This is a genomic window from Niallia sp. RD1, from assembly GCF_024219955.1.
Taxonomy (GTDB): Bacteria; Bacillota; Bacilli; order Bacillales; family Cytobacillaceae; genus Niallia; species Niallia alba.
Genome location: NZ_CP100420.1, coordinates 1,770,686 through 2,693,431, shown reverse-complemented (window position 1 = coordinate 2,693,431; position 922,746 = coordinate 1,770,686). Strand labels below are relative to the sequence as shown.

General features: G+C 36.2%; 840 protein-coding genes, 28 tRNA genes, 15 rRNA genes, 42 pseudogenes, 10 riboswitches and 1 other annotated feature (1 of these 936 running past the window's edge). Of the genes and pseudogenes, 243 read left to right on the top strand and 682 right to left on the bottom strand.

Annotation, left to right across the window (positions count from 1 at the left end):
• The 49 genes from NKG37_RS12940 to NKG37_RS12715 form a co-directional block, all read right to left on the bottom strand.
• Positions 1–35: the 5' end (the start) of a DUF2977 domain-containing protein gene (locus NKG37_RS12940; protein ID WP_254416339.1), read on the bottom strand. Its footprint begins 250 nt before the window's first position; the window shows 35 of its 285 coding nt (coding positions 1–35); the start codon lies at positions 33–35; the stop codon falls past the left edge of the window.
• Positions 32–880: a hypothetical protein gene (locus NKG37_RS12935; protein WP_254416338.1), complete on the bottom strand. Its 849-nt coding sequence runs from the start codon at positions 878–880 to the stop codon at positions 32–34. Before NKG37_RS12935 ends, NKG37_RS12940 begins: the two co-directional genes overlap by 4 nt.
• Positions 881–2,056 (bottom strand): hypothetical protein, encoded by a 1,176-nt coding sequence (locus NKG37_RS12930; protein ID WP_254416337.1) that lies wholly within the window; start codon positions 2,054–2,056, stop codon positions 881–883. It abuts the gene before it with no gap.
• 10 nt (positions 2,057–2,066) lie between these two features.
• Positions 2,067–2,417 (bottom strand): DUF6711 family protein, encoded by a 351-nt coding sequence (locus tag NKG37_RS12925; RefSeq protein WP_254416336.1) that lies wholly within the window; start codon positions 2,415–2,417, stop codon positions 2,067–2,069.
• 13 nt (positions 2,418–2,430) lie between these two features.
• Positions 2,431–5,010, bottom strand: coding sequence for a phage tail protein (locus NKG37_RS12920; protein WP_254416335.1), 2,580 nt, complete (start codon positions 5,008–5,010; stop codon positions 2,431–2,433).
• Positions 5,011–5,055: 45 nt separating this feature from the next.
• Positions 5,056–5,298, bottom strand: coding sequence for a hypothetical protein (locus tag NKG37_RS12915; protein WP_254416334.1), 243 nt, complete (start codon positions 5,296–5,298; stop codon positions 5,056–5,058).
• Between the two features lie 71 nt (positions 5,299–5,369).
• Positions 5,370–5,729, bottom strand: a complete 360-nt coding sequence (locus tag NKG37_RS12910) for a hypothetical protein (protein ID WP_254416333.1) — start codon at positions 5,727–5,729, stop codon at positions 5,370–5,372.
• 54 nt (positions 5,730–5,783) lie between these two features.
• On the bottom strand, positions 5,784–6,185 hold the full coding sequence (locus tag NKG37_RS12905) for a phage tail tube protein (RefSeq protein ID WP_254416332.1): 402 nt from the start codon (positions 6,183–6,185) through the stop codon (positions 5,784–5,786).
• Between the two features lie 2 nt (positions 6,186–6,187).
• Entirely contained in the window at positions 6,188–6,577 is a 390-nt protein-coding gene (locus NKG37_RS12900) for a DUF3168 domain-containing protein (RefSeq protein ID WP_254416331.1), read from the bottom strand.
• Positions 6,578–6,585: 8 nt separating this feature from the next.
• A complete protein-coding gene (locus tag NKG37_RS12895; protein WP_254416330.1) occupies positions 6,586–7,083 on the bottom strand; it encodes an HK97 gp10 family phage protein in 498 nt (165 codons plus the stop codon).
• The gene (locus NKG37_RS12890) at positions 7,083–7,424 is read right to left on the bottom strand and encodes a phage head closure protein (RefSeq protein ID WP_254416329.1); all 342 of its coding nucleotides are present in this window, start codon (positions 7,422–7,424) and stop codon (positions 7,083–7,085) included. The genes NKG37_RS12895 and NKG37_RS12890 overlap by 1 nt, the downstream gene beginning before the upstream one ends.
• A 14-nt stretch (positions 7,425–7,438) precedes the next feature.
• Positions 7,439–7,723, bottom strand: coding sequence for a head-tail connector protein (locus NKG37_RS12885; RefSeq protein ID WP_254416328.1), 285 nt, complete (start codon positions 7,721–7,723; stop codon positions 7,439–7,441).
• On the bottom strand, positions 7,710–7,871 hold the full coding sequence (locus tag NKG37_RS12880; RefSeq protein WP_254416327.1) for a hypothetical protein: 162 nt from the start codon (positions 7,869–7,871) through the stop codon (positions 7,710–7,712). The genes NKG37_RS12885 and NKG37_RS12880 overlap by 14 nt, the downstream gene beginning before the upstream one ends.
• A 36-nt stretch (positions 7,872–7,907) precedes the next feature.
• Positions 7,908–9,086, bottom strand: a complete 1,179-nt coding sequence (locus NKG37_RS12875; RefSeq protein WP_254416326.1) for a phage major capsid protein — start codon at positions 9,084–9,086, stop codon at positions 7,908–7,910.
• Positions 9,087–9,089: 3 nt separating this feature from the next.
• Positions 9,090–9,695 (bottom strand): HK97 family phage prohead protease, encoded by a 606-nt coding sequence (locus tag NKG37_RS12870; protein WP_254416325.1) that lies wholly within the window; start codon positions 9,693–9,695, stop codon positions 9,090–9,092.
• On the bottom strand, positions 9,658–10,914 hold the full coding sequence (locus NKG37_RS12865; protein ID WP_254416324.1) for a phage portal protein: 1,257 nt from the start codon (positions 10,912–10,914) through the stop codon (positions 9,658–9,660). The genes NKG37_RS12870 and NKG37_RS12865 overlap by 38 nt, the downstream gene beginning before the upstream one ends.
• A 12-nt stretch (positions 10,915–10,926) precedes the next feature.
• Positions 10,927–12,606, bottom strand: coding sequence for a terminase large subunit (locus NKG37_RS12860; protein WP_254416323.1), 1,680 nt, complete (start codon positions 12,604–12,606; stop codon positions 10,927–10,929).
• Positions 12,603–13,064, bottom strand: coding sequence for a P27 family phage terminase small subunit (locus NKG37_RS12855; RefSeq protein ID WP_254416322.1), 462 nt, complete (start codon positions 13,062–13,064; stop codon positions 12,603–12,605). Before NKG37_RS12855 ends, NKG37_RS12860 begins: the two co-directional genes overlap by 4 nt.
• A 124-nt stretch (positions 13,065–13,188) precedes the next feature.
• The gene (locus tag NKG37_RS12850; RefSeq protein ID WP_254416321.1) at positions 13,189–13,578 is read right to left on the bottom strand and encodes an HNH endonuclease; all 390 of its coding nucleotides are present in this window, start codon (positions 13,576–13,578) and stop codon (positions 13,189–13,191) included.
• Positions 13,562–13,696 carry a hypothetical protein gene (locus NKG37_RS26105; RefSeq protein WP_302183229.1) on the bottom strand — a complete coding sequence of 45 codons (135 nt, stop codon included), beginning with the start codon at positions 13,694–13,696 and terminating at the stop codon, positions 13,562–13,564. The genes NKG37_RS12850 and NKG37_RS26105 overlap by 17 nt, the downstream gene beginning before the upstream one ends.
• Before the next feature lie 5 nt (positions 13,697–13,701).
• Complete coding sequence (locus NKG37_RS12845) at positions 13,702–13,896, bottom strand: hypothetical protein (RefSeq protein WP_254416320.1); 195 nt, start codon at positions 13,894–13,896, stop codon at positions 13,702–13,704.
• A 93-nt stretch (positions 13,897–13,989) separates the two neighbouring features.
• On the bottom strand, positions 13,990–14,148 hold the full coding sequence (locus tag NKG37_RS12840) for a hypothetical protein (protein WP_254416447.1): 159 nt from the start codon (positions 14,146–14,148) through the stop codon (positions 13,990–13,992).
• Positions 14,149–14,331: 183 nt separating this feature from the next.
• Positions 14,332–14,604: a hypothetical protein gene (locus tag NKG37_RS12835; protein WP_254416319.1), complete on the bottom strand. Its 273-nt coding sequence runs from the start codon at positions 14,602–14,604 to the stop codon at positions 14,332–14,334.
• Positions 14,591–15,049 carry an ArpU family phage packaging/lysis transcriptional regulator gene (locus tag NKG37_RS12830; protein WP_254416396.1) on the bottom strand — a complete coding sequence of 153 codons (459 nt, stop codon included), beginning with the start codon at positions 15,047–15,049 and terminating at the stop codon, positions 14,591–14,593. Before NKG37_RS12830 ends, NKG37_RS12835 begins: the two co-directional genes overlap by 14 nt.
• 81 nt (positions 15,050–15,130) lie before the next feature.
• Positions 15,131–15,280, bottom strand: coding sequence for a hypothetical protein (locus tag NKG37_RS12825; protein ID WP_254416318.1), 150 nt, complete (start codon positions 15,278–15,280; stop codon positions 15,131–15,133).
• Between the two features lie 44 nt (positions 15,281–15,324).
• A complete protein-coding gene (locus tag NKG37_RS12820; RefSeq protein ID WP_254416317.1) occupies positions 15,325–15,486 on the bottom strand; it encodes a hypothetical protein in 162 nt (53 codons plus the stop codon).
• A 404-nt stretch (positions 15,487–15,890) separates the two neighbouring features.
• Positions 15,891–16,433 carry a dUTP diphosphatase gene (locus tag NKG37_RS12815; protein WP_254416316.1) on the bottom strand — a complete coding sequence of 181 codons (543 nt, stop codon included), beginning with the start codon at positions 16,431–16,433 and terminating at the stop codon, positions 15,891–15,893.
• A gap of 11 nt (positions 16,434–16,444) precedes the next feature.
• The gene (locus NKG37_RS12810) at positions 16,445–17,293 is read right to left on the bottom strand and encodes a hypothetical protein (RefSeq protein WP_254416315.1); all 849 of its coding nucleotides are present in this window, start codon (positions 17,291–17,293) and stop codon (positions 16,445–16,447) included.
• A 60-nt stretch (positions 17,294–17,353) separates the two neighbouring features.
• Positions 17,354–18,043: a helix-turn-helix domain-containing protein gene (locus NKG37_RS12805; RefSeq protein ID WP_254416314.1), complete on the bottom strand. Its 690-nt coding sequence runs from the start codon at positions 18,041–18,043 to the stop codon at positions 17,354–17,356.
• Position 18,044: 1 nt separating this feature from the next.
• A complete protein-coding gene (locus NKG37_RS12800; protein ID WP_254416313.1) occupies positions 18,045–18,188 on the bottom strand; it encodes a Fur-regulated basic protein FbpA in 144 nt (47 codons plus the stop codon).
• Positions 18,189–18,368: 180 nt separating this feature from the next.
• Positions 18,369–18,821 (bottom strand): RusA family crossover junction endodeoxyribonuclease, encoded by a 453-nt coding sequence (locus NKG37_RS12795; RefSeq protein ID WP_254416312.1) that lies wholly within the window; start codon positions 18,819–18,821, stop codon positions 18,369–18,371.
• Positions 18,818–19,303: an HNH endonuclease signature motif containing protein gene (locus NKG37_RS12790; RefSeq protein ID WP_254416311.1), complete on the bottom strand. Its 486-nt coding sequence runs from the start codon at positions 19,301–19,303 to the stop codon at positions 18,818–18,820. The genes NKG37_RS12795 and NKG37_RS12790 overlap by 4 nt, the downstream gene beginning before the upstream one ends.
• A complete protein-coding gene (locus NKG37_RS12785) occupies positions 19,291–19,500 on the bottom strand; it encodes a hypothetical protein (RefSeq protein WP_254416310.1) in 210 nt (69 codons plus the stop codon). The genes NKG37_RS12790 and NKG37_RS12785 overlap by 13 nt, the downstream gene beginning before the upstream one ends.
• Positions 19,497–19,766 carry a hypothetical protein gene (locus tag NKG37_RS12780; RefSeq protein WP_254416309.1) on the bottom strand — a complete coding sequence of 90 codons (270 nt, stop codon included), beginning with the start codon at positions 19,764–19,766 and terminating at the stop codon, positions 19,497–19,499. Before NKG37_RS12780 ends, NKG37_RS12785 begins: the two co-directional genes overlap by 4 nt.
• Positions 19,756–19,932, bottom strand: a complete 177-nt coding sequence (locus NKG37_RS12775) for a hypothetical protein (protein ID WP_254416308.1) — start codon at positions 19,930–19,932, stop codon at positions 19,756–19,758. Before NKG37_RS12775 ends, NKG37_RS12780 begins: the two co-directional genes overlap by 11 nt.
• Positions 19,925–20,782, bottom strand: coding sequence for an ATP-binding protein (locus NKG37_RS12770; protein WP_254416307.1), 858 nt, complete (start codon positions 20,780–20,782; stop codon positions 19,925–19,927). The genes NKG37_RS12775 and NKG37_RS12770 overlap by 8 nt, the downstream gene beginning before the upstream one ends.
• Positions 20,679–21,614 (bottom strand): DnaD domain protein, encoded by a 936-nt coding sequence (locus tag NKG37_RS12765; RefSeq protein ID WP_254416306.1) that lies wholly within the window; start codon positions 21,612–21,614, stop codon positions 20,679–20,681. Before NKG37_RS12765 ends, NKG37_RS12770 begins: the two co-directional genes overlap by 104 nt.
• Before the next feature lie 187 nt (positions 21,615–21,801).
• The gene (locus NKG37_RS12760) at positions 21,802–22,674 is read right to left on the bottom strand and encodes a RecT family recombinase (protein ID WP_254416305.1); all 873 of its coding nucleotides are present in this window, start codon (positions 22,672–22,674) and stop codon (positions 21,802–21,804) included.
• Positions 22,667–24,235 carry an ATP-binding protein gene (locus NKG37_RS12755; RefSeq protein ID WP_254416304.1) on the bottom strand — a complete coding sequence of 523 codons (1,569 nt, stop codon included), beginning with the start codon at positions 24,233–24,235 and terminating at the stop codon, positions 22,667–22,669. Before NKG37_RS12755 ends, NKG37_RS12760 begins: the two co-directional genes overlap by 8 nt.
• A gap of 53 nt (positions 24,236–24,288) precedes the next feature.
• Positions 24,289–24,441 (bottom strand): DUF6906 family protein, encoded by a 153-nt coding sequence (locus NKG37_RS12750; RefSeq protein ID WP_164463660.1) that lies wholly within the window; start codon positions 24,439–24,441, stop codon positions 24,289–24,291.
• A gap of 11 nt (positions 24,442–24,452) precedes the next feature.
• Positions 24,453–24,662, bottom strand: coding sequence for a YqaI family protein (locus NKG37_RS12745; RefSeq protein WP_254416303.1), 210 nt, complete (start codon positions 24,660–24,662; stop codon positions 24,453–24,455).
• Entirely contained in the window at positions 24,655–24,960 is a 306-nt protein-coding gene (locus NKG37_RS12740; RefSeq protein WP_254416302.1) for a hypothetical protein, read from the bottom strand. The genes NKG37_RS12745 and NKG37_RS12740 overlap by 8 nt, the downstream gene beginning before the upstream one ends.
• On the bottom strand, positions 24,953–25,078 hold the full coding sequence (locus NKG37_RS26100; protein WP_302183228.1) for a hypothetical protein: 126 nt from the start codon (positions 25,076–25,078) through the stop codon (positions 24,953–24,955). Before NKG37_RS26100 ends, NKG37_RS12740 begins: the two co-directional genes overlap by 8 nt.
• 101 nt (positions 25,079–25,179) lie before the next feature.
• Positions 25,180–25,401, bottom strand: coding sequence for a hypothetical protein (locus NKG37_RS12735; protein WP_254416301.1), 222 nt, complete (start codon positions 25,399–25,401; stop codon positions 25,180–25,182).
• 31 nt (positions 25,402–25,432) lie between these two features.
• On the bottom strand, positions 25,433–25,603 hold the full coding sequence (locus NKG37_RS12730; RefSeq protein WP_224427864.1) for a hypothetical protein: 171 nt from the start codon (positions 25,601–25,603) through the stop codon (positions 25,433–25,435).
• Positions 25,603–25,731: a hypothetical protein gene (locus NKG37_RS26095; RefSeq protein WP_263479797.1), complete on the bottom strand. Its 129-nt coding sequence runs from the start codon at positions 25,729–25,731 to the stop codon at positions 25,603–25,605. The genes NKG37_RS12730 and NKG37_RS26095 overlap by 1 nt, the downstream gene beginning before the upstream one ends.
• Before the next feature lie 15 nt (positions 25,732–25,746).
• Positions 25,747–26,424, bottom strand: a complete 678-nt coding sequence (locus NKG37_RS12725) for an ORF6C domain-containing protein (RefSeq protein WP_254416300.1) — start codon at positions 26,422–26,424, stop codon at positions 25,747–25,749.
• A gap of 117 nt (positions 26,425–26,541) precedes the next feature.
• Positions 26,542–26,697 carry a hypothetical protein gene (locus NKG37_RS12720; RefSeq protein WP_224427867.1) on the bottom strand — a complete coding sequence of 52 codons (156 nt, stop codon included), beginning with the start codon at positions 26,695–26,697 and terminating at the stop codon, positions 26,542–26,544.
• A 52-nt stretch (positions 26,698–26,749) separates the two neighbouring features.
• A complete protein-coding gene (locus NKG37_RS12715) occupies positions 26,750–27,007 on the bottom strand; it encodes a helix-turn-helix transcriptional regulator (protein ID WP_224427868.1) in 258 nt (85 codons plus the stop codon).
• Between the two features lie 176 nt (positions 27,008–27,183).
• Here NKG37_RS12715 and NKG37_RS12710 point away from each other — a divergent pair, with 176 nt between their 5' ends.
• Both NKG37_RS12710 and NKG37_RS12705 read left to right on the top strand, forming a co-directional pair.
• Positions 27,184–27,837 (top strand): LexA family protein, encoded by a 654-nt coding sequence (locus tag NKG37_RS12710; protein WP_224427869.1) that lies wholly within the window; start codon positions 27,184–27,186, stop codon positions 27,835–27,837.
• A 13-nt stretch (positions 27,838–27,850) separates the two neighbouring features.
• Entirely contained in the window at positions 27,851–29,275 is a 1,425-nt protein-coding gene (locus NKG37_RS12705) for a recombinase family protein (protein WP_224427870.1), read from the top strand.
• Here NKG37_RS12705 and NKG37_RS12700 read toward each other — a convergent pair.
• Both NKG37_RS12700 and NKG37_RS12695 read right to left on the bottom strand, forming a co-directional pair.
• Positions 29,264–29,422 (bottom strand): hypothetical protein, encoded by a 159-nt coding sequence (locus NKG37_RS12700; protein WP_224427877.1) that lies wholly within the window; start codon positions 29,420–29,422, stop codon positions 29,264–29,266. The genes NKG37_RS12705 and NKG37_RS12700 overlap by 12 nt on opposite strands.
• Before the next feature lie 291 nt (positions 29,423–29,713).
• On the bottom strand, positions 29,714–30,373 hold the full coding sequence (locus tag NKG37_RS12695) for a phosphatase PAP2 family protein (protein WP_016201955.1): 660 nt from the start codon (positions 30,371–30,373) through the stop codon (positions 29,714–29,716).
• Between the two features lie 170 nt (positions 30,374–30,543).
• Between NKG37_RS12695 and NKG37_RS12690 the strand changes: the two genes are divergently transcribed.
• Positions 30,544–31,752, top strand: coding sequence for a M20 family metallopeptidase (locus NKG37_RS12690; protein WP_169188081.1), 1,209 nt, complete (start codon positions 30,544–30,546; stop codon positions 31,750–31,752).
• Positions 31,753–31,801: 49 nt separating this feature from the next.
• On the opposite strand, the gene NKG37_RS12685 is transcribed toward NKG37_RS12690, so the two are convergent.
• The 3 genes from NKG37_RS12685 to NKG37_RS12675 all read right to left on the bottom strand — a co-directional run bounded on the left by NKG37_RS12685 (position 31,802) and on the right by NKG37_RS12675 (position 34,611).
• Positions 31,802–32,527, bottom strand: coding sequence for an EcsC family protein (locus NKG37_RS12685; protein WP_254416299.1), 726 nt, complete (start codon positions 32,525–32,527; stop codon positions 31,802–31,804).
• A gap of 130 nt (positions 32,528–32,657) precedes the next feature.
• On the bottom strand, positions 32,658–33,878 hold the full coding sequence (locus tag NKG37_RS12680) for an ABC transporter permease (protein WP_169188079.1): 1,221 nt from the start codon (positions 33,876–33,878) through the stop codon (positions 32,658–32,660).
• A complete protein-coding gene (locus NKG37_RS12675) occupies positions 33,871–34,611 on the bottom strand; it encodes an ABC transporter ATP-binding protein (RefSeq protein WP_169188078.1) in 741 nt (246 codons plus the stop codon). Before NKG37_RS12675 ends, NKG37_RS12680 begins: the two co-directional genes overlap by 8 nt.
• A gap of 698 nt (positions 34,612–35,309) precedes the next feature.
• Here NKG37_RS12675 and NKG37_RS12670 point away from each other — a divergent pair.
• From NKG37_RS12670 to NKG37_RS12645, 6 genes are all read left to right on the top strand, one after another.
• Positions 35,310–35,732: an HIT family protein gene (locus tag NKG37_RS12670; RefSeq protein ID WP_169188077.1), complete on the top strand. Its 423-nt coding sequence runs from the start codon at positions 35,310–35,312 to the stop codon at positions 35,730–35,732.
• A 315-nt stretch (positions 35,733–36,047) separates the two neighbouring features.
• The gene (gene serC, locus NKG37_RS12665; protein WP_254416298.1) at positions 36,048–37,130 is read left to right on the top strand and encodes a 3-phosphoserine/phosphohydroxythreonine transaminase; all 1,083 of its coding nucleotides are present in this window, start codon (positions 36,048–36,050) and stop codon (positions 37,128–37,130) included.
• 91 nt (positions 37,131–37,221) lie between these two features.
• A complete protein-coding gene (locus tag NKG37_RS12660; protein ID WP_101730359.1) occupies positions 37,222–37,572 on the top strand; it encodes a YtxH domain-containing protein in 351 nt (116 codons plus the stop codon).
• 639 nt (positions 37,573–38,211) lie between these two features.
• A complete protein-coding gene (locus NKG37_RS12655; protein WP_016201947.1) occupies positions 38,212–38,781 on the top strand; it encodes an HTH-type transcriptional regulator Hpr in 570 nt (189 codons plus the stop codon).
• Between the two features lie 365 nt (positions 38,782–39,146).
• The gene (locus NKG37_RS12650; RefSeq protein WP_254416297.1) at positions 39,147–39,701 is read left to right on the top strand and encodes a DUF3267 domain-containing protein; all 555 of its coding nucleotides are present in this window, start codon (positions 39,147–39,149) and stop codon (positions 39,699–39,701) included.
• A 226-nt stretch (positions 39,702–39,927) separates the two neighbouring features.
• Entirely contained in the window at positions 39,928–40,107 is a 180-nt protein-coding gene (locus NKG37_RS12645; RefSeq protein WP_035416273.1) for a hypothetical protein, read from the top strand.
• A gap of 133 nt (positions 40,108–40,240) precedes the next feature.
• Here the strand turns inward: NKG37_RS12645 and NKG37_RS12640 are convergent, their stop codons facing one another.
• The 11 genes and pseudogenes from NKG37_RS12640 to NKG37_RS12590 all read right to left on the bottom strand — a co-directional run bounded on the left by NKG37_RS12640 (position 40,241) and on the right by NKG37_RS12590 (position 54,271).
• Positions 40,241–40,330, bottom strand: a complete 90-nt coding sequence (locus NKG37_RS12640) for a YjcZ family sporulation protein (protein ID WP_035416274.1) — start codon at positions 40,328–40,330, stop codon at positions 40,241–40,243.
• Positions 40,331–40,423: 93 nt separating this feature from the next.
• Positions 40,424–40,507 carry a YjcZ family sporulation protein gene (locus NKG37_RS12635; protein ID WP_035416275.1) on the bottom strand — a complete coding sequence of 28 codons (84 nt, stop codon included), beginning with the start codon at positions 40,505–40,507 and terminating at the stop codon, positions 40,424–40,426.
• A gap of 577 nt (positions 40,508–41,084) precedes the next feature.
• Positions 41,085–41,231 (bottom strand): sporulation YhaL family protein, encoded by a 147-nt coding sequence (locus NKG37_RS12630; RefSeq protein ID WP_367976428.1) that lies wholly within the window; start codon positions 41,229–41,231, stop codon positions 41,085–41,087.
• Between the two features lie 311 nt (positions 41,232–41,542).
• On the bottom strand, positions 41,543–42,490 hold the full coding sequence (gene yhaM / locus NKG37_RS12625; protein ID WP_040342828.1) for a 3'-5' exoribonuclease YhaM: 948 nt from the start codon (positions 42,488–42,490) through the stop codon (positions 41,543–41,545).
• 56 nt (positions 42,491–42,546) lie between these two features.
• Positions 42,547–45,543, bottom strand: a complete 2,997-nt coding sequence (locus NKG37_RS12620; protein WP_254416295.1) for an ATP-binding protein — start codon at positions 45,541–45,543, stop codon at positions 42,547–42,549.
• A 5-nt stretch (positions 45,544–45,548) separates the two neighbouring features.
• Positions 45,549–46,757 carry a metallophosphoesterase family protein gene (locus NKG37_RS12615; RefSeq protein WP_016201941.1) on the bottom strand — a complete coding sequence of 403 codons (1,209 nt, stop codon included), beginning with the start codon at positions 46,755–46,757 and terminating at the stop codon, positions 45,549–45,551.
• Between the two features lie 655 nt (positions 46,758–47,412).
• On the bottom strand, positions 47,413–48,660 hold the full coding sequence (locus NKG37_RS12610) for an ABC transporter permease (RefSeq protein ID WP_016201940.1): 1,248 nt from the start codon (positions 48,658–48,660) through the stop codon (positions 47,413–47,415).
• Positions 48,653–49,552 carry an ABC transporter ATP-binding protein gene (locus NKG37_RS12605; RefSeq protein WP_101730365.1) on the bottom strand — a complete coding sequence of 300 codons (900 nt, stop codon included), beginning with the start codon at positions 49,550–49,552 and terminating at the stop codon, positions 48,653–48,655. Before NKG37_RS12605 ends, NKG37_RS12610 begins: the two co-directional genes overlap by 8 nt.
• A 266-nt stretch (positions 49,553–49,818) precedes the next feature.
• Positions 49,819–51,114: pseudogene (locus NKG37_RS12600) on the bottom strand (NCS2 family permease).
• A 260-nt stretch (positions 51,115–51,374) separates the two neighbouring features.
• On the bottom strand, positions 51,375–52,886 hold the full coding sequence (locus tag NKG37_RS12595) for a coproporphyrinogen III oxidase (RefSeq protein ID WP_254416294.1): 1,512 nt from the start codon (positions 52,884–52,886) through the stop codon (positions 51,375–51,377).
• Between the two features lie 518 nt (positions 52,887–53,404).
• The gene (locus NKG37_RS12590) at positions 53,405–54,271 is read right to left on the bottom strand and encodes a Cof-type HAD-IIB family hydrolase (RefSeq protein WP_016201935.1); all 867 of its coding nucleotides are present in this window, start codon (positions 54,269–54,271) and stop codon (positions 53,405–53,407) included.
• A 349-nt stretch (positions 54,272–54,620) separates the two neighbouring features.
• On the opposite strand from NKG37_RS12590, the gene NKG37_RS12585 reads away from it, so the two are divergent.
• On the top strand, positions 54,621–54,824 hold the full coding sequence (locus NKG37_RS12585) for an alpha/beta-type small acid-soluble spore protein (RefSeq protein WP_016201934.1): 204 nt from the start codon (positions 54,621–54,623) through the stop codon (positions 54,822–54,824).
• A 142-nt stretch (positions 54,825–54,966) separates the two neighbouring features.
• Here the strand turns inward: NKG37_RS12585 and NKG37_RS12580 are convergent, their stop codons facing one another.
• A complete protein-coding gene (locus NKG37_RS12580) occupies positions 54,967–55,320 on the bottom strand; it encodes a YlbF/YmcA family competence regulator (RefSeq protein ID WP_254416293.1) in 354 nt (117 codons plus the stop codon).
• 231 nt (positions 55,321–55,551) lie between these two features.
• On the opposite strand from NKG37_RS12580, the gene NKG37_RS12575 reads away from it, so the two are divergent.
• The 8 genes from NKG37_RS12575 to NKG37_RS12540 all read left to right on the top strand — a co-directional run bounded on the left by NKG37_RS12575 (position 55,552) and on the right by NKG37_RS12540 (position 63,574).
• Positions 55,552–56,940 carry a YheC/YheD family endospore coat-associated protein gene (locus tag NKG37_RS12575; protein WP_169188073.1) on the top strand — a complete coding sequence of 463 codons (1,389 nt, stop codon included), beginning with the start codon at positions 55,552–55,554 and terminating at the stop codon, positions 56,938–56,940.
• Positions 56,933–58,033, top strand: a complete 1,101-nt coding sequence (locus tag NKG37_RS12570; RefSeq protein WP_169188072.1) for a YheC/YheD family endospore coat-associated protein — start codon at positions 56,933–56,935, stop codon at positions 58,031–58,033. Before NKG37_RS12575 ends, NKG37_RS12570 begins: the two co-directional genes overlap by 8 nt.
• Complete coding sequence (locus NKG37_RS12565; RefSeq protein WP_169188071.1) at positions 57,999–59,363, top strand: YheC/YheD family endospore coat-associated protein; 1,365 nt, start codon at positions 57,999–58,001, stop codon at positions 59,361–59,363. The genes NKG37_RS12570 and NKG37_RS12565 overlap by 35 nt, the downstream gene beginning before the upstream one ends.
• On the top strand, positions 59,360–60,556 hold the full coding sequence (locus NKG37_RS12560; protein WP_254416292.1) for a YheC/YheD family endospore coat-associated protein: 1,197 nt from the start codon (positions 59,360–59,362) through the stop codon (positions 60,554–60,556). The genes NKG37_RS12565 and NKG37_RS12560 overlap by 4 nt, the downstream gene beginning before the upstream one ends.
• Positions 60,557–60,589: 33 nt before the next feature.
• The gene (locus NKG37_RS12555) at positions 60,590–60,766 is read left to right on the top strand and encodes a hypothetical protein (protein ID WP_254416291.1); all 177 of its coding nucleotides are present in this window, start codon (positions 60,590–60,592) and stop codon (positions 60,764–60,766) included.
• 135 nt (positions 60,767–60,901) lie between these two features.
• Complete coding sequence (locus NKG37_RS12550) at positions 60,902–61,216, top strand: hypothetical protein (protein ID WP_254416290.1); 315 nt, start codon at positions 60,902–60,904, stop codon at positions 61,214–61,216.
• A gap of 45 nt (positions 61,217–61,261) precedes the next feature.
• A complete protein-coding gene (locus NKG37_RS12545) occupies positions 61,262–62,164 on the top strand; it encodes a PucR family transcriptional regulator (RefSeq protein ID WP_016201926.1) in 903 nt (300 codons plus the stop codon).
• Between the two features lie 312 nt (positions 62,165–62,476).
• Complete coding sequence (locus NKG37_RS12540; RefSeq protein WP_016201925.1) at positions 62,477–63,574, top strand: ABC transporter ATP-binding protein; 1,098 nt, start codon at positions 62,477–62,479, stop codon at positions 63,572–63,574.
• A 904-nt stretch (positions 63,575–64,478) separates the two neighbouring features.
• Here NKG37_RS12540 and NKG37_RS12535 read toward each other — a convergent pair.
• On the bottom strand, positions 64,479–64,721 hold the full coding sequence (locus tag NKG37_RS12535; protein ID WP_016201924.1) for a hypothetical protein: 243 nt from the start codon (positions 64,719–64,721) through the stop codon (positions 64,479–64,481).
• Positions 64,722–65,042: 321 nt separating this feature from the next.
• Between NKG37_RS12535 and NKG37_RS12530 the strand changes: the two genes are divergently transcribed.
• Positions 65,043–65,246, top strand: a complete 204-nt coding sequence (locus NKG37_RS12530) for an alpha/beta-type small acid-soluble spore protein (RefSeq protein ID WP_016201923.1) — start codon at positions 65,043–65,045, stop codon at positions 65,244–65,246.
• Between the two features lie 50 nt (positions 65,247–65,296).
• On the opposite strand, the gene NKG37_RS12525 is transcribed toward NKG37_RS12530, so the two are convergent.
• The 5 genes from NKG37_RS12525 to NKG37_RS12505 all read right to left on the bottom strand — a co-directional run bounded on the left by NKG37_RS12525 (position 65,297) and on the right by NKG37_RS12505 (position 71,085).
• Complete coding sequence (locus tag NKG37_RS12525; RefSeq protein ID WP_212118828.1) at positions 65,297–66,028, bottom strand: alpha/beta hydrolase; 732 nt, start codon at positions 66,026–66,028, stop codon at positions 65,297–65,299.
• 45 nt (positions 66,029–66,073) lie between these two features.
• Positions 66,074–67,099: a FecCD family ABC transporter permease gene (locus NKG37_RS12520; RefSeq protein WP_016201921.1), complete on the bottom strand. Its 1,026-nt coding sequence runs from the start codon at positions 67,097–67,099 to the stop codon at positions 66,074–66,076.
• Positions 67,092–68,105 carry a FecCD family ABC transporter permease gene (locus tag NKG37_RS12515; protein WP_016201920.1) on the bottom strand — a complete coding sequence of 338 codons (1,014 nt, stop codon included), beginning with the start codon at positions 68,103–68,105 and terminating at the stop codon, positions 67,092–67,094. Before NKG37_RS12515 ends, NKG37_RS12520 begins: the two co-directional genes overlap by 8 nt.
• A gap of 306 nt (positions 68,106–68,411) precedes the next feature.
• A complete protein-coding gene (locus NKG37_RS12510) occupies positions 68,412–69,368 on the bottom strand; it encodes an iron-hydroxamate ABC transporter substrate-binding protein (protein WP_169188066.1) in 957 nt (318 codons plus the stop codon).
• A gap of 103 nt (positions 69,369–69,471) precedes the next feature.
• Complete coding sequence (locus tag NKG37_RS12505; RefSeq protein WP_169188065.1) at positions 69,472–71,085, bottom strand: ABC transporter substrate-binding protein; 1,614 nt, start codon at positions 71,083–71,085, stop codon at positions 69,472–69,474.
• 123 nt (positions 71,086–71,208) lie between these two features.
• Here NKG37_RS12505 and NKG37_RS12500 point away from each other — a divergent pair, with 123 nt between their 5' ends.
• A complete protein-coding gene (locus NKG37_RS12500; protein ID WP_224428293.1) occupies positions 71,209–72,027 on the top strand; it encodes an alpha/beta hydrolase in 819 nt (272 codons plus the stop codon).
• Between the two features lie 438 nt (positions 72,028–72,465).
• On the opposite strand, the gene NKG37_RS12495 is transcribed toward NKG37_RS12500, so the two are convergent.
• The 8 genes from NKG37_RS12495 to NKG37_RS12460 all read right to left on the bottom strand — a co-directional run bounded on the left by NKG37_RS12495 (position 72,466) and on the right by NKG37_RS12460 (position 82,849).
• On the bottom strand, positions 72,466–74,478 hold the full coding sequence (locus NKG37_RS12495; RefSeq protein WP_254416289.1) for an ABC transporter ATP-binding protein: 2,013 nt from the start codon (positions 74,476–74,478) through the stop codon (positions 72,466–72,468).
• Positions 74,475–76,235 (bottom strand): ABC transporter ATP-binding protein, encoded by a 1,761-nt coding sequence (locus tag NKG37_RS12490; RefSeq protein WP_016201915.1) that lies wholly within the window; start codon positions 76,233–76,235, stop codon positions 74,475–74,477. The genes NKG37_RS12495 and NKG37_RS12490 overlap by 4 nt, the downstream gene beginning before the upstream one ends.
• A gap of 433 nt (positions 76,236–76,668) precedes the next feature.
• The gene (locus tag NKG37_RS12485; protein WP_101730374.1) at positions 76,669–77,958 is read right to left on the bottom strand and encodes an MFS transporter; all 1,290 of its coding nucleotides are present in this window, start codon (positions 77,956–77,958) and stop codon (positions 76,669–76,671) included.
• Positions 77,959–78,393: 435 nt separating this feature from the next.
• Positions 78,394–78,846, bottom strand: coding sequence for a helix-turn-helix transcriptional regulator (locus NKG37_RS12480; protein WP_016201912.1), 453 nt, complete (start codon positions 78,844–78,846; stop codon positions 78,394–78,396).
• Between the two features lie 103 nt (positions 78,847–78,949).
• A complete protein-coding gene (locus NKG37_RS12475) occupies positions 78,950–79,102 on the bottom strand; it encodes a FeoB-associated Cys-rich membrane protein (protein WP_254416288.1) in 153 nt (50 codons plus the stop codon).
• A 13-nt stretch (positions 79,103–79,115) separates the two neighbouring features.
• Positions 79,116–81,116, bottom strand: coding sequence for a ferrous iron transport protein B (gene feoB, locus NKG37_RS12470; RefSeq protein WP_254416287.1), 2,001 nt, complete (start codon positions 81,114–81,116; stop codon positions 79,116–79,118).
• Between the two features lies 1 nt (position 81,117).
• Positions 81,118–81,336: a FeoA family protein gene (locus NKG37_RS12465; RefSeq protein ID WP_016201909.1), complete on the bottom strand. Its 219-nt coding sequence runs from the start codon at positions 81,334–81,336 to the stop codon at positions 81,118–81,120.
• A 220-nt stretch (positions 81,337–81,556) separates the two neighbouring features.
• A complete protein-coding gene (locus tag NKG37_RS12460; RefSeq protein ID WP_254416286.1) occupies positions 81,557–82,849 on the bottom strand; it encodes a methyl-accepting chemotaxis protein in 1,293 nt (430 codons plus the stop codon).
• 334 nt (positions 82,850–83,183) lie between these two features.
• On the opposite strand from NKG37_RS12460, the gene NKG37_RS12455 reads away from it, so the two are divergent.
• The 3 genes from NKG37_RS12455 (at position 83,184) to NKG37_RS12445 (ending at position 87,052) form a co-directional block, all read left to right on the top strand.
• Positions 83,184–83,729 (top strand): GNAT family N-acetyltransferase, encoded by a 546-nt coding sequence (locus NKG37_RS12455; RefSeq protein WP_212120795.1) that lies wholly within the window; start codon positions 83,184–83,186, stop codon positions 83,727–83,729.
• Between the two features lie 181 nt (positions 83,730–83,910).
• The gene (locus tag NKG37_RS12450) at positions 83,911–85,242 is read left to right on the top strand and encodes a hemolysin family protein (RefSeq protein WP_254416285.1); all 1,332 of its coding nucleotides are present in this window, start codon (positions 83,911–83,913) and stop codon (positions 85,240–85,242) included.
• A 433-nt stretch (positions 85,243–85,675) separates the two neighbouring features.
• Complete coding sequence (locus NKG37_RS12445; RefSeq protein WP_169188062.1) at positions 85,676–87,052, top strand: hemolysin family protein; 1,377 nt, start codon at positions 85,676–85,678, stop codon at positions 87,050–87,052.
• A 516-nt stretch (positions 87,053–87,568) separates the two neighbouring features.
• Here the strand turns inward: NKG37_RS12445 and NKG37_RS12440 are convergent.
• A complete protein-coding gene (locus tag NKG37_RS12440; RefSeq protein WP_016201903.1) occupies positions 87,569–88,267 on the bottom strand; it encodes a response regulator transcription factor in 699 nt (232 codons plus the stop codon).
• Between the two features lie 318 nt (positions 88,268–88,585).
• Between NKG37_RS12440 and corA the strand changes: the two genes are divergently transcribed.
• The 5 genes from corA to NKG37_RS12415 all read left to right on the top strand — a co-directional run bounded on the left by corA (position 88,586) and on the right by NKG37_RS12415 (position 93,682).
• A complete protein-coding gene (gene corA, locus NKG37_RS12435; protein ID WP_254416284.1) occupies positions 88,586–89,533 on the top strand; it encodes a magnesium/cobalt transporter CorA in 948 nt (315 codons plus the stop codon).
• A 157-nt stretch (positions 89,534–89,690) separates the two neighbouring features.
• Positions 89,691–90,593: a YitT family protein gene (locus NKG37_RS12430; protein ID WP_016201901.1), complete on the top strand. Its 903-nt coding sequence runs from the start codon at positions 89,691–89,693 to the stop codon at positions 90,591–90,593.
• 414 nt (positions 90,594–91,007) lie between these two features.
• A complete protein-coding gene (locus NKG37_RS12425) occupies positions 91,008–91,802 on the top strand; it encodes an SGNH/GDSL hydrolase family protein (RefSeq protein ID WP_224428060.1) in 795 nt (264 codons plus the stop codon).
• Complete coding sequence (locus tag NKG37_RS12420) at positions 91,795–92,709, top strand: ABC transporter ATP-binding protein (protein ID WP_254416283.1); 915 nt, start codon at positions 91,795–91,797, stop codon at positions 92,707–92,709. The genes NKG37_RS12425 and NKG37_RS12420 overlap by 8 nt, the downstream gene beginning before the upstream one ends.
• Positions 92,702–93,682 carry an ABC transporter permease gene (locus tag NKG37_RS12415; protein WP_101730383.1) on the top strand — a complete coding sequence of 327 codons (981 nt, stop codon included), beginning with the start codon at positions 92,702–92,704 and terminating at the stop codon, positions 93,680–93,682. Before NKG37_RS12420 ends, NKG37_RS12415 begins: the two co-directional genes overlap by 8 nt.
• A 201-nt stretch (positions 93,683–93,883) precedes the next feature.
• On the opposite strand, the gene NKG37_RS12410 is transcribed toward NKG37_RS12415, so the two are convergent.
• Together NKG37_RS12410 and NKG37_RS12405 are read right to left on the bottom strand one after the other, a co-directional pair.
• Complete coding sequence (locus tag NKG37_RS12410) at positions 93,884–94,093, bottom strand: DUF3889 domain-containing protein (RefSeq protein ID WP_254416395.1); 210 nt, start codon at positions 94,091–94,093, stop codon at positions 93,884–93,886.
• Positions 94,094–94,243: 150 nt separating this feature from the next.
• Positions 94,244–95,242 (bottom strand): M14 family zinc carboxypeptidase, encoded by a 999-nt coding sequence (locus tag NKG37_RS12405; RefSeq protein ID WP_254416282.1) that lies wholly within the window; start codon positions 95,240–95,242, stop codon positions 94,244–94,246.
• A gap of 205 nt (positions 95,243–95,447) precedes the next feature.
• On the opposite strand from NKG37_RS12405, the gene NKG37_RS12400 reads away from it, so the two are divergent.
• The gene (locus tag NKG37_RS12400) at positions 95,448–95,693 is read left to right on the top strand and encodes a YhdB family protein (protein WP_101730386.1); all 246 of its coding nucleotides are present in this window, start codon (positions 95,448–95,450) and stop codon (positions 95,691–95,693) included.
• A gap of 110 nt (positions 95,694–95,803) precedes the next feature.
• Here NKG37_RS12400 and NKG37_RS12395 read toward each other — a convergent pair whose 3' ends face one another.
• Positions 95,804–97,342 carry a bifunctional GNAT family N-acetyltransferase/carbon-nitrogen hydrolase family protein gene (locus tag NKG37_RS12395; RefSeq protein ID WP_254416281.1) on the bottom strand — a complete coding sequence of 513 codons (1,539 nt, stop codon included), beginning with the start codon at positions 97,340–97,342 and terminating at the stop codon, positions 95,804–95,806.
• A gap of 213 nt (positions 97,343–97,555) precedes the next feature.
• On the opposite strand from NKG37_RS12395, the gene NKG37_RS12390 reads away from it, so the two are divergent.
• On the top strand, positions 97,556–98,002 hold the full coding sequence (locus tag NKG37_RS12390; RefSeq protein ID WP_101730388.1) for a disulfide oxidoreductase: 447 nt from the start codon (positions 97,556–97,558) through the stop codon (positions 98,000–98,002).
• Entirely contained in the window at positions 97,999–98,472 is a 474-nt protein-coding gene (locus tag NKG37_RS12385; RefSeq protein WP_254416280.1) for a thioredoxin family protein, read from the top strand. Before NKG37_RS12390 ends, NKG37_RS12385 begins: the two co-directional genes overlap by 4 nt.
• A gap of 80 nt (positions 98,473–98,552) precedes the next feature.
• Here NKG37_RS12385 and NKG37_RS12380 read toward each other — a convergent pair whose 3' ends face one another.
• Positions 98,553–98,960 carry a DUF5365 family protein gene (locus NKG37_RS12380; RefSeq protein ID WP_016201891.1) on the bottom strand — a complete coding sequence of 136 codons (408 nt, stop codon included), beginning with the start codon at positions 98,958–98,960 and terminating at the stop codon, positions 98,553–98,555.
• A gap of 174 nt (positions 98,961–99,134) precedes the next feature.
• On the opposite strand from NKG37_RS12380, the gene NKG37_RS12375 reads away from it, so the two are divergent.
• A complete protein-coding gene (locus NKG37_RS12375; protein WP_169188057.1) occupies positions 99,135–100,058 on the top strand; it encodes an RluA family pseudouridine synthase in 924 nt (307 codons plus the stop codon).
• Between the two features lie 57 nt (positions 100,059–100,115).
• Here the strand turns inward: NKG37_RS12375 and NKG37_RS12370 are convergent, their stop codons facing one another.
• The 5 genes from NKG37_RS12370 to NKG37_RS12355 form a co-directional block, all read right to left on the bottom strand.
• Complete coding sequence (locus NKG37_RS12370; RefSeq protein WP_016201889.1) at positions 100,116–100,370, bottom strand: GlsB/YeaQ/YmgE family stress response membrane protein; 255 nt, start codon at positions 100,368–100,370, stop codon at positions 100,116–100,118.
• 56 nt (positions 100,371–100,426) lie between these two features.
• Positions 100,427–100,561, bottom strand: coding sequence for a hypothetical protein (locus NKG37_RS26090; RefSeq protein WP_263479830.1), 135 nt, complete (start codon positions 100,559–100,561; stop codon positions 100,427–100,429).
• A gap of 69 nt (positions 100,562–100,630) precedes the next feature.
• On the bottom strand, positions 100,631–101,461 hold the full coding sequence (locus tag NKG37_RS12365; RefSeq protein WP_016201888.1) for an aldo/keto reductase: 831 nt from the start codon (positions 101,459–101,461) through the stop codon (positions 100,631–100,633).
• 135 nt (positions 101,462–101,596) lie between these two features.
• Positions 101,597–102,436, bottom strand: coding sequence for an SDR family oxidoreductase (locus tag NKG37_RS12360; protein WP_016201887.1), 840 nt, complete (start codon positions 102,434–102,436; stop codon positions 101,597–101,599).
• 62 nt (positions 102,437–102,498) lie between these two features.
• Complete coding sequence (locus NKG37_RS12355) at positions 102,499–102,990, bottom strand: GNAT family N-acetyltransferase (protein WP_040342801.1); 492 nt, start codon at positions 102,988–102,990, stop codon at positions 102,499–102,501.
• 296 nt (positions 102,991–103,286) lie between these two features.
• On the opposite strand from NKG37_RS12355, the gene NKG37_RS12350 reads away from it, so the two are divergent.
• Both NKG37_RS12350 and NKG37_RS12345 read left to right on the top strand, forming a co-directional pair.
• The gene (locus NKG37_RS12350) at positions 103,287–103,904 is read left to right on the top strand and encodes a DUF47 domain-containing protein (RefSeq protein WP_016201885.1); all 618 of its coding nucleotides are present in this window, start codon (positions 103,287–103,289) and stop codon (positions 103,902–103,904) included.
• Positions 103,905–103,918: 14 nt separating this feature from the next.
• Complete coding sequence (locus tag NKG37_RS12345; protein WP_016201884.1) at positions 103,919–104,917, top strand: inorganic phosphate transporter; 999 nt, start codon at positions 103,919–103,921, stop codon at positions 104,915–104,917.
• Positions 104,918–105,089: 172 nt separating this feature from the next.
• On the opposite strand, the gene NKG37_RS12340 is transcribed toward NKG37_RS12345, so the two are convergent.
• Positions 105,090–106,739, bottom strand: a complete 1,650-nt coding sequence (locus tag NKG37_RS12340; RefSeq protein WP_254416279.1) for a M20/M25/M40 family metallo-hydrolase — start codon at positions 106,737–106,739, stop codon at positions 105,090–105,092.
• Between the two features lie 347 nt (positions 106,740–107,086).
• On the opposite strand from NKG37_RS12340, the gene NKG37_RS12335 reads away from it, so the two are divergent.
• Positions 107,087–107,659, top strand: coding sequence for a YitT family protein (locus NKG37_RS12335; RefSeq protein WP_016201882.1), 573 nt, complete (start codon positions 107,087–107,089; stop codon positions 107,657–107,659).
• A 194-nt stretch (positions 107,660–107,853) separates the two neighbouring features.
• Here the strand turns inward: NKG37_RS12335 and NKG37_RS12330 are convergent, their stop codons facing one another.
• The 5 genes from NKG37_RS12330 to NKG37_RS12315 form a co-directional block, all read right to left on the bottom strand.
• Complete coding sequence (locus tag NKG37_RS12330; RefSeq protein WP_254416278.1) at positions 107,854–108,906, bottom strand: sensor histidine kinase; 1,053 nt, start codon at positions 108,904–108,906, stop codon at positions 107,854–107,856.
• A gap of 121 nt (positions 108,907–109,027) precedes the next feature.
• Positions 109,028–109,387 carry a pyrroline-5-carboxylate reductase family protein gene (locus NKG37_RS26330; RefSeq protein ID WP_367976427.1) on the bottom strand — a complete coding sequence of 120 codons (360 nt, stop codon included), beginning with the start codon at positions 109,385–109,387 and terminating at the stop codon, positions 109,028–109,030.
• A 37-nt stretch (positions 109,388–109,424) separates the two neighbouring features.
• Positions 109,425–109,838 (bottom strand): pyrroline-5-carboxylate reductase family protein, encoded by a 414-nt coding sequence (locus tag NKG37_RS26325; protein ID WP_367976426.1) that lies wholly within the window; start codon positions 109,836–109,838, stop codon positions 109,425–109,427.
• Positions 109,839–109,929: 91 nt separating this feature from the next.
• On the bottom strand, positions 109,930–110,247 hold the full coding sequence (locus NKG37_RS12320; protein WP_016201877.1) for a hypothetical protein: 318 nt from the start codon (positions 110,245–110,247) through the stop codon (positions 109,930–109,932).
• A gap of 48 nt (positions 110,248–110,295) precedes the next feature.
• On the bottom strand, positions 110,296–110,505 hold the full coding sequence (locus NKG37_RS12315) for a helix-turn-helix transcriptional regulator (protein WP_016201876.1): 210 nt from the start codon (positions 110,503–110,505) through the stop codon (positions 110,296–110,298).
• A 168-nt stretch (positions 110,506–110,673) separates the two neighbouring features.
• On the opposite strand from NKG37_RS12315, the gene NKG37_RS12310 reads away from it, so the two are divergent.
• Both NKG37_RS12310 and NKG37_RS12305 read left to right on the top strand, forming a co-directional pair.
• Complete coding sequence (locus tag NKG37_RS12310) at positions 110,674–111,063, top strand: helix-turn-helix domain-containing protein (protein ID WP_016201875.1); 390 nt, start codon at positions 110,674–110,676, stop codon at positions 111,061–111,063.
• A gap of 72 nt (positions 111,064–111,135) precedes the next feature.
• Positions 111,136–111,558 (top strand): DUF4395 domain-containing protein, encoded by a 423-nt coding sequence (locus NKG37_RS12305; protein ID WP_169188054.1) that lies wholly within the window; start codon positions 111,136–111,138, stop codon positions 111,556–111,558.
• 83 nt (positions 111,559–111,641) lie between these two features.
• On the opposite strand, the gene thrS is transcribed toward NKG37_RS12305, so the two are convergent.
• Together thrS and NKG37_RS12295 are read right to left on the bottom strand one after the other, a co-directional pair.
• Complete coding sequence (gene thrS, locus NKG37_RS12300) at positions 111,642–113,567, bottom strand: threonine--tRNA ligase (protein WP_169188053.1); 1,926 nt, start codon at positions 113,565–113,567, stop codon at positions 111,642–111,644.
• A 53-nt stretch (positions 113,568–113,620) separates the two neighbouring features.
• Positions 113,621–113,848: a binding site (T-box leader), on the bottom strand.
• A gap of 827 nt (positions 113,849–114,675) precedes the next feature.
• Positions 114,676–115,992: an ISLre2 family transposase gene (locus tag NKG37_RS12295; RefSeq protein ID WP_254414862.1), complete on the bottom strand. Its 1,317-nt coding sequence runs from the start codon at positions 115,990–115,992 to the stop codon at positions 114,676–114,678.
• 229 nt (positions 115,993–116,221) lie between these two features.
• Here NKG37_RS12295 and NKG37_RS12290 point away from each other — a divergent pair, with 229 nt between their 5' ends.
• Complete coding sequence (locus NKG37_RS12290; RefSeq protein WP_016201872.1) at positions 116,222–116,668, top strand: helix-turn-helix domain-containing protein; 447 nt, start codon at positions 116,222–116,224, stop codon at positions 116,666–116,668.
• A gap of 73 nt (positions 116,669–116,741) precedes the next feature.
• Here the strand turns inward: NKG37_RS12290 and NKG37_RS12285 are convergent, their stop codons facing one another.
• Positions 116,742–117,812, bottom strand: coding sequence for a bifunctional transcriptional activator/DNA repair enzyme AdaA (locus NKG37_RS12285; RefSeq protein WP_169188052.1), 1,071 nt, complete (start codon positions 117,810–117,812; stop codon positions 116,742–116,744).
• 238 nt (positions 117,813–118,050) lie between these two features.
• Here NKG37_RS12285 and NKG37_RS26320 point away from each other — a divergent pair, with 238 nt between their 5' ends.
• Both NKG37_RS26320 and NKG37_RS26315 read left to right on the top strand, forming a co-directional pair.
• Positions 118,051–118,236, top strand: a complete 186-nt coding sequence (locus NKG37_RS26320; protein ID WP_145999689.1) for a hypothetical protein — start codon at positions 118,051–118,053, stop codon at positions 118,234–118,236.
• Positions 118,182–118,334, top strand: a complete 153-nt coding sequence (locus NKG37_RS26315; RefSeq protein WP_367976434.1) for a DUF3888 domain-containing protein — start codon at positions 118,182–118,184, stop codon at positions 118,332–118,334. Before NKG37_RS26320 ends, NKG37_RS26315 begins: the two co-directional genes overlap by 55 nt.
• Before the next feature lie 164 nt (positions 118,335–118,498).
• Here the strand turns inward: NKG37_RS26315 and NKG37_RS12280 are convergent, their stop codons facing one another.
• From NKG37_RS12280 to NKG37_RS12250, 7 genes and pseudogenes are all read right to left on the bottom strand, one after another.
• Entirely contained in the window at positions 118,499–120,142 is a 1,644-nt protein-coding gene (locus tag NKG37_RS12280; RefSeq protein WP_016201870.1) for an FAD-dependent oxidoreductase, read from the bottom strand.
• 55 nt (positions 120,143–120,197) lie between these two features.
• Positions 120,198–121,496 (bottom strand): arsenic transporter, encoded by a 1,299-nt coding sequence (locus NKG37_RS12275; RefSeq protein ID WP_016201869.1) that lies wholly within the window; start codon positions 121,494–121,496, stop codon positions 120,198–120,200.
• Positions 121,497–121,511: 15 nt separating this feature from the next.
• Positions 121,512–121,841, bottom strand: coding sequence for an ArsR/SmtB family transcription factor (locus NKG37_RS12270; protein ID WP_016201868.1), 330 nt, complete (start codon positions 121,839–121,841; stop codon positions 121,512–121,514).
• 193 nt (positions 121,842–122,034) lie between these two features.
• Positions 122,035–122,373 (bottom strand): annotated as a pseudogene (locus NKG37_RS12265) (ArsR/SmtB family transcription factor).
• 534 nt (positions 122,374–122,907) lie between these two features.
• Positions 122,908–123,318, bottom strand: a pseudogene (locus NKG37_RS12260) (RNA-guided endonuclease TnpB family protein); the annotation flags it as partial.
• A pseudogene (locus tag NKG37_RS12255) lies at positions 123,315–123,500 on the bottom strand (radical SAM protein); the annotation flags it as partial. The pseudogenes NKG37_RS12260 and NKG37_RS12255, both read right to left, overlap by 4 nt.
• On the bottom strand, positions 123,499–123,723 hold the full coding sequence (locus NKG37_RS12250; protein ID WP_016205525.1) for a carboxymuconolactone decarboxylase family protein: 225 nt from the start codon (positions 123,721–123,723) through the stop codon (positions 123,499–123,501). The pseudogene NKG37_RS12255 and the gene NKG37_RS12250, both read right to left, overlap by 2 nt.
• 552 nt (positions 123,724–124,275) lie before the next feature.
• On the opposite strand from NKG37_RS12250, the gene NKG37_RS12245 reads away from it, so the two are divergent.
• The 3 genes from NKG37_RS12245 (at position 124,276) to NKG37_RS26085 (ending at position 125,854) form a co-directional block, all read left to right on the top strand.
• Positions 124,276–124,728 (top strand): MarR family winged helix-turn-helix transcriptional regulator, encoded by a 453-nt coding sequence (locus tag NKG37_RS12245; RefSeq protein ID WP_016201864.1) that lies wholly within the window; start codon positions 124,276–124,278, stop codon positions 124,726–124,728.
• An 87-nt stretch (positions 124,729–124,815) separates the two neighbouring features.
• The gene (locus NKG37_RS12240; protein ID WP_254416277.1) at positions 124,816–125,715 is read left to right on the top strand and encodes a permease; all 900 of its coding nucleotides are present in this window, start codon (positions 124,816–124,818) and stop codon (positions 125,713–125,715) included.
• 16 nt (positions 125,716–125,731) lie between these two features.
• Positions 125,732–125,854: a hypothetical protein gene (locus NKG37_RS26085; protein WP_016201863.1), complete on the top strand. Its 123-nt coding sequence runs from the start codon at positions 125,732–125,734 to the stop codon at positions 125,852–125,854.
• Positions 125,855–126,146: 292 nt separating this feature from the next.
• Here the strand turns inward: NKG37_RS26085 and NKG37_RS12235 are convergent, their stop codons facing one another.
• From NKG37_RS12235 to NKG37_RS12215, 5 genes are all read right to left on the bottom strand, one after another.
• The gene (locus tag NKG37_RS12235; protein WP_016201862.1) at positions 126,147–126,899 is read right to left on the bottom strand and encodes an iron ABC transporter ATP-binding protein; all 753 of its coding nucleotides are present in this window, start codon (positions 126,897–126,899) and stop codon (positions 126,147–126,149) included.
• Complete coding sequence (locus tag NKG37_RS12230) at positions 126,896–127,960, bottom strand: iron chelate uptake ABC transporter family permease subunit (protein WP_169189623.1); 1,065 nt, start codon at positions 127,958–127,960, stop codon at positions 126,896–126,898. Before NKG37_RS12230 ends, NKG37_RS12235 begins: the two co-directional genes overlap by 4 nt.
• The gene (locus tag NKG37_RS12225; RefSeq protein ID WP_224427985.1) at positions 127,960–128,877 is read right to left on the bottom strand and encodes an ABC transporter permease; all 918 of its coding nucleotides are present in this window, start codon (positions 128,875–128,877) and stop codon (positions 127,960–127,962) included. Before NKG37_RS12225 ends, NKG37_RS12230 begins: the two co-directional genes overlap by 1 nt.
• Before the next feature lie 124 nt (positions 128,878–129,001).
• Entirely contained in the window at positions 129,002–130,015 is a 1,014-nt protein-coding gene (locus NKG37_RS12220; RefSeq protein ID WP_254416276.1) for a siderophore ABC transporter substrate-binding protein, read from the bottom strand.
• A 457-nt stretch (positions 130,016–130,472) separates the two neighbouring features.
• Positions 130,473–131,456, bottom strand: a complete 984-nt coding sequence (locus NKG37_RS12215) for an ABC transporter substrate-binding protein (protein WP_156827737.1) — start codon at positions 131,454–131,456, stop codon at positions 130,473–130,475.
• Between the two features lie 200 nt (positions 131,457–131,656).
• Between NKG37_RS12215 and NKG37_RS12210 the strand changes: the two genes are divergently transcribed.
• From NKG37_RS12210 to NKG37_RS12200, 3 genes are read left to right on the top strand one after another with little or no spacing between them, the layout of a single operon-like run.
• The gene (locus NKG37_RS12210; RefSeq protein ID WP_254416275.1) at positions 131,657–132,661 is read left to right on the top strand and encodes a FecCD family ABC transporter permease; all 1,005 of its coding nucleotides are present in this window, start codon (positions 131,657–131,659) and stop codon (positions 132,659–132,661) included.
• A complete protein-coding gene (locus tag NKG37_RS12205) occupies positions 132,658–133,713 on the top strand; it encodes a FecCD family ABC transporter permease (protein WP_016201856.1) in 1,056 nt (351 codons plus the stop codon). The genes NKG37_RS12210 and NKG37_RS12205 overlap by 4 nt, the downstream gene beginning before the upstream one ends.
• 17 nt (positions 133,714–133,730) lie before the next feature.
• Positions 133,731–134,534 (top strand): ABC transporter ATP-binding protein, encoded by an 804-nt coding sequence (locus NKG37_RS12200; RefSeq protein WP_169188048.1) that lies wholly within the window; start codon positions 133,731–133,733, stop codon positions 134,532–134,534.
• 229 nt (positions 134,535–134,763) lie between these two features.
• Here NKG37_RS12200 and NKG37_RS12195 read toward each other — a convergent pair.
• Positions 134,764–136,208 (bottom strand): annotated as a pseudogene (locus NKG37_RS12195) (spore germination protein).
• A 181-nt stretch (positions 136,209–136,389) separates the two neighbouring features.
• On the bottom strand, positions 136,390–136,512 hold the full coding sequence (locus NKG37_RS12190) for a bacitracin ABC transporter ATP-binding protein (protein WP_254416274.1): 123 nt from the start codon (positions 136,510–136,512) through the stop codon (positions 136,390–136,392).
• Between the two features lie 145 nt (positions 136,513–136,657).
• Positions 136,658–136,807: riboswitch (cyclic di-AMP (ydaO/yuaA leader) on the top strand.
• A 149-nt stretch (positions 136,808–136,956) separates the two neighbouring features.
• Between NKG37_RS12190 and NKG37_RS12185 the strand changes: the two genes are divergently transcribed.
• Positions 136,957–138,783 (top strand): APC family permease, encoded by a 1,827-nt coding sequence (locus NKG37_RS12185; RefSeq protein ID WP_169188047.1) that lies wholly within the window; start codon positions 136,957–136,959, stop codon positions 138,781–138,783.
• Positions 138,784–138,924: 141 nt separating this feature from the next.
• Here NKG37_RS12185 and NKG37_RS12180 read toward each other — a convergent pair whose 3' ends face one another.
• Complete coding sequence (locus tag NKG37_RS12180; protein ID WP_254416273.1) at positions 138,925–139,314, bottom strand: sporulation protein; 390 nt, start codon at positions 139,312–139,314, stop codon at positions 138,925–138,927.
• Between the two features lie 873 nt (positions 139,315–140,187).
• Positions 140,188–140,397, bottom strand: a complete 210-nt coding sequence (locus NKG37_RS12175; protein ID WP_254416272.1) for a hypothetical protein — start codon at positions 140,395–140,397, stop codon at positions 140,188–140,190.
• A gap of 300 nt (positions 140,398–140,697) precedes the next feature.
• On the opposite strand from NKG37_RS12175, the gene NKG37_RS12170 reads away from it, so the two are divergent.
• The gene (locus NKG37_RS12170) at positions 140,698–141,678 is read left to right on the top strand and encodes an aldo/keto reductase (RefSeq protein WP_101730407.1); all 981 of its coding nucleotides are present in this window, start codon (positions 140,698–140,700) and stop codon (positions 141,676–141,678) included.
• Positions 141,679–141,762: 84 nt separating this feature from the next.
• On the opposite strand, the gene NKG37_RS12165 is transcribed toward NKG37_RS12170, so the two are convergent.
• Positions 141,763–141,912, bottom strand: coding sequence for a hypothetical protein (locus NKG37_RS12165; RefSeq protein WP_254416271.1), 150 nt, complete (start codon positions 141,910–141,912; stop codon positions 141,763–141,765).
• Between the two features lie 73 nt (positions 141,913–141,985).
• On the opposite strand from NKG37_RS12165, the gene NKG37_RS12160 reads away from it, so the two are divergent.
• Positions 141,986–143,208 (top strand): IS3 family transposase gene (locus NKG37_RS12160; protein WP_173026407.1). Its coding sequence is split into 2 segments (ribosomal slippage): positions 141,986–142,274 and positions 142,274–143,208, totalling 1,224 coding nucleotides; the frame shifts between segments, so codons are not numbered across the junction.
• A 45-nt stretch (positions 143,209–143,253) separates the two neighbouring features.
• A complete protein-coding gene (locus NKG37_RS26080) occupies positions 143,254–143,379 on the top strand; it encodes a hypothetical protein (RefSeq protein ID WP_263479876.1) in 126 nt (41 codons plus the stop codon).
• Here the strand turns inward: NKG37_RS26080 and NKG37_RS12155 are convergent.
• The 6 genes from NKG37_RS12155 to NKG37_RS12130 all read right to left on the bottom strand — a co-directional run bounded on the left by NKG37_RS12155 (position 143,374) and on the right by NKG37_RS12130 (position 147,193).
• A complete protein-coding gene (locus NKG37_RS12155; RefSeq protein WP_254416270.1) occupies positions 143,374–144,204 on the bottom strand; it encodes a phosphotransferase in 831 nt (276 codons plus the stop codon). The two genes, NKG37_RS26080 and NKG37_RS12155, sit on opposite strands and share 6 nt — an antisense overlap.
• 48 nt (positions 144,205–144,252) lie before the next feature.
• Positions 144,253–144,600 carry a GNAT family N-acetyltransferase gene (locus tag NKG37_RS12150; protein WP_101730408.1) on the bottom strand — a complete coding sequence of 116 codons (348 nt, stop codon included), beginning with the start codon at positions 144,598–144,600 and terminating at the stop codon, positions 144,253–144,255.
• Positions 144,601–145,166: 566 nt separating this feature from the next.
• Positions 145,167–145,682: a hypothetical protein gene (locus tag NKG37_RS12145; RefSeq protein ID WP_016201847.1), complete on the bottom strand. Its 516-nt coding sequence runs from the start codon at positions 145,680–145,682 to the stop codon at positions 145,167–145,169.
• A 196-nt stretch (positions 145,683–145,878) separates the two neighbouring features.
• On the bottom strand, positions 145,879–146,271 hold the full coding sequence (locus NKG37_RS12140) for a DUF454 family protein (protein WP_016201846.1): 393 nt from the start codon (positions 146,269–146,271) through the stop codon (positions 145,879–145,881).
• A 38-nt stretch (positions 146,272–146,309) separates the two neighbouring features.
• A complete protein-coding gene (locus NKG37_RS12135; RefSeq protein WP_156827736.1) occupies positions 146,310–146,483 on the bottom strand; it encodes a hypothetical protein in 174 nt (57 codons plus the stop codon).
• Between the two features lie 224 nt (positions 146,484–146,707).
• Positions 146,708–147,193: a CBO0543 family protein gene (locus NKG37_RS12130; protein WP_016201845.1), complete on the bottom strand. Its 486-nt coding sequence runs from the start codon at positions 147,191–147,193 to the stop codon at positions 146,708–146,710.
• Positions 147,194–147,327: 134 nt separating this feature from the next.
• Between NKG37_RS12130 and NKG37_RS12125 the strand changes: the two genes are divergently transcribed.
• Complete coding sequence (locus NKG37_RS12125) at positions 147,328–147,621, top strand: hypothetical protein (RefSeq protein ID WP_016201844.1); 294 nt, start codon at positions 147,328–147,330, stop codon at positions 147,619–147,621.
• Between the two features lie 196 nt (positions 147,622–147,817).
• Here NKG37_RS12125 and NKG37_RS12120 read toward each other — a convergent pair whose 3' ends face one another.
• Entirely contained in the window at positions 147,818–149,005 is a 1,188-nt protein-coding gene (locus NKG37_RS12120; protein WP_254414795.1) for an IS4 family transposase, read from the bottom strand.
• Between the two features lie 312 nt (positions 149,006–149,317).
• Positions 149,318–150,241 (bottom strand): annotated as a pseudogene (locus NKG37_RS12115) (putative bifunctional diguanylate cyclase/phosphodiesterase).
• Positions 150,242–150,444: 203 nt separating this feature from the next.
• On the opposite strand from NKG37_RS12115, the gene NKG37_RS12110 reads away from it, so the two are divergent.
• Positions 150,445–151,413 (top strand): N-acetylmuramoyl-L-alanine amidase, encoded by a 969-nt coding sequence (locus NKG37_RS12110; protein ID WP_016201841.1) that lies wholly within the window; start codon positions 150,445–150,447, stop codon positions 151,411–151,413.
• Between the two features lie 85 nt (positions 151,414–151,498).
• On the opposite strand, the gene NKG37_RS12105 is transcribed toward NKG37_RS12110, so the two are convergent.
• Positions 151,499–152,053, bottom strand: a complete 555-nt coding sequence (locus tag NKG37_RS12105; RefSeq protein WP_254416269.1) for a hypothetical protein — start codon at positions 152,051–152,053, stop codon at positions 151,499–151,501.
• Positions 152,054–152,077: 24 nt separating this feature from the next.
• Positions 152,078–152,707 (bottom strand): hypothetical protein, encoded by a 630-nt coding sequence (locus tag NKG37_RS12100; RefSeq protein WP_101730411.1) that lies wholly within the window; start codon positions 152,705–152,707, stop codon positions 152,078–152,080.
• 234 nt (positions 152,708–152,941) lie between these two features.
• On the opposite strand from NKG37_RS12100, the gene NKG37_RS12095 reads away from it, so the two are divergent.
• Both NKG37_RS12095 and NKG37_RS12090 read left to right on the top strand, forming a co-directional pair.
• The gene (locus tag NKG37_RS12095; protein ID WP_100346321.1) at positions 152,942–154,066 is read left to right on the top strand and encodes an IS4 family transposase; all 1,125 of its coding nucleotides are present in this window, start codon (positions 152,942–152,944) and stop codon (positions 154,064–154,066) included.
• A gap of 475 nt (positions 154,067–154,541) precedes the next feature.
• Positions 154,542–156,103: pseudogene (locus tag NKG37_RS12090) on the top strand (IS3 family transposase).
• Between the two features lie 143 nt (positions 156,104–156,246).
• On the opposite strand, the gene NKG37_RS12085 reads toward NKG37_RS12090, so the two are convergent.
• Positions 156,247–156,447: a sigma factor gene (locus NKG37_RS12085; RefSeq protein ID WP_254416268.1), complete on the bottom strand. Its 201-nt coding sequence runs from the start codon at positions 156,445–156,447 to the stop codon at positions 156,247–156,249.
• A gap of 369 nt (positions 156,448–156,816) precedes the next feature.
• Here NKG37_RS12085 and NKG37_RS12080 point away from each other — a divergent pair, with 369 nt between their 5' ends.
• Positions 156,817–158,160: an IS1380 family transposase gene (locus NKG37_RS12080; protein ID WP_118977697.1), complete on the top strand. Its 1,344-nt coding sequence runs from the start codon at positions 156,817–156,819 to the stop codon at positions 158,158–158,160.
• 1,057 nt (positions 158,161–159,217) lie between these two features.
• Here the strand turns inward: NKG37_RS12080 and NKG37_RS12075 are convergent.
• The 3 genes from NKG37_RS12075 to NKG37_RS12065 form a co-directional block, all read right to left on the bottom strand.
• A complete protein-coding gene (locus tag NKG37_RS12075) occupies positions 159,218–159,619 on the bottom strand; it encodes a hypothetical protein (RefSeq protein WP_016204250.1) in 402 nt (133 codons plus the stop codon).
• Positions 159,620–159,741: 122 nt separating this feature from the next.
• Complete coding sequence (gene yhbH / locus NKG37_RS12070; protein WP_016204251.1) at positions 159,742–160,917, bottom strand: sporulation protein YhbH; 1,176 nt, start codon at positions 160,915–160,917, stop codon at positions 159,742–159,744.
• Positions 160,918–161,190: 273 nt separating this feature from the next.
• The gene (locus tag NKG37_RS12065) at positions 161,191–163,086 is read right to left on the bottom strand and encodes a PrkA family serine protein kinase (protein ID WP_254416267.1); all 1,896 of its coding nucleotides are present in this window, start codon (positions 163,084–163,086) and stop codon (positions 161,191–161,193) included.
• 383 nt (positions 163,087–163,469) lie between these two features.
• On the opposite strand from NKG37_RS12065, the gene NKG37_RS12060 reads away from it, so the two are divergent.
• From NKG37_RS12060 to NKG37_RS12050, 3 genes are all read left to right on the top strand, one after another.
• Positions 163,470–163,778, top strand: a complete 309-nt coding sequence (locus NKG37_RS12060) for a helix-turn-helix domain-containing protein (RefSeq protein ID WP_016205486.1) — start codon at positions 163,470–163,472, stop codon at positions 163,776–163,778.
• Complete coding sequence (locus tag NKG37_RS12055; RefSeq protein WP_254416266.1) at positions 163,778–164,635, top strand: IS3 family transposase; 858 nt, start codon at positions 163,778–163,780, stop codon at positions 164,633–164,635. The genes NKG37_RS12060 and NKG37_RS12055 overlap by 1 nt, the downstream gene beginning before the upstream one ends.
• A gap of 199 nt (positions 164,636–164,834) precedes the next feature.
• Complete coding sequence (locus NKG37_RS12050) at positions 164,835–165,161, top strand: hypothetical protein (protein WP_169189520.1); 327 nt, start codon at positions 164,835–164,837, stop codon at positions 165,159–165,161.
• Between the two features lie 309 nt (positions 165,162–165,470).
• Here NKG37_RS12050 and nfsA read toward each other — a convergent pair whose 3' ends face one another.
• The 6 genes and pseudogenes from nfsA to queG all read right to left on the bottom strand — a co-directional run bounded on the left by nfsA (position 165,471) and on the right by queG (position 171,393).
• Positions 165,471–166,226, bottom strand: coding sequence for an oxygen-insensitive NADPH nitroreductase (nfsA, locus tag NKG37_RS12045; protein ID WP_254416265.1), 756 nt, complete (start codon positions 166,224–166,226; stop codon positions 165,471–165,473).
• Positions 166,227–166,266: 40 nt separating this feature from the next.
• Entirely contained in the window at positions 166,267–166,626 is a 360-nt protein-coding gene (locus NKG37_RS12040) for a DUF4181 domain-containing protein (protein WP_016204254.1), read from the bottom strand.
• Between the two features lie 190 nt (positions 166,627–166,816).
• Positions 166,817–167,933: pseudogene (locus tag NKG37_RS12035) on the bottom strand (IS4 family transposase).
• Positions 167,934–168,124: 191 nt separating this feature from the next.
• Positions 168,125–168,601, bottom strand: a complete 477-nt coding sequence (trmL, locus tag NKG37_RS12030) for a tRNA (uridine(34)/cytosine(34)/5-carboxymethylaminomethyluridine(34)-2'-O)-methyltransferase TrmL (RefSeq protein ID WP_016204255.1) — start codon at positions 168,599–168,601, stop codon at positions 168,125–168,127.
• A 79-nt stretch (positions 168,602–168,680) separates the two neighbouring features.
• Positions 168,681–169,559, bottom strand: a complete 879-nt coding sequence (locus NKG37_RS12025; protein ID WP_254416264.1) for an amidase domain-containing protein — start codon at positions 169,557–169,559, stop codon at positions 168,681–168,683.
• A gap of 700 nt (positions 169,560–170,259) precedes the next feature.
• Positions 170,260–171,393: a tRNA epoxyqueuosine(34) reductase QueG gene (gene queG / locus NKG37_RS12020; protein ID WP_016204257.1), complete on the bottom strand. Its 1,134-nt coding sequence runs from the start codon at positions 171,391–171,393 to the stop codon at positions 170,260–170,262.
• A gap of 92 nt (positions 171,394–171,485) precedes the next feature.
• Here queG and NKG37_RS12015 point away from each other — a divergent pair, with 92 nt between their 5' ends.
• Positions 171,486–172,151 (top strand): B3/B4 domain-containing protein, encoded by a 666-nt coding sequence (locus tag NKG37_RS12015; RefSeq protein ID WP_254416263.1) that lies wholly within the window; start codon positions 171,486–171,488, stop codon positions 172,149–172,151.
• Positions 172,152–172,277: 126 nt separating this feature from the next.
• Here the strand turns inward: NKG37_RS12015 and NKG37_RS12010 are convergent.
• The 3 genes from NKG37_RS12010 to NKG37_RS12000 all read right to left on the bottom strand — a co-directional run bounded on the left by NKG37_RS12010 (position 172,278) and on the right by NKG37_RS12000 (position 174,293).
• A tRNA-Gly gene (locus tag NKG37_RS12010) sits at positions 172,278–172,351 on the bottom strand.
• 230 nt (positions 172,352–172,581) lie between these two features.
• Positions 172,582–172,839: a hypothetical protein gene (locus NKG37_RS12005; protein ID WP_016204259.1), complete on the bottom strand. Its 258-nt coding sequence runs from the start codon at positions 172,837–172,839 to the stop codon at positions 172,582–172,584.
• A complete protein-coding gene (locus tag NKG37_RS12000) occupies positions 172,806–174,293 on the bottom strand; it encodes an MFS transporter (RefSeq protein ID WP_254416262.1) in 1,488 nt (495 codons plus the stop codon). Before NKG37_RS12000 ends, NKG37_RS12005 begins: the two co-directional genes overlap by 34 nt.
• Positions 174,294–174,699: 406 nt before the next feature.
• On the opposite strand from NKG37_RS12000, the gene NKG37_RS11995 reads away from it, so the two are divergent.
• The gene (locus NKG37_RS11995) at positions 174,700–175,488 is read left to right on the top strand and encodes a formate/nitrite transporter family protein (protein WP_016204261.1); all 789 of its coding nucleotides are present in this window, start codon (positions 174,700–174,702) and stop codon (positions 175,486–175,488) included.
• 314 nt (positions 175,489–175,802) lie between these two features.
• A pseudogene (locus NKG37_RS11990) lies at positions 175,803–177,286 on the top strand (SulP family inorganic anion transporter).
• Between the two features lie 107 nt (positions 177,287–177,393).
• On the opposite strand, the gene ltrA (NKG37_RS11985) reads toward NKG37_RS11990, so the two are convergent.
• Positions 177,394–179,274: a group II intron reverse transcriptase/maturase gene (gene ltrA / locus NKG37_RS11985; RefSeq protein WP_318010528.1), complete on the bottom strand. Its 1,881-nt coding sequence runs from the start codon at positions 179,272–179,274 to the stop codon at positions 177,394–177,396.
• A gap of 739 nt (positions 179,275–180,013) precedes the next feature.
• Between ltrA (NKG37_RS11985) and NKG37_RS11980 the strand changes: the two genes are divergently transcribed.
• Positions 180,014–180,352 carry an ArsR/SmtB family transcription factor gene (locus tag NKG37_RS11980; protein WP_169188035.1) on the top strand — a complete coding sequence of 113 codons (339 nt, stop codon included), beginning with the start codon at positions 180,014–180,016 and terminating at the stop codon, positions 180,350–180,352.
• Between the two features lie 421 nt (positions 180,353–180,773).
• Here the strand turns inward: NKG37_RS11980 and NKG37_RS11975 are convergent, their stop codons facing one another.
• Positions 180,774–181,196, bottom strand: coding sequence for a NusG domain II-containing protein (locus tag NKG37_RS11975; protein ID WP_016204264.1), 423 nt, complete (start codon positions 181,194–181,196; stop codon positions 180,774–180,776).
• Between the two features lie 439 nt (positions 181,197–181,635).
• Positions 181,636–182,778, bottom strand: coding sequence for a zinc-dependent alcohol dehydrogenase (locus NKG37_RS11970; protein ID WP_101730419.1), 1,143 nt, complete (start codon positions 182,776–182,778; stop codon positions 181,636–181,638).
• Between the two features lie 205 nt (positions 182,779–182,983).
• Here NKG37_RS11970 and NKG37_RS11965 point away from each other — a divergent pair, with 205 nt between their 5' ends.
• The 3 genes from NKG37_RS11965 to NKG37_RS11955 all read left to right on the top strand — a co-directional run bounded on the left by NKG37_RS11965 (position 182,984) and on the right by NKG37_RS11955 (position 188,496).
• The gene (locus tag NKG37_RS11965; RefSeq protein ID WP_169188034.1) at positions 182,984–185,188 is read left to right on the top strand and encodes a choice-of-anchor I family protein; all 2,205 of its coding nucleotides are present in this window, start codon (positions 182,984–182,986) and stop codon (positions 185,186–185,188) included.
• Positions 185,189–185,650: 462 nt separating this feature from the next.
• Positions 185,651–186,880 (top strand): IS110 family RNA-guided transposase, encoded by a 1,230-nt coding sequence (locus NKG37_RS11960; protein WP_100525939.1) that lies wholly within the window; start codon positions 185,651–185,653, stop codon positions 186,878–186,880.
• 386 nt (positions 186,881–187,266) lie between these two features.
• Positions 187,267–188,496, top strand: coding sequence for an IS110 family RNA-guided transposase (locus NKG37_RS11955; protein ID WP_100525939.1), 1,230 nt, complete (start codon positions 187,267–187,269; stop codon positions 188,494–188,496).
• A 227-nt stretch (positions 188,497–188,723) separates the two neighbouring features.
• Here the strand turns inward: NKG37_RS11955 and isdG are convergent, their stop codons facing one another.
• The 13 genes and pseudogenes from isdG to NKG37_RS11895 all read right to left on the bottom strand — a co-directional run bounded on the left by isdG (position 188,724) and on the right by NKG37_RS11895 (position 198,928).
• Positions 188,724–189,056 (bottom strand): heme oxygenase, encoded by a 333-nt coding sequence (gene isdG, locus NKG37_RS11950; protein WP_016204267.1) that lies wholly within the window; start codon positions 189,054–189,056, stop codon positions 188,724–188,726.
• Positions 189,057–189,067: 11 nt separating this feature from the next.
• Positions 189,068–189,844, bottom strand: coding sequence for an ABC transporter ATP-binding protein (locus NKG37_RS11945; protein ID WP_169188033.1), 777 nt, complete (start codon positions 189,842–189,844; stop codon positions 189,068–189,070).
• Positions 189,844–190,839 carry a FecCD family ABC transporter permease gene (locus NKG37_RS11940; protein ID WP_169188032.1) on the bottom strand — a complete coding sequence of 332 codons (996 nt, stop codon included), beginning with the start codon at positions 190,837–190,839 and terminating at the stop codon, positions 189,844–189,846. The genes NKG37_RS11945 and NKG37_RS11940 overlap by 1 nt, the downstream gene beginning before the upstream one ends.
• Positions 190,840–190,844: 5 nt before the next feature.
• Complete coding sequence (locus tag NKG37_RS11935; RefSeq protein ID WP_016204270.1) at positions 190,845–191,801, bottom strand: ABC transporter substrate-binding protein; 957 nt, start codon at positions 191,799–191,801, stop codon at positions 190,845–190,847.
• A 2-nt stretch (positions 191,802–191,803) separates the two neighbouring features.
• A complete protein-coding gene (gene srtB, locus NKG37_RS11930) occupies positions 191,804–192,574 on the bottom strand; it encodes a class B sortase (protein ID WP_016204271.1) in 771 nt (256 codons plus the stop codon).
• A gap of 24 nt (positions 192,575–192,598) precedes the next feature.
• Positions 192,599–193,372 (bottom strand): ABC transporter ATP-binding protein, encoded by a 774-nt coding sequence (locus NKG37_RS11925; RefSeq protein ID WP_016204272.1) that lies wholly within the window; start codon positions 193,370–193,372, stop codon positions 192,599–192,601.
• Positions 193,362–194,363 (bottom strand): annotated as a pseudogene (locus tag NKG37_RS11920) (FecCD family ABC transporter permease). Before NKG37_RS11920 ends, NKG37_RS11925 begins: the two are co-directional and overlap by 11 nt.
• Positions 194,356–195,240, bottom strand: a complete 885-nt coding sequence (gene isdE, locus NKG37_RS11915) for a heme ABC transporter substrate-binding protein IsdE (RefSeq protein WP_101730426.1) — start codon at positions 195,238–195,240, stop codon at positions 194,356–194,358. The pseudogene NKG37_RS11920 and the gene isdE overlap by 8 nt, the downstream one beginning before the upstream one ends.
• A gap of 166 nt (positions 195,241–195,406) precedes the next feature.
• The gene (locus NKG37_RS11910; protein WP_254416261.1) at positions 195,407–196,195 is read right to left on the bottom strand and encodes an NEAT domain-containing protein; all 789 of its coding nucleotides are present in this window, start codon (positions 196,193–196,195) and stop codon (positions 195,407–195,409) included.
• 24 nt (positions 196,196–196,219) lie between these two features.
• Positions 196,220–196,339 (bottom strand): annotated as a pseudogene (locus NKG37_RS26310) (NEAT domain-containing protein); the annotation flags it as partial.
• A 262-nt stretch (positions 196,340–196,601) separates the two neighbouring features.
• Positions 196,602–196,793 (bottom strand): hypothetical protein, encoded by a 192-nt coding sequence (locus NKG37_RS11905; RefSeq protein ID WP_101730429.1) that lies wholly within the window; start codon positions 196,791–196,793, stop codon positions 196,602–196,604.
• Between the two features lie 163 nt (positions 196,794–196,956).
• Positions 196,957–198,615 carry an ABC1 kinase family protein gene (locus NKG37_RS11900; RefSeq protein ID WP_101730430.1) on the bottom strand — a complete coding sequence of 553 codons (1,659 nt, stop codon included), beginning with the start codon at positions 198,613–198,615 and terminating at the stop codon, positions 196,957–196,959.
• 13 nt (positions 198,616–198,628) lie between these two features.
• On the bottom strand, positions 198,629–198,928 hold the full coding sequence (locus tag NKG37_RS11895) for a phasin family protein (protein WP_016204278.1): 300 nt from the start codon (positions 198,926–198,928) through the stop codon (positions 198,629–198,631).
• 199 nt (positions 198,929–199,127) lie between these two features.
• Here NKG37_RS11895 and NKG37_RS11890 point away from each other — a divergent pair, with 199 nt between their 5' ends.
• Both NKG37_RS11890 and NKG37_RS11885 read left to right on the top strand, forming a co-directional pair.
• Entirely contained in the window at positions 199,128–199,385 is a 258-nt protein-coding gene (locus NKG37_RS11890; protein ID WP_169188029.1) for a hypothetical protein, read from the top strand.
• Between the two features lie 240 nt (positions 199,386–199,625).
• Positions 199,626–200,114, top strand: coding sequence for a DedA family protein (locus NKG37_RS11885; protein ID WP_016204280.1), 489 nt, complete (start codon positions 199,626–199,628; stop codon positions 200,112–200,114).
• 83 nt (positions 200,115–200,197) lie between these two features.
• Here the strand turns inward: NKG37_RS11885 and cysK are convergent, their stop codons facing one another.
• From cysK to NKG37_RS11830, 11 genes are all read right to left on the bottom strand, one after another.
• Positions 200,198–201,118 (bottom strand): cysteine synthase A, encoded by a 921-nt coding sequence (gene cysK / locus NKG37_RS11880; RefSeq protein WP_224428500.1) that lies wholly within the window; start codon positions 201,116–201,118, stop codon positions 200,198–200,200.
• A 15-nt stretch (positions 201,119–201,133) separates the two neighbouring features.
• A complete protein-coding gene (locus NKG37_RS11875; RefSeq protein ID WP_016204282.1) occupies positions 201,134–201,757 on the bottom strand; it encodes a lysozyme family protein in 624 nt (207 codons plus the stop codon).
• 196 nt (positions 201,758–201,953) lie between these two features.
• Positions 201,954–203,198 (bottom strand): MFS transporter, encoded by a 1,245-nt coding sequence (locus NKG37_RS11870; protein WP_212121103.1) that lies wholly within the window; start codon positions 203,196–203,198, stop codon positions 201,954–201,956.
• Positions 203,199–203,778: 580 nt separating this feature from the next.
• Positions 203,779–204,345: an NADPH-dependent FMN reductase gene (locus NKG37_RS11865; RefSeq protein ID WP_101730433.1), complete on the bottom strand. Its 567-nt coding sequence runs from the start codon at positions 204,343–204,345 to the stop codon at positions 203,779–203,781.
• Positions 204,346–204,348: 3 nt separating this feature from the next.
• On the bottom strand, positions 204,349–205,413 hold the full coding sequence (locus tag NKG37_RS11860; protein ID WP_016204284.1) for an LLM class flavin-dependent oxidoreductase: 1,065 nt from the start codon (positions 205,411–205,413) through the stop codon (positions 204,349–204,351).
• A gap of 27 nt (positions 205,414–205,440) precedes the next feature.
• Positions 205,441–205,986: a YwhD family protein gene (locus NKG37_RS11855; RefSeq protein WP_016204285.1), complete on the bottom strand. Its 546-nt coding sequence runs from the start codon at positions 205,984–205,986 to the stop codon at positions 205,441–205,443.
• 255 nt (positions 205,987–206,241) lie between these two features.
• The gene (locus NKG37_RS11850; RefSeq protein WP_254416260.1) at positions 206,242–206,451 is read right to left on the bottom strand and encodes a hypothetical protein; all 210 of its coding nucleotides are present in this window, start codon (positions 206,449–206,451) and stop codon (positions 206,242–206,244) included.
• 684 nt (positions 206,452–207,135) lie between these two features.
• On the bottom strand, positions 207,136–210,558 hold the full coding sequence (locus NKG37_RS11845; RefSeq protein ID WP_254416259.1) for a glycoside hydrolase family 2 TIM barrel-domain containing protein: 3,423 nt from the start codon (positions 210,556–210,558) through the stop codon (positions 207,136–207,138).
• A gap of 88 nt (positions 210,559–210,646) precedes the next feature.
• A complete protein-coding gene (locus NKG37_RS11840; RefSeq protein WP_101730437.1) occupies positions 210,647–211,723 on the bottom strand; it encodes a Gfo/Idh/MocA family protein in 1,077 nt (358 codons plus the stop codon).
• Positions 211,724–211,785: 62 nt separating this feature from the next.
• A complete protein-coding gene (locus NKG37_RS11835) occupies positions 211,786–212,940 on the bottom strand; it encodes a Gfo/Idh/MocA family protein (protein WP_254416258.1) in 1,155 nt (384 codons plus the stop codon).
• Positions 212,941–213,574: 634 nt separating this feature from the next.
• Entirely contained in the window at positions 213,575–214,099 is a 525-nt protein-coding gene (locus NKG37_RS11830) for a YceI family protein (protein ID WP_016204289.1), read from the bottom strand.
• Positions 214,100–214,417: 318 nt separating this feature from the next.
• Here NKG37_RS11830 and NKG37_RS11825 point away from each other — a divergent pair.
• Positions 214,418–215,664 (top strand): annotated as a pseudogene (locus NKG37_RS11825) (ISL3 family transposase).
• Between the two features lie 510 nt (positions 215,665–216,174).
• On the opposite strand, the gene NKG37_RS11820 reads toward NKG37_RS11825, so the two are convergent.
• The 9 genes from NKG37_RS11820 to NKG37_RS11780 all read right to left on the bottom strand — a co-directional run bounded on the left by NKG37_RS11820 (position 216,175) and on the right by NKG37_RS11780 (position 223,383).
• On the bottom strand, positions 216,175–217,431 hold the full coding sequence (locus NKG37_RS11820; protein WP_169189620.1) for a YeeE/YedE family protein: 1,257 nt from the start codon (positions 217,429–217,431) through the stop codon (positions 216,175–216,177).
• A 528-nt stretch (positions 217,432–217,959) separates the two neighbouring features.
• On the bottom strand, positions 217,960–218,571 hold the full coding sequence (gene wrbA, locus NKG37_RS11815) for an NAD(P)H:quinone oxidoreductase (RefSeq protein ID WP_016204291.1): 612 nt from the start codon (positions 218,569–218,571) through the stop codon (positions 217,960–217,962).
• 278 nt (positions 218,572–218,849) lie between these two features.
• Entirely contained in the window at positions 218,850–219,461 is a 612-nt protein-coding gene (locus NKG37_RS11810) for an alpha/beta hydrolase (protein WP_254416257.1), read from the bottom strand.
• Positions 219,458–220,405 (bottom strand): ring-cleaving dioxygenase, encoded by a 948-nt coding sequence (locus NKG37_RS11805; protein WP_254416256.1) that lies wholly within the window; start codon positions 220,403–220,405, stop codon positions 219,458–219,460. The genes NKG37_RS11810 and NKG37_RS11805 overlap by 4 nt, the downstream gene beginning before the upstream one ends.
• Before the next feature lie 22 nt (positions 220,406–220,427).
• The gene (locus NKG37_RS11800; protein WP_254416255.1) at positions 220,428–221,039 is read right to left on the bottom strand and encodes a flavin reductase family protein; all 612 of its coding nucleotides are present in this window, start codon (positions 221,037–221,039) and stop codon (positions 220,428–220,430) included.
• A gap of 19 nt (positions 221,040–221,058) precedes the next feature.
• On the bottom strand, positions 221,059–221,997 hold the full coding sequence (locus NKG37_RS11795; protein WP_169188027.1) for a ring-cleaving dioxygenase: 939 nt from the start codon (positions 221,995–221,997) through the stop codon (positions 221,059–221,061).
• Positions 221,998–222,141: 144 nt separating this feature from the next.
• Positions 222,142–222,594, bottom strand: a complete 453-nt coding sequence (locus tag NKG37_RS11790; RefSeq protein ID WP_254416254.1) for a MarR family winged helix-turn-helix transcriptional regulator — start codon at positions 222,592–222,594, stop codon at positions 222,142–222,144.
• A gap of 121 nt (positions 222,595–222,715) precedes the next feature.
• Positions 222,716–223,105, bottom strand: coding sequence for a DUF5412 domain-containing protein (locus NKG37_RS11785; RefSeq protein WP_016204297.1), 390 nt, complete (start codon positions 223,103–223,105; stop codon positions 222,716–222,718).
• A 146-nt stretch (positions 223,106–223,251) separates the two neighbouring features.
• On the bottom strand, positions 223,252–223,383 hold the full coding sequence (locus tag NKG37_RS11780) for a YuzL family protein (RefSeq protein ID WP_169188025.1): 132 nt from the start codon (positions 223,381–223,383) through the stop codon (positions 223,252–223,254).
• Between the two features lie 270 nt (positions 223,384–223,653).
• Between NKG37_RS11780 and NKG37_RS11775 the strand changes: the two genes are divergently transcribed.
• Together NKG37_RS11775 and NKG37_RS11770 are read left to right on the top strand one after the other, a co-directional pair.
• Positions 223,654–223,914: a DUF4190 domain-containing protein gene (locus NKG37_RS11775; protein ID WP_169188024.1), complete on the top strand. Its 261-nt coding sequence runs from the start codon at positions 223,654–223,656 to the stop codon at positions 223,912–223,914.
• Between the two features lie 245 nt (positions 223,915–224,159).
• Positions 224,160–224,795: a pentapeptide repeat-containing protein gene (locus NKG37_RS11770; protein ID WP_169188023.1), complete on the top strand. Its 636-nt coding sequence runs from the start codon at positions 224,160–224,162 to the stop codon at positions 224,793–224,795.
• 54 nt (positions 224,796–224,849) lie between these two features.
• On the opposite strand, the gene NKG37_RS11765 is transcribed toward NKG37_RS11770, so the two are convergent.
• Positions 224,850–226,772, bottom strand: a complete 1,923-nt coding sequence (locus tag NKG37_RS11765) for a right-handed parallel beta-helix repeat-containing protein (protein WP_254416253.1) — start codon at positions 226,770–226,772, stop codon at positions 224,850–224,852.
• 119 nt (positions 226,773–226,891) lie between these two features.
• On the opposite strand from NKG37_RS11765, the gene NKG37_RS11760 reads away from it, so the two are divergent.
• From NKG37_RS11760 to NKG37_RS11750, 3 genes are all read left to right on the top strand, one after another.
• Positions 226,892–227,647: a helix-turn-helix transcriptional regulator gene (locus tag NKG37_RS11760; RefSeq protein WP_169188022.1), complete on the top strand. Its 756-nt coding sequence runs from the start codon at positions 226,892–226,894 to the stop codon at positions 227,645–227,647.
• 73 nt (positions 227,648–227,720) lie between these two features.
• Positions 227,721–228,137 (top strand): hypothetical protein, encoded by a 417-nt coding sequence (locus tag NKG37_RS11755; protein ID WP_169188021.1) that lies wholly within the window; start codon positions 227,721–227,723, stop codon positions 228,135–228,137.
• 19 nt (positions 228,138–228,156) lie between these two features.
• A complete protein-coding gene (locus NKG37_RS11750) occupies positions 228,157–228,402 on the top strand; it encodes a ferredoxin family protein (RefSeq protein WP_169188020.1) in 246 nt (81 codons plus the stop codon).
• Between the two features lie 137 nt (positions 228,403–228,539).
• On the opposite strand, the gene NKG37_RS11745 is transcribed toward NKG37_RS11750, so the two are convergent.
• The 3 genes from NKG37_RS11745 to NKG37_RS11735 all read right to left on the bottom strand — a co-directional run bounded on the left by NKG37_RS11745 (position 228,540) and on the right by NKG37_RS11735 (position 231,594).
• The gene (locus NKG37_RS11745) at positions 228,540–228,929 is read right to left on the bottom strand and encodes a hypothetical protein (protein WP_169188019.1); all 390 of its coding nucleotides are present in this window, start codon (positions 228,927–228,929) and stop codon (positions 228,540–228,542) included.
• Between the two features lie 373 nt (positions 228,930–229,302).
• Entirely contained in the window at positions 229,303–230,757 is a 1,455-nt protein-coding gene (locus tag NKG37_RS11740; protein WP_169188018.1) for a glycoside hydrolase family 1 protein, read from the bottom strand.
• 81 nt (positions 230,758–230,838) lie between these two features.
• Positions 230,839–231,594, bottom strand: a complete 756-nt coding sequence (locus tag NKG37_RS11735; protein ID WP_169188017.1) for a MurR/RpiR family transcriptional regulator — start codon at positions 231,592–231,594, stop codon at positions 230,839–230,841.
• A 172-nt stretch (positions 231,595–231,766) separates the two neighbouring features.
• Here NKG37_RS11735 and NKG37_RS11730 point away from each other — a divergent pair, with 172 nt between their 5' ends.
• Entirely contained in the window at positions 231,767–232,528 is a 762-nt protein-coding gene (locus NKG37_RS11730; protein WP_169188016.1) for an SDR family oxidoreductase, read from the top strand.
• A gap of 337 nt (positions 232,529–232,865) precedes the next feature.
• Positions 232,866–234,137 carry an IS110 family RNA-guided transposase gene (locus NKG37_RS11725; protein ID WP_169188709.1) on the top strand — a complete coding sequence of 424 codons (1,272 nt, stop codon included), beginning with the start codon at positions 232,866–232,868 and terminating at the stop codon, positions 234,135–234,137.
• Positions 234,138–234,671: 534 nt separating this feature from the next.
• Here the strand turns inward: NKG37_RS11725 and NKG37_RS11720 are convergent.
• The 8 genes from NKG37_RS11720 to NKG37_RS11685 all read right to left on the bottom strand — a co-directional run bounded on the left by NKG37_RS11720 (position 234,672) and on the right by NKG37_RS11685 (position 243,523).
• Positions 234,672–235,769 (bottom strand): ABC transporter permease, encoded by a 1,098-nt coding sequence (locus tag NKG37_RS11720; RefSeq protein ID WP_169188015.1) that lies wholly within the window; start codon positions 235,767–235,769, stop codon positions 234,672–234,674.
• Positions 235,769–237,028 carry an ABC transporter permease gene (locus tag NKG37_RS11715; RefSeq protein WP_169188014.1) on the bottom strand — a complete coding sequence of 420 codons (1,260 nt, stop codon included), beginning with the start codon at positions 237,026–237,028 and terminating at the stop codon, positions 235,769–235,771. The genes NKG37_RS11720 and NKG37_RS11715 overlap by 1 nt, the downstream gene beginning before the upstream one ends.
• A 13-nt stretch (positions 237,029–237,041) precedes the next feature.
• The gene (locus NKG37_RS11710) at positions 237,042–237,974 is read right to left on the bottom strand and encodes an ABC transporter ATP-binding protein (protein ID WP_016204167.1); all 933 of its coding nucleotides are present in this window, start codon (positions 237,972–237,974) and stop codon (positions 237,042–237,044) included.
• A gap of 426 nt (positions 237,975–238,400) precedes the next feature.
• Positions 238,401–239,033 carry a response regulator gene (locus tag NKG37_RS11705; protein WP_169188013.1) on the bottom strand — a complete coding sequence of 211 codons (633 nt, stop codon included), beginning with the start codon at positions 239,031–239,033 and terminating at the stop codon, positions 238,401–238,403.
• The gene (locus NKG37_RS11700) at positions 239,011–240,168 is read right to left on the bottom strand and encodes a sensor histidine kinase (protein ID WP_254416252.1); all 1,158 of its coding nucleotides are present in this window, start codon (positions 240,166–240,168) and stop codon (positions 239,011–239,013) included. Before NKG37_RS11700 ends, NKG37_RS11705 begins: the two co-directional genes overlap by 23 nt.
• 251 nt (positions 240,169–240,419) lie before the next feature.
• Positions 240,420–241,643: a Bcr/CflA family multidrug efflux MFS transporter gene (locus tag NKG37_RS11695; protein ID WP_169188011.1), complete on the bottom strand. Its 1,224-nt coding sequence runs from the start codon at positions 241,641–241,643 to the stop codon at positions 240,420–240,422.
• Between the two features lie 606 nt (positions 241,644–242,249).
• Entirely contained in the window at positions 242,250–243,218 is a 969-nt protein-coding gene (locus NKG37_RS11690) for a 5-oxoprolinase subunit C family protein (RefSeq protein ID WP_169188010.1), read from the bottom strand.
• Positions 243,206–243,523 (bottom strand): carboxyltransferase domain-containing protein, encoded by a 318-nt coding sequence (locus NKG37_RS11685; protein ID WP_254416251.1) that lies wholly within the window; start codon positions 243,521–243,523, stop codon positions 243,206–243,208. The genes NKG37_RS11690 and NKG37_RS11685 overlap by 13 nt, the downstream gene beginning before the upstream one ends.
• Before the next feature lie 132 nt (positions 243,524–243,655).
• Between NKG37_RS11685 and NKG37_RS11680 the strand changes: the two genes are divergently transcribed.
• Positions 243,656–244,972: an ISLre2 family transposase gene (locus NKG37_RS11680; protein WP_254414862.1), complete on the top strand. Its 1,317-nt coding sequence runs from the start codon at positions 243,656–243,658 to the stop codon at positions 244,970–244,972.
• 12 nt (positions 244,973–244,984) lie between these two features.
• On the opposite strand, the gene NKG37_RS11675 is transcribed toward NKG37_RS11680, so the two are convergent.
• From NKG37_RS11675 to NKG37_RS11510, 34 genes are all read right to left on the bottom strand, one after another.
• Entirely contained in the window at positions 244,985–245,587 is a 603-nt protein-coding gene (locus NKG37_RS11675; protein WP_254416250.1) for a 5-oxoprolinase subunit B family protein, read from the bottom strand.
• A gap of 708 nt (positions 245,588–246,295) precedes the next feature.
• Entirely contained in the window at positions 246,296–247,732 is a 1,437-nt protein-coding gene (locus NKG37_RS11670) for a 6-phospho-beta-glucosidase (RefSeq protein ID WP_254416249.1), read from the bottom strand.
• Positions 247,733–247,743: 11 nt separating this feature from the next.
• Positions 247,744–249,621, bottom strand: a complete 1,878-nt coding sequence (locus NKG37_RS11665) for a beta-glucoside-specific PTS transporter subunit IIABC (protein ID WP_254416248.1) — start codon at positions 249,619–249,621, stop codon at positions 247,744–247,746.
• 136 nt (positions 249,622–249,757) lie between these two features.
• Positions 249,758–250,594, bottom strand: a complete 837-nt coding sequence (licT, locus tag NKG37_RS11660; protein ID WP_101730457.1) for a BglG family transcription antiterminator LicT — start codon at positions 250,592–250,594, stop codon at positions 249,758–249,760.
• A gap of 277 nt (positions 250,595–250,871) precedes the next feature.
• A complete protein-coding gene (locus tag NKG37_RS11655; RefSeq protein WP_224427478.1) occupies positions 250,872–252,770 on the bottom strand; it encodes an ABC transporter permease in 1,899 nt (632 codons plus the stop codon).
• A complete protein-coding gene (locus NKG37_RS11650) occupies positions 252,745–253,509 on the bottom strand; it encodes an ABC transporter ATP-binding protein (protein WP_254416247.1) in 765 nt (254 codons plus the stop codon). Before NKG37_RS11650 ends, NKG37_RS11655 begins: the two co-directional genes overlap by 26 nt.
• 82 nt (positions 253,510–253,591) lie before the next feature.
• On the bottom strand, positions 253,592–254,593 hold the full coding sequence (locus NKG37_RS11645) for a sensor histidine kinase (protein WP_016204157.1): 1,002 nt from the start codon (positions 254,591–254,593) through the stop codon (positions 253,592–253,594).
• Positions 254,590–255,294, bottom strand: coding sequence for a response regulator transcription factor (locus tag NKG37_RS11640; protein ID WP_016204156.1), 705 nt, complete (start codon positions 255,292–255,294; stop codon positions 254,590–254,592). The genes NKG37_RS11645 and NKG37_RS11640 overlap by 4 nt, the downstream gene beginning before the upstream one ends.
• Positions 255,295–255,383: 89 nt before the next feature.
• The gene (locus tag NKG37_RS11635; RefSeq protein WP_016204155.1) at positions 255,384–255,614 is read right to left on the bottom strand and encodes a hypothetical protein; all 231 of its coding nucleotides are present in this window, start codon (positions 255,612–255,614) and stop codon (positions 255,384–255,386) included.
• Positions 255,615–255,793: 179 nt separating this feature from the next.
• On the bottom strand, positions 255,794–257,113 hold the full coding sequence (locus tag NKG37_RS11630) for an amidohydrolase family protein (protein WP_254416246.1): 1,320 nt from the start codon (positions 257,111–257,113) through the stop codon (positions 255,794–255,796).
• Positions 257,114–257,125: 12 nt separating this feature from the next.
• Positions 257,126–258,370 carry a Zn-dependent hydrolase gene (locus NKG37_RS11625; RefSeq protein ID WP_254416245.1) on the bottom strand — a complete coding sequence of 415 codons (1,245 nt, stop codon included), beginning with the start codon at positions 258,368–258,370 and terminating at the stop codon, positions 257,126–257,128.
• 107 nt (positions 258,371–258,477) lie between these two features.
• Positions 258,478–259,812, bottom strand: a complete 1,335-nt coding sequence (locus tag NKG37_RS11620) for a YjiH family protein (protein WP_254416244.1) — start codon at positions 259,810–259,812, stop codon at positions 258,478–258,480.
• A gap of 79 nt (positions 259,813–259,891) precedes the next feature.
• Positions 259,892–261,172 carry an imidazolonepropionase gene (gene hutI / locus NKG37_RS11615; RefSeq protein ID WP_254416243.1) on the bottom strand — a complete coding sequence of 427 codons (1,281 nt, stop codon included), beginning with the start codon at positions 261,170–261,172 and terminating at the stop codon, positions 259,892–259,894.
• 3 nt (positions 261,173–261,175) lie between these two features.
• Entirely contained in the window at positions 261,176–262,855 is a 1,680-nt protein-coding gene (hutU, locus tag NKG37_RS11610; protein WP_254416242.1) for a urocanate hydratase, read from the bottom strand.
• Positions 262,856–263,270: 415 nt separating this feature from the next.
• Complete coding sequence (locus NKG37_RS11605) at positions 263,271–264,737, bottom strand: helix-turn-helix domain-containing protein (RefSeq protein ID WP_254416241.1); 1,467 nt, start codon at positions 264,735–264,737, stop codon at positions 263,271–263,273.
• A gap of 68 nt (positions 264,738–264,805) precedes the next feature.
• Positions 264,806–266,323: a histidine ammonia-lyase gene (hutH, locus tag NKG37_RS11600; RefSeq protein WP_254416240.1), complete on the bottom strand. Its 1,518-nt coding sequence runs from the start codon at positions 266,321–266,323 to the stop codon at positions 264,806–264,808.
• A 464-nt stretch (positions 266,324–266,787) separates the two neighbouring features.
• A complete protein-coding gene (locus NKG37_RS11595; RefSeq protein WP_254416239.1) occupies positions 266,788–267,183 on the bottom strand; it encodes a metal ABC transporter solute-binding protein, Zn/Mn family in 396 nt (131 codons plus the stop codon).
• Positions 267,180–267,833, bottom strand: coding sequence for a ZinT/AdcA family metal-binding protein (locus tag NKG37_RS11590; RefSeq protein WP_016204148.1), 654 nt, complete (start codon positions 267,831–267,833; stop codon positions 267,180–267,182). Before NKG37_RS11590 ends, NKG37_RS11595 begins: the two co-directional genes overlap by 4 nt.
• Positions 267,834–268,299: 466 nt before the next feature.
• Positions 268,300–271,515 carry an AAA family ATPase gene (locus NKG37_RS11585; protein WP_224427472.1) on the bottom strand — a complete coding sequence of 1,072 codons (3,216 nt, stop codon included), beginning with the start codon at positions 271,513–271,515 and terminating at the stop codon, positions 268,300–268,302.
• Entirely contained in the window at positions 271,496–272,203 is a 708-nt protein-coding gene (locus tag NKG37_RS11580) for a hypothetical protein (protein ID WP_169189619.1), read from the bottom strand. The genes NKG37_RS11585 and NKG37_RS11580 overlap by 20 nt, the downstream gene beginning before the upstream one ends.
• A complete protein-coding gene (locus NKG37_RS11575; protein ID WP_224427492.1) occupies positions 272,163–273,563 on the bottom strand; it encodes a hypothetical protein in 1,401 nt (466 codons plus the stop codon). The genes NKG37_RS11580 and NKG37_RS11575 overlap by 41 nt, the downstream gene beginning before the upstream one ends.
• Positions 273,548–274,825 carry a toprim domain-containing protein gene (locus tag NKG37_RS11570; protein WP_169188000.1) on the bottom strand — a complete coding sequence of 426 codons (1,278 nt, stop codon included), beginning with the start codon at positions 274,823–274,825 and terminating at the stop codon, positions 273,548–273,550. The genes NKG37_RS11575 and NKG37_RS11570 overlap by 16 nt, the downstream gene beginning before the upstream one ends.
• A 223-nt stretch (positions 274,826–275,048) precedes the next feature.
• Entirely contained in the window at positions 275,049–275,366 is a 318-nt protein-coding gene (locus NKG37_RS11565) for a nucleotide pyrophosphohydrolase (protein WP_040343893.1), read from the bottom strand.
• A gap of 288 nt (positions 275,367–275,654) precedes the next feature.
• Positions 275,655–277,349 carry a DUF2075 domain-containing protein gene (locus NKG37_RS11560; RefSeq protein WP_254416238.1) on the bottom strand — a complete coding sequence of 565 codons (1,695 nt, stop codon included), beginning with the start codon at positions 277,347–277,349 and terminating at the stop codon, positions 275,655–275,657.
• Positions 277,350–277,563: 214 nt separating this feature from the next.
• Positions 277,564–278,583: a type 2 isopentenyl-diphosphate Delta-isomerase gene (gene fni / locus NKG37_RS11555; protein ID WP_254416237.1), complete on the bottom strand. Its 1,020-nt coding sequence runs from the start codon at positions 278,581–278,583 to the stop codon at positions 277,564–277,566.
• 15 nt (positions 278,584–278,598) lie between these two features.
• Positions 278,599–279,675, bottom strand: coding sequence for a phosphomevalonate kinase (locus NKG37_RS11550; protein WP_254416236.1), 1,077 nt, complete (start codon positions 279,673–279,675; stop codon positions 278,599–278,601).
• Positions 279,676–279,735: 60 nt separating this feature from the next.
• Complete coding sequence (gene mvaD, locus NKG37_RS11545; protein ID WP_224427462.1) at positions 279,736–280,716, bottom strand: diphosphomevalonate decarboxylase; 981 nt, start codon at positions 280,714–280,716, stop codon at positions 279,736–279,738.
• 23 nt (positions 280,717–280,739) lie between these two features.
• Positions 280,740–281,690, bottom strand: a complete 951-nt coding sequence (mvk, locus tag NKG37_RS11540) for a mevalonate kinase (protein ID WP_224427461.1) — start codon at positions 281,688–281,690, stop codon at positions 280,740–280,742.
• A 63-nt stretch (positions 281,691–281,753) separates the two neighbouring features.
• Positions 281,754–283,103 (bottom strand): tripartite tricarboxylate transporter permease, encoded by a 1,350-nt coding sequence (locus tag NKG37_RS11535; protein ID WP_224427460.1) that lies wholly within the window; start codon positions 283,101–283,103, stop codon positions 281,754–281,756.
• Positions 283,103–283,348 carry a hypothetical protein gene (locus tag NKG37_RS11530; protein WP_101730469.1) on the bottom strand — a complete coding sequence of 82 codons (246 nt, stop codon included), beginning with the start codon at positions 283,346–283,348 and terminating at the stop codon, positions 283,103–283,105. The genes NKG37_RS11535 and NKG37_RS11530 overlap by 1 nt, the downstream gene beginning before the upstream one ends.
• A gap of 411 nt (positions 283,349–283,759) precedes the next feature.
• Positions 283,760–284,509, bottom strand: coding sequence for an ABC transporter permease (locus tag NKG37_RS11525; RefSeq protein ID WP_254416235.1), 750 nt, complete (start codon positions 284,507–284,509; stop codon positions 283,760–283,762).
• The gene (locus NKG37_RS11520; RefSeq protein ID WP_101730471.1) at positions 284,510–285,271 is read right to left on the bottom strand and encodes an ABC transporter ATP-binding protein; all 762 of its coding nucleotides are present in this window, start codon (positions 285,269–285,271) and stop codon (positions 284,510–284,512) included.
• A gap of 224 nt (positions 285,272–285,495) precedes the next feature.
• A complete protein-coding gene (locus NKG37_RS11515; RefSeq protein ID WP_101730472.1) occupies positions 285,496–285,834 on the bottom strand; it encodes a DUF1048 domain-containing protein in 339 nt (112 codons plus the stop codon).
• A gap of 17 nt (positions 285,835–285,851) precedes the next feature.
• Positions 285,852–286,178: a PadR family transcriptional regulator gene (locus NKG37_RS11510; protein WP_101730473.1), complete on the bottom strand. Its 327-nt coding sequence runs from the start codon at positions 286,176–286,178 to the stop codon at positions 285,852–285,854.
• A gap of 442 nt (positions 286,179–286,620) precedes the next feature.
• Here NKG37_RS11510 and NKG37_RS11505 point away from each other — a divergent pair, with 442 nt between their 5' ends.
• The 3 genes from NKG37_RS11505 to NKG37_RS11495 all read left to right on the top strand — a co-directional run bounded on the left by NKG37_RS11505 (position 286,621) and on the right by NKG37_RS11495 (position 289,513).
• Entirely contained in the window at positions 286,621–287,652 is a 1,032-nt protein-coding gene (locus NKG37_RS11505; RefSeq protein ID WP_254416234.1) for a Delta(5) desaturase DesA, read from the top strand.
• Between the two features lie 131 nt (positions 287,653–287,783).
• Entirely contained in the window at positions 287,784–288,917 is a 1,134-nt protein-coding gene (locus tag NKG37_RS11500; RefSeq protein ID WP_224428597.1) for a sensor histidine kinase, read from the top strand.
• Positions 288,914–289,513, top strand: coding sequence for a response regulator transcription factor (locus NKG37_RS11495; RefSeq protein ID WP_016204127.1), 600 nt, complete (start codon positions 288,914–288,916; stop codon positions 289,511–289,513). Before NKG37_RS11500 ends, NKG37_RS11495 begins: the two co-directional genes overlap by 4 nt.
• A 602-nt stretch (positions 289,514–290,115) precedes the next feature.
• Here the strand turns inward: NKG37_RS11495 and NKG37_RS11490 are convergent.
• The 6 genes and pseudogenes from NKG37_RS11490 to NKG37_RS11465 all read right to left on the bottom strand — a co-directional run.
• Positions 290,116–290,832: a dihydropteridine reductase gene (locus NKG37_RS11490; RefSeq protein ID WP_101730475.1), complete on the bottom strand. Its 717-nt coding sequence runs from the start codon at positions 290,830–290,832 to the stop codon at positions 290,116–290,118.
• Between the two features lie 1,083 nt (positions 290,833–291,915).
• Positions 291,916–293,295 carry a sensor histidine kinase gene (locus NKG37_RS11485; protein ID WP_101730476.1) on the bottom strand — a complete coding sequence of 460 codons (1,380 nt, stop codon included), beginning with the start codon at positions 293,293–293,295 and terminating at the stop codon, positions 291,916–291,918.
• A complete protein-coding gene (locus tag NKG37_RS11480; RefSeq protein WP_254416233.1) occupies positions 293,292–293,972 on the bottom strand; it encodes a response regulator transcription factor in 681 nt (226 codons plus the stop codon). The genes NKG37_RS11485 and NKG37_RS11480 overlap by 4 nt, the downstream gene beginning before the upstream one ends.
• A 138-nt stretch (positions 293,973–294,110) precedes the next feature.
• A complete protein-coding gene (locus tag NKG37_RS11475; protein ID WP_212121374.1) occupies positions 294,111–294,797 on the bottom strand; it encodes an ABC transporter ATP-binding protein in 687 nt (228 codons plus the stop codon).
• 1 nt (position 294,798) lies between these two features.
• Complete coding sequence (locus NKG37_RS11470) at positions 294,799–295,836, bottom strand: ABC transporter permease (protein ID WP_254416232.1); 1,038 nt, start codon at positions 295,834–295,836, stop codon at positions 294,799–294,801.
• A 165-nt stretch (positions 295,837–296,001) separates the two neighbouring features.
• A pseudogene (locus NKG37_RS11465) lies at positions 296,002–296,394 on the bottom strand (hypothetical protein); the annotation flags it as partial.
• 255 nt (positions 296,395–296,649) lie between these two features.
• On the opposite strand from NKG37_RS11465, the gene NKG37_RS11460 reads away from it, so the two are divergent.
• Positions 296,650–296,940, top strand: a complete 291-nt coding sequence (locus NKG37_RS11460) for a hypothetical protein (protein WP_254416231.1) — start codon at positions 296,650–296,652, stop codon at positions 296,938–296,940.
• A gap of 318 nt (positions 296,941–297,258) precedes the next feature.
• On the opposite strand, the gene NKG37_RS11455 is transcribed toward NKG37_RS11460, so the two are convergent.
• A complete protein-coding gene (locus NKG37_RS11455; protein WP_016204120.1) occupies positions 297,259–297,864 on the bottom strand; it encodes a CGNR zinc finger domain-containing protein in 606 nt (201 codons plus the stop codon).
• A gap of 119 nt (positions 297,865–297,983) precedes the next feature.
• On the opposite strand from NKG37_RS11455, the gene NKG37_RS11450 reads away from it, so the two are divergent.
• Positions 297,984–298,457 (top strand): hypothetical protein, encoded by a 474-nt coding sequence (locus NKG37_RS11450; protein ID WP_254416230.1) that lies wholly within the window; start codon positions 297,984–297,986, stop codon positions 298,455–298,457.
• Between the two features lie 596 nt (positions 298,458–299,053).
• Here the strand turns inward: NKG37_RS11450 and NKG37_RS11445 are convergent.
• Entirely contained in the window at positions 299,054–299,338 is a 285-nt protein-coding gene (locus NKG37_RS11445; RefSeq protein ID WP_254416229.1) for a hypothetical protein, read from the bottom strand.
• A gap of 344 nt (positions 299,339–299,682) precedes the next feature.
• Entirely contained in the window at positions 299,683–301,080 is a 1,398-nt protein-coding gene (locus tag NKG37_RS11440; protein ID WP_254416228.1) for a M24 family metallopeptidase, read from the bottom strand.
• Positions 301,081–301,310: 230 nt separating this feature from the next.
• On the opposite strand from NKG37_RS11440, the pseudogene NKG37_RS11435 reads away from it, so the two are divergent.
• Positions 301,311–301,550 (top strand): annotated as a pseudogene (locus NKG37_RS11435) (IS4 family transposase); the annotation flags it as partial.
• Positions 301,551–301,695: 145 nt separating this feature from the next.
• On the opposite strand, the gene NKG37_RS11430 reads toward NKG37_RS11435, so the two are convergent.
• Positions 301,696–302,883: an IS4 family transposase gene (locus tag NKG37_RS11430; protein WP_254414795.1), complete on the bottom strand. Its 1,188-nt coding sequence runs from the start codon at positions 302,881–302,883 to the stop codon at positions 301,696–301,698.
• Positions 302,884–303,124: 241 nt separating this feature from the next.
• On the opposite strand from NKG37_RS11430, the pseudogene NKG37_RS11425 reads away from it, so the two are divergent.
• The 3 genes and pseudogenes from NKG37_RS11425 to NKG37_RS11415 all read left to right on the top strand — a co-directional run.
• Positions 303,125–303,640: pseudogene (locus NKG37_RS11425) on the top strand (IS4 family transposase); the annotation flags it as partial.
• Positions 303,641–303,731: 91 nt separating this feature from the next.
• Positions 303,732–304,019 carry an acetyltransferase gene (locus NKG37_RS11420; protein WP_254416227.1) on the top strand — a complete coding sequence of 96 codons (288 nt, stop codon included), beginning with the start codon at positions 303,732–303,734 and terminating at the stop codon, positions 304,017–304,019.
• A gap of 286 nt (positions 304,020–304,305) precedes the next feature.
• Complete coding sequence (locus tag NKG37_RS11415) at positions 304,306–304,482, top strand: CPCC family cysteine-rich protein (RefSeq protein ID WP_254416226.1); 177 nt, start codon at positions 304,306–304,308, stop codon at positions 304,480–304,482.
• A 606-nt stretch (positions 304,483–305,088) separates the two neighbouring features.
• Here the strand turns inward: NKG37_RS11415 and NKG37_RS11410 are convergent.
• From NKG37_RS11410 to NKG37_RS11285, 26 genes are all read right to left on the bottom strand, one after another.
• The gene (locus NKG37_RS11410; RefSeq protein ID WP_098799369.1) at positions 305,089–306,252 is read right to left on the bottom strand and encodes a hypothetical protein; all 1,164 of its coding nucleotides are present in this window, start codon (positions 306,250–306,252) and stop codon (positions 305,089–305,091) included.
• A 526-nt stretch (positions 306,253–306,778) separates the two neighbouring features.
• Positions 306,779–307,354, bottom strand: coding sequence for a recombinase family protein (locus NKG37_RS11405; RefSeq protein ID WP_098799370.1), 576 nt, complete (start codon positions 307,352–307,354; stop codon positions 306,779–306,781).
• A 233-nt stretch (positions 307,355–307,587) separates the two neighbouring features.
• Complete coding sequence (locus NKG37_RS11400; protein WP_098799371.1) at positions 307,588–308,439, bottom strand: alpha/beta fold hydrolase; 852 nt, start codon at positions 308,437–308,439, stop codon at positions 307,588–307,590.
• Between the two features lie 68 nt (positions 308,440–308,507).
• Positions 308,508–309,482: a tyrosine-type recombinase/integrase gene (locus tag NKG37_RS11395; protein ID WP_098799372.1), complete on the bottom strand. Its 975-nt coding sequence runs from the start codon at positions 309,480–309,482 to the stop codon at positions 308,508–308,510.
• A gap of 147 nt (positions 309,483–309,629) precedes the next feature.
• Positions 309,630–309,710 (bottom strand) — tRNA-Leu (locus NKG37_RS11390).
• Positions 309,711–309,733: 23 nt separating this feature from the next.
• A tRNA-Leu gene (locus NKG37_RS11385) sits at positions 309,734–309,819 on the bottom strand.
• Between the two features lie 31 nt (positions 309,820–309,850).
• Positions 309,851–309,924: transfer RNA gene (locus NKG37_RS11380), tRNA-Cys, on the bottom strand.
• 9 nt (positions 309,925–309,933) lie between these two features.
• Positions 309,934–310,008: transfer RNA gene (locus NKG37_RS11375), tRNA-Gly, on the bottom strand.
• A gap of 3 nt (positions 310,009–310,011) precedes the next feature.
• Positions 310,012–310,086: transfer RNA gene (locus NKG37_RS11370), tRNA-Gln, on the bottom strand.
• A 42-nt stretch (positions 310,087–310,128) separates the two neighbouring features.
• Positions 310,129–310,204 (bottom strand) — tRNA-His (locus NKG37_RS11365).
• A gap of 18 nt (positions 310,205–310,222) precedes the next feature.
• Positions 310,223–310,296: transfer RNA gene (locus NKG37_RS11360), tRNA-Trp, on the bottom strand.
• Between the two features lie 8 nt (positions 310,297–310,304).
• A tRNA-Tyr gene (locus NKG37_RS11355) sits at positions 310,305–310,388 on the bottom strand.
• A gap of 11 nt (positions 310,389–310,399) precedes the next feature.
• Positions 310,400–310,472, bottom strand: a tRNA-Phe gene (locus tag NKG37_RS11350).
• Positions 310,473–310,501: 29 nt separating this feature from the next.
• Positions 310,502–310,578, bottom strand: a tRNA-Asp gene (locus NKG37_RS11345).
• A gap of 3 nt (positions 310,579–310,581) precedes the next feature.
• Positions 310,582–310,655 (bottom strand) — tRNA-Met (locus NKG37_RS11340).
• A gap of 10 nt (positions 310,656–310,665) precedes the next feature.
• Positions 310,666–310,741: transfer RNA gene (locus NKG37_RS11335), tRNA-Val, on the bottom strand.
• A 19-nt stretch (positions 310,742–310,760) separates the two neighbouring features.
• Positions 310,761–310,835 (bottom strand) — tRNA-Glu (locus NKG37_RS11330).
• 18 nt (positions 310,836–310,853) lie between these two features.
• Positions 310,854–310,945, bottom strand: a tRNA-Ser gene (locus tag NKG37_RS11325).
• Positions 310,946–310,949: 4 nt separating this feature from the next.
• Positions 310,950–311,024 (bottom strand) — tRNA-Asn (locus tag NKG37_RS11320).
• Positions 311,025–311,036: 12 nt separating this feature from the next.
• Positions 311,037–311,153 (bottom strand): 5S ribosomal RNA (gene rrf / locus NKG37_RS11315).
• A 271-nt stretch (positions 311,154–311,424) separates the two neighbouring features.
• Positions 311,425–314,364, bottom strand: a 23S ribosomal RNA gene (locus NKG37_RS11310).
• Positions 314,365–314,842: 478 nt separating this feature from the next.
• Positions 314,843–316,391: ribosomal RNA gene (locus NKG37_RS11305) — 16S ribosomal RNA — on the bottom strand.
• The 16S, 23S and 5S rRNA genes sit together here with 15 tRNA genes alongside, the layout of an rRNA operon.
• A gap of 291 nt (positions 316,392–316,682) precedes the next feature.
• The gene (locus NKG37_RS11300; protein WP_016202778.1) at positions 316,683–317,555 is read right to left on the bottom strand and encodes a nucleotidyltransferase-like protein; all 873 of its coding nucleotides are present in this window, start codon (positions 317,553–317,555) and stop codon (positions 316,683–316,685) included.
• A 450-nt stretch (positions 317,556–318,005) separates the two neighbouring features.
• Positions 318,006–318,443 (bottom strand): peroxide-responsive transcriptional repressor PerR, encoded by a 438-nt coding sequence (gene perR / locus NKG37_RS11295; protein WP_161798420.1) that lies wholly within the window; start codon positions 318,441–318,443, stop codon positions 318,006–318,008.
• A 412-nt stretch (positions 318,444–318,855) separates the two neighbouring features.
• Positions 318,856–319,326, bottom strand: a complete 471-nt coding sequence (bcp, locus tag NKG37_RS11290; RefSeq protein WP_254416225.1) for a thioredoxin-dependent thiol peroxidase — start codon at positions 319,324–319,326, stop codon at positions 318,856–318,858.
• Positions 319,327–319,395: 69 nt separating this feature from the next.
• On the bottom strand, positions 319,396–319,800 hold the full coding sequence (locus NKG37_RS11285; protein ID WP_101729582.1) for an ion channel: 405 nt from the start codon (positions 319,798–319,800) through the stop codon (positions 319,396–319,398).
• Between the two features lie 198 nt (positions 319,801–319,998).
• Between NKG37_RS11285 and NKG37_RS11280 the strand changes: the two genes are divergently transcribed.
• Complete coding sequence (locus tag NKG37_RS11280) at positions 319,999–321,303, top strand: glutamate-1-semialdehyde 2,1-aminomutase (protein ID WP_254416224.1); 1,305 nt, start codon at positions 319,999–320,001, stop codon at positions 321,301–321,303.
• A gap of 327 nt (positions 321,304–321,630) precedes the next feature.
• Positions 321,631–322,716 (top strand): FUSC family protein, encoded by a 1,086-nt coding sequence (locus NKG37_RS11275; RefSeq protein ID WP_016202772.1) that lies wholly within the window; start codon positions 321,631–321,633, stop codon positions 322,714–322,716.
• Between the two features lie 110 nt (positions 322,717–322,826).
• On the opposite strand, the gene NKG37_RS11270 is transcribed toward NKG37_RS11275, so the two are convergent.
• The 5 genes from NKG37_RS11270 to fabL all read right to left on the bottom strand — a co-directional run bounded on the left by NKG37_RS11270 (position 322,827) and on the right by fabL (position 327,450).
• The gene (locus NKG37_RS11270) at positions 322,827–324,575 is read right to left on the bottom strand and encodes an ABC transporter ATP-binding protein (RefSeq protein WP_169187980.1); all 1,749 of its coding nucleotides are present in this window, start codon (positions 324,573–324,575) and stop codon (positions 322,827–322,829) included.
• A gap of 497 nt (positions 324,576–325,072) precedes the next feature.
• Positions 325,073–325,603 carry a nucleoside tri-diphosphate phosphatase gene (locus NKG37_RS11265; RefSeq protein ID WP_254416223.1) on the bottom strand — a complete coding sequence of 177 codons (531 nt, stop codon included), beginning with the start codon at positions 325,601–325,603 and terminating at the stop codon, positions 325,073–325,075.
• 192 nt (positions 325,604–325,795) lie between these two features.
• On the bottom strand, positions 325,796–326,059 hold the full coding sequence (locus NKG37_RS11260; RefSeq protein WP_016202769.1) for a YgaB family protein: 264 nt from the start codon (positions 326,057–326,059) through the stop codon (positions 325,796–325,798).
• A gap of 286 nt (positions 326,060–326,345) precedes the next feature.
• A complete protein-coding gene (locus NKG37_RS11255) occupies positions 326,346–326,528 on the bottom strand; it encodes a gamma-type small acid-soluble spore protein (protein WP_016202768.1) in 183 nt (60 codons plus the stop codon).
• A gap of 178 nt (positions 326,529–326,706) precedes the next feature.
• Complete coding sequence (gene fabL / locus NKG37_RS11250) at positions 326,707–327,450, bottom strand: enoyl-[acyl-carrier-protein] reductase FabL (RefSeq protein WP_169189615.1); 744 nt, start codon at positions 327,448–327,450, stop codon at positions 326,707–326,709.
• 118 nt (positions 327,451–327,568) lie between these two features.
• Between fabL and NKG37_RS11245 the strand changes: the two genes are divergently transcribed.
• Positions 327,569–327,793, top strand: a complete 225-nt coding sequence (locus NKG37_RS11245; RefSeq protein ID WP_101729585.1) for a hypothetical protein — start codon at positions 327,569–327,571, stop codon at positions 327,791–327,793.
• Between the two features lie 24 nt (positions 327,794–327,817).
• Here the strand turns inward: NKG37_RS11245 and mutY are convergent, their stop codons facing one another.
• Positions 327,818–328,924, bottom strand: a complete 1,107-nt coding sequence (mutY, locus tag NKG37_RS11240) for an A/G-specific adenine glycosylase (protein ID WP_169187979.1) — start codon at positions 328,922–328,924, stop codon at positions 327,818–327,820.
• A 418-nt stretch (positions 328,925–329,342) separates the two neighbouring features.
• On the opposite strand from mutY, the gene NKG37_RS11235 reads away from it, so the two are divergent.
• Complete coding sequence (locus NKG37_RS11235) at positions 329,343–330,323, top strand: metal-dependent hydrolase (protein ID WP_254416222.1); 981 nt, start codon at positions 329,343–329,345, stop codon at positions 330,321–330,323.
• 547 nt (positions 330,324–330,870) lie between these two features.
• On the opposite strand, the gene NKG37_RS11230 is transcribed toward NKG37_RS11235, so the two are convergent.
• Positions 330,871–331,140, bottom strand: coding sequence for a YfhJ family protein (locus NKG37_RS11230; RefSeq protein WP_016202763.1), 270 nt, complete (start codon positions 331,138–331,140; stop codon positions 330,871–330,873).
• Positions 331,141–331,267: 127 nt separating this feature from the next.
• Between NKG37_RS11230 and NKG37_RS11225 the strand changes: the two genes are divergently transcribed.
• Positions 331,268–331,417 (top strand): small, acid-soluble spore protein K, encoded by a 150-nt coding sequence (locus tag NKG37_RS11225; protein ID WP_016202762.1) that lies wholly within the window; start codon positions 331,268–331,270, stop codon positions 331,415–331,417.
• Positions 331,418–331,476: 59 nt separating this feature from the next.
• Here the strand turns inward: NKG37_RS11225 and NKG37_RS11220 are convergent, their stop codons facing one another.
• Entirely contained in the window at positions 331,477–331,797 is a 321-nt protein-coding gene (locus tag NKG37_RS11220; RefSeq protein ID WP_016202761.1) for a YfhH family protein, read from the bottom strand.
• A gap of 56 nt (positions 331,798–331,853) precedes the next feature.
• Entirely contained in the window at positions 331,854–332,663 is an 810-nt protein-coding gene (recX, locus tag NKG37_RS11215; protein WP_169187978.1) for a recombination regulator RecX, read from the bottom strand.
• 280 nt (positions 332,664–332,943) lie between these two features.
• Between recX and NKG37_RS11210 the strand changes: the two genes are divergently transcribed.
• Positions 332,944–333,060, top strand: coding sequence for a YfhE family protein (locus NKG37_RS11210; protein WP_084668702.1), 117 nt, complete (start codon positions 332,944–332,946; stop codon positions 333,058–333,060).
• Positions 333,061–333,353: 293 nt separating this feature from the next.
• On the opposite strand, the gene NKG37_RS11205 is transcribed toward NKG37_RS11210, so the two are convergent.
• Both NKG37_RS11205 and NKG37_RS11200 read right to left on the bottom strand, forming a co-directional pair.
• Complete coding sequence (locus NKG37_RS11205; RefSeq protein ID WP_016202759.1) at positions 333,354–333,539, bottom strand: hypothetical protein; 186 nt, start codon at positions 333,537–333,539, stop codon at positions 333,354–333,356.
• A gap of 334 nt (positions 333,540–333,873) precedes the next feature.
• Positions 333,874–334,950, bottom strand: a complete 1,077-nt coding sequence (locus NKG37_RS11200) for an ATP-grasp domain-containing protein (RefSeq protein WP_224427595.1) — start codon at positions 334,948–334,950, stop codon at positions 333,874–333,876.
• 320 nt (positions 334,951–335,270) lie between these two features.
• On the opposite strand from NKG37_RS11200, the gene NKG37_RS11195 reads away from it, so the two are divergent.
• The gene (locus NKG37_RS11195; RefSeq protein ID WP_169187975.1) at positions 335,271–336,317 is read left to right on the top strand and encodes a lactonase family protein; all 1,047 of its coding nucleotides are present in this window, start codon (positions 335,271–335,273) and stop codon (positions 336,315–336,317) included.
• 59 nt (positions 336,318–336,376) lie between these two features.
• On the opposite strand, the gene NKG37_RS11190 is transcribed toward NKG37_RS11195, so the two are convergent.
• The 9 genes from NKG37_RS11190 to NKG37_RS11150 form a co-directional block, all read right to left on the bottom strand.
• Positions 336,377–337,078 carry an ABC transporter ATP-binding protein gene (locus NKG37_RS11190; protein WP_101730542.1) on the bottom strand — a complete coding sequence of 234 codons (702 nt, stop codon included), beginning with the start codon at positions 337,076–337,078 and terminating at the stop codon, positions 336,377–336,379.
• A gap of 22 nt (positions 337,079–337,100) precedes the next feature.
• Positions 337,101–337,877 carry an ABC transporter ATP-binding protein gene (locus NKG37_RS11185; RefSeq protein WP_016202755.1) on the bottom strand — a complete coding sequence of 259 codons (777 nt, stop codon included), beginning with the start codon at positions 337,875–337,877 and terminating at the stop codon, positions 337,101–337,103.
• A gap of 30 nt (positions 337,878–337,907) precedes the next feature.
• Positions 337,908–339,140: a branched-chain amino acid ABC transporter permease gene (locus tag NKG37_RS11180; protein WP_101729597.1), complete on the bottom strand. Its 1,233-nt coding sequence runs from the start codon at positions 339,138–339,140 to the stop codon at positions 337,908–337,910.
• 9 nt (positions 339,141–339,149) lie between these two features.
• Positions 339,150–340,127, bottom strand: a complete 978-nt coding sequence (locus NKG37_RS11175; RefSeq protein WP_016202753.1) for a branched-chain amino acid ABC transporter permease — start codon at positions 340,125–340,127, stop codon at positions 339,150–339,152.
• Between the two features lie 404 nt (positions 340,128–340,531).
• Positions 340,532–341,725 carry a branched-chain amino acid ABC transporter substrate-binding protein gene (locus NKG37_RS11170; RefSeq protein ID WP_212120070.1) on the bottom strand — a complete coding sequence of 398 codons (1,194 nt, stop codon included), beginning with the start codon at positions 341,723–341,725 and terminating at the stop codon, positions 340,532–340,534.
• 609 nt (positions 341,726–342,334) lie between these two features.
• Positions 342,335–342,508: a hypothetical protein gene (locus tag NKG37_RS11165; protein ID WP_254416221.1), complete on the bottom strand. Its 174-nt coding sequence runs from the start codon at positions 342,506–342,508 to the stop codon at positions 342,335–342,337.
• 17 nt (positions 342,509–342,525) lie between these two features.
• Entirely contained in the window at positions 342,526–343,047 is a 522-nt protein-coding gene (locus tag NKG37_RS11160; RefSeq protein WP_016202750.1) for an acyl-CoA thioesterase, read from the bottom strand.
• Between the two features lie 21 nt (positions 343,048–343,068).
• On the bottom strand, positions 343,069–344,553 hold the full coding sequence (locus NKG37_RS11155) for a HAMP domain-containing sensor histidine kinase (protein ID WP_169187973.1): 1,485 nt from the start codon (positions 344,551–344,553) through the stop codon (positions 343,069–343,071).
• A complete protein-coding gene (locus NKG37_RS11150) occupies positions 344,492–345,181 on the bottom strand; it encodes a response regulator transcription factor (RefSeq protein WP_169187972.1) in 690 nt (229 codons plus the stop codon). The genes NKG37_RS11155 and NKG37_RS11150 overlap by 62 nt, the downstream gene beginning before the upstream one ends.
• Before the next feature lie 303 nt (positions 345,182–345,484).
• Here NKG37_RS11150 and NKG37_RS11145 point away from each other — a divergent pair, with 303 nt between their 5' ends.
• The gene (locus tag NKG37_RS11145) at positions 345,485–346,726 is read left to right on the top strand and encodes an IS110 family RNA-guided transposase (RefSeq protein WP_254415919.1); all 1,242 of its coding nucleotides are present in this window, start codon (positions 345,485–345,487) and stop codon (positions 346,724–346,726) included.
• A 200-nt stretch (positions 346,727–346,926) separates the two neighbouring features.
• Here NKG37_RS11145 and NKG37_RS11140 read toward each other — a convergent pair whose 3' ends face one another.
• From NKG37_RS11140 to NKG37_RS11130, 3 genes are read right to left on the bottom strand one after another with little or no spacing between them, the layout of a single operon-like run.
• On the bottom strand, positions 346,927–348,105 hold the full coding sequence (locus NKG37_RS11140) for an ABC transporter permease (protein ID WP_254416220.1): 1,179 nt from the start codon (positions 348,103–348,105) through the stop codon (positions 346,927–346,929).
• Positions 348,102–348,803: an ABC transporter ATP-binding protein gene (locus tag NKG37_RS11135; protein ID WP_016202746.1), complete on the bottom strand. Its 702-nt coding sequence runs from the start codon at positions 348,801–348,803 to the stop codon at positions 348,102–348,104. The genes NKG37_RS11140 and NKG37_RS11135 overlap by 4 nt, the downstream gene beginning before the upstream one ends.
• Positions 348,800–349,810: an efflux RND transporter periplasmic adaptor subunit gene (locus NKG37_RS11130; protein WP_169187971.1), complete on the bottom strand. Its 1,011-nt coding sequence runs from the start codon at positions 349,808–349,810 to the stop codon at positions 348,800–348,802. Before NKG37_RS11130 ends, NKG37_RS11135 begins: the two co-directional genes overlap by 4 nt.
• A 282-nt stretch (positions 349,811–350,092) precedes the next feature.
• Positions 350,093–350,137, top strand: a riboswitch (PreQ1 riboswitch).
• Positions 350,138–350,144: 7 nt separating this feature from the next.
• On the opposite strand from NKG37_RS11130, the gene NKG37_RS11125 reads away from it, so the two are divergent.
• Positions 350,145–350,633: a QueT transporter family protein gene (locus NKG37_RS11125; RefSeq protein ID WP_169187970.1), complete on the top strand. Its 489-nt coding sequence runs from the start codon at positions 350,145–350,147 to the stop codon at positions 350,631–350,633.
• A 176-nt stretch (positions 350,634–350,809) separates the two neighbouring features.
• On the opposite strand, the gene NKG37_RS11120 is transcribed toward NKG37_RS11125, so the two are convergent.
• The 27 genes and pseudogenes from NKG37_RS11120 to NKG37_RS10990 form a co-directional block, all read right to left on the bottom strand.
• Positions 350,810–351,331, bottom strand: a complete 522-nt coding sequence (locus NKG37_RS11120) for a GNAT family N-acetyltransferase (protein ID WP_169187969.1) — start codon at positions 351,329–351,331, stop codon at positions 350,810–350,812.
• A gap of 116 nt (positions 351,332–351,447) precedes the next feature.
• Positions 351,448–351,981, bottom strand: a complete 534-nt coding sequence (locus tag NKG37_RS11115; RefSeq protein ID WP_235678803.1) for a hypothetical protein — start codon at positions 351,979–351,981, stop codon at positions 351,448–351,450.
• Positions 351,957–353,036: a hypothetical protein gene (locus NKG37_RS11110; RefSeq protein ID WP_235678802.1), complete on the bottom strand. Its 1,080-nt coding sequence runs from the start codon at positions 353,034–353,036 to the stop codon at positions 351,957–351,959. The genes NKG37_RS11115 and NKG37_RS11110 overlap by 25 nt, the downstream gene beginning before the upstream one ends.
• 126 nt (positions 353,037–353,162) lie before the next feature.
• Entirely contained in the window at positions 353,163–353,384 is a 222-nt protein-coding gene (locus NKG37_RS11105) for a hypothetical protein (protein WP_235678801.1), read from the bottom strand.
• Positions 353,377–353,628, bottom strand: coding sequence for a hypothetical protein (locus NKG37_RS11100; RefSeq protein WP_169187968.1), 252 nt, complete (start codon positions 353,626–353,628; stop codon positions 353,377–353,379). The genes NKG37_RS11105 and NKG37_RS11100 overlap by 8 nt, the downstream gene beginning before the upstream one ends.
• Before the next feature lie 278 nt (positions 353,629–353,906).
• A complete protein-coding gene (locus NKG37_RS11095; protein ID WP_254416219.1) occupies positions 353,907–355,043 on the bottom strand; it encodes a toxic anion resistance protein in 1,137 nt (378 codons plus the stop codon).
• Positions 355,040–355,696, bottom strand: a complete 657-nt coding sequence (locus NKG37_RS11090; protein ID WP_016202742.1) for a 5-bromo-4-chloroindolyl phosphate hydrolysis family protein — start codon at positions 355,694–355,696, stop codon at positions 355,040–355,042. The genes NKG37_RS11095 and NKG37_RS11090 overlap by 4 nt, the downstream gene beginning before the upstream one ends.
• 349 nt (positions 355,697–356,045) lie before the next feature.
• Positions 356,046–357,278, bottom strand: coding sequence for an L-lactate MFS transporter (locus NKG37_RS11085; RefSeq protein WP_254416218.1), 1,233 nt, complete (start codon positions 357,276–357,278; stop codon positions 356,046–356,048).
• 150 nt (positions 357,279–357,428) lie between these two features.
• Positions 357,429–358,157, bottom strand: coding sequence for a LytR/AlgR family response regulator transcription factor (locus NKG37_RS11080; RefSeq protein ID WP_101729605.1), 729 nt, complete (start codon positions 358,155–358,157; stop codon positions 357,429–357,431).
• Positions 358,154–359,821, bottom strand: a complete 1,668-nt coding sequence (locus NKG37_RS11075; protein WP_205835575.1) for a sensor histidine kinase — start codon at positions 359,819–359,821, stop codon at positions 358,154–358,156. The genes NKG37_RS11080 and NKG37_RS11075 overlap by 4 nt, the downstream gene beginning before the upstream one ends.
• 64 nt (positions 359,822–359,885) lie before the next feature.
• The gene (locus NKG37_RS11070; RefSeq protein WP_254416217.1) at positions 359,886–361,169 is read right to left on the bottom strand and encodes a hypothetical protein; all 1,284 of its coding nucleotides are present in this window, start codon (positions 361,167–361,169) and stop codon (positions 359,886–359,888) included.
• A 12-nt stretch (positions 361,170–361,181) separates the two neighbouring features.
• A complete protein-coding gene (locus NKG37_RS11065) occupies positions 361,182–362,660 on the bottom strand; it encodes a bifunctional ADP-dependent NAD(P)H-hydrate dehydratase/NAD(P)H-hydrate epimerase (protein WP_016202737.1) in 1,479 nt (492 codons plus the stop codon).
• Positions 362,661–362,810: 150 nt separating this feature from the next.
• A complete protein-coding gene (sspO, locus tag NKG37_RS11060) occupies positions 362,811–362,948 on the bottom strand; it encodes a small acid-soluble spore protein O (RefSeq protein ID WP_016202736.1) in 138 nt (45 codons plus the stop codon).
• Positions 362,949–363,075: 127 nt separating this feature from the next.
• Positions 363,076–364,293, bottom strand: a complete 1,218-nt coding sequence (locus NKG37_RS11055) for an MFS transporter (RefSeq protein ID WP_016202735.1) — start codon at positions 364,291–364,293, stop codon at positions 363,076–363,078.
• A 169-nt stretch (positions 364,294–364,462) separates the two neighbouring features.
• The gene (locus NKG37_RS11050; RefSeq protein ID WP_016202734.1) at positions 364,463–366,307 is read right to left on the bottom strand and encodes a methyl-accepting chemotaxis protein; all 1,845 of its coding nucleotides are present in this window, start codon (positions 366,305–366,307) and stop codon (positions 364,463–364,465) included.
• Between the two features lie 476 nt (positions 366,308–366,783).
• The gene (locus NKG37_RS11045) at positions 366,784–367,287 is read right to left on the bottom strand and encodes a GNAT family N-acetyltransferase (RefSeq protein ID WP_254416216.1); all 504 of its coding nucleotides are present in this window, start codon (positions 367,285–367,287) and stop codon (positions 366,784–366,786) included.
• On the bottom strand, positions 367,259–369,337 hold the full coding sequence (locus NKG37_RS11040; protein ID WP_254416215.1) for an ABC transporter permease subunit: 2,079 nt from the start codon (positions 369,335–369,337) through the stop codon (positions 367,259–367,261). The genes NKG37_RS11045 and NKG37_RS11040 overlap by 29 nt, the downstream gene beginning before the upstream one ends.
• A gap of 485 nt (positions 369,338–369,822) precedes the next feature.
• Positions 369,823–370,254 (bottom strand): annotated as a pseudogene (locus NKG37_RS11035) (GNAT family N-acetyltransferase).
• Positions 370,254–371,351 (bottom strand): threonine aldolase family protein, encoded by a 1,098-nt coding sequence (locus NKG37_RS11030; protein WP_254416214.1) that lies wholly within the window; start codon positions 371,349–371,351, stop codon positions 370,254–370,256. The pseudogene NKG37_RS11035 and the gene NKG37_RS11030 overlap by 1 nt, the downstream one beginning before the upstream one ends.
• Before the next feature lie 78 nt (positions 371,352–371,429).
• Positions 371,430–371,651, bottom strand: a complete 222-nt coding sequence (locus tag NKG37_RS11025) for a hypothetical protein (protein ID WP_016202729.1) — start codon at positions 371,649–371,651, stop codon at positions 371,430–371,432.
• Positions 371,652–372,067: 416 nt separating this feature from the next.
• Positions 372,068–373,870, bottom strand: a complete 1,803-nt coding sequence (locus NKG37_RS11020; RefSeq protein ID WP_016202728.1) for an ABC transporter ATP-binding protein — start codon at positions 373,868–373,870, stop codon at positions 372,068–372,070.
• Positions 373,867–375,606: an ABC transporter ATP-binding protein gene (locus NKG37_RS11015; RefSeq protein WP_254416213.1), complete on the bottom strand. Its 1,740-nt coding sequence runs from the start codon at positions 375,604–375,606 to the stop codon at positions 373,867–373,869. The genes NKG37_RS11020 and NKG37_RS11015 overlap by 4 nt, the downstream gene beginning before the upstream one ends.
• A gap of 314 nt (positions 375,607–375,920) precedes the next feature.
• Complete coding sequence (gene nrdF, locus NKG37_RS11010; RefSeq protein ID WP_254416212.1) at positions 375,921–376,889, bottom strand: class 1b ribonucleoside-diphosphate reductase subunit beta; 969 nt, start codon at positions 376,887–376,889, stop codon at positions 375,921–375,923.
• Positions 376,890–376,957: 68 nt separating this feature from the next.
• On the bottom strand, positions 376,958–379,051 hold the full coding sequence (nrdE, locus tag NKG37_RS11005) for a class 1b ribonucleoside-diphosphate reductase subunit alpha (RefSeq protein ID WP_016202725.1): 2,094 nt from the start codon (positions 379,049–379,051) through the stop codon (positions 376,958–376,960).
• Positions 379,011–379,412 carry a class Ib ribonucleoside-diphosphate reductase assembly flavoprotein NrdI gene (nrdI, locus tag NKG37_RS11000; RefSeq protein ID WP_016202724.1) on the bottom strand — a complete coding sequence of 134 codons (402 nt, stop codon included), beginning with the start codon at positions 379,410–379,412 and terminating at the stop codon, positions 379,011–379,013. The genes nrdE and nrdI overlap by 41 nt, the downstream gene beginning before the upstream one ends.
• Positions 379,413–379,949: 537 nt before the next feature.
• The gene (locus tag NKG37_RS10995) at positions 379,950–380,186 is read right to left on the bottom strand and encodes a DUF6171 family protein (protein WP_254416211.1); all 237 of its coding nucleotides are present in this window, start codon (positions 380,184–380,186) and stop codon (positions 379,950–379,952) included.
• Between the two features lies 1 nt (position 380,187).
• On the bottom strand, positions 380,188–381,639 hold the full coding sequence (locus NKG37_RS10990; protein WP_254416210.1) for an alpha-N-arabinofuranosidase: 1,452 nt from the start codon (positions 381,637–381,639) through the stop codon (positions 380,188–380,190).
• Between the two features lie 291 nt (positions 381,640–381,930).
• Between NKG37_RS10990 and NKG37_RS10985 the strand changes: the two genes are divergently transcribed.
• Positions 381,931–382,845 carry an ArsR/SmtB family transcription factor gene (locus NKG37_RS10985; RefSeq protein ID WP_254416209.1) on the top strand — a complete coding sequence of 305 codons (915 nt, stop codon included), beginning with the start codon at positions 381,931–381,933 and terminating at the stop codon, positions 382,843–382,845.
• On the opposite strand, the gene NKG37_RS10980 is transcribed toward NKG37_RS10985, so the two are convergent.
• Together NKG37_RS10980 and NKG37_RS10975 are read right to left on the bottom strand one after the other, a co-directional pair.
• Positions 382,820–383,038 (bottom strand): hypothetical protein, encoded by a 219-nt coding sequence (locus tag NKG37_RS10980; protein ID WP_254416208.1) that lies wholly within the window; start codon positions 383,036–383,038, stop codon positions 382,820–382,822. The two genes, NKG37_RS10985 and NKG37_RS10980, sit on opposite strands and share 26 nt — an antisense overlap.
• A 103-nt stretch (positions 383,039–383,141) precedes the next feature.
• Positions 383,142–385,145 (bottom strand): beta-galactosidase, encoded by a 2,004-nt coding sequence (locus NKG37_RS10975; RefSeq protein WP_254416207.1) that lies wholly within the window; start codon positions 385,143–385,145, stop codon positions 383,142–383,144.
• A 117-nt stretch (positions 385,146–385,262) separates the two neighbouring features.
• On the opposite strand from NKG37_RS10975, the gene NKG37_RS10970 reads away from it, so the two are divergent.
• Positions 385,263–386,078 carry an AraC family transcriptional regulator gene (locus NKG37_RS10970; RefSeq protein ID WP_169187952.1) on the top strand — a complete coding sequence of 272 codons (816 nt, stop codon included), beginning with the start codon at positions 385,263–385,265 and terminating at the stop codon, positions 386,076–386,078.
• A gap of 84 nt (positions 386,079–386,162) precedes the next feature.
• On the opposite strand, the gene NKG37_RS10965 is transcribed toward NKG37_RS10970, so the two are convergent.
• A complete protein-coding gene (locus tag NKG37_RS10965; protein ID WP_169187951.1) occupies positions 386,163–387,101 on the bottom strand; it encodes a magnesium transporter CorA family protein in 939 nt (312 codons plus the stop codon).
• Positions 387,102–387,130: 29 nt separating this feature from the next.
• The gene (locus NKG37_RS26075; protein ID WP_268927023.1) at positions 387,131–387,262 is read right to left on the bottom strand and encodes a hypothetical protein; all 132 of its coding nucleotides are present in this window, start codon (positions 387,260–387,262) and stop codon (positions 387,131–387,133) included.
• Positions 387,263–387,480: 218 nt separating this feature from the next.
• Here NKG37_RS26075 and NKG37_RS10960 point away from each other — a divergent pair, with 218 nt between their 5' ends.
• Both NKG37_RS10960 and NKG37_RS10955 read left to right on the top strand, forming a co-directional pair.
• Entirely contained in the window at positions 387,481–389,037 is a 1,557-nt protein-coding gene (locus tag NKG37_RS10960; RefSeq protein WP_169187950.1) for an AbgT family transporter, read from the top strand.
• A gap of 85 nt (positions 389,038–389,122) precedes the next feature.
• A complete protein-coding gene (locus NKG37_RS10955) occupies positions 389,123–390,334 on the top strand; it encodes an amidohydrolase (RefSeq protein WP_169187949.1) in 1,212 nt (403 codons plus the stop codon).
• Between the two features lie 85 nt (positions 390,335–390,419).
• Here NKG37_RS10955 and NKG37_RS10950 read toward each other — a convergent pair whose 3' ends face one another.
• From NKG37_RS10950 to NKG37_RS10920, 7 genes are all read right to left on the bottom strand, one after another.
• Positions 390,420–392,186, bottom strand: a complete 1,767-nt coding sequence (locus NKG37_RS10950) for a helix-turn-helix domain-containing protein (RefSeq protein WP_169187948.1) — start codon at positions 392,184–392,186, stop codon at positions 390,420–390,422.
• Positions 392,187–392,316: 130 nt separating this feature from the next.
• Complete coding sequence (locus NKG37_RS10945; RefSeq protein WP_224428212.1) at positions 392,317–393,324, bottom strand: SPFH domain-containing protein; 1,008 nt, start codon at positions 393,322–393,324, stop codon at positions 392,317–392,319.
• A 34-nt stretch (positions 393,325–393,358) separates the two neighbouring features.
• On the bottom strand, positions 393,359–394,219 hold the full coding sequence (locus NKG37_RS10940) for a TPM domain-containing protein (protein ID WP_254416206.1): 861 nt from the start codon (positions 394,217–394,219) through the stop codon (positions 393,359–393,361).
• Positions 394,216–395,244: a TFIIB-type zinc ribbon-containing protein gene (locus NKG37_RS10935; protein WP_212120002.1), complete on the bottom strand. Its 1,029-nt coding sequence runs from the start codon at positions 395,242–395,244 to the stop codon at positions 394,216–394,218. The genes NKG37_RS10940 and NKG37_RS10935 overlap by 4 nt, the downstream gene beginning before the upstream one ends.
• 352 nt (positions 395,245–395,596) lie before the next feature.
• Positions 395,597–397,069, bottom strand: coding sequence for a protein adenylyltransferase SelO (locus NKG37_RS10930; RefSeq protein WP_169187946.1), 1,473 nt, complete (start codon positions 397,067–397,069; stop codon positions 395,597–395,599).
• An 89-nt stretch (positions 397,070–397,158) separates the two neighbouring features.
• Positions 397,159–398,241, bottom strand: a complete 1,083-nt coding sequence (xylF, locus tag NKG37_RS10925; protein ID WP_254416205.1) for a D-xylose ABC transporter substrate-binding protein — start codon at positions 398,239–398,241, stop codon at positions 397,159–397,161.
• A gap of 76 nt (positions 398,242–398,317) precedes the next feature.
• Entirely contained in the window at positions 398,318–398,800 is a 483-nt protein-coding gene (locus NKG37_RS10920; RefSeq protein ID WP_367976425.1) for a helix-turn-helix transcriptional regulator, read from the bottom strand.
• A gap of 221 nt (positions 398,801–399,021) precedes the next feature.
• Between NKG37_RS10920 and NKG37_RS10915 the strand changes: the two genes are divergently transcribed.
• Entirely contained in the window at positions 399,022–400,146 is a 1,125-nt protein-coding gene (locus NKG37_RS10915) for an IS4 family transposase (RefSeq protein ID WP_100525935.1), read from the top strand.
• A gap of 122 nt (positions 400,147–400,268) precedes the next feature.
• Here NKG37_RS10915 and NKG37_RS10910 read toward each other — a convergent pair whose 3' ends face one another.
• From NKG37_RS10910 to NKG37_RS10900, 3 genes are read right to left on the bottom strand one after another with little or no spacing between them, the layout of a single operon-like run.
• Entirely contained in the window at positions 400,269–401,282 is a 1,014-nt protein-coding gene (locus NKG37_RS10910) for a response regulator (RefSeq protein ID WP_254416204.1), read from the bottom strand.
• A gap of 8 nt (positions 401,283–401,290) precedes the next feature.
• Complete coding sequence (locus tag NKG37_RS10905; RefSeq protein ID WP_254416394.1) at positions 401,291–402,667, bottom strand: sensor histidine kinase; 1,377 nt, start codon at positions 402,665–402,667, stop codon at positions 401,291–401,293.
• Between the two features lie 45 nt (positions 402,668–402,712).
• On the bottom strand, positions 402,713–403,111 hold the full coding sequence (locus tag NKG37_RS10900; protein WP_254416203.1) for a sugar ABC transporter substrate-binding protein: 399 nt from the start codon (positions 403,109–403,111) through the stop codon (positions 402,713–402,715).
• Positions 403,112–403,247: 136 nt separating this feature from the next.
• Between NKG37_RS10900 and NKG37_RS10895 the strand changes: the two genes are divergently transcribed.
• Positions 403,248–404,363 carry an IS4 family transposase gene (locus NKG37_RS10895; protein ID WP_254416393.1) on the top strand — a complete coding sequence of 372 codons (1,116 nt, stop codon included), beginning with the start codon at positions 403,248–403,250 and terminating at the stop codon, positions 404,361–404,363.
• Between the two features lie 142 nt (positions 404,364–404,505).
• Here the strand turns inward: NKG37_RS10895 and NKG37_RS10890 are convergent, their stop codons facing one another.
• From NKG37_RS10890 to NKG37_RS10875, 4 genes are all read right to left on the bottom strand, one after another.
• Positions 404,506–405,108 (bottom strand): substrate-binding domain-containing protein, encoded by a 603-nt coding sequence (locus NKG37_RS10890; RefSeq protein WP_254416202.1) that lies wholly within the window; start codon positions 405,106–405,108, stop codon positions 404,506–404,508.
• Between the two features lie 533 nt (positions 405,109–405,641).
• On the bottom strand, positions 405,642–406,808 hold the full coding sequence (locus tag NKG37_RS10885) for a sugar ABC transporter permease (protein WP_016202708.1): 1,167 nt from the start codon (positions 406,806–406,808) through the stop codon (positions 405,642–405,644).
• Positions 406,809–406,823: 15 nt separating this feature from the next.
• Complete coding sequence (locus NKG37_RS10880; protein ID WP_016202707.1) at positions 406,824–408,344, bottom strand: sugar ABC transporter ATP-binding protein; 1,521 nt, start codon at positions 408,342–408,344, stop codon at positions 406,824–406,826.
• A gap of 126 nt (positions 408,345–408,470) precedes the next feature.
• Complete coding sequence (locus NKG37_RS10875) at positions 408,471–409,583, bottom strand: sugar ABC transporter substrate-binding protein (RefSeq protein WP_254416201.1); 1,113 nt, start codon at positions 409,581–409,583, stop codon at positions 408,471–408,473.
• A gap of 257 nt (positions 409,584–409,840) precedes the next feature.
• Here NKG37_RS10875 and NKG37_RS10870 point away from each other — a divergent pair, with 257 nt between their 5' ends.
• On the top strand, positions 409,841–412,084 hold the full coding sequence (locus tag NKG37_RS10870; protein WP_224427652.1) for a glycosyltransferase: 2,244 nt from the start codon (positions 409,841–409,843) through the stop codon (positions 412,082–412,084).
• Between the two features lie 408 nt (positions 412,085–412,492).
• Here the strand turns inward: NKG37_RS10870 and NKG37_RS10865 are convergent, their stop codons facing one another.
• Complete coding sequence (locus NKG37_RS10865) at positions 412,493–413,464, bottom strand: sensor domain-containing diguanylate cyclase (protein ID WP_169187943.1); 972 nt, start codon at positions 413,462–413,464, stop codon at positions 412,493–412,495.
• A 109-nt stretch (positions 413,465–413,573) separates the two neighbouring features.
• A riboswitch (cyclic di-GMP riboswitch) is annotated at positions 413,574–413,659 on the bottom strand.
• A 167-nt stretch (positions 413,660–413,826) separates the two neighbouring features.
• Between NKG37_RS10865 and NKG37_RS10860 the strand changes: the two genes are divergently transcribed.
• Both NKG37_RS10860 and NKG37_RS10855 read left to right on the top strand, forming a co-directional pair.
• A complete protein-coding gene (locus tag NKG37_RS10860) occupies positions 413,827–414,942 on the top strand; it encodes an IS4 family transposase (protein ID WP_254416200.1) in 1,116 nt (371 codons plus the stop codon).
• A gap of 378 nt (positions 414,943–415,320) precedes the next feature.
• Positions 415,321–415,857: a CueP family metal-binding protein gene (locus NKG37_RS10855; protein WP_016202702.1), complete on the top strand. Its 537-nt coding sequence runs from the start codon at positions 415,321–415,323 to the stop codon at positions 415,855–415,857.
• A gap of 79 nt (positions 415,858–415,936) precedes the next feature.
• Here the strand turns inward: NKG37_RS10855 and NKG37_RS10850 are convergent, their stop codons facing one another.
• From NKG37_RS10850 to NKG37_RS10840, 3 genes are all read right to left on the bottom strand, one after another.
• Positions 415,937–416,764 (bottom strand): GNAT family N-acetyltransferase, encoded by an 828-nt coding sequence (locus tag NKG37_RS10850; protein WP_016202701.1) that lies wholly within the window; start codon positions 416,762–416,764, stop codon positions 415,937–415,939.
• Positions 416,765–416,851: 87 nt separating this feature from the next.
• Positions 416,852–417,895, bottom strand: coding sequence for a UvrB/UvrC motif-containing protein (locus NKG37_RS10845; RefSeq protein WP_254416199.1), 1,044 nt, complete (start codon positions 417,893–417,895; stop codon positions 416,852–416,854).
• Positions 417,896–417,917: 22 nt separating this feature from the next.
• A complete protein-coding gene (locus tag NKG37_RS10840; protein ID WP_254416198.1) occupies positions 417,918–418,883 on the bottom strand; it encodes a S66 family peptidase in 966 nt (321 codons plus the stop codon).
• 118 nt (positions 418,884–419,001) lie between these two features.
• On the opposite strand from NKG37_RS10840, the gene NKG37_RS10835 reads away from it, so the two are divergent.
• Positions 419,002–419,214 (top strand): DUF5316 family protein, encoded by a 213-nt coding sequence (locus NKG37_RS10835; protein WP_254416197.1) that lies wholly within the window; start codon positions 419,002–419,004, stop codon positions 419,212–419,214.
• Positions 419,215–419,353: 139 nt separating this feature from the next.
• On the opposite strand, the gene abc-f is transcribed toward NKG37_RS10835, so the two are convergent.
• Positions 419,354–420,985 carry a ribosomal protection-like ABC-F family protein gene (abc-f, locus tag NKG37_RS10830; protein WP_254416196.1) on the bottom strand — a complete coding sequence of 544 codons (1,632 nt, stop codon included), beginning with the start codon at positions 420,983–420,985 and terminating at the stop codon, positions 419,354–419,356.
• Positions 420,986–421,523: 538 nt separating this feature from the next.
• On the opposite strand from abc-f, the gene NKG37_RS10825 reads away from it, so the two are divergent.
• Positions 421,524–422,918 (top strand): amino acid ABC transporter substrate-binding protein/permease, encoded by a 1,395-nt coding sequence (locus tag NKG37_RS10825; RefSeq protein WP_224427671.1) that lies wholly within the window; start codon positions 421,524–421,526, stop codon positions 422,916–422,918.
• Positions 422,905–423,633 (top strand): amino acid ABC transporter ATP-binding protein, encoded by a 729-nt coding sequence (locus NKG37_RS10820; protein ID WP_254416195.1) that lies wholly within the window; start codon positions 422,905–422,907, stop codon positions 423,631–423,633. The genes NKG37_RS10825 and NKG37_RS10820 overlap by 14 nt, the downstream gene beginning before the upstream one ends.
• Positions 423,634–423,667: 34 nt before the next feature.
• Here the strand turns inward: NKG37_RS10820 and NKG37_RS10815 are convergent, their stop codons facing one another.
• Positions 423,668–424,015: a winged helix-turn-helix transcriptional regulator gene (locus tag NKG37_RS10815; protein ID WP_302183226.1), complete on the bottom strand. Its 348-nt coding sequence runs from the start codon at positions 424,013–424,015 to the stop codon at positions 423,668–423,670.
• 192 nt (positions 424,016–424,207) lie between these two features.
• On the opposite strand from NKG37_RS10815, the gene NKG37_RS10810 reads away from it, so the two are divergent.
• A complete protein-coding gene (locus NKG37_RS10810; protein ID WP_254416194.1) occupies positions 424,208–425,062 on the top strand; it encodes an SDR family oxidoreductase in 855 nt (284 codons plus the stop codon).
• 60 nt (positions 425,063–425,122) lie between these two features.
• On the opposite strand, the gene NKG37_RS10805 is transcribed toward NKG37_RS10810, so the two are convergent.
• Positions 425,123–425,956: a helix-turn-helix transcriptional regulator gene (locus NKG37_RS10805; RefSeq protein ID WP_016202692.1), complete on the bottom strand. Its 834-nt coding sequence runs from the start codon at positions 425,954–425,956 to the stop codon at positions 425,123–425,125.
• Positions 425,957–426,062: 106 nt separating this feature from the next.
• On the opposite strand from NKG37_RS10805, the gene fabF reads away from it, so the two are divergent.
• Positions 426,063–427,295 carry a beta-ketoacyl-ACP synthase II gene (fabF, locus tag NKG37_RS10800; protein WP_254416193.1) on the top strand — a complete coding sequence of 411 codons (1,233 nt, stop codon included), beginning with the start codon at positions 426,063–426,065 and terminating at the stop codon, positions 427,293–427,295.
• A 53-nt stretch (positions 427,296–427,348) separates the two neighbouring features.
• Here fabF and NKG37_RS10795 read toward each other — a convergent pair whose 3' ends face one another.
• The 13 genes from NKG37_RS10795 to NKG37_RS10735 form a co-directional block, all read right to left on the bottom strand.
• Positions 427,349–428,530 (bottom strand): MFS transporter, encoded by a 1,182-nt coding sequence (locus NKG37_RS10795; RefSeq protein WP_254416391.1) that lies wholly within the window; start codon positions 428,528–428,530, stop codon positions 427,349–427,351.
• A 194-nt stretch (positions 428,531–428,724) separates the two neighbouring features.
• On the bottom strand, positions 428,725–429,768 hold the full coding sequence (locus NKG37_RS10790; RefSeq protein ID WP_169187933.1) for an ArsR/SmtB family transcription factor: 1,044 nt from the start codon (positions 429,766–429,768) through the stop codon (positions 428,725–428,727).
• A 120-nt stretch (positions 429,769–429,888) separates the two neighbouring features.
• Entirely contained in the window at positions 429,889–431,109 is a 1,221-nt protein-coding gene (locus NKG37_RS10785; protein WP_224427662.1) for an MFS transporter, read from the bottom strand.
• 614 nt (positions 431,110–431,723) lie between these two features.
• A complete protein-coding gene (locus tag NKG37_RS10780) occupies positions 431,724–432,707 on the bottom strand; it encodes a ketoacyl-ACP synthase III (protein WP_254416192.1) in 984 nt (327 codons plus the stop codon).
• A 346-nt stretch (positions 432,708–433,053) separates the two neighbouring features.
• The gene (locus tag NKG37_RS10775) at positions 433,054–433,482 is read right to left on the bottom strand and encodes a VOC family protein (RefSeq protein WP_101729639.1); all 429 of its coding nucleotides are present in this window, start codon (positions 433,480–433,482) and stop codon (positions 433,054–433,056) included.
• A 158-nt stretch (positions 433,483–433,640) separates the two neighbouring features.
• Entirely contained in the window at positions 433,641–434,771 is a 1,131-nt protein-coding gene (locus tag NKG37_RS10770) for a M20 family metallopeptidase (RefSeq protein WP_254416191.1), read from the bottom strand.
• 176 nt (positions 434,772–434,947) lie between these two features.
• Positions 434,948–435,607, bottom strand: coding sequence for a phosphate signaling complex protein PhoU (phoU, locus tag NKG37_RS10765; RefSeq protein ID WP_016202682.1), 660 nt, complete (start codon positions 435,605–435,607; stop codon positions 434,948–434,950).
• A gap of 12 nt (positions 435,608–435,619) precedes the next feature.
• On the bottom strand, positions 435,620–436,450 hold the full coding sequence (gene pstB, locus NKG37_RS10760; protein ID WP_016202681.1) for a phosphate ABC transporter ATP-binding protein PstB: 831 nt from the start codon (positions 436,448–436,450) through the stop codon (positions 435,620–435,622).
• A gap of 18 nt (positions 436,451–436,468) precedes the next feature.
• Positions 436,469–437,293: a phosphate ABC transporter permease PstA gene (gene pstA, locus NKG37_RS10755; RefSeq protein ID WP_016202680.1), complete on the bottom strand. Its 825-nt coding sequence runs from the start codon at positions 437,291–437,293 to the stop codon at positions 436,469–436,471.
• 1 nt (position 437,294) lies between these two features.
• Entirely contained in the window at positions 437,295–438,209 is a 915-nt protein-coding gene (gene pstC / locus NKG37_RS10750) for a phosphate ABC transporter permease subunit PstC (RefSeq protein ID WP_016202679.1), read from the bottom strand.
• 38 nt (positions 438,210–438,247) lie between these two features.
• Positions 438,248–439,081 (bottom strand): phosphate ABC transporter substrate-binding protein, encoded by an 834-nt coding sequence (locus NKG37_RS10745; RefSeq protein WP_254416190.1) that lies wholly within the window; start codon positions 439,079–439,081, stop codon positions 438,248–438,250.
• A gap of 394 nt (positions 439,082–439,475) precedes the next feature.
• Complete coding sequence (locus NKG37_RS10740) at positions 439,476–440,819, bottom strand: IS1380 family transposase (RefSeq protein WP_118977697.1); 1,344 nt, start codon at positions 440,817–440,819, stop codon at positions 439,476–439,478.
• Between the two features lie 248 nt (positions 440,820–441,067).
• A complete protein-coding gene (locus NKG37_RS10735; protein WP_254416189.1) occupies positions 441,068–442,255 on the bottom strand; it encodes an IS4 family transposase in 1,188 nt (395 codons plus the stop codon).
• Positions 442,256–443,206: 951 nt separating this feature from the next.
• Between NKG37_RS10735 and NKG37_RS10730 the strand changes: the two genes are divergently transcribed.
• Together NKG37_RS10730 and NKG37_RS10725 are read left to right on the top strand one after the other, a co-directional pair.
• Entirely contained in the window at positions 443,207–443,446 is a 240-nt protein-coding gene (locus NKG37_RS10730) for a hypothetical protein (RefSeq protein ID WP_224427670.1), read from the top strand.
• A gap of 155 nt (positions 443,447–443,601) precedes the next feature.
• Positions 443,602–444,183 carry a DUF6944 family repetitive protein gene (locus tag NKG37_RS10725; RefSeq protein WP_016202674.1) on the top strand — a complete coding sequence of 194 codons (582 nt, stop codon included), beginning with the start codon at positions 443,602–443,604 and terminating at the stop codon, positions 444,181–444,183.
• A 129-nt stretch (positions 444,184–444,312) separates the two neighbouring features.
• Here NKG37_RS10725 and NKG37_RS10720 read toward each other — a convergent pair whose 3' ends face one another.
• The 5 genes and pseudogenes from NKG37_RS10720 to NKG37_RS10700 all read right to left on the bottom strand — a co-directional run bounded on the left by NKG37_RS10720 (position 444,313) and on the right by NKG37_RS10700 (position 447,135).
• On the bottom strand, positions 444,313–444,852 hold the full coding sequence (locus NKG37_RS10720; protein WP_254416188.1) for a hypothetical protein: 540 nt from the start codon (positions 444,850–444,852) through the stop codon (positions 444,313–444,315).
• 195 nt (positions 444,853–445,047) lie between these two features.
• Positions 445,048–445,179: pseudogene (locus tag NKG37_RS10715) on the bottom strand (Mph(B) family macrolide 2'-phosphotransferase); the annotation flags it as partial.
• A 127-nt stretch (positions 445,180–445,306) separates the two neighbouring features.
• Positions 445,307–446,014, bottom strand: a complete 708-nt coding sequence (locus NKG37_RS10710) for a M48 family metallopeptidase (RefSeq protein WP_016202671.1) — start codon at positions 446,012–446,014, stop codon at positions 445,307–445,309.
• A 27-nt stretch (positions 446,015–446,041) separates the two neighbouring features.
• Complete coding sequence (locus NKG37_RS10705) at positions 446,042–446,536, bottom strand: YehS family protein (RefSeq protein WP_101729642.1); 495 nt, start codon at positions 446,534–446,536, stop codon at positions 446,042–446,044.
• Between the two features lie 236 nt (positions 446,537–446,772).
• Positions 446,773–447,135, bottom strand: coding sequence for an ATP-binding protein (locus NKG37_RS10700; protein WP_254416187.1), 363 nt, complete (start codon positions 447,133–447,135; stop codon positions 446,773–446,775).
• Here NKG37_RS10700 and NKG37_RS10695 point away from each other — a divergent pair.
• A pseudogene (locus tag NKG37_RS10695) lies at positions 447,071–447,364 on the top strand (winged helix-turn-helix domain-containing protein); the annotation flags it as partial. The gene NKG37_RS10700 and the pseudogene NKG37_RS10695 sit on opposite strands and share 65 nt — an antisense overlap.
• A gap of 144 nt (positions 447,365–447,508) precedes the next feature.
• On the opposite strand, the gene NKG37_RS10690 reads toward NKG37_RS10695, so the two are convergent.
• From NKG37_RS10690 to NKG37_RS10650, 9 genes and pseudogenes are all read right to left on the bottom strand, one after another.
• Entirely contained in the window at positions 447,509–454,648 is a 7,140-nt protein-coding gene (locus NKG37_RS10690; protein ID WP_254416186.1) for a 5'-nucleotidase C-terminal domain-containing protein, read from the bottom strand.
• 736 nt (positions 454,649–455,384) lie between these two features.
• Positions 455,385–455,876: a histidine kinase dimerization/phospho-acceptor domain-containing protein gene (locus tag NKG37_RS10685; RefSeq protein WP_224428349.1), complete on the bottom strand. Its 492-nt coding sequence runs from the start codon at positions 455,874–455,876 to the stop codon at positions 455,385–455,387.
• A gap of 85 nt (positions 455,877–455,961) precedes the next feature.
• Positions 455,962–456,651 carry a response regulator transcription factor gene (locus NKG37_RS10680; RefSeq protein ID WP_016202657.1) on the bottom strand — a complete coding sequence of 230 codons (690 nt, stop codon included), beginning with the start codon at positions 456,649–456,651 and terminating at the stop codon, positions 455,962–455,964.
• 55 nt (positions 456,652–456,706) lie between these two features.
• The gene (locus tag NKG37_RS10675; RefSeq protein ID WP_016202656.1) at positions 456,707–457,285 is read right to left on the bottom strand and encodes a hypothetical protein; all 579 of its coding nucleotides are present in this window, start codon (positions 457,283–457,285) and stop codon (positions 456,707–456,709) included.
• A gap of 234 nt (positions 457,286–457,519) precedes the next feature.
• Positions 457,520–458,392: an AraC family transcriptional regulator gene (locus NKG37_RS10670; RefSeq protein ID WP_016202655.1), complete on the bottom strand. Its 873-nt coding sequence runs from the start codon at positions 458,390–458,392 to the stop codon at positions 457,520–457,522.
• Positions 458,393–458,672: 280 nt separating this feature from the next.
• Positions 458,673–459,194 carry a PadR family transcriptional regulator gene (locus NKG37_RS10665; protein WP_169187927.1) on the bottom strand — a complete coding sequence of 174 codons (522 nt, stop codon included), beginning with the start codon at positions 459,192–459,194 and terminating at the stop codon, positions 458,673–458,675.
• A gap of 180 nt (positions 459,195–459,374) precedes the next feature.
• Positions 459,375–459,743, bottom strand: a pseudogene (locus tag NKG37_RS10660) (sialate O-acetylesterase); the annotation flags it as partial.
• A gap of 234 nt (positions 459,744–459,977) precedes the next feature.
• The gene (locus tag NKG37_RS10655; RefSeq protein WP_169187925.1) at positions 459,978–460,643 is read right to left on the bottom strand and encodes a hypothetical protein; all 666 of its coding nucleotides are present in this window, start codon (positions 460,641–460,643) and stop codon (positions 459,978–459,980) included.
• Between the two features lie 156 nt (positions 460,644–460,799).
• Positions 460,800–461,750, bottom strand: coding sequence for a glycoside hydrolase family 43 protein (locus NKG37_RS10650; RefSeq protein WP_254416185.1), 951 nt, complete (start codon positions 461,748–461,750; stop codon positions 460,800–460,802).
• A gap of 667 nt (positions 461,751–462,417) precedes the next feature.
• On the opposite strand from NKG37_RS10650, the gene NKG37_RS10645 reads away from it, so the two are divergent.
• Entirely contained in the window at positions 462,418–463,971 is a 1,554-nt protein-coding gene (locus NKG37_RS10645; RefSeq protein WP_254416184.1) for an ABC-F family ATP-binding cassette domain-containing protein, read from the top strand.
• A 96-nt stretch (positions 463,972–464,067) separates the two neighbouring features.
• On the opposite strand, the gene NKG37_RS10640 is transcribed toward NKG37_RS10645, so the two are convergent.
• Complete coding sequence (locus NKG37_RS10640) at positions 464,068–464,772, bottom strand: type II CAAX endopeptidase family protein (RefSeq protein ID WP_016202642.1); 705 nt, start codon at positions 464,770–464,772, stop codon at positions 464,068–464,070.
• 85 nt (positions 464,773–464,857) lie between these two features.
• On the opposite strand from NKG37_RS10640, the gene NKG37_RS10635 reads away from it, so the two are divergent.
• Positions 464,858–465,598 (top strand): MerR family transcriptional regulator, encoded by a 741-nt coding sequence (locus NKG37_RS10635; protein WP_169187923.1) that lies wholly within the window; start codon positions 464,858–464,860, stop codon positions 465,596–465,598.
• A gap of 147 nt (positions 465,599–465,745) precedes the next feature.
• Here NKG37_RS10635 and NKG37_RS26305 read toward each other — a convergent pair.
• A pseudogene (locus tag NKG37_RS26305) lies at positions 465,746–466,429 on the bottom strand (spore germination protein).
• 137 nt (positions 466,430–466,566) lie between these two features.
• On the opposite strand from NKG37_RS26305, the gene NKG37_RS10625 reads away from it, so the two are divergent.
• The 4 genes and pseudogenes from NKG37_RS10625 to NKG37_RS10610 all read left to right on the top strand — a co-directional run.
• Positions 466,567–467,007: an Hsp20/alpha crystallin family protein gene (locus NKG37_RS10625; protein WP_169187920.1), complete on the top strand. Its 441-nt coding sequence runs from the start codon at positions 466,567–466,569 to the stop codon at positions 467,005–467,007.
• 21 nt (positions 467,008–467,028) lie between these two features.
• The gene (locus tag NKG37_RS10620; RefSeq protein WP_254416183.1) at positions 467,029–467,187 is read left to right on the top strand and encodes a hypothetical protein; all 159 of its coding nucleotides are present in this window, start codon (positions 467,029–467,031) and stop codon (positions 467,185–467,187) included.
• Between the two features lie 168 nt (positions 467,188–467,355).
• A complete protein-coding gene (locus NKG37_RS10615) occupies positions 467,356–468,924 on the top strand; it encodes an IS1182 family transposase (RefSeq protein ID WP_169187918.1) in 1,569 nt (522 codons plus the stop codon).
• A gap of 137 nt (positions 468,925–469,061) precedes the next feature.
• A pseudogene (locus tag NKG37_RS10610) lies at positions 469,062–469,232 on the top strand (cell wall hydrolase); the annotation flags it as partial.
• Between the two features lie 127 nt (positions 469,233–469,359).
• Here the strand turns inward: NKG37_RS10610 and NKG37_RS10605 are convergent.
• The 16 genes from NKG37_RS10605 to NKG37_RS10530 all read right to left on the bottom strand — a co-directional run bounded on the left by NKG37_RS10605 (position 469,360) and on the right by NKG37_RS10530 (position 485,000).
• Positions 469,360–470,250, bottom strand: a complete 891-nt coding sequence (locus NKG37_RS10605) for a manganese catalase family protein (RefSeq protein WP_169187917.1) — start codon at positions 470,248–470,250, stop codon at positions 469,360–469,362.
• A 24-nt stretch (positions 470,251–470,274) separates the two neighbouring features.
• Positions 470,275–470,487 (bottom strand): YuzF family protein, encoded by a 213-nt coding sequence (locus NKG37_RS10600; protein ID WP_169187916.1) that lies wholly within the window; start codon positions 470,485–470,487, stop codon positions 470,275–470,277.
• A 1,656-nt stretch (positions 470,488–472,143) separates the two neighbouring features.
• Positions 472,144–473,538: a 23S rRNA (uracil(1939)-C(5))-methyltransferase RlmD gene (rlmD, locus tag NKG37_RS10595; RefSeq protein WP_254416182.1), complete on the bottom strand. Its 1,395-nt coding sequence runs from the start codon at positions 473,536–473,538 to the stop codon at positions 472,144–472,146.
• Positions 473,539–473,740: 202 nt separating this feature from the next.
• The gene (locus tag NKG37_RS10590) at positions 473,741–474,601 is read right to left on the bottom strand and encodes a PhnE/PtxC family ABC transporter permease (protein ID WP_016202331.1); all 861 of its coding nucleotides are present in this window, start codon (positions 474,599–474,601) and stop codon (positions 473,741–473,743) included.
• On the bottom strand, positions 474,601–475,386 hold the full coding sequence (locus NKG37_RS10585; protein ID WP_169187884.1) for a PhnE/PtxC family ABC transporter permease: 786 nt from the start codon (positions 475,384–475,386) through the stop codon (positions 474,601–474,603). The genes NKG37_RS10590 and NKG37_RS10585 overlap by 1 nt, the downstream gene beginning before the upstream one ends.
• Positions 475,376–476,164, bottom strand: a complete 789-nt coding sequence (gene phnC / locus NKG37_RS10580) for a phosphonate ABC transporter ATP-binding protein (RefSeq protein WP_016202329.1) — start codon at positions 476,162–476,164, stop codon at positions 475,376–475,378. The genes NKG37_RS10585 and phnC overlap by 11 nt, the downstream gene beginning before the upstream one ends.
• 23 nt (positions 476,165–476,187) lie before the next feature.
• Complete coding sequence (phnD, locus tag NKG37_RS10575; protein WP_016202328.1) at positions 476,188–477,225, bottom strand: phosphate/phosphite/phosphonate ABC transporter substrate-binding protein; 1,038 nt, start codon at positions 477,223–477,225, stop codon at positions 476,188–476,190.
• 126 nt (positions 477,226–477,351) lie between these two features.
• Positions 477,352–478,047: a phosphonate C-P lyase system protein PhnL gene (locus tag NKG37_RS10570; RefSeq protein ID WP_016202327.1), complete on the bottom strand. Its 696-nt coding sequence runs from the start codon at positions 478,045–478,047 to the stop codon at positions 477,352–477,354.
• Between the two features lie 31 nt (positions 478,048–478,078).
• Complete coding sequence (gene phnM, locus NKG37_RS10565; protein WP_254416181.1) at positions 478,079–479,257, bottom strand: phosphonate metabolism protein PhnM; 1,179 nt, start codon at positions 479,255–479,257, stop codon at positions 478,079–478,081.
• Positions 479,258–479,293: 36 nt separating this feature from the next.
• Entirely contained in the window at positions 479,294–480,139 is an 846-nt protein-coding gene (locus NKG37_RS10560) for an ATP-binding cassette domain-containing protein (protein ID WP_169187882.1), read from the bottom strand.
• On the bottom strand, positions 480,140–480,985 hold the full coding sequence (locus NKG37_RS10555) for an alpha-D-ribose 1-methylphosphonate 5-phosphate C-P-lyase PhnJ (RefSeq protein ID WP_254416180.1): 846 nt from the start codon (positions 480,983–480,985) through the stop codon (positions 480,140–480,142).
• Entirely contained in the window at positions 480,985–482,103 is a 1,119-nt protein-coding gene (locus NKG37_RS10550) for a carbon-phosphorus lyase complex subunit PhnI (protein WP_169187880.1), read from the bottom strand. Before NKG37_RS10550 ends, NKG37_RS10555 begins: the two co-directional genes overlap by 1 nt.
• A complete protein-coding gene (gene phnH / locus NKG37_RS10545; RefSeq protein ID WP_169187879.1) occupies positions 482,103–482,708 on the bottom strand; it encodes a phosphonate C-P lyase system protein PhnH in 606 nt (201 codons plus the stop codon). Before phnH ends, NKG37_RS10550 begins: the two co-directional genes overlap by 1 nt.
• A 13-nt stretch (positions 482,709–482,721) precedes the next feature.
• Positions 482,722–483,147: a phosphonate C-P lyase system protein PhnG gene (gene phnG / locus NKG37_RS10540; protein ID WP_254416179.1), complete on the bottom strand. Its 426-nt coding sequence runs from the start codon at positions 483,145–483,147 to the stop codon at positions 482,722–482,724.
• 216 nt (positions 483,148–483,363) lie between these two features.
• The gene (locus NKG37_RS10535; RefSeq protein WP_212119780.1) at positions 483,364–484,065 is read right to left on the bottom strand and encodes a GntR family transcriptional regulator; all 702 of its coding nucleotides are present in this window, start codon (positions 484,063–484,065) and stop codon (positions 483,364–483,366) included.
• Between the two features lie 77 nt (positions 484,066–484,142).
• Positions 484,143–485,000 carry a PHP domain-containing protein gene (locus NKG37_RS10530; protein WP_212119782.1) on the bottom strand — a complete coding sequence of 286 codons (858 nt, stop codon included), beginning with the start codon at positions 484,998–485,000 and terminating at the stop codon, positions 484,143–484,145.
• A gap of 290 nt (positions 485,001–485,290) precedes the next feature.
• Between NKG37_RS10530 and NKG37_RS10525 the strand changes: the two genes are divergently transcribed.
• Positions 485,291–485,431, top strand: coding sequence for a hypothetical protein (locus NKG37_RS10525; protein ID WP_156827767.1), 141 nt, complete (start codon positions 485,291–485,293; stop codon positions 485,429–485,431).
• 336 nt (positions 485,432–485,767) lie between these two features.
• Positions 485,768–486,235, top strand: a complete 468-nt coding sequence (tnpA, locus tag NKG37_RS10520) for an IS200/IS605 family transposase (RefSeq protein ID WP_100525941.1) — start codon at positions 485,768–485,770, stop codon at positions 486,233–486,235.
• A gap of 117 nt (positions 486,236–486,352) precedes the next feature.
• Here tnpA (NKG37_RS10520) and NKG37_RS10515 read toward each other — a convergent pair whose 3' ends face one another.
• Complete coding sequence (locus NKG37_RS10515; protein WP_254416178.1) at positions 486,353–486,799, bottom strand: RrF2 family transcriptional regulator; 447 nt, start codon at positions 486,797–486,799, stop codon at positions 486,353–486,355.
• 170 nt (positions 486,800–486,969) lie between these two features.
• On the opposite strand from NKG37_RS10515, the gene hmpA reads away from it, so the two are divergent.
• Positions 486,970–488,178 (top strand): NO-inducible flavohemoprotein, encoded by a 1,209-nt coding sequence (hmpA, locus tag NKG37_RS10510; RefSeq protein WP_254416177.1) that lies wholly within the window; start codon positions 486,970–486,972, stop codon positions 488,176–488,178.
• Positions 488,179–488,490: 312 nt separating this feature from the next.
• Here hmpA and NKG37_RS10505 read toward each other — a convergent pair.
• From NKG37_RS10505 to NKG37_RS10480, 6 genes and pseudogenes are all read right to left on the bottom strand, one after another.
• Positions 488,491–489,359, bottom strand: a pseudogene (locus tag NKG37_RS10505) (YitT family protein).
• Between the two features lie 89 nt (positions 489,360–489,448).
• A complete protein-coding gene (locus NKG37_RS10500; protein ID WP_169187878.1) occupies positions 489,449–490,318 on the bottom strand; it encodes a DNA-3-methyladenine glycosylase family protein in 870 nt (289 codons plus the stop codon).
• 148 nt (positions 490,319–490,466) lie between these two features.
• Complete coding sequence (pdaA, locus tag NKG37_RS10495; protein WP_040343010.1) at positions 490,467–491,258, bottom strand: delta-lactam-biosynthetic de-N-acetylase; 792 nt, start codon at positions 491,256–491,258, stop codon at positions 490,467–490,469.
• 122 nt (positions 491,259–491,380) lie between these two features.
• A complete protein-coding gene (locus NKG37_RS10490) occupies positions 491,381–492,919 on the bottom strand; it encodes a fumarate hydratase (RefSeq protein WP_169187877.1) in 1,539 nt (512 codons plus the stop codon).
• Positions 492,920–493,107: 188 nt separating this feature from the next.
• Positions 493,108–493,293: an SE1561 family protein gene (locus NKG37_RS10485; protein ID WP_016202312.1), complete on the bottom strand. Its 186-nt coding sequence runs from the start codon at positions 493,291–493,293 to the stop codon at positions 493,108–493,110.
• Positions 493,294–493,559: 266 nt separating this feature from the next.
• Positions 493,560–494,054, bottom strand: a complete 495-nt coding sequence (locus NKG37_RS10480) for a YtxH domain-containing protein (RefSeq protein ID WP_169187876.1) — start codon at positions 494,052–494,054, stop codon at positions 493,560–493,562.
• A 196-nt stretch (positions 494,055–494,250) separates the two neighbouring features.
• Here NKG37_RS10480 and yfkAB point away from each other — a divergent pair, with 196 nt between their 5' ends.
• Positions 494,251–495,372 (top strand): radical SAM/CxCxxxxC motif protein YfkAB, encoded by a 1,122-nt coding sequence (yfkAB, locus tag NKG37_RS10475; RefSeq protein ID WP_169187875.1) that lies wholly within the window; start codon positions 494,251–494,253, stop codon positions 495,370–495,372.
• A 51-nt stretch (positions 495,373–495,423) separates the two neighbouring features.
• Here the strand turns inward: yfkAB and NKG37_RS26070 are convergent, their stop codons facing one another.
• The 5 genes from NKG37_RS26070 to cax form a co-directional block, all read right to left on the bottom strand.
• Entirely contained in the window at positions 495,424–495,546 is a 123-nt protein-coding gene (locus tag NKG37_RS26070) for a hypothetical protein (RefSeq protein WP_263479806.1), read from the bottom strand.
• 30 nt (positions 495,547–495,576) lie between these two features.
• On the bottom strand, positions 495,577–495,702 hold the full coding sequence (locus NKG37_RS26065) for a hypothetical protein (protein WP_263479807.1): 126 nt from the start codon (positions 495,700–495,702) through the stop codon (positions 495,577–495,579).
• Positions 495,703–495,865: 163 nt separating this feature from the next.
• Entirely contained in the window at positions 495,866–496,690 is an 825-nt protein-coding gene (locus NKG37_RS10470; protein WP_254416176.1) for a YfkD famly protein, read from the bottom strand.
• A gap of 101 nt (positions 496,691–496,791) precedes the next feature.
• The gene (locus NKG37_RS10465) at positions 496,792–497,403 is read right to left on the bottom strand and encodes a YczE/YyaS/YitT family protein (RefSeq protein WP_254416175.1); all 612 of its coding nucleotides are present in this window, start codon (positions 497,401–497,403) and stop codon (positions 496,792–496,794) included.
• A gap of 425 nt (positions 497,404–497,828) precedes the next feature.
• Positions 497,829–498,893 carry a calcium/proton exchanger gene (gene cax, locus NKG37_RS10460; RefSeq protein ID WP_254416174.1) on the bottom strand — a complete coding sequence of 355 codons (1,065 nt, stop codon included), beginning with the start codon at positions 498,891–498,893 and terminating at the stop codon, positions 497,829–497,831.
• Positions 498,894–498,999: 106 nt separating this feature from the next.
• Between cax and NKG37_RS10455 the strand changes: the two genes are divergently transcribed.
• Positions 499,000–500,310 (top strand): MFS transporter, encoded by a 1,311-nt coding sequence (locus NKG37_RS10455; protein WP_169187873.1) that lies wholly within the window; start codon positions 499,000–499,002, stop codon positions 500,308–500,310.
• Positions 500,311–500,489: 179 nt separating this feature from the next.
• The gene (locus tag NKG37_RS10450) at positions 500,490–502,421 is read left to right on the top strand and encodes a heavy metal translocating P-type ATPase (RefSeq protein ID WP_302183225.1); all 1,932 of its coding nucleotides are present in this window, start codon (positions 500,490–500,492) and stop codon (positions 502,419–502,421) included.
• Here the strand turns inward: NKG37_RS10450 and NKG37_RS10445 are convergent.
• The 4 genes from NKG37_RS10445 to NKG37_RS10430 form a co-directional block, all read right to left on the bottom strand.
• Positions 502,410–502,730, bottom strand: coding sequence for a hypothetical protein (locus NKG37_RS10445; protein ID WP_254416173.1), 321 nt, complete (start codon positions 502,728–502,730; stop codon positions 502,410–502,412). The two genes, NKG37_RS10450 and NKG37_RS10445, sit on opposite strands and share 12 nt — an antisense overlap.
• Positions 502,731–503,139: 409 nt before the next feature.
• The gene (locus NKG37_RS10440; RefSeq protein ID WP_016202304.1) at positions 503,140–503,961 is read right to left on the bottom strand and encodes a YihY/virulence factor BrkB family protein; all 822 of its coding nucleotides are present in this window, start codon (positions 503,959–503,961) and stop codon (positions 503,140–503,142) included.
• Positions 503,962–504,187: 226 nt separating this feature from the next.
• Entirely contained in the window at positions 504,188–504,550 is a 363-nt protein-coding gene (locus NKG37_RS10435) for a YtxH domain-containing protein (RefSeq protein ID WP_016202303.1), read from the bottom strand.
• A 92-nt stretch (positions 504,551–504,642) separates the two neighbouring features.
• Positions 504,643–505,116 carry a low molecular weight protein-tyrosine-phosphatase gene (locus tag NKG37_RS10430; RefSeq protein WP_016202302.1) on the bottom strand — a complete coding sequence of 158 codons (474 nt, stop codon included), beginning with the start codon at positions 505,114–505,116 and terminating at the stop codon, positions 504,643–504,645.
• A 148-nt stretch (positions 505,117–505,264) separates the two neighbouring features.
• Here NKG37_RS10430 and NKG37_RS10425 point away from each other — a divergent pair, with 148 nt between their 5' ends.
• Positions 505,265–505,489 (top strand): DUF1128 domain-containing protein, encoded by a 225-nt coding sequence (locus NKG37_RS10425; RefSeq protein ID WP_016202301.1) that lies wholly within the window; start codon positions 505,265–505,267, stop codon positions 505,487–505,489.
• Between the two features lie 143 nt (positions 505,490–505,632).
• Here NKG37_RS10425 and map read toward each other — a convergent pair whose 3' ends face one another.
• The 3 genes from map to treR all read right to left on the bottom strand — a co-directional run bounded on the left by map (position 505,633) and on the right by treR (position 507,974).
• Positions 505,633–506,385 carry a type I methionyl aminopeptidase gene (map, locus tag NKG37_RS10420; protein WP_016202300.1) on the bottom strand — a complete coding sequence of 251 codons (753 nt, stop codon included), beginning with the start codon at positions 506,383–506,385 and terminating at the stop codon, positions 505,633–505,635.
• A 276-nt stretch (positions 506,386–506,661) separates the two neighbouring features.
• On the bottom strand, positions 506,662–507,180 hold the full coding sequence (locus tag NKG37_RS10415) for a type 1 glutamine amidotransferase domain-containing protein (protein WP_224427907.1): 519 nt from the start codon (positions 507,178–507,180) through the stop codon (positions 506,662–506,664).
• A gap of 77 nt (positions 507,181–507,257) precedes the next feature.
• Positions 507,258–507,974: a trehalose operon repressor gene (gene treR / locus NKG37_RS10410; RefSeq protein ID WP_040343000.1), complete on the bottom strand. Its 717-nt coding sequence runs from the start codon at positions 507,972–507,974 to the stop codon at positions 507,258–507,260.
• Between the two features lie 285 nt (positions 507,975–508,259).
• On the opposite strand from treR, the gene NKG37_RS10405 reads away from it, so the two are divergent.
• Positions 508,260–508,583: a helix-turn-helix domain-containing protein gene (locus NKG37_RS10405; RefSeq protein WP_016202297.1), complete on the top strand. Its 324-nt coding sequence runs from the start codon at positions 508,260–508,262 to the stop codon at positions 508,581–508,583.
• Between the two features lie 153 nt (positions 508,584–508,736).
• On the opposite strand, the gene NKG37_RS10400 is transcribed toward NKG37_RS10405, so the two are convergent.
• Positions 508,737–508,886, bottom strand: coding sequence for an anti-repressor SinI family protein (locus NKG37_RS10400; protein WP_224427908.1), 150 nt, complete (start codon positions 508,884–508,886; stop codon positions 508,737–508,739).
• 31 nt (positions 508,887–508,917) lie between these two features.
• Positions 508,918–509,002, bottom strand: a riboswitch (cyclic di-GMP riboswitch).
• 721 nt (positions 509,003–509,723) lie between these two features.
• On the opposite strand from NKG37_RS10400, the gene NKG37_RS10395 reads away from it, so the two are divergent.
• Positions 509,724–510,053, top strand: a complete 330-nt coding sequence (locus NKG37_RS10395; protein ID WP_016202294.1) for a helix-turn-helix domain-containing protein — start codon at positions 509,724–509,726, stop codon at positions 510,051–510,053.
• Between the two features lie 137 nt (positions 510,054–510,190).
• Here NKG37_RS10395 and NKG37_RS10390 read toward each other — a convergent pair whose 3' ends face one another.
• The 5 genes from NKG37_RS10390 to NKG37_RS10370 all read right to left on the bottom strand — a co-directional run bounded on the left by NKG37_RS10390 (position 510,191) and on the right by NKG37_RS10370 (position 514,641).
• A complete protein-coding gene (locus tag NKG37_RS10390) occupies positions 510,191–511,102 on the bottom strand; it encodes a pseudouridine-5'-phosphate glycosidase (RefSeq protein ID WP_212121244.1) in 912 nt (303 codons plus the stop codon).
• A 14-nt stretch (positions 511,103–511,116) separates the two neighbouring features.
• A complete protein-coding gene (locus tag NKG37_RS10385; RefSeq protein WP_016202292.1) occupies positions 511,117–512,220 on the bottom strand; it encodes a carbohydrate kinase in 1,104 nt (367 codons plus the stop codon).
• A gap of 184 nt (positions 512,221–512,404) precedes the next feature.
• Positions 512,405–513,211 carry a flagellar motor protein MotB gene (motB, locus tag NKG37_RS10380; protein WP_169187868.1) on the bottom strand — a complete coding sequence of 269 codons (807 nt, stop codon included), beginning with the start codon at positions 513,209–513,211 and terminating at the stop codon, positions 512,405–512,407.
• A complete protein-coding gene (gene motA, locus NKG37_RS10375; RefSeq protein WP_016202290.1) occupies positions 513,204–514,004 on the bottom strand; it encodes a flagellar motor stator protein MotA in 801 nt (266 codons plus the stop codon). The genes motB and motA overlap by 8 nt, the downstream gene beginning before the upstream one ends.
• A gap of 256 nt (positions 514,005–514,260) precedes the next feature.
• Positions 514,261–514,641, bottom strand: coding sequence for a DnaJ family domain-containing protein (locus NKG37_RS10370; RefSeq protein ID WP_016202289.1), 381 nt, complete (start codon positions 514,639–514,641; stop codon positions 514,261–514,263).
• A 115-nt stretch (positions 514,642–514,756) separates the two neighbouring features.
• On the opposite strand from NKG37_RS10370, the gene NKG37_RS10365 reads away from it, so the two are divergent.
• The 4 genes and pseudogenes from NKG37_RS10365 to NKG37_RS10350 all read left to right on the top strand — a co-directional run bounded on the left by NKG37_RS10365 (position 514,757) and on the right by NKG37_RS10350 (position 519,891).
• The gene (locus NKG37_RS10365) at positions 514,757–514,915 is read left to right on the top strand and encodes a hypothetical protein (protein WP_016202288.1); all 159 of its coding nucleotides are present in this window, start codon (positions 514,757–514,759) and stop codon (positions 514,913–514,915) included.
• Between the two features lie 263 nt (positions 514,916–515,178).
• Positions 515,179–516,270 (top strand): annotated as a pseudogene (locus tag NKG37_RS10360) (DNA topoisomerase); the annotation flags it as partial.
• 704 nt (positions 516,271–516,974) lie between these two features.
• The gene (ltrA, locus tag NKG37_RS10355) at positions 516,975–518,801 is read left to right on the top strand and encodes a group II intron reverse transcriptase/maturase (protein WP_016202286.1); all 1,827 of its coding nucleotides are present in this window, start codon (positions 516,975–516,977) and stop codon (positions 518,799–518,801) included.
• A gap of 79 nt (positions 518,802–518,880) precedes the next feature.
• Complete coding sequence (locus NKG37_RS10350) at positions 518,881–519,891, top strand: DNA topoisomerase (protein ID WP_254416172.1); 1,011 nt, start codon at positions 518,881–518,883, stop codon at positions 519,889–519,891.
• Between the two features lie 422 nt (positions 519,892–520,313).
• Here NKG37_RS10350 and pgmB read toward each other — a convergent pair whose 3' ends face one another.
• Positions 520,314–520,979, bottom strand: coding sequence for a beta-phosphoglucomutase (pgmB, locus tag NKG37_RS10345; RefSeq protein ID WP_169187866.1), 666 nt, complete (start codon positions 520,977–520,979; stop codon positions 520,314–520,316).
• Between the two features lie 216 nt (positions 520,980–521,195).
• Between pgmB and NKG37_RS10340 the strand changes: the two genes are divergently transcribed.
• The gene (locus NKG37_RS10340) at positions 521,196–522,428 is read left to right on the top strand and encodes an aminopeptidase (protein ID WP_169187865.1); all 1,233 of its coding nucleotides are present in this window, start codon (positions 521,196–521,198) and stop codon (positions 522,426–522,428) included.
• Positions 522,429–522,662: 234 nt separating this feature from the next.
• Here NKG37_RS10340 and NKG37_RS10335 read toward each other — a convergent pair whose 3' ends face one another.
• Complete coding sequence (locus NKG37_RS10335) at positions 522,663–523,781, bottom strand: hypothetical protein (protein WP_254416171.1); 1,119 nt, start codon at positions 523,779–523,781, stop codon at positions 522,663–522,665.
• 417 nt (positions 523,782–524,198) lie between these two features.
• On the opposite strand from NKG37_RS10335, the gene NKG37_RS10330 reads away from it, so the two are divergent.
• The 3 genes from NKG37_RS10330 to NKG37_RS10320 all read left to right on the top strand — a co-directional run bounded on the left by NKG37_RS10330 (position 524,199) and on the right by NKG37_RS10320 (position 525,689).
• On the top strand, positions 524,199–524,471 hold the full coding sequence (locus NKG37_RS10330) for an acylphosphatase (protein ID WP_254416170.1): 273 nt from the start codon (positions 524,199–524,201) through the stop codon (positions 524,469–524,471).
• A gap of 132 nt (positions 524,472–524,603) precedes the next feature.
• Positions 524,604–524,981 (top strand): large conductance mechanosensitive channel protein MscL, encoded by a 378-nt coding sequence (mscL, locus tag NKG37_RS10325; RefSeq protein WP_016202280.1) that lies wholly within the window; start codon positions 524,604–524,606, stop codon positions 524,979–524,981.
• A 69-nt stretch (positions 524,982–525,050) separates the two neighbouring features.
• Positions 525,051–525,689 carry a Bax inhibitor-1/YccA family protein gene (locus tag NKG37_RS10320; protein WP_254416169.1) on the top strand — a complete coding sequence of 213 codons (639 nt, stop codon included), beginning with the start codon at positions 525,051–525,053 and terminating at the stop codon, positions 525,687–525,689.
• Positions 525,690–525,753: 64 nt separating this feature from the next.
• Here the strand turns inward: NKG37_RS10320 and NKG37_RS10315 are convergent, their stop codons facing one another.
• The 3 genes from NKG37_RS10315 to NKG37_RS10305 all read right to left on the bottom strand — a co-directional run bounded on the left by NKG37_RS10315 (position 525,754) and on the right by NKG37_RS10305 (position 527,890).
• Entirely contained in the window at positions 525,754–526,038 is a 285-nt protein-coding gene (locus NKG37_RS10315; protein ID WP_016202278.1) for a hypothetical protein, read from the bottom strand.
• A gap of 305 nt (positions 526,039–526,343) precedes the next feature.
• Positions 526,344–526,850 (bottom strand): acyl-CoA thioesterase, encoded by a 507-nt coding sequence (locus NKG37_RS10310; protein ID WP_101729673.1) that lies wholly within the window; start codon positions 526,848–526,850, stop codon positions 526,344–526,346.
• A 107-nt stretch (positions 526,851–526,957) separates the two neighbouring features.
• Positions 526,958–527,890 (bottom strand): magnesium transporter CorA family protein, encoded by a 933-nt coding sequence (locus NKG37_RS10305; RefSeq protein WP_169187859.1) that lies wholly within the window; start codon positions 527,888–527,890, stop codon positions 526,958–526,960.
• 119 nt (positions 527,891–528,009) lie between these two features.
• Here NKG37_RS10305 and NKG37_RS10300 point away from each other — a divergent pair, with 119 nt between their 5' ends.
• Entirely contained in the window at positions 528,010–528,255 is a 246-nt protein-coding gene (locus NKG37_RS10300; protein ID WP_254416168.1) for a hypothetical protein, read from the top strand.
• Between the two features lie 110 nt (positions 528,256–528,365).
• Here the strand turns inward: NKG37_RS10300 and NKG37_RS10295 are convergent, their stop codons facing one another.
• The 29 genes from NKG37_RS10295 to NKG37_RS10155 form a co-directional block, all read right to left on the bottom strand.
• The gene (locus NKG37_RS10295) at positions 528,366–528,923 is read right to left on the bottom strand and encodes an RNA polymerase sigma factor (RefSeq protein ID WP_169187858.1); all 558 of its coding nucleotides are present in this window, start codon (positions 528,921–528,923) and stop codon (positions 528,366–528,368) included.
• A gap of 87 nt (positions 528,924–529,010) precedes the next feature.
• Positions 529,011–530,336 carry an oligosaccharide flippase family protein gene (locus NKG37_RS10290; protein WP_224427911.1) on the bottom strand — a complete coding sequence of 442 codons (1,326 nt, stop codon included), beginning with the start codon at positions 530,334–530,336 and terminating at the stop codon, positions 529,011–529,013.
• A 201-nt stretch (positions 530,337–530,537) separates the two neighbouring features.
• Positions 530,538–531,170 (bottom strand): response regulator, encoded by a 633-nt coding sequence (locus NKG37_RS10285; protein ID WP_016202272.1) that lies wholly within the window; start codon positions 531,168–531,170, stop codon positions 530,538–530,540.
• Positions 531,163–532,209: a sensor histidine kinase gene (locus NKG37_RS10280; protein ID WP_169187856.1), complete on the bottom strand. Its 1,047-nt coding sequence runs from the start codon at positions 532,207–532,209 to the stop codon at positions 531,163–531,165. Before NKG37_RS10280 ends, NKG37_RS10285 begins: the two co-directional genes overlap by 8 nt.
• On the bottom strand, positions 532,206–532,940 hold the full coding sequence (gene liaF / locus NKG37_RS10275) for a cell wall-active antibiotics response protein LiaF (protein ID WP_169187855.1): 735 nt from the start codon (positions 532,938–532,940) through the stop codon (positions 532,206–532,208). Before liaF ends, NKG37_RS10280 begins: the two co-directional genes overlap by 4 nt.
• Before the next feature lie 229 nt (positions 532,941–533,169).
• A complete protein-coding gene (locus tag NKG37_RS10270) occupies positions 533,170–533,820 on the bottom strand; it encodes a PspA/IM30 family protein (protein ID WP_016202269.1) in 651 nt (216 codons plus the stop codon).
• 12 nt (positions 533,821–533,832) lie between these two features.
• Positions 533,833–534,180, bottom strand: coding sequence for a lmo0954 family membrane protein (locus NKG37_RS10265; protein WP_101729681.1), 348 nt, complete (start codon positions 534,178–534,180; stop codon positions 533,833–533,835).
• Positions 534,181–534,412: 232 nt separating this feature from the next.
• The gene (locus tag NKG37_RS10260; protein ID WP_100525939.1) at positions 534,413–535,642 is read right to left on the bottom strand and encodes an IS110 family RNA-guided transposase; all 1,230 of its coding nucleotides are present in this window, start codon (positions 535,640–535,642) and stop codon (positions 534,413–534,415) included.
• Between the two features lie 406 nt (positions 535,643–536,048).
• Positions 536,049–537,170 carry a Ger(x)C family spore germination protein gene (locus tag NKG37_RS10255; RefSeq protein ID WP_235678797.1) on the bottom strand — a complete coding sequence of 374 codons (1,122 nt, stop codon included), beginning with the start codon at positions 537,168–537,170 and terminating at the stop codon, positions 536,049–536,051.
• 71 nt (positions 537,171–537,241) lie between these two features.
• Complete coding sequence (locus NKG37_RS10250; protein WP_169187853.1) at positions 537,242–538,834, bottom strand: spore germination protein; 1,593 nt, start codon at positions 538,832–538,834, stop codon at positions 537,242–537,244.
• On the bottom strand, positions 538,831–539,955 hold the full coding sequence (locus NKG37_RS10245) for a GerAB/ArcD/ProY family transporter (protein WP_224428034.1): 1,125 nt from the start codon (positions 539,953–539,955) through the stop codon (positions 538,831–538,833). Before NKG37_RS10245 ends, NKG37_RS10250 begins: the two co-directional genes overlap by 4 nt.
• A 126-nt stretch (positions 539,956–540,081) precedes the next feature.
• Positions 540,082–541,218, bottom strand: a complete 1,137-nt coding sequence (locus NKG37_RS10240) for a GerAB/ArcD/ProY family transporter (RefSeq protein ID WP_224428035.1) — start codon at positions 541,216–541,218, stop codon at positions 540,082–540,084.
• A gap of 341 nt (positions 541,219–541,559) precedes the next feature.
• Complete coding sequence (locus tag NKG37_RS10235) at positions 541,560–541,799, bottom strand: hypothetical protein (protein WP_016202264.1); 240 nt, start codon at positions 541,797–541,799, stop codon at positions 541,560–541,562.
• A gap of 29 nt (positions 541,800–541,828) precedes the next feature.
• Positions 541,829–541,978 (bottom strand): hypothetical protein, encoded by a 150-nt coding sequence (locus NKG37_RS10230; RefSeq protein WP_254416167.1) that lies wholly within the window; start codon positions 541,976–541,978, stop codon positions 541,829–541,831.
• Between the two features lie 67 nt (positions 541,979–542,045).
• Positions 542,046–543,197: a DEAD/DEAH box helicase gene (locus tag NKG37_RS10225; RefSeq protein ID WP_212121209.1), complete on the bottom strand. Its 1,152-nt coding sequence runs from the start codon at positions 543,195–543,197 to the stop codon at positions 542,046–542,048.
• 223 nt (positions 543,198–543,420) lie between these two features.
• Positions 543,421–544,119: a GTP pyrophosphokinase gene (locus NKG37_RS10220; RefSeq protein WP_169187850.1), complete on the bottom strand. Its 699-nt coding sequence runs from the start codon at positions 544,117–544,119 to the stop codon at positions 543,421–543,423.
• A gap of 335 nt (positions 544,120–544,454) precedes the next feature.
• Positions 544,455–546,284 (bottom strand): ABC transporter ATP-binding protein, encoded by a 1,830-nt coding sequence (locus NKG37_RS10215; RefSeq protein ID WP_254416166.1) that lies wholly within the window; start codon positions 546,282–546,284, stop codon positions 544,455–544,457.
• Positions 546,247–548,004, bottom strand: coding sequence for an ABC transporter ATP-binding protein (locus NKG37_RS10210; protein WP_224428038.1), 1,758 nt, complete (start codon positions 548,002–548,004; stop codon positions 546,247–546,249). Before NKG37_RS10210 ends, NKG37_RS10215 begins: the two co-directional genes overlap by 38 nt.
• 460 nt (positions 548,005–548,464) lie before the next feature.
• Positions 548,465–550,084, bottom strand: a complete 1,620-nt coding sequence (locus tag NKG37_RS10205) for an ABC transporter substrate-binding protein (RefSeq protein WP_101729690.1) — start codon at positions 550,082–550,084, stop codon at positions 548,465–548,467.
• Between the two features lie 60 nt (positions 550,085–550,144).
• Positions 550,145–551,071, bottom strand: coding sequence for an oligopeptide ABC transporter permease (opp4C, locus tag NKG37_RS10200; protein ID WP_224428039.1), 927 nt, complete (start codon positions 551,069–551,071; stop codon positions 550,145–550,147).
• A gap of 12 nt (positions 551,072–551,083) precedes the next feature.
• A complete protein-coding gene (locus NKG37_RS10195) occupies positions 551,084–552,034 on the bottom strand; it encodes an ABC transporter permease (RefSeq protein WP_016202258.1) in 951 nt (316 codons plus the stop codon).
• A 15-nt stretch (positions 552,035–552,049) separates the two neighbouring features.
• Positions 552,050–553,060 carry an ABC transporter ATP-binding protein gene (locus tag NKG37_RS10190; RefSeq protein ID WP_016202257.1) on the bottom strand — a complete coding sequence of 337 codons (1,011 nt, stop codon included), beginning with the start codon at positions 553,058–553,060 and terminating at the stop codon, positions 552,050–552,052.
• Complete coding sequence (locus tag NKG37_RS10185) at positions 553,057–554,079, bottom strand: ABC transporter ATP-binding protein (protein WP_016202256.1); 1,023 nt, start codon at positions 554,077–554,079, stop codon at positions 553,057–553,059. The genes NKG37_RS10190 and NKG37_RS10185 overlap by 4 nt, the downstream gene beginning before the upstream one ends.
• 141 nt (positions 554,080–554,220) lie before the next feature.
• On the bottom strand, positions 554,221–555,435 hold the full coding sequence (locus NKG37_RS10180) for a M20 family metallopeptidase (RefSeq protein WP_169187847.1): 1,215 nt from the start codon (positions 555,433–555,435) through the stop codon (positions 554,221–554,223).
• A gap of 43 nt (positions 555,436–555,478) precedes the next feature.
• On the bottom strand, positions 555,479–556,684 hold the full coding sequence (locus tag NKG37_RS10175; protein ID WP_169187846.1) for an amidohydrolase: 1,206 nt from the start codon (positions 556,682–556,684) through the stop codon (positions 555,479–555,481).
• Positions 556,685–557,304: 620 nt separating this feature from the next.
• Positions 557,305–558,027, bottom strand: a complete 723-nt coding sequence (locus NKG37_RS10170; protein WP_169187845.1) for an amino acid ABC transporter ATP-binding protein — start codon at positions 558,025–558,027, stop codon at positions 557,305–557,307.
• Positions 558,024–558,680 (bottom strand): amino acid ABC transporter permease, encoded by a 657-nt coding sequence (locus tag NKG37_RS10165; RefSeq protein ID WP_169187844.1) that lies wholly within the window; start codon positions 558,678–558,680, stop codon positions 558,024–558,026. Before NKG37_RS10165 ends, NKG37_RS10170 begins: the two co-directional genes overlap by 4 nt.
• A 181-nt stretch (positions 558,681–558,861) precedes the next feature.
• Positions 558,862–559,671 carry a basic amino acid ABC transporter substrate-binding protein gene (locus NKG37_RS10160; protein ID WP_016202251.1) on the bottom strand — a complete coding sequence of 270 codons (810 nt, stop codon included), beginning with the start codon at positions 559,669–559,671 and terminating at the stop codon, positions 558,862–558,864.
• Between the two features lie 281 nt (positions 559,672–559,952).
• Positions 559,953–561,299 (bottom strand): aspartate kinase, encoded by a 1,347-nt coding sequence (locus NKG37_RS10155; RefSeq protein ID WP_169187843.1) that lies wholly within the window; start codon positions 561,297–561,299, stop codon positions 559,953–559,955.
• Between the two features lie 453 nt (positions 561,300–561,752).
• Between NKG37_RS10155 and NKG37_RS10150 the strand changes: the two genes are divergently transcribed.
• The 5 genes from NKG37_RS10150 (at position 561,753) to NKG37_RS10130 (ending at position 567,311) form a co-directional block, all read left to right on the top strand.
• Positions 561,753–562,970: an MFS transporter gene (locus NKG37_RS10150; RefSeq protein ID WP_016202249.1), complete on the top strand. Its 1,218-nt coding sequence runs from the start codon at positions 561,753–561,755 to the stop codon at positions 562,968–562,970.
• Between the two features lie 90 nt (positions 562,971–563,060).
• Positions 563,061–563,297 (top strand): hypothetical protein, encoded by a 237-nt coding sequence (locus NKG37_RS10145; protein WP_016202248.1) that lies wholly within the window; start codon positions 563,061–563,063, stop codon positions 563,295–563,297.
• A 235-nt stretch (positions 563,298–563,532) separates the two neighbouring features.
• Entirely contained in the window at positions 563,533–564,258 is a 726-nt protein-coding gene (locus NKG37_RS10140) for an AzlC family ABC transporter permease (protein WP_016202247.1), read from the top strand.
• Positions 564,255–564,581, top strand: a complete 327-nt coding sequence (locus NKG37_RS10135) for an AzlD domain-containing protein (RefSeq protein ID WP_016202246.1) — start codon at positions 564,255–564,257, stop codon at positions 564,579–564,581. Before NKG37_RS10140 ends, NKG37_RS10135 begins: the two co-directional genes overlap by 4 nt.
• Before the next feature lie 1,080 nt (positions 564,582–565,661).
• The gene (locus NKG37_RS10130; RefSeq protein ID WP_169187842.1) at positions 565,662–567,311 is read left to right on the top strand and encodes a glutamine--tRNA ligase/YqeY domain fusion protein; all 1,650 of its coding nucleotides are present in this window, start codon (positions 565,662–565,664) and stop codon (positions 567,309–567,311) included.
• Between the two features lie 79 nt (positions 567,312–567,390).
• On the opposite strand, the gene NKG37_RS10125 is transcribed toward NKG37_RS10130, so the two are convergent.
• Both NKG37_RS10125 and NKG37_RS10120 read right to left on the bottom strand, forming a co-directional pair.
• On the bottom strand, positions 567,391–570,111 hold the full coding sequence (locus NKG37_RS10125) for a tetratricopeptide repeat protein (protein ID WP_224428322.1): 2,721 nt from the start codon (positions 570,109–570,111) through the stop codon (positions 567,391–567,393).
• A gap of 490 nt (positions 570,112–570,601) precedes the next feature.
• Positions 570,602–573,313: a PBP1A family penicillin-binding protein gene (locus NKG37_RS10120; RefSeq protein ID WP_224428321.1), complete on the bottom strand. Its 2,712-nt coding sequence runs from the start codon at positions 573,311–573,313 to the stop codon at positions 570,602–570,604.
• 457 nt (positions 573,314–573,770) lie between these two features.
• Between NKG37_RS10120 and NKG37_RS10115 the strand changes: the two genes are divergently transcribed.
• Both NKG37_RS10115 and NKG37_RS10110 read left to right on the top strand, forming a co-directional pair.
• Complete coding sequence (locus tag NKG37_RS10115; RefSeq protein WP_254416165.1) at positions 573,771–574,487, top strand: FHA domain-containing protein; 717 nt, start codon at positions 573,771–573,773, stop codon at positions 574,485–574,487.
• Between the two features lie 72 nt (positions 574,488–574,559).
• Entirely contained in the window at positions 574,560–575,807 is a 1,248-nt protein-coding gene (locus NKG37_RS10110; RefSeq protein ID WP_254415550.1) for an ISL3 family transposase, read from the top strand.
• A gap of 108 nt (positions 575,808–575,915) precedes the next feature.
• Here NKG37_RS10110 and NKG37_RS10105 read toward each other — a convergent pair whose 3' ends face one another.
• From NKG37_RS10105 to NKG37_RS10095, 3 genes are all read right to left on the bottom strand, one after another.
• Positions 575,916–576,107, bottom strand: a complete 192-nt coding sequence (locus NKG37_RS10105; protein ID WP_016202241.1) for a hypothetical protein — start codon at positions 576,105–576,107, stop codon at positions 575,916–575,918.
• A gap of 632 nt (positions 576,108–576,739) precedes the next feature.
• Positions 576,740–577,780, bottom strand: coding sequence for a SepM family pheromone-processing serine protease (locus tag NKG37_RS10100; protein ID WP_016202240.1), 1,041 nt, complete (start codon positions 577,778–577,780; stop codon positions 576,740–576,742).
• Between the two features lie 75 nt (positions 577,781–577,855).
• Positions 577,856–579,274: a MocR-like pyridoxine biosynthesis transcription factor PdxR gene (locus NKG37_RS10095; RefSeq protein WP_016202239.1), complete on the bottom strand. Its 1,419-nt coding sequence runs from the start codon at positions 579,272–579,274 to the stop codon at positions 577,856–577,858.
• A 256-nt stretch (positions 579,275–579,530) separates the two neighbouring features.
• On the opposite strand from NKG37_RS10095, the gene NKG37_RS10090 reads away from it, so the two are divergent.
• Positions 579,531–580,238: an aspartate/glutamate racemase family protein gene (locus tag NKG37_RS10090; RefSeq protein ID WP_254416164.1), complete on the top strand. Its 708-nt coding sequence runs from the start codon at positions 579,531–579,533 to the stop codon at positions 580,236–580,238.
• A gap of 593 nt (positions 580,239–580,831) precedes the next feature.
• Here NKG37_RS10090 and NKG37_RS10085 read toward each other — a convergent pair.
• Together NKG37_RS10085 and NKG37_RS10080 are read right to left on the bottom strand one after the other, a co-directional pair.
• The gene (locus tag NKG37_RS10085) at positions 580,832–581,671 is read right to left on the bottom strand and encodes an STAS domain-containing protein (protein ID WP_169187835.1); all 840 of its coding nucleotides are present in this window, start codon (positions 581,669–581,671) and stop codon (positions 580,832–580,834) included.
• Positions 581,672–581,780: 109 nt separating this feature from the next.
• Positions 581,781–582,635: a VOC family protein gene (locus NKG37_RS10080; protein ID WP_254416163.1), complete on the bottom strand. Its 855-nt coding sequence runs from the start codon at positions 582,633–582,635 to the stop codon at positions 581,781–581,783.
• Positions 582,636–582,778: 143 nt separating this feature from the next.
• On the opposite strand from NKG37_RS10080, the gene NKG37_RS10075 reads away from it, so the two are divergent.
• Positions 582,779–583,090: a winged helix-turn-helix transcriptional regulator gene (locus NKG37_RS10075; protein WP_169187833.1), complete on the top strand. Its 312-nt coding sequence runs from the start codon at positions 582,779–582,781 to the stop codon at positions 583,088–583,090.
• Between the two features lie 71 nt (positions 583,091–583,161).
• Here NKG37_RS10075 and NKG37_RS10070 read toward each other — a convergent pair whose 3' ends face one another.
• Positions 583,162–583,392 (bottom strand): excisionase family DNA-binding protein, encoded by a 231-nt coding sequence (locus NKG37_RS10070; RefSeq protein WP_212121049.1) that lies wholly within the window; start codon positions 583,390–583,392, stop codon positions 583,162–583,164.
• A 134-nt stretch (positions 583,393–583,526) separates the two neighbouring features.
• On the opposite strand from NKG37_RS10070, the gene NKG37_RS10065 reads away from it, so the two are divergent.
• Positions 583,527–583,721, top strand: a complete 195-nt coding sequence (locus NKG37_RS10065) for a hypothetical protein (protein ID WP_212121051.1) — start codon at positions 583,527–583,529, stop codon at positions 583,719–583,721.
• Positions 583,722–583,842: 121 nt separating this feature from the next.
• On the opposite strand, the gene NKG37_RS10060 is transcribed toward NKG37_RS10065, so the two are convergent.
• From NKG37_RS10060 to NKG37_RS10045, 4 genes are all read right to left on the bottom strand, one after another.
• Positions 583,843–585,918 (bottom strand): bifunctional diguanylate cyclase/phosphodiesterase, encoded by a 2,076-nt coding sequence (locus tag NKG37_RS10060; protein WP_224427696.1) that lies wholly within the window; start codon positions 585,916–585,918, stop codon positions 583,843–583,845.
• Positions 585,919–586,136: 218 nt separating this feature from the next.
• The gene (locus tag NKG37_RS10055; RefSeq protein ID WP_212121055.1) at positions 586,137–586,736 is read right to left on the bottom strand and encodes a methyltransferase; all 600 of its coding nucleotides are present in this window, start codon (positions 586,734–586,736) and stop codon (positions 586,137–586,139) included.
• A 52-nt stretch (positions 586,737–586,788) separates the two neighbouring features.
• Positions 586,789–588,375, bottom strand: coding sequence for a response regulator transcription factor (locus NKG37_RS10050; protein WP_224427697.1), 1,587 nt, complete (start codon positions 588,373–588,375; stop codon positions 586,789–586,791).
• A complete protein-coding gene (locus NKG37_RS10045; RefSeq protein ID WP_254416162.1) occupies positions 588,356–590,188 on the bottom strand; it encodes a cache domain-containing sensor histidine kinase in 1,833 nt (610 codons plus the stop codon). The genes NKG37_RS10050 and NKG37_RS10045 overlap by 20 nt, the downstream gene beginning before the upstream one ends.
• Positions 590,189–590,446: 258 nt before the next feature.
• Here NKG37_RS10045 and NKG37_RS10040 point away from each other — a divergent pair, with 258 nt between their 5' ends.
• The 3 genes from NKG37_RS10040 (at position 590,447) to NKG37_RS10030 (ending at position 593,614) form a co-directional block, all read left to right on the top strand.
• Complete coding sequence (locus NKG37_RS10040) at positions 590,447–591,412, top strand: carbohydrate ABC transporter permease (protein ID WP_016202228.1); 966 nt, start codon at positions 590,447–590,449, stop codon at positions 591,410–591,412.
• Positions 591,412–592,239, top strand: a complete 828-nt coding sequence (locus NKG37_RS10035) for a carbohydrate ABC transporter permease (protein WP_016202227.1) — start codon at positions 591,412–591,414, stop codon at positions 592,237–592,239. Before NKG37_RS10040 ends, NKG37_RS10035 begins: the two co-directional genes overlap by 1 nt.
• Positions 592,240–592,315: 76 nt before the next feature.
• Positions 592,316–593,614 carry an ABC transporter substrate-binding protein gene (locus NKG37_RS10030; RefSeq protein WP_212121063.1) on the top strand — a complete coding sequence of 433 codons (1,299 nt, stop codon included), beginning with the start codon at positions 592,316–592,318 and terminating at the stop codon, positions 593,612–593,614.
• A 311-nt stretch (positions 593,615–593,925) separates the two neighbouring features.
• Here NKG37_RS10030 and NKG37_RS10025 read toward each other — a convergent pair whose 3' ends face one another.
• The 5 genes from NKG37_RS10025 to NKG37_RS10005 form a co-directional block, all read right to left on the bottom strand.
• Positions 593,926–595,095: a 3D domain-containing protein gene (locus tag NKG37_RS10025; RefSeq protein WP_254416161.1), complete on the bottom strand. Its 1,170-nt coding sequence runs from the start codon at positions 595,093–595,095 to the stop codon at positions 593,926–593,928.
• A gap of 218 nt (positions 595,096–595,313) precedes the next feature.
• Positions 595,314–595,766, bottom strand: a complete 453-nt coding sequence (locus NKG37_RS10020) for a GNAT family N-acetyltransferase (protein WP_254416160.1) — start codon at positions 595,764–595,766, stop codon at positions 595,314–595,316.
• Between the two features lie 16 nt (positions 595,767–595,782).
• A complete protein-coding gene (locus NKG37_RS10015) occupies positions 595,783–597,723 on the bottom strand; it encodes a GTP-binding protein (protein WP_254416159.1) in 1,941 nt (646 codons plus the stop codon).
• Positions 597,724–598,011: 288 nt separating this feature from the next.
• A complete protein-coding gene (locus tag NKG37_RS10010) occupies positions 598,012–598,443 on the bottom strand; it encodes a ribosomal maturation YjgA family protein (RefSeq protein ID WP_016202212.1) in 432 nt (143 codons plus the stop codon).
• 205 nt (positions 598,444–598,648) lie between these two features.
• The gene (locus NKG37_RS10005; RefSeq protein WP_016202211.1) at positions 598,649–598,852 is read right to left on the bottom strand and encodes a zinc ribbon domain-containing protein; all 204 of its coding nucleotides are present in this window, start codon (positions 598,850–598,852) and stop codon (positions 598,649–598,651) included.
• 297 nt (positions 598,853–599,149) lie between these two features.
• Here NKG37_RS10005 and NKG37_RS10000 point away from each other — a divergent pair, with 297 nt between their 5' ends.
• Positions 599,150–599,935 (top strand): nitroreductase family protein, encoded by a 786-nt coding sequence (locus NKG37_RS10000; RefSeq protein ID WP_169187823.1) that lies wholly within the window; start codon positions 599,150–599,152, stop codon positions 599,933–599,935.
• 365 nt (positions 599,936–600,300) lie between these two features.
• On the opposite strand, the gene NKG37_RS09995 is transcribed toward NKG37_RS10000, so the two are convergent.
• From NKG37_RS09995 to NKG37_RS09985, 3 genes are all read right to left on the bottom strand, one after another.
• Positions 600,301–602,859 (bottom strand): ABC transporter permease, encoded by a 2,559-nt coding sequence (locus tag NKG37_RS09995; RefSeq protein ID WP_254416158.1) that lies wholly within the window; start codon positions 602,857–602,859, stop codon positions 600,301–600,303.
• A gap of 13 nt (positions 602,860–602,872) precedes the next feature.
• On the bottom strand, positions 602,873–603,574 hold the full coding sequence (locus tag NKG37_RS09990) for an ABC transporter ATP-binding protein (RefSeq protein WP_016202208.1): 702 nt from the start codon (positions 603,572–603,574) through the stop codon (positions 602,873–602,875).
• Positions 603,575–604,201: 627 nt separating this feature from the next.
• A complete protein-coding gene (locus tag NKG37_RS09985) occupies positions 604,202–604,429 on the bottom strand; it encodes a hypothetical protein (RefSeq protein ID WP_254416157.1) in 228 nt (75 codons plus the stop codon).
• 177 nt (positions 604,430–604,606) lie between these two features.
• Here NKG37_RS09985 and NKG37_RS09980 point away from each other — a divergent pair, with 177 nt between their 5' ends.
• Positions 604,607–605,722 carry an IS4 family transposase gene (locus NKG37_RS09980; protein WP_169187985.1) on the top strand — a complete coding sequence of 372 codons (1,116 nt, stop codon included), beginning with the start codon at positions 604,607–604,609 and terminating at the stop codon, positions 605,720–605,722.
• A gap of 129 nt (positions 605,723–605,851) precedes the next feature.
• Here the strand turns inward: NKG37_RS09980 and NKG37_RS26060 are convergent, their stop codons facing one another.
• Positions 605,852–606,571: a methyl-accepting chemotaxis protein gene (locus NKG37_RS26060; protein WP_302183223.1), complete on the bottom strand. Its 720-nt coding sequence runs from the start codon at positions 606,569–606,571 to the stop codon at positions 605,852–605,854.
• Between the two features lie 313 nt (positions 606,572–606,884).
• Between NKG37_RS26060 and NKG37_RS09970 the strand changes: the two genes are divergently transcribed.
• Positions 606,885–608,000, top strand: a complete 1,116-nt coding sequence (locus NKG37_RS09970; RefSeq protein ID WP_100525938.1) for an IS4 family transposase — start codon at positions 606,885–606,887, stop codon at positions 607,998–608,000.
• A gap of 343 nt (positions 608,001–608,343) precedes the next feature.
• On the opposite strand, the gene NKG37_RS09965 is transcribed toward NKG37_RS09970, so the two are convergent.
• The 11 genes and pseudogenes from NKG37_RS09965 to NKG37_RS09915 all read right to left on the bottom strand — a co-directional run bounded on the left by NKG37_RS09965 (position 608,344) and on the right by NKG37_RS09915 (position 617,673).
• A complete protein-coding gene (locus NKG37_RS09965) occupies positions 608,344–609,333 on the bottom strand; it encodes a tRNA dihydrouridine synthase (protein WP_016202206.1) in 990 nt (329 codons plus the stop codon).
• Between the two features lie 401 nt (positions 609,334–609,734).
• Positions 609,735–610,226 (bottom strand): hypothetical protein, encoded by a 492-nt coding sequence (locus NKG37_RS09960; protein ID WP_169187820.1) that lies wholly within the window; start codon positions 610,224–610,226, stop codon positions 609,735–609,737.
• Positions 610,227–610,416: 190 nt separating this feature from the next.
• Positions 610,417–610,896 (bottom strand): hypothetical protein, encoded by a 480-nt coding sequence (locus tag NKG37_RS09955; protein WP_169187819.1) that lies wholly within the window; start codon positions 610,894–610,896, stop codon positions 610,417–610,419.
• 218 nt (positions 610,897–611,114) lie between these two features.
• A pseudogene (locus NKG37_RS09950) lies at positions 611,115–611,315 on the bottom strand (oxidoreductase); the annotation flags it as partial.
• Positions 611,316–611,446: 131 nt separating this feature from the next.
• On the bottom strand, positions 611,447–612,562 hold the full coding sequence (locus tag NKG37_RS09945; protein WP_169187985.1) for an IS4 family transposase: 1,116 nt from the start codon (positions 612,560–612,562) through the stop codon (positions 611,447–611,449).
• 247 nt (positions 612,563–612,809) lie between these two features.
• The gene (locus NKG37_RS09940) at positions 612,810–613,181 is read right to left on the bottom strand and encodes an iron chaperone (protein ID WP_169187817.1); all 372 of its coding nucleotides are present in this window, start codon (positions 613,179–613,181) and stop codon (positions 612,810–612,812) included.
• A gap of 46 nt (positions 613,182–613,227) precedes the next feature.
• The gene (locus NKG37_RS09935; RefSeq protein WP_205835567.1) at positions 613,228–613,620 is read right to left on the bottom strand and encodes an SRPBCC family protein; all 393 of its coding nucleotides are present in this window, start codon (positions 613,618–613,620) and stop codon (positions 613,228–613,230) included.
• Between the two features lie 3 nt (positions 613,621–613,623).
• Positions 613,624–613,944 carry an ArsR/SmtB family transcription factor gene (locus NKG37_RS09930; RefSeq protein WP_016202199.1) on the bottom strand — a complete coding sequence of 107 codons (321 nt, stop codon included), beginning with the start codon at positions 613,942–613,944 and terminating at the stop codon, positions 613,624–613,626.
• A gap of 183 nt (positions 613,945–614,127) precedes the next feature.
• Positions 614,128–615,600, bottom strand: coding sequence for a Tn3 family transposase (locus NKG37_RS09925; protein ID WP_254416156.1), 1,473 nt, complete (start codon positions 615,598–615,600; stop codon positions 614,128–614,130).
• Positions 615,503–617,089: a DUF4158 domain-containing protein gene (locus NKG37_RS09920; protein WP_254416155.1), complete on the bottom strand. Its 1,587-nt coding sequence runs from the start codon at positions 617,087–617,089 to the stop codon at positions 615,503–615,505. The genes NKG37_RS09925 and NKG37_RS09920 overlap by 98 nt, the downstream gene beginning before the upstream one ends.
• Before the next feature lie 29 nt (positions 617,090–617,118).
• Positions 617,119–617,673 (bottom strand): recombinase family protein, encoded by a 555-nt coding sequence (locus NKG37_RS09915; protein ID WP_108072856.1) that lies wholly within the window; start codon positions 617,671–617,673, stop codon positions 617,119–617,121.
• 336 nt (positions 617,674–618,009) lie between these two features.
• On the opposite strand from NKG37_RS09915, the gene NKG37_RS09910 reads away from it, so the two are divergent.
• The 3 genes and pseudogenes from NKG37_RS09910 (at position 618,010) to NKG37_RS09900 (ending at position 619,584) form a co-directional block, all read left to right on the top strand.
• Entirely contained in the window at positions 618,010–618,384 is a 375-nt protein-coding gene (locus NKG37_RS09910; protein WP_169187815.1) for a DinB family protein, read from the top strand.
• Positions 618,368–618,952: pseudogene (locus NKG37_RS09905) on the top strand (YqcI/YcgG family protein); the annotation flags it as partial. The gene NKG37_RS09910 and the pseudogene NKG37_RS09905, both read left to right, overlap by 17 nt.
• Positions 618,949–619,584, top strand: a pseudogene (locus tag NKG37_RS09900) (LysE family translocator). The pseudogenes NKG37_RS09905 and NKG37_RS09900, both read left to right, overlap by 4 nt.
• Before the next feature lie 139 nt (positions 619,585–619,723).
• Here the strand turns inward: NKG37_RS09900 and NKG37_RS09895 are convergent.
• Positions 619,724–620,233, bottom strand: a complete 510-nt coding sequence (locus NKG37_RS09895; protein ID WP_169187814.1) for a GNAT family N-acetyltransferase — start codon at positions 620,231–620,233, stop codon at positions 619,724–619,726.
• A gap of 327 nt (positions 620,234–620,560) precedes the next feature.
• On the opposite strand from NKG37_RS09895, the gene tnpA (NKG37_RS09890) reads away from it, so the two are divergent.
• On the top strand, positions 620,561–621,028 hold the full coding sequence (gene tnpA / locus NKG37_RS09890; RefSeq protein WP_100525941.1) for an IS200/IS605 family transposase: 468 nt from the start codon (positions 620,561–620,563) through the stop codon (positions 621,026–621,028).
• Between the two features lie 135 nt (positions 621,029–621,163).
• Here tnpA (NKG37_RS09890) and NKG37_RS09885 read toward each other — a convergent pair whose 3' ends face one another.
• On the bottom strand, positions 621,164–621,745 hold the full coding sequence (locus NKG37_RS09885) for an LOG family protein (protein ID WP_025911950.1): 582 nt from the start codon (positions 621,743–621,745) through the stop codon (positions 621,164–621,166).
• Between the two features lie 99 nt (positions 621,746–621,844).
• On the opposite strand from NKG37_RS09885, the gene NKG37_RS09880 reads away from it, so the two are divergent.
• From NKG37_RS09880 to NKG37_RS09870, 3 genes and pseudogenes are all read left to right on the top strand, one after another.
• A complete protein-coding gene (locus tag NKG37_RS09880; protein WP_025911952.1) occupies positions 621,845–622,165 on the top strand; it encodes a MazG nucleotide pyrophosphohydrolase domain-containing protein in 321 nt (106 codons plus the stop codon).
• Positions 622,166–622,204: 39 nt separating this feature from the next.
• The gene (locus tag NKG37_RS09875) at positions 622,205–623,176 is read left to right on the top strand and encodes an HD domain-containing protein (RefSeq protein ID WP_025911953.1); all 972 of its coding nucleotides are present in this window, start codon (positions 622,205–622,207) and stop codon (positions 623,174–623,176) included.
• 167 nt (positions 623,177–623,343) lie between these two features.
• Positions 623,344–624,801: pseudogene (locus NKG37_RS09870) on the top strand (IS1182 family transposase); the annotation flags it as partial.
• Between the two features lie 167 nt (positions 624,802–624,968).
• On the opposite strand, the gene NKG37_RS09865 reads toward NKG37_RS09870, so the two are convergent.
• Both NKG37_RS09865 and NKG37_RS09860 read right to left on the bottom strand, forming a co-directional pair.
• Positions 624,969–626,312 carry an IS1380 family transposase gene (locus NKG37_RS09865; RefSeq protein ID WP_118977697.1) on the bottom strand — a complete coding sequence of 448 codons (1,344 nt, stop codon included), beginning with the start codon at positions 626,310–626,312 and terminating at the stop codon, positions 624,969–624,971.
• Between the two features lie 103 nt (positions 626,313–626,415).
• Positions 626,416–626,640, bottom strand: a pseudogene (locus NKG37_RS09860) (VOC family protein); the annotation flags it as partial.
• An 818-nt stretch (positions 626,641–627,458) separates the two neighbouring features.
• Between NKG37_RS09860 and NKG37_RS09855 the strand changes: the two are divergent.
• Positions 627,459–628,802, top strand: a complete 1,344-nt coding sequence (locus NKG37_RS09855) for an IS1380 family transposase (RefSeq protein ID WP_118977697.1) — start codon at positions 627,459–627,461, stop codon at positions 628,800–628,802.
• A 153-nt stretch (positions 628,803–628,955) separates the two neighbouring features.
• Here the strand turns inward: NKG37_RS09855 and NKG37_RS09850 are convergent, their stop codons facing one another.
• Positions 628,956–630,311 (bottom strand): hypothetical protein, encoded by a 1,356-nt coding sequence (locus NKG37_RS09850; protein WP_254416154.1) that lies wholly within the window; start codon positions 630,309–630,311, stop codon positions 628,956–628,958.
• A gap of 171 nt (positions 630,312–630,482) precedes the next feature.
• Complete coding sequence (locus tag NKG37_RS09845) at positions 630,483–630,914, bottom strand: hypothetical protein (protein ID WP_254416153.1); 432 nt, start codon at positions 630,912–630,914, stop codon at positions 630,483–630,485.
• Between the two features lie 1,072 nt (positions 630,915–631,986).
• On the opposite strand from NKG37_RS09845, the gene NKG37_RS09840 reads away from it, so the two are divergent.
• Positions 631,987–632,292 carry a DUF5516 domain-containing protein gene (locus NKG37_RS09840; RefSeq protein WP_254416152.1) on the top strand — a complete coding sequence of 102 codons (306 nt, stop codon included), beginning with the start codon at positions 631,987–631,989 and terminating at the stop codon, positions 632,290–632,292.
• Between the two features lie 371 nt (positions 632,293–632,663).
• Here NKG37_RS09840 and NKG37_RS09835 read toward each other — a convergent pair whose 3' ends face one another.
• Together NKG37_RS09835 and NKG37_RS09830 are read right to left on the bottom strand one after the other, a co-directional pair.
• Positions 632,664–634,007, bottom strand: a complete 1,344-nt coding sequence (locus NKG37_RS09835; RefSeq protein WP_118977697.1) for an IS1380 family transposase — start codon at positions 634,005–634,007, stop codon at positions 632,664–632,666.
• Between the two features lie 364 nt (positions 634,008–634,371).
• On the bottom strand, positions 634,372–634,797 hold the full coding sequence (locus NKG37_RS09830) for an HIT family protein (RefSeq protein ID WP_061786470.1): 426 nt from the start codon (positions 634,795–634,797) through the stop codon (positions 634,372–634,374).
• A 152-nt stretch (positions 634,798–634,949) separates the two neighbouring features.
• Here NKG37_RS09830 and NKG37_RS09825 point away from each other — a divergent pair, with 152 nt between their 5' ends.
• The 11 genes from NKG37_RS09825 (at position 634,950) to NKG37_RS09775 (ending at position 644,577) form a co-directional block, all read left to right on the top strand.
• A complete protein-coding gene (locus NKG37_RS09825; RefSeq protein WP_061786471.1) occupies positions 634,950–635,516 on the top strand; it encodes a GNAT family N-acetyltransferase in 567 nt (188 codons plus the stop codon).
• Positions 635,517–635,625: 109 nt separating this feature from the next.
• Positions 635,626–636,087: a GNAT family N-acetyltransferase gene (locus NKG37_RS09820; protein ID WP_169187812.1), complete on the top strand. Its 462-nt coding sequence runs from the start codon at positions 635,626–635,628 to the stop codon at positions 636,085–636,087.
• Positions 636,088–636,247: 160 nt separating this feature from the next.
• Positions 636,248–636,442, top strand: a complete 195-nt coding sequence (locus NKG37_RS09815) for a hypothetical protein (RefSeq protein WP_025908917.1) — start codon at positions 636,248–636,250, stop codon at positions 636,440–636,442.
• Positions 636,439–636,792, top strand: coding sequence for an IS66 family insertion sequence element accessory protein TnpB (gene tnpB, locus NKG37_RS09810; protein ID WP_139367959.1), 354 nt, complete (start codon positions 636,439–636,441; stop codon positions 636,790–636,792). Before NKG37_RS09815 ends, tnpB (NKG37_RS09810) begins: the two co-directional genes overlap by 4 nt.
• An 81-nt stretch (positions 636,793–636,873) precedes the next feature.
• Complete coding sequence (locus tag NKG37_RS09805) at positions 636,874–637,980, top strand: IS66 family transposase (protein ID WP_254415490.1); 1,107 nt, start codon at positions 636,874–636,876, stop codon at positions 637,978–637,980.
• A gap of 95 nt (positions 637,981–638,075) precedes the next feature.
• Positions 638,076–639,314: a tyrosine-type recombinase/integrase gene (locus tag NKG37_RS09800; protein ID WP_016203141.1), complete on the top strand. Its 1,239-nt coding sequence runs from the start codon at positions 638,076–638,078 to the stop codon at positions 639,312–639,314.
• A complete protein-coding gene (locus NKG37_RS09795) occupies positions 639,301–640,284 on the top strand; it encodes a tyrosine-type recombinase/integrase (protein WP_254415103.1) in 984 nt (327 codons plus the stop codon). Before NKG37_RS09800 ends, NKG37_RS09795 begins: the two co-directional genes overlap by 14 nt.
• Positions 640,274–641,299 (top strand): tyrosine-type recombinase/integrase, encoded by a 1,026-nt coding sequence (locus NKG37_RS09790; protein WP_198013198.1) that lies wholly within the window; start codon positions 640,274–640,276, stop codon positions 641,297–641,299. The genes NKG37_RS09795 and NKG37_RS09790 overlap by 11 nt, the downstream gene beginning before the upstream one ends.
• A gap of 152 nt (positions 641,300–641,451) precedes the next feature.
• Positions 641,452–641,982, top strand: coding sequence for an IS66 family transposase (locus tag NKG37_RS09785; RefSeq protein ID WP_254415491.1), 531 nt, complete (start codon positions 641,452–641,454; stop codon positions 641,980–641,982).
• Between the two features lie 1,055 nt (positions 641,983–643,037).
• The gene (locus tag NKG37_RS09780) at positions 643,038–643,631 is read left to right on the top strand and encodes a uridine kinase family protein (RefSeq protein ID WP_169187811.1); all 594 of its coding nucleotides are present in this window, start codon (positions 643,038–643,040) and stop codon (positions 643,629–643,631) included.
• A 169-nt stretch (positions 643,632–643,800) separates the two neighbouring features.
• Positions 643,801–644,577, top strand: a complete 777-nt coding sequence (locus NKG37_RS09775; protein WP_169187810.1) for an SDR family NAD(P)-dependent oxidoreductase — start codon at positions 643,801–643,803, stop codon at positions 644,575–644,577.
• A gap of 130 nt (positions 644,578–644,707) precedes the next feature.
• On the opposite strand, the gene NKG37_RS09770 is transcribed toward NKG37_RS09775, so the two are convergent.
• Positions 644,708–645,244 (bottom strand): replication/maintenance protein RepL, encoded by a 537-nt coding sequence (locus NKG37_RS09770; protein WP_082802776.1) that lies wholly within the window; start codon positions 645,242–645,244, stop codon positions 644,708–644,710.
• 296 nt (positions 645,245–645,540) lie between these two features.
• Positions 645,541–645,960 (bottom strand): annotated as a pseudogene (locus tag NKG37_RS09765) (Tn3 family transposase); the annotation flags it as partial.
• Between NKG37_RS09765 and NKG37_RS09760 the strand changes: the two are divergent.
• On the top strand, positions 645,845–647,173 hold the full coding sequence (locus NKG37_RS09760) for an ATP-grasp domain-containing protein (protein ID WP_367976424.1): 1,329 nt from the start codon (positions 645,845–645,847) through the stop codon (positions 647,171–647,173). The pseudogene NKG37_RS09765 and the gene NKG37_RS09760 overlap by 116 nt on opposite strands.
• 261 nt (positions 647,174–647,434) lie before the next feature.
• Entirely contained in the window at positions 647,435–648,790 is a 1,356-nt protein-coding gene (locus NKG37_RS09755) for a transposase (protein ID WP_169187604.1), read from the top strand.
• A 150-nt stretch (positions 648,791–648,940) separates the two neighbouring features.
• Here NKG37_RS09755 and NKG37_RS09750 read toward each other — a convergent pair whose 3' ends face one another.
• Complete coding sequence (locus NKG37_RS09750; RefSeq protein WP_318010530.1) at positions 648,941–649,273, bottom strand: Imm44 family immunity protein; 333 nt, start codon at positions 649,271–649,273, stop codon at positions 648,941–648,943.
• 677 nt (positions 649,274–649,950) lie between these two features.
• On the opposite strand from NKG37_RS09750, the gene NKG37_RS09745 reads away from it, so the two are divergent.
• From NKG37_RS09745 to NKG37_RS09730, 4 genes are read left to right on the top strand one after another with little or no spacing between them, the layout of a single operon-like run.
• On the top strand, positions 649,951–650,091 hold the full coding sequence (locus NKG37_RS09745; protein ID WP_224428611.1) for a hypothetical protein: 141 nt from the start codon (positions 649,951–649,953) through the stop codon (positions 650,089–650,091).
• Positions 650,078–651,559 carry a spore germination protein gene (locus NKG37_RS09740; RefSeq protein ID WP_254416151.1) on the top strand — a complete coding sequence of 494 codons (1,482 nt, stop codon included), beginning with the start codon at positions 650,078–650,080 and terminating at the stop codon, positions 651,557–651,559. Before NKG37_RS09745 ends, NKG37_RS09740 begins: the two co-directional genes overlap by 14 nt.
• Positions 651,560–651,567: 8 nt before the next feature.
• Positions 651,568–652,662, top strand: coding sequence for a GerAB/ArcD/ProY family transporter (locus tag NKG37_RS09735; protein WP_254416150.1), 1,095 nt, complete (start codon positions 651,568–651,570; stop codon positions 652,660–652,662).
• Between the two features lie 4 nt (positions 652,663–652,666).
• Positions 652,667–653,797: a Ger(x)C family spore germination protein gene (locus NKG37_RS09730; RefSeq protein ID WP_254416149.1), complete on the top strand. Its 1,131-nt coding sequence runs from the start codon at positions 652,667–652,669 to the stop codon at positions 653,795–653,797.
• 116 nt (positions 653,798–653,913) lie between these two features.
• On the opposite strand, the gene NKG37_RS09725 is transcribed toward NKG37_RS09730, so the two are convergent.
• A complete protein-coding gene (locus NKG37_RS09725) occupies positions 653,914–654,486 on the bottom strand; it encodes a DUF3967 domain-containing protein (protein ID WP_169187806.1) in 573 nt (190 codons plus the stop codon).
• 367 nt (positions 654,487–654,853) lie between these two features.
• Here NKG37_RS09725 and NKG37_RS09720 point away from each other — a divergent pair, with 367 nt between their 5' ends.
• Positions 654,854–655,645, top strand: a complete 792-nt coding sequence (locus tag NKG37_RS09720; protein WP_145584947.1) for a DUF3800 domain-containing protein — start codon at positions 654,854–654,856, stop codon at positions 655,643–655,645.
• A gap of 469 nt (positions 655,646–656,114) precedes the next feature.
• On the opposite strand, the gene NKG37_RS26300 is transcribed toward NKG37_RS09720, so the two are convergent.
• From NKG37_RS26300 to NKG37_RS09705, 4 genes and pseudogenes are all read right to left on the bottom strand, one after another.
• Entirely contained in the window at positions 656,115–656,369 is a 255-nt protein-coding gene (locus NKG37_RS26300) for a YetF domain-containing protein (protein WP_328823064.1), read from the bottom strand.
• Between the two features lie 101 nt (positions 656,370–656,470).
• The gene (locus tag NKG37_RS09715) at positions 656,471–656,908 is read right to left on the bottom strand and encodes a hypothetical protein (protein WP_160549868.1); all 438 of its coding nucleotides are present in this window, start codon (positions 656,906–656,908) and stop codon (positions 656,471–656,473) included.
• 294 nt (positions 656,909–657,202) lie between these two features.
• On the bottom strand, positions 657,203–657,790 hold the full coding sequence (locus tag NKG37_RS09710) for a YitT family protein (protein WP_169187804.1): 588 nt from the start codon (positions 657,788–657,790) through the stop codon (positions 657,203–657,205).
• Between the two features lie 614 nt (positions 657,791–658,404).
• Positions 658,405–658,869: pseudogene (locus NKG37_RS09705) on the bottom strand (DUF421 domain-containing protein); the annotation flags it as partial.
• 395 nt (positions 658,870–659,264) lie between these two features.
• On the opposite strand from NKG37_RS09705, the gene NKG37_RS09700 reads away from it, so the two are divergent.
• From NKG37_RS09700 to NKG37_RS26295, 3 genes and pseudogenes are all read left to right on the top strand, one after another.
• Positions 659,265–659,537, top strand: a complete 273-nt coding sequence (locus NKG37_RS09700; RefSeq protein ID WP_169189601.1) for a hypothetical protein — start codon at positions 659,265–659,267, stop codon at positions 659,535–659,537.
• A gap of 13 nt (positions 659,538–659,550) precedes the next feature.
• Positions 659,551–659,898, top strand: a complete 348-nt coding sequence (locus NKG37_RS09695; protein WP_174752363.1) for a spore coat protein — start codon at positions 659,551–659,553, stop codon at positions 659,896–659,898.
• A 252-nt stretch (positions 659,899–660,150) separates the two neighbouring features.
• Positions 660,151–660,522, top strand: a pseudogene (locus NKG37_RS26295) (PBECR4 domain-containing protein); the annotation flags it as partial.
• 89 nt (positions 660,523–660,611) lie between these two features.
• Here the strand turns inward: NKG37_RS26295 and NKG37_RS09690 are convergent.
• From NKG37_RS09690 to NKG37_RS09675, 4 genes and pseudogenes are all read right to left on the bottom strand, one after another.
• Positions 660,612–661,129, bottom strand: a pseudogene (locus NKG37_RS09690) (alcohol dehydrogenase catalytic domain-containing protein); the annotation flags it as partial.
• 18 nt (positions 661,130–661,147) lie between these two features.
• The gene (locus tag NKG37_RS09685; RefSeq protein WP_126409024.1) at positions 661,148–661,516 is read right to left on the bottom strand and encodes a spore coat protein; all 369 of its coding nucleotides are present in this window, start codon (positions 661,514–661,516) and stop codon (positions 661,148–661,150) included.
• Positions 661,517–661,532: 16 nt separating this feature from the next.
• Positions 661,533–661,778, bottom strand: a complete 246-nt coding sequence (locus NKG37_RS09680) for a spore gernimation protein GerQ (RefSeq protein WP_108897239.1) — start codon at positions 661,776–661,778, stop codon at positions 661,533–661,535.
• A 301-nt stretch (positions 661,779–662,079) separates the two neighbouring features.
• Entirely contained in the window at positions 662,080–663,174 is a 1,095-nt protein-coding gene (locus NKG37_RS09675) for an L-dopachrome tautomerase-related protein (RefSeq protein WP_061794307.1), read from the bottom strand.
• Between the two features lie 406 nt (positions 663,175–663,580).
• On the opposite strand from NKG37_RS09675, the gene NKG37_RS09670 reads away from it, so the two are divergent.
• Positions 663,581–664,021 (top strand): cell wall hydrolase, encoded by a 441-nt coding sequence (locus NKG37_RS09670; protein ID WP_169187803.1) that lies wholly within the window; start codon positions 663,581–663,583, stop codon positions 664,019–664,021.
• A 425-nt stretch (positions 664,022–664,446) separates the two neighbouring features.
• On the opposite strand, the gene NKG37_RS09665 is transcribed toward NKG37_RS09670, so the two are convergent.
• Complete coding sequence (locus tag NKG37_RS09665) at positions 664,447–665,130, bottom strand: DUF421 domain-containing protein (protein ID WP_254416148.1); 684 nt, start codon at positions 665,128–665,130, stop codon at positions 664,447–664,449.
• A 688-nt stretch (positions 665,131–665,818) separates the two neighbouring features.
• On the opposite strand from NKG37_RS09665, the gene NKG37_RS26290 reads away from it, so the two are divergent.
• The 3 genes from NKG37_RS26290 (at position 665,819) to NKG37_RS09655 (ending at position 667,434) form a co-directional block, all read left to right on the top strand.
• The gene (locus NKG37_RS26290; protein WP_169189600.1) at positions 665,819–666,034 is read left to right on the top strand and encodes a DUF3231 family protein; all 216 of its coding nucleotides are present in this window, start codon (positions 665,819–665,821) and stop codon (positions 666,032–666,034) included.
• Complete coding sequence (locus tag NKG37_RS09660; RefSeq protein ID WP_224428292.1) at positions 666,015–666,512, top strand: DUF3231 family protein; 498 nt, start codon at positions 666,015–666,017, stop codon at positions 666,510–666,512. Before NKG37_RS26290 ends, NKG37_RS09660 begins: the two co-directional genes overlap by 20 nt.
• Before the next feature lie 577 nt (positions 666,513–667,089).
• Positions 667,090–667,434 (top strand): hypothetical protein, encoded by a 345-nt coding sequence (locus NKG37_RS09655; RefSeq protein ID WP_017697713.1) that lies wholly within the window; start codon positions 667,090–667,092, stop codon positions 667,432–667,434.
• A gap of 1,056 nt (positions 667,435–668,490) precedes the next feature.
• Here NKG37_RS09655 and NKG37_RS09650 read toward each other — a convergent pair.
• Positions 668,491–668,664, bottom strand: a complete 174-nt coding sequence (locus tag NKG37_RS09650) for a hypothetical protein (protein ID WP_017695329.1) — start codon at positions 668,662–668,664, stop codon at positions 668,491–668,493.
• Between the two features lie 356 nt (positions 668,665–669,020).
• Here NKG37_RS09650 and NKG37_RS09645 point away from each other — a divergent pair, with 356 nt between their 5' ends.
• The 7 genes and pseudogenes from NKG37_RS09645 (at position 669,021) to NKG37_RS09615 (ending at position 672,721) form a co-directional block, all read left to right on the top strand.
• Positions 669,021–669,227 (top strand): DUF1657 domain-containing protein, encoded by a 207-nt coding sequence (locus NKG37_RS09645; protein WP_160549936.1) that lies wholly within the window; start codon positions 669,021–669,023, stop codon positions 669,225–669,227.
• A 77-nt stretch (positions 669,228–669,304) separates the two neighbouring features.
• Complete coding sequence (locus tag NKG37_RS09640; RefSeq protein ID WP_254416146.1) at positions 669,305–669,760, top strand: YhcN/YlaJ family sporulation lipoprotein; 456 nt, start codon at positions 669,305–669,307, stop codon at positions 669,758–669,760.
• A 17-nt stretch (positions 669,761–669,777) separates the two neighbouring features.
• Positions 669,778–670,257 (top strand): annotated as a pseudogene (spoVAC, locus tag NKG37_RS09635) (stage V sporulation protein AC).
• A pseudogene (spoVAD, locus tag NKG37_RS09630) lies at positions 670,257–671,267 on the top strand (stage V sporulation protein AD). Before spoVAC ends, spoVAD begins: the two co-directional pseudogenes overlap by 1 nt.
• A gap of 5 nt (positions 671,268–671,272) precedes the next feature.
• Positions 671,273–671,623, top strand: coding sequence for a stage V sporulation protein AE (gene spoVAE / locus NKG37_RS09625; RefSeq protein WP_254416145.1), 351 nt, complete (start codon positions 671,273–671,275; stop codon positions 671,621–671,623).
• A gap of 13 nt (positions 671,624–671,636) precedes the next feature.
• Positions 671,637–671,843, top strand: coding sequence for a DUF1657 domain-containing protein (locus tag NKG37_RS09620; RefSeq protein ID WP_017695336.1), 207 nt, complete (start codon positions 671,637–671,639; stop codon positions 671,841–671,843).
• A 17-nt stretch (positions 671,844–671,860) separates the two neighbouring features.
• Complete coding sequence (locus NKG37_RS09615) at positions 671,861–672,721, top strand: DUF421 domain-containing protein (RefSeq protein ID WP_017695337.1); 861 nt, start codon at positions 671,861–671,863, stop codon at positions 672,719–672,721.
• Positions 672,722–673,277: 556 nt separating this feature from the next.
• On the opposite strand, the gene NKG37_RS09610 is transcribed toward NKG37_RS09615, so the two are convergent.
• Positions 673,278–673,847 (bottom strand): cupin domain-containing protein, encoded by a 570-nt coding sequence (locus NKG37_RS09610; protein WP_033880424.1) that lies wholly within the window; start codon positions 673,845–673,847, stop codon positions 673,278–673,280.
• Positions 673,848–674,149: 302 nt separating this feature from the next.
• Here NKG37_RS09610 and NKG37_RS09605 point away from each other — a divergent pair, with 302 nt between their 5' ends.
• The 4 genes from NKG37_RS09605 to NKG37_RS09590 all read left to right on the top strand — a co-directional run bounded on the left by NKG37_RS09605 (position 674,150) and on the right by NKG37_RS09590 (position 677,874).
• On the top strand, positions 674,150–674,719 hold the full coding sequence (locus NKG37_RS09605; protein WP_016766703.1) for a recombinase family protein: 570 nt from the start codon (positions 674,150–674,152) through the stop codon (positions 674,717–674,719).
• A gap of 79 nt (positions 674,720–674,798) precedes the next feature.
• Positions 674,799–675,212 (top strand): NUDIX hydrolase, encoded by a 414-nt coding sequence (locus NKG37_RS09600; RefSeq protein ID WP_025910035.1) that lies wholly within the window; start codon positions 674,799–674,801, stop codon positions 675,210–675,212.
• A 303-nt stretch (positions 675,213–675,515) separates the two neighbouring features.
• The gene (locus NKG37_RS09595) at positions 675,516–676,148 is read left to right on the top strand and encodes a tyrosine-type recombinase/integrase (RefSeq protein WP_254416144.1); all 633 of its coding nucleotides are present in this window, start codon (positions 675,516–675,518) and stop codon (positions 676,146–676,148) included.
• 364 nt (positions 676,149–676,512) lie between these two features.
• Positions 676,513–677,874, top strand: coding sequence for an IS4 family transposase (locus NKG37_RS09590; RefSeq protein WP_254416388.1), 1,362 nt, complete (start codon positions 676,513–676,515; stop codon positions 677,872–677,874).
• A gap of 105 nt (positions 677,875–677,979) precedes the next feature.
• Here the strand turns inward: NKG37_RS09590 and NKG37_RS09585 are convergent, their stop codons facing one another.
• The 5 genes from NKG37_RS09585 to NKG37_RS09565 all read right to left on the bottom strand — a co-directional run bounded on the left by NKG37_RS09585 (position 677,980) and on the right by NKG37_RS09565 (position 689,694).
• The gene (locus NKG37_RS09585; RefSeq protein WP_254416143.1) at positions 677,980–678,333 is read right to left on the bottom strand and encodes a YxiJ-like family protein; all 354 of its coding nucleotides are present in this window, start codon (positions 678,331–678,333) and stop codon (positions 677,980–677,982) included.
• 35 nt (positions 678,334–678,368) lie between these two features.
• Complete coding sequence (locus tag NKG37_RS09580) at positions 678,369–684,527, bottom strand: DNRLRE domain-containing protein (protein WP_254416142.1); 6,159 nt, start codon at positions 684,525–684,527, stop codon at positions 678,369–678,371.
• A 429-nt stretch (positions 684,528–684,956) separates the two neighbouring features.
• Positions 684,957–687,920 (bottom strand): Tn3 family transposase, encoded by a 2,964-nt coding sequence (locus tag NKG37_RS09575; protein WP_224427772.1) that lies wholly within the window; start codon positions 687,918–687,920, stop codon positions 684,957–684,959.
• An 18-nt stretch (positions 687,921–687,938) separates the two neighbouring features.
• Positions 687,939–688,793, bottom strand: a complete 855-nt coding sequence (locus NKG37_RS09570; protein WP_169187795.1) for a tyrosine-type recombinase/integrase — start codon at positions 688,791–688,793, stop codon at positions 687,939–687,941.
• Between the two features lie 280 nt (positions 688,794–689,073).
• Positions 689,074–689,694 (bottom strand): flavin reductase family protein, encoded by a 621-nt coding sequence (locus NKG37_RS09565; RefSeq protein ID WP_169187794.1) that lies wholly within the window; start codon positions 689,692–689,694, stop codon positions 689,074–689,076.
• A gap of 303 nt (positions 689,695–689,997) precedes the next feature.
• On the opposite strand from NKG37_RS09565, the gene NKG37_RS09560 reads away from it, so the two are divergent.
• Both NKG37_RS09560 and NKG37_RS09555 read left to right on the top strand, forming a co-directional pair.
• Positions 689,998–691,239: an IS110 family RNA-guided transposase gene (locus NKG37_RS09560; RefSeq protein ID WP_016205480.1), complete on the top strand. Its 1,242-nt coding sequence runs from the start codon at positions 689,998–690,000 to the stop codon at positions 691,237–691,239.
• Between the two features lie 187 nt (positions 691,240–691,426).
• Complete coding sequence (locus NKG37_RS09555; protein WP_169187793.1) at positions 691,427–692,122, top strand: ArsR/SmtB family transcription factor; 696 nt, start codon at positions 691,427–691,429, stop codon at positions 692,120–692,122.
• 487 nt (positions 692,123–692,609) lie between these two features.
• On the opposite strand, the gene NKG37_RS09550 is transcribed toward NKG37_RS09555, so the two are convergent.
• The 7 genes from NKG37_RS09550 to NKG37_RS09520 form a co-directional block, all read right to left on the bottom strand.
• Positions 692,610–692,894, bottom strand: coding sequence for a toxin-antitoxin system YwqK family antitoxin (locus NKG37_RS09550; RefSeq protein WP_101729727.1), 285 nt, complete (start codon positions 692,892–692,894; stop codon positions 692,610–692,612).
• Between the two features lie 151 nt (positions 692,895–693,045).
• Positions 693,046–693,432, bottom strand: coding sequence for a YxiJ family protein (locus NKG37_RS09545; RefSeq protein ID WP_016202198.1), 387 nt, complete (start codon positions 693,430–693,432; stop codon positions 693,046–693,048).
• A 43-nt stretch (positions 693,433–693,475) separates the two neighbouring features.
• A complete protein-coding gene (locus tag NKG37_RS09540) occupies positions 693,476–693,910 on the bottom strand; it encodes a YhfM domain-containing protein (protein WP_016202197.1) in 435 nt (144 codons plus the stop codon).
• Positions 693,911–694,244: 334 nt separating this feature from the next.
• Positions 694,245–694,685 (bottom strand): DUF4275 family protein, encoded by a 441-nt coding sequence (locus tag NKG37_RS09535; protein ID WP_040342972.1) that lies wholly within the window; start codon positions 694,683–694,685, stop codon positions 694,245–694,247.
• Positions 694,686–694,728: 43 nt separating this feature from the next.
• A complete protein-coding gene (locus NKG37_RS09530; RefSeq protein ID WP_016202194.1) occupies positions 694,729–695,106 on the bottom strand; it encodes a CPCC family cysteine-rich protein in 378 nt (125 codons plus the stop codon).
• 31 nt (positions 695,107–695,137) lie between these two features.
• Positions 695,138–695,611: a hypothetical protein gene (locus NKG37_RS09525; protein WP_156827761.1), complete on the bottom strand. Its 474-nt coding sequence runs from the start codon at positions 695,609–695,611 to the stop codon at positions 695,138–695,140.
• A gap of 26 nt (positions 695,612–695,637) precedes the next feature.
• On the bottom strand, positions 695,638–695,832 hold the full coding sequence (locus NKG37_RS09520) for a hypothetical protein (RefSeq protein ID WP_016202192.1): 195 nt from the start codon (positions 695,830–695,832) through the stop codon (positions 695,638–695,640).
• Positions 695,833–695,917: 85 nt separating this feature from the next.
• Between NKG37_RS09520 and NKG37_RS09515 the strand changes: the two genes are divergently transcribed.
• Both NKG37_RS09515 and NKG37_RS09510 read left to right on the top strand, forming a co-directional pair.
• A complete protein-coding gene (locus NKG37_RS09515; protein WP_016202191.1) occupies positions 695,918–696,589 on the top strand; it encodes a DUF3885 domain-containing protein in 672 nt (223 codons plus the stop codon).
• A gap of 157 nt (positions 696,590–696,746) precedes the next feature.
• A complete protein-coding gene (locus NKG37_RS09510) occupies positions 696,747–697,007 on the top strand; it encodes a hypothetical protein (protein WP_016202190.1) in 261 nt (86 codons plus the stop codon).
• A 65-nt stretch (positions 697,008–697,072) separates the two neighbouring features.
• Here NKG37_RS09510 and NKG37_RS09505 read toward each other — a convergent pair whose 3' ends face one another.
• The 4 genes from NKG37_RS09505 to NKG37_RS09490 form a co-directional block, all read right to left on the bottom strand.
• Positions 697,073–697,504: a DUF4279 domain-containing protein gene (locus tag NKG37_RS09505; RefSeq protein ID WP_101729730.1), complete on the bottom strand. Its 432-nt coding sequence runs from the start codon at positions 697,502–697,504 to the stop codon at positions 697,073–697,075.
• Between the two features lie 18 nt (positions 697,505–697,522).
• Entirely contained in the window at positions 697,523–697,912 is a 390-nt protein-coding gene (locus tag NKG37_RS09500) for a DUF5071 domain-containing protein (protein WP_016202188.1), read from the bottom strand.
• Positions 697,913–697,989: 77 nt separating this feature from the next.
• Positions 697,990–698,466 carry a DMP19 family protein gene (locus NKG37_RS09495; RefSeq protein WP_169187791.1) on the bottom strand — a complete coding sequence of 159 codons (477 nt, stop codon included), beginning with the start codon at positions 698,464–698,466 and terminating at the stop codon, positions 697,990–697,992.
• A gap of 82 nt (positions 698,467–698,548) precedes the next feature.
• On the bottom strand, positions 698,549–699,595 hold the full coding sequence (locus NKG37_RS09490; protein WP_254416141.1) for a DUF1835 domain-containing protein: 1,047 nt from the start codon (positions 699,593–699,595) through the stop codon (positions 698,549–698,551).
• 179 nt (positions 699,596–699,774) lie between these two features.
• On the opposite strand from NKG37_RS09490, the gene NKG37_RS09485 reads away from it, so the two are divergent.
• Positions 699,775–700,533: an AAA family ATPase gene (locus NKG37_RS09485; protein WP_254416140.1), complete on the top strand. Its 759-nt coding sequence runs from the start codon at positions 699,775–699,777 to the stop codon at positions 700,531–700,533.
• Positions 700,534–700,630: 97 nt separating this feature from the next.
• Here NKG37_RS09485 and NKG37_RS26055 read toward each other — a convergent pair whose 3' ends face one another.
• The 10 genes and pseudogenes from NKG37_RS26055 to NKG37_RS09440 all read right to left on the bottom strand — a co-directional run bounded on the left by NKG37_RS26055 (position 700,631) and on the right by NKG37_RS09440 (position 708,351).
• Positions 700,631–700,765 (bottom strand): hypothetical protein, encoded by a 135-nt coding sequence (locus NKG37_RS26055; protein WP_263479781.1) that lies wholly within the window; start codon positions 700,763–700,765, stop codon positions 700,631–700,633.
• A 5-nt stretch (positions 700,766–700,770) separates the two neighbouring features.
• Positions 700,771–701,658: a helix-turn-helix transcriptional regulator gene (locus tag NKG37_RS09480; RefSeq protein ID WP_101729732.1), complete on the bottom strand. Its 888-nt coding sequence runs from the start codon at positions 701,656–701,658 to the stop codon at positions 700,771–700,773.
• A 514-nt stretch (positions 701,659–702,172) separates the two neighbouring features.
• Positions 702,173–702,742 carry an IS66 family transposase gene (locus NKG37_RS09475; protein WP_367976423.1) on the bottom strand — a complete coding sequence of 190 codons (570 nt, stop codon included), beginning with the start codon at positions 702,740–702,742 and terminating at the stop codon, positions 702,173–702,175.
• A 170-nt stretch (positions 702,743–702,912) separates the two neighbouring features.
• Positions 702,913–703,938 (bottom strand): tyrosine-type recombinase/integrase, encoded by a 1,026-nt coding sequence (locus NKG37_RS09470; protein WP_198013198.1) that lies wholly within the window; start codon positions 703,936–703,938, stop codon positions 702,913–702,915.
• Positions 703,928–704,911 carry a tyrosine-type recombinase/integrase gene (locus NKG37_RS09465; protein ID WP_254416139.1) on the bottom strand — a complete coding sequence of 328 codons (984 nt, stop codon included), beginning with the start codon at positions 704,909–704,911 and terminating at the stop codon, positions 703,928–703,930. Before NKG37_RS09465 ends, NKG37_RS09470 begins: the two co-directional genes overlap by 11 nt.
• On the bottom strand, positions 704,898–706,136 hold the full coding sequence (locus NKG37_RS09460) for a tyrosine-type recombinase/integrase (RefSeq protein WP_016203141.1): 1,239 nt from the start codon (positions 706,134–706,136) through the stop codon (positions 704,898–704,900). Before NKG37_RS09460 ends, NKG37_RS09465 begins: the two co-directional genes overlap by 14 nt.
• A gap of 143 nt (positions 706,137–706,279) precedes the next feature.
• Positions 706,280–707,272: pseudogene (locus NKG37_RS09455) on the bottom strand (IS66 family transposase); the annotation flags it as partial.
• Positions 707,273–707,319: 47 nt separating this feature from the next.
• Positions 707,320–707,676 (bottom strand): IS66 family insertion sequence element accessory protein TnpB, encoded by a 357-nt coding sequence (gene tnpB / locus NKG37_RS09450; protein WP_016205487.1) that lies wholly within the window; start codon positions 707,674–707,676, stop codon positions 707,320–707,322.
• Complete coding sequence (locus NKG37_RS09445) at positions 707,666–707,872, bottom strand: hypothetical protein (protein WP_254416138.1); 207 nt, start codon at positions 707,870–707,872, stop codon at positions 707,666–707,668. The genes tnpB (NKG37_RS09450) and NKG37_RS09445 overlap by 11 nt, the downstream gene beginning before the upstream one ends.
• A gap of 317 nt (positions 707,873–708,189) precedes the next feature.
• A complete protein-coding gene (locus NKG37_RS09440) occupies positions 708,190–708,351 on the bottom strand; it encodes an IS66 family insertion sequence element accessory protein TnpA (protein WP_254416137.1) in 162 nt (53 codons plus the stop codon).
• A gap of 291 nt (positions 708,352–708,642) precedes the next feature.
• Between NKG37_RS09440 and NKG37_RS09435 the strand changes: the two genes are divergently transcribed.
• Positions 708,643–709,539, top strand: coding sequence for a tyrosine-type recombinase/integrase (locus NKG37_RS09435; RefSeq protein WP_169187788.1), 897 nt, complete (start codon positions 708,643–708,645; stop codon positions 709,537–709,539).
• 63 nt (positions 709,540–709,602) lie between these two features.
• On the opposite strand, the gene rlmD (NKG37_RS09430) is transcribed toward NKG37_RS09435, so the two are convergent.
• The 6 genes from rlmD (NKG37_RS09430) to NKG37_RS09405 form a co-directional block, all read right to left on the bottom strand.
• Entirely contained in the window at positions 709,603–710,970 is a 1,368-nt protein-coding gene (rlmD, locus tag NKG37_RS09430; RefSeq protein WP_254416136.1) for a 23S rRNA (uracil(1939)-C(5))-methyltransferase RlmD, read from the bottom strand.
• A gap of 168 nt (positions 710,971–711,138) precedes the next feature.
• The gene (locus tag NKG37_RS09425) at positions 711,139–712,062 is read right to left on the bottom strand and encodes a diacylglycerol kinase (RefSeq protein ID WP_254416135.1); all 924 of its coding nucleotides are present in this window, start codon (positions 712,060–712,062) and stop codon (positions 711,139–711,141) included.
• Between the two features lie 395 nt (positions 712,063–712,457).
• Positions 712,458–713,375, bottom strand: a complete 918-nt coding sequence (locus NKG37_RS09420) for a LiaI-LiaF-like domain-containing protein (protein ID WP_145999664.1) — start codon at positions 713,373–713,375, stop codon at positions 712,458–712,460.
• 82 nt (positions 713,376–713,457) lie between these two features.
• A complete protein-coding gene (locus NKG37_RS09415) occupies positions 713,458–714,543 on the bottom strand; it encodes a hypothetical protein (protein WP_016205062.1) in 1,086 nt (361 codons plus the stop codon).
• Positions 714,540–715,010, bottom strand: coding sequence for an anti-sigma factor family protein (locus tag NKG37_RS09410; protein ID WP_016205061.1), 471 nt, complete (start codon positions 715,008–715,010; stop codon positions 714,540–714,542). Before NKG37_RS09410 ends, NKG37_RS09415 begins: the two co-directional genes overlap by 4 nt.
• The gene (locus NKG37_RS09405; protein ID WP_084668785.1) at positions 715,007–715,540 is read right to left on the bottom strand and encodes a sigma-70 family RNA polymerase sigma factor; all 534 of its coding nucleotides are present in this window, start codon (positions 715,538–715,540) and stop codon (positions 715,007–715,009) included. The genes NKG37_RS09410 and NKG37_RS09405 overlap by 4 nt, the downstream gene beginning before the upstream one ends.
• 565 nt (positions 715,541–716,105) lie before the next feature.
• Between NKG37_RS09405 and NKG37_RS09400 the strand changes: the two genes are divergently transcribed.
• From NKG37_RS09400 to plsY, 3 genes are all read left to right on the top strand, one after another.
• Complete coding sequence (locus tag NKG37_RS09400; RefSeq protein WP_254414862.1) at positions 716,106–717,422, top strand: ISLre2 family transposase; 1,317 nt, start codon at positions 716,106–716,108, stop codon at positions 717,420–717,422.
• A 121-nt stretch (positions 717,423–717,543) separates the two neighbouring features.
• Positions 717,544–719,223: a hypothetical protein gene (locus NKG37_RS09395; protein WP_254416134.1), complete on the top strand. Its 1,680-nt coding sequence runs from the start codon at positions 717,544–717,546 to the stop codon at positions 719,221–719,223.
• A 161-nt stretch (positions 719,224–719,384) separates the two neighbouring features.
• Positions 719,385–720,005: a glycerol-3-phosphate 1-O-acyltransferase PlsY gene (gene plsY / locus NKG37_RS09390; protein WP_254416133.1), complete on the top strand. Its 621-nt coding sequence runs from the start codon at positions 719,385–719,387 to the stop codon at positions 720,003–720,005.
• A 926-nt stretch (positions 720,006–720,931) separates the two neighbouring features.
• Here the strand turns inward: plsY and gatB are convergent.
• The 4 genes from gatB to NKG37_RS09370 all read right to left on the bottom strand — a co-directional run bounded on the left by gatB (position 720,932) and on the right by NKG37_RS09370 (position 725,251).
• A complete protein-coding gene (gene gatB / locus NKG37_RS09385) occupies positions 720,932–722,359 on the bottom strand; it encodes an Asp-tRNA(Asn)/Glu-tRNA(Gln) amidotransferase subunit GatB (RefSeq protein ID WP_016205056.1) in 1,428 nt (475 codons plus the stop codon).
• A gap of 12 nt (positions 722,360–722,371) precedes the next feature.
• Positions 722,372–723,829 (bottom strand): Asp-tRNA(Asn)/Glu-tRNA(Gln) amidotransferase subunit GatA, encoded by a 1,458-nt coding sequence (gatA, locus tag NKG37_RS09380; protein WP_254416132.1) that lies wholly within the window; start codon positions 723,827–723,829, stop codon positions 722,372–722,374.
• Positions 723,830–723,843: 14 nt separating this feature from the next.
• The gene (gene gatC, locus NKG37_RS09375) at positions 723,844–724,134 is read right to left on the bottom strand and encodes an Asp-tRNA(Asn)/Glu-tRNA(Gln) amidotransferase subunit GatC (RefSeq protein ID WP_016205054.1); all 291 of its coding nucleotides are present in this window, start codon (positions 724,132–724,134) and stop codon (positions 723,844–723,846) included.
• A 289-nt stretch (positions 724,135–724,423) separates the two neighbouring features.
• Entirely contained in the window at positions 724,424–725,251 is an 828-nt protein-coding gene (locus NKG37_RS09370; RefSeq protein ID WP_254416131.1) for a VanW family protein, read from the bottom strand.
• A 212-nt stretch (positions 725,252–725,463) separates the two neighbouring features.
• On the opposite strand from NKG37_RS09370, the gene NKG37_RS09365 reads away from it, so the two are divergent.
• Positions 725,464–725,895, top strand: a complete 432-nt coding sequence (locus tag NKG37_RS09365) for a MarR family winged helix-turn-helix transcriptional regulator (RefSeq protein ID WP_016205052.1) — start codon at positions 725,464–725,466, stop codon at positions 725,893–725,895.
• Positions 725,896–725,978: 83 nt separating this feature from the next.
• On the opposite strand, the gene NKG37_RS09360 is transcribed toward NKG37_RS09365, so the two are convergent.
• The 11 genes and pseudogenes from NKG37_RS09360 to NKG37_RS09310 form a co-directional block, all read right to left on the bottom strand.
• Positions 725,979–726,407: an organic hydroperoxide resistance protein gene (locus tag NKG37_RS09360; protein WP_016205051.1), complete on the bottom strand. Its 429-nt coding sequence runs from the start codon at positions 726,405–726,407 to the stop codon at positions 725,979–725,981.
• Positions 726,408–726,792: 385 nt separating this feature from the next.
• Complete coding sequence (locus NKG37_RS09355) at positions 726,793–727,251, bottom strand: YueI family protein (protein WP_016205050.1); 459 nt, start codon at positions 727,249–727,251, stop codon at positions 726,793–726,795.
• A gap of 165 nt (positions 727,252–727,416) precedes the next feature.
• Positions 727,417–728,532: a CamS family sex pheromone protein gene (locus tag NKG37_RS09350; RefSeq protein ID WP_016205049.1), complete on the bottom strand. Its 1,116-nt coding sequence runs from the start codon at positions 728,530–728,532 to the stop codon at positions 727,417–727,419.
• The gene (ligA, locus tag NKG37_RS09345) at positions 728,529–730,553 is read right to left on the bottom strand and encodes an NAD-dependent DNA ligase LigA (RefSeq protein WP_254416130.1); all 2,025 of its coding nucleotides are present in this window, start codon (positions 730,551–730,553) and stop codon (positions 728,529–728,531) included. The genes NKG37_RS09350 and ligA overlap by 4 nt, the downstream gene beginning before the upstream one ends.
• Before the next feature lie 20 nt (positions 730,554–730,573).
• A pseudogene (locus tag NKG37_RS09340) lies at positions 730,574–732,121 on the bottom strand (3'-5' exonuclease); the annotation flags it as partial.
• Between the two features lie 96 nt (positions 732,122–732,217).
• A complete protein-coding gene (ltrA, locus tag NKG37_RS09335) occupies positions 732,218–734,098 on the bottom strand; it encodes a group II intron reverse transcriptase/maturase (protein WP_318010528.1) in 1,881 nt (626 codons plus the stop codon).
• A gap of 746 nt (positions 734,099–734,844) precedes the next feature.
• Positions 734,845–735,528: pseudogene (locus NKG37_RS09330) on the bottom strand (UvrD-helicase domain-containing protein); the annotation flags it as partial.
• A 54-nt stretch (positions 735,529–735,582) separates the two neighbouring features.
• A complete protein-coding gene (locus tag NKG37_RS09325; RefSeq protein WP_101729556.1) occupies positions 735,583–736,275 on the bottom strand; it encodes a heptaprenylglyceryl phosphate synthase in 693 nt (230 codons plus the stop codon).
• Positions 736,276–737,379: 1,104 nt separating this feature from the next.
• On the bottom strand, positions 737,380–737,694 hold the full coding sequence (locus NKG37_RS09320) for a YerC/YecD family TrpR-related protein (RefSeq protein ID WP_016205045.1): 315 nt from the start codon (positions 737,692–737,694) through the stop codon (positions 737,380–737,382).
• A 201-nt stretch (positions 737,695–737,895) separates the two neighbouring features.
• Positions 737,896–738,939, bottom strand: coding sequence for a DUF3048 domain-containing protein (locus NKG37_RS09315; protein WP_169187780.1), 1,044 nt, complete (start codon positions 738,937–738,939; stop codon positions 737,896–737,898).
• 133 nt (positions 738,940–739,072) lie between these two features.
• Positions 739,073–740,815 (bottom strand): adenine deaminase C-terminal domain-containing protein, encoded by a 1,743-nt coding sequence (locus tag NKG37_RS09310; protein WP_224428162.1) that lies wholly within the window; start codon positions 740,813–740,815, stop codon positions 739,073–739,075.
• 168 nt (positions 740,816–740,983) lie between these two features.
• Between NKG37_RS09310 and NKG37_RS09305 the strand changes: the two genes are divergently transcribed.
• Both NKG37_RS09305 and NKG37_RS09300 read left to right on the top strand, forming a co-directional pair.
• Positions 740,984–741,340 carry a YgaP-like transmembrane domain gene (locus NKG37_RS09305; RefSeq protein ID WP_016205042.1) on the top strand — a complete coding sequence of 119 codons (357 nt, stop codon included), beginning with the start codon at positions 740,984–740,986 and terminating at the stop codon, positions 741,338–741,340.
• A gap of 125 nt (positions 741,341–741,465) precedes the next feature.
• Entirely contained in the window at positions 741,466–742,350 is an 885-nt protein-coding gene (locus tag NKG37_RS09300) for an SDR family oxidoreductase (protein WP_016205041.1), read from the top strand.
• A 357-nt stretch (positions 742,351–742,707) separates the two neighbouring features.
• Here the strand turns inward: NKG37_RS09300 and purD are convergent, their stop codons facing one another.
• The 18 genes from purD to NKG37_RS09210 form a co-directional block, all read right to left on the bottom strand.
• Positions 742,708–743,964 carry a phosphoribosylamine--glycine ligase gene (gene purD, locus NKG37_RS09295; protein WP_224428161.1) on the bottom strand — a complete coding sequence of 419 codons (1,257 nt, stop codon included), beginning with the start codon at positions 743,962–743,964 and terminating at the stop codon, positions 742,708–742,710.
• Positions 743,965–744,156: 192 nt separating this feature from the next.
• The gene (gene purH, locus NKG37_RS09290) at positions 744,157–745,692 is read right to left on the bottom strand and encodes a bifunctional phosphoribosylaminoimidazolecarboxamide formyltransferase/IMP cyclohydrolase (protein WP_169189596.1); all 1,536 of its coding nucleotides are present in this window, start codon (positions 745,690–745,692) and stop codon (positions 744,157–744,159) included.
• Between the two features lie 57 nt (positions 745,693–745,749).
• The gene (gene purN / locus NKG37_RS09285; protein ID WP_016205039.1) at positions 745,750–746,334 is read right to left on the bottom strand and encodes a phosphoribosylglycinamide formyltransferase; all 585 of its coding nucleotides are present in this window, start codon (positions 746,332–746,334) and stop codon (positions 745,750–745,752) included.
• 16 nt (positions 746,335–746,350) lie between these two features.
• On the bottom strand, positions 746,351–747,382 hold the full coding sequence (gene purM / locus NKG37_RS09280) for a phosphoribosylformylglycinamidine cyclo-ligase (protein WP_016205038.1): 1,032 nt from the start codon (positions 747,380–747,382) through the stop codon (positions 746,351–746,353).
• 87 nt (positions 747,383–747,469) lie between these two features.
• Positions 747,470–748,882 carry an amidophosphoribosyltransferase gene (gene purF, locus NKG37_RS09275; protein WP_254416129.1) on the bottom strand — a complete coding sequence of 471 codons (1,413 nt, stop codon included), beginning with the start codon at positions 748,880–748,882 and terminating at the stop codon, positions 747,470–747,472.
• Positions 748,867–751,083: a phosphoribosylformylglycinamidine synthase subunit PurL gene (purL, locus tag NKG37_RS09270; RefSeq protein ID WP_047944714.1), complete on the bottom strand. Its 2,217-nt coding sequence runs from the start codon at positions 751,081–751,083 to the stop codon at positions 748,867–748,869. The genes purF and purL overlap by 16 nt, the downstream gene beginning before the upstream one ends.
• On the bottom strand, positions 751,067–751,753 hold the full coding sequence (gene purQ, locus NKG37_RS09265) for a phosphoribosylformylglycinamidine synthase subunit PurQ (protein ID WP_254416128.1): 687 nt from the start codon (positions 751,751–751,753) through the stop codon (positions 751,067–751,069). Before purQ ends, purL begins: the two co-directional genes overlap by 17 nt.
• The gene (gene purS, locus NKG37_RS09260) at positions 751,750–752,004 is read right to left on the bottom strand and encodes a phosphoribosylformylglycinamidine synthase subunit PurS (RefSeq protein WP_047944717.1); all 255 of its coding nucleotides are present in this window, start codon (positions 752,002–752,004) and stop codon (positions 751,750–751,752) included. Before purS ends, purQ begins: the two co-directional genes overlap by 4 nt.
• On the bottom strand, positions 751,997–752,716 hold the full coding sequence (gene purC, locus NKG37_RS09255) for a phosphoribosylaminoimidazolesuccinocarboxamide synthase (protein WP_047944718.1): 720 nt from the start codon (positions 752,714–752,716) through the stop codon (positions 751,997–751,999). The genes purS and purC overlap by 8 nt, the downstream gene beginning before the upstream one ends.
• A 136-nt stretch (positions 752,717–752,852) precedes the next feature.
• Positions 752,853–754,145: an adenylosuccinate lyase gene (purB, locus tag NKG37_RS09250; RefSeq protein ID WP_047944719.1), complete on the bottom strand. Its 1,293-nt coding sequence runs from the start codon at positions 754,143–754,145 to the stop codon at positions 752,853–752,855.
• A 3-nt stretch (positions 754,146–754,148) separates the two neighbouring features.
• Positions 754,149–755,303 (bottom strand): 5-(carboxyamino)imidazole ribonucleotide synthase, encoded by a 1,155-nt coding sequence (gene purK / locus NKG37_RS09245; protein WP_254416127.1) that lies wholly within the window; start codon positions 755,301–755,303, stop codon positions 754,149–754,151.
• Entirely contained in the window at positions 755,290–755,778 is a 489-nt protein-coding gene (gene purE / locus NKG37_RS09240; protein WP_169187773.1) for a 5-(carboxyamino)imidazole ribonucleotide mutase, read from the bottom strand. The genes purK and purE overlap by 14 nt, the downstream gene beginning before the upstream one ends.
• A 122-nt stretch (positions 755,779–755,900) precedes the next feature.
• Positions 755,901–756,002: riboswitch (purine riboswitch) on the bottom strand.
• A gap of 107 nt (positions 756,003–756,109) precedes the next feature.
• A complete protein-coding gene (locus NKG37_RS09235) occupies positions 756,110–756,307 on the bottom strand; it encodes an NETI motif-containing protein (RefSeq protein ID WP_016205028.1) in 198 nt (65 codons plus the stop codon).
• A complete protein-coding gene (locus tag NKG37_RS09230; protein WP_169187772.1) occupies positions 756,300–756,845 on the bottom strand; it encodes a DUF2179 domain-containing protein in 546 nt (181 codons plus the stop codon). Before NKG37_RS09230 ends, NKG37_RS09235 begins: the two co-directional genes overlap by 8 nt.
• A gap of 467 nt (positions 756,846–757,312) precedes the next feature.
• Positions 757,313–757,429 (bottom strand): 5S ribosomal RNA (gene rrf / locus NKG37_RS09225).
• A 90-nt stretch (positions 757,430–757,519) separates the two neighbouring features.
• Positions 757,520–760,456, bottom strand: a 23S ribosomal RNA gene (locus NKG37_RS09220).
• A gap of 478 nt (positions 760,457–760,934) precedes the next feature.
• Positions 760,935–762,484 (bottom strand): 16S ribosomal RNA (locus NKG37_RS09215).
• A gap of 414 nt (positions 762,485–762,898) precedes the next feature.
• Positions 762,899–763,723, bottom strand: a complete 825-nt coding sequence (locus NKG37_RS09210; RefSeq protein WP_016205472.1) for an aldo/keto reductase — start codon at positions 763,721–763,723, stop codon at positions 762,899–762,901.
• Between the two features lie 372 nt (positions 763,724–764,095).
• On the opposite strand from NKG37_RS09210, the gene NKG37_RS09205 reads away from it, so the two are divergent.
• Positions 764,096–764,395, top strand: coding sequence for a winged helix-turn-helix transcriptional regulator (locus tag NKG37_RS09205; RefSeq protein WP_016205471.1), 300 nt, complete (start codon positions 764,096–764,098; stop codon positions 764,393–764,395).
• 169 nt (positions 764,396–764,564) lie between these two features.
• Here the strand turns inward: NKG37_RS09205 and rrf (NKG37_RS09200) are convergent.
• The 4 genes from rrf (NKG37_RS09200) to NKG37_RS09185 form a co-directional block, all read right to left on the bottom strand.
• Positions 764,565–764,681, bottom strand: a 5S ribosomal RNA gene (gene rrf, locus NKG37_RS09200).
• A 90-nt stretch (positions 764,682–764,771) separates the two neighbouring features.
• Positions 764,772–767,708 (bottom strand): 23S ribosomal RNA (locus tag NKG37_RS09195).
• Positions 767,709–768,183: 475 nt separating this feature from the next.
• Positions 768,184–769,731 (bottom strand): 16S ribosomal RNA (locus NKG37_RS09190).
• Between the two features lie 282 nt (positions 769,732–770,013).
• Positions 770,014–770,556, bottom strand: coding sequence for a 2'-5' RNA ligase family protein (locus NKG37_RS09185; protein ID WP_254416126.1), 543 nt, complete (start codon positions 770,554–770,556; stop codon positions 770,014–770,016).
• A 317-nt stretch (positions 770,557–770,873) separates the two neighbouring features.
• Here NKG37_RS09185 and NKG37_RS09180 point away from each other — a divergent pair, with 317 nt between their 5' ends.
• The 8 genes from NKG37_RS09180 to NKG37_RS26275 all read left to right on the top strand — a co-directional run bounded on the left by NKG37_RS09180 (position 770,874) and on the right by NKG37_RS26275 (position 775,855).
• Positions 770,874–772,235, top strand: a complete 1,362-nt coding sequence (locus NKG37_RS09180) for an IS4 family transposase (RefSeq protein ID WP_254416388.1) — start codon at positions 770,874–770,876, stop codon at positions 772,233–772,235.
• A 72-nt stretch (positions 772,236–772,307) separates the two neighbouring features.
• Positions 772,308–772,844 (top strand): RNA polymerase sigma factor SigY, encoded by a 537-nt coding sequence (gene sigY, locus NKG37_RS09175; RefSeq protein ID WP_212121809.1) that lies wholly within the window; start codon positions 772,308–772,310, stop codon positions 772,842–772,844.
• Complete coding sequence (locus NKG37_RS09170) at positions 772,834–773,169, top strand: YxlC family protein (RefSeq protein ID WP_254416125.1); 336 nt, start codon at positions 772,834–772,836, stop codon at positions 773,167–773,169. The genes sigY and NKG37_RS09170 overlap by 11 nt, the downstream gene beginning before the upstream one ends.
• Before the next feature lie 87 nt (positions 773,170–773,256).
• Positions 773,257–773,571, top strand: a complete 315-nt coding sequence (locus tag NKG37_RS26285; protein WP_319005193.1) for a PLD nuclease N-terminal domain-containing protein — start codon at positions 773,257–773,259, stop codon at positions 773,569–773,571.
• 11 nt (positions 773,572–773,582) lie between these two features.
• Positions 773,583–774,473 carry an ABC transporter ATP-binding protein gene (locus NKG37_RS09155; RefSeq protein ID WP_016205437.1) on the top strand — a complete coding sequence of 297 codons (891 nt, stop codon included), beginning with the start codon at positions 773,583–773,585 and terminating at the stop codon, positions 774,471–774,473.
• On the top strand, positions 774,470–775,246 hold the full coding sequence (locus NKG37_RS09150; protein WP_212121807.1) for an ABC transporter permease: 777 nt from the start codon (positions 774,470–774,472) through the stop codon (positions 775,244–775,246). Before NKG37_RS09155 ends, NKG37_RS09150 begins: the two co-directional genes overlap by 4 nt.
• Positions 775,247–775,265: 19 nt before the next feature.
• Positions 775,266–775,451 (top strand): serine hydrolase, encoded by a 186-nt coding sequence (locus NKG37_RS26280; RefSeq protein ID WP_367976422.1) that lies wholly within the window; start codon positions 775,266–775,268, stop codon positions 775,449–775,451.
• 47 nt (positions 775,452–775,498) lie between these two features.
• Positions 775,499–775,855: a serine hydrolase domain-containing protein gene (locus NKG37_RS26275; RefSeq protein WP_367976421.1), complete on the top strand. Its 357-nt coding sequence runs from the start codon at positions 775,499–775,501 to the stop codon at positions 775,853–775,855.
• 55 nt (positions 775,856–775,910) lie between these two features.
• Here NKG37_RS26275 and rrf (NKG37_RS09140) read toward each other — a convergent pair.
• The 7 genes from rrf (NKG37_RS09140) to ppdK all read right to left on the bottom strand — a co-directional run bounded on the left by rrf (NKG37_RS09140) (position 775,911) and on the right by ppdK (position 789,093).
• Positions 775,911–776,027: ribosomal RNA gene (rrf, locus tag NKG37_RS09140) — 5S ribosomal RNA — on the bottom strand.
• Positions 776,028–776,117: 90 nt separating this feature from the next.
• Positions 776,118–779,051 (bottom strand): 23S ribosomal RNA (locus tag NKG37_RS09135).
• Positions 779,052–779,529: 478 nt separating this feature from the next.
• Positions 779,530–781,077, bottom strand: a 16S ribosomal RNA gene (locus tag NKG37_RS09130).
• Positions 781,078–781,570: 493 nt separating this feature from the next.
• Entirely contained in the window at positions 781,571–783,634 is a 2,064-nt protein-coding gene (gene ptsG, locus NKG37_RS09125; RefSeq protein ID WP_016203979.1) for a glucose-specific PTS transporter subunit IIBC, read from the bottom strand.
• Positions 783,635–783,823: 189 nt separating this feature from the next.
• On the bottom strand, positions 783,824–784,666 hold the full coding sequence (locus NKG37_RS09120) for a glucose PTS transporter transcription antiterminator GlcT (protein WP_016203980.1): 843 nt from the start codon (positions 784,664–784,666) through the stop codon (positions 783,824–783,826).
• 148 nt (positions 784,667–784,814) lie between these two features.
• On the bottom strand, positions 784,815–786,143 hold the full coding sequence (locus NKG37_RS09115) for an NCS2 family permease (RefSeq protein WP_101728860.1): 1,329 nt from the start codon (positions 786,141–786,143) through the stop codon (positions 784,815–784,817).
• Between the two features lie 144 nt (positions 786,144–786,287).
• Positions 786,288–786,390, bottom strand: a riboswitch (purine riboswitch).
• A 93-nt stretch (positions 786,391–786,483) separates the two neighbouring features.
• Positions 786,484–789,093 carry a pyruvate, phosphate dikinase gene (gene ppdK, locus NKG37_RS09110; protein WP_047943387.1) on the bottom strand — a complete coding sequence of 870 codons (2,610 nt, stop codon included), beginning with the start codon at positions 789,091–789,093 and terminating at the stop codon, positions 786,484–786,486.
• 191 nt (positions 789,094–789,284) lie between these two features.
• Here ppdK and NKG37_RS09105 point away from each other — a divergent pair, with 191 nt between their 5' ends.
• The 3 genes from NKG37_RS09105 (at position 789,285) to NKG37_RS09095 (ending at position 791,815) form a co-directional block, all read left to right on the top strand.
• Positions 789,285–789,914: a CBS domain-containing protein gene (locus NKG37_RS09105; RefSeq protein WP_047943386.1), complete on the top strand. Its 630-nt coding sequence runs from the start codon at positions 789,285–789,287 to the stop codon at positions 789,912–789,914.
• Positions 789,915–789,926: 12 nt separating this feature from the next.
• Positions 789,927–790,748 (top strand): pyruvate, water dikinase regulatory protein, encoded by an 822-nt coding sequence (locus tag NKG37_RS09100; RefSeq protein ID WP_047943385.1) that lies wholly within the window; start codon positions 789,927–789,929, stop codon positions 790,746–790,748.
• A 263-nt stretch (positions 790,749–791,011) separates the two neighbouring features.
• A complete protein-coding gene (locus NKG37_RS09095; RefSeq protein ID WP_047943384.1) occupies positions 791,012–791,815 on the top strand; it encodes a sulfite exporter TauE/SafE family protein in 804 nt (267 codons plus the stop codon).
• Positions 791,816–792,040: 225 nt separating this feature from the next.
• Here the strand turns inward: NKG37_RS09095 and guaA are convergent, their stop codons facing one another.
• From guaA to NKG37_RS26050, 5 genes are all read right to left on the bottom strand, one after another.
• Positions 792,041–793,591, bottom strand: coding sequence for a glutamine-hydrolyzing GMP synthase (gene guaA / locus NKG37_RS09090; protein ID WP_061801241.1), 1,551 nt, complete (start codon positions 793,589–793,591; stop codon positions 792,041–792,043).
• A 235-nt stretch (positions 793,592–793,826) separates the two neighbouring features.
• A riboswitch (purine riboswitch) is annotated at positions 793,827–793,928 on the bottom strand.
• Between the two features lie 29 nt (positions 793,929–793,957).
• Positions 793,958–796,192 carry a transglutaminase TgpA family protein gene (locus NKG37_RS09085; protein ID WP_144581667.1) on the bottom strand — a complete coding sequence of 745 codons (2,235 nt, stop codon included), beginning with the start codon at positions 796,190–796,192 and terminating at the stop codon, positions 793,958–793,960.
• Positions 796,193–797,398 (bottom strand): DUF58 domain-containing protein, encoded by a 1,206-nt coding sequence (locus NKG37_RS09080; protein ID WP_254416124.1) that lies wholly within the window; start codon positions 797,396–797,398, stop codon positions 796,193–796,195.
• Complete coding sequence (locus tag NKG37_RS09075; protein ID WP_047943380.1) at positions 797,398–798,351, bottom strand: AAA family ATPase; 954 nt, start codon at positions 798,349–798,351, stop codon at positions 797,398–797,400. Before NKG37_RS09075 ends, NKG37_RS09080 begins: the two co-directional genes overlap by 1 nt.
• 142 nt (positions 798,352–798,493) lie before the next feature.
• Positions 798,494–799,894, bottom strand: coding sequence for a TerD family protein (locus tag NKG37_RS26050; RefSeq protein ID WP_285850810.1), 1,401 nt, complete (start codon positions 799,892–799,894; stop codon positions 798,494–798,496).
• A gap of 321 nt (positions 799,895–800,215) precedes the next feature.
• Here NKG37_RS26050 and NKG37_RS09060 point away from each other — a divergent pair, with 321 nt between their 5' ends.
• A complete protein-coding gene (locus NKG37_RS09060; RefSeq protein WP_254416123.1) occupies positions 800,216–800,419 on the top strand; it encodes a hypothetical protein in 204 nt (67 codons plus the stop codon).
• Between the two features lie 277 nt (positions 800,420–800,696).
• Here the strand turns inward: NKG37_RS09060 and licT (NKG37_RS09055) are convergent, their stop codons facing one another.
• The 7 genes from licT (NKG37_RS09055) to NKG37_RS09025 all read right to left on the bottom strand — a co-directional run bounded on the left by licT (NKG37_RS09055) (position 800,697) and on the right by NKG37_RS09025 (position 810,164).
• On the bottom strand, positions 800,697–801,527 hold the full coding sequence (licT, locus tag NKG37_RS09055; protein ID WP_254416122.1) for a BglG family transcription antiterminator LicT: 831 nt from the start codon (positions 801,525–801,527) through the stop codon (positions 800,697–800,699).
• Between the two features lie 116 nt (positions 801,528–801,643).
• Positions 801,644–803,065, bottom strand: a complete 1,422-nt coding sequence (locus NKG37_RS09050) for a 6-phospho-beta-glucosidase (protein WP_047943377.1) — start codon at positions 803,063–803,065, stop codon at positions 801,644–801,646.
• A gap of 35 nt (positions 803,066–803,100) precedes the next feature.
• Positions 803,101–805,008 (bottom strand): beta-glucoside-specific PTS transporter subunit IIABC, encoded by a 1,908-nt coding sequence (locus tag NKG37_RS09045; protein ID WP_254416121.1) that lies wholly within the window; start codon positions 805,006–805,008, stop codon positions 803,101–803,103.
• Positions 805,009–805,263: 255 nt separating this feature from the next.
• Positions 805,264–806,682 (bottom strand): glucuronate isomerase, encoded by a 1,419-nt coding sequence (gene uxaC / locus NKG37_RS09040; protein WP_254416120.1) that lies wholly within the window; start codon positions 806,680–806,682, stop codon positions 805,264–805,266.
• A gap of 15 nt (positions 806,683–806,697) precedes the next feature.
• Complete coding sequence (locus NKG37_RS09035; protein WP_254416119.1) at positions 806,698–808,224, bottom strand: MFS transporter; 1,527 nt, start codon at positions 808,222–808,224, stop codon at positions 806,698–806,700.
• Between the two features lie 123 nt (positions 808,225–808,347).
• Complete coding sequence (gene uxuA, locus NKG37_RS09030) at positions 808,348–809,433, bottom strand: mannonate dehydratase (RefSeq protein ID WP_254416118.1); 1,086 nt, start codon at positions 809,431–809,433, stop codon at positions 808,348–808,350.
• A gap of 41 nt (positions 809,434–809,474) precedes the next feature.
• A complete protein-coding gene (locus NKG37_RS09025) occupies positions 809,475–810,164 on the bottom strand; it encodes a GntR family transcriptional regulator (RefSeq protein WP_047943372.1) in 690 nt (229 codons plus the stop codon).
• A 387-nt stretch (positions 810,165–810,551) separates the two neighbouring features.
• On the opposite strand from NKG37_RS09025, the gene NKG37_RS09020 reads away from it, so the two are divergent.
• The gene (locus NKG37_RS09020; protein WP_254416117.1) at positions 810,552–810,998 is read left to right on the top strand and encodes a DUF2812 domain-containing protein; all 447 of its coding nucleotides are present in this window, start codon (positions 810,552–810,554) and stop codon (positions 810,996–810,998) included.
• Positions 810,999–811,488: 490 nt separating this feature from the next.
• Here NKG37_RS09020 and NKG37_RS09015 read toward each other — a convergent pair whose 3' ends face one another.
• Positions 811,489–812,133, bottom strand: a complete 645-nt coding sequence (locus tag NKG37_RS09015; protein ID WP_016203997.1) for an SDR family oxidoreductase — start codon at positions 812,131–812,133, stop codon at positions 811,489–811,491.
• A 210-nt stretch (positions 812,134–812,343) separates the two neighbouring features.
• Here NKG37_RS09015 and NKG37_RS09010 point away from each other — a divergent pair, with 210 nt between their 5' ends.
• Entirely contained in the window at positions 812,344–813,528 is a 1,185-nt protein-coding gene (locus NKG37_RS09010) for a DUF4317 domain-containing protein (protein ID WP_016203998.1), read from the top strand.
• Between the two features lie 359 nt (positions 813,529–813,887).
• On the opposite strand, the gene NKG37_RS09005 is transcribed toward NKG37_RS09010, so the two are convergent.
• A complete protein-coding gene (locus NKG37_RS09005) occupies positions 813,888–815,144 on the bottom strand; it encodes an MDR family MFS transporter (RefSeq protein WP_016203999.1) in 1,257 nt (418 codons plus the stop codon).
• 97 nt (positions 815,145–815,241) lie between these two features.
• On the opposite strand from NKG37_RS09005, the gene NKG37_RS09000 reads away from it, so the two are divergent.
• The 3 genes and pseudogenes from NKG37_RS09000 to NKG37_RS08990 form a co-directional block, all read left to right on the top strand.
• On the top strand, positions 815,242–816,888 hold the full coding sequence (locus tag NKG37_RS09000; protein ID WP_016204000.1) for an ABC transporter substrate-binding protein: 1,647 nt from the start codon (positions 815,242–815,244) through the stop codon (positions 816,886–816,888).
• Between the two features lie 138 nt (positions 816,889–817,026).
• Positions 817,027–817,980 (top strand): UV DNA damage repair endonuclease UvsE, encoded by a 954-nt coding sequence (uvsE, locus tag NKG37_RS08995; protein WP_016204001.1) that lies wholly within the window; start codon positions 817,027–817,029, stop codon positions 817,978–817,980.
• Between the two features lie 113 nt (positions 817,981–818,093).
• Positions 818,094–818,443 (top strand): annotated as a pseudogene (locus NKG37_RS08990) (UV damage endonuclease UvsE); the annotation flags it as partial.
• 26 nt (positions 818,444–818,469) lie between these two features.
• Here the strand turns inward: NKG37_RS08990 and NKG37_RS08985 are convergent.
• The 3 genes from NKG37_RS08985 to NKG37_RS08975 are packed head-to-tail and all read right to left on the bottom strand — an operon-like array spanning position 818,470 to position 819,304.
• A complete protein-coding gene (locus NKG37_RS08985; protein WP_254416387.1) occupies positions 818,470–818,637 on the bottom strand; it encodes a pyridoxamine 5'-phosphate oxidase family protein in 168 nt (55 codons plus the stop codon).
• A 36-nt stretch (positions 818,638–818,673) separates the two neighbouring features.
• A complete protein-coding gene (locus tag NKG37_RS08980; RefSeq protein ID WP_254416116.1) occupies positions 818,674–818,898 on the bottom strand; it encodes a pyridoxamine 5'-phosphate oxidase family protein in 225 nt (74 codons plus the stop codon).
• A 40-nt stretch (positions 818,899–818,938) separates the two neighbouring features.
• A complete protein-coding gene (locus NKG37_RS08975; RefSeq protein ID WP_275068814.1) occupies positions 818,939–819,304 on the bottom strand; it encodes a carboxymuconolactone decarboxylase family protein in 366 nt (121 codons plus the stop codon).
• 162 nt (positions 819,305–819,466) lie between these two features.
• Here NKG37_RS08975 and NKG37_RS08970 point away from each other — a divergent pair, with 162 nt between their 5' ends.
• Both NKG37_RS08970 and splB read left to right on the top strand, forming a co-directional pair.
• Positions 819,467–819,733, top strand: a complete 267-nt coding sequence (locus NKG37_RS08970) for a transcriptional regulator SplA domain-containing protein (RefSeq protein ID WP_254416115.1) — start codon at positions 819,467–819,469, stop codon at positions 819,731–819,733.
• A pseudogene (gene splB, locus NKG37_RS08965) lies at positions 819,726–820,753 on the top strand (spore photoproduct lyase). Before NKG37_RS08970 ends, splB begins: the two are co-directional and overlap by 8 nt.
• A 417-nt stretch (positions 820,754–821,170) precedes the next feature.
• On the opposite strand, the gene NKG37_RS08960 reads toward splB, so the two are convergent.
• The 8 genes from NKG37_RS08960 to NKG37_RS08925 all read right to left on the bottom strand — a co-directional run bounded on the left by NKG37_RS08960 (position 821,171) and on the right by NKG37_RS08925 (position 828,593).
• Positions 821,171–821,992 (bottom strand): PHP domain-containing protein, encoded by an 822-nt coding sequence (locus NKG37_RS08960; protein ID WP_016204008.1) that lies wholly within the window; start codon positions 821,990–821,992, stop codon positions 821,171–821,173.
• 15 nt (positions 821,993–822,007) lie between these two features.
• Positions 822,008–823,084 (bottom strand): ABC transporter ATP-binding protein, encoded by a 1,077-nt coding sequence (locus NKG37_RS08955; RefSeq protein ID WP_169187756.1) that lies wholly within the window; start codon positions 823,082–823,084, stop codon positions 822,008–822,010.
• Positions 823,077–824,801 (bottom strand): ABC transporter permease, encoded by a 1,725-nt coding sequence (locus NKG37_RS08950; RefSeq protein WP_224428422.1) that lies wholly within the window; start codon positions 824,799–824,801, stop codon positions 823,077–823,079. The genes NKG37_RS08955 and NKG37_RS08950 overlap by 8 nt, the downstream gene beginning before the upstream one ends.
• Positions 824,802–824,828: 27 nt before the next feature.
• Positions 824,829–825,863, bottom strand: a complete 1,035-nt coding sequence (locus NKG37_RS08945; RefSeq protein ID WP_254416114.1) for an ABC transporter substrate-binding protein — start codon at positions 825,861–825,863, stop codon at positions 824,829–824,831.
• Positions 825,856–826,665, bottom strand: coding sequence for a 5'/3'-nucleotidase SurE (gene surE / locus NKG37_RS08940; protein ID WP_254416113.1), 810 nt, complete (start codon positions 826,663–826,665; stop codon positions 825,856–825,858). The genes NKG37_RS08945 and surE overlap by 8 nt, the downstream gene beginning before the upstream one ends.
• Positions 826,662–827,444: a sugar phosphate isomerase/epimerase family protein gene (locus NKG37_RS08935; RefSeq protein ID WP_212120341.1), complete on the bottom strand. Its 783-nt coding sequence runs from the start codon at positions 827,442–827,444 to the stop codon at positions 826,662–826,664. Before NKG37_RS08935 ends, surE begins: the two co-directional genes overlap by 4 nt.
• A 406-nt stretch (positions 827,445–827,850) precedes the next feature.
• Entirely contained in the window at positions 827,851–828,294 is a 444-nt protein-coding gene (locus tag NKG37_RS08930) for a hypothetical protein (RefSeq protein WP_254416112.1), read from the bottom strand.
• On the bottom strand, positions 828,270–828,593 hold the full coding sequence (locus tag NKG37_RS08925; protein ID WP_254416111.1) for a hypothetical protein: 324 nt from the start codon (positions 828,591–828,593) through the stop codon (positions 828,270–828,272). Before NKG37_RS08925 ends, NKG37_RS08930 begins: the two co-directional genes overlap by 25 nt.
• Positions 828,594–828,784: 191 nt before the next feature.
• On the opposite strand from NKG37_RS08925, the gene NKG37_RS08920 reads away from it, so the two are divergent.
• Positions 828,785–829,909 (top strand): IS4 family transposase, encoded by a 1,125-nt coding sequence (locus tag NKG37_RS08920; protein ID WP_100346321.1) that lies wholly within the window; start codon positions 828,785–828,787, stop codon positions 829,907–829,909.
• A gap of 258 nt (positions 829,910–830,167) precedes the next feature.
• Here NKG37_RS08920 and NKG37_RS08915 read toward each other — a convergent pair whose 3' ends face one another.
• The 4 genes from NKG37_RS08915 to NKG37_RS08900 form a co-directional block, all read right to left on the bottom strand.
• Complete coding sequence (locus tag NKG37_RS08915; RefSeq protein WP_212120345.1) at positions 830,168–831,361, bottom strand: methyl-accepting chemotaxis protein; 1,194 nt, start codon at positions 831,359–831,361, stop codon at positions 830,168–830,170.
• A gap of 30 nt (positions 831,362–831,391) precedes the next feature.
• On the bottom strand, positions 831,392–832,105 hold the full coding sequence (locus NKG37_RS08910; protein WP_040343811.1) for a hypothetical protein: 714 nt from the start codon (positions 832,103–832,105) through the stop codon (positions 831,392–831,394).
• Positions 832,106–832,168: 63 nt separating this feature from the next.
• Entirely contained in the window at positions 832,169–832,537 is a 369-nt protein-coding gene (locus NKG37_RS08905; RefSeq protein WP_016204017.1) for a hypothetical protein, read from the bottom strand.
• A gap of 126 nt (positions 832,538–832,663) precedes the next feature.
• A riboswitch (cyclic di-GMP riboswitch) is annotated at positions 832,664–832,750 on the bottom strand.
• Positions 832,751–833,000: 250 nt separating this feature from the next.
• Entirely contained in the window at positions 833,001–834,710 is a 1,710-nt protein-coding gene (locus NKG37_RS08900) for an NAD-dependent malic enzyme (RefSeq protein ID WP_254416110.1), read from the bottom strand.
• A gap of 663 nt (positions 834,711–835,373) precedes the next feature.
• Between NKG37_RS08900 and NKG37_RS08895 the strand changes: the two genes are divergently transcribed.
• Both NKG37_RS08895 and NKG37_RS08890 read left to right on the top strand, forming a co-directional pair.
• Complete coding sequence (locus NKG37_RS08895) at positions 835,374–835,751, top strand: FAD-binding protein (RefSeq protein ID WP_254416109.1); 378 nt, start codon at positions 835,374–835,376, stop codon at positions 835,749–835,751.
• A 139-nt stretch (positions 835,752–835,890) separates the two neighbouring features.
• Entirely contained in the window at positions 835,891–836,634 is a 744-nt protein-coding gene (locus NKG37_RS08890) for a D-arabinono-1,4-lactone oxidase (protein ID WP_254416108.1), read from the top strand.
• Here NKG37_RS08890 and NKG37_RS08885 read toward each other — a convergent pair.
• From NKG37_RS08885 to NKG37_RS08855, 7 genes are all read right to left on the bottom strand, one after another.
• Positions 836,618–838,291 (bottom strand): ribonuclease J, encoded by a 1,674-nt coding sequence (locus NKG37_RS08885; RefSeq protein WP_254416107.1) that lies wholly within the window; start codon positions 838,289–838,291, stop codon positions 836,618–836,620. The two genes, NKG37_RS08890 and NKG37_RS08885, sit on opposite strands and share 17 nt — an antisense overlap.
• A 205-nt stretch (positions 838,292–838,496) precedes the next feature.
• Positions 838,497–839,513: an oxidoreductase gene (locus NKG37_RS08880; RefSeq protein WP_254416106.1), complete on the bottom strand. Its 1,017-nt coding sequence runs from the start codon at positions 839,511–839,513 to the stop codon at positions 838,497–838,499.
• A gap of 124 nt (positions 839,514–839,637) precedes the next feature.
• Entirely contained in the window at positions 839,638–840,549 is a 912-nt protein-coding gene (locus NKG37_RS08875; protein WP_254416105.1) for a PTS system mannose/fructose/sorbose family transporter subunit IID, read from the bottom strand.
• Between the two features lie 17 nt (positions 840,550–840,566).
• Positions 840,567–841,367 (bottom strand): PTS mannose/fructose/sorbose transporter subunit IIC, encoded by an 801-nt coding sequence (locus tag NKG37_RS08870; RefSeq protein WP_016204023.1) that lies wholly within the window; start codon positions 841,365–841,367, stop codon positions 840,567–840,569.
• A gap of 40 nt (positions 841,368–841,407) precedes the next feature.
• Positions 841,408–842,379: a mannose/fructose/sorbose PTS transporter subunit IIA gene (locus NKG37_RS08865; RefSeq protein ID WP_101728825.1), complete on the bottom strand. Its 972-nt coding sequence runs from the start codon at positions 842,377–842,379 to the stop codon at positions 841,408–841,410.
• A 469-nt stretch (positions 842,380–842,848) separates the two neighbouring features.
• Complete coding sequence (locus NKG37_RS08860; protein WP_016204025.1) at positions 842,849–843,220, bottom strand: DUF956 family protein; 372 nt, start codon at positions 843,218–843,220, stop codon at positions 842,849–842,851.
• A 381-nt stretch (positions 843,221–843,601) separates the two neighbouring features.
• Complete coding sequence (locus NKG37_RS08855; RefSeq protein WP_254416104.1) at positions 843,602–843,940, bottom strand: hypothetical protein; 339 nt, start codon at positions 843,938–843,940, stop codon at positions 843,602–843,604.
• 453 nt (positions 843,941–844,393) lie between these two features.
• On the opposite strand from NKG37_RS08855, the pseudogene NKG37_RS08850 reads away from it, so the two are divergent.
• Positions 844,394–844,783 (top strand): annotated as a pseudogene (locus NKG37_RS08850) (DUF4372 domain-containing protein); the annotation flags it as partial.
• A gap of 130 nt (positions 844,784–844,913) precedes the next feature.
• On the opposite strand, the gene NKG37_RS08845 reads toward NKG37_RS08850, so the two are convergent.
• From NKG37_RS08845 to NKG37_RS08765, 18 genes and pseudogenes are all read right to left on the bottom strand, one after another.
• Entirely contained in the window at positions 844,914–845,453 is a 540-nt protein-coding gene (locus tag NKG37_RS08845; protein ID WP_254416103.1) for a YecA family protein, read from the bottom strand.
• A gap of 21 nt (positions 845,454–845,474) precedes the next feature.
• Positions 845,475–846,317: a DUF6398 domain-containing protein gene (locus tag NKG37_RS08840; RefSeq protein ID WP_169187747.1), complete on the bottom strand. Its 843-nt coding sequence runs from the start codon at positions 846,315–846,317 to the stop codon at positions 845,475–845,477.
• Between the two features lie 50 nt (positions 846,318–846,367).
• Complete coding sequence (locus NKG37_RS08835; RefSeq protein WP_254416386.1) at positions 846,368–847,126, bottom strand: RQC-minor-1 family DNA-binding protein; 759 nt, start codon at positions 847,124–847,126, stop codon at positions 846,368–846,370.
• Positions 847,126–847,458: a hypothetical protein gene (locus NKG37_RS08830; RefSeq protein ID WP_254416102.1), complete on the bottom strand. Its 333-nt coding sequence runs from the start codon at positions 847,456–847,458 to the stop codon at positions 847,126–847,128. Before NKG37_RS08830 ends, NKG37_RS08835 begins: the two co-directional genes overlap by 1 nt.
• 88 nt (positions 847,459–847,546) lie before the next feature.
• Entirely contained in the window at positions 847,547–848,677 is a 1,131-nt protein-coding gene (locus NKG37_RS08825; RefSeq protein WP_254416101.1) for an SEC-C metal-binding domain-containing protein, read from the bottom strand.
• A 322-nt stretch (positions 848,678–848,999) separates the two neighbouring features.
• Positions 849,000–849,164, bottom strand: a pseudogene (locus NKG37_RS08820) (molecular chaperone GroEL); the annotation flags it as partial.
• Positions 849,165–849,749: 585 nt separating this feature from the next.
• Positions 849,750–850,685: a serine hydrolase domain-containing protein gene (locus NKG37_RS08815; RefSeq protein WP_254416100.1), complete on the bottom strand. Its 936-nt coding sequence runs from the start codon at positions 850,683–850,685 to the stop codon at positions 849,750–849,752.
• A gap of 86 nt (positions 850,686–850,771) precedes the next feature.
• A complete protein-coding gene (locus tag NKG37_RS26045; RefSeq protein WP_263479876.1) occupies positions 850,772–850,897 on the bottom strand; it encodes a hypothetical protein in 126 nt (41 codons plus the stop codon).
• Positions 850,898–850,942: 45 nt separating this feature from the next.
• Positions 850,943–852,165, bottom strand: a protein-coding gene (locus tag NKG37_RS08810) for an IS3 family transposase (RefSeq protein ID WP_173026407.1) whose coding sequence is annotated in 2 segments (ribosomal slippage) — positions 850,943–851,877 and positions 851,877–852,165 — 1,224 coding nt in all. Because the reading frame shifts where the segments join, the coding sequence is not laid out codon by codon here.
• Positions 852,166–852,236: 71 nt separating this feature from the next.
• Entirely contained in the window at positions 852,237–852,428 is a 192-nt protein-coding gene (locus NKG37_RS08805) for a hypothetical protein (protein WP_254416099.1), read from the bottom strand.
• Positions 852,429–852,792: 364 nt separating this feature from the next.
• Positions 852,793–853,239 (bottom strand): VOC family protein, encoded by a 447-nt coding sequence (locus NKG37_RS08800; RefSeq protein ID WP_144546919.1) that lies wholly within the window; start codon positions 853,237–853,239, stop codon positions 852,793–852,795.
• Between the two features lie 398 nt (positions 853,240–853,637).
• The gene (locus tag NKG37_RS08795) at positions 853,638–854,885 is read right to left on the bottom strand and encodes an SIR2 family protein (RefSeq protein WP_254416098.1); all 1,248 of its coding nucleotides are present in this window, start codon (positions 854,883–854,885) and stop codon (positions 853,638–853,640) included.
• Positions 854,854–856,155 carry a hypothetical protein gene (locus NKG37_RS08790; protein WP_254416097.1) on the bottom strand — a complete coding sequence of 434 codons (1,302 nt, stop codon included), beginning with the start codon at positions 856,153–856,155 and terminating at the stop codon, positions 854,854–854,856. Before NKG37_RS08790 ends, NKG37_RS08795 begins: the two co-directional genes overlap by 32 nt.
• Before the next feature lie 440 nt (positions 856,156–856,595).
• On the bottom strand, positions 856,596–857,291 hold the full coding sequence (locus NKG37_RS08785) for a hypothetical protein (RefSeq protein ID WP_254416096.1): 696 nt from the start codon (positions 857,289–857,291) through the stop codon (positions 856,596–856,598).
• A gap of 54 nt (positions 857,292–857,345) precedes the next feature.
• A complete protein-coding gene (locus NKG37_RS08780; protein ID WP_254416095.1) occupies positions 857,346–857,540 on the bottom strand; it encodes a hypothetical protein in 195 nt (64 codons plus the stop codon).
• A gap of 3 nt (positions 857,541–857,543) precedes the next feature.
• Complete coding sequence (locus NKG37_RS08775; protein ID WP_254416094.1) at positions 857,544–857,918, bottom strand: hypothetical protein; 375 nt, start codon at positions 857,916–857,918, stop codon at positions 857,544–857,546.
• 700 nt (positions 857,919–858,618) lie between these two features.
• The gene (locus NKG37_RS08770; protein WP_254416093.1) at positions 858,619–859,077 is read right to left on the bottom strand and encodes a hypothetical protein; all 459 of its coding nucleotides are present in this window, start codon (positions 859,075–859,077) and stop codon (positions 858,619–858,621) included.
• Positions 859,078–859,506: 429 nt separating this feature from the next.
• Positions 859,507–860,070, bottom strand: a complete 564-nt coding sequence (locus NKG37_RS08765; RefSeq protein WP_254416092.1) for a hypothetical protein — start codon at positions 860,068–860,070, stop codon at positions 859,507–859,509.
• A 162-nt stretch (positions 860,071–860,232) separates the two neighbouring features.
• On the opposite strand from NKG37_RS08765, the gene NKG37_RS08760 reads away from it, so the two are divergent.
• Positions 860,233–860,580 carry a helix-turn-helix domain-containing protein gene (locus NKG37_RS08760; protein ID WP_254416091.1) on the top strand — a complete coding sequence of 116 codons (348 nt, stop codon included), beginning with the start codon at positions 860,233–860,235 and terminating at the stop codon, positions 860,578–860,580.
• A gap of 147 nt (positions 860,581–860,727) precedes the next feature.
• Here the strand turns inward: NKG37_RS08760 and NKG37_RS08755 are convergent, their stop codons facing one another.
• The 3 genes from NKG37_RS08755 to groES all read right to left on the bottom strand — a co-directional run bounded on the left by NKG37_RS08755 (position 860,728) and on the right by groES (position 863,756).
• The gene (locus NKG37_RS08755; protein WP_254416090.1) at positions 860,728–861,639 is read right to left on the bottom strand and encodes a tyrosine-type recombinase/integrase; all 912 of its coding nucleotides are present in this window, start codon (positions 861,637–861,639) and stop codon (positions 860,728–860,730) included.
• Between the two features lie 126 nt (positions 861,640–861,765).
• Positions 861,766–863,397 (bottom strand): chaperonin GroEL, encoded by a 1,632-nt coding sequence (groL, locus tag NKG37_RS08750; RefSeq protein ID WP_254416089.1) that lies wholly within the window; start codon positions 863,395–863,397, stop codon positions 861,766–861,768.
• A 74-nt stretch (positions 863,398–863,471) separates the two neighbouring features.
• Positions 863,472–863,756, bottom strand: coding sequence for a co-chaperone GroES (gene groES, locus NKG37_RS08745; protein WP_016204035.1), 285 nt, complete (start codon positions 863,754–863,756; stop codon positions 863,472–863,474).
• A 356-nt stretch (positions 863,757–864,112) separates the two neighbouring features.
• On the opposite strand from groES, the gene NKG37_RS08740 reads away from it, so the two are divergent.
• Positions 864,113–864,847: a CPBP family intramembrane glutamic endopeptidase gene (locus NKG37_RS08740; protein WP_254416088.1), complete on the top strand. Its 735-nt coding sequence runs from the start codon at positions 864,113–864,115 to the stop codon at positions 864,845–864,847.
• A 1-nt stretch (position 864,848) separates the two neighbouring features.
• On the top strand, positions 864,849–865,067 hold the full coding sequence (locus tag NKG37_RS08735; RefSeq protein ID WP_254416087.1) for a YdiK family protein: 219 nt from the start codon (positions 864,849–864,851) through the stop codon (positions 865,065–865,067).
• A gap of 138 nt (positions 865,068–865,205) precedes the next feature.
• On the opposite strand, the gene NKG37_RS08730 is transcribed toward NKG37_RS08735, so the two are convergent.
• Positions 865,206–865,880, bottom strand: coding sequence for a redox-sensing transcriptional repressor Rex (locus NKG37_RS08730; protein WP_254416086.1), 675 nt, complete (start codon positions 865,878–865,880; stop codon positions 865,206–865,208).
• Positions 865,881–865,913: 33 nt separating this feature from the next.
• On the bottom strand, positions 865,914–866,405 hold the full coding sequence (gene moaC / locus NKG37_RS08725; RefSeq protein ID WP_101728798.1) for a cyclic pyranopterin monophosphate synthase MoaC: 492 nt from the start codon (positions 866,403–866,405) through the stop codon (positions 865,914–865,916).
• Positions 866,406–866,544: 139 nt separating this feature from the next.
• On the opposite strand from moaC, the gene NKG37_RS08720 reads away from it, so the two are divergent.
• Positions 866,545–868,473 carry an ABC-F family ATP-binding cassette domain-containing protein gene (locus NKG37_RS08720; protein ID WP_254416085.1) on the top strand — a complete coding sequence of 643 codons (1,929 nt, stop codon included), beginning with the start codon at positions 866,545–866,547 and terminating at the stop codon, positions 868,471–868,473.
• A 200-nt stretch (positions 868,474–868,673) separates the two neighbouring features.
• On the opposite strand, the gene tsaD is transcribed toward NKG37_RS08720, so the two are convergent.
• The 20 genes from tsaD to NKG37_RS08620 form a co-directional block, all read right to left on the bottom strand.
• The gene (gene tsaD / locus NKG37_RS08715) at positions 868,674–869,708 is read right to left on the bottom strand and encodes a tRNA (adenosine(37)-N6)-threonylcarbamoyltransferase complex transferase subunit TsaD (RefSeq protein ID WP_016204041.1); all 1,035 of its coding nucleotides are present in this window, start codon (positions 869,706–869,708) and stop codon (positions 868,674–868,676) included.
• Positions 869,705–870,151: a ribosomal protein S18-alanine N-acetyltransferase gene (gene rimI, locus NKG37_RS08710; RefSeq protein ID WP_101728796.1), complete on the bottom strand. Its 447-nt coding sequence runs from the start codon at positions 870,149–870,151 to the stop codon at positions 869,705–869,707. The genes tsaD and rimI overlap by 4 nt, the downstream gene beginning before the upstream one ends.
• The gene (gene tsaB, locus NKG37_RS08705) at positions 870,151–870,864 is read right to left on the bottom strand and encodes a tRNA (adenosine(37)-N6)-threonylcarbamoyltransferase complex dimerization subunit type 1 TsaB (RefSeq protein WP_254416084.1); all 714 of its coding nucleotides are present in this window, start codon (positions 870,862–870,864) and stop codon (positions 870,151–870,153) included. Before tsaB ends, rimI begins: the two co-directional genes overlap by 1 nt.
• On the bottom strand, positions 870,864–871,316 hold the full coding sequence (gene tsaE / locus NKG37_RS08700) for a tRNA (adenosine(37)-N6)-threonylcarbamoyltransferase complex ATPase subunit type 1 TsaE (RefSeq protein ID WP_254416083.1): 453 nt from the start codon (positions 871,314–871,316) through the stop codon (positions 870,864–870,866). The genes tsaB and tsaE overlap by 1 nt, the downstream gene beginning before the upstream one ends.
• A 216-nt stretch (positions 871,317–871,532) precedes the next feature.
• Positions 871,533–871,606, bottom strand: a tRNA-Met gene (locus NKG37_RS08695).
• A gap of 19 nt (positions 871,607–871,625) precedes the next feature.
• Positions 871,626–871,742, bottom strand: a 5S ribosomal RNA gene (gene rrf, locus NKG37_RS08690).
• A gap of 215 nt (positions 871,743–871,957) precedes the next feature.
• Positions 871,958–874,893, bottom strand: a 23S ribosomal RNA gene (locus NKG37_RS08685).
• Between the two features lie 478 nt (positions 874,894–875,371).
• Positions 875,372–876,920 (bottom strand): 16S ribosomal RNA (locus tag NKG37_RS08680).
• A gap of 125 nt (positions 876,921–877,045) precedes the next feature.
• Positions 877,046–877,119: transfer RNA gene (locus NKG37_RS08675), tRNA-Gly, on the bottom strand.
• 38 nt (positions 877,120–877,157) lie between these two features.
• Positions 877,158–877,234, bottom strand: a tRNA-Pro gene (locus NKG37_RS08670).
• A 4-nt stretch (positions 877,235–877,238) separates the two neighbouring features.
• A tRNA-Arg gene (locus tag NKG37_RS08665) sits at positions 877,239–877,315 on the bottom strand.
• A gap of 64 nt (positions 877,316–877,379) precedes the next feature.
• Positions 877,380–877,463, bottom strand: a tRNA-Leu gene (locus tag NKG37_RS08660).
• A gap of 51 nt (positions 877,464–877,514) precedes the next feature.
• A tRNA-Leu gene (locus NKG37_RS08655) sits at positions 877,515–877,599 on the bottom strand.
• A 19-nt stretch (positions 877,600–877,618) separates the two neighbouring features.
• Positions 877,619–877,694 (bottom strand) — tRNA-Lys (locus tag NKG37_RS08650).
• Position 877,695: 1 nt separating this feature from the next.
• Positions 877,696–877,770: transfer RNA gene (locus NKG37_RS08645), tRNA-Gln, on the bottom strand.
• 19 nt (positions 877,771–877,789) lie between these two features.
• A tRNA-Asp gene (locus NKG37_RS08640) sits at positions 877,790–877,866 on the bottom strand.
• Between the two features lie 25 nt (positions 877,867–877,891).
• Positions 877,892–877,963: transfer RNA gene (locus NKG37_RS08635), tRNA-Glu, on the bottom strand.
• Between the two features lie 21 nt (positions 877,964–877,984).
• Positions 877,985–878,075: transfer RNA gene (locus NKG37_RS08630), tRNA-Ser, on the bottom strand.
• 5 nt (positions 878,076–878,080) lie between these two features.
• Positions 878,081–878,155, bottom strand: a tRNA-Asn gene (locus NKG37_RS08625).
• A 153-nt stretch (positions 878,156–878,308) separates the two neighbouring features.
• Entirely contained in the window at positions 878,309–878,791 is a 483-nt protein-coding gene (locus NKG37_RS08620) for a SprT family protein (protein ID WP_040342602.1), read from the bottom strand.
• Between the two features lie 268 nt (positions 878,792–879,059).
• On the opposite strand from NKG37_RS08620, the gene cmpA reads away from it, so the two are divergent.
• A complete protein-coding gene (gene cmpA, locus NKG37_RS08615) occupies positions 879,060–879,176 on the top strand; it encodes a cortex morphogenetic protein CmpA (RefSeq protein WP_101729026.1) in 117 nt (38 codons plus the stop codon).
• A 101-nt stretch (positions 879,177–879,277) separates the two neighbouring features.
• Here cmpA and NKG37_RS08610 read toward each other — a convergent pair whose 3' ends face one another.
• The 13 genes from NKG37_RS08610 to acpS all read right to left on the bottom strand — a co-directional run bounded on the left by NKG37_RS08610 (position 879,278) and on the right by acpS (position 890,882).
• Complete coding sequence (locus NKG37_RS08610) at positions 879,278–881,467, bottom strand: Tex family protein (RefSeq protein WP_254416082.1); 2,190 nt, start codon at positions 881,465–881,467, stop codon at positions 879,278–879,280.
• Between the two features lie 222 nt (positions 881,468–881,689).
• Positions 881,690–882,286 carry a PP2C family serine/threonine-protein phosphatase gene (locus tag NKG37_RS08605; protein WP_016201238.1) on the bottom strand — a complete coding sequence of 199 codons (597 nt, stop codon included), beginning with the start codon at positions 882,284–882,286 and terminating at the stop codon, positions 881,690–881,692.
• The gene (gene sigB / locus NKG37_RS08600) at positions 882,283–883,080 is read right to left on the bottom strand and encodes an RNA polymerase sigma factor SigB (RefSeq protein WP_016201239.1); all 798 of its coding nucleotides are present in this window, start codon (positions 883,078–883,080) and stop codon (positions 882,283–882,285) included. The genes NKG37_RS08605 and sigB overlap by 4 nt, the downstream gene beginning before the upstream one ends.
• Positions 883,058–883,528, bottom strand: a complete 471-nt coding sequence (gene rsbW, locus NKG37_RS08595) for an anti-sigma B factor RsbW (RefSeq protein ID WP_016201240.1) — start codon at positions 883,526–883,528, stop codon at positions 883,058–883,060. The genes sigB and rsbW overlap by 23 nt, the downstream gene beginning before the upstream one ends.
• The gene (locus NKG37_RS08590) at positions 883,525–883,857 is read right to left on the bottom strand and encodes an anti-sigma factor antagonist (protein ID WP_016201241.1); all 333 of its coding nucleotides are present in this window, start codon (positions 883,855–883,857) and stop codon (positions 883,525–883,527) included. Before NKG37_RS08590 ends, rsbW begins: the two co-directional genes overlap by 4 nt.
• Positions 883,858–883,912: 55 nt before the next feature.
• Positions 883,913–884,923 carry a PP2C family protein-serine/threonine phosphatase gene (locus NKG37_RS08585; protein WP_016201242.1) on the bottom strand — a complete coding sequence of 337 codons (1,011 nt, stop codon included), beginning with the start codon at positions 884,921–884,923 and terminating at the stop codon, positions 883,913–883,915.
• A gap of 11 nt (positions 884,924–884,934) precedes the next feature.
• Positions 884,935–885,336: an anti-sigma regulatory factor gene (locus NKG37_RS08580; protein ID WP_254416081.1), complete on the bottom strand. Its 402-nt coding sequence runs from the start codon at positions 885,334–885,336 to the stop codon at positions 884,935–884,937.
• A 3-nt stretch (positions 885,337–885,339) separates the two neighbouring features.
• Positions 885,340–885,705, bottom strand: a complete 366-nt coding sequence (locus NKG37_RS08575; RefSeq protein ID WP_016201244.1) for an STAS domain-containing protein — start codon at positions 885,703–885,705, stop codon at positions 885,340–885,342.
• Between the two features lie 841 nt (positions 885,706–886,546).
• A complete protein-coding gene (gene ndoA / locus NKG37_RS08570) occupies positions 886,547–886,897 on the bottom strand; it encodes a type II toxin-antitoxin system endoribonuclease NdoA (protein ID WP_169187740.1) in 351 nt (116 codons plus the stop codon).
• Between the two features lie 4 nt (positions 886,898–886,901).
• Positions 886,902–887,183, bottom strand: a complete 282-nt coding sequence (locus tag NKG37_RS08565) for a CopG family ribbon-helix-helix protein (RefSeq protein ID WP_016201247.1) — start codon at positions 887,181–887,183, stop codon at positions 886,902–886,904.
• A gap of 352 nt (positions 887,184–887,535) precedes the next feature.
• Positions 887,536–888,693: an alanine racemase gene (gene alr / locus NKG37_RS08560; protein WP_254416080.1), complete on the bottom strand. Its 1,158-nt coding sequence runs from the start codon at positions 888,691–888,693 to the stop codon at positions 887,536–887,538.
• A 215-nt stretch (positions 888,694–888,908) separates the two neighbouring features.
• Positions 888,909–889,919, bottom strand: coding sequence for a LolA family protein (locus NKG37_RS08555; protein WP_254416079.1), 1,011 nt, complete (start codon positions 889,917–889,919; stop codon positions 888,909–888,911).
• Positions 889,920–890,531: 612 nt separating this feature from the next.
• Positions 890,532–890,882 (bottom strand): holo-ACP synthase, encoded by a 351-nt coding sequence (gene acpS, locus NKG37_RS08550; RefSeq protein ID WP_254416078.1) that lies wholly within the window; start codon positions 890,880–890,882, stop codon positions 890,532–890,534.
• 107 nt (positions 890,883–890,989) lie between these two features.
• Between acpS and NKG37_RS08545 the strand changes: the two genes are divergently transcribed.
• On the top strand, positions 890,990–891,715 hold the full coding sequence (locus tag NKG37_RS08545) for a rhomboid family intramembrane serine protease (RefSeq protein WP_212119571.1): 726 nt from the start codon (positions 890,990–890,992) through the stop codon (positions 891,713–891,715).
• A gap of 235 nt (positions 891,716–891,950) precedes the next feature.
• Here NKG37_RS08545 and NKG37_RS08540 read toward each other — a convergent pair whose 3' ends face one another.
• The 23 genes from NKG37_RS08540 to NKG37_RS08430 all read right to left on the bottom strand — a co-directional run bounded on the left by NKG37_RS08540 (position 891,951) and on the right by NKG37_RS08430 (position 915,717).
• Positions 891,951–893,378, bottom strand: a complete 1,428-nt coding sequence (locus tag NKG37_RS08540) for a PH domain-containing protein (RefSeq protein WP_169187738.1) — start codon at positions 893,376–893,378, stop codon at positions 891,951–891,953.
• Positions 893,371–893,850, bottom strand: coding sequence for a PH domain-containing protein (locus tag NKG37_RS08535; protein ID WP_016201254.1), 480 nt, complete (start codon positions 893,848–893,850; stop codon positions 893,371–893,373). The genes NKG37_RS08540 and NKG37_RS08535 overlap by 8 nt, the downstream gene beginning before the upstream one ends.
• Before the next feature lie 254 nt (positions 893,851–894,104).
• Positions 894,105–895,571 carry a degradosome RNA helicase CshA gene (locus tag NKG37_RS08530; RefSeq protein WP_302183215.1) on the bottom strand — a complete coding sequence of 489 codons (1,467 nt, stop codon included), beginning with the start codon at positions 895,569–895,571 and terminating at the stop codon, positions 894,105–894,107.
• Positions 895,572–896,310: 739 nt separating this feature from the next.
• On the bottom strand, positions 896,311–896,505 hold the full coding sequence (locus tag NKG37_RS08525; RefSeq protein WP_254416077.1) for a hypothetical protein: 195 nt from the start codon (positions 896,503–896,505) through the stop codon (positions 896,311–896,313).
• Positions 896,506–896,645: 140 nt separating this feature from the next.
• On the bottom strand, positions 896,646–897,338 hold the full coding sequence (locus NKG37_RS08520) for an alpha/beta hydrolase (RefSeq protein WP_212119565.1): 693 nt from the start codon (positions 897,336–897,338) through the stop codon (positions 896,646–896,648).
• Positions 897,339–897,661: 323 nt separating this feature from the next.
• Positions 897,662–899,023: a UDP-N-acetylmuramoyl-tripeptide--D-alanyl-D-alanine ligase gene (gene murF / locus NKG37_RS08515; protein ID WP_101729031.1), complete on the bottom strand. Its 1,362-nt coding sequence runs from the start codon at positions 899,021–899,023 to the stop codon at positions 897,662–897,664.
• Between the two features lie 113 nt (positions 899,024–899,136).
• The gene (locus NKG37_RS08510) at positions 899,137–900,210 is read right to left on the bottom strand and encodes a D-alanine--D-alanine ligase (RefSeq protein WP_016201257.1); all 1,074 of its coding nucleotides are present in this window, start codon (positions 900,208–900,210) and stop codon (positions 899,137–899,139) included.
• A 230-nt stretch (positions 900,211–900,440) separates the two neighbouring features.
• Complete coding sequence (locus NKG37_RS08505) at positions 900,441–901,154, bottom strand: hypothetical protein (RefSeq protein WP_016201258.1); 714 nt, start codon at positions 901,152–901,154, stop codon at positions 900,441–900,443.
• Positions 901,151–901,636, bottom strand: coding sequence for an ECF transporter S component (locus NKG37_RS08500; protein WP_016201259.1), 486 nt, complete (start codon positions 901,634–901,636; stop codon positions 901,151–901,153). The genes NKG37_RS08505 and NKG37_RS08500 overlap by 4 nt, the downstream gene beginning before the upstream one ends.
• Positions 901,617–902,216, bottom strand: a complete 600-nt coding sequence (locus NKG37_RS08495) for a cob(I)yrinic acid a,c-diamide adenosyltransferase (protein WP_169187735.1) — start codon at positions 902,214–902,216, stop codon at positions 901,617–901,619. The genes NKG37_RS08500 and NKG37_RS08495 overlap by 20 nt, the downstream gene beginning before the upstream one ends.
• A gap of 291 nt (positions 902,217–902,507) precedes the next feature.
• Positions 902,508–902,951, bottom strand: a complete 444-nt coding sequence (locus NKG37_RS08490; protein WP_254416076.1) for a bifunctional adenosylcobinamide kinase/adenosylcobinamide-phosphate guanylyltransferase — start codon at positions 902,949–902,951, stop codon at positions 902,508–902,510.
• Positions 902,900–903,526 carry a histidine phosphatase family protein gene (locus NKG37_RS08485; protein ID WP_254416075.1) on the bottom strand — a complete coding sequence of 209 codons (627 nt, stop codon included), beginning with the start codon at positions 903,524–903,526 and terminating at the stop codon, positions 902,900–902,902. Before NKG37_RS08485 ends, NKG37_RS08490 begins: the two co-directional genes overlap by 52 nt.
• Positions 903,484–904,278: an adenosylcobinamide-GDP ribazoletransferase gene (cobS, locus tag NKG37_RS08480; protein WP_254416074.1), complete on the bottom strand. Its 795-nt coding sequence runs from the start codon at positions 904,276–904,278 to the stop codon at positions 903,484–903,486. The genes NKG37_RS08485 and cobS overlap by 43 nt, the downstream gene beginning before the upstream one ends.
• A 1-nt stretch (position 904,279) precedes the next feature.
• The gene (locus NKG37_RS08475; RefSeq protein WP_254416073.1) at positions 904,280–905,776 is read right to left on the bottom strand and encodes a cobyric acid synthase; all 1,497 of its coding nucleotides are present in this window, start codon (positions 905,774–905,776) and stop codon (positions 904,280–904,282) included.
• Positions 905,773–906,330, bottom strand: a complete 558-nt coding sequence (locus tag NKG37_RS08470; RefSeq protein WP_169187732.1) for a bifunctional adenosylcobinamide kinase/adenosylcobinamide-phosphate guanylyltransferase — start codon at positions 906,328–906,330, stop codon at positions 905,773–905,775. The genes NKG37_RS08475 and NKG37_RS08470 overlap by 4 nt, the downstream gene beginning before the upstream one ends.
• Complete coding sequence (gene cobD, locus NKG37_RS08465) at positions 906,300–907,391, bottom strand: threonine-phosphate decarboxylase CobD (RefSeq protein WP_254416072.1); 1,092 nt, start codon at positions 907,389–907,391, stop codon at positions 906,300–906,302. Before cobD ends, NKG37_RS08470 begins: the two co-directional genes overlap by 31 nt.
• Positions 907,366–908,328: an adenosylcobinamide-phosphate synthase CbiB gene (gene cbiB / locus NKG37_RS08460; RefSeq protein WP_016201266.1), complete on the bottom strand. Its 963-nt coding sequence runs from the start codon at positions 908,326–908,328 to the stop codon at positions 907,366–907,368. The genes cobD and cbiB overlap by 26 nt, the downstream gene beginning before the upstream one ends.
• Positions 908,325–909,791: a heme ABC transporter ATP-binding protein gene (locus NKG37_RS08455; RefSeq protein ID WP_224427834.1), complete on the bottom strand. Its 1,467-nt coding sequence runs from the start codon at positions 909,789–909,791 to the stop codon at positions 908,325–908,327. The genes cbiB and NKG37_RS08455 overlap by 4 nt, the downstream gene beginning before the upstream one ends.
• A gap of 5 nt (positions 909,792–909,796) precedes the next feature.
• Positions 909,797–910,828 carry a FecCD family ABC transporter permease gene (locus NKG37_RS08450; protein ID WP_254416071.1) on the bottom strand — a complete coding sequence of 344 codons (1,032 nt, stop codon included), beginning with the start codon at positions 910,826–910,828 and terminating at the stop codon, positions 909,797–909,799.
• Complete coding sequence (locus NKG37_RS08445; RefSeq protein WP_212119545.1) at positions 910,815–911,774, bottom strand: ABC transporter substrate-binding protein; 960 nt, start codon at positions 911,772–911,774, stop codon at positions 910,815–910,817. Before NKG37_RS08445 ends, NKG37_RS08450 begins: the two co-directional genes overlap by 14 nt.
• Before the next feature lie 129 nt (positions 911,775–911,903).
• Positions 911,904–912,111: riboswitch (cobalamin riboswitch) on the bottom strand.
• Between the two features lie 51 nt (positions 912,112–912,162).
• Positions 912,163–912,897: a DNA/RNA nuclease SfsA gene (gene sfsA, locus NKG37_RS08440; RefSeq protein WP_254416070.1), complete on the bottom strand. Its 735-nt coding sequence runs from the start codon at positions 912,895–912,897 to the stop codon at positions 912,163–912,165.
• A 12-nt stretch (positions 912,898–912,909) separates the two neighbouring features.
• Positions 912,910–913,686, bottom strand: a complete 777-nt coding sequence (locus NKG37_RS08435; protein ID WP_016201271.1) for a hypothetical protein — start codon at positions 913,684–913,686, stop codon at positions 912,910–912,912.
• A 696-nt stretch (positions 913,687–914,382) separates the two neighbouring features.
• Entirely contained in the window at positions 914,383–915,717 is a 1,335-nt protein-coding gene (locus NKG37_RS08430; protein ID WP_254416069.1) for a 5'-deoxyadenosine deaminase, read from the bottom strand.
• 63 nt (positions 915,718–915,780) lie between these two features.
• Positions 915,781–915,879, bottom strand: a riboswitch (purine riboswitch).
• A 233-nt stretch (positions 915,880–916,112) separates the two neighbouring features.
• Here NKG37_RS08430 and mgtE point away from each other — a divergent pair.
• From mgtE to NKG37_RS08405, 5 genes and pseudogenes are all read left to right on the top strand, one after another.
• Positions 916,113–917,471 carry a magnesium transporter gene (gene mgtE / locus NKG37_RS08425; protein ID WP_016201273.1) on the top strand — a complete coding sequence of 453 codons (1,359 nt, stop codon included), beginning with the start codon at positions 916,113–916,115 and terminating at the stop codon, positions 917,469–917,471.
• Positions 917,472–918,005: 534 nt separating this feature from the next.
• Positions 918,006–919,175: an FtsW/RodA/SpoVE family cell cycle protein gene (locus NKG37_RS08420; protein ID WP_016201274.1), complete on the top strand. Its 1,170-nt coding sequence runs from the start codon at positions 918,006–918,008 to the stop codon at positions 919,173–919,175.
• Between the two features lie 292 nt (positions 919,176–919,467).
• Positions 919,468–919,920, top strand: coding sequence for a Dps family protein (locus NKG37_RS08415; protein ID WP_016201275.1), 453 nt, complete (start codon positions 919,468–919,470; stop codon positions 919,918–919,920).
• A gap of 178 nt (positions 919,921–920,098) precedes the next feature.
• The gene (locus NKG37_RS08410; protein WP_169187725.1) at positions 920,099–920,761 is read left to right on the top strand and encodes a potassium channel family protein; all 663 of its coding nucleotides are present in this window, start codon (positions 920,099–920,101) and stop codon (positions 920,759–920,761) included.
• A 294-nt stretch (positions 920,762–921,055) separates the two neighbouring features.
• Positions 921,056–922,561, top strand: a pseudogene (locus tag NKG37_RS08405) (mechanosensitive ion channel).
• Positions 922,562–922,746: the final 185 nt, after the last annotated feature.

Sequence of the window (922,746 nt, the reverse complement as noted above, 5' to 3'; positions counted from 1 at the left end):
ATAATTTCTTTGTTTTCGTTTAGTTTAATAATCATAATTTAACTCCTACAATCTTTATGATACCAATATCATTAGTGTTATTAGTTCTTGTTGAGTTACCAGAACCGTTTACAGCCAGTGCCGCACATCGAGCATTTTTAAATGACTTTAAGTCTGAATTAAAATCAGTTACATATTCGTACAAATAAAAATTATTACTTGTTGTACTATCCGGAATATTCGTACCTTCTTCAATTAATTGAAATCCACCGTTCATCGTACCCACATCTATAAAACGGTCAGCGGCATTAATTCCTGCTCCTGTTCTCATTTTAATAAAAGCAAAATCATAATTAGATAATGATTCTGATAACGTGAATGTTGAAGAGAAGTCTCCTCTACTGTCACCACTCCATAAAGTAGCTATTTTGGTAGTTATCTCTTTCCATCCTCTAAACGTTCCATCAGTGTGGAGAGTTCCTATCCATGATCTGTTATCATGATTCCTTCTAAGTGTAAACTGTCTCATGCTACCATCACGACTAACCGTAACATCAAGATTCATCCAAGACGTATCAACTATAGGCGCAGAAGGATTAGCAATATCTTGAGCAGTTAAATAGTATATACCTGAATTTAGTGTTGAAATATCTGTTGCCTCGTTAAGATAAGTTCTTTCGCCATTATCTTTTGTCAGTTTAAACATTTGAGCAATCGCTTGAACTTTTTCATACTGCGATTCTAAATTATTTAATTTATTGGCTGTAAGCGCAGTACCTGATTGTATAACTTCTCCCTCAGCAGGAATCAGCGTAATAGTTCCATCTGAGTTTTGTTGCATAGTAAAAGTCAATGGACGCTCTACAATTCTATCTGACCAAATATTTTTATTGTAAGACATTTATACTCCACCTCTACTTTCTGTGATACCTGTTAAATAACCCTCATATGCATATTCTTGGCGATAAATTCTGGATTGCTTCATCGCATTCATTCCGTCCTCAATAATTACTACATCTGTGCATTCTAAAGCTGGATTCTGCCTCCAGTTCACTTTATAAATCGCATTATATTTACTTTCTTTGATAATCCAATCTGCTACAGAATCAGCCATACTGTCATTAACAATCAATGGATTATCTAAAGAAAAGGAATCTCCGTATCTACCGTTTATTTCATTATTTATATATGATTTTTCCCTAGTTTCTTCTCCATCGTAAATGTTGATTGATACTGAATATATCGACTTATCCAGTGTTATTTCCGGTTCCTCATACATATCATCAAAATCAATATTCCTCATGCCAAAACCACTTGTTACAAGTGGATACAGACTTCCAAAGTGGTAATAATCTTGTGTAGGGAAAGTAAGGTAGTTGCTACTCGCATCTAGCACCTCGAAAGGCTTGATAACCATGATCCCATATCTATCTTGATAAATAGCGCTTCTGGTAGCTATTCCGATATGTTGCAAGGCTGTCCTACTGTCCAATTTTTCTTTAAATCCACTTGTAATAACTGTTTTCAAATTATTATCAATTTCATAATCGGTAACTCCTGCTTTTATAAATACGTCCTCAGCTAACTGATACATATTACCTTCGAACATCGTATTTTCATATGGAGTATTAGATAAATAATCCAAATTATCTCTAGCCACTAAAGTGATTGTTTTGGCTTCTCTTTCGTTTTTCCACTCCGCTAGATAGAATGTACCCATTGGTATCCATTCGGTGCTCTCACCGTCTGAATCAGCTTGATAGAAGGTTAAAAAAACGGAATCGTCATATACGAGTCCGAATTCGATTTCTATTGTTGGTCTACTTGCTAATACTTGATCCACGTTTGATAAGCTTAATAAATTAAACTCGTTATCTAAATTATCTAATGTCAAACTTATTTCATTAGCTGGTAAAGTATCAGCAACCGTTTCTCTTTCTTCCACAATATTGAAACGTATAATACGATCATCATAATATGTTTTGGTTTCTCCAAATAAAGTGAAGTGTACTCGAGCATCAATTTGACGAATAGGTGCATAAATAGCATTCCTATAATCCTCTGTGACAGTAATCATATTTATACACCTACTTTTCTATAAAACTCATTTTAATGTTTTCCCATTCTGCTTTCCCGTTCTTAAATTTAATCATAGGAGCTTGACGATCACCTACATAAAAAGTTCCGCTCCTCATCCCGTTATCCTTTGGATCAAAGAACCTAACAGTAAACCAAACAGGATTAACCAAATTTAATATTTTGCTATAGTCTGAACCTTTTAAAAAGGACCAACCAATTTCTATTTTCCTTTTAGTTGCTATTCGTTCAATTATCATGGTTCCTCTTGCATTTCTTTCTGCTTTAGACAAATCCATTATCCCAACGTCATATTCAGAAGGAGCAGGAAGTTCTACTCCGTTCACACTGATTATAGCCATATTCCCGCCCCTTTTATGTTAATTTGATTTTCATATTGCCACCGACTCGCTGACCTTCTTTATCTATAAGTGGCTTAACTATTCTTGCAAACGTCCGGCCATCTATAGTTAAAATGATATCCCCACTTTGTGAGTTGCTATTGTTATTCATATTACTGAATTGCATAGCTTGCGTTACTGCATTACCCACAGTAGTAGCCATGATATCATTCAATTTATCAAGTGGAGAAATTACCTCTTTACCTCCTGGATTATCACCTACAACAGCCATTGTCTCACCATTTGTAATACCACCTTTAGCTAACTTAGGTATTTTAGGAATATCAGGGGAATTTTTGATAATTGGTACTTTGTTTTTAAGTCTGTTAAAGGTACTAAGTGCATCGTTGACCATTCCTATAAATTGGTTTAACACCGACTTCAATCCGCTTGCTATACCATTTTTAAATCCATCTTTGATGTTACTTAAGGATTTAGATATTTTTGATACAACATTATTTTGGAACCATGAGTACGCATCTTTAAATTTACTTTTTACCGCTGCCCATGCATTGCCGGCAGAATTAGCTATCGAAGATCGCCAGTTATTAAAAGCTTCCATTGGCTTTTTAGCAACATTATCTCGGAACCAATTGTATGCTCCGCCAAATTTACTTTTAATTGCAGACCAAATAGCTGCCGCTTTATCTGCGATACCAACTTTCCAATTAACAAAAACTTCAACAATTTTCTTTGCAACGTTGTCTCGGAACCAATTGTAAACGGAAGAAAAAGAACTTTTAACAGCAGACCAAATGGCCTCTGATTTAGTACCAACAGAAGTTTTTAAGCTTGTAAATATCGCAACTATTTTATCGCCAACATTCACCTTGAACCAATTAGAAACTGATTTAAAGGCATCTGTTAACTTTTTAAACATCCCTTCTCCAAGTTTCTTGAACCATGATTCTATACCATTAAAGGGAACTTTTATCTTTGTAACGATATTTTTAAAACCTGTCCCAAAAGTAGTTACCAAAGAAACAATTCCTTTTCCAATAGCTTTAAAGAATGTAAGACTCATAAAGTTCCAGAGGAATTTTACTATCCCAACAAAAATATCTTTTATACCACTAAATGCCTTTTTCCAGTCTCCAGTAAAAGCTCCGCCTATAAATTTTATAATTCCTTCAAATATCTTAATAAGTCCGTCGATACAACCCTTTATGGCATCCCAAATAAAATCTACTAACCATTTAACAATTGGTTTTATGCCTTTCCAAATGTTTTTAAGACCTTTAACAAATTGGTCACCGTTTTTATCCCAAATTTTCTTCAATTGCTTAATTTTAGATGAAAAATATTTAGAAACTTCATCCCACCCTTTTTTCAGCACTTTCCCTAATGGAGCAAAGAATTTTTTCACTTTATCAGCAAATTCTTGAACCTTTTTACTTACCTTAGATAGGACACCTTCTGTGTTTCCCATGTTTAGCCCTGGTACGTCTACTCCACCACCGCCAGATACTCCACCACCACCGGAACCTGAATCCCCACCAGAATCACTACTTCCTGAATCTTTCGCAGGATCAGCCAGTTGGTTTATTTCATCAAATCCAGCAACTCCCCTATTCTGCTTATCTGCTTTTTTCTTTTCCTTGGCAGTTTTCTTTATCGCTTTCCCTAAACTATCTACAGCTGATGCTTGCGCACCTGTGGCAGAAGCTTGGGCAGAAGTAGCTTTAACTGTAGCAGCTTGGTTCTTAGCTGTTTTAGATGATCCAAACAAAGCTTGCATAAATTGAGCCACTATATTCATTACGCTTGCTATTTTGGCTGCAAAAACCGTTAATGTGGGAAGTACTCTGTTGATAATTGGAAGGAAGGCATTACCTAAAGCTAGTTTGATGTTATTTAATTGGGCCACAAATTGAGCCATACTTGAAGCCGTATTCTGAGCCAATGTAGTTCCGTATTTCTTAGCTGCCTGCTCTAAAATACCGTAGTACATAATTGTTTGTTTTGTTTGGAAGTCTAATTGATCCCAAGATTGTCCATTCGCAAAGTTTTGGAAGGCTTGTGTACTTTCCATCATCGCAACTTGAACGTTCACACCTAAGTCCTCAATTGCTTCTGTATTACCTAACATACCTGAACGAATACGTTCGGATACATCTTCCATCGAACGACCAGTTGCAGCCGCAATAATAGATGTAGTCTCTAATAAGTCTTGTGTCATTTTTTGGGTTTCTTGGGTGGTATGAGAAAAGGTAGAAATTAAATTTCCATATATAGCACCGAATCGAGTTGCTTCGGATGTAGAAAAACCAAATGCGGCACCTGTTGTATTGGACCATTTCATAAATTCTTCAGCACTTTTTCCCATAAGCCTATTAACCTGTTGCAAGGCAGCTTCCACATTCATTGCATCCTTTATTGCTGAACCAAATGTTAATCCAGCACCAATAGCAGCTAAAATAGTATTAATTTTACCTACTGATGATCTAAGGTTATTACTGAAATTACTAACGTCTCTTTGCGCTCTTCTCATACCAGTTCGCATGGATGAAAAATCCGCACCACCACGAACCAAAAGGTTTCTTACTACCGCCAATACATTCACCCCCTGTTTTTGAAATACAAAAAAGAGAGCAGTTTATTAACTACTCTCGATTACTTCGCCACCAAATGCAGCATTTAACATTTTCACTTGTTCATACATTTGTTTATCAGTCATTTTCTTTTTAACTGGCTTCTTATCCAAGTATTCTTTCAATGGTTTTAACTTCTCAACTCTGTGGAAGTAGGCAGTATAGTACGCAATGCTTATATCATTTTCCGCTTTTTCTTTCTTCATCTCTTGATGGACTTTAACATGTAAATCAAGTTCATAAGGAGTCATTTCTTCATATTCACTTAGGGGTATTCCGCATCGGATGGCAACCTTTAAAGAATCTTCCCAATTGAAATCAATCAGTTCGTCTTCTTGCTGTTCTCCACTACCCCTATCAAGTTTTTTTGGTCAACCTCAAATTGACCGAAAGCTTTTTCTAGAGCAAGAGACATCTTTTCAATTATTTCGTTGTAAGATGGCGCTTGATCTAATAAATCTTCCATATGCTCAAGTTTTAATTGTTCGTTATTTTTATGTGCATCAGATTGTAATGCGTAAAACATAATTTTTTCTATTTGTTCTAAGTCATTACCGTCAAATTCAAAGCTGTTGATATCAATCCCTAAATCTGCTGTCAGTCGTTTTAACGCTTTATGTCCAAACCTAACTTCTCGTGGACGATCCAATTCAATCATTACTACATTGTTTTTATCAGACATTACGATTCCTCCGTATATTAATAATAAAAAAAGACTAAGAAATAATCCCTAGTCTTACGATCCTGTTGTTCCAGTTGTTAAAGATGGTTTACCACTTACTTTTAGCGTGCTTTCGAACGTCACATTGTCTTCCATTTCAGCACTTGTAGAATAAGCAGTAACAATCCCACTAAATGACCATTTAGCCCCGAAAGGAAACTCAATTGTATATGTTGCAACAGCTCCTGATTCGAAATCAGTTAATAATCCTGCGTGCTTAGTTGGGTCGAAATATCCGCTTAAAGATACTTCTCCAGCATCCTTTAACCCTTGAACAAAAGTTCTATATCCATCTTCTGTATCTAATGTTGTTGTTTCAATCGTGTCTGCAGACAAATCCATTCCACCGATTGAAGTTAATTCTCCAATAGCTGTTGTTCCTTTTTTAAATTTTGTACCCATTGCTGCTTCAGCCATATTTAATTCCCTCCAATTTTAACTGTTATTTCAATTACACATCTATATAAGTTAACTTCTTTTTCATAAAGCACTACTGGCTTTTGATAAGATATACTTTGTATAAATGGTCCATCTTCACCGATCACTCTACTTTGAAAAGACTTAACCTTATCTAAGACCTGTTTACTTAAATATTTAAGGTCTAAAAAGCTATATTGCATAATATTAAGCTCGCACTCTACTTCTTTACTTTCTAAATAACCATCTAACGTTTTATCTTCTAATCCTTCCGAACCAAAATAAATAAGATAAGGTGCTTTAGTCCCTTCTTCCGCATTTAAAGGGAACACCTTATCCATTAATCCTGCTATTTGTTCTAGTTCCGCTGTTAATGCTTGTTCAAAGTTCATAAAGCACCTCAGTTTCTTGGCAACTTGTCTATTTCATCAGTTGCTACACGGACAATTTCTTTCTCAATTTCTCTTTTGTAACCATCTATTGATTTTCTTAAGTATTGATAACCCGGAATATATCTTCCGTCTCTAGCCATAAATCCATACTCTTGTGAAGCAGGATAATAAGACGTTTTATTTCTCGTTTCTCTTCGTTTAGTACGTCTATTCCACCTTGTAACTGTTTGATTAGATGTCCCTTGGAATATATGATTCATAGATCTGTCTAAAGTAACAAAGTAAACTTTTTTCCCCTTTTTTCTCGTTCTTTCAGGCTTTAGAATAATCCCCTTTTTTATATTACCTTCATCGACAGGGGCATTCCTTCTAGCTGCCTTATAAGCAATATTCATCCCTTTTTTAGCCGCTTTAGTAGCAACCCTTTGTGGAATGTTCTCTATTGTTCGTAAAGTCCTCATTAGATTATCCAAACCTTCAATTTCAACGTTTCTTCGCCTTGCCATTAGAACACTTCCTTACACATGATCTGCAATTCAGTGTTCTTTTCTTGAAAGTTTATTGGTGGGGAAGTGATATCGAAAATTCTTTCACCAAATTTAATACGCATGTCAGGTGTAATAGATTTATTAGGAACATATCTCATGTTGATTTTATGAGTTGTCTCGTTATTTATTGTTTCAGCAGCAAAGAACTCCTTACCACTTACAGGATAAATGGCTACTCTAGCTTTCAGATAGTCAACCCAATTTTCGACTCTTTCACCATAGTTGTTTTTCACTTTCTCTTTCTTTTGGATAAAGACAATATGACGATATTCACCAGGATTAATCTGGTATCTACTCATAAAAAAACACCCCCCTACAATAAATTTATGGAGTGCATGTCTAATATTGATTTAACAACAAAATTCACTTTGTCATTCTGAACCGTCATTGTTCGGTTATCATACATTTCATTAGCCAAAACCATTAAAGCAATAGTTAAATCTTCTTTCAAATCAATGCTTTCTTGTGGAAGACCAGTGTAGTTTTTAACAAAAGACTGACAAGCTATTAAAATACTTTCAAATAACTGATCATCTTCATCATGGTAAACACGGGCGTAATCTTTTAAGTCTTGAATGACTAAATCACTTATTTTCATCAGAGTTTGCCTTCTTCTTCGATTTAACCTCTTCCACATAGCCTGCACTTATTAAATCGGTTAATACTGTTTTGTTATTAATTTCTCTTACCTCATTTATAGCCATAGAAATGGTTCCTGAAAACGAGACTAGCGCTTTTACTTTCACCTTTACACCCCCAAAAAGGTGGTTTTACCCACCTTATTAAGCTGATTTCATAACTAATTTAGCGATTTTTTGTGCATTTTCTACTTTTGAATCCATTTCTATCCACGCTACAACTCCAATAGCATGTTGAGTTGCATATTTTTCTCGCAATACTTCGATAGAAACATCTTCTGATAATTTAACAGCCAATCCACTCATATCTCCATAGAAAATTGCTGTTTTTCCAGATTCCATTACTGCCATATTATCAGATGTATAAACATCTTTTCCAAGTAGTGTATAACCCCATTTAGCTGAAATATCTTTGTTTAAAAGGTAATTCCCATCAGCATCTTTCAATTTTCGAATAGCTTTTCTTGTTGATCTATTCATAATCCAAATCGATGAACCTTGAAAAGCATCTGGGACCTCTTCTTGTAAATCAATAAGTTCATCAGTTGTTATTGCAGTAGCCGCAGCAGCAGTCACAGTTTGAGATACAGTACTTAATCCAGAAATTTTATTTGTCGTACCATTTAGCAATTCATTTTCAATCCATTTTGCAATAGACTCTGCCATTTTATTAATTACAAAGTTTACAATATCGAATTGCGAATTGTTAATTAAGGATTTTGATACTTTACTTAGAGCACCAGCTAAGAATCCTTTTAATTGAATAGAATTGAATTTTCCGCTTGTAGATTCTAATTCTACAAATTCATCCGCATAAGCCATTTCAATTGTTCCTGCAGACTCATCGTAATAAGGAATACTTAAAGTTCCTCCAATGTTATAGCGAGTAGCAAGTTGATAAATCGGGGAAATATCAAATACTTTTTGGATGATCTTATTAGCAATAGATGATGGAATAACTGCACCATTTGCACCTACAGTTAAATTCACATCGGCTCTTTCTTCCACAACTCCGCGAATATAGTTTGTGAATGCACGTTCTTCTGCTTGTACTTTTTCTTCCTTTTCTGTTTTTTTCGCAGGTAACTTTTTATCAAAGCTTCGTGCTTCTTCTTCAGCTTTTAGAGTTTTATCAATTTGATCAACTTCTTTTTTAATATCATCAAATCGTTTGCTTTCATCATCAGAAAAAGCACGTGTTTCTTCTTTTGCTTTTTTTACTAGGTTATCAGCTTCATCTAACAAGTTATTACGTTGTTCAACAAGTGTTGGCATAGAACGGTACTCGATTACTTTTTTTGCTAAAACATTTTGGTATGACATAAATTATTTTCCACCTTTCAATTTTAAAAGTTCTAATTGGTTTTCATAATAAGAGTAATCAAACTCTCTTTTTTCTTGATTTTGAGATGATAAATCTTCAATTTCCGCTTTAAATTCATCGCTTCTATTCTCGGTGATTACATCTTCTTCCCCTCGAGCTTCAATACTAGTGGCAATATACGCTGGGGTTTTATCAAGAATAGAAACCTCTAACAAGTCGATATCTTCTAAATATCTAAGCTGAATGCCGTTTTCTCCATCTTGCCAATTAGGTTTATTGTCTATAAAACCAAATGACCATCCTCGAAGCTCTCCGTTTTTCGCCTTTTGAATGACTTCATCATCAGATACAGTAGCAATTGCTCTCAAACCTATATTATCTTCATACAATTGCAGGTTTCCTTCTCTAATGGATCCTAACTTTCTGGCTTTATCGTGGTTAAAGCGCAATTCAACATCTGTTGCTCTTTGCAAAGCTTTTTCAAATGTCTTAGGGATGATTTTCTCTTTAAACCTTCCTCTAGGTGAAGGAAGCACTCGGCTCTCACGGTCAACCGCATTAACATAACCATCAAGCAATACCTGATTGCCTCGAATTTCTATTCGCATCGTCCTCACCTCCTCCCGAAGATTTTTTTTGATCGTTCATATTGGTTGTTTTATCTGTATTTGGTGTATAAACCTCACCAGTTTTAATGTTGTAAAGAACATCATTCAATCCAAGTACTACCATGTCATTAAAAGCTTCAATTGGTGATAAATCTTCAAGGAAACGAACATCATTAATTTCAAAGAACTTATTTTTTATAGCAATTTCATAGGCTCTGAATCGTTTTTCAATGTCTCCTTTTAACAATTCCCTAGTATCAAAGGCAAAATAAAAAGAACCTTTTTCACTCGGAAGTAAAAGGTCCTTATTAAAGGCAGTTTGCAAAGCTATTAAAATAGGTAATATACAAACCTTTATCCAGTTGTTATATTCATCATCGCTTGCTTTTCCACTAAGTATTGATTCAGGAACAACAAATATCTTACATATTTCAGCTGCATTAGTTTTTTTATTCTCATTTAATTGCATTTCCACAGATGTATTCGAAGCCTCTTTGAAATCAACTCCATTGTTTAAAACAACAACATTTTCGCTATTGTCATTCGAATAAAGTTGTTTCCAAGCGAGTTTTAAACTTTCTATTGCATCTAGACTTAATCTAGCAGCAGATTTTAAAAACCCTTTTTTATTACCACCTGTTTTGACCAACAATTCTTCAAATATCAGAGTATTATAAGCAACTGATAAAATTTTGTTGTTTTCTTTGATGATTCCTTTTCCTGTTATTCCATCCTTTGACTTTCGCGTAAGTTTGATAAACTCGAAATCTCGATAAGTCGTGCCGTTGACTAAAATATCGTATGACTTAAATATAGGATCTGTATTGATGTTTACTGCAATGCTCCTATTTTCAACATAATGGAGACTTTTGACTCGATTCCGTTCTCGATTTATATAGCTATATCCAGCTCCAGTGAGTAAGTAATCTTCCACTATAGCCTTCTTAAATTGGAATCCATCTAAAGTATCACCTGTTTCGTCATTTAAAAGCTCTACACGCTCATCTTTGACTTCTTCTACCTTTCCGTCACCCTCTTTATATAAAAGAACAGGAAGGCTTGCTATCGTGTCTGAAATGACACCTACACAAGATGACACAGCAGGAATATTCATTGCTTCTTCTTTTGTAATTTCACCCGAACCAATCAAAGCCCGTAACAACACTTCATCAACATCCGGTGTTAGTTCTCTTTCTTCCTTTTTTTTAAATGGCCACACTATCTCACCTCCTTAAATTACTTGTGCTCCCCAATCGCTATCTGGATTGAAAATTACGTCTTGTTGCAGCAGATAAATGGCATTTATTAAACTAACAACCATATCGACTTTACCGGATGATTTTTTCTTATTCACATACATATTTTTGTTGTTATCGTAAGTAACTTTAGCGTTCTGGAAGTTGATTTCCAATAAACGATTAGGTGTATAATGGAACTCTCGATTGAGTATTTTTTCCTTTAACAACTTGGTTGCTGGATGGAGAACACTAGAATGCTGTTTTGCTTCTACAGTTGTGTACCCTTCTCTTTCTAACCTTTGAGCTGTCGATAAACAGTTATATCGATCATAAGCAATTCCCGCAACTACTACGTTATGTCTTGTTTCGATCTCCATAATCTTATCCTCAATAAATCCATAATCTACTGTCATATCCCCACAAGAAAAACAAACTCCATCTGCTATAAAATCATGATAATTAATTTTTTCAAACTTGTTTTTTTCCTCAATTCGTTCTGTTGGCACAAAAGCAAAAGATTCAGCGTAAATTTTAGTATCTTCTTCAGTAACCATGCTGTACGAACAGTTATCGTTCGTCATTGCCAAATCTAACCCTACCCATACTTGTCTACCTGACCAATCAAAGCTATCAACCTCACATTTTTGTAAGTCCTCAACGTTTATAAAGGCTTCTCCGCTGCTTGAAGGTAAAAAGTGATTCATATGTTTACAAAGATATTCTTCACGCTCTGCGGGCTTTTCTAATGCTGTTTTACGGGCATCTCTTATTTCATTAAAGTTATCTTCAATCCGTAACGGATTAGCTTGATAAAGTCCCGTATCATCCCACAAATGCTCTGGCTCTGCATAATAAAGTAGAGCAAACATACGATCATCTTCCACAAGTCCTGCAAGCACTCGCTTTATATAAGCTATTTCTTCAAGCATGATGGACCTGTCTTCTGCATATGCTGTGGTCAATTTAAAACGCAAAGGATTTTTAACGTTCAATTGTCCAGATTTCATGGCATTTATATTGCCATAATCCTTAAACGCGCCTACCTCATCCGCAATAAATGCTGATGGACGTATCGAGTTATTCTTATTCGCTTCTGCTGTACGTGCTTGGAAGAAACTATTTGTTAATTTACACAAAATTCTTCCGTTTAGAGTTTTAGGGATGATGAAGTGGTTAGAGACAGCAGGACTTGCTACAATTATTTGAGTCATTGCCTTTTTTACTTCCCCAGCCAATTCACGGTCCAGACAGATACTATAAAACTCTGAATAATCATCTTCAGTAAGCATTAAAATGATGATAATAAGAGCACAAATGAACGTTTTAGCATTCTTTCGTGGGATAAATAGAGTTACATCTCGATAACGAAACTTCTCTGGATCTTCTTTAAATCGCCATCCGAAAATATTGACAAGAAAAAAAGCCTGGAATCCTTCCAAGCCATCTAAAATCGTTTTCCCTATTACTCCTAACCCTGTTGCAAAATGTAGAAGTTCGAGTATACCCTCGATGGTTTCAATCGCTTCTTCATCAAAATAATAAGCAAATTCCTCTTGTTCTTGCTTCTTTAAATCCCTCAAGAATAAATTACATTGGATTATAACTTCTTTAGTTGTGATCTCTTTCCCTGTTGTGACTTTTTCCGCGTATTTAATTGCTTTTTCTAATATCATTTCTTACCGCCTGATAAAACCTTAAGAAGTGGGTCGTCTTCTTTAATTTGGGCTTGTATATTGATATTTCCTATCTTAGCCCTCGATTGCGGAGATAAGCTTAGTTCATTACAACAACGGAAAAAGTCTTTTGTATAAGATTCCCTAGCTTTAATAATGTCTTTATCATATCTAAGACCAGGTTTCTTATTAATTGCTTTTCTTATTATCTGCAACTCATAAATAGCAAATGAACAAGTTTCTAAAACATAAACATCCGCATTACCTAAAATTCCACTAGTTTGTAATTCAGACACAATAGAATTAAAAATAGATTTTTGAGTTGCGTTAAAATAATTTGGAGGGGAAAGATCGTCAGCTGCACCCTTAAGTTTATCCTCCAATTTTGTTCGAGCATTAATTTCTTCTTTGGTTAAATTTTTACTCATGGTTTTTACACTTTTTGTTGGTCTCGCCACGTTTCCTCACCTCCTATTTTTTTCATTTCGGGAATTTTTTTTGACCAAACTTGGATACGTGGTATCCGGGAACCTCACCAAAAAGAGTCATGACCCCCGGGGGGATATACTTTATAAACAGCTCCTAGATGGCATTCTTGCGCTCCTGTTCTTTCGCAATACCAAGTAGTAACTGTTTGTCTATCTCTCCACGTTCAGCCATCTTGTGGTGATAAGCACATAGGCAGATAAGGTTCTCATCTTCTAGGCGCTTGTCCCAGTCTTCCACAATAGGAATGATGTGATGAACTTCTAGGTCTGTGAAGTTATATTGTTGAACTGTATTAAATAGTTTTCTAATACATATCTGACATAAATATTTATCACGCTCATTGATCTGTATTGCCTTGGTTCTCCATCGTCTTGACCATCGGAACTTATCAATGTAGGTAGGTTGCTTGACTCGCTTAGGTTTACTTGGACATTGATAGCCACGCTTATGGATCCCTCCACAATAGCTACAACTCTTTAACATTTGGTTTACCTTTTGCTAAGTCAATATCAACTCTTTCATATATGGTAAGTCCTAAGAAAGTTATCTTGGTTTTATAGATTCCGTTCCATCTATCTTGTTCTACAAACGTCTTGATCATATCCTTCACCCTTCCTTATCATTCATAAATGGTTGTACACTCTTTAAGAACTCCATATATTTTGTTGCCTGTTCTAAAGTGATTTGACCTTTCAAATGAAGGTCAAGTAATTCCTCAAGCTTTTCATACACAACCTTTTCAAAAGGATTCATTGTTTCTTCTGAATAAACATGTCCTTGTAGATAGACTATCTTCTTCATCTAATCCACCTTCTTTCTCCAAAATAAAAAACGCTTATTCAGAACCCTACAATGGCTCAAATTAGCGTTTGAATCTAAAACTAATATAAATACTCATTTTCTTCTTATCGCTCCGTTATGACGCTTATACGTGTCTCTGTTAGTACCCATCAATTCACGTAAATCGTGCTTAGATAATTTCTCTTCCCTAATCTTTTTTATCTTTTCTAAGTTGTCAGTTCGTAGATGATTTTCAAGTTTCATAATCATCACCTTCAATATAAATAAATTGGCAAAAGAAAAGCGCCCTTCACAATAAATGAAGAACGCTCTTTTTATATTTTCTTGATACTACAAATTTAACACATCTAAAAGCAAATGCTCATTTTAGATTCGTTTTAAAAACATTGTAGATTCGTTTCTGTTTCGTTTTTTCTCGAAAATAAATTATAAAAGTCAGTTCGTTTTTTCTCTCATGGCTAATCCGTTTAGTCTTAACTTCTCTTTCGTTTCTTCCGATAAAACACGCTCTTTTTTCATAGAGACTTGTTTTTCTTTTAAAACACCTTTAATTGCTATCGGTCTGTCATTCTCTGATTCTATAATATTCATTTCACCAATATTCATTAACTTACGGATATGCTTAGGAACTGTTGAGTAAACATTCCATTCATTCTTTTCATAATCGAATACTAGGCTTGTTTCTTGCTCTGATTTAGAGTATCCCATTTTCTTTTTCCTCCTTAGGTTTTATTACTTCAACTTTCAATGCAAATGCTAATTTATAAAAGATTCTAGGTTTAAACTTCTGGTGGTAATACGATTCACTCATTCCTAACTCGTTATAAACCTCATAATCGAACAGTTCTTCTTCTCCTAGATACCTAAGTATAAGGGCTTGTCTTTCTCTTGGAGATAATCGGTTTACAGCCTTACGAAAAAACTCTACATAGCTTTGGCGTTTTCTTTCTTCGTCTACACGTTCAATAGCGATCTGTTCTGTTGTTGAATGGAATTGATTTGAGAATACTGGCAATTCTAATGTGTACTTAGGCGTTACTTGTGGGAGTTTTTCTTCTGGTACACTCATTAAATAAAAACGATATTTTTCGATTGCTCCTTCCACAGCTTCTTGTGTAGCCTTGCGATCTATCTCAGGAAGCACAAAAGACATTTGTTTCAAGACGACTCCCCCCATGATATAATTTATTTAGGTTGTTTTATTTAATGCTGGGAAGAGTATTCCTGGCTTTTTTTATTTATCCTCATTCGTTTTATAAACAACCATAATATGTTCTCCATATTCAGCTGTTAAGCACATTTGGATGTTAATTATTTCTACATTTCGATTTCTAGCTAACCATTTATTTACTGAGTTTTCATCATTACAATATATTTGAATCATTCACCTTCACCCTTCCTTTCTGCGGATAAGTTTCGTACTGTCTATTACTTACCAATCAATTCAGACTCTTGATACCACACAATTTCATCTGTTAAATCACGTTCCCATTTTACTCGTTTACTTGCTTTTTCTTCGTCTGTGTAAGTATCTAATACAGTAACAGGACTTTTCTTATTTTCTTGATGAAGAACAACAAATACTTTCATTTTTACAATCCTCCTTATTGCACAATAGTTATCTACTCCCTATTAGCCGACTCATTTTCTTTAAAGCATTCTATAGAGCAAAACCCCTCCGATACAGGAATCAATCCACAGCCACACCATGCACAAGGCATATATTCTTCTGTTGTTTCTTCCACGATTAACACCTCACATTCTATGTTTCTTTTCTTGATGTCTGAATCCCAAATACACAATCAAAAATATAGATACTTGACCGACCCAAAAACCGTAAAGAAAACTCATACTATACCTTCTTAGGTTTCTTTTTAATTATTACTGGTGGTTCACCAGCACCCTTACAATGCTGACAAACCTTATTACCAATCATCCCATGTCCATTGCACATCAAGCATACTGTCATATCTAACAGGCTTGTTATGCTCATTTTAGTACCCTGTGTTTTGTCGTTCGTGATTTATTTTGTTTTTCTCAAAATAAGCTGCTTCAATCTCTTCCCAAGTGAAGCCGAGCATAATTCCTAATCCCCAAAAATCAGCCCATAAAGCCTCAAAAGCTTCTTGTTTTTCTACCTCTCCCCAATCACCTTGGATTGCAACTCTCAAATAACAAACGCCATTAAATACATCATTAAATTGACATTCTATCGTTTCAGATTCCATAATTGACTGCAACATATTTGTATAATTCAATTCCAACCCTAATTCTAAAAGAAAATGCAATCCGTCCACATATTCTTCAAGGAGTGGATTTGTTACAACATCAGCACATTGACCATGCGGATCTCGATGAATTAACTCTGTTCTTGGCTTTTGGTCTTTACTCCAAAATTTGAAGCCGCGAAACTCATTTGCACATTCACCAATTTCAACCAGCAATGCTAATATTAATTTTTCAAAACGATCTTCACCCTCATAGCCGATTCTGTCACGCAGCACTTTTTGTGTTTGAAATAATTTTTGTAGGTTCATTTTGATTCCTCCTAATCTATAAATACAGTTTCTGATGTTACCTGTTCATTGCTTGTTATTTTTACCACTGACTTATCAGACGGCTTTAATTTAAAGGTATCTACCTCATAATCATTGATTATTGAAACACTACTCACATAGCCACTTTTATAAGTGAGAAACTCACCATCCCAGTACCAATGATTAGTTAAGTTCGGGTAATCTCTGCTGTAATAGCTAATTTCAGAAGGATTAATTGTTTTTAATAAAGCCTTTCTTCCAACGTAATCTATCTTTTTGCCAAACTTAGGATAAGCTTCAATGAAGTTCTCATACACTTCCGGCAATACTTCTTGCAAGTGAGCTAAAAACAAAGGTACTTTTTCTTTTTGATAACTAGTTATTTCTCCGCCCATCATTGCTTGTGGACGATAAGAGCAGATGCGATATATCAAATCGCTATTGAATTTCTCTAATTCTATATACGAATTGCTATTACTAAACAAAGCAAATTCTCCAACTACGTATTTTTCATTTTCGTTTTTGGTTATTCTGATAAACGGATATGGGAAAACGACAACATCATCGATAACTCCTAATTTTTGTGGTGGATAACTTAACTTGCTATACTGTTCATGTTCGCGCCATTTTCTTTTGAATTCGCTATATTTCTTTGCTCTACTTGTATATCCTCTTACTGTATTTACACTTCCGAATTTACATCCTCCACTACCGAAACTTCTTACTTTTAAGCACGTTCCATTTTTATAAAAAGAGCAACTTTTGTGTTTATCACAAGAGATAATACTTGCTTCTAACGGAGTTTCTTTTCCTCCAAATATGCTTTTACCTCCGTATAAACCAACATTGATTACTTCCAATTCTGTCCCTCCTAATTTTTGATTCTCTCCCTCCCGAAGGAAGGAGAGTGAAGCTATTACTTATGCAGCTCCATCTTCATCTTCATTTTCCTCGGATTGTTCACTTCCTTCTGTTTCTTGTTCTTTTTCCTCGGTTTCTGTTACTGACTCTTCATTTTTCGGTTCATTTTCTTCCGTTTTTGTTTCACCTTGGCTTTCTTTCCATTCCCACCAAGCTTCAGCAAGTGGAGCTACTTCTTTTCGATAATCGTCTATTAAGTCTGCAACTGTACCAGAACTGATTTCTAATTCACTGGCTAATTTACTGAAAGATTCACCTTCTGTTTTTCGTTTAACAATATCAGCGAAGTTTTCAGGATAATTTTCTAATTGCGGAGCAAGACCAGCTGCAATAAATGCATCGATATGTTCACGATCGATTTCCTTTTTCTCTTCTTTGGTCTCGATTTTCTCTTCTGGTAAATCTAAGTCGGCTTCTAATTGCTCGAATGTTGGCTTTACCTCCTCAACCACACCATTGTTATTTACTTTGTACTCAGTCAAAGGACGATTAGTCTGAGCGTTTAAAGTAACGTTATAGTTAACAACCATTGATTCAATTTGAATTTCTGCTTTTTCATCAATCATTTCAGCTAACTTGTCTAAATGTCCCTTTAAAGCAGAATCGCTCACTTCCAATACGATTTCTTTCACGCCTTTTGGCTTAAGGTTAATCTTCTTTACTAAAGCTTTGAAATCTACATATGACATGTTAATTCGCTCCTTTTAATTGGTTATATATATTTTTAAGCTCCTGGTATGTAAGCTCGTAAAGTTGTCTATTATCAGGAGTTTTGAAATATCCTAGATTAATAAGTTTTGCTTTTAATTCGTCTTTTTCTTGCTCTAAGTTCATTCCTATTGCCCTTCCACTTTTCTTAATTTGGCTATCCAACAACTGCTATGAGTGTTTTGGACAAAGATTTTTCTGTTGTAACTATCTCGGTCGAATACTTTTCCATCCTTCTTAATTTCAGTAAGGGGATAAGTAATCTCATATCCTCGACTTACAAGATCATTAATTGCTTGTACAGCTTCATATTTCCGCTGTCGTCTGATGATAACCGGGTTCATGAGTCTTCACTTCCGATACAGTTACTTCGATTCTAGGAGTCTGTGAATACCATTTGCTAACGTGTAAATCCACTACTTGGCTATCATCATTCCAAATGATTTGCTTTAGAGCGTCCTTGATACCTTTCACATAGTTATCAACATCTGGCTTTGTGACTGGACGTAATTCTCCACTTTCAGCAGCTTCTGCCTTCTTTTTGCTGAAACTCTTTAAAGTAGGTTTGAATACCTTAACTTCCAGCAACAATGGACCTTCTAAAAGAGCAGGTGGTCTATGTTCAGCAGCAACTAACTTTACATATTGCTTAAAATCCTTTGATTTCTTAGGATCATAGGCTCTTGTGAAGCCTCCGTGATTACTAAAACGTGGTCTTCCTTGCGCTACTGGAGTTCCATAAACTATAAAGTGAATCATATTACATGCCTCCAATTCCTTTTCTTTTTAACATTTAAAATCAATCGCTTTGATACACCATATTCGTCAGCAATAGTTTGTAATGATCTGTTATCCTCTCTAATTCGTCTTACTTTGTCTTCATCCAATTTAACTCCACCGCCATTTTTAACTCCTTTGGCTTGTCTATCTTTTTTCACCATGTCTATAGAATTTTCTTTAGGCGTCCCTACACTTAAATGTGAAGGGTTAATACATTGCGGATTATCACATCTATGGAGAATGACCATTCCATTTGGAATATCACCTTTATGAATGGTGTACATATATCTACACATTCTCCAAAACTTACCTTGACGAGTGATAACGGGATAACCAGATCTATCTGTTGTATGACTAACGCAATTCCAACAACCTGTATCGTTGATAACATATTTTATTGGCCTAGCTTTCGTAGAAACATTCGGCTCCCCATAAACTGTGAATGATATCAATATCCCCATTCCTTTCTGCTCCATGGTATTTGACTTGCGATATTAAGGTAATTATCTCTTAATCCATAAGGAATTCTCTTACTTCGATCTTGGTTATAATACTTGTCCGTCTCTTCTTCGATTGATTTATGATGATGGACACACAATGGAACGAGCGCCCAAGTACTGCTTGCGTCTTGATTGCAATTTGGATAACAGCACTTCATTTTTTCTTCCTCCTATTCACTTGTTTTAATTTTTTGCTTTTTGCTAGATGAATGACTGCTAACATGATTTCATCTGGATCACGATTCATCATTTTGGCGATTCGTTCTATATCTCGGTAATCCCTAAATTGTTTAGAAATCTCTTTTAAGTCACTTTCATAAAACTCAAAGTTACAATCTTCGAGTACGGTTATTCTCCTGTCACTTCTTGCCCTTCCGTCCGGCTTATAGTTATGCGGTGATGTTCGATTCTTCTTAGCTGCCAACTGCGCTCATTTCCTTCTTAAATGCTTTGATTCGCTCTTTGAGTGCATCTAAATCAGTATGAAACTCTTTTTCTGTTATAGGCGGGCATTTAGGACAAGGTTTATAACGTATGCCATACACTTCAAACTCATGAATAACTCTCTTTCCGTTGCATAGATTACACATTGTCTAAGCCTACCAATCTATGATTTAACTTCTTACGATCACCTTTGATAACAACCGTATAATCCTTGCTCATTTCGAAAATTCTTGTTCCTAGAGCTTCGTCAATATCGCAAAGTTCATCGACTGTTTTCTCTGAAGAAATCATAATTGGCTTATGATTGATGTATCTGTAATTAATAACCGCAAACATTTGTTCAATCTGAAAGTTTGTAGGAAAGTCGCGACCTTTGAACAAATCATCTATAAACAACACATCAACACGTTTCATTTTCGTTAGCTTCTCTTCCAAACGATCAAAGTTGTCTTTAAGATCGTTAAAACCTTCAACGAATGGGAAGTACAATACGCTAACTTGCTTTTTCATAATGAGATTGTTAGCTAATGCGATAAGAAGATGTGTTTTCCCCGAACCTGGTTGTCCAAGAAGGGATATACTGTTTACACGATTTGTCTTAATACCTTCGTAGTTCTTAAAGTAAGCAACAGCACAACGGTAGGCATCATGGATAACACTGTCTTTACCTTCAAGAACGAAGCTAGAAAAATTGATTTTCCGAAACTCTTCTGTTATCTCACTGAATTTAAGAAGGTGGTTAGAACGTTTCTTTTTCGCACATGTACAATCTTTCATAGTTAGATAGAATTTAAGTTCACCATTGGGCCATTTTCTTTGGATCCCTTCGCTATCTAAATCAGGAATATCCTCTAGATAAAATCCCTTATCCTCACATTTTGAACAATTGTATTTAATCTCGTTTTCCGATCCATCCGACTTGGTTCCCTGTGATCGATTCGCTACTCTTTTTTGGAGCTCTTCCATTACCTGAGCGATACTTCTTGCTTCTGGCACTTGTACCACCACCATTTCTTTTTTCTTCGAATTTACGGTTATATTCCTGAACGTCTTCCAAGGTATATAGCTGCAAGTCGTGATATTTCTTAATAATTGATTTCACATAGCTAGGAGGATTATTCGGAAGATACTTCCTTGCTTCTTTAATCACTTCACAAATAATGGCTTCTGGTTCTTGGAAAAATGATTCCTCGCTATCTATCCAAAAATTAAATTCTTGAATTAAAATTTGCGAAGGGAATCCGAATGATTTTTCATATTCTAAAACTGGATTATTTTCCATAACATCAACATCACTTTCTTTTATATCTTGTTGTTGTTTTATATCAATATCTTTTATATCTTTTATATCTTTATTAGATAGACCATTTTTTATCTGTCTCTCGACCATATTTGGTCTATCTCTCGGCTCAGATAGACCATTTTTTATCTGTCTCTCACTTTGAGATAGACCATTTTTGGTCTCTCTGTCCTTGAGAGATGTACCATTTTTGGTCTGTCTCTTATTGATAAATTTTTTAGATTTTCTAACTCTAAAAATCTCTCCATAAGGTGCTCTTGTTGATTCGATATAGTTATACTTTTTTAGTTTGGCAATGTTCTTTTTTACCGTGTGTTCACTGCTTCCTAGTTCTTCTGCTATTTCAGTTAGCTTTATAGGTTTACCACCAAGGACAATGCCCCAAGTTTCTCCATCATCCTGTTTTTCTTTTGTGGTCCTAGCTATCATCCATAAAAATTCCCATAACGCTGAACCAATATGTTCTTTATGTTCTGGTGAAAGCAATCCTATATGCACAGGGAAGAATCGAGTATCTTTCTCAGGCATTGTCTCACCTACTTCCTATAACAAATTGCCATTCCGTTTGATACTTTCTTAACTTGATATCTTGGATAGCAACGATTGATGTATTGTAAAATCAACCGCTGCAACTCCTTCTTATCACTTGCCTTATCCCAAATCCATTCCGGCAGCACAACATGAGTTGGCACTTTATCAGGAATGATATTCATGATTAATCAATTGGTTCAAAGTCAAATTCTAATGTCTTATTTAACTCAGGTTTTTCATTAATCTTTAAATCAATTAATCTTGACAATCCTACGACTTGTTGTAATGTTAAATCGGCAGGTTTTCTATTGTATTGTTCTTTGATTAATTCAGTTAAAAAGCTTTTGGGGATATTAGCAGCTTTAAGTTTATTATTAATTTCATCCCAAACTTTGTTTAATTCTTCTTCTTCGTTGAAATCATCTGGCTCACCAGGAGTAATATCGATTCTTTCTCTTAGTTGATAAGACTCTGTAGAATCTTGACCTAAATTCTCTTCGTCTACCTCTATTCCGAATTGAAGTTTCAAGGCTCTTTTTAGTGCGTGCTTTTTAAACATGTCGTTATAATAAGTTTTCCATTGACTTCCTGCTTTGTTTTTAAGGTGTTCTACTTCATCCGTTTCAATAAGAACAACTTTATCGGGATAATCCTTTCTTTTGGCAATTGCGTATGCAGCTGCCACTTTTCCTCTAGGAATTTTAATTGAATGTTTTATTATTTTTAATTCTTGAGTTTCTGGATCAATTTCTACTTCGAATTCGTCATTTTCATGAACCAATTGATTAGTAACTCCATTAAAATCTTCTCTCTGTTGGGCTAAATATAAAATTCCTTCAACTGATACTTGAATGCTCATTTGGTTGCCATATTTGATAAAGTAGATATGACTTTTAAAAGGATCCAAGCCATTGTGCTTACATATTTGAATGAATAATGCTAGTTCCTCGTTATTAGCTCCTTTAGCAATGCTGTTAATAACTACATCTAATTCTTTAGGTGAGAAATATTCCTCAAATTGATTTGTGTTAATTGGGCCTAATTGATTTTTACTCATTTACCTTTTCCTCCTTCAATGATTCAGTTTTAATTTGAAAATCTATATCAACAACTCTGGCAACAATTAATTGTCCAGTTGGTTTTACGAATTTCAGTATGGATTCAGCATTATCAACGAATGTAGGTGTTATCACATCAGATTGATTTGACAATACATCGATCAGTTCAAGACCAGCCTTTATCTTTTCAGCAGTTGATAATTTGCTGTATGGTTTATCATCCATCTCAATCTCAAAAGTTGCTTTTTCTTCTCCGTTTTTAAGCGTTTCGTAAAGTCTCACAGAAATAGTCGTAAATAAATCATCCACTTTTTTAACCATCAATTCTGATCGTTTAGCTTTAAAGGATTTAATAGCATCTATGATAGCTAGGGATTCGTTTCTTTCTTTTCGAATATTTTCTGCACTATCTTGTGCTTCTTCAATCTCTTGTTCTAATCCATCCAATCGGTTTGCAAGATTTAATTTTGTTTGTAAATCTGTTATTTCATCATCTAAGTTGAGTATTTCAGAGCGATCTATTGGTTCGTTTTCTGGTAAACTTACGATTTTTTCTTTTAGTTTGTTATATTGCTTTACTAATTCTTGACCCCCAGACACTTCATTGTTGTATCTTGACTTTCTGTGTTCTTTAACTTTTTGAATAGAATCATCATCTAGTGGCTGTCCACATGTTGAACAAGTTTCTTGAATTTCTTCTTTTTGAATGCTAGACACAATTTGTTTTTGGCGGTTTATTTGCTTTTCTAAATTATCCATTTGCATTTTTATTTGATTGCGTTCTTCATTTGTTTTATAACGTTTTTGATTTTGTTCATCTAAATCCGCACGTTTTTTACGCAGTAGTTCAACTTTCTTTCTAATTGCTTCTGAATCAATGTTTTCATTGGAGTTTTTCTCAAGTTGTTCTTTTAAAGTAATTACTCTCTCAGATGCTCTTTCATAAGACTTATCGCTTTTCTTATAACGATCCCGATGTACACTTTCTAAATCAGCTAAAGAATATTTTTTTAGTTTGCCCTCTAATGTCTCAACTTCAAGGTTGCTCATTGCGGCAAAAACTTCTTTATTCAATGGTTCTTTGATGCGACCCAATAATAAATTCCTTTGATCCTGCCAATGTTGAGTAAAGAAATAGACTGGTGTAAAAAGAGATAAAAACAAATTCTTTTCTAATAAGTTTTCTTCAATAAAGACACTGAACTCGGTAGCTTTCTTAGGAATCTCATTTATGTAAAACTTCGCAGTTTTCTTTAGAGATTTACCTAATAAATATTCTGTTCCATCTTTACTAATCAAAAGTTCAACCTTTGTTTCAACATCTTTTCCAATTGGTTTAGGATCGATCTTCACTCCTAATACATCAGTACCGTACAGCAAATAAGCTACTGCATCCCCAATGGATGATTTACCTACACCATTACGTCCAAAGATGTTGGTAATATCACTGAAATTCACTTGCAGTTTTGTATGATTTTTAAAGTTTTCAATATTTATATACTTAAAAGAGATGTTCAAAATAATTCCTCCCTTGATTTTTAAAACAATATGTCCTATCATGTACTTAACTATTTGTTTGAAAGTCGCTTGACTCGTGCGCCAACACGGGTCTTTTATTTTGGGATTTTTCTTGTTGTTCCTGTAAATCTATGAACCAATGAAACTTGATCACCAGCATTCTTATAAATCAGCCAGTTGTCGGGATTTAACCCATAACTTTTAATGTGTATCTTTTGCTTTTTAGTTGGATTCTTACCTTGTTTCATAGCTTGTCCTCCTATTCTGCTGTTTTAAATTCAAACCCTAATTCTTCAATCAAGTAATCTTCTAAACTGTCAGCTAAAATGACATTGCCATCATGTTCAATAATCTCGTCACCTACTAAAATTTCATTTCCGAAGAAATCAATCCCAGCGTGTTCCGGCTGTGCAATCATATTCGGATAACCAGTGGCACGTATTTGACTGATTATTGGATGTTCAATCATGTAACTCTTCCTCTTCTTCCAACCATGATATCTTCAACGTAACACTAAGTAACAAGTCAATAACACTCACTTGAAAACCTCTATCTTTGTAATAGTTCACTAGTGATTTAGTTAATTTAAAATCATTCCATAAAGGATCACCGGGAACAGGTGTGATGTAACTGAAATGACCATCATTAGCTTTACTTGTGATAATTTCATTTGTTCTATTAATAAATTGTTCTAAGTTTGCTACAGCTACTTTATGTTGATTAGCTGTAGATTTCTTTCGCATTTGTGCTGCGTTCATTTCACTCAACCCCTTCCATCATTTCGCCTACTGTAATAATTGCTCTTGGACTTGTGGAGAACTCTACATTTTGAATCCTTGTATGTAGATCACCATCAAATACCGCGTTGATAACTTCTTGGCTCACTATGCTCACCTCCTAAAAATATTCTTTAAACCGTTAGACAATTTCTGCATGAAGTGTAAAAAGAGTACCGACTTTTGTCGGTGTAGTTTCGAACTATTCGGCTAATCAACATATCGGATAGCTACTTCGGATCGGTAAAATTCTTCATTTAAACCGTTAATCATTTTCAATAAATCAATTGACTCTTGAATTGTTAATCTACGTGAAAGATTGATATAAAAACCCTCATCATCTTTTCCTACTCCACCAACACTTTCTTTATCCTTAAAAAGCATAGCGTCAAATTTATTACCTTGTTGTACAACAATTCTAATTTTAAACAAACACAAACCCCCCTTACTGCGTAATAGTTATCTACTCCTCCCCCTCCACAACTTCATAACCTAAAATCATTAGACTCAATTCCATACCAAACTTTATGTTTTCATCTTGCTGTTCAGCTAATTGCGAAATGAATCTTTGCTGTTGCTCAGGTGTTAATTCTGTTAATGCTTTTCCAGTTGAACTTACTGCTTTTAATTTCATTACTTCACACCCATTTCATAATATTTACGACTCTTTTCCCTAGCCCACTCTGCCTTTTTAAGATGACCTTTCAATGTCATTTCAAATGCGAAGTTTAGTAGCATTTCTGATTTTTGATAGTTGCTCACGATCATCATCTCCTTTTAAATTAATGGTCTCCAAGTACTAACCCATGACACCGCTTCTTCATAATCCAACTTGCGTAAATCACGATAGGTCGGTACTCCAAACGCATCTCTAAAGTTTCTGTGGATGCATGGGAACAGTTTTTTTAGGTCTAATCCATTCGGATTGGCTGTTTCGAATACTTTGTACACTCGCTTTTTAATCTGCTTCTGTAAGGCATTCTGTTCGAATGAATCGATTCTTACGTTGTCTTCCAGCTTGGATAGTCTGCCATCATACTCGACTAGCTTTTCCTCGTGTTCTAACGTCAGTTTTAAGGCTTCCACACGTTGTTCACGATCTGTAAGTACTTTGGGTTTTCTTAGTTCTTTAAGTATCTGACGGACCCATTGGCGAAACTCTTTTGCTTTTTCTGTTTTGGATAGCATGGTTACTTCATAAATTCCGTCTTCTGTGAAAATTCGAGTCATTTGTGTTCCGCCGCTAGGGGTTGTCAATTTGGTAACCCCTGAAAACTCCTGATTACTTAGGTATTCATTTCTATCAAGTAATTTTCCGATAGCTGCTTTAGGTTGCGAATATCCTAGAGCAACTCCTAATTGTTCAGTCGTCATGAACACTTCATTATTTTCATTTGTCCAAAAGTCACATTGTGCTGCATTAAATAGTTCAGTTTTTGCTATAGTTAAGTTCATTTCGTTTCTCCTCTCAAAATTAATCTGCTTTTTTTATTACTGATATGTGCCAACTTCTTTCTAAGTATGTTTGCTTGGCTCGGTTCACAGCGCTTTGGCTTTGGATTGTATTTGTATCTAAGGTCTTTCTTTGTCACATTGAATTGTGATATCACCAATAGTAAGATTGATGAACTTGATTTCTTTACCGTGTTTCCTTGAAAGAATTTGTTCAATAATCGGCTTAAGTTTCCATACTTTTTCTTCTGTAATAATGTCTTTTGGTATCCCCATTCAAATCACCTCTTTAAAAGGTATGCAGGTGGGTAGCAGGGACAACTCTACTTTAAGGAGTAGATTCTCCACCTTCATATCTACTAAAAGTAGAGTCGGTGTTAAAAAAAATAAAATCGTAACTAAATTCTAGAATCTCACTTATCTTTTTAGCTTCACCGACAGTAACATCATCTGGATGCTTTTCCATCTTTCTGTATGTCTGAACATGGATTCCAAGCTCCTTAGCAACCTGTTCTTGAGTTAAACCTTTGAGAAGCCTCGCTTGTTTAAGAGTGAATTTCAACGTTATCACCTCACTTATTTTCATCCACAACCACATAATACTCTACTTAAAGTGGAGTGTCAACAAGAAAAAACAAAAAAAAATCTACCTTTCTGAAAATTATTCTAACTAAAAGTAGATTTTTTTCGACATTATATTGAATAAGTTCTACTTTTAGTATAGAATGATATATATATAAAATAGGTCGGAGGTCATAAAAAGTGAGTATAGGAAAAAATATAAAAAGATTAAGAGAACAACATGGTCTGTCACAAGAACAATTAGCTTCAATAGCTGGTGTATCAGATAAAGCAGTTTCTACTTGGGAGAATGAATTGAAGACTCCAAGAATGGGAACTATCCAAAAAATTGCTGATCATTTCGGAATTTTAAAAAGTGACATTATTGAAGATAAAGAAGATAACGTAACTTCTATAGGTTCATCTTTATCTCATGGTTCTGATTCTGTGAAAATGCCTTTATTAGGATCTATAGCTGCTGGTGTTCCAATTGAAATGATTGAAGTGCAAGAACTTGTTAACGTCCCGAGAGAAGTTTATGAAACCTATCCAGATGCATTCTTACTAGAAGTTATTGGAGACAGTATGAATAAAGTTGTACCCGAAGGAGCATGGGCTTTAATTGATCCAACAATTGAAGTGAATAACGGGGACATTGCTGCTGTAGCTGTTAATGGTTATGATGCTACATTAAAAAGAGTTTTTAAACATCAAGACGGCGTTACCTTAGAACCTTTAAGTTACAATCCAGAACATAAAACACAATTCTATGGTGATAAAGATATGGATCATTGTCCTGTTTCGATTAAAGGAAAATTAGTTTGGTACATGGCTCCACTAGATATTAAATTTTAGGAGGAATTCTTGAATGAAATGTGTTGCTTATATAAGAGTATCCACTGATGAACAAGCGAAGCATGGATACTCTATCGCTGCTCAAGAAGAAAAATTAAAAGCCTTTTGTATTTCTCAAGGTTGGGAACTTGTTGGTGATCCATACATTGATGACGGTTATTCTGCGAAAGACTTGAATCGTCCTAAATTTCAAATGATGATGGATCAGATAAAACAAGGGGGTATTGACGTACTTCTTGTATATCGTTTGGATAGACTAACTCGTTCGGTATTAGACTTATATGAAATTTTAAAAGTATTAGATGCTCATGATTGTAAATTTAAATCTGCAACAGAAATATATGACACTACAAATGCTATGGGAAGATTGTTTATCACTTTAGTTGCTGCAATTGCTCAATGGGAAAGAGAAAATACAGCTGAACGAGTGCAATTAGGTATGGAGAAGAAAACGAAACTTGGTATTTGGAAAGGTGGCACTCCTCCCTATGGTTATAAGATAATTGATAAAAAGCTGATAATAGATAAGGATGAGGAACCAATAATTAAATATATTTTCCAACTTTCAAAGTCACTTGGATTCTTCACAATAGCAAAAAAACTAACTGAGCAAGGTTTCTCTACAAGAAAAGGTGGAGATTGGCATGTTGATACAGTAAGAGATATTGCTAATAATCCTGTTTACGCTGGATACTTAACCTTCAATAAGAATAAAAAAGACTCCAAAAAACCTCCTCGCGAACAAACCCTTTATGAAGGAATACATGACCGAATAATTTCAAGAAATGATTTTTGGGAATTGCAAGATATATTAGATAAAAGGAGAACATTTGGTGGGAAGAGAGAAACTAGCGATTATTATTTTTCGTCCATATTAAAATGCGCAAGATGTGGATCATCAATGTCAGGACACAGGGGTGGAAGTAGTGTAAAAACATATAGATGTTCTGGTAAAAAAGCTGGTAAAAATTGTACTAGTCATATCATTATGGAAGACAACCTAGTCTTAACAATATTAAATTCGCTTGAGGAAATAACGAAAGGTTTCACAGGAGATACTCAACAAAATAATATTTCGGCAGCTAAAATAGCTAGTTTAGAAAATGAATTAAAACTCACCCAAAAATTATTAAAGAAACAAAAAGTAATGTACCAAAATGACATAATTGGGATTGAGGAATTAATCGAAGAAACGGAAACTTTGAGAGAAAAGGAAAAACAACTCACAGCAGAATTATTGAAATTTAAAAATGCAGCAAGAACAAATACAGAAGAAATTAAATTTATTCTAGAAAATATCCAATCGCTATGGGAAGATGCCAATGATTATGAACGTAAGCAATTAATTGGAACAATTTTTTCTCAAATTGTTGTAGATACAGAAGATGAATATAAGCGTGGTATACCAAGGAAAATCTTGATTGTTTCAGCGAAGTAATAATGTGTCTTTCGTGGGTGTTGGAACTTTAGTTCCTTGGGCACTAATACCCGCCGCTGCAATCTGTAACGTCGATCCATTCGAATTAGCAAGAAGAAATCTTCTTCCCGTCTGTATTGGATTAGTGGTAACTACTATTTTTGCCATGTTCCTTATCTAACTAGTTACTAACACTTAGAAACCAACAAAAAGGCTGGGTCATAAGTATTCCAGCCAAGGATAGATCCGAGCAATTATACGACGATACTAATGAAAGTTCCGTATAATTGTTTGGTTTTTTGTTTGGTTTTTTAAAGGATGTTTCCATGAAGTTTGGTGCGATTCCGGCTGCTGTGTTTTCCCAACTAATTATATTTCCTCTTGTAAAAAACGTGCAAAAACAGCCACTATTTACTAGCTAAATTAGAGATTGTTCGTTTTTACAAAGTATCTATTTAGTTATGTCCCAACCTTTTTCTCCTGTTTATTAAGTCGATCTTTAAAAGTTTCATACAAGCTAACCCATAAAAACAACCAGATACCTCCTAATAAATAACCACCAATAACATCTGTTGGGTAATGAGCACCTAAAACAATTCTACTTATTCCGATTAAAATAATTAACAAAAATGAAGCAGCTGCTAAAATTAGCTTTCCTACATTTCTTTTTATCTCATTCGCAAGAATATGAGCAATAAATAAATAAAGAAGTAAACCTACCATCGCATGCCCACTAGGAAAGCTAAAACTGTCTGTCTCCATGGCATCAGCAGTTACTGGTCTGGGTCTTGCCACCAAATCTTTGACCCATTTATTCAGTTCATTTCCAAGTCCCACACATAAGACAAATGCTGCAATCCCCGTATAATCTTTCTTTTTCCACCAAAGAAATGGGATAAATAACAAAGCAATAATCCCAATTCCCATTTTATCTCCTAAGTAAGATATTCCTTTCCAAAAAGGATTGAAACTAGCTGGAAAAAGTGTATCTATAAACTCAGTTAGCCCTGTTTCAAACGATAAATTCTCCTGTCCATTGACAGCGACAATTAGAATTATAAAGAACAGGAATGATAGAACTAGTAATCCCCAAGCCATTTTTGAATTTCTAATATCCATAATTTCCTCCTAAATGATATTCCATATTATCCTTATTTTAGCAACATCAACCTTATTAGGATAGGAAAAATTCACATGAACGGTATTTACTTTGCTCTCTTTTCTCCTATCTTCTTACTTTTTCCATGCTATAATGAAAATATTCTAAATAGTAAAACGAGGTGAAAGAGATGCTACAAACTATGTGGGAACGATTAGAAACTTATTACGACGAGATGATCGAAATACGGAGATACCTTCATCAATATCCAGAATTATCATTTAAAGAGCATAAAACCGCTCAATATATCATCTCTTTCTATGAAAAATTAGGAATTCATGTTACTGGAAATGTTGGTGGGAATGGAGTTGTCGCAAAAATAGATGGAGGAAAGCCTGGAAAAACAGTAGCAATACGTGCTGATTTTGATGCCCTTCCGATACAAGATGAAAAAGAAGTACCCTATAAATCAAAGATTCCAGGTGTGATGCACGCCTGTGGTCATGATGGACATACAGCAACATTATTAATACTTGCTAAAGTAATAAATGAATATAAAGAAGAGCTATCAGGAAATTTTGTATTTATCCACCAGCATGCAGAGGAATCAAACCCTGGCGGAGCAAAAGCAATGATTGCAGCAGGCTGCCTCGAAAACGTGGATGTAATTTTTGGAACGCATTTATGGGCGACACTCCCGACAGGTACTGTCGCCTACAAAGCTGGTCCAATGATGGCTGCTGCAGATGAATTCAAAGTTAAAATTCAAGGCCAAGGCGGACACGGAGCACAGCCCCATAAAACAAAAGATTCTCTTGTGACCGCTTCTCAGCTAGTCATAAATCTCCAACAAATTGTCAGCAGAAAAGTTAATCCTATTCATCATGCTGTTGTAACAGTAGGTTATCTTGAATCCGGTAATGCTTTTAATGTAATTGCCGATACAGCAACACTTGGCGGAACAGTTCGCACATTTGATTTAGGATCGCAAGCATTAATAAAAGAAGAACTAGAAAGAGTAATCAAGGGAACCTGCTATACTGCAAACAGTACGTATGAATTTATTTATGATGATGGCTATCCTGCTGTTGTAAATCATCCAGAAGAGACTTCCTTTTTAGCTCGCTGTGCACAAACTATTCCAGGATTGCTTGTACAAGAAAGCGAACCAGAATTAACCGGGGAGGATTTTTCCTATTATCTTCAGCATGTTAAAGGAACTTTTTTCTTCACAGGTGCAATGCCTGATACGAACGAGCCAACTTATCCTCATCATCATCCAAGATTCGATATTAACGAAAAGGCCATGCTTATTGCTGCAAAAACTTTGTGCTCTGCCGCTGTCCAATACGACCTTTCCTATTCGAAAGAAAAAACTAATACAACAATAAATTCGTAAATTTCCGAATGGAAAACGGAATGGATTCATCTTAATGAACCCATTCCGTTTATTTTGTTTGATTCTGTTCTTGAAAATAGCGCCAGCGATAAACGTTTCTAACTGCTTCTCCTAATTGATCCATTAAATTACAATTGGCGTATGCACCTACAGCTGCCCCGATACCTGGTACTAATTGAAGCATTTTTACAAAATCAATAAAATCGCGATATTCTTGCTGTAACTCCTGCCAATTAAGAGAAGCAATTTTATGCCTTTCTTCTTCCCAATTTTCGATTACCTCTAATGTTTCTCTTCTTTTTTCTTCACTCGAAAAAGCTAGCTGAAAAATATACAGTAAGTAGATTCTTTCCTCTAATTGATCCGTATCGTATCCGTACGTAGTTGCTGCCTCCATTAAAAACTTCATTTTAATGGAAAGTAACAGCGGAAAATCCGCCAAACCAAGCAATAGCCCGCCAGCACCTGTTCCCGCTCCTTCCACAACAGCAACTTTTTTGTATTGACTAATTTTTTTCGTTAGCTCTTCATCTTTTCCTTGTAAAGAATGGAAGAAAGGCGGATTCTTTTTCTTTATAATATTACTGCCAGCTAAGGTAGCTTGAATCATCTGCTTGATTGCTTCCGTGATTGTTTGGTGAACTTTGTCTGGTATATAAGAATTTATTTTGGTTTGCGCTTTCTTAGACACTCTATTTAAAATGGACGAACGCTTTTGAATTTTACGTTTCCACTCCTCTACTTCTTCTAAAGCTCTTTGTTCATATTCATTCATTTCCCTTCCTCCTTATGCTTATTCTTACGTACAATAGAAAGAATGGTTCCCTTTTTTCTTTGTTTCTAATCACAAAAAAGGAGCCTCAGTACCTTCTATAAACACACAAAGGTTAAAGCTCCTGACACAATTATCCGTTTTTCACTTTTTTATTTATGTAAAACAGCACAAAGAAGATAATAAAAACAACATTTACAATGAAAGAAATCAATGCATACATCCAGTCCCCTTTTGAGGCAATAATAAGAGATAAAATAATCCCTTGGGAGCCTAAAATAGATGCCATAATTTGCTTAAATGATTTTTCTCTATAAGAAGATTCCACCGGATAAATAGTAATCCACAGTTTATTATCATATGCATTCCAAAGGGGCAGTAACTGCAATCCTGTTAAAAAAACAAACAATACACTTATGAATACTTGTCCAGGTCCAAAAGACAAGAAAAAGATGAAAATTCCACTTATTGCTGTAAGCCGAATCGTTAATCCGAAATAATCACCTGCACGAACGTAGGTCCTCCAGTATAAATGGGTGAATACTTTTTCTTTCGCATAAGGAACACGGTTAAACAATACATCAAGAAAACGTCTTCGTTTAATACGGTTTCTTAGCTTTGGTACTTCTGTAAACATATTAGCGAAACGATAAAAAGATGCTAGTCTTTTTTCATCCTGCTCAATTAAATATTCCCATTTTACTCCTTTGTTGCTAGTTGCCTTCTGAAAATATATAAGCAAGAATGCCATGATAAGGAGCAAAGCAAGTATAAAAAGCGGAGAAGAATCGGCAAATAATAAATACAGGATAGCTAAGTTAATCAAGAAGCGCACAACCGTGTCTATATAATGATAGCGAACATTTACATAGTATTGAATATGCCAACGAATCAGCAAATTAGCTCCTTTACTAATTAGTAACACAATAAGCAAATACCAAAATTGACTAAAATCTCCGCCATGTACTTGCGCATATAATGGCATTAAAGCAGCAAGAATTATAACCAGTACATACCCTTGAATGACAAAGCTAACCATCATCGATTGCAGAAAATACTTTTTCATTTTTGTTTCCACTGCAATTAAAAAGATTCGATCAGCATCCTTCAAAAAGGTGTAGGTTGGGCTATTCGTCACAAAAAGAGTAAGGATAAAGCTCATGATAAGAGCAACAGGAAAATCATTAGGAATCGTTTTTAACCATGCTTGATAATAGTAGGCAGCAGTTCCTAGTAAAAAAACTAAAACAATGACAAGATGTCCATTAAAAATATACTTTAAATATTGGCCATATTCTTTAGCTGTTTGTCCAGCTCGCGCTCTCCACAGTTGCTTTTCATTAAATTCAAACATGTTCTTCTTCCTTTGTTAGAAGGATATATAAATCATCTAATGTTGCACCTGGCATATTAAATGCTGCCCTTAACTCATCCATCGTTCCCTGGCACTTTATTTTCCCTTCATGAATGATAATAATCCGGTCACAATATCTTTCCGCTGTAGCAAGAATATGAGTGGACATTAAAATACCTGCACCTTTTTCCTTCATTTTCTTTAGTTGGTCTAATAATGATTGAATTCCAAGAGGATCTAAACCAACAAATGGCTCATCAACTATATAAAGCGATGGCTCTACTAGAAAAGCACACATTATCATAACCTTTTGCTTCATTCCTTTGGAAAAATGAGCAGGAAACCATTTTAATCTTTTCTCCATACGGAACTCTTTTAATAGTACGTCCATTCGTTTTTGATATTCTGATTCAGACAAACCATATGCCATTGCCGTTATCTTCAAATGTTCTTCCAATGTTAATTCATCATATAATATAGGTGTTTCTGGTACAAAGGTAAATTCTTTTCGATACGCCTCTTTATCTCCCTCAAACGTCTTTCCATTAATAAGGATTTCTCCTTTATGTGGCTCCATTAACCCGATTATATGCCGGATTGTTGTACTTTTCCCAGCTCCATTTAAACCAATCAAACCAACCATCTCATTCTTATTGATGGAAAAAGAAATATCTTTTAGAACAGGATTCTTCGTATAGCCTCCAGTAACATTTTTTATTTCTAATAATGCCATCTATTGTACCTCCAATATGTATTATCTATAGTTTAACAACATTCTTCTTTAATTAAAAATGATTGCACAGAAAAATTTTTTATTCTTTTGTATATTAATTTCAGTTCGGGGACATTCTAATTATTGAAGGGGAGCACCAAAGGAATATTGCAGTATAACTCCAATATTAAATGAGGTGTTTGCAAAAGATTCTATAAAGATCTTTTAAAATAAACTTCCATTCGTTTTTAAAAGGGGATGTTTGCCTTGCATAAGCGAGATATAAACATGAGATCAGTAACACCAAGTTGCTTTCTATCAAAAGCAGCCCTATAAATCATTTCCACTTTGAAATGAGGTGTTTGTCGCAGACAGTCATCCATTCTTTATAAGTTTTTGAACATATAAAGACATTTTAAGGGGATGGTTCGTTTGAACAATGATCGATTTTTCTCATAATAACAATTCATTTTTAAATGAGGTGTTTATCAAAGAGAAGAACCCTAAAACATGAAGAAGTTCTCTCCTTCAATAAGAGGGTGTCCTAACAAGGTTTTCTTAACATGTATTGCCAGAAATGTACGGAGTTTGCTTAAACTTCTTACTTGGACAATTCATGTAAGAACAGCCTTTACTAGGCACCCTCTTTCCTTTTGGTGTTCACTAAAATAGCTCCTGTGTTAAAATATTGGTAATACATAATGAAGGAAGGTATTTTTATGAGTGATTGTATTTTTTGCAAAATAATGGCTGGAGAAATTCCGTCTAAAAAGGTTTTTGAAAATGAACATGTTATGGCGTTCTTAGATATTAGCCAAGTTACAAAAGGACATACATTGGTTGTACCTAAACAACATGTGAAAGATATTTATGAATTAACACCTGAAATTGCAAGCAATCTATTTGAAGTCGTGCCAAGCATTGCATCTGCAATTAAAGAAACATATGAACCAGTTGGTTTAAATCTCCTTAATAATAATGGCGAAAAAGCAGGACAATCTGTTTTCCATTATCATATGCATCTTATCCCACGTTATGGAAAAGGTGATGGTTTTGGCGCAGTATGGAAAACAAACTTTGATGGATATTCAAATGAAGAATTGACAGAGATTGCGAAGAAAATTGAAGAAAAAGTGAGATAAGTACCTACCAAACATACCTAGACAAAAGAATTTTCTAAAAAAATTCACTTTTTCCAAAAAGCTATTTGATAATAGTTTCAATTCTATTCCACTAATTCCTTCCCCCTTACCTATCAACAATCAAAATTTTTTAGCTTGGGGGAAATACTTTTTTAATAGTACAAAATTACTAAACACCCTTTTGAAAAATTCTAATTTTTTCAAAAAAGGTGTTTTTTTAATCTGTACAAATCAGCTGAATTTGTTAGTATAAGGGTATTCTTTTTGTCTTTACCGCATTACAATTTGAACAAGTTAATTTAGGAGGAAAGCACGTTGAAAAGAGCATATAACTTTAACGCAGGTCCTGCAGCTTTACCAGAATGGGTTCTACAAGAAGCAAAGGAGCATTGGTTGAACTTTAATGATACAGGCATGTCCTTAATGGAATTAAGTCATCGTAGCGCTGACTATGAGGCTGTACATAATGAAGCAAAAGAGCTCCTTACATCTTTACTTTCTATACCAGATAATTATGAAATTCTTTTTTTACAAGGAGGCGCAAGTCTTCAATTTACGATGATCCCAATGAATTTGCTTCCTAAAAATCAAACTGCCTATTACGCACTCACTGGCATATGGTCAGAAAAAGCATTAAAGGAAGCTTCTAAACTTGGTAATACAGCTATTTCCATTTCAAGCAAAAATGAAAATTATTCATATATTCCTAATTCAGAACAGATTGAAGTACCAAAAGATGCTGCTTATCTTCATATTACAAGTAATAATACGATTTATGGCACCCAATGGAGCAGCTATCCTACCAATGTATCTGTTCCTTTAATTGCTGATATGTCCAGCGATATTTTAAGTACTCCAATAGATGTCTCGAAGTTCGGCTTGATTTATGCAGGTGCTCAAAAAAATCTTGGACCATCTGGAGTGACTGTCGTCATTATTCGAAAAGATTTGATAAAAGAAGATGCTGCTTTACCGACCATGTTAAGTTTTCATACACACGCTAAAAGTAATTCTTTATTCAATACACCACCAACTTTAGCAATTTATCTTTTATCTCTTGTCTTAAAATGGGTAAAAAAACAAGGTGGTGTGGAAGGAATTGCTACCATCAATAATGAAAAAGCAAAACACTTATATGATGTAATCGATCAAAGTAATGGTTTTTATCGTGGTCATGCAGAAGAAACAAGCCGTTCTAAAATGAACGTTACCTTTACTTTACAGTCAGAAAACCTCACAAAGGCTTTCTTACAAGAGGCAAAGGAAGCAGGATTTGTTGGTCTTAATGGACATCGATCTGTCGGTGGTTGCCGTGCTTCCATTTATAATGCTGTTCCTCTTGAACATGTAATGGAGCTTACTAAATTCATGAAGGAATTCCAACGCAAAAATCAATAACTTATGACAAAGTATAAGAGGAGAACCTAAAAAATAGTAATGATCGCTTGAATACGTTATAATGATGGAAAAAAGAGCGAGGTGTAAGTAAATGAGCGCAAAATCATTCTTATCAGGATTTTTAATCGGAGGAATTGCAGCGGGAATCACTACCTTACTAACTACTCCTTACTCAGGAAAAGAAGTAAGAAAAGCCTGCAACGAAAATGGAAAAGCTTTTCTTCAACATATCCAAGAACTAAAATTGGATTTAAATGAAATAAAAGATTCTGTAAAAACAGCCACAGTAGAGGGTAAAACCGTATTTAGCACTTTTATTGAAGATCTTAAGCTATCATTAGAAACGTGGAAAGAAGAAGTAAAGCCACATCAAGAATTGCTTCAGAAGGAACTTGATGAATTACAATCTACGATCAATGAGTTAGAAAATGATTTAAAATAAAGTGAAACTTCCATCAGTGGGGGGCCTTCATCCCCCACTGATGGTTAGTTGAACCATTCGGACCTTTACGGACAGTTGATCTCCCTCCTATCTTCCTCGTATTCTCATAAGCTTGAGATGGGAGTCTACTGTCCGTTAAGAGTGGGATAAGAATGATGCTTTAACATCGAATAGCAGATAAAAAATGGAGGATTTCTAACATGAATATCCTCCGTTTTTTTATTCCTCCTCACCCTCTCTCTCCATGTTATATTTCATTACACGATTATGTTAAATTTCTATTCGCATATAATTTTTCATTTCTCTTTTATGCCATTTCTGATTAACTCTACCTAGCTGCTCTTTTTGTGAAAATTAATTTTTTATTCACTTCTTTTTTTATGATTTTTCTAGATTTTACTATTACGTCTTTTTTGGAACACACAAAATGCTTATTCTTCTTTTTTCCTCTCTTCCGATTCTTTAAAATGTATAGACATTTTAAGGGATTTCCATTCGGGTTGATACATATTTATACATTAAAGCGCTTACTTTAAACAAAATTTCTTATTTCTAAAAATTTTGTTAATTTTTATCTTTATTAATTTTTGTTTTATTGGCATAATGTTTATAGATAACAGAAAAGTAGGTGATTTGTAGATGAATGAAAGTCAGATCTCAATGAAGGACGCTTTACTCTTCACTCAAAGAATTGGACAACTTAGCAAAGCATTATGGAAGGCAATCGAAAAGGATTGGCAAAATTGGATTAAGCCGTATGATTTGAACATTAATGAGCACCACATACTTTGGATTGCTTACCAGTTAAATGGTGCCTCTATTTCAGATGTAGCAAATTTTGGGGTAATGCATGTCTCAACAGCATTTAATTTTTCGAAGAAATTAGAAGAAAGAGGACTACTACAATTCTCGAAAAAAGAAAATGACAAAAGAAATACGTACGTTTGTCTTACAGATAAAGGCAAAGAAGTATTTGTTCAAATTATGGAAGATTATAATCCAAGTAACAGCTCAGCATTATCTGCCTCCTTACCAATCAAAAATTTATATGGCAAGTTTCCAGAGCTTTTAGAAATGATGACAATCGTTAAGCATATTTACGGAGATAACTTCATAGAAATTTTTGAAAAATCCTTTACTAATCTTGACGATATTTTGGAAGAGGACGAAGGGCATCTAAAGAAAAAAGATCCTGTATTTACTAAATAGAGAAATAAAAAATTGGGGAAAAGGACTCCAGGTTTGGGACATTCTAGACCGGTGGTAAAAAAAGATAAGAGGGCAGCTTGCTTTCTTGTCTTTTTTTCGGAAAATTTAAACAACTGTTACAAATGCAAAAAATACATAGAGAGAATGATCCTTCATTTCTTTCCAATCTAAAATAAAAAATGTCTTAAATTTGTATAAAGAGACTATTGATTTTTTACTCTTTTCGTCGTAAAGTAGCAAGGTGAGTTTGCTTGATTAAAACGCAAGATAAGGCAAAGAAAAGATATTCTTCCAATTATTAGTTATTCAAGCAAGAAAGTAACATCACAAGTAACTAAAAATTTCTCCCTATGGAGGGTATTAACATGAACTGTTGGAAGACTGTCAACTTCCATAAACAATATGGAGCTCAGCGCCTATTTATTCTGTCTTCTATGACAATGATTGGTTGTTTCCTTTTTCTATATGTACCAATTACAACCTATTTTGCACATAATAAACTTTCTGACGATTACTTTTTATTATTTATGGCAATGATTTTACTTATGTATCCTTTACACAAATTATTACATTTATTGCCGATGATTCATCTAGGGGATAAAATTAAAAAGACATGGAATAGACATTTGCAATTTTTGCCTGTTCTTCACATTCAGGTAAAAGAACCAATCGGTAAAATACACTTTCAGTTTGCCTTAATTGTTCCATTTGTCATTATTAGTGGACTATTATTATTATCTTGCTTTCTTTTTACAAGTTATGTTCATTATTTTTTAATGCTTTTCGCTTATCATACAGGGATGTGTGTCCCAGATTTTATTCGAATGAAAAACCTGTGGCGTTCTCCTCGTTCTTGTTATGTCGAAGAAAACGAAGATGGATTTGAGATATTGATAAATAATGTTAGTGAATTATCGTAAAGAGATTCTATTATTGTCTGACGAAACATACAATGATATAAAACTTGAATGCTTGTTCAACAGCCTCCTTAAGATAGATTGCAAGGAGGCAAGAGAATCATCCGAGCTCTTTCCAGAACAAAAATACTAAGTTACCGTCTAAAATAGTTGATAATACTATCTTTTTATCCTGTTATTTGATAATGTAAATAACATACAATAAATTCCGCTTATAAGGAGGGAATCAATGATGATCTCCATTTTCATTATTTTAGCTATTTTTATTTTATATAATATTAATAGACTAACAAATGCCCTATGTTTACAAAAAGAAATTCCTGAAGAAAAACAACCAAAAGTTTTTCGAACAATAAATGTTCTTATCACGATTCTTTTGATTTCTTCCTATGTAGATATTCTTTTTTAACATCAAATTATTTTTTAACCATCTCTGTTCCTTTAATCATACTGGCAAACAGAGATATGTAGAAAAGAAGCAGTGTAATAGTCGATAATACCGACTGTTACACTTGCTTCTTTTTATATTTCTTCAGATCAACTTATAGCCAAGCTGCTCCGATGATCACTAATAAGATGAATAGTACTACTAATAAAGCAAAGCCTCCACCGTAAACTCCTCCACCAGACATGAAGATTCCTCCTCTCTCTATCGTTCCAGTTGTTCATTTGGCGCATAAATGGCCACTCATCCTAGTAAGATTGCCATTATACGCTTTTATAGCTTACAGCCATGCAGCGCCAACGATAACTAATAAGATAAACAGTACAACGATTAAAGCAAAACCTCCGCCGTAAACGTTACCCATAGTAACACCTCCTTTAAGGTTGCTACCATTTGTTAAATAAATTTATGGTGTTTCGGTTTTCTTCTTTCTTTTATTCATATGACTGCGTTAATTTCTTCCAATCGATGATCAATATGCTTTCAGTTTTACACAACTCCGTCCACTTCTATCTAAACTAAAACCTATTGATCACTTGATAACGATTGAGCTTGCTGAGATCCGAATAAAAGAATTTACTGTTATTTATATAATTGCATATAGTATGCCAACTCTATTTGCCCTTCTTACTACGTAACCGTAACAACCTTTTGAATTTGCTTAACGCGAATTCTTTTGAACTCTTATTCAAGCTCAATTTATCATATGTATTTGACCTAAATTCGGAACAGGACATATACCCATTTTTTATCAGGAAAAAAAGGACAAAAGGATATACCATAAATATGTTGTAAAAACAGGCATAAAAAACAAAGGACCCAACCCATAAAATTCGTTACCTTAGCAGAGGTACACTGCTTAGAAATGAATTTATAGCATTAGATCCTTTGAAGTAAATAGAAATAAAAGAAGTTCCTAATAAGAAGGAAAACTAAGGCTGTTAATTCTCATACACCCGCTCTTCTCCATTTCTGCGTTTTTTCTCCTCCTCTAGCCTCTTCATATAAACTTCTCCTTCTTGTTCAATTATTTCATTTTCTGTTGCTCTATCCTCTTTTCCTGTTTTAACTGCCATAAACGCACTCATTGCAATTCCTCCTAATACAAAAATAATCCAAAGTGGAATTCCTAGCATTGAAAATTACCCCTTTCTAGTAATAACTACCTTTTACTTCATCCTATGCTAGAAAAACTAGATTATTCCCTGGAGCGCAGATTTTCACAAGAAATAACTTTCCAAATAATCCTTAACAACCATTATATAAAAGGCTGTTTTCGTATAGTTTATTGCCATTATTCCTCGCCTGAACGATTGACTTTTTCTATTAAAAAACAACATTCTATAGTAAATAGTCAAACAAAAAAGGAAGAGATCCCATCGGAACTCTCCTTAATCTTTTATTTATGAAATGTCGGCTTATAGAAGGAACGATTTTCTAATGGGAAAACTCTTTCCGTGAATTCACCTGGTTTCGCTCTTTCTAATACACGATCCAACATATTCATTTTCGCATCAAGGTTATCGATATAGTGCAAAATTTCCGCTTCTTTAATTAATGGAGCTTTAGGACTTCCCCATTCAGGCTTTCCATGATGAGATAAAACTAAATGTTGAAGAATCACTACTTCTTCTCCTCTTATTCCTAACTCATCCGCAGCTTTACCAATTTCATTAATCATAATGGAAATATGTCCGAGTAAATTCCCTTCCAAAGTATATGAAGTGGAAATTGGTCCAGATAATTCGATGACTTTCCCAAGGTCATGGAGAATAATCCCCCCATATAGCAAATCTTTATCCAAGCTTGGATAAAGCGAAGCAATTGCCTTAGCCAAATCTAGCATACTGACAACATGATATGCCAAGCCAGAAACAAATTCATGATGATTTTTTGTCGCTGCTGGAAATTGTAAAAATGCTTCCTGATGCTTCTTTACTAAATGTCTTGTTATTCTTTGAATATTAGGATTCTGCATTTCAAATATATAATGAGTGATTTTACTTAACATTTCATCGGTTGTAAGTGGAGCTGTTTCTAAGAAATCAGCTAGGCGAACGCCCTCTTCCCCTGTTGCAACCTTAATTTGGCGAATTCTTAATTGAGACTTTCCACGATAACTTTGAATATCACCATTAACTCTTACAATTGTTTCAGGCCGATAGCTCTGTTCATCCATTTCTGTAGCATCCCAAAGCTTTGCTTCAATTTCACCAGTTTTATCTTGGAAAATAAGCGTCATAAACGGTTTCCCGTTACTTGCAATTGCTTTTGTCGCACTCTTTATTAATAAATAGGACTCAAATTGTTCCCCAACTTCATACTGAAGTACTCCTTTTTTATCCAACTCACTCTCTCCTTTATCTTTCTCTTTATTTAGTATAGCATGAACCTCTTCCATCTTTATAAGCTTGTTTCTCTTTCCTCTGCTGGTAATACATGCAAACTATTATCTGGAAAATGCTTTAATAGATGTCGATGACATGTGGAGAAAATCAATTGATTTTGCTCGCACTTCTTTAATAATTGAATCACTTTCTCCGTTCGTTTTTCATCAAAATTAACAAAGCTATCATCTATAATAAACGGAAACCAAAAGCTTTTATAAAACGTTTGTGCCAAAGCAATTCGAATAGATAAATATAGTTGTTCTGTCGTTCCTTGACTTAATTCTTTCGCTTCATAGAAAACATGCTGATGACTTTCTACTAAAAATCCTGCCCCTTCTTGCTTTGGCAAAATCCGAATGTATTTCCCTTCTGTCAAAAAAGCTAGATTTTCCTCTGCTTTCTGCAGCATAGCTGGCAGCTGTTTTTGTTTATATTGCTCAACGGTTTTGGCTAATAACTGTTTTGCAACGGCAAATTTCGCCCATTCTCTTACGTCTTCTTTGAATTCAGACTGAAATTGTTTAAATGTATGCAATAAATCAGTATACGTACCCCCACTCTCAATTCGTGAAAGCGTAAAGTTAATCGCTGCCGCCTCTTCTACAAGCTCTTTCAAGCGAGACGCTAATCTTTCTATTTTTGTTTGTTTTTCATCTAATTGCCGTTCAGGATCTAGGATTTTTTTGTACAAAGGAATTTGTTCTTTGGAGATATGGGCTATTTCTAATTGAACATCAATCGTGGAAAGCCTCTCCTTATATGTATCTCTTTCTTTTTCCAGCGCTGCCTTTTCAAGAAATGCCTCTTCCTCCTTTACTCCTGCAATTGAAAGGAGAGCAGTTTTTTCTTCTGCATAACGATTATACTCTGTTTGATATTTTTCCATATGTTCTGATAGGTCATCTTGTTTTCTCTGCAAGGTTTCTATTCTGTCTTTTTTCTTTTTTTCTTCCGTTAGTGCTGTTTTTAATCGGTAACACATATTAGCAATCGTTTCTTTCTCCATTCCGATAAACTTCTCAAAAAGGTGGATAATCTTACTAATAATCTGCTCCCTTTCCTGTTGAATTTCCTCAAGCTCTTGATAAATAGAATTACTTTCTCTATCTTTTGCTTTCCATTCTTCTATTAACAAAAAAGCATCATATATTTGTTGTGTTGCCAATTCATAAGGAATTCTAAGCTCATTAGCCAATTGTCTTAACAGCTTCTGGTGGGAAAGAAAATCTGCTTCCCACTTTTCAAATCCTTGTAATACTCTTTCATAGCTCTCATTTTGCTGCTCTAATTTAAACTGAAGCTGTGTGAATTTCTCTCTACACTTTGTATCATCTTCTAGCTTCTGTTCCTCATATGGAGAAATTCCCTGTCCCTTTTCCATAATTGCAAGTAACTGAGCTCGTTCTTCCTTAATAAGTACGATTCTTTTCTTCTTTTTACGAATTTCATTTTTAGCAAGTTTTCTTCCAGACAAGAACACCAAAAAATAAACAATACTAATAGCAAAGCTAATAAGTGTTAAGAACCATTGCTCAAAAAATAAAGCCCCTGCTCCAACTAATAAAAGAAAAGTCGATAACACACTTGTTATCATGGTATTCTGTTTAATACGCTTTTCTTCTACCTTTACTTGCTCTTCCAATTGCTTGATTTCCCTTAATAGTAGATCTGCCTTCTCTTTGTTCCATCTAACTTGATTATCACTCTTTACATGCTCTTCTAGTCTAATTCTCTCATCTTTTGGCAAGAGTTTCTGCTTATATTCCTTCACTGTCTCTTCTAATAATTCTAAAGTTGTTTGTTCATCCTTCAACCGCTCGTCTAGCTCTTCTTTCTGCTCCTTTAATCTCCGTTGTTTAGAAGCGGCCTGTGCACATTGTTCTTTTAAGAAAATACTTGTATTACTTTCCTTTAATAAAATCTCTTCTTCTATCGGTAAATGCAATTTACTTTTTAAACTATTAATTTCTTCCTCTATACTTTTCAGTTGATTTTGTACTTGGTTTTGCCGGTTCTGTAATTGTTCATAAACAGGAAATTTTTCTACAGCCAGTATAATATCCTTTTCAGATTTAATTAATTCTTCTTGTATAGGTAAGCTGGTCATTTCTTGTTCTATTTCCAATGCTTTTGCTTCTAAATAGCGAAGCTCTGCTTCTACAGAAAGCAGTTTCTCTTTTAGCGCTTCCCATCTAGTTAATCCATTCTGCGGGAAATTAAGCTCCTTGAAAGCAGCTAATTTTTCTTCCAATATATCCTTTTCTAGTGCAATTTCTTTTATTTTTATCCATTCTTCCAAATATCGTATTTCATGCTCTTCTTGTTTTAATTCAGCTTCTGTTAACTGCCTTTCTTTTTCTAACTCCCTTTTCTTTGCAAGTAATTGTACGTATTGATTATTATCCTTCTCCGCTACTTTTAATTGACCATGCTTATCTCGTAAATCTTGGAGCTTTTCATTTACAACTGGCTTCTTTCCGCTAGGCTTATAGCGCAAGTCTAATTCCTTTTGTAGCTCATTTTCTGCTTTCAATAATCGATCGGAGCCAACCGCCCCTGTTGAAAACAAAAATCGCCCCAGCTCTTCTCCTTTTAATTGCTGCACATTTTGCAATCCGTGTAAATTAAACGAAAAAATGGATTGATAAAGACTTTTATCCATTCCTGCTAACAGTTCATTTAAAAGCTCCTCTTGCCCTCTCCTGCCATCCTCTAAAGTGACTGTAACATCACCAGTGGCTTTTCCTTTGACTCTTTCAATTGTTGCTAGTCCAATTTTGGGAAAATAAATTTCTAATTTGCCCCCATATTTATGCTGCAGCTTCGGCTCATACCGTAGTTCTGTCTGTTGCTTTGTTGGAAATCCAAATAAAATGCTATGAATAAAACTCATTATTGTCGATTTACCAGCCTCATTTTCCCCGTAAAACACATGGATGGGAGAATGGATAGAAAACGTTAGATTTTCTAGTTTTCCATAACCGTAAATGGTAATCTTTTTTAGTTCCATATTGGTTACCTCCCGCTTTTCATAAGCATTGTAAGCAGCAAATCTTCTGCTTCCTTTGCTAGTTCTTGTTTTTCATTGACAGAAAGCTCCTCTAAGAAACGATGGGCTTTTGGATGTTGATATAATGGAGCGACTGCTTCATCCACCAACTCGGAATCCTTTGAAACAGCAAATAATTCTTCATAAAATGCTGATTCCTTTAATAGATTCTCTTTTAACCATGCCGTATTTTCCTGTCTCTTTATAGAGGCAACCCAAACGAAGGAGTCTGCATCTACCTCATCCTGGTGGAGAATTTCTAATAAATCGGAATCGAGAAAAGTTTCTTCCAAATTCAATTGTTCAATCTCGATGGAAATAATAAAGGAATATCTCTCCTCTCTCTTTTCATCAACTTTATTCCGGCAAAGTCTGTATAAATCATCAAATGTTCTTACAGGGCTGGCATCTATTTTCACTGTCTCCCAAATCACTTCAGATGTTGGGATAAATTCTAAACTAGCATCTCCTTCGCTTAATTCTACATAGTAGCATCCCTTTACTTCCGTTTCCTTTTTATGCCGGCCTTGAATGTTTCCTGGATAGATAATAGGAGGAATGGTCTCTAAAATTTCACGTTTATGTATATGGCCTAAAGCCCAATAGTCCATTTTTTTAGCGAGCAAATCTTTCACTTGAAAAGGAGCATAGGCACTATGGTCAGTCGCTCCCTCTAAATTCCCATGTAAAATTCCTATATGAAAATTGGCATCATTTCTTCGTGCGTATTCATCAATTTTTCTCTCTTTGACATGTCTTGTTTCATAACTAAAACCATAGAGATTAACCGTTACATTATTTTTCATAAATTGTTCTAACGTCACCATAGAAGGATAAACATGCACATTAGGAGGCAATTCTATTTGTACCCAGCGACCATTTAAATGATCATGGTTACCATGCACAAGATACACCTCAATTTGCTTTTCTTTTAAACGAAGCATCTCGTCTCGAAAGCGAATTTGAGCTCTTATACTTCTGTCTTCCCCATCATAAATATCTCCAGCAATAATAATAAAGTCTACTTTTTTGCTAATGGCAGTATCAATTATTTTCTTAAATGCAGTAAATGTACTTTCCTTCAGTTTGTTATGTATAAATGCGGGCAAATTCTTCAATCCAACCATTGGACTGTCTAAATGTAAATCCGCACAATGTATAAAGGATATTTCCATACTCTCACGTCCTAAAACTATTTGTTTCTATTCTACCATGCACAAAATACGAATGCACGTTCTTATCTATTTTGTTGTTCATTTCAATATCTCATGCAACCTTGTATTCTCATAAGCTTGAGGAGGGGAGTCTTACTCCCATGAAAATAAACGGTCGTCCCCCCTATTTTCATCCTTGTTGGTGAAGTTTGCTTCATGGATGACTGTCCGTTAAAAGTGGGAAATGAGACTGGGACAAAACAAAATAAATAATAGATTAGATAAGACGAACAATCTCTCATTTAGTAGCGAAAACAACTCGTTCCATTACGCTACAGACACTCCGTTTTTAATCGTTTTTTTCTAAAAAATGGTTGTTTTTATAATGGAAAATATAATTATTTGGAAAACGGAGCAGCCTGAATACACGTAGACTCCTGTGGGATTAGCGAGACAGCCTGAGACCCCGGAGGCGAAGCTGAGGAGGCTCAGCGCGAGCCCCACGGAAAGCGAAGTGTATTTAGGCTGCGGGTAACAGCAACAAACTTCATAGAACATCTCCTTTTTAAAACGAATAAAAAAAGCCCGAACAACTATACGAACCTTCATTAGCATGTACGTATAATCGTTCGAGGTTATTTGGTTGAAAATACCTATGTCCCAGCTCTTTACTAGTTTATTCTTTTTTCGTTAGCTGCAGTGCTTTCTTTATATCTTTATAAGAATTAGATTTTCCATACATAAGCACTCCACCTTTATAAACTTTTGCACCAAAAATGGCCAGAATCATAATGGTTGCAACTAAAACAAGGATTCCTAAAATCGGCTCCCAAACTGGTAAATTCAGCATTCCTACTCTCATAAACATCAGCATTGGAGTAAAGAATGGGATATAAGAAGTAATCGTTACAAATGTGGTGTCCGGTGCACTTAATCCGAACATTGCAATCATAAACCCTGCCACAATTAATAATGTCATTGGTGTAATCATTTGCTGTACATCTTCAATTCTACTTACAAGCGAGCCTAGTAAAGCAGCAAGAGTAGCATATAGGAAATAACCTAAAATAAAGAAGATAGCAGCATAAATAATTGTGCTTACAGGTACCTCGTTAAACCCTAAGAACCCTTCCATCGAACTTAAGCTTTCATTGCTAGTCAGCGAGAAATAACCAACAATCATCAATATCGCTAACTGAGTTAGACTTAGTAGACCAATTCCAAGAATTTTTGCAAACATATGCTTTATTGGGGAGACACTGGAAATCAGTATTTCCATTACACGTGACGATTTTTCAGTAGCTACTTCTGTCGCTATCATATTAGCGTACAAAATGACGGCAAAATAAATTAAGAATAAGAGAACATAAACTAGCCCTCTAGCTTGATTTAATTCTTCTTCTGTCTTCGCATCTTTCTCAAGGGCAATTTTCTCAAAAGAAACTGGTTCATTTAATTTTGCTAGCTGCTCATTTGTTAAATTAAGTTGATTAGCTGCTAATTGACTTTTAACCATTTGGATACCATTTGTTATATTATCGGAAATAGATGTTTCTGCAATGTCCATCGTATAATAAGTGGCGATTGGTAAATTACTTGAATCTACATCTACTACCAGTAACCCACTATAATTTCCTTCTTCTACTTCTTTTTTAGCAGATTCTTCACTATCCTTATAGGGAACTAGTTCCAGATCCTCATTTAAAGTCTTTGTTGCCTCTTGAATAATTGGCAATAAAGAATCGCTTTGATCAATTACTGCTACTTCTGTTTTTCCTTCTTCTCCAGAAAAAGTATCAATAATGGTAGTAAGATTTGTGAGTGCAACAACAAATAATAAGGTGATAGCCGTTGTAATTAGAAAAGATTTGGTTTTAAACTTACTTAAAAATGTGTGAAATAAGATAATCCAAAAACTATTCAAGAGAAGCACCTACCTTTTCGATAAAAATATCATTTAAAGAAGGCTCTTCTAATGCAAATTTGCGGATAAAGCCTTTTCCAACAATATCTTTTAAAATTCTCTCCGCAATTTCCTCTCCTTCAATTTGAAGAGAAACTCCCTCTGCTGTTTCCTTTAATTTTAGTACACCTGGATAACGAATTAAATGCGTTAAATCAAAGTCAGCGTGGATAGTCACATTTTTCTTACCAAAGCTTCTTTTAATATCCTTTAGAGAACCATGCACAACTGGCTTTCCTTTATGCATGATGCACAGATGCTGACATAATTCCTCTACATGCTCCATCCGGTGGCTAGAAAAGACAATACTTGTACCGTTATTCTTCAAATCAACAACTGCACTTTTTAATTGCTCAACATTTACTGGGTCTAATCCACTAAATGGCTCATCTAAGATTAATAGCTTCGGCTTATGTAAAACAGCACTAATAAATTGGATTTTTTGTTGATTTCCCTTGGAAAGTTCCTCCACTTTTTTATCCAAATATTCAGGAACTTTAAAGCGCTCCAGCCAATATTCCAGCTCTCTTAATGCCGCCTTTTTTTCCATCCCTCTCAGCCTAGCTAAATAGACAAGCTGATCTCGCACTTTTAATTTTGGGTACAGCCCTCTTTCTTCTGGTAAATATCCAATATGCGGACTTGTTGAATAATTAATAGGTTTATTATCCCATGTTATTTTTCCAGCTGTACTTTCCAATATACCTAGAATCATCCGAAAAGTAGTCGTCTTTCCTGCCCCATTTCCTCCTAAAAAACCAAACATTTCATTTTCAGGAATCGAAATAGATAAATCATCCACTGCAGTGAACGAACCAAATTTTTTTGTCACGTTTCTTAGCTCTAATGACACAAAATCCCCTCCTCACTCTGTTATACGATTAGAATTGTAAAAGGTTTCATTTTACACTGATATTATATTATTTTTAGTAACATCCAGCATAGTTTATTTTCAGCCTCTAAGTGAGCGATTATTCTTTTGTTTTTAAGAAGTTAATCATAAGGACATGTCTGTTCATTACGTTCCAAATAGAAGATTTGCTTGGGGATTTGAGTATTAAGAGCAGAAGAAAAAAAGCTGCTGATCAGCTCTATTGAGTCTATCAGCAGCTTTTTTTCTTAATGTGGTAAGAAAATTAGTTGATAAAGGAATAAAACAGCAAACACATATACTAGTGGATGAACAGACTTTCCTTTTCCTTTTACTAGCTTTAATAATGGATAAGAGATAAACCCAAGAGCAATTCCTGTTGCAATACTTGATGTAAGTGGCATACTTAGAATAACTAAAAATGCTGGGAATGCTTCATCAAATTCAGACCATTTCACATCACTGATCGCGCCCATCATCAAGCTTCCTACAATTATTAGTGCAGGAGCTGTAATAGCAGATAAACCAGAAATACTGCTAACTAAAGGAGCAAAAAAGGCAGAAATGATAAACAACACAGAAACAGTTACACCTGTTAATCCAGTACGTCCACCTGCTGCAACACCTGATGTCGATTCGATAAAGGCAGTTGTTGGGCTTGTCCCAAACTCCTACAGATGTTCCAAGTGAATCAGCAAGAAGCGCCTGTCTTGCTTTAGGTAATTTATTGTTTTTTATTAATCCAGCTTGCTCTGCAACACCAATCATCGTACCAGTTGTATCAAAAATCGTTACCAATAAAAAGGAGAATACAACAGCATACAATCCATGCTGGATCACATCACCAAATGCTGAAAATGGATTACTAATGATAAGACCTTCTGGTAAATGAGGTCTTGCCATGATCCCATTGTCAAAAGATAAGTACCCAGTAAAATAAGCAATAATACTTGTTACAATCATCCCGATGAATAATGCCCCTCTAACATTCAAACTAAATAGAACAATGGTAATCGCTAAACCAATAAGGGAGATAATGACAGGAGGAGACTGAAGATTGCCTAGTCCGACTAGATTTTCGGGATGAGCAACAATAATTCCCGTTTGTCTTAAACCGATAAATGCTATAAATAATCCAATACCTGCTGTTATTCCGTGTTTTAAGTTATCCGGAATCGCAAGAATTAATTTTTCTCTAAATGGTGTTAACGATAAAATAACAAAAATAATACCGGCAACAAATACTGCTGATAATGCAACCGTATAATCGACATTATTATTTCCGACAACAGAAAAGGCGAAGTATGCGTTCAACCCCATACCTGGTGCAATTGCGATAGGATAATTTGCGAACAGCGCCATCCATAATGTCCCCAAAGCAGCTGCAATAATGGTTGCCAGAAATACTTGATCAAATGGAATTCCGGCTTGTGAAAGAATACCTGGATTGACAACTACGCTATATAAACCATTGTTAGAAAGGTTGTGAATCCAGCCATTAATTCCGTTCTCACAGTAGTATTATTTTCTTTTAACTTAAACATGAAAAAACCTCCAAAAAACGAACATTTAAAAACAACATTTTCTATGTTATTCGTTTTTACAACAAAAAGCAACTATTTTTCTTGATAAAAAAATTGTCTATTTAGTGAAAAGCATTTATTAGTTTGACACTATTGCTTCTTTTCCATACGAAAATAATGACTAGAAGAAATAAAAAAATCTACCAGAACCGAAAATGATTCTAGTAGATTTTTATGGCTTAATTCTAAATGATTTTACATTTTTGCTTTCGGGGGCATTCTTATTTAGAAGCTTCTAACGAAAAATGTTCGTTTAATAAGATAATTTTTTTATCTGTATATTCCTCGAAGCTTTCATTATAGGTTTTGGGATGCTTCGGATTAGAAAATTGTGTAATCTTCCCTGTTACTGGATGAATAAATTTACTAGATGCACCACAGCCAAGCCCAATAACTGTCTGCAATTCTTCCATCATCATAATATTGTAGATACTTTCTTGATTTTTCTTTGAATAGCCGACATTCTCTAAATTACCAAGAATATTTTTCTGACGATATAGATAATATGGAACATAATCATAATCCTCTGTCCATTCTTCTGCCATCTTCATCATTTCCTGGATTTCATCTCTATCTGCAACTTTATATCTTGATTTATTGCGAGTCATTTCAGATGCACGTTTAAACGAAAGTGTATGAACGGTCAAAGATTCAGGCATTAATTCTTCTGTTTTATCAAGAGAATACTTAAACTCTTCCACACCCTCGCCAGGAAGACCGATAATCAAATCCATATTAATATTATTCATCCCATGCTTACGAGCTAGATGATACTTTTCAATTGTTTCCTCCACCGTATGATGTCTGCCAATAGCTTTTAATGTTTGTTGTGTATATGATTGTGGATTAATACTAATGCGATCGATATTATATTTTTTTAAAACTTCAAGCTTTTCTGGCGTAATCGTGTCTGGTCTTCCTGCTTCGACTGTGATTTCACGAATGTTTTCTACATTTGGGAAAGAAGTATACATACGCTCATAAAGCATGTCCATTTCTTCTGCCGTAATACTAGTTGGTGTACCGCCACCATAATAGACAGTCGTAATATGGATATTTTTTTCTTTCAGCCATTCGCCAATCTTTTCCATTTCGTAATGAAGCCCACCTAAAAAGGAGGAAACAGAACCTTGTCGTCCATTAATTGCATAGGCTGGGAATGTACAATAAGCACACTTTGTCGGACAAAATGGAATTCCAATATAGATGCTTACTTCCTTTTTCAAATCATATAAATCAGGAATCACCGCTAATTGTCGATCAATGATTTTCTGCATTAAATTAATTTTTTCATCTGACATCAAATATTCTGCACGAAGAGATTGATGGGCTTCTTCTTTTGGTGTCTGATTTTGCATATGTCGATGGAGAAGTTTTGTAGGGCGAATTCCTGTTAGAATACCCCATTTTTGCACCATCCCCGTATATTCTTGTAATAACAATAAATAGCTTTTAGAAATGGCTGTTTTCATTTGCTTAAATATTTCTTTTTCCGCTAAATCACGGAGAACTGCGTTACTTTCAATTGATTTTCCGCCTTCTAGCTCCTCAAGCTTCCCTCTTACAATAAATTCATTATCAATAATTTCAGTTTCAAAATGAACATGGAGATCTGCCTTTTCTTCTGCTTCGCTATATAAGATCTTTGTATCTTCAAAAAATAAATTGCCTATATGCTCTAATGGTCTTATATAACGTTCGTCTGTTAATCCCTGTATAAATATTTGTTTCATAGTAATTTTTTCAACTCACCTTTTTATTCTGAAGTATAATTACGCTTTATTTATCCAATTATACTTTAGTGTTTAAAAAATAACTAGAAAGGTCAAAAGACTTTCTGTATTTTCCATTTTCAAGAGAAGATAAAGGTTGGGACATAACTATATAGATACTCTGTAAAGACGAACAATTTCTAATTTAGCTAGTAAATAGTGGTTGCTTTCGCACACTTTTTACTAGAGGAAATATGATTAGTTGGGAAAACAGAGCAGCCGCAATACACGTAGATTAGCAAGACAGTCTGAGACCCCGGAGGCGAAGCTGAGGAGGAGGCTCAGCGCGAGCCCCACGGAAAGCGAAGTGTATTCCGGCTCGGGGAACCGCACTAAACTTCATGGAAACCTCCTTTTAAAAACAATAAAAAACCAAACAATTATACGTAACTTTCATTAGAATCTTCGTATAATTGTTCGGATTTATCCTTGGCTGGAATACTTATATCCCAGTCTCTCCGTAAAAAATTAAATAATGGCTATTTTATAATATTCATCTTTCGTAAAAATTCAATTGGCTGCTGTTTGCGAAAATGTTCTTTTACCATATAGGCAACCCCGTCTTGATTATTAGATCTAGTCACCCAGTCTGCTGCAATTTTCAACTGATTTGAGGCATTACCCATTGCTACGCCAAGACCAACTGCTTCAATTACTTCTAAATCGTCCAGCCCATCTCCTATCGCAACCATTTCACTACTCTTGATACCGAGCCTTTCTCCTAAATATAACAAGCCATTCAGCTTCGACACGCCTTCTGGTAAAATATCTAAGCGCAACTCATTATGCTGAACAACGTGAATATCATCAAACATTTTTTCCAGTACTTCTTTTGCATCCTGACAATCTTTCTTTTCTTCAAAGTAAACTTCCATTTTTGGTGGGCTAACTGGTTCTTCTAATAATACATCACTTAAAACATCGACAAATTGGTGGGAATAAAACACTGGGTCTCCAGAAGATAAAACTGTTTTGGCAAGCATATTATGATGGAGCTTTGATTTATTAGCCAACGAGAATTTTTCATGCACTAACCGAATTTGGCAGATGAAACCTTCTAAAAACCGGACTATATCCGAAGTTAGATCTTCTGCTATTCGCTTAACAAAAATAGTCTCGTCGTCATTATTAGCGACTAATGCTCCTTCATGTGCAACGATATAGCTATTCAATCTTAAAGCTTTCGCTACCTTTTTTGCAGATGGTAAACTCCTTGCTGTTACAAGCGTCACATAAATTCCCTTTTGTTGTACATATTCAATCGCTTCTTTCGTTGATTTCGTTAAGCGCCCATTTGATTGAAGGAGAGTACCATCGATATTTAAAGCTAATAAGCGATAAATCATAAAATTCCCCCATTTCTTTCTTCGATGTATTGTCTTTATATATCATTTATGTAGAAAACAAGCATAATAGAACTTTCCAGCGAAGATTAACAAGAGATGTATGGATTTATTGTGGTTATATTTTGCAATGTGGGGTTATTTGTTATGGAGTTAAGTTTATGAACTAATCCGTTCCATTACACTCTCGATTTTAATTTTTCCAAGTTTGTAGTCTTTTTCAGTATCGATTAGTGTAGGAAAGCTAGTCTATGGAAAAAATTGCATTTTGTTTTTTTGTATAAAATAAGTCATTTTTTTTAAAATAATAAACGTAACATCAATTAAATCACTCAAGGAGGAAACATTCATCATGGCAAATAACAATTCATCAAATCAATTATTAGTACCTGGAGTATCTCAAGCATTGGATCAAATGAAATATGAAATTGCATCAGAGTTTGGAGTAAACCTTGGAGCTGAAACTACAGCACGTGCTAACGGTTCAGTTGGTGGCGAAATCACTAAAAGATTAGTACAAATGGCTGAACAACAACTTGGCGGTAGCAAATTCTAAGCAAAACGCAAATAGATTAATTAAATAGATATGGCTTTAGGAGGATGGCATGATGCCATCCTCCTATATTTATGCTCTGTTTAAATCACAAAGGGAAGTAGTAGAACCGTCCCCTGCTTCCCTCCCCTGCTTCCCTCTATTATTATTGTTGTACTGATCCGTATAGCTCTTCTAATGGTTTCATGATAATTTGGTTCAATTCACCAATAATAACGCTCATGCGTTGTTCTGCTGCCATAAGTTTGGAAATGCTTTCGTGTTGTTGAACAAGTGCCACTGTTTTTTGGGCTTGTTCTACTTCTTCTTGTGTAATTTCTTGACCAGACATTTGCTTTTGCTGAAGCTGTAATTGAATATTACGGAAATTATCAAACATCGCTTTCGCGGAAGGATCTGCATTTACCGTGTCATACATCTTTTTCAATTCTGTATATTCACCAGTTTGACGAATCGCTTTCTCTAATGCATAAGCAGGATCATGTAAATTTACTGCCATTTAAACAACTCCTTTTATTAACAATTGACTCCACTATAACAAACTATGCATCATAATACCAGAAATACCTCTATTTCAAAAAGGAAATAAGAACATTCATCTTGATCTGGGGGATAAATCTTTTTCCATGTCTATCACAACTTTGCTAATCTTTCATACGATATATCAGCACGAAAATAGGCGAATATCAGAATGTCTCTTCATAACTTGAACAACAAATGGGGAATCGGGATGACACGGAAATTTTTACAACTATCGAAAAAGGATGATTTTCAAGAGATATTAGAAGGATTATCTATTGCTATCAGTCCCTCTTTATTAAAATTCTTAAACATTGACCTTAATAATACTGTCTATGTATGTGTAGCTAAGATAATTATTCCAGTAAATGTTCAAACACATTCCCTTGAAAAACAAGATATTATTTTTAGCTCTGATTTAGAAAAAACTTTGCTACTTCCTAAGGAAATTAAGACCTTCCTTATTCCCTATTATAATAAAAATCAAATCATTCATTTAGGCCCAGTTATTGGCATATTAACAGATATCAATGACAATAAGGAAGATATCTCCTTTCCAGCTATTCAGCATTTATGCAAAGAATTGGCGGAAGAATTAGTTCAAATTGGCGGATTTTTTTATGTTTTTGGACTGCAAAATTTCGAAGAAGATAAAATTTATGGTTACTTTTTAGATAATCATACTTGGACAAAACAACTCTTCCCTTATCCTAATGTTATTTATAACCGACTTCATTCTCGTAAAGCAGATGCTAGCACCACCTTTTTAAAGCTAAAAAAAATATTGGAAGAAAAGGAAATCCCAATTTTCAACAGTAAATTTTTAGCAAAAGATGAAACGAATCAGCTTCTAGCCGACCAAGCTTCTATCGATAAACATTTACCCGTCACAGAGAAACTAACTGAACAAGGATTTTTCTCGATGCTAAAAACTTTTCGAATTCTCTATGTGAAACCTGTTCATGGGAGCCAAGGAAGAAACATCATTCATATTGAACACATAGACGATCATTTTATTGCGACCATTTCGTCTGGAAAAAAGAAAGGAAAAGGACAGCTTTTTACAGAGGAAAAAAAGCTATGGATGTGGTTAAAAAACTACGTTAAAAATAAAAGCTATATTTGCCAGCAAGGAATTGATTTTCAAAAATGGCAAGGCCGGCCGCTCGACTTTCGTATTCTTTGTCATAAAAATTACCAAGGACATTGGACGATTACCTCCACTGTTGCAAGAATTGCCCAAAAAGATGCCATTGTTGCAAATCTTGCCCAAGGTGCAGAAATGAAGGCTGCAAAAATTGTTTTAAATGAATTACTGAATACAGAAAATGCCTCCCAAAAATTAGAAGAATTAAAAGTATTGGCTATAAAGATTGCAACTATTCTTAGTGAGAATACAGAGGGATATTTAGGAGAACTCGGAATCGATATCGGCATGGATAAACAAGGACATTTATGGATTATTGAAGTAAACTCTAAACCCTCTAAAAAATTAGAGGAACATATTGAAAAAACAAGGCCATCTACGAAAGCTTTGCTTGATTATTTTATTGCACTTTCCTTTTCCCCTTATTTAAAGGAGCTATCAGAAGATGAATAATTTTGGAATTATGTCATTATCATTAGATCATGAAAATCATTACATTCACCAAATGGCAAAATACGGACACGATTTAGGCTTTACCCTTTATCATTTTGTCCCATCTACTTACCATCCCTTTACACATACCGTAAAAGGAAAAAAATATTTGCCAGAATCAGATGCTTGGCTAGAATCAGAGTTTCCTGTACCTACTATTTTATATGATCGCTGTTTTTATCATGATGATTCTCATTCTATTCAATGTAAAAACATTATTCAATGGCTAAAAAAACAGCCCACTATTACCTTTATCGGCAATGGATTGCCAAATAAATGGGAGTTATATCAAATATTGCGTGAATCTAAACTTGCCGCTTATATTCCCGAGACATTCCTCTTACAGTCAGCCAATCAAGTAAATTTCCAGAGCTTAAATCCTGTCATTATTAAGCCAATAAACGGTTCTCAAGGAAATGGACTGTATTTTATCGAGAAGTCAAAAGAGGGAATTTTGGTTAGAACAGATAAAAAGGAACAAACAGTAGAAAAGATTTTTTCAGATCGAATGACTTTTAATAAATGGCTTAACCAACTTTTAAAAAGAAGCTCGTATTTAATGCAAGCATATCTACCTCTTTCCAATCAAGAGAAACAACCATTTGATATCCGTGCCTTACTGCAAAAAAACACGCAAGCAGAATGGAAAGTTATTGAAAAAGGAGTCCGCATTGGAGAAAAAGGACGAATTATTTCTAACTTAAGTGTTGGTGCGTCCATACATGCATTTGAAGAGTGGTTTCGATTCACTCCCTTTAAATTAAAAAGCTTTCTTAAGCAGGAAATGGAGGAAATATTCACTCTCCTTCCTTCTATCTTAGAAAATTCCTTCTCTGCTTTATTTGAAATTGGCGTAGATATTGGTATTACACCAGATGGTTCCTTATGGATTCTCGACGTAAATTCAAAGCCAGGGAGAAAAGTAATTATGACAGCATATCCCCACCTATGTGAAAAACTCTATAAAGCTCCTGTCCTTTATGCTGCAAAACTAGCTGATGATAAAAGGAGGAATTTAGATGAAAAAGCTATATCCTATCGAAATAATCACTAATAGTGAAAATACGGTCTACTTACCAACTGACTTTAAAGCTAGTACCCATTTAAATAAGATTGTATTAGGAGCTTTGAGCAAAGATGCAACCATTCAACAACATAAAAAAACAAGGAATACGGTGGGAATCACTTCTGACCTTTTTAAAAATTTGCTTTTTCCATCGTCAACTTCTAATGTTCATCTATTCGCAGATGAAGAAACCTTATATATCGGACCACTTGTAGGAATCTTTACATCCGGATTTTCCACCATTAAAGTTCGCCCAATCGGCGAACGTTCCATACTTTTTTCCAAACTTCTATCTGTCCAAAAGACAGTTGGTGTCATTGCCTTCCTATTCGGGGAACAGCATATTAATTGGGAAGCCGGAACGATTAATGGACTATTTTATGAAGATGGCTGGAAATCAGCAGAGGTGCCTTTCCCTAATGTTGTTTATGATCGTATTCCTAATCGCCGAATTGAAAATCTCCATAAGATTCAAGGCGTTAAAAACCGATTACAGAAAGAGTATTCAATCCCTTGGTATAATCCAGGCTTTTTTAACAAATTGGATATATATGAACGTCTTCTTCAGGATGACAGTATTTCAGATTATTTACCAGAAACACATGCACTCACAAATTTTACCGTCATTGAAAGAATGCTTAGCAACTTCGGCAATGTGTATATAAAACCGAAAAATGGAAGCTTAGGAAAAGGTATCTACCAGCTTTTATATGATATAAAGGATGGCTATTATTATACGCGTTTTAAAGATTTGGAGCAGGGCAATCGCTTAATGAAATTTGATCATTTAGAAGCATTAATAAATCATTTATTCGAAAATCAGAATTTGTCCCATTATATTGTGCAACAAGGAATTCACTTAATTCGCTCCGAAAAAAAATCAGTCGATTTCCGTGTTCATACAAATAAAGATAAAGATGGTAATTGGGAAATGACTGCGATTGCCGCAAAAATTGCTGGAGCAGGAAGCGTAACCACCCATCTTAATAATGGTGGTACAGTCAAAGCAATCGAAGAATTAGCAGATACCGAATTGCAAAGCGATGAAATGATCCATAAACTTACCAAAGCTGCTTTACAACTAAGTAAAGCATTGGAAAATCAAATGGAAGGATATATTGGAGAAATTGGATTTGATTTAGGATTGGATCGCAAAGGACGCGTATGGTTATTTGAAGCAAACGCTAAGCCAGGGAGAAGCATCTTTAAGCACCCTTCTCTAAGAAAATTCGATCTGGAAACACGAAGAAAATCACTGGAATACGCAGTCTACCTCATGGACCAAAGTATTAAGAGTCTAGAGGATATCTATCAATGAATATTTATTATGATTCCGAAAAAGAATGTTGGTATACAGCTTCAGAGGACATTCACTTTTTTGGGACATCTAAAAAGCGCTTATCTACCGCTAAGCCACATGATGATCATGCAGCTTTTCCGATTGTCCAATATGAAAAAAAGGTTGGTCCGTTAATCGGGATTATGATTGCAAGAAATAAACATCATAAATTAATTGGAAATGGCGAGCTCTTCAAGCGATTCCAGAAACAACTTCAATTGCAGGCAGGAGGAATTATCGTGATCTTTCCTCCTGAAAGTTTACAGACAGACCAACTAACTGGATATATTTATTGCTCCACTAGAAACAAGTGGCTAAAAGCTATTACCCCATTACCAGACATTGTATATAACCGAGTGCCTTTTCGAACAACTGAAAAACAAGAAGCGTTCCAATCGGCAGTGTCTTTTTTTAAAGAAAAAGGAATCCCTTTTTTCAACTCTTCCTTTATAAATAAATGGGAACTTTATCAACTATTTAGCGATTACCCTTTGCTAAAAGAACATTTACCAAAAACAATACGCTTAGAAGAAAAAACGGATTTCACTAATTTTTTTCTTACCTATAATAATATTTACTTAAAGCCTGTAGAGGGATTCAAAGGAAAAAACATTTACCGTATCAGATTAGAAAAAGATGATTCGATCAGTGTAAGCACAACAGAGGAGACTGCTTATTTTTCTAGTATAGATGAAGTCTGGAAACATCATCAGCAAGAATGGTCCAAAAAAGAATATCTGATACAGGAAGAAATCGACGGTGCCTTATATAATGGAAACCGTTTTGATTTTCGCTTATTAGTTACCTTTGAAGAAAATCGCTATGTACTTACTGGAGTGGGAGTGAGACAGTCTAATCAACAAGATGTAACGACCCATATCCCATCCGGTGGAAAACTGCTTGCCTATCAAGAAGTCCAACAAGAAAAGCATGATTTATTTTTCAAAAAGATGGTCAACCATTGTGGAAGCATTTTAACAAAAAAATATGGTTTTATCGGTGAATTTTCCATCGATGCCTGTATAGATAAGAACGATCATTACTATCTTTTCGAAATTAACGCAAAACCGATGTTATTTGATGAAAAGGAAATTGAAGAAAAACGATGCCAGCAACTAATAAAACTATTTTATACATTGACTAATTTTCCCTACAAGAATAAATCACATTAGATATCCTCATCCTAAAACATAGGAGGGATCATCATGAAAAAAGCCAAAAAGGATCTTGAATTTGAAGGTAGAGACGAAGCTTATTTAGATATTGACCGTGTCATTAATGAAGGTTTAGCTGGCGGAACCGTTATAAACAGAGAAGAAAAAACAAATATTGAGGAAGCAAGGAAACTTTCAGAAGAAGAACCTCCTCATATAAGCGAATAGACCTTTTCAGCCTCTCCTTAATTTGTGGTTTTATAGGAAAGGGGAGGCTTTTTTTAGCTTTGTCTCGGTTAATTTTAGTTTTTATCAGCCAACGTGGGGCGGATTTCAGCCAAACTTTGCGGGTTATCAGCCAACGTGGAGTGGATTTCAGCCAAACTTTGCTTTTATCAGCCAACGTGGAGTGGATTTCAGCCAAACTTTGCTTTTATCAGCCAACGTGAGGCGGATTTCAGCCAAACTTTGCTTTTATCAGCCAACGTGAGGCGGATTTCAGCCAAACTTTGCTTTTATCAGCCAACGTGGAGCGGATTTCAGCCAAACTTTGCTTTTATCAGCCAACGTGGAGCGGATTTCAGCCAAACTTCGGGTTTTTCAGCCAACACCCATACAATATCAGTCAAACTCTCCCTTCATATCCCCCACTTGCTCCCTTTCTATAAAACGTTATAAAATAAAGTTATAAAAATGTTGTTACTATTTCGGAGGAACCATCAATTGAAGCATAAATTATTAGCCTATTATAAACATAGCTTGGAGCAAGCAACACCTCCAACCCCATCACAGCTTTCCGATTATTATTGGTTTAAACTTGATTTTCAAGACGATTGGATCGGCATTCAGAAACAGGAGATTGATGTATCTCAGCTTGAATTATTAAAAGCGTGTTATGATTTTTTCCAACCTGATGAAACATTAGAAAAAGAAGAATACAGTTGGAATCAGTATCTTTATTTCAATGGAGAACAGCCTTCTTTCAAAAATATTGAAACCTTACGTTTGATTCAGTTCCAGATTAAAGGTGATTCTGCTTCCATTGAAAAAAAGTTAATTGAATCTGCTTTTGATGGTTTTATTCATGCAAATAGCCTTATAATTTGGAATGGCTCCAATGAAGGTGTTGTGATTGAGCAAAATGCACAATATCTAGAAGAGGAAGATTTTATTGCTCTTGCTCAAGCTTTACAATCTGATTTCTTTTTTTCAATCTGTTTTTATATTGGAAAAGAGCTGAAGCTTAATAGTCCTGTTCCCACTGTTTTCGGACAAGAAAGAAACTTATTTACAAAAGGTTTAGCATTTATGCCAAAATCGATTGTCCTTAGTTTAGAAACGATTCTTCCCAACCTCTTAATCAGCCGACTAAGAGAAGATGAGCTTGAATTATTCAAAGAATGGTTTTCCATTTTTGAAGAAGATAAAGAACTTTTGCTTACCATTAAAACATTTATTGAAAACAATGGACATAGCACCAATACAGCAAAACAATTATTTATCCATCGCAATACATTACAATACCGCCTTGATAAGTTTACAGAAAAAACTGGTTTTGACCTAAAGAATTATCATAGCTATATTACCACCTATCTTGCCTGCTTGTTTTATACTAGTGGCAAATAGTCTCCTTGAAGCCATCATTGGCTTTTTTTCTTTTGCCTTCTCCTTTTTATCGAAATTGTTTTCAAAGAGATTGTTGTTTTCTCATTTCAAAAAAATATGGAGCAACTTGAATAAACATAGACTTATGCGAAGCGTATTTAGGCTGCAGAGTATAACACCAAATCTTACAAAAACAGCGATTCCCCCCTTATGATACAAGTAGTTAGGCATTTTGCTCAAAACTTTGTAAGCGTTTTTCATGCATTTCGCCGATTTGAAAACGGTATCAAAAATGATAAAGTATAACTATCAAATAGTAGGGGGAAGAACAAAATGGCAGAATTAGTGTTAAAGAATATTTATAAAATATATGATGAAAAAGTAGAAGCAGTTAGAGATTTTAATTTACACATTCAAGATAAAGAATTTATCGTATTTGTTGGTCCTTCTGGTTGCGGTAAATCTACAACTCTTCGTATGATTGCAGGCCTTGAAGATATTTCAAAAGGTGATTTCTTTATTGATGATTTACGTGTTAACGATGTTGCACCAAAAGATCGTGATATCGCGATGGTTTTCCAAAACTACGCATTATATCCACATATGACTGTTTATGATAATATGGCATTTGGTTTAAAACTTCGTAAATTTCCTAAAGCGGAAATTGAAGAAAGAGTAAATAATGCTGCAAGAATTCTAGGATTAGAAGAATATTTAAAGAGAAAACCAAAAGCGTTATCTGGTGGACAACGTCAAAGGGTTGCACTTGGTCGTGCCATCGTTCGTGATGCAAAAGTATTCTTAATGGATGAACCATTATCAAACTTAGATGCTAAATTACGTGTTCAAATGCGTGCTGAAATTTCTAAATTGCACCAAAGACTACAAACTACTACTATTTATGTAACCCATGACCAAACAGAAGCAATGACAATGGCTACAAGACTAGTAGTTATGAAAGATGGTATTATCCAACAAGTTGGTGCTCCAAAAGAAGTATATGAAAAACCGGAAAATGTTTTCGTAGGCGGATTCATCGGTTCACCAGCAATGAACTTCTTTGAAGGAAAAGTAGTGGACAATAAATTAGTTATTGGTAATACTTCTTTCATCATTCCAGAAGGAAAATTAAAAACATTACGTGAACAAAATTATATTGGCAAAGAAGTTATCTTCGGTGTTCGCCCAGAGGATATTCATGATGAACTAGTATTCTTAAGCAGTTCAGAAAACACAAGTTTTGATGCAAAAGTAGAAGTATTTGAATTAACAGGTGCAGAAAGCCTTGTATACTCTACTCTTTCCGACAAAGAATTTGTTGCTCGCTTAGATTCAAGAGCAGACCTTCAAGCTGGTCAAACGGTAAAATTGGCGTTTGATATGAATAAAGGTCACTTCTTTGACAAAGAAACAGAACTTCGCATTCGCTAATAAAAAATCAATTATAATTTAAAAGGCTGGGACATAAGTATTCCAGCCATAGATAAACCCGAACAACTATCAAAGAATCCTAAATGGTTGTTCGGGTTTTATTAGTTTTATAAAAGGTTGTTTCAGTACAGTTAGTGTTAATATCCGCAGCCTGAATACACTTCGCTTTCCATGGGGCGAGCGCCGAGCCGCTTCGGCCTCTGGCCTGCAGGGTCTCGGACTTTCTCGCAGCTCCCATAGGAGTCTACGTGTATTCAGGCTGCTCCATATTTCCTACTAATTCATTTTTTCTAAAAAAACAATATTTTTTAGGGTATTGCCTTTAAAAACGGAGTGGAATGGAGCGGAAGACACTCGACTCCTGCGGGAAGTAGAGCAAAACCTAAGACCCCACAGGCTTTAGCCGAGGAGGCTTAGGTTGCTCCCCGCGGAAAGCGAGTTTCTGTAGCGCAATGGAACGAATTAGTTTTTACACTTGACTATATTTAAAAACATAAATAACCATTGTATAAAAGAAACCTTTATTTAAGAGATAAATTAGAGATTGTTCGTCTTTACAGATTGGCTATTTAGTTTTGTCCCAGCCTCTTAGTTTTTCGCCAAAAGATTTTTGAAAAGTAAATGGAATTTTCTTACGTTGCTTGGAGTGGAAGGGGTGAGACTCCTGTGGGATTAGCGAGACAGCTTAGACCCTGCAGGCTGTAAGCCGAAGCGGCTCAGCGCGAGCCCCACGGAAAGCGAACCCCTGGAGCGGAAAGCAACAGCCCTATTCAAAGAGACTAATAAATATACTATAGACAAACCTCTATTTCTAAAATTCGGTTTGTGTCTATAGTTTAAGCTTACCTTGCTAAGGCATGGTAAGCTTTTTATTCATTGCTGTGGAAATTGTTTCTATTACTTCCTATTCCTTTATAAACAATACCTCTTCCTGTCCACATTGTTGACACTGCACAAGATGAGGACATAGATGTGCAGATAAATCCTGATAGCCATCTTCAAGCTTCATTTGATCAATTGGCATATAGGCACTATAATCATCATAATAATCCATTACTCTGCCCTTATCTTCGACTTGATTTCCACATTTGGAACAAACACTTTCTAATTTTTCCAATCCGTTACAAATAGGACATATCGAACCCAATTTATTTCCTCCCTCTTATTCCGCTTTAACGTCAGTCTACTTTCATGACTGACGTTTACCTGATCACTATCTTTAGTTTCTGTATGGATTAAAGAATCTATCCAATAGTTACAAAAGGAATTAATTACCTGTTTTTTTAAAGGAATAAGATAGTGAAAACCAACCATAATAAGAGTACAAGCAACAAACAAGGTACAAAACGCAGCAAACAATACATTCTATTACATTGGGTTATACCTAGTGGTAGTAAGAGATTTCTTACAAACTGGTGCAATTCCAGATAACCCAACCAAAAAAACAACTAGAAGGAGCTGGAACACAATGGCAAACAACAATTCTTCAAATCAACTTTTAGTACCAGGAGTATCTCAAGCTCTAGATCAAATGAAATACGAAATTGCATCTGAGTTTGGTGTTAACCTAGGTGCAGAAACTACTTCTCGCGCTAACGGATCTGTTGGTGGAGAAATCACAAAACGCTTAGTACAAATGGCTGAAAAGCAACTAGGTGGATATCAAGGTTAATAAAAATTTTATATAATGGCTAGAGCCCTCCTATTTTAGGAGGGCTTGCTTTATTTAGGATATAACCATTTTACTCCATTTAAAAATTGATGAACAAAATACTTTTTTTGGTGATCCGCATTTTTTCCAAGAACAAATTGATAGTTGTCCTTTGACAGTTTTCTTAAAAATATTTTGTTTGCAACGAGAACATTATTAACCATCTCTCTTTGGATATTGTTCTTTCTCTTCCCCTCTTCCTCTCCAACATATAAAAAAACACGATTTTCCTTCCCAACCTTATTTTTTTGTACAAATGAAAGGATATTCGGATACCATAATGACGGGGAGATAATCCCAAATTTCGAAAAATAATCGGCGAATTCATACATAGCGTATACTGAAATTAATCCACCTAAGGAGGCTCCCATCATTCCTGTATGTTGGCGATCTGTTTTCGTACGAAAGTGCCTATCAATATACGGTTTGATGTTTTGGCTAATAAAAGTTAAATATTCTCTTCCTTCTCCCTTAAAAGGCGGAAAAGCAGAACTAATACTAGGTGAAAACCATGGCGTATATTCAGCAAGCCGATCCATTGGTTCAATTCCCACTATCATTACTTCCTCTACTAGTCCAAAAGAGAATAATTCTTCTAATTCACTTAAAACAGAATGAAAGAGAGATCCTCCATCTTGTACATAAATTACAGGATAATTTCTTACTGAATTATTATAAGAAGGAGGCATGTATATACTCAAAGATCGCGTCTGTATATGTGCCTCCACTAACTTTCCCTCCATCTACTTCTTCCTACTTCCTATTAATATCCTTCTATCATCACATAACTACACTCTTGCTTTTACTAACAAATAAACAAAATATGGTGCTCCAAGAATGCTTAGTATAATTCCAGCTGAAATTTCTGCAGGTGCTACAATAGTTCTGCCGATAAAATCTGCAATTAGCATAAAGAAACTACCAAGCAATCCACAAACAATAAGAGAATTACGATGTTTTAAACCAACAAGAAGTCTTGCCATATGGGGAGCCATTAACCCTATAAATCCAATGCTTCCAGAAACAGAAACACATGCTCCAATGAGGCCAACAGCACTTAATAGCAACAACCATTTTTCATTTTCTACTTTTACTCCAAGCCCAATCATTACTGGTTCCTGCAACTGAAATAAGTCAAGGGAATATGCTTTACGAATAATAAGTGGAATGATTAGTATAAACCATGGCAAGATAGACAGAATAAATAGCCAGTTCGCATTATAAATACTCCCATTTAACCATACTGTTGCCATTTCAAAGTCTTGTGCTTTCATTTTTAAAGACATATACATCGATAAAGAACCGAAGCCAGAATTTATCGCTATCCCCGTTAAAATGAGCTTTTGTGAATCAAGTCTTTCTCTCTCCTTTGCCAATAAGAAAAGGATAAAAGCTGCAATAAACCCGCCAAGTAACCCAATAAGCGGTGTGGTTAAAATAATCCACAAGCTATTCTTATTTATGTTTAGCAATCCTTGAAAGAAAAACATATAGGCAACAATCGCAGCACCAGCTCCACTGTTAATGCCCAAAATACCAGGATCAGCGAGTCCATTTTTTGTTATACTCTGCATAATAGAACCTGCTATTCCTAATCCAAAGCCAACTAAAATCGCTAAAATGATTCTTGGCAAGCGAAACTCAAATACCACCAAATCGGTATCACTATTAGGATGATATCGGAAAATACTCCTTACTAACTCTTGAAATGATAGAATATATTCGCCCTTAGATAAACTAATAAAAATAACTAATATGATTAAACCACTCAATATATAAAGTGATAAATAGGTTCTTTTTTTCTCTTTATCCACGTTGCATATTCCCTCCTCCCTTTGTTTTTATTAAATACAAGAAGAAAGGAACACCTATAAATGCTGTTACGATTCCAATTGGTGATTCAAAGGGGTAATTGATGAATCGACTGAAAGTATCACAAATAACCAGAAATAGAGCACCTAATATTCCAGAGCAAGGAATAATTTTTTTATAATCTACCCCAACAATCATTCGTGTAATATGGGGAATTATTAAGCCAACAAAGCCAATTTTCCCTGCTAATGAAACAGAAATGCCTGTCATTATCACTACAGCTACCATCGTTAATAGTTGGATAATTAATGTTTTTTGGCCTAGGGATGTAGCAATTTCTTTTCCTAAAGATAAAATAGCAATTGATTTGGAAAGAGATAATGCCAAAATAATACCAACAATTGCTAAAGGAAAGCATAGCAGCAATAATTCATTATTAAGCTGATGCAAGCGTGCATTATACCAAAAGCTCATATTTTGAGATACTTGAAAATAGGAGGCAAGCGCAGAAGATAAACTGCTTAAAAAGGAACCAAAAACCGTGCCAATAATCGCAAGTCTTAAAGGGGAAAAACCATTCTTCACTATGGACGCAAGACCTAAGACAAGAAATACACCTAAGGAGGATCCAAGAAAAGACACAGCAACCATTTGCAGTGAACTGATGCTTGGAAAAAATACAAAAGCTAACGTTATCATAAATGCCGCTCCATCTGAGACACCCATTATAGATGGAGATGCTAAATAATTTCTTGTCATCCCTTGCATCAAAGCTCCTGACATTGCTAAAAGACCACCTATTAATAAAGTTCCTACCGCTCTTGGAAATCTTGCTGTACGAATAATGATTTGCTCGACATTCTCTGCATCATAGTGAAAAAAAGCGTTATATATTTCATTAAATGAGATATTCATTGTCCCCAGAGAAATAGATAAAAGAATTACTACTATACTTAAAAAAGGTGAACTATATATAATTGCATAAGCGCGTACTTTCTCTCGATCCATGTTTCCCCTCACCTAACCTAGTGAATAAAATGCCTAAATCGTTGAATGAATAATTTTTTTCGATATCTTTATAAAGTGAAACTTCCATCAGTGGGGGTTTCTTTCCTCCCCCACTGATGGTTAGTTGAACCAATCGGACCTTTACGGACAGTTGATCTCCCACCTATCTTCCTCGTATCCTCATAAGCTTGAGGGGGGAGTCTTACTGCCCGTTAAGCGTGGGACAAATTAACAGAAAAAAGCCCCCACCTAAATGTTAAGAAAGTTAGGTGGGGATTAGTGCTCCTTCAGTCTTTGTTACCTTTCTTACTTGAATATATCTGTAAAAGCTGCTAAGAAAGTTGTTTTACTCCATGCTGTTCCCCCTGCTGCCAATGGATCAACTACATTTTCATACACTTGCTTATTTTTGACAGCATCTAAACTTTTCCAAATAGAATTATTCTCCAAATCAGCTAACGCTGTTGGACTGTCGGCATTTTCCGATTCTTCGAATTGGATAAATAAATAATCTGGATTCATTTCAGCTAATTTTTCTAATGAAATCATTTCTTGTGCTTTTGCTGCTTTCACTTCTTCTGGAACATCTAGTCCAAGATCCGTATATAGAACAGGATTAAAATAGACAGATTCAGGATAAATATATAAACTTCCTCCTCGCAATCTGAGCATTACTACCTTTTTCCCAGAAAGATCTGCTTGAAGTTCATCTTTTGCTTCCGTAACATTTTTTTCATAATCAGCTATGATTGACTCTGCTTTGTCTTTTTCATTGGATAATTGACCTAATAAGAGAAGATTATCTTTCCAGTTTGTTGAAATATGAGACACAGGAATCATTGTTGCAACTTTATTTAAGCTTTCTGCCACTTCTGGTTGAAATTTGCTTGTACCTAGAATAACATCTGGTTTTAATTGCAATAGTTTTTCTACACTAGGCTGTGTTTTTTCCCCAATTTGCTCAGCTTCTGACATAGAATCTCCTAAATAAGCAGGAAATTTTCCAGCTGTTGCAATAGCACCTGCTGGTTTAATGCCAAGTATTGCCGCATCTTCCATTGCCTCTTGGCTTGCTGTTACGATTGTTTCTATTTTTGCAGGTAATTCATATTTTTCACCTAAATAGGTAACCTCTTGAGTCGTGCTTTGTTCTTCGTCTTTATTATCTTTTATAGCTGAAGTTGTACTTTTTTCCTCTTTTTCACCACATGCTGTTAATAGTAAAACAGCTGCCAAGAAGATAAAGAATAAATTCTTTTTCATATACTTTCTTTCCTTTCTATATGTAATCCTAATTGATATTGATAACCTTTATCAATTAGGATTATACTGAAAAATACTTCAAGAAAGACATGGATAATTTCCGCTAATTTGCTTGTACTTTTTCCACCATTAACTCTTGGATATTGTGAAGTACTCTTAAATGCGAGCTTGCTGAGTACTCATTCCAGGGATCTGACTGGATAAAAGCAACCTTTTTACTTTTTACTGCTTTTATTCGATTCCATTCCTTTGAACATTTAAGTTTTTCCCAAAAGCCAATTGTGTCAATATCCTGTCGAATATTTAAAAACAAATAAGTAGGATTTAGGCTTACTAAATAGGAAAGTGAAATGGTTTCATTTAATTGGATATCTTCTTTAGGTTGTGCCGAGGAAAATCCTAAATCTTGATAAACGAGATCGATAGCTGTTCTAGAACGATTTAGTACTAGTGTATTTTTAAATATACTTACTACCAACACTGTCTCTTTCTCTAATTGTTCCTGCAGTAGTTTTTTCGTTTCGTTCACCTTATTTTCATATACTTTTAGGAAGTATTCTGCATCCATTTCACAATGAATATAGGAAGCAATCTCCAACAATTGACTTTTCCAGCTGCAATTTTGGACATGATAATAGTAGACCGGTGCAATTTTTTCAAGTGCTTGCTTCTCTTTATCTGATATATCATCCTTCGCTATTATTTTATCCGGTTTCTCTTCAGACAGTTTCTGTATATTACTTTCCCATTGTGAATGAATCTTGTAGGCATTTAAATGAACAAGAATATCATCATGAAAAAATTGGTAATAGTAACGAGTCCATTTAGGATGAAGAGGGGCTGCATATGGGATAATATGTAGGGCAAGTAAATGTCCTGTTGTTGAAAAATCATAAGAGGCAATCTTCAGCTCCCGTTTTTTTCTGTAATTGGTTGGAGGAATGCCTACTATCTTTTTAAATACTCGGCTTAGATAAAATTCATCGGCATAGCCAACACTTGTAGCAATTACCCGTAAACTGTTGGATGTTTTAACTAGTAATTCCTTTGCCTTTCCTATACGAATTTCTGTAAGAAAATCTTGTACGCCAATCCCATACTCTTTTTTAAAAAGCTGTGAGTAATATTTTGGACTTAATCCTACTTTCTTTGCCAATAAAGCGGTAGAGATGGTCTCATGATAATGATTTTCCAGATACTTTTTTGTCTCTTCAATTGCAAGCATCGTATCTTTAGGAGCAGTTTGCTGTTGATTGCTCATAAAATAATGAAAAATCATCGCTATTTTTGCCTGTTTAAGAAAGTGATTGTTCGTTAGCTTATCACGTTCTAACGCTAACAGTTCATCCAACAACGTTGGAATCTTATCAACTGGCTGTAACACAAATGATTGGAGAAAGTTATTTTCTTTTTTTAACTTTACTTTCTTATAGGTATCTATGCTTATCTCCCTCGCTTGATACACTTGAAATTGCAGAAAATAATAATCTATACAGCAAGTATTTTTAAACTGAAGATGATACGTGCATTCTGCTGGAATAAATAGCAGATCTCCTTTACGGAATAGAAATTTCTCTATGTCAATAGACAATAAGCCTTCCCCACTATTAATATAAATAAATAGATAACTAGTCGATAATACTCTTTCTATCTTCCTGTCATATAATCGTTCTATACGACAATAGTTGATTTCGAAACTCTCCCAATTATTAATCATCTCAATTTCCTCTCTTGTTATTTCTTCTATTTCTATGTACAATAGATTTACCTAATTAACATTGATAATCATTATCACTTATTTTAACAAATTGATGGATAGAAAGAAATAGGTGGCGATATGATGATTAAATCGAAAGAGAGCTTTTATATTCCCGATACAGAAATTTGGACATGTCCAATGAATGAAACGAAAAACTATAAAATTTTTGTTTATATTCCAAATATCCCTGTTCCTGAAAACGGATTTCCCGTCCTATATCTTTTAGACGGAAACGCAAATTTTGGTAGTTATGTAGAAGCAATGCGTTTACAAACTAGAACACAAGAAAAAACTGGATTACATCCTGCTGTTATAATTGGAATTGGCTATGAAACGAATGAACCATATAGCAAGGAAAGGTATCTCGACTTTACGTTTAATGCAGATCAAACATCGCTTCCTAAAAATCCTGCTGGGTCAAAATGGCCTCCTCATGGAGGTGGGAAAGAATTTCTAGCCTTTATTGAAGATACATTAAAACCGCTAGTGGAACAGAACATGCCAATAAACACTAATAAGCAAATGATTGTCGGTCATTCACTTGGAGGGCTTTTTGTTCTCTTTACTTTATTTACTTCTCCTTCTTCATTTCAATATTACCTTGCAAGTAGTCCATCCATTCATTGGAATGAGGAGCAGTTATTAGAAGAACTAGACTTTCTCCCAGAAAGATTGAGCGAGTTAGATCCAAGCAAGTTACTTCTGACAGTTGCTGAGAAAGAGAAATCACACTTTACAAATATGCACCAAAAAACACTTGATCTCTCTGAAAAATTACTAAACTACCATACTAAGACATTCCACCATATATTCCATGAATTTAAAGAGGAAGATCATCTGACTGTCCTCTTACCACTTATCAATAAAACGATTGCCTTCTTAAATGATAAGGTGATTTGAGTGACTGGAGGAAAGACAACAGCAAAAATGAGGCTGTGAGATAACTAAATAGATACTATGTAAAGACGAACAATCTCTCATTTAGCTAGTAAATAGCGGCTGCTTTCGCATACTTTTTTACAATAGAAAATATAATTAGTTGGGAAAACAGAGCAGCCGGAATACACGTAGACGCCACGGGGATTAGCGAGACAGTCTGAGACCCTGCAGGCCAAAGGCCGAAGCCGCTCAGCGCGAGCCCCACGGAAAGCGAAGTGTATTCCGGCTGCGGGCAACAGCAACAAACTTCATAGAGCATCCTTTTTTAAAATGAAAAAACCCTAAACAATTATACGAACTTTCCGTTAGCGTTTTCGTATAATTGCTCGGATTTAACTTTAACTGGAATACTTATGTCCCAGTCCCTTTCCTATTTCTTAATGAAGATTAAAGTATTCATTAACTTACTAAATCTTGCCCTTGTTGTAGCTGATACATCTGATAATACTTCCCTTTTCTATCCATCAATTCATCATGATTGCCTTTTTCCACTATCTGCCCATGATCAAGGACGAGAATTTGATCAGCATTGCGAATGGTCGATAGACGATGGGCAATGATGAAAGTTGTTCTGCCTTCTTTTAGCACTTCCATCGCATGTTGAATAATTTGTTCCGTTTCCGTATCAATACTACTTGTTGCCTCATCTAAAATGAGTATTGCTGGATCAAAGGCTAGAGCTCTCGCAAAGGAAATAAGCTGTCTTTGTCCACTAGATAGAGTACTCCCCTTCTCTATCACCGGCTCATCGTATCCTTTTTCTAAATGCTTTAATACTCTATCTGCCCCAACATCCTTCAATGATTTCTCCACTGTTTCTCTTGAAATAGAAGGATCATTTAACGTTACATTGGACGCTATTGTTCCTGTAAAAAGAAATGGATCTTGGAGAACAATCCCCATATATTTGCGAAGATCCTGCTTCGAAAAGGATGTGATATCTTTTCCATCTATCATTATCCTTCCTGATTGAATATCATAGAAGCGGAATAAAAGATTCATAATCGAACTTTTACCAGAACCTGTGTGACCGACTAGTGCAACTGTTTCGCCTTGCATTGCCTCAAAAGAAATATTTCTTAACACATAGTCATTATCTTTATAAGCAAAGTTGACTTGATCAAAGGTTACATTTCCTTTATATCTTTCAAGGGTAACATCTTGGACATCGATTCCGTCTTCATCCAATAATTCAAACACTCGTTCTCCTGCCACAAGTGCTTGCTCCAAATTGGCCAATTGATTAACAATACCTTGTACAGGCTGAAATAGGCGATTTATATAGTCAACAAAGGCATAGAGCACGCCTAGCGAAAGTGCCGTTGTTGCCGATAAAGATTGACCAGCAACATACCAGATAAATACAACAAATACGATATTTCTTAAAACATTTACTAGGTTATGAGAGGTAAGACTATTTAAACGAAGCATTTTATTTTGGTAGCGGAAATGCTCGTTATTCAAGTCCTCAAATTCTTTTCTTGTATGCTTTTCCTTGCTAAATGCCTGAATAATATGCATTCCTTGAATAGATTCGTTTACCATTCCATTAATATCACTAATTTTTGCTCGAATAACATGATTATATCGAGAAGCAAACTTACGATATCCCATCATCCATACATATAAAATCGGAAGCAAAATTAAGCAAATCGCAGCAAGTGGTGGATTTAATATAAATAATGCAATATAAATTCCAATAATATTAATTCCACTTGAGAAGAAATTGGATAATACCGTTACATACAACTCCCGAATTGCCTCTGTATCGTTGGTTACTCTGGCCACTACTTTACCAGCAGGTAGATTATCAAAATATTTGATCGGTAACCGTTGAATGTGAGCAAATACATCCTCTCGCATCTTCTGAATAATTCGGTTTGCTGACTTTTGTAATAAATAATGCTGCCCGTATTGGAAAAAAGCAGAAATAATCACTAATCCAAAATAAAAAGTTAACAGCTTTAAAATTGGTGTAATCTCCGGCTTATAAAAATCAAAAACTTCAGAACTAGTCAAAGCCGTAGCAGGATACGTTTCCACTTCTTCCCCTCTGCTGATAGTCAATGTTCCATCATTAAACTTACGACTTCCATCAAAAGAAATGGCTCCCTCTACAAAAAGAAATTGTCTTCCAACTTGAAGTATTCTTGCCTCGGCAAGCTTTTCGTCATCGGCTTCAAGATACGCAGTTTTTTTGTAGAAATTTCCATTATAGGATACTGCGTCTTTTTTTGGTTCTGTTTGATACCAAGGTGATTCAATCCCTGTTATATGATCATCAATTACCTTTTTAGCAACAAATGGACCTGCCAGGTCGGCGAATACAGCAATTGTCAGCATGATTAACGCAGCAATAATAATTCCTTTAAATTTTAAAGCATATTGAAATAATCGTTTACCTGTTGTCATGCTTTCACCTCCACTTCTTCCGCATCCACCTTTGTCTGTTGCGTTATATACTGTTCCTTATACCAGCCATTCAGTTTCATTAACTCATCATGCGTCCCATGCTCTGTAATATGTCCATCTTCCATTACAATAATATGATCGGCATGCTGAACTGCTGTCATTCGGTGAGTCGTAATGATTGTTGTTTTTGCTTGTCTTTCTTTCTTAATATTCGTGATAATTTTTTGTTCTGTTTTTGCATCTACCGCTGATAAAGAATCATCTAATATTAAAATTTCTGGCTTACGGATAAGTGCTCTCGCAATCGATATCCGTTGCTTTTGCCCTCCAGATAAGGCAACTCCTTTTTCACCAACGAGTGTTTCTAACCCTTCTGGAAGCATTTCAATATCCTGTTTAAAAGAGGCAAGGCTAATTGCTTCTTCTAATTCTTCTTCGATAGCTCCCTCTTTTCCAAATAAGATGTTTTCTCTCACTGTTTTTGAAAAAAGAACGTGATCTTGGGGAACATAGCCAATCCAACCTCTTAACGTATGTAAATCAATTGAATCAATGCTTTTCCCGTTAATCGTTAGCTTACCTTCCCCTTTCGGATACTCTCTAAGCAGCTGTTTAATGATCGTTGTTTTCCCACTACCGGTCTTACCGACTATTCCCACTGTTTCTCCTCGTCTAATTGTTAAATAGATATCTCGAAGATTTTCTTGCTTAGACGATGGGTATTGAAAGTTCACATCGTTTAACTGGATAATTTCAGGAATACCAACTTCCTTGCCCTCTTTAGGACTAATTACGTCTGCTTTATAATTCAATGTATCCTGTACCCGATCCAAAGAAGCATTTCCACGTTGCATAATATTCATTAATTCACCAACTGCAAACATTGGCCAAACAATCATTCCTAAATAAACATTGAATGTAACAAGCTGCCCAATCGTCAGTTGTTGCTGAAAAACTAAATATGCACCATAACCCAGTCCAATCAAGTAGCTTAACCCAACAAGAATTCGTACAGTCGGATCAAATAAAGAGTCTATTTTAGCCACCTGTAAATTCTTCTTATAAACATCTTCCGTAAAACGGTGGAATTGTTTTTCTTCTTCTTTTTCTAAAACATAGGCGCGGATAACGCGAACCCCTGAAATGGACTGAAGGACACTATCATTCATATCACCGAATGCATCCTGTGCTTCCATAAACCGCTTATGAATTCTCTCCCCATATATTTGCATAATAACTGCCATAATAGGTAGTGGAAGAATCGCTGCTAGTGTTAATTTCCAGCTTACCGTTAACACCATCGTAATTAAAATGGTCAGCATAAATATGGTAGAATCGACTAAAGTCAAAATTCCAAATCCAGCAGTAACGGATACGGCCTTTAAATCATTGGTTGCCCTCGCCATTAAATCGCCAGTTTTATTTTTTTCAAAAAAAGTTGGTGTCATCTTAAATAGATGATTCATAAACTTGCTTCTCAATTTCAATTCTAAAATATTCGCTCCGCCAAATAGCTTATACATCCAAAAATAAGTGATGATATACGTACTTATTGTGATTCCCGCAACCACAAGTATATAGATCATAGTCTTATTGCTTGTTAAAGTACCAATCGTTAGTTCATCAATAAACATTCCGAGAATCCTTGGCGGTAGCACCTCAATAAATCCGACAAATATTAAAAGTATAATAGCTATCGTGTAACTCTTCCAATGCTCTTTAAAAAACCATTTTAATTTTAAAAATATAGAAAACATGTAATCATCCCCTGTCATTCTTCATCTGCTACTAGCCACTTTCTAAATCCTTTAATGCCTTTCTAGCTTCCTTAATGATTACAATCATCGACTTCTCCTCCTTTATCATTTCATTAGAAAATAAATGTATTTATTGCACAGAATACAAATTCCTTATTTCCCCACAAAAAAAGAGACAGACCGCAACCATGCGACCTATCCCTTTATGACAGAAAAATACACGGGTTACCTATATAGCAACCCATCTAATCCGCGCTAAAATTATCGATAAGAAAAAAGAGGGTTACCGAAATATGAAGTTGTAAATGAATAATATCTATTTAATCTTCTCATCGGTAACCCTTCCTTTCTCTACATTTATTTTCCAATATAAATGTAGATTAACACGTACCTTTTATAAAGTCAATTGCAATTATTTTGAAAATTAAAGATTTTAATAATTTAATTGTACCTCTTTTTGCCTTGCCAGTTCGTCTTTCTGCTCCTTTTCTTTCGCTAATTTAGGTAACACTAGACTGTAATAGCCACCAACTACAAGAAAACAAGCCCCAACAAACCAATAGATTATTTCTATAGAAAACCAATTAGGATAACCGATGGAAATAATCCCTAGTGTAATTGACTGTGAAAGCATCATTAACGGTGTTATCCACCCTTGTACTCTCCCCATCATCTTTGGTTCAATAATCGTAGGCATCCAGCCACCTATCGCAATATTAATCATTGGTAAGCCGAGCGCTAAGAAGAAACAGATTGTTAAAAAGACCAGAATATTTGTTGAATAAGAAGCCAAAATGGTCATTACGGCAATATAAAAAGCCCCCAGAATAATTAACTTATACAATTTAACCTTTTGTGTAAGAAGAGATGAAAGGAAACTTCCAATCATTACGCCTGCTCCAAACACAATTCCAAAATAAATGGAGACTTGTTCATAATTATCAGGCGCTAACTTATATTTCAAAATAAAGACTTGCATGACACTAAATCCGCCATTTACCACACCGAAAGCAATAAATCCATATATTAATGCAAGCAATAATTTATTGGTCAAAATGTATTTTAACCCAATCATAAAGTCACTCCAAATAAATCGAATGTTTAATTCCTTTATAGAATAACTTCCATTTGGTTTTCGAACACCTTCATCCAACTTCATGGATTTAATAAGTAAACCACTAATCGTTAAAGTAGCTACATCAACCAAGATTGCTCCATATATCCCTACTGTCCAATAGACAAATATCCCAATCGCATTGCCAAATAGCATAAAGACACTGTTCACTAATTGATTTAGTCCTGCTGCGGTTGTATAATCCTCTTTTTTCAATACTCCTTGAAGAATGCCTTGTTCTGCCGGAAAAAAGAATTTTTGAACAGCACTTCTTAAAAACAACATCATAAAAATAAGTGGCATCCATCCAATAAGAACTGCCCCCAACACGCATAAAGACATTGCAGCTGCAATCATCTCACAATAATAGGCAATCTTTTGACGATCCAATCGATCTGCTACGACTCCCACTAAAAAAAATACTGCTAATGTGGGCAAGGAAAACATTAATTCTGTAATCGTAGCATAGGCGGGCTGTTCAGAAAAACGATCGAGAATATAAAACATAAAAGCGGTTAAACCAATAACACTTCCCATTTGCGATGTGACATTTGCTATAAATAGTCTCGTAAAGCTTGCGTTTTTGAATATTTCTGCAAATTCTTTCATTTAATATCCCTCATCCTTTAGTTGATGAGTTAATTCTAGCTTTCTTTCCACGGAAAATGACCATTCATCCGATGGTTTCTTGTTCCGTCTACAGACGGAAATAAATTCCATTATAAAGGCGGATAATCCCCCATTTTACTTGAGCAAGGATGGTTATTTTCTATTTCAATGAAAGTAAGGATTAGCATTGGGGATAGTTCTATTGTTACCTATTGATTCTTATGAGACATGTAGTAGGGCAACTCTCTCTGTTCCCTTTTTCCTCTGCTTCTCTTCCTTTCGGGCATAGAGAACGCTTCTCTGTTTCCTTTCCTAAGCAAAAACGGACGCTGATGCACCCTTATTTTACGCACAAAAATAGACTGTCCATAAATTAGTCTTGAATAGATAAGTCATTCAAGATTAATGTAAAAACAGCCTCCTTATTCACATTGCTTATTCTCCTGAAAGTTCCTTAAAACGATCTTTTGATTCTTTTTCATCGAAGCTGGAAAAAATTCGAAAGTGGTCTTCATCAATAATGCGAAAATGTTGACTAATGATATTCTGTTGAAGAATAAAACCGTTCTTTTTTTCCACTTCTCTCCACCATACTTTTCCACCCATCGTTTTTTCTTTTCGGTAATCCATTCCATCACGGGCTACAGTTTCCAAAACCTCTAACGGTTCATTACCAAATAAAAAACGAACTGTTTCTGTCTCTCTGAATAGAGCGCATACTGCTACTACAGTAGACCAACCTGCATAAAGTCTACCTTTCTCAATTTGCACCAAGGTCTTTTTTGATAATCCAATAACCTCTGCCATCTTATCTTGGGTATATCCCGCTTCTGTGCGTATTAATCTCATCTTTTCTGATACACTCTCAATAATTTCTTCTCTTGTCAAAGTTTCTTCATTCCCTTATTAGTTATGTGTAATTTTACACCATCACTAATATTATAAGCTTCCTTTGCATAAATATCAATTTAAAACTATTAGACGCTCAAAATTATTTTTTGCTCAACACTTCACATTTTTGGTCACAAGCTTGCTTTAAGGAACACGCTGCACATTTCCCCTTTTTTGATTGCTGAATGTGACGGTATAATCCATAACCCGCATAACTAAAAATCATAAATCCGAGTAAAATACTGATAATCATTCTATTCACTCCTTCAATTTAAACCGATCCATTTTCCTAGCTGATAAATAATAAATGAAAGAATATATGCAAGAATAAGTGCATAACCGACAGAAAAAGCAGACCATTTTTTTGATCCTGTTTCTTTATAAATAGTAGCAAGTGTTGCCAGGCATGGAATGTATAATAGAATAAACACCATAAAACTATAGGACGCTAATGGCGTATAAACTTCTCCCATTAAATGCTGCAAGCTTCTTGTGTCTGGAACGGCATAGATGATATTCATAGCAGAAATAATTGCTTCTTTTGCAAGAAACCCCGTTAACAAGGATGCTCCTGCTTCCCATGTTCCAAAACCTAGAGGGGCAAGAACTGGTGCCATCACTGAACCAATTAACGCCATAAAGCTTTGGTCCATTTCTACATCTAATCCTCCTGGTCCTAAATAAGTTAATAACCAAATTAAAACAGAACCAGCGAAGATAAAAGTACCTGCTTTCTTTAAGAAACCTTTTCCTTTATCCCATGTACTTTTCCATAAGACCTTTAAACTAGGCAATCGATATGGCGGCAGTTCTATTAGAAAAATAGACTTTTCTCCTTTTAAAATAGTAGAAGAAAATAGTTTAGCAAGTAATAAGGCCATTACTATGCTTAAAACATAGAGGGATAACACTATTAATGCTCCATTTTTGCCAAAAAACGCTCCTATAAATAATGCATAAACAGGAAATCTTGCCGAACAACTCATTAATGGCAACAATAAAATTGTTAATAATCTCTCCTTCTTTGTTTCGATTGTTCTCGCAGCCATTACCCCAGGAACATTACAGCCAAACCCAATAATCATTGGGATAAAGGCTTTACCATTTAATCCTACATTTTCTAACCATTTATCCATAACTAGTGCTACCCGAGACATATACCCAGAGTCTTCTAAAAAAGAGATACAGAAAAACAATATAAAAATTTGCGGAATGAAAACGAGAACGCCTCCTACCCCTGCGATAATTCCATCAATTACAAGTGACCGTATAAAGCTAGTTACTTGCAGACTGGTTAATAGATTCGTAACCCCCTCTGTCAATAGATCTGAAATAAGGTAATCTAGACGATCAGATAATGGTGTTCCAATCCAATCAAAAGTCAACATAAATAATATATACATAAAGGCAATAAAAATTGGAAATCCAAGATATTTATTTGTTACGAGATAATCGATTTTTTCCGAAATTGGGATCTGCTTTTTGTCTGCTTCTACTTCGACTTTTTGGACAATTTGATTTACCACTTCTCTACGTTTAAGATAAATTATTTGTTCTGGCTTTTTCGCTATTTTTTCACATTCCAATGTTACTTGATGGATAAATGTCTCCAACTCTTGTTTACTTAAAAGATTAGCAAGAAATTGGAAAATTGTTGTATTTCCATCAAGTAATTGGATTGTTAGCCATCTATTTGAAAGGGATGTTTTTCCTTGAAGCATAACGGACATTTTTTCTATTGCATTTTCGATTATTTCCCCATAATGGATAAACAGAGAGTGTTCCCCATTACACTGCTGATCAATAGATGCTCTTGATAGCTCCTCACATCCATCTCCTTTTCGCGCACTTATCGCAATCGTATTTGCTCCTAAATAAGTGGCTAATAACTGGTGATCAATGACCTTTCCTTTTCTTTTTGCAACATCAATCATATTTAAAGCGAAAATTACCGGTTTCTCATATTCTAATAATTGAATAGTTAATAATAAATTTCTCTTTAATTGCGAAGCATCGATAATATTAACAATTCGATTCATCTTTCCTTGCAATAAGTAATTTGTGACTACGGCTTCTTCTTCAGAGATTGGTGTTAAAGAATAGACCCCAGGTAAATCTACTAAAATTGCTTTTTTATTTTTAAAGGTACCTATCTTTTTCTCTACCGTCACTCCATTCCAATTTCCAACATACTCATAAGATCCTGTTAGATGATTAAATAAAGAAGTCTTCCCTGTATTCGGATTCCCTAAAAGAGCTAATTCCATTTTATATGCTCTCCATATGCAATATTTTTATATCGCTTTGTCTCATGCCAATCGTCGTACCCTCATATTCCAAAATAAGCGGCCCGCCAAACGGCAAAATTTGCTGAATCGTTATTACAGCACCCTCTATTAATCCAAAATCAAGTAGCCTTCTTTTGAGCATTCTATTTCCATCTTCCACCCTATTTATCTTTAATCTTTGTCCTACAGTTAATTCCATCTTATTCGCCTCTCTTTTTTAATTAAGAATGATTATCTTTCTCTTATAAGATAGTTATATCAATCGTAACAACAGTATTCAATCTGATTTCCCCTAATAATTGTGACAATTCATTGAATTTTAAGAGCTTTTGCTTTTATACAAGGGCAAATTTCATCATACCTTTTTGAACAAATAAAAAAGCCATTGCTCCAAAATGAAAGCAAAGGCTTTTCCTTTATTATAGATTATATTTCGTCAATGAATCCTTTAATTCCTCATTGCTACTCTTCATTATTTCTGCTGTTTTTGCAACATTTCCAATCGCAGAGGTTTGCTCATCCGTACTAGAAGCAATTTGTTCAACTGCTGCTGCAACAGACTCAGAAACTTCTGATACTTTCGCAATAGAACTTGAAATATGATTGTTTTGCTCCACCACACGGTTTAGTTCGACTGTCATTTCTTTGACTGCTTCAATGCTATTGACTACAGCACTTGCAATGGCTGTAAATTCCTTTTCAGTATCCTTTACGGCAGTATCTAATTCCGCTGTTTGATTTGTCGTTTCATAAATCGACATAACGGTACTTTCCATTTCTTTTTCGATATTTTGAATCATATCTTGGATTTGCTTTGTTGCTGCATTTGTTTCTTCTGCTAGGTTTCTCACCTCATTGGCAACAACAGAAAAGCCCTTTCCGTGCTCACCTGCTCTAGCAGCTTCAATACTTGCATTTAAAGCAAGAAGATTTGTTTGTTCTGCTATTCTATTAATAGTAGAAGTGATTTTAGATATATCTAAAACTTTCTGATATAAGCTACTAATTCCAATACTAACATCATTTGTTGACTTGCTTGCATTTTCATTACATATTTTCAACGTATTAATTGTCTTTTGTCCGTTATGGGATGCTTCTTGAGCATTTTCTGTTGCTTGCTTAATAATTTGATTTTTGCCTTCCATATTATCAATTGAACTGGTTAAGCTATCTATTTCTCTTTTAACCTCTTCTAACTCGGACGCTTGGCTAACAGCCCCCTCAGCAATTTCAGCCATTGCTCTTCCAATTTCCTCTGAACTTGCCAATGTTTCCTCTGCTATTACTGACACATCACTTGCCTGACTTATTCCATTTTCATTTACTGTTTTTAAACTTGATACAAGAAATGAAAATCTCTCCTGCAATTCAGCAATAGATTGATTTAACTGACCAATTTCATCTTTTGACTTGTCATTAAATTCAACCGATAAATCTCCCTGTGACAACTTACTCACTTTGTCGCTAAGACGAGATAATGCTTTAAATTTTCCTTTCATTAATACATTAAAAACAAACGAGCTTAATACAGTAAGAATAAGCACTACAGCTATTATGATTAAATAATGACTATAAGAGAATGGCAATGCGTCTTGTATGGTTTCATTTTTTGCCATATAAAATCCACCAAGAGCACTAATAAATGTAGTAATAAGAATAAGCAGATTAAATCCAATAAACGCTTTCACTTTGAAACTATCTTTCTTTTTCATTCGAAACATCCTCTCTTCGCCGTCCGTATTAAGGGGCCATTTCTAAGCAAACACAAACAGATATTTTTAAAACGCTTTCACATATAATAACGTATCTATTCGGATAAGCGTTAGTTATGTCTCTATATCTTTATTATCGGTAATATCTACCTACTTTTTAGCCTTTATTTGTAATTTTTTTATAAATTTATTTTTTTTACAGAAATAAAAATAGGAAAAACGCCTAATTTCCGGTTAAAAACTTAAGATTTTAGAAGTTTACGAGCCAAATTTTTTTCTTGGCATAAAATACAACGATATCTCCTTCTTAGAAAATTAGAAAGGATGAACGATGTTGTTTAATATATTTGTAGATCAGCAAATTAGATTGCGGCTTTTAGAAGTGAAGGACTCCAATGAACTTTTTCAACTAGTTAATAAAGATAGGAAGTATTTAAGAAAATGGCTCCCATGGGTAGATCAAATAACCTCTCCCTACCAATATCAAAGCATCATTCCCCTCTGGAATAAACTTTTCACAGAGCAAACAGAATGGAATGCAGGAATTTTTTTTAATGGAAAACTTGTAGGTATGATTACCTTACAACAAATCGATTGGGCAAGTCGCAAAGCAAGCATTGGCTATTTTTTAGCTGAGGACGCACAAGGTCATGGCATTATGACAAAGTCAGTTGCTGCTATGTTAAATTATGCTTTTTATTATTTAAAGCTCAACAGAATAGAAATTCAATGCGGGGTTAAAAATGTCAAAAGCCAAGCAATTCCGGAGAAGCTTTCCTTTAAGAAAGAAGGAATTATAAGAGATGGTGAATTTCTGTATGACCATTTTCATGATTTATTTTCCTACAGCATGCTAGCAAGAGAATGGGCAGCTAAATAATAAACTTCCCCTCTAATACGTTATGTGAGGATGATAACAACAACACTAGGTTAAATCCTCTCTCCTCTTTATTCCCTCAAAAATTTTATTTTCATCAGAAAAAGGTATAAAATGAATAAATAGAAGATTTTCTATTTATATAAAAATATTTAAATACTTCTTTGATAACAAATGAATGGTGATGAAAGAAATAATGATTGGAATACAACTACTGTTAATTGTCATACTAACTGCTTTTTCTGCCTTTTTTGTAGCAACTGAATTTTCTATTGTTCGTGTGAGACCTGCAAGAATTGAACAGCTTGTAGAAGAAGGACAAAAAAATGCCCTTGCTGTCAAAAGAATTATTGAAAATATGGATGCCTATCTGTCGGCATGCCAATTAGGCATAACCATTACCTCTTTAGGATTGGGGTGGTTAGGACAACCTACGATTTTAAAGTTAATTCAACCTTTAATGAATAATTTAGCTATTCCAACTGCTCTATCACAAGGATTAGCGTTTGCGATCTCTTTTTCGATAATTACATACATTAATGTCGTAATTGGCGAACTTTTTCCAAAGTCAGTTGCCATTATTCTTACGGAAAAAATAGCCTTATTAATTAGTAAACCACTTATTTGGTTTTATAAATTTATGTATCCCTTTATTTGGCTTTTAAATAAATCGTCAAGACAAGTAGCAAAATTATGGGGAATAACGAATCCATCAGCCAATAATGATGCACTATCAGAAGAAGAGCTGCAAATTGTATTGAAGGAAAGTTATCAAAATGGGGAAATTAGTTTATCAGAATATAACTATGTCAATCGGATTTTTGCATTTGACAACCGTTTAGCCAATGAGATTATGGTCCCAAGAACAGAAATGGTCACATTATCTGATCATATATCCATTAAAGAAGCTATAAATATTATTCAAAAAGAACGATATACAAGATATCCACTTACTAAAAAGGAGGATAAAGATAGCATTATTGGTTTTATCCATATTAAACAATTATTAACGGACTGGATAAAAAATGAGGATATTGAAAATAAATCGTTATTGGACTATGCACAACCAATTATACATATAATCGAATCAGCACCTATACAAGCCGTTTTCTTAAAGATGCAAAAGGAAAGAAGCTCGATCGCTATTCTTCATGATGAATTTGGCGGTACTGCTGGACTAATTACCGCAGAAGATATTTTAGAGGAAATTGTCGGCGAAATTAGAGATGAGTTTGATGAAGAGGAAACCCCTCTTATTCAAAACATTAATGACCATCACTATATTCTTGATTCCAAGCTTCCCTTAACAGAAGTAAACAGGCTGCTATCCTTATCAATCGAGCGAGAAGAACTTCATACGCTCGGTGGCTGGATATTGTCCCAAAACCCTAACATTAAAAAAGGGGAAACGATTGAATATACTGGCTATCTCTTTAAGATTGACAAAATGAATCGCCAACATATTTTTACCTTTGACGTTCAAAAGATACCTTCACATCTTTTAAACGAAGATTAATACTAAGCTATTTATCCCATTTATGTTAAATCTACGATGGATGATACAAATTTATCATTCATCGTAATCCTTTCTGTTACTACTTCTTCATTTAACAAGGTAAAACAATCGATAGAAAACATGAAATACCCTTTTCTTTCATATATTAAACATATAGACAGAAAATTTAAAAAGTTAACGCTATCATCATTTGACTAGATAGTTTGGCTTACCGTATAATAATTAGTAAAATTAAACAATTGTGAGGTGGTATAATGGGGTTGTTTATCTAAAGGAAGAATTTCATACACATTCTTATTTTCAAACGATTATTATACTAGCCCATACACCGGACCTCGCTTATTACAAATCCATTTCCTAGAATTAGATATTACTCAATCTGAATTAATCAGGAGGTGACTCCTTACTCGGTAAACGAGATAAGGAAATTTATTTGGACATATTTAACTTGGTTATAATAGCCATTTTAATTGCTTTGACTGCTTTTTTTGTAGCTTCAGAGTTTGCTATTATTAGAGTTCGTAGCTCCAGGATTGATCAACTCATAGAGGAAGGTAATAAAAATGCCCTTTCCGCGAAAAAAGTTACTAGCAATCTCGATGAATACTTATCCGCCTGCCAATTAGGAATAACTGTTACAGCACTCGGTATTGGCTGGATTGGCGAAGAAACATTACAACACTTTTTATCACCATTACTGCAAATTATCCATGTCCCAGAAACAGCCATTACCGTCTTATCCTTCTCTTTAGCATTCACTTTTATTACTTTTTTACATGTCGTAGTAGGTGAACTAGCTCCAAAAACATTCGCTATTCATAAGGCAGAGAAAATTACTTTATGGGCGGCAAAGCCTTTAATCCTATTTTATAAAGTGCTTTATCCTTTTATTTGGACCTTAAATGGCTCCTCTAGAATTATCACAAGGACGTTCGGATTAAAACCTGTTTCTGAACATGAATTGGCACATACAGAGGAAGAGCTCCGGATTATCGTCTCAGAGAGTTATAAAAACGGCGAAATCAATCAATCAGAATTTAAGTATGTTAATAATATTTTTGATTTTGATGATCGTATAGCGAAAGAAATTATGGTACCCCGAACAGAGATTATTTCCCTTGAACAAACAAGCACATTAGATGAATTGCTTCATCTTATCCAGAAAGAGCAATTTACTAGATATCCCGTTACCGATGGAGATAAAGACCATATTATCGGAATGATTAATGTAAAAGAAATAATGACAGAGTTACTTAAATCAAGAGATCTTACGACCAAAACACTAAAGCCTTATATAAGGCCAGTCATCCGAGTAATAGAAACGTATCCTATTCAAGATTTATTATTAAAAATGCAAAAGGATCGTATCCATATGGCCATTTTAATGGATGAATATGGTGGAACCTCTGGGTTAGTTACAGTGGAAGATATTATTGAAGAGATTGTTGGAGATATTTGGGATGAGTTTGATAGTGATGAAATTCCTACTATTCGTACGATAAAAGAAAATCATTATATTTTAGATGCTAAAGTTTTGATAAATGAAGTAAATGATTTACTCCACATAGACATAAATGATGAAATAATTGATACATTGGGTGGTTGGATTCTTACTTCTAATTATGAAGCATCGGAGGGGGATACGGTTAACTTCGAATCCTATGCTTTTAAGATTTTAGAAATGGAAGATCATCATATTAAATATGTGGAAGTGAAAAAACAACCAACCAACATAGAAAAACAAAAAAAGCATATTACAATAAAGCAATCCCTTCCTTCCCCTTCATCAGAAGCAGAAATAGTATCCTAACGAGGCTGGAACATAAATATTCCATTCAAAGATAGAGGATGGGACATAACTAAATAGATACTCTGTAAAGACGAACAATTTCTAATATAGCTAGTAAATAGCGGCTGCTTTCGCATACTTTTTACAAGAGGAAATATAATTAGTTGGAAAAACAGAGCAGCCGGAATACACGAAGACTCCTATGGGATTAGCGAGACAGTCTGAGACCCTGCAGGCCACAGGCCGAAGCGGCTCAGCGCGAGCCCCATGGAAAGCGAAGTGTATTCCGGCTGCGGGGAATCGCACCAAACTTCATGGAAACATCCTTTGAAAAACAAATAAAAGCCCGAACAATTATACGGAACATTCATTAGCATCTTCGTATAATTGTTCGGAATTATCCTTGGCTGGAATACTTATGTCCCAGCCTCTTTATTCGTTTTAAAAAGGATGTTGCATGAAGTTTGTTTGCTATGCCTGCGCAAAATAGATGACTCAGCCTCTTTTGCTTCCATAAGAATAAGATCAGTACTACTATTAATCATTTATCCTTGTTTCATCAAATTTATAGCCCACACCCCAGATAGTATGAATAAATGGCTGTTCTTTCGTACCGATTTTATTTCTTAGTCGCTTAATATGCACATCTACTGTTCTTTCATCTCCGTAAAACTGATAACCCCAAACTCGATCTAGTAGCTGTTCCCTAGTAAAAACTTGTTTTGGGTTACTAATTAAATAGTAGAGAAGATCAAATTCTTTCGGTGTTAAATTAGTCAGTACTTCATTATTGTAAATAACTTCTCTCGTTTCCTTGCTTATTTTAAAATGCTCTGTTGTCAGAAATTTATCATCTACTTGATTGGTTGTTTCTTTTTGATATCTTCTTGTTACAGCTTTAATCCGCGCCATTAGCGTTAAGGGGCTGAATGGTTTTGTTACATAATCATCTGCCCCCATTTCTAGTCCAAGTACTTGATCGGATTCACTATCTTTTGCAGTAAGCATAATAATCGGAACAGAACTAATCTCTCTAATTTTCCTACAAATCGTAACACCTTCCATACCTGGCAGCATCCAATCAATGATGATGATATTCCAATTCTGGTTTTCCATGAAAAAGTCTAATGCTTCTTTTCCATTATGAATAAATTTCCCTTCATATCCTTCTTTTAAGAAAAACATCTCTAACATGGAGCAAACACTTTCATTATCTTCGATTACGAGTATTTTCATCCTAACACTTCCTATTTACTAGCGTACATTCTTTTGCTATTTATTATAGCAGATGTTATCAATAACTTTCATACCCTGGTAGCTAACAAGAAAAAATTTTGAATGATATAAGCAAAAAAAAGCTGTTTTAGTAAAGTTTGTTGCTATGCCCGTAGCCGAAATACACTTTCCTTTCCGTTGGGCTCGCGCTGAGCGGCGATCAACGGACCTATCAAGCATGAAAAACACTAAATGATTGCATAAAAATCTTTTTAATTGTAATAAACTAACAAAATAAACTATCCTATTTAATAACACCAGTATAAAGGAGTTATTGAAATGATTCATACGCTAGCTATAAATAAGCATAATGAGATACGTACAAATCTCCCCATTGAAGAAATATTGGAAGGAGATTTTCAGTGGTCTTGGATTGACTTCGATCAGCCAATTGACGATGAAATTGAAAAATTGCATCATCCTTTTAGGTTTCATCCCTTATCTATAGAAGATTGTCTCCATAATTTGCAACGACCTAAAATTGACTATTTTGAAACCTATACCTTTTTTGTCACCCATTGTTTAAATCCAAAAACCATAAAAAAAGATGAACTTAATATTTTCTTAGGGAAAAATTTCATCGTTACCTTTCATCATCATGCTTCGATTGAAGTGAATGCAGTAAAAGAAATGCTAACAAGAGAAGATGTTGCCACTTGGACACAATATACCGTTCTTTATCAGTTATTGGATCATCTAGTCGATAATTATTTTCCGATTGTCTATGACATTGAGGATTCCCTTGCAGAAATCGATGAAAACCCGACAAAAAAAACAATGGAAGCCTTGTTAGATGAATTATTTTCAACTAGGCACCAGCTTCTTTCCTTACGACATACCGTCGTGCCAATGAAAGATATAGTACACCAGATGATTAATAACGAAAAAATAGCGGCTCTTTTAACCAAAAAAGAATACTATTCTGATATTTATGATCACTTATTGAAAATTAGTGAACTAGTTGAATCCAATCGGGAATTAACGACAGATATAAGAGATAGTTATCTATCCTATAACTCGCATCATTCTAATAGAATTATGCAAATTCTTACTGTCATTACGACCATTTTTATGCCACTCAGCTTCTTAGCTGGCTTATACGGAATGAACTTTGTAAATATGCCTGAACTTCAATGGAAATACGGTTACTTCCTTCTGTTATTTATAATGGCCAGTATAGGTATAGGAATGTTTATCTTGTTTAAACGAAAAGGCTGGTTTAAGTAAGACTGTCTTTTTCCTGTTATTCTTTTGCATATATTAAAAAAACACCGAGCTTTGATAGATATATTTCAAAACTATTATGATAAAATAGAATTATCGATATTTTCACTTATTGTTTACACATTTTTTTACATATAAAACGTAACTGGGGGGATTAACGATGGAGTCATCAAATATACAAGCAGAGGCAATTTTAGAAAAACCACAACATAAAATTTTACCAAAAAAGGTTTTAGCTAGCAGGATATTTTTCATTATTGTTGGTAGTATTTTAATGGGAGTCGGCATTGAAGAATTTCTTGTTCCTAATAAAGTATTAGATGGAGGTATTGTTGGAATCTCCATTATCCTCTCTCACTTGTCTGGCGCAAAGCTTGGCTATTTTATCTTTTTATTAAATATTCCCTTCTTCTATATTGGCTACAAACAAATTGGTAAGACTTTTACTTTTTCCACGATGCTAGGTATTACCGTTCTTTCTCTTACAACCATTTTATTACACGATGTGCCCGTTTTCACATCTGATTTACTTCTCGCCACTGTGTTTGGTGGTATTATCCTTGGTATTGGAGTGGGAATTGTGCTACGCTTTGGCGGCTCCCTTGATGGTACAGAGGTATTAGCTCTCCTTTTCAGTAAAAGAAGCCCTTTTTCCGTTGGTGAAATTATTATGTTTTTCAATGTCTTTATCTTTATTAGTGCTGGGTTTGTTTTTTCTTGGAATCGAGCTATGTATTCATTGATCGCCTATTTTATTGCTTTTAAAGTAATTGATATTGTTATAGCTGGTTTAGATGAATCAAAATCAGTTTGGATTATTAGTGACCATTCACAAGTAATCGGTGAAACGATACTAGCAAGACTTGGACGCGGTGTCACTTATCTGAAGGGTGAAGGTGCCTATACTGGTGACACAAAGAAAGTTATTTTTTGCGTTATTAACCGTTTAGAAGAAGCTAAACTTAAAACAATTATTGAAGAACTAGATCCTACTGCCTTTCTTGCAGTTGCCAATATTTCTGAAGTACGTGGTGGAAGGTTTAAGAAAAAAGATATTCATTAAGGCTATTTTCTAAAAAATTGTTGTTATTTCAATAGGAAAAAAGAATTGGTTAAAAAAATGGAGCAGCCGGAATACACGTAGACGCCACGGGGATTAGCGAGACAGTCTGAGACCCCGGAGGCAAAGATGAGGAGGCTTATGCTTAGCCCCACGGAAAGCGAAGTGTATTCCTGCTACGGGTAATCGCAACAAACTTTACGAAAACAGACTTCATTAAAAACAACCCTTTTTCATCTCCTCTTTCAGGCTATCTTCTTTGGTTGGCCACTTCTATTTTTGATACCTTTTAAAAAATAATTCTATTCCCTTCTTCTTTTGGGATCTGGTGTAATGAAAATAGAAAAGTGTTTAACGATTGATAGGTTTATTTCTCTCCATTTTTGTGAAAAATTTCATTTGATAGGAGGTTCAGCGTTGCGAAAAAACTTAACCGTTTCAATATTAACATTATCAAGCATCGTTTGTTTATTATGGATAATCGGCTTAGGATGGGTTCTAGTTGATTATACTAATCAGCCAGCTGAAAAGCCCCAAACAACAAATACCGCGAATCAGAAAGAAATAGAAGCTGATGGCGTCCACCTTTTAGCTTTAGGTGATTCTCTCACGCGAGGGACAGGTGATGATACCGGAAAAGGATATATTGGTTATCTAAAGGAAGCCTTAGCTGAAAAGACCGAAGAAGAAATCAAGATTACCAACTATGGAATAAAAGGATTAACGACAGATAAATTAGCCGAGCAATTAACAGGTCAGGAAATACAAAGACAAACAGCAAATGCTGACCTTCTCTTTATAACGATAGGAGGGAATGATCTTTTTCAAGGTGGCCAATCCCTTACTGAGATTGAAGAAGATTCCATAAGCAAATTAATGGAAGCCTATTCTAAACAATTGCAGACGGTACTAACAACTATTCGCTCCATTAATGCAGATGCACCCATCTATTTAATGGGCTTATACAATCCTTTTAATGATCTAGACAATCGTGCATTAACTTCTCAAGTAGTTCGCACTTGGAATAATACCACAGCGGAGATATGTGCTAATTATGCCCAAACCATTTTTGTCCCAACCTATGATATTTTCCAGCAGAATGTTCAGCAATATTTATATTCTGACCATTTTCATCCAAATAAAAAGGGCTATCAGCTAATGGCTGAACGTGTGGCATCCCTTATCTCCTGGGAGGTAAATGACAATGAGTGACATTACACTATCTGTTCAGCATTTAACGAAAAGAATTGGAAAAAGAGATATTATTAAAAACATTAGCTTTGAATTAAAAAGTGGAGAAGTCTTCGGCTTTCTTGGACCAAACGGGGCTGGAAAGACAACTACAATTCGCATGCTAGTTGGATTAATCAAACCAACATCTGGTCAAATATTCATTTGTGGATACGAGGTTAAAAAAGATTTTTCAAAGGCAATGGAGCGCTTAGGCTGCATTGTAGAAAATCCAGAGTTGTATCCGTATTTAACTGGCTGGGAAAACCTGCAATATTTTGCTCGGATGTTAACAAATACAGACGATAAACGAATAACAGAAGTTGTTGAATTAATTGGGTTAACTGATCGTATTCACGACAAAGTTAAAACTTATTCCCTCGGGATGCGCCAACGTCTTGGAATTGGTCAAGCACTATTAAGCCGGCCGAAAGTATTAATACTAGATGAGCCAACTAATGGATTAGATCCTTCTGGTATAAGAGAAATGCGGCAATTTATTCGGTTTCTTGCGAAGGAAGAAGGGCTAAGTGTATTAGTATCCAGCCATTTATTAAGTGAGATTCAACTTTTATGTGATCGTGTATCCATTATTTTAGACGGAAAAATCATCCATACTGAATCAGTACATACTTTACTAACCCAAAACGAGAAGTTAATTTGGCGATTTACCCCTGTAGAAAAAGGGCTAGAAATCTTGAAAAAGCTTGCTCCTTCTGTCACAGTACGAGAGGATGTTGTGATTACTCCATACATCGAAGAAGAAGTTTCTCAGTGGAGTAGATTATTGATAGAAGCTAATGTAGATATTAAAGAAATGAATCGACAAATTCCATCTCTTGAGCATCTATTCTTAGAGCTCACAGGAGGTGACTCCGTCGGTGAATAAACTTATTTATAATGAAATGCTAAAACTCGTTAAAAGTAAGCGATTATTAGTTGTAACGATAATCATCGGAATCATGATAACAATGTTTACGTATGCACAGCATCGCGAAATGGAAAACGTCAAAAAAAGAATTGGAGATACGGATTGGCGTGTCACTCTACAACAATCTATCGTTGATATGCAAAACCGAATTGGTTCAAGTGGGATTTCCGAAGAATTCCGCTCCCAATTAAAGGTTCGAATTGATCAAAGTCAATATTATCTTGATAACAACATTAACCCACAAGAGCCAGGTGCTCCAACCTTTTTGCGCGTGTTTTTAGATAATTCGATTCAGTTGCTTCTTCCTTTAATGGTCATGATTATTTCAGCTGATATGGTTTCTTCTGAAAAAAGTCTTGGCACCATTAAGCTGTTACTGACAAGACCAGTAAGGCGTTGGAAAATCCTGTTAAGTAAATATATCACGCTCCTTTTATCTGTTTCCTTTATCTTATTTATTTTTGGGTTATTTTCGTACCTTATTTCCGGGCTATTCTTTGGATATGCGGGTTGGACAGCCCCCATATTAACTGGGTTTACAGTGCAGGCTGGTGAATTAAATACAGCCAATGTCCATTTAATCCCTCAATGGCAATACATTCTTATGATTTTTGGGCTCGGTTGGTTTGTATCGGTAGTAGTAGGTACCCTTTCCTTTATGTTCTCCGTCCTTATTAAAAGTACAGCAGCGGGAATGGGGGCCATGCTTGCATTCTTGATTTCTGGTTCCATCATTAGTTCGATTGCATCTTCTTGGGAGGCAGCAAAGTACTTTTTCATGGTAAACTTGCGTCTAACAGATTATCTCCAAGGAAATATTCCTCCCATTGAAGGAATGTCCCTTCCCTTCTCCCTTATTGTACTGTCTATTTGGGGTGTAGCTGGGATTATTATCTCTTTCCTTGTATTTACGAAGAAAGATGTTTATTAAAAAAGACTGTTTTCTAAAGTATTTGTTATTTAATCAAAAAGATGGATGAGTTGGAAAAATGGAGCAGCCGGAATACACGAAGACGCCACGGGGATTAGCGAGACAGTCTGAGACCCCGGAGGCGAAGTGTATTCTGGCTGCGGGTTATCGCAAACAAACTTTGCGAAAAAATCCTTAAAAAAAGACCTTTTCGGTCTTTTTTTAAGGATTTGCTTCTTCTACTACTAGCGAGATAAATTTATCATCTTGTGTTCTATGGTTAATAGTAACGATAACGTTTTTTTCCTTTCCATCCTCTTTCACTACAAATTGAAAGGAATCTTGTTCCTCTTGTGCTGATATTTTTTTTCGTCCTAAATATTTATAGTCTGTTACAGACTCTTCTGGATAATCTGCTTTTACAACAGCAATTGCGATGGAGCCGAATTTTTTATAATCCAGTTCCTATACAGCTACATTATGGGACGGAAACATAAATGCCATAATTAATACCGTCACGCTAACAATAAGAATGGATAAAGATCTAGTTTTCATAAATACCTCCAATATTTTTTCTTATTATTAGTCCCCTAACATTTTTTTATGTACCGCATCTATTTTTTTTGCTTCCTCTATCAGTGTTCTTGGAATGGCCTTATTTCTTGCCCATTCATTTGAAAAATTAATTAAGGAAGGATCGCGCTCGTCTACCAATGGACATATTTCGATTGTAAAAGCTGGCAAATGATAGGTAGTAATAAACCAATCTGTAAATCCACCCCCAATTGCATCTTTGTTAGGTGTCCCCAGCTTGTATCCTGTTTCTTTTGCGAGAACTTCTGCAATCATTTGGTCTCTTTCCTCATTAACACCGTTATTATATTGCCAAAAAATCTCTTGCCCAGACGAATGATAAGCTACAGCAATTGTTGGTTTAATTTTTTCTGTTAACTTTACAATCGCTTGTACTTCTGCTGCCTCAAATGGTGCCTTACCTTTATAATTTTTATAGGAAGGCTCTTTTTTTGAATCCTTTAAATACTCCCATCCAGCCGGATACTGTCGATTAAGGTCCACTCCTAGTCCGTTACTTTTCCAGCGCGTAAAATCATCTATACCACCATTCATCTTCTTAATTTTTCTTTTAGAAAAAAACGGGAATTTATTAATTTTCCCTTGTTGAATCGTGACTCCATCCGGATTAATCATCGGTACAATCCAAATGGAATAGGAACCAAGAAAGTTGTCTCCATTTTTCATTGTTGCTGCAATATCTTCTGTCATTTTCATTGTTAACAAAGAAGTTATCCATTCTCTTCCATGATGGGCACCAGAAAGAAGAACGCTTTTTTCTCCTGTACCTATTTGAACCGCGTAAATCTTCCTCCCAAATTCTGATTTTCCAATCGTATGCACCTGTAACTGCTTTTTATATTTACTCTTCAAAATCCAAACATCTTCTTGAAATTCTTCGTATGTATACTCTTTATTCACATCAATAACTGAATCTGCATGATATTCCTTTGGATAGATAGAAAGTAGAAATATGATGATTGTCATAATAATAAGTCGCCGTTTCATAATAACCCCTTTTTTGTTTATATTGTGAATATGTAGCATTCCTTATTCATATTACAGTCAATTTCTTCTTCCTTTCTTCACATGAAATTATACAGGTAAAAATAGAAAATCCTTTTAAATCAATATAGCCAACTTTTAGTGGGTAACATTCTTCTCTTTCGTCATATAATATAATCATCTCCTTCCCACAAAAGGAGGCATTAAAATGAATAAATCAGATTATGATCGAGCCCTATATTATACACATCGATCAGAGTGGGATAATCTTCTTATACTAATGGTAAGAACCCATGATAACTTTCTCTCAAAAAAAATCGAACAATTTCTACACGCCTACAACTTTGAACATGATTATTCTGTCATAGAAAAACATTTATATTCATTATTACGCTACATCGATCACGCCAACGATTTAGTAGAAGATGAATGGATTCACACAACCACAATGTAATCTATAGAATTCCACCAAAAAACCACGGCTTTTCGGCCGTGGTTTCAGTCTGTAGATAAACCTCTAAATTTTAGAATCGGAGCCTTAAATATGACTCATTTTCATACCCCTTACTTTTTATATTCAATTCGATAAACGTCAAATCTTCTATCCTTTAATTGGCGCACAGTTCCTCTTTGGCGTTGTCGTCTTAATATTTCTAAGTCTACATCCCCGATCATGACCATTTCGATATTAGGGTTGGTTTCGCCAACAATTCCATCTCGTGCAAATTCAAAATCGGATGGTGCAAAGATTGCCGATTGTGCATATTGGATATCCATGTTTTCTGTTTGCGGCAAATTGCCGACAGTTCCAGCAATAACCGTATAAATTTGATTTTCAACTGCTCTTGCTTGTGCACAATAGCGTACTCGTAAATATCCTTGACGATCCTCTGTACAAAATGGGGTAAAAATAATTTTCGCTCCCATATCTGTTGCAATCCGAGCAAGCTCTGGAAATTCAATATCATAGCAAATTTGAATCGCGATTTTTCCGCAATCTGTATCAAAAACCCTAATCGCATCTCCTCGTCTTATTCCCCACCATTTCCGTTCATTAGGAGTTATATGTAATTTATATTGTTTTTCAATCGTTCCATCTCGTCTAAAAAGGTAAGCAATATTATAAATTTCTTCATCATCTTCCTTCACAAAATGGGAACCTCCGATGATGTTAATATTATAACGAATCGCTAAATTCGTAAAAAGTTCAATATATTGCTCGGTATATTCTGTTACCTTTCTAATGGCCGTACTTGGAACACGTTCATCCATAAATGACATTAATTGAGAAGTAAGCAGTTCTGGAAACACAACAAAATCTGATTCTGCATTAGAGGCCACATCTGTATAATACTCCACTTGGTTGGCAAAATCTTCAAAGCTATATATTTGCCTCATCATATATTGAACGACACAAATACGCACCGGATTGCTGCTTTTGAAAAAACGTTTGGATTTTGGCATATATTCGACATTATTCCATTCCATAATCGTTGCATAACTTTTCGATTGTGCATCGTCTGGCAAATAGTTGGGATTAATTCGCATTAGCGTAAATCCATTTAATAATTGAAAAGACAAGACCGGATCGTATATTTTATGATGCAGAACTTCCTGCACATATTCTCTTGCCGTCATTTGATCTTCATACTTATAGTAATTTGGAATTCTACCGCCAATGATAATACTTTGTAAATTTAAACGTCGTACCAACTCTTTTCTAGCTTCATAAAGACGATGACCTATTTTCATTCTCCGATAAGCTGGATCTACCATTACTTCTATTCCATAAAGATTATAGCCATCTGGATTATGGTTTGTTATATATCCACCATCTGTCACTTCATCCCATGTATGGCGGGCATCATATTCATCAAAGTTAATGATCAAGCTAGAACAGGAACCGATTATTTCTCCATCATACTCTGCCACAAATTGTCCTTCCTGAAAGATATCAATATGGCTCTTTAATTGATCATTTTTCCAAGGATCCATGCCTGGAAAGCACTCTGCTTGCAGCTTCATAATCTTATCAATATCCTGATAATCAGTGTTTCGGATAATTAATTTCTTTTCAAATCTTGATAAATCCAATTTTGGCATACTATTTGACTCCCTTATAAATGTCTCTTCTTTAAAGAAATTTTACTTTCTATTTACTATTTCTACATTTCCCCATTTTTTTCAGATATAATCTATCTCCTTTAATGAAATCTAGTTTGTTTACATCAATTCCGAATACATTTATACTTTTTCTATAGTGAAAATACCTTTATTAATTTTAGTAGTAAATAAACGACAGTAAAGGAGACTCGTATGAAAGAAAAAACAAAGCAAAAGGATTCCCGAGAGAACATCTTATATTTAGCATGGATTGCAGCTGTCCTTAGCATGTTCGGCAGCCTCTATTTTTCAGAAATCAGAGAGTTTGTTCCTTGTACTTTATGCTGGTATCAGCGGATATTAATGTACCCGTTTGTAATTATTTTAGGGATTGCGGTGATACGAAAGGATTATAAAATCACCTTTTACACCATGATTCTTTCTGGTATTGGTGCATGTATTTCCATTTATCACTATTCGCTCCAAAAGTTAGCTAGCATCTTTGAAGCAGCTGCTGCATGTGGACCGGTTGCTTGTACAGGCGAATACATAAATTGGTTAGGGTTTATAACCATCCCCTTTATGGCACTCATTGGCTTTATCATTATTTTTTCTTGCAGCCTTATCATTTGGAAAAAAACAAAGGAGATGAATGAATGAAAAAAGTAATATTTTTCTTAGTCTTTATTATTATTTTATTTGCAGGGGTAGCCTTTTTATCTAATATGCAAAAAGAAAAAGCTGTAGAAGGCAATATGTATAAAAAAGATAATTTAAAACCTGAAACAATTGAATTATTAGATGATCCAAATTACCAGAATATTATTCTTCCTAGTGAACTAGAGGAAAAATTAAAAACGGAAGAAGATGTTACCGTCTACTTCTTTAGCTCAGATTGTATGTACTGCAAACAGACTACACCAGAACTAATGCCACTTGCTGAAGAATTAAATGTATCCATCGATCAATATAACTTATGGGAATTTGAAGAAGGCTGGGATAAATACAATATTGAATCCACGCCAACAATTGTTCAGTACAAAAATGGAGAAGAAGTAAGTCGAATCAATGGCTACAGAGAGCCTGCTGTATTTAAACAATGGTTAAAGGAATATAGTGTTACTAAATAAAGCAATAAGCCACCGCAGTTTCTGATAACAGCGGTGGCTTATTTTTCAATTAATTAGGAACCTAGGCAACTAAGAATAAATTATAGTAAATACTGATTATTCGCCTCTGCATACATACTAAAATTTGCTTGATTGTACGAATTTCCATTAACATCAATTTTAAAATTTGCTAAATCAAATGGGAAGAAAATATCTAAGTCCTCTAATATTTGTACATTTCTTTCGAATAAATGCTTATATTTACATTTATTCTCTGGATCCTCCAGTATATTCACAAGGGTTTGCAAACTTGCAATAACTTGATAAGATGTTTTTAACGTACTTAATAACTGTGCTTTTTCAGGAGTGATAGCAAGAACCTTCAATCGCTCGAACTTATTAATTTCCTTGTCTGAAAAATAGAAAGGAAATATCTTTGAATAAAAGGTCTGAACCAGTTCATTAATTCTTTCCTCTTGTGTTGGTGTTGATGCAAAAACAACTTTCATGAAATGAAACACCCTCTTTATTTCTTTATAAATTTACACTACACAAAGTAATAACCCTAGTCTAACATATCCCTCAAAACCATTTCTGTGGTAATTAAAACCATGATATGATAACTAAGTTAGATTTAAGACACTTTTATAATTATGACACAAAAAGATAAAGGAGATTTATATATGCTATTTGAAAGAAAAGGAGACTGGCTACTGCTTAAAATCCCTTTCCAATGGGAAGGTTTATCAATCGAGGCATTATTTTCACAAATTTTATTAGCTTCAAAAAAACAAATCCACTTATCTAAAATGGGGAAAAAAGTACAGGTAAATAACCAAAATGTTCCTTGGAATACGTTGCTTAAGCAGGAAGATATTTTAAAAATTAAGCTCTTTCAGCAGGAGCCAAATGACATTATTCCGACCTATATGGATCTCTCCATTCTTTATGAGGATGACTTTCTTCTCGTTGTTAATAAGCCAGATGGGATAGATACACATCCTCATTCTCCCGAAGATGCTTCTGCTTTATTAAATGGTGTTGCCTATCATTTGTTAATGAATGGAGAAGAACGACAATTAAAGCATATTCACCGATTGGATCGAGATACAACTGGCTGTATTCTTTTTGCCAAACACGATTTAGTCGCTAATATGCTTGATTATATGTTGAGGGAAAGAAAAATCAAGAGGACATATATCGCACTTGTACAAGGATTCCTATCGCAGAAAAAAGGAACCATTAATAAGCCTATTGGGAAGGACAGACATCACAGTAGCCGCCGAAGAATTTCAGAAACGGGACAAAATGCAATCACGCATTTCAAACGAATGAATCGATTGCCTAATCAAGGATTAACGCTTATATCTTGCACATTAGACACAGGTAGAACCCATCAGATTAGAGTTCATTTGAGCTCCATTCATCATCCGCTTGCTGGCGATACACTTTACGGTGGCCAACCAATTTTTCATCGCCAAGCATTGCATGCCGTAAAAATTCAATTCATCCACCCTATTTCTGGGGAAGAAATTACCGTCTTTGCCCCTCCAATGGACAGCCCACCTATTTTCCCTGATGACGACTGGGAAGAGTTGTTGAAATAGTTTTTCAAAAAAAAAGGAAATGGCTTAAAAAAGCTCATTTCCCTTTTTTATTATCCATTATGTTGTTTTACGCATCCCACGCATAATCAGGCTTAAAATAAATACTAGGACAACAGCTCCAATAATACTTGGAATTAGAGCAAAATCAGCAATCGATGGACCCCAATCACCAAGAATTAATGAACCTAACCATGCACCAACAAAACCAGCAATGATATTTCCAATCACTCCGCCAGGAATATCTTTACCTACAATTAAGCCTGCTAACCATCCTATAATACCACCTATAATTAATGACCATAAAAATCCCATATTTAACACTCCTTTTTATTATAGTGTTTTATTTTTTTCATGAGACAGGGAAGAATTCATGCTGCAGCTTTATTATCCCGTACGGTTATCTTCTCTATCTGCTTGTACTTATATTTACCACCCTGTGCTGCTTTTAAACCTAACAAAAGATTCATTGTTTCATGAATATTCATACAAATGGTTCCGAACAAAAAAGATCTACACCTATTCATTATAGGGTAGATCTTTTTTGTCCCGTTTTACAGGTACACTAATTTAAATTAAAATAGCAATTCATCTGGATTACTACCAAGTCTTTCATTCATATTTAATTGATCTATTTGATCCATTTCCACTAAGCTTAGTTGAAAATCAAATATCTCTGCATTTTCCTTGATTCTTTCAGGATGAATGGATTTAGGAATAATAATATGTCCATTTTGTAGATGCCAGCGCAAAATAACTTGAACTGGGGTTTTCCCATGCTTTTTGGCAATATAATTAAGGGTAGGTTCATTTACTAACCGACCTTTCGCAATCGGGGACCATGCTTCCACTCTGATATCTTTTTTCTTGCAATATTCTCTTAAATTTTCTTGAGAAAGTCGTGGATGTAGCTCAATCTGATTAACAGTTGGTTTTTCATTTGCATTTGCAAGTAAATGGTCTAAATGGTGCTCATGAAAATTACTTACACCAATCGCCCTAACTGCTCCTTCTTCATACAATCTCTCAAGCGCTTTCCATGTTTCAACATACTTATCTTTTCCTGGCCAATGTATCAAATACAAATCAAGATAATCTAATTCAAGCTTCTTTAAACTTGTCTCAAATGCCTTTAGTGTCGAATCATATCCTTGATCCTCATTCCAAACTTTTGTGGTGATAAAGAGGGAATCCCTAGAGACAACGCTTTCTTTTATTGCTCTTCCTACTCCTTCTTCATTTCTGTAAATAGCAGCAGTATCAATAGCACGATAACCTAGTTCCAAAGCAGTTTGCACGGTATGAAAAACCGTATCTCCCTCTTCTACTTTAAAGACTCCGATACCCAATTGTGGTTTCTCTACTCCATTATGTAGCCTTACTTTTTGTTCGATGCTATAGACCAAACAAAACACCCCCAAAATCAGAATTATCCATATAATAACACTTATTTGAATGCTTCTCTATAAATATGATTGCACTATAAAGTGAAACTTCTATATACTGTCGCTAACAATAAGCGACTACTTCCTAATATATTTTTATTTTAAGATAAATAGAACGATTTTCTCCCACCATTTCCACGGGATAATGCGTTTAACAAGGATAGTACTTTTCGTTCCTTTTCCAACTACATAACGCATTTTGGGCTGTTTTTTTTGAGCAATAGCAACTACTTTTCTAGCTAGCTCCCTTGGATCTCCATCCTTATTCCTATTTTTTTGTAAATATGTATCTAACTGATTCATGTAAGTAAAATATGGTGATGTCGCCAAGGTGGATTTCTCCGTAACTTTTTTCCCTGTTGTCCAAATATTTGTTTGAAAAGAACCAGGTTCGATGAGGATAACAGGAATTGAAAAAGGTGCTAATTCTAATCTTAAGGACTCACTCCATCCCTCTAATGCAAATTTAGAGGATACATAAGGGGACATGCCAGGAAATCCGATTTCTCCACTTATGCTGCTCATATTAATAATCATTCCTTGACCTTGTTTTCTCATAAACGGTAGAACAGCTTGTGTTACACGAATTGTCCCAAAAAAGTTTGTGTCCATTTGCAATTGATATTCTTGGATGGGTATTTCCTCTGAAAAACCAGCTCCAGCATAACCAGCATTATTTATTAACAAATCTACTCGTCCAAATTCCTGTAAATATAATGTTAAGTTTTCAACTGATTTGTCGGAAGTAATATCCAAAATAATAATTTCAATATTGGACATTACCCCCATTTTAGTTGCGATGTCGATTAATGGTTTGCTTTTATTTCTATCTCTCATTGATGCTATAACTGTATAATTTGCTTTTGCAAACTCTAGTGCCATCCATTTACCAAACCCACTGTTTGCACCTGTTATTAGGACTACTTTCTTCTCCACTGTTTCACCTTTTCCTTCATATATATGGCATTAATTATTCGTCAATCCTTTAAACATTCCACTTACTTATATTCACTACTTAACATGGACATCATATAGATGGATTGGTAGTTATCGTTTAATTTTATTGCTTCGCGCTGTAATCCTTCTATCTTAAAGCCTTCTGATTCATAAAGAGACTTTGCACGATTATTATGATCGACTACCTCTATCCATAACCGATTTGCTTTCCTTTCGGTAAAAGCCCATTTTTTTATTAACTGAAGCATTTTTCTTCCATATCCCTTCCCTTTCTCGGAAAAGGCAATTCTTTTTATTTCGATGCTATTACTTTCATCTTCCAGTCCATTAATTAAGACATAACCAACTGGTTTTTCCGATGCTTTGTCTAGAACAATCAAATGTAAGAGATTAGAATCAGTTGATATCGCTTTTTTATGTTCCTGTAATGACCATTGTAATATATAAGGACTATTTGTGGGATCATTTTCAGTACTTATCACATAGGCGAGATCCTTCTCTAGGGTTTTTCGTATCAAAATAGTATCATCCATTAACAATTTTCTTCCTCCTTACTTGGACATTATGTTATTACTATATTCTGAAACAATAAATTGGACACTTTATGGGCAGAGAAGCAGATTGTTACGATTTTATCTCTGTAAATAGACGATAATTATTAAATTAGTGCGAACTTTGTAAAAATGTAATGTTATTTTCTTAAAATTTTGTAAACCAAATATTAAGATTTTGTAAATTTCTTTATAAAATACTAGGATATTCGACAACTTTCCTATACAATATGTAAGGCTTAGTCATATTTTGTTATATATTAATGGAGGTAACCGCAATGGTTTTTAAAAAACAAGATAAGTTTGCTGTTATGTTAAAAAATATCGCTTCAAATTTAAAAGAAGGAGCAGATTTTTTTGCTGACTATAAATTAACAAACGTTAGCGATTTAAAAACTTTTTCTGAAACAATGAAGGAAATTGAAACAAAAGGTGATACATATGTTCATGAAGTTATCACAGAATTAAATAAAGCATTTATTACTCCCATTGAAAGAGAAGACATTCTAGCTCTTACAATGAGCATGGATGATGTATTAGATGGCCTTGAGCATACGGCAGCACTATTTGAAATGTACAACATCATTAGCGCTGACGAATACATGCTTCGTTTTGTGGAAGAAATTAAGAATTGTGCAGTTGAAATCGACAAAGCAGTGGATCTGCTTACAACCAAAAAATTACCTAAAATTAGAGAATATGCGATTAGAATTAAAGACCATGAATCTAAATGTGATGGCATTTTACGTCAATCCATTAAAAACCTATTCTCTGTAGAAAAAGATCCTATTCGCATTATCCAATATAAAGAAGTGTATGAAAATCTTGAGGATATTGCTGACTACTGTCAAAGTGTTGCAAACACACTTGAGAGTATTATTATGAAGAACGCGTAAGGAGTCTTTTTCCAATGAATACACTATTAATACTTACTATATTAATCGTTGTCTTTGCATTAGCATTTGATTTTATCAATGGCTTCCATGATACAGCCAACTCAATTGCAACTGCAGTGTCAACAAAAGCCTTAAAACCGAAACATGCGATTATTATGGCAGCATGTATGAACTTTATAGGTGCGATGACATTTACAGGTGTTGCAAAGACGATTACAAAAGGAATAGTTAATCCTTTTGATTTAACAAATGGATCACTAGTTATCCTTGCCGCATTAATCGCTGCTATTATCTGGAACTTAGTTACATGGTATTATGGGATACCAAGTAGTTCTTCCCATGCCATTATTGGATCAATCGCTGGAGCTGCTATTGCATCTTCCGGATTTGCTTCCCTTAATTACACTGGATTTATTAAGATTATTCAGGCATTGATTCTTTCACCAATCATCGCCTTTATCGTTGGATATATTGTTTATTCGATCTTTAAATTTTTCTTTAGAGATTTAAACTTAACAAAAACAAATAGACGCTTCCGCTATTTTCAAATATTCACGGCAGCATTGCAGTCTTATACTCATGGTACAAATGATGCCCAAAAAGCAATGGGGATTATCACAATGGCTTTATTAGCTAATAATTATGTTACAACAGATGAAGTTCCGTTTTGGGTACAGTTTGCCTGTGCCGCTGCAATGGGTCTAGGAACATCTGTTGGTGGATGGAGAATTATTAAAACAGTAGGTGGAAACATCATGAAAATTCGCCCAGTAAATGGAGTTGCAGCTGACCTAACAGGCGCAATGATTATTTTTGGGTCAACTTTAATCCACTTACCAGTTAGTACAACTCATGTTATTTCTTCTTCAATCCTAGGTGTTGGTTCATCACACCGATTAAAAGGGGTTAAATGGGGAACAGCACAAAGAATGCTCATTACATGGGTAATTACATTACCAATTTCAGCTAGCATAGCTGCAATTTGTTATTATATCTTGCACTTCTTTTTTTAAGTAATTTTTTGTATAAATATCATTATAAAGGTTAGTGCTATTTACACGCGGCCTCACCGCTTTCCGTGGGACGAGCGGTGAGACTGCTCAGTATCTCTAATAACTTATTATTATTAAATAATCTAGTCATACAAAAAAATCTTTACCAAATTGGGTAAAGATTTTTTTGTATTTAAAGCGAAAGCAATCTTTCTGTAACCTTTCTTATAAGCAATGGCAAGGTTTGGAATGTGTATGGCTTATATACCCTTTCTGTCCATTTATGCCCACCTTTTCCATAGACACCAATATTTAAAGCAGGGATATTTAAATTACTCATTTTTTCAAGATCTATTGGAAATAACGTATGCATTCCTGGAAAATTTGCTTTTACTGTTTCAATCTCTGCTTGATCTCCATTAAATGCTAAAAAGCTTCCGTCACATAAATAAGGGAAATATCCTCTTAATGGAAATTCTTCCTTATATTCCTCTTCCGATTCGTGTAATACTTCTTTAAGTGCTTCTTTTAAAGAAACAGATTTTTCATCCTCTTGTAACGTATTAGATGGTAAAAATGGTGTAGCAAAAAAGAGAATAACGCGAGGCTTCTTTTCCGGATCTAATTGCTGTAAGGATTCCACTAATGCAAAAGCTTTTAGACGATCATCTAAATCCTCAGGTAAGCTAACTAGTAAAGATTCCAACAGCTTTTCTGGTTCCTCTCCACTCTTTTTTAAATAGTCCATGTATTCTTGAAGAGTTATCACATCTGTTTCCCAATTAACCGAGCGTTCTGGCAGCTGATTCGCTTTCCGAAATGCCAAATAGTTCTCAGCTAATTCGCTTTCTATTTTTGCGCATGCTGCTTCGGCAATTTTTTTTAAGACGACTAAAACTTCACTTGGTGTTTTTTTATAAATAAAATAATTAAAATACATCCTGGTACTAAGAGGCGTTTGCACATTATAGCTTTGCTTATTTTCTTTCATGAATAAACAACTAGGTGGCAGCACTAATTCATTATCCAGCTTTTCGGCTAGCGAAAAATTCTGATTAATGTTTCGATTAATCTCTGAAGCGATTAACGTTGGGTCAATACCAAGTATGCTTTCACCAACATGCGCCTCTCTTCCTAGGATCGAAAAACACGGCAATAACTTACCTGCTCCGCCACAATATACATATTTTGCTTTATCCCCATTATATAAAGGAGAAATAAAATCATTATTAATAGCCGCTACATAGCTTAATCCTCTTTCTTGCTGAAGACGAACAAGTTCATCTAACGCGCCTCTTATGCCAATATGTTGATTCTCCTCATCGACATTGAATAAAACTAGAATATTGCCATCTAGCTTTTCTCTATTGTTCATATAATAGAGAAGATTCACGAGATGAATACTTATTCCACTTTGCATATCAAGAGAACCTCTACCAAACATCCACTCTCCACTCTGTGCATCTTCTCGAGTCTCTTCGTCCCCTTCGTACCCTTGGAAAAACTCCGCTAATTTATCGGGATTATGTGCAATATCTTTTAGCTTTCCATAATCTTCTATTCCTACTGTATCTACATGCGCATGGTAAATGACCGTTTCTTTTTTATCTGTATTTCCTTGCAAATATGCCCATACATTGAACCGTTTATCACCATCCAATTCCTGTTTCCAAACATGATTTGGATGTGTTTGAAAATAAGGAAAAGAGCTAATTATTTCAAATAAATAGTTAGCCTTATTTACTTCCCCAGCAGTTCCATTATAGCTTTCGATTTGAATAAGTTGTTTCGTTAACAATTCAACTTGCTGTTCCGTCCTTAAAGATGATAATTGATTATACATGCTTTCATCCCCTGATTTTTCTTATTAAATTTAAGTTTATTGCTATTCTACCTATCTGACAACTTATTTTTCTGTTTTTTCAAATAATTATTTAAGTTATTTGATGATTCTTATTAAGTTAACTTCGCTCTTCCTCCACTGAGAGTTAGTTACACTTATTGGACCATTAGGCAAGATTCGCACCACCTTAGCTTCCTCGATTTTCCGCAGCTTGAGCTTGGGATCTTACCACCCGTTAAGAGTGGGATAAAATTTTCCTTTTTTCCCCTCTATGAATCTCTTCTATTTTTATTGTTTAACACATAGTTATAAGTACAATGGACAAGGTAAAGTTAGGATGATGTTTATTGATAGAAAAAATCGCTGCTACATTTGTCGGGAGCTTACTAATAGGTATTGGAGTTAATGGATTTTTAGTACCTCATCATCTTTTAGATGGAGGGATTATTGGAATTGGGCTTATTCTTCATTATCACTATGGAATTCCAACAGGTCTTTCGATGATTCTTTTAAGTATTCCTTTGTATATACTCGTTTGGTTTTACAACAAAGAATATTTTATTTATGGTATTTTTGGATTTCTTATTTCTTCCTTTTCCATTGATATTCTTTCTTTTTTAAGGAATTTATTTTCATTGAACGTTGTATTAAGTGCGATTTTAGGGGGAGTTGTTATTGGAGTAGGTATTGGTCTCATGCTTCGTTTTGAGACAAGCACTGGTGGGACTGATCTTCTTGCCCAAGTTCTCTCAAACATTCTATCTATTCAGGTAGGAGTCATTATTTTTCTAATAGATGGGATTGTTTTATTGAGTGGCTATAAAATTGTTGGGTTTTCTACTTTTATTGCATCGTTTATAACCATCTTCTGTGTAGCAATTTTTACAACTTTATTATCGAAAAAAAGAATTTCCGTCTAGTAATTAAAAGGAGAAGCATCTCTTGCCTCTCCTTTTAATTACTAGACTTGCATTTTAATTCCAATCATTTTAGGATTTTTGAGTATTTTTATAATAAACGACCTGAAAGCCATTATCCTTTCGTTCATGAACAATTAGTTCTCCCAAACTAATATCATCTTCTATTACCATGATGGAGTATGTTTGCTTATTTTCTAGAGCTTCCTCACTACTTGAATTGCATGGATGAGCGGAAAAACAAGTGTAAGCGTGCTTCCCTTTCCATATTCTGATTCAACCATCACTTTCCCATCATGCGCATTCATTATTTCTTGAACAATGGAAAGCCCTAGTCCTGTGCCACCAATCTTTCTCCTATCCGTATTATCTACTCGATAAAACTTAGTAAATAATTTATCCATTGCCGTTTCTGGTATTCCTAGACCTTCATCTTTAAAAGCTACACGTAGTTGATCAAGCTCTTTATATATGTTAATCTCAATTTTTCCTCCATTTGGAGAATACTTAATAGCATTACTTAAAAGATTAGCCATCACCTGTTCCATTTTTGCTTTATCACCAATAACCATCGTTTCCTCTACCAATTGGTTAATTTGGATAATATGAGAGGGAGTATTAATAGATAAATTATCCTTTACTCTTTCCAATATTGGCAAAAGATCAATATTTTTCTTTTCATAGGTTTGTTTCCCTGCTTCCATCCTCTGTATGTCTAGGAAATCATTTATTAAGGATGTCAGTCTTTTCGCTTCTCCATATATCGTCTGTAAATATTTCTTCTGCTTTTCCACTTTTAATTCTCGATTAATCATTAATTCGGTAAATCCAAGAATACTTGCTAGCGGTGTCCGTAGCTCATGGCTTACAGTGCTTACGAACTCAGACTTCATTCTATCGACTTCATATTCCTTCGTTATATCTCTATAAACTAGGATTGTCCCAAATTTGACGTCTCCTCTATAAAGTTCCTCTGCATAAATGTTAATAACTCGCCCATCTTTCATGAAAGCACTATAAGACTTGTTCTGTTTTTCCTGAATCGATGCTTCGATGTACTGCAGTAACCCTTCCTCATCTTTAAAGTGAGCTGCTAATTGATGCTTCCATTCATCCCATCCACAGCCTGAATAAAATATCGTTTCTTTCGATTCTCCGACTATTTCTTCAAATTTATCATTTACGAGAATTATTTCGCCTATTCCACACACTACCTGAAGATCTTTCTCCTTTTTTAATCGATCAAGCATCCCTTTGAGTACATGATTTTTAAGTTGCTGCCTGATTAATCATTTTCATGTCTACTATTATATAGAATGAATTTTCATCTAGATAGAACAATATCTAGATGGATTCATTTTCTACATATAACTATTTTTGCATATCTTTGTTTTTCTGATTGCAACTTTCCATTGCCGCTAAAATGGTTCCCCTAAAGTGATTTTGTTCTAGCGTCGTGATCGCTTCAATTGTTGCTCCACCCGGTGTGCATACTTCATCTTTCAAAATTCCAGGATGCTTGCCTGTTTCTAAAACCATCTGCGCTGCTCCCAAAACAGCTTGAGCAGCCAATTTATAAGCTTTATCTCTCGGAATTCCGCTTCGAACGCCGCCATCTGCCAATGCTTCAATAAACATATATACATATGCTGGAGAAGATCCACTAATGGCTGGAATATAATCCATTAAGCTTTCATCCACCATTTCCACTTGTCCAAATGACGCAAACAAGTCTTTTATAAAAGCTATCTCATTCTCGTTTACCTTGTCATTTGCACAAAAAAACAGTCATTCCTTCCCCTACAAGGGAAGGTGTATTTGGCATGGAACGAATAACTTTTATCTCTTTAGACATCTTAGACTCTATGTATGCTAGATCTATTCCTGCAGCAATCGTTACAAGGATTGTTTCCTTCTTCACATAAGAGCTTACTTCTTGTATGACTTCTCCATATAAATGCGGCTTTACTGCAATAATAAGAACATCAGCGAAGCCTGCTACTTGCTTATTATCTAACGTTGTTTCTATTTGAAAAGTTTCCATAATCATTTGTGCACTTTCCATTGACTTCGTACTTGCGAAAATATCTTCTCTTTGCATAAAAGATGATTGAAGCATTCCATTTACCATCGCTTGGGCCATTTTTCCACACCCAATAAAACCAACTTTTCTTTTTTCCACTCTGATCTTCCTCTCTCGTTTGTCCTTCTACTCTTACATAGTACGAGAAGAAAATCAACCAATCCATCTAACCACTAGCTAAATAGTATAGTTAACACATTATCTTCGGACCGTTTCTACTTTGATAGCCCTGCTTAAGCTGATCTATTCTAATTGCTTCTATCATACATAAACTCCCTTTATCTGAATGGAATGATAATAAATAGATACCATATTCGATGAGTGAAACAAGAATGATTTCCATTTCCATTCCATCCAACCTCAACATACTATCATCACAATTCGACACCTTCTCTCTCACCATTTCTAAAACGAATAGAATTCCTTTGGACGCATTTTCTATACTAAAATCCATTGCCTCTTTTATTAGTAAAAGATTTTCTTCGGTTACGTATATTTGCTCCTTCACTTTAAGCCTCCCTCATTCATTTGAAATTCTATCCTTATCACGAAATCATCATTTAAGCTTTATATAATCTGGAAGAAAAATCTCGTCTGGTGTTTTTGAAAAAATACTAGATATCTGTACTGCTTGATCATAAGATAAACCTCGTTTGCCATTTTCGATTTGCCAATAATAAGACTTCGTAATTCCTAGCTTATCAGCCATCATTTGATAGGTATAGCCATATTGCTTTCTTATGATACGCAGTTTATTCCGATGCATTTTTTACACCTCATCTTCCCAATTATCATTTTTTTCCTTATTAAAATTATACGTAAACAAGTGGTTTACATCAATATAAAATTCCGAATTTGTTAACAAAAATTCATTATTTACTGTTAGCTAAATGTTAACTTATAATAGAGGTATCGAAATTAGGAGCTGGTTTAGATGAATTTTCCAGAAAGATTGAGACATTTACGGAAGTCTGCTAACATTTCTCAACAAACACTTGGGGATGCAATGAATGTAACCAAGGTATCAATCTCGGGCTACGAAACAGGAAATCGAAAACCTGATACAGACACCTTACAAAAACTTGCGGATTATTTTGATGTAAGCACGGATTATCTACTTGGCCGATCAGAAACAAAGGAAACAAGAGCTACCTATCATAGTAAAGCGACGGATAATAACATTTCTTTCGAAGAATCAAAACTGCTTTCGCAATTGCAAAAATACCCAACTCTGTATACCCATCTCATTAAAGACCCGGAAAGAACAGTTCCACAGCTATATAGACTCTGGAATTTTATAGAAGAAGAAAAGCAAAACAAATAGGAGTTTATTAACTTAACAAAACCCTTATAAGAGCGTATAATATATATAATTCTTATAAGAAAGGTTGGTTTTATGACTGATCTGGTGAAAACAATTCCTCTACCATTAGTTCGTACTAATCAATGGGTTATTTTTCTGTCTGTTTTACTTAGTTTAGTTTTGCAGCAATACTGGATTATGCTTATTCCACTTATTGCAGGAATCTGTGGATTATTATTTCAATGGAATCCCATTATGAAAGTAGCAAGTTTGTTTCTAAAAAAGCCAAAGAAGGAATACCATCAAGAGGACTGGGATCAGCAACAGTTTAACCAAATAATTGCCATTTTTTGCTTAACAATTGGTTCCCTTTCCTTTTTCCTTAACTGGACTGTCCTTGGTTACATCTTTTCGATCATGGTTGGGATTGCTTCCATTGTTGCAATACTTGGATTTTGTATTGGCTGCTTCATCCGTTTCCAATGGAAAAAATATCAATATAATCGAAGCTTATAATACAATAGAAGAAAGGGATTCAGTCTTAATCACTTGAATCCCTTGTTTGTTTATAAAGAAAACGTCCATTAGTCAGGGTCTTTCTACCCGTTAAGAGTGGATAAACTTCTCTCTTTTATTTGTTTTTCGATTATTTCTTTCCATACATTTAAAGAAAGTTCTTTAGACTTCTCTTCTCCATATTTTCTAACATTAACAGTATGTTGTTTCATTTCTTTATCACCTAGTACAAGTAAATATGGAATCTTTTGCATTTGTCCTGCGCGGATTTTATACCCTAATTTTTCGTTGCTGTCATCTATCTTCACCCTTACCCCTACTTCTTTTAAAGCTGATTGGACGTTTAAGCAATAATCTAGGTGAACACTTGAAACAGGAACAATTTGAACTTGTGTTGGAGCAAGCCAAACAGGGAAGGCACCTGCAAAATGTTCAATTAATATTCCAAAGAATCGATCAATCGATCCATATATAGCACGGTGAATAACGACCGGACATACTTTTTCATTATTTTCATTTATATATGCTAAGTTAAATAGCTTTGGCATTTGAAAATCGAGCTGAATAGTTGCACATTGATGACTTCTTTTTAAAGCATCCTTTATATGAAAGTCAATTTTCGGACCGTAAAAGGCTCCGTCTCCTTCATTAAGAATATAATCAATTTCTAAATTCTCTAGAACATTTCTTAATGCACCTTCTGCCAATTCCCAGATGTCATCGCCTTCCAACGAATCTTCTGGTCTAGTAGAGAGCTCTACAGTGTATTCAAATCCAAAAGTACGATAAACGTTATCGATTAATCGAAAAATGCTTTTTATTTCTGCTTCTATTTGGTCTTCTCTCACAAATAGATGGGCATCATCCTGACAGAATGTCCTTACACGAAGCATTCCGTTTAGTGCACCACTATATTCATGACGATGAACCTGGCCAAATTCAGCTAGGCGAATTGGCAAATCTCGATAAGAGTAGAGACTATTTTTGAAAATAAGCATATGTCCCGGGCAATTCATCGGTTTTAGCGCAAATTTTTGCTCATCTACTTCTGAAAAATACATATTTTCATGATAATGATCCCAATGCCCTGATTGTTTCCACATTCGTTCATTCATCATCAATGGAGTTCTTACTTCTTCATAATCCTCCTCACCCTGAAGTTCTCTTGAAAATTGCTCTAATTCATTACGAATGATTTGTCCTTTTGGTAAATAAAACGGCATGCCAGGAGCCTCTTCCGAGAACATAAAAAGCTCCAATTGCTTGCCTAATTTACGATGATCCCGTTTGCCTGCTTCTTCTATCATTTCCACGTATTCTGCTAATTCTTGCTGACTCGAAAAAGCAACTCCATATACTCTTTGTAATACCTCGTTCTTACTATCACCTCGCCAGTAAGCACCAGATACACGCATTAATTTAAATGCTTTAATAAAACCTGTAGAGGGAACATGAGTCCCACGACATAAATCAATAAACTCTCCTTGTTGATAGAGGGAAATCGATTCATTCTTTGGTATTGCATCTAATAGCTCTAGTTTAAATTTCTCTTCTTTCACTTGAAAAAGTTGTAGTGCTTCCTCGTACGAAACTTCTTTTCGAACAAAAGGAAGATTTTCCTTGATGATTTTTTTCATCTCCTTTTCAATGGCTGCCAACTCATTGGCAGTTAAGCTATGGTCAAGCTTCATATCATAATAAAAACCATCCTCTACAACTGGTCCGATTGCTAATTGTACATTCGGATACAACCTTTGTATCGCTTGTGCCATTACATGGGCGCTGGAATGACGCATAATAGATACCCCTTCTTCGGAGTCTATTGTTAAAATAGACAAATGCACATCTTCCTCTATTCGATGACTCATATCCACGATCCATTCGTCATTTATCTTTGCACCAACTGCTTTCTTCTGCAAACTTACACTAATAGACGCAGCAACTTCTGCAACTGTACTTCCTTTTGGATATTCCTTCTTACTTCCATCTGCTAATACTACCTGAATCATTTTTTACACTCCTTTTTTTATTTTATGGGTTAAAAAAAACACTCATCCCTAAAGAAAGGGACGAGTGTTTTTTACCCGTGGTTCCACCCAAATTCCCATGAAAGACATTGTAGTTTTCTCATGGCTTGGGGCAGTAACGCTGCCTAAACGATATTGGTTACTTCAAGTTCACCAATATAGCTCAAAGGTGGTAAATTATTTTCCTTTGCTAGGAAGCTCGCACCTTTTCTTCCCTCTCTGCTAACAGTAAAAATAATTCATGTCCTTTTCATCGCTTGATTATTAAATTGTTAAAAAACAAGGCTGTTTTCGTAAAGTTTGTTGCGATTACACGCAGCCGGAATACACTTCGCTTTCCGTGGGGCTAAGCTTAAGCCTCCTCAGCTTCGCCTCCGGGGTCTCAGACTGTCTCGCTAATCCCTGTGGCGTCTTCGTGTATTCCGACTGCTCCATTTTTCCAACTAATTCTTTTTTCCTATTGAAAAAACAACAATCCTTTAGAAAACAGCCAAAAACAAAAAACGCACTCATCCCTAAAGAAAGGGACGAGTGCGTTTACCCGTGGTTCCACCCAAATTCCCATGAAAAACACATTGTGGTTTTCTCATGGCTTGGGGCAGTAACGTTGCGTCTACGGTATTGGATACTAGTTTGTTCCCCAATACAGCTCAAAGGTGGTAAGATACTCTTTCTGTGTTAGGAAGTTTTCAGCAATTCTTCCCTCTCTGGAAACCGAAATAGTAGCTCATGTCCTTGTCGAAGCTTTTCATGATCAATTTTTTTAATATTCTATTACAGAATGAGAAATTATGCAACCTCTGTTTTTATTTTTTTACGTTACTTTAAATAATCGTACAATTTTGTAAAAATTAATAAAAAGCAAAAGAACAATAAACAAAATAATTACCTTTTCCAAGGCGCAACTAACAGGTTACACCCTTGCAACTATACGATTCTTTCGTTTTTTCATGCAAATAACTATACTGATGAGATTGAGTCAAGTTTTTGTGGGAGTTTTTTTAGCTCCCTTTTTTATAAAGTAAAACCTCTAAGTTTGTATCCGCTTTCCAATTGGTTTTGTTCTTCCAACTGTTGATTCTCTCATTTTTTAAAAACCTTTTAATCCCTGTAAGGCAAAGTGAACGGGTTTTCCAATCGCTTGATTTAAGTATGGCATGTTCTGACGCACGGTTTCTGTTACTAATTTTGTGGGTATTTTTCTTTTCGGTCGATGCTCTTTCTTTGATTTTTCCGTGGCTTTTTCCCATTTTCCATATATCGTTTGGATAGATAGATCATCCTTCAACCCAATCCACAAACGTGCCATGCTCATGACGCCTTTTTTGCTCCATGCTCTTCCATTTTTTAATCGTTTGGCTAATTGATTCATCATTGCTTCTGCACTTCCCATTGGACGATACGCTGTCGTGTCCACGCCTTTCTCCTGTAACCAACTACGGTAATCTTTTATGGTTTCCTGATGATGCGTTAAAAAGCCGAGGAAATGCGCTAGTTTTTCTTCTTCTTCTGGTGTATCCATTGTTCCTACTGCGCTATTCAACTCTAGAAGTAATGTTTCTACCTGGTAGTTTTTTAACGCTCTTTTCATGTAGCGGTATCGAGGATGGCTCTTCATTAGTTGCTTCATCGAACGAGCGACATGAAAACGGTCCATGGTGAAAAAGGCGCGTTCCCGAAAATACTCCCGACATGCCGTTATCCAGCCTGCTCCATCGCCATTAATAATAAGCAAGGTTTGGGTTGGATCATACGCATAATGATTCTGTAAGAATGTTTCAAAAGCTTCCCAAAAGGGTTCTTTTTCTTCATAGAGAAAATGCCTTTTATTTCGGAGCCTGACTCGCTTTCCGTTTTCTTTCCATCCCTCATGTACAGCGGCGAATTTCAACTCCCATCCACGCTTTTTCTTTTCTTGACTCTTCACATATAATCCATCTACTTCGACAAACAACACCTTTTGAAAAGGACGTTTTTCCTTAGCGGGAAGTACGCTTGTATGAAGAAGATGTTGCCGTAATGCTTCGTGGCTCATCGCCGAATAGCCTAAAAATTGTTCGAACGTTTCCACCGCCTTTCGATAGGAGGAACCATTTGTCGCTAATTCTAGCCCCCATTCTTCTAATAGTGGACTAAACCCTTTATTCCCTTGAAACTGTAAATAATGATCTAACAGACAAATATATTTTTTGGTTACACGATCGAAATAATAATTACGCTTCAGCTCCACTGCTCCAAACGCTGTATCTACTCGTATTTCTCGTTTATCTCGTAAAGCAAATCTTCTTTTGTCTCGTTGCTGAGCAATCTCTAGATCCCAATTTTCTAATGTTTGAACAAGGATTTCTTGAAAGGTCATTTGTAGTGTTCGAAATAAAGTTTTTTCCAATTCTTTTAATGATGGCATTTTTGTGTTACATTGATTCATGAGAGCCTCTCCTTTTCGTAGTATTCTAGTCAAACTCTACTTTACAAAAGGAAGCTCTCTTTTTTAATACTTAATTTTTTCCAGCTACCGCGCTTTCGCTTGGTGGCCTTTTTGTCTAGTTGGGGGACTCGTCCCCCAACTAGACAAAAAGGATATTTATTCTCCCACAAACATTTTACTCATACTACTGATGATAGGAGTTGATCATATGTATTTTTCTTCAAAAATAAAAGAAGAGCGTTTAAAACATAATATGTCACAACAGCAACTTGGAGAAAAACTTAATATTAGTAGACAATCTATTTCTAAATGGGAACGTGGAGAAAGTTATCCCAGTATAGAATTACTAATTAAAATCAGTGACATATTTGATATTACACTTGACGAATTAGTAAAGGGGGATAATTCTTTGAAAGAGAAAATCATAAAAGATAGCCAAGTATTAGCCTACCCAAGGTGGAAATTATTTTTTGATATTCTTCTAATAATTGGGTTGTTTATCGTATTGGGTAAGTTATGTATTCTAATAGGGAATAAGTTATTTGATTTAAATATTGTGTTCTTTAAAAATTCGCTGTTATTTAATATTGTCCCGTTTTTTATGTCTATCATTGGAGCGATCGGAAGCGAAACGTTAGCCAAGAAATACAAATAACCATTTAATAAAATTGCTCCAGTATTATAATAGCAACAAAGATATTTATCTAATAAATCACAGAACGGTTTGCTTATATAAGTAAACCGTTCTGTGATTTTCCCATAGACTGCTCTAAATTCAATAAGTATTTCTTTCGCTCTACTCCTCCACCATAGCCACCTAACTCACCGTTTGTGTTAACAACTCTATGACAAGGAATCAATATGGAAATTTGATTTGCACCATTTGCATTACCAACAGCTCTTACTAGATTTTTATTTCCTAATTCCTCCGCAACCTCTTGATAAGTCAATGTTTGCCCAGGAGGAATAGAGTTAAGTATATCCCAAACTTTCACTTGGAAAGGTGTTCCTTTTTTTAAAAGTGGGATGGTAAATTGAGATAGTCCCTTTGTAAAATACAGATTTAACTGCTGTACTAAATTTGTATTTATCTCAGTGTTTCCAGGTAAAATCCTAGCATTATGCTTCTCTCTTAATTTTTCAATTTCTTTTTCAAGACCTCTTCTATCTAGAAACTCTAACAAATATAGATAGTTGGCATCAGATAGACTAATCATTTTTCCAAGAGGTGTGGAGAATATATTTGCATTAATGATGGAAATGCTTGTCTTCTTAGGAGGGTTTCCCATAATTTTTGTAAACGCATCGTTAAATCCGCTGGGTGACTCATATCCCAATGAGAATTGTTGATCAATTACCTTTCTCCCCGTCAATATCTCTTTAAAAGCAAGCCCCATTCTACGTGATCGAGCATATTGTACAAATGTCATCCCATATATCTCTTTAAACATTCTTCTAGCAGTAGCAGAATGAATTCCTATTTCATGAAAGTCTGCTTCTTTCCATCGTTTCTCAGGATTTCTTTCAACAGCAGCTACCAAAATTTCGACCTCTTGAGGAATACTATTAGGATAAAACAAAGGATTACACCGCTTACAAGGCCGATAACCAGCTAACAAAGCCTCTTCTGCTGATAAAAAAAACTCGCAATTCTCGTATTTCGGTTTTCTAGCTGTACATGTTGCATGGCAAAAGACCCCTGTTGTTTTGATACCCGCAAAAAAGATCCCATCATATTGAGGATTTTTGTCCACTAAAGCTTTATAAAATTCTTTTTTCTTTTTTTCACAATTAATCATGTGTATAAGCCACCTTAATTTTGAGTCAATTTTATTTTGCCCCTGACTTTGGAGTTCTTTTAATGATTCAATTAGTTATTTCTATATCTTTTATTATAAGGATTTAATAAGGAGATACCTCATAAGCCCCAAAATGAACAAGTATTTTTTTATTTACTCACTCAAAAAAAATGTTCTTTTAACCTAATTTCTAATTTTATGTTTAAAACTAATTGGTGAATAAAATTCAATTAAAAATATGTTAGCTATAGTTCTAATTCCACATATTCAAAGGGATGTAAGTAAATCATATCCCGAAGGTTATGGGATTGAAATAGAACCTTGGCTTGTAAACTTGATTCAAACCAAAAGAGTCAATGGTTTTCGTGGATTTATATTAACGTTAACTTTGAAGTACAACCTTCCATTGGTCATCATGTACTAGTTGGTAAAGACAGACTGACATATGAAATATCGTATGGTCCTGAGATAAAATTACTAGATCATACTCATTTAAAAACTTATAAACTGAAACTTCCATAAGTGGGGGTTTTCCTTCCTCCCCCACTTATGGTTAGTTGAACCAATATCCATTTAGGGAGACTATAAATCTCTAACATTGGATAAATTCCAACTATAACTGATTTTCTGAAATGCCCGTTTTAGTAATTAAAGTAGACCTTAGGAACACCTAAGGTCTACTTTAATTACTTGTTTTTCATGTAATTTTGATAATTCTTATTGCCACCAGAAAGATTATAAATATCATAGAATCCTAAGTTGCGTAGAACATTTTGTGCTGCATTTCCCGTTATTCCACCATTGCAATAAGTTACTGTAGGTAAGCTCGGATTAAGGTCTTTGCATTTGTCACGCAAGGCTCCTAAAGGTATATTAATGGCACTCTCCACTTTTGATACTTTATATTGTTCTGTGGAACGTGTATCAATTACCTGAATCTTTTCTCCTTTTTCAAGCCTATCCGTCAGTTCTTTCGGTGTAATTAGCTTATTTTTCTTTTCAATTGCATTCTGCAAGGCCATTCCAGTATACATAACTGGATCTTTCGTAGTACTAAATGGAGGTGCATAGGCAAGATCAAGATGAAACAAGTCTTCTGCTTTCGCCTTAAACGTGATAGCTGTTACAAAGACATCAATTCGTTTATCTACTCCTTCTTTCCCTACTATTTGTACACCTAAGATTCTTCCTGTTTGTCTATCTGCTATTGCTTTAATGAGTAACTCTTTTCCGCCTAGATACTCTGCTCTAGCTGGTTTAATATTATGGAGTATTTCAATATCATAACCTTCTTCTAATGCTTCCACTTCATTCATTCCAGTTTGGCCGACTGCTAAATCAAATACTCTTAATATGCCAGTTCCTAGAATACCTCGATGTTCTAAAGAGCCACCCGTTATTACGTCTCCAGCAATTCTCCCCATTTTGTTAGCTGTACTTCCTAATGGACGATAGATAGATTTTCCTGTAATAACTGAGTAACTTTCTGCCACATCACCTACAGCATAGATATCAGGAAGATTAGTCTGCATTTTGCTGTTAACAGCGATAGCTCCACTATTACCTAGTTCAACACCGATTTCCTTAGCCAATTTTGTATTTGGGCGAACCCCTGTAGCTAATATAACCATATCTGTTCCAATAAATTTTCCAGATTTAGTTTGTACATTCATCTTGTCTATAACTGTTACTTCCTCATTTAAGATTAGGGTGATACCTTTCTTTACTAGATGCTCTTCCACACGGGAAGCAATATCTTTATCCATATGTGTCATTACATGATTACTACGTTGTATAATCGTGACATCTAATCCTCTATGACTAAGTTGCTCCGCCATTTCTAACCCAATATATCCTGCTCCAATAATAGTAGCTTTCTTTGGTTGGTTTGCTTTCATATATTGATCAATTGCTACTGTATTTTGTATGGTACGTACTTGGAAAACGTGGTCTTCTTCTACTCCAGGAATATTAGGAGTTATTGGTGAAGCTCCTGTTGCAAATACCAATACATCATAAGTATCTTCTTTTATTTCATTTGTATCTAAGTTTTTCACTTGAATTTTTTTCTGCTTAGCGTCAATCTTAATAACTTCGTGACGAATAAAAATATCAACATTGTATCGCTTTTTGAACCAAGCAGCACTTCTTGGAGTTAATGTTTCTAATTCTTCTACTTCTCCGCCTAGAAAATAAGGAATGCCACATATCGAGTAAGAAATGTCATAATCTGCATTGTACAATGTGATATCCGCTGTCTCATCGTTTCTACGTGCTTTTGCTGCTACAGAAGTTCCTGCTGCAACAGATCCTATAATAATTACTTTCATGATTATACCCTCCGAATTTAGTATCTATATAAGATGTACACTTAGCTAACTTTCTCTATGACAGAATGGAAAGCCACAAATATAAACCGATTAATGTAATTAAAAGAGTTGGAATAGTTAAGATGATACCAGTTTTGAAATAGGTACCCCATGCTATTTTCACCCCTTTTTGAGATAAAACATGAAGCCATAACAAGGTTGCTAAAGAACCAATTGGTGTAATTTTAGGACCTAAATCAGACCCAATAATATTTGCATAAATCAATCCTTCTTTTACTACTCCAGTTGCGTTTGTATCGGCTATGGCTAAAGCATCAATAAGTACTGTGGGCATATTATTCATAATAGAAGAAATAATAGCAGCGATGAATCCCATACCAAGTGTTGCAACAAATAATCCTTGATCTGTAACTGCCTGAATAACACTAGAAAGCAGGTCTGTTAAACCGACATTTCGTAAACCATAAATGACAACATACATTCCAATTGAGAAAAAAACAATTGCCCATGGTGCACCCTTTACTACTTTCTTAATAGATACTACCGAGCTTCTTCTAGCAATTCCAAGGAAGATAATTGCGATTACTCCTGCAATGAGTGAAACCGGAATAGACAAGAATTCACTGACGAAATAACCAATGAGTAATACAGCTAAAATCAACCATGATAAACGAAACATCTTTAAATCTTTTATCGCATCTTGAGGTACTTTTAATTGGTTTAAATCATATACCTTTGGAATTCTTTTACGGAAATATAAATACAACACTAAGATACTTGCTACTAAAGAAAAAATATTTGGCACAATCATTCTGGAAGCATATTCTACAAAACCAATATCAAAGAAATCAGCAGAAACGATGTTAACCAAATTACTGACAACCAAAGGTAAAGATGTAGTATCGGCAATAAAACCACTTGCAATGATGAATGGAAAAACCATTTTTTCTTCTAACTTTAACGCTCTAACCATTGCTAAAACGATTGGTGTTAAAATTAGTGCTGCCCCATCGTTTGCAAAAAAAGCTGCAACAATAGCACCTAGAATAGCGACGTAAACAAACATCTTCAAGCCGTTACCACCAGCGAATTTTGCCACATGTAAAGCAGCCCATTCGAAAAATCCTATTTCATCTAGTATTAAAGAAATAATAATAATTGCGACAAAAGCCAGTGTTGCATTCCAAACAATGCCTGTTACGTCAATGACATCTTGGAAATCAACTACACCAACAAGAAGGGCTAAAATTCCACCCCCACATGCTGACCAACCAATCGAAAGATTTTTCGGTTGCCAGATAACTAATGTCAGTGTTAATAAAAAGATAATTATTGCTAATATTGTTTGTAACAAAGCTGTTAACCTCCACTAATTACATATAATTCTTAAACCCTTTTCCTCTAGCCATTGAAACTTTTCTCTCTGGCTTGGTACATGTTTTAATAACGTTTTTACTATTTCGTAGTATTCACTTGTTGTGCTTAAAGAATAGACCACCCACTGACCTTTTCTTTGTTCTTTTACAATTCCTAGATCCCTCATTTTCCTTAAATGCTGGCTTATAGAAGGCTGTGACATTTTGAAAATTTCAACAAATTCACATACACAACATTCCTGCTCAGCCAACATACTTACCATAGCTAATCTTGTTTTATCACCTAAAAGCTTTAATACATTTGCTGTTTCTTTTAATTCCAATTCATGTATCAATACTATTAACCTCCCATTCTATACCTTCACAAGAACATATAAGCATATTGTTATTTACTTATATATATATTACAATAAGGAATACTAATAAGTCGTAGTGTCAGATAAATGTCACCACTTACATAAGTATATACTTATATGTTAATAAGAGAATAAGTTAATGTCAACTACATTAATCTATTTAATCACAGGATATACGCAATCCGTTATCCTCAAGCCATCTAAACTTTGCATTTTGATTCGGGACATAACCTAAAATATCTTTTATCACAGGAAAAAAGTGATTTTGTTGGTCAAGAGAGTAAATAACCTATTGGCCTTTTCTTTGTTCTTTAACTAGACCTGCATCTTTTAATTTTCTTAAATGTTGACTTACAGCTGGTTGAGTCATTTGAAAAACATCTACCTACTCACAAACACAACAATCATGTATCAGAAGCATTCCCATTATGGATAACCTTGTCCGATCACCTAGCAGGTTTAAGATACGAGCAGTAGATTCTAATTGTCCAGTAGTCATGTTTAATCACCAGTCCCCTTTGAATTAAGTTTATATTAAATGGATTTCCTATAGTTTTCAAGAAAATAAAAGCTAGTCAAGGTTTATTCACTATTTCATGTACCATATTAAAAAAATATAATATTCATTCCCTATTGCATAATTGCATGAAGATATTTGTATCTAGAATAAGATTATTATGCCTTTCGATTACCTAAAGGATAAAAAAAGTAGTAGTACTCTTGGAGACACTACTACTTAACAAAGTCTTCTATATGGTAGATTAATTAACTTAGATAAATTCTTTTACTACTTGTTCCTATATGGGGTTTTGTGCCGAAACTTATCAAATTACCATTTACTACTACTGTAGGTGTTACATTCTTAAGAATCTCGTCTTCACTATTGAACTCCCCCCACTTATCGACCTTGCGATCTGATTGAAGTGGGAGATTCTTGGGAACAGAGCGTACTTGTTGACGTATTTCTTTGCCAACAGAGGTTTCTCTTATTGACCAAGCTATCCCCATCGATTCCTACGGTTCTATATTTTGTTTAAGCCAAAACTAAAGTTCTTAAGCCTTCAGCTAGGATATTTTTGCTGGCATTTATATCTCTATCGTGATGTTCGTGGCAAACAGGACTAGTCCAATCTCTTATTTCAAGAGGTTTCTTGCCATCCTGATGTCCACAATCGGAACATATTTGACTGGACGGAAACCATCTGCTTATTTTTACGATTGTTTTACCGTACCATTTGGCTTTGTATTCTAATTTCGATACAAAAGCAGACCACGATACATCAGAGATTGATTTTGCTAACTTATGATTGCGTAACATTCCTTTCGTATTCAAATCTTCGATACAGACAATATCGTGGTTTTTGATGATTTCTGTACTGAATTTGTTAAGGAAATCGTCACGTTGATTCATGACTCTTTCGTGCAATCTAGCGACTTTACGTTTATAGTAGCATGCTGTCCAAAAAATGTTATATGAGCATTGGGATTTAGTTTAGCAGCGCGTTTAGCAATTTCTACTCCAGCATGTACCGCATTGAATAATGGGACAGATATGGCAATTAATCCTTTATGTAAAAATTTTTCTTCCACTATTCCCTCTACATAAGTATCTAATACGGAAACGTTAAGCATTAACAGCAATAGCTGTGATTTGTCCAATTTCTTCACTATTAAATCCAAGCTGCTTAGCCATCAGTACAGCATTCTTTAAAGCCCCCTGATCATTAAGCAAAGTTGCTGACGTTAATATAGCAACCACTTTTTCTCTTTCTGGTAAAGTACCACCTTCAACTGCTTCGTTAAAAAACGTATCAAAAATAGAATTTAATTGTGGGTTTAAAGATAACATATTAATCTATCTACTTATTAACTTTATTAGAGGATGGGACATAACTAAATAGATACTCTGTAAAGACGAACAATTTCTAATATAGCTAGTAAATAGCGGCTGCTTTCGCATACTTTTTACAAGAGGAAATATAATTAGTTGGAAAAACAGAGCAGCCGGAATACACGAAGACTCCTATGGGATTAGCGAGACAGTCTGAGACCCTGCAGGCCACAGGCCGAAGCGGCTCAGCGCGAGCCCCATGGAAAGCGAAGTGTATTCCGGCTGCGGGGAATAGCACCAAACTTCATGGAAACATCCTTTGAAAAACAAATAAAAGCCCGAACAATTATACGGAACATTCATTAGCATCTTCGTATAATTGTTCGGAATTATCCTTGGCTGGAATACTTATGTCCCAGCCTCTTCGTTATGTTAATTCGATGATATAACCTATCTTGAGAACTTTCAATTAAAAATTCTGAAAAAAACATCAATTCAATTATTGACAAATGAAACAGTTGTATTTTACAATTAATTTATTAAATACTAAAAAAGACTGGTGTTGTAATTATGACTAACATGGAAATAGGGCAAGATTTGTATCAATTTCGTCAAATGCTTCAGATTTTAATTCGTCGTTTTGGATTACTTGAAAAAGAAGGTGCCCAATGTTGTGGGGTTTCTTTAGTGCAAAGTCATATATTATTTGAAGTAGATCGTATTAAAAATCCTTCATTAAATGATTTGTCATCATCGCTCGGTTTAGACAACAGTACATTAAGCCGCCACATTCAAGGTTTAGTAGATCGCAATTTAGTAAGTCGTATCCAATCTTCTACTGATCGTAGATACGTAACCATTACACTTACTTCTGAAGGAAAGAAATATGAAGATGATATTGCCAAACAAATGAATATATACAATCAAGAAATCCTCTCTAACATACCTGTAAATAAGCGTGGTCAAGTTTTAGAAAGTATTGATTTAATTCTGGAGGCTATGCAAAACAGCAGTTGCTGTTAAAGCCCCTTTTTTCTCGGAAATAATAGTTGTATTTTACAACTATTATATAAATATTATTTTCATATTTTGATTTAGGAGGAAAACTTCATGTCAGAGGTGGTAACAAAGGTATTATTAGAATTTCTTTCATTAAGTAAGAACTTATTAGTATTATTTATTGGTATTTCATTCTTTATTAGCATTATTCAACCCTATGTACCATTTGAAAAAGTAGAAAAATGGATGAGCAGTAAGAATCCGTTTTTAGCCAACTTAGCGGGAGCTTTACTAGGATTTATCACCCCTTTTTGTTCTTGCTCCACTGTACCATTATTGGTTACGATGATTAATCGTAAAGTACCTTTCCAAACTGTTATGACTTTTTTATTTAGCTCTCCATTATTAGATCCATGGATTTTAGGCTTAATGGCATATATTTATGGACTTAAGGTAACCATTGTTTATTCCGTTACAACATTTGTCTTCTCCATGATTATCGGGTGGTACTTAGACAAAAAGAATTACAAAGAACAAGTTAAAAATGTAGTCATTAAAGGTGTTCTTCCAGAGCAAGATGAAAAACGTAGAAAAGATTTCAAATTGAATATTAAGGAATCCATTAAGGAGACAATAGATTTAATCCGCTCCGTTCTAGTATATATATTAATTGGGGCATTAGTAGGAGCCATTATCAAAGAAGCCGTGCCAACTAACTTCTTTAACCTTATCTCTGAACATAATCAATTATGGGTAATTCCTTTGGCAGCTTTTATTGGGATTCCTCTATATGTTCGTCTATCAACAATGTTACCACTAGCTCAAGCCTTAATGGTTAATGGATTCCCAATTGCTCCTACTATGGCATTGCTGATAGGAGGTGCTGGAGCAAGTTTACCGGAAATAATAATGTTGAAAAGTATCTTCCGTACTAAATTAATAAGTGCTTTTGTAATATCTGTATTCCTAATGGCTACTGTATCTGGATATTTATTTTTAATACTAACTTAAATGGAGGTTTTTAATAATGGGACTAATGTCAATTTTTAAAGGAAATAAAAAAGAGAAAGATTGCTGCAATATAGAAATTGTGGAAGTTATTAATGAAAATACTAATTGTTGTTCAAGTGAAGAAAAGAAAGAAGCTTAGGGACAGATAAACACTATAGCATTTGCTAACAGTATATTATCATAAGTCAATCGTTTAATTGTTATTATTCAAAGCCATATCACTTAAGCGATATGGCTTTGAATTTTCCTGGTATACATTATTTCAGTACTTTACCTTACTTTAGCTTAATTTTTATCATAATTTTACGATAATCCTTCTTAGATCGAATGATGATATAATAAAAAAACGTCTAACCCCTTTTGTATCAAGGATTTAGACGCTTAGTATCCAAAATTAAAATTATTTTTTTCCTTTTAAAATAACTTTGTAATTAATAAATCGCTATTGGCCCATATGGACCATCCATAATTTCTATTTTCGTTTCAAAAATATCTGTCAAAACTACTGGGTCCATTATCTCCTCTACTGTTCCAAAAGCAGCAATTTGTCCATCTTTCATAGCACAAATTCTATCAGAATATTTAGCTGCAAAATTTATATCATGCATAACAGTCACAATAGTTCTTCCAAATTCATTAGCAGCATGCCTTAGATGTTCCATCATTTGAACAGAACGAGCAACATCAAGATTGTTTAAAGGCTCGTCCAAAAGTACATATTCCGTCTCTTGGCACAAAACCATTGCTACATATGCTCTTTGTCTTTGACCACCCGAAAGCTCATCTAAATATCTATTTTCTAGAGCAGTCAAGTCTAAAAAATCGATATATTTAGAAATAATAGCCTCATCCTCTTTTGTTAATCGACCCTTTGAATAAGGGAAACGCCCAAATCCAACCAGCTGTCTAATAGTAAGCCTAGTTACAAAATAATTTTCTTGTCGCAAAATAGTTAATATCTTTGCTAAGTCATTTGATTTAGATTTAGAAACATCCATACTCGCCACCTGTATTTGGCCTTCAGTCATCTCTAAAAGTCTTCCAATCATTAAAAGCGTCGTTGACTTTCCAGCACCATTTGGTCCAATTAAAGAAGTAAGACCAGCTTTTGGTATTTCAATATTCAAAGGTCCTATTTTCACCTTATCATTATATAATTTTCTAACATTATTAATCTTTATCATAGAGCCCTCTTCCTTAATATTACAATTAAAAATATTATTCCACCAAATAGTTCGATAATAACGGAAACGACACCTTGAGCATGAAATACATGATACATTAAAAAGTACGCACTCGTAATGATCAAAAATCCTATAGCAAGAGCCATCGGAAAAATATATCTGTGATCATAAGTTGGAGCCGCTTGATAACTCAGCGTTGCAACTAAAAATCCATAGAAAGTAAGTGGTCCTATCAAAGCCGTTGAAATAGACATTAAAATAGAAACTAATACAAGTACATAAATAATACTAGATTGATATTTTACTCCCAAAGAAGTAGAGACATCCTTTCCAAGTGACAAAGCATTTAATTTCTTAGAATAAACAAGAAGTAATAATGCTATAACTATTACCATTGGAATAACAACAGGAAAATATTCTGAATCTGCATTATTGACAGAACCAAATAATTTTGCCTGTAAAATATCAAACTCAGAAGGAGCTAGAATTCTTCTCATAAAAGTGGACACAGAATTCAGCCCTGTTCCAATAATAATTCCAACCAACAGCATGAGTTGCAAGTTCCCATACTTTCCAGATAGTAACCATCCATATAATATCAAACTCATCAAGACCATAACAATAACTTGTAATACAAATGGTCCAATACCAGTAAAATTTATCAGTGCACTAGCACCAAAGAAAAATATTGTACTAGTATGAATGGTTGAATATAGTGATTCAAATCCTAAAAGGGAAGGGGTAATAATTCTATTATTCGTAATCGATTGGAAAGCAACGGTCGACAAACTCTGACAAACTGCCGCAATAATCATAGCAACAACTGCTACTATTCTTCTCATAACAACGGGAATAAAAGAAGGTGAATTTACTGGAACTGGATTGTTATATACTAAAAGTCCATAGGAAGACAGGAGACCCAAAGCAATAAAAGTTATCAGCAGAATCCAATATCTTTTTTCCTCTTTCTTAGAACGAAAAGCTCTAGCTGATCTTTTTTCATTATGAAGGCTAGAATCAATTGCAACATATTCTTTATTTCTATACTCCAATACGTTCATCATAGCCTCCTTTGTTTTCTCTGTCTCAATAATATAGTAATAAATACGACAGACCCTACTGTTCCAAGTATTAAAGATACAGGTACTTCAAAAGGCATAATAATGGTTCTAGAAATGATATCACAAAGAGTTATAGTACCCATTCCTATCATACATACCCAAGGCAAATTACTCCTAAGATCATCTCCTCTAAACATGGAAACAATATTTGGTACTATTAAACCTAGAAAAGGTAAGTTTCCTATAACAGCTGCAACTATTCCAACTGCAAAAGAAATCAAAGCAGTGCCCAAAAGAACGATCCTATTGTAATTTAATCCAAGACTTGTTGCAACATCTTCCCCAAGTCCAGCTAAAGTCAATCTATTTGCATAAAGAAAAATAAGAATAGTAACTATAACAATAAACCATAAATATTCATATCTTCCCACTTGAACTGCCGCAAAAGAACCTACAAACCAACTTTCAATATTTTGTGTCATTTGAAAAGTGAGTCCAATAAAAGTGGAAACTGCAGAAATGACTGCTCCAAGCATCATTCCAATAATCGGTACAATTAAAGACGAACGAAGTTTAACTCTTCTTAAAAACAAAAAGAAAATCATCGTTCCTATAAAAGAAAAAATGATTGCACCAGTCATTCTTAGAACTAAGGATGGGGAAGGAAACAATAAATAAACAAGCAGAAGTCCTAAACCTGACCATTCACTTGTTCCTGTTGTGGTAGGTTCAACAAAACGGTTCTGTGTAATTAATTGCATTACGAGTCCAGCCATCGCCATTGCAGCTCCAGTAAGCATTAGTGCTACTGTTCTTGGAACTCGAGTGATGAAAAACATATCCATACCATCCTCTTGCCCCCTTATATCATAGACTCCAGTAAACAGTGATATAATTCCTAAAATCATAACAACTATACTCGTTATTATAAAAGGTTTTGTACAGATTATATTATGGTTATAAAGCTGGGGCTGAGAACTTTTCTCAACCCCGGCAATTTTGTTTATTGTCTTTTTCAACACTATGTTATACTCCCTTAGACTACTTAGCTAAAACACTTGCAAGGTTTTCAAATAACTCTATATACGTTTGAATTGATTCATTTGTGTAAGTATCAGTTGGTGCATATACGATCTGTCCCTTAGATACAGCAGTAGTGTTTTGAAGAGCTGGTGATTTTTCAATTACATCTTTAGCTGGAACTGATTCCGCTGCCGCAGATGTTGCAGCATCACGATCTAGTACGAAAAGCCAATCAGGATTACTTTGTGCAATAGCTTCAACAGAAACTTCATCACCTTGATGATCTGAAGAAGACTCGTCCACTTCTAATGCTGGAGCCCAATCAAAAATTTCATACATTGGTCCCCAAACGCGTCCAGAATGAGGAGCGGCAAAACCAATGTCTCCACCAGAAACGATTACACTCATTACTTTATCTGTTCCATTATATGCAGATTTAGCATCTTCAATAGCTTTATCAAAATCAGCGATCAATTGTTCAGCTTCTTCTTTTTTATCAAAAATTTGTGCTAAAGAATTTGTAGTATCCTTAAATCCATTTACAAAGTTTTCTCCAGGTGTATCCGTTTCCTCAGAAACATCAAAATCAAGATCAATAACAGCCACATTTGGCACTAATTTTTTTATCTCTTCATAATAGCTAGCAAATCTTTGACCGATTATTACAAGGTCAGGGTCTGCTGCTGCTATAATTTCAAGATTTGGCTCGCGGTGATTTCCAATATTTCGAACTGATTCATCTTTAACATATGCAGAATCCGCAGGCATTACATCTTTTGGAGCAGCCACTAATTCAACTCCCCAATCAGCTAAAGTTTCAAAAGTTCTATTATCCAACGAAACTACCTTTTTTGGGTTTACAGGAACAGTAACAGTTCCGTGAGTATCAGTAATTTCAATCGTCGATGCTTCAGTAGAATCCTTTTCTTGCCCATTAGTTTCCGTTTTACCACTTCCATTACTTGAATTGGAGCAAGCTGCCAATATCAAAGTAAAAATTGCTAAAATAACAGTTAATTTAAATTTCCCCATTTTTTATATACTCTCCCTTTATAAGATTTATAAACAACAGATTATTGAATTAATAAAATTAACATCTATGTAATGGTTTTTATGTATGAAAGTAAATAATTATCTCTATTTATCTATTGTATTTTGAGATAATTCAAAAACAAAGATGATAATGATTATCAATTTCAATAATGGTTTTAGTATACCAATTCAAAATTTATTGTCAAGTTGAATTCTAAATAGGTGAAATAAAAGTCAGTTACCTAGTGGCAACAGACTAAATTTTTTGCTATATCATAATTATTCAAATCAAAAATCATCATCTATTTAAGATTTATACATTAAATAAGGTATTAGAGTTACTTTCCCTTACAAGTATTAGGAGTAATATAAAAAATCTCCCTTTTTTGAGAACTATAAACAGACAACCTACTTACTACTAAAACCAATAATTAGAATACCGTATTAATCTAAGAACTTATTTATTTAACATAATATCTTCTAACTCGTCTAACATTTGATTTGCTGCAATTACACCGCCTGCAGTATTCCATACTGCATCACTTACTTCATGTGCATTTCCTTCTTTCACTACATTTAAGTTCTTCCACAAAGAATCACTTGTCCATTCTTTGGCAGTATCCAAGGCTTTTCGATCACCATCTGGAGCGTATGTAAAGTAGAAAAGTATATCTGCATCCATTTTAGGGATAACCTCTTTTCCTACTTCAATAGCCAGATTACCAAGCTGGTTATCAGCAGTGAAAAGGTCTTTTTGCTGTTCAGCACGCTTGAATCCTAATTCATCTAAAATGACACCTGAAAAAGAGTCTGTATAATATATACGGGAAGTTCCAGACATAAACCGAACAACGGAAACTTCTTGATTCACTTTATCCCCCAGTTTTTCTTTCACTTCTGAAACATGATTATCGAAATCACTTAAAACTAATTTCCCTTCTTCTTCTCGATTTAACGATTTTGCATATAATTCAAAATTCTCTTTCCAATCTCCCCTTAATGTCTCGGAAAAAACAGTAGGAGCAATAGCACTTAATTTACTATAAACTGCTTCTTGACGGATTTTACTTCCTATAATCAAATCAGGTTTTAAAGCAGCGATTTTTTCTAAATTGACTTCATGTTCTACCCCTACTACTTCCACACCATCCATATCACTTTTAATATGATCATACCAAGGATCCCCCAACCATGATTGTACGGCTCCAACTGGCTTGATCCCTAATGCTAAAAGCGCCTCTGTTCCTTCATTAGTTAAAACGACAACACGCTTTGGTGTCCCTTTAATTTCTGTAGTTCCCATTGCATGTTCAATCGTATAAGATTTGCTTTTTGAGGCGTTTGATTGGCTTGAGGGCTCATTTTTTACTGATGCTTCTTTCTCTGTATTTTCGCAGCCTGTCAGTGTTAAAAGTGCAACTACCAGCAGTGCTGCAATCATTGAAATAAAACGCTGTTGTTTAAAGTATGTAAGCAATTGTGTTACCTCCATATTTGATAATGATATTCATTTACAATTAGATGTTATGTTATAAAGAAAAATATGTCAATTGTTAATTGAAAATGATTTTCATAATCATTGACAGCCTTTTCTACTTCTCATAAACTAAAATATAGAAACTATTAGAGGAGAAAAACTACATGTTACTAACGAATAATGGAAGGAGAATTACTGGACTTGTAATCGGTTCATTATTATTATGTATCATTTTCATTTTTAGTATTGTACTAGGTTATACAGATACTAGCTTCAAAACGGCCATACAAGCTTTTCAGCATTTCAATGGTTCAAATGAGCATATTATTATTAAAGAAATCCGCCTTCCAAGGGCATTAATTGGAACAGTCGTAGGCAGTAGTTTAGCGATTGCCGGGGCTCTACTACAGGCTTTGACTAAAAACCCACTGGCTTCTCCAGATATACTGGGCGTTAATTCAGGTGCCAGTTTTTTTGTCATTTTAGGACTTATGTTCTTATCGATAACTTCGTTACAGGCATTTGCTTGGCTCGCTTTTTTAGGGGCAACAGTTACCTCTGTCATTGTTTATTTTCTGGGATCATTGGGGCGTGAGGGACTAACACCCATTAAATTAACACTAGCCGGAGCTGCGATGGCAGCATTGTTTTCATCCATGGCACAAGGATTTTTAGTAATGAATGAATCTGCCTTGGAGGAAGTGTTATTTTGGATGGCTGGTTCCGTCCAAGGAAGAAGTTTAAAGATTTTATTCTCTGTCTTACCTTATCTTATTGCCGGGAGCTTAATGGCATTTTTAATTTCGAATAAGATAAATATTTTGACCATGGGAGAAGATGTTGCAAAAGGACTTGGGCAACGAACTGGTGCGTTGAAATTGCTGATTGGAATTTCAGTTATCTTCCTTTCAGGAGCTTCAGTTGCAGTCGCTGGTCCAATTGGTTTTATTGGTATTGTTGTGCCACACATCGTAAAATGGCTGGTAGGTAATGATTATCGCTGGATTCTTCCTTATTGCGGAATCACTGGAGGAATCTTACTATTGCTTGCAGATATTGGCGCCAGGTACATCGTCATGCCTCAAGAAGTACCTGTAGGCATCATGACTGCTATCATCGGCACACCGTTCTTTATTTACATAGCTCGAAAAGGAGGTAAGGATTCATGAAGAAATATACATCTTTTAGAGTAGCCAAGAATCATATTTCCTTTTTATTTGATAGTAAATCATTATTCCTTATTTCTACTTTTTTTATTTTTCTGCTTGTTATATTCTTCATAAGTGCAGGTATAGGCGAAGAATTTATTCCACCTTGGGAAATTGTTACTATTTTATTAGGACATGGTTCAGATTTCGACACCTTGATTGTCCAATCTTTCCGAATGCCAAGAATTCTCTTATCCATATTAGTCGGGATGAGTTTAGCAGTGGCAGGAGCCATTTTACAGTCTGTTGTACGGAATCCGCTGGCTTCCCCCGATATCATCGGTATAACAGGTGGCGCTTCAGTAGCTGTCGTCCTATTTCTAGCTTTGTTTAGTGATATGAATCACTCTTTGACAATAAGCATTAGTTGGATGCCGCTAGCAGCTTTTATTGGTGCCACTTTGGTAGCGTTTCTACTCTATCTCCTTGCATGGAAGAAAGGTGTTTCACCTGTGCGCCTTGTTCTGGTTGGGATCGGGCTATGGGCATTAACAAAATCATTAACTACTTTGTTCATGATTTTAGGCCCAATTTATCAGGTTAGTCAGGCAAACATTTGGATTACTGGTTCTGTTTATGCCGCAAATTGGGGCAATATCCAGATTGCCGCTCCTATTATTTTAATTTTACTAATGATATCATTCATTATGATTAGAACTGTAAACATTCAAGATCTCGGGGAAGAGATAGCGATTGGATTAGGTTCTAAAGTACAGCAGCAGCGTTTCGTATTACTACTCATTTGTACTGCTTTAATTGGGACTGCTGTAGCATTTGCAGGTGGAATTGGGTTCGTTGGATTGATGGCACCTCATATAGCTCGAAAGCTTGTTGGTTCATCTTTTGGTGCGTTATTGCCATTATCTGCTTTTATCGGGGCAATTTTAGTACTAATTGCAGATACGATCGGCCGTACTTTATTTTTGCCGATTGAAGTTCCTGCAGGAATTTTTACCGCTACAATTGGGGCTCCATACTTCATCTTTCTTTTATATAAACAACGAAATGCATAGAAAGGAGCAATTATCAAATGGCAATATTAGAGACAAAATCACTAATTTTATCATATGGGGATACAGTCATCATAGATGAACTAGATTTACAGATTCCAAAAGGCGAGATTACAGTATTTATTGGAAGTAATGGATGTGGAAAATCAACACTTCTTCGTTCATTAGCACGCTTATTAAAACCGCAGTCAGGCTCCATTTTAATTGAAAAAGAGATGATTTCTAAGCTTTCCACGAAAGAAATTGCTAAACAATTAGCCATTCTTCCACAAGGTCCAGTTGCTCCAGAAGGACTAACGGTATTTCAATTGGTGAAGCAAGGACGTTATCCATACCAAAAATGGTACCGACAATGGTCTGAGGAAGATGAACAAATTGTCAATAATGCTCTTGAAGTGACTGGTATGTTGGCATTGGGTGAACGCCCAGTGGATTCCTTATCGGGGGGCCAGAGACAACGTGCCTGGATCGCAATGACTCTTGCACAAAATACAAATATAATATTGTTGGATGAACCGACTACCTATTTAGATATGACGCACCAAATTGAGGTTTTAGACCTATTATTTGAATTAAATGAAAAGGAAAACCGCACGATTGTGATGGTTCTTCATGACATAAACCTAGCATGCCGCTATGCAGATCATCTGATTGCTATTAAGGACCGGTCTGTTTATATTCAGGGAAAACCAGAAGAAGTGATTACATCAAAGGTAGTTAAAGACGTTTTTAATCTTGATTGTGAAGTAACGACAGATCCCCTCTTCGGGACACCTTTATGTATCCCTCATGGCAGAGGACGCCATATAAAGCCAATAATATGATTAACAATTTCCTCCTCATGGTATTTGAGAAATTTCCTTAACGCTAGCTTTCAAGACTCTCACCTACCAAGAGGTTGTTTATTCATCCTCGCTATAAATGGTGAGATTGTCTAAACGAACGCATCTACATTTATGTTTGAAATTAGATAAAAAGCAAGATTAGGATAAATCAACTCATATTAGTTAATGTTTTAATGTTCTCTGCAAATCGTTAACCATTTACAAATAATTAATCATCTTTATAAGTATGTTTGCTATTAATGAGTGTCTGTAAATCTCCCCTATAGATTGTATCTTTCAATTCTTGTATTCTAAACGGAATCAAAGGAGATAGATAGGGCACACCTAAAGATTTAATGCTTACCATATAAATTATTTGATTGGTTGCAGAGATGATTAATCCGTTAAATCCATAAAATTAGCAATAATCAAAAAAAGAGGTCTTAAAGTATTTTCTGCAGTAAGCATTCCTCTGTTAGCAAGGAGTAAACTAGAAATAGTTGTTATACCTACTAATATGAGACTAACTGGATGTACTAGCTTTGCTGTAACTGCTGTTTTTTCTACTACGATTGTTCCGATTAAGGAAAGCAAAATTACTGCATTTTTTGGAATACGAAAGGAAGCATCTAATAATATTCGAATGAAAAATAAAAGAATAGCAATTTCCCAAAAGGTTGGTAATAACTCACCTTTAGATATAAGTGCCTTTGAAATCTTGTCAGGTATATTTTCTTGATGAAAATTTGCTATTGCAATATAAATACCAGGTAAATATACAGAAAGAATGAAGCAAATCATTCTTAATATTCGATTTGTAAACCGCCCCATTTTTAAGTGATATTCATCTGGTGACTGAAATAAATCCATAAAAAGCGTGGGAGTAATGATAGCATGAGGAATGCCATCTACTAGTATGATTACTCTTCCTTCATATAAGGAGGATACAACTCCATCTATTCTTCCTGAAGTTCTTGCCAAATTAAAAATTGTCCTTGGTTTTCCTTCTAATACATCTTCTACAACTTTTGAATTTAGTACATACTTTATTTTTAGACTTTCTAGCCTTTTTCGTACTTCTAGTAAAATTCCTTTATCAACAATACCTTCTATAAATAATATTGAAACTGTTGTTTTGGAGATTGTCCCAAATTCCATCGTTTGTACACAAAAATCGGGAGTTTTTATTGTACTTCTTAACAAATTGATATTTGTTTTCATTTGTTCCGTTAGCCCAATGACCGGTCCCTTTGGAGACCTTTCTCCTAGTGATTCTTCAAGACTTCTTTCCTTCCACTTAGCGGATGGTATGATAATCCCTTTTCGGTAACCATTAATCAATATTATAGTATTTCCTTGTACGATAGCATCTATTAAGTCTTTGTACTGGCATGTGGTTTGCACATCAACCGTTTCAAAAATCCTTTCAATCATTTGATCAATAATAGATTCCTTAAATTCTACAGTCTTAAACGGCTCTAATAATGGTTTGACAACATATTCTTGTACGAGGTCTGTATCAATAATTCCATCCAAATAGACAATGTTGATATCAAAAGAATTTTCGAATCCAGTCTTTATCTTTCTTACGATAAGGTCAGTTGTATGATGAAATGTATTCTTTATATTGCTAATATTTTCTTGAAGGCATTCTAGCAATTCTTTTTTAATCATTCTATTACTCCCTTAAAGTGTTATTCACTTTAGTTTGTGGAAATATCTAATTTTTATCCTTATTCAACTAAATTAATAAAAAAACGTCTTCCCCTTATGTATCAAGGTTTTAGACGTTTATAAATATTAATGAAGGGGCAATTCATACCGAGTTTGTCTTTATCTCAAATAACTTTTTTGATTAACCATTATTTTTATAGTCCTCGCTTTCTTCCTCTGCTGACTCTCCGTATAATTGATTAATTTCTTCAGCTAATTTATCTAAAAATTCATCCGAGATTATAGGTTTGTTTTCTTTCTTCATGAAATCCTCCTTTTACATCAACTTTTATTTTGTAACGAAAATAAAAGCAATTTTTACTATTAGCATTTCCAGCTCCTTCGAATATTACTCTAAAAAACTATTTACAATTCCCACACGCGGGAGTATGATAATTTCATTGTTTCAAATTTCTAAATCGCTGAAACCATAAGGTACGGGGGAACCATTCTTTACTGGGTATTATATTAGTTAATCCCATGGGGTGAATCCTTTTTAGGTAGGGCTACTCAAGGCCCGAATCCAACAGCTAACCTCGTAAGCGTTTATATGAGAAGGAAGGTGGAACTTGTGACACAAGAAAATTAACGTGCCTACAGGTCTATTAATACTGGCTTGTAGGCTTTTTTATTTAAATAATAAATATATGAGTAACGACTTTATTTGAGGTAAATATTAATAAGACATACTAACAGGCGGTGGATTTGCATGTTTGGAGCTATTAAAAGATTTTTAATTGGACGTCCATTAAAATCATATGAACTAGGTGAACAAAAACTGAATAAAACAAAAGCTTTAGCCATTCTCTCTTCCGATGCTTTATCATCGGTTGCGTATGGTCCTGAACAAATTTTGATTGTTTTAATAACAATAAGTGCAGCTGCGTTTTGGTACTCCATTCCAATAGCTATAGGGGTATTAATTCTTTTAAGTGCACTTATATTATCCTATAGACAAATCATCTTTGCTTATCCAAATGGCGGCGGTGCTTATATGGTGTCAAAAAGCAATTTAGGTGTAAATCCTGGATTAATTGCTGGTGGTTCCTTATTAGTAGATTATATCTTAACCGTTGCGGTAAGTGTCTCTGCTGGTACTGATGCAATTACATCTGCATTTCCTGCTTTACATAACTACAATGTAGAGATTGCGATTGCATTTGTCCTTCTTCTAACTGTTTTAAATTTAAGAGGCGTGACTGAATCCGCTTCTATTTTAGCTTATCCTGTTTACTTATTCGTCTTAGCATTGTTTATTTTGATTGGCGTAGGTGTCTATAATATACTGACCGGAAATGTTTCATCTGAACTTCATACACCAATTGGTACACCAGTTGCGGGAATCAGTTTATTTATTTTATTAAAAGCCTTTGCTTCAGGAAGTTCTGCTTTAACAGGTGTTGAAGCTATATCAAATGCGATTCCTAATTTCAAAAAACCTGCGCCTAACAACGCTGCTAAAACCCTATTATTGATGGGAGCTTTGCTTGCAGTATTATTTACTGGAATTGTAACTTTGGCCTATTATTACGGAATTACTCCTAAAGCAGAAGTAACTGTTGTTTCCCAAATAGCAGAGGGAGTTTTCGGACGTAATTTTATGTATTTCTTTATTCAAGTAACAACGGCCTTGATTCTAATTCTTGCTGCCAACACTGGATATTCTGCATTTCCACTACTTGCAGTTAATCTTGCTAAAGATAAATTTGTTCCGAGGATGTTCCTAATCAGAGGAGACCGTCTAGGTTATTCAAATGGAATAATAATCTTGGGTCTAGCTTCAATCCTTCTAATCCTAGTTTTTAATGCTAAAACAGAGCATCTAATTCCGCTTTATGCTGTTGGGGTTTTCCTCCCATTCACCTTGTCACAAAGTGGAATGATGGTTAAGTGGCTTAGAGAAAAACCAAAGGGGTGGGTTCCCAAATTTATTATTAATACAGTTGGTGCTTTAATAAGTTTTATCGTTACAATGGTATTCTTTTTAACAAAATTCTCACAGATATGGTCCATATTAATTTTCTTGCCTATCATTGTGTTTATCTTTCATAAAATAAATAAACACTATTTAGCAGTTGGTGACCAGCTTAGACTTACTACTTGTGAACCGGCTTTAACTATTCAAGGGAATGTGATGATTGTACCTGTAGCAGGAATGACTCACGTAGTAGAGAATACCCTAAATTACGCTAAATCACTTAAACCAGAACAAATTATTGCTGTTTATGTTTCTTTTGAGAGAGAAGAAGAAAAAATTTTCGAAGCGAAATGGGCAAAATGGCAACCTGAAATTAGGCTTGTGACACTTCACTCTTATTACCGAAGTATCATTAACCCACTTAGAAAATTTGTTGATACAGTTGAGCATAAAGCAAAAGAAGGAAATTACCAGGTAACGGTGGTCATTCCACAATTCATACCGAAGAAAGGTTGGCACAATATTCTTCATAATCAATCTAGTTTATTGATTAGAACATTTTTATTGTATCGAAGAAACGTTGTAATAACAACAGTACCTTACCATTTAACAAAATAAAACATAAAAATCAGTCAAATCAATAATTAAATATTATATTAGTAGGAGCCTCTTAATCATATAGAGGCTCTTTTTTCATGAATGTCCCAAATTATTATTGTTCATCTTTTGGATTTTCTATCCAAAAGATAGTCTATCTTTCTATTCTTTTACTATTACTAATTCATCATGGTCTGTACTTACCTTATTCTCAGCGAAAAAGAGATTTGTATGCAATTTATAGGTAAATTCCTCCGTTGATGGTTCCATTTCTTTAGATACTAAAAAAGTAAATGGGATCATAGCATTTTCTTTAGCTAGTAATGTCCTAGACATAAGAATTGTTTTTACCGTTTCTACTGTCTCTTTTAATTCATCTTTATACACCTTGAGCAAAATACACTCTAACCTTTTTAACTTTTGCTGCTTTGCTCCACCTTTTATATAAAAATCCCCTGCAATAGTTTCGTCGTGCCTCACTTCGTTTTTCTCTAAAACTAAGTCTACATTCGGCAAACTTCTTGCAAAAAAATTCTTAATGTTTTTCAACAATGAACGTCTTCCTCCTAATTTATAAAGTGAAACTTCCATCAGTGGGGGTCTTTCTTCCTCCCCCGCTGATGGTTAGTTGAACCTCTCGGACCTTTACGGACAGTTGATCTCCCACCTAGCTTCCTCGTAGGCTCATAAGCTTGAGGGGGGCTTACTGTTCGTTAAGAGTGGGGTAAAGTGTAATGATTCATTACCGTTTGTTGAGATTGGGTTGTAACCATCGATTGAATGGAAATCCTTCGTGGTGGGTAATTTATTTCTAAGGTTACAATACTAATTAGATATAGTTTGACGGTAACAAAAAATGTAAATAACATAGATAATTTCCTATGATCATCACTGTCCATTTAAAAATTTTTTCTCCTTTTTCACAAATTAAAATGAATGTAACGTGTAGATGGTCAGCTCTTTTTCCTCCTAAAACACAAAAAGACCTTCACCGTAAACTGGTAAAGGTCTCTAATTCTAATTTTATATCCCTTCACCTAATGGCAAAGGTCTCGCAAACAACTTACGTTGCCAGTTAAGCCGGTGATAAAATTATCACGTATTGTCGACATAACTGTTAGCTACTCCCCTTTGGAGTTTAATAACTTTTATTGTGTACAATCTTAACTCTAAGACTGTATATTAATATTACAATTATTTAATATAGTACGTCAACTGTAAATTAATAGGTTGTTTTATTTTAAGTATTCAAATCTTAGATTGAATGCTCTAATCTTTTATTAGATCCAACTAAATAACTCAATTAAAAGCCAATCTCTATAATTCTCGTGTCCTCTTGTACCAATTGCTTTTGTCTTTAAACGAACACTGATAAAATTCAGAGACTTTGTTTCCTTTTAGATTTTACCCGTAGCTCCACCCATTTTAATCAAGAGCTGCAAGGGAAGCAATGGTCATAATAATTAATATAAAAGAAACGGTTAACCATATTGTATTCTTGGTTGTATAATCTTCCTCTTTTATCTTCTTTAATAAAGATACAAGGTTTAAACAGAAGATAATACAATAAACAGGTAACAAATAAAACCCATAAATAGTAAAAAACTGTAGGATAAAAATCACAACCTTTAACATTTCTTTAAAAGTACTGTAAGGCTCTATTTAAATACTAGATTTATATTTAGCAAAACAGACTTCAATCCATTATAATCCCCCAATGGCTATAACAAAGTAATATAACAGCGCTTAATTAATTTCTTACCTTTTTATATTATCAAAGAATGACCTTTCTAAAAACAAAGAATGCATCTTAACACAAAATCCAACCCTATAATAAATTTCTAGCAATACAGAATTCTTCATAAATTCATAATTCATATCCCTCGCAATATCAAAAGACGGACTTTATAATGAAACCAAAAGGAGGAGTAGCAAATGGATTATGTTAAATTAGGTTCTACTGGTTTAGAAGTCTCTCGTCTTTGTCTTGGTTGTATGAGTTATGGGGAACCCGATCGTGGTGGTCATGCATGGACATTAACAGAAAGCGATAGTCGTCCATTTATCAAAAAAGCATTGGAGCTTGGCATTAACTTTTTTGATACCGCAAATGTCTACTCTGATGGTTCAAGCGAAGAAATTGTAGGACGGGCATTACGTGACTTTACGAGTCGCGATGAGGTTGTTCTTGCTACAAAGGTACATGGCAGAATGCGTCCAGGTGTTAATGGTGCTGGACTTTCCCGAAAAGCAATTATGAGTGAAATTGACAATAGTTTAAAAAGACTTGGTACAGATTATGTGGATCTCTATCAGATACATAGATGGGATTATGGAACGCCAATTGAAGAAACAATGGAAGCATTACACGATATTGTTAAAGCTGGAAAAGTCCGTTATATCGGAGCTTCATCCATGTATGCATGGCAATTTTTAAAAGCAAATCATATAGCGGAAAAGAATGGCTGGACACGTTTCGTATCAATGCAAAATTACTTGAATCTTCTTTACCGTGAGGAAGAACGAGAAATGCTGCCCCTCTGTAAAGAAGAAGGTATTGGAGTCATCCCATGGAGCCCGATGGCACGTGGTCGCTTAACTAGAGATTGGGAAGAAACAAGTACCCGCAAAGAAACAGATGAATTTGGCAAAACATTATATTCTCACACAGAAGCAGCGGATCGCCAAGTCGTGGAACGCGTAAAAGCAATGGCAGAAAAACGTGGCGTGCCTCGTGCACAAGTTGCACTTGCATGGGTTTTACAAAAAGAACCCGTTACCGCACCTATTATTGGCGCAACAAAACTGCATCATCTAGAAGATGCCGCTGCGGCACTTTCATTACAATTGACACAAGAAGAAATTACTAGCTTAGAAGAGCCATATATTCCGCATCCAGTACTTGGTTTTGTGTAAAGTTCAAGCATTAACCGGGCGTAAACATTCAGTTGATCGTCCGGTTATTTTATATGGAGACAAAATATGTTTAATCATCCTTAACTATTCTCCTAACAAAGCAAGAGATAAACTGATTTTCCCTTCTTCATAAAGTTCATTATCTTTTTTATCTATGCTGTAGGTAAGCAAGGATACAATCGTAAATATCGCTTTAAACTGAGCTAGTTTTAACGTAGTATCATCTACTCTCATAAGCCCCAAAATGAACTTGGACAATAAGAGTAATATTTATTATACTGCTTAATGTACCAAGGAGGCTGACATCATGAAACGAATAAAACATTCTAAAGAATTTAAATTACAAGTCATCAAGGAAGCCCAAGACACAGGGAAGAATACCCTTGTAGCTCGCCGGTATGATCTGAATCCCAATATGGTTAGTCGCTGGGTTCGTGAATACAAAGATGGTAAATTTGGTGAAGTAGATGTGGCTGTGCTGCCAGATATAGACTCCAAAGAATTATCCAAAGAAAATGAAAAACTTAAAATGTTATTAGGTGAAAAAGACCTTGAAATAGCGATCCTGAGGGATCTTATAAAAAAGAAAAACCCTCACTTGCTGAAAAGCATGAAGTAGCTAACAAATGGATTCAAAAAGGCTACTCGATTTCAAAGGTGCTTAAAATCATAGGTATTCCTCGATCCACATACTATTATCAAAAGAATTATCGTGTTGAGGAGAAAAAAGTAAGTGAGGGACGTCCAGCACCAGGTTATTCGATCCAAGAGGACGGTCAAAAGATATCAGACGAACAGATTAAAGAATTTCTACTAGAAGAGATTGCCGGTGATTGCTATAACTATGGTTATCGCAAACTCACTAAGGTCTTAAGGCGAAAATACAAACTTAAAATTAACAAGAAAAAAGTATACCGGATTTGTAAAGAATTGGACATCTTACGCCCACAGCGCCAAAAGAAAGTCTCATACCCTAGGAAACTAGCAAGAAATCGCATTATTACAAGATCTAATCAGCTATGGGAAGCTGACATTAAATATGGCTTTATCGAAGGTGAGGATCGCTTTTTCTTTGTCATGTCCATCATCGATGTTTATGACAGGGGCATCATTACCTATCATATGGGATTAAGTTGCACTGGAGATGATGTCAAACAGACACTGAAAAGGGCATTATTAAAACGCCAACAATATGATGAATTGGAAAAACCTGTAATCCGAACAGACAATGGACCGCAGTTTATTTCCCATACTTTTGAAAAGTTTTGTGAAGATTCCAAAATTGAGCACGAAAGAATTCCACCAAGAACACCAAATATGAATGCTCATATTGAGTCTTTCCATCGCATTTTTGAGGACGATTGCCTATCCAGATGGCAGTTTGAAACCTACACAGAAGCATATCAAGAAGTCATGAATTTTATGGAGTTCTACAACGAGAGACGTATGCATTCTAGTATACTAGATTTGTCACCAAAGGAATTCTATCAAAAACAAGATTCATTGGTGATCAAGGAGGTTCGGGTGTAATGGATGTATTCATTCAAAGCATCAGCTTGATTTGGAGTGGCGGGCATGATAGCCTCGTTCGGCGATGCCAATGTTGTAAAACAGCTGGCTTCTTGGCAGGAGAATCATGCCCGCAGAGGCTCCATGTCAAGCAACATGGCCTTTTTGAAGAATAATGAAAGAAATCTATAAAATAAAAAACTGAGGAAATGAAAGAATAAGAGAGTTATTGTCCAAAATTCGGGGGTTAATCCGTACTTCCCCATAGATAGAGAAAAATTGCTTTTGTCCTTCAGAAGGAAATAAACTGTAAGCAATGGATAAATCAACAGCTGGATGACCAATATGTGTATCACCCCAATCAATCATTCCAGCAAGCTCCTTCTCTTCATTTACAAGCATATTGCGAATGTGCAAATCTCCATGCGTCAATACGGTAACGTTTGGGACTGTATTATGTGTTACGTTCTTTGCATAGTCTTCGGCTAAATCGAATAAAGAAAGATTTTCATATTTTTGCAGTTTCTGAATAGCATCAATTAATCGGGATTTTCTTTTGTCAATATGAAGTCGATCGAATTCATCATATGGAACCGTCTGGAATCGGTCTATTGTAAGAGAATGCAATTTTTTCAAAAACATCGATAACGGCTTTATCATCTTTAATCTTTCTTCATTGGTTAACGCTTGAGGAGCTTTCCCAGCTAAATAATGATATCCTATAAAAATTCTTGGAAAGGCATGGCTTTCTGTCCCTAAAAAAATCGGCTTCGGAACGGGTACTGGCAGTTGATCTGCGATAATCCGTAATAGCTCCCATTCACTTTTTAAAAGTTTCACCGCAATCTCTCTTCTCGGGAATCGAAAAGTATAACATTTATTGACGCGGAAAATAGTATTATCAAACCCTTCCCCTATATCTTCAATAGAATCTACACTAATAGGAAACTGTTCCTCTATCAATTGCGAAGCTAGTTCCTTTGTTATCGTGTATTCTGGATCCCATATATTCGTCATTAGATTAACTCCTTTCCATTATTATTCCCAACTAAAGAAACGATATAATTATAACTTCAATAAAAAAAGTTGTTGACTTTTGATCTTATCACAACCAATTTTCTTATAAAATTTATGGGCTTCTTTTCTCTGTTCGCCTAGACGTAATTTTATTTCTTGATAACCATTTTCTATTGCCCCTATCTCACATTTTCCCATTAATTTTAAGCCGATCCCCTGTCTTCTAGCATTACAATCTATATCTAATCCACCAATTTCTGCATACTCAAGTTCAATTAGATACTTACCAAAAACATGAACCCATCCTAAGAGCTTATTCTCAATCTCTTCATAGACAAAAATAGCATTATCTTTAGCCTCAGTTATTCGTAGCACACGAGTATTCATCTCTTCCATTGATACGAAATAACCTAATTAGACACATAATCTAGAAATCTCCTCTGCATCTCTTAATCTTGCCATTCTAATCACTTTCCACTCAACTCCTTTATTATTAGATAGGTTGTTTTCTAAATGATTGTTATTTCACTAGAATAAATTATTAAGGAATACTAAGCAGCCTGAATACACGTAAACTCCTGTGGGATTAGCGAGACAGTCTGAGACCCCGGAGGCGAAGTGCCGAGGAGGCTCGCCGCTCGCCCCATGGAAAGCGAAGTGTATTCAGGCTGCGGCTTACTAGCACCAAACATGACAAAAAACAGTCATAAAATAAGTTTAATCCAAAAATAAAACCAGCCAAAGAATAGATTCTACTCTTTGACTGGCTTCTTCATAGAAGGATTTAGAGGACTAATATGGTCTGCGACCGCCATTGCAATCATGGGTAAAGGGTTAAGCGTAAACGAGTAATGGGTTAGTGGTCATTGGTTTAGCCAGCACCATGTAAACGTACCTTTGTACACCAAGAGAGGAATCCTTCTATCCTTGAATAGGAGTCTCACCTATTCAAGGCCATAAATTTAAAAATATTTCTCTCCATCAAAATCTAGTTCAATTTGATAGTTTTTACTGTTAATTAAATTCGATAGGCGGTTCGCTTTTCTTTCACATTCAAGACTTTTCAAACGATAATCTTCTGGTTCAAACGTTGCTACCTTCATTAGTTGGACCGTTTCACCATAAGAATAGACGTATTCTTCCTTTTCCGCTGCCGCAAACTCTTTATATTTTCTCGCTTTAGCACGAAGCTGTGTTGCTAGCTCAATCGCTTCTACTATTGAGATATTCGTATTTTCAAAGCTTATTTCGTTATCAATATTGGCACGATACATTAGCTTATCAAGCAATCGATAGTCAGCACGTACGTCTTCTATTTCCTGCTCTACATCAAGAATCGTCCGTTTTTGCTTCGGAATAGATTTACCTGCTTCTATTTGCACAAAAGCAACTCTATCCATTTCCTCTTCTAGTTCATGGATTCTTTTAGAAAGAACACTCTTTAATTTAACTGCTTCTGCTTGTGAAATTTTATTCATGTTTACCTCCAAAATGAAATGTTGGTATTGCTGAGGAAATAATATGGGGATTTAATCAATATCTTATGTGTTTATATTTTACTATTAAAAAGGAAATCTTTTCAACTATTAACAACAGGAGCCATATTTTTAGTTGCAAATTTGGAGAAGAACACAAAAAAGGATTCCTTAAATAAGGCCATCCATCGATTTGTTTCTATTTTTTTATAATTACTTCCGGATTCTCTTTTTTCGTCTTTATAATAAACATGGAGATCGCTTGGACAATCGCAATGCATCCTAAAACAATCCTCGTATATAAATGATCAACAAAGATAGCACTTATAGCTAAGCAAATATAACAGGAGATAATAATTTTTATCTTTTGCTTTATCGTCAGTTCCCCTTTTCGGAATCCTTCCACATAATCACGATAAAAGGAAGTAGAACGAAACCACTTATTAATACGCTCAGAACCTCTCGTATAGAAAAAGGAAGTTAATAATAAGAAAGGGGTAGTTGGCAACAAAGGTAAAAAAACTCCAATTATCCCTAAAATCAAAAAGATTGTTCCTAAAAAAATATACATCCATCGATAGATAGGCTTCATTTTTTGCTCCCTTCCTGCCCTTTTTTCAGAAAAGATGCTTAACGTCGTCTTCTTTTTACATCTCTTACAAGATCTCTTAGACCAAAAAGAAGCATAATAACACCAGAAGATAAAAACTCCACTCGGAATATATTCGTATTAAGAACCCCTGCTGCATAAAGAACAATTCCTATAACATTAATTAAAAGAATGATATTTACGATTTTCGTCATTTGCTTTCCTTTCTTAGGATTACCATTACTATCCTAATCACGTACAGTATGTATTAAATACTAATTCACAATTCATCTGTTTTATACACTATTCCACTTCGCCATTTTACAATAAAAAAGACGAAATAACTATGTTTTCTTTTAAAATGAGATAGAAAGATTTAGTTCGCAAATTTTATATTCCCCTTATTAGTAAGTTCATAAACGTTTGTATACCTTGTTAGTCACCTTAAAAATTTCATTTTCCTTAGTGCTTCGATAATCGATCTTGTCAAAAGTGACTTAAGGATAATGCTAAAATAAGTATGATACCATTTCCAGCCTTTTTTCCATTTAATTAACTTTGTTTTTCTTTCCGCCCATATTTCGATAAATAAAAATGGTATTGTAAATAAAATTAATTTATATAAAACAACAAAAGGTTTATCTTTCTTCGTTAACTGATTATAAAAAACTGTAAATGTCGGATAAATTAAAAAATCAAACAATATATGAATTTTGAATAAGTTGGGTAGAAAGCGAACTGGATATCTAATTACTTTATAGGACGTTAATAGCATATCAATTAAGCCATTTGTGACTGCATTATACAAATAAACAAATATCCAATCTTTTATTGGAGGCTTCCTAAATAAAACAGGTAGTAGAATTAATAAATTCCCAATAAGTAACCCTTTTAAAAATCGTTTCTCCATCTTATTTTTCTCCATTAAATTATCCACCTCTGCATTTAATATGCTCTTCATAAAGCCGTTTATTCCATGCTTTTGAGTATAAATTACTACCTATTTGTATTAGTTACAAAAGGACATGGAATACTAATTTTTAAAAGGTGGTGCATTTAATGGATTTCCCGACTATTCAAACAAACTTTTGGGACGCCGTAATAGCTGTCCCTGTGGTTATGATTATTACCCAACTACTCAAGATTTTTTTAAAGATACCCAAAAAGTATGTTCCAACCATCGCCTTAGCTCTAGGATTATTCATCTCTGTTTTTATCAGTCATAGACATAGTCTCGTTGCTGGTTTATTTATGGGCTGGTTTTACGGTTATTCTGCTATCGGGTCCTATGCTTCATTAAAAACAACTATTTTATCCTATCTCCAAAAAAGAAAAGAAAAGCACTCTAACTAATATGTTCCATTTCATTTTTCAGTAAAGGAACAGGGGCAGCTCCCAATGTCATCAAGTTAAGAAACCAGTAATTACCAGTGGTAAACCAAAATTGATGTTTATAATATTCTGATAACTAAAAAAGCCAATAGGATGCCCGGGAAGTGCCTATTTAATTTTTTTGGCATTTCCCTGATTTTCCTATTTGTTCGTTTTGTTAGATAGCTGGTCGTTGTCCAAATCCATGTTTATTCGCATTTAGCCCTCTGGAACGTTTAAATTTCCTTCCAGGTCTAATTGGGACTCTATTTCGCTGAACTTCGTTCAGTAGGTCTTTATACATCTTTTTTCTTCGCCTTTGACTTGGTTCAATGATTAAACAAATGAGCTTATCTTTTAGTGCGCCAATTAAAATATTGGTGTTAGTTTTATATTTGTGCTTTAAGTCTTTATCCTTCTGATCCTCGGCGATGATCACATCTGACTCATGCTTTAGTAGGGAAGCCATGTTGCTTAAAAATAAAGCAGCATAAAACTCTTGTTCAATCGTCTGTTTTGTTTCGCCTGAGAATCTTTCAATCTGTATTTTGTTTTTTAAGACATCGTATTTTGTTTCGATTGACCATCGTTTAAAGTACAACTCTTTAAAAGCCGGAATATCAAAAGACTCATCTAATATATTCGTTATAAGTAATTCATCTTCTCCAGAGCCTAATGGGATACGGACCGCACGCAAACGCATGACGTTGCTTTTATACTTGAGTTCAATGACCTGATCAGGGATCCCTTCTTTTATAGCGGCTCGGTAAAAATTAACTGGCGTTCTAACAACAAAATTCACTTTATTCTTCAAAAGATAGTGAAAGAAATATTGAGATGGATACCCACGGTCAAAAAGAAAAAGGTCGTGGTTAGAACGCAGTTCTAGGAAACTATCAATTAATTCTATCGCTACTGTGCGCTCGCTATCTGTACATTTTGTGATTATCCCCTTTACAAATAAATCATTTCCGATATCATAAATAGTAGATACCATGGCTCTGGCAAGTTCCTTGCCATTGCCCTTTGATGCGCCGAAGGTATCTCTTAGCCTTTGGGAATTGGCTATTTCTATGATAGACGCATCAATCGCATATAACCGGAAGCCCTTATATTTAAAGGAGTTATTTGTCTGATAAAACCACGTCGTAATGGTGTCAAATAACGTCTTGAAGGCTTCTGGTTTTATTTTTTTTCGCGCTTGTGAAAATCCCTGTTTACTTATAATTTCTCCTTCTTTTTTAATCAACTCAAAAAAGTCATTCAACTCAATCTGCAAGCTTCTCGTTACTAGATTTAGCACAAACAAAATTGTTTCTGGGAAAGTCAATTTGCCTCCTTTACGTGTAAAGTAGGTTGATTTCATGCGGGAATCGCACATGAAATGGAAATCGTACAATACCTCCCTACATACTTCAATCGCTTCTAAAAACTTGCTTTTTTTCAACAAAAAAACCCCATTTCGTACGAGATATACCAAGAACTGGTATTCACGCTGATTATGGAGGTGTTTCTGAAAAGTCAAGGGGTTTTTTCAATTTTATACAACAATTTTATGAATCTTTTTTAATATTTACATATTTTTACAATTTAGGTTTATGACATTGGGGCAGCTCCGCCTTTACTTACAACGTACCCCTGCCTTTTTAAATGATATAAGAGGAAAGGAATGCTTATATTAACAGTCATCCTTAACTTGTTTGTTCCAGTATTCAATAAGCTCTTCAGCTGGTAATGGCTTGCTGAAAAAATATCCTTGAATTTCGTCACACCCCCATTTGTTAAGTATTTTTAATTGTGCTTCTGTCTCTACCCCTTCTGCTGTTACAATCATATCCAGGTTTTTAGCAACAGATATTAATGATTCAACAATAGCTCCATTATTCCTATTATCTGGAAGTTCCATTATAAATGAGCGATCAATTTTAATCCGATCTAAATTAAATTGTGATAAATAAGTTAAGGAAGTGTACCCCGTTCCGAAATCATCCATTGATATTTGAAATCCTTTTTTCTTAAGAATATTGATCTTTTTTCTGGTCAATTCCGTATTTTCTATTGCTAAATTTTCTGTTATTTCAATATCTATCATAGAAGTAGGTATATGATACTTTTCTACTTATTTTAATAAGAAATCAATAAAACCATTATCTAAAAAATGGGCTGGAGATACATTAATCGATAGATGAAAGGACACATGATAACTTTGAATCCATTGTGAATAAATCCTGCAAGCTTCTTGAATAATCCAATTACTAATAGGAATGATTAAACCATTTTGCTCCGTTAAAGGGATAAATTTAACTGGGCTGATAATTCCTTTTGACGGATGCTGCCATCTTACTAATGTCTCTATTCCAACAATTTTATTATCATTAGAACTATGCTTAGGTTGAAAATTCAAATGAAATTGCTCTTGGTTAATTGCTAATTTTAATTCTTGCAGCATTGTTATTTGGTTTAACTTTTCTTCCTCAAAAGCAGATGAATATTCTATAAAGTTATTTCTGCCATGTTTCTTCGCTTTATACATCGCCATATCCGCATGCTTGATTAAAGTGTTAAAGTCCTCTCCATCTTCGGGAAAATAAGATACCCCAATACTTAATGTGATTTCTTTAGTGGATTCCTGGTAAGCGTCAAACTATACCCACATGGTTTGACGCTTACAATAAGCGTTTCATCTTATCAAGCAAAAACTGTACACTTTATTCTAGCAGTCACAGTATCCTAGCTCCCGTTACACATGCAAAGGTTTCAGCAAATCTATTTATTTATTTAATAGATTCTCAAGAATTCAACACAGTGAAGACTGAACTTCCTTTAGATACAGGCTCCTTTAATAATTTAGAAGATAAAGTTCAGTACGTATTTGATAATCTTTTATCAAAAAAATATGAAGGGTTAACACGCTTCTCTGAGATCCCAGATAAAGTTAAATTACTATCAACAGAAATAAACGATACTGAACTTACATTAAATTTCAGTAAAGAATTCACAGAAAATATTAATAATAACTACAATATTAGTTTTTTACTAGATTCAATGTTAAACACTGCATTTCAATTTAAAGAAATAGAATCAGTTAAGTTTTTATCTAACAATAACAAAATTGAGATAATTGGAGATTATGATTTTTCTAGACCATTTTTCGATTATTCTAAGGTAAAGATCACTTTAAATTCAGAACCAACTCAAAATATTATCACTTACGGAGTTATAGCTCCTAGTAATCCAGTAATAGTTATAGATCCTGGTCATGGAGGCTCTGATCCAGGGGCAGTGGGGAAAGATGGAACTAAAGAATCGAATATAAATTTAGCAATTGCCAAAAAGGTGAAAGCACGATTTGAAGCTAAGGGTGCAAAAGTATACATGACTCGAACTACAGATAAATATCTTACACTTGCAGATAGAGTAAAGGTAGCCAAAGATAAAAAGGCAAATGCTTTCATTAGCATTCACATCAATTCTTCTACAAATACAAGTGCTAGAGGTACCACTGTTATTTATCCTAATAATCACGATGTTTCCAACAGCAAAACACTTGCCCAAAAAATCAACTCTCGTGTTACAGCATATCTACCAAAACATAAAGATCCATATTATCAAGATTTACATGTTTTAAGAGAAAATAGTATGCCTGCTGTACTTACCGAGACCGGTTTTATATCTAATTCATCCGATTTACCTTATATAAAATCAACAAAAGGACAAGATAACATTGCATATGCCATTTATTACGGTTATGCTCAATGGTGGGGCTGGTATTAGAAATTTTTCCCGGATATCTGAAAAAGGTACAACTTTTTTCAGATATCCATTTTTATATAATTATTATTTATCCTTTTAACTCTCTCTACTTATCTTTATAAAGACCATTCAATTTCCATTGCTCCCCCACTTTAATAAAAGTAAGGTTCAGTACAAATTCTTCAACATTATTATCTAAAAAGTAAGTATACCCTATGGTAAATTCATCTTCAGAATTCATCAAAAAAAACCTTAATTTTGGATATTCATTTTGTCTAATATCAAAATTATCAAATAGATATTCCGTATTTTGACCATCAATTGAGAAAATAATATTCCCCTTATTATCAATTGTATTATCGTGAACCATTATTTTTCTTACCTCTTCAAATTTCCCCTCAGACATGCTTTTGAAAAAATAATATGATAATTCTTGTATTTTAGGTAAAAGCTCATTTTGTAGTTTTATTAACGTTAATTGTTCTTTTAACTTCTGATTTTCTTCTTTCAATTGTTGCATTTCGATAAATTCATTTTCAGTTTTACTATTAATTTTAGAATTTGAACAAGCTACTAAATTCAATACGGACATTATAAATATTAAAGTAATTATAATGTGTTTTTTTATAATCATGTTTTCCCCTTCCTTTTCTATAATCATAATATTTTCTTAATGGTACAAATATTAAGAATTTAAATCCCAAATTACCCAATCATCATTTTCTTTAACAAAGCTAAATTTCAAATTTTTTGACTGATTTGTTAATTTCACTTGAATAGTAATATCTAATTTATTTTCACTAATTATTTTATAATCTCCTAAAACAATAAATTCTATTTTTGTACTTGGATTAAAAGGTAAAACAAACTTCTTTTCTACCTCATCCTTAGTATATATAATTGTTTGATTGTCAAAAGTCTTGAATCCCTTTAACTTATTTGTTAAATTGGGGCTATCTTGTTGCAAACTATCAAAAAAACTATAAATTTCCTCATAAATATTGGATAATGACTCATTATATTGTTTTCGATCTTGAATTTCTAAGTTATACTTAGCATTGTATTTCTGAACTTTAAGTTGTGCTTGATTTAAATTAGAATAATCTTCATATTCTCCCTTTACAAAAATCATAAAGACTATTAATACACAAATACTTGTAAGACTAATTAAAATAAATGAATATTTTTTTTGGTTTCTCTGCTTTTTCTCTATTAAACTTATAATATTTCTTTTTTCCTCGTTTGAAAATTCAATATTTTTAAAGGTTTCTTCATTGAGACTTTTTTTAATTGTCTTCCGAATATTTTGATTCAAATAAATCACCACCCTTTTCTAAGGTATCTTTCAATAATTTTCTCCCTCTACGTAATCTAGTCTTTATCGTTCCCACTTTTAAATTTAATAGTTTCTGTCACTAGCGTCGCATTAAAATAATTCAACGCTTTCTAGAAATCTGAATTTTCTGTAATATAACCCAAGCATAAAAAAATCCTTTATACTGGTTGAGCGGTAGTAAACCATCCAAATCCAATACAAAGGACCATAAGCATGGATAAGTTTACACGAAAAACATCATTTGAACAATGGTTTACACCGATTTCTTCAACGAAATTAGAAGAATTAGTGGAAACCCATCATTTAAATTACTATACAAAGAAGCTACACATCACTTCATTCTTGAAATTACTCGTATTTGCACAACTCAACGAAATCGAAAGTTTACGTGCTGTCAGTGAGACATTGTTTTCAGACGACCTTCAAAAAGCAACGGATTTAGAATCGATTAGCTTTTCGCAATTAGGCCGCCGATTAAATCAAATTCCAACAGACGTGTTCCAGCACGTTTTTCTGGATTTAGTCGCTCAGATTCATGCGAAATCTCAATATGAGCAGCGCCGGAAAACGACAACACCGCTGAAAATCATTGATTCGAGTACGTTGCCACTCAATTTGAATAATCACAAATGGGCGGAGTTTCGCAAAACAAAATCAGGTATCAAGCTTCATTTGCGCCTTGTTTACGCAGAAAAAGGCTGTTCCTATCCTGATAATGCGGTGCTGACAAATGCGAAAGAACACGATCGTGGCCAGCTAGAGGTACTCGTTGACGACAAAGAATGCATGTACGTTTTTGATCGTGGTTACTTAGATTATGAGCGATTTGACCGCATGACCGATGATGGCTATTTCTTCGTCTCACGCTTGCGAAAAAATGCGGTCATTCGTGTCGTAGAGCCATTTAAACTGCCAATCGATTCAACTGTATTGTCGGATGAAATGATTCTGATCGGCACCACACAAAATCGTGCAGAAAATATCTTTCGCCTCATCAAAGTGCTCGATTCAAAAGGTAACGAACTGCATCTAATTACGAATCGATTTGATTTAAGCGCCGATGATATCGCTGAATTGTACAAATCGCGCTGGGCAATCGAGCTATTTTTCAAATGGTTGAAGCAGCACCTGAACATCAAAAAGTTCTACGCGCAGAGCGAACAAGGCGTACATAATCAAGTGTATATCGCAATGATTGTATATTGCCTAAATGTACTGGCACAGCTGAACACGAACAGTTCAAGAACGTACTTACAAATTAGTCGCTTACTCAAAGCGGCACCATGGAAATCCGCTCATTTATGGCTACGAAAAATCGTAGGGAAAACCGTGCCCTAAAGAATTTCACAGGTCTGTTGCACTCGTCAAAGGTTATAGTAAAAAAATGGATGTTAACTACCTCTATTCAAATGTCTTTGTTTTTCTTCTCATGAGTAAAAACAAGAAAGCAGAAAATTCAGTCAAAATTTATGCAACACTAGTGAGTTTCTGTATTTCTATAATTTTTAATTCTTCATAATAATATAGATACATAACTTCCTTATACTTTATTGGTAATGCGAATAATGCCTCAGAAACAAGCGCATAGCTTTCATGTTGAATAAGAATATGTTCAGGAGTCTCTGTATTCGAAAAAACTAATTTTGTATTATGTAAAAATATTTTATATTTCTCTTTTTTTAATACATCTTTAGAACGATTAATGGTTATCCTATAAATCCAAGTTTTATATTGCGAATTGCCCCCTCTGTTAGGATAGATGTCGTAGGGAACTTTAGTGTATAGTTTAAATCATACACGGAGGTTGATCGACATGAAAAGTAATAATGGTAAACGTTATACAAAGGAAGAGAAAGCATCAATTATTAAGAGAATGATGCCCCCCACTAATGAATCGGTTGGCCAATTAAGTGAAGAGTTGGGCATTACTGAACCCACGCTTTACAAGTGGAGAAAAGAGGCTAGATCATCTGGAAACCCCACACCCGGAGATGGACAAAGTTCTGAACACTGGAGCAGTGAAGATAAGTTTCTCATAGTTATGGAAACATACTCAATGAATGGTGCGGAGCTAGCGGAGTATTGTCGAAAAAAGGGACTTTATAAAGAACAGATTGACGCATGGCGAGATTCATGCCTTAATGCAAATGGGCGAGAATCTAGTCAAACAAAGCAGTTAAATCAAGAATTAAAAGAGGAGAAAAAGCGAGGAAAGGCATTAGAGAAAGATTTGCGTAAAAAAGAAAAAGCATTGGCAGAAGCTGCAGCCTTATTACTATTAAGAAAAAAGGCCCAAGCGATCTGGGGGGACCAAGAGGACGAATGATCAGCCCGTCAGATCGCGCACTAGCAGTAGAACTCATCCAAGAAGCAAACCAAAATGGTGCGCGATTAGCCCCGGCGTGTAAAGAATTGAACATTAGCGTTCGCACCTATGAACGCTGGATTTCAGAAGGTGGAATCAAGGAGGATCAACGCCCTATTGCGTTACGTCCAGAGCCAAAAAATAAATTAACGATAGAGGAAAAACAAGAGATACTGGAGGTTGTTAAAAAAGAGGAATTTGTAGACCTACCGCCTACTCAAATCGTGCCAAAATTAGCAGATCAATGCATTTATATCGCCTCCGAATCTAGCTTTTATAGAGTTCTTCGTGAGCATAAAATGCAAAATCATCGGGGAAGAAGCAAAAAGCCCGAGGGTAGATTACCAGAAAGTCATTTAGCAGTAGCCCCAAACCAGGTATGGACATGGGATATAACGTGGTTAAAAGGGCCGGTGAAAGGCTTGTTTTATCGACTCTACTTAATTATCGATATTTTTAGTAGAAAAATCGTAGGTTGGGAGATTTGGGAGTCAGAGGAGGCAAAACACGCTGAAGATTTAATGAAGAAGACGATTATTAGTGAAAAAATCCAAGGTAAACCACTCGTTTTACATTCCGATAATGGCAGTCCCATGAAAGCCGCAACATTTCAGGTATTACTTGAAAAATTAGGGATCCAAAGCTCTTATTCAAGACCAAGAGTAAGTAATGACAATCCCTATTCTGAAGCAATGTTTCGGACTCTGAAATATCGACCTGAATTCCCGTACAGAGGCTTTGAAACACTTGAGGCTGCACGTGAATGGGCATTAAGATTTGTGAATTGGTATAACTGTATACATTTACACAGTGGTATAAATTTTGTGACGCCAGAACAATGCCACACAGGTGCGCATATTGGGATACTGAAAAAGCGCAAAGAAGTTTATGAACTAGCGAAACAAAAGCATCCAGAACGTTGGACGCGCTCAACTAGAGACTGGAGTGCACATGATTCAGTGGCTTTAAACCCAATAAAGGACAAGATAGAAAAGGATGGAACAAAATAGCCCCACTGCGACTGAGCTTGAACTACCCATTCCCTTCTCATCAAAGAACAGAATGAATTCTGTTCTTTGATGAGAAGGCCACCAAGCAAAGCGCGGTAGTTACCCTTACGTTCTTACACTAGTAAACAAGTTAAATGCGACAACTATCTTGACAAACACCGATTGCCTTTAAAGTCATCTAATTTGTTATAACATCTTAAAAAAACATCTTGCGTAATATCCTCGGCAAGACCAATATCTTTAACATACGAATATGCAAGTTTTTTTACCATCAAACCATATTGATTTATTAAGTAAAGAATCAAATCATCTTTTGTTAACTCATTAGGGATTTTCTCTTCCAAACTAAATATCCCCCCTTTCTCTCTAATTTCAATACTAGCTTAGCAACCTAAAAAATACATTATTTTTTCATTTTACCAACATAATTGGATTTTTTAATAATAACTGTTAGACGATGTAAATTTCTTAAGGTTTCAAAATATAAAAATAAATTTTTTAGTCTCTATCTTAAATACACAGAAATTATTAGTTTTTTTCTTTCTAAAACTGCTATTTTACTTTTTTAGCAATCCCCCCATAATACCATTTCCTTCCATTATGTTTATTTTCCTGAATCCGTGACGTAATTAATAATAAATGTGCCCACAAAGTCTGATATAATAATGTTATCAGCTGATTTATGTTGATAATTTTATTTCACCAGGCAGGTGTTGAAATTGGTTAAGTTTATTTTAGAAGATTCCGATGATACATTAACGACCCATTCGGGTCTAGGTTTAATAGGTTTGCTTTTATCAAAAACAAAATTTTACAAACGTTTTTCATCCTTAAAGGTCCCAGAAATCAAGTCGTCTCCGGCCATTCTTAATGGGGATGTTACCACTTCTTATGTGGGTCTATTGTGCCAAGGTAAGAATGATTTCGACCATATCGAAGAATTTCGAGATGATCCCTTCTTTTATCGTGCATTGGATATTCAAGTGGTTCCATCAAGTCCCACACTACGGCAACGACTCGATCAAATTGCCAAGGTGACTGGATGGAAATCCATTGTTCTGGAAGAATCGGCTAAACTAATACGGCAATTTGATTCTCCTGTCACTCCAACAATTACTAGTGACAAAAAATCATACGTACCTCTGGATATTGATGTATCGCCATTTGATAACTCAAATACTAAGAAAGAAGGGGTTAGTCGCACATACAAAGGATGTGACGGGTATTCCCCTAACTTCTCCTATTTGGGTCAAGAAGGCTACGTTGTAAATGTGGAACTTCGGGAGGGAAGCACACACGTTCAAAAGGATACTGAGAAATTTCTCGAGAAAAGTATTATATATTCTCGGATGATTACTGATCTATCGTTATTGGTCCGTATGGATGCAGGAAACGATAGTGTCGAAAACCTAAAAGTTTGTGTGAATGAAAAGGCCGATTTCATAATTAAACGAAATCCTCGCCGTGAAAAGCCTGAAAACTGGCTCATGGTAGCTGAACAATTCGGTAAATGCGTTCAGGAGCGAGAAGGAAAACGTGTATTCTATGGTGCTTTAGAAACAACTCCAAAGGGAATGAAAAAAGCCATTCGCCAAGTCTATAAAGTAACAGAAAGAACGATTGATAAAAACGGCCAAATCCTCTTAATCCCAGATGTTGAGTTTGAGAGCTATTGGACTACCCTACCTAATGAAACAGAGGAAATAATTAGCCTTTATCACGAACATGCCACTTGTGAACAATTCCACAGTGAATTAAAAACGGATTTAGACCTAGAACGTTTCCCTTCTGGGAAATTTGCCACCAATGAATTAATCTTACATCTTGGATGTTTAACCTACAATCTCCTTCGGATTATTGGCCAAGAAAGCCTGAAATCAGGGGATGCGCCGCTTAAAAGAAAGGTCTTCCGTCGCCGAGTAAAAACGGTTATCCAGAATTTGATTACATTAGCTGCAAAATTGGTAAAGCATTCCCGAAGAATTTACTTAAAGTTTGGAAATCATAGTCCTTGGTTTCCTACTTTTAAACGACTGTATCTTTCATTTACAACATAAGCCTAGGAAACTGAATAGGTAATAAGACCTGAAAAAAATTATAGGTAAGCAGGTTTTATTTAGTGTACACAAAAAACAATCAATCCAACTTAAATTAGTACGAATGGCAAGAAAATAAGGAATTCCTAAAATTATCGGAAGAATTATTTTTTATCACGGATTCAGGTATTTTGACACGCTCGCTAAATTTCCTAAATACATTCTATGCTTTTCCTTCGATACAGCGATCCACACCATCTTCCTCTACCATGTGAAGTTAGACAATTCACCAAATTTGTTTGTATTTGTTTAAGCAAGGACAGTATACGTTTTTCCCCTTCCTGCCGTGACTAACCGCCTTAGGATAGGCAAAAAAAAAAACACCCAATAAAACGAGCGTATTTTCACCGTTTATGTATACATCTGTCCCTCTTCCTCTTTTCGGAAGAAACTTGTCTTTGTATTATATAATAGCAGAATTCATCTTGAAGTTTTTTTGTTGCCGGATATAGTCGTAATTCGATAATGTTAGTTGACTTCCCCATCCTATATACATTATTTTTATTAATGAAGCCTCAAAAATAAAAGATACGTCCAAATCACTAGATTTAACGAAAAAAATTTTAGTAGTAGTTTTTCTATGAATATCCATCCAAAGATCAACAAATCAAACATACTAATAGGAAACTAACAAAATTGTTTTTAAGAAAGATTGGGAAGTAAAAGACGATTCTTCAGGATACAACTTTAGATTAAATACATCAAATTTTGAAGAATGATCATAGATATTTAAAATAGTTAAAGAAAACAAAAAGATATTGGAAAGTAATATGATTTTATTCAAACAAATCAAGAAATAGGAAATCTTCTTCTATAAATGAGATTCAGTTAATTTCACTAGACATGCAACTATTCTATTTCACTGACTTAAGTTCATAGATTGAAAAAGCTCAATCCTACTTCTAGATATGTCTAAAACTTTATATAAATTAAAAGAGATTTACAGCTGCGTATATGAAAGATAAGACAGTTCTCTCCGGGATAACCTCCATTTATATTTCCTATTCTACTTATCCAACTAACTTTTCATAAATGTAGTTACACTTCTTTTAGAAGCAATAGTTCTTCTTGAAAGATCTTCCTTCCATTTCTTAGAATCTAATTGATATTCACCAAATTGATCCTTATAGGTTTTATTCAAAAGATTTATAGTTATTGCCTCCTCTGGGAAATTTTCCGAAAGTGCTATTCCATTACGCCCTTCTTCATAAATGTACTGCTCCACAACATCTCCTAACTGCATGAAATCATCTAAAAAGGATATAAATTCTATATCATCTCCGCCTACTTCATAAACATATGGCATTGTAAAAGGTAATTCCTCCTTATAAGCTTCCCCACTTATAAAAGGGGCGTTATTCTCCTTTTCATGAAATTCAGAAATAGGTCTCATGGTAGCGATAAAATAATGACTCGTCATTTTTCCACTTCCTTCCCTACAGTTAATTTATCACAAAATAATTTCATATAGTTTTGGTAACAAATAAATAATAATCAACAAACAGAAAAAAACACAACCCCCATGAGTTGTGCCTCCATTCCTTATGCATACATCTGTCCTTCTTCCTCTTTTCGGAAGAAACTTGTCATCGCATTAAATACATCTGCCTTCTGACGCAGTAAGTAGTAGCGGAATTTTTCATTTTGAATATTTTTGTAAGCGGACATAAGCGTGCTATGTCGGTTGTATTGGTTGACTTCCCCATAACCAAACATATTGGAAACTTCCATCAACTCTTCTACTAATTTAACACATCTAGCATTATCGGATGTTAAATTGTCTCCGTCTGAAAAATGGAAAGGATAAATATTAAATCGGCCGGGATCGTACTTATCATCAATCAGTTCCAATGCTTTTCGATAAACAGAGGAACAAATTGTACCTCCACTTTCTCCTTTGGAAAAGAAATCTTCTTCCGACACAACTTTTGCTTCAGTGTGGTGGGCAATGAATTCGATTTCCACAGTTTCATATTTTGTACGAAGAAATCTGGTCATCCAGAAGAAAAAGCTTCTTGCCATATATTTTTCCCATAAGCCCATTGAACCACTTGTGTCCATCATCGCAAGTACAACTGCTTTGGACTCTGGCTTTTGCACTTCATTCCACGTTTTGAATTTTAAATCTTCTGGATAAATGGGGTGAAATGCTGGTTTTCCAGACATGGCATTTCGTTTAAATGCTGATATCATCGTTTTTTTCTTGTCTATGTTACCCATTAAGCCTACTTTTCTAATATCATTAAATTCAATATTCTCGACAACAATTTGGTCTTGTTCTTTTCTTTGTAAATTCGGCAATGCTAATTGCTTGAATAGAGCTTCTTCCAATTCCATTAAAGATACTTCTGCCTCAAAGTAATCTTCTCCAGCCTGATCTCCTGCTCCTTGCCCTTTTCCTGGGCCTTTTTGATTTCCAGATCCATCGCGTGCGACCACATCGCCAACCTGACTGTCTCCATTCCCTTGCCCAACGTGTTTGTTTTTATCATAATTATATCGAATTTTGTATTCGTCTAATGAACGAATGGGGATTTTCACAACTTCTCTACCATTTGACATGACAATGTTTTCTTCTGTAATTAAATCAGGTAGGTTATTTTTAATGGCTTCCTGCACTTTTTCCTGATGACGTTGTTGATCATCATGGCCTTTGCGATGGAGGGACCAATTTTCTTGGGATATTACAAACTGATGGTTATTCTGCTTTTCGGTCATCTTACCCCTCCTAAATTTTTTTCATCCTTTTGTGCACATATGAAGTAATTTGCGCATACACTAATTTGGGTAATGCTATATCTAAATAAAGTGATTACTCTATCATATGCAGATGGCATAAATAATTTACTAATAATTTCGATAATTTTACTTTTTTCAGAAAAGGGCCTTATTAGATATGTTTCATTTTAGAAATACATACAAGCTTCTCTATCCTATTAGGCAAAAGAGGAACAGACGTGTTTTAGCCTGTTCCTCCTTTGACCAATTTATTTAGCGATTCAATAAGCTTCCTACATAACGCAATAACTCGTTTGCTGAAGTGGAATTATAGCCATGTTCATCGATTAGGCGTGCTACCACTTCGTTTACTTTCTTCAATTGCTGTTCATCTGGTGTCTTAGTTGAAGTAGTGATTTTCACGACATCCTTCAGATCTGCGAATAACTTCTTCTGAATGGCCTCACGTAAGCGATCATGAGAGTTATAATCAAATCTCTTTCCTTTTCTTGCATAAGCGGAAATACGAATCAAGATTTCTTCACGGAAAGATTTTTTCGCATTTTCAGAAATACCAATTTGTTCTTCAATAGAACGCATTAGTTTTTCGTCTGGATTAATCGCTTCACCTGTTAATGGATCACGAAGCTTATTTTTATTGCAATAGGCTTCTACGTTATCTAAATAATTATCCATTAACGTTTTAGCAGACTCTTCGTAAGAGTAAACAAATGCCTTTTGTACTTCTTTCTTGGCAATTTCATCATATTCCTTACGCGCTAAGGAGATGCAATTTAAATATTTTTCTTTTAATTCATTTGTAATGGAAGAATGTTGATCCAATCCTTCTTTTATTGACAACAGCACATCTAATGCATTGATGCTTGTTACATCCTTGCGAATGATCGTAGAGGAAATACGGTTAATGACATAACGTGGATCGATCCCACTCATTCCTTCATCACCATATTCATTTTGCAGTTCCTTCAAGTCAGCAGAACTGAAGCCTTCTACACTTTCGCCATCATATAAACGCATTTTTTTCACTAAATCAATATCGCCTTTTTTCGGCTCTTTTAATCGAGTTAAAATCGTAAAGATTGCAGCGATTTTCAATGTGTGTGGAGCGATATGAACATCCGAAACATCACTTTCTCGAATCATTTTTTCATAGATTCTTTCCTCTTCAGATGCTTTTAAATTATATGGAACCGGCATGACAATAATACGGGAATGCAATGCTTCATTCTTTTTATTAGAAATAAAGGAGCGATACTCTGTTTCATTTGTATGAGCAACGATTAGCTCATCGGCAGAAATGAGGGCAAATCTTCCCGCTTTAAAGTTACCTTCTTGTGTTAATGATAATAAATGCCATAAGAATTTCTCATCACATTTTAACATCTCCTGGAACTCCATCATCCCTCGGTTCGCCTTATTCAGCTCTCCATCGAAACGATAAGCCCGTGGATCTGATTCCGATCCATATTCAGCAATCGTAGAGAAATCAATACTTCCCGTTAAATCAGCGATATCTTGAGATTTCGGATCAGATGGACTAAAGGTTCCAATCCCTGTTCGCTTATCTTCTGAGAAAAATACTCTTTCTACAATTACATCTTCAATTTTTCCATTATATTCTTCCTGAAGTCTCATCATATTGAGTGGCGATAAGTTTCCTTCAATGCGGATTCCATATTCATCATAAAAATCTTTTCTTAGACTATGTGGTATCATGTGAAGTGGATCTTCATGCATTGGGCATCCTTTAATTGCATATACTGCTCCACGCTCTGTGTACGTATATGCTTCTAAGCCTCTTTTCAACATCGTAACCAATGTAGATTTACCCCCGCTGACTGGACCCATTAGTAATAAAATACGTTTTCTTACATCTAGACGTTTGGCAGCTGGATGAAAATACTCTTCTACTAATCTTTCTAATGGCTCTTCTAAACCGAAAAGCTGATCAGAAAAAAATTTATATTGTTTTTTCCTATTTACATCATCAATACCTGCATCTTTAATCATGTTATAAACCCTTGAATGTGCAGATTGAGCTACCCATGGCTTTTCCTTCAATATTTCTAAATACTCTTCAAATGTCCCTTCCCACTTCAACAACTCTTCTTCTTGTCTATGCATCTCGATTTTCTTTAATATACTCATATGGACCTCCCCTGTCACTTTATCAGAGACGATTAATATAATCTATGCACCAGAGAATACGAACATGCTTAAAAGAAGGAATAGTTTTTTTAGAGAACCTAACTAATTAGGAGAAAAACCTTTTCTTTAGCGCGGAGAACCGCTATAAAATAACAATTGATAGGAAAGAGGAATTTTTTCTTTTTCCTAATTCTTATTTAGCAATTCAGACTTTTGCATAAAGAAAACTTCCATAAGTGGGGGTTTTTCCTCATCCTCCACTTATGGTTAGTTGCACTTATCGGACCTTTACGGGCAGTTTCCCTACAGTGAGCCCCTATTAGTAGACATGTATAAATTCGGGAAAAAGTGACCATACAGATAGTAAAAGGAGCCGATAATACATGTCTACAAGTAAACGAAAAAATAACAAGTATTCACCAGAGTTGAAGTTAGAGGCAGTAGAAAGAGCAATGGCAGGAGAAAGCGTATTAATTATTGCTTCTGACTATGGAATTCCAGACCCAGATTATATCTATGTGTGGATTAATAGATATAAAACATATGGTGAAGTAGGATTGAAACGTAAAAGAAGAAAGCAACCTCAAATGGATAAAGATCAATTAATACAGGAACTAGAAATGGAGAATGAAATTTTAAAAAAGTATCTAGCAATTCTGAACGAGGAGGGAAAAAGTATAAATTCAAGGTAGTGGACGAACTAAAAAAGAAATATCCAATAGGGAAGATTTGTGCAAAACTACAAATCTCAAGAGCCGGCTACTATAAATATGAAAAAAAGAAAGAAAAAAAGAAAAGAGAATCAAAGAAAGAAAGACAGTTAAAGGAGTATATTCAATTGATTTACGAGGAACATAAAAGTAGGTATGGTTATAGAAAAATACGTGCTGTTTTAAATAACCAGTATAACATTCCCGCAAGTGAGAAAGTTGTACGCCGACTAATGCAAGAGTTAGGTTTGAAAAGCAAGGCGCGTAAATGGAAAAAAGGAACTAAACAGCATAAAGTCGCCTCAGCAGGATTTATATATGAAAATATATTACAAAGAGACTTTTCTACCAAACGAATAAATGAGAAATGGGTCACTGACGTAACCGAAATTTCCTATGGAAATGGAAAACTATATTTGTCTACAATCCTAGATTTACACAATAATAGAGTATTAGGGCATTCGATAGCTGAAATCCATGACGTTAATTTAGTAAAGGCCTCCTTACTAGACACATTGAAAAAGAGAAAAAATAAAAACAAGAAACTAATCCTTCATTCTGATCAAGGTTTTACCTATCGTTCAACCAAGTGGCATCAATTAGTGGCAAAAAACCAACTTACGCCAAGTATGTCTAGAAAGGCCAATCCTTTTGATAATGCCTGTATTGAAAGCTTCTTCTCCTATCTAAAGACGGAATGCCTAGAAGAACTAAAGGTGGCTCATAATCAAATTGAAGCTATAAAGGTTATTAATGACTTTGTCTATTACTATAATCATAAACGAATTCAAAGTACGTTGAACTATAAGACACCTAATCAATATGTCGCGGCTAGTTAAACAGAGAGCCACAGGCTATATTTTCTCCTTGTCATCTTACAGACCACACCTCAGAATTCTGGGAGCTTGTCAAGTGCCTTCCTTGACAGGCTCCCAGGGTTCTGAGACACTTCGCCAAGATGATAAGAGAACAACAAGAAAAGGACATTACATACATTGGAAATTACTTGAACAGTTAAGATATCGGAGGATTGATACATTGACTATTTTAACAGAGCAAGAAGCTACTTCATTAATGCATTCATGTGGAATAAAATGCAGTAAAGAAAAGGTAAGACAATGGCTAGATGAGGGAATACTTAAAGGTTCAAAAGAAGCTACCGGCCAATACTTTGTAGGCGAAGATGACGTTTATAATTTCCTAGAATACTATAGGTGGGAAGGGACTGCTTTTGAAAAGGGCATAAATGAAAAGGAACAAATAGAGAGATTATTAAAAGAAAACATAGAACTGAAAGATGAGCTTGGAAAATTAAATAGAGAAATATACGAATTGGAATGTCGTCTAAGAATTAATCCATTTTAATCATAAAAATCCCCTACCTAAAAGAGCCAAGGGAAGGGATTTTCAATCTAATTATGAAGATAAAAGGGGTGATGAATTGTCACCAATGAGTACATTTCTGACCTTACTAAGAAAGTGCTCTATTGCTTAACCTAATTAGATTTATTAAACTAAACCGAATTTATATTGTCTACTTTTTAGATCTCGGTGCACCCCCACCTAGCTTCTTCAATTTCCGCAGCTTGAGGTGGGGGTCTTACTGCCCGTTAAGAGTGGGATAAAAAAACAGCATCGGTTCACTCTGACACTGTTTTATTGTCCTTCTTTGAGTTATTTCAAATCGAATTTCTTCTGTTGCACGAACCCTTTCATATACATACGCGATTTTTGTGCAAAATTACCGGCCATTTGCGCTGTCCATGTATCCGATCTTGCTCCATTTGTTCTTTCCTCGTAATACTCGGTGATTTCTTCGTTGTATTCCTTTAGCCCACTTTTATATTGTTCTAGGTCTTGCTCATATTCATTTTCGTGATAAATATGATGAAATGGAGCTCTTGGTTTTTTCTCTGTTTGTTGATCTGGATAGCCTACAACTAAAGCAAATACCGGTAAAACATGATCCGGTGTTTTTAATAGCTGACTCACTTCCACTAAATTATTTCGAATGCCACCTATGTAACAAATGCCAAGTCCTAATGACTCTGCGGCAATTGCCATATTTTGTGAAGCTAATGCTACATCTATAAGGCTGACCATAAATTTTTCTGTGCTTTCAATCGATTCCAGTGCCGCTTCCTTTTTCCCTTCCATTTCTGCTGCTACAACATGGCGATATAAATCAGCGCAAAAAACAAATAAATGACCATTGTTTTCCACATATTGCTGATTTCCAGCTAATTCCGCTAATTTTTTCTTTTTTCCCTTATCTTTTACACCAATAATACTATAGGCTTGTACAAAACTAGAGGTAGAAGCACTTTGGGCAGCTTCTACAAGGAGACGAATTTGATCTTGGGTTAACTCCTTATCTGTAAATTTTCTTACAGAGCGATGATTGAGTATTGTTTCAATTGTTTGATTCATGAAATCCTCTCCTTTATTTTTTTCTTATTGTTTTCAAAAATTACTGATAGTAACTATATCCTAATAATATACCAATAATCGTTAGGACAAAAAGAATTAGCCCGCTTGTTAAATAAATAATCCATTCTTTTGACTTTTTATTATATCTCCACTCTACAAAAGATTGAAGAAAGCTATGACAGATTAATATACACATACTTACTATTGGACTATCTAATAAAAACATTAAGATTATAGCACTGAGTATCATCGTAAAATCCAACCATTTTTGTAGTGGATGGACCTTTTTTTCCTTTTTATTTGGCAGTCCTAGCTTTTTTCTTAAGTAGCCTTCTGATCCAAAAAGAAGGATAAAGAAGCTTAATAAAAAGAGAAAATCTTTCGATATAGTAAAGACCATTTCACATCCACTTCCCTTTAGTCTATTTATAATAAAAAAGACACTAGTGTTGCATAAATAGTGTCATAATTTTCAGTTTACTCACCTTCCCTGTTTAGAGGCAAAAAAGTAAATACCCAATCAAAGGTGGCCCCATCCATTTGGAAATTTATTTACAATTAGACTTTTGCAACGACGACAATTTGCATATTTAAGGGATGGCTTTTCCTTCAATCTTTCGAAGCCAAACATTCGCTGGTTTCCACAATGCAGCCCTTAGATAACGGCTAATCTGTAAGGTTTTTCGCTTGCTTCTGGTCTCGATTTGCACGAGAACATGTAGGCAAAAAACAATTAGTGCGATAAATACTTGATTTTGAATCGCCCATTCGCTTTGACCGTAGAACTTTTTGATGCTGAGATGTTGTTTGATCCATTTAAAAAACAGCTCAATTGCCCACCGTGATTTATACATTTCTGAAATTTCTTCGGCGCTTAAATCAAAACGATTTGTAATTAAATGAAGTTCATTTCCTTTTGAGTCCATCACTTTTAGAAGCCGAAAGTAATTTTCAGCACGGTTTTGAGTCGTACCTATCAACACCATTTGGTCTGATAAAACAGCTGTATCCTTGGGTAGCTTAAAATCGTAAACGTTCCGTATGACTGCATTTTTGCGTAGCCGTGAAAGAAAGAAGTAGCCATCATCAGTCATGCGATCAAAGCGCTCGTAGTCTAGATAACCACGGTCAAACACATACATGCATTCCTTGTCATCCACCATGATTTCAAGCTGACCACGGTCATGTTCTTTTGCCGTTGTCATAACGGCCTTTTCAGGATAGGATATACCCTTTTCCATAAACACAAGGCGCAAATGTAACTTTACACCTGCTTTTGTTTTGCGGAATTTAGCCCATTTATGATTGGTCAAATTAAGTGGCAATGTGCTTGAATCAATGATTTTTAACGGCATCACGAGTTTCGTGTAATGCGTTTTGGCATGAATTTGTGACACTAAATCAAGGAAAAGCCTTTGAAATAGATCAGGGTTTATGCCGTTTAACCGCCGTGACAACTGAGAAATACTAATAGAATCAAGGTCTATCCCTTTTTGAAGCTGGTCATCGAAAAAGACAATCACCCAGCGCATGCAGACTTTCAATTTCTTGTAGCTGCGCAAAAAGTAGTAATTTTAGAAATGACTCTGTCGTTAATTTTTTCGTATAGTAATCTAATTTCATCGTTTTCACGTTTTCTTCAAATAATTGAAGATTTATAGGTGAAAACCATTGTCCAAATGAAGTTTTTCGTGTAATCTTGTCCATGTGATGGTCCTTTTTTAGTGGATTTGGACGGGTTACCACCTGACTAATCCATTATAAAGGACTTTTTCTTTGCGCAAAATAATAATATTGAACATTTTGAGTATTTTTAATAGTGAATTTAAATTAATGCAACACTAGTGTAAAAAAGAGTATAAATCTATTACGATTTACACTCTGTCATTGTTTCAATATTATTTTTTTAGATGTCCAAAATTTTGTTGCCTTAATGCCTCATAAATAAGAACAGCTGCTGTATTTGAAAGATTATAAGAACGAATATTATCTGTCATTGGGATTCGTAAAGTTCTATCTAAATTATTCTGAATAACTTCTTGAGGAAGCCCCGTTGTTTCGCTTCCGAAAATAAAGTAATGATCTTTATTTATTTCACTGTAATTGAAGGAGTCATAAGGCGTTTCTCCAACCTTCGTAACATAGTAAAAAGCTCCGCCGTCATTTTTTTTGTAAAATTCATCTAAGGAGTCATAATAATGAATCTCGACATATTCCCAATAATCTAAGCCTGCTCTCTTTAACGCTTTATCATCGGTGGAGAATCCAAATGGACGAATTAGATGAAGCACCGTGTCTGTTCCCGCACATGTTCTGGCAATATTGCCTGTATTGGAAGGTATTTGTGGTTGGTATAGAACAATATGTATTGCCAAATTTGTCACCTCTAACTATTACTTTCCGTTCCATTATACACCTACTTAAAAGGAAATGCGAAAGAGATTATTCTCCTTTTTAACCATCAATAATCGTAAAGAATTTATATTTAATATTTGGAGTATAGGCAGTTGAATCTTCATATTTCCAGTAGCGCATGCGACTATTATACGTATGTGCATTTACTAACGGCTCTCCATTTGCATCTTTTCCCGTGACAATCGTTGTATGATTATATTTCCCATCCCCTTCAAAATCATAACAAATGACATCTCCAAGCTTTAACTCCATTGCGCTATTTACTTTATTTGAACGTAGACCGGCAGTAGAAGTTTCTAAATATCTTGGAAATGCATTCGCTACAGACCAACTGTAGCTCCAATTATTATTTTGCATCCACCAACCCTTATTACGGTTCGGATAGCCTCTCATCGGCGCCCCTCCCTCATGCACACATTGCGATATATAATTGGTACAATCGACCTCAAATTGGTGGTATTTCGGATTGTAACTATTCCACCATTTCTCTGCATATTGCACTGCTTTTAGACGATCATATGTGTAGCGACTCGATCTCTCTTTCATTTCTCTAAATTCTTCAGCTAATGGTACCTCTCGATAATCTTCTGGATAAGCTGGGAGGAGCTCCGTATCTTCAATTAATACGCCTTTATAAAAAACACCTTTTCTATTTTCGACCTCTTCTTCAACAATAAAAAGCTCGCCTTGCTTGATAAAATATTGGAGATGAACAGAATAAACCAATTCTTCTGTCTCATCCGCCTTTTTTTGACTATCTTCAATTTTCCCTTTTGCCTTCACATGAACTATTTCAGCATTTCTTTTATTCATACTATTTCTTTTTCGCTCTAATTTCTCATCTACTATGGCTGTTCTTTCTTTTGCAACACATTGCTGAATCCGTTTCTCGATAAGCTCCATTAATTGTTGTTTCATTCCATCTACTCCCTTCTTTAATAACTATGTTTAAAGGGAGAAGAACTGTACAAAAAAAAGAAGGCATAGATATCCTTCTTTTTGGTCTCGTATTAATTAGTAAAAAATGAGGAAAGACATTTTCCCTCTTACTGTATGAAGTATTGGCGTTCATCCTACTGATGAAAACCACTTTTTCTCTTTCTCTATGAAATTTTGGCGTTCATTCACTTGATGAAAACCACTTTTTCTCTTTCTCTATGAAATTTTGGCGTTCATTCACTTGATGAAAACCACTTTTTCTCTTTCTTCATGAAATTTTGGCGTTCATTCACTTGATGAAAACCACTTTTTCTCTTTCTTCATGAAATTTCGGCGTTCATTCACTTGATGAAAACCACTTTTTCTCTTTCTCTATGAAATTTTGGCGTTCATTCACTTGATGAAAACCACTTTTTCTCTTTCTCTATGAAATTTTGGTGTTCATTCACTTGATGAAAACCACTTTTTCTCTTTCTCTATGAAATTTTTGCGGTCAGCCACACGATGAACGCCTCTTTTCCTACCACTCCACGAAATATTAGCGGTCAGCCACACGATGAACGCCTCTTTTCCTACCACTCCACGAAATATTAGCGGTCAGCCACACGATGAAAACCTCTTTCCCTCTCACCACAAGAAAAAACAGCGATCTTCCCCCAAAGGAAACCAGCCATATTAATTAATGCGCTAATCGCTGTAAAGCATCTTGGATTTCTTGTAGAACTTCTTGATCTTCTTCTTGTTGTGTTGCTGTTTGCAAGGCAGTCTTTGACTCGTCGCCGCCAATTTTCCCTAAAGCCCATGCTGCTGTTCCTCTTATCACTGGTCTTGGGTCTTTTTTCATAACAGTAATTAAATCTCCGACTGCTCCTTCCTCTTTAAAATGAGCAAGTGCAATAATCGCGTTGCGCTGAATCGGCTTTTTTCCACGCCAAGAACCAGAAATATAACCATACTTTTCCTTAAATTCTTTATTGCTGATAAATAGTAGTGGCTGGAGCAATGGTTTTGCAATTTCTGGGTCTGGCTCCATTTCTGGATGATTGTGAAAATCAATTCCTTTATTTTTCGGACAAACAGTTTGGCAGGTGTCACAGCCATAAATTCGGTTTCCGAGCTTTTCTCTAAATTCTTCTGCTAGAAATCCCTTTGTCTGTGTTTGAAAAGCAATACATCTTTGAGCATTTAACTGTCCACCTTGAATAAGCGCACCTGTCGGACAAACCTCTACGCATTTATTACATGTTCCACACTGATCTTCCATTGGAGTATCTGGATCTAGTGGAAGATTGGTAATCATTTCTCCTAAATAAACATAAGAGCCAAACTCTGGTGTGATGATCGCACAGTTTTTTCCAGACCAGCCAATACCTGCACGCTGAGCAACTGCTCGGTCCACCAATTCCCCGGTATCTACCATCGATTTACACAATGCATCCGGGATTCTTTCTTTTATATAATCCTCAAGTTTCTTCAAACGATCATTTAATACAACATGATAATCAGTTCCCCAAGAAGCACGGCAAAATATGCCTCTGCGTGCTCCTTTTTTGCTGACTACCCTTTCTTTCATTTTAGAAGGATAAGCAAGTGCAATCGAAATAATCGACTTTGGCTGTTCTAATAGAAGGGAGGGGTTTACCCGCTTCTCTATATCTTTCTCTTCAAAACCAGATTGATAATTTAATTCTTGCTGCCTGATTAAACGTACTTTCATTTCTTCAAAGGTACTGGCACTGGTAAAGCCTATTTTATCTATTCCGATTGTTTTACTATATTCAATGATATCTTTCTTTAATTCACGGAAATCCAATGGGCTCCCTCCTTCCTTTTCATTGGTTTTTCATTAAGATTACGCTAAAATATAGGATAACATAAACAACTATTATATTGGAGGTGTATATATTGGATATTTCCATCTCAGCACAGATTAAGCAATTGATACCTAATTTCAAGATCGGATTCATTCATTATCAAGGAATGGAAGTAATGGACACACCACAGATGATAAAAGGGCGAATGCGACTTTTTCAAGAGTCTATTTTTTTTGATTTAGAAGATAATAACGTAACCGATATTCCTTCTGTAAAAGAATGGCGGGAAATCTTTAAAAAGACAGGTAAAGATCCAAATCGCTATCGCCATTCAGCAGAAAGCCTGCTTAGACGCATCAAAAAACAAAATTACTTAGAGCCAATCAATAGTAGCATTGATATTAATAATTTCTTTTCCCTTCAATATGGCGTTCCTATCGGTATTTATGATTGTGCCAATCTTCAAGGAAATATAAACATACGTATTGGAAAAGAAGGCGAACAATATGCTGGTCTTAATGGAAGAATGAATTCGATTGAAAATTTGATTGTATCTGCAGATGAGCTTGGTCCATTTGGCAGTCCTTTTGTCGATTCCGACAGAGCACCTGTCCAACCATCTACGAAAAATGCCATTCAAATTGTCTATCTTCCCCCATCCATTGAAAGTGAAAAAGCAAACCAAATGGTAGAATCCCTACTTAATATGTTTGTACAGGTTCATGGAGGAGAAGCTTCTTTTTCCATTGTAGAATAATAATTTGTCAGGAGAGCCGATACAGCGGAAACACCCTCTCCTGCATATAGCTATTTTCTTTGTAAAATTAAAAAACGCAATGCTTCGTTCTTAATGAAACGAAACACTGCGTTGTGAGCGTATGTATGGAGCGGGTGATGGGAATCGAACCCACGACATCAGCTTGGAAGGCTGAGGTTTTACCATTAAACTACACCCGCATTTATTAAGTTTTCTTTACTGTTTTTTTACTTATTTTTAACACGTTTTTTATTATATAGCCGTATTGTTAAAAAAGCAACCTCTTTTCGACAATTTTTTTATTTTTTTCTTTTATACGGATTCTACCACTTGTAGCTTCTACTTCTCAATGGTTTAGGGAATCTACTTACCTTTTTAAAAACACAATTTTAGCCACCCAGATCGTCTCTGTCTACGGGGCCTTCCAATGTTAATTCTGATGGAATTTCAAAGCAGATTCCCTTCCCAAAGTTTGCTTTAAAAATACTACATCACCATTGTATTCAATAGTCCAAGATTTATTATCATTTTTTTGTATCTTTACATTTACTTTACGATTCTCTCCTTTTTCCAAAAATAAAAAAACCAGTTCCCACTTAAAAGTAGAAAACTGATCTTTAATATTTACAAAACTTCCCTCAGTGTGAGATATGCTTATTTTGTAAAAATGGTTTTTCTTTCTTTCCAAGCAAAACCTGCAATTAACAATATAAGTGCTCCCATGATAAGTACATATGTTGTTACGGCGCCAGCAACTCCAAATGTCTGTGATAAATAGCCGAGACCAATAACTGGCAGGCTTACACCTAGATACGTAATTACAAAAAAGGTAGAAACAATATTTCCTTTTATTTTACTTGGTGCCACTTCATTTACTAGCGCTAAGCTTCCCGCATACGCTGGTCCATTCCCTCCACCAATAAGTACAGCTGAAATCAACAATAATGTCAGCGATTGGGTGTTAATTGTAATAACTAGAAGCATAAGCCCTACCGCTAGGAAAACATATCCAATTGCAATCAATTTTATTAAGGATAATTGTTTTAATAAAATTTGGTTAAAGGCCGCAGCGATTAATCCAAGTGCTACAACAATTCCTGATATGGTTAAGCTCGTTACGGTCGTAAAGCTAGACAGATTGGATGGTATTAAAGACATAAACATACTAATAATCGACCATGCCACAAAAGAAGTAAAGGAAGCTAATAAAAATGGTTTCATTATTTCTTTTGGAACAAATGGTTTCTTTAATTGAACAGGCTTTAGACCTGGTCTAATATTTTCATTTAGGAAAAACAGAAGGATAAAACATGGGATGATAAATAATAAATGTACATAATAAGATAATTTTAATGGGATTGGAGCAAAGTCACCAAGCAATCCGGAGAGAATTGGCCCGAATGCATTACCAAGTGTAACAGCAAGAGCACATATTAACGCGGTCTTTTTCGTGTTTTTCTTCTCATCTAACTCTGTTAAAGCAGCTACTGCTACTCCATTTAAAATACCGACAGATAATCCTTGGAATAAACGGCCAATAAGCAGCATTCCAAGACCATTTGCGATGGTGAAGCAAAATGTTCCTATCAGTGAGAAGAAAATCCCTGGAATTAGCACTTTCTTTTTCCCAATTTGATCTGATAATTGCCCAGCAATGACGATAGCGGGAATTACGGTAAAGGCATAAATAGCAAACACAAGTGTAATCATTCCCGATGTAAGTCCCCACTCCATTCGATAAAGCGAATAAAGAGATGCTGGGATATTCGTTCCGAATAATGTTAAAAATAAACTGCAGGCAACTAGCCAGTAAGATACTTTTTTGCTTAATGTTTTTTGCTCTCTTAGTGTTTGAATAGTATCTGTACGTTGAAGCAATCTTTGTTGGAAAGCCGATTTATGAATGGCATCTGCATCCACTTCTACGACATCCATTAGTCCCTGTAATCCAATTAAAAGGTTTTGAACTTGCTTGTCTCCTGCTGAACTAGAAATTTGTATTCTCGTCGTTGCTTCTCGTTTATATTTTTTCGTTTTTATATCTTCAATATTTACATGATGCGTTCCAAATAAGCTGGATATACGAGCCAGAACTCCCGGCTGATCATTTACAAGCATCGATATGCGATATGCTGAAGTCATGAGCTCTTCACTCCCTTGTTAGTTTCCATCTTCTATTTTATGATTGAATAAATATAAAGTCTATACATTTGTAAGAAAATATAACATGAATTCTTCGACAAATTATTCCATTGTGATTTTATGCATTAGATTTAACTTTTTTCACCTTTATAAAAGTTTTTATTTACTGTATTTTCAGAAAAATATTGCATATTTTTTGTATATTTTAATCTAGTTCTTTTTGGGGAATATAATAAGATAGATTAAATCCCTTTTAATTTGTGAACAAATTTTGAATAAATGTTTCTATTGTGATTTTTTTCACATATTTTCATTGACCTCTTAAGGAATCAGCATGATAATAATAGGGTAATAAACATTACTACAGTGAAAACTAAGAAAAACCTTGATCAGGAGGATTATGAATATGGAAGGCGCATCTCTTTTTGAAGTAGAAAAATTAGCGTTAAAAAAATTAAAAATTTATAAACAAAGTAAGTTTCGCTTTTTTATGCGTGCCGTTGTTGCAAGTATGTTCATAGGCTTTGGCGTAATCGTGGCATTTAAAACTGGAAATTTCTTTTACGCAGTAGAATCACCTTTTGCTTACCCAATGGCTGCTTTAGTATTCGGCGCAGCAATTATTCTTATCGCATATGGCGGCGGTGATTTATTTACAGGAAACACTTTTTACTATACTTATGCAGCATTAAGAAAAAAAATTAAATGGACGGATGTTTTTAAAGTTTGGGGAACTAGTTATGCAGGAAATATTGTTGGGGCAATCTTCTTTGCTGTTTTCATCTTGTTAACTGGGCTATTTAAATCTCCTAGTGTCAATGACTTCTTGCTCCATGCTGCAGAAACCAAATTAGAAGCACCAATTAGTGAACTTTTCTTTCGAGGAATTTTATGTAACTGGCTTGTTTGTTTAGCTTTCTTTATCCCTATGGCTTTAAAAGAGGATATCGCGAAAATTACGGTAATGATTTTATTTGTTTTCTGTTTCTTCATTTCTGGCTATGAACACAGCATTGCCAATATGGCGACATTCTCTATTTCTTATGTATTAGATCAAAATCCAGCTGTTACTATTCCAGCAATTATTCGTAACTTAGTACCTGTTACGATAGGGAATTTAATTGGCGGTGTCGGTTTTATGGGTGTTATGTATTATTACGTTAACAAACCATTTATGGATGAGGAAGAAAAATAATCAAGGTTCAGTAGGAGTTGGTACCACACATTATATCAAGTGTGGTACCGTTTTTTATTAGGCCGTTTTCGTAAAGTTTGTTGCTACCCCCGCAGACGTCATATATGCGAAAATTTTCAAATAACATCCAAATTCTCTCATTTATTCCCCCCTCTAATCCTCATAAAGAAACAAACTATTATCCCTCCTGCCTCCCTATCTTCAAAACAAAATAATTCACAAAATTTATTTTGACTTCTACTAAAGTAAAGAGTAAATTTTAATAGTATATTCAAATAATCAAATATACAAATATTCAAAGAAGAAGGGTTAATATGAAATGGAAATTGATTGACAATCGATTTACTCACTACTCGTTTGCGTCTTTTAGAAAAGATATTACTTCTGGAATTATTGTTGGTATTATCGCGATTCCACTGGGGATGGCATTTGCGATTGCATCGGGTGTGAAACCTGAATTCGGGATTTAATCTCCAATTTTTTAGGCTTGCGGAATATAGAAAAACATGAGGCATTCTTAGCTAATATGAGAGAAATCATTCAGCATTTCGATACAGTTAGTCTATATAGCATTTTTACAGCTGTTATTTGTCTTGTGATTATTCTTTTTTCACCGAAATGGTTTCCAAAACTCCCTGGACCATTAATGGGATTAATTATTTCTACCATTATTGCAACGTTTTTTTATCCTAGCGAAATCGCTACTATTGATTCGATGTATGGCGGCATTCCAAATAAATTACCATCCTTTCATCTTCCGCCTATTACTTGGGAGCGAATTACATTATTGATTCAACCCGCGTTTGTTATTGCGATTCTTGGCGCAATTGAGTCCCTATTATCTGCTGTTGTGGCAGATGGCATGACAAACAGCAAACATAACAGTAATAAAGAGTTAATTGGTCAAGGGATTGCCAATATGATTGCTCCCTTATTTGGGGGCATTCCAGCTACAGGCGCAATTGCCCGAACAGCTACAAATATAAAGAGTGGGGCAGTTTCCCCTCTTTCCGGAATCATTCATGGTATCGTAGTGCTTCTGGTTCTAATGGTTCTTGCCCCTTTTGCAGGCAAAATCCCACTCGCAAGCATGGCTCCTTTATTAATGGTAGTTGCATGGAATATGAGTGAACAGAAATCATTTCGTACAATTCTCAAAACAAAAACAGGAGATTCCCTTGTATTAAGCGTCACTTTTCTACTAACGGTCTTTTTTGATTTAACAACAGCAGTAGAAATAGGCCTGTTTTTAGCTATTATTATCTTTACTAAACGTATGAGTGATATAATGAAAACATCTCAAGTACTGCCTAGCAACTTAAATAAACTAGAAAAACTGGATCAAAAACTGTCCCACGGTTGTCCTCAAATTAGCATTTTTGATGTGGAGGGACCGTTATTTTTTGGAGCTGCCCAAGCATTTGAGCAAACCTTATTACGCTCTATTCATCGTCAACCTGAAATACTAATTCTTCGGATGGGAAAAGTTCCTTTCATGGATTTAACCGGAGAGGCTTATTTCGCCAATATTGTGGAAAGCTTTTCTAAGCATGGAAAAGTTCTTATTTGTGGAATTAATCCTCAACCAGAAGGCATCCTTCGAAAAACCGGCTTGTTTGAGAAAATTGGACCAAATCATTTCTTTATACACACAGGAGAAGCAATCGACTATAGCTTACTCCTTGTAAACAAGCATCAATGCCAAGGTTGCAAATACTTTGCTTTTCAAGAATGCGAGACATTAGCCAATCAACAAGACCAAAGAGTGAATGAGTCAGCATCCATAGCAATAAAGTAATGAAAGAAAAGGAGGAAGGCATTTGGTTGCGATAGGTAAGACTTTGAAGTTTCCCCCGCTTAGCACCGTACGTGAGACTTTCACCTCATACGGCGCCCCATCAACTACTAGCTCGTTACATTATCAATTACACAGTTGCCCACTTTTTTACGAAGAGCGTTAACTTTACTCAGTTGTTCTTCATTAAGATTCAGTACATTAAGGTACTTATTAATGGCGCTTTCCTTTACCGCATGGATTAACTTATGGACTTCCTTACATATAAATATAAGGTTTTGATAAGCGTCCGTTCCACCTTTATTTCTAGGCTTTTTATGATGGAGTTCCATTTCCCCAATGATTAAATCTTTACGTGTTATTGCACATTTACCTAATTGAGCAATATATTTTGAGAGTCGATTGTCATTGTATTCCATACTCTCCGATTTTATTGGGTTTTCCATCAAATAATGTACCATGATCGGTGGTACAGCCTCTTGGCTATTGTGAACCAAGATTCGTCCACTTTCGGTATAAGAGTTTTTCTCCTGAGTAAAGTTCAAAGGGCTTTTGTGTTTCACCCCATCTATCGGGAATAAAATCATGCCACACGCAAAGAATTTCTTTTTATTAAGATAATCTTTATATGCTTTTTGAAAGAATGGTGTGATAACTCCCTTTGAACTCTTTGCTTTTTTAAGCTTGTTATACAGGATTCGTTTGACTGAGTAAGAAATTTCACTGAAATCCTTTGTCGTATGTGTCGCATACCGATAATAATTGTGAATTCCCAAGATAGTTGAGTTAAATTTAGTTACTTCAGCCTTATTCGGTTTTCTTCGAATAAATTCAGCTTTTGTTTTTATTTTCTCAATTACCTTGCGTCGTGATTTATCTGTCATATGCGATTTAACAACACGCTTTTTGCCTTTTGGAACTACTTTGAACTTAAACCCTAGAAACTCCGAATAGTTCTTACGTAAATTGACTACTCTCGATTTCTCATTGCTGATTTCAAGGCCTAATCTTTCCTTTAACCACTGCTTAGAAGATTCAAATATAATAAATGCGGTTTTGTGGTCTCGACAAAAGATTTTAAAGTCATCTGCATATCTTACAATAAACATTTCCTTTAACTTGGTATACCTTTTAAGGGTGGCGTATTTCACCGTTTGGTCAAACCGCTGTTTTCCACCAATTACACGTATCTTTGTGTAATCCTTTCTCGTCTTAAATGTTTCCCACTGATTACTTATCCACCAGTCGAATTCATTCAATACTACATTTGAAAGTAACGGAGAAAGAATTCCTCCCTGTGGAGTTCCCTTAGTAGGTTTCCCAATTCCTTTAACCTCAGCTTTGAGCATCTTACTTATAATCGAAAGAATACGTTTATCCCTAATTCCAATTGTCCATAGTTGTTTAAGCAACTTCCCATGATCAACGTTATCGAAGAAACCTTTAATATCAACATCTACTACATAATGTAGTTTGTTTTTGTTTGCTAATGTTACAGCCCTTGAATATGCGTGGATTTGACTCCGATGAGGTCTGAATCCATAGCTATGTTTATGAAAGCGAGCCTCGCATATAGGTTCAAGAACTTGTAATAAGCATTGTTGAATAAGTCTATCTTCAATAGTAGGAATTCCTAAAGGACGAATGCCGCCATTTGGCTTTTGGATTTCCTTACGTTTCACTTTATGAGGTTTATAATCATCTAGGCGATTTTTAACATATTGTACAAGCATATCAGGGCTTCTAAGTCCGATTTCGAATATAGTGTTTTGATTCACTCCTGCTGTCTTACTTCCCTTGTTTTTCTTGATGTTACGAAAAGCAAGTTTAACATTTGCAGGGTTTACAACTAATTCATATAACTTATTAAAAGTTTTTCCTTCCGAACTTAGCTGATATAACTGGTCAAACATGTCTTGCGTGTTGTAATACTCATTGTTTCTCAGCTTTTGACTTTTTAACTCCTTCGGCTTTGCATGGGTTTCAGTCAATTACTCACCTCTTTACATTCCCAAATTGGGTTTGTAATTTCAGCTTTCATTTCTCTTAGTCATACTCGAACCTGAAATTTCTGTGATAATAATGTCGTCTTCTAACAGTTGACTAATGGCTATCCCTCCACTGTTTGTTATCACAGTTTCTTTGGTACTGTGCCATTACCTTCACCGACATAAAAGAGGTTATACATATACACTTTCGACATATATGCTTTCCCTGCTACCGCTTCATAGAGTGCAAACTCTCCACGTTATCGGCTTACCACGTTCCAAGAATCCTATCTATTCATTCACAATCCGTAGGTGATTCCTCTAGCCCTGTTAGCTGGATGGTGCCTGTAACACCATAAGGTATTTCATAAAGACAAATTTTACTCTACCTCACTAACCCCGACATGCGGGACTATCCATTTCGAATAGCTATACCTCTAGAGCCGTACATTCGGAATTTCGTCAATAGATGGCTGTGACATCTAATTTCTCACCATAGACTATCTTGTAGAACCCCGGTCTATCAGCCATACCCTCTGCCTCCAGAGAGCTTTCCTCGTCTTTCTCGTTAGGATGACCTTCAACCGACTTCACCGAGCTTATAACCTTCAAGTGTTTTGCACCACCTGAACGCTATTCGGAGGATTAGGCGAGCCTTTCAGGGCGTTACCCCATCATTCGACTCTTCAGATTCTTAGTTCTCCTAGCTTTAAGCTAGTGGCTAATCTTTTCAATTAGCAACGTGTCGCACAATCTTGATATTCAACAATTTAAGGCAGATTTTTTTAAAGCATTAGCCCACCCTTTACGAATCAAAATTTTAGAAATTCTAGCACAAGGGGATAAAAGTGTTAATGAAATTCTTGAGCTTTTAGAATTAGAAGGATCAGCTGTTTCTCAACAATTAAGTATTCTTCGCTCTAAAAATATTGTTATTGGAAACAAAGAAGGAAACCGAGTCATATACTCGCTTAGAGATCCTGCTATCATTGAACTTCTATCTGTTGCAAAAAAAATCTTTAACAATCATTTAATCGATACCATTACAATTTTAGATAAAGTAAATGAAATGAAATCATGATAAAAAGAGGATGGGACATAACTAAATAGATACTCTGTAAAGACGAACAATTTCTAATATAGCTAGTAAATAGCGGCTGCTTTCGCATACTTTTTACAAGAGGAAATATAATTAGTTGGAAAAACAGAGCAGCCGGAATACACGAAGACTCCTATGGGATTAGCGAGACAGTCTGAGACCCTGCAGGCCACAGGCCGAAGCGGCTCAGCGCGAGCCCCATGGAAAGCGAAGTGTATTCCGGCTGCGGGGAATCGCACCAAACTTCATGGAAACATCCTTTGAAAAACAAATAAAAGCCCGAACAATTATACGGAACATTCATTAGCATCTTCGTATAATTGTTCGGAATTATCCTTGGCTGGAATACTTATGTCCCAGCCTCTTTTTATTAAAATAATGTGGTTAAAAATATAAATGGCAATCAATGAGACAAGATCAAGCCATTATCTTCCGTCTCTTCCGGTTTCTCTGCTACTATTTCAATTAAAACTTTATGGGGCAAGCAAATAATTGTTTGTCCGGGTATGCCTTTCCATCCCATTTTGACGCCAATCTGGTCTGGACTATTATCTTCTTTAATTCTGATTTGCTCATTTTCCACTTCGATTAAATTATATTGTTTTCCTTTTCCTTTTATCATGAATTGTTCATTTTCCGTATGGCCTGTTAATTCTACTTCTCGGATGACTTTACCGTCCTGTGTAATAATTGCGATAACTTTATTGCCTTCTTCTTCCTTACTTTGGCTCATCGCAAATACAGCCATTGGGACAAATGAAATGACTAAGAGGAGAACGACCATTATAATATCAAAGGGTTTAATCATCTTGGAGTATTTTCTCATCGAAAACGTCCCTCTCTGTTAGCTAATTTACACTTCTATTATAAAGGTTTTGATAGTAGAAACATATGGATAAGGACAAATCGTCGATAAATTGCCATATGTTTAAAGGCTTAGCAAAAATACAAAAGGCTGGGACAAAACAAAATATATAATAGATAAAGACAAACAATCTCTCATTTAGTAGCGAAACCAACTCGTTCCATCCTTTTTTTAAAGAAAAGATAATGAGTAGGAAATACAAAGCAGACGGAATACACGTAGGCGAGAAAGTCCAAGGCCCAGGCTTGGAGCTCGCCCCATGGAAAGCGAAGTGTGTTCAGGCTGCGGGTGATCACCACAAACCCTATTTAAAATGAATAAAAAAACCCAAACAATTATACGAAAATTTGATTAGAATCTCCATATAATTGTTAGGTTTATATAATTAGTCTCTATACAATCAAGGTTTTAATACAACTTTAATGACTTCATCTTCATGGTCGTTAAACATTTGGTAAGCGCTGCTTGCGTCATCCAATGAAATGCGATGTGTAATGATTTCCGTTGGATCCATTTTTCCAGAGGAGATCCAATCAAACAGCATTGGCATATAATGAATAACTGGTGCTTGTCCTGTTTTAACGGTGATGTTTCGTTCAAATATGTTTCCTAATGGAAACATATTATATTTAGAACCATAAACCCCTGTCAGTTGCATCGTACCAAATTTGCGCACAGCATTCATGCCAATTTCAATCGCACTTAGAGTTCCTCCTTGGAGCTTCAATTTTTGTCCAATTGCTTCCATAGCAGATTTCTTTCCGTCCATTCCTACGCAATCGATTACTACATCTGCTCCACCAGATGTTAGTTCTTTTAGATAGTTACCCGTATCTTCATGGTTATCAAAATTAACGATTTCTACTTGATTCATTTTTTGCGCATGATTTAGTCGGTAAGAAATATTATCAACTGCAATAACACGCTTCGCACCCTTCATCCAAGCAAATTTTTGGGTCATTAACCCAACAGGTCCACAGCCTAGTACTACAACTGTATCGCCATCTTTTACCCCTGAATTTTCAACACTCCAATACGCTGTTGGAAGGACATCGGACATAAATAACAAAGCTTCATCCTCTAATTCGCAAGACTCTGGGATAACAAAAGGTACAAAATTCCCATATGGGACACGTAATAATTCTGCCTGTCCTCCTTGATAATCTCCATATCTTTCTGTAAAGCCAAAATATGCTCCTGTATCTGCAATATCCTTATTTGGATTAGCGTTATCACATTGGCTTTCCATCTCATGCTCGCAATAATAACAATGTCCACAAGATATATTAAACGGCAGTACTACACGATCTCCTTTTTTAACTCTTGTTACTTCAGGACCTACCTCTTCTACAATTCCCATTGGCTCATGTCCTATTACATAATCTTTTTCAGTAGGAAGTGCACCTTGGTATATATGTAGATCCGAGCCGCAAATTGCAGTTGAGGTAATTCGAACAACAATATCATCTTTCTTTTGGAGCTTCGCATCTTCCACTTGTTTTACTTGTACATCTTTTGTTCCTTGAAAAGTGACAGCCTTCATTGCAAACCCCTCCTGTTTCATAGAATGTTTATCTATACCAATTTAAGAAGAGAAAACAAACATCCAAATATTTCCCCACCTGCTCACATTATCTTTACAAAATCTATACAGGAAAATTACACTACCGACATGCTTACAAAAAAATAAACCTTTACTATACAAAGGAATGTTTCTACAAATATCTACAATTTTTTAGGAGGAAAAAATGAAAAAAACATTTGTTAAAACAATTAGTGCCTTATCTGTAACCTGTATACTCGGATTTTCTCATTTTATGGCTCCCTATTCTGTAAGCGCTGCAACCTTTTCGGATACAATTGATGTGAAAAAGATCGCTTCCTACAGTACGGGGTTAACAGATAAAGATGGCGGCGTCGCGGAAATCGTTAAGTACAATCCAGATAATCAAAAATTCTATGTCATTAATGGAAAACTGCAAACCATTGATATCGTAGACCTTTCTTCTTTAAAAACAAATACACATCAAGATTTATCCAAAGAAAAATCTATTAATATTGCAGAACTACTTAACAGTAATTCCTTTCAATATGGAGATTTAACTAGTATTGATATTAATACGGAAAACCAAATAATTGCAGCTGCAGTTCAAGATGTCGATTATACAAAAAATGGACGTATTGTAATCTTAGATTATGACGGAAATATCCTACATACATTTGAAGCTGGAGTTCAGCCTGATAATGTCGTAATCTCTAAAGATGGTAACCATATTCTATCTGCAAATGAAGCAGAACCAAGAATGGGCTTAGAAAATGGAGCAGATCCAGAAGGCTCTGTTACCATTGTTAACTATGAAACAAAACAAGCGAAAACGGTTCTTTTTGATAATACTAGTGTAATAGATTCCGATGTGCATATCCGAAACAATGGTTCCTTAGCTGATGCGGTTCACGATTTAGAGCCTGAATACATCAGCCTTACAGAAGATGGAAAGACTGCATTCGTTTCCCTACAAGAAAATAATGCTATTGCAAAAATCAATGTGGAAACAGGAAAAGTAATTTCAGTAAAGTCATTAGGCTTTAAAGATCACTCTCTGCCAGGCAACGGATTGGATGCAGCACGAAATGATAAAATTGAAATCGAATCATTACCAATTTTAGGTGTATATATGCCAGACTCGATTGATGTAATCGAGAAAGATGGAATGACATATTTATTAACTGCAAATGAAGGTGATGCGACAGAATGGGAGGAATTTGTTAACGTAAAGGATTTCAAAAAGATCAAAGATTCCATCCAACTAGATCCGTCGTTATTTAAAGGATTTACTCAACAAGAGGCAGAAGCTACTTTCGAGCGTATGAAAAGCTCTGGTGATTATGACAAGTTAGAAGTACTGACCGACCGTGGAAACGATGCGATATACACTCTAGGTGGGCGTTCGTTCTCCATCTGGAATGCAGATACAATGGAACTCGTTTTTGATAGTGGCAGTGAGTTTGAAGAAATTACAGCCGAGCGTTACCCAGACTACTTCAACTGGTCAAACGATGATGATGTATTTGAAAAACGAAGTGCAAAAAAAGGGCCGGAGCCAGAAGATGTGAAAGTAGGCATGATTGGAAATGAGCTTTATGCATTTATTGGCTTAGAACGCATTAGTGGCGTAATGACTTACAATATTACCAATCCCTCTAATGCCACATTTGCAAATTATACGAATACAAGAGATTTTTCACAAACGATTAGTGGGGATGTTGCTCCAGAAGGACTTGCCTTTATCCAAGCAGAGAACAGTCCTACTAACAAACCGCTGCTACTAGTTGGGAATGAAGTGAGCGGAACAGTAGCTGTTAATGAATATCAAGTAAATCCGCTGATTCCAATTGAATCAATAGAACTAAATCAAACATCGATTAGTATCGAGATAGGACAAACCTTTCAGTTCGAAGCTTCTATTCTGCCAGAAAATACAACGGTTAGCACAGAACTAATTTGGACTAGCACTAATCCAGATGTTGCTACCGTGAATGAAAAAGGATTAGTAACTGGAATAGCAGAAGGATCAGCTTCTATTATAGTAGAAACAAAAGATAGCAAAAATCGTATGGTAGCAAACATTACTGTAAGAGAGAAACCAGTGGAAGAGGAAGAAACGCCGGTGAATACACCTGATAAGGAAGACCCAGAGGATGTACCAGCAGATTCCACTGACGAGGATAACGAAAATTCTGGAGAAGATACAGCTGATCAAATAGATGATTTTCTAGAAAATAATGATACTAATAACAACCATCCTAAACCGGAAACAGGAAAGCCATTACCAAATACAGCAACAGCTCATTATTCCCTGTTACTATATGGATCACTACTTATCCTGCTTGGTGGAGGCAGTTATTTCCTAGTTTATCGTCATCAACAAAAAAAGGATAGGCTGTTCTCGTAAAGTTTGTTGCGATTACCCGCAGCCGGAATACACTTCGCTTTCCGTGGGGCTCGCGCTGACGCTGAGCCTCCGGGGTCTCAGACTGTCTCGCTAATCCCCGTGGCGTCTTCGTGTATTCCGGCTGCTCCATTTTTCCAACTAATTGTTTTTTCCTATTGAAAAAAACAACAATCCTTTAGAAAAACTCTCATGGCGGCGTTACCCGCCGCCACCGTCTATCATGAAAACTTGCTCCTATCCCATGATAGAAAGTCTAAACCACTTAACACCTGACCATAATTAATAGTACAATACGACCAGTCCGAAGACTGTTTGGTGGATCAATACAAGTTGATACCCCGTTAGAAAAACTGGTTGTGACAGTTTAAAAGAACCGTCTAATGTGTTTATAAACACGAATACAAAAATTTTGTATGATGACTTCTGTCGCTTGTATTGTATTAAAATCTTTGAGGTGATTATATGGAAGCTATGATTGAACGGTGTGCAGGCCTAGATGTACACCAAGAAACAGTAGTTGCTTGTGTTTTATTTGGTTCATTAGATAAAAAACCAAATAAAGAGATTCAAACCTTTCCAACAACCACAAGTGGCCTTTTGGCACTTAGCGACTGGCTATCCTCACACAAAATAACGGATGCTGTAATGGAAAGTACCGGTGTATATTGGAAGCCCGTTTGGAATGTTATAGAATGTGACTTCCAATTAATCCTTGCCAATGCCCAACATGTTAAAAATGTTCCCGGAAGGAAAACAGACGTAAAAGATGCGGAGTGGTTAGCTAAACTTTTGCGTTCTGGACTAATTGAAAAAAATTTTGTACCGCCCAAAGAAATTCGTGATTTGCGAGATTTAACCCGGTATCGTAAAAAACTCATCCATACACGAACTTCTGAGCGCAATCGAATCCACAAAATTCTACAGGATGCAAATATTAAACTAACTTCTGTTTTATCTGACATTTTTGGTGTCACTGGTTGTCGCATTATTGAAGCCCTAATAAACGGCGAAAAAATAGGTGTGTTTGAACTTCAACAAATGGTTGATTCAAGAGTTAAGGCGAGCACAACAGATATTGCAGAAGCCCTTAACGGTGGAATACGTAAACATCATATTGATATGTTACGTTTCCATTGGGACCATATCAATCACATCGATGAAACAATCGAAAAAGTAGTTGAACGCATAGACCAAGCGCTTATTCCTTATCAAGAGGAGTGCGAACTACTAGATACCATACCGGGTGTGGATAAAAATGCATCCGCAATCTTTATAGCTGAAATGGGTGTAGACATGTCAGTATTTAAAAGTTCTAAACATCTAGCCTCATGGGCTGGAGTGAGTCCAGGAAATTATGAGAGTGCCGGTAAAAAAAAAACAGGTAAAACTCAGTACGGAAACAAATCATTAAGAACCACCGCTGTTGAATGTTCCATGGCTACAGATAGACAGTATAATCGCATATCTGCACATAGAAAAAGAATTATGAAACGACAAGGAAAATCGAAAGCACGGATCGCTTCCGCTCATTTAATCCTAACAATTGCTTACAATATTTTAAAAACAAGGCAACCATATCAGGAACTAGGCCCTGATTATGTTGATCTCGAACAAAGTAAAGAACAAAAAATGATTCAATACTTAAAAAGGAAAGGGTATCGTATTGAACCCACTAATGAACAAATTGCTTAATGAATAACAAAAGCACTATATTTAATCATTCCTAGCCTTTTAAAAAAGTTCAAATTTAGAAGGTTCAGCTTAGTGTTGCCTTTTACCTAAAGAGTTTTCATACAAAAACTCTCATGGCGGCGTTACCCGCCGCCACCGTCTATCATGAAAACTTGCTCCTATCCCATGATAGAAAGTCTAAACCACTTAACACCTGACCATAATTAATAGTACAATACGACCAGTCCGAAGACTGTTTGGTGGATCAATACAAGTTGATACCCCGTTAGAAAAACTGGTTGTGACAGTTTAAAAGAACCGTCTAATGTGTTTATAAACACGAATACAAAAATTTTGTATGATGACTTCTGTCGCTTGTATTGTATTAAAATCTTTGAGGTGATTATATGGAAGCTATGATTGAACGGTGTGCAGGCCTAGATGTACACCAAGAAACAGTAGTTGCTTGTGTTTTATTTGGTTCATTAGATAAAAAACCAAATAAAGAGATTCAAACCTTTCCAACAACCACAAGTGGCCTTTTGGCACTTAGCGACTGGCTATCCTCACACAAAATAACGGATGCTGTAATGGAAAGTACCGGTGTATATTGGAAGCCCGTTTGGAATGTTATAGAATGTGACTTCCAATTAATCCTTGCCAATGCCCAACATGTTAAAAATGTTCCCGGAAGGAAAACAGACGTAAAAGATGCGGAGTGGTTAGCTAAACTTTTGCGTTCTGGACTAATTGAAAAAAATTTTGTACCGCCCAAAGAAATTCGTGATTTGCGAGATTTAACCCGGTATCGTAAAAAACTCATCCATACACGAACTTCTGAGCGCAATCGAATCCACAAAATTCTACAGGATGCAAATATTAAACTAACTTCTGTTTTATCTGACATTTTTGGTGTCACTGGTTGTCGCATTATTGAAGCCCTAATAAACGGCGAAAAAATAGGTGTGTTTGAACTTCAACAAATGGTTGATTCAAGAGTTAAGGCGAGCACAACAGATATTGCAGAAGCCCTTAACGGTGGAATACGTAAACATCATATTGATATGTTACGTTTCCATTGGGACCATATCAATCACATCGATGAAACAATCGAAAAAGTAGTTGAACGCATAGACCAAGCGCTTATTCCTTATCAAGAGGAGTGCGAACTACTAGATACCATACCGGGTGTGGATAAAAATGCATCCGCAATCTTTATAGCTGAAATGGGTGTAGACATGTCAGTATTTAAAAGTTCTAAACATCTAGCCTCATGGGCTGGAGTGAGTCCAGGAAATTATGAGAGTGCCGGTAAAAAAAAAACAGGTAAAACTCAGTACGGAAACAAATCATTAAGAACCACCGCTGTTGAATGTTCCATGGCTACAGATAGACAGTATAATCGCATATCTGCACATAGAAAAAGAATTATGAAACGACAAGGAAAATCGAAAGCACGGATCGCTTCCGCTCATTTAATCCTAACAATTGCTTACAATATTTTAAAAACAAGGCAACCATATCAGGAACTAGGCCCTGATTATGTTGATCTCGAACAAAGTAAAGAACAAAAAATGATTCAATACTTAAAAAGGAAAGGGTATCGTATTGAACCCACTAATGAACAAATTGCTTAATGAATAACAAAAGCACTATATTTAATCATTCCTAGCCTTTTAAAAAAGTTCAAATTTAGAAGGTTCAGCTTAGTGTTGCCTTTTACCTAAAGAGTTTTCATACAAACAGCCAAAGGATAAAATGATCTAATCAGAAAGAGAAATCATAGAAGAACCATGGTTGTTTGGATATATTCCATTCTTATCCATGGTCTTCTTTTCCCTTTTATGAATAACCATCATAATCCTTAGTTTGCAGCTAATTTATTCGGAATCGGCTTTCTTTGCACTTTTACCTCGTAGTGAGTTGTTTTATTTTCAATAATAAAAGGAGGTATTCCATCACGGTGAGCATGGGATTCTTTAAACTCTTCGCTTCCTATCCATCCTAAGAAACCATCCATATCTTCCCATCTAGTCACAATCGTAATTTCTTCATAACCTTTTGTTTTCATTGTTAGCAATACTTCCAGCCCCATAAATCCTTGTTTTGTTTCAATTTTACCAACACGATTAAATCTTTCAATAAATCCTTCGGCATAACCTGTTTCTACTTTTACTGTATTCGTTACGATATACATATTTGTTCCTCCTACCAATTTTTTTTATTTGGAATAATCATTGGAAAAGAATTTTCGTATTTAATCATGGCATCAATTTCATATACTTCTTCTAGAAGTTTAGACGTTAATATGTCTTGGGGATTTCCTGCCTTATAAACACTACCTTTCTTCATCACTACTAAATTGTCACAATATGCACCAGCAAAACTGAGCTCGTGCAAGACCATTACAATGGTCATCCCATATTTTTGGTTTATTTTTTTCATCAACTCCATAAGCTCCATCACATGGGTTATATCTAAATAAGTAGTTGGTTCATCTAATAACAGAACCTCTGTCTTTTGAGCTAAAGCCATGGCAATTCTGGCTCTTTGCAATTCACCGCCTGAAAGAGTATGCAGCATGCGGTCTTTGTAACTCATTAACTGACATTCATGTAATGCCCATTCAAGTATTTCTCTATCTTCTTTATTCATCCTTGATAACCCTTTTTGATGAGGAGTTCTTCCATAGGAAACCAATTCTTCCACGGTTATATTAGGAAAAGTTTCTTTTGATTGTAGTAACATTGTTATCTTTTTGGAAAATTCCTTACGACCTATCTGGGTGATGGGTAGATCTTTTAAAAGGATTTCTCCCGCTTCTGCTTTATAAAGCCTAGCAAATAATTTTAATAAGGTGGATTTTCCAGAACCATTTGGCCCGACAATAGCAGTCATTTTTCCCTCTTCGATTGCTAAGGATAATTGATTTATTTGAAAAGCACCTTGGATAAATGTAAGATTCTTTGTTTTTAGTGCACCCATTAAACGATTCTCCTTTTTCTTAAAAGAATAATAAAAAACGGGGCTCCTAACGCTGCTAATAATATTCCAACCGGCAGCTCTATTGGATCGAAAGCTGTCCTTGCAACAGTATCTGCCAAAACAACTAAGACAGCACCTCCTACTATAGAATATGGCAATAAATAACGATAATCCTCACCAATTAACAAGCGAATCATATGTGGCACAACCAAACCTACAAAACCAATTAGTCCAGCCACACTAACGGCAATTCCCGCTAGAAATGAGGCTAGTAGAATAATCACAAGTCGAATCCATTCTACATTTTGGCCTAAAAGCTTTGCTGATTCGTCCCCAAGTATAAGGATATTCATCGGTTTTATCGTAAAGAAGCTAAGTAGAAGCATCACTATTGCATAGGGAAAAATAATCTCAACATGGTACCAGCCTCTCCCGTTTAAACCACCGGATAACCAGCCGATCACAGACTGAATTCGATCACTGTATAAAACCATCACTCCATTTGTCATTGCTCCAAGTGATGCATTCATTGCCACTCCTGCCAAAACGATTTTTACAGGCGAAGCTCCTTTATCCCATGCAAATAAATAAATACATATTGTTGCTGTAAAGGCACCAATAAATGCGAGGAAAGGCAATAAATAACTATATGCTGGAAAAATCACCATTGTCAGGATAGCCGCAAGTCCACCCCCAGCGGAAACACCGATAATCCCAGGATCAGCTAGTGGATTTTTCATGACTCCTTGTAACAATGCACCTGAGGCTGCCAAACATGCTCCCACTAATAAACCAATGATAATACGAGGTAATCTTAAATTATAAATAATCGTCTCATATACTTCTTCTCCATTTCCTTTCAAAACCTGAAGAATTTGAGAAAGATTGACTTTAACAGCCCCTAATGATAACCCTGTATAAATTGCCACTATTAATAAGACAAGCAAGGTGATAATCACTACTATTCTTCTATTCTTTCTTTCTGATACATCCATTCTTTTCACTCCATGCTATTGAGCAATTCCACCAGATAGAACACAGCTTCTGTTACTTTGGTGCCTGGGTTCGCACCAAACAACTCACTTGGTAATACTTCTACCTTTCCTTCCTTCACCGCTGTGATACTATTCCATGCTGAATTCTGTTCCATTTCTTTTAAAAAGCTTTTCTTGATTTCACCTGGATTGCCATGTGTAATAAGCAAAACAGCATCAGGGTTTGCTTCCACTACTCTTTCTGTATTAATTTGTGCATATTGCGGGAATTTTTCTAAGGCAGGATAATCACTTGCAATATTTATTCCTCCAGCATGTGTTAATATGTCTCCACTTAAAGAATTAGGAAGTGCCGCCATGTATGTGCCAGGAGCTCCATAAACTAGCAAGACTCTTTTATTCTCCTTCACGACCTGGTTTTTTATTTCTTCCAGTTTACGAGTCAATGCTTCTGTTATCTCTGCTGCTTCCGATTCCTCTTGAAGCATTTGTCCATACAGGTTAATTTGTCGTTTAATATCTTCTATAGAATTAGCTTCTGTTAGAACAACCTTTGATCCAACGCCTTCGATTGCTGTAACATCGTCCTGGTTAAAAGCTACATTAGCCAAAACCACCTCAGGGTGAATAAGGGCAACTTGTTCATAATTAATCTCATGGGTAGTACCTATTTCCGGAACATCTTTTAACGAAGAATCAACTAGATTATCCGCTACCTTTGTAGGTTTACCTGCCACCTTTATCCCAAAGGCATTCATAAGATCAACATCTCCGCTTCCTAAGGCTGCAATCGTTTTAGGTACTTCTGCGAATTCCACTGTTCGATTGGCGAAATCGGTTATTTGGATAGACGCTTGCTTATCTGCTTCCTTATTCGTTGTATCTACATTCTGATTGCAAGCAACCAGAAGACCTAGTACACAGAAGAAGGAAGAGAATTTAATTCCTTTGCTTAAAAACATTTTTATTCACCATCTCCCCGTTTAACTAACTTTCCATGCACTACTAATCTTCCTTCTAAGGAGTCAACGGCATAATCACAAGTAGATAATGTAACAATTGTATCCTCTTGGTTTATAGATACTTCTGATGAAAAAAGTGATTTTTCTTTAACCTGATCAATAAACTTCTGAAAAGACTGATGATCTGGAAATTCAGTCTCAATATAATAAAAGGAAGTAGTCGTCTGATAGACTGAAAAAACCTCGACATCATAACCTTCGTATAATGAATCCAAATAGATGGTCTTATTGCTTTTAAAGAAATCTTTATCTAAGTATTTCTTTAACTGTCCAAACATACTTCCATCCTTCATTCGATGTCCATAAATAATGGTATTCTTATTATTTTCTAATTTATTGTCATTTCTGTAGTCTAAAAAAATACTCCCTGCTCGTGTATCTTGTTTTTTATAGTTTTGGGTCAAATAGTACTCATTATCTTTCGATTGTAAAATCGGATAATCAATTTTTGTTTGATCAATTGTTATCCAGCCAACAATATCCTTGTTTATTTCCAATAGCGGCTGAAACGATGTGCGAACTTGGCCTTCGCCACTTTCCTCTGCTGCGTTCCTGCCTGATTCATAAACCAGTTGTACACTTTCTAACGTTCTATTATTCGTATAATAATCATATAGAATCGGCACTAATTTATAGAAAGAGAAGAGAAAAACTCCTGCGGCAATGAGTGTAATGATTCGCTGAAGTAGATGCTTTCGTTTTTCCGTTTTCATGATTTCCTCCCCTTTCCAGCACCGCTATATTCCTAAAGGAATAATATAAGAACCACCTGTCTCTTTTTCGGTATTCAGCATAATATCTACTTGATATATTTCTTTAATATTTTTCTCTGTAATCACTTCGCTTGGTTCTCCTGAAGCAATTATTTTTCCATCCTTCATTAGAATCACATAGTCGCTGTATCGCAATGCTTGGTTAATATCATGCAGTACCATTACAATCGTTATTTGATATTCTTCATTTAATTTTCGAACCAATTGCAATAACTCTATTTGATGATATATATCCAAATAGGTTGTTGGCTCATCTAAAAATAAAATATCTGTTTTTTGCGCTAATGCCATCGCAATCCATACTCGCTGCCTTTGACCACCAGATAGTTCATTTAAATAAATATGTTTATAGCTTTGCAGATTTGTACATTGGATTGCCCATTCCACTATTTTTTCGTCTTCCGTTGAATCCTTCTGCCAAAGACTTTTATGGGGAACTCTTCCAAAGCGAATCAAATCCTCTACCGTTACATCTTCAGACGTTTGATTATTCTGATAGACCATTGCAATTTTTTTAGCAATCTCTTTAGCTTTATACTCAGACAGTTCTTTTCCACTTAATGTAATACTGCCTGCATCAATATTTCGATTTCGAGCTAATAGGGAAAGCAGGGTCGATTTACCACAGCCATTCGGACCAATAATAGAAGTAACTTTGTTTTTTTCTATCGTACCAGACAGTTCTTTAATAAATGTTCCCTTCATTTGATAAGCAAACGAAATTTGCTTAAATTCCATTTATCTTTTCCCCCTTTCTCAATAGAAAAATTAAGAATGGTCCCCCAATAATAGCCATCAGCGTTGATGCGGGAATCTCTAAAGGTGCAATTAACAATCTGCCAAATGTGTCAGCTGAAAGCAGCAGTAGAGCGCCTGATAATGCCGAAAATGGAATTAAGATATAATGATTGGTGCCTATTAACTGTCTTGCAATATGCGGTATAATGAGTCCTGCAAACATGATTACTCCTGCAACAGAAGTTCCAACAGATGCTAGTAAAACAGCGATAGCAGAAACAAAAATACGCACCCAATGAATTCGGATTCCAAGGTTTGCAATTTTCTTATCTTCAAGCCTTAGTAAATTGCACCAAGGACTGACAAAAAAAGCTACAGCTAAAAGAACAACACCGCATGCGACAATAATTTGTACATCTTCCCATGTTTTCATGGTTAAATTAGAAGCATTTGTTGCTCCAACAGAAATATTTAAAAAGGAACAAATATTAATTAAAGCATCTCTTAAACCAGTAAACATCGCACTAATTGCTATCCCAGTTAAAATAACTCTTAGCGGTTTTAAACCAGATTTCCAAGAAAGCCAATAAATAATAATACAAGCAATTGTTCCTCCTATAAATGAAAAAAGGGTTTCGCTAATATACCAGCCTGGCAAAAACAAAATGCCGAAAAAGGTAAAAAAGCTTGCTCCAGAAGAGATACCTAGTATCCCTGCCTCAGCTAGCGGATTTCTCATAACAGCCTGAAACAATACTCCCGAAACAGAAAGCACTGCTCCTGTAAATATTGCGACAATTATTCGTGGAAAACGCAAATCCTTGATTACTTCTACCTATTCATCGCCTCCGTGAATTAAACCGCTGACTAGCTGTGAAATACCAATGGGGATACTACCTTTTAATGCAGAGTAGACAATCATCCAAACAAGGAAGATGCTAACAAGCAAAAAATAAATAACTATTTTATTCCTTTCACGTCCCTTATTCATAAAGCATCTCCACCAATTGATCCATCGCTTCCTTTATGTTTAAATTCGCAGTAGTAGCAAAGATAGGTTCTTGTAAATCAAAAACTCGATTGTTTTTTACTGCATTAAAATGCTTCCATATATCATTCTCTGAAAATTCTTTTTGAAACTCCTCTGCCACTTGTTCTGGCACACCATGCGATAATCGCAAAATGACATCTGCATTCGTTTGCTGTAAATATTCCGTATTAGCAGAAATATACTCAGCTGATTGCCCGGTAACAGCATTTTTTCCTCCTACTACTTCTACTAAATTACCAACATATGAATTTTCAGTAGCAACAAGATAACTTCCACCAGGCACACCTAAAAGGATTAACACAGTCGGAGTTTTTTCTTGCTCCGTTTGTTTTTTTATACTTTCCATTTTCTTTTCAATAGACGATCTTAGTTCTGCTGCTTCTGTCATTCGCTCATACTTATTTCCAAGTTCTATAATTGTATCAAGCATGTTTTCCACACTATCTAGTTTTAAAAATTGAGCAGATAAGTTCATCTGGTCAAATGAATCTTTCAAATCATACTCTAGGGTAGTGACAGAGAGAACATCTGTTGGCTGCAATGATTGAATGATTTCCATATCAGGACTCATCGGATTTCCTACCTCTGTTACATTCTTATATCTTGCTGGTATATCGTACTGTGTAGTTGGTATTCCTACTAAATCGAGATTTAAGGCATCCATAATCTCCGTAATTGCCAATGTTGTTGCAACAATCTTGTCATTTTCCTCATTTGCTTCCACTTGTTTTTTTTCTATTTCTGCTTGTGTGTTCAGAGAACAACTTACAAGCAGTAGGAGGCATATACAGGAAAAGAATATCTTCCAATACTTCATTTCTATCCTCCTATTGCTCTTTTTTCTACCGAAACTGAAAGATTCAAGCCTCCCAAACTCTCTCAATCACTTTGAGTGTATGTTATTATGTAGGATTAAAAATAGATTGAAAGTATCTAAAGGAGGCAGAAACCATTCATAGGACGTATCCAGTTTAATTTAACTTTTATAAAGTTCTTGTTCGGTATTTTCTCGCTATAATAACGAAAGAAACAATCATTAAAGCTACATACAGCATTATTTGCGCAGTGTCACCTGTTTTAGCATTAATCACACTTCCATTGGTGTCTGTATTTGTTTCTGACGTACTATCTTGGTCTCCATTTCGATCATAGTTTAAATCTTCATCAGTAGTATTTGAAGAATCATCCTTGTTAGAGTCTTCGCCATTTCCACTAGCAGAATCATTGTTTTCATCGTCATTATTCGGTTCATCTGTTTGTCCACCTGTTTCATTATCTGCTATCGGCAGATCTGATGTATCAAATTGGAAACGAATATCATACCAATGGTCATAATTTATGCTTTCTACCACTACATGAATTCTCGCATTTACTGGATTAAAAATATCTTTTACTGGAAACTCAACTACCTGTGTTGTTTCATTACTGCTTACAATCTTAACTGGTTGTGATTGTACTTGTAATTCTTTAATATTTTCCGATTGCATCTCTACTTGAGCAACAATTTCTCCATCCTTTACGATTAATTTACCTGGTTTTGTAAAATAACTGTCTGCCATAGACGGCTCATTTTCAGTCTCATGTAAAACAGAGTAATCAACCGTGTATTCGCCGTCTTTTAAAATGCCATTATCTGTTTCCTCTTCTTCTGGAGTTTGTTCTTCTTCACCAGGCGTTTGTTCCTCTTCTCCTGGAGTTTGCTCTTCTTCACTTGGATTGCTAACAACTGTAAGCGTATTCTTATCTGGAATAATGCGAACCTCATGCGTCATTCCATAGGACATCGTTAAATGGGTATTAACTACTTTCGTAAGATCTTCGATTGGAAACTTTAATGTTCTTAGTTGATTTTCAGTATCTTCTTTTACAATTTCTGCATCTACTAGTTGTCCATTAAACTCTGTTTTAAATGCAATGATAAATTGACTTGAGGAGCAGCCGAAGTAGGATTAGCTATTCCTAAAAAAATTAAAGCGATTAATAGCATGATTGTGAGTGATTTGCTCACGTTCTGTAACCTTTGCAAAATTTCCCCATCCTTTCCTAATAAAAAAATAATTACTGTACAAATAAAGTTAACTTCCACCTCCAACTTGTCTTTTACTAGAAATTTATTCTCTATAAAGAATAGTAAATGATATTGATTCTCATTATCAATAGTGTTTTCTCAATAGATTCTCAATTGTTTTTATTATTCCAATATGCTTTTTTAGTATTAATTCCCTTTTCCTTACCGCTACTTAATTCCATAAAAAAAGTGCCAAAAACGCAAAACGATGCATTTTCGGCACTTTTATGACTATAAGTTCTTTCTACTTTATATATTTTTAGCAAAATAACTTCGAATTCGAATTCAAATTCATTTTCCATTCACTAATTCCCTTTACTTTTATCCATACTTTGCAGTTATTTATAACATATAAAGGCAAGAATTTATTATTTAACAAAAACTTTATCCCGTATTTTCCCTCTCTAATCAGAAAGAAAATAATATATTTTTTACAATTAGGTTATCACTAAATTCCTATTCTGGTTAGAACCTGCCTGACCGAAAAATGGAATAAATGAGCCATGCAACCATCAACATGGCGATAGAAAAGCCAATTTCAATAATCGGAAATTTCCAGAGAATTGTTTGTACACCACTCATTGCTACACCAATTATCAGACCGACCATGACAATACTTAGAGCCAGTAAAACAATACTAAAGGCGATCTGATTACTGAAGCGATCTATCTTTTTGATTAATAAGTCTAATTGTGGGGATGTAAATTCTACCTCCACTTTTCCTTTTCTCAAAATCCCCATAAACTGTTTAGCCGTCAACGGAATATCTTTTAGAGAAGCAAAATATTCAGGAATCTCTTCTACAATGTTTTTGACTATTTTCCAAGGCTTAAGCTTATCTAAGAAAAGCTTTCTACCAAAAGGCTCTGCGACATCAAATACGCTAAAAGTAGGATCTAAGGCAACGACTACGCCCTCCATTGTCATCAATGACTTACCTAAAAGCGTTAACTCCGATGGAATGCGAATATTATGACGAAACGCAATGATAAATAAATCATTGATCGCTTCTCCAACACTTACATCTTGCAATGGAATATCGTAATATTTATCACGCATTTCTTCGACATCAGCAGTTAATTTTTTTATATCAACATTTTCAGGAATCATTCCTAAATCAGAAATAGCACGGATAATCCCTTTTGTGCTTTTATTGCGAAGTGCAACCACAAAGGATGCAAAATTCTTTTTCGTATAGGAAGAAAGTTGTCCTACCATTCCAAAATCTAATAAAACGATTCTCCCATCCTGGAGTGCAAGAACATTTCCAGGATGAGGATCTGCATGAAAATGACCGACTTCTAAAATCTGGTAGAAAATCGTGTATGCTAATCTTTCTGCAAGTAGTTCTCGATCGATTCCAGCTTCATCGAGACGTTTGTGATCGGATAGCTTTATTCCCTCTATATAATCCATCGTCAATACTTTCTTTGTAGAATAATCCCAGTAAACAGACGGGATGATAACATATCCTAAAGATCTGTTCTGCTCTAAAAAGCGCTCCATATTACGTGCTTCTATTCCATAATTCAGTTCAATAAGCAGCCCTTTTGCTAGTTCATCAACTATTTCACGAAGACCATATTGTTTCGCCCATGCCCATGTATTTTCAGCGATTCGAGCTAAATCAGCGATAATTTCTAAATCTGTTTCGATGATTGCATGAATATTAGGACGCTGTATCTTTACAGCAACATTTGTTCCATCTTTAAGGATCGCTTTATGCACTTGCCCAATGGACGCTGCCGCCAAAGGAGTCTCAGAAAAGTGCTTGAACAGATGATCTACAGAATCTCCTAATTCCTCTTCCAAAATCCGCACTGCTTCTCCATATGTAAAAGGAGGCACCTGATCCTGCAGCTCCTTTAGCTCATTAATTATTTCAGGTGGGATTAAATCAGGACGGGTACTGGCAATCTGCCCAAGCTTAATAAAGGTTGTTCCTAGTTCTTCCAAAACTAAGCGAATGCGACGTCCTGTGCTTTTAGGAGGGTGCTCTTTATGAAAAAAAAACTTCTCCTCCAAGCCCATCTTATTGGAAAAAAAGCCTATTCCGTTACGAGCGAGAATAGACGTTATTTTACGATATCTTTTCATCTGTCTAATACGTTTACTTACACCCATTTATAAACCTACTTTATTCGTCGAGATTTTTTCGTTCTAATGCCTCTATTCTTTTTTCTAATTTCTGTATGTCCTCTAAAGTAGCCAGCTTCAATTCTCCATATGCAGCATTAACCTTTTCTTTTGCAACTGCTTCAACCTGACTTTTCATTTCCTCTCCTTTTTGAATCAAATGATTGATTAAATCCTTTGATTCATTTTTGCTAACCTCTCCCTTTTTCACTAACTCTTCAACTGTTTTCTCTACTTGTTCTTTACCTGCAATTGCTAAACCTAAACCTAAGGAAAGTGCTTTTTCAATCGTTGTTCTCATCTTTGAAAACCTCCTTATATTTTTTCTAGCATATTTCATTTTCCCAAAGACTACTTTTCTATTTGTCATTAAAGTAATCCAAATAAGATCCAAAGTCAAATCATTCGGGTGTAATTTCCTCGTTTATGCGCAACATATTTATGATATGCTTATAAGTGGAAATAATGGTTATTTTTTCATTACAGGAGGTAACAAAATTTTGGAGGATAAAAGAAGGCTGTATATCGAACTAGTATTTGGTTCCATCGGAATGCTTATTGTCTCTCTATTTATTGCAAATGCTATCTTGCCCCTAGATCATTCATTTTCCTCACCTACTCTTATTTTAGGATTTGCCCTCATAAACAGCTATATCTTTTTTCTAGAAAAAAGAGTAGGGGTCAGCAATAAAGTAATCTGGACTCAATCCCTGATTCTTGTTTTCATTTTTGTTTATTATATTGTTAGTAAATCATAATCAAATTATGTAAAAATCAACTTCTTAGAACTCATTTTTTAAATAAAATTACTCCCCTTTTTCTTTATTTGCCTGTATGATAAGAAAGGCGCAAAACTTCTCGACTTCACTTGTCATGTAAAGTGCGCTTTTTTGAACCTAGTTACTATTTGTACTGTGTTTTTCTTCTAAAAGGTAAGTAACCTTTTTACAGTAACAAACAGCTAATTTTTAAGAATTAAAGAACGGAGTAAATATAAAATGAGTGCTTCCATACATTTCATTTCCCAATACGGATACATTGCCATCTTTGCGCTTTTTGCATTAAGCGGTTTAGGCATTCCTGTTCCAGATGAAGCTTTATTAACCTTTGTAGGTTACCTTACTTCCATTTCCATGATGAACTTCCTACTTGCTGATATTATTTGCTTTATTGGTGCCCTTAGTGCCATGGTTATCAATTACACATTAGGTAAAAAAATTGGAAAGCCATTTCTACTTACACACGGAAAATGGATCAAGCTTACACCTAGCAAATTAAAACGAGTCGAAAATTGGTTTGATAAATATGGCCCTTGGACAATAGTTATTGCCAATTTCATCCCAGGTGTCAGAAGATTAACTTCCTACTTTTCAGGCGTTTCCGGGATGAATCTTTCAAAATACATTTTATTTGCTGCGATTGGTTCCTTTTTGTGGTGCTTGCTTTTTAATATCATTGGTTACTATATCGGAGTGCTTCCTTTTTAAAATGGAACAGAAGTTTTCCCCCACTCTAAAACAAAAAGGGGTAGTCCGATAAACAAGGACTACCCCCTTCTAACAAATATAACTCAAGCAAATAAATCCGAAGATAAATAACGCTCTCCTGTATCTGGTGCTATGCATAGAACTTTAGCATTTTTTGAAAGTTCATTAGCAATTTGTACAGCAAAATGCGCACTTGATGCACCAGATGCCCCTACAAAGATTCCTTCTTCCGCTGCAAGACGTCTTGCCATTACTTCGGCATCGTGATCTTTAATCAATAATACCTCATCAAAAATAGCACGGTTCAAGATTTTAGGAATAAATCCTGGGCCTGTCCCTGGAATTTTGTGTGGTCCTGGTTTACCACCTGATAATACTGGTGAACCAAATGGCTCTACTACATATATTTTTATACTAGGAATCATTTTCTTTAATTCTTCTCCGACCCCAGTAACAGTTCCACCTGTCCCTGCTGTCAAGACAAGTGCATCTAACTTTCCTTCAAAAGCTTCATAAATTTCTACAGCCGTTGTACCTCGATGCGCGTCTGAATTTGCAGGATTCTCAAACTGCATTGGAATGAAGCTTTCTTCTATATCGTTTGCTAAGCGATTTGCTTCATCAATTGCTCCTTGCATTCGTCTGCTGCCTGGAGTTAAATGAACCTCGGCTCCATATGCTTTTAAAATTTGCACACGTTCCTTTGTTGCATTGTCAGGCATCGTGATGATACAACGGTAGCCCTTCACCGCCGCTACCATCGCAATTCCTATTCCAGTATTACCTGATGTTGGTTCAATAATCGTGCTTTTTCCTGGGATAAGCTTCCCTTCTTTTTCTGCGTTTTCAATCATATTTAATGCCGCACGGTCTTTTACACTTCCGCCAGGATTAAAAGACTCTAACTTAATATATACTTCTGCCCTAGTTAGGGTTGGTATTCTATTTAATTGAACAATTGGCGTATTCCCTATTAATTCAAGTACAGATTTGTACAGCTTCATTTTTCACTGTTCCTCCTATAATCTGCGAGCATATTTTTCAATTATACTGCTCATTTCTTTTACCTTAGATGTTACTTTATCCGCATAAGTAAAGTCACCATAGCAATATGGATATCTAAAATTCAACTTGTCATTATTACAGGTGTAAATGGTTGGCGATCGTTCGACCATATATTCTGAATAGGTCTTTGCAGATTCCTCACTATGTTCAACCTGACTATTACTAACAATAAAGTCAATATAACCTGGTCCCATATTATAGCTTTGGATGATTGTTTCTATGTCCACCCCTTGCTTCTGACCATACTTGTACATTTCTGCAAAGTGAAAAACTCCCTGCTTAATACTTTCTGAAGGATCTTCAATTGCATTTCTTTTTAGTCCTGCTGATTCAGAGGATTGCATCGGATCATTTCCCTTACCATGACTTTCTTGATCCATAATAGCCAGTAAAATGGGGGAAAGTTCCTCTGCATTTAATTCATTTAATTCTAATTCATTCGCAATTTCTGGTAAATATTTCAACAATCTTTGTTGGTTATTTTGTTTGATTGTACTATTAACAAATAAATAGCCAAAGTATATAACTACTATTAAGACAATTATTGTGTTCGTCACAGTTTTTCTTCTTCTCTTCATCCCTATCCCTCGTTGACGCTTAAAAAACGATTAAACGTTTCCTGATTTTTTTGCCGTTACCTGATACATTAATTCATTATACAAGAAACAATATGGAATTTCATTCCCTGCGAAAGAGAACTTTTATTTTTCCTTAAAAAAATAAAAAACTTAGCTAATGCAAAAGAAAATGCATTAACTAAGTCTTAGAGTTACATCATGATTCTTGAACAGTAGGAGTAGGCTTTCCTGCTTCGATTAGGACTTTGTCTCTTCCTAAGAAAAAGGACAAAATAATAATAAACGCCCCGGTTCCCAATAATAACCACTCTATATCAATAAAATCTGCAAGTGGACCAAATATTAACATCCCTATTGGCATCATTGAGGTAGAAATCATTCCCATTACGCCGAAAACTCTTCCCAAAAATCCTTCTTCTATTTTTTCCTGTAATAAAACAGTTGTTGGTGTATTAAAGATTGGCATTGCCAAACCAAATAGTGCCATGAACACTAAATAGATCCAGAAGAACGGAATAATCCCAAGTGCAACGGTACAAACTCCCATAATGATGCTGGCAAGTGTCATTGTTTTTATTTTATTCTGAAATCCTCCCCATGATGCGATGACTCCTCCTCCTACCATCATTCCAATGGAAAAGGCTATCTCAATAGCAGTTAACCGCCATACATCATCTCCAAAGCTACGCGTAACCTGCAAAGGAGTTAGGAATGCTGCTGGAGCCATAAGCACAAAGAAAATCGCAAAAAAGGCAAAGAATTTTTTCAAAAAGGCATGATTATTTACATACTTAAGCCCTTCTTTGAAATCACTAAAATAGCTGGTAGTTTGTTCCTCTGTTGCTTTTTGATGTGCAGGTATCTTTAAAAAGGCAAGCAAGGTAAAAATAGCAATTGCTGCTGTCACAACGTCTATGAAAAATATTGTTTCAATTGATGCCAATGTTAATAGGGCAGCACTTACCATTGGCGATACAAACATGATAATCGCCTGAATACTTCCGTTAATCCCATTGACCTTTGTCAGCTTTTCCTTTGGAACAATTTGCGGTAAAATCGCACCGACAGATGGTGTCTGTATTCCCGTCCCAAACGCTCGAACAGCAGCCATCACAAATAGTAGCCAAATTGGATCATATCCCATTAAAAAGAGAATGGCCAATATCAATGTTGCAAACGCAATAAGTCCATCAGACAGCATAATTAATAGCTTACGATTATAGCGGTCTGCCCAAACCCCCGCGACTGGCGATAAAATAAATGTTGGAAGAAATCCACAAAGGATATATAACGTCATCATCAGACCCGATTCGGTTGTTAACGTTATATGCCACATAATCGCATACTGTACAAGCGACGATCCAAATAGAGAAATCGTCTGACTACTAAGAAATAACACGATATTCCGATACCAATTTTCTTTATTATTAACTGTACTCATTTATAAACCTCACATTCTAATTTTTTCTTCATGTGAATAAGTCTATCTATGTCTATAAGAGCAGAAAAAAAGAGCGAAGACCTGGTATTCTCCCCTCTTTTTATTAACCAATATTAGGTTTCCAATAAATAGACAGACCAATCCCGTTCTTCTTAATAGAAGACTATCCAAACGTATTTAGTTAACGATGAAAAGTGGGAATCTTAATCTCATTGATGCTGTCAAAAGGAAAACCTCCGCTTCGTTTTGTATTCCAATTAATCATAGCATAAGCATAGTACTGGAAACAATCGCTTACAGAGTAAATTTTTTATTCACTTTTTTCAAAAATTATGTAAATGATTGGTATTATGTTTAATAGATAGCTTTTTTTAGCAAAGATACGATTTTATCAACTAAACCAACTACTTTTTCAATAAATAAGAAGCAGAAGACCATCCCCTCTGCTTCTTGCTCTCCATCTTTTTTCTTTCAGTTAACGAATTAATAACTCCAGGTTTCCTTATCATAAAATACTTATTAGACTAAAATGTATATAAAATACATAAACGAATGCTTAAAAACTAATTTTTACTTTTTATTAAAAATCGTACTTTGCTTCCTTCTTTTCTCTAATTTCCGTAAAAGTTTCCGTCAATACGATGGTATCTTCCACTAACCGTTCGATACGGAATAATACGTCATCGTCGGTAATTTCTTTGCGGTAGAAATCTTTTTCCTCAATGAATACATAAGTTTGCACGATTTGTGCTTTCATATAAGCCAAAATCGGCTTCAATTGCTGTTCCGCAATCAAATAATGTTTGGATGAACCAGCTGTTACGACAATACTAACTACTTTATCGCGAAAAGCATTTTGCGGCAATAAATCAAAAATATTTTTTAAGGTAGCAGGAATCGATGCTTGGAAAACCGGTGTACCTATAATTATTGCATCTGCTTCCATTAAAGTTTTTGTGACATATCCGGTATCACCTTCATATTCCAGATAATTTCTTCCATCACTAAATTGGATATCATAGTCCGCTAAATCGAGTAACGTTATCTCAACTTCAGGATAATTATCCGTAATAGCCTTCATTGTGTAATCCATTGCTGTTCTTGTTTTTGATCCGACCTTTGAACCGGATAAACCAACAATTTTCATTTCTTATGCCTCCGATTTTTTTGTATATTTTCTAATAGCCGGCAATATTTCTGAGCCAATGATTTCCACATTTTTCATGACATTTTTAAATGGCATTCCACCAAAGTCAATTTGTGCAATATAGCGTTGATGATTAAACATTTCATGTTGATAAAGAATTTTTTCTATAATTTGCTGCGGGCTTCCGATATTCATAATATTATGCGGATCTACGCCTTGTGCAAAATGCTGTTTTGGGAATCCAGCTCCATTTGTTTTTTTCATGCCTTCATTAATATGTGGATACATATCTTTTAAAGCTTGTTGAGATGATTCTGCTGCATAGAAAAAGCCTGCTGTTGCTACGGGTAATTCTGCAGGGTCAAAGCCACTGTTTCTTGCTGCTTCGCGATATGCGTCAACTGTGCGTTTAAATACAGATGCTGGACCGCCTAAATGTGCCATAAACATTGGGGCTCCTACCATCCCTGCTCTAATTGCACTTGCTGGTGTCCCTCCAACCGCTCGCCAAATCGGAATAAAGCCATTTTTAGGACGTGGCAAAACTTTCGCATTTCTTAACGGTGCACGGAATTCCCCGCTCCAATTCACTACTTCCGCTTCATTAATTTTCATCAATAGTTCAAACTTTTCTTCAAATAATTCTTCATAATTACGAAGATCATAACCTAACAAATCAAATAAACCGACTCTAGATGCACGACCAGCAATAATTTCTGCCCGGCCTTTAGAAATTAAATCGATTGTTGCAAAATCCTCATACACTCGAACTGGATCAGATGTACTAATAATCGTAGAGGAGCTGGCAATTTTTATATTTTTCGTTGCTTGTGCAATGGCTGATAAAACAACCGAATGCGCTTGTGTGATGAAATATTCTTGATGACTTTCCCCTACACTAAAGAAATCTAGACCCGCTTGATCTGCTAATTTTGCATATTCGATAATTTCATGCACACGTTCTTCTGCAGAAATTCGCTCTCCTGTAAGTGGATTGGGCAAATGATCCCCTAATGTATAGATTCCAAACTCTAACCCTTTGCTTGGATCTAGTCCGTATTTTTTCAATTGATTCACCTTTCTTCTATCCTGCATTTAATTAAGACTATTCTTCAATTCCTCAGGCGATCTCTCCCAATATTCATTGTTAAAATCTACAAGGAACTTTTTTAGCGATTGCTTTGATTCGTCCTCCATACTCTCTAGTGCAAATCTTCGTTTGATTGCTTTATCGAGACTATTTACATGCTCAGGCATCGACTTATAGCCAAATCGTTTCCTGCTTCCTTCTTTCATTTGCTTTGCTACCAAGATTTCACAAGCACCTGCTCCAGAATAATAAGCACCATCCTGATTTCTGTCTAACGCAATCCAAATAACCCAATATTTATGTGGATCTAAATCTAGGACTTCTTCTTTCGTCACATCCTTAAAAAATACTTTCTGTTCTACTTTACTTCTGCCATGCATAGCACCTACATCAATAAATACTTCCTGGCTTTCTCGGTCGATAATGATTGGTGTAACATTCTCTAAAGAAATAGAGCCAACTCCATATCCACCATCACCTTTTGTAGGGTCATTTCGTAAAATATTAAATTGTGCATTTTTGGGGGATGAACCTTGCTTTTTATTGTCCATGTTTTCTTTTGCTCCTCCTTTCTCTTCCCTAATTCATATTCTCGTTTTGAGCGAGAAATGTTACTTCTGCCCACACTAGGTTGTGCTGAGTTGTAGTTCCACAAGCCACTTACGCTTTTGCTTTACAAACATAAGACATTTCTTTTGGAGATTAATTACTCCTTCTAAATGACTTGTCTTGATTGTAATATTAAGACCGATGGCGTTTCATGGCAATTATTCTGCTTGCTAGGGGAATATTTCTATGTACAAAGATTAATCCGAGTTCTGTTTAGTTTGCCTTTGTTTTGAGTGGGCTATGTATGAGTCTAGTTGATTGAAAATAGTGGGTTTGGGTGGGTGTGGAGGCTTTTTCGGCTTTTGTTCTTTTGATGAACGCTTTTTTCTTTGTGTCGTTGCTTTTTGGTTTTCTTGTCTTTGGTGAACGCCACTTTTTCCTTGTGCTGGTGCTTTTTTGGTTTTCATCCCCCTTATGAACACCACTTTTTCCTTCTACTACTGCTTTTCTGGCTTTCATCTCCTTTATGAACACCACTTTTTCCTTCTACTACTGCTTTTCTGGCTTTCATCTCCTTTATGAACACCACTTTTTCCTTCTACTACTGCTTTTTTGGTTTTCATCCCCTTTATGAACACCACTTTTTCCTTCTTCTGCTGCTTTTCTGGCTTTCATCTCCTTTATGAACACCACTTTTTCCTTCTTCTGCTGCTTTTTTGGTTTTCATCTCCTTTATGAACATCACTTTTTCCTTCTACTACTGCTTTTTTGGTTTTCATCCCCCTTATGAACACCACTTTTTCCTTCTACTACTGCTTTTCTGGCTTTCATCTCCTTTATGAACACCACTTTTTCCTTCTACTACTGCTTTTTTGGTTTTCATCTCCTTTATGAACACCACTTTTTCCTTCTACTACTGCTTTTTTGGTTTTCATCCCCTTTATGAACACCACTTTTTCCTTCTACTACTGCTTTTTTGGTTTTCATCCCCTTTATGAACACCACTTTTTCCTTCTTCTGCTGCTTTTCTGGTTTTCATCCCCCTCATAAACACCACTTTTTCCTTCTACAAATGCCTTGTCAGCTTTCAGTAATAAAAAAAGCCCACCGTACTAATTCATTCATACGGTAAGCTTCGTTTTAAAAATCTATCACTTAAACTGGAACCAGCCAAAATCAAAATTGCTTCCTGGTAAAAATACAAAGGTAACTTTTTGCACCCCTATTACTTTTTCCAAATCAAATTCTTGTTCCTCATAACCGTCAGACTTATGAAACTCTACCATTTGATTGCTGTCACCTTCGTCACTTGCAAAACGAACATGAATCGTATTTTTTTCTATTGGCGATCTCCCAGAAATAATTAACTTTGTAGCTCCACTTGCCGTAAAATCGAATGATTCAAATGTTAAGGAAACATTGTTCCCAATTCCTTCTACACTATTTTCTTTTATTTCGAAAGTATCCCCATAAATATGATTGCATTCAGATGCATAATTACGTTCAAATGCTTGATTTTTCTTTTCAAAATAAAAGCCTTTTATATGGACTTTTTGACGGAAGACAAAACAAATCGATTTAATTCCACGGAGCCTTTTGGAAAGCTGGTATGTTTCTTCCTGGTAAACATTCCACTTTGATGGTTTTTGATAAATAACATCCGCTACTAATTCGCTACCCTCTTCATCAGGCATTCCCTCCCAAATTTGCAGGGAATATTCATCATCAGATAAGGCAAAAATCGGTATAGTGATTTTATCTGACCCATAATTCCCAAAGTCTATTTCACGAAGCCCGACTTGCGTTTCACCATCTCTACTTGTCGCAACACCACGCTCATTCCCGTTAGTTACTTCGCCTTTGCTATAGTCATATAATCCTGCTGAGATAAATCCATATGGATCTTTATACGCTTTTCCAAGACCAACCGCCTTATATTCGAGCTCAGAAATAAGCTTCGTTTTATCCGTACCATTCTTGCTTGTACAACGAAGACGAAACTCTCCATCACCTAAGGCTGTCACTTTTACTTTATCACCATTCACGTCCACTTTCGCTATATTTGATTCAATACCAGCATCGTTGACAACACTCCACTCTAGTTCTCTATAAGAAGTATCTTCCGGAAATAGTTTGGCTGTAATAAACATCTCTTTTCTAGCTGCATCAAATAGTTGCCCAGATTCACTAATAATTTCAATTTTGCGTAGGGGCACTTCTTCTTCTTTCCCCATAACAGTTGGTGTATCTGTATTTTTCATCGTAGCGGAAACACCAATTAATACGCTTTCCTTAGCTGGAAGGCTTTCAAACGCTAAGATTTCACTTTCTAGTCCTTTAGAGGTTACCTCCATTTGAATTTTTCCAGGTTCCGTTGTGGCTGCAATAATTGCCATCATCTTCCCACTAAACAGCCTTCTACTTACCCCTTTGTATTGATCATAATCTGTACTATCTCCATTATCTAAGCCAACTAGGCGGCCAGCCCCCGTCACGTTTACGTACACACGATTTGTGGCATTTTCCACTGGATTTCCAGCCTTATCCTCTGTTCCAATTTCTACAAAAAGTAAATCTGTACCATTTGCAGTTAGTTTTTGCTTATCTGCTTTCAAAGTAATTTTTTTCGCATCACCGAAGGATTTTTTTGTGTCTGTTGCGATTATATTACCTGCATCATCATAGGCAATTGCTGTTAGCTCCCCTTTTTCATAAGGGATTTTCCACCAGCCTACAAGGTCTGTCCCGTGTTTATGATCGATAACATGGGTACCAATTGTTTTCCCGTTAAGTTGCAATTCCACTTTGGGAGCATTGGATGATACGCGTACATCAACCATTTGGCCTTCGCTAAAGTCCCAATAAGGAAAAAGATGTACCATCGGTTTTTTTCTGTAATCTGTCCATGCCGCTTGATAAATATAATAGGAGTCCTTTTTTAAAGTAGCTGTGTCGATTTGGCCAAAATAAGCATTTTTCGTATGATAAGGTGTTGGCTCCCCGATATAGTCGAATCCTGTCCAAATAAACGTTCCAAGGGAAAAAGGTGCATCTCTATCAGCTATAATACAAGCTTCTGTCGACTGAGCCCCCCAGCTTGTGGAACTATTTCCAAGTGCAGAACATTGTTCATCATCATCGGCGAGAATCGATTTTTCATAAGGAAAATGATAGATACCCCTACTTTGGACAACCGATGCAGTTTCACTTCCGTAAATAATCCAATCTGGATGTGCTTCATGATGCTTATGGTAGTATTTTTCCCCATAATTATAGCCTGCGACTTTTACAATATCCGCACATTTTTGTGCATTTTCCCATGGCATATAATTGGAACCAATTGTTACCCAGGCATTGTTCTTCGGATCATACTTATGTACTTCCTCCATTAACATCCTTGTTATTTCTTGCCCTCTCTCGTCTGCATGGGTGTCATATATTTCGTTTCCAATACTCCACATTAACAGACTTGGATGATTTCGGTCTCGCCTCACCCAGCTTCTTATATCGATCGGTGCCCACTCTTTAAAGAAACGCGCGTAATCATACTTAGTCTTCGGTCTTTCCCACATATCAAATGCTTCTGAAACGACAAGAAATCCTAGCTCATCTGCTAAATCCATTAGCTCTTTTGCCGGCATATTGTGGGCTGTTCTAATCGCATTTACGCCCATATCCTTTAATATTTCGAATCTTCTTTGTAAAGCTTGTTTATTAAACGCAGCTCCTAATGCCCCTAAATCATGATGTTCACAAACACCATTTAGCTTCATTCTTTTGCCATTTAAGCGAAGTCCCTGCTTGGCATCTAGAACAATACTTCGAAAGCCTATATTTTGGGTAACAGCTTCAACTGTGGTTAACTCAGGATAAATCATTTGCAACTCTGTTTTAAGCTGATATAAATGTGGCTCATCTATGCTCCAAAGCAATGGATGATCGACAAAGAGACTTTGTTTATTAGAAGCAGCTGTTTCCGTTTCTGCTTCCACCTTTTCTGAGGAAATGGCTAACCTTTGATTTTTGAAAAAAATAGAGTGGATGAGGTGCACGTCTTGATCAATCGCTAATTCTGTCTCCACTTCGACACGCCAACGATTATCTTGTTGATTCATGGTAATGTAAATTCCATCGGTAACTAGATGATTTTTATCTCTTGTCTTAAGCCAGACATTCCGATAAATCCCAGCTCCTGAATACCATCGACTATTAGGGCTTTCATACACTACTTTTACAAGGATATCATTTTCACCATCGACCATAGCAGCTGTGATATCATGTTCAAATGAGGAATAACCATTTTTCCACTCCCCAACAAACTTGTTGTTTACATATACAGAGGAATCCATATACACACCATCAAAACATACCAATACCTGCTCCGTTTGTTTCCTTGAATAAGTAAATCGTTTACGATACCAACCAATGCTAGTTTCATAGAGATCGAGTGTATTATAAATAAGCCAATCATGTGGCAAATCAATTGGCTTAAATTCTAAATGAGTACTATCTGTCACTTCCAAACCGCTTTTTGCAAATTCCCATCCGTCATTAAAAAGCATTTTCCTATTCATTATATGTGCGACTCCTTTTATTTAGGTTCTTTAAGGAGATGACGGTTCTTTGCTCTCAAAAAGAAGCAGAAGAACCGTCCTCCCTCTGTTACCCAGTTATCTTTATAGCTTGCTCTTGAGCTTCGATACATAGTTCTGCCGCTTTGAATGAATGTTCTTGGGTCATTGCGTTTTCGGTTCCATTTAAGCAGTCTAAAATGAACTGACCAAAGAAAGGATATCCTACTTTTCCTGAAAGCTCAAAGTGTTTCTCTCCCTCTTGGTTTACTAAGTATAGGTGGTTTGATGAATTGCTTCGAGCTATATCAATATACTTTCTTACTTCGATATAACCTTCTGTTCCAAGGATAAGTACCCGTCCATCTCCCCATGTCCCTAACCCATCTGGTGTAAACCAATCCACTCGGAAGTAAAACGTCGCCCCGTTGTCTGCTAAAAGAGTTGCATCCCCAAAATCCTCAAATTCTGGGTGATCTTTAAAACTATAGTTCGCTACTTTACTGTGCAATACCTTTGCATCCTTTGCACCTGTATAATATAAGAACTGTTCAATTTGATGACTTCCAATATCACAAAGAATTCCGCCAAAATATGCTGGATCAAAGAACCAATCTGGTCTTGATTCTGGATTAGCACGATGGGGGCCAAATCCTGTTACTTGAATCACTCGCCCAATAGCTCCTTGTTCAATTAATTGGCCTGCAAATATAGCACTCTCTACATGTAATCTTTCACTATAGTAGATGCCCCATTTTAGTCCTGTTTCTGCGACTTTTTTTCTAGCTAGGATTACTTGTTCCTTTTTTGTAAATGCAGGCTTATCAGCAAAATAATGCTTTCCGGCATCTAACACACGAAGCCCTAACTCACAGCGATCTACTGGTATGCATGCGCTTGCAATAAGATGAATAGTTGTATTTTCTAGAATTTCCTGCTCGGACGTTGCCACAGTAGCACTCGGATATTTTTCACAAAAGGCAGCTGCTTTTTGTGCATCAGGATCATAGACTGCTACTAATTCTCCACCTGCTTCTATTAATCCATTACACATTCCATAAATATGGCCATGGTCAAGACCAATGGCAGCAAAGAGAAACTCACCTTTATCTACTACTTTATTGACCTTACCTTCTGGTGCGTAGTTCATTCCGTCCTTTTTGTTCATCCTAATCACTCCTCTATCGGATTAAAAATTCTATTCAGCTATTTTAGGAAACAACTAAATGATTATGCATACTTGCCACCAGTTGTTATAGTGTTATCAGAAAAGTTTTCCACCACATTTTTCTTTTCATAAAAATGTTTTGCGTGAGTAAGAATTCCTTCTCTTGTAAAAAAAGGATCTTCTTTTGTTAAAGGTAATTTGACTATTTTGCCTGTATTTGCAGCCTGATAAATAGCTGTAATCAGCTCAAGAGTTTGCTGACCTTGTTTCCCATCAATGAGTACATCCTTTTTCCCGTTAACTGCTAATAATACGTCATAAATTTGACCAGTATGCCCTTCATATGAAATGGATGGCAAACGATCATATACTTGTTGAATTTGTTCTGCTAATTGCGGATCATCTTCTGGAAAGCCATTCTCTTTTGACTTAGAGGCTTTCACCTTCCAAGGAGCAGATACTCGAGCATTTTTCCCTTGGAAAATTAATTGTTGTTCCTCTCCATGATGAATGACGGAGCTCGTAATTTGGGCAAGAGCGCCATTGTCATATTTCATGATGGCGATAGATATGTCTTCAACTTCTGCATTATCATGAGAAGCGTTACTTGCAACAGCCGTTACTTCTGCTGGCATTCCATTCATCCATTGGAAAATATCGATATGATGAACAGCATGATTTAACGTACAACCTCCACCCTCTTTCTCCCAAGTTCCTCTCCACCATAAATCATAGTAGCTATAGCCTCTCCACCAATAAGAATCAACCTGTGTATGTACAATTGGTCCCATTAATTTTGTATCCAATACTTGTTTCAATTTCATCATCGGATTAGTAAAACGATTTTGGGCAACAACCGATAAGATGCGTTTATTTTTCTTCGCTGCCTCATTCATTGCATGACATTCCTCTAAGGAAGAAGCCATTGGCTTTTCCACTAAAACATGCGTTCCTGCATTCATCGCAGCAATTGAAATTTCAGCATGTGTATAAGGGGGAGTACAAACAGAAACTAAATCTATATCTGGTCTGTTTAAAAGCTCTTTATAATCATCATATATATCCACATCTAACTGATAGTCCTTAGCCTTTTGATGTGCTTTGTCTGGATAAATGTCACAAAGTGCAACTATTTTACACTCATCCTTAAACTGCAAATATCCCTTTACGTGAGAACTAGAAATTGCACCTGTGCCAATGATAGCTATGTTAATCAATATGCAGACACTTCCTTTTATTTGAGTATAATGACATTTTTATGAAGGAAAACTAGTTGCTTTACTGGAATGGATCGACTTGTTTAGTAATTCTTGTTGGGAATAAAAATAGTAAACTTGTATAAGGGAGGAAAATAATAAAGAACGGAAATTTAGATAGCTCTTGGCTTAGAGATTACGGAATGCTTCTTCTATTCACCACCTTTTCTGAATCGTTCTTAAACGAGTTTTATTTTGTGGAATTATCAAATTGTTAACGATTACATTTCTTCCTATTAATCTGTTAAAATATATGTGCTTCGACTATTTATTATAGGAAGAATTGAGTTTCTTTTCAAGTAAAATGTAACCCCTTTCTTACCTTCTAATGAAAAAGGGACGAATCTCACGCATCCTATTGGATACATAAGAACCGTCCGTGGGCACTGAAAAACTAGCTAGTTAATGATGATGGGCAATAGCCACTTTTTAAACATAAGATGATGGATTTGTTTTCCGAGGCGTCCGCTCGCTTTCCATGGGGCGATCGGACGCCTCTCCAAACCAACCTTATTTTCACTTTCAAATATGCTTGCTCTTAATCCCGCACGAAAAAAAGACTTTTTCAGTGGTCTCGAACCGTCCCTCCGATTCCTTATGCTGGATTTACTTCTAATTCTACTTTAATTTTGATGTCTTTTCCTACTAGTACGCCACCTGATTCTAATACTGCGTTCCAAGTAAGTCCGAAGTCTTCACGGTTGATTTTTGCTTCCCCTTCAAAACCGTAAACTTCTACACCCCATGGGTTTGTGCCTTTTCCACCGAATTCTACGTCAAATGTTACTGGTTTCGTAACATCTTTAATTGTTAAATCACCTGTTACTTTAAAGTCATCTCCATCTTTTGTAATAGATGTGGATTTAAAATCAATTGTTGGGTATTTTTCTACATCAAAGAAGTCAGCTGATTTTAAGTGATTATCGCGATCTTCGCTATGTGTATTAATGCTTGCTACTTCAAATTTAAATGCAATGCTAGCTGTTGTTAGGTCTGTTAAATCTGCAGCTTCTACGTCTGCTGTATAAGAGTTAAATTGCCCCTTTACCTTTGAAACCATCATATGTTTTACTTCGAACCCTACGCTAGAATGTGATTGATCTACTGTCCATTTTGCCATTTTAAAATTCCTCCATTTTCCTTTTTTATTTTGAATTCAAGATATTTATTCAAAAAATTAGTCTCCCTCGATTTTTGTTTCTATTCAAGGCAAACTGATTAGAGATTTTTCTACCGAAAAATACTTTGAAATAAATTATCTCTAATTAAAGATAATTTTACACACATTTTTTTGTTTTGTCTATACTTAAGTAAAAAATTTTTTTATTAAATTTTGGGCTCTACGCCAAAATCTGTTCTTGCTTAAAAAAGAGTACAAAAAAACATCTGTATCCGTTAATGTTGAAAGTACGACCAAACAACAGAACGAGGTATACAGATGCATTCCCATTCTATCAAGGTTTTACTCGATTTACCAGAGTTAAATGTATGTGCTATTCAAAAAGTAAAAGATCAAGTGCTCATTGAAGTGACACCGATTGATGCCACACAGCCTTGTCCAGTATGTGCATCAACGCAAACGATTCGTCGTGGCACGGCTTATCAACGAAAAGTACGTCACCTCCCTGCGTTTGGGAAACGGGTGTATTTACTGCTGCCCGCTATCCGTTTAACATGCAAAGATTGTCATGCCCATTTTGTGTGGCATTACGACTGTGTTGCGCCAAAAAAGCGCTATACAAAGGCATTTGAAGCCACGTTACCGAAACAAGCGATAGGAGCGACGATTGCCCATGCGGCGCGCCTCTCTGAAACACCACCAACAACGGTTCACCGTGTTGTACGTCAATGGATGGCAGTGGAGTCGGTTCGCGTTCAAAGACGATGCGCACAACAGGCTAAAGTGAGTACGGGTCTTGTACTGGGTATCGATGACTTTGCGATTCGTAAAGGACATCGATATAACACCGGCTTACACGATTTACGTGGTGGCACGTTTTTAGATGTCATCCCAGGTCGTACGATTGCAGAATTACAGGATTATTATCAAGCGCAGCCGATTTGGCAGACGCTTAATCCCGTCGCTGTCGTCATGGATTTAGCGCAAGGCTATCATACATTCGTAAAAGAAATGTATCCAAATGCCATTCGAATTGCCGATCGTTTTCACGTCAATCGTTACGTAACGGATACCTTACAAACTATGCGAAAACAGGTTCAAAAGAGCCTTTCTCCCTGTGCGAAAGCCGATTTAAAACAACACTTCCGTATTCTTGGTAAACGTCATGACCAGATCACAAGAGACGAAATGGTGATTTTAAAACGACTGCTTGGTTATGCGAAATTACTTCGCCAAGTGTATGAATGAAAGAAGCCTTCATTGCTTGGTATGACTGCAGTCCATCGTATAGCCTTGCCAAAAAAGGTTACGAAAGATGGCTGGCGCAAGGAAAAGCAATTGACCATCCGATTGTAGAAATCTGTTTAAAAACGATGCACAATTGGCAAGAAGAAATCTGTAATTATCATCAATTGCGTTTTACGAATGCATCGGTTGAAGGAAAAAATAATAAAATCAAGGCTCTGCAGCGTCGTCACTATTTCACTCGCAATCCGGAGTGCTATAAGCAACACATTTTATTGGAGTGCAATGAAGAATGGATTCAATACGGCTACGGCTCTTAGTCAAGAACATGTTTTGATAAAGAGCCTAAATTTTAGTAAGAAATTCTGTAACTTTATAAATTTATCTTATAACCATTTCTCCTCTTCACTCATTAAGTATTTGTATTTCTTATGTAAAAATGATAATTAAAAAAATCGCCAACCAACAGCATTGCGTACATGCTCTATTAAACTTGTTTTCGATAAAATCGTTACTATACTTGCTTTTGATAAACGATAGGAAACTACTTTTACCTATTACAGATAAACAAAAAAGTAGGTATCAACAGAGTCGATAACCTACTTTTTTATTAGGCAGTTTTCGTAAAGTTTGTTGAGATAACCCGTAGCTGGAATACACTTCGCTTTCCGTGGAGCTAAGCTTAACCCTCCTCAACTTTGAACTGGTGTCTCAGACTGTCTCGCTAATCCCCGTGGCGTCTACGTGTATTCCGGCTGCTCCATTCCATTATTCCAACTAATTCTTTTTTTCGATTAAAAAACAACAATCCTTTAGAAAACAGCCTTTTATTAACAGAAAGTATCTTTTGATTTTGGTACAGAAAGTCCAAATAATGGACGAAGATACAAGGCTACAAACGTACCAGCTAATGCTAGAATTCCCCATACGTAACCATGTACACTGAAAGATGCGATACCACCAAAGTATGCACCTACATTACATCCAAATGCTAGACGTGATCCATAGCCCATTAATAACCCACCGATGATGGAAGCAAGCACATTTCCAACCGTTACTTTTGAGAATTTAAATAGACCGCCTGCTGCTGATGCTAAAAATGCACCAAAGATTACACCAAAGTTTAAAATAGTTGTCGAGTCTGCAAAAATAGAAGCTTCTAAAGCTTGGGCATTTGCCCCTTGCCAGAATCCCCAACTTGCTACATCCATTCCAAAGAATTGTGCTACTTTAGAGCCCCATAAAGCAAAAGCAGATGTAATTCCCCATGGAGTACCACGTGTCATCAATGTTAAAGCATTAAGTACAGCTAACACGACTGCTGCTGCAAACAATGGCCAAGAACCACGGAAAATTCGTTTCCAGCCTGTTGTGGTTGGAAGTGGAGCCATTTTTGGTGCTTTTCTTTTTCTTTCAATCACTAATGTAACCCATGCAATTAAACCAAATAATATGATCGATACTAGCCAAGCTCCACCATAGCCAAGACCTGTAGAGGTTGCTAATGAAATGGGTTTAAATGATGGTAATTCTTGCGTCCAAAATGTTAAATGGGCTGCCCCAATCGTTGAACCAATGATAAAGAATAATAATGTCACAAACGCAACAGAACGTCCACCACCTACTGCATACAATGTACCAGACGCACATCCGCCGCCTAGCTGCATGCCGATACCAAACATAAAGGCACCAACAACAAGACTAACGCCAACTGGTGATACATATCCAGTTGCTCCTGTTCCAAAAAATGAAATGCCATATGCTAAAATTGGTGCAAAAAGGGTTACTGCCACTGCAAGCATTAGCATATGGGCACGCAATGCTTGCCCATTCCCTACAGATGCAAGTCTGCGAAATGCTGACGTGAAACCAAAACGAGCATGAAACAATGTATAACCAAGTAAAAGACCTAATACCAATAATATAGGTTGCATACTCTGTTGTGTCACGATTAAGTAGACTAGTAGAATTGCTGCAACAATAAGTCCACCGATGATTAAAGGCATCTGTGGAGCCTTTAATCCTTTGGGCTGTTCTTCAAGACTCTTTGCTATTTGAACCGATTGAACATTTGCTGAAGTTTCCACTCCTAAACACCCTTTCCCTATTAATATAGTCGGATTTACTTTTTTCATCTTAAAGTTATTTTGAGGTAGTGTCAATAAGAAAATCTTTCTTTTTGACAGTTTATACTACGTAAACCTTTACATTTAAACTTATCGAAAAATGAATAAAGAAGCTGGGACAAAACAAAATATATAATAGCTAAAGACGAACAATCTCTCATTTAGTAGCGAAACCAACTCATTCCATCATTTTTTAAAAGAAAATATAATTAGTAGGAAATACGAAGCAGCCTGAATACACGTAGACTCCTATGGGAGCTGCGAGAAAGTCCAAGACCCCGCAGGAACGAGGAGGCTTGGCGCTCGCCCCATGGAAAGCGAAGTGTATTCAGGCTGCGGGTGATCACCACAAACCTTCTTTCTTAAAATGAATAAAACCCCAAACAATTATACGAACTTTTCTTAGCATGTACGTATAATGTTCGGGGTTATTTGGTTGAAAATACTTATGCTCCAGCTTCTCTTAATCGAATTGCCTTTTCTTAGCTATTATTCATTTCCCTTTTTAACCCATTCTGCAACTGTAACAGTACGTTTAGCTTGGTGCTTCACAGCGCCTTGCACGTCTTCAATCATTTTCCCATCTTGTCCAACTGTTACACTTGTTCCATAAGGGTTTCCGCCTGCTCCGAAAAGGACAGGATCAGTGTATCCTGGAGTAGCGATAATAGCACCCCAATGCATCATGGAAGTGTATAAAGATAATAGTGTTGCTTCTTGTCCACCATGTGGATTTTGTGCTGAAGTCATCGCACTTACTACTTTGTTCACTGTTTTTCCTGTTGCCCAAAGTCCGCCTTGTAAATCAATGAATTGCTTCATTTGAGATGGCATTGTACCAAAACGTGTAGGAACACTGAAAATAATAGCATCTGCCCACTCAATATCTTCTGATGTTGCAACTGGTACATCTTTTGTTGCTTCAACTGTTGATTTCCATACTTCATTGCTGTCGACAACAGATTGTGGTGCTAATTCTTGTACTTTTACTACTTTCACTTCTGCGCCTGCTTCTTTTGCACCTTCTGCAGCCCATTGTGCTAATTGATAGTTTGTTCCACCCATACTATAAAAAACTACTGCTACTTTAACATTTGACATAGTTTCCATCTCCTTTGATTTCTTAAATAATTTGTCTAAAAACCCCATAAGTACACCTGCTTTTATTTATTATGCTCGGGAACTTATAAGAACTACCTTCACTGAATACGTATTTTTCCAATGTTGCTGTTCTTTTTATTCCCTATTAATTGAAATTTATCCCACTCTTGACGGGCAGTAAACCCCCGCTCATGGAAATTTTCTTTATAATTGTTTTTTCTTTTAAATAAAGGCTGGTTTCGTAAAATTTATTGCTTTTATCCGACAGCCTAAATAAATTATCTATTCGTTATTGCAGAATACCATTTGCCAGCTGCTTCTACTTCTTCAGCTGTTAATTGATGGCCTCTGTTTTCCCAATGCATTTCAACATTAGCATTTGCTTTTGCAAGCATTGATTGTAATTCGTTTGATTCTTCTGGTGAACAAATTGGATCATTTGTCCCCGCTGCAATAAATACTGCTTTTCCTGTTAAATCAGGAAGTATAATCCCTCTTCTTGGAACCATTGGATGATGAAGAATAGCTGCTTTCAATGCATCCTGATAGTGGAATAGTAAGCTCGCTGCAATATTAGCACCATTAGAATATCCAATGGCAATTACATTATTTCGATCAAACTCATATTCTTTAGCAGCTTCATCAAGAAATTCATTTAATTCCTGTGTACGGAAAATTAAATCTTCCTCATCAAATACATCTTCAGCTAATCGCTTAAAAAAACGGGGCATTCCATTTTCTAAAATATTTCCACGAACACTTAATACAGCTGCATCATCATCAATCATGCCAGCAAGAGGCAATAAATCTAATTCAGTGCCGCCTGTACCATGTAATAGCAATAATGTTGGCTTTTTCGAATCTTTACCTTTATTGAAAATATGCTTCATTCCTTCTCCTCCTCTAAAATTCTAACGTTAACATTAGGCAATGCAGCTGTTAGTTCCTCTCTTTTTTCCTCTAGCCACTCAGGCAGCATAAGCTTTTCTCCTAGATTGCTTACTGGCTCATCTACCGCAAATCCTGGACCATCGGTAGCAATCTCAAAAAGAATCCCACCTTCTTCATGAAAATATAGTGCCTTAAAATAGTTCCGGTCTTTGATCTCAGTTGGATAATAGCCTTTTTCTAATAGAGACGATCTCCATTGCTGAAGCTCTTCCATGTCTCTCGCTCTCCAAGCAATGTGATGGACTGTTCCTGCTCCCATGAGACCGCGAACAGATGGGGTCAATTTTATATCAATCACATTGCCTATCTGCGCCTCTGTTGAGAAACGAAGATACCCTGCATCTTCTCCCACATATTTTAGACCTAATATATTTTCTAGTACTTCTGCTGTTTTGCTAGGTTGTGCAGAATTTAAAGTTGCCCCGCCAAATCCTTTAATAGCAACAGATGGATTAATATCTCCTATTGCCCAATTATTTATTGGGCCATCCTTTCTTTCCACCAATTCGATTTGAAGTCCATCTGGATCAACAAATTGCAAATAATTTTCGTCAAATCTAATAACACTTTCCACTTTCACACCATGACGATGAAGACGATTCTTCCAAAATTCACTAGTACCATGAGGAATAACATAACTTGTAACACCGACCTGTCCTGTGCCAATTCTACCTTTCAGCTGTTTTTCCCACGGAAAGAAAGTAATCACGGTTCCTGGCGTTCCTGCTTCATTCCCAAAATAAAGATGATATACTTCAGGACGATCAAAGTTAATCGTCTTTTTTACCATTCTTAGACCAAGAATACTAGCATAAAAATCGATATTTTTTTGAGCATCATTAACCATTGCTGAAATATGATGTATCCCTGCCGTTTTCTGCATACTATCCTCTCCAATCAAAGGATTATTGTGGTCTTTCTTTCGTAAACATTTCACCGATTTTTGCATAGTCATTTCCAGCTAACCTGCTGACTGGAGCTAATGCTCGTGGGTCAATTCTGCCATTTTCGTAAAGATTATTGTCGATGTGGTAAAGTATTACTCTTCCAATCAGAAAATCACATCCTGGAAGGGCATCTGCCCCTCCCAATTCTAATGAGTGTTCCAATACACATTCCATACGAATTTTTGCTTCTTTTACACCAGGTACAGAAATTTCACTACTATCAATAGGCGTTAACCCCGCTAGCTTAATTTCACTTTGACTTGGAGAAAGATTTGCTGCAGTTTGATTGATTTTATCAACATTTTGTTCATCTACAATGTGAATAACAAATTCCTTCTTACTTAAAATATTTCTCGCTGTATCCTTTTGCTTCCCATTGGAGCGCTGGATAGATAATGAAACCAATGGCGGATTAGACGACACAATATTAAAGTAGCTAAACGGAGCTCCATTTAAGACGCCTTCTTCCGATAAGCTAGTAACAAAGGCAATTGGCCTAGGAATTATGCTTCCAATCAGAAATTTATAATTATCTCTTTCTGAAATAATTTTCGGATCAATAGACTGCATCAAATCATCCTTTACAAAGTTAGTCGAGATTTCTTACGTCAATTGGTATTAATCTACGTTCAAGCTGTTCTCTATACTGCTCATATTGAGTTGGCAACATTAATTTTTCTCCCATTGTTTCTTGGGATTCATCAATCGCAAATCCCGGAGGATCTGTTGCAATTTCAAAGAGAATTTCTCCATGCTCTCTAAAATAGATGGCGTTAAAATAATTTCGATCCTGAACAGGTGTAACATGATATCCATTTTGTGAAACATGCTTTTGCCAATCTAATTGATCATGATCATCCACTGCTCTAAAAGCAATATGATGAACTGTTCCAACCCCCATTGCTCCACTACCACTAGTAGTCCATTTTAAATCAATGACATTGCCGATATCGCTGAAAGAACGGAATCGAACATACTCTCCTTCTTTCCCAACTTTTTCAAAGCCCATCACGTTTTCTAAAAGTTCTGCCGTTTTTTCTGGTTGTTTTGATAAAAGTGTTGCGCCGCCAAAACCTTTAATTGCGTTTTCTGATGTTACTTCACCAAACTGCCAGCTATTATTCTTTCCTTCTTCTCTTTCCACAATTTCTAGTAGTAATCCATGGGGATCAGCAAATTCCAAGTATTTTTCACCAAAGCGTTCCGTTTTTGTGAAAGATATATTAAATTTCACTAATCTATTCTCCCAAAATGTCAGTGCTCCTTTAGGAACAACATAAGAAGTTACGCCAACTTGCCCATCTCCAATAATTCCTTGACGTGCTCCTACCCATGGAAAGAAAGTAATAATCGTTCCGGGATTCCCGCCTTCATCTCCAAAATATAAATGGTATGTTCCTGGATCATCAAAATTGACAGTTTGTTTTACTAAACGTAATCCTAACACTCCTGCATAGAAATCAACATTCTCTTGAGGATGGCCTACAATTGCTGTAATATGGTGAATTCCACTTGTTTTTTTCGTCATTTCCCTTCCACTCCTATTCCTTAATAAACTCTGCATTATTACTTAATATTAGATAATTGCTAGAAAATCATTTGTATAATTTTTATAATCCACCTATTATTACGAATTAAAATATTATTAATTCGAGATATTACTTTAAAAAAATTACATGCTTTGTGCATGAAGACCAAGTTTTTTCAACTGCTCAATTAGCATTTCCTTCTCTTTCCTATCTAAACCACCACATATCTCTCTCATCGCTGCTTTATGCTTTGGAAAGACTTTATCCATTAGTTCGGTTCCTTCTTCGGTAATAACCACATAAGTAATCCGGCGATCTTTAGGACATGGCTTTCTCCTGATTAAGTTTTTATGCTCTAATTTATCTACAACATAAGTAATACTGCTACTTGCAAGGAGAATTTTTTCTCCAATCTTTTGAATCGGCTGATCCCCTTTGCTGTAGATTAATTCCAAAACAGAAAACTCTGTAGGGTTTAACCCAAGACACTTTATATCTTCTTCTACTCGTTTCTTTATCGATTGCAAAGCCCTCGATAAAACGACAAAGACCTTTAAAGATAAATCCTCTTCACTTAATAATTCCTTATTATCCATGATAATCACCCTTTCAATTATCTTGAATTCGAGATAATTATATAACAGCATATTTGTACATGTCAACTGGTTTTATTAAAACACTACAATTATTCTACGCACCATTAATTTAAGCTTATGATTATTTTCTATAATCAAATCTGTCTTTTGGAGCATGAAGTGTATGCCCATTCACCACTACTGTATTTTTATCTGTCCATTCAATAGTCGCTGTTTCTTCGTTATTATTCCAATAAACATTTTTGGTCTTATTATCTTTATTATTCAATACAAGTTCCCCGCGAATTGCATAGGAAGTAGTAGCACCACCATTTACTAGATAAGCTTTTAAGGTGTAAGTGCCATCTGGAGAGGTTTCTTCTGTTAAGTATTCCCCTTTTGGCAATCTATTCATATCGTAAAATGCCCAATATACTGCATATCCAATCAGGCCCAAAAGAATAAGACTAATTACAATAACCGTTAATCCTTTGTTTCTTTTTTTGTTTGTGTTAGATAGGTTAGTGTTCAAGTGGTTTCCTCCGCATTGAATATTATCAAAAAATTCCTTCTTTATTATACATTATTTGGAGGTAGAGATTCATTAAAAAGCATCCTGAATACCCATACAAAAAAACAGGCGAAATTTCTTCCACCTGTTTAGTCAATCCATAAGTATTATGAACGCTTTTGTTTTTTTCTAGAAGAATCAGCCTTCGTTTTTCCTGTTTCCTTCGTAGTTGTTCCTTGACCTTCAGGTTGTGTAGCACCTAAACCAATTGTTGATGGATCTGCTTTTCTATTTGTCATTCAATTCACCTCCACTGTCTAGTTTTCCTTGAATAAATGAAGTTATGTGAATTGTTGTATAAAGAATTGTAAAAATCCTTTTGTAACTTTATTTGCTGTTATTCGTATTACTTTACATACGCATGAATCAAACAATCGCAGTATATAAAGAAAACTTCCATCAGTGGGGTTTTCCCTCATCCCCACCTAGCTTCCTCAATTTTCCTGTTTGAGCTGGGACGTTAAGAGTGGGATGAATCAAGTAATGGAGAGAAAGGAGGAAAGACTGTCATGAACAATCAGACAAACACTAATTCAATCATTTCGTTAACGTTTGGGATTTTATCGCTATTAATTCCCATCATTGGTCTTATCTTAGGAATTATCAGCATTGTTTTTTCGAGAAAAGCAGTAAATGAAATCAATAGAACGAATGAAAATGGGAGAGGTTTTGCGACAGCTGGTTTAATATGCAGTATAGTCGGGATCATTTTTCAATTATTAATATTGTTGGGGGTTTTCGCGTTTTTTTCAGTGTCTACTTTTGGATAAAATATGTCGTTTTTGTGAGGCTCTCCCGTTGCGGAGAGCCTTTTTAAGGAAAATATTTCCATGTATCTAGATTTAAATTATTAATGAAGCTAAAAAATTCTTTATAAAAATCTTCTTCCCATTGTCTTCTTAACTTATTGACAGTTATGCTTGTACATAAATCCTCCTAAAAATACAGTCTTTAAATTAAATCGATCTTCTCATATAGTAATCACACAGGAATGTAACTTGAGAGGAGTAGTAAGATGAAAATAGAAGCACCAAAAATTCCAACAGATTTACCTTCAAGGAATTTTCACGACATATTGTACGAGGAAGATTTAGAGCTAGAAATGTGCCAAATTCAACAGTCTATTTTTGATGATGAAGTATTAAACAAAGTGCGATTATCGAAAATGGTGCTGAAAAATTGTAAATTTATCAATACTGATTTTTCCGGTATGGAATTAACAGACGTTATTTTTGAAAACTGTGATTTCTCTAATGCTAAGCTCAGCAGTTCTTCTATACACAAATGCCAATTTAGTAATTGCAAATTATTAGGCGTGGATTTTACAGACTCTCGTTTTGGTAATGTGCAATTTACTGATTCTTTATTGAACTTAGCTGCATTTGGAAGCTCCAAATTAGAAAAAATTAGGTTTCAAGACTCACCAGTAGAATCAGCGGATTTTTACGACTGTATCTTTAAAAAAGTGGAATTTAAAAAATGTACAATGGACGGGGCGAATTTTGAAAGAACTTCCCTTAACGGGGTGGATATTAGTACATCAACCTTCCAATCTCTAATGGTATCTCCAACAGATTTAAAAGGATGTAAAGTATCTACCTACCAAGCCATTCAATTTTCTGCTCTATTGGGATTGGAGATTATTGATTAATCGCATAAAAAAGCTCTAGCAAGTCGACTTTCTGACTTACTAGAGCTTTTTTCATCATCCCCAAACCTTCACATAATTCTTCCCTTTTTTTAATGAGCTGATTGGTCCTAGTACACTTTGTGCAAGTTTTCTCTCACCTAAATAATCAGTATCTATAGCCACTTCGCTTCCATCTGGATTTTCAAATTCTGCATCTACAATGCGCACTCGTTTAAGCGTTTGTGTTGTTTGTACCTCTCCAAGAATGCGCTCAAAATCATCTGGAAGTTCCACTGACAAATATACTTCTGTTCCTTCTTCTACTAGTTTTAAGTTAGGGTTAAAATGAACTTCTGCTAGCTTTTCTTCTTCTCTTTCAAAAGCTTTCGCTCCATTTAAGTAGGCATTTCGATTAATGTATACGGGCTGTTCTACTTTATTAAATGCTTCGTGATCGCCTGGGTCTTGGTGAACGGTTTCAATATATTCCTCAAGGGAAGCAGGATAGCCGTTGTAATGTGCTGTACCAACATCCTCTAGAGCCTCATCTCCTACAAAGATGTTATGGTAAAAACGATCATCGCCTCCATAGGTCCCAGCAAATCCCGCTACCTCTGTACTATGTGGGACATGATATGGTGTTGCTCGATCAAGCATTTTCCGATGAACCATTTTTCCGCGAATTAAGTTATTTATATAGGCTCCACCTTGGGCATGATTATCTAAAGCATAATCGGCTGTTAAAATATTATGATCGACGATGTAAGGACCGCTACTTACTTCAACGAATAAATCACGATTGTTGCGATAGTAAAGATTACTACTCACTCTTGTTCCTTGCGTCTGCCAATCTAACCATGTTCCTAACGAACAGTCATGGATACGATTATGGTGTATTTGCACATCAATTGCAGCATGAAGCTTGATCCCTGCAATTTCATGTCCGTAGAACTCTCTCTTTAAGGCAATGTTATAAATATGATTGTTATAAATTTCGCTGAAGACACAGCCAAGATGACCAACGATTCCGTTTTGTCCGCAATCATATATTGTATTATTCCGGACGATATGGGAACCAATCTTCTCTTTGCTCCAACCAGCTTGTCTAGCAAGGAAGACAGATTCTAATTGATATTGGTAACCTGGTTTATCTTTACGCTTCGTACGATAGTTATTCCCAGTCGACCCTTCTTTTCCAAGACTAATCCCACTACATTTAGAATCATGGATGATATTGTCCTCGATAATCCAACCTTTACTCCAATGTGGACCTAGTAATCCTGGCTGATCAGCAGTAGGTGGCGTCCATGGAGTTGCCGCTTGGGCCATCTCAAAGCCTCTTACTGTGATATAATTAATTCCTGTTTCTTCTGGATAAAAGCAGGCTTTTCGAACATTTATTTCCACTAACTCTTCTGCAGGGTTATAATCTTGAAAATTCGCATAGATAGTTGTCGTATTTTCATTCACTTCCGAAAACCAAACATATTCTGTTTGTTCAGGATGATGAACGGGGACATTCTTCTTTGTCCAATGATCTAATACTTCTGTTTGTTTTGTAGGGTTTTGGACTTGTTCTAACGTTTCAGCTTCATAAAAGGACATGCCATTTACATATACATCCCCTAAATGTCTGCCTGGATTATAGACAATCCAATCGCCAAATATTTCTTCCTTATAAGGATTATATTCGCCAAAAAATGAATTTGGGATTTCTGTTTTCCAAATAGTCCCCTCCACTTGCTGCCAATTCTGAATTTGCTCCGATCCTTTAATGACCACCTTTTCACCGTCAGCAGCTTGGTAGGTAATCCTTCTTGTATTGCTTAATCCCGCATTCTTTGGTTTTACCCATTCTCGATATTCCCCTTCGTGCACAATAATGGTGTCTCCTGCTACAGCAACAGAAGCTGCTTTGTTGATAGTTAAAAATGGACTTTGTTTCGTTCCTTCTCCAAGATCTGATCCGTTTTTTGCTATATGATATTCAACCGCCATTTTTTCTTCCTCCTTCATTGTGACTCTGTCCTCATTATAGAAACTTTAAAAAGTGGATACTATTCAAAATGTAGTATAATTTAAGACAATATTAGTGTTTTTGACAGGAGGATAAGAAAGTGGTTTTTTTTGAAGATCACGGGGTGGAAGAAAAGGAATCCTTTGAAAAGTTTACCTTAATAAACGATGGCTTTCCTCTCCACTTTCATCGAGCTTATGAATTAATTATCGTCAACGAAGGAGAGCTATTCGTAAGAGTCGATCAAAAAGAATATCTACTGCAAAAAAATGATGTAGCATTTATTTTTCCAAATCAACTGCATGAGTTCAAAACCATCCATCATTCCCATATTAGTGTTGTTATTTTTTCACCTGAATTGATTGGCCATTTTTTTATGAATTATAAAGGCTTTGTTCCAGAAAACAATGTAATTCATTTACATAATACGCCTATTTTGCAAACGCTTCATTCTATTTACCAGCAAAAAAGTTTTCTGTATGATATATGTGGTAAATTGGTAGAGAATACAAGCTTGACGCCTGTTGAATATTCGACCAAGATGAAAGTATTTCATAAAATTCTGCTTTATGTTGATCAGCATTATAGCTATGACTGTACATTAAAAACGGTAGCAAAACATTTGCAGTATGATTACGCCTACCTTTCGAAGCTTTTTGTTCATATTACGAATAGGACATTTACCGAATATCTTACACACTATCGAATATCCCAGGCATGTTACCAGTTAAAAAATAGTCAGCAGCCGATTGGTGAAATCGCGCTGAATTGTGGTTACAATAATTTGCGTTCCTTCCATCGTAATTTTAAAAAGGTTACGAACATTTCCCCAAAAAAGTATAGGGAGCTTGCTTAAGAAACATGCTTTTGTATATATTACTGATTTTTTGTACATTTTATAGATACAATGCTTAAAGGTGGGGATTTCCATGGAAAACGCCTTCAAAAGATTACAAATCTTAATGGGCGACACATTGCAAATACTCGATCATATGAAAATAAATGATGAAAAGGATGGCCTGCTTCAGCAAATTAAAAAGGATTTACAAGAACAAAATAACCGAATAGACGGACTTACTAAATCGGACGAAGAAATCATTAATACTGCCCTTTCAATGACACAAAGTCTAGATAGCATAAACAATAAGATTCAACATTTGGAAACAGGTTTAATGGCGGACTATCAGAAATCTACAGGAAGTATTGATGAATATCAACATATGGCGATTGATGACCAAATGGAGCAGCCAGAAAGTTATCATGATAAGATTGATTATTTAAGTGCCGTAAAGATTCGTGAAAACTTGAATAAAATGAATGAAGTGCTGATTAGCATCAGATCTTAATGAAGAAGGGGAGATTCCCATGCCTTTCGTTATAACTTCGCCATGTATGCATGAAAAAGCAGGCGATTGTGTGGATGTTTGTCCTGTTGATTGTATCGCAAAGGGAGAAGACCAATTTTATATCGATCCAGATATTTGTATTGATTGTGGTGCATGTGAAGCAGTATGTCCTGTTTCAGCCATTTATCATGAGGAAGATCTTCCACCAGAAGAACAACCCTATATCCAGAAAGCTATCGATTTTTATAAAACATATGAAGGATAATGAAAAACAAATCAACTTTAGTTTGGTTGATTTGTTTTTGTGTAAAGTGAACAAAAAAACTTGCCCTAAATACAACGAGGCAAGTTTTTAATGCTTAGGTCAAGCACCTAAATCTAACCGTGTGAACGAGTAAGAGCTTAAGCTCCCTCTTTTTCCAGGTTAGCATCTATATCTTCTTTTAATTTATTCACTTCGTCTTCGATTTCTGCTGGAATATATTTTGATTTATTCAAGTATGTTTGGCTTAATGAATAATCAGGTACTGCTTTAAAAGCATTTGCTAGAAAATAGAAATTTACTTGTGCATCGCTGCCAAGACCAATTGTTTCATCAATGATTGTTTGATATTCGCCTTTTTCTAATAAGGCAATAAATTTCTTATCTTCATCTGTTAATTCTTTTGCTTTTGTTTCTTGGGTTGCATTACTTTCTTCTTTTACTGTTTCTTCTTTTTTCTCTTCCGCTGAATTTCCACATCCTGCAAGCAAGAATAGGAAAGCGACCATAAATAGAGAAAGATATTTCATCCGAATCTCTCCTTATACGCATATAATATAATTACTATTCCAAAAAGCATAAGTATTATGTAACCTATGTAATTACTTGGACAAAAAAATAAGTTTTAAATAGTTCTTAGACTGTTGTGTATTATTAGAAAACTTAGAACATTCAATACCTAAACGAAATCAAACGGTCTAGGAATTACTAACGAAGATGCTTGACTGGAACATTTTAACACACAGGATTCATTATATCAATATATTAAGATTTGTTTATTAATTCTAAAAAATCAAATATTAATTAAGGTTGATTTAGTTATTTTTTAGAAAAATACTTTATAAACAAACAAAAAACAGTACTCCATCCCAGAAGGAAGTAGCACTGTTTTTCTGATTACTATTATAGCTCTTGTCCATTTGTTGCAATCACTTTTTTGTACCAATCAAATGATTTTTTCTTCGTTCTCTCTAATGTTCCATTTCCATAGTCATCTTGGTCTACATAAATAAAACCGTATCGCTTAGACATTTCTGAGGTACCAGCAGAGATAAGATCGATACATCCCCAGCTTGTGTATCCAATTAAATCTACTCCCTCTTTTATCGCCTCTTTCATCTGCTCAATATGTGCTCGCATGTATGAAATACGGTAATCATCATTGATAGAGCCATCTTCTTCTACCTTATCATAAGCACCTAGTCCATTTTCAACGATAAATAAAGGCACTTGATAACGATCGTACATTTTCTTTAACGTAATTCGTAAACCTTTCGGGTCGATTTGCCATCCCCAATCGGATGATTCTAGGTACGGATTTTTCACACCAGAGAAGAAGTTCCCTTTTTCTTTTAACTTTTCAGGTGATCCACTCGCAACCATAGACATATAGTAGCTGAAAGATAAGTAATCTACTGTATGTTGTAAAAGTAATTCTTCATCTCCTGGCAGCATGTCAATTTGAATATCATTTTCTTCAAAGTAACTTAGCATAAAGCTTGGATAGTATCCACGCACTTGAACATCTGTGAAAAATAAATTCTTTTGATCCTCATCTAATGCTGCTAACACATCATCAGGATTACATGTTTCCGGATATACTTCCATACGTGCTAGCATACAACCAATCTGCGCTCCAGAAATAATTTCATGACAGGCTTTTACCGCTCTGGCACTCCCTACAAATTGATGATGCAGAGCTTGATAAATTGCTTGTTCTTTATTTTCTACCTCATCAATTAAAATACCACTTCCAATGTAAGGAGAAAGAGTCGAGATATTAATTTCATTAAACGTTAACCAATATTTCACCTTATCTTTATAACGGTTAAAGACAGTCTCTGCATAATGAACAAAGAAATCTACTAAACGACGATCCAGCCATCCATTGTATTTTTGCACAAGATTCAATGGAATTTCATAGTGTGATAGCGTCACAAGTGGCTCGATTCCATATTTCGCTAATTCATCAAACACATTATCATAAAATGCTAAGCCCTCTTCATTTGGTACCAAGTCATCCCCATTTGGAAAAATACGCGGCCAAGAAATAGACATACGGAATGTTTTAAAGCCCATCTCTGCAAAAAGAGCGATGTCTTCTTTGTAGCGATGATAAAAATCAATCCCGCGACGTTTTGGGAAATTGTCTCCGCCTTTGCCAGCTAGTAGCGTTTCTAATTCTGCTTTACTTTTGACATCCATCTCAATATCATTGCCACGTTCTTCTTTCGGAACGAATGTAACCATATCGAAAATAGACAAACCTTTTCCACCTTCGTTATAAGCACCTTCTAATTGATTGGCAGCAGTAGCTCCACCCCATAAAAATCCTTCTGGAAATCCGTATTTCGTCATCTTTGCATTTCCTCCCTTTTCTAATCTCTAAAGATAATGATACGCTTACAAAAGGAAAAAAACTGGTCTCTTTTAGACCAGTTAATAAGAAGGATATTGTTTTTGATAGTGATAGATGAGAATATCAAATAAACGTAATAACGTATAACTACTAACTGCGCTATTTTCAATTTTTCCACAGTGTAATACCTCATCAAATACATATTTATGCTGCTCAGGATCCGAAAAAGTAATCAACAATTTCTTTCCATTCGCCGCTTTAATTCTTTCATTAATAGCTAAGGCCTCTGTAAGGATGTTTCCTTCAATTGAAATGGTGATAATCATATCCTCTTCTGTTAAATGAGATACTGTTTCCAATTGTTTGAAAAAATTTGTATTACATTCACATAGCTTTCCAAGAAGAAATAATTGCTTCTGAAGCTCCATCGCTTGAATTTGATGTTTTTCAAAACCTAAAATGACAATTCGCTTCGACTCATAAATTTTTTTAATAATTCGTTCCATTTGTTCCTTCGAAATTTTTTCCATTATCTCGATATTTTCCTTTAGTTTTGCTTCGAATGTAGCTGCACTTAAATGCTTTTCATTCGCCTCATACATTCCACCTTGAAAAGCAACACTGTTTCGGAGATTAGAAAAGTTACGAAAGCCGATTCGCTTACAAAAACGATTAATTGTAGATGGGGCAACATTACATACTTCCGCTGCCATCTCTAATGAATAGCCTTCTATATGATGAATATTTTCCAGGAAACTATTGGCGATAGAATAGTTGATATCCTTTTCCAAAGAATTATTTATGTATGCTAAAAGTGTATAAATTAATTGTTCCAAAATTCCCACCTCAGGATGATCGTATCATATTTTTGTCGTGGTAGTTAACTATTAACCTGTGATTTAAAATATGGGCAAATAGAATAGATAAACCATAAGGGTAAATAATAGAAATTGGTTTGAATTTTATTCATAATGAAGATAAAAATATCTTTTGAAAAGAGGAATCCCAATGAAACTGTCAGGTAATACCATTCTTATTACAGGTGGAAGTGCTGGAATTGGATTAGCATTTGCAGAACGGTTTATTAAAGCAGGCAACAAAGTGATTGTTTGTGGTCGCAGGGAAGAAGCACTGCAACAGGCGAAAGAAAAATTCCCTAACCTTGTTACATATGTTAGTGATCTGTCTATAGAAGCTGATCGAATCAAACTTTTTGACTGGATAACAGCTAACTATCCAGATGTGAATGTGTTAGTTAACAATGCAGGAATTCAACAACGTTTTAATGTGTTAAAGGCAGACGCAAAGACTGATTGGAGTTATTTTAACAAGGAAATCACCATCAACATGGAAGCTTCTATTCAGCTCTCTATGCTGTTTGCACCGTATTTCGCAACAAAAAAGGAAGCGGCGATGATTAATGTAACATCTGGATTAGCTTTTACACCAATGGCAATCGCGCCAATTTATTCAGCAACCAAAGCGGCAATGCATTCTTTCACTGTGAGCTTAAGACACCAGCTTGCTGATACTTCTGTAGAAGTAATCGAAGTTGCCCCTCCAGCCGTGAATACAGATTTAGGCGGTGCAGGATTACATACGAGCGGAGAACCTTTGGATGCCTTTGCCGATGGAATTTTCCAGGGATTAAACGAAGGAAAAGTTGAAATCGGCTATGGCAGTTCGGTGAATCGCTTGCGGATGACTCGGGATGAAGTGGATAAGCATGTGGAGAATATGTATGAGGCAATGAAGAAGACGATTGAGTAAAAAAGGGGCTGGGACATAAGTATTCCAGCCAAGGATAATTCCGAACAATTATACGAAGATGCTAATGAATGTTCCGTATAATTGTTCGGGCTTTTATTTGTTTTTCAAAGGATGTTTCCATGAAGTTTGGTGCGATTCCCCGCAGCCGGAATACACTTCGCTTTCCATGGGGCTCGCGCTGAGCCGCTTCGGCCTGTGGCCTGCAGGGTCTCAGACTGTCTCGCTAATCCCATAGGAGCATTCCTGTGGGGGTAGTTTTAGGGGCTTGCATAAAAAAAGATACTCCTATATGATGCATGTATCAACGCCAATCAATACGCAGCAAGGAGAATCTACTATGAATAATAAACGTAATCAAAAAATAAATCAAGTCACTAATTCTACTCTTATCATTGGCATTGATATAGCAAAAAGAACGCATTATGCTTGTGCAGTGGATGATAGAGGACGGGAATTAAGTAAATCCTTCGCCGTCCATCAGTCTAATCAAGGCTTTCAACAATTTTATATTCACTTACATCAATTGATGAAGAAACAGGGAAAGAAGGATCTTTTGATCGGTTTTGAACCTACAGGTCATTATTGGATGAATCTCGCTGCATTTCTTGCCTCCAAAGGCATTCGTTACGTCATTGTGAATCCCTTACATGTAAAACGATCGAAGGAAATGGATGACAATCTCCAAACAAAGAATGATAAGAAAGATGCGAGAGTTATTGCCAAATTAATCACAAACGGCTATTTTAGTTCTATTCGCAAGCTAGAAGGAATAGAAGCAGAACTTAGACAAGGATCTTCTATTCGGGGGAGTGTGAAGAAAGAAATAGCGAAAGTAAAAAACCAGATCATTCGATGGACAGACCGATATTTCCCTGAATTTTATACTGCTTTTAAGGAGTTAGGAAAGAATGCTTGTGCGGTGTTAAAACAGACGCCTTTACCAGTAGACTTAGTAGGACGAGAGGTAGAAGAGTTGATCACTTTCTATCGAGAGAAAGAACAGCTGGCCTATCCAGCAAGATCCAAAATAGCCAAATTAATAAAGGCGGCAGAACAATCCATCGGCTTAACAGAAGGCGTTGAAATGGCACGACTGGAAATTGTTATGTTGATACAAAAATATGAACTATATACAAATCAGTTAGAAACAGTGAATCAAGAATTAAAAGACATGGTGGAAGACCTAGCTGAATTTCACTATCTCTTATCGATTCCGGGTATTGGGGAAGAGACAGTGATTGATTTACTGTCAGAAGTAGGATCTCTAAAGAATTATCAACATCCACGCCAACTCATAAAATTAGCGGGATTAACATTACGAGAAAATTCTTCTGGAAAGTATATTGGTCGAAAAAGTCTTTCAAAGCGAGGGAGAAGAAAACTACGATCGCTTCTCTATCGGGCAGTACTCCCTTTAATACGAAACAATAAGGTCTTTCACGATTTATATCAATATTATATTACCAGGACAAATAATCCACTAAAGAAAAAAGAAGCACTTGTTATACTCTGTAGTAAACTATTGAAAGTATTTCATGGGTTAAGTCACCAAGAAGTTTTGTTTGATGGAGAACGGATGAGACAGGATATTTCCGTCTTCCCCGCCTAACATATCCAAGGTAGAGCTTAATGTAAAAAATAATTCACAAGATGACACAGTAGCTGGCTTATAAAAAGACATACGACTTAGAGTCTATATAGGAGCAGGATGCCAGCCTCTACCTTATGATGAAACCAAACGAAGGAATGTAAGCGCGCGACGCTAAGAGACATGGGAGGGTACGTTCTCGTAAGAATAGTAGAGACCAAAGTGCATCAAATAATGTACCTTTGTCAATTAATCCCTATTGACTCTAGCGAAGCGTCTTCTTCATTCCCAGTTATTTTATAAAATGGGGAAAACCACCTGTGATAAGTCTGAAATAAGTTAAAAAAAATTTTTTATTTCACCAATAATCTACTACAAACGTTGGTATATCAACTTTTCCGGAGGGAGTCTTCGTGTATTCCGGCTGCTCTGTTTTTCCAACTAATTATATTTCCTCTTGTAAAAAGTATGCGAAAGCAGCCGCTATTTACTAGCTATATTAGAAATTGTTCGTCTTTACAGAGTATCTATTTAGTTATGTCCCATCCTCTTTCCTTATCTTCTCCGCTCACCTAAATTAATTCCAATCCCCATATACAATACTCCAATAAGCAGCATGATAGCTATAGGCAAAGTGATGTCACTCCATCCAGCATCAAATAGGGCAACATCCATCATCGCATCGACTCCATGAGATAGTGGGAATACATTGGCTATAGAATTAAATACAGGATTATCCATCATACCTGGTGGCATATAAACCCCACTAATAATCGGCAGAATGGATGACAGAGAAGGATAAATCATATTAAATTTCTCTGGTGTTCTAGTTATTCCTGCAATAAGCATCGCCAAGCTAACCGCACTCAATGTATACACGGCAGCAATGGTTAATATCATCGGAAAGTTTCCAATATCATAGTCCATTATATATTGAAAAATTAGAAAGACTACAACCATTTGAAAAAAGCTGATTAAAAAGCTATAGACTAAATGACCAACATACAAATTCGTTTTGCTTACTGGAGAGAGAAGCAGACGGTTCCATACCCCATTCACCTTGTCTTCATTGATTCGATTCACTTTGACTCCAATTGTAAACATGGCTATAAACAATGTAAAACCGAATAGTAACTGAAAACCCATATCATGACTTGTCAGAGTCTCACCACTTAAGTTTTCCGTTTGGACAGTAATCGGTGGTTTTTCTAAATAGTCTTTGATCTCATTTCTTAAATCAGACGTATTTACGCCATCTGCCACAGCTTGTATCTTAGCTTCCTCCGTAAATACTTTATGAACATGTTGCTCGACAAGTAGGATTTCTGGCATATCTGAAGATGTAATTAAGCGATAATCATTTTCCATTAAAAGAATGGCAACATCTCTTTTTCCTTCTTTTACTTGCTCGCGTGCTTCATCCTCATCTGCAATAATGAATTTGGTGTTACTATCTTCATTTAATAACTCTTCCCAATTTTGTTCTATTTCCTCGGCATTAGGACCTGTTGCAAAAATATCAACTGTTAATTTGTTTTGTTGAGATGTACCTCCAAATATAATCGTTGCCAATACACTAAGAACAATAAATAAAATAATTAGTAGTGGTTTTCGTTTATCTTTAACAAACTGGGCATAGAAAATGGTGGTCATTATACCCGCCCCCTTTTCGGAAACATGAACATACCAATTACAAAACAAACTACAGACATGGCAACTAGAACCACTATCGGTAAAAGTAAATCGCTAAATTGACTAAACTGAATATACTCTATCATCGCTATCATGGTTAAACCATTTGGAGTCCATTCTCCTATTCGTTGTAACAATTCCGGAAAACCTTCAAGTGGGAAAAAACTTCCCCCTAGAACTCCCAAGGACATAATAATAAGGGTGGTTAAACCACTAACCGCATTGCTATCCTTCAAATTTAACGTAATAGATGTAAATATTGCTGATAGTCCTGCAACCATTAACGAAAACGAGGTAAATACTAGTACCATTCCGAACCAGAACGATACAGGTTTATCTGGAAATATATTTAATAATAACTGTGTTACCGTTATCGTAATCATCAATTGTAACCAAGCTAGAATAAAGGTAGAAACTGTTTTTCCTAGCAAAAAATGCATTGGATTACTATTCGTTAATAAAATCCGATTAAATACACGCTCTCTTTTCTCTGTAACCGTCTTTAGTGCTACGCTTTGCGCCAAAAACAGACCAAATAGAGTTCCAATTGCAATAATAAAGTATTGCGAAATAGTATACGTGTCAATTCCTTCCACGACTTCTCTACCTCCTTGAGGCAGTATAGGTTCTGCTGCTGATAACGTTCCTTCCCTACCAAGAGCAAAGTTCATATTCAAAGAGTTCACGAATTCATTGACGATATTTTGGAGAGTAGTTACTTCAGTGGACTGCTTTGCAGCATGAATCGTTAATGCAGTTGTCGATTTATCTCCAAGCATGACAGTAGAAAGCACCTCATACGTAAATCCTTCTGGAACACGAATGATTGCATCTAGTTCACCACTTTCTACTTGGTCCGTTGCTTCTTCCCACGTCAGTTCTTTCGCATTAACCCATTCCTTTACGTCCGGGTTATTAATAAAATTTCGTATTAACGTAATTGGTGATAGATTTTCTACATGCTCAAGCATTGTTTCTTTCTCTGCTTGAGACAAGCCTAATTGTTGTATTCTTTCTTTAAACTGTACAAACCCCTTTTCTTCATCATCTACTTGGACAAATGCTATGTCCAATTTAGTTGCCTCTTTATCGTCATTAAAAATACCAGCAAAGGCATAATTTAATACAACAATGATGATAATGGGGAGTAAGAGAGTCATTAGCATTTCTTTTCGGTCCCGCCAAAAAACGAGTAAGTCCTTTTTTATGAATGATCCCACTTTTTTCCCTCCTCTAATCCCGCAATGTTTTTCCAGTTAAATGTAGAAATACATCCTCTAAACTTGGTATTTCCACTTGATAGTTTACAATTTGGATGCCTGCCTTTTCTGCTGCATGTACGAGATCACTTAAAATATTACTTCCTTTTCTTGAAATAATACGTAGACCCTCATCCGTTTCATCCACTTGATAAACATGATTAAATGATTTAATTTCTGTTAACAATACATCACTTTTTTTGTTAAGTTGCACTTGTATCGTATCTTCACTTGATAAAATGCTTAATAATTCCGATTTTGTTCCAGAAGCAATCACTTTTCCATGATCCATAATGTATACACGATTACATAATTGCTCCACTTCTTCCATGTAATGGCTTGTGTAAAGAACCGTCGTTCCATGCTTTACATTCAATTCTCGAACAGTCTCTAAAATATGGTTTCTTGATTGAGGATCAATCCCCACAGTCGGTTCATCAAAAATTAAAATCTTCGGTTCATGTAACAAAGCAGCTGCAATATTGATTCTTCGCTTCATTCCCCCCGAAAATGTTTTAATCAATTCCTTTTGACGATCCTTTAACCCCACCATCTCAAGCACATTTTGTATTCGATCCTCAATCTTATCTTTTGGAACTTGATAGGCTCTTCCAAAAAACTTAAGATTTTCATATGCTGATAGTTCTTCATATAAAGCTATTTCCTGTGGAACTACTCCAAGAATTCTTCGCATTTCTGCTGCATCTTTTATCATACTTTTTCCATTTAGTTTTACATCCCCAGACGTTGGTTTAAGTAAGGATGAAATCATAGAGATGGTTGTTGATTTTCCAGCACCATTTGGTCCAAGCAAACCAACTGATTCTCCTTCTCCCAAAAATAAATTAATTTCATCTACTACCTTTTTATCTTTGAAATTTTTACTAAGTTTTATGGTTTCAAGCATCTTTTTGCACTCCTTTACTTCGGTCATTTTTATTATCCTTCTCACTTAAGCTACTTTTATAATGGATATTGCCTATTAAGCATATAAAAAAAGAAACAGCTTCACTACTGTCTCTAGTCATCCATTCTTTATTTATCCATTACTTTAATCATTTTTCTTTTTGGCCATGTTCCGCAAACATTATTGTTATTTATCTAGGCTGTTTTCGTAAAGTTTGTTGCGATTACCCGCAGCTGGAATACACTTCGCTTTCCGTGGGGCTAAGCTTAAGCCTCCTCAGCCTCCGGGGTCTCAGGCTGTCTCGCTAATCCCCGTGGCGTCTTCGTGTATTCCGGCTGCTCCAATTTTCCTATTAATTCTTTTTTCCTATTGAAAAAACAACAATTCTTTAGAAAACAGCCTTTATCTATGAGATATGAACATTTTTTACACAAGATTATGCCGAATTGCATAAATGGCTAATTGGGTACGATCACGCAAATCAAGTTTTGTTAAGATTTTACTTGTATTATTTTTCACGGTTCCAACGGAGATTGCCAATCTATCTGCAATTTCATTATTGCTAAGCCCTTCTCCAATACACTTTAATATAGCCCGTTCTCGGGGGGTTAGGGTAGGGTCAGCTTCCGGATTATTGTTTTGTTTTATTAGTTGCGGAACGACTTTTGCTGCTACATTTTCCTCAATAGTTAAACCTCCATTTAATACACTATGAATGGAACGCAGTAGCGCATCTGTATCGCCATTTTTCAAAATGTAGCCACTAACACCAATTCTCAATGCTTCCATTACATAGTGATCATCATCAAAGGTCGTTAACATCAATATTTTCATTTGCGGCCAGCGGGATTGAATAATTTTCGCTGTTTCTAAACCATCTATAATGGGCATTCGAATATCTAATATCGCAATATCAAACTGCATCCTTTCACATAGATCTATTGCTTCTTTCCCATTATTTGTTTCTCCAGTCACTTTAAATTCTTCTTCTGTTTCAATCATCATTTTTAAACCTTGTCTTACCATAACCTGGTCTTCAGCCAGTAATATTCGAGCCATGTTCATCACCTATATTGAGAAGTTTAATAAATCCACTTATCCGAAATTGTTCATCCGTTTTAATCACTTTTAAATCTCCTCCGTACTTTTCCAACCGCTCCCGCATAGAACTAAGTCCAAATCCTTCTTTATATAATGAACGATTCGAAATAGGGTTACTTATTTCAAAACGAAAAATACTGTTACCTGGAGCTTCAAACATAATTTCAGCTTCTTTTGCGTTACTATGTTTCATAATATTTGTTAATGCCTCTTGAACAGAACGATAAATCACAAAAGATTGCTCACCAGTTAATGGAGCAGAAAAAGCACCATGTTTCACAGAAAAATGAATACGAATCATATTCTCCATTTCTAATTTACGAATCAATCGTAATATCCCTGAAAGTCCACCTGTATCATTAGCCTTTAAGGATTTTACTGCCCTTCGTGTTTCATTTAAACTCTCTCCAGCAAGTTCCTTCAAGGATTGTACCTTTTCCTTATATTCTTCAGAAGTTTGTAAACGAAACATTTCCAGTTGCATGATCAATGCCGTAAGTTTATGACCAACTGAATCATGAATTTCATGTGCAATTAATACACGTTCTTCCTGTCTAGCGAGTTCCTCTTCCGAAACAGCTCTTCGCTTTATATCACGGTATTCGCTAAAAAGGGCTTGGTACCGTGCATCCAGATCTGTCCATTGATCCTTTGTCTGCTTATACACTAACAAGCCTATAAGAAGAAAAATAATATAAATCTCCACAAATATCTCTATTATTTGACCTAGATTACTATTCAATACCGTTATGAGAATTGCTCCACATCCAATTACACTAATAATTAAGCTACTACCAATCGTCAAGTGATAAAATCCCTCTGCGATTAAAAGGGAAAGGATAAGAATAAGAAATGGATTGATAGTACCATCAGAAGGAAATAAAGTAATCGTTGCGATAATAACATTCAAGCATATAAAAAAGACGAATAAGCTTGGCCTCTTCTTCACTAAAGGAATAAGAAAAAAGATAGCAAAATAAAGCGCAACACCGAATAATTGCCCAGTTAATTGATTAATAGTTAAGTCAGTATAGCCAATTGCAAATGGCCATACAACCACATTTAATACAAGCCATACCCAATAGGATTTCATGAATTAACCCCATTTCCTTTAATAAACGTATTTATATTGTATCATCATTATTGTATCACCACTAACTGGGATTAAACCATGTATGAACGGAGCCTCAGTGTAGACAAGGGGAACAGTCCCCTTGTCTACACTCCCATTCTTCCGAAAAAGAAAGAACCTTAGAATAAACTTCGCTCCTTTTTTCAAAAAAACAGGCGCTTTCTAAAATCGAAAGCACCTGTTTGCAGAAGACATATATTGTGTTTAAGGAATTAATTATGGGTAACATGCTTAGGTGTATTCACCTTTAACGAAGATTTTCTCACCAATACATAATAAGATAAGAACGCTAACAGGCTTGATGCGAAAATAATAACTCCCATCGGCACAGCTGTATGTTCTCCTCCGATTCCTACTAACGGTGCTGTTAGTGAACCTAGTAAGAATGGTAATAGACCTAATAATGCAGATGCGCTTCCTGCCATATGTCCTTTTGTTTCCATCGCCAATGAAAAAGAAGATGTTCCAATAATACTAATGGAAGTAACGAAAAGAAAAATAGGTATGGCAACTGCGACTAACGGTGCATGAACTAAAATGGCAATTACTAATAAAATCGAAGCTGACATGGAAAGAGCTAAACCGCTCTTCAAGAATGTTCTCTCTGAGAATTTAGATAATCTGCCAACGATTTGTGTTCCAATAATTAAGCCAACTCCGTTTATCCCAAACAATAAACTAAAGACTTGAGGAGAAACGCCATAAATATTTTGATAGACAAAAGAAATACCAGAAACATAGGCAAAAATTCCGGCAGTAGTAAAACCTTGTGTAAATGCATAGCCTGCAAATTCACGGTCTTTCAATAATGAACCAAAATTCATAACTACTTGTTTGATATTGCTCGGTACACGCTTTTCAGCTGGTAAGGTTTCTTCCAGTTTAAAGGAAACGACAACAGTCAAAATAATCCCAATAAAGGTTAAAACAAGGAAAACCACTTTCCAATTTGCAAAAGAAAGAATTGCACCACCTATTATAGGTGCCACAATCGGACCAAGGTTTCCAATTAACATTAACGTGGCAAAAAACTTTGTAAGCTCTCTTCCACTATATAGATCTCGAACAACAGCTCTTGAAATAACGAGACCACCTGCTGCTGCAAACCCTTGGATGAAACGAGAAACGATCAACATATAAATATTTGGTGCAACCGCACATATTAATGAAGATAGTAAGTATAAACCAAGAAAAATTATTAATGGTTTACGACGCCCTTGGACATCACTCATTGGTCCAATGATTAACTGGCCCAATGCCAATCCCAACAAGCAAGTTGTTAAACTAACTTGCACTAAGGAAGCACTCGTGTGAAATTCCTCTACAATAGTTGGAAATGCAGGCAAATACGTATCTATTGTAAATGGACCTAACAGGGAAAGTGATCCCAATAGAAAAGCAATTTGCAATCGTTTAATTTTTGATAATGAATTCAATTTTCTATCGCCTTTCTACAGTAAATTTTCTATAACTACTTGAATATTAACCTTAAAAAATGCTTCTTTCATAGAAGAAGGAAGCATACTTACATATTGTATTATGAAACAAAGAAATTTTCACCAATTACGCTCTTCTTTTTTGAATTGGTCATTTTGTCATTCCATTTACCGAAGAAGAAAATGACGTGGCTGGGACATAAGTATTCCAGCCAAGGATAATTCCGAACAATTATACGAAGATGCTATTGAAAGTTCCGTATAATTGTTTGGTTTTTTATTTGTTTTAAAAGGATGTTTTCATGAAGTTTAATGCGATTTCCCGCAGCCGGAATACACTTCGCTTTCCGTGGGGCTCGCGCTGAGCCGCTTCGTCGCTACGCTCCTGCTTTCTTCTCAGACTGTCTCGCTAATCCCCGTGGCGTCTTCGTGTATTCCGGCTGCTCTATTTTCCCAACTAATTATATTTCTTCTTGTAAAAAGTATGCGAAAGTAGCCGTTATTCTTTACAGAGTATCTATTTTGATATGTCCCAACCTCAATCTACCATTTATATCTAAAACTTTATTTTCATATAGCCACACAGACTGTTCTTTATTTTCTCCATTATTTTGCTATTAAATGGGTGTTATTTTTGCTTAAAATCGATAACCATTTCATTTGTCTTTTCCATTCTTCTTGAGCTTGCTCGATAGAAACTGGTTGGAACTTTATAAAGTCGCCAGGTTTCTTCTGTGCTACTAAAGGAATATCCACGCCAATGACCATGCCGATTTTTGTATAACCTCCGGACATTTGGCAATCTGCCATTAATAGGATTGGCTTACCGTTTGCCGGCACTTGGATCGTTCCTGGTGCAACAAATTCACTAAGTATATCAGCAGACTTTTTATGTAATAGTGCTTTTCCTTCAAGACGATAGCCCATTCGATCAGATTGATTAGTAATCTGATAGACACTTTCGATAAATAGTTCCTTTGATTCTTCTTTAAACGCCCTATCATGTGGACCCCATACAAATCGAACAGCATCCTTATGAAAGATATTCCGAATAACCGAATCAGATATCCCCCTATTTTTCACCTTTTTTATCCAACTATGATGGATCGGTCCTACTGGAATGCGATCGTTTTTTTGGAGTGCTCTTCCTTCTATTCCTCCATAATTTCCGCGAAGAAAAGTGGATTTACTCCCCATTACTTCTGGAACAAGCATTCCACCAAGGATAGCAAGATAACTGCGACATCCAGTTCTTGCTTTGGCAAATTTCAAAATGTCCCCTTCCTGTACGTGGACAGCTCTCCACATAGGCAGCTCTTTTTCATTTAATGTTGGTGATAAGTCAGCCCCCGTAATTGCAATGACTCCTTCTCCCTTGAAGAGTATTTCTGGTCCTAGTAATGTTATTTCTAGAACAGCATAATCTTGTGGGTTGCCGACAATAATATTAGCCAGTTTTAAGGATAGAGGATCCATTGCTCCACAAGCTGAAACACCAAATGATTGATAGGAATGCCTCCCCAAATCTTGAATGGTTGTTAATAAACCTGGCTTTAAACATTTTATATATTCCATAATTGATTCCGCTCTTTACGTACTTGTTTGCTCCATTTATAAGCATCTTCTGATGAAATCGGCTCATATTTAACATAATCCCCTGCTCCGATAAAGTTAGGAGGATTCTGTGTTACATCAAAGATATTCATTGGTGTCCATCCTACCAGGTGCCACCCTCCTGGAGATTCAACTGTATAAATAGATGTCATACGGTTCGCAATAGCAACAGTCCCTTTAGGAACTTTTGCTGTATGAGTAAAATGTTTGTGGGAGAATAAATATCCTTTTTGTCTAGTTGGGGGACGAGTCCCCCAACTAGACAAAAAGGCCACCAAGCGAAAGCGCGGTAGCTGGAAAAAATTAAGTATTAAAAAAGAGAGCTTCCTTTTGTAAAGTAGAGTTTGACTAGAATACTACGAAAAGGAGAGGCTCTCATGAATCAATGTAACACAAAAATGCCATCATTAAAAGAATTGGAAAAAACTTTATTTCGAACACTACAAATGACCTTTCAAGAAATCCTTGTTCAAACATTAGAAAATTGGGATCTAGAGATTGCTCAGCAACGAGACAAAAGAAGATTTGCTTTACGAGATAAACGAGAAATACGAGTAGATACAGCGTTTGGAGCAGTGGAGCTGAAGCGTAATTATTATTTCGATCGTGTAACCAAAAAATATATTTGTCTGTTAGATCATTATTTACAGTTTCAAGGGAATAAAGGGTTTAGTCCACTATTAGAAGAATGGGGGCTAGAATTAGCGACAAATGGTTCCTCCTATCGAAAGGCGGTGGAAACGTTCGAACAATTTTTAGGCTATTCGGCGATGAGCCACGAAGCATTACGGCAACATCTTCTTCATACAAGCGTACTTCCCGCTAAGGAAAAACGTCCTTTTCAAAAGGTGTTGTTTGTCGAAGTAGATGGATTATATGTGAAGAGTCAAGAAAAGAAAAAGCGTGGATGGGAGTTGAAATTCGCCGCTGTACATGAGGGATGGAAAGAAAACGGAAAGCGAGTCAGGCTCCGAAATAAAAGGCATTTTCTCTATGAAGAAAAAGAACCCTTTTGGGAAGCTTTTGAAACATTCTTACAGAATCATTATGCGTATGATCCAACCCAAACCTTGCTTATTATTAATGGCGATGGAGCAGGCTGGATAACGGCATGTCGGGAGTATTTTCGGGAACGCGCCTTTTTCACCATGGACCGTTTTCATGTCGCTCGTTCGATGAAGCAACTAATGAAGAGCCATCCTCGATACCGCTACATGAAAAGAGCGTTAAAAAACTACCAGGTAGAAACATTACTTCTAGAGTTGAATAGCGCAGTAGGAACAATGGATACACCAGAAGAAGAAGAAAAACTAGCGCATTTCCTCGGCTTTTTAACGCATCATCAGGAAACCATAAAAGATTACCGTAGTTGGTTACAGGAGAAAGGCGTGGACACGACAGCGTATCGTCCAATGGGAAGTGCAGAAGCAATGATGAATCAATTAGCCAAACGATTAAAAAATGGAAGAGCATGGAGCAAAAAAGGCGTCATGAGCATGGCACGTTTGTGGATTGGGTTGAAGGATGATCTATCTATCCAAACGATATATGGAAAATGGGAAAAAGCCACGGAAAAATCAAAGAAAGAGCATCGACCGAAAAGAAAAATACCCACAAAATTAGTAACAGAAACCGTGCGTCAGAACATGCCATACTTAAATCAAGCGATTGGAAAACCCGTTCACTTTGCCTTACAGGGATTAAAAGGTTTTTAAAAAATGAGAGAATCAACAGTTGGAAGAACAAAACCAATTGGAAAGCGGATACAAACTTAGAGGTTTTACTTTATAAAAAAGGGAGCTAAAAAAACTCCCACAAAAACTTGACTCAATCACTTTTGCTGTTGGATTAGACTTTCTAGGAACAATAATTCGTTCGTCTATATCTCCCATATACGGCAGGCCAGCAATAAATCCAAGCATATAAACATAATAGGTCTTTGAAGTAATCATTTTTATAATTTCTTGGACACTATAACCAGTGATCTTTGCTAATTCAGCTAAATCTGGACCATGCTGTTCATCGAAAACAACTGGGATATGGACAACTCGAGACTTTTTCTTCGTTCCATGTATTTCTGTTAATTCAATTTGGGCTAGCTTCTCTTTTAATTGCTCAAAACTTATCAATAGTGGATCATACATTATGGAGAAATTACTCATCGCTGTGACAATATCTTTTACCCCTTCTATTTTTAAAGTCCTTGTTAATTGGGCAAAATGTTGAACCATTTGGTTGTTTTCGATGGATAAAACATCTTCAAACTGGACGATTAAAATCTGTTCTCCCATTGGCAAATAATCAATCTTCCTTGTTCGTTTTACCTCCAAAGCTACTCACCTCTTGAAATTAACCTTTTACTTGTATCATTCTCTAATCGACTTTTATTTTACGAACTATCCATTTATGAAAATATCTGTTTGTATTAAAGTGGAAAATTTTATGTTCATCTAGAGAGGTTAAAAAATCGTGTGGTTGTACTTTGATGTAATTTATTATTCTACCATTCACTTTATACCGGTTATCATAAACCTCTGGTTATTGTTTGTAAATAGTGTTTTTATTAATTTTTTAAAAATTACGACTTATTATCCATCTTCTTTCCGGTTGCTCGGAAACGTAAACTGTGGTTGTAAATCCACCTTCTTTTCCTTGCGATATTCGCTCTTTTGCTTGCGACTCTCCCCCTCTTCCTTGCGACTCCTCCCCTCTTACTTGCGACTTTCCCTCTTTTACTTGCGACTCTCCCCCTCTTACTTGCGACTCTCCCCCTCTTACTTGCGACTTTCCCTCTTTTACTTGCGACTCTCCCCCTTTTACTTGCGACTCCTCCCCTCTTACTTGCGACTTTCCCTCTTTTACTTGCGACTTCCCCCTCTTACTTGCGACTTTCCTCCTTTTACTTGCGACTCTCCCCCTTTTACTTGCGACTTTCCCCCTTTTACTTGCGACTCTCCCCCTTTTACTTGCGACTCTCCCTTATAAGACTCAAATAATGCGTACAAGAAACTCTTGTACGCATTACTAACTATCCTATATTACAATTGGTTGGATAAATCCTCTCCATTAGAAGCAATTACTTTCTTATACCAATGAAATGACTTCTTTTTCGATCTTTGCAATGTGCCGTTTCCTTCATTATCACGGTCTACATAGATAAAACCATAGCGTTTTTTCATTTCACCAGTTCCTGCCGATACTAGATCAATACAGCCCCAGCTCGTATAGCCAAGCAAATCGACACCGTCTTCATCGACTGCATCCTTCATTGCTTGAAGATGTGCAGCTAGATACTCAATGCGATAATCATCTTCTACATACCCTGCTTCATCTGGTGCATCGATTGCACCAAGCCCATTTTCAACGATGAATAAAGGCTTCTGATAACGATCATATAAATCATTCATTGTAATACGTAAACCTAATGGATCAATCTGCCATCCCCATTGACTTGATTGAAGATATGGGTTCTTTACCGTTGGGAATAAATTCCCCGCTGTCTTTTCCACATCGGAATCTTCAGCTGCTGCAACCCTAGAAGCATAATAAGAGAACGATATGAAATCAACCGTGTTTTCTTTTAAAACTTCTATATCATTTGCAGTCATTTCAACTTCAATGCCTTTTCTCTCTAATTCTTTTACTGCATAGGCAGGATAAGCTCCTTTAGATTGAACATCTATGAAAAAGTAATTTCCTCGGTCCTTTTTCTTCGCTTCCCAGACATCTTCTGGTCGACAACTATAAGGATAGTAACTCGCAGCTGCCAGCATACATCCTACCTTATTCTCTGGATCGATTTCATGAGCGATTTTTGTTGCTTCAGCACTTGCTACTAGTTCATGGTGTGCCGCTTGATATTTTACTTGTTCTTCATTTTCGCCTTCTTCAAAGCAGAGTCCTGCTCCAAGAAATGGTGCATGAAGAATCATATTGATTTCATTGAAAGTCAGCCAGTATTTAACAAGCCCCTTATAGCGAGTAAACAATACAGTGCATAAACGTTTATAAAAATCAATCAGTTCTCGGTTTCTCCAGCCGCCATACTGCTCGATTAAATGCATTGGACAATCAAAGTGAGTAATAGTCACTAACGGTTCGATTCCATATTTATGACATTCTTTAAATAGATCCTCGTAAAACTTTAGTCCCTCTTCATTAGGTTTCATTTCATCCCCTTTTGGAAAAATATGGCTCCAGGCAATGGATAATCGATATGTTTTAAACCCCATTTCCCCGAATAGAGCAATATCTTCTTTGTAATGATGATACATATCAATGGCTTCTTTCGCAGGATAAAAATAGCCTTCCTCAAAATCAAACATTTTCTTTTTACCAGTAATAATGCTTCTGCGATCTGGACCAGTTGGAATCACATCAACATTCGCTAAGCCTCTGCCACCTTCGTTAAATCCACCTTCACATTGATTCGCAGCGGTTGCACCGCCCCATAAAAAATCTTTTCCAAATCCCATTTTTGTTCCTCCTATTTCATGACTTTGATGATTTCCTCGCCAAATTTAATTGGGCCTTCATTTGCAATAAGAATATCTCCTACTTCTGCTGAGTTTGTAATGACAACAGGCGTAATCGTTTTATATCCTTTTGCTTTAATTCCTTCCAAATCAAATTGAATTAATTTGTCACCTATTTTGATTTCTTGATCTTTTTCCACGGAATACTCGTATCCTGCACCATTCAGTTGAACCGTATCGACACCAACATGAATCAACAACTCTACTCCGTCTTCACTTGTAATCCCAATAGCATGCTTGGAATCAAATATTGCACTAACGGTACCATTCACTGGTGATAGGACGGTGCCTTCCGTTGGTTCAATTGCTACACCTTGTCCTAAAATTTCTTCAGAAAACATGCCATCATCTACTTGTTTTAAACGGTGTAATTTTCCTTGCAGTGGGGAAACAATCGTTGCTCCACTGATATTCAATTTCGGCGTTGCATTTGTCGGCGCTTCGTTTGATTCTGCTGTCTCTTCAGCAACTTGATCTTTATATAGAATTAATGTGGCGATGAATGTTACAACAATACTAATAACTGCACCAATACATGCATAATAGAAGAAAGTTAACGTGTTATCCCCAATATAACTCGGTAAAGTTAGGAGACCTGGTGAACCACCAGAGAAGTTTCGCACTCTGAAAATCCCCATAAATAGTCCACCGGCTGCTCCACCAATCATTGCAGCATATAGTGGTGTCTTAAAGCGTAAGTTAACCCCGTATAGAGCCGGTTCTGTAATACCAAACAGCCCAGTCAAACCTGCAGAATAAGCTAATTGCTTAATCGTACTATCTTTTGATTTAATACCAACACCAATTGCAGCAGCACCTTGACTCACATTGGAAGCAAGCATTCCTGGATAAATCACTGTATCAAAACCAGTTGTCATACGATTGTTAATACCAATTGGAACTAGACCATAGTGGGTACCTGTTGCAACAAGCAATGGAGTAAATGTTCCAACCAATAATGGCACAATCCACGGACTAACCGATTCTAAAGCTGTTATCCCGTTTGATATAGCATCACTAATTAAATATCCTATTGGTCCTAATACTACTAAACTAACTGTTCCTACTATAAAAATGGTAATCAATGGTTTACTAAAGAACTTAATAGCCTTAGGTGAAACTTTGTCTGCAATTGGTTCAATATAGGACATAAACCATACAGATAGAATAATCGGAATAACAGAAGAGGAATAGGATACTGCCGAAATAGGAAGCCCCATCAACTTTATCGCTTCTCCACTCTCTTTCGCAGCCGTAACCATTGCAACGAAATTTGGATGCAGTAGGATTCCTCCAACCATCATAGCTAAAAACATATTTGCTTTAAACTTTTGTGCAGAAGAAGCCGCTAGCAAGATAGGTAAAAAATAGAATGCAGTATCTGCCATGAAATTAATAATCTGATAAGTTTGACTTTCTGTTGTCAGCACCTTAGACACTACTAATATAGATAAAACTGCTTTTAACATCCCCGCTGCCGTAATAGCTGGAAGAATTGGGGTAAAGATTCCCGTAATGGTATCAATTACTTTGGCAAAGGCAGATCGCTTATCTTCTACTTTCTCTTCTCCCCCATCATTAGAAATATTAGTTTGGTTAATGATCTCTTTATAAACATTACCTACATCACTTCCAATGATAACTTGGTATTGTCCTCCTTTATTTACTACCCCCATTATTCCTGGAGTATTTTTTAACGTTTTTTCCTCTGCTTTTTGATCATCCTTTAAATTAAAACGTAATCGTGTTGCACAGTGAGTCAAACTTTTCACATTTCCCTCACCACCAACCTTATCGATAATTAATTTCGCTAACTCTTGATAATTCATCCGGTTTGTCCTCCATTCTTGTAAAACCTAAAAATGTTTGTTGTAGTAGAAAAGGAATAAAAAAAATACCTAAATGAAACCCCACAACAGTTAGCGGTGTTTCATTTAGGTATAGCCTGCATTATCAGTAACAATCCTAATCACTGGTTATTCTTTTTATATGAATCGTCAGATAGATTAACTCATCTTCTTCTAGTTCTCTTCCAAATTCTTTCTTAATATACTCTCTAATTTTCAATGCACAAGCATACTCATTAGTATACTTTTCCTTCAGCATGAAAATGAAACTGGACGTTCCTGCATCATCCAATTTAACACCACTGAACATTCGTTGAAAGAAAAATTTCAAGTGCGTGATAAATCGTTCATAATTAAGCGAATACTCGTCCAAATCAATTTTAAAATGATATTTTACAATATTAAGGATATTTTGGATAACCTTTGCCATTTCTGATACTCGACTAACTTGGCCCATATCAAGCTCCGCATTGACAATATGCAAGGCGATAAATCCAGCTTCATCTTCTGGTAAATCAACACCGAGTCGGTTTTTTACAATCGATAACGCTTCTTTTCCAATCAAGAATTCATGATTATAAAATCGTTTAATCTCCCAAAGAAGAGCATTCTTGATTTCCATTCCATTCTCATAGCGCTCAATTGCATAACTGATATGATCGGTTAATGTTAAGAAGATATTTTCACTTAGTTTTTTCCCAAGCGAAACTTTTGCAAAGCTGATGATTTCATTTGCTACCTGAATATGTTCCATCGGAATCGAAGATAACATCTGGGTTAATTTATTGACACTCCACTCTTTTGAACTGAGATACATATTTTCAATCTTCGTTTCATCAATAGTGTCGCCGACCTTTTTCTTAAAGCCTAGCCCTTTCCCCATCACGACAAGTTCTTGATTATCATCATTCCTAGACAATACGATATTATTATTAATCACTTTCAATACATTCATAAGATAGTCCCTATTCTTTTATTTTCTTCATCTACAACAAAAAATAGGTATAGCCCACAATAAAGCGGTAACAATCCTTTAAAGTCAGTCTAGCATAGGTAATTTCTACTGTCAATTTGATATTTCCTGAAAATCTCGAAAACTACTATCCCTCGTTAAGTCCGATTAAGAACGGGGAAGACTGATCGAAAACTCGCTTTGCGGTTAACAAATAAGGCGTATAAATTAGTTTTTCCCAACCAATTTATACGCCTTATTCTTTTCCACATATTATGACTTAAAGGATGATTCTTTTCACCTGTTTAACGTAGAAGTAGCGAACAATCAAGAAATAAAGAAGCTGAATCAAAGCAAAGCTTCCTAATACTAACGAGGCCTCTACTGTGATATTAAAGTCAAAGAAATGAGATAAGGCAGTTAGTGCAACGGAACCGTGAATTAATGCTACTATAATCGGTGAGAAAAATAACAGGGCTATTTGTCTATTCACGACTCTTTTTAACTCACTCTCCGTTAATCCAATTTTCGCAATCGATTGGAATTTGCGCTTTTCTTCTTCTAAATCGGTGAATAAGCGGAAGTAGAGAAAGCTTCCTGCAGAAACGAAGAATACAATTCCAATAAACAAGCCGATAAAGAGAATCGGTCCATATGCTTTATTGATTTGATAAATTGTATAGTCAACAGAAAAAGCTTTAAACGGTAATTCTTTATCTAATTGTTTCCCTACTTCAACTACTTTATCTGTTTGTCCTTCTTTCACTTGCCATACGACACTGTGATTACTTTCTATTGGTTCATTAAGCTGGTCATAAATCTTATCATTCACTACATAATAAGCCTTTATTTCTGTTAAAACAGACGCTTCGATTACTCGAGTCGGAGATATTTCTTGACCCCTTTTTAAAGGAATAGCTGTTTCCATTAACTCTTTACTGGCTTTCGATTTCCCATTCATTAAGACTGCATCACTTTGTTCCACGACAATCGCTTCGTTTTCCTTAGGATGAAGTTCTGTCTCTCCAATTAGCCCAGCAAAGCTATTATAATCAGATGCTCTCGCAATTAAGACGCTCTCCTTTTTTCCAGTTACTTGATAATAGTTCAGCTGAACCTGTTCCATCATCGCATCCAATTTTTCATCTTTAAGAATAGCATTCACTTGGCTAATATCTTTTTCGATTACCTCTTTGCTATCATCTCCTAATGGAGAATAAGTGAAAGTGTATCGATTTATATCTTTTATCCCTTTTGTTAAGTACGCTTGGAAACCGTATAGGGTCCCAATTGCACTAAAAGCAACTGTGGAGATAATTGCCACCAAGAAAAAGGTTCTTGCATTATCCTTCATCCGAAAGGATAAATCGGAGAACAGTAGCATATTTGTTTTTTTCCAAAAGATAGACTTATTGCCTTTTAGCTTTCGGATGACATACACGCTCAATTGAGTAAATAAAAGATAAGTCCCTAGTGTCACTACGACAATAACTGGTATCATTGCGTAAATCACAAATAACCCCTTCACATAAACCGCAGTACCATAACCTACAAGCAGAAGCAACGCTGCTAGAATGGATAGAAGTAAAGAAGCTTTGGGCTCTCCTTTTGACTTTTTGTCTCCCTTTATTAAATCAATCAATTTATTGGTACGAAGAATAAACGAAACAAAGACCGAAATAAGGAAAAAGAGAATAAGAAAACTAATAAATGTCACGATAATTGCCCATGTAGGGAAATAAAAATCCAATGATTCGCTAATAATTAAAACATTCTCAGCAATCAAAAGAATGACTTTTGCAAATACTAATCCTGTTAAAATACCACTTACTGTTGCAAAAAATCCAATTAATATATTTTCTAAGAAAACTAAGAGGCGAATCTGCCGATTGGATGCTCCAAACATCATTAATAAGCCAAATTCTTTCTTTCGTGACTGTAAGAAAGAACTCATCGAATATAAAACAAAAAAGAAAGAAAACACATAAATAATTCCGCCAGCAACCCCCATTCCAAATACAGCCGTTTCATTAACGCTGGCATCTGAAAAGGCCGGATGGAAAGCAAAGATAGCAAAAGTGAAGAAAACCATTACCGTAAACATGCTGCTTAGGAAGTACGCAATATACAGCCGTTTATTGCGTAGGACGTTATTAAACGCGAACTGACGAAAAGTCATTTCCGTCGCCTCCCATCAACGAAAGCATATCGATTATTTTTTGGAAAAATGCTTGCCTACTATCCCCTCGATGAATTTCCGAATGCAGCTTTCCATCACGAATAAAGATTACTCTATCTGAATAACTAGCTGCTTGTGGATCATGTGTTACCATTAACAAGCTCGTTTGCTTCTTCTCATTAATGGAAACAAGCATATTCATCACATCTTTTGCTGCTTTCGAATCTAGGTTTCCTGTTGGCTCATCTGCCAATAATAGCTTAGGTTCATGAATCATCGCTCTTGCAATAGCGACCCGCTGTGCCTGACCACCTGAAATTTCGTAAGTACGTTTATTTAGAATCGCGGTGATACCCAAATCTTTGGCAATCTCTTCTGCCTTCCTCTTCATTTCTTTGACAGGAGAACCATCTAAAGTTAATGGCAAGACAATATTTTCTTCCACCGTTAATGTATGCAATAGATTAAAATCCTGAAAGATAAATCCTAATTCATTTCTTCGGAACTTAGCCAGTGCATTTTTTTTGAGCGTATGTGGCATTTTCCCTTCCATCTCAACAGAGCCTGCCGTAGGGGCGTCATTCGTAGAAATAATATTTAATAAAGTTGTCTTCCCACTTCCAGAAGGACCCATGATCACAACAAATTCGCCTTTTTCAATTTCAAAATTAATATCAGTAAGGGCACGGTAAGCTACTTTTCCTTCGTAAACCTTACTTACGTTTTTAAGTTTAAGCATAATCTTTCTCCTCTCCAACAATTCTAGTAAAAGTATAGCCTGAATGAGATATGCCATACTATCGATTATGCTTTCATTAACCTTACATGGATGTAAGGTTTTGCGTGTTGGAAAAAATAATTCTTACCGTTGTGCCTACTCCGACCTTTGATTCCAATTCAAGACGATGTTCTAATCTTTCCGCTACTTCTTTAACTAAATAAAGCCCCATACCGGTAGATTCTCGATATTTGCGTCCATTTTCTCCTGTATAAAATTTATTAAAAATACGTTTCACATCTACAACTGGTATCCCCACCCCAAAATCTTGCACTTCAAGAATGGCTTCCCCTGACTTTTCATAAAGGGAAAGAATAAGATGCTTTGCTTTTCCTGTCGAATATTTAACGGCATTATGTACAAGCTGTGTTAATAGAAAAAAGAGCCACTTTTCATCTGTCTCTACTGTTATTCCTGGCTTCTCTTCTTTAAATTGAGGATACACTTCATTGCGAATGTAAAAGCGCTTGTTTTCCTGATTCACTTCGTGTATTAGCTTGGAAAGAATAACAGGCTTAATCTGAAAATCCTCTGTAATGGTACGAAGTCTTGCCATATAAAGAACGGTATTCAACCCGTTTCGCATTCGGTCCGTCTCTTCCCGGATACTTGATGATTCTGGCTCATCAAGCGTTTGTGCTGTTAGTTCAATAACAGAAAGTGGTGTTTTCATTTGATGAACCCAACGATCCATAAATAGTAAATGCTCATCCTGTCGTTCCTCTGCTTTTTGGATTTCTTCTTGGAATAAACGATATTGTGCGAGTAATAATTGATCAAGCGCTTCTGCAATGGGTTTTGCTTCGGCAGTCTCAAGCGATCCATCCAATGTTTCCATTGGACTCTCCAACCTTTGATAGAATTTTCTTCTACTTATATATTGATATAGCAGGAATGCTGTTATAAATACGATTGATAGAAAAATAGCATATAAACTTACTCCTATCCCCCGGTAACCATCCAACCAAAATAGAAAAGGAATCAAAACACATTGGAACAGTTGTACCATTATCAATAAAATATGCTCGCGAAGGAATAGCTTCATGCATGTCCCTCTTTCCAAGTCGGACGCAAACGATACCCCGCCCCTCTTACCGTTTCCACAGCCTCTTCAATCCCTAGCTCTTGGAACTTTTTCCGGACACGAGCAATATTTACATTCAATGTATTCTCATCAACATATGCTTCGTCATCCCAAAGCTTTGCTAATAAATCCTGCCGTCCAGCAACACGAGGATATCGATCAAGTAAGCTTTCGATAATGTCTGTTTCCTTTTTAGTCAATTGGGTCACTTTGTCTTTAAATCGTAATTCAAAACGTTCCGGATATAAGCTCAAACCCTCTTGATGAAGCACTCTTTCCTCATGCTTAGTCGCATATTCGCCGTATGCACGGCGTAATTGACTTCTAATTTTCGCCATAACAATATCGGGATGAAAGGGTTTTGTAATGAAATCATCCCCACCATTTTCAATCGCCATTACTTGGTCCATCTCACCTGTTCTCGCTGAAATAAAAATTACTGGGCAAATGGATTCTTTACGAATTTGCCGACACCAATAGTAGCCGTCATAACTAGGAAGATTAATATCCAGTAGTAGAATGTCCGGCTGCACTTCTCTAAATGTATCTATTATGTTTTCAAAATCGATCGTTATGATCGCCTCATATCCATATTTTTTTATGTAGGTGCTGAGATATTCTGCGATTTTCGCATCGTCTTCAATAATCATGATTTTCTGCATTTTTTACTCCTATTGATTCAAGTCTATTACATTAAATGTAACATAGGTAATTTTTTAAAACTATTGTTATCATTTATTTTGTCCATATCTTAACATATTGTACAAAAAGATACCTCCCACATAATGATATTCACAACGTTGATGTCATCCTCATTTGCTTGGATGTCACAGAATAACATATTATCCTTTGTCACTGGATTAGAAGGCTGCATATATAATTCTATTTCATGCGCTCCTGCTTCTGATACAACAAAATGATACTCCAGATAAGGTACATCTTCTCCTGCAGTAATATATTCAGTTGTTGGAAAAGCCTTCATAGCAGATAAAGTCTTGCCATAGCCCTAAAGCACATCAAATCGATAAATATCTCCTTGCTTATTCGTAGCATCCTTATTCAAGAAATAATGTTCTGCTTCGATAGAAATATAGCCAGTTGTTTCAATATATATAAACGCAGTAAGAAATCCTACTGCTCAGCCATATTTGAAATTTCACCTTATCTCCCTCTATTTCTTTCAAAAAAAGCATTAACCCGCTTCCCTATAGCATCCTCCGAAACCGTCAAGAGCTTCCCATCTCCTACAATCTGTTTTCCTTCTACAAAAACATCTTTAATAGCATTGGGCTGCATTGAATAGACAATATTTGCGATTAAATTTGTCTTTGGCAGCAACGATAGATCATTCGTATCAATCGCTACAAAATCTGCTTGCATCCCCTGTTCTAATTTTCCGATTGGCAAATGCAATATTTCTCCGGCATTTTTCGTTCCCATCTCAAATACTTGCTGGGCATTCACACATGTTCCATCAAGTCTATCTACTTTTTGTAAAATCGAACACATTCTCATTTCTTCAAAAACAGATATTCGATTATTGCTACATGCACCGTCTGATCCTAAGGTGATGTTCACTCCTGCTTTGGCTAAGTCGGGAATTTTCGTAATTCCATCAGCGAGAAACATATTGCTGGAAGGGCAATATACAAGGGATGTGTTTCGTGAACCTAACAGCTCTATTTCCGTTTGCTCTAGCCAAACTAAATGAATCGCAATCATGCGCTCATCTACTACTCCTAATGAATCCAAATAATGAACTGGTCGAAGTCGATATTTTTCTAACGTCTCTTCGACCTCAAACGGTTCCTCTGCTACATGAATATGGAAGGGGGTATCTATTTCACATGCGAGACGATGCCCAGCTTTAATCATTTCTGGAGATGCGGCATGAGGGCTGTGTGGCGCAGGCTGTATATGTACCATTGAACTGCCTTGATATTTTTTTGCTAACTGATACGTCCTTGAAACAGCTTGATTTATTGTCTCAATATACGCTTTTGGAGCTCCATCCCAATCATACATCGTCCGTGCTAGCACAAGTCTAATCCCAACATCCTTCGCAGCCTGGATAACTGCTTCATCATATGCTATCCCATTGTTATGCACATAGAAAAAATCACTGACAGTCGTCGCCCCATAGCGGAGCATTTCTCCAAACGCAAACAAAGCACCAGTGTAAATCGCCTCTTCATCTAAGTATGGCGTATATTTATATAATGCCTCATCCCGCCATTCCAAAAATGGTCGATCGACCGCAATTCCTCTTAGTAAACTTTGAAAAGAATGATTATGCGAATTTACAGTGCCTGGAATAATCGTTTTTCCTTCTAATGAATGAACAGTAGCTCCTTGATACTTTCCCTTTAACTGCTCAGTCGGACCAATTTCCTTAATCACTCCATCTTCCACATACAAACTATATTGCTCTTTAAAAGTTCCGTTCGTATAAATACTCTCCGCTATAAATAAGTTCCCCACCAATTCTCCTCCTTAGTGACTGTTATCCAATGCTAAAATAGAATGTAGTAAAACGTTGCCGACTTTTTCAATGTCCTCCATCCTGCTCTCCTCTTCTGGACAATGACTTTTCCCAGCTAAACTCGGAACAAATAACATACCTGCTTGGGTAACCGATGCCATATGGGCAGCATCATGACCTGCCATGCTTCCTAATCGGTAAGACGGATAGCTAAGATTAGCCGCCTGCTCCTCACAGCATGCTACTATCTTTTCACTCATCGGTACCGGTGCTTGATCAAGCTTTACTATTCGTTTTAATTCCACCTTTCTATGCCTATGCATGATTTGCACCTTCTCTTCCCATTTTGCTAACACATCTTGAATTTTCTCCTTTGTTTGCCCTCTAAGTTCTAAAGAGAATGTCACTTCACCTGGTACAATATTCGTTGCATTTGGCTTTACGAAAACCTGACCAATTGTCCCAACAACCTCTTCATCAGGATAATTCAATAATATTTCTTCTAATGCGAGTGCCATACTTGCTGCGGCTAAAAATGCATCCGATCTATCCTTCATTAATGTCGTCCCTGCATGATTCGCTTCCCCTATTACCGTCACTTCTTCACGGTATATGCCAGTAATGCCCGTTACAATTCCAACTGGGATATCACGTTGGAGTAATCTTTTTCCTTGTTCAATATGAACCTCCAAATAGGCGGCAAATTCATGATGGTTTCTTACAGCACTTGCAAAGTGATTTGGATTTCCGCCTGCATCCTGTAATGCGTCTGTTAATAATCGCCCGTCTGGATCCGTGACACCGCAAATATCTTCAGCCGTTATTTTTCCAGTCATCGCTCTACTACCAAAAGTAGAGAAACCAAATGGGTTAGGCTCCTCTGCACTAAATGAGACCAGCTCTAATGGATGCATTGTATTCACTTTATTTTCCTCCAACACATGCATCACTTCTAAAGCCAAAATCACTCCTAGCGCCCCATCATAAATGCCTCCATTTGGTACCGAATCAATATGAGAACCAAATGTAAGAACAGGTAATTCTGGATTAGTTCCTTCTCTTCTCCCCCAAACATTTGCTGCTTCATCTACATGAACAGCTAGATTCAATGAATGAAGCTCCTGCTTCAACCAATTTCTCGCTTCCATTTCAGCGGGAGTAAATGTCGTCCGATCCATACCTCCATTTGCATTACGACCAATCTCCCCTAAAGCAAACAGCTTCTGTTCTATTCTTTGTTTATTTACACTAAGCATTTTCCCCCTCGCTCCCTCTCGTAATTCTTTCAATCTATGATTAACAACCAAACTCCCCTAACCAAAAGTCAGGAGAGTTTTAGATTGTCATTTCTAAAAAAAACAAACTATAAAAGCAAAAATGCAAGTGGTGTTACAATAATCAGCGTCAGGATCGTTCGCTCAATCCAGATGACAAGTAATTTAGGAATACTTATCGGAATATCAGTTGATAGAATACAAGGAACGAGAGAAGAGAAAAAGATAACGGCTGAAACGGATAACGTACCAATTACGAATCTAGTAATTAATTCCGCCTCCGCAACAAGTCCTGCTGGTAAGAACATTTCTGCAATCTCAACGGCTGATGCTTTTGCAGCTAGCATCGGATCTGGAATTTGCAGGATCCATGTAAATGGATAGAAAATCATTCCGATGATATCAAAAACCGGTGTATATTCTGCTAACACTAAGCCGAGTAACCCAACAGATAAAATCGATGGCAAAATACCCATTGTCATAATAAATCCATCTTTTAAATTATTAACGATATTTTTAAAGATTGGTAAGGAGTTATCAGCAGCATCCATTGCTTGTTTCCATGCATGGTGAAGTCTATTCTCTTTAATGACCTCTTCTGGATTCGCATTCCCTTGATAATACTCCTCACTCATTCTGTTAAGTGGCCATATGCGAACGGTGATGGCTGTTACGGCAAATGTTACAACTAACGTAACCCAGAAATAAATATTCCAAATATCCATTAAACCTAATGTTTTTGCCACAACGATCATAAAAGTGGTAGAAACAGTCGAAAAGCCTGTTGCAATAATCGTCGCTTCTTTAATATTGTACTTTCCTTCTTTGTACACTTTATTTGTAATCAATAGACCAATCGAATAGCTTCCTACAAAGGATGCCACTGCATCAATCGCAGAACGACCTGGGGTTTTCCAAATTGGGCGCATAACTGGCTGCAAAAGGACTCCTATGAATTCTAATAATCCATATCCAGCTAATAATGCTAAAAACACAGCGCCAATTGGGACAAGTACACCAACAGGGATTACTAGCTTATCAAATAAGAATGGTCCCATTCCTGGTTCAAAAAACCACGCTGGTCCAATTTTAAAAACATAAGAAATAGCAAAAATAAGACCGATAATTTTGAAAAAGGATAAGACAATATTGACCGCGTTTTTATTCCACGATTTATTAACAAAAGGATAAATAGCACCAAATAATATAACGAGTAATGCATAATATGGTAAGGCCACTGGAACGGATTGTTGAACAAAGGTGACTAGATGATCGAGTGGGATTGTGGAGCTGTCATTAATGGTAATAGGAATGAAAAATGTAAAAATACCAATTAAGCTATAAACAACAAACTTAAAAACTTTTAGACTACTATTTGGGCTTTTACCTTGTTCTAATGGAATTTGTCTTTCCGTATTTTCCATGTGCTTTCCTCCAATACATGATTTTTTATAACTATTACTTTTGGTGGAGAAGGAGCTAGCTATCTCCACCAAATCACTACTACCTTTTTTGAAGCTGTTTTTCTATGACCACTGGCACTCCTTTTTTTATCACTGTATCTACGTGGTTCATTCCATATTGATAGGATAAGGTTAGGTAGTTTGGTACATTGAAAATAGTTATGTCTGCCTGCTTTCCTTTTTCCAAGCTACCTATTGTGTCTGCGCGGCCGATTGCGTGGGCAGCGTTTATCGTTGTAGCGGTGAGAACCTCTTCTGGTGTCATGCCCATTTTCAAGCACCCCAAATTCATAATGAACGGGAGTGATAGGGTTGGCGAGGAACCTGGATTGGCATCTGTCGATAAGGCAACAGCGACACCACTGTCAATCATTTTTCTTGCCTCTGCAAATTCTGCCATTAGGAAAAATGCGGTACCTGGTAATAAAACAGCTATGACATCACGCTCTGCCATCTGTTCAATCCCTTGACTAGAAGCTCTTAATAAGTGATCTGCAGATATCGCACCTACTTCAGCCGCTAGTTCTGCCCCTCCGTATGGTTCAATTTCATCGGCATGAATTTTCGGAATTAATCCATGTTCCTTCCCAGCTTCTAAAATGCGTCGTGATTGTTCTGGGGTAAACACACCACGCTCGCAAAAGACGTCATTAAAAGTAGCTAAGCCTCTGCATGCCACTTCTGGAATCATCTCGTCAATGACTTGATCAACAAATCGTTCTGGATCGTCTTTATCTGCCAGCGGGATGGCATGTGCGCCCATAAAAGTAGAAACGATATCCATGTGATGATTCTGCTGTAGTTTTTTTGCAACCTCGAGTTGTTTTATTTCATGCTCTAAGGACAAGCCATAGCCACTTTTAGCCTCTACTGTTGTCACACCATGGAGTAAAAATTTATCTAATCTAGCTTTTGACTCCGCAAATAATTGCTCAAATGATGCTTCCTGTGTCGCCCGAGTTGTGGCATGAATCCCTCCGCCTGCGTTCATAATATCCATATAGGTTTTTCCTTGTAGACGCATCGCATATTCATTCTCTCTTGTTCCGGCATGGACTAAATGTGTATGCGGATCGATTAAACCAGGGGTTACCGTCTTATTCGTCGCATCGATATGATTTGCAGCCACAATCAATTCTGGATATTTTGCTTCGATTGCACTTGTTTCTCCAACATCAAGAACCTTACCATCCTGCACGAGTACTGCTCCATTTTCTATCACATTAATCTCACTCATTGCTTGTTTTTTAGCTGGCTTTTCCGTATGACCTTCTACGGTAATTAGTTGTGCTGCATGTTTAATAAACAGTAAATCCGTCAAGCATTACACCTCCGCATTTTTTAGCATCGGAATATGGATTCCTTTTTCTTTCGCTGTTTTCACAGCAGATTCATAACCTGCATCGACATGTCTAACTACCCCCATACCTGGGTCTGTCGTTAATACTCGTTCGATTCGCTTTTCCGCATCCTTTGTTCCATCTGCTACAATAACCATGCCTGCATGAAGAGAGTAACCCATCCCAACACCGCCACCATGGTGAACACTCACCCAACTAGCTCCACCGACACTATTAATCAATGCATTTAGAATCGGCCAATCTGCTACCGCATCACTACCATCCTTCATTCCTTCCGTTTCACGGTTAGGAGATGCAACAGAGCCAGAATCTAAATGGTCACGTCCGATAACGATTGGTGCTTTTAATTCTCCACTTGCAACCATGTCATTAATAATTTTTCCAAACCTTGCCCGTTCCCCATAGCCAAGCCAGCAAATACGAGATGGTAAACCTTGAAAACTGATTTTTTCCTGAGCCATTTTAATCCACTTACATAAAGCCTCGTTTTCGCTAAATTCCCTTAAAATTACCTCATCTGTTTTATAAATATCTTCCGGATCACCTGATAATGCTACCCAACGGAATGGTCCTTTTCCTTCACAGAATTGAGGACGAATATATGCTGGGACAAAGCCAGGAAAATCAAAGGCATTCGCTATCCCTTCATCTTTTGCAACCTGGCGAATATTGTTTCCATAGTCGAATGTTACTGCCCCTTTAGCTTGCATGTCTAACATTGCCTGCACATGTGCTGCAATACTCTTTTTCGCTAATATGGTATAGGTTTCCGGATTGGAAGCTCTCAATTCTGCTGCTTCCTCAAGAGTCATATGTGTAGGTACATAGCCATTCAGTGGATCATGAGAAGAAGTTTGATCTGTCAGTACCTCTGGAATAAAACCTCTATCAATCATTTGTGGTAATATTTCAGCAGCATTTCCGAGTAGGCCAATTGAAAGGGCGCGACCTTCCTGCTTCGCCTCATTTGCCAAACGGAATGCCTCTTCCAAACTATCTGTGGAGATATCCAAATATTTCGTTTCTAGTCTGCGATCAATACGATGTTGGTCCACCTCTATCGCAATACACACGCCTTCATTTAAGGTTACTGCTAACGGTTGAGCTCCACCCATTCCTCCTAGACCAGCAGTTAATGTGATCGTTCCTTTAAGACTGCCTCCAAAATGCTGACGAGCACATTCTGCAAAAGTTTCATAAGTCCCTTGCACAATCCCCTGACTACCGATGTAAATCCAGCTTCCAGCAGTCATTTGCCCATACATCATCAAGCCCTTTCTATCTAATTCATGAAAGTGGTCCCAGTTAGCCCATGCCGGAACAAGATTCGAATTAGCAATCAACACTTTGGGCGCATCTTTATGTGTTCGAAAAACAGCAACTGGCTTCCCTGACTGAACGAGTAATGTTTCGTCCTCCTCCAATTGTTTTAATTCATTAACAATCGCTTCATAGCATTCCCAGTTACGTGCTGCTTTCCCTATGCCTCCGTACACCACTAATTGATCGGGATTTTCCGCTACTTCTGGACTCAAGTTATTGTTTAACATTCGTAAAGCTGCTTCAGAGATCCAATTTTTCGCGTGTAATGTAGTACCTGTATATTGTTCTACATGTCTTTTTATCGTTGTCACATGTACCATCCCCTAAATAATTAAATTTTCTTATAATTAAAACTTTAACAAAATTTATAAATTATAATAGGTAATTATCTTATGAAAAAGGATAATTATTTACGGGTTGTATCTGACAAGCTGGATGTAAACGGTTAAATTTATGATGATAATTTTGGATTGGATAAAAATATTAGATGATAACCTGTTTTATTGTTTTCAACGCAGTTAAAAATCAAAATATCTAAAGACGTCCTTGCCAATTATTTCTCAATAGGAGGCATCTTCTTAAGGCTTTTTTCGTAAAGTTTGTTGCTATCGCCCGCAGCCGGAATACACTTCGCTTTCCGTGGGGCTCGGGCTGAGCCCACAGGAGTCTACGTGTATTCCGGCTGCTAATTGTTTCCAACTAATTCTTTTTACCTATTGAAGATAACAGCCTATATTAAAATGTTTGCTGTCTGATAAACTCTCTTGGGGATAGTCCGGTTTGTTTTCTAAAGATACGACTAAAGTAATTTGGGTTATTAAAGCCGACTAATTTTGCTGTATTTTGGATTGGCGTATCGGAGGTGCTTAAAATATCCTTTGCCTTTTGAATACGGATATTTGTCAGGATTTCTCGAAAGCTTCTGTTGTTTTTGTTGGTTAATAAATAGCTGAAGTAGGATGGACTACGACCGATATGATTTGCTACTTCGACTAATGATAAATCGGAGCGGTAATAGTTCTTTTCCATATATGTAATCGCTGCTTCCATTATATCTAGCTTTGGTTTTTCTACTTGTTGATTTTGCACATCAAATAAGTAATCAATAAACAAAATTATTTCCTGGACAATTCGATATAAAACACTATCGTTTAAGATTTTATTAAAAACATCCTTATAATAATTCTCACTGTTACTGTCTTGGAGTCCGCTTTTAATCATATAGCGACGAACCTGTGCAAGAATACTCGTTAACCTCGTTCGAAGCATACTAGGAGAAGGATAAGGACTTTTCATACTGAAAAATTCTCCATACATCCATGCCTTTATTTCACTAATTTCTGTTTCATCGAGCATATAGACCCAATCCCGCTGCTGTTCCATTGTTAAAAAAGGATCTCGTTCTATCCAATCATGAAATTCATTGGCCAAAATCACTTGGCGGTATCCTGTATAAAACGTTACGTTTATCGCTTTTCTTAAATGATTATATGTCTGATAGAGGGAATGCTGGTTACGACGACTGATGGCTATTGCGAGCGGCGCATCATGCTCGATTTCCCATTCTCTTAAGAACCGCTTTGCTTCGTTGATTTCATCCTGTATGTCATGTTGAAAGGCAAGGACAAGATGGTCACTCGTCGAAAAAATAACAGGCTTGTAATAAAAATCAAATTCATTACTAAATGTTCTTATTTCATCCAATGCATCGTTCCATTCACTTTCTATGAGAAACACTGGGTATTCATAGGCTATCAGGTCATCAATAAATAGCGCTTCATATTTCGAGTCATATGCTGTTCTAGAATTATTTTTTTCATCAGTTGTAGGAGTTAATTGCATACGGATTAATTCTTGAAAGGCTTTTTTAACGAGATTCGGTGTTAAAGGTTTAACAAGAAGTTCCACTGCTTTAATCGACATCGCCTGCATCGCACGCTCATAAGTAGTTTCAGCTGTAAGGGTAACAACCTTTTTGGCATATCTATTAATATAGGATTGAACCATCTTCCAATGGGTATCTGGAATCATATCTAATTCAATAAACAAGATATCTGGTAAGTCTGTTTCAAGAACCGTTAATACTTCTGCCAGCTCATTTCTTTTCTCTATGATAAAATCATGTGATGAATATTTAGAAACAAGCCATTCAATTCCATTCACTTCTTGCCTGTCACGGTCTGCAATCAAGATTTTAAACATAAAAAACCTACTCCCTTACAATAATGACTTTGACACTATTATAACAGTAGACAGAAAATAGAATGATGCTATATTTTTTTATCCGTTATTCCCTCTGAATCGATTTCAAACGATTCCTTCAATGCTTTGCTTAACTTCTCGATATCCTCCGAGAAAATCCGATCCTCATCAATTGGAGAAATATCCTTTCTTACTTGTTCTACTAACTTTTTCGTAAAAGCTGCCATCTTTTCTTTTCCACGAATTTCAGCTGCTTGAGCTGCACAAATTAATTCAATCGCCACTACTTTTCGTGTATGTTCAATAATCTGATACACATGTCTCGCACCAATGGTTCCCATACTGACATGGTCCTCTTGATTTGCAGAAGATGGAATCGAATCCACACTTGCAGGATGAGCAAGGATTTTATTTTCCGAAACCAATGAAGCTGCGACATACTGCATAATCATCGCCCCAGATTGCAAGCCAGGCTTCGAACTCAAGAATGCAGGCAAATCATTTAATTGAGGATTTACTAACCGTTCAATCCGCCGCTCAGAAATATTCGCCAATTCTGCCATCGCAATCCCCATAAAATCCATCGCAAGCGCAATCGGCTGACCATGAAAATTCCCACCGGAGATTACTTTTTCTCCATTGTTAAAAATTAGTGGATTATCTGTCGCTGCATTAATCTCAATTTCTAGTTTTTCTTTCACATATTGCAAAGTCTGCCAGGTAGCACCATGTACTTGGGGAATACAACGAAGCGAATAGGCATCCTGGACACGCAATTCACCTTGCTTCGTTATTAGCTTACTTCCAGTAAGATATGCACGCATCCGGTAAGCCACGTCTATTTGCTCTTGATATCCTCTCGCTTGGTGGATGTCATCATCAAAAGCATCGATAATTCCTCGCAGTCCCTCCATCGTAACGGCAGCAATTTGTTCCGCTTGGTACGCTAGTTTCTCCGCTTCTAAGAAAGAAACAGCTCCCATCGCCGTCATCGCTTGTGTTCCATTGATTAGTGCTAACCCTTCCTTTGCAGAAAGCTTAATTGGTTCTATTCCCTCAGCCTTTAATGCTTCTAGCGCAGGTCTTCTTTTTCCTTTATAAAATACTTCTCCTTCACCAAGAAGTGCCAAGGCAAGATGAGATAAAGGAGCAAGATCTCCGCTCGCACCAAGAGAGCCCTGTTGTGGTATCACCGGATGAATGGCTTTATTTAGAAGAGCTAGTAATCTATCAATAATGAGGGGACGAACTCCTGAATAACCTTTAAGTAAGGCATTTGCGCGCAGAAGAAGCATGGCTCTTGAAACCACTTCTGGAAAAGGTTCGCCTACTCCACAGGCATGGGAATGAATTAAATTGAGCTGCAATGTTTCTACATCATTTTTATCAATGCGGACATCACTAAGTTTGCCGAAACCGGTGTTAATACCATAAACCGTTTTTTCTTGGTTTACGATTTCTTCAACAGCTTTTCGGCTGTTTTTTACTTTGGTTAGACTTTCCTTTGAGGCTTGGACGGGTTCGTTAGTGTAGAGGGTTTTTTTTAGTTGGGATAAGGTTAGTTTGCTGCCAGTTAAGGTAATCATGAAGGTTCCTCCTTTGTATATCGTTTAATCATTAGAAGAATTCCTTTGAGAAGTAAAATATGTTAATAATATGAATTTCATTAAGTAAACGGGTATTTATTGTTATTGCTCTATTGCTTTTATATTATTTTGATATATAGGATTTCATTAGTTTTTGCAGTGAAATTACATCCCTATTTTTCTAGACTTCCTTTGTGTGAGATAATTTCAAAAATAATATTCATTAAGATAATATATAGTCGTTTAAGGTCTTACATTCCATAACTTACTTTTCATATTAAAATATTTTATTAATTCCTTAAGATTTTCTAGTTAAAATTCACTTTCTTGGAGTATTTACTATTATGTAAAGTACTCTTTCATTTAGGCACATAATTTTATCCTCCGTAAACGGATTAACATAATTTAATAGTCTTAAATATCTAAAAAAACGCCTCTACATGGAGACGTTTTTTTAGGTGCAATTATTGAACACTTAGCTGTAATGCTTTTAAGTTATCACGCATCGCATCCACATATCCTAAATCCTTTTCTTGTAACTCGCTAGACAAAACCTCTAAATCATACAAAATAGCTGTCTCTGTCCCTGTTTCAGCAGCAACCGTTTTGGCGATTGCAGAGTTGGCTCCATGTTGATAATAGATAACTGGGACATTATGCTCTTTTACAAGATTTCCGATCTCTGCCATACGCGCTGCGCTCGGTTCTACTTCTGTAGATAAGCCGCCAATGGCAATCTGCTCTAAGTTATATCGCTTCGCAATGTATCCAAATGCTTGGTGTTGTACGACAAAAACACGATTCTTGGCATCTTTTAAAGCCGCTTGATATTCTTCATCTAATCCTTGAAGTTCTTTCATAAAAGCTTCTGCATTTTTTTCATAAATGTCTTTTCCATCTGGATCTGCTTTAATGAAAGCATGTATTTTTCTTTCGTCATATCTCCATTTTCTGCTTTATGTGCAAACACTTCATCTAAATCTCCAGATAAAAGATATGGATAAACAGACTGCCAGTCGCCTTCCCAATCAGACAATTCACGATTCTTTACTTGACTATCTTCAAAATACCCTTGATATATTTTCTTGCTTGCTTCATCATGTCCATGATGATCATCAATTACGATTTGAGCAGGTGCGGATTGGGCAATAGCCTTATCATCCTGATCGAATAAGACTGCCTTTATTTCTAAGCCATTAACTGTTGCTTCACCAGTAAATGTTTCTGTTTCTTGTCCCGAAACAACTGCCCATTCATCATTGGCATTTTCCCTACTATACCAATGCCAATGATCAGCGTCTGTTTCTTCATCCAAAACGGCAGTTAACTCCATTTTGTCTCCCGTATGATAGTGATCAGCAATTCCTTCCATTTTAATACTTTCTGGAGCTTGTTGCTCTGATGCTTCTTCTCCTTTTTTATCTTCTTTCTCATCTTCTGTTCCTTGACATGCGGTTAAGAACAAACTAACTAATAATAAGCACGAAAAGCCAAATAACAGTCTTTTCATTTTTTCCCCTCTTCTCTATGTATTTTTTTTAAAATCGTAATCATTACGTTTTATAAACTGACATTTACTTCTCTTTTATGTCAAGGGTTTTTGGGTATTTACATTGATAGTTTTTATTAAAAGAGGCATCCTAATAAAGAAAATACTGTTTGCATCCTTATTTTTATTTTGCTTCATTTCGGCTAACTACCTATTATTAAAATCAATTTTCTTTTTACTTACATAGTTATTTCATATTGGCCTGAAGTGCTCATTACTTATAAAATAACGTAAAAAAGCCTCTACTTTAATTGTAGAGACGATTTAAATTGTGACTTTACTTAATCCTTGAAATTGTAGTGTCTAAACTTTCAACTTTGATGAACAATCTTTATTTCTTAAGCAATTTTATAACTTACTTGTATTGTAACTGGTTACCTATCTCTATTTGATAAAAATAGAGACATTATCCGTCCTACCGGTACAATTAATCAGTCACTTTATCCCTAACTCGTTTCACTTTAAACACTGTGCTTTTGGGTATATTTGGATTGTGGTGAACAACATAAGCTTTAGAGAAACGATATAAATATTCCTCTTCATGAGATTTTGGAGTAAGGATAATCATTTTCCGTTGTAATTCTTGTTCATATAATCCAAACACTTTTTCCTTTCTTCCTTCATCAAGTGCACTATCAAATTCATCTAGTACAATGTAGCCAGGTGATGCTTCGATTGTTTGTAATAATGCTAGCGCAAACAATAAAGAACTGAGTGACTCCTCTCCACCAGAGACTCCTTTCCCAACTTTCCCACCACGTGCTTTAACACTTACATCTTCTAACTTTCCACGATGTCCTTCTTTTCTTGCTTTAATAAATAGAGTATATCGAATTTGTCCGCGTCGATCGGTATTCATATCCCAGTCAATTTTTCCTTCAAAACCAAATAAAGACATATAGTTAATAAATTTCTGATTCACACCGATGATTTTCATATTGATCGTATCTTCTAAATCCTCTTTAAACTGTTCCATTCGTTCTGAATATTCTTCTAATAAGATTTTTGATTTTTTCACTTCATTTTCTGACCGATCATATTCTTCTTTCATTTTTGCATAGTTCTCTGGGGCTGCTTCATCTATGCCCGTTTCAGTTATCGCAAATTCAAAGGTTACTTTCCCATTATTACGTAATTCCTCTGCCTGAGATTTTGTCACCTCAGAGAAATGCTCCATCTCATCATAGAACTTATCCACTAAATCTCCCACGATTTCTTGAAGCTTTTGTACTTCTTTTCTTGTACGAGAATATCCCTCTTCGTTTGATACACGCTCTTCTGATTTTACTTTTATTTGCCTTTCAATTTGTTCGATTTCTCGTTCTTGATAACTAAGATCTGTTTCTAAATCTTCTAGTTTCCTAAATAGCTGTTTTTCTTCACGACGTTTTGTATCTAGCGTATCCGAAACCTCATCTAATTGATTGTTTTTATCTATTTTATTTTGATTAAGCTCAACTAACAGACTATTTAATCTTTGCACTTCCATTATTTTTGCTTGTTCTTTCCGAAAACGTTGGTAGATATCTAAATATTCTCGATGCTTTGACACAGCTTGTCCCCATTGAGCGTAAGACGTTCTTTGTTTATTTAATTCATCTTGAATCATATGATACTGATTCTCTATAGCTTCTTTCTCTTGGCTTACCTTTTTAAACTGACTTTGCCTCCATTCTCTTTCATTTTCTTTCGTTAAAAATGCTTCAGCCTCTTTAAGTGACTCTCTCCTGCTAAATAAGATAGAGTTTCGATTGTAAAGCTCCTGTATTTCCTTTTCCAATTGAAGCTTTCCTTTCTTTATTTGAGTTAACTCTTCCTCTAATTTAACTTGGTGAAATTTCAGTACTTTTTCACTTAAAATAATTCTTTTTCCCTCTTGTGGTCCTCGAATCCCCTTATTATCAATAAGCTGGCCATTAAGGATTAAAGGCTTTTCTTCTTTAAAAAATGATTCTACCCACCATAGCGCTTTTATTGCATATGGATAAAGATACTCATCTAGGTGATCTTTAACCTTTAAATGTTTGTCAGGTAAATGCATCAGTGTTTTATCTGGGACTAAGTCAGGTAAAGAAACATGATATAGATCATTAGGTGCTTGAAATTCTTTTTTATTAACGAATATAGTATATTTAATCGTGTCGAATAAATATTCATCTTGCTGGCTAGCTGTCTCATCTAATTCCACAAGTTCTCGTAACGGGAAAACATCAATTTGATTTTTTTCGAAAAATCGGATGGACTGCTCTTGACGAGGATTATATACTTTATTATTTTTTAAAAGGGGTAGCTCTTTTTCAATCTTTTGTTCCTTTTCATTCAACTCTCGTAATTTATCTTTATTTAATTCTATATCACGATTGTTTTTTTCCATTTCCGCTTGAATTGCATTACTGCTTTTATAAGTTTCTATCAAATCTTTGAATTTTCTTTCCTGCGCTTTATCCTGTTTAATTTCTAAAGACAGTTTTACTTTTTTTGAAGTTAAGTCGTTTAGGTAATTCCATAAATTTTGCGCCTCTGTAACCATTGATTTAATAGAATCATCTATCTCTTTATATTTCTTCTCTGCTTCCCTTAATTTTACTAATACATCCTCTTCTGACATACCAATCCGGTCAACTTGTTTCGTGATCTCAGAAATCTGGTCGGAAATAGAGTTTATTTTTTCATTAGTCTCTTTTAGCTGTTCATTGATTTCTTTTACTTCTATTCTAAATTCATTATCTTGATTTTCAAGCTGGTCAAGTAGCATTCTGAACTGTTCGAGTTCTTCTTTTTTCTCAACGAAATGAATTCTCATCTTCTGATTGGTATCTATCTTTTCCTTTTTATCTTCTAATAAGTCCTCAATTTGAAATTTCAAAGAGTCGATTTGATTTAGATAATATGCTCCCAACCATTTTAATCCTCTAAAATATTGGTTAAAGCCTTCTTCACGTCGCCGGTTACGATCATGATACCTATCAAGTTCCATTTTCTTTTGCTTTAAATGCATTTTATTGAGACCTTGTTTACTTTCTGCTTCTTTTAAGCTTTGTTCCGTTTCCTTAACAAGCTCCTTACTTTCTTCCCAGTTTTTCTGGATTTTATCAATACCGTTCATCTCACTAAAGATTCGAAAACGTTCTTCTGGATGCATAACTGCGAACTGATTTACTTCTTTTTGATACCAAATCAAATAAAAAGCATCAGGATCGACAGCATACTTATAGAGTACTTGATTTTTATATTCCGAAAAATTCAAATTGCCACCACTAGTGAATTTCGTGGTTCGCTCCCATTTGTCAATATCGTCTCCCTCTTCAATATAGAACTCTCTTTTTATTGGCTCTCCAGGTTTTTGTTCAATTTCCAAACGGAATTGAACATAAAGAGGGGCATCAACCTTAATTCTCCCTTCATTTTTAAATAGAAAATCAATTTTTGCTCGCCAGGTATGATCAGAAGGCAGATTATTAGACTTAAGTCCTTCTACATCTACTTTACTGGAATAAAGAACCCCACCAATACAAAATGTTACGGTTGATTTACCTGCTCCGTTTGGTCCAGAGATAAGAATATGATCGAGTTCCCCAGATAAATCCATTACAGTTGGAATATAATCTCGAATTCCTGAAAATCTAATCCTCCAAGGTATCATTTAGTAAACCTCCATTCATGTTGTAACGTTTAAAGAACCGAAGAACATCCTCCATATGAAGCTGATTAGATTGGCTGAACTCTGCATATCTTCGTAAAAATGAATCAGAAAATAGATGGGCACCAATAGTTGTTAATTGATAAGCCTCTTCATCCGAATTGGTATTGTAAATTTCGATTGCACCGATTTTTTTTAAGGGATCTAAATTAGCTTGAATTTTTCTTGTTACCTGCAAGGACTCATGACCGAAACTATTGATCAATTGAGAAAATAATGTGTATTCATTTTGAAGCACTTCTTGATGATAAAAAATAAACATAAGAATAGCCAAGCTCTCTTTATTTAACACGTTTCTTGCTTGTTTTGCAGGAACACGCATCAACACTACTACTTGATTTCTTCGTTCATCATAAACAACTTTGAAATACCGACTAACTGCTTGATTTACTCGCTTTAAAAAAGAAAAAAATGCTTCTTCATCATTTGCCCCAAGTAATTTCTCCACCTCTTTGCGGGAAAGACCAAAGTTCCCCTGTCGAATTGTAGCCGAGGAGGAAAATAAAATTTGCATAAAAGTAAGCTCTTCTTCTTTAGTTAAAAATCCTTGTAGCGACTGTAATGCATACAAGGAATTATTGTTAATAGATTCATTTGCCTCGTTTTCTAATTCCATAGCTTCCTTGTTCATCATCTGTCCACCTCCAATCTCTTTTTTCCATATTACCTAGTAATTTTCGGTTTGCTTTTTCATCAATATCTGCCTTTTTATTTGCCACCAGTGCAGATACTCCGATTAAACCATTTAATACATCACTCCATTTTTCAGAGCCAGCTTGTATAACTAACTCATCTAATCCGGCTTCTTCTACCTCAGCAAGGTATTTTTCAATATGCTCGGTATGAATCATTTGCTTCGTCATTTGCCATTTTGAATCACCCATTACTTCTTCTAACTTCTCCTCCATGATTTCTTCAATCTCTTGAAAATCAGCATCCATCTTTTCTTCAATTTCATCTGTGATAGGTTCATAATTCTCAATATAGTCTATACCTTCAACAATAGCGGTAGGAGATAATGGGCTAGCGAATTTAATCGGAACCCAAAGGCCCTCCATATTTTCATCCTCATACTGTCCTTGTTCCATAAAACTAAGAATTTGATGAGCATTTGGAATATCTGAACCCATTGGCGGATCAAAAGATTGCACGATAAAATTTCTTAGTAAATCTGGTTGTATCGTTTCAATAAAATTAGTCTCTTGTATATGTGCAAACTTCAGGATTTTATTAATGGTCCCAAGGCTAATCTTGGTTCCTTCACTTATAGCTGTCATACCTCTCTGTTTGATAGATGCAAATACTAATTCCTGATCCAATGTCTCAAATTTAGCTAGACGTTCCACCATTTTCATTTCCAATTCTGTCATCAGTTGATGAATTACTTCTACTTGGGATAACGCATTTCGATCAGCTAAATATTCTAGCTCTCTTTCTATTAATAATAAAATGGCTTCTTCAACATTTTTGATCATACTAGCTAATTTATTTCCTCCAGAAATACCTTTGTCATCATAAGCTTCACTAATTTCTGCATCTCTTTTTGCTTGAAACAAGGATCTGGCAACTTCGTCATTCATATAATAAGCTAGTGAATCATTTGCCAATCGAATTAATACATCCATCATTCTTTTTCCTAAATCGCGCATCTTAATGCGCTTTGCTGTCTTCGTTATCCAATTAAATTTCCCTAATATATAGATTAAGTGCTTCACATATTCAATAGTCATCTCTTCATCGTATCCATATATGTGACGATACCGGTAAAAGAGTGTGTCCTCATTTTCAATTCGATCAGTGATCCCAAGTGCTTCCTGATTAATGAGATTAAGTATGCGTATAAAGCGTAATACATTCTTTGGGGCCTGAAATGATTCTTTATCACTTAATTCATTCAATACACCAGCTAAAGCAGCCATATCCCGCATTGTTTGGAGTAGCTCTGGTTTCTCCATATCCATGTTAAAAATAGAAATTAAGGATTGATCCATTTTTTCCAAAGTATTACTCCTCCAATCTCCTGCTCCTGTTCTTCTTTCTTAACCTCTATTGCTCTTTCATACCGTGATTGAAACTCTTCAATATTTAGTACTACTTCTAATGGCGGAACAATCCATTTAGTTATTACCTGATATTTTCGTACCGTTTCCCCTACTTCTTTAGCAATGATGAGTCCTGCTTCATCAACATCTGTCCAAATAATCACTTGTTTAACAGTAGAAGCCAACTGTTCAATTAATCGTCGATGCGCGGACCTTAACTGGCCATCAATTCCTAATATAAAACTGTTAGAGCCTATTAAAAAATCCCTTTCATAACCCATCCGCGTTACAATCCCTCTATTCTCAACTAACCACAATACCTCGGCTTCCGTTTTAAATTCCTCGGTGAAAACCGCTAAATCTGTAGTTGCATGAATTGCTCCATAATTATAAGAAGCACTATCACCTTGCATTGGTCCAGTAAAATAGATGGGAGTAATTGTACCTAAACTACTTAGTCCAAGTAAATGTAATGGATACTCAAGTAACTCTTCGGCAACCTCAATAAATTCTTTTTTATATGAATCAAATTCCTTAGAACCTCCTATTTTCCTATAATACCTTGCTCCAATTTGCTTCCAATCAAAATGATGCTCAACCATTGAAATTTGATAAAAAGCTACTAAAAAGTGTAAAAATAAAAGTTTTTTTTGAAATCTCCAATTAGAATTAATACTGTTAATTTTATTTGCCACTACGATTTCATCTAATATATCTTTTAATCTATTAAGCTTTTCTATCCGTTCAAGATTAGGTGTGGAAGAAGAATTCTTTATTTTAATCCATTGATTTTCCCATTCGACAATGGATTCAGTTCTCATTGTTTCTTGTTCATCCTCCATTTGTTTTTTATATTGAAATAAAGACAATCCCATGCGAAACTGTTCACTTTTCACAGTTCGTTCGTCTTTTGCCAAGCGATACTCTCTAATAATCCATGCATTACGAATAAATTCATAAATTTCATCTGTAAGGACAAATTGTTTCTTAACCTTTGGGCTTGCAAACACATTCACCAAATGTTCAGGTGGGATAATTTGATTATTAATCCCCACCGTCAAAATCGCAACAGTCCTTCTAGTTCGAGTAGTCTTTTTTATCACAGGAATATCTAAAATTCCATTATTTTCTCTAATGTCCAGTAAATTAAGCTCCTCGTTTTTCAATAAAATATATTTATATAAATAATCTTTCCATACATTATTTATCAAAACTTTTGTCCCCCTCTAACGGTACTTTTATTTTATCATAGAGCAAGGATTTACTTTCTATTAAAGAATTAACAATTTATGTAATGAAAAGAGAATCGTTTTTTGGAAGTAATAATATTTTTTTATGTAAGTCTCATTAATATACAAAAAACGGGAGAGCTATTTCTTGCTTTCCCGCATTAAATTCAAAGTTATTAAATTAATACTAGTTATTAGCTCTCCCTTACAAATCTGTATACTTCTTACTTGATCCAAATGACTTATTAACTGGATACTTCTGATTGTTTTTACGGATTTTCTCTTTAATAGTCTGTTCCAAATTTATTCCTAACTCATTAGACATAAGCATAGCATATATAACCACATCTGCTATTTCATCTTTAATATTCTCCAGATTGGCAGCTATGCCCTCTTCACTTGTTTTCCATTGAAAGTTTTCTAATAATTCACTTGCCTCTAACGAAAGCGAAATAGCTAAATCCTTAGGATTGTGGAATTGTTTCCAATTTCTTTCATCTCGAAAGCTTATAATGTCCTCCATTAGTGGATCAAAGATTGATGATTCATACTTAAATTCTTTGTCTCTTAATTCCTTATAAATTTGTTCTGCTTCTTCAAATTGAGAAGATGGGACAACTACCGAAATATTACTTTTATAATTACCTGGTATATTTTCATATTGGTAACTTTCTGTTTGCCAATCGATTTCAGGATAGTTAAATTTTAGCTCTGCTAATAATTTGTCTATTTTTTTCTTGTCGCCCTTTTGAAATAAATCCAACTGCTTCAAAGTCAACACCTTCTTTACTTATTCATTCCTGTTCCTATTTTAATGATAATCACTTTTATCCTCCGCAACCCTCATTCTTCCATAAGCATCTGTTCGTGTCTCATAAAGTTTTATCAAATGTGCTCTTAGCGCCGGATCACTCGCGAAAATATATAACCCCTTTATTCCCCTTTTCAATAAAACATTTATCGAATTTAATATAATTGTTTCCTTTATAAATTCTGGGTCATCAAATTCATCCTTACCTTTGAATGCCTCTGTATCCTTATAATTTCCTGTAATGATTTTCAATTGATCATTTTCATAGTCATATGTAACGGACGGTCCTAAAATTACACCAACATAATTCAAATCAAAACCTTGAATTGTATAGATAGAGCCAACCTCGCTTATTGTAGCTTCCCTTTCAGCCCAGGTCGAATCTCCCATCGTAGTATTCCAAGGTAATTTAAGTTGATCTTCTTTTATATAATAGGTTTGTCCATCTTTTTTATGAACATAATCGAAGGTTGATACCATTCTTGCTAAACCAAATCTATTATTTTTCTCGCATATTTTTCTGTACATCTTAGCTGCTGAATCAAAAATTTGAAAATCAAAAGTTTCTTTTTTAGGCACTGGTAATATCTTTTTCTCCACAAAATGGTCAATCCAGCTTATCATTTCGTAACTTGCATGCATACGAAATTGATTAGTTAAGACATATTCTTCCGAATGTTTACTGTCTACAAGATTCATCAGCTTATTTATATCCCAATAGCTTTTCATTTTTAATACTTGTTTATCATCAAATACCAAAATGACAATTTTACTATTTTTTATAATCTCTTCTAAATGATTATTCTCTTTAAAATTATTAAAGCTGTCGGCTTTCGTTAATAATAAATGGGCTTCATCTACAAATACAATATCAGCTTTTTGATTAGTCTTTTTTCTTTTATTTATAAAAGAAGTAGGCTTATCAAAATTATTCTTTTTTAGCGCTTTTACTTTCCTAGCAATTTTTTGATAGGTTTTTAACATTTCGCTATGATTTACTAATAAAAAGTTGTTAGTGTCATGAAGTGCTGAAGATTTCTCCTTTGCTAGCTCTTGAATCCGATTAAAAACAGCGCTTAATACAACGCTCTTACCAGTTCCTGCTTCACCTTTTACAAGAAAAACAAATGGCACTTCGTCTTTAATGTGTTTTTCACAAACATCAATTATTCTTTCTTTTAATTCAATTTGCTCCATCGACAGTTCCTTGAAGGGAGAGAGTTTAAATATATCTTTATTTTCAATAACTTCTCTTGAGTGGGTAACATAATTCTTTTCCTTTAACTGATCCCATAATTTATTAAACAATTTTTCATTATAAAATGGCTTATTATAATAATTATGGCTGACACTGTCCGCCGTCTGACTCTTATTCTGTAGCTTATAGCGTTCATCTGCCAAAAAATAATTAATCAATTTCGTCTCAATATTATAGGTTGCTGAACGGTTAAATTTTTCATGAAAAATCACTGTCATCTTATCTAAAGACTTTCTTTCTGGATTCTTCAAATGATTTTTCATACGATTTCTTACTGCTGCTGTCTCACCAATGTAAACCATACTATTATTATTTAAAAAATACACAACTGGGAAATCAGAATAAGGTTTACCATACAAGGCGTTTGCCGACGAATGAGTAAATGGCATGGATATTATTTCTAACGTGTTCATGGGGACAATACCTTTCGTTTTCATATAATCTTTATGAATATTTTACCATATTATATTTATATTGTTTTATACGAACATACAATAATTAAGAGTGTAAGTTTTCCTTTTCTAGTATCAATGCGTAAAACTATAATAATCGATAATACAAGAGAAAGAGAAACAAATCACACCCTTCACTCACAGTCCAAAATAAAGAATAGCAAAAAAAAGGAAGCAAAAGAGCCATCCCTCTGCTTCCCTACTTAATCCTATCCGTTCCCTTTAATTCTCCAACAGTTGCCGCTCCAACTCCAAACATAGCCATCTGCAGTTCTAGCTCTCTAATTTCAAAAACCTCTATCAGATCTTCTGGCGATTCAGTAGCCTCTTTTAAAATCGAACGAGCAAAACCAACCATATCTGACCCAAGTGCTATTGCTTTAGCAGCCTCTAGTCCATTTTTAATCCCACCGCTAGCAATAATCGGTTGGTCAATCGCTTCGCTAACGGAAACAATACATTCAGCAGTTGGGATTCCCCAGCTACTAAAAGCCTCGGCTGCTATTTTCTTAATCTTTTCGTTTGAGCGTAGTTTTTCCACTTGGCTCCATGATGTTCCGCCTGCACCAGCGACATCAATAAAGGAGATGCCAACGTCAGTCAGTTTTTTCGCGATGGTGCCATCAATTCCAAAGCCAACCTCTTTTGCACCAACAGGAATATCTAGCTGTGTACATACTTGCTCGATTTTCCCTAATAGATCTTTAAAATTACGATCTCCTTCTTGTTGAATAATTTCTTGAATGCTATTCAAATGGAGAACGAGCATATCTGCTTCTGTCATTTCAATGATTTGTTTACACTGGTCGATTCCAAATCCATAATTAAACTGCACCGCACCTAAATTGGCGATGATTGGAATGGTTGGGGCATATTTTCGGATTTGAAAAGATTCTCGGTATTTTTCATTTTCAATGAGTGCTCTTGTGGAACCTAAGGCAAATGCCCATCCACGCTCCTCGGCAGCAATTGCAAGGTTTCGATTAATCGTCTCTGCCATTGCAGCACCACCAGTCATCGAGCTTACCAAGAAAGGCGTCTTCATCTTTTTACCTAGAAACTCCGTGTCTAATGTAATCTCATCAAAATCAATTTCCGGCAAGGCATTATGTAAAAAACGATACTTCTCAAGACCAGTCGATATGTTATCACCTGTTACTTTCTCATTTAAAACCAACTCAATGTGCTGGGCTTTTCTTTTGTCAATTGAATCAGTCATTCTCCAAACTCCAGTCTAATTATATTTTGTTGCTGGAAGGATATCTAATGGAACAATGCCAACATCCCGCCATTCTTTATGTAATTGTTCAAGCTTGTCCGTACTCGTAAAAGCAATACCACAATCGCCGCCACCAGCTCCAGATGATTTCCCGGCTCCATAGTGATTAGCAATTTGAATCAACTTTTCTAAATGAACCGTTTCAATAGCCCCGCCAGTTTCTTGACTTAATTCTAGCAATGCAGACCGATTAGCGGATAGACTTGTCATAGCCAGCTTCCTATCGTTCTGCTTAAAACCTTCCACCATAGTAGAAACAGCATCACGACTTTTCCGAAGAAACGCTTGATAAATAGTAGAACCCTGAAGCTTAAGCGGTTCTATTTTTTTAATCAAAGAAGCTGTATTAGCAGAACTACCTGTCCACCCAACCGCAAGCACTAATTCTTGTGGTGCTTCCAGCTGCTCTATTTCCAGATATGGCCAATCTGCTTCAACCAATTGGGCAATAGAACTTTGTTCCAAAAGCTTTTCTTTTAACCAGCTTGCTTTAAAAGCTGTGTAGTGGAGCCAACCGCCATATGTTGAGGCGGCTACATCTGCACAAGAACCACTTCCTTGTGTCTGATAGTGAGCAATCGCAGCTAGTTTATAAATAAGTTTTTTCGAAACAATCAATTGATCCCGATACAATGTTAAAACAGAGGATACCACTGCGACAACTACTGCTGCACTTGAACCCAATCCATATTTTCGGCCTGAGGCGACATCATCCAATTCACTTGTAACTGTAAGCGAAAAGGGCTTGGTCTCTATAGAGCTTTCCCGTAAATAGTGATGGACCACATCCAATGTGTTTTTGATAAAAGCCAATCTTGCATCTGTCTCTTCAAAAATCACTTGTCCATGCTCAAATCGGCAAGCTACATTGGCGAGACCTAGCTGTGGCAAAGAAAGAGTCTGCTGTTCACTCATCGTAACGCGTGCTGTAATAAACCGGTCCACTGCCACCACGATTGCCGGATAACCTGGTTCCAATACCGCATATTCCCCAGCAATAAACAGTTTCCCGGGAACTTTCATTTCATGCATCCGGACTCACTCCCTTTAAAGTGCTAATTTAAACAGTTATCTTTTTTGCTATTATCCATTCTATTCAGATAAATACTGAATCCCAGGTCCTGGATGACATACAATCACATCACGAACAGAAGGTAAATCAGCTAGCTTATCTTTTATCATCTGTTCATTCTTAGGTTCACAAAGCACTTTTACATTTGGACCTGCATCAATGGTGAAATAAGCTTCTAAGCCATGTTGGCGCAATTCCATGACCTTTTGCATAACGTCGAACGTTGCACTTTGCCAATATAAAAATGGTGGCTTTGCTCCTAGCATTGTAGCGTGCATTTTCATGGCATTCGCTTCAGCAGTTTCCCCTAGCTTCGTAAAGTCACGAGTGCTAATTGCTTCCTTAATCTGTATTAAATCCTCTTCGATAGTAGCTAACCAGCCATCATAGAATGGCGATGTATCTACTGTCCGTTGCATACCATCTCTGCTCGAAACAGACTTAGGACCAGCTTCCACCACAACAGATAGAACACTCACATCCCACGCTTTTTCGTCTATGATTTGTGTCGCAAACGAATCCGTTCCATCCGTCCTCTCTCCTTTTTGCCATTCCACAAATCCTCCAAAAATAGAGCGAGAAGCAGAACCAGAACCTTGACGAGCTAAAGCAGAAAGCTCTGTACCTGTTAAATCTAATTGTAATGCTTTGCTTGCTGCTGCTGCTAATGCCGCATATCCAGAAGCCGAAGAAGCAAATCCAGCAGCTGTTGGCACATGATTCACCGATGTCACCTTTGCAAAGGTATTGGTACCTGCAAGATTACGTACATGATTTAGAAACGCTGTTATTTTTACTAGCTCATGCTCTGAAACTTGATTTCCATCTAATACGAGGGAATCCTTCTCAAACTGATCAGAAAACTGTACCTTTGTTTCTGTATAAAAATGATCCAATGTAATGGATAAACTACTGTTCATGGGTAAAAACAATTTGGAATCACGTTTTCCCCAATATTTTATTAATGCAATATTCGTGTGAGCTCGAGCGATCGCTTCCATTAACCACACTCCTCATTTTATAATTAGCATTTAGCTATCGTGTATTGCCATGTTCGAGCAGCACCAGCTTCTATCAAGGCTTCCTCAACCTTTTTGCCGATAGTCTCATTTTCTACTAGCGCCAAAATACAACCACCACGGCCACCACCTGTTAATTTCGCGCCTATTGCTCCAGAAGTTCGAGCCGTATCGACGAGATGATCTAATCCTTCATCACTGACACCTAACAAGGCTAAATGATGGTGTGCTAGGTTTAATTTTTCGCCAACCTTTTGATAATCACCAACTGCTAGTCCTAAACGAACCTCTTCCGTCCATTTGCCAAGTAGTGTAATGGATTCCTCGATTTTTTCTGGTTTCATTTCGTACTTATCACGAATCGATTTAACTGCTGAATAAGTATCGCCAACCCTGCCGCTATCTGCTACGACCAAATGAAAGGGAGCACCTATTTTCACACTTTCAACCTCTTGTTGTTTTTGAAACCAAATTGGATTGGCGCTAGATGCCGCCATCATATCAATTCCACTTGGCGTTCCGTGAGCAAATTTTTCCGCACACTCCACCAATGTCATCAGTTGACTATGCTTGGGCTTTTGATTAAAAAAGGCAAAAAGACCGCGAACAAGTGCAATCGCAATCGCTGCACTTGAACCTAATCCCCGTCCAATTGGAATCGAGGATGCAATTTGAATTTTTAATCCTGAAGAACGTTGCTCAAGAACCTTTAATGTTTGGATGACACAATCACCAATTCCCTCCATCTTTTCAGGAATCTGTTCTATCGGCCCTTGATAAAAGGGACTTTCGATATGTATCGTATTTCCCCCGATATTTTTCACTGTTACTTTTACTTCTATTTGTTTAAATGGAAAAGCAATTGCCGGTTGTCCGTAAACAACCGAGTGTTCTCCAATTAAAATCAATTTACTATGTGCTCGGCCTACCGCAACTTTTTGTGGAGTTTCAAGCATCGATATCCCCACTTTCATAGAAATATTGGATGTTCATCTAGATGAATATCTCTTGTCTAATTTTTAAAACCAAGTAATAATCCATGGCGCTGAATAAAGGATCATAAACTGTACGCCATAATTCACGCCCCATCGATGAAGCATACCAGCAAATAACCCAATGACTAGAACACCGATAATATTGATAAAACCAGCGTCCATAAAAGCTAATAATAGCACAAGTCCAAAAAATAGTCCTAGGATTGCTTCGTGGGGAACCCACCGGAACACAAAAGCACAGATTTTGTGGGCATATTTTACGGTAACAAAATACGTGATCGCAAGGGCAATCGTTGCACCAATGAGAGTTGCCCAGACAAAGTCTGCATTCGATAAGAGGTGATGCAGATTATGCTCTGTTGTAAACACTGGCGGTGCATTAAAAAGTGCATTTGCTGGACCAATCGCCATTGGAGACAATGGGATACCGAGTGCAATTAACGGAATCAAGGTTCCAGAAATATAGGTAGCATTAGTCAGCCCCTCCATAGACGCGATAGCTACAGAAGCTTTTTTCACCGGATCTTTGACCCTGCTTGAAAAAAGTTCTCCAAGGAAAATAGTCATGCCAACAGGGCTCATAATAAAGGTAATCGAGCCAATAAAACTAGCAAGCATACTCGATCCAGTTTCCTGTTTTGTCAATAGTTTAAAGGGACTGGGGAATCCTTTAATGGTATTAGTGTGCGCAAAACTAATCGTTTTGTTTGGATATCTTGGCATACTAGCTCGTTTTTCTTTATGTAAAAGTTCAAACAATGTCAGAATGACGGGACCGATTGTGATTCCTAAGAAGAAAGAAGTGAAGACATTCGTTCCCTCTGGTACAACGCCAATTCCCCAATAAAGATAGCGCAAGCCTTCAATTAATAGAGCAAACGGAAAAATCGATACAAGTGCTAACAACTTATTTTTTGTCATTAATGCAAGTAAAACGGCACCAATGAAAAAGAGAGGATTTGCGTATTCTTTGATGACATCAGAAAATGGGATTAAAGCTTGTGCCATCAGTAAACTTACGGGAACCGAAACGAGCGTCCCGATGACAGAACCGGATGCCATTTTGCGAATACTGATATCAGGCATGCCATGTTTTTTTAACACGAGTGCATGCTCCACCATCGGAGTCGCCATCACCCCGCCAGGAATACCAGCGAGAGCAACCGGAATCGAATCTGTTACTTTATTGGCCACAATCGCAGAAATAAAGAAGGTTAAAACTACAATTGGCTCTACCCCTGCCAATACGATCGCTAACGTCACCGGTGCTAAAACAGCCGTTTCATCTGTCCCTGGCGCAACGCCGATTATTGTATATAAAACAGCTGCTAAAACGGCAGCAGCAATCATCTCTATAATTAATACGATGTCCATTATTTTTCTCCTGTTCTCTCGAAGTTTCGTTTTGGTTTAATAATAATACTGCAAATGATAAAACCGATAATGGCACCAGAAAGTCCGAAAAATAATGGCTTTGGCGCTTCATTTGGAGCTATAAAATAGGCTCCCATAGTCGTTATACTACAAATTACTAGTGCGATAACTAAATCTTTTATGTTAATAAGATCCTCCCAAACCTCAATATTATCGTTTTCATCTTGATTATGTTTATTTGTCATATAATCAGACTCCTTATAGTTAATGATCAGAAATGAGCATACTGCTAGGTTCTGTTTCCCCAGGTAGATTATACACTAAAGTACATTAAATGAAAATGATTCTCATTTAAATTATGTAAATAAAAATATGCTTCCATGGTTGTTATACCACAAATGACAAATGTTATAACCCATTCTTTAATTCGATTATATACATTCCTATTATTCATGTATCTTGGTTATTTATATATATCTTTTTCCTTCCAATAAAAAAACGATGAATTACATTCAAGCTTGAATGTATCCATAGTTTCTAAAGTTAATGATCAAAAATTAAATTTTCTTCCTGTTACCTTGATTTGCGAGAAGTGATCGAAAACAGCCAAATCAAATAGATTTGGCAAAGTAACTAACTAATGATTTTACAAGTCCTTATCCTAACTGGCGCTTAAATGCTTTACTAGCGAATAAATAGGCAATGGCCATGATGCCGACACACCAGGCAAGGGCTATCCAAATATCGTCGCCAACAGTCCCTTCATACAAGAGAGCACGGATTGCATTCACAATGGAAGTCACAGGCTGATTTTCAGCGAATGCACGGACAAATTTAGGCATCGTTTCAGTAGGGACAAAGGCTGAACTAATAAACGGTAGGAAAATCAGCGGATATGAATAGGCTGTCGCTCCTTCCATAGAGCTAGCTCTTAATCCGGGAATGACCGCAAGCCATGTTAGTGCCAAAGTGAACAGTCCAAGTATCCCAGCTACTGCAAACCAATCTAGAATATTAGCGCTAGAACGGAATCCCATCAAGAGCGCAACGAGGATAACGATCACGACAGTAAGCATATTAGAAACAATCGAAGTTAACACGTGAGCCCACAATATGGACGAGCGCTTAATCGGCATCGTAACAAAACGAGCCATTAACCCGCTCTTTACATCCGTAAAAAGCCGTAGCGAAGTATAAGCGACACCGGATGCGATAGCCATCAGCAGGATTCCCGGCAATAAATAATTGACGTAGTTGTTCGTGCCTGTCTCTATGGCTCCACCGAATACGTAGACAAACAGCAACATCATCATAATAGGCGTAATCGCCACTGTGATAATCGTATCTGGACTGCGCATAATATTGCGCATTAAACGCTCTAGTAATACCCCTGTTTCGCTTTTCATTTAAAGCTCCTCCTTTTTGCCAATAATCGCTAGAAAAATTTCCTCCAACGTCGGCTGCTTCTCGATATACTCCACTTTTGCTGGTGGGAACATCTCTTTAAGTTCGGTAAGCGTACCAGTAGTAATGATTCTTCCACCATGTAAGATGGCGATACGATTTGCTAGTTGTTCCGCTTCTTCCAGATACTGAGTCGTGAGCAAGATAGTTGTGCCTCCATCGGCAAGCTCCTTAACGGTCTCCCAAACTTCGAGCCTTGCTTCGGGGTCCAGTCCTGTCGTTGGTTCGTCGAGAAAAATGACTGATGGTGTCCCGATTAGGCTCATGGCGATGTCAAGCCGGCGCTTCATTCCGCCAGAGTACTGATCTGCCCGTCGATTAGCTGCATCAGTCAAGCTGAATCTTGCAAGCAGATGGTCGACTACTTCAGCGGGATTGGAAATTCCCCGTAACCTGGCCATCATCAGCAGATTTTCTCTCCCTGTTAACATGCCGTCTAAGGCTGCGAACTGCCCTGTTAGGCTAATGCATTGGCGAACATAATCCGGTTGACGCTGGACGTCAAAGCCGCAAATGGTTACTTCACCGTCATTGGACTTCATCAATGTCGAAAGGATATTTACCGTCGTCGTCTTGCCCGCTCCATTTGAGCCCAGCAGTGCAAAAATTTCGCCACGCTGCACCTCAAAATCTACGCCCTTTAATATTTCCTTGTCTTTAAAGGATTTCTTTAACCCTTTTACAGAAATCGCTATATTGCTCATCCTATTTCCCCCTTATAAAATGTATAACAGAGCTAGTTCATATTGCGTTTATCTACTTAGTCAGACTTATATTCTGTATTACTTACTACCGAATTAAAAATATAACTGAATAGTTAAGGTGGCAATTCACATTGGTAAAGAACAGCTATTCAGTCGGTATTATTTATTTAGTTTACTTTTTCCATTACTTTCGGTGCTAGGAGGAACCAACTAAAACTCTAACATTAGTCCCGACCAATCGTATCGTTCAACTTCATCCGATGTTTATCCATCCAAGTAGTGGTGTCCTTCAATAGTTCGTCACAAAAAGCAGCTACATCCGCCCCTGTTAGATCAGTAACTTTCTTTCCTTCCGCTGCCCCCACTTCGAAAAGATCGAGAATCCCTCCAAAGATACGTTTGATGTCATTCCAGTCAGAGAGCCCTCCAGAGGTCCACATATATTTTTTTATAGCATTGTAAGCATTGCGATATTCAATTGGAAGTGCCTTACCTCGCTTCTCCATTGCCTTCCATTCCCGTTTGTCATCTAAACTCCCGATAATTTTTTCAATAAGGCTCATATAGCATTATCTCCTTTTCATTTTGTTTTTGTTTGGAGTTCATTAATTTTGCTTGAAACAAACTCCCATTTCTCCCAAAAAGCTTTAAGTTGTTCATGGCCTGCTGCGTTAAGCGTGTAAAATTTTCGTGGTGGTCCCATATTAGACGGCTTTTTCTCAATATCCACCAAATTGTTTTTCTCCAGTCGCATGGTAATCGTATAAACGGTTCCTTCTACTACATCAGTGAAGCCAAGTTCTCGTAGCTGTTGTGTGATTTCATACCCATAAGTTTCCCCACGGCTGATGATTTCAAGCACACAACCCTCAAGCACCCCTTTCAACATTTCCGTAATATTTTCCAAATTTTCAACCCCATTTGTATTTGATTTATTTTTATCAGTATACTATGCTGCAGGTATTATGTGTTACAGATATTAAGTAATACTAACTACCAGTATATAGTATCGCTGAATAGCTATATTTGTCAATAATAAAGGGAAGCTTCCATCAGAGGGGGAGCCTTACTACTTGTTAAGCGTGGGATAATGATAAAAGGAGAAAAACCTCTTGTCTCTCAAACTTCCGCCCAAAATTATAGTTCGGAACGTAGTAACGAAAATGCTTTGTGCTTGCCTTATAAAAGCAAGATGGAACATTTAAATTTAGCAAGCTAATACCGACTTTTTCTGAGTAAGCATATCTCTATATGACAAACGTCATATAACGAACATGACATGTATGTCTGCAAATATGCTTTACTCCTATTTATACTATAGATATCTATTAATAGAAGGGAAGCTCAAAATGAATATAAAAAACTTAAAACAATTGAGAACTGCTGTAGCACCCTTTGAGAAATCCACTGTAAAAATAAGTGTCTGGCAGCTTATCAATACTATTCTGCCCTTTATTTTACTCTGGATTGCAGCCTATAAAAGCTTAAATATTTCTTATATATTAACCTTAGTGATCGCAATAGCTGCAGCAGGATTTTTAGTAAGGATTTTTATCATTTTTCATGATTGCTGCCACTTTTCTTTCTTTAAGAACCGTAAGGCCAATAAGATTCTAGGAACTATTACAGGAATCTTAACATTATTCCCCTATAGCAAATGGCAGCATAGCCATTCTATTCACCATGCAACAAGCAGCAACCTGGATAAGCGCGGAGTTGGCGATTTATGGATGATGACGATAGAGGAGTATGAAAATGCCTCTTTAATGGTAAAAATCCAATATCGTTTATACCGCAATCCGTTCATCATGTTTATATTAGGACCTATTTATGAATTCCTATTAGCTAATCGATTCAACCGTAAAGGGGCTAGATCGAAGGAAAGGTTAAATACGTATGTAACGAATATTTCTATCGTTCTATTAGTAGTTCTTCTTGGAACAACGCTTGGCTGGTCTTCTTTCTTGCTCGTACAGCTGCCGATTTTTCTAATATCCGGATCTGTTGGAATTTGGCTGTTTTATGTGCAGCATACCTTTGAAGACACTTACTTTGAGGAAGATAAAAATTGGGATTACGTAAAGGCTGCTGTAGAAGGAAGCTCCTTCTATCAACTTCCAAAGTGGATGCAATGGCTGACTGGCAATATTGGCTACCACCATGTGCATCATTTAAGTCCAAGAGTTCCTAATTACAACTTAGAGCAAGTCCATAACCAGACAGAACCACTACAAAATGTTCCAACTATAACACTGGCAAGCAGTCTGCGTTCTTTAAAATTCCGTTTGTGGGATGAAAAAGACAAAAAGTTTATCAGTTTTTATGAATGGAAAAAACAAAAGAAATCCCTTTCCATGTCTGCAAGATCAGAAATGCAGTAAAACGGAAAATCTCTTTTGATGGAATCAACTATACTATCTGAGCAGCAATTATAAGGTTTAATGCCATTAATTGCTGCTTGATTATGTTAAAATGGATGAATAACAGCCAATAAATAACGAGGTTCTAAACAATGATAAAAAGATTAGAGATTTTAAAAAAAAGCACTGGCATTTCTCCTTATATTTGGACGTTGCTTACCATTTTGCCCTTTTATTTTATATTCCACGCCTCGGCAGCAGTTGATGTGATAGCTGGCATCATCCTAACCATTTTATTTTTTCTGTTTTACAGAATCGCGTATCTTTCAAAAGGCTGGACGATCTATTTATGGCCATCCTTATTAATTGGGATATCTACTATTGCCATTTATGCATACAGCTATGTGTATTTTTCTTTTTTCCTTTCCTATTTTATCGGCAATATAAAAAAACGGATTCCCTTTTTTATCCTTTACTTTATACACTTAGCAGTTACAACATTCGCGATTTATTTCAAAATTATCATAGGTGATTCCTTGCTGATAAAGCAGCTTCCCTTTGTGCTAATCATCTGGTTTGGCGTTATTTTATTACCCTTAACCATCCAGAACCGTAAAGAGAAGGATCAGCTACAGGAAAAACTGGAAGATGCGAATAAGCGTATTTCTGATTTAGTAAAACTAGAAGAAAGACAGCGAATTGCCAGAGATCTTCATGATACTCTTGGACAAAAACTATCCCTTATTGGTTTAAAAAGTGATTTAGCAAGAAAGCTAGTTTATAAGGATCCAGAGCAAGCCCGACTGGAACTGAAAGATATTCAGCATGCTTCTAGAACAGCATTAAATGAAGTCAGGAAGATGGTTTCTGAAATGCGTGGCATAAAATTAAAAGACGAGCTCCTCCTCGTCAAAAAAATAGTTGGAGCAGCTGAAATAAGCCTTACTTACGATATAGCTTCCAATCTAAGAATTTCATCGATTGCAGAAAACATTATTAGCATGTGCTTAAAAGAAGCCGTTACAAATGTGGTACGACATAGCCATGCAACCACCTGCAGCATAAGCATCAGTCAAAATAAAAAAGAAACAATCATGGAAATCAAAGATAATGGAACTACTCCTTTTAAGAAGGAAGATGCTCACAAAGGAAGCGGATTGGCGGGCATGAGAGAAAGATTGGATTTTATCAACGGCACTTTAGAAATTACCGCCAATGAGGGAACAATAGTAAAAATCGCCGTTCCACGGGATGGAAAAATAATAGAAAAGGAGGACTTATTATGATCCGCATTGTCATTGCTGAAGACCAACGCCTTCTTTTAGGGGCATTGGGTTCATTACTTGATCTGGAAGAGGATATCACGGTTGTCGGCAAAGCAAACAATGGTGAAGAAGCAATCCAGCTAGTCAAAGAGAAAAATCCTGATATTTGTATAATGGACATAGAAATGCCTGCTAAAACAGGTTTAGAAGCAGCTGAAGAACTGATGAGCCATCCGTGCAAGGTCATTATTTTAACTACCTTTGCCAGATCTGGCTATTTCCAGCGTGCATTGAAAGCTGGCGTATCGGCTTATTTGCTCAAGGATAGTCCAAGCGACGATTTGGCAAATAGCATCCGCAGTGTGATGGAAGGTAGAAGAATTTACGCACCAGAATTGGTTGATGATGTCTACAAAGAAGAAAATCCCCTTACAGAACGGGAAAAAGAAGTTCTTATGCTAGTTGCGAGCGGCAAAAACACAAAAGAAATTGCCCAAGAGCTATCCATTAAAACAGGAACCGTGCGTAACTATATCAGCATGATACTAGATAAACTAGAAGTAAAAAACCGAATAGAAGCCATCACCAGATTTAAGGAAAAAGGATGGTTTAAATGAGGCTGGGACATAAGTATTCCAGTCATAGATAAACCCGAACAACTATCAAATAATCCTAAATGATTGTTCGGGTTTTATTAGTTTTATAAAAGGCTGTTTCAGTACAGTTAGTGTTAATATCCGCAGCCTGAATACACTTCGCTTTCCATGGGGCGAGCGCCGAGCCGCTTCGGCCTATGGCCTGCAGGGTCTCGGACTTTCTCGCAGCTCCCATAGGAGTCTACGTGTATTCAGGCTGCTCCATATTTCCTACTAATTCATTTTTTCTAAAAAAACAATATTTTTTAGGGAATTGCCTTTAAAAACAGAGTGGAATGGAGCGGAAGACACTCGACTCCTGCGGGAAGTAGAGCAAAACCTAAGACCCCACAGGCTTTAGCCGAGGAGGCTTAGGTTGCTCCCCGCGGAAAGCGAGTTTCTGTAGCGCAATGGAACGAATTAGTTTTTACACTTGACTATATTTAAAAACATAAATAACCATTGTATAAAAGGAACCTTTATTTAAGAGATAAATTAGAGATTGTTCGTCTTTACAGATTGGCTATCTAGTTTTGTCCCAGCCTCATTTTTTATTTACAATCACCATTTTTCATAAATTCCGCTTAAAGGGACGATTCAATTGAAAAAAAATTAGGCAATTCTTGTGCACGCTTATCAAGCATAATCTGTTCTGGCTTGATACCCTGTTCACGCAATACTTCAATGTTTTGCACAAGGAAGTCGTCACTGCCAACAATATAGAAAAGACCATCCTTGTCTGCAGCAAGATTTTTCACTTCTTCATAATAATCTTTACGGTTATCGACGAACTGTGCCTCGAACTTCTTATCAGGTGCAGATGTAAAAATATCGGTGAATAAGAAAGCTTTTGACGAATCGATGTTCAAAGAATGAATCTGATTGACGTTGTCAGCACGTTCGAAATAATCCAATACAATCGGTCTATAAGTTGCCAGACCGACACCTGATGACAGCAGGTAAACATTTTTGTCTTCTCTTTTCAGCGGTAAATTCGAATGAGTTTTAAATATGGCAACTTCATTGCCGACTTCAAGGCTTCTTAAAATCGATTTAAACTCAGAACACTGCTCTCTGATGCGTGTTGTGATCCCGATTGCATTTTCGTGCGGTAAGGAAGAGATGGACATATGGCGAATCAGACTACGGTTTGGTTTGTCTCCGGCATTGAAACCCTTCAGTGCGAAATGGGTGTGGGAACCTTCTTCCCATGTAAAGTCTTTCGGACGGTCGAGTAGGTACGTTTTAACCTCTGGCGTTTCCTCAATAATCTTATTTATTTTAGTCCAGTATATTTGCATGTATATTCTCCTTACTCCATTATTTGTATCGTACTATCTAATATACAGCAAATGATAACAGTTCTCAATTAAAAAGATTAATTATTTCAGATAATTTATTAAGTATTCTCGATTGCTGAACAATGATTAATTTATACTCCGCCAAGCGAAAAGGAACGATTCAACGTGTTTTTGCATCCATAAACTTGAAGAAATGAAAAAACGGATTTAGGTAATTCAGAAATGGCCTAAGAAGAATGAAAAGAATAGATCAAGATACAATTAAATAATAAATAAGAAATCCGGAATTACAAAAGGAGACCAAAATAAAAACATTCTGATCCCCTTTTATCTACAAACTGTCATTAAATAGTTAATTTTTTTTCTTTTTGAATAATAGTATCGATAGAGTAATTGTTGCATATAAAAATAAAATAATGGTAGAAACCCTTGGAAAATTACTAATTGTTATTTTTTGATAAATTTCTATTATCGAATAGAATAAGACAATAATACTGATAATTATTAAAGAAATCGACAGTACACTTTGTTTATTTTTCATAGTACACATTTCCTCATAGTTATTATTTCCAACGTTTTTCCGAACCAGGAATATCTTCATATGAATACATCGTTTTGGTTGATAAATTTAAATATTGAACCATCGAGACAATTACTGAAACACCCGGTATACTTTTTAAATATTTTTTTAAAAACTTTGTGATGTTTGCAACAGTTGGATTTTTTATAGATTTAAATGCTTGATCTATTACACCTATAAATAATAAATCTTTAAGAACACCAATTTCAAAACTTCTAAGTGAATCGACATTTCTGGTAAATTGATCAAAATATTTATTGTAAGAATTAAGTGTTTTTTCCCTGCTTACTTCTCTAGCCTTCCCCCCTCCAAGCTGAAAGACACTGAAAAAGTAGTTTTAGTCGTATAGTCCCCCCATTAATAAAGAAAACGTCTAATTTTTATATCATGAAATTAGACGTTCATGCGTATTAAAAACGTAAGCCCCGGTTAGTTAAGTTTAATTCTTCACAAATTTTCCAAATAGAATATTAATCCTATTGGATTAATACACTAAATTTCTATCATAACAACGGTATTCTTACAATAAAGATGGATCCTTCTCCTTCTTTACTTTTGACCGTCACGTGTCCGCCATGTAGTTTCACTATATTCTCAACAATAGCTAAGCCTAAACCTGTTCCTGCAACTGTTCTTATCCGAGCCTTATCTGCTCTGTAAAATCGGTCGAAAATTCTTTTTAATTCCTTTTGCCTCATTCCTATCCCAGTATCTTCAAATGTAACAGTAATTACTTCATCTTTCTCTGTAACTGATATGTCTATGCTACCATTTTGTTTATTATATTTAATAGCATTTGACAACAAATTGTCCCATACATTATTTAACAAGGAGGGATCGCCACAAATTTCTATATCCGGAATAGAGTAACTAAGCATTATTTCCTTTTCATTAATTAACCATTGGTAGTGAGATACTAATTCTCTTAGTTGACTTCCTAAATTGAAATTCTTTTTCTTCAGTATATTTTCATCTCTATCCAATGATGCCAGTAACAATAATTGTTTGGTTAAAATAGATAATCGTTTAATTTCACCATTAATAATAGAGATATACTTATTTCTGACATTATCAGATAATGACTTACTTTCCAATAAATTTGTATATCCTTTAATGTTGGACAATGGTGATTGAATATCGTGTGATATATTTGAAATAAATTCTCTTCTTACATCTTCCATTTGTTCTAACTTTTTCGCCATACTCAAAAAGCTAGCAGTTAATTGTCCTAATTCATCTTTCCGAGTCACGGGTAGATCCACATGGAATTGTCCACTTGCTAATAATTTGGTTGCGTGAGTTAGCTTTGCAATCGGCTTTATTAAATACTTGGTACTGAATACTACCAAAACAATACTCAAAGTAATGGAAAGTATTAATATCCATGCAAACAAAAAGTGCATTTCATTAAAAAGTAGTTTTATATCTGGCCTTATAAATAAAGCATAATCTTTATCTTTAAATTTAAGTGGAACCCCAATAGTATTTTTTAACTCATTTGCAAAAAATCCAGTTACAAACGTTTTGTTTGGAAAATTAAGCATCCCATGATAAATATCTCCGCTTAGCACAGATTCTATTGATATAGCAGAAAGAGTTTTATCTCTAAAGGAAGCCCCATAATAAGTTTCTGTGCCATTTCTATCAACAAGGTAGACTTGATATCCGACATCCGAGATATTCTCTAAGTAATCGTTAAGTACCATATTTGGATTATTGTCTATAAAGGAAGCAATCGATTCGGCAATCTTGGTGTTTTTTTGATCGTTAACAGGCTTTAATTTCTGATGATAATAGACATTAGATAAAATAAAGGCAATAACACTACTGAAAAGCATTATACCAATAGTGATAACAACAAATTTGACATAAAGTGATCTCATCCACGCCTTGCCTCCAATAAATATCCAACTCCACGAACTGTTTTAATCTGAAAATCATCTGTTAAATTAGAGAATCTTTCCCTCAATCTTTTGATATGAACATCTACTGTTCGTTCATCCCCTTCATATTCTACTCCCCAAACCTGTTCTATTAAATGATTCCTAGATAGAACTTGCATTGGATTCGTAAATAAAAAATATAAAAGTTCAAATTCCTTTAAAGGCAAGATAATAGTCCGATCTCCTATTTGAACCATATAACTTTTCTTATTAATCATCGTATTTCCAATCTGAATAATACTATCATCTTGTTGCTTATCATATCTTCTCAACAACGCTCTTATACGAAAAGCTAATTCCCTTGGTTCAAAAGGCTTAACAAGATAATCATCCGTTCCTGCTTGAAATCCTTGCTCTTTATCTTCCATTTGATTTTTAGCAGTTAACATGATGACAGGAATATCATATTTTTTCCTTATTTCTTTTGTGAGTTCATATCCATCCAGATAAGGCATCATTATATCCACAACCGCTAGTTGACACTGGTGTTTTTGAAGGATTTTAAGTGCTTCCATACCATCTTTGGCTAATAGCACGACATATCCTTGCTGGGATAAGTGAATTTCTACAAGTTTTAAAATATTTATGTCATCATCAACAATTAAAATATTAGGCATACCATATATCTCCTTGAATCTTAGATTATTTAGTCTTTTGTCTTTTGTCTTTTCCTAGCCATTTATACAAATCACAAAAAATACAAGTAAACCTAAAGTTAAACACTTAGGTCTACTATATCATTATTTAATTAGTTATCATCTTTCCTCTTGTAAGATTTGCCCATCACTCATTTCTATAACTTGATCTGCAAATAGAAGCATATCTTCATCGTGTGTAACGAGTAAAGTAGTAATGTTTAATGTTTTTGTTATTTCCCGAATAATTTTCATAATATCTTTAGATTTTTTTGAGTCTAAACTTGCTGTTGGTTCATCTGCAAAGAGAACCTTAGGCTTATGGACGATTGCTCGTGCAATAGCAATACGTTGTTTTTCTCCACCTGATAAGGAAGGTGGATAGGTATTTCTCCTATGTTCCATTTCCACTAAGTTTAATAATCTGTTTACTTCCGTTTTCTTCTGTTGTTTTGTAAGTTTTGATTTTGACACTTCCAACATGAGCATTAGCTGCTCTTCTACAGTTAAAAAAGGAATAAGATGAGAAAATTGAAAGATAAATCCAAATTTGCTTGCTCTTATTTTTCTAACTTGTTCTGAACTCATATTAGCGATATTTTGCTCTTCAAACAAGATTTGGCCACTCGTAGCAGGTTGAAGTCCAGCAGCAATCGTTAACAAGGTACTTTTTCCAGAACCGGAAGCACCTCTTAACGCAGTAACTTCTCCTTCCCTGAGAGAAAGATTAATCCCTTTTAAAATTTGTTCTTTTACTTCCCCATTTATAAAGGTCTTTTTTATATTAGCTAATTTTAGTATGGACATATTACCCTTCTCCTCTTTGTATTGCTTGTAGTGGTTCTACTTTTTTGATTTGAATACCAGAGAGTGTAGCTCCAATAAACCCTATAAAGAGAAACATGATTGACAAAATCACTGTGGTTTCCATAGATAAATAATATGGCATTCCTTTTGGTGCAAAAACATTTAATAGATGGCTAATACTAATAGATATTACCAACGCAACAACAGTAATAAAGCTCATTTGTGTCCACATCATATAAAATAGGCTACTTGTTTTAACACCTATAGCTTTCAGAATTCCAAACAATCCTATTTTTTGTACATTCATCATATAGAAGAAGATAGCAAAGAGCATACCACTGATTACCACTAAAAACCAAATAATCATATTCAAAGTTAATTGTTCTGCTTTATAACTAGAAATAGTATTGAGAAATTCTTTATTTGAGAATGATTGTAAATCATTCGTTTCATCTTGTGAAATAACCTTCTCTGGCATGTATATTAATTGCATCTCGGCTAATTTATATATCTCTTCATAGTCTTTGATATTTATAAAGGCAACTGGTGCATGACTATATTTACTTTGCTCCACAAATCCTTTTACAATAAACTCCCCACTATATTGATTATTCGTTAATGTATCTCCAACTTGTATCCCTTTTTCTTTCATAGAACTGTCTAAAATAATCTCTCCTGCACTAACTTCTGGAAAAAACTTCGAATCAGTAGCTGTAACAAATGAAACACTTCGCTGTTTTCCATCCACATCGTTTAGAAATCCCATTTGAATAGATAGAGCTAGTGCATCTTTTTCTGTATTTAACAGTTTTTCCTGGGTAGTATGATTGATTTTTGAAAGGTTGTATGTTTGATTTGCATCTTTCGTCATATAAAATTCACCATTTGGTAAATGCTTTATTAATGATGCATTATCTTGAGATAACCCATTTGCTAATCCTGATATAATAAATGTTAAAAGGCTAATTAAGAGTACTATTGATCCTAAAATGTAAAACCTTGATTTATTTTTCTTTAATTCTTTCCATGCAATGTTCATTTTCTTTCCTCCCATCTCTTATTAACAACTTTATTTTAAATTCGTTCTGTGAATGAAAGATGAACGGAATGTTACAATTGGAAGGAGGACTTCTATTTTCTGTTATATTCAAACTAAAAGTAAAAAAGAGCATGTGCTACAACATATAACTAGGTTTTATAATATTTAACGGATAATTAAAAGTCGAATGCGGAAAAATATGTGATTTTTTAAAATCAAATTAAAATAAAAAAACTTAACTATCTCAAGTTCTTCTTCTGTTTCACCTGAGCCAGTGTAGTGGAAAGCATCTAGAAAAATGGAATCCATTTTATCTTCATCTACAAAATAACCTAAGTTAATAGTCATTGTTTGCCCTGGCTTGATACTTCCTATGTTGTAAAAGGATTTTCCCTTTCCGTGAGGTTCTAGATAATCAACCTCCCCGGACATAATACTGTGTTCTGCAATTCCTTCTTCACCAGCATAGTTCCATGCATCTTTCTCCGATTTAAGTACCTTCACGGTAGGCGACATATAAATTTCATCTGTTGCCTCTTTACCAACATTTTTTACAGTAGGCAATTTCTCGTTTTTATCGTTATGAAGAAGCTTAATCATATCTTGAAAAAATGATACCAGGCACCATAAATAGACAACTGTCTTTTTACGGTGCCACCGACTTTGAAATACTACTTGGAAAACATCCTATTCCCTAAATGCGTTTTTTTATCAACTATGTTATATCCATTTGGAAAGTATAGGCATATGATATAGAGATTTTAAAGGAAAGGGGCTCCAAAAAAACAATGATGAATTTTTAATCAAACAGGTATGAGATCACATCATGGCGGTGGCGGTCATGCATCAGGCGGCCATGGTGGTAACGCTAATTGGCACCAACATGGCGGCGGAAATCCAAATTGGGGACACGGTGGAAACTGGCATCATCAAGGTGGATATTATCCAGGAGGAGGATTTGCATTAGGTACTCTTACAGGATTAGCTCTTGGCGCAGCGGCAACACCAGCTCCTTACCCAGTACCTACTCCTTACCCATATTCGTATCCTTATCCATCCCCATATCCGTATCCATATATAACTCCTTATTATCCAGGATACTGACGGAGACAACTCGTTAAAGAATTTAAAACACTCCATGAAAAAGCGGGTACCCAACAATATGGGTACCTGCTCCCTTTATTCAACCAAACGAATCCTTTGATTTTAGTATCGACAGTCCGAATAAAGTTGGAGATAAAGTGATACAAAGTCTGGTTATCTTGATGATAATATAGTTAGAAAATTTTATAAAATATTGTTGAATATCCCTTTTAAATATTCAACGGCCTTTTTCAAAAATTAAATATTATCCTTCTTTACGGTAGTGGTACGATATAACTTAGTAGGTATACAATCCACAAAAACAGTATCTAATCACTTTTATTTTTGGTAAAACCGCCGTGCTTTAGCTCGGTTACCGCAATCGGCCATTGAACACCAACGTCGGCTCCGGTTCCGACTCGTATCAAAGAATAACCATCCACAAGAGTCTCCCTCACATTGTTTGACTCGTTCCAAGTCGTTTTTAGAAACGAGTAAATCAACAGCAGATTGTAAAATTGGGGGGAGCATAGTGTCCAAGTTTTCCTCGTTATACATGAACTTCAACGTGTAATGATCCTTTTCTTGGATTACAAGCAAAGTTTGATAGAAGTGGCTTACAAAATCATTGAAACTTTTTAGGTCTAGCGGATGTGGCGATGTCCCCTTTGAAATGGACTTGAAGATTCGATACATGACCTCCCGCATTTCGATAGACTGTTTTAGAACTTCTCCAGCTTCAGACTGTTTCTCCTGCGCCTTTAAAAGAAGGGCTTTAGCTTGTTGTTCGGTCAAGACTTCAGCATGGATGCACCAGTCGACCAATTTGGCGTAACTGGTAAACCAATCCCGCCTTTTCTCCGTACTTTCTCGCCAACTAACAGTATTGATAAAATCCATACACAAACGTTCTCCGACCATCATATAAGTGTTCATTTCCGACATAATCAAAGCTCCTTTACTATAACCATCATAATGCATATTGACGGTTATAATCAACTCAGTTATAATTTAACCATCAAAAGTAGTTTTGATGGTTAAACACTAATTCAGGAGGTACTAAGATGGACAATCCGATGTTGGTAGCTGTTAGAACATTGTTGAAAGAAACATATGATGGGCCTAAAGAAAACGCAAGCTGGTACACAGAAGCGAAACCTGGTAGTGGTTTATTCGGAACACTTGAAAAGATATCGGCAGAAGATGCTTCAATAGCTATCAATGGTACAACAATCGCCGCACAAACAGATCATACCCGCTATTATTTATGGGTTGCGAATTCCTACTTAAATGGGGAAGAACCCAATAAGGACTGGGGAGCATCATGGAAAATCACAAACGTTGATAAAATCACATGGGCTCAATTTACTGACGAACTTCAACAAGAATACACAATACTGTTAAAAAAGATTGATTCACTTGACTCCTTAGATGAACAGACATCGAATGGTTTGTTGGGGGCGCTCGCTCACTCTGCCTACCATCTGGGATCAATACGACAGATGATCAAATCGATCAAAGTCCCAAACCAAACATAAGTTACTAATAAAGTTCCAAGGAATCACTCCTTGGAGCTTTCAGATTTGAGTTATTTTTCTTACAAAGAATGCTGTATTAATATTGGAGAATTTTTTTGTTATTTAACTCCGAATCCTATGCAACGATCACACTCGTTAATTTAATTGCATTGTTTTACAAATTCGTGCGTTTTGCACGTGTCTACCTTGTTTTCCAAAGAGACACATAAGTATTCCAGCAAAGGATAAATCCGAACAATGATACGAAGATGCTAATGAAAGTTCCGTATGTTTGGTTTTTTATTCGTTTTTTAAAGGATGTTTCCATGAAGTTTAGTGCGATTACCCGCAGCCGGAATATACTTCGCTTTCCGTGGGGCTCGCGCTGAGCCGCTTCAGCTTCGCCTGCAGGGTCTCAGGCTGTCTCGCTAATCCCAAAGGAGTCTTCGTGTATTCCGGCTACTCTGTTTTCCCCAATAATTATGTTTCCTCTTGTAAAAAGCATGCGAAAGCTGCCGCTATTTACTAGCTAGATTAGAAATTGTTCGTCTTTACAGCGTATCTATTTAGTTATGTCTTATTCTCTTTATTTTTTTCTTAATTGCATTGCCTAATTTCTATTTCTTATCTTTTAGTTCTAAAAGTATAGGTGCTATATTTAGTAAGATAGAAACAATTGTCAAAAACCATAATGCTCTTTCCATACCAGGTACTACATCCATTAAAGCTGCCCAATCTTCCACTTCTACCCACGACGATACAAGACTGTATTCTGCACAAAGAGTTAAAGCTGTAAATGATAATCCCACCGCCATAGCAAGCTTATAATCCTTTCCTGCTTTATACATATAAAGATTAATAAAAGTTGTTACTATTGCAATAACCCTAAATATTATCCACATAACTATACCTCCATATATTTTTATTTATTTCGTATAATAAATAACACTGATTCTAACTTGCCTTTTTTCTTCCATAAGCAAAATTTTTCTATTATTACAGGAATCCTAACCTATAGCAACATAAGAAAAGTGCTTCCTCATTTAAGAAAACACCCGATAGTTTAATATGTATTTACTAATAATTGATAAAAGAAACATTTAGAAGCTCATTCAGTCTTCTTTATCTCCCAAGACATATCCCTCGCTCGCGAAGAAAAGGCACTTTTTCTTTTACTTTTTTAAAGTAACATAATTTTATCATTCCTTAAATTATCTACTATTAATATATTGTTCATCATTGTTTACTATTTAACACATGTTAATGTAGCTGATTTATTTAAAAAGAACGGTCGAAGATAAGCCACCAAATTGGAAAGTGGGATAACGTGTTTCGGTAGATTAATTCCTAACTCATGCTGTATATAATATCTTCGCTTTTCGATTCGTCCCCATAAATGTGGATATTCATTATTAATCTGGTTTCTAAGCTCCTCATCTGCCAACGCTATACACTCTTCTGCACTTACTCCCCCATAACCAGTTATAGATGGGATTATATCTATTTGAAAAACCATCCCGCTTTTTAGAGTCTCTTTTGAACTTGGATAAATTGGCGAGGACATCCATTCTTCATCAGCAACAAGATGCCCAGGATTCAAATGCCAATGATACTCTTCTTTTGGATATACTTCCTCAATCATTTTGTAAAACTCGCCACCGTACATTCCAATGCGAATATTCTCTAGCCAAAAAACCACCGTCTTAAAGTAAGGAATTGCTACCTTCTCAAGATAATCACGTTGATTATCAGGCAATTGTTCCGCACTTTCAACCACGAATCCAGCTCGACTGGATAATCCTCCTTTGTAACCGGTAGTAAGAGAAAGAGTATCTCCTAATTTTAGTTGCTTACTAGTGGGATATAAATTTGCCTTTTCAAATCTTACACCAGTTGCAGCAATTGTAACTACATTATTTGTCTGACCTTCAGCATTTAGCAAATTGCCAAGATAGCTTTCTTTCACACCGATTTCAACAGCATTCATAGCTTTAAGCATACTAGTTGAAGACAGGTTGGCTCCGTACTCATAGTGAGCAATCTCGTTCGCATTATTAATCGTTCGTGCACCCTTACCGCCACCAATAAATAAATACGCTGCATTTACAATTTCTGCTTCTATAGTACATATATTACGAACAGCCTCAACAATAAAATGAGGGATATCAAATATTGCTGAATTATCATATTGAGTAGAGGTAAACATTTTCCAGCCAATAAGCCCAATTTTTTTATCATTTGAAAAATCTATTTCACATAAGATGGAATCCAGACTCTTCTCATTTTCCATAGGTTGATTTGGTAATGAAAATAGTGGATAGTGATAAAGTTCTCCTTGAAGGCGTGCATATTTTGACATTTTTAAGTTTTCATTGCCGAGAATAAAAGATGCTTGTCCTGTTTTCTTTAGTACGAACAGCCCTTCTTCAAATCTAGGAATAAAACCAGTTAAGTATTCAAAATTACTTCCATGTTCTTTATCAGCATAAATAACTAGAGAATCGAAATTATCTTCTTTCATTAAGTCCAGTACTTTTTTCGCTCTTTGTTCCATCGTTGCTTCAGTTAGGTATACAGGTTCAACATCGTTAAATGTATACGGTAATTGAACCTCTTTAAGTATTATTTTTTTATCGTAATTCATGGATGAGTCTCCTTTATTATTAGTCCAGCTATAAGATAGCTGCAATAGTGGTTTCTTCCTTTTTTACCTTTCCAATTGCTGGTTTATTAATTGGAATTGGTTGTTATATAAGAGTACAGCCTTAGGTCAATTGTAAAACAAGATGGACTATATTATAAAGTGATTTTAAAATAGTGTCAGGCACCATAAAAAGACAACTGTCTTTTTACGGTACCTGACACCAATATCCTTCGTTGCCACTCAATTTGAATAATCACAAATGGGCGGAGTTTCGCAAAACAAAATCAGGTATCAAGCTTCATTTGCGCCTTGTTTACGCAGAAAAAGGCTGTTCCTATCCTGATAATGCGGTGCTGACAAGTGCGAAAGAACACGATCGTGGCCAGCTAGAGGTACTCGTTGACGACAAAGAATGCATGTACGTTTTTGATCGTGGTTACTTAGATTATGAGCGATTTGACCCAATGTCATCAAGTTAAGAAACCAGTAATTACCAGTGGTAAACCAAAATTGATGTTTATAATATTCTGATAACTAAAAAAGCCAATAGGATGCCCGGGAAGTGCCTATTTAATTTTTTTGGCATTTCCCTGATTTTCCTATTTGTTCGTTTTGTTAGATAGCTGGTCGTTGTCCAAATCCATGTTTATTCGCATTTAGCCCTCTGGAACGTTTAAATTTCCTTCCAGGTCTAATTGGGACTCTATTTCGCTGAACTTCGTTCAGTAGGTCTTTATACATCTTTTTTCTTCGCCTTTGACTTGGTTCAATGATTAAACAAATGAGCTTATCTTTTAGTGCGCCAATTAAAATATTGGTGTTAGTTTTATATTTGTGCTTTAAGTCTTTATCCTTCTGATCCTCGGCGATGATCACATCTGACTCATGCTTTAGTAGGGAAGCCATGTTGCTTAAAAATAAAGCAGCATAAAACTCTTGTTCAATCGTCTGTTTTGTTTCGCCTGAGAATCTTTCAATCTGTATTTTGTTTTTTAAGACATCGTATTTTGTTTCGATTGACCATCGTTTAAAGTACAACTCTTTAAAAGCCGGAATATCAAAAGACTCATCTAATATATTCGTTATAAGTAATTCATCTTCTCCAGAGCCTAATGGGATACGGACCGCACGCAAACGCATGACGTTGCTTTTATACTTGAGTTCAATGACCTGATCAGGGATCCCTTCTTTTATAGCGGCTCGGTAAAAATTAACTGGCGTTCTAACAACAAAATTCACTTTATTCTTCAAAAGATAGTGAAAGAAATATTGAGATGGATACCCACGGTCAAAAAGAAAAAGGTCGTGGTTAGAACGCAGTTCTAGGAAACTATCAATTAATTCTATCGCTACTGTGCGCTCGCTATCTGTACATTTTGTGATTATCCCCTTTACAAATAAATCATTTCCGATATCATAAATAGTAGATACCATGGCTCTGGCAAGTTCCTTGCCATTGCCCTTTGATGCGCCGAAGGTATCTCTTAGCCTTTGGGAATTGGCTATTTCTATGATAGACGCATCAATCGCATATAACCGGAAGCCCTTATATTTAAAGGAGTTATTTGTCTGATAAAACCACGTCGTAATGGTGTCAAATAACGTCTTGAAGGCTTCTGGTTTTATTTTTTTTCGCGCTTGTGAAAATCCCTGTTTACTTATAATTTCTCCTTCTTTTTTAATCAACTCAAAAAAGTCATTCAACTCAATCTGCAAGCTTCTCGTTACTAGATTTAGCACAAACAAAATTGTTTCTGGGAAAGTCAATTTGCCTCCTTTACGTGTAAAGTAGGTTGATTTCATGCGGGAATCGCACATGAAATGGAAATCGTACAATACCTCCCTACATACTTCAATCGCTTCTAAAAACTTGCTTTTTTTCAACAAAAAAACCCCATTTCGTACGAGATATACCAAGAACTGGTATTCACGCTGATTATGGAGGTGTTTCTGAAAAGTCAAGGGGTTTTTTCAATTTTATACAACAATTTTATGAATCTTTTTTAATATTTACATATTTTTACAATTTAGGTTTATGACATTGCGATTTGACCGCATGACCGATGATGGCTATTTCTTCGTCTCACGCTTGCGAAAAAATGCGGTCATTCGTGTCGTAGAGCCATTTAAACTGCCAATCGATTCAACTGTATTGTCGGATGAAATGATTCTGATCGGCACCACACAAAATCGTGCAGAAAATATCTTTCGCCTCATCAAAGTGCTCGATTCAAAAGGTAACGAACTGCATCTAATTACGAATCGATTTGATTTAAGCGCCGATGATATCGCTGAATTGTACAAATCGCGCTGGGCAATCGAGTTATTTTTCAAATGGTTGAAGCAGCACCTGAACATCAAAAAGTTCTACGCGCAGAGCGAACAAGGCGTACATAATCAAGTGTATATCGCAATGATTGTATATTGCCTAAATGTACTGGCACAGCTGAACACGAACAGTTCAAGGACGTACTTACAAATTAGTCGCTTACTCAAAGCGGCACCATGGAAATCCGCTCATTTATGGCTACGAAAAATCGTAGGGAAAACCGTGCCCTAAAGAATTTCACAGGTCTGTTGCACTCGTCAAAGGTTATAGTAAAAAAATGGATGTTAACTACCTCTATTCAAATGTCTTTGTTTTTCTTCTCATGAGTAAAAACAAGAAAGCAGAAAATTCAGTCAAATTTTATGCAACACTAGTGATAAATGATATATTCATAAACAGGAGTGACGGAGAGATAGAAGAGAAAGATTGTCCTAAATGGGATAGCAATCAAATAACAAAAGGGATTATTCGGTCAGCTAACACAGTAGTCCATATGTTTTCTAACAATAATCCAAGAAGTCATTCGTCACCAATATCTTTCTACTACTGCTCGAATTGTGGATACGTATTAGGCTTATTTGTTGAAAATCCTCATATTCTTGAAGAGTAAGATATATTACAAATGGTTGAGAAGTTCCTTTATTAAGGTTACTAAAGGGAAGGTTAGTTTAATAAGAAATTTAAGGAGATTGTAGATGTGTTTTACATAACTTTAAGGTCCTTAAACTATTTAATCAATAATATTGCATAATTTAGCATAATGTTTAAAGAAATAATGACGATGAGGTGAAATATGAAAGCGGAGCTATATACATGTCCTTGTTGCGGATATAAAATCTTTGACAGAACTTAACTCATGGGAGATATGTGTTGTATGTAGGTGGGAAGATGATGGATTGCAAACTCTTGAACCAGATTTTGCTGGTGGAGCAAATGAAGAATCCTTAAAAGAAGCCCAAAGGAACTTTAGAGAAATTGGCATTTGTTCAAAAAAATTGTTGGATGAGAGAAATATTTCTGCTGCATCAAGATTTGAGAGAGATAGCAGTTTTAAACCCTTAGATGATAATTAATTATGTTGGCTCTTCTCTTATTGAACAAATTGGCCAAAAGAGTTGAACCTGCTTGTTGTTCTCATTCTCACTTTTTTCTTATCATATCACACCCACTATGAACACGATTTTTGCCATACTAATCGTATTCGGGGTGTGCAAAAAAGAGATCTCCAATTTGTGAGATCTCTTGATCCTATAGGCTTTATCCCGCCTATTTCGATACCGGTGGTCGGGGTCGAACCGACACTCCAGAAGGAACACGATTTTGAGTCGTGCTTGAACGTCTGAACCCTTTAACCATTGGTATTATGCTATTTATCAACCATTTCTTAAAATCATGTCATACGACCTGTCAATTTATGTTCCTATTATATCATAACGTGTTAGAAAAAACGCACGTTAAAATACTGTTAATAAAGAGTATTTTCTCATGTTTCATACGGTGGTGTTTTTAACACTGATTGCAGGAGTGGAAGTGCTATAACGCTTTAATAAAACCCACTTGCTTTATTTGGTTATAAGCACCCCGATGGCTCCTTGAATTGCTTCGTGTTTGAAATACTTGAGTAACGTTATATATGTTTTTTGTGTTTGTATATAAGGTTAATCAAAAATTCCAAAACCCTATAAATTGCTTTTACTTTCTTCTTCGTCTAAAACATCCTGAATGGTTTTAAGCGATTCTTTGTAGTTAGTAGCATATGTTTTACCGAATTTTTCTTGTTTAATTCCATCATTTAATAATTCATCTATAAGAATGGAATCATAAGCTGTTAATGTTCCTTTTAAAACATCTGACTTCTTTTTACCTCCAAGTAATTTATGGAGTTTATGATTGTCTTTAACTCTAACAATATCATTAAAGAATGAATTTTCTCTTGCCACGGCTTTTTGGTAAGCAAATGCTAAATGTTCCTTTTTGAAATCAGTTACAAGTGAATCTTTCATATAGTTCTGAATCTCTTTATCTGTTGCAATTAAATCAATGTAAACAGCATCATACACATATTCATAACCAAATGACTGGAGAAAGTTATATTCATCTTCTTTATAAGCAACAACAGCAGGACTTTTAGGCTTATATCTAATGTCTGTGATTGTTACTTCATGTTTACCACGTAACTTCCTTTTCATCATGTCAATCTTATTAACTTCAATATATGTAATTGGATTATGGATTTCACGACCAAATTTATCAAGACTAACAGCATTCACAACATCCATATGTCTAATGATTCCCTTTTCCTTCATATCGTTTAATACCGATTCAACATTTCTTATGATTCTTTGAGATTCTTTACTAACATTATCCCAAAATACTGCGAATCCTTGTTTTTTATACTTTGCATCTAAATTCTTGTAATAGTTCTTTTGTTCTTCAGCAGTTACCATATTAGATGAGGAGAATAATACATCTGACATAATCTCTAAATCATGTGCTAATACTCTATAAGTTGTAGAAGGTTTTCTATTTTTCTCATTCAAGTGAATTAAGATTAAATTTTGAATGATTTCCTTATATGGCATCTGCTCTCTATTACCACAATTAGAATAGTTGTAAATTTCTTTATCATTTAGGACTTCATGTCTTTCTTTACCACAAGTAATAATTTTATCAACTCCCCGACCTTTAACGGTTATTGAATCAAGTTCATAGAATTTACTTGCTTTTTTAATAACACTATCTAATGTTCTTTTATTGACATTTCCTTTTCCTTTAACTAATGATTCTCTTTGTTTAACATCTCCAAATTCATTAATAAACTCTGCTAGCGTAAATTGTTTCATTAAAAATTCTCCTTTAAATTTTTCAAACTGTGCAGACTTTGGGTATTAATATTAAGTTGTATATACTAATCAAAGTTTGCACTGTTTTTGATTTCCAAAAACATTAACCAACATCTAAGTATTTCCAGCGACTTTGGTACTTGGTCGCAACAATGCGAAATCTGCGACAGCAGTTTTGTATTGCTGGTCAAAGTACATAACCAACTATTTATTATGTATGTATATTTTTCAAATTGCCCTTTTACTTTAAAACATTCCCTCACCTCCAAAAAAATTAAACAGATTGATTCTAAAAACTTCAATCTGTCAACTATTTATTCTTTTATTATAGCATTTTTTTGTGCATTTGTCGAATTTTTATCTTACGATACTATTGACTTAAACCAATAAATATGATAATAAGAAAAATCGCTCTATTAAGGACATTTTTTAATTTAGCCATTTTTATAAGACCCGATCCAAAAGTATGTCATTAGAGCGATTTTTGTTTGTTCTTTGATAAAACAACACTTTTATTAAAAAGTTTTTAACTTGCATCATATTCTTCTATCATCTTGTACAACGTTGTTCTGCTAACTCCTAATTCATTGGCAAACTGTGTTTTGTTGATTTTACGTGCCATGTATTTCTCATATAATTCCTTGAATTTCTCGTCTATTTCAATTGCCTTTCTTCCCTTGTACTTGCCATTTGCTTTTGCGATTGCAATTCCTTCACGTTGGCGTTCCAGCATATTCATTCTTTCAAATTCATTTATTGCCCCTAACATTGTAAGCATTAGTTTTCCCTGTGGCGTTGAAGTATCAATATTTTCTTTTAGAGAAATCAAAGTAACATTCTTTTCTTGCATTAACTCCACTAATTCAAGTAAATCCTTTGTACTCCTAGCAAGCCGTGAAAAGTCATTAATGATAATGGTATCCCCTTCACGCATATAGTCTAGCATGGCTTGTAATTGTGGTCTTTTCGTATCTTTTCCACTTACTTTCTCAATAAACCATTTGTCAATACTGGCTCTTTCTTCAATTGCTTTTACCTGTCTTTGTTCATTTTGTTCGACTGTTGATACCCTGACATAACTTATAAATTTTCCTTTGCTCATTTTGAACGCCCCTTATTTGTTGTTATGTATATTTTACCAATATGTTCATTTAAAGTCTATAACTTAATGTACATTTTGTCCAAAAATTACATAAATAACTTTATTTGAACATAAATAAGGAGCAATAAATTTGTTCATTTAGGTCATGGTCTATTTTAACAAGTATAAAAACCTACATATCTTTGATAAAAAGAAAAGACCACAATGTGGTCAATGATTATCGTATATTCAGGTCAAATACCCTTAGCAAAAAATTGGTTAGTAATCTTAATCATTTCATTAGGTTTTTCCAAAACAGTCCAATGTCCACACTCTGCAATTTCCACTAATTCTGCATGAGGAATATAATCTAACAACAATTTTTTTATAAGATTAGGAGTTAGAATATCATGGCTACCTTGTGCAATTAAAATGGGAATATTTTTAATCACATCTAATTGCTCGGTAAGGTCATAATTATCCAAAATATCTTTACTTATTGAATCATTGACGCTTGTATTTATAGAAATTTTATCTTTTTGCATTAATGCTTCTTCTGAATACACATAATATTTATCTAAAATAGCGAGAATCTCCTCAATATTTGAATCACCGTTTTTAAGTCTATTCTCTAAAGAAGAAAGGCTTATTTTATCTTCTTTTGACAACCTTTTTTCTAATTCTTCCTCAAAGGTTTTAAAACCTTCTGCTGTTACACCTATTGATGCAGTAAGGAGTATCTTATTTACTCTTTCTGGATAAGAAGTTGCGTATAGTAGTGCCAACATAGAACCCCATGATTCTCCGAAAAGGTTTATTTTCTCTAATTTTAATTCTTTGCGTAATAATTCCAATGTGTGAACTTCATCTTCCATAGAATATTGATTATTTAAGGCTGTATTTGATTCTCCACATCCTCTTTGGTCATAAAAAACTAACTTAAAGTTACAAGATAGTGGAAGCACATGTGGAAGAAAAAAGCGATGCTCACTTCCAGGTCCTCCGTGCAAGAAAACAATAGGTTCTCCTTCCCCAATAATTTTGGTATGTACACTTTGACCATCTTCATTAATTAAGTTTACTATCTCAATATTTTGATTAGACATTTATTTCCCCCCTAAAGAAGTTCATCATTTACTTATTCTTCAATATTAATTTTTTTCCTTCCTTCACTCTACATTCTTACTTTTAGATTGACTAAGGGTGAAAACGTTCTGTGTTTATCCATTACATCATCACTAAACAGATTGACATATACTCGTACCATTTCCATACTCGTATGTCCTAATATTTGTTGTAATTCAAATATGCCTGCACCATTCTTTACGCTCAATTTTGCAAATGTATGCCTAAAAGTATGGCAGGAGCATCGAACCCCTTTTATATCTGCTTGTTTCCCGTAAAATGTCACCCTGTTCTGGAATTGCCTTTTAGACATCTTGTCACCATCAAGCGTAACAAACAAAGCATCTGTTTCCATTACTCCACGTATTTGAATATACTTCTGTAATTGATTTTTCATTTTTGCTTGAATAGGCACGATCCGCTCTTTATATGTCTTTGTATTCCTAATATGAAGTTTAGATTCGTTCCATAAAATATCTTGAACACATACACCTTCTAATTCGCTCACACGGATGCCTGTTTCAAGCAGTAATAGCATAAAAGTGTAATCCCTCACACCAACAAAAGAACGCAAATTCGGCTGATTAAAGAGCATTTGTAGTTGTTCATGTGAAAAGGTTTCAACTACTTTTCTACGGTCTTTTAGTAGTTTGATGTCACTTAATGGATTTTCTTTAATGTGTCGTTCACGATGCAAAAAATTAAAAAATGCTCTGATGGCTCTTAAACGTGTGTTAATGCTTACTGTTTGTAATCCTTTTTCTTTCATGTGCAGGATTATACTTTTTATTTGTTCTTTCGTTATGTTGGTAGGAGCAGGGTTAAACTCTTTTTCCATAAGCATCTTGTAAAAAACCGATAATTCATTTCTGTAATATTGGATTGTTTGTGGTCTAAGATTTCTTATTTCACAATCATCAACAAATAATGAAAGAGCCGTTTGGAAATCAATCTCCTTTATCATTTTTGATGTGTTAATAACGGATAATTCCTCAATAGATAACTCGTTTGTACGCCTTGCCATATTAATTCCTCCTTGTTTATGACAGGGTATGCACACGATTTTATGAACACGATATTTTTCTAAGAATCGTATTGGAGATAAATAAAAAACGTTCCTTACAAAGTGTAAGAAACGTTGATTTCACTGCATTGATAGGCAGTGTCATGATACCGGTGGTCGGGGTCGAACCGACACTCCAGAGGAACACGATTTTGAGTCGTGCGCGTCTGCCAATTCCGCCACACCGGCGCGCTTATAAGTTTTTTTGGTAATGCCGAGGACCGGAATCGAACCGGTACGGTAGTCACCTACCGCAGGATTTTAAGTCCTGTGCGTCTGCCAGTTCCGCCACCCCGGCGTAATATAATTAGGAAACTTAATAAGCATTATGGAGGCGGCAACCGGATTCGAACCGGTGGTAAAGGTTTTGCAGACCTCTGCCTTACCACTTGGCTATGCCGCCATAATATATTGGAGCGGAAGACGGGATTCGAACCCGCGACCCCCACCTTGGCAAGGTGGTGTTCTACCACTGAACTACTTCCGCAAATGGCTGGGCTAGCTGGATTCGAACCAACGAGTGACGGAGTCAAAGTCCGTTGCCTTACCGCTTGGCTATAGCCCAATACTATTTATATGCAATAAAATAAAAAAAGTGTCAAAAAAATGGGGCGAATAATGGGAATCGAACCCACGAGTGTCGGAGCCACAATCCGATGCGTTAACCACTTCGCCATATCCGCCATAATAATTATTAAAATTGGCAGGGGTAGTAGGAATCGAACCCACACCAAAGGTTTTGGAGACCTTCGTTCTACCTTTAAACTATACCCCTGTATTGAATGGTGGAGGGGGACGGATTCGAACCGCCGAACCCGAAGGAGCGGATTTACAGTCCGCCGCGTTTAGCCACTTCGCTACCCCTCCGACATAAAAGGTGGCTCAGGACGGAATCGAACCGCCGACACAAGGATTTTCAGTCCTTTGCTCTACCGACTGAGCTACTGAGCCATTACTTAATGCTATTTATTTTTAAAAAATGGCGGTCCGGACGGGACTCGAACCCGCGACCTCCTGCGTGACAGGCAGGCATTCTAACCAACTGAACTACCGGACCAGATTGCGGGGACAGGATTTGAACCTGCGACCTTCGGGTTATGAGCCCGACGAGCTACCAGACTGCTCCACCCCGCGATAATATTAATGGTGGAGGATGACGGGATCGAACCGCCGACCCTCTGCTTGTAAGGCAGATGCTCTCCCAGCTGAGCTAATCCTCCATAAATATAATATATGTATTGGTGACCCATACGGGATTCGAACCCGTGTTACCGCCGTGAAAGGGCGGTGTCTTAACCGCTTGACCAATGGGCCATATTTGAAAAGTTATAATGGCGGAGAGCAAGGGATTTGAACCCTTGAGACAGGGTTACCCGCCTACACGATTTCCAATCGTGCTCCTTCGGCCACTCGGACAGCTCTCCAATATGGCTCCGCAGGTAGGACTCGAACCTACGACCGTTCGGTTAACAGCCGAATGCTCTACCACTGAGCTACTGCGGAATAATATGGTATGCCTGGCGACGTCCTACTCTCACAGGGGGAGAACCCCCAACTACCATCGGCGCTGAGAAGCTTAACTTCCGTGTTCGGTATGGGAACGGGTGTGACCTTCTCGCTATCGCCACCAGACTTTTTCTCAAGACATATTTTATTATACATGTTTTTGAGATTTTTTCAAGTGTAATTTAAAAAAATTATTCCCTGAAAACTAGATTATGAAGTAAAAAGAAAGAAATAAGTAATCATTTTGTCCAGCTCCAACGCCTATCGCCTATCAAACTTCCGATCATCTCCCTACGATAAGTCAACATCGATTCACTTACGTTCATCGTGTTTCCTTTATCTCAGTCGATGCTCCTCCAGTTTGTACGTCGATAAACAGGCGTTTCCGCTTTTCATTTTAGTTAAGTCCTCGATCTATTAGTATCAGTCAGCTCCACATGTCGCCACGCTTCCACCTCTGACCTATCAACCTGATCATCTTTCAGGGATCTTACTAGCTTGCGCTATGGGAAATCTCATCTTGAGGGGGGCTTCATGCTTAGATGCTTTCAGCACTTATCCCTTCCGCACATAGCTACCCAGCGATGCCTTTGGCAAGACAACTGGTACACCAGCGGTGCGTCCATCCCGGTCCTCTCGTACTAAGGACAGCTCCTCTCAAATTTCCTACGCCCACGACGGATAGGGACCGAACTGTCTCACGACGTTCTGAACCCAGCTCGCGTACCGCTTTAATGGGCGAACAGCCCAACCCTTGGGACCGACTACAGCCCCAGGATGCGATGAGCCGACATCGAGGTGCCAAACCTCCCCGTCGATGTGGACTCTTGGGGGAGATAAGCCTGTTATCCCCGGGGTAGCTTTTATCCGTTGAGCGATGGCCCTTCCATGCGGAACCACCGGATCACTAAGCCCGACTTTCGTCCCTGCTCGACTTGTAGGTCTCGCAGTCAAGCTCCCTTGTGCCTTTACACTCTACGAATGATTTCCAACCATTCTGAGGGAACCTTTGGGCGCCTCCGTTACTTTTTAGGAGGCGACCGCCCCAGTCAAACTGCCCACCTGACACTGTCTCCCACCCCGATCAGGGGTGCGGGTTAGAATGTCAATACAGCCAGGGTAGTATCCCACCAATGCCTCCACCGAAGCTGGCGCTCCGGCTTCCAAGGCTCCTACCTATCCTGTACAAGCTGTACCAAAATTCAATATCAGGCTGCAGTAAAGCTCCACGGGGTCTTTCCGTCCTGTCGCGGGTAACCTGCATCTTCACAGGTACTATAATTTCACCGAGTCTCTCGTTGAGACAGTGCCCAGATCGTTACACCTTTCGTGCGGGTCGGAACTTACCCGACAAGGAATTTCGCTACCTTAGGACCGTTATAGTTACGGCCGCCGTTTACTGGGGCTTCAATTCAGAGCTTCGCACTACACGTGCTAACCCCTCCTCTTAACCTTCCAGCACCGGGCAGGTGTCAGCCCCTATACTTCGCCTTGCGGCTTCGCAGAGACCTGTGTTTTTGCTAAACAGTCGCCTGGGCCTATTCACTGCGGCTCTCTCGGGCTTTAACTCCCAAAAGAGCACCCCTTCTCCCGAAGTTACGGGGTCATTTTGCCGAGTTCCTTAACGAGAGTTCTCTCGCTCACCTTAGGATTCTCTCCTCGCCTACCTGTGTCGGTTTGCGGTACGGGCACCATAAATCTCGCTAGAGGCTTTTCTTGGCAGTGTGGAATCAGGAACTTCGGTACTATATTTCCCTCGCCGTCACAGCTCAGCTGACATGGTAATGGGATTTGCCTCATTACCGGCCTAACTGCTTGGACGTGCTAATCCAACAGCACGCTTACCCTATCCTCCTGCGTCCCCCCATTGCTCAAACGATTTAAAGGTGGTACAGGAATATCAACCTGTTGTCCATCGCCTACGCTTTTCAGCCTCGGCTTAGGTCCCGACTAACCCTGAGCGGACGAGCCTTCCTCAGGAAACCTTAGGCATTCGGTGGATGAGATTCTCACTCATCTTTCGCTACTCATACCGGCATTCTCACTTCTAAGCGCTCCACCAGTCCTTACGGTCTAGCTTCAACGCCCTTAGAACGCTCTCCTACCACTGACATCATTAGATGTCAATCCACAGCTTCGGTGATACGTTTAGCCCCGGTACATTTTCGGCGCAGAGTCACTCGACCAGTGAGCTATTACGCACTCTTTAAATGGTGGCTGCTTCTAAGCCAACATCCTGGTTGTCTAAGCAACTCCACATCCTTTTCCACTTAACGTATACTTTGGGACCTTAGCTGGTGGTCTGGGCTGTTTCCCTCTTGACCACGGATCTTATCACTCGTAGTCTGACTCCCAAGAATAAGTATTTGGCATTCGGAGTTTGTCTGAATTCGGTAACCCGATGGGGGCCCCTAGTCCAAACAGTGCTCTACCTCCAATACTCTCAATCTTGAGGCTAGCCCTAAAGCTATTTCGGAGAGAACCAGCTATCTCCAAGTTCGATTGGAATTTCTCCGCTACCCACACCTCATCCCCGCACTTTTCAACGTGCGTGGGTTCGGGCCTCCATCCAGTGTTACCTGGACTTCACCCTGGACATGGGTAGATCACCTGGTTTCGGGTCTACAACCACATACTATTTCGCCCTATTCAGACTCGCTTTCGCTGCGGCTCCGTCTTTTCAACTTAACCTCGCATGTAATCGTAACTCGCCGGTTCATTCTACAAAAGGCACGCTATCACCCATAAAAGGGCTCTAACTACTTGTAGGCACACGGTTTCAGGATCTATTTCACTCCCCTTCCGGGGTGCTTTTCACCTTTCCCTCACGGTACTGGTTCACTATCGGTCACTAGGGAGTATTTAGCCTTGGGAGATGGTCCTCCCTGCTTCCGACGGGATTTCTCGTGTCCCGCCGTACTCAGGATACACTCAAGAGGGAACGAAGTTTCGACTACAGGGTTTTTACCTTCTACGACTGACCTTTCCAGATCGATTCGTCTACCCCGTTCCTTTGTAACTCCATATAGAGTGTCCTACAACCCCAAGAGGCAAGCCTCTTGGTTTGGGCTAATCCCGTTTCGCTCGCCGCTACTCAGGGAATCGCGTTTGCTTTCTCTTCCTCCGGGTACTTAGATGTTTCAGTTCCCCGGGTCTGCCTTCAGTACCCTATGTATTCAGGTAAAGATTCTATCCCATTACGGATAGAGGGTTTCCCCATTCGGAAATCTCTGGATCAAAGCTTACTTACAGCTCCCCAAAGCATATCGGTGTTAATCCCGTCCTTCATCGGCTCCTAGTGCCAAGGCATCCACCGTGCGCCCTTTCTAACTTAACTTAGTTGTCGGCTAAAGATAAACTTCACATCTCTTCGTCAGCTTCTTCACTCTGCTCCTCACGTACTGTCGTACGCTCCGGTGCTCGCTCCGTCGCTTCCTTGACCTGCTCGTTTCTCTTTACCCTCCATTCTTTGAATAGGTATTCGTTTAATACGATTACTTTTCAAAGAAATAATTCTCTAACATAGAGAATCTAAGATGGCGATTACTCGGTTTCTTTCTTGTTTTTACTATTCATAATCTAGTTTTCAAGGAACAATTTCGGCTAAAGATAAACTTCGCATCTCTTCGTCAGCTTCTTCGTTCTGCTCCTCACGTACTATTGTACGCTCCGGTGCTCACTCAGGCGCTTCCTTGATCTACTCGTTTCTCTTTACCCTCAAACTTATTACTGTTTTGAGGAATTAATTGCTCCCTCAAAACTGAACAACAAATCGTCAACAATCTATGATGGAATGTAAATTCCATTTTCCTTAGAAAGGAGGTGATCCAGCCGCACCTTCCGATACGGCTACCTTGTTACGACTTCACCCCAATCATCTATCCCACCTTAGGCGGCTGGCTCCAAAAGGTTACCCCACCGACTTCGGGTGTTACAAACTCTCGTGGTGTGACGGGCGGTGTGTACAAGGCCCGGGAACGTATTCACCGCGGCATGCTGATCCGCGATTACTAGCGATTCCAGCTTCATGTAGGCGAGTTGCAGCCTACAATCCGAACTGAGAATGGTTTTATGGGATTTGCTCGACCTCGCGGTTTTGCTGCCCTTTGTACCATCCATTGTAGCACGTGTGTAGCCCAGGTCATAAGGGGCATGATGATTTGACGTCATCCCCACCTTCCTCCGGTTTGTCACCGGCAGTCACCTTAGAGTGCCCAACTTAATGCTGGCAACTAAGATCAAGGGTTGCGCTCGTTGCGGGACTTAACCCAACATCTCACGACACGAGCTGACGACAACCATGCACCACCTGTCACTCTGTCCCCCGAAGGGGAACGTCCTATCTCTAGGAGTGTCAGAGGATGTCAAGACCTGGTAAGGTTCTTCGCGTTGCTTCGAATTAAACCACATGCTCCACCGCTTGTGCGGGCCCCCGTCAATTCCTTTGAGTTTCAGCCTTGCGGCCGTACTCCCCAGGCGGAGTGCTTAATGCGTTTGCTGCAGCACTAAAGGGCGGAAACCCTCTAACACTTAGCACTCATCGTTTACGGCGTGGACTACCAGGGTATCTAATCCTGTTTGCTCCCCACGCTTTCGCGCCTCAGCGTCAGTTACAGACCAAAGAGTCGCCTTCGCCACTGGTGTTCCTCCACATCTCTACGCATTTCACCGCTACACGTGGAATTCCACTCTTCTCTTCTGCACTCAAGTCCCCCAGTTTCCAATGACCCTCCACGGTTGAGCCGTGGGCTTTCACATCAGACTTAAAGGACCGCCTGCGCGCGCTTTACGCCCAATAATTCCGGACAACGCTTGCCACCTACGTATTACCGCGGCTGCTGGCACGTAGTTAGCCGTGGCTTTCTGGTTAGGTACCGTCAAGGTACAAGCAGTTACTCTTGTACTTGTTCTTCCCTAACAACAGAGCTTTACGATCCGAAAACCTTCATCACTCACGCGGCGTTGCTCCGTCAGACTTTCGTCCATTGCGGAAGATTCCCTACTGCTGCCTCCCGTAGGAGTCTGGGCCGTGTCTCAGTCCCAGTGTGGCCGATCACCCTCTCAGGTCGGCTACGCATCGTTGCCTTGGTGAGCCGTTACCTCACCAACTAGCTAATGCGCCGCGGGCCCATCTGTAAGTGACAGCGAGATGCCGTCTTTCAGCTTTTCCTCATGAGAGGAAAAGGATTATCCGGTATTAGCTCCGGTTTCCCGAAGTTATCCCAGTCTTACAGGCAGGTTGCCCACGTGTTACTCACCCGTCCGCCGCTAACTTCAAAAGCAAGCTTTTAAAGTCCGCTCGACTTGCATGTATTAGGCACGCCGCCAGCGTTCGTCCTGAGCCAGGATCAAACTCTCCAATAAAGAGTTGATTAGCTCATTGCTAAACTCTAGCTTTTGTATTACTTGTTTTTGTTTTATAACATTCATTATAAAACGATTATTGTTGACGTTTGTTTGTTCAGTTTTCAAAGAGCAATTTAGTTAGCCACTTAAGAAGCGACTTTCCTAATATACCATCCATCAACATTCGATGTCAATAGCTTTTTCAAAAATCTTTTCCGTCGTTTACTTCAACGTTTTGTGTTGTTTCAGCGACGGATATTAATATAACATTATTCTTCAATAATGGTCAACACTTTTCCCAAAACTTTTTTATTTTTTTTCTAAAACTCGATAACATCGGTGATAAACCCCTGGGCTTTTCGTTGAGATATTCACTACTTCTATTAGATGTTTATCAATCAAATATTCTATTAGCATTCCTAAATCAACCGAAAAGATAAGTAACGCTTCTTTTTCTAAAAGCTCATTAAATGTCCAAGCTTCCTTCTCTTTTAATATATCGAGAATATAGCTTGTACTTGTTCTCATTCTCGAATGAATTAAAAATTCACTTGCTAAGAATAAAAGCTCGAGCCTTTTTTCAATCGGCTCATCACTATTTACTAACTCTACATATAGTTTATAGATTTCTGGCTCCATTTGTTTTACTTGGCTCCATACCGTTACTTCTGGATGGAATCCATTTTCAATAACAGCTAAACGAGCTAAATGGTGTAAGGAATGAACAATATCGTTATACGCGTCCAAATAATGTTTATTTTCAAAGAACGCTTTCCCATCCATATATCGTTTAATAAGCTTCGCGAATTCTAGCGCCATTTTTTGTTTTCTTTCATTGATGGGAAATTCTTTTAATTCATTTTTGAGTTCATAAATAAATTCATTACGATCAAAAACAACTCTCCCATTGTATATCCATTCAAAGATTCTTTTATTATTTCCTAATAAGATCCAGCTTCTTAATTGTTTTTCTGTGACAATATGTAATGCTGCTTTCTTTTCCGCATATGTATAGTGCTTTATAAAAACAGGTTGCTCTGCTTCTTTCACAATAATAAGCATCACTGTATCAAAAGTATCTGTCACGGTCATTTCATTTTGTTTTTTATCAATGATTAATACGCCCAATGTATTTGTCTGGCTAGCTCTTTCTTGATATATAGGACGAAGAATATCTTCCATCGTTATTCCTCCATCTCCATGAATAAATTTTATTCGTTTCGTATTGTTTTCGACATTTTCTCTTAAAATCCTGCCCTATTTCCATGGCATACATGAAATCTTACTACAACTTGTTTAAAAATAGAATTACTTTTTTTGGCTGAAATCATCCAACTATTATCCGAGCATAATTTTAAACAATGACTGTTTTCGTAAAGTATGTTGCTATAACCCGCAGCCGAAATACGCTTCGCTTTCCTTAGGGCTCGCGCTGAGCCTTCCAGGGTCTCAGACTGTCTCGCTAATCCTCGTGGCTTCTAGGTGTATTCCAGCTGCTCTTTTTTTCCAACTTATTCATTTTAGAAAACAGCCTAACTAATGAACAGAAAAAAGAGGGTATCTTTTAAAGAAACGCTTCGTATATTTCCTACAAAAGCGAGACTTAAAAGACAACCTCTTCTATTTTCTACATTAGTGCGCTTCTTTTTGAGCACAATCAGGACAAGTACCGTAAATTTCCAGACGGTGGTGGCTGATTTTGAATCCTGAAACATGGCTAGCAAATTGCTCGACCTCATCAAGTCCTGGATAATGGAAATCAACTATTTTGCCACACTCTTTACAGATAATATGATAATGGTGAGAAGTAATGAAATCAAACCGGCTGGAAGAATCTCCATATGTCAGTTCCTTTACTAAATTTACTTCACGAAAAACTCTTAAATTATTATAAACAGTGGCTACACTCATATTCGGAAATTTACCTTCAAGTGCTTTATAAATTTCATCGGCAGTCGGATGTGACATTGAGCTTATTAAATATTCAAGTATCGCATGACGCTGCGGGGTAATGCGCACTCCTGTTTCTTTCAGCTTATCAAGAGCTTCTTGCAACTCATTATGTTCCACGGACATGCACCCCATTTCTAAAAGATATTCTTATTTTATAATGTTTATAAATAGTGTACTAATAATAGGAGGGTTTTGTCAATACAGTTACTGTAATAACGCGGTTTTATAGATGTATGAACAATCTGAAAACACAATAATGATTATTTAACAATACCTACTATTAGATAAGAGTGAATTATTGAATGTTATTGATAATCTACTTTCATTATATGCTTATAAAACAATAACTTTCACCAGAATATTTATCCATTTCTTCTCTTTATAGGAGTGACTCCTATAAGATTCACTTACAAAAAAAAGACCAACGAACTGTTCGTTGGCCACCGACATATATATGAGGAGGTATATGCTCACTATACAATATGCTCCTCCCCTTTTAATGAGTGGACAAAAGTCCCTACCATAAAAATTAGGCTTCGATTTTTTCTAATGCTTGTTTGATTTCATCTATATGGCCAGCTACTTTTACTTTCTTCCATTCTTGAGCAAGCTTCCCTTCTTTGTCAATCAAGAAGGTCGATCTTTCAATTCCCATATACTCTTTTCCGAAGTTCTTTTTTAACTTCCAGACGTCAAAGCTTTCGGCTACTTCATGATTTTCGTCGGATAATAACGGGAATGGCAGCTCATGTTTTTCAATAAACTTCTGGTGTCTTGAAATCGGATCTGGGCTTACTCCTAGTACTACTGTATTAAATCCTTTGAAATCTTCGTGGTTATCGCGAAAATCACATGCTTCTGTTGTACATCCAGGTGTCATATCTTTCGGATAAAAGTATAAGACAACATTCTTTCCGCGAAAATCGGAAAGTTTTATTTTTTCACCATTATTTGCTTCTAGTTCAAAGTCTGGAACTGTTTCTCCAATATGAATAGACATCGTATCCCGCCTTTTCCTTTTTATACAAGCCTACCTAATTTGCTGCCATGAATCAAGAAAAGGGATTTACTAGTTGTTCATATCAAATACCGCCCGTGCCACAAAGGCGGCTGGAATCGTATAACCGATTAACGCCTCCACTAATACAACCATTCTTCCCATCCCGATCGGCATTAAATCGCCAAAGCCTACAGAGAATAAGGTCACTCCGCTAAAATATATACTAGTATGTAAAGTATGAAAAAAATCATAGTTCAAAGATGGCGCCTGTCCATCATTATAAACAGGAATTCCGTTCATTTGGAATAACGTATAGATTAATCCAAAGCCTATCATAATGGTGATATAGACAAAAATTAGATACATAAAATTTTCAAACGATACCCATTTTTCTTTTCTGCGGTAAGGAACAAACAGTGTTTTTAAGCTCATCGCAATAAAAAATAGAATGAGTGCTAATAAGACATAAAACATTTCCTTACCCCCTTACTTCCTTGCAAAGTATTTAATGGCTCCATCATTAATATCTATGCTTGTCTTGTGTATTTATTCGTTTATCCATTTCCTCTATTGGAAGTGGACGAAAAAGCTGTTTCCCTTTATCTTCTTTCAAAAAGTGCTAAAATGAGGGAAGGTATTTTTATAGAATGATACGATTTATAGGAGGTTTATATGTTACATACCAATTCAGAACGTTTACATGAAGAAGCTTTAGATATTATTGTTGGAGGAGTCAACAGTCCTTCTCGCTCTTACAAAGCTGTTGGCGGCGGCTCACCGGTTGTTATGGAAAGAGGGCAAGGAGCTTACTTCTTTGATGTCGACGGAAATCAATATATCGATTATTTAGCTGCATATGGTCCGATTGTTACAGGACATGCTCACCCACATATTACAAAAGCAGTAACGCGTGCAGCCGAAACTGGACTATTATTTGGTACACCAACACCGCATGAAGTCACATTTGCGAAAATGCTTCAGGAGGCAATTCCTTCTCTGGAAAAAATCCGTTTTATGAATTCCGGAACAGAAGCTGTTATGACAACGATTCGCGTCGCTCGTGCTTACACTGGTAGAAATAAAGTCATTAAATTTGCTGGCTGTTACCATGGTCACTCTGATCCTGTATTAGTTGCAGCTGGATCTGGCCCTTCTACACTTGGTACTCCAGATTCTGCCGGTGTGCCAGCAGTCATTGCAGCAGATGTCATCACTGTTCCTTTCAATGATTTAGATGCCTATAAAGAAGCATTAGATAAATGGGGCGATCAGGTTGCAGCTGTTCTAGTAGAGCCAATCGTTGGTAACTTCGGTATCGTGGAACCAGTGGAAGGCTTTTTGCAAGGAATCAATGACCTAACACATAAAGCAGGTGCACTTGTTATTTATGATGAAGTGATCACCGCTTTCCGCTTTACTTACGGGGGAGCACAAGACTTACTTGGTGTTCAGCCTGATTTAACAGCATTAGGAAAAGTGATTGGCGGCGGTCTTCCAATCGGTGCATATGGCGGCAAAAGAGAAATCATGGATCAAGTGGCACCAATTGGTCCAGCTTATCAAGCAGGAACACATGCCGGAAACCCAGCATCCATCCAAGCAGGAATTGCTTGTCTAGAAGTATTAAAGCAAGAAGGCGTATATGATTATCTAGACAAATTAGGTGCACTGTTGGAAAAAGGAATACTAGAAGCAGCAACACAATACAATGTTCCCATTACTATCAACCGCTTAAAAGGTGCACTAACTGTATACTTTACAACCGAAAAAGTATCCAACTACAAACAAGCAGAAAACACAGACGGCGAAATGTTCGGCCGCTTCTTTAAACTATTAGTAGAACAAGGAATCATGCTAGCACCATCCAAATACGAAGCATGGTTTATCACCATCGCACACACAGAAGATGATATCGAAGCAACCCTACACGCAGTAGATCAAGCATTCGCAACACTAAAAGAAGAATATAAGTTTTAACTAGTAGTTAAGAAAAGGTTCAGTACAATACTGGACCTTTTTTAATGAAACTCCAACTAAATTCCACCAACTGTTTTTGCAGCAGAAATCCCCACCCATTAGAACGTTTTACACCACTAATATAGTTTAAATCCATTTCAAATTTAACAACAATATGTCCATTTTTTTAAAAACGATCGAAAAAAGAAAAAATCAGGCATTAGTCTATTGAAGTTAGCATCTAATCACTGTATAGTACATTATTGTGTTTACTTTTCGTGTTTTTCGCAAAAAGTAAGGGGTATAAGAATATATGTTAGTAACATTAAAGGAAAGGAACACTTATTTATGACACTAGGAGCGCGTATTCTGAAAACAGGAATCGCCATCGTTTTAGCTTTATTTTTAGCACAACTATTAAATGCACCAACTCCTGTTTTCGCAGGAATTTCTGCCATTTTTGCCATACAACCAACCGTCTATCGATCTTATTTATCTATTATCGAACAAGTACAAGGCAATATCATTGGCGCTATTATTGCAGTCATCTTTGTATTAAGCTTTGGAAACAATGTCTTTATCATCGGACTTGCAGCAATCATTGTTATTACCATCAACTTGAAATTAAACTTAGAAAAAACGATTACGTTATCCGTGGTAACACTAATCGCGATTATGGAGTCACCGACAGATGATTTCATTACCTTTGCGATAATCCGTTTTTCCACCGTGATGCTAGGAATTCTTTCTGCATCGACCGTCAATCTGATTTTTCTACCACCTAAGTATGAAAATAAATTGTACAATCATATTTCTGATATGAGTGAGGAAATAACGAAGTGGATTCGTTTGAACATTAGACATGCCTCTGAGCACAGCCTACTAAAGAACGATATTGATAAAATGTCTGATCGGTTAATGAAAATAGATCAATTATATACGCTCTATAAAGAAGAACGAAATTACTTCAAAAAGACAACCTTATTAAAAACAAGGAAATTAGTAATTTATCGTCAAATGATTGCGACATTGAAAAAATCTTTTCAAACATTGAAAAAGATTCATCGTTATGAAAATGAGCTATTGAGCTTGCCAGAAGAGTTACAGCATATCATCCAGCAACAGCTCGACTGTCTGATTCATCATCACGAACATGTTATGCTTAAATTTATTGGCAAAGTAAAGCCAAATGTTGTTTTTGAAGAAGGCAGCATTTCTCTTGACCGTAACATGCTGTTTCAGGAATTAATGAATTACTATAAAGAGACAGAGTTAACGGTGCATGAAAATGAAGAAGAATTGAAGCAATACCATATGATGCAAATCGTCTCTGCTATCATTGAATATGACGAGAATGTAGAGCATCTTGATACATTAATTACGTCCATTCAAGTGCATCATCAGCATGAGGCTGATGTAACGATTGAAGAATAAGAAAAAAACTCTGGACACCCAGGGTTTAGACACTAAATTGACTGCAAAAACGTAAACTTTCTTCATGGAAAAAAGGGAACCAGAAACGATTTTCTGGTTCCCTTTTGCTTTTAATTTCCTAATTGTTGTATTTGAAATAGATCATGATAATGACCTTGTAACTTCATCAGTTCATCATGTGTGCCATCTTCCATGATTTTACCGTGTTCGATTAAGATAATCCGATCAGCATGCGTAATAGTAGATAGACGATGAGCCACAATTAAAGTCGTTCTATCTTTTGCCAATGCTTCAATAGACTCTTGAATCGATTGTTCACTTTCTAAGTCTAAAGCAGAAGTTGCCTCGTCCAAAATTAAGATGGGCGGATTTTTCAAGAACACGCGAGCAATAGCTACTCTTTGCTTTTGTCCCCCACTTAATTTCACGCCTCGTTCTCCTACTTTCGTTTCATACCCTTCCGGCAACTGCATAATAAAGTCATGGGCATTCGCCGCTTTTGCAGCTGCAATCACTTCCTCTTCCGCTGCATTCGGGTTTCCAATCATAATATTCTCTCTAATCGATTCACTAAAGAGAATATTTTCTTGTAGAACCATACCGATTTGGTCTCTTAAGGAACGCGCTTGCAAATCTCGTATATCTTTTCCATCTAAGAGAATTCTTCCACCGGTAACATCAAAGAATCTCGGAATAAGACTGATTAACGAGGACTTACCTCCACCGCTCATTCCCACAAAAGCCACTGTCTCTCCTTGCTTAATATGTAAGGAAATATTATTTAACACTTTCGGATCTTTTGTATCATAGGCAAAATCCACTTCTTCAAAAGTAATGTCTCCTTTTACATTTCTACAAGGAACAGCATTTGGCTTATCTTGAATATCGTATTTTTCATCAATTAAATCAAATACCCGGTCCATGGACGCGATCGATTGCGTCAACGTCGTGGAGGAATTCACTAGTCTTCTTAACGGATTATACAATCTTTCAATATAAGCAAAAAATGCCATCATCGCTCCTAAAGATAAATCGCCATTCAACACTTGATAGCCTGAATAAGCAATCACAATCAATGGAGAAATATCGGTAATGGTATTAACTACAGCAAATGCTTTAGCATTCCATTTCGTATGATCGACTGCTTTTTCTAAAAAGGTATTATTATACTTTTGAAAATGCTTTTGTTCATGATCTTCGGTAGCAAAGCTTTTAATAACAGAAATCCCTTGAACTCTTTCATGTAAAAAGCTTTGCACACCAGCTAAAGCCTGGGATCTTTCTCTTGTTAATTTACGTAAATTACCGAAGAAATAGCTTACGGAAAGGGCATAAAACGGTAACAAAATAATAGAGACAAAGGTTAACTTCACATCCATCGTAAACATGATTCCAATTGTGATTAAAATCGTTACGGCATCTAACCACAAGTTCATTAAACCAGTCAAAATGAAGTTTTTTGTTTGTTCCACATCATTTATTACACGGGAAATAACTTCTCCTGCACGGGTATTGGAATAATACTTCAAGCTTAATTTTTGCAGGTGCATAAAAAGCTGATCTCTGATATCATATAATATTTTATTAGAAGTCCATTGTGCGAAATATTGACGGTAATATTCAATCGGCGGTCTCACCACAATAAAAATAATCATCGTGATGATCATGATTGTCCATAGATTACTCATTTTAGTTGCCTGGTCTAAGGTCGTGTTATTGATTATGTCATCGATTACGTACTTCAATAGCAATGGTATTAATAGCGGTATCGCAAATTTCACAATACCGATGATGATTGTCCCAATGATTTGCCATCGGTATGGCTTTACAAAGGTCATATACCTTTTAATACTATCCACATATACTCCCCTCTCTTGTTGCACTTGTTTTATTTCCGTTTTTTCTGTTTGGAAAACTTGATTGTGATTCTTTCTCGAAAATACCTTTTTTAATGGAGTTCGTTGATTTCCACTTTAGAGTGTTAAGCTACATTGATAAATAATTTGCAGCCTACTGACCACCTTAAAATTGCATTTTGCTTTTTCGAAAGCGGGATGGGCTCTGATAGGCTCTCTCTGTTCCCTTTTTCCCTCTTCCAACGTCCAAACGGACACTGAGGAGCCTTCTCTGGTCCATTTTTCTCTCTTTTAAAATCAAAACAGGCTCAGAGATCCCCTCTCTATTTCCTCTTCCTCATGCCACCAACCGAAAACGCTCCCTAAGATTTTTAACCACCATCATTCTCTTCTAAATTCTTTCACACTTTAATAACAAGGAACTATTTTATCACTATTCGAAGCTTATGCATAAGAAAAAAGCCTGCTGAAATTCAACATGCTTTTTTCAGTCTTCCATATTAACTTCTGTACGTTAAGTATCTTTCATACCACAAATCAACAAAATCTGGTGCAAAGGGACCTTTTCTTTGTCTTATCCATTGTATTAATTGATTTACTTGCGTTTTCAAAATATGATCAATAACCTCTGGATATTTCATTTCTTGGCGATGTCTTTCGTACTCATCTTCATCTAATAAATTAAATGTCATATCCGGAAATATTTTGATATCCAAATCATAATCAATATACTTAAGTGCCTCTCCATCGTATATAAACGGGGAGCTTAGGTTGCAATAATAATAAATGCCATCTTCTCTAAGCATGCCAATGACATTAAACCATTGTTGTGAATGAAAATAACAGATTGCAGGTTCACGCGTTACCCACGTTCTTCCATCTGATTCCGTAACAATTGTACGATCATTACCACCTATTATTAAGTTCTGCGTCCCTTTAAGTATCGTTGTTTCGTCCCAGATTCGATGGATGTGCCCATTATGCTTGTAACTGTGAATTTGTATTGGTTCACCCTCGATAGGTACGCCCATTTTTATTTCTCCCCTACTTTCTATTTACGGACGCTTTGTAACCTGTTACATACTAAAAGCAATTCATTATTTCATTTAAGGCAACAAAGTACGATTCCTCTTTTTTCTTATTTCTTATTATAACGGTTCTCTAGTAAATTTAAAACAAAAGAACCATTGAAATTACACAATGGTTTTAAATATTCCATATTTTTATGAACTAGAAGATAGTTTCAGTTCATTTTCTTGGTACACTCTAATGACCTTTTCTGTTTGGATTTCAAAAATTTTCTGTATTTCTTTAAGCTCTTCTTTCATGTTAATAATTTCTATTTGCACTTCTTTTAATTCCGTTTCTTTTTGTAGTATTTGTAATTGTGCCTCTATTTCTTCACACCGTTCTAATTCGCCTTGTAAATATAACAGTTTTTCCATTATTCGCATTTGTTCTCCAACTAATCCGTTAAATACATCCATGAAAAAACACATCCTACTCTTTTAATTTAGGTTCTGCATTTGTATATAAATAGACCCTTTTCTATTAAATCTTCCTTTTACTATTTCTTCGTATGTATGTTTATTCCTTTGACTACTTCTGTAGACAAAAGAGAAGTTTTGTCGAACATTCTAGTCTAATTCACAGCCTCAATACAATTATGTAACCATTAAACGTCTACTAAAAAAATAATAATAATAAAGATGATGACTATTTTTGACGAAAGCAAAGGGCACTCTCCCGTAAGTGAAGTGCCCTTTGTTTGCATTATTTGCTAGAGTTTTTAGCTTTTTTAGCTTCTGCTTGTTGGTTATATTTTTTTACTTCTGCAGTGCTTGTTTCGCTAGCAAATTCAGTACCATACTGACCTTGACCAGCAGATTGAGCGTTTTGTTGTTTTACTTCTTGAATGTTAGTTCCAGTTTGAGTTACACCAGATTTTTTAGCCATGAATATCACCTCCACGCATATTAATTTGTCCCAGACGTTTCAGTTCTATCCAAAGTTTTTTATTACCAATAAAATCCAGAAAATCTATTCCGATCAAATTAAAAGGGAATTCTCCTTAATAGGAAAATCCCCTCTTCTTATACCAATGCTTTTTAGTAAAATTGTTGCGAGTAACGTCTTATACTAGTAATGAAATACCACCATCAACAATAATCGTTTGTCCTCTGATCATGCTTGAATCGTCACTTACTAAAAACATAACTGCATTAACAAGGTCTTCCATTTCAACCATTCTGCCAGCAGGTGTTTTTTCAGCGGCAGCTTGAAGCAATTCTTCTCTATTTGGGAAATGTGTTAAAGCTTCTGTATCTACTGCACCACCGGACACGGCATTTACCACAATATTTTTCGGTGCTAATTCAACCGCTAAATATCTTGTTAATGCCTCAACTGCCGCTTTACTAACACCAACAGTTGTATAGTTCTCTAAATAGCGAATCGCTCCTAATGAACTGATGCTAACAATTTTGCCACCTTTATCCATTAACTTTGCCGCTTCTTGAGCACAGAATAATAATGCTTTACTGTTAATATTCATCGTCCAATTCCAATGAGATTCTTCTAATTCCATAATTGGTCTTAATACCCCAGATGCTGCATTATTAATAAAAACATCGAGTCTTCCAAATTCTTCTTTTACTGCTGCAAACATTGCTTTTATTTTATCCACATCGCCAACATTTGCTTTTACTAATAGAACTTTTCTTCCTAATGCCGTAATTTCATCAGCTGTTTCTTGTGCTGCCTTTTTGCTTCTTGCATAGTTTATTACAATATCATAGCCTTCTTTTGCTAAGCGGATCGCTGTTTCTTTTCCAATTCCTCTACTACTTCCGGTAATTAATGCTACTTTGTTTGTCATTCTTTTTAATTCCTTTCCCATCCATTTACTTCTCATTTTACCTCTATTCATGCATAGTTCGCAATCAAGATTCGCACAATAAACAGTAATACGGGAAAAGTAAAGGAAGGTATTTAATATGTATGTTGGAAGAGATATGACCGAATTAGCAATGATTGCGAAATCTGATTGGAAGGATACTGAACTTGCCTATTTTCATCATTCCTTGCAGCAAATGACTCCCTATCTCAATAGTGAAGGTACTAGTATTCACCGTGGAATAATAGAGGAAATTGAAAATAGAGGCGGATTAAAAAGAAACGAAGCTGATTATACACACGGAACAGAAGTAAGCTATGATTAAGAAAGAGTGACCACCCATATATGGTCACCCTTTCTTCACTTGCTCTGGTAAAAATTTCAGCATCTTTTGATGAGACACTGGGAACGGGAAAGGTTCAATTTCTTCTGCATTCACTCTTCGTAAATCTTCTTTTTCCTCTTTTAAATCAATTAATTTTCCACTATATACATTGATATTCCAAATTAAATGGGAAAAAACATGTTCAATTCTTGTAATCATTTCGCCAACTTCCACTTTAGCCTGATAGTCTTCTAAAAGCTTTTCTTCAAGCTGTGTTTTCTCACTTCTCAACACTTGAACGATTTCCATATTAGGAAACTCCCATAGATTCGCCAGCAACCCTGTATTTGGTCGCTTATGAATCAATGTTCTTCCATTCTCATCTGTCAAGACGACTGCCGCAAGCTGTACCGTCTTTTGTTTCTTACTTTTTGTCTTTACAGGAAGCTCTGTTACTGTCCCTTCATCAAAGGCATGACAATGTTCCCTCACTGGACAAAGCAGACACGAAGGAGAAGTAGGTGTACAAATTAGGGCACCAAGTTCCATAAGTGCTTGATTAAAATAAGAAGGATTCTCATGCGAGATAAGAACACGTACTGCTTCTTCAAATGTTTTTCTTGTTTTCGGTTTGGCGATATCTTCCCAAATAGATAGGATTCTTGATAAAACTCTCATTACATTTCCATCTACTGCCGGCTCTGGCACTCCATATGCAATACTTAAAATCGCGCCAGCTGTGTAAGGGCCGACTCCCTTTAAGCCTGCAATTTCTTTAGGCGTGTTAGGAACTTTTCCTCCGTATTTTTCATGAACTTCCTTAACGGCAGCATGTAAATTTCTTGCTCTTGAATAATACCCCAATCCTTCCCAAGCTTTTAATACCTTCTCTTCTTCCGCTTTAGACAATGCCTCTATTGTTGGAAATTGAGAAACGAATCGATTAAAATATGGGATAACCGTATCGACCTTTGTTTGCTGGAGCATGATTTCAGATACCCATACTTTATAGGGATCTTGATCTTGTCTCCATGGAAGCTCTCTTTGTTCTTCCGTAAACCAATTTAATAAATCTTCTCTAAATTGCTCGACATTCACTTGATTTTTAATGATTTCTTGCCTTTCTGTCACTATAAACCTCCAGATGTTAATTATTAATTTTTTTGGGGAATAACATTAAATAGATTTCTTTTTATTCTTTTGGACATGGTATGCATCATAGGATGGAATGGGATAGAATGAAAGTATTACAAATTCAACTATCAAATTTAAAACTATCCTCGCCAATTTAATATCTAAATGAAGTATAAATAAGTAAATTTTCCTCATTTTAAATAGAAGAGCTATTTAAAAAAAATTACGCGATTGTCCGATTGTTTGTCAGCTATATTTATTATTTAATAACATTATCCGCATTTTTCGTTATGCGAATTTCTTTAACTGTTTGTAGTGTATCTTTTGTTGAGAAAAAAGAAAAGGATATTTTTATTGTAATTATGGTGTTTTCATCCAAATAATTCGGAGAGAAAAATCAGGGAGGTTTGGTATTTTGGATACAGGAACACATATCGTTATGGGGATTGCTCTTGGTGGGCTTGCTACACTAGACCCTGTTGTTGCTTCAAACCCTGCAACAACGACAAGTGTCATCATCGCAACAATCATCGGCTCACAAATACCAGATATCGATACAGTATTAAAATTAAGAAACAATGCTGTTTATATACGCAATCATCGTGGCGTAACCCACTCCATACCGGCAGTCATCCTATGGCCGCTAGTCATTCTTGCGGTTCTGTACCCAGTTTTTCCAGAGGTGAATCTATTCCATTTATGGCTGTGGACTTTTATAGCGGTCTTCCTGCATGTTTTTGTTGATATTTTCAACGCTTATGGAACACAGGCCCTACGTCCTTTTACAAATAAATGGGTTGCATTAGGGATTATTAATACATTTGATCCAATCATTTTCTCTCTGCATATTGTAGCTATCTTGTTTTGGGTATTTGGTGCAAATCCTGGATATACCTTTTTAACCCTTTTTATTGTGCTTATTGGCTATTATTTACTTCGCATCTTTACACAGCTGAAGGTAAAAAGAAGTGTTAAAAAGATGATTCCAGATGCAACGGAAATTATTTTATCGCCAACAATGAGATATAACCATTGGCGTATCGCGGTTATGACAGAGGAATACTTTTATGTTGGCCGCTCTCATCAGCACGAAATTGAAATTTACGATAAATTCCATCGCACTCCGGTTCCAAGTACACCGGTACTTGCAGCAGCACAAAAAGATAAGAACTTATCTGCTTTCTTATCCTTTTCTCCTGTATTCCGTTGGGAAATACAAGAACTGGAGGACCAATACCAAGTTCGGTTTATCGACTTACGCTATCGAAGTAATGGACATTATCCGTTTGTGGCTGTCGTTCATCTTGATTTAAACTTGAATATCATAACCTCTTACACAGGATGGATCTTTAGTGAAGATAAACTAAAGAAGAAACTCGATATCCTTACCAACTAGTATGAAAAATGAAGCTGGGATATAAGTATTCCAGCCGAAGATAAACCCGAACAATGATACGAAGATTGATGTAAAAAATAGTTCGTATCATTGTTTGGGTTTTTATTCATGTAAAAAAGAAGGTTTGTGATAATCACCTGCAGCCTGAATACACTTCGCTTTCCGTGGGGCTCGCGCTGGCCCACCGGAGTCTACGAGTATTCAGGCTGCTTCATTTTCCAATCTATTTCATTTTTTTCTTAGTAAAAGAATTAGGTTTTAGAAAATAGCCTTTAAAAATGAAGGGAAATGGAGCGGAAGACACTCGACTCCTGCGGGAGGAAGTAGAGGAAAGGCTGAGACCCCGCAGTGCATGTAAGGAGGGGGCTCAGCTTCCTCCCCGCGGAAAGCGAGTGTCTGTAGCGCAATGGAACAACATAGTTTCTATACTTAACTATATTAAGAAACATAAATAACGAGTATAGGGAAAGAACCATTTAAGTGCTAAATTAGAGCATGTTCGCCTTTACCTATTTTTTATTTTATTATGTCCTAGTCTCGCTTCTTCTTAATGTAATTTCTTTTTGTCATCTGTCAGGAATTCTTTATATTTTGGGTTTTCTGCCACAAATTCATGAAGCTTTCCACCATAGTTCTCAATCCACTGGCTGACTACTTTTTCTGTTACTTCTTCGCCTTGATATTTCCGACCCGCTTTGGCATAAGTAGCTTCAAAATCTTCCCATAATAATTCAACCCATGTCTGTGCTTGCCCTACTGAAATAAAAGAATTAAGCTCTAATAGCCGTTCGACTAATTTCTTTTGTGCTTCATGCATCGTTTCATTCCTTCTTTCTTTTTCTATTTTTACTTATAGATTGCTGGTGTATAACAAATACTATCCATAGTGATAAACAAAAATGAGTTTATTACTGTTTACTTAGTTAATTCTTGGAGGTATAACGATGGGAAATGTAGATAATCCAAATGATGTTAAGCTTGAAGGGGAACCGAGAGCGAAAGCGGAATACGCTTCTAAAAGAGCAAATGGCACAATCAATACACATCCTCAAGAGAGAATGCACGCTTCCTCTCATCGCAAACCTAAAAAATAAGAAAAACGTTTATTTCTGTAGGAAAGAGGGAGAGACCATTTCCGGTCCCTCCTCCTTACTCATTTTTTCTTTTTTAAAAGGGCGATAGGAATCCCTTCTTCTTGGCTGCCTTCCACCTTGCGTCTTCCCCAGGCAAACACACCATTCATATAATCGATTTGAAAAAGAACTCCAGGAGCTCCTTCTATTTCATATACTTCATTTGCTTTATATTCTTTCGGATCTAATAAATAGGATTTTGCAAGAACCGCTTTTCTTTCTAAAACGGCATATTCATTAACCATTCCAAGCTGTTCTGCCTTTTTTGCTTGATCATTTAAAGTGGATATTTCCATACGGAGCTCATGTTCTGTCATCATGCTATATCTTTTTGTCAGCATTTATATTCCCTCCACTACCAACTAGTTTAATAAAATTCTCTGGAATCGGCAAAAAATTAGATTTCCCTTTCTATTTCGTCTAAATACTGTTCGATAAGATCCATCGAGAATCCTTTACGGTATAAAAATTGCTTCATCTTTTGCGTAAATTCATATCCTGTATATTTAGCATATTTTCTTCTTGCCTTCTCGCCATGAATACGAACGGTTTCTAATTCATCTGTATCCATTTCAAGAATCTCCGGCATTCTTTTTACTTCTTGAATAATATCAGCTGTATAGCCCTTTCTCACTAGTGTCTGATCTAGCTTCTGCATTAATATCTTCTTTGAATCCTTGTTCTTTCCAGCTAAAAACTTTACAACAATCTTTTGGGCCGCCAGCACTTGATCCTCATAGGAAAGCTCCTCCATCGCACGATCAATTAATTCCATCCGAATTCCTTTTTCCTTCAGTTCTCTTTTAATTGCTTCTGGCCCTTTTGTTGTCGTATTGCGCTGGGTGCGCACATAAGAAAAAGCATAATCTTCATCATCGATAAATTTCATATCTGTTAATTTCGTCATCACTTCCGAAACTAATGAATCATTTTCCATTTTAGCAGAGAGATGTGTTCTTACTTCCATTTCCGTTCTTTTCACTTTAGCCAAATATCTAACTGCCGTATGATAGCCTTTTCTTATTTCATCCGTATACTGGATTTGATTTAATAAAAGAGAATCTAACTCCATCCCTTTTCGCAACTGGTATTTAACTAATACAGCCTCATCCACACTAAAGGCATAAACATCTTTGCCCTGCTTCATCGTAAATATATTGTAGCGGTCATTCAATTCCTTTTGCCTTGTAATTTTACTTATAATCATCCAATCACCACATCATTATCTATTTTTAACTTTTTCTTTCTCGCAACTTTTGTCCCACTCTAACTGTCCATAAAGGTCCGATTGGTTCAACTAGCCATCAATGGGGGCCAAAGAAAACCCCCACTGATGAAAGTTTCACTTTATCTAATTAGAATGTAGCATATTAAAAGGAGAATCGCAGTACTTTTGCCTTTAACAAAATTCGTTCACATTCTGAATCTATTTTATCTAACTAGGAAAGAATAAAGAACATACTCGAAATGGAAAGGAATGTTGTAAAGTGGAAGGAAAGAAAAAACAAAAACCGAAGCATACACTATCTAGCATGCAAGCAGTAACATATCAGAATGAATTTAAAATAGCTGATCGAGCTGCTAGTAGAAAAGATAATAAATAAGAAAAAGACATTTAAAAAGGAAGAGATTGGATAAGAACAATCTTCTTCCTCTTTTTTGTAAAACCCTTACATTTCTGTGGATAAACACATACGTTACCTGTTGATAATATGGATAAAGCTGTGGAATACTATATTTACAACCTTTTTGTTGTGAGTAAATACGTTAATAACCTAATAGTTTTTCCACAACGGTTATTTTCTGAAAATACAATAAAATAGGCCTTTCCACTTATATGGCTAAGACCTACTTCAAAAGGTAAAATAATAATATGATGGCTACTAATAACTTTCTTTTATATAGCTGCTTTATTCTTGATTCTGTCTTCTTCTAATAACTGAGCTCTATTATAGTAAAAAATATACTTTTGGAAATAATGATTTCTTTCTAACCCTCCCCTTGCTTTATTGGACTTCAATGAATACTTATTCGCAAGACGCATGCTTTGGTTGATTTTCATTTTTATTAATACAGATTTCATCATTATTCCCCCTTTTACTGATTCATAATAAAGAACAAGACGAGAAAATATATAGTCTAAGTATTTTTATGTTCTATTCACTAGTTCTTTATTGAGAACGATTTTATATAAATCCCCCTTTATATATTTAAATATAAACTTATCTGTTCGCTATGTCAATATTTTTTGTTTTTTATAAAGAACATTTTACGAAAGTGTTTACAAAATCTTTTTGTCGATAAACTGTTTTTTTTCATATGCAAGAATCGTTCAATGAATATCCATTCAAAAAAGTCGAATTCTTTTTATGCTAAGAATTCGACTTTTCTCTACAAACTATACTTAGGTGCTACAATTAGGAAAAAAACGCTCTTTCCTGTGAAATTTTTTCAGTAATATCTTTCAATATGACTTCCTTTTCTAAATAGCTTGATTTAATTCCAAAATGCGGCTCTATACGTTCTATAGCTTTATTGCCCATTATTAATACCTTTACCGCTCGATAAGGCATATTGATTCCTGCAAGACAGCTATAATGGAGTCCTCCCGACATCCTCGGATTAATCTCTAATAGTTTCGGCTTTCCATCCTTATATTTAACTTGAATATTATAGACAAATGGAATCTCCAAAGCCTCATTTATTTTTTCTGCTAATGTTATTAATTCTTGATTTTCTTCTAATTCCCTTACTCTTCCTTTGCCTTTTTTTCTTGGGATAGCTGCCATTAGTTCTCCATCATAGGCTAAACAATCAATACTATACTCTGTCCCATCCAAATATTCCAGCACCATTAAAGGAGGAAATACTGCTTGTTGTTTCAAAATAGTGTATGCATGTTCAAAGGTGATTTGATGGGAAACGCCTTTGTAAAATAACTCCTCAATGGTATCCAATTGATCTTTAATTAGTCGAAAACCGTTGCCGCCTTCCCCTATTACAGGCTTGAAGCATACTTTATGTCCCATCTCCTTTAAACGGTTATACGTAGTTTTAAATGCTTCTGCATTCGTTACAATGAAGTACTCTGGAATTGAAACATAGTTTTTCAAGAGAGAGTGATTTTCTATTAATCGATAGGTAGCTTCCTTATCATCGAGCATTTCCATTAACCGAGCATCTGGACAAACCAGTACCTTCACTCCCAACTCAGCAAATTGCTTAATGTGCTTGGAAATAAGAACATTTTCCTTACGAGGAACAAATATATCTATCGAATGTGTACGACAAAACGCTATGCAGAATTGAACATACTCTTCCCCATATGTATCAGGCTCCATAAATGCAGCATCACAGTAACTTAAATAGAGAGCATTTTCATTGGTAGATGTACCGTATACTTCAAATTCAATCCCATCTGAATTATACCGAATCATTTCAATAAAGTGTGCAACAGTTGTGAACCATTGATTAAACCAAATTCTTTTCTTCATTATCCTATCCTTTCAGCTATACTAATGATTTCCACTTTTTAGCTTCTTCCTGAATTTTTTAGTATGGATTGTCTTCTCTATTTTTATTCTTATTATTAAACAAGAAATTCGACAAGCACCGTCAAATTCCTGCATGCCCAAACATTGTTTGCTGAAAATTCAAATTTCATCACTTGTTTCAAGTTAGCAAATAAGGGAAAATAGAAAGAAATAATACTTTTATTTGTATAGACAGATGCTAATTTGTACCATTCTATTAGGCTCATGCTATAATTAATAAATAGTATTAATTTTGTAAAAATGTTAAAGGAGATCTGTTTATGACAAAATTCACTGGCTACATTGGCACATATACAAAGAAAACTAGTAAAGGTATTTATTCATTTGTATTAGATACAGATGCGAAAAAAATTACGGATGTTTCGCTTGTTGCTGAAATTGAAAACCCTACCTATTTAACGGTTACAAACGATAATAAGCACTTATTTGCAGTTGGTAAAGAAGGTTCTTTAGGTGGTGTTTCTGCTTATTCTATTCAATCAGATGGCAGCCTTTCACTTATTAACAGCGAATATTCAGAAGGGGCATCTCCTTGTCATGTAAGTGTGGATGCAGATAAAACAATCGTCCTTTCTGCAAACTATCATAAAGGAACGGCCGAATCCTACCCATTAAATACAGATGGATCGCTAAACAGTGTTGCCTCTATTATTGAACATTCTGGGACAGGGCCTAATACTGCTCGCCAAGAAAAACCCCATATGCATTTTGCTGGTTTCAGTCCTAATAATCAATATGCTGTATCTGTTGATTTAGGAACAGACCGAGTAGATACTTACAAGCTTGTTAACGGGATGCTAGAAGAAGTTAGCAGTTTATCCGTTAAACCTGGAAGCGGCCCACGACATATTGCCTTCCACCCTAATGGGAAATTTGCTTATGTCATGACAGAATTAAGCAATGAAGTCATTGCTTTATCTTTTAACTCCGAAACTGGAGCATTTGAGGAATTACAATACATCTCTACTTTACCAATTGATTTCACGGAAAATAGCCAAGGAAGTGCAATCCATCTTTCTTCAGACGGAAACTATGTTTATGCTGGTAACCGCGGGCATAATTCTATCGCTATCTTCCAAGTAAATAGCGAAACTGGTCAATTAACCTTTATCGACCGAACTTCTACAGAAGGAAACTGGCCAAGAGATTTTGTTTTAGATCCAACAGAACAATTCCTACTTGCATCAAATGAACAATCAGATACACTGACTTTATTTGAAAGAGATACGGTTACAGGAAAACTAACTTTATTGCAATCAGAAATCGAGGCACCAGAACCAGTTTGTGTAAAATTTTTAAATCATTAATATAGTCGTGAAAAAGGAGAAGGTCTCTTAATTAAAAGCCTTCTCCTTCTTTTCTTGCCTTAAGCTAAATAAGCTTCCTGCACTTGTTTATTTGTAATTAGTTCTTCTCCTGTTCCTTCTAACACAATCTCTCCTGTTTGAATAACATATCCCCTACTAGCAATTTGCAAGGCTTGGAATGCATTTTGTTCTACTAATAAAATAGTCATTCCTTGTTTGTTTAACTCTTTTATAATTTCAAAGATTTGCTCTACAATAATTGGCGCAAGTCCCATCGATGGTTCATCTAGCATCAGCACCTCTGGCTGCATCATGAGTGCTCGTCCAATCGCCAGCATTTGCTGCTCTCCTCCACTCATCGTTCCACCTTTTTGCTCCACTCTTTCTTTTAACCGCGGAAAATATTCAAATACTTTTTCCATTCTTGTTTCAATTAATTGTTTATCCTTTACTGCAAACGCACCAATCAGTAGATTTTCTCGCACGGAAAGCTTAGGAAAAATCCTTCTCCCCTCTGGTACTTGAGAAATACCTAAAACGGCTGTTTTATGTGCTGCTATATTGGCAATATCCTTTCCATTATAAAAAATACTGCCTTTTTTTATAGGAACCTGCCCACTTATCGATTTAAGAGTGGTCGATTTTCCCGCACCGTTACTTCCTATGAGCGTAACAATCTCTCCTTTATCGACATGTAAGCTAATTCCTTTTAATGCTTGAATTCCACCGTACCAAGCTTCTATTCCCGTTAATTCTAGTATCTTTTCCACACTGCTCCCCCCTTTAAGCAAGTGATACCGCTCCTTTTCCTAAATAGGCTTCAATTACTTTCGGATTGGAACGAATCTCTTCAGGACCACCTTCTGCAATTTTCTCTCCATGATCTAAGACGATAATATGATTGGAAATTTCCATTACTAGCTTCATATCATGCTCAATTAAAATAATCGTCAAATCATATTTTTTACACATATCTTGAATTAAGTTGGTTAAAAGATTTGTTTCCTTCGGATTCATACCAGCAGCAGGCTCATCTAATAATAAAACGCTAGGCTTTGTGGCTAAAGCACGAGCAATTTCTAATCTACGTTGCGCCCCGTATGATAAATTTCCAGCCGCTTCATTTAATAGATCAGCAAGCCCAACATATTCTAATATCCGATATGCCTCTTTCATTGCTTCTTCTTCTTCATGCTTAGCCTTTGGCAATTGAAGCAATGTGCCAATCAAGCCGCCTCTTATATGGTTATGCATTCCGACCATCACATTTTCCAATACCGTTATCTCACTGAAAAGGCGGATATTCTGAAAGGTTCTGGAAATCCCTTGCTTGGCTACTACATGAGGCTTAAACCCAGCAATTGATTTTCCATCGAGTAATATTTCTCCAGACGTTGGTTTATACACGCCTGTTATCATATTAAAAAAAGTCGTTTTTCCAGCCCCGTTCGGTCCAATTACCGCTGTAATAGAGTTCTTCTCAACAGTCATATCAATATTGGAATTTGCGACTAGTCCACCAAATGTTTTTGTTAACCCTTTCACTTCGAGTATATTCACTTGATGCCCCTCCTTAAGCAATTTAGTAGATTACTGTTTTTCTGCTATGCTCTCTTTTAATTTCTTGTCATTAAACTTCTTATTTTTAGCAGGTATCAATCCTTGAGGACGATATAAGGTCATAGTAATTAAAAGTGCACCGAAGATGAATCTTTGCATTTTTGCTGGAGATAAGGCATCAGGAATAGTGGTTACTTGGCTTAACCATCCAGTTAATTCAGTTAACACCTGTAAATTCAAAATCGTTACAACTGCCGCTCCCAAAATAACACCTGGTACGCTTCCCATTCCTCCTAAAATAACCATTACAAGAATAGTAGTAGATTCTAAGTAGGTGAAACTTGTTGGATCTACAAACATTTGCTTAGCCGCAAAAACGACTCCCATCATTCCTGAAAAAGAAGCTCCGATAGCAAATGCAGTTAATTTTGTTTTTACAAGTGGAATTCCCATAGCTTGCGCAGCAATCTCATTTTCTCTTACCGCTTTCCAAGATCGTCCTAATCTTGTATGTTCCATTCTCGTAACTGCATAAATAACGATGATAAACATAACTAGCACAATATAATAGAATTGGTTTGGCTGTGATAAAGTGATGCCAAATAGCTCTGGCTGTTGAATACTGGGAAGACCCATCGCTCCATTCGTAATATTGACTGGTTTATCTAAATTATTAAACACGATTCGGATTATTTCACCGAAACCTAATGTTACAATGGCCAAATAATCTCCTTTTACTCTTAATACTGGAATTCCTAATAAGACACCAAATAAGGCAGCTACAAATAACCCAATGATAATAAAAAACCAAAAACTGTTTCCTGACAAAGGGTATGTTCCAAAGGGCATGAAGTTATTTGCTTGTGCTGTCGCAAAAATACCATATGTATAGGCGCCAACAGCAAAGAAAGCAACAAACCCTAAATCAAGCAAACCAGCAAGACCAACAACGATATTCAGCCCTAAAGCCATACAGACATAAATCCCTACCATTGTTGCTACTTCCATATATGCTTGATAGGATGGCCCTTGACTTGCTGAAACTGGGAGAACAATCACTAAGATTAATAAAGCAATAATCCACTTCATCTTATTTCCCAGATTCATATAATAAAGGAGTAATAGCGATAATAGTAGGAGCAAAAAGGCAATGACTGATTTTTGCGAAAAGGCCAGTGCAGCAGTAGTCACCAAAACATATGCAAAGAAAAGAATGATTTGGGCGACCCTATTTGTTTGTATGGTTTTTATTATGTTAGCCATCTTTTACACCTACACTTTCTCTGCTACGGCTTTTCCAAATAAGCCTTCTGGTTTAAATATAAGAACGATAATCAATATGCCAAATGCAACAACATCTTTATATTCTGCTCCCATCACTCCACCCGTGATAACAGAAAGATTGGCTGCTGTAAACATCTCAATTAAGCCAATTAACATACCACCAAGCATGGCTCCACGAATATTACCGATACCGCCTAATACAGCTGCTGTAAATGCTTTAAGTCCAAGGATAAATCCTATATACGGATCAATTGTGCCATATTGGACGGCAAATAATACCCCAGTGGCACCACCTAAAGCAGATCCTACAAAGAAGGTTACAGAGATGACTTTGTTCACATTAATCGACATTAAAGATGCCGTATCTCTATCCTGAGCAACTGCTCTCATTGCCATGCCCCACTTCGTTTTATTAACGAAGAAATCTAATCCCACCATCAAAATAACGGCTACTATGATAACAACTAAAAACGAGCTTTTAAAACTTGCAGCATGAGAACCAAAAACGGATCCGATATTTATTTTGTTGGAAAATAGACTAGGCGAAGTTAAGATATAATTTCCTTTGAATAATTCCGTGATAAAACGAACGATGTCTTGTAATAAAAAGGAAATACCAATTGCAGAGATAAGCGCAATCAACTTAGGTGCTTTTCGAAGCGGACGATACGCCACTCTTTCTATTCCCATTCCTAAAAATCCTGTGATTAGACTAGTGATTAGAAGCATGATAATTAGCGAGACTACTGCAGGTAACATGGATGTCCATCCTAGACTTGTTAAAGTAATTAAGATAGCAGTCCCAATGAATGCTCCTGACATAAATATTTCACCATGAGCAAAGTTTATCAATTCTAATATTCCATAAACCATTGTGTACCCTAATGCAATAACGGCATATACAGCTCCTAATGTTAATCCATCAATTAAAACTTGCGGCAATGTTTGTAAGATTTCAGTTAGCATTCTCTTCCCCACACTTTTGATTTAATTGTGTTTAGTAGATAGATAGTAGTTATGCATTTCCAATTTACTCGAAGATTGTTATTTTAGGATTTTGAATGAGGTCCGTTGATTTCCACTATAGGCAATTGCTTTCCGCGGGGAGGAAGCTGAGCCACCTCGGCTTTGCCTGTGGGGTCTCTGCCTTTCCCCTTCTTCCCGCAGGAGTCAATGCCCTCCGTTCCAATCAACTCACTCCATTTATGCAAAAAACAACAAACTTTACAAAAGGAATCTGCTTTTTTACCGACTATTATCTATCTACTGTAAAAATAATTTATCTTTGATTTGGTAACCTACTTTAATATGGAAGGCTTTTAAAAAATAAAAAGGGTACGGGTTGATCCATACCCTTTTTATTTACTTGCTTATTGGCTGATTTCTCCATCTAATGTAGCTGGGTATTTGGCTTCGTCAAATTTGTAGATAAAGATTTTTGCGAATTTATTGTCGCCTTTCTCATCAAATCCAACTTCTGTCACTACCCCTTTGTAGTCTTGTGTTTCACGTACAGCTTTTGTTACATCTTCACGTGATGGTAATTTATTATCATTATCTTTGATTGCTTTTTCAATACCAGCTAGCAATACTGCTGCGGAATCGTATGCATATGCAGAATATGATTCTATACTTTTTCCAAAAGCTGCTTTATAATCTTCAGCGAATTTCGTTCCTTCTTCTGATAGCGTTGTGTCTCCGGCAACGGAAGTAAGGAAGGTATTTTTAACAGCATCTCCTGCAATTTCAACAAAAGTGGACGAGTCTAAACCATCGCCACCCATGAATGGGATATCTAGTCCTTTTTCACGAGCTTGTTTTACTAAAATTCCACCTTCTGCATAAAGACCACCGAAATAGATTAAGTCAGGTTTTTTAGAAGATACTTGGTTTAAAACACCGTTAAAGTCTTTTTCACCAACGGTAATTCCTTCATATCCAACAATTTCTGCTCCTAATTCTTCTGCCGCAGCTCTAAATGCATCTGCTAGACCTGAACCATACGCCGTTTTATCTTGGACAACGAAAATTTTCTTCGCTCCTAATGTCTCCACTGCATATTGTGCACCTGCAGGACCTTGGAAGTCATCGCGAGCAACAACACGGCTAACTGTTTTTAAACCGCGATCCGTATAATCTGTTGCCGTACTAGCAGGAGATACACTGACAAGATTATTTTTCTCATATACTTCAGATGCTGGGATAGAAACACCTGAATTTAAGTGTCCCACTACTCCTAGTACAGATTGATCTGCGACAACTAAATTTGCATTCGCTACCCCTTTTTTCGGATCGCCCTGATCATCTTGTGCATCTAATTTAATTTCAAATCCTAATTCAGCAAACTTATCCTTTTGTTGATCGATAGCTAATTGTGCTCCTAATTTAATTGCTTCACCTAGTGTTGCGCTACCTCCAGAAAGTGGTGATTGCGTGACAATTTTAATTACCTTTTTGTCCCCAGAACCGCCTTCATCAGAATTTGCATTTGAAGCACAGCCACTCATAAATCCTAGTGCTAATGTTGCTGTCATAGCTAAAGAAAGTGCTTTTTTGGATAACATCATATGCCCCCCTATAATTGTCTTTTTATCTATGAAGCTGCGGGATATTTTCCCAATTGCTCCTATTCCATGTATGGATTATAATCCTCTTCTAGACAAGTGTCTTTTATACTGTCAGAAAACCTGACAGTATATTTTCTAAAAAGTTAATATATTCTGACATTTTTCTTCGTACTTCGAAATGATTTGCAATAATAGCAACGTTTCTTCTATTTATTCGACATATTGTTGTGGTGGTAAGTTTATAAATGGTAAGAGGGATGAAGATATAGTTATAAGGTCGGCTGAGAGGAAAGATAATAAGTAGATTATGCAAAATGCGGGGGGTTTAAGTGGAGGAAGTCGCTTTGTAGGGATGGAAAGTGAATATTTTTGATGCTAAATTGACTGTTTTATAGTTTTATTAGCGATATTCTAGTATTTATATTTAAGATTAAGGGAATCAGAGCTTAAAATTAATTGGTTATGATATGAATCTAGCTGATATCAGCCAATCTTGCATTGATATCAGCCAAACTCGGCACCTTATCAGCCAAACTCAGCACTTTATCAGCCAAACCGGCACTTTATCAGCCAAACCAGCACTTTATCAGCCAAGCCGGCACTTTATCAGCCAAACCAGCACTTTATCAGCCAAGCCGGCACTTTATCAGCCAAACCAACACCGATATCAGCCAAACCAACACCGATATCAGCCAATCCAACACCGATATCAGCCAATCCAACACCGATATCAGCCAATCCAACACCGATATCAGCCAATCCAACACCGATATCAGCCAAGCCAACACCAGGTCAACTTATCCCCAAGGCATGTCCGTACTAATAACACTTGCAAATGCTTTACTATGCTCTCTTCTATCTTTGCGGATTTTTACGCGTTGTTCCGCTGTATTATACAGCATGGTCTCTTCCTCAGATTGGGGTATCACTTTGGCAACTTGCTTTGGTTTGCCATTTTCATCTAAGGCAACAAAGGTTAAAAATGATGTGGCAGCGAGCTTTCTTTCGCCTGTTTTAAGATTCTCTGCTATAACCTTCACAAATACTTCCATTGATGATTTACCTGTATGAGTTACATATGATTCTAAACAGACCGAATCGGTTGGACGAATAGGAAATAGAAAATCAACGGAATCCGTTGATGCGGTAACTACATCGCTTCTTGAATGTCTTGAGGCAGAAATAGAAGCTACATCATCTATATAGCTCATCAACTTCCCACCAAATAAGGAATTATGGTTATTTGTATCAATTGGGAATATTCGGCTTGTTTTTACTACTAATGATTCCCTGCAGTATTTTTCTTCTTGAACCGTCATCTCCGAACAGCCCCCTTCTTTTTAAGCAAGTAATGGAAATTGTAATAAAAATATTGTAGAGGAACCGTCTGATTTTTGTAAAGATAAATTTCCTTGTTGCGCTTTTGCTAAGAGCAAGCTATATGGCAATCCTAAGCCAAGACCACGCTCGATATCTTTTTTGTTTTTTCCTCGATAGAACCGCTCAAAAATATAAGCTTGTTCTTCTTGTGCTATTCCATAGCCATTATCTTCTACTAAAATCATAATATTATGATTGTCATATGTTAAATGAATGGTTATTTTCCCGTCTTGCTTACCTTTGATTGCATGAAGCCCATTATTTAATAAATTCACGAGAATTTGCTGAAAACGAACACTATCAAGCATCGCATATACTGGTTTCTCTGGATTTACAAAAATAAGCTCCGTAGTAGTTAAAGCATCGGCATGAACAATTTCCCATTGATAGATTATTTCTTTTAAAGTAGCCTGCACATTCAGCTTTTCCTTATTCACTTTAATTGAACCCGCACTAAAGCTATTAAAATCTAGTAAATCCTCCACCATGCTTTGCAGTCGACCTGCTTCCTTTAAACTCATCGTTAAAAATTGTTTTTTCTTATTTTCAGGAATGACATTATCATTCACAGCTTGTATTAATGCACTAATAGAAGTTATTGGCGTTTTTAACTCATGGGTAACTCCTGCTAACAACTGTGTTCGCAAGCTCTCCAATGCATATAATCTCTTTGTCATTTCGTTAAAAGATAGAACCAATTGATAAAGCTCTTTTTCCTGCACATCTTCATTTAACGTAATATGATAGTTTCCATTCATTAGCTGTTGGGCAGCGTTCGCCACTTCTTCCACCGGCTTTGCCATCTTTTTAGACAAAGAGTAAATGACAAACCAGCCTAGAAGCGCTAAACTAAGAAGCAATAATCCTAGTAATTGATATTCCTCTTTATTTAAATGCTGAAGCTGATTATGCGGCTGAATAATATAGACAGAGCCTGTTTGAACCCCACCATTTATAATAGGAGCAATCACGATAGAAGCTTTTTGCTTATTCCATAAAGTCACCTTTTTTATGCTTAATTCACTCACTAAAGGTAATGCTTCAATTACCTGTTGTTTTGCAAGTGCATCTGGAGAAAAATTTTGATTCAGCGAGCGGATATTTCCTGTTGTATCTTTAAGAAAAACATCTAGCGGCTGTCCTTCATTAATAAATTTCTGTCTATCCTGCAAAAATGGAAGTCGAATATCCTTCAGCCTTCCTTCTTCCATTTCATTGGCGTGCTCTGCTATTTCCTGGGCAACTAATTTCGTTAATTCTAAGCGGTTTTCCAAAGCATTATGGCGAATCCATAGAATGGAGATAATGCCAATAATCAATAGGCCACCACACAATGTTAGTAAATATCTTTTCGTCCAATAATAAAGGAGAGGTGTTTTTTCCTTATTGTTTTTCTTGAATATAAAATTGATAGCCCAGTCCGCGTAACGTTTTAATTTCGCCATCTTTTGGATCCCACCCATTTAATAATTTCCTTATCCTTTTAATTGCTAAGTCAACCGCTCGATCACTCCCATCATAGTCACTTCCCCACACATGATCTAGAAGCTGATCCCTTGTAAAGGTTTGATTTGGATTGCTTGCTAGAAAAAGAAAGACAGAAAGATCTCGGGGAGTAAAGGGAACCTCAATACCATTTAGAAAAACTTGATGGGAGACATAATTTATTTTTAAATCTCCATAGTATTTCATACGCTCATCCTCTTGATAGGTAGGCGATCTTCTTAAAACAGCTTGGACACGTGCAATAACTTCCTCCCCTATAAACGGCTTTGTAATATAGTCATCGGCTCCATTTTCGAATCCTTTTAGCTTTTGCTCTGTATCTGATAAGGCCGTAAGCATAATAACAGGACATGCCGATTTCTTCCGAATAAACGAAAGAACACTCCAGCCGTCTACATATGGCATCATGATATCTAATAAAATAAGAGCAGGTGTTTCTTCCTCTAGCTTTTGTAAAGCCTCTTCTCCATTATAAGCGTAATCTACATCGTATCCCGCATTTTCTATATATGCTCCTAAAACCATCGAAATTGCCAGTTCATCTTCAACAATTAGAATTTTTTTCATCTTTATATCCATTCCTTTCGCTTCGCTCAAGGCACAAAACGTAATGAAACAAGTTTGCACTGAGCGTTATTTTGGCAAATCTATAGCCATAGGGATACCAATCAACTACAAATCACGCGGAGGTGAGTGGGCTGCTCCAGTTGTGGAGTGACCGCATTTTTATATGTGTAGATTGCCTTTCCAAGCACAAATAAGTGTGACTTCGAGCACGCAGACTTATCTTTGTATAAACATTACTCGTTTATCGCTGGGCAATCAGTCAATGTTGTCTATCCCTATAAATCTTATAAAGGAGTTTTCCCTATGGCTTTAAAAATTGTTTATCCCATTTGTTGTGGAATTGATGTCCACAAATCCTTTGTTGTGGCTTGTATTGCCTCCACTTACAAAGGAGTAACCACTTACAAACGCCATCGCTTTTCAACCTATACAAAAGGATTGCTTGAGCTGTCACAATGGCTTTGTGAAAATGATTGTCAGGATGTTTGTATGGAATCTACCGGGAAATACTGGATTCCTGTGTTCAATGTACTAGAAGATTCCTGTAACATCACCTTGGCGCATCCTAAGTATGTCAAGGCAATCCGCGGTAAAAAAACCGATAAAAAAGATGCTAAATGGATTGCTGATTTATTTAAACATGATCTTGTAGCCGGAAGCTTTATGCCTCCACTTGAGATTAGGCAGCTTCGTGACCTTATGCGTTATCGCTTCAAGCTGACTAACTTTATGTCGAGTGAGAAAAACCGTCTTCAAAACAGTTTAACTGTGTCTAATATTCAGCTTGGAAATATTGTTTCGGATACCTTCGGCAAAAGCTCCATGAACATTATTGAGAAGCTACTAAAGGATCCATTAGACACCTCATTTGATTTAGAACCTTTAATTCATGGCTCCATGAAGCATAAACTTCCTGAACTCGAGCTCGCTATTGATGGATACATTACATCTGAACAGGCTGAAAAATTAAAGGTTATTAAACAACATTATGAAGACCTTGGAGCCCGTAAAGCAGATCTTGAAAAAATTATTCTTTCACTTGCCGCGTCCTACCATGATGAAATCAACTTAATCTTAACTGTTCCGTCTTTTAAAAACATTTTTTCCGCCATTGCCGTGGTTTCCGAAATAGGTGTTGATATGGACGTGTTTCCGACAGCTAAGCATTTATGCTCCTGGGCAGGACTTACACCCACAAATAACGAGAGTGCCGGCAAGAAAAAGTCAGTAAGAATTTCAAGAGCTGGATGTTACATAAAACCACTTTTGGTGCAATGTGCAACCGCAGTGGTTAAAAGTGAAAAACATCCCGAAATTCGAAACCGTTACCTACGGCTAAGAAAACGCCGTGGTCACAAACGAGCAATTATTGCGATTGCACGAATGCTTTTAACAGCTATCTACAATATTCTCAAAAAGAAAGAAGCCTATAACGCTGAATTATATTTAAAATCGGATGTTCTTCCAGTAAACCGTGAAATCACGGTAGAACAAGCGATTTTATTAGCTAAAAACCATGGTTATCATGTGTTAGAAGCATCTTGATTTTGTCGTATAAATTTTAAAAAAATCATCCAATGATGGTTTATTTGTCATGCATTCTTTTTGAGATAGTGATTTCAATAATTATTTCAGACTTTTTCCTCATGCTTTATTTTTTACTAATGAAATCAATTATACCGATAATTGTCAGGATAAAAAATAGATCAGCCTTTATCTGCTGACAGATAGCTGATCTATTCCTCTTATTGATATCTTAAAGCTTCCAGTGGACTTAAATTAGATGCCTTGTTAGCTGGGAAAATTCCAAAGATAATACCAATTAATACAGAGAAACTAACGGAACCGCCAACAACCCACCATGTAATTTGGGAAGTCATATCTAATGTTGTGGACAATATTTCCGCACTTCCTATGCCAATAGCAGCCCCTAAAATTCCACCTAATGCACTAAGTACAATTGCTTCAATTAAAAATTGGAGCATAATATCTTTTTTTCTAGCACCAATTGCTTTTCTAATGCCAATTTCTCTTGTTCTTTCTGTAACCGAAACGAGCATTATATTCATAATTCCGATTCCACCAACGATTAAGGAAATACTTGCAATGCCTGCTAATAATAAAGTCATTGTGTTCGAAACAGAATCTAGTGCCTCTGTCACAGAAGATTGATTTCGTACAGAATATGAAGTTTCATCCCCATCAAACTGATTGTATAGCATCTGCTTCATTTTTGCCATTCCCATTTCCACTGAATCCTCATCTGTCATAAGGACAGTTGCTGAGGTTACATAAGTTTGACCAATAAAACGTTGGGCTGTTGTAAATGGGATAAGGACGGAATCATCGACAGATCCAGTTAATTCTTCTCCTTTTTCGGCGAGTACCCCGATTACTTTAAACGTTGTTCCATCAATTTGAACGGTTTTATCGACTGGAGTTGTGAATCCGAATAATTCTGTTGCTACATTATAGCCTAGCACGACTACTTTATTGCGATTATCCAAGTCAATGTCCATTACATTTCTTCCGGACTGTAAAGTAATATCCTGTACCTCTTCATAAGAAGTAGTAACGCCTGTAACAGTAACTCCAGAGCTTGATGTCGTTCCATTTTTGAGCGTACTAGAAGTCGTCACTGTTGGCGAAACTGCCTTTACTTCGTCATATTCCGCAAATGCCATCAGCTCATCATAATCGACAACCTCTTCCTCACTCGAGTTCCCCGAAAGGTTTACAGAAACAGTAGTTGTTCCTAACCCAGCAATTTCATCTGAAACGGAATTAGATGCTCCCATTCCTAATGAAGTTAATGCAATGACCGCTGCTACACCAATGATGATACCAAGCATGGTAAGCACCGCTCTTAATTTGTTCATCGTAATATTTTTAAAGGCTATCTTGATTGCTTGTCCTAATTTCAAGAGACAACTACCTCCTTTGTCTCCGCTAATCGACCATCCTGAATGCGAATGATGCGCTTAGCCTGTTTAGCGATTTCTAAATCATGGGTTATCAATATAATCGTATGTCCTTGACTATTTAGGTCTTTCATCAAATTCATCACTTCTATCCCTGTTTTACTGTCTAAAGCTCCAGTCGGCTCATCGGCAAGCAGGATTGGAGGATTGCCAGCAAGAGCACGAGCAATCGCTACGCGCTGTTGCTGTCCACCAGATAATTCTGTTGGCTTATGCTCCGCTCTCTCTAATAACCCTACTTTTTTCAAAGCTTGTAAAGCAATTTCCTTTCTTTCCTTACTTCCGATCCCTCTATAAACCAAGGGTAATTCCACATTTTCAAAGGCAGACTGCTTAGTTAGAAGGTTAAAGGATTGAAAAATAAAACCTATTTTATGATTTCTAACTTCTGCTAATTGCTTACTTTTTAAAGAAAATACATTTTGCCCATCCAAATAATATTCTCCAGAGTCAGGTGTATCTAAGCAACCGATCATATTCATTAACGTCGATTTACCAGATCCTGATGGACCAATAATGGCAATAAAATCACCTTTATTGACGGTAAAGCTTACATTATCCAATGCCGTAACCGTTTCTCCTCCAAGAGTATATTCCTTTTTCACATTCTTTATTTCTACAATTGCATGTTGTTCTATCATTCATTTCTACCTCCAAATCCACCGGAAGGCATTCCGCCACCTTGGCCTCCTCCTGGCATCTGGCCTCTTCCTTCACCACTTGGCATTTGTCCTCCACCAGGGAACATACCTTGCGTCTCACTATCACTCGATGATTCAAATGTTGGAAGTACTACTGTTGTACCTTCCTCTAAACCACTTTTAATTTCTGCAACTTCTGTATTTTGCAATCCTACTTCAACGGTTTGTTTTGTAGATGCTGTTTCTGTTGTGCCTTCTTCATTCGCTGCTGTTCCAGTTGCCACTAAAACATAATATTGATCATCTTCCTTCTGTACTGCTTCGACTGGAACGGTCACAACGTCCTCAGCTTTATCAGTTGTGATAGTGGCTTCAGCTGTCATGCCAACCAATAATCCGCTAGGCTTGCTTATTTTGACTGTTACTGCATACTTAGCAACACTATTACTATCACTGTTCGCTTCTTTTGCAACACTTGTAACTTTGCCAGTAAATTCTTTATCTTCAAGTGCACTAACTTTTATATTTGCAGCTTGTCCGACCTTTACTTTAGAAATATCAAGTTCATCTACGTTCACTACCATTTCTAAATTATCATAATCAGTAACAGTCACGACTTCTGTTCCCATTGATACATTTCCATCTTCCTCTACATTTAGAGCAGTGATTTCACCAGAAAAAGATGCTACGATTGGGTCCAGCGTATCATCCTCGAACGTTACTAGCTCATCGCCTTCTTCCACCTCATCGCCAACCTCGACTAATACTTCATCTACCGTTGCATTTCCTTCAGAAGTAAAGGTTTCTTTATTAATGGTTGCAATGCTTCCAGTACCACTTACTTCAATTTCTACATCCCCAGTTTCAGCAGTCGCTGTTTGCGTTCTAACCTGCGCTCTTACTTCCGGTTGATTATCATTTGTAAAATAATAATAAGATCCGATTCCTGTTCCTATTACTAAAACTGATACTCCACTAATAATCCACTTCTTTAAACTTTTCTTCATCTTTTGCTTCAACCTCTTTCTATTCTATTTATATGAATTAACTTATTCGCATGATTGTCTTGCTGCTTACAAGTAATAGAATAAAAAAGGAATGTGTCAGGAAGAAGTCAGCGGAAAAGTTTTTTATTTTTTTGTTTGACTTTAGATATCTATAGCGATTCTCTGTTGCAAATTCCTTTCATTAAAATATGATAGTCCCAAGTATACTCAAACAGCGGGATAAAATTCCATTGACGAACATAGGCTAACTATTATATGATTATTCACTGTGTGAAAGTTATGTCTAACGTGGTTCGAGACCATCCCACGTAAAAAAACTAAGGGAGAGAAAACAATGAAAACAAAAACACTTGCTGTGAATGGCTTGGTGGCTGCATTGTATATTGCCTTTACTGTTGCGATTGCCCCTATTGCCTTTGGCAGCATCCAATACCGTATTTCGGAATTATTTAATCATCTTGTTGTATTTAACAAAAAATATATTTATGGAATTGTAGTTGGCGTGTTTCTAGCAAACTTATTCCTTTCCACCATTAAGCTATATGATTTAACTTTTGGTGTTGCTCATTCGATTATTTGTTTGTTAATTACAATTGGAATAAGCAAGTTTGTTAAAAGTCATCTTCTGTTGATGATGATCAATACACTTGTGTTTACTTTTAATATGTTTATTATTGCGTATCAATTACATCTTGCACTTGGATTCCCATTCTTCATTACTTGGGCAACAACTGCGATTGGTGAATTTGTCGTTATGGCCATCGGGATACCTATTATGCATTACTTAAATAAGCGGATTCCTTTTGCAAAGTTAATAGATTAAATAAAGGTATTAAAAAAGGGCTGACATTTTCTAACGGGTTCGGTTTTGAAGTAGAAAATTCCAATTAGAACCCCATTTAGCATTAATTTTAGTATCGGTATTAGCATTAAATTAACAATAAAAAAAGCAATGGAATTAGTTTTCCATTGCTTTTTACTTTATATGTCACTCAATTATCAACTTGGGATTAGTACCAAATTTACATCTTTCCATTCATAAATCACCAAACTCAATTCTTTTCCTTGGACTTCCGTTGTTGTTAATTCGTAAAATTCTGCACCCAATTTTTCATAGAAGAATTTTGATTTATTGTCATCTAATACTTCTACAAATATCCTTTGGTACCCTAACTCCTTTAACTTTGAGAATAATCTCTCGACCAATTTTTTTCCTATTCCTTGTCCTTGATATTCCTCACTGATATATATAGAGGTTAAATCTCCCGAATTCTCGAATTGATTTGTTTCCCTTTTTCCTCCATCGGCAACTCCAACTATTTCACCATCGTTAGTTTCTGCAACATAAACATAATTGTCAGCTCTTGATATGTTATTAATCCACTGTGGTATTCTTTTTTCGTAAGTCATTCTTTCTAAGAAAGAGTCTGGAATTATGTTTTTATATGTGCTCTTCCAACTATCAACATACACTCTCGCTATTGCTTCGGCATCTGACAATTTTGCTTCCCTAATATGCATACTTTCAAACCCCCGTTTTAATGTTTATTATTTCATATCGCTTTTTACAGAATGTTCAATTAATCTTAACAGTTAATTATGAAATTAGGGAAGAAATCTGAAGAATTTATCTCCATCTACTGCATATAGATTATATCCTTAATATTAAATTCTTTTTCTGCAATTCCTAACCTTTGTGCAGGAGTGCCAATTCTATCCTTTGTTTTATAAGCAAAGCAAAAATTGTAATATGTTCGAAGGATGGTAAGAGCCATTTGAGCATACTTAGGATTGAAATTGGAATAGATATAACTTTTGCCATCGCCACGGGCAGTGGTCAATGGTCTTTCTAAGATGGATAATCTCCTTCGAATGTGTTGGATAAAGGTGTTGGTCGCATTATCATTAACTTCCAGAATAAGATTAGCAATATCTTTTGGTTCAATTGATGACAGATTGGTTGTGCAATCTACCCATCTAAATCCTCTGTCAATAGTCGCTAAAGGATGCTCAATTGGATTGTCCGCATATTCAAAATGGCTGGAAACCCCCGTGTTAATTTCTTTATGGAATTGATGGGTGTGGAGTAGTTCCTCTAGTTTCAGGAACGCTAATTTCCTCAGAGACTTTGTATCATACCCAGAATTTATTCCCCAATTAACCAAATCCACCCTCGCTTGAACAAACTCCTCACGGGCTTGTTTTCTCGATTTCGTTTTATCCGTTTGGCAGAGAAAGTGATGGGCATCCGACAAGCGGAATTCATTGGCGAATACTCAAAAAGGGAAGTCATCAAAGAATTGTCTTCATCGGTCACGAAACGCCATTCAGAAGCCTTTATAAGTTGTTTGATAAGCCAGAAATGAGCAATCGTTGTATAAGTCGAATTGACGTGCAATCCATCCATATATCTCGCCCTGCGTTCAATCTTCTCTAAATCCTTCCGATACTCAACTTCTGTTTGTGTATCATTTTTTGATGGCGACATTGGGTAATGGGAATACTTTGGAGTACGAGCGTGTTTCTTGGCAAATTCATTTAAATGGTCCTCTTTCATAAGAACGGTATCAAGAGCAATATCCCCCAACGAAATATCCCAATCATATGCCACATCACTGCGGAACACATATCTTGAAAAGACATCGGCAGTAACCACGACACTGGTTGGAAACTGGCTTTCCTCCACATCATCATATTCGCTGCCGCCCATTCCTTTTTTGCGAACATTGTTAAGGAAATAGGTCATCTTATCAGTGTTTAACCACATTTCTTTAAAGTGCATCGCTTGAAGTGGTTTGGTCTCGTGTCGTTCCAAAAACTCCAAACATCTCCGATAAACAAATTCTAATTTGTTATAATATGTCCCACGCCCAATCTCCAAGATTTCACAAGCTCTTGTAATTGGAACACGGCTTAATAACAGTTTCGTAAACAGTGGCAGAACATCACTTCTTTGTTGGTGATAAGTGATGGACTTTCTGCCGCTCGGCAAGACATTGGTGAACTTCTTGCACGATTTGCACTGCCATCGTTGCGATTTACCTGTGCTTTTCCCTTGTTTATAAAATCTTTTCGGTTCATTGAATGGGGTAGAGCATTCGGAATTGCATCCTTCCTTATGAAACTGATAATCAGGCTCCAAATCTTGAACACTGTTGATTTGGATTAACCGTTCGATTTCTTGAGAAATTGACCAATTGGATAGAGTAACTGTACGGCACCCCAATGTGGCTAACTTGTTTGAATTAATGGGGTCGGGATTGCAATGAATGGTTTTATCCGTACCAGAACCCGATAATTTGTATCGGCTCGGTTTCCCTTTAGTTGGGAATTTTTCTTGTGGAAGTCCGTGCTATTTACAATAAGGGTTGGAGCAATAGTTATATTGGATTTGATGGGTTTTTCCATTGAAATCAATCGGCATAAACAACAAATCTTTGTGTTTTGTTCCGAACTGCTTTGGAGTCAAAACATTATAATCTTTAGCTCTTTCCGATATTTCTTCTGAAGAAACAGGGGAAGGAATAAAAACTAGATTATCTTCTTTGGTCGCCAATCGTTTTAATTTAGACAATTTTATCAGTCTCCACTAAATCCTCAATTTCCAATTGCTTCACAATCCGCCGATTATTACGTCTGTTTTCAATCCATTTTATAAAATCTTTATCATCTAAAATATTGAGCAGCAACATATCAACGACTTCGCTTTCACTATACTCCGTATATTCTGCGTAGGTCTTGACGATAGCTCGCACTCGTTCGGATATAAGCCAATCTACGTTTTCTGCTTTGTTGTTTTTAGGCTTTATAAACTTCAATTCTTATCGTCCTCCGTATTCTAAAATTGTTCATACAATTAGTATGTCCAATTAGCACACATTTTAACACAGTAATTGGAGACTGTCTGCTGGTCAGAAGACTTCTACCAATTTATATGCTAATTTTTATACGAATTTAGATTATAAACTTAGTAAAATGCCTATATATAAACAAATAAAAGAACTCCAATTCATATATGAATTAGAGTCCTAATTATATTACATATTTAATTTTTCTACCTTAATACCGAACCCGTTAGACATTTTATCAGCCTTTTTTAATACCTATCGTTTGCCGTATTTAATGCTTGTTTTAAATTACCTTCTCTTTGAACGATTTCTTGTTCTGCCTGATTTCGTTTTTGCTTTCCTTCTTCTTGCATATGTAACGTCTCTTCTAATGAACTCATCAATTTATGCTGGGTTTCTTTTAATGATTCTATTTCCAACATTGCTGGACGATTTTCATTTGCGATTTTTGCCATCTCCTGCACATTGGTCTCAAGCCTATTTGCACTCATTTTTGTTTGCGATTCAATTGCATGACGTTGTCTTAATAAAGTTAAAGCAATAGAAACTTGATTTCGCCACAATGGAATCGATGTCATGATGGATGACTGAATTTTATCAATGACCGTGCGATTTGTATGCTGAATCAGTCGTATTTGTGGAGCAGTTTGGATTGTAATTTCTCTGCTCACTTTTAAATCATAAATCCGTTTTTCGAGTAATTCAGCGAAATGAATTATATCATTTACCTCTTGCAGTTTCATTCGGTCACCGGATTCCTCTGCCAGCTTTTTTTGTTCCGGAATAAGCCTTACCGTCATTTCCTCATATTTCATTTCCGCTGCTGCAATATATATGTTCAGATCTTGAAAATAATTTTTGTTGTTTTCATACAGTTGTTCTAGTAAATGAATGTCTGCAGTCAGTACATTTTTACTGCGCTCGAGACGCACACTCATGCGATCGATTTGAGCGCTAGCCTTCTGGTAATTAGAAAGGACTTCATGGACACTTTTTGAAGGCTTGCTAAATAGTCTTCGAAAAAATCCTTTCTTTTTGACACGTAAATCATCTGGATTTATTTCATTTAGCTTCTCCATTAATTCACCAACAATATTACCGACTTCTCCAACATCTTTTCGCTGTACGTGCTCAATCAACATATGAGAGAAGGACAGCAATTTCTTCTGGGCTTCTGCCCCGTAAGCAATCATTGATCGGTGATTGGTTGGATCAAGTTTGTTCGCAAGTTCATATGCCCGTTTTTGATTTTCAGGTGATAAAACATCAATAAGGCGAACAGTTTCTGCTGTTTCGCCTTTTTGAACGAACAAATTATTGCTTTCTCCTAAAGGATCAGAGAAATAATCATCTGTAATTATGTTCTTTTGCCGTGCATCTGTCATTTAGGTCGCCTGCTTTCATCTAACAACTCCGTGTCTTTCTCCTTATAAGAAGTATGCTTTACAACATCTAACTCAAAATGTAAATCATCAATATCATCTGACAGTATTTCATGAAGATCGTCTTCTAGCGTTCTTGAAAGTTGCTCCAATGTTCTTCTCGTATCATTTAACGTTGCCTGCAGTGCTCGGTTCTTTTTGGGCTGTGCTGATAATAGCGCATATTTCTCCGCAATTTCCACTAATGAATCTAAGTGAGAATAATAGAATTTTTCCGCTTTATAAAAACGGCGTGGTTCTTCCTTCGTTAATCGATAAATTTTCTTTGTTACACGCATTAAATCTATTCTTTGTTTAAAAGACGGAAAATGACGGATGGAAAATACATGTCGGTTTAACCGACCAATTTTCTCATTCGCTTCCTTCAATTGTGTTTGAATAAATTTATATTCTTTCCTTGATAATCCTTGCCTTGCTATTAATTGATGTTTGATTACTCCGTCTGAGATAACATAGGAAACACCAGTTGCCACGACTCCATATACAACGGAAAGGATGAAATATTGGTCAAACGCCACATAACTGATTAGCCATGTTAAAGCACCTACAGGAAAAGAAATGCCTGTTCGGACTAAAAACATTAAAAATGAGTTCACTATAATCGACTCCTGCCTTCGTATTCCTTTATTTTTTATACGTTTCATTTCATCATTTGTTTCAAAAATTCACATTTTATTTAATTCTATTTTAACGTAAGCAAGCTATTTCTTGCTATAGACTTTAAATGGAATATTGTCTACGACTAAAGACGTATTTTGTTGTGTTTCCTTTAAATTATGTGTATGTGGAAAAGCATAAAAAAATGATTTGATCCTTTTATTCTATCAAATCTAAGCACATGTTTCATGTTTTCTCTTTTATTTGGTTGAATGTGGAAAACGTAAAAAAAAAAAGCTCCCCAAATGTAAAATTAGTTTTAACATTTGCGGGCTCTTTCATTTTCACTTATCCAAGACGATTTACCAATTTAGGTTGTGGCTGCTTTTTCTCTTTTGGTTCTGGTTCCATAAATGGCGGCTTTATAATTAAAGTAATTACGAAAGAAATAACACATAAAACAGATATTACTGTAAAGGTTGCATGAAATCCTCCGAGTACTGCTGCGATCATAGAGCCGGCTAATGCTCCAAACCCAAAGCCTTGATAGATTATTCCATAGTTTTTGCTTTGATTTTTTAAGCCAAAGAAATCAGCAATGATGGCAGGGTATACGGTAATTACGCCTCCGAAACAGAACGCGATTGCTGCTACACAAGCAAAGAATAATGGGAAGCTTAATGGAACTACATTTAAAACAGTTACTGCTACAGCTGTTACGACTAATGTTCCAGAAACTACTTTTATTCGACCTACTTTATCAGATAACGCTCCAAGTATAATACGTCCGATTGTATTGAATATAGCAACTAAAGCAACGGCATTGGCAGCTGTCGCTACATCTAAATGTGCTAAGCTAACACCAATATCTTTTACAATTCCGATTAAATATAATCCACTCATACATGCAGTAAAGAAAATCACAAAGAGTAAATATGCTTGCTTTGTTTTTAGCATTTCTTTGACTGTATAATTCTTTTGCTCTGGCGCTAAAGAAGTTGTAGTTGTTTCTACTTCCCGTGCTTCTTTTAAAAGGAATGATCCGCCGACAACCATCGTTAAAGCGATAATTCCCCAAATTAAGAAGGCTGTTGAAACACCATAAGATGCGATTAAACTTGTATTTATATATTTAAACACTAAGCTACCGGTTCCATACGCTCCTACAGAAATACCTGATATTAGACCTTTCTTCTCAGGGAACCATTTAATTAAATTTGATAAAGAAGTAATATAAGCAGTCCCGTCTGCAAAACCAACACATACGCCTGCTATAAGATAAAGCATCGATAAAGATGATACTTGAGAAGTTAACATTAATCCCCCGCCAAGCATAATCCCAGCAAAGGCAATTAAGCGACGCAGACCCAATTTATCTTGAATTTTTCCGGCAAAAAGGGTTGCGTATGCTAGGGCAAAGCTGGTAATGGAAAAAGTGATTGCCGTTGCGCTCAAATCCCATCCAAATTTATCAACGAGGGGCTGATTGAATAAGCTCCACGTATAAATTGTCCCTAGCCCCATTTGAACAATAATTGTACCAATAACGATAAGAAGGCGATTTCCGTTTCGTTCTTTCATTCCGATCTCCTCTTTCTACACGGTTTATAAACTGTATTTTCTACTATAAAAGGTTGCTTATGCTTTCTATTTATAGTTAAATTATACCGCCTGAAAGACTTTTGAAACCGGTATCAGAATGAAATGCCCTTTATTCGGAATGAATGGTAATTACAGATGCATAATTTGTCGAAACTCTTTTGCTTTACTTCTACTAACAGGGATTTCTGCCTTTATGTCCTTTAATCTGACTAGATACGTATGATTAAACCATGGCACAATTTCATGGATTTTCGAGAGGTTCACCGTATAAGATCGATGACAGCGGAAAAAAGTATCCTGTGGCAACTTACTGTGAAAATCAGAGATACTCATTGGCATCATATATTCTTCTGATTTGGTATAAACTAATGTTACTTTTTCGCTTGCCTCTGCATAATAAATATCATTAACATCTGTTACAATAATATTTTCATTTTTACGCAAGTTAATACGGCGATTTACCTCTATTGTCACTTCTTCTGCCCCACCGGTGTCTTTTTGAAAAGCCGTTTCTAGTTTGGTAAGCATTGCCGCAATACGCTTTTCTTCATACGGCTTCAGAATATAATCGAATGCCTCTAATTCAAACGCCTGTGCTGCATGCTCTTTATAAGCTGTCGTAAAAATAATATAAGGCTTTTTCGCAAATTTACTAATATTGCTTGCCAAAAGCATTCCGTCTAAAGAAGGAATATTAATATCCAAGAAAATCGCATCGACTTCTTCTGCTTGTAAAAATTTAAGCACATCTAGGCCGTCCTCAAAAGAAGCAACAATCTCCATATTGCTATGTGTTTGAATTAAGTATTCTAATTCTTCTTTTGCTGGTATTTCATCCTCTACAATAATTGCTTTCATGCTATCTCCTTCGTTATATCAAAATAAACTTCCGTCCCTGGCTCTAATCTGCGAATGACTAAGCCTGTTCCATATGTTAATTTTACTCGTTGATGGACATTCGTTAAACCGATTTGTTTTGATGATACTTCATCTTTTGCTAAACGATTAATCACATCCTGAGCAATTCCTTCACCAGTGTCTCGTACACTTACTCTTACCGTTTCTCCTAAATCTTTGACTGATATTGTCACTACTCCCGGACCTTTTCGTTTTAAAATTCCGTGCACAACCGCATTTTCTACTAAAGGTTGAATAAGAAGACTTGGGAGCTTGATATGTGTATCATCTATCTCATAGTTCACTTGTAGTCGATTTCCAAATCGAGCCTTTTCAATTTGAATATAGTCTTTTACTTGTTTTAGGGCTAGCTGGATATCAATAAGCTCTTCCCCTACCTCTAAGTTGTAACGCATATAACCAGACAAATTAATAATCAATTCTCGAGCTTTTTCTGGATCACGACGAGTAGTCGATGCAATCGCGTTTAGCGCATTAAATAAGAAATGAGGATTGATTTTTGTTTGTAATGCTTTTAGTTCCGCCTTATTTGCTTCTTCTTTCATTTGCTCCACTCTCGATACTTCCATAAGCGTCGAGATAATTTGTGCCAACCCAATTGCCATTGTCTGCAATGTATAGGTAATCGTATAGGCTTTTCGGTAATAGATTTTCAAAGTACCGGTTACAACGCCTCTTTCTTCCAGCGGAATGACCAATAAACAATGAATCTGTGGGGTATGGTGATCAGCGATATTATTTCGAATTGTAATCTTACCACTTCGGACCGTTTCCTTCGTTAAGTCACTGATAATCTCTTGGCCAATCTTGTATTTTTCTTCTCCAAATCCAACATAGGCAAGAACATCCTTTGTATCGGTAATAGCTACTGCATCCGCCCGGATATCTTCTTTTATAATTGTACAAATCGTACGCAATGAATTGCCATTAATAGAACGAAAATAAGGTAATGTTTTATTAGCAATATTAAGGGCTAGCTGTGCCTGCTGTGCTGCGATTCTTTCCTTTTCTCCTTCTACACTAGCAATCATTAAGACAATTAACCCGATACTGCCTTGTCCTAAAATCATTGGTAAGGCAATTTTTGACACAATGTCTACCCCTAAATCGAAGGGGTCTGCCATAAGTAAAATCAGAATCATAGTTAACATTTCACATAGCATTCCAGCGACTATCCCATATATCCAACGACTATTCTTTTTCACTCGATAATGTATATAACCTGATACTATCCCTGCAAGAATACTTGTAATTAAACAGGGGACAGAGGTTACGCCGCCAATATCAATTAAGTAACGATGCACGCCTGATACAATTCCAGTCACAATTCCAACCCATGGACCAAAGAGGATACCGCCTGACATAATCGCAATTGTGCGGATATTCACAATAGAACCTTCTACTTGGATTCCAGAATAGGTACCAAATAAGGCGAAAGCACAAAATATCAGCGTGATTAATGTTAGTTCTGTTGGAGAGTGATGATCCTTTTGCAAGGTTTCTTTAAATTTCGGTACTCTCGTCATAAAAAATAAGGTTATCAGTAAAAGGGCAGCTCGTTCAAATAATTGAATGAGCATTTGTAATTCTAGGGAAGAGTCCATTTTTCTTCCTCCTTGTGTTTAAAAAGTCTTTGCTGTTTGTTTTTATAAGTAGTGACACACTTAGTTAATAAATCAAAAAAGAATCCTCTAGCCTGCTGACTTCTCCACTTTCCACATCGACAAAGTAATCACAGTCAAATTTTCCGCATAGTACCCACTTGTTATCGCCTGAATCAAACACATAGTAAGGCGTTAAAGTAAAATATGGCTTCAGTTTATTATAAGCCTCTTCTTTGCTCACTTTTATCTCTTTTATCTCTTTTTGTTCATCGTCCTTTGTGTCCATGATTTTATCCCATAAGTCCTTTTTGTCCATGTAGTTTATTACATTTCCTTCATTATCAAGGAATATAAGAATTTTTTCTGCAAAAAGGCTTTTGGAAGCAGCTTTCTCAAGATTGGCATGCAAATAGGAGTTTTCTCTATTTAAATATTTTAGCATCCATTTACCTGATTCATGTGGATACTTCATTTGCAAAAATTCGATTATTCCTTGCATACATTTCTCTACTTCCTCATCTGTTATGGGCAAAGAGTCTGGATGTGGTACCCTTGAATAGGCATCCTCGATACTTACTTGATCATCCCACTGTAAATACTTTCTTTCAAAATTATCTCTCTTTGTATTCTGCCACACTATTTCTTTGTTTACGATTTTGGGAATACCCTTATCTAGCATAAATGGAACTGTGCCTTTTTGATCGTTTCTTATAAATGTTTCTTCCATGCCATATACGATAATAGTACCATCATCTTGAGGGAATTTTGCTAAAACGACCTGCTCTCTTGCTATTGCCTCTATGGGTGATGATAACGATAGCGTATACTCTTCCTCTAAGTCTTTCCTTTTCGATAATACGCTTATATTTTGAGAATAAAACGTTAACTCTCCCTTTTCATTAAACTCTACTTCGATAGAAACAGAGGGAGATAAGGGCACTCCATTCCACTGCTCTTGAAAATATAGCTCTCGTTCTGCTCTTTTTTTGCAAATAAAATCTTTCTCTATCTTTAACCCTGTGAAATTAGCAAGCCACTCCTTTACCTCTTCCACATCTTTATTAGGAAAAACAATACCGTTTTTTGCATACGTCAATCCTTGGACAAAAATAGCGGAGTGGAACTCTTTCGTGTGTATATTTATATCAACGGAAGCTGTGCCAGCTGGATTTTCCTCTTCATCTATCCAATTGGCATATTTATTAGGGAACCATTCCATATTTAAAAAATAGATCGTCTCGCCATCCAACATAAGACGCCGAAACAAACGATGTCTTCCTAAATAATAATCAGTTAGTCCCCATTGTTTTTTGGTTAAATCAACTAGCTCTTTTAGCCGTGCATCCATTCTATTCCTCCTTTATTTCACCACATCATTAATCGCTTCACACACATCATCTGCCAGCAGTCCATATGCCCCCTTTTTAGCTGCTGCAGCATCGCCTGCTAACCCATGAATATAAACTCCTAATCGAGCAGCTTCTACAACACTTAGCCCTTGTCCAAGCAAACCAGCAATCACGCCTGTTAATACATCTCCTGTACCACCCGTTGCCATGCCATCATTTCCAGATGTATTCACATAGGTGCCGCGGTTTCCTTCTGTGACGATTGTTCTTGCGTCCTTTAATACACAAGTTAGCTTCTTTTCTTTCGCAAATCTTTCCGCTACCTCGATTATATTTTCTGCAATCTCGGAAATTGGTTTATCGGTGAGACGAGACATTTCTCCTATATGTGGAGTAAGAATGATATTTTGCTTATTATGCTGTAATAGCTCAGGCTCTTTAGCAAGGATATTTATTGCATCTGCGTCGATCACGAGCGGAACTTCGCTAATCGAAAGTACCTTGCTTAACAAATAATGAGCTTCCTCCGATCCACCCATTCCAGGGCCAATGACAATCACACTCGCCCAATTAATTGCGTCCATTAACCAGTCTCCATCTAACTGCTTTTTTTGATATGTTGTGACAATGGCTTCTGGTAGCAAGCTTTGGATTATTTGCCGATTCTCCTCTGGTGTCACGATTCTTACTAAGCCGACTCCCATCCGATAAGCTGCTTTCGCAGAGAAATAAGCAGCTCCACTCATATTTTTTGAGCCAGCAATTACTAATATTTTTCCATATGTACCTTTATTCGAATAAGGGTTACGCTTAGGAATTTTAGCTAAATCCTCTATTGTATAAGAATATACTTTTGGAAATTCTTCTTCAAATCCTGCTTCTGTTATCCCAATGTCTTTAACCTTTACCATCCCGGCATAGGCTGCACCAGGATAGAGTACCAATCCTACTTTATTAAACGCGAACGTCACTGTTTTTGTCGCTTTTATGCCACATCCCATCACTTTTCCGTTATCCGCTGAAATACCAGATGGAACATCCACAGAGAGAACTTCTACATTCATTTGATTTATTTTGGTTATTACCTCCGCATACTTTCCTGATAACGGTCGTGACAATCCAATCCCAAACAAGGCATCTATAATGGTTGTATATTGATTTATCTCTATATCCTTTACCGACTTCACGCCATAATACTCTGCTATTTTCTTTTGCTGGTTGTTTTCCGGTGATCGTTTCTGTTCATTTCCTATAAATAAGATGTCTACCGCTATCTTTTGTAAATGGAGCAATCTTGCTACTGCATAGCCATCTGCTCCGTTATTGCCAGAACCACATACAATAAGCACCTTCGTTAAATCAAAAGATGCTAATTCCTCTATTACGGAAAGTGCTGCTCGTTCCATGAGAACCATTGAGGGCATTCCAATCTTTTCAATCGTAGTTAAATCACATCTTTTCATTTCCTCGCTATTTAGTAAATATTCCATCTATCCTCACACTCTCTAAAAATATTTTCTAAGCAACAACAGCGTTTCTTACTAAAATAGAATGTTTAATTACTTACCTTCTATTTTTTTTGATTTTTTCCTGCTCAATAAAAAAAGTATCCCCATTCGAAGGATACTTTTCGGAACATTTTACTGTCTTTTTTTCGTCTTTTTATTATTTAATTTCTCTGCTGCTGTTAGGGGTTCATTGGCAAATTCATGATCATATTGACGAGCCGTATCATTCTGTACTGCTTGTTTCGCATTTTTATGTTTATTTTTTGTCATGATTATCACCTCCAACCTTTATTCTCTCTTGCTCCATTCGAAATATGTAAGCTGGAAGGTGAATTTTTTGTAACAAAAAAACAGAGACTTCTTTTATGCCCTATTTAGCACAAGAAGTCCCTTTCTGTTATTTGCCATGAGTAACTATTTTAACTTTTTGCTTAATCGTTGTACTAAATACATCGCCTTTTTTATAAGCGATACCTGTTGCTACGATTAGCAGAATACCTGTTACAATAAAAACAGATTGAGCAGGGAAAACGCCTCCGAGTAAGCCACCTAGCATTGGTCCAAACATCCCTCCTAGCTGAGTTGCTGTTTGGTTTAAACTAAAGGCTCTGCCACGGAAGTCTTCTGCTGTTGATTTCACAACTAACCCATTCAATGCTGGGAATACCGCACAGAAGAAGAGACCGAAAATAAAACGAGTAATCGAGAAGCCCCAAATATTACTGAAAATAATTTGGGCAAAGGTACCAAGCCCACCGCCGAATAATCCAATAAATAAAACGCGGTTAAATCCAACCTTGTCTGCCCACTTGCCCCAATATGGCGCCATTATGACACTTGCAATCCCAGGAAGAGAGAAGATAATCCCCGCTAATAAGGAAGCTTTATCCATCGAACCGCCAACCTCTAATATATAAAGAGGAAGAATTGGTTCAATCGTCATGATTGAGCACGAGGTGACAACCGTTAAAAGGAGTACGAGCATAAGTGGCCTATTCGCAAAGGCAATTCGCAAGTCATTTCGAACAGATCCTTTTTCTTTACTAGGGGAAAAATTATCCTCTTTTACCCAGAAAATGATTAAAAACGTAGCGATAAAAACAAGCAGGCCAGCACTCGCAAAAGAAAGACGGTTACCGACTAATTGAGAAATCACTCCCCCAATTAATGGTCCCATAATCCCACCCGATGCTGACGCAGTGGAAATCATCGATAAAGCATAGCCTGTTTTATCTGAAGGGGTATTCGTTCCAATTAAGGCAATCGCCCCAGGAATAAAACCAGATAACAATCCTTGAAGAATACGAAGCACTAACAATTGATAAGGATTCGTAACAAATGCAGCTAACGTATAAACGACAAACAGCACAAATCCAGCGCGAATAATCATCGGTTTTCTTCCATATTTATCGGCAAGTCTGCCCCAAAATGGGGAAGCAAATGCTCCTGCAAAAAACGCTGCGCTAAACAGTACTCCAGACCAAATCTCTGTATTTTCATGAACATTTAACTCTAGAAGAAAAATTGGCAAAAAGGGAATTACCATGTTAAATGATGCGGAGGTAAAGAAAACTCCTATCCACAAAACAAGTAAATTCCGCTTCCAAATTTCCATTTAGTATCGCTCTCCTAAAACATCAGCAATCAATAACCAAGCCAATGAGATTTATTTCCTTCATCATAGCACATTACCATTTATTTTTATACCCGAAATTTTTATTTTCCGAATAATCTAGGTAATAAAAAAAGTTGAGAAACTTTCATTCGTTTCTCAACTTTTTTGCCTAATTGATTTTAAACTCTTTCACTAACCCGTCTAACTCTACTGCTAAATTAGATAATTCATGGGAACTATCTGCCAGCTCTTGCATAGAGCTGCTTGTTTGCTGAACAGATGCAGAAGTTTGTTCAATCCCTGCTGCTGCTTCTTCGGAAATCGCTGCGATATCTTCAATGGAACGATTCATCTCTTTACTTGTTTCCAAGATAGACGCTAGATTTTCCGAAACAACTTCGATGCTATTTGCCATATCATTTACCGCGTTTTTAATACCATCAAATGTTTCCCCGGTTGTTTTAATCTGATCTGTACCTTTTATGACTTCCTCATAACCACCTTGCAGGGACTCTGTAACCACACTAGATTCTTTTTGAATGCTGCCTACAATATTAGTAATATCTGTAACTGAGAAAGCAACTTGTTCTGCCAGCTTCCTTACTTCATCTGCAACTACTGCAAAGCCTCGTCCATGCTCCCCAGCTCGAGCTGCTTCAATAGCCGCATTTAATGCGAGTAAATTTGTTTGATCTGCAATGCCTTTGATAACGGAAACTAATTTAGATATTTCCTGAGACTGTGTATCCAAACCACGTACTTTATCTACTGCTTCTTTCATAATTTGATTAATTACATTCATTTGCGCAATAGAAGATTTCATTAATTGGCTTCCATCATTCGTCATTCCTAATACTTTATTAGATGATTGATAAATTAGCTCCCCTTGTGTATATGCATCCCCTATCGTGCCAGAAAAAGATTCCATTGATGCCGCTAAATCACTCGCCGTATTTGCTTGGTTTTCTGCTCCAGATGATAATTCCTGCATAGTAGTTGCTACTTGCTGACTACCTGCAGTCACCTCATTTGTCGATTGAGATAAGTTCTCGCTCTGCCTGTTAACGGTAATCGATACTTCCGAGATCTTTTGAATAACCATGCGGAGATTATTGCTCATTTTATTCATGGACTGAGCCAATTGACCAATTTCATCTTTGCCCTCATAGTTAACCTTTTCTGCCGTTAAATCACCTTTTGCGATCGTATCACTAACCTGAACGACTTTCTTTAGATTACGTGTAATTCTTCTGCTGATGATAATGATTAGAATGGTCCCAATAACAAGAGCTGTAATCATGGCAATAATTAAGGTTTTTGTAGCGACGGCTCCACTATCTACCGCATCATTTGCTGCCTCTGTCCGACTAGCTTGTACCAGTTCTTGCATTTTATTTAAAGCAGTAATTGTTCGATTACGAATAGTTGTATTAGTTAAGCTTAGAGAATTAACCGCCGATCGATCATTCGCTTCAATCGCAGGAATAATTTGCTCTAAGAATAAATCATTCATTTGTTTATCACGATCAACAATTTCATCAAACAACGCTTGTTCTTCTTCATTTCGAATATCTTTTTTAATTTCTGCTTCATATTCATTGAATTTAGTAATACTTACTTGATAATCGTCCACATATGTAGGGTTTTGATAATCGAGATAATTTAAAATACTAATACTTTTTTCCCGAGTAAGTGAACCCATTTCAGTAATTATTAGCGCTCTTTCATCCGTTTTATTTAATTGCTCAATACTGCCATTAATATGGATTAAACGCGTAGTTACTAAAACAGTAGTAATCGTTAAAAGTGCAAAAACAAGTAACAAGGTTATTCCATATTTCCAGCCAATTGTTACATTATTTAATTTGGTTAACCGATTATTAAGTCCTTTAAACTTACCAAGTTTTATTAGCTTTACATTACCTAGCTTGCTAAAAATAGGTTGCTTCGATTTTTTTTCTTTCTTTAAACCAGTTATTTTTGTTTTTTTAAATTTAAGCTTCATTTTCGCCATCACAAGTTCTCCCCTTTGATGATTTAAGCCCCTCACTATTAAAGAGATTTCTGTCCTTCTATCCATCCACAACCGATTTAGAATATTCCGAAATAGTATTTTTCCGTTTATTTCCTCCTCCCTTTAAGAATAGTATTCTTTGCTTATCTGCCTCTATTTCATTCATCTATATTTGTTTACAACTAGTAAAATAGAATTAGATTATTAAAAAACAAGTTACTTTATTACTTTGTATGTATAATACTAAAGTAATTTACAGAATAATTCAATTTTATTTACAAATAATATATCGGACTTTTTGCTCTTTTGTTTATATTTAAACAATTTTTTATTATAACTTTATTGCTATTTTTCACTTTTCTTCCCAAAATAAAAACTGTGGTATCCTTCGATTAATCCAAAGTAACCACAGTCTAATATTTACTTTAACTTAGTTGTTATAAAGAAACCTTCCATCATTGAGGTTTTTCTGCCCGTTAAGAGTGGGATAAAAAGCGAACCATTAATTCCTCATCATAGTATTTCCCACTAATTTTTATCGCTTTTTGATCGATTCCATATGTTTCAAATCCAAATGAACGATATAACTTTTTAGCTGAGATATTATAAGAAACAACTGCGAGGTATAATTGTTCTATCCCTTGTAATGTATGTGCGTATTCGATTGCCGCTTGTAGTAATTGTTTCGCTACACCTTTTCCTCTATGTAAAGGTGTCACATAGACAGCATAGATATTAGCACGATGGCTCATCTTTTGCTTTGTTTCTCTCACTAAGGTAACGACACCTATTAGAGTATTTTCAAGAAATGCCCCAAATACATAAGCAGGATCTGTTAATCTGCTTTGTATTTGACTTAGCGGATAATCTTTTTCTTCCTCATAGCTAGAACCAAATGCTTCTGGATTTGTTTGCAATGCCTCTAATCTGAGGGCAAAATATGCTTCTGCATCATGGTGGTGTAATTGCCTGATTTCCATTTGCATCTCTCCCTATCTGTGTGAAACTCTCTTTCGTAATCATTGGTGCTACTTCTTTTGATTGTATGCTTTGCTTTTTCTTTCGAAAGCTTGGCAGCTTAAAAATAACTCCTACCTTTACTTGTTGAACCTCTTTCACTCCTTGAACAATTAGCTGCATGGCAAATATTGCGAAAATAAATGGCACAAGAATATATAAGTACCAGTATTGTCCAGAGCCAATTGCTCCTCTGCCGACCTGTCCGATTAACCCTGACCATTCATAGGTAGAGGATTGTGGAGGATCAGCAAACATTGGATCCATCGATAATTTTGTTCCTCCAAAGAAATAATCAAAAATACCCAAATGCATAAAAATTAATAACACTTGAATAAATTGTTGTCCAAATAAAATGGTAAGCCTTGGACCTAAATGCGGGAGTATATGTCGAGTGAAAATTTGAAATTTCCCACCGCCCATTACTTTCGCACTTGCAATAAATTCATAATCAGACACACGATTGATTTCTTTCCCTAATAATACAGTAGTCAATGGAACCACCAACAGAGTCAAAATCATCGTTTCTAAAAAGACTCTTTCCCAAAAGGAATAGCTGAATCCGTCAAAACCTGGTAAAAGAATCGGACTTAATAAAATATAAGCAATCAAGCTTAATGGCATAAAATGAATCGAATCTACCATCTTTGCTACCCATTGCTGTGCTGGCTGTTTCAAGTAAAAAGAGTAAATTACTGCAAGTAATAATCCAACAACTACACGAAAGCACGCGATAAGTAGCGCGAAAAACAACGTATACTTGGCACCAATCACAATTTGATCAAACAGACTGTAACCTAATCTATCGGATCCAAAGAAGAAAGGTTCCGTTGGGGCAAATGGCATGGCAGAAATTAGTGTCACTCCATCTTCTGCATAAAATAACCGCATCTGATCAACATGGTTATCGGTCGTTACCGAATAAATAATGCTAGAGCCAATAACGACAATAAAGAACAGACTACCTATAGCAAATTTCCAATTTTTCATATGTAAAGCAAACGTTTTTCCCATCCAAGTTAGTGGGCGAATCAAGGAGAGCTTATCCCAACTAAAACTTCGCACCCCATCCCTTAGATTAATACCAAATACCTTAGACGATAACAAAAAGTTTGAAAAACTCATTTTCTGTTTCCACGAATCCTTTTTCACTTCTCGGGCCTTTTCTTGCTCTTCCTGTATCCATATCTCTACTACTTGGAAAAGAATAAAAAATGGCGTAAATATAAGCAGCAAAGATACAGCAATTGTCATTGGTGTAAAGTTCTCTACAAGAAAATAGGTAAATCCATGAACATTAAACAGGCGTTCGATTATAAATTGGCTAGATAACAATCCCCAAATAATAATTTTCATATGATGAAAGGATACTGGGATAATATTACGAAGAATATGTTTCCATAGGATTGGAAAATTGCGAATTCCTTTACTTCTTGCAAATGTTACATAAACCTTCAAATACTCCTCTTCCATCATCAATATAAGAATTTTGAATAACGAAATAGCAGGAAGAATGGCAAGTGTGATAATTGGACCAGCATATGCCTTTTCTGAATAACTAGCCACCGCAAAAATCTCGATACCCGTTTGAGCAAAGATAAAGATTACTAATGCTTGCAGAAGTGTTGCAATAATAATATCTGGAACCGACTCAATTAAATCTAGGAATCTCTTTATTGGCTGTAAAAGAAACTTCGGTAGAAAAAAAGATAATATTGATAAAACAAAAGCAACAAAGCATCCGAGAAGAATGGCACCAAAAAGAATTTCCATCGAATAAATAAAAGCTGGCCAGAGCACATCCAAAATCGGCTTTTTATCTACACCATTTAAGGAATAAACCCCTTCTTCCTTCTGAAAAAATTCCTTTGATAAAAAGGAGAGGAGTGTGGAGAAATACCCCTCTCCCTCTGGTAAATCCCTCATTCGAAAGTATTTTGGAAAAACACTTAAAGCCAGTATGGCAATAGTGCCAAGTAAATAATAGATGATAATTTTCACAAATTTTCTCATAGATCCCCTTTCCTTCCTCTAACCACTATCTAAATATTTATACTATTCAAATTATATGGATATATCGATTGCTAATCAACCTATTTTTTCCATATAGGGGAATAAGACATTTTTCTTGCCCGTATGGATGGATGGATAAAGCTGAATAGAGTGGAGAAAGAAAAGAAAGCTGTGCTGAATGCTAGGAAAATATGAATTTATTCTATCTAAATCTCCTGAATGCTTTGTGTTAATTATCATTTATTAGCTCAATCTCTCTGTGATTTCAGCAAATTTTTCTTTTTTCAGCCAAACCCACTCGCTTTTCAGCCAATCTTTTCTTTTTTCAGCCAAACCTACTCGTTTTTCAGCCAAACTTTTCTTTTTTCAGCCAAACCTACTCGTTTTTCAGCCAAACTTTTCTTTTTTCAGCCAAACCTACTCGTTTTTCAGCCAAACTTTTCTTTTTTCAGCCAAACCTACTCGTTTTTCAGCCAAACCAACCTTTACTTCTCCTGCCCAACCAATTTTTTCTGTAAGAAGTATTGTTTAACACCTGCTGGGAAGTTATCTAATTTACCGAACACTTCGTAGCCATGTTTCTCATAAAAGGCTGGGGCTTGAAAACTGAATGTATCGAGATAAATAAATGTGCATGCTTTGTCGATTGCGACTTGTTCCATCTTTGCTAAAAGCTTGCTGCCGTATCCTTCTTTCCTAACACAAGAATCCACCCACAAAAAATCAATATGCATATGGTGCTAAAACAGGTGACCAGTAATGCCTGCTACAATTGTGCCCTTGTCATCTTTTGCAACAAAACTGATATTTTCATAGCGGCTTTTTAATTCTTCTGGTATTTGTTCCATATTATAAGCAATCAGCTTTTTTCTAATATAATCGCTATCCTCTTGAATCCATTGCTGGATAATCTCCATTACTTCTTCCTCCTAACCTCGCTTATTTTTCCCGATAAGACTCCAAACATTTCTCGCACTATTTCTGTCGGAATGTCTTTATAGGCATCACCAAGGCTAATTTCAAAAGCGGAGGCATTTTCATTAATTACATTTATATAGCCACTTATCCCGATTCCCGTCATTTTTTGAACAGCTGTTAGGATAGCCTCTGCTTCTGCCTTTTCCAATTCAAAATGAACGTGGAACATATTAGAAACTGGCACAATTGGAAGGGTGTGGATTCCTTCGCACTCATTAAAAAATGCTGCCAATTCTTTAGCAGATTCATAGTATTCAGCCATTTTAGAAGCTCGTTTTTCGTAATAATAATCAGCAGACAGAATATATGGATACAAACTGATTAAATCACCACCATATCTTCGTTTCCATACCTTTGATTGACTAGTAAACTCTCTGCTTCCCGCTAATATTGCCCCAGCGATACCGCCAATTCCTTTATAAAATGACATATAGACACTATCAAACAAAGCACTTACTTCTGCTGCTGTTTTTTGATAGAAGGGCAGTACCTCCAATAATCTTGCTCCATCAAGATGAAGTTTAATTCCTTGTTCTTTGCAATAAGAAGAAATTTGTACTAGTGTTTCAAAGCTTGGCAATTGCCCGCCAATTTCTCGTTGTGGCAATTCTAACAGTACACAGGCAACTCCATTCTCCATCTCCTTAATATCTTCTAATTCTATTACTCTTGTTTCATCAGCTAATAAGATTGTTTCTATTTTATGAAGCTTCTTTAATCCGTCTTGCTCATGTATTTCCAAATGACTTAATGGGTGATAGGCGACTTTCCCTAAATCTTTTTCATCACACCATATTCGGAGGGCGATTTGCTGGGCCATTGTCCCACTTGGAAAAAAGACTGCTGTTTCTTTGCCTAAAAGCTTAGCCATCTTTTCCTGAAAATCTTCTATTATTTTTCCTTGTCCATAAATATCGCTTTCCACATTTTCGTCTATTTCTTGTAATGCTTCTTTTAATACTTGGACATTTCTTTTACCATGATTACCTAGTTTATAATTTGTTTTGTTATAGGATTCTCTTAATGTATTTGCCATTCCTTTTCCCCCACTCTTGCTCAGAATATTTCGACATATGATAACTATAGCACTTTTTTAAATTCAGCCATGTATTTTTTATCCGTTTATTCTCTTGCTTTTTTCAAAAGTAAGTGTACCCTCTTCTCTCATCACAAATGGGTGTTTCAAAATTTCTCTGTTCCCTTTTTGCTTGATTTGATGATGTAATGGTAACGGAGGGGCCTTCTCTATTCCCTTTTGCTCTCCTTTGATGGTGAAACGGTCACTGACGAGCTTTCTCTGTTCCCTTTTTGCTTCCTCCAAGGTCGAATTGGTCACTGATAGACCTCCTCTGTTCCCTTTTTGTTTCCTCCTCCTCCAAGGTCGAATCGGTCACTGACAGACCTCCTCTGTTCCCTTTTTCCCTACTCCAAGGTCGAATCGGTCACTGACAGATCTCCTCCGTTCCCTTTTCTCCCGCTCCAAGGTCGAATCGGTCACTGACAGATCTCCTCTCTTCCCTTTTTCCCTACTCCAAGGTCGAATCGGTCACTGACAGATCTCCTCTGTTCCCTTTTCTCCCGCTCCAAGGTCGAATCGGTCACTGACGACAAACCTTCTCCCTTTCCCCATGCTCTAATCACAAGACGGTAACTAAGAAACCCTTTATTTCCAGCTAACTTGTTTTCTCAAAAAAATCAAAACTACTAAAAGAAACAGTAATCTCCTAAAGAAATTACTGTTCCATTTAATATTTATATCAGCTGAGCATCTGTCTGATTAACCGTTGCTTCTCCAATATCTGCTTCGCGTTTGAATAGTCGTGTGTACACACCAGTATTATCATTTAATAATTCTTGATGTGTGCCTTCTTCGACGATTACGCCTTTATCTAATACGATAATACGATCTGCAGCTAGTACGGTTGATAACCGATGTGAAATGATGAAAATCGTTTGTTTTTTCGTCGTCTTCAGCACTGCTTCATTAATCTTCGCTTCTGTAATGGGATCCAGTGCTGAACTCGCTTCATCCAAAACAAGAATTGGCGCATCTTTTAAAATCGCTCTTGCTAAGGACAGACGCTGTTTTTGGCCACCAGACAGCAGGCTTCCTCTTTCTCCGACTTTTGTATTTAGACCTTCTGGGAGTGTTTCTACTAATTCACCTAAACCGCTCGCACGGAGAACTTCATACAACTCCTCCTCTGTAGCATCTGATTTTCCGATTCGTAAGTTATCTGCCAAAGTTCCACTTCGCATTAGTACATCCTGTGTGACAATTGCCATTTGGGAACGAAGCCAATCTGTATCCCAATCTCTTATCTCTCGTCCATCCACTTCGATCGAACCTTTTGTTGTATCATACAATCGAAAGAGCAAATCAATAATTGTGGATTTTCCTGAACCACTTGGTCCTACCAACGCTATTTTCTCTCCTGCCTTAATATCAAAAGATACACCTTTTAATACATTTTCCTCTTTATCAGGGTAAACGAAGGAAACATCTTTCAAACGGACATCTCCCTTTGCTCTTTCTCCTTTCATTCCTTGCTTTGTTTCTGCTTCTGATACAGGTTGTGAAAGCAAAATTTCGGAACGATCCAAAGCAGGACCTGTTCTTCTAACAGATAGCCAATTTCGGAGAAGGCGCTGCATTTCATTTGCCGCAATCGTTACTAACCCACCTGCAGTCAGCATTTGACCACTTGTTAAATCAGCATTCCAAATAAGGAGTGTACTAATAAAATAGACAAGTCCTAGTGCAAAACCGTTATAGCTTGCAATCACCACTACGGATTGCATCCTTGCTTTTAGCTCTCTTAAAGAATGTTTTACGAAAGAGTCCCTAATGGAAACAACACTTTCCACTTCACTATCAGAAACACCCATCACTCGTGATAGATGAATGCCTGTCACTGATTCTCTTAATCTCTCTAAATATTTGGACGCTTCTGCACGAGCGTCAGCCGATGCTGCTCTTGTTCTTGCCCCTACATAGTTCGACGCCCAGTAAAAAACAATTCCTAAAACAACACTCGTAATCATCAAATAAGGATGGATGAAAAACAGAACAATACTATAAATCACTACCCCTTGTGCACTTGCCATAAAGGTTGACCCTTCCCATGCTAAAAAATTATGAAGGGTATCTGGATCATCGGAAGCTCGTGCTAGTAATTCTCCAGAAGAATTGTTTTGATAAAACGAGAAAGGCAATACTTGCAAATGTCCAAATAGCCTTAGCTTCTGTCTATTTGTTACAGACTTCGCTGTAATATGGCAAAAATACTCATCAATGATCATCATTCCTAAATCTAATACAGCAGATAATACCAACAGCCACATTAATCCCCATAACCAAGTATTATTCTCACTCGGCAGGATTGTATCAATCAGCCAGCTTAGGGCTAAGGTTGGGATTAATGCAGAAAAAACCTGGCTAATGGCAATTACGATGGAATCCCCAATAACCCATTTTTTATAAGGCATTAAAAATTGAATGACTCGCTTGCCATCACCTATTTTCTTTTGTTTGGAGACATTTTGCTTACTCATCGAATCATCTCCTTCTCTAGCTCGCTATATTGTGCTCGATATAGTTGATAATACTGCCCTTTTAAAGCTAACAGTTCTTCGTGTGTTCCTTGTTCGGCAACCATCCCCTGATCTAGCAGCAGGATTGTGTCCGCCTTTCTAACTGTAATCAATCGATGAGCAATTGTAATGGTTGTTCGCCCTGGTATTAATTGTTCCAATGATTCTTGGACCTTTTCTTCTGTTTCACCATCTAAAGAAGAGGTAGCTTCATCAAAAATCAACACCGGTGGCTGGCGGAGAATGGCTCTTGCAAGGGCAACCCTTTGTCTTTGTCCTCCAGAAAGCTTCAAGCCGCGCTCGCCAACTATCGTTTCATATTTATCCTCCAAAGAGTCAATCAGCTCTTTTAATCCTGCTGCTTCAACAGCCTCCTCTAACTCTTCCATCGTTGCATCTGGTTTACCGTATAAAAGGTTATTGCGAAGCGTACTATTTAATAGAAAGGTTTCCTGTGAGACTACTCCTACCTGTCTGCGAAAACTATTGCGATTATACTTAAATAAATCTTTGCCATCAATGGTGACTGAACCTTTCTCTGGTTCATAAAGTCCTAGCAATATTTGAATAAGTGTACTTTTTCCTCCACCACTCGTTCCGACGATTCCGATATGTTTCCCTTCTTCCACCGAAACAGATACACCTTTCAAAACTTGCTTTTCACTTCCTGGATAGGAGAACCCAATATTATGTAAAGCTATTTTCCCTGGAACTAAACCAAAATCCGGAAGACTTTGCTCATGCTCTTCTGGCAGATCAAAATATTCGTAAATTCTTTGTAGTGCTGGAATTGCTTGTTGAATTGTCAAGGCATTTTCCGCTAAGGAACGAACAGGCTGAAACATAATCGGAATAAAGTTCAAACAAGAAACGAGCGTTCCTATGGTAATATTCCCTTGCCAAATTGCCAATCCACCAATCAGCATTACGACACCAGGTGTAGCTATATTAAATAAATTCCCCAAACGCCAATTCACTTTTCCAATTAAGGCTGCTCGAATGGAATAAGTTTTCCAATTCGCCAATTTTCTTTCCTGTGTAGCTATTTCGTCTTTTTGTGTTTGATATGTTCTTACTAAGCGAACACTCTCAATACTTTCCTGCAGATGCTGATACATATCTGCGCTCATATCTCTTTGTACAGCGCTCATTTTTCGCATTGTTTTGCCTAGTTTAAAGGATGGGAAAATATAAATGGCAAATACAATGAACATCACTATTGCAGCAGGCCAATATATTGCAAACACCGTAATAAAAGCTGCAACTGCACTAATTACTTGTTGAAGAATACGCGGTACGACCGTATTATTCAAGTTTTGAATTGATTCCACATCATGGGTTAGTCGGTATAACATGTCTCCACGAGGCGTCGTCGAAAAAAAAGACATTGGTGTTCTGTGTAGTCTTTTAAACGCACGAATTTGCATATCCGTAATCACATCAAAGCCAATTTTCACCTGCACAAATTCCTGCAAGGATTCAAATACCGCTTTTCCGAGAAATGCTGCTAATATTCCGAAAACAATCCATAGTATAAAAGCTATTGCTTTATCACCGATTACTTCGTCCACCAATTTCCCTACTAAAATCGGAGGTAAAATCGTAAACGCACCGCCAACTAATGAGAAAAATAAGGCAAGTGATAGCTTGCGCCAATATGGTTTAAAATGCTGTAAAGTAATTGTTAATAAGTTCATTCTTTCTCCTCCCCACAAAGAGTTATTGTATTACAAATAATGAAAATATTCACTATAATATACAAAAAAATTTCGAGTTTTGAAGTTTTTTTGTGAATTTATGTCACTATACTTGTAACTATTCATATACTCTGGTTTATAGAAAATAAAATTGCATTAATCATTTAAGAAGAAGATTTTGTATAAGTTGATAAAAAGGATCAAACATTTATTTATGCTCCCAAAAGCTAAAAATACAAAAACCTCCTCCACTTTAGTGGAGAAGGCTAAAATTGAAATGAGTCAAAACTAGATCAATCAACTTTTATCTACAATCAAAAAATAAAATCCTCATCTGTCAACGGTTCTACCTTTGTAGCTTTTACATAACCGTTTCCTTTTACAGAGAAGAAGTCATGGTTCTTCGTATCTGTCTTCATGCCATTTTCAACAATCGGGTTGATTGGCTCGGACGGATAGACAGGTTCATAGCCAAGATTCATACAAGCTTTATTCGCGTTGTAGCGGATGAATTTATTCACTTCATCTACCAACCCTATTTGCTGATATAAATCCTGTGTATATTCTAATTCATTTTCGTATAGTGTGTTTAGTAATTCTAATCTTTCGTGAGTCGCTTTTTCTTGTTCCTCTGGTGTTAATTGTCCATATAACTCTTGAGCGATGAGACCTACATATACACCGTGAATGCTCTCATCCCGGATGATTAAGTTAATAATTTCTCCTGAAGCAGTTAACTTTCCTTGACCAGCCAAGAACAATGGATAAAAGAACCCAGAATAGAAAAGGAATGACTCCAAATACACGGAAGCAACCATTGCCATGTAAAGATCATATTTTTTTATTTTCGGGCTAAACAGCTTCTGATAATATTCTGAGATACGGTTTCCCTTTGCTTGTAACTGTGGGTGATTATGTACCCAATTAAAAACTTCGTCAATTTCTTCCTCTGTCGCTAATGTTGTAAAAATTGTCGAATAAGATTTAGCATGAATTTGCTCCATCATCCCCATAAAAGAAAGAACGCCCTTACGCTGCAATCCTTCTATATGCATACCGATTAGAGGCATTCCTTCGCCACCTTGCTCTGTATCCAGCAATGTTAGTCCACCAAGCACCTTTTTGTAAGTATCTTGCTCTTCTTTCGACAATTCTACCCATGTATTTTTATCAGAAGAAAGGCTGATTTCTTCTGGCAGCCAAAACTGTCTAGTATTCTGTGTATAAAACATTTGTGTGAAATCATCTTCATGCTGATTCCAGTTAACAGCATACTTTGTCATTTCATTACCCCCAGTAATTCCAGAAAACAGGAGGAGTCCTCACTCCTCCTACTCCATCATCTTCTTTTTTAAACGGCACATGCAATACATTCATCAATTGCTAGATTGCGAGTTCTTGTATAGTAAAGTGATTTTAATCCAACTTCATTTGCATAAATATAATAACGGGCCAATTCTTTTGTAGACACATCTGAGTTTACGTAAAGAATCGTTGATATTCCTTGGTCTACATGCTCTTGAGCTGCAGCAATTAAATCCATTACCTTGAATTGGTTCATATCAAACGCTGATTTATAAAACCAAAAGTTTGTTTCATCCATATAAGGCATCGGATAATAAGTTGTAGAGTTAGCATAGGTACGAGACTCAATTTGGTTAACAACCGGCATTACTGATGCTGTCGCATTTTGAATATAGCCTATTGATTGAGTTGGCGCAACAGCCAGACGGTACGCATTATACATCCCATGTTCTTGCACTAGTGCAGCTAATTCTGTCCAATCTTCACACGTAGGAATATAAATGCCTTCAAACAGTTCTTTTACCTTGTCTGTTTTAGGCGCAAAGCTTACTTGTTTGTATTTTTCAAAATAAGTTCCTTTTGCATACTCCGATTTTTCGAACTCTTTAAATGTTTCTTCTCTTTCCTTTGCAATGAGCATACTCTTTTCAATGGAATAGAAATTCATCATCATAAAGAAAGTAGCCGTAAAGTCTTTTGCTTCATCTGATTCGTAGCTAATCTTGTTTTTCGCTAAATATCCATGAAGATTCATCGCTCCTAACCCGACTGCATGAAGCTCTTCGTTTGCTTTTTTAACAGATGGAGCATTTTGAATGTCCGAAATATTTGACACGGTTGTTAATGCATCAATTCCAACATGTACAGAATCTCTGAAAACCTCACCAGGCTTCATCACATTCGGGATATTTAGGGAACCTAAGTTACAGTTGATGTCACGACGGATAATATCGGCTTGTCCATAATCAGTGATTTCCGATGTCTCTTGAAGTTGGAAAATCTCTGTACACAAGTTACTCATTTTAATTTGTCCAATATCTTTAAGTGCATGTCCTTTGTTGGCATTTGATTTGTTCATAAAATATGGATAACCAGATTCCAGCTGGATTTGTGCTATTTTCGTCAGCATTTCACGCGCTGACATCACCACACGCTTTTTCACGTTCGGATTAGCAACAAGCTCTTCATACATCTCATCCATTCTCATATCATCCAAATGAATACCATATTCCTTATACACACTGAAAGGTGCAAATACATATAGTTCTTTGTTCTCTTTCGCCAATTGGAAAAATTTATTTTCCACAATTAAGCCGATTGAAAGTGTTTGGATACGTGACTTCTCATCAGCATTGATTTTCTTTGTATCCAAGTATTCCACAATATCCCAATGGAAAATATTTAAGTAGACAGCTCCAGCTCCTTTTCGCTGCCCTAATTGATTGGCATAAGAAAATGTATCTTCTAAAAGCTTCATGACAGGCACCACACCTGATGCAGCGTTATCGATCCCTTTTATCTGTTCATTGCGGGCACGAAGCTTCGAAAGGTTCAAGGCTACGCCTCCTCCTATTTTCGATAGCTGTCCAGATGTATTAATATTATGGAAAATCGAGTTTAAGGAGTCGTCCATTTCTAATAAGAAGCAAGAGACCATCTCACCACGGCGGCTTCTCCCCGCATTCAAGAAAGTTGGAGTAGCTGGCTGGTAACGCTGTTCAATCATTGCGATTGCGTTTTTCTTTGCTTTTTCGAAATCTCCTTGACCCAAGAATAGAGCAACAATAATAATTCGATCCTCATAAGTTTCAAGGTAGTTCTTCTTATCATTCGTTTTTAAAGCATAATCTTTATAAAATTTCGAAATAGCCATATAAGATTGAAACTCAAATTGATAATTATAAACAAGCTTTGTAACTTCCTCGATTTCCGAGATTTTGTATTGTTCTAATACCTGTGGATAATAGAAATCCTCTTCCACCATATACGTATATCTTTGTTCAATAGAGTCAAAACGAATTAGCTTCGGATTGATTTCAGATTCTAGAAATTCAGCGACAGCTTCTTTATCTTTTTCGAGTCGGAAAAAGCCCTTCTCATTAAGCTGTGTCACTTCGTTGTTTAGTTCTATATGTCTCATAGTTAATATTTTGCACCCTTTCTCTAACTATCTCCACATCTTCAGGCATACCGCTCATCTCAAACTTATGTAAGATTGGTACCCCGTACATAATTGATATTTTGTTAGCACTTAAAGCGAAATTTTGGCCCCAGTTTTTATTTCCACTGGATACTACAGCATGAAGGTTCCTATTATTTGTTTTAAGGAAGTCTAATGTTGTTTGAGGAACTTGTCCCATCCCAGTTGTGTAAGTTAATAATATATATGGTTCATAGACTTTTAATCCAGCACTTATCTCGATTCCTTTATTCGCTGGAAGTCCTAATTTATTAAAAAACCTGCGTACATTTCCCGTCTTACTGTCATAAACAATAAGCAAAAATTCTCCCTCCTTGAAAGACTTGAATAAAAAAAAGAAAAAAAGCTATATTCTAAGCAATACGCTCTATTTCTTACAAAGTCTACTAAATATAGATAGATGTCGATATTCTGCTTCAATATATTGTGTCTAAGACAATATAATCCTTTTTTGAAACGAGAGTCAATAACGTACTTTTGAGTTTTTTTGTCAACAATTATCGCTTAAAAATGATGGATTTTTAAATTTCTTTGTCGAAAGATTTATCATGAATATAAATAAAGTCTGATAAGGACCGGCCTCATTAGACTTTTCTTCGAAAAAACTAATTATATTAATTTTATACAAAATAAAAACCATTATTTTTTTTACATAAATTCAATAATTCATTATAAGGTTGCAGCAAATTTTTTTCCATACAATTTTTTGCTTTTGCTTAATATTCCTTTTTTCTTTCCCGCATCTCAAGTATATTACACTTCTTTTTTATTTATAAAAAAAGAAGGCAGCAATAGGCAACCTTCACATTTCTTGCACTATATTCAGTTGACTCTGATGCTACCACTTTCTATCAGGACAGCTTTTCTGCTTTAAACTGGCACGAAAACGAACGAAGCATCCGCATCTTCCACATGTATGCTGATTCAGTTGCTCACATTGATGACATATTTGCAATCGCTGATCTCTTACTTCCTCCATCGCTAAATCTGTTTCAAAGGAAAGTTGTTCTTGTACAAGCGTATCAACATCCATTTGACTAACCTGTTCCTTTAGCTCGCAACCAATGCAGACCATCTTAATTTTCCTTTATGATGATACTCGCAACACTCATTGGTGGTAAGGTAACAATTAAACTATTTTTATCTGTTTTATAACGAGTAAATGGTTGTATAGACACCGCTTCCGGTTCTTCAAATGTATTATGGGCATCCATTACATCAGCTGTAAGATATTCTGCTTCTAGGACAACAAATTCTCCTTCTTTTCTAGAAAGTGTAATTTCTCTTGTTTCTGTTAAATCATAATTACATAGGGAAACAGTTACTTTTCCATCCTTCTTGGAGACAGTGTATGTTACATGAGTAATTTCATCACCATAGGAATCTATTAACTCTGCATCCTGATGGTATTTATACAAATCAAAAACATGATAAGTAGGCGTTTTTATCATTTTTTCTCCTTCTGTTAAAAGCATCGCCTGTAATACATTAACCATTTGAGCAATATTCGCCATATGTACTCTGTCTGCATGCTTATGGAAAATATTTAATGTAATAGCAGCAAGCATTGCATCACGAATCGTGTTTTGTTGATATAGAAAGCCAGGGTTTGTTCCAGGCTCTACATTGTACCAAGAACCCCACTCATCTACGATTAAACCAACTCGTTTTTCCGGATCATATTTATCCATGATTGTACTATGCTTTGTAATTAACTCGTCCATATACTGTGCATGTTCTAAAACGGAATACCACTGTTCTTCTGGGAAGTTTAAAGCATTTCCTTTATCCTGCCATACTCTTGTTGGAATAGAATAATGATGAAGACTAAGTCCATCCATGTAATTAGCCGCATTTCTCATTAATACTTCCGTCCAGTTATAGTCATCTACATTCGGACCACAAGCTATTTTATAAATAGTATGCTCCCCATACTTACGTACATATGTCTGATATCTACGGTATAAGTCTGCATAATATTCAGGACACATATTTCCGCCACAGCCCCAATTTTCATTACCAACGCCAAAGAATTCTACTTTCCATGCTTCTTCTTGACCATTTTCTCTGCGAAGATTTGCCATTGGCGATTCTCCGTTCATGGTCATATATTCAACCCATTCCTGCATTTCTTGTACAGTTCCGCTCCCCACATTTCCGTTTACATATGCTTCACACTCTAATTGACGAATCAATTCAAAAAACTCATGTGTGCCAAAGTGGTTATTTTCCGTTACTCCACCCCAATGTGTATTAACGATTGTACTTCTATTCTCCACTGGCCCAATTCCATCTTTCCAATGATATTCATCCGCAAAGCAACCACCTGGCCAACGAACAACAGGTACTTGGATATCTTTTAATGCTGCAACCACATCTTTTCGAATTCCATTTACATTTGGAATATCGGAGTCTTTTCCAACCCAAACCCCTTCATAAATACACCGTCCTAGATGTTCAGCAAATTGCCCATAAATATATTTACTAATCGTCGGTCCTTGTTTATCTAATAATAAATTCACTTGCATGTTATGATTCCTCCATTATTAGTTTTTGGAAAAACGTGAATAGATAATAGGCTAATCTATGTATCATTTCCTCCTTTACGTCTAACTCATTATCCATTGCCAGTTACATACTTCAAAGATAAACTTACGACTAAAATATATTACAATTTGAAACCGTTGTCAATAACTTAATAGTATACTAACTTTATATTATTATTTATTTAATTTAACCAATAAGTTACATAAAATAAATTATTTTGCCATTAATTTATTCATGTAGTAATATAATAGTAATAAAAGGGGGAATCACACATGCAATTAGATATATCGGAAAATTCTATCCCTGTGTACGAGGTTCTATCCAGTCCTACTCGCATAAACATTATTAAATTATTATCCAAGAAAAAAATGAATATTGGAGAATTAGCAAAAGAATTGAATATAAGTAGCGCGATAGTCAGTAGACATATTACAAAGATGAGCGATGCAGGTTTAGTGAAAACCGAAACAATCCCTGGTAAATCTGGTCTGCAAAAAGTCGTTATCTTAAAAGTAGATCGAATTGAAATCCAATTCCCGCAAAAAATCTACTCTGCTTATGAAAGCTATAAACAAGAAATTCCTGTTGGACATTATTTTAATTTTGATGTTTATCCGACGTGTGGACTTGCTACTACCACAAATCCCATTGGCGAATACGATGATCCAAAATACTTTATGGATCCGCAAAAAAATCAAGCTGCTATCCTTTGGTTTACAAAGGGATTTATCGAATATCGCATTCCATCCATTTTAAAAGAAACGGATAAGCTTGAGATGATTGATATAGTATTAGAAGCATCCTCTGAGTTTCCATATTCCAATAATGTTTGGCCATCTGACATTACGTTTTCCTTAAATGGAAAAAAACTATGCACCTGGACCAGCCCAGGAGACTTCTCTGACACCAGAGGTCGCTTCACCCCTGATTGGTGGCCAAATGAAACCAATCAATACGGCATCTTGCTTACTATTCGCATCACCAAGCACGGTGTTTATGCTGATGGAAAAAAATTATCCGATACTACAATTGACGAGTTTCGTGACGAACAACGTGGAATGTGGGATTTAAAGGTAGAAATTAAAGAAGATGCAGAAAATCTTGGTGGCGTTACGTTATTTGGAAAAGGCTTTGGGAATTATAATCAAGATATAAATTTTATTACTTATTATAGTAATCCAGTGTAATGGATTGGGAGTTAGATGAAAGCTTTGGGTTTTTGAGAAAAGGTGTATTGTTTATCATGGACATTTTTCCACTCGATATCTTGGCTTTCATTCCCTTGGAGAACAAGTTTTCTGCTTTTTTTCTTGGATTGTGGTGTTCGTCTGATTGATGTACACCATTTTTCTTGCTTCCCTCTTGAATTGTGGTTTTCATCTGATTGATGAAAACCACTTCTCCATCTCCCATCATAATTCCCACCACACACCAAAAAGCCACACCGAACTTTAATCGGTGCAGCCTCAAAATCCCCAAACCTCTATTTCAATAAAAGCACATCAAATTGCCCTAGCTCCACTGCTTCTTTCACTACTTCTCCTGTTAAAAGATTACGCTTTCCAACTAGCTCTTCTGGTAATAATTGCTTCTTTGTTTTTTGATTAATGACAAAATAAAAAGAAGCATCCGTTGTCTCTCTTTTCGTAATTTCAAGTCCTTCTCCGTTAGAACACACCGGCTTCACATTTGTTTCTGCTATCACTTGATTGAACAAATGGGCAATACCATCTTGTTCTACTTGGGTACCAACATACCAGACATTCCCTTTTCCATAGGAATTTTTCGTAATCGCTGGGGTATCGCCGTAAAAATCTTCTTTATAGGTGGCAATGGTCTCTGCACCTTCTAGATGAATAATGTCACATAGCAGCTGACAGGTATAGGCATTTCCATCATTAAATTCGACGCCATTCTTTTGCTCTGGAGCTAATGCATCAATTTCTTCTACCCATATTCCTGCTATTTCGCGCAATGGTCCTGGGTATCCTCCAAGGTATACATTATCTGATTCATTAACGATCCCGCTCATAAAAGTAGTAACAAACTGCCCTCCAGTTTCAACAAATGCAGTAATCCGCTCTGCTAGGCCTGCTTTCATCATATAGAGAACTGGTGCCACAACCACATCATATTTAGAAAGGTCACTATCCACCGATATCATATCAACTGGAATATTTTTATTGTAAAAATATTGATAGTACTGATGAATCTGGTCTACATAGGTTAAATCTTTATTAGGTCCACTCGTATACTCTAGCGCCCAATAATTTTCCCAGTCAAAGATAATTCCTACTTTACTATTTATTGTTGAACCTATAATCTCTTCTAATTGCTCCAGTTCTTTCCCTAGCTCCATCACTTCTCGGAATACTCGTGTATTTTCATGTCCAACATGCTCGATGACAGCACCATGAAATTTTTCACATGCCCCTACTGAGCGGCGTAATTGGAAAAATTGAATGGTATCCGCTCCATGTGCAAGTGTTTGGTAGCTTTGGGCACGCATTTTCCCTGGTCGTTTTAAAGAATTATAAGGCTGCCAGTTTTGTTGACTTGGTGTTTGTTCCATTAACATAAATGGTTGACCATCTTTAAGACCTCGCATTAAATCATGGCACATCGCTGTATAGCTTAATGGCGTATTATAGCTTGGATAATTGTCCCATGAAACAAGGTCCATCTCTTTTGCCCATTTAAAGTAATCTAAATTTTTATAAGTCCCCATTAAATTTGTAGTGATTGGCGTAACAGAATCATATTTACGAATCGCATCTCGTTCCATCTTGTAATTTTCCAGCATACTATCCGAGTTGAAACGACGATAATCGATGGATATTCCTGCAAAGGCAGTTTTATCTCTGCCAATTCCTTCACTTAGTGCATTGGGTAATACTACTTCATCCCATTCATAAATGGTATGACCCCAGAATTCTAAGTTCCATGCTTGATTTAATGCTTCAATCGTCTTATAGCGATTTTTTAGCCATACACGAAATGCCTTCTCACAGTTTTCGCAATAGCACTCGCCACCGTATTCATTATTAATATGCCAACAAGTTATATGGGGATTACTTCCATATCTTTCTGCTAGCTTTCCTGCCAATTTGCTTGCAAACTTCTGATAAACAAGACTGTTTGGACAGGCATTATGTCTTTGTCCAAACTTATGATGTCTGCCTTCATAATCGGTTCGTGCCACTTCAGGATATTTTTTCACCATCCATGCCGGCAAAGAAGCTGTAGATGTAGCAAGAATAATTTCATACTTGTCCTTACTTAGCATTTCGATGATTTCGTCTAGCTCTTCAAAATAATACTCTTCTTCCGAGGGCTGAATTTTCGCCCAAGAAAAAACATTAATCGTTGCCGAATTAATGCCTGCTTTTTTAAAGATGCGCATATCCTCTTCCCAAATATCCTTAGGCCATTGATTCGGATTATAATCTCCACCATATAATATACGATTAAAGAATTTCTTCTCCATTTCCATCCCTCCGTCGTCATTTTCATACATTCATTATAGATAGGACAACGGAGAAAAAGTATAATAAGAGTAACTAGTTTATATAAAAATACGAAACTATTGTAAGGGGATACATAAATGGAGGTTCATTTTAATTTATTGGATGATTTCAATCCTTTTTCGATTGAAAGTATTGGCTATAAATGGGAACAGGAAATGGTTATAAGAGAAGAAGGCTATCCCTATTATCATTGGCTACAAACAGAGGAAGGGTTAGGAGAAGTTACTATTGAACAGCAGAAAATTCGGTTAAAGCCTTCTGAAGGGATTCTAATAGCCCCATTTGTTTCCCATTATTATGAAGCTATATCCGCTAAAGGATGGAAGACAAATTTTTTGACTATTAACGGTACATTCGCTCCAAGCATAGCCAAAATACTTGGTACAGATTCCTTTTATCTTGCAAATGACTGTCCTGATTTTTCCTATAGTGAGTGGACGAAAAGAATGTTGTCCCATATAAAAAACGAAAACAAAAATTCCATCCATCAAAAGCTGTCTATTGATGTGTATACCTTCTTATTAAACATTAGAGATCATGGGTTACACCGAACCTTTCAAACAAATGATTTATATCATCAATATATATCGCCAAGTATTCAATGGATCCAATCCAATTACAGAGAAAAATGTGCCATCGCTGATTTAGCGAAAAGTCTCTTTATTTCACCACAATATTTAAATAAACTTTTTAGACGATTTATCGGTGTCTCTGTCTATCAATATGTCCTTGCTTATCGCATCAAAATGGCAAAAGAAATTTTAGTCACAAATCGCGATTTGAAAATAAAAGACATTACATTTCTAACCGGATTCAATGATACAAGTCATTTTGTAGCCACCTTTAAAAAAGAAACAGGATATACCCCTAAGGAATTCCGCACTTTTTATTAGAAAAAACTCCTCCCTTTCAAAAGGAGGAGTTAATAATATATTATATAGAAGCAACTAGTGCAACATTTGAGCTGGGCTTCCTTATTAAAAAAACTTCTTCTTCCAAAAGACCAAAGCCGTTACGCCTGATAGTAAGAAGGAAATCATAATCGCGATTGTAAAAGAATAGGGTACATCTTGAAATGGGATATGAACATTCATTCCATAGAAGCTTGCAACCATTGTTGGCAATGACAATATAATCGTAAAGGATGTTAAGAATTTCATCACAATATTAACATTATTAGATATAACCGAAGCAAAAGCATCCATCATCCCACTTAAAATAGACATATGAGTTTCTGCCATCTCAATTGCCTGCTGATTCTCAATAATAACATCTTCCAATAATTCTTGATCATCATCATACATTTTCAAATAATTGCTTTTAAGCATTTTTTGCATGACAATATTATTCGATTTTAAGGAAGTAGTAAAATATACTAAGCTTTTTTCTATATTAAGCAAAGAAAATAGCTCTTTATTTTTCATGGACTGGTGAAGTTCCTTTTCAATACTATCTGTCTTTTTGCTGATTTGCTTTAAATATTTTAAATAAGCAGTTGCCATACAATATAGGATTTGCAAAGAAAATCGTGTTTTTTTATACGTAAAAAAGCTCTTCATTCTGCCTTCTGAAAATTGATGAAATATCGGATTATCCTTTAAGCAAACCGTAATAAAGCAATTCTTCGCAATAATCATGCCTAATGGGATGGTGTCATAAATTGGCATATTTTTCTCATCAAAGGAAACAAGAGGAAGATTAACAATTATTAATACATTTTCCCCATCCTTTTCAATTCTTGAACGCTCTTCTTCATCCAATGGATCTTTCATAAACGCAAATGGAATATCTAAACCGGTAGCAATTTCCGTTATTTCGGTTTCTGTTGGGGCAATTAAATTGATCCAGCAGCCATTCATCATGCTATCCGTTTCTTTCAGCATTCCTTCTTCCGTAGAAATATAAATTTTTTTCATGCTTTTACCTCCTCTAGTTATAGAGGAAATCAAAAAAATTCTCTGCCAAATAAAGTTGAATCTTTATCAGTATTCAAACTTCTAAAGGAAGGGTTATTCATGACTTCCTCTTTCATGGCCGTGGGTTCCGGTTCAGGTTCCATACACATTCGATTACTCATAAAAATTCAACTCCTCACTAGTATTCTTTAAACCTATTACATACTACTTTATAATTTATTTATTGTAAACAGAAAAGGTGAAACTTTTCTACCTATCTATCTTTGTGTCCCAACACAAAAATAATGAATAAATTTAGAATTTATTCCATAGATTATTTTCTTAAATATTCGTATAATTTAAAAAAATCCAAAAACACATTACAACACGGAGGTTACATATGAGCGAACTTGCAAAAAAACGGCCAAATTACGCAGAACCAACTCCGCCTAGTAAAACCAAACTAGCGGACAGATTTTTAAACGTCATTGAACGTGCAGGTAATAAGTTACCTGATCCTATTACGTTATTTGTCATCATGTCTGCCATTATTTTAATCGCTTCTTATTTACTATCGTTACTTGGCGTCTCTGCTACGAATCCGAGCTCAGGCGAAACAATTGAAGTAGTTAATTTACTGAATCGCGAAGGCATTATTCAAATCTTAACAAGTATGGTGAGCAACTTCACGTCCTTCCCTCCATTTGGACTAGTATTAGTCATTATGCTAGGTGTAGGTCTTGCAGAAACGACAGGTCTTATCCAAACTGTTATGAAAAGAACGGTGTTAAGTGCACCTAAAAAATTAATACTGCCTGTCATTGTCTTCACTGGGGTTCTTGGCAATATTGCTGCCGATGCAGCATTTATCGTATTTCCTCCTATCGCAGCCCTCATCTTTATGAGCGTAGGAAGAAGTCCAATTGTCGGTCTTATTGCTACCTATGCAGCGATCGCTGGTGGATATAGTGCTAACTTAATTCTAAATTCCTTAGATGTCCTGCTCGCGGGAATTACGGAGCAAGCAGCAAAGGTAGTAGATCCAAATTATGTGGGAAATCCGACGATGAATTATTATTTCTTAATCATTTCTACCTTTGTATTAGTTGCTGTCACTACTTGGGTTACGGTGAAATTTGTGGAACCGCGCTTTGGAAAATACACCGGAGTGGTACAAAAACTAGATCAAGTAACTGCCAATGAAAAAAGAGGTCTACGTTTTGCAGGTATTACCCTAATCATCTATTTTGCTGTCATTTTAATAATGGTTATTCCAAGAAATGGTTGGTTACGTGATTTAGAGACAGGCTCTGTTATTAACTCACCATTTATGTCTTCTATCGTTCCGATTATGCTATTTTTCTTTTTATTACCTGCTTTAGCATATGGTATTGGTTCCAAAACGGTTAAAAATGATAAAGATGTGGCAGAAAAATTATTTAAATCCATTGCGGACTTAGCACCGTTTATCGTGCTAGCTTTTGTCGCTGCACAAATGATTGCTTACTTTAGCTGGAGTAATATTGGTCCGATTCTTGCGATTAAAGGTGCCGAATTGCTTCAAGCGATGAACTTTACTGGACTGCCAATGATTATTGGCTTCATCATTATTTGTTCCTTTATTAATCTATTAATTGCTAGCGCATCTGCAAAATGGGCATTACTTTCTACAATCTTTGTACCAATGTTTATGTATTTAGGCTATAGTCCAGCATTAACACAAATGGCTTATCGAATTGGAGATTCTATCACAAATCCAATCACGCCAATGCTTGCTTACTTTGCGATTCTTTTAGCCTTTGCAAGAAAACACGATAAGTCGATTGGGATTGGAACCTTAATATCTGCTTTACTTCCTTATTCCATCTTCTTTGCCATTACATGGATTCTCTTATTCGCTATTTGGTACTTATGCGGACTTCCTTTAGGACCAGGGGATCCTATCTTCTTAAAATAATTTTAGACGATTCACTACGTGCAACCTGAATCTTTTGGTTGCCGTGCTACATATAATTTTAAAAAAATTGAAATGAGGGGTAAACATGGAAGCTTTATTTTCGCTATTAAAAGAATATGAACAAGAGATGATTGAGATTCGACGTCATCTCCATGAACATCCGGAATTATCCTATCATGAAGTATATACACCTGCTTATATTGCAGAATATCATCAAAAATTAGGGCATGAAGTAAGAACTGGCGTCGGCGGTCGTGGGGTTGTTGCTACACTTAGAGGCAGCAAACCTGGTAAAACCGTTGCATTACGTGCGGACTTTGATGCACTTGCTATCCAAGAGGAAAATGATATCCCTTATAAATCCAAGGTAGACGGCGTTATGCATGCTTGTGGTCATGATGGTCATACGGCTACTTTATTAGTGTTAGCAAAAGCATTGAACAAGCTGCAAGCAGACATCGAAGGAAACATCGTGTTTATTCATCAATTTGCAGAGGAATTATCTCCAGGTGGTGCCATTGCGATGATTGAGGATGGTTGTTTAGAAGGTGTAGACGTGATTTTTGGAACCCATCTATGGGCAACAGAACCAGTTGGAAATATCATGATTAACGCTGGTCCTCTAATGGCAGCTGCAGACCAATTTGATATTACCATTCAAGGAAAAGGTGGTCATGGATCGGAACCACATATGACAAAAGATGCGATTATGATCGGTGCACAATTTATCACCAATGTGCAGCAAATTGTATCAAGACGCGTGAATCCATTACATCCTGCTGTTGTTTCTGTTTGTAATTTTGTAGCTCAAAATCCCTTCAATGTTATTGCCGATACAGTAAAATTAAGTGGAACAGCACGTACATTCCACGATGAGGCTCGTGACTTAATTGAGAAGGAAATCGGAAATGTCATTCAGGCATCATGCCAGATGGTTGGCGCATCTTATGATTATCGTTTTAAACGTGGCTATCCTGCTGTTGTAAATCATAAAGAAGAAACAGACTTTATCATCAAGCATGCAGAACAAATTGAGGAAGTTCAACAAGTAAGAATTTGCGATCCAATTATGGGCGGAGAAGATTTTGCGTATTACTTGCAGCATGTAAAAGGTGCTTTCTTCTTTACAGGTGCAATGGATCCTAACTGGGAGGAAGTCTATCCACATCATCATCCGAAATTCAATATTGATGAACACTCTCTTTTGATCGCAGCTAAGACATTAGGCTCTGCGACATTAAACTATTTAAGTAATGAATCTGTACAAGATAAACAAGAAAGCTTAATCAACGAATAACAGGAAATAGCTGTTCCTATCTTTTATTAGGAACAGCTATTTTCATTAAAAATTCTTTTGCACATTTAACTATTGCTTAGACGATTCAGCGCTCCCCATTTTGTTCTCGCCGTTCATATAAAAACAACGCTACCTTTAAATTCGTTACATCATCTAAATCATCAAAGTCACAATTTAATTTCTCCTGTATTTGCTGAAGACGATAATAAACTGTATTTTGATGAAGATGCATAGATTCTGCTGTTTTTGTTACATTTTTATTTGATTGTAAGTAGTTTTGTAATGTACTTAACCATTCATTTTTCGTTCGATTATTCGACTTAGAGAGAATAGGGCCCAATATATTCTCTACAAAGTATTCAGCTTCTTCTTCTGGAACATTAAATAAGTAGCGCTTATAGCCAAGGGATTGAAAATCAAATACGGATTCTTCTCTTTGATGACTTTCCATTTCTTTCTCTAACAATTCCGCATCTTTATACGACATGGGTAGATGGCGCATGGAGTATACTGGACGGCCAATATATACGACTATTTCCTTATAGATGGATTGTAATCGTTCTACATATTGTCTAATGACTTGAACATTCCCCGCTTCTTTCTTCTTTGCTCCTAACAGTAGAAACAGTTTATTCCGGTTTGGAAAAATCATCACCGAAAATTCCTTTTTGAATACTTGCCGCATCCCTTCTTCTAACAAATTAAGCTGATTCAATTCATCAAACGAATGCTGTTTGCTTTTGATTACTAGAAAAACAAAGTACTTTGCAGGAATCATCTCCTGCTTCTTCAAATAGCTTTGAACCTCTGGTGTGAAGTGGCTATTTAAAATATCCTTTAATAAAGCTTCCTTTTCCGCTTGCCTATTTTTCAGTTGCTCCTGAAGCTTTATTTGCTCAATGGCAATAATAGAAGCTGCATGTTGAAAGGAAAGCTCACCCACAATATCGAGAGGAACGCTTTTTCCTGTAATCACCAAATATCCAATGGTTCCAAATGAAGATTGGACCGATAAAGCCTGTCCAAACAACTCCTCGTCTTTATATATTTTCTGTAATTGTTGTGTTTGCAAGTTTATCCGATTCTGTCTAATCCAGTCACTTAAAAAAGGAATTTCTACACTAGAGATTGGATGAGAAATATCAAGACGCCCTAATGAATCAAAATAATAAATACAGTCATTGGGATTACGAGCTAGACTTTTTACGAGCGATTGCATCCCATTCCCTTCCAGCACTGTCTCATTTAATTGATTATGCAGTTCAAGAATGGTTTCTAATTGCAGAGCTCTTTGCTGTTTTTCATAAAAAGCACGGGCATTTACAATAGAGATTGCTATCTGACTACCAATTGCTTCTAAAAAACGCAAATCCTCCTCTGTAAAAAATCCGTCATTTTTAAAGTTATCAATTGTAAGAACGCCAATTTTTTGCTGTTGATAAACAAGTAAAACAGACATACAGCTAACTGGCATTAAAGCATGAACTGTCGACTTCAAATAATATTGAAGTGTCTTATTACGCATATTAGACATCGCTTTTTCAATTTCTTCGATTGTATTAATTAGCATGCTTTTACCTTCTGCAAAAACAGTTCCGCTAATTCCTTCTCCTTCTAGAAGCTTATTCTGCAAGTAGATATCTTCCTTAAAATTGACAGCAGCCTCAATTTCTAGATACTGACTTTCCTCATTCCATAGTAATAAAAAACCTGCATCTGCTTTATCAATAGCTCCAATGACGTCTTCGATAATCTGCTGAATTAATTCCTTTAAACTATCATTTGTCGTAATATTTTTTGAAACTTGTATAAATGTATTTAATCGCCGCTCCATATTATTCTCGCTGCTCATTAGCTTCCCTCTTTATTGCTTATTTCAGTTATGTAACTATTATCTCCTTAAGCTTATTATTTGTTAAGAAATTTCCCACAAAAAATAAACAGGACGGCTCTCTATTACTAGAACCGTCCTGTATCCATTATTATACTAGCTTATGCCCACAATTCGAGCAGAAGTTTCCTTCTCCTGTTTTCGTCCCGCAATTTGGACAGAAATTCGGCCGCTGCTTTTTCTCCTCATTCTGTGGGGCTGCTTCTGGTGTTTGTTGCTGATTTTGATTCTGCGATTGCTGCTGGTTCTGATTTTGCTTATTCATTTTATCCATCATTTGGTTGGCCATATTCATGCCCATCATCATTCCAGCCATATCAGATGCAGTTCCGCCACCAGAATTTTTCCCGCTGGCCATGCTATCAATCATAGAAATTTGCTGATACTTATCAATATTTCCTACCATTCCGTGCGAAGCATTTTTATTAATCATATCCTGAACTTCTTTTGGATAACTAAAGCTCATAATTTGGAAGCCAGTAATCGTAAGTCCACTTTCTACCATTTGGCTATCTAAATCTTCTCTAATACCTTTCGCAATTTCAAAAGCATTCGCCTGAAGATTAAACATATCCTTTCCTTCTGTGACAATCCACTTCATAAGTAATTGATCTAGAACGGAGGTAATTCGTATTTTTACATCTTCCACTAAATATTGGTTTTTAATTCCGGCAATTTTATCAATTAAAGCGATATAGTCATTTACTTTAAATTGAAACGTTCCATTCGCACGAATTGGCATTCCTCCAGGAAGTCCAACTGCAGGGATGTTTATTGCATTTTTTGTCCCCCATTTCACCGTAAATTCCTTCGTATTTACGAATAATACTTCCACTCGCATTCCACTGTTAAATCCAAATTTAAAGCCTTTTAAAGTAGAAAGAAACGGGATAATTTGCGACTCAATATCATACTCCCCGTCCTCTTGAAAAGCTCCTTCCATACTACCATTGTTTAGAAAGATAGCATCCTGCCCAGGGCGAATAATCAGTTTACTCCCTTTCTTGATTTCACGGTTTTTCCATTTATAGAAAATCATATCTTCCCTAAATTCTTCCCATTCCACTACATTTGCAAATTGATTGCGAAAAAATGACATTTTTTTGTCCCCTTTCAATATTCAAAATAACTGTTTAAAATTTCCCTCTGCTTCCGCTATGGGAGTGACCACCACCAGTGATTCCTCCACCGCCACCTGGATTATTGTTTTGCGGCTTTCTTTGTTTTGTCACTGTTTTACGAATAAATCGGTCGTGTCTATTTACAATTTTAGAATTCCTTTTATCCATATACGTATTTCCATTTACCGTTACTCTCCCGCCTGATTGGAAGACCATAATACTTACAACAATTCCGGCAAGCACGAGCGAGATGATTAGCTGAAAGCCCCAATGATAAAAAAATGCTGGCATTCCACCCGATGTACTATCTTCTGTGTACCCATTTTCAGCATCAGCATTTCCACTGTAACCATACTCATTTTCGAAAGCTGTTGGATCATCAACCAAGTAATAAGCAGATTCCTGCATAAAAGTCGAAAAAGCCTCAAAATAATCCCCATCTGATAAAGCAGGCGTTATTTCTTCCCGGATATAGTCTAACGTTGAATCATCCAAATAATCTTCCGCTCTTTTAAAACCAGCTAAATATATGTCTCTTTCTTCCATATCAATTGCTAAGATAGCCGTATTTCCAAAAGGCTGGTCATAACCTGGAGCCTCTTCATCATAATAATCCTGAACATATTTCTTGATATCTTTGCCATCTGTACCATCTAGCGTAAGAATCAATAACGCTGTTTCCGTTTCTTCCCCTAGTTCCTCAGCTAAATTCTCAAGATCCATTCTTTCCGTATCTGTTAAAAGTTGCGCATCGTCGAAAATAAATTGCTTTTGATTTTCTGAAGCTGCTTTGACCTTCCCGCCTGAAAAAGCAGCTAGTATCGTAATAAAGATAAGGAGGAATATACTATACTTTGTTAACCAGTTTCTCAAAAGAAACCACCTCCCATAAAGTAGGAGACACATTTCAATGCAAGAAATGTACCGCTAGCAATCCCACTAAACCATAATGCGACTTTCCCTTTGCTAATTGGCGGTTTTCCTACTACCTTTCCTGTCTGCCCATTCATTGCAAAAATATGCTCCTGGTTCTCGTAGTCATAGCTTACCATCCAGACAGGAAGTAACACATAATCACTGCGAACAGCCTTCGTATCAATATTTTTGTCTCGATAATTAATCGAATGATACCCAGCAAAAGTAGAATGAACAAATGAATCAATATAATCACTCACTTTATTTTTTGCCCTTGGAAGTAATTCTGAATCTGTGTAATTATATTTTTCCGCAATGAAACCAGCAAGATAAGGCGTTTTAAATTCTTTTAGCTGTTCATATGGAAAGGGCTCTAATTTATCCATTAATTGATCATTCATTTTTTCTGAGGCATCCACCGGGATTTTCACATAATCTAAATTTATTTGCCTATATGCTTCATAATACTTCGTTTCCGTATAAATATAATCTCCGCTTGTATAGGTACGAACTTTTGTACAAACAGCTGTCACGTCAACGTTGCTGTTAAGATCATACAACCAAAAAGGAACGTACATACCAGTAATACTTTTTATACGATCTGCATTCATAAACCCTTTCGGAGTCAAAAGCCCTTTCCTACACCATTTTTGAAACGCTGCTACTGCCTCTTCTTTGCTAATTGTAAAAGGAATTACTTTTTTAGGGGCAAGCACGCCTGCCAATCGATCGGCAATGACTATTCCTGCACCGCAAAAACTACAATTTGTTGCAGTCGTATCTGCTTCCGTTATTAATACCGCACCACAATTGTCACAATGGTACTCCTTAACTTCATTATCCTCAAAGGATGCAGACATTAAATTTTCTGGATAGCTCTCGATATTTTCTTCATTTCCACAGCTAGGGCAAGATAAACTGCCAGTATCTGCATTAAAACTCATATCTCCCCCACAATTTGGGCATTTATAATGAAGGATCACGTTAAATCACCTCAATTTATTTATCTTTGACTATATTAATCATAACGTATTTATTCACTTCCTGCTTTGTTGCCGTGAAAAATTTCCGATATATACATATACTGATTAGATTAAAAAAAGTTTCATTTTCAAACATTGCCTTCGACTAATAGTTCCTTATTCTTTTTTGCAAAGATAAATGGGTAATGGAAAAAATGAAAAAAGAAGAAGTGGACGAGATACACCATTTTTATCAGGGGGAAAATTGAAGAAAGCACTTTTAAATATCGATGTGCATTCTTTAATAATAATAGAAAAGTTCCCCATTTCTTAAGTAGAAAAGGGAAACTTTTTCATTTACATATTGTTAAAATCACGTCCCACAATATGTTTGATAAGAAGGATTCACTTGTTGTGGTGCTACTCCGTATTCTATTTGTTCCTTTGTATAAGCATAAGGATTGGACAGCATCTGTAATAATTCTTCCATCACACTTAAATCTCCGTTTTCTGCAGCATGAAGGGCTGCTTCTACACGATGATTTCGAGGAATGACAACTGGATTATGTCTTTTCATTTGCTCACGAGCATTTTCTTCTCCGCCTTCTTGACGGTCGATTCTTTCCTTCCAAGCCTTATACCATTCCATAAATGCTGGATTGTTGCTAAGTTCCATTTTGTCTATTTCCCCTAACGTTAAAGAACGAAAGGTATCCGTAAAGTCTGCACGATTATTTTGCATAATCCCAAGGAGCTTTTCCATTAGCTCTGCATCTTTGTCTTCTTCCCCTTCTAATCCTAGCTTTCCTCTCATACCATCAAGCCAGTGTTGTTGATACAAGGTGTTAAATTCATATAATTCTGCTTGAGCAAGTTCCACTGCTTTTTCAACATCATCATGGAATAAGGGAAGTAAGCTTTCAGCAAATCTAGCCAGATTCCAACCAGCCATTTTCGGTTGATTTCCATACGCATAACGACCTTGGACATCAATAGAGCTAAATACGGTATCTAAATGGAAACTATCCATAAAGGCACAGGGGCCATAGTCAATCGTCTCTCCGCTAATGGTCATGTTATCTGTGTTCATAACACCGTGAATAAAACCAACTAACTGCCATTTGGCGATTAAGGCTGCTTGACGTTTAATTACTTCTTTAAACATTTCTACGTAGTGATTCTCATCTTTCGCAATTGCTGGGAAATGTCGATCAATTGCATAATCCGCGAGAGCTTTAAGATCCTCTTTAGAATCAAGAGAAGCTGCATATTGAAAAGTTCCTACTCGCAGATGGCTTGCTGCGACTCTCGTTAAAATGGCACCTGGCAAATCTTTCTCCCGGACAATCTGTTCTCCAGTTGCAATAACAGCTAAACTTCTAGTTGTCGGAATGCCAAGGCCGTGCATCGCTTCACTAATAATATATTCTCTTAGCATCGGCTTAAGCGCTGCTCTACCATCGCCTCCTCGAGAGTATGGTGTGCGGCCAGAACCTTTTAATTGTATATCGAACCTTTCCCCAGCTGGAGTAATCTGTTCTCCAATCAGCATAGCCCTTCCATCACCAAGCATGGTTGGATGGCCAAATTGATGACCTGCATAAGCTTCAGCAAGGGGAAAGCCGCCTTCTGGAATATCATTCCCGCTTAATACTTGTATCGACTCTTGGCGTTGTAATTGTTCCTTATTCAATCCTAATGACTCTACCAAATCCTGATTAAGCTTAACTAAACGAGGAGAACTGACTGGATTTAATGTCATCTTAGAATAGAAAACTTCAGGAAGTCGAGCATAGCTATTATCAAAATTCCAGCCTGTATCTTTTTTCAACTCATTACTACTCATATTGGCTCCCTTCCAATCGTATTTTATATTCCTATTATACCCTTTTCACAGTGTGGAACATGCAATGACGCTTTGCAAAAAGCAGCTGATTATTTTTTATACACTTCTTCTTTTGAATGAAAATCATCCTTGATGATGGTTGCATCCATATTCTCTTTTGTGACAGCAATAGGAGAAAGCAAGATAGTCGGCACTTCGACTTTTCCGTTATTTACTTTATTCTCAACAGAGATCGTTTTTCCATTGGCCATCTGAACTGCAATTTGTGCTACTTCTTCTGCTAATGCTTTGATTGGCTTATATACAGTCATTGTCTGAGTGCCTTGTATGATGCGTTGTGCTGCTGGAAGATCACCATCTTGTCCAGCAACTGGAATTTTCCCAGCTAAGCCATACTTTTCAAGTGCCTTAATTGCACTCCCTGCTGTTGCGTCATTTGCTGCAATAACAGCATCTATATCTTTATTATTTGCCTTTAAGGCTGCTTCCATATTGCTGTAAGCATATTCTGGATCCCAATTTTTTGACCATTGATCATAAACGACCGTAATATTCCCTTTATCTATATAAGGTTGCAATACATGAAATACACCTTTTTTAATAAGATGGGCATTATTATCTGTATCGGCCCCACCAATGTAGACATATTTTCCTTTCGGCACTATCTTAGTAATTGCTTCTGCTTGTAATACTCCAACCATTTCGTTATCAAAAGAAATATATAAATCAACATCAGCATTTTTTATTAAGCGATCATAAGAGAGCACCTTTATTCCAGAAGAGTGTGCTTTTTTTACAATTGTAGCCATTGCTTCTGCATTATGTGGAACGACAACTAATAAATCTACTCCCTTACTGATTAACGTTTCTGCCTGTAGAATTTGCAGGGCATCGTCTCCATTTGCAGCATTGATTTCTACTTCTGCTCCTAATTCTTCTACTGCTTCTCTAAATAACTCTCTATCTCTCAGCCATCTATCTTCCTTTAATGTGTCCATTGAAAAGCCTATTTTAAGTTTCTTGTTTCCTTCTTCTGAATTCTTGTTATTGGCAGAAGGAGTAGCTAGCGGACGACTGACTTCCGTTTCTTTTTCCTTATAACAGCCAGAAATGACCCCCACCAAGCATAGTACTACAAGAACTAACCATGAATGTTTTCCAATCTGTTTCATTCATTTCTCTCCTATTTATATTCGCTGTTTTCCCTTTAGCTTTTTTTCATAAGGAACTTGTTTTTGAAAGAAGAAACTATAATGATTTATTCACTAATAATAATTTCCGATATTCCTTTGGTGACATATTACAAAGCTTTTTAAAGACTTTACTAAAATAATTCGGATCGTGGTAACCGACTTCAAAGGTAATTTCTTTGATACTCTTATCTGTATCTCGTATTAATTCTTTTGCTTTTTCAATTCGACACTCTGTTAAAAAATCAATGTAATTAATTCCTTGTTTTTCTTTAAAAATCTTGCTTATATAAATGGGACTCAGACCAACTTTCCTTGCCAATGACTCTAAAGAAATATCTTCTTGGGAATGCGTTAGAATATATTGTTTCAACTGATGAATCGCATCTGCTTCTAATCGATCTGTTCTTTGTTTGAAGGAATGAATCATCTTATCAAGCAATCTCGTCGTTTCTAATTGCAGTTGGCGAAAATTCAATGGCTTATATGCATATAAAGGAATATCTGATTCTATGCCCATCTCATCCATCACTCGTGACACAATCCAAAGAATCTCTAATATTCGCTGCTGTGTATGGAGTACATCTGCCCCTTCCTTTTCGTAGTACTGTATAATATATAAAATATCACTAGCGTCGCATTAAAATAATACAACGCCTTCCGGAAATCTGAATTTTCTGTAATATTAATGATACACAAAAAAATCCTTTATAATGGTTGGACGGTAGTAAACCATCCAAATCCAACATAAAGGACATAAGCATGGATAAGTTTACACGAAAAACATCATTTGAACAATGGTTTTCACCGATTTCCTCCACAAAACTTGAAGAATTGGTTGAAACCCATCAATTAAATTACTATACAAAGAAGCTACACATCGCTTCATTCCTGAAATTACTGCTGTTTGCGCAGCTGAATGAAACCGAAAGTCTGCGTGCTGTCAGTGATACATTGTTTTCAGACGACCTACAAAAAGCAACGAATTTGGAATCGATTAGCTTTTCACAATTAGGACGTCGATTAAATCAAGTACCGACAGAGGTGTTCCAGCAGGTGTTTCTAGATTTAGTCGCGCAAATTCATGAGAAAACGGATTTTGATAAGCGACGTAAAATGACAACACCACTGAAAATCATCGACTCGAGTACGTTGCCACTGAATTTGAACAATCATAAATGGGCTAAGTTCCGCAAAACAAAGTCAGGCATTAAGCTTCATTTACGTCTTGTTTACTTAGAAAAGGGTTGTTCCTATCCAGACAAAGCGGTGTTAACGAATGCGATCGAACATGATCGAGGTCAGCTAGAAGTACTCGTTGACGACAAAGAGTGCATGTACGTCTTTGACCGTGGCTACTTGGATTACGAGCGATTCGACCGCATGACCGACGATGGTTACTTCTTCGTTTCACGCTTGCGGAAAAACGCTGTAACTCATCAAATCGAGGAATTTGATCTTCCAAAAGATTCAACCGTTTTATCAGATGAAATGATTTCCTTGGGCACAGCACAAAGTCGAGCAGGTAATGAATTCAGACAATTGAAAGTGTTGGATTCAAAAGGAAATGAGTTACACCTCATAACGAATCGCTTCGACTTGAGTGCAGATGAAATCGCTGAATTGTATAAATCACGCTGGGCAATCGAGCTGTTTTTCAAGTGGATGAAGCAACATTTAAACATCAAAAAGTTCTACGGACAAAGCGAACAAGCTGTGCATAATCAAGTGTACATCGCGATGATCGTCTACTGTTTACATGTACTGGCTCAGCTGAGTACAAATAGTTCACGGACGTACTTACAAATCAGTCGGTGGCTAAAAGCAGCACCCTGGAAACCAGCACGTATTTGGATTCGAAAAATAGCAGGAAGAGCTGTCCCGTAAAGGTTTAACCGTTTCTGTCGCCCTCGCCAAAGGTTATAGTAAAAAAATGGATGATTACTACCTCTGTTCGCGTGTCTTCGTTTTTCTTCTCAAACGGGAATATCAGAAAACAGAATATTCAGTTAGAATTTATGCGACGTTAGTGATAAAATATATTTTCGTACATTTTCCCATTGCCCTATTCGAATTTGATCAGCGAATTCCTTTTTCCGATGCTCTACAAGCTTTCCAGTTATTGAATCATTGGTAGCCGACATTTCATCTGAATAAAATCGATATTTTACTGGAGATGAAACATCCATTGTTGCAAAAAGGGCTTCGTGATACGATTGACGAACTTTCTCCAGGGAAGAGGAGACATTGCCGATTCCAATAAAGTACTCTGCTCCCTGCGTTCGCTTAAGAATGGATAGTAATTGATGAGCCAATACTGTTGCTTGTGTGCGAAAAGAATGCTTTTCATCTCTAAACACAATAATTGGAAGATGACTACCATATAGTGCACCTATCCAACAGCTTTTCGTTTCTCTGATTTTTTCTTTTATAATAGGATAAAGGGACTCTGCTCCCGTTGGCATCAACACTAGCATGATAAACATTTCATTCGTGGACGGTGTCTCTAACATTTCAACAAGCATATCAACATGCACTTCATGAACATGATCAAATAACAATTGTGTCACCACATCTGTTTCAACAAGCGAGAGTGCTTTTTGGAATGCCTCTTCTTGAAACTTTCTCATCACAGCTTCTCTTTGTTCCTCTTTAATTTGTTGAAATGTCTTGCCGACTGTTGCTATTATTTCACTTGCTCGACTCGGTTTAAGAATATAATCCATTACTCCTAGCTTAATCGCTTGGCGCATATATTCGAATGTATCAAAAGCAGTTACCATAATGAAGCGAATCATCGAATTTAGAGCCGTAATCCTTTCAATTGTTTCTAATCCATTGAGACCAGGCATTTTAATATCCATTAGGATTAAATCCGGTTGAAATGTTTTCGCTAATTCAATTGCCATTTTTCCATTTTTCGCTTGCATTATCTTTGTATCAGGAAAGCCCTTCTTAATAATCGCCTCCATTCCTTCTCTCTCTAATTGTTCGTCATCTACAATGAGGAGTTTTATCATCATCCCACACCCTATTTTTTTATTTGAATGATCACCTTAGTTCCTGAGCCCACCTGACTCTTAATCGTTATTACATCATCATCACCATAAAAAAGTCGCAGTCTTTTTACCACATTGCTAAAGCCTATTCCGATGCCCTTTGATTCCTTTTCAAAAGGATGTAAATTTTCTGCTAGTAACTGTTGTATTTTTTCTAGCGGAATACCAATCCCATCATCTTCAATTTCAATTAGAACTTCCTCCATCTCATCCTTTACTCGTATCCAAATCGTTCCGCCATCCTCACTCGGTTCCACCGCATGGATAACAGCGTTTTCAATTATCGGCTGTAAAGTTAATGACGGAATTCTTCTATTTAGGCAACATTCATCTATCTCCATGAAAAACTGAAGTCTATCTGTAAATCTTGCTTTTTGAATATCCATATATTGCTTTAAAACCATTATTTCCTCTCGAAGCGTCACGGACCGATCTAGTTGTTTTAAATTGTACCGAAGGATTCCTGCAACACTAACTAACAAATCACTTGTTTCTTCTGAACCTTCTAAATAAGCCTTTTTTGATATCGTATTTAATGTATTAAAGAGAAAATGAGGGCTTATCTGGCTTTGTAAGCTTTTAAACTGACTTTCCTGCAACAATATTTTACTCTGCTGCAATTCGTGCTCTAGCTGTGCTTTATGCTTTATTTCGGATATAAGCATATTAATATTTTTTCTCATCCGATCAAAAGTTCTTGCTAAAAAGGCAATTTCGTCTTTTGTGTCTACTTTCACCTGCAAATCAAATCGTCCTTTCGATAATTCATTTGCTGCCTGGGTTAGCTTCGATATTGGTCTTGTGATGGTTAACGAAAACCAGTATGTCACAAAAAAGAGCACACACATAATTAATAATAAAAGGAAGATTCCTAGTTTCATTACTTCACCTGACTGCTTAATAATTCCGCGGTAAAAGCGGTCATAGGTTTTGAGTTCTGTATCTACTAAAGATAGAGACATCTCTGAGATATATGTTGATATTCTCGTCACTTCCGAAAATTCTTGAGCAGCGGCTTCCCCGTCATTTTCCGATAAAAATAAAAGAAGTCTATTTGTGGTTTCAATAAAACTGTCCATGAGATGAACATAATTTGTTAGAGTGAAATTATTCTCAGCGTTTCTTAACGTAATTACTCCTTGTTTTGCGTCCTCCATTCTTTTCTTACTTTGAGTAAGCTTTGACATATTTTCTTCCGATGGATTGATCATATAATTATTTAAATCCGCAACTATATTTTGACTGCTAGAGGTGACTTCATTTAACTTTAAATAACGCTGCAAAATTTCATTATACTGCTGCTGTGTTTTATGATTGTAATAAGTAAGTGCTATCCAAATAATAGACATGATAATCAATACGATGGTTGTAAGCAAAAGGATTTTTTTTGAATACTATTCATATGTATTGTTCGCTTTCTGAACTTTAATGTCTGTTAAATAGCCATTCTTATCTAAAGGAACTTTTTTTCCATTTAGCCATTCCATCATCAACTGCACACTCATTTCTCCCATTGCTTCTGGGGATTGCTCCACCATCGCATCTAAGGTTCCCGCTTCTAAAAGAGAGATTGACTCCGGCCCATCGTCAAAAGAATACAAATAATACGGCTCTATTTGGTAACGCTTACTTATTTCTTTAATTAAAGTTCCTAGCACATTCGCATTAATAGCTATGAATGCATTTGTATCCGGCTCCCGATTTAAAATATCTTGTGTTGCAACAACTACTTGTTCTTTCGACGTATCAATCGTTTTTGCATAGACAACGTTAATATCTTTATATTGTTTCACTAGTGTTGCGTTAATTTAATTTAACTATTAAAAATACTTGAAATGTTCAATTTTATCATTTTATGCAAAGAAAAAGTCCTTTATAATGGATAAGTTAGGTGGTAACCCGTCCAAATCCACTAAAAAGGACTATCGCATGGACAAGATTACACGAAAAACTTCATTTGGACAATGGTTTTCACCAATAAATCTTCAATTATTTGAAGAAAACGTGAAAACGTTGAAATTAGATTTCTATACGAAAAAACTAACGACAGAGTCATTTCTAAAATTATTACTTTTTGCGCAGCTAGAAGAAGTCGAAAGTCTGCATGCGCTGAGCGATTGTCTTTTCGATGATCAACTGCAAAAGGGCATTGATCTTGATTCTATCAGTATTTCCCAACTCTCACGCCGTTTAAATGGCATGAATCCAGACTTATTCCAAAAGCTTTTCCTTGATTTAGTTTCACAAATTCATGCCAAAACGCACAACACGAAACTTGTGATGCCATTAAAAATCATTGATTCAAGCACATTGCCTCTCAATTTGACTAATCATAAATGGGCAAAATTCCCCAAAACAAAAGCGGGTGTTAAATTGCACTTACGCCTTGTGTTTATGGAAAAAGGTATATCCTATCCCGAAAAGGCCATTATGACAACGGCCAAAGAACATGACCGCGGTCAGCTTGAAGTAATGGTTGATGACAAGGAATGTATGTATGTGTTTGACCGTGGTTACTTAGACTACGAACGCTTTGATCGGATGACAGATGACGGCTACTTTTTCCTTTCTAGGCTGCGAAAAAACGCAGTCATACGGGAGGTTTACGATTTTAAACTACCCGAGAATACATCTGTTTTGTCGGATCAAATGGTGTTGATTGGTACGACGCAAAACCGTGCCGAAAATTACTTTCGTCTTCTAAAAGTGATTGATTCAAAAGGAAATGAGCTTCATTTAATCACAAATCGTTTTGATTTAAGTGCTGAAGAAATCTCAAAGATGTATAAATCACGCTGGGCGATTGAGTTATTTTTCAAATGGATTAAACAACATCTCCATATCAAAAAGTTTTACGGCCAAAGCGAATGGGCAATTCAGAATCAAGTGTTTATCGCACTTATTGTTTTTTGCCTGCATGTTCTCGCACAAATCGAGACAAAAAGTAAACGAAAAACCCTACAAATTAGCCGATATTTACGGGCAGCTTTGTGGAAACCAGCACATATTTGGCTTCGAAAGATTGAAGGAAAAACCATTCCTTAATAAACAAATTGTCGTCGTCTCTTAAGTCTAATTGTAAAAAAATTTCCAAATGGATGGATCCACCTTTAGTTGGGTATTTACTTTTTTGGCTCTTAACAGGGGACATATTTAAACTGAATATTCTAACAACATTTATGCAACACTAGTGATATTGTTTAAATATTTCCTCTATACCATTTAATCGCTGTTTTTGAAAATATTCCTCCTTGGAATCAAACATAAGAACAACCTTTCCTTTCTTCCCCATATCTTGTACTAGTTGTTCGGCAATTTCTTTCCCTGCTAGAAACTGATCGGAACCTACATAGGTTCGTCGTAAACTATCAGCAATTGGTATATCATTGGCAACCGTAATAATAGGAATTCCATAAAAGGATGCTTTTATTTTCGTTAAATTTTTAAATTCATCCGTATCCAATCCCTGCACGATTATTCCATCCACTTTCGATTGGATCGCTATTTCAATACTTTTCAAAAAATCTTCCTCATTATTGCCATAGCTTCCCCACACTTCAAAACTTACATCTTCAGCTTCTGCTTGCTTTCTTGCACCAGCTGCAACTTTGTCCCAAAAGGGAGTATCTCTCTCTTGGGTGATTAACACAAGGCGTTGCTGGTTTTGAGTCGTAACACGATCAGAGGGAAACTGCCAATCTGCGCGAAAAACATTTTTTGCCGTAATAAAGGTAAAATAACAAAGAATTAAAATAGCTGTTAATAATACAATCATGCTCGTTTTTCGCACTACACCGATCTCCTTCCAATTAAATACATCCTACAAACTAAATCATAGCATCCTTTTTAAATAGTACAATACTTATAATCAATGGAATAAGAAATGTCTAGCCTAGTGAAGAATTACAAGATTAATGGATAGAAACGAGGTTTTAGCAGAAATGAGGCTGGGACATAAGTATTCCAGCCAAGGATAATTCCGAACAATTATACGAAGATGCTAATGAATGTTCCGTATAATTGTTCGGGCTTTTATTTGTTTTTCAAAGGATGTTTCCATGAAGTTTGGTGCGATTCCCCGCAGCCGGAATACACTTCGCTTTCCATGGGGCTCGCGCTGAGCCGCTTCGGCCTGTGGCCTGCAGGGTCTCAGACTGTCTCGCTAATCCCATAGGAGTCTTCGTGTATTCCGGCTGCTCTGTTTTTCCAACTAATTATATTTCCTCTTGTAAAAAGTATGCGAAAGCAGCCGCTATTTACTAGCTATATTAGAAATTGTTCGTCTTTACAGAGTATCTATTTAGTTATGTCCCATCCTCCTGATTATTTTGACTTTCTTGTCATTACATCAAAAATAACTGCCCCTGCAAGAACGCCTCCTCTAATCATATATTGATAAGAGATACCAACTCCTAGTAAATTCATGCCGCTTGAAAGAGATGCCATTACGATTGCTCCGATAATCGCTCCTGTTACTTTTCCAACCCCTCCAGCTGCTGAAACGCCTCCCACATAAGCAGCTGCAATGGCGTCTAACTCGAATAAGGTACCCGCTGTAGTAGTTGCAGATTGGAGTCGGGCCGTGAATAAAATACCAGACAATGCTGCCATCATTCCCATCGATCCGAAAACAATATAAGTAATCTTTTTCACATTGATTCCGCTAAGATGTGCTGCTTCCGGATTGCTTCCAACTGCATAAATATGTCTGCCAAGCACTGTTTTCGTTGTTAAGAAGTGATATACAAATACGACGGCAAGCATAATAACGACAGTCCATGAAAATCCATTATATCCTGCAAGAATCCATGTAATATAGGCAATAATGACAGAAACAAATGCTAGTTTTAAAAGGAACATTGGTTTAGAAAGAACATCGAACTTATACTTCAGCTTATTATTTCTATTAGATATTTCACTATAAATATAAACAAGAATTCCAGCTAATCCCACTAATAGAGATAACAGATGCAATCCATTTACTTCCAATAACGATGGAATATATCCATTACCAATCGCATTGAATGCATCATTTTGAATAATAATCGTTCCCGTCTTCTCTGTCACCTGTAGCAACGCACCGCGAAAAATCAACATACCAGCTAAGGTTGCAACAAATGACGGTATTCCTACTTGGGCTACTAAAAGGCCATTAAACAAACCTACTAAAATTCCAAGAATAAGAATAATCGGAATCGCGATATAGACAGGAACACCTGCCTGTGTTAATAGAATCGCTGCAATAGCACCGAGAAATCCAGCAACAAATCCAACAGATAAATCGATATGACGAATAACAATTATTAGCGTCATTGCAACAGCGAGCACTGCTATATATCCTGCTGAATCTAGTAAGTTGCTTATATTACGTGAAGAAATAAATAGTCCGTCTGTCATAATTGTAAATACTAGAATAATAACAAACAAAGCAATATACATTCCGTATTCACGAATATTTGCTCGAATAAGTGTCTTTGCTTCTTGATACATCTTCTTCCCACCCTCCTATTGTGTGGCCAGCTGCATAATTTTTTCTTGATTTGCTTCTTCTATATTCAATTCACCTTTCATCTCTGTTTGCGCCATGACATATACTCGGTCACTCATGCCAAGTACCTCTCCTAACTCTGATGAAATCATGATGATGCTTAACCCCTCTTCGATTAACTTATTCATCACACTATAAATTTCAAATTTTGCTCCGACATCAATTCCGCGAGTCGGTTCATCTAAGATTAATAGTTTCGGAGCCACAAATAGCCACTTACCAAGGGATACTTTTTGCTGGTTTCCTCCACTTAAATTACCAGCTAGCTGTTCAAGAGATGAAGCTTTTATATGAAGCGACTTTTTATAGGAATCTGCAATCTTAATTTCTTCGTTTTGATTAATGACTCCCTTTTGCGCAATTCCTTTCAAATTAGCAGCGGAGATATTACTCTTAATGTCTTGCAGCAAGAATAATCCATCTCCTTTACGGTCTTCTGTTACATATGCAATTCCTGCTTGAATGGCATCACTCGTGTGTTTAAGCTTTTGCGTCTGCCCATCCAGCAACATTTCCCCTTGAATTTTATACGATTTAGCATTACCAAAAATACTTAATGCGAGTTCTGTTCGTCCTGATCCCATTAGGCCTGCAATTCCAACAATTTCACCTTTCTTTACATGAAGGTTAATATTCTTTACTACTTCCCGCCCTATTTGAGGATCATAAGCACTCCAATTTTTCAACTCTAAAACAGATTCTCCTTTTACCTTCTTATCTCGTTTCGGATAAATATCTTCTATTTCTCTACCAACCATATTTTTTATAATAATATTTTCTGTAATTTCTCCTTGTGCAGCATCTAATGTACAAATTGTTTTCCCATCACGAAGAACAGTTGCTTTGTCTGCTATCGAGATAACTTCCTTTAACTTATGGGAAATCATAATACAGGTAATCCCTTGCTTCTTTAGTTCCTTTAATAATTGGAGTAAGTTGTCACTGTCATCTTCGTTTAATGCTGCTGTCGGTTCATCCAAAATTAGAAGTTTTACATCTTTACTTAATGCTTTTGCAATTTCAATTAGCTGTCTTTTTCCTACACTTAAATCTTTAACAAGCGTGTCTGGAGCGACATCTAATTTCACCTTTTCTAATAATTTCTTTGATTGTACAATTGTTTGATTCCAGTTAATAACTCCACCCTGTTTGACTTCATTGCCGGCAAAAATATTTTCATATACCGTTAAATCTGGAAATAATGCAAGCTCTTGATAAATAATAACAATACCTGTTTTTACACTGTCACTAATTCGATGAAACTGCTGAATTTCATCTTCGAACACAATGTCTCCATCATATGTTCCATAGGGATGTACTCCACTTAAAACTTTCATTAAAGTCGATTTGCCCGCACCATTTTCCCCGATTAAACAATGTATTTCTCCTTTTTCAACTTTGAAATTCACATCACTTAATGCCTTAACTCCTGTAAATTCCTTTGTAATCCCATTCATTTCGAGAATATATTCACTCATTTTCTTCCTCCTTTGCATCTTAATGGGAATGGGTTAAAGGGTCGATCCCCACTTAATCTATCCAATTTATAATTTCCATGGATTACATCAAGTGAGGTCGACTTTTTGGTTAATCCCTTTTAAAAATTACTTTAATCCTGTAAATTCGCTTGCTTCGTAATAATCAGAGTCAATTAATTCTTTTTGGACATTATCTTTATCCACGACGATAACGTCTGTTTGTTTTGCTTTTACATCGATCTCTCCATTATCATAAGAACCTGTAGTTTCTGGTGTTTTTCCATCTAAGATATCAATGGCAATTCCCATTACATCGGTTACTAATGTGCGAACATCTTTAAATACAGTCATGGATTGCTTTCCATCAATCACATATTGAATAGATGCTTTTTCTGCATCTTGACCTGTTACAAAATAGCTTGAAATATCACCATCTGAAGCAAATACATCTGCGATTGCACGTGCTGTACCATCGTTTGGTGCTAATACAGCGACATCACCCTTCATCTCGGTATCAACTGCAGTTAAATGTGTTTGGGCTTTATTTTTCGCTTCATTTGGATCCCAGTTTGTCGTAACCTGTCCAAGGATTTTACTCATTTCATCGCGGCTAAGCTCCTGCTTATCTTTTACCTTTTCTGCCTCACTTGAGTTAGCGATTTTGAATGTACCATCGGCAATTTTCGGTTGAAGTACACTCCATGCTCCTTCAAAGAATAAGAAGGCATTGTTATCTGATGCCGCTCCCGCATAAAGATACAACGGTACTTCTTTTCCTTCTGAGTGATCAATTAAATACTGCCCTTGAGCTGCACCAACAGCTACACTATCGAAAGTGACATAATAATCAACTGCATCTGTGTCTGTAATCAGACGATCATAGGAGATAACTTTAATATCATCTTTTTTTGCAGCTTCTACTGCAGCTGCTGCCGCTGCCCCGTCTTGCGGTGTAATGATAAGTACATCAATACCTTTATTGATTAATGTTTCCACATTTTCTTTTTCTTTTGCAGAGGAACCTTGGCTGAATAAAATTTCAGTTGTGTATTCAGAATCTTTTAACGCATCTTTAAAGCGCTGTTCATCTTGAACCCAACGTGGCTCATCTTTTGTTGGCAAGACAATACCTACACTGATTTTATTACTGCTACCACCTGTGCTATTGCTACAAGCTCCCATCAGAGCCGCAATTAGCATTACAACAAGTAATAAGGATATGGATTTCCATCTTTTCATTGATTTTTCCCCCTTAATTTGTTCTTCCTTTTGTCTTACAGTTAAAATTGTAGAAGAAAAACCATCTGTTTGTAAGCGTTAACAATAGTATTCTTTTAATATCTTCTGTATTTTTTTAATATCCATTTTCTTTTTCCATTTTTTTATCCATGCAAAATTTGGCGAATCACTATATAATGAATCGATGGATTTACCAATAAGGGTAAAAATACGTTTCGTTATTTAAGAAATACATCTAATAAAAGGAGCAAAGATATATGCAAATAGAACTTTATTATTTAGCAGGTTTAGCTGTTATCCTATTCCTTCTATATATGTCAGCAAAAAAACATCTTTGGTCCAAATACATTCTTTTGTTTTCCTTTATTCTGCTAAATGGAGTCTATTTAATTTGGCGAACTTTCTACACACTTCCAACCGTGGGAATAATAAGTTTTATTTTCGGACTTTTACTTTTATTTACAGAGTGGGCTGGATTCACACAGTCCATTATTTTTACTATCCTGTCATGGAAACCATTTAAAAGAAAAACCATTCCATTACATTCCTTCCGAGAATTACCAACAGTTGATGTATTTATAGCTACTTATAATGAACCAGAAGACTTATTAAAGAGAACCATTACTGGCAGTCTCTTAATGCGTTATCCCGAAGATAAGGTAAAGGTATATGTATGTGACGATGGCAAAAGACCGGAAATTAAGGCATTAACGGAATCGCTTGGAGCATACTATATTTCAAGAGAAGATAATAAACACGCAAAAGCTGGTAATTTAAATCATGCCATGAGTATTACAAATGGGGATATCATTGTCACAATGGATGCTGATATGGTTCCAAAGATCAATTTTCTGGAACGTACAGTTGGTCACTTTCTAGATAAAGACGTTTCCTTTGTACAAGCACCACAAGTTTTTTATAATGCAGACCCTTTTCAATATAATCTTTTCTATGAACAACGATTAACAAATGAACAAGATTTCTTTATGCGTAGATTAGAAGAAGGAAAAGACCGCTTCAACGCCACAATGTATGTGGGAAGCAATGCATTATTTCGAAGATCTTCATTAGAAGATATCGGTGGGTTTGCCACTGGTGTGATAACAGAAGATATGGCTACAGGGATGTTCTTACAGACTGATAATCAAAAAACGGTGTTTGTAAATGAAACGTTAGCTGTTGGATTATCTGCTGAAACATTCCCAGAATTGCTTAAACAAAGAGACAGATGGGCAAGAGGAAATATTCAAGTTGCTCGTAAATGGAATCCTTTAAAAATAAAAGGATTATCGTTTATGCAAAAATTATTATATTTAGATGGAATTCATTATTGGTTCTTCGGAATTTATAAGATGGTCTATTTACTGGCACCACTGTTATTTTTACTATTTTCTATTTACAGTATACAAACAGATTTTAAAACATTGCTTATCTTTTGGTTTCCAGCCTTCTTCTCTTCCATGCTTGCTTTTAAAAGAATGGCTGATAATAAAAGAAGTGTTATATGGAGTCATATTTACGAAGTATCACTAGCTCCATTTATGGCATATTCCGTACTGTCAGAGGTATTCCTCAAAGAGAGAGGTAAATTTAATGTGACAAGTAAAGGAATTCAAAATGACAGTCGAAATTTCCACTGGAAACTTACGATTCCCTACTTTGTTCTATTACTGATGACTTTTGTTTCGTTATGTATGATCGGTATTCATCTGTTTACACCTATTCAGATATATCAAAATACAGAAATGCTAATCATTAATATATTTTGGGTTGTTTATAACGCATTGGCTATCCTTATTGCTTTACTTATTACGGTTGAAAGACCTCGATTTAGAGGAACGGAAAGATTTACCGTCAAACGAAGTGCTACCATCGCAAATAACCACGGCTTAGAAATTCCTTGTACTGTTATGGACCTGAGTGAAACGGGTGGACGGATTAGGTTAAATAAAAAGGAATATGACAGATTACAGTTACAGAAAGAAGATATATATCTGAATGTCGGCAAGGCGAAAGACATCAAAGTAAAGAAACAATGGGTTACAAAAGAAAAAGACTCTTATTTCTTAGGTGTTTCCTTTGTGGATATCAATTCTGACCAATATAAAGGACTGATTTCCTTATTATTCGTTGAATCAAGTGATATTTATTCAAGTAGGGTCTATGCAAAGGCTTCTGTACTTGGCGCACTTATTCAATTTTTCTTTAAGACTGAACACAAACCCAAAAAATTAGTTCGCAAAACAATCAGAGAACAAACAAGTATGGATATCTGTATACATCTAGCTAAAAAAACGATTAATGGAAATATTGTTGATATTAGCAATACTGGTTGTCAAGTTAAGACTAGAAGAAGAATTGATCAAGATACGTTCCTTATCGAGACAGAGGATGGAAAGAAAACATCTGTTCAATTGCATTGGGAAAAGAAAAAAGGAAGACATTATTATTATGGAACGAGCTTCGGATCTAATCACATCAAGAATCGTATTGGAGCATAAATCATTTTTTTATCCGAAAATAAGAGACTGAGACAAAAGAAAATATCTAATGGGTAAAACGAACTATCTCTCATTTATTAGCGAAACCAATAAGTTTCCTAATTCTTTTCAAAAGAAAATATAATTAGTAGGAAAAACGGAGCAGACTGAATACACGTAGACTCCTATGGGAGCTGCGAGAAAGTCCGAGACCCCGCAGGAACGCAGTGACGAGGAGGATTGGCGCTCGCCCCATGGAAAGCGAAGTGTATTCAGTCTGCGGGTAATAACCACAAATCTTCTTTCTTAAAATTAATAAAAAACCCAAACAATTATACGGAAGTTTTATCAATCAGCATTTACGTATAATTGTTTGGGTTTATATTTAGTTGGAATACTTTTGTTCCAGCCTCTTATAAGTCTTATAAATTATTTTAAGGAAACATCCAGTTGATTATCTCTTGCTCTTTTCTTTTTTGCCATCTTATTCTCATACATATTTTTATCCGCTTGTGTAAATAATGCCGTCATTTTCCCAAGAGAGCTTAGCGTGAATGCGAAGCCAATGGACATCTTCACCGTACTATTTGCTTCCTTTCCGTTTAATTCACTGGACATCCTATTATACAATTCTTCCATTTCTTCCTTTATCATACCTTGAATTAATAAAACAAACTCGTCCCCACCGATTCTTGAGACCGTTATATACGGAGAAGAAAAAGCGTTTAGTAATTTTCCAGCTTCTTTGATTAGGTCGTCACCTTGTTTATGACCATATTTATCATTTACTTGCTTTAGTTCATCTAAATCACATAAAATAATGGCGATTGCTTCATCTGTTTTTGTATCAAACTCTTCCATCTTCTGTTCAAAGTAAAAACGATTATGTACTTCTGTCAATGCATCATGGATCAGTTGATACTCTAAATTCTGTCGTAGTATAACTTTCTCGTCAATATTTCGAATGATTCCATGAATAGCTATTAATTCGCCATATTCATATATAGGGGTAGCATATTCCTCAAACCATTTATAAGTTCCATCCAAGCATCTCATTCGTTGAATTAAAGGTTTGCTATAATCAATTTTTCCATGAAGTTTTTTATACATAATATCATAGTCATCTGGATGAATAATCTCTAAGGGAACATACGGATTTCGATAGATTTCTTTGACCATGCCATCTCCTAAAATAGAATTGGCAGAAGGACTAATATACGAATGTCGCATTTGCGGCTTTACTTCATATCTGTAAATGATATCTTTCGAGCTTTCCACTAAGCGAAACATAACATCTTCTTTCTCTATTTTCGATTTCCATTTATTATATTTCCGCTTATCATTTAATATCCACAAGAAAATACCACACATTATTCCGCAGCAAAAATAGAATATCCCCATCTTTCTCCTCACCTTATCATTAGTGAGACTATCATCTGCATATTACTGCTATCCTAATAATGGAAAAAGGCTAATCTTCTACCGATTAGCCTTCCGTTTATAAAGATAAATCGGTAACTGGCTGACTTAATCTCCAAGATCTTAGTCCCTATAGCTTTGCGTCTTCACCTTTCGATGAATTTGCCTTTATCATATTATTCTATTTAAATAATGAAATATATCACTAGTGTTGCATTAATTTAATTTCACTATTAAAAATACTCGAAATGTTCACTTTTATTATTTTATGCATAGAAAAAGTCCTTTATAATGGATAAGTCAGGTGGTAACCCGTCCAAATCCACTAAAAAAGGACAAATCTCATGGACAAGATTACACGAAAAACTTCATTTGGACAATGGTTTTCGCCAATTAATCTTCAATTATTTGAAGAACAGGTGAAAACATTGAAATTAGATTGCTATACGAAAAAGTTAACGACAGAATCATTCCTAAAACTATTACTTTTTGCACAATTAGAAGAAGTTGAAAGTCTTCATGCGTTAAGTGATTGCCTTTTTGATGATCATCTTCAAAAGGAAATCGACCTTGATTCTATAAGCATTTCTCAGCTCTCGCGCCGTTTAAATGGTCTAAATCCAGATTTGTTTCAAAGACTTTTCCTTGATTTAGTCGGACAAATTCACGCCAAAACACACTACACAAAACTTGTCATGCCGTTAAAAATTATTGATTCAAGTACTTTGCCACTAAATTTGACCAATCATAAATGGGCGAAGTTCCGCAAAACTAAGGCAGGCGTAAAGTTACACTTACGCCTTGTATTTATGGAAAAGGGAGAATCCTATCCCGAAAAAGCCGTGATGACAACGGCAAGCGAACACGATCGTGGTCAACTTGAGATTATGGTTGACGATAAAGAATGCATGTATGTGTTTGACCGAGGTTATCTAGACTACGAGCGTTTTGATCGCATGACCGATGAAGGCTACTTTTTTCTTTCTAGGCTACGAAAAAACGCAGTCGTACGGGAGGTTTATGATTTTAAACTACCCAAGGATTCATCTGTTTTGTCGGATCAAATGGTGTTGATTGGTACAACTCAAAACCGAGCTGAAAACTATTTTCGACTTCTAAAAATAATAGATTCAAAAGGTAATGAACTTCATTTAATCACAAATCGTTTTGACTTAAGCGCCGAAGAAATATCGGAAATGTATAAATCACGATGGGCAATTGAGCTGTTTTTTAAATGGATTAAACAACATCTCAATATCAAAAAATTCTACGGTCAAAGTGAATGGGCGATTCAAAATCAAGTGTTTATCGCACTTATTGTTTTTTGTCTTCATGTTCTGGTACAACTCGAAACAAAAAGTAAGCAGAAAACCTTGCAAATTAGCCGTTATTTAAGGGCAGCATTGTGGAAACCAGCACATGTCTGGCTTCGCAAAATTGAAGGAAAAGCCATCCCTTAATCAACAAATTGTTGTCGTTGCACAGGTCTAATTGTAAATAAATTTCCAAATGGACAGGAGCCGCCTTTAGAAAGGTAATTACTTTTTTGGCTCTAAGTAGAGTAAACAATTAAACTGAAAATTATGACACTATTTACGCAACACTAGTGGAAATATATGTATTTCCTTTTTCTTCTATTACAAATTTTATAGGAAAATAGTTAGAGAAACAAGAGAGAGAAAGGACTTTTTTCACATTTTTTTACATAACTAACCTATCCTCTTCTTCAGTTGAATCGAAAAATTCACAAAATCTCCATTTTTCATCCATAATTTCTCGATTTATTTTTGTTATCTTTATAAAAAGCAGTCAAACTTGAAAGGGAGAATGCGATTAAAATGAAGAAAAAGAAACTTATCATTCCGATATTTATTACAATAATATTTGCTGTAACCGTCCTGTTGATCATCAATCAAAATAATCGATATGAAAAAATGGACGGCAAAGAGCTAAAGCAACTGGTCCAAGATTATAGTGCTGGTAAGAAGTCAGCAACCACTGCTTCCATTAGTTCTGATACATTAACAGTAAATACGCTTGAAAACGATGAGCTTATCTATCGCTTACCAAAAGATGAATTTTTCGTTTCATTTGCTCCTTACTTAACTGAAACGCATCCATGTGCAATCCATAATCTAGCAGGTTGCCGCGGGGAATTAGCTAATAAGGAATTTGCTGTATATATTGAAGATCAAGAGGGAAATGTTTATGTAGATGAACTTCTAACGTCTCAACAAAACGGTTTTATTGATGTTTGGCTTCCTCGCAATAAGGATTTTCAAATTACCATCTCCTATGATGGTAAAACAACTAAGACTGAATTTACTACTTTTAAAGATGATAATACTTGTATTACCACTCTTCCTTTAACATAAGAAACTTCTATCGGTGGGGTTTTATTGCCCGATAAGAGTTATATAAATATAGTGTAGGTATCCCAATTTCTTAGGATACCTACATATTAAATTCGTAATAATCTTGAGAATGGTAGCTTTTAAATCCACAAGACTCATAAAGCTTAAGCGCACGAGCATTTTTGGCTTCTACTTCTAAAAAAATCGGCAAACCCTTTGCTTCTTCCATTTTTACCACTTTAGTTAAAGCCCTTCTGCCAATTCCTTGCCCGCGAAGCTCTGGAAATATCACAAAACCATAAATCCAAGCTTCTCCATCTAATTCAGAAACTCTGATTTTTCCGACTGCTTTTCCATCTATCTCAATAATCATTCGCTGATTATCATTTTGTTCTTTTAGTATTTCCACATACTCTCGAGCATCCTCTTCCGCCATACCAAATCCTAAAACATCAAGCTGAATTTCTATTTCTTTGTCTCGAGCATAATCATATGCTCTTAGCGAAATCGTTGTATCCTCCATTAACTCTGTCTGATGCCATTTCATTTGATGTTCAGAAAAAGCATAAGTACATGGAATACTTACTAGAAAATCCTTTCCACTCTGCGATGCAGCAGGGGCATTAAATAAGATGTTCTGTGCGCCTCTCTTTCTTGCCTCTTCCAATCCTTGATTTAACAAATTCGTAAATATCCCTTTTCTTCGATAATTTGGATGGATCATTCCACAGTACTCTACTTTTCTACCAAAGTAGTAACTTCCCAAAAACCCAACTAGTTTACCGTCTTCATAATGGAAAAAATCCTCTTTATTATCCTCATTTCGGTTTTCTAGCATATCGAAGTTAAGCTTTAATTCATAGCCTTCCTTTTTCTCACAAACGTCCTTTAGCTCTTTAATTTCTGAAATTTGTTCTTTTGACAGCATGTTTATTTCCTCCTCTGCTTTGGGGGATCTATCTCTTATTCCGAAAAGAATAAATCTAAAAATAAGCTGCTCTTCGTTGAGGAAGAGTCATTTCACTAAATTGGTCCATAGGTTATCCATATTCTTGTTCCATTCCTGCGATATAATCGTATACTTACAATCACCACTGTTTAAATATTTATAAATAATATAAGCTTCGTCCATTTCTTCTTTTTCCAATGTACTGATATGTTGAATGTCCATCGAAAGGAGTGAGTTTATCTTCCGCACTACATCTTGCCTATCAACATTATTTGCTATATATATTTCCCGGTCGATAATTTCATTTCGTCTAATGAAAAACACCTTTATACGAAAATCATCTAAGTACTCTGCTGCAATTATTAGTTGATTTTTCTTCATAAAATGGATGACTGTTTCTGTTTGTAAAATTGCCTTAATTTTTGCTATCGTATTTCTAATTTCCGCTGCCTTCTCAAACTCAACATTACTGGAAGCCTCAATCATTTTTGTGGACATTTCTTCTAGTACACTATTATCCTTTTTATTAAATAAAGCGATAAGCCGATGAATAATTTGTTGGTGAGCTTCTTTGGCTATTGGGTCAAAACAAATCCCCATACACTTTCCGATGGAATAATTCAAGCACGGACTTTGACTCCACTTCTCTTGGGAGCAATCCATTTTATAAAATGCTTTTATTCCATTTATCACATTTTCTACTGTTCCTTTACTAGTGAAAGGGCCAAAGTAATAATGAACGTCGTCCTTATCCATCTCATTAGCAATCTCCATATGGTAGATGCCCTTCTTCCAGCGAAAAACGATGTAATTATAAGCCTTTGTCGTTTTCATCATCCTATTGTACATAGGTTGAATTTCCTTTATTAGTTTACATTCCAGCATCAATGCCTCAAATTCCGTATCTGTTAGGATAAAGTCGAAATCCTTTATATGCTTTACAAGCTTTTCCACTTTACCCAGTCGATTTTTCGAATGCTGAAAATAAGAGGAAACTCTGTTTTTTAATTTTTTTGATTTGCCAACATAAATGATGTGACCAGAGGAGTCTTTCATTAAATACACCCCTGGAGATGTTGGCAGATTTTTTATTTTTTCTTTAAGCTCCAAGTCGATTCCTCCTCTGGATCGTTTAAAAAGTAGTTATCTTCATTCCATGTGTCATCGTATCAATCTCTACTTCTCCTCCAATTGGAAAAGTAAAGAATGGTTGAATATGGCCAAAATCAACATTATATAGAACAGGAATTTTTTTCAAACTAGGATGCTTATCTAGGATGAATAGGAGCTGCTCCTCTGACATTTTTGAAGCTTTTTGAAATCTCCCAATTACTAGCGCTTTTATGGAGCCAGCAGTCTGTAATAAAGAAGTTAAGTCTCTTGCAAACGTTTCTGGAATGGTTAATTCATCATCTTCTACAAATAGGATGCTATCTGCAAGATTCGGCATATACACTGTTCCCTGCAGTAAATTTAAAGTACAAAGATTTCCACCAAACAATTGCCCTTTCACTTCCCCCTCTTGATATACATTCCATCCCCCTGGTTCGAATTGGCGATTTTCTTGATCCAAATACCATGCATCATCTGTCCATACATCAGAAGGCTCTACAATAAATTCCTTTGATTCCATCAAGCATTTCTGGAAATACTCCGTTTGGTATTCCTGTAACTTATCCATTTGAAAGCTAGAAAAGTGCGGTCCTGAATATGTAATAAAATCAGCCTTTGTTGTGATGGCTGTTGCTAAAGCAGTAATATCACTATACCCGCAAAGTATCTTTGGATTGGCTTTTATTAAATCATAATCCAAATAAGGCAATAACTCATTGCTGTTAAAACCACCAATTACAGTTAAAATCCCTTTCACCTTTTTATCCCGAAAAGCATCATGAATATCTTCAACCCGATGCTCAATTGTCGCTGAAAACTGTAAATCTGATTCGAAAATATGTTTGCCAAACGTAACCATAAATCCAAGGTCTTCTAATCTTTTCTTGGCTTGCGCTATTCCCTCTTCGGATAAAATTGTCGCACTTCGACTAGGGGCTATTACTCTAATCTCATCACCTTTTTGTAGCTTATCAGGTATTCTCATGTCCATTCCTCCTCTTTATTCTAATTAAAGCATAAATAATCATACATTTCTGTAACTTTTAGGTGGAGGAAAACGTATATTTTGAAAAGAACTGCACGATTTGGAATGGGGGAAAAACATGTTTAACTTTTTTCTGATAGTTGGCATCATTGCTATATTCATTTCTGGTATTTTTATTGGGGCCTGGACAGATGGACGTCAGCATAGAATCAATTATTCTACTGAAATAAAAAAGGATCGTACTTTAAAAGTGAAACTTTCGACAATAACTGGTTTAACTGCTATTGTCTCACTAGCAATAGCAGCGATTATTTATTATTTAACAAATTAAATTCCTATGAACTGTAATTAAGATTAAGATATACTCCAAAATTTCTTTTTATTGTCCTAACCTCCCCACTCACAATCCATCCTAAATCCAAAAAAAGTGGGACAAGGAGATTTCCTCCTCATCCCACCATAACTAGTCTTTACAACTCCTTTAATTGCCTTGTCAATTCAAGAAACTTTCTATCTAATTCTGCATAGTCTTTATCCTTCGGAGTCATAAAGCTTAATTTTCCTAAAACTTCTTGTCTTTCTGTCTCTAGTTTCAAGCGAAGTTCTTCTTTATTATCTCTTTCCTGTTTTGGAGACTCCGTCCATTGTCTTTGGATTGTACCTTCCGCTATGACTAACTTAGTCGTTGTCGTTTTTTCTAGAAAATAACGGTCATGGGATACAATGATAAGCGTTCCGTTATATTGAGATAATGTTTCTTCTAATTGTTCACGGGATGGTAAATCAAGATGATTGGTTGGCTCATCGAGAATCAGCACATCTTTTTCTTCTAAAATATAAGCCATTAGCTTGCACTTTACCCGTTCCCCCATACTCATATTTTTTATCGGTTCCTTCCATTGAGATGCCATAAACCCTAAATGTTTCATTAACGTTTGCACTTTTCCTCTTTCTGCAAACGTCTCTTTAAAAAATAGCTGTTCAGGCGTTTGCTCTAATGGGAGATCAAATACTTCCTGTGTTAAATATCCAATATTAGCAGTTGGAGAAATCCATACTTCCCCTTCAGCCTTTTCCTTTCCTAAAATAATGTTTAATAAGGTTGTCTTTCCGCTTCCATTCGGTCCTATAATGGCAACCTTCTCACCATGTTTAATCATGACATTCCCTTTTTCAAACAACACACGTGAGCCAAATGTTTTGGATAAATCCTTTATTTCCAAAAAGCGTTTGCCAACCTTTTTATTTGCTTCAATCGAAAAGATTACCTTATAGTCCTCTTCTATCCGCTCTACTTTGTTTTTTTCCAATTCTTTTTCTAAACGCTTTTGTTTTGATTTTACTTGGGCATCCATTCGTTTTGCCTTTGACCGATAATATTCTTTTGGAAACTCTTGTTTCGTTGATTGTGCATGTGCTTTATGGGACCAAGAAGTGAGCTCCTTCATTTGCCCTTCCACTTGCTTGATTTTCTTCTGCTGTTTGTCATATTCCCGCTGCATCGTTAATCTCTTTTGCTCTCTAGCTTCCATATAACTCGTATAATTCCCTTTATGTTCGATAAGCTGTTTATTTTCAATCGACCAAATTTTTGACGTGACCTCATCTAAAAAATAGCGATCATGGGATACAAGAATAACCGTGCCCTTATATGTTTTTATTTGTTCCTGCAGTAGTTTCATACTTTGTTCATCCAAATGATTTGTCGGTTCGTCTAATAACAAGAGATCAGTCTCAAACGCAAACCCTTTAGCAAGACGTGCCTTTAACTTTTCCCCACCACTCATTTTCTGAAAATCATTTATAGGCACTTGCCATTTTTCCAGTAGTTTCTTTTCCACAGGATTTTCTTCCTTGAAGGCATAGTTTTCTGTTTCCTGTTCGACCATTTTAACCACTGTATCGTCCTTCACCCACTTGATGTGTCCTTCTGTCGGAACCATATCTTTATTTATTAATTGCAATAAGGTCGATTTACCTGCACCGTTTTTACCAATAATCCCAATAACCTCTCCCTGTTGTACACTGGCATTTATTTTTTCAAAAATAGTTGTATCCAGCACTTCATAACCTACATTTACTAACTTTAAAAGTTCTATCATCGTATCAAATCCCTTCAGAAGGGAGAAAAAAATCCTCCCAATTATCGTTGGAAGGATTAGCCATACCTAATTATTTGCTCGTTCATAATCGCGATCGCATACAAAAAAACTGTGCATATCGATCAATAATTGTGCGCATACCATTAGAGATACACACAGAAAAGCGATTTATGGAAATGGGCAGACTAATCCTATTTTTGTTTAATTTGAAATTTATTTCATTCAAATTTTTGAAAAATAAGATTAGTTCTTCATCGTTCACCCATCATCCCTTTCGTTCTAAGTACCTAAAGTATAACATACTTTCCGTTATGTAATCCACTGCCTCAAGAAAAATTGGTAAATTTTCTCTATATATTCCTATCTGTACAATCTCAAGATTGTTTAGTATTATTTTAATTATGTGTTTGTTAGATTATCTAACATATGAATACGAAGGACTTTATAAATATCAAGAAAAAAGCGAAAAGGAGTTACACGAATGAAGCAAAAGAAAAGGATGTCTAAATTAATTTTATTCTTTATAGTTGTCTTAACTATGTTGAATATTATTTCTCCTATAACAAAAGCAGAAGCTAAGGAGAAAGTTTATCAGATTGCTACAGATATTACATTTGCACCATTTGAATTTCAGGATGTAAGTGGTGATTTCGTTGGAATCGATATGGATTTAATCGCTGCAATTGCAAAAGATCAAGGTTTCAAATATGAAATGAAGCCACTTGGATTTAATGCTGCTGTACAAGCATTGGAATCGAAACAAGTGGACGCGGTTATTGCCGGAATGAGTATTACAGAAGAAAGACAGAAAAAGTTTGATTTCTCAGAACCTTACTTTGATTCTGGTATCATAATGGCAGTGGACAGTGATAATGATACAGTTGCTTCTTATGATGATTTAAAAGGACAAAAGGTTGCTGTTAAAACAGGAACAGAGGGTGCTAGCTTTGCTGCAAGTATCAAAGATGAATACGGATTTTCGATCGTAACTTTTGACGATTCTGCTAATATGTACGAAGAAGTAAGAACAGGAAATTCTGTTGCTGTATTTGATGACTATCCTGTATTAGCTTATGGAATCAAACAAGGCAATGGCTTGAAAATTGTAACAGACAAAGAAGCGGGAGCATCATATGGTTTTGCTGTTTCTAAAGGTCAAAATACAGAGCTTCTTGAAATGTTTAATGCAGGTCTAGCTAATTTAAAAGCATCTGGTGAATATCAAGAAATATTAGATAAATACTTAGAAACAGGTTCAGAGGCGGAAGAAGGAAACGGCTTTTTCGGTCTATTAAAAGAGAGCTTTCCAAGCTTATTGTCTGGTCTAAAAATGACACTGATTTTAACAGTCGTTTCCCTTTTAATTGCAACAGTACTTGGGATTATCTTCGGCTTATTACGTATTGCAAAAAATAAAGTATTGAGCACTATTGCTGTTATTTATATCGATATCTTCCGAGGAACACCATTAATTGTTCAAGCATTCTTTATTTACTTTGGAATCCCAGCAGCCCTTGATTTCCGAATTTCAGCTGTTGCTGCCGGTCTTATTACCTTAAGCTTAAACGCTGGTGCTTACATGGCGGAGATTGTCCGTGGAGGAATTCAGTCAGTTGATAAAGGTCAAATGGAGGCTGCACGCAGTCTAGGTCTTCCTTATGGAAAAGCAATGAGAAAAGTAGTGCTTCCACAGGCTATTCAATTAATGATTCCAGCATTTATTAACCAATTTGTTATTACATTAAAAGATACGTCTATTCTTTCCATCATCGGTATTAACGAATTGACACAAAGCGGAAAAATTATTATTGCAAGAAACTTAGAATCATTCCAAATGTGGCTAATCGTCGGTATTATGTACTTTATTGTGATCATGATTCTAACAAAAGTATCAAATGTATTAGAAAGAAGGATTAAAAATGGCCAAGCTTAAAGTGACGAATCTGAAAAAATCATATGGTAATCTTGAAGTATTGAAATCAATTGATTTACAGGTAACAGAAGGCGAAGTTGTTTGCTTAATCGGTCCTTCTGGATCCGGAAAAAGTACCCTTCTCCGCTGCTTAAATATGTTAGAAGAAGTTACAAGTGGTGAAGTCGTAGTAAACGATTTTAATTTAACAGATAAGAAAAATGATATTAACAAAATTAGAGAAAATATCGGTATGGTGTTCCAGCACTTTAATCTTTTCCCACACTTAACAGTATTGGAAAATATCACGCTGGCACCAGTCGATCTAAAAAAAGCAACGCCACAGCAAGCAAAAGATAAAGCCTTACAACTATTAGACCGTGTCGGCTTAAAGGATAAAGCTAATGAAAATCCAGCTAAATTATCTGGTGGTCAAAAACAAAGGGTCGCAATCGCACGTGCCCTTGCGATGAACCCTGATATCATGCTATTCGATGAACCAACAAGTGCTTTGGATCCAGAGATGGTCGGAGAAGTATTGAATGTTATTAAACAATTGGCCCAAGAAGGAATGACGATGGTTATCGTTACACATGAGATGGGCTTCGCTAGAGAAGTGGCAGACCGCGTTATCTTTATGGATAACGGATATATTGTGGAAGAAGGTACACCACAAGAAATTTTCGGAAATCCACAAAATGAGCGTACAAAAGACTTCTTGAATAAAGTTTTATAAAAAGCTAATGGGGACAATAATTTGTCCCCATTTTTTAATCCTTATAATGCCTCTTCCCCCACTCCCCCATTAAATCAAGAATCGGTATAAAGCTAACTCCTTTTTCTGTTAAAGAATACTCGACCTTAGGCGGCACCTCTTTATATACTTCTCTGTGCACCATTTGATCTGCTTCTAATTCCCTCAACTGTCTTGTTAAAATTCCTTTTGAAATGCCAGGTAAAAGCCTTTGCAGTTCATTAAAACGTTTTGTTCCCTGACTTAAATGCCATAAAATAATAATTTTCCATCTTCCTGCTGTTAAATTTTGCGTATAGGTAACAGGGCAAAGTCCTTCCTCTTCCATCGCTGAAGGCTCCCCTTGCACAAAGAAACGTGCCATCTTAGCCCACTCCTTCCCATGGTACTATTTATGTGACTATGTCATAAAAAAATAACTACTTTTATTTTTGTTACTATAAATATACTATATACCTATAACTAATATACAACAAGTAACCAATCATCCTGTATCAATGAAGAAAGATTGACTTGGTTATAATGTAAATGCAAAACAATTAGGAGGGAATTTAGAATGAAACTATTAGTAACAGGTGCAACTGGCAAACTCGGTTCAAAAATAGTGAATGTTTTATTAAAATCAGTTCCTGTTGATCAGCTTGCTGTTAGTGTCCGTAATCCTGAAAAAGCAGAAGAACTACGTGCACAAGGTGTTGACGTTCGCCAAGGGGATTTCGACCGTCCAGAAACATTAGAGGCAGCCTTTAAAGGAATTGACCGCTTATTATTTATTTCAGCAGATGGCGATACGGAAACAAGAATTCGCCAACATAACAATGCTGTTGAAGCAGCTAAAAACGCTGGTGTTTCCTTTATCGCATATACAAGTATTGCGAACGCCCAAGAAAGCACAAACTTTCTTGCCAAAGTTCACAAAGCAACAGAAGAAGCCATTCTTAAATCTGGTATCGCATATTCCTTCTTGCGCAATAACTGGTATCTTGAAAATGAACTATCCACTATTCAAGGCGTCCTTGCTGGTGCCCCATGGGTTACCGCTGCTGGAAATGGAAAAGTTGGCTGGGCTTTACAACAAGACTATGCAGAAGCTGCAGCCGCCGTCCTTACAGGAGATGGACACGAAAATACGATTTATGAGCTTTCTGGTAAACTATTGACTCAGGAAGAAATCGCTGCTGCTGTTAGCCAGGTAATTGGAAAAGAAGTACCTGTCCAACAAGTAGATGAAACAACTTATGCAGACATAATAACACAAGCTGGCGTACCAGACTTTCTTGTTCCAATGCTTGTTGCTATCCAAAAGGATATTCGTGAAGGTTCATTAGAAATTGAAAGCAATGATTTTGAGAAGTTGCTTGGACGTTCTGAAACTCCTATTGTGGATGGGATTAAACAGCTTATTGATTAATTTATACAATAGTCTAGTGGACACAACCAATGGCTGTGTCCCTTATTTGGATGTTTACACTCATTTAATCAAATGCTTAATCTTCTCCTCTGTACCTGTTCCATCAACTGGTGTGTAAATACTACATCTTAAATCATTCGCACCATGAACCTGTAAAGAAGTTAAATTATAAATCATTTTGCCTGCCTTAGAATGACGAAATTCAATTAATACCTCAGGAGCAGAGCTTATTTCACTTTCATTCCACATCTTATTGAAAACAGGATAGTTCTTTTTCATATTTTCAATAAATTCTCCATACCATTCATCTGCCATATATTGACCTAAATACGTACGAAAGATAGAGATAAATCCTTTGACAAAGTCCTCCCAATTGACTGCCAATGCTCGTAGCTCCTTCCTCGAAAAAAGCAATTCAATCAGATTTCTTTTTTCAAGCGGGAGCTTTTCGAAATCCAAGAATACTTGTTTAGCAGCTTCATTCCATCCTACAATAAAAGACCGGCGATCGGTAATAATAGTAGGGCAATAACGAAGCTCTTTTAAAATTCGCTCTAAGGAAGGGGTAATGATGCCTTCTTCCTCTTCCTTAGGAAAAAAGGAATTTCCCTCTTCAAAAGCTAATCCATATACATATTTTCTCTCATCCAAATTTAATTGCAGGGCGTCTGCTACTGCATCGAGAACGGAGATAGACACTTTAATATCTCTTCCCTGCTCTAGCCATGTGTACCAAGTAGTGCTTACTCCCGCTAACTGTGCTACTTCTTCACGCCGAAGTCCCGCTGTTCTCCTTCTACTCCCAACAGGAAGACCGACCATTTGTGGCTGGATTTTTGAACGCTTTGTTTTTAGAAAATCAGATAGCGCTTCTAATCTTATATCTCTATTCATATGTATTATCCTTTCTAAGCTAGTACTATTTATACTAGTATAAACTACAACTTGTAATAGGATAATAAAAGAATACAATAAAGAAAAAAGGAATGGGGGAAAAATGGTGAAAAGAGTTGTGATAACTGGAATGGGGATTATTTCACCGTTAGGAAACAATGTAGGTGATTATTGGCAGCGCCTCCTAAAAGGGGAATCTGGAATCCGTCCTATTGAACATTTAGATGTCTCTAATTCTAAAACTAAAATAGCTGGAATTGTAACAGACTTTCATCCAGAAGATAGATGGGGAGCAAAGGAAGCGAAGAAACTCGATCGGTTTAGCCAGTTTGCTTTAGCTGCAGCTGAAGAAGCGTTAACAGACTCGCAGTTAAATTTAGATTTAGTAGATAAAGAACGTCTAGGTGTTTATGTTGGATCAGGAATCGGCGGTTTGACAACCCTTATTGATAACGTCAATACTTTAAATCAAAGAGGACCAAATCGAGTTAGCCCTAACTTAGTGCCCATGATGATTTCTAATGCTGCAGCTGCACAAATTAGCATCAAACTTGGAGCTCAAGGTCCTTCTCTCTCTCCTGTAACTGCCTGTTCAATTGGAAATACATCGATTGGAGAAGCTTTTCATACGATTCGTAATAGTGATGCTGATGTTATGTTTGCTGGCGGAGCAGAAGCTGCTGTTACAAATTTATCTTTAGCGAGTTTTGGCAATGCAAGAGCATTATCCACAAAAAACGAGGAACCAACTATAGCAAGTAGACCTTTTGATATAAGTCGTGATGGTTTTGTAATGAGTGAAGGTGCAGCTATTTTAGTAATCGAAGACTTAGAACATGCCATTAAACGTAATGCTCCTATATTAGCTGAAATCATCGGATATGGAGCAAGCTCAGATGCCCATCATATGGTTGCAACCCATCCAGAAGGAAGAGGTGCTTTTCTTGCCATGAAAAATGCTTTAGCGAAAGCAAATATTACTCCTGCTGACGTAGATGTGATTAGCGCCCATGCAACAAGTACACCAGTGGGAGATTTATCGGAAACATTAGCTATTAAGCGATTATTTGAAGAACAAGCCTATAAAATCCCAGTAACTGCAAATAAGTCGATGCTTGGTCATATGCTTGGTGCTGCTGGTGGGGCGGAAGCAATTGCTCTTGTAAAGAGTTTGCAAGAAGGTATTATCCCACCAACAATTAACTTAGAAAACCCAGACCCTGCCTGTGATTTAGATTACATCCCTGAAGGAGCTAGAAAAGCGTCCTTATCCATCGGCCTATCCAATTCCTTTGGCTTTGGTGGTCATAATTCAGCCATTGTATTAAAAAAATATTAATAGAAAAGACTAGGAAAACAACGATAAGTTTTCCTAGTCTTTTCTATCTGAACTTAAGCAGCAAGCTTCTTTTTATGCTCTTTATCAAGAAATGCAAAATATGGAAGCGTTATTCCCAATAAAGAGGTGGTCACAATTACCGCCCCAATGAAAACATATAAAGGTCGAATGCCCCATAGTTCACTTAATGCCCCGCCTATTAATACGCCAAATGGCATCATTGCTCGAATAATGAAGGATCTAACCGAAATAATTTTCCCCATTAAATGATTGGGTACGATTTGCTGACAATACGTTATATTATGAATGCTAAAAAATGCCATTCCTATACCAGCAATTATTTCTGTAATGATAGCAATAATGATAGAACTTGTAATCCCAAGATTAATGTAGGTCAATCCTCCAATAAATAGAGCCCCTAGCATTAATCGCCGCCTCGATTGAAATTTTATTTTTCCAACAAACAATGTCCCTAGCATATAACCTAAAGGAAAACCTGCCATAAAATACCCATACATAGCATTATTTCCGTCTAGTACCGTTTTGATATACGGAATATTGATAACCATGGTAACCCCTACTCCAAATTGAACAAATGCTAGAAAAATACCTAGCCATACAATTGTTCTTTGTTGAAAAAAGTAGCTAATTCCCTCCATAAATTCAGTTGCCCATGCTTTTCTCTCTGCTTTATCTTCTCTTTCCTCATTAATGCCTAGTAAAAGACTTCCACTAATAATTAGCGCAATACAAATAAAAGATAAAGTACTGCCAATACCAATAGATTCAATGACAATCCCTGCTATAACTGGTGCTGTAAACGTCATTAATCTTGCCATTCCTTCAACATAAGCATTTGCAGTGCTTAATTGTTGTTTCGAAACAAGACTAGGCAATATCGCTTGGTTGGCTGGGGAGTATATGGGGGTTATTAACCCAATGATAAGTTGGACAATATAAATATGCCATGGAACTAATGAGTTAGTAATATAGCTGATGAGCGGAAATAGAAATACTAATCCTCTGCTCCAAAGAGCGAAAATCATCATCCATTTTCTACTCCAGCGATCAATGTATGGGCCAATAAAAAGTTGAAGTATGAGGGATGGTATGAAATATAATAGCCACATACTTCCTAACGCCCAAGAAGAACCGGTGATTTCATAGATTAATAGAGAGTTGCAAAAAGTTCCAAAAGCTCCCGCCAACTCCGACATGCCATTTCCAATCCACATGAAAGTGAATGATTTATTTCGGAAAATATTCAAACGAACACCACTTTCTTTGCTTTGGCTGATATCCTCTTGCTTTGGCTGATATCCCCCTCATTTTGGCTGATTTCCTCCTTGTTTTAGCTAATATCCTCCTTGTTTTAGCTTGTATATGCTAAGTCTTGATCATATACTAAGTGATTTTACTTCAAAATCTATTATTGCTGAATGTATTGCTCCAATTCTTTTGCTATAGATGTGATAGCACTATTCTTTAACACATATTTTCCATCTTCTATTCCTACTAGCTGTGCAGATCTCAAAATTTTTAAATGATGATGAATCGTGGACTTTCCCATTTCTAATTTTTCCGTTATTTCTTGTAAGGTTCGACTTTTTTCAAACAGTAATTTTACCATTCTTAGACGAAACTCATCCCCTAAGGCTTTATGTTTCAAAACAAGAAAATTACTCGGCATATATTTATCACTTGGAGATATACTTTCATTTGAAACCGGATAATAGTAGACTTTTATTCCTTTTAAATCTGCAGCTATATTCCATGGTCTATATATGTACTGGGGAATGAGCAATACCTTATAAACGCTTGGTTCTGGCAAATAACTTATCCCTCCCGTAGCCCATTCTACAAATTCCTCTGGTTCCATTTTCTGTTTCATCTTTTCTTTTGCTTGGGCATCTGTTTGTAAGATTGATGTTAATTTATTTAATTCAGGTTGTACGACTGATTCAAACCATCCACTCATGACCGTTATTAGATGCTGCTTTAATTGCTTTTCATCCACTTTGCAAATAAAAGAAATATAGCTTGGAAAAAAAGGGTTATCTTTTGTTGCTTCTCTTAACTGCTCTATCGCAGATTCGTTTTTATCAGCAGCCTGCTCTCTAATAGGCTGATAGTTTTCACTTATGAATGGAATACATTGATAGATTAATTCTCTTTCTGTAAGTTTATCGATATATTCGGTAAATACTTCTAGGCTGGAAAAATCCTTTTGATGAAGCAATTGAAGCAGCGCTTTCCATGTATTATTCGTTTCTACGTAGTCTAAGTGTGCTTGTAAATCTTTAGAAAGGCTTAATCTAATATCTTTCCAATAGCTCTCAGGTTTTTCTAATGAATCCAGTAGACGATCATTTGTGATAGCGGCTATCCCTAGAGCACATTCCCATAGAATCGAATGCTTTATTTCAACTTGATACTTCTCTTGTTTCCGACCTGTTGTGCTAAAAACTTTCACTGGAAAACACCTCCATTTATTTTATTTATATTTTAAATTATTCGAATTACTTATTCAATAATTTTCGAACTGATAATTCAAAAAACTCGACCAATATAGTCGAGGTCGAGTTTCCGAGGATTAGTTTCGTTCTTTTTCTAAATAATTTTGACGAATAAACAAAGATTTATTTTTATAAATTATCATACTGACAAACGCAAGGAGGAAACCTGAGAAAACAAAGACTGTTCTTACTCCAAATATATCTGTTAATATTCCCATTAATAAAGAGCCAAGTCCAAAAATCCCGGTACTAATTGCTCCTAGCGAAGTATATACCGTCGATAGTTTTTCTTTGTGAACACTTGTTTGAATGACCGTTTGTTGAGGGATATTTTTTACTTGTGTAAAAATACCGACTCCAAATGATATTGCTAAAGCAAGGATGGGAATGCTATTTAAACTAAATAATATCGTGAGAAGAAAACTTAAAAAAGAGCCTACTATTAGAAATGACTCCAATTTTCTTCCCACTAAGGAAGAATACTTCATGCAATAGAGACTTCCCAAAATTAATCCTAAAAAGAATGCTCCATTTATAAATCCCCACCACTGTTGGTCTACCTTTAAAGCATCCTGAATAAATACATATAAAACAGCCGCAATCCATACTGTTCCAGCAAGGCTTTCTAAACATTCAACCAAAGCCAATTTCTGTAAAACAGGCGTATGAAATAATGTCTTCCATCCCTCTTTGATTTGTTCTATCTTCCCTGCTGTACCGATAACTTGGGCAGATACTTTTTCCAACAACCATAGTAAGGTACTTGAAATAAGAAATAATCCGCCAACAAACCAAATTAATTGCTGTGGACTAAAAAAAAGGAGAAACATACTTCCTACAAACCACATTGCTGCTTGGATTAATTGTGTTGCTGTTTCTGTGATTCCATTTGCTTTCATTAATTTTTCCGGTTTAACGTAATAAGGTATTAATGTTTGTCTGATTGGATTTGCACAGCCATCAAGAAAGGCAATGCAAGCTATCACCATAAAGACGACATAATAATTTGATTCCGTTATCCCTGGTAAGAATAGGCCTAAGAGTAAAAGGAATACTGTTTTTCCAATTTGCGAACCTGCTAATAACCGGTTCAATGGAACTTTTCCAACGAAAAGGGGTGTTATAATACTTGATATAAACATACAGGTTGTGATTATAAAAGGAACGAAAGATGCTGCCGTTGCCGATCCCTTTATCTCGTAGATAATACTAATAACACCTACCGTATAGAGGACGTCCCCTATATTTGCAAAAGACTGCCCGATCAGTAACAATGAAAAGTTCTTATTTAGTTTCATGATTTATCCCCCATTAATTAATAAATTCTTTATTAGTTAGTGGGAGACTTTTAAATTGGACAATTCATTCTGTTACCTACTCCTTATAAGTGGATAAGCCAGGGGGATAGAGGCATATCACAAGATTTTGTTACATTCATCTTATCATAAATGAGTTATTTTCTTGCTTTTAGTTTGAAGGAAGTTATTTTTGTGGAGATGATGTTTTTTCAGATTTCTCTGTTACCTTTTGTTCTTTTGTTTTGCTACAACGGTCACTGATGCGCCTCCTCTGTTACCTTTTCCTCCTTTCCTTTGCTGCAACGGTCACTGAGCAGTTCTCTCTGTTACCTCTTCCTCCTTTCCTTTGCTGCAACGGTCACTGAGCAGTTCTCTCTGTTACCTTTTCCTCTTTTCCCTTGCTACAACGGTCACTAAGCTGCTCTCTCTATTACCTTTTCCCCCTTTCTCTTGTCTACAACGGTAACAGACAAAATAACCAAACATCTCCCTCTCTTTATAAAGCACCATCCCCTTGCAACACAAAAAAGGAGCACTTTTTCAAGTGCCCAGTCTCGACTTTTATACGCATACTTCGTTTTATCTGATAAAAAAAGCACAATTTCTGCTTTCTCTTAAACCGTCCATTTAATCAATAATCCTGCATGGGCTAGGCCGCCGCCAAACCCATATAATAATACATGGTCACCGAATTTTAACTTCCCTTCTTTTACTCCTATATCCAATGACAATGGGATCGTTCCTGAAGAGGTATTTCCATAATGAACTAAGCTATATAATGTTTGTTCTATTGGAAAACTGCTTTTCTCACAAATTGATTCTAACATTCTTAAATTGGCACTATGGGGTACAAACCAGTCCACCTCATTTAGGTTCATACTTCCTTTTTCCACAACAGTTTTCATACCGTTCGTAACCGTTTTAATGGCCCATTTATAGACTTCTCTACCATTTTGGACGATACAGCCATTCCCTAATAAGTCCATGCCGTTCATTTGCGTAGCTAGACTTGTAGAATATAAATGATGCCCTCCTTCTCCTTCTGAACCTATATGAGAAGAGATAAAACTTGGCTCTGCTTCATCAAATTCTAAAAGAACAGCACCTGCTCCATCACCAAAAAGAATACAAGTCGTACGATCGGTGAAATCCGTAATTTTTGATAATGTTTCCGCTCCTACAACAAGAACTTTTTTATTTAGTCCTGAAGTAATCAATCCATTTGCCACATATAATCCATAAGTAAATCCTGCACAGGCTGCATTTAAATCAATTGCTCCCGTATTCTTTATTCCTAATTTAGCCTGAAGGCTGGAAGCTACACTCGGTGTTTTATATTCAGGAGTCATTGTACAAACAATTATTAAATCAACATCATCAACCGTTTTGTCGTATCGCTCCATTAAATTAAGGACTGCTCGATAGCTAAGATCACTGGTGAACTCTTTTTCATTCGCTATTCTTCTTTCCTTGATGCCGGTTCGCTTTACAATCCATTCGTCGTTTGTCTCTACCATTTTTTCTAAATCATTATTTGTTAAAATACGTTCAGGAACGTATGAACCTATTGCCGTAATACTTGCTTTGGATGTTATCATTCACATCACCTCTTCTTTTATTTATATTTTACCACCAATTACTATTACCTGGTACTAATTTTTACTCAAACTATTTCCTCTTTTTAAAAAGCTTTCGTTCCGCTCTCTTTAGAATATGTTTTTTTGTTGCATTTGCTTTACCTATTTTCATCATAAGACGATGAAACAAGATAATTGTTAACAATATTTTCTATTTATTTTTATGCTTTTGTCAATATTAAAGTCACCATTTCTTCTTCTGAAATGGTGACTTTAGTAGAATAAGAACTCCAAACGATTAAGAGATAGAGGTCTATTATCCTATTCTTTTATACATTTCCAATTTTTAGGTTTTATTCCGATATATTTATTGTCCTTCTACCACTGTAGAAACCTGCCATGTAATTCCAAACTTATCTTTAACTTGTCCATAGGATGGACTCCAAGGAGTTTCTTGAAGAGGCATGACTACTTCGCCGCCATCTATTAGTTTCTCAAATACTTCTTTTGCTTTTTCTGGATCATTTAAAAGAACTGCTACGTCCACTTGGGAACCAACTTGATAAGGTTGTCCAGGAAAATTATCGGATAACATTAGAAAAGTATTACCAATTCTTAAATTTGCATGCAAAACAAGATTTTTCATTTCCTCAGAAAGCGGGAATTCTGGGTTATCTGGCATATCACCATATGTTTGTAGTCCAAGGTTTTCTGCGTCTAATGCATTTTCATAAAATTTGACAGCTTCTTTGCAATTCCCATTCATTCGTAAATATGCATGAACTCCTAAAATCATAAATATACCCCTTATTCTTTTAAATATGCACAATATCGAACGTACGATCTCATTTTACTACATGTCTTTTTAATTTTAAACACTATTTATTACATAATTACTATTTAGTTTTTCCAAATTTCTTAAAAAATAAGCTTTCCAAAACTCCCTTTTATTTTCTATTTGCTTAACCTATCCAGTGCTTTCACTAGTAACTGTCCACGTTCACTTAGTGAAGACACAATCACAAACTCATCCTCTTGATGCGCATTTCCTCCCCTTGGTCCTAAACCGTCTACGGTTGGAATCCCTATATTTCCTGTAAAGTTTCCATCTGATCCTCCACCACTATACTTTGTTACCAACTCTAAATTTAATTCCGAGGCAGCTTCTTTTATTAGGAAAAATAAATTACTTTTACTTCCCTCTATCTTCCAAGCTGGACGAGTAATACCACCGCTAATTTCTATACGAATGTTTGGATTTTCAGCACAATTACAAATTTCTAAAATTTTCAATTGTGCAAATTCCCCTTGTTCCTGTGTTTCAAAACGCAAATCAATGCCAGCTTCTGCATATGGTGCAATCGTGTTCACAGATTGACCACCACTTACTAAGCCAACATTCACATGAATTCCTTCTAATTTCGTTAATTCATGCAATTGGACTATCTTTAATGCAAGCTCTTGGATAGCACTAGCCCCTTTCTCTGGTGCAACACCAGAATGTGCTGATATCCCATATAGCTTCAAAAAAAATTTGCCGCCACCCTTTCGACCAATCACCACATTCCCATCTACATCAGCAGGCTCCATAATTAACACATGTTTAACTGTCTTTGCAGTAGCTTCTATCAATTCTCGCGAAGAAATGGATCCTATTTCTTCATCAGTATTAATAATAATCAAGACATTTTTATAAGCATCATTATTTTGCGAAATTAAGTATTTTAAAGAATACAGTGTCATAACATGACTTGCCTTCATATCAAAAACACCTGGACCTTTGGCTTGATCTCCTACTATTGTAAATGGACGTTTTTGAACTGTTCCAGCTGGAAAAACGGTATCAATATGCCCAATCAATAATACACTAGGAGTAGTTGCCTCTTTATGCTTTAATACGATATTATTGCCTCTATCTACGACCTCGTGTACTTCTGCAATAAAACCAAGTTGCTCGAATTCCCTGATTAAAATTTCTCCTACTTTATCCACTCCCGTTTTCTGATATGAACCACTATCGATATTCACTATTCTTTCTAGCAATTGAAGCATGTTGTTTTTTTCTTGCTCAAAATATTCCTGCAAAACTCTTCCTCCCTTTAAATTGAATTATCATCACAGTGATTTTATCAGAAATATCAAAATATTAGAAATAAAAAGATTTTTTCAATTTAGCTAAACAAAAGTCCAAAAGGAGAGAAAACTTATTATCTTTTCTCTCCTTTTGGACTTATCCTAAATGTTTTTGCTATTTATTATTCTTAGGAATTAAAATCATAAATCTTCCCTTTAATCAAATACCCTGTGCTTTCCGCCATATTGGTTATATGGTCTGCTGTTCTTTCTAAATAACGATTGATAAATAATAATTGAACAAGTTGATTTGTTTCTTCTGGATGCTCACTTAAGTATGCTGTAAGTTTCTTATATGTTTCCAAATAATAATCATCCACTTGATCTTCTAACTTGCTTATTTCTTTTGCAAGTACGATATCTTCCTCTATGAAAGATTTTATTGCTTTTTTCAACATTTCGATAGATAGTTCCTTCATTCTTTCTAGTTGTGTAATATCTAAAAGAGAAGGCGTTTTTCCGATCTTAATCGTTGCCTTTGCAATGTTTACAGCAAAATCTGCAACTCGTTCGATTTCTGAAGAGATTTTAATTACACCAATTACTACGCGTAAATCTCTTGCAACTGGTTGCTCTTTTGCCATTAACCAAATTGCAAAATGATTAATTTCCGATTCGAGATTGTCAATGTCTGTATCTTCCTCTATTACATTTAAAGCAATTTCTACATCTTGTGTTTTTAATGCATCAAAAGCCTCTTCCAAAGAAGCAATCGACATTTCACCCATTTCTGAAATTTTTCCTTTTAACTCTTCTAGTTTCTTCTCAAAGTTTTCACGAATGACCATTTGCTCCTCCTATTATCCAAAGCGACCTGTTACATAATCTTCTGTGCGCTGATCTCTTGGTGTAGAAAAAATCTTATTCGTTTCATCGTATTCAACCACTTCTCCGTTTAAGAAAAAGGCTGTCTTATCGGAGATTCTTGCTGCTTGTTGCATGTTATGTGTAACAATAACAATCGTATAATCTTTTTTCATTTTTGTAATAAGCTCTTCTACTTTCAAAGTAGAAATGGGATCTAATGCAGAAGTGGGCTCATCCATTAAAATAACATCTGGTTTCATTGCAATAGCGCGAGCAATACAAACACGTTGCTGCTGTCCACCTGATAAACCAAGTGCAGATGTTTTTAAACGGTCTTTTACTTCCTCCCAAATAGCTGCGCCACGTAAGCTCTCTTCTACAATTTTGTTTAATTCCTTTTTATTTTTGATTCCTTGCATTCTAGGTCCATAAGCAACATTATCAAAAATACTCATCGGGAATAAATTAGGCTTTTGAAAAACCATTCCTACTCTTGTGCGTAACTTTATAACATCATTTGATGCATATATATTTTCCCCATCAATGACGATATCTCCTGCAATTTTTACGCCATCAATTAAATCATTCATACGGTTTAGCGTTCTTAGAAAGGTTGATTTACCGCAACCAGACGGTCCAATTAAAGCCGTTACTTTTTTTTCTTCAATATCAAGTGATACTCCAAACAACGCTTGTTTTTCTCCGTAAAATAAATTTAAATCAGTAACACTAATTTTTGATGTTCCAGGTGTACCTTCTTGACCTACCTGTAAAAATGCTTTCCCTGTTTTCTTTTGACTTTTTTGCTTTACTGTTGTAGTCATAAACATACCCCTTATAAATTAGTAGTCTGCCTTGTTTAATTTTTTTGAAATATATGTTGCAATAAGGTTTATAGCAAGAATTATTACGATCAAGACAATACCGACTGCAGCAGCTAGTTCAATATCTCCAGACTCTTGCGTTACTAAAAAGGAATGAACAGTTAATGTTCGAGCAGATGACAGCAAGCCCTCTGGCATTGCAGCAACTGTACCTGCAGTTAAGAAAATCGCAGCAGACTCTCCAACAATTCTTCCGATTGAAAGGATAATTCCTGATAATATCCCAGGCATCGCACTAGGTAAAATAACTTTATATAATGTTTGTAGTCTCGTTGTACCGAGGGCTAAAGATCCCTCTCGATAGGTTGGAGGAACTGTTTTTAAAGATTCCTCTGTTGTTCGAATAATAACAGGTAGTACGATAATCGTTAACGTTAAAGAAGCTGCTAAAATAGACATGCCCAATTTTAATGTTGTTACAAAGAATACTGCCCCAAATAAACCGTAAATAATCGAGGGAATACCTGTTAAGCTTTCTGTTGCAAATCGTATCACTCTAACTAGTCGGCCTTGTTTCGCATACTCTTGTAAATAAACAGCCGCTAATATTCCAATTGGAGTTGCAATGATTAAGGAAATTACAATTGTATAGATAGTTGTAACAATCATTGGCCAAATTCCGCCGCCACCCGTTGGGGAATAATCGCCAAAAATAAAATCAAAGTTAATTAAGCGAAATCCTTTATAAAAAATATAACCAACAATCATAACAAGGACGGCAACTGATAAGAAAGCAGAAAACCAAAGAAGTCCACGTAACAAGTTATCTTTCCATTGTCTCATCTTATTTGCCACCCTTCGAACTAATTTTCGCTAAAACAAAATTCAATATTAAAATGAATGAGAATAAGACAATACCCGTTGCAAATAGCATTTCTTGATGTGTTCCGGCAGCGTAACCCATTTCTAAGGCAATGTTTGTCGTTAACGGACGAACACTATCTGTTAAGCTTGTAGGCACGATTAAACTGTTACCTGCAACTAAAATAACTGCCATTGTTTCTCCGATTGCCCGCCCTAATCCTAATACAATTGCTGTCATAATACCTGATTTTGCTGCAGGGACAACAACTTTAAAAATAGTTCCGATTTCCGATACTCCAAGGGCAAGGGATCCTTCTCTGTACGTTCTTGGTACTGCGCGAATGGCTGTCTCTGCCACTGTTACAATCGTTGGTAGCATCATGATTGCTAGTACTAGAATAACTGCGAATAAACTTTGACCTTTTACTAAACCAAATGTATTTTGCAAAAATGGAACGATAATTGCTAGACCAAACACACCATATAAAACAGATGGAATCCCTGCTAAAAGCTGAATCGCTGGTGAAACAATTTTTGCGATTCTTTTTGATGCTATTTCTGCCAAAAAGATTGCGGTAAATAGTCCAATTGGAACGCCAATAACTAGTGCTCCAATGGTTGCATAAAGGGATGCGACAATCATCGGCCAAATCCCAAATTCTCCTTCACTCGGTACCCAGTCTACTCCAAAGATAAAATCAAAAAAACTATACCCCTCAGCCACAAAAGGATGTGTCCCTTTATAAAATACGAATCCAATAATTAATACTAAGCTTATTACGGAAAGAAGGGCACAAAGCATGAAAACTCTTGCTGAGACCTTCTCAAACATATACTTCCTCTTATTTGCCTTGCCCATTTCTGAGGCTTGCTTTTCGGTTGTTTGAATAGACACTCTATTTTCCTCCAAGATTACTTCTAAAGATTTTGGTTTTACTTAATAGGAATTGCTCCTGCTTCTGCGGCAATCTTTTGCCCCTCATCACTTAGAATAAAATCGATGAATTTCTGTCCATTCGCAGTTAAATTCCCATCTTTATATACAAACAAAAACGGTCTTGATAACTTATACTTTTGCTCTAATACATTTTCAGCAGTAGCTTCAACACCATCAATATTGATTGTCGAGATAGCATTATCGATGTATTCAAAGGAAATGAATCCTACTGCATGTTTATTATTTGCAACTGTTGTTTTAATATTTCCGTTTCCGCTTGCTATAATTGCATTTCTAATTAATTCTCCGGATCCGTAGCCTACAATCTCTTGGAAGGCATCACGTGAACCAGATCCATCCTCACGAGAGACAACAACAATTTCCATGTCATCTCCTCCAAGTTGTTTCCAATTCGTTATTTCACCAGTGAATATTTGTTTGACTTGCTCTAAGGTTAACTCTTTCACTTTATTGCTTGGATGTGTCACTACTACAATTCCATCATAAGCAATGACTACTTCCTTTAAATTCCCTTGTTCTTCTTCTTTTAAGTCACGTGAAGACATCCCGAGTTCGGAAACTCCACTCATCGCATTTGCAATACCTGCGGAAGAACCAATTTGATTTATTTCAATTTTTATATTATCGTGTTCATGATATTTTGCTGCTAATTTCTCAGCAAGTGGTCCGACAGAAGTAGATCCTGAAATTGATATCGGCGATTTATTGTCATTTGTTTGTTCCGATTCTGAATTACTTGCACATGCTGATAATAGTGCGAGTATAGACAGAAACATGAGTACCATTTTTATTTTTTTTATTATGACCATGTTTTACCTCCAAAAAAATAGCAACTTGTCTATGTCGTATCTTGTCTAATTAGTATGATAAATCCCAAGTGTAAATATTCTATTATCTCTTTGTAAAGGTTTTGTAAATATCATTAAAATCAATATCTTTCGTGTTATTTTTTGTAAAAATAAATTACTAGAAGCGGAAAATGAAGAAAAATACATTCCAAAAAAAGATAGCAGGGGGATATTCCCCAATGTCATCAACCTGAATCCGTGATAAAAAATAATTCTTCCGATAATTTTAGGAATTCCTTATTTTCTTGCCATTCGTACTAATTTAAGTTGGATTGATTGTTTTTTGTGTACACTAAATAAAACCTGCTTACCTATAATTTTTTTCAGGTCTTATTACCTATTCAGTTTCCTAGGCTTATGTTGTAAATGAAAGATACAGTCGTTTAAAAGTAGGAAACCAAGGACTATGATTTCCAAACTTTAAGTAAATTCTTCGGGAATGCTTTACCAATTTTGCAGCTAATGTAATCAAATTCTGGATAACCGTTTTTACTCGGCGACGGAAGACCTTTCTTTTAAGCGGCGCATCCCCTGATTTCAGGCTTTCTTGGCCAATAATCCGAAGGAGATTGTAGGTTAAACATCCAAGATGTAAGATTAATTCATTGGTGGCAAATTTCCCAGAAGGGAAACGTTCTAGGTCTAAATCCGTTTTTAATTCACTGTGGAATTGTTCACAAGTGGCATGTTCGTGATAAAGGCTAATTATTTCCTCTGTTTCATTAGGTAGGGTAGTCCAATAGCTCTCAAACTCAACATCTGGGATTAAGAGGATTTGGCCGTTTTTATCAATCGTTCTTTCTGTTACTTTATAGACTTGGCGAATGGCTTTTTTCATTCCCTTTGGAGTTGTTTCTAAAGCACCATAGAATACACGTTTTCCTTCTCGCTCCTGAACGCATTTACCGAATTGTTCAGCTACCATGAGCCAGTTTTCAGGCTTTTCACGGCGAGGATTTCGTTTAATTATGAAATCGGCCTTTTCATTCACACAAACTTTTAGGTTTTCGACACTATCGTTTCCTGCATCCATACGGACCAATAACGATAGATCAGTAATCATCCGAGAATATATAATACTTTTCTCGAGAAATTTCTCAGTATCCTTTTGAACGTGTGTGCTTCCCTCCCGAAGTTCCACATTTACAACGTAGCCTTCTTGACCCAAATAGGAGAAGTTAGGGGAATACCCGTCACATCCTTTGTATGTGCGACTAACCCCTTCTTTCTTAGTATTTGAGTTATCAAATGGCGATACATCAATATCCAGAGGTACGTATGATTTTTTGTCACTAGTAATTGTTGGAGTGACAGGAGAATCAAATTGCCGTATTAGTTTAGCCGATTCTTCCAGAACAATGGATTTCCATCCAGTCACCTTGGCAATTTGATCGAGTCGTTGCCGTAGTGTGGGACTTGATGGAACCACTTGAATATCCAATGCACGATAAAAGAAGGGATCATCTCGAAATTCTTCGATATGGTCGAAATCATTCTTACCTTGGCACAATAGACCCACATAAGAAGTGGTAACATCCCCATTAAGAATGGCCGGAGACGACTTGATTTCTGGGACCTTTAAGGATGAAAAACGTTTGTAAAATTTTGTTTTTGATAAAAGCAAACCTATTAAACCTAGACCCGAATGGGTCGTTAATGTATCATCGGAATCTTCTAAAATAAACTTAACCAATTTCAACACCTGCCTGGTGAAATAAAATTATCAACATAAATCAGCTGATAACATTATTATATCAGGCTTTGTGGGCACATTTATTATTAATTACGTCACGGACTCAGGATCAAGTTAAGAAACCAGTAATTACCAGTGGTAAACCAAAATTGATGTTTATAATATTCTGATAACTAAAAAAGCCAATAGGATGCCCGGGAAGTGCCTATTTAATTTTTTTGGCATTTCCCTGATTTTCCTATTTGTTCGTTTTGTTAGATAGCTGGTCGTTGTCCAAATCCATGTTTATTCGCATTTAGCCCTCTGGAACGTTTAAATTTCCTTCCAGGTCTAATTGGGACTCTATTTCGCTGAACTTCGTTCAGTAGGTCTTTATACATCTTTTTTCTTCGCCTTTGACTTGGTTCAATGATTAAACAAATGAGCTTATCTTTTAGTGCGCCAATTAAAATATTGGTGTTAGTTTTATATTTGTGCTTTAAGTCTTTATCCTTCTGATCCTCGGCGATGATCACATCTGACTCATGCTTTAGTAGGGAAGCCATGTTGCTTAAAAATAAAGCAGCATAAAACTCTTGTTCAATCGTCTGTTTTGTTTCGCCTGAGAATCTTTCAATCTGTATTTTGTTTTTTAAGACATCGTATTTTGTTTCGATTGACCATCGTTTAAAGTACAACTCTTTAAAAGCCGGAATATCAAAAGACTCATCTAATATATTCGTTATAAGTAATTCATCTTCTCCAGAGCCTAATGGGATACGGACCGCACGCAAACGCATGACGTTGCTTTTATACTTGAGTTCAATGACCTGATCAGGGATCCCTTCTTTTATAGCGGCTCGGTAAAAATTAACTGGCGTTCTAACAACAAAATTCACTTTATTCTTCAAAAGATAGTGAAAGAAATATTGAGATGGATACCCACGGTCAAAAAGAAAAAGGTCGTGGTTAGAACGCAGTTCTAGGAAACTATCAATTAATTCTATCGCTACTGTGCGCTCGCTATCTGTACATTTTGTGATTATCCCCTTTACAAATAAATCATTTCCGATATCATAAATAGTAGATACCATGGCTCTGGCAAGTTCCTTGCCATTGCCCTTTGATGCGCCGAAGGTATCTCTTAGCCTTTGGGAATTGGCTATTTCTATGATAGACGCATCAATCGCATATAACCGGAAGCCCTTATATTTAAAGAAGTTATTTGTCTGATAAAACCACGTCGTAATGGTGTCAAATAACGTCTTGAAGGCTTCTGGTTTTATTTTTTTTCGCGCTTGTGAAAATCCCTGTTTACTTATAATTTCTCCTTCTTTTTTAATCAACTCAAAAAAGTCATTCAACTCAATCTGCAAGCTTCTCGTTACTAGATTTAGCACAAACAAAATTGTTTCTGGGAAAGTCAATTTGCCTCCTTTACGTGTAAAGTAGGTTGATTTCATGCGGGAATCGCACATGAAATGGAAATCGTACAATACCTCCCTACATACTTCAATCGCTTCTAAAAACTTGCTTTTTTTCAACAAAAAAACCCCATTTCGTACGAGATATACCAAGAACTGGTATTCACGCTGATTATGGAGGTGTTTCTGAAAAGTCAAGGGGTTTTTTCAATTTTATACAACAATTTTATGAATCTTTTTTAATATTTACATATTTTTACAATTTAGGTTTATGACATTGGGATATTCCCCTGCTATCTTTTTTTCACTAAATTATTTTATTTAAACTGGTATAACTTACTATTTTTTACTTTTTTGTATTTAGCTTTTTCTCTTTGCTAAAAGATTGGTGTTTTTCAATAAGGTAATAATTTTAAAAAAATACTGAGTAGCCTGAATACAAGTAGACACCATCGAGGATAAGTGAGAAAGATAAGACCTGTCCGGAGGCTGTGTCCCCCCTCCTACTCAATTTGTCCAATTGCACTTATTTACTATAGAGTACCTTTTAAATTTATTTTCCTGGTTACCAACTTCATGCAGCATCGTTTTCCAGAAAAAGGTTTCAACAACATATATATTATTTAACACTTCTTGTATTCTAATTATATATGTCTTTTCCTTTTTTATAGATTCTAGATAAAATAACCTTGCCAACTTTTTATACAATGAAATTAATTCTACACATTTTTCAATTAATGTATCTAATTACTTTTGTTGTGTTTGATAAGTCTAAGAAAAATTTTTATTACGAAACAGATCCTTCTTATATAAAGTTATAACAGTATTGCTGTAACTCGCTATCTGTTGAGTAACATCAACTAAATTGATTTCATGAGGTGGAGATTTTACTGCCTATTAATAGTGGGATAAAAAAATAGCAAAGATTATATGTAAATACCCTTTTTGGGATTATAATAAGCAGAGATACATACATTAGGAGGCCAAGTAATGGACAAGCAAGGACAAGAAAAATTTTTATCTTTCATTTTGCAAAGAGTGCAAGAGGGAAAAGAAGAAGAAGCGAAAGAGATACTCATGGAAAACTTCCGAAAACAAAATGAAGGTACTTTTTCTCAAAGTGATATTGAACAATTTCTTCCTAAAATGATTAGTCTAATAAAACCAGAAAAATTAGAGGAAATTCAAGCGGTTGTGAAGCAGTTTTCTGGCAGTTTCGGCAGTAAATAAGGATTTCTCAGATAACTTGGAACATTTCCAAGTTATTTTTTTATTTTTGTTTATAAATAAACCACTATATTCCCCTCTACCCTTCATTTTTTTGTCCCGAATAAAATAATTTTGAATAGGTTATATCGTGCAAAATGATGGGCGGTTGATGAAAAGTGAGTGGACATTTTAAAGAAATTTTCGGAACAGCTATTAGCACGATCGGTACTATCCAAGCTGCTATCGGAAATACTCCTTCCTTCCATTTATCGAATGAAACGAATTATCAACTTCGTTTAGTTGGTAATGTATTACAAGGAACAGGCAGCGCCTTATCTGCTGACGGACAAGGAACAATCTCATTAGAAAAACTAGGAGATGAGATTCAAGCTATCGGAAATTCAACTGTTGTAACCGGATTAGTGCTTTATAAAACAAGTAATACCCCAGCCGAGCAAAAATTAATTATTACAGGTAGCTGGCTGCAAGCTCTAGGAAGTTTTGTTGGACTTACAGATGAATTTTTCGATAGCACAGCAGATGGAAGAATCGAAAATATAATTGGCGGTTTATTACAAGGGATTGGGAATTCTTTACAGGCGATTGGTGGAACGGAACAATTAAAAGGAATAAATAACGATGGCCAACAGAATATTGGTACATTAGGCAGTTGGATTCAAGCGACAGGAGCTGTCATTTCGCTTATTGGTCAAGTAAAAGAAGAATTAGAGGAAATTGCACTGAATATTAATGAATAATGAAGTTTAGTGGGCAAAGATTAATAAGCGAGGGAAAGAAAAATCTTCCCCTCGTTTATTGAATGAGAAATGTTATATTTTGATATCCTAGACCTCCATATTTAACTTTGAACATCAAAGGACTTAAAACTATGCTTTTCTCTTTTTGGGCCAAATAAAATTCGTTATCGCAATAATCAAGTCGATCCCTAATACTAGCGTCCATAGTTTTAATATACCATCTAGTGCTTCTGTACGAGCTGAATCATTTATGGAAAATATTAAAATGAATAATATCCCTGCTCCAATTGCATAAGCTAACACATGTTTTCCCCAGCTTTTCAGATATTGTCTTGCATAGTCCATCCCAAACAATTGAATCGGCTTTGATCCTTGCTTTGCGATGTAATAACGAAATCTTACATCCGCCCATTTAATCATATCTCTTCCAAAGGCAATCGAAATGCCGATATATACAGCAGCAATAGCATGTGCAGTAGTTGCTGTTGCTCCTCGATACATATCGATACTTGTAGTAACCAACAATAATAAATCAATTACAGGTGTTAATGCTAGAAAGAAGAAACCTAGTTTTTCCTTCTTAAAAATATATCTAGTTATTAATCCTAAAATAATCACAATCCAAAAACCTATTTCACTTGCAACTATCATCCATGCAACAAGGTTCAAAAGATCCCTCCTCTCCCGCATTAACAGGGATGAAAAACTTCCACCGCTTCATGTATTACTTATTTCGAATAACAAAACGATTTTCCCACATGTTTTTTACGATTAAGAGTTAGAAAAAGTTTCATAGTGGAATACTTTATTTTTAAGTGGTTATTGTATATTTAGTTCATAAGGTAGCAACCAGTTTTTAAGGAACTAGGCTTTCGCTAATTTCAATGCCTGTTTGGCCATTTGCATAGATTCGTCCACACCGGACAAAAGGGCAAATTCGGCTATACCAACTGGATATGCTGCCTCTAATTCGATGATATGATCTTTCATTTTAGGCTTGTCCAAGAGTGAAATGAAAATAGCGCCAGATAGTCGACATACGACTACTAGCCGCTACTTTTTTAATATATGGGGTCCAAATTTAATACTCGTGCTTAAGAATATTTTATAACTGTCAACTCTCCTATACAGTCATTTTCCAGCTCGACAAAGCTAACCACTTCTCTTTCTCTTTGTAATCAGGCATTAGCTTTCCAACAAGACGCCAAAAGGAGCGGTCATGATTAAGATGAACCATATGGCACATTTCATGAACAACGACATAATCAATTACCTCAAGTGGAGCCATTGCTAACCTCCAGTTAAAGGTTAATTGGAAATTTGAATCACAGGTTCCCCATGTAGTTTTACTGTCAGTAATTCGAATCGAGCGAGGTTTTGTTTTGAAATTATTTTGATAGTGAAAGACTCGTTCTTCTACTAAAGCCTTACACCTCTGATAATAATACCTTTTCAATAATTGCTTTATTTTGTTCTTATCAAGATGCTTTATATAAACATGCAGTATTTCTTTTTCGAACTCCACACGTTCTTGTATAACAGCTATATCTTGGACGATTTTAATAGGATAAGTATTACCTAAATACAGAAAACTTTCATTATTTTCATATACCTTTTCCTGTGGACCTTCCATTCTTTTCTTCATTTCTTTTATTTTGTTGAGAATTTGATCCCAGTTTCCCTCTAGCACATGAATTACACATTCATCAGGCGTCTTTTTTGGTGCCAAAACTACTATATTTCCATAGCCATCTATGGAAAGCCCGATGGAAGTACGATTTTTATATTTTATATCAAAACGTATTGTTTCTCCTAAATAAGTATGTAGCATATTTTCACCTGACTAGTCCTTTACTGCTTATCCTCTATATTTAAGCGCTAATCCTTTTAAGAAGTTCCTGGCGAAATTATCTAAGCACACTTTATAATTTTTATGCCCTTCTTTTCTGAAGAAGGCTCCTAGCTCTCCTTTTGATACATTTAATCCAGCTTTTTTAAATATGTCTATCATATCCTCTGTAGTTAATGCCAGTGCGATTTTAACTTTCTTTAAAAGGATATTGTTTACATTCGAATTGTTTTTTATCGACGATTCTGGTTTATTTGGTTGTCCCGGTTTAGGCTCTTGCCTTCCTCTTTTATAAATAATAAAGCCATTAAGAAATGAATCTAACATACTATTCGTTAATTTTATTTGATCGTCATTCTCTGCTTCATCATCTGACTTTTTAAGTATTTTCACCACCTCTGGTACAGATACCTCCAATCCTCCAAGCTTAAATATTTCTGCCATTTCACTATTTTTTATTTCTAACGCGTATCTTAAACGAATTAATATATCATTATTCTCCATTTTATTGACCTCCTATTTTAAAACAACTACAGTCTTAATACTTTATCATAAATAAATATTCTAAAAAAGTATAGTAACCGCCTATCCTCTTTGCATCGTCACAGCATCTAGTGAGTCTACCTATTATATAGAAGTTCCTCCTTTTAATCGTTAAGTCTGTCCACGATTCGCTCGCTAAAATCGATCGTAAAAATAGAAGAAGATAAAATAGACTGATAGATCTTATTCCTTGCAGCTTACTTCTGTAAGTTCCTTTTGTACTTTGCCTTTGCTCGATCGCAGTATGGAAAGCGAACTAAAGTAGTTGTTCCATAATCCTTTAAGCTTTTGAATTCAATTCTACCATTGTATTTTTCGACAATATTAAAGCAAATCATCAATCCAAGACCTGTTCCTTTGCTCTTTAATGAATAAAAAGGGGTTCCTAGAGACTTCACTTCTTCTTCTGACATTCCTCTTCCATGGTCGATTACTTTAATGACAACAAAACCTTTTTCCCTTTCAGCTTTTACAATTACCCTCCAAATTGGTAGTATCCTTATCCAAAGTGATTCAAGAAGAGTGTTTGTTAATGATGAAGAAAAAATGTTTACTGCCAAGGAATTCGATTTACTAAAATTCTTAGTTAAAAATCCAAATATCGCTTTTACGAAAGAACATTTAATGGAGCGAATCTGGGGATATGATTCATTGGGAGATGTGAACACAGTTACCGTTCATATTAGAAAGATAAGAGAAAAAATCGAAAAGGACCCCTCAAATCCGCAATTTATTGAAACGATTTGGGGTGTCGGTTATCGTTTTATGAAAAAGGACAGTTTCCAATAAGATTTTATGCTACTTCCAAATAGTTAGAGAGAATCTGACTTTTGGGACTAATATATGGAAAGGTATGCGTTTGAAAAAGAGAAATTGAGCGTACTCAATTTCTCTTCTTTTCATTATGTCGCAGTTTCTTTATTTCTTTACTACTTAATAATTTGTTTTACCATTTCTTCTCTTAACAAAGTATAAACCAACTCCAACTACTATTAACATAAATCCTGCAAGTAAAATGTTAAAGCTGTTTGTCGCTGTATTAGGAAGCTCATTAACTTGAGTTGGAACCTTAGAAGAATCTGGTTGACCTTCAAATACACCATACGTACTGAAGTGATCTGTATAAACTGACACAGCACCATTTTTGTATTCTCCACCAACTAATTCCCATTTACCTTCCTTTTCATTCCAATAATAAACTTTTACATTTTTAGGATTTTTGACTTGCTTTGAATCAACTTTGAATGTAAGTTTAACTTTTTCATTGAATTTATGGTATGTTTCTCCATCAGCCGCAATTGTGAAGTCATATGCTACCATTGAACCTTTCACTTTCATTTTCTTCACTTTAATTTCTACATGATCAGCTAAAGGAAGAATAGAAGCAGGGATTTGAATCTCAACATTTCCGTTACTTACCACGATTGTTGCATCAGCCTCTTGTAAAGCCTGAATTTGTTCTTTCGTTAGTGTAATGGTTGCATTGATTTTGTTATCAACACTGATATAAACTACAGCATTATCTGCAAGATTGGCAAGTGCAGAATCACTAATTTTATATTTGTTTCCATCTTTAATTACTTTTAGTTTAACTTCTTTTACAGGATTTGGATTACCAGGGTTTTCTCCTGGATTATTGCCTGGATTTTCTCCTGGTTCTTGACCTGGCTCTTCTCCTGGCTCTTGACCTGGTTCTTCTCCTGGCTCTTCTCCTGGTTCTTCTCCTGGTTCTTCTCCTGGCTCTTCTCCTGGTTCTTCTCCTGGTTCTTCTCCTGGTTCTTCTCCTGGTTCTTCTCCTGGTTCTTCTCCTGGTTCTTCTCCTGGTTCTTCTCCTGGTTCTTCTCCTGGTTCTTGACTCACATCAACAATTCTTCCTTCCACTTCAGTAGGAATACCGTCACTTCCAAGACTTACTAAATGATCTCGGAAGTTTTCCCAATCAGATAAACCTAAGTCCGTTACACGACCTTCTGCATATGCTTTGGCAAACACACCGTAACCGTCGCCACCTTTAGCAGTAAACGCGTTTGTTGCAATTGTGTACATTACATCGTCTTTCACTTCTACGTATTTACCATCTTCATTTAGATAAGAAACAGATACAATGCGCTCTCCTGCTTGTTTTTTCGCATCATATACTATCTTCCCACCTGCTACATGTAAGAAGCCACCGTTTTCTGTTGGGTATTGACCTAGAGAAATTTCAAATGCTTCTTTGAGCTCTGCACCCGTTACGTCCATGGTTGCTAAAGTATTGTTAAATGGCAGAACAGTGATTATTTCTCCAACAGTGATTGGTCCTTTATCGATTGATGCTCGGATACCACCACCGTTTTGTAGTGCCATGATAACATTTTTACCAGTAAATGTTCTTGATTTCTCAAGCATTCCATCTGTAATTAAATTCCCAAGAACTGTTTCATTTTTACGAACACTTGGTTGTGTATCATCACCGTTCGTACGTGGGCTTTCTAATGCGATTGGTGTAGACACACCAATTTCTGCTTGTGCCACCTTATTCACTTGTGCTTTGAATGGTGCCAATACTTCTGTTGCTTCAGTATCAGGTGTTTGGGAGCCAATTGCAATCAAACGTCCACTATTGTCTGTTACAACCCCATTTTTATTGAAAGTTACATCCAACACACCTAAATTACTATTAGCATTACCAGTCTGCACAATGACAGTAGGTGTTTCATCCTTGTCTACAATAACTGGTTTTTCTAATGTTGTATGGCTATGACCGCCAACGATTACATCAATGCCCTCGACTTTTTCAGCAAGAATTAAATCATTATCAATCGCAGCGTTGTCGTCATATCCGATATGAGTTAATGCAATAATCTTATTAATCCCTTGTTCTTCAAAGGATGCAACAGCTTTTTCTGCTTCTTTCAGATAGTTTTCAAAAGTAATAGATCCTGGACTAGAAATATCAGCCGTCTCCTCTGTCGTTAAACCGAAGATACCAACTTTTTCTCCATTTACATCTTTAATAATGCCATTGTAAATCTCACCATTTTCAACATTCGATTCGATTGAATCGTTTTGAAGTCCAGCAAATTTAGCATCTTTTGAGAAATCAACGTTTGCACTTACAAATGGGAAGTTTGCTCCTTTAATAAAGTCAGCCAATGCCTGATGCCCTTCCGCTGAAGAACCTAAATCAAATTCATGGTTCCCAAAAGTCATTGCATCAATGCTAAGCAAGTTCAGCATCGCTAAATCTGCTTTCCCTTGGAATTCATTAAAATATAATGTACCTGTAAATTGGTCACCTGCATGAAGAAGAAGTGAATTTGGATTTTCTGCTCGCACCTCTTTTACAGCAGTAACGGTCTTCGGCATGTTATCCAAAGCAGAGTGGATATCATTAGTATGCATTACAGATAAGTTAAACTCATCTGCTACATCAACAATTCTTCCTTCCACTTCAGTAGGAATACCTTCACTTCCAAGACTTACTAAATGATCTCGGAAATTTTCCCAATCAGATAGCCCTAAATCTGTTACACGGCCTTCTGCATATGCGTTGGCAAATACTCCATAACCGTCGCCACCTTTAGCAGTGAATGCATTTGTTGCAATTGTGTACATTGTATCATCTTGAACTTCTACATATTTACCATCTTCATTTAAATATGAAACTGATACAATTCGCTCTCCAGCTGGTTTTGCTGCATCATACACAACTTTCCCACCTGCTACATGTAAGAAGCCACCGTTTTCTGTTGGGTATTGACCTAGAGAAATTTCAAATGCTTCTTTGAGCTCAGCACCCGTTACGTCCATGGTTGCTAAAGTATTGTTAAATGGCAGAACAGTGATTATTTCTCCAACAGTGATTGGTCCTTTATCGATTGATGCTCGGATACCACCACCGTTTTGTAGTGCCATGATAACATTTTTACCAGTAAATGTTCTTGATTTCTCAAGCATTCCATCGGTAATCAAGTTTCCTAAAATGGTTTCATTTTTACGGACACTTGGTTTTGTATCATCGCCATTCGTACGTGGACTTTCCAATGCAATTGGTGTAGATACACCGATTTCAGTTTGAGCCACTTTATTAACCTGTGCTTTAAATGGTGCTAAGACTTCAACAGCTTCTTTATCTTCTGTTTGAGCACCAATAGCTACTAAGTGACCATCATAAGTTTTCACTACATCATTTTCATCAAAGTTTACATTTAAAACGCCAAGATTTCCATTTGAGTTTCCGGTTTGAACAATTACTGTAGGTGTTTCATCCTTGTCTACAATAACTGGTTTTTCTAATGTTGTATGGCTATGACCGCCAACAATTACATCAATACCTTCGACTTTTTCAGCAAGAATTAGATCGTTATCAATTGCTGCGTTATCGTCATATCCAATATGTGTCAATGCAACAATTCGGTTGACACCTGCTTTTTCAAAAGCTTCGACTGCTTTTTCCGCTTCTTTTAGATAGTTTTCAAAAACAATCGATCCTGGGCTAGAAATATCTGCTGTTTCCTCTGTCGTTAAACCGAAGATACCAACTTTTTCACCGTTTACTTCTTTAACAATTCCACTGTAAATCTCACCATTTTCAAATTTTGATTCGATTGATTTATTTTGAAGTCCAGCAAATTTAGCATCTTTCGAGAAATCAACATTTGCACTTACAAATGGGAAATTTGCTCCCTTAATAAAGTCAACCAATGCTTGATGTCCTTCTGCTGAAGAACCTAAATCAAATTCATGGTTTCCAAAAGTCATTGCATCAACTCCAAGCAAGTTTAGCATCGCCAAATCTGCTTTCCCTTGGAATTCATTAAAATATAATGTACCCGTAAATTGGTCTCCTGCATGAAGGAGAAGTGCATTTGGATTGGCTGCTCGTATTTCTTTTACAGCAGTAACCGTCTTCGGTATGTTATCCAAAGCAGAGTGAATGTCATTAGTATGGATGAACGTTAAATCAGGTACTTCTGGTAATTTAGGTAAATCAAGTTGAATCAATACTGGGTCATGATCAGATGCTTGTCCAGTTGCTTCCGTAAAGTTTGCGTTAATATGAATCATATCAGCTGTTGTTACATCAGCTAATTTATTTGTTACTAAAATATGATCTAGTACTTGGTTGTTTCCTTGGAAGAAGTAAGAAAAGCGATCTTCTGCAGGAACCTTTTCTACCATATTTGTTAAAATATCACCTTTTAAGGTTTCAAGAACTGGCGTGAATTCGAAATCATTCATGTCTCCAGCTACAACCACATTTAAGTTAGGATTTTTTGCAAGACCATCCTTAATGAAGTTATTTACTTCTTTTGCTAGTTTTAGGCGCTCTGTTTCGGAAGACAATATAGGTGGCTGATTAGCTCCCCATAAAGATTGATCTCCGCCTTTAGAATTCAAGTGATTTCCGATCACAACAACATGTTGACCCTCGAATTCAAATTCTGCAGCAAGTGGTTTTCGTGTGTTAGTAAATGCTTCTGGGTTAATAACACCTGGATTTAATGTCAGGTTACCCGTTTCCGTCCATCCATTTGCCTCCGTTGCTGCTCCCTTTGTTCCTTCAACTAATGTTACTCGTTCAGGATTGTAAAGATAGCCAACACGGATATTTCCACCAGGCGCTCCACCGTTCGCATTGTTCACAGGCGCTACATCTGTCCATTTATAGGTTGGACCACCAGCAACAGTGATCGCATCGATTAAACGTTGATAGCTTTCTGATGCATCTGTATTTCCAGAATTCGTTTCTCCATCATTATCCTGTACCTCTATTAAAGTAATGATATCAGGAGACTTCATATTTTCCACGAATGACTTGGCAATTCTTGCTACTTTGTCATCTGGAGTGTTTGATTTGTTATTTGAGAAGTTCTCAACATTATAAGAAGCAACAGTTAATTTATCTTTTGCAGGTGCAATATGAGTAACTTCTTGTGTTAAGTTTGCCTTTGTTACAGTAGGTAATTCGTTCTTATTGACTGATAATTGATAGCCATTGCTTGAATAAGTAACGACCCCTACTACATCGCCATTAAATTTATCACCTGGTTGGAAGTTACTGCCTACATTATCCAAAAAGATTTTTTCAGGGTTATAATCGTCTTTTGCGATATTTAGTCCACCCTGATTATTTAACGTATTATTTGTCGTGCTTTCCACAATAATAGGCACATCATTAGAATATGGAGGTCCAACTACAAGAGCATCTGGAAATGAAACACGCATATATTCAACAGATTCCCAAAAGTCGATACCATCTTCTTCTGGATCAAAGGATTTCATTTCATCATTGTCAATTACTTTATTTGGAGGGAAAATATCTTTCCCAATGACAAGTGGAGCAGGTAATTCAGCTGTACCATTTTTAGTAACTGCCGTTGCAGTAATTTGTGTTTTCGATAGGTTAGCTCCTCCGCCATATTCCGTAACTGTTCCAGTAACAGATACTTTATCACCAACAGAAACACCATGAGATGATTTATATACTTCAATTGCTTCGGAAGTGGTTTTGTCAGTATCCGCACCATCAACATCCTGCATAACAAAACTGCTTGTACCAAATACATAGGTCACAACACCAGTTATGTCCGTAACAGAAGAGCCATTATATTCAGAAATATGTCCTTTTCCTTGAATATCATGGATGCGGATATTTTCAGTATTTAGAATTTTAAAAGTAAAGCTAAATACATCACTTACTGTGCCATTATTAACAGCAATTGCTTTAATCGTAGTTTCACCTGTTTCTAAAGCGATTGCTTCCGAGTACTTTGTGCTAGTTTCAGTTGGCGCGGAACCGTCTGTTGTGTAATAGATAGCCGCATTATCAATACCAGAATTTAATTCGACCTTTGTACCAGCTGGAACTACACCTTGTGTTTGGGTTGTATAAACGGCTGGCTTGTTTACTAAATCATAGCTATTAAGACCAGTAGTTTTCAGATGGAATCCAGTTTCATCAACAGATCCAATTCCTGTAAGATGAACTTTATCTCCTTCTTTATAATGTTTAATTAATTCATCGTAAGTAGAGCCGGTACGATTATCGTGAATAACTCTTACTTTTTCTCCACTTTCAAATACAGCTTGGAACGTAGCAGTGCCATAGCTATCTTTCGTCATTTCAGAGATTGTCACATTTTGTAATTTGAGCAATTCACCTTGTGTAGATCCAGTTACTTCAGCAACAGACTGTGCAGCTGGTAGTTCATTGTCTGAAGAAATAATATCGAGGCTTGCTGGTTCCATTTCCAGCTCGTTTTTATATGTCTTTAATACGCCCGTTATTTTTACTTTATCTCCTGACTTAACCGATTTAGGGCTAGCATATACAAACATCCCTGCAGATGTATCTTGCATATAGAAGGTTTCGCTTCCCCATAGTCCTGAATTAGTTGTCGCAATTCCTTCTATAGTAACTGTATTCCCCGCACCAAGCTGACGAGCATCTGCGATAGAAATAGCAGGAACTGGTTCTGTAGGTTCTTCAGGAATTACTGTACCTATAGTATGGGTTCCGAGATCATCAAAGAAATTAATCCCTTTATTTGTCCATTCTACATTTCTATCAAAAATATCTTTACTATTTTTATCACCTGTTAGAACATCACTATTTCTAACTAAAGTAACGTCTTTAGCAAAATCAGCAGATGAGCCAACTTGCCCAATTGAATCAATGATAGAGTCTCCTTTTAATAGAACAAGAGGATCGTTACCATTAAAGTTAATTACCGTTGAATTTTCAAGATTCCCTTTTGCTTTAATTTTTTCATCGGCTTGACCATGATAGAGTACATAAGTTTCACCATTTTTTAATGTGCCAGATAGCGTAAGTTTTTGTGAAACTTCCTCTGCCCCATTTGTATGAATACCTAGACTATACTGACTTAAATCAAGGTCAGAGCCTGTTCCGTTGTATAATTCGATAGCCTTGTTAAAACCCGATCCCTCAATATATTCGGAGATAAGCAGATCTGTAGCTACAACCGTTTCAGCCTTTACATTTAAATTAGCTACTGGTGAGAATAAATTAAAAAGTATAGCAATTACCGTGATAATACTAAGATTCCTCTTATTTCTTCTTTTCATGTTTTCTCTCCTCTTATTTTAGATTAGCTTCATGTTTCGGACGTCTCGAAATGAGACTATCTTGTTTGATAGTGACCTACACAAGTACTGCAAGTAAACACTTATATTCCAAAACGAGATGACTACTACTAAGGAACTTTTCTGTTAGAAATTATCCTAATTGAATAGTAGTTTTTATATATGTAGCTTCCCACACATGACTTTTACACAATCCACTATAAATCTCCAAAATTAGCTATTTTCTTTGTCACATCCTTTGCAAGACAATATTGTTGTAGCCGAAAAGCAGTTATAGGCCTATTCACCTATGTTATTAATATAGGTAGACTAATTTGTATTATTACTATCAAAATATAACAAACCTACCCGAGAATAATTGTATAATGATATAAATCTCTTAACAAGCTTCATTTACAAAAATATAAAGAATTTACAAAAAAAATAGAATTTTATTATTTTTTGTCACAATATGGATATCGTTCGGTGTAATATAAAACTCTTTTTCTACTTAAAATTAATTGATTCACGGTATAATTTTTTAACCGCAAGGACCTACTTTCAAAATATTTTATGCGTAACTTAAATTTAACAGAGGGTTTGTTTTTGAAAAAAATAATCAAAGCCGGTTGAATTTTACTTATTGTAAAATTCAACCGGCTTTTTGTTATAGAGGAGGTTTTTGCCCCATCATCCGTTTTTTATGTCATTAAAGACACAATTTCAAGATACTGAAACATCAGATTTCAATCACTTTATATCTCAGAACAGTCTTTAATTTTTCTGGTGACGTTTTTCTTATATCTGAAATGTAGATTTCTTTTCTTTCATCCTCTGTAACATCCTCTTCCTCAGCCATCTGAATATATCCTAAAATAGAAGTTAATGGCGTTCTCAAGTCATGAGACATATTGGCAATTGCTTGCTTTTGTTCATTTTCGTATCTGATTCTCTTTCTATTTTCGGCCACGTACAGATCAATAAGTTTATTAATTTCCAATCCTAGTTTTTCCATATTCTTATCAAAAAGGGCCATTTCTATTTTTTTGTTCGTTTTTCGATCGTTATATTTTTCCAATTGCTTGCTTATCTTTTTCACTTCTTTTTTTAAAGCAAATAAGCGAGTGAGCAAAAGGACCGCTATTATAATGGATACATTAACATTTTCCAGGGCAAAGTCATCTTTATATTTTTTTGTTAGTTTATTTGTTCTTAGAATATATTCGCTCATCTGTTATTAGCCTCCCTCCATTACTTATATCATTAGTATGATCTGTAAATCGTAAGAAAGGCTTAAGGCAAACCTTAAGAAAACCTTAAGATTTGAGACGATAGCCCATTCCCCATATTGTTTCGATATATTCTTCACTTGGATTTGCCTTACTGAGTTTATTCCGTAAGTTACTCATATGAACATTAACCGTGTTGTCATCCCCATGAAAAGGCTCGTTCCATACACTCTCGAATACATTCGATTTGGAAAAGACCTTTTTCGGTGAAGTCATTAAAAGTTTTAAAATCTTATATTCCCGAACTGTTAACGTGATTTCTGCGCCTTCTACATAAACAGTCTTTGTATCCAAATCAAGGTGAATATCTTTATGCGTTAATAGTTGTTTAGGGGTTTCATTCGTATGTTTGTATCTACGAAGCAGAGAATCAATGCGAGCAGACACTTCATCAACATCAAAAGGCTTAGAAATAAAATCATCTGCCCCTGAGCGTAAGCTATTAATTTTGGTTTCCTTTTCACTTTTTGCTGAAATAATAATAACTGGCATAGAACCTTTTGCCGTTATTTTTTCAAGAATTTGTTCACCAGCCATACCTGGAAGCATTAAATCAAGTAAAACTAAATCCCATCTCTGCTTATCTAAATAAATCAGTGCCTCTGTACCCGAATAGGCAGGTTGTGGATAGTATTGGCTCTTTTTTATAATCCGGCATAATAATTGATTAATATCATTGTCATCTTCAACAACTAAAATGTTTATCGTCTGATTCACTTTAAATTCTTCCCTTTTCGTTTAATATATTGGCAAGAGCATGGAGAAATGTGGATCACAATTCGATGGGGATGTACGGAATAGGAACACACAATTCATTTGATTCCCCTTTATTAGGATAAGCCTTTAGCTTTCCTTCATACACTAGTTTCAATTCTGATACTTCCTGTAAATCATTTGGTGTAATAAGTGATAATGGCTTCTCAAAATCAATAATATTACATTCCTTTAGCACGGAGGCAACAAACTGAGAGCAGAATAACGCCTTTTCTCTCTTTATTGGCTTATTTACTATAAATCCGAATAAGCCTAAGAAATTATAACGATAGTATTCCTTTTGTTCTTCCATTTTCTTTATATAGCGTTTTATGTTATCTAGTTGAACTTCTGTTACTGTAAGGGAATAAACGGCACAATCTGCTTGTTTAAATAAGCCTTGCTTGACATCTTCTTTTACAAATCCCCCGATGAAGGGATTTCTAACCTTTTTTCTTCCAAAACTATATACCTCTGATAATTCAGAGTCAAAGGATATGGACGCATGGTTATAAGGCTTTTTTGTATATAGTTTTATCAACTTTGTAAAAAATGTACCAGTATCTGTTAAAAGAAGATATACCTTTTTTTCTGTCATGATTATCCTCCTCTTCTGTTATCAAAAATAATTTCTATCATCAACTTTACATCTAAAAGTATAAGAAGAAGTTAATAAATTCCTTAAGAAAATCTTAAGTTTTTGAGAATAAACCTTTGGAGGAAGAAAAAATAACTGGTCCACTATTTGGACCAGCCTGGATTTTTATTGTATGGGATTGAGATAACGAACTACTTAGCAGTAGTACCGATTTTTAAAATGGGATAATACTTGCTATTTTTCACCTTTCTTCTTCACAGCGAACCAAATTTCACTATAAACATTATTTCTGTCGGATAAATCTCCTGTAAATGAAATGTTTGGGGCATCTACTAATTCATAATCTGAAGCAGGAAGCCACTCTGAAGCAATTTTTGCCCAGGTTTCTTGCATAATCTTTGGAAATTCCCCTTTAGATGAAAATATTGCCCAAGTTAGGGCTGGGACTTCTACTACCTCAAATCCATCAAAATCTAACTCTTTTGTGGTTAAGAAGCCAATCATATGATCAAGACTTCCTTTTTCCTCCATACATCCTTCCTCTAAATTATAGGAAGCATTCACAACTTGATTTGGCTCCATATTTGCATAACTGTGCAGTTTTTTTCTTTGTTCTGGTGTAATGCTTTTTGCTAGCTTGATTATTTCTTGATTTTCTCCTTCAAATTGAATGGGAACTCTCTTTTTTACACCGACAATCTTATAAGCTTCTTTTTTCTCGATTCTGTAATCCATATTTATTCCTCCTTGAATCGTTAATTGGAAGGAGAGTTTAGGAAATGCTTTAAGCATGTTTTTCTTTTTGACCTCTGAAGGATTGATTCCCGACCATTCCCGAAAGGCACGTGAAAATCCATCAACAGATTCATAACCATATTTGAATGCTGTTTCAGTAACACTCATTCCTTCATGTAGCAAATCAAAAGTAGCGTTAGATAATCTCCTATTACGGACATATTCTCCTAACGTCATGCCAGAAAGGAATGAGAACATTCTTCGAAAATGATAAACAGAAGTTCCTGTGATTCGCTCCAATTCGTTATAATCAATCTCATCGTACAAATGTGATTCAATATAATCCATTGCCTCGTTCATACTTTTTAGCACGCCGCTTCCTCCTTCATGTGTTCATTATATTTTCGATCGTAAAACAAAACCCGATGAAAAAGAAACGGATATTATCGGATGAAGATTCCTATAAAGAAAAATTCCATTAGTAGGGTTTTTTCCTCATCTCCCGTGATAGATAATTGCACTTATCGTACCTTTTAATGAGCTGTACAAACACAAAGAGCTATGGAAGTATTCAATAAACCATTCATAAATTTATTTAAATAAATACTGATTTCATTTATCCTTACACACTTTTTATAACATTTCTCTTAAATTAATTTTCATTTCTTATATCTTTTAACAGTCCTTCAAACCATTGAATATTTACTAAATGATGAGAACGTGAATTTCCCAACATTTTTTTAAAATAAGTAGGGATAGTTTCGTTATGCTGTAGTGTTTGATCTAATAAAAAGATTTTCTTTTCCGTTTGTTCGATTTGTATTTTTATTAGCTTTATTAGTTCCTCCCTTTTATATTCGTTAGCAAATAACATGGCTGCATAAAAAGATAAGTTTATATAATCGGTCTTAGCCCCATACTTATACATCAATTTTTCGAATTCTTTGTCTCCTAGTTCCGTGATAATATAATTATGCTTCTCTCTAGTATTGTCTACTTGGTCAATTTTTTTAATATATTGCTTTTCTTCTAATTGTTGAAGATTATAATAGAAGGAACCTTTCGTAAAATTCACTATATATTTATAGTGACGCTCCTCCATTAATGCTAATAATTCGTAACCGTAAGAACCTGGTTTTTGTTTTAATAAACCTAAAATTAGTAGTGGGATCAAAAAAACACCTTCTTTATACTCTTCATTAAAATTATGCGAATAGGTATTCCGCGATGATAAAGTTTACCCCTTGTAGATTTGCTTAAGTTGAGATTCAAATTCACGATATGAAATTTTTCCTAACGCCAAATCTAGGCTTTTCCTATATATGTTTTCTGTTTGCGTATAATTACCATTCATACTATCGCTTTCTCCTTGATGCCATAGAATTCCTATTAATTCACTATTCTCCATAGCAAATTTCGCTTCTGTTATAGCATGTCTAAAAAGAGTCTGATCTACATGCCATTCATCAAGTGTGCTTCCTCCTTCCGCACAAGGAATTAAGCCAATCATATCTTCTTGATTTATATTGCACCATGCATCTGCAAAGGAACCAGCTAGACTGATTCCAGAAACAGGGCGATCATAATTAATGGGCTCCGTCATCATTTGCCATCTCCCATTACGTAACATTTGAATTCTTTCATTATAAATCGGGGGCACATCATCGATAAACCCTCGTCCTGCCATATTCGACTGTCCTATCATTAAAAATGATTTAATCATTTGCTTCATCCTTTCTTCTTATTTATTATTTATATAAAATCTGACCAATTCCTAAATATATTATTGGTAGACTATCCTAAAAGTAGAACACCAAATTCGTTGTTGGTCTAATTAGACTAACAGCACTTACTTATTATAGTCTAATTAGACCATATGTCAATTATATAAGAGTAAATTTACTATCTGTTCCTATAGCACTATAAGTAATTTAGCACCCTCACAATATAGCACCATCTAATCTACCAACCCTTGTTTAACACTACCTCTTACTACTACTTTTAAATAAGGTTCCCCTTTTGAGTATTCAAAGAGACCAATGTAATCTATCCCATTATAATTCAAATATACAATTTCTGTATTTCCCGTCTTTTTTATTTTTGTCCCTGATAGATGCTTTTCATGGGGACCTGACATTAGTTCTACTCTTCCATTAACTGCAACATCATTATCTATAAGAATATAAGAAAGGAGCATGAAATAGGGAATATCTAAATCTCTATCTACAAATTTTTTAATATTTAATTGCATTTCTTCTGTTTCTAAGAATGTTTTAACATACTCTACTTCATTAAATTTCTCCACAACTTCATACATCTCAGTAGATTCAGTGATGTAGCCTAACGGTATGGGAGGAGTAAAATAATGAAGCACGATGTTAGTTAGAATTCCATAAATTACTGAGAGAAGCACTATTTTTTTATCCTTCTTTACTTGGAATAGAAATATTAGTCCAAATATTATTCCTATTGGTATAGTAAAAGAATCTGTTTTAAACGAAACAAATGTCAAAATGTATATAAATGTTAGCTTCACAAAAAGAATGAAATTTCTTTCCTTATGAAAAAGCAAGACAGAAGTACATAGTAGAAAATAGATGGAGCTGGCTATAATTAAATGCATAAATCCTCCTTTCCGATTAACGATTAACGATTAACGACTTTTATTATTGCTCAATTATAACCTCTAATCAGGTGTCAGGCACCCTAAAAAGACAAAAATAAAAATTTGACTCTCAGAGATAGATAAAGAGAAAAGGAGCTAGCAATTCCCTACTTATCACTCACCAGAAGGAATGGTAATCGGTGCTGATGTACATAATGGAATTCCAAAATTAGGGGAACTATCGGCATTCCAATTGAATTTTTGTATTCGGGTACTTCGTTGCTGGCTTCCTCCTTCTGATTCGGAGATAGCATGATAAACAATCCAATCTTCTGTCCCATCAGGAGATTGTGTAAAACTATTATGGCCAGGAGCAAATACTTTATTTTCGATACTTTTCTTAAATACAGGCTCAGTAGATTTAACCCAAACTTCGGGATTCATGACGTCCTTATTCTCTGAGGTTGTTAACATCCCCAAACTATAATCATCAGACCAAGTGGTACTAGCAGAATAGACTAGAAACAACTTATTATTCCTCTTTAACATTACAGGTCTCTCATTAATCGCCATTCCACCTTGCTTTTCCCAATCATACTCAGGTTTTGACAATAATACATTCGGACCAGTAAGCGTCCACGGATTTTCCATCTCAGCTATATATAGAGCTGATCCATACTCAGGAAAGTTCCCATATCCAGCATATACAAAATAAAGTCGACCTTTATGTTCAAAAATCGTTCCATCTAAACCAGGATATTCTGTATTTACATATCCTCTTTCTACCCAATCCCCGTTAAACGGATCTTCCGCCGAATTCTCTAGCACAAAAATCTTCCTTGATTGATCATCGCCTATCCCGTCATTTGCCGTGAAATATATATACCATTTCCCATTTATCCGATGAATTTCTGGAGCCCAAATATTAGCACAATTGATTCCTTCACTCGGAGCAGTCCAAATCGTTTTACAAGTACCTTGTGCCATTCCACTTAATGTAGGTGACTTCCATAAATCGAGTCTTGTCCTTTTTGTTACCATAAAATAGTAAGTATCTTTATCTTTATACACCCAAGGATCTGCCCCAGGATCTAGAATCGGGTTATGAAAAGTTAATTTCCCCATAGTTTCCTCCTCCTACCACGTTTTTAAATTATGAAAACTACATTACAAATAATCTTTTAATAAGGCATTTGAGCTAAAGTTCTAATCATAAGTTCTTTAGTGTGTATAGGTGCATAAGAAAATGCCCCTAAATTAAGGAAAGACTTAAGTTATTCCTCGAATTCCATAACATATCCCTACTCTCCCTTTTACTTATCCAATATATTTATCCTCTGTCAACGCTTTCATTTCCTTTTAAAATTAATAGAGAGTATGGATGGTCTACACTTTTTTTAGGTCAAATAGTTTATTTCGGGAGACTCTACTTGACTATAAGTGAACGCCGAACATGTACTGAAGGTAAATCATGCTAATTCCCACTATTTTACCTGAAGGATATTCGGATAAAGTTTGGGACGCTCTCTCTTTGCGCCTTACCAATGGAATGTACTCCCTAAGATTTTAGTTTAGGACTCAACCAATTATTTCATCTTTTATTCAACAATTCCCATATAGGAAAACCTCCTATCATATTGTATAATAGACTTTTATCCTACTTGTGAGATGACCAAGTAAGTATAATTCCAAAATCGAATTTCACTTTACACAAATAATAATTTCAAGTTAGAAAATCTAATATAAATCTAGTATGATATCTACATGTGATATAAAAGAAGGGGTTAAAAAAATGAGTGTATTAAACGTAAAAGGTTTAAGTCACGGTTTCGGTGATCGTGCGATTTTTAATGATGTGTCTTTTCGACTTTTAAAAGGGGAACACGTTGGTCTAGTAGGGGCAAATGGTGAAGGTAAATCTACTTTTATGAATATTGTTACTGGGAAGCTGCAACCTGACGAAGGGAAAGTTGAGTGGTCACGAAAAGTTCGTGTTGGTTATTTAGATCAGCATGCTGTACTTCAAAAAGGCACGACGATGCGCGAGGCTTTGAGCACTGCTTTTCAATATCTTTTTGATGCTGAAGCAGAGATTAATGACCTTTATGCAAAAATGGGTGATGAGGGTGCTGATATCGATGCATTACTTGCAGAAGTTGGGGAGCTACAAGAAACATTAGATAGTAATGATTTCTATCAAATTAATTCAAAAGTGGAGGAAGTTGCTCGTGGTCTAGGATTAGACGATGTTGGACTCGATCGAGATGTAGCTGATCTTAGCGGTGGGCAACGTACAAAAGTTTTGCTAGCTAAGCTATTGCTAGAAAAGCCTGAAATCTTATTACTAGATGAGCCTACAAACTATTTGGATGAACAGCATATCGAATGGTTGAAGCGCTATTTACAGGAATATGAAAATGCATTTATCTTAATTTCACATGATATTCCATTCTTGAACAGTGTTGTTAACTTAATCTATCATATGGAAAACCAAGAGTTGAATCGCTATGCTGGTGACTATGATAACTTCGTAAAAATACACGAAATGAAGAAGCAGCAGTTAGAGTCTGCTTACAAGCGTCAACAACAAGAAATTGCTAATTTGAAAGATTTCGTCGCTCGTAACAAGGCAAGTGTTGCGACTCGTAATATGGCGATGTCTCGTCAAAAGAAGCTCGACAAAATGGACATTATCGAATTAGGGAAAGAGAAGCCAAAACCAGAGTTTAAATTCAAAGAAGCTCGTGCTGCTAGTCGTTGGATTTTCACGGCTGAAGATCTTGTTATTGGTTATAACGAACCACTTTCTCGCCCACTCAATTTGAAAATGGAACGAGGACAAAAAATCGCCTTTGTTGGTGCAAACGGTATTGGTAAGTCTACGCTCTTAAAAAGTATACTTGGATTAATCAATCCAATTTCTGGTACAGTGGAACGCGGTGATTATCAACACATTGGCTACTTCGAACAGGAAGTTAAAGAGTCCAACTACAACACTTGTATCGAAGAAATTTGGAGCGAATTCCCAAGTATGAATCAGGCAGAAGTCCGTGCTGCTCTTGCAAAATGCGGCTTAACGACGAAACATATTGAAAGTAAAATCGAAGTGCTTTCTGGTGGCGAAAAAGCCAAAGTTCGCTTATGTAAAATTTTAAACACAGAAACAAATTTATTAATTCTCGACGAGCCTACCAATCACTTGGACGTAGATGCTAAAGAAGAACTGAAACGTGCATTAAAGGAATATCGCGGAAGCATCTTAATGGTATCCCATGAACCTGATTTCTATCGCGAAATTGCGACCGATATTTGGAATTGTGAGGATTGGACTACGAAAGTGTTTTAAATAATGATTGAGGGGTACCAAAGTGATCTTTTGTACCCCTTTTTATTTGATAAAGTATATCTTTTGTGGCGTGTTTCGGTTACTAAAAAACTATCTTTATCCCAAACTTGTCAACAAAACCATCATTCCATTCGTAATACCATGAATCATTACAGATGGCCATATCGAATTCGTTCGCTCATACGCTAGCGCAAAAATGATACCGCTGAAAAAATTAACTGGCATTGCATTATAGGTAGGGATATGGATAATAGTAAAAATAGCTGAACTAATTAGAATCGCTCCAAAAATCCCCATACGAGTGCGTAACCAGCGATATAAAAATCCACGATAAAAAATTTCCTCATATATTGGTGAAATCACTGCCGCTGATACAAAGGCAATAAAAACTGTAAAGAAATCTACGTTTTGTTTTAGTGATTCTGTCTTACCATTTTCCCACGAAATTCCTATAAAACTAGTAAGTACAACAATGATTATAGCGCCAATAAGTAAAATAACAGAAAATACAACAATTATCTTCCAATCTTTCTTAAAAAACCTCTTTATTCCTACTTCACGCCAAGAAAGTGCTTTTGGACGGAGGGCAATAAAATAGACACCTGTTAGTAAAACACTCGCTATTGTTAACCCCATAAGTGTACCTGCATATAAATCATTATTAAAAAATTGTGCATACATCGATGAAACAATGAACTTTAAACAGCCAAGGACAAAAATAAACTCCAGTATCATTAATAAAATAAATTCTTTACTCCCCCATGGATCCTGTTCTTTCCAATTAGTCTGATTGTTCTCCATCCTCATCCCTCTTCCTATATATGGTATAATGCAACTATATTAGATTACGCAACGTAACCTGCAAGCTTTTTTTAGGGGGGATACCATGAAACGATGGTCTATTGGAGAAGTTAGTAGACAGAGAAATTTATCCAAACGAACACTTCGCTATTACGATCAAATCAAACTTCTTACACCTAGTTTTAAAGATGAGTACGGAAGACGATTCTATTCAGAAGAGGATTTATTTAAATTAGAGAAAATTATTATTCTAAAGTCCCTTTCACTATCATTAGAGGATATTCACCATTTATTAGATAAGCTCTCTTATAAACAAATACTCATTTCACACTTCAATTACTTACAAGAACAGCTTTCAAAACTTCAAACAAGCATAGCTAACACCACTTCATTAATCAATATGATAGATTTAAAAAAAGACCTATCTTGGGAACACATCACCGAACTTGTTCAACTTTCACAAAGCAAACCAAAAAAGTGGATTGACTATTTTCAAGATGATGAACAATTTTTTTTAGAACAAACGATTCCAAGCCTTAGTCATAATGATGAAATAACTCATCAATATATTCTGTTATTGAAACAAATTGAATATTATATAAACCAAGGTATACAGGCAGAATCAATACAAGGAATTCAAATTGCTAGAAAGTTAATAGAGCTATCGGAAGTGACGTTTCAGGGGGACGATGATTTAATCGAAAAATTTTGGGAAGTAAGAAAACTACCTGCTCAGGAAACTGGACTATTTCCGATTTCCAAAGATGTATTGGAGTTCGTGGAACGTTGTATTAGTTATACAACATCTGAACAATTGGGAAATTAAATGAAGCAAACAAAGTAACCAAACTATTAAATCAGAGAAAAGATAAACCAAAAAATGCTTTAAATTCAACTTTTTGTTGTTTTTTGTTTGGGTAAAACCGTTCCTAAAATAGGCTTTTTTACAGCCACTTATTTATTAATCAATATTCTAAGTGTTGGACGTTATGGACTGTGTAACATCTATGTGAAACAAGATTTTTCGAGGCGTCACTGTGACTGAGAAATGATCTATATCTATATTATTTAGCCTATCCTTAATCGAGGTAACAAGCTCAGGGTCAACAATATCATTTAAATAAACAATTCTTACTTTCTGCTTTACACGTTCACCTAGTTCTATTTCATCACTTACTAAATTAGGATTAGAAATATTATGCTTAATACTTTAATATTTGTGGATAATGATTCCGTAAAAGATATTTTAGGACCATAAACAAGAGATTCAGTTTCCGCTTTTCCAAGTGACCTTTCAACAGGATCACCAACACCAGCGAATAGTCCTTTTTTTTTCAAAAGGGAAATAAATAAAAGTGAAACCATCCAATATATACTTTGAAATATCATTTGTTTCAACTAGTTCTTTAACTTCGGTAATTGGTAAATGTTCAAACAAGTAATTTAGATTAATTTCTTCAGATGTAGAATTATTTAAGAAAGAAATAATATTTTTTTCTATTGATATACGGTTAACAAGAATCTTTAAAAAGTACAATTCAATTGTTGTTTTATTTCCGACTGTTACGGTTCTATTAACTAAATCAGGAGAGTTAGATAATTGTTTTTTAATACTTTCAACATCAATTTGCTTAGCCTGTTTTTTAAAAAAATTCACATAAATCTCCCTTATACTCCAAATTTAACCATTAATATTTTTCACAATATAAAATTTCTTATATACATAACTTTCCTTGTATATTTTTTAATTCTAAGAAGAAAATATATGTGATAAAAAAACAAGGAGTGATTAGTATGTCATTAATACCGTATGATCCATTTAGACAACTAGCAAATATGAGAAGAAATTTTGACCGTTTTTTCTCTGACTTCCCTCTAGATCTTGGGATGGAAAACAATAATTTTGGTAATATCAGAGTTGATGTGCATGAAACTGAAAATGAAGTAATTGCTTCATGTGATATTCCAGGTCTTGAGAAAAAGGAAGATGTAAATATTGATATTGAAAATAATATGTTAAGCATCAACGGTACCATCAATAAAACAAATGAGATTAAAGAAGAAAATATGTATAGAAAAGAACGCTATACAGGTAGCTTTCATAGGACTGTATCCTTGCCAAGCCCTGTATCTAATGAAGGAGTAAAAGCTACCTATAAAAACGGTGTTCTTGAAGTCAGAATGCCAAAGAAAACAAATGATAACAAAAAGAAAATTGATGTGGACTTTCACTAAATGAGTAAACTATTACCTGTTATGAAAGAGTTCGGCAAAGATTACTTGCAAGAAATAGCTAATGAACAACCAGATTTAGTTGATTTACTTATTTTAACTGTACATTTACCCTCTCATAAGAAAAAATTTATATTAAAGCAGTTAAACGATGATATTAAGAAATCTTTTCTCATACAATAATGTATTACATTTGAGGCTGGGACAAAACCCACCTCTGAAATGAAAAAGCCGGTGAAATTTTACGATAAGTAAAATTTCACCGGCTTTGATTATTTTAAATAAAAAATAAGGACCACTTCTGATAAAATTAAGTCACCACAACAAAATTATACAGAAAGAAGGATCCTTATGTTTAAAGATTATAACATGAATCAACTCGTTTTGCCTTTAGATTTAGAAGTAAAATTACAAAATAATGATATTGCTTTCCATATCCATCATCTAGTTGAAAGTATCCCTCATGAAGCGTTCGAACCATTTCTACGAAATGAGGGGTGTCCTGCCTATCATCCACGTATGATGCTTAAAATTATCTTATGTGCCTATACACAATCTATCTTCTCAGGACGGAAAATTGAAGCCCTATTAAAAGACAGTATCCGAATGATGTGGCTAGCCCAAGGATATGAACCAAGCTACCGTACAATCAACCGATTCCGTATTCAACCAGAAGTGAAAGATTTAATTCGTCAATGTTTCGTTCAATTCCGTTGCCAATTGATTGAAGAAAAGCTTATTGATCAAGAAGCGATTTTTATCGATGGTACAAAAATTGAAGCAAATGCGAATAAATTTACGTTTGTTTGGAAGAAAACCATTGAAAAATATCACCAAAATTTAATTGAAAAGTCAAACCAGCTATACAATGAGCTACTAGAGAGTGAAATCATACCTGAAATTCAACGTGAAAGCGATAAACAGTTATCATTGGAAGAACTCGCTCAATTAGTTCAAAAAGTGGACGATGTCGTAACTGAATATGATAAACAAATTGAAACATCATCAGATGTTCTAGAACGAAAAGCCTTAAGAAATAAACGTAAATACCCGAAACAATTACGCAAGCAGTTGATTGATTTTGTCCTACGTAAACAAAAATACGAAAGAGACTTTGAAATCTTTGGTACACGCAATAGCTATTCTAAGACAGATTCAGATGCGACGTTTATGCGAATGAAAGATGATTATATGCAAAACGGACAATTAAAAGCTGGATATAATGTACAAATCGCAACGGAAGGTCAATATACGCTTGCCTATAGTATATATACAAATCCAACAGATACACGTACGTTAATTCCATTTCTAGATGAGATTGAGCAGCATTATTTTGAGTTACCAAAACACATTGTTGCAGATGCAGGTTACGGTAGTGAACAAAACTTTCATGATATCCTTTCGAATAGAAAACGAGAAGCACTTATTACGTATAGTATGTATTTGAAAGAACAAAAGAAAAAGTATAAACAAAACATATTTAATCCCGATAACTGGACGTATGATGAAGAAACCGATACATATACATGTCCTAATCAAAAACGTCTTGAATTTCAATATTATTCTGTCCGTAATGACCACACAGGCTTCCAACGGAAGCTCAAAATTTACGAGTGTGAAGACTGTTCGGGATGCCCATTCCGTTCATCGTGTACCAAAGCTAAAGAAGGCAACAATCGAAAATTAATGGTAAATGAAAAATGGGAACAGCAAAAAGAATATGTAAGAGCGAAGCTTTCAGAAGAGAAAACAAGTGCCATTTATCGAAGACGCAAAATCGATGTGGAACCAGTTTTTGGATTCTTGAAGGCTAATTTGCGTTTCACTCGATTTTCTGTACGAGGAAAATCGAAGGTAGAAAACGAAATGGGCCTCGCGTTAATGGCTGTGAATTTAAGAAAATTCACGGCCATTAACTAAAAAAAAAGAATTTACACACCAAAATAGAGAAAGGTGAATTTGAGTTTCCTCAAATTCACCTTTCTCACTATTTGAAGCTAGTTATGTCCCAGCCTCTTTTATGTTTATAAAAGGGAGGGAAATTCACCTTCGCAGTCATAAAAGCTACTGAAGAAGACGTTAAACTATTAGCACGTTTAATTCGTGCAGAAGCTGAAGGAGAAGGAAAGTTAGGTATGTTAATGGTTGGAAATGTAGCTGTAAACCGAGTGCGCTCAAGATACTTTGACTTTGAAGATATTAACTCAATTAGAAGAATGGTTTTCAGGTACTTCCTTGGTCAAATAGTCTTTCAATTCGCTGTCTTATTCAACATGATAAATAGATTATAAGTCAGTCCCCATCTTTTTTAATAGGTGGGGACTGTTTGACGCTTACTTTCCTACAAAAAATCCATTATAAATTTTCCATTAGACGTTTTTTGATTAATTCATAATCGTCCCTAGTAATACCAGGAGCAAATTCTTCAGGTAACTCCTCTAAGTTTGGAATTGGTCCGCCTTCAGGAGTACCAATTTTCACTTCAAGCGGTTGCCCATTTTCCGGATTTGTTCCTTTCCAAATCATTCCGATATCCCTGTATTCTGTTTCGCTCCATGTGTATAGCACATTGCTTAAGCCTTTTTCTATGAACGGTCTGGCATAATCAAATTTTGAGTTATCAAGATTTGGAACTGGAAGCATTTTCGTCAAGTCTATCCCTGTAGCAATTTCGATTGCTTTCGCATAGGCGAGGATATGTGTTCCTCCACGAACAAGTAAATACCCAATCATGGTTCTAGCAACTGGGTTATCAGTCATCTCATAAACTCTCATTTTATGTGTACGTGCACCAATCTCTAGAAAAAAGTTATGTGTTAAATCTAAAACCAGATTTCCACTATTAAAAACATTATCACCAGTCCAAGGTCTTCCCATTGAATCACCTGGTATAGCCGTTTGAGCTGTAGAAATAAAATGGTAGGTGTTTCTCGCATCCTTTCCATTTTGAAGTGGAGTGATATCCGGATTCCCTGGAAAAGTATTACCTACCGATAACAAATTAATCGTATTAGAAACAAGTTCTACATGACCAAATTCTTCTGCTGTAATGCTTGCCACTAACTCATAGAATGGTTTTAGCTTTTTTTTATTTCTGAAGTTAAAAGACTGAAACATATAGTTATTTAAGGTAGACATCTCCCCAAACTTGCCACCCAAGAGTTCTTGTACTGCTGCTGCAGCATTCATATCGCCGTGTGCGGGTATAGGAAGTTCAATTGCCAATTTATTTATTCTTTTAAACATTATTTCCCCTCCACTTTCTTTTTGTTAACCAGGAAAAACCCAAATAATTTGCTGGGTACGAATAAAAAAGGGAGTTCCGTTAGATTCGACAACAATGTGATCTGGCAATACATTTTTCAATGAGCCACGAACGCTACCTCTTATGGTTTGGACAGTAACCAATTTACCAACAATGGTTTTTAATGTCTGATAAACATATGGATCATAAAAGCTTAACAGGTTGTTGTTGTTTGTCATTTATATCCTCCTATTCTAAAGTCATTCTTACTGAGTATATGTTTCTCGATATGAAAAAAGACTGAAAAACAACTGTTCAATTTGACTCTTGTTGTTAAATACTATCCTGAAAATAATAAACGGCAATAGCACATTTTTTGCAATACGAAACTAGGCCTAGCAATACCCAATTTTTTAAACTGGACCTAGGCATGACTAATCTAATCCTTTTATGTACGAATTTACACTATGGCTCGCATACGCCGATGTAATTGACAATAAAATTGAAAAGATAAAGCAAGGGCTTGTAGAGTTCCAGAATAAACTTTATGGCACAGGTAATGCCATTCAAAGTATAACGAAAACTCTTGACAAACTATTTCAACGTCAGGACGAACTGTTTCAACGTCAAGACAATATTATCAAGCTACTGGAAGTTGTGTATAACAATTTATAATTGTATGGAACACCAGTAAATCTCGTGCCTATTTCAAAAATTAGAAGTCATTAAGCCGCACTCGAAAGATGGACAAAGATATATTGAAGTTGTATTTATTTATCGCTTTGAAAAATCTGTTGAAACATGTGCCGATATGATTAATTGCGACAGGAGCACCTAATTGGTATGTAAATAAATTAGCAGCAGAGTTAAGCAACAAAGGTGATGACAAACTATTCAAAACCTTATCATTACTTATTCCAGAGGAAGAATTAAAACCAGAATTAAAGAGTATAAAGGGTTATTGATGTGGTCACTGTTTCCGAACAACTAAATCAAAAAGGGATACTGGAGGATGTGGGCGGCGTAACACCTAAAATTTCGCCCACATCTCGATTTCAGACATATAAATAACCCTCAAAAATGCCGTCAAACAAGCATTCTCGAGGGTTTCAATTATTATTTTTGTCCATTTAAAAAAAACTCACCACATCTTTACCCCACGCAAACCCGCATTCCACCGTAGGCGTTTAAAATAAAGTCACGCTATCTTCCCCTCATTTTCACACATTTCCGATCTCGTTTTGACCGTTTTTCCACCCTTTTTTCACGCTTTTTGTTCACGTTTTTTTCGATTTAAAAAGAAGTAGAGTAGAAATAAGGATGCCAGGAACCGAGTAATGACAAGGGTTTCAGGGATTTTTGATACAGAACTTTATTTTAAACATGAAATAAAAGATGTTGCGACTTTTTTATAAAGTACAGGACTTTATTTTGGGGTTACAACACCTGTACAACCATAATAATGTACTGCTAAAAAATCCCATTCAAACCCGCATTCCTACGTTACGAGTTAAAATAAAGTATTGCACGAAACCATCATTTTCTCAATTTTCTTCTCACTTTTTTCTGCCACGACTTTATTTTTTTGATAATAAAGTCGTGGTATTTCTTGCTTTTCTTCCTGTCTTTTTCTCTTGCTTTTTCTCACTCTTTTTCATGCTTTTGGGGTTCTTACGAACCCCTCACACTTTCTATCCAACCCTGAAACCGTAAGGTTTCCACCCTACTTTCTCCCGCTTTTTCATTCATGCAAAAAAGGATGGGATTCCTGTTCCCACCCTCTTTCATCCTGCTTTTTATTCACATCTTTATCCACACGTTTTCCACAGAAGTATCAGAACTTTGTTTTTATTTTGCTACAAGTTTGTTATGAATGTCAGGAGTTTATTATTGGGTTACAACACCCTTGACATCAACACCACACACTCCACATGCGCCGTATGCGGAAACATATCCACTGGCTGTAAATACTCCACTTTATAATCCTTAGACAAATAATCAATATCCTTCGCTAAAGTAGATGGATTACAAGAAACATACACAAACTTCTTCGGTTTAACCTTTTTAATCGCGTCTAATAATTTACGATCACAACCTGTTCGCGGCGGATCGACTACAACTACATCTGGACGCCAGCCTTCTTCTACCCACTGTGGCAGCCAATGTTCCGCAGTTCCTGCTACATAGGTTGCATTTTTAATACCGTGTCTATCTGCATTTTTTTGCGCATCTGTGATCGCTGCTTCGATGGTATCCATGCCTCGTACTTCGTTTGCTCCATCTGCTAGCCATAAGCCAATTGTTCCAACCCCACAGTATGCATCAGCTATTTTTTCTTTTCCTGTTAAAGCAGCTGCTTTTTTCACTTCATCATACAGCTTTACTGTTTGCACAGGATTCAATTGGAAGAACGCTCTTGCAGACAGCTCGAAGTTTAAATCTCCTAATGTTTCTTGGATAACTTCTTCCCCACTTAAGTGGATTGTTTTTTCTCCAAAAATAAGAGACGTTTTGTTGCCGTTTATGTTTTGGACTAATGATTTCACTTCTGGTAATCTTTTTTGGATTTCTGCCATCACTAGTTTTTTTCTTGGCATTTCTTTTTGGGTAGTGATAAGCACGACTTGAACTTCGCCTGAATTAAATCCTGCTCTAGTTACAATCGTACGGACGATCCCTTTTTGTTTACGTTCGTCATAGATTGGGATTTGGAATTCTTCTAAGATTTTTCGAACCTCTTCTGATACCTTGTTCGTTAACGGATGCTGCACCATACAATTTTGGATAGGAATGAGGCGGTGGGAATCAAGTCCGTATAGACCTGCAATAATTGCACCACTTTTTTGCTGTCCCACTTGAAACTGGCTTTTATTGCGATAATTCCATGGATCTTCCATACCTATAGTTGGACGAATATCCAATTTATCGACTTTCAGCTTTGTATGGCGTTCTAATGATTGGATAACAATATCTCTTTTTTCCTGTAATTGCTGATCATAGGCTAAATGCTGAAGCTGGCATCCCCCGCATTGTTCATAAATAGGGCATGGTGCTTGTACACGAAAAGGAGAGGATTTTCTTATCTTCTTTACCTTTCCTTCCGAAAACTTAGGCTGAACCTTTGTCGCTTCTACTACCACTTCTTCTCCAGGAAGAGCACCTGGTACAAAAACAACCTGTCTTTTAAAATAACCGACACCCTCTCCATTTATCCCTAAACGCTTTATCGTCAGTGGAAAGGTTTGCCCTACCTTCAACTTTGCGATCGTATTTTGCTGTTTATCTTTCATTTATATTAACTCCTATTTTCTCTCTATTAAAAAAATACTACTTCTATTTTTCCTCAGTCTGCCTTCTTCATATACTATAGCTTCTGCGCTAAAATATCCAGTTCTTCTCATCCGCTAACTACAGAAAATATTCCCACCTAAAAGATAACAAAAAACACCCTCCCTTTTAAGGGATGAGTGCTGCACCCAAATTCTATTTAAATCATCCTTTTACTCGAAGTTTCCTTTTTAACCTTGTCGCAAAGACTTCAAGGAGAATGGCTACTGCTAAAATAAAGAAAGTAATGGTTCCAATTTCTCTAATATCTAAATAGAAATTGCTTGCCATGAACATATCAAAGCCGATTCCGCCTGCACCGGCAGCTGCTCCCATCGCAACAGCGACAGCGAAGTTAATTTCGAAGCGTAAAAATGTCCAAGAAATCATATAGGTGAGGGAAGATGGAATAACCGCCTGAAAAATGATTTGCCAAAAGTTTGCTCCACTTGCTTGAAGTGCTTCAATCACACCATTATCTAGTTCCTCAAAAGACTCAGAGTAGGCCTTCACTAAATAACTGACAGAATGAAACGTCATCCCAATAACAGCGGCAACACTACCAAGACCTGCTGCGACAGCAAAAATCAACACCCATAAAACGGTCGGCACCGCTCTTATAAAAGCAACCATTCCTTTAATAATGACAGACACTCGTTTCGATGTTAAGTTTTCCGCTGCTAATAAACCTAAGACGACCGCAATAATTGCACCAAATATCGTGGTTAAAAAAGCAAGACCTAACGTTACTAAAACTTGGTAAAGAGCATGCGTAAATGTAAAATGCTGAAAATGTGCTTCAAAAAACATAGCTTTTAAGTTTGCAAAGGTCGCGAACATTGCTTCTCCAAAATCAATCTCTTTATAGTCAAAGCTATAAAAAGCATAAATCGTGAGAATCGCTAATGCTAAAAGAGTGATTCTGATCATAACGGTTGATTTCGTTAACGTTTTAATTTTTATGCGTTTTGATGGTTCTTGCTTATCTAGCTGTTCTTCTACAGCCACTTGCTTATTAACTACCATTATAGAATCACCCTCCTTACATAGTTAGATATAGATTCTATTAAAAGAATAGAGACAACAATTGTAATAACTACTAGTGAAGCAATATCGTAGTTTAAGCTTTTATAATAGAGATTAAATGTAAAGCCAATTCCCGATCCAGTAAGCAAACCTATTAATGTGGCACTGCGAATATTTGTTTCAATCATAAAGAGTACCCAGCTAATCATTTGGGGAAGACTAGACGGAATTACAGATTGAAAAATGATTGAAAAATAGTTAGCGCCTGTTGCTCTTAGTGCCTCGACCGATCCTTCACTTACTTCATCTATTGTTTCTACGAAAGCTCTTGTTAAAAATCCAAATGAACCGAAAAACAACGCAAAATAGCCTGTTAAGGAACTTTGTCCAAAAGAAAAAAGGAGAATCATTGCCCAAGCAGCGACATCAATATTTCGAAAAATCGTTGCAATGCCACGACTAATACTTCCAAAGAAGCCATTGATTTTCGTCGTATTGGAACCCATAATGGCAAACAATATTGCAAATACTGCTCCAATGGTCGTTGCCGCAATGGAAACTAATAAGGTTTCCACCAAGCTTTTTAATATATTAGGAAGCTTTACTAAAGACTCCTGTGTTGGATAAAAATTCCCCAAAGCCCATGTAACAGCCCGTGGGAGAGACTCAAAACCTTTGACTACATTGTATTCTGTCATGATAATGGCACATATTGTAATAGCAGCTAAAACAACAAAAAAACGAAGGGAACTTTTTCTCTTTTTTGCAAAGAAATCAGCTTGCATAGATGCCACCTACATCAAAAATGAGATCTTCCGCTTCCGAACCGTATATACGTTGAATATCCTCTTTGGTGATATTGTTTGGAGAGCCGTTATACACGACTTGGCCACTGTTAATCCCAATGATTTTATCAGAGTATTTTAGTGCTACGTCCACTTGGTGGAGGTTGACTAATACGGTAATGCCCATTTTCGATGAAATATTCTGAAGATGATCCATAATGACCTTAGCGGAGTTGGGATCAAGTGAGGCAATTGGCTCATCACATAGCATCATTCGCGGATTCTGAATAAGGGCGCGTGCAATACCAACACGCTGCTTTTGTCCTCCACTTAATTGATCCGCTCGCTTATACATATGTTCTTGTAGCCCTAGCACGGATAAAATCTCCACCGCTTGTTCCTTCTCTTCTTGACTATAAAGACCTAAGACTCCGGCAAGTGTTGATTTTTTGCCTAGATTTCCATGCAAGGTGTTCTCGATTACACTCAAACGATTCACTAAATTATAGTGTTGAAAGATCATCCCAATTTTGGTACGAACCATTTTTAATTGCTTCTTTTTTAAATTTAGGACGTTGCTGTTATCAAAGATAATCTCTCCGTTTGATGCATCAATCATTCGATTGATACAGCGAAGGAGAGTTGATTTCCCCGCTCCAGATGGACCGATGATGGAAACAAACTCCCCTTCGTTTACAGAGAAGCTAATATCTGATAACGCCTTTGTATCATTTCCAAATTGCTTGGACACATGATTGATTTCTAGTAAGGTTGTCATCGATTAACTCTCCTTATATCCATTTATTTTGAAAGCTCGCGAATCGGATTAAACCATTCATCTTTTACTTCAACTAAACGCTCGTCCGCCGTTTTCTTAAATAATCCTGAGAACTCAGAGTCTTCCGGAACAAAAACTTTTTCGTTGTTTGTAATCTCATCTGAGGTCATAACTTCTAGAAGCTGTGCTTGAAGATCTTCACTAATATTGTCTGTGTTTACGACAAATGGCGCATTCAATACTGGTGTAACGGAAATAAGTTGAAATTCTTTCCCTGTAACAGTATTAAAAGGCTCAGCAGCATCTGTTTTAACTTTATAAATCGCACCTGGTCTGTTCTCTTCTCCATCTTCTAATTCCACATAATTATTTACGCATGTATCACAGAATGCTGCTACGTCTGCTTTCCCTGATAATAGATTAACTGCCGAACCTTGGTGAGAACCACCGTATAGTACTTCACTAAAGAAATTACCGTCTCCGCCTTCAAGTAAATCTTCTGCCGTTAAATCTTTGAATTCAGCTTTTTCACTGAAATAATCAACAATACCTGTGGAAGGAACTTTAAATCCTGACGTTGAACTATTGGATACAAATGAAAATTTCTTCCCTTGAATATTGTCAATTGCAAATCCATCGCCTTCTTTATATTGATCCGCATTATCCTTTTCAGCTGCTAACCAGCTGTAGTATACAGCATCATCTAAAGTCCCTGAAGCACCAGTTGGTACAACAAGTGGGAGTACTTTATCGTTTTTGTTATGTGCTTCTATGTAACCTTGTGCACCTAAGAACGCCATGTCGGCATTTCCATTTGCAACTGCTTCGATTGCAACGATATAATCCGTTGTTGTTTGATGCTTTACTTTTTTCCCGGTCTTTTCTTCAATAATTTTTCCAATTTCATCACGTGCTTCTGTAAGATCAGCCCCTGATTCATTAGGGAGCCAGGCAATTGTAAGTGTATCTTTATCACCTGATGCGCCTCCTGAACTAGAAGACGAACATCCAGCAACAAATAACATAAGTAAAGATAACAAAAATAATAAAGATCTCTTCATTAGTATGAATCTCCTCACCTTTTAAAATTATTTACCTTCGTTTACTATATCTATTAATTATCAATCTATTATTAACCCAATATTATGAATTATTAATATTCTTTAAGCTTTCGTTAAAAAGGTAAATTAGGAGAAGACGCCATTTTGCATGTTATATTCTCGATTACATAAATGATTCATAAACTCTAAGTCATGGAAGATTCCAACCATTGTCGTTCCTTCCTTCATGAGCTGTTCTATTAAGAGCCTTACCTTCCTTTTCGAGTCATGGTCAAGGCTTGCAGTTGGCTCATCTAGTAGGAGCAAGCGAGGTTTTTTCACCATCGCTCGTGCAATATTAAGCCTTAGCTTTTCCCCTCCAGAAAAGGTGGTTGGGTAGCTGTCCCATAATTCCTTGTCTAATTCAAAATGGGCAAGAATCATTTCTGTCTCCTGTTTTGCGAAGCTCTGATCTTTACCCATTTCAAGAATTGCCTGCTGCACTAATTGTCTCGCTGTCGTTCTAGGCATTACATTTAAAAATTGTGATACATAGCCAATTTCATGTTTCCTTAAATAAAGCATTTGCCGTTCTGTAGCTTGTGCTAAGTTAATAGGTCCGAATTTTTTAGAATCGTACCAAATGCTTCCTTTCTGAATTCGGTATGTTCCATAGATACATTTTAAAATGGTAGACTTCCCACTTCCGCTTTTGCCAGTTATTCCAGTAAATTCACCCTCTTTTAATTCGATATTGACATGACTGACTGCACGAATATATTTACCGAGATTATGGAGATCAAACGATTTAGATAAATCTTTAATTTCTAAAAGATTTTCCATCTGTTCACCTGCTTTCTTATTTGCTTATTCGTTAAAGTCGATAGTTTGTTTTTTGAATAAGCTTCCCATCGACAAATACACCTGTAATTACTGGGAAGTCATCACTTATATTTTCAATAATGAGCATATCTGCTTTCTTTCCTTCACGAATGGAACCAATTTCATGATTCATTTTTACCGCTTTAGCAGGGTTAAGCGTAACTAGCTTCATCATATCTGCTAGATCCATATCGTATTCATTCACTAAAGTAAAGATGGCATGAAGCATGGCTGCCGGATAATAGTCGCTGCACAAAATATCAATAGCTTGATTTTGGATTGCTTCAGCAGCCCCTAAGTTCCCACTGTGAGAACCTCCTAAAAGGACATTCGGCGCCCCAGCAGTCGTAAACATCCCAAGATTTCTAGCCCTGTTAGCAACCTCTAACGTAATCGGAAATTCACTAATAGTCGTACCAAAGCTATGAACAAGCTCCAATTTTTCAAGCGTATCATCATCATGAGAGGCGATAGCAATCTGATACTCTTGGGCTAACGCAGCAATTTCCTTCATATCTTCTATAGATAATTTTTCTTTCATTTGATGATTGCGAATCAATACATCAATCGATGCATCGCTAATATTGTTATAGCTTTTCACCGTTTTTCGATAAACTTCTAAATGACGATACTGTCCTTGCCCTGGTGTATGGTCCATAAAGGAAACTAAATGAACTTTATTTTCTCTTATATAATTTTTTAGATTATCGATTTCTTCTACATTATCAATTTCAAATCTAGCATGGAATCTGTGACGAACTAGATGCTTCCTTCTATGACTTTGTCCAATCAAATCAATAAATTTCCGGACATTCTCTGGTTCTCTTATTGGCTTATAGTCATATTCGGTTTCTTTAAAAAGAGAGAGAGAATGAAACATCGTTGTAATTCCGTGAGCAATCAGCTGTTTCTCCGTTTCTCTTAAACTCAAATCAAAATTCATTAATGAGGTTGGTCTTGGTGCTGCCATATGTTCAATATAATCAGAATGAATATCAATAAATCCCGGTGAAACATAGCCTCCTTCCGCATTAATAATCTCCATTCCTTCTTCAAACTTTATCTCGCCTTTTGGTGCCATTTTTGTGATTCTATCTTCTTCTATTAAAAGATCATAACCGTGTAAAACGGTATCTTCGGTAATCAATCTTCCATTTGTAATGACGTACAAAGTATTTCCCCCTAAAATTTATAATTTGGGTACCTTTTAAAGCAGAGAATGAACCAATTGCTGTGTATATGGATGTTGCGGATCTTCTAATATTTGATCTGTTAATCCTTCTTCAATCACTTTGCCCTCCAACATTACAAGTGTTCGATCTGCAAGCATGCGAATCACTCCTAAATCATGTGAAACGAGGACAATGCTAATGCTTAGTTCACGCTGCAGGCCCTTAATCAAATCTAGAACACTTGCTTGGACAGAAAGATCAAGCCCTGTCGTCACTTCATCTAACAGCAGAATGGGTGGATTATTGGAAAGAGCCTTTGCAATTTGTACACGTTGCTGCATGCCGCCAGAAAAATTTTTCGGCGCTTCTTTTCGGCGATGGACGGGAATATTCACTTTATTCAAAAGATCTGTCCCTCTATCCTCCATCACACCAACATGGTTACTTCCTGCTGCTATCAGCTTTTCGGCGATGTTGCCTATCGATGAGAAGTTCATTCTTAACCCTAAAAGCGGATTTTGATAAACTTTTCCCATGATGTGGTTGCGGATATAACGTTGCTGTTGAGAGGACTCTTGAAAAAGATTTTTCTCGCCATTTTCATAACTACTGACAAATGCACCGCCCGCTGTCACTTCTTGGTCAAAATAAAGACATTGCATTAACGTTGACTTCCCGCTTCCACTTTCGCCAACAATCCCGAGCACTTCACCTGGAAAGACCTCAAAGGAAACATCACGGCATGCATAAACCGTTCCACACACCTGGCAATAGTTTTTCCCTAATGAATCACTTGATTTATCCTTACAATGTAAGCAGCCAGGACCATACTGTTTATTAAGATTTTTTACGGATAAAACCGGAACTTCAAATCCTGTCATTTATTTCACTCCAACCGTATTTAATTTTTCAAGACAATAGCTTGTATCATTGCATTGATATACTGTTTCATCTGTTAATTCATCGACAAGCTCATCTAGAAATACCCCAGTCGATCCGCATAAACGACATTGCTTGTCCTCAAAGGTCTCTGGCTCAAACGGAAAATCTTCAAAGTCTAGTGAGACTACCTTTGTATAGGGAGGAACTGCATATACTTTCTTTTCACGACCAGCCCCTAATAGTATCAGTGCCTCACTAGCATTCATTTTTGAATTATCAAAACGCGGGATAGGGCTTGGCGCCATCACATAGCGATCATGAACGAGAACGGGATGATCAGCACCTGTTGTCATGCTGCCATATTTCATAATCTGCTCGAACAACATCAGCCACGCACCGCTATACTCTTTTTCCGCATGTAGTTTCTTCGTTTCACTTTCACTTGGCTCATAATAGCGAAGTGGTTCCGGTAAAGGCACTTGTAAAACTAGAATCTGGTCTTTTGTGAGCGGTACTTCCGGTATTCTGTGTCTTGATTGGATCAACGTTGCCTCTGCTGTGTAATCTGTAGTGATAATGCCTGTCGTGTCAGAAACAAGCTTTTTAATATTCACTGCGTTTACCGATTCATCAGAACCTTGATCGATTACCTTTAACACATCCCTTCTCCCAATGAGCGAGAGGGTTAACTGCAATCCACCTGTTCCCCATCCCCGGCCAATCGGCATTTCCCTCGATGCAAACGGTACTTGATACCCTGGAATAGCAATAGCCTTTAAGGTTGCTCTCCGAATTTCACGTTTGGATCCTTCATCAAAAAAAGCAAAATTATAAGCCGTGTTCATTAGCTTTTCACCTCTTGTCTTTTGTCCTTTTTTGTCTTTCGTACACTATCTAGTTTCGATTGGAAAGTGACATAATGAGGCATTTTTAAATGTGAAATAAAACCTGATGATTCTACAGAATCAATATGATATAGAACAAATTCCTCATTATGACTAGGAAATTCTTTATTTGGATGTTCTAAACAGTAATCTAAAATCCCCATTGCAATTGCCTTTGTTTCATTTTGACCGAAACATAATCCATAACCGATTTCAAATTCCATTTCCTTTTTGCCATATTCTTTTTCCACTAACACAGGCATAAGCATTTCCACTTCTGTTACTTTGACTTCTCCAATATAATAGGCATCATTTTCGTCTTGCCCATCAGATAGTGGATGATTTATTGTCACTGGCAATTTACCGACACGAAGTTCGCCGACAGTCGGATGCAAATCCCCATAGCCACGAATAACCGCATAAGCAAAGGAAGTGACTGCACCAGTTTGCCCCCTTGTTAAAATTTGCAGCCTTTGACTTCTTGTCGATGGGAATGCAAGACTTTGTCTAGTTACATCATCTGGTTCCTGATCATTATTCTCACAAGTGGAAATTAAGCCTTCTTTCCTTAAGTAATCAAGAACTTTTGGGAGGGTAAGCTTACTAGCTTGCTCTCCTATCTCCAAGCTTTCCTTTAAATAATCCTTCACCCACGCTTGAACACTTTGATCGGTTTCTTCCTTTAAGTAAATATCAAGGAGCCGATGTGTATAATCTGTTGTTGAGCCAAGAATTTGTCCTCCTGGAATATCTTTAAAGCTAGCTGAAATACGACGTTCTATCTGCATATCATTTGATTCTATTACTCTTCCATAATGTTTTCGCGGAACGGTTGAGCGGAAGGCTCTTAGTAAGAATACAGCTTCTTCTGGATTTCCCTCTGCTTGCTTAATCGCTAAAGCTGCTAAAGTCTCGTCATAGAGACTACTTTCCGACATGACTTGATCGATGAGTCCTCTCATTCCCCCCTGTATCTTTTCCACTTCAATGGTTCTTCCCTGTTTCACTCTTTCCAATTTCAGACACTTAATCGACTCTTCAATTGCAAGCGTTCCGCCCTTTACAGCAACGTATCCCATTAGACCATCACCCTATTTTCACTAATTTGAGTTGTGCGCGGCACTGACAATAGCTGATCCTGTTGATCAACAAACATAAGATCGACCCCAAGGGGGAATTCCTTATTTTTTGATTGCCTAGACTCTATCCAATTCTCTGCTAACTCCACTTGCACATATTCAACTGTTTTAATTCCTGGTCCTTTAAGCTCAAGGGCAGGTTCAGCCGTTATTTCCGTTACTTCGATAATAATCGTTGCAGATGAATGAGGATTTTTTAAAGTTCCAGATTTTGCTTTTTCTATTGCCTTATTAAGCGCTCCTGTTTCTGCATCTTGAAGAACTAAAATGTAATCAGCTTCCTCTATCTCTCCCTGCTTTGCATAAGTTAATTGATTAATTGTTTTCGTAATCATTCCTGCTTTTTCAGAAAGGACTTTAAAGGTCACTTCCTGATCAAATAAAGTTAAGGCTATCAATAAGATAGGCGTAGGACATTCTTCATTTCCATCTTCCCTGACTATAGCTGCTTCTTTCCTTAAATTTGCCAACTGGCCTGGTCTCGAATAAGCATGGACTAATTTTCGGTAAAATGATTGTAAGTCATGAACAATATCTAACTTCACCTTTCATACCTCCTCAAGAAACATCCATCGTTTCAAAATTGACTTTTGTTTTTAATATGGCTTTATTCTCCGTCGCTTTCTTTATTAAAATGGCTTGCTCCTCTTGTTCGAGCAACTCTATCCATCCATTTGTTTCAGGCAGTTCTGCTTGGAATGCTGCATCGATAATCGCAAGATGGTGCGCTAACGTCGGTTGATCACCTGCCACAATGCCAATTCCGATGCTTTCGTGGACCTTGACTTTACATTCTGTGACAAACACTTCTCCTGGATAAAACAGCGTCTTTTTTGATGTCTCTCGAACTTTCATCATTACTAGACCATTTTCCGGTTCTTGTATGACCACCACCTCATAATATTCATGAATCATTTTAACCATCTTTTCCGCTAGAGCTAGTGAGCCATTTATCAAAATTTCCGTTCTGCGTCTTCTTTTCATTTAAAGACCTCCATGCTTGTCTTTTGTTTTAACCTTTTTTCTAAAAAGAGTGAAAGTGAAGTGTATGTTAGAATGCTGGCCCTTTTACGAAATAGGTTTTATTTCACCCTTCTACTGTATCTTGTTGCCAAGTGAGTGAATGTTAAAGAACGATAAAGTTTGTTTGGATTTTGTAAATCCATTTTTACAAAAAAAGCCACCAATAATGGTGACAATTTACATAAGATAAGTGAAACAATCGCTCCGGTAAATATTCCGTGAATATTCTAGAACTTTACCAGATTTTCGATCAACACAACCAGATTCTAATTGGATTAACGGAACAAGACTTGGACATTTTAATAATTCCCTTTCCTGCTTATTCGGAAAAACAACAACTAGCTGGCTTTGCATCGATTCAAAGTCTATGTATCCTTGCTCTTGATAATATTGAAAGATAGAAGTAATCTCCTGTCCTTCCCTCTCAATATTCCTAAAAGTGGATTGAGATAAATACGATGTATGGATTGCAATTGGGCAGTCCTCAACTACACGTAAACGGCTAATTTTATAAATCCTCTCATTAGGTTCTGCTTTAAGTGCATGATAAATTGAAGTATCATGGGAAATGATTTCACTCGTTATATTTATCGTTTCAAAGTTGTAATTTAACTCACTCATTTTTTCGCTAAAGCTTACATCTCCTGTTAAAATAAGTGGAATTTGCAGTTTTTGATTTTGAACATAGCTTCCTTTCCCTTGTTTAGAAAAAATATAGCCTAGCTCCTGTAGGCGTTCATATGCCTTTCGAACAATTATTCTCGGAACTTGATAGTAACAAGCAAGCTCGTTTTCTGATGGCAACTTGTCATTAGGCTTGTAATTTCCTGTGCGTATATCTGAAATCAGTTTATCTACCAACAATGCTTGTTCAGACATCTCGCCTTTTTCCCCCTTTAAACCAAATTTATCCCCCACTTAGCAGGCAGTAAGCCCCTTACTGATAAATGCAAGTATTATCTATTAAGCATTTTCTTCCGAGATTTCAGCTCATGAACAGCCTCGATACCTGGGCTTTTACTTCCTAATAAGACAAGTTTTTCTCCGTAAGCTCCATGAAAATCTGCCCCACCTGTCATAACTAAATGAAATTTATTTGCTATCATTTTCGCTTGATTTTCATGCATTTTATTATGCAAAGGATGCCAGACTTCAATCCCCTGTAATCCTGCCTCTACCAAATCTGGAACCATTTCAAAATTGCCATATTGTCCCGGGTGAGCAAGAACGGGGACGCCTCCAGCTTCAAGGATAGTCTTTACTGCCGTTTTAGCATCGATATATTTCATTGGGATAAATGCAATTCCAGGCTGTTCCCCATTTTGTCCTCGATTAAAAATTTTCTTATAAAGAGAACCATAAATCGAATCCGTATAATTTGCTTCAATAAGTGCCTGCATAATATGTTGCTTGTACACTCCCGTTCCTCCGTCTGCTATGTCTAAGCAACGTTGCCAATTAATGTTGTAACCAGCAGAAATCAAACGCTCGACCATTTCCTTTGACGCTTGATGCCTTTGTTCCACAAGTGGCTGACAAACCGCTTCAATGGCATGATGTCCTGGTTCAATAAAATAGCCCAAAATATGCACTCTTCTATTTCTTTCAAAATCATAACCAGATATCTCAATTCCAGGAATGACCTCAATACCAAGTTGCTCTCCGAGTTTAATTGCTTCTTTTAGGCCCTTTGTTGTATCGTGATTGGTAACAGCAAGGTGGCTCACATCTTGCGCAAATGCTAATGATAAAACTTCTTCTATTGATAACGGACAATCAGAAATATTAGTATGACAATGAAGCTCCACTTTCATGAAAAACCCCTCCTTTTTCTCTTTAGTTTCAGCATAACTTGATACCACGTTTAAAAGGTTAATGAGAAGTGAATTTCTCTTAAAGAATTGTTAAAACTATTAAGAGTGCGATTTTATATAAAACTAGATTTTTTACAGTTCATGAGTTAGAAGTAATAGATAAAATAGTAGATTTTTAGGAATAAAGACCTGAGAATGATTAACATATTTTAGTAGTAGCTTAATAGTAAATTAAAAAAGTTTCTATACACTAGGGTAGTACCAAAAATTACTTTGTTGAGGTGATTCTTTTGAATTTCAAAAAGTTAACATTAGGAATGATGACTGCTCTACTATTCACTGGAATGTTAGTTGGTTGTTCTGACCAAAATGATGACCAAACGGAAGATACTGAAACAGAAACACCTGCAGAGAATGAAACAAATGAATAAGTAATGGGATAAAGTGAAACTTCCATCCGTGGGGGGTTTTCCTCATCCTCCACGGATGGTTAGTTGAACCAATCGGACCTTTACGGGCAGCTGACCTCCCACCTACCTTCCTCGTATATTCATAAGCTTCTTACTGTCCGTTAAGAGTGGGATAAATAAAACAAGCTCAGACATTGTCTGAGCTTGTTTTACTTTTTTTTGATGGTTTCGAAAACCCCTGGCTATGCCGGGGGTTCCGGAGAGCTTATAGCGAGGTAACAAAAAAACCTCCTTTCATGGTAGGATAAAGTTGGTTTCCCGACCAGTTTATCTCACGCAAGAAGGAGGTATTCCCTTATGAAGGACATGAACAGTTTAGCACATACAACATGGAATTGTAAGTACCACATAGTCTTTGCCCCAAAATACAGAAGGCAAATTATTTATGGCAAATACAAAAAGAGTATTGGACAAATCATAAGAGAGCTATGTGAAAGAAAAGGTGTCATCATACATGAAGCAAATGCCTGTCCGGATCATATCCATATGTTGGTTAGTATCCCACCAAAATTAAGTGTATCGCAGTTCATGGGTTACTTAAAAGGAAAAAGTAGCCTGATGATATTTGATCGACATGCGAATTTGAAATATCGCTATGGGAATCGGAAATTTTGGTGTCGTGGTTTCTACGTTGATACCGTGGGGAGAAATAAGAAACAAATACAAGAATATATAAGAAATCAGCTGAAAGAAGACTACATGGCTGATCAGCTAACATTGTTCGAAGAATTTGATCCGTTCACGGGTGAGAAAAATCGGAAGTAAATAAAGAAATTCTTTAGAATTGGTGAGTGAATGTGGTGCAGAAGGGAAACCTTTTCAGTGGGCCTTTAAGGCCGAGGCCGGTAAGAGAGGCTTTTAGCCGCAGAGCAAACCACCAGTTCACACTGGTGGTTTTGATTGAGCAAAATAGTCTTTTAGCATAACCTTATTTTCTACGATATCTGCAAGTGTATACTGGTCTAATACTTTAAAAAACTGTTCCAATGCATTATTTAAGACATGCTTTAAAGAACAAACTGGGGTAATCACACATGCATTCTTATCCTCAAAACATTCTACCAAGTAGAAGTTCTCTTCCGTTTGCCGGATAAGTACGCCAATATTGATATCTGCTGGATCCTTTGCTAAACGGAATCCTCCATTTCTCCCTCTAATCGTCTCGATATATCCCAATTTCCCCAAATTATAAATAATTTTCATAAGGTGATTTTTGGATATACTATAAACCTCGGATATTTCTTTAATATTTGTAAGTTTTTCCGTACCCTCCGTTGCCAAATAAATTAACACTCTCAAAGAGTAGTCGGAATAATTAGTTAACCGCATAACCCTATCTCCTTTTGTTATTTTTACGGTTCTTATAGTGAAAATGTGAACATTTTGTTAAACATGTTAAAAACAGTGGAAAAGATGTATTTAAAATATTGCTTTTATACAGACAGACTTTTATCATAAAAGATGTATTTAAAATATTACTTTAAAAGAAGGTTATAAAAATGCTATCACAAAAAACAATTGACATTATTAAATCAACTGTACCAGTATTACAAGTCCATGGTACACAAATAACTACTGTTTTCTACAAAAATATGTTTGCTGCACATCCTGAACTGCTTAATATTTTTAACCATGCTAATCAAGCAAAAGGACGTCAACAAACTGCTCTCGCTAATACTGTATTAGCAGCAGCACAAAATATTGATCGACTTGAGACTATTATACCAGTTGTAAAGCAAATCGCCCACAAACACCGCAGTTTAATGATAAAAGCAGAACATTATCCAATCGTTGGTGAATTTCTTTTAAAAGCGATTAAAGAAGTTCTTGGAGACGCTGCTACTGATGATATTATCCAAGCATGGGCAGATGCTTATGGGGTAATTGCTCAAGTATTTATTGACATTGAAAAAGAAATGTATGAAGAAAGTGCTGCTAAAAGTGGCGGTTGGTCCGATTATAAGGAATTTAAAATTATCAAAAAGGTTAAGGAAAGTGATGTAATTACATCCTTCTATTTAGCACCTGTTGATGGAAGTTCTCTACCAGTATATGATGCTGGCCAATATATTACGATCCGCTTATCGATTCCTGGAGAAAAGTTCTTATTTAATCGTCAATATAGCTTATCTAGTGCTAGCAATAAAGAATATTTCCGAATTTCAGTGAAAAAAGAAGCTTCAGCAGAAAACCCTGATGGAAGAGTATCTAATTATCTTCATAGCGATAAAAACGTTGGGGATACGGTAGAAGTTACTGTTCCTGCTGGCGATTTCACCCTAATTAAAGAAGCAAGCCCTATTATTTTTATTAGTGGTGGAGTTGGTATTACACCATTTATGAGTATGGTAGAAACAATTGCTGAAGAACAGCCAAACAGAGAGGTCATTTTTATCCATTCAGCAAGAAGCGGTTCTGTCCAAGCATTTAACGAAGAGTTAAGTCGAATAAAAGAAAAAATCGCTAACCTCCAACTTTCCTATATATACGAAAATCCTTCTGAGGAAGATAAAGTAAATCCTTTCTTCCAGAAGGCTGGCTATATTGATACAGAATGGCTAAAAGAACATGCTATTGTTGCAGAAGGACATTATTATGTTTGTGGACCAGTTCCATTTTTACAGACAGTTGTAAAAGGCTTAAAAGACAATGGTATCAATGATACTCATATCCATTATGAATTCTTCGGTCCTTCCATGAAGCTATAATTTATATTCTTTAACTTGTACAGGCTGTATATTTTTTCACCATACAGCCTGTGCATTATATTATATCTCTAAACCGTGACTTCTTTTCTCTGCATCACCCTAAACATAATAGCAATTAAAAGAATACTGACAAGTAGCGAAAAAATACAGATAAAGATCGGATATATAATAGGGGTTCCGAAAACATTCACAAATTTTAAATCAACAAATAAATAGTCTGCTTTCATCATATATAACCTTTTGCAAAACAAAAGAAAACCTAGTTGCTTTGTTACTAAACAACTAGGTTTTCCTTTAATTAAATGGGATTCATTAATGAATGTCTCGTTTCTTAAAATTACCGCCTTTTACTTCGGAGACATCGTAAATGGCAACAAATGCTGTTGGATCTAATTCATGAATAATTTCTTTCATTTTTCTTCCATTCGGCTGACTACACACGTAATTTCTTTAAATTGTTCATTGGAGTATCCTCCAACTGCAAATGTATAGGTGGCACTGCGGCCTAAACGATCTCGTATCGTTTCTACCATCAATTCAGGTTCTGTTGTAATAATGTTAAAGGTTTTTGATCCACTTAAACCTTCTTCTACAATGTGGATTACTTTAGAGGCAATAAAGTAAGCGATAGCGGATAAAATGGCTCCTTGGAGTCCAAATACGGTAGATACAAAAATAAATACAAACATATTTAGAAACAAAATTAAATCACTTGTTCCAAATGGTAATTTTCTTGAAAGTAAGACCGCTAACATATCAATTCCATCTAATGCTCCTCCGTTACGTAAAGCTAAACCCATTCCAAAACCGATGATAATCCCTCCAACAACCGTTATAAGCAGTGTGTCTCCTTCAATAATTGTTGGGACATGGTGCATTAAGCTTGTACTAACAGCTAAAGATATGATGCCGATAACGGAATATACAGCAAAGCTTTTACCTATCTGTTTATATCCTAAAAATACGAAGGGAATATTTAATATTCCAATCAAAATCCCAAGGGGAAATCCTGTTAACTGAGAACCAACGATACTTAGACCAGTAACGCCTCCATCAGAGACCGCGTTTGGAATAAGCACAGCTTCTAGTCCATACCCTGTAATAAATCCTCCAATAATAACTAATAATGCTCGCGAAGCCATAAGAAGCCTCTTTTGTTTTTGTTGTGTCTTTTTCTGCATTTACTTTCCTCGTTTCAAACTATTTTCAACTTATTTATCTATATTTTACCACAGTTATTCTTTAGACAAAAAAAGATAAGGACAAAGGTCTACTCCATACTTCTCCATAAGTAAAGAGAGGCATAGCTTAAATATGGTTGCCATTCTGGCATCATTATCTCCATTTCTTCTTTTGAAGGTTTTTGTTCTAATTCCAAGAGCTTTTTAATCGCATTTTGAATTCCGATGTCTGCGATTGGAAAAAGATTATTTCTCCCTAAACCGAATAGCAATACATTCTGAATGGTCCATTGTCCTATTCCTCGCAAGCGAATAAGCTCCTCCATAATCTGTTCATCAGACTTCTCATATAAGCTGTCTATATCTAAATGGCCATTTATTATTTCTTTCGATAAATCTATAATGTACTCTGCTTTTCTCGTACTAAATTGCAGTTCCCGCAATTCTGCCACTGTTAACTTTGCTACTGTTTCTGGCAATGGATAAAACCAGACGCCACCTTTTTGAAAACCATATGTAGTCACAAAACGCTGCGTTAATGTAAAAGCAAATTTAAGATTTAACTGTTGATGAATAATGCATTTTATTAGACTATTATACGGGTGAAAATCTAACACAATCGGTGTACCATAATGTTCATCGAAAAGTGACTTTAACTTTGTTTTTTGAAAATGCTCATGAATGGCAAGCAAGGATACATCCCACCTGAAAATTCTGCTGATTTCTTTATAGATGAGGTTATGTAAAGAAGAAGAATCTATCTCATCCACCTCTAAATAAAAAGTTGGATTATCAGTTGTGCCAGTTGCTTGAACTTTTACAACTATATGTTTGTTCTTTATACGAAGTGGTACTTTTACCCAGCGCTCTTCTTTATGGAGGTTATGTAGTGGGTCTAATGCTAAGCGACTTAATACTAAATCAAAGTTATACGGTCCTTGAATGTATATTGTTTGCAAGAAATATCACCTATCACTGTTTTTCTTATTTATTATAGCACACACTTCTTATATAGAATGGCTTGCTGTTATATTAATTAGTACTGCTATAACAGGAAAAATCCTAAATAGACTCATGTTCCAATCTATTTAGGATAGTATGTTGTATTTAGTTGATAACGCCTTCACCAATTTCCCTTTTTATCGTTAAATCGTCTAAACTTTTAAAGGAGTAACCTCTTTTTTTCAAATCAATAATTGCTTGTTCTAATGCTTCTGCATTATCTTTTGAAACGGTGTGCAACAAAAGGATACAGCCAGGATGAACCTGTTGCATTATATTGTCATAGCTATATTTCCATCCTTTTTGCTGATCCGTTTTCCAATCTACGAAGGCAAGTGACCAAAATACTTGTGTATATCCTAATTCTTTCGCAACTTTTAAAGTCCGTTCACTGAAAATGCCTCGCGGCGGACGTAAATAGGTCATGCCTTTTTTACCTGTTAGAGCTTCCGTTTCTGTAACCACTGTTTCTAATTCTTGTTTCAGCTTTTCATCACTGATTTGGGTAAAATCTGGATGATGATAAGAGTGATTGCCAATAATATGGCCTTCTGCTGCCATTCTTTTCACTAGGTCAGGTGCACTCTTTAAATAGTGGCCTGTTACAAAAAAAGTCGCAGGCACTTTTTCCTTTTTTAGAACATCCAGTATTTTGCCTGTATAACCATTTTCGTAGCCATTATCAAAGGTTAGATACAATACCTTTTTATCACTCTCATCTTTATAATAAGCGCCATACTTTTCAAGCAAGTCATCCAAGTCTTTGCCTGCTTCTGCCGGCTGCTCATTCACAGCCTTTTTGAATCCCCAATGTAATGGCTGATTCGAAACATTTGCCCATACTTCATTTGTCATTATAGAAAGTAAAAATATTACGCAGAAAATAACCTTATACATTCTCTCCACTTTTTTTCCTCCTAACAGATTAACTATCTGTTAGTTTTAGTTAAACTCGAGGAATAATGCTTGGAAAAATACAGCAGATTATGTCGGTATTTCTTTTCCCTTCCATACTTCTATTAAAACACTCTATCCTTAAACATTGCCAACTTCTCTAAGGAGGATAGTTCAATATCTTGATGAAGAGAGTTACCATGCGAGTCCATTGTAACAACCGCTTTAAATCCTTCTACCTTCAAATGCCACATTGCTTCTGGGATACCGAACTGCATAAGATCTACCCCTTCTACCGACTTCATGCAATCTGCATAGTACTGGGCTGCTCCTCCAATTGCATTTAAATATACTCCGCCATGCTCTTCCAATGCCTTCAATGTTCTGGCACCCATACCACCTTTTCCGATTACTGCACGTATGCCAAATTTTTTCATAATGTCTCCCTGATAAGGCTCCTCGCGAATGCTTGTTGTTGGTCCAGCCGCTTTAACTTGCCAATTTCCATGCTCATCTTTCAGCATAACTGGTCCACAGTGATAAATGATCTGCCCATTTAAATCAATTGGTGCATCATTTGTACTTAAATACTTATGGATTGCATCCCTACCTGTATACATCATGCCGTTAATTTGCACCACATCGCCAACTTTTAATTGACGAATATCTTCTTCACTGATTGGTGCCTGTAGTATAATAACTTCCTCTGCTGTACCCGCTTCATTTTCCTTACTAGCCTCTGCTTTAAAGTCAATTTTATCTCCTTCTTGATATTGCCATTCCTTGATTTCTCCCGTATCAGGAATTATCGAAATAGCTAGTCTGCGGAATGCCCAGCAATTATACGCAACAGATACGAAGAAGCTTGCAGGGATACGGTTCATCACGCCAATCTTACAGCCTAATAGTGTTGTTTCACCACCAAATCCCATCGTGCCAATTCCTAATTTATTGGCATTTTCCATTATATAATCTTCGAGAACTGCTAATTCTGGAATGGCATTTGTATCATCTACAGAGCGGAAAAGCTGTTCTTTTGCCAAATCATAGCCCGCAGATCGATCCCCTCCAATTCCGACGCCAATAAACCCGGCACTACATCCCTGTCCCTGTGCTTGATAAACAGAGTGTAAGATGCACTTACGAATACCGTCTAAATCGCGTCCAGCTCTGCCTAGTCCTTCTAATTCACAAGGAAGACTATATTGAATATTTTTATTTTCACAGCCGCCACCTTTTAAAATTAACCGAATATCGATGTAGTCTTTTTCCCACTGTTCAAACTTAATGACAGGTGTCCCTGCCCCTAAATTATTTCCACTGTTTTCCCCTGTAAGAGAATCAACAGAGTTCGGTCTAAGCTTACCATTCTTCGTTGCAAGCTCCATACTTTCGTAAATAGCTGCTTTTATTTCTAGCTGGTTAACAGCAACAGGTGTTTTAATTTTAAAAGTCGGCAGCCCTGTATCTTGGCAAATAGGTGAGACTTCCTTATCTGCCATTCCAATGTTCTGCGTAATTGTCGCTAAACTCATCGCAGAACGCGTTCCAGCATTTTCTGACGCTGTTGCCTTCGCAATCGCACGTCTCACATCTTTTGGAAGATTGGTCGATGTTTCTACAATTAAATCGTAAATACTCTTCTTCAGATTTTCAAAATACATGCTTCTCCCCCTCATTGAAAAGCGCAAGCAAACCTTGCAATTTTTTGTTACACTCAAATAACTCCCTATAAAAAATTATACTCTTCTCTTCTACGATAGAGAAGTAATTTGCAATCGTTTACAGAAATATTCTGGAAATCCTTATATAAATAAAAAAGCTTGGATGATTTCACCCAAGCATTACACTTTTACAAATCTCTATGTTTAAACTCATTACATTTCGATTCTATTTCATCTATCATTTGAATTAAACGATCGATATCCTCTAACTCCGCTTCTTCTGGATCAATCGCATCTAGTACATCCATAAACATATTTAATCTTGTTTTTAGAAAAGTAACTTGCTCATTTTTATCTGTAATTGAACTACCCAACATACTCTCTCCTTTCAAAACTACCCTTTAATCGTAACGAATTTTCCTTCTTTCAGCAACCTTCCTTTTTATCTTTGCACATGTTTTATCTTTTTACACCTTTGAAAGAAAGGAATCTGCGTTTTCCATGGATTACACAGAGTTCTTAGTTATTTATTCAACTCTGTATAACTAGTTTTTGTTCTTTTTATAATTTTTTTAGCATGCATAGATAAAAGAAACATCTAGCCAAAATACTAGATGCTCCTTTCTTTTCTACTATTTGTTCAAGTTGTTAGTACTGTCTCATTACTTTTCATTACTTCCCTATCTCCTGTTTCAACTGGAAGCTGTGGCTTTTCTTCTAAATCGGATGATTCAATAATTTGATCTTTTGTGGTAGTAATTTTCTTTGTGATCTGTTTACATTGTCGTTTTGTTTGAAAATAGAGTTGTTTAAAATCCTCTGTAATTTCTTTTAAATCTTTGGAACGCTCTAATACGGTAGATTGAATCTGCTTGTACAATCCTTGGGTGTCATTAGCAATGTCCCTCATCGCATCAGAAGAATTATGGAATCTTTCTTTCCAATCCTGCTTAAATTCATCAGGGTTTTCTTTATAACTCTGAACGAAACGAGTGCTTGCATCTTTTATACTTTCGAATTTCTGCACCGTTCTTTTTCTTGTAGCTGGGTCAATTAGAGAAATTGTGACACCAATGACACTTCCAATTACTAAGCCTGTTACAATTTTATTCCCTTGCTTTGTTGCATTAGACATATCATTCATCTCCCTTCTTCTCGTTAAAGTTTCTTTTCCCGCCAAAGAATTATTTAAAACAAAAACGTTTGACAGATAGGATTTTTCCTTTAATAATGACAAGGGGACTTTATCCCCTCAAAGATAAAAATTGCATTCTATGCCTTATTTACACATAGATATAGTTTAACTATTCTTTTTATAAAAGGAGCTTATCATGATTACAGAAAAAAATAGGATTACCCCAAGTATAGATCCTTGGGAAGCTTATATGGATATGGAGCAGCATGGAAAATTAACCTTATCCAATATTGAATTTACGACTACTACTTTATGTAATATGCGCTGTGAGCATTGTGCTGTTGGTTATACACTTCAGCCAAAAGACCCAAACGCATTGCCCATTGATTTATTACTGAAAAAACTAGATGAAATCCCTCATCTTCGGTCTCTAAGCATTACTGGCGGAGAACCAATGATGAGTAGAAGATCTGTAGAAAATTATGTTGTTCCTCTTTTTAAATATGCACACAGTCGTGGTGTAAAAACACAATTAAATTCAAATTTAACACTAGGGATCGATCGTTATGAAGCCGTTATTCCTTATCTAGATGTGCTACATATCTCCCATAACTGGGGCACAGAAGAGGAATTTGCGGAACGTGGTTTTGCGATGATGACAAGAAAGCCGACTTACGAACAAAGAGCCAAACTATTTCAGAACATCATTACGAATAGTAGAGCACTAGTCGAAGCTGGAGTTGTAGTCTCTGCAGAAACAATGCTGAATAAACGTACACTTCCCTATTTAGAACATATCCACCGACAAATTGTCGATGAAATGAAATGTCAAAGGCATGAAATTCACCCTATGTATCCATCTGACTTTGCTTCTACTTTAGAAACTTTATCATTAGATGAAATCCGAGACAGCATTAACCATCTTTTAGATATTCGTGATAAAAATGTATGGATGTTATTTGGTACACTTCCATTCTATCCTTGTAACAGCAAAGAAGAAGACCTACAGTTACTAAGTCGCCTTTACTCTAGCAAAAATGTAACGGTTCGTAACGATCCTGATGGCCGTTCTCGTTTAAACGTAAATATTTTTACTGGTGATGTAATCGTTACTGATTTCGGCGATACACCAGCACTTGGAAATATTCAAACAGATCATTTAGAGGATATTTTCCAAAAGTGGCTTTCCACTGATTTAGCTCGTTCATTAAACTGCCATTGCCCAGCTGTCAAATGCCTTGGACCAAATGTTCTTGTAAAAAATAGTTACTATCAAGATATTGATTTTACAACAAAAAAAGCATTGATTAGTCGTTAATTGAAATGGTGTCCATTGGAAAATGGGCACTTTTTTATTTTGGGTTTGAGGTTAGCTTGCTTGATGAATGACATTTTTCTTGATGCTGCTTTTTGGGCGTTCATCTCCTTGATGAACACCACTTTTCTCTTTCCCTCCTGCAATTTCTGCGTTCATCCCCTTGATGAACGCCACTTTTTCCTTTCCCTCCTACAATTTCCGCTTTCATCCCCTTGATGAACACCACTTTTTCCTTTCCCTCCTGCAATTTCTGCGTTCATCCCCTTGATGAACACCACTTTTCTCTTTCCCTCCTGCAATTTCCGCTTTCATCCCCTTGATGAACGCCACTTTTTCCTTTCCCTCCTACAATTTCTGCGTTCATCCCCTTGATGAACACCACTTTTTCCTTTCCCTCCTGCAATTTCTGCGTTCATCCCCCAACGAACCACATTCCTTCCCCCCAAAACCGACAAAAAAGACTGACATCCAAAGTCAGTCTTTCCACATCTATTTATCTCGGTCTTTCACTTGCCATAAATCCAAAAGAAACATGATCTTGAACAGGTATCCAAGCGCCAATTCCTTGTGAAGTTACATTTTTCACGACAATTGATTTTTTGCTTCCTTTTAGCATCATATATACTTCGCCATACGTCACTTTTCCTTTTTCGTTGACAGCAGGAGCGTAGCCATATAAATACCCTAGTCTTTTAGGGGGAATATTGTACAGTTGATCTTTCTTTGTTCCTGTTCCAATCACTGTTTCAAATGCGAGAGATAACCCTGAATTTTGGGTTGCTTTTACGAGCATCATTTTTTTTACTTGCTCTGCATTTGGAACCTTTGCCGTTAAACCGCCTCTTACCGTTTTCTGTGATTCTTGAACATAATGGATTTGATATGGTAATTTCCCACCACGGTTATCATAGAAATTCGTATTTACTTTCTGATACTCCCAATTCGGTGCTGTTTCTGTTGATTCGTAGTTAAGCGGCCATTGTCCTAAATAAACAATTGCTTTGTATCCAAGTGCAAATGGGGTACTGTTCACTGTGGATTCGTTCAGCATACGAATTAAATCCGGATTATCAATTTTCACCTTTGAAGAATTAATAAGCTGTTGTGTTAATTCACTAGGCTGCAGTTTAGGTACATCTTGTGTTGGATTTGGATACGTATTTTCCTTCGTTATATTCATAACGGAATTAGGTATGGTAATAATCTTGGATTTCGGTAGATTTTCTTCCTTTTCTTTCTCTTTTGCTTTTTCCGCATAAGTTAACATTGGAAGCATTAAGAAAAAAGATAAAAGCACAATCGTTATTTTCTTATACATAGCAAGTTTGAACTCCCTTCAAATAATCATCCATAACTATGGTTATTTTTTTCGGAGTTCGCTTAGATTATCCATTATTAAAAGAATTTTTTTCTTTCCTCCTATTTCATTACAAATTTCCCCGTCAACTTGGAACAGTACGGATGGAAAAATTGGATAGCAGGACCAAGCCCAAAAGCGATAATTAATGTACCAAGTCCAATGGGACCATTTACTAAAAAAGCAAACAATAAAGCAAGTATTTCTCCAATTAACTTGGCAATCATAAGATTAACGCCATATCTTTCCTGAATGGTAACCATAAAATCATCAATTGGATTTAAAGGAAATTCAGATTGCAAATAGAGGGCAATGCCTAGACCAATAATGATTAATCCAGTAATTAGTAAAATTAATTGGCTCATAAACATATAATAATGGAAACGATTTACTAAATGAGCCATCCAAAAGTCAACAAAAAATCCTAGAATAAACACTGTGGCAAGGGACAATAAGTTTGGCTTTTTGCGTAAAAGCAAAGCATTGACGAATATAAGAATGATACCTACTATAACAATCCAGCTTCCTATTGTTAATCCAACTAAATGAGATAGGCCTACATTGAGAGCATCCCAAGGGCCGGCTCCTAAATTTGCCTTAATAGTTAACGTAGCCCCAAATGCTAATATAAAAAGCCCACCAACATAGAAAAGGCATCGATAAAACAGTGACATACCTTTATATCTCCTTTCTCCATACATCCTTTTTCCACTTCTTTCATTCATATGCCTCAGGAACTTAAAACTTGTCCATTATTAACAAAAATAAATAATCAGAATATTTACATTTATCCGATATTATTGTATAATAAGGTCATCAAATAAAAGGAGGGTAGCTATTTTAGATCGCTTATATTTTGTAAAGGAGGAAAATATAAACCTTTGAATATTCATCAATCAGAGCTTTATCCAAACTATAAAAGGAAAAGAGGTTGGTGATCCGATGGAAGCGACATGATAGATTCCCTATACAACATATCTAAATCAACGAATACTTAAAAAGACTTATTTTATATAAAAGAAAGGTGAATTCACGCAAAAAAGCCTAGCCGTTGTAAAGAAAACGGCTAGGCCTTGCTATTTCTCCATATTCTACTTTCTTAAAGCAAGTAAAATCCAATTCCCATTATTGCATAAGCAGCTAATAAGGTTGCTCCCTCAAACCAGTTTGTCTCTCCGTCATTTGAAATACTTACCATTAACAACACGGCTGTTACCATACTAATAAGTTCTGGCAGTGTGAAGACTAATGACATTCCACTCGGGAAAAGCAAAGACACTAAAACTAGTAATGGTGCGACAAACATGGCAATTTGCAAGGTTGATCCGATAGCAATTTCAACCGCAATATCCATCTTGTTCTTATATGCCATTACAACAGCTGAAGCATGCTCTGCTGCATTTCCAACGATAGCCACAATGATAATCCCAATAAACAGCTCAGACCATCCAAAAGATTCTGCTACTACTTCAAATGTATGTACTAAGTTTTCAGATACATAAGCAACTGCCAGTGTTGCAATCGCCAAAATAGTGATACTTTTTTTCACTGACCATTCTGGCGTTTCCTCATGAGCATGACCATGCTCTCCGTTTTTTTCTACTTGATAAACACCACGATGAGTCACTAGTTTGAAAAACAATGCTGCTAAATACAATACAATCAAAATAATAGCGATTCCGATACTTAAAGAAAGTGTTTTTCCTGCATTCATATTCATCGTAAATACTTCAGGAATCACAAATGCAACAATGACTGCAAATATTAATAATCCTGAATTATGACGAGCATCATAAACATTAAATTGCTGTCTCTTATACTTTAATCCACCAATAAAAAAGGACAAGCCTGCCACAAGCAATAAGTTCCCTAACACAGAACCAGTTAAGGATGCCAATACTACCTCTGTTAACCCTTCTCGTAAAGCAAATATAGCAATGATCAATTCTACCGCATTACCAAAAGTAGCATTTAATAACCCACCAATTCTGGGACCAGCAACAATCGCTAAGCTCTCTGTCGCTCTGCCCATAAAACTAGATAACGAAATGATGGTAAGACAGTAAATAACGAACATAAGAATACTTGACCAATGTAATAAGGAACCTATTATCGATAAGGGAACCCCAATAAATGCTGCAATCGTAAATATTTTATTAACCATTTTTTCTCGCTTCCTTTCTCCTATCACCCTCATATAATTTCCCATCCAACTGCAGGCTAAACTTATTATACTGCTACTCCGCCCAAATATAACCAATTTCTTAAAAATGTTTTTCTCTTTTGATAGGAAAATTAGTAGTTTTATTTCAAAAAAAATCTATTGCAATACTGTTCATTCCCCTTTAACATCATTTAGGGAGACTAAATATAGACAACAGTGTAAGAAACAAGGGAGTATAATTATGAACAGTAAAAAATTCGCCGTACTAATAAGCATCGTCAGTATTTCTGGATTTAGTCAAGGAATGCTGCTGCCATTAATAGCAGTCATTTTTGAAAATGATGGCCTATCTTCTAGTTTAAATGGATTAAACGCAGTAGGACTCTATATGGGGATTCTTCTTATTTCTCCTTTTATGGAATATCCTTTGCGTAAATATGGATATAAACCCGTTATCGTATTTGGCGGTCTTGTTGTTATTCTGTCACTAGCACTTTTTCCACTTTGGAAGTCTTTTTGGTTTTGGTTTCTTCTTCGTTTGTTTATTGGAATAGGCGATCATTCACTCCATTTTGCTACACAAACTTGGATAACCACTGCATCACCTATAGAAAAACGGGGAAGAAACATTTCTCTATACGGTGTATTCTTTGGGATTGGGTTCGCAGTTGGACCATTATTAACTCCTTTAGTAAAAGTAAATGAATCACTGCCTTTTATTCTTTCATCTATTATGTGCTTTATCGCTTGGATTTTTATACTATGGATTAAAAATGACTTTCCAGAACAAACAGTAGAAACAAATTCCTTTTTGGATACAATGAAGCGTTTCTCTAGTGCCATGAAATATGCGTGGATTGCTTTTCTTCCCCCGCTCGCCTATGGTTTCTTAGAATCAAGCTTAAACTCAAGTTTTCCTGTGTACGGATTAAGAATCGATTTAAGTGTTGTCCAGATTTCTCTTTTACTTACTGCCTTTTCGATAGGAGCCATTGTGTTTCAGCTTCCATTAGGGATGATCAGCGATAAATTTGGCAGAAGACGGACACTTGTAACGATTCTGATTATTGGTACTACCTGCTTTTCTTTCGCCAGTATACTTGAGGCTTATTTAATCGGCTTAATTATCTGTCTTTTCCTTGCTGGAATGGCAGTTGGTTCTACCTTTTCTTTAGGGATTAGCTATATGACTGATTTAGTGCCAACCAATCTTCTTCCTACCGGAAACCTTCTATGTGGAATGGCCTTTAGTGTTGGCAGTTTAATTGGTCCTTATCTGGGAGGAGTATTTATTCAATATTTCCAGCATATTAGCTATTTTATAGTAATTGCGGCAATTTTATTTGTTGTTTGTTCCATCATTTTTATCTTTGGGAAAAAAGAATCGAGAAATCATTACTTAACAGAGGCAAAATGATATTCAGCACATACAATATGTGGTAAGCTTATCTTATAAAATTAAATAAAAAACTATTTCTATTCGTTATTTTGTGCTGTCACCTTCTTAGGTGGCAGCTTTCGTGTTTTTTAAGGGTAGTGAACTTGATTCTCTCTCTCAATAAGAACAGATAATCATTTAAAAGGAGGAAAAAACAAATGTCCACAGAAACGGAATTCAAAACCTATGTACAACCAAAGGTAGAAATGAAGCCATCTTTATTTGCAAAGCTATCTCCTCATCTCGAACTAATTGCTGCTGGAATAAGCGGAATTTTAATTGTGATTGGATGGATTTTACACCATTTCGATTATTCATCTATTTCTATCGCTGCCTACTTGCTTGCTTTTGTGATTGGTGGATATGCAAAGGCAAAAGAGGGAATCACCGAAACCATTGATAATAAAGAATTAAATGTCGAAATGCTAATGATTTTTGCTGCAATTGGTTCTGCTATTATCGGATATTGGGCTGAAGGTGCGATATTAATATTTATCTTTGCTGTAAGCGGCGCGTTAGAGACATATACAATGAATAAGAGTAATAAGGAAATATCTGCCCTTATGAAGTTACAACCAGAAGAAGCAATTAAAATACTTCCAGATGGTCGTGAACAAGCAGTTCCAGTATCTTCTCTTACTATCTCTGACATCATCTTAATTAAGCCCGGGGAAAGAGTCCCCGTAGATGGAAAAATTATCAAAGGGACAACGGCGATTGATGAAGCCGCTATTACAGGTGAATCCATTCCATTAACCAAAGAAATAAATGATGAAGTATTTGCTGGAACAGTAAATATAAGTGGCTCAATTACTGTTACCCTTACAAAGCATGCAGACGAAACACTTTTTCAAAAGATTATTACCTTGATTCAATCGGCACAAAGTGAGAAATCACCTTCTCAAGCTTTTATCGAAAAATTTGAAGGATCCTATGTCAAAATAGTCTTATCTATCGTTGGCCTATTACTGATCCTTCCGCATTTTCTGTTGGGTTGGTCTTGGAATGAAACATTCTATCGAGCAATGATTTTTTTAGTAGTCGCATCTCCTTGTGCATTGGTAGCTAGTATAATGCCAGCTACCTTATCAGCAATCTCAAATGGAGCAAGGGCTGGCATCCTTTTTAAAGGTGGCGTCCATCTAGAAAATCTCGCCCATGTAAGCGCAATTGCTTTTGACAAAACAGGAACGTTAACGAAAGGAAAGCCTGTGGTAACAGATGTATTTATCGATAATAAATTTACGGAGAAAGAAATTGTTCAATTAACGGCTAGCATTGAAAGTCATTCAAACCATCCCCTCGCAAAAGCAATCGTTCGATATGCTGAGCAGAAATACAATGAACCGTTAACACAACCAGAAAGCATTCAAGATAATTCAGGTTGGGGCGTTACAGCAAAAATTAATAATACGGAATGGCGAATCGGGAAAGCCGCTTTTGTGGGAGAAAAAGAAGCAATTGCTTTCCAAAACAAAATATATGAACAAATATCAAATGAAGGAAAAACAGCTGTATTTGTCAAAAAGGACACAGAAATAATCGCCCTGATTGCTCTAAAGGATGTTGTACGAGAAGAATCAAAAGAAGCAATTGATCGTTTAAAGCAGAACGGCATTTATACGGTTATGATTACAGGAGATAGTGAAAAAACAGCTAATGCTATTTCCAAAGAAAGCCATGTTGATGAATATATTGCTGAATGCTTACCGGAGAAGAAAGTAGCTTCCGTTAAAGAGCTAAAAGAGAAATATGGAATCGTCGCAATGGTTGGAGATGGAATTAATGACGCACCTGCTCTTGCTACTGCAAATGTAGGTATTGCAATGGGAGAAGGGACCGATGTTGCGTTAGAGACAGCAGATGTCGTATTAATGAAAAACGATTTGCCACGTATAGCAGAGGCCATTCAACTATCTAAGCGGATGAATCGTATTATTAAACAAAATATTATCTTTTCCATTTCTGTTATTATGTTGCTTATCATTTCGAACTTCTTACAAGCAGTTGCCCTCCCTTTTGGTGTAATTGGGCATGAAGGCAGTACAATCTTGGTGATTTTGAATAGCTTGCGGTTATTAAAAAGTTAAAAGACCACATTGTTTGGCGGGTTGATTGATGATGACATTCGCTTTGGCTATTTTGACTGATTCGGCTGCTTTGGCTGATATCCAGCTTTTTTGGCTGATATTCCGGCTGCTTTGGCTGATTTCCAGCTGCTTTGGCTGATATTCCGGCTGCTTTGGCTGATATCCAGCTGCTTTGGCTGATATTCCGGCTGCTTTGGCTGATTTCCAGCTTTTTTGGCTGATATTCCGGTTGCTTTGGCTGATTTCCAGCTGCTTTGGCTGATATTCCGGCTGCTTTGGCTGATTTCCAGCTATTTTGGCTGATATCACGCCTGCTTTGGCTGATATCCAGCTATTTTGGCTGATATCACACCTGCTTTGGCTGATATCCAGCTATTTTGGCTGATATCACACCTGCTTTGGCTGATATCTCGACCACTTTAGCTGATTTCTCATCCGATTTGGCTGATTTCCCCGCCATAACATATTTAAAAAGCCTCCAAAGACTAAATCTTTGAAGGCTTTCTATCAATAAGGTTATACACTTCTATTAGTGGTAGCCGTTTTGTCCGTTAGCAGAACTAGATGTTTTATGTTTTGGCTTACTTTTCCCTTTTTGTTTTGTGCCGCCATCTTTTTTTGTATGTTTTGTCATTCTAAATCCCCCCTATTAATTGTTTTCCCCACTATTAGTTTGTTCTATTAGTGTTCTTTTATAGAGGTAAATTACGGATACTGGTTAACAAGGTTCTTTTCTCTTTTCCGTAAAGTAAGCATTGATCTCTCCACCCAAGATGATAATTATGCCAGTAATATAGAACCAAATCATTAAAACGATAATGGTCCCAATACTTCCATAAGTTGCGGAATAGTTACTGAAATTCCCAACATAATAGGAGAAAGCCAAGGAGGCAAGAACCCAGCCAATCGCAGCGAAAATTGCTCCGGGAATGGCAGAAATACATTTCAGTTTTTTATTTGGAGCAACCCAATAAAGGGCAAGAAACACAATAAATAAAATAATTGGCGATGCAAGAAATCTTAACGTATTCCATATAGATAAAAACTCATCTGTTAAGTCAAATTGTGAAAATAAAAACATCCCTATTTGCTCTCCAAATACTGGTAATAACAGCGCCACTACTACTACCGCAATCATGCCAAGTGTCAGCAAAATAGACATCCCTCTTGCAACAATAAATGATCTGGTTTCTTCCACATTATAGGCTTTATTTAAAGCCTTTATGATAGCATTTAAGCCATTTGAAGCAGACCATATTGTCGCGATGATCCCGAATGATAAAAGACTCACGTTTCTGTTTAGCACCTGATCGATATTTGATTCAATCGTATTCATAATATCTCCAGGAGCAAATCCCTCCACTATGCCTAGCAAGTCTTCTTTTGTAATAGGAAGATATGGAAGGAGTGTCATTACGAAAATGAGTAGTGGGAAAATAGACAATAAAAAATAGTAGGCTAACTGTGCTGCCAAATCAAATACATCATCTTGTTGAATATTTTTGATGAGAACCTTAAAAAAATGAATGACCTTTCCCATACAAAATCACCGCCCTAACAGTTCATTTATGTATGTACCTTTGCCCGTTATTATGTAAATAAAAACATGTCTCTAATAAGAGCTTGTATTATGTACTGTAAAAAGATGTAGCCTGAATGATACCTCCATCTCTAAATATACATATACCCAAGCAAAGCTGGGCTGATTTTTTTATAGATATTGGTATCATTTAAGCTACTAGACATTCTAAAAAGCATTCATACAGCTATTCCGTCTTAGGTAAATATTGTATGCTAGAGACTAGCTTTCTTTCCTGATTGATCGTGTTCCCTTTCGAAAATGCTTCTTTAGTATCTCGAATAATGCCTGCAACTACTGGCGTTATTCCTTTTAATTCCTCAAGTTGCTTCTTAACAAAAGCTGCATCATCGGAAATTTTCGTGGCTGAGTTCTTTATTTTTTCTGAAGTTAGATTCAAACTTGACGTCATTTGGTCTAAATCTGTTACAGTATCTTTCGCATGCTGTATAGTCGTTACAGCCTGTTGTCTTGTATGCCTGTCCAACAGGCTTATCGCCGTTCCAATAAGACTGCCTATAAAAAAACCTTTTGTTATACTCATTTTCATAGTCCCTGCCACCTCTCCAAAATTGTTGTTTCGTTCATTGTTAAGCCATATTTTTTATACAACTATTTCTTGAAGGATGACAACAGGCTACCTTATAAGGAATACACTTGTTTTATCTCCCTTAGCAAACCTTCACAGCCATCCTTCACTAATGCAAAAACTTCTTCAAAATTACCGGTATAATATGGGTCTGGTACTTCTATTCCCGCAGCATCGTCTGTATAATCCATTAAAAGGCGGACTTTTGTGCCATCTAACATGTCATTCAGATTTTTAATATTCGCTATATTACTGTTATCCATTGCAATCAGATAATCAAATTCTTCTAAATCCTTATTCGCCAATTGACGGGCAAAAATACCTGCATCCTTAATATTATTCACTTTAAGAATATCTCTTGTTCCCTGATGAGGAGGATTTCCACTATGCCATCCACCTGTTCCTGCTGAATCGCAAACAATCTTATCTTGTAATCCTTCTTTATTAACTAAATCACGGAATATCGCCTCCGCCATTGGTGAACGACAAATATTCCCTAAGCAAATAAATAAAACACGTACTTTCATTTTTATTTTCCTCCATTTTCTTATTTACATACTTATTTTACTTTGTAAGTAATGGCAACAACTTATGAATGATTCTCTATATTGACATTTCTATGTTTGCATGAAAAGATGAATAGAACAACTTTATTGTCCAAGAAAGGGGAAAGGCATGAATTTAGATATTAAAACAACAGAAAACGTAAATTTCATGATTGAAAAAATAAAAGAAAAGTTAAAAGTATTAAACATAGGTGCGATTAAATCCACGCATTTTGATGAAGATCTCTATGATGACATTAAAGAAATTTACGAACATGTGATGAAAAAAGATTCCTTTAGCCCAAATGAAATGCAAGCAATCGCTGAAGAACTTGGGAACTTGCGTAAACAATAACAACTCATAAAAAAGATAATCAGTGGCGCACATCCCCACTGATTATTTATTTAAAAATCGTTTTGTTTTTAAATTGCATAAGCTTACTACAGGAAAACAGATCATTCCTAGCTTGCTTCATTCTTCTATGTACCTTTTACAGATCAAGCCTCTTGATCTGTAAGGATTATTGCTCCTTCTTTCGTAATAGCAATAGTATGTTCATATTGTGCAGAGTGTTTACCATCTACTGTTCTTGCTGTCCATCCGTTATTATCCATTTTCATTTTATAATCGCCAACATTAACCATTGGTTCAATCGTAAATACCATTCCCTCTTTTATGCGAGGTCCCTTACCAGCTAAACCAAAATGAGGTACTTCTGGTTTTTCATGAATTACTTTCCCAATACCATGGCCAATAAAATCTCTCACAACAGAAAAGCCTTGTTCTTCTACATATTGCTGAATAGCGAATCCAATGTCCCCGATTCGATTTCCAACCTTCGCCTGTTCGATTCCCGCATAGAGAGCTTTTTTTGTGACATCCATTAATTTCTCTAATTCTGTAGCTATTTCACCAACCGCATAGGTCCATGCAGAATCAGCCAAAGCACCATTATAATTAACAACCATGTCGATTGTTACAATATCCCCTTTTTTTAAAGGCTCTTTCCTTGGAAAACCGTGACAAATTTCATCATTAATGCTGGCACAAGTTGCATATGGATAATCACGATACCCTTTTTGTTCAGGAGTCGCTCCCATTTCCGCTAAATATGCTTCAACCTTCTGATCAATTTCCAAAGTAGTGATTCCTGGTCTTATCATCTTGGCTATCATTTTATGACAACCAGCTAGAATCTCGCCAGCCTTCCTCATTTGCTCAATTTCTCGTGTTGATTTTAATACAATCATTTACAATCCTTCTTTCTATCCATTCTCTTGCATGGAATCGTTCATTATTATTCGTTTCCCTCATCCAGATTATATTCATTTGGCGCTTTTTTGCTGTTATTTATCATTGCTGCTTCTGCGGAATATTGTGCAGTGAATCTTTTGAATGTCGCTCTTTCTCTTCTTAAAGATAACACAAAAAAGAGGCTGATACCTACTCCAACTCATGATAAAAAGATTATATTCTTCTTACCATAAATCGGTGTACGTACAGCCCCTTCTAGTTTGATATTCCCCTTATTTATTTAAAAGCTTTAACGACTCTCTATTAAATGCAGGAATATCCTCTGGCGATCTGCTTGTCACCAATTGGTCCCCACATACAACTACTTCCTCATCTTTGAAAGTAACACCAGCATACTCCATGTCCACTTTAATTGATTTATAACCAGTAGCACTTCTACCCTCTAGCGCTTTCGCAGTGATAAGTAGCTGTGGTCCATGACAAATTGCAAAAACTGGCTTCTTTGCATCCATAAATGCCTTAGTAAAGGCAACTACTCGATCATCTACACGAAGCTGATCTGGAGAAAATCCCCCTGGAATGAATAAAGCATCAAATTCATCAGGAGAAACCTCATCTATTCCTTTATCAATACTTACTGTTGCCTCTTTTTGTTTTCCTTGTACTGTTTTACCAGCTTCTAACTCAATTGTTACTACCTCGTGTCCAGCTTCTTGATACGCTTTAGCCGGCTCTGTGTACTCAGAATCCTCAAACATATCAGTAATTAATGTAGCAATCTTCTTACTCATATCTAGCATCTCCTTTTCCTATTTTCTATAATTAACGTTCCCCATAGAAAGAAAATAAAACATGCTATCATTATTTTTTAAGCTTCGTTTCTCCTTGCAAAATCAACAAATCGGAACTTATCTGGGCGATGTCGAGATTCTGTATATTGAAATAACGTGGCATTTTCAAAATAGATATAGTTTTTAACAACAACAATTGAATGAAATCCCTCTAAATCAAGTAAGTTATAATCTTCTTCAGTAGGCTCTTCTACCGTAAATTCTTTTTTCGCAAAACTAATTTTTAAGTTTAACTGCTTCTCAATATAGTCAAAAATAGAACTTCTACATATTTCTTCTGTTAATCCAGGCACATATTTTTCAACAATATAGTCTTTATCCAAAATAATACGTTCCCCATTTATTTCTCTTACACGAAAAACTTCCCAAATAGAATCTTCTTTACTTAGCTGCATCTCTTTTTGTAAAAGGGAGGATGGTTGTTTATTCGTAAAGCTTTCAATAATGGTCACAGAGGAATGTCCCATTTTATCCGCTAATTCCTTAAAACTAACTAATCCAGAAATCGGGAATTGCAGTTTTTCCAGATCAAGTACTAATGAACCCTTCCCTCTGAGCTTTTGGATATATCCTTTTTGGGATAAAATATTTAAAGCTTTACGGATCGTTTCTCTAGATGTGTTATATTGCTCTGCTAATTCATTTTCAGATGGCAAAATAGTGTCCGGTGGATACTTCCCATTTCTGATTGCCGCTTCAAGTTCTTCGAATATCACATAATATTTATTCAACATGAAATTCACCAACATTTTCAAATTATTCCGTTACCATTCTACCCTTTTTCAGACAAATTGTCTAAAAAGGATTGAAAAACAAATAAAAAAATGTTTCATTTTATTTAGCAAAGGGTAAATATTACAGGATATATTTCAATATTGTGAACAAAATTTAAAAATAATTATTTACATCATTGATTTATAAGCATAGTGGATAGAACAATTCGTTCTTTATATGGAACTTTTTATCTATAAATGCTATGATAAATATACATATTGTTAAGAGTGAAAGTGAGTGAGCGTATGATTGGGGATCGTGTAAAGCAGCTACGTTTGGAGAAAAGAATGTCCTTGTCAGAATTAGCTGAACAGGCAGGAGTGGCGAAGTCTTATTTAAGTTCCTTAGAAAGAAATTTACAATCCAATCCATCGATTCAATTTTTAGAGAAAATTGCCGCTGTTTTTAATATACCAGTTGATCATTTAATAAATGATCAGCAAAATAAAGATGATTTAGATTCTGAGTGGTTAAAAATTGTGAAAGAAGCAATGGATTCTGGAGTTTCTAAAAAAGAATTTCGCGAATTTTTGGAATTTAATAGATGGAGATTACAACAAAAAAAATAATATTTTTTCCAACTTATATATCTTAAATAAGTTAGGATAACTCTAAAAAATTTTTTCTACATGTAATTTCTCACCATACCATTTTTTCTATTGTGAAAAATTACATGTAGATGTTTTTTACTTTTGTGTTCATAAGGTACTATATTTAAATGTTTACTTCGTATTTCCTTGAATTAAGTGATCCTTCTCGCTTCGTAAAAACTCTCTTACTTCTTGCAAATTCATTCCAATATCTTTGGCTTCATTAATTAATTGAATCCATTCTGAATCCAATTCTTCGGTAAAAAGTTGACTATTAATCACTTAATTCTTCCCTCCAAAAATACATTTGTATTTTGGCAGTCCGGCCATCATTGTTTCGCACATTAGATCCGTGACTTTGCGTCCCAAACTTTCGTATTGGTTTGCCCTTTTCATTTAATTATTCCCTTATCCTTTTACTGTTTTCTCATTATAACGCTTTTATTGTTGGAATATTGCAGTAATTTGTCATAAAATTAGGACAAATTACTAAAAGATTTCTTGTTGTTTCTACAAAATATGTTGAATCCCTCGAATCCAATCGAAAGAATCCTACTTAAGCATTATTTATATCTTACTAGTAAACCAGCAGCACTATTTATATTGATTTCTATCATAATATTGCGTTTGATAGCTTTTTAGCACTTTTTTAAAAGAATAATTTATATATATTTGTTCAAATGTAATCGCATCAAAAAAAGGATAATCAGTCAAATCATTTTGGCATATAGGACAAATCCATTTTCCTATTTCGCTACTACTATACGACGGTCTTAGGCATCTATCACAGTTTTTTCTATACATTTTTCTCCCCTTTATTTTCCATTAAGCTTACTTAAATTGAATAAATAATAATTGATAGAAGTAAAAGTTCATCGCAGTATGCTAGATATGTACTAAAATTTCCAATTCGTTCTTTTTTAAGAACTTATTAGTTAGTATAGTGCAAATCTATCATTTTCGAAAATTCCAAAATCAGCCGTTTTTTCTTTTTAAAGAACGAATTCCGTTCTCTTTCTTGAATATCCTCTTGTTTTCTAGCTTTTCTGTATTTTTTATTGAACAATTTGTTCGTTATAATGAAATAGTACTTCTATATGTGGTAAGGAGAATATTGTCATGTTGGTTGGAGCAAAAATAAAGAAATTAAGATTAAAAAGAGGTTTTTCTATCAATGAACTTTCGGACAAATCCGGTGTTTCTAAATCTTACTTAAGCTATATTGAAAGAGGGATTCAAAAAAACCCCTCTCTTCAAGTACTAACGAAACTTGCATACACCCTTGATACCAATGTAGAAGAACTACTAGACAATCACCATTCAGCAATAGACGGGATAGACGAAGACTGGATTAGTTTAGTTGAAGAAGCCATAGAGGATGGTATTACAAAAGAAGATTTTGCCGGTATTCTTGAATATGTAAAGTTCAAAAAAAGACAAGAAAACTAGAAAAGTGGGAGCTCCTTCTATTGTTAAAATATCCTTGAGAAGTGGGTTCCACTCTTACTAGTAAGAAAAAAGACCATTCAAAGAGAATACCGCTTCTGTCATGAAGCATTATTCCACTTTCAATAGTCTTTGATTACTTATTTATTTAACTCCACTGCAATTCTTGAGCCTACTTCTGCATTGTTTTTAACTAATGCAATATTAGCAACTAGGCTTGTCCCTTCCGTTAACTCTTTTACTCTACTTAATAAGAACGGAGTTACCTTTTTCCCAGTGATATTATTTTCTTTTGCTTCTTGTAATGCCTTTTCAATAATTTCCGTAATGTATTTTTCCTCTAGGGCATCTTTTTCTGGAATTGGATTGGCAATAACGACCCCACCCTCTAGTCCTAGTGCCCATTTTGTTTGAATCATCGCTGCTGCTTCTTTTGGTGTTTCTACAGAGAAATTCACTTCAAATGGACTTGTTCTCGTATAAAAGGCTGGTAGAGATTTTGTTCCATATCCAACCACTGGGACGCCATATGTTTCTAGATACTCTAACGTTAAGCCAATATCTAAAATTGATTTAGCACCAGCACATACGACTGCTACACTGGTTTTAGCCAGCTCTTGTAAGTCTGCCGAAATATCCATAGTCTGCTCTGCTTCTCTATGAACACCACCAATTCCGCCAGTTACAAACACCTTAATCCCTGCTAGTTCCGCACAAATCATGGTAGCAGCCACAGTTGTAGCGCCATTTTTTTTGCCTGCAATTAGATAAGGTAAATCACGTCTACTTGCTTTTTCAATATTATCGCTCTTAGCTAAAAATTCAATTTCATCGTCCGAAAGACCAATCTTAATTTTCCCGTCAATAATCGCAATGGTTGCAGGGACTGCTCCATTTTTACGGATAATATCCTCTACCTCTTTAGCTGTTTCAACGTTTTGCGGATAAGGCATACCATGGGATATAATTGTTGATTCTAATGCTACAATTGGGAGATCGTTTTTCTTTGCCTCTAATACTTCTTTAGAGAATTCCAACCATTCTGTTTTCATGTTATTTGCTCCTTTTAACGAAAGTATTTTCCAAATATTTCTTGCAGTTTTTTATTATTTAATAATGGATTTACTGTCTGATAAGATTGCAGCGTAATAATTGAGCACGCGATTCCAATTTTGCAAGCATTTTCCGTGCTTAAGCCTTTAATATGTGAATACATAATACCCGAAACTAATGAATCACCGGCTCCTGTTACATCGACCACTTCTGCTTCAGGAGGTAAAATAACACCAGCTTCACCTAATTTAGTAAAATAGATTAGTCCTTTATCGCCTCGGGTAATAACAACTTTTTCTACACCCTTTGCAAGAATGATTTCCGCTGCTTTAAAGAAATCGCCTTCTTCTTTTATTTCCATTCCAGCTAGTACCTCAGCCTCTTCACTGTTTGCAATAAGCCATGTAACTCCCTGTAAATTTTCTGGCAATTTCCTTACTTTTGGTGCAGAAACAGGCGTAATACATAATGCCATTTTTTCTTGCCTGCATCTAGCAATAATATACTCTAAAACATCGGCAGAAAAATTAGTGTCTAGTATCACTAATTCTGATGTTGCTAGATAGCCCCATTTTTTATCAATTGTCTCTACATCAATGCTGTCATAGATAGACATATCTGCTAAAGCAACGGCAAGCTCACCATCTGAATCTAACAGAGCTGTATACGTACCTGTTCGATGCAAATTAGACAAGAGAGAAGGAGTGATATCTGCATAAATTTTCGTATTATCTAATAACCATTCTCCTTCATGGTCATCTCCTACGATTGTAAATAAAGAGGTCTCAAGTCCAAGTCTTCCTAAGTTCTCTGCAATATTTCTTGCAACTCCTCCAGGTGATTGACTTGAAGAAGCTGGGTTGGACGTTCCATACTGAATCGTTTCCTCTGCTTGAACTTTTCGATCAACATTGGCTCCACCAATACAAATAACTTCTTTCTTTTTTGGTAACACATAGGCTCTTCCTAATAGTTTTCCTTCTTTTGTCAAAGAAGAAATATATCCTGCTACTGCAGAACGGGACAATCCCATTTTCTCAGCCAGTTCATTTTGAGTAACAAAGGGATTTTCTTTAATTAGCTGAAGAATATAGATCTCTTTATCATTCACTTCCATCTCCCCTTCAAATAAAGTGAAACTACCAACTAGACGTAGAAAAGAAGAGACTTCTCCGCCTATTAAAACTTTTGTTTATATTATAAACTTTTGTTTATTAAACAACAAGATTTTCTTCCCTTTTGTGAAAATTTTTTATAAGTTCGAGCATTTCATGTATACAAAAAAAGAAGACTAACATTCCTTAGTCTTCTGTTGCTACTCTTGGTTGAATTAAAATATCAACTCTTCTATTTTTTGCTCTTCCTTCAGAGGTATCATTACTTGCAATAGGTTGGAACTCCCCATACCCCTTGGCACTAAATGATTTAGGATCAAGTTTTTTATTTTCAAGAAGTAATTTCATAAAATTTAATGCTCTTGTTACACTTAGCTCCCAGTTGGAGTCATAGCGAGAATTACTGATGGGAACATTATCTGTATGTCCGCTAATTATAATGCTCCTTGGTGGATCCATCACAAGTAAATTGGCTATTTCAGAAACAATTTTTCTATCCTTACTTCGAACTTCAGCACTTCCTGATGCAAACAGGACATTATCTCTTATCGACACATGCAATCCTTCACCAGTAAGCTCCGTATCAAGCTTGTTTCCTAATTTATTTTCTTTAATATAAGCATTCACTTTCTGTTGAATACCTGCCAATTCCTTTTGGTCTTGCTGCTTTTGTAATTCTTTCAAATCTTCCTCAGCGACATCTTTTGTTTCTTTTTTATCTACTTTTTCCTCTTGATCGACTAAATCAGCCTCTGTATTTTCACCTTTCATCGATGGCGCAGGACTAGGATATTCAAATATCCCTGTCCCTCCTTGTAATTCTCTGTTAAAAGCTTGTGCAATTTCCGAGAACTTTTTTGCATCGACAGAACTCATGCCGTATAAAACGATAAACAAAGCTAACAATAAAGTAAGAATATCTGCGTAAGGAACTAACCATGATTCATCTACATGTTCATCATGATGGACCTTCTTTTTTCTTTTTTTACTCATTCGCATTCACACTACTTTCGTTTTCCTCCAGAAATTGTCTTCTTTCTGAAACTGGTAAATACGATGCTAGTTTTTGTTCAATGACTCTAGGTGCCTCCCCTTCTAAAATGGATAGGACTCCTTCAATCATTAAATATTTTTGACTTGCTTCCATTTGTGATTTTCTTTTCAGTTTATTTGCAAATGGATGCCATAAAACATAGCCTGTGAAAATCCCCATTAGCGTTGCGACAAATGCAGCACTAATAGCATGTCCAAGCGCTTCAGCATCTGACATATTGCCCAATGCCGCGATAAGTCCGATTACGGCTCCAAGCACCCCTAATGTAGGAGCATAAGTACCTGCTTGTGTAAAAATAAGTGCTCCTGAACGATGTCTTTCTTCCATTGCCTCAATTTCTTCCGTTAATACATCTCTAATATACTCGGCACTTTGACCATCAACTGACAAGGATAAGCCATTTTTCAAGAACGGATCTTCGACTTCATCTGTTTTTGCTTCTAAAGCAAGTAGACCTTCTTTTCTAGCTAATTGTGCCCACTCTGAAAACAGTCGGATTAACTCTTTCGTATCCTGTATTCTCTGTTCCTTAAACAGAATACCGAATAACTTTGGAACTCGTTTAATCTCTGAAGTAGGAAAGGCAATGACCACTGCTGCAACTGTACCTACTAAAATAATTAGAATAGCCGCTGGGTTTATTAATACCGCAGGGCTAACTCCTTTAAATACCATCCCTACTCCAACAGCAATAATGGCAAGTATAATTCCTATCAAGGACGTTTTATCCATCTTATTCACCTATCTTATTCCAAAATTTCGATTCTAAGTCTTACCCTTTTTTTCGACATTTCTCTTCATTTTTTTAGTTTTATTTTATGTAAATTTTGTTAACTTCATGATTCATGACGATAGTCCCGCTTTTTTCAAAAAAAAAGGGCGATGTCATCATCACCTTTTATTAATAAGTCTATCTTATTATGAAATAAAGATCGAATAATTTACTTATGATCCAAAAAACTACATATACCAGCCAAACCTAAAAAGCTTACTTAAGAAATAACCGATCCTCCACTTTCTTCTGATACTCTGAAAAATGTTTCGAATGACTAGTTCCTGTTCGCTCTCTAACCATTTTATTAAATCTCCATAATTTCTCATTATATTTCTTTTGTAAATCCATTTTTTCTTCTTCCGTTTTACAGGATCGAATTAAATCTTCCATGGACAATAACTCTTGCCTAATCCTATCCTCTTCTAAAGAATAGCCAGCATTCTTCAATACCCGATAAGCCATTCGCAATTCTTCTGGGACAGACGCCAAGCTGTCCTTTGGAAGTGGTTTTCCGAATCCCGGAAGATTGCTAAACTCCCCGTTTTGATACGCTTTTTTTATTTTGTCCTCTGAAACAAGAAACGAAAAATCCATTAACCTAACCCCTCCTGTCGAATGAAGCTATTTCCATTATACAATTTCCTCTTCTCATCCGTATAGGATAGGACGTTTTTATGAAAAATAGAAAGGTAAGAAAGGGGTGTTATTATTGGCACGTGGAGAACATTTTAATCATAAGAAGAAAAACCATCCAGGTCCTCTTCCAAAGGATACAAAAAAACATACGCATACGGAGGATGCTCCTGGCGATGAAGAATTTATCGTAACACAAGAAGCATTTAAAAACCGAGTAGAAGAAACTGAGTAAAATACTGTAAAGTACGGCGTTCTAACAAGATTAAAGGACGCCGTTCCTTTTTCCTCCAATTAATCTCCCATTACATACTAACCCCCATGCCAATCGTTCCCTCATGTTATAATAGAAGGTATGTATAATTCTCAAAGGCTTTATCTTATACAACTATATATGAAAGAATACTGTTGGCTTTAATTTATGGATATCCAGAAATCAACCTACTTCATATAGGAACAATATGAATCAGCCAAAATTTTCTATTGGAAGGTGTTTAAATGAAATCTCTTGTGTTATGTGAAAAACCAAGTGTGGCGAGAGAAATTGCAAGAGTGCTTGGTTGCAATAAATCAAATAAAAGTTATTTAGAATCAGATAAATACATTGTTACATGGGCTTTAGGCCACTTAATTGAATTAAAAATGCCCGAACATTATGATCCTAAATATAAAAATTGGAATCTAGATGATTTACCTATTATTCCAAATAAAATGGAATTAAAAGTGATGAAACAAACAAGTCATCAATACAAGGCAATTGATCAGCTCGCAAAAAGGAAAGATATTACAGACTGTATCATTGCAACAGATGCAGGGCGAGAAGGTGAATTAGTCGCAAGATGGATTCTCGAGAAAATTCGCTTTAATAAACCAACGAAACGATTATGGATATCCTCTCAGACAGACCGTGCAATAAAAGATGGATTTAAGCAGTTAAAGCCAGGTAAAGAGTTTGATCGCCTGTATCAATCGGCAGTGTGTAGAGCTCAGGCTGATTGGTTAATTGGGTTAAATGTCTCAAGAGCCTTAACAACAAAATTCAATGATCCCTTGTCAGCAGGACGTGTACAAACTCCAACTCTATCCATGGTTCTAGAGAGAGAAAAAGAAATTCAAGCCTTTGTGCCAAAAGAATATTGGACCATTACAGCAAACGTAGACTCTCTACAAGCTAAATATGAAAAGAATCATGAGCGAAGAATCTTCTCAAAAGAAAAAGCAGAAGAGATTGTTGCCAATACTAAAGGAAAGCCTGCAGTTGTAGAGGCTCTTACCATAAAAGAAAAAACAGAACAGCAGCCAATGCCTTATGATTTAACAGAGCTCCAGCGAGATGCTAACCGACGATTCGGCTTTTCTGCCAAAAAGACGTTAAATGTACTTCAGAAGCTATACGAGCAACATAAACTAGTCACTTATCCAAGAACTGACTCTCGTTACTTAACAACAGATATGAAGGCAACCATGCTTGATCGATTAGAAAGCATTTCCGGGGCATTTAAAGAAGAAGTTCAACCTATCATTCGCAACAAAGGCAAGGTCGAAGCAAATAATGTCTTTAATAACAACAAAGTATCTGACCATCATGCAAGTGCGACACGTTAATCTGAAATTCCAATAGAAATATTGGTTGGGAAGATTTATTAGAAAACTAAAGAATCCTTGAGGGGAATGAAAGCCGTCATGCTGTGCTGAAACCCTCACACTAATACTCCCCTAAGCAGGGAAACAGACTATTATGGAACTGTTTAAAGCGGGGTGAAGTCGGCGAAAGTGAACAGGAATAAAGAACTGTCACTTAGAGTAGTCGGGTGGTTGTAATATACGGTGAGAATGTACACATGTACTGACGAACTTCTGAATGTACGAGTCTATAGGTGGTTATCTTATCTGTGATGATAAGGTATTACCAATAGTGGTAAGTTAGTGGAGTTGAGTAAAATTTTGCGTTATGAAAAACTCTATACCGAGCGACAGACGGTATCCAGCTAACAGGCTCAAAGGAAGCACCTAAGTATTACGTGAACGGGAATCTTTGGAACGTGGGAAGCCAAGAACTGTATCTGTTTTGCAGAAACTCATAGTCGAGGACAGTTGTAGACGAAAATCCTTCGGGTATAATAAGCTACTTTATCTTGGTGAAAGTAGTGCCACAGTACCGATGAAACTACGATAATAAGTAGTGGAGGGATAGGCACGAGTCAAATAAGAATGGATTAATAGATTCAAAACTAACTCTGTTTTTCGAGTAAGAAAGGGAAAACAATTTTCTGCAAAGGAGTTGTCCCAACAGAGTGACGAACAAGTATAGATACAATGACTATTATGATATGACAAAAATATTTGATGACTTATACAAACGGTCACAAAACAATGAGTCGTTTCAAAATTTAATGCGTATTATTTCGAGTGAAAATAATATTCGCTTAGCCTTTCGCACAATTAAAAGTAACACAGGCAGTCAAACTGCTGGCACAGATAAACTCACAATTAAAGATATTAAAGGTCAATCATTGGAATCGTATATTGAAGCAGTGCAAGAAAAACTAAAGTTTTATACACCAGACACTGTTCGACGAGTTTACATTCCGAAAGCTAATGGCAAAACACGCCCTTTAGGAATACCGACAATGATTGATAGACTTGTACAACAATGTATTAAACAAGTGTTGGAACCAATATGTGAAGCAAAATTCCACCCACATAGCTATGGCTTCCGTCCTAATCGAAGTACAAAGCACGCGATTTCAAGAATGGTGAGCCTCATCAATATCGGGAAGTTTTACTATACAGTTGATATTGATATTAAGGGCTTTTTCGATAATGTAAATCACACAAAGCTTATCAAACAAATGTATGCATTAGGAATAAAAGATAGGAAATTAATTAGCATCATTAAAGCTATGTTAAAAGCTCCCATTCAAGGAGAAGGTATTCCAAACAAAGGAACACCACAAGGAGGAATTCTTTCCCCTTTATTATCAAATATCGTATTAAACGAATTAGATTGGTGGATTTCTTCACAATGGGAAACGTTCACAACACAAAAGCAATATAAGACGTATCAAAGTCAATACAATCAACAAAAGAAAACAAACTTAAAGCAAATGTATATCGTGAGATACGCAGACGATTTTAAAATTATGTGTAGAGATTATCAAAGTGCGAAAAGAATATTATGTGCGGTTAAAGACTGGTTAAAGATTCGCTTGAAATTAGATATTAGTGAGGAAAAATCAAAAATTATCAATTTGCGGAAAAACTACTCTGACTTTTTAGGGGTAAAAATTAAAGCTGTGAAAAAGGGGAAAACATTTGGAGGGTATGTGGCACAATCACATATATCAGACAAAGCACTTGAAAGAATGAAAAAGGAGATAAAAGAGCAAGTCAAAATTATCCCCGATAACATTCAATCATCCCACGTAACAAAGCTCAACAGCATGATTTTAGGATGGCATGAATATTATAGCTGTGCCACCTACTGCAATATAGATTTTGCGAAATTGGCTTTCTCACTGAAACCATATATGCACAATAAGTTAAGGCAAGTAGGAAAATTCTTAAAACCAAGTGACACCGACATGTCACCGTTATATAAGAAATTCTATGGGAAATCTGAATCAAAAACATGGAAGATTCACAATGTATGTATCTACCCAATTCATTACGTTCAGCATAAAAAAGTTATGAACTTTAGTCAAGATGTCTGTGATTATACACAAGAAGGTCGAATAAAATCTTCGAAAAGCCTAACAAGTCAAACAAGAGATGACATTATTCAATTAGCAAAGATGTATAATCCGTATGAAAGTGCTGAATACAATGATAACCGTGTTTCAAGAGCTTCCATGTCACAAATGAAATGTGAAGTAACAGGAAAGCAATTAACCATAGAAGAACTACACTGTCATCATGTACTCCCCCGAAATCAAGGTGGTACAGATGAATACAAAAACCTACGAATTGTCCACAAATTGGTGCATAAATTAATACACGCGACAACAAACGAAACGATTGAAAAATACAAAAATATCATTGAAGATAAAAAAGCCCTAAACAAGCTAAATAAACTTCGAAAACATTGTTATCTTGAACCGATTAATCTACTGACTATTTGATGGAACGCCGTATGAGGGGAAACTCTCACGTACGGTGCGGAGGAGGGGAAAACAAGTACACTTAACGGATAATGCCGAAGTGGAAAGTTACCTATTCCTATTTATTCCAACCGAACAACCAGTCTTTTTAAATCGGTTAGATAATGATGAAGTAAAAATTTATGATTTAATTGTAAAAAGATTTTTGGCACTATTTTATCCAAAATATAAGTACGAAACCATTTCCACCACATTAAACATCAACGGAGAATCATTTGTAGCTCAGGAGACAAATGTTGTAGATCTCGGTTTTAAGGCTTTAGATGCTCGCAAAGCAGATTCCTCTAAAAGCATACAGCTGCAAAAAGGGAAACAATTAAAAGTCCAATCGGTGAATATGGAGCAAAAATTCACGGAAGCTCCATCACGATTTACAGAAGCTGACATTCTTGGAAAAATGGAAAAGTTTGGACTTGGAACCCCAGCAACTCGTGCTGAAATTATTGAAAGATTGCTTTCTTCTGAAGTATTAGAAAGACAAAACGGGAAATTGCATTCTACCTCCAAAGGGAAACAACTTATCAATCTCGTTAATGATGATTTGACTACTCCTGATTTAACTGCAAAATGGGAGCAAGAATTAGAGGATATTGCCAAAGGAAAAGCTAATGCTAAACAGTTTATGGAACAGATAAAAGAGCAAACAAAACGATTTGTCCGTGAAATTAAGCACAGTGAGAAATCGTATAAAATGCAAAATTTAACTGGATCAAAATGTCCAGAGTGCGGATCTTTCTTAAAAGAAAAAAATACGAAAAACGGAAAAGTCCTTGTATGTTCCAGTATGGATTGCTCCTTCAGTAAAAGAAAGGATCCAAAACTATCCAATAAACGTTGTCCACAATGTCATAAAAAAATGGAAATTCATAACGGAGTGGCAGGAACCTACTTCCAATGCAGAAACTGTAACGTAGTGGAAAAAGCTACTGACCGTAAGAAAACAATTAATAAAAGAGAAGAACGGAAACTAGTCCAGAAATACAGTAAGGACGAAAGCTTTGGAAACAGTTTGGGTGATTTATTAAAAGCGGCGATGAAAAAAGAAGAATAAAAAAAGGTAAAGAGAGTGTGGCATAACTAAATAGATACTCTGTAATGACGAACAATCTCTCATTTAGCTCTTAAATAAAGGTTACTTTCCTATACTGATTATTTATGTTTTTAACTATAGTCAAGTGTAAAAATTAATTCGTTCCATTGCGCTACAGACACTCGCTTTCCGCGGGGAGCAGCCTGAATACACGTAGACTTCTATGGGATTAGCGATACAGTCTGAGACCTGCTGGCAAAGGCCGAAGCGGCTCAGCGCGAGCCCCACGGAAAGCGAAGTGTATTCCGGCTGCGGGTAACAGCAACAAACTTCATAGAGCATCCTTTTTAACAATGAAAAAAAGTCTGAACAATTATACGTTTCCATTAGCATTTCTTTGTTCGGGTTTAACCTTAGCTGGAATACTTATGTTCCAGCCTTTTTCATCTATTATTAAATTTCTCTAATAAAGTTTTAGCTTTTAATTCTAATGTAGAAGAAACTTGCCAATCTGCTTTTTCAAAAACTTTCCCTTCCCCTATGCCAACAGAAAACATAGGTGTTTGTAAAATTCCACTCAACCCGGCTTGTCCATCTTCTATAGCTGCACAATGGAGATAATCAATGCCTAAGCAGTCGGCTGCTGTTAAAAATATTTCTGGATCTGGTTTTCCCTTTTTTAAAGAATGAGGATCTACAATACAGTCAAACCAGTCTCTTATTCCAAAACGCTCCAAAAGATAAGGCGCGTTTGAACTAGATGAGGCAATACCAAATTTGATACCAGCCTCCCGCAATTCTTTCAAAAATTCATACATTCCTGGCAACATATTGTCTACCGTAAATTCGGCAATTAAGTTCTTATAGTAATCACTTTTCCGATTTCCAAGCCTCTCTTTTTCTATATCAGAAACCACTTTATCTGTTCGTGCGACTAAATCGTCAATCAGAACCTTTCGCGGAACGCCCTGATATTTTACATTGTCCTCTCTTGTAAAGGGGGCACCAATTTCTACGGCCATTTTTTTCGTTGCTTCGTAATATAAAGGAACAGTATCTGCAATAACACCATCGAAATCAAAGATAACTGCTTGTAAGCTATTAGACATAAAAACCTCCAAAAATAAAAAATCCAATATCTCTATTCTACCAAAAATACTTATTATTTGTTTGCAACCCTAAACAAGACCAATTATTATCCTAATGTTACGATGAATCAGTTTATTTCTTTTTCTAAAAAAGCTACAATAGAAGCAGCATCCATTCCAACTTTGGGATTCATGTTTATACATAGAGCTTATAGCTTAAAGAAAAGGAGAATGAAAATGAGTACATTTCAAGAAAATCTGCAAAAATATGCAGAACTTGCAGTAAAAGTCGGTGTTAACATTCAAAAGGGACAAACACTTGTTATCAATACATCCATTGAATCTGCTGAATTTGTTCGTTTAGTAGTGAAAGAAGCATACCAAATTGGGGCAAATAACGTTGTTGTCAACTGGGGAGATGATACAGTGACTCGAACAAAATATGAATTAGCGCCAGATGAAGCATTTAGGGAATATCCTGAATGGAGAGCAAAAGAGACAATTGCACTTGCAGAAGAAGGGGCAGCTTTCATGTCTGTTGTATCCTCAAGCCCTGATCTTTTAAAAGGGATTGCCTCTGAAAGAATTAGCAATTTCCAAAAAGCTTCTGGTACAGCTTTAAGCCAGTTCCGAAAATATGTCCAATCAGATAAAGTAAGCTGGACAGTCATTGCTGTTCCATCAACAGCTTGGGCAAACCTTGTCTTCCCTGATGCTCCTGAAGAAAGCAAAGTTGAATTACTTTGGGATGCTATTTTCAAAGCAATTAGAGTCGATCAAGAAGACCCAATCCAAGCTTGGAAAGAGCATGATAAAACACTTCATACAAAAGTAGATTATTTAAATGGGAAGGCATATAAAAAGCTTCATTACACAGCTCCAGGTACAGATTTAACCATTGAACTACCTGAAGGACATCTGTGGTGCGGGGCAGGCTCTATCAATGAAAAGGGCTTTGAATTCATGGCAAATATGCCTACAGAAGAAGTCTTCACTGTTCCTCACAAAACAGGTGTAAATGGAACTGTTTCAAGCACAAAACCATTAAGCTATGGTGGAAATATTATTAATAATTTCTCTGTTACATTTAAAGATGGACGTATTGTGGAAGTGAAGGCAGAAGAAGGAGAAGAAATTCTTCGTCAATTAGTAGAAACAGATGAAGGTTCCCATTACCTTGGTGAGGTAGCATTAGTACCACATCGTTCTCCTATTTCTCAATCAAATATTCTATACTACAATACTTTATTTGATGAAAATGCATCAAATCACTTAGCAATCGGTAGCGCCTATGCATTCTGTATAGAAGGTGGAAAAAAGATGTCTAGTGAAGAATTAGCCGAAAAAGGATTAAACGACAGTATTACACATGTTGACTTTATGATTGGTTCAGACAAAATGAACATTGACGGTATTACTGCTGATGGTACAGTAGAACCTGTATTCCGTAATGGTGATTGGGCTTTTTAAGGATTAAGTAAAGGATGTTCCATGGAATGTTTGCGACTGAATATTCCATGAGACATCCTTTTTTGATAGGATAAAGTGAAAATTCCATCAGTGGGGGTTTTCCTTCCTCCCCCACTGATGGTTAGTTGAACCAATCGGACCTTTACGGACAGTTAATCTCCCACCTATCTTCCTCGTATTCTCATAAGCTTACAGTTGAATCTTACTGTCCGTTAAGAGTGGGATAAACGATTTCTATTTCACCAATCTAATCGTTTTAATTCGTTGAGATAAGTCTAATTGGATAATTAACTTATAATTCCCTGCTGAATAGGTTGCTACATACCCATCCTCTTTTGTAACATAATCCTCTGGCTTCCCTATCGTGTCTTGAATAGACTGTACCGATTCTTTTAAACGAACTCCTGGTATAGAAATCGAAGTAACCAGCTCCGTACTCTTGTCATAGTAATAAGTAACCTCAGGAAAATTTAATTGATTGTATTTCTGATTATACTCTTCCTCCATATAATTGGAGTTTATTTTCTTTATCTCTTTTATATTGGTACCAATTGGATATTGAGCCCCTATTAACATTCCTTGCTCTGCTAAATTCATTAAACTAGAGGTAACGGATAAATTCTTATAAGGATAATAAAATTCTTCCTCATCGAGCCAATTTTTAATAATTTCCTTATTATCAACAGAAGTTGCATCTACTTTTAATAATTTACCGTTATTTTGCTCGAGCATCCATGTATCAAATTCCATTATTTCTTTATCCTTTTTTCTTAACGTCTGTATATAGTTTTGTTGAATATTCTTAATGTCTTTACTGAATATTCGCATACCATAATCAGTCAATGTAACTAATTCTCCGTTATGGATCGTATAGAAATAAGCCATTACTTCATTAGCCTCTTCTCCTTGAAAAACAGCAGCAATATTTTGCTGATTAACAAGAAACGTTCCAATATTTTTTTGTGACAAATTAAAGGTCATTGGGTTGGGCAATTCAAGCTCTTGTTTAGCTGCCTCATGTCCGTACTCTTCAGTCCATAAGAAAAAGGAAAAATCTCCCGTCACAATCGTATCATCTTTTTTTCCTAACTCACTATCTTCTACTTGCTGATATTTCCTTTCTCCTTCACCTACAATATACAATTCATACTCTTTCTCTTTCACTTTCATATCCATTTCAAAATAAGCATTTTCTTTTACCCATTGTAAATCCTTCTTAATAACAGTATGATTTATGTCAATTTCATTCTTATGTTTCTCTATCAAATAGGAATTTACTATAGAAGCTATTAAAATTCCTGCAATTATAATTACTCCGACCCATAATAGCCAGATATATTTATTTCTTTTCATTATCTTTCTCCTATTTTTCAAACGAATCTAAACTCCACTATTGGGAAACTAGATAATTCGATTTACGGTTAATGGTAGCCCAGATTAGTAAATAAGGGACATACTCACTACAAGTTATTTTATTAAAGCCTCTCAAAAAAAGTACCTAATATTTTTCAGAGCATGATACATACCTACTTATAGTACCAAATTGCTCTCCAATCTACAAATCTAGCTTTTTCCAGCTAATTTCCCCTTTTGCTCCCAACGCCATTCACTCACACCAATTGAACTATTTGCTGATCTATTTATCTATACCTTATGACTCAACTTGCGACAGTACATATACATATGAGATGATTGATTGAAAAAAGAAATATATCGCTAAAACTATAGAAGGTACCTTGATTAAAAAAACATCCAAACAGGAGGTAAGATATGAAACAATTTCATCTTATTTTTAAGGGAAAGGTTCAAGGTGTTGGCTTTCGATACTTCGTCCAAACATTAGCTTTAGAAAATAATGTGACCGGCTGGGTCCGAAATAAAGCAGATGGAACAGTGGAATGTATTGCCGTTGCTTCTACTGAATCTCTACATACTTTTTTAGAAAAAATAAAAAAAGGAAATCGCTTCGCAAAAGTTCAATATATAGAAATAACCGAAAGCGAGCCAAAAGAACTATTTTCGAATTTCAAGGTAATGTACTAAAACTGCTTGTTTATTCTAAGCTCTGTTTAATAAATCCTATCTATACCAAAGGCTTGAAATTAATTATTTTTCATGTAAGAATAATAATATTTTAATGAACAAAATAAGATGAAGAATTATTAGGAGGATCATATGTGGAAAGAATTTAGAGCATTTGCAATAAAAGGAAACGTAATGGATTTAGCAATTGGGGTGGTTATCGGCACCGCATTCAGCAAAATCGTTAGCTCACTAGTTGAGGATTTAATTATGCCTCTCTTCGCCTACTTTGTTGTCGGAGTAGATTTCTCCTCATGGTCTTATGCAAGTATTAAATATGGCAGTTTCCTACAAACTATCGTTGACTTTTTTATCATTTCATTCTCTATCTTTTTAGTAATCCGCTTCCTAAATAAATTTAAAAAGAAAGAAGAAGTCAAAGAAGAGACTGTAGCAGTAGATACAAAAGAAGAATTATTAAAGGAAATCCGTGATTTATTAAAAGCAGAAGCTATCCGCGAAAAAGAATAATAGTTGAAACTTTTTAGAGTAATGTTTCGTAATATCTTATAAACAAACTCAATAATGGAGTGAAGAATAATGTATGCATATAATCCGAGTAATGAATATATGCCCTCAGTGTTAAGAACTTTTGCTCTTTCGCTTGGAATAGCCTTTATCGGCACCATGATCGGTAATTTCGTCCCGACCTATTTATTCTTACCGTTATCTATTTTAGAAGTCGTTCTTTTGTTAATTGCTATTTTTGCAAGAAAAGGAAAATCATTATCGTATGGATTCTTATTCACCTTTACGTTTATTTCAGGTATTACCACATTTCCAATCGTATCTTATTATGTATCAGCAGTCGGAGGAAATGTTGTTATCAATGCCTTAGGTACTACAACGATTGTGTTTGCTGGAGTAGCTATCTATGCGACAAAAACAAAGCGTAACTTCTCTTTCTTAAGAGGCATGTTGCTTGCTTCCTTAATAGCCCTAATTACTATTGGGATTTTTAATATCTTCTGGCCCCTCGGATCAAACGGAATGCTGGCATACTCCTTTATTGGTGTTCTTGTATTTAGCGGCTATGTTCTTTACGATTTCAATCGAATGAAGCATTATGGCGTAACAGCAGATCAAGTTCCTTTAATGGCTTTAAATTTATATCTTGATTTCCTAAACTTATTTATTAGTATCTTACGTATATTCGGCATTCTATCTGAAAAAGATTAAAAAAGGTTTGAGTAAAGAGGCCAATAACCTCCTTGCTCAAACCTTTTTGATTAAACAATGCTTCCTATTGATAATCCTTTATTCGACTTTTGATTAACCGAATCATTTCCTCAGGATTATCTTTAACAACAAAGGAGAATACTCCACGATTTGTATGCAAGTAAAGCATTTTATACTGATTTCTTGATGGTTTAAAAGAAATGTCATGTATCGCCTTTAAAAGAAATGTTTGCTCCTCGCTAGTAACTTTATCACTCCATAGAATAAGGTTCTTTTCTTCTTCAATAATTTGCATATTTAAATCAATTTTCCTTGTGATCACAAAATACGATAGGGAAAATAATTTCATTTTTGCCCCCTTGTATGTATCCCTTGTAATAGAATGATTCATGGGAAAGAAAAAGAAAGTATTCCTGCAAAATCAGACAATGTAATTAGACAAGATATCGGAAATTCTCATCATTTCCTGGAAAATAATTTGTTATTTCGACAGCATTTCAAATTGATTTTTACCAATAATGAAAATCTTATCTGAATAGCTGAATATCCTTCGACAAACCCGTTTCTTGCTTAGCAAACGGTCCTACTGCTGCCCAATAGGTATGCGAGAAAATGACAGAAAGTAATGTCATTTCCCGACATTCCCCTTACCATTTATCCTAAATTTCTATATTTCTTAGCAAGTTCTTCTGTTTCCTTCTTCCGTTTCTTTCGCGCTTCTGCACGTTCTTTCGCAGATTCATACAGACTCTTTTCTTCTTCTGTCTGTGGAATAACCTTCGGAACTTTAGTTGGTTTTCCATGTTCATCAATGGCAACCATTGTTAGAAAACTAAGTGCACATAAATGACGTTCGCCAGTAATTAAGTCTTCTGCATTTACTTTTACAAAAACCTCCATAGAAGAAGTTCCTGTATAGGTGACAAAAGCTTCTAAACAAACAGCATTACCTTCATGAATCGGATACAAAAAATCGACAGAATCAGTCGAAGCAGTTACGATCCCTCTTCTTGCATGACGCATCGCTGCAATAGCAGCTGTATCGTCAATATAGGCCATTAATTTTCCGCCAAATAACGTCCCATACGTATTAGTATCTGTTGGAAAAACAATACTTGTTTTTACGACCAATGACTCACTACAAAATTTTGACTCTTCCATAAATCCTCCTTGTATACCTTTGGGAGTTTTTCTTCATCATTAACATGTTTACCACATTATTATATGCTAATTTATATGAGAGAGTCTAATTTTGATTGGAAAAAGCATTAGCGAAAAAATGAATTTTTCTTACGTGCCTTTAGTAAATCTCCCATCCATCCTCTTGATTTAAGATAGAAAAATACAATGATAGTTGACACAATAATAATTGCTAAAGAAATAACATATCCAAATTTCCATTCTAGCTCTGGCATTATTTTAAAGTTCATCCCCCATAATGCTCCCCAAGCCATAATCGGTGTGCACAACGTAGTAAATACTGTAAGAGTTTTCATAATTTCATTCCCTCTATGTTGTGACACAACCTCTTCAAAATCGACTAAATTATTTAATTCTTTTTGGTATTCTTCCACCAAGGTTAATCCTCTTTCAATTCTCTTACTAATACGCGCGTATTCTTTTCCTTTTGTAATCTCATTTCCAAACGCTTCCTCTAACGAGTATCTGATCTCAAGAAAAGGAATCATGACATTCTTCCAAATAAGTAATTCATGTCTTGATTGGTATACTTTATCTAACGTTTTTATGCTGTTCTTTTGTTTTACATCCCAAATCAATTCATCTAACTGTTGTTCATATGAATCAATATGATACAAAATTTCTGTCATTATCTTTCCTAAAATAACCATAAACCCTTCAATTGGATTTTGAGCTCGCTTTATTTCTTTAAATAAATTATTTCTATCTATATGTAAGCTATTATCTTTATAGTCGAAGGTGATTAACGTATCATTAGATAAATAGAAATGAAAAATTTCATAATCTTCTTTTTCATTAATCTCCCTGTGGTATATAAGGGATCCACTCAAGGTTTCCTGTTCTTCTATGGACGTATCTATATGAAGATAATTATTTCGATTATCTTTTATTTCCCGAAACCATGTATTAATTACTGGTCCCTTTTCAAGAGAAACTTCTTGTATATCCGCTTCTTCCAATAACTGATACCAATCCCAGTTCTCTAAACGGTATTTTTTCACTTAAATCCCCCTTACTAGCTTTTCTATTATTATTCCCGGAACAAAGTTTGTAAAACTTAAAAATAGGGTAAATAAAAAATAGAATGAAACGAGAAGGAATAAATAGGAGGGATTCTCTCATGTTTGGAAAAAATTCAATGCGTACCTTTGCAATTGTTGGAGCAGGAGTGGGAAGCTTTTTCCTTTTTACATCTAAAGGAAAAGAGATGTTTAATCGCGTTAAAGATAAATTCAATTCTACGCAAAAAGAAGATTTACTTTCTAAAGCAGGAAATCCCGCTCCAGATGATATAGGCGACAACAATATGGTAAATGAAGGCGCCATGTATTCAGTGAATTACTATAACAAACAGAGAAATAGCTAGTAAGAAACATAAGTCTATTACTATCAGTTGAGGAAACTTACCTAGTGACTAATAAAGCAATATCAAATCAGTGGGGATGAAAAATATCTCCACTGATTAAAGTTTTTTGCTTATAAATAAGCAATTTTTTTATTCATGACCTTTGGCTTCAATTGATCCTTCGCCCGTTTCATTCTTGTTTTTACTGTGGATAATGGGGTTTTTGTATGATTACTAATTTCTACTAATGTTTGATTATGATAATAGAAAAGTAGTAAAGGCTCTTTATACATGTTTGGTAACTCTTCTAATGTATCAATCATTTCTTCTTTCTCACATTTACTTAATAGCGTTTCCTCTGGTTCCAAAGCAACAGAAGTATCTCTTGCGTATGTATAGACAGATTCTTCCCAAAATTTCTTAGATGTTTTCTCTTTTCTCCAATAGTCTCTACATTTATTAAGGGCAATTTTATATAACCAGCTTTTCACTTTTTGAAAATCCTCAAAACTTCCAAAAGAGGTGTAAGCTGAAATCAGTACTTCTTGATACAAATCCTCTGCAAGTTCTTTGTGTTTAACTAGTGATAATATATAAATATAGATTGATTTTCCGTATTCTTTCACTACTTCTTCAAATAACGCCTCTTGATTTTCCTCTAAATATTTTTTATCTATTAGGGATTCCATTTTCTTTCTTTTCCCCTTCCCGGTTTTACCATTCTACTTAATAAACGTTTGAGAACGTCTGAATCCCTACACTTTTTTTAAAATTTTTTAATGAAATTTATTTACTGGTGTCAACCAGATTGAAATCCCTATCTTTTTACATATCGTTAAATAATGCAGCGATGCTAAAATAACTGCTCCTAAATTCATCCCAATTGCAATTCCACTCATTTGCAGCTGACTTAAAGATCCTAAATAGTAAATGGCTGCGTAAGAGAAAGTCGTTGACCAAACACTGTGAAAAACCGCATCCTTTAACAAGCCTAAGCCAATTAAGTACGCTTGCATTGGGATCGTGAAGTAATGCAATAAAAAATAGGGCCATAAAAGCTGAACAATTATCGCAGCCTGGCTAGAATGAAAAAAGGTCATCGTAAGTGTATCTGCGTAAAAATAGAAAATTCCTACAGCTATGGTTCCATAAATTGCAGTTATAATCATCACTTGCTGCAGTAATTTTTGTAGTTTTGTATAATCCCTTTGTACATATGCCTTAGAAACGGTCGGTATTAGCATCGTCATAAAGCTATGGGATATAAAAGCTGGGAAAAAACCAATTGTCATCGCTATTCCGGCGAGCATTCCATACTGTTCCGTTGCATTCGCAGCTGTAATTCCTGACGCTACAAGTGCCCCTTTAATTAAGAAGGGATGAACGGCATGGGTTAGAGCATGAAATATTCGAAGGCCTGTTGTCGGAATAGATACAGATAACAAATCCTTCCAAATAACCTTGCCACTCATGCTTTCATTTTTTCCTTTTTTAATCCGCTGATATTGCACGAAAAACATATGCAATAAGTACAATAATACGACTGTATCACTTCCGACAATGGTAAAAAAGGCAATCAATACAGAGGTATTTAAATCAAATGAAAACCACTGAAACAAAAAGACTAATAATCCTAACTGGACAATTTTTTTGAGAAAGTTAGAAGCTGCAATTTTCCCCATCTGCTGTTTTCCCATGAAATAACCTCTTGCAATAGAAGTAAAGGAAATAATCGGCAATAGGAGAATGACTAACCACTTTAAAAGTGGATGATAGGAATTAAAAATAGGGATAAAAGGTATGATGATAGATGCGATGATTGTTAGAAAAATAGTAAAGATGATGGTCCACTTTAAAACTTGTTGCAGCATCGACAAATGATGCTTTGAATCTTTCTCCGCAATAAATTTCGAAATAGATGTTGGCAATTCGAAGGTAGCAAGCAGCACAATGAGAAAGATAGTAGGCAATACGGTCATAAATAAACCTAGCCCGTGTTCTCCAAGTTCCCTTGCCATTATCATATTAATAATGAATTCAATACATTCGCCAAAAAACGCTGTGATAATTAATAAGAAGGTCCCTTTATAAAATGAACTCATGAATCTCTCCCTCAATCTATCTTCCACAAGCATGTAAGTAAAAGATGTGTGTTTATTTTTCTCTTCTTTATCATCATATGAGACAAGTCCGAAAAATATTTTCCTTGATTGTCTTTTTCTCTATAGAAGAGAGAGAAATGTCTTAATTAAACGTTTGATTAAGGGATTTATTCACGTATATAAGGGATTTACTAGTCTTTATTATTCTACAAGAGAATGCTTAAATGCATAGATAACAGCTTGGGTACGATCCTGCACTTGCAATTTACTTAGTATATTGCTGACATGCGTTTTTACTGTTTTTAGGGCAATAAATAATTGGTCTGCAATTTCCTGATTGCTTTTCCCCTCTGCCATTAATAACAGAATCTCCATTTCTCTTGCAGTTAACTCCTCATGTAGAGGGGTAGATTTCTTTTCTCTCATTTTGGACATCATTTTATCGGTTACTTCTGGTTCTAACACTATTTGCCCTTGAAATGTTTCTCGTACAGCTCTTGCTATTTCACTTGCTTTCGATGTTTTCAGCATATAGCTTGTAGCACCAGCCTGTAAAGCAGGATAGACCTTCTCATCATCAAGAAAACTAGTAACAATTATAATTTTTGCTTCATCCCATGCTTCTACAATTTTCTGTGTTGCTTCTATTCCATCCATTTCGTCCATAACTAAATCCATCAAAATCACATCTGGTTTTAATTCGAGAGCAAGCTCCACTGCCCTGCTGCCATTTTCTGCTTCTCCGACCACTTCGATATCTGTTTGTGCGGATAAATAAGACGAAACCCCTATTCGTACCATTTCATGATCATCAACTAGTAATACCCTAATCATTTGTATCCTCCTCTCTTTCCAAAATTGGAACTTTCACTTCTAATCGTGTACCTTTATTTTCCAAGCTAATTAATTTTAATACTCCACCAATCTCAGCTGCTCTTTCGTGCATATTTTGCAGACCGTAAGACCCCGCTTTTCTTTTGTCTACATTAAAGCCGACACCATCATCGATAATTCGTAAGATGACAAATGCCTCTCGCTGAATAAGCTGGATTTCTAAAGAATTTGCTTTCGCATGCCTTAATGTGTTGGATACTGATTCCTGCAGAATCCGAAAAAGGTGATCTTCAATCCCTTTATCCAAATCAATATCTTCTAATTTCATTTCTATTTCCAAGGATACTTTTTGCTGCAATTCATGTAATAATTCAATTATCCCTGTTTTTAAAGATTTTCCTTTTAATGCGGCTGGCCGTAAATGAAGCAATAACGCCCTCATTTCTAATTGAGACTGTTGGATGGTTTCCTCCACTAGCTGTAATTGCTTGGACTCTTGATCATTCGTTTTCGGCCTTGTTTCATTAATTGCTGATAATAACATGGAGGCAGCAAATAATTGTTGACTAACGGAATCATGTAGTTCTCTTGCTAAACGATTACGCTCTGCAATAATAATACTTTGAACCTTCACTTCTTGATCCTCTGCTTTCTCATTGACGAGTTTTTGAGAGAGTTTGGTTTGTTCTACTAACTGATTTTGTAGTTGAATAATTCGATAGCTTAATGATTGGAGCTCCTCTGTTGAGCCAATTGGTTGGACTGGATAATACTCCATTTTATCCATTGTATGTAATGTTTTTTCAATGGAACGAATTTGTTTTTTCCAGGAAACCCCTGATAAATAACCAATTAAGATACCTAGTGTAATATCGACACTTATTAAAAATAAACCAAACGGAACATCCATTACTTCTTTTTTCCATAAAGCACTCCAGTTTGCAGGCGGAAAAACAACTAAATAGCTAATGGAAAAGAATACAAGTAAAAAAAGGGATGTACAGACTCCCCACAAAATTTGTCTCGTGATAATACTCATATTCTTTTCACCTCTAAGTTACCAGCTATAAAAGAGGTAAAAATCTTCACTCTTGTTTCCGCCTGATCAAAATCAGCAGTCCGAATGCTTACATTTTGATTCCATACATTCTCTTCTGCTTCTCCAAATATATGATAGGAACCAAATAAAATAGAGTGATTGATGCTGACTTCCATATCATAGGGAATATATACCTTTACATCGCCTACAATATTCTTTATCATAATGACTGTTTCTCCCTCTGGTAAAACAGTATAGCTAAGATCTACCGTTGTATTCGTTATTCCACACTGAATGTTTATATCATTCCACTCATATACATGATCTGGTGTGACATTACGATTATAAAAGGAATTAGTAAATATTTCCTTTTTCTTTAAGATTGGTTCTTCTGTATGTGTTACTGTTTCCTTATCCCGTATGATTGGCTTGATAATATCGGTCGTATTCTTTTTTTGAAATAATTGAAAAATATAATAGGCAAGGATTGATAATAATATAATCTTCACTGTAACCATATTTAGAACACTAACGATTAAAAGCAGGAGACCAATCCAGAAAAGGATTTTTCCGGCTCCGCCTTTCAATGATTTCTTAGCTATATAGATCATGCCAATTGAAACAAGAAGGGAAAAGATTAGTCCTGGATTAAAGACGAAGATTTCTAATAGCAAAAATCCCCCAACAACATAAACCCAATTTGCATAATTATCTTTTAATTGTTTAAACATTGGCTATTCTCTCCCTTCTTTTCTAGTTGGTGGTAAGGATTAACCTCATTGTTACAGATTGATTGGAGTGCAAGATCTCTGCTCACCGCAAGTCCCGCGAGTCGTGCATCCTGAAGTCGAAATCAACCTATCTATAACTAGTTCAACGAGTTTTTATATTTTTGTTAGTATCATCAGTAAAAAGGGCTGACCTTTACTTGTTTACAGCCCCTTTTAGAATACCATTTTTTTATAAGGAAATGGAGTCATCTTCTTTTTTTAACTGATTTTTCTCTAATGCTGCTAGTTTTTCATCCATTGTTTGTTTAAAGTATTCTGTATTTATTTTTTCTTCTAACTTATCTATATATTGTTCCATTTCGTTAAAGCGTGCTTGATTTGTTGGATTTACTTGTTTTTCTTCTAAAACTTTATTCATCGTATGGTGTGCTTTTGTTATATTTTCTTTTGCCATTAGCTCCATTTGACGTATTTTCATATCTTTTAATTTATGCTTCATGTCCATATATTTTGTTTCTATTTCACGCAATTGCTGCTCTGTATTTTTTAGTGATTCTGCTAAACGTACTACTCTTTCTTCAAAATGAGCTTGTTCCTGTTGGGCATATGCAGAAAGTTCCTCTTCACCAGCTTTGCTTGCAACCTCAGCCTGTCTTTTTCTTTTCTCTGCCATTTCTTCAGCTTGGTGTAATTCTTTAGAAAATTCTTCTTTTAATTTATATTGTCTTTCCAACAGTTTTTTTACTTTATCTGTTTCTTTTTCACATTCTCTTACGTATTGATTCAAAAGAGCAAGTGGATTTTTGTCTTCCTTCTTATCTAATAAATGATTAATGTCTGCCATTACTGTATTTTTTATTCTTTCTAATAAATTTGTCATGTTACCCTCTCCTTATTTATTTAGTTCTGACCATTGCTTTTCAAAGTTTTGAAAAGGGTCATCAGATGATTTTTTTGTAATAATAGTTTGTTTGTTGTTCCATTTTTTATAAACAAGATACAATACATATGCTGCTGCTAATCCAATAATGGCTGGCAGGTTACTTGCAGTTATGATCAGCATGATAACTCCTGCTGTCCCCCATCCTATCTTACCTGATGTGCTTGTTGCTTTTGTGTATTGCTTAAAGGCAAAATAGAGAATCGCTGCACTAATAACTAAACCTAACATTGGACCTATCTGTGATAAAAGGATGATAGAGGCTGTTGCCCCGATAAGAAATAAACCAAATTTTTTCATTTTGTGTTTCGCTCCTTTCTTATCTACTATGTTACCTTCTTGACGTTTTTTTCATAACATGCCTTAGCTTGATTTTCCTCTACAACTTTAGTCTTAGTAAGGACTAATCCTAAAAATACAAGGCTGTTTGTATGAAAACTCTTTAGGTAAAAGGCAACACTAAGCTGAACCTTCTAAATTTGAACTTTTTTAAAAGGCTAGGAATGATTAAATATAGTGCTTTTGTTATTCATTAAGCAATTTGTTCATTAGTGGGTTCAATACGATACCCTTTCCTTTTTAAGTATTGAATCATTTTTTGTTCTTTACTTTGTTCGAGATCAACATAATCAGGGCCTAGTTCCTGATATGGTTGCCTTGTTTTTAAAATATTGTAAGCAATTGTTAGGATTAAATGAGCGGAAGCGATCCGTGCTTTCGATTTTCCTTGTCGTTTCATAATTCTTTTTCTATGTGCAGATATGCGATTATACTGTCTATCTGTAGCCATGGAACATTCAACAGCGGTGGTTCTTAATGATTTGTTTCCGTACTGAGTTTTACCTGTTTTTTTTTTACCGGCACTCTCATAATTTCCTGGACTCACTCCAGCCCATGAGGCTAGATGTTTAGAACTTTTAAATACTGACATGTCTACACCCATTTCAGCTATAAAGATTGCGGATGCATTTTTATCCACACCCGGTATGGTATCTAGTAGTTCGCACTCCTCTTGATAAGGAATAAGCGCTTGGTCTATGCGTTCAACTACTTTTTCGATTGTTTCATCGATGTGATTGATATGGTCCCAATGGAAACGTAACATATCAATATGATGTTTACGTATTCCACCGTTAAGGGCTTCTGCAATATCTGTTGTGCTCGCCTTAACTCTTGAATCAACCATTTGTTGAAGTTCAAACACACCTATTTTTTCGCCGTTTATTAGGGCTTCAATAATGCGACAACCAGTGACACCAAAAATGTCAGATAAAACAGAAGTTAGTTTAATATTTGCATCCTGTAGAATTTTGTGGATTCGATTGCGCTCAGAAGTTCGTGTATGGATGAGTTTTTTACGATACCGGGTTAAATCTCGCAAATCACGAATTTCTTTGGGCGGTACAAAATTTTTTTCAATTAGTCCAGAACGCAAAAGTTTAGCTAACCACTCCGCATCTTTTACGTCTGTTTTCCTTCCGGGAACATTTTTAACATGTTGGGCATTGGCAAGGATTAATTGGAAGTCACATTCTATAACATTCCAAACGGGCTTCCAATATACACCGGTACTTTCCATTACAGCATCCGTTATTTTGTGTGAGGATAGCCAGTCGCTAAGTGCCAAAAGGCCACTTGTGGTTGTTGGAAAGGTTTGAATCTCTTTATTTGGTTTTTTATCTAATGAACCAAATAAAACACAAGCAACTACTGTTTCTTGGTGTACATCTAGGCCTGCACACCGTTCAATCATAGCTTCCATATAATCACCTCAAAGATTTTAATACAATACAAGCGACAGAAGTCATCATACAAAATTTTTGTATTCGTGTTTATAAACACATTAGACGGTTCTTTTAAACTGTCACAACCAGTTTTTCTAACGGGGTATCAACTTGTATTGATCCACCAAACAGTCTTCGGACTGGTCGTATTGTACTATTAATTATGGTCAGGTGTTAAGTGGTTTAGACTTTCTATCATGGGATAGGAGCAAGTTTTCATGATAGACGGTGGCGGCGGGTAACGCCGCCATGAGAGTTTTTCTAAAGGATTGTTATTTTTTCAATAGAAAAAAAGAATTAGTTGGAAAAATGGAGCAACAAACTTTACGAAAACAGCCAAATACAAAGAAAAAACCGTTCAAGTTGAACAGTTTTTTCTTTGCTTTATTTTTCTGTTTCCGTCAAGAAGCTTTTAGAACGTATACCAGACCTTCTTAGAACAAAATCTACATCTACTTTTACATCTGCATTCGAAAATTCTTCTCCCCAATTATCCTTTACTTTCATAAATGAATGGTAATCCTGTCTTCTCATCACTTCTCCAAAACCAAAGATATCGGCTTGATATTGTTTCTGTACATTTGAAATCGTATCCTTAATTTTTTGAGAAAAAGTATCATTTACTAATTTTTCATATTTCTCAATTGTTCCTAGCTTATCTACACTTTTATAACATTGTGTTCCTTCAAGATACCCTTCTGCCTTTATTTTCACATGAATATCAGGTTTATTATTTTTCCATTTAGAAGTGACTTCTGTTTTTGATTCGGTAACACGAACGGAACTATAGTCTCCTTTTTGGCATTCAACAGACAAAGATGTAGTCTTTAAATCATTTCGAATCCATAAATAGTTTCTTGAATCCTCCATGCTAAGAAATCCAACCAATTTCCCATCTTTAAATATCGCTAATGAATCTACAACTACAATTGCATCAGGAGTAACCTGCATGATATTTTCCATACTCTTTCCCTTTTCCTTATCTCCTTTTAAGCGGACAGCCGCTAAAACTGGCTCTTTCCCTTCTAGGGTAAGTTCTGAGATAAAATTAATGATGCTCATCTTAGGATCTCCCCCCCAATCCTCCAATAAATGATCTAATTGAGGAGATATCTTTAGAGAAGAGGCTTTTCGATAATGGGCAGATATTTTTAAAATATCTTCTGCTTTTCCATCTTTTGCAATGATAATGTTAAAATCATCCCGTATTTCTCTATTTCTTTCCAGAAAATCAATAAAATCAAGCATACCTGCACTTGCTACTTCTTCACTGATTACTAGCAGTTTCATATGGGAATAAATTAAAAACTCGGCAAAGTATTCATTAAAAAGGTGCGTTATCTCTGAAATAGAGTTTCCCTCAATTCCTTCTACTATTGTAGCCGCATTTCCAGATGCATACTGGGTATTTAATTCCTTCTCATTCAACGCCTCTACTGTCACTTTGTATTTGGCATCTTCTCCTTTATCAATGGCCATCCCTGCTACTAATTTAATTTCTGCCAATTCCTTTCTATCCCAACAGCCAGTTAGTAAAAATAAACAATTTAGTATACATAGAAAGACGCCAATTTTTTTCACTGTTTCTTCCCACTTTCTGGTTTAGGAGGAGATGGTGATCCTTGCGGCTTTTGCTTATTCTTTATATTTGGGCTTAAATAAGATGGACGCTTACTAATGGACCATAGTGGAAAGCGGACAAATACATCTTTTTGATCTTCTATGATAAATGGAGCTACTGGTGCTAAATAAGGAACTCCGAAGGAACGCAATGAACTTAAGTGTGCAACCATGAATACTAGTATTAAAAGTACACCGTATAGACCTAATATAGAAGCTACAATGATCAGCACAAATCGAATGAGTCTCGATGCGTTTGCGAAATTATAATTGGGAAAAACAAAATTAGCAATCGCAGTAATCGCAACAATGATAACCATAATATTGGAAATAATCCCCGCTTCAGCCGCTGCCTGTCCTATAACCAATGCTCCAACAATAGAAACCGTTTGACCAACAGCCCGTGGCATCCTTACCCCTGCTTCTCTTAGAATTTCAAAGGTTATCTCCATAATAAAGACTTCGACTACGGCGGGAAAAGGAACATTCTCCCGTTGTGCAATAACACTTAATAACAAAGTAGTTGGTAAAAGCTCTGGATGAAAAGTTAAAACACCAACATACGCAGAAGGCATGATTAACCCAATCATAAAAGATATATATCGAATTAAACGAACAAAACTGCTCATAAAATAGTTTTGATAGTTATCTTCCGGAGAAGTAAAGAAATCAGTAAGTACTGCTGGAACAACTAATACAAACGGCGATCCATCAATGATAATGGCAATCTTTGCGTCCATTAAATAAGTCGCTACTGCATCTGGACGCTCTGTATTCATGGCTAGTGGAAAAACAGTAAAACTTTTATCAACAATCAGTTCCTCGATATTTGCAGACTCAAACACAGCAGAAATGTCAATTTTATTTAATCGCGCTCGAACTTCCGCTACTATTTTTTCATTTGCAATGGAATACATATAGCCCATGTATACATTTGTCCGTGTTTCGTTTCCTATCATAAATTTTTCAAAACGCAAGTGATGATTTTTTATTCTTTTTCTTATTAAGTTTATATTTGTCGACGCATCCTCTACAAAAGAGTCCTTTGGTCCCCTTACTACTGTTTGTGTAGTAGGCTCAGCTACTGCTCTTCCTTCACTGTTGATATAATTTAAACTAAGCGCCTGCCCAACCCCTCTAAAAACAATAACAATGCGACCTTCCAAAATAGATGAAACGATATGATTAACTGTCTTCAATAATTTATAACCAGAAACACCAAAACTTTTTTTACTTAACTCCTGCAAATCGTCCACTGTAGCGATAACAATATCTTTATCTGCTGAATTCTCTAATGTATTTCCTAACATTTCTTTTAACATTTCTGTATTCACTACTGTTTCTAAATAATAAATACACCCTTCACTTTTCCCTACTCGAATCACATCAGACTGCAAATCAGTAGTATTGCCAAAGTTTTCATTGATTATCTCTTTTAATGCTTCAAAGGTCAGATGATCTATGCCTATTTCCTTTGCTTTGGTCGGAACGACATTGGAGGGAATTTCTTTTTTGCTATTAATAGACATTAATTTTTTAAAATAATTCATACCTTTAGCCCCCTTTCTTCATTCCTTTGTTTTTTCCATTTTTTCACTAGTACTATAGACGTGATTGAAATAGGAATCATAAATTCAAGCGGAACATGTAAAATGAATAAATCGACATTTAGTCCTTCTACAAGGTGATCGGAAAAATCTAGTGTAATAAAGATAGAAAACATCGCTACAATACAGGAAACTGGCATCGCAAAATAGCGATAAGGAATTTTAAAAATATACTCAATTCCTTTTAAGCCACCATATAAAAACACAGAACTTTTAATTAGTATCCCTAACATCATAATAAACACAACTAACACGTCTATTCTTTCAAGAAATTCTCCAATACTAACAAGCCTTGCAGCAATCAATAATGGAAAATTGGCGCGAGCTGCTGTATTTTCTCCTAAAGTAGCAATGATGAGAAATACAGAAGACAATAAGATTAAGCTTGCTACAAATACACTGATTAAACATACCCTCCTAGTTATCTTAAAGTCCCCTATGTGGGCAAAAATAACAGTAAATGCGATTAGCTCACCATAAGGGAAGGCAATGATAGACGGAATAGCCGATTTAAGGATTGGTTTAATTCCACTGCTAAGAATTGGTTGTACATTAGTAAGATTAATTTTCTCTCCTGCGTATAAAAAGATGAACAGTAATAATATAAATACAAACATATAAGGGCTAAATATTTCCGCTGTCCTCCCCAGCACCTCTATGCCTAGATATAAAATATAGCCAATAACTAACATTAGCATTAAAATGGTGAATTCTATAGGTGTTGCTGGAAGAATAGCTGAAGTAATTAATTCCCCAAAGTCTCTAATTACTCTTGAAGAAATATAGATAAAATAGCTTAAATAAACGAGCGCAAATAAAACAGCGACCTTTCTAGAAAAACAATATTCAATTATCTGATATATATTTTTTCCAGGTAGCAATGACATTAAATAAAGATAAAAACTCATAATAATTAAGCCGATAAACATTCCGATTAAGACAACGAGCCACGCATCCCTTTTAGCATCAATTCCCACACCGACTACGATTGAACTTCCAAGAAGGAAATTTATAATCATCGTAAATATTTGGGTTAAAGATAGTTTTTCTGTCAACATAATCATTTCAGCACCTTATCGGATTAATTTACATATAACTTTAAGTTATCTTGTTTACCTGCTATTTTAATTGGAGGAAGATAAACATTCCTTCACTCTGAGATTATCTTTTATCTTTCATTACATAACTTTTTAAGAACCTTGTTCGGTATACTTACTAGTCATCTTTTTCTTAGAGCTAGTCTTGTTCCGATGTTTTATTAACATAATAAATACCATCATTACTGGTAATCCGAACTGCAAAGGAATATGTAATAGGAAAGGATTAGACTGCAGCCCTTCATTCAGATGATCTGTATAATTCCGTGCAATTAATGTTGTAAAAACGCCTACAATACAAACCATCGGAATCGCAAAATATCGAAACGTCTGATTAAAAACATATTCTAAAGCTTTTAATCCCCCATAAATATAAATACAGCTTTTTACGAGAGTTCCTAACATCATACAGAAAACGACAATTGCATCAATTCTTTGTAGGAAATTACCGATTGAAACGAGCCGGGCTGCACTTAATAAAGGAAAATTGGAGCGCAAACCAATATCATGTCCTAAAGACAAAATAATCATTAACGATGAAAGCAGCAATAAAAGGCTTGAAATAAGCACACTATAAATAATTATTCTTTTGCTATATTTAGCATTAGATACACTGCTAACTATGTAGGTCAAAACCAGCAATTGTCCATATGGCCGGACAATTTCATATGGAAAAATAGCACTCCATATAGGCTTGAATCCCCCTGCTAACACTGGCCGGATATTAGAGAAATCAAGATTTCCGCCAGCATACAAGAAAATAAATAAAAGCATGATAAACACAAATGCATACGGAGTGAAGATTTCAGCTGTTCTCGCAAGAACCTCCAATCCCATATACAATATATAGCCCATTACTAACACTAGTATTATTGTTGAAACTTCAATTGGTGTTAAAGGTAGAACAGTACTGGCAATTAATTCTCCAAAGTCCCGAATGATTCGACAGCCATAATAAAAAAAATAAACAGCATAAACGATGCTAAGCCCCTTCGCAATCGGTCGATTAAAGCAATACTCAAACATTTCAAATAAATTTTTCCCAGGTGCTAAAGCTATCATAAAAATAAAAAACATAGTGATAATGATTCCTAGCCCTAAAGCAATTAGTAGAGCAATCCATGCATCCTCTTTTGCTTTTAAACCAAGGCCTATTACAATCGTACTTCCAATATGGAAATTAAAAACAACTGCCGCCAATTGAGTTAACGAAATGTTTTCCTTTAACATGCTGTCATACCTTCCTTTTAGAAAAGCGCAAACGCCTTGGTTCCTTTGTCTACAAACTAAATACCATCTTGATATGTATACCTTCATCCCATGAAAGAAACTTTTTTCTGCTTGCTTTCAAGACTGTTCAAGATCGGTTAAACTAGAATGACTTATTAGTATACAATGGGTTTAAATCATAAAGTGAAACTTCCATCAGTGGGGGTTCTCCTTCCCCCACTGATGGTTAGTTCAACCAATCGGACCTATACAGGCAGAGTGGATCTCCCACTTATCTTCCTCGTATTCTTCTCATAAGCTTAAGGGAGGAGTCTTACTGTCCGTTAAGAGTGGGATAAACTTTATCCTTGGGTCTTCTGCTTACCCTGTTTTTTATTTTTCCATAATCGAAAATCGACAATGACAGACCACACAAAGCCAAATATTGCGGTAAATACAATTGTTATTGCACCTGCACCAACTTCCGCTTCATATATTCTTTTTATACATTTCATAATCCCTTCATGAAACACAAATATATCTAATCCAACAGTTAAAACACCCATAGATGTAAATATTAATAGATAAGCAAAAGTTACCATTTAACCCTTCCTTTAAGTGCTTTGTTTATTTATGGTATTATCTTGTGAAATTTCTCCATTTTTATGCCTATATTTTCATTTTTATCTTTGTTTTCATTTTCACCTGTTATTCTTTTGGCTATTTTCGTAAAGTTTGTTGCTGTTACCAGCAGTTTTCTTTTTACGGTGCTTTTTTCCATCCAAAATAAAAAAGCTGTCGTCTAACCTACTCTCTAAGGTTGATGACAGCTTAAAACAATTGGCTTATTATTTTTTTGTTCTAATTTTATAATCCACCATTTCTCCTTGGTAAAAGTTTTTTCGTGATAAATTTAGATTTAGCTTTTTAGCCATCTGTTTCAATTCTCTTTCTTCTCTTTCCGTCACTAAACTAACAACTACTCCGGATGCACCAAATCTACCCGTTCTACCGGAACGGTGTATATACTGTGTTTGATCTGTTGCTAAATCATAATGAACAACATGTGTGATATGTTGAATATCAAGTCCTCTTGCTGCCACATCTGTTGCTAGTAGCATATTTCTCTTTCCTTCTCGGAAATCATTTAATGACTTTTGACGCTCCATTTTATTCAAATCAGAGTGCAAAATGCTTGTTTGAATTTTTTTATAGGTTAATTTTTCATGAATAACACTTAAATTACCAATATCTTTTACGAACACAAGAATCTTTGCGTTTTTCAAACGAGAGATTGGCTCTAATAGTTTTACTTTATCGCGATATTCTGCTTGAAAATAAATATGCTCTACTTCTGCTGCTTCAATTACTTTATCTTTCTTTATGCGAATAATTTCCGCATCTTGAACAAGCTCATTTGCAATAAGCTCTGTCTGTTTCGGTAATGTCGCAGAAAACAAGACAACTTGTCTTTCCTTTAAAGTGGCTTTAATTATTTGTCGAACGGATTCTATATGCTCCGCTACCAATAATTGATCCGCTTCATCTAAAACAACGGTTTTTACTTCATGCATTTTCAATTTTTTCTGCTTAATTAACTCCAGTGCTCTCCCTGGTGTACAAATTACAAGATGCGGATGTTTTTTAAGCTTCTCCAACTGTCTTTTTACATTTGCGCCTCCAATAAAAGAGGCAGCTCGAATTCCACTACCCTCTCCCCATTTCTGCACTTCCGCTAAAATTTGCATGACAAGCTCTTGAGAGGAAGCAAGACAAATCGCTTGAATATTCTTTGATTCTGCATCCATTTTATTTAAAACCGGTAATAAATACGCCAGTGTTTTCCCCGTTCCTGTTGGGGATTCAGCAATAACATCTTTCCCCTCTAATATAAGTGGAATCGATTGTTCTTGGATAGATGTTGCTTGTTTAAAATCTGCTTTCCCCCAGTTTTGTTGTATAAATGGTTTAAATGTATTCCAAAATAGCTGATCTTTCATTTCGTTCTCCTTTTTAAGCAAAAGTTAGACGAATTACATCTAACCTTAAAATATGTCCTTTTATTATAAATTATTTACTGAAAAATTGATATGAAACCTTATTTATTGGGAATGATTATATTTTTGATAGCTCCAGAGTTAGTAATGATTGAAGAATATTTAATGATTTTAGCTCTATTTTGCTCAAAAAAAGGAGCTCCTCGCACAACGAAGCCCCTGCCAATTATATTAACGTCTGATTTTTCCCTATTGTTTGGAATATATCGACACTATCTTTAATTTTCTTCATTTTCACATCTAATTCATGGGCTGCATCAGCAGCGTCTTTTAATTCACTAAGTAAATGTGCGGGCACAGATTTATCAAATTTATAATATGTTTTATGTTCTAAGCTTGCCCAAAAATCCATCGCAATCGTTCTGATTTGAATTTCTACCAATACTTCTTGCATGCCTGTGCTTAAGAAGACAGGAATACTTATGATCAAATGTAAACTTTTGTATCCGTTTGGTTTTGGATTTTGAATATAATCCTTTACTTGTATTACCTTAATATCATCTTGTTTCTCAATTATATTATAAATTTCATAAATATCCGAAATAAAGGAACAAGTAATACGGACACCCGCAATATCATGTATATATTTCTTCGCATTTTCGATTGTAATAGGATGCCCTTTCCGATGAAGTTTTTGCATGATGCCTTTTGGATCCTTAATTCGTGATTTAATGTGTTCAATCGGATTATGGTTATGAATAAACTGAAATTCTTCATTTAAAATCTTTAATTTTGTATTGATCTCGTCTAAAGCAAAGTTATATATGATTAAGCTATTTTTCCATTCATTCAATTCATTAGATATTTCATGTAAGTTAAAATTATTATTTTCTATATATGTTTTAAGTTGTTTTACACTTTCCATAAACTAGTATGTCTCCTTTGGATTCCTATAAACCTTTTCTGCGTCTACTCCGATACTCTTTAAAAATTCAATAATTTGGTCAATTGTTTTCATTCTCAACATCCACCTTTGCATAAATCGGGCTATTTTCGGATTGTTGACATACACCGAATCTATCTTTATTGTAAACAAAAATGACCGGTCAGTCAAATATCATTTTTATCCAATACTTTTTGTCAAAAAATGAACAGTTCTCCTTCAAACCCTACTATAACAGTTAAAAGGTTGGAACTGTTCTTCTCAGACTAAAATATATTATTGACCAACTGGTGCAATATTGTTTCATTTGTTAGGATTTATTCGCTCGCTTCGGAAAATTGATTTTGATGTAATTCATAATAAAAACCTTGTTTCTTCAATAATTCTTCATGCGATCCTTTTTCAACAATCATCCCCTTATCCAAAACAAGAATCACATCTGCATGTTTAATGGTATTTAGTCGATGGGCAACAACAAAACTTGTTTTCCCTTTCATCAAGCGCTTTAAAGCATCTTGAATTTTCACCTCGGTAATTGTATCAATACTACTTGTTGCTTCATCTAGTATAAGAATGGACGGATCGGCTAGAATTGCTCGGGAGATGGATAACAACTGTTTCTGCCCTTGACTTATTCCATTTCCATTTGCAGAAAGAATCGTGTCATAGCCTTCCGAAAGATGTTCAATGAAGCCATGAGCGTTGGCCATCTTTGCAGCATTCTCGACTTCCTTATCGGTGGCATTCAATCTGCCATAGCGAATATTTTCCTTGATTGTTCCTTCAAATAGGTAACTATCCTGAAGGACAAATCCCATATGCGAGCGGAGGCTTTCTCTTTTTATTTTTGTAATTTCTTGGCCGTCCACCAATATGTTCCCTGTCGTTGCATCATAGAATCTCGTTATTAGCTGGATGATGGTTGTTTTTCCAGCTCCAGTTGGTCCAACCAGCGCAATTGTTTCACCTGGTTTTACTTTAAAGTGAATATCCCTTAATATTTCCTTATCTGACTCATAAGAAAAAGAAACATGACTAAATTGAACCTCTCCTTTAATCTCTTTCATTACAATTGCTGTCTTTTCATCTACTTCTTCTCTTTCTTCATCTAATACTTCAAATACTCTTTCTGCACCTGCAATCGCAGATAACAATGTATTAAATTGATTTGATAAGTCATTCAATGGTCTAGTGAATTGTCTCGAATATTCTACAAAAATAACAATAACCCCGATAGACACAGCACCTGATTTCAATGCTAATAGCCCACCAACTCCAACAATTATGGCATAGCTAGCATTGTTTAACATATTCATTAGTTTCGGAATAAATCCTGAGTATACTTGTGCCCAATAAGCGGAATTCTTTAGCTCGTCGCTCTTTTCTTTCATATCATTAATCATTTTTTCCTCTAAAGAAAAAGTTTTAACGATTTTTTGACCAGAAATGGATTCCTCAATAAACCCATTTAGATCTCCTAGGTTTTTTTGCTGCTCCTTAAATAACACGCCTGTTCTACTTGTAATCCATTTCATTCCCATAAACATAACTGGGACAATTGTTAAAGTAAGAAACGTTAATAACGGACTAAGCAAAAACATAACGACTACTGTCCCAATCAATGTGATAATACTAGAAAAAATCTGGATAACCGAGCTATTTAAGGTGGAGCTTACATTTTCAATATCATTGGTTACACGACTCATTAATTCACCATGCTGTTTTTTGTCAAAATAACTTATCGGTAATTCATGAAATTGATGAAATAAGTCTGCTCTCAATTGGAAAACAGTCGTTTGTGAAATACCAATCATCCAATAATTTTGCAAAAATAACGCCACTGAATGGAGAAAATAAATACAACCAAGCGCTACAAGCATTCCTGTAAAGCCATCTAAACTTCTATTTACAATAAAACGGTCAATAGACATTCCTAAAACATATGGTCCTAATAAACCTAATGCACAGCTTAAGGCAACCATCACTAATACAAGAAATAATAATCTCTTTTTTTGTGCAAGATAGCGCCATAACCTGTATAAGGTCTTTCCCATATTCTTTGGTTTTTTCCCTTTTTTAACTACTGAAGCATCTGGCTTTAAGTTAGGTTTAGGATAGCGAAATGGATCGGTTAGTTCCCTTTGCATTGTCCCACTCTCCTTCCCCTAGTTGGGATTCTACTATTTTTTGATAAAGGCTGTTTGTTTTCCATAATTGATCATGAGAGGCAAAACTTACAATTTTTCCGTTTTCTATAAGCATCACTCGATCTGCCTTCATAGCTGTAGATACTTTTTGAGTAATTAGTAGAAGCGTACATTGATAAGATGCGACTGCATCGAGAAGCTTCTTCTCTGTCTTCAAATCTAATGCACTTGTACTATCATCTAAAAGGAGAATACTTGGTTTTCTAACAAGTGCCCTTGCAATGGAAAGGCGTTGCTTTTGTCCTCCCGATAAATTAACCCCCTTTTGCCCAATTCTTGTATCGTATGTATTAGGCATTAACATAATAGTATCGTGGATTTGGGCATCTTTTGCAGCCTTCACTACTTCTTCAAAGGTAGCATTTGGATTTCCCCACATAATATTTTCTTTAATTGTGCCGGTAAAAAGCATCGATTCCTGTGGTACATACCCAATTTGTTTTCTTAAAGCATTTAAAGAGTATGAATCAATACGTTTGTCATCTATTAGAATAGTTCCTTCTGTTGGTACATAAAGTCGCGGAATCAATTGAAAAAGTGTCGTTTTTCCTGATCCAGTTGCTCCTAATATAGCAATCCTTTCTTTTTGCTTAATTGTAAATTGTAGATTTTCAATCGTATTTCTTCTATTAGAAGGATAACGAAAGGATACATGCTGAAAATTAATTTTTCCTTTAATTTTTGATTTCGCACTTCCGTCGAAATTATCCGCATCTTTTTCTTCGATATCAATAATCTCTTGAATCCGATCAGCTGATGCTTTTGAACGAGAGATAACCATTACTAACATACTTACTACAGAAATGGACGAAGTAATTCTTAGTGTGTAATTAATAACGGCTACTACCTCTCCAATCTGCGCCTCTCCTGTATTTATTTGTCCGGAACCAACCCAAAGTATCCCAATAATACATAGATTCATGGCAAATAATAAGAGTGGTACAGTAGTTTCCATAATTCGTAATGCTTTTTGGGTAAGATCTTTTAAGTCCTCACTCGTATGCATAAAACGATTTCTTTCAAATTGCTTACGGATATATGCACGGATAAGTCTGACTGCTGTTAAATTCTCAAGCATCACACTGTTAACATGATCCAGTTTCTTTTGTACAGATTGAAAAAGGGTTCTTCCTATTTTGATAACCCAAATAAACATAACAACAATTAATGGAATCGTAATCGCCAATATGAGCGCTAATTTCACATTAACTAAAAAGGACATAACGATTCCTCCAACGATTAAAAGAGGTGCTCTTAATAAAAATCGCAATCCCATAAATATCGTGTTTTGGAGTTGTGTAATATCATTGGTTAATCTGGTAATCAATGAGGAACTTGCAAACACATTGCTGCTCGAATAGGTAAAATATTGAATGATTTGATATAACTCATTGCGAAGACTATAGCCAAAATTCTGACAAACATGGGAAGAATAAAATGTATTGATGATCCCAGCAGCAAAAGCTACAAGCGAAAATAAAATGAGCATTCCTCCCCAAATGAGCACAATTTTTGTGTCTTGGTGAGCCAAACCATCATCAATGATTTTAGCCATAATTAGCGGTTGAACTAATTCGACTGCGAGCTCTGTTAACATAAGAATAAGAGCAATCGTTACACTTAGTTTATATTCTCGAAGTCTACCAAATATTTTTGCCATTTTTCCCTCCAGCCTAATTCTGTTGGTAAATATTCATTTCCAACCATCGATGGAATTTATTTAGGTTTGCTAAATTATTTTTATCATACCTCTTTTTAGCAAGATAGAAAACCATAATTTTCATATTTAATAAAATGATAAAGGTGTAATAGAAGTGATTTTTCTTTTAATTTTATTTTATTTTATTGCAAAAACTCAAAAAGAAAGAATTCAGCTTCCAAAAGGGAACACTTCTCTGTTACCTTTTTCTACCTTTCCTCTAGTTCTCGGGCACAGAAAATACTTCTCTGTTACCTTTTCCCGCCTTTCCTCTTGTTCTCGGGCACAGGGAACACTTCTCTGTTACCATCGCACCCTTAACTGCTTAAATTTTTCAGTCCCCACCGTCTTTCTACTAACCTCTAACAAAAAAAGAACGACTAAGCCCAGATTAGTGGGCTTAGTCGCTCGTCTTATTTCTTTAATTGGCACCGGCCAACGACCATTTATATAATTCATTATGGAAACCAAATACCTTTGGTGCTCCGAATGCTACATCTTTAGATACTGCCGCAAAGTCATAGTCGGAATATAATGTAAAGATTGGCATCTCTTCACTCCAAATTGCTTGAAGTTCGTTGTAAATCTGTTTCCGTTTTTCCGTATCTGGTTCTTGTTTCCCTTTCTCCAGCAACTCGTCTACCTTTGGGTTGTTATACTTTGTATAGTTACTTGACCCGCTAGATCCATAAATCGTTGTTAAATCTGGATCAATTGTATTAGTAAAGCCAATTAGCATCAAGTCATAATCACCAGCTTTTGCTTTTGACATGATGGTAGGGAAGTCATACGTAGTCGTATTTAGTTTTAATCCAACTGCTTTGAGATTTTCCGCAATAATATTGGCTGATTGCTCACGTACTTTGTTACCGATTGGAACAACAAATTCAATTGTCTTGTTAAAATCCCAGCCCGCTTCTTCTAACAATTGTTTTGATTTCTCTGGATCATACGTATATGTCTCTAACTCTGTATCAAGATAAGGGCTTATAGACGTATACGGTCCGTCCACAATTTCTCCTTCTCCTTTAAGTAACTGATCGACAATTTTTTGACGATCGATTGCATAGGCAATTGCCTGTCTTACTTTCTTATCTGTTATTGTTTCCATATTAAAACTCATATTTTGATACCCATATGTTTTATCTGTTGTTGTTGTTACATTATCGAATCCTTTTACGGTCTCAAAATCTTGAACAGCAATTTTCCCGATACCACCAGCAGCGTTCATATTAATTTCGCCTGTCTGCAACTGTGCAACAAGGTTCGCAGCTGGCATGATCTTCACAAATAATTTATCTAGTTCTACATCACCTAAATAGTAATCATCATTTTTGGCATATTCTACATATTGGTCTTTTGCATATTTAACAAACTTGAATGGTCCATTTGTTACTGTTGGATTCATCATGAAAGGATCTTTTTGCAGATTTTCTGGAGCAATATCCTTTAATTTATGTTCTGGTAGAATCATAAATTTCGAACCAAGTTGTTCTTTCACCATATTCGGGTCAACTGGTGCCTTTGTTTTAAATTGAATTGTCTTCTCGTCAACAATAGTTAGAGATGGTATTTCTGTTACACCGTCCGGAAACTTCCCATTTTCTGTCAAACCGTCTAATACGGTCAAATACGCTCCCACTGCTGTTTCTGTCTTTGGATTAGCAACTAAATTTAAAGTAAAAGCAACATCCGCAGAAGTAACCGGTGTTCCATCTGTCCAATTTGCATCCTTGTTAATCTTGATTGTAAATAGTTGATTATCTTCCGTTTCAAAGGATTCCGCCAGCTTTGGTGTAAATTCTAATGGTCCAGTCATCTCCAAAAAGGTATCAAACATAAACTTTTCTAACCAAGATGCCGCAATATCAGAAGAGTTAATAGGATTAAAACTAACTGGGGCATTTACAAGTCCGAGATACATCGTATTTTCTTTTGCCCCACTACCAGAAGATGCTGGATTATTTACACCCGAGCATGCTGAAAGTAATAATAAAACCCCAATGGAAACTATGCTAAAAATTGTCTTAAATTTCTTCATCAAATTTCCCCCATCTATTTTTTCTATTGAAAAACAAGAATCTTTTAGACAACTGCCTTCTTATTTAAAACTCTTTGGATCCATTGCATCCCTTAAACCGTCTCCCATAAAATTAATGGATAAGACAGCAAGTAATATCATGACTCCAGGCGGAATCCATAACCAAGGCTGTGTTGCTAGTACAGTAATAGATTGAGCTTCGTTAAGCATATTGCCCCAGCTCGCTGTTGGAGGCTGAACCCCCATCCCTAGAAAGCTTAGAGATGCTTCCATAATAATGGCAGAAGCGATACCAAATGTAGCATTTACAAGAATTGGTGCAATACAATTAGGCAAAATATGCTGGAAGACAATTTTAGGTGTAGAATAACCTAAAGCGACACCAGCTTTCACGTAATCCATTTCTTTAATTGTTAATACACACCCTCTTACTAGTCTAGCAATCGACGGCCACCCAAGTAAACCTAATACTAAAATAACGTTAAATAGACTAGGTCCCATTATACTTACAAGCACTAAAATAACCATTAAATAAGGGAATGACATGAATACATCCGTAATACGCATGATTACCATGTCTACCCATTTTCCAAAGTATCCAGCAATTGCTCCGAGAATTGTACCGATGGCAACATAGATTGCTACTGCACCAACTCCTACCGACAAAGAAACTCTAGCAGCATATAATAATCGGCTAAACAAGTCTCTTCCCACTTCATCTGTACCAAGGATATTCTCTGCAGAAGGAGCAGCAGCAAATTCGCCATCAACAGAATACGGATTATGTGGCGCAATAACTGGAGCAAAGATTGCAATCAGAACCATTAATGAAAAAATAATCAGTCCAACGACGGCTAGCTTATGTTTAAAAAAGCGTTTTGTTATTAATTTTAGGTAGCTCTCTTCATTCCCTAGCTGCTCTTGAACAGGAATCACCACATTATTAACTGGCAGTTCCGTATCCATTTTCACATTAGGAATACTCATATTCACTCCTCCTTAGTTATACTTTATTCGTGGATCCACAACGGCATATAAAATATCAGTAAGCAAGTTAGAGAATAATACTGCAAGTGCAGCGATAAAATTTATAGCCATTAAAGTAGGATAGTCACGTGATGAAATGGACTGAATCGTTAATTGCCCTAAACCAGGCCATTGAAAAATTTGTTCCGTTACGACGGCTCCTCCTATTAATACCGGAATCTCCATCCCGATAATTGTAATAATAGGAATAAGTGCATTTTTTAATCCGTGTTTATTCGTAACAATAAATTCCCTTAATCCTTTTGCTCTAGCAGTACGTAAATAATCCTGTCCAAGTACTTCTAGCATGCTGCTTCTAACATAACGCACGGTGCTTCCCGCAATCCCAGTCCCTAATATTGCTGCTGGCATGATGAGATGAAAGAATGTATCCATAAATCCACCATTGCTTCCTAATGTAAACATCCCACCTGTTGGTAAAATATTTAAAACGAGTGCAAATACGTAAATACTTCCTAATCCTAAGAAAAAATTAGGAATGGATACGCCTAAAAATGAAAAAGTGGTTGTTAAATAATCGATCCAAGAATATTGTTTAGTTGCACTTAAAATTCCAATTGGAATGGCAATAATATAAGCAATAATTAAGGCAGTGCTCATGAGGAGCAGTGTTGGTCCAACTCGATTTAACACTAAATCCAACACTGGTTCATACGTTGTATAGGAAAATCCAAAATCTCCTTGCAGAAGATTTCCAAGCCATCTAAAATACTGAATAAAGATAGGATCATTAAGCCCTAGCGCTTCCTTCTTTGCATCAATATCCGCCTGAGTAGTATCTGGATTAATGTACATATCCACAGGGTTACCAGGAGCTAGGTTAATAATTAAAAAATTAAATATAGTTACCCCTAACAACACTGGAATAGCAATTAATAGTCTCCTAATAATATATTGGAACAAGTGAATCTCCCTCCTTTAATTTAGTGGAAAATGACAGGCAACTGAATGATCTGTTGCAACTAATAGCGGCTCTTTCTCCTTACAAATAGCTTGAACCATTGGACATCTAGTATGGAACCTACAGCCCTTTGGTGGATTTGCAGGACTTGGAACATCTCCTTCCACCACAATCCTCTCTCGATTGCGAAGATGAGGATTAGGAATTGGATAAGCACTTAATAACACTTTCGTGTAGGGATGTTTAGGATTTTTAAAAATTTCTTCAGTCTTTCCAATTTCCACAATTTTCCCTAAATACATAACAGCAATGCGATCACTAATATACTTAACCGCACCTAACCCATGGGCGATAAATAAATAGGTTAAATTAAATTCTTTTTGTAAATCCCTCAACAGATTTAATACTTGCGCTTGAATAGACACATCTAACGCTGATACTGGTTCATCACAAACAATTAATTTTGGATTTAGCATAAGGGCTCTTGCAATACCAACCCTTTGTCTTTGACCTCCAGAGAATTCATGAGGGTATCTACTTTTATGAAATTTAGTCAATCCTACTATTTCTAGCATTCGATCTACCTTTTTACTTGCTTCTTCTTTTGTAGCAAGTTGGTGAGCAATTAATGGTTCCGCCAATAAATCGCCGATTCGCTTTCGTGGATTAAGTGAAGAATAAGGATCTTGAAAGATGATTTGCATATCTGTCCGAATTTTTCTTAACTCCTTATTCTGAATCGTCGCCATATCTTTTCCTTCAAATAACACTTTCCCCTCTGTCGGTGGATCTAGTTTCACGATTGCTCTTCCTGTCGTAGACTTTCCACACCCTGACTCTCCAACAAGAGAAATCGTTTCGCCAGGATAAATCGAAAAATTCAGACCGTCTACCGCTTTTACATGGCCAACTGTTTTCGATAATATCCCTTTCTTAATCGGATAATATTTCTTTAAATTTTGAATTTCGACTAACGGGTTTAACTCTTTGAATATTCCGTCTTTTTTAACCGACATTTCTACACTCATACATGAACCTCCCTTTCTTCTTTGTACATGCCCTCTTGCTGATTTGTCTCATATAACCAACAACGAACCTTATGATCTGGTTTGTTGTCTAAACTAATATGGGGAGGCTTGTCAGAAATGCATTTTTCGGTGACATGGGGACAGCGAGTGTGAAATCTACAGCCTTTTGGCATTTGCTGCAAGGTTGGAACAGAGCCTGGAATGGAATATAATTTTTCTTGGGAATCATACTCTAAATGCGGGATAGAGTCGATTAGACCTTTCGTGTAGGGATGCTTGGGCTCATCAAAAAGAGTAAAGACATCTGCCTCTTCTACTACTTGTCCCGCATACATGACAATAACTTTATCCGCCATTTCTGCAATTACTCCTAAGTCATGAGTAATCATCATAATAGCTGTCTCGGACTCACTTTTTAAACTTTTCATTAATTCCAGAATTTGCGCTTGAATTGTTACATCTAATGCAGTTGTTGGCTCATCTGCAATTAACAGCTTAGGTTTACAAGAAAGAGCCATCGCTATCATTACTCTTTGACGCATTCCTCCAGAAAGCGCATGTGGATATTCATCAATAATCACTTCAGCTCTTGGAATCCCTACTTTTTTCAGCATTTCTACTGCATAGCTTTTGGCTTTCTTTGCGCTTAAACCCATATGTAAACGAATTAATTCCACCATTTGATTACCAATAGTAAAAACAGGGTTTAAAGAAGTCATCGGTTCTTGAAAAATCATTGATATTTCATTCCCTCTAACTTTGCGCATTTCAGCTTCCGTGAGTTTCGTTAATTCTTTTCCACTTAAATTAATCGATCCTTTTTTTATATAACCATGTTTTCCTAGTAATCTCATAATTGATAAGGAAGTAACACTCTTCCCACAGCCAGATTCTCCAACAATACCAATCGTTTCACCTGGCTGAAGATGAAAGGTAACCTCTTCTACCGAAACAACCTCCCCCTTATCAGTCCGAAAAGCCGTTTGCAATTTATCTACTTCTAAAATATACTGACCCATACTTCCCCTCCTATATGAAAAGCGTAAGCGCCTTGCTTATCAGCGTACAAACTGGTCGACTAACTACGCAAAAGAGGTGATTGAAAGTTTGCTAGCAGAAAGGCGCTTATCACCAGTATGAACACACTAGATTTTTTCGAGTTATATAGTAGAACTATTCACTAAAGCTGCTTTCTTTTCTGCATTCGTATAGTAATCTACCAAACTTAAAAATATTTTAGCTGTGTGCAGCATTGCTCTTTCATCAAAGGTAAATTTCGGATGATGATGAGGGTAAATCGCATCAATCTCTTCGCTTCTAGCCCCTACGGAAAAGAAACAGCCAGGGCGATTTTGGAGATAATAAGCAAAGTCTTCGCCACCCAATCCTGGCTTGTCTATTTTTTCAAGCTTACTTTCCGGCAGAACATCTATTAAACACTTTTCTAATATATTCGTTTCATCTGCAGTGTTTACTGTAGATGGATATCCTTTTAAATAACTAAATTCATAAGTTGCTTGGAATGCTTTACACACCCCACTGATTAGCTGCTCCATTTCCTCTTCTATCAATAAGCGAACATCTTCGTCGAATGTGCGGACTGTTCCAGTTAATTCAGCCGTATCTGCAATAACATTCCCTGCATTTCCTGCATGGAAGGAACCAATCGAAATAACTGCAGGCTTCTGTGGATTAATCCTTCTACTTACAATATGTTTTAATTGATTAGCAATTTGTGCACCCACTGCAACAGCATCAATCGTTTGATGAGGGGAAGCACCGTGCCCGCCTTTTCCTTGGATTTTCAAGTCAAAGGAGTCACTCGCAGCTGAAACAGGCCCTGTCCCGTACAGAACGCTCCCCAACTCAGTGCCCGAAGCCAAATGTGCTCCATATACGACATCGACTCCGTCTAAACAACCGTCTTCAATCATTGCAATGGCTCCACCTGGCGGCAGTTCTTCAGCATGTTGATGTAACAGCACCACATTCCCAGCTAAATTCTCCGCATTCTCTTGGAGCACCTTTGCGACTGCTAATAAAGTAGCTGTATGTCCATCATGTCCACATGCATGCATAACGCCTGGCACTTTCGATTTAAATTCGACATTTTTTTCATCCTGAATAGGCAGTGCATCAAAGTCAGCTCGTAAAGCAATTGTTTTACCTGGCTTGGCACCGTAGATTTTGCCGACTACTCCATTTCCACCGACATTTCTTCTTACTTCGATTCCAAAGCTTTCTAATAAATCACCGATCATTTTACTTGTGTTTATTTCTTGAAAAGATAGCTCAGGATTTTCGTGTAAATATCGTCTCCACTCTACCATTTGGTCATACATTGACTCGATTTCTTTGTACCATGTTTCTAACATATTATTCGCTCCCATCCCATTAATTTTGAAAATGCCATTTTTCTTACAAAACTGGTTCAGCAAGATTTTCTTTTACTTGTAACGATACATAATTATCGACAATGCTCAAGAATGCTTTTCCCGCATAAATCATTGCTCTTTCATCAAAATCAAACATTGGATGATGGTGAGGATAAGCTTTTCCCTGTGCTACCTTTGCTCCTGTATGAAAAAACATTCCAGGCTTTTCGAGTAAATAATAGGAGAAATCCTCCGCTCCCATAATTGGCACAGAACGCACTAACATGTCCTTATCTAGTGTATCTTCAATTACCTTTTCAAAAACCTCTACTTCTTCCTCATGATTATAAACAGCAGGATAGCCCTTAATATAATTAATCTCACATGTAGCTTGCATACTTTCACACATTTCGTTGGCCATTAATTTTATTTCTTCTTCCATAAATAAACGTAAATCTGTATCCAGCGTTCTTACAGTTCCAGTCATCACCGCTTTATCGGCTATAACGTTTTTAGCATTTCCACCATGGAAGGATCCAACAGACAATACAACTGGGTTTAATGGGTCCACACGCCTGCTAGCGATATATTGCAACTGGCTAACTAACGCAGTACCAATAGCTATCGCATCTACTGTTTCATGAGGAGCAGAGCCATGTCCGCCCTTTCCTTTAATCGTAATTTCAAAAGCATCTGCTGCTGCTTGAGAATATCCTGGTTTATAATAATATTTCCCTAATTCATTTAGAGAAGAAAGATGAGCACCATAAACGACATCTACATCTTTTAAACAATCATCTTCAATCATCGCTTTTGCTCCACCTGGAGACAACTCTTCAGCATGCTGATGAAGTAAGACAATATTCCCTGCAATACTTTCCCTATTATCTTGAAGGACTTTAGCCACTGCTAATAAAGTAGCTGTATGCCCATCATGCCCACATGCATGCATTACACCTGGTACCTTCGATTTATACGGTGCATCCTTTCCATCCTGGATTGGCAATGCATCAAAATCAGCTCTTAATGCAATTGTTTTACCAGGTTTTCCACCATAAATCTTCCCAACAACTCCTCTACCACCAACATTTCTCCTTACCTCAATACCGAATCCTTCTAAAATTTCAGCAATCATCCTTGGTGTTTCCACCTCTTGGAAAGATAGTTCCGGATACTGATGAAAATGTCTTCTCCATTCAACCATTTGATCAAACATCTCGGCTAATTCACTATGCCATTTTTTTAACATACTACCCCTCCTAATAAATTTGCATATAAATAAGGAATACTTCTTGGGAAGTTAAGAAAAAAAGCTGCTTTCACTATATCCCTTAGTTGTAATTTCTTTTATAGTAACGGTAATTTTCAGCAATGTATAATAAGTATTTTTAATCATCAAAATATTCAGAATAAATTACGTTGCTAATACTTTTTCGATAAATCAAGATATATATTGATTGTTATCGTTTACAAATCTATTTTTCCTGTCTTCAAAAATGCTTCCTTCTTCCTGCTAAAAAAACGTGAAACTCCTCTAACAAGTGGAGTTTCACGTTTTTGCAGTTTGTCGACAAAAAGATTTTTAGAAACTTACATTGAATTTTCATGCGTTGCTTGGAGTGGAAGGGGGGAGACTCCTGTGGGATTAGCGAGACAGTCTGAGACCCTGCAGGCTAAAAGCCGAAGCGGCTCAGCGCGAGCCCCACGGAAAGCGAACCCCTGGAGCGGAAAGTCAACATCCCTATTCAAAGGGACTAATAAATATACTATAGACAAACCTCTATATCTAAAATTCAGGAGTTTGTCTACAGTCTGAAAAAACATGAAACTCCTCTAACAAGTGGAGTTTCACGTTTTTGTTGGTATATTCTATAAGACCTTACCTAAAAAGGAGATTGTTCGCTCCTCCTTAGGACTTATAAATAACTCTATTGGCGCATTTTCTTCGACAATATATCCTCCATCCATGAAAATAACACGGTCGCCAACCTCTCTTGCAAACCCCATTTCATGGGTTACAACAATCATTGTCATTCCTTCCTTTGCAAGATTCTTCATAACCTCTAATACCTCTCCTACCATTTCTGGATCAAGCGCAGATGTTGGCTCATCAAATAACATAATACTTGGTTCCATAGCGAGAGCTCTCGCTATAGCAACACGCTGTTTTTGCCCACCAGAAAGCGAATCTGGATATACATTTGCTTTATCCTCTAATCCTACTTTCTTCAATAATTCTAATGCTTTTTTCTGAGCGTTTTCTTTCGAAATTTTCTTCACCTTCATTGGTGAAAGCATAATATTTTGAAGAACTGTTTTATGTGGAAATAAATTAAACTGCTGAAAAACCATCCCCACATCTTTTCGTACTTCATTAATATTTGTGGACTTATCAATGATATTCTTTCCTTTAATATGAATCGTCCCGTCTGTAATACTTTCTAATAAATTGATGCATCGCAAAAAGGTAGACTTACCTGACCCAGAAGGACCAATAATCACGACTACTTCCTGTGGATGAATAGTTACACTAATATCTTTTAAGACTTCATTAGAACCAAAAGACTTTTTTAATTTATCAACAACAATCATTCTGTTTTCAACCTTCTTTCCAAACGAGTTAAGAAGAAGCTTAATGTTAATGTTAACACGAGATAGATTACAGCTACCGTTAAATAAGGCTCCCAAACTCGGTTATATTGCCCCATCATTAGTCTTGCATAATACATCAATTCTGGAGCAGCAATAACAGCTGCTAAAGAAGAATCTTTAATTAACACGACAAATTCATTACCAAGGGGCGGAATCATTCGTTTAAAGGACTGTGGTAGAATAATATACCGCATGGACTGTACATGTGTCATTCCTAAAGATCTTCCAGCTTCCATCTGACCACGGTCAATAGACTCTATCCCCGCTCGGAAAATCTCTGCAATATACGCAGCAGCATTTAGCGATAATGCAACAATGGCGGCTATCATCGCATTTGTTGTATTTAAAAATAACGGGATAAAGCCAAAGTGAATAATTAAGATTTGTACAAAAAGAGGAGTACCACGAAAAACAGCAATGTAGCAGTGAAAAGGAAAAGCAATCCATTGATTTTTTGCTATTTTTCCAAGACCAATTAATAATCCTAAAATCGTCCCAAACACAATCGCATATAAGGATAATTGAATGGTTACTAATATACCTTTTTTAAATAAGTCTGCATATTCCAAAATAATCGTAAAATTAAAATCCATAACCTCGCCTCCAAACAACAATATGACTGACACTTGTTAGAAAACTGCCTCTTTTCTCGAAAAAAGAGCACCCAGAAGGGACATTCCCTCACTAAGATACAATCTGGAAGAAAAATTGTGCTCCCTCATTGTCAAAGCGGGTAATGCCCATTTGAGTACCCTTCCTCATATGCGATATTCTCTATTGTTGTGCTTTTAAATTATCAATGTCAGGCTCTTGGCCAAACCATTTTTGATAAATTTCTGTATATTTTCCATTATCTAAAATAGCATTAAGACCTTTGCTTAAATCGTCTACAATGTCACTATCTTTTGGAAACATGAAGCCATAGTATTCTGATTCAAATCCTTCTTTATCCTCAATTACCGTAAAGTTATCTTGCGGATTATTTTTAGCATAAGCCTCTAGTACTGCATTATCTGCCACTACAGCATCTGCGCCTTTGTTTTTCATTTCTAAAATAGCCAAATTATTATTTTCGAACTTTTTTACTTGTTTATTGCCATTTCCTAAAAGTGCATCGACTGCATCTGCACCTGTTGTCCCAGATTGAACTGCAACTGTCTTATCAGCTAAATCAGCAGCTTTTTCAATATCTGTACCTTCTGGCGCTAAAATTTTATTGGTGCTTTCAAAATACGGAACAGAGAAATCATAGGACTTAAGACGGTCATCATTTATCGTAATCGCTGATAAACCAACATCTGCTGTGCCATTTTCTAATTCCGCAAATACTGGATCCCAACCAACATTGACAATTTCAAAATCATAGCCAGCTTCTTCCGCTGCTGCAGTAAAAACATCTACATCAAAGCCGATAATCTTGTCTTTATCCATGTATTCAAATGGTGCATAAGCCGCGTCTGTAACTACTCTCAGTTTCTTTTTGCCATCTCCATCACTATTTGCTTTTTCAGAACTTGTCCCACAAGCTGCTAAAACAAGAAAAATGGACATAAATAAAGCAAATACCATTCCTTTTTTCTTCAAATTTAAATCCCCCTCTTTTGATGTAAAACCCTATATTTATACAATATAGAATTTTCTAACAATATAAGATAAAAAAATATTTCTGCTTACTATCTTCTATTAAAGCTTCTAACTTTTGTAATGCATTTATTATAACTTTTTGTTTATTTATATACAAGAAAACTTTTTAAAATTTCTTAACATTCTAATTATTGACACAAACCATAAAAAAAGAAGTTTATTTTCCTAACTCTTATTAGAAAATGAACTTCTCTTTTATTTATAAATTGTTGAAATAATTCTTACTGAAAAAACTCTTCATAAAGTGCTTTAACTGCTTTTTTAACAACCGTTTCTTTTACACCAAACATCATGCTTACTTCAGATGATCCTTGATTAATCATTTCGATATTTACACCTGCTTCGGCAAGTGCTTTGGATGCTCGGGCATTTGTGCCAATATTACGTCGCATTCCTTCTCCTACGAGCATTATAAGTGCCAAATCATGTTCAACTTTTATTTCTTCTACCTGCAGTTCTTCTGAAATTCTTGCCAAAATCTCTTGTTCACTTTTTCCTGTCAATTGATGTTGACGGAAAACGATTGTTAAATCATCAATTCCAGACGGCATATGTTCATAAGAAATATGATATTCCTCTAAAATCGAGAGAACTTTCCTAGCAAAGCCTACTTCTCGATTCATTAAGTATTTACTAATATAAATGGAACAAAATCCTTTATCGTTGGCAATACCAATTACCGGTCCATTGGTATTATTTCTAGAAGCAACAATTCTTGTTCCTGGTGCAGAGGGATTATTTGTGTTTCTTACTTGAACAGGAATCCCTGCACGGTATGCTGGAATTAAGGCTTCGGCATGGAATACAGAGAATCCAGCATAAGATAATTCACGCATCTCGCGATAAGTTAACTCCTTAATTTCCTTTGGCTGCTTAACAACGGAAGGATTAACGGAGTAAACAGCATCTACATCAGTAAAGTTTTCATATAAATCTGCTTTTACACCATTAGCGAGAATCGCTCCAGTAATATCTGATCCACTTCTGGAAAAAGTAACTACATCGCCCGCTTCGCTGTACCCAAAAAACCCTGGAAATACGATTATTCGCTTCTCTTCTCTTAAGGAATATAATCGGTCATAGGATCCAGGAAGCACTTGAGCATTTCCAGGATCATCACTTACTATTAAACCTGCCTCTTTGGGACTAACGTATATTGCCTCCAATCCTCTGGCTTTAAAAAAATGCGCGACTAATTTAGCATTATTATCTTCTCCACTTGCCTTCATTGCTTCCATAAATGAATCTTTATTAGAAGAAGTAGTTATTAAATCTAATAAGTCGTTTTTAATATTTGTTATAATATCACTCGATAAGTCCAATTCTTTGGCTATACTAGCATACCGTTCTAATACTCCCTCTAAATAAGGAGAAGGTCCGCTTCCTTTTAATACCGCTTTCGCACATTGTATTAATAAATCAGTAACCTTCGTATCAGAATCATACCTTTTTCCAGGAGCAGATACGACGACTACCCTTCTTTCCTTATCTGTCTTTACTATTTGCAACACTTTTTCCAATTGATTTCCTGTAGCTAAAGAACTACCCCCAAATTTGACAACCTTCATTTCGACAACTCCCACTAATCATTAAATAGTAATAATTTTCAAAATTGTTTACTATTGTTATTATCACTATTCCATAATAAATAATCAAGTGCTTTCCTTTCTAAAAATACATTTGTTTTCTCAGAAAGAACAACATGTGATTTATTTTGATAAAAGTAACTTTATCTTCATGTGGTAATTAATGTTAATCTAACTTTTTATAAATAGCTACAAACGTTTAGAATAAAGACTTTTATAGAAAAATCAACACCTATTTAGATTTGACTGTTAGAAAAGAACACTCCAAAATGCTTTCTTTTATGTAAATTTTACGTTAAACTAATATTTAGTTAATCGAAACTTATTGTGTAATCTCTAACAATCTCCTCATCCCTCCTTTTGCCTTCTCTATCCATACTAGATGGAGGAGACCTTAAACAATTTCTACTATATTAGAAAGAAGTGTTTTACAAAATGGAAAACCAAAAATATTCAAAACGAAATTTAGGAATCATGTGGTTTGCCAACTTTTTTATAAGTGCCTGCATGACCATGGTTCTCCCCTTTTTATCGCTTTATATTGATTCATTTGGTCAATATTCATCAGAATTTGTGCAACATTGGTCAGGGCTTTGTTTTTCTGTCACCTTTGTAGCAGCTTTCTTATTTTCACCCATATGGGGAAAAATTGGCGATAAATTTGGCAGAAAAACGATCCTGATTATTTTAGCAATCGGTTTAGGTATTTCGATATTTCTTATGAGCTTTGCCAATTCCGTATGGGAAGTCTTTATTCTTCGCTTTTTCACTGGATTTTTCACAGGATTTATTCCCATGTCACAAGCGTTTATTTCCACTCAAACTCCCAAAAAAGTTGCTGGTAAAGTATTAGGAACATTACAGACAGGAAGTATTACGGGAGCATTGATTGGCCCATTACTTGGAGGAGTTTTAGCAGATAGCTTTGGCTATGCAGCGACTTTCCGATTTACTTCTCTTGCAATCTTTATATCTGCAATTCTAGTATTTACTACAAAAGAGTTTGTTCTACCTGTTCAAAAGGGTACAAAAAGCAGCTATACAAGTAAAGAAGTATTGGCCTATATTCTTAAAAATCCCGTATTCATTACCGTGCTTCTTATCTCAGCCTTTATTCAAATTGCCCATTTCAGCATCCAGCCTATTCTGTCTTTATATGTCAGTGAACTGCATGGTCCCGAGAATATCGCGTTTTTCGCCGGCTTAGCTTTCTCAGCTGCAGGGTTAGGTAACTTACTTATGGCAAGAAAATGGGGAGAAATGGGGGATCGGTCTGGTCACCTGAAAGTACTTGTTATTCTCTTATTTATTGCTGGGATTATTTATTTCCCTGGTGGTTTTGTTAACCAATACTGGCAGCTATTGATTATCCGCTTTATTCTCGGTGTAGCAATTGGGGGAATGGTTCCTGTACGGGTTGCCTATATACGGCAAGAAGTTCCCATTGCCATGCAAGGAGAAGTAATGGGATATGAAACAAGCCTTCGTTTTCTCGGTAATATTATTGGTCCTGCCCTTGGTGGAGTAATCGCAGGTAACTTCGGTTTCTCCATGGTATTCTTTTCAACCAGTATTCTCTTATTAGCAAGTGGTATCTTCCTATTTTCAATGATGCACCGTCATCCTAAATTATCTAAACAATCGATTTCTTAACGAGAAATTATAGTGTAAATCGTAACATCTCCCTCCTTTATGATGTATAATTAAAGAGTAAAAATGATTGTCATCAAAAGGAGGCTAACTATGGCTAAATCAACGGCAAGAAAGAAACGAGAAAAAGTATTGCGAGAAAATGGGTTCGATACAACCATGCGAAGAGGAACGTGGGGAACCATCGTCCCAATTACGAAAAAAACAAAAACAAAGCAGGAAAGATTAACACGAAAAGAAAAAAAATATAAACAAAACCATTCTTCTGGATATGATGAGAATGGTTTTTATTTTTGGCTGTTTTCTAAAAGATTGTTGTTTTTTCAATAGGAGAAAAGAATAAGTTGGAAAAAATAGAGCAGCTGATGGTTAGTTGAACAATCGAACCTTTCCGGACAGTAAGACTCCCACCTATCTTCTTCTTGAGGAGGGAGTCTTACTGTCCGTTAAAAGTGGAATAATCAGAAATATCCCTCCCTACTATCCTCATAGTAAGACATTGCCTAAACTTTTACGTCCTTATATAATATAGGCAATTACTAATTTGCGATAAAGGGGATTGACCGTGGAAAGTATTAAAGTAGAAGAACAAGAAGAGCTGCACACCCTCTCCTATTTAGATGGAGTGAAAGACTGTATTCCAACATTGCTTGGCTATATTAGCATTGGTCTCGCAATGGGAGTAGTCGGCGTATCATCCGGTTTATCTATCCTGCATGTTTTCCTGCTTGCCACATTTGTTTATGCAGGGGCTTCCCAGTTTATTATTTGTGCGATGATTGCAACATCAAGTCCAATTAGCGCTATTATTCTTACAACATTTATTGTAAATTTGCGCCACTTGTTGTTAAGCTCAGCACTAGCACCTAAATTCACACAATATTCTATACAGAAAAACATTGGCATTGGAAGTCTTGTAACAGATGAATCATTTGGAGTAGCTATTACCAAAATAGCCAGAAAAGAGCCAATTAATGATCGATGGATGAACGGCCTAAATCTTACTGCCTACCTTGTTTGGATTGCAGCTTGTACAGTCGGAGGGTATATTGGAGGCTGGTTCCCCGATCCTGAACAATTCGGATTGGATTATGCTTTGCCAGCTATGTTTATTGCTTTATTGATTTTGCAATTACAAACAATTGAACCTACTAAACTGAAACACTATTTATTGTTAATCACGTTGATGATTATCTGCATGCTTACTTTCTCTACTTTTTTATCAAGCAGCTTAAGTGTCATTCTTTCAACAATCATTGTTGCTACAATTGGGGTGGTGACAGATAAATGATTAGCAATACTAGTTTTTTTCTTTTATTGATTGGTTGTACACTTGTAACGTTTATTCCGAGAGTAATCCCATTTTTAGTTGCACGCAATTTTACTATTTCCGCATCTGTGGAAAAATGGCTTTCCTATCTTCCTGTATGCATTTTTACCGGTTTAATCGTAGAAAGTCTTTTAGAAACTGGCGGAAGCAATAGTATTAGCATTAATTGGGAAGCGCTTCTTGCAACGATTCCTACGATTATTGTTGCTTTTCTTAGTAAAAGTTTATTAACTACCGTATTATTCGGAGTTGTATGTATGGCTGTTGTGAGATTGGTATTGTAGCTATTTTGTAAAATGAGGCTGGGACATAAGTATTCCAGTCAAGGATAATTCCGAACAATTATACGAAGATGCTAATGAATGTTCCGTATAATTGTTCGGGCTTTTATTTGTTTTTCAAAGGATGTTTCCATGAAGTTTGGTGCGATTCCCCGCAGCCGGAATACACTTCGCTTTCCATGGGGCTCGCGCTGAGCCGCGGTCTGCCTGTGGCCTGCAGGGTCTCAGACTGTCTCGCTAATCCCATAGGAGTCTTCGTGTATTCCGGCTGCTCTGTTTTTCCAACTAATTATATTTCCTCTTGTAAAAAGTATGCGAAAGCAGCCGCTATTTACTAGCTATATTAGAAATTGTTCGTCTTTACAGAGTATCTATTTAGTTATGTCCCATCCTCTTTTTATTTTGATGAACGCTCTTTTTTTTTTTCTGGCTCCTTCCTTATCAACTTTCATCTTGTTTATGAACACCACTTTTCTCTCTTGCTCCTCCTTTTTCGGCTTTCATCCACCTTATGAACACCACTTTTCTCTCTTGCTCCTCCTTTTTTGGCTTTCATCCACCTTATGAACTCCACTTTTCTCTCTTGCTCCCCCTTTTTCGGCTTTCATCCACCTTATGAACTCCACTTTTCTCTCTTGCTCCTCCTTTTTCGGCTTTCATCCACCTTATGAACACCACTTTTCTCTCTTGCTCCTCCTTTTTCGGCTTTCATCCACCTTATGAACACCACTTTTCTTTCTTGCTCCTCCTTTTTTGGCTTTCATCCACCTTATGAACACCACTTTTCTTTCTTCCCCCTCCTTTTTTGGCTTTCATCCACCATATGAACAATCCTCACTACCTAATAAAATGGATAACTTTACCAAAAACCTCCATAACCTGACAAGAAACCATCCAAATCAATAAAAATTAACAAATTTATTGTACTTTCGTTTCCTTTCTATGAAGTTTATAATAAAATATTGGTTATATTATTGATATAATCATACTAAGATCGTTTGGATATTTTCCTTATAGACGAATGGCTAGGCATAATACTAAATTCTAAAAGTATTCATACATATTAGAAAGGTGGCTATAATCTTGGAGATTGGCTCTAATTTTATAAAAAACATCATGAAAGAAGATCTAGAAACAGGAAAGCATGATACCGTCATTACCCGCTTTCCTCCAGAACCAAATGGATATTTGCACATTGGTCACGCTAAGTCGATTTTTATTAATTTTGGACTAGCAGATGAATTTGGAGGTAAAACTAACTTACGCTTTGACGATACAAATCCTTTAAAAGAGGACATTGAATATGTAAACTCTATTAAAGAAGATGTTGAATGGCTCGGATACGAATGGGAAAATCTTCTTTTTGCTTCTGACTATTTTGAAGAAATGTACAACCGTGCAGTTCTGTTAATAAAAAAAGGACTAGCTTATGTAGATGATTTATCTGCTGATGAAATTCGCGAATACCGTGGCACATTAACAGAGCCTGGAAAAGAAAGCCCTTATCGCACTCGTTCGATTGAAGAAAATCTTCAATTATTTGAAGCAATGCGCAATGGCGAATTCGGAAATGGGGAAAAGGTTCTTCGTGCAAAAATTGATATGGCTTCTCCTAATATTAACTTAAGAGATCCCGTTATCTACCGTATTGCACATGCAACTCATCATAATACAGGAGATCAATGGTGTATTTATCCAATGTACGCATTTGCTCATCCATTAGAGGATGCAATGGAAGGAGTAACACATTCTCTTTGTACAACAGAGTTTGAAGACCAACGTCCACTCTATGATTGGGTTGTACGTGAATGTGAGATGGAAAGCACCCCACAACAAATCGAATTTGGCCGTTTAAATATTACCAATACCGTAATGAGTAAACGTAAATTAAAGCTCCTTGTAGATGAAAAATATGTAGATGGTTGGGATGATCCACGTATGCCTACTATCTCTGGTTTAAGAAGAAAAGGGGTAACACCTGAAGCTATCCGTAATTTCTGTATGGAATTAGGAATCTCAAAAGGCTCTGGAGCAGTTGACTCTGCAATGCTTGATCACTTTGTTCGTGAAGATTTAAAGTTAAAGGCTCCTCGTACAATGGGTGTTCTAAATCCGTTAAAAGTAGTCATTACTAACTATCCAGAAGGTCAAGTGGAAATGTTAGATGCTGAAATCAATCCAGAAAACCCAGAGATGGGTATTAGACAAATTCCATTCTCTCGTGAGATTTATATTGAACAAGAAGACTTTATGGAGAATCCTCCGAAAAAGTACTTCCGCCTATTTCCTGGTAATGAAGTACGTTTAAAGCATGCTTACTTTATTAAGTGTGAAGAAATTATAAAAGATGAAGAAGGAAATGTAATCGAGTTACACTGTACGTATGATAAAGAAACGAAAAGTGGATCTGGATTTACAGGCAGAAAAGTAAAAGGAACATTGCACTGGGTAGAAGCATCTCAAGCGATACCTGCCGAGTTCCGCTTATTCGAACCACTTATTACAGACGAAAATGAAGAAATGGAAGAAGGTAAAACTTTCTTGGATTATGTAAATCCAAATTCTCTTGAAGTGATTCAAGGCTTCATTGAGCCAAATATGAAGGATGTTAAACCACAAGATAAATTCCAATTCTTCCGTCATGGATATTTTAATGTGGATCCAAAATATACAACTCCTGAAAAGCCAGTATTTAACCGCATCGTTTCCTTGAAAAGTTCATTTAAACTGTAATAATTTACACCAGTAGGACAACAAGAAAGGGAGCAGAGTAATCGATATATCGACTATTCTGCTCCCTTTTTTTATTGCCTTACATCCATGTCGTCACTGGCTTTGATGTATTGGCAAGCCAATCGTACTGTAGTAAGCGTAATTCAAATAATTTCAATGGGTCATGGAACATTTCTGGGTTATTCTTTAATCGTTCTAATAAATCCTTGTATTCTTCAATATCCTTTGTTTTTTCTTCTGCAAATTGCTCTAGTGTTACTTTTGGACGGATAAAGAACATTCTAATATCATTTTCCAATCCTTTTTCATAGAAATCAAAATGCTGTAAAACAGCTGTCGAAACAGATGATGCTACTTCAGAAAAATCCTCTGTTTCAAGGTATTTTTGATATCTAGACTGAAGCATTTTATTATTTTGTTGAATCGCACCAAGCAGCTTTCCAGCACTCTTTAAAAATACTTGTGATGCATTAAAACGATTGAAAATATTTAATGGCTCGATCCGAAGTCCGCTTGATAATCGGCGTGCATCTCTTTTCCAATCTTCTATAATCACAAAGTCACAGGATAGCTCTAAAGGATGCTCTTTGTAAATTCCATTAAATCCTTCACTTAGCTCATGAAGAAATAGTTGGCCATCTTCTAATTGTTTATGAGAGGCTTGAATCCACTCCTCAATGCTACGATGAATGCGTGGTGATAATGTATCATTAATATACTGATTTACACGTTTATTCATCTCTTCATTAAGAGAAACATGCATCTTACTATAATCACTATCTTCTTTTACAAAGTCTTTGCAGCCTTTTAAAATAGCTGGAATCTCGTTCTTAATGGCCTCTTGTGTTTCCGTTTTAATTTCATCAAACTGCTTTGTAATTAATTCATTTTTAGCAGCTTCCATATCGATCAGTTGATTTTTAGCTCCAGTCAGCTTACTAACCATTTCCTCGTATATTCGAAGAGACGCTTTTAAACTATCTTCCATATCCAAGCGTTTATCCAATAGATTGGTAATTAAATCTTGAATAATAGAAATACAGCTTTGCAGTCGTTCTTCGTTCATATTTCTGCCTGTAAAATGGTTTTGATAGTAACGACTAACTTCATCTAATTGAACTTCTCTATCCTCTTGCTTGGAATAAATAAAGATTTTGCTATCTGGAAAATAATGCTGAATAGCAGACGTTGCCTTCTGCAAACGTTTTGCTGCTACTTTTTCATTATCGAGATCATCGATATAAATTAAAAATTGAAGCGTTAAAAATGGTGATTTTTCCTTCCATTGCTTTAACTGTTCATATTCATTATAAGAAAAAACGGATCGTTCATTAATAACAAATAAGAGACTATCAGCAAGCATTGCATAATCTGCATAAGACGCATTTTCAACAAAAGGAGCAGTTGTCACTGTCCATCTATTTTGGTTTAAATAATGTGAAGGAGTGTCTAATTGAAATACTCTCGGACTTTCTTGTTGAACTAGTAGTTCCTTATAGAAATTTGTGAGTGTATCAATTGATTTTAAACCAGAATTAGTTACTTCGTTAATTTCAAGATAATCGTTATCTTTTACCGTTAGAATTGCATTTGCATCTTCCGCTAGAATGGTTTCGCCTACAAGCTCATTAATATATGCATTCACTCCACTGCCAGCTGAGCCCACCATTAATAATTGATAATGATCCGTTGGCAGAAAATCTTGTACCTTTTGAGTAAACTTTTTATCAAGTGGAATATCATGTTTCTCAGCCCACGTGATAATAGATTCAAATAAATTCATAAATTGCTGGAATGATACATTCGTTTCAGTTGTTTCATTAATTACCATCTCTGCTTTCGCTACAACAGAATGTTCAATCGACTGTTTAAACATTTCATTCCAAGCTAAAACTGCAGATCCTGCTTCTACAACCTGTTGTCCAGTTGAAGATAAGAAATAATTAGCTAAAAGCGCTGGAACGATTTCTTGCACTTCTTTAATAGAATAACTGCCACTAATTAAATAAGCATACGCTCTTTGCAAAATATGCGCTAATCCTTCTTCCGCTTCACTAGGCACTGGTTCATAGATGCTATTGAATACAGTTACCCATGTTAGATAGTGGGGAGTATCTTGATAGTTTTTCCATAATGATATGGCTAATCTTTCAAAAGTAGCAAAATCTATCTCTTGCAGATTTTTCAAACTTTCCATAAAGTACGCAGGCTCAAACTGCTGGATAACACCTAAATTGCTATAATGAATCAAGGCATCATACCATTTCAATCCATCTGTTCTTTTTCCTTCGTTAACAGCAAGTTCGACTGCCTTTTCCCAATTTTGCTGCTCCTCATAATAGGATTTTGCAATAGTTGGTATATTGGCATAATCCGGATTAGTAGCAACTAGATTATTGATAATTCCTAAAGCCATTTCATGATTCCCTTTTTGGAAATATAAAGAAAACAGCTGAAGAGATATTTCTGTTTGTAAAAGCTCTGAATCTGTTACGATTGATTTATAAAAGCTTTCAGCAGTAGAATATTCCTCTAATTCCAAATAAGCATCTGCAAGATTTTTTTTTGCCCATGGTTCTAATTCATTACTAATGTTTTCCCATTTAAAAATAGCTGCTTCATAGTCATGGTATTGAAAATATAATTCGCCTTGTGCAAAGCGGATGGAAGTTAAATCAGGAACATTCTTTCTTTGTTCTGCTATATATAATTGTCCTAAAACCTCAATTGGCGACTCATCTCTATCTTTTAAATATCCTTCATAATACGTCTTTTCAATTAATTTTTTTTCTAATGTCATAACTTCCCCCTGCTATTCATTTAGAGTGTTTTTTTACCATTTCTAAATAATATATTTATGCTCAACTATCATCATTATGTCTTATGTAGGGCTATCCTTCATTGTAGCAAACTAGATTATTTCATGGATTTCGAAACTGATTCAATCTCTTTACAATATAATAACAGTCAAGTGATCCTTCTAAAATGTTAGGTATTCCTACCTGTTTTTCTTGTTTGAGTTAAGTTTTCACAATAGGAATGCAGAATGTTCACTCTTGTATAATGACACTATTATCTTTAGATTACTGATTATTATTCCCTTCCTCTAGTGCCAATCGTACCTTTCTTCCCTGTTTTTTCCGCTTCTTTATTTATCCGAAAAAAAAAGTTTCTTGCATCTTAAGACCTATCTCAAAATCTTTTTCTGGATCTTTATTGGATATAAACGGAATATGAAAAAAAGAAAATGATCAACCATTGGAGAGCTGGTGACCATTTTCTTATTAAACTTATGGAGTTGTACCATTCACAGCATTTGAATCAGGATGGATAATGTCACCAAGCCCATTATCATCTCCGCTTCCGTCCCATCCCCCAGGATCAGGAGTCGGATTAACTGTAACAGATGTAGACACCGCTTCACTAGAACCTATTTCATTTGTGGCAGTTACCGTAATAATATACGTTTGTCCAGGCTGAGGCCCCATCAATGTGGCTTGTAGTTCTGACGTCGGTGCTAAGGTTTGCAGGATTCCATTAACCGTAAAAGAAACAATGTATTGGATATTTTCACCTTCCTTACTAGGTTGCCAATGAATCAAAATGCTATTTGATGCTTGATCATAAGTTGCTTGTAGATTACTTGGACTGTTTGGTGCTTTAGCTTGTTCCTCAACTGTGATGGAAGTTGAAGCTATATCACTTTTTACACCTTCTACAATTGCCACAACTGTAAAGGCATATTCTTTTCCCTTTTCAGGATTTGGAAGGACGACGCTTTTATCCTTTGTAGATGTTAAGTTTGTTGTTTTTCCATCTACTGTATAAGAAACTTCAAAGCTTGTTTCAAAACCACTAAAAGGAGAGTGATTCCATGATAATTGAATTTGATTTGCTTCTTCATCATAAATGGCGCCAAAATCGGTTGGTGTCGCAGGTTTTGGTGGTTGTGGTTTCTCTCCACCCTTTACGTAATACTCCATTCCCAATTTCCCAACACTGTCCGGTTGCTTAAATCGATCTTGACTTGTCGCCGCCTTCGACATTATCGCTTTGAAAACGAGTAAGGACAGGTCGTCCGTTGTGCTATTTAAATAGTCACTCGAAGATGTCGTTTTATCAAACCCAGTCCATACGGCTCCAGTATATTGTGGAGTATACCCTACAAACCACGCATCCCTTACAGCATTTTTTGGTAAGCTATATTTTGTAACGGTTTGTTCATCAAAGTTCGTCGTTCCGGTTTTTCCAGCAAGGTCTATACTAGAAATATTCGCTTTCGCTCCTGTACCTGAATGGACTACTGACCGTAACATATCGGTTACTAAGAAAGCTGTATAATCTGCCATTACTTTTTTCTCAGCCGGTGTTAATTTCTCAACACGCCCATCTGAATAGACAATTTTTGTTACGGTATGGGGTTCCCTATAGTAACCACCATTACCGAAAGCAGAGTAGGCACCGGCCATCACAAGTGGAGAAGCCGCATCTATTCCACCAATGGAGTTTGCCTCATTTCCTTTTTGTTCATCTGAAATCGGGAAGCCTAGACTTCTAGCAAATTCAGTTGCAGCATCTACGCCAACTTCTTGAAACGTTTTTAATGCTGGTATATTACGTGACCAAACAAGGTGATCTCGAATCGTCTTACTTCCTGCATAGGTACGACTTGCATTTCGTATCAGCGTCCCATCGCTGTAATGATATTCTTCATCTTTTATCATGTGCCCTGTTGACCATTTGAATTTTTCAATGGCAGGTCCATAGTCAAGTATCGGTTTAATCGTCGAACCAGGCTGACGTTTCATCATAGTGGCATAATTATAGGAATTAATTTGAAAATTTCTCCCACCACCAATGGCTTTAATTTCTCCTGTTTGTGTATCGGTAATTACTACAGCTGTTTGAAGCTTCTCATTATCTGGAAAGCTTACATAATCACTGGTTGACAGTACATCTTCTGTTAATTGTTGTATGTCCGGATCGATAGTTGTATAAATTTCTAATCCATCTTCAAAAATATTCGCATTTGTCTTTTCTTGTACCTCCTTTAAAACACTATTCACAAATGCCTCATATTTATTTGCTTTCGGCTTCTGAATGTTTAACGTCTCTTCGATGGGGATACTTTGTGCTTCTGTCATTTCTGATTTGGAAATATAACCATGTCTATTCATATAGTTAAGAACCATATTTCTTCGTGTTTCTGCCCGTTCAAGATTGTCTTCAACGGTTGGCATGTATCGATTCGGACTTTGTGGAATTCCCGCTAATAGCGCAGCTTGTTCAAGTGTTAATTGATCTAATTCGTCCAAATTCAGCCCAAAGAAACGCTCAGATGCTTTTGCTACTCCATATACATCTCCACCGTATAGGTTTTTGTTGAAATACATTTCTAGAATTTGTTCTTTAGTGAAGCGGCGTTCTAATTGAATTGCCATGTACCATTCCTGGATTTTTCTTGTTGGTGTTTGCTCAATCGATAGAAAGGAATTTTTCACCAGCTGCTGGGTAATAGTACTTCCACCACCACTTTCTAGCGATCTTGTCGTAATGACTTTAAAGATTGCAACCAATGTTCGTTTTACATCGATTCCATGATGCTTGTAGAAACGAGCATCCTCGGTTGCTAAAACAGCATCCTTTAATACCTCTGGAATTTGTTCAATTCCGATATCATCACGTTTTTCTGCCCCTACCTCGGCGATGACTGTTTTTCCATCACTAGCAAATAAGCTAGAGGATAAAGGGTTTTTTAATAATGTTTCATCAAACTTCGGAGCATCTTTAATAATCAAGATAATTGCTCCCACTCCAATCAAAAAGAGCACAATCCCAACGATAAGGCTAAAATATAAGAACTTTTTCCAAAATCTTTTCTTTGGTTTCTGATTCTTTGATGAACGTTGTTCTTCTTGTATTTTTTTCCTTCGCTCAACGCGAGAATGATTATTTTCAGTCATTCGAGTAACTGCTAATGAAATATAAAGTGAAACTTCCATCAGTGGGTTTTTCCTTCATCCCCCACTGATGGTTAGTTGAACCAATCGGACCTTTACGGACAGTTGATTTCCCCCCTATCTTCCTCGTATACTCATATGCTTGAGTGGGAGACTTACTGTCCGTTAAGAGTGGGATAAACTAATCGATTTTGTCTATATTCACTTTCTTAATAGCAGGTTTTTCACCTCATTTTCCAATTTTTTTATGATTTAGTAGCGAGAATAGGCTCCATTCTAATTTATTTGTCTTTTGTTTCTCTGTCTTAGTGTTATAGATTATTGCTTTAAAAATTCGTTTAAAATGAGATTTTTCCGATTTGTAAATCATACCCACCAACCAGTTTTTTTGATATGATAAAAGAGAAGAATTCTTTTTGAAGTTTACATAATAATATAATGATTAATCAATAGATATTGAATGATACATTTATGATAATTCGTTTATAGGAGTAAAAATATGAAGGAGTCAATATTCTTAATTGTCGAACAGGGGGCGCCATTTGAGGCGGGAGACTTTATCCCACTGAATAACTCGATTTTGATTGCAGGTAGAAAAGGGACAAACTGGGATCCTGATCTTTTGTTTCGCAATATTTTTGTATCACGAAAGCACTTTGCGATTTATTATAAAGATCATCAATGTTACATCAAGGATTTGAATAGTAAGCACGGAACTTTTTTAAATCATAGACGCTTAAATGCACACGAAGAGACCATCCTCAAAGCTTCTGATAAAATTTCACTAGCAAATGATTTAATTAAACTTTCTGTTGCTTCTATTGTGGATGATACTTCCGATATTATACCGATTATTGACGGGATAGAGAAACGGTTATCAAAGGAATTTTATCTCGATCCACTCAAACAAGAATTGTCCTGGTATAATCAAACGTGGAAATTTTCGGAGAAAGAGTTTAAATGCATCGATTTTCTTATCAAAAATAAGGATCAATTTGTCTCAAAAGAAGACCTGATTCAATGTGTATGGTCAGAGCGAAGCCAAAATTATGGAGGCACGTTTGATGTAAGTAATGAAGAAATCAATTCCATCATTTATCGAATACGCAAAAAAACGAAGCTTATCATTAGCATTGAAAACATAAGAGGAAAAGGATATATTCTTTCTTTTATTAATGAAAAAAATGGCTCTACGCCAAAATCTGTTCTTGCTTAAAAAAGAGTACAAAAAAACATCTGTATCCGTTAATGTTGAAAGTACGACCAAACAACAGAACGAGGTATACAGATGCATTCCCATTCTATCAAGGTTTTACTCGATTTACCAGAGTTAAATGTATGTGCTATTCAAAAAGTAAAAGATCAAGTGCTCATTGAAGTGACACCGATTGATGCCACACAGCCTTGTCCAGTATGTGCATCAACGCAAACGATTCGTCGTGGCACGGCTTATCAACGAAAAGTACGTCACCTCCCTGCGTTTGGGAAACGGGTGTATTTACTGCTGCCCGCTATCCGTTTAACATGCAAAGATTGTCATGCCCATTTTGTGTGGCATTACGACTGTGTTGCGCCAAAAAAGCGCTATACAAAGGCATTTGAAGCCACGTTACCGAAACAAGCGATAGGAGCGACGATTGCCCATGCGGCGCGCCTCTCTGAAACACCACCAACAACGGTTCACCGTGTTGTACGTCAATGGATGGCAGTGGAGTCGGTTCGCGTTCAAAGACGATGCGCACAACAGGCTAAAGTGAGTACGGGTCTTGTACTGGGTATCGATGACTTTGCGATTCGTAAAGGACATCGATATAACACCGGCTTACACGATTTACGTGGTGGCACGTTTTTAGATGTCATCCCAGGTCGTACGATTGCAGAATTACAGGATTATTATCAAGCGCAGCCGATTTGGCAGACGCTTAATCCCGTCGCTGTCGTCATGGATTTAGCGCAAGGCTATCATACATTCGTAAAAGAAATGTATCCAAATGCCATTCGAATTGCCGATCGTTTTCACGTCAATCGTTACGTAACGGATACCTTACAAACTATGCGAAAACAGGTTCAAAAGAGCCTTTCTCCCTGTGCGAAAGCCGATTTAAAACAACACTTCCATATTCTTGGTAAACGTCATGACCAGATCACAAGAGACGAAATGGTGATTTTAAAACGACTGCTTGGTTATGCGAAATTACTTCGCCAAGTGTATGAATGGAAAGAAGCCTTCATTGCTTGGTATGACTGCAGTCCATCGTATAGCCTTGCCAAAAAAGGTTACGAAAGATGGCTGGCGCAAGGAAAAGCAATTGACCATCCGATTGTAGAAATCTGTTTAAAAACGATGCACAATTGGCAAGAAGAAATCTGTAATTATCATCAATTGCGTTTTACGAATGCATCGGTTGAAGGAAAAAATAATAAAATCAAGGCTCTGCAGCGTCGTCACTATTTCACTCGCAATCCGGAGTGCTATAAGCAACACATTTTATTGGAGTGCAATGAAGAATGGATTCAATACGGCTACGGCTCTTAGTCAAGAACATGTTTTGATAAAGAGCCAAAAAAATAGCGTGATTTAAAATGATTTGGCAAAAAAAAGCGACAAACGCTAGAGAGTTTGTCGCCTTTTTTAGGCTCTTCCTTATTTTTTCTTTTCATCCTCTTTTTCAATTTTCTCTACAGGGGAATGCCCCATCCAATCTTCTTGTTTCATTTTCTTTTTTCTTCTTCTTTGTGATACAACAATGACAAGAATAATAAGAACGATTAAAAGGAGAGGCACTCCAAAAGCTCCATAAAGAATATTAAAAAGACCATTGATAAATTCTGACATGGTGAACCTCCTTGTAAGTGCCGTGGCGGCAATCCATTCGTACTTTTCCACTTCTATATATACCTTTCCCATTTCCTTCTTTTCTAAACGCTAAAATTTAGGAGAAATCATCTATGATTACAGCAACATGCCTCTTAAGACGTAAAGAGGCCAGGACAAAACAAAATGTATAATGAATAAAGACGAACAATCTCTAATTTAGTAGTGAAACCAATTCGTTCCATCATTTTTTAAAGGAAATATAATTAGTAGGAAATACAAAGCAGCCGGAATACACGTAGACTCCCTCCGGAAAAGTTGATATACCAACGTTTGTAGTTGATTATTAGTGAAATAAAAAAATTTTTTTAAACTTATTTCAGACTTATCACAGGTGGTTTTACCCATTATTTTAAATAACTGGAAAATAAGAGGACGCTCCTGTGGGATTAGCGAGACAGTCTGAGACTCTTGGGGCGAAGTGTAGGAGTCTCACCCCCTTTCTCTCCAAACAACACATGAAAATTCAATGTAAGTTTCTAAAAATCTTTTTGTCGACAAACTGAATCTCCTTAAATAAATGAAGGAGATTCTAACTAAGCAATTTTTATCATTTAAATGGTCTTTAAAAGCAGCGGTGCTCCCACTAAAGATTATTTCTTTTCAGGAAGCTTTTCCAAATACTGAACTGCCTCTTTTAATGTACTAACTGGGACAATCTTAATATCTTTATATCCTTCTTCTCTCACTTGTTCTTTAATTTCCTTTTCATTTGTGTCATATTCCGTTATATCTCGAGGATAAAAGAATATATCTACATCTTCTTTATGTGCTGCGACAATTTTATGCTGAATTCCGCCGATTTGCCCAACATTTCCTTCTGCATCCATTGTTCCGGTGCCTGCAATTTTGTACCCTTTTGTTAAATCTTCTTCTACAATCTGATTATACACTTCTAATGAAAACATCAATCCAGCTGAGGGACCACCAATATTTTCACTATTAATCGCAACGTCAATAGAAGGCTTGATTGTCATATTATCTTCAGGAGCGATACCAATTCCAACTTGACCTGTCTTTTTATCTAATTCAATTACTTCAACAGTTGCTTCCTTCTTTTCCTTCCCATGCATAAATTCTAACTGAACTTTGTCTCCTGCCTGCTTCTCTCTTAAATAAGCAATTAACTCTGTACTTTTCGTAAATTCTTTGCCATCTACCTTTTGGATAATATCTCCAACTTCGATAATAGACTTTGCTTTAGAGTTTTCTAATACTTGGGCAACGAAAATCCCGTTATAGTTAAACTCAACTTTCTTTCCTGCTTCATGAAGGCTAGCAATAATAGCATTTTGCTTGGAAGTATCCATCATGTGGAGCAATAGCTTATTGTACTCTGCATCACTAAGATTTCCTTTTACTTCTTCTTCTTTGCGGATTTCTGTATGTGGTGCGACTAATCCGTACAAATATATATAGGGATTATTAGCTTTAATCGAATAAACAGTTGTTAAATTAAGACTTCCCTTTTCTGATTTTGTTCCATCTTCTACTGTCACTTTAGGTGCAAGTGCTTCAATAGAGCCTGGCTGATTTAAATAATAAGGGGTTGGGATAAATAAGAGAACAATGAGTACCCCAAAAAGTATGGTTAACCACTTTTTTGAAAAGATGCTTTTTCTTGATTTATTCATATTTACATACTCCTTAGGATAATAATTTACATATATAATTATATTTACATACATTGCATTAAAAAAGAATGAATTTTAGATAGTTTTTCCATTAAAAAAGGCTTTTCCATTCTCCTCTAGCATTCTTCGTAATAAGTGGACCCCCTTTTCCATTTCCTCTAACGATAATCCTCCATATCCCATTACGATTCTTTCCTTATGCTTTCCTTTTTCTAAACTATATTGTTCAATTGGATATACCTTCACGCCAAATTGTTCCATTTTATGTATTAAGGCTGAATGAAAGTCTATACCTGGAATCTCCACAACTAGATGCATGCCTGCTGATTTACCAATAATTGTAGCGTTGTGGAAATTTTGCTGAATAGCTGCAACTAATCGTTCTCTTTTCTCTTTATAGATTTTTTTCATTTTGCGTACATGGCGATCTAAATATCCTTCCCTGATAAAATGCGCTAATACTAATTGTTCCAGCGAAGAAGTATGGCGATCGGAAAACCATTTAATTTTCTCAAAGGAATCAACTAGTTCCTCTGGTAATATAACATACCCAATCCGCAAACCAGGTGATAGTATTTTGCTAAAAGTTCCCACGTAAATAACATGGTTCGGTGCTATTCCTTGAATAGACGGAACAGGTGCCCCTTCATAGGTAAATTCACTATCATAATCATCTTCCACAATATAGCAATTCATCTTTTGAGCGTATTCTATTAATTGAAGCCTTCTTTGAATAGAGAGTATACCGCCTAACGGAAATTGATGGGAAGGGATAACAAAAACAAAGCTAGGTGCCTGTTTTGGCAAGCCGTTTGGGTCGATGCCATTCTCATCCACGGGAACAGGAATAATATCCGCATTAGCAAAGGTAAATATATTCCTCATTTCATCTGTTACTGGATCTTCCACAGCAATGGCTTTGTTGTCTTTACCAAGCATTTCCGTAATAAGTTTAAGACCTTGAGTAGCACCAGATGTGATAAAAATCTGTTCTGCCCTGCATTGTACTCCTCTGACTCTTTTTAAATAAACAACAAGCGCATCCTTTAATTCTTTCATTCCTGATGCATCTCCATATCCAAAGACGGCTTCAGTAGAATGTAAACAAATTTCCTTTGTTAATTGTGCCCATTTTTTTCTTGGAAAATAATCTATTGCTGGATTGCCAGCTTTAAAATCTATATACGTCTGGTTTTCGGTCATTTTTCTAGGAGCATCTATCCTCTTTGTTCTTTCTATAAAAGAAAGAGAGGTGCCTTGTGCTACAAAGGTCCCTGACTTTGGCCTAACTTCCAAATACCCTTCTGCAATTAAGCGCTCATAAGCCTCAAGAACAATATTTCGAGATACGCCAATAGAACCTGCTAATTCTCTAGACGAGGGCAACTTCTCTCCTTCTTTTAATTGTTTTTCCAATATGCCATTACGAACTTGATCATAAATTTGTTGAGTTAATGAAATTGATTTGGATCGGTCAATCGTGATAAAGATCATGAGAAATCCTCCAATAAAGTGAAACTTCCATCAGTGGGGGTTTTTCCTTCCTCCCCACTAACGGTTAGTTGAACCAATCGGCCCTTTAAGCTCCCACCTATCTTCCTTGTATTCTCATAACCTTGAGGGAGGAGTCTTACTTTCCGTAAAGGGGGGATAAAGACTAACTGGTACTATAAAAGTATTTAATTTCTGGCTCTACTCTATACCAGTATACCATGATATCATGGGGAAAATGCTCGAAAGGAGTTTTACCATGAAAACAATTGGACTTATTGGCGGTTTGAGCTGGGAGTCAACTACTGATTATTATCGATATATAAATACATTGGTAAAAGAAAAAATGGGAGGATTACACTCTGCAAAATGTCTTCTTTATTCCTTTGACTTCGAAGAAATCGTCGCCCTTCAAAAAGCTGGTCATTGGGAAAAGGCTACTGAATTAATGATAAACGCCGCAAAAACATTGGAAGCAGGAGGAGCAGATGTTGTCTTAATCTGTACAAATACTATGCATAAGATGGCAAAAGAAGTACAAGCATCCTTATCTATTCCTTTACTTCACATTGCAGAGGTTACAGGAAACAAAGCGAAAGAAGCTGGTTTGAAAAAAGTTGGCTTATTAGGAACCATGTTTACAATGGAGCATGCCTTTTATAAAGAGACTCTTTTAGATCAAGGGATAGAAACGATTGTCCCTGAAAAAGAAGATAGAGAATCTGTTCATCACATCATATTTGATGAATTATGCAAAGGGATCATTCTTCCTGAATCGAAGAAAACATATATACGAATCATTGAAAAGCTTATCGATCAAGGGGCAGAAGGCGTTATATTAGGATGTACAGAGATTCCTTTACTTATTAAACAAGAAGATAGTTCTATTCCGTTATTTGATACAACGTTTTTACATGCTAAAGCTGCTGTTTCCTTTGCTCTTACGAAAGAATTAACTTTAAGATAAAGAAGCTTAAAATCCTTCCCATTCCTATATCGAAGGAAACAAATTTAAATTAGTATTTGTTAACTAGGGTACCTTCACCCTAGTTTTTTACATTTATCTAAATTCTATATAATACAGCTTAACTTCTTTCGGTGAAAAGGAAGCGAGACAATGAAATGATTACTTTGGAATAATATTTATATAGAAGAACTTAATGAGGTATTAAATCGAGATGAGGCAATGTAGGTTTCTCTGTGGAAAATGTCACTATTAGCACAAGTGATGTTTATAACGCGCAAGAACGGCTGATAGATGAAGCAGAAATGCTAGATTTCAACTTTAATAACAGCTGAAAAATAGATTAACTACTGTTAAATCGATGAAAGAGAACAAGTACGGCAGGCAAACCCTTTTACAGTGAACTGTAAGATTGTGTGAGCCAACAAGGTACTCCTGTCGCAAAATTTTCCGTATTAAATACAAATAAGTAACAATTTACTTGTCCCTTATCCACCTATATGCATAATAGTCGATAAATTTTTGCACACAGAAATTGGGCGCACTTCAAAAATAGCACTCGTTCCTTTCACTGATTTCTAATAATGAAAATAAACTTATTTTTTTAAGTTACCATCTTGCTCAATTGCTTTAGAAAGAGTGGAAGCAATTGAAATATCTGTAAAAGATAATCCTAATTGTATAGCTGTTGTTGCTATTTCAGGTCGAATACCTGATAACGTCGTTTTCACACCAATTAGGCTTAAACCATTAATCAGTTGAAATATTTGATGGGCAACCATTGTATCAATAATGACTACACCTGATAGATCAATGAATAATCGGGATACTTTCTTCTCTGCACATTGTTTAATCGTATTTTCTAATATAGAAGCAGCACGGGCTGTATCAATATCTCCAACAAGCGGCAACAGCGCTCTTGAGTTGCTTAAAGAAATGACTGGAGAACTTAGTTCGTTGATCATTTCCTGTTGTGCTACTAGTTGCCTATTTGAATAATTGTGATGTTCCTCTGTGTATTTCAAAATAATTTCATCTAGAACCTTTACAACGCCATGACTCCATTCAATGACGCGCTCCTGCCCAACATGATGTTTTGTTGCATATTCTTTAATCAATTGAAAATATTGCTCTCTCGTTCGAATAAATTCACGAATAATAAAATGAATAGGTGTATCTAAGTGTGCTTGATCGGTCGCAATTTTAAAAATCCAGTCCTTTATATCTTCAAGGAATTCTTCCTTGTCCTTAATAAATAGACCAGCAAGCCGATGATGAAAATCATTATTCTGCTTCTTTATTGTTTCAATTGTATATGAATCAGTTGATGCATATACACCTTTAGGGTCATTTTTTGTTAGATTTTTATACCATTCTTCTGTTAGTCTTTCTGTATTGTCGATGAAATATTGATAGACGCCCTCATTATTGTGCAACTAATTCCTCACCCCTATTAAATGTTGATTAATACTTAAACTGAAATTTTTGTATAATCTAATTAAAAGTTTAATAAGAAAAGAGAAATTAAGCAATTCTTTTATACGTTCAAATGACAGTTAAGTGAATAGTATTTCCGGAAGGATCCGATGTGTACCATTTACCCTCTTTTTGCATAATTAATGCACCTAACTGTGTAAGTCTTTGTTTTATTTCTTCTAGTTTTTCTTGGCTAGGTATTTTCAAATCATAGTAAGCTAAACCGACCTGATTCGTTTTTGGAGCTGGAGCACCAATTCCATTCCAAACATTTAAACCGATGTGATGATGATATCCTCCTGTTGAAAGGAAAAACGCTTGTGAACCATATTTTTGAACGATATCATAACCTAATCCTTTCACATAAAAATCAACAGTCTCTGTTAACTCCGCTACATGTAAGTGGATATGGCCTAGAATAGTTCCTTCAGGAAGCCCTCCCCATTGACCATTTCTAGCAGACTTAAGAACCGCTTTTGTATCCATATAGGTTGTATCCATCTTAACGAGGCCGCCATCCCACTCCCATTCTGTTGCCTTTCTGTCACGATAGACTTCAATCCCATTCCCGTCTGGATCTGCTAAATAGATTGCTTCACTGACAAAATGATCTGAGGCCCCTTGCAATGGATATCCTGTATCTAGTAAATGGTTTAATACTAAACCGAGATCCTCTCTTGATGGAACTAATATAGCAAAATGATATAGTCCTGTTGTGCGTATCGTTTTTGGCTCGACCTCTTCTAACTCTTCTAAGAACAGAAAGGGTTCCCCTGCTCCAGCACACAGAGCTGCTTTCTTCTTCTCTTTGCTTGCAACAGAAAACCCCATTATATCTGTATAAAATAAAAGGGAGTTTTCAAGATTAGATACTTTTAATGTTACTGTTCTCGCATAAATAGTTGAATCGTCATGAAATGCCATTTATTCTTCCTCCTAAGTTACTTACTTTATGTAAGTAATTTTAATTTAATAAATAACAATTGTAAAGTAATCTAATTACGATTCATAATATTTTTACTTAAAATAATAATTATTGTATACTTATTAAGAGGGGGGGATGTAAAATGAACCATTCGTCAATTTGTCCACGGTTTGAAAAAGCAATGAGTATTTTAAGCCAACGCTGGACTGGTTTAATTATTTATCAGCTGTTAAACGGTCCTCAACGTTTCTGTTCTATAGAATCCTCCATTGGCATAAGCGGAAGACTTTTATCGGAGAGATTAAAGGATTTAGAGCAAGCAGGTATTGTGGTAAGAGAAGTGTACCCTGAAACTCCTGTTAGAATTGAATACTCGCTAACAGAAAAAGGGCGTTCATTAAAACCAATTATGAAAGAAATCGAAAATTGGTCTCATTCGTGGCTAGAAGTATAAACATAATATAAGGGTATATCTCCATTAAGCCAAGCGTTTAATAAAGATATATCCTATTTACTTATAAAAAATTAATCCTCATCTTTAATATCCAAATCTTCGGGAATTGGTTCATTTAATACTTCTTCTACGAACTTTTTATATGTTTCTACTTGTTTAAAGTGGGTGTTAAATTGCTCCTTGTTAATAAGATAATCTGTTCCATCATAGATGGCCCGGATTTGGTTTTGTAAAATTAAGTTTTTTACTTTTATTTCTGAAATGGAAAGCAGATCTGCGGTTTCCTTCACTGATAAATACATAAAAACACCTCTTTATTATCGATTTGCTAATCTTCTTTACACTGACTCCACTTAAACTTAACTCTTTCTTTATACTACCTTCATTAATAAACGGTATAGTTACATTATCGGCACAATCAAAGGAGGATGAATAAATGAGTTTCGTTCTGAACAGCTTATTTTTAGTAATGATCTTTTGTTGTTTCTCTTTCATATTTTATCAGTCTTTCTTCGCTAAAACTAGAAAAGTAAGTGCTCCGAGTTCAGCATCTATCCAATTAGATAACACTTCCTGTGATACAAAAAGTACAGGGGTATTCTCTAAAGATATTAACCTATCTACAGAATAACAGTCATAGCTCACCACAGACTGCGATTAATCCCCAATCATACTATTTTTATCTAGAATTTTTTTACTATAAGAAAAGGATCATCCTTTCTTTTTTTATCGAAGCGGATGATCCTTATTCTCTATTTATTGATATTGTCCTTTAAACGAAAAACCCACTCTTCTAAAGCAACGATATTCATTGGTTTAGCATAATAATAGCCTTGGATAATTGGCAACTCATTAATAGCAGATAAATATTCAATCTGTTCTTCTCTTTCTACCCCTTCTATCACAATGCTCAAATGCAGAGAACTCCCTAGGGCAATAATAGCCTTAATAATTTCTCCATCCTTTTGCGATTCAGGTACTCCATCAATAAATGACTTATCTATTTTTAATGTATTGACTGGAATTCTTTTTAAATAAGATAGGGAAGATACCCCTGTACCAAAATCATCAAGAGCAACTGAAAAGCCTGCACTTCTAAAAGCTTGTACGGATTGAATTGCCCCTTCAATATTACCAACAGCACTAGTTTCTGTTATTTCAAGCTCTATTAGTGACGGACTTAGCTCATATTTGTCTACATTGGTTGTCAAGCTTCTTATTAATCTTGGAGAGGTCACATATGGACCTGGAATGTTAATAGCTATAGGGATGCTTCTACCTTGCTGCTCCCATAAGGCAAGTTGCTTACATACCTCTTCAATGATCCAATCGGTAACCTCCCACATTTTATCAGACGCCTCTAAAATCGGAATAAACACAGCTGGTGAAAGCTCTCCATATATAGGATGCTTCCACCTCAACAAGGCTTCCACTCCAGCTACTTCCTTTGAATTTAGGAATACTTTAGGCTGATAGACTAAGTATAGCTGTTTTTTTATGAGAGCATCCTCTATCTCATTCACAAGATGATTAGCGAAAGTCCGTTTATGTTTATCTGAATCATACTTTATAATTTCATTATCATAGCGAATCGAATAATGGGTTAAAACGGCAACAGCATTTTTATATATTTGTTTGGAAGAAATTTTTTTCTCATTAACAGATAGAGCAATAGCTGTTTCTATCTTGATGATTTGATCATCAATTGTCACTGGACTAGATAAAATAGTTGTTAAATGATTAAGTCCTGCAAGCAATTTCTCTAAGTCTTCATTAGTCATACTTAAGAATGCGAAACGGTTACCTTCTATTCGAAACAATTCTACATTAGGGGGCATTAATTTCGTACATAATTCTTCAATATAAGTGATAATTTTATCACCAAAGTAATAGCCATACTTACTATTCCATTTATTTAAATCGTGAATATGAAGAATAGCCATTCCAGTTAAATAAGTGGAAGATTCAATTAACCTTTCAAATTGTCTACGATTTGGAAGCTTCGTTAAGGCGTCAAAATAGTTTAGGCGATAATCCACATAGCGATCCAGTAGACTTGATAAAATGGACAATAATAGAATAATAACAATACCGATTGTTACACCAAGAATAATTGATTTTATACTCATGTGATGCATATGGGAGTGAATAAGTTCCAAATCCGAATCCACATAATACTTGACAGCATGCATTCCTGTATAATGCATACTCGATATCGCGATCCCCATCAAAAGAGAGGTAATACCTTTCACGATAAAGTTATTCATATATGGCTGTAGCTTCAAAAAAATAAATAACGAAAAAAATGAAACAAGAATTGCAATGAAAACAGATAAAATAAAATACCCTAAATGATAAGCATAATCAGCCTCTAAAATCATTGCTTTCATCCCAATGTAGTGCATAGCGCTGATGCCAATCCCCATAAACATTCCAGCGAATACAATTAATCTAGTAGAATTCCTTGCCTTACTTGATAGGATGAAAGCTAAAAAGGTTGCTAGAATAGCTGGCACTATCGAAAGAATCGTTAATGGGACATTAAAACTCATTTCTACTGGGAGTCTCGATGCACTCATTCCAATAAAGTGCATAGACCAAATTCCAAATCCCATCGTAATGGATGCTAACCCTAACCATACGTATCGGTGGAAAAAGCTACTATAAACAATCCTTTCATTCATAGAAAGTGATGTATAAGATGCTAAACATGCAATAACAACTGATAATAGGATAATAGGAATGGAATATTCCACTGGTAAATAAGTTACGGTATCAACGCTTGGCAATGTAAAAATAGTAATTTCCCCTCTAAAAAATACGGTCATGAGGGACAGTTCATTGAATCAGTTGTTCTTCTCATTTACGTATTTTACAATTTTAAAAGACTTTTCACCTATGTCTTTTTACTTATATAACTGAATATAAAGGATAAATCAACTTTAGACAATCCTTTCATTCCTAGCATTATTTTCCAAACGCTAAAATGAAAGAAAACAGAAAAACCCATTTTCTCTAGAACGAAAACGGGCAGAAAGCCAGTAAATTAATAGATTGATTTATAAATAACAAAATGGTCTTTATCTGTCTTATTCCCTACATGTACATCTGCCTCTTTTTCAAAAAACGCATGATTATCCATAAAAAATAGATATTCATTTGAGGGAAAATAGAGGATAATTTTCACTATACGGCTTTTTTCCTCTAGCGAATATAACAAATTACTGATAATCTTTTGAAAGATTGGCAAGGAAAAAGGGTTGAAGAAATAGAAATAATTATCTTCTGGTTGTATAGCATAACCTTCTGCTTTTCCTAAATGAAAATTTATCTTCCTTTCTCTTACCTTCCTATTTTTCCTGTATTTTTCTAGATTGTATAACGCATCCTGGTAAAATTCCTCATTCATTTCAATACCCGTTACGGTAGATTGAAATAAGTAATGAATGAAAAAGTTTAAGCGGCCTTTCCCACAGCCAAAATCGACTACATAGTCTGTCTTATGAAGAGGAAATTCATGAAATAACTTTTCTAAATGCTCATATGGAGTTGGTTCATACCGATGATAATGGTAAGATTTATTGAATCCAAATTGTATCTCTTCCGTTTCGATATGTAGTAATTTATCATAGTTCAATTTATACACCCATTTTCTCTATTTCCTTAAAGCAAGTGGAAGACAAGCTAATGCTAGAATTTCACTTTATATCCTCTAGCTTCTTTTCACGATATTCATTTGGTGATACACCTACTATTTTTTTAAATACTTTGCGAAAATATTTATCGTCTTGGTATCCAATCATATTGGCAATATCATATACCTTTAGATTACTGCTTTTCAATAGTTCCTGTGCTTTTTTCATTCGGATGGACACTACATACTCGGAAATATTTATGTTGTATTCCTGTTTGAATTTTCTTGAAATATATTCTCTGCTAATATAAAAATGATTGGATATTTCTTGGAGTTTAATCTCTCGATGAAAGTTTGCCTTTACATACTTTTCAATCTCATGAATAACATTTTGAGACTTTCTTGTATTTTGTCTTTTCACGCGGCGAAGAAACAAAGCAATTTCTTTTTTCTTCCTTGTTTTATAAGCTTCTAACTGAAAATGATCATTTTTGTCTATAAACCGATTAATTTGTTCCTCTATGTTGGTCGAAATATTCATTGGGAGATTAAATTCCTTATGCCATCTTGTACTAATCATTTGATATTCATTTTCCAAATGGATAAGTTGCCTCCATGACAGTTGGTTATTACTAGTTAGATCTTTTTGAATTTGACCAATGAGCGAATGAAAAGCATTTAACTCGCCTGCCTGAACAGCCATTTTAATGGAACTAGCATACCCCATTAAGCTTTTTATCTCTTTTTCCTTTTTATCCGTTATTATTTTATCTTGTTGATTTCCCGATACATCTCTATTCATCATAATAGATTTAGCATATTGATAAGAAAGGTTCAATTGTGTAATGGACGTTACTTCTAAACCAATCGTTATCGTACAAGATAGTCCTAGTAGCTCTTTAAGCGTATTATGTACCCCTCGTATTAGAATAACTGCTTCTTCTTTTCTTCTTTTGATAAGAAGAACAATTTCTCCTTTAGCAGTTACATAATGAAAGGCAATTCCACTATTATGCCTGCTAAGCTCCTCATTTATTACATTTAATAAAGTAAATAGTGTTAGGTCTCGATCCCCTTTGAATTGCTCAATAGCTCCATTACTTAGTTGCATGAGGGCAATTGTATATGCCTTTGCTTCTATTAAAAGAAATTCTTCCAAAACATTCTTATCTATTGGATCATTATTTATCATGTGCGTTAGTTGCTGATCTCGGTACGCGGGCTTCATTTTATTAATAAGTTGGTTTTTATCCTGTTTATTTTTTCTTTCCACTTCCTCTTGTTTCCATTCTTGCACTACCCTCATTAATGTATCATTCAACATTTTAGGATCAATAGGTTTCAACAAGTAGTCTGAGCTACCATAATGCATGGCTTTTCTCATATAATGATAGTCGTCATACCCCGTCACGACAATTGTTTTCCCCTCAGCATAATGTTCATCCATCCATTTTAAGAGCTGTGTTCCATCTATTTTAGGCATTTTCATGTCAGAAAAGATAATTTCCGGATGGACCGATTCAATAATTTGAATGGCGTCTTCTCCATTACTTGCTTCATAAATTTCCGTAATCTCATTACCTGCCCAGTCAGCAAGAAGCTTAATTCCTTCACGAACATGTCTTTCATCATCAACGATAAGTGCCTTCATGCCCTTCCACTCCCTCTTGTAAAGATACAGGAATATGAATCATTACAGTAAATTCGTTATTCTCTATACTTTCCATTTCTAACATCGCTTGTCCTCCATAATACAGCTGCAAACGATCATAAATATTTTTTAACCCAATGGACTCTCCTTCTTTGCCAGCCTTTCTTCCTTTGTTGTGATACAATCGATTACGTATTCTCTCAAGCCTTTCTCTACTAATACCTTTCCCATTATCTTGAACAATAAGGACTAAATAATCATCCTCTCGATACGAACGGATCGATATCTTTGCGTCCTCCATATTATCGCTAAACCCATGTTTAAAACAGTTTTCAATGATTGGCTGCAGAATCATTTTAGGAACGAGAATCTCATACGTATTTGGATCAAGTGTTAATGTTACGTCTAACTCATCCTCAAATCTTTGTTTCTGTAATGCTAGATAAGATTGTGAATGGTTTATTTCCTTAGAGAACGGTACCATTTCCTCTCTCATATCCATGCTGTATCGCATCATAGCCGATAGAGACGTTAATAAGGTATAAACCGGAACAGCATTCATTTTCAGAGCAAGTGTACCGATAGACTGAAAGCTATTGTACAGAAAATGAGGATTTATCTGTGATTGCAAAACCTTTAATTGGGATGATTTATTTTCTAACTGCAATTTATATTCTTTATCTATCAGTCTATTTATTTGCAAAACCATTGATTTAAAATGTCTGCCTAGCATCCCAATCTCATCCTGTCCTACGATCTCAAAATCTGTCTCAAAGATACCCTGTTCTGCTTTTTTCATCTTTTCAATTAATACTTTAATAGGTGCTGTAATTTTAAAAGAAATAATTATCGTTATAATCAAGACAACAATTAAAGCCAATAAGGCAATGATAGTATTCATAAATGCGGTTTCCTTTGCACTTTTATAAAGGCTGGCATAAGGAATGCTTTTTATCATATACAAATGATTATCTTGCACTGTAATATTTTCATAAAAAATGACACCAGAAAAATCTTTTCTTTCCCAATTTAATTTGTTTTGCTGTGGATTATTTCGCAATTCATAAAACCATTTATCCCTGCTTTTCTTTCCGATTAACGTTTCATCAGAAGAATAGATAACGGTTCCATTTTCATTTATAATAGAAAGATTTTCTGTATCTTTATATAGCCTATTCACTATCCCTTCAATTTTAGAAAGGTTTATATCAATAGATACGAATCCCAAAATATCATTAGATGGTACATTTCTAATTTTATTGTGAAAAGATAATACTGTAGTCTTCTCTGAGTTTGGAATAATGGATAAACCATTATAACTGTATATCGTATGAGGTGGTTCTATTACAGAATAGTTTGTTTCACTTTCCTCTAATTTTCGATAATAAGGGTGAAAATAGATATTCTGATTTTTCCCTCTTCCGCTTATTCGAGAGTGATAGTTCGTAAAGGAATCTCTCCCTTCGTTTATGTATAAATGCATTTGTTCTATTTCTGATCGAGAATTATAGACATATGCTAATACTCTGCGTACTTCCTCCATATTCTCCTTGCTATTTTCTCCAACTCCTTGGGTCAGTACATTCATGAACGGTGTATACCGATATAAAAGAGTGGACATTAAGGCAATATCCTCCAAGTAAGTGGTGAGTTCCTCGTTTCCTTTCTTCATTAACTCTGTATTATATGCTACCGATTCCTTGTTAATATTATGGATCGTTTGAAAATAAGTAAGAATTATACTGCCTCCAAACGGGAGAATCGTAGCAAGAAGTAAGAAAATCATTAATTTTTTTCGAATACCCCATCTCATAAGGTCGAGAAACTTAAAACAACTTCTTCTTTTCCGATATACAAGAACGAGAAAGGATGTCATTTTTAAACTTCTCTCTCCTCCTTTCCAATAATTATTTACAGAAGGCTAGTCGTAATATAGCAATAAGCTTATCAGAAAAATCCTTATAGAAAAATAATACACAGGGAATGGTCAATATATTACACCTTACCCGTCAATGTAAGCGGTTACCCAAAAGATACAACCATTATATTATAAAAACAGGAGGTGCAGAAAGTGAATAATCAAAATAATATTGAAAAAATAGAAATTCCCTCTATACACCAGACAAATATAGGTAGAAAGAAATCACTCTCTACAAAAAAGAAGAAAAACTGGAAGGAGGCAGGATTATTTTCTTTATTTGTAGGTCCTGTCTTTATTGCATTTACAATTGTCGTTCTCATTCCATTTTTTTCTGGTATCTATTACTCTTTTACCGATTGGAATGGCATCACTGGAGAAATTAAATGGGTCGGCTTTGAAAACTTCAAGTATATATTCACCGAAGATAAACAGTTTCTCCAATCTTTTAAATTAACTGCTATTTACACCATCGTAGCCATTATTTTAACGAACACGATTGGATTCGGCTTAGCATTGCTAGTAACACAAAAGCTAAAATCTAGTAATCTATTACGTACAGTGTTTTTTATGCCAAATCTGCTTGGCGGTCTCTTACTCGGTTTTATCTGGCAATTTATCTTTATTAGAGGGTTTGCTTCTATTGGCGAACTAACAGGAATCCCACTATTCGAATTGGCATGGCTAGGAGATCAAAACACTGCCTTTTGGGGAATCGTGATTGTTAGCGTTTGGCAAGGTGCAGGATATATTATGCTCATTTACATTGCAGCTTTACAAAACATTCCGAAAGAGCTAATCGAGGCGGCAAAAATTGATGGTGCCAGCCGTTTTCAAGTCTTGCGAAACATTAAAATTCCGCTTGTGGCTCCTGCTGTTACGATCTGTTTATTCTTAACAACTGCATCTTCCTTTAAAATATTTGATGCCAACCTTTCTTTAACAAATGGAGGACCGTTCAAATCAACGGAGATGCTCGCACTTAATATTTATACCGAGGCATTTGTAAATAATCGCTATGGAATCGGGGAAGCAAAAGCGCTTATCTTCTTTATTGTTGTAGCAACCATCTCCATTTTGCAGGTCACGATTACTAAGAAAAAAGAGGTGGAATCTTGATGGAGAATAAATATACAAGCAAAACATTCATAATGGAAGTATTCGGTATTATTTTAGGCTTATTATTTTTGATTCCCTTTTACTATGTTATCTCTAATTCACTTAAGCCTTTTTCTGAAATACTAACAAATACATCTGCTTTACCAAGTTCTCTTCAATTTGGGAATTATGTAAACGCTTTTGAAAAGTTAAATTTTCTAAAGGTATTTAGCAATTCGCTTCTTGTGACCATTGCAAGTAATATTGTTTTAGTTGTATTCTGTTCGATGGCTGCGTATATGCTAGTCCGCACAAAAAAGAAAATAAGCAATATAATCTTTATGGCGTTTGTCGCTGCTATGATTATCCCATTCCAATCAATTATGATTCCACTTATTAAAACAGCCTCGAGCTTACACTTGCTTAACAGTATTTGGGGTCTAGTATTCATGTATTTAGGTTTTGGCTCTGGGATAACGATCTTTTTATACCATGGTTTTATTAAAGGAATTCCAGTGGAATTAGAAGAAGCTGCTATTATAGATGGCTGCTCTCGTTTTGGAGTGTTCTGGAGAATCGTTTTTCCATTATTAAAGCCCATTACCGTAACAATCATTATCTTAAATAGCCTATGGATATGGAATGACTACTTATTACCATCGCTAGTCTTACAAAATCCAGAGTTGCGGACAATTCCACTTGCTACTTTCTTCTTCTTTGGCCAGTACACAAAGCAATGGGATCTTGCACTAGCAGCGCTTATGATTGGAATTATCCCACTATTAATCTTCTTCTTTTCGATGCAAAAACATATTATACAAGGGATTACTAGTGGATCTATTAAATAGGGAGCTAAGAGGCTGTGTTCACAAAGCCACCTCTTCCATATAAATAAGATATTTTCTATAAACAGGAGGAAATCAAATGAAGTTTAACAAAATGAAAAAGTATTCCTTATTAACCGGTATCTTATCTGCTTCTCTTCTCTTTGCAAGTGCTTGTTCAAATGAGGGAGCGTCCAGTAATAACGGTTCAAGTAAAAGTGATAAAGTAGTGGTTGACTTGTTTAACGGAAAAGTAGAAATAGCAGATCAGTTAAAAGCATTAACAGACCAATACTCAAAAGAACATCCAGATGTAACCTTTAATATTGAAACAGTCGGTGGTGGAGCAGATGGAACAGCCGCTTTAAAGGCGAAATTCGCCTCCAATACAGCTCCTGATATTTTCGGAAATGGTGGATATCAAGAGGCATTAACTTGGCTTGATAAATTAGAGGATTTGTCGGATCAGCCATGGGTAAAAGATGCCTATGAAAGTGCCTTAGTTCCTATGACAGTGGATGGAAAAATTTATGGTCAGCCAGTTAACCTTGAGGGGTATGGATTTGCCTATAATAAAGCATTATTTGAAAAAGCAGGTATTACGGAATTGCCAACGACATTTTCTGAATTAGAAGCAGCTGCCGAAAAATTAAAAGCTGCTGGAATTACTCCTTTTTCTATCGGTTATGGTGAATGGTGGGTTTTAGCTAACCACGGACTGAATGTACCATTTGCTTATCAAGAGGATGCGGATGCATTTATTAAAGGATTAAATGACGGATCAGCAAAAATCGAAGGTAATGAGCATTTTGACAAGTACTTTGATCTACTGGATTTAACAATTGATTATGGTAATAAAAATTCATTAACAACAGACTATAATACACAAGTAACTTTATTTGCAACTGGTGAGGCCGCAATGATTCAACAAGGTAACTGGATTCAGCCGATGATAGATAAAATTTCTCCTAATTTGGAAGTAGGCTTTATCCCTATGCCATTAAGTGATGATGAAGCACAATCAGATAAACTAATGGTCGACGTACCTACAAACTGGGTTGTTCATAAAGATGCTCCTGAAAAAGATAAAGAAGCAGCACTAGATTTCTTAAACTGGATGGTCACTTCTGATTTTGCAAAAGAATCGATTGTAAAAGAATTTAAATATGTTCCAGCATTTGAAACGATTACTGCAACAGCAGATGATATTGGTCCATTAGGGGCAGAAATTCAAAAATACTCACAGGAAGGCAAAACATACACATGGCAATTTATGAAGTATCCTGATGGGGCTGGTCAAGAGTTCGGCGCAAGTCTTCAAGCATATGTAGGAAAGCAAAAATCACGTGAGGAAACAATGAAAGCATTGGATGAAACATGGGCTAAATTAAAAAAATAATTACTATTCTCGTAAAGGTTGCTATATCCGCAGCCTAAATACTAGACATACACTAATAGATTTTTTATAACGCTCATTCATTTACTAATCTTAACAATTCTTTCAAGATTTATTGATAGTTTTGTCATATATTATTCATAATCTATGGTTATGATATAGATATAGTCATTAAACAGCTTTTTCAAGTCCCCCCTTGAAAATAGACAGTGTTAGGAGTTGCCTAAATAGAAGGCACTCCTCTTTTTTTTCAAAAAAAATAAGACTCTTCACACTAGAGAGTCTAACTAACAAGAAGAAAAGTATCTATTAAATTAATCCAATATCTTAATTTTCACTGTCTTGCGTCCCCAAGCCTTCGCTTTGCTCGTTGATGGCATTAAGACGTCTATTTTATGTCCTTTAATCGCCCCGCCAGTATCTCCTGCAATAGCTTCTCCATAGCCTTCTACCCAAACCTTTGAACCTAATGGAATAACTGCTGGATCGACTGCAATTAATTTCATGTTCTTATTCTTTTTAATATTATATCCAAGTGCTGTAATATCTGATTTTGTATCTTGATGACTATATGCAGTGGCACTTACATAGATAACATCTTTGCTGCTTGAAGATTTATTAGAACTTGGTTTACTAGAAGTTTGTTTGTTGGAAGTTGTTTTATTCGATACACTCGCCACATTATTGGACGTGTTTACCTTTACAACCTCTCTCTTCTTCGCTTCTTCTTGCTCTTTCTTCAATGTGGATTCTGCTTGGCTTATTTGGGCAAGCACTGCACTTTTTTGACTCTCAGCTAATTCTACTTCTTTTGAAACAGAAGCAAATTTTTTCTGTACAGCCGAAACAGCTTCTTGTCTTTTAGCAAGATTTTGTTGCAATTCGTTTTGAGTAACAGCTAATTGATCATACTGTCCTGTTAATTCTTCTTCTTGCTGATCAATCGCTAGCTTCTCTTCTTCAATTTTTTGAAGATCTGCTTGCTGCTGCTCTAATATATCTTTATCACCATCAAAAATCAGGGAAATAGCTGTTGCCCTGCTAATAAAGTCAGCGAAGTCTTTTGCATTCAACAGTACTTCTAAAACGACATTCGTTTGGTCTGTATTCTGCAAGGAAACTAGACGATCTTTCATAACGTCTTTACGTGCTAATACTTTATCTTCTAAAACAACAATTTCTTCTTTCTTTTTCTCTATTTGTTGTTGCGTTACTTCAATTTTCGCTTGCAGGTTAGCTATTTTTTCTTTATTTTGTTGCATTACTGTTTCAACAGATTTTAACTCATCTTGAACAGCTTCCAACTCTTTTAAAGTTTTTTGCTTTTCTGCTTCTTTTTCATTAATCAATTGCTGATTTTGATTCAATTGATTTTTTGCTTTGTTAAGTGTTTCTTGACTCGTTTCTGCTTGTACCACAATCGCCGATGTCAAAAAGATGACACTACTTAGCGAAATGGCCATTAGTTTTTTTAAGGAACGCATCTAAAAACCCCTTTCTCTATTGTTATAACACATGAAAGAGGTTTCTAAATTACAATTCTATTAAAATAATAAGTCATTCACTTTAAAATTAGTTTACAAGCAACCTAGCAAATATCGTACATTTACTAGAATTCCGTAGGGTTCGAAGGGAAAATCACACTTTGTTACCTTTGTAATAAATCTGTTAATTACTAATATTTATCTTTTTCTAAAATGGATTATATATCCTGTGTGAGCCTAATCATATCGATACACTGAATACCATTTTCATAGATTTCTTCTTCATAGTGTTTGAGAAAAAAATCTTTATCAATTCGATTCATCCGAAACCCGCATTTTTGATAGAGAGCAAGCTGAGAAATGCTGCTATTTCCAGTCCCTACTTCTATTCTTTTATATCTTAGGTTTCTTGCCTCCTCAATCGCATGCATAACTAACATTTTCCCTAAGCCTTTTCCTTGATAGATTTCGGCAACTGCTAGATTGATCAATTCTATTGTTTCTTCCCTAATTGGCAATAAAACATATACACCACTGATTCGATCTCCATCTTCTGCAATATAGCAAAGGCCCTTTTTAAGATATTCTTTTAATAAATTCTCAGATGGATCTGCTAATAATAATAAATCAAAAGGAGGATTCTCCTCTTCTCTTAGCTTGCGAATTTTCATCATCCGCTCATCCTTTCTATAAACAATGCATCATTTCCTCTGCTTCCTCCCATGGAACCGTAAATCCTGCACCTTTTGCACAGAAAATCGATGAGGATGTATACGCTGGATCCGCATTTTTATCATAGCCTAGTCTATCGATTACTTCTTGTTCGTTATGACAAGGAAAATAACCCGCAAATGTTAAGGAAAGCTGTCCTTTTCCTTGTGTAAAAGAAGCAAGGATTGTGCTATATTCCATAAATGTAGCAACTGGGACCTTTCCAGTAATCATTGCTTTGTTATCTACTGTTTCGGGCGTGTCAAATGTTCCATGAGCCATTTGTACATCTGCCAAAACCTTGCCCATTTGTTCGATATCCACCTTTATTTTTAAAAAATAGTAAGGCTCTAATAAACGATTCTGTGCTTTTTCCAATCCTTGACGCAATGCACGAAAAGTCGCTTCCCGAAAATCACCGCCATGTGTATGTTTATTATGGGCTCTCCCAGTCAAAAGAGTCACTTTTACGTCTGTTAAAGTAGACCCTGTTAAAAGCCCATGATGATCACGCTCAAACAGATGCTGACGTATAAGATTTTGGTTAGCTATTGATAAATCATCGCTATGACATGCACTCTCAAAAGTAATACCTTCATTTCTTTTTCCTGGCTCTAACTGAAGATGTACTTCAGCATAATGGCGTAATGGTTCAAAGTGTCCGTACCCAATAGTTTTTGTTTCTATCGTTTCTTTATACAATATTTCAGGTTGATCAAAGTTCACCTGTAAAGAAAATCTTTCTAATACAATTTCCTGAAGAACCTCTAACTGTATTTTTCCCATCACGTGTAAGTGAATATTTTGCTGTTTTTCTTCCCATGTTACTTGAAGAGATGGATCCTCTGCTTCTAATATCCGAAAAAACTTAAGTGCGTCCTTTTTATTTATTCCCGCTTCAAATACTACTTTTGAACGAAGAGTTGGCACCAATTCATACACTGCCTTTTCCTGCATCTCTCCGACTCCATCTCCTACAACTGCATTTGTAAGACCTGTTACCGCAAACAACTCTCCAGCCAAGCCTTCGTTTACTTGTTGAAATTGATTACCGTTATATTTACGTATTTGTGTGATTTTCTCTACCTCACCATTTCCATACGTAAGTTCCTCTCTCACATGCAGCGTACCGCTAATTGCTTTTAAAAAGGTAATTCTCGTTCCTGCCTCATCATAACGAATTTTATAAACCATTCCTGCAAAAGGTTCATCCTTTGTGTAAGACGTCTTTGTTAATTGATCAAAACGATCGAAAAATTCTTTTATACCATTATCCTGTAAGGCTGAACCATAAGCATAAGGATAAAGGCGGGAAGAAACAATCATTTCTTGCATCTTTTCCATCCACAATGCTGATTGATAGCCTTTATCCATATAGTAATCAAGGAGCTCCTCATCTCGTTCTGCAATAAATTCGATGAGTTCTTCTGACATTCCACTGTCATTAAACGAGGAAATATCACATGCATCTATAGTGAATTGAGAACGAATTTCTTCCAGGACATGCTGTACAGCTGCTCCAATCCGATCCATTTTATTGATAAAGAAAAAAGTGGGAATCTGATGTTTTTTTAATAAATTCCACACCGTTTCGGTATGTCCTTCGATTCCTTCTACTGCACTAATAATAATAATGGCAAAGTCCATTACTTGAATCGCTCTTTCCATTTCTGGAGAAAAATCTACATGCCCAGGAGTATCAATTAAATAATAGGTAGAATCGCCATATTCAATAATGCCTTGGTCAGCAAATACAGTAATCCCTCGTTGTTTTTCAATTAGATGGCTATCTAAAAAGGCATTTTGATGATCTACACGACCACGTTTTTTTATACTATTTGTATGATAAAGAAGCTGTTCGGAAAAAGTGGTTTTTCCTGCATCAACATGTGCTAATATTCCCATTGTCTTATTCATTTTGAAAGCGACTCCTATTTTTTATATCTATTATAAAGTAAATGAAGAATATTATAGTGAATTTGCAAGAAATAACAAAAAAATAGTCTGTTATGGAATGAGGGCACTGAAAAACTGGCTAGTTAATGATGATGGACAATAGCCACTTTTTAAACATAAGATGATAGATTTGTTTTCCGAGACGTCCGCTCGCTTTCCATGGGACGAGCGGACGCCTCTCCAAACCACCCTTATTTTCACTTTCAAATATGCTTGCTCTTCATTTCACACGAAAAAAAAAAGACTTTTTTAGTGTTCTCTTATGGAATTACCATGTTTTTTCAAAAGCAAAAATTTGTCTAATAGTCCAGCTAATAATATCCCTAATAAATAGCGGATTAGATCGATTAGAAGGAATCCCCTTCCTAAAATTAACGCACCAATTGTTGTATTACGAAGATCATTTATCCAATCCGCTTGATACAATTGACTGCATTCGATTCCAAAACTAAATAGGAGACTCATTATTCCGGCAAAAAGGAGACTTTTTCTTATCAAAAGAAACCGAAAACCAAAATATACCATCATCACCCAAAGCATATCCCCCGAATTCTCTGCGATAAAAGTAGGAAGATGATTACTGAATCTTCTGGAGGAAAGTCCTAACAATACCATAAGCAAGGCAGAAACTATATAAATTAATCGATGTATTTTTCTACTAATTTCTTTTAAAGGCTTCATTTTTGTCACTCGCAAATTTAGATTTTATTTAATGGCTGTTTTCGTAAAGTTTGTTGCGATTACCCGCAGCCTGAATAATTTTTCCTATTGAAAAAACATAATCTTTTAGAAACCAGCTAAAATAAAGAGACCCCTTCAAATATGATTGGTCTCCCGGATGGAATTATTTAAATAACTCTCTATTCGTAATTAGTCTCGTGTTCACTTACCCTAAAAATAAATCTAAAATATTGGACCCTTTTGATGTTTGTTTGTTATAAAACTCTGAGTATCCACATTTCTTGCAAAAGACAACCGTAAATGTATTATGCTGAATATCCATTAGCTTTGATAAACCTGTTCCTGTCATTGCTACATCTTTTGTTCCTACATCTGTTCCACCGCATTTTATACAGCCTTTACTTTCCATCCTTAACACTCCTTTTTCTTTGGAATATTTACTTCTTCGTATTATTTTTTTCGTTTTATATCTTCCTTTATTATTACGAATTAAACTGGATTTAGTTTCATTTCTATTTTTTCAAATAGTGATTAATCATATTCAAAAGTTTGCCTAGCTTTTCCCAGAAATCGATTTTCGAGAAAAGCACTAATTTATCTTTCCATTTAACTACATACACTGAGTAGAATTATTTACATTTTTAGAGGATTTTCGCGCGCAAAATGGAACTTTATAATGATGAAAAAACAAATTAGGGGTGATTGTTTGGAATTAAAAGATGTTATCCACGGGCATAGATCGATTCGGAAATATGAAGATAAGGAGGTAAGTCAAGAGTTGCTGGAGGAAATATTAGATGCAGGCATTCGTGCTTCATCCAGTGGCAATATGCAGTCTTATTCGATTGTCGTTACCAAAGATAAAGAACGGAAGAACAAATTGTACAGCGCCCATATGGACCAATCCATGGTTGTTGATGCACCTATCCTACTAACATTTTGTGCTGATTTTAATCGAATGAGGAAATGGCTTTCCCTTAATGAGGCTCCTGTACATTTTGATAATTTTATGAGCTTTATGATAGGAGCCATTGATGCAACCTTAGTATCACAAAACTGTGCATTAGCAGCGGAAAATGCGGGACTTGGTATTTGCTATATGGGCTCCACCCTTGCCAATTGCGATCAAATTGGCAAACTATTAAATTTACCTGCAAATGTTGTACCTGTTGTTGGTTATTCTTTAGGATATCCAGCAGAAAATCCAGCCCCACGTGATCGACTGCCAAGAAATGGACTTGTTCACTATGATACCTATCAAGACTATTCCGACCAAGAAATACTGGAAATCTATAAAGAACGAGACGAAAAAGGCTGGAATCGCTATATGGACGTCCCTCACCTTAAAGAAATGACAGAACGATTAGGACTGAAAAACCTTGCTCAAATCTATACGATTGCTAAATATACGAAAGAATCTCATCACGAATTTTCACAGACGGTGCTGAATTACTTGAAAGAACAAAACTTTATGGATAATGGGGAAAGATGAACAATCTCTTATTTAGTAGCGAAACCAATTTGTTCCATCGCACTACAGACAATCGCTTTCCACAGGGAGCAACCTAAGCCTCCGCCTGTGGGGTCTTAGGTTTTGCTCTACTTTCCACAGGAGCGAAGTGACGAACCCCATGGAAAGCGAAGTGTATTCAGTCTACTGGTGATACCCACAAATCTTCTTTCTTAAAATGAATAAAAAATCCAAACAATTATACGGAAGTTTTATTTTCATCTACGTATAATTGTTCGAGTTTATATTTGGTTGGAATACTAATGTCCCTCGTTCGTAAAATATAAAGACCCTATTCGCAGTATTTTCATACGAAATAGGGTCTCTATATTTTTTAGTATTACTTTTTATTCATTTGACTTAAGCGCATCAATCATATTGATATGTTTTAACTTAAAGTGTGCAATGCCAATTACTAAGAAATTAAAAAACAGTGTAATTAGCCCGGCATAAACGAAACTAGACCAATGAATAGTTAACGGAAAAACAATGTTCCCACTCTCGGCAGTAGTTAAAATAAACCTGTGTAAGTACGTTCCCACCATGAAACCTAATAATATTCCTAATAATGAAAGAACCATACTTTCTCTCATCACATAAGATGTTACTTCTTTATTATAGAAACCTAACACCTTAATAGTCGATAATTCTCGAATACGTTCTGAAATATTAATATTAGTAAGATTATATAATACTACCAGTGCCAGAGCCCCAGATAATATAATCATGATCATTACCACCGAATTTAAGGAACCAAATTGCTGAATTCCGCCACTTTCTTTAAAGAAACTAACATTTTTCACATCTGAATTTTCAAGCAAGCTCGTTGTCAGGTTTTTTTGTTCAGATGCTGATAACTTTTTCGTTTTTATTAAAACAGATGTTGGCTCGTAGTCTCCAAAAAGTTCTTCATAATAAGTTGGAGCAATATACATAAAATGTCCTGCATAATTTTTTACAATGCCCACTACTCTTATTTTGACTGTTTTACTATCTTTATTAATAGATAATGTATCACCATTTTCGACATTCATATCCTTCGCCAGCTTCTGCGTAATTAGAGCTCCAACTTCCGGCAAAACAGTTACCCTATTTTTATTTACATCATGTAATGATACATAATTGTTGAATTTCTCCGTACGGCTAGGTGAAATCATACTTACTGTCTGTGAGCTACGCGTTTTATTTTTTACACTTACTGATTCCACAACCGCATTCATTTCCTCAGTAATGAGGGAAGAATGTGTAAGTGCTGTCGGACGATCCATCGTAACGATACCCTGATAGTGAAGAATTTCACTAAACTGCTTAGGCTGTAAATCTTCAATTGAGTTCTTAATACCATAGCCAGCAAGAATCAATCCAGTACACCCAGAGATCCCGACAATTGCCATAATCATTCGCGATTTATACCGAAACAGATTACGATAACTTACTTTTTGATTAAAGTTTAGTCTGTTCCATAGAGGAGTAATTCGTTCAAGCAAGATTCGCTTACCAGATTTAGACGCTCTTGGTCTCATAAGTGTTGACGGTTTCTCTCTAAGATCTTTCCATAATACATAGAGTGCTGATCCTAATGTAGCAAATAATCCTGCAATAAGGGCTTGAACTATATAATTCCAGTGATATTGGCCAACAAAGGTTGGAATATTATACTCTTCAAAAAGATGAAAGATAAAAGGGGGAAGCGTTTTTGTACCAATAACTGTACCTAACCCCACACCAAGAACTCCTGCTAAGAGTGTATAAATAATATATTTCTGGGCTATTTCTATTTTCTTATATCCTAGAGCCTTCAGAGTACCGATTTCTCCGCGGTTTTCTTCTACCATTCGCGACATCGTTGTAAAAGTAACGAGCACTGCGATAAATAAGAAGAATGCTGGGAAAATACCTGCGATAGCGGTAATGCTTGTCGCACTATCGAAATAGTCCTGATACCCAGGATTGGAAGATCGAGTCTGGAAGTAATATACTGGCTCTTCCATTGTCTCCACTTCTGCTATTTTTTCGTCAATGTCATTTTCCAGTTTATTTAATTTCTCACTCTCAGCATCTAGTGAAGAAAGATCCGCACCGCTTTGCATTTTTGCTAATTCTACCTGTTCTTTTCCCTGCTCGATTTCTTGTAAATTAGCATATAGAGTTTCTTTTGCTTTTGTTTGAATTTCCTCTAATCGTTTTTCCGGTCTGTCAGCGTAAAGCTGCTCTACCTTTGAAACATTTTCATCTAAAACGCTAGTATATTCACTACTATCAGCAACTAGGTTCTCTGTATCTAAAAACTTAATGAATAACTGACTGTATACATCTTGCGAAAATGCAGCTTCTGGAATATAAGCAAAATAATCAATATTCCCATTTCCACTATCAGTGGTTCCCCGATCAGAAGTACTTAAATAAAGCGGAGAGTTCACGAATCCAACAATAGTGAAAGTTTTATTTTCAATTTCTGGAGAATTGATTTTATACTCTTCTCCCAACTTAAAACCGAATTCTTTGGCTTTATAATCTAACACTATTTCTTGATTAGATTTTGGTAAATCCCCTTCTATGACTTTCCATTTATTCAGGTTGGCATCATTTGAATAAGAAAGAATTTGTACCAATTCTTCTTTATTTTTTTCATAGGTGGCTGAAAATCCTGCCTCTACAACCAGATTTTCTTCCTTTTGAAGTATCTGCACATCCTCTTCTGTTAACCCCATGGTCGAGATAATTTGTAAATCTGCTAAATGATAGTTATTTACATAAGAACTTGCAGAATTACTTAAATCTGGACCAGTTGATCGAACTCCCACAAAAAGCATCGTACCAAGGAGAATAATTAAAATGATTGAAATAAATTTCCCTTTCGAACTGCTTATTTCTTTAAATGATGATTTAAGATAAACATTTATCATTTTTCACACCTACTTACCATTCGATTGAATCAACAGATACGGGGTTAGGGTTTAGTTCGATGGACCGAACTTTGGCATCATTGATTTTAATGACTTTATCTGCCATTGGTGCTAATGCAGAATTATGGGTGATAATAATAACAGTAGTTCCAGTACGGCGTGAAGTTTCTTGCAGTAGTTTTAATACTTGTTTTCCCGTTGTATAATCCAATGCTCCTGTAGGTTCATCACATAGTAAAAGTTTAGGATTTTTCGCCAAGGCCCTTGCAATAGCCACTCTTTGCTGTTCTCCGCCAGATAATTGTGCCGGAAAATTGTCCAAACGATTACCCAGTCCCACCTGTTCGAGTGTTGTAACCACATCTAAAGAATGAGGAGAAACTTGTGAAGCTAATTCAACATTTTCCTTAGCCGTTAAGTTAGGCACTAAATTATAGAACTGAAAAACAAAACCAACTTCCGTTCTTCGATACTCCGTTAATTGGCGCTCACTATAGTTAGCAATATCTTGTCCCTCAATTAAAATTTGTCCCTCATCGGGTTGATCCATGCCTCCTAAAATGTTTAATACAGTAGATTTTCCTGCCCCACTTGGACCAAGAATAACAACCAATTCACCTTTTTCAATTTCAAAGCTAATATCATCATTAGCAACGATAACATTATCGCCTAAATGATACCGTTTCGATTCGTTTTTAACTTTTAAAAATGCCATAGGACAATCCCTTTCTATCTTTATATGACCAACGATGTAAAGCTTTCTAGTACTATAGGTTAAAACTAGAAACTAAATATGCCTTTTTTCCTATATCATCATAAGAATATTATATCATCCGCATGTATCTAATCAAACAAAGCAAATAAAGTGAAACTTCCATCAGTGGGTTTTTCCTTCCTCCCCCACTGATCGTTAGTTGAATCAATCGGACCTTTACGGACAGTTGATCTCCCACCTATCTTCCTCGTATTCTCATAAGCTTACAGTTGAGTCTTACTGTCCGTTAAGAGTGGGATAAACACGCAATACTTCTAGATAGCTTCTTCTAAGAGAAGCGTAAAACATAAGAAAACTTCCATCCGTTTTTCTTTCTCATCCCCACTATTACTGAACTCTTTTTATATAAAATAGTAATACTTCTTAAAAAGAATTAAATCTGCCTTCCGGATGAAATTCACTAATTATTTATAAACTTCAATTCCATATAAAATCAAAGCCACCCATGCTGCGGAATGTATGAGTGGCTTTGATTTAAACATGTTAGATTCTATAATTAGTTATCTATCTTACTTTTTTTCTACTGATTTCAGAGATTACCCTAAAGTAGAAATCCCCCAGATAAATTTATGATTCTTCCTTTGAAAAACCCTTTACTTTCTCTACACCTTCTAATAACTTTTTGCCAACAACATCGGCATCATCAATGTGCTGAATAATAACTTGTTTTATTTCATCAAATAGATTAGTAGTTTGACTAAACTTTTCTATTACTTCTTCGTTAGAGTTTTTTTGGTGTTCAATTTCTTCCAGTAACTTCTTCATATCTAATTGAACCTGCGTAATTATTTCCATTAATCGATTGATATGTTTTTTTGTTAGAGAACTTAACTCACTAGTGTTGCATTAATTTAAATTCACTATTAAAAATACTCAAAATGTTCAATATATTATTTTGCGCAAAGAAAAAGTCCTTTATAATGGATTAGTCAGGTGGTAACCCGTCCAAATCCACTAAAAAAGGACCATCACATGGACAAGATTACACGAAAAACTTCATTTGGACAATGGTTTTCACCTATAAATCTTCAATTATTTGAAGAAAACGTGAAAACGATGAAATTAGATTACTATACGAAAAAATTAACGACAGAGTCATTTCTAAAATTACTACTTTTTGCGCAGCTACAAGAAATTGAAAGTCTGCATGCGCTGGGTGATTGTCTTTTCGATGACCAGCTTCAAAAAGGGATAGACCTTGATTCTATTAGTATTTCTCAGTTGTCACGGCGGTTAAACGGCATAAACCCTGATCTATTTCAAAGGCTTTTCCTTGATTTAGTGTCACAAATTCATGCCAAAACGCATTACACGAAACTCGTGATGCCGTTAAAAATCATTGATTCAAGCACATTGCCACTTAATTTGACCAATCATAAATGGGCTAAATTCCGCAAAACAAAAGCAGGTGTAAAGTTACATTTGCGCCTTGTGTTTATGGAAAAGGGTATATCCTATCCTGAAAAGGCCGTTATGACAACGGCAAAAGAACATGACCGTGGTCAGCTTGAAATCATGGTGGATGACAAGGAATGCATGTATGTGTTTGACCGTGGTTATCTAGACTACGAGCGCTTTGATCGCATGACTGATGATGGCTACTTCTTTCTTTCACGGCTACGCAAAAATGCAGTCATACGGAACGTTTACGATTTTAAGCTACCCAAGGATACAGCTGTTTTATCAGACCAAATGGTGTTGATAGGTACGACTCAAAACCGTGCTGAAAATTACTTTCGGCTTCTAAAAGTGATGGACTCAAAAGGAAATGAACTTCATTTAATTACAAATCGTTTTGATTTAAGCGCCGAAGAAATTTCAGAAATGTATAAATCACGGTGGGCAATTGAGCTGTTTTTTAAATGGATCAAACAACATCTCAGCATCAAAAAGTTCTACGGTCAAAGCGAATGGGCGATTCAAAATCAAGTATTTATCGCACTAATTGTTTTTTGCCTACATGTTCTCGTGCAAATCGAGACCAGAAGCAAGCGAAAAACCTTACAGATTAGCCGTTATCTAAGGGCTGCATTGTGGAAACCAGCGAATGTTTGGCTTCGAAAGATTGAAGGAAAAGCCATCCCTTAAATATGCAAATTGTCGTCGTTGCAAAAGTCTAATTGTAAATAAATTTCCAAATGGATGGGGCCACCTTTGATTGGGTATTTACTTTTTTGCCTCTAAACAGGGAAGGTGAGTAAACTGAAAATTATGACACTATTTATGCAACACTAGTGAACTTAACTGAATTCCTTCATCTACTAAACTGGCATTTTTTTCATTATTTTTAAAAGCATCTGTCATTTCAGTTTGAATTTGCTTAATTAAGCTTGAAATAATGCTTGTACTTTGATTAGTAGTTTCGGCAAGCTTTCTTACTTCATTTGCTACCACTACAAACCCTTTGCCATTTTCCCCTGCTCTTGCTGCTTCAATGGAAGCATTTAATGCAAGCAGATTTGTTTGTTGAGAAATTTGCTCAATCACAGACACAATATGTTCAATTTCTTTAGAACTTTCACTTAGTTTCTTCATACTTATAAACGTATTTTGAGATTGTTTCCCTAAATCATTAATTAATGTTAAAACATCCTCTACTGCCTTTTCCCCATCTGTGGATAAGCCCACCATTTCTTCGGTTGAATTCATTAGATGGTTACCATTATTTAAAATAATGTTAGAAACGTCATTTGACTGCTTGGTGCTTTTCTCCACTTTCGTAAACTCTTTTAATAACGCTTGTACCATCTCATCTAGAACATTATGCTGATCATTAACAATTTCATGTTGCTCAATGGTATTTAGTAATTCTATATGCAAATGATTTAAAAAGAGCTGAAATTTATTTTCTCTTTCATCTAATTTATTATTTAACTCTTCTATTTTCTTTTTTAAGAGATCTATTTCTTCTGTTCTTCTTGTAAGTAACTGAAACACTCGCTACACCTCATCTTTATATACTAGTGGCGATTAGCTTATCATTTCGCATCCCCACATCTTCAAATTGAATTTTGCCTCAAACAATCGTACTTCTAATCTATTTAAACATCACATTGTGCAATTTTACACAAACTATAATTTTATAGTACCAATTAATTATATAAAATACTACACTAGTGTTGCGTTAATTTAATTTAACTATTAAAAATACTTGAAATGTTCAATTTTATCATTTTATGCAAAGAAAAAGTCCTTTATAATGGATAAGTTAGGTGGTAACCCGTCCAAATCCACTAAAAAGGACTATCGCATGGACAAGATTACACGAAAAACTTCATTTGGACAATGGTTTTCACCAATAAATCTTCAATTATTTGAAGAAAACGTGAAAACGTTGAAATTAGATTTCTATACGAAAAAACTAACGACAGAGTCATTTCTAAAATTATTACTTTTTGCGCAGCTAGAAGAAGTCGAAAGTCTGCATGCGCTGAGCGATTGTCTTTTCGATGATCAACTGCAAAAGGGCATTGATCTTGATTCTATCAGTATTTCCCAACTCTCACGCCGTTTAAATGGCATGAATCCAGACTTATTCCAAAAGCTTTTCCTTGATTTAGTTTCACAAATTCATGCCAAAACGCACAACACGAAACTTGTGATGCCATTAAAAATCATTGATTCAAGCACATTGCCTCTCAATTTGACTAATCATAAATGGGCAAAATTCCGCAAAACAAAAGCGGGTGTTAAATTGCACTTACGCCTTGTGTTTATGGAAAAAGGTATATCCTATCCCGAAAAGGCCATTATGACAACGGCCAAAGAACATGACCGCGGTCAGCTTGAAGTAATGGTTGATGACAAGGAATGTATGTATGTGTTTGACCGTGGTTACTTAGACTACGAACGCTTTGATCGGATGACAGATGACGGCTACTTTTTCCTTTCTAGGCTGCGAAAAAACGCAGTCATACGGGAGGTTTACGATTTTAAACTACCCGAGAATACATCTGTTTTGTCGGATCAAATGGTGTTGATTGGTACGACGCAAAACCGTGCCGAAAATTACTTTCGTCTTCTAAAAGTGATTGATTCAAAAGGAAATGAGCTTCATTTAATCACAAATCGTTTTGATTTAAGTGCTGAAGAAATCTCAAAGATGTATAAATCACGCTGGGCGATTGAGTTATTTTTCAAATGGATTAAACAACATCTCCATATCAAAAAGTTTTACGGCCAAAGCGAATGGGCAATTCAGAATCAAGTGTTTATCGCACTTATTGTTTTTTGCCTGCATGTTCTCGCACAAATCGAGACAAAAAGTAAACGAAAAACCCTACAAATTAGCCGATATTTACGGGCAGCTTTGTGGAAACCAGCACATATTTGGCTTCGAAAGATTGAAGGAAAAACCATTCCTTAATAAACAAATTGTCGTCGTCTCTTAAGTCTAATTGTAAAAAATTTCCAAATGGATGGATCCACCTTTAGTTGGGTATTTACTTTTTTGGCTCTTAACAGGGGACATATTTAAACTGAATATTCTAACAACATTTATGCAACACTAGTGAAAATACTATTATTTAGTAATAATTTCACAATGAGTATGGAGTAATTACTAGGCATTTGTTCACAAATTATTCATATAGTGAGAAATAACTATGATGATATTGACTCCCATCGAAAATGTGTATTTTCCCTATAAAAATTGGCTGGCATAAATCCGGTTCCATACCGCATTCATGCCAGCCAACTACTGTTAATTATTATTCTCCTGTCCCCATCGTATCCATGTTTTTTGACTCAAAGTCATCAAGCATTGCACGTACCTCATCTGATGACTGTGTACTCATCAATTGATTTCTCAATTCACTCGCCCCTCTAAAGCCTTTGACATAGATCTTAAAAAAGCGATGAAGAGCTTTGAAGGAACGTGTCTCTAATTCCTTTGAATATTTATCATGGAGATCAAGATGCAATCTTAAAAGATCAAGCAATTCTTTACTGCTATGATCTTTTGGTTCTTTTTCAAAGGCAAATGGATTTTTAAAAATACCGCGTCCAATCATAACTCCATCCACACCATATTGTTCAGCGAGCTTCAAGCCAGTTTGACGATCAGGAATATCCCCATTAATCGTTAAAAGTGTATCTGGTGCAATACGATCACGAAGTTTTTTAATCTCTGGAATCAATTCCCAATGCGCATCTACTTGACTCATTTCCTTTCTTGTTCGCAAATGAATAGAAAGATTAGCAATTCCCTGTTCCAATATATGTGTTAGCCAGTCCCGCCACTCTTCTATCTCTGTATAACCAAGCCTTGTTTTCACACTTACAGGTAGCCCACCCGCTTTTGCAGCTTGTACTATTTCTGCAGCCACTTCGGGACGGAGGATAAGCCCGCTTCCCTTCCCCTTGGATGCCACATTCGGTACTGGACAGCCCATATTGATATCGATGCCTTTAAACCCAAGCTCTGCCATACCAATACTCATTTGCCGAAAATATTCTGGCTTGTCTCCCCATATATGTGCAACGATTGGTTGTTCATCTTCTGTAAAAGTTAAACGTCCACGCACACTTTGGGTTCCCTCTGGATGACAATAACTTTCCGTATTTGTAAATTCGGTAAAATATACATCCGGTCTAGCTGCTTCACTGACTACATGGCGAAAAACTACATCGGTCACTTCTTCCATTGGTGCTAGTACAAAAAATGGTCGTGGCAAATCACGCCAAAAATTATCTATCATATTCAAACTCAAATCCTCTCATTATGGATATAAGGTCAACCTTCTTGATATTTAACACTTATATCATGATTAAAAGTTATATCAAGCTATCGTATACTTTGACCATTTATAAGGTGAAACTTACATCTTAGCCAAAATAGTTTAGCAATACTTCAACATCTGAATCCCATGAAATTCTCTTCAAATCAATTCCGTCTTCTATATTAAAAGGCTTTATTTCCTCTGTCAAATCAGCAAATACCTATTTTGATGATCTTAAAATAGTATAATGCTCAAAAAGGCTTTAGTGATTACATGTACATGCTTACGATTGATAGTTAAAAGCCCTTCTCAAAAGCTGAGAGGGCTTTATCTTATACCGTTATATTAATCCCAAAATTGTAGGTCTTGAATATCTAATATTAATCTTCTGACCGTATCTCGCTAATTAAACGGTAGTGAAATGGAAGAACAAAATAATAAATAACAAAGTATACCGGAACACTAAATAGTAAATTCCATTTTTTATATTCCATAAAACCAGAAGCATGGCATGTCCACTCGATGAATAAAGATATTATTAAGAAAATTACTGTTAATATAATCTTTTTTTCTCTACTAAACATATTCAAAAATAGAACTGCTAATGATGAGGGAATAAAAGTATACGTTAACATTTCTGCAAAACCAGTTACTGACGCATCTCCAAAATCCACTAAATCTAAAAACACTCCAAAAATGCTATTCGAAATCCAAGTAAGCAATCCTATTACACCGTAAGTATAATATATCTGTAACCAGTTGAGTTTTTGTTTTGGTATTAATAATACTACCAAGACTAAGATTACTGTCCATGCAATAGGACACCAAATTCCTTTGGCATGTATATCTAAATTTTTTATTATTTCATCCATAATCACACCTCTTTTTTCATAGTATTAGTTGTGTTTTACAACTCTATTCCTACGGATAAAAACCCCACTCCGAAGAGCAGGGCTTGTAAGGTAAACATCCTGATTTTTTATATTTTTCCCAATTGATTTAAGTATTTAATATAGTCTCTTCCTTTGTCATACAATGATTTAGACATAACTCTGCACATTTTTATTCAGCTGTTCTCACAAACGTTTTATAATACTTTAACAATATAAAAAGCAGTATTGGATCTACTAATATTGATAATCCTAAATTCCACCACCCGTAATTAAAGTATCCCCACGGTTCCGGCAGAAGTGTTATTACTTCATAAGCCACAATAAAAATCTCCCAATAAAGAAAATAAAATACTTTCTCTTTAATCGAGTTGTTATATGGGTACCAATTTAAAAACAAAATATTCACAGGAGGTACTAATAATGCTAAAGGAAGAAACGCGTACACATCCACGTTTGGAGTAAAATACCAATACGCTCTATATTTCAAATTAATATAAAGTTCAGACATTGTTTGAAAAGCGACGGTAAACATCCAAATATGGGCAATTTGATTTTTATTCAGTAATTTATTTACTTTAAAACATGCTATATTAAACACGAAAATTGCAAGCAATAGACCAAACATAAAAAATCCTTTTTGTTTTATCATGCGATATGTTCTTTAAAATATTCCTTGAATTCCATTGGGATTACCAAAATGGATTATTTAAAAACGCCCCTACATTTTAGTAGAGACGTAATTTAGGTATGAATTTGAACTAAGGCAGATCTACTTACAATGTCAGGAATTGGGATTGATTTTGATATTAAAACAAATTGAATGACGCTTGATTAACCACCTAGATACTACACTCAATTAATTATCTTATTTTCACTTGGGGCAGATGATATTGTAAATGGTTTAGTAGGATTTTTCACTTTTTTATGAGTAATACTAAACAAACCATGCTGACCTGCTTTCCAGGTTAAATCTTTCTCTTTTTCAAACACAAAGGTATATACATATTCTGATTCTTTGTAGCTTTCTATAAATACTAATTCTCTCTTTTTCACTAGTGTTGCATAAATAGTGTCATAATTTTCAGTTTACTCACCTTCCCTGTTTAGAGGCAAAAAAGTAAATACCCAATCAAAGGTGGCCCCATCCATTTGGAAATTTATTTACAATTAGACTTTTGCAACGACGACAATTTGCATATTTAAGGGATGGCTTTTCCTTCAATCTTTCGAAGCCAAACATTCGCTGGTTTCCACAATGCAGCCCTTAGATAACGGCTAATCTGTAAGGTTTTTCGCTTGCTTCTGGTCTCGATTTGCACGAGAACATGTAGGCAAAAAACAATTAGTGCGATAAATACTTGATTTTGAATCGCCCATTCGCTTTGACCGTAGAACTTTTTGATGCTGAGATGTTGTTTGATCCATTTAAAAAACAGCTCAATTGCCCACCGTGATTTATACATTTCTGAAATTTCTTCGGCGCTTAAATCAAAACGATTTGTAATTAAATGAAGTTCATTTCCTTTTGAGTCCATCACTTTTAGAAGCCGAAAGTAATTTTCAGCACGGTTTTGAGTCGTACCTATCAACACCATTTGGTCTGATAAAACAGCTGTATCCTTGGGTAGCTTAAAATCGTAAACGTTCCGTATGACTGCATTTTTGCGTAGCCGTGAAAGAAAGAAGTAGCCATCATCAGTCATGCGATCAAAGCGCTCGTAGTCTAGATAACCACGGTCAAACACATACATGCATTCCTTGTCATCCACCATGATTTCAAGCTGACCACGGTCATGTTCTTTTGCCGTTGTCATAACGGCCTTTTCAGGATAGGATATACCCTTTTCCATAAACACAAGGCGCAAATGTAACTTTACACCTGCTTTTGTTTTGCGGAATTTAGCCCATTTATGATTGGTCAAATTAAGTGGCAATGTGCTTGAATCAATGATTTTTAACGGCATCACGAGTTTCGTGTAATGCGTTTTGGCATGAATTTGTGACACTAAATCAAGGAAAAGCCTTTGAAATAGATCAGGGTTTATGCCGTTTAACCGCCGTGACAACTGAGAAATACTAATAGAATCAAGGTCTATCCCTTTTTGAAGCTGGTCATCGAAAAGACAATCACCCAGCGCATGCAGACTTTCAATTTCTTGTAGCTGCGCAAAAAGTAGTAATTTTAGAAATGACTCTGTCGTTAATTTTTTCGTATAGTAATCTAATTTCATCGTTTTCACGTTTTCTTCAAATAATTGAAGATTTATAGGTGAAAACCATTGTCCAAATGAAGTTTTTCGTGTAATCTTGTCCATGTGATGGTCCTTTTTTAGTGGATTTGGACGGGTTACCACCTGACTAATCCATTATAAAGGACTTTTTCTTTGCGCAAAATAATAATATTGAACATTTTGAGTATTTTTAATAGTGAATTTAAATTAATGCAACACTAGTGTCTCTTTTTAAATACCGCAATCATATCTTGGAAAAAACTCATTTCACTATCTCCTTTAAGTCTCACAGAATCCCTCATACACGTCCTAAGGGCTACCCTATGTTTTTCTATTTCCTCCAGAAAGTTGTACAGTTTGCCTTATCTTTCATATTAAAATCAATCATTTTCTCAAGTAGTGTGTAGTCTACCGGACTTTTCCACGGAATACGTATTATCTCCTTTGTGTATTCATAGCCCGCCTTTACGATATCATCCTCTACATGAGTAATTGTTACACTTTCCGGAGCGGCGGCTAAATGCTTTTTAGATACGCTAAAGCCAATAATGTATGTGCCATGATCCGTAAACATGGGTTGATTCCATTTAATTTCTGTCTTTAAATTTGGATATTTATCTATTATCCAAGTAAGTACTTCTTCCGTTCTTTCTCTGTGGAAAGGATCATCAATCCCCGCTAAAAATTCAGCAAAAACTTCCATGTTATTCCCTCCTAAAATTAAAATTATATCGTTCAAAAGTTTGGTCTTACATTTCCTCTAACACTTTTTTAAGCTCTTCAATCTTAAATGCCCAACCATACTTCGCACCATTAAATGCCTGAACATCTTCTGTTTCAAATCCAGTTTGCTCAAGATGTAAGTAGGTAGTTCCATTCTCTTCTTTCAATGTCCATGTGACGATAGTGTCTATCGGCCCACCTACCCATGTGTAAGATAGCTTATAAGGCTTGTCTACTACCAATACTTCACTATCCACAATTAAGTCTATTTCCACATTTCGAAACTGACACTTATATCCTACAATTGGTTTAAAATTATTTACCATGACCCATTGTGCAAGTGTATCGGAATTTGTTAAAGCGTCCCATACCTTATTGATTGGACTCTTAAATTGAAAATCTAATAATAAATCTGCCATTATCTATTCCTCCAATAAATTCTTTAATAATAGCGCTCTTTCATTCCAAAACTTTTCATAAAAAGATAACCAATCTTTCACTTCCTGTAAGGGAGCTGGATTTAGTCGGTACTTTGTTTCTCTACCAATTTTACGGTTAGTAACTAAATCTGCTTCTTTAAGGATAGTCAAATGTTTCGATACAGCAGTGCGACCCATTTGAAAATGAGGAGTTAATTCGTGAAGAGGTAACTCTTCAGCACCTGCCAACAAACGTATTAATTTACGTCTTGTAGGATCTGCAATAGCTACAAAAACATCATGCTTTTGGTAAGTATTATTCAAAATCCTCCCCCCCTTATATATATCAGACACTATTTGGTGTCCTAATTATATGACACTAAATAGTGTCTAGTCAATTTTTTTATTATTGGGGTCCTACCAACAAAAAGCGCAAAACATACGCTAAGCAAATTTCGACATAAATAAAGCCGAGTTTTCCTACGCTAAGAAAATTCGGCTTATTATTTATTGAATAAGAGGGCGCAGCGAATGTAAGCTTGCTATTTTCTTCATATCAAAGGTGTATTCCCCAAGAAAATTGATATGTTCCCATCCTAATGGCGAAATATGTTTTAGTAGATCTTCTTGAAAATCCCCTTTTTCCTTCAACAATTTTGTTGCTTCGGTAAGATATACGGTGTTCCATACACTAATAGCGTTAATTATAATATTTAAAGCGCTTGCACGTTGAAGTTGATCTTGCAGTCCTCGTTCCCGTAACTCCCCTCGTTTTCCAAAGAATAATGATCTTGCCAAGCCATTCATAGCTTCTCCTTTATTCAATCCTCGTTGAATACGCCTACGTAGAGCTTCATTAGATATGTAATCTAAAATAAAAATAGTTTTTTCGATTCTTCCCATTTCTCGTAATGCAGCAGCTAACTTGTTTTGCCTTGCATATGATCCCAATTTCCCCATAATAAGCGAACCAGACACTTTTCCTTCTCGAATCGAATGGGCTAAACGGAGCACGTCATCAAAGTTTTCCTGAATAATCTTTGTGTTAATCCGTCCACGAAGTAATTTTTCTAGGTCAGGAAAATCACTTGGCTTTTGAATTGTGTATAGTTTGGAATCAGCTAAGTCACGAAGCCTTGGCGCAAAACGAAAACCTAACAAATGACTTAATCCGAATACAGAATCTGTATAGCCGGCCGTGTCTGTGAAATGCTCTTCAATATTTAATTCTGTTTCATGATGAAGCAACCCATCGATGACATGGACAGCATCTCTTGCATTGGTATTAATGACTTTCGTATAAAACGAGGAAAATTGATCACTTGTAAACCTATAAATGGTTGCCCCTTTTCCTGTGCCGTAGTGGGGATTTGCTTCGGCATGCAACGATGAAACACCAACCTGTACTCGCATTCCGTCGGATGAAGATGTGGTGCCATCTCCCCAATAAGAAGCTAGAGCAAGTTTGTGTTGAAAATTTACCAAAGTTGCCTGTGCTCGATTTATAGCATCATCATATAATCTCCATTGTGCGGCATTGGCCATCTGATGATAAGTAACTCCAGGTGTAGCATCTGCCATTTTAGTCAATCCAATATTCGTTCCCATTGCCATAAGCGCAGCCATCAAAATGACCTTTTCTTCTCCATTTGGAGGGCGATTAGTGGAAGCATGTATTAACATTTCGTCAAAACCTGTCCAGTGCGCTACCTCCATTAAAAGATCAGTAAGCTTAATTCTCGGAAGCATATTATATAAGGATAAACTGAAAGTTCGTGCATCTTCTGGGGTATTCTTTTCCAAACGATCCACTCTAAGTTTTGCTTTTTCTATATTTATTCCTTCAAGACTATCAAGGTTATTTGAAACCCATGTAAGGCGTTCAGCTAGAGCTTTCTTTCTTTCTTTCCTCAAGGTATTCCTCTGCTGATGAACGAACTGCCAGTCTAGTTTCTTTAAGATTGGTTGTTGTCCATTCATCTTTGGGAACAAGGTACTCCTCAAAGTCTTTATGAAGCCTACTGCCGACTACAGATACGTCTCCTGAACGAATATGATTTTTTAATTCCGTAAGGGCAGCCATTTCATAATAATGTCGATTAATTGTTCCTTCCTCATCGTATACATGCTTTTGCCATCGTTTTGGGACGAAATCTAATGGAGCTCCATCTGGTACTTTTCTTTTTCCGGATTCATTCATCACGTTCAATGTTTTTAATGCACGTAATAATGGTTCTGCTGCTTTTGTAGAATGAAATTCTAATGATTTCAAAAGAGTAGAGGTATACTTTCTCAGATAAGTAAATCGATTCTCTAGCAAATCAAGGTAATCATAATCCATTGGTCGAGCTAATTTTTTCGCTTCTTCAACAGAAGTAACGATTTTATCCCAAGGCATTATCTTTTCAATGGTCCTAAATGGATCAAGCCCTTCATCTCGTGCTTGAATAAGTGCAGCCCCAATATCTGCAAAATGAACAACTTTTTCGTTAACTGCTTTTCCATTTTCTTTTTGCATTTCCTCTTGTGTTTTACGACCTTTCGATTGTAAAATCATCATTTGCCGATCATGAATTTCAATTGCTTGGTCAATTAAATCCTGACTTAGAGTTACTAGGTATGCGACAAGAATGGTATATTTCTTATTTTCTTTAAATCTGCGAAACGAATGGGGTTCATAACGTGCCCCAATGCGAGATAATTGTAGTAACCGATTAGGATGAACTTCATTTATGTTTAATGGAAGTTTCAACTCCCGAATATATTCTAAACGCTCTATTACTTTTAGAAAGGCATCCGGTGATGACTGACCCGGAAGTTCTCTCAACCATGCCAATGGGGTTTTCCTGCTTTCCGCAAAGGGATCTATAAGTTTATCCAATTTGTGTCTTTGCCACGGTGAAAGAGTAGCAGTTAAAGAGTTAAAAATCCTTTCCTCTGCTCTCCGACGGGTATCCCACACAAGTCGCTCTATTGTAGTCATTCCAGGAAGGATTATTTTTCGATTCCTAAGTTCTTCTTGAACAGTTCGAAGTAGATACATAGAATTGCCATTTTGAAGTGCATGTTTCAAAAGATACTGAGCTAACTCCCGATATGTACTTACAGAAAAATTCTGGTATCCATATACCTGTCGAATTTCTTCCATATGTTCATGCTTGGTTGGGTCACGTTGGGCATATAAAGAAAATGAATCGGGATTAGCATTTATTTGTTTTGCTATATAGTGGAGTACATAGTCTGGTATAGGTTCAACATCTGTGAGAGACCACCCTGGATAGCGCAATACACATAATTGGACAGCAAACCCTAAGCGATTATGATCTCTTCTGTGTCGTTTTATAATTTCCATATCAAATTGCGAAAAAGTATAATAGGTTTCTAGTTCTTGTTTACTCATTTCATCCGGTATTTTTACAAATTCTGCTCTTTGATCTGCTGTAAGTAATTCTTTCCCTCTTGATGCCATTTCCTCCCCATCCTTTCGTAAGCAAAGACTTACTTCTTTTCTAAATATCGATAAACAGTTGTTCGGGAAACTCCCCACATTTGAGCAATATCAGTAACGGGTGTCCCATTTGCTACCAATGTCTTCAACATTTCTAATTCCTTTTTATCTAACTTCTCCGGTCTTCCTCCTAAACGCCCTCTGGCTCTTGCAGCAGCACGACCAGCTGCTGAACGTTCTTGAATAAGATTACGTTCGAACTCAGCAAAGGCCGCAAATAGATGAAACATAAGCTGCCCTGTTGCACTAGCCTTGTCCATCGTAATGTTTTCCTGCAAGCTGTGGAAACTAATACCTCGGTCATTAAGGTCATTCACAATTTTAATTAAATGCTGCATATTTCTCCCTAATCGATCTAAGCGCCAAACTACTATCGTATCACCAGAGCGTACAAATCGAAGGGCTTCTTCCAATCCTTGTCTTTTATCTTTGGCGCCACTAATTTTATCTGTAAATATTTCTTCGCAACCATGTTCTTTAAGAGCATCCAATTGTAAATCAAGATTTTGAATGCCTGTTGAAACACGAGCATATCCTACCTTCATTAATTTCTCCCCTTATTTTTAAATTTCTCTGTTTTATCGTAACATAACTTAATGTTAGGGGTAATATCTGAACATAGATTTCTTTACAGAGTTTATGAACACATATAGTAGATAGAAAGCTATAAAACTATTTAAATTTCCCTGCGTTCAGAAATTGATGAGTTTTGGAACAAATAATAAAATGTGTGCTTTTTTAACGTTGCTCAGCAATTGGGTAAGGGAGGTAATCAGATGGTTCATCTCGAAATTGTAAGTTATGCCAGAACAACATGCCGCAAATGAATATTGACCAAAGGGATTATCTATTAAAAGGGATAAGATTGGAGGGAATAGAAAATGGATGTAAGGACACTTTTGTTACAACAATGGGCAAGCTGCTTAGATAAAGAAGACTGGTTTCCACCACTTGAAAAAGTACTAGAGAATATTACTTTGGAACAGGCAATTTGGAAACCAGTTGAAGGGGCACATTCCATTTGGGAATTAGTTTGTCATTTACTTTTCTATGAAAAGAGAATTCTGTTACGCTTTCTAGGTGAAACAGCAAATGAACCAAAGGCAGAAAATAATGACGCTACATATCGATTACCAACTGAGACCTTTCAAAATTGGAAGGAAACAAAACAAGAATACTTTTCTGTTCATCGTGAACTTGAAAAAATACTAGCAAAATCAGAACTAGAAGATTTGTATTCGTTATATATTTGCTGAATCAGCTTATGATCAGTATGAATTATTAAAAATAAGAGATGGAGTTTATGAATACATAAAAACCTATCGATCGATTGGTAAAAGAACAACATTGGTTATCTTTTTTAAACCTTCAGAAAATGAACTTCAAGCAGAGGAATACAAAAAACGATTTTGGAATGTCGTTAAATTCTTAAATGAAAACGATCCAGAACCATGGCCTCCTAATGTGCCAGAGGATCCGAATCATCCAGAATGGGAGTTTTGTTTTGGGGGAGAACCTATTTTCTTAGTTTGCCGGGCACCTTTTTATTCGGATAGGAAAAGTAGATTTACTTCTCATGGTCTTGAAATAACGATGCAGCCTCGTGGCACACTAGACGACATTACAGCAGATACGAAAAAAGGGCAACAAGTAAGGAAAATCATTCGTGAGCGATTAAAAAATTATGATATGATAGATTCACATCCTGATATTGGGGATTATGGAGACCCAACAAACAGAGAATGGAGACAATACTTACTACCTGAAACAAATGAAGAAAGCGTAGTAAGATGTCCAATTACAGGGAGAACGGTTAAATTATGAATGTTTTAAGTTATATTGTTTTAGGCCTTTCACTTTCTATACCAGTCGGACCGATTAATATAGAAATGATAAAGAGAGGAATAAAGAACGGATTCTGGCATTCATAGGCCGTTGGCTTAGGTGGGATGTCAGCTGACATTGTTTTAATGCTTTTAATATATTTTGGTGTATCTACTTATTTGACCACGCCAATGGCTCAATTGATTATGTGGATTTTTGGATTTCTAATATTAGTATACTTAGGATATGAAAGCATAAGGGATGCTTTTAAGGAAGTGACTATTTCCGATGAAGTTGAAAAAGAGACTAAATCGAAATCATTTATATCGGGATTTTTGATCGCTATATCCAATCCGTTAAATATTATTTTTTGGATTGGTATTTATGGCTCAGTTCTTACAACAACTTTAAATACCATAGGTACAGGACAAGCTTTACTTTATAGCAGTGCTATTTTTGTTGGAATTGCTGCTTGGGATTTAACTGTTGCAACATCAGTTAACTTTGGACGGAAATTTGCTAATCAGCGATTTTTAAAATGGTTATCAGTTATTGCTGGCCTAGTTTTAATAGGGTTTGGTGTAAGCTTTGGCTATAGGGCAATTAAAAGTTTACTACTTATTATGAATTAGGTACTTATTAAAATTAGAAACCACCTGATCACTTCTGGGTGGTTTTCTTCTGTATCCATTAAAGTTTATAATATCAGCAAATGTTTATTACGGGATTTGGTTACATTGCTACATAGACCCCAATTTCTCCCCTTATTATTTACCAATAATAACCATATACTTTGCGGGTGGTGTCAGCTACGCTGGTACTACCCCTACCCCTACCCTTAAAACTAAAGCCCATACTTTTGTATAAGGGTTCACCATCTTTAGAAGCATGTAACCAAATTCTTTTTACATCTCTGTTCTTACATTCTTCAATGCATTTCTCAAGTAATTGTTTAGCCAATCCTTGTTTTCTATAAGTGGGTAAGGTATACATGTTAAGTATATAAGCTTCTACACCTTGTAAATTCTCTAAATACGGAGGTCTTTTAAAAAAGGATACTCCATTTACACTTACAACTTCCTTATCATTTTTTGCTATGTAAGAAACAAAATTATGATTGGAGATTTCAGTTTTTAAATAGTTTTTGGTAGCATGTATGATCTGATTTTCTTCTTCCTCTGTTTGAATTTCATTTACCTCTTTAAGCAAAGCTACCCTTAATTTAATAATCTGGTTGATATCTGAGATTGATGCTTTATCCACGCTATATAATTTTTTCATGCTTCTTCTCCCCTTACATACAATTAATATTTATAATTGTACTTGCAAGCATTTACTGTGTCGAGATAATAGATAATTCTAGTTATCTTATTGATTCTTTAAATGATTTCCTATAACAGTGATTATATTAAGTTACATTGCAAATAAACAAAAGAACAGGATTAGATAGTAACTAATCCTGTTCTTTTATTGATGGTTTCGAAAACCCCTGGCTATGCCGGGGGTTCCGGAGAGCTTATAGCGAGGTAACAAAAAAACCTCCTTTCATGGTAGGATAAAGTTGGTTTCCCGACCAGTTTATCTCACGCAAGAAGGAGGTATTCCCTTATGAAGGACATGAACAGTTTAGCACATACAACATGGAATTGTAAGTACCACATAGTCTTTGCCCCAAAATACAGAAGGCAAATTATTTATGGCAAATACAAAAAGAGTATTGGACAAATCATAAGAGAGCTATGTGAAAGAAAAGGTGTCATCATACATGAAGCAAATGCCTGTCCGGATCATATCCATATGTTGGTTAGTATCCCACCAAAATTAAGTGTATCGCAGTTCATGGGTTACTTAAAAGGAAAAAGTAGCCTGATGATATTTGATCGACATGCGAATTTGAAATATCGCTATGGGAATCGGAAATTTTGGTGTCGTGGTTTCTACGTTGATACCGTGGGGAGAAATAAGAAACAAATACAAGAATATATAAGAAATCAGCTGAAAGAAGACTACATGGCTGATCAGCTAACATTGTTCGAAGAATTTGATCCGTTCACTGGTGAGAAAAATCGGAAGTAAATAAAGAAATTCTTTAGAATTGGTGAGTGAATGTGGTGCAGAAGGGAAACCTTTTCAGTGGGCCTTTAAGGCCGAGGCCGGTAAGAGAGGCTTTTAGCCGCAGAGCAAACCACCAGTTCACACTGGTGGTTTTGATTAGCTTTGAGCTTTTGTGATATATGTTTTCACTGAAGGAGGTTGATATGTATTGAATTGATCTAATAAACCTTGTGGTTTTGTATCTACAAGAGCCATAGAACGATATTTTTCCTGTAGAAATTGCTCTTCTGTCATGTGATTAAATAAAGAAATAAGTGGTGTGTAATAATCATTAATATTCAACAATCCGCAAGGCTTCTGATGTAGCCCTAACTGAGCCCATGTGAAAATCTCAAAGAATTCTTCTAATGTACCTGGACCACCTGGTAATGTAATGAATCCATCTACAAGTTCGGCCATCTTGGCTTTTCTGTCGTGCATAGATTCAACAACGATAAGCTCTGACAGGTTTTTATGAGAAATTTCTCTTTCTTCAAGGAAAGTAGGCATGACACCAATGACATGTCCGCCAGCTTCTAACACAGCATCAGCCACAGCACCCATTACTCCAACACTTGCTCCACCATATACAAGCGAAATATTACGTTTAGCAAGTTCTTTTCCTAGATCCCTTGCACCTTGAATATAAAGGTCAGATGCTCCATTACTTGATCCACAAAATACAGCTATTCTTTTCATAAAGATCCCCTCCTATGTAGTCACCGTTATTGATTATACATAATAATGGATGATTTGGTAAACTTAGTTGAAGTTAAAAAAGGAAGGTGGAACCATTCAATGAACGTAACAGAATTTCAACAGTGGGTAAAGGACTACTACAAAATGAGAGGTTGGTCAGATTTAGATATCTTTATTCGAATTGGTTTTCTGGCTGAAGAAACAGGTGAAGTAGCACGAGCTATTAGGGCTTTAGAAATTGGAAGAGATCGACCAGACGAAGTAGTTGGAACTTTAGAAGAAAATAAGAAAGAATTAACGGAAGAACTAGGAGACGTGTTAGGTAACTTGATTGTTATTGCTAACAAATATGATATTTCATTAGAAGAAATATTCAGATCACATAAAGAGAAGCTTGCAGAACGTTATTCTACTAGATAAATATAGATATGATAAAAGAAGGGAAAGTGAAGTCGTTTTATGAAAATTCATGATTTCATTTATGGATCTTTTCACTTAGAACCAGTCCTAGCAGAATTAATACATACTCAGCCCCTTCAGAGGCTGAAAAAGATTCACCAAGGCGGCGCAAGTTATTTAGTAAATCCAAAGTGGAATGTAACACGATTTGAACATTCTGTAGGTGTCATGCTATTGATTAAAAAATTAGGTGGTTCTATAGAAGAACAAATAGCTGGCTTGCTGCATGATATTTCCCATACAGCTTTTTCTCATGTTATAGATTTCGTTTTAGATAATCCAGAACAGGACTTTCACGACCAAATATTTGAAAAAGTAATTCAATCGTCAGAAATACCTTCTGTTTTACAAAAGCATGGATTTAATATCTTATCTATATTGCCTATTGAGAAATGGTCCTTATTAGAACAACCTCTTCCTTCGCTGTGTGCAGATCGCATCGATTACACGCTTCGTGATTTATCTACCTATAATATGATTTCTTTAGACGATGCTTGTAAATTTGTAGATGAATTAAGAGTGGTTGACGGTAAAATTTGTTTAAAAACAATTGAGGCAGCAGAATGGTTTGTTAAAGCTTACTATACTGAGGTAGTTGACTTCTTTCTTCACCCATTAAATGTATATGGATATGCCATACTAACGGATATATTAAAGATCGCAATAGCCAAGCAGATTATTCATTTTGATGACTTATTATCAGATGATGAAACAGTTTGGAAGAAGTTAATTGACAGTAAAGACCCTGAAGTGCTAAAAAAAATGAAAGATATAAGTAAAAAGGTAATAAATGATGAGAGAAATTACGACATACACCAAAAGAAAAAGGTTCGGATTATCGATCCCTTTGTGCTGGTAGGGAACGCCCGAATGAAGAAAGCAACAGAGCTCTCCACCAAAGTAAGAGAATTAAATCAGTATGCTCTAGAAAAGTCCTTAAAAGGAACATTCCTTAGAGTTCTTAATACTTAGTAAAAAGAAAAGAGGCTGGGACAAAACCCTCCTCTGAACCGAAAAAGCCGGTGACATTTTACGACGAGTAAAATGTCACCGGCTTTGTTTATTTTTACATTAAAATAAGGACCACTTCTGATAAAATAAAGTTACCACACAAAATCTTATCGGAAAGAAGGGTCCTTATGTTTAAAAATTATAACATGAATCAAGTGGTTTTGCCTTTAGATTTAGAAATAAAATTACAAGAAAATGATATTGCCTTCGCCGTTCATCATCTCGTTGAACATATTCCAGATGAAGCCTTTGCCGGCTTCTTACAGAAAACGGGGTGTCCTGCTTACCATCCACGCATGATGATGAAAATCATTTTATGTGCCTACACACAGTCAGTTTTTTCAGGAAGAAAAATTGAAGCGCTTCTCAAAGATAGTATACGTATGATGTGGCTAGCTCAAGGTTACGAACCGAGCTATCGGACAATCAATCGATTTCGTGTTCACCCAGAAGTTCAAGTGCTTCTTCGTGAGTGCTTTGTCCAGTTTCGATGTCAACTTATTCAAGAGAACGAGATTGATAATGAAGCAATCTTCATTGATGGAACGAAGATTGAAGCAAATGCCAATAAGTTCACATTTGTCTGGCGCAAATCAATCGAAAAGTATAGTGCGAGCCTCTTGGAGAAATCAACCCAGCTGTATGACGAACTAGTAGAAAGAGAAATTATTCCACAGATCGAACGAGAAAGTTCGGACGAACTTTCTGTTGAAGAATTATCTCTAATCACTAAAAAATTAGAAGAAAAGGTTGAAGAGTTGACAAAAGAAATTGAAGCAAGTGAAGATGCCGATGAACGAAAACAACTGCGATCAAGCAGAAAAGAACCGAAGAAAGCGTATAAGCAATTTCAAGACTTTGTGAAACGTAAGTTAAAGTATGAAAAAGACATGGAGATTTTTAACGAACGGAATAGTTATTCAAAAACAGATCATGATGCCACGTTTATGCGTATGAAGGATGACTACATGAAGAATGGCCAACTGAAGGCGGGGTATAATGTGCAAATTGCGACAGAAGGTCAATATACACTTGCTTACGATGTCTTTTCAAATCCAACGGACACACGAACACTTTGTCCGTTTCTTGACGCAATTGAACATCACTACTTCGAACTCCCAAACTATATTGTCGCAGATGCGGGATATGGAAGTGAAGAGAATTACCTCGATGTGCAGAACAGAAAGCGTACGCCTCTTATCACATATAGTATGTATCGAAAAGAGAAGAAAAAACGCGTTAAGAATGACCCATTTCAGACAGCGAATTGGGATTATCATGAAGAAGATGATTCCTTTACTTGTCCCAACGGGAATAAGTTGACGTTTCGTTACAAATCGCATCGCACAGACCGTTACGGATTTACAAGGTTATTCAATGTGTACGAATGTGAAGACTGTTCAGGTTGTCCTTTTCGTTCACAATGTACGAAGGCGAAGGAAGGAAAGAACCGAAGAATCCATTATAACGAAAAGTGGGAACAACAAAAGAAAAGCATTCAACAGCTGCTTTCAGAAGAAAAAACGGGTAAAATCTACGGAAAACGTAAGATTGACGTAGAACCAGTTTTTGGATATCTGAAGGCTACCTGAATCCGTGATAAAAAATAATTCTTCCGATAATTTTAGGAATTCCTTATTTTCTTGCCATTCGTACTAATTTAAGTTGGATTGATTGTTTTTTGTGTACACTAAATAAAACCTGCTTACCTATAATTTTTTTCAGGTCTTATTACCTATTCAGTTTCCTAGGCTTATGTTGTAAATGAAAGATACAGTCGTTTAAAAGTAGGAAACCAAGGACTATGATTTCCAAACTTTAAGTAAATTCTTCGGGAATGCTTTACCAATTTTGCAGCTAATGTAATCAAATTCTGGATAACCGTTTTTACTCGGCGACGGAAGACCTTTCTTTTAAGCGGCGCATCCCCTGATTTCAGGCTTTCTTGGCCAATAATCCGAAGGAGATTGTAGGTTAAACATCCAAGATGTAAGATTAATTCATTGGTGGCAAATTTCCCAGAAGGGAAACGTTCTAGGTCTAAATCCGTTTTTAATTCACTGTGGAATTGTTCACAAGTGGCATGTTCGTGATAAAGGCTAATTATTTCCTCTGTTTCATTAGGTAGGGTAGTCCAATAGCTCTCAAACTCAACATCTGGGATTAAGAGGATTTGGCCGTTTTTATCAATCGTTCTTTCTGTTACTTTATAGACTTGGCGAATGGCTTTTTTCATTCCCTTTGGAGTTGTTTCTAAAGCACCATAGAATACACGTTTTCCTTCTCGCTCCTGAACGCATTTACCGAATTGTTCAGCTACCATGAGCCAGTTTTCAGGCTTTTCACGGCGAGGATTTCGTTTAATTATGAAATCGGCCTTTTCATTCACACAAACTTTTAGGTTTTCGACACTATCGTTTCCTGCATCCATACGGACCAATAACGATAGATCAGTAATCATCCGAGAATATATAATACTTTTCTCGAGAAATTTCTCAGTATCCTTTTGAACGTGTGTGCTTCCCTCCCGAAGTTCCACATTTACAACGTAGCCTTCTTGACCCAAATAGGAGAAGTTAGGGGAATACCCGTCACATCCTTTGTATGTGCGACTAACCCCTTCTTTCTTAGTATTTGAGTTATCAAATGGCGATACATCAATATCCAGAGGTACGTATGATTTTTTGTCACTAGTAATTGTTGGAGTGACAGGAGAATCAAATTGCCGTATTAGTTTAGCCGATTCTTCCAGAACAATGGATTTCCATCCAGTCACCTTGGCAATTTGATCGAGTCGTTGCCGTAGTGTGGGACTTGATGGAACCACTTGAATATCCAATGCACGATAAAAGAAGGGATCATCTCGAAATTCTTCGATATGGTCGAAATCATTCTTACCTTGGCACAATAGACCCACATAAGAAGTGGTAACATCCCCATTAAGAATGGCCGGAGACGACTTGATTTCTGGGACCTTTAAGGATGAAAAACGTTTGTAAAATTTTGTTTTTGATAAAAGCAAACCTATTAAACCTAGACCCGAATGGGTCGTTAATGTATCATCGGAATCTTCTAAAATAAACTTAACCAATTTCAACACCTGCCTGGTGAAATAAAATTATCAACATAAATCAGCTGATAACATTATTATATCAGGCTTTGTGGGCACATTTATTATTAATTACGTCACGGACTCAGGTATCATCTAATTCAACATAAAATGCAATATGTCTCAATGAAACGTGATAAGGAACTCTTGATTCTGCTCCTTCCCATAAACCAATCCAACTTTTTCCTTCTTCAATCCAAAAAAAGGCTACTTTCTCATATTTTTTATACAGTTTTAAACCTAGTTTTCCATAAAACTCGATAGAACGTTCTAAATCTATAACTGGTAAATGTCCTTCATACAGTCCTTTTATCACTGACCTTTTCCCCCAATCCCCAATGTTTAAAATTACTCATTTTATTTTAATTTTAATAAAGTTCTTCCTCAACAATACTGCCCCGTTCGTGCAGCAAGAACAACTTTACAAATGTGTATAAATATTAGCATGTATACATTATCTTGAGAGTGGCGATTCATAATTATAATACTGAAACATTCATTAATTTCTTTCTAGAAATAGCCAAAAAGAGGCTAACATTAAAAATATACGTTTCAAATTGGAAAAAAGTGTCCCACTTTATCAAGCAAAAACTGTGTCATCTCTTTCAAGCGGTCACAGTAAGCTTCCATGAATGATGTTCTGAGCATTATCTCAATAGATTTAGATTTAGTATTAAGATTTAATTTCATAAAGTTCCCCTCCATTATTTATAGCTAATTATTTTTAGTAGTTTCATTGACAGGAGGGCATTTGTCAATCGTTAAGAAAGGACTGTCCAAAATAGAACAGTCCTCCAAACAAACATTAACTCATCCAAATAAATTCACTAAGGAATGAGAAATATTAAATAATTGTTGATAAATATCTTTTAGTACAACCACTAAAACTATTTGTGTCACTGTGAAAATACTCAAAAGAAATATAATAGCCATTTTAAAATATAAATCTAGTTTGTTTTTATCCATAAAATAAACAAACCCTTTCTTAAAAACTTAATAGTTATATGTTATAGTCTTCTTAGTTGTTAAAGTCCTGAATCCGTGACGTAATTAATAATAAATGTGCCCACAAAGTCTGATATAATAATGTTATCAGCTGATTTATGTTGATAATTTTATTTCACCAGGCAGGTGTTGAAATTGGTTAAGTTTATTTTAGAAGATTCCGATGATACATTAACGACCCATTCGGGTCTAGGTTTAATAGGTTTGCTTTTATCAAAAACAAAATTTTACAAACGTTTTTCATCCTTAAAGGTCCCAGAAATCAAGTCGTCTCCGGCCATTCTTAATGGGGATGTTACCACTTCTTATGTGGGTCTATTGTGCCAAGGTAAGAATGATTTCGACCATATCGAAGAATTTCGAGATGATCCCTTCTTTTATCGTGCATTGGATATTCAAGTGGTTCCATCAAGTCCCACACTACGGCAACGACTCGATCAAATTGCCAAGGTGACTGGATGGAAATCCATTGTTCTGGAAGAATCGGCTAAACTAATACGGCAATTTGATTCTCCTGTCACTCCAACAATTACTAGTGACAAAAAATCATACGTACCTCTGGATATTGATGTATCGCCATTTGATAACTCAAATACTAAGAAAGAAGGGGTTAGTCGCACATACAAAGGATGTGACGGGTATTCCCCTAACTTCTCCTATTTGGGTCAAGAAGGCTACGTTGTAAATGTGGAACTTCGGGAGGGAAGCACACACGTTCAAAAGGATACTGAGAAATTTCTCGAGAAAAGTATTATATATTCTCGGATGATTACTGATCTATCGTTATTGGTCCGTATGGATGCAGGAAACGATAGTGTCGAAAACCTAAAAGTTTGTGTGAATGAAAAGGCCGATTTCATAATTAAACGAAATCCTCGCCGTGAAAAGCCTGAAAACTGGCTCATGGTAGCTGAACAATTCGGTAAATGCGTTCAGGAGCGAGAAGGAAAACGTGTATTCTATGGTGCTTTAGAAACAACTCCAAAGGGAATGAAAAAAGCCATTCGCCAAGTCTATAAAGTAACAGAAAGAACGATTGATAAAAACGGCCAAATCCTCTTAATCCCAGATGTTGAGTTTGAGAGCTATTGGACTACCCTACCTAATGAAACAGAGGAAATAATTAGCCTTTATCACGAACATGCCACTTGTGAACAATTCCACAGTGAATTAAAAACGGATTTAGACCTAGAACGTTTCCCTTCTGGGAAATTTGCCACCAATGAATTAATCTTACATCTTGGATGTTTAACCTACAATCTCCTTCGGATTATTGGCCAAGAAAGCCTGAAATCAGGGGATGCGCCGCTTAAAAGAAAGGTCTTCCGTCGCCGAGTAAAAACGGTTATCCAGAATTTGATTACATTAGCTGCAAAATTGGTAAAGCATTCCCGAAGAATTTACTTAAAGTTTGGAAATCATAGTCCTTGGTTTCCTACTTTTAAACGACTGTATCTTTCATTTACAACATAAGCCTAGGAAACTGAATAGGTAATAAGACCTGAAAAAAATTATAGGTAAGCAGGTTTTATTTAGTGTACACAAAAAACAATCAATCCAACTTAAATTAGTACGAATGGCAAGAAAATAAGGAATTCCTAAAATTATCGGAAGAATTATTTTTTATCACGGATTCAGGAAAGTTATATAATTACTAAATTTACCAGTAACTGTTAACCCTACAGTAGCCAATGTTCCTTTTGAAGCCCATCCTGCTACAGGCGTAAAAGTTTCGCCACTTATATTGGTATTAAGCTCAGTGATATGATCCTTCATAAGCCATCTAGCATAGTCAAGTTTTGTACTTGATTGATCATCTATAGTTAGACTCTCCCCGAAATCCATACTTATTGCAATAGAAAACGGATAAGATAAACCTACATTAAACGATTTACCACCTTGATCACCTTTCGGAGACCAACTATCCAACTCATCTGTATCATAAGGTATATCTATATCTACAAAAAGGGAGTTAGACCAAATTCCTTTATAACTTTGAATTTGAGTTACAGGCTCCAAAGTAAAGAAGTCATAAATTTTATCTTGATCACTAGTTTCTTTATATAAATGATAATCTGTAGTAATTTCTGCAACTAAAACCCCAAGACGTTTCGCATAAGTATTTAAATTATATTTATTTAAAACCCTCACATTTTCTGCAGCTACTTTATTTTCTTTTAGAAACGGAAAAAATGCAACTTCTTGTTCTTGTACTTCTTCATGTTTTTCTTGTTCTGAATCCATGATTTCTGATTGGATATCCATAGTTGTTTTTAGAATTGACTCTTCTGTATTAGGAATCGGATTTCCTTCTTCATCAAAGTTATGTATTGTAACATCTACATATTGCAATTCTTTACTATCATCTAATGTATATCCTATTACATGACTAACAAATTCAGACTCTGTCTCCTCTTCTTCATTATTTTCTTTATTCTCTCTGATAACAGCTTGTTTACCATCTTCTTTAGCTTTTTCATTTAATTCTTCTGTTGTTAATCCGAATAAAAATTCTCCCCCATCTCCAGCATCAACAGAAAGCTCTTCAACATCTAAAATATCTTTATACTCATCCGCTTGAATATCCCCATATATGAATACTCGTTTTCCTTCTTCCAGTTCTTCTTGTAATTCTTCCTTATATGATTCATTATCTATTATTTCAGAAGCATCTGCAATAATAGTTGTTGCATCATCTAATTTCTCACTATTTTCTGATGACGTAATATCAACATTCATTTCCTCATTTAAAACTTTATCCTGCATATCTTCATATTCGTCTTCAATCTTCTTATCATTAGTAATATCTTCAACTATTTCTTCTACTTCATTTTCATCTTCTGTGATAATAACCACATCATCCTCATCTATCGGAGGGATTTCCTCAGCCTTAACAAAAAAATTAAAGGAATAACTATTAAACATAAACACTACTGACAAAATTGCAATAATACTAAGTTTTTTAACAGTTCTACTTTTCACAAAATTTCCCCTCTTTTTTAAATTTAACAGCATATCTAATATATCACTTTTTTAGTTGAATTTGGAATTTTTTTTCATAATTTTTAAAATAATCTTTATTCTTATGATTATTTATATACTTTACTTACTGTAATGCTCAGTGAAACTTCTTGATATGTAATAACAGTCATATTAGTTAGCCTCCATTTGTACAGCGTATTGTTCAATTAGAATTCCGTTGTTACCAAATCTTTCGTATTTCACATAGTAAGTGTTGTTATCTAAATCAACTGGTGGATCTTGATTCATTACTCCAACTAAATATTTAACTTCTTCTTCTAGATCATAAACCGTTTCTACACTAGCCATATAAGTAGAAACAATAGCTTTATCTGTTGCGTTTAATGATAATGCGATATCTTCACCAAAGTCGATTGATTCCTCATCTATGATTTCAAACGTCATTAACATTTGTCCTTGTTCCCAAGCATAGTTACAAAGGTATTCAGGATTTAAGTTTTCTTCGGATACTTCGATTACATATTCATCATTGTATCTTTTGAAACCTGCTTTAGTGTTCTTAGCTTCGTTTAATACCATTGCTTTCATAAATACTTTTCTCATTTTAATTACCACCTTTTAATTAGTTTGGGTTACCGTGTCTTTACTTTATATATTTATTTGTGTAAGAGAGGTTCAGGGACGAATTAACGTCTATATAGAAAGAATATAAGTAATGCTTAAAGTCTATATGGGATGATCGATAGTAATATATAATGACAAGTAACAACATTGAATACATTGTTAGTCTTGATTACGTGAATATTGGTGAATAAATAGCGTATAAGTATTGAATATAATGTATATGTATACCTTTTGATGTATGAATATTAGTAAATATAACACTTCTAATCGTATACCACGGTTAAATGCCGATAGCGATAGACTAAAAATAATTGTGTTTTTGACACGTACAAATACCAAATTTTTGTTTTCTAGTCAAGGACACTGTGTAAATTTACCCTTAGTTGAGTGATCCTGTATATTATGCAGCACCTAAAAACACTTACATATTTTTCCTAAAACCCAATGGAATTGTTATTCTATCGTCTTTTTTCGTTGATTTTACCCCTTAGCAGAGCCATTTTAAGCCCTTTTGAGCGTATTTAGGCAAGGGTGGGGGGGTTAGTTTACATTTTTAGATTAAAGCCGATCTGGGGAAATACCCCTAACACTTCCATCCACACAGCATACTTATTTTTTCAATCGATAGCAAAAATGTATCGGAATCCTATCGGAGAGTGTCGATAGACTGCATTCATAACAATTGATATAGAAACAGTACAAAGCAAGATTTTACCGATTTACCCTTAAAATAGCGTATATCAATTGTTATCATAGGCTTGGACGATGGAATAGCCATTTTTCACCCTTTTTTCGATGCAAAAACCCCTGTAAACGTTGATGTAGAGCCATTTATAGTACATCTACGTATCGATTTCCGATAGACATATAAGTCGGTATTATTCCCAAAACACATGTAGTTGAGGATACGATAACGAATGGGATTTTCAGTAGATAATATTAATCATGGCAATTGTAAACAATTTACTTTACTTGCTCCTTTCGTTAAAATTTCAAGTGTAGACAAAGTTTACAGAACTTAATATATATCTGCACGAAAAGAGGTAAAAATATGGCTTGGTTGAAAAATGGCAAACTAATATCAGATGCAGAAAGTAGAGAACTTATTTCTAAAGGATACCAATCTGTCGAAGGTGTTTTACTGTCGCCAGATGATGTAAATGACTTAATAAAGTCTGGGTACACTAGACCACATTTGGCAGAAGGCTTACGATATACTTTTACTTCTAAAGAAAAGAAAAGTCTTGGAATTTTAGGGATTGGAGTTTTAGGAGTTGGAATGGCTTCATGGGGAGCATGGAACGTTCTAAAGTTTGCAAAAGTTAAATTAAATAATATAAAAAAAGAAAATCTCTAGCTATTTTTTGACCTGAGGTAAGGATTGTTTCCCTCAGTTTTTCACATGAATTATTTCAGAATAAGCAATTAGTTCTTAAAGAAAACAAGGATATCATAAAGTGACTGAACGAATCGTGCACCCATCTTCTGTATTATTATCATGGGGAGGGGGGATAATTTTACATTTAAACTTTTTGCACGTATATATACCATACTACCCCTTACCTGAATCCGTGATAAAAAATAATTCTTCCGATAATTTTAGGAATTCCTTATTTTCTTGCCATTCGTACTAATTTAAGTTGGATTGATTGTTTTTTGTGTACACTAAATAAAACCTGCTTACCTATAATTTTTTTCAGGTCTTATTACCTATTCAGTTTCCTAGGCTTATGTTGTAAATGAAAGATACAGTCGTTTAAAAGTAGGAAACCAAGGACTATGATTTCCAAACTTTAAGTAAATTCTTCGGGAATGCTTTACCAATTTTGCAGCTAATGTAATCAAATTCTGGATAACCGTTTTTACTCGGCGACGGAAGACCTTTCTTTTAAGCGGCGCATCCCCTGATTTCAGGCTTTCTTGGCCAATAATCCGAAGGAGATTGTAGGTTAAACATCCAAGATGTAAGATTAATTCATTGGTGGCAAATTTCCCAGAAGGGAAACGTTCTAGGTCTAAATCCGTTTTTAATTCACTGTGGAATTGTTCACAAGTGGCATGTTCGTGATAAAGGCTAATTATTTCCTCTGTTTCATTAGGTAGGGTAGTCCAATAGCTCTCAAACTCAACATCTGGGATTAAGAGGATTTGGCCGTTTTTATCAATCGTTCTTTCTGTTACTTTATAGACTTGGCGAATGGCTTTTTTCATTCCCTTTGGAGTTGTTTCTAAAGCACCATAGAATACACGTTTTCCTTCTCGCTCCTGAACGCATTTACCGAATTGTTCAGCTACCATGAGCCAGTTTTCAGGCTTTTCACGGCGAGGATTTCGTTTAATTATGAAATCGGCCTTTTCATTCACACAAACTTTTAGGTTTTCGACACTATCGTTTCCTGCATCCATACGGACCAATAACGATAGATCAGTAATCATCCGAGAATATATAATACTTTTCTCGAGAAATTTCTCAGTATCCTTTTGAACGTGTGTGCTTCCCTCCCGAAGTTCCACATTTACAACGTAGCCTTCTTGACCCAAATAGGAGAAGTTAGGGGAATACCCGTCACATCCTTTGTATGTGCGACTAACCCCTTCTTTCTTAGTATTTGAGTTATCAAATGGCGATACATCAATATCCAGAGGTACGTATGATTTTTTGTCACTAGTAATTGTTGGAGTGACAGGAGAATCAAATTGCCGTATTAGTTTAGCCGATTCTTCCAGAACAATGGATTTCCATCCAGTCACCTTGGCAATTTGATCGAGTCGTTGCCGTAGTGTGGGACTTGATGGAACCACTTGAATATCCAATGCACGATAAAAGAAGGGATCATCTCGAAATTCTTCGATATGGTCGAAATCATTCTTACCTTGGCACAATAGACCCACATAAGAAGTGGTAACATCCCCATTAAGAATGGCCGGAGACGACTTGATTTCTGGGACCTTTAAGGATGAAAAACGTTTGTAAAATTTTGTTTTTGATAAAAGCAAACCTATTAAACCTAGACCCGAATGGGTCGTTAATGTATCATCGGAATCTTCTAAAATAAACTTAACCAATTTCAACACCTGCCTGGTGAAATAAAATTATCAACATAAATCAGCTGATAACATTATTATATCAGGCTTTGTGGGCACATTTATTATTAATTACGTCACGGACTCAGGGGCTAATTTGCGTTTCACTCGAATGTCCGTAAGAGGCAAAGAGAACGTGAAAAACGAATTAGGGTTTGCGTTCATGGCGGTGAATGTACGAAAGTACATCGCCTCCAGCGTAAAATGTGCATAGACCAATCAAACAGATCAACAAAAAAGGGTTCTCATCATCAAAATGCGATGATGAGAACCCTTTTTCATTATTTTTGGCTAGTTATGTCCCAGCCTCTTTTTAAATGCCGATAATTGTAATTGTGGTAACTAGGGATGACTAGTTTGAAAGATTATTAATTAGCAAATCCTTAGTCTTTTCTAGGTAGTTTTCAGCACTTTTATTATCAATTGGTTCACTCCAAGTAAAACCGTCGCCTTTGTATCTAGGAATGATATGAAGGTGGTAATGGCCCAATTCATTAAACCTTCCACCATTTGCACAGGTAGTAACGCCGTGTGGCTTAAACACTTTTTTAATTAGCTTTATCATATTTACTGTAGCTTTATTTATCTCTATTTGTGTATCTATATCTATCTCATCAATATCGTGAAAGTGTTGCTTTGGTAATATTAATAAATGCCCTTCATTAAAAGGAGCGATATCTAACGTACAACAAATATGTTCGTTCTCATAAATAATATGTCCAGGAGGGACCAATCCTTTAGCAATCTTACAGCCTAAGCATTCATTCTTTTTCGTCATTTGCTTATCTCCCTATATGTAAAAATTAAGATCCTCTTTACAGTTCTTTTTTTTACTATGAAATCCTTTATAAAACGTAGAACAAACAGGGAAATCTAGAAGGAAAAAAGAAATAGTTGATAAGAGATTTTGATTGATAAAGGGGATTAATTATGGTTATAGAAAAGTTTTTGAGTGAAATTCCATTACTAGAAACCCAAAGTCTTTTATTAAGAAAGATAACATTAGATGATGTTGACGATATATTTGAATTCTCTTCTGATATAGAAGTAGCTCATCATATGACTTGGGAAGCTAATAGAAACAAAGAAGAAACGTTGAATAACTTTGTAAATGTAGTTATTGAGGGATATAAGAGGGGACAATCTGCAGATTGGGCAATTGTCCATAAAGGAAGTAACAAGGTTATTGGCACATGTGCTTTTGTAGATTGGTCTAATCAACATAGTAAGGCAGAAGTTGGTTATGTCTTAAACAAGAATTACTGGGGATATGGATTTGCAACTGAAGCTCTTAGCGAATTAATTAAATTTGGCTTTGAATGCATTAGTCTGAACAGAATTGAAGGTGGATGTGATATTGACAATATTGGTTCAGAAAATGTTATGTTGAAGGTAGGAATGAAATTTGAAGGCATTTTAAGAAAAAATGAATTTATTAAAGGTAAATTTCGTGATACAAAAATTTTTGCGATTTTAAAAGAAGATTTTTATTCCTAGAACATGACTTATAGTAACTAACCTTGTATATTCTATCAGTCCCAGAGGATTCTAATTAAGATTATAGAATTTACTACGGACAAAGACTAAAAGGTTAAAGGAGAAAATAATGAGAGTAAGGGAGTTTCAGACAGGAGACATACCTCAATTGGTGCATTTAATGGATCAGCTTGGCTATCCGACTTCTTTAGAAAAGCTAGAGGGTAGATTTAGTAAAATCCAGTCTCAACCTAATTATTATACATTAGTAGCTGAACTGAATAACAAGGTAGTTGGAATGGTGGGACTATGTCATAACTTGTTTTATGAGTATGATAGCTCCTATGTAAGAATTGTCGCTTTTATTGTAGACCATAGACGTAAAGGAATTGGCCAGAAATTAATGAACGAGGCAGAAAAATGGGCGATAGGACAAGAAGCAACTTATATTATGTTGAATAGTGGAAATAGAGAAGAGAGAAAGATAGCCCATAAGTTCTACCTTAATATGGGCTATAAAGACAAAAGTACAGGCTTTTCAAAGCCATTAGGTAAACGAATTATTAAAAATGGAAAAGACCTTAAACTTTAAGGTCTTTTTCTTACATGTGCGGTTGATCATAGCTGCTTTTAATAGTTGATAAAAGTAAAATATATACATGTACATAGTAAGCCCCCATTCAAACAACGCATATAAACACGCAGCACCTTCTGGTACGATACATGTATGAATCAAAGGAGGTGCATGTCTTATGCCACAACAAAAATTAACGATTGTCCCCGTCACACTACACCCAGATACTAAACATTCTTTATCATCCACTTCTTCAAAAGATCCTTCAATAAGCATTTGCACGATCAAAACGGCAAACGCGGAAATATCCTTCTATGGCGGCGTAGGTGAGCACGTTATCCAAACCGTTATGAGGGAGTTGAAACATCTGTGAAATACGATTATACAAGTGTGAAAAATATCTACATCATTTGCGGAAAGACCGATATGCGAAAAGGCATAGACGGGCTTGCCACACTGATTCAAGATTCTTTCGAACTTGATCCATATGGCGATTCCATTTTCTTATTTTCAGGATGGAGTAAAGATCGCTACAAATGTCTGTATTTTGATGGCGATGGCTTCGCCATGCTTTATAAGCGTTTAGATAGTGGAAAACTTCAATGGCCAAAAGATGAAAATGAAGTACGTAATCTTTCACAACAGGAGCTCCGATGGTTACTTGAAGGGTTATCCATTCAGCAACCAAAAGCCATTCAACCATCACTAAAAGGCGCGTTCTAAAATCGTTCAAGTTGGTACTTTTATCTTTATTTCACTATTCAAACTGATTATAATAGGAGGAACGAAACTGAACGGAAAGTAGTGAATGTTGTGTCGAACGCTTCTTCTAATAACAAAAGTAAAGATGAGAAATTAATTCGACTGCTTGAAGAACAATTAGCTCATTCGAATCAACAAAATAAAAAGTTATCGAAAAAGTTGGATCAATCATTGAAACAGATTGAATCGTTGACGCAACAACTTCAACATTTAACAAAACTCTTATATGGCTCTAAAACAGAAAAATCCAAATACAATACGCCCGACGGGCAAGTGTCCTTATTTGAGGATGACCCGTCTTTTACTGATTCTGAGCACACAGAAGAACAAAGCCAACAGACGATTTCTTATACTGTTGTTCGAAACATCCAGAAGAAAAAGAGAAATGATTCATTGCGAGATGATGTAGAAATAGAAGCGATCCATCATCATCCAGACAATACCATCTGTGACTGTTGTCAACATCAAATGGTTGAAATCGGCGGAACGGTTGTCCGTGAAGAAGCTACATTTATTCCCGCAAAAATGATGAAAGTACAGCATATTGAACATGCCTACGAATGTAGGAACTGCAAAAGTGATGCATCACAATCCGCACAAATTAAGCGTGGAAAAGCACCACAGCCACCGATTCAACGTAGCATCGCAAGCCCTAGCGTGCTTGCGAAAGTCATCTATGATAAATTTGCGCAATACTTACCCCTTTACCGCCAGGTCAAGGAATGGTCACGTTATGGTCTAGATACGAATGATAAAAATCTTTCTAATTGGGTCATACATGCAGCACATGATTGGCTACTACCTATTTATGAACGAATGAAAGAGTTGATGATGTTTAAGTCTGTTCTACATGTCGACGAAACGTATTCCCAAATTATTCATCGTTCTGATGGGAAATCTGGTCAATCCAATGCCTATAACTGGGTATATCGAAGTGTGCCAAGCCAAGGTCCCTTGATTATTCTATTTCAAAGCTCTTTATCACGGGCTCGGTCCGTCCTTGAAAGTTTCACGGAGGGGTATTCCGGTACAATTATTTGTGATGGTTACTCTGCCTATGATAAGATTGGCGGAATTACCTTCGCAAATTGTTGGGCACATTATCCAAGAAGTTTGATTATCCCAGAAGAATTGAGAATTTCCGCATAATCACATTATTCCTTATCTTTTTTCTCGAATAATTATGATCCCTTTATGCAATGATGGAAATGTAACCATACACAATTGTATAGGAGGATTATCTTATGGAAAAAGAGAATCAGTCAGTCGAACAACTGACACATGGATTGTTAGAGGAGCTTCAATTAAAATGCTATGGAAAGGAAACACTGAACAATTACCGGCGAATATTAAAAAACCTTGCACTATATACGCAGCTAAATGAAATATCTACGTATTCTTCCGAAATCGGGAAAGCTTTTGTTGAGGATTACATTTCCACTCATGAAATAAGTGTTTCTTTTCAAAAGACAATTAGTACAGTAATAGGAAGATTAAGCGATTATTGTGATGGAAGGGAGTACTCACCCCAACGGAAAAAATCATCTGTTAAGTTGCCAGAAAACCATGCGGTTTTGCTTGAAGATTACCTGTCATTTTGTAAGCAGGATGGAAATCGGCCAGGAACCATTAAAGGAAAAAGAAAATTCTGTGGAGATTTTCTGATCTTTTTGATGACTTTAGGATGTAATGACATAAGATATATAAATTCCACACAGATATGTAAAGCCTGTTTGATGTTTCATAATAAGGACGCTTGGGCGGTTATCCGAATGTTCCTTAAATATCTTTACAAAGAAAACGTGATTGAATACGATTATGCCACCATTGTCCCCCATTATACAAGACCATTTATGGTCCCTGCTACATACTCGGAGGATGAAATCCTCAGGTTTGAAAATGCTATAGACCGGTCAAGTAAAATCGGAATACGTAATTATGCGATGCTACTTCTTGCGACTCGGCTTGGGATGCGTTCTGGAGATATCGCAGGCTTGACTTTTGATGAAATAGATTTTGAGGGCAATTCTATTCACATAGTTCAGGAAAAGACCCTACAACCGCAAGAATTACCACTGCTCCCGGAAATAAAAGAAGCTATTATGAATTACATGGAAAAAGCACGTCCGACAGTTAATGATGAATGTCGTATATTTCTCCGTCAGAATGCTCCTTATCAAGGAATAACCACTTCGGCTATTCGATTTGCAACTACACGATATTTTCGAAAAGCCGGCATTGACATTTCTGATAAAAAGCATGGTTTACATACATTCCGGTCATCTCTCGCTAGCTCCATGGTTAATGATCAAGTACCATATGATGTTGTACGTAAAGTGCTTGGACATACGGATCCAAACGCAATAAAGCATTATGCAAAAGTTGATATAGAACGTTTACGTGAATATGCAATAGCGGTACCTGCACCTTCCGGTGTGTTCGAAGCTTTTCTGAATGGAGGGCGAAGTTATGCAGGACTTTAAAAGCATCTTGCACATTGAGTTTGCCGATTTCTTATCAATGAGAGAAGCTGTACTAAGTGAAAGTGCCTATGCTCATGATTGCCATTATCTTACCACCTTCGATAGCTATTTGATAGATTGTAATCTTCAACATAAGGAAATTTCTGAGAGTGTCATAACCGAATGGGTTAAAAATTTATCAGGAAAAAGCAGTTCCATTGCCAATAAGGTTATTGTTATACGACTGTTTCTCCGGTATTTAAGCAGTATTGGAATTAGGGTTTTTATGCCTCCAATACCGAAGGTTACAGATGATTATGTTCCGTATATTTTTTCTGACGAGGAACTAAAAAGGATTTTTTTATTATCCGATAATATTACCCTTACAAAGAGCCAACCGAATCCTTATATCCAGCTTGAGTTTCCAATGATGCTCCGAATCATGTATGGCTGTGGGTTGCGCGTAGGGGAAACTCTAGCTTTGAAGATGAAGGATGTGGATCTCGATGGTGGAATCCTCATTCTAAAACAGACAAAAGGAGACAAGCAACGGCTAGTACCTATGCATCAGACTTTGACATCAATCTTGATTAGATACTGTTTAGCAATGGGGTTGATAGGAAAAGCCGAAGCATTACTGTTCCCCAGTGCAATACAGGAAGTACCGCTTTCTGTAAAAGCTGCCCGTAATAAACTCAATACCATACTGAAATATGCCGGCATATCGTTGAAAGGTAAAGCAAAACGGGAACGTGGACCATGCCTTCACTGCCTGAGGCATGTGTTTGCCTTTAAATCCTTTGCAGAAGCTGAAAAGTCAGGGCGTTCGATTGATGCTTCCGTTCCCTATTTATCCATATATCTAGGACATGACAACCTTAAAGAAACGGAGAGTTATCTGAAATTCAGCAGCGAATTATTTCCTGAAGCTATGGAACTGTTTGAGGATTACACACTGCAGGTTTTCCCGGAGGTGTCTTATGATGAATAAAGCATCTGATTTTTTAAGGCTCCTTGACGCCTTTATTACCACCTATCTTCCATGTTCCGTAGGTGCAAGTCCCAATACAGTTAAATCCTATAAATATGCATTCCGCCTGCTCATCGAATTCATGTACAAGGAAAAAGGAATCGAAGCTGACAAAATTACCTTTGAAAAACTTGATTATATAACATTAACAGAATTTTTTACATGGATTGAATCGGTACGTGGTTGCAGTGCATCTACTAAAAACCAGCGGTTGTCTGCAATAAACTCTTTTTCTGCCTATGCACAAAACCGGGATTTTGCTGCGGCTTCTGTTTTCAGGAATAGTGTGAATAAGATTCCTATGAAAAAAAGCCAGCATAAGCAAAGAGCGATTTTTACCCGTCAGGAAGTCACAATACTTTTAGCCCTTCCTAATGAAAACAGGGAAATTAGTCTCAGAGATAAAATCTTGCTAAGTCTTATGTATGCAAGCGGAGCGCGTGCACAAGAAATATGTGACCTTACGGTCGGAAATGTTCAGTTTCATCCAAAAGGCGCTACACTAAATATTACGGGGAAAGGCAGAAAGAGCCGCCGTATCGGTATTCCTATCGCCTGTGCCACCCCACTTAAGAAGTATATTGAGCACAGAAAAATCAGTGATAAACCTGAAAGGCATATATTTTCAAGCCAAACGCATGAGCAGATGTCGGTTTCCTGTATAGAGGGAATATTCAAAAAGTATATTACCGTTGCTAAAAAAGAAAAACCGTCCATGTTTCTTGCTGGTAGTTATCCACCTCATTCTATGAGACATACAACTGCCAGCCATATGCTTGAAGCCGGTGTTCCTCTGGTTGTGATAAAGAATTTTTTGGGACATGCATCTCTACAGTCGACTCAGATTTATGCGGATATTTCCCAAGACACGGTTAACAGGCATTTAAAAGAGTGGAATGAAAAATGGTTCCCTTCAAATATAGATGAAAGAAAAACTTCTCAAAGGTCAAATAGAATTCCAGATTTTCTGAATTGAAAACCGAAATGTGTATCAAATAATTATCTAAGAAAAAAGAGAAGAATTGCTGTATTTTAAGGACATACAGTAATTCTTCTCGGATAATCAAACTTCTTGGATAATGTGCCTTATCTAAGTTCTCGGATAAGGCTCATGTTCGTCGTTATTGGTTGAAAGCCGACAGTAAGAATGGCCAAGTTGGTGTGAAGTATTGTGATGAATTATATCGACTAGAAAGGAAATTTAAACATTTGTCTCCGAGCAAGCGCAGAAAAAAACGCCAAAAATACTCGAAGCCAATCGTTGACAAATTTCTTAACTGGATTGAAACATCACCATTCTACGGAAAAAATGCCCTCGCAAAGGCAGCTGAATATACGTTGAATCGAGCAAATGGGCTTAGAGCATTCTTGAACGATGGCCGCATTGAGATTGATAATAATCCAGCCGAAAACGCCATCCGCCCCAATGTCATTGGTCGAAAAAATTGGCTCTTTAGTGTTAGTGAAGCCGGTGCAAAAGCGAATGCCATCTGTTTGAGTATCGCAGAAACTGCAAAAAGTAATGGCATTGATTTCTATGAATATATAAAGAAACTTTTGACGGATCTACCGAATATCGGCATCCATCAAAATCCTGAAATTCTAGATCAATACATGCCTTGGTCTAAAATGATTCAAGCAACATGTAATAGAAGATAGATGAGGCCGTATTTTTGATAAAAAATCATAAAAATACGGCTATTTATCATGCGTACCATGAAGGTACGCTGTTTTTTATTTCGGGCTTACTGTACATATTTAAAATATAGTATTAGGTTATAATGGGTCTGGTCAAAAGGTAAGCAAAATAAAAAGCAACCTCGACAATTGGCAAGCGAGGTTGCTTTTTATGCTCGTTGAAGAATGAATGCTACAACGACTAAATTATATCATATTTTACCAATAAATATATATTTTTCTTGTTTTTGCATATGTATAAAAGGAGCGCTTTTTATACATTCTTTCTTCAACCACACACCTGAAGATCATCGTCATATCAACGGTGTATAAAAAGCTGCATACTCAAGCAAAAGAATCCTTAGCTGAACCCTACTGCCGCAAGGGTTCTTTTGCTTGCTTGGTTCCTTTAAGAGACTTTATGTAAACTAGCTTTGCATACTGTATACATTAAGAATTCACTTGTTTTTTATAAGTTAGAAGTGAAAATACAATAAAGGAACTGATTAAAATTGATGTAATATGTGTATCTAAATATAGTTTGTGTTCTACAATCAATGTAATAATTGGAGAAAGTATTATAGCAATGAGTATATAAAGTAAGAGCTTTAAAAAGAATTTTGAGGATCTGAATTTATTTTCAATTAAAGCATAGCTCGGTACTAATAAAATATATAATACGGCTCCTAAACCCATAATAAAAAGTACTGAACTAACGGAGAAAAGCCCTTCTAAATATGAGGCCCTCTTACTATTAAAAAAATCACTAATTAAAAGTGAAAGTCCAATTAGAACTGTTGTGATGAATACGGATGAAATTGGTCTATTCTTCATAAAAACACCTCTCTTATGATAATATATTCCAATTATACACTTGTTTTTAAGCCAAAGGGAGAGAGTGTGAATTATATAAGACTGCCTAGAATGCGGATTATGTTAACTAAATATGTATAAAGTATACATATTTAAAACTATAAAGGTTTTTTTTGAAATGAACAGAATTATATCATTGTAATTAGTACAAGGCGGTGATTAAAATGAACCTTTTTCAACAATTAGTCGATTCTATACATAGAATTTCTAAAAAACAATCTACACTTTTATTAGGAATTGATGGCTGTGGGGGTTCTGGAAAAAGTACATTAGCTGAAAAGTTAAAAGAAGAGTTTGCTAATGTGACCATTGTTCATATGGATGATTTTTATCTTCCTTCTAACCAAATTATAAATACTCATCCAACCAAAAAGCCTATTGGTGCAGACTTTGATTGGGAACGTTTATTAAATGATGTGCTAAAGCCAATTAGTCAAGAAATAGAAGGACGATATCAGCGATATGATTGGGAAAAGGATGATTTAGCAGAATGGCATGTAGTGCCTATCGGCGGAATTGTCATCATTGAAGGCGTATATTCAACTCGTAGAGAATTAAAAAATAAATATGATTTTACTGTTTGGGTTGATTGTTCGAGGGAAATAAGGCTAGCTAGGGGAATTCAAAGAGATGGAGATGCTTCTAGGAACATATGGGAAAATAATTGGATGATTTCTGAAGATATCTATGTAAAAGAACATGAACCCAATAAAAGATCAGACTTTATTATACCTGGAACTGGAAAGGATAGAGGATAACTTGATAGTTATCCTCTTGTTTACTGTTTGAGTGCCGATAAGGCACATTATGTTAACTAACTTTGTATATCGTATACAGATATACAAACAGTATTTCTCTAAAAAACATTCCAAAATTTGATAGAATTAATCTATTCAGATTTCATTGAACTTAAAAGGGGAGAAATATATGTTTGAAGAAAAGGTAGGTATCATTACAGGTGGGACATCGGGGATTGGTTTAGCTACAGCAGAATTATTGGCAAAAGAGGGTATGCATGTTGTTATTGCCTCTAGAAGTATTGAAAAAGGAGAAGAGGCCCTTTCCAGGTTAAAAAAGTGGTCTCCCAAATCGATCTTTATTAAAACGGATGTAACTAATAGTCAGGATGTCAAACAGCTTGTTAGCCAAACATATTCCACATTTGGGAGCATAGATATTGCTTTTAATAATGCGGCCAACACAGAGGCTTCTTCTAATGCTACACATCAGTTCAGGGAAGAAGATTTTGACCATTTAATTAATGTTACGTTAAAAAGTGTATGGCTTTGTATGAAATATCAGTTACAAGTAATGACAAAACAAAATAGTGGCGTCATCGTTAATACATCTTCTATGGATGCACTCTTATGTTCTGCAGGAACTGGTGTGTATGCTGCAGGAAAAAGTGGGGTTATAGCTTTGACGAAATCAGTTGCTCAAGAATATGGTCATCAAAATATAAGAATTAACTCCCTTTGTCCTGGTGCATTTCGTACATCTATGCTAGAAGAAAAATTCTCTATTCTATCTCCAGAGGAAAAAGTAAAGCTAAATGAATCCTATCAGAAGTTAAATGCATTAGGTAGAATTGGTGATCCATTTGAAGCAGCAAAAGCTGTAAAATGGCTTCTTTCTGACGATGCATCTTTTGTTACGGGTCAAAACATTATTGTAGATGGTGGAATCGGGTTTAAAATTGAATAACTTTGTAGAGTTATCAATTGATTTTATCACTACCTATAAATGGTTTTATGTTAACTCAAAGTGAACATATATGTGCAGTTGTAGAAAACATCGTGTTCAAAAGAATGAACACGATGTTTTAATGATTTTTTCAATTTGTGTCTTTTAATCTCATAACTTTTCCGTCTGCACTTAGTTCTACTTCGTATCTAATTTTAGATATATCTTTCCATTCACCTCTTCCAAAGAATTGAGGATTTAATAAGAAAACGCCTGTTTCTTTTTTTATTAGAATATTCTTTTTGGTTAACTGATTAACTGCATTAGTTACTGATTGTTGTTTAATCCCTAAATTCTCAGCTACAATTCGTTTATATCCTGAGTTAATAATGATAAATTGGCCTTTATTTGCATAAGTTACGCCCTTTATAAGCTCGTATAATACTTTACTTATCCATCCTTGTATTTCTGCTAACACAACAATATTGTCGAGATATACTTTTATGTAGTCTGGTTCTTTTCCGTAGTTAAAAGAAACACTTGTCGTTTCTTCCGTTATTTCTCCGTTCATATGGCTCTTTTTTACAATTTTAGCATAACGACATTGTAAATATAGTAAATTTTTGTTTAATTGTTTTAGATTTATACATATTCCTAGTCCCAAATGATGAACTTGAGTACAGAACATATCCCATTAAATTGAAAGATAATAAGGGAAGCATCAGAAAACTGCAGTTTTCCTGATGCTTCCCTTATTATCAAGTTTCCACTTGTAATTCATTCATCTTGGTAATCAACTTAAATCAATGTATCTGAGAATATAAATAGGATTCCCCCATAACGTTTAAAGGACTTTTGTAAAATAAAAGCCGATGATTACTTAGCGTAGGAATCATTGGGTTTTATTTTGTTGAAATTTCTTAGCGTATGTTTTGCGCTTTTCGTTGGTAGGACCCCTTTTAGGACATTATTTTTCTTAAATTCCTTTGTCACTTCACTTAAATACACAGTATTCCATACGCTTATTGCATTAATTAATATATTTAATGCACTAGCTCTTTGTAGTTGATCTTGTATCCCACGTTCTCTGAATTCACCACGTTTACCAAAAAATAAAGCTCTAGCCAATCCATTCATGGCTTCTCCTTTATTTAGTCCACGATGTATCCTTCTTCTTAATGTTTCATTCGTAATATAGTCAAGAATAAAGATTGTTTTTTCAATTCTCCCAATCTCTCGAAGAGCTGTAGCTATTTTATTTTGTCTTGCATATGAACCTAATTTCCCCATGATTAATGACCCAGAAACTCTTCCTTCTCGAATTGAATGTGCCAGCCTTAAGACATCATCAAAATTCTCTTTAATAACGTTTGTGTTAATCTTGCCCCGAAGTATGCCTTTTATGATTGACGAAACGCCATATGATCAATGGTTACCAGAGATTCATAAAGATATTATCTTATTTTCTGATGAAGCGGTAGCAAGTTCTTTTAATAGCACCCAATACAAAAATATTGAATCGTTTAAAAACTATAATACAAATGGAAATATTCATAAGCTTGCATTAGATTATCACTATGAGGAACCATTTCAAAGAATTCTAGGGTTAGATGAATTTGACCTCATACGATTAGCACATTTAAGGGAATATCTTAATATTCCAGGGCAGGGCTTATTAAGTGCAACTACTTATCGTGATAAATTACTTATGAAAAAGCATCTTGATTATCATAATATTGCTATCCCAGAATATAGGGAATTAAAGTCTCCCATTGACTTAATTGAGTTTATTGAGGAATACAAATATCCGGTAATTGTTAAGCCTAGAAATCTAGTTAGTTCAATGGGGATAGTTTTAATTAGAAGTGAATCTGATTTACAAAAATTTTTAGAAAATGATTTCGAAAAAAATATGATGGTGGAAAATTATATTGAAGCAAAATTATATCATATTGACGGTCTAGTAAAAGACGGTGAATTAATGTTTGTTTGGCCATCTGCTTATTTGTCCCTGAATCGCTGTTGGTTAAATGATGGCTTCACTTCTAGTTACATGCTTGAACCAAAAAATCCAACTTTCAATAAATTGATTGATTATACCAAAAAGGTACTAAAGGCTATGCCTTCACCAGATATTTTCACTTTTCATTTAGAGGTTTTTGAGGAGAATAACGGAAAGTTATTAGTTTGTGAAATTACAAGTAGAACTGGTTTAGGAAGAGTAAATAAAATGCTTGAAGAATGTTGTAGCATTAATTTAAATCGCTCTGTTTTAAGGTTACAATGTGGACTTGAAGAAAATGTGAAACCAAAATTAAATAATTTAGGCGGATGGATTCTTTGCCCTCCTAAATGGGGGAAGTTGGTTAAAATCCCTACTAATATACCTTTTGATTATATCAAAGACTATCAAATACATGGACAAATAGGGGATTCTTATACAGGCGGAGATTTTAGCGGTGATAAAATAGCAAGTATGATTTTAGTGGGAAAAGATGAGGTTGAACTTAGAAAAAATATGAATGAGGCCTATAAGTGGTTTGAAGAGCATACCATTTGGTCAAAAGACTATACTACCTCTACTGATCTAACAAAATTCCCCTTGTTTAAAGTCTAATACTTATATCTAAACTAAATAAGAAGGATGCTAAAGTTTTTTTAGCATCTTTTTGTCTTTGTATACTGATTGCAAATGCATATTGAAAACAATTTATTTTAAACATAATAACAAATGAACCAATTTATATAATCGAATCAATTTCATAAATTAAATCCTTAGAGCCACAAGCTATCAAATGTACGAAAAAAGGAGTACCTCCCCAAAATGTCGAAATAAGTAAGCACCACACAAACTTATAAGACTGGAGGAAGACTCCCTATGACTATTATACGACAAGGAAGCCTATTTGACCTACAAGAATTATATAATTTAGAACCTACCCAACGTTTTGAAGCTATTTTTTCTTCTATTGATATAGACCCAATCTTCGCTGTGGTAACGAAGAAATCACGTTTTGGAAGACCCGTTAAGTTGAACTATGCAGCGATGATTTATTCACTCGTTGCTAGAATCACAGAGCGTATTTCATTTATTAAAGATTTAGTGAAAAGATTACAGAATGACATGATTTTTCGCCTTGATTGTGGCTTTTTAGTGTCAGATACTATTCCGTCAGAAGCAGCTTATTCCAGAATGGTCACAATCCTCAGTGAATCGAATGTACTTGAAAAAGTCCAAGGAACCTTGCTTCATCAAGCGATTTCAGAAGGTTTTATTTCCGATGACACAGTAGCCATTGACGCTACACACTTTCTCGCAAAAGATGGAGCACCACCAAAGGAAGAACAACCGAAAAGTGAACCGAAAAAGCGTGGGCGTAAATCAAAAGAAGAATATGAAAAATGGCTCATTGAAAAGGCGGAACTGGAAGCCAATCTGCCTCTTTTTGATAAAAAAATCGAAGATCAGTTAGACATTCCTTTAGCCGACCTTCGAGCTGAAATTCCTCAAGATCCACAGTGGGGTGTGAAAAAAAACAGTGAAGGAAAAAACGTTTTTTGGTATGGATTTAAAGCTCATTTGGCTGTTGGAACATCCAGTCAATATATTCTTCAATCCCTTCTTTCTTCGGCCAACTTGAATGACGGAAAGGCTGCGATTCCTTTATTAAAAGGAATTCATGAACGAATATCGCTTTCTTCTTTACTCTATGAAACAATGGACGCTGGTTACGATTTTGAAGCCGTTTATACGCAAATACATCGAATGGGTCATCGAGCTGTGATTGCTTATAATAAACGCAATGAACCAGAACCAATTGGTTTTGATAAGCATTTCGCTCCTACTTGTGTCCGTGAACATTCCTATCGCTATGATAGCTTTGAAGTAAAATATGAAACACTAAAATACACACGTCCAAACGAATGTAAAGACTGTCCACTAGCCAATGATGCTCTATGTCAAAAGGTGTATAAAGTAAAAATCACTACAGATTTAAGAAAATTTACAGCGCCAGCACGTGGATCTCAAACATGGAAAAAAATCTTCAAAAGACGCACGGCGGTAGAACGTGTGAATGCTTATCTTAAGGGATATTTCCAATTAAACAATGTTCGTTATCGTACAGGAAAAAAGGCTAAAGTCCATTTTGACCTCGTTACGTTAGTTTATAATGCTTCAAAATTAGCTGCAGACCGTCTTAATCAAATGTTAAATCAACAACAAGTTGCTTAATCAAAGTAAAAAAATTAAAAGGAATTAAATTCTGCAAGTTTTTGATTTTTTAAAAGTTAGACTTATGAAATTGACTCATTACATTAAAATATATAATTTTTTCTATAAATATCTTTTTCTAAGGATATGGCATCAAAGTCCTTTTTTGCCTTAGTTCCTAATGATCTGATTGATAATAATATTTTTTGCTAATAATAATCTCTTTATATTGTAATCACCACTAACAAATTTCTCGAAGTTTATTCGAAGCCTATAACCTGCATCTTTTTCTTTTTTCTTAAATAGTTTTCTTTCTTTAAAAAAGCCTGATTCCTCATACTCAGGAGAGAGATTTACGACAATTGGAGTTATTCCAATACTTTGTAATTCACTACCATAGTTTTTATCCTTAAGGCTTTCTAGTTTAGCTTCAAATTCATTTCTAATCTCTCTAAATTGTTCGGCTACCTCCATGTCGGTCTCCCCACTTAGAAATATTTCCATTTTAGTCACCCCATTATGCTTCTAAAATATATAATTTGATTTCCAGCCTTTCATATCACTTATATTTTTTGAAAATTTAAGTGGATTTAAAAAATCCTTTTGCCTCTATCCTACCCTTAAAAGGGTTAATAAACAAAAACAGTCCAAGATACGCTTGGCTTGAGTAAGATCCTGCATATAATGGACTTTTTAAAATGTATTGTTATGGAAAAAACGCATCCTTTACTTTAAGTACATTTATTCACAAACTAAAACACTGACCCATTGTACGGATGTAATAAGGAAGATTGTTTCCATAACATAAAATAATATAGATAAAAGTACCAGCAACTAACAAACTTTTGGATAAACACTCACTTGATAAAATCATATTTTATTCTTCTTTTAACCAAAATAAATACTATTTTAGCGATGGCTAAACAAATTACTTGGCATCCTAAGAACCTCAAATTTCCAAAGCTAAGAAAGTCTTACCGCTCCTTAAGGCAGAATTAAGTGTCTCTCCATTAAAAATAAACGGGTAATAACTGACAAGAAACCAACCTCTTAAACTAGACACAATAATGGTTTAACGCTGTCCATTATGATGTATTGGTTCTACGATCCTTCTATCCATATTCTGTATAAAATAATTTTTTTAACAGACACTATAAAAAACGTTGAAGGAAATGTTAAGAATGACAGAGCGTAATAATAATGAGAGCTTGCCAGGTTATGAAAAAATTAAATCGATTCTTAATGATATTCTGTATAAAATAATTTTTTTAACAGACACTATAAAAAACGTTGAAGGAAATGTTAAGAATGACAGAGCATAATAATAATGAGAGCTTGCCAGGTTATGAAAAAATTAAATCGATTCTTAATGAATCACCCGACTTGAATTGTCGAAAGATTGAAGCTGGACAAGTGGGGATTCATATTATTTTCATGAAGAATTTAATTAAGCCAGAGATTCTAAATGAATATGTCATTAAATACATTGAACAACTTTCTGTAGAATACTTACATTACACCTATTTAATGAAAAACATTCCTATAGAAGAAATAATGGTAAATATAGAGGAACAAGAAGTTATCTCTTCCCTATTAAATGGATTTGCTTATATTTATTTCTTAGAAGAGAAAAAGGGATTCATGGTGAACTGCGCAAATCCCATTGAACGCTCTATTGAGAAAGCAGAAACAGAATCGTTAGTATATGGACCTAAAATTTCGTTCACTGAATCATTAACTTCTAACGTTAAGATAATCAGACAAAATCTAAATGATTATAATTTGTGCACGGATGAAATAAAGATTGGGGAACGCGCTCAAAAGCAAGTAAGAATTGTATATATAAAAGATATTGCGAACGATGACACTCTTCAGACACTTAAGGAAAGGATTAAACAATTAAAAACGGATAATATAAGTGACAGTTCCGTTTTGGCTCAATGCCTAGAAGATAATCATTACTCTTTATTTCCACAATTTATATTAACAGAGCTGCCCGATCGATTCATCTACTCGATTATAAACGGGCGAATTGGTGTTTTTATAGATGGTAGCCCAGTAGGGATTATAGGTCCTGCTAATTTTTTCTCATTTTTCGAATCAACAGAAGATATCTATTTGAGATGGTCTTTAAGTACATTTATTCGTTTTATCCGATTTTTTGCTATGGTAGGTTCTATTTTTTTAACAGCCATTTATGTGGCTGCCATGACTTATCATTTTGAACTCATACCATCTAAATTGTTATTTATCATTGGACAATCACGTTCACAAGTTCCTTTTCCGCCCTTATTAGAAGCACTCTTACTAGAATTGTTAATTGAGTTACTTAGAGAAGCTGGTGCCCGCCTTCCTTCAAAAGTAGGACAAACAATGGGAATTGTAGGAGGTCTTGTCATTGGCCAAGCAACGGTTGAGGCAGGATTAACTAGCAATATTTTAATTATCATTGTTGCATTTAGTGCATTAGGGGCATTTTCGGCTCCTATTTATGAAATGGGCACTGCTGTCAGAATTGCTAGATTTCCAATCATTATTTTAGCAGGTGTTTGGGGGTTAAATGGAATCATTTTTGGTATATGTATTCTAATGGTTCACTTGTTAAAATTAACTTCTTTAAATAAACCTTATCTTGCACCTCTATATCCGCTAAGAATGAAAGATTTGCAATATTTTTTAATACGTCTCCCCCACCATTTTTATATGAGGCGACCGTTAGTAAATCGACCAAAAGACTCCATTCGCCTAAAGGATCGATTAAGAAATATAACAGATTTAGATGAATTTTGAGGTGCAAAATGAAATCAAATATACGATTTGTTAACGCCTTTATGGCGTTTTATATCATACACACTTCGCAAATTGGTATGGGAATTCTTGGAGTTCCAAGAATTGTGTATCTAGAATCAAAAAAAGATGCTTGGATATCCATTTTACTATCTGGTTTATTCGTTAGCTTGATTACATGGTTAATGATTTCTATCCTAAAAAAAAATGAAGGTGGTACTCTTTTTGAAATTCATGAACATATATTCGGACGCTTGATTGGTAGTATTTTTAACTTCCTTATTGTCATTTACTTTATTGCCGTCCATTATTCGATTACCATTAGTTATGTCGACTTGTCACTAACATGGGGATATGAAGGTGTCTATGAATGGGTCTGGGTATTGGCTTTATTAATATTAACCATTTATGCTGTATCCGGCGGATTTAGAGTAGTGACCGGTGTTTGCTTCTTATCCTTTTTATTGACTATATGGCTGCTATTTGTTGTGTACCGACCACTTCAAACCATAAACCTAACTAGGATTTTACCTATTATGACGACAACTCCTTCAGAAATTATGAAAGGAGTTGTCAAGAGCAGTTATACAATGTTAGGTTTCGAGACGTTATTTTTTATTTTTCCATTTATAAAGGAGAAAAATAAACTACAGCTGTTTAGTCAAATAGCAGTCTGGTTTACGACCATTCTTGTTTTAATAACAACTGTTGTTTCTATTTTATTTTTTAGCGCGAAAGAATTAGAGAAGAATGTATGGCCTGTTGTCAGCATGATTAGCACGGTCCATTTTCCATTTATTGAGCGCTTTGAATTTGTTGCGGTTCCATTATGGATTTTAGTTATTTTTCCAAACCTATGTATCACTCTGTATATTTCTTCCATGGGTATTAAACAGATTTTTCATATAAAACAGAAATATGGAATATGGCTCATCTCCATTATCCCTTTTATCTGCAGTTTTTTCATTACTAAAAGAGTAGATAATAATTATTTTTTTGATCAAATTGGCAAAATTGGATTTTTTCTGTGGTTTATCTATCCGATTTTCTTGTATGGAATAACCATTATAAAATCAAAAATCAATACTCGTTCCAGAAGGAGTTGAAAGAATGAAAAAAATTGTTATTCTGCTGTGTTCTCTTCTTTGTACTGCATGTATGGCCCCTGAAAAAATAATAGAAATGCAAGGAATTTCAACGATTATTGGTTTTGACTTGCTTGATGACAATACATACAAAGGCACTATCAGTTTGTTACAATTTGACCGAAAAGAAGAAAAGACTAGTGTAACCCTTTCGGCTGAAGGAACGACTAGTAAGGAAATCAGACAAAAACTAGAGGAACAGACAAGCCATGATATTACGTCTGGTCAATTAAGGACCATACTGTTTAATAAAAATATGGCAGAAACAGTAGGAATTTCTTCTTTTCTGGATACTATGCAACGAGATAGCAGTATCAGTGATTTAATCTTTTTGGCCATTACTGATAATGCTGAGGAGACGATTAAAAATAAAAACTATGAAGAATATCCCGAAATGGGATCCTATATCTATCAACTATTGGATAAACACGAAAAGAAAGAAATGTTAGTCAACTCCAACTTACATGATTTTATAACCACACTATATGAAATTGGTATCGATCCTACCCTACCCATGATAAAAAATGCAAATGGGGTAGCACCTTCTATAGATGGTGTTGCATTATTCAAAGATGATAAAATTGTTGGATCTATTTCGTTGATAAACACCCTTTACATAAAATTATTCACAAATAATAAGGCATTTTTAGGGGATATAACTGTAGAGATTGCTGCTGAAGAACTAGAGAAAAGAGGTATGGCCGAACTCAACCTTCCTAAAAGTGATATTTATAAGATTACACTTCATCCAATAAAGTACAAAGGAAACATTGAAATAAAGAACGAAGAATTGGTTCATTTAAATGCAACGATTTCCGTTTCAACATTAGAATTTCAACCATCTATTTCTGTGAAAAATAAAGATTCACTAAACAAAATGGAGCAACTAATTGGTGAAGCCCTAAACAAAGAATTTGGATATATACTTGAGGAATTTAAAAATTTAAATACGGATCCCATTGGCATCGGAAGAAAAATAAGAAGTGTTAGAAAATATTCCTATTTAACTGAGGAAGATTTAAGACAAAAATATTCAGCACTAAAGATAAAACCAAATATAAAGGTGGAAATTAAGCGAACTGGAGCAGTTGATTAACATGTTTTTTTAGGAACAAAATCGTTAACGCGACTTAACCACGACCCAAGTGTTGAAGAATGTACCACAAGTATCGCATTCATAAATCAAAACACCACGTATCCTTAAATCCACTGTTATTTACCGAATAAGCGTTGAAAGAACCCTTTCTTGCTTTCTTCTTCCCTTTTCTCTTCTGCAGCTGCAATTAGCTTCTTTGTCTCCTGGACTTCCCTTAATGATTGGATCAGTGTTTCGTCACGCTTATTAAGCCGTTCTTCTATGTATTTCTGTTGTTGATCTAACCGTTCCAATAATGCTTTGTTAAACTGTTCTTGCTGTTTTTGGCGTTCTTCTTGATGTTCTATGTATGTCATCAAACGTTCGATAAATTGATTATCAGAACGCATTGAAGGAACGTTGTTTTCCTGTTCTATTTCCGTCTCATCAGAGAACGGTGCCTTCTGATGCTTTGTTGTTACTACTAAAGAAGCGTTATTCATTGACATGTTTTTCTCTTGAACAAGTTTTTGAAATTGTTGGAGAACGATTAAGTCTTGCTGCGTGAATATCCTCTTGTTCTGATCCGTTCTGTAAAAGTTATAACCGTGTTCTTCTAAAGATAAGCACCATTTACGCAATGTACTGTCACCAATGTTCAAACGGTTCGTCATATCTCTTACAGTTAGTGTTCCGTCCGTTCCACTCATAGTAAAAACCTCCGATCTCATTTACCGTTATTGTATAGAAAGATAGAAAGCTTGGACAGATGGAACTGATATTCGATTTATCGTCAGATTAAAGTATTGTCCGATTTATATTATTGTTTTAACTATAAAAAACACTTCCCTGAAATTAGGAAGTGTTTGAAAATTTTAAATCATGCTATTATGTAAGAAAAGAAAATAAATAAAACTACCAAGGTAGGCAGTTAGGTAAGCAACAAATTTCACGCATCACCAGGATGAGTGAATGTTTTGTCTTTATATAGTTCGCACTACCAGAGTGAGAACTGATATGTAAACCAATATTACCTAATAATATATTCTTTGTCAACCTTCCGAAGAGGGGAAAATGATGGTTCAAAATGAAAATATAAAAGTGTTTTTTGATGAGAGTGGGAAAAGAAAGGATAAACCTAATCTTATGGGTGGACTTTCAATTCCTTCTAAGATCTATTCTTTACCAGAAATTGAAGCTTTATCCCAACAATTAAGAGATGGAACCGTAAAGCTTCACTGGAAAGATGTTACGGGTAAAGCTGATTATCGTACAAATATCGTTAAGGCTTTAAATCTTATTGCTGAATATCATCATTTGCTTAAATTTAACGTTATTCATTATGACTACTCAATGTTAGCGAATAGAAGGGGATTTGGTGAGGATTTAATCGATAGGATGATTTATACAAAATTCCCAGAACGTATAATATATGGTCTTTTGAGGGGATATGGTCGTACTGTAGACATCACAACTGACATCTACATAGAAGACTCTACAGAATATAAAAGCTTTCAGTTAAATGATTTAATAAAAGAGCAGCTCAATATTCAATCATTGTATCGGGGAGAACATTATGTGGTATTAACAAGTCAGTTAGTGCCAAAAGGGGAAGAAATAGGGGTGGAGATAACAGATCTCTTACTCGGTGTTATTCGGAATATTATTGAAAATAAACCTGATTCAGAATCAAAACAGTATCAAATTAGAAATTCAGTAATAATTAGCCTTCTAAAAAACCCTAAATTCTACTCGTTGATTAGCAATATTAAGTATTTTGAATGGAGTAATGTCAGAGAGTTAACGGAAATTAATTTTAATGATTATTTACAGATCTTCATTGCAAATCATTATGAATATTGGAAGTAAAGCATCTTTTTTTGAAGGTGCTTTTTTTTGATCCTCTTACCCCAAAATTGGGGTTTGATTTCGATATTATGTAAACTAAATCAATGGACGGAAAATTTCGTTTATTAAAAATCGTATTAATAAAGGATTTGTTTAAAATTCAATACATAAGTATTGTTAAGTATTGAATCTAAAAATACTGGTTATTATAGGTATAAAAATAATCAGTACTTAATTTAAGAATTTTATTAAAAATCTTTACTCTAATTCCCAGTGAATTTACACCTCCTAAAATGTTACAATTTATAGGAGGGGTAGCGTCAGGAAAATGCGGATTTACAACGTTAAGGAAATCAAAATATAAAAAGTCTAATTTCTCGGTGTTATAAGTGAAAAATTTGGCTTTAGTTACTTCATTAAAGCGCCTGATTGTTGAAGACTAAAGTTTATATTCATCAAGAAAATTGATGTGCTCTTATCCTAACAAATTTTATTTAGGACTTACATGTATGCCTTCACTCTCTCGCCAATCTGCATAGAGTATACGCTTTACATTATTATATCCATTAGTAGTTAATTGGTTATCTAACCACTGTTGATCAAATCCGAGTTCATGTAAATTATCCCATAAAATTTCCCCATCTATTTTTAAAGATGTTGGGACGTCTACTGGACTTTCTGGAAGATTGAGATCTTGCTTGTCTGGTTTTTGATACTTGGAATTTAATAATAGTGTTGTGTAAATAACTATTTATAAAGAGTAAAAAATGAACAAACGCCAACACCTTGAACATAGGGTTTGGCGTTTTCTCTATACGAATTTTGACCCCTCTCTATTTGGGATGGCTAGACTTCCATTTTATAGTCTAATAAAATTTTCCTTAAATCCTGTCTCGGTATTTCCAAATTAATTGTCACCCGTATAAGTTCGTCCTCTTTATCACTTTCCCGATCCGACAATTCGATTTCGCGATCAGATTGAGTGGACAACTCCACACCTTCCCTCACATCGGAATTAACGTCTTCTTTACCACTTATTGATTCTCCATACAACATTTCCCACTGTTCATATAAGTTTTTTGCTGTGTGATATTCATCAAGATCAGCTTCTGTATCTATCTGTAATTTTTCTTTCAACCCACGACATGACTCTTCCCATTCCTCTAAGGTCTTCAAATCAAATAATTTTGAAAACCTTGGTTTCATTCTTTCCCAATGCAAATAAATGTTATCACACCATTTCAGCAACTCTTCACGATATTGTATTTCTTCTACTTCTTCCACTCCTCTTCATCTCCCGACCATAATTTTCATCCATAATATTCAAAAAACAATCGACATGTTTAAAAGTACAAATAGGTAAATTTCGTTAATGCTTCTGGTTATGAAAAGGTAAGTGGCCTCCGGTAATTGATAATAGACTTATCAAAAGTAAATTATTCAAAATGACACAAACCTTTTATTAAAACATCCTTGTTAATGATTTTTACCTATTTGATAATAACAATTTCATCATATGCTCCGCGATTGTCCAATGACTAGACAGTTGCCTAATTGTTATTAATTGGAATTACTTGGTCAATAATCATTGCTTTTAAAATTCCAAGTGCAAAGGCTTGTAGTTATTCCACCAGATGAAATAGTTATAGCCGAAAGAAAGAAAGTTTCTGTTGAAACGAATAAACCCCCAAGACAAATAACAAAAACATCCATAATGAAAATGATGATCCCAACATTAATTTTAATGAATTCAGAAAAGTACTGGGCTAATAAATCTGTTCCACCTGTGCTTGTCTCGAAGCGAAGCATAAGACCAATGCCAAAACCAATGAATACACCACCTGTAAATGAACTAAGAATTGGTGAAAATTTTATAGGAACTTGATTAACGTTATGAAAAAGGTCAATAAAAAATGATGATAAAAGCATACCGTGCAAACTATTAAAAAAATATGAACGATACTTAAACCAAGCTAGAGCAAAAATGGGGATGCTCAATACCATTATCGTGAACCCGGCGTTTGTATTTAATAAATAACTAATAATTAAACCTAGGCCAATAATTCCGCCATCTAAAACTTTGTTTGGTATTAAAAAAGTATTTATTCCCAACGCTATTGACATGCTGCCTACAAGAATAGCAACTGCTTTCATAAAATATGGCATTTATTAAGAACTCTCCTGTCTAAATGGACGTGTTCTATGTATATGCCAAAAACGTTAGAATTATAGACAACTTTTACTTCACTGAATATAACTTCTGAAGTGCAAGTAGACGCAACATAAGCGCAAAAAAACGATAACTAATAACCCTAGCCCTTGTAGGTCAAGTAACCCTGTTTAAAGGAAAATGTCTATTAATGATACAAAAAAACTACCCGAGGTGAGGCAGTTTTTGCAGATAGACATTAAATTTATTCAATTATAATATATGATATAGGTGCATTCCCAGTTTACTCCCTTTATTTTACACTAGGCGATAACATAAATACGATTTTGATACTTCTGCTCTTTCCCTACTAACGAATAGGTATCACGACTTCCTTCTAGAGTATTTACATCATTTGTAGCAGAATATTTAGTTGAAAAAATTTCCTAGCGTTTTTAAATTTAACGGCTGAAGAAAAACTTTCTATATATACATATACCCGAATCAATTTTAAAAAAATATTTTTCCAAAGATTTTATTTTCAAGATTCGACTTAATGATATTATATAAAAAAATGGTACTACTTTTTTGTTATGTGTCTTAAGATCATCCAAGATAGCGAAATAAACCATTATCCTTTTAAAATAGGCATCACTTTATCAATAGCTTCTTGTAGTTTTTCACTATTTTTACTATACATTTGCTTAGCTTCTTTTGATTCGGTTCCAAGAGCAAACAGCTCTAAGTCTGCTTGGCACTTTTTCATGGTCGAAAGAATTAAAGGTCTTTCTTGAGGAGATGCGACTTGTAATTGATCGTCAAACAGGTCAACTGTTAACTCTCCATAGGAATTAACTTGTCCAAGAAAAACATTTTCTACCGTTACACCAAGTTTTTCTAATTCAGTGTGTAACCAAGCACGGCTTCGTCCAATCGTCGCAAGTGGTTCATCCATTATCACACCATCCATAATAACAGTCTGAGACTCTTTAATTGAAGCAACCGTCAAGTTTAGATCCTTTGCTGTTAATGGATGGTTTTCTTTCTTTAACATGACGGATAAATCCCCTGTTGCCTCTAATACAGCGAATTCTATAAACAAGAAAATGGTGAAAAAAGCGAGGTATACATTAGTAATGTACAAGGACTATACTGAAAATATTTTAGGAACAAAACCACGAGCTAGACATAAGAAAATAATTGAAAATTATTTAGATGAAAGTTTTACCAATCCTATCATACATAAGGAAATTCATGGTGATAAAGTCTATGTCCCCTTAGATTTAAACAGGGTCTGGAATAGGATAAATTAATATTTAGTTTAGCCACAAATACTCCCCACCTAAGTATAGGTGGGGAGTATTTAATGCTATCTAGAGGTGGGGGGGTCTTTAAAACTAGTCTAAAATACCTGCATATTTTTGACCGCTGTGTGGCAATCTACCTAAAGTGATTACAACATTGTTAACAGGAGGAAACATCATGCAACAAATGCAGACGGGTATGAATAATCAACAAGCACAAGCTTTAATGACACAACCGCCTGAAATAATGTCAACAAAGGATCATCTCTATGTAAACGATATGTTAAGCTGGAATTTACTTGCGATGAAGAAAATGCATTTTTTCGCTCAACAATGTCAAAATCCCGAAGTAAGAGCAGCACTTGAACAAGCTGGACAAATGCATGATCGACACTATCAACAGCTGCTTCAACAGATGCAACAGTATGTATCTCAACCTTCACAAAATATGAATCAATAAGGAGGAAACTATAGTGGAAAATAATACTCCAAATAGGATTAAAAATCCTGAAACACCAGTCCCTAAGACGCCGCAAATGAACGATAGAGATTTTCTAAACGATGCCTTAACTACGGAAAAATATATATCTTCCTCATACTCGACTGCATTAAAAGAAGCTAGCCATGAATCGTTGTATCGTACAATAGCGTCTGTTTCCCAAGAAACAGAAGACTGTCACCGCAATCTATATAACTTAATGTTTAAAAACGGATGGTACGGTTTGGAAAAAGAAACTCCACAAACTATTCAACAATCGGTTCAGCAATTTTCTAACTACATGCAAAGTCAAGATCCATATAGAGGTAATGTAATACAATAAAAGAACACGTGTTCAAGAAGAATAAACTCAAGGTAAAACAACAATAGTTATGCGAGACAAAAGGTTGGTTAGTTGTTAACCAACCTAGAAAATAATTTAGAATTTACAACAATCGAAAGGGTGGCGGTAAGATGAATCTTAAGTGGATGAAACTTTTATCAACGGTTTTTCTTTCAATTTTCTTGTTATTAGGGTGTAATAATGGAGATGATGTTTCCAGGGTCAATTTTTCGTTTTAGGGGAAATTAAGAAATGTTATCAGTTACAGATTTACTTACGATACAGAAAAAACCAAATATAAAAGACGTTTCCCTTCAACTATTCCAAGAGTTTTACAAGGAACATTTATGTGGAAGAGTTTTTCATTTTGAATTAGATGATACCGATAGACCATCGATTAAACTGCGTTTCAAAGAAGAAAACCTGTGTCACTTATTAGGGATTCAATACATAGTGGCTAAGCTTAAAAATAAACATGAGTATGCTGGTAAAACAGGTTATCAAAAGCTAGAAAATGGAACGCTCACTTTTGACTTTTTGAAAGCTACAGATAGGACATGGTTCAAATCAAAAAGAAATCGAATGCTGTATTTTCCATTTGTACATCAAATTGTTCAAAACCCAACAGTAATTGTCTTTTCAAATGACGGTTTAAACACAAATCTTGATGTTGATGCATTAGTCGTTTGTTCACTCAATGAAGGTGGTGTATCTATAACGGTATCTCCATCCTTTACGCCTGCATTGTCAACACTCCAAAAACCAGTAGTCATCGCATCGGCAATAACTGCTAACTTTTCATCTGGTTCTTCACAAGTCTCTGGAATTTTGAAATGAGTAAAGTTGGCAAATGGCACTCTTAAATATTCAGCTTGCCCACCTGGATAGCCCCCCGTCGTACCAGAATATCCAAAATAGGCACCCATATCACCATTATCATTTGAATTATCACATTGGCTTTCCAAATGATTTTTACAGTAATGGCATTCACCGCATGCTATATTAAAAGGAATAATGACACGATCTCCCTTTTTTAGTTTGGTCACGCCTGGACCAACTTCTTCGACGATTCCCATTGGTTCATGACCAATAACATAGTTTTCTTGCAGGTTAGGAATCATGCCGTGAATTAAATGTAAATCAGACCCGCATATAGCTGTTTTTCAATCTTTGGATCTGGAACTTCTTTCACTACAACATTTTTAATACCTTGATATGTTACTGCCTTCATTGGTCACAGCCTCCAGTGTTAGTGTTCATCAGGTGTCCGGTCAAACATACCTTTTCTATTGGTCTCAACAGGAAATAGATTCATTTTGCCAATCATCAAGGTATTGTTGGCTGAAAGTTGATCTAGTTTATACTGTTCACTTAGTTCGTATGGATGGAACCATTTTTTATTAATCATTAGTTCTGTAATTTCTTGGTACATGGCAATCCCTTGCATTAACTGGTTTCGTAAGACCGTTCTAACATCAGGTGATGCGGACTCCGTTAATGCGACAGCAATATTGCGCACGCCTTCTTTGGCACGAAGAAGTAAATCCATCGCAAATGTGGTATCTGCCAGCTCTGGTACGTGCAGTGAGTTTATAGGGTCTAAATAGTCATGGTTCAATGAATTTGCCTCCTTTTCAATTGACTATTGGCGTTGGACGGTTTTGAGGAACAGGAGCTTCAAAAGGTGCACGTTGATAAATTGCCTGTAATTCCCCAAGCGCTTCGATGGATTGTTCAACATCTTTTTGCATTAACGCTCTCAAATCTTGATCAAATACCAATCCTTGCATTAGTTTTGATTTCGCTAAGCAAAGGGTTTTGAAATTAATAACTTCATGCAAATCCAATGATTCATGATCGGCTAATTTTTGATTATCCATTTCTACTTAACGTCCTTATTCGTTAATACAATCAATTGTATTGTTCCAAAAATAGGAGGAAACATTCTTTAAGGTTTTTTATAATCGGTAAAATTCATAAATGGGAGGAATTCATTAATTTGTGTAGCTGGGGATGATGGCTGCTGCGGTCCTTTTTTCATGTACAAAAAAAATGTTCAACCAGATATATCGTAAGTCCGAAATATAAATACAGAATTGAACTTACCAACATTATAAAAATTTCCAGGAACAGTTTAACATTTACCAAATAAACTGTTCCTAATTTTAAGTTTATTTATTATCAAAAGGTCGGAGCAGGAAATTCATCAATTTTGATACGAAGTAAACTATAAGGTTTCTGTCGTAAGTCTTTTCCATAATGAAATCTAGGCTGTCGATGTAATTGGTTCACAATGACATACAAATATTGATCCGGACCAATTGAAAAAGTATCCGGCCACAACATTCTCGGGTCATGTATGATCGTTTCCATTGTGCCATTTGGCAATATCTTGCGGATACAGTTGTGTTCATAATCTCCAGCATAAACAGTTCCCTTTGCATCAGTGATCATTCCATCAGATGCACCTTTTTCTCCCCAATACTCCACATGATAAGGTAATTCCATGTCCGGTATGCTTCTGTCTCTCAGGGCTTCTGTTGTAATCGAGAACAGATGACGACTGGTTAGTGGACAAAAAAATAATACCCTTCCATCAGGCGAAATCGCAATACCGTCAGAAGCCAGTCTAAATGGAGAAGTACTGCCATCTTTATTTCGATTCATTAATACTTTTCCTTCTACTTTCGGTATAAAATAGGGATCGGGTGAAGTTGAATTTGCCCCATTTAACCGTCTGAAGGCGTTTCCATCTGCTAAATCTACGACGATTATAGCTCCTGGTCCTGTTGAAGAAGAATCCGTTATATAAGCATACCCTGCTTTTCCAACACGAAAATCAAAACGGACATCATTCAAATAAGTTGTAGGCAGGACAACATCTTCTGTAAAGGTATATACTTTTCTTATTGTATTCGTTTCTAGATCAACAGCGACTAATTTTGCCCCCCCTTTAATAGGTTCAGAAAAATTGGGTGCAGCTGTATCTAATACCCAAAGTGTTCCCCTTCCATCAGCAACTACACTTTGGACACTGATAAAAGTCCTTGTAAAATTCTCGGGGTTAACCAAATTGGTTTGTAAATTAGGATAAGGCTGCAATTTATCCTCAACAATTTCCGCCACCGTAAATTTAACATCGTCTCCCCATTTCGGGAAGCAAATGAAAATACGACCGGTTTCTGAAACAGTAACACCTGTAGGCATAGCCCCATAAAATGGATAAACCAGTTCAAAATTACCGAAATATTTTTCACTAGGTAACATAGGTATCATCATATCCTCCTTAAGCATCAAACGGGATATCACCTATATATGATTTATATTTTTTCTAGTGCATGTTTCTTAATAAGTTTTTTTCTATAAAACATTAACCTCTATCGATTCAACAACTAAAGTCGGTCGGAAGAACAAAATCGCTAACGCGACTTAAATCACGTCCCAAGTGGGGTAGCGTCAGGAAAGTGCGGATTTACAACGTTAAGGAAATCAAAATATAAAAAGTCTAATTTCTCGGTGTTATAAGTGAAAAATTAGGCTTTAGTTACTTCATTAAAGCGCCTGATTGATGAAGACTAAAGTTTATATTCACCAAGAAAATTGATGTGCTCTTATCCTAACAAATTGTAAAAAAGAGACATGAATGTTGCTTTTTTTCATACTGTATTTTGGAGGTGGAAAAATGGCAAGAGTCGCTTACCGAGATGCAGACGTTGATTTAATGGCAAGGATGATGAGAGCAGAGGCTGAAGGTGAAGGAGTACAGGGGATGCTATATGTTGGAAACGTGATTGTAAACCGTGCTGTAGCTGATTGTGCGGATTTCATGGATGTAAGGACCATTGAAGATGTTATTTTTCAAGTACAAGGGGGAAATTACTCCTTTGAAGCTGTGCAAAAAGGCAATATATTTTATCAACGAGCAAGAGAATCTGAAAGAAGATTAGCAAGAAAGAATTTGGAATATTGGAGAGATTACCCAGCGAAATATGCTCTTTGGTACTTTAATCCATATGGTCCGTGTCCTCCAACATGGTATGGCCAACCTTTTAGTGGTCAATTTAAACAACATTGTTTTTATGAACCAGCGCCTGGAACATGTGAAAGCGTTTATAGTCGTTGAGGAAAAGATTCGAATATTTTTAAAAACTAAAACTTTTAGCAGCAAAAAAAAGGATCTTCTTACTGGAAGATCCTTTTTTCAGTGTCTATAAACATGATTATGTTAATTATAATCCCCTATAAACATGGTTTTGGTTCCCTTGATGGCTAATGGTTTTATTCATTTCTTACATATTCAATTTCAAAGGAGGATTTCCAATAAAATCACTTTTTCTTTTTTCGGTCCGAATTTTTGCGATTAGCTCATTCTATAAGGGGTAGCGTCAGGAAAATGCGGATTTACAACGTTAAGGAAATCAAAATATCTAATTTCTCGGTGTTATAAGTGAAAAATTAGGCTTTAGTTACTTCATTAAAGCGCCTGATTGTTGAAGACTAAAGTTTTTATTCACCAAGAAAATTGATGTGCTCTTATCCTAACAAATTTTATTTAGGACTTACATGTATGCCTTCACTCTCTCGCCAATCTGCGTAAAGTATATGCTTTACATTATCAAATCCATTGGTAGTTAATTGGTTATCTAACCACTGTTGATCAAATCCGAGTTCATGTAAATTATCCCATATAATTTCCCCATCTATAATTAACGACGTTGGGAGGTCTACTGGACTTTCTGGAAGATTGAGATCTTGCTTGTCTGGTTTTTGATACTTGGATTTTAATAATAAACTTATTTGCCCATTAGCTTCCAATATACCGTATTTGACTTCGCGAACTGAAAAGACATTATTTTGACGGAGTATACTTAATACTTGATTTACATCCAATTTGTTCTTTGTAAGTAACTTTCTGTCCATAACACCATCTCGAATGATGATGTTAGGATTGCCTAATAAGAGAGAACGTGTCGATTTACTTTTTAGAGTCATAAACTCTATTCCCAACATAAGAACAGTCCACAATCCGATGGCATATAAAAAATGAAAAATCCCTATCTTATCTTGATAAATGGTATTTCCTAATAAATCTCCAAGTACTAACACAAAAACTAAGTGAAACGGGGTTAACTGATAGATGGACGTTCTGCCTGTTATGATAATAATAAAAAATAAAGTAGCAAAACCAACGATGACTTTAATCGTCAGTAAACCAATAGTAACTTCTTCCAAAGTCTTTTCCTCCAATTTAAATTTTACTTAGTTGTAAGATCTTGAGGTTTAGATAAAGAGGCAAGTTTTAGAATTAAAGCTCGAGTTACAATTCCAACAATGAAGTAATATATGAATGAATATCTGTATCTCCACTCTATAATTAACAAATTTGACCCACTCGCAAAAGGGTTCACCTATAAATGCATATGTTAGTGCCATAATGATCTGGGCTAAAATAAAAGATTTCCATGTTCTAAAATATTGATATAACAACATGTAAGCTACAGGTATCATTGAAAAATCAAAGGGAAAGGCCCTAGGAATAATAGGTAGAATGCAATTGGATAATCCCAAAACCTATATTGTAAGCCAACTACATCTAATAAGGTTGTTGTTATGATAATTATGGTACCAAATAACAAAATTTCTAAAAATAATGTCTCGTTTAACAAGTTTAGCCCATATAACCCAAGGCACAACTAAAAAAACGACTAGTATCCACCATTCCCAAGTTAAAAACTCATTTTTTAGCCAACCATTTAATTCTAAATGATAGAGCTTATCTTCTAATAAACGTATTTCCTTAAGATTTTCAAATATATTATCTATTGATATCACCCCTATATTTAAATGAAAAGGTAACAGATATTTTTGAATTCAAACTCTTTGAGCTGCCTTTTTAGTATTACCGTTTTTTAGTAATGTAATCATTCCATATTATGGTACTGTTCTTGCTAAAGTTACTCGCAGCGATATTTATCAACTTTTTTCGGAATGTTTATATAGTGAAACAGAATTACATGGGAAAGCGTTAAATCTTATGAGTTTAAAAAGTTTAAATGATAGACCACCAAATATGGAATACCCAAAAAGTGTAGAATTTATACAACACAACATCGTTAATAAATACATGGTTTGGTGAGAAAAGACCTTTAAATACTTTAGAAATAGGAGAACTTTTTGCAGCAGTTGAAAGAAATACAATTGGTCTAGTTCTTTTAATGGGATTAATACAGGTAATGAAAGACAAAGAAATAAAAGATTACTTATTAAAAGGAAAAAAACTTACTGAAAGACAAATAGAAGCATTTTCAAAATTTTTGAAGGGAAATTGTAATTTCATGGGTACCCCCCTGACTATGGAGGTAACCGATTCAACAACATTACCATTTTCCGAAAGGTTAATTATGTTTTTCATTGGTTCTTCAAATCAAGTTGGTGTTTCTGCTCTCGGATACGCTCTATCTATTACAATGAGAAAGGATTTAGCAGCTGTGTGGTCCCTATTCTTTGTGGATGTAATGAAGTACGGTGGGGAAGGATTTAACATTTTAGTTGAACGCGGATGGATGGAGAAACCCCCTCAACCGATTGATAGGAATGAATTTTACAAATCCTAAGTACTTGAATTTGGAGCAAACTAAATGGCGAATGAAAAACAAACTTTATTATGTAATTTTACGTATAGTATATTCCAGTTCGATGGCTGCTGATTTAAGACGTAAATATATGATTTGTCTGTTTAACCCTCCTCCTAATACTCCGGATGTGCTGCATTAGGCATTTGAACTGGTAAATTACCCCTTTAATAGCAAATTTATTATCTTAAATCCAGGCCCCCCTTTTTGAAGCTTTCAAAGCTTATAGTACGATTCAGTTTCTAATTTCATTTTATTAACGATATGACTTATCATCATATCCTTTTTTGTTTATTCCAACGTTCCCAACTAGTAACAGTAACATCTCCTTATCACCTTCAGCTCTTAATAATCTTCCTAAAAAGAGGCAATATCTGATTCCCTAGCATTAATTACTCCCAAAACTTCACCTCATTGTATTGTCCAACTTAATGGAGGCTTAGCTTGGGTAATGCTTATAACCTGTAGAATAAAAATTAGAATAAAAATTAGAATAAAAAAATAATAAACGGAGAAAATAATTTAGGAATATAAATGACGATAGAAAGGGCGGTAAAAAATGAATCTAAAGTGGTTAAGACTATTAACAGCAGTTTTTCTATCTGCCATCATGTTAATGGGGTGTAATAATGTAGAAGAGGATAATGATCCACCACCACCTGATATAGAAGAGCCAATTGAAGATCCTAAAGATGCAAATGACCTAGATAATGTAGATGAAAATAAAGATGATGAAGCTGATTTAGTGCCTGATACAGAAGAACCAATTGAAGATCCTAAAGATGCAAATGACCTAGATAATGTAGATGAAAATAAAGATGATGAAGCTGATTTAGTGCCTGATACAGAAGAACCAATTGAAGATCCTGAAGATGTAAATGACCCGGATAATATAGATGAATAATGATTTAAAAAGGTATAGATTAATAAGTTTCAACACCGTTTGTTTAGAACTGCTTCTTGTAGGAGAAGATGACAAAAGTGGGAAATAGAGTAATGGACAGCTTTAAAGCTGCCCATTACTCTATTTATTATGTAATTCTCCTTAGGTCCAGATAAAAGAAATGTCCTCCTAATAAACATCAAGTCCACTGTTTTCGAGCTGACAGTTTAAAAATACTTTTAAACATTTTAAATCATTTCTACTAGTTTTTCCTCTATAGCATGGATCATATCAACTAGTCATTTTTTAAACATTTCATTAATTTCCCAAGATTCGATTCGTTATATAAGTGGTCTGTGGGTCCATACCTTTACCAATTAAATAGGTCATTGCAGCAACTTCCTCCAATGCATGGACATATACGTATCTTTTGCTTTTTCTAATTCATATTTTACAAAAGGGGAAAGAAGAAATCGAAACCCTGAATATAGGAGACTTAGTGACACTAACTTCTTAACTATGATGGACAATATTATGGTATATAAGGGAGGATGAGGAAGTGAGGGGGATACTATGAGTGATAAAAAAAGAGAATCTTGATTTTTCGTTCAAGCATATTGGGCAGCGATTGGCTTATGTATGATTTAAGTTTTACCAGCGTGACCTATATAGTGCTTTTGTAAGGAGGCTTCTTTCTTGAGGAAATTTATTTTTAAAAGATTATTTCTTTTAGGAAGAGCGTTACTATCTATTTTAGGAATGAAGTAGCCAGAAGGAGCTAAAAATTGAAGTTGGAACTTTTGTTATTCCAAAAATATGTCCTACTTACATTTTTGGAAGACGGGATGATTATATGATTATGATAGCCAATAGAAAAAATGCGTTTCTTATTGATTCTGAGACCCTTTATTTAAATTGATGTAAATGTCCTTGAGTGTATGTGGGTGGGACATAGGGGCGGTCCCTATTGGCTACTCTAACACTTAGGATAATTCTATTACCCTAAAACGAAAGTGTCCTTTCACCTTGTCCCTCAATTACCCTAGAAATTGCTATACACAAATGAATATGCTTATTTTAATGTATCCTGTCCCAAATCCTACTTAGATCTAAGGGAACATACACTTTATCGCCATGAATTTCCTTATGTATAATAGGATTTTTAAAACTCTCCTCTAAACTTACAAAAAAATTCTTTTGTCTAGCCCGTGGTTTTGGTCCTAAAACCATTTCACTATAATCTTTATGCATATTTCCTATTCTCCTTTGATAATTTTCCACTTTCGTATGTTAAATAATTTATAACACAAACCTGCAACTATTACTCCATTTCTAAAACAAAAAGCAAATATGTCTATGTTTGGACTAAAACTCACAGTAACCATGAATAAATCAACTGAATTTTAATCACTTTTGTAAAAAAGCGTGATTTTCAATTTTCACTACCCTTCCTCTCGCAGAGTTTTACTTACAAAATGTATTTTTACCAAAAACATTAAAATATTTCATATTTGAATTTTTTAATATTGATATATATTTAAAACTAAATGAATAAATATATATTTTATTTAGCACCATATTAATGTCAACCATAGGAGGTGTTATTCATGACAGTCATCAATGACGTTAAAACAGCTTTAGCAGGATTAAAAAGCGCTCAAGCTAGCTTTGAAACATTTGCTCTCAGTACGGATAATCAACAAGCTAAGCAACTTTATCAAGATGCTGCTACACAAACCCAATCTGTTATTGATAATGTTGAACCACGTGTTCAACAAATCGAACAAGAAGAACCTCAATACAAACAACAATAATGAGTATGGCGAAAAGGTTGGTTGAGAGGCCAACCTTTTTTAGCATCCCAATACTGGTAAAACATGGAGGTGATTTCATGAAAGTGAAAATATTATTTTTCATTTTAATCCTTATCGGAATGGCTTCAGGGTGTAACGGGAACCAAAATCAGTTAGATAATAATAATGATTTGAGTATTTCACAAGTACATACAAGTAAACCAATTGATCAATCTGTTGCCAATCATGCTAAAGAAAAGATTATCACTAAGGAAGAAATTTCGGATGTAAAGGCTGTGAATACAGATAATGAGCTTTTAGTAGCGATAAAAGTCGGAAATTTCAACCGTTTCCGATTAAAAAATATCGAGAAGTCAGTTAAATCTGACTTAAAAAAAATGTATCCCGATCATAAAGTATTTGTTTCGAGTGATAAAAAAATGTTCTGGGAACTTGAAAACATAGAACAGAGACTGAAAAAAAACGATACGAATGAGAAAAACTTAAAAAAGGATTTAAATAAACTGAAAAGTCTTATGAAGGAACAAACATAAAGAGAAAGGAACGAGTTATGTCTAATAATCAAAAGAAACAACTCACTCCTGTGCAACAGGAATACCAAAAATTGCAAAAATAACGAGAGATTAAAAGACCGGTTGTTAAAAATTGTATAAAGGCCTTTATAACTGGTGGACTTATCTGTCTGATCGGTCAGTGTATTTCTGACTTTTACATTTATTTTTTTGATTTTACTGAGCAAACGGCCGGAAATCCGACAGTGGGTACGTTAATTTTTATTACGATGCTTCTTACTGGTTTTGGTGTATATGATCGAATGGCCCAATTTGGAGGGGCTGGAACAGCTGTACCCGTAACTGGTTTTGGCAATGCGGTCATATCACCTGCCATTGAGCATCGTTCCGAAGGATTTGTACTGGGCGTAGGCGGCAACATGTTTAAATTAGCAGGGGCGGTTATTTTATTTGGTGTTTTTTCTGCTTTTGTCATTGCCCTCATCAAGACCATTTTAATCCAGTGGGGTGGTTTATAATGCTTGCAGGTCATCGTACATGGATCTTTGAACACAAACCTGTGATACTTTCTACTGGAACAGTTGGAGGACCATTTGAAGCAAACGGAGCGATCGCAGAAGATTTCGATCTCCTTCATGCTGATTTATGGCTTGGACAGGATTCCTATGAAAAGGCACATAAAGTCCTTTTTGAAGAAGCCTGTCAAAAAGCCATGGAAAAAGGGGGCATCCAAAAAGATCAAGTTCAATTTATCCTAGCTGGGGATCTGATCAACCAGATAACTCCGACAAGTTTTGCCAGTCGAACAATTGGATCTCCGTATTTTGGTTTATTCGGTGCCTGCTCTACGTCTATGGAAGGACTGGCTCTAGGTGCTTATATTGTGAATACAAAAGGAGCTAAATATTTATTAACAGGAGCATCTAGTCATGATACAGCTGTTGAAAAACAATTTCGGTATCCAACTGAGTATGGTGGACAAAAACCTCCTACGGCACAATGGACTGTTACTGGTGCCGGTGCGGCCCTATTAAGTGATTCTGGGGATGGACCTCGTGTCACTTCTGCCACAATAGGCCGTGTGATTGATATGGGTCTGACAGATCCATTTAACATGGGATGAGCTATGGCGCCAGCTGCGGTTGATACCATTGAAGCCCATTTAAAGGAACGAAATGTTGAGCCATCTTATTACGATTTAATTGTAACCGGTGACCTTGGCCAAATCGGACAGGAAGTGTCCATGGATCTATTTAAAAAGCATGGAACTCCTATTAGTGAAGAACAATACCAAGATTGTGGCCTTATGATTTATCGGGAGGGGCAGCCGGTTCTCTCAGGAGCAAGTGGAGCAGGATGTTCAGCAACAGTAGTTTATGGTCATCTATTGAACCGTATGAAAAAAGGTGAATTTAAAAAAATGTTAGTCGTAGCTACAGGTGCTTTACTCTCACCATTGTCCTTTCAGCAAAATGAAACCATTCCTTGTATTGCCCATGCAGTGTCGATTGAATACGGAGGTGAATAATAAATATGATCTATTTTTGGGCTTTTGTTGTAGGCGGTTTGATTTGTATCATTGGGCAAATTATGTTTGATGTATTTAAATTGACACCAGGTCATACCTTAAGTGCTCTTGTAGTGGTGGGTGCCATTTTAGATGGGGTTGGTTTATATGAACCCTTGATTGATTTTGCTGGGGCAGGGGCTACTGTTCCGATTACCAGCTTTGGGAATTCTCTTGTACATGGTGCGATGCAAGAAGCCGAAAAACATGGGTTAGTTGGTGTGATGACAGGAATGTTTGAAGTAACTAGCTCTGGTATTTCAGCTGCTATTATTTTTGGGTTTCTAGGTGCGCTGATTTTTAAACCAAAGGGATAAGGGAGGATATCGAATGACAATTGCATCAGATGTAAAACAGTCACTTGCCAGCCTTAAAGGTGTAGAAGCCAGTCTTTCAAGTTTAGCATTACGAACTCTAGATAATGAATCGAAACGTACACTACATGAAACTATGATGATTTTACATGAAGTAGTAACGGATTTAAAAAAACGAATTGGAGAACTAGAACGAGAAGAATTCCAATATAAAGGATTTTAAGATAGGAGGGTCTACTAATGCCTCTTTGGCTAAATGTTGTTTCTCGAGTTATTTTGTTTATGATTGTTCTGTTTTTTATCACAAAATTTCTAGGTAAAAAGCAACTATCCCAACTTTCTTTCTTCGAATATGTAACAGGTATTACGATAGGAGGAATTGCAGCAATCGTTATTCTTGAAGTCAGACATAGCATTTTTATAGGTGGATTAGCAATTGTGACAATGGCAGCGATCCCTTATTTAGTTAGTCTCATTTCTTTAAAAAGTAAAAAGCTCCGTGACTTTGTAGAAGGGAAAGGATCTGTATTTATCAAAGATGGAAAAATCATGGAAGATAATCTAAAAAAAGAAAGATACACAACGGATGAGTTATTAGAATTACTTCGAAAAAAAGATGTTTTTCAGGTAGCTGATGTCGAATTTGCGGTGTTAGAGCCAACGGGGGATTTATCCGTGATGTTAAAAAAAGAGAATCAACCTTTAACAGCAAAGGATCTAAACTTAACGACCGCTTCAGTTAAAGAGCCCCAGACTGTCATTATGGATGGTATAGTAATGGATGAGCCACTTGCCACCATTGATCGAAGTCGAGCTTGGTTACATACTGAATTAGAAAAATTAGGGGTTACGATAGAAAATGTATTCCTTGGACAAGTAAATTCCTATGGTGAACTAACAGTGGACTTGTTTGACGATAAATTACAAGTCGCTTCCCCTCAAGAAAGACCTTTAATCCTTTCAACCTTGAAAAAATGCCAAGCAGATTTAGAATTATTTGCTCTTGGAACTGAATCAAAGGAGGCCAAACAAATGTATAGGTTAAACAGTGAAAAATTACAAGAAGCTATTGATAAAGTGACCCCTATTTTAAGAGCTTGAAATTATAAAGCATGTAGGAGTATTAGTGAGGCAGTTTCAAGAAAACATGATTTCTTTCATTCCTATCTTAGACTGAAAATCAGCCCTTACATTTCATGCCAAATAGGCATTTATAGCAAAACAGTTCGTACGAGGCTCCAAGTCAAGTCCTTAAACGCATATTCTGTGGATACATATAAACAATGATAAAGGGTGCAACATATCAATGTTTTGTTGTTGATACTATATATAAGGTGCATATAGTTGAACGGTACGATTTGTCTTGAAAGGCTGAAGCTAAGGTTTCATCAGGCAAACGAGCCTATCATACCCATCTCTCCAAGTAAAGTCCTATGTTTGTATACGTTGTTGGATTATCCCATTTGGGGTGCAAAGCTAACCTTAACGCAGTTATTAATCCATATAACTAGCAGGACAAATTGTAGGCTATAATATTTTGCTATTTATTAAACGGAAAATGAATTTTGTCCAGCCTTTGAATACCTTCGTTACAAGAGTGATTCCCCATAAAATATGGGGATTACTAATTTGTGTTAGGGTTATCAGTCAAAAATTATTAATAGTGATTTTCTGAAGCCATGGCAATTGCCTTTGTCTCATGAACAGTACCATATGGATGTTGAGGTGGTGCATAAATGGAGTATAATTTTATTGGTTTATTACCTGTGTTCGTTAGATTATGCCATGTTCCTGCGGGTATCACGATTACATAGTCGTCATAGACATTGGCTTGAAAATCGTATATTCCTTTATTTTTCCCCATTTGAACAAGTCCTTGACCATCTTCAATATGGAGCAACTGATCCGATGTTGGGTGGATTTCCAATCCGATATCTTCTCCAACACCAATATTCATTAAAGTAACCTGCAAATGATTTCCCGTCCATAAAGCTATGCGGAAATTGTTATTCTTCTTGGCGGCCTGTTCAATATTAATTACAAATGGCTGCGGCCCGAAATCCTTTAATACATTGCCTCTATTATAAGGATTTTCATTATCGCCCAAATTATTTTTCCAGTTATAATAATGGGGATTCCAGTCGTTACACCAATTATTGTCATACCGGTTATAATACATTGGATTTTGCCATTGATGGTAATAACCTAATTGTCGGTACAAATTCATTCTCCTTTCACAGACGTATTTATCCCTTTAATATATGTCACTTTTTTTAAAAACGTGTATTTACGCAGCAGGATTACTATATTGTAAATGTAACGATTTATTTTTAATTAAATAACTTTTTTTTACTCAACTAGATTACCAAAAACCAGTGTTTTTGTAATGTACGCCCATCGCCCTAATGTCCTTTGATTTTATTAAGATTAACAGTTACCAAAAATAATTACCAAAAGTATTACCAAATACCTTTACAATAAGTGGCCCTCTAGTAAAATAAAAATATACAATTTTATTGGAGGTTACAAATGATTATTGGTTATGCTCGGGTGTCTACAATTGACCAAAACTTAGATCGGCAAATTGGTATGCTTAATGAATATGGTTGTGAAAAAATAGTTAAGGAGAAATTTACTGGTACAGTTAAAGATCGAAAGGGACTTCATCAACTTTTTGATGTTATCCGTAAAGGCGATACAGTTGTAGTGGAGAGCATCTCCCGTTTAGGACGTAAAACATTGGATATCCTCAACATTATTCAACAGTTAGAAGAGATGGGGGTTCAATTCATTTCTTTAAAAGAAAATATGGATACAAGAACCTCTACAGGTAAAGCCATGTTTCAAATGATGTGTGTCATTGCTGAATTAGAGAGGAACCTTATTGCTGAAAGAGTAAAGGAAGGACTTGAAGCAAGTAAAAGACGTGGGAAAACATTAGGTAGACCCAAGTTGGATAAAGAAAAGCTTGCTGTTGCGCTACGGATGTATGATAGTGAAGAATATTCTATAAAGGAGATAGTCTCAGCAACTGGAATATCTCAAGGTTCCTTATATAGAGCAGTTAATAGAAGAAAGTTTGAAGAAATAAAAAAATAGGGTGCAGTTGTAGAGGGAAAATAAAGTGGTTTAAAATTTGTATATTTTACATCCATTCGCTTAGGAGGGTTTATGTTTGATGGAAGAAGTAAAAGTAGTCTATGCACTAATTAAAAATGAGTCCAATCAGATTTTAATGGTCGATAATCATGAGGGACATTGGTCTTTTCCAGGTGGAAGAGTTAAAGCAGGTGAGTCATTAGTGGAAGCTGTAATTCGTGAAGTATATGAGGAAACCGGACTAACAATTGAACCGGGAAAAATATTAGCCATTAACGAAGGTAAGTTTTTAAAAAGGAACCATCATGCTATCTTCTTTACTTTTGAAGGACAAATTGTAGGTGGAATTGAAGAAATTAAGATGCCGGAAGAAATATTCCAACTTGAATGGGTCGATATTGAACAAGTAGAACAACGGGCTCCCTATTATTTAGAAGGAATTAACAAACTTTTACAAGGGCATGCACTATATTACAACCAAGGAACAATATAAAGGGGTTGAAATGGGTTATTATTCTCCTGAAATTAAACAACTTAAATCGTCTTGAAACAGCATTTTAATATTTTTCCAAGTTTACTTTGCGGTCTATAGCAAGAACCCTGTCACTAAGCCTTATTCGGTTCATTAAAGCATAGTAATTTACGAAAGTTTCAAGAGTGGTTACTGGAGGAACCTCTTGGAAAAGGTGGGAAACCATATGCAGCTGCTACATTAAATAGAAAGATGGTTATTCTGAAGAGTTTTTTCACTTTCCTTTATCAAAATGATTATATACAAACTCCCTTACATGAAAAGATGTTGAGTAGCAATATTAGAGAAGCAGATATACCGAATCGCGACCTTAGTTCCAATGAGGTCATACAACTGCTTGACTATTTTAAGGAACATCCAATCATTCATTGTTTTATTGCTACATTAGCTACAACCGGTTTAAGGATTCGAGAACTTTGTACTAGCAGGATTTCTGATATTACTTATCAAGATGGAGATTATTGGTTAAATGTAATGGGGAAAGGAAGAAAACAAAGAGAAGTCTTATTGCATCCAAATATAATAGAAGGAATTAAGTCATTTAGATTAAGAAGAAAATTAGATTTCCAACTTGACCCTACTGATGACTCTCCAATCTTTACAACTGCAAATGGTATGCCATACAGCTACAAATACTTATCTAATTATTTGACAAGACATATTAATAACGCTGATCTCACGTTTATAAAAATGAGAAAGACGCCAATTACTCCGCATTTTTTTCGGCATGCATATGCCATAATCAGTGCTGAAAATGGAGCAACATTGGAATCGATTAGTCCTAGTTTAGGTCACTCTAGTTACCGAACAACAGCCCGTTATCTCGAAAAAAGACTGTCTCGAAAGAATAGTGCATCACATTCATGGAAAAACTCAAACATTTTGAAGGAAATTTGAGTATTTTATACCTTCACGCTTGAGTGGAGGTATTTTTATTAATTCTAATTATAGACATTCCTTATTTATGATTACCGGTCTATATAACAGACCTGTAGTGTCAAAACTAACTAGTTATGACATCGAATGTGTTAAAAGATATTAAACTTTTCTAAAACAATAACAATCATAATACTGTTAACCAAAATTATTATAACTCAACTTTCGCACCAGAAAAATAAGTGCTAATCGTTAGCTGTATTGTGTTTAATATCTATTAAATATGTTGCTTGACAATGTTTTTTTTAAAATGAAAAAACACCTCATTCTTTGGTATAGTGTAATTGACGAGAAAACACTACCATACAGAAGAGGTGCTCCCTATATGATAGACCAAAATAGCCAATATAATCAACTACCAAATGAACTTAACTCTGTTTTTTCTGAGCTTGAAATGAATAAGCATTTACGCCAAGCCGGGATTAAAAAATCCTTTGGTTTTAGTTGCTCTTACTTATTTCAACTTGTTTTTTGCTTGATTTTCCAACATAAAAATTGGTTTGCCCTTCTTGATTCAAAGAAGGCGGATCAATTTCCAGCCAAAGATGCCGTCTATCGCTTTTTAAACCAATCAACTTTCAATTGGCGCCGTTTTTTATTACTGTTGAGTACTTTTACCATTCAAAAGGTGAACCGTCTTACAAATAAAAAACGTCCAAAAGTGTTTATTATCGACGATTCTGCTTATGACCGAAATCGTAGTAAAAAAGTGGAATTACTTGCACGTTGCTTTGATCACGCTTCCCTTAAAATGCGTTTCTATAAGGGCTTTCGTATGTTGACTTTGGGCTGGTCTGATGGCTACACATTTATGCCAATTGACTTTTCCCTAGTCAGTTCTAAGAAGTCTCAAATTAATGGAATCTCTGAACATATTGATAAACGTACCTGTGGCTATATGCGTCGAGAAAATGCCCTACAAACAGAGCCTGAACAAATCCCTGATATGATCAAACGTGCGTTAGCTAGTGGGATAGATGCCAGTTATGTCCTCATGGATTCTTGGTTTACATTACCACCACTTGTTAAAGCAATTGTGGATCAAGGATTAGACGTAATTGGTATGGTCAAAGAAACAAAACAGCGCTATAACGTAAACGGTAAAATGGCTTCTTTAAAGCAGCTTTATCGCTTGGCTGGGCCTGTTCAATCAAAGAAAGGAATTCTTCGTTCCATCCATACGACAATGGCTAACGGAACACCAATTAAAGTTGTATTTATTCAAAACAGAAACAAGAAGAGCGACTGGCTTGCCATCCTCAGTACCGATTGCACTCTTTCAGAACAGGACATCGTCCGAATCTATGGAATGCGTTGGGATATCGAGGTATTCTTTAAGATGGCCAAATCTCTTTTGAAACTTGAAAAAGAGTTCCAAAGCCGGTCTTATGATGCGCTTATTTGCCATACAACGATTGTGTTTACTCGTTATATCGTACTGTCATGGCAGAATCGCTGTAATACCGATCAACGTACAATCGGTGGTCTGTTTTACGAATTATGTGATGAAGTGAATGAACTTGATTGGGCTGTCGCATTACAGCAGTTGATCGAGCTTCTTCAAGACGCACTAAAACAAACGAATAAGAAAATCAAAAAGTTAATTCAAAGTCAACTCGAACAGTGGATCGCTGGCCTTCCTAGCTATATCAAGGCTTACTTGCCGATTTCACTCTGCGAAAGTTGAGTTATAAATATAGAGATTAACATAAAAAAACGCTATTACCTCCTAATTAATAAGAAATAATAGCGATCACAAGAAATATGAATCTCCACCGAACATCTTTATCTATTATATTTTTAATAATAATTGTCGTATATCTTCAAGCGTCTTAAGACATCCTTTAAAATCAGAAAACAAATGGTATTGTTTTTTTAGATTAGAATAGCACGGAAAATGCACAAAAAAATCTTTATCTAAAAGTCTTTTTTGTTTATGAGGAATCTTTTTATTATTCATTATATAGTCGAGACTTCCAGAAACAAGTGACCAGTAACTATCAAAGTCTCCAGTCAATGAAGTTTCTTCGTTATCTTCGATTAATTCATCTTCCATTTTAATTAAATCTTCTGATGGAAATTCAAGAGAGTTTAATAATATTTTAAACTCTTTCAGTTTTTTTAATGTTTCGTAATCAACCTGCATTGTAACCAACCTCACGTTAATATTATGAGAAAAAATTATCTTCTTTTCTTTCTCCAATTATTGTTCCAATAAGTTACTATCTTTCCAGATTTAGTGTAGTAACCACCTCTTTTTCCATTTACCACTTTATAACCTTTTTTTCCTGTCATAAGCGTATGCGGTTGTCTTTTACTCTTGTTAGAACGATAAAAGGCCCTCGCCATGTTTGTATATCTCTTTTGGCTATAACTTCTTCCAAATTTTGTAACATGTCTAGCGTGATGGTCACTCATGGATGCGTGACTACTTTTATAAGTTCCCTTGTACCAATACCTAGATGCACCTCTTGCAAGCCTGTATGATTTTACAGCCTTAAATGCCGCCCCACCAACTAAACCTATTCCAACTGCAACAGCTGCTTTCTTCCATCCTCCTCTTTTATAAGCTTTGTAACCATCATATGCTGCAAAGCCTACATTTACAGCCATCCAAAAGAAGTCTCCATCTGGGTCAACCTGCAATACTGGACTATTTCCAGCATAGGTGTAGCCATTTTGAGAAACTGGGTCATCATCATCACCAGGGTGCGAATCTAATGCAAGAAAGTTCCCATTTGAAGGATCATAGTATCTTGCTTTAAGATAGTAATGTTTTGTTTCGGTATCATAATAATAACTAGCATATCTAACAAAGTTTTCTTTAGCAATCGTGCCATTCTCACTAATTATATTCCCGAAGGAGCTATAAGTATATGACCCCACTTCTGAACCATTATTGTCTACAATACTTACAACATCACCTCGTTGATTTGTTAAGAAATAATAAGCCTTTTCTATCCAACTACCAGATGAATCTTTTTCCTTTATAATCATTCCGATTACTTTGCCATTTTCATCCCACTGGTAAAAACGATATCTTTGGATTTGATTATTTTCTTTAGTTACCTCTATAGCAAGATTATCATCTTCACCATCATAGTAATACTCATAAGTTTTAGTACCTATTATCTTTTTTGTTCTTAATCCATCTTCATCATATTCATATTGTGCAACAACTTTATTGTCTAGATATTTAACACTAGATTGATCACCATTTTCATTATATGTGTACTTATAATTATCATCCTGTAACAAATTCCCATCTAAATCATAAGTAAAGGAAATACTGTTCTTTTTAACAATTTGGTTCCCATTTTGATACTCATAAGATGTTGTCTCATTGCCATTCAGTAAAAGTTTTGTCCTGTTTCCTACTTTATCATACTGATATTCGTAAGTAGTGTTGTTTGGAAGCACTTCTTTTAACAGTTGGTCATTTTTGTCATAAACGTATTGAGATTCACCTGAACGATTAGTTTCTTTAATTATATTACCCGTTTTATCATATAAATATGAAAAAGATAAAGCTGTATCCGAACCTTTTGAATATATAATAGAAGATAAATTGTTAGCATTATCATAGGTAAAACCAGTTTTAAACAGGCCATCCTCTAAACTTGCAGCAGCCTTATTATTTTTTACATCATACGTGTAATCGATTTTCAAGGTAGTTTCTGTTCCTGAATCAGTTTTAACACTTTTTGTTTTACCTTCATCTGTATAAGTAAAAGCCTGGTTAATATGCAATGCCTGGGTAGAATCATCGTAATCAGTTTTTTGGCTTATGACTTGGTCCATTTCATCATACACATAATTTATTGAATATTTTCCTTGAATATATTTTTCAACTAAATTATTTGTAGTGTATGAATAGTTTTTCTCTACTTTTACTGTGTTTGTAACTGCATCACTGTAAACCCTTTTAGTTAATTGCCCTGCTTTGTCGTAGGTATTGGTCCACTGGATAGAGTTTTGCCCACTAGCATTTTTTATTGTCACACTTGTAAGTTGATCAACATCATCATAAACATAATTCTCGGTAATACCAGAATTTTGCTTTACTTTCTCTAGATTTCCATTCTTATCATAAGTGTTTACTGTAGTAATAGTTTCTGTCCCTCTAAATGGAAATTTAGATTCAACTAACTGGTCATTCCCGTCATATTTATAAGTTTTTTTATTTCCATTAGCATCGGTTAATGACAACATATTTCCGTTAGCATCGTAGGTATACGATGTCTTATTTCCGTTTCCATCGGTTACTGATGTTTTTACATCTGGATATAACTCATCTAATGTATATGTTGTAGTGCGATTCTCTGCGTCAGTTTCACTAATTACTTCACCGTAGTTATTGTAAGTAGTACTTATTGTGTTACCTTTTGCATCGGTAATAATAGTTTTATTATTTACGTCATCATAAGTTGTTGTAGTAAATGTATTATTAGGATTTAATACTTTAGTTTGTCTACCATTCTTATCATATTCGTACTTTGTTATTTCTTCTCCAACCTGACTACTAATTAAATTATAACCAGAGTATTGATTAATTGTTTTAACACCATCTGGATCAATCTGTTCAGTGACTTGGTTCTTATCATCATATTTATAAGTAGTCGTTTTACCTTCTTTATCTGTACTACTAATTACATTACCGTTTTCATCGTATTTACTTGTTTCAGTTTTTCCTAATTCATCTGTTACTGTCAATTCATTGTAGTTCGCATCATATATTGTTTTACTAGTTGTACCATCTGAATTAGTTACAGTTGAAATTGCATACGTGTTATTTGTCATATCACGATTATAAGTAGTCGTCTTGCCTTCCGTATCACTTACTAAATATTTATTAGAATCTTTATCATATTCATAGGTAGTAAGTACAGATTCTTTGCCGTCGCCTTGAGGAGTCAATACTTCTAGTGAATTAGTTTCGTAACTAAATGTATTAACATTATTTTTACCATCTGTATAACCAATCAACAATCCATCTTCATTATATTCAAATGAATTACTAATTGGATTTCTATTTGAATTTATCGCACTTAATGAAGTACCAGTTAATCTATTTTCTTCATCATAAGTGTATTTAATCGTACGATTATTATAACTAGATTCTGATATTAATTTGGCATCATTATAGGTAAACTTTATACTGTTGCGTATCACATTATTATCTGCGTCTACTTCTGCAATCTCAGATAATAGATTATTAGAGTACTTAAAAGCAATCCTGTTATTATTTTTATCTTGGTAATAGGAAAGTCTATATTTGTTAGCTTCAGTTGGATCTGCTTCAAAATACTTTGAAAAGCCATCACTATCTGTCAAAATGAAACCAGCTTTACTGTTGACAGTAGCATCTTTTAATTGTAAATACTTCCCTTTAGGCGAAGTATAAGCACCAGTACTAGTATTATAAACAAAATCATGTCGAGTACCATCTTCATCATAGTAATAAAAATCTGAAGAACTAGATGATTTTTTTACAAAATATTCGTTTCCATCAAATGTCCACCCTTTACCTAATGCAGAAGTTTGACTCGATTTTGAATTATAGTATCTACTAAAATCAAAATCTAATACTCCTCTTGCATATAAAGAATGGTCATTAAAACCTACGTTCACATTCCCTGTGGTTACGTTAACAGATGCAGTTGCGTTACCCATTGTGTGAGTTCCAACAGTGTAATAATCTTCTAATCCAGCTAATTCATCATTTGGAGCAAAAGAGCTAGTAATTGTTGAGGATGCTGCACTTAACCCTCTAGGACCGTCAATTTTATCTCTTTCACTTGGTGGTTCTGTATTGTCATTAATTGTATAAGCTCTTACTCTTACATCATAACCTTTTTTATTAAGTAAAGATGAATCAGTGGCTCCATTAGCTTTATAATATGGAGTAGGATCCATTGGAAGATAGTCTACATCAGGGAATAAACTAAAAGTTTCTCCATCTTCATCTTTCAAGGTTGACCAAGACGTAACATTTCCAACATCATAACTTTGATAACCACTTCCATCATTTATCTCTACGATGTAGCCACCAGCATCAGTTACCTTATCCCATTTAATATTAAGAATTCCTCGGTTATTTACATCATCCACGATTTCATTTGTTACGGAGATATTTTTCACTGTTGGTAAAGGTATATATCCGTACTGAGAATCAGATTGATCAGTAACTCCTAAAGCAGATTCTGCTTTAATTCTAATGGAGTAGCGTTTGAACATGAAATAATCGCCTGAATTTAGATAAACAGAGTACGGATTAATAGCAAGCTCTGAACCTAATTTATCTTTATGAAGAGCATACTTACCAGCTGCAATTTCAGAATCGGTTGGCCATATTTTCTGTCCTTTAGTTGACCATTTTGTTACATTACCAACTGAATACTCTTCGTATTCAACACCATTGAGTATTAGAACTTTATATCCTGTAGCACCAGGTACTGGATCCCATGAGATATCTAGCCATCCTCTTCCTTTATTCACAGAATCGTTTTCAGCATAGGAATATGCTTTTACTGTCGGGATATCTGGTATATCTACCTTATTAGCAGGTATAGCCTTTTTTACTTCAGCAGATAAAGAACTTGAACCATTCTCATAATTAGCCTTTACTTTAAATCCATATTCTTTTCTTGTTGTTGAAGTTCCACTCTTTGCAGAGTAAAAAGCACTTGGATCTACTGGAAGTTCGACACCAGTACCATCAAGTTTGTAACTACTGCTAGTGGAGTAAGGTGATTTAGGGAACAATTTTTTATTTTTTGAAGACCAGCTTGTCCCTGTACCTGTATAAACAGTCTCAAAACTTTTCCCATTATACATTTGTAATTCATAAGATTTAGCCCCATACATAGAAGGCCATGAAACATCTACGTAGCCTGTAGTCGCTCCATCAGCAGTTTGTGTAGCCTTTACAGTAGGATTCTTCATCGTTGGATAATGATAAGAAATAACAAGTTTTGCAACATTGGCAGTTTCAGCAGAGCCTAATTTTTTCCAATACGTTTGCCCATTTCCATTAGTATGAAGTTTAAACCCATCGTTTTGGTAGTCTCCATTTATCCAACCTTGAACTGTAGCTTTAACTGGAAAACTTGCCCATTGGTCTCTAGCTACCGTTGTGCTAGTTATGGCAGTTGAACCCGGTTTGTTACTCCAATTTAATTCATTTGCATACCAAGGACCTGTTACACGATCAACCCATAAACCTGTTTTTTGAGTAGCATAGTAAGCATGTGTTACATATGTTTTTAAGTCTGCAGAATCAACTACAGCACCTTTTAAATTAGTTAATGAAAACTTTATAAATGCATAGTTTGTTCCAGTAGTACTGTCATATTTACCTACTTTCAGGACGTATTCACCCTGACCAGAATCCCATTCTTTATTATAGTTAGTTGTTGGGTATGCACTTGAAACGAAGGAGTCACCCATAGCATCTACTGATACCGAAGGATCTATATATACTGGGAACACTCTTTCGTCCGACTCTAACCACTCTTTATCAACAACTAATTTAATAGAATATTGATTTTCACCAATAGACGATAATTCATAATGCAATTGATTAGACTTTACACCATTACCTAATCCATCATTAACATTAGAATCTTCCATCATAGGGGAAGGTAGAATAAACTCATTCTCTTTTGAATTTTTGTTTTCTAAGAAGCTTATAGATCCATCTTCTTCTAACTTGGGCGTTAAATCCGTATTAACCACATAGTTAAATTCATTTATTCCCTTGTATTCATTAATAATCCAATCTTCTTTCACTTCTTTATTTAAGGAAACATGTCTTAAATCTATACCTGGTAAAACATTTTTGTATGTTACTTTATTTTCGTTTGTTTCAGCATTTTGTTGTTGCTGTAAATTATAATTTTCTTTACCATCACTTGCAGTAATGTTCGTAAATTCAAGTGAATGGTCCCCAAATGTATATTTAATTTGTTCCTTTGAAGAAATTCTTGTCGGATATGAAGCTTCTAGCTGCGTTGTTTCTGTCTCCAATAATCCATTCTCTTTATTTACTTTAAGATCAGTAGAAATTTCTTCCCATTCACCATCGACTTTAGTGTGAATAGGCTCTGCAAATATCTCTTTAGTAAACTGCCCTTCATCACTAATAAATGTTTTTGAAAATTCATCTCTTTTACTTTCTATTTCTTCTGAATTTTCTAACGCATCATCGGATGTAATATTTTTATCCTCTACTATTGTCGCATCTTTAGTCTCTATACCAGTTTCAGCATGAGCATATACCGGTAATATAGAGATTAATAGCGTAATACTAAGAATTATTGCCATATATCTCTTAAACAAAAAAAGACCCCCTTTTATTTTTAAAATACGCTTAATTATAACTAGATTAGTTCATTTGGCATATAAATATAAATCTTCATATTTCGACATCACAAGACAAAAAACACCGTTTTTTAATATATACTAATAAAAAACGTTCTTTTTTAATGCTTTTTCGACATTTAAGGGAATTGTTTACTGAGTAGCTAAAAATAGGAAAATAAACCGTAGAATCTACAAGTGATTTCTTTATTTATAAAAATGCTATTTATAAATAGTTTTCTTTTCTTCCATGACCCTTTAAACAAAAGGAGTCTTTTTAATAGAAAAAAGACCATGAAAATGGCCTTTTTTTAACTCATATATTCCTCTAATAGGGGTACCGCCAGCATTTCGGAAAAAAACCACGCTAAGAGAACTTATTTGAAAAAAGAGCCAAAATTTACCCCGTTAAGAGTAAATCGGCTCTTTCATATTTAAAGGGCGTAAGGATTGTAAACTTGTTGAATGTAATCCCTCAAACTTATATTCTCCTAAGAAATTGATGTGTTCCCAACCTAAAGGCCATATATACGGCATTAAATCTTCTCGAAATTCGCCTGTATGTTTTAATTCTTCTACTGCTTTTTCCATATAAACCGTATTCCATACACTTATCGAATTAATAATAATATTAAGTGCACTGGCCCGTTGTAATTGATCTTGAAGAGCTCGCTCTCTAAACTCTCCGCTCTTTCCAAAAAATATGGCTCTAGCTAAGGCATTTGTAGCCTCACCCTTGTTTAAACCTTTTTGTATTTTCCTTCTCACTGATTTACTTGAGATATAGTCTAAGGTGAAGATAGTTTTTTCTATTCGTCCCATTTCACCAAGAGCGGTTGCCAATTTATTTTGTCTTGCATAAGATCCAAGTTTCCCCATTATAAGTGAGCTAGATACTTTACCTGTTCTTACTGAGTATGCTAACCGTAAAACATCATTGTAATTTTCTTGAATGACCTTTAAATTAATTTTACCTTTTAATAGTGCCTGAACATTTGGATATTCTTGCACACCGTTAATAGTAAAAAGTTTCGTATCCATTAAGTCACGAATACGTGGTGCAAAGCGGAAGCCTAGAAGATGTGTTAATCCGAAAACTTGATCTGTATATCCAGCGGTATCTGTATAATGTTCTTCAATCATGAGGTCTGTTTCATGATGAAGTAAACCGTCAAGGACGTATAGTGCATCTCGGGCATTTGTATTAATTACTTTTAAATAGAAGGAAGCAAATTGATCACTTATAAACCTATAGATAGTTGCTCCTCTTCCTGTTCCATAATGCGGGTTTGAATCAGCATGTAAAGAGCGAACGCCAATAGGTACCCGCATTCCATCTGAGGACGATGTATTACCGTCTCCCCAATATGTTGCTAATTGTCGCCGATGTTGAAAATTAACCAGAACAGACTGAGCTCGAACCATAGCATCATCATACATTCTCCATTGTGCAGTGTTTGCCATTTGTCTATAAGAGATTCCAGGAGTAGCCTCTGCCATTTTTGTAAGACCAATATTTGTTCCCATTGCCATCAGAGTTGCTAATACTATATTCTTCTCTTCTTGATCAGGAGATTTGTTCGTTGAAGCATGAATAAATTGCTCATGAAATCCAGTCCAGCTGGCTACTTCTAATAGTAAATCTGTGAGCTTTATTCTTGGCAACATATTATGTAGACGGATACTAAATGCTTTTGCTTCTTCTGGAGTCCCTTTATCTAACCTTTCCACATATAGCTTTCCTTGGCTGATATCAACACCTTCTAATTTTTCACTGTTTTTTGATAACCAGTCCAAACGTTGGTTTAGCGAAGTAATCCTTTCTGTTAAGTACTCCTCGACCGTTAAAGGAACTGCCAAGTAATTTTCCACATTTATTATGTTTCTCCAATCCTCTTCAGATATTAAGTAATCATCAAATGCCTTATGCTGTCTACTTCCTGAAACAAATATATCTCCTGATCTTATGTAATTTCGCAACTCTGTTAATGCTGCCAGTTCGTAATAATGTCGGTTAACATTACCTTCGTCGTCATACACATGTTTTTGCCAACGATTTGATACAAAATTCAAAGGTGCACTCATCGGTACTTTTCGCTTTCCGTTTATGTTTAAATCATGTATAGTATGAAGCGCTTGAAGTACTGGCTCTGCCGATTTAGTTGATCCAAACTGGAAGACCCTTAATAGGGCAGGCGCATACCGCCTGATATAGGAATATCTAGTCTCCAACAAATCTAAATAATCATAGCTTATAGGTCTTGATAACTGTTTGGCTTCCTCAACCGATTCCACCATTTTATCCCACGGCATAACATCATCTAGAGCTGTAAAAGCATCTTTCCCTACTTCTTTCGCTTCAATAAGTGCTCCACATATCTTGATAAATTGTACAAGTTTTTCATTCAGTTTTTTACCATTTACTTTTTGCATCTCATCTTGTGCTTTTTTTCCTTTTAATTGAAGATTCATCATGATACGGTCGTGTATTTCAATTGCATAATCGATTAAATCTTGTGTAATTTCTAGCATAAAAGCAACTAAAATACTGTATCTTCTTACTTCATCAAATCTTCTAAAGGCATACGGTTCATATTTTGATCCTAATCTTGCAAGCTGCCGAAGGCGGTTGGAATTAATCTTGCTCGTATCAACTACAAGCCCTATATCTTTTACATATTCAAACCGCTCCACAACCTTGAGAAAAGACTCTGGTGATGGTTGAGAAGGAAGCAGTTTTAACCAAGCTAATGGCGAAATTCCATTGTTTGTGGGTAGAAGTAAAGCATCTATTCTTTTCTTTTGTTCAGATGTTAAGTCATCATACAAAATACTGTATACCTTTTGATCTGCTTGCTGTTTGGCTTCCCAAACTATATTTTCAATTACATACATGGCAGGAAGAATAACTTTTGATTTCCGTAACATGGACAGTGCTATTTCAATTAAATGAAGTGAGTTGCTGTTTTCCATAGCTTGTTGTGTAAGATGTTTCAACAGATTTTCTTCATGTTTAGAAGAAAAATTACTGTACTCATACTCTTCACGAATTTCACTAAGATGCTCCCATAATGTGTTATTACGATTAGCATATTTAGAAAATTCTTCTGCAGGAATCTGTAGCTGTCTTGCGATATGGTTAATTACTGACATAGGAATATCTATATACTCGGTTAAAGACCAGCCAGGATAACGAATTAATGCAAGCTGAAGAGCAAATCCTAAACGATTGTATCCTCTACGGTGCTTGAATATTAAATGTAAGTCATGTTTAGAAAAGGTATGAAATGTTACCAAATCCCATTCTGTTAAACGTGATAAATCCATTAACTCATTTCGTTGTGCCTCTGACAGTAATTGTTTAACTCCCATTGTTTCCCCATTGCTCCTTTATAAGAGTTCCATTTTATTTTTTAACTGCAGTTGATTTGGATTTGTGTAAAGTAATGTTGTATGGATATTAGAATGCCCAGCTTGATTTGCAACTTCATGAATACTAAATCCTTTTTCAATTGCATTGGTACAGAAGAAGTGTCGTAACTGGTGTGGAGTAATAACCTTGCTATATGATTTGAAGATACGATTGACGACCGTACGGTCGAGCTTTTCCCGCTTTTTACTAATAAAAAGATAAGCAGATTCATGTGCTGTACTGTATGTTTTTCGTTCGATAAGATAATCTTTGATAGCATGAGTTACCTTACTATTTAGCAATACAATTCGTTGTTTATTTCCTTTTCCACTTCGAATTATACATTCCCCAGTCTGTAAATTGAAATCGCTAAATTTGATAGATAATGCCTCTGAAATACGCACTCCCGTGTATGCCAGGAGAGTGACAATTGCATAATTGCGTTTGTTCTTATCCTCTAACACACTTTGCAAAAACTTCTTTACATCTAATTCAACAATTTGGGTTGGAGAAGCATACGCAGTTTGAACCTTTATCATATCTGTTTTTAAAATCACCTGGTCTTGTTGAACGCTTTTCTTTATTAGAAATTCATTAAATTTAGCAAGACTACTAATCTTGTGGTTGATAGTTTTGGCATTTAACATTTTGACATTCTTTAAATAGCTAATGTAATCTAAGATATTTTGTCGGTACAAATTTGTTAATTTTCTGTCATATGAACCTTCAAACCATTTTATGTACTGTCTAATACCTAATGTGTATCCCTGAATAGTGTTCTCAGTTTTCTTCTCCTGTTTAAGATAAGAAGAAAACTGTTTTGCAACATTCATGTATTTTTCTCCTCTTCTGTAAGTTGTGTTGCATCCATAAATGTTCACTTCTTAATAAATTGTGTTGCGTTAAACCTATAGATTCATAGTTATTATAGCACCTAATACAACACAATTAATATTGTGTTGTATTAGGTGCTATAAGGAAATCGAAATACCACTTCTTAGCAAAAGAGAAAATAATAAAGAAGCCTAATTCCTTAACATGTGAAATTAGGTTTCTTACTACAATATTTAACTTCAATTAGGAAAGGATTGTCCACTTTAAAAAATAATATATTTATATTTCAGATCGAAAAGTTTTACCTAACTGGTTACCAAGACCAAAATAATGACGAAAATTATATATAAGTGGGCTCCATTTATTTGGGTCAATATGATTTTCTTCAATAATGATTTCCTTATGAGCATGTACATGTATAGCTTGTGTCTCAACAATTGCAAAATCAGGAGAGTAATCAGGAATTCGAATGTGTTTCACCCTTGCCTCAATTTGAATTGGACATTCCATAATTCGAGTAGGTTTGACCGATTTAGACTCAGTAGGTGTTAATCTACTAATATCATATTTTTCTTTTTCATATGTAAATCCATTCTTTTTCTTATAATCTGGAACGGGATTTTTCCCTGTATAGGGGGCTAATTGTTCAACATTCTCCCATAATGAAGGACTCGGAACATTGATTACACATTCAGGATGTCGTTCTAAATTTTCAATAGCTTTCCCTCCAAGTCCAATTCCTAATATAATACAATCTCCTAATGCCCATGATGATGACATAGGGCTGATGTTTACTGTTCCATCTTCATTTAGCGAATTTAGTAAAATCACAGGAGTTCCGTAGTATAGAATTTTAGGTTTAATAATATCTGTGTTTGGAACCTGAGCCATTTTTTTCATCTTTATATCCATTCCTTTCGCTTCGCTCAAGGCACAAAACGTAATGAAACAAGTTTGCACTGAGCGTTATTTTGGCAAATCTATAGCCATAGGGATACCAATCAACTACAAATCACGCGGAGGTGAGTGGGCTGCTCCAGTTGTGGAGTGACCGCATTTTTATATGTGTAGATTGCCTTTCCAAGCACAAATAAGTGTGACTTCGAGCACGCAGACTTATCTTTGTATAAACATTACTCGTTTATCGCTGGGCAATCAGTCAATGTTGTCTATCCCTATAAATCTTATAAAGGAGTTTTCCCTATGGCTTTAAAAATTGTTTATCCCATTTGTTGTGGAATTGATGTCCACAAATCCTTTGTTGTGGCTTGTATTGCCTCCACTTCCAAAGGAGTAACCACTTACAAACGCCATCGCTTTTCAACCTATACAAAAGGATTGCTTGAGCTGTCACAATGGCTTTGTGAAAATGATTGTCAGGATGTTTGTATGGAATCTACCGGGAAATACTGGATTCCTGTGTTCAATGTACTAGAAGATTCCTGTAACATCACCTTGGCGCATCCTAAGTATGTCAAGGCAATCCGCGGTAAAAAAACCGATAAAAAAGATGCTAAATGGATTGCTGATTTATTTAAACATGATCTTGTAGCCGGAAGCTTTATGCCTCCACTTGAGATTAGGCAGCTTCGTGACCTTATGCGTTATCGCTTCAAGCTGACTAACTTTATGTCGAGTGAGAAAAACCGTCTTCAAAACAGTTTAACTGTGTCTAATATTCAGCTTGGAAATATTGTTTCGGATACCTTCGGCAAAAGCTCCATGAACATTATTGAGAAGCTACTAAAGGATCCATTAGACACCTCATTTGATTTAGAACCTTTAATTCATGGCTCCATGAAGCATAAACTTCCTGAACTCGAGCTCGCTATTGATGGATACATTACATCTGAACAGGCTGAAAAATTAAAGGTTATTAAACAACATTATGAAGACCTTGGAGCCCGTAAAGCAGATCTTGAAAAAATTATTCTTTCACTTGCCGCGTCCTACCATGATGAAATCAACTTAATCTTAACTGTTCCGTCTTTTAAAAACATTTTTTCCGCCATTGCCGTGGTTTCCGAAATAGGTGTTGATATGGACGTGTTTCCGACAGCTAAGCATTTATGCTCCTGGGCAGGACTTACACCCACAAATAACGAGAGTGCCGGCAAGAAAAAGTCAGTAAGAATTTCAAGAGCTGGATGTTACATAAAACCACTTTTGGTGCAATGTGCAACCGCAGTGGTTAAAAGTGAAAAACATCCCGAAATTCGAAACCGTTACCTACGGCTAAGAAAACGCCGTGGTCACAAACGAGCAATTATTGCGATTGCACGAATGCTTTTAACAGCTATCTACAATATTCTCAAAAAGAAAGAAGCCTATAACGCTGAATTATATTTAAAATCGGATGTTCTTCCAGTAAACCGTGAAATCACGGTAGAACAAGCGATTTTATTAGCTAAAAACCATGGTTATCATGTGTTAGAAGCATCTTGATTTTGTCGTATAAATTTTAAAAAAATCATCCAATGATGGTTTATTTGTCATGCATTCTTTTTGAGATAGTGATTTCAATAATTATTTCAGACTTCTCCTCCTATTCATATGTTCTTCCTTATTTATTGTAGAATATAAACATTTCGATTATCATCGAAATATGGATTACATTAAGGGGGGAATTAAAATGAATGCAAATCCAAATGTAGCAATGATTGCTACTCTTGTAAGTGAAGCTTCTCGTGCAGCAATATTAACAGTCTTATTAGATGGTAGATTCCATCCTGCAAGCGAATTAGCATATATGGCAGGAATCAAACCACAGACGGCTAGTTTTCATTTGACAAAAATGGTCGATGCGAATGTAGTTACAGTTGAAAAACAAGGGAGACATCGATATTATGGAATTCGAAATCAGGAAGTTGCTCAAGTTATGGAGTCATTTTTATCAATAGCTCCACCAATTGAAATTAAATCATTAAAACAGGCTTCGGAAGATAAAGCGATGCGTTTTGCAAGAACATGTTATGATCACCTTGCAGGGAGTTTAGGAGTACAATTAACAGATTCTTTAATTAAAAAAGGTGTTATTTATGAAGAAAAAGACGGGTTTACTGTTACTGAAAAAGGAGAAATATTTTTCTTAACTTTTCAAATTGACCTTGAAAAAGTTAAGAAGAAACGTCGTTCTTTTACTCACAAATGTTTAGATTGGAGCGAAAGACGTCACCATCTTGCGGGAGCATTAGGAAATGCCGTCTTAGAGAGATTATTAGAGTTAAATTGGATTCAACGTCTACCGAAAACACGAGCAATAAAAATCACTTCTGAAGGAAAAAAGGGACTAAAAGAAACATTTTCTTTTGATATTACAAACAACTAAGTTTTGAATATAAAACAGCCGATTTATCCTTAAAGAAGTTAAAATCGGCTGTTTTTTTGTCGAAATTTTCTTAGCGTGGTTTTTTTCCGAAATGCTGGCGGTACCCCTTATTGACATGATGGTATTAGTTTTATTCTCCAATACCAACCCTCTTAATTAAATAAGAAAATTTTTTGATTGGAGAAAGAATTATTTTATGAGTGGAATAGGAATACAGGAGTGTGGGGAAATATTGAAAAGAAAAAGACTGAACTCTTACTGGACAATGATTACAGACGTACAGAATAGAAGGAAGCAAAGGGATTAAAATTGGTTACTGATTGGAATGGGGATTGGACTAAGATTGATTTGCGATGGGATTTTTTATGATTTTGGAAATAAAAAACGAAGGTCTGCCGGGAAAAGTACCGGAAAACCTTCGGAATTGGAATGTAATTTTTACTTAAGAACCCTTAATTTTATTTATGGAAACATTGAAACTTCCTAATTAGTTATTTTTATCCCGATTAGTCGTTTTGTATTTTTCACCTTTGCTGTCATAAGTGATCCATTCTCCAATAGGTTCTCCATTTTCAAAGTATCCTGAACGTTTTATGGTTCCATCAGCACGATACCATTCCCAATAACCTACTGGTAAATCCCCAATCATTTTCCCCTTCGACCATATCGTTTTCCCGTTTGCATGGTACTTTATCGTGTATCCATCAATCACATCTAGTTTCTTTTCTTTAACGCCATTTGGCTGTATTATGTCACACTGTTCTTTCTCCATAACAGACCTCCGTTAAATTTTTTAAATGATAAATGAGGAAAAATTAGATATTTCTATTTTGGTTCGAAAATATTTATTTTGGGGTTACATAGTTATTACAGGGAATAGGATTAAAGGGATTAGGGAGTATAAAGCATTTTAATCCCACAACTCATTTCATATATGTAGATAAATATTGCAACAGCAATTTTCTTGCCTTTTCAAAATCCATATATTCTTGGTAAAATCCATCATATTGAGTTATGTTATCTTCAAAAAATCTATATTGTTTAAAGAACTCAAAGAATGAAAACCTCAACATTTCTATTTGACCTTTTGGAATTTTATTTGATTTCCCTATTAAAACATAACTTAAAGACCCAGCGATGTTCATGCAATAAGTATTAAAATCCGCTGTCAACCAGTTATCATCATCAGATAACTTGGAAAAAGCATTACTGTAATCTTCTTGGATTTTATCTGTATCTCTATAGGGGAACGGTTTCTGCAATTTCTCATTTATCAGTACCAGTTGTCTTTCAATATCATTCAAATCCATTTCCTTTTCTCCGCATCTTCCACATTATTTCCTGTTACGTTAATCATTTCGATAGTATCAACCTTCTTAACTCCTTTGTCATTTGTGGGGATGTAAGATAAATAGAATCATCGGTAATATACATAAACGTACTCTTCTCATTTTCCTTTCCTAACCATAAATGAATTCCATGTGTAGGCAGTCCCCCTTCTTCCGCCTCGTATTCCACCATTACATCGTAATCAGGTTCAGATATCTTAACCTCCCCTGGTTGTTTGACAGCAGTCGTAATCGCCTTTTCAAAAACATCTAATGATTCATCATCTTTAATTGATAGAATAATCTCCTCATTCATTTCTCCTGTTCCATTCGACTCTGAAATTTTAATTTCTGATATTTTTCCATCTAAAAGAACCATTGTTTCTTCTTGTTGTAATTGGCAACCTATTAAAGCGATTGCAACACATAAAATTGTTAATATCGAAAATATAACTTTCAAGCTATTTTCTCTCCTCTATCATCAAAATGATGACCTTTACAAAGTGAGCAGAGTTGCCCACTTAATAAGATGGTTTATATATTCTATCGGTGTCGGTATCAATCACAAAATCAACCTCTGTATCTTCGTTATAGGCAAGTTGGTCAAAACAGTTAATTCGGCAAAATATAGCTGGAAGGTCTAAAATATCTGAAGTAAGAGTTTTGGAATTTATGTACCTTTTCATAAGTTCCTGTTTTGAACACCTATTCCCTTTAATTAGAACTTGGTGATAATATCCGTCAATTTTAACTATCAATGTCATCACGATTGACTGCTAATCAATCCATAAAGCTTAGTTTGTTTTGTCTTTTTGACTGAAATATGGACCACACCAACCTGTTTCATGAGTTTTTACATAAGTCCAATTAAACTCTTTATCTACTACGTAAACATCTTCTTCATTTATAAAGTCCTCGGCTGTTAAAGGTGACGCATTTTCAAGTATAAAAGCATCATCCGTATGCTGATAAAAAACATAGCAAGATTGTTTTGATTGTTTGTTAAATGTTATATCAGCTTGTTCTTCTTTTAAGCATTTCCTTCTTTCATAACTAAATACATGCCATAGGTAGCCACAGCAACCATCTTCATCATAAAGATAAATAGATTTCTTTTCTTTATCGCTAAGATGATTGACAAAGTTATCTTCCCATTGCTTTCGCAGATATGTCCCCCACTTAGGTATTTCTATCACTCTTACTTTTTTCATTCTTAGTAAAGATACTAAATCCATCATATTTTCCAACATGACACCCACTTTTTATATAATCAAATTGCTAACCGTATGTTTCATAAGAAATCTCCATTAAAATTTTTTCGTATGACTTTATCTTCCTCCAAAGTGCCTCATATTCCAACGAATCAGGTTTGCACTTGTCTAATTCAACAAACATACTTATTAAAGATTTTTTTAATTCAACTTCTTTATCGGTTTGTTTTTCTATATTTCTCCTATCTCGATACATAATGAGGTGTTCTTTAAAATTCTTTCTCGCTTCTGTAAGGGAATAATCACCATTTGGTCCTCCCCACACTTCATCCGCATTTGGGTCGTCTTGTCCATCGTCTTCCCAATGACAAAGTTCACATATATCAAATATTCCCCGTTCTTCAATTGTTGGTAAACCACAACAAGGACACTTTTCCCGTTTCAATCTAATCTCTCCCTTTAGTCAGATAAAGTTTTTACCGCAAATGACGTTTATACTGCTTAAATACCTTGTGTGGTGGAATCCCTACCGTTTCATCAGGTACATAACAATCTCTATCGTGATATGGCATTTCTAACTCTTCCCATTCAAAATCATCCTCAACACATTTAATAAATAAATCGTAACCCTCACCATCTGAAGGGGATAACCCTAACCTTATTTCTTTATGCTTTAATGCAACATCAATCGCTTCTTTAAGTTCGATTAAAGCTGTTCGATTGGCAATAAGATAGGCATTACTATGCCACATCTGTTGTCCAAATATATGGCACAAAGGGGTCGGTTCATCCTCTTCATAAAAATGATTCTTATATGCTTGATTTAGCTGTTCAAGTACGGTTTCGGGGCTATAAATATCTAAATAGGTATCCATACCACTTTCCCAATACCTTTGTCCACCACCCCAAAACTGTGAAACAAAGTCATCATATAAATCATTGTTCTCCACAAATAAATATCTTTCCAAGGCATCTTCTAAATCCCCAATATAATAATAGCTGTGTATTTGTATTTCATCCTTTTTATAATAAAATGATAAAGAGTATCCGCTATTTTTTCGCTTTCCAGCAAATCAAAATTATTTTTCTTTGTACTCTTAGGCTTTAATCCCCCATTTACAAATGGTGTTTCTGGAATATAAATAGCTGTGAACAATTTTACATCTGACATTTATAGACACCTCCTAAACCAATATTACCTCAAATCCTATTTTTATAAAGTACGCAATTATTAACCATATATTTGGAGGAACAATATGATAAACTTTTTATCCCAATTTATGAAAGAGCATTTTGATAACCTTACTCTAAGACCGCCCCTATTTTATTCATGGGAATATGGTATCCGTTTTGAAATTTCTATGCCCTGGGTACAACATGAAGATAAGAACAATCTTCAGCAAATCGAAGAAAGAATTAATGGCATATTCAATAAAGTTTTTCATGATACCGATGAAATGTTACTGGTCACAGACATTCATTGTGAGAAGAACGATACCTTTTTACAAAAGAGACCAACAAAGGTCTATCAAAAATATATAAAAGACAAGGAATTAAGACGAAAACTGCAACATAGGGTGTTACCAAGTGTTTTTTGGGAAGATGAAGACGGTGAAGATTATGAAGAAATGGTCACGCACCGATTTGCTCTGTCCTGTGAAAAGAGCGACATTCGTTATAAACCGCTCTTAACTGCTATCAGTTATGAGGATTTTCCACATCCATCCCAAATTCTAAAAGGGTTATACCGCCCTGGTATTGATATTTATTTTGTAAATGTTACAAAGAAAATGATTTACCATCTATATGATGACCGAGGCTGTGACGTTATCGCCTCAAACAAAGAAGATTTACATTCACTTTATGAAGAACTAAATGATTGGATTTTAGACTATGACCGAGAACAGATTGATAAGATATTCAAATAATCCATTTGTTGTATAATTAAAGAAAAACATCTACAAGAGGTGATTAACTTGGACCTTCTCACCACATTTCTTGCCATCAGGCTCTGCCTGTAAGGGTCTAATTTTCCTTTGGGGGACTTTTACAGGCTAAGCCATTTCCCAAGGAGTGTGATGGCAAATGAAACCACATCAAAAAAATCGTAGTCGTTCCTATTTTCGACATCATCGGAAAAGAGTGATTCAGCGTAAAATAAAGATTGCCAAACATTTAGGTTGGCAATCTCGCTTTCCTGGATATTTCGCAAAAGGGAAAGTTCATTGTTCGTGCTGGATGTGTTCCCAAAAGACGAAAAAAGATGGACTTCCTCATTCGCAAAACATTCAATTGGAACGCTTAAAAAGTCAATTATATGATTACTTTAGCGAAGGGGAATTTTAATCGTTTAATGAGCAGGGTGATAGTTCTTCCCTGCTTTTTCATTATTTTGTAGTCTTATGTCTCCATCAGCTATAAACATAAAGGTCAAAATCCACATCTGCACCTATGGAATCGGCAAAATGAATAAATCTCCTATCTAAGTACATAGCTGGTTTTTCATTATTTTCTATTTGAATAACGATGGTAAATCTATACGCTAATTCATAATTTTCTCTTAACTGATTTAACAGTTCTTCCTTCCCCTCCAATTGATTCAAAACGAAATCCAATTGTTCACTAATATCATAAGACTGCTCGTAATCTGTACCTAACTCCCAACTGGTATATTGCCGATAATGCGTTCCTGTAGAGGTCACATTCGGATTAGATGGTCTATTAATAGCTTCACCTTTTTTATATGCCCTTGTCGGCCTTATTCCTAACACATTTGTAAAATACTCAATAGAAAAGTCATCTGCCTTCGCTGAAAAATAAACCTTTACATTCGTTTTTTCCATTTATAAGCTCCCTAATATTCATTCAAACATCTGTAAAATCTCCAGTGCAATTTCATCAAGTTCTTCTAACCTTTCTCCTGCTGTTGGACTTTCAGCAAGTCTTATTAAATCCATTTTAAATTGCATTCTTAAATCCTCTGGCAATCTTTTCACCAAAATTATTAAACACCAATACTTCCAAACGTCATCATTCGTGGCTAAAACATTTTTAATTAGTGGTACAATTTCATCTGGACAAGTTAATAGAAGTTCTGAAACCTCCTCTGCTACCGGCCAGTTCATGTCCTGAATCCATTCCATAAGACCTGGTAACAAAAGAACGAGTTCTTTTCTACTTAGGTTCTTTAATTGGTTTACTCTTTCGGAGTCATGCTTATCTCTTGGTAGATATTCAGTGTAATTTTTCATTTTGCACCTTTAAGTTCATAATGTAATTTATAAATTTAGTTTATGTACAAACTTTTTTCACTGCTTCAATAAAAGAATTAATCATCAACAACTTTAATTAAATCGGTGTGTATCATTACAAAGTAGGTTTCGATTAATTCTCTCAATTTTTCATTGAGGTTATAATATTCTCCGTTCGCTTTTTCGATAACGCTATAAAACTTATTTTCATCTATTTCATTATTTTCCAAAGCAATGTACAATCTCCACATTTCCTCGCCATATGTTTTTTCAATCTCGGCATACTCATGAGCATCTATTTTTTCAAGAACATCGATTAGTTCTTCCAAATATCGAGTGATTCCTACTTTCTCTATATGGTCTGAATTCCACCTTAATAAACTTTCATGACCTCCACTTTCCATTTCTGAATAGTATTGAAGAACAATAAATGCTTCATATGCTATTTTATTTTCTGATGAGTAGCCAAATTCAATCAGCACATCACTAACATTGTTCCATATATCATCTCGATTTAATAAGTCTCCTCTTTTTATTCTTGTCTTCTTATTCATGCTTAGAGTCACCTTTCTACCTTCATTTAAATACCTTTTTGGATAGAATCTCCAAAAATAAATTATATTCTTCAGCCAACCATTAGCGTTTCAATCTCACACTGTAATATCTCATAGCCTTCAAATTACCTTCCATCTCAAAAACACCCTTTTCTATCAGCTTTCTTAGCCGATACTCAAAGAATGCATCCCCCATATATTGGTCTAAATGCCCTATCACTTCTCCTATTAGTCTTGCAGATTTCATAAAAGGTTCAGGTTCTTGTACTCTTTCTCGGTCAATCTGAAGTTTTTTCGCCATATTTATCATATATTGGTCGTAAAAGACTTCTCTAACGCTCTTTATCTCTTCATTTCTCCAGATACGCAAGGTTTCCTTGGAATCGGCAAGAGCCATCCATTCTTCCTCAAGTTCCTTTCTCTCGTACTCTGATAATGATTTTGATTGGTCTTTCTCGTAGATAACTTGCAATTGCTCTGGGGACATTTCTCCTGTTTGTAGAATAGTATATTGAATATCTGGTCGATTAAAATGTTCAGCATATGCCTTTGTTGCATTAATCACCTTGATTTCATTCGTTTTATTCCGCAATAAATATAGAACATATCGTAGTCCTGTCTGTTCATGAGCGTTATCAGCTACCCATAGCGTAATTGGCACATTGTCAGGAACAGAATTTATTTGATTGACAGTGTTATAAAATCCCTGTTGATAATCTTGAAATTGGTCATCATCCATCACATTTTTCATCCATTGAAATCTTGCTTCTTGCCCATCACTTTCATGTAGTTGCTCAATAAGACCAATCGAGAATATATCCCAAAAGGAAATAACCTTTTCCCTCTTAGATAGGCCCATTTTCTTTAAAGCATATTTTAGTGACCCTGCACCAGAAAGCCCAAAGAGAATATGTACCTTTTGAAAAGTCTCTTCCTCCTTCGCTTCCGACCGTTCCTTTGATAATTTGAACACCGTTTCGTATATGCTTTCCACGTCATTTATAAAATTCGTCTCTGAATAATCCGTTTCTTTTACAAGATTCAATCGGAATAAAATATGAAATAGTAGTGACTTTGCTTCGCCTTCAGGCAGTTCTTCAATGGATTTTTTCAACTTTTCTATTTCCACTATGCCACTCTCCCTATATTCACCTATAAACTCAAATACTATGATTATCAGCAATTTACCACAGAAAATGAATTTTTAAATAAGTCTAAATCCATTCTATGTTATTATTTGGTATTAAGAAAGCCATTTATGAACTGCTTTAAAAAGGAAACAAAAACATAAATACGGAGGTATTTCTTGTGGAAAATTCAAATGAACATCAATATTTAAGGGGTTTAAGACTGGAACGTGACAGCATAGCTTCATTTGAGAACTACCCCTTTCGTTTACCAAGCATAATGACTTTGGATGAACTATCCTTTCATCCAAATGTCACTTATTTTGTTGGCGAAAATGGGATGGGCAAATCAACGTTATTAGGAGCCATTGCGATTAATACTGGATTTAATCCCGAGGGTGGTACTTTCAATTTTAACTTTTCAACCTTTGATTCTCATTCTCCATTGGAAAAGTATATAAAATTAATAAGGGGATTCCAAAAACCAAGAGATGGATTTTTTCTACGGGCAGAGACTTTTTATAATGTGGCTTCCAACATCGAAGCATTAGACAGTGAACCTGCTCCAGGACCACGAGTGATTGATTCCTTTGGGGGAGTGTCGCTTCATGAGCAGTCGCATGGGGAATCCTTTTGGGCAACATTTATCAATCGTTTTGGGGGAAATGGCATTTATCTATTAGATGAACCAGAGGCCGCCCTATCCCCTCTTAGACAACTATCCATGTTAGCCCACATTCATGAATTAGTCTGTCAAAATTCGCAATTTATTATTGCTACCCACTCTCCCATCATCATGTCGTATCCAAATGCTAAGATTATCGAACTTACAGAGGAAGGGGCTAAAGAAACCACTCTTGAAGAAACGAACCATTATCATATCATGAAGCAGTTTTTTGACGATAAAGAAAGATTATTGCATCATTTACTTAATAAGTAGGATAATCTTATCAGTGAATGAATCGCAACTGAATTACACTCAGCCTGTATTTTTAACATTTTCCAAGCACATACAGGCTGTAATTTATAAATAACGTCTAAAAATTATGTCTTCCTTTCTTCTCTCTATTAACTACATAAAGTATTCCAGCTACCAAACAAAGAATAAGTGCCATATTAATACCGCCAAGATGTAAAAAACTTTTCATTAAAGCCATTAGAAAATTCATCATATTATCTACTCCCATTCTTCAAAGGATAAGTTGGTAGGTTCATCTAAAAGGTCGGCAGAAAAATCAATGTTGGTCGTTGGTGTTTGTTTATCTACTTCCTCAAATTTAAGTTCATCAATCCATACCTGCCCTTTCCCCGAAAGTAAAACACCAAAAGCAATGACTGCACTGTTTTCAGGTACATCTAAAACAATATGATAATGATTCCATTCATTATTCCCTGTAATTGGGCGGTCACCCATATTATCGAATTGCAATACATCATGTAGTGCATCATCGACTCGCATCCAAAATCCACAAAATCCATCAACCTCTTTAGATTTTAAAAATCCAGAGAGCTTTAATCGTTTGCCAAGATACTTCTCGGCTTTAAATTCCTGCATCATTGTTGCAAACTCACCTTGAGATTGGGCAGTAACAGATTTTAGGAATCCAGATGCCCTCCCTTTATGAGCGTTTTCTCTATCAATTCCCATCTGATAATTAAACGGATGACTCCCACTTAACTTCCATCCTTTTAATAGCTGTTCATTTTTCAACACGATTTCCTCCCTTTGTAAAGTTAATTTGCCTATCATTTTACGGTATTGTCCTGGCGGTAAATTGTAATATTTCTTAAATGAACGAGTAAATGATTCTTGCGTTTCAAAGCGATAATAGAGAGCGATATCTATTATCTTTTCATCCGTATAAAGTAACATGTTAGCTGAGTTAGCAATTCTTCTATAACGGATATATTCAGATGCAGTTATACCAACCTCTTTTTGAAAAACACGAAAAAAATGATATTTTGAAAATCCAGCAAACTGAGCAACACTTTCTAAAGATAGCTCTTCATGTAAGTTCACCTCTATATACTCAATCGTTTTCTGTATGATAGAACTATAGCTCATTACATGAACCTCCTTACAAATAAGATAACAAAGAGAAAACTAATTTTTTTGACATATATTGCTTTTTTTATCCATTTCTTCAATTTTTCACGCAAAAAAAGAGGGTTCACTTTCCCTCATTCTGTTCGGCATTGGTTGTATTTTTGCTATTTGTCATCCCTTTTATTAATGCAATCTTCGCAAATTAAACATTTAGGCGTTATTTTTAACACAAATATTCCTCCATAATTTTCATTTGACTATTTGCATATTAATTCAAGCAAATTCACATTAATCCCCTATCGACAAATAACCATTTGTTTATATAAGATTAATTCCCATATATTGTTTCCCTTCTTTTTATTTATTCACTGATTGGAATTTGAAATATCACATGTCTTCCTGTCCACATTTCGCTTTCAACAATTAATTCTTTACTTTCCTTTTGAAAAATGAATCCCGCACCCATTTGTTCTTTATAGGTAAGCGTAAAATAATGCCCACCTAGTTTTTCAGGTGGGCATTAGTGTATTCTCTATTTAAGTTTAGCTGGAATCCGGCATTCCTCTGGAATAGTCTTTGACCACGGAAGGAACTGGTCAAGTGCTTCCTGATCATCTATATCTATTTGTGGCAGCTGTTCAAAAAGATAAGTTAAATAATTTAATGGATTTAATTGATTCTCTTTGGCCGTTTCGACAATGCTGTAGATGACCGCACTGGCAGTTGCTCCTTTCATCGATTGGGCAAATAGCCATGCTTTTCTTCCCATAACGAATGGTTTAATCGAACGTTCTGCTCTATTATTATCGAGTTCAAGTCGCCCGTCTTTCATAAAGACAATGAGTTTTGACCATTGGTTTAAACTATAATTTATGGCATCACCTAATTTGCTTTTAGGTGGAACTTGAGGGCGTTTGGATTTTAACCATGCCAAATAAGCGTCCAACACGGGTTGACTACGTTTTTGACGTTCTTCTTTTCGCTGTTCAGGGCTACAATCTTCAAATTCCTCTTCTATCTGTTTTTCAATTTTAAATAATTGTGTACAGAATTGAAGACCTTCAGCTGCGAGACTCTTAGATTTATCTACACCCGTAGGCAAAGATTTGAGCGTTTCGTCATATTTACGGCGTGCATGAGCCTTATCCGAGAACTTAGATAAGGCACATTATCCAAGAAGTTTGATTATCCGAGAAGAATTACTGTATGTCCTTAAAATACAGCAATTCTTCTCTTTTTTCTTAGATAATTATTTGATACACATTTCGGTTTTCAATTCAGAAAATCTGGAATTCTATTTGACCTTTGAGAAGTTTTTCTTTCATCTATATTTGAAGGGAACCATTTTTCATTCCACTCTTTTAAATGCCTGTTAACCGTGTCTTGGGAAATATCCGCATAAATCTGAGTCGACTGTAGAGATGCATGTCCCAAAAAATTCTTTATCACAACCAGAGGAACACCGGCTTCAAGCATATGGCTGGCAGTTGTATGTCTCATAGAATGAGGTGGATAACTACCAGCAAGAAACATGGACGGTTTTTCTTTTTTAGCAACGGTAATATACTTTTTGAATATTCCCTCTATACAGGAAACCGACATCTGCTCATGCGTTTGGCTTGAAAATATATGCCTTTCAGGTTTATCACTGATTTTTCTGTGCTCAATATACTTCTTAAGTGGGGTGGCACAGGCGATAGGAATACCGATACGGCGGCTCTTTCTGCCTTTCCCCGTAATATTTAGTGTAGCGCCTTTTGGATGAAACTGAACATTTCCGACCGTAAGGTCACATATTTCTTGTGCACGCGCTCCGCTTGCATACATAAGACTTAGCAAGATTTTATCTCTGAGACTAATTTCCCTGTTTTCATTAGGAAGGGCTAAAAGTATTGTGACTTCCTGACGGGTAAAAATCGCTCTTTGCTTATGCTGGCTTTTTTTCATAGGAATCTTATTCACACTATTCCTGAAAACAGAAGCCGCAGCAAAATCCCGGTTTTGTGCATAGGCAGAAAAAGAGTTTATTGCAGACAACCGCTGGTTTTTAGTAGATGCACTGCAACCACGTACCGATTCAATCCATGTAAAAAATTCTGTTAATGTTATATAATCAAGTTTTTCAAAGGTAATTTTGTCAGCTTCGATTCCTTTTTCCTTGTACATGAATTCGATGAGCAGGCGGAATGCATATTTATAGGATTTAACTGTATTGGGACTTGCACCTACGGAACATGGAAGATAGGTGGTAATAAAGGCGTCAAGGAGCCTTAAAAAATCAGATGCTTTATTCATCATAAGACACCTCCGGGAAAACCTGCAGTGTGTAATCCTCAAACAGTTCCATAGCTTCAGGAAATAATTCGCTGCTGAATTTCAGATAACTCTCCGTTTCTTTAAGGTTGTCATGTCCTAGATATATGGATAAATAGGGAACGGAAGCATCAATCGAACGCCCTGACTTTTCAGCTTCTGCAAAGGATTTAAAGGCAAACACATGCCTCAGGCAGTGAAGGCATGGTCCACGTTCCCGTTTTGCTTTACCTTTCAACGATATGCCGGCATATTTCAGTATGGTATTGAGTTTATTACGGGCAGCTTTTACAGAAAGCGGTACTTCCTGTATTGCACTGGGGAACAGTAATGCTTCGGCTTTTCCTATCAACCCCATTGCTAAACAGTATCTAATCAAGATTGATGTCAAAGTCTGATGCATAGGTACTAGCCGTTGCTTGTCTCCTTTTGTCTGTTTTAGAATGAGGATTCCACCATCGAGATCCACATCCTTCATCTTCAAAGCTAGAGTTTCCCCTACGCGCAACCCACAGCCATACATGATTCGGAGCATCATTGGAAACTCAAGCTGGATATAAGGATTCGGTTGGCTCTTTGTAAGGGTAATATTATCGGATAATAAAAAAATCCTTTTTAGTTCCTCGTCAGAAAAAATATACGGAACATAATCATCTGTAACCTTCGGTATTGGAGGCATAAAAACCCTAATTCCAATACTGCTTAAATACCGGAGAAACAGTCGTATAACAATAACCTTATTGGCAATGGAACTGCTTTTTCCTGATAAATTTTTAACCCATTCGGTTATGACACTCTCAGAAATTTCCTTATGTTGAAGATTACAATCTATCAAATAGCTATCGAAGGTGGTAAGATAATGGCAATCATGAGCATAGACACTTTCACTTAGTACAGCTTCTCTCATTGATAAGAAATCGGCAAACTCAATGTGCAAGATGCTTTTAAAGTCCTGCATAACTTCGCCCTCCATTCAGAAAAGCTTCGAACACACCGGAAGGTGCTGGTACCGCTATTGCATATTCACGTAAACGTTCTATATCAACTTTTGCATAATGCTTTATTGCGTTTGGATCCGTATGTCCAAGCACTTTACGTACAACATCATATGGTACTTGATCATTAACCATGGAGCTAGCGAGAGATGACCGGAATGTATGTAAACCATGCTTTTTATCAGAAATGTCAATGCCGGCTTTTCGAAAATATCGTGTAGTTGCAAATCGAATAGCCGAAGTGGTTATTCCTTGATAAGGAGCATTCTGACGGAGAAATATACGACATTCATCATTAACTGTCGGACGTGCTTTTTCCATGTAATTCATAATAGCTTCTTTTATTTCCGGGAGCAGTGGTAATTCTTGCGGTTGTAGGGTCTTTTCCTGAACTATGTGAATAGAATTGCCCTCAAAATCTATTTCATCAAAAGTCAAGCCTGCGATATCTCCAGAACGCATCCCAAGCCGAGTCGCAAGAAGTAGCATCGCATAATTACGTATTCCGATTTTACTTGACCGGTCTATAGCATTTTCAAACCTGAGGATTTCATCCTCCGAGTATGTAGCAGGGACCATAAATGGTCTTGTATAATGGGGGACAATGGTGGCATAATCGTATTCAATCACGTTTTCTTTGTAAAGATATTTAAGGAACATTCGGATAACCGCCCAAGCGTCCTTATTATGAAACATCAAACAGGCTTTACATATCTGTGTGGAATTTATATATCTTATGTCATTACATCCTAAAGTCATCAAAAAGATCAGAAAATCTCCACAGAATTTTCTTTTTCCTTTAATGGTTCCTGGCCGATTTCCATCCTGCTTACAAAATGACAGGTAATCTTCAAGCAAAACCGCATGGTTTTCTGGCAACTTAACAGATGATTTTTTCCGTTGGGGTGAGTACTCCCTTCCATCACAATAATCGCTTAATCTTCCTATTACTGTACTAATTGTCTTTTGAAAAGAAACACTTATTTCATGAGTGGAAATGTAATCCTCAACAAAAGCTTTCCCGATTTCGGAAGAATACGTAGATATTTCATTTAGCTGCGTATATAGTGCAAGGTTTTTTAATATTCGCCGGTAATTGTTCAGTGTTTCCTTTCCATAGCATTTTAATTGAAGCTCCTCTAACAATCCATGTGTCAGTTGTTCGACTGACTGATTCTCTTTTTCCATAAGATAATCCTCCTATACAATTGTGTATGGTTACATTTCCATCATTGCATAAAGGGATCATAATTATTCGAGAAAAAAAATAAGGAATAATGTGATTATGCGGAAATTCTCAATTCTTCTGGGATAATCAAACTTCTTGGATAATGTGCCCAACAGCCAACTAACTCCACATCCTTCATATCATGGTAACCTCCATAACCATCGACATGAAGATAGCCCGCAAATCCTTTTAAAAATGCTTTCGGGTGTTTACTATGACGAGAAGTTTTATAGTCATATAAGATAATCGGTGAAACATCCCGACCAGATCGATACAACCACATATAGGATTTGGAAGTTGCTGCTTTACCAGGTTCCGCTAAAACTTGAACGGTTGTTTCGTCCGCGTGTAGACAGTCAAGTTGAAGTAGTAACTCATGCAAGCGATTGTATAGTGGTGAGAGCCATTTCGTTGCACCATATATTACCCAGTTGGCAATCGTTTGGCGTGATAGGAAGACACCAAGTCGTTCAAATTGTTTTTCAATTCGATACAACGGCATTCCCTCTACGTATTTTTGATTCATAATATAGGCCATTGAAGAAGGGGAAGCGAGACTTTTTGGAAAAACTGCCGCAGGTATTTTAGCTGTCACAACTGGTGTTTCGATTCCTTCACGTTCACATTGGCGACAGCTATAAATATGTTGTACATGCTCAACAACCTTTACTTGAGCATGGATGATTTTTAATTCTCTACGTGTTTCCGTGCTCATTTCATGTACCGTTTCGCCGCAACACAAACAAACCTGCTCTTCTTCGGATAAACGATAATGGATCGTTTCCATAGGCAAGTTTTCAAGCTTCGCATCCCGTTGTCCTACATACTTCTTTCGATGATAAGTAATCGTTTCAAGTGTAGGCTCTTCCACTTTTACATCCGCTGTCATTTCAGCTTCATTAAAAAGAGGTAGTTCGATCTGATCCGGATTGGTTTTTTCACTAGATGCCCCGAATTTCTTTTGTTGGCTTAGTCGGAATTGTTCTTCCAACCATTTGATTTTTGCCTCTAGGACTTCTTTTTGTTTTTCTAAATCCGCATTTTTCGCTGCGAGTTCTTCAATTGTATCTTGTAGTTCATTCGTAGTTTTTCCCATAAAAATAGAATACCATAAAGAGAGGTGACATAGTTGGTCAATTCTCTCTAAATGATAACTTTTGCACTCATTTTTGGATGAGCTTGTTTTTGTTCAAGTGGAAGTCCATCCAGCAACCAGTTGAATTGACGAGGACTGATCGATAGCGGCTTAGTAGTTTGTCCATCTGGCCATTGAAAAACGCCATTTTCCAGTCGGCGATAATATAACCAAAACCCATTATGATCCCAATGAAGGATCTTTAGTTTATCTCGTTTCCGATTACAGAACACAAATAGATTGGAAGAGAAAGGATCCAGTTGGAAACTCATTTGTACAATCGCTGCCAAACCATCAATGGACTTTCTCAAATCTGTTGCACCCATCGCTAAATAGACTCGTTGAATAGGTGTTTTACTTAACATGGGATTGAAGAACCTGAAGTACTTCATTTAAAAGTGAATGGCTGAAGCCTTCTTTAATTTCAATTGAAACATCGCCTACCTTAACCGTTAAAGTAGCTGTATCTTCAATTAAGTTGGATGAATCAATGGCAACCCATTGCTTAAGAGGATAAGCGGATGGGACATAACTAAATAGATACTCTGTAAAGACGAACAATTTCTAATATAGCTAGTAAATAGCGGCTGCTTTCGCATACTTTTTACAAGAGGAAATATAATTAGTTGGAAAAACAGAGCAGCCGGAATACACGAAGACTCCTATGGGATTAGCGAGACAGTCTGAGACCCTGCAGGCCACAGGCCGAAGCGGCTCAGCGCGAGCCCCATGGAAAGCGAAGTGTATTCCGGCTGCGGGGAATCGCACCAAACTTCATGGAAACATCCTTTGAAAAACAAATAAAAGCCCGAACAATTATACGGAACATTCATTAGCATCTTCGTATAATTGTTCGGAATTATCCTTGGCTGGAATACTTATGTCCCAGCCTCCTCAGTTTTCAATCTTTTCATCCAGCTATACATACTTTGAACACCTACTTGATTTTGTTTACACCAAGCTTTGACACTTGGTACTCGACTAGATCTGTAAGCATTGATGCGATCTTGCCACATTTGTTTACGTTCATCTACTGACATAAAAAACCTCCTAACAATTGATGTTAATGTGATTATCACAAAACACGGCAATTATTAGAAGGTGTGGAGTATTTGTCGCTTACATAAGTGGAAAGTAACCGAAGAAGCTCCTAGAGATCCAATCAGCGGAAAACGAAGACAAATAACTAGAAGAGCTGACACAAAAAAGAAGCCCTCGCAAAAATCGACGAGGCATTTAAAAAGCTACAGAAACAGGATAACGGCGAAGTCTCTGCAGATCTAACTGAAATAACAGTAAAAGATTTATTTGCGCGTTGGTTCGAACTAACAATGAAACGAAAAATAAAGGAAACAACGTTTAAGGAATATACGAATGCTGTTAATTATCGAATTGTACCTGTGTTAGGGGATTACCAAGTAAAAAAATTAAATACTCTACTCCTGCAAAAGTTTATAAATGATTTAACTGATGAAGGACTTTCCCCTCGGTATATAGAGTATCTTAATACCATTCTTTATGGCGCATTGGATGCTGCACGTAAATGGAAAATTATACAGACTAATCCTCTTATTGATGTGGATAAGCCAAGACCTAGAAGAGTAGAACAAAAAACGTGGTCTGTTAAAGAGATGCATATATTTTTAGATGTAACTAAATTAACGAATCCTCGTCTTTATGCACTTATCCACACCGCATTATTCACTGGTTGCCGTCGCGGTGAAATTTTATCCCTCACTTGGGATGATTTAGACATAGAGAACCAGTATCTTAATGTGGATAAATCATTGATATATAATAAAGATGGTTATAAGTTTTCCACAACAAAGTCGCAATCTTCTAACAGAGTGATAAAAATTGGTGACTCCGCAATAAATGTATTAAAGGGATGGAAAGCGCAGCAAAACAAAATGAAAATGGCTCTTCGTAACAGTTACGAGGACCTTAATTTAATCTTTGCTACACAAACAGGAAAACCCATTTATCCTAGATCGTTGACCACAGAATTTAATAAAGCAATAAAAATTGCTAATGTTCCCAAAATTCGCTTTCATGATACTAGACATACCCACGCAACTATTTGTCTAGAAGCTGGTATGACATTAAAAGAAGTTCAGGAACGCTTAGGACATAGCAGCATAAAAACTACCGGAGATGTCTATGCTCATGTCACTGAATCAATGAAAGAAAAATCAGTTGATCTACTTGAGAAATTCATCTCAAAATAAGTTTTTTGCAAGGTATGTGGTCAAATTGTGGTCAATGTGTACATACCTTGCAAAAAACCCTTGTTATACCAACGATAACCTCGCCACTGCCTCCACATGCATTGTCTGCGGAAACATATCCACAGGCTGCACTTCTTCTGTCTTATAACCTCCATCTTCCAATACGCGTAGATCACGAGCTAAAGTCGCTGGATTACAGGATACATAGACTACTTTTCTCGGCTTCATATCAAGAATTGTCTGTAATAATGCTTCATCACAGCCTTTTCTTGGAGGATCTACAACTAACACGTCTGCTTCATTCCCTGCTTTATACCAATTGGGGATAACTACTTCTGCTTCTCCAACTGCAAATTCCACATTGTGGATATCATTTATGAGGGCATTTTTTCTTGCATCCTCAATTGCTTGTGGAACAATTTCGACACCGAATACTTGTCTTGCTTTTTTTGCTAAAAATAAAGAGATTGTTCCAATACCACAATAGGCATCGATTACTTTCTCTTCCCCATTTAGATCAGCATATTCCAATGCTTTCTCATAGAGCACCTTTGTCTGTTCTGGATTCACTTGATAAAAGGAGCGAGCAGAAATAGCAAACTTTACATCACCAATATAATCAGTAATGGTCTCTTCTCCCCATAGCACTCGAGTTATTTCTCCCATTATCACATTCGTTTTTTTGTTATTCACATTGTGGATAATTGATTTAATATTTGGGACTTTTTCAACAATTTCATCAACAATTGCCTTTCGATTGGGGATATCCTGTGTACGAGTGATTAATACAATCATTACTTCCTTCGTAATGGCCCCTCTTCTTACCATAATATGGCGTAAATCACCTTTATGGCGTGCCTCGTCATATGCACGAACTCCATATTTCGAACAAATATCTTTTACTGTATTTACGACATAGTCATTTTCTTCTTGCTGAATGAGGCATTGTTCCATATTAATGATTTGATGGGAGCGTTGTTGATAAAATCCACCGATGAGACCACCTTCTTGTTCCCCGATTGGAACTTGTGACTTATTGCGGTAGCGCCAAGGATCCTCCATCCCTAGTGTTGGATGTACCGTCGTGTTAATTTTTCCAATCCGCTCTAGAACATCCTTAACATGCTTATGCTTCATTTTCAATTGACCTTCATAGCTTAAATGCTGTAATTGGCAGCCGCCACATTCCTTGTAAATAAGACATGGTGCTTCCACACGATAAGGACTTCTTTCTTTTATTTCTACTAAACGACCGAAACCGTAATTCTTATTTGTCTTGATTACTTTTACGGTTGCTTTCTCTCCTGGAAGTCCATTGGGGATAAATAGGGGATAACCATCTACTTTTGCCACTCCTGAACCTTCATGGGTTAAATCTTCAAAAATTATATCTATTATATCGTTCTTTTGAACGGGTAATGTTTTACTCATTATCGTCTTCCTTTACATCGATATTTCCGAAAAAAATAAGCGTGGTAATTGTAACATATTATCAGGAAAGCGTCATGGGCTTACGGGAAATCTTAGGAAATCAAAACAAAAAGTGAGGGGATTTCTTATTCCTCTCACTCCTCGTTATTGTCTGTTTGTAACATTCCTTTATAATCCTTGATCTGGTCGGTCTTCATCACGAATTTCTTCAATTGGTACATATAACTCAAAGTGACGATATAAATTAATAAATTCAGCAGGCAATAAGCCGCCAAATTCTCCATCAAGATTTAATTGTACTTTCTCATCGGAGCTAACTTTAATGTGATTGGCATTCGTATAAATGACATTCGGATCATTGATATGTTCCCCACGTAAAGCCAGTGAAGCAATTCGAATAAAGTCTGCAAGATTTGCCTTTTTTAAGATTAACAAAGAGAACAGCCCATCATTAATAGAAGCTCCTGGTGCTAACTTCTCAAAGCCGCCAACAGAATTGGTCAGGCCAACAAGAAACAACATCGCTTCTCCTTCAAACAGCTTGCCATCATATTCGATTTTCACATGGGATGCTTTAATGAACGGTAGCATTTCGACGCCTTTTAAATAATAAGCAAGCTGTCCAAGCATGGTTTTCAGTTTACTTGGAACCTCATAAGAGATTTCTGTTAAGTGTCCACCACCACTAATATTAATGAAATATTTATCATTCATTCTTCCAATATCAATTGGGATTGTATCGCCCTTTGCGATTACATCTACTGCACCTATAACATCTCTTGGAATATGCAGTGCTCTTGCAAAGTCATTTGTTGTTCCTACCGGTATAATTCCAAGCTTTGGACGATATTCTTGTTCTGCCATTCCGTTAACTACTTCATTGATGGTTCCATCGCCACCTGCAGCAATGACAAGATCAAATCGTCTTTCTACTGCAACTCTTGCTGCATATGTTGCATCCTCTGGTCCAGTCGTTGCATGACAAGAAGTTTCATAACCTGCCTCTTCTAATCTTTTTAGCACTTCTGGTAAATGTTTTTTAAAAGCTTCCCGACCTGAAGTAGGATTATATATTATTCTTGCCCTTTTCATTTTCATCATCCTATAATCAAGATTCATTTTTTTTCCATAGCCATTAACATCATATACGATACTTCTTGCTTAAGCAATTTTTAAATCTATCTACTACCATCGTATGTGACCATTGAATAATAAGTGTCCATGTTTCCAAGTATCTTCCCACATTATAACCCAATCTATCAGTTCACCATACTTTCCTAATTCTTATTACTGTTTTTTTCTATTAATCAAACGTTTGATTAACTTTTTTCCGACACAAAGCTCCATTATTCCGCTCCCTTAGAAAAAATCTGTAAAAAAGAAAGCAAACATTCGAGAAAATCAGCCATGCATATTCCATTCAAAAAAGGATGATTTCCCTCAAATAATACCCTGTCTGAGTCAAATCTATCCTCTTTTTATTATGATTAGTGATTCGTTAACTCTAACGTACCACTGTTAAAGACATGTATAGCAGAACCACCTTTTCCTTTTTGCAAGACTGCATTCGTCTTTCCTTCCTCCATTGTATTTTCTGTATTAGAAAACTCCCATTCTGCACGATCACTATTATTTATTACTGTATCATTTACTGAAACCTTCACATTATTTGTTTCATCCAATATTAAATCGATTGCTGGGACATTATTAATCGTCCAATTATTTTTTAAGTCACGTGGATTTAAAGTGACATCATTATTTAAATCAATAATATCTAATTTCTTACTCGTTGGCACAAGAATCGTCGTATGTATAGAAGAATAATCAGTATAGAATTCAGACATGCGATACGGTAATTGCTTTAAACGAATAAACAAAGTATCTCCCTTTTGAGAAACATGAAGATAATCTTCTGGTTTGGAAACAACTACATCCTTTGATTGAACTGTTCGGAAAGTTCCAAATAAGGATAGGACGTCATCGTTTGTTCCTTCAATTGTAATCGGACTTTGCTGATTTTCGGACTCAATGACAATTCTTTTAATATCAGCCTTCATCGCATAATTGAATTCAGGTAAATCTCTAGTTATCTCTTCTCTTTTTAATCCTTGTTCCAGAATATCCATAATTCCAGAGGATTGGAGAAAGACCATTGATATGCCTGCTGTCCCAATGATCCCAACGACAATAATACTGAAAAGATCAAAGCTTAAATACGGCTTTTCTTGCTTAGAAGAAAACAGATATAGCAAAATCTCTATTCCCAAAACAACTAAAATAACCGGCCACCAAACTTTTAAAACACTCACAATTTTCCAATGAAAAAACTGTGTCAGTAACAAAAATACGCCAAGGAATAATAAAGATAAACCCATTGAAAAAGTGCCCACTCGCCATTGCCTCATTCTCTTCTCCCCTTCTGTCAGCATTGGCTTCTTGTATGAATTCAAAAAGCCAATAGCCATCTCTATCTTTCTTCTACACTTCTTATATTTTTTTCTTCTTTGTTCCTTTTAGCAGATGAATACCGCCGATTATAAGAACTAGGCACACAATTCCCGTCTGAAAATATTGATAAAAGAAAAATCGTAAATCTATATCTATTACTTCTCTGATGATGGGTGAAAAGATCGGTAAAATAATATTGATTATTAAATAATATAAACCAATTACAAGTAGACCAATCCCAAACCATTTTTGATAATTAATCAAATAAGCAATGACCGGGACATCCTCCAATTCCTCTTCTCCTACTTTTGATGCTTTTTGTAATCCATCAAAGAAGCTGTAGAACCAAATGATAGGAACAACGAATAAAAATAGACCTAATCGTAATTCATTAAGGATAAAAATAGAGAACAAGAAAGCAGCCATTAGCTGAATCCCTCTTTGCTGCAAACCTAAATATAAATGGCCCGCTCCTGGAAAAACAGATAAGAAGGTTGCAATAAATTTACTTTTCTTTCCCTCTTCTCTATTCTTTTCAAAATCCTGAAAGATTGTAATATCTTCAAGCTTTTCCCCTTTCAGTTTTTTATTATACTGCTGGGAAACGTCATAAAAACCGTAAATCCAAATAACAGGCAAAATCGCCAAAAATAACAGGAATTCATTCGTATAGGTTAGGAAAGCAATAAATAAAATCATAATCCCTAACCCTAGAAAAGTTGTTAATAATGTTATTCCTCGATAGACTAAGCCTAACTGAATATGACCTAAGCCAGGGACAAATGATAAAACAATCGTATAAAAACGCTCTGATTCAGCTGTTTTTACTAATACAGGTGCTACGTCTCCAGCCTCTGTATTACTAGCCAAATTAACCCGTTCTTTTAAATAGCTACTGGTCGTGATTAATGTGTCGATAAAACTAATACAGTAGATAATGAAACCAATAATAATTACTATAAATGTTAACTCATTGAGGTACCCTGAACTAAAAATCACAATGGACATAAATGCTAGTCCAAAGACAGCCATCCCATATAAAAAGCCTCGCAACCTTTTCCCAATATAGAAAAGACCACCACCTGGAAAAAATGCTAAGATTGTTGCGACAATCGGGTTTTTCATTTCTTAAAATCCTCCTTTTTACTACTATCAAATGAATCCATCCAGGCAAAGGTCTTATCCACTAAACCTCCTGATTTTGGCTCTTCTTTCAAAGAAACTTCCGCTTTTTGGATTGTTTCTGTATGTTTTATAATCGATTGAAAAAATCCTGCCGACATCAGAATCAATGTAAGACTCGCGGCAATTGCATAATGGAATATGGATGATTGATAAAAAGGACGTTTCCTTTCCTCTATTTTTTCTATCTCCATATTTTCAAAGGATATTTTTTGCATAATATCATTCATAAAAGCTGCTTCATCTGAAATCGAAGGAAGTATCTCCTCTTGCATGTCTACTGCATCTATATACAATTCTAAACATTGATCGCATGTATACAAATGATTTTCAAGAAATGCTCTTTCTTTCTCATTCAGTTCATCGTTTACATACTTCATCCAATCATCTTTAGAATAATGTGTTGTCATAAAAATTCTTCCTCCTTCCAATGTGTTTTGATCCAGAGTCTTGCGCGATACAGCTTCGTTTCAATTGTTTTCACTTGAACATTTTGCTCTAATGCCATTTCTTGATAACTTTTTTCTTGAATGTAAAAACCATAAATGACATCCCTGTAATTAGCGGGTACTTCCTCCAGTCTTTTTTGCACAAGCTTTTGTCGTTCCCGCTTTAGCACTTCTATTTCTACATCATCGGCCAGAGAGCCTCCTATGTGGGATTCCAATTCTTCTGTCATCTCTTCTTTTCTTCTTTGTTTTTTTCTTCTCATATCAATAGCATGATTGACAGCAATTCTTGTTATCCATGTTTTAAAACCTTGATTCTCGTAATTGGGGAGAGAGGTATAGATTTTAATAAACACTTCTTGAGTAGCATCTTCTGCTTCTTTTTGATCTTTCAAAACACTGTATATAGAACGAAACAAATAGTCCCGATGCTTTTCCACTAACAAACGAAATGCGTGATCATTTCCTGCTTTTACTTTTTCAATTAACACTTGATCACTAATGGCCTCTCCCCCCTTTCCTAGCCATTCTATAATAATAGACGTAAAGTGTCGGTCATTCCCCTACAGTTTTTTATTATTTTTGGCTGATTATTTTTTTCATTTACCGAGCAGCGTAAATATACGATGACTTTCTGGGGAAGATGTGATCCCGCAGAGCTCATTGGCCCTACGGAAAGCAACGTATATTAAGGCTACAGGTTATTAGTTACAAACTTTATGAAAATGCCTCAATATTTTCTTCCTAAATGGTTTCTCCTTTGTAATAGTACCATTATTACTTGAAACTTTTTAGCCTTACTTTCGTATTTATTCTGTAGCAATTTAATCAAAGGAGAATGTGTATGCATGTATGAGTAAAATGTTTGTGGGAGAATAAATATCCTTTTTGTCTAGTTGGGGGACGAGTCCCCCAACTAGACAAAAAGGCCACCAAGCGAAAGCGCGGTAGCTGGAAAAAATTAAGTATTAAAAAAGAGAGCTTCCTTTTGTAAAGTAGAGTTTGACTAGAATACTACGAAAAGGAGAGGCTCTCATGAATCAATGTAACACAAAAATGCCATCATTAAAAGAATTGGAAAAAACTTTATTTCGAACACTACAAATGACCTTTCAAGAAATCCTTGTTCAAACATTAGAAAATTGGGATCTAGAGATTGCTCAGCAACGAGACAAAAGAAGATTTGCTTTACGAGATAAACGAGAAATACGAGTAGATACAGCGTTTGGAGCAGTGGAGCTGAAGCGTAATTATTATTTCGATCGTGTAACCAAAAAATATATTTGTCTGTTAGATCATTATTTACAGTTTCAAGGGAATAAAGGGTTTAGTCCACTATTAGAAGAATGGGGGCTAGAATTAGCGACAAATGGTTCCTCCTATCGAAAGGCGGTGGAAACGTTCGAACAATTTTTAGGCTATTCGGCGATGAGCCACGAAGCATTACGGCAACATCTTCTTCATACAAGCGTACTTCCCGCTAAGGAAAAACGTCCTTTTCAAAAGGTGTTGTTTGTCGAAGTAGATGGATTATATGTGAAGAGTCAAGAAAAGAAAAAGCGTGGATGGGAGTTGAAATTCGCCGCTGTACATGAGGGATGGAAAGAAAACGGAAAGCGAGTCAGGCTCCGAAATAAAAGGCATTTTCTCTATGAAGAAAAAGAACCCTTTTGGGAAGCTTTTGAAACATTCTTACAGAATCATTATGCGTATGATCCAACCCAAACCTTGCTTATTATTAATGGCGATGGAGCAGGCTGGATAACGGCATGTCGGGAGTATTTTCGGGAACGCGCCTTTTTCACCATGGACCGTTTTCATGTCGCTCGTTCGATGAAGCAACTAATGAAGAGCCATCCTCGATACCGCTACATGAAAAGAGCGTTAAAAAACTACCAGGTAGAAACATTACTTCTAGAGTTGAATAGCGCAGTAGGAACAATGGATACACCAGAAGAAGAAGAAAAACTAGCGCATTTCCTCGGCTTTTTAACGCATCATCAGGAAACCATAAAAGATTACCGTAGTTGGTTACAGGAGAAAGGCGTGGACACGACAGCGTATCGTCCAATGGGAAGTGCAGAAGCAATGATGAATCAATTAGCCAAACGATTAAAAAATGGAAGAGCATGGAGCAAAAAAGGCGTCATGAGCATGGCACGTTTGTGGATTGGGTTGAAGGATGATCTATCTATCCAAACGATATATGGAAAATGGGAAAAAGCCACGGAAAAATCAAAGAAAGAGCATCGACCGAAAAGAAAAATACCCACAAAATTAGTAACAGAAACCGTGCGTCAGAACATGCCATACTTAAATCAAGCGATTGGAAAACCCGTTCACTTTGCCTTACAGGGATTAAAAGGTTTTTAAAAAATGAGAGAATCAACAGTTGGAAGAACAAAACCAATTGGAAAGCGGATACAAACTTAGAGGTTTTACTTTATAAAAAAGGGAGCTAAAAAAACTCCCACAAAAACTTGACTCAATCTGTATGCATTATTTATTTGCATTACTGGCTTTAACATTAAACCCATTTCTATGGAAAATCCATCTAAAAAAACGAAGGTTTCTTATCTTTCAAGTCATGCGATTGCTTGCTGGAATCCTTATTATTTTTTGTCTAGATTATTTTCAGTTAATCGATCATTCCTTACAGGGCCTTTTTAAATATGGTGCTATTTATTTTGCTTTCTTCTTATTACTAGATTTACTTTTTGGAAAAGTAAAGGGGTATAAAATAACTGGAATTCTCTTTTTATACTTTGTCCTATTTAGTCTATACGTCCAATTTGTCTATCCATTAACCATTACCGGAGATAAATATCATTTTGTACAAGAAAAGGCTACTGTTATTGAGAAGGAAGCTGTTTCTACTAATGAAAAACATATCGTAGTTGTACCGGAGAGCTATGCACGATATCGTAGTGAGAAAAAACTCGGGGAACTTCCTCATCCTTCCTATTATGATTTAGGAAACTCTACTCTACAAAAAATTGACGATCATCTATACTGGGTAACGCCAATTGAATATACTGGCTTTTTTAAATGGATAAAAGGGGATGACGTCCCTGGTTTTATTAAAATGAGTGCAGAGGATGAAAATGAAGATGCCGTCTTAGTTAAAACTTCTATGAAATATGTTCCATCTGCCTACTTCCAAGAAGATTTAAAAAGACTAGTCAGAAATAAACATAAAGATACGATTTTGCTTGAAGCAAGCTTCGAACCAGATGATAATGATAAGCCATACTATGTTGTACCTTATGGACAATACAATAAATTCCGAGAAATTGTTGATATTAAAGGGATTTATATCGTTGACCCAGCCACTGGAAAAATAGAAGACTATACAATGAACAATATACCTGCATTTATTGACCATGTTATTCCTACAAGCGTAGCGGAAGATTGGAATGAATGGTATGGTAAATATATTCATGGCTTCTGGAATACCCTTTTTGCAAAAGAAGATATGAAACTACCAACCGCCTGGGACAACATGGATGAAGTGAATGGTGTCTTCAATGAAGAATTACAATTGCATTGGTTCACTGACTTCACCCGTCCGAAATCCGATAGCGGAAGTATGGTTGGTTACTCCATGATTAATGCTCGTACCGGTGCACTTACCTTCTATACAGAGGCAAATGGATCGTTAAATGGGAAATCTGCTATCAATGTGGCAGAGAAAACCTTTCGAGCGCAAAAATATGAAGCCGGCACTCCACTACTCTATACGATTTATGGGCAGTTCACATGGGTTGTTCCACTCATGGACAGCAATCACGTGTTAAGAGAAATCATGTTGATTAATGCAAAGGATGAAAAGGTTTATAGCTATAGCACAGAGAAAACAAAACTTTTTAATGATTATAAATATGCCCTTGTCACGCTATTGAAAAATGATAAAACCGTTCCTAACAATATTGCCGATCAAAAAACGATAACTGAGACTGTCAGCTATGTATATAAATCAGAGGTTGAAAATAGTACGATTGTAAAATTCATGGTGAAAGACAATAAAACTATTTTCCAAGTTTCTTCAAACGATTTCCCTTATAGTATCTTCCTAGAAAAAGGGATGGAAATTTCCGTTGATTATGTTGATACAGATGAAGTAATTGTAACGGTTGAAAAATTGGAAATTAATAATCAAGCATTAAACGAATAAAATAAGATTCTTGGATATTAAAAATGCAACAAAAAAATTGCTCTATTATTTATAATATAGGGAGAAGGGAACAAACTTCTCCCTCTTTCTGCATAGAATAAAAGGAAGAGAACAAAGATAGTGTTTTAAACTAGTAAACTTTAAATAATGGAAAAGGAGAAATGCATTTGATTATTTTAATCCTAGCTTCCTACTTAATCGGTTCTTTACCGGCTGCCTTAATTATCGGTAAAGTTTTTTATGGCATTGATATTCGGAAACATGGCAGCTTTAATCCAGGAGCGACTAATTCCATTCGCGTATTAGGCAAAAAAGCCGGGATTGCTGTTCTGCTGCTTGATGTTGGGAAAGGATCTCTTGCGGCAAGTCTACCGTACTTGCTTATGGTAGATGTTAATCCGTTATATACTGGATTAATAGCTGTTATTGGTCATTGTTTTCCAATCTTCGCTGGGTTTCGCGGTGGAAAAGCTATTGCCACAACAGCCGGCACTCTTCTCGTTGCCAGCCCAGCCTTGTTTTTAATTGCCTATTTCGCCTTCTTTGCTGTTATTTTTGTAACAAAATATGTATTCATAGGTAGTATTTCCGTTGGGATAACGATTTTCTTATATGCATTATTTTCTCCCAACATCCAGCATGACTGGCTCTTTTTCTTGTTTTTATTACTATTAATCTTTTTACATCGCTCTAATATTATTAATTTTATTCATCGTCAAGAACCAAAAATAAATGATAAAAACATAAAAAAGGATCGAATTAACCCGAAGAAAATAGTCTAATCCCCCTTCATTGGACAAGCTTTTTAGGAAATTGTTGATTATGGACTTTTCCTGGGAAATACTGTCGAATGAATGGAAATCAAAATAAAGGAGTTGCTCCTTTACTTTGATTTTGGAGGTTGTGGAGGGGAGTGCTGGATGAGGGTGGTTTGGCTGATATCCTTCCACTTTGGCTGATTTATCGCTGCTTTGGCTGATATCCTTCCTACTTTGGCTGATTTATTGCCGGTTTGGCTGATTTATTGCTGGTTTGGCTGATTTATCGCTGCTTTGGCTGATATCCTTCTTACTTTGGCTGATTTATCGCTACTTTGGCTGATATCCTTCTTACTTTGGCTGATTTATCGCTGCTTTGGCTGATATCCTTCTTACTTTGGCTGATTTATCGCTGCTTTGGCTGATATCCTTCTTACTTTGGCTGATTTATTGCTGCTTTGGCTGATATCCTTCTTACTTTGGCTGATTTATCGCTACTTTGGCTGATATCCTTCTTACTTTGGCTGATTTATTGCTGCTTTGGCTGATATCCTTCTTACTTTGGCTGATTTATCGCTACTTTGGCTGATATCCTTCTTACTTTGGCTGATTTATCGCTGCTTTGGCTGATATCCTTCTTACTTTGGCTGATTTATCGCTACTTTGGCTGATTTATCGCTACTTTGGCTGATTTATCGCTGCTTTGGCTGATATCCTTCCTACTTTGGCTGATTTATCACTGCTTTGGCTGATATCCTTCTTACTTTGGCTGATTTATTGCTGGTTTGGCTGATATCCTTCCTACTTTGGCTGATTTATCGCTGCTTTGGCTGATATCCACGTTCGACTAGAATATATATACTTATTCCCCTCCTTCATCCATAAAAAAAGCTGCCAACAAAGTCGTTTTTCAACATTTACTGACAGCTATAAGGAGATAAATCCCCTTCTTATCTTTTATTCATTTCTTCGACTAATAATTTATTGACCATTTGCGGATTAGCTTGTCCTTTTGTTGCCTTCATCAACTGACCGACAAGGAAACCAATCGCTTTTTGTTTTCCATTTTTAAAGTCTTCAATGGATTGAGGATTGTTATCCAATACTTCGCCGATGATTTTCAGCAATGCACCTTCATCGGAAATTTGGACAAGTCCTTTCTCTTTAACAATTGCTTCAGCATCTCCGCCATTTTCAATCAACTCTTTAAACACTTGCTTTGCAATTTTACTAGAAATGGTACCATTTCCAATGAGTTTAATCATGCCCGCAAGGTTTTCTGGAGTAAGCTTTACTTCCGCTAGCTCTTTTTGCTCTGCATTTAAGTAGGCAGAAACATCTCCCATTACCCAGTTTGAAGCAAGTTTTGGTTCTGCTCCGTTTGCAACGGTTTCTTCGAAGAAATCAGCCATTTCCTTCGTAACGGTTAATACTTTTGCATCGTACTCTGGTAAGCCCCATTCTTCCATATAACGTTTTTGTCTTGCATCTGGTAATTCTGGAATTTCTGCGCGAATTCTTGCTTTCCAGTCTTCATCGATATACAAATCTGTTAAATCCGGTTCTGGGAAATAACGATAGTCATCTGATCCTTCTTTTACACGCATTAGCAGTGTTGTATTTGTAGCTTCATCAAAGCGGCGTGTTTCTTGATTAATTACTCCGCCTGAAGAGACAACCTCTCTTTGACGTTGTTCTTCATATTCTAATCCTTTACGTACGAAGTTAAAGGAGTTCAAGTTTTTCAATTCCGTTTTTGTTCCGAATTCCTCTTGGCCTACCGGACGAATCGAAATATTAGCATCACAACGCAAAGAACCTTCTTCCATTTTACAGTCAGACACGCCTGTATATTGGATGATGGATTTCAATTTTTCTAAGTACGCATACGCTTCATTTGGTGTGCGGATATCTGGCTCAGAAACGATTTCAATTAGCGGCGTTCCTTGACGGTTGAAGTCCACTAACGAATATCCTTTTTCATGATTCAGTTTCCCTGCATCCTCTTCTAAATGAACGCGGGTAATGCCGATTTTTTTCTTATAGCCATCGACTTCAATTTCAATCCAGCCGTGTTCACCGATTGGCTTATCAAATTGGGAAATTTGGTATGCCTTCGGATTATCTGGATAAAAATAGTTCTTACGGTCAAATTTTGTTTCTGTCGCTATTTCGCAATTTAATGCCATAGACGCTTTCATGCCATATTCTACTGCCTTTTTATTTAAAACAGGTAGTACGCCAGGATAGCCTAAATCTACTACTGTTGTATTTGTATTCGGCGCAGCACCAAAGTGATTGGGACTTGCTGAGAATATTTTTGATTGTGTTTTTAACTCTACATGGACCTCTAGCCCAATGACTGTTTCAAATTCCATTTTTTTCACCCCTTACAGCGTTGGTTTTTGGTTATGATATTCTGTCGCCTGTTCAAATGCATAAGCTACTTTATACACAGATGCTTCATCAAAATGTTTTCCGATAATTTGTAAACCAAGTGGTAAACCGTTAGAGAAGCCACAAGGAACCGAAATCCCTGGAACACCAGCAAGGTTTACTGGAATCGTTAGAATATCATTGGCATACATTGTTAATGGATCGTCTACCTTTTCCCCTAGCTTAAAAGCAGGTGTAGGGGTAGTTGGCCCCACAATAACATCATACTTTTCAAATACATCTTCAAAATCTTTTTTGATTAGAGTACGTACTTTTTGTGCTTTTTTATAATATGCATCATAGTAGCCAGAGCTTAAAGCAAAGGTTCCAAGCATAATTCTACGCTTTACTTCATCTCCAAATCCTTCTGCGCGAGAACGTTTATATAGTTCAATTAATGTTTCGGCATTATCCGTGCGATAACCATAGCGAACACCATCAAATCGAGATAGGTTTGCTGATGCTTCTGAAGAAGACAATAGATAGTAAGTTGCAAGGGCATATTTACTATGTGGCAAAGATACTTCTTCCCATGTAGCTCCTAATTTTTCCAATACTTTTAATGCATCAAGAACAGATTGGCGAACATCTTCGCTTACTCCTTCTGCTAGATACTCTTTCGGAACCGCTATTTTCATGCCTTTGATATCTCCAGTTAGACCTTTTGTAAAATCAGGCACAGCTACATTTGCCGAAGTGGAATCCATTGGGTCTAATCCGGAAATAGCATTAAGCAAGAAAGCATTATCTTCTACCGTACGTGTAATTGGTCCAATTTGATCCAGTGAAGAAGCAAATGCAACTAAACCAAAACGAGAAATTCTTCCATATGTAGGTTTTAAACCGACAACCCCACAGAATGCTGCTGGTTGACGAATGGAACCACCAGTATCTGAACCAAGGGAAAAAAATACTTCTCCTGCAGCTACAGATGCTGCAGATCCACCTGATGATCCACCAGGAACTGTTTCAAGATTCCATGGATTTTTCGTTTTTTGATAATAAGAATTTTCTGTAGAAGATCCCATAGCAAACTCGTCCATATTAAGCTTTCCAATTGTTATAGCTCCTGCTGCTTGCAGCTTGTCCATAACAGTAGCATTATAAATTGGCTGGAAATTTTCTAAGATTTTGCTAGAACATGTTGTTCTCAAGTTTTTTGTCACAATATTATCTTTAATACCAATCGGCATTCCAAATAAGCTACCTGAATGTTCCCCGTTTACTAATTTGTCATCTAATGCACTTGCTTGTGATAAAGCATTGTCTTCATCTAAGGTTAAAAATGCTTGTACTTTCCCATCTACATCTTTTATGCGATTATACGATTCTTTTACTAAATCAGTTACTGATATCTCTTTTTTATGTAATAGTTCTTGTAAATCCGCCATCTTTTGATCAAAAAGACTCATGTAGTTTCCCCTCCTTACTCAATGATAGATGGAACTTTAATTTGTCCATCTTGATGATCTGGTGCATTGCGTAAAACTTCCTCAACAGGCAAGCCTTTTGTTGGTACATCTTCACGAAGCACATTTTTCATATCTAAAACATGGGAAGTTGGCTCAATTCCCTCTGTATCTAATTCTTTTAGTTCTTCTGCAAAAGAAATAATAGCATCTAATTGCTTTTGAAAAAGCTCTGCTTCCTCTTCTGTTATTTCAAGTCTAGCAAGATTGGCAACATGCTTTACTTCTTCCTTTGTAATTCTTGACATATATATGTCACCTCCATCATTATACGTACAACACAATAATCTGATAATATCAAACAAATCATTAGGAAAGCAACCGAAAGAAGGAATATATCTTATTAGAAGGCGTTTTCCTCAAAGATTATGAATTTCCACCGCTATCGACAACTTATTTCATCTCATTAATTTCCAATAAAATCAGTCTGTTAAAAAAAGCTAGCACAGTTTATTCTATTATACCATCTTGTCTAACAGGGTGTTCTTACCTTACTATTACTCCATAAAAAAAGAAGAGGTACTTTCCTCTTCCTTTTTACTGCATCTTTTCACTTGATGAAAGAAGTGGTTCATACATCATTAATGCATGATTTTCTGTAATATACTCTTCTTCCAATAAGACACCTCTTTTATTAAATTTTTTTCGATAAATTTGATTGTGACGAATATAGCCTCCGAAATAAGCTGGCATGATTTGATGCGCCTTTTCAAAAACCTCATAACGAATTAAACTGGGCGATGCCCCTCTCCATTCTCCTTTTAAATGGGAATTCGTCACTTCCAGGCATAGCTGAAAAGTGGCATCTGTTTCGTTCTTGATTTGTAGGTCCAAATAATTATAGGAACATGTTGCTCCACTACCAAACGGCTGTGTTCGGTTGGAATCTGGAAAAACATCATAACTGTGGCGATGTCTTTCTACTACAGTTAAGGGTGTATGCAATGTCATCCAATAGATAAGATTAGAAAGCTGGCATAAACCGCCACCTACTCCGGTTCGATAGCTTCCGGCATAAAGAACCATCCCATCAACATAGCCTTTTTTATAAGTTGGCTTTCCAATCGTTCTCCAATACGAAAATGTTTCTCCTGGTTCTAGGACAATCTGATTTAATTTCGAAACCGCAATCTTTAAATTTATAATTTTATTATATTGCAGCTTCATATCAACATCCTTTAATTCCCTTAGCAGCATGGTTTTATGGGTAAAATAGGAATGAGGTAAAAACGCCATCTGTTTTTTCTTCGCATATTGTTTCCTTGATATAATCCATTGGGCATATCTCTTGGTTATATAAAACTTTTTTCCGAAGTAAATACGAAGGGGTGACCTTTTTTTAGGTCTTAACGATGTTATATCCATACATACTCTCCATTAATTTCCTTTTTTCTAATAATTTCTTCAAGCTTAGAAGAAACTCCTTCTTTTCTATACTTATTGTTAGATAAAATAAATTTTGAAGAAGTTAAATTGCTTTATTTCTTTCCCTTCTTGGCAAATCGATAGGAAATTAAAGCAAAATTCGATACAATAGTTTATATTTAGAAGAAGACTAAAAAGCTAGGTGACGAAAGATGAATGAATTAGACGCTTTAAAATTAGAAAATCAACTTTGTTTTCTTTTATATGCGAGCTCGCGAGAATTAACGAAGAAGTATAAACCCTTATTAGAGGAACTAGATGTAACGTATCCCCAGTACTTAGTACTTTTACTACTTTGGGAACATAGAAGTCTTAGTGTAAAGGAGATGGGGAATTACTTATACCTTGATTCTGGCACATTGACACCGATGTTAAAGAGAATGGAACAGCAGCAATTGATTCAGCGGAAACGTTCCCTTGAGGATGAACGCTCTGTGCTCATTACCTTAACAGAAAAAGGTACGTCTTTACAGCAAAAAGCAGAATGTATTCCGACAGAGATTACCAAGCTTTTTGGCAAAACGCCTGAAGAGGTCAACAAATTAAAGCAAGCTCTTCTAAAGCTTTTACAAAACCTGACTTAATTCCATGCAGATGGATAAATTGAGATGAACAAAAAAAGAGAGCAGAAGGAATATCCAACCTCCTTCTGCTCTCTTTTATCTTATTAAGCTGTAACAACTTCTAATTGGACATCAATATTTCCTCTTGTTGCTTTAGAGTATGGACAGAAATTATGCGCCTTGTGTACAAGATCCTCTAGAACGGTCTTTTCAATCCCAGTTCCTTTTACAGATAATTTCACACTTAATTTGAATCCTTGATCTGTTTCGTCTTTAAGTAAACTAACACTTGCAGTCGTTTCTGATTCGAATTTCACTTTTTCTTTTTGTGCCATTAATTGTAATGCTCCGTCAAAACAAGCTGCATACCCTGCTGCAAATAATTGCTCAGGATTTGTTGCATCCTCTAATTCCTTTGCTCTTTGCGTGCCTGGCATAGCTGTATCAAATTGAATAACATAATCTTCAGATTCTACTCTACCTTCTCTTCCTCCAGTTGCTGTAACAGATGTCGTAAGTATTGTATCGCTCATCATTCATTCCTCCAATAATATATTATTTTTACCACTACACACATTGTACACAATTTAATTTTACAAAACAAATATTTTGTACTCTTTTTTTAAATTACCTTTTTAAAGAAAAATAAACATGCCTATGTCACCAAAAATATGCCCCTTAACTTACGCTCCAAATAACTCGAGATAGATTAATTAATTACTTACAACAACTTCCCTCCATCATTAAAGGCTATTTTCGTAAAGTTTGGTGCTATTGCACGCAGCCTGAATACACTTCGCTTTCCCTGAGGCTACAGAAATCTACGTGTATTCATACTGCTCAGTTTTTCCAAATAATTAATTTTTAGATATCCCCTAATAAAAAAGCCCAAAAAGATTTCTCCTTTTGAGCATTTCCTTATTTACTAAACCATTTTCCAATCGTCGTAAATAATCCCTTTTTGTTATTCTCTTTGAAAGTTTCTGCTTCTATATCATCTGTTTTTTGTTGGCCTACATAAATATTTTCTGTATTTATCGCATGATCGTACGCAATTAATAAACCTATATCACTATCTGCATCTTTATTAGTGACAATCGTATATTCCATGTGTACTTGATTCGCTTCCTTGATGTACTTGGATAAGTATGAATAGTCTAAATGGCCATTTAAATATAATTTTGCTCCACTATTTTTTTTCATAGCATTTGTTATCTCTTCATAGAGTGATGGTTCAATTACTTGTGACTGGTTTAATGCAACCACCACTCTTTCTCTAAGGGTACCAAGAAATTTTCTACGTTCCTCTGGCTTCGTTTCCTTTGCTCCGTACATGCCCTTTTGCATATAATCATCTAAGTTAGGGTTTGACGACATACTCACAACTCCTTCAAATAGATTCCTCTTCCATACTATACTCTACTCTGCTTATAAAAAACCTTGTATCTTTTGAAAATTTTTAGTCATTATACAAAAAAAGAGGACAAGCATTACTTTCCCTCTTTGAATGGGGAGCATAATGCCTAGCACTCTCTCTTGTCATTACTGATAAATATGAATATACGGTTCGTCTGCATCAACATCACGAACAATTAATGATTCTGGACCGTATACAGAAGTAATACTAACCTGTACAGAGGAATTATTATTTGGTGGAAAATGTTCCATAACCTTCCCCGCTACAAATTGGGTGAAGCCGAGCGCCTCTGCTTCTCCATAAAACTGAATTGGGATCTCGATACTTAAATTCTGCATTTTATCATTAACATAGAAGGCTCTTCCTACCACACCGTTAAAGTTTGGAAAATACTTTTCTATATCTTGTTTAAAATAAGAAAACGAGTCAACTTCTGATTTATATTTTGTATCTGAGCTTGGGAATAATACATATTTTTCATTAATGCTTTCCCAGTCACCTATACTTTTGCTGTTTCCTGCAACTTTTGAGTAAGCAAAGAAGTTTCCAGGTACAACAGAAGAGCTTTCTTTTTGTTCAAAAAGAGAAATAATGATTGGAACCTGTTCAAGTCCTTCCACCTCTCTAATTCTTTTTACTACTTCTGCTGCAATTTTCTTTCCTTCTTTTTCAAGCTTTGTTCGATCTAGTTTAAGTTCTTTTGCCGCTCCCTTTTCTTCATAGGAATAGACAGAATTCATAGCTAAACCAATTGATATTCCACCAAGCTTCAAACTATTATCATCGGTTTTCACTAAGTAATCATGCTCCAGTATATGGGCTAAATAAATAGGCTCTTTTCCGTTTTCCTTGCCAGCTGGATTTAAGCCTTCAGCATTCTTACTTGATTTTCTCCCCAGCCAATTTGAAATCAAAGTACGATCTAAATACTGCCCTTCTTGGAAGAAGTATTTTTCTGGGTCATAGGCATTTTGTGCTATTCGCATTAAGCCTGTTTCAAATTCGGCAATATCATAGCGTGTATTTAAATTATTAACAACTAATCCCCTTGCTTCAGAGGCTTTAAATGGAACAACCACCTTATAATAATCGTCGGAGATTTTATAGTTTGGCAGGATGGCCGTTTCTGTTGTATTACTATCTACATCTTCTGTCTTTACTTTTTCTTCTTTATTAAAGTTTGGTGCACAAGCTGATAGGATCAATACTAGTACCAATAACATCATCACGTGTTTTTTCATTCATTAAACACACCTTTATTTTTCAATTCTTCCATAAGTCTTTCCTCATCCCAAACTTCAATACCAAGTTGCTCTGCTTTTGTTAGTTTGCTGCCTGCATCTTCTCCTGCAATAACCAAATCTGTTTTCTTGCTTACACTTCCTGTTATTTTCCCACCAAGTAATTCGATTTGTTCTTTTGCTTCATTACGAGAAAGTTGTTCTAACTTTCCAGTTAAAACGATTGTTTTGCCAGCAAAGACGGAATCTGCCTCTTCTGTCGGTACTGGTAATGGACCTGTATATTCCATATTAACGCCATAAGCTTTTAACTCCGTAATTAATTCCAATACTTCTTCCTGTTCGAAAAAAGTGACGATGGAATCAGCCATTTTTTCCCCAATTTCATTAATGGCTGTTAAATCCTCTTTGGTTGCTACCATAAGCTGATCCATATGTTTGAACTCCATCGCAATCGTTTTTGCTGCTTTTGCTCCCACATGTCTAATCCCTAAGCCAAATAATAGCCTTTCAAGGGAATTTTGTTTTGAATTCGCAATTGCCTGTAATAAATTATTAACAGACTTTTCGCCCATTCTTTCTAATTGAATCAATCGTTCAAATTCCAATGTGTATAAATCGGCAACATCTTCAATTAATTTTTCAGAAAATAATTGGCTTATTACTCGTTCACCAAGTCCATCTATATTCATTGCATTTCTAGAGACAAAATGAATTAAGCCTTCCCTGATTTGCGCTGGACATTTTGGATTGATACAGCGTAATGCCACTTCTCCTTCTAAACGGACAAGTTCACTAGCGCATTCCGGACAATGAGTAGGCATTAGAAACTCTACTTCTTCTCCAGTTCTTTTTTCCACTAGAACATTCACTACTTCTGGAATAATATCGCCGGCTTTTTTGACAATTACCGTGTCACCAAGTCTAATATCTTTCTCACGTATGAGGTCCTCGTTGTGTAAAGAAGCCCTTTTCACTGTTGTCCCAGCAACTTTTACTGGTTCTAGTAATGCTGTTGGTGTTACAACACCGGTTCTACCGACATTTAGTTCAATATTAAGAAGCTTTGTCATTACTTCTTCTGCTGGGAATTTATAAGCTATTGCCCATCTCGGACTTTTCACTGTTGTTCCAAGCTGCTCTTGATGAGCTAAATTGTCTACTTTTATAACAATACCATCTATTTCATATGGCAAGTGTGGACGTTTGTCCTGCCAGCTGTCGATGTACTGTATAACATCATCAATCGTTGTACATTTTTTTCTTTCTTTGTTCGTCTTAAAACCAAGTGTATCTAATAAATCAAGACCTTCGCTATGTGATTGGACACCAGTCTCACCCACATCTCCGATTGCATAAAGAAAAACATCCAGATTACGTGATGCAGCGATTCGTGGATCTAATTGGCGTAAAGAACCTGCTGCAGCGTTTCGAGGATTTGCAAATGGTTCTTCCCCAGTTTCGTCTTTTATTTTATTAAGAGCCTCGAATGATTTTTTCGGCATAAATGCCTCTCCACGAACTTCTAAACTCACCGGTTGATTTAAGCGAAGAGGAATGGAACGAATCGTTTTTAGGTTGGCTGTAATATCTTCACCAGTCGTTCCATCCCCTCTTGTTGCGCCTTGCTCAAATAAACCATTTTCATATCGAAGAGAAACAGCAAGTCCATCTATTTTTAATTCACAAACGTACGAAAAATTATCGCCGATAACCGCGCGGACCTTCCGATCAAAATCGCGTAAATCCGCCTCATTAAATGCGTTCCCTAGGCTCAACATTGGTTTTCGATGTTGAACCTTTGAGAACATATCCAATATTTCTCCACCAATTCGCTGGGATGGTGATTCATTGGTTTTTAAGCTTGGAAATTGTTCTTCCAAACGAATCAATTCATTTAATAATGCGTCGTATTCTGCATCAGGAACAGAAGGATTATCCAGAACATAATATTCATACCCATATTGATTTAATAAATTATGCAGCTCTTTTACTCGCTTTTCTGCAAGGTTTTGTTCCATATACCCTTTTCCTTTCTTCCTTATCCTTTTTGAATCGGTGCAAATTTGGCCAATAGTCTTTTAATGCCTACTGGACTAGGAAAAGCAATGTCTAGCTCTTTTGAATCGCCTTCTCCTTTTACACTAACAACCGTACCAGTACCCCATTTTCCATGAACAGCTTTGTCTCCTATATTCCATCCAATCCCTTCTCCACCTGTAGCAACAGTAGCAGGACGAATAACAGCCTTTCTTGTTGGCTGTTGTTGCACATAGGAGTTTCGAGTTCCACTTTGTGATGGAGCCATTCTTTGTCGATTGTTAACTGGACTTAGACCTTCTAGTAAATCTTCCGGAATTTCTTTAACAAAGCGAGATGGTGGATTCATATTAGTACGTCCAAATAACGTTCTCATCTGCGCATTTGTCAAATATAATTGCTTCTCTGCCCGTGTAATCCCTACATATGCAAGGCGGCGTTCCTCTTCCATTTCCGTTTCTTCCATTAAAGAACGGGAATGAGGGAATACGCCTTCTTCCAAGCCGATTAAGAAAACTATTGGGAATTCTAAACCTTTTGCTGAGTGCAGCGTCATTAAAACAACAGAATCTGCTTGTTTTCCATCTTCATCTAATTTATCAATATCAGCAACCAATGCTAGATCTGTTAAGAAAGCAATTAATGATTTATCATCGTTTGCTTCTTCAAAGTTCTTCGATACTGACATAAATTCTTCAATATTTTCTAATCTGCTTTGCGCTTCAATCGATTTTTCTGCTTTTAACATGTCTACATATCCAGATTTATCGATAACTTCTTCAACTAGCTCTGTCACAGATAAATATTCCTGCATTCTCGTGTAATTTTGAATCAAATCACGGAATTCACTCGCAGCCTTTGTAATCTTGGGACTTAAGCCAATTAATTCAACAGCTTCTAATGCTTGATACATGGACATATCATGCATTGCTGCGAAATTCGCAATCTTATCAACCGAGCTAGATCCAATTCCACGTTTAGGAACATTGATTACCCTTTGGAAACTAATATCATCATCAGGATTAGCAATTAAACGTAGATAAGCAAGCGTATCCTTAATTTCCTTTCTATCGTAGAACTTTATACCTCCAACAATCGAATATTCAATATTTGACTTAAGAAGCATTTCCTCCATTACACGGGATTGTGCGTTCGTACGATAAAGTATAGCTATATCTGATAAATTAAGGGAACTTTCTCTTCTTAATTCTTGAATTTTCCCGATAACAAATTGTGCTTCCCCTTGCTCACTATCCGCTCGGTAATAGTAAATCTTGTTGCCATCTTCATTTTCTGTCCATAAGTTTTTATCTTTACGACCAGAATTATTAGCAATTACCTGATTTGCAGCCTGAAGAATGCGTTTTGTGGAACGGTAGTTTTGTTCCAACATAACTACTTTTGCATTCGGATAATCCTTTTCAAAAGAAAGGATGTTTGAAATATCAGCACCACGCCATGCATAAATGGACTGATCGGAATCACCCACTACACATAGATTGCGGAATCTGCTTGCTAGAAGCTTTACAAGCATATATTGCGATCTATTCGGTTGCGATAGGTAAGACTTTGAAGTAATCTCCATCTTTTCCCCCGCTTAGCACCGTACGTGAGACTTTCACCTCATACGGCGCCCCATCAACTACTAGCTCGTTACATTATCAATTACACAGTTGCCCACTTTTTTACGAAGAGCGTTAACTTTACTCAGTTGTTCTTCATTAAGATTCAGTACATTAAGGTACTTATTAATGGCGCTTTCCTTTACCGCATGGATTAACTTATGGACTTCCTTACATATAAATATAAGGTTTTGATAAGCGTCCGTTCCACCTTTATTTCTAGGCTTTTTATGATGGAGTTCCATTTCCCCAATGATTAAATCTTTACGTGTTATTGCACATTTACCTAATTGAGCAATATATTTTGAGAGTCGATTGTCATTGTATTCCATACTCTCCGATTTTATTGGGTTTTCCATCAAATAATGTACCATGATCGGTGGTACAGCCTCTTGGCTATTGTGAACCAAGATTCGTCCACTTTCGGTATAAGAGTTTTTCTCCTGAGTAAAGTTCAAAGGGCTTTTGTGTTTCACCCCATCTATCGGGAATAAAATCATGCCACACGCAAAGAATTTCTTTTTATTAAGATAATCTTTATATGCTTTTTGAAAGAATGGTGTGATAACTCCCTTTGAACTCTTTGCTTTTTTAAGCTTGTTATACAGGATTCGTTTGACTGAGTAAGAAATTTCACTGAAATCCTTTGTCGTATGTGTCGCATACCGATAATAATTGTGAATTCCCAAGATAGTTGAGTTAAATTTAGTTACTTCAGCCTTATTCGGTTTTCTTCGAATAAATTCAGCTTTTGTTTTTATTTTCTCAATTACCTTGCGTCGTGATTTATCTGTCATATGCGATTTAACAACACGCTTTTTGCCTTTTGGAACTACTTTGAACTTAAACCCTAGAAACTCCGAATAGTTCTTACGTAAATTGACTACTCTCGATTTCTCATTGCTGATTTCAAGGCCTAATCTTTCCTTTAACCACTGCTTAGAAGATTCAAATATAATAAATGCGGTTTTGTGGTCTCGACAAAAGATTTTAAAGTCATCTGCATATCTTACAATAAACATTTCCTTTAACTTGGTATACCTTTTAAGGGTGGCGTATTTCACCGTTTGGTCAAACCGCTGTTTTCCACCAATTACACGTATCTTTGTGTAATCCTTTCTCGTCTTAAATGTTTCCCACTGATTACTTATCCACCAGTCGAATTCATTCAATACTACATTTGAAAGTAACGGAGAAAGAATTCCTCCCTGTGGAGTTCCCTTAGTAGGTTTCCCAATTCCTTTAACCTCAGCTTTGAGCATCTTACTTATAATCGAAAGAATACGTTTATCCCTAATTCCAATTGTCCATAGTTGTTTAAGCAACTTCCCATGATCAACGTTATCGAAGAAACCTTTAATATCAACATCTACTACATAATGTAGTTTGTTTTTGTTTGCTAATGTTACAGCCCTTGAATATGCGTGGATTTGACTCCGATGAGGTCTGAATCCATAGCTATGTTTATGAAAGCGAGCCTCGCATATAGGTTCAAGAACTTGTAATAAGCATTGTTGAATAAGTCTATCTTCAATAGTAGGAATTCCTAAAGGACGAATGCCGCCATTTGGCTTTTGGATTTCCTTACGTTTCACTTTATGAGGTTTATAATCATCTAGGCGATTTTTAACATATTGTACAAGCATATCAGGGCTTCTAAGTCCGATTTCGAATATAGTGTTTTGATTCACTCCTGCTGTCTTACTTCCCTTGTTTTTCTTGATGTTACGAAAAGCAAGTTTAACATTTGCAGGGTTTACAACTAATTCATATAACTTATTAAAAGTTTTTCCTTCCGAACTTAGCTGATATAACTGGTCAAACATGTCTTGCGTGTTGTAATACTCATTGTTTCTCAGCTTTTGACTTTTTAACTCCTTCGGCTTTGCATGGGTTTCAGTCAATTACTCACCTCTTTACATTCCCAAATTGGGTTTGTAATTTCAGCTTTCATTTCTCTTAGTCATACTCGAACCTGAAATTTCTGTGATAATAATGTCGTCTTCTAACAGTTGACTAATGGCTATCCCTCCACTGTTTGTTATCACAGTTTCTTTGGTACTGTGCCATTACCTTCACCGACATAAAAGAGGTTATACATATACACTTTCGACATATATGCTTTCCCTGCTACCGCTTCATAGAGTGCAAACTCTCCACGTTATCGGCTTACCACGTTCCAAGAATCCTATCTATTCATTCACAATCCGTAGGTGATTCCTCTAGCCCTGTTAGCTGGATGGTGCCTGTAACACCATAAGGTATTTCATAAAGACAAATTTTACTCTACCTCACTAACCCCGACATGCGGGACTATCCATTTCGAATAGCTATACCTCTAGAGCCGTACATTCGGAATTTCGTCAATAGATGGCTGTGACATCTAATTTCTCACCATAGACTATCTTGTAGAACCCCGGTCTATCAGCCATACCCTCTGCCTCCAGAGAGCTTTCCTCGTCTTTCTCGTTAGGATGACCTTCAACCGACTTCACCGAGCTTATAACCTTCAAGTGTTTTGCACCACCTGAACGCTATTCGGAGGATTAGGCGAGCCTTTCAGGGCGTTACCCCATCATTCGACTCTTCAGATTCTTAGTTCTCCTAGCTTTAAGCTAGTGGCTAATCTTTTCAATTAGCAACGTGTCGCACTATCCTGATACTCATCCACATGAATATATTGAAATTTACGCTGATAGTATTCCAACACTTCTGGTACTCTTTGAAAAAGATGGATTGTCTGCATAATTAAATCATCGAAATCTAACGCTTGGTTTTTGCGTAAACGTCTTTGATACTCTGTATATACATCACTAACAATTTGTGAGAAGTAATCGCCTGCAGTCTTCGCAAATTCTTCTGGAGTAACGAGTTCATTCTTTGAAGAACTAATACTTGCTAGAATAGCACGGGGATCATATTTCTTCGGATCAATATTTCGGTCTTTCAATATACCTTTAATAACAGACTGCTGATCTGTTGTATCCAATATCGTAAAATTCCGGTTATAGCCAATTCGATCAATATCTTTTCTTAAAATGCGTACACACATAGAGTGAAAGGTTGATATCCATATATCTTCACTTGCGCCACCTAAAACAGCTGCAATCCTCTGACGCATTTCCTTTGCTGCTTTATTTGTAAACGTAATTGCCAAGATATTGTATGGATTCACTCCCTTTTCCACCATAAGATAAGCAATTCTCTGTGTTAAAACTCGAGTTTTTCCACTTCCCGCTCCAGCCATAATTAACAAAGGGCCATCTGTTGCTTTAACAGCTTCCTTCTGTTCAGGGTTTAATCCATTTAATATTTTATCTGTTAAAAATTGCATCTTTTCACCACCATAAGAACATATATTCTATTTTAACTTAGATTTATTGTATATTCAACGATTGCTCTTTTTTATTTCAACAGTACGCAATGCAGCAGATAAATCTTTGTAAATAATATTTCCGACTACCACGACATCTGCATAGTTTCCCATTTCCTCTGCTTGTTCTAGCGTTTCAATTCCTCCACCATAAAACAGTACCGTTTCGTTCAACTGACTTTTAGCTGCCTTTACAAACGAAGGGTCACCATAGGCTCCACTGTATTCCAGATAAAAAATAGGCAAATGAAACATTTTCTCTGCCATCAATGCATATGCAGCAACGTCCTCTTCGGATAAATCCATTTTCGCACTCGTTAACTTCGCTGCTTTACAGTCTTTATTTAACACACAATAACCTTGGATTAAGAATTCATCCCAATCCATTAGTTCTCCATATTCTTTTACTGCTTCATGATGAAGACCAGTAATCCATTTTGTATCAGTACTATTTAAAACTGTAGGAATAAAATATAAATCAAATCCGGGTGAAACCGAATCTATTGTTGACACTTCTAATATACAAGGAACCGTGTAACGACGGACACGAGCCATTAGGTTTAGTACATTATCTAACGTAATACCATCCGTTCCACCAATGATGATTGCATCTGTACCAGATTCACATAAACTATCAAGTGCCTCATCAGAGATATCCTTATTTGGGTCTAATTTAAATACATGACGCCATTCGCGCACATCATACATGCAAACTTCCTCCATTCTAACCATTACATCATTTCATTATAGCATTAGATATTCCATCAAAAAAGAAATCCTTCTGTTTAATTGCTTGTAAATATTTCATAAACATTAGAAAAGGGCAAACACCTTGCTTACCGCCATACAAACGGGAATGGTATCGTCTGAAATAAAGGAAACACGGTGAATGGTCAGAAAGCCCATCAGCACCTGGGGATCGGAGTTAAACACCAAATTAACTTCCAAAACCTATTCTTTTTCAACTCTTAAAAAGAATAGGAGGGAACCTCTCTTTTTACTATTGGACGAAAAGGAATTCTCGATTGTTTCATTTTTAACAAAGTAAATATATTTAGATTTCTTCTAGAAAAGGTTAATTTCCCAATAAAGTGAAACTTTCATCAGTGGGGGTTTTCCTTCTTCTCCCACTGATGGTTAGTTGAACCAATCGGACCTTTACGGACAGTTGCTCTCCCTCCTATCTTCCTCGTATTCTCATAAGCTTGAGGCGGGAGGCTTACTGGCCGTTAAGAGTGGGATAAAGTGAAACTTCTATCAGTGGGGTTCCTTCCTCCCCACTGATAGTTAGTTGAACCAATCGGACCTTTACGGACAGTTGCTCTCCCTCCTATCTTCCTCGTATTTTCATAAGCTTGAGACAGGAGGCTTACTGGCCGTTAAGAGTGGGATAAAGTGAAACTTCTATCAGTGGGGTTCCTTTCTCCCCCACTGATAGTTAGTTGAACCAATCGGACCTTTACGGACAGTTGCTCTCCCTCCTATCTTCCTCGTATTTTCATAAGCTTGAGGCAGGAGGCTTACTGGCCGTTAAGAGTGGGATAAAGTGAAACTTCTATCAGTGGGGTTCCTTCCTCCCCCACTGATAGTTAGTTGAACCAATCGGACCTTTACGGACAGTTGCTCTCCCTCTTATCTTCCTCGTATTTTCATAAGCTTGAGGCAGGAGGCTTACTGGCCGTTAAGAGTGGGACAAAAAAAGGACTGTCCAAAAAGAGAAATCTTCAAGTAATAGGAGGTAGCGAGGCTCGTCGTTAGCTACGTACATATTATCTTGTGATTAAATCTCTTATTTAGGACAATCCTTAATTCTTATTCTTCTGCTTTTGTCGGTTCTTCTTCCTTAATACGTGATAGTGCTAATTCGTATGCATCGTTTCCATAATTTAAGCAACGTTTTACACGAGAAATAGTTGCAGTACTTGCACCCGTTTCTTTTTCAATCGTGTGATACGTATTGCCTTCTCGAAGCATCCTTGCAACTTCTAACCGTTGTGATAATGATTGAATTTCGTTCACCGTACATAAATCATCAAAAAACTGATAGCATTCTTCCAATGTTTCGAGGGAAAGAATAGATTTAAATAACTGATCCAATTCTCTTCCTCTTAATTTATCAATTTGCATAGGAAACCTCCATTTTTTCTTTTGACTCTTTTAATGAATAAGCTTTATTGTTTTAAAAACAGTTTTTATAAACCCGCAGACAGAATACACTTCGCTTTCCATGGAAGTCTACATGTATTCTGTCTACTCCGTATTAATCTAAATTTTTTCTATTGTTAACCAACAATAATCTTTTAGAAAACTGACTTTTTAAATAGTCAATCATTCTTTCCATATAACAGCATCCTTTAGTCCAGGAGTAGAAGGAATAATATTAATCCAAGTCTTCCCAGGTACAAATCCAACCTGTTTGTCTCCTTTAAATGGGAGAATGCGTCCGTCTATATTTTTCCAATTAACCTCTTGCCATTTGCCATGCTGCAATAAATAAGCCTGGCCGCCAGATGTTAAATCAATTTCTTTTCTTCCTTTATTGTCAACTACCTTATGGCTAGTCTCTACAATAAAAACATTATCAACTGCAACAGATGCATTTGTTTCATTATCTACCGTTTGTTCTCCATTTGAAAAACGAATATATTTCTGTGCATCTTCGTCATAGATAAACTGCGAATTAAAACTTGGGTTTTTACCATAATTAATACTAACCGATTTTGCCTCTTCTCCCTCCATCGCCTCTAACTCTGTTGCTTTTAGAAATAGTAAAGGTTCTGGTGCCCCTGTGAGCGAATAATTATTTGCCTTTGCGCCCTTCTCAATATTGGCAAAGCTTATGTAAGAATTATGAGGAGCAACTCGGGCAGAAGACCTTTTAAAGAGGGTTCCATCATACTCCATCCCATTTAAATTATCAATATAACCGTTAGTAAGTAGCTTTTTCGCTTCCGGACTATATCCATGGGCAATATACAAGCTATTATACCCCTTTGCTAGCTCGATATAATAATCTCGGGAACTACGGACTGGACCAACTACCTTAGGCTTATAACTTTGATAAACCGCTAGAAAACGAGTGACTTCCCCTTCTGCTAATAATTCATACACAATATCTGCATCTGTAAGTCCTGTTTGGGGTCTCGCATCAGGATGATTATTAATCATAACAGTAACTGCACGGTCTGTACTTTCGGTGTTGCTAGGCAACCCAGTAAGTGGATACAAAGTAGCAAGATCTTCTAGCCCTTGATCATCTTTGACGCCATTTCCAGTTTGATTACCATTATGATTGCTTACATCCTTTGGTTCATCATTACAAGCAGTTAAGGTAAGAAGCAGAAATAGAAAAACAAACAAACTTTTCTTCATAGTCCCCTCCTATTTTTCAATCGACACAACGGAATGCTTTGTGACTTTAAAACCTACTCCCTTTTAGGGAGCAGATCTTTACTTATTAAATATATCAGAATATTCTAATTAAACAATGGGACTCTTTTATATTTTAACGCATTATCGCTGGAAAGAGTACATTTTTATTCATTACATCATATAATCCTTTTTGTGTTATTCGAATATATGGTAAATGGGTAGAGGTAAAAAATACAATCGTATAAATTGGATCCTCATATTGATAGCCCTTGTCTTTAATGTATTCCAACAATTCCTTTTCTTTTTCAATAAGTTCTGCCATTGGCATAGAAGCCATCATACCTCGTAATGGCAATGGAATTTCAATATCTACCTTGCCATTTTTCACTAGTACAATTCCTCCACCTATCTCTTTTAATCGTTCAAATGCAGTTATCATATCTGCCTGACTTTTTCCTAACAAAACAATATCTCCATCCCCAGTATAAGAACTAGCCATTCCTCCAATTTTATTTGTAAATCCTTTTAATAAAGTGTTTATTCGCCATTCTCCTTCTCGATCGAGCAGCATAAAATAACATTCATCATGTTCCTCTGTCAGAATAACATCAGAGACATTTATAGAGATGGAATATGGTTTTGTAATGACCGCATTCTCCAAGCTAATTCCAAATGGCATCGAAAATTGCATATCAAGGCTATTAACACTCCACTTTATATCTAACGGACTTAAGTCAAATTGCTGCCAATCAACGGTTGGATATGCTTCTTTTATTGCCTTTCCATCTTTTTTCACCCAAATTCCTTTTGCTAATACTGAGACAGGCGTTGGATTATTTATATCCTGAAGGAAATTGATATTTGCCACCCTACCTGTTGCAATATTTCCATGCATATGTTCAATCCCATGATATTTTGCAATATTAATGGTTGCCATATTATAGGCGTCTATTACTGGAACATGATTCATTGCTATTTGAATTAATTGATCAATATGCCCATTTTCATAAAAAGAAGATGGTGATCCGTCTGTTGTTAACATAAAATAATCATACTGATCAATTCCTAATTCTTTAATTTCGGTTAATAATTTTGGTAAATCTGGCCGAATAGAAGAGTAACGAAGGCTTACTTTATATCCTTGAAGTAAACGATTTAGCACTTCTTTTCCTGTCATCGCTTCATGATCACTATCTACTCCTAGTAGCATTAATTTTGCTAAGGTTTTCTCAGATGCACCTGGAAAATGTCCTTCGATTCGTTTTCTTAATCGTTTTGTCTCCTGCATCCAATGAAGCATCATATCGTCACCATCTAAAAGCTTTGGCCATCCCGTTAATTCTCCACCTTGAATAACCGCATCATGCTCCAGCCAGCTTTTCACATTCCCATGGGAAAAGACTTGTTCTTCCTCATTTAGTTCTGTTTGAGCATCATATCTACTCCACCATAAAATGGTGGAAGGTATCTCTTTCATAAACTCCAAAAAAGTAAACGCTTTCTTTTTTTCTAACTGCATAGCCAAAACTAGGTTGTCATTCACATGTATAGTTGTTCCAAATTGTGATGTATATTGAGCTAAGGTTAGGGGATTATAAATTTGAAAAGGATGCGCATGTGGTTCCATGTATCCTGGAACTAAAAAGAAATCTGTGCAATCAACAACTTCTGCTTGATCCATTCGTTTTGGCATATCATTGCCCACATAAATGATTCTATCTTGATAAATCCATATATTCGCTATAAGCCACTTGCGTAAAATCTGATTTAAATAAGTGGCATTTATTAGAACCACTGTGGGGGATTTTTCACCATTCAAAATGGATACATGGTCACGCAAAACTTTGTTTTTCCATCGATATCGCTGAGCTAACACTACGCTTCCTCCCTTTTCATATCTGTCTCATGTATATAAAAATGTAGCGAGTTTTCTTTAAATGACTGGGAATTTGCAGGTAATTCCCGAAGATTAACATTATTTTACCATATAAAATAGGAAAACATATTACCGTTTTGTTAAATTTATGTAGGAGGACCGAAACTTATGAATCCAAAACAAAATATAAGTTTAATTAACGCGCTGATTCGCATTGCTTGCGGCTTTGCATTTCTCGCATGGAGTACTGCCAAGATGTCGAGGAAGCCATATAGACAATCCTACTTTCTGATAGCATTGCTTGCTGGAATGAAAATCGCTGAAGGAATTGTCCGCTATTGCCCGGTAGTTGCTCTTTATGAAAAAAAGGACACCATCATGCCTAAAGTTCAACATAAAAACAGTTCCCATACGGAATCCCATCATAATGAGAAAAAAGATTCTTCCTCCACTATGGAAGTGGAAAATATAATGGAACAATTTAGTCCAGAGAAAATCTTTTCCCCAGATGATATGAAAAAATAAGTAATTAGTAAAGGGCGATCCAATACCTATATTCGGGTAGCCCTTTTTTGCATGTAATCAATAGGTTTAGGAATGGCTTAACGTGGTAAATTCAATAACACAAATGAAAGAAGGAGCTGTTAACAATGACAAATCCGAAAAATCCATTAGATTTATACTATACAGAGGAATTTCCAAAACAATATCAAGAGCCTCCCGGTGTACAAGCTAAAATGAATCCACAACCTGACTGTGGAGAAACAAGCTACAAAGGATCTGGAAAATTAAAGAACCGAAAAATACTAGTAACCGGTGGTGATTCCGGAATTGGCCGTGCAGCTGCCATTGCCTATGCCCGCGAAGGTGCTGATGTAGCGATTAACTATCTGCCTGAAGAACAAGAGGATGCTGATGAGGTACAAAAATTAGTTGAAGCAGAAGGGCGAAAGGCTGTTCTAATACCTGGAGATTTAAGTGATGAAAGTTTTTGTAAAGAATTAGTGGACAAAGCCTATAATGAGCTAGATGGACTCGACGTATTAGCCTTAGTTGCAGGAAAGCAACAAGCGGTCGATGATATTATGGAGCTTTCAACAGAACAGCTTCGTAAAACATTCGAAGTAAATGTATTCTCTTTATACTGGGTAGTAAAAGCAGCGCTACCATACTTACCAAAAGGTTCTTCTATCATTACAACTACCTCTGTTCAAGGCTATAACCCTAGTCCGAACCTATTAGATTATGCACCATCCAAATTTGCTATCAATGGCTTTACTCGTGGACTTGCCAAACAATTAGCATCTAAAGGAATCCGCGTAAACTCTGTAGCACCAGGCCCAATTTGGACGGCCTTACAAATTACTGGTGGCCAGCCAAGTGAAGCCATCCCAACATTCGGTCAACAAGCGCCATTAAAACGTGCTGGTCAGCCAGTTGAACTATCGAGCATTTATGTATTTCTAGCATCCGATGAGTCTAGCTATGTGACTGCCCAAATATATGGTATAACAGGTGGAATTGAATTAGCTTAATCCTGTCTTCCAGTTGTTACTGATAGTGGGAGTTCCTCTCTCTATTGCCTATTGCTTTTATTTTTCATGCTTTTGGGCACTTAGGGGCTCTCTCTGTTACCTTTTGCTTTTGTTTTTCGTGCTTTCGGGCATTGAGGGGCTCTCTCTGTTACCTTTTGCTTTTGTTTTTCATGCTTACGGGCACTGAGGAGCCCTCTCTGTTACCTTTTGCTTTTGTTTTTCATGCTTACGGGTACTGAGGAGCCCTCCCTGTTACGTTGCTTTTGTTTTTCATACTTTCGGGCACTGAATTATCAAAAACAACAAAAAAATCCCCATATGCAATCACCAATAAAGTGCCACATACAGGGACATCTCCTATTTAATTGCTTTAAATCCAATATCCTTACGATAGAAAACGCCATCGCTTTCTAATTTCTCTAGTTCTTTATAGACTTTATCCTGGGCATTTTTTAATGTCTTGCTTTTCGCGGCAACTAACAAAACGCGTCCACCATCTGTTGTAAATGCACCATCTTCATTAAGGTTCGTTCCTGCATGAAAAATAGAGACATCTTCCATTCTATCTAAACCTTGAATAACAGCGCCTTTTTCATAAGCATCTGGATAGCCTTTTGATGCAATGACGACACCTATCATATCCTCTTCATACCATTCAATAGTTGGCGTTTCTCCATTTAATACTGATAAGATAACTTCTACAAGATCAGACTTCATTCGCGGTAAAATAACTTGTGTTTCCGGGTCCCCTAGTCTTGCATTAAACTCAATTACCTTTGGACCTTTGTCTGTCACGATTAAGCCAGCATATAAAATGCCTGTAAATGTTCTGCCTTCTTCCATCATCGCTTTTGCAGTTGGCTTCACAATTGTCTCAATGGCTGTTTGTACGATTTTCTGATCAATGTGCGGGACAGGGGAATATGCACCCATTCCCCCTGTATTCGGCCCTTTGTCTCCATCAAAGGCACGTTTATGATCTTGAGCAATTTCCAATGGAATCACCGTTTCTCCATTCACAAACGACATTAAGGAGAATTCTTCACCAGCTAAAAATTCCTCAATAACAACGGTTGCAGAAGCGCTGCCGAATTTTTCACCAACAAGCATGTCCTTTATGCTAGCTAGTGCATCTTCCATATTCATTGCAACAGTTACACCTTTCCCTGCTGCTAGTCCATCTGCTTTAATAACAATTGGTGCACCTTTTTCCTCAATATATGCTTTCGCTGCCTCATAATCAGAAAAAGTTTGGTATTCTCCAGTTGGAATATGGTATTTCTTCATTAAATCTTTGGCAAAGGATTTACTTCCTTCTATTTCAGCAGCACGTTGATTCGGACCAAATACTTTTAAGCCAGCAGCTTGAAATTGATCTACTACACCAAGAAGTAACGGTACTTCAGGACCAACAATGGTTAAATCAATTTTTTGCGTTTGGGCAAAATCAACTAATTTCGCTACCTCCGTTTCCTTTATTGCAATTCGTTCTGCCACATCGTTCATTCCGACATTTCCTGGCGCTACAAAAACTGTTTCTACTTTGTCACTTTCGCTTACCTTTGTACAAATCGCGTGCTCCCGACCACCACGGCCAATAACAAGTACATTCATCACGTATCCCCCAAGCTTAAAGATATAGCTGTTTTCGTATACTCTGTTGTTTTCATCCAGTCAGTTAACGGTAAGAACAATTCCGTTCCATTACGCTACAGACACTTGCTTCCGCGGAGAGGAGACTGAGTCTATCGGTTCTCAATCTTTCCTCTCCTAAAGTAACAATCTCATCTAAAACAGTTGAAGATATTAATGTTTGAAATGTCTTACTCCTGTCAATACCATCGCAATTCCATATTCATTTGCCTTCTTGATTGAATCTTCATCACGAATACTTCCACCCGTTTGGATAATAGCTGTGATTCCTGCTTTCGCTGCTGCTTCAACGGTGTCATCCATTGGAAAAAATGCATCAGACGCTAACACTGCTCCAGTCGCTTTTTCGCCAGCCTGCTCTAACGCAATTTTTGCAGAACCGACGCGATTCATCTGGCCTGCTCCAACACCTAGCGTCATTTCTTTGTTATTTACTACAATGGCATTTGATTTAACATGCTTCACGATTTTCCAACCGAACTTCAGTGCTTCCCATTCTTCCTCTGTAGGTTTCTTCTCTGTAGGAATCGTAATCGCTGCATCGTCTAAAGAATAGCGATCGAAATCCTGTGTTAATAACCCACCCTCAATAGAAGTAAACTTCATTTCTTTACTGCTACCTGTTCCAAAAGGAATCGTCAATAATCGAATATTTTTCTTTCCTTGTAAAATTTCTAATGCCTCTTGAGAATAAGAAGGAGCAATGACAATTTCTAAGAAAATTTCATGTAATTTTTTTGCAGTCTCAGCATTTACTTCTCTATTTAATGCGATTATGCCACCAAAGATAGAAACTGGATCTGCTTCATATGCTTTAGAGAAAGCTGTAAAAATATCTTTCCCTGTTCCAACCCCACATGGATTACTGTGCTTGATAGCAACAGCAGCAGGTTCCGTAAACTCCTTAACGATTTGAATGGCCGCATCTGCATCATTGATATTGTTATAAGAGAGTTCTTTTCCGTGTAATTGAGTTGCGTTTGCAATCGAAAATTCCGATCCTAGAGGCTTGCGGTAAAATGCTGCCTTTTGATGCGGGTTTTCTCCATAGCGTAAAGATTGCTTTAGTTCATATGTAACTGTCAATTTCTCTGGTGTTTCCTCTTGCGTAAGTTCTGTCATATATTCTGCAATCATCGCATCATAAGCAGCTGTATGACGGAATACTTTCGCTGCAAGTTTACGTCTTGTTTCAAAAGCTACTTCGCCATCTTGCTTTAATTCCGCAATAACCGTTTGGTAATCAATAGGATCAACCACTACTGATACATACTGATGATTCTTTGCCGAGGCACGAAGCATTGTTGGTCCGCCGATGTCAATATTTTCAATTGCATCTTCTACTGTTACATCTGGCTTAGCAATCGTTTGTTGGAAAGGATATAAATTAACACAAACGATTTGAATAGGGTCAATTTTGTGTTCTTCTAATTGTGTAGCATGGCTAGGCTCATCAAATTTAGCAAGCAAGCCACCATGAATATACGGATTTAAAGTTTTCACTCTTCCTTCCAAAATTTCAGGAAAGCCAGTGACTTCACTTACACTCATTACAGGAATCCCACTATCTTGAATGGCTTTTTTTGTTCCACCTGTAGAAATCAACTCAAAACCTAATTCATGCAGCTCTTTTGCAAAATCTGTAATACCTGTTTTATCAGAAACACTAATTAACGCTCTTTTTTTCATCATTATTCCTCCTGATATTTCATGCCTGTTAATTTCTTAAGTATAATGTCCGTACGTCTATTGATGGAAAGCTTCTTTATTATAAAGCAAGTGCTGGATTACCTTTGGATATAGTTGGTGCTCCAATACTTGGATTTTCTCCTGAATGCTTTCCCTTGTTTCTTCTTCTGTTAAAGTAATTGCCTCTTGCGCTATAATTGGTCCTGTATCCATCCCCGCGTCCACATAATGAATCGTAATGCCCGTTTGTGAAACTCCTGCCTCTAAAGCTTGACCAATTGCATCCTTACCTGGAAAAGCTGGCAGAAGAGACGGATGAATATTGATAATTTTTCCTGCAAAAGCTTGTAAAAGCGTACCACCTACTAATCTCATATATCCTGCAAGAACAATTAAGTCAATCTTGTTCGTTTTTAGATGTTTTAAAATTTCTCGTTCGTAGTCTGCTTTTTCTTGATAATTCTTTGCTGCAAAAACAAAGGTGGGAATTTCTTCTTTCATCGCTCTATCAATAACATAAGCTCCCGGTTTATCAGAGACTAATAGGGTAATAGAAGCATTCAATTCGCTTCGTTTTACTGCATTTACTATTGCCTGAAAGTTCGATCCGTTACCAGAAGCAAAAACAGCAATCCGCTTCATTTCCATTCCTCCACCATTATTTGAGGATGATCTTTATTTCTCCATCCTCTGTAACTCTTCCGATTGTATAAGCCTTTTCACCAATACGAGTAAAATGAGCAATTACTTGTTCCTCTTCTTCTTTACTAACAGCAAGGACCATTCCAGTTCCCATATTAAAAATGTTATACATTTCCTTGCGGTCAATCCCGCCGATTTTCTCCATTTTTTTAAAGACAGCTGGGACTTCCCAATTCGATTCATCCAATTCCATTCCAAATCCCTCTGGAAGCATTCTTGGAATATTTTCGATAAATCCGCCTCCGGTAATATGAGCGAGACCTTTAATATCAAATTCCTTTAGAGCAGAAAGAACTGGTTTGACATAAATTCTAGTCGGCTTGATTAATTCTTCTCCTAATGTACAACCAAATTCTTCGATATAATCAGATAGAGACATATTAGCTTGTTCAAAAAATAATTTTCGTACAAGGGAGTAGCCATTGCTATGAATTCCATTAGAAGCTAGACCAATCAAGACATCTCCTGCTTGAATTGTTTCACCAGTTATCAGATTTGCCTTTTCACAAGCTCCTACAGCAAAGCCTGCTAAATCATATTCTTCCTCCTCATACATTCCTGGCATCTCCGCTGTTTCTCCGCCAACCAAGGCACATCCGGCTTGTTCACACCCGTCTGCAATTCCTTTGACAATCGCCTCGATCTTACTAGGCTCTGCTTTTCCACAAGCAATATAGTCAAGGAAATAGATAGGTTCTGCTCCTTGGACTACAATATCGTTTACACACATTGCCACAGCATCGATTCCAATCGTGTCATGCTTATCCAGCATAAAAGCGAGCATTAGCTTTGTTCCTACTCCATCTGTTCCTGATACTAAAACAGGATTTTGCAAATTTAGAACAGATAAATCGAACATGCCCCCAAATCCGCCTAATCCACCCATCACGCCTGGACGAATTGTTTTTTTTACATGCTTTTTCATTCTTGTTACTGCTTCATAGCCTGCCTCTATATTAACTCCTGCTTGTTTATAAGCCTCAGCCATTTTGTGCCTCCTAAAAAGTCTGTTTTGATTCAATGGAAAAGCGACATCTACTCATGCCGCTTTTTCTTTTTTTTATGTTCCGTATTCTTACACCTTTTCATATGGGTGATCAGCATTTGGATAAATTTCAGTTGGGTATTTACCAGTAAAGCAGGCTAAACAATGCCCTCTATTTTCTCCATCATCTGTACGACCAATCGCATCAATCATTCCTTCTGTACTTAAGAAGATAAGAGAATCAGCTCCAATTATTTCACGAAGTTCTTCTACTGAATATTTTGATGCAATTAACTCTTCTTTTGTTGATGTATCAATTCCATAGAAACAAGGATTTTTAATTGGTGGAGAACTGATTAGTACATGTACTTCTGTTGCTCCTGCTTCTCTTAACATCGTCACAATACGTCTACTCGTGGTTCCACGAACAATGGAATCATCGACCATAATCACTCTTTTTCCTTCTACCACTCCGCGAACAGCAGAAAGCTTCATCTTAACGCCTTGCTCACGAAGAGATTGGGAAGGTTGAATGAATGTTCTACCAACATAGCGATTTTTAATCAATCCAAGCTCATACGGAATGCCAGTTGCTTCCGCATATCCGATTGCCGCAGAAATACTAGAATCTGGTACTCCAGTGACTACATCTGCTTCAATTGGTGCTTCAAGTGCTAATCTTTTCCCAAGATTTTTACGTGCTGTATGAACATTAATCCCATTGATATTACTATCAGGTCTAGAAAAATAGACATATTCCATTGTGCACATTGCGATATTAGAAGCGACAGAGAACATCTCTGAACGGAAGCCATTATCATCGATGATTAAAAGTTCTCCTGGTAAAATATCATGAATAAACTCTGCTCCTACCACATCAAAGGCACATGTCTCTGAGGCAACAACATAAGCATCTCCTAATTTCCCTAAAGAAAGAGGACGCATTCCATTTGGATCTAAGGCAACCATTAATTCTGTTTCCGTTAAAATAAGAAAAGCATAGGCACCTTTAATCATTGTCAGTGCATTTTTCACTCTTTCCTTAAAAGCCGCAAAGCCGCCTCTTCTAATTAAATGTGCAAGCACCTCTGTATCAGAGCTTGTTTGAAAAATACTTCCTTGTGCTTCTAGCTGGCTTTTTAAAGCTGTCGCATTTACTAGGTTTCCGTTGTGAGCAAGTGCCATACTTCCGCTTTGGAAGTGGAACAGAAGAGGCTGGACATTTTCATAGCCTCCTCCTCCTGCTGTTGCATAACGCACATGACCTATTGCTGCTTTTCCACTTAATTCTTTTATTGCTTCTTGCGTGAAAATTTCAGAGACTAATCCCTCTCCCTTGATTCCCTTTAATTTTTCACCATCTGTTGCTACAATGCCAGTGCCTTCTTGACCACGATGCTGTAAGCTATGCAGTCCATAATATGCCAATTGAGATGCATCCTCATGTCCCCAGACACCAAAAATGCCACATTCCTCATTTAACCCTCTTATTTCAGCAAGCATGGAATTGCTCCTCTCCAGGCGTTCGTTAATGAATCAACCTGCTCATTTACTAGAATAGTTTCCCCTTGGCTAATGGTAAGAACGGCTGTATCTGTAACTTCTCCTACTAGTGTAGCAGGAACTAATTTTTCAAAAGTCTCTTTGTTTTCTGGTTTAATTGAAAGCAAGAAACGTGATTGTGATTCACTAAAAAGTGCTGTTACAGCATCTTCTGTAACATTTACTTTTGCTCCTAAGCCTTTTGAGCTGATTAAGCTTTCCGCAACAGCAACTGCTAACCCGCCTTCAGCTAAATCGTGAGCAGATTCTACAACGCCTGCACGAATTGCCTCCAGCACTGCTTGCTGATACGTTTTTTCAAGCTCTAAATCTAAGGAAGGTGCCTTGCCAGAAATAGTTCCTTCAAGCATTTTTTGCAGCTCACTTCCGCCAAACTCTGCTTTTGTTTCCCCGAGCACATAAATTAAGTCACCAGCAGATTTAAAGCTTTGTGTAGTAATGTCTTTCGTATCCTTTATTAATCCGACCATGCCAATGACAGGAGTAGGATAGATAGCTGTTCCATTTGTTTCATTATATAAAGAGACATTCCCGCCGATTACTGGTGCATTCAAAGCTAAGCAAGCTTCACTGATTCCATCTGCCGCTTTTTCAATTTGCCAGAAAATCTCTGGTTTCTCTGGATTTCCAAAATTTAAGTTATCTGTAATGGCAAGTGGTTCTGCCCCAGAACAAACAATATTACGTGCTGCTTCTGCTACTGCAATCTTGCCGCCTGTTTCTGGATCTAAGTATAAGTATCTTGCATTACAGTCCGTTGTCATCGCTAATGCCTTTTTCGTTCCGCGAATACGTACTACAGCTGCATCAGAACCTGGCGCCACTACTGTATTCGTACGAACCATATAGTCATATTGATTATAAACCCACTCTTTGCTTGCAATTGTAGGCTGTTTTAACAGATTAAGAAGTGTTTCTCCATAGTTATTTACGGTAGGAATATAGTTTTCCATTGCTTGGAACTCGCGATAATATGTTGGTTCACTAGATGGCTTATGATAGACAGGAGCATCCTCTGCTAAAGCATCTGCAGGAACATTTGCTACTATTTCTCCTTTATGAAGAAGACGAAGCATTTTATCATCTGTTACAACACCAATTGCTACTGCTTCTAAATCATATTTATGGAAAAGATCTTTAATTTCTTGTTCTCTTCCTTTTTTTACGACAATCAACATACGTTCTTGTGATTCAGAAAGCATCATTTCATAAGCAGTCATTCCTGTCTCACGCTGTGGTACTAAATCTAAATTCATTTCAATACCAGAGCCGGCTTTACTCGCCATTTCTGCACTAGAGCTTGCCAGTCCTGCAGCACCCATATCCTGAATACCAACTAATGCATCTGATTGAATCAGTTCAAGACATGCTTCAAGAAGAAGCTTTTCCATAAATGGATCCCCAACTTGTACTGCTGGACGCTTTTCATCTGAGTTCTCTGTTAATTCCTCAGATGCAAATGTCGCACCATGAATACCGTCACGTCCTGTTTTGGCTCCAACATACATCACCGTATTCCCGACACCATGCGCTTGGCCTTTTTTAATATCCTCATGATTAATTAAACCAACACACATCGCATTTACAAGAGGATTTCCAGCATAGGAATCATCAAATGCAATTTCTCCACCAACTGTTGGAATCCCTATACAGTTACCATAGCCAGCAATTCCAGCAACTACTTCTCTAAAAAGATATTTTGTCCGTTCATTATCTAATTCACCGAAGCGTAAAGAGTTAAGAATAGCAATTGGTCTTGCTCCCATGGAGAAGACATCACGGATAATTCCACCTACGCCTGTTGCAGCACCTTGATATGGTTCTATAGCAGATGGATGGTTGTGACTCTCGATTTTAAACGCAACCGCTTGACCATCGCCAATATCTACAATTCCTGCACCCTCGCCAGGCCCTTGTAACACTTGAGATCCTGTAGTTGGGAATTTTCTTAATACTGGCTTCGAATTTTTATAACTGCAATGTTCTGACCACATAACAGAAAATAACCCAATCTCCGTATAGTTAGGAAGACGGCCAAGAATTCCTTCTACCATCGCAAACTCTTCATCCGTCACACCCATTTGTTTGTAAATTTCTTCTGATTTAATTTGTTCTGGACTTGGTTCAAGCATTAACGACATTTGCTTCCCTCCACTGACTAACGATTGATTTAAATATTTTCAGACCATCTGCTCCACCTAATAGCTCATCTACCGCTCTTTCTGGATGTGGCATCATGCCAAGGACATTTCCTTTTTCATTTGTGATTCCCGCAATATTTTCTAAACTTCCGTTTGGATTTGTACCATTATAAGTAAAGACAATTTGGTTGTTTGCTTTTAAGTTTGCTAATGTTTTTTCATCACAGTAGTAATTCCCTTCTCCATGCGCAATTGGTACTGTGATTACTTCATTTACATCATATTCAGAAGAAAACATTGTACGATTATTCACTACTTGCAGTTCAACTGGCTTACAGATAAACTTTAAGCTTTCATTTCTTCGCATTGCGCCAGGCAGTAAACCTGCTTCTAATAATATTTGGAATCCATTACATGCACCGAGAACTGGTTTGCCTGCTTCTGCTGCTTTCACTACTTCTTTCATTACATTACTGAATCTTGCAATTGCTCCTGTACGAAGATAGTCACCATATGAGAATCCCCCAGGCAGCAAAATTCCATCAAAGCCTTCTAAGCTGTCTGTATCATGCCATACGTATTCTACTTCTTCCCCAAGCTCATCTTTCACCGCATGGAACATATCAACATCACAATTGGACCCTGGAAATACGATTACTGCAAACTTCACTGTGCAACAACCTCCTCCACCTCATAGCGGTAATCTTCAATCACAGTATTAGCAAGTAACTTTTCGCACATTTCCTTCACTAGTTCATCGATATTTCGTTCTGATTTATCAATCGTTAATTCTAAGTACTTCCCGATACGGACATCTTCTACTTGTTTATAATTTAATGAATGTAGGGATCCTTTTACCGCATTTCCTTGTGGATCTAATACACTTTCTCTTAATGTGATATATACTTTAACCTTAAACATATTGACTTCCCCCTAGTCTCGCTAAAATATTTTCATATGCATCTGTTAAATTTCCTAAATCGCGGCGAAATACATCTTTATCTAATTTCGCATTTGTTTCTTTATCCCAAAGGCGGCATGTATCTGGCGAAATTTCATCAGCAAGAAGAACATTTCCCTCTTTGTCTTTGCCAAATTCTAATTTAAAATCAACTAGGTTAATTCCCAATTCTCCAAACAACCTGCATAATACTTCATTTACTTCCAATGCCTTCTTCTTTAAAATGGCAACTTCCTCTGTTGAGGCAAGCTTTAATTCTTCGATATGGTCCTCCGTAATCATGGGGTCACCTAATGCATCATCTTTGTAGTAAAACTCAACTAGCGGTTTTGATAACGAAATCCCCTCTTTTATTCCTAATCTTTTTGAAAAACTGCCTGCTGCTAAATTTCGAACAACTACTTCTAACGGAATAATGTCTACTTTTTTCACAAGCTGTTCTGTTTCTGACAATTTTTTCACGAAATGCGATGGAATACCAAAGTCTTTTAACTTTAAGAATAATAAACTAGTAATCTCATTATTTAATCGACCTTTGCCTGTAATAGTTGCTTTCTTCTCTCCATTAAAGGCAGTAGCGGAATCCTTATATTCCAGCCAAACTATATTCTCATCCGAAGTTTCATACACTCTTTTTGCTTTTCCTTCATACAATAAAGCTCTCTTTTCCATTTGAAGAGTCTCCTTATCAAAAAAATTAGGGATAAAACGAAAAATTCTAACTTGTAATTCCTTACTCAAAATTCGGTATATTCTGTTTTCATAATTTATAGTAGAGCTGTCATTTTATGTGACAGCTCTTATTTTTTTATAGGCCAAGACGATCAAAAATCGTATCAACATGTTTAATATGGAAGTGATAATCAAAACAATCATCAATCTCTTCTTTTGTTAACTTAGAAGAAATGACTGCATCATTATCCACCAGCTCACGGAACGGTACTTGCTTTTCCCATGATTCCATTGCTCTAGGCTGTACAGTATCATACGCCTCTTCTCTTGTAAGCCCCTTATCAATTAGAGCAAGTAATACTCGTTGTGAGTAAATTAAGCCAAGCGTACGATCCATATTACGTTTCATATTCTCTGGGAATACAGTTAAATTTTTCACGATATTGCCAAAACGATTTAACATATAATTTAAGGCAATTGTTGCATCAGGAATAATGATTCGCTCTGCAGATGAATGAGAAATATCTCTTTCATGCCATAGAGGAACATTTTCATAGGCAGTCAGCATATAGCCACGTATAACACGAGCAAGACCTGCCATGTTTTCTGAACCAATTGGGTTACGCTTATGCGGCATAGCCGAGGAACCTTTTTGTCCTTTGGCGAAAAACTCTTCCACTTCTCTAGTTTCACTTTTTTGCAGTCCACGAATTTCCACTGCAAATTTTTCAATAGATGTAGCGATTAATGCTAGTGTTGACATATAATCCGCATGACGATCACGCTGTAATGTTTGCGTAGAAATCGGAGCTGGCTTAATCCCCAATTCTTTACATACATATTGTTCTACAAAAGGATCAATATTTGCATAAGTTCCAACTGCACCAGAAATTTTGCCATATTCAATTCCTTCAGCAGCTGCCTTAAATCTCTCAAGGTTACGTTTCATTTCCTCATGCCATAAAGCAAGCTTTAAACCAAAAGTAGTTGGTTCTGCATGCACCCCATGTGTACGCCCCATCATAACGGTGTATTTATGCTCTTGTGCTTTATTCTTCAGAATTTCAATAAAGTTCTCTATGTCTTTTAACAAAATTTCATTTGCTTGTTTAATTAAGTAGGAAAGTGCTGTATCTACAACATCTGTAGAAGTTAAACCATAATGCACCCATTTTCGTTCTTCTCCAAGCGTTTCCGATACCGCTCTAGTAAATGCTACAACATCATGTCTTGTATCCATTTCTATTTCTTTAATACGCTCGATATCAAAAGAAGCATTTTCACGGATTTTTTTTACATCCTCTTCTGGAATCTCACCAAGCTTTACCCAAGCCTCACATGCTAAAATTTCTACCTCTAACCATGCTTTAAAGCGATTTTCCTCTGTCCAAATGTTTCCCATTTCGGGTCTTGTGTAACGATCAATCATTGTTTATCCTCCGATTTTTTCTTTCTGTACCTTCCATATGTGCGTATTCTCGATTTCATCCAAAGCCATTTCAACAGAAGAACGAAGCAAAGTAGCATGCCCCATCTTTCTATTTTCTTTAGGATCCTGTTTTCCATAAAGATGAATCTTCCAATCCTGTAACTCAGGAATTTGTCCGATTACCTTTCCTTGGTGCTGACCGAGAATATTAACCATAACAGCAGGTCTTAATAATCTAGTGCTTGCTAACGGCCAATTACACACTGCACGGATATGCTGCTCAAACTGTGAGGTTTCACATGCCTCAATTGTATAATGCCCCGAATTATGTGGTCTAGGAGCCAACTCATTAATATAAATCTCTTCGGCTTCCGTCAAGAACATTTCTACAGCTAGCGTTCCTACTAAATGTAAGTACTCAGCTAACTTGCTCGCTTTTTCTATCGCTAAGTCCTTTGCGAAGTCACTAATTCGAGCTGGAACAATTGATTCATGTAAAATATTATTAAGATGGATATTTTCACTAACTGGAAAAACTGTAGATTCTCCTTTTCCACTTCTCGTGATAATAACTGATATTTCCTTTTCAAAAGGAATCCATTTTTCTAATACACAAACACCACTATTTAAAAGCTTTTCCGCATCTGTTATTTGACTGCTTTCTCTAATAACATATTGACCTTTTCCATCATAACCTCCACGCGCTGTTTTTAAAACAGCTGGATAGCCTAATTGTGCTATTCCATTATAAATATCACTCGTTTTTTCGACAACAACATATGGAGCTATTTTGATACCAGCTTGCTCTATTGCCTGTTTCTCTTTCACACGATCCTGCGTAATTTCAAGTAAGGCAGAGCCTTGTGGAACATAAGTATTGTTCGTTAGCCAATCGAGACAAGCTGCATCTATATTTTCAAATTCATACGTAATGACATCACTAATTTCCGCTAACTTCTTAATTGCTGATAGACTATCATAGGCATCTACAATTTTATAATCAGCTACCTGGCCACAAGGTGAGTCTTCTGTAGGATCTAACACGGCAATTCTAAATCCCTGTGCTTTTGCTGCAATTGCCATCATACGCCCTAACTGGCCGCCACCTATAATGCCAATTGTTTGACCTGGCAGTATTATTCTATTAGACAAGCTCATCACTACTTTCCATCACTTCTTTTTTCGTTCTTTCTCTCATGGAAAAAAGTCTTTCTGCTAATCCTAAGTCTGTAGTTCCAATTATTTGGGCTGCAAGAAGTCCTGCATTTGTAGAACCTGCTTTTCCAATTGCTACAGTTGCAACAGGAACTCCTCCAGGCATTTGTACAATTGACAATAAGGAATCAAGTCCATTTAAAGCTTTTGATTGAACAGGGACTCCTATAACTGGTAAAGTCGTCTTAGCTGCGACCATTCCTGGAAGGTGTGCTGCTCCGCCAGCTCCTGCAATAATTACTTTAATCCCTCTATTTCTAGCACTTTCTGCATATTCAAACATTAAGTCAGGAGTACGATGAGCTGAGACTACTTTTTTCTCATAGGCTACTTCTAGCTGATCTAATATGCTACAAGCATGTTTCATTGTTTCCCAATCTGATTTACTCCCCATGATAACACCAACAGATGCGGTCATGTTCTCCCTCCTGATTCCATTTAAAAAAGCCCTAGACAGAAAACTTCTACACTAAAAGAGAGAAAGTATCTGTCCAGAGCTTAATAAACCTGAAAAAATAAACTTCTACTTTTTTCAGCTCTTTTTCATTCACTTTCCCTCATAGTCCAGTATTTTACGGTTACTGGGTAGAAACTTATGGACCATATTCCCATTATTATATGAGGGCTATTCAATTAATTTTATTTATTATCTTGTTTACTAACACTATACCATCTTAACAAGCATATTTATATGTTGTCAACAGTAAATGTCGAACGATTAATATAAATTCATTTTTATTGTTCGTGATTTAACTTTCTAACTGTACAGCTTCAAAGATTATTTGCTGTGATACTGGCTCATAAGTCATATGACCGTTCCCCTTTACTTCTTTAAAAACAGGCTTTTCCAATCGCTTTATCGGTGTATAACCTTCCTTCTTCATTCTGTCTAAACAGTCATTAATTGACTCATTTGTTTGCACTTCAAATCTTTTTTTCTTACTCATTAAATAATTTTCCTTTCTTGACACTTTTCACCCAAAATCCGCCATAAATTGTTTTAGGCTCATATGCAATAATAAATGCTTTTGGGTCTAGTTCTTTAATTGTTTGATATAATTTTAATTCATATTTTCGCGGAGTCAATATTTGCAAGGACATACGGTCACCTTCCAAGCCCTGTGCTGCCCACGTAGTCACACCATAACCTTTTGTTCTTAAGGAATTGGGCAAATCACGATCATATTCCTTCGTTATTACATTAACAGTAATATATCCTAAAGCCAGCTTTTCCTCAATCTTCATTCCAACTACGACTCCTATTCCATATCCAACCGCATAGGCAATCAAGTTTTGAATTTGATCCAAATTATCTAAAACTAATCCTAAACCAATAACATAAACGACTACCTCTATCATACTGATAAAGGCAGCTAGATAACGTTGCCCCTTTAAAGTTAGTATCATCCGTATCGTAAAGAAAGAAACATAAACAATATTAATTACGAGAATAATAAATATCATTGTAGCACTATTTTCAAACATACATTTTCTCACTCCCATATGTATTTATAATTCCTATATCATACTTATAATTACCTAATGCGAGAGAAGTAAACAATTTTATCTCCCTTGACAAAAGACAGATAAATCTGAAAAGTTCCTATATAATAGAAGAAAGTCGGATTTTTTTATGTGTAATATGGTGGCTTAGTTCTAATTGAAAAACGAGTGTGAAGGATTTTTGTTGTTTCTATAAGAAAAGATATGATGAAGAGTAATAAGTATGTACTATTTTGTTAGCATCCACCTATTAGGCCTTTAGTTGAGGGAATAGGTCTAATACGATATAATCCAAAGATCACAATATGATCCACCAAAAAATATATGGTCAAAATCACAAAGATATGAGCAAATCATGATATTTATGTTCCAAACTATCTATTAGCTATTTAGTTTGCTAACGTTCAAAAAAAGACCTAAAAGCAATAAGCCTTTAGGTCTTTTCATTTGCCTGGCGACGTCCTACTCTCACAGGGGGGGAACCCCCAACTACCATCGGCGCTGAGAAGCTTAACTTCCGTGTTCGGTATGGGAACGGGTGTGACCTTCTCGCTATCGCCACCAGACTATTTTATTTTGAGGTTATTCCCTCAAAACTAGATTATGAAGTAAAAGAAAGAAATAAGTAATCTTTCTTAGCTTACGCTAAGAGTTTTTTAGTTAAGTCCTCGATCTATTAGTATCAGTCAACTCCACATGTCGCCACGCTTCCATCTCTGACCTATCAACCTGATCATCTTTCAGGGATCTTACTAGCTTACGCTATGGGAAATCTCATCTTGAGGGGGGCTTCATGCTTAGATGCTTTCAGCACTTATCCCTTCCGCACATAGCTACCCAGCGATGCCTTTGGCAAGACAACTGGTACACCAGCGGTGCGTCCATCCCGGTCCTCTCGTACTAAGGACAGCTCCTCTCAAATTTCCTACGCCCACGACGGATAGGGACCGAACTGTCTCACGACGTTCTGAACCCAGCTCGCGTACCGCTTTAATGGGCGAACAGCCCAACCCTTGGGACCGACTACAGCCCCAGGATGCGATGAGCCGACATCGAGGTGCCAAACCTCCCCGTCGATGTGGACTCTTGGGGGAGATAAGCCTGTTATCCCCGGGGTAGCTTTTATCCGTTGAGCGATGGCCCTTCCATGCGGAACCACCGGATCACTAAGCCCGACTTTCGTCCCTGCTCGACTTGTAGGTCTCGCAGTCAAGCTCCCTTGTGCCTTTACACTCTACGAATGATTTCCAACCATTCTGAGGGAACCTTTGGGCGCCTCCGTTACTTTTTAGGAGGCGACCGCCCCAGTCAAACTGCCCACCTGACACTGTCTCCCACCCCGATCAGGGGTGCGGGTTAGAATGTCAATACAGCCAGGGTAGTATCCCACCAATGCCTCCACCGAAGCTGGCGCTCCGGCTTCCAAGGCTCCTACCTATCCTGTACAAGCTGTACCAAAATTCAATATCAGGCTGCAGTAAAGCTCCACGGGGTCTTTCCGTCCTGTCGCGGGTAACCTGCATCTTCACAGGTACTATAATTTCACCGAGTCTCTCGTTGAGACAGTGCCCAGATCGTTACACCTTTCGTGCGGGTCGGAACTTACCCGACAAGGAATTTCGCTACCTTAGGACCGTTATAGTTACGGCCGCCGTTTACTGGGGCTTCAATTCAGAGCTTCGCACTAACGTGCTAACCCCTCCTCTTAACCTTCCAGCACCGGGCAGGTGTCAGCCCCTATACTTCGCCTTGCGGCTTCGCAGAGACCTGTGTTTTTGCTAAACAGTCGCCTGGGCCTATTCACTGCGGCTCTCGCAGGCTTGCACCCGCAAGAGCACCCCTTCTCCCGAAGTTACGGGGTCATTTTGCCGAGTTCCTTAACGAGAGTTCTCTCGCTCACCTTAGGATTCTCTCCTCGCCTACCTGTGTCGGTTTGCGGTACGGGCACCCTAAATCTCGCTAGAGGCTTTTCTTGGCAGTGTGGAATCAGGAACTTCGGTACTATATTTCCCTCGCCGTCACAGCTCCGCTTATGTGGTAATGGGATTTGCCTCATTACCAGCCTAACTGCTTGGACGTGCTAATCCAACAGCACGCTTACCCTATCCTCCTGCGTCCCCCCCATTGCTCAAACGATTTAAAGGTGGTACAGGAATATCAACCTGTTGTCCATCGCCTACGCTTTTCAGCCTCGGCTTAGGTCCCGACTAACCCTGAGCGGACGAGCCTTCCTCAGGAAACCTTAGGCATTCGGTGGATGAGATTCTCACTCATCTTTCGCTACTCATACCGGCATTCTCACTTCTAAGCGCTCCACCAGTCCTTACGGTCTAGCTTCAACGCCCTTAGAACGCTCTCCTACCACTGACATCATAGATGTCAATCCACAGCTTCGGTGATACGTTTAGCCCCGGTACATTTTCGGCGCAGAGTCACTCGACCAGTGAGCTATTACGCACTCTTTAAATGGTGGCTGCTTCTAAGCCAACATCCTGGTTGTCTAAGCAACTCCACATCCTTTTCCACTTAACGTATACTTTGGGACCTTAGCTGGTGGTCTGGGCTGTTTCCCTCTTGACCACGGATCTTATCACTCGTAGTCTGACTCCCAAGAATAAGTATTTGGCATTCGGAGTTTGTCTGAATTCGGTAACCCGATGGGGGCCCCTAGTCCAAACAGTGCTCTACCTCCAATACTCTAAATCTTGAGGCTAGCCCTAAAGCTATTTCGGAGAGAACCAGCTATCTCCAAGTTCGATTGGAATTTCTCCGCTACCCACACCTCATCCCCGCACTTTTCAACGTGCGTGGGTTCGGGCCTCCATCCAGTGTTACCTGGACTTCACCCTGGACATGGGTAGATCACCTGGTTTCGGGTCTACAACCACATACTATTTCGCCCTATTCAGACTCGCTTTCGCTGCGGCTCCGTCTCTTCAACTTAACCTCGCATGTAATCGTAACTCGCCGGTTCATTCTACAAAAGGCACGCTATCACCCATAAATGGGCTCTAACTACTTGTAGGCACACGGTTTCAGGATCTATTTCACTCCCCTTCCGGGGTGCTTTTCACCTTTCCCTCACGGTACTGGTTCACTATCGGTCACTAGGGAGTATTTAGCCTTGGGAGATGGTCCTCCCTGCTTCCGACGGGATTTCTCGTGTCCCGCCGTACTCAGGATACACTCAAGAGGGAACGAAGTTTCGACTACAGGGTTTTTACCTTCTACGACTGACCTTTCCAGATCGATTCGTCTACCCCGTTCCTTTGTAACTCCATATAGAGTGTCCTACAACCCCAAGAGGCAAGCCTCTTGGTTTGGGCTAATCCCGTTTCGCTCGCCGCTACTCAGGGAATCGCGTTTGCTTTCTCTTCCTCCGGGTACTTAGATGTTTCAGTTCCCCGGGTCTGCCTTCAGTACCCTATGTATTCAGGTAAAGATTCTATCCCATTACGGATAGAGGGTTTCCCCATTCGGAAATCTCTGGATCAAAGCTTACTTACAGCTCCCCAAAGCATATCGGTGTTAATCCCGTCCTTCATCGGCTCCTAGTGCCAAGGCATCCACCGTGCGCCCTTTCTAACTTAACTTAGTTGTCGGCTAAAGATAAACTTCACATCTCTTCGTCAGCTTCTTCACTCTGCTCCTCACGTACTGTCGTACGCTCCGGTGCTCGCTCCGTCGCTTCCTTGACCTGCTCGTTTCTCTTTACCCTCCATTCTTTGAATAGGTATTCGTTTAATACGATTACTTTTCAAAGAAATAATTCTCTAACATAGAGAATCTAAGATGGCGATTACTCGGTTTCTTTCTTGTTTTTACTATTCATAATCTAGTTTTCAAGGAACAATTTCGGCTAAAGATAAACTTCGCATCTCTTCGTCAGCTTCTTTGCTCTGCTCCTCACGTACTGTCGTACGCTCCGGTGCTCACTCAGGCACTTCCTTGATCTACTTGTTTCTCTTTACCCTCAAACTTCTTACTGTTTTGAGGAATTAATTGCTCCCTCAAAACTGAACAACAAATCGTCAACAATCTATGATGGAATGTAAATTCCATTTTCCTTAGAAAGGAGGTGATCCAGCCGCACCTTCCGATACGGCTACCTTGTTACGACTTCACCCCAATCATCTATCCCACCTTAGGCGGCTGGCTCCAAAAAGGTTACCCCACCGACTTCGGGTGTTACAAACTCTCGTGGTGTGACGGGCGGTGTGTACAAGGCCCGGGAACGTATTCACCGCGGCATGCTGATCCGCGATTACTAGCGATTCCAGCTTCATGTAGGCGAGTTGCAGCCTACAATCCGAACTGAGAATGGTTTTATGGGATTTGCTCGACCTCGCGGTTTTGCTGCCCTTTGTACCATCCATTGTAGCACGTGTGTAGCCCAGGTCATAAGGGGCATGATGATTTGACGTCATCCCCACCTTCCTCCGGTTTGTCACCGGCAGTCACCTTAGAGTGCCCAACTTAATGCTGGCAACTAAGATCAAGGGTTGCGCTCGTTGCGGGACTTAACCCAACATCTCACGACACGAGCTGACGACAACCATGCACCACCTGTCACTCTGTCCCCCGAAGGGGAACGTCCTATCTCTAGGAGTGTCAGAGGATGTCAAGACCTGGTAAGGTTCTTCGCGTTGCTTCGAATTAAACCACATGCTCCACCGCTTGTGCGGGCCCCCGTCAATTCCTTTGAGTTTCAGCCTTGCGGCCGTACTCCCCAGGCGGAGTGCTTAATGCGTTTGCTGCAGCACTAAAGGGCGGAAACCCTCTAACACTTAGCACTCATCGTTTACGGCGTGGACTACCAGGGTATCTAATCCTGTTTGCTCCCCACGCTTTCGCGCCTCAGCGTCAGTTACAGACCAAAGAGTCGCCTTCGCCACTGGTGTTCCTCCACATCTCTACGCATTTCACCGCTACACGTGGAATTCCACTCTTCTCTTCTGCACTCAAGTCCCCCAGTTTCCAATGACCCTCCACGGTTGAGCCGTGGGCTTTCACATCAGACTTAAAGGACCGCCTGCGCGCGCTTTACGCCCAATAATTCCGGACAACGCTTGCCACCTACGTATTACCGCGGCTGCTGGCACGTAGTTAGCCGTGGCTTTCTGGTTAGGTACCGTCAAGGTACAAGCAGTTACTCTTGTACTTGTTCTTCCCTAACAACAGAGCTTTACGATCCGAAAACCTTCATCACTCACGCGGCGTTGCTCCGTCAGACTTTCGTCCATTGCGGAAGATTCCCTACTGCTGCCTCCCGTAGGAGTCTGGGCCGTGTCTCAGTCCCAGTGTGGCCGATCACCCTCTCAGGTCGGCTACGCATCGTTGCCTTGGTGAGCCGTTACCTCACCAACTAGCTAATGCGCCGCGGGCCCATCTGTAAGTGACAGCGAGATGCCGTCTTTCAGCTTTCCACCATGTGGTGGAAAGAATTATCCGGTATTAGCTCCGGTTTCCCGAAGTTATCCCAGTCTTACAGGCAGGTTGCCCACGTGTTACTCACCCGTCCGCCGCTAACTTTAAAAGCAAGCTTTTAAAGTCCGCTCGACTTGCATGTATTAGGCACGCCGCCAGCGTTCGTCCTGAGCCAGGATCAAACTCTCCAATAAAGAGTTGATTAGCTCATTGCTAAACTCTAGCTTTTTTGTTACTTGTTTTTGTTCTATAACGTTCGTTATAAAACGATTATTGTTGACGTTTGTTTGTTCAGTTTTCAAAGAGCAATTTGTTTGTTGCTTATCAGAGGCAACTTTTATATAATATCACAATGTTCATTTGAAAGTCAATAACTTTTTTTAAAAAAATTCAACTGTCAAACTATCATACCGGCGTCGCTTTAGAAGCAACTTTTATATAATAACAGGTTATTACCCTTTTGTCAGCAGTTTATTCAAAAAAAATAAAAATAAATTATTCCTAATTTTAAAATAAACATCTCTGAAATTAAATTATATAGGAGAAGAGAGAAATAACCCCTTCTCCCAACAAACTACCTTCATTATTTCATAGAGAAAAGCAATATTCTAGCGGACATGCATATCGTTAGGGTGAGACCCTTTACGTCTATTAATATTTAATTGATTAATCGAATTCACTTCATTTACATCTAATTCGAAATCAAATACCTGGAAGTTTTCTTCAATTCTTGATGGAGTAACAGACTTAGGAATTACAATTGTATGGTTTTGTAAATGCCAGCGCAATACAACTTGAGCTGGTGTTTTTTTATGTGCATCTGCAATATTTTTAATCACTTCATCTTGCAATACTTCTCCACCCTGATCTAACGGACTCCACGCTTCTACAAAAATATCATGCTTTGCACAATACTCCTTTAGTTCCTTTTGAGCTAAGTATGGATGACATTCCACCTGATTTAGAACAGGTTTTACTTCACATTCATTTAATATCCGCTCTAAATGTTCAATTTCAAAGTTACAAACTCCAATAGCCTTCACTTTTCCATCCTTATATAATTTTTCTAAAGCTTTGTATGTATCCACATAACCATCAAATTGAGGAGTTGGCCAATGAATTAAATATAAATCCACATATTCAAGACCTAATCTTTCTAAACTTTCATCAAAAGCCTTTAATGTATTTTCATAACCTTGATCACTGTTCCAAACCTTTGTTGTAATAAATAACTCTTCACGGGGAACAGAAGATTCTTTTATTGCTTTCCCTACACCCTTTTCATTTTTATAAATCATTGCCGTATCAATCGAGCGATAACCTACTTCTAGTGCTTTTGCAACTGCACTAGTTGCTTGCTCATCTGCAACTTGCCAAACACCAAAACCTAATTGAGGCATTTTTAAACCATTATTTAATGTAACAAATTCCATTTTTCATTTCTCCTTTTTGTAAGTTTATCTTTTTACTATCATCCTTATAATTAACTCATACGTACAAATACTAGCCTCTTCCTTATTCGCTATCAGATACAATCGATTAAACATTAAGTTTATCCTTCACTTCAATTTATCCAATAAAGATTATGTATAACCAAAACCACCCCCTTAGAGGACAACTTCAATTAATTGGTATATTTCCTATTTCAACTTGCTAAATCGCTGCATAATATTTTAAGGAATACTCTACTAGGTTTACTTGATTGATATTTTACAAGACTTAATATAATAATGTAAGTAGTGAAATTTTTATGACATAGTTACTTATATTTAACTTACTATGAATTATTAAGTAGGAGGTATAGAATGGAAATTCCATGCTCAATTGAAAAAACACTAGATATCATCGGAAATAAATGGTCTTTTCTAGTGCTAAGAGAATTATTTGAAGGGACAAAACGTTTTAACGAATTACGGAGGTCCATTGAAGGGATAAGCCCTAATTCTTTAACTACAACGCTTAAACATTTAGAAAAGAAAGGGATTATTATTCGAACAGCTATACCCACAGTTCCTATTACTGTCGAATACTCTCTTACGGAAAAAGGAGAATCCTTTCATAGTGTATTAAAGGAAATGAAAAAATGGGCTGCAGAATGGGCATAATCTATTTAATAAGTTTATAAAGCAAACTTCATTTAAAAACGGTATCCCATCTATATACTCATCAAAATAACAGGGCATTTGTCAGGTCTACCATTATTCATTTAGAAAGATCACTTTTTATAGTATACAAAAAGACCTAAAAGCAATAAGCCTTTAGGTCTTTTTAATTGCCTGGCGACGTCCTACTCTCACAGGGGGAGAACCCCCAACTACCATTGGCGCTGAGAAGCTTAACTTCCGTGTTCGGTATGGGAACGGGTGTGACCTTCTCGCTATCGCCACCAGACTATTTTATTTTGAGGTTATTCCCTCAAAACTAGATTATGAAGTAAAAGAAAGAAATAAGTAATCTTTCTTAGCTTACGCTAAGAGTTTTTTAGTTAAGTCCTCGATCTATTAGTATCAGTCAACTCCACATGTCGCCACGCTTCCATCTCTGACCTATCAACCTGATCATCTTTCAGGGATCTTACTAGCTTGCGCTATGGGAAATCTCATCTTGAGGGGGGCTTCATGCTTAGATGCTTTCAGCACTTATCCCTTCCGCACATAGCTACCCAGCGATGCCTTTGGCAAGACAACTGGTACACCAGCGGTGCGTCCATCCCGGTCCTCTCGTACTAAGGACAGCTCCTCTCAAATTTCCTACGCCCACGACGGATAGGGACCGAACTGTCTCACGACGTTCTGAACCCAGCTCGCGTACCGCTTTAATGGGCGAACAGCCCAACCCTTGGGACCGACTACAGCCCCAGGATGCGATGAGCCGACATCGAGGTGCCAAACCTCCCCGTCGATGTGGACTCTTGGGGGAGATAAGCCTGTTATCCCCGGGGTAGCTTTTATCCGTTGAGCGATGGCCCTTCCATGCGGAACCACCGGATCACTAAGCCCGACTTTCGTCCCTGCTCGACTTGTAGGTCTCGCAGTCAAGCTCCCTTGTGCCTTTACACTCTACGAATGATTTCCAACCATTCTGAGGGAACCTTTGGGCGCCTCCGTTACTTTTTAGGAGGCGACCGCCCCAGTCAAACTGCCCACCTGACACTGTCTCCCACCCCGATCAGGGGTGCGGGTTAGAATGTCAATACAGCCAGGGTAGTATCCCACCAATGCCTCCACCGAAGCTGGCGCTCCGGCTTCCAAGGCTCCTACCTATCCTGTACAAGCTGTACCAAAATTCAATATCAGGCTGCAGTAAAGCTCCACGGGGTCTTTCCGTCCTGTCGCGGGTAACCTGCATCTTCACAGGTACTATAATTTCACCGAGTCTCTCGTTGAGACAGTGCCCAGATCGTTACACCTTTCGTGCGGGTCGGAACTTACCCGACAAGGAATTTCGCTACCTTAGGACCGTTATAGTTACGGCCGCCGTTTACTGGGGCTTCAATTCAGAGCTTCGCACTAACGTGCTAACCCCTCCTCTTAACCTTCCAGCACCGGGCAGGTGTCAGCCCCTATACTTCGCCTTGCGGCTTCGCAGAGACCTGTGTTTTTGCTAAACAGTCGCCTGGGCCTATTCACTGCGGCTCTCGCAGGCTTGCACCCGCAAGAGCACCCCTTCTCCCGAAGTTACGGGGTCATTTTGCCGAGTTCCTTAACGAGAGTTCTCTCGCTCACCTTAGGATTCTCTCCTCGCCTACCTGTGTCGGTTTGCGGTACGGGCACCCTAAATCTCGCTAGAGGCTTTTCTTGGCAGTGTGGAATCAGGAACTTCGGTACTATATTTCCCTCGCCGTCACAGCTCCGCTTATGTGGTAATGGGATTTGCCTCATTACCAGCCTAACTGCTTGGACGTGCTAATCCAACAGCACGCTTACCCTATCCTCCTGCGTCCCCCCCATTGCTCAAACGATTTAAAGGTGGTACAGGAATATCAACCTGTTGTCCATCGCCTACGCTTTTCAGCCTCGGCTTAGGTCCCGACTAACCCTGAGCGGACGAGCCTTCCTCAGGAAACCTTAGGCATTCGGTGGATGAGATTCTCACTCATCTTTCGCTACTCATACCGGCATTCTCACTTCTAAGCGCTCCACCAGTCCTTACGGTCTAGCTTCAACGCCCTTAGAACGCTCTCCTACCACTGACATCATAGATGTCAATCCACAGCTTCGGTGATACGTTTAGCCCCGGTACATTTTCGGCGCAGAGTCACTCGACCAGTGAGCTATTACGCACTCTTTAAATGGTGGCTGCTTCTAAGCCAACATCCTGGTTGTCTAAGCAACTCCACATCCTTTTCCACTTAACGTATACTTTGGGACCTTAGCTGGTGGTCTGGGCTGTTTCCCTCTTGACCACGGATCTTATCACTCGTAGTCTGACTCCCAAGAATAAGTATTTGGCATTCGGAGTTTGTCTGAATTCGGTAACCCGATGGGGGCCCCTAGTCCAAACAGTGCTCTACCTCCAATACTCTAAATCTTGAGGCTAGCCCTAAAGCTATTTCGGAGAGAACCAGCTATCTCCAAGTTCGATTGGAATTTCTCCGCTACCCACACCTCATCCCCGCACTTTTCAACGTGCGTGGGTTCGGGCCTCCATCCAGTGTTACCTGGACTTCACCCTGGACATGGGTAGATCACCTGGTTTCGGGTCTACAACCACATACTATTTCGCCCTATTCAGACTCGCTTTCGCTGCGGCTCCGTCTCTTCAACTTAACCTCGCATATAATCGTAACTCGCCGGTTCATTCTACAAAAGGCACGCTATCACCCATAAATGGGCTCTAACTACTTGTAGGCACACGGTTTCAGGATCTATTTCACTCCCCTTCCGGGGTGCTTTTCACCTTTCCCTCACGGTACTGGTTCACTATCGGTCACTAGGGAGTATTTAGCCTTGGGAGATGGTCCTCCCTGCTTCCGACGGGATTTCTCGTGTCCCGCCGTACTCAGGATACACTCAAGAGGGAACGAAGTTTCGACTACAGGGTTTTTACCTTCTACGACTGACCTTTCCAGATCGATTCGTCTACCCCGTTCCTTTGTAACTCCATATAGAGTGTCCTACAACCCCAAGAGGCAAGCCTCTTGGTTTGGGCTAATCCCGTTTCGCTCGCCGCTACTCAGGGAATCGCGTTTGCTTTCTCTTCCTCCGGGTACTTAGATGTTTCAGTTCCCCGGGTCTGCCTTCAGTACCCTATGTATTCAGGTAAAGATTCTATCCCATTACGGATAGAGGGTTTCCCCATTCGGAAATCTCTGGATCAAAGCTTACTTACAGCTCCCCAAAGCATATCGGTGTTAATCCCGTCCTTCATCGGCTCCTAGTGCCAAGGCATCCACCGTGCGCCCTTTCTAACTTAACTTAGTTTCGACCAAAGATAAGCGGCGTATCTCTTCGTCAGCTTCTTCACTCTGCTCCTCACGTACTTTCGTACGCTCCGGTGCTCGTTCGGTCGCTTCCTTGACCTACTTGCTTCTCTTTGCTCTCCAATCTTTGAAGGAGTATTCGTTTAATACGACTACTTTCCAAAGAAGTAATTCTCTAAAATAGAGAATCTAAGATGGCGATTACTCGGTTTCTTTCTTGGTTCTTACTTTTCATAATCTAGTTTTCAAGGAACAATTTCGGCTAAAGATAAACTTCGCATCTCTTCGTCAGCTTCTTCGCTCTGCTCCTCACGTACTGTTGTACGCTCCGGTGCTCGCGCATTCGCTTCCTTGATTTACTCGTTTCTCTTTACCCTCAAACTTATTACTGTTTCTGAGGAATTGCTCCCTCAAAACTGAACAACAAATCGTCAACAATCTATGATGGAATGTAAATTCCATTTTCCTTAGAAAGGAGGTGATCCAGCCGCACCTTCCGATACGGCTACCTTGTTACGACTTCACCCCAATCATCTATCCCACCTTAGGCGGCTGGCTCCAAAAGGTTACCCCACCGACTTCGGGTGTTACAAACTCTCGTGGTGTGACGGGCGGTGTGTACAAGGCCCGGGAACGTATTCACCGCGGCATGCTGATCCGCGATTACTAGCGATTCCAGCTTCATGTAGGCGAGTTGCAGCCTACAATCCGAACTGAGAATGGTTTTATGGGATTTGCTCGACCTCGCGGTTTTGCTGCCCTTTGTACCATCCATTGTAGCACGTGTGTAGCCCAGGTCATAAGGGGCATGATGATTTGACGTCATCCCCACCTTCCTCCGGTTTGTCACCGGCAGTCACCTTAGAGTGCCCAACTGAATGCTGGCAACTAAGATCAAGGGTTGCGCTCGTTGCGGGACTTAACCCAACATCTCACGACACGAGCTGACGACAACCATGCACCACCTGTCACTCTGTCCCCCGAAGGGGAACGTCCTATCTCTAGGAGTGTCAGAGGATGTCAAGACCTGGTAAGGTTCTTCGCGTTGCTTCGAATTAAACCACATGCTCCACCGCTTGTGCGGGCCCCCGTCAATTCCTTTGAGTTTCAGCCTTGCGGCCGTACTCCCCAGGCGGAGTGCTTAATGCGTTTGCTGCAGCACTAAAGGGCGGAAACCCTCTAACACTTAGCACTCATCGTTTACGGCGTGGACTACCAGGGTATCTAATCCTGTTTGCTCCCCACGCTTTCGCGCCTCAGCGTCAGTTACAGACCAAAGAGTCGCCTTCGCCACTGGTGTTCCTCCACATCTCTACGCATTTCACCGCTACACGTGGAATTCCACTCTTCTCTTCTGCACTCAAGTCCCCCAGTTTCCAATGACCCTCCACGGTTGAGCCGTGGGCTTTCACATCAGACTTAAAGGACCGCCTGCGCGCGCTTTACGCCCAATAATTCCGGACAACGCTTGCCACCTACGTATTACCGCGGCTGCTGGCACGTAGTTAGCCGTGGCTTTCTGGTTAGGTACCGTCAAGGTACAAGCAGTTACTCTTGTACTTGTTCTTCCCTAACAACAGAGTTTTACGATCCGAAAACCTTCATCACTCACGCGGCGTTGCTCCGTCAGACTTTCGTCCATTGCGGAAGATTCCCTACTGCTGCCTCCCGTAGGAGTCTGGGCCGTGTCTCAGTCCCAGTGTGGCCGATCACCCTCTCAGGTCGGCTACGCATCGTCGCCTTGGTGAGCCGTTACCTCACCAACTAGCTAATGCGCCGCGGGCCCATCTGTAAGTGACAGCGTAAACCGTCTTTCAGCTTTTCCTCATGAGAGGAAAAGAATTATCCGGTATTAGCTCCGGTTTCCCGAAGTTATCCCAGTCTTACAGGCAGGTTGCCCACGTGTTACTCACCCGTCCGCCGCTAACTTTAAAAGCAAGCTTTTAAAGTCCGCTCGACTTGCATGTATTAGGCACGCCGCCAGCGTTCGTCCTGAGCCAGGATCAAACTCTCCAATAAAGAGTTGATTAGCTCATTGCTAAACTCTAGCTTTTTTTGTTACTTGTTCTCGTTCTATAACATTCGTTATAAAACGATTATTGTTGACGTTTGTTTGTTCAGTTTTCAAAGAGCAATTTGTTTGTTGCTTATCGGAGGCAACTTTTATATAATATCACAATGTTCATTTGAAAGTCAATAACTTTTTTAAAAAAATTCAACTGTCAAACTATCATACCGGCGTCGCTTTTAGAAGCAACTTTTATATAATAGCAATTATTGACTAAATCGTCAACTACTTTTTTATCGTTCTATTAAACTTTGGAAATAAATAACCGGAGCGCACTTGGATCCATCAATTTTTATTAATCCTATTCGATTTATTTTCCCCTCTATCTTTTCATTTATCTCTAAACAATAACTATATGCCTCCTGTAGCTTTTCTTGAGAAAGTCTATTAGCTAAAGTGCAATGCGGAACCCATTTTCTAGGAAGGTATAACGAGTCTTCCTCTTTATTATAAGAAGCAAAATATTGATGATGATTAGAATGAAAATCCATTAGCTCTTTTGTTACAGTCGGGGAATAAAAGAGTGTTCGTGTACTCACAAAAGATCCTATTGTTTGAAAATCAAGTTGGACTTGTCTCTTATTTTTATAAAATATTTCTATCTCATTTATAAAATTCTTTACAGGGATTTCCTTATAGCTAGCTATAGTAATATGTGGTACTCTATCTTCCACCTCTTGCGCATAATAGGAGATTTTATTACTCTCTAATCCTTCCCATATCTTTTTTATCTTTTGTTCTAACGTAGCATCAAATAAAGCAATTACAGCATACATTACGAAATCACTCTTCCTTATTAGTAAATAGCTCTTAGCTAATTTTATTAGAAGTTTATCATACAACAATTGAAAATGCTCTACACTATCTCATAATTTAATAAAAAGAGATTATTAAATTAAATTCAGCAAAAAATATTTATTAATTACTCAACTTTCGCACCAGAAAAATAAGTGCTAATCGTTGGCTGTATTGTGTTTAATATCTATTAAATATGTTGCTTGACAATGTTTTTTTAAAAATGAAAAAACACCTCATTCTTTGGTATAGTGTAATTGACGAGAAAACACTACCATACAGAAGAGGTGCTCCCTATATGATAGACCAAAATAGCCAATATAATCAACTACCAAATGAACTTAACTCTGTTTTTTCTGAGCTTGAAATGAATAAGCATTTACGCCAAGCCGGGATTAAAAAATCCTTTGGTTTTAGTTGCTCTTACTTATTTCAACTTGTTTTTTGCTTGATTTTCCAACATAAAAATTGGTTTGCCCTTCTTGATTCAAAGAAGGCGGATCAATTTCCAGCCAAAGATGCCGTCTATCGCTTTTTAAACCAATCAACTTTCAATTGGCGCCGTTTTTTATTACTGTTGAGTACTTTTACCATTCAAAAGGTGAACCGTCTTACAAATAAAAAACGTCCAAAAGTGTTTATTATCGACGATTCTGCTTATGACCGAAATCGTAGTAAAAAAGTGGAATTACTTGCACGTTGCTTTGATCACGCTTCCCTTAAAATGCGTTTCTATAAGGGCTTTCGTATGTTGACTTTGGGCTGGTCTGATGGCTACACATTTATGCCAATTGACTTTTCCCTAGTCAGTTCTAAGAAGTCTCAAATTAATGGAATCTCTGAACATATTGATAAACGTACCTGTGGCTATATGCGTCGAGAAAATGCCCTACAAACAGAGCCTGAACAAATCCCTGATATGATCAAACGTGCGTTAGCTAGTGGGATAGATGCCAGTTATGTCCTCATGGATTCTTGGTTTACATTACCACCACTTGTTAAAGCAATTGTGGATCAAGGATTAGACGTAATTGGTATGGTCAAAGAAACAAAACAGCGCTATAACGTAAACGGTAAAATGGCTTCTTTAAAGCAGCTTTATCGCTTGGCTGGGCCTGTTCAATCAAAGAAAGGAATTCTTCGTTCCATCCATACGACAATGGCTAACGGAACACCAATTAAAGTTGTATTTATTCAAAACAGAAACAAGAAGAGCGACTGGCTTGCCATCCTCAGTACCGATTGCACTCTTTCAGAACAGGACATCGTCCGAATCTATGGAATGCGTTGGGATATCGAGGTATTCTTTAAGATGGCCAAATCTCTTTTGAAACTTGAAAAAGAGTTCCAAAGCCGGTCTTATGATGCGCTTATTTGCCATACAACGATTGTGTTTACTCGTTATATCGTACTGTCATGGCAGAATCGCTGTAATACCGATCAACGTACAATCGGTGGTCTGTTTTACGAATTATGTGATGAAGTGAATGAACTTGATTGGGCTGTCGCATTACAGCAGTTGATCGAGCTTCTTCAAGACGCACTAAAACAAACGAATAAGAAAATCAAAAAGTTAATTCAAAGTCAACTCGAACAGTGGATCGCTGGCCTTCCTAGCTATATCAAGGCTTACTTGCCGATTTCACTCTGCGAAAGTTGAGTTAATTAATGAACGATTTGCTGAAGTTAACCGTCTTATGATTTGAAAAGGAAAGGGGGCATCAAACTAATTTTGGAGAACGAGAAGAAACTTATCATACTTGCAAAGAAAGGAAATGAAGATGCCTTCGTAAATTTATTTCAATTACACTACTCCTTTCTATATAAATATTTGCTAAAACTGACTTTAAATGAAGAAACCAGTTCAGATTTAGCACAGGAAACGATGTTGAAATGTTACGAAAAACTCCACTCTTTTAATGGAGACAGTAAGTTTTCGACCTGGTTGATTGCCATTGCTTCAAGACTCTATATCGATCAACTTCGAAAACAAAAAAGGGAAACCAATTGGATCAACCAAACAAAAGTTGCTTTATCTAGACAGTTAACATGGAAAGCAAAATCTCAGGGGATAGAATGGAGTGACACTTTTACCGATTTCAATAATTTAGAAGCAGAATTCCGTATTCCCATTCTTCTTCGCCACTATTATGGCTACACCTATGAGGAAATCGGGGAATTGCTTCAAATTAGACCAGGAACAGTAAAGTCTCGGGTTCATAACGGCATAAAGAAACTAAGAAAGGAGTGGATATTCCATGATGAATGATAATAATCAATCAGAAAAAATTATTAAAAACTTACAAGAAGATTGGAATCAGCTCGAAAAACTTTCTACTAGCAAAGAACCATCTGCTTTTTTCATGAAGGATAATTTGCAATACTATCAATCCCGAAAGAAAAAAGCGTTCTATAGAGAATTAAAGTTGTTTATTATAACAGCTATCTTTTTGCTTAGTTGTTTATCTATCCTAGCATTCCAAACCCTTTATATTATAGCCATTATAGAAGTTGCATCTATCATAGTTGCTCCTATTATTTACTTTATGCTAACGCGAAAACAAGAAGGGAAGATATTCGATGACAGAAATTAACCCTTATTTATTATTTCTACTTATTCTCGCCCTCTTAGCACAAGGAACCTTTCTTTTTATTCACGCAAAAAAAAATAGGAGCTTCGCATGGTTTTGGGGGATATGGGGATTAATTTCTCTTCCACTCCCTTCTATTATCTACTTACTATTTATTATCTTGCCGCAAAAGCAAAAAAGAAAAGCGCGAAAGGAGAAATAACATTGGAAGAATTATTACATGTAAACTGGTCACTTATAGCTCCCATTCTTATTCTTCAATTTATATTAACAATTACAGCACTTATTAGCTGTATCAAACAGGGAGATACAAATGGACCAAAATGGTTATGGATTCTACTTATCCTATTTATTAGTTTATTTGGTCCCATTTTATATTTTGTAGTTGGTAGAAAAAATAACTAGGAGGCATAAAGATGTTCGTACAAGTAAATCAATTACAAAAAGTATTTAAAGGGCATACAGCAATTAAAGGAATTACCTTTAATATAAAAGAAGGAAGTTGCACTGCATTACTAGGACCAAACGGAGCTGGTAAAACAACAACACTTCATATGCTGTCAGGTTTATTATCCCCGACAAAGGGCACTATTACTTACAGCGAAGAAAGGGATTATCGCAGTCATATCGGTTTTATGCCTCAGCATCCTACTTTTTTTAATTGGATGACTCCCATTGAGTTTCTGCAATTCGCAGGTAAACTATCAGCAGTTCCAAAACATCTGTTAAAAGAACAAGTAAACAATACTCTCTCTTTCGTAGGACTAACAGAGGCAAAGAACAGGAAGATTGGTGGTTTTTCTGGCGGAATGAAACAACGACTAGGATTAGCCCAAGCAATTTTACATCAGCCAGAGCTATTAATCCTAGATGAACCAGTTTCTGCTTTAGACCCTACTGGAAGAAGAGAAGTTCTTACACTTATGGAGAAATTAAAAGAAAGAATGACTATCCTTTTTTCCACACATGTGCTTCACGACGCAGAACAAGTTTGCGATGAAGTTCTTATGTTAAAAGATGGAGAAATAAAATGGGACGGTTCCTTAACCTCCCTAAAAAGAACCTTTTCGCACACAGCTATCCATATCGAAACGGTAGAACCTATAAAAAATGCTTTTGATAATCTAATAAAGCCACATACTATTCACTTTACCACTGAAAATAATGCGACTATTTTAGAAATAACACCGTCTTTGCATACAAACGATTTATTAACTACTCTAATAAGTAAAGGATACACAATTCAACGCTTTGAAGTAACAGAGGATTCTCTAGAGGATGTCTATATGAAGGTGGTTGAGATATGAAAAATTTTATCACTTTATTTCAAAAAGAAATGCTAGAAAGTAAAAGAAACGGAAAATGGATTTGGCTTCCAGTAGTTATAATGATTTTAGGAATTTCCCAACCAATTACAACTTACTATATGCCACAAATTATTGAGAAGGCCGGAAATCTACCCGAAGGCGCGAAGATTGAATTTCCAGTCCCTACAGGAGCAGAAGTATTAGCAGCTACTTTATCTCAGTACGGAACAATTGGTACACTTTTATTTGTCCTAGCCACAATGGGAGTTATCTCCCAAGAACGTCAAAATAATGTACTTACCCTTATTATGGCACGCCCTGTTACTGCCTTCCAATACATAGCCAGTAAATGGTCAAGTCAGGTTATCATTGCATTAACCTCCTTGTTTTCAAGCTATGTTCTGACATGGTATTATACAAATTTATTATTTTCACCTGTTCGATGGATAGATGTACTTATTAGCTTCCTAATATATAGCCTATGGATAATTTTTATTCTCACTTTCACCATTTGGTTAGGAACATTCTTAAGAAATAGTGGCGGTATTGCTGGCGTAAGCTTAACATTACTAGCTGCCCTTTCCTTACTCACCGGACTTGCAACCAAATATATGAAATGGAGTCCTGCTACATTAAGGGATCAAGCAACTAGCATCTTAATAGACCAAAAAAATCTCGATACATTCTTTCTACCTGTTTTTTCAACAATCATACTATCAATTATTCTTTTTGCACTAGCAGTAAACACTTTAAAACGATTTGAGCACTTTTGATAGGGATTAGGACAAAACAATGGAATCAAAGGTAGGAGAGAAGTTTCAATATAACAATGCAGGATATATCTTGCTGGGATTAATCGTGGAGCAAATCAGCGGATTTTCTTTTACTGATTATATCGAGGAATATATCTTTAAAAAAGCAGGTATGGAAAATTCTGGTTATTATGAATTCGATGCACTTCCCAAAGACATGCATTAGGTTATATTGATTTACCTAATGGTAGATGGAAAACGAATATTTACTCATTGCCTGTAAAAGGTGGTTCTGACGGAGGAGCATTTGTCACCGCAGATGATATGGTAAGTTTATGGGACGCACTTCTAAACAACCTATTACTAAGCCAAGAATATACTCGCAAGTTACTTACACCATTTACTCAAACAAAAAAGTTAACCGGATTTTATGGTTATGGGATATGGATTGAGAAAAGGAATAATAGTGTTGTTAAATATCATATTATGGGATATGACCCTGGAGTTAGCTTTCACTCTGCTTTTTACCCTAATTCACTAATTACAACTGTTATTTGCTCAAATAAATCTGATGGTGCCTATAACATTGCGAGAGAGATTGAAGATGAATTATTGTTAATAACAGAATAAATACACATTCCTACAAAAAGACCTAAAAGCAATAAGCTTTTAGGTCTTTTTAATTGCCTGGCGACGTCCTACTCTCACAGGGGGAGAACCCCCAACTACCATTGGCGCTGAGAAGCTTAACTTCCGTGTTCGGTATGGGAACGGGTGTGACCTTCTCGCTATCGCCACCAGACTATTTTATTTTGAGGTTATTCCCTCAAAACTAGATTATGAAGTAAAAGAAAGAAATAAGTAATCTTTCTTAGCTTACGCTAAGAGTTTTTTAGTTAAGTCCTCGATCTATTAGTATCAGTCAACTCCACATGTCGCCACGCTTCCATCTCTGACCTATCAACCTGATCATCTTTCAGGGATCTTACTAGCTTACGCTATGGGAAATCTCATCTTGAGGGGGGCTTCATGCTTAGATGCTTTCAGCACTTATCCCTTCCGCACATAGCTACCCAGCGATGCCTTTGGCAAGACAACTGGTACACCAGCGGTGCGTCCATCCCGGTCCTCTCGTACTAAGGACAGCTCCTCTCAAATTTCCTACGCCCACGACGGATAGGGACCGAACTGTCTCACGACGTTCTGAACCCAGCTCGCGTACCGCTTTAATGGGCGAACAGCCCAACCCTTGGGACCGACTACAGCCCCAGGATGCGATGAGCCGACATCGAGGTGCCAAACCTCCCCGTCGATGTGGACTCTTGGGGGAGATAAGCCTGTTATCCCCGGGGTAGCTTTTATCCGTTGAGCGATGGCCCTTCCATGCGGAACCACCGGATCACTAAGCCCGACTTTCGTCCCTGCTCGACTTGTAGGTCTCGCAGTCAAGCTCCCTTGTGCCTTTACACTCTACGAATGATTTCCAACCATTCTGAGGGAACCTTTGGGCGCCTCCGTTACTTTTTAGGAGGCGACCGCCCCAGTCAAACTGCCCACCTGACACTGTCTCCCACCCCGATCAGGGGTGCGGGTTAGAATGTCAATACAGCCAGGGTAGTATCCCACCAATGCCTCCACCGAAGCTGGCGCTCCGGCTTCCAAGGCTCCTACCTATCCTGTACAAGCTGTACCAAAATTCAATATCAGGCTGCAGTAAAGCTCCACGGGGTCTTTCCGTCCTGTCGCGGGTAACCTGCATCTTCACAGGTACTATAATTTCACCGAGTCTCTCGTTGAGACAGTGCCCAGATCGTTACACCTTTCGTGCGGGTCGGAACTTACCCGACAAGGAATTTCGCTACCTTAGGACCGTTATAGTTACGGCCGCCGTTTACTGGGGCTTCAATTCAGAGCTTCGTCTTACGACTAACCCCTCCTCTTAACCTTCCAGCACCGGGCAGGTGTCAGCCCCTATACTTCGCCTTGCGGCTTCGCAGAGACCTGTGTTTTTGCTAAACAGTCGCCTGGGCCTATTCACTGCGGCTCTCTCGGGCTTTAACACCCAAAAGAGCACCCCTTCTCCCGAAGTTACGGGGTCATTTTGCCGAGTTCCTTAACGAGAGTTCTCTCGCTCACCTTAGGATTCTCTCCTCGCCTACCTGTGTCGGTTTGCGGTACGGGCACCATAAATCTCGCTAGAGGCTTTTCTTGGCAGTGTGGAATCAGGAACTTCGGTACTATATTTCCCTCGCCGTCACAGCTCCGCCATATGGTAATGGGATTTGCCTCATTACCGGCCTAACTGCTTGGACGTGCTAATCCAACAGCACGCTTACCCTATCCTCCTGCGTCCCCCCATTGCTCAAACGATTTAAAGGTGGTACAGGAATATCAACCTGTTGTCCATCGCCTACGCTTTTCAGCCTCGGCTTAGGTCCCGACTAACCCTGAGCGGACGAGCCTTCCTCAGGAAACCTTAGGCATTCGGTGGATGAGATTCTCACTCATCTTTCGCTACTCATACCGGCATTCTCACTTCTAAGCGCTCCACCAGTCCTTACGGTCTAGCTTCAACGCCCTTAGAACGCTCTCCTACCACTGACATCATAGATGTCAATCCACAGCTTCGGTGATACGTTTAGCCCCGGTACATTTTCGGCGCAGAGTCACTCGACCAGTGAGCTATTACGCACTCTTTAAATGGTGGCTGCTTCTAAGCCAACATCCTGGTTGTCTAAGCAACTCCACATCCTTTTCCACTTAACGTATACTTTGGGACCTTAGCTGGTGGTCTGGGCTGTTTCCCTCTTGACCACGGATCTTATCACTCGTAGTCTGACTCCCAAGAATAAGTATTTGGCATTCGGAGTTTGTCTGAATTCGGTAACCCGATGGGGGCCCCTAGTCCAAACAGTGCTCTACCTCCAATACTCTCATCTTGAGGCTAGCCCTAAAGCTATTTCGGAGAGAACCAGCTATCTCCAAGTTCGATTGGAATTTCTCCGCTACCCACACCTCATCCCCGCACTTTTCAACGTGCGTGGGTTCGGGCCTCCATCCAGTGTTACCTGGACTTCACCCTGGACATGGGTAGATCACCTGGTTTCGGGTCTACAACCACATACTATTTCGCCCTATTCAGACTCGCTTTCGCTGCGGCTCCGTCTCTTCAACTTAACCTCGCATGTAATCGTAACTCGCCGGTTCATTCTACAAAAGGCACGCTATCACCCATAAAAGGGCTCTAACTACTTGTAGGCACACGGTTTCAGGATCTATTTCACTCCCCTTCCGGGGTGCTTTTCACCTTTCCCTCACGGTACTGGTTCACTATCGGTCACTAGGGAGTATTTAGCCTTGGGAGATGGTCCTCCCTGCTTCCGACGGGATTTCTCGTGTCCCGCCGTACTCAGGATACACTCAAGAGGGAACGAAGTTTCGACTACAGGGTTTTTACCTTCTACGACTGACCTTTCCAGGTCGATTCGTCTACCCCGTTCCTTTGTAACTCCATATAGAGTGTCCTACAACCCCAAGAGGCAAGCCTCTTGGTTTGGGCTAATCCCGTTTCGCTCGCCGCTACTCAGGGAATCGCGTTTGCTTTCTCTTCCTCCGGGTACTTAGATGTTTCAGTTCCCCGGGTCTGCCTTCAGTACCCTATGTATTCAGGTAAAGATTCTATCCCATTACGGATAGAGGGTTCCCCCATTCGGAAATCTCTGGATCAAAGCTTACTTACAGCTCCCCAAAGCATATCGGTGTTAATCCCGTCCTTCATCGGCTCCTAGTGCCAAGGCATCCACCGTGCGCCCTTTCTAACTTAACTTAGTTGTCGGCTAAAGATAAACTTCACATCTCTTCGTCAGCTTCTTCACTCTGCTCCTCACGTACTGTCGTACGCTCCGGTGCTCGCTCCGTCGCTTCCTTGACCTGCTCGTTTCTCTTTACCCTCCATTCTTTGAATAGGTATTCGTTTAATACGATTACTTTTCAAAGAAATAATTCTCTAACATAGAGAATCTAAGATGGCGATTACTCGGTTTCTTTCTTGTTTTTACTATTCATAATCTAGTTTTCAAGGAACAATTTCGGCTAAAGATAAACTTCGCATCTCTTCGTCAGCTTCTTTGCTCTGCTCCTCACGTACTGTCGTACGCTCCGGTGCTCACTCAGGCGCTTCCTTGATCTACTCGTTTCTCTTTACCCTCAAACTTCTTACTGTTTTGAGGAATTAATTGCTCCCTCAAAACTGAACAACAAATCGTCAACAATCTATGATGGAATGTAAATTCCATTTTCCTTAGAAAGGAGGTGATCCAGCCGCACCTTCCGATACGGCTACCTTGTTACGACTTCACCCCAATCATCTATCCCACCTTAGGCGGCTGGCTCCAAAAGGTTACCCCACCGACTTCGGGTGTTACAAACTCTCGTGGTGTGACGGGCGGTGTGTACAAGGCCCGGGAACGTATTCACCGCGGCATGCTGATCCGCGATTACTAGCGATTCCAGCTTCATGTAGGCGAGTTGCAGCCTACAATCCGAACTGAGAATGGTTTTATGGGATTTGCTCGACCTCGCGGTTTTGCTGCCCTTTGTACCATCCATTGTAGCACGTGTGTAGCCCAGGTCATAAGGGGCATGATGATTTGACGTCATCCCCACCTTCCTCCGGTTTGTCACCGGCAGTCACCTTAGAGTGCCCAACTTAATGCTGGCAACTAAGATCAAGGGTTGCGCTCGTTGCGGGACTTAACCCAACATCTCACGACACGAGCTGACGACAACCATGCACCACCTGTCACTCTGTCCCCCGAAGGGGAACGTCCTATCTCTAGGAGTGTCAGAGGATGTCAAGACCTGGTAAGGTTCTTCGCGTTGCTTCGAATTAAACCACATGCTCCACCGCTTGTGCGGGCCCCCGTCAATTCCTTTGAGTTTCAGCCTTGCGGCCGTACTCCCCAGGCGGAGTGCTTAATGCGTTTGCTGCAGCACTAAAGGGCGGAAACCCTCTAACACTTAGCACTCATCGTTTACGGCGTGGACTACCAGGGTATCTAATCCTGTTTGCTCCCCACGCTTTCGCGCCTCAGCGTCAGTTACAGACCAAAGAGTCGCCTTCGCCACTGGTGTTCCTCCACATCTCTACGCATTTCACCGCTACACGTGGAATTCCACTCTTCTCTTCTGCACTCAAGTCCCCCAGTTTCCAATGACCCTCCACGGTTGAGCCGTGGGCTTTCACATCAGACTTAAAGGACCGCCTGCGCGCGCTTTACGCCCAATAATTCCGGACAACGCTTGCCACCTACGTATTACCGCGGCTGCTGGCACGTAGTTAGCCGTGGCTTTCTGGTTAGGTACCGTCAAGGTACAAGCAGTTACTCTTGTACTTGTTCTTCCCTAACAACAGAGCTTTACGATCCGAAAACCTTCATCACTCACGCGGCGTTGCTCCGTCAGACTTTCGTCCATTGCGGAAGATTCCCTACTGCTGCCTCCCGTAGGAGTCTGGGCCGTGTCTCAGTCCCAGTGTGGCCGATCACCCTCTCAGGTCGGCTACGCATCGTTGCCTTGGTGAGCCTTTACCTCACCAACTAGCTAATGCGCCGCGGGCCCATCTGTAAGTGACAGCCGAAACCGTCTTTCAGCTTTTCCTCATGAGAGGAAAAGGATTATCCGGTATTAGCTCCGGTTTCCCGAAGTTATCCCAGTCTTACAGGCAGGTTGCCCACGTGTTACTCACCCGTCCGCCGCTAACTTTAAAAGCAAGCTTTTAAAGTCCGCTCGACTTGCATGTATTAGGCACGCCGCCAGCGTTCGTCCTGAGCCAGGATCAAACTCTCCAATAAAGAGTTGATTAGCTCATTGCTAAACTCTAGCTTTTTTGTTACTTGTTTTTGTTCTATAACGTTCGTTATAAAACGATTATTGTTGACGTTTGTTTGTTCAGTTTTCAAAGAGCAATTTGTTTGTTGCTTATTAGAGGCAACTTTTATATCATACCAGCCTATATTAAATAAGTCAATTACTTTTTTAATATAATTTTTCTTTCACTATTAATCAAATGAATCAATAGGTTCTTGTAAGGCTGTTTTTATATAATAACAGCTATCAGTACTTTCGTCAATAATAATTAAACAAAAAAATAGAAATCAAGAGCAACCTGTTGATATGACTATTTACTTCTGGTTTATTCTTACTCCTATATATTATTCCAATAAAGTGACCTATACGGATCATTAGTTAAAGCAACGTCTTGAACACCATCATCTAAACTTTTCATTTCTACTTATAATATAGAAAAAACTCGATCATGAGACCGAGTTCTTTCTATATATTCTATTACTTAGTAATCGTTATTACATCTTCCTCTTTAAGTTCAACTTTACCAAGTTTATTGATTTGTACAGCTTCACCTTCAGCTAAGTTCGTAAACACAACTGGTGTAATAGTTGCTGTTGCATTTTCTTTAATATAGTCAAGATTCACTTTCAACAGAGGTTGTCCTTGTTTAACTTGATCATTTTCTGAAACAAGTGTTTCGAAACCTTCCCCTTTTAATTTAACTGTATCAATACCAAAGTGAATTAGAATTTCACGACCGTTTTCAGCCAAAATTCCAAGAGCATGTTTTGTTGGGAATAAGTTAACAATTTTCCCATCAACCGGAGATACTACTGTTCCGTCTGAAGGAATAATTGCAAAACCGTCTCCCATCATTTTACCTGCAAATACAGCGTCAGGTACATCTGTAATAGCTACTAATTCCCCTTTGATTGGAGCAACAAAAGAATCTTCGCCAGTTACATTACTTTGTAAAGCACTTGGATTTACATCTTCAATTTGTTCTTGTACTTCTTTCTCCATAGAAGGCTGAGCAGCAGGACGTGGTCTTTTCCCACTCATAATATCTCTCATTTGACCTTTGATCGTCTCTGAACGAGGACCGAAGATAGCTTGAATATTATTACCAACTTCAAGCACTCCAGCAGCACCTAGTTTTTTCAATCGATTCTTATCAACGGATTTAATATCATTAACAGATACACGAAGACGAGTAATACAAGCATCTAAATGCGCAATATTATCTTGTCCACCCATTGCTTCTAATACTTCGTATGGAAGATCACTAGTTGTTCCTGCTACACCACTTTCACTTTCTTCTGTTTCATCTTCTCTACCTGGTGTTTTCAGGTTAAATTTACGAATCGCAAAACGGAAACCGAAATAGTAGATAACAGCAAACACTAAACCTACAGGAATAATAATCCATGCATTTGTCTGTGGATTAATTAAACCAAATAACACATAGTCGATTAAACCACCTGAGAATGTCATACCTACTTTTACATTTAATAACTGCATTGTCATAAAAGATAAACCTGCAAATACAGCGTGAATTCCAAACAATACTGGAGCCACAAATAAGAATGAGAATTCTAACGGCTCAGTAATACCTGTTAAGAAAGAAGTTAATGCCGCTGATGCCATTAACCCACCAACGATTACTTTTTTCTCAGGACGAGCTTCATGATATATAGCAAGAGCCGCCGCAGGTAATCCAAACATCATGAATGGGAATTTACCAGTCATAAATGTACCTGCAGTTAATTCTGCTCCATCTTTAATTTGTTCCATAAAAATACGTTGATCTCCACGAATAGTGTCACCAGCCGCATTTACATATGAACCAAATTCATACCAGAATGGTGAGTAGAAAATGTGATGTAATCCAAACGGAATTAAAGAACGTTCAATTACTCCAAAAATAAACGCAGAAAGCGTTAAGTTTGCATGCACCATATTTTGTGAAAATGCATTTAAAGCATTTTGAATTGGTGGCCAAACAATAATCATTACTAATCCTAAAATCACAGCAGTTGCCGCTGTAATAATTGGTACAAATCGTTTACCAGCAAAGAAACCTAAATAAGATGGCAATTCAATTTCAAAGAATTTATTATACATTCCAGCAGCTATTAGACCTACGATAATACCACCGAAAACTCCAGTAGCAAGCGTAGGAACTCCTAAGATGCTAGCATAATTTAATCCATTAACGTCTTCAGCTGTTAATCCTAAAGCAGTACCCATCGTTACATTCATAATTAGGTACCCGATGATAGCGGCTAGACCAGCAACACCTTCACCGCCAGCTAATCCAACAGCTACCCCAACCGCAAACAATACTGGTAAGTTTGCGAAAACAATATCTCCAGCATTTTGCATAATCGATGCTACCATTGCTACTCCACTATTATCTAGAAATGGAGCTAAATCTAATAGCGCAGGGTTTTTAAGCGCTGCACCTAGTGCAAGAAGTATCCCCGCTGCAGGTAAAAGCGCAACTGGCAACATAAGTGCTTTACCAACTTTTTGTAAAACACCAAAAATCTTTTTAAACATTTTGTCAGCCTCCTAAGTTATTTTTTTCGGCTCAAAAAGTGTTCTCAATCAAGGATAAAAAACAAAAAGGCATGAGTAAATAGAGATTGAAATAAACCTTCAAGGGTAGGTTACCCTAAAACTTTTAAATCAATCATCTTTTTAACTCATGCCTGATCGGATCAGTAACACGTTTATTAATAATTGCTATTATTTAACTTTTTTCTGAAGTCTTTGCAGATGCATCGTCAGATATACTGCTTCTGCTTGAAAGACTGGCTTTTTAAGTACTTGTTGCATTACTTTTATGAGCTTCCAAGCAAGATTATAGCATAGGGGATATTCATTCTTCAATAGCAAAGTTATTTTTTCTGGTTCTTCTACTTTTTCTCCTGTATTGACACGTTCAATCGCGAAACGCAAATGTCTAACAAGGCGCATATAATCGATACTATCTTTATTAATTTTTATTTCTAGTTGTTCTTCTATTAAATTCACAAGATGTGTAACTAACTGTGAATGCTGATTGACTTCTGACAAACTTTTGTTCATCATTGCACTATGAATATGCAAAGCGATGAAACCGATTTCACCTACTGGTAATTGAAGCCCTGTTTGTTCTCCGATTAAATTCACAACCTCTTCTGCGATTGTGTATTCAAACGGGTACAACGCCTTTGTTTCAATCAGAAACGGATTATTTAATACAAGCCCGTTCGTAATGCGGGATGCAGCGAACACAATATGATCCGTTAACGCTATATGGATATGCTCATTCAGCTTTGCATTCGTCTTGTTTTTAATCAGTTCTATAGATGAAACTATTACATCTAGCAACTCATTATCCACTTGAGGAAGAAGCTTCAGGTAATTAGATTGCTCTTTTTCATCCTTTAAGACAAATAGCTTCTCCACAATATTCATATCAATATAATCTCCGCTTTTCTGATTAAAGCCTATTCCTTTTCCTATAAGCACTACTTCTCCATAGGATGGATGGTCTCCAATGAGTACATTATTATTCAGCGCTTTCTTTATTAGTAAATTAGGCATACTTATTTCCCCACTTCAACAGACTTCTCGGTAACTCAATGTTATTAAAGTCTTTATAGTAAGTCAACGAAAAAATAAGAAAAAGGACATCCAAAAATGGATATCCCTTTCCTTTTTAAAAGATATTGATCCGATTTAACAAGAATGTCTATTGTAAGAAAATAAAGTACAGAGCAAAAATAACAAAGAATACGTACATAATTGGATTAATATCCTTAATACGTCCTTTTACAATCATCACAATCGGATAGAAGATAAATCCTACAGCGATCCCTGTTGCAATACTGTATGTTAAAGGCATTGCTATAATTGTCAAGAACGCTGGAACCGCTACTTCAAACTTAGTCCAATCGATTTTTCCAAGGGATGAAACCATCAATATACCTACTACAACTAAAGCCGGCGTTGTAACAGCAGACGTTACAACTTCCAATAACGGGAAGAAGAACAACGATAGTAAGAAAAATCCTGCTGTAACCACTGCCGCGAAGCCAGTACGAGCTCCTGCCGCAACCCCTGCGGATGATTCAATATAAGAAGTTGTTGTAGATGTACCGAATATAGAACCTACCATAGATGCAATTGAATCTGCGAATAATGCTTTTCCTGCTCTTGGTAGTTTATTATCTTTCATAAGACCAGCCTGATTTGCCACAGCCACCAATGTACCTGCATTATCAAAGAAATCAACAAATAAGAACGTTAAAATAACTACTAACATGCTTTGTGTATAAAATCCTGGATCACCAAGCGCTGAGAATAACGCACCAAATGTTGGCTCAATACTTGGTACAGCTGAAACGACTTTAGATGGAGTATCGATTACACCGAAGATCATTCCAACTACTGCTGTGATGATCATTCCATAGAATACACCACCATGAATTCCTCTAACCATTAAAATAATCGTAATAAAAATACCGAAAATCGCTAGCAATGTGCTTGGATTGGTTAAATCACCAATATGTACAAGCGTCGCTGGATTATCAACAATGATTTGAGAGTTTTGCAATCCGATAAATGTGATAAATAACCCAATACCTGCGCCTACCGCAAGTTTTAATTCAACTGGAATAGCATTAATTAATTTTTCGCGAAGTCCAGAGATTGTTAATAGTAAGAAAAACACACTGGAAATAAATACTGCTGCTAACGCATATTGCCATGGATGTCCTTGTGTTAATACAACGGTATAAGCAAAATAGGCATTCAGACCTAAACCTGGAGCTAATGCGATTGGATAGTTAGCGAAAATACCCATAATAAGAGATCCTACTGCTGCAGCAAGTGCTGTCGCTACAAACACTGCTCCATAATCCATACGCAACGCATCAGGAAGATCTGCAACGTCCCCTAATGTTAATGTAAATGGATTTACTGCTAAAATATAAGCCATCGCAAGGAATGTAGTGAAACCACCTAAAAATTCTCTGCGGTAATTTGTGCCTAGTTCTTCAAACTTGAAAAACTTCTTCATTGATCTTTCCCCTCTCATGCATGTTTTAATAATCTACTAAAACAAAAAAAACACTCCTACGATTAAGGAGCGTTGACTAAGGGTTTGTGCTATATAGGAAGGGAAAATTACTTAATAAAATATAAATGATTTCATAAATATTCCCTATATACACACTTACCTCGTAGTCAAGCTATTTACGGTAGCTCGGTAGAAACTTTCGGGCCGTATTCCCCAATATTATACGAGTAAAATCTTTTTCAGTTGTAAATCCAGTTTATCAGCTTGACGAATACTCGTCAATACAAAAAGCGAACAATTATAATTAAAAATTAATAATCGTTCGCTTTCTAACAAATATTTATTTATTTATACTTGCATGGGCAACAGCTAAGCGAGCAGCAGGAATACGATATGGTGAACAAGAAACATAGTCGATACCAATATTTCGGAAGAAAGCTATCGATTTAGGATCTCCGCCAACCTCTCCACAAATACCAATCATCAAGTTTTCTTTAGTCTGTCGTGCTTTCGTTACTGCTAATTTAATTAATTCCCCTACTCCATTTTGATCGAGAGTTTGAAAAGGATCATTCACCATAACATTCTTCTCTTTGTATGAATGAATAAATTTCCCAATATCATCTCTAGAAAAACCATATGTCATTTGTGTAAGATCATTTGTACCGAAACTAAAAAAATCGGCTTCTTGAGCAAGTTGATCAGCTATTATACAGGCACGTGGTAATTCAATCATTGTTCCGATTTCATACGGAAAAGGCTCCATTTGATGATTAACAAAGATACTTTCAATTGTTTCTATTAAAAATGCCCTCACATAGGCCAGTTCTTCTTTTTCTGCCACAAGAGGAATCATAATTTCAGGAAAGACAGTATATCCTTCTTTTGTTAACTGGATTGCGCTATGGAAGATAGCCTTTACTTGCATTTGATAAATTTGTGGTTCTGTTATTCCTAGACGACAGCCACGATGGCCTAACATTGGATTCGTTTCTTGCAGCCTCTTAATTTGCTCTTCAACAATCGATGGATGTTTATTTAACTTTACCGCTAACTGCTTCATTTCATTTAGGTCACTAGGCAGAAATTCATGCATAGGCGGATCTAGTAAGCGAATGACCATTCGTTTATCTTCAACAACTTGAAACATCTGGTAAAAATCTTCTTGTTGGAAGGCCAGCAATTTGTCTAATGCTTCTCTGATTTCTTCTTTATTCTCCGCTAATATCAAACGACGCATTTCCAGCACTCGTTCTTCACCAAAGAACATATGCTCCGTTCTCGCTAAACCTATACCAGATGCTCCAAACTCGATAGCCGTTGTTAAATCTTGAACTGTCTCAGCATTCGCGCGTACTTGTAAATCAGCATATTCATCAGCCCAAGAAAGAAGAAGCTCTAAATTCTGGTCGTTTTCCGCTACAACAGTAGGGACTTCGCCCAAGTACAATTTACCAGCAGTACCATCTACAGAGAGAAGGTCACCTTCCGTCAGAATCCTTTCTCCACAAGTGATTGTTTTCAATTCTTCATTGACAGTTAATGCTTCACATCCTGTTATACAGCAAGTTCCCATTCCTCGGGCAACAACTGCTGCATGCGAAGTCATTCCTCCTCGACTTGTAACGATAGCCTCGCTGACAATCATACCCTCAATATCTTCGGGTGAAGTTTCTTGTCGCACAAGAATTACTTTCTGGCCAAGTGCATGACATTCTTTAGCTTTTTCCGAAGTAAAAACAATGGCGCCGGTAGCTGCGCCAGGACTGGCCGGTAAACCTTCTGCCAGTAATTCGACGTTTTGAATAGCCTGCGGATCAAAAATAGGATGGATTAGCTGATCAATCGTTCCAGGTGAAATACGTAATAAGGCTTCACTCTTTGTAATTAATCCTTCCTTAACTAAATCCAACGCAATTCGCAGTGTCGCTTTAGCCGTCCGCTTTCCGTTTCTTGTCTGCAGAATAAATAATTTCCCATTTTCAATCGTGAATTCAATATCTTGCATATCTTTATAATGCTGTTCTAGTATATTGGCATATCTTTTAAAATCTGCATATGCTTCCGGAAGGACTTGCTGTAATGCTTCGATAGATTCTGGTGTACGGATACCCGCTACCACATCTTCCCCTTGAGCATTTAGCAGAAATTCACCAAACAATTTATTTTCGCCAGTGGCAGGATTCCTTGTAAACACAACACCTGTACCGCTTTCATTTCCGCTATTCCCAAAAACCATTGATTGAATATTTACTGCCGTTCCTAAATGATGAGGAATTTCATGTAATTCGCGATAAACCTTTGCTCGATGATTATTCCATGATTTAAAAACAGCTTTAGCAGCTTCCAATAATTGATCTATTGGATTTTGTGGAAAGACCCTCTCGTTTTCTATATATAGCTCTTTAAAGGACTCAATTACTTGCAAATGTTCCTTTTCTTGAAAATCTGCAGCTGTTTTGCTAAAGTGTTTTTCCATTTTTTGGAGTCGTATATTAAATTTATCCTTATTTATGCCATATACTACTTCACCAAACATTTGCAATAATCTTCGATAACAATCAAATGCAAAATCCATACTAGTTAATCGAGCTAAAGATTGAACTCGTAGATCATTTAATCCTAAGTTAAGAATCGTATCCATCATACCTGGCATGGAAAAAGCTGCGCCACTTCTTACAGAAACTAATAAAATATTTTCATCACCTGTAAAAGACTTTTTCGTCTCTGCCTCTAATTTTATAACCGCTTCCAAAACATCCTTTTTTAACCAATCTTCAAAAAAGGATGGTTCTTCTAGATACTTCATACAGCTTTCCGTTGTAATCGTAAACCCTGCTGGCACTGGTAAACCTAAACGAGTCATTTCAGCTAAATTTGCCCCTTTGCCGCCTAATAATCCTTTGTCTTTACTACTGCCTTCCTCGAAAAAATAAATCAACTTTGCCATCGTCTACCTCCATATTTCAAATATGTATCACATTAACTTTATTTACACTTTAATATGACACATATATAGTTGTCAATACGAAAAATAACACACATATTAAAGTTGAATAATTAAATTATCGATGTATAATAGATGCATAATGATGATAATCCTATTATCTAATTAAACTATCTATTTTTTGGGAGATAATAATGAAACTAAGTGAAAGACAAGAAAAAATTATTAAAATAGTAAAAGAATATCAACCTGTAAGTGGAGAAAAAGTGTCTGATTTATTGGATGTATCTAGAGCCACCCTGCGATCAGATTTATCTTTTTTAACGCTTGTCGGAATCTTACAAGCTACCCCCAAAATTGGGTACACCTATTCGGGATCAGATTTAGAAAAATTTTTCTATTTTAAAACTTTTAATACAAAAGTAAATGAGATAATGATGCCGCCGTTAATGGTTAATCAAGATACTTCCATTCGAGATGCTATAACAACTTTATTTATGTATGATGTAGGTTCATTATATGTCACTGGAGAAGAAAAACTTTTATTAGGGGTTTTATCAAGAAAGGACTTATTAAGAGCCTCATTAAATACGAATATAGATCAGACACCTGTAGCGGTCTGTATGACTCGCGTACCTCATATTAAAGTTTGTAAAAAAGACATGGACATCTTAGAAGCGGCAAGTATTCTTCAAGATTTTGAGGTGGACTCATTACCTGTTGTGGATGATGAAAATGAAAGAAAAGTGATTGGGAAAATCACTAAAACTAGAATATTAAATTTCATTATTCAACAGGCAAGAAAGGCAGAATTAAATGGATAGAGGAGATTTTTTATGAAAAATGAAATCATTGTATATACCATTTCTGATTCAATAGGGGAAACATCACAAAAATTATTAGCAGCCGTTACTGCTCAATTTCCAGATTTAGTATTCAACAACAGCTACCGTTTTTCTTTTGTTAACAAGGAAGAAGAGTTAGTTGATATATTAAATGACGCGGTAAAAGATGATGCAGTAGTAGTTAGCACATTAGTTGATAACCATTTAGCTAATGTCGCTAAAGATTTCAGCAATCGAACAAAGTTACATTACTTGGATTTAATGAATCCCTTTTTTGAGATTATTAAATCTAAAACAGGTTCTACCCCAATAGAAGAACCTGGTATTGTACATAAGCTAGATACAGAATATTTTAATAAAATAGCAGCAATCGAATTTGCAGTAAAATATGATGATGGAAAGAACCCACAAGGATTTCTTCAATCTGATGCTGTAATACTCGGTGTTTCTCGTACTTCCAAGACTCCATTGAGTATGTATTTAGCCAATAAAGGGTATAAGGTATCGAATTTACCACTTATACCTGAAGTTCCCTTACCTTCCATTTTAGAGGAGGTAGAGGGACAGAAGATAATCGGCTTGATTTGTAATCCAGAAAACCTATCCAGAATCAGAAGTAATCGCTTAGATTCTTTAGGGTTGAGTCACTCATCTAGTTATACAAATTTAGAAAGAATTTATGAAGAGTTAGAGTATTCAAAGCAAGTATTTAAAAAGCATAACGCCTATGTGATTGATGTAACAGATAAATCAATTGAGGAAACAGCTTATCTAGTAGAAAAACATCTAAAAGAAGTAAGTATCCACTGGTAGAGCCGGTGGATACTTACTTCTTTTTGAATCAACGCATTCTTGAGTATTCAATTGCATGAAATAATGATCCGTTTTTTCCGATAAAGCAATATTGCATACCAGTACTTATTCTTATTCCTCTATATTTCCACCTTCTTTTCTCAAGAAATTCAATAAATGTACAAACAGCTTGAATTAGCCCAGCATCTCTTTGTAGTATGGTACCATTATATTGATACTAAGAACGATTTTTAATTAATATAAGTAAAGAGGGATGATTTTTAGTGGAATTATCATTTTTAATGTTTGCATTAATCGGTGTTATTATTGGAATTCTATCAAGTATGTTTGGCTTTGGGGGTGGATTCGTAGTAGTTCCTATCCTATTTGCATTTTTACCAGATTCGATTCCAAGCGAATATTTAATGCATACAGCTATTGGTACGTCATTAGCAGTTATGATTATTAATTCATTCAATTCAACATATAATCATGCGAAAAAAGGCAATGTGACATGGTCAGTCTTCAAACTATTAGTAGGGTATATTTCAATAGGTTCTTTAATAGGTGGTATGCTTGCAGTCTATATTGATAGCGATTTCCTTAGGTTTGCGTTCATTGGTCTCTTAATTTACGTTTTGGTTTCAAACATTTTCAAAAAATCATTCACCAGAGAGATTGATGACCAATCATTTCATATGCCTAAGCAAAGTTCAGCATCTTTTATTGGAATAGGCATTGGATTTCTTTCAACCTTGTTAGGTATTGGCGGAAGTACCATGACAATTCCTTACCTTAGAAATAGAGGTATGCGTATGATACATTCTGTAGCTCTAGCTACCCCATTAGGTCTGCCAATTGCTATCGTTGGAACCTTTACTTATTTAATTACAGGAAGGCAGATAGATACAATGCCTTCATCAACTCTAGGGTTTATATACCTACCTGCGCTAATCGGGTTTACAATCGGTGGTTTTGTTGGCGTACCTATTGGAAGGTCTTGGGCTCAAAAGTTATCTGACAAACTCTTTTCCAAAATATACTTAATTCTTCTGCTTATTGTGGTCATTATGATGATTATAAGCTAATTACGGAATAACATTATACATAGAGATATTTATTATAATATAACCAAGTTATCTACAGAAAATGTTCCCTACCAAAATTCAATGAAAAAGCAAAATTCCCTACCAAAATTTTTTCTTGGTAGGGTTTTTGGCAGGGAACCATATTATTTTATATGGTATTTGACCATTTTTAACAAGGTTAAACCCTTATAAATCGGTGTTCCCTCTTCAAATTAAGTTGTATTCTTACTCCCACTCAATCGTCGCAGGTGGCTTACTAGTAATGTCATACACGACGCGGTTAATATGGGCTACTTCATTAACGATTCTTGTAGAAATCACTTCTAGTACATCCCATGGCAGTCTTGCCCAGTCAGATGTCATTCCATCGATAGAAGTAACTGCGCGAATTCCGATTGTATAATCATACGTACGCGCATCTCCCATTACTCCAACACTGCGGATATCAGGAAGGACAGTAAAGTATTGCCATACATCGCGTTCTAAGCCAGCTTTTTTAATTTCTTCGCGTAAAATGGCATCTGATTCACGGACGATTTCTAGTTTTTCTTCTGTAATAGCACCTAATACACGAATCCCTAAACCAGGGCCAGGGAATGGCTGTCTCCAAACGATATCATCAGCTATTCCTAACTCAGAACCTAGAGCACGTACTTCATCTTTAAATAGCGTATTTAAAGGTTCAATTAATTGGAATTGCATGTCTTCAGGAAGTCCGCCTACATTATGATGGGACTTAATGGTTTGTGCAGTAGCTGTACCACTTTCAATAATATCTGTGTAAAGAGTACCTTGTGCTAAGAAATCAATTCCTTCTAATTTTGCTGCTTCATCATCAAACACATAGATGAATTCATTTCCGATAATTTTACGTTTTTTCTCAGGGTCACTTACGCCCTCTAGCTTAGACATAAAGCGTTCTTTCGCATCTACTTTAATGACGTTCATATTAAAGCCTTCTGTGAAAGTCTTCATTACTCCTTCCGCTTCGCCTTTGCGAAGAAGTCCATGGTCTACGAATATACAGGTTAATTGATCACCAATAGCTTTATGAATCAACACAGCAACAACAGAAGAATCTACTCCACCACTTAGGGCACAAAGAACTTTTTTGTCGCCGACCGTCTGGCGAATTTTTTCCATTTCAATTTCAATGAAGTTCTCCATTGACCAGTCACCTTTGCAGCCACAAACACCGAACACAAAGTTTTTCAATAATTCATTTCCATATACAGAGTGACGAACTTCTGGGTGGAATTGAACAGCATATAATCCTTTTTCTTCATTACTCATCGAAGCAATCGGACAAGAAGCGCTCGTTGCATCAATTGTAAATCCAGCAGGTGCTTCAACAACTAAATCACCATGGCTCATCCAAACGATTTGTTCTGTTGGAAGGTCAGCAAATAATTTAGAGTTGTTTTCAATATTAATTGCTGCTTTTCCATATTCACGATGCTTTGCTTTTTCCACTTTTCCGGCAAAATGCTGGGTCATCAATTGCATCCCATAACAAATACCGAAAATAGGAAGTCCTAAATCGAATATTTTCTCATCTACGCCAAATGCATTTTCGTCGTATACACTATTAGGGCCGCCTGAGAAAATGATTCCTGAAGGGCTTAATTCCTTAATCTCTTCAGCTGTAATGGTATGTGGATGCAACTCACTATATACTCCAAATTCTCTTATTCTTCTTGTAATCAATTGATTATATTGACTACCAAAATCTAGGACAACGATCATTTCTTGACCTTCTATATGCGCTTTCCCCATTCCTATTCACCCCAACTACTCTATTTGAATTTCTCTTCTTACTATTTCCAAATACCTTCATTATTCATGCTTATCTTTTCTCTAAATTAGATTCTGTTTTTTTACAAAAGTGCTGATTTGAATTCAATCAACCAACTTTTATAATGTAACCACAAAAAAAGACTAGAATCCGCCTCAAATAAAAACGAAGGCAGAATTCTAGTCTTTTTGGTTTCTTCATATAAGCTAAATAATCCAAAGACTTATCTGCCTTCATAGTCAGATCATTTAAGGCGACCCGGTAGAGACTCTCGAACCATATCATCGAGGATATATGAAGGAATTATATATAGATGTGAATATTGTAACAACATGTCGAATCGATGGTCAAGCTGTTGTTTTTTTAATTAAATTTTCCCACAATTCTCTCATATCTTCCCAAGTCTCTTTTTGCATATGACCTTTATACAGATATTCCTCATATTTAGCAGTCAATTGGCTCATTTCTTTGCTTGAATAAATGTGATCTATTTGCTTCGCATACTCTCTTAAGGTAATTTCTTCCTTCTTGCGGAGTCCAGCTATCTCTAGTAGATGCAGCAGCACCATATAAGCCTTCGGAAAGTTAGTTTCCTCCGTTGTGTTTCGGAATTTCCAAATATAATAATAAGGAAGCCATTTATAGCGAAATTTATAAGCTGCTAATCCTGCTGTAATAATGATTACTAGAACCGTAGTGACCCACTGCCAATTGTCTTTAACAATAGTTGTGTAATTCTTCTGCCCATCTGTAGATGGTGATGTTTTCTCCATTGTTTGCTCTGGATTTTCTGGTTTATTTTCTGGGGTTTCTGGCTGTCGTTCCTGTTGCTCCGGCGTTTGCGTTTCAGTATTCCCAGTATTTTGATTGCTCTCCACATCATTTATATACGTATTCGCATTAGAGAATCCTTGCGTTGGCTCAAAAGCAACCCAGCCTACATCTGGAAAATAAACCTCTACCCAAGAATGTGCATTATTATTTGTAACTTCATAGCGGCGAATATCCCCGTCCGCTTCTACAAATTCTCCCTCTGTAAAACCTTTAACCCATCTTGAGGGAATCCCAATAGAACGCAGCAAGGTAACCATAGAAGTCGAATAGTTATCACAATAACCCAGCTTTGTTTCAAATAAGAATTGGTCCACATAATCCTCTTTCTCATTCGGGACTGCCACATTATTTTGACTATAAGTAAAACCATTAGATGAGAAATAGGTTTCTATCGCACGTACCTTTGCAAATACATTTTCATCATTTTTCGTTATATCAGCAGCAAGGTCTTTCACTCTTTGCGGTAATGAATCGGGAAGCTGAAGGTAGCGATTCACCATATCTGGATTATTTCTTATAAAGTCTTCCATATCAGCTGTTGTTAACGCATTTAGACTGTATTCCGGCACATCATATTTTACCGAGTAACTTTCTACATATCCATTAAAAACGCCACGTTCATTCCCACTTTCAATTTCCATGAACGAATTAGCAGCAGACACTTCTTTTACTCCTAATGGATATAGTAAATAAGAAAAGCCATTCGTAAATTGCACAGTGCTTTCAGACTCTGTCCGCTTCACATTTTCCCCTTCTACAAAAGAGACAAAAGGAATTGCGCCACCTTGATCTAATACTTCAAAGTTGTCCCGATTTAATTTTAAGGATTCCTCTGATTGGACCCAGCCTTTTCCTGTATAAGTATCTTTCGTTTCTACTTTCCAATAATGAGGCTTTTCTACCTCCGCAACAAAGACCAAGGAAGAATCACCAATAAAGTCTCCCCCTAATCTTGAATCATCAACACTATAACCAACTCTATGAATACCGCTTCCTGGAATATCTCCATCCTCTACTCCTCCTTTATCCCCCATTGTCTGGATAAAAGGAACAGGGTCTGGCCAAATAGGATCTGCCTTTGGTGATAAATAGCCAATTCCAGCACTTCCTATTACGAATAGAAGTAAAGGAATCATCCATTTTACGATCGAACTGTTAGTATTTCCAGATCCTTCTTTATCACTTAATCGAAAAAATGTTAACATGCCCATTGCTGTAAAACCTATGATTACCGTACGAATAATTGCCAAATCAGCACTATAAATCGTAAAAGTATCTAATACGGTAATATAAATAATTGTCAGCAAAAAGAATGTAAAAATCTTTCTTCGCTTAATTAGCCAATAATCAATTAAATACGCCATCAGCCATAATAAAATGAAACAGAGACTGCTTTTAAACATATTCGTCATTTCCGGCCACTTTGTATTAAATACCAATGCTAAATTATCGATAAATTCGGCTGCAAAAGGTTGAATCCATTGGAAAGTAAAAAATGATTCCTCATAATATAAATATTGAAGAATAAATATAATATAAACAGTCTTCAATGTTCCGCTTACCCAGCTTGGTGTCCGGGAAAAGGCTAACAATAAAGATAACGCAAGAAATAAGTGAAAGACAATCACATTCTCTGTATTCGTTAATTCTTCTAATGGTCCGAGCCATTCACAAATTAGTAAGAAACCTAAAATATATAATAAAAAATTAGCAATTGTGATATGTTTTTTGCTATAGGGCGTTCCCATTTATGCCACCCCCTCTCCAAAAGCTTCTTTAAATCTCCCATCAGAAACAGGAATGATTTGAATGCCTTTTTTTCCAGCAAAAGCACTTAATGTTCTTTCTTCACTAGATAAACCTTCCTTTTGTCCAGTGATGGCAAACATCACGATATTATATCTTTTACTTGCCAACCACCCAGCTTTATCTATAAGTTCTCTTGTTACTTGGGAAGTAATTAACATGATTGTGGCCTGTGGAGGCAATTGACTACTTTCATAATCTACAACCTCTGCTAATGTGATTTCCTTTGTAGCACGTACTTTTGCTAAATGATAGAGCAGGTATTGTTGGTGACTTTCCCCTCCCCTTATTGGAAAAATCTTACGCTCCGTATCTACCGATAATAAGCCTACTTGCGCACCTTTTTTTAAAATAGCTCGAAGGATAGAAGCAGTGAAAGACACTGTCGTTTCAAATCTTTTATTTTCTTGGCAATCCATCACAATCATAATGTCATGCGACTGTTTTTGTTCAAATTCCTTTGTCATCATATTGTTGCGCCTTGCACTTGCTTTCCAGTTAATCCATGAAAAGCGGTCACCTGGCTGATACTCTCTCACACCAACTGCCATTGTCGTATCTCGCTGCACTCGCTCCTTCGATGAAGTCATTCCTTGCTCATAGTGATTTTCCAGCGGTTTGTATATCATTTCTTCAATAGGAGGATACACTAGAATCCGTTCTACTTGAATATAGACCTTCTCCTTCTCAATCAGACCTAAAGGGTCACCCAATTGGAGAAAGATTTGATCAAATACATGCTCTCCTCTTGGCAACTCCTTCACCGTATAATTAAAGCGGAGTCTCCGCTTTAATCCAGGCATTAACATTCTCTTTTCTTCTATTTTTTGCCCCATTGTGGAATTAAATGAATCTCTCACCACCATATAAAAAACAGGAAAAAACGAGTTTCTCGTTAATTCAATTTCTACATGCATTTCTTCTTTCGCCCTATATTCATATTTCAAAATTTTTCTTTTTACTTGCCAATCCCGCATTGGATAGACTGCAATTAAAAGACCATATAAAGCAAATGGTAAAAAACTATAAAATAAAAACCAGCTTACAAACCCACCTTGAAACATAGCATAGGAAAATACCATCACTATTAGTAAAAATAGCAAAATTAATTTCCAAACCCGATTTAATTTATGCAAAAATCTTTTCATTACTTCACTAACCTTTGTACTGGTACTGGCACTTGCCCGATAATTCGATTAATAATTTCTTCTGCTGTTATCCCATCGAACTTTGTTTCTGATTTTAAAATCATTCGATGAGCAAAAACAGCTTTTACTAAGAATTGCACATCATCTGGGATGACATAATCTCTTCCTTGAATAAAGGCATAGCTTTGGGATGCTCTCATTAATGCAATGGAACCCCTCGGACTGACTCCTAGATAAATACTCGCATTTTCTCTAGTTGCTGTTGCGAGCTCCACAATGTATTTTTTAATCGTTTCATCCACATACACTTGTCTTACTTCATCTTGAAGAGTAAGTAACTCATCTAAGCTTACAACTGACTCTAATTTTTCAATTGGCGCTGCTACTTGGACTCTAGTCAGCACTTCTATTTCTTCTTCTACGGTTGGATATCCCATATTCATTTTCAATAAGAAACGATCTAGCTGTGCTTCTGGAAGAGGATAGGTTCCTTCATATTCAATTGGGTTCTGGGTTGCCATAACAAAGAATGGCTTTTGTAAATGATGTGTCACGCCATCAATCGTTACACTACTTTCTTCCATCGCTTCCAAAAGAGCTGACTGAGTCTTTGGTGATGTTCGATTTATTTCATCAGCTAGAATAATATTCCCCATAATTGGTCCTGGCACAAATTGAAATTCTAGCTCTTTCGGGTTATAAATAGACACTCCCGTTACATCAGAAGGTAAGAGGTCTGGAGTGAATTGAATTCTACGAAAATTAGCACCTACTGATTTCGCTAAAGCTCGCACCATCATTGTTTTCCCAACTCCTGGAACATCTTCTAATAAAACATGTCCTTGGGCAAGCAAAGCAATTAAACTCAGTTCTGCTACATCCCTTTTCCCAATCATCACCTTTTCGATATTACCGATTATTCTGTTAATTACCAAACTATGATTTCCTGCCATTCTTCTCCTCCTGTTACATTCTAGTAAATTGCTAGTTTTAGTTGCATTGTTACGACACTATCTTTCAACTAAGTAATCATTTTTCTTACTAGTAACCAATCCATTCTATTCATCTAGCTTCTATATCAAGCATTGCCATTTTTTAAGATAAAAATTCCTGTGGGTTTAAACCTAATTCTCGACAAATTTCCGTCACCACTTGTTTTTCCCTTTGATCAAAATGACCATCTGCATATCCAATCGCAATACAATACCGAGCTACAAGTCTAGCAATCTCTGGCTTTGAGCGAACTTTTCCTAGTGCTCGAAAGCTTTCGGCTCTACCAATAATTTGATCGTATTCTATTTTTCGGACAAAGTAATTAAATTGCTGAATTACTTTATTTGTATCAAAAACACGTAATTCCTCACTTTGATGGATAAACTCCATCATTTTTTGTTCTTCCGTATGGTCCAATCTTCCGTCAGCCATACCTACTAATGCACATGCAGCAACAACAGCGTCTAATACTTCTGGATTTTTATAGCGCATAAAGATATCTCTAGCTCTTTGTTTCTGCTGCCTTCCCCATTCTGCATAATCCGTCTGAGATGGAGACCAACTATAGCCACAACTATTGCATGTTATTTTCAGCTGTCCTTTTCCAATAAATCCACCTAATAAACCGACAGGTCCTAAAATCAATCCACCAATTGCCGCTTTGCCAATCCCAAAGCCTTTTTCACCGGTACGGACATTGGTACTTCTACATCTCATACACTGCATATGATCACTAGAATATGCGTCATTGACAGCAGCTTGTCCATACATTTGTGAATGAGTATTTGTTGAATATGAAGGTTGCCCGTTTGGCTGATAAGCCCCGCTGCTAAAAGCCGGATGAGTTTGCGTTTCAAATGACTGGTAATAAGGCCTATTAGGTTCTTGATAAGCTTGTTGGATAGATTCATTAGGATAAGCAGGTGCTTGCGGTTCATCATCAACTGTTACTCCAAAATTGCGGCATAGGGCAGCTAGTCCACCTTGAAAGCCACTTCCGACAGCATTAAATTTCCATTCTCCGTGATGACGGTATAACTCGGCTGCAACAATAGCAGTTTCAATTGTATAATCTCTTCCAAGATTAAAACGAAGAAGTTCTACTTGATCTCCCTCATTAAAAACTCTGACATAGGCATTAGATATTTGACCAAAATTTTGTCCTTTATTATACGCATCATGAATGGTAATGGTAAAAGCAATGCGTTGAATAGCGGCAGGTACTTGGGATAAATTCACTCGAATTTGTTCGTCATCCATTCTGCCATGCCCCGTCCGGTTATCCCCGCTATATACTACCGATCCGTTAGGACCAGTTGGGTTATTATAAAAAATAAAATCATTATCACTCCATACTTTATGATTATCGCCCAACAAAAAAGCTGACGCATCTAAATCATAGTTGGCACCATGTTGATTGATATCCCACCCTAAACCAATTACTACCTTACTTAACCCAGGATGTGATTTTGTTAAATCTATCTTTTGACCCTTGCTAAGCATGACCCCCACAAAGAACCTCTCCTTTTTTACAATCATTTTCTTCCAACTATCGATAACTATTATTTTACAGCATTATCTAGGTAATTGTACGTATATTCATTTACAGTTGTATTACAACTACACCTTTTACGATATAAACCATGAAAAAGTTTCCTCTTTTAGCTATTCCTCAATATCTCTATTCTTTCTATACCTTTTCTCTTCTAATTTGTAATGTTTTTTGGAGGTTTGTCATAAAAAAGATGAAGAAGACATGTTTGTCATGAATTTGGTAGGTTCGTAACGGTTATTTAACCGAACAAAATTCTCTTGTACGGTAGAATGGAAAAGGTAAAGGAGTTGTTATGTATGTTATTTGGTTCCCTTATTTGTAAGATACGAAAATATCATAAATATAATTATTATTACAGTGGTATATGCATCACTTGCGGAGAGGTAAGAAAAGAATACGAGAAATTACAAGAAGACACCACAGAGGAACAAGCAGAGGAAAAAGATATTACAGATCAATCGATTACACAGTAATCATTTATCATATAAAATTCTATATCTTCTTCATTTAAGGCTTTGTTCAATGAATGTTTTTGGCAAAAAGATGAATGCTTTCTTTCCTTGTTTCTCTATGGCATGCTTTCTAAACAACATTTTATTTGAACAAAGCCTAAATGAATTAACTTATCTTCAATATATTAAAACTTCTATCAGCGGGAGGTGCTTCCTCCTCACTGATGGTTAATGTGAACCATCAAATTTTTATGGACAGTTGATCTCCTATAACCTCTAAATTCTCTTAATGGAGAAACTAACGATTAACAACTCTTTGTATATGAATAGCTAAATATAACTTTTCATTATCTGTTAAAGAATAATTGAATTGACTTTCAATATATTCATTTATTCTTTCCGTACATATAAAAGCTTCCCTATGCTTATGTTTCACCATTTCGAATAGATATGGATCGTCATCATCCATGTATGTCTTACTATAGAGTCTTTGCGCAAAGAACTTCAAATGAGTAAGAAATCGAAAGTAATTTAAAGAGTCCTCGTCAAATTCCATCTTATAATGGTATTTAACAATATTTAATATATTTTGCATAACCTTTGTGATGTTCGCGATATTAGGCATTTCTTGACTCAGGTCTGAATTAACTAGATGCATCGCAATAAAACCAGCTTCATCTTCTGGCAGCTCAATGCCTAATTTCTCCTTCATTAGTTGAATGGTCTCTAAACCAATAGCAAACTCTTCCTTATAAAATCTTTTTATTTCCCATAATAAAGCGTTCTTAATTTCAAACCCCTTTTCGATTCTCTGAACAGCAAAATGCAAATGATCTGTTAAAGAGATATAAAAACTATCATTTAACTTTCTGCCTAGCCTGCTGCTAGCAATCTTAATGACTTCCTCTGTGATTTCGATATATTCAACAGGTACTTCATATAAAAGTGTTTTAAACTTTTCCGACATATCATTATTTTTCAAAGCAAATATTTTTTCAATTTTTGCTTCTTCCACTAAATCACCAGGCTTCTTTTGAAAAGCTATCCCTCTTCCCATTCCTACTAATTCTTCGTCTTTTTCATTAAATGCAGCAATTACATTATTGTTATATACTTTTTCTATTTTCATTTGACCACCTGTAGTTTAATATGGCTTTTTTTCCTTATCATGGATAAGTGATCGTGATAGTATGGTTTAAAAATAGGAAAGAAGGAAAGCTGAAAAATCAACTTTCCTATTTCCCTTTATACATTCTCTCCATTGGAGGCAATAACCTCTTTATACCAATCAAAGCTCTTTTTCTTTGATCGCTCTAATGTTCCGTTCCCTTCGTTATCTTTATCTACATAAATATAACCATAGCGTTTTTTCATTTCACCAGTAGAAGCACTTACAATATCAATTGGCCCCCAGCTCGTATATCCGATCATTTCTACACCATCCTCTATGGCCTCAGACATTTCTATAACATGCTTTCGTAGATAATCTATCCGATAATCGTCCTTTACCTCTCCATCTTCCGAAGGTATATCGACAGCACCTAACCCATTTTCTACTACAAATAGCGGCTTTTGATAGCGATCATACAATTGATTTGCAGTGATACGGAAACCTTTAGGATCAATCGTCCAACCCCATTCCGACTTTTCCAAGTATGGATTTTCAATAGAACCAAACACATTACCCGAGGTCTGCTTATTGACCTCTGGATTTGTACTTGTCGTACGACTTGCATAATAACTAAAGCCTATATAGTCAACGGTATATTTCTCTAATAACGCTTCATCCTGTTCTTCCATTTCAATCTTTAAATTCTTATCTCGGAAAAACCTTTTCGCATAGCCAGGATATTTCCCACGAGATTGAACGTCTATGAAAAAGAAAGAATCTCTATCCTTTTCCATTGCATCCAAGACATCATCTGGATTACAAGAATATGGATACGTTTGACCGGCCGCCAGCATACAGCCAATTTTCATCTCAGGATTTATCTCATGCCCAGCTTTTACCGCTAAGCTGCTAGCAACCAATTGATGATGGGCTGCTTGATATTTCACTTGAAGCTTATCTTCTCCTTCTTCAAATACCAAACCTGCTCCAACAAACGGTAAATGTAAAAGCATATTGATTTCATTAAAGGTCATCCAATATTTCACTTTATCCTTATATCGCTCAAATAAGGTAGTTGCATATTTTTCAAAGAAATCGACTAATTTACGATTTTTCCAGCTGCCATAATTCTTTACTAGATTTATTGGTACATCAAAATGAGCAATGGTTACGACTGGCTCGATTCCATATTTTAAGAGCTCATCGAAAACATTATCATAAAATTTCAATCCCGCTTCATTTGGAGCAGCGTCATCTCCATTTGGAAAAATTCTAGCCCATGAAATCGATAAGCGCAATGCTTTAAATCCCATTTCTGCAAATAGAGCAATATCTTCTTTATAACGATGATAGAAGTCAATCGCTTCATGCGAAGGATAAAATTCCCCTTCCAGTGGTTGATAAGAAGGAAGCTTGCCCATCATAATTTCAAATCTTTTATTACCAGTTGGCAATAAATCAACCGTAGTTAAGCCCTTCCCATCCTCTAAATAGGCTCCTTCTGCTTGATTAGCGGCAATTGCACCGCCCCATAAAAAACCTTTTGGAAATGCCATAATGTCTCATCCTTTCTCATAATTCTTGCTTATTTTTACTTAGTTTCGAGGTGGAATAAAGAATCTCCTTGTTGAATCTGTTTTTTATCTGTTACCTCTAAATGAAACTCTCTATAATTTGTAATCACAATTGGTGTCGTTAAAGGCTTGCCGGAATTAGCTATTTCATCTATATCAAATTCAATAAGCAATTGTCCTTTTTTCACTAACTCACCTTGTGTGGTGTGTACAGTAAAATGCTGGCCTTCTAATTGCACAGTATCCATTCCGATATGAATCAAAATATCTGCACCAGTATCTGTTGTAATCCCAATTGCATGTTTCGTCGGAAATAAAGCAGAAACCGTCCCATCAGCAGGAGAATATAATTTCCCTTCACTCGGTTCAATAGCAATTCCATGGCCAAGTGCACCAGATGCGAATGCTTCATCTTTAACTTCTGATAAAGGTTTTACCTCGCCCTTTAGGGGGCTTAACACTTCCTCTTTTTCTACCTTTGTTGCTGCTACTTGGTTCGATGCTGTAGTATTTCCTGTTGAATTTTGGCCTTTGTTAATGCCGCCAAAGAACAATGTCAATAAGAACGCTACGATAAAGCCAACAATGATGGAAATAAGTGCTCCCCATAAGTTCATATTGATTCCCTCAGGTGTAATATAAGAAGGAATACCAAAAATTCCAAGACCACCAACGATGTAACCCTTTACATCTGTTAACCCGGCAATAGCACCACCAATACCTGCACCAATACAGCTAATAATAAATGGTTTCTTTAAAGGTAAGGTAATTCCGTAAATAGCTGGCTCCGTTACACCAAAGATACCGGAAATAAACGCTGGATAACTCAATGTTTTTAACTTTTGATTTTTTGTTTTGATCAAAATTGCAAGAACTGCCCCGATCTGTGCAAAAGACGCTGCGAAGACTGGAGATAAAATCGTATCATAGCCAAGTGTCGCTACATTGTTAATAGCAATTGGCACTAATCCCCAATGAAGACCGAAAATAACAAGCACTTGCCAGAATCCACCAATCAATAAACCTGCAATAGCGGGACTTAAATTATATAAGAATAAAGATCCTTGACCGATTAATGTACTTGCCCATGTTGCAATAGGCCCAATAACAAGAAATGTGACTGGAACTACAATCACTAATGTAAATAATGGCACAATAAATGTTTTCACTACATCAGGAATGACATTTCTTAGCCATTTCTCTACTTTAGATGCAAAGAATGTCGATAAAATAATTGGGATAACCGAAGAAGAATAACTCATTAAAATTACTGGTATCCCTAAAAACGTAACATGGATCGGCGATTCAAATAATGTACCTCCAAACAAAGTATATAATGGATCACCCGTCGTTAAAGTGGATAAGGTTGGATAAACTAATGCAGCCCCTATCGCCATTCCAATAAACGGTGTTCCTCCAAATTTCTTAATCGCAGTATATCCTAAGAAGATTGGTAAGAAATAAAATAGTGCGTCACCTGTGGCATTTAAAATTTGATAAGTACCAGATGATTCCGTTAACAATTTTGTTGATAGAAATAGTGCATTAAACCCTTTAATCATCCCTGAAGCTGCTAAAACACCAAGAACTGGCGTGAAAATACTTGAAATCATGTCGATAAATCGATTGAAAAGTGAACCTTTAGAACCTTCCTCTTCCTCTACAGGCTGCTGGCTCTGGAAACCTCCTACTGAAACAACTGCTTTGTATACATCTGGAACATGGTTGCCGATAACGACTTGATATTGACCGCCGCTTTTCATGACAGTTACAACATCATCCATATTTTTTAGGACTTCTGTATTCGCTTTACTTTCATCTTTAAGCTTAAAGCGGAGACGTGTAATACAGTGCACAACACTGGAAACGTTTTCTTTTTCACCTACATTCGCAATGATATCTTTTGCTAATTGCTCATATTTCATTTTTTTACCCTTCCTTCAGCTATGGAATTTGGTTTTTACAAATAAAAAAACCTGACCTGACTAAAATACACGCAAAACAATAGCATGTTTTTCTAGTCAGTTCAGGTTATGCCCACTTAAGGTAACATTCCTTCACGGAACTTTTAAGTTTTGTTATTTGATATCTGTAATTTATCACGTCTCGTTATACATGTCAACGCTTTCTTTTTAGAAAAATTAATTTTTTTATTTAAGTTCCTATTTATTTTCTTTCAATTAATAATCCATTTTTAACTGAAAATCAAAATAGCGCTGAGCATTATAGTAAGATATATCCTGAACAATTTGACTGAGCCATTCCATATCATTTGGGTACTCCCCATTTCCCACCCAATTCCCTATTAGATTACATAGAATTCTTCTAAAATAATCATGACGGCTATAAGATAAAAAACTGCGCGAATCTGTCAGCATTCCAATAAATCTCGATAATAGCCCTTGATTTGCAAGTGTTTTCATTTGTGCTGCCATGCCATCAATATGATCATTAAACCACCAGCCAGATCCGAATTGTAGTTTAGAGGGAATTCCACCTTCTTGGAAATTTCCAGCCATTGTTGCTAAAACTTCATTAGTATTCGGATTTAATCCATACAGAATGGTCTTTGGCAGGCTGCCATCTCGATCCAGCTCATCTAATAATTTCGCTAATGGAATAGCAATAGGACTATCTTGCATCGAATCACAGCCTATATTTGCACCAATTGTTTGAAATAAACGAGAGTTGGCACTTCTTAATGCTCCGATATGATATTGCATCACCCATCCTCTTTGGCTATATGCTTTACCAAGGCTGACAAGTAAACTAGTCAAAAACTGATTATTTTCTTTTAGAGTAATAGCCTCACCAGTCAACGCTTTTTTTACTATCATATCCAACTCTTCCCTTGTTGCTGATTCATATACGACCATTTCTAAACTATGGTCAGACAATTTGCAGCCAATCTCATGAAAATAATCTATCCTATGATCTATTGCCTCCATCAAAGTGCTATAACTCGTAATTTCTACTCCTGTAAGATTGCTTAGTTTTTCAACATACTCCTCCCAATAATTGCTTTGAATAGCCATTAGATGATCTGGACGAAATGCTGGTAAAACAGTTGTTGAAAAAGTTTTGTCTTCTTGTAATAACTTATGAAAAACTAAATCATCAATCGGATCATCTGTAGTACCAATAAGAGCTACATTTGACCTTTCAATTAAGCTTCTTGCTGAAAAGTCTGGACTCTGTATTTTGCGATTACAAGTTTCCCATATTTCCTTTGCTGACGTTCGTTTTAGAATTGCTTCCACTCCAAAATATTGTTTTAACTCTAAATGCGTCCAATGATAAAGTGGATTTCCAATTAACTTCTCTACAGTCTCAGCCCATTTTTCAAACTTACTGTAGTCGTCTGCATCTCCAGTTATATAGAATTCATCTATACCATTAGCACGCATGGCACGCCATTTATAATGGTCCCCCTCCAGCCACAGCTCTGTAATGTTTTCATATCTTCGATTCTCATAAATTTCCTTTGGGTCTAAATGACAATGATAGTCATAGATTGGCATGGTCGCCGCATAATCATGAAATAATGTTTTCGCTGTTTCTGTCTGCAGTAAAAAATCTTTATCCATAAAAGTCTTCATTTTGTTATCCTCCTCTTAATTAATCTTTACTTGTGTTAAATCTTCATCTGTCTTTCCACCCCAAAGCTTTTCATAGGAATAACCTGTTAAGGATTCGACCACTTTCTTCGTTTTTGGATCTACATCCTTTTTTAAACCGTTGTTCTTTAAACGTTCAATTTCCTCTACAAGAATTCCATGCGTTTCTTTATTTAATTTAAAGGTGAATGCTGCAATTAATGAAATAAAAAGCAAAAGACCTACCCCAATAATCATGATATACATTATAGTATCAACAGCACTCTGTGGCTGCGTTGCCGAGCCTTGTACAAATCCCCCTTTCTCTAAGATGGCTCCAACTAAAAAGGTCGCAAGTGCAACAGAAGACTTTCTAAAGAACGTCATTACAGAAGCAAAGATTCCTTCTCTTCTTTTCGTTGTAATCATTTCATCTACATCTGGAATAAACGGAAAGACATTCCAAGGAACGAATTCCAGCATACTTCTTCCAATTTGATACAAGAAGGAAATAACCCCTAATACGAGGATTAGATTACTAGGATGATATAAATAAACCGCCCCATATCCTAATAAACACAGAATCATAGTAGAATACGATATTTTAAATAAATTTGCTGGTCCAATTTTAATCATTAAAAATCCATATAGAATAGCTCCAGGTAGCCCAATAATACTAAATGAAAGTAGATTCGCTGCTACAGTGGAAGTACTATTTAAAGCGTATACACAAAAGAATACAAATACTGCGTTAAAAGCATCTTTCGCTGTCATCGAACAAATATAAATTAATAAATGCTTACGAAAGCTTTTCACCCTGAAAGTGGAAGCAAAGTCCACAAACATTTGTATCACTACCTTTAAACCATTTTTTCGTTCTTTCTTCTGGCTTATCAGTAGTTGTAATTCTTCAGGCGAAACTTCTCGTTCCCATGTAGAACGGAAAGAAATATACACACATATAGCAAAAACAACTGCAAAAAAGGCACCATTAATGAAGAAAGCAAGGGAATTATCTTGTCCTAAAATACTAAAGAGCTGCCCAGGTATAAATGTGGCTAAAAAGGTTCCAAGTCCTGAGATAAACATTCTAGCAGTTGATAATTTCGTTCGTTTATTAAAGTCCATTGTCATTTCAGAAGGGAGTGTTTCCCATGGAATTAAAACCATCGCTGCAATAATCTCAAATGCTAAATAAGTAAGAAGATAATATAAATAATTCATTCCCGAAGTCCAGAGTAATACATATACAAGCATTAGTGGTGAACCAATCAATAAGAAAAATCTTCGCCGTCCAAATTTTCTTCCTAACTTAAATTTTAAAAAGTTGTCTGAAAAGCTTCCCATAAATAAGCTGACGACTGCATCTACTATACGAGCAATTGCAATAATAGAAGCACCTTGAACTGGCGTCAAACCAGCATAACTTGTATAAAAAAACAAAAGCCATGCTCCTATAATGGTAAAAGCCCCTCCGCCCATCATATCTGTTAAGCCGTATCCAATACTCCTTGCAAGCGTAACATCCTTTTGCTTTTTTTCCATTTCTAACGCCTCCTATTTATTATCAATACGAATATAGGTAAAACGTTTTCATTTATTTGAAAGTATAATAGGAAAAAGGAAAGTGTCAGGAACCTCTCCTTTTCCTATTATCTTTTAAACCATTTATATTTTTTGCATTTTCTCTTTTGTTAAAATTTTATTAGTATCCCATGCGCCTAATAAGTACATTACCCCTAACGCACGATCATATAACCCATATCCCGGCCTGCAAACTTCATCCCAAATATGTCTCCCATGATCAGGTCGAACATATCCAACGAAACCGTTTTCATATAACCCATTTACAATTTCAGTAATAGGTACAGACCCATCCTCCGCACGATGAGAAGTTTCTATAAAACTACCATCTTCAAAGTGCTTTACATTTCTAATATGCGCAAAAGGAATTCTATTAGTGAATGTTTTCGCAATATCAACTAAGTCATTACTTGGATTTGCTCCAAGTGAGCCAGAGCAAAAAGTTAAACAGTTTGCTGGACTGTCTACGCTAGTTAAAATCCGTTCGATATCTTCTTTATTTTTGACAATCCGCGGCAACCCAAAGATAGAAAAAGGCGGATCATCCGGATGAATAGCCATTTTAATTCCACATTGCTCTGCAACAGGAGTAATTTCTTCTAGAAAGTATACCAGATTATCGAACAAATCCACTTCAGATACATCTTTATATAAAGAAAATAAGTGCTGTAAATCTTTTAGTCTCTCTGGCTCCCATCCAGGCAGCGTTAACTCTTTTGTATTTTCTTCCATATTTTTCACTACTTGCTCAGGTGTAAGAGAAATGACTTTTGCAGCATCAAAATACAACGCCGTACTGCCATCTTCTGTTTCTTTAAATAAATCTGTACGCAGCCAATCAAAGACAGGCATAAAGTTATAACATACTACTTTTACGCCAAATTGACTAAGATTCTTTAATGTTTCTTTATATGCATCAATATATTGCTGTCTTGAATTTAATCCTAGTTTTATATCCTCGTGAATATTAACGCTTTCAACAACATCTGTATGAAATCCATACTGCTTCGCCTGATTTACTACTTCCGCAATACGCTCCACCGGCCAGACTTCTCCAACAGGTACATCATGCAGAGCCCACACTATCCCTTTAACCCCTGGAATTTGGCGTATTTGTTTTAAAGTGATGGTGTCATTCCCTTCTCCATACCATCGAAACGTCATTTGCATATTTTGTTTTCCTCCTTTGTCGCACCATCATACTTTTTCCATTAGTATTGCTGCGGATAAAAATATTCAGGAAACTCTTGTAATAAAACGCCTTTTTCAGAAAGCATTAATCTCATATGGTCAGACATTAATTGTTCTGCTTTTGTCCGATTTCCACCTAAGATTGCTTCATAAATTTCTTTATGATGACTAATTAATATTTCCCAGTCTAAATCCTTTATGTCTTTTAATCTTAATAAGCGAAATCTATTCAAATGGCCAGCCATATCCTGAATCATTTTCCAAGTACGCTCTTTGCCACAGCAAATAAAAAGTTCCTTATGAAAATTTTCATCCAAATCGAAGAATTTTTCCTTTTCCTGTTTTCCTACTTCATTACTTGCCAGCATTTCTTGCATCTTTAAGTTCATTTCTAACTTCAGGGAAATTTCATCAGTCATATTCTCACAGCATAAACCAACGATATTTGTCTCAATTATCTCACGAACAAAGCGCGCTTCTTCGGCAAGGCTAAGGTTAATTAGAGAGACAAATGTACCACTCTGCGGAACAATCGTTAATAACTCCTCTTGCGCTAATCTTATAAATGCTTCTCTAATAGGTGTTCTACTAACCTGCAATTCATCTGACATAATTTTTTCACTGATTTTTGTACCAGGTATAAGCTTTAATTTTAAAATTTCATCTTTTAATTGGTTATAAGCAAATACTTTCGCACTATTATTTGACATGAGGGACCCTCTTCTCCTTTTTATATTTTTTTAGTATATAAAAAGGAGGGTTAAATGTCATTCATTTTCAATAATTTCAATAATCGCCTCCTTTAAAACATATTAATATACTAATATGGTAGTTAAGTACATTATAACTTCATTTCTTTTGGAATACAATTCAAAAATAGTACTAAAATGTGACAATTCCATTAACAGCTTTTGCAATATATTTATACTTTTATTAGAATTAATGAACTATTATGTGAATTATTAAATATTATTGATATAGAATGAAATGCTAAAACAGAACCGGAGAGAGGAAACAATACGATGAAAAAAGTAAACAGAAGTATTTATAAAAATTTCTTTTTTAATATTGAAAAAGAAGAAGCATGATTAAATAAAATGTGTATAAAAGAGTATGCGCTTAAAGAAATTTCCAAACGATTTTATTTATTGGAAGACTACATTCCTGGTAATTTTATTTACAGAATCGCATTTCTAAAAGAGAGTACGCCAAAAAATAATAATCTAGCATTAAATGTGGAACATATCGCATCAGCCAACAGATGGCACTATTTTCGAAAAGATGCTGCCTTAGGAAAGTTCGTTATATATTCAGATATTGATTCCCAAATGGAACATTATCAAAGAATTAACTTTATCTGGTATATTCTAGCCATAATTTTTCTTTATTCCGGCCTCCAAGTCATTTTTCTAAGAGACAAACCAGTATTTAATATCCTATTAAATACTGGTTTCATTGTTATAGGAATTCTCTTCCTTATTATTGGATTTCCTCTTACTAAAAAAATTTATATTCTAAAAAGGAACAAGAAATTACCGCTTTAATTAGAAATAACCTATTTTATATGTTATTGCGTCTATTTGACCTGCCTTTGTTGGCCTTTTGGGTATGAGTACTCCGAGCTAACTTTTGGTTTTCCAGCTAAAACTGGCAGGTTTCCAATGCCAAATTAATGCTTTTCAGCGAAACTTCTGATTTATCAGCCAAAACTTCACTCTTTTCAGCCAAACTTCTGATTTATCAGCCAAAACTTCACTCTTTTCAGCCAAACTTCTGATTTATCAGCCAAAAACTCACTCTTTTCAGCCAAACTTCCGATTTATCAGCCAAAACTTCACTCTTTTCAGCCAAACTTCCGATTTATCAGCCAAAAACTCACTCTTTTCAGCCAAACTTCCGATTTATCAGCCAAACTTCCGATTTATCAGCCAAAAACTCACTCTTTTCAGCCAAACTTCTGATTTATCAGCCAAAACTTCACTCTTTTCAGCCAAACCCACAAGCTGCATAGAACGCTGCTCCACTAATGACTCTTTATAAATTCTTCACCGCTTTCTCCATTTCCGTTTCACCAGAGACTAAATCAAATAATTTATTAAACACATTTTTTTCTTTTATAGAAGCCATTATTGTCGCTGCTACATCTTCTCTTGGGATCACTCCTTTTTCTAGATTCTCAGCAGCTGCAACCAAACCAGTACCAGCATCATTTGTTAATCTGCCCGGACGAATAATGGTATAGGTTAATCCACTTTCCATAAGAATGCGATCAGCATAGTGTTTTGCTACATAATATGGCTTAATTTGTTCATTCCAGTTTTCTCGACGATGCGCCTGCAACGCACTAACCATTACAAACCGTTCTACCCCTGCATTCTTTGTTGCCTCCATCATTTTCACAGCACCATCAAGATCAATCAATAATGTTTTATCATATCCCGTTTTCCCACCTGAACCTGCTGTGAATACGACGGCATCACAACCTTTCACTGCAGACTCTAGCTGTTCCACCGTTTCTTCCAAATTACCTAATGCAGTTTCTATTCCGACTTTGTCAAAAGCTTTCTGCTGATCTGACGTTCTTACCAATGCTCTAACAGAAAACTCATTACTTTCGTGTAATAATGTCACAAGCTGTTTACCTATTTGCCCGTTTGCTCCAACAACTAATACTTTCACAGCACTGACTCCTTTCTAATCCATTTTCTACTATTATTTCATCCAATTGTTTCTTTTTCAAATAATACAAAAGAACATGTTGATTCTTATAATAGGGAAACCAAATATGATAGAATGGATAAATGACTAAAATGAGTGTGAACACAGAGCTCTAAGGCTAATCAAACATCCATCATTTACTTTCAAAGTAACTTAGGAGTGTAACTTAAAATGAATAAAAAAGATATCGCAAACATCCGAAAACAATTCAAAATGAATAATGATCTACTTAGAATAACAGATATGTTTAATGTTTATGTCATGAAAGAATCGAGTGATATATTCCATTATCAAAGTCAGCCTTTTGGGATGCTTGATCAAGATCAACAAGAGTTATTTTTACATAACTTCAAGAAATTACTTGCCGGTAATTTGGATGAAAAGCTGTTTGAATTAAGGTTTCATAGAGAGGCAGAAAATAATAGCCAACTTATCCTACATAAAGGATTACTTAGCTCAGAAGTAGAGGATTGGAAAGAGCAAATGCTTCAGATTGTGGACAAGTTGCTTAATAGCAGACAATATGAAAAAGACATTGTCATCACATTCATTCGCGGAGAATATTTAAAGCCGAAGAAACGGCGCAGTGAAGAATCCGAAGAAAGCGAACGAGATACGGTTTTCTCCCATCCTTTCATTTTATGCAGCATCAATAATACACAAGAGCCTAAGAAAGAATTACTTTTTGACTATGTAGAGAAAGAGTTTAAATACAATATTGTGGTTGATCCCATTATAAATCTTAATGCGCCAATGGGCGGATTTCTTTTCCCTAGCTTCACAGATAATGCAGCAGATGTTAACCATATTCTCTATGCTGCCGGCAAAATCCATGAGCCAGATTACCAATTTATCGAGGAAGTTCTCAACGGCGAGGAAATGATGACTGCTCAAGATGATAAAATTGTGTTTGAGGAAATCATTAAAGATGTGACTGGAGATCAATTGAGCACTTCTACTCTTTCGAATGTATACGAGGAAATTAACCGAATGATTGTCGAAAATGAAGAAGAAGAGGTTCCAAAATTAGACTCCAAAGACGTGGAACAAGTCTTAAAGATGAGCGGAGTAGAGGACATTAGTCCAGAAAAAGTCGAGTTTGCTTTCAAAAAAATTATTGATGATGATAAATATGAATTAAAAGCAAGTAATATCTTGCCAAAATTCACATCAAAATCGATTAAGATCAGCACCAAGATTGCTAACATTGCCATCAGCCCTCCTGACTTAAGATATGTGAAGCAAATCGAATTTAGCGGCAAACGCTACTTGATGATTGAAGTCGAAGAAGACACCGTAATCGAAGGATTTACAATGATTCCCGAAGCCTTCGGCGGAAGTCCAGAAGAAGACTAAAATTCAAAGAGAGAGTGGGACATAAATATTTCAACCAAATCTAACCCCCGAACAATAAAAAAATTCGTATAATTGTTTGGGTTTTTTATTTATTTTAAGAACGAAGGATTGTGGTAATCACCCGCAGCCTGAATACACTTCGCTTTCCATGGGGCGAGCGCCAAGCCTCCTCGTTCCTGCGGGGTCTTGGACTTTCTCGCAGCTCCCATAGGAGTCTACGTGTATTCAGTCTGCTCCATTTAGTTTCTTTTGAAAAAAATACTGGAACGATTTGGATTCACCACTAAATTAGAGATTGTTCGTCTTTATCCATTATTTATTTTGTTTTGTCCCACCCTCGATAAATCTAACTTACTGCTCTAGTCGCCACTAACTCCTTTATTGACTAAGTTGTTTACTTTTATGGTTTTCGCGAATAATCCTGTATAAATAAGAATAGTCCCCATCATTACAATGAAGCCAATGTAGACAGACATCATTGTTGGAATTAAGAATGCCCCGATAATAATACTAGCTCTTGCAATTAAATCTGCTCCACTAAATGATAGGTTGGAAAAAGCAGAGTATGATCCACGTTTATCGCTTGGAATCATATTTGCCTGCTCTGCATTTCGAATCGGTGAATAAATTAATTCGCCCATCGTTGCTATCAAATTAAATAAAACGAGCATATACCACGTATTCGCCGAAGTAACAGTCACATATCCAATTCCATATATAATAAGACCTGTTATTAAAGCATTCTTTTTATTCATCTTATCTGTGAACCGATTAATAATGAAAGTAAAGCAGACTACGAGCAGCATATTTTCTATATTTAATATACTTAGCATTCGTACCCCAACAATTTCAAAACTCCCAATCCGAACTGCTTCAAAAGTTTCAGCAAGGCGAATCCCAATATAACTATTTAATGAAAATTCAGCTGCAAAAATAAAGGTGGAGCCTGTAACCACTTTTACAAAGGCTGTATCTTTAAATGCCACTTTATAATTGCTGATTAAGTCAACCAAGACATTCTTGTGCTTTTTCTGTAACTGATCTGTGAACTTGTCCTGCAGCCAAACCCCGTAGGCAATTGGAATCAATGTAGATGTGCAAGTCAGCATGATGAATAATTCTTTCTGATGATTCAAATATAAAAGTCCTCCAAGTGCTGCCCCAATAGCCATCGATAAATTAATCAGCCAGTAATCGAGCGCATAAATAGCTTTTCGATTTTCTGGTGTTGTGGAATCAATAATAATCGCATGCATTGCTGGTCGCCCTAGACTGCTTGTGATAATAAATCCAACGTATGCCAAAGCAAACAATACAATTATTTTATTGGTCGGAAATAGACTGATCGTCATGATTAAAAAGAAGAATGCATTCAGCCAGGATGTTATCATTAAAACCTTTTTTCTCGGAAAGCGATCAGAAATATATCCTCCAACTAAATTGATCAAAAATCCGATAACCACAGTAGTGATCAAAAATAAGCCCGCCCAAATTTTGTTTAATTCCTGTGCAAAGAATAAAGCCATAAATGGCATAACTGCTGATGATACCGCCCGATTAAAGAAAGAGGTAATCATCCTAACTTTGATATTTCGCGGTAATTCCTTCCATTTCATGTTGTCTCCCCCTTGTTATTACTGTATATTAAACTAGACGAATAATTCTAAAAATAGACAATTAACAAAACAATGTCCCCTTTTAGGAGGAAAAAGAATGGATAACAAATTACTTACACTTTGGAGATATTATCCTTCTGGCAGTATTCGAATGGAGGAAATTTCTGAAACCTTGCAATTGAGCTCGAAACAAACAACACGTTATTTAAAAAAATGGATGGAGGAAGGCTGGCTATCATTTACACCCGGACGAGGACGCGGAAACATCTCAACTTTGTTATGGAAAAAAGAGGTAGAAACTTCTTACGAGGAAGAAGTTTTAAAGCGATTTGATCTGGAACCAGTAGAACAAACAAGCAAATACTTAATGTATGATTGGTCCACAAACAGTAAAATGAGATTAATGAATAAATTTCACACAAAACTTGGCTTTGTCCAAGAGTCAAATGATAAATTAATCGTACCAAAAAGATATCCTTTCCATTCCGTCCATCCGCTTGAGGCTGGAGATGTCTTCAGTGCGCATTTAGTGGCAAATGTGTTTAATCGGCTTGTCACTCATACAGAAGATGGGAAAGTATTACCTGAAATTGCCCATAGTTGGGATAGCACCCCTTCTAAATTAAGACTCTATCTAAAAAAAGACATTAAATTTCATGACGGTTCTGTTCTGACAGCAAATGATGTGGCCGAATGTCTTGACAAGCTTCGGGCACATGCTTATTACAAAGATTTATGGACACCTGTCGAAAGAATTGAAGTAAAGTCTCCACTTATACTCGATATTCTCCATCCCAATGGATGCAGCTATATCCTTCCTATGCTTAGTATGATGTGTGCAAGCATCTATAGAGAGACGAATGAAAAACTATTGGGCACTGGTTACTTCATCCTGCAACAAAACAGTGATAAGCAGACAACTTTAACTGCTTTTCAAGATCATTTTCGAGAAAGACCATTAATTGATGTAGTAGAATTCATTCAAGTGCCTGAGGATTTTAAAGGAATCTATCATTCTCCTATGGAGGAGAATACCTCTTCCTCCTTCGAAGTAGAAAGCGACTCGGGGTTTGGTATTATCGTAATGAACTCCTGTAGAGATTTTGCTATTAGACAGAAGAAAGTAAGAGATTACCTTCATTGGATTATCGCTAAAAACCGTCATACTATTGGTAACCTAAGTCCAAGACTAATACCGAATGATAAGAGTATAATAGTCGGCCAAAATCAACAGCTGACTATTTCTGAAGTAGAACGGCCAGTATTTTCTAAACCAATTGTGATAAGAGGTGCCAGACATACTGCTAATACTACACAATGGCTTGCAGAAATATTCGCAAAAGAAAATATCCCTACAGATATCCAATGGTTTTCCTTTGCTGATATATTAACAAAGCATCCTGAGACATTAAACGTAGATCTTTTCGTACATGGAGAAGTTTTTGAATTCAATCAAGATTTTTCCTTTTACCACTTTTTAATGAATGGGTTTTCCCCACTTTCCCAAATGATAGCAAATAATGAAACACTTACAAACTTAATGGGTAAATATAAGGAAACACCATTTGAACAATGGACAGCTTTAAATCTAGAAATCGAAAAAGAATTGATTAATCAATCGATTATGATTCCCCTTTATTATCAAAAGCGGTATATTCCATTTTCAACCGATATAAGCAATATTAAAATTAGCCATTTTGGCTATGTAGATTTTTCAAAAGTGTGGGTTCGTCCGAAGGAATGAGTGGTATAGGAAAGAGACATTCTCAGGATTTTTTTATGCATCGTTTTATTAACTAAGCAAAAACAGCACATAGAGTTCCAGGAGATAAGGCAATATAAAAAGAGAAACTACTGGACTCTATGGAAAGGAACTAAACAGATGAAGATTCGCTTTGGCTATGTGGCTAATGCACTAGGATTATGGGATGCAAGTCCTTCAAAGGCTTTAACCTTCTTTCGATATTCAGCACTCCCTAAACAGGAAGCCACAGAAAAGTTACTAGCTGTTACAGCTCAAAATTTAAAAAATACAAAAAGAATTCTCTACTATAATGCTGCCAATGAAATTCCATTGTACCGCTTATCCAGTTCGTTAGTGCCCTTAGCAACGCATCCAGATGTAGACTGGGATTTCATAACTCCTTTTCAAGAACAGTGGAGAGAACTTGGCCAATTAGTTAAACAATTTAAGCTGCGGGTTAGCTTTCACCCCAACCAATTTACGCTTTTTACTAGCCCTAGGGAAGAAGTAACCATAAATGCAATAAAAGATATGACCTTCCATTATAAAATGCTAGAAGCTATGGACGCCCTTGATACCAGTCTTATTAATATTCATATTGGCGGAGCCTATGGTGATAAAGATACTTCTTTGCAGAGATTCCAGCAAAACATCCAGCAACTTCCTTTGGCAATTAAGAACCAGATGACCCTTGAAAATGATGATAAAACATATAATGTGAGAGAAACACTGATAACCTGTGAGCAGGAAAACATTCCCATGATTCTTGATTATCATCACCATATGGCCAATAAAGAAGATATTGACTTAGCTCTTTATTTGGAGCGCATTTTTAAAACGTGGAAAAATCGTAGAATGGTTCCTAAAGTTCATATTTCCTCCCCGAAATCCACTCTGGCCTTCCGTTCTCATGCTGACTTTGTCTCATTTGATTTTGTACTTCCCTTTTTAAAAATGGCTAAAAATCTTAATCAAGATTTCGACGTTATGATAGAAGCAAAACAAAAAAATCTGGCTATGTTTAAGCTTATCGAGGACATTGCCTCTATTAGAGGAGTAAAGAGGGTTTCTGGTGGAACAATAGAATGGTAAGTGTTTCTCTACATTTTAATACAAACGAGGAGGTGTAATGGATGACGATTGTTCGACTTGGATATGTCGCAATGAGCATGATAGTAAAAAATGCATCTCCTTCAAAGACGATGAAACTAGGGATTCCACTTGTGTTTGATTATCATCATCATCTCGCCCATCATCATAATCCCAATTGGGAAGATAACTGGAGTCGTATTCTTCAAACATGGAGTACATCTCCATTACCAATTAAATGCACATTTCCAGTCCCAAGGATGAAAAGCACTTCCGTCATCATGCCGATTATATTGATATAGATATGTTTTTCAATTTCCTAAACCTAATAAAAGGAAGCATTCCTGTTATCGATTGCATGATAGAAGCTAAAAAGAAGGATGAGGCCCTTTTTAAGTTAATAGAAGAAGTGAGCATTAGAAACGATGTAGAAATGATTGATGGCTCTTCTTTCCGTCTTAAGTAAAGGAAAGAAGAGCCTAAAATAATTCATTAATTGCCTAGTGTTAACTCTTGTGCAGGTTCGCCATTCCTATTTAAAATTCGAATAACGTCAGGCTGCACTTGAAGGAACACATAATTTGGATCCATTGGGCCTTCAAACCATTGTTGAAATGACTCGTTCCAAAACTGCTTTTTTAATGTTTCAGAATTATTAATAGAGCAAGTTCCAGCTATTTCAACATAAGAATCGCTTTATCCCTTTTCTTCATAGCCTAACAATACAGAAACATGAGGTTTTTTTTCTATCTCATCCATCTTTTCTGTATCCATTTGAGTGGGCGAGTACAAAGTTAAATCTTCATGGTAGAATGTCATATACCGGGAATGGGGTTTATTATTTTCCACAGATGAAAATACTCCTGTTCGATGACCTGAAATAATGTTAATAACTTGTTTCTTTAAATTTTGATTTGCCATATTCTGTTTTGCTCCTATAATTACTGTTATTTTTCAGCTATTAATGTTCTAAACGATTCAATTCCTGAATGCATTCTTGTACAAGGGTAACTCCTTGGCTCATGGTCGCTCCCCCGCCAAATGCAGCAGTTACGCCTACTGCTTCTAAAATTTCCTGTTCGGAACACCCTTGATCTAAGCAGCCCTTTGTATGATAGATAATACAATACTCATCCTGAGCATGAAGGCTAATTCCTAAAGCAATTAATTGCTTTTGTTTTTGTGTTAAGGCACCTTCCTCAAAGCAGGCTTCTGTAAAAGCATTATATCTACTTGCAAACTCAGGCATTTTTTGTGTAAAATCCCCTATCCCCTTTTTAAACGATAACAGGGTAGATTCTATTGAATTGCTAGTTTCCATTTCCAAACATTCCTTTTTTTTGATTAAGCTTTACATCAAACTTATTATAAGTAACTTCAGACGATTTAATTATCCTTATTCATTTCCCATAACTTCCAGAAAAAGTGATACATAATTAGTGATTAGGAAGAGGAAAATTGCATTATATTCAATATAGAAGGTGAGTGAATGGAACTGTATAACGAAAATCATGCCTATCAAGCTGGAGACATCGTCTATGTTTTTTACCGAAACCCGCATACCCAAGATGTAGCGAATATCCAAGCAGCCGCTGTTGTAAAAAATCCAGACGATTCTAATGAATTATCTTTATTTCTATACGAAAATTACTACCCTCTCTCAAATGAAGTTGCTGTATATGCTACAGAAGCAGAAGCTCAAGAAGCCTACTATTATTACTATGGAGATGTTTCAGAAGGAGATTGGAATGATTAAACCCTTCACTCCAAAGCTTGTCTATTTTGAACCGGAAGCATTAGAGTATCCATTAGGGAAAGAACTGCTGGAGAAATTCAAGAAGATGGATATAGAGATTCGCTATACCACTTCCCATAATCAAGTTAGAAATCTTCCTGGCGACAATGATTTTCAACGTTACCGAGTGGCAAAGTCAACGCTTGTTGTCGGCATTCGCAAAACACTCAAATTTGATACATCTAAGCCCTCTGCCGAATATGCCATACCTTTTGCTACCGGCTGTATGGGACATTGTCATTATTGCTATTTGCAAACAACGATGGGAAGCAAGCCATACATCCGCACCTATGTAAATGTCGAGGAAATTTTAGAAGCTGCCGATAACTATATGAAAGAACGTGCTCCAGAATTTACACGTTTCGAAGCATCCTGTACATCTGATATCGTTGGGATTGATCATTTAACCCACACGCTTAAACGTGCCATTGAACACTTCGGGGAATCAGAGTACGGCAAACTGCGATTTGTCACAAAATTCCATCATGTTGACCACTTGCTTGATGCAAAGCACAATGGAAAACCCGCTTTCGCTTTAGTGTCAATGCAGATTACGTCATCAAAAACTTCGAGCCCGGGACTTCTCCTTTGGAAAAGAGAATAGAGGCTGCTGGAAAAGTCGCAAGAGCTGGATATCCCCTTGGATTTATTGTGGCACCAATTTATCTTCATGAAGGCTGGGAAGAAGGATACTTTCATATGTTCGAACGACTAGACGCTGAATTGCCTGCCGAAGCAAAAAAAGATTTAACATTCGAGTTTATCCAGCACCGTTTTACTAAGCCAGCCAAAAGAGTCATTCAAAAAAATTATCCGATGACAAAATTAGAGCTGGATGAAGAAAAACGAAGGTATAAATGGGGAAAATATGGGATTGGAAAATATATTTATCAAAAAGAGGAAGAAGAAGATATTAAAGATCATCTTCATTCCTATATGAAAAAATTCTTTCCTGATGCTAAACTAGAATATTTCACGTGAACAAAAAAGAAAAGAGGCTGGGACATAAGTATTCCAGCCAAGGATAATTCCGAACAATTATACGAAGATGCTAATGAATGTTCCGTATAATTGTTCGGGCTTTTATTTGTTTTTCAAAGGATGTTTCCATGAAGTTTGGTGCGATTCCCCGCAGCCGGAATACACTTCGCTTTCCATGGGGCTCGCGCTGAGCCGCTTCGGCCTGTGGCCTGCAGGGTCTCAGACTGTCTCGCTAATCCCATAGGAGTCTTCGTGTATTCCGGCTGCTCTGTTTTTCCAACTAATTATATTTCCTCTTGTAAAAAGTATGCGAAAGCAGCCGCTATTTACTAGCTATATTAGAAATTGTTCGTCTTTACAGAGTATCTATTTAGTTATGTCCCATCCTCTTTTTCTCTTTTCTATTTCTTGTTTCCATCAAGGTTTTAACACTGCAAATTCATTACACCATGCTAATTCTTGAGTGTATGCCATCTCCACACTTCCAATCGGAAAAGGATTTCGAGATTGTGGTCCATGAAAATCACTTCCTCCAGAAATAAAGAGATTATAATCTTTTGCTATTCTGCACCAATCGTTTTGTTCCTCCTCGGAATGTTTGGAGTGATATACTTCAATACCGTCCAAGCCTGAAACGATTAGCTGCTTCAGATTAACATCCTGCTTATAAATTCCAGGATGAGCTAGAAACGCTAGACCACCAGCTTCATGGATTAGCTTAATCGCATCCTCTGCCGAAAAGCTACCTCTTTCTTCAAAGCCTGGCTTTCCCTTTTTCAATAATTCTTCATATGCCTGTTTACTACTTTGAAAATAACCTGCTGCAACTAGTTCATCTGCAATATGTGTGCGAACAAGTACACCTTTCCCTACACGGTCAAGGCAATTGTTAAAAGAAATGTTAAACCCAAGTATATTCAATTTGGCTGCAATTCTTTTCCCCCATTGTATACGATCCTCTACTCTCCAAGAGATATGTTCTCTTAATTTTGGATGCTGGGGGTCAAATCGGTAACCTAAAATATGCAATTCTCCTAATGGGCCATCCGTATTAAGTTCAATACCTGAAATAATTTTCAAATCACTTTCGCAATAGGCTACAGCTTCTTCATATCCTGCCAACACATCATGATCTGTAATCGAAATAATTTTTAGTCCCTTTTTCATGCTATCTTCTACTATTTCTCTGGGAGACCAACTACCATCAGAATATTCAGAGTGAATATGCAAATCAATCATTCTTTTCCCCCTTTTTTATCTGCTGCTGGCTAACAGAACTCTTTCCTCTACACCGGTATAGATTTTTAATGAAACAGTGTCTCCTGGTAAGAATCGTTTTTCAAAAACAGAAGCATAAACATTAATCGTCTCTTCGCCCGACTGAATACTATAATGAATTTCATTTCCTTGGAACTGGGCAAATTGAACAATTCCCGTCATTTGATTCTGTTCTGCCTCACCGAGTTTCCATTGTTCCGGACGGACAGGGTATAGATTTTGAGCTTTTATTTCTTTTGATATTCCAATGTCTTGCCAAGACACAGAAGGAAAATTCGCTGGAATAAATCGGTTCTCTCCAACCCACTCCCCTTTTATCAGATTACTTTTCCCTACAAAGGTGGACACAAATACTGACTGCGGAGCGTTATAAATACTTTCTGGAGTACCAATCTGCTCTATTTTTCCGTCATTCATCACGACAATTCTATCAGCCATCGCCAAGGCTTCTCCTTGATCATGAGTAACATAAATAATGGTAGTCCCTAGTTTCCGGTGAATCGTCCCTATCTCTCTTCTCATCTCCATGCGAAGCTCTGCATCAAGCGCACTTAATGGTTCATCCATCAAAAGTAGCGATGGCTTCGAGACGATAGCACGAGCAAGGGCAACACGTTGTTTTTGACCTCCAGAAAGTTCAGCAGGATAACGGTCTTTTAAATGAGAAAGCCCCACCATTTCCAATGCTTCCACAACTTTTATTGCTTGTTCTTCCTTACCCTTTGTTTTGCCAAATCGATGATGTTTTAGAGGGAACCGAATATGTTCTTCCACCGTCATATGCGGCCATAATGCAAAGGACTGAAATACCATACTAATATTCCTTTTTTCAGGTGGAACAAGTTTATTAGAGCTTGCTGCCAGTTCATTATCTATGGTAATCGTTCCTTCTGTCGGCTTCATAAACCCTGCCAAAAGCCGTAACAATGTCGTCTTCCCACATCCAGAAGGACCAAGAATAGCGATAAATTCTCCATTCAGAAGTTCTAAATTAATATTATCCAAGGCTGTAAAGTTCCCATAGTTCTTTTTTAACCCATCGATACTAATCACTCTTTATCACCTTCTGCTTCCATATTTTTTCTAATAGAACAAACATAATTCCCATTATCAGTACAGCTCCGACGATTAAGGTTGAAAATGCGGTGGAGTAAGTGGTGTATCCTGCTTGCTCAAAGCTAAAGATAACTACACCAATCGTTTCAGAACCACTCGACCATAGAAGACTGGAAACAGTAAGCTCTGTCAAGGCAGTCAAAAACACAAGAGCTGCCCCGCTTAATACACCAGGCATTAGCAGCGGAAAAAGGATACTTCTCCATTTAGCCACAGCTCTTGCACCTGAAATTCTTGCTGCTTCCTCCATGGTAGGATCAATTTGTGAAAAGGCAGTCAGGCTTCCTCGCATTTGCAATACAGTAAAGCGAGTTATATAAGCAATAAGTAAAATCCATATCGTTCCATAAATACCTGGTTGTACTCCCGGTAAAGGCTGAAGCCACATTAATATAATAGCCAAAGCAAAAACAGTTCCTGGCAAAGCATACGGAATCGTTACGATAATCTCCGAAGCTTTCACAAACAACGATGGCTTTTTAAAGCGAAGATAGGCAATAGCTGTTCCAATTACCATACAAATTAACATCGTTGTCAAAGCAAGGGTTATACTATTTCCTATTGCGGCTCCAGTTTTAGCATCCTCGAATAATAGATACATATAGTTTTTTAAAGAAAGATTTTCCCATGATAGAGATAATCCATATGCTTTAATAAAGGATGTCGACGCCATAACAATCAAAGGCACAAGCGTTGTAAGCAATAGAAAAATCCATAGTACCAACTCCGCTAAATTCCGCCAGCCTCTTGAAAGGAAATACCTTGGCTCCATATCTCTTGCCGCGGTTTCACTGACATTGCTTTTTCTAATTATCGCCCATTGGACTAATGTACCAATAAGAGCAATTACGCCCAAAATAACGGAAAGCACGGCAGCCCTCGAAAAGGCAGACGGACCATATCCAATGATCTGTTCATAAATATAAGTGCTTAAAACACGAATATTGGCTGGAATACCAAGGAAAGCTGGAATACCGAAGTTATCAATATTAGATAAAAAAGCAAGAATACCACCACTTGCAATTCCTGGGAGCGCCATCGGAAAAATAACTTTTCGAAAAACAACTCTCCCAGATGCTCCAGAAGTGCTGGCAGCATCTTTCAATTCTCTAGGTATCCGGCGGAGTACCTCTACACTCATCAAATAAACAAGTGGATAATGGGAAAGTCCAAGAACAAAAATGATTCCTCCCGTGCTGTACAAATTGATAGATTTATTAAAAAGAAACTGAATTGGACCATTTCCACCAAAAAATTGCACCCAAGCAAGTGTTGCTACATACGACGGGATTAAAAAGGGTAAAAAGATGAGCAATTGCAGCCACTTTTTTGCCCTAATATTTAAATAGGCCATTACAAATGCAAGCCCTACTCCTAATACTAAGGCGAGTAATGTACTTGAAATAGTAATAACAATCGTATTCTGTATTGTTTTCCACGTTGCCTTTTCTAACAGTACTTCCTGATAAAGCTGAAGACCAACGCCCTCACTAGAGGACAAACTCAGCCAGACGAGCCGACAAACCGGAAGCAAAAATACAAATATTAGTAATAGAAAACCTGGAACTCCCCACCAATTTCGGGAAAAATGAGAAAAGGAGAACGGCAATAAAGCTTCCGTCTTCCTTTCTGAACGCTGAAGATGTGAGTTCATTATGTCCACTCCTTCTTAAAAAGTGTTCTATTCACTGATTACCGTTTCAAATTCCTTCTTATCCGCCTCTCTAGCCTTGAATAACGCTTGAACATCTGCAGAAATAACCTTCATTTCATCAATTGTTTTAAGTCCTTCTGGAGCTTCCACTCCTTTACGAATTGGTGTATAACCAAGCTCAGAAGCAAGCTTTTGTCCTTCCTCAGAAAGGACGAAATCTACGAAAGCTTTAGCTGCATTCATATGTTCCGCATCCTTCATAATTCCAATCGGTTCCGTAATAACTGGCACACCTTCTTCAGGATAAACCAACTCTACTGGAGATCCTTCTGCCTTAGCTCGTGTCACGAGATAGTCAACAATCATACCGTAGTCTTTTTCCCCACCAGCTACTCCTTTAAGTACATCACCATTCCCTTTTGTAACTGTTACATCATTTGTAGCAATATTTTTGTAGAAATCCCAACCAAAGTTATCTTGGCGAGTGAACACACCTAAATTATAAGCAGCAGCCCCGGAATATAATGGACTTGGCATGATAATTTTTCCTTTTGTATCTTTAGAAGCAAGCACATTCCAGCTTGTTGGCATTTCTTTTACATTTTGCGTGTTGACAACCAATCCAGTAGCCATTACTTTCGTTCCATAGTAAGTATGATCTGGATCGACCAATTCTGATGGAATTTCAGCAGCTTCTTCCGATTCATATGTTTGAAGCATATCTTCTTCTTTTAGACTTTCAAATGTTACCGCATCCGCTACTAGTAGTACATCTGCCTGAATCTTTCCAGCCATTTTTTCTGCTTTAATTTTTGAAATTACTTCTTCTGTTCCAGAACGGAACGTTTCTACCTTCACATCCGGATATTTAGCATGAAATGCTTCTACTAATTTAGCAGCATCTGCATCCGGCTGAGAGGTATAGAAATTAAGTGTTCCCTCTAGCTTTGACTCTGCCGAATCATTATTTTCAGAAGCATTACTTGTTTCTTCCTTACTTCCACATCCTGCAGCAAATACCATCAATATTCCCATTATTAATACAAGCAACCATTTACGCATAATCAATTTCCTCCTCATCTGTACTGCCAAAATTTAAATGAGCAAACCATCGTTCAATTTGTTCTTTTTTTCTTCTATGAAATGTTCTAAACTCAATCGGTGATATTGTCACAAAGCCCTCTCTCAGTAGATAGTAATCACTATCTTTATCCAAATCTTTCATATTATGAAGCTGATCCTTCAGCCAGTAATAAACTTGTCCATGTGGATCATTTAAGCCAACATATGAATACCTTGCTACATTCATATCTAGATGAACAATACGGACCCCCTTATAAACTTCTCTTGATAAATAAGGTAAGTTTACATTTAGGAAAACACCTTTTGGAAGCTTATTCTGTAACAGTACCTCCATAATGGGATAAAAAAGCTTTTTTACTTTTTCATAATTAATATCCATGTCAGAAAAGGCATTTAATGATACTGCTACAGCAGGAATTCCATAAAGCAAACCTTCCACTGCTCCAGCCATAGTGCCTGAGTAATAAAGATCGCGGCCTAGATTTGGTCCAAGATTTATTCCTGAGATAACAAAGTTTGGTGGTTCTTTCATCAGTACTTCGATTCCGAGCTTCACACAATCTGCTGGTGTTCCATTAACTGCCCAGCACCCTTTCGCACCAGGAAAAAGCGGCAGTGGCTTTGCCTTTAAGGGGACTCTTAAGGTAATGGAATGACTGACTGCACTTCTTTCCTGATCTGGACAAGCCACATAAACATCCGCAAAATGCTGCAATACTTCCACTAACGCCTGAAGGCCAGGAGCAAAAATACCATCGTCGTTCGTCACCAGAACTTTCATTGATGCACCCCCTTAATCATTTCCAGGCTTTTTAAATAGTGAAGATTATGATTCCACCAGTTCAAGCTTTCCGATGCATCAAAGCCCTCGACTACAACGGGAAGATGGGAAATAGAAAGAAATTCTTCTAATACATAGCTGTCGAGTATTCCTGTCCCAAGTGGAACATGTAGCTGGCTTACAGAATTATCACTTATATGAATTTTGTCTACGTTTAATAATTGGGCAAATGCACGCCGAGGAATATCCTCCGAAATATGAGCAACATCAAAGGTTGTTTTTAAATCCGGTAAAAAATTCGCAATCAATCGATTCATCGTATCAGGACTTGTCACAAATTCCTTTGGCTTTACCTCCATTAATTCCATACTAAGGCTTTTCTTATATTGTTTCGCTGTTTCCATTAAGGTAAAAATAGATTCCTTCATTAGCGTTTCGTATATTCCTTGTTTAATCTGCGGTAGCGTCAACCTCCCGGGGTGAAATGTTATCGAGTCTGCACCTATCTCATCTGCTAACTTAATGGAATGCTGGATTTGTCTTACCGAGCTTTCTCTTATTTCTTTTTCTAAAGAACAAATATTTAAATCCCAGCTAGCCGCATGTACGGTCAGGTTGAGAGAGCCATCCTGATTTGCTTCACGGATTTTTTTTGGATTTGTTCCATGAAACCAAACATGTTCTGCCCAAACTTCCAATCCTGATAATTCGCTCTGCTTGGCAAGCTGGACCACTTTGTCTACTGGATACGCCCAAGCTAACGTGGAAGCAAAATGCATAAAAGTACTTCACTCCTTTTGATAGAATTTAATTTATATAGGTTATTTTCTCTACTAATTAAATTTTAGAAAAGAAATATAAAGCTACTTTGGGGGCGAATGTAAAGATATTATGAAGAAAATTCAGATAACTCATAAAGAGATAATTGTTTTTGCAATGAAAGTACGACTTTTTGTAAAAGTAGAGTAAATTATTTACACTATGTTAAAATACATTGCTGTTTAAGGGGAAAATTTGTCTGAGGTAGAAATCCTTTTCTAAATAATGCCTATTTTCGCAAAGACAAAAATAAATTCCCCTTCTATTTAGAAGGGAAATTTATTTATCAAATATAATACTCATAATGTATGGACTTTAAAAAAACTGTCACCATATAAGTATTTTTCTCCTTTGAAATTTGAGATTTCACTTCAATGGAACGGCGTTTTTTGTTTTCAGGAAAAAGACTAGATGCTCTCTTAGAAATTCAACATAACGGTCAACCTCTTCTACCGTTGAATACGGCGAGATCGTGAAAAATTTATGTGCATATACAGGGATTCGCTTGTTTGAATTTGCTGATTCTACGAGACACTGCTTTTTTGTATTTCCATAGAAGACCGTATCTCGTTCAGCACCAATTACTTCTGCAAACTCATCATTGAATTGATTAATTTCTATCATTTCTTCAGCAGTTAATAGCCCATTCCATTCATCTTTCCATTTCGGCTCTTCAGGATAAAAGCGGAATGTCGTAATCGGTGAAATTTCATTCGTAATCGCTACATTCGAAATTTCTTTTGTTAACGTCTCTCTAAATTTAATATTAACGCGAATATAGTTAGCTAAAAGCTTCTGATATCCTTCCATACCGAAAGAGGCGCAGCATTCGCAACATAGTTTCGATTGACATAACGATGGCCATCTACCAACTTTAGAAGCTCTGCCATCACTTTATCCATTGGCACACCCGTTGTCGGAACGTCTGCTTTTTGAATAATACGATTATAATAATCCTCTGTGTACTCTGGCATCTCTCCAAGTGTTAGTTTGTTAGGATCCTTTAATTCATCTATCTTCGTTAAAATCGTCTTAAAATAGGACAATAATTCCTCTCTTTGAAAGTCATTTCCGTCCATACTAGGAAACAATTTTTGTATTTCCTTCATCGTTTGACCTCCTTGATATTTTTACTAGAAGTAGTTTTTATTTAAACAATTTGATCACTAGCGTCGCATTAAAATAATTCAACGCTTTCTAGAAATCTGAATTTTCTGTAATATAACCCAAGCATAAAAAAATCCTTTATACTGGTTGAGCGGTAGTAAACCATCCAAATCCAATACAAAGGACCATAAGCATGGATAAGTTTACACGAAAAACATCATTTGAACAATGGTTTACACCGATTTCTTCAACGAAATTAGAAGAATTAGTGGAAACCCATCATTTAAATTACTATACAAAGAAGCTACACATCACTTCATTCTTGAAATTACTCGTATTTGCACAACTCAACGAAATCGAAAGTTTACGTGCTGTCAGTGAGACATTGTTTTCAGACGACCTTCAAAAAGCAACGGATTTAGAATCGATTAGCTTTTCGCAATTAGGCCGCCGATTAAATCAAATTCCAACAGACGTGTTCCAGCACGTTTTTCTGGATTTAGTCGCTCAGATTCATGCGAAATCTCAATATGAGCAGCGCCGGAAAACGACAACACCGCTGAAAATCATTGATTCGAGTACGTTGCCACTCAATTTGAATAATCACAAATGGGCGGAGTTTCGCAAAACAAAATCAGGTATCAAGCTTCATTTGCGCCTTGTTTACGCAGAAAAAGGCTGTTCCTATCCTGATAATGCGGTGCTGACAAATGCGAAAGAACACGATCGTGGCCAGCTAGAGGTACTCGTTGACGACAAAGAATGCATGTACGTTTTTGATCGTGGTTACTTAGATTATGAGCGATTTGACCGCATGACCGATGATGGCTATTTCTTCGTCTCACGCTTGCGAAAAAATGCGGTCATTCGTGTCGTAGAGCCATTTAAACTGCCAATCGATTCAACTGTATTGTCGGATGAAATGATTCTGATCGGCACCACACAAAATCGTGCAGAAAATATCTTTCGCCTCATCAAAGTGCTCGATTCAAAAGGTAACGAACTGCATCTAATTACGAATCGATTTGATTTAAGCGCCGATGATATCGCTGAATTGTACAAATCGCGCTGGGCAATCGAGCTATTTTTCAAATGGTTGAAGCAGCACCTGAACATCAAAAAGTTCTACGCGCAGAGCGAACAAGGCGTACATAATCAAGTGTATATCGCAATGATTGTATATTGCCTAAATGTACTGGCACAGCTGAACACGAACAGTTCAAGGACGTACTTACAAATTAGTCGCTTACTCAAAGCGGCACCATGGAAATCCGCTCATTTATGGCTACGAAAAATCGTAGGGAAAACCGTGCCCTAAAGAATTTCACAGGTCTGTTGCACTCGTCAAAGGTTATAGTAAAAAAATGGATGTTAACTACCTCTATTCAAATGTCTTTGTTTTTCTTCTCATGAGTAAAAACAAGAAAGCAGAAAATTCAGTCAAAATTTATGCAACACTAGTGCAATTTGATAATCCCGCTACAACAGACAAGTCCAAATAAAAAAGCCCACACCAAGGCGGACATAAAGTGAAACTTCTCATAGGAGTGATTAACCTATGAGAAGCCATTTATCTTTATATTGCTACGCTAACCTTATCTTGAGCAAGTTGATCCACTTCTGTTTCAGCACCTTGATTCCAAGTAGATAGTAGTTTGTCTACATCATTTTTCAATGCTAAAAGGTTCTCTGCTTCTTGCACTAGTTTTTGCATCGTTTGTAGTTCATCATCACTAATTTCAATTAATTCCTCAAACATTTCAACCGATTCTCGTGAGATAGATGCTATCTGTACAATGGTTGTCATAATTTGCTGGGAAGAAGAAGACAATTCCTCCGTACTTGCAGAAGAATTTGTATTATTTTCGGCAATGGTTTTTGTAGTAGCGAGAATTTTTTCGAACATCGTTCCAACCTCTAAAATGTTCGTGTTTGTATCTTTAAACTCTTCTGTTCCCTGTTGCATTGATTTTACAACTATACCCGTTTCTTCTTGGATATTTTTTACAATATTTGATACTTCAGAAGAAGATTGACGAGACTGTTCAGCCAGCTTTCGTACCTCATCTGCTACAACGGCAAAGCCTTTACCGTGTTCCCCTGCACGAGCTGCTTCAATTGCTGCGTTTAATGCCAATAAGTTAATTTGTTCGGAAATCCCCGTAATTACTTTTACAATTGTACCTATTTCTTGAGACTTTTCTCCAAGTTTGTTAATAGCATGGAAGGTTGTATTGATCGTTTGGTTAAATTGCTCCATTTTTTCTAAAGAGTCCTTTAACTTCTCATTTCCTTCTTCCGTCAATTCTAAAGTAGTATTGGATTGTTCAGAAATTTGATTGGATCTTATCGATAAATCTTCGATTGCCTGAGCCATTTCTTCCATCGATAGCGCGCTTTCCTCTGTAGCTATTAATTGTTTTTGTAACCCTCTGCCTACCTCATCAATAGCAGCTCTAACAATATCAGCTTTTTCTGTAGCGTATTCACCAATTTCAGCTAAATTTTCTCCCTTTTTATGCACATTTGCTGAAAAAGAAAAAAACTTCTCTCTAATACGATCTAAAAACTCAATTAGTTGATTAAATGTAGCATGATAAGAGCTTGTCCCCTCTACTTTGCTACTCATATTACCTGCTGCTATTTCTTTCATCCCATTTATTATTTCATTATTGATATGCGGATGATGTTTCAGTGAAAAATATCGGTAAGCAAAATACACTGTTGTAGCTAATAAGATAACAATAATACCTAGCAATATAGCTTCCATGATTAATTAACTCTCCTATTTTTATATTATTTATTTCAGTTCTTTAATAATGATGTATGTTCCGTCAGCTATTGTTGAAGGGATTCTATTAAGTCTGCTATTCTCTTGATACTTATGAACAATATAATTTCCATCTACATCTCTATATTTCACCATATTATGATATTTCTCCATCACACGCATGGACTTAGGGTTTGTCGCTTCTCCTAAAACAGCCTTCAATCCTTGTGCAGCTGCTTTCGTTATTAATATATTTCCTAATTCCTTAATAACTTCGTGACGTTCCTGTTCAGCCGTTACTCCTAACATGAATAAATGTAGCATTTCCCCATTCTTCATATCATTCCCAGTACGTTCTTTATAATCTGCCATGAAACGTTTATCCACATCTTCCAAAACGTGAAGGATAACATTCATATCAGAAAAAGAACCTTCAAATACATCTTCTCCAATAATCTCCGGCGCATTTGTATCTCCAGCAAGTACACCAACCACATTATGACTGCTATCTAGAGCGACTGCACAATATCCTTGCTCAATGGTAGAATCTAGATAATCCTTCGTAAATTGATAGAAATCTTCATAGCCTATATTTAATTGACCAACCATCGGCTCTTGAACCCATTTCCCCACTACATCTACTCCAATAAAAGAGCTGGCAAGACAATTTGCAGCCTTTTCGATTAAAGCTGTTTGTTCCTTTGTGATAATCTCATATGTGTATAAAGCTTGTGTTTTTTGCAATTTTCCCAACGTCCCTTCTACTCATTAGATAAAAAACCCCTTCGTATTACTTGATACCTAGCCTTACATAGAATGAGATACACGATCAATAAATGTACCAGTAAAATCAATTCTTTCAAGGGCATTTCTAATTTGCACTTGAGCAATTTTAGATGAGGGTTTCACTACAATAACATCCTTAAAACCTAAGCTACAATAAAATTGCATCGTTTGTTCCAGCTGTGGTACAACCTTTGACGGAACAGGCGTTTGGTGGGTACCATCAACAACAAAGGTATAATCTTTTCTTGATACTTTATTTATCGTATCCTGTAAATCAACCATATACCCTTCAGCGTCTTCCGCTCTCATCAATCCATGTACCTGAACATGTACTTCTTTTGCGTTTTCATCTATTGCCATCTTATACTTCTTTTTGTCTACTACAATCATCACTAATCTCCTTTTCTTTTAGTCTACCTACTTTATATTTTCAACATTTTCCACAGAAGTCCAAAACAAAATAGCTATCCCAGACATAGATAAATAGGGATAGCCAAATAATCGCTTGATGTTATGTTTGGCAACCCGACTATCATTATCCAGAAGGATTTTAGACTCGTAGCTTTGCGTCCTTACCTTTCGATAAGTTTGCCTTTATTCATTATAGAAAAACAATAGTTCTAATATCATATATATATATTACTATATTATTATAAAGAACTTGTCATTTTTTGTCGATACTAGTATTTTTTCTTCATCGCCATTTTTACAAAAATAGTTCTAATTACTCTGATCTAACTAGTAGACATAAGATAAATCTCTACAAAAATTAAAAGCCTGTTACTCCTAGTGTCGAAAGGTCGACTATTACTAGAAGTAACAAACTTAGTTTACTAATCAATCCTCATCATTATTAAACATGTGCCCAAATACCGACGCTCTTAATCTCTTTATACTCAGGCTGCCAAACTGCATCTTCTACAGCTTTTGGAACATCCGTAACCGTAATATCTGCTCTTGTAATCCCTTCCTCTATAGCAGTCTTTGCCACTTCAATCGCAACATAGATAGATACTTCATATAATTTTTCAATCGAAGGAAGTAATGATGCACCTGGTTGGTTAGTCTCGCACATCTTCGCGACGGCATTGGCTGCTGCTGCGAACATTCCTTTTGAAAAAATTTGTGCTTTTGCAACAATAGCTCCTAGTCCCAAGCCTGGGAATATAAATGCATTATTTGACTGCCCAATTTCATAGGAAACACCATTATATTCTACATTGGCAAAAGGGCTGCCTGTTGCAATTAAAGCCTTGCCATCTGTCCATTTAATCAAGTTTTCCGGCACTGCTTCAGCCAGTTTAGTAGGATTGGACATAGGCATAATGATTGGACGTTCCACATACTTTGCCATTTCTTTCACAATCTCTTCCGTAAAAGCGCCTGCTTGGCCAGAAGTACCAATTAGGATAGTTGGTTTCACTCTCTTAACTACTTCCATTAATGCTATGATTCCGTTCTTATTCTTATCCCAATCCTTTACTTCCTCCGCTTTTCTTACATAAGGCAATTGGAATTTAAAGACATCAGGTGTTTCATCTGTCAATAACCCTCGATAGTCAATAGCCCAAAAACGATCATAAGCTTCTTCCATTGTTAATCCTTCACTCAGCATGGCATCTACCAATTGATCCGCGTTACCGAGACCACCAGCACCTGGTCCAAAGACAATAATACGTTGATCCTTCAGAGAAGCTCCTGTGACTTTCAACGCAGACATAACAGCAGCAAGAGTCACCGCACCTGTTCCTTGGATGTCATCATTAAAGGTAAGAATATTATCACCATATTTATTTAAAATATTTCGTGCATTCACATTGCCAAAATCCTCCCAATGAAGAAGTACTTCTGGGAAAAACTTTCTTGCAGTATGAATGAACAAATCAACGAACTCGTCATAACGTTCACCACGGACACGAGGGAATTTATTACCAATATAGATAGGGTCTTCAATTAAAGATTGATTGTTCGTACCAACATCCAACACAACTGGCAGAACACGGCTTGGATCGATACCTGCTGCAGCTGTATATACTGCTAGTTTACCTATCGCAATATCTATACCACCAACCCCTTGATCCCCAATACCAAGGATACTTTCAGAATCCGTGGTGACGATTAAATCAATCTCATTTTTAGACTTTCCAAGATTATGAAATGCTTTTTCCACGCCTTCAGGATTATCAATAGAGAGATATAATCCACCCGGACGGCGATAGCTATGAGAATATGACTGGATAACCTCACCGACAGTAGGTGTATAAATGATTGGGAGCATTTCCGCTATGCGTTCCTTTATAAGTTGGTAAAACAGAACGACATTACGGTTATATAAATCATAAAGAAAACGATTTTTTTGAAGATTTGTGGTTAACAGTGAGAATTGCTCATAAACTCTATTCACTTGTTCATCAAGAGTGAGCACTTGTGGGGGCAACAGACCTACGAGACCTAGATCCTCCCTTTCCCCATTCGTAAAAGCTACTCCTTTATTTAAAAAAGGATTAGAGAGAATTTCTTTTCCTTTTAGTGTTGTGATAATTACATTCTCAGATACGCTCATTGTGTCGCTCCTTCTTTCTATATTAATTAAAAGCTATTAATCTTCTATTATCAAAAACTAGCTACTTCCTTTAATGTTAAAGTCTTTTGCTCTTTTCCACTAGACTATTTAACTTAAATTCATTATTTTGTAACTAAATAACGTAAAGGATAAAGGGAAACTTCCATCAATGGGGGTTTTCCTTCCTCCCCCACTGATGGTTAGTTGAACCAATCGACAGTTGTTCTCCCACCTATCTCGTATTCTCATAAGCTTGACGGGGAGAAGTCTTACTGTCCGTTTAGAGTGGAATAAAAGGTAGGCAAAAAAAGCAAAAGGCTACTAAGCTCAAAAAAAAGAGATACAAGCAGCCTTATTTATATTATGAAATTTAGCAAAACGACATATGCTATTAAGAAGATTTAACTAACATAAGAGATTAATCCAAATCTTTTTTAAAAAGTTTTTTTAAAATTATTATAATACTAAAATACAGCATGAAGTTTTTTTGTAATTAAAAAAAGCACTTATAGGAATAGAAGGTTATGCCCTTGAAACTAACAGATTGTCATGTTTTGATGCTTTTTTTATCTCAAACTACTATTACGGATTATAATAATTGAAAATTCTTTCTTCTTATGTGTATAGTTAAACTGATAAAAGAGCCAAAAGGAGTGGGGACTCATGGGTTTACAAAGAAATTGGGCAGGTAATTTTCAATATAGCACAACTAACTGGCATGAACCTGCATCTGTTGAAGAGGTTCAACATTTAGTATCAAGCTTAGCAAAACTACGTGTAATCGGAACACGTCACTCGTTTAATAGTATTGCAGATTCGAATGAGAATATAGTATCTTTACAAAAGCTCAATAAGGTCTTAACCATTAATCACGAAAAGGGAACTGTAACCGTGGAGGCCGGAATTAAGTATGGAGATCTTTGTCATGCACTTCAACAACAAGGCTATGCCTTACATAACCTTGCCTCTCTTCCCCACATTTCGGTGCTGGAGCATGTGCAACAGCAACACATGGTTCAGGCAATAACAATCAAAATCTAGCTGCAGCAGTATCCGCTATGGAAGTTGTGACAGCAGATGGAAGTATTGTAACCTTTTCCAAAAATCAGAGGCGGATTTACATGGCGCTGTCGTTGGACTAGGTGGTCTTGGAGTCGTCACAACCCTAACACTAGACATCATGCCAACTTATCAAATGAGGCAAGATGTTTATGAAAATCTTTCGCTCGCTCAATTAGCTCACGATTTTGATACTATTTATTCCAGTGCCTATAGTGTCAGTCTGTTTACAAATTGGCAGGACGAAATATTTAATCAAGTGTGGCTGAAAAGTAAACTAACAAATGATCAAACTTTTTCGTTGGGAGAAGACTTTTTTGGAGCAAAAACGGCTAAAGAAAATCTCCATCCTGTACCTGGGGTCGGAGCAAAGAATTGCACAGCGCAGCTTGGTGTACCCGGGGATTGGCTCGATCGCATGCCACACTTCCGAATGGACTTCACTCCGAGTAAAGGGCAAGAGTTACAAAGTGAGTACATTCTGGCCCGAGAGCATGCCTATGACGCTCTTTGTGCACTTAGCAAAATCCGTAAACATATTGCACCACATTTATTTATATCAGAAGTACGAACAATTGCCCAAGATGAACTTTGGTTAAGTCCATCCTATAAGCAGGATTCCGTCGCCTTTCACTTTACGTGGCAGGAAAAATGGGAGCAAGTTCAACAGGTGCTGCCATTAATCGAAGCCCAGCTTGAACCTTTTCAAGCAAAACCGCATTGGGGGAAACTGTTTACTACTTCGCCTTCCAAAATACAGTCATTATACGAAAAGATGCCTGCTTTTCAGCAATTAGCGTCTTCTAAACAAGGGTGCAGTCAGTCAGTAGGCACCCTTGTCAGCGTTTCTAAATCTCAATTATAATAGGAAGAATCATTGGCTTGCGCTTTGTTTGATTAAATAAATACTGTCCAACTGATTTTTTTATATTTTGTTTCATTACATTCCATTTGTGAATATTCTCCGATTGCAAGTCGTTCACAGTCGTTTTGACCAAACGGTTTACTTCTTTTAGTAGTTCATCTGAGTCACGTGCATAAACAAATCCCCGAGTAATCGTATCTGGTCCAGAAATTATCTTCCAGTCTGCCTTGCTAATGGTGATAACGACAACAAGCATTCCGTCTTCAGATAGCTGTTTTCGATCTCGTAATACGATATCTCCAACATCGCCAACACCCATTCCATCCACATACGTATCTCCTGCTGGAACAGAGCGGGTCTGACGAGCAACTCCATTTTCGATATCGACTACTTCTCCGTTTTTTATAATAAAGGTATTTCCTTTTTCCACTCCAACTGCTTCAGCTAACATCCGGTGATGGTGGAGCATACGAGTTTCACCATGAATGGGAATGAAGTAAGTTGGTTTCATCAAGGTTAACATCAGCTTTAAGTCTTCCTGATAGCCATGACCAGAAACATGCATTCCCGTAGTACTGCCAGAGCCATAAATCACTTTAGCTCCCAACTGAAATAAGTTGTCGATAATTTTCGAAACATCTTTTTCGTTTCCTGGAATTGGGGACGCTGCAAGTATAACGGTATCTCCAGGATAGATTGTGACATCACGGAAGTTTCCACTTGCTAACCGTGATAAAGCTGCCATTGGTTCTCCTTGACTGCCTGTACAAAGTATGGCAACTTTTTCTGCTGGTAGTTTATCGACTTCGCTAGCATCGATTAACATCCCTTCAGGCATAGTAAGATACCCACGTTCCATAGCAACATCTACAATATTGACCATACTGCGCCCAAGCAATGCAATTTTTCGATTCGTTTTCCTAGCCGACTCTACTACTTGCTGAACACGATTGACATTCGATGCAAATGTAGAAACAAAAATTTTCCCGCTTGCTTTTATAAAGGCTTCATCCATGTGAGAACCTACCATTTGTTCAGAGGGAGTCAGCCCTTTACGCTCCGCATTGGTACTTTCTGATATTAAAGCTAAGACTCCCTGCTGACCGATTTCTGCCATCTTATGTATATCGGCATATTGGTTATTGGCAGGGGTTAAGTCAAATTTGAAATCCCCAGTATGGACAATATTTCCTTCCGGAGTATGAAAAACAACTCCCAGACAGTCAGGTATACTATGACTTACTTTAAAAAAGGAAACTTGAACCTTTTCAAATTCCAACTTTGTATTGGAGTCTATGGTCAATAATTCAGTATCTCCTCTTAACCTATGTTCGTCGATTTTTAATTCTATTAAGCCTAATGTAAACTTAGTTGCATAAATAGGAATACTTAATTTTCTTAGAAAATAAGGTATTCCACCAATATGGTCTTCGTGACCATGGGTAACAATCAAAGCCTTGATTTTATCCCGATTCTCTTCCAAATAGGTTAGATCAGGAATAATTAAATCAATACCTAATAAACTTTCATCAGGAAACTTTCCGCCACAATGAATAACAAAAATCTCGTCCTCATATTGAACGACATACATGTTTTTTCCGATTTCATTGATTCCACCAAGGGCAAAAAAAGACAAAGGATTTTCAGTGACCTTCATTATTCTCCTCCTATCAAACTAAATATGATTATTATTCCTTTTTTGTAAAATTTCCATGCAAAGGAAAGAAAATAAATCACATTTATTAAAGAAGGCTCACCACTGTTGCGGATTAATAGCAAAAGCAATATGCGAAAACAGCCATTCAAAAAGAAAAACCCCTAATAAGGGGCTTCAATCGAAAATATAATACTTGTCATTCGAACTATTTCAAGTTTTTAATGCCAGTTTCTAGTATTTCCATTTGCAGCAAAATCTGTTCGTCTGTTATGGTCTTATCTTCACCATTTATAATCGCTTTATATAAATCGTCATATACTCTTCCATAATCACCATTTACAGATTTCACTGTTTCTTCGTGGATTGTACCTTCTTCATCCATATATGTTAGGACTCCATAATGTTTTATTGTATCTATACCAAAATCTTTGTTATCAGGCATGTAAAATAACTTTAAATGCTCTTCTTGGCGATCTTTCGTTTCTTTTACAAAGCTTCCCTTTTTACCATGTACAACGAAGCTAGGTCTTTCCTTCAGCCTAAAATAACTGGATTTTACCGATATTTTCAACTTATCATAATATAAGTCTAAATCAAAATAATCATTCATTCTTCCTTGTCCTAATAATTGCCTTACATCATAATGGATGTTATCCGGCTTGCCAAAATAGCTGATAACCTGATCTAGTGTATGGCAGCCATGTCCATATAAAAATGACTCCGCAGGATTAAAGGACTGTGCAGATTCTGGTACTTCGGGACGATAATAATCGTAATGCATTTCCACTTCCAGCAAGTCTCCGAGCTTTCCTTCTTCGATAACCTTTTGAACAGTTAAAAAATCACTATCAAAACGTCTGTTTTGATACGCCTGAACAATTAATCCCTTCTCTTTTGCCATTGCAAATATTTCTTTTGCCTGTTCAGAGGTTTCCATAAAAGGTTTTTCAACCAAACAGTGTTTATTATGTTCTAATGCTAGTTTTGTGTATTCAAAATGGCTGTCATGTCTTGTACAAATAACGACAAGTTGAATGTCCTTGTCATTTAATAGCTCCTTTAAATCCGATGTATAATTTACTCCTGCAATTCGATCCCAGCTTTCCCGCTTAGGATTTCTTTGATAAATTGTTTTTACCTTTATATTCTCTCTTTGCAGCACAAACGGCAGATGATATCTGTTTGTGCTTTTTCCATTTCCAATATAACCAATAGTAAGCATAAGCAGCCTCCTAAAAATTTATTTATTATACTATTTATCCCATTTTTCTTTCTATTTGTCATGTGAAAAGCACCTCCTAAAAAAATCATACTAGGAGGTGCTTTTCTCTTTTATATTGTCTTACTTACATTAAGTGAATTAGGTGGAATACAATACCTACCACGAATAAGCCAAGAATCATAACGATTGGAGAAACTTTCTTTCTAAGCAGCCACATACAAAGAAGTGTTAACAATAATCCAGCTAAACCAGGAATTAAGCTATCTAAGTTACTTTGTAATGTTGTTACTTTTATTGGATCTAATGAAAGACCAGCAGCTTGCTGTTCCAAGGCGGTTTTAATCCCCTCTGCTCCATCAGGTAATTTATCCCAATCAATATAAGCACCTTCATCAAGCTCTACTGACGATACTACAGGGGTAAATTTGACCGATACCCACCGGTTTACGAGTGCACCGAGGATAAACATCCCGAGAATCGATGCCCCTTTTGTAATGTTTTGCAGCAACCCACCAGATAAGTCATCCGCAATTTTTGAACCAGCTTTGTAGCCAACTTCTTGTGTATACCAAGTGAATCCCATGCGGATAAGGTTCCAAGCAAAGAAGTAAATAATTGGTCCAAGAATGTTACCAGTCAATGCAAGAGAAGCTGCTAATGCACCAAGGATAGGTTTAACTGTAAACCAGAAAACTGGATCTCCAATACCAGCTAATGGTCCCATCATACCTACTTTAACCCCTTGAATTGCCTTATCATCAACAGGCGCACCATTTGCCCGTTCTTCTTCAAGCGCTAATGTTACACCAATAATAGGTGAAGCTACATAAGGATGTGTATTAAAGAACTCTAAGTGACGTTTTAGTGCTTCAGCACGATCTTCTTTTGATTTATATAATCTTTTAATGGCAGGAATCATCGAAAATGCCCAACCACCGTTTTGCATACGTTCATAGTTCCAAGAACCTTGAATAAAAGTAGAACGCCACCAAACCGAAATACGATCTCTTTTTGATAATTTTAATGCTTTTTCCATTGTATGTCCCCTCCTTCTTAGTAATTATCGATAATATCGCCTAGTGGATCACCAGTGTTTCCGTTTCCGCCATTACCTGAGCCGCCTTTGTTAGAAAGCGCAATATAGATAAGAGCAAGAGCAACACCGATAGCCCCAAGACCAATAAGTGTAATTTGTGAAACAGTCGCTAATACGAAACCAATTGCGAAGAATGGCCATACTTCTTTTGTAGCCATCATGTTAATTACCATTGCATAACCAACTGCTACGACCATTCCCCCACCGATTGCTAAACCATTTGTCAACCAATCTGGCATAGCTGTAAGTAAGTCACTCACCGGACCTGCACCAATTGCGATAATTAATGCAGCTGGAATAGCAATACGTAAGCCCTGTAAGCAGATAGCAACAATATGCCATAGTTCAACTTTTCTAATGTTTCCTTCTTTTGCTGCCGCATCCATCAAATGTACTAATCCTGTTGCAATTGTACGAACGATGATTGTTAATAATAAACCAGCTACTGCAAGTGGAACAGCAATCGCGATTGCTGAAGATACTCCCGCATCCCCTTGACCACTCAATACTAAAATAATTGCAGATGCAACTGATGCTAACGCAGCATCCGGTGCAACGGCAGCTCCAATGTTCGCCCAACCTAAAGCGATCATCTGAAGGGTTCCACCCAAGATAAGACATGGTACTAATTGCCCTGTAACTAAACCGACTAACGTACAGGCAATGATTGGTTGATGGAAATGGAATTCATCCAAAATTCCTTCCACACCAGCTAAAAACGCTACAATAATGACTAATATTATTTGAATCATATTCAAATCCATGTTTATTAATCCTCCTTTTTCTTCGATAATAGGATTATTTTCGTTTGTTTAACTCTTCTTGCGCCTTTTTGATTATTTCATTCATGTTACCTTTTGAATCGTTCGGAACTTTACGTACGTCGAAGCTTAAACCAGCTTCTTTTAACTTAGCAAATGCATTAATATCGTCTTGGTTAAAAGCCAATACCTTATTCGGTTGAACTTTACCTGGTGAGTGTGCCATCGAACCTACGTTGATTGTCTTCAATGGAACGCCACCCTCAACCGCTCTAAGCGCATCTTGTGGATTTTCAAATAGAAGCAATGCGCGTTGACCACCAAAGTGTTGATCATCTTTTGCAAGCTCGATCATTTTTTTCACAGGAACCACATGTGCCTTTACACCTGGAGGAGCAGCCTGTTGGATTAATTTCTTACGAAGGTCATCCTTCGCTACTTCATCAGATACAACAATAATACGTGTAGGCTGCGTAGTTTTTGTCCAAGCAGTCGCTACTTGTCCATGAAGTAAACGAGAGTCAATACGAGCTAATACGTATTCAAATTTACCAGGAGCACCAGCATTTACTGGTTGAGCAGTTGCAGTAGCAGCTGTTTCTGCTGGTTCTAATTTTTCAGGTCTTACTTTAACTCCTTCTTTTGCTGTCCCTAAAATATGTGCGGCAATTTCATGTGCCGTGTTCATTGTGAAGCGTGATGCATAAGCTTCAATCAACATTGGTAAGTTCATACCAGCAACGATTGCCCATTTTTCATTGTTTTCTTCAAACAAGCTATTGGCTTGGTTGAAAGGAGTTCCACCCCAAAGATCGACTAAGAATAGTACTTCGTCTTGGTTGTCGAAAGAGGCAATTGCTTCTTTCATTTTTGCCTTTACATCTGCAGGTCCTTCGCTCGGCATCAATGTAACAGCTTTTACATTTTCTTGCTCCCCGAAGATCATCGACCCAGATTGCAACATACCACTGGCAAATTCACCGTGACTAGCAATGATAATTCCTACCATCTTTTTACCTCCTATTATATTTTTTACAGCTAAATATGGAGAATCCACTAAAGTATCTTTTCAGCTGCATTTTCATAGCTCATCTAAAGCGATTACAGATTTCATACAATAAAAAAGGCATGAGTAAAAAGTCGATTTAAATGAAGCTATGGGTATAGAATGCCCCTTAATGCTTCATTCAAACATACTTTTTTACTCATGCCTGATCGAATCAGTAACACGTAAAAATAATGCCGATGGTTATTTAATTTCTGCAAACGCTTTAAATGGAGTGTTTAATTATTCTCGCTTAACTTTAGTAAGCTTCCAAAAAAATTATAGCATACCGAATATTCACTTTCAATAGGGAAAATATTTTTTTGGTTCCGCTATCATCTTATCAGTGATGACTCTTTCAAGATCATTACGGAGATGCAGGTTAATCGTTTAAATCCATAATATTCAGTACTTCTTCTACTTTCAAAAACTCTTACTTTTTTGATTTAATTCTCAATCCACGCTTAATAACATCAAAGAAACTCAATGATTGGACCATGCGTTTCGGATCAACGTATTCACGGATTACTCGCAAAACTTTCTTCGGATCTTTAGAGGAAAATGTATACGTCCCATTTCGCTTAGTTTGGACGGAATAACGGGGTATCCATTTTCCTTTGAACATGATCGAAGCGATTACATAATCAACTTCTTCCCAAGGAATCTGTATAAACTTACGAGCATCACGGCTATTAAAGAATTCAAATCCTTTGTCCCCAATCATAATCTTCCCATATTCTGAAATTCCCGTATGCGAGGTTGCATTAATAACTAAATCGACTTTTGTGTTAATTGATTGGACCATTTTTTTACTCCATTTCTATCTTTTAATACTAATAATTATACGTGTTTTTTTGCTTTAAGCAAATACTCTGGGGAAGTTCACATTATCTTCGAAATTATGAGAGATTGATGAAGGGTCTGATATATCTTAGCAGAAATCATGGATAGTCTAGATAAGGGGAAATATGAATCTTCATTTTTTTCCCAATAGTAAAATAGGTCTCTAAAAGTTCGATCAAACTTTTAGAGACCTCGATCATTATCTTCTAGTTAGTAAAATGTTCGCATTTCACTTTCGTTTTTAACAAGTCCTTTTCTATTACATCAGCATCTCCAAAGTTGTTTTTCCAAAAAAGATGCCTGTAAAAAGAACTTAATATCCAAAAGTTCCTGAACCTGTCTTTTACGATTTTCTTATAAGCTTTAGTGTCCAAGGTAAAGCAACCCCAAATACTAGCAAATAACAAGGAATGGAATAAATAGGTTTCCATCCCTTTAATTTTAAAAAGCCTAGTTTTCCTAATATATACTCCATTAAAAATGATAATAATGAAAATAAAATTACTCTAATTAGCTTTGTAGGAGATTTATAACGATTTAAAAACAAGATTGCAATTGTAACAGGTCCTACAATAAACATAAAATAATCAGGTATCCCACCGATTGAGGAATCTCCTGAATCTAACAGATCGAAAATATAGAATATTACAATATTAATTAACCAGCCATAAAAACCAACCATTCCACAAAGTAATATCCACTCATTTCTTGAAATATTTTTAGTTGTAGTGATTGAAAAATATAGTAGTATGGATCCTGTTAAATAAATAAATCATGAACCTTTTGCTGTAAGGTTAAGTCTTTCTACTACACCATTCCAGTACATAGCTAACCTCCGTAAATAAATTTAATTAGTTGTATAGACTTATTTTTTATTATTTTCATTAACGATTTATTTATGTAAATTATTATAAACCTCCGAATAACTAAATCATTTTCACCCTAATTTACTTTTTCAGATGCATAATATCGGACAAACAATAAACATATTTTATCACTAGTGTTGCACTAATTAAATTTCAATATTAAAAATACCCATAATCTTCACTATTTTGTTTTGTGCAAAGAAAAAGTCCTTTATAATGGAAAAGTCAGGTGGTAACCCGTCCAAATCCACTAATAAAGGACATCTCACATGGACAAGATTACACGAAAAAATTCATTTGGACAATGGTTTTCACCAATTAATTCTCATTTATTTGAGGAGCAAGTGAAAACATTGAAATTAGATTTCTATACGAAAAAATTAACGACCGAATCGTTCCTAAAATTATTCCTGTTTGCACAATTACAGGAAATTGAGAGTCTTCATGCACTAAGTGATAGTCTTTTCAATGACCAACTTCAAAAGGAGATCAACCTTGATTCTATTAGTATTTCTCAGTTATCACGTCGATTAAATGGGTTGAATCCTGACCTTTTCCAAAGGCTATTTCTCGATTTAGTATCACAAATTCATGCTAAAACACACTATACAAAACTGGTCATGCCGTTAAAAATCATCGATTCAAGCACATTGCCACTGAAAAGTTTGCACTACAATAGAATTTCTTTTGTGTCATCTAATTTTTTAATACTAATGGGTTCGGATATTTCAAAAGCCAACACTGCTGGACTAAGGAGGAATATTAATTTAAATTTAGTATAACAAATAACTATACACCACAGCACTTTTTGTATTTTTTCCCACTCCCACAAGGACAAGGATCATTTCTTTTAGGCTTTTCCACTGGCAATTCAATTTTATTGCTATTTATTTCCGGACTTCCTTGTAAAACTGCCTTTCCCGCTTCCTTCATCTCCTTATATCGCTTTTTTAATAGCTCCATTGCTTCTGCACTATCTTTTAATGAACCCTTAACAATCTCATCCACTTGTCTCTTAGAAATACCATAGATATCAAGAATCTCATACCTTTTCCTTTTCAAAGATAATCTTATAGCAAACTCAGAATCATTATTTTCGCTTTCTGTAAAGATAAGAATAACATCATCACATTTGCAACTTGGATTCATACAATACTGATCATAAATAATATATTTTATATCATTTACTTCAGTTCCTAAGACAAGCCCTTTTTTCTCTTCAAACACATCAAAATAACTAAAGGTATTACCACTTAAAATATCAGATTTTTCCATAGTTTCCACTTTTTTTATCATTCCTATTTTCAGTCTATTAAAAAATGCATTCAAAGAACGATCCACTATTGAACATTATCTGTATGACCAGAACCATTCTTGATATAAATCTATCCATTTAAAATTCTTATGTCCTTCATCCAATTTGATGCTAGCTAATGGCAGTATTACTTTTTTCCTACCCAACCTGCATTCAACAAGAATTCCATAATTTTCGTCTACTTTCATCTCTTGGTCTAAATGAATACAGCTGACTTCAAATTCTGCGATTTCTAAAGGGCCAACTTCCTCTTCATATAACGCAGTAAAAGGAAATATCATATGTTGTAATAGATATTCATAAAAACTCATTAAACTTGTCTCTTTTACATTGAGTAATTTGTCCATATAACTTGCTTTATATTTATTACCACTCTCTAAACCGCTTATTCCTAATATTTGGGCAGCTTGAATTTCCCATTCTTCGATTTCAATCTGCTGATCATTCAACATATCTTGAGGAACGATTAATCCATTTACTATTGAAAGATTATTAAAAGGACTACCTTGAACAACTGACTCTATCGAGAAATTACTATCAAAATAGGTCATATTAAACATATCTCTAATTTTCTTCGACTTTTGCGAAGTCGTACTTTGCTTGGTGCCAAAATACTCAAAAATTTCTGTAGCAGACACATATGGTTGACTAGATTTATCAAATAAAAAATTAATCGTTCCCAAAGCATGGATTACTGCCGCAGCCCATATTTCAATACGGCCTGACAGGAATGGAATGTCTCTTTTTCTAGCCATTTTGTTTATTAATTTTTCAATTACTCCCTCATATTCTTCATTTAAAAATTGCTTACTAAACTCAATTGTTAATTTCAGTAATTCTGCCTTCTTTTCCTCTACCTTTTCTTTTGGTTTAGTCATACTCCACAACCTCTAATCTATTAGTCTGCTCTTAAAGTAGATTTTCTTAATTAATAGGATAATTCGTTATCCTTTTTGTTATGACACTTTTTACATCTTTTCGGGTATGAAAGACCTTTTTTCTTATAAAATTGCTGCTCTCCTGTTGTAAAGGTAAATCGTTCTCCACATACCCAGCATTTTAAAAGTAGGTCATGCGGTTCAATACCCTCTAATGCTTCTTTGATAGATTCTGTTTTTTCCTTTACAACTGAATGATCAAACGGCTCTTTTCTATTTAATACATTTATAGTTGTTCGAATCTCATCTCTTACCTTTTTATAATCAACTTTCTCCCATAATTCTAGATAAGGAATAAGTCCTTGATCTCCGAATTTTTTAATCTTCTCAAGCAGCAATAGAATCATTTTCCTATTCCGATCCTTTAGATAGCTCATATCGGGATTTTGCTTTCCCTGCTTGACCCATTCCTTCCATTCATTTAAAAGTTCATCCGCACATTGATCGGACTCTATGTACCACCCCCTTTCTGTAAAAACAATCATTGGTAGTCTTCCATAATACTCAATATCTAGAAAATCATAATCGATCATCCAGTCAATTTTTTGCATAATTTCATCTAGATTTTCTGATTTATAATAACCATAGACAGGACACTTATCCAGCTCCAGCTGTAATACTTTCTTCTCCCGTGAGCCCTTTAAGATTTTGGCAAGAAGTGTTCTTCCACCTTTAGCAATAATTTCATCAGCTGCTCTCAATATGACTTTTATTTCTTCATCAGATAATCGATCAGTCTTAGATTTCATCAAAATGGTAAGTCCTCCTCATCAACCCAGTGATCAGAAACAATCAGTTTTTCTTGTTTTTTGGGCTTTATTTTTAATTCTTCACTGAGAGCAGGCTTAAATGTAATGACCCTATTGAACTTCTCCTCATATAGATCACGAATCCATACTTTTACAGGTGCTTTCCATAGCTGATTAGGCATGGGGATATTTTTAATTAAGCTCTTAGCTGTCATCCCCAACTCCTTAGCCATTTGTAGATCAGTCTCATTCAATTTGCATCGTTTTTTGGCCTCTGCCCAAGCTTGTGAATTCCTTTTTGCCACCAACACCAAATCCTTCTTTTTAGACAATAAATTGTGAAAGATATTCTGCAATATAACTCATTATCCCTTTGTCCACCCACTAAACTTTTAACATTTTTTATCACTGTTCAGATTTTCAACTCCCACAACATTTCTTAAATTTCTTCCCGCTCCCACATGGGCAAAGATCGTTTCTCCCCACCTTTTGACGGGTTTGGAGACTAATGACCTCTCCTTTTTTATTGGGCAAAGGCGGTAAGACCTTCTTTTCCTGCGCGAATAGCTCTTCCGATGTATATCCCTTTAAATACCATTCCCTCGTATTATTCATAAGAAGAACAACGGCATCCATCAGTCTTTGCACTGCTTCTAAGCTTTCAAATGTCAGGTGAGTCTGTAAATATTGAAGAAGCTGACTAGGTTGATTGCCTAATTTCGCATGCATAATACAGTCCTCAACAAACTCCTTCGCCTCTTGTTTTGACATCCGATACTCTTTCGTAAATAGAGATAAAAGTTGAGAATAACCTTTTGGACACTCCACATAGTCCGTTTCACCTGCTTCAAGGAGCTGTTTCTTCGAGAATGGATAGTAATCAATATTCTTTCTAGATGCCTGCTCCTCTAAAATAACTAAAGGGTCTAGCACTTCCCAGTAAGAATAGCCATACCTGTTAATGTATATTTCTTGATAGTATTCCATCGCATCAAATATAACCTGATTGAAGGCAAGGTAATCTGGGTGAATAGGCGTGTATTTCTCAACTAAATGCACTAACTCGTCATGCGGCACCGTTCCAAAATAATAGAGTAGTCCGCGGGTAATCTTTATCCATTCCGTATTCCGCTTAACATCTGTAAGTATCGTTTCGTCTTGAATAATTTTCACTAGAGAAGGCAATAATTCCAAAGGGATCATGACGATTGGATTACCATTTTGAAAACTAGTAAACATAAAACCAGTTTTATGGAGATACTCCATCTCCTCGATTTCTAGATTGTTTGCGCTCATAACTCCATTATTGGCAATGATATTTTTTATTAAAAATAATCGTCGCTCATCGAACTTACTGATAATATTTCTGAAAAGAACAGGGATTGCCTCTGCCAAAGATTGGATTAACTCCGCCTTTTTCATCGAGCTTATATTTTTAATTTGCAGCTTTTTCCGGATGTCTTGAAGATCTGCGACTTTTAATGCGGATAGCGCTTCCTTTAATGAAACTATTCCTATTATCTTTTGATTCTTGTTTTTATTTACCACCATTTTTTACCCCTTTCACATTGCGTCCACCTCTGACAACATCAAAAGCCACGGCAACTCCTTACTAGCCATCTTTTTCATCTCATATTTATTTTTTCATTTTATCACACATGTGCTTAATATGAACACTTGAAACGGGGCCGACTACTCTAAAAGGAACTTTCTTATTCCTCCAACTAAACTTTCAGATATAAAAAAGAAGCTTCCCATAAGTTTGCTCAACTCATGAGAAGCGTCCTTTAAAAACTTCATGTTAACAAAAATGTTAGCATTCCACTCTCATCTTACATAAAGCCCTTATATATCAAGGGTTTGAGGGCGTTTATTACATCATGCCGCCCATTCCACCCATACCGCCCATATCAGGCATTGCTGGTGCACCTGCTGGTTCTGGCTTGTCAGCAACTACAGCCTCAGTTGTTAAGAACATAGCAGCAACTGAACCTGCGTTTTGTAAGGCAGAACGAGTAACTTTAGTTGGGTCAACGACTTTCATTTTATCTAAAGTAGATAGACTACTTCTTTATTAAATGATTACATTATCAGTATAAAGTAGTCATAAAAAATTGTAAAGGTGTCTAAAGTCTGTATCTATCCATTCCCCTTTTTATCCTTTAACATTTTTCCTCTTTTATTATATTACTGATATCATAAGGGGTACAAACACTATTCCTTCTTTGTTAAGGTTTCATTATTCCATCTGAAACTAACCTTCAAATGTATGCATATTTTATTTTCAAATGGTATTTAAAACTAGTCAAACAATTGTACGTGTTAAAATATTGTGACCGTCAAGTAAAATGAAACAGTTTTTGCTCATTTAAGTGACACAATTAATTGGAAATTAGATTTAGAATAAAATGTTCTCTTTAGTAATAAAAGCTATCTTATGGCAGTAAATAAAAAGAGCCGAAATATACAAGTAGTGTATAAAAACTTGCATAATTCGGCTCTTTTTTGCTCTTCATTTGTTTTACTAAAGCCCCCGTTTGTTTAAGTGAATGGATTCACAAAGTTGAGTTTTACAAATATATTTGTAGTAAAAAAGAAGGGAAAAGCCCTCCTTCTTTTTTACTTATAAATTGATTAACTTCTTAAATTCTTCTAAATCCACTGTTTCATTAAATAATACTTTTTCTACAGCTAACGTGACCATATGTGGAATCTTTATTAACTTATCATTTTTAAAATCTAGGTTAGTTAACATGATAATGGTCTTATTATAGTTTTTGTAACTTATAAGTCCTGTACAATAACCTGCCCAGTAACCATCATGTAGCACAATGTCCTTATATTTTGGATGATTTTCTAACTTCCATCCAAGACCATACCCACCATAATTATCATGCAATCCAGGGCAATATCCTGTTGTAACGTTTCCTATTAAAGAAGCAGGATCTAATAAGAGATTAGTGGCTTCTTGTGAAATTAGCTTATTATTTAATATTGATTTTTCCCATATGAAAAGATCATCAACAGTAGACTTAATACCACCATCCCCCTTTATACCATCCAAAAAGTAAACATACTTATGCTCAACTAACTCATTAGGGTGATAATATAAATCTTTTTCCCAATCATAGATAAAACCAATAGAAAAATTCTCTAATTCATTATTTATAAATTGCGAATACGTTGATGTATTTCTCATTTCTAGAGGGGTAAATATTCTATCTTGAAGAAACTTACCATAAGTTAGATCAGAAACCATTTCAATTACTTCTGCTAACAAAACATATCCCGTATTACAATACTCCCACTTTGCATTAACTTCAAATAATACTTCAGGTTTCTGCTCTTTTAAGTAATTTATTACATCCTTATTTGTAGCGATTCTACTATGATCCCAGTTTGATGTTTCTTCGAACCACTCCATATAGTCAGGTAGTCCTGAGGTATGATTTAAAAGGTTCTTGATAGTAATACCTTTATACGGGAGTGAAGGAAAATACCTTGTTATATCATCATCAAGCCCCATTCTTTTCTGGTCGATTAACATCAAGATTGCCATTGCAGTAAAACTCTTTGAAATAGCGGATTAACCCCCGAATTTTGGACAATAACTCTCTTATTCTTTCATTTCCTCAGTTTTTTATTTTATAGATTTCTTTCATTATTCTTCAAAAAGGCCATGTTGCTTGACATGGAGCCTCTGCGGGCATGATTCTCCTGCCAAGAAGCCAGCTGTTTTACAACATTGGCATCGCCGAACGAGGCTATCATGCCCGCCACTCCAAATCAAGCTGATGCTTTGAATGAATACATCCATTACACCCGAACCTCCTTGATCACCAATGAATCTTGTTTTTGATAGAATTCCTTTGGTGACAAATCTAGTATACTAGAATGCATACGTCTCTCGTTGTAGAACTCCATAAAATTCATGACTTCTTGATATGCTTCTGTGTAGGTTTCAAACTGCCATCTGGATAGGCAATCGTCCTCAAAAATGCGATGGAAAGACTCAATATGAGCATTCATATTTGGTGTTCTTGGTGGAATTCTTTCGTGCTCAATTTTGGAATCTTCACAAAACTTTTCAAAAGTATGGGAAATAAACTGCGGTCCATTGTCTGTTCGGATTACAGGTTTTTCCAATTCATCATATTGTTGGCGTTTTAATAATGCCCTTTTCAGTGTCTGTTTGACATCATCTCCAGTGCAGCTTAATCCCATATGATAGGTAATGATGCCCCTGTCATAAACATCGATGATGGACATGACAAAGAAAAAGCGATCCTCACCTTCGATAAAGCCATATTTAATGTCAGCTTCCCATAGCTGATTAGATCTTGTAATAATGCGATTTCTTGCTAGTTTCCTAGGGTATGAGACTTTCTTTTGGCGCTGTGGGCGTAAGATGTCCAATTCTTTACAAATCCGGTATACTTTTTTCTTGTTAATTTTAAGTTTGTATTTTCGCCTTAAGACCTTAGTGAGTTTGCGATAACCATAGTTATAGCAATCACCGGCAATCTCTTCTAGTAGAAATTCTTTAATCTGTTCGTCTGATATCTTTTGACCGTCCTCTTGGATCGAATAACCTGGTGCTGGACGTCCCTCACTTACTTTTTTCTCCTCAACACGATAATTCTTTTGATAATAGTATGTGGATCGAGGAATACCTATGATTTTAAGCACCTTTGAAATCGAGTAGCCTTTTTGAATCCATTTGTTAGCTACTTCATGCTTTTCAGCAAGTGAGGGTTTTTCTTTTTTATAAGATCCCTCAGGATCGCTATTTCAAGGTCTTTTTCACCTAATAACATTTTAAGTTTTTCATTTTCTTTGGATAATTCTTTGGAGTCTATATCTGGCAGCACAGCCACATCTACTTCACCAAATTTACCATCTTTGTATTCACGAACCCAGCGACTAACCATATTGGGATTCAGATCATACCGGCGAGCTACAAGGGTATTCTTCCCTGTGTCTTGGGCTTCCTTGATGACTTGTAATTTAAATTCTTTAGAATGTTTTATTCGTTTCATGATGTCAGCCTCCTTGGTACATTAAGCAGTATAATAAATATTACTCTTATTGTCCAAGTTCATTTTGGGGCTTATGAGATAGATGCAATCTCAAAGACTGAATCAAGTGAATGTTCTTCTGAATCGGATTTCCTTCCTATAGCCCTTTTGTAAAAAACTTTACCTTCTAAAGACAAAAGTATAACTCCACTAAATAACCGATTACACTCTAAGAAATTAAATAACTTATCAAGCTCTTTTTTTCTTAATTCTTGTTTATCCATTATCTATTTCCTCCATTTATGATCTGATTTTATTAGTACATTCCAATCATTTTTGGAGGTCCTCTGATCCTGGGTTATATAAAGCTAAAAATAGAGTACATAAATGAATTTCCCCTTATTTATTTAATTATTTATTTTAACAACTTAATTAGGTTTTTACCAATAATACCCACTGAACTATCCTGCCCCATTTCTTACATAAGCTAGTTTACATTTATTACAGGAATACTGCTCCTTCTAGTTCCAAAAGATTTACCGAAAAACAGGAGCATAAATTCTCCTAAATCCTAAAATTAATGCTTCTGATAGTTTACGTACAACGTTTCGCAATATTTTATTGAGTAAAAAACAAACCTATTTTTAGTTACAAGTACAATTTCTCCCATTCACTCAAATACATTTTTTCTGTTTGGTCAATTTCTTTTGGTAATCTTGCAATAAACTCCAAATGGTTTCCATCTGGGTCGTCAAAGTAAATCATTGCATGTGCTTGATTAGGTACAACCACAGCTTCTTCTGTTCCTCTATTAAATTCATCTCTTACTTCAATCCCACGTTCCTTTAACCAATTTTTTGCTTTCTTAATATCATCTAATTCAACATAAAATGCAATATGTCTCAATGAAACGTGATAAGGAACTCTTGATTCTGCTCCTTCCCATAAACCAATCCAACTTTTTCCTTCTTCAATCCAAAAAAAGGCTACTTTCTCATATTTTTTATACAGTTTTAAACCTAGTTTTCCATAAAACTCGATAGAACGTTCTAAATCTATAACTGGTAAATGTCCTTCATACAGTCCTTTTATCACTGACCTTTTCCCCCAATCCCCAATGTTTAAAATTACTCTTTTATTTTAATTTTAATAAAGTTCTTCCTCAACAATACTGCCCCGTTAGTGCAGCAAGAACAACTTTACAAATGTGTATAAATATTAGCATGTATACATTATCTTGAGAGTGGCGATTCATAATTATAATACTGAAACATTCATTAATTTCTTTCTAGAAATAGCCAAAAAGAGGCTAACATTAAAAATATACGTTTCAAATTGGAAAAAAGTGTCCCACTTTATCAAGCAAAAACTGTGTCATCTCTTTCAAGCGGTCACAAATATTTAACTATTAATGCATAATGGGCTATAAAATTTATTCCTTTGCTGTATCAAGAAACAAAAATAATTAATAAAAAGGCAATTAACTGACCTTATTACTTTAGCAAATTTTTAATAAGTACCTTTAATGAGTTTACAAATTTCTGCGAATATTCTGTGTTTATTTCATTTGCAAACGTTTTTTCAGTATTTAAATTATTAACATTAATACTTATTGGAATTAGTCCTTTATCAATTAATTGTTGAGCCTTATGCTTGTGAAGGTCAGCCAATATAATATAATGATTCCCACCAATATGAGTTCGTAATAATTGATACATATCCATAAAATATTTGTCGGTAAAGGAAAAACCAATAAAAAGAAAGGATTTTTGAGACATAATTCCACTTAAGATACTTTTATTTTTATCATCATTATAAAGCCTTTCGTAATCTTTTTCAGTAACTACCATTGATTCTTTTTTTTCAACATTTCCATGTAGGTGAATTATTCTTTGATTTTTCTCTGAAAATAACTCTTGCATTACTTTTATATCATCAAGTATAAAAGGAAAAGAAAATTTACTTTTATACTGGCTAAGTGAATTATCATAATTTGTCGTAATGTAAAAATCAGAATTAAGATTTAGAATATCATTTATATTATGGTATTCTTTACCTAGTTCTTTTCTAAAGTGCTTATTTATGTAGTCACGGATAAAAGTTTTAATTTGTTCTTCAGTTCTATATGTTAATGATTCATTCTGTAATATATCTAAAGCATTAAAAATATCCCCAACTTTTAAATAATCCTTAAACTGTTCAACATCGTCAGGATTTGGTAATCCTGTTTCCATTTTAGAAATAAGACCTGTCCAATTAGGTAAGCCTAATGGGATAGAAACACCTGAACCGAGAAAAGGAACCACATTATTCAAATTAATCTTTAGTTGTCTAAAATTCTCCAAATATAAGGTATCAATTGTACCCTCTAATTCCTTCTTTTCTTTGTTTTCAATCTCTTCTATAAGTTGTTCTTTTAGTGTATATAATTCTCTTACAATATGAAATTCAGAATCCTCTAACAAGGACTTACAGAAATTACATTCTTCTTTAAGCGAATCTGCAACTTCTGATTCTCCACCTTTAATTTCACATTCATACGCATATTTAATATCGATTAAATTATTACTCTTAAGAAGTTCAATTAATTCACTAGTAATTATTCCCGAAACTTTATTACTCATGAGATATTCTTCAGTAAAATCTTCTTCATCCTTTAATAATTCTATTAATTTTATAAATTTTTCCTCATCCATTTTTAACCTTTCTTTAACGATGGTTATTAAGGTATTTAACAACATGATATATAATCTCCTTATTAAGAGGTCTAGTAGGTTTAAACACAACTTCAAAGTAAGTTGATTTTGAATATATAGTAGTTTGTATGACATCAAAGTCTTTAGGATTTTTAAATTCATAATCAGTAAACCAAGATATTGACCATTGTTCCAAACCAAGTGCGTCTCTAAAGCTAATGTACAAACTATGAAACATGTCAGATGCAGAAACAGGTTGTTTAGAACTAGATGATTGCGTTGAACCTCTATTAGCTTTATTTGAAGTGAACTTTATTTTTGTTGGGTACCCAACTAATTTTTTACCTTTTGCCATTTTCACAAGGTCTTTTCCCTTATAATTAGTTTTAATATAATTTGCTATTAATAAGGATGATATATTTTCTTCTAATTTATCTCGATCATGCTTTTTTGGCTTTTTTCCCGAAGGAAACAAGTCACTAATTAATTGTTTTACACTTGAAGACACTGAACTACTAGTCCTACTTATTACCTCCGCACGGATATCTTTTAAAAGCTGTTCGTCAAGATTTTTGCATAAATTATACATACTTAATCTATCTTTTTTCACGTCGATAGTTTGCGTATTATAAAGTAAATCAGCAATAATATTATCTTTAACTCGTTTATATAATTGATAAGTTGTTTTATCTAATTTTTGATTTTCTTCTTCGTTATCCAATTTTTTTATATCCTGTTTAGTTCTTATCATAGTCAAATAAGTATTACTTTTAAAATCAATATCTATTCCAGCAACAAAATACTCTGTTCTATCTCCAGTAGGAACAACCTCCACAAAGATAATTCTTGCATTAATTAGTTCTTCACCATTTGCTTCATAATCAAATCCAGCAATAAATTTAGAATTAATTGATGAAACATTCAGACTATCCATTAAAAAAAATCCTTCTTCACTCATTTCAGGGTATAAAGCGGAAGGAATATTATCATTATGATTAAGGCTTTCTATCACCTTTTTCATATTTTGCTTAAACTGAGATACTTTCAATTTTGTATTAAACTCATCAATGTATACATGCTTAAGATGGCTATATAAAATATTCTCAAAAAATATTTCATTTAACTTTTTCTCTAAATCAGGATTTTCCATGTGGATTTTAGAAAAGATATCACCCAAGTTAGTTAATTCATTTATTTCTATATCAAGGTCATTACTTATTCTTTCTTTAAATGTATCCATTTCAATATACTCTGCAAATTTAAATCCAGCAAACACATACATCTTCTCAATACTTGTTTTCTTATTTTTTTTCAACCTAACCCCCCCTTACCTATATACATACTTCTTAAATACTATTATACAATATATTCCTGCTATTAATATCTATTAAATGGTATATGGATTATCATTTTTAATATAAATTCTTCTTTAATATTACTATTCTATAATATAATCTTCTTCCTCAACCATATCTGTTATCTTGCTTATGGTTGAGGTTAGAAGATTGTACCGCTTTAGCGGAACATATTAATTTTAAGGATATTGCATTATCAAACATATATATAATTTTATTCCTTTTACACTTTGCAAAATTGGATTATATATCCCTTGCTAATGGATGTTAAGATTATTTTATGTATTAAGTAGTTATATACAAAGGTACAAATTAGAATTAAATCACTGTATCCCATGGGGCTGTATGAGTGAATCGACTTTTTCTTTTGTCAAAAAAACGTCAAACATTTATTAAACATCTAAGATTTAACTAGATTAGGATTTATTAAGATTTCATTATCCTTCTTAATAAAAACTCTCTCTCCATTCTCCAATTCCATTAACTTCAATTGCCTACCACAACTTCTAGTGTTTGAATATCCACATAGGAAAGTAATTTCAGCTAATGATAAATCTACCCTTGTCTCTACAGGTACAATATAAGGTGCTAATGCTAGTATTGGATATAAGGTTTTTGGTGCATTGTTTTTATACAGATACTCAAGTGGCTTATTAAAAATCTTAGCTAATTTAACATCATCATCATGCTTACCTATACCATATTTCCCTCGCTTTAATGCTATATCATTGTTGAAATACAATCCTTGGTATCCTTCAGCAATAATACCTTGTGAGAATAAGTTTTTATAAAATGTATTGAATGTACTGATATGTTTAATACCTATGTATTGTTGAATCATCTTCTTATCCAATGCAATACGGTTATTTGATACTAGCTTTCCGTTATAACTTTGGAAGGTAGCTAAATACGCTATCGATACTTTCTCACTGTTACTAAAATTAGGATTGTCGAGAATCCATTTGATACCTGTTATAGTGTAATAAGTGTATGGATTATCACTCCTTTTAAACTTCATAAAAGGAACTAGTTCATTGTGTACTTTTGGTGCATATCTTTCGTGAATTGAATTTACTTCTTCAACTTGTTCAATCATTTTCTAACACTCCTTTGTTTTTACAATCAATCTATATAAACAAAACCCTTTGTGTTAAAGGGTTTTGAAATTGTCGGTATAAAGAACTTTTTCGTACTCTTTGCATATGTCATTATTCGTTTCCATGTCTTCGTCAATTAGGCAACGAAGATATTCACTTACATTAAAATTGTTTAACATTGCTTGTAATTTTAAATATCGAATTTGACTCTCTTCTAGATATACAGATGCATGTTTGGTCTTCTCCACTTCTCATCTCTCCTTTTCCAGTTGTTCAATCGTTTTGTTTATTTGACTCCTAATAGTCTTTAACACTTCCAAATCATGACCAGAAGCCATCAAATTTCTAATTAACATTTCCACCCCTTTGATGTCTATTAACTTAACAATCTTTTGCTCCATTCGATAAAAAGCAAGATACTCATTTGTAATAGGGCTATAACTAATTACATCTAATAACTTGGATATTGGAATGCCAATTGCCAATGAAAATGAACACAAATCAATGTATAATCCTTTTTGATTACTATTTAGTGCTAATTTCTCTTTTCCTATTAAGACCTCTATTCCAAACTCATCATGCTTTTTTAATGGCTTTATTTCTTGCTTACTATTGATTAAAGTCATGGTTTATCCTCCTTTTTAAATATATTCAACACACGTTTGGAAGGGGGAGGTTGTGAAGTTTTTCCCCTTCCATTTCCTTTCAAATAAAAGTAGATTACTGTACTTTTGAGAACAAAGAAGTTAGAAGTGAAGTATGAAAAGAGGAAGTTTTTCATATTCCTTTATATAAACTTCTAGAACAGGTTCAAAATATGCCATTGTCATGCAGTAGCACCATCTATGTTATAGATTTAAGATTTTGTGTTAAAAAATTTGCAACTTTATTTTAATTCCTATAACAGTGATTATGAGAATGCATCTATACGACACACTATGTTAGCCACGTATAAACCCACCTAAAGGAAGTACGTTCGTTACCATATTCCTATTAACTTTCAATAACAGACAAGAAAAACCCCCTAGAATTAGCCTAGAGGGCATGTACAGTTATACAATTTGATTTTTGATTATGTTCGGATGTATTTAGTCGAAAGGACTAATATGTTGTGACTATGAATATAATACCCATATTTCCTTTGGTGGGCGGAATATAAAGGAAGTACAAACAGTTATATTCCAAAACTAAAATCTATTAGCAATGGTAAAGCCGTTATACTGACAACTCCTCCTACACCAAAAGTTAGATAAATTAATTGTTTTCCGTTTAATCCATAGGCTACTGTTTCTCTTACTTTAATACCTCATGGAATAGTGAAACTAATCACCACAAATCACTTCTTTCCATAATAGTATTTGCTTTATCCATGTTATCTAAAACAGAGTCCATGTCTTCATCTTCTAAATTCGTAAGCGTTTTCGGCATTTTTTCTGCAACAACTTCATAGTAGTCCATTGCTTTTAATAAGTCTCTGTGCTCATCTTTTTTACTATAAGGGGGTTTTATATCTCTAACATCGCCAATTTCTCTATCTAGCCTATCTGAAATACGAGTAACCTCATCTTTAAATTCGTCAGTTTCTCTTATATATGGGTCAGAGCCTATATCTACAATGTCGCTAAAGTCAAGCATAATAGCTGAAATGTCGTTAAACGAACCTTCAATTTCTTCTTCGTACTCATCTTCGCTTAGTCTAGAGGTAATATCATAGACAAAATAACCTCCAAATAATACGCATGCACCAACAATCGAGCAAATAATAATTTTCTTTTCTTTCTTCATTGAAACCATCTCCTTCCTTTTTTTAATAGATTTGCTAGTTTGTTTGAGTTTCCAGTTATACCTTGCCTATGTTGACAAATGGCTTTATAAGGTTTGAACTCCCGCTTATAAATTTTCTTAGGAATGCAGGAGGAAATACCATTAGGAACATAGTTGAGAATCCTATTAAAATGCTGTTCATATTGTCTATAAAATCAATTCCTGAAGATAAAGCCATATTTACTTACACATTTATGTAATTGCCAATATCCAATTATGAGGAAGAACAAAATCAAATATTAGGAGAAATAACGTTTCAAACTAGGGGTAGGGGGTAATTCAAATAAAAACACATAATCCGAACGAAAATTGATCTAGGCACCTGCTGATACAAAACCTCGAAAAATTGAAATCAATTATTATAAAAATATTATATATTCTAGTAATTAATTATTTACTATTATTACTATAACTAATAGTAACTGACTGTTTAGCAGTATTTGATTCCAGCTTTATTTTTGTTTTGTCTGTTTCCCATATTAAAGACGTTACACCCCAGTCTGAAAAAGAATCATCTAATTTATAATCTTCCCCATATTCTGCTACTAAATTTTTTTCTATCCCTTCTAATAAATCAGGTACACTATCAGGAAATAGTAAAAAGTTGTAGTTACTATCAAATTTATACCCAGCTGAAACTAATTTATCTTTCTTAAAATTGAAATATACAATAACATTCTCAAATTTCTCTTCTACATCTGTATCATAAATATACAAACCTTTATAAAATAAATAATCACTGTCATTTAAATCTACAAGCTTATTATTTAAGCTATCCTCTTCTTCTATTAAATCTAAGCCTTCGACTGTTTTTATAACTTCTTCTTTATCCATACCCCAATACGTATTGCTAAATGTATACTCTTTCTCGTTCTCTTTCTTTCCCCCCTCGGTAACTGTGGAGCATGCCCCCAGTAACAAGACCAAAATTGATAATAATAATATTTTTTTCATTTCATACTCCCTTATAATTTTTTCTAAAGAATATTATAAAAATTCCCACTTACATTATACTACAATTAATACATATTAGTATCAATATTGATTTTTAATACTAAAGTACCTATTCTTTATTAATTTCCCATTACCTACACTTTAAAGAAAGAGGTGGGGAAAATGTCCGATATATTAAAACTTGTTGGAGCAAAAATACGTGATTATAGAAAAGAAAAAGGAATTTCTCAAGAAGAGCTTGGTGAACGTGCAGGATTTCATTTTTCATACATTGGTGGAGTTGAACGTGGTGAAAGAAACCTCTCATTAACTAATATTGCCAAAATTGCTGATTGCTTAGATGTTGACCTATATAAATTGTTTAGTTATGTATCAATTAATAAAGAAGTATCTGAAAAAGAAAAAAGTATACGTGAAGTTTTAACTAACTTGATTGATAAAGAGCCAAAAGAAATTAATATGATTAATAATATTATAGAAGAAATATTCGATACATTTTATGAAAAATAAAATGAAAACAGAGGGAGTACATAATTTCACTCCCTTAATCCTCCTAATAAATTGAAACTACCTTTTCCCTCTGCTCATACGTGGATTTTCGATAAAATTTGCTGAAATACTTTGTTTATCAAAACCTTCTTTTAAATCCTTTGTTTTTTATACATCTAAAGTATTTAATGGATTATATTTATTATTTTGCTCTCTCAATTCATTTCCCCACATAGCAACATATCTCATCGTAACTGTTATATTTTGATGCCTCATTAACTTTTGAATTGCGAAAGCACTCATACCAGACATGGCTAGCCTATGACAAAATGTATGACGAAATGTATGGGCAGAAACACGAATATCTTTAAAATTCATTTTTCGACCTAGATATTTAAACACTAGCATCAATGCATTTTCAGTCATCTGAGTGTTATTTCTTTTGACAAATACATATTCGTTTAAATTGCCCCAATGTTGTTTACAAAAGGTCTGATACCCCGATAACTCCTTTGACAGCTTGTCCGTAATTGGGATTGTTTCTTTCCTTCTACTTTTACCAAAAACTGAAATAGTTTGGTTGATGAAATCAATATCTGACCATTGTAGATTGATGATTTCTCCTCTCCTTATTCCTGTTCCAAGTAAAGTAACTATCATCATATAGTCCCGATATGCAACATAACTTTTTTCTCGCTGTTTAATCCTTCTGTAAAAGTTCAACATTTGACGTATTTGGTCATCACTAAATACATCAATCTTGATATCTTCCTTTTGCTTTTTAACTTTCTTAGCAGGATTGTTTATGATGACTTCACATTCAACCATGTAATTTAGAAATGCTCGTATTCTTAAAAGTTTGGTATTAATTGTCCCAGCCTTATTCCCCCTTTCTTGACATTCTAATAGATATTGCCGTACATGGGTGTAGGTTATGTCTTCGATGTTTACAACCTCATTCTCGATACAATAGTTCACAAATTCACCAAGCAGTGTTTTGTAATTCCTAATGTTTGTTTCTGTTGTATTTTTAAAACGTCTGTCATCTAAAAAATCTTGAAAAGCAAATTTCAACAACATAAAAAAGACTACCTCCTTGTTTTTAGGAAGTAGTCTATTCTTTAGAAAAAAGTAATTTTCGTGACCAGTTCTCAGTTCGGGCGAAAAATAGCCTTAACTATTTTTCAGATATTTGGCTCAAAAGCCTTACATCATGCCGCCCATTCCACCCATACCGCCCATATCAGGCATTGCTGGTGCACCTGCTGGTTCTGGCTTGTCAGCAACTACAGCCTCAGTTGTTAAGAACATAGCAGCAACTGAACCTGCGTTTTGTAAGGCAGAACGAGTAACTTTAGTTGGATCAACGATACCAGCTTCGATCATGTTTACCCATTCGCCGTTAGCAGCGTTGAATCCTGTTCCCACTGGTTCGTTTTTCAATTTCTCAACGATTACGGATCCTTCTAGACCTGCGTTGAATGCGATTTGACGAACTGGTTCTTCGATCGCGCGTAGAACGATGTTTATACCAGTTGCTTCGTCGCCTTCTGCTTCAATAGCAGCTACTTTATTGTATACGTTTAGAAGTGCTGTACCACCACCTGCTACGATACCTTCTTCCACAGCAGCGCGTGTAGAGTTTAGAGCATCTTCGATACGTAGTTTGCGTTCTTTTAATTCTGTTTCTGTTGCAGCTCCAACTTTCACTACTGCTACACCGCCAGAAAGTTTTGCAAGACGTTCTTGTAATTTTTCACGGTCAAATTCAGAAGTTGTTTCTTCTAATTGAACACGGATTTGGTTAACGCGTGCTTGGATATCATCAGATGAACCTGCACCTTCTACAATTGTAGTAGTTTCTTTTGTGATTACTACTTTTGCAGCGCGTCCTAAAGATTCAATAGATGTTGTTTTAAGCTCTAAGCCAAGATCTTCTGTGATTACTTGACCGCCAGTTAAAACAGCGATATCTTCTAACATTGCTTTACGACGATCACCGAATCCAGGAGCTTTAACAGCTACTGCAGTGAAAGTACCGCGAAGTTTGTTTAATACTAATGTAGCATTTGCTTCGCCTTCAACGTCTTCTGCAACGATTAATAATGGTTTACCTTGTTGAACAACTTGCTCTAACACTGGTAAAATTTCTTGAATGTTTGTAATCTTTTTATCTGTAATTAAGATATATGGATTTTCAAGAACAGCTTCCATTTTATCTGAGTCAGTTACCATGTAAGGTGATACATATCCACGGTCGAACTGCATACCTTCTACTACGTCTAGCTCAGTAGTGAAACCTTTTGATTCTTCGATTGTGATAACACCGTCGTTACCAACGCGTTCCATTGCTTCAGCAATTAATTGTCCTACTTCTTCATCAGCTGAAGAAATTGCAGCAACTTGGGCAATAGAAGCTTTGCCTTCGATTGGTTTAGAGATAGCTTTTAGTTCTTCAATTGCAGTTGCAATTGCTTTGTCCATCCCTTTGCGGATACCCATTGGGTTAGCTCCAGCTGTAACGTTTTTAAGACCTTCGCGAATCATTGCTTGTGCTAGAACTGTTGCAGTAGTTGTCCCGTCTCCAGCAACATCATTTGTTTTGCTTGCTACTTCAGCAACTAGTTTTGCACCCATGTTTTCGAATGCATCTTCTAATTCGATTTCTTTAGCAATTGTTACACCATCGTTTGTGATAAGTGGTGAACCAAATTTCTTCTCAAGAACCACGTTACGTCCTTTTGGTCCAAGTGTTACTTTAACAGCATCTGCTAGAGCATCAACCCCACGCAGCATAGCACGGCGAGCTTCTTCACTAAATTTAATATCTTTAGCCATTTTGAAAAACCTCCTCAAGTATTGTTTATCATGTATTTTTTATAATCAGTTAATCTCTTATGTTTAAAATAGAATTAGCCAACGATAGCTAAGATGTCGCTTTCGCGAAGAATCAAGTACTCTTTACCTTCGTATTTCACTTCAGTACCAGAGTATTTTGAGAAGATAATGCGGTCATCAACAGATACTTCAAGCGCAACACGCTCTCCGTTATCTAATACGCGACCAGTTCCTACAGCTACTACTTTACCTTCTTGAGGCTTTTCTTTAGCAGAGTCTGGTAATACGATACCACTTGCAGTTTTTTCTTCTGTTTCAACAAGCTCAATAATAATACGATCTCCTAATGGCTTTAACAAGTGAAACAACCTCCTCAAATTATATACATTATATTTTCTTGTTAGCACTCAATCGCTATGAGTGCTAACACAATTATTATATTAATTAATCTTTTCTCATAATGCAAGAGACAAGACTTATTTTTTCGTAAATTTTTTTTCTAGACTCAAGCTCCCTTACAAAGTATATACGTTAAAGCCTTAAATATTCACTCTTTCTATTATTTTAGTTGTTACTATTTGAAACTGAGCACTGCTTATTAGTAGAATAGAAAGTATGATTGTTTCTATTCTCCAATATAATAAGTACGAACGACTTATATATATTCTTTCATCACCATTTTATTAAACCATTATTATTTAAAGGAGCTTTTATTTTGAAAAAAGAATATTGGATTATCTTAATAACTTATATCGCTATGCAGCTTTCTACATTTGTCGGAGTTCCAGTTGTTCTTTTTATCGCTGATTTACTGGGCTACAATCCAGCTTCTAAAGCGATACAATTTCAAGCTGGCGTTATTTGGCTAATATTTAGTTTTATCCTTACTTTAATCATCTGCCTTCTTTTATTAAGAAAAGAAGTGCGAAATCCAATGCGTTCGGATGTAATGAGCTTGCCTGCATCTATTGGATGGGCTATCGGCGGAGTTTTTCTTTCTTTATTTGCCCAGAGCTTTGCCGGAATAGTTGAGCAATTATTAGGCATTAAACCTGGTTCAGAAAATACAGAACAAATCATGCGTATTATCGATTCCGCGCCTTTTGTTATTCTGGTTGTGAGTATCATTGGTCCGATTTTAGAAGAAATTGTTTTCCGTAAAATTATTTTCGGCTCTCTTTATCAACGGTTCGGATTTTTTATCTCTGCACTTGTAAGCTCCCTTATCTTTGCAGTTGCTCATATGGATTTTGTCCATATTCTCCTATATGCAAGCATGGGTTTTACATTTGCTTTTCTTTACGTAAAGACCAAAAGAATCCTTGTGCCAATCTTCGCCCATGTCGCAATGAATACACTGGTAGTTATTCTGCAATTAAACTATGACAGAATTATCGAATGGCAGGAAAAGTACTCGGGCGTAACACAATTTATTGGAGGATTTTTATAAAATGAGAAGATCACCGTTATTTTCAGGAGTTCTATATATTATTTTGGGAGCTCTGTTTACGTATTTTGCTATTCACGATCTACAAAGAAACCAAGACTGGGGATTCTATACGTATTTATTAGTCATTCTGGCAACCTTTGACATCGGATCAGGAATAAAGTTAATCAACTTCCACTTCTTCCTGAAAAAAAACCAAAATGATGCAAAAAAACCGAAGTAATAGCTATTTAAAAGCTTTTAATATGTAGTTGGAGTTTTAAAGAGCAAGCAACTGGCCAGAGCAAAAATCAGCAAATCTCAAAAAAATGCGTGTATAAGAATGTAGTTAGCCCTACACCCTTATACACGCATTTCCTTTTTATTCTTCCGTTTCCTCAACCTCTACTTCTACATCTGGAGTAGGATAGTGCTTTAAGAAATACACAAGTGATTGTAATTCCACAGCCAAATCAATATGATGAACCCGTACATTTGCAGGCACATTTAACCGCGCTGGAGTAAAATTCAATATCCCTTTAATATTACTTTCTACTAAACGATCCGTAATTACCTGAGCTGTACTTGCAGGAACTGTTAGTATCGCTACTTCCACATCATTTTCTTGGAGAACCTTTTCTAAGTCATCCATATGATAAATAGGCACATCGTTTACTAAAGTGCCAATCTTTTCTTCTTCAACGTCGAATCCTACTTCTATTTTTGTGTTATTATTTTTTAAGAAGTTATATTTTAAAAAGGCAACTCCAAGATTACCAACACCAATTAAAGCTACCTTAGTTAGTTCATCTTGGTCTAATGTTTTACGGAAAAATGATAATAAATAGTTTACATTATATCCATACCCTTTTTTTCCAAGGGCGCCAAAATAAGAGAAATCCCGTCTTATGGTAGCAGAATCTACTTTCACCGCTTCACTTAATTCAGCTGAAGAGACTCTCTGCTTGCCTGATGAATGTAAGTTTTTTAAAAAACGATAGTATAATGGTAACCGCTTCGCTGTTGCCTGCGGTATTTTCATTACCTCATTATGCATACTTATCCCCTACCTATATTTAAAAATTAGCAGTTATTTCGACTGCTCTCTTTTGTAATCGCCGCTTTTTCCACCCGATTTCTCGACTAAATAAGTGGGGCCAATTACCATTCCTTTATCCATGCTTTTACACATATCATAAATTGTTAATGCTGTAACAGATGCAGCGGTCAAAGCTTCCATTTCTACACCAGTACTTCCAACTGTCTTTACCGTCGTTGAAATAATCAAGTGAAAATCCCCTGCATCCTCTTCCCATCGAAACGATATATCGACACCCTTCAACATAATAGGGTGACACATAGGTATGATATCAGCCGTTTTTTTGGCAGCCATAATTCCAGCTACTTGGGCAACAGCTAAAACATCCCCTTTTTTTATTTCCTGCTTCGTGATTTTTTGATAGATTTCTTCACTTACTTTAACACTAGATAGCGCTACAGCTATGCGAGCGGTTTCACTTTTTTCTGAAATATCAACCATTTTCGCATGGCCTTCTTGATTAAAATGTGTAAACTCCCCCATAATAACACCTCTAAGCAAAATGATACACTATTTTAAGGAGAATGTGTATTTATTATCACTTTTTTCCCGTTTCCCCTTTATTGCAGTATAACGTATTTTTAGGTTACACTTAAGATACATAATCCCCTGAGGTGAAGAAATGATACTATTACAAGTAAATCAGCTGACCAAGCACTTTGGAGCTGAACTTATCTTATCAAATATAAAATTAGAAGTACAAACAAGAGACCGGATCGCTCTAGTGGGAAGAAATGGTGCTGGGAAATCTACTTTATTAAAAATAATTGCTGGACAGCTATCTTATGACTCCGGTGAAATCATAAAGCCGAAAAATGTCGAAATAGGCTATCTTGCCCAAAATACTGGCCTCGAATCAAGTCTTTCTATTTGGGATGAGATGTTAACTGTTTTCCATGAACTTCAATTAAAAGAGAAGCATATAAGAAAACTAGAACAACAAATGTCTGACCCTAGCACAATCGAAAACCTAGATGCTTTTGAGAAAATTTTAAAAGAGTATGATCATCTGCAATTCGAATTTAAAGAAAACGGCGGCTATCAATACGAAGCAGATATTCGTTCCGTTTTACACGGACTAAACTTTAATACATTCGATTATAGTACAAAAATCTCTACATTAAGTGGTGGGCAGAAAACAAGATTAGCATTAGCCAAACTGCTCCTGACCACACCAGATATTCTGATCCTGGACGAGCCGACAAACCATCTTGATATTGAAACACTATCTTGGTTAGAGCAATACTTGCAAGGCTACAAGGGTGCTGTACTAATTGTTTCCCATGACCGTTATTTCCTTGATAAAGTGGTAACTCAAGTTTACGAAATATCTAGACACTATATTCAAAAATTTATTGGTAACTATAGCGGTTATCTTGAGCAAAAAGCGGCAAATTATGAGCGAGAAATGAAACTTTACGAAAAACAACAAGATGAAATCGCAAAACTGGAAACATTTATCCAGAAAAACTTAGCACGCGCATCTACTACTAAAAGAGCACAAAGCCGCAGAAAAACATTAGATAAAATGGAACGAATGGATCGCCCAGATGGAAATGAAAAATCGGCGTCCTTTGGTTTTGAAATTACCAAGCAAACGGGAAATGATGTTTTGAAAATTAATGATCTTTCCATTGGCTATAAAGATAATATCGTATCAGAACATATCAACTTTCATATAAGTAGAGGCGATAGTGTCGCACTTGTCGGTCCAAACGGTGTTGGTAAATCTACATTATTAAAAACAATTATTGAAAAGCTGCCAAAGCATGCCGGATCGATTACACTGGGATCAAACGTCATGATCGGCTACTATGATCAAGAACAAGCAGAATTAACGTCAAATAAACGAGTACTGAATGAATTATGGGATGACTTCCCACTGACACCTGAAAAAGAAATTCGGACTGTACTCGGTAATTTCTTATTTTCAGGAGACGATGTTTTAAAAACAGTGAATTCTTTAAGTGGTGGAGAAAAAGCAAGATTAGCATTATCGAAGCTAATGATGGAAAAACCTAATGTATTAATCTTGGACGAGCCAACAAACCATTTAGACTTAGACAGTAAGGAAGTGCTCGAAAATGCCTTAATTGATTATCCTGGCACCATCTTATTTGTTTCCCATGACCGTTATTTTATTAACAGGATAGCAACAAAGGTAATTGAATTAGCTGCGGAAGGATCCACAGAATTCTTAGGTGACTATGATTATTATGTGGAAAAGAAGCTAGAACAAGCAGAAATTCAAGCATTAGAAGCGACAGCTGCTATTCAACTAGAACAAGATACAGGAACGGAAGAAAAAACTTCTTACCAAATGAGCAAAGAAGCAAAAAAATTAGAAAGACAAAGAGTAAGAAGAATCGAAGAAATTGAAACAACCATTGAAGAATTAGAATCGAAAGTATCGGAACATGAAGCCCTTCTTTGCGAACCTGAAGTCTTTCAGGACCACGAAAAAGTTTTAGAGCTAAATAAAAACCTTGAACAGCTAAAAGATCAAATGGAGCGTTTAATGGATGAATGGACCGAATTGTCAGATAAGTAAAAAGTACTGGGTATTTACTTACCCAGTACTTTTTTTCCACATTATTATCCACATATTAAGAAGTTATTATATAAGATTTCCACATGTTTATACACATTATCCACAAAAACATAATAAATTACTCACATTATCCACAGTTCGTGTATATAACATCATATTTATTCACAATTACTCTTTTCTATGCATATAAGTAAAAAGTCTTATTCTTTTTCATTGTGGATAGTTATATCTAATCCTGGATTTCCGTTCAAATCCAATTCAGCTCGTTGCCCCTTTTCATAAAAAATAGTTCCCGCTGCAGCAATCATTGCGGCGTTATCTGTGCATAAAGATAATGGAGGGATAGTTAGTTTCACAGAATCCATTTCCTTAAATTTATCCACAAGCGCTGTTCGAAGACCTTTGTTAGCCGCAACTCCACCAGCTAATACAACTTGTTTCACCTGATATTCTTCTGCTGCTTCCACAGTCTTTGATACTAATACATCCACTACACTTTCTTGAAAACTAGCGGCCAAGTCTTCTGGTCTAATAACTTCTCCTCGTTGCTCTGCGTTATGCACAGTGTTGATAACTGCTGATTTTAATCCACTGAAGCTAAAATCATATGTACCTTCTATCCATGCTCTTGGTAGCTTCACCGCTTTCGGATTTCCTTCTCCTGCTAATCGATCAATATGAGGTCCACCTGGATAAGGAAGATTAAGCGTTCTTGCAACTTTATCGTATGCTTCTCCAGCCGCATCATCTCTTGTTTCTCCGATAACCTCAAAATGACCATGCTCTTTCATTAACACTAATTCTGTATGGCCTCCAGAAACCACAAGTGCCAATAAAGGAAATTCTAAGTTATCCACAAGTCGATTTGCATATATATGGCCAGCAATATGATGTACACCGACAAGGGGGATATCATGTGCAAAACTAATTGCTTTCGCTGCATTTACTCCTATTAAAAGAGCCCCTACTAAACCGGGTCCTTCTGTTACCGCAATAGCATCAATTTCTTCATACGTTATACCGGCCTGGGAAAGTGCCTCTTCTATTACAAGCGTAATTTGCTCCACATGATGTCTTGAAGCAATTTCTGGAACAACTCCGCCAAATCGTTTATGGCTTTCAATTTGAGAAGCAACGATATTGGAAAGAATTTCGGTTCCATTTTTTACAATAGAAACTGCTGTTTCATCACAACTTGTTTCCATACCCATTATAATCACATTATTATTCTTCATAATTTCACCCACATTACTAAAGCATCTTCTTGATTATCTGTATAATACTTCTTTCTGATTGCCCCATTTTGAAATCCCAGTTTTCTATATAAATTCTGTGCCACGACGTTCGTTACACGGACTTCTAATGTCATAGAAGTAGCTCCCATTTTCCTTGCCTCTTCCATTACTTTAGTAAGTAATGTTTCACCAAGCTTTCTCCCTCTGTACTCTGGTAAAATCGCGATATTAGTAATATGTGCTTCATCTACCACAATCCATACTCCACAGTACCCGACCAACTCTTCTTCATATTGGATCACAATATACTTCGCGAATCGATTTTGTGTTAGCTCATTATAGAAAGCTTCTTTACTCCAGGGAGTAGGAAAAGAGATTGTTTCGATTTTAAAAACATTATCGATATCTGCGACTGTCATATAGCGAAATTCGAATGCTGACATTATCCCCTGTCTTCCTTTTTCTCTTTATTTGCCTTAAGCCAATTTGCCTCTGCCTCTGCTAATCGAATATAATTAGGTGTAAATGTATGTATCGCTTCTTCCGGTCTCGCTTCACCTAACATTGCGAGAATAGACGGTCTAGGATTAAAATCCACTGCATCTGTTATATGAGCAAACTTCCCTAATCCCTCTGTGAAAATATCTTGGTGTATAGGCAAATCATTCCCTACAAACAATATTCGCCGTTTTAATGACGCAAGCTGTTCTACCCAATCAGTAGACAGAATCAATTGGTCATTTTTCACGACTTCCATATCATTGCTGGTAAATTGATATAGCCCCGTATAAATCTGTCCTCTTCTTGCATCAAATAGGGGAGAAACATACCCATCAAAATATCTTCCCACCGATGCAGCAAGTACTTCTAGACTAGAGACACCAACTAATGGGATGTTTAAAGTCCACGCAAGTGTTTTAGCAATGGTTACTCCAATCCGAACACCTGTATAAGATCCAGGCCCTTTTGCTACCACAATCTTGGAAAGATCCTTTGGTTTTATATCACAATCCTTCATTAACTGTTCAATTGCAGGCATCGCTCTAATCGAATGGTTCTTTTTCAAGTTTGTAATATACTCCCCAATTACCTTCCCATTTTCATATAAAGCAATTCCTAAAACAAAATTCGATGTATCTATTGCTAATATCTTCATTAAAATAACTCCTTACATAATTGCATATAGCGAGAGCCCTTTGGGGATAGCACAATTTTTCTACCCGATGTGTTATCATAAAACAATTGAATTTGCAGGTATTCCAGTGGCAGTTGATCCTCAATTAAATGAGCCCACTCAACAACAGTAACTCCATCCCCTTCAAAGTACTCATCAAATCCTAAATCCTCATCGCTATCCTTTAATCGGTAAACATCCATATGATATAAAGGCATTTTCCCTTGATATTCTTTAATAATTGTAAAGGTAGGACTATTAACTGTTTTAGTTATTCCTAACCCTCTTGCTATTCCCTTTGTAAAAGTTGTTTTGCCTGCTCCAAGGTCACCTTCTAAAGTGATGACATCTCCGGCTTCTAAGAGTGATGCAATTCGCTCAGCAAAACCAATTGTTTCTTCCGCATTATCTGCCTTCCATTCAAAGTTATTCATAAATTACTCCTAATACAAATTTAATAATGGTATTATCCTTTATTATACTCAATAACTTAATGAGTCTAAAGTAAGTCTCCTTGTTTTTTCGTGGAAACATGCTCAACTTCCAAATTTCATTTGTTTAACTAGTTATCCACAGTGTCTCCATTTTAAAAATTTCTAGACGAACAAAAAATCCTTAGGTTTATTCCTAAGGATTTTTTCATTGTTTGATTGCGGGGACAGGATTTGAACCTGCGACCTTCGGGTTATGAGCCCGACGAGCTACCAGACTGCTCCACCCCGCGACGATATTAAATAATAAAAGCCTGGCGACGTCCTACTCTCACAGGGGGAGAACCCCCAACTACCATCGGCGCTGAGAAGCTTAACTTCCGTGTTCGGTATGGGAACGGGTGTGACCTTCTCGCTATCGCCACCAGACTATTTTATTTTGAGGTTATTCCCTCAAAACTAGATTATGAAGTAAAAAGAAAGAAATGAGTAATCATTTTGTCCAGCTCCAACGCCTATCAAACTTCCGATCATCTCCCTACGATAAGTCAACATCGAATCACTTACGTTCATCGTGTTTCCTTTATCTCAGTCGATGCTCCTCCAGTTTCTACGTCGATAAACAGGCGTTTCTGCTTTTCATTTTAGTTAAGTCCTCGATCTATTAGTATCAGTCAGCTCCACATGTCGCCATGCTTCCACCTCTGACCTATCAACCTGATCATCTTTCAGGGATCTTACTAGCTTGCGCTATGGGAAATCTCATCTTGAGGGGGGCTTCATGCTTAGATGCTTTCAGCACTTATCCCTTCCGCACATAGCTACCCAGCGATGCCTTTGGCAAGACAACTGGTACACCAGCGGTGCGTCCATCCCGGTCCTCTCGTACTAAGGACAGCTCCTCTCAAATTTCCTACGCCCACGACGGATAGGGACCGAACTGTCTCACGACGTTCTGAACCCAGCTCGCGTACCGCTTTAATGGGCGAACAGCCCAACCCTTGGGACCGACTACAGCCCCAGGATGCGATGAGCCGACATCGAGGTGCCAAACCTCCCCGTCGATGTGGACTCTTGGGGGAGATAAGCCTGTTATCCCCGGGGTAGCTTTTATCCGTTGAGCGATGGCCCTTCCATGCGGAACCACCGGATCACTAAGCCCGACTTTCGTCCCTGCTCGACTTGTAGGTCTCGCAGTCAAGCTCCCTTGTGCCTTTACACTCTACGAATGATTTCCAACCATTCTGAGGGAACCTTTGGGCGCCTCCGTTACTTTTTAGGAGGCGACCGCCCCAGTCAAACTGCCCACCTGACACTGTCTCCCACCCCGATCAGGGGTGCGGGTTAGAATGTCAATACAGCCAGGGTAGTATCCCACCAATGCCTCCACCGAAGCTGGCGCTCCGGCTTCCAAGGCTCCTACCTATCCTGTACAAGCTGTACCAAAATTCAATATCAGGCTGCAGTAAAGCTCCACGGGGTCTTTCCGTCCTGTCGCGGGTAACCTGCATCTTCACAGGTACTATAATTTCACCGAGTCTCTCGTTGAGACAGTGCCCAGATCGTTACACCTTTCGTGCGGGTCGGAACTTACCCGACAAGGAATTTCGCTACCTTAGGACCGTTATAGTTACGGCCGCCGTTTACTGGGGCTTCAATTCAGAGCTTCGTCTTACGACTAACCCCTCCTCTTAACCTTCCAGCACCGGGCAGGTGTCAGCCCCTATACTTCGCCTTGCGGCTTCGCAGAGACCTGTGTTTTTGCTAAACAGTCGCCTGGGCCTATTCACTGCGGCTCTCTCGGGCTTTAACACCCAAAAGAGCACCCCTTCTCCCGAAGTTACGGGGTCATTTTGCCGAGTTCCTTAACGAGAGTTCTCTCGCTCACCTTAGGATTCTCTCCTCGCCTACCTGTGTCGGTTTGCGGTACGGGCACCATAAATCTCGCTAGAGGCTTTTCTTGGCAGTGTGGAATCAGGAACTTCGGTACTATATTTCCCTCGCCGTCACAGCTCCGCCATATGGTAATGGGATTTGCCTCATTACCGGCCTAACTGCTTGGACGTGCTAATCCAACAGCACGCTTACCCTATCCTCCTGCGTCCCCCCATTGCTCAAACGATTTAAAGGTGGTACAGGAATATCAACCTGTTGTCCATCGCCTACGCTTTTCAACCTCGGCTTAGGTCCCGACTAACCCTGAGCGGACGAGCCTTCCTCAGGAAACCTTAGGCATTCGGTGGATGAGATTCTCACTCATCTTTCGCTACTCATACCGGCATTCTCACTTCTAAGCGCTCCACCAGTCCTTACGGTCTAGCTTCAACGCCCTTAGAACGCTCTCCTACCACTGACATCATTAGATGTCAATCCACAGCTTCGGTGATACGTTTAGCCCCGGTACATTTTCGGCGCAGAGTCACTCGACCAGTGAGCTATTACGCACTCTTTAAATGGTGGCTGCTTCTAAGCCAACATCCTGGTTGTCTAAGCAACTCCACATCCTTTTCCACTTAACGTATACTTTGGGACCTTAGCTGGTGGTCTGGGCTGTTTCCCTCTTGACCACGGATCTTATCACTCGTAGTCTGACTCCCAAGAATAAGTATTTGGCATTCGGAGTTTGTCTGAATTCGGTAACCCGATGGGGGCCCCTAGTCCAAACAGTGCTCTACCTCCAATACTCTCAATCTTGAGGCTAGCCCTAAAGCTATTTCGGAGAGAACCAGCTATCTCCAAGTTCGATTGGAATTTCTCCGCTACCCACACCTCATCCCCGCACTTTTCAACGTGCGTGGGTTCGGGCCTCCATCCAGTGTTACCTGGACTTCACCCTGGACATGGGTAGATCACCTGGTTTCGGGTCTACAACCACATACTATTTCGCCCTATTCAGACTCGCTTTCGCTGCGGCTCCGTCTCTTCAACTTAACCTCGCATGTAATCGTAACTCGCCGGTTCATTCTACAAAAGGCACGCTATCACCCATAAAAGGGCTCTAACTACTTGTAGGCACACGGTTTCAGGATCTATTTCACTCCCCTTCCGGGGTGCTTTTCACCTTTCCCTCACGGTACTGGTTCACTATCGGTCACTAGGGAGTATTTAGCCTTGGGAGATGGTCCTCCCTGCTTCCGACGGGATTTCTCGTGTCCCGCCGTACTCAGGATACACTCAAGAGGGAACGAAGTTTCGACTACAGGGTTTTTACCTTCTACGACTGACCTTTCCAGGTCGATTCGTCTACCCCGTTCCTTTGTAACTCCATATAGAGTGTCCTACAACCCCAAGAGGCAAGCCTCTTGGTTTGGGCTAATCCCGTTTCGCTCGCCGCTACTCAGGGAATCGCGTTTGCTTTCTCTTCCTCCGGGTACTTAGATGTTTCAGTTCCCCGGGTCTGCCTTCAGTACCCTATGTATTCAGGTAAAGATTCTATCCCATTACGGATAGAGGGTTCCCCCATTCGGAAATCTCTGGATCAAAGCTTACTTACAGCTCCCCAAAGCATATCGGTGTTAATCCCGTCCTTCATCGGCTCCTAGTGCCAAGGCATCCACCGTGCGCCCTTTCTAACTTAACTTAGTTGTCGGCTAAAGATAAACTTCACATCTCTTCGTCAGCTTCTTCACTCTGCTCCTCACGTACTGTCGTACGCTACGGTGCTCGCTCCGTCGCTTCCTTGACCTGCTCGTTTCTCTTTACCCTCCATTCTTTGAATAGGTATTCGTTTAATACGATTACTTTTCAAAGAAATAATTCTCTAACATAGAGAATCTAAGATGGCGATTACTCGGTTTCTTTCTTGTTTTTACTATTCATAATCTAGTTTTCAAGGAACAATTTCGGCTAAAGATAAACTTCGCATCTCTTCGTCAGCTTCTTTGCTCTGCTCCTCACGTACTGTCGTACGCTACGGTGCTCACTCAGGCGCTTCCTTGATCTACTCGTTTCTCTTTACCCTCAAACTTCTTACTGTTTTGAGGAATTAATTGCTCCCTCAAAACTGAACAACAAATCGTCAACAATCTATGATGGAATGTAAATTCCATTTTCCTTAGAAAGGAGGTGATCCAGCCGCACCTTCCGATACGGCTACCTTGTTACGACTTCACCCCAATCATCTATCCCACCTTAGGCGGCTGGCTCCAAAAGGTTACCCCACCGACTTCGGGTGTTACAAACTCTCGTGGTGTGACGGGCGGTGTGTACAAGGCCCGGGAACGTATTCACCGCGGCATGCTGATCCGCGATTACTAGCGATTCCAGCTTCATGTAGGCGAGTTGCAGCCTACAATCCGAACTGAGAATGGTTTTATGGGATTTGCTCGACCTCGCGGTTTTGCTGCCCTTTGTACCATCCATTGTAGCACGTGTGTAGCCCAGGTCATAAGGGGCATGATGATTTGACGTCATCCCCACCTTCCTCCGGTTTGTCACCGGCAGTCACCTTAGAGTGCCCAACTTAATGCTGGCAACTAAGATCAAGGGTTGCGCTCGTTGCGGGACTTAACCCAACATCTCACGACACGAGCTGACGACAACCATGCACCACCTGTCACTCTGTCCCCCGAAGGGGAACGTCCTATCTCTAGGAGTGTCAGAGGATGTCAAGACCTGGTAAGGTTCTTCGCGTTGCTTCGAATTAAACCACATGCTCCACCGCTTGTGCGGGCCCCCGTCAATTCCTTTGAGTTTCAGCCTTGCGGCCGTACTCCCCAGGCGGAGTGCTTAATGCGTTTGCTGCAGCACTAAAGGGCGGAAACCCTCTAACACTTAGCACTCATCGTTTACGGCGTGGACTACCAGGGTATCTAATCCTGTTTGCTCCCCACGCTTTCGCGCCTCAGCGTCAGTTACAGACCAAAGAGTCGCCTTCGCCACTGGTGTTCCTCCACATCTCTACGCATTTCACCGCTACACGTGGAATTCCACTCTTCTCTTCTGCACTCAAGTCCCCCAGTTTCCAATGACCCTCCACGGTTGAGCCGTGGGCTTTCACATCAGACTTAAAGGACCGCCTGCGCGCGCTTTACGCCCAATAATTCCGGACAACGCTTGCCACCTACGTATTACCGCGGCTGCTGGCACGTAGTTAGCCGTGGCTTTCTGGTTAGGTACCGTCAAGGTACAAGCAGTTACTCTTGTACTTGTTCTTCCCTAACAACAGAGCTTTACGATCCGAAAACCTTCATCACTCACGCGGCGTTGCTCCGTCAGACTTTCGTCCATTGCGGAAGATTCCCTACTGCTGCCTCCCGTAGGAGTCTGGGCCGTGTCTCAGTCCCAGTGTGGCCGATCACCCTCTCAGGTCGGCTACGCATCGTTGCCTTGGTGAGCCGTTACCTCACCAACTAGCTAATGCGCCGCGGGCCCATCTGTAAGTGACAGCGAGATGCCGTCTTTCAGCTTTTCCTCATGAGAGGAAAAGGATTATCCGGTATTAGCTCCGGTTTCCCGAAGTTATCCCAGTCTTACAGGCAGGTTGCCCACGTGTTACTCACCCGTCCGCCGCTAACTTTAAAAGCAAGCTTTTAAAGTCCGCTCGACTTGCATGTATTAGGCACGCCGCCAGCGTTCGTCCTGAGCCAGGATCAAACTCTCCAATAAAGAGTTGATTAGCTCATTGCTAAACTCTAGCTTTTATATTACTTGTTTTCATTCTATAACATTCGTTATAAAACGATTATTGTTGACGTTTGTTTGTTCAGTTTTCAAAGAGCAATAAAATAATTTGGAGCGGGTGATGGGAATCGAACCCACGACATCAGCTTGGAAGGCTGAGGTTTTACCATTAAACTACACCCGCATTAGTTGAGAGTAATATTCACTTTTACTTGATATTCATGGTCGGGAAGACAGGATTCGAACCTGCGACCCCTTGGTCCCAAACCAAGTGCTCTACCAAGCTGAGCTACTTCCCGAATATGGCGCGCCCGAAAGGAGTCGAACCCATAACCTTCTGATCCGTAGTCAGACGCTCTATCCAATTGAGCTACGGGCGCATATTTCCGAAAGCGACTTTATAATCATACAATACTTTTTATCGGCTGTCAACACTTTTTTCGATGCGGCCGAGAGGACTTGAACCTCCACGGGGTTAACCCCCACTAGGCCCTCAACCTAGCGCGTCTGCCATTCCGCCACGACCGCACTATAAGAGATAATCCATTGTACATTCATAAATCTTTTTCGTTCATTAGATGGTGCGGGTGAAGGGAGTCGAACCCCCACGCCTTGCGGCGCTAGATCCTAAGTCTAGTGCGTCTGCCAATTCCGCCACACCCGCTTAATTCTAATATTCAAAATGGTGAGCCATGGAGGATTCGAACCTCCGACCCTCTGATTAAAAGTCAGATGCTCTACCGACTGAGCTAATGGCTCGTGGCTGGGCTAGCTGGATTCGAACCAACGAGTGACGGAGTCAAAGTCCGTTGCCTTACCGCTTGGCTATAGCCCAATAAACAAATAAATATAAATGGCGGTCCGGACGGGACTCGAACCCGCGACCTCCTGCGTGACAGGCAGGCATTCTAACCAACTGAACTACCGGACCATTTTTTCTAATAACAACTAACAAGTGACCCGTACGGGATTCGAACCCGTGTTACCGCCGTGAAAGGGCGGTGTCTTAACCGCTTGACCAACGGGCCATGATCTTTAAAATTGCTTTCTGGCGGAGAAGGAGGGATTTGAACCCTCGCGCCGCTCACGCGACCTACACCCTTAGCAGGGGCGCCTCTTCAGCCTCTTGAGTACTTCCCCAAAAATGGCTCCGCAGGTAGGACTCGAACCTACGACCGTTCGGTTAACAGCCGAATGCTCTACCACTGAGCTACTGCGGAATAATTTTGATCGACTTGTCCACTATCTAAACAAGATAGTTATTAGCAGTTGAATTAATCAGCCGCTCTCTTGTCGACTCTTTACATTATAAGGACATATAAATAATAAGTCAAGCGCCTTTTAAAACTTTTTTAAAATAAAAATTAACCACGTTAAGATTGTCTATCCACATCTATTATTTCTTCTAATATTAATCTCCCTCTACATTTCCCACAAACATACTTTTTTATGTCCATTCGTTTTCTTCTCGTATATTTCTGTTTACAAGAAACACAAGAATAAATAAGTAATTTCTTTGATTTTCCTTTCTTACTTTCAGCTGGTAAGGGAGAACAATATCTTGGACCACCTACCCTTTTTAGAAGAGACTTAAAGTCTGCATCCTTATGCTGATAACCTCTTTTTAATAAATGAAGATGATAATGGCATAATTCATGCTTAATAATCCCTATTAATTCATCCAATCCCATCATCTCATAATACGTTTTATTAATTTCAATATTATGCGAACTTAATAAATACCTTCCCCCAGTGGTTCTTAATCTGGGATTAAAAGATGCTTCGTGTTCAAACTTCCTTTTAAAATATTCCCATGATATATCCTCCACTAACCTTTGTAATTCTTCATTTGTCATCGTTCTGCTCATCCCTCCTCAACAAGACAAACTATTATAGCATACAATAATCTTATCACCTACTAAAATCTACACAAATCATGGATACCACTTAAACCAAAGCATATTTTACCCGTTATGTTATTTAGAGCGGCGTCTAAATTTCCGTTTTTTTTCAAACAAGTACAAACAGCCTTTTTTCTCGCTTCTCTTATATAAACTAATGGAATTTAAAAGAAGGAGAGCTCTTAAATTAGCCATAACGAAATAAAAGGAAGGAGTGGATATAATGCCTAATTGGTTACAAAACCAAATTAAAAAAGCTTTCTATGAAAAAAACAGCTATCAAGTAAAGCTATTGAATCAATGCTGGTATTACTATTGCCGTAAAAATACTCCTAGTTAACTTTCGCTCTTACTTGATTATTGTACGAATAACTTTCAATCAACTCTTCTTATGTAGGAAAAGCCTGCTTTTTTTAGTAAACGCAGGCTTGCTTCCATTCGTTATTTTTCTTCTTTTGGGCTCAGCATCGTAAGTGCAACTCTTCCCTTATTATGATCTACGCTATCTACCCAAACCGTAACAACATCCCCTACACTTACTATATCAAGTGGATGCTTAACAAACTTGTTGCTCAGCTTAGAAATATGAACTAAGCCATCTTGTTTTACTCCAATATCTACAAACGCTCCAAAATCGACTACATTTCTAACCGTACCTTGTAGTTCCATTCCTGTTTGCAAATCTTCTAGCTTCAATACATCTTTACGTAATAGCGGTGCGGGAAGATCTTCACGTGGATCACGAGATGGACGAACTAATGCATCAATAATATCCTTTAATGTTAATTCTCCCATATTAAGTTCCTGGGCAATCTCCTTTAATGCTACTTTCGTCAAGGCTTCTTTTAACGCTTGCGTGCCAATATCCTGTGACTTAAATCCTAACTTAGATAGGAGTTTTTTCACTTCATCATAATGCTCAGGGTGGATACCTGTTCGATCTAGAGCCTCTTCTCCATCCAAGACGCGCAAGAAGCCAATTGCTTGTTCATATGTTTTTGCTCCTAGACGTGGTATCTTCTTTAACTGCTTACGATTACTAAATTTGCCCTCTTCTTCTCGTTTTTTCACGATATTATTAGCAACCGCTTTGGAAAGGCCAGCGACATATTGTAATAGGGAAGAAGATGCAGTGTTTACATTAACACCTACTTGGTTAACTGCGGTCTCTACGACAAAGTGCAATGATTCAGCTAATTTTTTTTGCGATACATCATGTTGATATTGACCGACACCAACAGATTTCGGGTCAATTTTCACTAACTCAGCAAGTGGATCTTGCAATCTTCTTGCAATTGACACCGCACTTCTCTCTTCTACTTGAAAATCCGGGAATTCTTCTCTAGCAATTTCTGAAGCAGAATAGACACTTGCACCTGCTTCATTCACAATTAAATAAAAGATCTCTTTGTTTTGTTTCTTTAGCATTTCTGCAACAAATTGTTCTGTTTCCCTTGATGCTGTTCCGTTCCCGACTGCAACCATTTCTATATTATAGCGGTTAAGAATGCTTTGAAATTTATCTTTTGCTTCTGCAGTTTTTGATACAGGTGGATGTGGATAAATTACACCAATTTCTAATACTTTTCCTGTTTCATCTACTACTGCTAATTTACAGCCTGTCCGATATGCTGGATCTACACCAAGAACCATTTTCCCTTTTAATGGTGGTTGCAATAATAGATTTCTAAGATTTTCTGAGAAAATATGTATTGCCTGTTCTTCAGCCTTTTCTGTTAGCTCATTTCTTATTTCTCTTTCGATAGAAGGCTGAATAAGACGTTTATAACCATCTTCTAACGCCTCTTTTATAATGCTCGCTGCAGGCGAACGAGTATTTGTTATCCATTTTTTCTCTAAATATTCTATTATCACATCGACAGGAGCAATAATCGCTACTTTTAAGATATCTTCTTTTTCCCCTCTATTTAAAGCTAATGTCCGATGAGGAACAATCTTGTTTACCGGTTCTTCATACTCATAATACATTTCATAAATATTTTTTTCGTCTTTTTCAGCATTTTTAGAGCTAGATTGGATTTTCCCACTAAGCATCGTCTTGTTTCTAATCCATTTTCTGCTCTCTGCGTCATCCGATATGCGCTCTGCCAATATATCCTTCGCTCCATTTATCGCATCTTCGATTGTTAGTACATCTTTTTCTTCAGAAATATATTTATGCGCTTCCTCTTCCAAAGAGTTTTCTTGATTCCTATTTAATAACCATTCTGCAAATGGCTCTAAGCCTTTTTCCTTTGCAATAGTTGCTTTTGTTCGACGCTTTTGCTTATACGGACGATAAAGGTCTTCTACTTCTTGTAACTTGATTGCCTTTGTAATATTCTTGCGAAGTTCTTCTGTCAGTTTTCCTTGTTCCTCAATTAACCGAATAACTTCTTCTTTTCTTTGTGCTAGGTTTTGAATATATGTATAACGATCAATAATATCCTTAATCTGCACCTCATCTAGTGCCCCAGTTTGTTCTTTTCTGTATCTAGCAATAAAAGGGACGGTATTCCCATCTTCTATTAATGTAATAACACTTTTCACCTGTTTCATTGAAACATTCTGTTCTTTTGCAATAATAGATAAATAATCCTGCCCTTTTTGCTGTTCCAAAACCTTCTCCATACGACTCACTATCCTTTCTAATCTCCATCCAACTCACTTGAAACAGTCTTTCCATTTCTCTTACCCACTAAAAGTAATACCTTTTATTTTCACTTACTTCTATTTTATCAAAAGGTCTCATGAAAGCATATTATCAACACATGAATTTACGTTCCCTTCCTTAATTTTGCCGCTCTATCTACTTAAAAACCTACTATTAGACAAAAAGAAAAAGCTTACTTTTTAAAGCAAGCTTCCTAGAATAAAGGTAGAATCATCGTCTGAATTATTATATTTCCCAACAATGTTATCCGCTATGGAGCTAATCGGTAAATATCCTTTTAGCAAGTTTTTAATTCCTTGAATATTAAACCCATCGGAAAAAACAAGAAATTTGGCATGATTCTCAAAAGTAAAACGTTGTGTATGATAATGTTGAGGTCTCCCAGATAAATACCCCGTTACCGGGAGTGGATAGGTTAATTTACCTGAAGGAGAATACAGAAAAAAACGTATATTGCCTACACAGCTATAAACAATGGTCTTAGAAGCATAGTTTATTTTGAAAACACAAACAGCAGCTCCTCTTTTCTTTACTAGAACATCGTTCGATAGTTCCATTAATTCCTCTACTGATTTCGCATGATTTTCTTTTATGATCTCAGTAACTGCAACGGATGCTTCATTTGCGTATTCGCCACTGCCAAGACCATCCGCTAATACACAAACAAAGTAATCATCCGTTGATGTATAAAAAAAGCTATCTCCACAAAGGGTTTTCCCTTTCTTGCTAGTCTGATAGGCGAGTACATGAACATTGTTGTCTTTCAACTCGTTCATAAGATAAACTCCGAATTACTGGATTCTGCCTGTATTGCTTCTTGAAGCTTCTTAATTGCTCTTCTTTGAAGCCTTGAAACATGCATCTGAGAAATCCCAAGTTTTTCTCCAGCTTCCTTCTGACTAAGATTATCCAAATATGTATATTGAATAATGCTTTTTTCTCTCTCCGTTAATACATGCAATACCTTCTCCAGTACTAACTTTTGATTCACTCTTTCAAACCCTTGATCCACATCTCCTACAATATCTAGAAGTGTAACAGTTCCGCCTTCCGAATCCGCTTCAATGGAATGATCAACAGATAACGCTTGATAGCTTCTGCCCATTTCCATTGCTTCTAGCACTTCTTCTTCGGATACCTCTAAATAATCGGCGATTTCATTTACCTTTGGTGAACGTTGTAAATCAGTAGTAAGTTGTTCAACGGTTTTCTTTATTTTAGGGCCAAGTTCTTTAATTCTTCTAGGTACATGAACACTCCACGTTTTATCTCTTAAAAATCGTTTGATTTCTCCAATAACCGTTGGGACAGCAAACGCTTCAAAACTTTTCCCAAAACTTTCATCATATCGATGAATAGCTCCTATTAATCCGATTATCCCAACCTGTGTAATATCTTCATGAAACATTTTTCCTTTAGAATATTTTCGTGCCAGCATTTCTACTAAGTCACGATAATTTATAACAAGCTTTTCTTGTGCCTGCTCGTCTTGTGTGCTCTGAAATTGTTTTATTAATGCATTTACTTCTTCTTTTGGTAAATGGCGATTAGGTTGAGATTGTTTCTGCATCCCTCTCCACCTGCTCTCCTTCGAGGTATTTAGTCATGAAAACAGTTACCCCGTTATTATGGTGAATCTTTACTTCATCCATTAATGTTTCGATCAAGTATAGGCCAAGTCCTCCTTCGCGAAGAAATTCCACTGACTCATCCTGCTCATAAGGGCCCAAATCTTTTGTAGTGGAATGAAAGTCAAAACTCTTTCCATTATCAGCTACAATAACTTCTAAGCGATCATTATATAATCGAAATCCTATTAAAACTTCTCCTGCGTCATTATTCTTGTACGCATGTTGCACAGCATTTGTACATGCTTCGCTTGTCGCTATTTTTAAATCTTCAATTTCATCGTAGCTGAAGCCCATTCTGCTTGCAATTCCAGATAATGTTAAGCGAATAATCCCAACATACTCTGGTTTAGAAGGAATTTTCATTTCGATGTACTCAAAATGACTCATTGGATTCCACCTTCTATCTTACTATTTATGTCTATAATATCTGCCAATCCAGTTATTTCAAACAATCTAATTAAACGGCTTGATAGACCTATTAACTTGAATTCGCCATTGTTTGCACGAACATTCTTAAATATGCCTACAAATACCCCTAAACCAGTACTGTCCATATAGTTAACATCTGACAAATCTATTATCATTTTTATTCCTTCTTGTTCAGAAAAGGAATAAATTCGCTCTCTTAGTTTTGGAGCAGTATACGCATCAATTTCACCAGAAACCTTGACTTCTACATCCAATTCTTTTTCCTTTACATCGATTATGATATTCATCCCGACCCACCTTTACATTATTACGATATTGTCTTATACCCGATCATTTACGATGTTAAACTTCTCTTTTAAAAATAATTAAAGTAAAATCATCACGCAATTGGAAGTCTTGAATCTTTTCTAATTCCTTATAGACATTTTTGACAATATTTTGTGCATCTAAGTGCATATGTTTTCTTATATATCCAAGAAGCGTTTCTTTATCAATAAAGCCTTCCTTCGTTCTACACTCGGTTACTCCATCTGACATTAAAATAATCATATCACCTGGATAAACTTGCTTTTCAAATTGCTGATATTTTGTTTTTTTATCGACGCCTAGTAGTAATCCCTTTGTTTTCAACTCACTAAACTGCTTGGTTTCTGCTTGATAATATAAGCCAGGTTCGTGACCAGCTGACGCATAATGAAATACATGTGACAATACATCATACGCTCCATAAAACATCGTAATGAACATACTGGGATCTACATTTTGCTCTACAACCCTATTTAAGTTTTCTAATACATTACTTGGTTTATTCCTATTTTCAGGGAGACTATCCATCGCATACTTAATCATCGACATGCACATAGCAGCAGGAATTCCTTTTCCAATTACATCCGCAATTGCAATATTAATCACCTGATCATCATCATGAACAAAGTGATAATAATCTCCATTCATCATTTTAGCAGGAACACTGATTGCGCCGATATCTAACCCATCTGCTTTTGGAATATCAGTGCTTAATAATGTTTGCTGAACATTTGCAGCGATCTCCATTTCACTTCTTAATTCTTGTTGAACATGACGAAGGCTTTGATGTTCTCTATAGGCAAATCCATACCCAATCATGACCTCTAAAAGAATATCAAAGGATTTTGTTACATATTCAGGCATCTCTGGGTATAAATCCATAAGAATTGATTTATGTAAACTGATGATATCTTCTGGCGATATTTTTTGTTCAATGGATTTTCTACTAAACTTTTGCCCTTGATAAAGAGCTTGTTCCGATTCATCTTTAATATAGTTCACAAGAAGATCTCGATACTTAGATTCCATCATTTCCCGGAAATCCATTATCTCTCCCCCTATCTTAGCCACTTCACTGCCTGAATTTCTGTCCCCTCACCGATAGAGGTTTTAATATCAAACTCATCCATCAGCCTTTTTACACCTGGTAATCCAGCACCTAACCCGCCGGAGGTAGAAAAACCGTCTTGCATCACTTGTCTAATATCCTTGATTCCAGGACCACTATCTATTGCAATTAGTTTCAAACCTGATTTCCCATTTTCAAACAGCTTTTCAATACAAATCTGTCCTTGTCCAGCATACAAATATATATTTCTTGCTAGTTCACTAATTGCAGTTGTAATACGTGCTTGATCGACGGTACCGAAGCCGAGCTCTTTTGCAATATTTCTGCCTAATTGTCGAGCAGCAACGATGTCCCATTCATTTACGATTTTTAAACAGGATTGGTCTCCCATAGGTCAATCCTCCAATTCCTGTTGTAATTTCTCCAAACCTTTTTCTAGATCTAAGGCAGTTAAAACATCGTTTAAACTGATACCTAGTTCTACTAAGGTGATGGCAACAGCAGGTTGAATTCCTGTCAGTACCACCTTAGCCCCCATTAGCTTCGACATACCGATTACATCACCTAACACTTTTGCAATAAATGAATCTATAAAATCAATGGAAGTTAAATCAATAACTACTCCACTTGCACTAGTCTCATGGATTTTATTTAATAAATCCTCTTGAAACTGAAGGGCTGTTTGGTCATCTAACTCCCATTGAATAGATACTAGTAAATAGTCATAAAGTTTTAATATTGGTATTCTTACTCTATTCACCCAAAACCAACCAACTTTCTTTTAATATATTTTTACAAACTTACCAATCCCTTTATAGGGATTTCTCTATATGACAGAAGCAAATGCTAAATATAGACCTTGGTATTTATCTACATCATATAGATTAATACATTTTTTTTATAGATCTCCAGCACATTTCATTTAACCTGTTTACTTGCTCTATAATTATAATTAGCCTTTCTCCATTTTATCATATTAAGAGAGACTTTCTATTTTCAAAAACTGATATATTGAAAAACAATCGGTATTTTTGGGCATTATTTTCAGTTGAAAATTGACTGATCCTATATTTATATAGGAGATGACTTTTCTATATTCCCATTCTGATTCTTTTTGAAACCTTTTTATACGAGTTAATAAAATTTTTTGTCACACCATAGAGACAGATGCCTACTTTTTTATTATTAGTGCTTTTAAAATTAAAATAGAAAGAACCTCCATTAAAGATAGGAGGTTCTCAAAGTGTAGACAAACCCCTGAATTTTAGATATAGAGGTTTGTCTATAGTATATTTATTAGTCCCTTTGAATAGGGATGTTGCTCTCCGTTCCAGGGGTTCGCTTTCCGTGGGGCTCGCGCTGAGCCGCTTCGGCCTTTGGCCTGCAGGGTCTCAGCTGTCTCGCTAATCCCACAGGAGTCTCACCCCTTCCACTCCAAGCAACGCATGAAAATTCAATGTAAGTTTCTAAAAATCTTTTTGTCGACAAACTGAGAACCTCCATTAAAAATAGGAGGTTCTTTTACTAACAATATACAGGCTATTTCACATGCAGAACGGTTACTATAAAAAAAAAGCGCTACAAACGAGCGCATTCTATTCTTAAAATTCAATGAGACCTAAACTAATTTGTAGAGCTTCATCGACTTTTTCCATCATTCCCTCATCAAGATGAGTAATTTTGTCCGTTAGCCTCTGTTTATCTATCGTACGAATTTGTTCTAAAAGAATTACTGAATCTCTTTCAAAACCATATCGCTTCGCATCAATTTCCACATGAGTCGGCAATTTAGCCTTTTGAATCTGAGCTGTAATTGCTGCAATAATGACTGTGGGACTGAACCGATTCCCGATGTCGTTTTGAATGACAAGTACAGGACGGACTCCGCCTTGCTCTGAACCAACAACTGGGGATAGGTCTGCAAAATAAACGTCACCACGTTTGACAATCAAAGGATTACCCTCCGCTTACAAGACGTTCTACTGTATGCTCTGCCTCGTATTCTGCGAGAAAGCTTTCTGATGCAATGGATAAATTTAATTTAGCCATTTCCATATATCCTCGTCTCATCGATTCGCGGATATGTCTCTTTTTCCGTTCGCGAAGATACATTTTCGTTGCTTGATAAATAAATTCACTACGATTAACATTTTCCTGCTTAACGAAGCCGTCCAATTCAGTTAACAAATGCTTTGGTAATTTTATCATGATCTCTGTCGTTGCGCTGGATTCAGACACAAACATACACCTCCACCATCACTACACACCATTTTTAGCTCTGCCTTTTTTTAATCATACCACTATTCATTGTTTCTGCAAAGTCCATTCAGCAATTCTACTGTATTATCCGCCAAAAATTATCCCTTTTATGCATGAAAGAATGGAAAAAACGAAAAATATTCTCAAAAACAATAGCTGTAATTCCATATTTTTCATATTAGTTATCTCTAAATGGTATCTGTGACCATAATTAATGTATTCATTATTTTCATCATCCATTACTATTTATTTAGTCTAGAGTTAAAATAATGTTTTTTACAATAATCGCCCTAAAATATTTGCATTATACCTCTATCCTTTATATATACAATTAAATTAAAGGATTCATTGTTTCTGTAAAAACACCATTTTGTTTATACACACGAGGGACTCTTGTAGAAATCATACAGGTAACCTCATAATTAATCGTTTCTAATTTAGCAGCAATTTCATTAACAGAAATAATCTCATCTTTTTGTTTCCCAATCAGTGTTATCTCTGTACCTGGTTCCATATAGAAAGGGAGCCTTATCATGCATTGATCCATGCAAATCCTCCCAACAATTGGTACTCTCCTTCCGTCAATAAGAACCTCTTGTCCTTGCAGTTTACGTAACCATCCATCCGCATAGCCGATTGGCAAAGTACCTATCCACTCCTCTTCTTCCGCCTCATATGTTGCACCATAGCTTACTTTATCCCCTTTATTTAACTTTTTCACTTGGACCAATTTTGTGCGCAAGGAAAAAGCTTCTTTTAATAGATAAGGTAAATCAGGCTCAATCTCAAGAGATGGTGTCAATCCGTACATCGAAATCCCCAAACGAACAGCATTATATTGTAAATCTGGATGTAAAAGACTGGTCGCGCTATTACTGCAATGAATAATTGCTGGCAGCTTTGAAAAGGAAGAAAGTAGCTCCTTAAAGCGTTGAATTTGGTTCTCGAAATAAGAAGAATTTTTTTCATCCGCTGTCGCGAAATGAGTAAAAACTCCCTCCACGACAATATTCGAATGCTTTACCAGTAATTCCTCTACCTGCTGGATCTCCTGCTCCTTTCTTAAACCAATTCTCCCCATGCCCGTATCTAACTTTAAATGGATCGTTAAAGAAGCATCCTTACTTAAAAATTGTTGAGCTTCCTCCAGCCAGTTCACATGATAAACAGTTAAAGTCACCTGATTTTTTATCGCTGTCATAACATCTTTTGGTCTACTTGCGCCCAGTACAAGAATTGGTGCAGTAACACCACTATTTCTTAAACTAATCGCCTCATCTAAAAAAGCTACAGCCAAGCTATCCGCACCAGACTGTAATGCTGTTTTAGCAATTTGCAAAGCTCCATGCCCATATCCATTTGCCTTTACTACCGCTATCAATTTATTTTCAGGATGTAATCTTTTTCTTAACTCACTAACATTAAATGCAATAGCATCAAGATCAATTTCCACCCATGTATCTCGATAAAAAGTATCTTCTTGATTCAAAATCTTCACACGTCCTTCATGAAATAAAAAGCTTGTATTCTAAATTATTCTACTGATTTAACAGCTTGTCAATTCCTATCCTCGACTTTCGCCTGTTGGATCTCCCTTTCCACTCATTTTCCACTGAAGTCAAGTGTCCCAGCGAAAATCAACTCAGAATGTTGAAAAAACAACAAAAAAAAACAGCCTCTAAAATAGAAGCTGTTAACAAATGCTTATTTTATTGCTTCTCCTTGTACAGTGCGTGCAACTGTAACTAGTTCATCACGAGTTAAATCAGTCGATGCAATAGTATAATCAACGCCTTCAAACGTCCAAGATACTTTAGAATCTGTTACTTCCCCAATGGTAAATCCTAAATCCACGGGATCTCCCTTACTAACAATTGGTCCTGCTGTAGCTGGTGCTACCACTGCTTTTTCTTGAATAATCGTATAGGACTTTTCCCCATCATATGTCAAAATCACACGATTTCCGTTTTCCGAAGCCATTTTTTTCTCTTCTACTAAGCTAACTCCTTCTAACGGTTCTTCCGGATATTTAACAGTAAAGCTTTTATCTTCGACTTCTCCCATAACTGGAATAACCATCTTAGCCGCTGTCATACTTTTTTGTAAATCAAAATCCTTCTTATCAAAGGATACGTCAAATTTCACATTGGAGAATTTAACTGTAACAAGAGCTACTCCCTCTACATCCTTAACCTTTACACTTACAGGCGAAAGATCTTTTTTGCTAAAAGTAATTTCTTGTGTTGGAAGCATTTTGTTATTCTGATAGCGTGTTTTTGTTTCAAACACATAATACTTATCAGTAGCAGAAAATTTCACATCTTTATCTTCTTCAATATCTTTCACTAAAGACTCATAGAGATAAGCCTGACTACTATTTTCTGGCCACTCGCTTTGAAACTTAAAGCTTTTGTTTAAAGCTGGTGTTAAAACATACACGCCTTCTTCATTTTTCAAAATCATTTGGCTCTGATTCTTTGCTGAATTCTTTAGATTTACTCGATAAAAATCTGGGTCTTTATGCCAGACCTCCACTTCGTAAGTTTGTGGCTCTGTTCCCATTTTGAGAGTCATTTCGGCGTCTGCTTTATACCCCTTTGTCTCGACCTTTTCTTTTAAATCAGTCAGAACATCTTCTTTCGATTTTGTTCCACAGGCAGTTAACAAAAGCATGACCGTTAGCCCTACAAATAGCAACCAAATCTTCTTGTTCATTTTTTCAACTCCCCTATTCTCATTTCACGTAGAAAGAGAGAAAAATAAGCAAACAGCATTTCTAGTAAAAAAATCCCTCTTTCTTATTCCTTGGAATTTTCTATTAGAAACTGAAAACCATACTTGTCTCTCCTATTTCTCTATGAATATATGAGACAACCTTCAGGAATATGCTACTTGGAATAATAAGTCTTTTTGTTGGAATTCTATATATTTATCTTCCTTTGGCAAATTTTTATCCATTCTTAAATAAACGGGGATGATATGATTAAATCAAAAGGGCTATTTTCGTAAAGTTTGTTGCTATTACCCGCAACCAGCATACACTTCGCTTTCCTTGAGGCTTGCGCTGAGCCGCGGTCTGCTTCCGCCTGCAGGGTCTCAGACTGTCTCGCTAATCCCCGTGGCGTCTTCGTGTATTCCGGCTGCTCCATTTTTCCAACTAATTCTTTTCTCCTTTTGAAAAAACAACAACCTTTTAGAAAAACAGCCATCAAAAAAACAATATATTATACTTTCAAGCTCCTTGTATCTAATTCATATTAATAATTAAAGTTTTCTATTTACCTCAAACAAAAAAATAAGGAAAACGATGAATTCATCTCGTTTCCCTTATTCTTCAATGATGACTTGAGCAAAAGCATACTGCTTGCTATGGGTTATAGATAAATGGACGCCTTCAGAAAATGGTTTTAAAATAAAAGGCTTTCCTTGTCCCTCATAATCTATTTCAATATCCAAAAAACTTAAATCTGCTCCAATCCCTGTACCAAGTGCCTTGGCAAATGCCTCTTTCGCCGCAAATCTTCCTGCCAAAAATTCATTTTTGCGATGTCCAGATAGTTGCTGAAATTTTTCCATTTCCTTATCGGTCAGAATTCGATTTGCAAACTTCGGCTGTCTTTGAAGCAAAGTTTCTATCCTTTCTATTTCCGTTATATCAATTCCTGTGCCTTTAATCATAAGACAACTCCTTCTATTCTATTCATTGTGAGCATAATATATTGTATCTTTTCCTATTGTTTGGCTATTATTGTAGAAAGAAGCTATTTAGGAGGTATCAAATACAGTTGTTTACCAGAAGAGAAAGCTTTAAAGAGTATATTACTTATTATCCTATCGTTTCAATGATTTTACTCATTCATCTAATACTATATTTATTAACCAATCTTCCTATTTTTCCGAATAAGTATTTATTAGATACAATGATCGGCGTCAATCTTTATATAGTAGAAGGAGAATGGTGGCGATTAATCACTCCCATTTTCATTCATGGAGGATTTGCCCATCTTCTGTTTAACAGTTTTAGTATTTTCTTATTCGGCCCGGCTCTCGAAAGAATACTAGGCAAATTTAAGTTTCTCCTTATTTATTTAGTTACTGGTATTGCGGCGAATCTTATTACCCTTCTCATTGAACCACTTACTTATGTTCACTTAGGCTCTAGTGGAGCAATATTTGGATTGTTTGGTTATTATATTAGTCTAGTTGTATTTCGAAAAGACATTATTTCACAGAGCAACGCCCAAATTATTACGACGATTGCTGTACTTAGCTTAATTATGACCTTTTTACAGCCAAATATAAATATTGTTGCCCATATCTTTGGATTTCTAGCTGGCCTAATCATTGGAAGTTTATCGGAATCAAAGGGAAAGAACATTATATCCAGTTATAAAGAAGAATGGTACTATTTAAAACAACAGTTTCGCCGAGCAAAAAAACCAGAAGGAAAATCAATTATTATTTGGATCGTAATCTTCGGGCTTGCTATTATTGGTTTTCTTAGTCAGTAATCTCCCTTTCTTCTTACGAAAGAAGGTGGGACACAAGTATTCGATCCAAAGATAAACCCAAACAGTTATACGAATCACTAATGAAAGTTTCGTATAACTGTTTGGGCTTTTTTTATTAAAAAGTATGTTCCCATTTCATGTTTGTTGCTATTATCCGCAACCTATATTTAATACTTAAATTATTGATTATTCGTCTTTACAGGTTATCTGTTTAGTTATTGTCCTAACCTTTTTCTTACCTTAGCGAATACCATTCATACACTTTCTCTACATCCTCTTTTGCAAGATCTGTAACTACACCATTTGCTCCTCCTGCACCAGAAAGCACTATACCTTGAATAGAAGCAAGGTCTCCCTTCCTTTGCCACCATCCCTCTGTGTAATAAAGGGCCTGGATTCGATTACGTCTCATCATAAAAGTCGTTTTATTAAATTGGCGGAAGGATAAGATTAGTTGTTTACCCGAGATATGGTAGCCTGCTGAGCGGTAATTCCAGTACCCCCATGATGGTAAAATGAACAATAACAACAACGATAATGCTCCCCATCCATGAAAAAAGTAGATAAGTGAAACGATAATAGGCAGGGCTATCCAGCTATTTTTTATAATATATCTCCAAACAGATCGTTTTGGGGGTGGAGTAAGCTGGTCACTGTATTCATATTCAGGAACCATTTCTTTTAATAAATGCGGTAACTGCTTTTTCTTTAATAATGGAATAGCCAACACATTCGCAGCCTCCAGATCATTAAAAGATCCCCCTGCACTAATAATGGAAACACCTACTAATTGGAATGGCTGTCTAAGCATGGCCTCCGTTATTTTAACTGCCTGAATACGTTGCAACGGAATAGTAATCTGCTTTTTCTCAATTAGTCCTCGTGTAATAATTAAATCATCTTTCGTCTTCGATAACGTAAAATTCGCATATTTCAGCAATGTAATCAATAATGAAAACAACCACAGTAGGACAAATAGAACAAAAACAACGATTGAAATTAACGCCAAACCACTTGTTATGAACTGATGAATATGTTCGTATATTTTTTTATATGGAATAATATCTTCAAACTGAGAAATGAAAGCAAAAACCGCCGAAATTATGACTCCTACTCCCCCCGACGTAGATGCCAAAATAGCTAATTGCTTATTCGTAATACGGTAGATTTCTTGTTGAACAGGTTCTACCACTTCTACCACTTCTTCTGATCCAATCTGTTCATTCTTCTTTTGAATGATATATCTTTTTAAATCTTGAGCAACCGCTTTAGAAATAGCGGTAAGTTCACCTTCCGCTTCTGTAGTCCCTGCCGTTTCTATCTTCACTTTTACTAATCCGAAAGGTCGATGAAAAATTCCTTCAGTAAAATCAATGCTTTGAATCCGTTCAAAGGGGATATAGCGCTTCTTTTTTACAAATACGCCATACTCAATTCGTAATTCCTTATCAACCACATAAAAAGTGAAATAATTCCAAGATAAAAATCCACTAATGAGTATGACTAACAGTAAGACGGATGCCCCTAAAATTGTATATAATCCCCACTCAGAAGGTTTTCCTCCAAGTACAATAATTCCTATAAACGGGAAAATAAATTCTCTTAACCGCTTTAAGATGTCGTAGATTATGGAAACTGGATGAAGTCTGCTTTGCTTAAACATCCTCTTCCGCCACCTTCGTTTTACTAGAAATATAATGTCTTATTTCCTCTGCTTCCTCCACTTCAAGGACAGGAATCTCATGTATCGTGGCTGCGGTTGAAATAGAAACCGTTGCAAGCTCGTATTTTTTTAATAACGGTCCTTGCTTCATATCTACGTGCTGCACTCTAATCATCGGGATGAGTGTTCGCTTTATTACGATAACACCTTGCTGAATTTCAATCTCATCTCCTCTTACTTCATACCTCCACCTTTTCCACTTTAACGGTGGCAAGATACCAATCGTTAGAGCAACATGAAAAAGCAGATAGATGATCGTCCCTATACTGACAAGTATGTGCCAATCAAAAAGAATAGCGAGTGTAATTAAAGCTCCACCAATAACCATCATGATAAGAGAAGAGATTAATCCAGTTAAGCGCCATACGGTTATTCCTTTTTTCGATAATCTGTTTTGAGGTATCGTTACCAATTAGATTTCCCCTTTTTTGAATTTTTGTATGTACCTATTAACTATATACGAAAAATGTATAAGGTGGTTTCAAATTTTTCGATGCTTTCTGTTATTAAAATAAAAAAGAAAACTTCCATCAGTAAGGGTTAGTTGCATTTATCAGACCTTTAATGGCAGTTATGTTCCTCTCCCTGTCTCAGCTGTAGGGATCAAGAGTGGAATAAATGAAAACCTCCATGAGGCATTTCTCATGGAGGTTTTGTGTACAAAACTTAACGGTAAGACTTTGATTTATTGTAACTATTACTTGATTGCCCTTGGCGTTTATTGCTGCCATATCCTTGACGCTGACGTGGATTATAGTTTTTGCGACCACCACGATCATTATTTTTATCATATGGTCTACGATCGCGTTTCGTTGGTAATGGCTTTTCTTCTGTTAGTTGAACCGGAGTTGTATCTGGTTCTTTTGTAAGCATTTTTAGGACTGCTGCTACAATGGTAGAAGCGTCTTTTTGCTCAAGCAGTTCATCTGCAACATTTCGATAAGAATCCAAATTATTTTCATCCACAATTTGCGATATTTTTTCAATCACAGCTTTTTGCTGCCCTTCGATAGCTTGATCCACTGTTGGCGGAATCATCTTTTCCATTTTTCTCTTCGTTGTTTTTTCCACAACTTGTAGATAAGATCTTTCACGATACGTAATGAATGTGATCGCTACTCCTTCTTTTCCAGCGCGACCAGTACGGCCAATACGGTGTACATAACTTTCTGGATCTTGAGGAATATCAAAATTATATACATGCGTTACGCCAGAAATATCAAGACCACGTGCAGCTACATCTGTTGCAACTAATACATCAATAGTTCCTTCTTTGAACTTACGAAGAACAGACATACGTTTCGCTTGACTTAAATCTCCATGAATTCCTTCTGCTGTATAGCCACGTAGATTTAATGCTTCCGAAAGCTCATCAACACGACGTTTTGTACGACCAAAAATAATTGCTAGTTCTGGAGATTGAATATCCAATAATCTTGTTAGAATATCAAATTTCGTTTTCTCCTGTGTTTCAATATAATACTGTTCAATTAATGGTACTGTCATTTCCTTCGCTTTCACTTTTACCACTTCAGGATCCTTCATGAAGCGCTCAGCCATTTTTCTAATAGGTGCTGGCATTGTAGCTGAGAATAATAACGTTTGTCTTTCAGCTGGAATTTTTGAAAGGATTGATTCAATATCATCAATGAATCCCATATTCAGCATTTCATCTGCTTCATCTAAGATAACTGTTTGAACACTATCTAAACGAAGCGTTTTGCGATTAATATGATCCAAAATACGTCCAGGAGTACCAACTATAATATGAGGATTTTTTTTCAATGCGCGGATTTGACGGTTTATATCCTGTCCTCCGAAAATAGATAAAACTCTTGTACGTTTTCCATAACCGATTTTGTATAGTTCTTCTGAAACCTGAATTGCTAGTTCTCGCGTCGGAGCAATTATAATCCCTTGAATTACTTCGTTCGCTACATCAATTTTATCAACTAAAGGCACTCCAAAAGCAGCTGTTTTCCCTGTTCCTGTTTGTGCTTGACCAATTAAGTCTTTATTTTGAAGGCTTAATGGAATAGTTTCTGCCTGAATAGGTGTGGCTTCTTCAAATCCCATTCTCTTTAATGATTTCATTGTTGCAGGACTAATACCTAAATCTTGAAACTTTACCAATATATCCAATCTCCTTCTAGTCATTAAAAATATCCTTAAGCAGATGGATTAACTCCATCATGCCAACCATTCGTATGTACCTCATTTTTCTAAATGAAACATATTAAAATGGCATATCGTATTCATCACATTATGCCTTTCCCCATACAATTAAAAAGAAACGATTGTCGTTATTATATAAATGATGAAAGTTATTGTTGGTTTCAATAGCCTTACAACCTTTATCAGGAGAATGATGAGGGTATATGCAAATATTTAATTCTTATTAGTTATGAGATACTATTCAACCGAGTTATAAATAGGAGGAAATTTCAAATGACTTCTATTTATTTTAATTTTAATAGCTCTGTTACCAATTTGTGATTATGTCTATTTCTCCTATATGAGAATCTTCAAAATTCACGTTCGAAAAAAACATGATCATTTCACGGAGCTTTAAACAAAATTAGCTAAGTAAGAAAAGTTAGCCAAATACAAAGAAATAATTATTATATCGCCCGTTTTAAAAGAAAAAATCAGATACCTTAAATAATTTTTATTAAAAATCATTTCTCTCTATTTGACCAATTTATCTTTTACAAAGATTGTTTTTCTTCCCTAACATTATGCCCCAAATGTTAAGTTTGTCACCCTACTTTTTAAAATAATCTTATCACTAAGAAATACGCTTTGCAATAAATTGGGTATCCGAAAATCTAGGTTTTATGCATCTTTTCCCTATTTTTATAATGTAAACGCTTTATGACAAAAAGAACGTTGCAAAGTCTTTTTTGCCATAGTCATTTTGGCATAAAGTGAAACTTCCATCAGTGGGGTTTTCCTTCCTCCCCCACTGATAGTTAGTTGAACCACCAATCGGACCTTTATGGACAGTTGATCTCCCACCTATCTTGCTCGTATTCTCATAAGCTTGAGGGGGAGCCTTACTGTCCATTAAGAGTGGGATAAAGCATCTTTCGTTTTTGCTGTTTCCTTTTAGAAAAAAGTTATAACTAAGTTTACAGACGTTGCCAATTTTACTCTTTCCAATCGAGCCTAATTCTATACGCCCGTTTTTTTGTGGTTACTTTTAACTTATGAAGGTTCTTCGAGGAATGTTATTATTTCTTGAAATAACGTTTCTCTTTTCTCACAATGACAAATTAAGTGCTTAGATTCCTCTACACATATCATCTTCTTATTTTCAGCACGAATAGTATTATATATATAGCTTGCACTTTTTAATGGTACGATGCCATCTTTCTCTCCTTGGGCTATTAATGTTGGTACGTGGATATTAGCTAATAATGGTTTCACATATTGGACGAGTTTTCTAAACTGGATTGTTGCGGCTAACGGGGTACTTTTTATTTTGTTCATATAGCGATTATATTGCTCATTTTCTCTAATTCTTCCTTTAAAAAAATCAGCACAGATTATTCTTATGTCCTGATGAAGCTGAGTAAAATTCACATAATAGGCTGCTGCACTCAGCAAAATCAATTTTTTTATGGGAAATTTTGTAGCTAAATAACTTGCTATTAATCCACCCATGGAAAAACCGACAACATACACGATTTCATGTCTCTTTAATAAATCTTTTAATGCTTCTTCTGCATGCTGAATCCACTCATTATACATAATCCCCTTTAAGCTTAATTCATTGCCATGACCAGGAAGAGTTGGAATAACACATTCCCAATTCGTATGTTTCTGAATATATTCAGCCAGTGGTTCCACCTCCATCGGAGAACCTGTAAATCCATGTATACATAAACAAGCTGTCATTTTACCTCTCCCCTATTAGAGATATTTTACACTTTAATAGTATTTTTATCCACCACTTCTTTTTTCACCTTATAAAGAAAATTCAATCAGTGCGGGTTATTCCTCTTTCCCCAACTGATGTTTAGTTACCCTTAACACCTAATCCTCGTTTTTCTGCAACTTACAGTCGGGTCTTATTACCTGTTAAGAGTGGGACAAATGATGTCCGTTAATTTCCAATCGGTCACTTGGCTTCTGAAAGAATTTACTTTTTACTCCAGAAAAAAAGCCAAACCTATAAAGAGAACGTTTTTCGCGTATCTGATAAGGCTTAGCTTTTTCTATTATTGGATAGCCTTAACTATTTCCTCTAACTTCATTCCTCTAGAGGCTTTAACTAAAACTACTGTCTCCTCATTTAGATAAGAGACTAATTTATCTATTAACGGTTCTTTTTCAAAAAAAGCAAATACTCGATCTGCTGGAAGGACTGTTTTTGCACCTTCTGCAATGAAACTACCCAGCTTTCCATATGTTAAAACGTAATCGACATCTTCGAGACGTTCTCCCATTTGGTAATGAAAAGATTCTTCTTTATCGCCTAACTCTAGCATATCACCAAGTACTGCAATTTTTTGGTCGTAGCCTGGCAGCTTCTTTAATACATCAATAGCTGCAAGCATAGAAGTAGGACTGGCATTATAAGCATCATTAATAATTTTCACACCAGATTTTCCTTCAACTAACTCCATACGCATATTTGTAAGTTTTAGCGATTGAAGTCCTTTATTCATTTCTTCATAAGGAATATCAAAATACTCTGCTACTAGCATTGCCGCTAACGCATTTAGAATATTATGATTTCCTAAAACAGGCAATTGGAATGGAGCGGCTATTTTATTAATATGAAAAGCACTGCCATTTTCTAGCGCATTGATTTCAAGCGGATATAAATCATTAGCATGATCCATTCCAAAAGTTTTTGTATCAACCTTACTATTTTTCATACGACTTGATAAAAGTAGTTCATCTCCAAAGTAAATAAATCTTCCTTTATCCTTCAATCCATTTAAAATTTCTAACTTTGCCTCTGCGATGCCTTCTCTTGAACCTAAATCCTGCATATGAGATTCACCGATATTCGTAATAACAGCAATATCAGGTTCTGCTAGCCGGCTCAAAAAGTCAATTTCTCCCCGGCCACTCATTCCCATTTCTAGCACCGCAATATCCGTATCCTCTTCTAAACCTAGAACAGTTAAAGGAAGACCAAGATGATTATTATAATTACCTTCTGTTTTTTGCACTTTATATTTTAAGGAAAGAAGACTTGTTGTTATATCCTTTGTAGAAGTTTTTCCATTGCTCCCTGTTATCCCAACTACCTTAACATTCAGTTGACGAAGATAGCTTTTAGCAAGAGCTTGAATAGCCTTTAATGAATCGTCAACAAAGATAAGTGGTAGATTCTCTGGTGGATTAGGAACATCCTTTTGCCAAAATGCTGCAGCGGCACCTTGTTTTATTGCATCTGCCACATATTGATGTCCGTCCGTTCTTTCACCTTTAAATGGGATAAATAATTGCCCTGCTTCTATTTTTCTCGAATCAATCGTAATCCCATTAATTTGAACATTCGCATATTGCTCGAACGTTTCTACACTACCTGCCATTGTAGCAATTTCTGCATATGTACGTTTAATCAAAAAAATACCTCCTTTTTTCACAGTTATACATCATTAGAGGAGCAAATCTCCGTTTCATGGAACAAAAGAAGAGGCTATGTTGTTGCTCACCTCTCCTTTTCTTATTCTCTCTATTAGATCGTATATTTAATATTTTGTTTTTCTGTATGTCTTTCTACAGCAAGATCCACTAATTTATTGATAAGAGCATCATATTCTAAACCTGTATGTTTCCATAATAATGGGAACATGCTGAATGGTGTAAATCCAGGCATTGTATTCACTTCATTAATGTAAACTTTTCCTTCTTTTGTTAAGAAGAAATCTGCACGGACAAGGCCAGAACAATCAAGTGCTTTAAATGCTTTAATTGCATCTTCTTTAATAGCTGCATACTCCATTTCCGTGATTTCTGCAGGAATAATTAAAGCCGTGTCTCCATCTTCATATTTTGCTTTATAATCATAAAAATCTTTTTTCGGAACAATTTCGCCAGCTACAGAAACTTCAGGATGATCATTTCCTAGCACCCCTACTTCAATTTCTCTTGCTGTTAAGCCTTCTTCCACGATTATTTTGCGGTCAAATTGGAATGCCTCGATAAAAGCCGTCTCTAATTCTTCTCTTGTCGTACATTTACTAATTCCTACACTTGAACCAAGATTAGCCGGCTTAACAAAACAAGGAAAGCCTAATTCTTTTTCTACGCGATCATACGCTGCATCCTTATCACTTTGCCAATCACTGCGGATAAAAGAATTATATTTTACTTGATTTAGTCCAGCTACTTCAAAAATATTCTTCATAATTACTTTATCCATCCCAGCAGAAGATGCTAGAACACCATTCCCCACATAAGGAAGATTTAATAGTTCCAACAATCCTTGTACTGTTCCATCTTCTCCATTTGGTCCGTGAAGCAATGGAAAAATCACGTCTAAGGTAGCCTCATCATTTGCTTGGAAAAGAGTAGTAGAAAGAGCATTTGAACCAATTTGCTCATGTGAATGGAACGCAAGCTCTTTTACATTTTCAACTGGTCCCATTAATTGTGGTCCACGCACCCATTCACCACTCTCAGATATGTAAATCGGGTGAATATCATATTTATCCGTATCTAACGCTTTAATTACAGCCATCGCCGTTTGCATACTAACTTTATGTTCAGCAGATTTTCCGCCATATAATAATCCAAGTTTCTTTTTCATTATGAGTTTACCTCCATTTAATCAATGCACTTGTTTATTCTACCACTAGAATCATACCTTTAAAAATAAAACATGTAAGTCAAATAACAATTTAATCAAAAACACATATTCCTGTAATAGACAGGTGCTAAAGCCAGATAATCCTTTTCCATTTTAACTCTTATTACCATATGAAAAAAGGGCTAAAATGAAGCTTATTCATTTAAATTTTTCTCCTCGCTTGCGCTTTTTTAATTAGAGCGCTGAGTAATAATCACTTCATGAAAATAGGAACCCGCTATTCTCTTTAGTTCTGCTTCTTTTTCATACTCTACAATAAAGCATGTAGCAGGTCCTGCTGATTTTAAGAGATCAAGTGAGCATATCACTTCTTCCTTCTTAAACAGTGTTCCCTTTAACTGACCCAATTCATAAAGAATACCTTTAGAACCTACAGGCTGTATTCGATAATTATAATTCTTCGCCAATTGCATAAATATTGCTAATGGAACTACTCTTTCCCCTTGTAAAATTACTTCTTCTCCGACAAGCGGACTTCCAATAACAGCTATTTTCCCATTGGAAATCGATAGCTCCCTTGAACCTGCTTTCCTTTTTCCAATAATGGTTAAACTTACTGCAGATTGCTGTAATGAAAAGTTACTTTCGGTACTTCCCGTTATTCCAATCTCACTATTTAAATTTAGTTCGTTTATACCTTTATGTATACCAGAAACAAGCTGATGCCAAGCGGGATCTCCACAAAAGTTCTGCAAAACAATAGAAACGGGAACTCCTCCTGCAGCTATGCACTCCATTACAGCTACTCTAAAGGAAAAATAAGAAACAATATCATAGGACGCAAAAACTATATCTCCCTCTTTTTGTCCAATTCCACCACTATTATCTACACTAATAACTAGCTCTTCTTTTTTATTCCAAGGAACAATTTGCACATCTCTCATTGCTTGACCTCACCCCATACTCTTCTGAAACGCTCTAGTCTTGGCATTAACAACTGTGCAATAATCCCATTTAATACTGCACCAATCAATAGTACTGGAACCATTGAAATGTAAAACCCTTTTCCTAGAAGCCATAAAAATGGAAGTGGAAGAATCGCTGCGTTTGCTAACACAAAGAATAAATAAGAGACAATTTTATTTCCCATATGATAGATTTTCGTATACATAACAACAAGAATAAACATTTCAAGCGCAATAAATAAATGAAACATTCCAAGTGGAAGTCCCCCTATAAGGGCTGAAACAAGATGACCAAAAGCCGCTACCATGCCTCCTGCCAATCCACCAAAAAACACTCCTGCAATTAAACTTGGAAAACTATCAAGCGCCACACTTCCAATAAAACTCGGAATTTTTATAAATGCACCAACGACCGATATAGCGATAAAAATGGCTAGGATATTAATCTTCTTTCCCTTCATTTTTCTCTCCCTTTTTACTTGTTCGAAATACTTTTGCACTACGAACATATTCCACATCAGCCACATTACTTCTATAATTAATTACTCTTGCTAACGCAAAAAAGTAATCTGAAAGTCTATTTAAGTATTTTAACGGTAAGTCTGAAATATCCTCCTTTGTCTTCCCTAACGTGACAACTAATCGTTCTGCCCTTCTCGTCACTGTTCGTGCAATATGAACAGTTGCTGCTGCCTCTGTTCCACCAGGAAGAATAAAGCGCTCAAGATCTGGAGTTTCCTCTATAAAAGCATCAATTCTCTCCTCTAAATAGTAAATAGCATCTTCTGTTAATTTAAGCGGTCTTCTTGATGAAACACTCGCTAAATCTCCCCCACAGTCAAATAATTCATGCTGAATTTTTTCCAGGTCTTCTTTTATATCAACGAATTGCTCTCCGTCTAATTGTGCGACTGTTAATCCTACGAAAGAATTTAATTCATCCACCGTTCCATAAGCTTCTACTCGAATATCATCCTTTGCTACTCTTCCTCCTATAATACTTGTTTCCCCTTTATCTCCCGTTTTTGTATAGATACGCATCTGATATCCCACTTTCCGTTTTTATTTTTGTGTAAGGCTAGGTTTATTGGCTTTATGTTAGTTAATGACACTTTTTTGCTTGTTGAGCTGCGGATTTTGGCTTTCAGTTTACTTATGAACACCACTTTTCTCTTTGAGGCTATGCTTTTTGGCTTTCATTCTGCTTATGAACACCGCTTTTCCCTTTGAGGCTATGCTTTTTGGCTTTCATCCTACTTATAATCACTTTTTTCGCTCAAAACTTCTGCAATATCAAACTTTCCTATATCCCCCAAATCAAACCCTATACTGCTATTTCAATCGCTCATTTAATCCATACCATATAACATCCACTCTATCTGCTTTTTTAACGATCTGCTGAAAAATAAGCCCTGTAGCATCACGCCACATCCGATCTTCTTTATCAATAGGAACGATGCCTTTCGTAATGTCACTACCAATTAAAAACACACATCTATTTTTCTCTATCCTTTCCCATTGAAGTAGCTCTTCCACTAAGGTTTTCATATAAACTATCGTTTGTTCCAATGATTCCTCCTGAAGACGATGTTTAATCATCCACTCTAGACCATCCATAATATAAAAATCAGTAGACTGCTCTTTGTCACTTTCGATATCTATCTTCTTTGCGTCAAATAAACGAATTACCTTTCCATTTACAAAACCTTGTTCCTTTGCAAACGTTAATGCCCAGCTTTTTTTCCCGTGAAGGCTACCTCCTGTAATAAAGTGCATCTTTCCTTCCTCCTAAAGCTTTCTTTTCTCGACCATATTAGCTCTATGCCTTCTCCTGGCTGTATGGTGTAGTCCCAGAAATTCTTTATTTCAGCCCCATATACACTAAGCAAATAACGAATAACGCCGCCATGTGTGACAATCGCTATACGATGATGCTGTTCTGTTCGCTTCATTAGACTCTCCCAGCCCTCTTCCACTCGCTGAGCCATCTCTTTAAAGGATTCTCCATTAGTTGCGGAAACCTTAAATGGAGCATTCAGCCAATTACGGTAATCAGGAAGAGATTTCAATTCTTCATATGTTCGCCCTTCCCAATCTCCAAAATTGATTTCACGAAAACAAGCCTTTCTCCACAACTTTTGATCTGGAAACCAATAAGCTGCTGTCTCCTTTGCTCGTACTAGATCACTGGTACAAATCCATTCATACTCAGGAATCGGTCTCCCTTTTTCTTGAAGCTTGTCTCTTCCATTTTCGCTTAAAGGAGCATCCGTCCATCCTATATACGCTTTCCGTTCATTTTCTGCTGTTAGACCATGACGAAATAATGCAATAACCATAGTGTCGCCCATAATACTAACTCCGTCCCTTCTACACTTGCTCCTAATAAGTCGCCTGTTAGTCCTCCAAAGGCCCGCTTCATAAATCGACTTAATAAAAAGTAGCAGCCTATGCTTATGAAAAGAAACAAAAAAAATAGTGGTAGCCATTGCGGAAAAAGCAATAAGAAAACTAGCAAAACAAGACCAAAATAACTATTATAAAAAAAGGTCCGCTGTCCTTGCACAGACTTTTTGAAATATGCTCCTAGCCCGTCCTTCTTCGCTTCCTGAACAAACAATAAGATCCAGCCCATTACCGTTTTAGAGAAAAATGGAAGAAGCAGTACAAAAAGATAAGTGAACTCCTGCATATGTGTCACTATTTCATAGATAAAAAGAAATTTTGCACATAATAAAACAATGACAGATAAGAGCCCAAATGCACCAACATGCGGATCTTTCATAATCGCTAATCTTTTATTGGTATCTTGATAAGAAAAGTAGGCATCGCTTGCATCCATCCAGCCGTCTAAATGAAGCCCCCCTGTTAACAAAATCATACTAAGCCAAACAAAAAAGGCTACTGCAAGAGCTGAAAAGGGGGTATATTCATTTAATAAAAAGAAGATACTCACATAAATAAAACCTTGGAAAAGACCAAGCAGTGGAAATGTTTTTATACTTTTTTGAACATACTCCCTTTCCATTGGAAGTACTACCCTAACTGGTATTGCTGTAAAGAATTGAATATTTAATAGAAATCCAATCATCCATTTTTTCATCCTAATCACCAGCCTGAAGGATATCCATTACTTTTTCCCAATCCAAGTGTTTTTTTATCTCATCTGCAAGCACGTCAAAGCGTTTATCCTTCTGTTCCTGCATAACTAGCGGTTTTCGTTTTGGCAGTCCTTTTTGCAAACGAATTTGATCTAACCATGTATTGCGAAACACATCATTATAGAATAGGTGATGCATATAAGTACCTATCAATCTTCCGTTTTCTCGATAATAGCCTTCTTCTCTGCTATCCAGCCATAGAAACGGACATCTTTCCTTAGAGATATATTCTGTTTTTCCTAAATGAATCTCATAACCTTCGACCTTTTCACATGCTAACTCCGTATATGGATGATAGGTGCCTTCCACTCGAATCGTTTGTTTTTTCTTTTCAAAGGTCGTTGTCGCCGGGATCAGACCTATGCCTTCTATTTCCTCGTTTATTATTCCTGTATCCGTCCCATGGGGATCCTTCAAGACTGTACAAAGCATTTGATAGCCACCGCATAATCCTATTACTCTGCCGCCTTTGGCATAATAATTTTTAATTTGATCAGCCAATCCACTCCTTTTCATCGCTTCCAAATCAGCAATTGTACTTTTCGTACCTGGAAGAATGACTGCATCTGGATTTCCTAAATCTTCTCCTTTATGGACAAGTCGGACGCTAACATCTTGTTCAAAAAAGAATGGTTCTATATCTGTAAAATTTGATAAATAACGATTGTTGACTACTGCTAAATCTATTATTTCTTCCGTATTGGCCAATCTTTTCTCCCGAATAGACAATGAGTCCTCCCCTTCAATCATATGGTCATGAATAAAAGGAAGGACTCCAAGAACAGGAATGCCTGTCTTTTCTTCCAACCAGCGAACCCCGTCTTCAAAAAGCGATTGATCCCCTCGGAATTTATTAATAATGATGCCTTTTACCCTTCTTCGTTCCTGCTCAGAAAACAAAGCAAGTGTACCGATAATACTGGCAAATACACCACCACGATCAATATCAGCTACAAGAATTACTGGAATATCGGCCAGCTCAGCAACTTTCATATTTACAAGTTCTCTGTCTTTTAAATTAATTTCCACCGGGCTTCCTGCGCCTTCCATAATCACCATCTCATAGTGACTATGCAGATATTCTAGGCTTTTTTGAATAACGCGAATTCCTTTTTGATAAAACTGTTCCCGATAGTCTCTACCAGAAAGAGTAGTAGTTGCTTCTCCAAGGAGGACAACCTCTGATTGCGAATCAGATCTTGGCTTTAGGAGGATTGGATTCATCCAAACTGTTGCTTCCACCTTTGCAGCTTCCGCTTGAATTCCCTGGGCTCGGCCAATTTCTTTTCCATCCATTGTTACATAGGAATTATTAGACATGTTTTGTGATTTAAATGGCGCTACCTTTATTCCCTTGTTTGCCAAGATACGGCATAAAGCAGTAGCAATCAGACTTTTCCCAACATCCGAGGAAGTCCCTTGTATCATCACACCCTTCATCCTGCTTCTCCCTTCTTCCTTTGTACGATTCCACTTTCCACTAAGTAAGCCTCTTTGGCATATTGTACGAGAAAAAGATGAAGTCGATTTAGTATCCGGCAATACTTCTGTACAAACGGATCGCTTAACGGTTCATACGTCACTTCATTACTAACAAGGATAAAATATCGACAAGTCCGGCTTAACTCGACTATTTCTTTTTTCAACTTACCCTCTATTAAATCTTGCGGCTGATCTTTAAAAAAAAGCTCATTATTTACTAATAACGTTAAACAATCAAGTAACACAACGTCCCTTTTTGAAAATATTCCCGTCAATTCGCCGATATCTGCTGACTGTTCCATGCTTTTCCACTTCACCTTGTGCATCTTTCTTATCTGTTGATGCCGTTCTATTCTTTCTTGCATCTCAGCGTCTGTATTAAGAGAAGTAGCTATATAATACAAATCGCCTCTTTCTTTCCTTGCATATTCGATCGCCAAGCTTTCTGCAAAAGAAGATTTTCCACTTCTTACGCCACCAGTTACAAAGATGATGGATGAACTTGTCTCCATTTAGTTAACACTCCTTGCAGTTGCTGATTTTCTTCTTTGCTTTTAACGGCAAATCTTAGCCATTTTCCTTCTAGACTTGGGTAATTATATGTATGTCTTGCAATGATGCCATTATTTAATAAGAAAGTAAGCAGCTCCTTTTGATCAATAAACAGTGGGTCTCTTAATAAATAATAATTAGCTGCTGATTCTGAGTGCATGAATTGCTCTTTTATAAAAAAATTGTATAACTTTTTCTTTTCTATTTGTACAATGGTTTGCGTTTTTTGTTGGAACTCTTCTTGATCGATTAATAATTCGCCAACCTGTAAAGCAATTCCATTAATACTCCATTGAGATTGAAAATGTTGTAACTGCTCGATAACTTGCTTTGATGCGAAAACATATCCAAGACGTATTCCTGGAATACTGTACATTTTAGTCAATGATCGCAAAATAATGAGCTTCGAATATTGTTTTAATAGAGGAACCATATCTTCATAGTCCTGAACAAAATCGTAGAAAGCCTCATCAAGAATTAAATAACAATTATTTTGTTCACAAATAACTAACATCTCTTCTATAATCTGTTTTGGATAAAATGTACCTGTGGGGTTATTGGGATTACATAAAAATACCGCATCCATTTTGGAAATCTCCTTCTTCAATACTGAAGGAGATAGCTCCCAATCATTTTCTGCTGCTAAATAATGATGGGAGATTGCACAAGCATTAATACGACATACCTCTTCATATTCAGAGAAAGCAGGTTGCAACAATAATACTTTTTTTCCTGCAAGGATTCTACCCAGTAAGGAAATAATTTCGGCAGCTCCGTTACCAATCAAAAGTTGCTTTGGATGAACTCCATGCAGTTCCGAAATTTTCTCCTTTAAACGACTAGCAAAAGGGTCTGGGTATAGATGGACAGTCTGAAATAGTTCTTCCCACTTGTCTAATAGGATAGGCGGTGGACCTAATGGATTAATATTCGCACTAAAATCAAGCGCATTTTCTGGCATCTCTATACTTGCACGTTCATATAAATACTGTGGGTTAGCTCCATGCATAGGCCAATTCAAATCCTATCCCTCCGATACATAAAAAAAGATAAAACCATATGACTGCTTTCTCCGCGATTTTTGTTGCTGCTATAATATGACTGTTATTAAGGGGCTGTAATGCTTTTCCCATCCTGGCTCTATCCGACTTTTTCCCACGGTAATAATTAATGCCTCCAAGCTGTACCCCAAGAATAATAGCGGTCACAGCTTCTCCCCAGCCGCTGTTTGGGGAAGGATGCTTCTTTGCATCTTGGAATAATGACTTCCAGGCTTCTCGTTTACGATAGAATGGGCAATGACTAAATAAGAGTATAAGCATTGCTGTAATGCGACTAGGGAAATAGTTAACCAAGTCATCGCACTTTGCAGAGAAATAACCAAAATCCCTGTACTTCTCATTCTTATAGCCAACCATACTGTCACATGTATTGATAGCCCTGTATACAAGGCTTAATGGCGCTCCTCCAATAAATGCCCAAAATAGTGGGGCAGTAATTCCATCACTCGTATTCTCTGCAACTGTCTCAACCGTTGCCCGCACTATTTCCGCTTCCCCTAATCGCTCAGTATCTCTCCCTACAATATACGAAAGCTTTAGTCGTGCTAGCGCTAAATTATTTACTTCTAACGGTTCATATACCTCTAGTGCCGCATCCTTAAGACTTTTTTGAGCGATTGTTGTTGCAATAAGCAAAGCCTCTACTATTACCCCGACCCACCAATGGAGCTGGTAGCTAATGTATACAAGAAAAAAGCTAGCCAGAAAGGTAATCAATAGAACCATAACTAACATCCATAATCCCTTCACTCTTCGATTTTTACCATGATTGAATCTCTGATCTAGAAAAGAAATCAACTTCCCCATTCCTTTTACAGGATGTGGCAGGCTAGGCGGATCACCAATTAGCTTATCTAAGATAATGGCAAATGTAATGCTAATTAAATGACCAATCATTCTTGAGATAACCTTCTTTCTCTTTTATCTAGTGCTTCTGTTATGCAGTTATAAACACCTTCCGCCACACATTTTCCGAGTGATGTGATCGTACCGGCAAATTCTAAATAATTCCCCTCTTGTGTAGCGGCCACCAGTATACTGTCTGTTGAAGTGCCTGTTGCAATCGTTCCTGTTTCCTGATCTTTTATCTTTCGATCTCGCAAGACAGCTGCCTTTGCTTCCGTTGCAGTAATCACACTTTGCAAGAATGCCTGCTCCGATATTTTTCCATTAACAAAAATCCAAATATTAATTGTTCCTGGATGTAAGAAGGACGAGTGTTCGCTGCTATGTGCTGCATCGACTGCATTCCCAACCCCTGCTGTTACAACAAGCAATACAGAAAATCCCTCTCGCTTAATAAATTGAAATGTGGCATCTTCCGTATAAACAGCAGTCATCATTCCTACTGTTTCTGATGGAATAAATCCATTTCGAAGTAAATATTCCTCCATATCCTCTCGATAATCTTCACAGCGATATGTCTTATCTACATGTCGATTCACAAAGCCTTTATACCATCCCATTCCTGCCCCGACAACGCCAGAAGAAAGCGTGTAGAGCGGAACCGGAACTCTCACTTCGACTCGTTCGGAAGTAATCGTAATAGCAGAAGGATCCACTTCTCGCTTATGTCTCTCTATCTTTCTAGGTACTAGCGCCATTTGAGGAGCTGGGCGGATCGGATGAAACGTCCTCTTAATATCAGTTTGATAGATTTTCTTCACCCTGTTCTCTTGTAATACAGCAGAAGGAGCAGCGTCTACTTCTACTTTTCCATCATGTAATAAAAGCAGTCGGTCACAATATAAGCCTGCCAAGTTTAAATCGTGAAAAATACAAATAATCGTTAAATCCCTTTTCTTACTCCATTCTCTTAAGTTATCCAATAAATCCTTTTGAAAGGATAAATCCAAATGGTTGGTAGGTTCATCTAAAAGTATAATTTCCGGCTCTTGAGCCAAGGCTTGCGCTAAATACACACGCTGTTTCTCACCGCCAGATAATTCATGAATCGATTTATCTTGAAATGTAAGGACACCTGTTTGCTGCATAACCTGATTAACCATTTCCTCATCCCTCGCACTCCTTGATTGAAACAAACCAGACTGATGCGCATATCTTCCTAATGAAACGATTTCCCGAACTGTATAGGAAAAAGACTCATTCACGTGCTGAGACAGGACAGCAACTACCTTCGCTAATTCTTTTGTTTTATAATCATTAATTGGTTTATCTTTTATATGAACCTGTCCCTTTTGTGGTGTTAAAATACCACTGATAACTTTCATTAAGGTTGTTTTCCCACTACCATTTGGACCAAGAATTCCTACCATTTCTCCCTTTTTCACCTTAAAGGAAATATCTTGTAGGATCTTTTTTGTTTCATATTGAAAAAAGAGATTCCTTATATCGAGCATCTTTTTTAACTCCTTTTCCGTCTTCTCAGCAATAAACCAGCAAATACTGGAGCACCGACTATTGCCGTAATTACTCCAATTGGAAGTTCAGTTGGAGTAATTATCGTTCTAGCTAGTAAATCAGCCAAAATCATAAATCCACTACCGACAAACAGAGAAATGCCCATTAAATGTCTGTGATCAGGACCTACGAGTATTCGAACAAAGTGAGGTATCACAAGGCCTACGAAACCAATCGTCCCAGATACTGCGACGGCTGCACCAGTAAGCATGGATCCAGCTAGCAAAATAATCATTTTTCTTCTTTGCACATGAATTCCTAAATGCTGAGCCCTTTCCTCCCCAAATGCTAAAGCATTTAACTCTTTTCCTTGCGAAAGAAGAAGACCTGTTCCAACAAGAAAGAATGGCAGAAAAATTCTGATATATTCCCATCCTCTCATCGATACACTTCCAAGTAACCACCCAATAATTTGCCGAAGTTCGTTTCCTGTTAATGCAATCATTAGAGAAATGAACGCGCTTAAGAAAGAACCAATAATAATTCCAGTTAGTATAATTGTTTCCACTCGCATTGCGGGATCCATTTTCTTAGCAAAAAAGACTACAAATATAATGGTCAAAAAAGAAAATAATACACTCATAAATGGCAAAGTAAGACCGCCAAGAATAGGAATACTAAACTGAAAAAACAAAGTAATTACTGCTCCAACAGATGCACCAGATGAAACGCCCAGCGTATACGGGTCTGCCAATGGATTTCTTAATAACCCTTGGAAGGCAGCTCCAGCGATCGAAAGACTTGCTCCGACAAGACCTGCCAATAACACTCTAGGTAGACGAATATTTTGGACGATATTTACATGCATCGGATCGACATTGTTTACTAAGCTATCTGGTCCTAAATAACTTGTTAGTATTTTTATTACAGATAAAATGGGAACAGAGATTGTTCCGATCGATATACCAATCACCATCGTGAAAAGGAGAAAAAAAGCGGCATAAAAATAAGCCGCTTTTCTTTTATTTAAAAACATCTGGGTACACCGCTTCTGCAATTGCTTCTACTCCTTCAACTAAACGAGGACCAGAACGAGTTACCATGTCAGAATCGACATCTACTATTTGCTTTTCTTTAACAGCGGTAATATCTTCCCACCCTTTTCTCGAACTAATTTGATCAATTGGTTTTTCTTTCGCGTAGGCTCCATAAGTAGTAATAATGACATCTGGATTAGCCGCAATTACCGCCTCTTGATCCACTTGAATCCAGCCTTCTTCAGAAAAAACATTGCTTGCATTAATAGTATCCAGCATTTCTTGCATAAATGTATTTTTACCAGTCGTAAACAAAGGATCTTCGCTTACTTCTATGTAAACAGATTTTTTGTTACTATCAGAAATGGTAGCTGCTTTTTCCTTGATATCAGCTAATTTCTCCTTCATATCTGCAACAAGTTGTTCTGCTTCCTTTGTCGTTCCCGTAGCTTGTCCAATCATATCAATGCTTCCATAGACGTCTTCGAAATTCGCTGCATCATTTACAACAACTACATCAATACCAGCATCGCGGATTTGCTGCAATCCTTCTGTTGAGTTATGGGCACTAGATGCATGTGCTAATACCACATCTGGATTTAGAGAGATTATTTTCTCTACATTAAATTCCATCCCGCCAACTTTCTCTTTTTCAGCTGCTTCTGCTGGATAGTTATCATAATCACTGACACCTACTAACTCATCCCCTAATCCTAATGCAAATACAATTTCTGTATTACTAGGCATTAAAGAAACTAGTTTTTCTGGCTTTTCATCAATCACTACCTCTTGATCTGAGGCGTCCTTAATGGTTACTGGAAAGCTAGCCTCTTCTGTAGTAGATTGCCCGCTATTTATATTATCTTCTGTCTTCGTTTCTCCACATCCAGCAAGCACACCCAAGACGAGCATCATTGCTAGAAATAAGGAATAAAACTTTTTCATCTCTGTTCACCTTCCTAATTAAAATATGGGAAAAATAAAAAACATCTCTATTATCGACCATAGAGATGTTGGGATGTCTTCAAAATTATTTTCAAAGCGCAGTCCACACCTCCCTATCCTCGTAGGCTTATTAGGTGTATAGAAAATGGCAGGTCTCCTGACTTATGATTTGCGCAACATGGAACCTTCCCATACATTCGTACAGTGGCATTTACCCATGATACAATCACTTACAGTGGCGGGACCGTATTGGATTTTCACCAACTTCCCTTTTAAGAAACTTTTTGAAATCAATCAACCCTTTACAAAAAGTCTCACCATTATCTAACTATTTTCATTTTTCGTCTTTTTGATTATACAATCAAAGTAAGGAGAAATAAATGTTCTTTTATTGAATTTTTAAAAATGGATCAACTGGGATAGCTTTACCCAATTCAATTCCCTGCTCTGTCAAAATACAAGTATAACTTAATAATTGCACCCCTGCGCGTGCAGCTTCTTCTAAGTTTTTGGCAAAGACCGGATCAATTGCTGCTGCTCCTGTCACTATTTCAACATCTTCTCTTTGCACAACAAATAAAATCGCTGTTTTTATAGTGCCTTCCTTCGCAATCGCAGATAATTCTTGCACATGCTTTGAACCTCTTTTTGTGACTGCATCAGGGAACATCCCAATTCCATCATTTGCTAGAGTGACGCTTTTTACTTCGAGAAGCAATTGATTCCCTTCTTTATCTTCTAATAAAAAATCCCATCTTGAGCTTCCATACGTATATTCTGATTTAATCCAACGATACGGCCAAAGCTCCTCCACCATCGCTTCTTTCAGCATAACTTCTACTAGCTTATTAGGATATGAAGTATTTATTGATACAAGCAGTCCGTTTGACTCGACATATACTGCCGTCCATTTTGTTTTACGATTAGGATTTGTGCTTGGGAGAACATAAATCATAGCCCCCTCAACCAAAAGCTCTATTAGTCGGCCCGGGTCTGCTAAATGTACCTTTTCGATTTGCTCTGTTTCTTCATCATAGCAATGTAAAATAAACCGATTCGGTCTCTCCACAAAAGTCATTTTCTTTAATGCTGCTGGAAAGCCTACAAATACTTTTTTACTCATATCAGTCTCCAATTAAACCGTAGCTAATTGCCACTCTCTTAATTTTTTATCAAAAACAAGCAATGCATCACTTTTTTGCTTACTGTTCTTCTCATATTCTTCGTACATATCATCCATATTATCAAAATCCCCTAAAACCCATATCGGAATCTCCAATTTCAATCGTGTCTGATAGGCTCTTTCAATGGATAAAACTACGCCTTCTCTCATATAACGTTTTAACTCCACAACAATCTCTTGTGGGAGCGGAGGATAAAGTCTCTTCTTCTTCATACCAAGCAGCGCCTTCTCCAATTTAAGGTCTGTCACTTTATGTGCAAGGACTTCTGAAAACAATCGATAAAAAGAATCCATGTTTTTATAATAAATTTTATTAAACCAACCATCATCATGAGCCAAATAAGCATATTGGTTATTCAGTTGCTGAAAAAATGGCTTTCTGAGCGCCTCCAGCTTATGTCCTAAGTAAAGCAGTTCGGCAATTGTCTGGCCCTCTAAAATATCCAATGTCTCTGTCTCATCAAAATCGACCCATACAAAATCTCCGTACCCATAAACATCTTCCCTCGATAAATGGGCTAATTTATTGTTTGGAACATATTCGAACTGTGTATGTATATGAAATTCTCCATCTTCATACTGATGCTTTAACAACAAAATAGAGGAAAGAGTATCTGCCAGTATTCTGTAAAACTCTCTAAACTCTATGCCATAAGAGAGGACAAAGCGTTCTTTCTCATTTAGATGGATATAAACCACATCTCGAATATCATTATTACCTTTTTTCATCAAGTAAACCTCCAAACATTATTAGCTTGTAAACGGAAGAGCTATAGCTTACTTTCTTGTTACTGAAATTGCCTATACTCCATTTTATCTATCTGATTACAAGAAATATTCCCTTGTTCTATGTTATTAGACTTTAAATGAATGCCCATGTATTCATACTTTCCATCATACATCTAGTTTTACATATTGTAACCATTTTAGTTTAACAAATATTAGGCAAAATAGCTTACATAATCTCCAATTTAGAAAAAAAAGGAATTTAAGCACCTTGGATTACGGATTATTTAGGAGTAATCCATGGTGGATATTCGTTAAACTTTCTATTATGGATGTGTCCGAGAACAGATATCATTAAAAAAGTAAATTTTTCAGACAAATTTGTGATATTTCAACCAACGGAGGGGGATATCAGCCAAGTTTTCTTGTTTTTCAGCCAAACTGCTGATATATCAGCCAATTCTGCTTCCTTTTCAGCCAAACTGCTCATATATCAGCCAAACTCGATCCCTTTTCAGCCAAACTTCTCATATATCAGCCAACTTCGATCCCTTTTCAGCCAAACTCGATCCTTTTCAGCCAAACTGCTCTTATATCAGCCAATTCCACCATCTAAAACAAAAATACACCGTACTATAGGCAACGGATTAACTCAACTATCCATCTTCCCTAAAATACGGCGTCCATCATTTGTCCAAATTAATTTATTTTCGTTTTACTTAACAGCCTTTTAATACTTTTATCTGCTTCCTTTAGTACGATAGATTTATCCACTGTCTTCATGATTTTATTTTCCATTACTATTTGTCCGTCTACGATAGTTGTTTCTACATCAGCTCGTGTTGCGGAATAGACAATTCTTGAGATTGGGTCCACATCATAAGAAGGGAAGGTATGAAAATTTTGCAGGTTTAAAATTGCTAAATCTGCTCTCTTGCCAATTTCGAGACTGCCAATTTCTTTCTCGAGCCCCACCGCCTTTGCCCCACCAATAGTTGCCATTCGAAAAACGGTTTTTGCATCCATTGCCGTTGGACCATGAATCGGCTTTTGTATAAGTGCGGCCAGCCTCATTTCATTAAACATATCCAAATTATTATTACACGGAGCACCATCTGCTCCTAAGCTAACAGAAGCATGATGGCAAAGGAGATGGTGCGTATCCGCAATTCCAGATGCCAGCTTTAAGTTAGAGCCAGGGCAATGGCTGACATGAACTCCTTTTTCTCGAATAATCCGCTTTTCTTCTTCATCCAACCAAATGCAATGTGCTAAAATTAAGCGGTCATTTGCTAAGCCAAGATGATCTAAGTAAACAATATTTCTCATCCCTGTTTCTTCTTGGACGATTTGAATCTCTCCTTTATTTTCTGATGCATGGGTGTGTACTTTTACTCCATATTTATCTGAAAGACTCTTTACCTCTTTCAGCAGCTCCTCTGTACAAGAAACAACAAACCGCGGCGAAAATGCATACCGAATTCTTCCATCATCATAGCCATTCCATTTCTCCAATAAGTCCACACTTCGCTGAATAGAATCCACAGTTTTTTCTTGTAAGGCTAAAGGAACTTCAGTCCCTTTATCCATCATCACTTTTCCAGAAACTGCTCTTATGCCGCTTTCAGCAATCGCTCGAAAAGCATAGTCAGTATGGTGAACTGTTTCCATATCTACAATGGTAGTTGTTCCGCTTTCCAGCAGCTCTCCAATTCCAAGCATGGCAGAATAATAAATAGATTCTTCATCATGGGCAGCCTCAAGTGGCCAGATTCTTTGTCTGAGCCAATCCATCAACTCGAGATCATCCCCTTTTCCTCGAAAAAGTGTTTGGCATAAATGAATATGTGTCTGAACAAATCCAGGGATTACCGTTCTATTTGTTGCATTAATTATTTTATCCACCTGTTGTTTATGAATATCCACCCCTATTTCCTTAATAATATTATCCTCCATATAAATATCTCCCATAACAATTTCTTCCGCTTGGTTCATTGTTACTATCTGTGCATTTTTGATTAACAAATTCCCCATTGTTTTTCCCCCTTGCTTGTTTCAATTTCGGAATAAACACAAAAAAACTACGAAAAAATATGCTAGTTAAGCATATTTTTTCGTAGCAAGAAATTTACGGTTTCCAGTAGAGACCCTTAACCCAATTATTAAGGATATACGAAAAAATGTCGCAATTGTGGCAGATGCCTGTGACCATTTATTCATGATATATCCTAATTTTAATCCAGAATCTTATCTTTTCAAGTAAGTTGTCAGAATATTTAACACTGTTTTTTCATGTGTGATGAGATATTTTCTCAAAATCTCCTTTTTTACAAAGAATTATCCATTTCATTCTTTCATTTAATTACATATAATAAAACAGGGTATATGTCGAATAATTTCCTAAACCTAGAGAAGGGAGAGTGAGAAGTATGATACACCAAATGACAGAAAATCAAATCACACTTCACATCATTCAGACACTAAAAGACAATAAAAAATCTGAATTTGAATCCATCGTTGATGAGCTACAACCTTATGATATAGCTCAAATTTATGAGGGTCTCCCCGATAAGCATAGGGCACGTTTTTTGCTTTTTCTTAAAGTCGACTTATTAGCCCATCTCTTAGAGGAGTTAGATAAAGAGGAGCAGCTTGAAGTTCTTAATACATTAGGAATGGACAAGACAGGGAAAGTTCTAGACTTAATGGATAACGATGACCTAGCTTCCCTTTTAAATGAACTAGCCCCAGAAAGAATTAAAGAACTCCTTTCTGGTATGAAAAAAGAAGAATCTCTCATTGTACAAAACTTAATGAATTATCCAGATGAAACTGCTGGACGTCTCATGACCAACCGTTTTGTTTGGATTCGTGATTATTACACGACACGTGAAGCCGTGGATAAACTAAAGTCCTTTGCTGATTTTGCGGAAACATTAAGCTATTTATACGTAGTGGATCAAAAAAGAAAGTTAGTCGGTGTTGTTTCCTACCGTGACCTTTTGATTGCTGAACCACAGGATAAGATTCGTGACATTATGTATGAACGAGTTATTAGTGTAACCGTGGATCAGGACCAGGAGGAAGTAGCGCAAACCATACAGAAGTACGATTTCTTAGCTATCCCAGTCGTTAATGAAGAAAACATATTAATGGGGATTGTCACAGTCGATGATATGATTGATGTTGTTTTTCAAGAGGCAAACGAAGATATTGAAAAACTATCTGCTTCAGGTAAATCAATAGATTTTGATACAAAAGCAACTGTTGCAGCCTATCGAAGACTCCCATGGTTAATCTTACTTTTATTTATCGGTGTTGTATCTGGCAGTATTATAAGCAACTATGAAGATGTACTAACAAAAGTTGTAGCTTTATCCTTTTTTATGCCCATGATCTCAGGTATGACTGGTAACACGGGAACTCAATCATTAGCAGTTGTTGTTCGTGGACTTATTTCTAATACAATTAATAAAACCGTTGTAACGAAATTGATATTTAGAGAATTGTTAGTTGGCTTGATTATTGGGATTACATGTGGTGTGATTATTACATTGATTGCCTATGTATGGCAAAGTGATTTAATGCTTGGTCTCGTAGTTGGTCTGTCCTTAATTTGTACACTTATAATCGGAACATTATCGGGTACCATCATTCCCATCATTCTTTATAAATTGAACATTGACCCAGCAGTTGCATCAGGGCCATTAATCACTACACTTAATGATATATTTTCGTTGTTTATTTACTTCGGAATCGCGCAAATTTTCCTTAATCACTTAATGTGAGCAAAGAGGCTGGGACATAAGTATTCCAGCCAAGGATAATTCCGAACAATTATACGAAGATGCTAATGAATGTTCCGTATAATTGTTCGGGCTTTTATTTGTTTTTCAAAGGATGTTTCCATGAAGTTTGGTGCGATTCCCCGCAGCCGGAATACACTTCGCTTTCCATGGGGCTCGCGCTGAGCCGCTTCGGCCTGTGGCCTGCAGGGTCTCAGACTGTCTCGCTAATCCCATAGGAGTCTTCGTGTATTCCGGCTGCTCTGTTTTTCCAACTAATTATATTTCCTCTTGTAAAAAGTATGCGAAAGCAGCCGCTATTTACTAGCTATATTAGAAATTGTTCGTCTTTACAGAGTATCTATTTAGTTATGTCCCATCCTCTTTGTTTTGTTTTTTAGAGTTTATCTAATTTTCCTCCCTCTATCTAAATCAACAGAGCCATCTTTTTTATAGGATTATGAAAAATAAGGAAACAATTTTGGATTCTATTCCGTCTATATACATGTAAGAAATTTGAACTAGGGGTTTGCCGGAATGAGAACAAAAAAAGGATTTTCTGAAAGATTCGATTGGACATTATGCCTCTTACTTATGTTATTTTGTTTAGTTAGCTGTATTGCTATATACAGTGCACAAGGTCCAAAAGATTCCTACTTACAATCACAAATTATGTGGTATGTTATCGGCTCGATTACGATTGCCATTATTATGTACTTTGATAATGAACAGATTCAACAAATAACTTGGATTTTATACGGGATAGGGGCTATTCTACTGATCGGTCTACTAATTGCTCCAGTAACAGAATTCACACCAAAAAGAGGTGGAGCGCAAAGTTGGTATGTTATTCCTCACCTTGGCAGTATTCAACCATCTGAATATATGAAGGTCTTTTATATTTTAGCGATTGCGAAAGTAATAAATAATCACCATAAGAAAACAATCTATAAGACGCTCTTAACTGATTTCCTATTAATGTGTAAGCTCGGCATTGTAGCTGGAATTCCGATTGGCTTAGTTATTGTCCAGGATTTTGGGACGACACTCGTGTTAATGGCTATCTTAATTGGAATGATGTTAGTATCAGGGATTTCTTGGAAGATACTTATTCCTTTATATGGAGTGGCAGCAGCTTTTGGTTCCCTCGTTTTCTACTTAGCTATTTTCGGAAGAGAATTGTTAGAAAAATATTTGGGAGTCGATCCATATCAATTTGATCGTATTAATTCTTGGCTCGATCCTCATAATGCTGGAGACGCAGGAATGCAGTTAGTTAAATCATTAATGGCAATAGGTTCAGGCCTTATTAGCGGAAAAGGATTAGGAAAAGAAGAAGTTTACATTCCAGAAAGACATACAGATTTTATTTTTACAATTATCGGCGAAGAATATGGTTTTATCGGCGGCAGCATTGTCATTATTCTTTATTTTCTCTTAATATTTCATCTTGTTAGAACCGCTTTACAAACAGCCGATCCATATAGTATTTATATTAGCGTTGGAGTCATTAGCATGATTACCTTTCATGTATTCGAAAATATTGGCATGACAATACAGCTATTACCAATAACAGGAATTCCTCTCCCCTTTATTAGCTATGGCGGCAGCTCCCTAATGACAAATATGATGGCAATGGGACTCATGTTTAGCATTCGATATCACCATAAGTCTTATATGTTTTCTTCCAACTCTCTTTCTTTTTAAGGTTAATTATCATCTAGACTCGGCGCATTGCTGAGTCTTTTTTTCAAATTTGTCTATTTGATGAATTCTTCCTCCTTTAGTTTCCTTTCTTATATAATTAGGGTATATAATTTAATAGGACAACAAAAAATAAAAAGTAAAATCTTAAGTTCAGCCTGTTATAACAACAAGATGACCATTCATTTTATCTAATTATAATAAAAACTAAATTAAAATAATTACAAATAAGTATTGATTTTAATTTAGAATTTGTTATAATTAAAATATAATCAGTTGAAGGGAGTTTGTTAACATGGGATTACAAACAAAAGTTGAATTACAAAAAGAATTAAACGTACAAATCGCTAACTGGAGCGTATTATACACAAAACTTCACCAACATCATTGGTATGTAAAGGGACCTTTTTTCTTCACACTACATGAAAAATTTGAAGAGCTATATGACGAAGCGGCTGAAGCAGTAGATGAAATCGCAGAGCGCTTGCTTGCTATTGGTGGAAAACCGGTTTCTACATTAAAAGAATTTATTGAAACTTCTACACTACAAGAAAGCACAGACAAATTAACTGCAACTGAAATGGTGAAATCTTTAGTGGAAGATTTCAGCCATATCAATACGCAATTAAAAGCATTAGCAGAACATGCTGATGAATTAGAAGATGTGATTACAAATGATTTAGCAGTTGGTTTAATTGGCAAGATTGAGAAACATTTATGGATGCTAACTGCATATCTTTCTGAATAACACTTATTTTTAGAATGGACAAAGCCACTTTTTCTTCTTAATGTTGAAAAAGTGGCTTTTATTTTCCCCCAAAAAACCCCATTATCTACTCATCCCATGAAAAAATTATTTTCATTCTCATCTAGAAAAAAGTATAATAATGGCAAAAGCATGTATTTTTCATCCTTAGGAGGATAACATGAAAAAAAAACAATTTGTTGTAATAGGACTAGGAAGCTTTGGTGGCAGTTTAGTAGAAGAATTCCATACAAAGGGAGCAGAAGTATTAGCCATTGATCAGTCTCTAGAAAAGGTTGAAAAATATCGAGCATATGCTACACTTTGTGTGCAAATGACACATATTACGGAAGCATCGTTAACCCAAATCGGAATTCGAAATTTTGACCATGCTTTTGTATCCTTTGGCGATGATGTAGAATCCAGCACCCTCACTACGATGCTTTTAAAAGAAATGGGTATTAGCCAAGTTTGGGTAAAAGCAGCAGATGTCTATCATAAACGCGTTCTCGAGAAAGTCGGTGCTGATCGAGTGATTCATCCAGAACAAGATATGGCAAAAAGAATTGCACACCATGTCATTTCAGATAGTATGATTGATTATATTCAGCTTTCTAAAGAACATGGGATTGTGGAAATGGTCGCTTCCTCTAAAATACATAACCAATCCATCTTAGACCTAGATGTGCGGGCAAAATACGGCTGTACCATTATCGGAATCCAACGAGCAGGAGAAACAATCGTCTCTCCATCTGCAAATGAAGTAATCCATCAAGGCGATATTCTAATTATGGTAGGCAGTAATGATTGCTTATATAATTTTGAAGAAAAGGCGTTAAGATAACCACACGAAAAATAAATTTAAATATTTATTAAACACCAAAAGAGAAGGCTTTCATTCAAGCATTCTCTTTTTTCATTTACTCTCCTATTTACTAAACTCCATTTTATCCAACGTTTAATCCTTCCATCACTGGGTATTAAGTAGAATACATTATGGCTGATTAAGTTGTTGTTTCTAATGGGAAATAAAGTTAACGCGGATTAGAGAAGGAAATCGACTCTGTAAACAAATTTACTTCCTATGCGGAACAATATTCTTTAAAAAATGCCTAAATCAAATCAAGGAGTGAAGTATATGTACTATAACTGGAATTGGAATTCCTTTTGGGACAAGCTACCTGATTTTATTTTAGCGGTAGTTGTTTTAATTGTAGGGTGGATTATTGCAAAAATCATTGAAAAAGCCCTCTATAAAGGACTGCAAAAAACAAACTTAGATAATAAAATTTTTCCCGAAGGAAAACCTAAAAAATATTCTTCTGAAAAGATAATAAGTAAAATAGTTTATTATTTATTATTAGTTTTTGTCTTTACCCTATTCTTTAATATTTTAAATTTAACGGTAATTACTTCTCCACTAGTGAATATGCTTTCATCTATCCTTGGAGCAATTCCTAATATATTAAAAGCAGCGTTGATTCTATTAATTGCTTGGGTCATTGCTTCCGGATTAAAATACCTTATTAAGAAAACAGGAAGCACCTTAAAGGTTCATGAGAAATTACAGAAGTGGAATCTTGCAGAAAAGAATAGCCCGCAAAATGTAATGGATAAAGTAGCTAATATTGCTTTTTATTTAGTGTTGTTATTATTCTTACCTGCCGTTTTAGGCGCTCTTAATTTATATGGTGTTTCGGAACCATTTGCCAATATGCTTCAAAGCATTCTTGCCTTCTTACCAAAACTTTTAGCTGCAGCACTGATTGTTTTAGTAGGTTGGTTTGTAGCAAAAATTGTGCGTACCATTCTAACAAACTTCCTGCAAGCAATCGGCACAGAGGCTTTAACTAATCGATTAGGCATTAACAAACTTCTAGATAATGTAAGCTTATCTTCTGTTATCGGAAACATTGTTTTTATTTTCATTCTCATTCCAACTGTTATATCAGCGCTTGAAAAGTTGGATATCCTAGGAATCTCTCAGCCAGCTATTAATATGTTAAATGATATTCTGACGATGATTCCTAATATCGCTACTGCCATTGTCCTCATCTTAATTGGTATTTGGATAGGAAAATGGGTAAAACAAATGGTCGTTACGTTATAAGTAAAACTTAGTTTAGATACTTACGTACGAAAAATGGGTCTTAACGCCAATACTAGTATTTCTAACATTATTGGTACTATTGTTCAAATTCTGATCGTTTTCTTATTGGCTGTACAAGCCTTAAATATAGTAGGACTAGAATTTTTAGTAACATTATCTACTGCGGTTATTGCTTACCTACCAATGGTTATCGCTGCAATTGTCATTCTTGGCGTTGGCTTATGGTTAGGCTATCTCGTCCAGCAGTTACTAAGCATTATTTTACAAGGTGCTCACTTCAAAGTATTACCAGTTATCGCAAAATATGCGATTATCACTCTTTCTGTTTTTATGGCTCTTGACCAATTAAGAGTAGCATCTTCTATCGTCAATTCTGCCTTTATTTTAATCCTCGGCGGTCTTGCATTAGCATTTGGTCTTGCGTTTGGTCTTGGCGGCAAGGAATTTGCTAAAAAACGATTAGATAAACTGGATACAAAAATGGAACAAACATCTATCCAAAAACCAAATGATGATAATTCTTTAAACAGCTAATCATCAAAAGAGGACAGACGGAAAATATCGTCTGTCCTCTTTTCTTTATGCTGTTTTCGTTAAGTTTATTGCTATTACTCGCAGCTGGAACAGCCTTTCCTTCAAAGTATGAAGCCATTTTGTCAGTATTTTCAAAAACAGCTATTGTTATGAAACCCATTTCATAGTTTAATCTAATAAAGAGA

Bases quoted from the DNA above. Each gene is read 5' to 3' on its own strand.
- NKG37_RS12935 (WP_254416338.1), bottom strand. From the start codon at position 880: ATGTCTTACAATAAAAATATTTGGTCAGATAGAATTGTAGAGCGTCCA.
- NKG37_RS12930 (WP_254416337.1), bottom strand. From the start codon at position 2,056: ATGATTACTGTCACAGAGGATTATAGGAATGCTATTTATGCACCTATT.
- NKG37_RS12925 (WP_254416336.1), bottom strand. From the start codon at position 2,417: ATGGCTATAATCAGTGTGAACGGAGTAGAACTTCCTGCTCCTTCTGAA.
- NKG37_RS12915 (WP_254416334.1), bottom strand. From the start codon at position 5,298: ATGACTCCTTATGAACTTGATTTACATGTTAAAGTCCATCAAGAGATG.
- NKG37_RS12910 (WP_254416333.1), bottom strand. From the start codon at position 5,729: ATGTCTGATAAAAACAATGTAGTAATGATTGAATTGGATCGTCCACGA.
- NKG37_RS12905 (WP_254416332.1), bottom strand. From the start codon at position 6,185: ATGGCTGAAGCAGCAATGGGTACAAAATTTAAAAAAGGAACAACAGCT.
- NKG37_RS12900 (WP_254416331.1), bottom strand. From the start codon at position 6,577: ATGAACTTTGAACAAGCATTAACAGCGGAACTAGAACAAATAGCAGGA.
- NKG37_RS12895 (WP_254416330.1), bottom strand. From the start codon at position 7,083: ATGGCAAGGCGAAGAAACGTTGAAATTGAAGGTTTGGATAATCTAATG.
- NKG37_RS12890 (WP_254416329.1), bottom strand. From the start codon at position 7,424: ATGAGTAGATACCAGATTAATCCTGGTGAATATCGTCATATTGTCTTT.
- NKG37_RS12885 (WP_254416328.1), bottom strand. From the start codon at position 7,723: ATGAAAATAAGTGATTTAGTCATTCAAGACTTAAAAGATTACGCCCGT.
- NKG37_RS12875 (WP_254416326.1), bottom strand. From the start codon at position 9,086: ATGTCATACCAAAATGTTTTAGCAAAAAAAGTAATCGAGTACCGTTCT.
- NKG37_RS12870 (WP_254416325.1), bottom strand. From the start codon at position 9,695: ATGCGAATAGAAATTCGAGGCAATCAGGTATTGCTTGATGGTTATGTT.
- NKG37_RS12860 (WP_254416323.1), bottom strand. From the start codon at position 12,606: ATGATATTAGAAAAAGCAATTAAATACGCGGAAAAAGTCACAACAGGG.
- NKG37_RS12850 (WP_254416321.1), bottom strand. From the start codon at position 13,578: ATGTTAAAGAGTTGTAGCTATTGTGGAGGGATCCATAAGCGTGGCTAT.
- NKG37_RS26105 (WP_302183229.1), bottom strand. From the start codon at position 13,696: ATGATCAAGACGTTTGTAGAACAAGATAGATGGAACGGAATCTATAAA.
- NKG37_RS12845 (WP_254416320.1), bottom strand. From the start codon at position 13,896: ATGAAGAAGATAGTCTATCTACAAGGACATGTTTATTCAGAAGAAACA.
- NKG37_RS12835 (WP_254416319.1), bottom strand. From the start codon at position 14,604: ATGGGATACTCTAAATCAGAGCAAGAAACAAGCCTAGTATTCGATTAT.
- NKG37_RS12830 (WP_254416396.1), bottom strand. From the start codon at position 15,049: ATGTCTTTTGTGCTTCCTGAGATAGATCGCAAGGCTACACAAGAAGCT.
- NKG37_RS12825 (WP_254416318.1), bottom strand. From the start codon at position 15,280: ATGATTCAAATATATTGTAATGATGAAAACTCAGTAAATAAATGGTTA.
- NKG37_RS12820 (WP_254416317.1), bottom strand. From the start codon at position 15,486: ATGAAAGTATTTGTTGTTCTTCATCAAGAAAATAAGAAAAGTCCTGTT.
- NKG37_RS12815 (WP_254416316.1), bottom strand. From the start codon at position 16,433: ATGAACCTACAAAAATTATTTCAAACACAAAAAGTGCTGCGTGACAGA.
- NKG37_RS12805 (WP_254416314.1), bottom strand. From the start codon at position 18,043: ATGTCATATGTAGATTTCAAAGCTTTAGTAAAGAAGATTAACCTTAAG.
- NKG37_RS12800 (WP_254416313.1), bottom strand. From the start codon at position 18,188: ATGAACTTAGAGCAAGAAAAAGACGAATTAAAAGCAAAACTTATTAAT.
- NKG37_RS12795 (WP_254416312.1), bottom strand. From the start codon at position 18,821: ATGATTCACTTTATAGTTTATGGAACTCCAGTAGCGCAAGGAAGACCA.
- NKG37_RS12790 (WP_254416311.1), bottom strand. From the start codon at position 19,303: ATGGGGATATTGATATCATTCACAGTTTATGGGGAGCCGAATGTTTCT.
- NKG37_RS12785 (WP_254416310.1), bottom strand. From the start codon at position 19,500: ATGAAGTGCTGTTATCCAAATTGCAATCAAGACGCAAGCAGTACTTGG.
- NKG37_RS12775 (WP_254416308.1), bottom strand. From the start codon at position 19,932: ATGTGTAATCTATGCAACGGAAAGAGAGTTATTCATGAGTTTGAAGTG.
- NKG37_RS12765 (WP_254416306.1), bottom strand. From the start codon at position 21,614: ATGCCTGAGAAAGATACTCGATTCTTCCCTGTGCATATAGGATTGCTT.
- NKG37_RS12760 (WP_254416305.1), bottom strand. From the start codon at position 22,674: ATGAGTAAAAATCAATTAGGCCCAATTAACACAAATCAATTTGAGGAA.
- NKG37_RS12755 (WP_254416304.1), bottom strand. From the start codon at position 24,235: ATGATAGGACATATTGTTTTAAAAATCAAGGGAGGAATTATTTTGAAC.
- NKG37_RS12750 (WP_164463660.1), bottom strand. From the start codon at position 24,441: ATGAAACAAGGTAAGAATCCAACTAAAAAGCAAAAGATACACATTAAA.
- NKG37_RS12745 (WP_254416303.1), bottom strand. From the start codon at position 24,662: ATGATTGAACATCCAATAATCAGTCAAATACGTGCCACTGGTTATCCG.
- NKG37_RS12730 (WP_224427864.1), bottom strand. From the start codon at position 25,603: ATGAAATTAAAAGCAGTAAGTTCAACTGGAAAAGCATTAACAGAATTA.
- NKG37_RS12725 (WP_254416300.1), bottom strand. From the start codon at position 26,424: ATGAACTTAACTATAGCAAAAACTGAACTATTTAATGCAGCACAATGT.
- NKG37_RS12720 (WP_224427867.1), bottom strand. From the start codon at position 26,697: ATGGGGATACCAAAAGACATTATTACAGAAGAAAAAGTATGGAAACTT.
- NKG37_RS12715 (WP_224427868.1), bottom strand. From the start codon at position 27,007: ATGAAAATAAGTGAGGTGATAACGTTGAAATTCACTCTTAAACAAGCG.
- NKG37_RS12705 (WP_224427870.1), top strand. From the start codon at position 27,851: ATGAAATGTGTTGCTTATATAAGAGTATCCACTGATGAACAAGCGAAG.
- NKG37_RS12700 (WP_224427877.1), bottom strand. From the start codon at position 29,422: ATGGCAAAAATAGTAGTTACCACTAATCCAATACAGACGGGAAGAAGA.
- NKG37_RS12695 (WP_016201955.1), bottom strand. From the start codon at position 30,373: ATGGATATTAGAAATTCAAAAATGGCTTGGGGATTACTAGTTCTATCA.
- NKG37_RS12690 (WP_169188081.1), top strand. From the start codon at position 30,544: ATGCTACAAACTATGTGGGAACGATTAGAAACTTATTACGACGAGATG.
- NKG37_RS12685 (WP_254416299.1), bottom strand. From the start codon at position 32,527: ATGAATGAATATGAACAAAGAGCTTTAGAAGAAGTAGAGGAGTGGAAA.
- NKG37_RS12680 (WP_169188079.1), bottom strand. From the start codon at position 33,878: ATGTTTGAATTTAATGAAAAGCAACTGTGGAGAGCGCGAGCTGGACAA.
- NKG37_RS12675 (WP_169188078.1), bottom strand. From the start codon at position 34,611: ATGGCATTATTAGAAATAAAAAATGTTACTGGAGGCTATACGAAGAAT.
- NKG37_RS12670 (WP_169188077.1), top strand. From the start codon at position 35,310: ATGAGTGATTGTATTTTTTGCAAAATAATGGCTGGAGAAATTCCGTCT.
- NKG37_RS12660 (WP_101730359.1), top strand. From the start codon at position 37,222: ATGAGCGCAAAATCATTCTTATCAGGATTTTTAATCGGAGGAATTGCA.
- NKG37_RS12655 (WP_016201947.1), top strand. From the start codon at position 38,212: ATGAATGAAAGTCAGATCTCAATGAAGGACGCTTTACTCTTCACTCAA.
- NKG37_RS12650 (WP_254416297.1), top strand. From the start codon at position 39,147: ATGAACTGTTGGAAGACTGTCAACTTCCATAAACAATATGGAGCTCAG.
- NKG37_RS12645 (WP_035416273.1), top strand. From the start codon at position 39,928: ATGATGATCTCCATTTTCATTATTTTAGCTATTTTTATTTTATATAAT.
- NKG37_RS12640 (WP_035416274.1), bottom strand. From the start codon at position 40,330: ATGTCTGGTGGAGGAGTTTACGGTGGAGGCTTTGCTTTATTAGTAGTA.
- NKG37_RS12635 (WP_035416275.1), bottom strand. From the start codon at position 40,507: ATGGGTAACGTTTACGGCGGAGGTTTTGCTTTAATCGTTGTACTGTTT.
- NKG37_RS12630 (WP_367976428.1), bottom strand. From the start codon at position 41,231: ATGAGTGCGTTTATGGCAGTTAAAACAGGAAAAGAGGATAGAGCAACA.
- NKG37_RS12620 (WP_254416295.1), bottom strand. From the start codon at position 45,543: ATGGAACTAAAAAAGATTACCATTTACGGTTATGGAAAACTAGAAAAT.
- NKG37_RS12615 (WP_016201941.1), bottom strand. From the start codon at position 46,757: ATGGAAATATCCTTTATACATTGTGCGGATTTACATTTAGACAGTCCA.
- NKG37_RS12595 (WP_254416294.1), bottom strand. From the start codon at position 52,886: ATGAAACAAATATTTATACAGGGATTAACAGACGAACGTTATATAAGA.
- NKG37_RS12590 (WP_016201935.1), bottom strand. From the start codon at position 54,271: ATGATTTATCGCTTATTAGCTTTAAATATCGATGGTACTCTCCTTCAA.
- NKG37_RS12585 (WP_016201934.1), top strand. From the start codon at position 54,621: ATGGCAAATAACAATTCATCAAATCAATTATTAGTACCTGGAGTATCT.
- NKG37_RS12580 (WP_254416293.1), bottom strand. From the start codon at position 55,320: ATGGCAGTAAATTTACATGATCCTGCTTATGCATTAGAGAAAGCGATT.
- NKG37_RS12575 (WP_169188073.1), top strand. From the start codon at position 55,552: ATGACACGGAAATTTTTACAACTATCGAAAAAGGATGATTTTCAAGAG.
- NKG37_RS12570 (WP_169188072.1), top strand. From the start codon at position 56,933: ATGAATAATTTTGGAATTATGTCATTATCATTAGATCATGAAAATCAT.
- NKG37_RS12565 (WP_169188071.1), top strand. From the start codon at position 57,999: ATGAAAAAGCTATATCCTATCGAAATAATCACTAATAGTGAAAATACG.
- NKG37_RS12560 (WP_254416292.1), top strand. From the start codon at position 59,360: ATGAATATTTATTATGATTCCGAAAAAGAATGTTGGTATACAGCTTCA.
- NKG37_RS12555 (WP_254416291.1), top strand. From the start codon at position 60,590: ATGAAAAAAGCCAAAAAGGATCTTGAATTTGAAGGTAGAGACGAAGCT.
- NKG37_RS12540 (WP_016201925.1), top strand. From the start codon at position 62,477: ATGGCAGAATTAGTGTTAAAGAATATTTATAAAATATATGATGAAAAA.
- NKG37_RS12530 (WP_016201923.1), top strand. From the start codon at position 65,043: ATGGCAAACAACAATTCTTCAAATCAACTTTTAGTACCAGGAGTATCT.
- NKG37_RS12525 (WP_212118828.1), bottom strand. From the start codon at position 66,028: ATGGAGGGAAAGTTAGTGGAGGCACATATACAGACGCGATCTTTGAGT.
- NKG37_RS12515 (WP_016201920.1), bottom strand. From the start codon at position 68,105: ATGGATCGAGAGAAAGTACGCGCTTATGCAATTATATATAGTTCACCT.
- NKG37_RS12510 (WP_169188066.1), bottom strand. From the start codon at position 69,368: ATGAAAAAGAATTTATTCTTTATCTTCTTGGCAGCTGTTTTACTATTA.
- NKG37_RS12505 (WP_169188065.1), bottom strand. From the start codon at position 71,085: ATGATTAATAATTGGGAGAGTTTCGAAATCAACTATTGTCGTATAGAA.
- NKG37_RS12500 (WP_224428293.1), top strand. From the start codon at position 71,209: ATGATTAAATCGAAAGAGAGCTTTTATATTCCCGATACAGAAATTTGG.
- NKG37_RS12495 (WP_254416289.1), bottom strand. From the start codon at position 74,478: ATGACAACAGGTAAACGATTATTTCAATATGCTTTAAAATTTAAAGGA.
- NKG37_RS12490 (WP_016201915.1), bottom strand. From the start codon at position 76,235: ATGTTTTCTATATTTTTAAAATTAAAATGGTTTTTTAAAGAGCATTGG.
- NKG37_RS12485 (WP_101730374.1), bottom strand. From the start codon at position 77,958: ATGAAAGAATTTGCAGAAATATTCAAAAACGCAAGCTTTACGAGACTA.
- NKG37_RS12475 (WP_254416288.1), bottom strand. From the start codon at position 79,102: ATGATTATCAGTATTTTACTCGGATTTATGATTTTTAGTTATGCGGGT.
- feoB (WP_254416287.1), bottom strand. From the start codon at position 81,116: ATGGAATTAGCTCTTTTAGGGAATCCGAATACAGGGAAGACTTCTTTA.
- NKG37_RS12465 (WP_016201909.1), bottom strand. From the start codon at position 81,336: ATGGAATTAACTGTAGGACAAAGATTAAAGATAAATAGGGTGGAAGAT.
- NKG37_RS12460 (WP_254416286.1), bottom strand. From the start codon at position 82,849: ATGAAAAAGAAAGATAGTTTCAAAGTGAAAGCGTTTATTGGATTTAAT.
- NKG37_RS12450 (WP_254416285.1), top strand. From the start codon at position 83,911: ATGAAAGAAATAATGATTGGAATACAACTACTGTTAATTGTCATACTA.
- NKG37_RS12440 (WP_016201903.1), bottom strand. From the start codon at position 88,267: ATGAAAATACTCGTAATCGAAGATAATGAAAGTGTTTGCTCCATGTTA.
- corA (WP_254416284.1), top strand. From the start codon at position 88,586: ATGATTCATACGCTAGCTATAAATAAGCATAATGAGATACGTACAAAT.
- NKG37_RS12430 (WP_016201901.1), top strand. From the start codon at position 89,691: ATGGAGTCATCAAATATACAAGCAGAGGCAATTTTAGAAAAACCACAA.
- NKG37_RS12420 (WP_254416283.1), top strand. From the start codon at position 91,795: ATGAGTGACATTACACTATCTGTTCAGCATTTAACGAAAAGAATTGGA.
- NKG37_RS12405 (WP_254416282.1), bottom strand. From the start codon at position 95,242: ATGAAACGGCGACTTATTATTATGACAATCATCATATTTCTACTTTCT.
- NKG37_RS12400 (WP_101730386.1), top strand. From the start codon at position 95,448: ATGAATAAATCAGATTATGATCGAGCCCTATATTATACACATCGATCA.
- NKG37_RS12395 (WP_254416281.1), bottom strand. From the start codon at position 97,342: ATGCCAAAATTGGATTTATCAAGATTTGAAAAGAAATTAATTATCCGA.
- NKG37_RS12390 (WP_101730388.1), top strand. From the start codon at position 97,556: ATGAAAGAAAAAACAAAGCAAAAGGATTCCCGAGAGAACATCTTATAT.
- NKG37_RS12385 (WP_254416280.1), top strand. From the start codon at position 97,999: ATGAAAAAAGTAATATTTTTCTTAGTCTTTATTATTATTTTATTTGCA.
- NKG37_RS12380 (WP_016201891.1), bottom strand. From the start codon at position 98,960: ATGAAAGTTGTTTTTGCATCAACACCAACACAAGAGGAAAGAATTAAT.
- NKG37_RS12375 (WP_169188057.1), top strand. From the start codon at position 99,135: ATGCTATTTGAAAGAAAAGGAGACTGGCTACTGCTTAAAATCCCTTTC.
- NKG37_RS12370 (WP_016201889.1), bottom strand. From the start codon at position 100,370: ATGGGATTTTTATGGTCATTAATTATAGGTGGTATTATAGGATGGTTA.
- NKG37_RS12355 (WP_040342801.1), bottom strand. From the start codon at position 102,990: ATGGATGATACTATTTTGATACGAAAAACCCTAGAGAAGGATCTCGCC.
- NKG37_RS12350 (WP_016201885.1), top strand. From the start codon at position 103,287: ATGGTTTTTAAAAAACAAGATAAGTTTGCTGTTATGTTAAAAAATATC.
- NKG37_RS12345 (WP_016201884.1), top strand. From the start codon at position 103,919: ATGAATACACTATTAATACTTACTATATTAATCGTTGTCTTTGCATTA.
- NKG37_RS12340 (WP_254416279.1), bottom strand. From the start codon at position 106,739: ATGTATAATCAATTATCATCTTTAAGGACGGAACAGCAAGTTGAATTG.
- NKG37_RS12330 (WP_254416278.1), bottom strand. From the start codon at position 108,906: ATGCTTGATCGATTAAAAAAGGAGAAAGATCTTCAGGTAGTGTGTGGA.
- NKG37_RS12315 (WP_016201876.1), bottom strand. From the start codon at position 110,505: ATGCATCGGAATAAACTGCGTATCATAAGAAAGCAATATGGCTATACC.
- NKG37_RS12310 (WP_016201875.1), top strand. From the start codon at position 110,674: ATGAATTTTCCAGAAAGATTGAGACATTTACGGAAGTCTGCTAACATT.
- NKG37_RS12305 (WP_169188054.1), top strand. From the start codon at position 111,136: ATGACTGATCTGGTGAAAACAATTCCTCTACCATTAGTTCGTACTAAT.
- thrS (WP_169188053.1), bottom strand. From the start codon at position 113,567: ATGATTCAGGTAGTATTAGCAGATGGAAGTAAGAAGGAATATCCAAAA.
- NKG37_RS12295 (WP_254414862.1), bottom strand. From the start codon at position 115,992: ATGCCATCATTAAAAGAATTGGAAAAAACTTTATTTCGAACACTACAA.
- NKG37_RS12290 (WP_016201872.1), top strand. From the start codon at position 116,222: ATGTATTTTTCTTCAAAAATAAAAGAAGAGCGTTTAAAACATAATATG.
- NKG37_RS12285 (WP_169188052.1), bottom strand. From the start codon at position 117,812: ATGATTAATTGTGAAAAAAAGAAAAAAGAATTTTATAAAGCTTTAGTG.
- NKG37_RS26320 (WP_145999689.1), top strand. From the start codon at position 118,051: ATGTTAGCTATAGTTCTAATTCCACATATTCAAAGGGATGTAAGTAAA.
- NKG37_RS12280 (WP_016201870.1), bottom strand. From the start codon at position 120,142: ATGAAAGTAATTATTATAGGATCTGTTGCAGCAGGAACTTCTGTAGCA.
- NKG37_RS12250 (WP_016205525.1), bottom strand. From the start codon at position 123,723: ATGTTATCTTTAAACCCACAATTAAATTCTATTTTTGATACGTTTTTT.
- NKG37_RS12245 (WP_016201864.1), top strand. From the start codon at position 124,276: ATGACTAACATGGAAATAGGGCAAGATTTGTATCAATTTCGTCAAATG.
- NKG37_RS12240 (WP_254416277.1), top strand. From the start codon at position 124,816: ATGTCAGAGGTGGTAACAAAGGTATTATTAGAATTTCTTTCATTAAGT.
- NKG37_RS26085 (WP_016201863.1), top strand. From the start codon at position 125,732: ATGGGACTAATGTCAATTTTTAAAGGAAATAAAAAAGAGAAAGATTGC.
- NKG37_RS12235 (WP_016201862.1), bottom strand. From the start codon at position 126,899: ATGATAAAGATTAATAATGTTAGAAAATTATATAATGATAAGGTGAAA.
- NKG37_RS12230 (WP_169189623.1), bottom strand. From the start codon at position 127,960: ATGAACGTATTGGAGTATAGAAATAAAGAATATGTTGCAATTGATTCT.
- NKG37_RS12220 (WP_254416276.1), bottom strand. From the start codon at position 130,015: ATGGGGAAATTTAAATTAACTGTTATTTTAGCAATTTTTACTTTGATA.
- NKG37_RS12215 (WP_156827737.1), bottom strand. From the start codon at position 131,456: ATGATTGCAGCACTGCTGGTAGTTGCACTTTTAACACTGACAGGCTGC.
- NKG37_RS12210 (WP_254416275.1), top strand. From the start codon at position 131,657: ATGTTACTAACGAATAATGGAAGGAGAATTACTGGACTTGTAATCGGT.
- NKG37_RS12205 (WP_016201856.1), top strand. From the start codon at position 132,658: ATGAAGAAATATACATCTTTTAGAGTAGCCAAGAATCATATTTCCTTT.
- NKG37_RS12200 (WP_169188048.1), top strand. From the start codon at position 133,731: ATGGCAATATTAGAGACAAAATCACTAATTTTATCATATGGGGATACA.
- NKG37_RS12190 (WP_254416274.1), bottom strand. From the start codon at position 136,512: ATGAAGAAAGAAAACAAACCTATAATCTCGGATGAATTTTTAGATAAA.
- NKG37_RS12185 (WP_169188047.1), top strand. From the start codon at position 136,957: ATGTTTGGAGCTATTAAAAGATTTTTAATTGGACGTCCATTAAAATCA.
- NKG37_RS12175 (WP_254416272.1), bottom strand. From the start codon at position 140,397: ATGTTAAAGGTTGTGATTTTTATCCTACAGTTTTTTACTATTTATGGG.
- NKG37_RS12170 (WP_101730407.1), top strand. From the start codon at position 140,698: ATGGATTATGTTAAATTAGGTTCTACTGGTTTAGAAGTCTCTCGTCTT.
- NKG37_RS12165 (WP_254416271.1), bottom strand. From the start codon at position 141,912: ATGAGAGTAGATGATACTACGTTAAAACTAGCTCAGTTTAAAGCGATA.
- NKG37_RS26080 (WP_263479876.1), top strand. From the start codon at position 143,254: ATGATAGCCTCGTTCGGCGATGCCAATGTTGTAAAACAGCTGGCTTCT.
- NKG37_RS12155 (WP_254416270.1), bottom strand. From the start codon at position 144,204: ATGACGAATATATGGGATCCAGAATACACGATAACAAAGGAACTAGCT.
- NKG37_RS12150 (WP_101730408.1), bottom strand. From the start codon at position 144,600: ATGGAAGAGATGAATACTCGTGTGCTACGAATAACTGAGGCTAAAGAT.
- NKG37_RS12145 (WP_016201847.1), bottom strand. From the start codon at position 145,682: ATGAATAAAATTTCACAAGCAGAAGCAGTTAAATTAAAGAGTGTTCTT.
- NKG37_RS12140 (WP_016201846.1), bottom strand. From the start codon at position 146,271: ATGAAGCCTATCTATCGATGGATGTATATTTTTTTAGGAACAATCTTT.
- NKG37_RS12135 (WP_156827736.1), bottom strand. From the start codon at position 146,483: ATGACGAAAATCGTAAATATCATTCTTTTAATTAATGTTATAGGAATT.
- NKG37_RS12130 (WP_016201845.1), bottom strand. From the start codon at position 147,193: ATGGAGAAAAATAAGATGGAGAAACGATTTTTAAAAGGGTTACTTATT.
- NKG37_RS12125 (WP_016201844.1), top strand. From the start codon at position 147,328: ATGGATTTCCCGACTATTCAAACAAACTTTTGGGACGCCGTAATAGCT.
- NKG37_RS12120 (WP_254414795.1), bottom strand. From the start codon at position 149,005: ATGAAATCAACCTACTTTACACGTAAAGGAGGCAAATTGACTTTCCCA.
- NKG37_RS12105 (WP_254416269.1), bottom strand. From the start codon at position 152,053: ATGATTATAGAAAAGGAAGGGGAAAACATGATTATAAAAAAACACATT.
- NKG37_RS12095 (WP_100346321.1), top strand. From the start codon at position 152,942: ATGGATAAGTTTACACGAAAAACATCATTTGAACAATGGTTTACACCG.
- NKG37_RS12075 (WP_016204250.1), bottom strand. From the start codon at position 159,619: ATGACGAGTCATTATTTTATCGCTACCATGAGACCTATTTCTGAATTT.
- yhbH (WP_016204251.1), bottom strand. From the start codon at position 160,917: ATGACCGAAAAGCAGAATAACCATCAGTTTGTAATATCCCAAGAAAAT.
- NKG37_RS12065 (WP_254416267.1), bottom strand. From the start codon at position 163,086: ATGAGTATATTAAAGAAAATCGAGATGCATAGACAAGAAGAAGAGTTG.
- NKG37_RS12060 (WP_016205486.1), top strand. From the start codon at position 163,470: ATGTCTACAAGTAAACGAAAAAATAACAAGTATTCACCAGAGTTGAAG.
- nfsA (WP_254416265.1), bottom strand. From the start codon at position 166,226: ATGAATCAAACAATTGAAACAATACTCAATCATCGCTCTGTAAGAAAA.
- NKG37_RS12040 (WP_016204254.1), bottom strand. From the start codon at position 166,626: ATGGTCTTTACTATATCGAAAGATTTTCTCTTTTTATTAAGCTTCTTT.
- NKG37_RS12025 (WP_254416264.1), bottom strand. From the start codon at position 169,559: ATGAAACAACAATTAATGGAGCTTATCGAGAAACGGATTCAGCAATGT.
- NKG37_RS12000 (WP_254416262.1), bottom strand. From the start codon at position 174,293: ATGACTTCAGCATATCGCATATCGATGCTTGTAAATGATCAGCCGGGA.
- NKG37_RS11995 (WP_016204261.1), top strand. From the start codon at position 174,700: ATGGAAGGCGCATCTCTTTTTGAAGTAGAAAAATTAGCGTTAAAAAAA.
- NKG37_RS11975 (WP_016204264.1), bottom strand. From the start codon at position 181,196: ATGAGAAAATACTCCAAGATGATTAAACCCTTTGATATTATAATGGTC.
- NKG37_RS11970 (WP_101730419.1), bottom strand. From the start codon at position 182,778: ATGAAGGCTGTCACTTTTCAAGGAACAAAAGATGTACAAGTAAAACAA.
- NKG37_RS11965 (WP_169188034.1), top strand. From the start codon at position 182,984: ATGAAAAAAACATTTGTTAAAACAATTAGTGCCTTATCTGTAACCTGT.
- NKG37_RS11960 (WP_100525939.1), top strand. From the start codon at position 185,651: ATGGAAGCTATGATTGAACGGTGTGCAGGCCTAGATGTACACCAAGAA.
- NKG37_RS11955 (WP_100525939.1), top strand. From the start codon at position 187,267: ATGGAAGCTATGATTGAACGGTGTGCAGGCCTAGATGTACACCAAGAA.
- isdG (WP_016204267.1), bottom strand. From the start codon at position 189,056: ATGTATATCGTAACGAATACAGTAAAAGTAGAAACAGGTTATGCCGAA.
- NKG37_RS11945 (WP_169188033.1), bottom strand. From the start codon at position 189,844: ATGGGTGCACTAAAAACAAAGAATCTTACATTTATCCAAGGTGCTTTT.
- NKG37_RS11940 (WP_169188032.1), bottom strand. From the start codon at position 190,839: ATGGATGTATCAGAAAGAAAGAATAGAAGAATAGTAGTGATTATCACC.
- NKG37_RS11935 (WP_016204270.1), bottom strand. From the start codon at position 191,801: ATGTTTTTAAGCAAAGGAATTAAATTCTCTTCCTTCTTCTGTGTACTA.
- srtB (WP_016204271.1), bottom strand. From the start codon at position 192,574: ATGAAAACGGAAAAACGAAAGCATCTACTTCAGCGAATCATTACACTC.
- NKG37_RS11925 (WP_016204272.1), bottom strand. From the start codon at position 193,372: ATGGAATTTAAGCAAATTTCGTTTGCTTATCAAATGAAGGGAACATTT.
- isdE (WP_101730426.1), bottom strand. From the start codon at position 195,240: ATGAAGTATTGGAAGATATTCTTTTCCTGTATATGCCTCCTACTGCTT.
- NKG37_RS11910 (WP_254416261.1), bottom strand. From the start codon at position 196,195: ATGACGCATGAGGTTCGCATTATTCCAGATAAGAATACGCTTACAGTT.
- NKG37_RS11905 (WP_101730429.1), bottom strand. From the start codon at position 196,793: ATGGAAAATGAATTTGAATTCGAATTCGAAGTTATTTTGCTAAAAATA.
- NKG37_RS11900 (WP_101730430.1), bottom strand. From the start codon at position 198,615: ATGGGTGTAAGTAAACGTATTAGACAGATGAAAAGATATCGTAAAATA.
- NKG37_RS11895 (WP_016204278.1), bottom strand. From the start codon at position 198,928: ATGAGAACAACGATTGAAAAAGCACTTTCCTTAGGTTTAGGTTTAGCA.
- NKG37_RS11885 (WP_016204280.1), top strand. From the start codon at position 199,626: ATGAGTGCTTCCATACATTTCATTTCCCAATACGGATACATTGCCATC.
- cysK (WP_224428500.1), bottom strand. From the start codon at position 201,118: ATGAAGCTGTACAAATCTGTACTTGAATTAATAGGGAATACGCCAATT.
- NKG37_RS11875 (WP_016204282.1), bottom strand. From the start codon at position 201,757: ATGAAGAGAAGAAGAAAAACTGTGACGAACACAATAATTGTCTTAATA.
- NKG37_RS11870 (WP_212121103.1), bottom strand. From the start codon at position 203,198: ATGAGTACAGTTAATAATAAAGAAAATTGGTATCGGAATATCGTGTTA.
- NKG37_RS11865 (WP_101730433.1), bottom strand. From the start codon at position 204,345: ATGAAAATTGTTGGTTTATCCGGTTCAAAGGTCGGATCAAAAACAAGA.
- NKG37_RS11855 (WP_016204285.1), bottom strand. From the start codon at position 205,986: ATGGACAATAAAAAGCAAGGTTCATCCCCCAAAAATGCACAATTTAAT.
- NKG37_RS11850 (WP_254416260.1), bottom strand. From the start codon at position 206,451: ATGAAAACCAAAAAAGCACCAGCACAAGGAAAAAGTGGCGTTCACCAA.
- NKG37_RS11845 (WP_254416259.1), bottom strand. From the start codon at position 210,558: ATGAATAGGAAAATGCTTTTTAATGACGGATGGGAATTTGCAAAAAGC.
- NKG37_RS11840 (WP_101730437.1), bottom strand. From the start codon at position 211,723: ATGAACAAAAAGGACGGAATGAACTACGCACCAGAAGGTAAGGTCAAT.
- NKG37_RS11830 (WP_016204289.1), bottom strand. From the start codon at position 214,099: ATGGCAAAATGGACAGTAGATCAATCACATTCTAGCGTAGGGTTCGAA.
- wrbA (WP_016204291.1), bottom strand. From the start codon at position 218,571: ATGTCAAATGTTAAAGTAGCAGTAGTTTTTTATAGTATGGGTGGAACA.
- NKG37_RS11810 (WP_254416257.1), bottom strand. From the start codon at position 219,461: ATGAAGCATATTTTCAATAAAGGTAAAGATTCGAAAAAGCCAACATTA.
- NKG37_RS11805 (WP_254416256.1), bottom strand. From the start codon at position 220,405: ATGCAGAAAACGGCAGGGATACATCATATTTCAGCAATGGTTAATGAT.
- NKG37_RS11800 (WP_254416255.1), bottom strand. From the start codon at position 221,039: ATGCAGTCTATTGATCCGAAAATTATTTCAGAAAGAGATAATTATAAA.
- NKG37_RS11795 (WP_169188027.1), bottom strand. From the start codon at position 221,997: ATGACGAAAAAAACAAGTGGAATTCACCATATTACAGCAATTGTAGGC.
- NKG37_RS11790 (WP_254416254.1), bottom strand. From the start codon at position 222,594: ATGGATAATAAGGAATTATTAAGTGAAGAGGATTTATCTTTAAAGGTC.
- NKG37_RS11780 (WP_169188025.1), bottom strand. From the start codon at position 223,383: ATGACAAATAGAAAAGCAGATCCATCAACAATTGGTTTAGGTGCTACA.
- NKG37_RS11775 (WP_169188024.1), top strand. From the start codon at position 223,654: ATGAACAATCAGACAAACACTAATTCAATCATTTCGTTAACGTTTGGG.
- NKG37_RS11770 (WP_169188023.1), top strand. From the start codon at position 224,160: ATGAAAATAGAAGCACCAAAAATTCCAACAGATTTACCTTCAAGGAAT.
- NKG37_RS11765 (WP_254416253.1), bottom strand. From the start codon at position 226,772: ATGGCGGTTGAATATCATATAGCAAAAAACGGATCAGATCTTGGAGAA.
- NKG37_RS11755 (WP_169188021.1), top strand. From the start codon at position 227,721: ATGGAAAACGCCTTCAAAAGATTACAAATCTTAATGGGCGACACATTG.
- NKG37_RS11750 (WP_169188020.1), top strand. From the start codon at position 228,157: ATGCCTTTCGTTATAACTTCGCCATGTATGCATGAAAAAGCAGGCGAT.
- NKG37_RS11745 (WP_169188019.1), bottom strand. From the start codon at position 228,929: ATGAAATATCTTTCTCTATTTATGGTCGCTTTCCTATTCTTGCTTGCA.
- NKG37_RS11740 (WP_169188018.1), bottom strand. From the start codon at position 230,757: ATGACGAAATACGGATTTCCAGAAGGATTTTTATGGGGTGGAGCTACT.
- NKG37_RS11730 (WP_169188016.1), top strand. From the start codon at position 231,767: ATGAAACTGTCAGGTAATACCATTCTTATTACAGGTGGAAGTGCTGGA.
- NKG37_RS11725 (WP_169188709.1), top strand. From the start codon at position 232,866: ATGAATAATAAACGTAATCAAAAAATAAATCAAGTCACTAATTCTACT.
- NKG37_RS11720 (WP_169188015.1), bottom strand. From the start codon at position 235,769: ATGACCACCATTTTCTATGCCCAGTTTGTTAAAGATAAACGAAAACCA.
- NKG37_RS11710 (WP_016204167.1), bottom strand. From the start codon at position 237,974: ATGCTTGAAACCATAAAACTTAGTAAAAATTTCAAAGATAAAAAGGTA.
- NKG37_RS11705 (WP_169188013.1), bottom strand. From the start codon at position 239,033: ATGGCTCGAATATTACTGGCTGAAGACCAGGTTATGGTAAGACAAGGT.
- NKG37_RS11700 (WP_254416252.1), bottom strand. From the start codon at position 240,168: ATGAAATCCTATTGGGTATGGCTTGTATTAAATGTGGTTGTATGGCCA.
- NKG37_RS11690 (WP_169188010.1), bottom strand. From the start codon at position 243,218: ATGGAATATATAAAATGTTTAAAGCCAGGTTTATTAACAACCATTCAA.
- NKG37_RS11680 (WP_254414862.1), top strand. From the start codon at position 243,656: ATGCCATCATTAAAAGAATTGGAAAAAACTTTATTTCGAACACTACAA.
- NKG37_RS11670 (WP_254416249.1), bottom strand. From the start codon at position 247,732: ATGGGATTTGGAAAAGATTTTTTATGGGGCGGTGCAACCGCTGCGAAT.
- NKG37_RS11665 (WP_254416248.1), bottom strand. From the start codon at position 249,621: ATGAATTATCAAGAGTTAGCGAAATTAATTATCGATAAGGTTGGTGGT.
- licT (WP_101730457.1), bottom strand. From the start codon at position 250,594: ATGAATGTATTGAAAGTGATTAATAATAATATCGTATTGTCTAGGAAT.
- NKG37_RS11655 (WP_224427478.1), bottom strand. From the start codon at position 252,770: ATGACTTTTCGTCAGTTCGCGTTTAATAACGTCCTACGCAATAAACGG.
- NKG37_RS11650 (WP_254416247.1), bottom strand. From the start codon at position 253,509: ATGCTTAAACTTAAAAACGTAAGTAAGGTTTACGAAGGAAAAGTAGCT.
- NKG37_RS11645 (WP_016204157.1), bottom strand. From the start codon at position 254,593: ATGAAGCTATTCCTTCGCGAGCATATTTTATTGATAATGGTACAACTG.
- NKG37_RS11640 (WP_016204156.1), bottom strand. From the start codon at position 255,294: ATGCAGAAAATCATGATTATTGAAGACGATGCGAAAATCGCAGAATAT.
- NKG37_RS11635 (WP_016204155.1), bottom strand. From the start codon at position 255,614: ATGAAGGCTTTTCCAACAACTGAATATATTACTGCAGGAGAAGATGTA.
- NKG37_RS11625 (WP_254416245.1), bottom strand. From the start codon at position 258,370: ATGCTTAGTGTAAATAAACAAAGAATAGAACAGAAGCTGTTTGCTTTA.
- NKG37_RS11620 (WP_254416244.1), bottom strand. From the start codon at position 259,812: ATGGAAAATACGGAAAGACAAATTCCATTAGAACAAGGTAAAAGCCCA.
- hutU (WP_254416242.1), bottom strand. From the start codon at position 262,855: ATGGTACATGTGACAACGATAAAAAGACATGTAGAACAATATACAGGT.
- NKG37_RS11605 (WP_254416241.1), bottom strand. From the start codon at position 264,737: ATGTTTAAAATCTTGATTGCAGACCGTGACAGGCAAGAAGTGAATGGA.
- hutH (WP_254416240.1), bottom strand. From the start codon at position 266,323: ATGATTACCTTAACTGGCAGCAAACTAACCTTATCCCAACTAAAAAAA.
- NKG37_RS11595 (WP_254416239.1), bottom strand. From the start codon at position 267,183: ATGAAAGAACTTCAAGGATTAGATGAAGAATATCAAGCGGCTTTAAAA.
- NKG37_RS11590 (WP_016204148.1), bottom strand. From the start codon at position 267,833: ATGAAAAGACTGTTATTTGGCTTTTCGTGCTTATTATTAGTTAGTTTG.
- NKG37_RS11585 (WP_224427472.1), bottom strand. From the start codon at position 271,515: ATGATACCTTGGAGGATTAGATTTTCAGGAATTCGAGATTATATTCCA.
- NKG37_RS11580 (WP_169189619.1), bottom strand. From the start codon at position 272,203: ATGAACAAGGAAGCTATGGAATTAGAAAACGAGGCAAATGAATCTATT.
- NKG37_RS11575 (WP_224427492.1), bottom strand. From the start codon at position 273,563: ATGGATCAATCCTTAATTTCTATTTTTAACATGGATATGGAGAAACCA.
- NKG37_RS11565 (WP_040343893.1), bottom strand. From the start codon at position 275,366: ATGGAGGACATTATAAGCTTTCGAGATGAAAGAAATTGGAAACAATTC.
- NKG37_RS11560 (WP_254416238.1), bottom strand. From the start codon at position 277,349: ATGAAAACGAAAGGTATTGTCCCCATGAACACGTTAGAAATAATATCC.
- fni (WP_254416237.1), bottom strand. From the start codon at position 278,583: ATGACTGATTCAATTGACAAAAGAAAAGCCCAGCACATTGAGTTGGTT.
- NKG37_RS11550 (WP_254416236.1), bottom strand. From the start codon at position 279,675: ATGCATGAAATGAAAGTTCCCGGGAAACTGTTTATTGCTGGGGAATAT.
- mvaD (WP_224427462.1), bottom strand. From the start codon at position 280,716: ATGGAAGCGATCGCTCGAGCTCACACGAATATTGCATTAATAAAATAT.
- mvk (WP_224427461.1), bottom strand. From the start codon at position 281,690: ATGCTTGAAACTCCACAAAAAGTTGCGGTAGGCCGAGCACATAGTAAA.
- NKG37_RS11535 (WP_224427460.1), bottom strand. From the start codon at position 283,103: ATGGACATCGTATTAATTATAGAGATGATTGCTGCTGCCGTTTTAGCA.
- NKG37_RS11530 (WP_101730469.1), bottom strand. From the start codon at position 283,348: ATGACAAATAAACATAATCAAGATGAAAACGATAATATTGAGGTTTGG.
- NKG37_RS11525 (WP_254416235.1), bottom strand. From the start codon at position 284,509: ATGAAAAGCGAAACAGGGGTATTACTAGAGCGTTTAATGCGCAATATT.
- NKG37_RS11520 (WP_101730471.1), bottom strand. From the start codon at position 285,271: ATGAGCAATATAGCGATTTCTGTAAAAGGGTTAAAGAAATCCTTTAAA.
- NKG37_RS11515 (WP_101730472.1), bottom strand. From the start codon at position 285,834: ATGAGCCTTATTGAAAAAATTATCGGGAGTTTAGATGACAAACGGGAA.
- NKG37_RS11505 (WP_254416234.1), top strand. From the start codon at position 286,621: ATGAATATAAAAAACTTAAAACAATTGAGAACTGCTGTAGCACCCTTT.
- NKG37_RS11500 (WP_224428597.1), top strand. From the start codon at position 287,784: ATGATAAAAAGATTAGAGATTTTAAAAAAAAGCACTGGCATTTCTCCT.
- NKG37_RS11495 (WP_016204127.1), top strand. From the start codon at position 288,914: ATGATCCGCATTGTCATTGCTGAAGACCAACGCCTTCTTTTAGGGGCA.
- NKG37_RS11490 (WP_101730475.1), bottom strand. From the start codon at position 290,832: ATGCAAATATACTGGACTAAAATAAATAAGATTATTGAGGAAACGCCA.
- NKG37_RS11485 (WP_101730476.1), bottom strand. From the start codon at position 293,295: ATGAGATCACTTTATGTCAAATTTGTTGTTATCACTATTGGTATAATG.
- NKG37_RS11480 (WP_254416233.1), bottom strand. From the start codon at position 293,972: ATGCCTAATATTTTAATTGTTGATGATGACATAAATATTTTAAAACTT.
- NKG37_RS11475 (WP_212121374.1), bottom strand. From the start codon at position 294,797: ATGTCCATACTAAAATTAGCTAATATAAAAAAGACCTTTATAAATGGG.
- NKG37_RS11470 (WP_254416232.1), bottom strand. From the start codon at position 295,836: ATGAACATTGCATGGAAAGAATTAAAGAAAAATAAATCAAGGTTTTAC.
- NKG37_RS11460 (WP_254416231.1), top strand. From the start codon at position 296,650: ATGAGATCACATCATGGCGGTGGCGGTCATGCATCAGGCGGCCATGGT.
- NKG37_RS11455 (WP_016204120.1), bottom strand. From the start codon at position 297,864: ATGTCGGAAATGAACACTTATATGATGGTCGGAGAACGTTTGTGTATG.
- NKG37_RS11450 (WP_254416230.1), top strand. From the start codon at position 297,984: ATGGACAATCCGATGTTGGTAGCTGTTAGAACATTGTTGAAAGAAACA.
- NKG37_RS11445 (WP_254416229.1), bottom strand. From the start codon at position 299,338: ATGTGGATAATATTTAGGGTTATTGCAATAGTAACAACTTTTATTAAT.
- NKG37_RS11440 (WP_254416228.1), bottom strand. From the start codon at position 301,080: ATGAATTACGATAAAAAAATAATACTTAAAGAGGTTCAATTACCGTAT.
- NKG37_RS11430 (WP_254414795.1), bottom strand. From the start codon at position 302,883: ATGAAATCAACCTACTTTACACGTAAAGGAGGCAAATTGACTTTCCCA.
- NKG37_RS11420 (WP_254416227.1), top strand. From the start codon at position 303,732: ATGAGTAAAAACAAGAAAGCAGAAAATTCAGTCAAATTTTATGCAACA.
- NKG37_RS11410 (WP_098799369.1), bottom strand. From the start codon at position 306,252: ATGAAACAATTTACGCTAGCAGAGTTTATTAATGAATTTGGAGATGTT.
- NKG37_RS11405 (WP_098799370.1), bottom strand. From the start codon at position 307,354: ATGAGCAAAGGAAAATTTATAAGTTATGTCAGGGTATCAACAGTCGAA.
- NKG37_RS11400 (WP_098799371.1), bottom strand. From the start codon at position 308,439: ATGTCTAATCAAAATATTGAGATAGTAAACTTAATTAATGAAGATGGT.
- NKG37_RS11395 (WP_098799372.1), bottom strand. From the start codon at position 309,482: ATGGCAAGGCGTACAAACGAGTTATCTATTGAGGAATTATCCGTTATT.
- NKG37_RS11300 (WP_016202778.1), bottom strand. From the start codon at position 317,555: ATGGAAGATATTCTTCGTCCTATATATCAAGAAAGAGCTAGCCAGACA.
- bcp (WP_254416225.1), bottom strand. From the start codon at position 319,326: ATGTCTATTCATATTGGAGAAACAGTTCCAGACTTTGAACTAGAAGCA.
- NKG37_RS11285 (WP_101729582.1), bottom strand. From the start codon at position 319,800: ATGTTTTATGTCTTATTAGCACTCATTCTATTTTTTATTGCGATGAGC.
- NKG37_RS11280 (WP_254416224.1), top strand. From the start codon at position 319,999: ATGTTACATACCAATTCAGAACGTTTACATGAAGAAGCTTTAGATATT.
- NKG37_RS11275 (WP_016202772.1), top strand. From the start codon at position 321,631: ATGACACTAGGAGCGCGTATTCTGAAAACAGGAATCGCCATCGTTTTA.
- NKG37_RS11265 (WP_254416223.1), bottom strand. From the start codon at position 325,603: ATGGGCGTACCTATCGAGGGTGAACCAATACAAATTCACAGTTACAAG.
- NKG37_RS11260 (WP_016202769.1), bottom strand. From the start codon at position 326,059: ATGGATGTATTTAACGGATTAGTTGGAGAACAAATGCGAATAATGGAA.
- NKG37_RS11255 (WP_016202768.1), bottom strand. From the start codon at position 326,528: ATGGCTAAAAAATCTGGTGTAACTCAAACTGGAACTAACATTCAAGAA.
- fabL (WP_169189615.1), bottom strand. From the start codon at position 327,450: ATGACAAACAAAGTAGCATTAATTACCGGAAGTAGTAGAGGAATTGGA.
- NKG37_RS11245 (WP_101729585.1), top strand. From the start codon at position 327,569: ATGTATGTTGGAAGAGATATGACCGAATTAGCAATGATTGCGAAATCT.
- NKG37_RS11230 (WP_016202763.1), bottom strand. From the start codon at position 331,140: ATGCATGAAGCACAAAAGAAATTAGTCGAACGGCTATTAGAGCTTAAT.
- NKG37_RS11225 (WP_016202762.1), top strand. From the start codon at position 331,268: ATGGGAAATGTAGATAATCCAAATGATGTTAAGCTTGAAGGGGAACCG.
- NKG37_RS11220 (WP_016202761.1), bottom strand. From the start codon at position 331,797: ATGCTGACAAAAAGATATAGCATGATGACAGAACATGAGCTCCGTATG.
- recX (WP_169187978.1), bottom strand. From the start codon at position 332,663: ATGATTATAAGTAAAATTACAAGGCAAAAGGAATTGAATGACCGCTAC.
- NKG37_RS11205 (WP_016202759.1), bottom strand. From the start codon at position 333,539: ATGAAATCTGTATTAATAAAAATGAAAATCAACCAAAGCATGCGTCTT.
- NKG37_RS11200 (WP_224427595.1), bottom strand. From the start codon at position 334,950: ATGAAGAAAAGAATTTGGTTTAATCAATGGTTCACAACTGTTGCACAC.
- NKG37_RS11195 (WP_169187975.1), top strand. From the start codon at position 335,271: ATGACAAAATTCACTGGCTACATTGGCACATATACAAAGAAAACTAGT.
- NKG37_RS11180 (WP_101729597.1), bottom strand. From the start codon at position 339,140: ATGGCTAACATAATAAAAACCATACAAACAAATAGGGTCGCCCAAATC.
- NKG37_RS11175 (WP_016202753.1), bottom strand. From the start codon at position 340,127: ATGCTAACTGAAATCTTACAAACATTGCCGCAAGTTTTAATTGATGGA.
- NKG37_RS11170 (WP_212120070.1), bottom strand. From the start codon at position 341,725: ATGTTATCCAAAAAAGCACTTTCTTTAGCTATGACAGCAACATTAGCA.
- NKG37_RS11160 (WP_016202750.1), bottom strand. From the start codon at position 343,047: ATGACGGTTCAAGAAGAAAAATACTGCAGGGAATCATTAGTAGTAAAA.
- NKG37_RS11155 (WP_169187973.1), bottom strand. From the start codon at position 344,553: ATGGCGAAATTAAAACGTTACGCGGACTGGGCTATCAATTTTATATTC.
- NKG37_RS11150 (WP_169187972.1), bottom strand. From the start codon at position 345,181: ATGAAAAAAATTCTAATTGTTGAAGATGAACTGGCAATTTCGATGGTT.
- NKG37_RS11145 (WP_254415919.1), top strand. From the start codon at position 345,485: ATGGCTTTAAAAATTGTTTATCCCATTTGTTGTGGAATTGATGTCCAC.
- NKG37_RS11135 (WP_016202746.1), bottom strand. From the start codon at position 348,803: ATGATAGAACAACATGCAATTGTAGAAATAAAGAATGTGAAAAAGGAA.
- NKG37_RS11130 (WP_169187971.1), bottom strand. From the start codon at position 349,810: ATGAAGAAAAGTTTAAAGAAGTGGATTATTAGTGGAGTATCAGTTTTA.
- NKG37_RS11125 (WP_169187970.1), top strand. From the start codon at position 350,145: ATGAAAACAAAAACACTTGCTGTGAATGGCTTGGTGGCTGCATTGTAT.
- NKG37_RS11120 (WP_169187969.1), bottom strand. From the start codon at position 351,331: ATGCATATTAGGGAAGCAAAATTGTCAGATGCCGAAGCAATAGCGAGA.
- NKG37_RS11095 (WP_254416219.1), bottom strand. From the start codon at position 355,043: ATGACAGATGCACGGCAAAAGAACATAATTACAGATGATTATTTCTCT.
- NKG37_RS11085 (WP_254416218.1), bottom strand. From the start codon at position 357,278: ATGAAAGAACGAAACGGAAATCGCCTTCTTATCGTTATTGGTACAATT.
- NKG37_RS11080 (WP_101729605.1), bottom strand. From the start codon at position 358,157: ATGAAAGCAATTATTGTAGAGGATGAAATACCAGCAAAAGAAGAATTA.
- NKG37_RS11075 (WP_205835575.1), bottom strand. From the start codon at position 359,821: ATGGACTCTTCCCTAGAATTACAAATGCTCATTCAATTATTTGAACGA.
- NKG37_RS11070 (WP_254416217.1), bottom strand. From the start codon at position 361,169: ATGGATGCACGGCTAAAAGAGCTAGTTGATTTAACCAAAAAACAATGG.
- NKG37_RS11065 (WP_016202737.1), bottom strand. From the start codon at position 362,660: ATGGAATATTTACTAAATAGCGAGGAAATGAAAAGATGTGATTTAACT.
- sspO (WP_016202736.1), bottom strand. From the start codon at position 362,948: ATGACAAAAAATAAACATAAAAATGCGAAACAAGCAGTACAGAATGAT.
- NKG37_RS11055 (WP_016202735.1), bottom strand. From the start codon at position 364,293: ATGGAAATTTGGAAGCGGAATTTACTTGTTTTGTGGATAGGAGTTTTC.
- NKG37_RS11050 (WP_016202734.1), bottom strand. From the start codon at position 366,307: ATGGCGAAAATGAAGCTTAAATTTAAAAAAACAAAAATAACTGGTTTA.
- NKG37_RS11045 (WP_254416216.1), bottom strand. From the start codon at position 367,287: ATGGAAATCAGGCAATTACACCACCATGATGCAGAAGCATATTTTGCC.
- NKG37_RS11040 (WP_254416215.1), bottom strand. From the start codon at position 369,337: ATGAGAAAATTTGTGAAAATTATCATCTATTATTTACTTGGCACTATT.
- NKG37_RS11030 (WP_254416214.1), bottom strand. From the start codon at position 371,351: ATGGCAAATACATTAAGAGAATCCTATAACAAAACAAATTATAAACTA.
- NKG37_RS11020 (WP_016202728.1), bottom strand. From the start codon at position 373,870: ATGAGTAAGCAAAATGTCTCCAAACAAAAGAAAATAGGTGATGGCAAG.
- NKG37_RS11015 (WP_254416213.1), bottom strand. From the start codon at position 375,606: ATGAACTTATTAACAATTACTTTACAGCATTTTAAACCATATTGGCGC.
- nrdF (WP_254416212.1), bottom strand. From the start codon at position 376,889: ATGACAAAGTATGCTGTTAACTGGAATCAGCATGAAGATGATTTCACA.
- nrdE (WP_016202725.1), bottom strand. From the start codon at position 379,051: ATGAGACATATAGAACTAAACAACGAAGTGACACAGCTTAATGAGAAG.
- NKG37_RS10995 (WP_254416211.1), bottom strand. From the start codon at position 380,186: ATGGTCTGCATTGGTTGCGAGCTAAAGGAACAGGTTAGTCAAATGGAT.
- NKG37_RS10990 (WP_254416210.1), bottom strand. From the start codon at position 381,639: ATGCAAGTGAATTTATTATTAGATAAACAAGGACCGACGATTAGTAAA.
- NKG37_RS10985 (WP_254416209.1), top strand. From the start codon at position 381,931: ATGCAATTAGATATATCGGAAAATTCTATCCCTGTGTACGAGGTTCTA.
- NKG37_RS10980 (WP_254416208.1), bottom strand. From the start codon at position 383,038: ATGAAAACCACAATTCAAGAGGGAAGCAAGAAAAATGGTGTACATCAA.
- NKG37_RS10975 (WP_254416207.1), bottom strand. From the start codon at position 385,145: ATGGAGAAGAAATTCTTTAATCGTATATTATATGGTGGAGATTATAAT.
- NKG37_RS10970 (WP_169187952.1), top strand. From the start codon at position 385,263: ATGGAGGTTCATTTTAATTTATTGGATGATTTCAATCCTTTTTCGATT.
- NKG37_RS10965 (WP_169187951.1), bottom strand. From the start codon at position 387,101: ATGAAAAAAATTTATATTTCTACGGAAGAAGGAATGCTGAAAGAAACG.
- NKG37_RS26075 (WP_268927023.1), bottom strand. From the start codon at position 387,262: ATGAGTAATCGAATGTGTATGGAACCTGAACCGGAACCCACGGCCATG.
- NKG37_RS10960 (WP_169187950.1), top strand. From the start codon at position 387,481: ATGAGCGAACTTGCAAAAAAACGGCCAAATTACGCAGAACCAACTCCG.
- NKG37_RS10955 (WP_169187949.1), top strand. From the start codon at position 389,123: ATGGAAGCTTTATTTTCGCTATTAAAAGAATATGAACAAGAGATGATT.
- NKG37_RS10950 (WP_169187948.1), bottom strand. From the start codon at position 392,186: ATGAGCAGCGAGAATAATATGGAGCGGCGATTAAATACATTTATACAA.
- NKG37_RS10945 (WP_224428212.1), bottom strand. From the start codon at position 393,324: ATGTCATTTTTTCGCAATCAATTTGCAAATGTAGTGGAATGGGAAGAA.
- NKG37_RS10930 (WP_169187946.1), bottom strand. From the start codon at position 397,069: ATGAGTAGTAATGAGTTGAAAAAAGATACAGGCTGGAATTTTGATAAT.
- xylF (WP_254416205.1), bottom strand. From the start codon at position 398,241: ATGAAACAGATTGGAAAACATTCATGGTTAGTTCTTGTAGTACTATGC.
- NKG37_RS10915 (WP_100525935.1), top strand. From the start codon at position 399,022: ATGGATAAGTTTACACGAAAAACATCATTTGAACAATGGTTTTCACCG.
- NKG37_RS10910 (WP_254416204.1), bottom strand. From the start codon at position 401,282: ATGATGATAAAACTCCTCATTGTAGATGACGAACAATTAGAGAGAGAA.
- NKG37_RS10905 (WP_254416394.1), bottom strand. From the start codon at position 402,667: ATGTCTATTATTTGGATAGCACTTACTTATTACAATCATAAAACACAG.
- NKG37_RS10895 (WP_254416393.1), top strand. From the start codon at position 403,248: ATGGACAAGATTACACGAAAAACTTCATTTGGACAATGGTTTTCACCA.
- NKG37_RS10885 (WP_016202708.1), bottom strand. From the start codon at position 406,808: ATGTATCAAGAAGCAAAGACACTTATTCGAGCAAATATTCGTGAATAC.
- NKG37_RS10880 (WP_016202707.1), bottom strand. From the start codon at position 408,344: ATGAGTGAATATATTCTCGAAATGAATGGGATTACAAAGGAATTTACA.
- NKG37_RS10875 (WP_254416201.1), bottom strand. From the start codon at position 409,583: ATGAAAAGATGGAAATCCATATCCTTATTACTTGTTGTAATGCTAATT.
- NKG37_RS10870 (WP_224427652.1), top strand. From the start codon at position 409,841: ATGCAAATAGAACTTTATTATTTAGCAGGTTTAGCTGTTATCCTATTC.
- NKG37_RS10865 (WP_169187943.1), bottom strand. From the start codon at position 413,464: ATGGGGATATTCTATTTTTGCTGCGGAATAATGTGTGGTATTTTCTTG.
- NKG37_RS10860 (WP_254416200.1), top strand. From the start codon at position 413,827: ATGGACAAGATTACACGAAAAACTTCATTTGGACAATGGTTTTCGCCA.
- NKG37_RS10855 (WP_016202702.1), top strand. From the start codon at position 415,321: ATGAAGAAAAAGAAACTTATCATTCCGATATTTATTACAATAATATTT.
- NKG37_RS10850 (WP_016202701.1), bottom strand. From the start codon at position 416,764: ATGCTGTCAAAAGAACAAATTTCAGAAATTAAAGAGCTAAAGGACGTT.
- NKG37_RS10840 (WP_254416198.1), bottom strand. From the start codon at position 418,883: ATGAGAATACCTGATAAGCTACAAAAAGGTGATGAGATTAGAGTAATA.
- NKG37_RS10835 (WP_254416197.1), top strand. From the start codon at position 419,002: ATGTTTAACTTTTTTCTGATAGTTGGCATCATTGCTATATTCATTTCT.
- abc-f (WP_254416196.1), bottom strand. From the start codon at position 420,985: ATGATAGAACTTTTAAAGTTAGTAAATGTAGGTTATGAAGTGCTGGAT.
- NKG37_RS10825 (WP_224427671.1), top strand. From the start codon at position 421,524: ATGTTGAATATTATTTCTCCTATAACAAAAGCAGAAGCTAAGGAGAAA.
- NKG37_RS10820 (WP_254416195.1), top strand. From the start codon at position 422,905: ATGGCCAAGCTTAAAGTGACGAATCTGAAAAAATCATATGGTAATCTT.
- NKG37_RS10815 (WP_302183226.1), bottom strand. From the start codon at position 424,015: ATGGCACGTTTCTTTGTGCAAGGGGAGCCTTCAGCGATGGAAGAGGAA.
- NKG37_RS10810 (WP_254416194.1), top strand. From the start codon at position 424,208: ATGAAACTATTAGTAACAGGTGCAACTGGCAAACTCGGTTCAAAAATA.
- NKG37_RS10805 (WP_016202692.1), bottom strand. From the start codon at position 425,956: ATGAATAGAGATATAAGATTAGAAGCGCTATCTGATTTTCTAAAAACA.
- NKG37_RS10795 (WP_254416391.1), bottom strand. From the start codon at position 428,530: ATGTGGATTGGAAATGGCATGTCGGAGTTGGCGGGAGCTTTTGGAACT.
- NKG37_RS10785 (WP_224427662.1), bottom strand. From the start codon at position 431,109: ATGAAACTAAATAAGAACTTTTCATTGTTACTGATCGGGCAGTCTTTT.
- NKG37_RS10780 (WP_254416192.1), bottom strand. From the start codon at position 432,707: ATGATAACATCCAAAGCAAGTATTACGGCAATAGGTTCATACGTTCCT.
- NKG37_RS10775 (WP_101729639.1), bottom strand. From the start codon at position 433,482: ATGATTTTAGGAGTTCATGCATATTTACGAATGAATGGGAATTGCAAA.
- phoU (WP_016202682.1), bottom strand. From the start codon at position 435,607: ATGGTCATTCGTGAAAACTTTGAGAAGAAACTAGAAGAGTTAAAAGGA.
- pstB (WP_016202681.1), bottom strand. From the start codon at position 436,450: ATGACTACAACAGTAAAGCAAAAAAGTCAAAAGAAAACAGGGAAAGCA.
- pstA (WP_016202680.1), bottom strand. From the start codon at position 437,293: ATGAGACAATGGAAAGATAACTTGTTACGTGGACTTCTTTGGTTTTCT.
- NKG37_RS10745 (WP_254416190.1), bottom strand. From the start codon at position 439,081: ATGGTCATAATAAAAAAAATAAAAATGGTACTCATGTTTCTGTCTATA.
- NKG37_RS10735 (WP_254416189.1), bottom strand. From the start codon at position 442,255: ATGAAATCAACCTACTTTACACGTAAAGGAGGCAAATTGACTTTCCCA.
- NKG37_RS10730 (WP_224427670.1), top strand. From the start codon at position 443,207: ATGGACAAGCAAGGACAAGAAAAATTTTTATCTTTCATTTTGCAAAGA.
- NKG37_RS10710 (WP_016202671.1), bottom strand. From the start codon at position 446,014: ATGCTACATACTTATTTAGGAGAAACAATACGTTTTGATATAAAATAT.
- NKG37_RS10705 (WP_101729642.1), bottom strand. From the start codon at position 446,536: ATGGAGAATAATGATATATTAATTCGTTTAAGATACGCGTTAGAAATA.
- NKG37_RS10690 (WP_254416186.1), bottom strand. From the start codon at position 454,648: ATGAAAAGAAGAAATAAGAGGAATCTTAGTATTATCACGGTAATTGCT.
- NKG37_RS10685 (WP_224428349.1), bottom strand. From the start codon at position 455,876: ATGAGCGAATATATTCTAAGAACAAATAAACTAACAAAAAAATATAAA.
- NKG37_RS10675 (WP_016202656.1), bottom strand. From the start codon at position 457,285: ATGACAGAAAAAAAGGTATATCTTCTTTTAACAGATACTGGTACATTT.
- NKG37_RS10655 (WP_169187925.1), bottom strand. From the start codon at position 460,643: ATGCATTTAATTATAGCCAGCTCCATCTATTTTCTACTATGTACTTCT.
- NKG37_RS10650 (WP_254416185.1), bottom strand. From the start codon at position 461,750: ATGGGGAAATTAACTTTTCATAACCCGATTCTAGATCCTGGGGCAGAT.
- NKG37_RS10645 (WP_254416184.1), top strand. From the start codon at position 462,418: ATGAGTGTATTAAACGTAAAAGGTTTAAGTCACGGTTTCGGTGATCGT.
- NKG37_RS10640 (WP_016202642.1), bottom strand. From the start codon at position 464,772: ATGGAGAACAATCAGACTAATTGGAAAGAACAGGATCCATGGGGGAGT.
- NKG37_RS10635 (WP_169187923.1), top strand. From the start codon at position 464,858: ATGAAACGATGGTCTATTGGAGAAGTTAGTAGACAGAGAAATTTATCC.
- NKG37_RS10625 (WP_169187920.1), top strand. From the start codon at position 466,567: ATGTCATTAATACCGTATGATCCATTTAGACAACTAGCAAATATGAGA.
- NKG37_RS10620 (WP_254416183.1), top strand. From the start codon at position 467,029: ATGAAAGAGTTCGGCAAAGATTACTTGCAAGAAATAGCTAATGAACAA.
- NKG37_RS10615 (WP_169187918.1), top strand. From the start codon at position 467,356: ATGTTTAAAGATTATAACATGAATCAACTCGTTTTGCCTTTAGATTTA.
- NKG37_RS10605 (WP_169187917.1), bottom strand. From the start codon at position 470,250: ATGTTTAAAAGAATAAATAAATTGGCAATTGAACTTCCTATACCCGCA.
- NKG37_RS10600 (WP_169187916.1), bottom strand. From the start codon at position 470,487: ATGACAAACAACAACAACCTGTTAAGCTTTTATGATCCATATGTTTAT.
- rlmD (WP_254416182.1), bottom strand. From the start codon at position 473,538: ATGAAAGATAAACAGCAAAATACGATCGCAAAGTTGAAGGTAGGGCAA.
- NKG37_RS10590 (WP_016202331.1), bottom strand. From the start codon at position 474,601: ATGGTAGTTAATAAGCAAGTGGCTGTAGAAGAACAGCTAGATAAGCAA.
- NKG37_RS10585 (WP_169187884.1), bottom strand. From the start codon at position 475,386: ATGCAAGCTGATTTCTTTGCAAAAAAGAGAAAAAGTTCCCTTCGTTTT.
- phnC (WP_016202329.1), bottom strand. From the start codon at position 476,164: ATGACAACCTTACTAGAAATCAATCATGTGTCCAAGCAATTTGGAAAT.
- phnD (WP_016202328.1), bottom strand. From the start codon at position 477,225: ATGAAGAGATCTTTATTATTTTTGTTATCTTTACTTATGTTATTTGTT.
- NKG37_RS10570 (WP_016202327.1), bottom strand. From the start codon at position 478,047: ATGGAAAATCTTTTAGAAATTAAAGATTTATCTAAATCGTTTGATCTC.
- NKG37_RS10560 (WP_169187882.1), bottom strand. From the start codon at position 480,139: ATGACAGGATTTGAAGTTCCGGTTTTATCCGTAAAAAATCTTAATAAA.
- NKG37_RS10555 (WP_254416180.1), bottom strand. From the start codon at position 480,985: ATGAACACGGCTTATAATTTTGCTTTTTTTGATGAAGGATCCAAACGT.
- NKG37_RS10550 (WP_169187880.1), bottom strand. From the start codon at position 482,103: ATGGGATACGTTGCTGTAAAGGGCGGAACGCTTGCAATTGAAGAGTCG.
- phnG (WP_254416179.1), bottom strand. From the start codon at position 483,147: ATGAAAAGAAGACGCAGAACGGAAATTTTGATAAATGGCTCACTAGCT.
- NKG37_RS10535 (WP_212119780.1), bottom strand. From the start codon at position 484,065: ATGTCTGAACAAGCATTGTTGGTAGATAAACTGATTTCAGATATACGC.
- NKG37_RS10530 (WP_212119782.1), bottom strand. From the start codon at position 485,000: ATGAAAGTGGAGCTTCATTGTCATACTAATATTTCTGATTGTCCGTTA.
- tnpA (WP_100525941.1), top strand. From the start codon at position 485,768: ATGAAGGACATGAACAGTTTAGCACATACAACATGGAATTGTAAGTAC.
- NKG37_RS10515 (WP_254416178.1), bottom strand. From the start codon at position 486,799: ATGCGGTTAACTAATTATTCCGACTACTCTTTGAGAGTGTTAATTTAT.
- hmpA (WP_254416177.1), top strand. From the start codon at position 486,970: ATGCTATCACAAAAAACAATTGACATTATTAAATCAACTGTACCAGTA.
- pdaA (WP_040343010.1), bottom strand. From the start codon at position 491,258: ATGTATAAGGTTATTTTCTGCGTAATATTTTTACTTTCTATAATGACA.
- NKG37_RS10490 (WP_169187877.1), bottom strand. From the start codon at position 492,919: ATGTATTTTGAAAATCTGAAGAAGAGTATTTACGATTTAATTGTAGAA.
- NKG37_RS10480 (WP_169187876.1), bottom strand. From the start codon at position 494,054: ATGTCTAATGCAACAAAGCAAGGGAATAAAATTGTAACAGGCTTAGTA.
- yfkAB (WP_169187875.1), top strand. From the start codon at position 494,251: ATGATTACAGAAAAAAATAGGATTACCCCAAGTATAGATCCTTGGGAA.
- NKG37_RS10470 (WP_254416176.1), bottom strand. From the start codon at position 496,690: ATGTATAAGAAAATAACGATTGTGCTTTTATCTTTTTTCTTAATGCTT.
- NKG37_RS10465 (WP_254416175.1), bottom strand. From the start codon at position 497,403: ATGTCACTGTTTTATCGATGCCTTTTCTATGTTGGTGGGCTTTTTATA.
- cax (WP_254416174.1), bottom strand. From the start codon at position 498,893: ATGGTTAATAAAATATTTACGATTGCAGCATTTATTGGGGTTCCCTTA.
- NKG37_RS10455 (WP_169187873.1), top strand. From the start codon at position 499,000: ATGTTTTTCTCTTTTGATAGGAAAATTAGTAGTTTTATTTCAAAAAAA.
- NKG37_RS10450 (WP_302183225.1), top strand. From the start codon at position 500,490: ATGTCCACAGAAACGGAATTCAAAACCTATGTACAACCAAAGGTAGAA.
- NKG37_RS10440 (WP_016202304.1), bottom strand. From the start codon at position 503,961: ATGGGAAAGGTCATTCATTTTTTTAAGGTTCTCATCAAAAATATTCAA.
- NKG37_RS10435 (WP_016202303.1), bottom strand. From the start codon at position 504,550: ATGAAAATGAGTATAACAAAAGGTTTTTTTATAGGCAGTCTTATTGGA.
- NKG37_RS10430 (WP_016202302.1), bottom strand. From the start codon at position 505,116: ATGAAAGTACGTGTTTTATTTATTTGCTTAGGGAATATTTGTCGTTCA.
- NKG37_RS10425 (WP_016202301.1), top strand. From the start codon at position 505,265: ATGAATTTAGATATTAAAACAACAGAAAACGTAAATTTCATGATTGAA.
- map (WP_016202300.1), bottom strand. From the start codon at position 506,385: ATGATTGTATTAAAATCAACACGAGAAATTGAGCAAATGAGGAAGGCT.
- NKG37_RS10415 (WP_224427907.1), bottom strand. From the start codon at position 507,180: ATGAGTAAGAAGATTGCTACATTAATTACTGATATGTTTGAGGATTCT.
- treR (WP_040343000.1), bottom strand. From the start codon at position 507,974: ATGTTGAATAAATATTATGTGATATTCGAAGAACTTGAAGCGGCAATC.
- NKG37_RS10405 (WP_016202297.1), top strand. From the start codon at position 508,260: ATGATTGGGGATCGTGTAAAGCAGCTACGTTTGGAGAAAAGAATGTCC.
- NKG37_RS10395 (WP_016202294.1), top strand. From the start codon at position 509,724: ATGTTGGTTGGAGCAAAAATAAAGAAATTAAGATTAAAAAGAGGTTTT.
- NKG37_RS10390 (WP_212121244.1), bottom strand. From the start codon at position 511,102: ATGAAAACAGAATGGTTGGAATTCTCTAAAGAAGTATTAGAGGCAAAG.
- NKG37_RS10385 (WP_016202292.1), bottom strand. From the start codon at position 512,220: ATGGAAGTGAATGATAAAGAGATCTATATTCTTCAGCTAATTAAAGAA.
- motB (WP_169187868.1), bottom strand. From the start codon at position 513,211: ATGAGTAAAAAAAGAAAAAAGAAGGTCCATCATGATGAACATGTAGAT.
- motA (WP_016202290.1), bottom strand. From the start codon at position 514,004: ATGGATAAAACGTCCTTGATAGGAATTATACTTGCCATTATTGCTGTT.
- NKG37_RS10370 (WP_016202289.1), bottom strand. From the start codon at position 514,641: ATGGATTTTTCGTTTCTTGTTTCAGAGGACAAAATAAAAAAAGCGTAT.
- pgmB (WP_169187866.1), bottom strand. From the start codon at position 520,979: ATGTCTAATAGCTTACAAGCAGTTATCTTTGATTTCGATGGTGTTATT.
- NKG37_RS10340 (WP_169187865.1), top strand. From the start codon at position 521,196: ATGAGTACATTTCAAGAAAATCTGCAAAAATATGCAGAACTTGCAGTA.
- NKG37_RS10335 (WP_254416171.1), bottom strand. From the start codon at position 523,781: ATGAAAAGAAATAAATATATCTGGCTATTATGGGTCGGAGTAATTATA.
- NKG37_RS10330 (WP_254416170.1), top strand. From the start codon at position 524,199: ATGAAACAATTTCATCTTATTTTTAAGGGAAAGGTTCAAGGTGTTGGC.
- mscL (WP_016202280.1), top strand. From the start codon at position 524,604: ATGTGGAAAGAATTTAGAGCATTTGCAATAAAAGGAAACGTAATGGAT.
- NKG37_RS10320 (WP_254416169.1), top strand. From the start codon at position 525,051: ATGTATGCATATAATCCGAGTAATGAATATATGCCCTCAGTGTTAAGA.
- NKG37_RS10315 (WP_016202278.1), bottom strand. From the start codon at position 526,038: ATGAAATTATTTTCCCTATCGTATTTTGTGATCACAAGGAAAATTGAT.
- NKG37_RS10310 (WP_101729673.1), bottom strand. From the start codon at position 526,850: ATGGAAGAGTCAAAATTTTGTAGTGAGTCATTGGTCGTAAAAACAAGT.
- NKG37_RS10300 (WP_254416168.1), top strand. From the start codon at position 528,010: ATGTTTGGAAAAAATTCAATGCGTACCTTTGCAATTGTTGGAGCAGGA.
- NKG37_RS10295 (WP_169187858.1), bottom strand. From the start codon at position 528,923: ATGGAATCCCTAATAGATAAAAAATATTTAGAGGAAAATCAAGAGGCG.
- NKG37_RS10290 (WP_224427911.1), bottom strand. From the start codon at position 530,336: ATGAGTTCATTTTATAAAGGGACCTTCTTATTAATTATCACAGCGTTT.
- NKG37_RS10285 (WP_016202272.1), bottom strand. From the start codon at position 531,170: ATGATTAGGGTATTACTAGTTGATGATCATGAAATGGTACGAATAGGG.
- NKG37_RS10280 (WP_169187856.1), bottom strand. From the start codon at position 532,209: ATGAGTATTATCACGAGACAAATTTTGTGGGGAGTCTGTACATCCCTT.
- liaF (WP_169187855.1), bottom strand. From the start codon at position 532,940: ATGTTTAAACAATTAAAAGATAATTATGCAAATTGGGTTTATGTTGTT.
- NKG37_RS10270 (WP_016202269.1), bottom strand. From the start codon at position 533,820: ATGACAAATTTATTAGAAAGAATAAAAAATACAGTAATGGCAGACATT.
- NKG37_RS10265 (WP_101729681.1), bottom strand. From the start codon at position 534,180: ATGAAAAAATTTGGTTTATTTCTTATCGGGGCAACAGCCTCTATCATC.
- NKG37_RS10260 (WP_100525939.1), bottom strand. From the start codon at position 535,642: ATGGAAGCTATGATTGAACGGTGTGCAGGCCTAGATGTACACCAAGAA.
- NKG37_RS10250 (WP_169187853.1), bottom strand. From the start codon at position 538,834: ATGAATTATTTTAAAAAATTAATGTCTATTAATAGCAAAAAAGAAATT.
- NKG37_RS10245 (WP_224428034.1), bottom strand. From the start codon at position 539,955: ATGATTATGTTGACAGAAAAACTATCTTTAACCCAAATATTTACGATG.
- NKG37_RS10240 (WP_224428035.1), bottom strand. From the start codon at position 541,218: ATGTTAAAGGAAAACATTTCGTTAACTCAATTGGCGGCAGTTGTTTTT.
- NKG37_RS10235 (WP_016202264.1), bottom strand. From the start codon at position 541,799: ATGGTAACTTTTGCTTATCTATTAATATTTACATCTATGGGTGTTTTA.
- NKG37_RS10230 (WP_254416167.1), bottom strand. From the start codon at position 541,978: ATGGAAAAAAGCACCGTAAAAAGAAAACTGCTGGTAACAGCAACAAAC.
- NKG37_RS10225 (WP_212121209.1), bottom strand. From the start codon at position 543,197: ATGAAAGATCAGCTATTTTGGAATACATTTAAACCATTTATACAACAA.
- NKG37_RS10220 (WP_169187850.1), bottom strand. From the start codon at position 544,119: ATGGAAAGTGTAAAACAACTTAAAACATATATAGAAAATAATAATTTT.
- NKG37_RS10215 (WP_254416166.1), bottom strand. From the start codon at position 546,284: ATGCAAAGGGAACTAACCGATCCATTTCGCTATCCTAAACCTAACTTA.
- NKG37_RS10210 (WP_224428038.1), bottom strand. From the start codon at position 548,004: ATGGCAAAAATATTTGGTAGACTTCGAGAATATAAACTAAGTGTAACG.
- NKG37_RS10205 (WP_101729690.1), bottom strand. From the start codon at position 550,084: ATGAAGAAATTTAAGACAATTTTTAGCATAGTTTCCATTGGGGTTTTA.
- opp4C (WP_224428039.1), bottom strand. From the start codon at position 551,071: ATGAGTATTCCTAATGTGAAAATGGATACGGAACTGCCAGTTAATAAT.
- NKG37_RS10190 (WP_016202257.1), bottom strand. From the start codon at position 553,060: ATGAGTGTAGAAATGTCGGTTAAAAAAGACGGAATATTCAAAGAGTTA.
- NKG37_RS10185 (WP_016202256.1), bottom strand. From the start codon at position 554,079: ATGGGTCAGTATATTTTAGAAGTAGATAAATTGCAAACGGCTTTTCGG.
- NKG37_RS10180 (WP_169187847.1), bottom strand. From the start codon at position 555,435: ATGTTAGAAACATGGTACAAAGAAATCGAGTCAATGTATGACCAAATG.
- NKG37_RS10175 (WP_169187846.1), bottom strand. From the start codon at position 556,684: ATGTTAAAAAAATGGCATAGTGAATTAGCCGAGATGTTTGATCAAATG.
- NKG37_RS10170 (WP_169187845.1), bottom strand. From the start codon at position 558,027: ATGATTGTTGTTGATAAATTAAAAAAGTCTTTTGGTTCTAATGAAGTC.
- NKG37_RS10165 (WP_169187844.1), bottom strand. From the start codon at position 558,680: ATGGATTTTAATTTTACGATTATTTTGGAATATGCAGACTTATTTAAA.
- NKG37_RS10155 (WP_169187843.1), bottom strand. From the start codon at position 561,299: ATGAAGGTTGTCAAATTTGGGGGTAGTTCTTTAGCTACAGGAAATCAA.
- NKG37_RS10150 (WP_016202249.1), top strand. From the start codon at position 561,753: ATGGAAAACCAAAAATATTCAAAACGAAATTTAGGAATCATGTGGTTT.
- NKG37_RS10145 (WP_016202248.1), top strand. From the start codon at position 563,061: ATGGCTAAATCAACGGCAAGAAAGAAACGAGAAAAAGTATTGCGAGAA.
- NKG37_RS10135 (WP_016202246.1), top strand. From the start codon at position 564,255: ATGATTAGCAATACTAGTTTTTTTCTTTTATTGATTGGTTGTACACTT.
- NKG37_RS10125 (WP_224428322.1), bottom strand. From the start codon at position 570,111: ATGACATTAGAAAAAAAATTAATTGAAAAGACGTATTATGAAGGATAT.
- NKG37_RS10120 (WP_224428321.1), bottom strand. From the start codon at position 573,313: ATGGAAGTTTCACTTTATATTTCATTAGCAGTTACTCGAATGACTGAA.
- NKG37_RS10115 (WP_254416165.1), top strand. From the start codon at position 573,771: ATGAAGGAGTCAATATTCTTAATTGTCGAACAGGGGGCGCCATTTGAG.
- NKG37_RS10110 (WP_254415550.1), top strand. From the start codon at position 574,560: ATGCATTCCCATTCTATCAAGGTTTTACTCGATTTACCAGAGTTAAAT.
- NKG37_RS10105 (WP_016202241.1), bottom strand. From the start codon at position 576,107: ATGTCAGAATTTATCAATGGTCTTTTTAATATTCTTTATGGAGCTTTT.
- NKG37_RS10100 (WP_016202240.1), bottom strand. From the start codon at position 577,780: ATGAATAAATCAAGAAAAAGCATCTTTTCAAAAAAGTGGTTAACCATA.
- NKG37_RS10095 (WP_016202239.1), bottom strand. From the start codon at position 579,274: ATGATCTTTATCACGATTGACCGATCCAAATCAATTTCATTAACTCAA.
- NKG37_RS10090 (WP_254416164.1), top strand. From the start codon at position 579,531: ATGAAAACAATTGGACTTATTGGCGGTTTGAGCTGGGAGTCAACTACT.
- NKG37_RS10080 (WP_254416163.1), bottom strand. From the start codon at position 582,635: ATGGCATTTCATGACGATTCAACTATTTATGCGAGAACAGTAACATTA.
- NKG37_RS10075 (WP_169187833.1), top strand. From the start codon at position 582,779: ATGAACCATTCGTCAATTTGTCCACGGTTTGAAAAAGCAATGAGTATT.
- NKG37_RS10070 (WP_212121049.1), bottom strand. From the start codon at position 583,392: ATGTATTTATCAGTGAAGGAAACCGCAGATCTGCTTTCCATTTCAGAA.
- NKG37_RS10065 (WP_212121051.1), top strand. From the start codon at position 583,527: ATGAGTTTCGTTCTGAACAGCTTATTTTTAGTAATGATCTTTTGTTGT.
- NKG37_RS10060 (WP_224427696.1), bottom strand. From the start codon at position 585,918: ATGACCGTATTTTTTAGAGGGGAAATTACTATTTTTACATTGCCAAGC.
- NKG37_RS10050 (WP_224427697.1), bottom strand. From the start codon at position 588,375: ATGAAGGCACTTATCGTTGATGATGAAAGACATGTTCGTGAAGGAATT.
- NKG37_RS10045 (WP_254416162.1), bottom strand. From the start codon at position 590,188: ATGAGATGGGGTATTCGAAAAAAATTAATGATTTTCTTACTTCTTGCT.
- NKG37_RS10035 (WP_016202227.1), top strand. From the start codon at position 591,412: ATGGAGAATAAATATACAAGCAAAACATTCATAATGGAAGTATTCGGT.
- NKG37_RS10030 (WP_212121063.1), top strand. From the start codon at position 592,316: ATGAAGTTTAACAAAATGAAAAAGTATTCCTTATTAACCGGTATCTTA.
- NKG37_RS10025 (WP_254416161.1), bottom strand. From the start codon at position 595,095: ATGCGTTCCTTAAAAAAACTAATGGCCATTTCGCTAAGTAGTGTCATC.
- NKG37_RS10020 (WP_254416160.1), bottom strand. From the start codon at position 595,766: ATGAAAATTCGCAAGCTAAGAGAAGAGGAGAATCCTCCTTTTGATTTA.
- NKG37_RS10015 (WP_254416159.1), bottom strand. From the start codon at position 597,723: ATGAATAAGACAATGGGAATATTAGCACATGTTGATGCAGGAAAAACC.
- NKG37_RS10010 (WP_016202212.1), bottom strand. From the start codon at position 598,443: ATGAAGCCTTTAAAAGAAATTAGTAGAAAAATACATCGATTAATTTAT.
- NKG37_RS10005 (WP_016202211.1), bottom strand. From the start codon at position 598,852: ATGGAAAGTAAAGGCTGTATAAAATGCGGTGGAACAGATGTAGGAACA.
- NKG37_RS09995 (WP_254416158.1), bottom strand. From the start codon at position 602,859: ATGATAAATGTTTATCTTAAATCATCATTTAAAGAAATAAGCAGTTCG.
- NKG37_RS09990 (WP_016202208.1), bottom strand. From the start codon at position 603,574: ATGGCATTTTTAAAAGTTAAAAACGAATCGAAACGGTATCATTTAGGC.
- NKG37_RS09985 (WP_254416157.1), bottom strand. From the start codon at position 604,429: ATGGAAATAATTACGCAGGTTCAATTAGATATGAAGAAGTTACTGGAA.
- NKG37_RS09980 (WP_169187985.1), top strand. From the start codon at position 604,607: ATGGACAAGATTACACGAAAAACTTCATTTGGACAATGGTTTTCACCT.
- NKG37_RS09970 (WP_100525938.1), top strand. From the start codon at position 606,885: ATGGACAAGATTACACGAAAAACTTCATTTGGACAATGGTTTTCACCA.
- NKG37_RS09965 (WP_016202206.1), bottom strand. From the start codon at position 609,333: ATGATAGATAATTTTTGGCGTGATTTGCCACGACCATTTTTTGTACTA.
- NKG37_RS09960 (WP_169187820.1), bottom strand. From the start codon at position 610,226: ATGGATGAAATAATAAAAAATTTAGATATACATGCCAAAGGAATTTGG.
- NKG37_RS09955 (WP_169187819.1), bottom strand. From the start codon at position 610,896: ATGATAAAACAAAAAGGATTTTTTATGTTTGGTCTATTGCTTGCAATT.
- NKG37_RS09945 (WP_169187985.1), bottom strand. From the start codon at position 612,562: ATGGACAAGATTACACGAAAAACTTCATTTGGACAATGGTTTTCACCT.
- NKG37_RS09940 (WP_169187817.1), bottom strand. From the start codon at position 613,181: ATGGAAGTTTTTGCTGAATTTTTAGCGGGGATTGATGATCCTTTCCAC.
- NKG37_RS09935 (WP_205835567.1), bottom strand. From the start codon at position 613,620: ATGGCAGATTTATTATTAGATTTTCAATTTAAGAGTCCAATCAATAAG.
- NKG37_RS09925 (WP_254416156.1), bottom strand. From the start codon at position 615,600: ATGAATGGACAACAACCAATCTTAAAGAAACTAGACTGGCAGTTCGTT.
- NKG37_RS09920 (WP_254416155.1), bottom strand. From the start codon at position 617,089: ATGGCATCAAGAGGGAAAGAATTACTTACAGCAGATCAAAGAGCAGAA.
- NKG37_RS09915 (WP_108072856.1), bottom strand. From the start codon at position 617,673: ATGAAGGTAGGATATGCTCGTGTTTCAACAGGCATTCAAAATCTTGAT.
- NKG37_RS09910 (WP_169187815.1), top strand. From the start codon at position 618,010: ATGGATGTAAGGACACTTTTGTTACAACAATGGGCAAGCTGCTTAGAT.
- NKG37_RS09895 (WP_169187814.1), bottom strand. From the start codon at position 620,233: ATGAAAAAATTATATAGCGTGGATAAAGCATCAATCTCAGATATCAAC.
- tnpA (WP_100525941.1), top strand. From the start codon at position 620,561: ATGAAGGACATGAACAGTTTAGCACATACAACATGGAATTGTAAGTAC.
- NKG37_RS09885 (WP_025911950.1), bottom strand. From the start codon at position 621,745: ATGAAAAGAATAGCTGTATTTTGTGGATCAAGTAATGGAGCATCTGAC.
- NKG37_RS09880 (WP_025911952.1), top strand. From the start codon at position 621,845: ATGAACGTAACAGAATTTCAACAGTGGGTAAAGGACTACTACAAAATG.
- NKG37_RS09875 (WP_025911953.1), top strand. From the start codon at position 622,205: ATGAAAATTCATGATTTCATTTATGGATCTTTTCACTTAGAACCAGTC.
- NKG37_RS09845 (WP_254416153.1), bottom strand. From the start codon at position 630,914: ATGAGAAAAGTATTTATGAAAGCAATGGTATTAAACGAAGCTAAGAAC.
- NKG37_RS09840 (WP_254416152.1), top strand. From the start codon at position 631,987: ATGGCTTGGTTGAAAAATGGCAAACTAATATCAGATGCAGAAAGTAGA.
- NKG37_RS09830 (WP_061786470.1), bottom strand. From the start codon at position 634,797: ATGACGAAAAAGAATGAATGCTTAGGCTGTAAGATTGCTAAAGGATTG.
- NKG37_RS09825 (WP_061786471.1), top strand. From the start codon at position 634,950: ATGGTTATAGAAAAGTTTTTGAGTGAAATTCCATTACTAGAAACCCAA.
- NKG37_RS09820 (WP_169187812.1), top strand. From the start codon at position 635,626: ATGAGAGTAAGGGAGTTTCAGACAGGAGACATACCTCAATTGGTGCAT.
- NKG37_RS09815 (WP_025908917.1), top strand. From the start codon at position 636,248: ATGCCACAACAAAAATTAACGATTGTCCCCGTCACACTACACCCAGAT.
- NKG37_RS09800 (WP_016203141.1), top strand. From the start codon at position 638,076: ATGGAAAAAGAGAATCAGTCAGTCGAACAACTGACACATGGATTGTTA.
- NKG37_RS09795 (WP_254415103.1), top strand. From the start codon at position 639,301: ATGCAGGACTTTAAAAGCATCTTGCACATTGAGTTTGCCGATTTCTTA.
- NKG37_RS09790 (WP_198013198.1), top strand. From the start codon at position 640,274: ATGATGAATAAAGCATCTGATTTTTTAAGGCTCCTTGACGCCTTTATT.
- NKG37_RS09780 (WP_169187811.1), top strand. From the start codon at position 643,038: ATGAACCTTTTTCAACAATTAGTCGATTCTATACATAGAATTTCTAAA.
- NKG37_RS09775 (WP_169187810.1), top strand. From the start codon at position 643,801: ATGTTTGAAGAAAAGGTAGGTATCATTACAGGTGGGACATCGGGGATT.
- NKG37_RS09770 (WP_082802776.1), bottom strand. From the start codon at position 645,244: ATGTTCTGTACTCAAGTTCATCATTTGGGACTAGGAATATGTATAAAT.
- NKG37_RS09760 (WP_367976424.1), top strand. From the start codon at position 645,845: ATGATTAATGACCCAGAAACTCTTCCTTCTCGAATTGAATGTGCCAGC.
- NKG37_RS09755 (WP_169187604.1), top strand. From the start codon at position 647,435: ATGACTATTATACGACAAGGAAGCCTATTTGACCTACAAGAATTATAT.
- NKG37_RS09750 (WP_318010530.1), bottom strand. From the start codon at position 649,273: ATGGAAATATTTCTAAGTGGGGAGACCGACATGGAGGTAGCCGAACAA.
- NKG37_RS09745 (WP_224428611.1), top strand. From the start codon at position 649,951: ATGACAGAGCGTAATAATAATGAGAGCTTGCCAGGTTATGAAAAAATT.
- NKG37_RS09740 (WP_254416151.1), top strand. From the start codon at position 650,078: ATGACAGAGCATAATAATAATGAGAGCTTGCCAGGTTATGAAAAAATT.
- NKG37_RS09735 (WP_254416150.1), top strand. From the start codon at position 651,568: ATGAAATCAAATATACGATTTGTTAACGCCTTTATGGCGTTTTATATC.
- NKG37_RS09730 (WP_254416149.1), top strand. From the start codon at position 652,667: ATGAAAAAAATTGTTATTCTGCTGTGTTCTCTTCTTTGTACTGCATGT.
- NKG37_RS09725 (WP_169187806.1), bottom strand. From the start codon at position 654,486: ATGAGTGGAACGGACGGAACACTAACTGTAAGAGATATGACGAACCGT.
- NKG37_RS09720 (WP_145584947.1), top strand. From the start codon at position 654,854: ATGGTTCAAAATGAAAATATAAAAGTGTTTTTTGATGAGAGTGGGAAA.
- NKG37_RS09710 (WP_169187804.1), bottom strand. From the start codon at position 657,790: ATGCCATATTTTATGAAAGCAGTTGCTATTCTTGTAGGCAGCATGTCA.
- NKG37_RS09700 (WP_169189601.1), top strand. From the start codon at position 659,265: ATGCAGACGGGTATGAATAATCAACAAGCACAAGCTTTAATGACACAA.
- NKG37_RS09680 (WP_108897239.1), bottom strand. From the start codon at position 661,778: ATGGATAATCAAAAATTAGCCGATCATGAATCATTGGATTTGCATGAA.
- NKG37_RS09675 (WP_061794307.1), bottom strand. From the start codon at position 663,174: ATGATACCTATGTTACCTAGTGAAAAATATTTCGGTAATTTTGAACTG.
- NKG37_RS09670 (WP_169187803.1), top strand. From the start codon at position 663,581: ATGGCAAGAGTCGCTTACCGAGATGCAGACGTTGATTTAATGGCAAGG.
- NKG37_RS09655 (WP_017697713.1), top strand. From the start codon at position 667,090: ATGAATCTAAAGTGGTTAAGACTATTAACAGCAGTTTTTCTATCTGCC.
- NKG37_RS09650 (WP_017695329.1), bottom strand. From the start codon at position 668,664: ATGCATAAAGATTATAGTGAAATGGTTTTAGGACCAAAACCACGGGCT.
- NKG37_RS09645 (WP_160549936.1), top strand. From the start codon at position 669,021: ATGACAGTCATCAATGACGTTAAAACAGCTTTAGCAGGATTAAAAAGC.
- NKG37_RS09640 (WP_254416146.1), top strand. From the start codon at position 669,305: ATGAAAGTGAAAATATTATTTTTCATTTTAATCCTTATCGGAATGGCT.
- spoVAE (WP_254416145.1), top strand. From the start codon at position 671,273: ATGATCTATTTTTGGGCTTTTGTTGTAGGCGGTTTGATTTGTATCATT.
- NKG37_RS09620 (WP_017695336.1), top strand. From the start codon at position 671,637: ATGACAATTGCATCAGATGTAAAACAGTCACTTGCCAGCCTTAAAGGT.
- NKG37_RS09615 (WP_017695337.1), top strand. From the start codon at position 671,861: ATGCCTCTTTGGCTAAATGTTGTTTCTCGAGTTATTTTGTTTATGATT.
- NKG37_RS09610 (WP_033880424.1), bottom strand. From the start codon at position 673,847: ATGAATTTGTACCGACAATTAGGTTATTACCATCAATGGCAAAATCCA.
- NKG37_RS09605 (WP_016766703.1), top strand. From the start codon at position 674,150: ATGATTATTGGTTATGCTCGGGTGTCTACAATTGACCAAAACTTAGAT.
- NKG37_RS09600 (WP_025910035.1), top strand. From the start codon at position 674,799: ATGGAAGAAGTAAAAGTAGTCTATGCACTAATTAAAAATGAGTCCAAT.
- NKG37_RS09595 (WP_254416144.1), top strand. From the start codon at position 675,516: ATGTTGAGTAGCAATATTAGAGAAGCAGATATACCGAATCGCGACCTT.
- NKG37_RS09590 (WP_254416388.1), top strand. From the start codon at position 676,513: ATGATAGACCAAAATAGCCAATATAATCAACTACCAAATGAACTTAAC.
- NKG37_RS09585 (WP_254416143.1), bottom strand. From the start codon at position 678,333: ATGCAGGTTGATTACGAAACATTAAAAAAACTGAAAGAGTTTAAAATA.
- NKG37_RS09575 (WP_224427772.1), bottom strand. From the start codon at position 687,920: ATGGGAGTTAAACAATTACTGTCAGAGGCACAACGAAATGAGTTAATG.
- NKG37_RS09570 (WP_169187795.1), bottom strand. From the start codon at position 688,793: ATGAATGTTGCAAAACAGTTTTCTTCTTATCTTAAACAGGAGAAGAAA.
- NKG37_RS09565 (WP_169187794.1), bottom strand. From the start codon at position 689,694: ATGAAAAAAATGGCTCAGGTTCCAAACACAGATATTATTAAACCTAAA.
- NKG37_RS09560 (WP_016205480.1), top strand. From the start codon at position 689,998: ATGGCTTTAAAAATTGTTTATCCCATTTGTTGTGGAATTGATGTCCAC.
- NKG37_RS09555 (WP_169187793.1), top strand. From the start codon at position 691,427: ATGAATGCAAATCCAAATGTAGCAATGATTGCTACTCTTGTAAGTGAA.
- NKG37_RS09550 (WP_101729727.1), bottom strand. From the start codon at position 692,894: ATGGAGAAAGAACAGTGTGACATAATACAGCCAAATGGCGTTAAAGAA.
- NKG37_RS09545 (WP_016202198.1), bottom strand. From the start codon at position 693,432: ATGGATTTGAATGATATTGAAAGACAACTGGTACTGATAAATGAGAAA.
- NKG37_RS09535 (WP_040342972.1), bottom strand. From the start codon at position 694,685: ATGGATTTAGTATCTTTACTAAGAATGAAAAAAGTAAGAGTGATAGAA.
- NKG37_RS09520 (WP_016202192.1), bottom strand. From the start codon at position 695,832: ATGTCAGATGTAAAATTGTTCACAGCTATTTATATTCCAGAAACACCA.
- NKG37_RS09515 (WP_016202191.1), top strand. From the start codon at position 695,918: ATGATAAACTTTTTATCCCAATTTATGAAAGAGCATTTTGATAACCTT.
- NKG37_RS09510 (WP_016202190.1), top strand. From the start codon at position 696,747: ATGAAACCACATCAAAAAAATCGTAGTCGTTCCTATTTTCGACATCAT.
- NKG37_RS09505 (WP_101729730.1), bottom strand. From the start codon at position 697,504: ATGGAAAAAACGAATGTAAAGGTTTATTTTTCAGCGAAGGCAGATGAC.
- NKG37_RS09500 (WP_016202188.1), bottom strand. From the start codon at position 697,912: ATGAAAAATTACACTGAATATCTACCAAGAGATAAGCATGACTCCGAA.
- NKG37_RS09495 (WP_169187791.1), bottom strand. From the start codon at position 698,466: ATGAATAAGAAGACAAGAATAAAAAGAGGAGACTTATTAAATCGAGAT.
- NKG37_RS26055 (WP_263479781.1), bottom strand. From the start codon at position 700,765: ATGATGAATTTTCTAATGGCTTTAATGAAAAGTTTTTTACATCTTGGC.
- NKG37_RS09480 (WP_101729732.1), bottom strand. From the start codon at position 701,658: ATGAGCTATAGTTCTATCATACAGAAAACGATTGAGTATATAGAGGTG.
- NKG37_RS09470 (WP_198013198.1), bottom strand. From the start codon at position 703,938: ATGATGAATAAAGCATCTGATTTTTTAAGGCTCCTTGACGCCTTTATT.
- NKG37_RS09465 (WP_254416139.1), bottom strand. From the start codon at position 704,911: ATGCAGGACTTTAAAAGCATCTTGCACATTGAGTTTGCCGATTTCTTA.
- NKG37_RS09460 (WP_016203141.1), bottom strand. From the start codon at position 706,136: ATGGAAAAAGAGAATCAGTCAGTCGAACAACTGACACATGGATTGTTA.
- tnpB (WP_016205487.1), bottom strand. From the start codon at position 707,676: ATGTTAAGTAAAACACCTATTCAACGAGTCTATTTAGCGATGGGTGCA.
- NKG37_RS09440 (WP_254416137.1), bottom strand. From the start codon at position 708,351: ATGTCAGTAGATGAACGTAAACAAATGTGGCAAGATCGCATCAATGCT.
- NKG37_RS09435 (WP_169187788.1), top strand. From the start codon at position 708,643: ATGAAACGAAAAATAAAGGAAACAACGTTTAAGGAATATACGAATGCT.
- rlmD (WP_254416136.1), bottom strand. From the start codon at position 710,970: ATGAGTAAAACATTACCCGTTCAAAAGAACGATATAATAGATATAATT.
- NKG37_RS09425 (WP_254416135.1), bottom strand. From the start codon at position 712,062: ATGAAAAGGGCAAGAATAATATATAATCCTACTTCAGGTCGGGAAGCT.
- NKG37_RS09420 (WP_145999664.1), bottom strand. From the start codon at position 713,375: ATGAGGCAATGGCGAGTGGGCACTTTTTCAATGGGTTTATCTTTATTA.
- NKG37_RS09415 (WP_016205062.1), bottom strand. From the start codon at position 714,543: ATGAAAAACCCGATTGTCGCAACAATCTTAGCATTTTTTCCAGGTGGT.
- NKG37_RS09410 (WP_016205061.1), bottom strand. From the start codon at position 715,010: ATGACAACACATTATTCTAAAGATGATTGGATGAAGTATGTAAACGAT.
- NKG37_RS09400 (WP_254414862.1), top strand. From the start codon at position 716,106: ATGCCATCATTAAAAGAATTGGAAAAAACTTTATTTCGAACACTACAA.
- NKG37_RS09395 (WP_254416134.1), top strand. From the start codon at position 717,544: ATGCATTATTTATTTGCATTACTGGCTTTAACATTAAACCCATTTCTA.
- plsY (WP_254416133.1), top strand. From the start codon at position 719,385: ATGCATTTGATTATTTTAATCCTAGCTTCCTACTTAATCGGTTCTTTA.
- gatB (WP_016205056.1), bottom strand. From the start codon at position 722,359: ATGGAATTTGAAACAGTCATTGGGCTAGAGGTCCATGTAGAGTTAAAA.
- gatA (WP_254416132.1), bottom strand. From the start codon at position 723,829: ATGAGTCTTTTTGATCAAAAGATGGCGGATTTACAAGAACTATTACAT.
- gatC (WP_016205054.1), bottom strand. From the start codon at position 724,134: ATGTCAAGAATTACAAAGGAAGAAGTAAAGCATGTTGCCAATCTTGCT.
- NKG37_RS09370 (WP_254416131.1), bottom strand. From the start codon at position 725,251: ATGGATATAACATCGTTAAGACCTAAAAAAAGGTCACCCCTTCGTATT.
- NKG37_RS09365 (WP_016205052.1), top strand. From the start codon at position 725,464: ATGAATGAATTAGACGCTTTAAAATTAGAAAATCAACTTTGTTTTCTT.
- NKG37_RS09360 (WP_016205051.1), bottom strand. From the start codon at position 726,407: ATGAGCGATACAATACTTACGACATCTGTTACAGCAACTGGAGGAAGA.
- NKG37_RS09355 (WP_016205050.1), bottom strand. From the start codon at position 727,251: ATGTCGTCAAACCCTAACTTAGATGATTATATGCAAAAGGGCATGTAC.
- NKG37_RS09350 (WP_016205049.1), bottom strand. From the start codon at position 728,532: ATGAAAAAACACGTGATGATGTTATTGGTACTAGTATTGATCCTATCA.
- ligA (WP_254416130.1), bottom strand. From the start codon at position 730,553: ATGGAACAAAACCTTGCAGAAAAGCGAGTAAAAGAGCTGCATAATTTA.
- NKG37_RS09325 (WP_101729556.1), bottom strand. From the start codon at position 736,275: ATGTATGATGTGCGCGAATGGCGTCATGTATTTAAATTAGACCCAAAT.
- NKG37_RS09320 (WP_016205045.1), bottom strand. From the start codon at position 737,694: ATGCAAATTGATAAATTAAGAGGAAGAGAATTGGATCAGTTATTTAAA.
- NKG37_RS09315 (WP_169187780.1), bottom strand. From the start codon at position 738,939: ATGAAGAAAAGTTTGTTTGTTTTTCTATTTCTGCTTCTTACCTTAACT.
- NKG37_RS09305 (WP_016205042.1), top strand. From the start codon at position 740,984: ATGAATCCAAAACAAAATATAAGTTTAATTAACGCGCTGATTCGCATT.
- NKG37_RS09300 (WP_016205041.1), top strand. From the start codon at position 741,466: ATGACAAATCCGAAAAATCCATTAGATTTATACTATACAGAGGAATTT.
- purD (WP_224428161.1), bottom strand. From the start codon at position 743,964: ATGAATGTACTTGTTATTGGCCGTGGTGGTCGGGAGCACGCGATTTGT.
- purH (WP_169189596.1), bottom strand. From the start codon at position 745,692: ATGAAAAAAAGAGCGTTAATTAGTGTTTCTGATAAAACAGGTATTACA.
- purN (WP_016205039.1), bottom strand. From the start codon at position 746,334: ATGAAGCGGATTGCTGTTTTTGCTTCTGGTAACGGATCGAACTTTCAG.
- purM (WP_016205038.1), bottom strand. From the start codon at position 747,382: ATGGCTGAGGCTTATAAACAAGCAGGAGTTAATATAGAGGCAGGCTAT.
- purF (WP_254416129.1), bottom strand. From the start codon at position 748,882: ATGCTTGCTGAAATAAGAGGGTTAAATGAGGAATGTGGCATTTTTGGT.
- purL (WP_047944714.1), bottom strand. From the start codon at position 751,083: ATGTCGTTAATGCTTGAACCAAGTCCAGAACAAATTAAATCAGAAGAA.
- purS (WP_047944717.1), bottom strand. From the start codon at position 752,004: ATGTTTAAGGTTAAAGTATATATCACATTAAGAGAAAGTGTATTAGAT.
- purC (WP_047944718.1), bottom strand. From the start codon at position 752,716: ATGGAAAAGAGAGCTTTATTGTATGAAGGAAAAGCAAAAAGAGTGTAT.
- purB (WP_047944719.1), bottom strand. From the start codon at position 754,145: ATGATTGATCGTTACACAAGACCCGAAATGGGAAACATTTGGACAGAG.
- purK (WP_254416127.1), bottom strand. From the start codon at position 755,303: ATGAGCTTGTCTAATAGAATAATACTGCCAGGTCAAACAATTGGCATT.
- purE (WP_169187773.1), bottom strand. From the start codon at position 755,778: ATGACCGCATCTGTTGGTGTTATCATGGGGAGTAAATCAGATTGGGAA.
- NKG37_RS09235 (WP_016205028.1), bottom strand. From the start codon at position 756,307: ATGAGTAAGAAAAAAAGATTTGAAGTGCAAACAAATGAGTCAATTAAT.
- NKG37_RS09230 (WP_169187772.1), bottom strand. From the start codon at position 756,845: ATGTTTGAAAATAGTGCTACAATGATATTTATTATTCTCGTAATTAAT.
- NKG37_RS09210 (WP_016205472.1), bottom strand. From the start codon at position 763,723: ATGGAATTTGTTACATTAAATAATGGTTTAAAAATGCCTCAATTAGGT.
- NKG37_RS09205 (WP_016205471.1), top strand. From the start codon at position 764,096: ATGGAAATTCCATGCTCAATTGAAAAAACACTAGATATCATCGGAAAT.
- NKG37_RS09185 (WP_254416126.1), bottom strand. From the start codon at position 770,556: ATGTATGCTGTAATTGCTTTATTTGATGCTACGTTAGAACAAAAGATA.
- NKG37_RS09180 (WP_254416388.1), top strand. From the start codon at position 770,874: ATGATAGACCAAAATAGCCAATATAATCAACTACCAAATGAACTTAAC.
- NKG37_RS09170 (WP_254416125.1), top strand. From the start codon at position 772,834: ATGATGAATGATAATAATCAATCAGAAAAAATTATTAAAAACTTACAA.
- NKG37_RS26285 (WP_319005193.1), top strand. From the start codon at position 773,257: ATGGTTTTGGGGGATATGGGGATTAATTTCTCTTCCACTCCCTTCTAT.
- NKG37_RS09155 (WP_016205437.1), top strand. From the start codon at position 773,583: ATGTTCGTACAAGTAAATCAATTACAAAAAGTATTTAAAGGGCATACA.
- NKG37_RS09150 (WP_212121807.1), top strand. From the start codon at position 774,470: ATGAAAAATTTTATCACTTTATTTCAAAAAGAAATGCTAGAAAGTAAA.
- NKG37_RS26280 (WP_367976422.1), top strand. From the start codon at position 775,266: ATGGAATCAAAGGTAGGAGAGAAGTTTCAATATAACAATGCAGGATAT.
- ptsG (WP_016203979.1), bottom strand. From the start codon at position 783,634: ATGTTTAAAAAGATTTTTGGTGTTTTACAAAAAGTTGGTAAAGCACTT.
- NKG37_RS09120 (WP_016203980.1), bottom strand. From the start codon at position 784,666: ATGCCTAATTTACTAATAAAGAAAGCGCTGAATAATAATGTACTCATT.
- NKG37_RS09115 (WP_101728860.1), bottom strand. From the start codon at position 786,143: ATGAAGAAGTTTTTCAAGTTTGAAGAACTAGGCACAAATTACCGCAGA.
- ppdK (WP_047943387.1), bottom strand. From the start codon at position 789,093: ATGGCAAAGTTGATTTATTTTTTCGAGGAAGGCAGTAGTAAAGACAAA.
- NKG37_RS09105 (WP_047943386.1), top strand. From the start codon at position 789,285: ATGAAACTAAGTGAAAGACAAGAAAAAATTATTAAAATAGTAAAAGAA.
- NKG37_RS09100 (WP_047943385.1), top strand. From the start codon at position 789,927: ATGAAAAATGAAATCATTGTATATACCATTTCTGATTCAATAGGGGAA.
- guaA (WP_061801241.1), bottom strand. From the start codon at position 793,591: ATGGGGAAAGCGCATATAGAAGGTCAAGAAATGATCGTTGTCCTAGAT.
- NKG37_RS09085 (WP_144581667.1), bottom strand. From the start codon at position 796,192: ATGGGAACGCCCTATAGCAAAAAACATATCACAATTGCTAATTTTTTA.
- NKG37_RS09080 (WP_254416124.1), bottom strand. From the start codon at position 797,398: ATGAAAAGATTTTTGCATAAATTAAATCGGGTTTGGAAATTAATTTTG.
- NKG37_RS09075 (WP_047943380.1), bottom strand. From the start codon at position 798,351: ATGGCAGGAAATCATAGTTTGGTAATTAACAGAATAATCGGTAATATC.
- NKG37_RS26050 (WP_285850810.1), bottom strand. From the start codon at position 799,894: ATGCTTAGCAAGGGTCAAAAGATAGATTTAACAAAATCACATCCTGGG.
- NKG37_RS09060 (WP_254416123.1), top strand. From the start codon at position 800,216: ATGGAAAAGGTAAAGGAGTTGTTATGTATGTTATTTGGTTCCCTTATT.
- licT (WP_254416122.1), bottom strand. From the start codon at position 801,527: ATGAAAATAGAAAAAGTATATAACAATAATGTAATTGCTGCATTTAAT.
- NKG37_RS09050 (WP_047943377.1), bottom strand. From the start codon at position 803,065: ATGGCATTTCCAAAAGGTTTTTTATGGGGCGGTGCAATTGCCGCTAAT.
- NKG37_RS09045 (WP_254416121.1), bottom strand. From the start codon at position 805,008: ATGAAATATGAGCAATTAGCAAAAGATATCATTGCGAATGTAGGTGAA.
- uxaC (WP_254416120.1), bottom strand. From the start codon at position 806,682: ATGAAGACTTTTATGGATAAAGATTTTTTACTGCAGACAGAAACAGCG.
- NKG37_RS09035 (WP_254416119.1), bottom strand. From the start codon at position 808,224: ATGGAAAAAAAGCAAAAGGATGTTACGCTTGCAAGGAGTATTGGATAC.
- uxuA (WP_254416118.1), bottom strand. From the start codon at position 809,433: ATGCAAATGACGTTTCGATGGTATGGAGAAGGGAATGACACCATCACT.
- NKG37_RS09025 (WP_047943372.1), bottom strand. From the start codon at position 810,164: ATGTCAAATAATAGTGCGAAAGTATTTGCTTATAACCAATTAAAAGAT.
- NKG37_RS09020 (WP_254416117.1), top strand. From the start codon at position 810,552: ATGTGTATAAAAGAGTATGCGCTTAAAGAAATTTCCAAACGATTTTAT.
- NKG37_RS09010 (WP_016203998.1), top strand. From the start codon at position 812,344: ATGAATAAAAAAGATATCGCAAACATCCGAAAACAATTCAAAATGAAT.
- NKG37_RS09005 (WP_016203999.1), bottom strand. From the start codon at position 815,144: ATGAAATGGAAGGAATTACCGCGAAATATCAAAGTTAGGATGATTACC.
- NKG37_RS09000 (WP_016204000.1), top strand. From the start codon at position 815,242: ATGGATAACAAATTACTTACACTTTGGAGATATTATCCTTCTGGCAGT.
- uvsE (WP_016204001.1), top strand. From the start codon at position 817,027: ATGAAGATTCGCTTTGGCTATGTGGCTAATGCACTAGGATTATGGGAT.
- NKG37_RS08980 (WP_254416116.1), bottom strand. From the start codon at position 818,898: ATGGCAAATCAAAATTTAAAGAAACAAGTTATTAACATTATTTCAGGT.
- NKG37_RS08970 (WP_254416115.1), top strand. From the start codon at position 819,467: ATGGAACTGTATAACGAAAATCATGCCTATCAAGCTGGAGACATCGTC.
- NKG37_RS08960 (WP_016204008.1), bottom strand. From the start codon at position 821,992: ATGATTGATTTGCATATTCACTCTGAATATTCTGATGGTAGTTGGTCT.
- NKG37_RS08950 (WP_224428422.1), bottom strand. From the start codon at position 824,801: ATGAACTCACATCTTCAGCGTTCAGAAAGGAAGACGGAAGCTTTATTG.
- NKG37_RS08945 (WP_254416114.1), bottom strand. From the start codon at position 825,863: ATGCGTAAATGGTTGCTTGTATTAATAATGGGAATATTGATGGTATTT.
- surE (WP_254416113.1), bottom strand. From the start codon at position 826,665: ATGAAAGTTCTGGTGACGAACGACGATGGTATTTTTGCTCCTGGCCTT.
- NKG37_RS08935 (WP_212120341.1), bottom strand. From the start codon at position 827,444: ATGCATTTTGCTTCCACGTTAGCTTGGGCGTATCCAGTAGACAAAGTG.
- NKG37_RS08930 (WP_254416112.1), bottom strand. From the start codon at position 828,294: ATGGAAGGATATCAGAAGCTTTTAGCTAACTATATTCGCGTTAATATT.
- NKG37_RS08925 (WP_254416111.1), bottom strand. From the start codon at position 828,593: ATGAAGGAAATACAAAAATTGTTTCCTAGTATGGACGGAAATGACTTT.
- NKG37_RS08920 (WP_100346321.1), top strand. From the start codon at position 828,785: ATGGATAAGTTTACACGAAAAACATCATTTGAACAATGGTTTACACCG.
- NKG37_RS08915 (WP_212120345.1), bottom strand. From the start codon at position 831,361: ATGGAAGCTATATTGCTAGGTATTATTGTTATCTTATTAGCTACAACA.
- NKG37_RS08905 (WP_016204017.1), bottom strand. From the start codon at position 832,537: ATGATTGTAGTAGACAAAAAGAAGTATAAGATGGCAATAGATGAAAAC.
- NKG37_RS08900 (WP_254416110.1), bottom strand. From the start codon at position 834,710: ATGAGCGTATCTGAGAATGTAATTATCACAACACTAAAAGGAAAAGAA.
- NKG37_RS08895 (WP_254416109.1), top strand. From the start codon at position 835,374: ATGGGTTTACAAAGAAATTGGGCAGGTAATTTTCAATATAGCACAACT.
- NKG37_RS08890 (WP_254416108.1), top strand. From the start codon at position 835,891: ATGCCAACTTATCAAATGAGGCAAGATGTTTATGAAAATCTTTCGCTC.
- NKG37_RS08885 (WP_254416107.1), bottom strand. From the start codon at position 838,291: ATGAAGGTCACTGAAAATCCTTTGTCTTTTTTTGCCCTTGGTGGAATC.
- NKG37_RS08880 (WP_254416106.1), bottom strand. From the start codon at position 839,513: ATGCTTACTATTGGTTATATTGGAAATGGAAAAAGCACAAACAGATAT.
- NKG37_RS08875 (WP_254416105.1), bottom strand. From the start codon at position 840,549: ATGGAAAAAGCATTAAAATTATCAAAAAGAGATCGTATTTCGGTTTGG.
- NKG37_RS08865 (WP_101728825.1), bottom strand. From the start codon at position 842,379: ATGGTAGGAATTATCATTGCTAGTCACGGTGAATTTGCCAGTGGTATG.
- NKG37_RS08860 (WP_016204025.1), bottom strand. From the start codon at position 843,220: ATGGTCCAATCAATTAACACAAAAGTCGATTTAGTTATTAATGCAACC.
- NKG37_RS08855 (WP_254416104.1), bottom strand. From the start codon at position 843,940: ATGGTTGGTTTTTATGGCTGGTTAATTAATATTGTAATATTCTATATT.
- NKG37_RS08840 (WP_169187747.1), bottom strand. From the start codon at position 846,317: ATGACTAAACCAAAAGAAAAGGTAGAGGAAAAGAAGGCAGAATTACTG.
- NKG37_RS08835 (WP_254416386.1), bottom strand. From the start codon at position 847,126: ATGAAATCTAAGACTGATCGATTATCTGATGAAGAAATAAAAGTCATA.
- NKG37_RS08825 (WP_254416101.1), bottom strand. From the start codon at position 848,677: ATGGTGGTAAATAAAAACAAGAATCAAAAGATAATAGGAATAGTTTCA.
- NKG37_RS08815 (WP_254416100.1), bottom strand. From the start codon at position 850,685: ATGGCAATCTTGATGTTAATCGACCAGAAAAGAATGGGGCTTGATGAT.
- NKG37_RS26045 (WP_263479876.1), bottom strand. From the start codon at position 850,897: ATGATAGCCTCGTTCGGCGATGCCAATGTTGTAAAACAGCTGGCTTCT.
- NKG37_RS08805 (WP_254416099.1), bottom strand. From the start codon at position 852,428: ATGGATAAACAAGAATTAAGAAAAAAAGAGCTTGATAAGTTATTTAAT.
- NKG37_RS08795 (WP_254416098.1), bottom strand. From the start codon at position 854,885: ATGTTGTTAAATACCTTAATAACCATCGTTAAAGAAAGGTTAAAAATG.
- NKG37_RS08785 (WP_254416096.1), bottom strand. From the start codon at position 857,291: ATGATTGAACAAGTTGAAGAAGTAAATTCAATTCACGAAAGATATGCA.
- NKG37_RS08775 (WP_254416094.1), bottom strand. From the start codon at position 857,918: ATGACTTTAATCAATAGTAAGCAAGAAATAAAGCCATTAAAAAAGCAT.
- NKG37_RS08770 (WP_254416093.1), bottom strand. From the start codon at position 859,077: ATGAAGAAAGAAAAGAAAATTATTATTTGCTCGATTGTTGGTGCATGC.
- NKG37_RS08765 (WP_254416092.1), bottom strand. From the start codon at position 860,070: ATGAAAAAAATATTATTATTATCAATTTTGGTCTTGTTACTGGGGGCA.
- NKG37_RS08760 (WP_254416091.1), top strand. From the start codon at position 860,233: ATGTCCGATATATTAAAACTTGTTGGAGCAAAAATACGTGATTATAGA.
- NKG37_RS08755 (WP_254416090.1), bottom strand. From the start codon at position 861,639: ATGTTGTTGAAATTTGCTTTTCAAGATTTTTTAGATGACAGACGTTTT.
- groL (WP_254416089.1), bottom strand. From the start codon at position 863,397: ATGGCTAAAGATATTAAATTTAGTGAAGAAGCTCGCCGTGCTATGCTG.
- NKG37_RS08735 (WP_254416087.1), top strand. From the start codon at position 864,849: ATGAGAAGATCACCGTTATTTTCAGGAGTTCTATATATTATTTTGGGA.
- NKG37_RS08730 (WP_254416086.1), bottom strand. From the start codon at position 865,880: ATGCATAATGAGGTAATGAAAATACCGCAGGCAACAGCGAAGCGGTTA.
- moaC (WP_101728798.1), bottom strand. From the start codon at position 866,405: ATGGGGGAGTTTACACATTTTAATCAAGAAGGCCATGCGAAAATGGTT.
- NKG37_RS08720 (WP_254416085.1), top strand. From the start codon at position 866,545: ATGATACTATTACAAGTAAATCAGCTGACCAAGCACTTTGGAGCTGAA.
- tsaD (WP_016204041.1), bottom strand. From the start codon at position 869,708: ATGAAGAATAATAATGTGATTATAATGGGTATGGAAACAAGTTGTGAT.
- rimI (WP_101728796.1), bottom strand. From the start codon at position 870,151: ATGTCAGCATTCGAATTTCGCTATATGACAGTCGCAGATATCGATAAT.
- tsaB (WP_254416084.1), bottom strand. From the start codon at position 870,864: ATGAAGATATTAGCAATAGATACATCGAATTTTGTTTTAGGAATTGCT.
- tsaE (WP_254416083.1), bottom strand. From the start codon at position 871,316: ATGAATAACTTTGAATGGAAGGCAGATAATGCGGAAGAAACAATTGGT.
- NKG37_RS08620 (WP_040342602.1), bottom strand. From the start codon at position 878,791: ATGACAAATGAAGAATTACAAAGGTTAGTGGAGGATATATCATGGGAA.
- cmpA (WP_101729026.1), top strand. From the start codon at position 879,060: ATGCCTAATTGGTTACAAAACCAAATTAAAAAAGCTTTCTATGAAAAA.
- NKG37_RS08610 (WP_254416082.1), bottom strand. From the start codon at position 881,467: ATGGAGAAGGTTTTGGAACAGCAAAAAGGGCAGGATTATTTATCTATT.
- NKG37_RS08605 (WP_016201238.1), bottom strand. From the start codon at position 882,286: ATGAACGAGTTGAAAGACAACAATGTTCATGTACTCGCCTATCAGACT.
- sigB (WP_016201239.1), bottom strand. From the start codon at position 883,080: ATGCAGAAACAATCTCAACCTAATCGCCATTTACCAAAAGAAGAAGTA.
- rsbW (WP_016201240.1), bottom strand. From the start codon at position 883,528: ATGAGTCATTTTGAGTACATCGAAATGAAAATTCCTTCTAAACCAGAG.
- NKG37_RS08590 (WP_016201241.1), bottom strand. From the start codon at position 883,857: ATGAATATCATAATCGATGTAAAGGAAAAAGAATTGGATGTAGAAGTC.
- NKG37_RS08585 (WP_016201242.1), bottom strand. From the start codon at position 884,923: ATGGATTTCCGGGAAATGATGGAATCTAAGTATCGAGATCTTCTTGTG.
- NKG37_RS08580 (WP_254416081.1), bottom strand. From the start codon at position 885,336: ATGGGAGACCAATCCTGTTTAAAAATCGTAAATGAATGGGACATCGTT.
- NKG37_RS08555 (WP_254416079.1), bottom strand. From the start codon at position 889,919: ATGAACAAGAAGATTTGGTTGCTATTTGTAGGGCTAACGGTCATGCTT.
- acpS (WP_254416078.1), bottom strand. From the start codon at position 890,882: ATGATTAAAGGCACAGGAATTGATATAACGGAAATAGAAAGGATAGAA.
- NKG37_RS08540 (WP_169187738.1), bottom strand. From the start codon at position 893,378: ATGTTTAAGCAAAGCAGACTTCATCCAGTTTCCATAATCTACGACATC.
- NKG37_RS08525 (WP_254416077.1), bottom strand. From the start codon at position 896,505: ATGGACAGTAAGGCTCCCCCTCAAGCTTATGAGAATACGAGCAAGATA.
- NKG37_RS08520 (WP_212119565.1), bottom strand. From the start codon at position 897,338: ATGACAGCTTGTTTATGTATACATGGATTTACAGGTTCTCCGATGGAG.
- NKG37_RS08510 (WP_016201257.1), bottom strand. From the start codon at position 900,210: ATGAAAAAGAAACTTGGATTATTATATGGCGGAAAATCTGCTGAACAT.
- NKG37_RS08505 (WP_016201258.1), bottom strand. From the start codon at position 901,154: ATGAGAGATGTGCAAATTGTTCCTTGGAATAAAAAAGAAGAGCTAGTT.
- NKG37_RS08500 (WP_016201259.1), bottom strand. From the start codon at position 901,636: ATGAAGGGAAAGAAGATTAATATCCTAGCCATTTTTATCGCTATATCG.
- NKG37_RS08495 (WP_169187735.1), bottom strand. From the start codon at position 902,216: ATGCGTATCTATACAAAAACGGGAGATAAAGGGGAAACAAGTATTATA.
- NKG37_RS08490 (WP_254416076.1), bottom strand. From the start codon at position 902,951: ATGCACTTTATTACAGGAGGTAGCCTTCACGGGAAAAAAAGCTGGGCA.
- NKG37_RS08485 (WP_254416075.1), bottom strand. From the start codon at position 903,526: ATGGGCGACACTATGGTTATTGCATTATTTCGTCATGGTCTAACAGCA.
- cobS (WP_254416074.1), bottom strand. From the start codon at position 904,278: ATGAAAAAATGGATGATTGGATTTCTATTAAATATTCAATTCTTTACA.
- NKG37_RS08475 (WP_254416073.1), bottom strand. From the start codon at position 905,776: ATGAAGGGTGTGATGATACAAGGGACTTCCTCGGATGTTGGGAAAAGT.
- NKG37_RS08470 (WP_169187732.1), bottom strand. From the start codon at position 906,330: ATGGAGACAAGTTCATCCATCATCTTTGTAACTGGTGGCGTAAGAAGT.
- cbiB (WP_016201266.1), bottom strand. From the start codon at position 908,328: ATGATTGGTCATTTAATTAGCATTACATTTGCCATTATCTTAGATAAG.
- NKG37_RS08455 (WP_224427834.1), bottom strand. From the start codon at position 909,791: ATGCTCGATATAAGGAATCTCTTTTTTCAATATGAAACAAAAAAGATC.
- NKG37_RS08450 (WP_254416071.1), bottom strand. From the start codon at position 910,828: ATGTTTTTAAATAAAAGAAAAGCGGCTTATTTTTATGCCGCTTTTTTT.
- NKG37_RS08445 (WP_212119545.1), bottom strand. From the start codon at position 911,774: ATGAAAAAGTTTTATTCCTTATTTCTAGCAATGATGCTCGTCTTGGGT.
- sfsA (WP_254416070.1), bottom strand. From the start codon at position 912,897: ATGAGTAAAAAAGTATTTGTAGGCTTTCCAGCAGCATTAAAGAAAATG.
- NKG37_RS08435 (WP_016201271.1), bottom strand. From the start codon at position 913,686: ATGAAAAAAGGTAATAATGATATTCGAGATGTGGTTTATATCCATCTA.
- NKG37_RS08430 (WP_254416069.1), bottom strand. From the start codon at position 915,717: ATGGGGAATTTGTTAATCAAAAATGCACAGATAGTAACAATGAACCAA.
- mgtE (WP_016201273.1), top strand. From the start codon at position 916,113: ATGATACACCAAATGACAGAAAATCAAATCACACTTCACATCATTCAG.
- NKG37_RS08420 (WP_016201274.1), top strand. From the start codon at position 918,006: ATGAGAACAAAAAAAGGATTTTCTGAAAGATTCGATTGGACATTATGC.
- NKG37_RS08415 (WP_016201275.1), top strand. From the start codon at position 919,468: ATGGGATTACAAACAAAAGTTGAATTACAAAAAGAATTAAACGTACAA.
- NKG37_RS08410 (WP_169187725.1), top strand. From the start codon at position 920,099: ATGAAAAAAAAACAATTTGTTGTAATAGGACTAGGAAGCTTTGGTGGC.